The 922,746-nt window shown below is 44.2% G+C and carries 761 protein-coding genes, 32 tRNA genes, 19 pseudogenes, 2 riboswitches and 2 other annotated features (1 of these 816 running past the window's edge); of the genes and pseudogenes, 483 read left to right on the top strand and 329 right to left on the bottom strand.

Annotated features, from left to right (window positions below; genetic code table 11):
- Positions 1–2,933, bottom strand: partial view of an EAL domain-containing protein gene (locus SVI_RS13670; RefSeq protein ID WP_231847726.1) — the 5' portion only. 1,366 nt of this gene lie to the left of the window's left edge; 2,933 of the gene's 4,299 nt are visible here — the first part of the coding sequence; it begins with the start codon at positions 2,931–2,933; its stop codon lies off the left edge, out of view.
- 510 nt (positions 2,934–3,443) lie between these two features.
- The gene (locus tag SVI_RS13665; protein WP_013052170.1) at positions 3,444–6,233 is read right to left on the bottom strand and encodes an insulinase family protein; all 2,790 of its coding nucleotides are present in this window, start codon (positions 6,231–6,233) and stop codon (positions 3,444–3,446) included.
- Positions 6,234–6,529: 296 nt separating this feature from the next.
- Between SVI_RS13665 and sixA the strand changes: the two genes are divergently transcribed.
- Entirely contained in the window at positions 6,530–7,000 is a 471-nt protein-coding gene (gene sixA / locus SVI_RS13660) for a phosphohistidine phosphatase SixA (protein ID WP_013052169.1), read from the top strand.
- A 159-nt stretch (positions 7,001–7,159) separates the two neighbouring features.
- On the opposite strand, the gene smrB is transcribed toward sixA, so the two are convergent.
- Positions 7,160–7,690, bottom strand: coding sequence for an endonuclease SmrB (smrB, locus tag SVI_RS13655; RefSeq protein ID WP_013052168.1), 531 nt, complete (start codon positions 7,688–7,690; stop codon positions 7,160–7,162).
- Between the two features lie 175 nt (positions 7,691–7,865).
- On the opposite strand from smrB, the gene prmB reads away from it, so the two are divergent.
- The 6 genes and pseudogenes from prmB to SVI_RS13625 all read left to right on the top strand — a co-directional run bounded on the left by prmB (position 7,866) and on the right by SVI_RS13625 (position 13,633).
- Positions 7,866–8,810 (top strand): 50S ribosomal protein L3 N(5)-glutamine methyltransferase, encoded by a 945-nt coding sequence (gene prmB, locus SVI_RS13650; RefSeq protein WP_013052167.1) that lies wholly within the window; start codon positions 7,866–7,868, stop codon positions 8,808–8,810.
- 157 nt (positions 8,811–8,967) lie between these two features.
- A pseudogene (gene aroC, locus SVI_RS13645) lies at positions 8,968–10,061 on the top strand (chorismate synthase).
- Positions 10,062–10,226: 165 nt separating this feature from the next.
- Positions 10,227–11,399 (top strand): MFS transporter, encoded by a 1,173-nt coding sequence (locus SVI_RS13640; RefSeq protein WP_013052165.1) that lies wholly within the window; start codon positions 10,227–10,229, stop codon positions 11,397–11,399.
- Positions 11,400–11,512: 113 nt separating this feature from the next.
- Positions 11,513–12,661: an ATP-NAD kinase family protein gene (locus tag SVI_RS13635; protein WP_013052164.1), complete on the top strand. Its 1,149-nt coding sequence runs from the start codon at positions 11,513–11,515 to the stop codon at positions 12,659–12,661.
- A 166-nt stretch (positions 12,662–12,827) separates the two neighbouring features.
- Positions 12,828–13,097 (top strand): YfcL family protein, encoded by a 270-nt coding sequence (locus tag SVI_RS13630; RefSeq protein WP_013052163.1) that lies wholly within the window; start codon positions 12,828–12,830, stop codon positions 13,095–13,097.
- Positions 13,094–13,633, top strand: a complete 540-nt coding sequence (locus SVI_RS13625; protein ID WP_013052162.1) for an RNA methyltransferase — start codon at positions 13,094–13,096, stop codon at positions 13,631–13,633. The genes SVI_RS13630 and SVI_RS13625 overlap by 4 nt, the downstream gene beginning before the upstream one ends.
- A gap of 57 nt (positions 13,634–13,690) precedes the next feature.
- On the opposite strand, the gene mnmC is transcribed toward SVI_RS13625, so the two are convergent.
- Positions 13,691–15,820, bottom strand: a complete 2,130-nt coding sequence (mnmC, locus tag SVI_RS13620) for an FAD-dependent 5-carboxymethylaminomethyl-2-thiouridine(34) oxidoreductase MnmC (RefSeq protein WP_049791104.1) — start codon at positions 15,818–15,820, stop codon at positions 13,691–13,693.
- A 110-nt stretch (positions 15,821–15,930) separates the two neighbouring features.
- Here mnmC and fabB point away from each other — a divergent pair, with 110 nt between their 5' ends.
- A complete protein-coding gene (gene fabB / locus SVI_RS13615; protein WP_013052160.1) occupies positions 15,931–17,142 on the top strand; it encodes a beta-ketoacyl-ACP synthase I in 1,212 nt (403 codons plus the stop codon).
- A 422-nt stretch (positions 17,143–17,564) separates the two neighbouring features.
- Positions 17,565–19,856: a peptidase U32 family protein gene (locus SVI_RS13610; protein ID WP_013052158.1), complete on the top strand. Its 2,292-nt coding sequence runs from the start codon at positions 17,565–17,567 to the stop codon at positions 19,854–19,856.
- On the opposite strand, the gene SVI_RS13605 is transcribed toward SVI_RS13610, so the two are convergent.
- Positions 19,803–20,108, bottom strand: a complete 306-nt coding sequence (locus tag SVI_RS13605) for a hypothetical protein (RefSeq protein ID WP_041419958.1) — start codon at positions 20,106–20,108, stop codon at positions 19,803–19,805. The two genes, SVI_RS13610 and SVI_RS13605, sit on opposite strands and share 54 nt — an antisense overlap.
- A gap of 343 nt (positions 20,109–20,451) precedes the next feature.
- On the opposite strand from SVI_RS13605, the gene SVI_RS13600 reads away from it, so the two are divergent.
- The 4 genes and pseudogenes from SVI_RS13600 to SVI_RS13585 all read left to right on the top strand — a co-directional run bounded on the left by SVI_RS13600 (position 20,452) and on the right by SVI_RS13585 (position 25,640).
- On the top strand, positions 20,452–21,351 hold the full coding sequence (locus SVI_RS13600) for an HNH endonuclease (protein WP_013052157.1): 900 nt from the start codon (positions 20,452–20,454) through the stop codon (positions 21,349–21,351).
- Positions 21,352–22,314: 963 nt separating this feature from the next.
- Positions 22,315–23,916 carry a putative bifunctional diguanylate cyclase/phosphodiesterase gene (locus tag SVI_RS13595; protein WP_197532046.1) on the top strand — a complete coding sequence of 534 codons (1,602 nt, stop codon included), beginning with the start codon at positions 22,315–22,317 and terminating at the stop codon, positions 23,914–23,916.
- Positions 23,917–24,100: 184 nt separating this feature from the next.
- Positions 24,101–24,574 (top strand): annotated as a pseudogene (locus tag SVI_RS13590) (transposase); the annotation flags it as partial.
- Positions 24,575–24,659: 85 nt separating this feature from the next.
- Positions 24,660–25,640 (top strand): transposase, encoded by a 981-nt coding sequence (locus SVI_RS13585; RefSeq protein WP_013052154.1) that lies wholly within the window; start codon positions 24,660–24,662, stop codon positions 25,638–25,640.
- 881 nt (positions 25,641–26,521) lie between these two features.
- Here SVI_RS13585 and SVI_RS13580 read toward each other — a convergent pair.
- Positions 26,522–27,313 (bottom strand): PhzF family phenazine biosynthesis protein, encoded by a 792-nt coding sequence (locus SVI_RS13580; protein ID WP_013052152.1) that lies wholly within the window; start codon positions 27,311–27,313, stop codon positions 26,522–26,524.
- 135 nt (positions 27,314–27,448) lie between these two features.
- A complete protein-coding gene (locus tag SVI_RS13575) occupies positions 27,449–27,802 on the bottom strand; it encodes a hypothetical protein (protein WP_013052151.1) in 354 nt (117 codons plus the stop codon).
- 457 nt (positions 27,803–28,259) lie between these two features.
- Here SVI_RS13575 and SVI_RS13570 point away from each other — a divergent pair, with 457 nt between their 5' ends.
- The 9 genes from SVI_RS13570 to SVI_RS13530 all read left to right on the top strand — a co-directional run bounded on the left by SVI_RS13570 (position 28,260) and on the right by SVI_RS13530 (position 40,477).
- Positions 28,260–29,423, top strand: a complete 1,164-nt coding sequence (locus SVI_RS13570) for a 4-phosphoerythronate dehydrogenase (RefSeq protein ID WP_013052150.1) — start codon at positions 28,260–28,262, stop codon at positions 29,421–29,423.
- 2 nt (positions 29,424–29,425) lie between these two features.
- Complete coding sequence (locus SVI_RS13565; RefSeq protein ID WP_013052149.1) at positions 29,426–30,442, top strand: aspartate-semialdehyde dehydrogenase; 1,017 nt, start codon at positions 29,426–29,428, stop codon at positions 30,440–30,442.
- Between the two features lie 204 nt (positions 30,443–30,646).
- Complete coding sequence (locus SVI_RS20910) at positions 30,647–34,222, top strand: FimV/HubP family polar landmark protein (protein WP_041419957.1); 3,576 nt, start codon at positions 30,647–30,649, stop codon at positions 34,220–34,222.
- Between the two features lie 180 nt (positions 34,223–34,402).
- A complete protein-coding gene (truA, locus tag SVI_RS13555) occupies positions 34,403–35,188 on the top strand; it encodes a tRNA pseudouridine(38-40) synthase TruA (RefSeq protein ID WP_041419956.1) in 786 nt (261 codons plus the stop codon).
- Positions 35,189–35,255: 67 nt separating this feature from the next.
- Positions 35,256–36,539 (top strand): bifunctional tetrahydrofolate synthase/dihydrofolate synthase, encoded by a 1,284-nt coding sequence (gene folC / locus SVI_RS13550; protein WP_013052146.1) that lies wholly within the window; start codon positions 35,256–35,258, stop codon positions 36,537–36,539.
- 35 nt (positions 36,540–36,574) lie between these two features.
- A complete protein-coding gene (dedD, locus tag SVI_RS13545; RefSeq protein ID WP_013052145.1) occupies positions 36,575–37,228 on the top strand; it encodes a cell division protein DedD in 654 nt (217 codons plus the stop codon).
- 113 nt (positions 37,229–37,341) lie between these two features.
- The gene (locus SVI_RS13540; RefSeq protein WP_013052144.1) at positions 37,342–37,830 is read left to right on the top strand and encodes a CvpA family protein; all 489 of its coding nucleotides are present in this window, start codon (positions 37,342–37,344) and stop codon (positions 37,828–37,830) included.
- Positions 37,831–37,928: 98 nt separating this feature from the next.
- The gene (gene purF / locus SVI_RS13535) at positions 37,929–39,443 is read left to right on the top strand and encodes an amidophosphoribosyltransferase (protein ID WP_013052143.1); all 1,515 of its coding nucleotides are present in this window, start codon (positions 37,929–37,931) and stop codon (positions 39,441–39,443) included.
- Positions 39,444–39,556: 113 nt separating this feature from the next.
- A complete protein-coding gene (locus tag SVI_RS13530; protein ID WP_041420369.1) occupies positions 39,557–40,477 on the top strand; it encodes a M14 family metallopeptidase in 921 nt (306 codons plus the stop codon).
- A 102-nt stretch (positions 40,478–40,579) separates the two neighbouring features.
- Here the strand turns inward: SVI_RS13530 and SVI_RS13525 are convergent, their stop codons facing one another.
- Positions 40,580–40,846 carry a hypothetical protein gene (locus SVI_RS13525; protein ID WP_013052141.1) on the bottom strand — a complete coding sequence of 89 codons (267 nt, stop codon included), beginning with the start codon at positions 40,844–40,846 and terminating at the stop codon, positions 40,580–40,582.
- A gap of 176 nt (positions 40,847–41,022) precedes the next feature.
- On the opposite strand from SVI_RS13525, the gene SVI_RS13520 reads away from it, so the two are divergent.
- Positions 41,023–42,972, top strand: a complete 1,950-nt coding sequence (locus SVI_RS13520; RefSeq protein ID WP_013052140.1) for a DNA topoisomerase III — start codon at positions 41,023–41,025, stop codon at positions 42,970–42,972.
- Between the two features lie 96 nt (positions 42,973–43,068).
- Here SVI_RS13520 and SVI_RS13515 read toward each other — a convergent pair whose 3' ends face one another.
- Entirely contained in the window at positions 43,069–43,263 is a 195-nt protein-coding gene (locus tag SVI_RS13515) for a DUF4250 domain-containing protein (protein ID WP_041419955.1), read from the bottom strand.
- A 719-nt stretch (positions 43,264–43,982) separates the two neighbouring features.
- Between SVI_RS13515 and SVI_RS13510 the strand changes: the two genes are divergently transcribed.
- The 4 genes from SVI_RS13510 to SVI_RS13500 all read left to right on the top strand — a co-directional run bounded on the left by SVI_RS13510 (position 43,983) and on the right by SVI_RS13500 (position 46,220).
- Positions 43,983–44,882 carry a hypothetical protein gene (locus SVI_RS13510; protein ID WP_013052137.1) on the top strand — a complete coding sequence of 300 codons (900 nt, stop codon included), beginning with the start codon at positions 43,983–43,985 and terminating at the stop codon, positions 44,880–44,882.
- A gap of 190 nt (positions 44,883–45,072) precedes the next feature.
- A complete protein-coding gene (locus SVI_RS21920) occupies positions 45,073–45,264 on the top strand; it encodes a hypothetical protein (protein WP_231847724.1) in 192 nt (63 codons plus the stop codon).
- A 32-nt stretch (positions 45,265–45,296) separates the two neighbouring features.
- Complete coding sequence (locus tag SVI_RS21915) at positions 45,297–45,497, top strand: GNAT family N-acetyltransferase (protein ID WP_013052135.1); 201 nt, start codon at positions 45,297–45,299, stop codon at positions 45,495–45,497.
- A 117-nt stretch (positions 45,498–45,614) separates the two neighbouring features.
- Positions 45,615–46,220: a DUF998 domain-containing protein gene (locus SVI_RS13500; protein ID WP_013052134.1), complete on the top strand. Its 606-nt coding sequence runs from the start codon at positions 45,615–45,617 to the stop codon at positions 46,218–46,220.
- 112 nt (positions 46,221–46,332) lie between these two features.
- Here SVI_RS13500 and SVI_RS13495 read toward each other — a convergent pair whose 3' ends face one another.
- From SVI_RS13495 to SVI_RS13485, 3 genes are read right to left on the bottom strand one after another with little or no spacing between them, the layout of a single operon-like run.
- Entirely contained in the window at positions 46,333–46,794 is a 462-nt protein-coding gene (locus SVI_RS13495) for a MarR family winged helix-turn-helix transcriptional regulator (protein ID WP_041419954.1), read from the bottom strand.
- Positions 46,766–47,776 (bottom strand): DUF2955 domain-containing protein, encoded by a 1,011-nt coding sequence (locus SVI_RS13490; protein ID WP_013052132.1) that lies wholly within the window; start codon positions 47,774–47,776, stop codon positions 46,766–46,768. Before SVI_RS13490 ends, SVI_RS13495 begins: the two co-directional genes overlap by 29 nt.
- An 11-nt stretch (positions 47,777–47,787) precedes the next feature.
- Positions 47,788–48,837: an HlyD family secretion protein gene (locus SVI_RS13485; protein WP_013052131.1), complete on the bottom strand. Its 1,050-nt coding sequence runs from the start codon at positions 48,835–48,837 to the stop codon at positions 47,788–47,790.
- Between the two features lie 377 nt (positions 48,838–49,214).
- On the opposite strand from SVI_RS13485, the gene SVI_RS13480 reads away from it, so the two are divergent.
- Positions 49,215–50,156 carry a bile acid:sodium symporter family protein gene (locus SVI_RS13480; protein ID WP_013052130.1) on the top strand — a complete coding sequence of 314 codons (942 nt, stop codon included), beginning with the start codon at positions 49,215–49,217 and terminating at the stop codon, positions 50,154–50,156.
- A 139-nt stretch (positions 50,157–50,295) separates the two neighbouring features.
- On the opposite strand, the gene SVI_RS13475 is transcribed toward SVI_RS13480, so the two are convergent.
- Entirely contained in the window at positions 50,296–50,844 is a 549-nt protein-coding gene (locus tag SVI_RS13475; protein ID WP_013052129.1) for a disulfide bond formation protein B, read from the bottom strand.
- A gap of 9 nt (positions 50,845–50,853) precedes the next feature.
- Complete coding sequence (locus SVI_RS21700; RefSeq protein ID WP_041419953.1) at positions 50,854–51,009, bottom strand: DUF5993 family protein; 156 nt, start codon at positions 51,007–51,009, stop codon at positions 50,854–50,856.
- 690 nt (positions 51,010–51,699) lie between these two features.
- Between SVI_RS21700 and SVI_RS13465 the strand changes: the two genes are divergently transcribed.
- Positions 51,700–52,059, top strand: a complete 360-nt coding sequence (locus tag SVI_RS13465) for a nuclear transport factor 2 family protein (RefSeq protein WP_013052127.1) — start codon at positions 51,700–51,702, stop codon at positions 52,057–52,059.
- Positions 52,060–52,273: 214 nt separating this feature from the next.
- A complete protein-coding gene (locus SVI_RS13460; RefSeq protein ID WP_041419952.1) occupies positions 52,274–52,678 on the top strand; it encodes a VOC family protein in 405 nt (134 codons plus the stop codon).
- 188 nt (positions 52,679–52,866) lie between these two features.
- On the opposite strand, the pseudogene SVI_RS21910 reads toward SVI_RS13460, so the two are convergent.
- A pseudogene (locus SVI_RS21910) lies at positions 52,867–53,826 on the bottom strand (IS3 family transposase); the annotation flags it as partial.
- Between the two features lie 1,128 nt (positions 53,827–54,954).
- On the opposite strand from SVI_RS21910, the gene SVI_RS20780 reads away from it, so the two are divergent.
- The 10 genes from SVI_RS20780 to SVI_RS13410 all read left to right on the top strand — a co-directional run bounded on the left by SVI_RS20780 (position 54,955) and on the right by SVI_RS13410 (position 67,953).
- Positions 54,955–55,374: a response regulator gene (locus SVI_RS20780; protein ID WP_049791103.1), complete on the top strand. Its 420-nt coding sequence runs from the start codon at positions 54,955–54,957 to the stop codon at positions 55,372–55,374.
- Positions 55,375–56,537: 1,163 nt separating this feature from the next.
- Positions 56,538–57,401 (top strand): EAL domain-containing protein, encoded by an 864-nt coding sequence (locus tag SVI_RS13445; RefSeq protein WP_172634439.1) that lies wholly within the window; start codon positions 56,538–56,540, stop codon positions 57,399–57,401.
- Positions 57,402–57,795: 394 nt separating this feature from the next.
- Positions 57,796–58,767, top strand: a complete 972-nt coding sequence (locus SVI_RS13440) for an IS1595 family transposase (RefSeq protein WP_041419951.1) — start codon at positions 57,796–57,798, stop codon at positions 58,765–58,767.
- Between the two features lie 590 nt (positions 58,768–59,357).
- Positions 59,358–59,918 carry a hypothetical protein gene (locus tag SVI_RS13435; RefSeq protein WP_013052118.1) on the top strand — a complete coding sequence of 187 codons (561 nt, stop codon included), beginning with the start codon at positions 59,358–59,360 and terminating at the stop codon, positions 59,916–59,918.
- An 83-nt stretch (positions 59,919–60,001) separates the two neighbouring features.
- Positions 60,002–60,511: a hypothetical protein gene (locus SVI_RS13430; RefSeq protein ID WP_041419950.1), complete on the top strand. Its 510-nt coding sequence runs from the start codon at positions 60,002–60,004 to the stop codon at positions 60,509–60,511.
- Positions 60,512–60,579: 68 nt separating this feature from the next.
- A complete protein-coding gene (locus SVI_RS13425) occupies positions 60,580–63,480 on the top strand; it encodes a CS1-pili formation C-terminal domain-containing protein (RefSeq protein WP_041419949.1) in 2,901 nt (966 codons plus the stop codon).
- Between the two features lie 5 nt (positions 63,481–63,485).
- The gene (locus tag SVI_RS13420; protein ID WP_041419948.1) at positions 63,486–64,190 is read left to right on the top strand and encodes a hypothetical protein; all 705 of its coding nucleotides are present in this window, start codon (positions 63,486–63,488) and stop codon (positions 64,188–64,190) included.
- An 82-nt stretch (positions 64,191–64,272) separates the two neighbouring features.
- Positions 64,273–65,316 (top strand): hypothetical protein, encoded by a 1,044-nt coding sequence (locus SVI_RS13415; RefSeq protein ID WP_157608705.1) that lies wholly within the window; start codon positions 64,273–64,275, stop codon positions 65,314–65,316.
- 56 nt (positions 65,317–65,372) lie between these two features.
- Positions 65,373–65,537: a hypothetical protein gene (locus SVI_RS21520; protein WP_013052113.1), complete on the top strand. Its 165-nt coding sequence runs from the start codon at positions 65,373–65,375 to the stop codon at positions 65,535–65,537.
- Between the two features lie 94 nt (positions 65,538–65,631).
- A complete protein-coding gene (locus SVI_RS13410; protein WP_041419947.1) occupies positions 65,632–67,953 on the top strand; it encodes an Ig-like domain-containing protein in 2,322 nt (773 codons plus the stop codon).
- A 123-nt stretch (positions 67,954–68,076) separates the two neighbouring features.
- On the opposite strand, the gene SVI_RS21745 is transcribed toward SVI_RS13410, so the two are convergent.
- On the bottom strand, positions 68,077–69,561 hold the full coding sequence (locus tag SVI_RS21745) for a reverse transcriptase domain-containing protein (protein WP_013052111.1): 1,485 nt from the start codon (positions 69,559–69,561) through the stop codon (positions 68,077–68,079).
- Positions 69,562–69,730: 169 nt separating this feature from the next.
- Between SVI_RS21745 and SVI_RS13400 the strand changes: the two genes are divergently transcribed.
- Positions 69,731–70,813 carry an FKBP-type peptidyl-prolyl cis-trans isomerase N-terminal domain-containing protein gene (locus tag SVI_RS13400; RefSeq protein ID WP_041419946.1) on the top strand — a complete coding sequence of 361 codons (1,083 nt, stop codon included), beginning with the start codon at positions 69,731–69,733 and terminating at the stop codon, positions 70,811–70,813.
- A gap of 520 nt (positions 70,814–71,333) precedes the next feature.
- Here SVI_RS13400 and SVI_RS13395 read toward each other — a convergent pair.
- Positions 71,334–72,305, bottom strand: a complete 972-nt coding sequence (locus SVI_RS13395) for an IS1595-like element ISShvi1 family transposase (protein ID WP_013052109.1) — start codon at positions 72,303–72,305, stop codon at positions 71,334–71,336.
- 289 nt (positions 72,306–72,594) lie between these two features.
- Here SVI_RS13395 and SVI_RS21145 point away from each other — a divergent pair.
- Positions 72,595–73,489, top strand: a pseudogene (locus SVI_RS21145) (IS5 family transposase).
- A 343-nt stretch (positions 73,490–73,832) separates the two neighbouring features.
- Positions 73,833–74,372 carry a hypothetical protein gene (locus SVI_RS13385; RefSeq protein WP_013052105.1) on the top strand — a complete coding sequence of 180 codons (540 nt, stop codon included), beginning with the start codon at positions 73,833–73,835 and terminating at the stop codon, positions 74,370–74,372.
- A gap of 175 nt (positions 74,373–74,547) precedes the next feature.
- Here the strand turns inward: SVI_RS13385 and SVI_RS13380 are convergent.
- A pseudogene (locus SVI_RS13380) lies at positions 74,548–74,676 on the bottom strand (IS3 family transposase); the annotation flags it as partial.
- Between the two features lie 47 nt (positions 74,677–74,723).
- Here SVI_RS13380 and SVI_RS21905 point away from each other — a divergent pair.
- Positions 74,724–74,949, top strand: a pseudogene (locus tag SVI_RS21905) (transposase); the annotation flags it as partial.
- Positions 74,950–75,295: 346 nt separating this feature from the next.
- Here SVI_RS21905 and SVI_RS13375 read toward each other — a convergent pair.
- Entirely contained in the window at positions 75,296–75,823 is a 528-nt protein-coding gene (locus SVI_RS13375) for a regulatory protein ToxS (protein WP_041419945.1), read from the bottom strand.
- On the bottom strand, positions 75,808–76,578 hold the full coding sequence (locus tag SVI_RS20760; RefSeq protein WP_013052102.1) for a winged helix-turn-helix domain-containing protein: 771 nt from the start codon (positions 76,576–76,578) through the stop codon (positions 75,808–75,810). The genes SVI_RS13375 and SVI_RS20760 overlap by 16 nt, the downstream gene beginning before the upstream one ends.
- A 676-nt stretch (positions 76,579–77,254) precedes the next feature.
- Here SVI_RS20760 and SVI_RS13360 point away from each other — a divergent pair.
- Positions 77,255–77,614 carry a hypothetical protein gene (locus SVI_RS13360; RefSeq protein WP_013052100.1) on the top strand — a complete coding sequence of 120 codons (360 nt, stop codon included), beginning with the start codon at positions 77,255–77,257 and terminating at the stop codon, positions 77,612–77,614.
- A 202-nt stretch (positions 77,615–77,816) separates the two neighbouring features.
- On the opposite strand, the gene SVI_RS13355 is transcribed toward SVI_RS13360, so the two are convergent.
- Complete coding sequence (locus SVI_RS13355; RefSeq protein WP_013052099.1) at positions 77,817–79,106, bottom strand: alpha/beta fold hydrolase; 1,290 nt, start codon at positions 79,104–79,106, stop codon at positions 77,817–77,819.
- A 325-nt stretch (positions 79,107–79,431) separates the two neighbouring features.
- Here SVI_RS13355 and SVI_RS13350 point away from each other — a divergent pair, with 325 nt between their 5' ends.
- The 8 genes from SVI_RS13350 (at position 79,432) to SVI_RS13315 (ending at position 89,012) form a co-directional block, all read left to right on the top strand.
- Positions 79,432–80,076 carry an MBL fold metallo-hydrolase gene (locus SVI_RS13350; RefSeq protein WP_013052098.1) on the top strand — a complete coding sequence of 215 codons (645 nt, stop codon included), beginning with the start codon at positions 79,432–79,434 and terminating at the stop codon, positions 80,074–80,076.
- 252 nt (positions 80,077–80,328) lie between these two features.
- Positions 80,329–81,348 carry an XdhC family protein gene (locus tag SVI_RS13345; protein ID WP_041420363.1) on the top strand — a complete coding sequence of 340 codons (1,020 nt, stop codon included), beginning with the start codon at positions 80,329–80,331 and terminating at the stop codon, positions 81,346–81,348.
- Positions 81,349–81,433: 85 nt separating this feature from the next.
- Positions 81,434–82,069 (top strand): nucleotidyltransferase family protein, encoded by a 636-nt coding sequence (locus tag SVI_RS13340; protein ID WP_013052096.1) that lies wholly within the window; start codon positions 81,434–81,436, stop codon positions 82,067–82,069.
- A gap of 114 nt (positions 82,070–82,183) precedes the next feature.
- On the top strand, positions 82,184–82,660 hold the full coding sequence (locus SVI_RS13335) for a (2Fe-2S)-binding protein (RefSeq protein WP_049791101.1): 477 nt from the start codon (positions 82,184–82,186) through the stop codon (positions 82,658–82,660).
- Positions 82,657–84,903, top strand: coding sequence for a xanthine dehydrogenase family protein molybdopterin-binding subunit (locus SVI_RS13330; RefSeq protein WP_013052094.1), 2,247 nt, complete (start codon positions 82,657–82,659; stop codon positions 84,901–84,903). Before SVI_RS13335 ends, SVI_RS13330 begins: the two co-directional genes overlap by 4 nt.
- A 106-nt stretch (positions 84,904–85,009) precedes the next feature.
- A complete protein-coding gene (locus SVI_RS13325; RefSeq protein ID WP_013052093.1) occupies positions 85,010–86,362 on the top strand; it encodes a GMC family oxidoreductase N-terminal domain-containing protein in 1,353 nt (450 codons plus the stop codon).
- A gap of 623 nt (positions 86,363–86,985) precedes the next feature.
- Entirely contained in the window at positions 86,986–87,501 is a 516-nt protein-coding gene (locus tag SVI_RS13320; RefSeq protein WP_013052091.1) for a DUF1097 domain-containing protein, read from the top strand.
- A 62-nt stretch (positions 87,502–87,563) separates the two neighbouring features.
- The gene (locus SVI_RS13315; protein ID WP_013052090.1) at positions 87,564–89,012 is read left to right on the top strand and encodes a methyl-accepting chemotaxis protein; all 1,449 of its coding nucleotides are present in this window, start codon (positions 87,564–87,566) and stop codon (positions 89,010–89,012) included.
- Between the two features lie 100 nt (positions 89,013–89,112).
- On the opposite strand, the gene SVI_RS13310 is transcribed toward SVI_RS13315, so the two are convergent.
- Positions 89,113–91,131 (bottom strand): NADPH-dependent 2,4-dienoyl-CoA reductase, encoded by a 2,019-nt coding sequence (locus SVI_RS13310; protein WP_013052089.1) that lies wholly within the window; start codon positions 91,129–91,131, stop codon positions 89,113–89,115.
- A 127-nt stretch (positions 91,132–91,258) separates the two neighbouring features.
- On the opposite strand from SVI_RS13310, the gene SVI_RS13305 reads away from it, so the two are divergent.
- Positions 91,259–92,332 (top strand): AraC family transcriptional regulator, encoded by a 1,074-nt coding sequence (locus SVI_RS13305; RefSeq protein ID WP_041419944.1) that lies wholly within the window; start codon positions 91,259–91,261, stop codon positions 92,330–92,332.
- A 6-nt stretch (positions 92,333–92,338) separates the two neighbouring features.
- Here the strand turns inward: SVI_RS13305 and SVI_RS13300 are convergent, their stop codons facing one another.
- Both SVI_RS13300 and SVI_RS13295 read right to left on the bottom strand, forming a co-directional pair.
- Positions 92,339–94,069, bottom strand: a complete 1,731-nt coding sequence (locus SVI_RS13300; protein WP_013052087.1) for an AMP-binding protein — start codon at positions 94,067–94,069, stop codon at positions 92,339–92,341.
- A 334-nt stretch (positions 94,070–94,403) separates the two neighbouring features.
- A complete protein-coding gene (locus SVI_RS13295) occupies positions 94,404–94,865 on the bottom strand; it encodes a DUF4920 domain-containing protein (protein ID WP_013052086.1) in 462 nt (153 codons plus the stop codon).
- Positions 94,866–95,044: 179 nt separating this feature from the next.
- Between SVI_RS13295 and SVI_RS13290 the strand changes: the two genes are divergently transcribed.
- On the top strand, positions 95,045–97,231 hold the full coding sequence (locus tag SVI_RS13290) for a TonB-dependent receptor domain-containing protein (RefSeq protein WP_172634438.1): 2,187 nt from the start codon (positions 95,045–95,047) through the stop codon (positions 97,229–97,231).
- 201 nt (positions 97,232–97,432) lie between these two features.
- Here SVI_RS13290 and xthA read toward each other — a convergent pair whose 3' ends face one another.
- From xthA to SVI_RS13265, 5 genes are all read right to left on the bottom strand, one after another.
- Complete coding sequence (xthA, locus tag SVI_RS13285; RefSeq protein ID WP_013052084.1) at positions 97,433–98,239, bottom strand: exodeoxyribonuclease III; 807 nt, start codon at positions 98,237–98,239, stop codon at positions 97,433–97,435.
- A gap of 19 nt (positions 98,240–98,258) precedes the next feature.
- Entirely contained in the window at positions 98,259–98,558 is a 300-nt protein-coding gene (locus tag SVI_RS13280) for a YciI family protein (RefSeq protein ID WP_013052083.1), read from the bottom strand.
- 72 nt (positions 98,559–98,630) lie between these two features.
- Positions 98,631–99,182 carry a septation protein A gene (locus SVI_RS13275; RefSeq protein ID WP_013052082.1) on the bottom strand — a complete coding sequence of 184 codons (552 nt, stop codon included), beginning with the start codon at positions 99,180–99,182 and terminating at the stop codon, positions 98,631–98,633.
- 259 nt (positions 99,183–99,441) lie between these two features.
- Entirely contained in the window at positions 99,442–100,959 is a 1,518-nt protein-coding gene (locus SVI_RS20755) for an ExeA family protein (protein ID WP_013052081.1), read from the bottom strand.
- A 116-nt stretch (positions 100,960–101,075) separates the two neighbouring features.
- Positions 101,076–101,414, bottom strand: coding sequence for a hypothetical protein (locus SVI_RS13265; protein WP_157608704.1), 339 nt, complete (start codon positions 101,412–101,414; stop codon positions 101,076–101,078).
- Between the two features lie 221 nt (positions 101,415–101,635).
- Here SVI_RS13265 and SVI_RS13260 point away from each other — a divergent pair, with 221 nt between their 5' ends.
- A complete protein-coding gene (locus SVI_RS13260) occupies positions 101,636–103,705 on the top strand; it encodes an alpha/beta hydrolase family protein (RefSeq protein WP_041419942.1) in 2,070 nt (689 codons plus the stop codon).
- Positions 103,706–103,811: 106 nt separating this feature from the next.
- Here SVI_RS13260 and trpA read toward each other — a convergent pair whose 3' ends face one another.
- From trpA to SVI_RS13230, 6 genes are all read right to left on the bottom strand, one after another.
- Complete coding sequence (trpA, locus tag SVI_RS13255; protein WP_013052078.1) at positions 103,812–104,630, bottom strand: tryptophan synthase subunit alpha; 819 nt, start codon at positions 104,628–104,630, stop codon at positions 103,812–103,814.
- The gene (trpB, locus tag SVI_RS13250; RefSeq protein WP_013052077.1) at positions 104,617–105,843 is read right to left on the bottom strand and encodes a tryptophan synthase subunit beta; all 1,227 of its coding nucleotides are present in this window, start codon (positions 105,841–105,843) and stop codon (positions 104,617–104,619) included. The genes trpA and trpB overlap by 14 nt, the downstream gene beginning before the upstream one ends.
- 206 nt (positions 105,844–106,049) lie before the next feature.
- Positions 106,050–107,528 carry a bifunctional indole-3-glycerol-phosphate synthase TrpC/phosphoribosylanthranilate isomerase TrpF gene (gene trpCF / locus SVI_RS13245; protein WP_231847723.1) on the bottom strand — a complete coding sequence of 493 codons (1,479 nt, stop codon included), beginning with the start codon at positions 107,526–107,528 and terminating at the stop codon, positions 106,050–106,052.
- A gap of 10 nt (positions 107,529–107,538) precedes the next feature.
- A complete protein-coding gene (gene trpD, locus SVI_RS13240) occupies positions 107,539–108,594 on the bottom strand; it encodes an anthranilate phosphoribosyltransferase (protein ID WP_013052075.1) in 1,056 nt (351 codons plus the stop codon).
- The gene (locus tag SVI_RS13235) at positions 108,591–109,208 is read right to left on the bottom strand and encodes an aminodeoxychorismate/anthranilate synthase component II (RefSeq protein ID WP_013052074.1); all 618 of its coding nucleotides are present in this window, start codon (positions 109,206–109,208) and stop codon (positions 108,591–108,593) included. The genes trpD and SVI_RS13235 overlap by 4 nt, the downstream gene beginning before the upstream one ends.
- Entirely contained in the window at positions 109,205–110,761 is a 1,557-nt protein-coding gene (locus SVI_RS13230) for an anthranilate synthase component 1 (RefSeq protein WP_041420359.1), read from the bottom strand. Before SVI_RS13230 ends, SVI_RS13235 begins: the two co-directional genes overlap by 4 nt.
- Positions 110,762–110,856: 95 nt before the next feature.
- Positions 110,857–110,965 (bottom strand) — a sequence feature (Trp leader region).
- A gap of 282 nt (positions 110,966–111,247) precedes the next feature.
- On the opposite strand from SVI_RS13230, the gene rnm reads away from it, so the two are divergent.
- The 5 genes from rnm to rluB all read left to right on the top strand — a co-directional run bounded on the left by rnm (position 111,248) and on the right by rluB (position 115,395).
- Positions 111,248–112,123, top strand: a complete 876-nt coding sequence (gene rnm / locus SVI_RS13220) for an RNase RNM (protein WP_013052071.1) — start codon at positions 111,248–111,250, stop codon at positions 112,121–112,123.
- A 105-nt stretch (positions 112,124–112,228) separates the two neighbouring features.
- Positions 112,229–112,849, top strand: a complete 621-nt coding sequence (locus tag SVI_RS13215) for an L-threonylcarbamoyladenylate synthase (protein ID WP_013052070.1) — start codon at positions 112,229–112,231, stop codon at positions 112,847–112,849.
- Positions 112,850–113,093: 244 nt separating this feature from the next.
- Positions 113,094–113,882: a segregation and condensation protein A gene (locus SVI_RS13210; protein WP_041419941.1), complete on the top strand. Its 789-nt coding sequence runs from the start codon at positions 113,094–113,096 to the stop codon at positions 113,880–113,882.
- Between the two features lie 27 nt (positions 113,883–113,909).
- Positions 113,910–114,536, top strand: a complete 627-nt coding sequence (gene scpB, locus SVI_RS13205) for an SMC-Scp complex subunit ScpB (RefSeq protein ID WP_041420358.1) — start codon at positions 113,910–113,912, stop codon at positions 114,534–114,536.
- Positions 114,529–115,395, top strand: coding sequence for a 23S rRNA pseudouridine(2605) synthase RluB (rluB, locus tag SVI_RS13200; protein WP_013052067.1), 867 nt, complete (start codon positions 114,529–114,531; stop codon positions 115,393–115,395). Before scpB ends, rluB begins: the two co-directional genes overlap by 8 nt.
- A gap of 543 nt (positions 115,396–115,938) precedes the next feature.
- On the opposite strand, the gene SVI_RS13190 is transcribed toward rluB, so the two are convergent.
- Positions 115,939–116,676 carry a YciK family oxidoreductase gene (locus SVI_RS13190; protein ID WP_013052065.1) on the bottom strand — a complete coding sequence of 246 codons (738 nt, stop codon included), beginning with the start codon at positions 116,674–116,676 and terminating at the stop codon, positions 115,939–115,941.
- Positions 116,677–116,938: 262 nt separating this feature from the next.
- On the opposite strand from SVI_RS13190, the gene SVI_RS13185 reads away from it, so the two are divergent.
- Both SVI_RS13185 and sohB read left to right on the top strand, forming a co-directional pair.
- Positions 116,939–119,446: a VolA/Pla-1 family phospholipase gene (locus SVI_RS13185; protein WP_013052064.1), complete on the top strand. Its 2,508-nt coding sequence runs from the start codon at positions 116,939–116,941 to the stop codon at positions 119,444–119,446.
- Positions 119,447–119,598: 152 nt separating this feature from the next.
- The gene (gene sohB / locus SVI_RS13180) at positions 119,599–120,630 is read left to right on the top strand and encodes a protease SohB (RefSeq protein ID WP_013052063.1); all 1,032 of its coding nucleotides are present in this window, start codon (positions 119,599–119,601) and stop codon (positions 120,628–120,630) included.
- A 130-nt stretch (positions 120,631–120,760) separates the two neighbouring features.
- Here the strand turns inward: sohB and SVI_RS13175 are convergent, their stop codons facing one another.
- Both SVI_RS13175 and dusC read right to left on the bottom strand, forming a co-directional pair.
- Positions 120,761–121,117 carry a TraR/DksA family transcriptional regulator gene (locus SVI_RS13175; RefSeq protein ID WP_013052062.1) on the bottom strand — a complete coding sequence of 119 codons (357 nt, stop codon included), beginning with the start codon at positions 121,115–121,117 and terminating at the stop codon, positions 120,761–120,763.
- Between the two features lie 196 nt (positions 121,118–121,313).
- Positions 121,314–122,246, bottom strand: coding sequence for a tRNA dihydrouridine(16) synthase DusC (gene dusC / locus SVI_RS13170; protein ID WP_013052061.1), 933 nt, complete (start codon positions 122,244–122,246; stop codon positions 121,314–121,316).
- 430 nt (positions 122,247–122,676) lie between these two features.
- On the opposite strand from dusC, the gene SVI_RS13165 reads away from it, so the two are divergent.
- The 13 genes from SVI_RS13165 to SVI_RS13105 all read left to right on the top strand — a co-directional run bounded on the left by SVI_RS13165 (position 122,677) and on the right by SVI_RS13105 (position 137,654).
- Complete coding sequence (locus SVI_RS13165) at positions 122,677–123,177, top strand: HvfA family oxazolone/thioamide-modified RiPP metallophore (RefSeq protein WP_013052059.1); 501 nt, start codon at positions 122,677–122,679, stop codon at positions 123,175–123,177.
- Positions 123,178–123,314: 137 nt separating this feature from the next.
- Positions 123,315–124,151, top strand: coding sequence for an HvfB family MNIO-type RiPP peptide maturase (locus SVI_RS13160; protein ID WP_041419940.1), 837 nt, complete (start codon positions 123,315–123,317; stop codon positions 124,149–124,151).
- Positions 124,151–124,906, top strand: coding sequence for an HvfC family RiPP maturation protein (locus tag SVI_RS13155; protein ID WP_013052057.1), 756 nt, complete (start codon positions 124,151–124,153; stop codon positions 124,904–124,906). Before SVI_RS13160 ends, SVI_RS13155 begins: the two co-directional genes overlap by 1 nt.
- Positions 124,907–125,347: 441 nt before the next feature.
- Positions 125,348–125,716, top strand: coding sequence for a YbaN family protein (locus tag SVI_RS13150; RefSeq protein WP_013052055.1), 369 nt, complete (start codon positions 125,348–125,350; stop codon positions 125,714–125,716).
- A gap of 290 nt (positions 125,717–126,006) precedes the next feature.
- Positions 126,007–126,558 carry an adenine phosphoribosyltransferase gene (gene apt / locus SVI_RS13145; protein WP_083779904.1) on the top strand — a complete coding sequence of 184 codons (552 nt, stop codon included), beginning with the start codon at positions 126,007–126,009 and terminating at the stop codon, positions 126,556–126,558.
- A 385-nt stretch (positions 126,559–126,943) separates the two neighbouring features.
- On the top strand, positions 126,944–129,775 hold the full coding sequence (gene dnaX / locus SVI_RS13140) for a DNA polymerase III subunit gamma/tau (protein WP_013052053.1): 2,832 nt from the start codon (positions 126,944–126,946) through the stop codon (positions 129,773–129,775).
- 84 nt (positions 129,776–129,859) lie between these two features.
- Complete coding sequence (locus tag SVI_RS13135; RefSeq protein WP_005498969.1) at positions 129,860–130,189, top strand: YbaB/EbfC family nucleoid-associated protein; 330 nt, start codon at positions 129,860–129,862, stop codon at positions 130,187–130,189.
- Positions 130,190–130,206: 17 nt separating this feature from the next.
- On the top strand, positions 130,207–130,806 hold the full coding sequence (recR, locus tag SVI_RS13130) for a recombination mediator RecR (RefSeq protein WP_013052052.1): 600 nt from the start codon (positions 130,207–130,209) through the stop codon (positions 130,804–130,806).
- Between the two features lie 220 nt (positions 130,807–131,026).
- Positions 131,027–132,943: a molecular chaperone HtpG gene (htpG, locus tag SVI_RS13125; protein WP_013052050.1), complete on the top strand. Its 1,917-nt coding sequence runs from the start codon at positions 131,027–131,029 to the stop codon at positions 132,941–132,943.
- Positions 132,944–133,101: 158 nt separating this feature from the next.
- Positions 133,102–133,947, top strand: a complete 846-nt coding sequence (locus SVI_RS13120) for a tetratricopeptide repeat protein (protein WP_013052049.1) — start codon at positions 133,102–133,104, stop codon at positions 133,945–133,947.
- 300 nt (positions 133,948–134,247) lie between these two features.
- Positions 134,248–134,892, top strand: coding sequence for an adenylate kinase (adk, locus tag SVI_RS13115; RefSeq protein ID WP_013052048.1), 645 nt, complete (start codon positions 134,248–134,250; stop codon positions 134,890–134,892).
- Between the two features lie 233 nt (positions 134,893–135,125).
- On the top strand, positions 135,126–136,127 hold the full coding sequence (hemH, locus tag SVI_RS13110) for a ferrochelatase (protein WP_013052046.1): 1,002 nt from the start codon (positions 135,126–135,128) through the stop codon (positions 136,125–136,127).
- A gap of 222 nt (positions 136,128–136,349) precedes the next feature.
- The gene (locus tag SVI_RS13105) at positions 136,350–137,654 is read left to right on the top strand and encodes an inosine/guanosine kinase (protein WP_013052045.1); all 1,305 of its coding nucleotides are present in this window, start codon (positions 136,350–136,352) and stop codon (positions 137,652–137,654) included.
- Between the two features lie 388 nt (positions 137,655–138,042).
- Here the strand turns inward: SVI_RS13105 and SVI_RS13100 are convergent, their stop codons facing one another.
- Positions 138,043–139,365, bottom strand: coding sequence for a dicarboxylate/amino acid:cation symporter (locus tag SVI_RS13100; RefSeq protein WP_013052044.1), 1,323 nt, complete (start codon positions 139,363–139,365; stop codon positions 138,043–138,045).
- A 217-nt stretch (positions 139,366–139,582) separates the two neighbouring features.
- Here SVI_RS13100 and SVI_RS13095 point away from each other — a divergent pair, with 217 nt between their 5' ends.
- Positions 139,583–142,045, top strand: a complete 2,463-nt coding sequence (locus SVI_RS13095; RefSeq protein WP_041419937.1) for an Ig-like domain-containing protein — start codon at positions 139,583–139,585, stop codon at positions 142,043–142,045.
- A gap of 50 nt (positions 142,046–142,095) precedes the next feature.
- Here the strand turns inward: SVI_RS13095 and astB are convergent, their stop codons facing one another.
- Positions 142,096–143,433 carry an N-succinylarginine dihydrolase gene (gene astB, locus SVI_RS13090; protein WP_013052042.1) on the bottom strand — a complete coding sequence of 446 codons (1,338 nt, stop codon included), beginning with the start codon at positions 143,431–143,433 and terminating at the stop codon, positions 142,096–142,098.
- Positions 143,434–143,869: 436 nt separating this feature from the next.
- Between astB and topA the strand changes: the two genes are divergently transcribed.
- Positions 143,870–146,593, top strand: a complete 2,724-nt coding sequence (gene topA / locus SVI_RS13085) for a type I DNA topoisomerase (protein WP_013052041.1) — start codon at positions 143,870–143,872, stop codon at positions 146,591–146,593.
- 489 nt (positions 146,594–147,082) lie between these two features.
- Here topA and SVI_RS13080 read toward each other — a convergent pair whose 3' ends face one another.
- Positions 147,083–147,856: a hypothetical protein gene (locus SVI_RS13080; RefSeq protein WP_013052039.1), complete on the bottom strand. Its 774-nt coding sequence runs from the start codon at positions 147,854–147,856 to the stop codon at positions 147,083–147,085.
- 227 nt (positions 147,857–148,083) lie between these two features.
- Here SVI_RS13080 and cysB point away from each other — a divergent pair, with 227 nt between their 5' ends.
- Positions 148,084–149,058, top strand: a complete 975-nt coding sequence (gene cysB, locus SVI_RS13075; protein ID WP_013052038.1) for an HTH-type transcriptional regulator CysB — start codon at positions 148,084–148,086, stop codon at positions 149,056–149,058.
- Between the two features lie 115 nt (positions 149,059–149,173).
- On the opposite strand, the gene SVI_RS13070 is transcribed toward cysB, so the two are convergent.
- Entirely contained in the window at positions 149,174–150,550 is a 1,377-nt protein-coding gene (locus SVI_RS13070; RefSeq protein WP_013052037.1) for an L-serine ammonia-lyase, read from the bottom strand.
- A 356-nt stretch (positions 150,551–150,906) separates the two neighbouring features.
- Between SVI_RS13070 and nagZ the strand changes: the two genes are divergently transcribed.
- The 3 genes from nagZ (at position 150,907) to SVI_RS13055 (ending at position 153,244) form a co-directional block, all read left to right on the top strand.
- Positions 150,907–151,917 (top strand): beta-N-acetylhexosaminidase, encoded by a 1,011-nt coding sequence (nagZ, locus tag SVI_RS13065; RefSeq protein WP_013052036.1) that lies wholly within the window; start codon positions 150,907–150,909, stop codon positions 151,915–151,917.
- A gap of 96 nt (positions 151,918–152,013) precedes the next feature.
- Positions 152,014–152,565, top strand: a complete 552-nt coding sequence (gene ycfP / locus SVI_RS13060; protein WP_013052035.1) for an alpha/beta hydrolase YcfP — start codon at positions 152,014–152,016, stop codon at positions 152,563–152,565.
- 403 nt (positions 152,566–152,968) lie between these two features.
- Positions 152,969–153,244, top strand: coding sequence for an acylphosphatase (locus SVI_RS13055; RefSeq protein ID WP_013052034.1), 276 nt, complete (start codon positions 152,969–152,971; stop codon positions 153,242–153,244).
- 619 nt (positions 153,245–153,863) lie between these two features.
- On the opposite strand, the gene SVI_RS13050 is transcribed toward SVI_RS13055, so the two are convergent.
- The 3 genes from SVI_RS13050 to SVI_RS13040 form a co-directional block, all read right to left on the bottom strand.
- Entirely contained in the window at positions 153,864–154,724 is an 861-nt protein-coding gene (locus SVI_RS13050; RefSeq protein WP_013052032.1) for a peptidoglycan binding protein CsiV, read from the bottom strand.
- Between the two features lies 1 nt (position 154,725).
- Complete coding sequence (mfd, locus tag SVI_RS13045) at positions 154,726–158,199, bottom strand: transcription-repair coupling factor (RefSeq protein ID WP_013052031.1); 3,474 nt, start codon at positions 158,197–158,199, stop codon at positions 154,726–154,728.
- A 75-nt stretch (positions 158,200–158,274) separates the two neighbouring features.
- Entirely contained in the window at positions 158,275–158,868 is a 594-nt protein-coding gene (locus tag SVI_RS13040) for a hypothetical protein (protein ID WP_013052030.1), read from the bottom strand.
- A 97-nt stretch (positions 158,869–158,965) separates the two neighbouring features.
- Between SVI_RS13040 and SVI_RS13035 the strand changes: the two genes are divergently transcribed.
- The 3 genes and pseudogenes from SVI_RS13035 (at position 158,966) to lolE (ending at position 162,326) form a co-directional block, all read left to right on the top strand.
- A complete protein-coding gene (locus SVI_RS13035) occupies positions 158,966–160,198 on the top strand; it encodes a lipoprotein-releasing ABC transporter permease subunit (protein ID WP_013052029.1) in 1,233 nt (410 codons plus the stop codon).
- Between the two features lie 79 nt (positions 160,199–160,277).
- Positions 160,278–160,988: a lipoprotein-releasing ABC transporter ATP-binding protein LolD gene (gene lolD / locus SVI_RS13030; protein WP_013052028.1), complete on the top strand. Its 711-nt coding sequence runs from the start codon at positions 160,278–160,280 to the stop codon at positions 160,986–160,988.
- 79 nt (positions 160,989–161,067) lie between these two features.
- Positions 161,068–162,326: pseudogene (lolE, locus tag SVI_RS13025) on the top strand (lipoprotein-releasing ABC transporter permease subunit LolE).
- A 710-nt stretch (positions 162,327–163,036) separates the two neighbouring features.
- On the opposite strand, the gene SVI_RS13020 reads toward lolE, so the two are convergent.
- Positions 163,037–163,543 (bottom strand): DUF2062 domain-containing protein, encoded by a 507-nt coding sequence (locus tag SVI_RS13020; RefSeq protein ID WP_013052025.1) that lies wholly within the window; start codon positions 163,541–163,543, stop codon positions 163,037–163,039.
- A gap of 43 nt (positions 163,544–163,586) precedes the next feature.
- Here SVI_RS13020 and SVI_RS13015 point away from each other — a divergent pair, with 43 nt between their 5' ends.
- From SVI_RS13015 to SVI_RS12995, 5 genes are all read left to right on the top strand, one after another.
- Positions 163,587–165,878 carry a DNA internalization-related competence protein ComEC/Rec2 gene (locus SVI_RS13015; RefSeq protein WP_408005138.1) on the top strand — a complete coding sequence of 764 codons (2,292 nt, stop codon included), beginning with the start codon at positions 163,587–163,589 and terminating at the stop codon, positions 165,876–165,878.
- A 32-nt stretch (positions 165,879–165,910) separates the two neighbouring features.
- On the top strand, positions 165,911–167,734 hold the full coding sequence (gene msbA, locus SVI_RS13010) for a lipid A export permease/ATP-binding protein MsbA (protein ID WP_013052023.1): 1,824 nt from the start codon (positions 165,911–165,913) through the stop codon (positions 167,732–167,734).
- Positions 167,735–167,737: 3 nt separating this feature from the next.
- A complete protein-coding gene (gene lpxK, locus SVI_RS13005; protein WP_013052022.1) occupies positions 167,738–168,760 on the top strand; it encodes a tetraacyldisaccharide 4'-kinase in 1,023 nt (340 codons plus the stop codon).
- Complete coding sequence (locus SVI_RS13000; protein ID WP_013052021.1) at positions 168,750–168,929, top strand: Trm112 family protein; 180 nt, start codon at positions 168,750–168,752, stop codon at positions 168,927–168,929. Before lpxK ends, SVI_RS13000 begins: the two co-directional genes overlap by 11 nt.
- 187 nt (positions 168,930–169,116) lie before the next feature.
- Positions 169,117–169,839 (top strand): BUD32 family EKC/KEOPS complex subunit, encoded by a 723-nt coding sequence (locus SVI_RS12995; protein ID WP_013052020.1) that lies wholly within the window; start codon positions 169,117–169,119, stop codon positions 169,837–169,839.
- Between the two features lie 455 nt (positions 169,840–170,294).
- On the opposite strand, the gene SVI_RS12990 is transcribed toward SVI_RS12995, so the two are convergent.
- From SVI_RS12990 to SVI_RS12980, 3 genes are read right to left on the bottom strand one after another with little or no spacing between them, the layout of a single operon-like run.
- Positions 170,295–173,351, bottom strand: a complete 3,057-nt coding sequence (locus SVI_RS12990) for an efflux RND transporter permease subunit (RefSeq protein WP_013052019.1) — start codon at positions 173,349–173,351, stop codon at positions 170,295–170,297.
- Positions 173,348–176,617, bottom strand: a complete 3,270-nt coding sequence (locus tag SVI_RS12985; protein WP_041419935.1) for an efflux RND transporter permease subunit — start codon at positions 176,615–176,617, stop codon at positions 173,348–173,350. The genes SVI_RS12990 and SVI_RS12985 overlap by 4 nt, the downstream gene beginning before the upstream one ends.
- A gap of 13 nt (positions 176,618–176,630) precedes the next feature.
- Positions 176,631–177,758 (bottom strand): efflux RND transporter periplasmic adaptor subunit, encoded by a 1,128-nt coding sequence (locus SVI_RS12980; RefSeq protein WP_013052017.1) that lies wholly within the window; start codon positions 177,756–177,758, stop codon positions 176,631–176,633.
- 381 nt (positions 177,759–178,139) lie between these two features.
- Between SVI_RS12980 and SVI_RS12975 the strand changes: the two genes are divergently transcribed.
- The 3 genes from SVI_RS12975 to SVI_RS12965 all read left to right on the top strand — a co-directional run bounded on the left by SVI_RS12975 (position 178,140) and on the right by SVI_RS12965 (position 180,039).
- Positions 178,140–178,487, top strand: coding sequence for a hypothetical protein (locus tag SVI_RS12975; RefSeq protein ID WP_013052016.1), 348 nt, complete (start codon positions 178,140–178,142; stop codon positions 178,485–178,487).
- 75 nt (positions 178,488–178,562) lie between these two features.
- Complete coding sequence (locus tag SVI_RS12970; protein ID WP_013052015.1) at positions 178,563–179,048, top strand: GNAT family N-acetyltransferase; 486 nt, start codon at positions 178,563–178,565, stop codon at positions 179,046–179,048.
- A gap of 118 nt (positions 179,049–179,166) precedes the next feature.
- Complete coding sequence (locus tag SVI_RS12965) at positions 179,167–180,039, top strand: DUF3859 domain-containing protein (RefSeq protein WP_049791099.1); 873 nt, start codon at positions 179,167–179,169, stop codon at positions 180,037–180,039.
- A gap of 74 nt (positions 180,040–180,113) precedes the next feature.
- On the opposite strand, the pseudogene SVI_RS12960 reads toward SVI_RS12965, so the two are convergent.
- Both SVI_RS12960 and SVI_RS12955 read right to left on the bottom strand, forming a co-directional pair.
- Positions 180,114–180,278, bottom strand: a pseudogene (locus SVI_RS12960) (type II citrate synthase); the annotation flags it as partial.
- Positions 180,279–180,362: 84 nt separating this feature from the next.
- The gene (locus SVI_RS12955; protein WP_013052012.1) at positions 180,363–181,655 is read right to left on the bottom strand and encodes a citrate synthase; all 1,293 of its coding nucleotides are present in this window, start codon (positions 181,653–181,655) and stop codon (positions 180,363–180,365) included.
- A gap of 400 nt (positions 181,656–182,055) precedes the next feature.
- Between SVI_RS12955 and sdhC the strand changes: the two genes are divergently transcribed.
- The 9 genes from sdhC to SVI_RS12910 all read left to right on the top strand — a co-directional run bounded on the left by sdhC (position 182,056) and on the right by SVI_RS12910 (position 193,372).
- The gene (sdhC, locus tag SVI_RS12950; protein WP_157608700.1) at positions 182,056–182,451 is read left to right on the top strand and encodes a succinate dehydrogenase, cytochrome b556 subunit; all 396 of its coding nucleotides are present in this window, start codon (positions 182,056–182,058) and stop codon (positions 182,449–182,451) included.
- Positions 182,445–182,792: a succinate dehydrogenase, hydrophobic membrane anchor protein gene (gene sdhD, locus SVI_RS12945; RefSeq protein WP_013052009.1), complete on the top strand. Its 348-nt coding sequence runs from the start codon at positions 182,445–182,447 to the stop codon at positions 182,790–182,792. Before sdhC ends, sdhD begins: the two co-directional genes overlap by 7 nt.
- Positions 182,793–184,559 (top strand): succinate dehydrogenase flavoprotein subunit, encoded by a 1,767-nt coding sequence (gene sdhA / locus SVI_RS12940; protein WP_013052008.1) that lies wholly within the window; start codon positions 182,793–182,795, stop codon positions 184,557–184,559.
- A gap of 12 nt (positions 184,560–184,571) precedes the next feature.
- Entirely contained in the window at positions 184,572–185,279 is a 708-nt protein-coding gene (locus tag SVI_RS12935; RefSeq protein ID WP_013052007.1) for a succinate dehydrogenase iron-sulfur subunit, read from the top strand.
- 233 nt (positions 185,280–185,512) lie between these two features.
- A complete protein-coding gene (gene sucA / locus SVI_RS12930) occupies positions 185,513–188,335 on the top strand; it encodes a 2-oxoglutarate dehydrogenase E1 component (RefSeq protein WP_013052006.1) in 2,823 nt (940 codons plus the stop codon).
- A 31-nt stretch (positions 188,336–188,366) separates the two neighbouring features.
- Complete coding sequence (gene odhB, locus SVI_RS12925; RefSeq protein ID WP_013052005.1) at positions 188,367–189,557, top strand: 2-oxoglutarate dehydrogenase complex dihydrolipoyllysine-residue succinyltransferase; 1,191 nt, start codon at positions 188,367–188,369, stop codon at positions 189,555–189,557.
- 111 nt (positions 189,558–189,668) lie between these two features.
- The gene (gene sucC / locus SVI_RS12920) at positions 189,669–190,835 is read left to right on the top strand and encodes an ADP-forming succinate--CoA ligase subunit beta (RefSeq protein WP_013052004.1); all 1,167 of its coding nucleotides are present in this window, start codon (positions 189,669–189,671) and stop codon (positions 190,833–190,835) included.
- Positions 190,835–191,707: a succinate--CoA ligase subunit alpha gene (sucD, locus tag SVI_RS12915; RefSeq protein ID WP_013052003.1), complete on the top strand. Its 873-nt coding sequence runs from the start codon at positions 190,835–190,837 to the stop codon at positions 191,705–191,707. The genes sucC and sucD overlap by 1 nt, the downstream gene beginning before the upstream one ends.
- Positions 191,708–192,445: 738 nt before the next feature.
- A complete protein-coding gene (locus SVI_RS12910) occupies positions 192,446–193,372 on the top strand; it encodes an AEC family transporter (RefSeq protein ID WP_013051999.1) in 927 nt (308 codons plus the stop codon).
- Between the two features lie 46 nt (positions 193,373–193,418).
- On the opposite strand, the gene SVI_RS12905 is transcribed toward SVI_RS12910, so the two are convergent.
- A complete protein-coding gene (locus SVI_RS12905; protein ID WP_041419934.1) occupies positions 193,419–195,059 on the bottom strand; it encodes an FMN-binding glutamate synthase family protein in 1,641 nt (546 codons plus the stop codon).
- 167 nt (positions 195,060–195,226) lie between these two features.
- Here SVI_RS12905 and SVI_RS12900 point away from each other — a divergent pair, with 167 nt between their 5' ends.
- On the top strand, positions 195,227–195,730 hold the full coding sequence (locus tag SVI_RS12900) for a GNAT family N-acetyltransferase (RefSeq protein ID WP_013051997.1): 504 nt from the start codon (positions 195,227–195,229) through the stop codon (positions 195,728–195,730).
- Positions 195,731–195,796: 66 nt separating this feature from the next.
- On the opposite strand, the gene fur is transcribed toward SVI_RS12900, so the two are convergent.
- On the bottom strand, positions 195,797–196,228 hold the full coding sequence (gene fur / locus SVI_RS12895) for a ferric iron uptake transcriptional regulator (protein WP_013051996.1): 432 nt from the start codon (positions 196,226–196,228) through the stop codon (positions 195,797–195,799).
- A gap of 181 nt (positions 196,229–196,409) precedes the next feature.
- On the opposite strand from fur, the gene cobB reads away from it, so the two are divergent.
- Positions 196,410–197,252 carry a Sir2 family NAD+-dependent deacetylase gene (gene cobB, locus SVI_RS12890; protein ID WP_013051995.1) on the top strand — a complete coding sequence of 281 codons (843 nt, stop codon included), beginning with the start codon at positions 196,410–196,412 and terminating at the stop codon, positions 197,250–197,252.
- Positions 197,253–197,285: 33 nt separating this feature from the next.
- A complete protein-coding gene (locus tag SVI_RS12885) occupies positions 197,286–197,777 on the top strand; it encodes an AAA family ATPase (protein ID WP_013051994.1) in 492 nt (163 codons plus the stop codon).
- Between the two features lie 16 nt (positions 197,778–197,793).
- Here the strand turns inward: SVI_RS12885 and SVI_RS12880 are convergent, their stop codons facing one another.
- The 8 genes from SVI_RS12880 to eco form a co-directional block, all read right to left on the bottom strand.
- Positions 197,794–198,309, bottom strand: coding sequence for a hypothetical protein (locus SVI_RS12880; protein WP_013051993.1), 516 nt, complete (start codon positions 198,307–198,309; stop codon positions 197,794–197,796).
- 105 nt (positions 198,310–198,414) lie between these two features.
- Complete coding sequence (locus SVI_RS12875; RefSeq protein WP_041419933.1) at positions 198,415–198,627, bottom strand: hypothetical protein; 213 nt, start codon at positions 198,625–198,627, stop codon at positions 198,415–198,417.
- Between the two features lie 123 nt (positions 198,628–198,750).
- The gene (locus SVI_RS12870; RefSeq protein WP_013051991.1) at positions 198,751–199,044 is read right to left on the bottom strand and encodes a S24/S26 family peptidase; all 294 of its coding nucleotides are present in this window, start codon (positions 199,042–199,044) and stop codon (positions 198,751–198,753) included.
- Between the two features lie 30 nt (positions 199,045–199,074).
- Positions 199,075–199,575: a superoxide dismutase, Ni gene (gene sodN, locus SVI_RS12865; RefSeq protein ID WP_041419932.1), complete on the bottom strand. Its 501-nt coding sequence runs from the start codon at positions 199,573–199,575 to the stop codon at positions 199,075–199,077.
- A gap of 9 nt (positions 199,576–199,584) precedes the next feature.
- Positions 199,585–199,791 (bottom strand): hypothetical protein, encoded by a 207-nt coding sequence (locus tag SVI_RS12860; protein WP_013051989.1) that lies wholly within the window; start codon positions 199,789–199,791, stop codon positions 199,585–199,587.
- Positions 199,792–199,840: 49 nt separating this feature from the next.
- Positions 199,841–200,245 carry a hypothetical protein gene (locus tag SVI_RS12855; protein ID WP_041419931.1) on the bottom strand — a complete coding sequence of 135 codons (405 nt, stop codon included), beginning with the start codon at positions 200,243–200,245 and terminating at the stop codon, positions 199,841–199,843.
- A gap of 165 nt (positions 200,246–200,410) precedes the next feature.
- Complete coding sequence (locus SVI_RS12850) at positions 200,411–200,815, bottom strand: DUF1801 domain-containing protein (protein ID WP_013051987.1); 405 nt, start codon at positions 200,813–200,815, stop codon at positions 200,411–200,413.
- Between the two features lie 218 nt (positions 200,816–201,033).
- Complete coding sequence (eco, locus tag SVI_RS12845) at positions 201,034–201,624, bottom strand: serine protease inhibitor ecotin (protein WP_049791097.1); 591 nt, start codon at positions 201,622–201,624, stop codon at positions 201,034–201,036.
- A 276-nt stretch (positions 201,625–201,900) separates the two neighbouring features.
- Here eco and SVI_RS12840 point away from each other — a divergent pair, with 276 nt between their 5' ends.
- From SVI_RS12840 to SVI_RS12830, 3 genes are read left to right on the top strand one after another with little or no spacing between them, the layout of a single operon-like run.
- Positions 201,901–204,105 carry a molybdopterin oxidoreductase family protein gene (locus SVI_RS12840; protein ID WP_041419930.1) on the top strand — a complete coding sequence of 735 codons (2,205 nt, stop codon included), beginning with the start codon at positions 201,901–201,903 and terminating at the stop codon, positions 204,103–204,105.
- A 57-nt stretch (positions 204,106–204,162) separates the two neighbouring features.
- Positions 204,163–206,244, top strand: coding sequence for a DmsC/YnfH family molybdoenzyme membrane anchor subunit (locus SVI_RS12835; RefSeq protein WP_041419929.1), 2,082 nt, complete (start codon positions 204,163–204,165; stop codon positions 206,242–206,244).
- Positions 206,245–206,266: 22 nt separating this feature from the next.
- Positions 206,267–206,779 carry a hypothetical protein gene (locus SVI_RS12830; RefSeq protein ID WP_013051982.1) on the top strand — a complete coding sequence of 171 codons (513 nt, stop codon included), beginning with the start codon at positions 206,267–206,269 and terminating at the stop codon, positions 206,777–206,779.
- Between the two features lie 315 nt (positions 206,780–207,094).
- Here SVI_RS12830 and bioA read toward each other — a convergent pair whose 3' ends face one another.
- Positions 207,095–208,495 carry an adenosylmethionine--8-amino-7-oxononanoate transaminase gene (gene bioA, locus SVI_RS12825; protein ID WP_013051981.1) on the bottom strand — a complete coding sequence of 467 codons (1,401 nt, stop codon included), beginning with the start codon at positions 208,493–208,495 and terminating at the stop codon, positions 207,095–207,097.
- 110 nt (positions 208,496–208,605) lie between these two features.
- On the opposite strand from bioA, the gene bioB reads away from it, so the two are divergent.
- From bioB to bioD, 4 genes are all read left to right on the top strand, one after another.
- Positions 208,606–209,670: a biotin synthase BioB gene (gene bioB, locus SVI_RS12820; RefSeq protein ID WP_013051980.1), complete on the top strand. Its 1,065-nt coding sequence runs from the start codon at positions 208,606–208,608 to the stop codon at positions 209,668–209,670.
- Positions 209,671–209,713: 43 nt separating this feature from the next.
- A complete protein-coding gene (locus tag SVI_RS12815) occupies positions 209,714–211,003 on the top strand; it encodes an 8-amino-7-oxononanoate synthase (protein WP_013051979.1) in 1,290 nt (429 codons plus the stop codon).
- A 76-nt stretch (positions 211,004–211,079) separates the two neighbouring features.
- Positions 211,080–211,874, top strand: a complete 795-nt coding sequence (locus SVI_RS12810) for a methyltransferase domain-containing protein (RefSeq protein WP_013051978.1) — start codon at positions 211,080–211,082, stop codon at positions 211,872–211,874.
- A complete protein-coding gene (gene bioD / locus SVI_RS12805; RefSeq protein WP_013051977.1) occupies positions 211,871–212,575 on the top strand; it encodes a dethiobiotin synthase in 705 nt (234 codons plus the stop codon). The genes SVI_RS12810 and bioD overlap by 4 nt, the downstream gene beginning before the upstream one ends.
- 156 nt (positions 212,576–212,731) lie before the next feature.
- Here the strand turns inward: bioD and SVI_RS12800 are convergent, their stop codons facing one another.
- Positions 212,732–213,772 (bottom strand): tripartite tricarboxylate transporter substrate-binding protein, encoded by a 1,041-nt coding sequence (locus tag SVI_RS12800; protein ID WP_013051976.1) that lies wholly within the window; start codon positions 213,770–213,772, stop codon positions 212,732–212,734.
- Between the two features lie 365 nt (positions 213,773–214,137).
- Between SVI_RS12800 and htpX the strand changes: the two genes are divergently transcribed.
- From htpX to SVI_RS12675, 24 genes are all read left to right on the top strand, one after another.
- Entirely contained in the window at positions 214,138–214,998 is an 861-nt protein-coding gene (gene htpX, locus SVI_RS12795; protein WP_013051975.1) for a protease HtpX, read from the top strand.
- Positions 214,999–215,569: 571 nt separating this feature from the next.
- Positions 215,570–216,400, top strand: a complete 831-nt coding sequence (cobA, locus tag SVI_RS12790; protein ID WP_013051973.1) for a uroporphyrinogen-III C-methyltransferase — start codon at positions 215,570–215,572, stop codon at positions 216,398–216,400.
- Between the two features lie 336 nt (positions 216,401–216,736).
- Complete coding sequence (locus SVI_RS20750) at positions 216,737–217,930, top strand: glycosyl transferase (RefSeq protein WP_013051972.1); 1,194 nt, start codon at positions 216,737–216,739, stop codon at positions 217,928–217,930.
- Positions 217,927–218,568, top strand: coding sequence for an ANTAR domain-containing response regulator (locus SVI_RS12780; RefSeq protein WP_013051971.1), 642 nt, complete (start codon positions 217,927–217,929; stop codon positions 218,566–218,568). The genes SVI_RS20750 and SVI_RS12780 overlap by 4 nt, the downstream gene beginning before the upstream one ends.
- A 321-nt stretch (positions 218,569–218,889) precedes the next feature.
- Positions 218,890–221,514 carry a nitrite reductase large subunit NirB gene (gene nirB, locus SVI_RS12775; protein WP_041419927.1) on the top strand — a complete coding sequence of 875 codons (2,625 nt, stop codon included), beginning with the start codon at positions 218,890–218,892 and terminating at the stop codon, positions 221,512–221,514.
- Positions 221,515–221,541: 27 nt separating this feature from the next.
- Positions 221,542–221,895 carry a nitrite reductase small subunit NirD gene (gene nirD / locus SVI_RS12770; protein ID WP_013051969.1) on the top strand — a complete coding sequence of 118 codons (354 nt, stop codon included), beginning with the start codon at positions 221,542–221,544 and terminating at the stop codon, positions 221,893–221,895.
- Between the two features lie 10 nt (positions 221,896–221,905).
- The gene (locus tag SVI_RS12765; protein WP_013051968.1) at positions 221,906–223,372 is read left to right on the top strand and encodes a NarK family nitrate/nitrite MFS transporter; all 1,467 of its coding nucleotides are present in this window, start codon (positions 221,906–221,908) and stop codon (positions 223,370–223,372) included.
- Between the two features lie 33 nt (positions 223,373–223,405).
- Positions 223,406–225,295 carry a bifunctional protein-serine/threonine kinase/phosphatase gene (locus tag SVI_RS12760; protein WP_231847722.1) on the top strand — a complete coding sequence of 630 codons (1,890 nt, stop codon included), beginning with the start codon at positions 223,406–223,408 and terminating at the stop codon, positions 225,293–225,295.
- A gap of 481 nt (positions 225,296–225,776) precedes the next feature.
- Positions 225,777–227,306 (top strand): beta strand repeat-containing protein, encoded by a 1,530-nt coding sequence (locus tag SVI_RS12755; RefSeq protein ID WP_013051966.1) that lies wholly within the window; start codon positions 225,777–225,779, stop codon positions 227,304–227,306.
- Between the two features lie 446 nt (positions 227,307–227,752).
- The gene (locus SVI_RS12750) at positions 227,753–228,268 is read left to right on the top strand and encodes a curlin (RefSeq protein WP_231847721.1); all 516 of its coding nucleotides are present in this window, start codon (positions 227,753–227,755) and stop codon (positions 228,266–228,268) included.
- A gap of 19 nt (positions 228,269–228,287) precedes the next feature.
- On the top strand, positions 228,288–230,291 hold the full coding sequence (locus tag SVI_RS12745; protein WP_013051964.1) for a curlin: 2,004 nt from the start codon (positions 228,288–228,290) through the stop codon (positions 230,289–230,291).
- 143 nt (positions 230,292–230,434) lie between these two features.
- Positions 230,435–231,067: a LuxR C-terminal-related transcriptional regulator gene (locus SVI_RS12740; RefSeq protein ID WP_013051963.1), complete on the top strand. Its 633-nt coding sequence runs from the start codon at positions 230,435–230,437 to the stop codon at positions 231,065–231,067.
- 5 nt (positions 231,068–231,072) lie between these two features.
- Complete coding sequence (locus SVI_RS12735) at positions 231,073–231,540, top strand: curli production assembly/transport protein CsgE (RefSeq protein ID WP_231847860.1); 468 nt, start codon at positions 231,073–231,075, stop codon at positions 231,538–231,540.
- A gap of 13 nt (positions 231,541–231,553) precedes the next feature.
- On the top strand, positions 231,554–231,964 hold the full coding sequence (locus SVI_RS12730; RefSeq protein ID WP_013051961.1) for a curli assembly protein CsgF: 411 nt from the start codon (positions 231,554–231,556) through the stop codon (positions 231,962–231,964).
- A 2-nt stretch (positions 231,965–231,966) separates the two neighbouring features.
- On the top strand, positions 231,967–232,821 hold the full coding sequence (locus tag SVI_RS12725) for a CsgG/HfaB family protein (RefSeq protein WP_041419926.1): 855 nt from the start codon (positions 231,967–231,969) through the stop codon (positions 232,819–232,821).
- Between the two features lie 242 nt (positions 232,822–233,063).
- Positions 233,064–233,420, top strand: a complete 357-nt coding sequence (hinT, locus tag SVI_RS12720) for a purine nucleoside phosphoramidase (protein ID WP_013051959.1) — start codon at positions 233,064–233,066, stop codon at positions 233,418–233,420.
- 16 nt (positions 233,421–233,436) lie between these two features.
- Positions 233,437–234,540, top strand: coding sequence for a PaaI family thioesterase (locus tag SVI_RS22080; RefSeq protein WP_083779903.1), 1,104 nt, complete (start codon positions 233,437–233,439; stop codon positions 234,538–234,540).
- A gap of 182 nt (positions 234,541–234,722) precedes the next feature.
- On the top strand, positions 234,723–235,112 hold the full coding sequence (locus SVI_RS12705; RefSeq protein WP_013051957.1) for a YcfL family protein: 390 nt from the start codon (positions 234,723–234,725) through the stop codon (positions 235,110–235,112).
- Between the two features lie 137 nt (positions 235,113–235,249).
- A riboswitch (TPP riboswitch) is annotated at positions 235,250–235,366 on the top strand.
- Positions 235,367–235,464: 98 nt separating this feature from the next.
- Positions 235,465–237,639, top strand: a complete 2,175-nt coding sequence (locus tag SVI_RS12700; protein WP_013051956.1) for a TonB-dependent receptor — start codon at positions 235,465–235,467, stop codon at positions 237,637–237,639.
- An 85-nt stretch (positions 237,640–237,724) separates the two neighbouring features.
- Positions 237,725–237,985 carry a hypothetical protein gene (locus tag SVI_RS12695; RefSeq protein WP_013051955.1) on the top strand — a complete coding sequence of 87 codons (261 nt, stop codon included), beginning with the start codon at positions 237,725–237,727 and terminating at the stop codon, positions 237,983–237,985.
- A 97-nt stretch (positions 237,986–238,082) separates the two neighbouring features.
- Positions 238,083–238,721, top strand: a complete 639-nt coding sequence (pnuC, locus tag SVI_RS12690) for a nicotinamide riboside transporter PnuC (protein ID WP_013051954.1) — start codon at positions 238,083–238,085, stop codon at positions 238,719–238,721.
- A 29-nt stretch (positions 238,722–238,750) separates the two neighbouring features.
- Positions 238,751–239,794: a phosphotransferase gene (locus SVI_RS12685; RefSeq protein WP_041419925.1), complete on the top strand. Its 1,044-nt coding sequence runs from the start codon at positions 238,751–238,753 to the stop codon at positions 239,792–239,794.
- 114 nt (positions 239,795–239,908) lie between these two features.
- Positions 239,909–240,520 carry an HvfX family Cu-binding RiPP maturation protein gene (locus SVI_RS12680; RefSeq protein ID WP_013051952.1) on the top strand — a complete coding sequence of 204 codons (612 nt, stop codon included), beginning with the start codon at positions 239,909–239,911 and terminating at the stop codon, positions 240,518–240,520.
- 156 nt (positions 240,521–240,676) lie between these two features.
- Complete coding sequence (locus SVI_RS12675; protein ID WP_013051951.1) at positions 240,677–241,225, top strand: NAD(P)H nitroreductase; 549 nt, start codon at positions 240,677–240,679, stop codon at positions 241,223–241,225.
- Positions 241,226–241,384: 159 nt separating this feature from the next.
- On the opposite strand, the gene SVI_RS12670 is transcribed toward SVI_RS12675, so the two are convergent.
- Positions 241,385–242,125, bottom strand: a complete 741-nt coding sequence (locus SVI_RS12670; protein WP_013051950.1) for an oxygen-binding di-iron domain-containing protein — start codon at positions 242,123–242,125, stop codon at positions 241,385–241,387.
- Between the two features lie 144 nt (positions 242,126–242,269).
- On the bottom strand, positions 242,270–242,899 hold the full coding sequence (locus SVI_RS12665) for a hypothetical protein (RefSeq protein WP_013051949.1): 630 nt from the start codon (positions 242,897–242,899) through the stop codon (positions 242,270–242,272).
- Positions 242,900–242,971: 72 nt separating this feature from the next.
- On the opposite strand from SVI_RS12665, the gene SVI_RS12660 reads away from it, so the two are divergent.
- The 10 genes from SVI_RS12660 (at position 242,972) to SVI_RS12615 (ending at position 252,778) form a co-directional block, all read left to right on the top strand.
- On the top strand, positions 242,972–243,481 hold the full coding sequence (locus tag SVI_RS12660) for a GNAT family N-acetyltransferase (RefSeq protein WP_013051948.1): 510 nt from the start codon (positions 242,972–242,974) through the stop codon (positions 243,479–243,481).
- A 62-nt stretch (positions 243,482–243,543) separates the two neighbouring features.
- Positions 243,544–244,185 carry a GNAT family N-acetyltransferase gene (locus tag SVI_RS12655; RefSeq protein WP_013051947.1) on the top strand — a complete coding sequence of 214 codons (642 nt, stop codon included), beginning with the start codon at positions 243,544–243,546 and terminating at the stop codon, positions 244,183–244,185.
- Between the two features lie 309 nt (positions 244,186–244,494).
- Positions 244,495–244,947, top strand: coding sequence for a hypothetical protein (locus SVI_RS12650; RefSeq protein WP_013051946.1), 453 nt, complete (start codon positions 244,495–244,497; stop codon positions 244,945–244,947).
- A gap of 133 nt (positions 244,948–245,080) precedes the next feature.
- Entirely contained in the window at positions 245,081–245,470 is a 390-nt protein-coding gene (locus tag SVI_RS12645) for a hypothetical protein (protein WP_013051945.1), read from the top strand.
- A 227-nt stretch (positions 245,471–245,697) separates the two neighbouring features.
- Positions 245,698–246,384: an ABC transporter ATP-binding protein gene (locus tag SVI_RS12640; RefSeq protein WP_013051944.1), complete on the top strand. Its 687-nt coding sequence runs from the start codon at positions 245,698–245,700 to the stop codon at positions 246,382–246,384.
- Positions 246,374–247,429 (top strand): HlyD family secretion protein, encoded by a 1,056-nt coding sequence (locus tag SVI_RS12635; protein ID WP_041419923.1) that lies wholly within the window; start codon positions 246,374–246,376, stop codon positions 247,427–247,429. The genes SVI_RS12640 and SVI_RS12635 overlap by 11 nt, the downstream gene beginning before the upstream one ends.
- 89 nt (positions 247,430–247,518) lie before the next feature.
- Positions 247,519–248,646 carry an efflux RND transporter periplasmic adaptor subunit gene (locus SVI_RS12630; protein WP_049791174.1) on the top strand — a complete coding sequence of 376 codons (1,128 nt, stop codon included), beginning with the start codon at positions 247,519–247,521 and terminating at the stop codon, positions 248,644–248,646.
- Entirely contained in the window at positions 248,643–249,851 is a 1,209-nt protein-coding gene (locus SVI_RS12625) for an efflux RND transporter periplasmic adaptor subunit (protein ID WP_041419922.1), read from the top strand. Before SVI_RS12630 ends, SVI_RS12625 begins: the two co-directional genes overlap by 4 nt.
- A gap of 281 nt (positions 249,852–250,132) precedes the next feature.
- On the top strand, positions 250,133–251,389 hold the full coding sequence (locus SVI_RS12620; RefSeq protein WP_013051940.1) for an ABC transporter permease: 1,257 nt from the start codon (positions 250,133–250,135) through the stop codon (positions 251,387–251,389).
- Positions 251,390–251,734: 345 nt separating this feature from the next.
- A complete protein-coding gene (locus SVI_RS12615) occupies positions 251,735–252,778 on the top strand; it encodes a hypothetical protein (protein ID WP_013051939.1) in 1,044 nt (347 codons plus the stop codon).
- A gap of 75 nt (positions 252,779–252,853) precedes the next feature.
- On the opposite strand, the gene cobN is transcribed toward SVI_RS12615, so the two are convergent.
- Genes cobN through SVI_RS12600 form a run of 3 tightly spaced genes read right to left on the bottom strand, consistent with a single transcriptional unit; the run spans position 252,854 to position 257,703 of the window.
- On the bottom strand, positions 252,854–256,810 hold the full coding sequence (cobN, locus tag SVI_RS12610) for a cobaltochelatase subunit CobN (RefSeq protein ID WP_231847719.1): 3,957 nt from the start codon (positions 256,808–256,810) through the stop codon (positions 252,854–252,856).
- A gap of 19 nt (positions 256,811–256,829) precedes the next feature.
- Positions 256,830–257,174 carry a DUF2149 domain-containing protein gene (locus SVI_RS12605; protein WP_013051937.1) on the bottom strand — a complete coding sequence of 115 codons (345 nt, stop codon included), beginning with the start codon at positions 257,172–257,174 and terminating at the stop codon, positions 256,830–256,832.
- Position 257,175: 1 nt separating this feature from the next.
- Positions 257,176–257,703 (bottom strand): MotA/TolQ/ExbB proton channel family protein, encoded by a 528-nt coding sequence (locus SVI_RS12600; protein ID WP_013051936.1) that lies wholly within the window; start codon positions 257,701–257,703, stop codon positions 257,176–257,178.
- A 186-nt stretch (positions 257,704–257,889) separates the two neighbouring features.
- Between SVI_RS12600 and SVI_RS12595 the strand changes: the two genes are divergently transcribed.
- The 4 genes from SVI_RS12595 (at position 257,890) to SVI_RS12580 (ending at position 264,851) form a co-directional block, all read left to right on the top strand.
- Complete coding sequence (locus tag SVI_RS12595; RefSeq protein WP_013051935.1) at positions 257,890–260,049, top strand: TonB-dependent hemoglobin/transferrin/lactoferrin family receptor; 2,160 nt, start codon at positions 257,890–257,892, stop codon at positions 260,047–260,049.
- A gap of 331 nt (positions 260,050–260,380) precedes the next feature.
- A complete protein-coding gene (locus tag SVI_RS12590) occupies positions 260,381–262,831 on the top strand; it encodes a proprotein convertase P-domain-containing protein (RefSeq protein WP_041419921.1) in 2,451 nt (816 codons plus the stop codon).
- Positions 262,832–262,835: 4 nt separating this feature from the next.
- A complete protein-coding gene (locus SVI_RS12585; protein WP_013051932.1) occupies positions 262,836–264,263 on the top strand; it encodes an Lcl C-terminal domain-containing protein in 1,428 nt (475 codons plus the stop codon).
- Between the two features lie 18 nt (positions 264,264–264,281).
- Positions 264,282–264,851: an Lcl C-terminal domain-containing protein gene (locus SVI_RS12580; RefSeq protein ID WP_013051931.1), complete on the top strand. Its 570-nt coding sequence runs from the start codon at positions 264,282–264,284 to the stop codon at positions 264,849–264,851.
- 147 nt (positions 264,852–264,998) lie between these two features.
- Here the strand turns inward: SVI_RS12580 and SVI_RS12575 are convergent, their stop codons facing one another.
- Positions 264,999–265,739, bottom strand: a complete 741-nt coding sequence (locus SVI_RS12575; RefSeq protein ID WP_041419920.1) for an SDR family oxidoreductase — start codon at positions 265,737–265,739, stop codon at positions 264,999–265,001.
- Between the two features lie 140 nt (positions 265,740–265,879).
- On the opposite strand from SVI_RS12575, the gene SVI_RS12570 reads away from it, so the two are divergent.
- Positions 265,880–266,473 (top strand): TetR/AcrR family transcriptional regulator, encoded by a 594-nt coding sequence (locus SVI_RS12570; RefSeq protein WP_013051929.1) that lies wholly within the window; start codon positions 265,880–265,882, stop codon positions 266,471–266,473.
- A 92-nt stretch (positions 266,474–266,565) separates the two neighbouring features.
- Positions 266,566–267,261, top strand: a complete 696-nt coding sequence (locus tag SVI_RS12565; RefSeq protein WP_013051928.1) for an aspartate/glutamate racemase family protein — start codon at positions 266,566–266,568, stop codon at positions 267,259–267,261.
- Between the two features lie 12 nt (positions 267,262–267,273).
- Here the strand turns inward: SVI_RS12565 and SVI_RS12560 are convergent, their stop codons facing one another.
- A complete protein-coding gene (locus SVI_RS12560) occupies positions 267,274–267,519 on the bottom strand; it encodes a hypothetical protein (protein ID WP_013051927.1) in 246 nt (81 codons plus the stop codon).
- 352 nt (positions 267,520–267,871) lie between these two features.
- Here SVI_RS12560 and SVI_RS21125 point away from each other — a divergent pair.
- The 5 genes and pseudogenes from SVI_RS21125 to SVI_RS12545 all read left to right on the top strand — a co-directional run.
- Positions 267,872–268,285 (top strand): annotated as a pseudogene (locus tag SVI_RS21125) (transposase); the annotation flags it as partial.
- 190 nt (positions 268,286–268,475) lie between these two features.
- The gene (locus tag SVI_RS12555; protein WP_013051926.1) at positions 268,476–269,456 is read left to right on the top strand and encodes a transposase; all 981 of its coding nucleotides are present in this window, start codon (positions 268,476–268,478) and stop codon (positions 269,454–269,456) included.
- A 263-nt stretch (positions 269,457–269,719) separates the two neighbouring features.
- Positions 269,720–269,848 (top strand): annotated as a pseudogene (locus SVI_RS22100) (IS91 family transposase); the annotation flags it as partial.
- A gap of 700 nt (positions 269,849–270,548) precedes the next feature.
- A complete protein-coding gene (locus tag SVI_RS12550) occupies positions 270,549–271,439 on the top strand; it encodes a tyrosine-type recombinase/integrase (protein WP_013051777.1) in 891 nt (296 codons plus the stop codon).
- Positions 271,436–272,548, top strand: coding sequence for an IS91-like element ISShvi3 family transposase (locus SVI_RS12545; RefSeq protein ID WP_049791094.1), 1,113 nt, complete (start codon positions 271,436–271,438; stop codon positions 272,546–272,548). Before SVI_RS12550 ends, SVI_RS12545 begins: the two co-directional genes overlap by 4 nt.
- 268 nt (positions 272,549–272,816) lie before the next feature.
- On the opposite strand, the gene SVI_RS12540 is transcribed toward SVI_RS12545, so the two are convergent.
- The 4 genes from SVI_RS12540 to SVI_RS12525 all read right to left on the bottom strand — a co-directional run bounded on the left by SVI_RS12540 (position 272,817) and on the right by SVI_RS12525 (position 274,876).
- Positions 272,817–273,191 (bottom strand): hypothetical protein, encoded by a 375-nt coding sequence (locus tag SVI_RS12540; protein ID WP_041419919.1) that lies wholly within the window; start codon positions 273,189–273,191, stop codon positions 272,817–272,819.
- Between the two features lie 126 nt (positions 273,192–273,317).
- On the bottom strand, positions 273,318–273,638 hold the full coding sequence (locus tag SVI_RS12535) for a hypothetical protein (protein ID WP_013051924.1): 321 nt from the start codon (positions 273,636–273,638) through the stop codon (positions 273,318–273,320).
- Between the two features lie 123 nt (positions 273,639–273,761).
- A complete protein-coding gene (locus tag SVI_RS12530; RefSeq protein ID WP_013051923.1) occupies positions 273,762–274,166 on the bottom strand; it encodes a GFA family protein in 405 nt (134 codons plus the stop codon).
- Positions 274,167–274,276: 110 nt separating this feature from the next.
- A complete protein-coding gene (locus SVI_RS12525; protein ID WP_157608698.1) occupies positions 274,277–274,876 on the bottom strand; it encodes a DUF3885 domain-containing protein in 600 nt (199 codons plus the stop codon).
- A 324-nt stretch (positions 274,877–275,200) separates the two neighbouring features.
- Between SVI_RS12525 and SVI_RS21900 the strand changes: the two are divergent.
- From SVI_RS21900 to SVI_RS12515, 3 genes and pseudogenes are all read left to right on the top strand, one after another.
- Positions 275,201–275,278: pseudogene (locus SVI_RS21900) on the top strand (hypothetical protein); the annotation flags it as partial.
- An 8-nt stretch (positions 275,279–275,286) separates the two neighbouring features.
- Positions 275,287–275,643: a phage integrase N-terminal SAM-like domain-containing protein gene (locus SVI_RS12520; RefSeq protein ID WP_013051921.1), complete on the top strand. Its 357-nt coding sequence runs from the start codon at positions 275,287–275,289 to the stop codon at positions 275,641–275,643.
- Positions 275,644–276,297: 654 nt separating this feature from the next.
- Positions 276,298–276,678: a hypothetical protein gene (locus tag SVI_RS12515; RefSeq protein WP_013051920.1), complete on the top strand. Its 381-nt coding sequence runs from the start codon at positions 276,298–276,300 to the stop codon at positions 276,676–276,678.
- On the opposite strand, the gene SVI_RS12510 is transcribed toward SVI_RS12515, so the two are convergent.
- A complete protein-coding gene (locus SVI_RS12510) occupies positions 276,673–277,974 on the bottom strand; it encodes an anaerobic C4-dicarboxylate transporter (RefSeq protein ID WP_013051919.1) in 1,302 nt (433 codons plus the stop codon). The genes SVI_RS12515 and SVI_RS12510 overlap by 6 nt on opposite strands.
- 526 nt (positions 277,975–278,500) lie before the next feature.
- On the opposite strand from SVI_RS12510, the gene SVI_RS12505 reads away from it, so the two are divergent.
- Entirely contained in the window at positions 278,501–281,332 is a 2,832-nt protein-coding gene (locus SVI_RS12505) for an ExeM/NucH family extracellular endonuclease (RefSeq protein ID WP_013051918.1), read from the top strand.
- 156 nt (positions 281,333–281,488) lie between these two features.
- Here SVI_RS12505 and SVI_RS12500 read toward each other — a convergent pair whose 3' ends face one another.
- The 4 genes from SVI_RS12500 to SVI_RS12485 form a co-directional block, all read right to left on the bottom strand.
- Positions 281,489–281,809, bottom strand: a complete 321-nt coding sequence (locus SVI_RS12500; protein WP_013051917.1) for a YdbL family protein — start codon at positions 281,807–281,809, stop codon at positions 281,489–281,491.
- A 29-nt stretch (positions 281,810–281,838) separates the two neighbouring features.
- Positions 281,839–282,000 carry a YnbE family lipoprotein gene (locus SVI_RS12495; RefSeq protein WP_172634466.1) on the bottom strand — a complete coding sequence of 54 codons (162 nt, stop codon included), beginning with the start codon at positions 281,998–282,000 and terminating at the stop codon, positions 281,839–281,841.
- Between the two features lie 294 nt (positions 282,001–282,294).
- Positions 282,295–285,819, bottom strand: coding sequence for a YdbH domain-containing protein (locus SVI_RS12490; RefSeq protein WP_013051915.1), 3,525 nt, complete (start codon positions 285,817–285,819; stop codon positions 282,295–282,297).
- A 382-nt stretch (positions 285,820–286,201) separates the two neighbouring features.
- Positions 286,202–287,050, bottom strand: a complete 849-nt coding sequence (locus SVI_RS12485; RefSeq protein ID WP_013051914.1) for a D-hexose-6-phosphate mutarotase — start codon at positions 287,048–287,050, stop codon at positions 286,202–286,204.
- Positions 287,051–287,440: 390 nt separating this feature from the next.
- Here SVI_RS12485 and SVI_RS12480 point away from each other — a divergent pair, with 390 nt between their 5' ends.
- From SVI_RS12480 to SVI_RS12465, 4 genes are all read left to right on the top strand, one after another.
- Positions 287,441–289,237, top strand: coding sequence for an acyl-CoA dehydrogenase C-terminal domain-containing protein (locus SVI_RS12480; protein ID WP_013051913.1), 1,797 nt, complete (start codon positions 287,441–287,443; stop codon positions 289,235–289,237).
- 569 nt (positions 289,238–289,806) lie between these two features.
- Positions 289,807–290,598, top strand: a complete 792-nt coding sequence (locus tag SVI_RS12475; RefSeq protein WP_013051912.1) for a hypothetical protein — start codon at positions 289,807–289,809, stop codon at positions 290,596–290,598.
- A gap of 1,195 nt (positions 290,599–291,793) precedes the next feature.
- Positions 291,794–292,324: a YbhB/YbcL family Raf kinase inhibitor-like protein gene (locus SVI_RS12470; RefSeq protein ID WP_013051910.1), complete on the top strand. Its 531-nt coding sequence runs from the start codon at positions 291,794–291,796 to the stop codon at positions 292,322–292,324.
- 49 nt (positions 292,325–292,373) lie between these two features.
- Complete coding sequence (locus tag SVI_RS12465; protein ID WP_041419918.1) at positions 292,374–293,243, top strand: helix-turn-helix domain-containing protein; 870 nt, start codon at positions 292,374–292,376, stop codon at positions 293,241–293,243.
- Between the two features lie 513 nt (positions 293,244–293,756).
- Here SVI_RS12465 and SVI_RS12460 read toward each other — a convergent pair.
- The 4 genes from SVI_RS12460 to SVI_RS12445 form a co-directional block, all read right to left on the bottom strand.
- Positions 293,757–295,697: an alpha/beta hydrolase family protein gene (locus SVI_RS12460; RefSeq protein ID WP_013051908.1), complete on the bottom strand. Its 1,941-nt coding sequence runs from the start codon at positions 295,695–295,697 to the stop codon at positions 293,757–293,759.
- A gap of 191 nt (positions 295,698–295,888) precedes the next feature.
- Complete coding sequence (locus SVI_RS12455) at positions 295,889–296,254, bottom strand: RidA family protein (RefSeq protein ID WP_013051907.1); 366 nt, start codon at positions 296,252–296,254, stop codon at positions 295,889–295,891.
- Between the two features lie 46 nt (positions 296,255–296,300).
- Positions 296,301–296,534 (bottom strand): DUF2798 domain-containing protein, encoded by a 234-nt coding sequence (locus SVI_RS12450; RefSeq protein ID WP_231847717.1) that lies wholly within the window; start codon positions 296,532–296,534, stop codon positions 296,301–296,303.
- The gene (locus SVI_RS12445; RefSeq protein ID WP_013051905.1) at positions 296,531–296,830 is read right to left on the bottom strand and encodes a putative quinol monooxygenase; all 300 of its coding nucleotides are present in this window, start codon (positions 296,828–296,830) and stop codon (positions 296,531–296,533) included. Before SVI_RS12445 ends, SVI_RS12450 begins: the two co-directional genes overlap by 4 nt.
- A 65-nt stretch (positions 296,831–296,895) precedes the next feature.
- Here SVI_RS12445 and SVI_RS12440 point away from each other — a divergent pair, with 65 nt between their 5' ends.
- A complete protein-coding gene (locus SVI_RS12440; RefSeq protein ID WP_013051904.1) occupies positions 296,896–297,876 on the top strand; it encodes a LysR family transcriptional regulator in 981 nt (326 codons plus the stop codon).
- A 100-nt stretch (positions 297,877–297,976) separates the two neighbouring features.
- Here SVI_RS12440 and SVI_RS12435 read toward each other — a convergent pair whose 3' ends face one another.
- Positions 297,977–298,609 carry a DUF938 domain-containing protein gene (locus SVI_RS12435; protein ID WP_013051903.1) on the bottom strand — a complete coding sequence of 211 codons (633 nt, stop codon included), beginning with the start codon at positions 298,607–298,609 and terminating at the stop codon, positions 297,977–297,979.
- Positions 298,610–298,798: 189 nt separating this feature from the next.
- On the opposite strand from SVI_RS12435, the gene SVI_RS12430 reads away from it, so the two are divergent.
- The 5 genes from SVI_RS12430 (at position 298,799) to SVI_RS12410 (ending at position 302,529) form a co-directional block, all read left to right on the top strand.
- Positions 298,799–299,296: a GNAT family N-acetyltransferase gene (locus SVI_RS12430; protein ID WP_013051902.1), complete on the top strand. Its 498-nt coding sequence runs from the start codon at positions 298,799–298,801 to the stop codon at positions 299,294–299,296.
- A 41-nt stretch (positions 299,297–299,337) separates the two neighbouring features.
- Positions 299,338–299,808: an OsmC family protein gene (locus tag SVI_RS12425; RefSeq protein WP_013051901.1), complete on the top strand. Its 471-nt coding sequence runs from the start codon at positions 299,338–299,340 to the stop codon at positions 299,806–299,808.
- Between the two features lie 118 nt (positions 299,809–299,926).
- Positions 299,927–300,856 (top strand): PhzF family phenazine biosynthesis protein, encoded by a 930-nt coding sequence (locus SVI_RS12420; protein ID WP_013051900.1) that lies wholly within the window; start codon positions 299,927–299,929, stop codon positions 300,854–300,856.
- Between the two features lie 66 nt (positions 300,857–300,922).
- On the top strand, positions 300,923–301,330 hold the full coding sequence (locus tag SVI_RS12415; protein WP_013051899.1) for a GFA family protein: 408 nt from the start codon (positions 300,923–300,925) through the stop codon (positions 301,328–301,330).
- Between the two features lie 350 nt (positions 301,331–301,680).
- Positions 301,681–302,529, top strand: a complete 849-nt coding sequence (locus SVI_RS12410) for a hypothetical protein (RefSeq protein WP_013051898.1) — start codon at positions 301,681–301,683, stop codon at positions 302,527–302,529.
- A gap of 78 nt (positions 302,530–302,607) precedes the next feature.
- On the opposite strand, the gene SVI_RS12405 is transcribed toward SVI_RS12410, so the two are convergent.
- The 3 genes from SVI_RS12405 to ggt all read right to left on the bottom strand — a co-directional run bounded on the left by SVI_RS12405 (position 302,608) and on the right by ggt (position 309,410).
- Complete coding sequence (locus tag SVI_RS12405; protein WP_041420337.1) at positions 302,608–304,662, bottom strand: bifunctional 2',3'-cyclic-nucleotide 2'-phosphodiesterase/3'-nucleotidase; 2,055 nt, start codon at positions 304,660–304,662, stop codon at positions 302,608–302,610.
- 360 nt (positions 304,663–305,022) lie between these two features.
- A complete protein-coding gene (locus tag SVI_RS12400; protein WP_041419917.1) occupies positions 305,023–307,200 on the bottom strand; it encodes a M3 family metallopeptidase in 2,178 nt (725 codons plus the stop codon).
- A gap of 461 nt (positions 307,201–307,661) precedes the next feature.
- On the bottom strand, positions 307,662–309,410 hold the full coding sequence (ggt, locus tag SVI_RS12395) for a gamma-glutamyltransferase (protein WP_013051895.1): 1,749 nt from the start codon (positions 309,408–309,410) through the stop codon (positions 307,662–307,664).
- Positions 309,411–309,447: 37 nt separating this feature from the next.
- Between ggt and SVI_RS12390 the strand changes: the two genes are divergently transcribed.
- Both SVI_RS12390 and SVI_RS12385 read left to right on the top strand, forming a co-directional pair.
- Positions 309,448–310,860 (top strand): GNAT family N-acetyltransferase, encoded by a 1,413-nt coding sequence (locus SVI_RS12390; protein ID WP_172634437.1) that lies wholly within the window; start codon positions 309,448–309,450, stop codon positions 310,858–310,860.
- Positions 310,857–311,270 carry a peptidogalycan biosysnthesis protein gene (locus SVI_RS12385; protein WP_083779899.1) on the top strand — a complete coding sequence of 138 codons (414 nt, stop codon included), beginning with the start codon at positions 310,857–310,859 and terminating at the stop codon, positions 311,268–311,270. Before SVI_RS12390 ends, SVI_RS12385 begins: the two co-directional genes overlap by 4 nt.
- A 44-nt stretch (positions 311,271–311,314) precedes the next feature.
- Here SVI_RS12385 and SVI_RS12380 read toward each other — a convergent pair whose 3' ends face one another.
- Positions 311,315–311,932, bottom strand: a complete 618-nt coding sequence (locus SVI_RS12380; RefSeq protein ID WP_013051892.1) for a LysE family translocator — start codon at positions 311,930–311,932, stop codon at positions 311,315–311,317.
- Between the two features lie 153 nt (positions 311,933–312,085).
- Entirely contained in the window at positions 312,086–313,126 is a 1,041-nt protein-coding gene (gene hppD, locus SVI_RS12375) for a 4-hydroxyphenylpyruvate dioxygenase (RefSeq protein ID WP_013051891.1), read from the bottom strand.
- 217 nt (positions 313,127–313,343) lie between these two features.
- Between hppD and SVI_RS12370 the strand changes: the two genes are divergently transcribed.
- Complete coding sequence (locus tag SVI_RS12370) at positions 313,344–314,237, top strand: LysR family transcriptional regulator (RefSeq protein WP_013051890.1); 894 nt, start codon at positions 313,344–313,346, stop codon at positions 314,235–314,237.
- 31 nt (positions 314,238–314,268) lie between these two features.
- On the opposite strand, the gene SVI_RS12365 is transcribed toward SVI_RS12370, so the two are convergent.
- Entirely contained in the window at positions 314,269–314,625 is a 357-nt protein-coding gene (locus tag SVI_RS12365) for a hypothetical protein (RefSeq protein ID WP_013051889.1), read from the bottom strand.
- Positions 314,626–315,047: 422 nt separating this feature from the next.
- Between SVI_RS12365 and SVI_RS12360 the strand changes: the two genes are divergently transcribed.
- Positions 315,048–315,404 (top strand): DUF6508 domain-containing protein, encoded by a 357-nt coding sequence (locus SVI_RS12360; RefSeq protein ID WP_013051887.1) that lies wholly within the window; start codon positions 315,048–315,050, stop codon positions 315,402–315,404.
- Between the two features lie 140 nt (positions 315,405–315,544).
- Here the strand turns inward: SVI_RS12360 and SVI_RS12355 are convergent, their stop codons facing one another.
- Positions 315,545–315,775, bottom strand: coding sequence for a PGPGW domain-containing protein (locus SVI_RS12355; RefSeq protein WP_013051886.1), 231 nt, complete (start codon positions 315,773–315,775; stop codon positions 315,545–315,547).
- A 229-nt stretch (positions 315,776–316,004) separates the two neighbouring features.
- Between SVI_RS12355 and SVI_RS12350 the strand changes: the two genes are divergently transcribed.
- The gene (locus SVI_RS12350; RefSeq protein WP_013051885.1) at positions 316,005–316,739 is read left to right on the top strand and encodes a substrate-binding periplasmic protein; all 735 of its coding nucleotides are present in this window, start codon (positions 316,005–316,007) and stop codon (positions 316,737–316,739) included.
- Positions 316,740–316,799: 60 nt separating this feature from the next.
- Here SVI_RS12350 and SVI_RS12345 read toward each other — a convergent pair whose 3' ends face one another.
- On the bottom strand, positions 316,800–317,204 hold the full coding sequence (locus tag SVI_RS12345; RefSeq protein WP_013051884.1) for a YccF domain-containing protein: 405 nt from the start codon (positions 317,202–317,204) through the stop codon (positions 316,800–316,802).
- A gap of 210 nt (positions 317,205–317,414) precedes the next feature.
- Here SVI_RS12345 and SVI_RS12340 point away from each other — a divergent pair, with 210 nt between their 5' ends.
- Positions 317,415–318,335, top strand: coding sequence for a pyridoxal-phosphate dependent enzyme (locus SVI_RS12340; RefSeq protein WP_013051883.1), 921 nt, complete (start codon positions 317,415–317,417; stop codon positions 318,333–318,335).
- Between the two features lie 340 nt (positions 318,336–318,675).
- Here SVI_RS12340 and SVI_RS21495 read toward each other — a convergent pair whose 3' ends face one another.
- Positions 318,676–318,849, bottom strand: coding sequence for a hypothetical protein (locus SVI_RS21495; protein WP_013051882.1), 174 nt, complete (start codon positions 318,847–318,849; stop codon positions 318,676–318,678).
- A gap of 725 nt (positions 318,850–319,574) precedes the next feature.
- Between SVI_RS21495 and SVI_RS12335 the strand changes: the two genes are divergently transcribed.
- The gene (locus SVI_RS12335; protein ID WP_013051880.1) at positions 319,575–320,516 is read left to right on the top strand and encodes a chemotaxis protein CheV; all 942 of its coding nucleotides are present in this window, start codon (positions 319,575–319,577) and stop codon (positions 320,514–320,516) included.
- On the opposite strand, the gene SVI_RS12330 is transcribed toward SVI_RS12335, so the two are convergent.
- Together SVI_RS12330 and SVI_RS12325 are read right to left on the bottom strand one after the other, a co-directional pair.
- Positions 320,517–321,185 (bottom strand): hypothetical protein, encoded by a 669-nt coding sequence (locus tag SVI_RS12330; RefSeq protein ID WP_013051879.1) that lies wholly within the window; start codon positions 321,183–321,185, stop codon positions 320,517–320,519.
- 96 nt (positions 321,186–321,281) lie between these two features.
- Positions 321,282–321,638, bottom strand: a complete 357-nt coding sequence (locus SVI_RS12325) for a DUF2750 domain-containing protein (protein ID WP_013051878.1) — start codon at positions 321,636–321,638, stop codon at positions 321,282–321,284.
- 264 nt (positions 321,639–321,902) lie between these two features.
- On the opposite strand from SVI_RS12325, the gene SVI_RS12320 reads away from it, so the two are divergent.
- From SVI_RS12320 to SVI_RS12310, 3 genes are all read left to right on the top strand, one after another.
- Positions 321,903–323,084, top strand: a complete 1,182-nt coding sequence (locus SVI_RS12320; RefSeq protein ID WP_013051877.1) for a lytic murein transglycosylase — start codon at positions 321,903–321,905, stop codon at positions 323,082–323,084.
- Positions 323,085–323,246: 162 nt separating this feature from the next.
- A complete protein-coding gene (locus SVI_RS12315) occupies positions 323,247–323,729 on the top strand; it encodes an FKBP-type peptidyl-prolyl cis-trans isomerase (RefSeq protein WP_013051876.1) in 483 nt (160 codons plus the stop codon).
- A 114-nt stretch (positions 323,730–323,843) separates the two neighbouring features.
- On the top strand, positions 323,844–324,062 hold the full coding sequence (locus tag SVI_RS12310) for a DUF3389 domain-containing protein (protein WP_041419916.1): 219 nt from the start codon (positions 323,844–323,846) through the stop codon (positions 324,060–324,062).
- A gap of 38 nt (positions 324,063–324,100) precedes the next feature.
- On the opposite strand, the gene SVI_RS12305 is transcribed toward SVI_RS12310, so the two are convergent.
- Positions 324,101–325,111, bottom strand: a complete 1,011-nt coding sequence (locus tag SVI_RS12305; RefSeq protein WP_013051874.1) for a glutathione S-transferase family protein — start codon at positions 325,109–325,111, stop codon at positions 324,101–324,103.
- Positions 325,112–325,327: 216 nt separating this feature from the next.
- On the opposite strand from SVI_RS12305, the gene SVI_RS12300 reads away from it, so the two are divergent.
- From SVI_RS12300 to SVI_RS12285, 4 genes are all read left to right on the top strand, one after another.
- Complete coding sequence (locus tag SVI_RS12300; protein WP_013051873.1) at positions 325,328–325,999, top strand: alpha/beta hydrolase; 672 nt, start codon at positions 325,328–325,330, stop codon at positions 325,997–325,999.
- A 333-nt stretch (positions 326,000–326,332) separates the two neighbouring features.
- On the top strand, positions 326,333–328,330 hold the full coding sequence (locus tag SVI_RS12295) for a bifunctional metallophosphatase/5'-nucleotidase (RefSeq protein ID WP_013051872.1): 1,998 nt from the start codon (positions 326,333–326,335) through the stop codon (positions 328,328–328,330).
- 644 nt (positions 328,331–328,974) lie between these two features.
- A complete protein-coding gene (gene ushA / locus SVI_RS12290; protein WP_041419915.1) occupies positions 328,975–330,684 on the top strand; it encodes a bifunctional UDP-sugar hydrolase/5'-nucleotidase UshA in 1,710 nt (569 codons plus the stop codon).
- A 305-nt stretch (positions 330,685–330,989) separates the two neighbouring features.
- Complete coding sequence (locus tag SVI_RS12285; RefSeq protein ID WP_013051869.1) at positions 330,990–331,430, top strand: Hsp20 family protein; 441 nt, start codon at positions 330,990–330,992, stop codon at positions 331,428–331,430.
- A 196-nt stretch (positions 331,431–331,626) separates the two neighbouring features.
- Here SVI_RS12285 and ilvN read toward each other — a convergent pair whose 3' ends face one another.
- From ilvN to SVI_RS12255, 6 genes are all read right to left on the bottom strand, one after another.
- Positions 331,627–332,121 (bottom strand): acetolactate synthase small subunit, encoded by a 495-nt coding sequence (gene ilvN / locus SVI_RS12280; protein WP_013051868.1) that lies wholly within the window; start codon positions 332,119–332,121, stop codon positions 331,627–331,629.
- Entirely contained in the window at positions 332,121–333,842 is a 1,722-nt protein-coding gene (locus tag SVI_RS12275) for an acetolactate synthase 3 large subunit (RefSeq protein WP_013051867.1), read from the bottom strand. The genes ilvN and SVI_RS12275 overlap by 1 nt, the downstream gene beginning before the upstream one ends.
- 465 nt (positions 333,843–334,307) lie before the next feature.
- A complete protein-coding gene (locus SVI_RS12270; RefSeq protein WP_013051866.1) occupies positions 334,308–335,546 on the bottom strand; it encodes a multidrug effflux MFS transporter in 1,239 nt (412 codons plus the stop codon).
- Positions 335,547–335,745: 199 nt separating this feature from the next.
- Entirely contained in the window at positions 335,746–336,651 is a 906-nt protein-coding gene (ypfJ, locus tag SVI_RS12265; RefSeq protein WP_013051865.1) for a KPN_02809 family neutral zinc metallopeptidase, read from the bottom strand.
- Positions 336,652–336,878: 227 nt separating this feature from the next.
- Positions 336,879–337,328 (bottom strand): GNAT family N-acetyltransferase, encoded by a 450-nt coding sequence (locus SVI_RS12260; protein WP_013051864.1) that lies wholly within the window; start codon positions 337,326–337,328, stop codon positions 336,879–336,881.
- 39 nt (positions 337,329–337,367) lie between these two features.
- Positions 337,368–338,018, bottom strand: coding sequence for a glutathione S-transferase (locus tag SVI_RS12255; RefSeq protein WP_041419914.1), 651 nt, complete (start codon positions 338,016–338,018; stop codon positions 337,368–337,370).
- Positions 338,019–338,279: 261 nt separating this feature from the next.
- Between SVI_RS12255 and trhO the strand changes: the two genes are divergently transcribed.
- Positions 338,280–339,266, top strand: a complete 987-nt coding sequence (gene trhO, locus SVI_RS12250) for an oxygen-dependent tRNA uridine(34) hydroxylase TrhO (RefSeq protein ID WP_041420336.1) — start codon at positions 338,280–338,282, stop codon at positions 339,264–339,266.
- Positions 339,267–339,338: 72 nt separating this feature from the next.
- On the opposite strand, the gene SVI_RS12245 is transcribed toward trhO, so the two are convergent.
- Both SVI_RS12245 and SVI_RS12240 read right to left on the bottom strand, forming a co-directional pair.
- Positions 339,339–340,142, bottom strand: a complete 804-nt coding sequence (locus tag SVI_RS12245; protein WP_041419913.1) for a slipin family protein — start codon at positions 340,140–340,142, stop codon at positions 339,339–339,341.
- Positions 340,142–341,572: an NfeD family protein gene (locus SVI_RS12240; RefSeq protein ID WP_013051860.1), complete on the bottom strand. Its 1,431-nt coding sequence runs from the start codon at positions 341,570–341,572 to the stop codon at positions 340,142–340,144. Before SVI_RS12240 ends, SVI_RS12245 begins: the two co-directional genes overlap by 1 nt.
- A gap of 216 nt (positions 341,573–341,788) precedes the next feature.
- Between SVI_RS12240 and SVI_RS12235 the strand changes: the two genes are divergently transcribed.
- The 4 genes and pseudogenes from SVI_RS12235 (at position 341,789) to SVI_RS12220 (ending at position 345,579) form a co-directional block, all read left to right on the top strand.
- Entirely contained in the window at positions 341,789–342,343 is a 555-nt protein-coding gene (locus SVI_RS12235; protein ID WP_013051859.1) for an aminoacyl-tRNA deacylase, read from the top strand.
- A 252-nt stretch (positions 342,344–342,595) separates the two neighbouring features.
- Positions 342,596–343,985, top strand: a pseudogene (gene yegD, locus SVI_RS12230) (molecular chaperone).
- A gap of 40 nt (positions 343,986–344,025) precedes the next feature.
- Positions 344,026–344,499 (top strand): CreA family protein, encoded by a 474-nt coding sequence (locus SVI_RS12225; RefSeq protein ID WP_041420334.1) that lies wholly within the window; start codon positions 344,026–344,028, stop codon positions 344,497–344,499.
- Positions 344,500–344,724: 225 nt separating this feature from the next.
- Complete coding sequence (locus tag SVI_RS12220; protein ID WP_041420333.1) at positions 344,725–345,579, top strand: sulfurtransferase; 855 nt, start codon at positions 344,725–344,727, stop codon at positions 345,577–345,579.
- Positions 345,580–345,677: 98 nt separating this feature from the next.
- On the opposite strand, the gene metG is transcribed toward SVI_RS12220, so the two are convergent.
- Positions 345,678–347,762, bottom strand: coding sequence for a methionine--tRNA ligase (metG, locus tag SVI_RS12215; RefSeq protein WP_013051853.1), 2,085 nt, complete (start codon positions 347,760–347,762; stop codon positions 345,678–345,680).
- 160 nt (positions 347,763–347,922) lie between these two features.
- Here metG and apbC point away from each other — a divergent pair.
- From apbC to SVI_RS12175, 8 genes and pseudogenes are all read left to right on the top strand, one after another.
- Positions 347,923–349,039, top strand: a pseudogene (gene apbC, locus SVI_RS12210) (iron-sulfur cluster carrier protein ApbC).
- 9 nt (positions 349,040–349,048) lie between these two features.
- Positions 349,049–349,684, top strand: a complete 636-nt coding sequence (gene udk / locus SVI_RS12205) for a uridine kinase (RefSeq protein WP_013051850.1) — start codon at positions 349,049–349,051, stop codon at positions 349,682–349,684.
- Between the two features lie 216 nt (positions 349,685–349,900).
- A complete protein-coding gene (pabC, locus tag SVI_RS12200) occupies positions 349,901–350,728 on the top strand; it encodes an aminodeoxychorismate lyase (RefSeq protein WP_041419912.1) in 828 nt (275 codons plus the stop codon).
- Complete coding sequence (gene mltG, locus SVI_RS12195) at positions 350,725–351,732, top strand: endolytic transglycosylase MltG (protein ID WP_013051847.1); 1,008 nt, start codon at positions 350,725–350,727, stop codon at positions 351,730–351,732. The genes pabC and mltG overlap by 4 nt, the downstream gene beginning before the upstream one ends.
- A complete protein-coding gene (gene tmk / locus SVI_RS12190) occupies positions 351,729–352,361 on the top strand; it encodes a dTMP kinase (protein ID WP_013051846.1) in 633 nt (210 codons plus the stop codon). The genes mltG and tmk overlap by 4 nt, the downstream gene beginning before the upstream one ends.
- Positions 352,361–353,275, top strand: a complete 915-nt coding sequence (gene holB / locus SVI_RS12185) for a DNA polymerase III subunit delta' (RefSeq protein WP_013051845.1) — start codon at positions 352,361–352,363, stop codon at positions 353,273–353,275. The genes tmk and holB overlap by 1 nt, the downstream gene beginning before the upstream one ends.
- A 7-nt stretch (positions 353,276–353,282) precedes the next feature.
- Positions 353,283–353,609, top strand: a complete 327-nt coding sequence (locus SVI_RS12180; RefSeq protein WP_013051844.1) for a PilZ domain-containing protein — start codon at positions 353,283–353,285, stop codon at positions 353,607–353,609.
- A gap of 136 nt (positions 353,610–353,745) precedes the next feature.
- Positions 353,746–354,534 (top strand): TatD family hydrolase, encoded by a 789-nt coding sequence (locus tag SVI_RS12175; protein ID WP_013051843.1) that lies wholly within the window; start codon positions 353,746–353,748, stop codon positions 354,532–354,534.
- A gap of 212 nt (positions 354,535–354,746) precedes the next feature.
- On the opposite strand, the gene rsmF is transcribed toward SVI_RS12175, so the two are convergent.
- Complete coding sequence (gene rsmF / locus SVI_RS12170; protein WP_013051842.1) at positions 354,747–356,183, bottom strand: 16S rRNA (cytosine(1407)-C(5))-methyltransferase RsmF; 1,437 nt, start codon at positions 356,181–356,183, stop codon at positions 354,747–354,749.
- 199 nt (positions 356,184–356,382) lie between these two features.
- Here rsmF and SVI_RS12165 point away from each other — a divergent pair, with 199 nt between their 5' ends.
- Positions 356,383–357,609 carry a nucleoside recognition domain-containing protein gene (locus SVI_RS12165; protein WP_013051841.1) on the top strand — a complete coding sequence of 409 codons (1,227 nt, stop codon included), beginning with the start codon at positions 356,383–356,385 and terminating at the stop codon, positions 357,607–357,609.
- A gap of 105 nt (positions 357,610–357,714) precedes the next feature.
- Here SVI_RS12165 and SVI_RS12160 read toward each other — a convergent pair whose 3' ends face one another.
- The 3 genes from SVI_RS12160 to SVI_RS12150 form a co-directional block, all read right to left on the bottom strand.
- A complete protein-coding gene (locus SVI_RS12160; protein ID WP_013051840.1) occupies positions 357,715–358,146 on the bottom strand; it encodes a hypothetical protein in 432 nt (143 codons plus the stop codon).
- Positions 358,147–358,421: 275 nt separating this feature from the next.
- The gene (locus SVI_RS12155) at positions 358,422–359,327 is read right to left on the bottom strand and encodes a DUF481 domain-containing protein (protein ID WP_013051838.1); all 906 of its coding nucleotides are present in this window, start codon (positions 359,325–359,327) and stop codon (positions 358,422–358,424) included.
- Positions 359,328–359,677: 350 nt separating this feature from the next.
- Positions 359,678–360,049 carry a diacylglycerol kinase gene (locus tag SVI_RS12150; RefSeq protein ID WP_013051837.1) on the bottom strand — a complete coding sequence of 124 codons (372 nt, stop codon included), beginning with the start codon at positions 360,047–360,049 and terminating at the stop codon, positions 359,678–359,680.
- Positions 360,050–360,299: 250 nt separating this feature from the next.
- Here SVI_RS12150 and SVI_RS12145 point away from each other — a divergent pair, with 250 nt between their 5' ends.
- On the top strand, positions 360,300–361,157 hold the full coding sequence (locus SVI_RS12145) for a DNA ligase (protein WP_013051836.1): 858 nt from the start codon (positions 360,300–360,302) through the stop codon (positions 361,155–361,157).
- Positions 361,158–361,217: 60 nt separating this feature from the next.
- Here SVI_RS12145 and SVI_RS12140 read toward each other — a convergent pair whose 3' ends face one another.
- Positions 361,218–364,454, bottom strand: coding sequence for a fibronectin type III domain-containing protein (locus SVI_RS12140; protein ID WP_013051835.1), 3,237 nt, complete (start codon positions 364,452–364,454; stop codon positions 361,218–361,220).
- Between the two features lie 351 nt (positions 364,455–364,805).
- Between SVI_RS12140 and SVI_RS12135 the strand changes: the two genes are divergently transcribed.
- Positions 364,806–365,282, top strand: coding sequence for a low molecular weight protein-tyrosine-phosphatase (locus tag SVI_RS12135; protein WP_013051834.1), 477 nt, complete (start codon positions 364,806–364,808; stop codon positions 365,280–365,282).
- A 129-nt stretch (positions 365,283–365,411) separates the two neighbouring features.
- Here SVI_RS12135 and ylqF read toward each other — a convergent pair whose 3' ends face one another.
- On the bottom strand, positions 365,412–366,350 hold the full coding sequence (gene ylqF / locus SVI_RS12130) for a ribosome biogenesis GTPase YlqF (RefSeq protein WP_013051833.1): 939 nt from the start codon (positions 366,348–366,350) through the stop codon (positions 365,412–365,414).
- A gap of 109 nt (positions 366,351–366,459) precedes the next feature.
- Positions 366,460–367,299, bottom strand: coding sequence for an isopenicillin N synthase family dioxygenase (locus SVI_RS12125; RefSeq protein WP_013051832.1), 840 nt, complete (start codon positions 367,297–367,299; stop codon positions 366,460–366,462).
- Positions 367,300–367,600: 301 nt separating this feature from the next.
- Here SVI_RS12125 and SVI_RS12120 point away from each other — a divergent pair, with 301 nt between their 5' ends.
- Positions 367,601–368,503 (top strand): bifunctional methionine sulfoxide reductase B/A protein, encoded by a 903-nt coding sequence (locus SVI_RS12120; RefSeq protein WP_013051831.1) that lies wholly within the window; start codon positions 367,601–367,603, stop codon positions 368,501–368,503.
- A 78-nt stretch (positions 368,504–368,581) separates the two neighbouring features.
- Here SVI_RS12120 and SVI_RS12115 read toward each other — a convergent pair whose 3' ends face one another.
- Positions 368,582–370,138, bottom strand: a complete 1,557-nt coding sequence (locus tag SVI_RS12115; RefSeq protein WP_013051830.1) for a SulP family inorganic anion transporter — start codon at positions 370,136–370,138, stop codon at positions 368,582–368,584.
- Positions 370,139–370,266: 128 nt separating this feature from the next.
- Entirely contained in the window at positions 370,267–373,686 is a 3,420-nt protein-coding gene (rne, locus tag SVI_RS12110) for a ribonuclease E (RefSeq protein ID WP_013051829.1), read from the bottom strand.
- Between the two features lie 589 nt (positions 373,687–374,275).
- Between rne and rluC the strand changes: the two genes are divergently transcribed.
- Positions 374,276–375,235 carry a 23S rRNA pseudouridine(955/2504/2580) synthase RluC gene (rluC, locus tag SVI_RS12105; RefSeq protein WP_013051828.1) on the top strand — a complete coding sequence of 320 codons (960 nt, stop codon included), beginning with the start codon at positions 374,276–374,278 and terminating at the stop codon, positions 375,233–375,235.
- Positions 375,232–375,882, top strand: a complete 651-nt coding sequence (locus SVI_RS12100) for an HAD-IIIA family hydrolase (protein WP_013051827.1) — start codon at positions 375,232–375,234, stop codon at positions 375,880–375,882. Before rluC ends, SVI_RS12100 begins: the two co-directional genes overlap by 4 nt.
- Positions 375,883–376,013: 131 nt before the next feature.
- On the opposite strand, the gene SVI_RS22000 is transcribed toward SVI_RS12100, so the two are convergent.
- From SVI_RS22000 to SVI_RS12090, 3 genes are all read right to left on the bottom strand, one after another.
- Positions 376,014–376,145, bottom strand: coding sequence for a hypothetical protein (locus SVI_RS22000; protein ID WP_013051826.1), 132 nt, complete (start codon positions 376,143–376,145; stop codon positions 376,014–376,016).
- Positions 376,146–376,473: 328 nt separating this feature from the next.
- Positions 376,474–377,334, bottom strand: a complete 861-nt coding sequence (locus SVI_RS12095; RefSeq protein ID WP_013051824.1) for a PAS domain-containing protein — start codon at positions 377,332–377,334, stop codon at positions 376,474–376,476.
- A gap of 337 nt (positions 377,335–377,671) precedes the next feature.
- Positions 377,672–378,262, bottom strand: coding sequence for a Maf family protein (locus tag SVI_RS12090; RefSeq protein WP_013051823.1), 591 nt, complete (start codon positions 378,260–378,262; stop codon positions 377,672–377,674).
- Between the two features lie 932 nt (positions 378,263–379,194).
- Here SVI_RS12090 and yceD point away from each other — a divergent pair.
- The 10 genes from yceD to SVI_RS12040 all read left to right on the top strand — a co-directional run bounded on the left by yceD (position 379,195) and on the right by SVI_RS12040 (position 387,217).
- Positions 379,195–379,719, top strand: a complete 525-nt coding sequence (yceD, locus tag SVI_RS12085; RefSeq protein WP_013051822.1) for a 23S rRNA accumulation protein YceD — start codon at positions 379,195–379,197, stop codon at positions 379,717–379,719.
- Between the two features lie 17 nt (positions 379,720–379,736).
- Entirely contained in the window at positions 379,737–379,907 is a 171-nt protein-coding gene (gene rpmF / locus SVI_RS12080) for a 50S ribosomal protein L32 (RefSeq protein ID WP_013051821.1), read from the top strand.
- A gap of 15 nt (positions 379,908–379,922) precedes the next feature.
- Positions 379,923–380,948 carry a phosphate acyltransferase PlsX gene (gene plsX / locus SVI_RS12075; protein ID WP_013051820.1) on the top strand — a complete coding sequence of 342 codons (1,026 nt, stop codon included), beginning with the start codon at positions 379,923–379,925 and terminating at the stop codon, positions 380,946–380,948.
- A gap of 14 nt (positions 380,949–380,962) precedes the next feature.
- Entirely contained in the window at positions 380,963–381,922 is a 960-nt protein-coding gene (locus tag SVI_RS12070; RefSeq protein WP_013051819.1) for a beta-ketoacyl-ACP synthase III, read from the top strand.
- A gap of 73 nt (positions 381,923–381,995) precedes the next feature.
- Positions 381,996–382,922, top strand: a complete 927-nt coding sequence (gene fabD / locus SVI_RS12065) for an ACP S-malonyltransferase (RefSeq protein WP_013051818.1) — start codon at positions 381,996–381,998, stop codon at positions 382,920–382,922.
- 10 nt (positions 382,923–382,932) lie between these two features.
- Positions 382,933–383,679, top strand: a complete 747-nt coding sequence (gene fabG / locus SVI_RS12060; RefSeq protein ID WP_013051817.1) for a 3-oxoacyl-ACP reductase FabG — start codon at positions 382,933–382,935, stop codon at positions 383,677–383,679.
- Between the two features lie 269 nt (positions 383,680–383,948).
- Positions 383,949–384,182: an acyl carrier protein gene (acpP, locus tag SVI_RS12055; RefSeq protein ID WP_013051816.1), complete on the top strand. Its 234-nt coding sequence runs from the start codon at positions 383,949–383,951 to the stop codon at positions 384,180–384,182.
- A gap of 169 nt (positions 384,183–384,351) precedes the next feature.
- Positions 384,352–385,590: a beta-ketoacyl-ACP synthase II gene (fabF, locus tag SVI_RS12050; RefSeq protein WP_013051815.1), complete on the top strand. Its 1,239-nt coding sequence runs from the start codon at positions 384,352–384,354 to the stop codon at positions 385,588–385,590.
- A 198-nt stretch (positions 385,591–385,788) separates the two neighbouring features.
- Positions 385,789–386,268 carry an acyl-CoA thioesterase gene (locus SVI_RS12045; protein WP_013051814.1) on the top strand — a complete coding sequence of 160 codons (480 nt, stop codon included), beginning with the start codon at positions 385,789–385,791 and terminating at the stop codon, positions 386,266–386,268.
- A gap of 73 nt (positions 386,269–386,341) precedes the next feature.
- Positions 386,342–387,217, top strand: coding sequence for an NAD(P)-dependent oxidoreductase (locus SVI_RS12040; protein ID WP_013051813.1), 876 nt, complete (start codon positions 386,342–386,344; stop codon positions 387,215–387,217).
- A gap of 76 nt (positions 387,218–387,293) precedes the next feature.
- Here SVI_RS12040 and cdd read toward each other — a convergent pair whose 3' ends face one another.
- Together cdd and sbcB are read right to left on the bottom strand one after the other, a co-directional pair.
- Entirely contained in the window at positions 387,294–388,184 is an 891-nt protein-coding gene (gene cdd, locus SVI_RS12035) for a cytidine deaminase (RefSeq protein WP_013051812.1), read from the bottom strand.
- Positions 388,185–388,279: 95 nt separating this feature from the next.
- Positions 388,280–389,692, bottom strand: a complete 1,413-nt coding sequence (gene sbcB / locus SVI_RS12030; RefSeq protein WP_013051811.1) for an exodeoxyribonuclease I — start codon at positions 389,690–389,692, stop codon at positions 388,280–388,282.
- Between the two features lie 893 nt (positions 389,693–390,585).
- On the opposite strand from sbcB, the gene SVI_RS12025 reads away from it, so the two are divergent.
- Positions 390,586–390,804, top strand: coding sequence for a hypothetical protein (locus SVI_RS12025; protein WP_013051809.1), 219 nt, complete (start codon positions 390,586–390,588; stop codon positions 390,802–390,804).
- 426 nt (positions 390,805–391,230) lie between these two features.
- On the opposite strand, the gene SVI_RS12020 is transcribed toward SVI_RS12025, so the two are convergent.
- Entirely contained in the window at positions 391,231–391,992 is a 762-nt protein-coding gene (locus SVI_RS12020; RefSeq protein WP_013051808.1) for a spermidine synthase, read from the bottom strand.
- A 631-nt stretch (positions 391,993–392,623) separates the two neighbouring features.
- On the opposite strand from SVI_RS12020, the gene SVI_RS12015 reads away from it, so the two are divergent.
- From SVI_RS12015 to SVI_RS12005, 3 genes are all read left to right on the top strand, one after another.
- On the top strand, positions 392,624–393,433 hold the full coding sequence (locus tag SVI_RS12015) for a hypothetical protein (RefSeq protein ID WP_013051806.1): 810 nt from the start codon (positions 392,624–392,626) through the stop codon (positions 393,431–393,433).
- A gap of 22 nt (positions 393,434–393,455) precedes the next feature.
- The gene (rlmA, locus tag SVI_RS12010; protein WP_041419911.1) at positions 393,456–394,259 is read left to right on the top strand and encodes a 23S rRNA (guanine(745)-N(1))-methyltransferase; all 804 of its coding nucleotides are present in this window, start codon (positions 393,456–393,458) and stop codon (positions 394,257–394,259) included.
- A gap of 299 nt (positions 394,260–394,558) precedes the next feature.
- Positions 394,559–394,765 carry a cold-shock protein gene (locus tag SVI_RS12005; protein WP_005501438.1) on the top strand — a complete coding sequence of 69 codons (207 nt, stop codon included), beginning with the start codon at positions 394,559–394,561 and terminating at the stop codon, positions 394,763–394,765.
- A gap of 788 nt (positions 394,766–395,553) precedes the next feature.
- Here SVI_RS12005 and SVI_RS12000 read toward each other — a convergent pair.
- The 4 genes from SVI_RS12000 to SVI_RS11985 all read right to left on the bottom strand — a co-directional run bounded on the left by SVI_RS12000 (position 395,554) and on the right by SVI_RS11985 (position 399,101).
- On the bottom strand, positions 395,554–396,453 hold the full coding sequence (locus SVI_RS12000; RefSeq protein WP_013051804.1) for an ABC transporter ATP-binding protein: 900 nt from the start codon (positions 396,451–396,453) through the stop codon (positions 395,554–395,556).
- On the bottom strand, positions 396,450–397,292 hold the full coding sequence (locus SVI_RS11995; RefSeq protein WP_172634435.1) for an ABC transporter permease subunit: 843 nt from the start codon (positions 397,290–397,292) through the stop codon (positions 396,450–396,452). Before SVI_RS11995 ends, SVI_RS12000 begins: the two co-directional genes overlap by 4 nt.
- Positions 397,293–397,453: 161 nt before the next feature.
- Positions 397,454–398,134, bottom strand: a complete 681-nt coding sequence (locus SVI_RS11990; protein WP_013051802.1) for a YceH family protein — start codon at positions 398,132–398,134, stop codon at positions 397,454–397,456.
- Positions 398,135–398,264: 130 nt separating this feature from the next.
- A complete protein-coding gene (locus SVI_RS11985; RefSeq protein WP_013051801.1) occupies positions 398,265–399,101 on the bottom strand; it encodes a CvfB family protein in 837 nt (278 codons plus the stop codon).
- A gap of 340 nt (positions 399,102–399,441) precedes the next feature.
- Between SVI_RS11985 and speA the strand changes: the two genes are divergently transcribed.
- The 8 genes from speA to SVI_RS11945 all read left to right on the top strand — a co-directional run bounded on the left by speA (position 399,442) and on the right by SVI_RS11945 (position 407,097).
- Positions 399,442–401,355 (top strand): biosynthetic arginine decarboxylase, encoded by a 1,914-nt coding sequence (speA, locus tag SVI_RS11980; protein WP_041419910.1) that lies wholly within the window; start codon positions 399,442–399,444, stop codon positions 401,353–401,355.
- A gap of 59 nt (positions 401,356–401,414) precedes the next feature.
- Positions 401,415–402,338, top strand: a complete 924-nt coding sequence (locus SVI_RS11975; RefSeq protein WP_041419909.1) for a hypothetical protein — start codon at positions 401,415–401,417, stop codon at positions 402,336–402,338.
- 45 nt (positions 402,339–402,383) lie between these two features.
- Positions 402,384–403,319 (top strand): agmatinase, encoded by a 936-nt coding sequence (speB, locus tag SVI_RS11970; RefSeq protein WP_013051798.1) that lies wholly within the window; start codon positions 402,384–402,386, stop codon positions 403,317–403,319.
- 28 nt (positions 403,320–403,347) lie between these two features.
- Positions 403,348–403,989 (top strand): pyridoxamine 5'-phosphate oxidase, encoded by a 642-nt coding sequence (pdxH, locus tag SVI_RS11965; protein WP_013051797.1) that lies wholly within the window; start codon positions 403,348–403,350, stop codon positions 403,987–403,989.
- A gap of 171 nt (positions 403,990–404,160) precedes the next feature.
- A complete protein-coding gene (locus SVI_RS11960) occupies positions 404,161–404,736 on the top strand; it encodes a YceI family protein (protein ID WP_013051796.1) in 576 nt (191 codons plus the stop codon).
- Positions 404,737–404,852: 116 nt separating this feature from the next.
- Positions 404,853–405,212, top strand: coding sequence for a DUF3802 family protein (locus SVI_RS11955; protein ID WP_013051795.1), 360 nt, complete (start codon positions 404,853–404,855; stop codon positions 405,210–405,212).
- A 535-nt stretch (positions 405,213–405,747) separates the two neighbouring features.
- Positions 405,748–406,119, top strand: coding sequence for a SpoIIAA family protein (locus tag SVI_RS11950; RefSeq protein ID WP_013051794.1), 372 nt, complete (start codon positions 405,748–405,750; stop codon positions 406,117–406,119).
- A gap of 108 nt (positions 406,120–406,227) precedes the next feature.
- On the top strand, positions 406,228–407,097 hold the full coding sequence (locus SVI_RS11945) for a putative ATP-dependent zinc protease (protein ID WP_041419908.1): 870 nt from the start codon (positions 406,228–406,230) through the stop codon (positions 407,095–407,097).
- Positions 407,098–407,234: 137 nt separating this feature from the next.
- Here the strand turns inward: SVI_RS11945 and SVI_RS11940 are convergent, their stop codons facing one another.
- Complete coding sequence (locus SVI_RS11940) at positions 407,235–409,838, bottom strand: PAS domain-containing protein (protein WP_013051792.1); 2,604 nt, start codon at positions 409,836–409,838, stop codon at positions 407,235–407,237.
- A 567-nt stretch (positions 409,839–410,405) separates the two neighbouring features.
- Here SVI_RS11940 and pheS point away from each other — a divergent pair.
- The 4 genes from pheS to lpxM all read left to right on the top strand — a co-directional run bounded on the left by pheS (position 410,406) and on the right by lpxM (position 415,206).
- Positions 410,406–411,389, top strand: coding sequence for a phenylalanine--tRNA ligase subunit alpha (gene pheS / locus SVI_RS11935; protein WP_013051791.1), 984 nt, complete (start codon positions 410,406–410,408; stop codon positions 411,387–411,389).
- Positions 411,390–411,403: 14 nt separating this feature from the next.
- On the top strand, positions 411,404–413,791 hold the full coding sequence (gene pheT / locus SVI_RS11930; protein WP_013051790.1) for a phenylalanine--tRNA ligase subunit beta: 2,388 nt from the start codon (positions 411,404–411,406) through the stop codon (positions 413,789–413,791).
- Positions 413,792–413,795: 4 nt separating this feature from the next.
- Positions 413,796–414,092, top strand: coding sequence for an integration host factor subunit alpha (ihfA, locus tag SVI_RS11925; RefSeq protein WP_013051789.1), 297 nt, complete (start codon positions 413,796–413,798; stop codon positions 414,090–414,092).
- A gap of 178 nt (positions 414,093–414,270) precedes the next feature.
- Positions 414,271–415,206, top strand: a complete 936-nt coding sequence (lpxM, locus tag SVI_RS11920) for a lauroyl-Kdo(2)-lipid IV(A) myristoyltransferase (RefSeq protein WP_013051788.1) — start codon at positions 414,271–414,273, stop codon at positions 415,204–415,206.
- A gap of 117 nt (positions 415,207–415,323) precedes the next feature.
- On the opposite strand, the gene SVI_RS11915 is transcribed toward lpxM, so the two are convergent.
- The 3 genes from SVI_RS11915 to SVI_RS11905 form a co-directional block, all read right to left on the bottom strand.
- On the bottom strand, positions 415,324–415,860 hold the full coding sequence (locus tag SVI_RS11915; protein ID WP_013051787.1) for a GNAT family N-acetyltransferase: 537 nt from the start codon (positions 415,858–415,860) through the stop codon (positions 415,324–415,326).
- A gap of 101 nt (positions 415,861–415,961) precedes the next feature.
- The gene (locus tag SVI_RS11910; protein WP_013051786.1) at positions 415,962–417,599 is read right to left on the bottom strand and encodes a PepSY-associated TM helix domain-containing protein; all 1,638 of its coding nucleotides are present in this window, start codon (positions 417,597–417,599) and stop codon (positions 415,962–415,964) included.
- A complete protein-coding gene (locus SVI_RS11905; protein ID WP_041419907.1) occupies positions 417,596–417,895 on the bottom strand; it encodes a hypothetical protein in 300 nt (99 codons plus the stop codon). Before SVI_RS11905 ends, SVI_RS11910 begins: the two co-directional genes overlap by 4 nt.
- Between SVI_RS11905 and SVI_RS21490 the strand changes: the two genes are divergently transcribed.
- From SVI_RS21490 to SVI_RS11890, 3 genes and pseudogenes are all read left to right on the top strand, one after another.
- Positions 417,896–418,087 carry a hypothetical protein gene (locus SVI_RS21490; RefSeq protein WP_013051784.1) on the top strand — a complete coding sequence of 64 codons (192 nt, stop codon included), beginning with the start codon at positions 417,896–417,898 and terminating at the stop codon, positions 418,085–418,087.
- A 227-nt stretch (positions 418,088–418,314) separates the two neighbouring features.
- On the top strand, positions 418,315–420,381 hold the full coding sequence (locus tag SVI_RS11895; protein WP_013051783.1) for a TonB-dependent receptor: 2,067 nt from the start codon (positions 418,315–418,317) through the stop codon (positions 420,379–420,381).
- 798 nt (positions 420,382–421,179) lie between these two features.
- Positions 421,180–421,758: pseudogene (locus SVI_RS11890) on the top strand (transposase); the annotation flags it as partial.
- A 761-nt stretch (positions 421,759–422,519) separates the two neighbouring features.
- Here the strand turns inward: SVI_RS11890 and SVI_RS11885 are convergent.
- On the bottom strand, positions 422,520–422,873 hold the full coding sequence (locus tag SVI_RS11885; protein ID WP_013051778.1) for a hypothetical protein: 354 nt from the start codon (positions 422,871–422,873) through the stop codon (positions 422,520–422,522).
- A 143-nt stretch (positions 422,874–423,016) separates the two neighbouring features.
- Between SVI_RS11885 and SVI_RS11880 the strand changes: the two genes are divergently transcribed.
- Together SVI_RS11880 and SVI_RS11875 are read left to right on the top strand one after the other, a co-directional pair.
- Positions 423,017–423,907, top strand: coding sequence for a tyrosine-type recombinase/integrase (locus tag SVI_RS11880; RefSeq protein ID WP_013051777.1), 891 nt, complete (start codon positions 423,017–423,019; stop codon positions 423,905–423,907).
- The gene (locus SVI_RS11875; RefSeq protein ID WP_049791094.1) at positions 423,904–425,016 is read left to right on the top strand and encodes an IS91-like element ISShvi3 family transposase; all 1,113 of its coding nucleotides are present in this window, start codon (positions 423,904–423,906) and stop codon (positions 425,014–425,016) included. Before SVI_RS11880 ends, SVI_RS11875 begins: the two co-directional genes overlap by 4 nt.
- 268 nt (positions 425,017–425,284) lie before the next feature.
- Here the strand turns inward: SVI_RS11875 and SVI_RS11870 are convergent, their stop codons facing one another.
- Together SVI_RS11870 and SVI_RS11865 are read right to left on the bottom strand one after the other, a co-directional pair.
- Positions 425,285–425,980, bottom strand: a complete 696-nt coding sequence (locus SVI_RS11870) for a type II secretion system protein GspG (RefSeq protein WP_041419905.1) — start codon at positions 425,978–425,980, stop codon at positions 425,285–425,287.
- A gap of 1,524 nt (positions 425,981–427,504) precedes the next feature.
- Entirely contained in the window at positions 427,505–428,611 is a 1,107-nt protein-coding gene (locus SVI_RS11865; protein ID WP_013051772.1) for a phosphoribosylaminoimidazolesuccinocarboxamide synthase, read from the bottom strand.
- A gap of 278 nt (positions 428,612–428,889) precedes the next feature.
- On the opposite strand from SVI_RS11865, the gene SVI_RS11860 reads away from it, so the two are divergent.
- A complete protein-coding gene (locus tag SVI_RS11860; RefSeq protein WP_157608696.1) occupies positions 428,890–429,777 on the top strand; it encodes a substrate-binding periplasmic protein in 888 nt (295 codons plus the stop codon).
- A 190-nt stretch (positions 429,778–429,967) separates the two neighbouring features.
- Here the strand turns inward: SVI_RS11860 and hisIE are convergent, their stop codons facing one another.
- The 10 genes from hisIE to SVI_RS11810 all read right to left on the bottom strand — a co-directional run bounded on the left by hisIE (position 429,968) and on the right by SVI_RS11810 (position 439,315).
- Positions 429,968–430,606: a bifunctional phosphoribosyl-AMP cyclohydrolase/phosphoribosyl-ATP diphosphatase HisIE gene (hisIE, locus tag SVI_RS11855; protein ID WP_041419904.1), complete on the bottom strand. Its 639-nt coding sequence runs from the start codon at positions 430,604–430,606 to the stop codon at positions 429,968–429,970.
- 86 nt (positions 430,607–430,692) lie between these two features.
- On the bottom strand, positions 430,693–431,466 hold the full coding sequence (gene hisF / locus SVI_RS11850) for an imidazole glycerol phosphate synthase subunit HisF (RefSeq protein WP_013051769.1): 774 nt from the start codon (positions 431,464–431,466) through the stop codon (positions 430,693–430,695).
- Positions 431,456–432,259, bottom strand: a complete 804-nt coding sequence (hisA, locus tag SVI_RS11845) for a 1-(5-phosphoribosyl)-5-[(5-phosphoribosylamino)methylideneamino]imidazole-4-carboxamide isomerase (protein ID WP_013051768.1) — start codon at positions 432,257–432,259, stop codon at positions 431,456–431,458. Before hisA ends, hisF begins: the two co-directional genes overlap by 11 nt.
- On the bottom strand, positions 432,256–432,981 hold the full coding sequence (gene hisH, locus SVI_RS11840) for an imidazole glycerol phosphate synthase subunit HisH (protein WP_013051767.1): 726 nt from the start codon (positions 432,979–432,981) through the stop codon (positions 432,256–432,258). The genes hisA and hisH overlap by 4 nt, the downstream gene beginning before the upstream one ends.
- Entirely contained in the window at positions 432,978–434,045 is a 1,068-nt protein-coding gene (hisB, locus tag SVI_RS11835) for a bifunctional histidinol-phosphatase/imidazoleglycerol-phosphate dehydratase HisB (RefSeq protein WP_013051766.1), read from the bottom strand. Before hisB ends, hisH begins: the two co-directional genes overlap by 4 nt.
- Before the next feature lie 97 nt (positions 434,046–434,142).
- Positions 434,143–435,216, bottom strand: a complete 1,074-nt coding sequence (gene hisC, locus SVI_RS11830) for a histidinol-phosphate transaminase (RefSeq protein WP_013051765.1) — start codon at positions 435,214–435,216, stop codon at positions 434,143–434,145.
- On the bottom strand, positions 435,213–436,517 hold the full coding sequence (gene hisD / locus SVI_RS11825) for a histidinol dehydrogenase (RefSeq protein ID WP_013051764.1): 1,305 nt from the start codon (positions 436,515–436,517) through the stop codon (positions 435,213–435,215). Before hisD ends, hisC begins: the two co-directional genes overlap by 4 nt.
- 6 nt (positions 436,518–436,523) lie before the next feature.
- The gene (hisG, locus tag SVI_RS11820; RefSeq protein WP_013051763.1) at positions 436,524–437,423 is read right to left on the bottom strand and encodes an ATP phosphoribosyltransferase; all 900 of its coding nucleotides are present in this window, start codon (positions 437,421–437,423) and stop codon (positions 436,524–436,526) included.
- Between the two features lie 99 nt (positions 437,424–437,522).
- Positions 437,523–437,642, bottom strand: a sequence feature (His leader region).
- A gap of 571 nt (positions 437,643–438,213) precedes the next feature.
- On the bottom strand, positions 438,214–438,567 hold the full coding sequence (locus tag SVI_RS11815) for an AzlD domain-containing protein (protein WP_049791093.1): 354 nt from the start codon (positions 438,565–438,567) through the stop codon (positions 438,214–438,216).
- 4 nt (positions 438,568–438,571) lie between these two features.
- Positions 438,572–439,315 (bottom strand): AzlC family ABC transporter permease, encoded by a 744-nt coding sequence (locus SVI_RS11810; protein WP_013051761.1) that lies wholly within the window; start codon positions 439,313–439,315, stop codon positions 438,572–438,574.
- Between the two features lie 293 nt (positions 439,316–439,608).
- On the opposite strand from SVI_RS11810, the gene SVI_RS11805 reads away from it, so the two are divergent.
- The 5 genes from SVI_RS11805 to SVI_RS11785 all read left to right on the top strand — a co-directional run bounded on the left by SVI_RS11805 (position 439,609) and on the right by SVI_RS11785 (position 445,863).
- Positions 439,609–439,989: a RidA family protein gene (locus SVI_RS11805; RefSeq protein WP_013051760.1), complete on the top strand. Its 381-nt coding sequence runs from the start codon at positions 439,609–439,611 to the stop codon at positions 439,987–439,989.
- A 130-nt stretch (positions 439,990–440,119) separates the two neighbouring features.
- Entirely contained in the window at positions 440,120–441,394 is a 1,275-nt protein-coding gene (locus SVI_RS11800; protein WP_013051759.1) for an L-cysteine desulfidase family protein, read from the top strand.
- Between the two features lie 155 nt (positions 441,395–441,549).
- The gene (locus SVI_RS11795; RefSeq protein ID WP_013051758.1) at positions 441,550–442,194 is read left to right on the top strand and encodes a helix-turn-helix transcriptional regulator; all 645 of its coding nucleotides are present in this window, start codon (positions 441,550–441,552) and stop codon (positions 442,192–442,194) included.
- A gap of 335 nt (positions 442,195–442,529) precedes the next feature.
- Positions 442,530–443,753 carry an HD-GYP domain-containing protein gene (locus tag SVI_RS11790; protein ID WP_013051757.1) on the top strand — a complete coding sequence of 408 codons (1,224 nt, stop codon included), beginning with the start codon at positions 442,530–442,532 and terminating at the stop codon, positions 443,751–443,753.
- Between the two features lie 163 nt (positions 443,754–443,916).
- Positions 443,917–445,863: an ATP-dependent DNA helicase gene (locus SVI_RS11785; protein ID WP_013051756.1), complete on the top strand. Its 1,947-nt coding sequence runs from the start codon at positions 443,917–443,919 to the stop codon at positions 445,861–445,863.
- Between the two features lie 123 nt (positions 445,864–445,986).
- On the opposite strand, the gene SVI_RS11780 is transcribed toward SVI_RS11785, so the two are convergent.
- Complete coding sequence (locus SVI_RS11780) at positions 445,987–447,288, bottom strand: NAD(P)/FAD-dependent oxidoreductase (RefSeq protein ID WP_013051755.1); 1,302 nt, start codon at positions 447,286–447,288, stop codon at positions 445,987–445,989.
- 800 nt (positions 447,289–448,088) lie between these two features.
- On the opposite strand from SVI_RS11780, the gene SVI_RS11775 reads away from it, so the two are divergent.
- The 8 genes from SVI_RS11775 (at position 448,089) to rnd (ending at position 455,894) form a co-directional block, all read left to right on the top strand.
- On the top strand, positions 448,089–448,796 hold the full coding sequence (locus tag SVI_RS11775) for a GMP synthase (protein WP_013051752.1): 708 nt from the start codon (positions 448,089–448,091) through the stop codon (positions 448,794–448,796).
- 176 nt (positions 448,797–448,972) lie between these two features.
- Positions 448,973–449,692, top strand: coding sequence for a tRNA (adenosine(37)-N6)-threonylcarbamoyltransferase complex dimerization subunit type 1 TsaB (gene tsaB / locus SVI_RS11770; RefSeq protein WP_013051751.1), 720 nt, complete (start codon positions 448,973–448,975; stop codon positions 449,690–449,692).
- Positions 449,693–449,776: 84 nt separating this feature from the next.
- Positions 449,777–450,160 (top strand): hypothetical protein, encoded by a 384-nt coding sequence (locus SVI_RS11765; protein ID WP_013051750.1) that lies wholly within the window; start codon positions 449,777–449,779, stop codon positions 450,158–450,160.
- A complete protein-coding gene (locus SVI_RS11760; protein WP_013051749.1) occupies positions 450,153–450,869 on the top strand; it encodes a M50 family metallopeptidase in 717 nt (238 codons plus the stop codon). The genes SVI_RS11765 and SVI_RS11760 overlap by 8 nt, the downstream gene beginning before the upstream one ends.
- Positions 450,870–451,017: 148 nt before the next feature.
- Positions 451,018–451,848: a class I SAM-dependent methyltransferase gene (locus SVI_RS11755; RefSeq protein WP_013051748.1), complete on the top strand. Its 831-nt coding sequence runs from the start codon at positions 451,018–451,020 to the stop codon at positions 451,846–451,848.
- 84 nt (positions 451,849–451,932) lie between these two features.
- Complete coding sequence (locus SVI_RS11750; protein ID WP_013051747.1) at positions 451,933–452,823, top strand: alpha/beta fold hydrolase; 891 nt, start codon at positions 451,933–451,935, stop codon at positions 452,821–452,823.
- A 180-nt stretch (positions 452,824–453,003) separates the two neighbouring features.
- Complete coding sequence (fadD, locus tag SVI_RS11745; protein ID WP_013051746.1) at positions 453,004–454,677, top strand: long-chain-fatty-acid--CoA ligase FadD; 1,674 nt, start codon at positions 453,004–453,006, stop codon at positions 454,675–454,677.
- A 107-nt stretch (positions 454,678–454,784) separates the two neighbouring features.
- On the top strand, positions 454,785–455,894 hold the full coding sequence (gene rnd / locus SVI_RS11740; RefSeq protein ID WP_013051745.1) for a ribonuclease D: 1,110 nt from the start codon (positions 454,785–454,787) through the stop codon (positions 455,892–455,894).
- Between the two features lie 85 nt (positions 455,895–455,979).
- Here the strand turns inward: rnd and minE are convergent, their stop codons facing one another.
- The 3 genes from minE to minC are packed head-to-tail and all read right to left on the bottom strand — an operon-like array spanning position 455,980 to position 457,746.
- Positions 455,980–456,240: a cell division topological specificity factor MinE gene (gene minE, locus SVI_RS11735; protein ID WP_013051744.1), complete on the bottom strand. Its 261-nt coding sequence runs from the start codon at positions 456,238–456,240 to the stop codon at positions 455,980–455,982.
- Positions 456,241–456,242: 2 nt separating this feature from the next.
- The gene (gene minD, locus SVI_RS11730; RefSeq protein WP_013051743.1) at positions 456,243–457,052 is read right to left on the bottom strand and encodes a septum site-determining protein MinD; all 810 of its coding nucleotides are present in this window, start codon (positions 457,050–457,052) and stop codon (positions 456,243–456,245) included.
- A gap of 28 nt (positions 457,053–457,080) precedes the next feature.
- Positions 457,081–457,746, bottom strand: a complete 666-nt coding sequence (minC, locus tag SVI_RS11725) for a septum site-determining protein MinC (protein ID WP_013051742.1) — start codon at positions 457,744–457,746, stop codon at positions 457,081–457,083.
- A 122-nt stretch (positions 457,747–457,868) separates the two neighbouring features.
- Between minC and SVI_RS11720 the strand changes: the two genes are divergently transcribed.
- The 3 genes from SVI_RS11720 to SVI_RS11710 all read left to right on the top strand — a co-directional run bounded on the left by SVI_RS11720 (position 457,869) and on the right by SVI_RS11710 (position 459,749).
- Positions 457,869–458,150: a YcgL domain-containing protein gene (locus SVI_RS11720; protein WP_013051741.1), complete on the top strand. Its 282-nt coding sequence runs from the start codon at positions 457,869–457,871 to the stop codon at positions 458,148–458,150.
- Between the two features lie 18 nt (positions 458,151–458,168).
- The gene (locus tag SVI_RS11715) at positions 458,169–459,176 is read left to right on the top strand and encodes a lytic murein transglycosylase (protein ID WP_049791091.1); all 1,008 of its coding nucleotides are present in this window, start codon (positions 458,169–458,171) and stop codon (positions 459,174–459,176) included.
- A gap of 132 nt (positions 459,177–459,308) precedes the next feature.
- A complete protein-coding gene (locus tag SVI_RS11710; RefSeq protein WP_013051739.1) occupies positions 459,309–459,749 on the top strand; it encodes a YcgN family cysteine cluster protein in 441 nt (146 codons plus the stop codon).
- Positions 459,750–459,815: 66 nt separating this feature from the next.
- On the opposite strand, the gene dsbB is transcribed toward SVI_RS11710, so the two are convergent.
- Positions 459,816–460,361, bottom strand: coding sequence for a disulfide bond formation protein DsbB (gene dsbB, locus SVI_RS11705; RefSeq protein WP_013051738.1), 546 nt, complete (start codon positions 460,359–460,361; stop codon positions 459,816–459,818).
- Positions 460,362–460,522: 161 nt separating this feature from the next.
- On the bottom strand, positions 460,523–462,106 hold the full coding sequence (gene nhaB / locus SVI_RS11700) for a sodium/proton antiporter NhaB (RefSeq protein WP_013051737.1): 1,584 nt from the start codon (positions 462,104–462,106) through the stop codon (positions 460,523–460,525).
- A 314-nt stretch (positions 462,107–462,420) separates the two neighbouring features.
- Here nhaB and fadR point away from each other — a divergent pair, with 314 nt between their 5' ends.
- Positions 462,421–463,170, top strand: a complete 750-nt coding sequence (gene fadR / locus SVI_RS11695; protein ID WP_013051736.1) for a fatty acid metabolism transcriptional regulator FadR — start codon at positions 462,421–462,423, stop codon at positions 463,168–463,170.
- Positions 463,171–463,954: 784 nt separating this feature from the next.
- On the opposite strand, the gene tamB is transcribed toward fadR, so the two are convergent.
- Both tamB and SVI_RS11685 read right to left on the bottom strand, forming a co-directional pair.
- Positions 463,955–467,908 carry an autotransporter assembly complex protein TamB gene (gene tamB / locus SVI_RS11690; protein WP_013051733.1) on the bottom strand — a complete coding sequence of 1,318 codons (3,954 nt, stop codon included), beginning with the start codon at positions 467,906–467,908 and terminating at the stop codon, positions 463,955–463,957.
- The gene (locus SVI_RS11685; RefSeq protein ID WP_013051732.1) at positions 467,905–469,767 is read right to left on the bottom strand and encodes an autotransporter assembly complex protein TamA; all 1,863 of its coding nucleotides are present in this window, start codon (positions 469,765–469,767) and stop codon (positions 467,905–467,907) included. Before SVI_RS11685 ends, tamB begins: the two co-directional genes overlap by 4 nt.
- Before the next feature lie 136 nt (positions 469,768–469,903).
- Here SVI_RS11685 and SVI_RS11680 point away from each other — a divergent pair, with 136 nt between their 5' ends.
- Positions 469,904–470,941: an isoaspartyl peptidase/L-asparaginase family protein gene (locus tag SVI_RS11680; protein WP_013051731.1), complete on the top strand. Its 1,038-nt coding sequence runs from the start codon at positions 469,904–469,906 to the stop codon at positions 470,939–470,941.
- A 69-nt stretch (positions 470,942–471,010) separates the two neighbouring features.
- Here the strand turns inward: SVI_RS11680 and SVI_RS11675 are convergent, their stop codons facing one another.
- Positions 471,011–471,916, bottom strand: a complete 906-nt coding sequence (locus SVI_RS11675; protein WP_013051730.1) for a LysR substrate-binding domain-containing protein — start codon at positions 471,914–471,916, stop codon at positions 471,011–471,013.
- Between the two features lie 97 nt (positions 471,917–472,013).
- Here SVI_RS11675 and SVI_RS11670 point away from each other — a divergent pair, with 97 nt between their 5' ends.
- On the top strand, positions 472,014–472,628 hold the full coding sequence (locus tag SVI_RS11670) for a LysE family translocator (RefSeq protein ID WP_013051729.1): 615 nt from the start codon (positions 472,014–472,016) through the stop codon (positions 472,626–472,628).
- Positions 472,629–472,854: 226 nt separating this feature from the next.
- Positions 472,855–473,271, top strand: coding sequence for a CBS domain-containing protein (locus SVI_RS11665; protein ID WP_013051728.1), 417 nt, complete (start codon positions 472,855–472,857; stop codon positions 473,269–473,271).
- Between the two features lie 293 nt (positions 473,272–473,564).
- Here the strand turns inward: SVI_RS11665 and cspE are convergent, their stop codons facing one another.
- Complete coding sequence (gene cspE, locus SVI_RS11660) at positions 473,565–473,777, bottom strand: transcription antiterminator/RNA stability regulator CspE (RefSeq protein WP_013051727.1); 213 nt, start codon at positions 473,775–473,777, stop codon at positions 473,565–473,567.
- A 656-nt stretch (positions 473,778–474,433) separates the two neighbouring features.
- Here cspE and SVI_RS11655 point away from each other — a divergent pair.
- From SVI_RS11655 to SVI_RS11645, 3 genes are all read left to right on the top strand, one after another.
- A complete protein-coding gene (locus SVI_RS11655; RefSeq protein ID WP_041419901.1) occupies positions 474,434–475,042 on the top strand; it encodes a class I SAM-dependent methyltransferase in 609 nt (202 codons plus the stop codon).
- Positions 475,043–475,171: 129 nt separating this feature from the next.
- Positions 475,172–475,594, top strand: a complete 423-nt coding sequence (locus SVI_RS11650; protein ID WP_013051725.1) for a VOC family protein — start codon at positions 475,172–475,174, stop codon at positions 475,592–475,594.
- Between the two features lie 100 nt (positions 475,595–475,694).
- Entirely contained in the window at positions 475,695–476,015 is a 321-nt protein-coding gene (locus SVI_RS11645; RefSeq protein ID WP_013051724.1) for a hypothetical protein, read from the top strand.
- A gap of 155 nt (positions 476,016–476,170) precedes the next feature.
- On the opposite strand, the gene SVI_RS11640 is transcribed toward SVI_RS11645, so the two are convergent.
- Together SVI_RS11640 and SVI_RS11635 are read right to left on the bottom strand one after the other, a co-directional pair.
- On the bottom strand, positions 476,171–476,746 hold the full coding sequence (locus tag SVI_RS11640; protein ID WP_041419900.1) for a TetR/AcrR family transcriptional regulator: 576 nt from the start codon (positions 476,744–476,746) through the stop codon (positions 476,171–476,173).
- 113 nt (positions 476,747–476,859) lie between these two features.
- Positions 476,860–478,296, bottom strand: a complete 1,437-nt coding sequence (locus SVI_RS11635; RefSeq protein ID WP_013051722.1) for a coniferyl aldehyde dehydrogenase — start codon at positions 478,294–478,296, stop codon at positions 476,860–476,862.
- Between the two features lie 707 nt (positions 478,297–479,003).
- On the opposite strand from SVI_RS11635, the gene SVI_RS11630 reads away from it, so the two are divergent.
- The gene (locus SVI_RS11630; RefSeq protein WP_013051721.1) at positions 479,004–479,435 is read left to right on the top strand and encodes a universal stress protein; all 432 of its coding nucleotides are present in this window, start codon (positions 479,004–479,006) and stop codon (positions 479,433–479,435) included.
- Between the two features lie 176 nt (positions 479,436–479,611).
- On the top strand, positions 479,612–480,055 hold the full coding sequence (locus SVI_RS11625) for a universal stress protein (RefSeq protein ID WP_013051720.1): 444 nt from the start codon (positions 479,612–479,614) through the stop codon (positions 480,053–480,055).
- A gap of 285 nt (positions 480,056–480,340) precedes the next feature.
- Here the strand turns inward: SVI_RS11625 and SVI_RS11620 are convergent, their stop codons facing one another.
- Positions 480,341–480,922 carry a TetR/AcrR family transcriptional regulator gene (locus SVI_RS11620; RefSeq protein WP_013051719.1) on the bottom strand — a complete coding sequence of 194 codons (582 nt, stop codon included), beginning with the start codon at positions 480,920–480,922 and terminating at the stop codon, positions 480,341–480,343.
- Positions 480,923–481,101: 179 nt separating this feature from the next.
- Between SVI_RS11620 and SVI_RS11615 the strand changes: the two genes are divergently transcribed.
- Complete coding sequence (locus SVI_RS11615; RefSeq protein WP_013051718.1) at positions 481,102–482,154, top strand: alkene reductase; 1,053 nt, start codon at positions 481,102–481,104, stop codon at positions 482,152–482,154.
- 97 nt (positions 482,155–482,251) lie between these two features.
- On the opposite strand, the gene SVI_RS11610 is transcribed toward SVI_RS11615, so the two are convergent.
- The 3 genes from SVI_RS11610 to SVI_RS11600 all read right to left on the bottom strand — a co-directional run bounded on the left by SVI_RS11610 (position 482,252) and on the right by SVI_RS11600 (position 486,831).
- On the bottom strand, positions 482,252–483,271 hold the full coding sequence (locus tag SVI_RS11610) for a patatin-like phospholipase family protein (RefSeq protein WP_013051717.1): 1,020 nt from the start codon (positions 483,269–483,271) through the stop codon (positions 482,252–482,254).
- A 153-nt stretch (positions 483,272–483,424) separates the two neighbouring features.
- Positions 483,425–485,926 (bottom strand): lipoxygenase family protein, encoded by a 2,502-nt coding sequence (locus tag SVI_RS11605; RefSeq protein WP_049791090.1) that lies wholly within the window; start codon positions 485,924–485,926, stop codon positions 483,425–483,427.
- A gap of 26 nt (positions 485,927–485,952) precedes the next feature.
- On the bottom strand, positions 485,953–486,831 hold the full coding sequence (locus tag SVI_RS11600) for an SRPBCC family protein (protein ID WP_013051715.1): 879 nt from the start codon (positions 486,829–486,831) through the stop codon (positions 485,953–485,955).
- A 404-nt stretch (positions 486,832–487,235) separates the two neighbouring features.
- Between SVI_RS11600 and SVI_RS11595 the strand changes: the two genes are divergently transcribed.
- The 4 genes from SVI_RS11595 to SVI_RS11580 all read left to right on the top strand — a co-directional run bounded on the left by SVI_RS11595 (position 487,236) and on the right by SVI_RS11580 (position 490,190).
- Positions 487,236–487,784 carry a hypothetical protein gene (locus SVI_RS11595; RefSeq protein ID WP_231847716.1) on the top strand — a complete coding sequence of 183 codons (549 nt, stop codon included), beginning with the start codon at positions 487,236–487,238 and terminating at the stop codon, positions 487,782–487,784.
- Between the two features lie 132 nt (positions 487,785–487,916).
- Entirely contained in the window at positions 487,917–488,612 is a 696-nt protein-coding gene (locus tag SVI_RS11590) for a HupE/UreJ family protein (RefSeq protein WP_013051713.1), read from the top strand.
- A 48-nt stretch (positions 488,613–488,660) separates the two neighbouring features.
- Complete coding sequence (locus SVI_RS11585) at positions 488,661–489,362, top strand: hypothetical protein (RefSeq protein ID WP_013051712.1); 702 nt, start codon at positions 488,661–488,663, stop codon at positions 489,360–489,362.
- Positions 489,363–489,668: 306 nt separating this feature from the next.
- Entirely contained in the window at positions 489,669–490,190 is a 522-nt protein-coding gene (locus SVI_RS11580; protein ID WP_013051711.1) for a hypothetical protein, read from the top strand.
- Between the two features lie 252 nt (positions 490,191–490,442).
- On the opposite strand, the gene SVI_RS11575 is transcribed toward SVI_RS11580, so the two are convergent.
- The gene (locus SVI_RS11575) at positions 490,443–490,664 is read right to left on the bottom strand and encodes a hypothetical protein (RefSeq protein WP_157608694.1); all 222 of its coding nucleotides are present in this window, start codon (positions 490,662–490,664) and stop codon (positions 490,443–490,445) included.
- A 372-nt stretch (positions 490,665–491,036) separates the two neighbouring features.
- Here SVI_RS11575 and SVI_RS11570 point away from each other — a divergent pair, with 372 nt between their 5' ends.
- The 7 genes from SVI_RS11570 to SVI_RS11540 all read left to right on the top strand — a co-directional run bounded on the left by SVI_RS11570 (position 491,037) and on the right by SVI_RS11540 (position 497,984).
- Entirely contained in the window at positions 491,037–491,990 is a 954-nt protein-coding gene (locus SVI_RS11570; protein WP_013051709.1) for a zinc metalloprotease, read from the top strand.
- 44 nt (positions 491,991–492,034) lie between these two features.
- On the top strand, positions 492,035–492,412 hold the full coding sequence (locus SVI_RS11565; RefSeq protein WP_041419898.1) for a hypothetical protein: 378 nt from the start codon (positions 492,035–492,037) through the stop codon (positions 492,410–492,412).
- Between the two features lie 368 nt (positions 492,413–492,780).
- Positions 492,781–493,131, top strand: a complete 351-nt coding sequence (locus tag SVI_RS11560) for a hypothetical protein (RefSeq protein ID WP_013051707.1) — start codon at positions 492,781–492,783, stop codon at positions 493,129–493,131.
- Positions 493,132–493,313: 182 nt separating this feature from the next.
- Complete coding sequence (locus SVI_RS11555; protein ID WP_049791089.1) at positions 493,314–494,204, top strand: AraC family transcriptional regulator; 891 nt, start codon at positions 493,314–493,316, stop codon at positions 494,202–494,204.
- A 1,647-nt stretch (positions 494,205–495,851) separates the two neighbouring features.
- Positions 495,852–496,130: a hypothetical protein gene (locus SVI_RS11550; protein WP_041420327.1), complete on the top strand. Its 279-nt coding sequence runs from the start codon at positions 495,852–495,854 to the stop codon at positions 496,128–496,130.
- A 134-nt stretch (positions 496,131–496,264) separates the two neighbouring features.
- Complete coding sequence (locus tag SVI_RS11545) at positions 496,265–497,302, top strand: DUF4145 domain-containing protein (RefSeq protein WP_157608693.1); 1,038 nt, start codon at positions 496,265–496,267, stop codon at positions 497,300–497,302.
- A gap of 100 nt (positions 497,303–497,402) precedes the next feature.
- Complete coding sequence (locus SVI_RS11540; RefSeq protein WP_041419897.1) at positions 497,403–497,984, top strand: hypothetical protein; 582 nt, start codon at positions 497,403–497,405, stop codon at positions 497,982–497,984.
- A gap of 462 nt (positions 497,985–498,446) precedes the next feature.
- Here SVI_RS11540 and SVI_RS11535 read toward each other — a convergent pair.
- A pseudogene (locus SVI_RS11535) lies at positions 498,447–498,749 on the bottom strand (DUF924 family protein); the annotation flags it as partial.
- 291 nt (positions 498,750–499,040) lie between these two features.
- Between SVI_RS11535 and hrpA the strand changes: the two are divergent.
- The 7 genes from hrpA (at position 499,041) to SVI_RS20905 (ending at position 507,592) form a co-directional block, all read left to right on the top strand.
- Positions 499,041–502,928, top strand: coding sequence for an ATP-dependent RNA helicase HrpA (gene hrpA, locus SVI_RS11530; RefSeq protein WP_041419896.1), 3,888 nt, complete (start codon positions 499,041–499,043; stop codon positions 502,926–502,928).
- Between the two features lie 465 nt (positions 502,929–503,393).
- Positions 503,394–503,582, top strand: a complete 189-nt coding sequence (locus SVI_RS11525) for a hypothetical protein (RefSeq protein ID WP_049791088.1) — start codon at positions 503,394–503,396, stop codon at positions 503,580–503,582.
- Entirely contained in the window at positions 503,569–503,892 is a 324-nt protein-coding gene (locus SVI_RS11520) for a chaperone NapD (protein WP_041419895.1), read from the top strand. The genes SVI_RS11525 and SVI_RS11520 overlap by 14 nt, the downstream gene beginning before the upstream one ends.
- A complete protein-coding gene (napA, locus tag SVI_RS11515; protein WP_013051699.1) occupies positions 503,889–506,378 on the top strand; it encodes a nitrate reductase catalytic subunit NapA in 2,490 nt (829 codons plus the stop codon). The genes SVI_RS11520 and napA overlap by 4 nt, the downstream gene beginning before the upstream one ends.
- A gap of 9 nt (positions 506,379–506,387) precedes the next feature.
- Positions 506,388–506,843 carry a nitrate reductase cytochrome c-type subunit gene (locus SVI_RS11510; protein ID WP_013051698.1) on the top strand — a complete coding sequence of 152 codons (456 nt, stop codon included), beginning with the start codon at positions 506,388–506,390 and terminating at the stop codon, positions 506,841–506,843.
- Positions 506,844–506,863: 20 nt separating this feature from the next.
- Positions 506,864–507,454: a NapC/NirT family cytochrome c gene (locus tag SVI_RS11505; RefSeq protein WP_013051697.1), complete on the top strand. Its 591-nt coding sequence runs from the start codon at positions 506,864–506,866 to the stop codon at positions 507,452–507,454.
- A 9-nt stretch (positions 507,455–507,463) separates the two neighbouring features.
- Positions 507,464–507,592, top strand: a complete 129-nt coding sequence (locus SVI_RS20905) for a TIGR02808 family protein (RefSeq protein WP_013051696.1) — start codon at positions 507,464–507,466, stop codon at positions 507,590–507,592.
- A 154-nt stretch (positions 507,593–507,746) separates the two neighbouring features.
- Here the strand turns inward: SVI_RS20905 and SVI_RS11500 are convergent, their stop codons facing one another.
- Positions 507,747–508,679 carry a LysR family transcriptional regulator gene (locus tag SVI_RS11500; protein WP_013051694.1) on the bottom strand — a complete coding sequence of 311 codons (933 nt, stop codon included), beginning with the start codon at positions 508,677–508,679 and terminating at the stop codon, positions 507,747–507,749.
- Positions 508,680–508,952: 273 nt separating this feature from the next.
- Between SVI_RS11500 and SVI_RS11495 the strand changes: the two genes are divergently transcribed.
- Together SVI_RS11495 and SVI_RS11490 are read left to right on the top strand one after the other, a co-directional pair.
- Entirely contained in the window at positions 508,953–510,674 is a 1,722-nt protein-coding gene (locus SVI_RS11495; protein WP_013051693.1) for an ABC transporter substrate-binding protein, read from the top strand.
- Positions 510,661–511,401 (top strand): substrate-binding periplasmic protein, encoded by a 741-nt coding sequence (locus SVI_RS11490; RefSeq protein ID WP_157608692.1) that lies wholly within the window; start codon positions 510,661–510,663, stop codon positions 511,399–511,401. Before SVI_RS11495 ends, SVI_RS11490 begins: the two co-directional genes overlap by 14 nt.
- A 134-nt stretch (positions 511,402–511,535) precedes the next feature.
- Here SVI_RS11490 and SVI_RS11485 read toward each other — a convergent pair whose 3' ends face one another.
- The gene (locus tag SVI_RS11485) at positions 511,536–512,546 is read right to left on the bottom strand and encodes a D-alanine--D-alanine ligase (RefSeq protein WP_013051691.1); all 1,011 of its coding nucleotides are present in this window, start codon (positions 512,544–512,546) and stop codon (positions 511,536–511,538) included.
- A 293-nt stretch (positions 512,547–512,839) separates the two neighbouring features.
- Complete coding sequence (locus SVI_RS11480) at positions 512,840–513,703, bottom strand: helix-turn-helix domain-containing protein (RefSeq protein ID WP_013051690.1); 864 nt, start codon at positions 513,701–513,703, stop codon at positions 512,840–512,842.
- A 188-nt stretch (positions 513,704–513,891) separates the two neighbouring features.
- On the opposite strand from SVI_RS11480, the gene SVI_RS11475 reads away from it, so the two are divergent.
- The 5 genes from SVI_RS11475 to SVI_RS11455 all read left to right on the top strand — a co-directional run bounded on the left by SVI_RS11475 (position 513,892) and on the right by SVI_RS11455 (position 518,172).
- On the top strand, positions 513,892–514,830 hold the full coding sequence (locus SVI_RS11475; protein WP_013051689.1) for a DMT family transporter: 939 nt from the start codon (positions 513,892–513,894) through the stop codon (positions 514,828–514,830).
- 413 nt (positions 514,831–515,243) lie between these two features.
- Positions 515,244–515,684, top strand: coding sequence for a hypothetical protein (locus SVI_RS21485; RefSeq protein ID WP_157608691.1), 441 nt, complete (start codon positions 515,244–515,246; stop codon positions 515,682–515,684).
- Between the two features lie 837 nt (positions 515,685–516,521).
- The gene (locus tag SVI_RS11465) at positions 516,522–517,037 is read left to right on the top strand and encodes a hypothetical protein (RefSeq protein WP_013051687.1); all 516 of its coding nucleotides are present in this window, start codon (positions 516,522–516,524) and stop codon (positions 517,035–517,037) included.
- Positions 517,038–517,189: 152 nt separating this feature from the next.
- A complete protein-coding gene (locus tag SVI_RS11460; RefSeq protein ID WP_013051686.1) occupies positions 517,190–517,390 on the top strand; it encodes a hypothetical protein in 201 nt (66 codons plus the stop codon).
- Positions 517,391–517,788: 398 nt separating this feature from the next.
- Positions 517,789–518,172: a hypothetical protein gene (locus SVI_RS11455; RefSeq protein ID WP_013051685.1), complete on the top strand. Its 384-nt coding sequence runs from the start codon at positions 517,789–517,791 to the stop codon at positions 518,170–518,172.
- Between the two features lie 1,015 nt (positions 518,173–519,187).
- On the opposite strand, the gene recD is transcribed toward SVI_RS11455, so the two are convergent.
- The 9 genes from recD to rmuC all read right to left on the bottom strand — a co-directional run bounded on the left by recD (position 519,188) and on the right by rmuC (position 537,556).
- Positions 519,188–521,299: an exodeoxyribonuclease V subunit alpha gene (gene recD / locus SVI_RS11450; protein ID WP_013051684.1), complete on the bottom strand. Its 2,112-nt coding sequence runs from the start codon at positions 521,297–521,299 to the stop codon at positions 519,188–519,190.
- Complete coding sequence (gene recB, locus SVI_RS11445) at positions 521,296–524,988, bottom strand: exodeoxyribonuclease V subunit beta (protein WP_013051683.1); 3,693 nt, start codon at positions 524,986–524,988, stop codon at positions 521,296–521,298. The genes recD and recB overlap by 4 nt, the downstream gene beginning before the upstream one ends.
- A 50-nt stretch (positions 524,989–525,038) precedes the next feature.
- Positions 525,039–528,632 (bottom strand): exodeoxyribonuclease V subunit gamma, encoded by a 3,594-nt coding sequence (recC, locus tag SVI_RS11440; protein ID WP_013051682.1) that lies wholly within the window; start codon positions 528,630–528,632, stop codon positions 525,039–525,041.
- A gap of 346 nt (positions 528,633–528,978) precedes the next feature.
- Complete coding sequence (locus SVI_RS11435; protein ID WP_013051681.1) at positions 528,979–530,988, bottom strand: transglutaminase TgpA family protein; 2,010 nt, start codon at positions 530,986–530,988, stop codon at positions 528,979–528,981.
- A gap of 1 nt (position 530,989) precedes the next feature.
- Entirely contained in the window at positions 530,990–531,988 is a 999-nt protein-coding gene (locus SVI_RS11430) for a DUF58 domain-containing protein (protein WP_049791085.1), read from the bottom strand.
- A 9-nt stretch (positions 531,989–531,997) separates the two neighbouring features.
- Entirely contained in the window at positions 531,998–532,909 is a 912-nt protein-coding gene (locus tag SVI_RS11425) for an AAA family ATPase (RefSeq protein WP_013051679.1), read from the bottom strand.
- Positions 532,910–532,984: 75 nt separating this feature from the next.
- Positions 532,985–533,767 carry an EAL domain-containing protein gene (locus tag SVI_RS11420; protein ID WP_013051678.1) on the bottom strand — a complete coding sequence of 261 codons (783 nt, stop codon included), beginning with the start codon at positions 533,765–533,767 and terminating at the stop codon, positions 532,985–532,987.
- Positions 533,768–534,005: 238 nt separating this feature from the next.
- Positions 534,006–536,006, bottom strand: coding sequence for a transglycosylase SLT domain-containing protein (locus SVI_RS11415; protein ID WP_049791084.1), 2,001 nt, complete (start codon positions 536,004–536,006; stop codon positions 534,006–534,008).
- Between the two features lie 38 nt (positions 536,007–536,044).
- Positions 536,045–537,556 carry a DNA recombination protein RmuC gene (rmuC, locus tag SVI_RS11410; protein ID WP_013051675.1) on the bottom strand — a complete coding sequence of 504 codons (1,512 nt, stop codon included), beginning with the start codon at positions 537,554–537,556 and terminating at the stop codon, positions 536,045–536,047.
- 554 nt (positions 537,557–538,110) lie between these two features.
- Between rmuC and msrP the strand changes: the two genes are divergently transcribed.
- The 3 genes from msrP to SVI_RS11395 all read left to right on the top strand — a co-directional run bounded on the left by msrP (position 538,111) and on the right by SVI_RS11395 (position 541,673).
- Positions 538,111–539,133: a protein-methionine-sulfoxide reductase catalytic subunit MsrP gene (msrP, locus tag SVI_RS11405; protein ID WP_013051672.1), complete on the top strand. Its 1,023-nt coding sequence runs from the start codon at positions 538,111–538,113 to the stop codon at positions 539,131–539,133.
- 63 nt (positions 539,134–539,196) lie between these two features.
- Positions 539,197–539,829 (top strand): protein-methionine-sulfoxide reductase heme-binding subunit MsrQ, encoded by a 633-nt coding sequence (gene msrQ, locus SVI_RS11400; protein ID WP_013051671.1) that lies wholly within the window; start codon positions 539,197–539,199, stop codon positions 539,827–539,829.
- A 197-nt stretch (positions 539,830–540,026) separates the two neighbouring features.
- Positions 540,027–541,673, top strand: a complete 1,647-nt coding sequence (locus SVI_RS11395; protein WP_049791082.1) for a methyl-accepting chemotaxis protein — start codon at positions 540,027–540,029, stop codon at positions 541,671–541,673.
- Between the two features lie 64 nt (positions 541,674–541,737).
- Here SVI_RS11395 and SVI_RS11390 read toward each other — a convergent pair whose 3' ends face one another.
- Positions 541,738–542,061 carry a hypothetical protein gene (locus tag SVI_RS11390; RefSeq protein WP_013051668.1) on the bottom strand — a complete coding sequence of 108 codons (324 nt, stop codon included), beginning with the start codon at positions 542,059–542,061 and terminating at the stop codon, positions 541,738–541,740.
- A gap of 767 nt (positions 542,062–542,828) precedes the next feature.
- Here SVI_RS11390 and SVI_RS11385 point away from each other — a divergent pair.
- Both SVI_RS11385 and SVI_RS11380 read left to right on the top strand, forming a co-directional pair.
- The gene (locus SVI_RS11385) at positions 542,829–544,661 is read left to right on the top strand and encodes an AsmA family protein (RefSeq protein WP_041419893.1); all 1,833 of its coding nucleotides are present in this window, start codon (positions 542,829–542,831) and stop codon (positions 544,659–544,661) included.
- Entirely contained in the window at positions 544,661–545,242 is a 582-nt protein-coding gene (locus SVI_RS11380) for a BsuPI-related putative proteinase inhibitor (RefSeq protein ID WP_013051665.1), read from the top strand. The genes SVI_RS11385 and SVI_RS11380 overlap by 1 nt, the downstream gene beginning before the upstream one ends.
- Before the next feature lie 87 nt (positions 545,243–545,329).
- Here the strand turns inward: SVI_RS11380 and SVI_RS11375 are convergent, their stop codons facing one another.
- Together SVI_RS11375 and gloB are read right to left on the bottom strand one after the other, a co-directional pair.
- Positions 545,330–546,907 (bottom strand): lytic transglycosylase, encoded by a 1,578-nt coding sequence (locus SVI_RS11375; RefSeq protein ID WP_013051664.1) that lies wholly within the window; start codon positions 546,905–546,907, stop codon positions 545,330–545,332.
- 80 nt (positions 546,908–546,987) lie between these two features.
- Positions 546,988–547,797: a hydroxyacylglutathione hydrolase gene (gene gloB / locus SVI_RS11370; protein ID WP_013051663.1), complete on the bottom strand. Its 810-nt coding sequence runs from the start codon at positions 547,795–547,797 to the stop codon at positions 546,988–546,990.
- A gap of 182 nt (positions 547,798–547,979) precedes the next feature.
- Here gloB and SVI_RS11365 point away from each other — a divergent pair, with 182 nt between their 5' ends.
- Positions 547,980–548,720, top strand: a complete 741-nt coding sequence (locus tag SVI_RS11365; RefSeq protein WP_013051662.1) for a class I SAM-dependent methyltransferase — start codon at positions 547,980–547,982, stop codon at positions 548,718–548,720.
- 10 nt (positions 548,721–548,730) lie between these two features.
- Positions 548,731–549,627, top strand: coding sequence for a LysR substrate-binding domain-containing protein (locus SVI_RS11360; RefSeq protein ID WP_013051661.1), 897 nt, complete (start codon positions 548,731–548,733; stop codon positions 549,625–549,627).
- A 15-nt stretch (positions 549,628–549,642) separates the two neighbouring features.
- Here the strand turns inward: SVI_RS11360 and rnhA are convergent, their stop codons facing one another.
- Positions 549,643–550,107 carry a ribonuclease HI gene (rnhA, locus tag SVI_RS11355; protein ID WP_013051660.1) on the bottom strand — a complete coding sequence of 155 codons (465 nt, stop codon included), beginning with the start codon at positions 550,105–550,107 and terminating at the stop codon, positions 549,643–549,645.
- A gap of 67 nt (positions 550,108–550,174) precedes the next feature.
- Here rnhA and dnaQ point away from each other — a divergent pair, with 67 nt between their 5' ends.
- The 5 genes from dnaQ (at position 550,175) to SVI_RS11330 (ending at position 555,548) form a co-directional block, all read left to right on the top strand.
- Complete coding sequence (dnaQ, locus tag SVI_RS11350) at positions 550,175–550,903, top strand: DNA polymerase III subunit epsilon (protein WP_013051659.1); 729 nt, start codon at positions 550,175–550,177, stop codon at positions 550,901–550,903.
- Positions 550,904–551,052: 149 nt separating this feature from the next.
- Positions 551,053–552,381: a TIGR03503 family protein gene (locus SVI_RS11345; RefSeq protein ID WP_013051658.1), complete on the top strand. Its 1,329-nt coding sequence runs from the start codon at positions 551,053–551,055 to the stop codon at positions 552,379–552,381.
- Between the two features lie 128 nt (positions 552,382–552,509).
- Positions 552,510–552,586 (top strand) — tRNA-Asp (locus tag SVI_RS11340).
- Between the two features lie 67 nt (positions 552,587–552,653).
- Positions 552,654–552,730, top strand: a tRNA-Asp gene (locus tag SVI_RS11335).
- 928 nt (positions 552,731–553,658) lie between these two features.
- Positions 553,659–555,548: a cation:proton antiporter gene (locus tag SVI_RS11330; RefSeq protein ID WP_013051657.1), complete on the top strand. Its 1,890-nt coding sequence runs from the start codon at positions 553,659–553,661 to the stop codon at positions 555,546–555,548.
- Positions 555,549–555,644: 96 nt separating this feature from the next.
- Here the strand turns inward: SVI_RS11330 and fadE are convergent, their stop codons facing one another.
- Positions 555,645–558,092: an acyl-CoA dehydrogenase FadE gene (fadE, locus tag SVI_RS11325; RefSeq protein WP_013051656.1), complete on the bottom strand. Its 2,448-nt coding sequence runs from the start codon at positions 558,090–558,092 to the stop codon at positions 555,645–555,647.
- Positions 558,093–558,343: 251 nt separating this feature from the next.
- Here fadE and SVI_RS11320 point away from each other — a divergent pair, with 251 nt between their 5' ends.
- Positions 558,344–559,129, top strand: a complete 786-nt coding sequence (locus SVI_RS11320; protein ID WP_013051655.1) for a class II glutamine amidotransferase — start codon at positions 558,344–558,346, stop codon at positions 559,127–559,129.
- Between the two features lie 135 nt (positions 559,130–559,264).
- Here SVI_RS11320 and SVI_RS11315 read toward each other — a convergent pair whose 3' ends face one another.
- The 3 genes and pseudogenes from SVI_RS11315 to SVI_RS11305 form a co-directional block, all read right to left on the bottom strand.
- Entirely contained in the window at positions 559,265–560,029 is a 765-nt protein-coding gene (locus SVI_RS11315) for a DUF3108 domain-containing protein (protein WP_013051654.1), read from the bottom strand.
- 217 nt (positions 560,030–560,246) lie between these two features.
- Positions 560,247–560,599, bottom strand: a pseudogene (locus SVI_RS11310) (MGMT family protein).
- A gap of 501 nt (positions 560,600–561,100) precedes the next feature.
- On the bottom strand, positions 561,101–562,822 hold the full coding sequence (locus SVI_RS11305) for an MFS transporter (RefSeq protein ID WP_041419892.1): 1,722 nt from the start codon (positions 562,820–562,822) through the stop codon (positions 561,101–561,103).
- A gap of 173 nt (positions 562,823–562,995) precedes the next feature.
- On the opposite strand from SVI_RS11305, the gene def reads away from it, so the two are divergent.
- Both def and SVI_RS11290 read left to right on the top strand, forming a co-directional pair.
- Complete coding sequence (gene def, locus SVI_RS11300) at positions 562,996–563,487, top strand: peptide deformylase (protein ID WP_013051651.1); 492 nt, start codon at positions 562,996–562,998, stop codon at positions 563,485–563,487.
- A 422-nt stretch (positions 563,488–563,909) separates the two neighbouring features.
- The gene (locus SVI_RS11290; RefSeq protein ID WP_013051649.1) at positions 563,910–564,410 is read left to right on the top strand and encodes a DTW domain-containing protein; all 501 of its coding nucleotides are present in this window, start codon (positions 563,910–563,912) and stop codon (positions 564,408–564,410) included.
- Between the two features lie 178 nt (positions 564,411–564,588).
- Here the strand turns inward: SVI_RS11290 and trhA are convergent, their stop codons facing one another.
- Positions 564,589–565,263: a PAQR family membrane homeostasis protein TrhA gene (gene trhA / locus SVI_RS11285; protein WP_013051648.1), complete on the bottom strand. Its 675-nt coding sequence runs from the start codon at positions 565,261–565,263 to the stop codon at positions 564,589–564,591.
- Between the two features lie 232 nt (positions 565,264–565,495).
- Here trhA and SVI_RS20745 point away from each other — a divergent pair, with 232 nt between their 5' ends.
- From SVI_RS20745 to SVI_RS20740, 9 genes are all read left to right on the top strand, one after another.
- Entirely contained in the window at positions 565,496–566,638 is a 1,143-nt protein-coding gene (locus SVI_RS20745; RefSeq protein WP_013051647.1) for a hypothetical protein, read from the top strand.
- A gap of 173 nt (positions 566,639–566,811) precedes the next feature.
- Positions 566,812–566,910, top strand: a riboswitch (TPP riboswitch).
- 230 nt (positions 566,911–567,140) lie between these two features.
- Complete coding sequence (gene thiC, locus SVI_RS11275) at positions 567,141–569,117, top strand: phosphomethylpyrimidine synthase ThiC (protein WP_041419890.1); 1,977 nt, start codon at positions 567,141–567,143, stop codon at positions 569,115–569,117.
- Between the two features lie 3 nt (positions 569,118–569,120).
- Positions 569,121–570,698 (top strand): thiamine phosphate synthase, encoded by a 1,578-nt coding sequence (gene thiE / locus SVI_RS11270; RefSeq protein WP_013051645.1) that lies wholly within the window; start codon positions 569,121–569,123, stop codon positions 570,696–570,698.
- Positions 570,685–571,503, top strand: coding sequence for a HesA/MoeB/ThiF family protein (locus tag SVI_RS11265; protein WP_013051644.1), 819 nt, complete (start codon positions 570,685–570,687; stop codon positions 571,501–571,503). Before thiE ends, SVI_RS11265 begins: the two co-directional genes overlap by 14 nt.
- Positions 571,500–571,742, top strand: a complete 243-nt coding sequence (gene thiS, locus SVI_RS11260; RefSeq protein WP_013051643.1) for a sulfur carrier protein ThiS — start codon at positions 571,500–571,502, stop codon at positions 571,740–571,742. The genes SVI_RS11265 and thiS overlap by 4 nt, the downstream gene beginning before the upstream one ends.
- A gap of 1 nt (position 571,743) precedes the next feature.
- On the top strand, positions 571,744–572,508 hold the full coding sequence (locus SVI_RS11255; protein ID WP_013051642.1) for a thiazole synthase: 765 nt from the start codon (positions 571,744–571,746) through the stop codon (positions 572,506–572,508).
- A gap of 24 nt (positions 572,509–572,532) precedes the next feature.
- On the top strand, positions 572,533–573,648 hold the full coding sequence (gene thiH / locus SVI_RS11250; RefSeq protein WP_013051641.1) for a 2-iminoacetate synthase ThiH: 1,116 nt from the start codon (positions 572,533–572,535) through the stop codon (positions 573,646–573,648).
- Positions 573,649–573,873: 225 nt separating this feature from the next.
- Positions 573,874–574,131 (top strand): hypothetical protein, encoded by a 258-nt coding sequence (locus SVI_RS11245; protein ID WP_013051640.1) that lies wholly within the window; start codon positions 573,874–573,876, stop codon positions 574,129–574,131.
- Positions 574,132–574,226: 95 nt separating this feature from the next.
- The gene (locus tag SVI_RS20740) at positions 574,227–575,606 is read left to right on the top strand and encodes a putative metalloprotease CJM1_0395 family protein (protein WP_049791078.1); all 1,380 of its coding nucleotides are present in this window, start codon (positions 574,227–574,229) and stop codon (positions 575,604–575,606) included.
- Between the two features lie 16 nt (positions 575,607–575,622).
- Here SVI_RS20740 and SVI_RS11235 read toward each other — a convergent pair whose 3' ends face one another.
- The 8 genes from SVI_RS11235 to cmoA all read right to left on the bottom strand — a co-directional run bounded on the left by SVI_RS11235 (position 575,623) and on the right by cmoA (position 584,551).
- Positions 575,623–576,531 (bottom strand): LysR family transcriptional regulator, encoded by a 909-nt coding sequence (locus SVI_RS11235; protein ID WP_013051638.1) that lies wholly within the window; start codon positions 576,529–576,531, stop codon positions 575,623–575,625.
- A gap of 76 nt (positions 576,532–576,607) precedes the next feature.
- Positions 576,608–577,705, bottom strand: coding sequence for a DUF3541 domain-containing protein (locus tag SVI_RS11230; protein ID WP_041419889.1), 1,098 nt, complete (start codon positions 577,703–577,705; stop codon positions 576,608–576,610).
- The gene (locus SVI_RS11225; RefSeq protein ID WP_041419888.1) at positions 577,644–579,461 is read right to left on the bottom strand and encodes a M2 family metallopeptidase; all 1,818 of its coding nucleotides are present in this window, start codon (positions 579,459–579,461) and stop codon (positions 577,644–577,646) included. The genes SVI_RS11230 and SVI_RS11225 overlap by 62 nt, the downstream gene beginning before the upstream one ends.
- Positions 579,424–580,386, bottom strand: a complete 963-nt coding sequence (locus SVI_RS11220) for an alpha-L-glutamate ligase-like protein (RefSeq protein ID WP_013051635.1) — start codon at positions 580,384–580,386, stop codon at positions 579,424–579,426. The genes SVI_RS11225 and SVI_RS11220 overlap by 38 nt, the downstream gene beginning before the upstream one ends.
- A gap of 2 nt (positions 580,387–580,388) precedes the next feature.
- Positions 580,389–581,894, bottom strand: a complete 1,506-nt coding sequence (locus SVI_RS11215; RefSeq protein WP_013051634.1) for an inactive transglutaminase family protein — start codon at positions 581,892–581,894, stop codon at positions 580,389–580,391.
- 15 nt (positions 581,895–581,909) lie between these two features.
- Positions 581,910–582,674 (bottom strand): ATP-dependent zinc protease family protein, encoded by a 765-nt coding sequence (locus tag SVI_RS11210; RefSeq protein ID WP_013051633.1) that lies wholly within the window; start codon positions 582,672–582,674, stop codon positions 581,910–581,912.
- Positions 582,675–582,757: 83 nt separating this feature from the next.
- Positions 582,758–583,750, bottom strand: coding sequence for a tRNA 5-methoxyuridine(34)/uridine 5-oxyacetic acid(34) synthase CmoB (gene cmoB, locus SVI_RS11205; RefSeq protein ID WP_013051632.1), 993 nt, complete (start codon positions 583,748–583,750; stop codon positions 582,758–582,760).
- Between the two features lie 66 nt (positions 583,751–583,816).
- The gene (gene cmoA / locus SVI_RS11200) at positions 583,817–584,551 is read right to left on the bottom strand and encodes a carboxy-S-adenosyl-L-methionine synthase CmoA (RefSeq protein WP_013051631.1); all 735 of its coding nucleotides are present in this window, start codon (positions 584,549–584,551) and stop codon (positions 583,817–583,819) included.
- 149 nt (positions 584,552–584,700) lie between these two features.
- On the opposite strand from cmoA, the gene SVI_RS11195 reads away from it, so the two are divergent.
- The 6 genes from SVI_RS11195 to ruvB all read left to right on the top strand — a co-directional run bounded on the left by SVI_RS11195 (position 584,701) and on the right by ruvB (position 590,727).
- Complete coding sequence (locus tag SVI_RS11195; RefSeq protein WP_013051630.1) at positions 584,701–585,696, top strand: GGDEF domain-containing protein; 996 nt, start codon at positions 584,701–584,703, stop codon at positions 585,694–585,696.
- Positions 585,697–585,866: 170 nt separating this feature from the next.
- A complete protein-coding gene (aspS, locus tag SVI_RS11190; protein ID WP_013051629.1) occupies positions 585,867–587,654 on the top strand; it encodes an aspartate--tRNA ligase in 1,788 nt (595 codons plus the stop codon).
- A gap of 128 nt (positions 587,655–587,782) precedes the next feature.
- Positions 587,783–588,529: a YebC/PmpR family DNA-binding transcriptional regulator gene (locus SVI_RS11185; protein WP_013051628.1), complete on the top strand. Its 747-nt coding sequence runs from the start codon at positions 587,783–587,785 to the stop codon at positions 588,527–588,529.
- A 3-nt stretch (positions 588,530–588,532) separates the two neighbouring features.
- Entirely contained in the window at positions 588,533–589,054 is a 522-nt protein-coding gene (ruvC, locus tag SVI_RS11180) for a crossover junction endodeoxyribonuclease RuvC (protein ID WP_013051627.1), read from the top strand.
- Positions 589,051–589,668 carry a Holliday junction branch migration protein RuvA gene (ruvA, locus tag SVI_RS11175; protein ID WP_013051626.1) on the top strand — a complete coding sequence of 206 codons (618 nt, stop codon included), beginning with the start codon at positions 589,051–589,053 and terminating at the stop codon, positions 589,666–589,668. The genes ruvC and ruvA overlap by 4 nt, the downstream gene beginning before the upstream one ends.
- Before the next feature lie 39 nt (positions 589,669–589,707).
- A complete protein-coding gene (ruvB, locus tag SVI_RS11170; RefSeq protein WP_013051625.1) occupies positions 589,708–590,727 on the top strand; it encodes a Holliday junction branch migration DNA helicase RuvB in 1,020 nt (339 codons plus the stop codon).
- A 49-nt stretch (positions 590,728–590,776) separates the two neighbouring features.
- On the opposite strand, the gene SVI_RS11165 is transcribed toward ruvB, so the two are convergent.
- Positions 590,777–591,301, bottom strand: a complete 525-nt coding sequence (locus SVI_RS11165) for a hypothetical protein (protein WP_157608690.1) — start codon at positions 591,299–591,301, stop codon at positions 590,777–590,779.
- A gap of 530 nt (positions 591,302–591,831) precedes the next feature.
- Here SVI_RS11165 and SVI_RS11160 point away from each other — a divergent pair.
- From SVI_RS11160 to SVI_RS11140, 5 genes are all read left to right on the top strand, one after another.
- Positions 591,832–592,299: a VCBS domain-containing protein gene (locus SVI_RS11160; protein WP_013051623.1), complete on the top strand. Its 468-nt coding sequence runs from the start codon at positions 591,832–591,834 to the stop codon at positions 592,297–592,299.
- Positions 592,300–592,438: 139 nt separating this feature from the next.
- Positions 592,439–593,239: a fimbrial biogenesis chaperone gene (locus tag SVI_RS11155; protein ID WP_013051622.1), complete on the top strand. Its 801-nt coding sequence runs from the start codon at positions 592,439–592,441 to the stop codon at positions 593,237–593,239.
- A gap of 78 nt (positions 593,240–593,317) precedes the next feature.
- Positions 593,318–596,278, top strand: coding sequence for a carboxypeptidase regulatory-like domain-containing protein (locus SVI_RS11150; RefSeq protein WP_157608689.1), 2,961 nt, complete (start codon positions 593,318–593,320; stop codon positions 596,276–596,278).
- Positions 596,279–596,381: 103 nt separating this feature from the next.
- Positions 596,382–596,801: a hypothetical protein gene (locus SVI_RS11145; protein WP_041419887.1), complete on the top strand. Its 420-nt coding sequence runs from the start codon at positions 596,382–596,384 to the stop codon at positions 596,799–596,801.
- 691 nt (positions 596,802–597,492) lie between these two features.
- Entirely contained in the window at positions 597,493–600,084 is a 2,592-nt protein-coding gene (locus tag SVI_RS11140; RefSeq protein WP_013051619.1) for a TonB-dependent receptor, read from the top strand.
- Between the two features lie 61 nt (positions 600,085–600,145).
- Here SVI_RS11140 and gloA read toward each other — a convergent pair whose 3' ends face one another.
- The 16 genes from gloA to SVI_RS11060 form a co-directional block, all read right to left on the bottom strand.
- A complete protein-coding gene (gloA, locus tag SVI_RS11135; RefSeq protein ID WP_013051618.1) occupies positions 600,146–600,556 on the bottom strand; it encodes a lactoylglutathione lyase in 411 nt (136 codons plus the stop codon).
- Between the two features lie 395 nt (positions 600,557–600,951).
- Positions 600,952–601,593: an endonuclease III gene (nth, locus tag SVI_RS11130; protein WP_013051616.1), complete on the bottom strand. Its 642-nt coding sequence runs from the start codon at positions 601,591–601,593 to the stop codon at positions 600,952–600,954.
- Between the two features lie 33 nt (positions 601,594–601,626).
- The gene (locus SVI_RS11125) at positions 601,627–602,397 is read right to left on the bottom strand and encodes an electron transport complex subunit E (RefSeq protein ID WP_013051615.1); all 771 of its coding nucleotides are present in this window, start codon (positions 602,395–602,397) and stop codon (positions 601,627–601,629) included.
- A complete protein-coding gene (gene rsxG, locus SVI_RS11120) occupies positions 602,394–603,032 on the bottom strand; it encodes an electron transport complex subunit RsxG (RefSeq protein ID WP_013051614.1) in 639 nt (212 codons plus the stop codon). Before rsxG ends, SVI_RS11125 begins: the two co-directional genes overlap by 4 nt.
- A gap of 15 nt (positions 603,033–603,047) precedes the next feature.
- Positions 603,048–604,100: an electron transport complex subunit RsxD gene (gene rsxD, locus SVI_RS11115; protein ID WP_013051613.1), complete on the bottom strand. Its 1,053-nt coding sequence runs from the start codon at positions 604,098–604,100 to the stop codon at positions 603,048–603,050.
- A 3-nt stretch (positions 604,101–604,103) separates the two neighbouring features.
- Complete coding sequence (gene rsxC / locus SVI_RS11110) at positions 604,104–606,848, bottom strand: electron transport complex subunit RsxC (protein ID WP_013051612.1); 2,745 nt, start codon at positions 606,846–606,848, stop codon at positions 604,104–604,106.
- Complete coding sequence (rsxB, locus tag SVI_RS11105) at positions 606,842–607,411, bottom strand: electron transport complex subunit RsxB (RefSeq protein WP_013051611.1); 570 nt, start codon at positions 607,409–607,411, stop codon at positions 606,842–606,844. The genes rsxC and rsxB overlap by 7 nt, the downstream gene beginning before the upstream one ends.
- Positions 607,412–607,413: 2 nt before the next feature.
- Entirely contained in the window at positions 607,414–607,992 is a 579-nt protein-coding gene (gene rsxA, locus SVI_RS11100) for an electron transport complex subunit RsxA (protein ID WP_013051610.1), read from the bottom strand.
- Between the two features lie 112 nt (positions 607,993–608,104).
- The gene (locus SVI_RS11095) at positions 608,105–610,009 is read right to left on the bottom strand and encodes an EAL domain-containing protein (protein WP_013051609.1); all 1,905 of its coding nucleotides are present in this window, start codon (positions 610,007–610,009) and stop codon (positions 608,105–608,107) included.
- A 114-nt stretch (positions 610,010–610,123) separates the two neighbouring features.
- Positions 610,124–610,199: transfer RNA gene (locus SVI_RS11090), tRNA-Asn, on the bottom strand.
- A gap of 32 nt (positions 610,200–610,231) precedes the next feature.
- A tRNA-Asn gene (locus tag SVI_RS11085) sits at positions 610,232–610,307 on the bottom strand.
- A gap of 37 nt (positions 610,308–610,344) precedes the next feature.
- A tRNA-Asn gene (locus tag SVI_RS11080) sits at positions 610,345–610,420 on the bottom strand.
- Positions 610,421–610,456: 36 nt separating this feature from the next.
- Positions 610,457–610,532 (bottom strand) — tRNA-Asn (locus SVI_RS11075).
- Positions 610,533–610,560: 28 nt separating this feature from the next.
- Positions 610,561–610,636 (bottom strand) — tRNA-Asn (locus SVI_RS11070).
- Positions 610,637–610,671: 35 nt separating this feature from the next.
- Positions 610,672–610,747 (bottom strand) — tRNA-Asn (locus SVI_RS11065).
- A 46-nt stretch (positions 610,748–610,793) separates the two neighbouring features.
- A tRNA-Asn gene (locus SVI_RS11060) sits at positions 610,794–610,869 on the bottom strand.
- Positions 610,870–611,881: 1,012 nt separating this feature from the next.
- Here SVI_RS11060 and uvrB point away from each other — a divergent pair.
- A complete protein-coding gene (uvrB, locus tag SVI_RS11055) occupies positions 611,882–613,897 on the top strand; it encodes an excinuclease ABC subunit UvrB (protein ID WP_013051608.1) in 2,016 nt (671 codons plus the stop codon).
- 103 nt (positions 613,898–614,000) lie between these two features.
- Here uvrB and rrtA read toward each other — a convergent pair whose 3' ends face one another.
- Both rrtA and queC read right to left on the bottom strand, forming a co-directional pair.
- Positions 614,001–614,618, bottom strand: coding sequence for a rhombosortase (gene rrtA / locus SVI_RS11050; protein WP_013051607.1), 618 nt, complete (start codon positions 614,616–614,618; stop codon positions 614,001–614,003).
- A gap of 5 nt (positions 614,619–614,623) precedes the next feature.
- The gene (queC, locus tag SVI_RS11045) at positions 614,624–615,310 is read right to left on the bottom strand and encodes a 7-cyano-7-deazaguanine synthase QueC (RefSeq protein ID WP_013051606.1); all 687 of its coding nucleotides are present in this window, start codon (positions 615,308–615,310) and stop codon (positions 614,624–614,626) included.
- A gap of 168 nt (positions 615,311–615,478) precedes the next feature.
- Between queC and queE the strand changes: the two genes are divergently transcribed.
- Positions 615,479–616,147 carry a 7-carboxy-7-deazaguanine synthase QueE gene (queE, locus tag SVI_RS11040; protein ID WP_013051605.1) on the top strand — a complete coding sequence of 223 codons (669 nt, stop codon included), beginning with the start codon at positions 615,479–615,481 and terminating at the stop codon, positions 616,145–616,147.
- A gap of 292 nt (positions 616,148–616,439) precedes the next feature.
- On the opposite strand, the gene SVI_RS11035 is transcribed toward queE, so the two are convergent.
- From SVI_RS11035 to SVI_RS11000, 8 genes are all read right to left on the bottom strand, one after another.
- Positions 616,440–617,501, bottom strand: coding sequence for a PLP-dependent cysteine synthase family protein (locus tag SVI_RS11035; protein ID WP_013051604.1), 1,062 nt, complete (start codon positions 617,499–617,501; stop codon positions 616,440–616,442).
- 193 nt (positions 617,502–617,694) lie between these two features.
- Positions 617,695–617,779 (bottom strand) — tRNA-Tyr (locus SVI_RS11030).
- Positions 617,780–617,877: 98 nt separating this feature from the next.
- Positions 617,878–617,962: transfer RNA gene (locus tag SVI_RS11025), tRNA-Tyr, on the bottom strand.
- A gap of 97 nt (positions 617,963–618,059) precedes the next feature.
- Positions 618,060–618,144, bottom strand: a tRNA-Tyr gene (locus tag SVI_RS11020).
- Positions 618,145–618,241: 97 nt separating this feature from the next.
- Positions 618,242–618,326, bottom strand: a tRNA-Tyr gene (locus tag SVI_RS11015).
- 92 nt (positions 618,327–618,418) lie between these two features.
- Positions 618,419–618,503: transfer RNA gene (locus tag SVI_RS11010), tRNA-Tyr, on the bottom strand.
- 92 nt (positions 618,504–618,595) lie between these two features.
- A tRNA-Tyr gene (locus tag SVI_RS11005) sits at positions 618,596–618,680 on the bottom strand.
- Between the two features lie 31 nt (positions 618,681–618,711).
- Positions 618,712–618,796: transfer RNA gene (locus tag SVI_RS11000), tRNA-Tyr, on the bottom strand.
- A 124-nt stretch (positions 618,797–618,920) separates the two neighbouring features.
- Here SVI_RS11000 and SVI_RS10995 point away from each other — a divergent pair.
- The 3 genes from SVI_RS10995 to SVI_RS10985 all read left to right on the top strand — a co-directional run bounded on the left by SVI_RS10995 (position 618,921) and on the right by SVI_RS10985 (position 622,209).
- Entirely contained in the window at positions 618,921–619,433 is a 513-nt protein-coding gene (locus tag SVI_RS10995; protein WP_013051603.1) for a VC2046/SO_2500 family protein, read from the top strand.
- Positions 619,434–619,604: 171 nt separating this feature from the next.
- Positions 619,605–619,892: a DUF406 family protein gene (locus SVI_RS10990; RefSeq protein WP_013051602.1), complete on the top strand. Its 288-nt coding sequence runs from the start codon at positions 619,605–619,607 to the stop codon at positions 619,890–619,892.
- Positions 619,893–620,040: 148 nt separating this feature from the next.
- Positions 620,041–622,209, top strand: a complete 2,169-nt coding sequence (locus tag SVI_RS10985; protein ID WP_041419886.1) for a sensor domain-containing phosphodiesterase — start codon at positions 620,041–620,043, stop codon at positions 622,207–622,209.
- Positions 622,210–622,266: 57 nt separating this feature from the next.
- On the opposite strand, the gene SVI_RS10980 is transcribed toward SVI_RS10985, so the two are convergent.
- The 3 genes from SVI_RS10980 to SVI_RS10970 all read right to left on the bottom strand — a co-directional run bounded on the left by SVI_RS10980 (position 622,267) and on the right by SVI_RS10970 (position 625,361).
- A complete protein-coding gene (locus tag SVI_RS10980) occupies positions 622,267–622,749 on the bottom strand; it encodes a YchJ family protein (protein WP_013051599.1) in 483 nt (160 codons plus the stop codon).
- Positions 622,742–623,308 (bottom strand): YybH family protein, encoded by a 567-nt coding sequence (locus SVI_RS10975; protein ID WP_041419885.1) that lies wholly within the window; start codon positions 623,306–623,308, stop codon positions 622,742–622,744. Before SVI_RS10975 ends, SVI_RS10980 begins: the two co-directional genes overlap by 8 nt.
- A 214-nt stretch (positions 623,309–623,522) precedes the next feature.
- Complete coding sequence (locus tag SVI_RS10970; RefSeq protein ID WP_013051597.1) at positions 623,523–625,361, bottom strand: M2 family metallopeptidase; 1,839 nt, start codon at positions 625,359–625,361, stop codon at positions 623,523–623,525.
- 197 nt (positions 625,362–625,558) lie between these two features.
- Between SVI_RS10970 and SVI_RS10965 the strand changes: the two genes are divergently transcribed.
- Together SVI_RS10965 and SVI_RS10960 are read left to right on the top strand one after the other, a co-directional pair.
- On the top strand, positions 625,559–626,197 hold the full coding sequence (locus tag SVI_RS10965; RefSeq protein WP_013051596.1) for a TetR/AcrR family transcriptional regulator: 639 nt from the start codon (positions 625,559–625,561) through the stop codon (positions 626,195–626,197).
- A gap of 30 nt (positions 626,198–626,227) precedes the next feature.
- Positions 626,228–628,504 carry an acyl-CoA dehydrogenase gene (locus SVI_RS10960; protein WP_013051595.1) on the top strand — a complete coding sequence of 759 codons (2,277 nt, stop codon included), beginning with the start codon at positions 626,228–626,230 and terminating at the stop codon, positions 628,502–628,504.
- Positions 628,505–628,631: 127 nt separating this feature from the next.
- Here the strand turns inward: SVI_RS10960 and pyk are convergent, their stop codons facing one another.
- Positions 628,632–630,071 (bottom strand): pyruvate kinase, encoded by a 1,440-nt coding sequence (gene pyk / locus SVI_RS10955; protein WP_013051594.1) that lies wholly within the window; start codon positions 630,069–630,071, stop codon positions 628,632–628,634.
- 184 nt (positions 630,072–630,255) lie between these two features.
- Positions 630,256–631,110: a MurR/RpiR family transcriptional regulator gene (locus SVI_RS10950; RefSeq protein ID WP_013051593.1), complete on the bottom strand. Its 855-nt coding sequence runs from the start codon at positions 631,108–631,110 to the stop codon at positions 630,256–630,258.
- 311 nt (positions 631,111–631,421) lie between these two features.
- On the opposite strand from SVI_RS10950, the gene zwf reads away from it, so the two are divergent.
- The 8 genes from zwf (at position 631,422) to SVI_RS10910 (ending at position 641,303) form a co-directional block, all read left to right on the top strand.
- Entirely contained in the window at positions 631,422–632,894 is a 1,473-nt protein-coding gene (gene zwf, locus SVI_RS10945; RefSeq protein WP_013051592.1) for a glucose-6-phosphate dehydrogenase, read from the top strand.
- Between the two features lie 12 nt (positions 632,895–632,906).
- A complete protein-coding gene (pgl, locus tag SVI_RS10940) occupies positions 632,907–633,605 on the top strand; it encodes a 6-phosphogluconolactonase (RefSeq protein ID WP_013051591.1) in 699 nt (232 codons plus the stop codon).
- Positions 633,606–633,614: 9 nt separating this feature from the next.
- Positions 633,615–635,441, top strand: a complete 1,827-nt coding sequence (edd, locus tag SVI_RS10935; protein WP_013051590.1) for a phosphogluconate dehydratase — start codon at positions 633,615–633,617, stop codon at positions 635,439–635,441.
- A 14-nt stretch (positions 635,442–635,455) separates the two neighbouring features.
- Positions 635,456–636,097, top strand: coding sequence for a bifunctional 4-hydroxy-2-oxoglutarate aldolase/2-dehydro-3-deoxy-phosphogluconate aldolase (locus SVI_RS10930; protein WP_013051589.1), 642 nt, complete (start codon positions 635,456–635,458; stop codon positions 636,095–636,097).
- A gap of 558 nt (positions 636,098–636,655) precedes the next feature.
- Positions 636,656–637,651: a CDF family Co(II)/Ni(II) efflux transporter DmeF gene (gene dmeF, locus SVI_RS10925; RefSeq protein ID WP_013051588.1), complete on the top strand. Its 996-nt coding sequence runs from the start codon at positions 636,656–636,658 to the stop codon at positions 637,649–637,651.
- Between the two features lie 108 nt (positions 637,652–637,759).
- Complete coding sequence (locus SVI_RS10920) at positions 637,760–638,179, top strand: MarR family winged helix-turn-helix transcriptional regulator (RefSeq protein ID WP_013051587.1); 420 nt, start codon at positions 637,760–637,762, stop codon at positions 638,177–638,179.
- A 316-nt stretch (positions 638,180–638,495) separates the two neighbouring features.
- The gene (locus SVI_RS10915) at positions 638,496–640,127 is read left to right on the top strand and encodes a phosphoethanolamine transferase (RefSeq protein ID WP_041419884.1); all 1,632 of its coding nucleotides are present in this window, start codon (positions 638,496–638,498) and stop codon (positions 640,125–640,127) included.
- Between the two features lie 144 nt (positions 640,128–640,271).
- On the top strand, positions 640,272–641,303 hold the full coding sequence (locus tag SVI_RS10910; protein ID WP_041419883.1) for a GGDEF domain-containing protein: 1,032 nt from the start codon (positions 640,272–640,274) through the stop codon (positions 641,301–641,303).
- Positions 641,304–641,351: 48 nt separating this feature from the next.
- Here SVI_RS10910 and SVI_RS10905 read toward each other — a convergent pair whose 3' ends face one another.
- From SVI_RS10905 to SVI_RS10840, 14 genes are all read right to left on the bottom strand, one after another.
- Positions 641,352–644,042, bottom strand: a complete 2,691-nt coding sequence (locus SVI_RS10905) for a bifunctional acetate--CoA ligase family protein/GNAT family N-acetyltransferase (protein WP_013051584.1) — start codon at positions 644,040–644,042, stop codon at positions 641,352–641,354.
- A 303-nt stretch (positions 644,043–644,345) separates the two neighbouring features.
- A tRNA-Val gene (locus SVI_RS10900) sits at positions 644,346–644,422 on the bottom strand.
- A 32-nt stretch (positions 644,423–644,454) separates the two neighbouring features.
- Positions 644,455–644,531, bottom strand: a tRNA-Val gene (locus SVI_RS10895).
- 240 nt (positions 644,532–644,771) lie between these two features.
- Positions 644,772–644,848: transfer RNA gene (locus SVI_RS10890), tRNA-Met, on the bottom strand.
- 43 nt (positions 644,849–644,891) lie between these two features.
- Positions 644,892–644,968 (bottom strand) — tRNA-Met (locus SVI_RS10885).
- Positions 644,969–645,011: 43 nt separating this feature from the next.
- Positions 645,012–645,088: transfer RNA gene (locus tag SVI_RS10880), tRNA-Met, on the bottom strand.
- Between the two features lie 44 nt (positions 645,089–645,132).
- Positions 645,133–645,209 (bottom strand) — tRNA-Met (locus SVI_RS10875).
- A gap of 43 nt (positions 645,210–645,252) precedes the next feature.
- Positions 645,253–645,329, bottom strand: a tRNA-Met gene (locus SVI_RS10870).
- A 42-nt stretch (positions 645,330–645,371) separates the two neighbouring features.
- Positions 645,372–645,448: transfer RNA gene (locus SVI_RS10865), tRNA-Met, on the bottom strand.
- Positions 645,449–645,491: 43 nt separating this feature from the next.
- Positions 645,492–645,568: transfer RNA gene (locus SVI_RS10860), tRNA-Met, on the bottom strand.
- Between the two features lie 43 nt (positions 645,569–645,611).
- A tRNA-Met gene (locus SVI_RS10855) sits at positions 645,612–645,688 on the bottom strand.
- Positions 645,689–645,731: 43 nt separating this feature from the next.
- Positions 645,732–645,808 (bottom strand) — tRNA-Met (locus tag SVI_RS10850).
- Positions 645,809–645,851: 43 nt separating this feature from the next.
- A tRNA-Val gene (locus SVI_RS10845) sits at positions 645,852–645,928 on the bottom strand.
- A 238-nt stretch (positions 645,929–646,166) separates the two neighbouring features.
- On the bottom strand, positions 646,167–647,540 hold the full coding sequence (locus SVI_RS10840) for an MATE family efflux transporter (RefSeq protein WP_013051583.1): 1,374 nt from the start codon (positions 647,538–647,540) through the stop codon (positions 646,167–646,169).
- Between the two features lie 33 nt (positions 647,541–647,573).
- On the opposite strand from SVI_RS10840, the gene SVI_RS10835 reads away from it, so the two are divergent.
- Positions 647,574–648,191, top strand: a complete 618-nt coding sequence (locus SVI_RS10835) for a riboflavin synthase (protein ID WP_013051582.1) — start codon at positions 647,574–647,576, stop codon at positions 648,189–648,191.
- 36 nt (positions 648,192–648,227) lie between these two features.
- Here the strand turns inward: SVI_RS10835 and SVI_RS10830 are convergent, their stop codons facing one another.
- The 3 genes from SVI_RS10830 to SVI_RS10820 form a co-directional block, all read right to left on the bottom strand.
- Positions 648,228–648,428 (bottom strand): CPXCG motif-containing cysteine-rich protein, encoded by a 201-nt coding sequence (locus tag SVI_RS10830; RefSeq protein ID WP_041419882.1) that lies wholly within the window; start codon positions 648,426–648,428, stop codon positions 648,228–648,230.
- 88 nt (positions 648,429–648,516) lie between these two features.
- Complete coding sequence (locus SVI_RS10825; RefSeq protein ID WP_013051580.1) at positions 648,517–649,248, bottom strand: pteridine reductase; 732 nt, start codon at positions 649,246–649,248, stop codon at positions 648,517–648,519.
- Positions 649,249–649,429: 181 nt separating this feature from the next.
- Positions 649,430–649,762, bottom strand: a complete 333-nt coding sequence (locus SVI_RS10820) for a hypothetical protein (protein ID WP_013051579.1) — start codon at positions 649,760–649,762, stop codon at positions 649,430–649,432.
- A 297-nt stretch (positions 649,763–650,059) separates the two neighbouring features.
- On the opposite strand from SVI_RS10820, the gene thrS reads away from it, so the two are divergent.
- The 4 genes from thrS (at position 650,060) to rplT (ending at position 653,189) form a co-directional block, all read left to right on the top strand.
- A complete protein-coding gene (thrS, locus tag SVI_RS10815; protein ID WP_013051578.1) occupies positions 650,060–651,988 on the top strand; it encodes a threonine--tRNA ligase in 1,929 nt (642 codons plus the stop codon).
- Between the two features lie 3 nt (positions 651,989–651,991).
- Positions 651,992–652,534, top strand: coding sequence for a translation initiation factor IF-3 (gene infC, locus SVI_RS10810; RefSeq protein ID WP_041419881.1), 543 nt, complete (start codon positions 651,992–651,994; stop codon positions 652,532–652,534).
- An 83-nt stretch (positions 652,535–652,617) separates the two neighbouring features.
- Entirely contained in the window at positions 652,618–652,812 is a 195-nt protein-coding gene (rpmI, locus tag SVI_RS10805; protein WP_005503401.1) for a 50S ribosomal protein L35, read from the top strand.
- Between the two features lie 17 nt (positions 652,813–652,829).
- Positions 652,830–653,189, top strand: coding sequence for a 50S ribosomal protein L20 (gene rplT / locus SVI_RS10800; RefSeq protein WP_013051576.1), 360 nt, complete (start codon positions 652,830–652,832; stop codon positions 653,187–653,189).
- A 149-nt stretch (positions 653,190–653,338) separates the two neighbouring features.
- Here the strand turns inward: rplT and trxB are convergent, their stop codons facing one another.
- A complete protein-coding gene (trxB, locus tag SVI_RS10795; protein WP_013051575.1) occupies positions 653,339–654,292 on the bottom strand; it encodes a thioredoxin-disulfide reductase in 954 nt (317 codons plus the stop codon).
- A gap of 148 nt (positions 654,293–654,440) precedes the next feature.
- A complete protein-coding gene (gene ald / locus SVI_RS10790) occupies positions 654,441–655,556 on the bottom strand; it encodes an alanine dehydrogenase (protein ID WP_013051574.1) in 1,116 nt (371 codons plus the stop codon).
- A 180-nt stretch (positions 655,557–655,736) separates the two neighbouring features.
- On the opposite strand from ald, the gene lrp reads away from it, so the two are divergent.
- The 6 genes from lrp (at position 655,737) to serS (ending at position 662,640) form a co-directional block, all read left to right on the top strand.
- Positions 655,737–656,243, top strand: a complete 507-nt coding sequence (lrp, locus tag SVI_RS10785; protein ID WP_013051573.1) for a leucine-responsive transcriptional regulator Lrp — start codon at positions 655,737–655,739, stop codon at positions 656,241–656,243.
- A 167-nt stretch (positions 656,244–656,410) separates the two neighbouring features.
- Positions 656,411–658,924: a DNA translocase FtsK gene (locus SVI_RS10780; protein WP_013051572.1), complete on the top strand. Its 2,514-nt coding sequence runs from the start codon at positions 656,411–656,413 to the stop codon at positions 658,922–658,924.
- Between the two features lie 70 nt (positions 658,925–658,994).
- Positions 658,995–659,621 (top strand): outer membrane lipoprotein chaperone LolA, encoded by a 627-nt coding sequence (lolA, locus tag SVI_RS10775; protein WP_013051571.1) that lies wholly within the window; start codon positions 658,995–658,997, stop codon positions 659,619–659,621.
- A 15-nt stretch (positions 659,622–659,636) separates the two neighbouring features.
- The gene (locus tag SVI_RS10770; RefSeq protein ID WP_013051570.1) at positions 659,637–660,968 is read left to right on the top strand and encodes a replication-associated recombination protein A; all 1,332 of its coding nucleotides are present in this window, start codon (positions 659,637–659,639) and stop codon (positions 660,966–660,968) included.
- Complete coding sequence (gene crcB, locus SVI_RS10765) at positions 660,961–661,335, top strand: fluoride efflux transporter CrcB (RefSeq protein WP_013051569.1); 375 nt, start codon at positions 660,961–660,963, stop codon at positions 661,333–661,335. Before SVI_RS10770 ends, crcB begins: the two co-directional genes overlap by 8 nt.
- Positions 661,336–661,353: 18 nt before the next feature.
- Entirely contained in the window at positions 661,354–662,640 is a 1,287-nt protein-coding gene (serS, locus tag SVI_RS10760) for a serine--tRNA ligase (protein WP_013051568.1), read from the top strand.
- Positions 662,641–662,979: 339 nt separating this feature from the next.
- On the opposite strand, the gene SVI_RS10750 is transcribed toward serS, so the two are convergent.
- From SVI_RS10750 to punR, 6 genes are all read right to left on the bottom strand, one after another.
- Positions 662,980–663,315 carry a TusE/DsrC/DsvC family sulfur relay protein gene (locus tag SVI_RS10750; protein WP_013051566.1) on the bottom strand — a complete coding sequence of 112 codons (336 nt, stop codon included), beginning with the start codon at positions 663,313–663,315 and terminating at the stop codon, positions 662,980–662,982.
- Positions 663,312–663,593, bottom strand: a complete 282-nt coding sequence (gene tusB, locus SVI_RS10745) for a sulfurtransferase complex subunit TusB (RefSeq protein WP_013051565.1) — start codon at positions 663,591–663,593, stop codon at positions 663,312–663,314. Before tusB ends, SVI_RS10750 begins: the two co-directional genes overlap by 4 nt.
- Positions 663,593–663,949 (bottom strand): sulfurtransferase complex subunit TusC, encoded by a 357-nt coding sequence (gene tusC, locus SVI_RS10740; RefSeq protein WP_013051564.1) that lies wholly within the window; start codon positions 663,947–663,949, stop codon positions 663,593–663,595. Before tusC ends, tusB begins: the two co-directional genes overlap by 1 nt.
- Complete coding sequence (gene tusD, locus SVI_RS10735) at positions 663,949–664,338, bottom strand: sulfurtransferase complex subunit TusD (RefSeq protein WP_013051563.1); 390 nt, start codon at positions 664,336–664,338, stop codon at positions 663,949–663,951. The genes tusC and tusD overlap by 1 nt, the downstream gene beginning before the upstream one ends.
- Positions 664,339–664,480: 142 nt before the next feature.
- Complete coding sequence (locus SVI_RS10730; RefSeq protein ID WP_013051562.1) at positions 664,481–665,143, bottom strand: Bax inhibitor-1/YccA family protein; 663 nt, start codon at positions 665,141–665,143, stop codon at positions 664,481–664,483.
- Positions 665,144–665,347: 204 nt separating this feature from the next.
- Entirely contained in the window at positions 665,348–666,250 is a 903-nt protein-coding gene (punR, locus tag SVI_RS10725; RefSeq protein ID WP_013051561.1) for a DNA-binding transcriptional activator PunR, read from the bottom strand.
- A gap of 129 nt (positions 666,251–666,379) precedes the next feature.
- Here punR and punC point away from each other — a divergent pair, with 129 nt between their 5' ends.
- From punC to SVI_RS10690, 7 genes are all read left to right on the top strand, one after another.
- The gene (punC, locus tag SVI_RS10720) at positions 666,380–667,636 is read left to right on the top strand and encodes a purine nucleoside transporter PunC (protein WP_013051560.1); all 1,257 of its coding nucleotides are present in this window, start codon (positions 666,380–666,382) and stop codon (positions 667,634–667,636) included.
- A 127-nt stretch (positions 667,637–667,763) separates the two neighbouring features.
- Positions 667,764–667,854, top strand: a tRNA-Ser gene (locus tag SVI_RS10715).
- Positions 667,855–668,364: 510 nt separating this feature from the next.
- Positions 668,365–669,621 carry an HlyD family secretion protein gene (locus SVI_RS10710; protein WP_013051559.1) on the top strand — a complete coding sequence of 419 codons (1,257 nt, stop codon included), beginning with the start codon at positions 668,365–668,367 and terminating at the stop codon, positions 669,619–669,621.
- Between the two features lie 9 nt (positions 669,622–669,630).
- A complete protein-coding gene (locus tag SVI_RS10705) occupies positions 669,631–670,371 on the top strand; it encodes an ABC transporter ATP-binding protein (RefSeq protein WP_041419880.1) in 741 nt (246 codons plus the stop codon).
- 93 nt (positions 670,372–670,464) lie between these two features.
- Positions 670,465–672,891 carry an FtsX-like permease family protein gene (locus SVI_RS10700; protein ID WP_231847715.1) on the top strand — a complete coding sequence of 809 codons (2,427 nt, stop codon included), beginning with the start codon at positions 670,465–670,467 and terminating at the stop codon, positions 672,889–672,891.
- Between the two features lie 139 nt (positions 672,892–673,030).
- Positions 673,031–674,401: a sigma-54-dependent transcriptional regulator gene (locus SVI_RS10695; RefSeq protein WP_041419879.1), complete on the top strand. Its 1,371-nt coding sequence runs from the start codon at positions 673,031–673,033 to the stop codon at positions 674,399–674,401.
- 5 nt (positions 674,402–674,406) lie between these two features.
- A complete protein-coding gene (locus tag SVI_RS10690) occupies positions 674,407–675,744 on the top strand; it encodes a sensor histidine kinase (RefSeq protein WP_013051555.1) in 1,338 nt (445 codons plus the stop codon).
- Positions 675,745–675,802: 58 nt separating this feature from the next.
- Here SVI_RS10690 and SVI_RS10685 read toward each other — a convergent pair whose 3' ends face one another.
- A complete protein-coding gene (locus SVI_RS10685) occupies positions 675,803–678,595 on the bottom strand; it encodes a TonB-dependent receptor (protein ID WP_041419878.1) in 2,793 nt (930 codons plus the stop codon).
- 376 nt (positions 678,596–678,971) lie between these two features.
- On the opposite strand from SVI_RS10685, the gene SVI_RS10680 reads away from it, so the two are divergent.
- The gene (locus SVI_RS10680) at positions 678,972–681,083 is read left to right on the top strand and encodes a winged helix-turn-helix domain-containing protein (protein WP_013051553.1); all 2,112 of its coding nucleotides are present in this window, start codon (positions 678,972–678,974) and stop codon (positions 681,081–681,083) included.
- Positions 681,084–681,461: 378 nt separating this feature from the next.
- A complete protein-coding gene (locus tag SVI_RS10675) occupies positions 681,462–683,144 on the top strand; it encodes an SUMF1/EgtB/PvdO family nonheme iron enzyme (protein WP_041419877.1) in 1,683 nt (560 codons plus the stop codon).
- Positions 683,145–683,232: 88 nt separating this feature from the next.
- On the opposite strand, the gene SVI_RS20735 is transcribed toward SVI_RS10675, so the two are convergent.
- The gene (locus tag SVI_RS20735; RefSeq protein WP_049791074.1) at positions 683,233–685,137 is read right to left on the bottom strand and encodes a winged helix-turn-helix domain-containing protein; all 1,905 of its coding nucleotides are present in this window, start codon (positions 685,135–685,137) and stop codon (positions 683,233–683,235) included.
- A 312-nt stretch (positions 685,138–685,449) separates the two neighbouring features.
- Between SVI_RS20735 and SVI_RS10665 the strand changes: the two genes are divergently transcribed.
- The gene (locus SVI_RS10665) at positions 685,450–686,304 is read left to right on the top strand and encodes an META domain-containing protein (protein WP_041419876.1); all 855 of its coding nucleotides are present in this window, start codon (positions 685,450–685,452) and stop codon (positions 686,302–686,304) included.
- Between the two features lie 339 nt (positions 686,305–686,643).
- Here the strand turns inward: SVI_RS10665 and SVI_RS10660 are convergent, their stop codons facing one another.
- Together SVI_RS10660 and SVI_RS10655 are read right to left on the bottom strand one after the other, a co-directional pair.
- Positions 686,644–689,865: an efflux RND transporter permease subunit gene (locus SVI_RS10660; RefSeq protein WP_013051546.1), complete on the bottom strand. Its 3,222-nt coding sequence runs from the start codon at positions 689,863–689,865 to the stop codon at positions 686,644–686,646.
- 3 nt (positions 689,866–689,868) lie between these two features.
- Positions 689,869–691,062 (bottom strand): efflux RND transporter periplasmic adaptor subunit, encoded by a 1,194-nt coding sequence (locus SVI_RS10655; protein WP_013051545.1) that lies wholly within the window; start codon positions 691,060–691,062, stop codon positions 689,869–689,871.
- A gap of 474 nt (positions 691,063–691,536) precedes the next feature.
- Here SVI_RS10655 and SVI_RS21895 point away from each other — a divergent pair.
- Positions 691,537–692,494 (top strand): annotated as a pseudogene (locus tag SVI_RS21895) (transposase).
- A 290-nt stretch (positions 692,495–692,784) separates the two neighbouring features.
- Positions 692,785–693,084 (top strand): antibiotic biosynthesis monooxygenase family protein, encoded by a 300-nt coding sequence (locus SVI_RS10640; RefSeq protein WP_013051542.1) that lies wholly within the window; start codon positions 692,785–692,787, stop codon positions 693,082–693,084.
- A gap of 688 nt (positions 693,085–693,772) precedes the next feature.
- Here the strand turns inward: SVI_RS10640 and SVI_RS10635 are convergent.
- Together SVI_RS10635 and SVI_RS10630 are read right to left on the bottom strand one after the other, a co-directional pair.
- The gene (locus SVI_RS10635) at positions 693,773–695,026 is read right to left on the bottom strand and encodes a Y-family DNA polymerase (protein ID WP_013051541.1); all 1,254 of its coding nucleotides are present in this window, start codon (positions 695,024–695,026) and stop codon (positions 693,773–693,775) included.
- A gap of 134 nt (positions 695,027–695,160) precedes the next feature.
- Entirely contained in the window at positions 695,161–695,595 is a 435-nt protein-coding gene (locus SVI_RS10630) for a LexA family protein (RefSeq protein WP_172634461.1), read from the bottom strand.
- A gap of 392 nt (positions 695,596–695,987) precedes the next feature.
- On the opposite strand from SVI_RS10630, the gene SVI_RS10625 reads away from it, so the two are divergent.
- Complete coding sequence (locus tag SVI_RS10625) at positions 695,988–696,632, top strand: two component system response regulator (protein ID WP_013051539.1); 645 nt, start codon at positions 695,988–695,990, stop codon at positions 696,630–696,632.
- An 8-nt stretch (positions 696,633–696,640) separates the two neighbouring features.
- On the opposite strand, the gene SVI_RS10620 is transcribed toward SVI_RS10625, so the two are convergent.
- Complete coding sequence (locus tag SVI_RS10620; protein ID WP_013051538.1) at positions 696,641–699,442, bottom strand: hybrid sensor histidine kinase/response regulator; 2,802 nt, start codon at positions 699,440–699,442, stop codon at positions 696,641–696,643.
- A gap of 232 nt (positions 699,443–699,674) precedes the next feature.
- Here SVI_RS10620 and SVI_RS10615 point away from each other — a divergent pair, with 232 nt between their 5' ends.
- The 15 genes from SVI_RS10615 (at position 699,675) to SVI_RS10545 (ending at position 711,932) form a co-directional block, all read left to right on the top strand.
- Entirely contained in the window at positions 699,675–700,073 is a 399-nt protein-coding gene (locus tag SVI_RS10615) for a hypothetical protein (protein WP_013051537.1), read from the top strand.
- The gene (locus SVI_RS10610; protein WP_013051536.1) at positions 700,070–701,545 is read left to right on the top strand and encodes an EscC/YscC/HrcC family type III secretion system outer membrane ring protein; all 1,476 of its coding nucleotides are present in this window, start codon (positions 700,070–700,072) and stop codon (positions 701,543–701,545) included. The genes SVI_RS10615 and SVI_RS10610 overlap by 4 nt, the downstream gene beginning before the upstream one ends.
- 1 nt (position 701,546) lies before the next feature.
- Positions 701,547–702,755 carry a type III secretion system inner membrane ring subunit SctD gene (gene sctD, locus SVI_RS10605; protein ID WP_013051535.1) on the top strand — a complete coding sequence of 403 codons (1,209 nt, stop codon included), beginning with the start codon at positions 701,547–701,549 and terminating at the stop codon, positions 702,753–702,755.
- A gap of 9 nt (positions 702,756–702,764) precedes the next feature.
- Positions 702,765–702,956 carry a hypothetical protein gene (locus SVI_RS10600; RefSeq protein WP_013051534.1) on the top strand — a complete coding sequence of 64 codons (192 nt, stop codon included), beginning with the start codon at positions 702,765–702,767 and terminating at the stop codon, positions 702,954–702,956.
- A gap of 91 nt (positions 702,957–703,047) precedes the next feature.
- Positions 703,048–703,437 carry a hypothetical protein gene (locus SVI_RS10595; RefSeq protein WP_013051533.1) on the top strand — a complete coding sequence of 130 codons (390 nt, stop codon included), beginning with the start codon at positions 703,048–703,050 and terminating at the stop codon, positions 703,435–703,437.
- A 46-nt stretch (positions 703,438–703,483) separates the two neighbouring features.
- Positions 703,484–704,059, top strand: coding sequence for a type III secretion system translocon protein SseB (gene sseB / locus SVI_RS10590; protein WP_013051532.1), 576 nt, complete (start codon positions 703,484–703,486; stop codon positions 704,057–704,059).
- A 45-nt stretch (positions 704,060–704,104) separates the two neighbouring features.
- Positions 704,105–704,914 carry a secretion protein EspA gene (locus SVI_RS10585; protein WP_049791069.1) on the top strand — a complete coding sequence of 270 codons (810 nt, stop codon included), beginning with the start codon at positions 704,105–704,107 and terminating at the stop codon, positions 704,912–704,914.
- A gap of 10 nt (positions 704,915–704,924) precedes the next feature.
- On the top strand, positions 704,925–705,398 hold the full coding sequence (locus tag SVI_RS10580; RefSeq protein ID WP_013051530.1) for a SycD/LcrH family type III secretion system chaperone: 474 nt from the start codon (positions 704,925–704,927) through the stop codon (positions 705,396–705,398).
- Positions 705,385–706,869 (top strand): type III secretion system translocon protein, encoded by a 1,485-nt coding sequence (locus SVI_RS10575; RefSeq protein ID WP_013051529.1) that lies wholly within the window; start codon positions 705,385–705,387, stop codon positions 706,867–706,869. Before SVI_RS10580 ends, SVI_RS10575 begins: the two co-directional genes overlap by 14 nt.
- A 12-nt stretch (positions 706,870–706,881) precedes the next feature.
- Entirely contained in the window at positions 706,882–707,517 is a 636-nt protein-coding gene (gene sseD / locus SVI_RS10570) for a type III secretion system translocon protein SseD (protein ID WP_041419874.1), read from the top strand.
- A gap of 220 nt (positions 707,518–707,737) precedes the next feature.
- Entirely contained in the window at positions 707,738–708,121 is a 384-nt protein-coding gene (sseE, locus tag SVI_RS10565) for a type III secretion system effector protein SseE (protein ID WP_013051527.1), read from the top strand.
- 110 nt (positions 708,122–708,231) lie between these two features.
- Positions 708,232–708,696 carry a type III secretion system chaperone gene (locus tag SVI_RS10560; RefSeq protein ID WP_013051526.1) on the top strand — a complete coding sequence of 155 codons (465 nt, stop codon included), beginning with the start codon at positions 708,232–708,234 and terminating at the stop codon, positions 708,694–708,696.
- A 4-nt stretch (positions 708,697–708,700) separates the two neighbouring features.
- A complete protein-coding gene (locus SVI_RS10555) occupies positions 708,701–710,101 on the top strand; it encodes a hypothetical protein (protein ID WP_013051525.1) in 1,401 nt (466 codons plus the stop codon).
- Between the two features lie 171 nt (positions 710,102–710,272).
- Positions 710,273–710,827, top strand: coding sequence for a type III secretion chaperone (locus tag SVI_RS10550; protein WP_013051524.1), 555 nt, complete (start codon positions 710,273–710,275; stop codon positions 710,825–710,827).
- A 37-nt stretch (positions 710,828–710,864) separates the two neighbouring features.
- Complete coding sequence (locus SVI_RS10545; RefSeq protein ID WP_013051523.1) at positions 710,865–711,932, top strand: hypothetical protein; 1,068 nt, start codon at positions 710,865–710,867, stop codon at positions 711,930–711,932.
- Between the two features lie 33 nt (positions 711,933–711,965).
- Here SVI_RS10545 and SVI_RS21475 read toward each other — a convergent pair whose 3' ends face one another.
- Positions 711,966–712,133, bottom strand: coding sequence for a hypothetical protein (locus SVI_RS21475; protein ID WP_157608687.1), 168 nt, complete (start codon positions 712,131–712,133; stop codon positions 711,966–711,968).
- Positions 712,134–712,670: 537 nt separating this feature from the next.
- On the opposite strand from SVI_RS21475, the gene SVI_RS10540 reads away from it, so the two are divergent.
- The 21 genes and pseudogenes from SVI_RS10540 to SVI_RS10440 all read left to right on the top strand — a co-directional run bounded on the left by SVI_RS10540 (position 712,671) and on the right by SVI_RS10440 (position 729,989).
- Positions 712,671–713,369 carry a helix-turn-helix transcriptional regulator gene (locus tag SVI_RS10540; protein ID WP_041419871.1) on the top strand — a complete coding sequence of 233 codons (699 nt, stop codon included), beginning with the start codon at positions 712,671–712,673 and terminating at the stop codon, positions 713,367–713,369.
- Between the two features lie 10 nt (positions 713,370–713,379).
- A complete protein-coding gene (gene sctF / locus SVI_RS10535) occupies positions 713,380–713,595 on the top strand; it encodes a type III secretion system needle filament subunit SctF (protein WP_013051520.1) in 216 nt (71 codons plus the stop codon).
- A 20-nt stretch (positions 713,596–713,615) separates the two neighbouring features.
- The gene (locus tag SVI_RS10530; RefSeq protein ID WP_013051519.1) at positions 713,616–713,936 is read left to right on the top strand and encodes an EscG/YscG/SsaH family type III secretion system needle protein co-chaperone; all 321 of its coding nucleotides are present in this window, start codon (positions 713,616–713,618) and stop codon (positions 713,934–713,936) included.
- Positions 713,914–714,315 carry a type III secretion system inner rod subunit SctI gene (gene sctI, locus SVI_RS10525; protein WP_041419870.1) on the top strand — a complete coding sequence of 134 codons (402 nt, stop codon included), beginning with the start codon at positions 713,914–713,916 and terminating at the stop codon, positions 714,313–714,315. The genes SVI_RS10530 and sctI overlap by 23 nt, the downstream gene beginning before the upstream one ends.
- Positions 714,312–715,043: a type III secretion system inner membrane ring lipoprotein SctJ gene (sctJ, locus tag SVI_RS10520; protein WP_013051517.1), complete on the top strand. Its 732-nt coding sequence runs from the start codon at positions 714,312–714,314 to the stop codon at positions 715,041–715,043. The genes sctI and sctJ overlap by 4 nt, the downstream gene beginning before the upstream one ends.
- A gap of 26 nt (positions 715,044–715,069) precedes the next feature.
- Entirely contained in the window at positions 715,070–715,750 is a 681-nt protein-coding gene (locus SVI_RS10515; protein WP_049791067.1) for a type III secretion system domain-containing protein, read from the top strand.
- Positions 715,747–716,406: a type III secretion protein gene (locus tag SVI_RS10510; RefSeq protein WP_013051515.1), complete on the top strand. Its 660-nt coding sequence runs from the start codon at positions 715,747–715,749 to the stop codon at positions 716,404–716,406. Before SVI_RS10515 ends, SVI_RS10510 begins: the two co-directional genes overlap by 4 nt.
- Positions 716,407–716,437: 31 nt before the next feature.
- The gene (locus SVI_RS10505; protein WP_013051514.1) at positions 716,438–717,466 is read left to right on the top strand and encodes a TyeA family type III secretion system gatekeeper subunit; all 1,029 of its coding nucleotides are present in this window, start codon (positions 716,438–716,440) and stop codon (positions 717,464–717,466) included.
- Between the two features lie 134 nt (positions 717,467–717,600).
- Entirely contained in the window at positions 717,601–719,442 is a 1,842-nt protein-coding gene (locus SVI_RS10500) for a hypothetical protein (protein ID WP_013051513.1), read from the top strand.
- Positions 719,443–719,533: 91 nt separating this feature from the next.
- Positions 719,534–719,896, top strand: coding sequence for a hypothetical protein (locus SVI_RS10495; RefSeq protein WP_013051512.1), 363 nt, complete (start codon positions 719,534–719,536; stop codon positions 719,894–719,896).
- Positions 719,893–721,950, top strand: a complete 2,058-nt coding sequence (locus tag SVI_RS10490) for an EscV/YscV/HrcV family type III secretion system export apparatus protein (protein WP_013051511.1) — start codon at positions 719,893–719,895, stop codon at positions 721,948–721,950. Before SVI_RS10495 ends, SVI_RS10490 begins: the two co-directional genes overlap by 4 nt.
- A 13-nt stretch (positions 721,951–721,963) precedes the next feature.
- Complete coding sequence (locus SVI_RS10485) at positions 721,964–723,289, top strand: EscN/YscN/HrcN family type III secretion system ATPase (RefSeq protein WP_013051510.1); 1,326 nt, start codon at positions 721,964–721,966, stop codon at positions 723,287–723,289.
- Between the two features lie 16 nt (positions 723,290–723,305).
- On the top strand, positions 723,306–723,704 hold the full coding sequence (locus SVI_RS10480) for a hypothetical protein (protein WP_013051509.1): 399 nt from the start codon (positions 723,306–723,308) through the stop codon (positions 723,702–723,704).
- Complete coding sequence (locus tag SVI_RS21105) at positions 723,697–724,167, top strand: hypothetical protein (protein ID WP_013051508.1); 471 nt, start codon at positions 723,697–723,699, stop codon at positions 724,165–724,167. Before SVI_RS10480 ends, SVI_RS21105 begins: the two co-directional genes overlap by 8 nt.
- A gap of 9 nt (positions 724,168–724,176) precedes the next feature.
- On the top strand, positions 724,177–725,055 hold the full coding sequence (locus SVI_RS10470) for a hypothetical protein (RefSeq protein ID WP_013051507.1): 879 nt from the start codon (positions 724,177–724,179) through the stop codon (positions 725,053–725,055).
- Positions 725,056–725,165: 110 nt separating this feature from the next.
- Positions 725,166–725,816 carry a type III secretion system export apparatus subunit SctR gene (sctR, locus tag SVI_RS10465; protein WP_013051506.1) on the top strand — a complete coding sequence of 217 codons (651 nt, stop codon included), beginning with the start codon at positions 725,166–725,168 and terminating at the stop codon, positions 725,814–725,816.
- A complete protein-coding gene (locus SVI_RS10460) occupies positions 725,813–726,082 on the top strand; it encodes an EscS/YscS/HrcS family type III secretion system export apparatus protein (RefSeq protein WP_041419869.1) in 270 nt (89 codons plus the stop codon). The genes sctR and SVI_RS10460 overlap by 4 nt, the downstream gene beginning before the upstream one ends.
- Before the next feature lie 5 nt (positions 726,083–726,087).
- The gene (gene sctT, locus SVI_RS10455; RefSeq protein WP_231847714.1) at positions 726,088–726,885 is read left to right on the top strand and encodes a type III secretion system export apparatus subunit SctT; all 798 of its coding nucleotides are present in this window, start codon (positions 726,088–726,090) and stop codon (positions 726,883–726,885) included.
- Positions 726,886–726,903: 18 nt separating this feature from the next.
- On the top strand, positions 726,904–727,953 hold the full coding sequence (locus SVI_RS10450; protein ID WP_013051503.1) for an EscU/YscU/HrcU family type III secretion system export apparatus switch protein: 1,050 nt from the start codon (positions 726,904–726,906) through the stop codon (positions 727,951–727,953).
- 113 nt (positions 727,954–728,066) lie between these two features.
- On the top strand, positions 728,067–728,873 hold the full coding sequence (locus SVI_RS10445) for a substrate-binding periplasmic protein (protein WP_041419867.1): 807 nt from the start codon (positions 728,067–728,069) through the stop codon (positions 728,871–728,873).
- A 196-nt stretch (positions 728,874–729,069) separates the two neighbouring features.
- A pseudogene (locus SVI_RS10440) lies at positions 729,070–729,989 on the top strand (manganese-dependent inorganic pyrophosphatase).
- A 398-nt stretch (positions 729,990–730,387) separates the two neighbouring features.
- On the opposite strand, the gene SVI_RS10435 reads toward SVI_RS10440, so the two are convergent.
- From SVI_RS10435 to SVI_RS10415, 5 genes are all read right to left on the bottom strand, one after another.
- Complete coding sequence (locus SVI_RS10435) at positions 730,388–732,802, bottom strand: Lon protease family protein (RefSeq protein ID WP_013051499.1); 2,415 nt, start codon at positions 732,800–732,802, stop codon at positions 730,388–730,390.
- A gap of 331 nt (positions 732,803–733,133) precedes the next feature.
- A complete protein-coding gene (locus tag SVI_RS10430; RefSeq protein ID WP_013051498.1) occupies positions 733,134–736,277 on the bottom strand; it encodes an efflux RND transporter permease subunit in 3,144 nt (1,047 codons plus the stop codon).
- An 11-nt stretch (positions 736,278–736,288) separates the two neighbouring features.
- Positions 736,289–737,608, bottom strand: coding sequence for an efflux RND transporter periplasmic adaptor subunit (locus tag SVI_RS10425; RefSeq protein ID WP_041419866.1), 1,320 nt, complete (start codon positions 737,606–737,608; stop codon positions 736,289–736,291).
- Positions 737,608–738,948: a TolC family protein gene (locus SVI_RS10420; protein WP_049791065.1), complete on the bottom strand. Its 1,341-nt coding sequence runs from the start codon at positions 738,946–738,948 to the stop codon at positions 737,608–737,610. Before SVI_RS10420 ends, SVI_RS10425 begins: the two co-directional genes overlap by 1 nt.
- A 100-nt stretch (positions 738,949–739,048) precedes the next feature.
- Complete coding sequence (locus SVI_RS10415) at positions 739,049–739,417, bottom strand: hypothetical protein (RefSeq protein WP_231847713.1); 369 nt, start codon at positions 739,415–739,417, stop codon at positions 739,049–739,051.
- A gap of 551 nt (positions 739,418–739,968) precedes the next feature.
- Here SVI_RS10415 and SVI_RS10410 point away from each other — a divergent pair.
- Positions 739,969–740,889 (top strand): GGDEF domain-containing protein, encoded by a 921-nt coding sequence (locus tag SVI_RS10410; RefSeq protein WP_013051494.1) that lies wholly within the window; start codon positions 739,969–739,971, stop codon positions 740,887–740,889.
- 118 nt (positions 740,890–741,007) lie between these two features.
- Here SVI_RS10410 and SVI_RS10405 read toward each other — a convergent pair whose 3' ends face one another.
- Positions 741,008–741,895, bottom strand: coding sequence for a LysR family transcriptional regulator (locus tag SVI_RS10405; protein ID WP_013051493.1), 888 nt, complete (start codon positions 741,893–741,895; stop codon positions 741,008–741,010).
- A 121-nt stretch (positions 741,896–742,016) separates the two neighbouring features.
- On the opposite strand from SVI_RS10405, the gene SVI_RS10400 reads away from it, so the two are divergent.
- From SVI_RS10400 to aspA, 4 genes are all read left to right on the top strand, one after another.
- Entirely contained in the window at positions 742,017–742,463 is a 447-nt protein-coding gene (locus SVI_RS10400) for a cupin domain-containing protein (RefSeq protein ID WP_013051492.1), read from the top strand.
- Positions 742,460–743,362, top strand: a complete 903-nt coding sequence (locus SVI_RS10395) for a dihydrodipicolinate synthase family protein (protein ID WP_197532044.1) — start codon at positions 742,460–742,462, stop codon at positions 743,360–743,362. The genes SVI_RS10400 and SVI_RS10395 overlap by 4 nt, the downstream gene beginning before the upstream one ends.
- A gap of 141 nt (positions 743,363–743,503) precedes the next feature.
- Positions 743,504–743,758 (top strand): hypothetical protein, encoded by a 255-nt coding sequence (locus SVI_RS10390; protein WP_157608686.1) that lies wholly within the window; start codon positions 743,504–743,506, stop codon positions 743,756–743,758.
- Positions 743,759–743,995: 237 nt separating this feature from the next.
- On the top strand, positions 743,996–745,438 hold the full coding sequence (aspA, locus tag SVI_RS10385; RefSeq protein WP_013051489.1) for an aspartate ammonia-lyase: 1,443 nt from the start codon (positions 743,996–743,998) through the stop codon (positions 745,436–745,438).
- Positions 745,439–745,793: 355 nt separating this feature from the next.
- Here aspA and SVI_RS10380 read toward each other — a convergent pair whose 3' ends face one another.
- Complete coding sequence (locus SVI_RS10380; RefSeq protein ID WP_013051488.1) at positions 745,794–746,258, bottom strand: RES family NAD+ phosphorylase; 465 nt, start codon at positions 746,256–746,258, stop codon at positions 745,794–745,796.
- A complete protein-coding gene (parS, locus tag SVI_RS10375; RefSeq protein WP_041419865.1) occupies positions 746,255–746,707 on the bottom strand; it encodes a type II RES/Xre toxin-antitoxin system antitoxin in 453 nt (150 codons plus the stop codon). The genes SVI_RS10380 and parS overlap by 4 nt, the downstream gene beginning before the upstream one ends.
- A 208-nt stretch (positions 746,708–746,915) precedes the next feature.
- On the opposite strand from parS, the gene SVI_RS10370 reads away from it, so the two are divergent.
- The gene (locus tag SVI_RS10370; RefSeq protein ID WP_013051486.1) at positions 746,916–747,587 is read left to right on the top strand and encodes a protein disulfide-isomerase; all 672 of its coding nucleotides are present in this window, start codon (positions 746,916–746,918) and stop codon (positions 747,585–747,587) included.
- Between the two features lie 145 nt (positions 747,588–747,732).
- Here the strand turns inward: SVI_RS10370 and SVI_RS10365 are convergent, their stop codons facing one another.
- Both SVI_RS10365 and SVI_RS10360 read right to left on the bottom strand, forming a co-directional pair.
- Complete coding sequence (locus SVI_RS10365) at positions 747,733–750,000, bottom strand: TonB-dependent receptor (RefSeq protein ID WP_041419864.1); 2,268 nt, start codon at positions 749,998–750,000, stop codon at positions 747,733–747,735.
- A 65-nt stretch (positions 750,001–750,065) separates the two neighbouring features.
- Positions 750,066–750,356, bottom strand: a complete 291-nt coding sequence (locus SVI_RS10360) for a hypothetical protein (RefSeq protein ID WP_013051484.1) — start codon at positions 750,354–750,356, stop codon at positions 750,066–750,068.
- Positions 750,357–750,787: 431 nt separating this feature from the next.
- Here SVI_RS10360 and SVI_RS10355 point away from each other — a divergent pair, with 431 nt between their 5' ends.
- Positions 750,788–752,278, top strand: a complete 1,491-nt coding sequence (locus SVI_RS10355) for an oligopeptide:H+ symporter (RefSeq protein WP_013051483.1) — start codon at positions 750,788–750,790, stop codon at positions 752,276–752,278.
- A 219-nt stretch (positions 752,279–752,497) separates the two neighbouring features.
- On the opposite strand, the gene SVI_RS10350 is transcribed toward SVI_RS10355, so the two are convergent.
- From SVI_RS10350 to norV, 4 genes are all read right to left on the bottom strand, one after another.
- A complete protein-coding gene (locus tag SVI_RS10350; protein ID WP_041419863.1) occupies positions 752,498–752,902 on the bottom strand; it encodes a DUF4332 domain-containing protein in 405 nt (134 codons plus the stop codon).
- Between the two features lie 656 nt (positions 752,903–753,558).
- A complete protein-coding gene (locus tag SVI_RS10345; RefSeq protein ID WP_013051481.1) occupies positions 753,559–753,867 on the bottom strand; it encodes a DUF1971 domain-containing protein in 309 nt (102 codons plus the stop codon).
- Positions 753,868–753,939: 72 nt separating this feature from the next.
- Positions 753,940–755,109, bottom strand: a complete 1,170-nt coding sequence (gene norW / locus SVI_RS10340; protein WP_013051480.1) for an NADH:flavorubredoxin reductase NorW — start codon at positions 755,107–755,109, stop codon at positions 753,940–753,942.
- The gene (norV, locus tag SVI_RS10335) at positions 755,106–756,626 is read right to left on the bottom strand and encodes an anaerobic nitric oxide reductase flavorubredoxin (RefSeq protein ID WP_013051479.1); all 1,521 of its coding nucleotides are present in this window, start codon (positions 756,624–756,626) and stop codon (positions 755,106–755,108) included. The genes norW and norV overlap by 4 nt, the downstream gene beginning before the upstream one ends.
- A 329-nt stretch (positions 756,627–756,955) precedes the next feature.
- On the opposite strand from norV, the gene norR reads away from it, so the two are divergent.
- The gene (gene norR / locus SVI_RS10330) at positions 756,956–758,539 is read left to right on the top strand and encodes a nitric oxide reductase transcriptional regulator NorR (protein WP_041419862.1); all 1,584 of its coding nucleotides are present in this window, start codon (positions 756,956–756,958) and stop codon (positions 758,537–758,539) included.
- Positions 758,540–758,750: 211 nt separating this feature from the next.
- Here the strand turns inward: norR and SVI_RS10325 are convergent, their stop codons facing one another.
- The gene (locus SVI_RS10325; RefSeq protein ID WP_013051477.1) at positions 758,751–759,995 is read right to left on the bottom strand and encodes a hypothetical protein; all 1,245 of its coding nucleotides are present in this window, start codon (positions 759,993–759,995) and stop codon (positions 758,751–758,753) included.
- 424 nt (positions 759,996–760,419) lie between these two features.
- Between SVI_RS10325 and SVI_RS10320 the strand changes: the two genes are divergently transcribed.
- The gene (locus tag SVI_RS10320; RefSeq protein ID WP_013051476.1) at positions 760,420–761,565 is read left to right on the top strand and encodes an FAD-dependent monooxygenase; all 1,146 of its coding nucleotides are present in this window, start codon (positions 760,420–760,422) and stop codon (positions 761,563–761,565) included.
- Between the two features lie 302 nt (positions 761,566–761,867).
- Here SVI_RS10320 and SVI_RS10315 read toward each other — a convergent pair whose 3' ends face one another.
- A complete protein-coding gene (locus tag SVI_RS10315; RefSeq protein WP_041419861.1) occupies positions 761,868–762,173 on the bottom strand; it encodes a hypothetical protein in 306 nt (101 codons plus the stop codon).
- A gap of 193 nt (positions 762,174–762,366) precedes the next feature.
- Here SVI_RS10315 and SVI_RS21465 point away from each other — a divergent pair, with 193 nt between their 5' ends.
- From SVI_RS21465 to SVI_RS10230, 20 genes and pseudogenes are all read left to right on the top strand, one after another.
- Entirely contained in the window at positions 762,367–762,516 is a 150-nt protein-coding gene (locus tag SVI_RS21465) for a hypothetical protein (protein WP_013051474.1), read from the top strand.
- The gene (locus SVI_RS10310; protein WP_013051473.1) at positions 762,513–762,728 is read left to right on the top strand and encodes a hypothetical protein; all 216 of its coding nucleotides are present in this window, start codon (positions 762,513–762,515) and stop codon (positions 762,726–762,728) included. The genes SVI_RS21465 and SVI_RS10310 overlap by 4 nt, the downstream gene beginning before the upstream one ends.
- Positions 762,728–763,507 carry a hypothetical protein gene (locus SVI_RS10305; RefSeq protein ID WP_013051472.1) on the top strand — a complete coding sequence of 260 codons (780 nt, stop codon included), beginning with the start codon at positions 762,728–762,730 and terminating at the stop codon, positions 763,505–763,507. Before SVI_RS10310 ends, SVI_RS10305 begins: the two co-directional genes overlap by 1 nt.
- Complete coding sequence (locus tag SVI_RS21460) at positions 763,504–763,677, top strand: hypothetical protein (protein ID WP_157608685.1); 174 nt, start codon at positions 763,504–763,506, stop codon at positions 763,675–763,677. Before SVI_RS10305 ends, SVI_RS21460 begins: the two co-directional genes overlap by 4 nt.
- Positions 763,670–765,433 carry a hypothetical protein gene (locus tag SVI_RS10300; RefSeq protein ID WP_013051471.1) on the top strand — a complete coding sequence of 588 codons (1,764 nt, stop codon included), beginning with the start codon at positions 763,670–763,672 and terminating at the stop codon, positions 765,431–765,433. The genes SVI_RS21460 and SVI_RS10300 overlap by 8 nt, the downstream gene beginning before the upstream one ends.
- Complete coding sequence (locus tag SVI_RS21455; protein WP_157608684.1) at positions 765,418–765,588, top strand: hypothetical protein; 171 nt, start codon at positions 765,418–765,420, stop codon at positions 765,586–765,588. Before SVI_RS10300 ends, SVI_RS21455 begins: the two co-directional genes overlap by 16 nt.
- Positions 765,589–765,646: 58 nt before the next feature.
- Positions 765,647–765,844, top strand: coding sequence for a hypothetical protein (locus SVI_RS10295; protein WP_013051470.1), 198 nt, complete (start codon positions 765,647–765,649; stop codon positions 765,842–765,844).
- Positions 765,845–765,934: 90 nt separating this feature from the next.
- A pseudogene (locus SVI_RS22075) lies at positions 765,935–766,039 on the top strand (GTP-binding protein); the annotation flags it as partial.
- A 71-nt stretch (positions 766,040–766,110) separates the two neighbouring features.
- The gene (locus SVI_RS10285) at positions 766,111–766,461 is read left to right on the top strand and encodes a hypothetical protein (RefSeq protein WP_013051468.1); all 351 of its coding nucleotides are present in this window, start codon (positions 766,111–766,113) and stop codon (positions 766,459–766,461) included.
- Positions 766,462–766,464: 3 nt separating this feature from the next.
- The gene (locus SVI_RS10280) at positions 766,465–767,025 is read left to right on the top strand and encodes a hypothetical protein (protein WP_013051467.1); all 561 of its coding nucleotides are present in this window, start codon (positions 766,465–766,467) and stop codon (positions 767,023–767,025) included.
- The gene (locus SVI_RS10275; protein WP_157608683.1) at positions 767,006–767,707 is read left to right on the top strand and encodes a hypothetical protein; all 702 of its coding nucleotides are present in this window, start codon (positions 767,006–767,008) and stop codon (positions 767,705–767,707) included. Before SVI_RS10280 ends, SVI_RS10275 begins: the two co-directional genes overlap by 20 nt.
- 345 nt (positions 767,708–768,052) lie before the next feature.
- Positions 768,053–768,871 carry a major capsid protein P2 gene (locus SVI_RS10270; protein ID WP_013051464.1) on the top strand — a complete coding sequence of 273 codons (819 nt, stop codon included), beginning with the start codon at positions 768,053–768,055 and terminating at the stop codon, positions 768,869–768,871.
- Positions 768,872–768,883: 12 nt separating this feature from the next.
- Positions 768,884–769,177, top strand: a complete 294-nt coding sequence (locus SVI_RS10265) for a hypothetical protein (protein WP_013051463.1) — start codon at positions 768,884–768,886, stop codon at positions 769,175–769,177.
- Positions 769,178–769,420: 243 nt separating this feature from the next.
- On the top strand, positions 769,421–769,807 hold the full coding sequence (locus SVI_RS10260; protein ID WP_013051461.1) for a hypothetical protein: 387 nt from the start codon (positions 769,421–769,423) through the stop codon (positions 769,805–769,807).
- Complete coding sequence (locus SVI_RS10255) at positions 769,807–770,598, top strand: hypothetical protein (protein ID WP_013051460.1); 792 nt, start codon at positions 769,807–769,809, stop codon at positions 770,596–770,598. Before SVI_RS10260 ends, SVI_RS10255 begins: the two co-directional genes overlap by 1 nt.
- Positions 770,595–772,145, top strand: a complete 1,551-nt coding sequence (locus tag SVI_RS10250) for a hypothetical protein (protein WP_013051459.1) — start codon at positions 770,595–770,597, stop codon at positions 772,143–772,145. Before SVI_RS10255 ends, SVI_RS10250 begins: the two co-directional genes overlap by 4 nt.
- Entirely contained in the window at positions 772,145–772,744 is a 600-nt protein-coding gene (locus SVI_RS10245) for a hypothetical protein (RefSeq protein ID WP_013051458.1), read from the top strand. The genes SVI_RS10250 and SVI_RS10245 overlap by 1 nt, the downstream gene beginning before the upstream one ends.
- Positions 772,698–773,075 (top strand): hypothetical protein, encoded by a 378-nt coding sequence (locus tag SVI_RS10240; RefSeq protein WP_231847712.1) that lies wholly within the window; start codon positions 772,698–772,700, stop codon positions 773,073–773,075. The genes SVI_RS10245 and SVI_RS10240 overlap by 47 nt, the downstream gene beginning before the upstream one ends.
- Position 773,076: 1 nt before the next feature.
- Positions 773,077–773,361, top strand: a complete 285-nt coding sequence (locus SVI_RS10235; RefSeq protein ID WP_013051456.1) for a hypothetical protein — start codon at positions 773,077–773,079, stop codon at positions 773,359–773,361.
- Complete coding sequence (locus SVI_RS10230) at positions 773,358–773,537, top strand: hypothetical protein (protein ID WP_041419860.1); 180 nt, start codon at positions 773,358–773,360, stop codon at positions 773,535–773,537. Before SVI_RS10235 ends, SVI_RS10230 begins: the two co-directional genes overlap by 4 nt.
- A gap of 825 nt (positions 773,538–774,362) precedes the next feature.
- On the opposite strand, the gene SVI_RS10225 is transcribed toward SVI_RS10230, so the two are convergent.
- From SVI_RS10225 to SVI_RS21095, 3 genes are all read right to left on the bottom strand, one after another.
- A complete protein-coding gene (locus SVI_RS10225; protein ID WP_157608682.1) occupies positions 774,363–774,839 on the bottom strand; it encodes a hypothetical protein in 477 nt (158 codons plus the stop codon).
- A 1,622-nt stretch (positions 774,840–776,461) separates the two neighbouring features.
- Entirely contained in the window at positions 776,462–777,754 is a 1,293-nt protein-coding gene (locus SVI_RS10220) for a tyrosine-type recombinase/integrase (RefSeq protein WP_013051451.1), read from the bottom strand.
- Positions 777,755–777,920: 166 nt separating this feature from the next.
- Complete coding sequence (locus tag SVI_RS21095) at positions 777,921–778,223, bottom strand: hypothetical protein (RefSeq protein ID WP_013051450.1); 303 nt, start codon at positions 778,221–778,223, stop codon at positions 777,921–777,923.
- A 227-nt stretch (positions 778,224–778,450) separates the two neighbouring features.
- On the opposite strand from SVI_RS21095, the gene SVI_RS10215 reads away from it, so the two are divergent.
- A complete protein-coding gene (locus SVI_RS10215; protein WP_013051449.1) occupies positions 778,451–780,043 on the top strand; it encodes a DUF3369 domain-containing protein in 1,593 nt (530 codons plus the stop codon).
- Between the two features lie 11 nt (positions 780,044–780,054).
- Here the strand turns inward: SVI_RS10215 and SVI_RS10210 are convergent, their stop codons facing one another.
- Positions 780,055–780,531, bottom strand: a complete 477-nt coding sequence (locus SVI_RS10210) for a hypothetical protein (RefSeq protein WP_013051448.1) — start codon at positions 780,529–780,531, stop codon at positions 780,055–780,057.
- A gap of 262 nt (positions 780,532–780,793) precedes the next feature.
- On the opposite strand from SVI_RS10210, the gene ccoN reads away from it, so the two are divergent.
- From ccoN to ttcA, 11 genes are all read left to right on the top strand, one after another.
- Positions 780,794–782,218, top strand: coding sequence for a cytochrome-c oxidase, cbb3-type subunit I (ccoN, locus tag SVI_RS10205; protein ID WP_013051447.1), 1,425 nt, complete (start codon positions 780,794–780,796; stop codon positions 782,216–782,218).
- A gap of 12 nt (positions 782,219–782,230) precedes the next feature.
- On the top strand, positions 782,231–782,857 hold the full coding sequence (ccoO, locus tag SVI_RS10200) for a cytochrome-c oxidase, cbb3-type subunit II (RefSeq protein WP_013051446.1): 627 nt from the start codon (positions 782,231–782,233) through the stop codon (positions 782,855–782,857).
- Between the two features lie 13 nt (positions 782,858–782,870).
- Positions 782,871–783,035, top strand: a complete 165-nt coding sequence (locus SVI_RS10195) for a cbb3-type cytochrome oxidase subunit 3 (RefSeq protein ID WP_013051445.1) — start codon at positions 782,871–782,873, stop codon at positions 783,033–783,035.
- Positions 783,035–784,003 (top strand): cytochrome-c oxidase, cbb3-type subunit III, encoded by a 969-nt coding sequence (gene ccoP, locus SVI_RS10190; RefSeq protein WP_013051444.1) that lies wholly within the window; start codon positions 783,035–783,037, stop codon positions 784,001–784,003. Before SVI_RS10195 ends, ccoP begins: the two co-directional genes overlap by 1 nt.
- A gap of 109 nt (positions 784,004–784,112) precedes the next feature.
- Positions 784,113–784,592 carry a FixH family protein gene (locus tag SVI_RS10185; RefSeq protein ID WP_013051443.1) on the top strand — a complete coding sequence of 160 codons (480 nt, stop codon included), beginning with the start codon at positions 784,113–784,115 and terminating at the stop codon, positions 784,590–784,592.
- Between the two features lie 153 nt (positions 784,593–784,745).
- Positions 784,746–787,133 (top strand): heavy metal translocating P-type ATPase, encoded by a 2,388-nt coding sequence (locus tag SVI_RS10180; protein ID WP_013051442.1) that lies wholly within the window; start codon positions 784,746–784,748, stop codon positions 787,131–787,133.
- Positions 787,130–787,339 carry a cbb3-type cytochrome oxidase assembly protein CcoS gene (gene ccoS / locus SVI_RS10175; RefSeq protein ID WP_013051441.1) on the top strand — a complete coding sequence of 70 codons (210 nt, stop codon included), beginning with the start codon at positions 787,130–787,132 and terminating at the stop codon, positions 787,337–787,339. The genes SVI_RS10180 and ccoS overlap by 4 nt, the downstream gene beginning before the upstream one ends.
- Positions 787,336–788,028 carry a sulfite exporter TauE/SafE family protein gene (locus SVI_RS10170; protein ID WP_013051440.1) on the top strand — a complete coding sequence of 231 codons (693 nt, stop codon included), beginning with the start codon at positions 787,336–787,338 and terminating at the stop codon, positions 788,026–788,028. Before ccoS ends, SVI_RS10170 begins: the two co-directional genes overlap by 4 nt.
- A gap of 55 nt (positions 788,029–788,083) precedes the next feature.
- Positions 788,084–788,833 (top strand): electron transport transcriptional regulator EtrA, encoded by a 750-nt coding sequence (gene etrA, locus SVI_RS10165; RefSeq protein ID WP_013051439.1) that lies wholly within the window; start codon positions 788,084–788,086, stop codon positions 788,831–788,833.
- 162 nt (positions 788,834–788,995) lie between these two features.
- Positions 788,996–789,928, top strand: coding sequence for a universal stress protein UspE (gene uspE, locus SVI_RS10160; RefSeq protein ID WP_013051438.1), 933 nt, complete (start codon positions 788,996–788,998; stop codon positions 789,926–789,928).
- A gap of 105 nt (positions 789,929–790,033) precedes the next feature.
- On the top strand, positions 790,034–790,984 hold the full coding sequence (gene ttcA / locus SVI_RS10155; protein WP_013051437.1) for a tRNA 2-thiocytidine(32) synthetase TtcA: 951 nt from the start codon (positions 790,034–790,036) through the stop codon (positions 790,982–790,984).
- 115 nt (positions 790,985–791,099) lie between these two features.
- On the opposite strand, the gene SVI_RS10150 is transcribed toward ttcA, so the two are convergent.
- Both SVI_RS10150 and SVI_RS10145 read right to left on the bottom strand, forming a co-directional pair.
- Positions 791,100–791,726: a DUF2987 domain-containing protein gene (locus SVI_RS10150; RefSeq protein ID WP_013051436.1), complete on the bottom strand. Its 627-nt coding sequence runs from the start codon at positions 791,724–791,726 to the stop codon at positions 791,100–791,102.
- A complete protein-coding gene (locus SVI_RS10145) occupies positions 791,719–792,531 on the bottom strand; it encodes a glucosaminidase domain-containing protein (protein WP_013051435.1) in 813 nt (270 codons plus the stop codon). The genes SVI_RS10150 and SVI_RS10145 overlap by 8 nt, the downstream gene beginning before the upstream one ends.
- Before the next feature lie 138 nt (positions 792,532–792,669).
- Here SVI_RS10145 and yvcK point away from each other — a divergent pair, with 138 nt between their 5' ends.
- On the top strand, positions 792,670–793,593 hold the full coding sequence (gene yvcK / locus SVI_RS10140) for a uridine diphosphate-N-acetylglucosamine-binding protein YvcK (RefSeq protein ID WP_013051434.1): 924 nt from the start codon (positions 792,670–792,672) through the stop codon (positions 793,591–793,593).
- 68 nt (positions 793,594–793,661) lie between these two features.
- On the opposite strand, the gene SVI_RS10135 is transcribed toward yvcK, so the two are convergent.
- The 5 genes from SVI_RS10135 to SVI_RS10115 all read right to left on the bottom strand — a co-directional run bounded on the left by SVI_RS10135 (position 793,662) and on the right by SVI_RS10115 (position 797,621).
- Positions 793,662–794,855 (bottom strand): amino acid aminotransferase, encoded by a 1,194-nt coding sequence (locus SVI_RS10135; RefSeq protein ID WP_013051433.1) that lies wholly within the window; start codon positions 794,853–794,855, stop codon positions 793,662–793,664.
- Positions 794,856–795,518: 663 nt separating this feature from the next.
- Positions 795,519–795,604 (bottom strand) — tRNA-Leu (locus tag SVI_RS10130).
- A gap of 81 nt (positions 795,605–795,685) precedes the next feature.
- Positions 795,686–795,759 (bottom strand) — tRNA-Cys (locus SVI_RS10125).
- A gap of 76 nt (positions 795,760–795,835) precedes the next feature.
- Positions 795,836–795,911, bottom strand: a tRNA-Gly gene (locus SVI_RS10120).
- A 273-nt stretch (positions 795,912–796,184) separates the two neighbouring features.
- On the bottom strand, positions 796,185–797,621 hold the full coding sequence (locus tag SVI_RS10115; RefSeq protein WP_013051432.1) for a glyceraldehyde-3-phosphate dehydrogenase: 1,437 nt from the start codon (positions 797,619–797,621) through the stop codon (positions 796,185–796,187).
- Between the two features lie 202 nt (positions 797,622–797,823).
- Between SVI_RS10115 and SVI_RS10110 the strand changes: the two genes are divergently transcribed.
- Together SVI_RS10110 and gap are read left to right on the top strand one after the other, a co-directional pair.
- Positions 797,824–798,672, top strand: a complete 849-nt coding sequence (locus tag SVI_RS10110) for a DUF2989 domain-containing protein (protein WP_013051431.1) — start codon at positions 797,824–797,826, stop codon at positions 798,670–798,672.
- 240 nt (positions 798,673–798,912) lie between these two features.
- A complete protein-coding gene (gene gap / locus SVI_RS10100) occupies positions 798,913–799,923 on the top strand; it encodes a type I glyceraldehyde-3-phosphate dehydrogenase (protein WP_013051430.1) in 1,011 nt (336 codons plus the stop codon).
- A gap of 154 nt (positions 799,924–800,077) precedes the next feature.
- On the opposite strand, the gene SVI_RS10095 is transcribed toward gap, so the two are convergent.
- Entirely contained in the window at positions 800,078–800,608 is a 531-nt protein-coding gene (locus SVI_RS10095) for a hypothetical protein (RefSeq protein WP_041419858.1), read from the bottom strand.
- A gap of 42 nt (positions 800,609–800,650) precedes the next feature.
- The gene (locus tag SVI_RS20725) at positions 800,651–801,385 is read right to left on the bottom strand and encodes a class D sortase (protein ID WP_013051428.1); all 735 of its coding nucleotides are present in this window, start codon (positions 801,383–801,385) and stop codon (positions 800,651–800,653) included.
- 491 nt (positions 801,386–801,876) lie between these two features.
- Here SVI_RS20725 and SVI_RS10085 point away from each other — a divergent pair, with 491 nt between their 5' ends.
- From SVI_RS10085 to bfr (SVI_RS10075), 3 genes are all read left to right on the top strand, one after another.
- The gene (locus SVI_RS10085) at positions 801,877–802,569 is read left to right on the top strand and encodes a tRNA/rRNA methyltransferase (protein WP_013051427.1); all 693 of its coding nucleotides are present in this window, start codon (positions 801,877–801,879) and stop codon (positions 802,567–802,569) included.
- 343 nt (positions 802,570–802,912) lie between these two features.
- On the top strand, positions 802,913–803,383 hold the full coding sequence (bfr, locus tag SVI_RS10080) for a bacterioferritin (protein ID WP_013051426.1): 471 nt from the start codon (positions 802,913–802,915) through the stop codon (positions 803,381–803,383).
- A gap of 1 nt (position 803,384) precedes the next feature.
- Positions 803,385–803,867 carry a bacterioferritin gene (gene bfr, locus SVI_RS10075; RefSeq protein ID WP_013051425.1) on the top strand — a complete coding sequence of 161 codons (483 nt, stop codon included), beginning with the start codon at positions 803,385–803,387 and terminating at the stop codon, positions 803,865–803,867.
- Between the two features lie 93 nt (positions 803,868–803,960).
- On the opposite strand, the gene SVI_RS10070 is transcribed toward bfr (SVI_RS10075), so the two are convergent.
- Together SVI_RS10070 and SVI_RS10065 are read right to left on the bottom strand one after the other, a co-directional pair.
- On the bottom strand, positions 803,961–804,326 hold the full coding sequence (locus SVI_RS10070; RefSeq protein WP_013051424.1) for a hypothetical protein: 366 nt from the start codon (positions 804,324–804,326) through the stop codon (positions 803,961–803,963).
- A gap of 777 nt (positions 804,327–805,103) precedes the next feature.
- Positions 805,104–805,379 carry a hypothetical protein gene (locus tag SVI_RS10065; RefSeq protein ID WP_013051422.1) on the bottom strand — a complete coding sequence of 92 codons (276 nt, stop codon included), beginning with the start codon at positions 805,377–805,379 and terminating at the stop codon, positions 805,104–805,106.
- A gap of 137 nt (positions 805,380–805,516) precedes the next feature.
- On the opposite strand from SVI_RS10065, the gene SVI_RS10060 reads away from it, so the two are divergent.
- Positions 805,517–806,668 carry an ABC transporter substrate-binding protein gene (locus SVI_RS10060; RefSeq protein WP_157608681.1) on the top strand — a complete coding sequence of 384 codons (1,152 nt, stop codon included), beginning with the start codon at positions 805,517–805,519 and terminating at the stop codon, positions 806,666–806,668.
- Between the two features lie 156 nt (positions 806,669–806,824).
- Here SVI_RS10060 and SVI_RS10055 read toward each other — a convergent pair whose 3' ends face one another.
- On the bottom strand, positions 806,825–807,379 hold the full coding sequence (locus SVI_RS10055; RefSeq protein ID WP_013051420.1) for a GNAT family N-acetyltransferase: 555 nt from the start codon (positions 807,377–807,379) through the stop codon (positions 806,825–806,827).
- Between the two features lie 246 nt (positions 807,380–807,625).
- Here SVI_RS10055 and SVI_RS10050 point away from each other — a divergent pair, with 246 nt between their 5' ends.
- Positions 807,626–807,931, top strand: coding sequence for a hypothetical protein (locus SVI_RS10050; RefSeq protein WP_013051419.1), 306 nt, complete (start codon positions 807,626–807,628; stop codon positions 807,929–807,931).
- 239 nt (positions 807,932–808,170) lie between these two features.
- Positions 808,171–809,226 carry a hypothetical protein gene (locus SVI_RS10045; RefSeq protein ID WP_013051418.1) on the top strand — a complete coding sequence of 352 codons (1,056 nt, stop codon included), beginning with the start codon at positions 808,171–808,173 and terminating at the stop codon, positions 809,224–809,226.
- A 169-nt stretch (positions 809,227–809,395) separates the two neighbouring features.
- Here the strand turns inward: SVI_RS10045 and SVI_RS10040 are convergent, their stop codons facing one another.
- Positions 809,396–810,091 (bottom strand): SDR family oxidoreductase, encoded by a 696-nt coding sequence (locus tag SVI_RS10040; protein WP_013051417.1) that lies wholly within the window; start codon positions 810,089–810,091, stop codon positions 809,396–809,398.
- A gap of 106 nt (positions 810,092–810,197) precedes the next feature.
- The gene (locus SVI_RS10035) at positions 810,198–810,545 is read right to left on the bottom strand and encodes a hypothetical protein (RefSeq protein WP_013051416.1); all 348 of its coding nucleotides are present in this window, start codon (positions 810,543–810,545) and stop codon (positions 810,198–810,200) included.
- A 213-nt stretch (positions 810,546–810,758) separates the two neighbouring features.
- On the opposite strand from SVI_RS10035, the gene SVI_RS10030 reads away from it, so the two are divergent.
- The 3 genes from SVI_RS10030 (at position 810,759) to SVI_RS10020 (ending at position 815,199) form a co-directional block, all read left to right on the top strand.
- Positions 810,759–812,756 (top strand): methyl-accepting chemotaxis protein, encoded by a 1,998-nt coding sequence (locus SVI_RS10030; RefSeq protein WP_013051415.1) that lies wholly within the window; start codon positions 810,759–810,761, stop codon positions 812,754–812,756.
- Positions 812,757–812,871: 115 nt separating this feature from the next.
- Positions 812,872–813,921: an oxidoreductase family protein gene (locus tag SVI_RS10025; protein WP_041419857.1), complete on the top strand. Its 1,050-nt coding sequence runs from the start codon at positions 812,872–812,874 to the stop codon at positions 813,919–813,921.
- Between the two features lie 441 nt (positions 813,922–814,362).
- Positions 814,363–815,199 (top strand): ABC transporter substrate-binding protein, encoded by an 837-nt coding sequence (locus SVI_RS10020; RefSeq protein WP_013051412.1) that lies wholly within the window; start codon positions 814,363–814,365, stop codon positions 815,197–815,199.
- A gap of 80 nt (positions 815,200–815,279) precedes the next feature.
- Here SVI_RS10020 and SVI_RS10015 read toward each other — a convergent pair whose 3' ends face one another.
- A complete protein-coding gene (locus SVI_RS10015; RefSeq protein WP_013051411.1) occupies positions 815,280–815,795 on the bottom strand; it encodes a hypothetical protein in 516 nt (171 codons plus the stop codon).
- A gap of 776 nt (positions 815,796–816,571) precedes the next feature.
- Here SVI_RS10015 and SVI_RS10010 point away from each other — a divergent pair.
- Complete coding sequence (locus SVI_RS10010) at positions 816,572–817,639, top strand: tyrosine-type recombinase/integrase (protein WP_013051410.1); 1,068 nt, start codon at positions 816,572–816,574, stop codon at positions 817,637–817,639.
- Positions 817,640–818,563: 924 nt separating this feature from the next.
- Here the strand turns inward: SVI_RS10010 and SVI_RS10005 are convergent.
- The 4 genes from SVI_RS10005 to SVI_RS21885 all read right to left on the bottom strand — a co-directional run bounded on the left by SVI_RS10005 (position 818,564) and on the right by SVI_RS21885 (position 825,301).
- Entirely contained in the window at positions 818,564–821,143 is a 2,580-nt protein-coding gene (locus SVI_RS10005) for a M1 family metallopeptidase (RefSeq protein WP_013051409.1), read from the bottom strand.
- Positions 821,144–821,333: 190 nt separating this feature from the next.
- Positions 821,334–822,050: an RluA family pseudouridine synthase gene (locus SVI_RS10000; protein WP_013051408.1), complete on the bottom strand. Its 717-nt coding sequence runs from the start codon at positions 822,048–822,050 to the stop codon at positions 821,334–821,336.
- 195 nt (positions 822,051–822,245) lie between these two features.
- A complete protein-coding gene (locus SVI_RS09995) occupies positions 822,246–824,144 on the bottom strand; it encodes a S8 family peptidase (RefSeq protein ID WP_013051407.1) in 1,899 nt (632 codons plus the stop codon).
- Positions 824,145–825,175: 1,031 nt separating this feature from the next.
- The gene (locus SVI_RS21885) at positions 825,176–825,301 is read right to left on the bottom strand and encodes a GNAT family protein (protein ID WP_013051405.1); all 126 of its coding nucleotides are present in this window, start codon (positions 825,299–825,301) and stop codon (positions 825,176–825,178) included.
- A 331-nt stretch (positions 825,302–825,632) separates the two neighbouring features.
- Here SVI_RS21885 and SVI_RS09990 point away from each other — a divergent pair, with 331 nt between their 5' ends.
- On the top strand, positions 825,633–826,937 hold the full coding sequence (locus tag SVI_RS09990) for a sensor domain-containing diguanylate cyclase (RefSeq protein WP_041419855.1): 1,305 nt from the start codon (positions 825,633–825,635) through the stop codon (positions 826,935–826,937).
- Positions 826,938–827,590: 653 nt separating this feature from the next.
- Here SVI_RS09990 and SVI_RS09985 read toward each other — a convergent pair.
- The gene (locus SVI_RS09985) at positions 827,591–829,342 is read right to left on the bottom strand and encodes an AMP-binding protein (protein ID WP_049791061.1); all 1,752 of its coding nucleotides are present in this window, start codon (positions 829,340–829,342) and stop codon (positions 827,591–827,593) included.
- Positions 829,343–829,895: 553 nt separating this feature from the next.
- On the opposite strand from SVI_RS09985, the gene SVI_RS21450 reads away from it, so the two are divergent.
- Both SVI_RS21450 and SVI_RS09980 read left to right on the top strand, forming a co-directional pair.
- Complete coding sequence (locus tag SVI_RS21450) at positions 829,896–830,051, top strand: hypothetical protein (RefSeq protein WP_157608678.1); 156 nt, start codon at positions 829,896–829,898, stop codon at positions 830,049–830,051.
- Positions 830,052–830,475: 424 nt separating this feature from the next.
- Complete coding sequence (locus SVI_RS09980) at positions 830,476–832,086, top strand: ABC-F family ATPase (RefSeq protein WP_013051401.1); 1,611 nt, start codon at positions 830,476–830,478, stop codon at positions 832,084–832,086.
- A gap of 432 nt (positions 832,087–832,518) precedes the next feature.
- Here the strand turns inward: SVI_RS09980 and SVI_RS09970 are convergent, their stop codons facing one another.
- A complete protein-coding gene (locus SVI_RS09970) occupies positions 832,519–833,412 on the bottom strand; it encodes a LysR family transcriptional regulator (protein WP_013051400.1) in 894 nt (297 codons plus the stop codon).
- A gap of 136 nt (positions 833,413–833,548) precedes the next feature.
- Between SVI_RS09970 and SVI_RS09965 the strand changes: the two genes are divergently transcribed.
- Positions 833,549–834,805, top strand: coding sequence for an adenylosuccinate synthetase (locus SVI_RS09965; RefSeq protein WP_013051399.1), 1,257 nt, complete (start codon positions 833,549–833,551; stop codon positions 834,803–834,805).
- Positions 834,806–835,078: 273 nt separating this feature from the next.
- Here the strand turns inward: SVI_RS09965 and SVI_RS09960 are convergent, their stop codons facing one another.
- A complete protein-coding gene (locus tag SVI_RS09960; RefSeq protein WP_013051398.1) occupies positions 835,079–836,131 on the bottom strand; it encodes a lysozyme inhibitor LprI family protein in 1,053 nt (350 codons plus the stop codon).
- A 742-nt stretch (positions 836,132–836,873) separates the two neighbouring features.
- Between SVI_RS09960 and SVI_RS09955 the strand changes: the two genes are divergently transcribed.
- Both SVI_RS09955 and SVI_RS09950 read left to right on the top strand, forming a co-directional pair.
- Complete coding sequence (locus SVI_RS09955; protein WP_013051397.1) at positions 836,874–837,224, top strand: hypothetical protein; 351 nt, start codon at positions 836,874–836,876, stop codon at positions 837,222–837,224.
- Between the two features lie 452 nt (positions 837,225–837,676).
- Positions 837,677–840,247 (top strand): M4 family metallopeptidase, encoded by a 2,571-nt coding sequence (locus SVI_RS09950; protein WP_013051396.1) that lies wholly within the window; start codon positions 837,677–837,679, stop codon positions 840,245–840,247.
- Between the two features lie 685 nt (positions 840,248–840,932).
- On the opposite strand, the gene SVI_RS09945 is transcribed toward SVI_RS09950, so the two are convergent.
- A complete protein-coding gene (locus SVI_RS09945) occupies positions 840,933–843,989 on the bottom strand; it encodes a UvrD-helicase domain-containing protein (RefSeq protein WP_013051395.1) in 3,057 nt (1,018 codons plus the stop codon).
- 996 nt (positions 843,990–844,985) lie between these two features.
- On the opposite strand from SVI_RS09945, the gene SVI_RS09940 reads away from it, so the two are divergent.
- Together SVI_RS09940 and SVI_RS09935 are read left to right on the top strand one after the other, a co-directional pair.
- Positions 844,986–846,602: an NAD(P)/FAD-dependent oxidoreductase gene (locus SVI_RS09940; protein WP_013051394.1), complete on the top strand. Its 1,617-nt coding sequence runs from the start codon at positions 844,986–844,988 to the stop codon at positions 846,600–846,602.
- Between the two features lie 840 nt (positions 846,603–847,442).
- Positions 847,443–848,078 carry a hypothetical protein gene (locus SVI_RS09935; RefSeq protein ID WP_013051393.1) on the top strand — a complete coding sequence of 212 codons (636 nt, stop codon included), beginning with the start codon at positions 847,443–847,445 and terminating at the stop codon, positions 848,076–848,078.
- Positions 848,079–848,746: 668 nt separating this feature from the next.
- On the opposite strand, the gene SVI_RS09930 is transcribed toward SVI_RS09935, so the two are convergent.
- On the bottom strand, positions 848,747–849,595 hold the full coding sequence (locus SVI_RS09930; protein ID WP_013051392.1) for a mechanosensitive ion channel family protein: 849 nt from the start codon (positions 849,593–849,595) through the stop codon (positions 848,747–848,749).
- A gap of 585 nt (positions 849,596–850,180) precedes the next feature.
- Here SVI_RS09930 and SVI_RS09925 point away from each other — a divergent pair.
- Together SVI_RS09925 and SVI_RS09920 are read left to right on the top strand one after the other, a co-directional pair.
- Positions 850,181–850,609, top strand: coding sequence for a MerR family transcriptional regulator (locus tag SVI_RS09925; protein WP_013051391.1), 429 nt, complete (start codon positions 850,181–850,183; stop codon positions 850,607–850,609).
- On the top strand, positions 850,606–852,903 hold the full coding sequence (locus SVI_RS09920; RefSeq protein ID WP_013051390.1) for a VIT domain-containing protein: 2,298 nt from the start codon (positions 850,606–850,608) through the stop codon (positions 852,901–852,903). Before SVI_RS09925 ends, SVI_RS09920 begins: the two co-directional genes overlap by 4 nt.
- Before the next feature lie 185 nt (positions 852,904–853,088).
- On the opposite strand, the gene SVI_RS09915 is transcribed toward SVI_RS09920, so the two are convergent.
- Positions 853,089–853,985: a YeeE/YedE thiosulfate transporter family protein gene (locus SVI_RS09915; protein ID WP_013051389.1), complete on the bottom strand. Its 897-nt coding sequence runs from the start codon at positions 853,983–853,985 to the stop codon at positions 853,089–853,091.
- Positions 853,986–854,140: 155 nt separating this feature from the next.
- Between SVI_RS09915 and SVI_RS09910 the strand changes: the two genes are divergently transcribed.
- The 7 genes from SVI_RS09910 (at position 854,141) to dndE (ending at position 862,449) form a co-directional block, all read left to right on the top strand.
- Positions 854,141–854,725 carry a hypothetical protein gene (locus SVI_RS09910; RefSeq protein WP_013051388.1) on the top strand — a complete coding sequence of 195 codons (585 nt, stop codon included), beginning with the start codon at positions 854,141–854,143 and terminating at the stop codon, positions 854,723–854,725.
- A 10-nt stretch (positions 854,726–854,735) separates the two neighbouring features.
- On the top strand, positions 854,736–854,954 hold the full coding sequence (locus SVI_RS09905) for a hypothetical protein (protein ID WP_013051387.1): 219 nt from the start codon (positions 854,736–854,738) through the stop codon (positions 854,952–854,954).
- 29 nt (positions 854,955–854,983) lie between these two features.
- Positions 854,984–857,020 (top strand): DNA phosphorothioation-associated putative methyltransferase, encoded by a 2,037-nt coding sequence (locus SVI_RS09900; RefSeq protein ID WP_013051386.1) that lies wholly within the window; start codon positions 854,984–854,986, stop codon positions 857,018–857,020.
- Positions 857,021–857,192: 172 nt separating this feature from the next.
- Positions 857,193–858,302 carry a DNA sulfur modification protein DndB gene (gene dndB / locus SVI_RS09895; RefSeq protein WP_013051385.1) on the top strand — a complete coding sequence of 370 codons (1,110 nt, stop codon included), beginning with the start codon at positions 857,193–857,195 and terminating at the stop codon, positions 858,300–858,302.
- Positions 858,295–860,061, top strand: coding sequence for a DNA phosphorothioation system sulfurtransferase DndC (locus SVI_RS09890; RefSeq protein ID WP_013051384.1), 1,767 nt, complete (start codon positions 858,295–858,297; stop codon positions 860,059–860,061). The genes dndB and SVI_RS09890 overlap by 8 nt, the downstream gene beginning before the upstream one ends.
- A 1-nt stretch (position 860,062) precedes the next feature.
- On the top strand, positions 860,063–862,078 hold the full coding sequence (dndD, locus tag SVI_RS09885) for a DNA sulfur modification protein DndD (RefSeq protein ID WP_013051383.1): 2,016 nt from the start codon (positions 860,063–860,065) through the stop codon (positions 862,076–862,078).
- Positions 862,078–862,449 (top strand): DNA sulfur modification protein DndE, encoded by a 372-nt coding sequence (dndE, locus tag SVI_RS09880; RefSeq protein WP_013051382.1) that lies wholly within the window; start codon positions 862,078–862,080, stop codon positions 862,447–862,449. The genes dndD and dndE overlap by 1 nt, the downstream gene beginning before the upstream one ends.
- Here dndE and SVI_RS09875 read toward each other — a convergent pair whose 3' ends face one another.
- From SVI_RS09875 to SVI_RS09840, 9 genes are all read right to left on the bottom strand, one after another.
- Entirely contained in the window at positions 862,450–862,731 is a 282-nt protein-coding gene (locus tag SVI_RS09875; protein ID WP_041419851.1) for a hypothetical protein, read from the bottom strand.
- A gap of 221 nt (positions 862,732–862,952) precedes the next feature.
- Entirely contained in the window at positions 862,953–863,075 is a 123-nt protein-coding gene (gene tnpB, locus SVI_RS21445; RefSeq protein WP_157608677.1) for an IS66 family insertion sequence element accessory protein TnpB, read from the bottom strand.
- A gap of 741 nt (positions 863,076–863,816) precedes the next feature.
- Positions 863,817–865,409 carry an ATP-dependent nuclease gene (locus SVI_RS09870; protein WP_013051379.1) on the bottom strand — a complete coding sequence of 531 codons (1,593 nt, stop codon included), beginning with the start codon at positions 865,407–865,409 and terminating at the stop codon, positions 863,817–863,819.
- Entirely contained in the window at positions 865,402–866,595 is a 1,194-nt protein-coding gene (locus SVI_RS09865; protein ID WP_013051378.1) for a DUF262 domain-containing protein, read from the bottom strand. Before SVI_RS09865 ends, SVI_RS09870 begins: the two co-directional genes overlap by 8 nt.
- Positions 866,596–866,817: 222 nt before the next feature.
- Complete coding sequence (locus tag SVI_RS09860) at positions 866,818–867,687, bottom strand: phosphorothioated DNA-binding restriction endonuclease (RefSeq protein ID WP_013051377.1); 870 nt, start codon at positions 867,685–867,687, stop codon at positions 866,818–866,820.
- Between the two features lie 303 nt (positions 867,688–867,990).
- Complete coding sequence (dptH, locus tag SVI_RS09855) at positions 867,991–873,255, bottom strand: DNA phosphorothioation-dependent restriction protein DptH (protein WP_013051375.1); 5,265 nt, start codon at positions 873,253–873,255, stop codon at positions 867,991–867,993.
- Complete coding sequence (dptG, locus tag SVI_RS09850; RefSeq protein ID WP_013051374.1) at positions 873,236–874,585, bottom strand: DNA phosphorothioation-dependent restriction protein DptG; 1,350 nt, start codon at positions 874,583–874,585, stop codon at positions 873,236–873,238. Before dptG ends, dptH begins: the two co-directional genes overlap by 20 nt.
- 2 nt (positions 874,586–874,587) lie before the next feature.
- Positions 874,588–876,183: a DNA phosphorothioation-dependent restriction protein DptF gene (dptF, locus tag SVI_RS09845; protein ID WP_013051373.1), complete on the bottom strand. Its 1,596-nt coding sequence runs from the start codon at positions 876,181–876,183 to the stop codon at positions 874,588–874,590.
- 721 nt (positions 876,184–876,904) lie between these two features.
- Positions 876,905–877,186 carry a hypothetical protein gene (locus SVI_RS09840; protein ID WP_013051372.1) on the bottom strand — a complete coding sequence of 94 codons (282 nt, stop codon included), beginning with the start codon at positions 877,184–877,186 and terminating at the stop codon, positions 876,905–876,907.
- Positions 877,187–878,193: 1,007 nt separating this feature from the next.
- Here SVI_RS09840 and SVI_RS09835 point away from each other — a divergent pair.
- On the top strand, positions 878,194–878,481 hold the full coding sequence (locus SVI_RS09835; RefSeq protein ID WP_013051370.1) for a GIY-YIG nuclease family protein: 288 nt from the start codon (positions 878,194–878,196) through the stop codon (positions 878,479–878,481).
- 632 nt (positions 878,482–879,113) lie between these two features.
- Here SVI_RS09835 and SVI_RS09830 read toward each other — a convergent pair.
- Positions 879,114–879,674, bottom strand: a complete 561-nt coding sequence (locus tag SVI_RS09830; protein ID WP_013051369.1) for a MarR family winged helix-turn-helix transcriptional regulator — start codon at positions 879,672–879,674, stop codon at positions 879,114–879,116.
- 496 nt (positions 879,675–880,170) lie between these two features.
- Between SVI_RS09830 and hmgA the strand changes: the two genes are divergently transcribed.
- The 3 genes from hmgA (at position 880,171) to yidZ (ending at position 884,354) form a co-directional block, all read left to right on the top strand.
- Complete coding sequence (hmgA, locus tag SVI_RS09825) at positions 880,171–881,475, top strand: homogentisate 1,2-dioxygenase (protein ID WP_013051368.1); 1,305 nt, start codon at positions 880,171–880,173, stop codon at positions 881,473–881,475.
- Between the two features lie 643 nt (positions 881,476–882,118).
- Entirely contained in the window at positions 882,119–883,420 is a 1,302-nt protein-coding gene (locus SVI_RS09820) for an MFS transporter (RefSeq protein ID WP_013051367.1), read from the top strand.
- Entirely contained in the window at positions 883,395–884,354 is a 960-nt protein-coding gene (gene yidZ / locus SVI_RS09815; RefSeq protein ID WP_013051366.1) for an HTH-type transcriptional regulator YidZ, read from the top strand. Before SVI_RS09820 ends, yidZ begins: the two co-directional genes overlap by 26 nt.
- A gap of 538 nt (positions 884,355–884,892) precedes the next feature.
- On the opposite strand, the gene SVI_RS09810 is transcribed toward yidZ, so the two are convergent.
- Positions 884,893–885,135, bottom strand: a complete 243-nt coding sequence (locus tag SVI_RS09810) for a hypothetical protein (RefSeq protein ID WP_013051365.1) — start codon at positions 885,133–885,135, stop codon at positions 884,893–884,895.
- A 494-nt stretch (positions 885,136–885,629) separates the two neighbouring features.
- Positions 885,630–886,388 (bottom strand): tRNA-uridine aminocarboxypropyltransferase, encoded by a 759-nt coding sequence (locus SVI_RS09805; RefSeq protein WP_013051364.1) that lies wholly within the window; start codon positions 886,386–886,388, stop codon positions 885,630–885,632.
- Between the two features lie 341 nt (positions 886,389–886,729).
- On the opposite strand from SVI_RS09805, the gene emrD reads away from it, so the two are divergent.
- Positions 886,730–887,965, top strand: a complete 1,236-nt coding sequence (emrD, locus tag SVI_RS09800; RefSeq protein WP_041419850.1) for a multidrug efflux MFS transporter EmrD — start codon at positions 886,730–886,732, stop codon at positions 887,963–887,965.
- A 263-nt stretch (positions 887,966–888,228) separates the two neighbouring features.
- Here the strand turns inward: emrD and pssA are convergent, their stop codons facing one another.
- Positions 888,229–889,542: a CDP-diacylglycerol--serine O-phosphatidyltransferase gene (gene pssA / locus SVI_RS09795; protein WP_041420299.1), complete on the bottom strand. Its 1,314-nt coding sequence runs from the start codon at positions 889,540–889,542 to the stop codon at positions 888,229–888,231.
- Between the two features lie 11 nt (positions 889,543–889,553).
- Positions 889,554–889,886 (bottom strand): DUF1904 domain-containing protein, encoded by a 333-nt coding sequence (locus tag SVI_RS09790; protein WP_013051360.1) that lies wholly within the window; start codon positions 889,884–889,886, stop codon positions 889,554–889,556.
- Between the two features lie 357 nt (positions 889,887–890,243).
- On the opposite strand from SVI_RS09790, the gene SVI_RS21440 reads away from it, so the two are divergent.
- Positions 890,244–890,417: a hypothetical protein gene (locus SVI_RS21440; protein ID WP_013051359.1), complete on the top strand. Its 174-nt coding sequence runs from the start codon at positions 890,244–890,246 to the stop codon at positions 890,415–890,417.
- 80 nt (positions 890,418–890,497) lie between these two features.
- Positions 890,498–891,958, top strand: coding sequence for a D-alanyl-D-alanine carboxypeptidase/D-alanyl-D-alanine endopeptidase (dacB, locus tag SVI_RS09785; protein WP_013051358.1), 1,461 nt, complete (start codon positions 890,498–890,500; stop codon positions 891,956–891,958).
- A gap of 98 nt (positions 891,959–892,056) precedes the next feature.
- Here dacB and SVI_RS09780 read toward each other — a convergent pair whose 3' ends face one another.
- The 10 genes from SVI_RS09780 to aroA form a co-directional block, all read right to left on the bottom strand.
- On the bottom strand, positions 892,057–893,814 hold the full coding sequence (locus SVI_RS09780; RefSeq protein WP_013051357.1) for an acyl-CoA dehydrogenase C-terminal domain-containing protein: 1,758 nt from the start codon (positions 893,812–893,814) through the stop codon (positions 892,057–892,059).
- 330 nt (positions 893,815–894,144) lie between these two features.
- Complete coding sequence (locus tag SVI_RS09775; protein WP_013051356.1) at positions 894,145–894,687, bottom strand: DUF2058 domain-containing protein; 543 nt, start codon at positions 894,685–894,687, stop codon at positions 894,145–894,147.
- Positions 894,688–894,744: 57 nt separating this feature from the next.
- Complete coding sequence (locus tag SVI_RS09770) at positions 894,745–895,560, bottom strand: SDR family oxidoreductase (RefSeq protein ID WP_013051355.1); 816 nt, start codon at positions 895,558–895,560, stop codon at positions 894,745–894,747.
- A 59-nt stretch (positions 895,561–895,619) separates the two neighbouring features.
- A complete protein-coding gene (pyrF, locus tag SVI_RS09765) occupies positions 895,620–896,315 on the bottom strand; it encodes an orotidine-5'-phosphate decarboxylase (RefSeq protein WP_013051354.1) in 696 nt (231 codons plus the stop codon).
- Between the two features lie 110 nt (positions 896,316–896,425).
- Positions 896,426–897,586, bottom strand: a complete 1,161-nt coding sequence (gene lapB / locus SVI_RS09760; protein WP_013051353.1) for a lipopolysaccharide assembly protein LapB — start codon at positions 897,584–897,586, stop codon at positions 896,426–896,428.
- Position 897,587: 1 nt separating this feature from the next.
- The gene (locus SVI_RS09755; protein ID WP_013051352.1) at positions 897,588–897,878 is read right to left on the bottom strand and encodes a LapA family protein; all 291 of its coding nucleotides are present in this window, start codon (positions 897,876–897,878) and stop codon (positions 897,588–897,590) included.
- A gap of 122 nt (positions 897,879–898,000) precedes the next feature.
- On the bottom strand, positions 898,001–898,288 hold the full coding sequence (gene ihfB / locus SVI_RS09750) for an integration host factor subunit beta (RefSeq protein ID WP_013051351.1): 288 nt from the start codon (positions 898,286–898,288) through the stop codon (positions 898,001–898,003).
- A gap of 73 nt (positions 898,289–898,361) precedes the next feature.
- A complete protein-coding gene (gene rpsA, locus SVI_RS09745; RefSeq protein WP_013051350.1) occupies positions 898,362–900,029 on the bottom strand; it encodes a 30S ribosomal protein S1 in 1,668 nt (555 codons plus the stop codon).
- A gap of 102 nt (positions 900,030–900,131) precedes the next feature.
- Positions 900,132–900,824: a (d)CMP kinase gene (cmk, locus tag SVI_RS09740; RefSeq protein WP_041419849.1), complete on the bottom strand. Its 693-nt coding sequence runs from the start codon at positions 900,822–900,824 to the stop codon at positions 900,132–900,134.
- A gap of 256 nt (positions 900,825–901,080) precedes the next feature.
- Positions 901,081–902,361, bottom strand: coding sequence for a 3-phosphoshikimate 1-carboxyvinyltransferase (gene aroA / locus SVI_RS09735; RefSeq protein ID WP_013051348.1), 1,281 nt, complete (start codon positions 902,359–902,361; stop codon positions 901,081–901,083).
- A gap of 406 nt (positions 902,362–902,767) precedes the next feature.
- On the opposite strand from aroA, the gene SVI_RS09730 reads away from it, so the two are divergent.
- Complete coding sequence (locus SVI_RS09730) at positions 902,768–903,973, top strand: amino acid aminotransferase (RefSeq protein WP_013051346.1); 1,206 nt, start codon at positions 902,768–902,770, stop codon at positions 903,971–903,973.
- A 98-nt stretch (positions 903,974–904,071) separates the two neighbouring features.
- On the opposite strand, the gene serC is transcribed toward SVI_RS09730, so the two are convergent.
- A complete protein-coding gene (serC, locus tag SVI_RS09725) occupies positions 904,072–905,166 on the bottom strand; it encodes a 3-phosphoserine/phosphohydroxythreonine transaminase (RefSeq protein ID WP_013051345.1) in 1,095 nt (364 codons plus the stop codon).
- A gap of 151 nt (positions 905,167–905,317) precedes the next feature.
- Positions 905,318–908,035: a DNA gyrase subunit A gene (gene gyrA / locus SVI_RS09720; RefSeq protein ID WP_013051344.1), complete on the bottom strand. Its 2,718-nt coding sequence runs from the start codon at positions 908,033–908,035 to the stop codon at positions 905,318–905,320.
- A 910-nt stretch (positions 908,036–908,945) separates the two neighbouring features.
- Here gyrA and ubiG point away from each other — a divergent pair.
- From ubiG to yfaE, 5 genes are all read left to right on the top strand, one after another.
- Positions 908,946–909,608 carry a bifunctional 2-polyprenyl-6-hydroxyphenol methylase/3-demethylubiquinol 3-O-methyltransferase UbiG gene (gene ubiG / locus SVI_RS09715; protein WP_408005173.1) on the top strand — a complete coding sequence of 221 codons (663 nt, stop codon included), beginning with the start codon at positions 908,946–908,948 and terminating at the stop codon, positions 909,606–909,608.
- On the top strand, positions 909,608–910,288 hold the full coding sequence (locus SVI_RS09710; protein ID WP_013051342.1) for an HAD family hydrolase: 681 nt from the start codon (positions 909,608–909,610) through the stop codon (positions 910,286–910,288). The genes ubiG and SVI_RS09710 overlap by 1 nt, the downstream gene beginning before the upstream one ends.
- A 459-nt stretch (positions 910,289–910,747) precedes the next feature.
- On the top strand, positions 910,748–913,036 hold the full coding sequence (gene nrdA, locus SVI_RS09705) for a class 1a ribonucleoside-diphosphate reductase subunit alpha (RefSeq protein WP_013051340.1): 2,289 nt from the start codon (positions 910,748–910,750) through the stop codon (positions 913,034–913,036).
- A 112-nt stretch (positions 913,037–913,148) separates the two neighbouring features.
- The gene (nrdB, locus tag SVI_RS09700; RefSeq protein ID WP_013051339.1) at positions 913,149–914,279 is read left to right on the top strand and encodes a class Ia ribonucleoside-diphosphate reductase subunit beta; all 1,131 of its coding nucleotides are present in this window, start codon (positions 913,149–913,151) and stop codon (positions 914,277–914,279) included.
- Positions 914,248–914,622, top strand: coding sequence for a class I ribonucleotide reductase maintenance protein YfaE (gene yfaE / locus SVI_RS09695; RefSeq protein WP_041419848.1), 375 nt, complete (start codon positions 914,248–914,250; stop codon positions 914,620–914,622). The genes nrdB and yfaE overlap by 32 nt, the downstream gene beginning before the upstream one ends.
- 204 nt (positions 914,623–914,826) lie before the next feature.
- Here yfaE and SVI_RS09690 read toward each other — a convergent pair whose 3' ends face one another.
- Complete coding sequence (locus SVI_RS09690; protein WP_013051337.1) at positions 914,827–916,866, bottom strand: oxidoreductase; 2,040 nt, start codon at positions 916,864–916,866, stop codon at positions 914,827–914,829.
- A gap of 166 nt (positions 916,867–917,032) precedes the next feature.
- Between SVI_RS09690 and sppA the strand changes: the two genes are divergently transcribed.
- Entirely contained in the window at positions 917,033–918,874 is a 1,842-nt protein-coding gene (gene sppA, locus SVI_RS09685; RefSeq protein WP_013051336.1) for a signal peptide peptidase SppA, read from the top strand.
- 208 nt (positions 918,875–919,082) lie between these two features.
- Positions 919,083–920,096: an asparaginase gene (gene ansA / locus SVI_RS09680; RefSeq protein WP_013051335.1), complete on the top strand. Its 1,014-nt coding sequence runs from the start codon at positions 919,083–919,085 to the stop codon at positions 920,094–920,096.
- Between the two features lie 153 nt (positions 920,097–920,249).
- Here ansA and SVI_RS09675 read toward each other — a convergent pair whose 3' ends face one another.
- The 4 genes from SVI_RS09675 to SVI_RS22030 form a co-directional block, all read right to left on the bottom strand.
- Positions 920,250–920,531: a YeaC family protein gene (locus SVI_RS09675; RefSeq protein ID WP_013051334.1), complete on the bottom strand. Its 282-nt coding sequence runs from the start codon at positions 920,529–920,531 to the stop codon at positions 920,250–920,252.
- Positions 920,528–920,845, bottom strand: coding sequence for a hypothetical protein (locus SVI_RS09670; RefSeq protein ID WP_013051333.1), 318 nt, complete (start codon positions 920,843–920,845; stop codon positions 920,528–920,530). The genes SVI_RS09675 and SVI_RS09670 overlap by 4 nt, the downstream gene beginning before the upstream one ends.
- Before the next feature lie 150 nt (positions 920,846–920,995).
- The gene (locus SVI_RS09665) at positions 920,996–922,123 is read right to left on the bottom strand and encodes a M14 family metallopeptidase (RefSeq protein WP_013051332.1); all 1,128 of its coding nucleotides are present in this window, start codon (positions 922,121–922,123) and stop codon (positions 920,996–920,998) included.
- 154 nt (positions 922,124–922,277) lie between these two features.
- Positions 922,278–922,634 carry a winged helix-turn-helix domain-containing protein gene (locus SVI_RS22030; protein WP_013051331.1) on the bottom strand — a complete coding sequence of 119 codons (357 nt, stop codon included), beginning with the start codon at positions 922,632–922,634 and terminating at the stop codon, positions 922,278–922,280.
- Positions 922,635–922,746 lie beyond the last annotated feature (112 nt).

Genomic DNA, 922,746 nt, shown 5'->3' with positions numbered 1-922,746 from the left:
CCTACGTAATGAGAGAGTTGTCCCAGCTCATCATAAATAGCATCGACAGTGAGTTCCATCAAGAAGCTGGAACCATCTCCCTTAGCAGATTCAACATCGTTACTCCATCGACCCTGTTGATTCAATATGGTACGGATCTGTGCAGAATAGCTGTCGGGGTAAAGGTCGAAGTTAAATTGCTCACCAATAAACTTATCTCTGGGTTTTAAACACAGCTCACAGCAGGCTTCATTTACTTCTACGAATTTAAATCCACTGTCTAGAATAAACATGCCTTCAGAAATATTAGCGATAGCTCGTTCAAATAATTTCAGCTGCTCTTCGGCATGTTTAAAGTTGTTGATGTTTTTGATGGTGCCTGTCATTCGAAGTGGGTTATCTTTCTCATCTCGTTCGACAATTTTTGCTCTATCTAAAATCCACACCCAGTCTCCGGACTTTCCTTTCACCCGATAGGCGGCTTCGAAGTGATCTGATTTTCCGTCGAAGTGATCATTAAGTGCAGTACTGACACGCTCCTGATCCATGGGATGTATATTACTCTTTTCCCCTGCTTCTCCAGACCTTTGGCCGTCCCGAGGGAATTCAAGAGATCCCCATATATTGGAGCGGTATATCTGTCCGGTTTCAATATCCCAGTCCCACATCTCATCACCACTGCCCCAGAGTGACAACTTGAGTCGCTCTTCGGACTTTGCGATCTGGTTTTGAACTTCCCGGCGCCTAAGAATGGCTTTAACGATCAGGCCCGAAATAATCAGTGAAAGCATGAAATAGATAAATTTAGCTTGTGGAGAGAGCCACCAAGGAGGAGTTATTACAATTGTGATTATTCTATGTTTACCATGATTTTTAGTTAGAGGGTCAATTGCATAAACTGTGAAGTTATATTCTCCTGGAGATAAGTTGGTATATGTTGCTGAGTTTAACCCCTTAGATTCAACCCATGCATCTGAAAGCCCATCCATCTGATATACATAGTTTATTTGATCAAAAGTATTTCCTGGTGTATTAAATTTAAGTGTGAAGGGGTAATCTGAATACTTTAATTTTATGTTATCAGTTAGCGATAACTGTTTTGTTAATATTTTTCCGTCAACATTTTCAGTAATGTTGAATATTAACAGGGCTTCTAAATTAGCAATTGGTAGTGGGGTGTTTTTTATATGGTCTTTAATTTTTCTAGTGGAAAGATAACTGATACCATTTATCCCACCTAAAAAAGTTCTATCGTTTAAAGTTAATATTGAATGAGCGTTGTACTCATCTTGACTTCCAAAGTCATCGGTTAAAACAGTTACTTCGTCGGTTTCGGTGTCGACAATTATGACCTCTTTAATCGAAGTGGCGATTATGCTGTTCCGGTTAACTGACAAGGCGAAAATTGGTTTTTTGTTATTGTATATTAATGATATTTCATTTGATGATAAATCATACCTTAATATTCCTTCACCTGTTCCAAAATAAATATAATCATTTAACCCTACTAAGCTAACGACATATTTAGAATTAAACAATGTCGATACTATATTGTCTTTAAGTTGGAATAACCCACCCTGAGTAGCAATAAATATAGAATCTTCATGTACTTTTATATCAAATATAGGATTCCCATCGTCTATTTTGGTTTTTGTTAGTGATTTATTTATAAAGTTGTATTCTAAAATGTAACCACTAGAAGTTCCTGAAATAATGCTATTTGATCTAAGGTCTTTGATTAATACAAATGATGAGTCATTATCAATTGTAATGGTTTTTCCTGATTCTGTATCTATAGATATTACTCCCTCTGTAGTAGCTATAAATATATCATTATTAATCATTACTGCAGATTTTGGACCATAAAATTCAGTTGCATATGTCATAATTAGATTAAGATCATCACCATATAAAGAAAGATCTTTTTCATCAGTCGCAATTAGGACGTTGCTGTTTACATGGCTAATAGACCATACATTATTTCTTGTTATATCAAGGGATGATATTAAATTATTGTCGTCATTTATAACTATTAGCCCTAAAGATTGGTCGGTCAAATAAGTTGAGTTTTTTCCTCTGTAAATTATATTAGGGGATGCAGTTATTCCGTTACTATTAAAATGGCCAATGAGTATATTGTTGATGTCTTTATCTATTTTGTAAATGTAATTAGATTTTACAGCGAAAATATCACTATTGTTTTTTGTTATGTGACTAAAGTCGTTTATATTGATATTTTTATTATTGTCTTTAGATATATCAATAATTCCATCTTTAGTTAAAACAAGTAACCTTTCATTTATTATTTTCAAATCATTTGCATTTTCAATTATATTTGTTATTTTATTATTTTTTGTTATTTTAAATATTTTACCTGAGTATGTCCTCAGATAAATGTGACCGTTAAAGTAAACGCTTTGTTTCACTCCGTTAAATTTTCCGTGGTATTTTCTCTTTACATTTAGATCAAAGTCAGTGATGTATACTTCGTTTTCAGTACCTATTAAAATACCGCTTTTAAACTCAGAAAGTGACCAAATCCTTTTTGAATGACCAAGCTCTTTAGAGGTTATTGAGAAAAACTTATCTTTTAATTTATCATAAACAGCTAATCCGTTATCTGTACCGACAAGAAGCCTGTTAGTTTTATCAAAGAGTATGCTGCGTATAAAAGAGCTTGGTAACCCCTGATTACTGTTAGCATAGTAGTGTTTGAAAACTTTACCATCAAATTTGTTTAAGCCGTTAACTGTGCCGATCCAAACATAATTATCATTGTCTTCAGCTATAGAAGTAATATTACTCTGTGAGAGTCCTTCTGGGACATTATAAGTGCTGGAGTTAAGTAAAAACGAAGTCTGCTGCTTAGTCGGAGATTGTTCAGATTTTTCTTCAACAGCTTGCGCCTGGCCGAAAAGACAGAGGGCCAGTAGGAGAGTAGAGATTGTTTTCATAACCGTGTTAGGCATCATTTTAGTTTAATTATTAGCCAGTAATACTTAGGCAACAGGGATTTAACCTCACTTTTTCAGAAAGTGAAGGCTTTGTCAAAAATTTTAAGCTGAATTCCTTAGGGATAATTATTATTGATAAGTTGCCGGCCGTTGTTTTATACCTGGTAACCACCAATTACCAACCAGAAAAACTAGGATTTAGCCATTAGGCTGGGTTATTCGACTGAGTTTTTGTGGTTCTAGTTGTTTATCTGCTTTGTTAAAAAATGCTGGCGACATGAGGGGGGGTAGGTGGGGTTCGTTTACGGCTCTGAATGCCATGGATCTATTTCCATTACATGTCAAAGCCGAGTCGAGTGGTTTAGGCGCTTAGTTTAGGCACTTAGTTTAGCTATCGGTTTCGCTCTTGTTTCAGTTTGTGATCTAGCTTGAATCTAAGTTGTTAGAGCCAAGGGATAAATCTACAAACCGAAATTTAAACGCTTAATGCTAACTGCTATACACAAGTGATTAGTAGCTGAATTTATTGGCTTGTAGCTTAAAACTGCGCAAATCAGTGATCATATTGTCTGAGCTTAGACGCTCTTCATGCCTATGATTATCGCCTGTGGTGAACAGCACTAATCGGTCACAGAGCTTATTACGCATTCTCTGCATCATAAACTTAATCACATCGGCGCGAGTCAGCTTCTCAATCTCTTTCACGACTAACTCTCGCTGATTAAAATCATAATCCTTATTGCCAATGCTAGACCAATAACGTTGGCCTCGTGTTTTTAGATTGGCATCGTGTTCCATCACTTGATTGATAAGCCCCTGCTTAGTGAGCTCCCATTGCTGATTAGTGATCTGCATAACAGCATAGTTAAAGTCGGCAATAAACTCGTCAATGGCTTCTAAGAGCTGTAGAGGACTGGATGTTGGTGACTGCACATAAAATATGATCCCAGGATAGCGATTCAGTGGTAAGTAACCCGTGCCTACCATATAGCCCAGTTGTCTCTTGGTTCTGAGTTCGTGAAAGAAAGTCGAAGACATGGTGTGGTTCAATAAACTGAACAAGGCCATAGTTTCAGGATTCGATTGAGATGCTTGGTAGTATATGATTATGCTGCTGTCTTGGTGAGAGGCGGTTATTTCACGCAGTACAGTGCCTTTACCGGAAAGGTTAACTAGCTCACGAGCCGACTCTTCACTGGGTGATGAAACCAAGGAGAGGATATGATTTAATCGATTACCTAATGCCTTAACTTCTTCGACTAGCCAATCGCCATAAACTAAGCCTTCAAGGTGGATCTTCTCATAGAATTTTATGACGTGATCATGTAGATCTTCTAAGGTTATCTCCTCTAATTCCTCTGCCATGCGTGATGGTTCATAGCTGCGTTTTTGAAGTGTCACCGTTAAACTGGTGAAGATCTGTGAGATTGGTTTAGATCTGGCTTGGTTATACCAATTTCTTAAAATCTGACGTTTGATTGAATCAAATCGCTTTTGAGTAAAATTTCGTTCTCTGGCTTTCTCGATTAATAGTGATAACAGGACTTCCTGTTTACCGGTAAAACCTGTCAGATGTAAGGTGATACCGCCTTGGTGAGGATAGATATTATAGCTTAGCCCTGCGACTTCGGCTTGATAAGTATATTCAACCAGATAGTCGAGTAACATCTCAACGTAAAGCCGAGTTAATGCGGCATTTCTGGGGGAGGATGTGGCATGTTCTGAATCAAGAGAGAGGTACATATGCCCCTTAGGGACATTAAACTCATCATCTTTACGGTGCCAGATCCGATAACCTTCATCTTGTGAAACAATAACTGGGGTCTTATTCTTACTCTTTTCAGGGCGGGGTATTGAGTCCGAAATGATAAATGGATTGGTGATGGGTAGCTTGAGCTCAGGACGGATCTGAACATGACTCCAGGACTTGAGTCTCTCATCTGCAATGGACTGTATCTGATACGGCGTGTGGTACCAGGCGGCTTGGCGCTCGGTATCTAATTCAGGTGCTATGACTTGGATGCGCATATTTGATGGCGTCATCAGTTGTAGCAAGCCTAAGGTTTCGCTAACGTTAAGGCTGTCCATCTTATAATCACCATAAACCAAATCTTCCACATCATAGTGATGCATATTGATGCTGAGGTGGCTGGCCAGATCTAATGTTCTTATCTGCTCTTGATACCTAAATGCCAGATGGAGCAGGTTGGCCCGCTCTTGATAGCGCCAGTCTTCTAAACCTTGGGTTTTAATCAGTTCGATATATTCAAAAGCGCAGCGAATGACAGTATCCAGGTGAGTGAGTCCTTTCTCCGTTAGCTGAATACTGATGTTGTAATCTTTAAAATTATAGCCGTTTACTCCTCCGCCAGCCGATAGATTGACTGCCAACCCTTGATCTTTCAGATAGGAAAGCAGGCTGCCATTACCTTCGTAACCCAGTAAATGGCTGATAAAGGTCAGTGGCTTGTGTTTATAGAAAGGATCTATGGCCGGTAAGCTGAACGTGATCGCCACCCGCTTCTGTTCTTTGAGCGGGATGATATGCAGCTGGGATCTAAGTTGCTCTTGCTGATAAATAGGTACGGCTGGATAGTGCTTTTCAAGTTGGTGATTGTTTACTTTGCTGAAATATTGCTCTGCCAGTAATTCAAGTTCATCGAGCGGTCTGGGACCAACCAGGCACAGAGTCATAATATTCGCACTGTAATGGCTGCGATAAAACTCGACTAGCTCCTCTCTCAGGAGAGAGACTTCGCCGCAAAGTGTGGTTAAATTACCCACAGAAAACTTCGAGAACGGATGCTCTGGATTGACTGTCTCTTTTTGCACTTGATAGGTTCTACGAATGTCATCTTTAAGCTTTAAGCTAAATTCAGATTCGATGGCATGTCGCTCACGATCGACGAGGTCTTCATTAAATAAAGGCGCGATAAAAAATTGGCTGAATCGATCTAACGAATCCTCGAAAACATCGGCATCAATGCTGAAAAAGTAATTCGTGTGCTCTGTGCCTGTCCAAGCGTTATTGTTACCGCCGTGTTGATTGATAAATGCGTGATACTCGCCTGAGTCGGGGAATTTCTCTGTACCTAAGAAAAGCATATGTTCGAGAAAATGCGCCATACCTGGTCGCTCAACGGGATCATCGAAGTGACCCACATTGACCACCATAGATGCAGCGGCTTGACTCGCTTCCATATCTTCAACCAAGAGTACGGAAAGACCATTGTCGAGAACTAGATGCTGATATCGACGGAGATCATTTGGACTTTTAATTATTTGCAAGGATTCTGACAAGTAGAAGACTCCGTCTGATTTACCAATAGGCTCATATACACATTTAACTATGAAGTATGATTAAAAAAATACTAGTTATTTATCGTAAATAACAAAAAAGTAGTACATTTTGGTCTGCTTATCTGTCTTTAGCAAGTCTCTATAGAGGCTAAATATTATCCATCTATAGTCCCAGTTCAGAAAGATATACAGATCCTAAGTCTATTCGACTAATTAATAACTTAAATAGGGTTTGTACCTAAGACTTTTGCGGCTACAATTGGCATATAATGAGAAAAATGAGTAGCGAGAGTGGTATGCAGCTATTTTTAATGCGTCATGGTGAAGCGAGCTACCAAGCTCAGTTAGATAGAGAACGAACGCTGACCGATACAGGCCGATATCACACCTCTGTGATGAGTAATTGGCTGGCCAAATCTGTGCTTGAGTTTGATCTGGTCCTTGTTAGCCCCTATTTGAGGGCACAACAAAGTTGGCAGGAAGTCAGTAAACACTTCCCCGAGCCTAGAAAGTGGTTAGTCTTGGACGAATTAGTTCCATCGGGGACCCCAAGTACTGCTGCGGATCTAACCTTAGCCTATGCCGATCAATATAAAGCCGACAAAGTGTTAGTGATTGCTCACATGCCCTTGTTAGGCTATATGGTGAGTGAGTTGGTTGCGGGTATCGAACCGCCACTTTTTGCCACCTCTGGTGTGGCATTGATAGACAAGCATAGCGAGTGCGCAACTCTGGTATGGCAACATGCCCCACACACCATCAGTTAATTGCTCTTTGTTCATTGCTCTTAGTTACATGCTATTAGTTAGCTATATTTAAAACATTCAGTTTATCTTGCAAGAAAACAGTGGTTCACATGACTGTTTTCTTGGTTAGAATATCTCGCACCTCGCACCTCGCACCTCGCACCTCGCACCTCTTACCTCTTACCTTCTATAGGGCTGATCACCAATATCGATAAGCACGAGTAGGGCTGCATCGCCTCCCCATTCTTTGGGCGCCTTATGGAAAGCCTTCACATGTGGATGTTGGGCTAACCACATGGGGATATTCTGTTTGAGGACTCCAGTGCCGTGGCCGTGCATAACACAGCAGCAATGGCTCTGCTGCTTAACACAGGCTTGAATTAACGCCGCAAGTTCAAGTTTTGCTTCTGACTGACGCATACCGTGGAGATCCAGAAGTAGGTCTGGTTGGTAATCTCCTCGGCGAAGTCGTTTCAGCTCGAAGCTATCAATATCGTCCCTGGACCAACGCATCGCGCCTTCACTGGGAAGGTGAGGTTGATAAGTATCAGAGAAATAGCTGTCGGCATGGAGCTGTTGAGTTTTCTCCTCGATCACTTTCTTATCTTTCTGCTCAGCCCTGAAGTGACGCTTATCTTGCTTGAAGGGTTTAATGCCTTTAGTCATAGATGAAAATAGATCTTGCTCATCAGAGGTGTCTTTATTCTTCATGTGTCTATTTTATAAACCTTAAAATCGTTTAAGCCACTATTTATGCCGATAAACCAACATAAAAGCTAAATCATATAGATGATCGGCGTTATTCATACTGCTATTTTATTGAATCCGATGCCTTATGAATAGAGTTCAGTTACAATGAAATGGAATAATTATGCTGGAGTGAGTTTTGGATAAGATTTTTGTAGATGAAGCCGTAACTGAACTACGTACCATAGGTGATATGTTGCGTTGGGGCGTGAGCCGTTTTAATGATGCCAATATTTATTATGGTCATGGAACCGATAATGCCTGGGATGAGGCTATAGCGTTAGTTTTTCATGCCCTTCACCTACCTGAAGAGATAGGTCAGCAAGTTATCCACTCTAATCTCACCAGCAGTGAGAAGCATAAAATCGTCGAGCTTATTATTCGTCGTGTAAGAGAACGCCTGCCGGTTCCTTACTTGACCAATAAGGCCATGTTTGCCGGGCTTGAATTTTTTGTCGATGAACGTGTGCTGGTACCGCGCTCTCCGATTGCCGAGATGATCGCCAATCGTTTCAGCCCTTGGCTGTATAATAAACAAGTTAACCGCGTACTTGATTTATGTACAGGCAGTGCTTGTATCGCTATCGCATGTGCCTATGAGTTCGATGAGGCAGAAGTAGATGCATTAGACATCAGTGCCGATGCCCTGGATGTTGCACAAATCAATATAGAGAATCTAGGCGTGATGGATAGGGTCTTTCCTATCGAGTCAGATATTTTCTCTGCGATACCTAAAGGTCCTCATTACGATCTTATCGTGTCGAACCCGCCATATGTGGACGCCGAAGATATCGGTGATATGCCAGATGAATACCAGCACGAACCTGAGATCGGTTTGGCATCGGGACGTGATGGACTCGACCTAACTAAACGCATTCTGGCCAATGCTGCCGACTACATGACCACAGATGGTTTACTGGTTGTCGAAGTGGGTAACTCTATGGTTCACCTGATGGAACAATTCCCCGATGTGCCGTTCACTTGGGTGGCATTCGAAAATGGCGGCGACGGTGTGTTTGTCTTGACCCGTGATCAGCTAGTCGAAAATGAATCTCTATTCGCCATCTATAAAGACAGCGAATAATCTCGGTTCAATAAGTCTCAATGGGCGCTGGTGATAAATAAGGCTAATGAATGAGTTAGTCTTTATTTAAACTTGTCACTTGCCGCTCATTTAAGCTAATCTCGGCCTGTGTACAAATTCAGAGTATTTTTAAACTAGTCAGAGGTTAATAGAGCGAATGTCGGGAAACAGTATTGGACAAATTTTGTCGTGACAACATTTGGTGAAAGCCATGGTGTCGCATTAGGTTGCATCATAGATGGCGTCCCACCAGGACTCGAGCTCAATGAAGCGGATATGCAACATGACCTTGACCGACGTCGTCCTGGGACTTCTCGCTATACTACAGCAAGACGTGAGGCCGATGAGGTACGTATCTTATCAGGTGTCTTCGAGGGTAAAACCACAGGTACCTCGATTGGTCTAATGATTGAAAATACCGACCAGCGCAGTAAAGATTACTCCAATATAAAAGACCTGTTCCGTCCAGGACATGCCGATTACACTTATCAACAGAAGTACGGTTTACGTGATTATCGCGGCGGTGGACGTGCATCTGCACGTGAAACAGCCATGCGTGTGGCTGCTGGGGCCGTGGCTAAAAAATACCTCAAAAAGGTTCACGGTATAGAGATCAGTGGTTACTTGTCTCAGCTTGGTCCCATTAAGGCCGAAACAATAGATTTTAGTCAAATCGAGCAAAATGCTTTCTTCTTCCCCGATGCGTCAAAACTTGAAGCGCTCGATGAGTACATGCGAGACCTGAAGAAGAGTGGCGATTCTATCGGTGCCAAGGTATCAGTAGTAGCCACTGGTGTCCCTGTTGGTTTAGGCGAGCCAGTATTCGATAGACTCGATGCCGAGATTGCTCATGCCTTAATGGGGATCAACGCGGTCAAAGGTGTCGAGATAGGCGATGGTTTCGAGGTGGTAAATCAGAAAGGCTCGGAGCATAGAGATTTAATGTCACCCGCAGGCTTTGCTTCAAACCATGCCGGTGGAATTTTAGGTGGTATCTCATCGGGTCAACCGATTATCGCTCATATCGCCATGAAGCCAACGTCGAGCATCAGTATCCCGGGTGAGAGTATGAATGCTCAAGGTGAGACTGCCGAAGTTGTGACTAAAGGCCGCCATGACCCTTGTGTTGGTATTCGCGCCGTTCCAATTGCCGAGGCCATGCTTGCCATCGTCTTGATGGACCATCTGCTTAGACACAGGGCACAAAATATGGATGTGCACAGCACAACACCTCAGATAGGTATGCGTTAATCAAGATTGATGTGTGCTAAATGAATTCGGGGGCGCTTTGTTGTATTAGGAGGCGCCTCTTTTGTTTTTGTAATTTGAATATAGATCCCAATCTAATTGGGGCGCCCCTTATCTTGTTGCAGCGATGAAACCCGTTGGCAGCTGCTTTATATAAGAAGCGACATCATGGACCAAACATCTCAAGTCAGTACCCAACTCCGCTGGATCAGCGCCTGTTATTTCTTCTTCTTTGCCATCTTAGGCGTCATGGTGCCTTATCTGGGGGTTTTCTTCGAAAACCGCGGCTTTGATCCCCAGGAGATAGGCTTTCTGTTGGCCATTTTAATGGCCACGCGGATTATAGCCCCCAATGTTTGGGCCATGGTAGCCGACAGAACGGGCATGCGTGCCCAGCTCGTCAAGTGGGGAGCCGCAGCTGCCTCGGTAAGCTATCTCACCTTTTTTTATGATGGCAGCTTTACCTATCTTGCAGTGAGTCTGTGTGTCTATACCTTCTTCTGGAATTCTATTTTGGCCCAGCTTGAGGTGATCACCTTAGAAACCTTAGGAGAAAATACCTCCCGCTACGGCGCCATTCGCAGTTTTGGCAGTCTAGGATATTTGGTCTTTGTCGTGGCAGTCGGTTTCGGTATTTCTGTTTGGGGCACAGAGATTTTACCCTATGTCGGCATGGTGTTATTTATTGGATTACTGCTCAGTACACTGCCTTTACCCTCGAAACGCGCCCTGGTTAAGGCGAAAGGTGACACGCCTAAGCTCACCTTAGATAAAGGCATTATCTGGTTTTTAATTTCGGCAATATTATTACAGATGAGCGCGGGGCCATTTTATGGATTCTTCGTGCTCTATCTTAAGCAAGCTGGATATACAGAAGCTGTGGCAGGCATCTATGTCGCCCTGGGTGTTCTAGCCGAAATATTGATGTTTATGATAGCGCCTAAGCTATTGAGCCGATTTGGAGTCAAACGACTGTTAGTGGCCAGTTTAGGGTTTACCGGGATCCGCTGGCTATTAATGGCATACTTGGTTGATAGCTTTATCTGGCTTGGTGTGAGCCAACTCTTACATGCCTTTACCTTTGGCTTAGTCCACGCGGCCTCTATTCAATTCGTCCATAGCCGCTTCGATGCCAATCACAGAAGTAAAGGTCAGGCCTTATATGCCAGTCTTAGCTTCGGGGTCGGCGGGGCTCTTGGCACTTGGTTATGTGGCATGATCTGGGGAGATGGTTCCGGGGCCTACTTAGCCTGGATTGGCGCGGCTATTTGTGCTTTTCTTGCCATGTTGGCGGTTTACTTTATACCTAAGCAGGTCAAAAGCATTAAGCAAACAGGTTAACCAGCACTTGATTCGAAAGAGTCGAAGCAGGACTTTAAGGCTTCACTCGAGTTATTTCACTCTGATGGGTGAGCGTGATTGCATCTTGTATCAAACAGAATAAAGGACAGTAAATGGCAATTCGATTTCGTCTGGGGTTGATTATTAACCCTTTCGCAGGTCTTGGGGGCAGCGTTGCACTCAAGGGCAGTGATGGTGTGGCTGAAGAAGCGTTGGCGCGCGGGGCTGAGCCTAAGGCGCAATTACGTATGCAACAGGCACTCGAAGTGATCTTACCCTATCAAGATAAGATTGAAGTTATCACCGCTTCCGGCGACATGGGTGAAACCTTGGCTAAGGAGATGGGCTTTGATGTTCGTGTGGTGCATCAGGTTTCCGGCAAGAGTGAAGCTGGAGATACTCAGCTTGTGGTTAAACACCTCTTAAATGAAGAGTTAGACTTGCTGTTGTTTGCCGGTGGAGATGGAACCGCGCGTGACATCTATTGTGTGGCCGATGAGAATATGCCAGTTCTGGGTGTACCCGCTGGGGTTAAAATTCACTCAGGCGTATACGGCATCACGCCACATGCCTCAGGCATGGTGGTCAAGATGCTTCTCGATGGTGACTTGGTGAGCTTGATGAGCGCCGATGTGATGGATATCGATGAGGTGGCTTTTAGAAAAGGCACAGTAAGAGCCAAGTGTTACGGTGAAATGTTAGTGCCCGCGGAGCCAAGGTATATTCAGGCGGTAAAGATGGGCGGAATAGAAATCGATGAATTGGTGCTTAGTGATATCGCCGCCGAAGTCATAGAGAATATGGAAGATGAGCTTTATATCATGGGCTCTGGCAGTACGGTCGCCGCCTTGATGTCTGAGTTACAGCTTGAAAACACCTTGCTGGGTGTCGATGTGGTGCAGGACAGTCGAGTGATTGGTGCCGACTTAGGTGCCAAACAGTTATTGGATATGACTAGAGATCAGCCAGTTAAGTTAGTGATCACCTTGATAGGTGGACAAGGGCATATTCTGGGTCGAGGTAATCAACAGTTGTCCAGTGAGCTGATAAAACGTGTTGGCAAGGACAATATCATCATCTTGGCGACAAAAACTAAGTTAAAAGCACTTGAAGGACGGCCCTTAATTGTGGATAGTGGCGACCCTGAATTAGACAAAGATCTGTGTGGCTATTATCGGGTTATTACAGGTTACCACGATTACGTTATGTACCAGGTTGCTAATCCCGACTTGAACCTAGATAGCAGAGCTATCACAGGTTAGTATAATTGCGTCATGTATCATTGAGATAGCTGAGCCATCACAGGTTAATATAATTACGTGATGTATCAGGTTGCTAATCCCGACTTGAATTGAGCGGAAAAACCTAAATATTGAGTTCTTGCTGCCAGTGAGCGGCATGTGTTGATAAAGAAAGAGCGGAGTTACCATGTTAGAGCAGTATGAAACATCATTATATGAGTGGATCGACGATATCGTAGCCAAAGGGGATGAAGATGCCCTATTTGCCAGTGGTTACCTTCAGGGGCATTTCGCGGTGGCTATTTCTCAGCTAGAAGTCGAAGCTGTACAAGGCATTGCAGCTCTTGGTGAGAAGATGGATGTATGTCTGCAGCTGGCTAAGAAAGAGCTAGATGATGCCGATTTTGCTTTGGTCGCCTCTGCATGGCAGCAGCTGAATGAAAAGCTCAGCGCGTGACAACTTGTGCCAATAGAACCAGCTTGGTAAAAATTGGTTTAGTGAATCCTAAAAGCCCGACCAATGTGGGCGGAGTGATGAGAGCTGCTGGTTGCTATCAGGCCAATGAGATCTTATACACGGGTAAACGTTATGCCCTCGCAGCTAAACACAGAGGCGAGCAGTACAATACTGATACCAAGAGAGTTGGGCAACATATTCCCCTGACGGCAACAGACGATCTTTTATTGGCTCGTACCGATGGCGTGAAGCTGGTGTGCGTCGATTTAGTTGTGGGCGCGATTCCTTTACCAGAATTTGTTCATCCGGACAAAGCCATCTATGTGTTTGGTCCTGAAGACGGCACCATAGATCAAGCTCTCATCGATGAAGCCGATGCCGTGGTTTATGTACCTACCATAGGTTGTATGAATCTGGCGTCGTCGGTAAACGTCTTACTTTATGACCGTTTAGCCAAGACCAATATGCAGATAGCCAATGATGCGCTTATCAGGCAAAGCCGTGATAACAATAATCGGGTCAAGGTAAAGCAATAAAAAAACCAGCGAAAGCTGGTTTTTTTATTTAGTGAGTCATGGTTTCAATTAAGCTAATTAAAGTGCCTTGCCTTTAATTAGCTTACGCATCCACATCCGATTAGGGTTAAGTAAGGCTAACGTAGCCATGTCCAGTGGTATGATCTCTCCACAGAGCTGAGCGGCTAGCGCTTCGGCTGCCAGAGGTCCCGTGGTTATCCCCCTCGAACCCAAACCACCTAAAATAAACAGGCCATGATGAATCGGGGCCGGATTATTCTTCCAAAACTGGATACTGGCCTTAGTATGTTGATGCTGCTTATAGTTTTCTAGCATTAAATCAGTATCCGGGGCGCAGCCCAGCATAGGCGCATGATCCCGAGTGACCATACGCACACCGACTCTGGCACTGTGTCCTGTGATATCTATATCGTCGACCCATGTCTTGCCTTCGAAGCTATGTTGCATCTTTTTAAGGTTATCAAGCTGCTCATTGGGGCAATAGTCCAGGTCTTGGGGATTCTTGACATAACTCGCACCTGTGCAATGAAGCTGGTCATTACTTGGGGTCAGGTAGCCGTGGGAGCAAAGAACCGTAGTGAGCTTTGCCAGCTCATTACGGGCAGGAATATGACTGACTTGCCCCCTGAATCCAGTTGCTGGCAGGAGTTTACTCTGTTCGAACTGAGTTAATCCATGGCCATTAGCCAGCACTAAAGTACTGAAAGGGCCATGCTTAACTTCATTATCAGAGTCATTCTCTGAACCCGAACCAGAACATGAGTCCTGATACAGATACCACTGACCTTCGTTTTGCTCGATACGTGTGATGTTAGCGTTAAATAAGGCACTAACATCGGCGATTTTTGCGGCCTTATCGAAAGCGGCTTGGGTAAATTCCGGTGGACTTATCCAGCCACCTAATGGATAAAATACGCCTTCTTGGTCTATATCTATGCTGGCAAGACTGGTAGCTTCTGGTGCAGATACCCGGTGAGCTATCTCTTTTGGCCAGGCTTGAGCCGAGATTATTCGGTTGATTCTGCCACGGCTGCGTTCATCGTGGCCAGTATGCAAGACACCACACAGTTGATTGGCTATGTTGAAGCCTTCATCGACTAAGCTGGTTAATCGTCTGCGGCTAAACAGTAAACCTTGCTGGAAATACTGACTTAGGGTGCCATTATCCGGTGTCAGCAAGGGATAAATAGCGCCTTGCTTGTTGCCTGACGCTTGTTGGCTAAAGCCTGCATCCTGGCAAAAAATCTGCACTGTCTTATTTCGCTCAGCAAGGGATAGTGCAAGATGAGTACTGGCAATACCGCCACCTATCACTGCAATCGTGCCCTCTTTTGCTGGTAGCTGAGGATAATGCTGAAACTCATTGGCCTGAGCTTGCCTCAATGCCCGGCGTTCTTGCTGGGATATCTCGTTATTTAACTTAGCCGATACTGGAGGGAGGTCAGTTTTTTCAGGCGCACTAGCTTCTAATAAAGAGCCTGTTGATAAAAAGTCAGCAGAAGTTAGGTCCGTCAGTGTAAAGCCCGCTATTTGGGCCAAGTTAGCCTGTTGCTGGCTTATGTACGAGCTGGATAGTAAGGCGGTGTTACTGCTGACTTTTGCCATCTGCCATAATACTTGCTCATCTAAGGATTGCTGATCTGAAGTATGGAACCAGGCATGGAGATAAGAGGCCGGATCTGCAGGTGCTAGGATATTAGTTAAACTTGAGTGTATATCACCGAGATACAGGTCGATAAGGCAACGGCCTTGATTTAAAATCAATCTCTGGCAGCCCGGTATCGCCACTAGCTTAGTATCTAGGAGCTGCTTAATTGCAGCTTGCATATCTAAATATGAGCCAGAGCCAAAGCTTAAATCGGCATGGGCCAGTTCTTCACACTCCTGGTTCTGAGTTTGCAGCGCGGCAAGTTGCAGATTTATGCGCTCAACCGCTGAGCAATCAGATTCGAAAATTTTCACATATAAGCGAGTATCTGGAAGGGACTTTTGTTGCAATAAGATGACAGATAGCAGTTGCTGCGCATCACAGAGTCCAATTTGTCCTAAAGATAACTTTTTTTTATCTGGATACATTTTCGCTATTTGCTCATGAAATGAGTCGAAATGACTACAATTATGGTTATTTACCATCTTTTCTTCACGTTCTTGGGTCAAGGAATTTACTCTGCGTCTCACTTTAGGCATTATTTTACCCGTGTTTATGGAAAGCTGACCACTTAATTGTGCTAAAAGCGATATTATTGCTAAAGCAAAATTAGTACTGAAAGTACTAAATGTACTAAATGGAAGAAATAATGAAAAGAGTCGTGATCACCGGACTTGGCGTAGTTTCAAGTATTGGTAACAATAAGCAAGAAGTCACTGAGTCACTGAAGGCTGGCCGCAGTGGTATTACCCACTCTGCACAGTTTGAAGAAATGAAACTTCGCAGCCGTGTTTGGGGAGAAATCACGTTAGACCCTAAAGAACATATCGACCGTAAAGCACTTCGCTTTATGGGTAAAGCCGCAGCTTATGCCTATGTTGCAATGGCTGAAGCCATTAAAGATGCTGGTTTAACTGAAGAGCAGTATTCAGACCCTCGTGTGGGTATCATAGCTGGTACTGGTGGAGCTTCATCGGCTAACCAGGTGCAAGCCGCCGATATATTACGGGAGAAGGGCGTTAAGCGCGTCGGTCCGTATATTGTGCCGCGCATCATGTCTAGTACAGCTAGTGCTTGCTTAGCTACACCGTTCAAGATTAAAGGCATGAACTATTCAATCAGTTCAGCCTGTGCAACCAGTGCTCACTGTATTGGCCATGCCGCTGAACTTATCCAGATGGGTAAGCAAGATATGGTCTTTGCTGGTGGTTCTGAAGAGGTAGATTGGACCCTGACTATGGGCTTCGATGCTATGGGCGCACTTTCTACTAAATATAACGATGAGCCTCAAAAAGCGTCTCGTACCTATGATGCAGACCGTGATGGTTTCGTTATCTCTGGTGGCGGCGGAATCGTGGTTGTCGAAGAGCTTGAGCATGCGTTAGCACGTGGTGCGAAAATTTACGCCGAAATAGTCGGTTATGGCGCATCATCAGATGGTTATGACATGGTTGCTCCATCAGGAGAAGGTGCCGTTCGTTGTATGCAGATGGCGCTTGCAGATGTCGATACACCTATCGATTATATCAACACTCACGGCACATCGACTCCAGTTGGTGATATGCGTGAGCTAGAAGCTTTACGTGAAACCTTTGGTGATAGCTTGCCACCAATCGCATCAACCAAGTCTCTGACCGGTCATGCACTCGGCGCCGCAGGTGCTCATGAAGCCATCTACAGCTTGATCATGATGGAACATGGTTTTATCGCGCCTAGTATAAATATCGATAACTTGGACGAGAAAGCCGCAGGTATGCCAGTAGTGACTGAATACCGTGAAGCTGAGCTCACCACAGTGATGAGTAACAGTTTTGGTTTCGGTGGCACTAATGCGACCTTGGTCATGAAAAAATATAAGTAACCTTCAATTTGAATGTTACGATAAGTGTTTGGTACTTTATCTAAAGTACCAAACATAAAAAAGGGAGCTTAGGCTCCCTTTTCTGTGTCTGGCATTCTCGTTGGAATAGTTCGTTGGAATAGTTCGTTGGAATAGTTCGTAGAGATAGTTATGTCAATTTAGCATGGATAGCTATAAATTGACTCTGTGTTTGGCATTCAGATGACTTGTGGGATGACAAGTTTCAAATATCTTTTTGACTGGCTCATTGGGCTTTATTGTCATCTAACTACAAGGTAGAAAACCTTAGATTTCTCAACTGTCGCCTCAGTTGTTACTTCAGTTATCGCTAATAAGTGCGAATAATTTACTTTAACGATATTCATTAGCAAAATATATGGGTAACATCCCCCCCATTAAATGTCTAACAACAAGTTGTAACCATGGATCCAAAGATTGAATTATTAGCACCAGGCGGAGATGTTGATGCGATTAAAGCGGCAATTATTGCCGGAGCCGACGCCGTTTATTGTGGCTTAGATACTTTTAATGCTCGTAACCGTGCAGCTAATATTTCCTTTGAGGAACTTGTTGGGATCATACGTTTAGCACACCAGTATCAGTGTCAGATTTTTCTTACATTGAATATTGTTATTTTAGAAAATGAGTTTAAGTCACTGGCAAAGCTACTAAGTAAGTTGGTTAATACCACATTAGACGGTGTGATCGTGCAAGATATTGGCATGTTCCATTTACTCACAAAGCATTTCCCTACATTAGACATTCACGCATCGACTCAGCTAACCACCCATAATATTGGTCAAATCCCTTTCTTGAAGAAGTTAGGCGCCTCGCGAGTTAATTTATCGAGAGAGCTTAATTTACGGGAGATAGCCGCATTAACTGAGACTGGTCGTGAAAACGATATCACCACTGAAGTGTTTGTGCATGGATCCTTATGCATAGCGTTCTCAGGGTTATGTTATTCAACATCTGCCAGTGTGGGTAACTCAGGTAACCGCGGACGTTGTAGTCAAGCTTGCCGTGAAGAGTATGAGACCACTGAGTCAGGTCATAACTTTCCGCTCAATATCAAAGATAACTCGGCATTTTTCGATCTACCTGCATTGATTGAAGCCGGTGTTCACTCGTTTAAGGTGGAAGGTCGCATCAAAGGTGCAAGTTACGTCCATACAGTAATAGACAGCTTTCGTAAGCAGATTGATGGCTTCCTAGCGACTGGAGAGCTGCTTGAAGATGGTGAGCGCCTCTATAAGGTATTTAATCGGGATCTAACCAACTCTTTTCTAAAGGGGGACTTAAATCAGTCGATGTTTATCGATAATCCTCGTGATAACTCGAAAAATCACCTTAAAGATAAGCTCACTCACAATGGTTTGAAGTCTATTTCGGTAGTGCAAATTCATGATGCGGAGCAAGAATTACAGACAGAAAAGAGCCAAATTCAAGCGTCTGTCAACGATAAAATTAAACATCTGAGCATAGAAAAACTGCCCCTGACATTGTCTTTCTCAGGTCAATTGGGCCAGCCGTTAACCATTACCGTCAGCACTCAAGACTTTATTATTGGTCAAACCCAGTTAGAGGATAAAACCTTTACAGTGCAGTCTCCTAGCTTGCTGACTCTCAGTGATGATGCCAGCATTGATGCCAGTTCGATTGAGAAGCGATTTAAGAGTTTAAATAATGCAGAGTTCGACTTGCTGCAGCTAGTCACTGATGATTTAGCCCCAGGCCTTAGCATTCCTTTTAAGGAACTGACAGGCTTAAAGAAGCAAGTGCTATTGCTACTTAACCATGAAACCCCAGTGTTACCAGCCGTTGAATTACCTAAATTGGCTAGGTATCCCAAGCCTGAAACACACAGACCTAAACTGTCTATCTTGATCTGTGATGAGGCTGATATCGCGCTTGCCGATGTCACCGATGCCGACATTTACTTTAAGTTACCCGATGCCTATAAGCGCGGCTGTACTAAGTATGTCGAATTCTTCAAACAAAACCCGCGTCTAATCCCTTGGTTCTCATCAGTGCTGATAGGTAAAGATTTTGATGCTGCGCTGAATATTTTAGAGCAAGTTCGACCTAAGCTTATTGTGACCAATAATACAGGTATCGCTAATCGCGCCTATGAGCTTGGGATTAAATGGATTGCGGGTCCGTTTTTAAACACCACCAACTCTTATGCATTATTGGCCATGCAAGAGCAGTTTGATTGTCATGGTGCCTTTATTTCTAACGAAATCAATCAGAATCAAATTAAACATATTGCACGACCTGCAAACTTCAAAATGCTATACAGCATCTATCATCCTATTTTGCTTATGGCGAGCAGACAGTGTTTCTTCCAGCAGAGTGTAGGTTGTGAAAAGCCACGTATCGACAATGGCTGCATGTTGTCTTGTGATAAATCGACCAGCATCACCAACCTTAAAGGTGATGAGTTTGCTATCGATAAGCAAAAAGCAGGCTATCCCAGTATTTATAATCAAGATCAATTCTTAAATACTGAGATCATTGAAGATCTGGCTCATCTTTTTGATGGCTTTATGATTGATTTAACCAACATAGGTGCCGGAGATAAGCCATCTCCTGACAAGGAGCTGCTAATCCAACAGTTTGAGCTACTCCTCAGCGGCCAATCTAATCTGGCTACAAGCTTAGGCAATATAGTGCCGAAATCTACGGTATTGCAATACCACAATGGCTTGTAACTTGTAGGATAACAAGTTGCTGGAAGTATCAGCTGTGGTTTCATTGGGCTTTATTGTTGTTTCATTGGCTTTTTGAATGGTGTTACTTCTATCAAATCCATCACCTGCCGTGGGCTTAAGTGCAAACACTTCAGTGACACGGCGTGAATATATCCCTATAGCCTCGGCCATGACGTCCATGTCACGGAAGGTCACAACCGCGTTCGCACCTGCTCTGGTTTCGGGATAGGTATCTCTTCGATTTCGAGTCATGTAGAACAAGTTGGTAGGAATATCTGCTGGGGCTTCATTGGGCTGAGTTGTTTCATTGGCTTTTTTAATGGTGTTACTTCATAGGTGTTAATTAACAAGCTGAACACCCATAGTTCCCTAATAAGGCTTTGAGCGAGAGCGGCGGTTGTCTTTTTAAATCGCTACAGTTTCGGTGATACTCATGCTAACTTGGTCATGAGAAAATATAAGTCACCTTCAATCTGAAGTTACTCAAAGTGTGAGGTGTTTTTTCGCTAAACTACCCAAAGAGAGAGGACGCTGTAGTTCTCTTTTGTTTATAATTTTGTGGATTAACAGCTAAGCATCACTGTTAGGTAGAAAGATGAACAAACTTTTTATAGAGTTTTTAAATAAACCAAGAGCCAAATTGTGGTTCAAACAACGACCACATATGATTCATCTATTTGAACATATTTTTAACCAATTAAGTAATATATATGACCACGATAAAATAAATGATAGATTTATACGTTCACAAAACAAAAGGGTGCCTCATTTACTTTTTAATTTGAACGCGAAAAACCAAGAGGTCGCAGACAACCCAAATTCTGAGTTTGGGAATGCCATTTGGATCAAGCCTCGTTACAACACAAGTAAACTAACGGATCAATATATTGTTCATGTTGAAGTCGCGATATCTTTTAAAGAACATCATCATCATTTCATATCTTTTCATAGTGGAATAAAATCACTTATTAATTCAATTAAAGAGAACAAACTAAAAAACTTTGATTTTGAAGGTGACTATGTAGGTGAAGAGTTTATAAATACAATGATGGATACAGTACCAGCAGAGGACTTATCATTGATTGAGCGCTTAAACAAGGACACAAAGAAGTACTTCAAGAGGTTTCCTAGGCGACAAAATGACTTTCGGCGTTTGATAAGGAATATTGAGAGGGAGCATAATATTACTGGTGTAAAAGCCATGGAGAAAAATTGTGTATCATCTCATATTAAACCATTTTCACATTGTAAAAATTATGAAGAGGCTCATGATGAATACAATGGACTATGGCTAGAAAAGAAGATGGATCAACTGTTTGATAAAGGATATATTACATTTACTAAAGATGGTGACGTCATTGTAGGTTCGGCATGTAGTGATGAATTACTCGTGCATCTTAAACTTAAACGACACGAAATTCATAACATTTCTCCACTATTAAAAGAACAGTTGGTCTATATGGAATATCATAGGAATGCTGTTTTTAAACCGTAATGCAATTAAATCTATATTTACACATTTTTACATTCTAGAGTAAAACAAACAAAGCTACCCATAATTATTGTTTCCCATCTGACCCACACGGACGTGGGAAATGTCTGAGTGACATCTGGAATATCGCAGGCCTTATGGGTCTGATGTGAATTAACGACCTTAAGAGCCCTCTTACTGCAGCTCCCCAAAAAAGTCCCAAACAAAGTAAAGCCACCCATAACTTTTGATGGTGCTTAGGTTGACCTTTGTTCAAAGTAGAAGTGCGCTGTGAGTTTTGGTTCATAAAAATGAGTGGCAAGGTTCTTACGTTCTTCTATTCGCTATGGCCCTTTGTTGACCAGTTATTGATTAACTACTGACCAAATATTAACTTTATGTTAATTATTTTCTAAAAGTATGATTAAGCTCACATAATAAGTATGATTAACCCATTACTATTTGTTTGTGATTTGTTGGTTTTTCGTAGCAGCGATGTAATCGGTGGTTGTTGTTTCAGCTGTTTCCTAGCGGGGAAACTCTTCTGATTTAAAGAAAACATTGCAGCATGGGATGAACACTTGGTTACCTTTATCCTCCTGCTGAAACATTTGTAATAGCCACGACATTGCAGGCATTTTCGGTAGTTAAATTAGATGGTTCTGTGGTTGTTTGGGCAATGTGTTTTGTGGCAAGAATTTAAGCGAGACCTAATTGGGTTGCAAGGCAGGGAAAGACTACGTGCAAGGTATTCCTATAACTGTGGTGATGCCATTAGCATAAAGGTGATTTAACCAAAGTTATTTAAATAACGTAGTAAATTACCTCTTCTAACTTCATAGAATAATCTTTGGTTCCTCCCTTCATTCTATCTAGAATGGGTTACCAAAATCAATAATGATTTATAGTAGGAATAGATAATTAAAAAGTAATGATGACACAATAAAAGGCAATGGGCTTAATTAAACATGTAATATGAGTTTTAATATGACCAATAAAAAACCGATCCCTTTACATCGTAAACTTTTTTATAAAATGTTTGATTCTGCTTTTTCAAGAGAAATTTCCTTTATATTTATTCTTTCCGTAATTTTGTTGATTATCTGTGTCAATATTGATGCGTTCGAGAAGCTTGTTGATTTTGTTGAATATTATGAATATTACGAACTTGATGAGATAGTCATGCTTGTGCTCATCTCATCTATTTCTTTTATGGTCATAATAATTAGGAATGTTAAACATCTTAACGTTGAAATCAAATTACGGATTAAGAGTGAAAACAAACTTAATAAACTGGCATTTTTTGATCCTTTAACAGGTTTACCAAATAGAGCGCTATTTAAAAATAAATTAGAACAATTTGTAAGTCGTGACAAAGAAAGTATGCAGTTGGGAGCCGTACTTTATATAGACTTAGATGATTTTAAAAATATTAATGACAGTATGGGTCATGCTTGGGGCGACGAGCTTTTAAAAAAGTTTTCTGAACGGTTACAAATTCAATTGAGGACATATGACACCTTGTTTCGTATTTCAGGAGATGAATTTACGGTAATAATAGGATCACCTATTAACATACACGGTATAAGTACCTTAGCTGAAAAATTAATAGAAAGTTTAAAGGCTCCCTTTATTTTAGACCGTGAAGAAGTGTATACCAGTATGAGTGTTGGCGTGGCAGTGTTCCCAACAGATGCTCAAACAGCGAAAGGCTTACTTAAATGTGCGGATACTGCCATGTATAGTGCAAAGCATGAAGGGAAGGGACACTACCGATATTACTCAATAGACCTTGATAAACAAGCAAAACTTAAATTGAAAATAAGTAACAAGTTACGCAGAGCAATAGAGCTAGAAGAGTTTACACTTAATTATCAACCTATTATTGACATTGAAACACAAGAAGTAAAAGGTGCAGAGGCACTGCTGCGTTGGAACAATAAGGAATTGGGCTGTGTTGGCCCTGATATTTTTATTCCTATTGCTGAAGAAATTGGCTTGATTAATGAAATTGGTAACTGGGTCCTTCGACAGGCTTGTTGGCAAAATAAGCAGTGGCATTTAGCCGGATACTCATATTTGATGATGTCAGTTAATATGTCATCAAAACAATTAGTTAATGATGATTTTATCAATGTAGTTAACAATGCTCTAGTAAAGTCACAGCTTGAGGGGAGTTATCTTGAGTTAGAATTGACAGAAACAGCCTTACTAGGGAATTTGGAAATAGCAATTGAACAGATATATAGATTGAAAAAAATGGGAGTATGTATTGCCTTAGATGATTTTGGAACTGGATACTCGTCCATGAGTTATTTAGTTAAGTTAAAAATAGATAGACTTAAAATTGATAAAAGTTTTATCGACAACATTCCCCATAGTGAAGATGATAGAATAACAACTCATGCAATCATTTCATTAGCGAATAACTTAAACCTGCAAGTTACCGCAGAAGGTATTGAAACAGAGGAACAATACAAGTATGTTAAATCAACAAGTTGTAATGCCGCCCAAGGGTATTATTTTAGTCACCCTCTAACGGCTGATAATTTCAAATTTCTTTTGGATAAATCGCCAACATTCTCATAATCATCAGATTTAGTAAAATTAGCACGTCTAAGGATTCAGCCGAATTCCAAACAAAGCCACCCATGAATTCCAAACAAAGCTGAATTCCAAACAAAGCCGAATTCCAAACAAAGCCACCCATAATTATTGATGGTGTTTAGGTCTGTGACTAAACTTAAATTGTCACTATTGGATTGAGGTTGTTATGGCCAGACCAAGAAGTAGGTTAATCAGTTTAGAAGACACTCCATTCTATCACTGCGTATCCAGATGTGTTCGTAAGAACTTCTTGATGGGAGTAGATAGAGATACTGGTAAATCCTATGAACACCGCCGCGAATGGGTTGAATCCAGGATACTCGAGATTGCGAGTATATTTGCAATAGATGTAAGTGCTTATGCTGTGATGAGTAATCATTTCCATGTAGTTTTAAGAGTCGATATCTATGAAGCTAATGCTTGGTCCGATAGGGAGGTGGTTGAACATTGGCACCAACTTTTCAAAGGAACTGAAATCACTCAAAAGTTCACTAAAGGTGAACTTATCGAAAGTTACGAAGTGAGTAGCTTAAAACACGCTATAGCTTTATTTCGAAGTCGATTAAGTGATATCAGCTGGTTTATGAGGGCATTGAATGAGCCTATTGCTAGAATGGCTAATAAAGAGGATCACTGTACAAGCTCCAAACAAAGCCACCCATAATTATTGATGGTGTTTAGGTCTGTGACTAAACTTAAATTTTCACCATTGGATTGAGGTTGTTATGGCCAGACCAAGAAGTAGGTTAATCAGTTTAGAAGACACTCCATTCTATCACTGCGTATCCAGATGTGTTCGTAAGAACTACTTGATGGGAGTAGATAGAGATACTGGTAAATCCTATGAACACCGTCGCGAATGGGTTGAATCCAGGATACTCGAGATTGCGAGTATATTTGCAATAGATGTAAGTGCTTATGCTGTGATGAGTAATCATTTCCATGTAGTTTTAAGAGTCGATATCTATGAAGCTAATGCTTGGTCCGATAGGGAGGTGGTTGAGCATTGGCACCAACTTTTCAAAGGAACTGAAATCACTCAAAAGTTCACTAAAGGTGAACTTATCGAAAGTTACGAAGTGAGTAGCTTAAAACACGCTATAGCTTTATTTCGAAGTCGATTAAGTGATATCAGCTGGTTTATGAGGGCATTGAATGAGCCTATTGCTAGAATGGCTAATAAAGAGGATCACTGTACTGGCCGCTTCTGGGAGGGGCGTTTCAAATCTCAAGCCCTGTTAGATGAGACCGCTGTTTTGGCCTGTATGGCGTATGTAGACCTTAATCCCATTCGAGCCAAGATATCGGAGGCACCAGAAGCCTCAGAGTTCACCAGCATTCAAAAACGAATCAAAGCTGCAATCAATGGTGAACAACCGCAAGATTTGTTGCCTTTTATTGGTAATGAACGAAAAGAGATGCCTAAAGGACTGATGTTCAGAGCCAAAGATTACTTGCAGCTGGTAGATGAAACCGGGCGTATCATTAGGGACGATAAGCGTGGTGCTATCAGCCAAGAATCGATGAAGATACTGAATAGTCTCAATATTCCACAAGATAATTGGATAAAGCTCACAACAGAGTTCACTCGGCTGTTTAAAGGTCCAGTAGGAACGCTCCAGGAGTTAGATGCTTACTGTGAACATCTAGAGCGTAAACGCAGGCAAGGCGCTGCTAATTGCCATCGATGGCTAGATACTGCCTAGTCGAGAACCATTTCGCCTAAGAAGAGTACAGGCTTCAAAATAAAATACTTAACCGAACTTATGTTCGGCGTTTTTGTTGGTTTAAAAGTAGATAAAAGAAGATAAAAGAAGATAAAAGAAGATACTTTAGATTTTTATAGTCACTTAGCTCTCATTTAAGCTTATTGTGCAGACAATATGCTGTGCTTAAACCCTCGTAACTTGGAATATGTCTAGCTCCGAGTTTTGGCTCATAAAAATGGGTGGCAATGTTGTGCTTAGGGAGTTAGATGCTTACTGTGAACATCTAGAGCGTAAACGCAGGCAAGGCGCTGCTAATTGCCATCGATGGCTAGATACTGCCTAGTCGAGAACCATTTCGCCTAAGAAGAGTACAGGCTTCAAAATAAAATACTTAACCGAACTTATGTTCGGCGTTTTTGTTGGTTTAAAAGTAGATAAAAGAAGATACTTTAGGTTTTTATAGTCACTTAGCTCTCATTTAAGCTTATTGTGCGGACAATATGCTGTGCTTAAACCCTAGTAACTTGGAATATGTCTAGCTTCGAGTTTTGGCTCATAAAAATGGGTGGCAATGTTGTGTTAGGTTTAAAAGTAGATAAAAGAAGATACTTTAGATTTTTATAGTCACTTAGCTCTCATTTATGCTTATTGTGCAGACAATATGCTGTGCTTAAACCCTCGTAACTTGGAATATGTCTAGCTTGGAGTTTTGGCTCATAAAAATGGGTGGCAATGTTGTGCTAACCAGCAATGTTGTGCTAACCAGAAAGTCTAGGTTAGGCGTTCTAAATGAACCGCCCTGTGCGGAGCCGCATGCAGGGTGGTCTAGGGGTTGGAGGCTAGATACTTCCGGCTACCCGATTATAAAGCAAGAACCACTAGACTGTAATTTTACCTTCTAGATATTGAACAGCTTTACCTGAAATATAAACCTTACTACCTTCAATACTACATATTAATTTACCGCCTCGTTTAGAGGCTTGATATGCAATGAGTTTGGATTTATTTAATTTACTAGCCCAATATGGAGCTAAGCCACTATGAATAGATCCCGTCACAGGATCTTCATCTCCGCCATTTGCAGGCCAAAAATAACGAGAAATAAAATCATACTCACTTGATTTAGAAGTTACTACAACATCAAAAGGTGCAAGCTGCTTTAGTAATTCATTATTCGGTATTACATTAAGCACATCAGCTTCTTGTTCATAGACAACAAAATACCCTTGGTCATTTAACAAAACTTCCGCAGGTTTAATTGATAATCCGTTTAATAAAGCTAAAGGTATGTCGTCAATTACTTTAGGTTTCCTATTAGGGAAACTCATTTGAATATAGCCATTATCCATTTTTGTAACTGATAAATCCCCAACTGCTTTAGCGAAAAAATTAATAGTTTTTAGACCATTACTTTTAGAAAAAATAACGAATGAGGCCGCTAGTGTTGCATGCCCGCAAAAATCAATTTCTGTTATTGGTGAAAACCACCGTATTTCATAATGTTGATTATCTATTTTTTTAACAAATGCAGTTTCTGAAAGGTTATTTTCAACAGCAATAGATTGCATAAGATCAACTGAGAGCCAGTTTTCGGTAATAATTACAGCCGCAGGGTTGCCTTTAAAAGTAGCATCAGTAAATGCATCGATTACATTTATCGTTAATTCCATGTGAGAAAAATACTCCTGAGTAAAATTGCTTTATAACGCCCCTCTAATAAGTGAACCATGTGCTGGCGGGCGATTTGCTCAGAAAATGGCGTGACAGCCTTGGAAAATATTAATTCAGAGGCTTGTTAACTTACGTCACGCTATATCTATCACAGGTTTAGCGACAGTGACACCGATAATTAGTAACATCAAAAAAGGGACTACATGGCACAAAATCATCGGATACTTGCCAACAGAATCCTTCGTTGGGATGAAAAAATAGGGGTCAACTTTAAGTAAACATCTATAGAAAGGCATCAATATGGGCTTAAACCAAGTATGAAAGTAATACCCACTTACAGCCACTAACTGTACTTCAATAAGTAATAAGAATATATCAAGCCCAACAGCGTCAACAAACAAAGCTAAAGACACTAACTCTGGGTTAAGTAGCAATACACAGACAACCGATATTGTTGTTATCTCCCACATCCACTTTTTGATGTTCATAAATCATCCATGATTAAGTAAGCTAATAGTATATTAGGCTGAATTCCGAATAAGAACGGTCTTATAAGAACAGGTCGGTAGTACATTAATCACTCAATATTAACAGTAAACCAATGTCTCAACAATGAGTTATAGCATAGAAAGAACTCAATCCCAGTTTCTCTGCCTGAGTGAAACAAAGAACCTCCATCATTGCATAAAGTGCAATGTTCACTCAGGGAGATAAGTCACAACAAGGGTATAGGTGGCAATTGAGCTAAGTAGTTTCAAATGCAGCTAGACGCTACGACAAAATAAAGAGCAAAGTCACTAGGCTCTCATTTAAGCTTATTGTGCAGAAAATATGCTGAGCTTAAACCCTCGTAACTTGGAATATGTCTAGCTTCGAGTTTGGGCTCATAAAAAGGGTGTTAGAATGTGTCATCCAACGCATTCACCTCACTTTTTGGAAGCCATAATGAAGATCCTTGCCGATGAAAACATGCCTTATGTACAAGAGTTATTTGGGGACTTGGGGACGATTGAAACCGTTAATGGCAGGGAGCTGACACCTGAGCAGGTGAAAGATGCCGATGTGCTCTTGGTGCGCTCTGTGACTCAGGTCAATGGGTCCTTGTTGTCGCTTAACAACAAGCTTAAGTTTGTCGGCAGTGCCACTATTGGCACAGATCATATCGATACCGATTATCTTGCTTCCCGCGACATTCCTTTTAGCAACGCGCCAGGTTGTAATGCCACTGCGGTGGGGGAGTTTGCCTTTATCGCCATGCTGGAACTTGCCAACCGTTTCGGCGGTAAGCTTAAAGACAAGACTGTGGGTATCGTAGGGGCGGGTAACACTGGCTCGGCGGTGGCTAAGTGTCTTCAGGCCTATGGCGTGACTGTGCTGCTACACGATCCGGTTATTCAAGATAGCGACCCCCGCGACTTTATCTCATTAGATGAATTGATAGCTCGCTGTGATGTGATAAGTCTTCATGTGCCAATCATTAAGACTGGCGAGCATAAGACCTGGTATCTGTTCGATGAGACCAGACTCAATAGCTTAAAGCCTGGGACCTGGCTACTTAACTGTTGTCGTGGTGAGGTGATAGATAATCGCGCACTTATTAAGGTTAAGCAGCAAAGGCCGGATATCAAGCTGGTACTCGATGTGTGGGAAGGGGAGCCTAATCCTATGCATGAGCTTATTCCTTTGGTCGAATTGGCGACGCCTCATATCGCAGGTTACAGCCTAGAAGGTAAGGCTCGTGGCACTTATATGCTGTATCAGAAGCTAATGCAGGTACTGGGCAGAGATGCCGATAAGTCCATGACTACACTATTACCGTCGCTATGGAGCGTGCAATTGGATATCGAGTCGATACCCAATGAGAAGTCCTTGTTGAAACTGGCTCGTTTTATCTACGACCTTCGTGATGACGATGAATTATTTAGAAAAACAATCCTCGATGATTCATCAAAAAATGACCAAGTTAATTGTGTTAATAACAATGGATTTGATCTTATGAGAAAAAATCACCAGCATAGACGTGAATTTCGTGCCTTAAGGCTAGTAAACACTGGGCATTCTGATGTAAATTGGTTGACCAATTTAGGTTTTTCAGGAGTCGGACAGTAATTATGTCTCAAGAATTCAATGTTGTCGTATTAGGTGCATCGGGCGCAGTGGGTCAAACCATGATAGAGATCCTCGAAGAGCGCAATTTCCCCGTCGCGAAATTATTTCCTCTAGCCAGCAGCCGCAGTGCTGGTGGTACGGTTAGTTTCAACGGTAAACAGGTAGAAATTCTTGACGTAGACGACTTCGATTGGTCTCAGGCGCAGATTGGCTTCTTCTCTGCCGGTGGTGATGTCTCTGAAAAGTGGGCGCCAATCGCCGCTGAGAATGGTTGTGTTGTCATCGATAACACCTCTCAATTCAGATACGATAACGATGTACCTTTGGTTATTCCAGAGGTTAATCCGGAAGCCATTGCTGATTTCCGTAATCGTAATATCATAGCGAATCCAAACTGTTCGACAATTCAGATGTTGGTTGCCCTTAAACCTATTTATGATGCATTTGGTATTTCACGTATCAATGTCGCCACATACCAGTCGGTATCGGGTTCAGGTAAAGAGGCTATTACAGAGCTTGCTGGCCAATGTTCTAAATTACTTCAAGGCCTTCCTGCTGAGTCTAAGGTTTATCCAAAACAGATCGCCTTCAACGTGTTGCCGCAAATTGATAAGTTTATGGAAAACGGTTACACCAAGGAAGAGATGAAGATGGTTTGGGAAACCCAGAAGATCTTCGGTGATGACAATATTGTCGTCAATCCAACTGCGGTTCGAGTGCCGGTATTTTATGGTCACTCGGAAGCAATACATCTTGAGACTATTCAACCCGCCGAAGCTGAAGATGTTAAAGCTGTGTTGCGTGAAGCTCCGGGAATTGAATTATTTGAGTCCAATGAAGAGTATCCTACGGCTGTGACAGAATCAGCGGGCACGGATCCTGTTTATGTGGGACGTGTACGCAAAGATATCTCTCATTCACATGGTATAAACCTTTGGGTTGTCTCTGATAACATTAGAAAAGGTGCGGCACTCAATAGTGTTCAGATAGCCGAAGTTTTGATTAGAGATTATTATTAATTTATAACGACTTTAATCGGTTTAAAGCTTGATCTGATTAAAAAGCCTGCAATATGCAGGCTTTTTTTGTTTTTAGTAGATGTTTTTGAATTGTGAACAGTAGCAGACCTGTGATTTCTGGTTTATAGTAATCTCAATAAATACAATTACCTAAAGCTACGCTGCCAGTACAGCAGCATCACTGCGCTTGAAAGGGAAGAATTGATGAACTTTCGCACCTCGTATCTTGTTGGTCTGATGGCCTCTACTTTACTTGTTTTTACTGTAAGTCCTCTAATCCAAACGGCTTTTGCTGCGGAGCCGCTGAAGATCACTGGCCCAGATGGTGAGGTAAGGCAAACTAATCGTCAGTATGGCCCGACTCTGTCTTCCGATACTTTTTGGAGCATAGCTCAAAAGGTACGTCCAGATAATAGTGTCAGTATCTATCAAGTCATGGCAGCTATCTATGATGCCAATCCACATGCCTTTACTAATGCCAATTATAATAGTTTAGAAAAAGGCATGATACTGCTCATTCCGTCGAAGGATTTGATGCTAGCCATCCCTAGGAGCATGGCAAAATCGCGGGCAGAGAGAGATGATAAAGGCTGGAAGAAAACGACTCAGCCTAAAGCCGTACAAGTAGCCCAAGTAAAGCAAGCAACTCCGAGTACTCCAGCAAGACCCGTCACCTTACCCATAACGCCTGCCGATACCAGTGTGGCTCAGAAACCCACAGTAAATGAAGAGATCAAGGAGCTGACGGCTAAGCTCGAAGAGGAGGAAGCTAAGAGCCTACAGCTCACAGATGAGCTAGGCAGGGCTCAGGATCGGTTGGAATTAAGCGATTCAGACACAGGCACATTGAAGAATAAGATTGACGAGCTCAAGGAGCAGGTTGCAATTTTAGAAGAACAGCTTCTAGCCAGTAAGCTGCAAGGTGCCGGACTCGGCGAAGAAGTAAACTCCTTGCAGGAGCAGATCAATGCCCTGCAAATCGTAGAGCCTGAAGCCGATCCTGAACAGTGGCGTAACCTGATGAGCAACCCTCTGATGCTAATAGCGGCTATCTCGATACCTGCATTACTGCTATTGCTCATCTTGTGGTTATTCTTGAGACGTCGCAGGGATGAAGGCGCAGCAAGTACTGAAGAGAAAACGACGAAGGAAACTGAATCGCCAATAACTGCAGAAACCGATGCAGATACAGGTGCTGAAGCACTGGGTTCGGAAAGTCATGATCTTGAAGCCATGGCAGTGCATCTAGACACTGAGGATGATGATTCCATCGACTCACTCATGAACATAGATACGGCTGAATTACAGCCGGAAGTGGATATGAGTAGTGATGAACAAGATCTGGCTGGGGATATGTTTGTTGACCCGGGTGAAACAGCGACTGAGGAGCCTGCCGAAGAGGAAGGCCAGTCTTTGGATGACCTTTGGGCCGAGGCGATGGGAGAGCAAGATGAAGAGGAAGCTAAAGCGGGTGAAGACGATTTAGATTCTCTGTTAGCTGGTTTCGATGAGGAGCCCGCCAAGGATGAAGCGCCTGCTGAAGAGGCCTCTATCGAACTAAGCCCTGTTGAAGAGGCTTTAGTAGCAGAGAGTATTGAAGCGAGTATTGAAGCGAGTAGTGCTGCTGATCCAAGCAGCGAAATAGTGTCAGAAGATGATCTAGATTCGCTATTAGAGGGTTTTGATGAGCCAGCCGATGCATCAAGCACTCAGGCAGAGACAGAGACTGCAAGTGAAATCGAAAGCGAAAGTGACGGTGTCGCAGAAGATGACCTAGATTCGCTATTAGCGGGTTTTGATGAGCCAGCCGATACATCAAGCACTCAGGCAGAGTCTGAGACTGAAAGTGACGGTGTCGCAGAAGATGACCTAGATTCGCTATTAGCAGGTTTTGACGAGCCTGCCGATACATCAAGCATTCAGGCTGACACTGAAATAGAAAGCGAAAGTGAAGCCCAAACAGACCTAGCTTCCGAAGATGATGTCTCAGGGAGTCTTTCTGAAGAAATAGCGGCAGAATTAGAGCAAGATATTACACCGACGGCCGAGGACGATGCACTCGATGCAGCCAATATTGAAAAACTCGGTGTAGAAAAAGACAGCGAAGAAGATGTAGATGCTTTGCTGGCGGGGTTTGAACATTCAGAAGAAGATACCAGCACCGAGACGCCTGTTGAAGATGCGGACCTTAGCGAGGCTATTTCAGCCGAGCTCGAAGGAGAAGTAGACACAAGTGCGGATGCCGATGCAGCAGATCTCGATGCTTTACTCGCAGAATTTGATGAAAAGCCTGATGTGTCAGCCACAGCGGAAGATGACACTGAGCTAGAAGTTACTGAGCTAGAAGTTACTGAGGTAGAAGCAACGCCAGTAGAAGAAGCTCCTGCTGAAACTGCTGCCGAGCTTGATACTGATTTGACTGATGCTATTTCAGCTGAGCTCGAAGGAGAAGTCGACACAAGTGCGGATGCCGATGAAGCAGATCTCGATGCGCTGTTAGCAGGCTTCGATGAAAACAGTGCTGCACCAGCTGCCGAGTTTGATACTGATTTGACTGATGCCATTTCGGCCGAGCTCGAAGGAGAAGTAGACACTAGTGCGGATGCCGATGAAGCAGATCTCGATGCGCTGTTAGCGGGCTTCGATGAAAACAGTGCTGCACCTGCTGAAGACTATTCCCTAGAAAACACCGAAGTAGCAGCTATTGAGCTAGAAGATACTGAGCGAGAAGATAAGCCAGTAGAGGAAGATCCTGCTGGAACCGCTGCCGAGTCTGATGCTGATTTGATCGATGAAATTTCGGCCGAACTCGAAGGAGACGTTGACACGACTGCGGATGCCGATGAAGCAGATCTCGATGCGCTGTTAGCGGGCTTCGATGAAAATAGTGCTGCAATCGCTGCCGAGCCTGATGCTGATTTGACCGATGAAATATCAGCCGAACTTGAGGCTGACATCGACACTAACATTGGTGATAGTGAAGATGATCTCGATTCATTACTCGCCGAATTTGATATTGCCGACCAGCTTGATAAACCAGAAGTTCTGGACGATAGCCTGCTAGCTCCGGCTACAGAGCCTAGTCCTGAACGTGAGCCTAGTAGTGATGATGCTCTGGACTCATTGTTAGCCGATCTAGAAGCTGTCGATCCTAAATCTGCCAAAGACCCTGTGGCAAGTAAACCTGGCGGTGGCATGTTTGCCGATCTCAAAGGCGCTAAGAAGATCGATGATACTAGTCTAGATTGGGAACCGAGTGCCAATGTCGAAGAGCCTGTTATCGCCCCCGCGAATAATGAAGAGCTGCTAAGCTCATTATTGGATGTTAAGGAGCAATCTGGCCATAGCGAAATGTCTTTGAGCCTGGAAGGTGAAGGCAATCTGACCGTCGATGAGGCACTAGCCGCTCTGGATGCTGAAGACTTGTCTAAGTCTCCTGCGGTAGCTGTTGCTGAGCACGATCTAACTAGCTTCCAGAAGGACAATGGTTTCATCGATATCGATCGCCTACTCAATGAGGCCGAGGAAGATGTAACGGACATAGATCAATATAAAGAGCTCGATGTCGATATGGGCGAAATAGATAAACTCATGGGTAACCCTGCCATGGTGGATGTTGATGATGAAGAGAATTCTATCAATGCCAAGTTAGATCTTGCTAGAGCCTATATTGAGATAGACGATAACGACAGTGCTAAAGTCTTGCTTAAAGAAGTGCAGCTTGATGGTAATGACAGGCAGAAGGACGAAGCTGACGGTTTAGTCAATTCCTTAGATTAAATTTGTTTAATTTCTAAAAATAACGGCGCATCATGCGCCGTTTTTCTTATCTGTAATTCAAGTGTGTGCTAAGATCCGCGCCCAAATAGGTCAAACAACTTCTCTGGGTTTTCTTTAATAACAAGCTAACCCCCATGATTGATAAAAGCGTGGTCACAGAGACAGGTTCAAAGAGGGTGTATGCGAGTAGCGTTAGGTATTGAATATGACGGCAGCAAGTATTATGGCTGGCAGCGTCAGCTCGAAGTCGATACGGTTCAGGCTCAATTAGAGCGAGCACTGTCAAAAGTAGCCAATCAGCCCATTACCGTTCATTGTGCCGGTAGAACAGATGCTGGTGTCCATGGTACAGGGCAGGTGGTTCACTTCGAGACTACGGCTATTCGTAAAGAGAGTGCCTGGACCTTAGGCGTTAATGTCAACTTACCCGATGATATCGCGGTCAAGTGGGTTAAGCTGGTCGATGACGATTTTCATGCTCGCTTCTCGGCGACGGCCAGACGTTATCGTTATTTGATCTATAACTATCATTTAAGACCCGGGATCTTACGTTCGGGTGTGAGTCATTACCGAGGTCAACTCGACGAGAATAAAATGCATCAAGCGGCCCAGCATTTTGTCGGTGAGCATGACTTTACCAGTTTTAGAGCGCTGCACTGTCAGTCTAAAAGCCCTTTTCGACATGTCCATGAGGTCAATGTGACCCGCCAGGGCATGTACTTATGTGTGGATATCAAGGCGAATGCCTTCTTGCACCATATGGTACGAAACATAGTGGGTTCACTAATTGAAATTGGTCAAGGTCATCAGCAAGGCGACTGGATTGTTGAGTTATTGGCACTCAAGGACAGAAGTAAGGCGGCGCCTACCGCTAAGCCGAATGGGCTATACATGGTAGATGTCACTTATCCGGATAAGTATGAACTGCCGAAATTAGCACTCGGCCCGTTATTTATGTTGGATTGATAGCGCTGCTGACAAGGCTATTTATACCTGTGTTATTTTTGCGTCATTAAATAAGAGAAATCAACGGATGCCGACAGTTCCCACTCAAGATTCCAGTTTAGATACCTGGTTAGACTACTTGCTTGCCATACACCCAACTGAGATAGAGATGGGGCTTGGGCGAGTGGCACAAGTAGCCGAACGACTCGGGCTTAAGGATCTTGGCACCACAAAAGTGATCACGGTTGCCGGCACCAACGGTAAGGGAACCACCTGCGCCATGGTTGAGCAGGTATTACTCTTGTCCGGGGAAAGAGTTGGCGTCTATAGCTCGCCTCATATGCTTAAATACAATGAGCGGGTTCGTATCGATGGCCAAGATGTCGATGATAGGTCTTTTATTCAAGCCTTCGATGCTATCAACCTGGCTCGTGGTGATATCTCCCTGAGCTACTTTGAATTCGCCACATTGGCAGGCCTATATATTTTCAAAGCGGCTAAGTTAGATACCGTATTACTGGAAGTCGGGCTTGGGGGAAGATTAGATGCCATCAATATTATCGATGCAGATATTGCGGTTATTACCTCAATCGATCTCGATCACCAAGAGTACCTTGGTGATACTCGGGAGTCTGTTGGTATGGAGAAGGCGGGTATCTTACGGGCCAATAAACCCGCGATAATCGGTGAGCCGAATTTACCGACTTGTGTGCTTGAGTATGCTAATGAACTCGGCGCAGTATTGCATCGCGTCGGCAAGGAGTTTAGCTATACTTGTGAGGCTGTTTTCTGGCAGTTCACTGGTCTGCAAACCATGAATGATATTCCCATGCCTTCACTGCCATTGCCAAATGCAGCGACTGCACTGGCCTTGCTTGAGCTTGGCTGGCCTCAACTCAGTGGTGACATCATTCGCCAAGGCATACAAGAGGCAAGACTCACTGGCAGGCTCGAAGTGGTCAGCGAGCAACCTCTGGTCTTACTCGATGTGGCTCATAATCCTCATGCCGCACGTTATCTGGCTAAACAGCTTGAAAAACATCCAGCTAAGCGCTTATTCGCCATATGTGGCATGTTAAAAGATAAGGATTGCCGTCAAGTTATCGAGGTTTTGGCACCACTGGTGGATGTGTGGTCATTTACCAGTTTGCAAACGGATCGTAGTGCCTCGGGTGAGGGACTCAAAAAGATATTTGTGGAACAAGTCCAACAAATATCTCACCCATTGGCCTATGCTAAGCACTTCGATTCTGTAGAGTCGGCTTGGCGCACAATTTCAGCAGAAATATGCCAAGGAGACGTAGTAATTGTATTTGGCTCCTTTTACACTGTGGCAGAGTTTAAAAATATTGAATTGGATGGTCGTGATTAATCATGGATACAAAGGATAAAGAGCAAGATAGCAAGTTGTCTGGTCATTTTCAGAACCGTCTCGTTGGCGTTATCGTCTTTGTTGCATTAGGGGTCATTTTCCTTCCCGATGTTCTTGATGGCAAGAAGGTGCAACAAGAAGAGCAATTTTCTGAAATTCCCCTGCGTCCACAAGTGGCTGAGATAACCCTGCCCGATGAGGCTATACAAGCGGTTGATCTGAGTGATAAGGAGCAAGCATTTAAGTCTGAAGAGCAGACCGCTGACTCAGGAAAATGGGAAGTGGTAGAGGCAGAGCCTAAACCAAAACCCCATAAGCCTACGGCGAGCACGCATGTGAAGCCACATAGCAAGCCTGAAATAAAACCTACACCTAAGCCCGTCGTTAAACCTGTGGCTAAGCCGATTAAGAAACCCGTTGTTAAGCCTGTTACACCGACGAGTTCAGCTTATACATTACAGCTAGGCAGCTTCAAGAATGCCGCTAATGTTAAGGGTCTTATCAGTAAACTGAGAAGCGGAGGCTTTAGCGCTTATACCTTGCCGACCCATCCCGTCGATGGCAAGTTGACTAAGGTGTTTGTTGGGCCTGAAATCTCTAAATCTAAGCTGCAGTCACTGCAACCGGGTGTAGAGAAGTTAACCAAGCTTAAAGGACGAATCGTCTCTTATCGTCCTACAGCCTCTTAAGCGAAAACTGTGGTCAGAGATCGAAACAATAAATTACCCCTTTTTGGGGTGAGAATATACTCGGTCTCTGTTAATATCCCGCCGTCTTAACTCTCATATCGGATTATCATTAAATGGTTTGGATCGATTACGCTATTCTCGCAGTTATCGGAGTCTCGACTCTAATCAGTCTGCTTCGTGGTTTCGCTAAAGAGGCGATGTCTTTAGTCGTCTGGTTTGGTGCCTTCTTTGTCGCGAGTCATTTTTATCAAGCCCTGGCTGTTCATCTCACCCAAATGCAAGATGAATTTCTTCGTAACGGTGTCGCAATTGCTATTATTTTTGTGGCGACACTTATCCTCGGCGCATTAATTAATTATCTTATCGGCCAGCTGATCGACAAGACGGGGTTATCTGGGACAGACCGAGTCCTGGGCTTGTGTTTCGGTGCCTTAAGGGGCGCCTTAATCGTCAGTGCAATATTATTTTTCATGGATGCGTTCACGGGCGTATCCCATATGGATTGGTGGCAGGATTCAAAACTCGTGCCCGAATTCGGCGTTGTTATCCAGTGGTTTTTTGACTACATAGAAAACACGTCAAGCTTTGTACCCAAAATATAAAATGCATTAAGCATTAATAAGTTTAGCTTAAGTCGATTCTAGCTTTTGCGACTAAAAACTATAATTATCAGAACATCTTACAATGAGGAATCTCACCCATGTGTGGTATCGTCGGAATAGTTGGCCGGTCATCGGTTAATCAGCCTATATATGATGCTCTAACCGTACTTCAGCATCGTGGACAAGATGCTGCTGGTATCGTGACTGTTGATGGTAGTGCGTTTAGATTACGCAAGGCCAATGGTCTGGTAAAAGACGTATTTGAAGTTAAACATATGCAACGTCTGCAAGGCAACATAGGTATCGGTCATGTTCGTTACCCAACCGCAGGCAGCTCGAGTGCATCTGAGGCTCAACCTTTCTATGTTAACTCTCCATTTGGTATTTCATTAGCCCATAACGGCAACTTGACCAATACCGTAGAGTTACATGAGCGTCTGCTCAAGCAGCGCCGTCATGTGAATACAACATCTGACTCTGAAGTCTTGTTAAACCTGCTTGCCGATGAAATTCAGCAGTGCAAGAACGAGAACTTAAGTGCCGATGAAGTGTTCGATGCGGTTGCTAATGTGCATACACTGATCCGTGGTGCCTATGCTGTCGTTGCCTTGATAATAGGCCAGGGAATGGTTGCGTTTCGTGACCCATTCGGTATTCGTCCTCTGGTACTGGGTAAGCAAGAGACCGAAAACGGCATCGAATATATGATTGCCTCAGAGAGTGTGGCTCTCGATGCAGTTGGTTTCGAGCTGATGCGCGATATTGCACCGGGCGAAGCCGTATATATCAGCCAAGATGGTGAACTATATACTCGTCAGTGTGCTAAAGATCCTGTCTATGCACCTTGTCTATTCGAATTCGTTTACTTCGCACGTCCTGACTCGACTATCGATAAAGTGTCTGTTTACGGTAGCCGAGTAAACATGGGCGCTATGTTAGGTGAGAAGATCAAACGTGAATGGGAAGATCATGATATTGATGTGATTATTCCAATCCCAGAAACCTCATGTGACACAGCGTTAGAGATAGCGCGTCACTTGAATCTTCCTTATCGCCAAGGTTTCGTTAAAAACCGCTATATTGGCCGTACTTTTATCATGCCTGGTCAACAGGAACGTAAGAAGTCGGTACGCCGTAAACTCAATGCCATTGGTGTCGAGTTTAAAGGCAAGAATGTCTTGCTGGTTGATGATTCAGTGGTACGTGGTACGACTTCAGAGCAGATTATTGAGATGGCTCGTGAAGCTGGCGCTAACAAGGTGTATTTTGCCTCGGCGGCACCGGAAATTCGTTTCCCTAACGTCTATGGCATCGATATGCCAACGACAAGTGAGCTGATAGCTCACGGTCGTGATGTTGATGAGATCAGTAAGATAATTGGTGCCGACGGCATGATCTTCCAGGACCTTAAAGACTTGGTAGAAGCGGTTCGCATGGAAAATCCTGAGATTAAGCGTTTCGAGACCTCAGTATTCGATGGCAACTACATTACTAACGATGTGGATCAGGCTTATTTGGATCACATCACTAAGTTACGTAATGATGATGCTAAGGCTAATCGCAGCAAGGATATCGGCACTAATCTAGAGCTGCATAACGTTTGTCATCCATAAACGCTAGCCTAATGGTTAGTGTCTTTTTAGTGAAGACAAGTTAACGTTTAGAAAGCCGACATATCAAGTTTGAGTGTCGGCTTTTTTATGGTTAAAATTTGGGGGAAATGAAGATGGTACAGGAAAACACTTATCCAATCGGCGTAGCGGGTCAGAAATGGGGCGCAGCTGAGAAGGCACTCTGGTTAACCAAGCAAACGATTAAGCGCTCCTATCAAGAAGAGGTGGCCGCGAGAATTGCGCCACTTGCTGAGCACTTTCAAGTCGACCAGTATGGCGCCTTGTCTTATAACCCTAGTCAATATCCCCTGTTTGTTGTTAAGTCTAAGCAGTGGAGTGAAGATAAGCCGACTGTGTTAGTCACGGGCGGGGTTCACGGCTATGAAACCAGTGGTGTACATGGAGCGATACGTTTCTTGGAAACCAAGGCTAGGGAGTATATGGACAGGTTTAATATTCTGGTTGCTCCATGTGTCAGCCCTTGGGGATATGAAACCATTAACCGTTGGAACCCTAACGCAGTCGATCCTAATCGTTCATTCTACCAAGATAGCCCGGCTGAAGAGTCGGCGGCCCTGATGGCGTATATTGCAGATTTAGGCATTGATATCACAGTGCATATCGATCTACATGAAACCACAGATACAGATAACTCAGCGTTCAGACCGGCCTTAGCGGCCAGAGATGCGGTGGAGCATACCAATTGGAATATCCCAGATGGTTTTTATCTGGTGGGTAATACTGAGCTGCCGGCTGAGGCGTTTCAAACCGCCATCATAGGGTCGGTAGAGAAGGTGACCCACATAGCTCCAGCCGATGATGCCGGTAAGCTTATCGGTGTCTCCTTGTCTCAGTTTGGCGTAATCAACTATGCCACTAAGGCTTTGGGACTGTGCGTTGGTTTTAGTGATAGCATCTATGCCACCACCACTGAGGTATACCCGGATAGCCCTAAGGTCGACGATGAAAATTGTATTCTGGCACAAGTAGCGGCAATCACAGGTGGATTGGATTATATCTTGCCTCTGACTTAACACTTTATTAAGTAAATGATCAAATCATTAGCGTTAACTCACTGACAGAGTTAACGCTTTTTTATCTGTTTTCTAAGTTATGTTTCAAGAGCAAACTGTGATTTATGCTAAATGAACACACCAGACTAGCATCCAGATGGCGAAGAGTAGACTAGCCCCACGTTTAGTTACAGTATGTCCCATGCTCAATCCAATGAGAGTGCTGATGCAGGTTAAGGCTATTTGCATGGTTATCAATAGCATCAACTCGAAGAGCTTATTGTCGGTTAGCAATGGTGTGATCAATAGGGCTACCGCGGTCACCATAAGGAAATTATACAGGAGTAGTCTATCTAGGCTGTTGCCAGTTTCCGTGGTCGATGCAATCATGATGAACCTCCTTTATAAGCTTGTTATTACCTAGACTATAGTCAAATGATAATCATTCTCAACTGATTTTGCAAACTAATCTGCTTTAACTGTGTGCTATTGCAAGCAATTATTGCAGCTAGTGTCACTTTAGGCTAAAGTTACTGGTAATTTATACAGTAGTCCGAGTTCCACATATGATTCTTTATATCGCAGAAAAACCTTCCCTTGGTCGAGCCATAGCTGATGTGCTACCTAAGCCCCATAAAAAGGGTGACGGTCATATCATGGCGGCTAATGGTGATTGTGTTTCCTGGTGTATCGGTCATCTGTTGGAGCAGGCAGAGCCCGATAGCTACGATGCGGCATATAAGTCGTGGAAGTTTGAGCATCTGCCCATTATCCCTGAAAAGTGGAAGATGAAGGCTAAACCTAAGACCCGTAGTCAATTAACCGTACTTAGGGGCTTAGTCAAAAAAGCCACTCAACTGGTTAATGCTGGCGATCCCGACAGGGAGGGGCAGCTATTAGTCGATGAAGTGATCTCTCATTTGGGCGTCAAGGGCGAAAAACTCAATAATACACAGCGCCTGCTGATCAGCGATCTCAATCCTCAGGCGGTGAAACGTGCATTGGGGCAGATGCGCAGTAATCGAGAATTCATTCCCCTGTCTACTTCTGCCTTAGCCCGTTCTCGTGCCGATTGGCTCTATGGTCTGAATATGACCAGAGCCTATACCCTGCAAGGTCGTAAGGTGGGATATCAGGGCGTGTTATCTGTAGGGCGAGTACAGACTCCCTTGTTAGGCTTAGTGGTTCGCCGGGATGAAGAGATAGCTAACTTTGTTTCTAAGTCTTTCTATGAGGTTCAGGCCAATCTCAATACAGAGAAAAATGAGGCGTTCAGAGCCAAGTGGCAGCCCAGTGAAGCCTGCCAACCTTATATGGATGAAGAAGGCAGAGTCTTATCTAAAGGTCTGGCACAAAATGTCGTGGATCGCATTAGTGATAAACCGGCACAGGTTACTCAGGTTATTGCTAAAGATAAGCAGCAAAATGCGCCTCTCCCTTATAGCCTGTCTTCGCTGCAGATAGATGCAGCCAAGCGATATGGTATGAGCGCCAAAGAGGTGCTCGACACCTGTCAGACGCTTTATGAGCGACATAAGTTGATCACTTATCCCAGATCTGACAGTCGTTACCTGCCAGCGGAACAGTTTTCCCAAGCCCCTCAAGTCATAGGTGCGGTGCTATCAGGGGCTGGCGAGTTAGTCGAGAACAGCGATAAACCAGATCCTAAGATAAAATCTAAGGCCTGGAACGACAGCAAGGTCGATGCTCACCATGCCATCATACCCACAGAAAAACGAGTCAATCTCTCCAGTCTGAGTGCTTGGGAGAGGCAAATCTACCTGCAAGTGGCTCGTCAATATCTTGCCCAGTTCTATCCGCCTTATCTCTATAGCGAAACTGAGGTTCATGTGTTGATCGAGGGCGGTCACTTCAAGACTAAGGCGAAGCAGGAAAGGGCGCAGGGGTGGAAGCAGCTATTTACGCGAAATAATACTGCTAATACAAATAGCGCGAGCACTGGCAAGGAAGACGATGATGAGTCACAGCAGAAATTGCCAGCGCTGAAGAAGGGTCAGTCTTTGCATTCTGGTGCTGGCGAGTTAATCGAGAAACAGACCCAGCCAGCTAAACATTTTACCGATGCCACTCTACTTGGTGCTATGACTGGAATTAATCGTTATGTGACGGATCCTGAGATCCGAAAAATATTGAAAGATACCGATGGGCTGGGCACCGAAGCGACTCGAGCTGGGATCATAGAATTGCTGTTTAAGCGCACCTTCCTCAGTAGACAGGGCAAAACTATTATAGCCACCGAGGTAGGTAGGGGGCTGATTAACAGCCTGCCTTTGAGTGCCACTACGCCTGATATGACCGCATTGTGGGAAAGTAATCTCGATGCCATCAGTCGCAAAGAAGCTAAGTATCAAAGTTTTATGACCCCACTCATCGACTCTCTGAGCCACTTGATAACTCAGGCTGGTTCACAGCTACCGACAGCTTTACAAGGCGTAAAGGCGCCGAAAAGTAGCTTTAAGAAGCGACGTTTCACTAAGAAAAAATCCAAGAGCTGATCATGAGCTGGAAAGGGCTTGTTGAGCAGCTCAGAGTAAACTAAACAGAGTGAATTAAATAAGTATGCCTAGGGTTCAGTGTTACATCTAAAGGTTTTATTTAATCTCTCGGTATTGATTGCTGACGGAGTCGTAAATAAAGCCCCCATCACTCAGCTTCTTTTCAAGCTGCTCAGGGGAGATATCCAGATCATAAAACAGTGCCTGTTGGTCTACACAGGTGAGGCGCAAGTGCTCATTGACTATGCCGATTAAGATATCACAACTCAAATCTGCTAAATGGTAATCCATCACTCTTCCTGCTGTTAGTTTGTCAGCTGTTACTCTTTAGGTTTAGCCTAGTTAAGCCTGGCTTGCCATTCACAGTGTAGAAAAGCATTTCCAAGATGGAGAGTGACCGTATAAGGCTTGGTAGTCTTATATTTACCGAGCTCCATTGGAGTGTATTTACATTTTTAGTTTGTCTACCTGTCCGTAAGGTGAGTTACTTTGCACTGGTTTTTAGTTTAAATTCTAAAATATCAAAGTGACACGATTTGCTTTGGTATGCACCAACATCTGTCTATTGATTTAACTGCTCCAATAGGTGGATATGCTTCTCAGCCATTACTGGTCCTTTTGGCTGAGAAGCACCCTTTAATGGCATAAGAATATTACCATGCCAGTCCTTAGCAATTTGTAAGCTCTCTCCTGTGTTGTCGCTCACAATCCACATGCCGAAAAAATGAACTGTCTCATCATATGGAACCGCTTGGTTATTGCCGCAATAAACCTCCTAAATGTAAGAAGTCTCTCCGATCAGATTCTAATACCAATTGGTATAACTCAAGCAGTTTTGGAACATGATTGTCCTTAGCCTAAAAGGGCCCTGAACTTAGCCGTTAACTTATAAAATAATTTAAGGCATGCTGGCAATACATCGAAAAATCAGTGATTAATAAATAATTGAATCATATGGTTAGTATGTGTAATCTGGATATAAATCAAACAAATATTTTACTGAGGATTCGATGTTATTTGACGATGCCTTAACAAGGATTGCGGCGATTCATCAGCAGCACGCGATTAAATGTTTTCTTGCTAGCCGAGCATTGAAACAAAGATTCGATTGGACAAGTGAAGAGTGGGCTAAAATCGACAATTTAGTCTGTCTTCAGGAACCTGAGTTCAGCTGTGGGATATTGACCTCGAATGTCATTCCTTTTGACACTAATACTCAACGGCGTCATTGGATTTTATCTCACGGCATATATCCACATTCCTACTTTACTATGCAGGAGTGGTTTCAGAGTGCTCAGGCTGCTGATATTTTTGATTATTATCTAGAGCAGTGCCTAGAGAGTAACCAATATCTTGGCCACAACATCACTATTTTATTTGCCTTTAAAGAGTCCTGGGAGCTGGTAGAAAATGAGGTGCAAGGACTGAGGTTTATCGAGAGGTTCTGTGAGTTCGTCACATCGACCTTCTACGGCAACAACTCAATGGACTATCCTGTCGAGCAAGGCTTTGTTGAGGATGACACTCCAGATAAATATAAGATATTAAAAGACTGCCTCAGCAATCCTGGTTTTTGGGGGCATAATCTTATTTCACTTAGCTGGATTTTGAAGAAGCAGCATGAGTTATCCGGCGCTGTATTTAATCAGTTAATCTCTAACGTACAGCTTCAATGCCATTGGCTACATGAAGATGAGACAGATAAACCTTGTATCCATGTTGGTTTTGTCGGAGCGGCGTCTAGTGAGGTGCTTGAAGCATCTTGTAGAAAATTATTACTAAATAGAGTGAGCAACTTGCATCAAATTACCTTGTCAGAATCTGTCGTTTTTCTATTTTCACAAGAGTGGATTAAAGAGGAAGAGAGGGCAAGATTAATTGATGTATTGGAACATTTCTCCCTGTCTTAATCCTTGACAGAAATTAAACGCTTTTGCTGCGATTTTTATGCCACTAGCATGCTAGTGTGAAATTTTGAAGCCGATGTACTGATTGTAGTCACCTAGCTGTGGTGCTAACTGCATCCCTATCTTATATGCCAGTGTCTTATATGCCAGTTCTTATATATAAGTTCTATATGCCAGTTTAATGAGGTCATTAATGAGTTTTGAGTTTATTCCTGCCACACAAGACGATAGAGCATATTTATTGAGTTTACGTAAATTGACTATGCTTGAACATCTCGAAAACTCAGGTCAATTTTTGTCTGATGCAGAGCATGAGAGTCGTTTAGATGATGCCTATGCCTGTTCACATTTAATCATTTTCAACAGCGAAACCATTGGCACGTAAAGTACCTAGAGGATGACGGCATCGTTGAGATCATGCAGATACAAATTCACCCTGATTTTCAAGGCCAAGGGCTAGGAAAAAAAGTGATGCAGCAAGTGCTAACTAAGGCTAAGAATAAGGCTGTTGAGCTGACCGTGTTAAAAGATAATCCTGCACTTAAATTATATCAAAGGCTTGGCTTTATCATTACCGGTGAAGATGAGTTTGAGTATCATATGCAAGTGAATAGCTAAGCTCAATTAAGCTGAGTCCAATTAAGCTGGGTACAACTAAGCTGGGCATAGCTTATGAGCATATAGCTAATGAGCATATAGCCAAGTAGGGCATAACAGCGCAAAAGGAGTTGAAATTTGTTTGACGTTATTGCGGTATATTCAGGTTTAATCGCCACGGTTTGGATTTTCTTTGGGGTGTTGATTGCGGCAAGGTGTTATCCAAATTACTCTCATTCGAAACAGTTTTGCAGTGAGTTAGGCGCCAGTGGTAGCCCAACCCAGAAACTGTCACCGTTAATTAATAATTATCCATTGGGCTTCTTGTTTTGTTTCTTTGGCTGGTATCTAGTCCAGCTAGATGACGTATCTATTTTGATTAATCTTTCAGGTTTACTGATTATCGCTCATGGTATAGGCACTTGGGTCGCGGGTTACTTTCCCATGGATGCCGATCCATATAACAAACAGCCGACATTTGCTTGTAAAGTCCACTCATGGGCGGGGTTTATCATCTTGTTGTCATTGCTCATTGCCCCTATTCTGGTAGCTATTAGCCCAACAACAGCGCTTATCTCAACAGAGTTTAGAGTGTTTTCTTTGGTTTCAATGATAGTGGCGACTTACTATCTGGTTGCTTTAGCTAAAGCTTTTAAAAATAGAGACAATGCGGGTGTGTATCAGCGCGTCTCCTATGGCGCGCAGCTAGTATGGCTGAGCGCCTTTTCAGTCGTGCTGGCCTAAATTGATGTCATACACAACTAACAACAGCTAAGACAAATGCTAAGACATGCCTAATTGTTTTAGCTGACGAGGGAGAGGTTTAGAATATAAAACTCAACAAGTAATTATCCAGTTAATATCCACCGAGATATACATCGTCTTTAATTAATTTTCGGCACAAATTTAATAGAGAACTGCGCTCTTCGAGTGTGAGTGGGGCAAAAAATTGCTCGATAATTTCGGTTACTATCTCATCGGCTTCATTTTTTATCTTAAGCCCTTTTTCTGTGATCACTAAATACTTAGCTTTTTTATTCGTTTCACTTCTGTGAGCCTCAATCAAGCCCCGTTTAATGCAGTTATCAACTAAGCGTTTGGTGGCACTTCGTTCACGCTGCAGCCCTTCGGCAAGCCCCTGTTGCGGCAATTCACCATGATGAGCTAACACTCTGAGCGCGCCCAACATCTCGATGCTAATATCCAGTTTTGATGATAAAGCTTGATTAGATATGGTTCTAAATTGCTTATAAGCTAAGCCCATCATAAATGAAGCACTGGTGTCGAACTCAGGTATCAAGTTGGCTCCTTTGGACATGATTCTCTCTAAATCTAGTTAACTGAAAAACTAGGAACAATATACCTAAAGTCACTGCAAGTTCCCATGCTCTAAGTAAGATACTCTCTAATCCAAAGCTAGATGTCCCTAAATAGAGTTGTATTGGTAAAACAGTGGCTAACATAGCATCACTGTGAATATCTCTGTCTACCTTTGATGACTTCACCATGGCTGTTGCGATCGCAAAAATGGTCGATCCCAAGATCAAGGCATAATAGCTTAAAATAGTTTGGTTACCTGCGAGTACTATGCTTATCAGCACGGCGATCATACAGCCACCTATTTGGGTGACAAAGCGTTGAGAGATAACCTCCAAATAGCGCTGACGATTGACTTGAGTTGCCGCAGCAATCACAGGCACCATACAAAATGTGGCTGAAAGTAAATCTATGTTCATCAATACAGCAATGCCGCCTCCAATTAAGACCATAGCGACCACACCTTGTTTATGAGTCACTTTGACCCTTTTTAAAATGGGTGCTTGACCTTTCTCCTGCACAGGGAAAAGTGTCACCAAGCCTTTAGCGATGCAGGAGGTGATGACCATCGACAGTAGAATCTCCCCAATACGGTCCGGCATACCTTGTGTACTAAATTGTGAGAAAATAACAATCAGCACCCAGTTGAAAATAGGCATGATCGATGCGCCCACTTTAGCCGGAGTATCGGCTCTTTTACGCATATAATTGATAAACAGCAGGCTGACAGTCCAAATAATAAATGGATGGGATTGAAAAACTTCGGCAACCCACAAAGCCACACAAGCCGATATAAATGTTGGGGAAAAGGTTTTAAATAACCCTGACCAAGAGTAGTCCTTTACCTTAGTCATAGCTATTGTAGGATACAGAGCCAGATATATGCTGGAATCAAAATTAAGGACCTGTCCCATTAACATACATAATGTAATGGCTAGGGTGATCCTGATGGCCTCGTTTCGCTGAGATGGTGTCTTAAACATAGGTCACCTGCTTAATAGATATAGCGAAAATAACTGATGAGCTTCATCCAACTCATGGCAAAGGAATCAATAATACCATTGCCATTTAACACCATAACTGTGGCTCTGGAACCTGAAATCAACTTTGGATCTAGCTCTTTAATATAAATGCGCGTACGAATTTTTTGTTGCTCACGGATCCAGCGATCACTGTTGGTGACGTCCGACAACTTACTCCCGACACTTGATGCGTCATAAATAGCGCGATCTTGATTGATGATGTTACCGCGAAAAATTTCGCCAGGTAATGCATCAAACACCAGTAGGACTTCAGCATCTGTGTGTAAATAATTCACCCCTTTCTCGTTAAAATCAGCGTTAATCCAAGCATGACTTTCGTTAACCAAAAATAAACCAATATCACCTGCACTAAGGTAAGTGCCAACTTCAAGCTGCAAGTTACTCACAGAACCATCCACTTGGGACACTATATTGGTATGAACAAGATCGCGCTTTTTCTGATCTAGCTTGGCTCTTGCAAGCTCAATAGCTGCGCTGTCTTTTTCTTGGGCAAGTTCAGCTGAAACCCTTAAGACTTCAGCATCGGCAGCGACAACTGCGCTCAGTGAAATCGAATAAGACAGCTGGATATCATCAAGTTCTTCTTGGGTGATTAATCCACTTTTTAACAAGGATTGGTAACGTGTTAATTTATGAAGAAAATTATCTTTCTCAGCTTGGCGTTGGAGTCGTGACTGCTTGGTTATCGCCAACTCTTGCCATCTTGCTGAGTCATTTTCTTCAGCTTGATGCAGCTCGGCTTCAGCCTCGTTGACTGCAATACGATAACTAGTCTGATCTATGCTAAAGAGGAGTTGTCCTTTATTCACCCTTTGACCGTTATCAACGCTTATATGAGTCACTAACCCCGACACTTCGGCAGCAATAATAGCGACATTTTTGTGTACACTCGCTTGCGTCGTGAATGGCGCTATATTGTCAGAAACAATTAAAAATACTGAAAAAAACACAGTGACAGTCAATATTAAATAACTAATGTATTTGTAAATCTTATCTTTCATATTCGTTTATCACCCAATGGTTCATTTAGTTTCATCACGAGTTTAGCGAATATTTGTTGGCCTATTAGCAAACTCTATATTTTTTTGTTGCTCATGCAACAAAGTTAAGGTTACTCCACTTATGTTGTGTGTGCAACAAAATTAAATCTTGATACAGTATTGGGTTATTTCTATGGGAAGTTAACATTCGAATTTAACTAATAGCCTTAGGCGCTGGTGTCGTTACTCGAAGCAGCTGTGACTTACATTAGATAGTCCTTAAGCTAAGTTCTAGGTTTGTGGCGAATAATGTGAGATTGTTTCTAGAGTGACTCGCTGTCACTACTTATGGCTTGAACCCGGTAGCCGATCATCAAAGCAAGTTTTAAAGAGGTGTTATGCTAGAAAATATAAACCGTTTTTTCCCTGTTTTGGCCCTTGTCGGCGCAGTAACAGCCTATGTAATGCCCCAGTGGTTTACCGATCTTAAATTCTTAATTGTGCCCTTGCTGATCATTATCATGCTTTCGATGGGGTTAACCCTTAGCTTGGATGACTTTTCTAGGGCGCTTAAGCAGAAGCGCGCCGTGTTGCTTGGTCTAATGCTGCAATTTAGCATCATGCCCATGAGTGCACTGCTTATCAGTTTAGCCTTGGGGTTAGATCGTGACATGGTTATCGGTATGGTGCTGGTGGGCAGCGTCGCCGGTGGCACAGCTTCAAACGTGGTCTGTTATCTGGCAAAAGGCGATGTGGCATTGTCGATCACCATGACCGCACTTTCCACCCTGGCAGGTGTGTTACTCACACCATTGATTATTAATTTACTTCTGGGGCAGATGATAGATATTCCACTGGGGGCAATGCTAATAAGCTTGGTCAAAATTGTGCTAATACCTGTTGCCGTAGGTGTGCTAGTTAATCACTTATTCCGTTCTCATATCAGTAAAATTACGCCGATATTGCCACTGGTGTCGATACTGGCCATAGTGATGGCCATCACTATTATCGTGGCGTTAAATGCGGAGCAGTTCGATAAAATAGGTCCAATCATATTAGTCGCAGTAGTGTTACATAACAGCTTAGGACTCATATTGGGTTATACCTGTTGCCGCTTATTAGGGTTCAATCATAAGATCTGTAAGACCATATCTATCGAAGTCGGCCTGCAAAACTCCGGATTAGCCACCGCGTTATGCATCAAGTTTTTCAGCCCCGCAGTGGCGCTACCAGCAGCGATATTTTCTATCTGGCATAACTTGTCTGGTGCCTTGTTAGCTGGATATTGGTCGAGGGAAAAGCAGAACAATATTGAGCAGGATTATGTGGCAGATAAATAAGGATGTGAGTGATAATTACGCAGCTAACTAGCTTCACTGGATTCAAAAGCATTCGCTTTTAGTAGCTGGTATGAGTCGATTGAGGGCATAAAAAAACGGACAGGGCCAAGGCCATGTCCGTTTTTTTATTTGAGTCGATTTAGCTAAATAGCCAGTACTGCACTGGATCAGCAGGACATTCAAATGGACCACATTCTGCGAAGGTACTTAATACGTTCATCAGAGTCACTAAGAGTACTATGCCGACAGCAAGTTTACTCAGCAAAGGCATTTCACCCAGTGTCTGGTGCTTCACTTCTTTATACTGAGAGGAAAACGACAGCATAACTGCTGTGCCTAATATGATCACTGCGAAAGTGATAAATGCCCAAGTATAGAAGTGGAAAGAGAGGAATGGATCACCATAGAAAGGTGTTCCCGGGATGACATGCAGTGAAACTTGTCTGAGGGCTACCGCAGCGCCGAATAATGCACCGAATAGCATTATGCCGTAATGTGAGGTTCTTGGACCATAAACAACGTTACATAGCAGGCCAAACATGACTGCAACAAAACCAACCCTTTGAAGTAGGCACAAGGGACAAGGTAGTTCACCTGCAACAAATTGAGAATAGAAAGCAAATGCTAGCACCAAAGATACGGCTATAGCACCAAGCGCATTGAGTTGTCGCGATAATGATTTATTCATCTGAGCGTCCTATAGTAAAATTGAAAGAGTGTCGGTTGCATGGTGTGAGAACCAGAAGAGACTCACTACAAGAGATACACCAAAGCCATAGAATGCCAAGTTTCGTTTGCCTTTTATTGCCAAGACCATAGTGATCAAGTACAGACAAAATATTAATGCCATCATAATCATTCCCCTTAATTATAATTGGTTTACGTTATTATATTCGGCGAATATATCTTCGTTTATTAACATAAGCAAGGGGTAAATTAGCCAGTATAATTGACTCAACAATACAACAAACCCAAGTTTTCAAATGAGTTTAATCTCTGAAACATCTGTTAGTTAAATGTATCAGTTAATACTTATGTTAATCAGTGTGATAAGTAATATTTAGCCGTTTTAATGTTAATTTCTATGCTCGTGTATATGGTTTAAGTTTTTTAGGGAATAGGAATGTAAATTATCAAGATTTACAGGTTTACTGCTTATCACTCCTTGAGTTCACCACCATTAGATTGATGCTGGTGGTGTTAGCGCTTTCACTTTGTTTTTTAAGGAATCGTCAAATATCTTGCTTGAAGGTGGCCACAGGCTTTAACCGTCGTAAGCGCATTGAAGACTTGGAAGCCGAGCTTACTGATGTGATTAAGGTGTCTGAGCTTAAGAACGCAAACCCCAATGATGCTAAATGATGTTTTATATGGGATGTTGGCTTATTAGCCCGGTATTATTAGCTAGGTATTATTGGCAGCGATAAAGTGACTGCTAGTAAGTGACTGCTAGTAAGTGAATAGGCCTAAGGAGAGTGGCTGCACAAGATTAGTCGATAACTTCTATAGTTAGGTGATACCAAATACTATAGGAAGCAAACTAATGAGTTTAGCGCAAATAGTGAAAGCTGGGTGGGAAGCCGTAGACGCTGGAGACTTCGATACCTTAGTCGCTGACTATGCACCAGGTATGAGATTCATTATGCCGGGGCAAGCCGATGTCTTAGAAGGGCGTGATGCATTTCGTTCGGCTTTGGATGGTCTTGGGGATATTCTCCCACCAGGTTTTGAAATTACCGACTTGCGTCAAATAGAGGGAGAGAGTGAAGTCGTCTCCATTCTTGAGTGGAAGTCCAATAAAGTCGCCAGCTCTCAGCTTTCAGTCTTGTTCAAGTTTGAAGCCAACAAGATCGTTGAAGAACGATGGTTCATCGACACAGAACAATGGAAAAGCGCTTTTTGAGCTAGCTTAGGATGAAGCTTGATTGCATTTCTTGTATCCCAGAGTTACCCATTTATCTTGCCCCGTATCTTCAATAGTGTACTGTTTGTGGAGACAGCATTCTTTTTGCCTAAAACGGGAAGAAGGCAAGAGTTTGTCGCATCAACTAGTTCACGGTTGGCGGCGGCATATCTTGCTTGAACTTGGGCACTAAATGTTTAGAAGGAGTCTATCAATGTTGGAAGTGCTAGCAATAGATCACATCGTTTTAAGAACAAGCAAGTTGGATGAAATGCTTGAGTTTTATACTAAGGTATTAAGCTGCACAATTGAGCGAGAGACGTTGAAAGAAACGGGTCTTACTCAACTTAGAGCGGGAAATGCACTGATTGATTTAGTGGTTGTTAATAGCAAGCTTGGTGCTATTGGAGGCGGTGCACCAAGGAAAACAGCAAGAAATGTCGATCATTTTTGTCTGCAAATTAAGCCCATGCCAGAACAAGAGATTATTAATCACCTTACTAAAAATGGAATCGAAGTGGGTGAGTTTGCAAGTCGATATGGTGCACAAGGTCTAGGGAACTCTATTTATATCCAAGATCCAGAAGGTAACGGCGTGGAATTAAGATGCCGAATTTAAACTTAATGCCCCCCTCAGACTCAGATCCCTTTTTTATCCAAAGAGTCTTTGGTACTTAGCAATCTAACCAAGTACCAATACTGCTCAATGAATCCTCATTTAACGCTTGTTGAAACTAGCAAGGCTGTAACGCTTAGCGTAACTGTTCACCTCTATTAAGTGCTATCAGCCTATCAAGAATATGCTCGCCATCCATGCTTCAAGCTTCCAAAGAAACGTTTAACAACAGCCTTGTCTAAACAGGCTCCGACACTGCTCATCGAAGCTACGATTCCATGCTTACTCAACAGCTTTTGATACTGCTTACTGGTGTATTGTGAGCCTACGTCACTATAAAGCATGACTCCTCTTACTAGCTTCGTAGCGTTAGTGCCATTTGTAATGCCCGCTTAACTAAGCTGACGGTTATGGATTTTGATATTGGCCAACCCACTATGCGTCTGGAATGTAAGTCCATCACCAGCCCAAACCTGATTAGCCTGCGTAGGATTAAGTTTCTGATTCAGTAGGTTATCTACAACGCCATCACTGTGTTTACGCTTCGTCGTTACCTTGTAAACTTGACGATGGGGACCTCTAGGCCGAGCTTTCGCATGATGCTACGAGTACGGTAACGACCGATACTTAAGCCTTTTAGGCGGAGTTTCTAGACAAGCTGACGAGAACCTAAACTGCTTCGGCTACGCTTAAAAGACGTTTTGCGGTTCGGCATAAATCAAGCTCTCGTTCACTAATAATTTTAGCGGGCCAGGCTAAGAAATCATAAAATGCACAGCGACTCACTTGCAGAACATTACAAAGCATTTTTATCGGGAATCGAGGACAGTGCTCTCGAATAAACCGGAATGTCACTTCATTTATCTCGCAAAGAAGACACTGGCCTTTTTAAATTTTTTTCTCCACCCGCGGTTGCTTGACCTCTTTTCGAAGTGCTAATAACTCTGCTTTTTCATCTGAACTCACGGTTGAGGTCTCTAGCTCTTCAGTCTTCTGTTTCCAGGTATAAAGCAGGTTTGACGACACTCGTCATCTGCGGCTTGTGGGACTGTGTAGCCCTGCTCAGTGATTAAGCCGATGGCTTCTTCTTTGAATTGTTTGGTATAAGTTCGATATTGACGTTCGTATTCATGTTCACCTCGATTGATTATCCACAATCAAGGTGTCCGGAGCCATCAGACCAGATTACCATTAACCTTATTAGTCGCTTAATTCTCTTACATAACAGGTTTGTAAGTATGTCATGAGTCTGGAGGTTGTTCAGTAATAAGGGTTTTATAGGCCATATATCTGTCGGTAAACACGGTATGTTATTGCATCTGTCCTTTCATTTTGTGTATAGCCCTCTCGATGGTGGATCAAGGAAAATAACACGCACTATCATTAGCACATCAAATCCATTTAATGTCATGGTAGCCACCCTGAAATACACCCTTCAGCCGTGGAGTGGGCATGGCGGCAATCGTCAGACTCGTCGAGGAAAGGCTTGACGGACTTTGCTTAACGAAGCGAAAAAAAGCTGGAATGATGAATTAAAACATTTCATTCGAGGAGTAGGCCAATGTATGAGACGACTTAGAAGTTGAAATACACAGCGCCTTTCACCTGAGAGTAGCACTGACTTTCCGTGGGTCCGGTGATAGTGACATTATAGATGATCAACATATACCAATCCCCCCAGAAAGGGCCATTAAAGGGGAATGTGCTTCCAACAAATAGATTGATGCCGCTGTGATTCAACATCCAGATAATGCATTTTGTATTTATGGATCATGGCTTATCACAACACAGGTAACGTAGCCCTTCAGATGTTCGGCTGTGCTTGATCAGAATAAAACCTGCCTAAATGACCAGTCTCCACTCCATTTTCCTCGTTATTATATGCGCGTCACTCTACGTTGGGTTGGTTTTAAGTGACTGATTTTCAAAGCTTCAAACGTAAAACTACATCGAGCACTTTTACATCTGATAACCCTAATAGTTCTTCAGTAATATAGAGTGAACTAGAAGGAGTAGCGAACATGAAAAATATCTTTTTGTATCGTGATTGAGAGTAACACAAGTTTGCAGCAAATTAATCATTCCACGCAAAGACGCCTAGAGCCGAAGTATTAACGTTAGCACTGACTATATGTTTAATATGTACATTTGAATCAATCGTATACATTGTATCGATAAAGCTAATTTAACATGATTCATATCTTTTTATTTTGGCGCAGGGGTGGGCGAGACTAGTATGTTGACCCTGGCAACATGAATTACAGTTGGAAATAGATAAAATGACAAAAAAGCGAATATTGATAGCGGATGATGATCCGATCTCAAGAAGGGTGAATAAGGATATTTTCAGCTCATTTGGCTTTGACGTTGATCTGGTGGTTAATGGTCGCGAGGCAATAGAGCGTTTTAAGACCTCAATACAAGAAAATGTCCCCTATGCGCTTATCTGTTTAGATATGGTCATGCCATTTTTCGACGGTACATACGCCTTAAATGAAATTAGACACATAGAAGCAAATGCTAATGACACAGATAAAGCGCCAATTCCCATTGCTATGATGACGTCTAAAGAAGGCAAAAGAAATAGAAGTAGTATTTTGAGTAAGCGAAGCCTATGCCATGCCTATTTATTCAAACCATTGTCCATAGACGTCATAGATGAATTACTGATTAAACTTAAGCTACAGGAACAGACTTAGATCTCGGTTGCTACTGACTTCAGGCTAAAAAGAGCGTTAAGCAGCTAAAGGCCTTTGAGTAAAGCGCCATTATAATCGATAGAGGTAGCGTTACTCATCGCCCAAAGAGGAGATAGCTGTAAGCCTTTTGTGTAAGGCTTTTGTATAAGGTTTTTGTTGTAATAATAGAGCTGTAAATTATGTGTATTTATTTTAGAGGCCATTATGTTTGAACATATCCTTAAACTTTATTGCCACAACTGCGATAAAGTCTTTTTTGGCTCGTCAGAGCAACGTATTTATACTTATCTTAAGTTTCAGGTGAGTTGCCCTTTTTGCATTGAAAATCAGCTTATTCCCAGTGATTACAGAGGGCGGCGTCATTTACTTCCCGTGAGTCGTTTAGGGATATATGAATGCAGTAGTCATATGTCACAGGTAAATCAAAATAACACCACACCGATAGAATATGGTTAGGTCTACATAGCTTTAGGATCTCCATTTTAGGGCGTAGTTGATCAAACCTCGCTATAGATGAAAAATCGAATTAAAGTCGTCCGTGGGAGTTTACGGCCTCAAAGGGCTAGAAGCCAAAAGGAATAAAGGGCGGCATAGCTAACCAGTGCTAAGACTGATGAAGTATAAAGGCGATGTTAACAGGCTAAAATAGAAGGCCTCAAACAGAATCTGCTACAGGGTCGAGAGGCTTTGATACTTTGGTATACAGCGCTATGTTGCAACTGACTTCGCTTCTTCACTCTTTGGCTGTTTAGAAACAGTTCGATGAATGCGTCGACAGGTAAGCCCCTCGTTTTCTAGACACTGTCGAGGTGCTTGGGTAACGTTAAAAGTCATGATGTATATCCAACAACAAAGTGTTTTTGCAAGGTGTTGTTTTTTGTTGGATATATTGTAGGTTTTTATTGGCGGAGGGGATTCAAGCTTGGTGGCATATAGTGATTAATTGAGTGTCTATTTTATTCCGCTAGCTTCTCATTTTTTGTCTGTGAGATTATTTTACCTTTTTTTATTTGCACTGTTTTGACACCTAAATACACTGGTGATTATGTTTACTTCTGATATGACGTTGCTTGGTTATTGAACGGCTTGGCGTACTAAGTAGACGACAAGTCGGTATGGTTATGGCTGGCATAATTTTAATTAGTGAGGATAAGATGGAAAGTATGAAGACTCTAAGTGAAGATACATTATTTGGTGAGTTATATCCCGTCTCCGATGGTGACACATTAGTACAAGCTGTGGTGCAGCCTGATGTGGAATATGATTTCAACTCTACCTATAGACTCATTGTAGATGGATTGGCGCGTAATGCATTTGTGCCTTTCCTGCAGCCTATCGTCGATAGTATCACCGGGAAAATTGTGGGTGCCGAGCTACTGGTACGTCTGTTGGCTGAAGATGCTAGCATCATACCACCTAAAGATTTTATCGGTGTTGCAGAGCAAACCGGTACCATTATCGAAATTACTGAGCAGATTTTGGATAAGGCCTTAGTGACGATAGCAAATGCCAGCAAGCTTACGAGAAATGAGCTGTATTTGAGTATTAATATAGTGCCAGCGCACCTGCAGAGTGATAGGTTGTTCGATTTTCTCATGCAGCGAATCCACATGGGGATTATTCGTCAGTCACAGATAAAGCTGGAGATCACCGAGCGGTTACCTATTGACGACTTACTTGGGGCTCGCATTTATCTACAGGCCTTCTATCGAATAGATATCCTTGCCAGCTTAGATGATGCCGGTACCGGCTATGGTTGCTTCCTCTACTTACAGGAGTTAGGCCTCAGCAGTTTAAAGATAGATAAGCAATTTATCGATACCATAGTCAATGACACATCGACTGCGGTGTTAAATGCGATTATCGCATTAGCTAACAGTTTAGGCCTAGACATCGTTGCTGAGGGGGTTGAGTCGATAGAGCAAAAAGATCACCTCCAAGCTTTAGGCGTCAATATCTGTCAAGGTTATCTCTTTGGGCAACCAATGAATACGGTTGCTTTCGTTGAATGGATCGAGTCTATCTAAATAACAGGCTTATTTTGTATTATCGCAATCGCCATCCACAGGTGCAGTCGATTATGGTATGCATTAAACGTTTTGAATATAAAAGAAAGCCATCGCTACAACTAACAGAATCTTCTTTAATTCTATTTTTCAGTAAGTCTAATAATGTATCCGTACCTGCTTGCTCCTGGCACTCATCAAACACTTGCTTGTTCCTATCTCTAGCAACAAGCATGCTTTCACCTTTAGCCCGCCCACTGAAGTTTTATCACCACCAGGTTTGTGGGCTTTACGTGTGAGTTGCCGACCCCCCTTCTATATACCTAAATAGTTTCTCGTGTTTTTTATAGGCGCTGTTGTAGGGAAATGTTGTCTATACTTAATGAGTGAGGCTAACTGATTGAGGGTAAAGGAAATGAAAGCAAAACTATTTGTGAGTAAACTTAACCAGCTAACCAAAGCACTTATCTCTATGACTCCAGCCCAGAGAGAGATTGTTCACCAGTCAATTCAAGCATTAGATTCAGAAATCTCTATCGATGAACTTATTCAGCCCCTTTTTGATGCGAAATCACAATGTCCACACTGCGATTCAACTCAGTTTAAAAAATGGGGCAAAGCAGGGGGAATACAAAGATACCGCTGTAATAACTGTAGTAAAACATTTAACAATAAGACTAAAACCCCGCTAGCGAGACTGCACAAGAGCCACATTTGGCAAGCGTATGCTCACTGTATGCAGTTAAGGTTAACACTGAGACAAGCCGCTAAAATCTGTGACATTAACCTTAAGACCGCTTTTTTATGGCGCCATCGATTTCTTCAGGCTCAAGCGGGTAAAAATGATGACAACTTATCGGGCATTATCGAAGTTGATGAATTCTTTCTCGCCTACTCAGAAAAAGGGAGTAAAACACTGAGTTACCGGCAAAAAGCCAGAAATCGAGGTGGTGATATTGATAAACGAACTAAGAAAGGACAAGTTGCGATACTACTTTCCATTGACCGCAGTAAACATATGATAGCGCCGATTTTATCTGCTGATACGTCTTCAGAGATAGCGATTAATCTGATAGACAATATAGAAGAAAACTCAGTACTTTGCAGTGACGGCTCACGGGCATATGTGAAGATAGCCGCACAGAAGGGATGTGACCATAAGCGTTTGATAAATAATAAAATCAGAGTGATGGAGAATATCTATCATATTCAGACAGTCAATGGTGCAATAGAAAATTTTAAGGCTTGGATAAACGGAAGTATGAAGGGTGTGGCAACAAAATATTTATCACATTATCTAGCCTGGTTTAAGGAAAACAGCGCAAAGCTAGATAAACAGAAAATACTGTTATCCGCTTATGGGAGACAACAGTATTATGGAACATAGCCTTTTTATAATATCTATAGACACTCAGCTTTAGCTTGATTGAGTAAGGCTAGTAATTGATGACGTCATTTGACTGCTGTTTTAACTGACATATCACAATGTCTAGATGTACCCATGTTGCCACTTTATCCAAAACCATATTGAGCGTTCAGATCATGCTAACGGCAAAAGGGAGGCTCAATTGACTCAATTAAGCCTCCATAGCTAAATAAGTAATGCTTAGCCGAACCTTAATAACATCTCAACATCACCGCTAGTATTTTTTAAGCTATAAAATCTGCTTGAAATTCACACGAGTATTTAACGTATACCGTTTTCCATGTAATTGCTGGTCTCTTATGAATAATTATGTTTTTTAACCTCTTGTTTTATATTGTTTTTCGTTCTTTGTTGTGAGTTGTTGTAATTGGTTCTAGATGGGCTTGATTGGTGGTGAAAGCTATTGCTATCTTGTTTAGGCCTTAGGGGAAACCGATATTTGCTATCAAGCATTTTCGGGGACAAACCTTAAGACAACCTAGGACAAACCTAGATATCAATTATAGGGGAACCGAATTTAGGAACCCCACAATTTAAGAGTTAAATATAATATGAAAACATTTACACGTAATGGACTGTCTGCTGCATTGTTAATCACAACTATGGCGGCTACGTTTGGTGCTTCTGCAGCTACTACGGATGAAGCTCAAGCCAGTCTACTTTGGAGAGGTGTAGTTCAAGTCAATGTTTCAACGACAGATATGATACTTACAGGTCTTAATAGCGCGACTGAAATCTCAAGCGGTTTCTTGAATAATGTAACATCTCATGCAACTTTTGGGTCTACTCCGATAATTGTAGAGGCCCATTCATATGATACTACTGATCCTAAAAACCCTCAGGTTGGTGGCTTGATGGCAAAAGATTCAGTTAACTGGGAAATTTTGGGTGGAGATATTTATGCACCAGGTACAACAGTGAGTTTAGCTGAAGTTCCTAAGTCAATGGAATTCTTCGTCGGCGGTGTGTCGAAGCCACAAAATGCGACTTTTACAGATGCTACGAATGCTCTATCAATTACAGTGTCTAACGCCACGCCAATCACTGATGAGATAGATACAAATACAGACATTCAAGTTAAAGCTATTATTTTGGCTTCAACTGTGGTTTAAAGTTTATTAAAAAGTGAGTGAGTAATATTTTGGTTGAGGTGGAGTTATTACTCCACCTCATTATAATAATTAATGAGCAAAACATGAAGTTTACTTTGTTGGCGTTAATTCTTTCTTGTTGGTCTGTCCAATCCAGCGAATTGATAACTTTTAATCCTAGTACCTCGATAGAGATGGTAAATTTTAGTGGATATAAAATCACGGATTTTTATATCACGCCGGATAATCGAATACTCACATTTGACCAAGATAACAGTAAATTTAACGATGAACGGTTTGATGTGGTTGTTAAGACAGATATCCCCAAAACCAAAGCATTTATGTACCAGGTAACGCTAGTTAAAAACATCTCTACCTGTAAGCCAATGTCTGGTAGCAGCGCACAAAAAATTGAAAATTTTATGACTCTACAACTCGATGGCAATGCGTTTACCGCGCCATTAAATTCGGTTGACGTGGACTCATTTCAGTATTCTGATAACGATAACTTCTTGTGGGATAAAAGGGTATTAATAATGTCCAGTGATACCATTGATAAAAGGGGTCTGAATTGTTCCGGAGAAGTCACACTAGTAATAGGTTTAAGCCTGTGATGTCCTATATAAATAAATCGAGTTTAATGACCATTTGCTTGGTATTCCCCGCTGCGTGTGGCATCCAAATGATCAGTGCATTATATAATCAAGCTGCTGCGGCTGAACAGAGCGTGCCTGCAGGTTTCAATGAGTTCTTCGTAAAAAAACCAGTGAAAGTTAACTTGATTTTCAATGATAAGCATATCTTAGTCTCTGGTTTGGGGACTGTTGAAACATTCTGGTTGGATCAAGCTGAGCAGAAAAAAGTGACTGAATTGATCTCTTCTGGAAATATCAATGCCAAGTTAGCTGCTGAGATAGCCAAAGATCTTATCCATGGAGTACAAAGCAGCCCAGACTGCAGTGGTAGAGCCTTGCAGTGTGAACTCAACCCTGAGAACGTGGATTATATCTATGGATTAGATAGCCAATTCGTTAAAGTTGTTGCAGCCGCCAATTTATACCAGCAAACAACCTCTGGTAAATATATATCACAAGAGAGAGGTAAGCCTGCATTAATAGTAACAAATTCGCTATATGCCAGTAAATATACAGATTCAGATTTTAGTTTTAACTACAGCAATGAATCGACATTGGGACTTGGGGCGGGTTATCTCTATGCCAATTTCGATGTGAGTAATAACAGTCATGATGTAAGTGATTCAGGTTTCAGTGTCCTAGATCTGAGTCTGGATGAACTCAGTTATAATTATTTATTTAACAACAATCGATTCAGAGTCGGTTATCTGAGCGATCGCAGCGATTATTACTGGAGCAGCACGGCATTTTTACAAGATGACTCCAGCCTATTCGCCACGGCAATAAGTTTCGGCTCGACCAGCGAATTACGTAAGAAAGATGAGGCCAGTGAGAGGCGGTTATATTTCTCATCACCGATCAATGGTCGTTACGAAATCCTGCGCGATAACAAAGTAATAGTCGGTGATAAGGTCAAAATTGGTCAAAATCATATTGTTTATTCCCGTCTACCAAACGGCATATATAACGTTAAAATCAAGTTGTACGGCGCCGATGGTGTGGTCAGTGACTTATCCATGAAAATCTATAACTTAACCAGTGCCTCTGAGGTAGGTACCTTAGACTATATGTTCACTCTGGGTAAGCTGGACGATCTGGACCTTAATCTCAATGAGCCCTATGGTGACACGGGTAATTATGATGACTCAGGCCGTTTTAGTGGTGACTTAGGCCTCAATACCGAGCGCTCTCGCTCTAAACTGGTCAACCAATTCCTTAGCCAAAAGATGGATATTTATCACCTTGATCCGCTGAGAGGGGATGTATTTCAGTCAAAGTTTACTGGTATTACAGCGCCGGAACTTGAGCTGGAAAATAGCTGGTTCTTCGAGTCAGATGTTAGCACTCAGCTTACCCAAGGTTTGCTCCTGGGACTGAGTTTTATGAATACCCGCGATGATTTCAATGCCAAACTGGCGGCCAGCTACCAGTTTAGCGATAACCTAGATACCAGAGCCTTGGTGAGCTTCTTCGATGATGCTAGCAAATACTACTCTTTCGGCGTGTCGTTCTATGGATTAAACCTGGATTACAGCCAATATAATTCCGCTACAGAATTAGATGCTGACGCACTTAGCTACTCACTGGCGGACTACAGGTATGGTCTGAGAAGCTATAAGAATGCCTCGATAAATTATAATAAGTCTTTGCTGGGCGGTAATTTCTATTTGACGGGCAATAAGGGCGAGCAGAGTAAGGTTTTCGATTCGGGTAAGCTATATGAATATTACAATGTGAATCTCGGCTATAACTATTTCTTCGATAACAGCATGTCTTTGGATGTGTCCTTGGGGATGGAGAGTGGCATGCCCTACAGCGACCTCTATTCGGTTGCGGTTAACGTTACTGTGCCTCTGGGCATGAATGGTCAGGCTAATTTTTCAGGCCGTCAATATGGCAACGATTTTTATAGCTATCGCACCGCCTACACCCAAGATAATATCATCAACAAGGATGGAATCACTGTCAATGGCGAGGTAGGCGCTACCATGGATGCTTACGATGGCGAATATTATGACGCGGCGCTGCACAGCAGTTATGACAGTGATAGTTTGTCCGCTGGACTGGATGTCAATACTGACTCCAATGGTCAGACTGGACTTTATGGCTCACTGCAATCGACGCAGATTTTCGATGGCGATAGCCTTTATTCAACCAGAGATGCGCAGCAGTCTTATATCATAGTTAACAACCACAAAGAGCTGGAGAGTAGCAAGAATGGCGATGAACTTTATGCTGTTGCTGTGCTCAAGAAAGATGGTGCAGGTACAGTGGGTATCCCGTTGAATGGGACGAGTAAGGTGATCGCCACTCCAAATTATCATGACTACTCGGTGGCTGTAGATACCGATGCTTCAGACTACAGTAATGGTGTGACCAGTTTTACCTCCGCGAGCAGCCGACCTGGACAAGTGATCGAGCTCGATAGCCAGTTATACCAGGTAGAGAATTACATTTCAGTATTTGAAGATCTCGAAGGTCAAACGGTTGCCGACGTTAAGTGTGTTGGTGAGGGCTGTGTCGCCATTGAAGAGGTTATCGATGGGGTCTACAAATTTAAAATTAAGGCGGGTTACCCTTATAAGTTAATTGCCAATAATCAGAGGTGTTACCTGCCGGAAAATCGCAGTGATGGCAATAACCTGGGGGAGAACTTCTGTATGCCTGAGTTTGTTGAAAACCAATATGGTATAGAGGTAGCAGAGTTTGCTAGTGGTAATAGCTTCTACTATGTCGGTAGTTTCAATGATACAGATGTTATCGATAGCTATTCACAAAAAATAATGGATTTAGATACCCATGTCATGTTGAAGAAACTTGGCAAGGTAACTCATGTATTTGTTAAATCAGATAAAAATTTAACTGCCGATCTATTTAATATGATCAGCGCCTTTAAACAATATGCCTTAGTCGACAAAGATACGCTTCCTTACGCTAAGGCGGAGTGATAAATATGTACCGTAAAATTAGTTTGTTCATGCTGGCTTCATTATTGTGCTCATCGGCTTCGGCGATCGGCTTGAGTAATATGTTTCTGGTAGCGAATGATTCGGGCTCGGGTCTGTATACCTTGTTCAATAATGATTCATCCAATTTATACATAAAGACTAAAGTACAGAAAGTCACCTTAGTCGATGGTGAATTTGTCGAAGAAGACTATACCCGGGAGAATTTTTTATCCTGGGACATCACTGTCAATCCAACTAAGGCGGTATTGCGGGGCCAGGAGGCCAAAGATTTCTCGGTGAAGACATTGTGCGGCGAACGCTGCGATCGCAGTAAAGACAGCTACTATCTGGTGTCGTTTATTCCAGTAGAGGGTGAGGAAGATATAGATAATCCTAAGATGAATTTCGTTTATGGCTTCAGCGCTTATTATGTGATCCCAGCTACCGAGTCTCATGTTGAATTAGATGCCAGCTTGTCTAACGATGTGGTTACGGTTAATAACACGGGCAACACTTTTGTCACAGCTATTATCGACAGGTGTAACTCTTTGGATAATGCCAAGGGATGTCGAACCGACTTTAAGGTGTTGGCCGGACGTAAGTTCACCTATAAGGTTCCGGCGTTATTACTGGGTGAGAAACTGGACATCGAGTTCTTAAATCACGATGAAACAGTCAGTCGAAAAGTGACACTCGTAGATGAAACATGATAGGGCAACAAGCCAGATACGCAGTGTTAAAACCATTATGGTGCAGTCAGTCTCAGGGTTATATTCGCAGATGAAACGAGTAATGAAAAGAGTGATATTGTTGTTGATACTCAGCCAGTGCCAGCTTGCACAAGCCGCTAGCCTTACCGGTGTCTTGGAGGTGGATCACGTCAATTGGCTCAATGGTAAGACCCAAGGCGAGTACATCACCACCAGTTATTGGCAGTTGGCACAGACCCAGCCGACCCGGTCTTGGGTTCCTGGCCTGTACGCCAAAGGGCAGGCGAAAGAGGTCGTACTCAGCCATGGTCAAGACAAGGTGACTACGGTTATCGACGTGTCGGGTTTGGAATATAAGCTTGGTTCTGCGGCGAGTAAGTTTGAACTCCAGCCTTTTGTGCTGGCATCGGTGCCCACGTGTGATACTCAGTCGAATTCGCAATCCAGTCTATTATTGGTGGGCAATAATCCACGTTGTATCGGCAAAGACAGCTATGTCACCAAGGATAAGCATCAATACACACCATTTCAGTTTTTTAGGCCGATTTTTAAATTGCCTAATATGGTCGCTGACTTCGCAAGTGCCAAGCTGCCTTCGGGGACCTATCACGGCAGCGTGACCGTTACGGCACAATACCTGTATGAGTCGGCTACGGGTAACCTGACTTATAGAAGCTTTCCCATATCGATTTCGTTTTCGATTCGTTATGTAAAGAGTAAGGTCACCAGTGTGATAGTAAATGGCAATGGTAATATGCCGGCCGTATACGACGTCGACAATAAAACCGTGTCTGGCACCACGGACTATCGCATTAATGTGAAAGGTGTCTTCAGCAACGGGGTGCAACTCACCTTCGCGCATAGCCCCGCAGGCCAAGACTTTAACCTAGAGTCAAACTTAGGTGATACCAAGATACCCTACTCAATTAAGTGCCCCCAGTGTAACGTCCCCAACGTCGTCGACAAGGGGAAGTTATCGCTAAATAATGGTACCACTAAGGTGCCGGGGAAAGGGGATTCCATCTCATTTTCATTGAAGGTCAGCTATGACAATATCGCGGCCAAAACTGTGGATACTCGTAGTTACAAAGATACTTTTACCGTGCTGTTTAAGCCTGTGCTATAGACCGGGCTTGCTCGATAACAATTTAGATATAAAGAACAAGATAGAAGGATTTTATAATGAAAAATCACATTTTGGTGTGCCTGCTGCCTTTTTGCACGTACGCCAATGCTTTTACAAATGACATGAGTAATGAATTTACCGATGACTATATTAAGCTGAGTCAGGGGGGGGCTTCTGCCTATCGAGATACTTTCACTATGCTGTTGCAGCCCATTCTATAGCCAATAGCTAACCGCTATAGCTATCTAGTTAAATTTGTTTATGCTTTGGGCTGAAACTTAGCTTAGGGCAAGGTGCGTGTTAAGGATTATGTTTATGTTAAGGGTTCAGTTTCAACCTTGGAGTTTATTTTTTTTACTGTCTTGCTGCCTGCTGTCCGGCTGTGGAAGTGATGATGCGGCCGATAAGCCAGTCTCCCCCGGCGGCGAAGTAGTTACAATTTTGCCACCGATTGCCAATGAGGCGTTAAATCAGGTACAGGTCTCATCAACAGCCGATGGCAAGGCTATTATAGACCTATCTCAGGTGGTGGTCGACCCACAGGGGTTGCCACTGCTTTTGGCATCTGTCAAGCCGTTAGACTCGGGCTCAGCATGCAGTAAGGCTGTTATCAATGAAGGTGGTTTGAGCTACACCATTGATAATAGTAGTGTTGATGTTTGCTACTATAACTATACCGTGCAAAATATACCTGATGACGAGCAGCAGGGCCTTAGCGCTAGCTCTACAAGTACCGTCGTGGTGTCTGAATATATACTCAGTGGCAAGTTACCCTTGATTGCCGAAACTACAGATATCGTAACCGATATTAACGTCGATCTAGTGGCCAAATTAGCCGGTGACTTTCCCGCCGGTTATCACCTGGATTATGACCTGCTGGTCATGGGCGATGGCACTGCCACGGCCGATAGCGCCGCTAATATTATTACCTACTCTCCCGTCGCCGCTGGCGTCACTCGAGTCATGTATTCACTGGTCAGCGACAGCGGTGAAGACGCCAAGGCCGGCACGGTCGATATCAGTGTCTCGGCGGCTGCCGATGCCATGCCAAGCGCCAAAAATTTTGAATTTACAACCGACATCAATCCGGGGGGGAAGGTGACCATAGACGTGACCAACACCGGTTATTGTGGCGGGGTATCTTGTATCAGTGATCCCGACGGCGATGCCTTGCAGCTCACCGATGTGTATGCCTACAATGCGGAGATACTCCCCACGCCCCACCAAGACCCAGCTGACACCTTGAGTAACACCAGCTTCGATTTTAGCGCCGAGCTGCCGGGAACCTATGATGTTAGTTATTACGTTAGCGATCATAATGCTGGTTTTGCCGTCGGGGTGGTGCGCATCAACGTAGTAGACAATAGCACCATACTTAAGGATTGGGATGACATCACACTGACCAGTAACCATGAGCTTTATACTGCCCCATGGCAGCAGGGCCAGGCCGACCAGATTCACCTCAGCTACCAACACCTCTATCAGGAGGATAACGCCAAAGGCTCTTACAGTATCCCCCTGTTTAGCTGGTTAAGCGCCGATGCTTTGTGTACAACTCGTGGCATGGCGCTACCCTCTCCCAATCAGGCGAAGAAACTCTATGATGATTTTAGCGCCCAAAGCGGCATTTCAGTCGCCAAAAACTGGCCTGTGCAGCGCGCGTACTGGACATCTGCATTAGACGGCGATAGCAATGCGAAGCAGTATGATTTTCAAACTGGCACACTATCGAGTGCTCAGAAAAATAATTCAGCCATCGCCACCTGTGTTGCCGTCGGCGTGCTCAGCGGTTTGTCGACAACCAAGAACCAGGCCTATATTCTGCCCAGTGACGACTATGGCAGTATCAAGGCGACGGTCACCCTTAGAGATGGGAGCCCAGCAGATGGACAAGTTGTTTATCTTTACTCCGATGCCGACACGCCACTTGTTTACGATCAAAATGTCGGTATCACCGATACCCAAGGTGAGCTCAGTGCCAATATAACGAGTACAAAGTCAGGCGATTACTGGGTGTATGCAAATTATCTGACTCAGACCAAGAAGACGCAGATAACCTTTATCGACAACCCACTGACACGGGTCTATTTCGAGCTCGAGCCTGAAAGGCTTGCCATGAAGATTGACGACCACACCAATGTGGCAATTAAAGCCAAGTACCTAAGCGGGACGGTCGTCGATATTACCGGCGTTGTCGACCTCACGTCTGACGACGACGCCATAGCGAGTGGCGGCAGCGACGGGTTAGTCATTGCGCACGACTCGGGCACCACGTTCCTGCGCGCGGAATACACCGACAACGGCTCAACCCAGAACGCGGCGTTGGAGGTTGTGGTCTTGGCGGGACCTAAGCCCGTTCGGTGGGCCAACCACATTGATGCAACTGCTGCGTGCGCGGGCTACGGAGGGTTGCCCAGCCGAGGATATAATTATAAGTATGTTGATGGTGGCGAGTTCGGCGGGGGAGTTGTTCAGAACGGGAACGCGTACTATTGGTCCAGCACACCAAGCACCCAGAATAATTGGGAGACGCTTACGCCGTCGACCGACAGGATGAAGCTCGAGAATTGGGGTTACGGAATGAATCAAGGTAGAGGTGCTAATTTCGTATGTATGGACAAGTTGGTGCAGTTGTAATGGGTCGGGCCGCGCAAGGGGCAACGTTTATGATGATCAGCGCCGCCACAGGTGTGGTTGTTCATAAAACTGGCGTTGTGTTGAGCTGGGTAGCTATCAGCTAGGTCGTTATGGGTTAAGGGCTCAATCAATCCCTCTATCCACGTGGTGAGTGCGTTGCCTGTTGAACGGACACGTCCGCGCACTCGTATGTTGACTGTGAGTCAGCGAGATGCAGTCGATGGCCGCATTCCAGCGTCTGCGGTAGGCGTCGAGTCTGGCTTGGGTACGAGATGGGTCCCAGCCTCGGCGCTGGGCCTCTCCATAGAGTTGGCGGCACTTTGACAGATGATTCTCGATTGCCCGCGGCGCGGGACCGAGTGCACCGCTTAGGTTAAACATCAAACCCATCCAGTCGAAGCATTTGCGTTTGCACATGTCGGCGGCTTTGTACATGTCGCCGACGCTGATGGGGCTTTTTTTGCGCTGTCGGGTGTGTTTGGAATGAAGGAGTGGAGTACCTTCATTCTCTGTTTGGTTTAATGTTTCTCTTCTGCCGAGCTGTCGTAAAATAGTTGCTTGTGTACCCTCTTGTTTGTCACCCGCAGTTTTTATCCGTCTAGACACTTTTTTGCTTCGTTCTGAGAGTCGATCGCTTGCTGGCTCAGCCGTGACACCACGGTGCGCATCTGGTGTTGCCGATGTGACTTGAGCACAGCTTTTCCCCTCATTGCGACCTAATTCATTCCGGTTTTCCACCTTGCTAGTCCCTATCCTGCCGATATAAGTCTTGTCCGGGTGCTGCTTGAAACCGAACTGGTTAAAAAACTGGTTCAATCGCTTTACCGCGCGCCGTAACTGCCAGCGGGTGCGGGTAAAGATGATGAAATCATCCATATAGCGGGCATAGTAGATATCGCCATCGGGTAACTGCGAGAGGCCATTGACACACGAGTCTTTACATTTTTGGCCAGTCGTTTTCATTGTTTGTTGCCTGCTGTCCATCAGGTTGGCAAAATATTTATCGATGCAGTAGAGCTGAAATCCAGCCAGCAGTGGGCTGAGTGGCGAGCCGCGACTGATCCCCTGTTTAGGGGTATAAAACTCGCCGCCATCTTCGACACTGTAGAATAGGTATTGGCCAATGAGGTTGAGGCTGGTTTTGCATGTGACGTATTGAGTCATCTGCTCTAACAGTTGGTGTTTGTTAATATTGGCATAATAGCCCTTGATGTCGGTGCGACAGACAAACTGGTAACGGCCGGAGCGCATCTGTTCATCGACATGGCGTAGCGAGCGCTTACCACCGCGATGTCCCGCCACATGTTCACATTTTGCGTGCACCGGCAATATGGTTGCTAATACTTGGGTCAGCATCTTAATCACTAGGGCATCCCGCGCCGACCAGAGTGCTATCCGCTCACCGTTCGCCTTGGTCACTAGGGTCAACGGCATGATGGTGTAACGATTGGTGCGCAACTCTTCGGTGAGCTTGGCCAGCTCGCGCTGTTTGTGATGCCGTAGGTGCCAGATATCTGCATTAGGCGGGTAGTGTTTGCGGCGATCGCAGAGCCAATGGTAAGCACCGGTTAGGTTGTCAGAGCAAGTGATTTCGGCAAGTAAGGACATTAGGCAGTCTGTGTCAGGTAGAAAGATCCACAATGTAGACTTGATGATCGCCGACTTTCTAGTAAGACATTATTAATTATTATGATTCATATTATTTTATTGGTCGTGGAGTCAAAGTATAAGTATTTTGTAAGGCTAAATACTTATACTTTTTTGGCTGGATAAACCTATGCCCTTACTATTACGTTGTTTTATTAATCCTCCACGCTACATCACTGCGTTTCGTGTCAGCGTTCTCGCTTTTACGGTGTCTGTGCTTGTCTGTGTCTATTGGTCATACTCGCCGCTGTTGTTAAGTTCAAGCTCCAGTGTTGAACATGCTATATCTGTCAACAAAAAACCAGTGGTTTACAGTGTGGGGGTGACCATGGGGCAGTTTATCGGTTCCCGTGCTGGGGCTAGTGAGCGACTGGGGCTAAAGATGGTTGATGCCGAACTTATTGAGGGCTTCAGAGATGGCGTGACACAGTCGTCGAAGCTAACAGACGTCGAAATACAAGCCTTGCTTGCGGACTATGATAAGGCGGTGCAATGGTTATCGTCTACGGCGACTGCTTCTGCTAAACACAGTTTAACCGCACAAGAAGAGCTGCATTTAAAGGATGTTGGCTATGCTATAGGTGTGAGTAAGGGGGCGTTTTTACAGCTACAGCTTGTGAGTTATCGTCAACTCGGGTTTGAGTTTGATGCTAGCGAACTGATTGCTGGCTTTAAGGATGGATTGAATCATGATCTAGCCTTGAGTCAAACTGAAGTAACAGATTTGCTGGTCGAGTTCGATGTATGGGTAAAAAGTCGCGAGCAAGAGCGTGCAGCCGTTACCGCTAGGCAGCGCACTGCTGCCGGTGAGATATTTATAGACCAGTTTAGCCATAAAGTTGGGGTTGTGACGACACCAGACGGGGTGAGTTATCAGGTGTTATCACCGGTTGCTGATACCGGGGGAAAACCGACAATGGGCGATACGGTTATCGTGGACTATCATGGCAGGTTAATTGATGGTAACGAATTTGTCTCGGGGGCCAAAACGCAGCTCAAATTAGCCGAAGTGATCCCTGGGTTGGCTGATGGGCTACAACAGATGAACATAGGAAGTACAGTGCGTGTGGTGATCCCCGCAGCACTTGGTTTTGGGGATGTGAGCACTGAACTCGTTCCGTCACATTCTGTGCTCATTTTCGATGTGACACTATTGTCTATCGTGCCTGATAACAACAAGGGTTGTAATTCCTCTACTTGTCTTGGGGATTAAATAAGCTGCTGGTTTCCGACTAGAACGGTATGGTTTTAATTGCTGTACTGGACATTTCATTAATGAAATGTCCAGTATTAAAAGTTCAGTATGAAAAGTAACATTGCTTATCGTTGTATGTTGGCCACAGACTGTTTTATTTGCTCGCTTCAGTGACAACAGTTTCATTTTGTTTCATTGGTGTATCGATGCTCATTATTTTATAAAAGGCGAGCAAGATAACCTATTCTGCATAAATGAAAGCGTTATTAGCGCTGGGGACTTGTACATATTAAATCGTTCAGTCTATAAATAAGTGCTCAACTGCCGAGCTTGATTGGCAGCATTGAGTAGGATTAAGGCGAAACATTGATTGAGGCAATTAAATCGGTGTTGTTATTGTATCGTTTAGAAACACTGACATATCTAATCTATTTAAGTGACATAAGCCACTCCGCCATCTTCTCATCGATGCCTTTCACTAGGCTTGTATTATCAATTAATCAGCTGCTCAAATATTTGAATAATCGTCTATGTTTGGCTATGTTCCATAATGCTGTTGTCTCCCATAAGCGGATAACAGTATTTGCTGTTTATCTAGCTTTGCGCTGTTTTCCTTAAACCAGGCTAGATAATGTGATAAATATTTTGTTGCCACACCCTTCATACTTCCGTTTATCCAAGCCTTAAAATTTGCTATTGCACCATTGACTGTCTGAATATGATAGATATTCTCCATCACTCTGATTTTATTATTTATCAAACGCTTATGGTCACATCCCTTCTGTGCGGCTATCTTCACATATGCCCATGAGCCGTCGCTGCAAAGTACTGAGTTTTCTTCTATATTGTCTATCAGATTAATCGCTATCTCTGAAGACGTATTAGCAGATAAAATCGGCGCTATCATATGTTTACTGCGATCAATGGAAAGCAGTATCGCAACTTGTCCTTTCTTAGTTCGTTTATCAATATTACCACCTCGATTTCTGGCTTTTTGCCGATAACTCAGTGTTTTACTCCCTTTTTCTGAGTAGGCGAGAAAGAATTCATCAACTTCGATAATGCCCGATAATTTGTCATCATTTTTACCCGCTTGAGCCTGAAGAAATCGATGGCGCCATAAAAAAGCGGTCTTAAGGTTAATGTCACAGATTTTAGCGGCTTGTCTCAGTGTTAACCTTAACTGCATACAGTGAGCATACGCTTGCCAAATGTGGCTCTTGTGCAGTCTCGCTAGCGGGGTTTTAGTCTTATTGTTAAATGTTTTACTACAGTTATTGCAGCGGTATCTTTGTATTCCCCCAGCTTTGCCCCATTTTTTGAACTGACTAGAATCGCAGTGTGGACATTGCGATTTCGCATCAAAAAGGGGCTGAATAAGTTCATCGATAGAGATTTCTGAATCTAAAGCTTGAATTGACTGGTGAACAATCTCTCTCTGGGCTGGAGTCATAGAGATAAGTGCTTTGGTTAGCTGGTTAAGTTTACTCACAAATAGTTTTGCTTTCATTTCCTTTACCCTCAATCATTAAGTATAGACAACATTTCCCTACAACAGCGCCATATATTTGCGTTGGTAGTTCATTAGTTGGCTATAAATCAATAAGTGTAGTGATGACAGATATCCGGTGGGTAAGTGCTCCTATTTAACCGCTTTTTCTACCCTTATGCTATTTCCAGATAACAATCGCAGTGATTAAAATCAAACCTGTGTAGGAGGGCCTTGTTTCCTAAATCGATTGTATCTTTTGCTGTTTATGTGATCTGATGTTTCCAATGTGCTAATTGGAAACATCAAGATGGGTAAAATGACCAATTGGTCTCAGTACAACAAGGCATTGATCAATCGAGGCTCCTTGACCTTTTGGATTGATGAGCAAGCCATTCGCTCTTGGTGCTGCTCTGAACAACACGGTTGCCGTGGTCGCGGGTATATTTACTCTGATGTTGCTATTGAAACTGCATTGGTTGTTAAAGGTGTATGCAACTTATCACTGCGAGCACTAGAAGCTTTCACACCCTCAGTTTTCCAGCTTATGGATGTGCCACTAACTCTCCAAGCTATAGCTGCATTAGTAAACGTGCCAAGACCGTAAATATCAAATATCGCTCGCAGAGTCGTGGCGCAGTGGCACATGTCGTGATTGATTCAACGGGTCTAAAAGTTTACGGCGAGGGAGAATGGAAGACTCGAAAACATGGTAAAGAGAAGCGTCGTACTTGGCGTAAGTTACACCTTGCAGTAGATTCGAATACGCATGAAGTCGTGGCAGCAGAAGTCTCTCTGATTAACGTTGCCGATAATGAAGTGTTACCCGCATTGCTTAGTCCATTGAGAAGAGAGAGTAAACAGGTTTCTGCTGATGGTGCATACGACACCAAGGCGTGTCACCAACTCCTTCAGTGTAAAAGTGGTAAATCCACCAAGAAGCGTGCTGGATGTTGGGAGGATGGGCATTCTCGAAACTAGGCTGTGAGAGCACTTAAGAATAATGAATTAGCGCAATGGAAGAAGGAAAATGACTATCACTTACGGTCACTATCTGAAACAGCGATGTACCGATATAAGCAACTGATTAGTCCGAAACTTAGCCTGCGAGATTATAGTGCTCAAATTGGTGAAGCGCTGGCAGGTGTAAAGGCCATCAACAAAGTCATAAGACTAGAATGCCAGTGAGGAAACAGACTGCCTAGTTAGCTCAACCCCTTAAGTATGTGCGTCGATAGCGAAGATTTGATCAACAACGCCTGTCTGGGATGTGAAGTATTTAATCGAATAATGACCACACGTTAGTAAATCGCTGGTGATAAAAGAGTCATTGGGGCGCACGTACATTTAGAGAGGAATCACCGCATTAGGCAATTAATGATCTGGAATTTATTTGCAATTATGAAAACTTATGAATGATTAGCCTGTGATGTTGAACTTGCGCATTATATGTTTATTATCCTTCCTGAATGGTATTTCTGGCTTTATTATTTATCGCCTTAATACCTTCTTATATTTTATATTTAAAACTTATTAATAAGGTTTACAATGAAAAAATTAAACATAATAGCGTGCTCTCTATTGTCTATTGTTAGCTTGTCTTCATTTGCCGACAGCTTAACATATGATCGAGATATTCAAGATGGGAACATAGTGTATACATATAATCAGGATGGTAATGGTGAATACGCTGAGAACTATGACTCTTCCAACAAAGTTTATCAATACATCCCAAGATTAAGAGGTTGGGTAATGGGACCACAGGCTAATCAAGCTGGCATGACCAATACCGAGTATTGTGTTTCTCAAGGTGCTTACCACCCGCCAAAGATAGATGAAATAGACAATTTAAATACATTATTAAATAATAATGATTCCTTTGCTATCAGTGTTGCGGAGAGTTTAAATGTAGATCGGATTGGGGGGTCAATAAGCCTAACTCAAGATTTCCAGCAGGATGAAACTCATAGCTGGGCGATAGTACATTCCGAAGAATTATCTCTAGGGATAGACCATAACTACTTTGTCTATAAAGATAAACCTGATTACGAAAACTCTGCGACATTATATATATGTGTTCCAAATTAATATAATTCATAAGAAGTAAGTCAAGCCAATAGCTCTTACCCAGTTCATTTAATGTGTAGCTATTGTCTTGTTATACCAAGTAGCTTGCAAGCACGGCTTAAGCGAATTATTTTCTGCTTTTGAAGGCTTCTCGCTTCTTGGCTAAGTACTTTTTTCTCTGACCTGCCTTCAGTGGTTGAGTCCAATTCATCTTACCGTGTTTTCTTAGCTGGGTAAGCACTGTTGAACGACCTTGGATGCCGTAGATGCTTTGAGCTTGTTTATAGGTCATAACGCCTTTTTCAACGGCTGCTACAACCTGCAATTTAAAGCCTAATGAATAATCTCGTTGGGCCTTGTTTCCTTAATCGATTGACCTTTGGGATTGATGAGCAAGCCATTAGCTCTTGGTGTTGCTCTGATCATCACGGTCACCGTGGTATATTTACTCTGATGTAGCTATTGAAACTGCGCCTTTTGTTAAAGGTGTATGCAACTTATTTCTGCGAGCACTAGAAGGTTTCACACCCTCAGTTTTCCAGCTTATGGATGTGCCACTAACTCTCCAAGTTATAGCTGCATTAGTAAACGTGCCAAAGGTGATGGGTAAGTTCGTTAGATAAAACAACGAGCTTGGCTATGCTTCCCTTGAGCTACGCGAGTTACCTCTACCGATAACCGTCTTGGGTTAATGATTTGTTCTGATCAATTTGTGTCGAGGTTTATCAAGGGGACTCAACAATGAAGAGTGTCTAGATTCAAGTGCTGCAAGCCAATAATGGATGACGCATGCACAGATGGAAGAACCAATGCATTGATGTGGGGCTATGGGGTAAATAATCATCCCAGATAGTGCCGTTTTTTAAGTTGAGCGAACTCATTATATGATGGTAAATTAACGTTAAGGGAGTTCCCTCCCTTAACGTTAAGCACTTGCTTGGTACTTAGAACTTATTTAATTGGGTTAATGTTTGACTGATATTAGTTAATACTAAAGTGTCCTCACCATAAAAATGCATGGTGTGATTCTGGTTAAATTGTCGCCTAATCAAGTTCTTCAAGATCTGTAAGCCGACATACTCCTCATGATACTGATGTTCATCAACGGGTTTCATTTCGATGATGTTTAGCGTTGATAGGTTAAGCACCCCATCGACGATATTCCATAGACCGTTAACTTTGATGTTATATTCAAAATCTTGGCCGGTGTCCGCATAGTTTGTGGTGACGTTTATTTCGGCGGAAAACTGATCATTTGGGTAAAAGTGTACTCGTCCGTGCCACTGAGTTTGTTTAATGTCTACATTCAGGAATGAATCGGAGTGATTGATGTACAGCTTCTTGTCGAATGACCAGCTCGTATCGACGAACTGCTGAGCATCACTTAACTTGTTTTGTAGTAGATTCAATAAGATTGAAAAAGCGATGAAACTCACAATCAATGGCATTTTCTTTCTTATTTCAGAAAACATTTGTTTTCTCCTGGTGCAATGTCTCTGTTTAGTATTGTGACCAATGTCTCGTTATTTCCATGTGTTAGCGGCACTAAGGTCAGCGATTTATTTTCTTTGGAAAAAATCAGTATCGTATCTATCTGAGTGGGGGAATGCGTGAGGAAAGCGCGCACGCATTTTTCAATCTGAGAGGTTAGTCTTTTGTCGACCGGATTGTGCTGTAACTGTAAGAAATTGACCCCATCAATTTTTATCTCGGTCCAAGGCGTGGTTGCACTCTGTAGCGAGGTATCAAAAGAGTTTATTGAGAAGGCCACATTCAGCGCGACGGCCAGTACTGCAGCGATTGCAACCTGCATCAAGATAGATTTTTTACTGGGCATGTTGGGATTGATGGCTTCTGCTTCTGTTTGCGACAACCTTTTTACGCTAACGCCTGGTGAAAGCGAGTAACCTAACTTGGGTAAGGTCTTAATGATTGCCTGCACTTTTGCATCGTCATTGAGCTGTTTTCTTATCTGTGAAATCGTCTGGTTAACGCTGGTTTCATCGACCACTAATCCACGCTTCTTCCATACCTCGTGTAATATTTGCTCGCGAGTTACTGGTTTACCCTGATGTTTAATCAGGAGGGTCAGTAGTCTAGATTCATTTAGCCCTAGCTCAACAACCATTTTTCCGCGACTGGCCTTAGCTGTGAGTGTATGTGTTTGTGTGTTAAAGAGATATTTATTTGCAATATCAAAAATATCTAGTTCTGCTTGATTATCCAATTAAAAATCCATAATGATATATTCGTTAACTCAATTTTTATTGTATCATAATCTCTTGTTTTTTTTGTTCTTTTTACTTTTAGCGACGAAAGAAAGAGTAACATTAGTTTAGTTATCTCTAGCGATTAATTTAAGTAATGTATGCTTAAGCATAAAACTATCATGATTACTGGTTATATCTATCTGCTTTTATCTGTTTGGGTGTATTATCTATTTTTATGTTTATTTTATGTATTTATTTTCCTTTGTTATTCGGTGGTTAGGTCGGCTGTGTTGATTTTTAATAAATGATTATGATTTGTCCCTTCTAGGGGCTGTTCAGTGTGGTTTCACCGCGATGAACCCCTTAAAATATTCACTAATGGTTAACTTTAAACAGTCCGAATTAATCGGTGTACTTCAGTTACGTATTAGGAATGACATATGTCTGATATAAAAAATGATAGATGCTTCTTTTATTGGGACAATAAACTCGTAGAAAGACATGTGAGTAAGAAATATATTTCGGAAAAGCTGAATAAGAATAGGCAGGTAAGACGTTGCATAGAAGATTTACACTTCTTGCAAGAAATTAAACAGCAATCCAGTTTCGACTTGAGTCTTAATTCCGAAGTATTAAAAAGTTATTTTAATACTATTTATAAATTAATTATTTTTTGTAAAATGCGGATCTAATATGTGTGTTTTAAGCTGTGATTTTTTATCTTTAGTTAACCTAAATAGTGTCACTAACACTATCCAGCCCGAATTGTTTTTCTGTGACTATAGCTGTCAGCCTTGTGTCGAAGTGAGTGAAAGAAAGCATGTTGCCAATAGTTCTAAGGAGGTTGAGGGTATTCCTGAGTTTGTACGTGAACAAGAACAAGAGTCAGCACTAGCTATAAGTGCTGATTTTCAGTTTTTTCATGATACAAAATATATGCTCAGCTTGGATTTCAACTCTACAATTCTCTGGTCAGGACGAGGAATGATGCCTCATCAAATTTCAGAGGAAATAAAGGCGGGTGGAATTACCCTAGAAGACATTGCTTTATGAGCATTAGTGAGCTTATCTTTGTGAGTTTTTTGGTGCTAGAGGTAGATCTAGAGCTGAATGAATATCCTTCCGTTATTGAATAACGGGAGGATATTTCGAAAGGCAGGCTAATTGAAAACTATGAAAACTATGAAATCTTGATCCAGTGCATTTCACGTATCAAGTGACAGGCACAATCGAATTGCTCCTGCTTCGCTGGGAATTAACGCAGCTGTTCACCTCTATTAAGTGCTATCAGCCTATCAAGAATATGCTCGCCATCCATACGGATGCCGTTGTGTTCATACTCTGAAGTGAGCCAATACTTTAATTCACCCACTCGCTTAGCGGTTTCCAGGCTGTAATTCATCTCGACAAACATATCTTCGCTGTAGATGGCTGCGGCGACGGGCACCTGATTGTGCGCCAGCGTGTCTAAATCATATAGCTGTGACCAATCAGATTTTTCCGCGAGTAAGTTGGCGGCATGTTTGAGTGGCTTAAGATTAGTGAACTGCTCGAAAAACCAGGGATAGACCATCTCGCCGGTAAACAAGAAAGGCTTGCCTGCTTCATAGTTGAATTGATTAAATTGACTACGAACTCGCTGAGCCGACCAATTGGAGGCGCTACTTTGACAATAAATACTCTCGTGGAGTAAGGCAAAGATAGGGTTGGTGTTGAAATCGAGCTGCTGGCAGAATTGTGCCAGAAACAGAGGGTTAACCTGAGTTCCTGACTCGGTTTCGATAAGTGCCTGTTCAAGAAGGTAGTATACCGATTCAGGGCCTTGCTCCATGCCTATGTTAAGCCCGAGTAGTTGTAGCATCTCGACGGTTAATCGTTCACCCGTGGCGATACGAACCTCATGCTTACTGACGTGTTCTGCTAGCCGAGTGATAAGGGTTTGCGCATCGCTGAAGCGCTTAAAGAAGTCTTGGTTTTTCGCTAATACTCGCTTATAGGTCGCTTGATACACTTCATCGGCGTGACGGGTCAGTGATGGAATACCGCCTGTGATATAGGCTTCTTTTAATCCATGTGGCGCGTCGTTTAAGTATTTCAGTACACAGAAACCACCGAAGCTTTGGCCTAAGATGCTCCACTTTTCATTAGGGCATAGTTGAGCTCGAATCGCTTCGGCATCACGGATGATATTATCGGCGCGAAAGTGTGTCAGGTACTGGGCCTGCTCTTCTGAGTTAATATGATTCAGGCTCAGGTAACTCACTGGGCTAGAGAGACCCGTGCCTCGCTGATCTAATAGTAATACCCTGAACTCTTTAAGGGCACGCTTAATCCAGCCTCCATTGGCAGCGGGGCGAATCGCCCCAAACCCTGGTCCACCTTGAAAAAATACCAGATAAGGTAGCGATTTACCTTGGTTCTCGGGTGAAACAAGTTCTCGAGCGAATACCTTGATCTGCTCGCCTTCGGGTTTTGCATAATCTAAAGGGAGTGAGAAGCTGTGCTTTATGGCTTTTAATCCTGCAAAGGTTAAGTCAGATTTCATGGCGGCCTTATACAATAGAGTTAGAATTGATACTGATTATGTCTCTCACGATAACGTGAGCAGAAGCTTATTATTGCCAAATTGTATACAAAACCATTGCGGATACAAAGCTTAAAAATTGCAGAAGTGATTAAGCATGGTCTGCATAAATAGATCTGGATCAATTTATGCGTATGCCCAAGTCAGAAAAGAGTGAACTTGGCTTAACCTTAATTTATTATATATAGAGCACTTATAAAGAATGTCAGTTCCCAATAACTAGGCTTCTTATAAAAGAGTCGCTTTTAAAATCCTCGAAATAGACAGTTAGCCTAGGCGGAAACCCATGAAGTACCAGATTATTCCAGTCACACCCTTTCAGCAAAATTGCAGCCTAATCTGGTGTGACGAAACCAAGGCGGCCGCCGTTGTGGATCCAGGCGGTGATATGGACCGAATCTTGGCTGAGGTCGATAAGCTTGGCGTTAAGCTGGAAAAGATATTATTGACTCATGGTCATATCGATCATGTAGGTGCTGCTAAGGAATTAGCTGATCATGCAGGTATTCCGATCATAGGTCCTCACAAGGCTGATAGTTTCTGGTTAGATAATTTACCAGAGCAGAGCAAGCATTTTGGCTTCGCACATAGTGAACCATTTGCACCGACGCAATATCTTGCAAGCGGTGATACCGTGACTTTAGGTTCCTTGACCTTAGAGGTACTGCATTGTCCGGGGCATACTCCTGGACACATAGTCTTCTTCTCTGCGACTAGCCGTACTGTCTGGGTGGGCGATGTGCTGTTTCATGGCTCAATCGGTCGCACCGACTTTCCTCAATCAAATCATCAAGACTTGATAGACTCAATTACCAAAAACCTTTGGCCTTTAGGCCGTGATGTGGAGTTTGTCCCAGGCCACGGTCCTATTTCGACCTTAGGTACCGAGAGAGACCAAAACCCTTTCGTGGCAGATCAGCTATTTAGCTAACTCATTTAACAGGCTTTGTTCTCAGTCGAATTGCCTGTAATGCAAGGCTATTAGTAAAGCATGCCTTGCTTCAGTTTTAGTTCAATCTCAATCAATAGCCCCTATATTTAGGGGCTATTTTTTATTCTTCCTTTAGTTTTAAGACTGAGATGTCTTTTTACTGAAATATTTTGAAATGTATTGGCTATTCACTCTGTTAAACATCTCTGTTAGCTTAGTTTTTTGTATCTATAACAATAGAGACACATGGATATGTCCTATCATATTGAAGATATTCTCTTCCATTGGCAGTCTGATCCTAGCGATGACTGGGTGCTCGCCATCATTACCCAAGTGCAAGGCTCCTCTTATCGAAAACCCGGTGCCATGATGCTATTTCACCCCTTGGGTCGAGCGATAGGTATCCTTAGTGGTGGTTGTTTAGAGAGCGACTTGAGACGTCATGCACAAATGGCGATACAGGAAAGAAAAGCCATACTGGTGCAATATGATGCTAGCGATGAAACCGATGCCAGTTATCATTTAGGTTGTGGTGGCGTCGTAGATCTCATGTTAGTGCCACTGAGCCGAGATAATCATTATCTACATTTTCATCAGCTTGCCGAGCAGTTACATAAAGGCGACCCCTTCTTTTATCAATTGACATTGCCAAGAAAAAATACAGATCAAATTAATGTCAGTGCTAAATTGATTTCCTATGCCGATGCAGTATTTCCAGTCGATGATTTCAAAGTAGCAGGCTTGCTACATACCGACATAATTGAACTGGTTGTGCCTATGCGGTCAAGATTTAGACTGGCTATTTTTGGCGGCGGACTCGATGCTCAGCCCATGGTATCTATGGCGCTCAATTTAGGTTGGCAGGTAGATGTTATTGATGAGCGAGCCAGCTATGGTAGAAATTATGATTTTCCAGGTGCCAAAATTGTTAAACATCCGATAGAAAATCTACCCGATAACTTCGTTAAAAACTTAGATGGCGTTATCATCATGCAGCACAATCTGGAGCTGGATGCCAAAGCATTAGTCTTTGCCTGTCAGGCCTCAGATAAAATCAAATATATAGCCTTATTAGGGCCTGTTCATCGGCGGGATAAGGTATTAGAAAAAGCTGGCTTGTTGTTAGCTGACTTTAGTTGTTCATTTGCCGCACCAGCGGGCATCGCCTTGGGCGGGGAGTTACCAGAATCAGTTGCCTTGAGTATCTTGTCCCAGTGTCATGGCGTATTTCATGAGGCCAAGCAGGTCTCTCTCGATAAGGTGATGTTGTGAAGGTTAAATAGACTATGACTCCTCCGTTAAAATTGATGTTATAAGGTGAAGCTATGAAGGTGAAGTTAAGAAGGCTAAACAGACTATGACTCCTCCATTAATAGTCTTGATGGCTGCTGGTCAGAGTCGGCGTTTCAATGGCGTTAAGCTTGCCCAGGCCATAGATGATATTGGTACTCCTCTGTTGTTAGACAGTTATCGCAAACTTAAAGGATTTAGCGACGAATTAGGTGCCGAACTTGTGGTCATCTTAGGTGCCCATGCAGATCTGTTGGCATCGGTATTACCGGATGATGCCAAACTTATTTATAACTCACAGTGGCAACAGGGAATGTCCAGTTCAGTTAAAGCCGCTGTCGATCACGCCCAAGAAGTGGGCGCCGAGTCTTTGATGATCTCACTTGCTGATCAGGTAGCCTTGCAGCCTGAGCATTTCCATTCCTTAATAAAGGCGAGATGTCAGCCTAATACTCGCGTTTGCGGCTTTTATCTTGGCTCCTTGTCGGTGCCGGCCATTTTTCATCGTGACGATTATCCTCAGTTACTCAAACTGAGCGGTGATCGCGGGGCTAAGCCGGTGTTAAATGACCTTTATAAAAGCGGCAATATCATAGTTATAGAGATGGAGAGTGCCTCTTTCGATATCGATACCCGAGATGAGTTGAAGGACTGGCTAGCTGCTTGTCCATCGAATAAAGCACTGACACAACAAGATTCCTAATCAATATTTTAATAAGAATAATCTAATAAGCATTTTAATAATAACTAGTTGCTAACTGGTTTACTAAGAGAGTATGCCCATCGTTAGATGTGATTGGCAAACAAGGAGTGTGCAATGTCTGATAACTACCTGACACTGAAAATTAATGGCAAGCTGTTCCAGCTGGACGCCGATCCTAAGATGCCAGTCTTGTGGGCCGTGCGTGACATGCTGGGCCTGACGGGTACCAAATATGGCTGTGGTGCTGGCCTTTGCGGTGCTTGTACCATACATGTAGACGGTAAGCCTGCCAGAGCCTGCTTAACCAGTTTGAGCCAAGTTCAAGGCAAAGAGCTGACAACAATAGAGGGCTTAGAGGCAAATAAACTCAAGCAAGCCTGGACCGAGCACAAGGTGCCCCAGTGTGGTTACTGTCAATCTGGGCAATTGATGTCGGCGGCGGCGCTGTTAAGCCAAAACAGCAAGCCAAATGATAGTGATATCGATGAAGCCATGGCGGGGAACATTTGTCGTTGTGGTACTTATAGCCGAATTAAATCAGCCATTAAATTAGCTTCCGGGCAGACAAAGTCTCAGGAGGTTATTGCATGAGTAAGTTCACTGCTACGCAGAATTTTAGCCGCCGTGATGTGCTTAAGCTTTTCGGTGCCACCGGAGGCGGCCTGGCATTGGGCGCCTCTGGTCTAGGTTGGAGCCCTATGGTGATGGCCCAGAGTCTAGAGTCACGCCTCAATTTATTTATTGCCATTGGCGAAGATAATAAGGTGTATCTGACCTGTCACCGTTCTGAAATGGGCCAAGGGATCCGTACCGGCATAGCTCAGGTACTGGCCGATGAATTAGGTGCCGACTGGGATAATGTGGTTGTGGTTCAGGGGCTGGCAGATAAGCGTTATGGCAGCCAAAATACCGATGGTTCCCGCAGTATACGTAAGGGCTTCGATAAGATGCGTGAGATGGGAGCCATGGCCAGAACCATGCTCGAACAAGCCGCCGCAGAGAAATGGCAGGTTGCGATAACGCAAGTATCGACGAGTAATAACCGAGTGACTCATGCTCTATCGGGCAAGAGTGCCAGCTTTGGTGAGCTTGCGCTAGCAGCATCTAGACTTGCGCTCCCCAATGCTGAGTCTTTAACCCTTAAATCTCCTAAAGACTACACCCATATAGGTGCGTCCCACGCTATCGTCGATATGCAGGATATGCTCACGGGTAAGGCACAATACGGTTATGACGTGCAGGTTGAGGGCATGCTGTGTGCGAGTATCACTCGCCCCCCGGTGTTTGGCAGCGAAGTGTTAACATTCGATGATAGCGCCGCGCGAAAAGTGGCTGGTGTTGTGGATGTTATTCAACTGTCGGCGACAAAAGGTGCGCCCATGTTTCATCCCTTAGGTGGGGTGGCGGTTATTGCCACTAATAGCTGGAGTGCACTCGAGGGCCGTAAAGCATTACAGATACAATGGACAGATTCTAAAAATGACAGCCATGACTCTCAAGTGTATCTTAATATGCTTAAAGAGCGGGTCAGTCAGCCTGGGAATTTGGTGCGCCAGCAAGGAGATGAAGTTACAGATTGGCCTGAAGATAGCACCATCAGCGCCCTGTATAGCGTGCCTTATCTTGCTCATGCACCAATGGAAGCGCCATCAGCCACGGCGAATGTAACTCAGGATGCTTGTGAAGTGTGGGCATCGACTCAGACTCCACAAAGCGTACAGCAGAACGTGGCCGCAGCTTTAGGGCTTAAAGAGGAGCAAGTAAAGGTGAATGTCACCTTGCTTGGCGGCGGTTTCGGACGTAAATCTAAGCCTGATTACTGCGTCGAGGCGGCCTTATTGTCTAAGAAAGCAGGTAAGCCCATCAAGGTGTGTTGGAGCCGTGAAGATGAGATCCAAAATGGTTATCTGCACGCCATCAGTGCCCAGTTTTATCAGGCAAAACTTGGCAAGGATAATATGCCTGAGGCGATACTCGCGCGCTCAGGTTTCCCAAGCATAGGCTCAACTTTTTCAGAGGGTGCAGATCATCCTGCGGGCTGGGAGCTGGACTTAGGTTTTGTCGATGTGCCGCTAGCGGTCAAGAGTCTCAGGTGTGAAGCCGTTAAGGCCGAGGCCCATACTCGCATAGGCTGGATGCGCTCAGTGTGCAACATTCAGCATGCTTTCGGCATAGGAAGTTTCGTCGATGAGTTAGCGGTGCAAGCCAAAAAGCCCTGCACTGTGATGTGGAAAGACTTGCTTGGAGATATACGCCAAGAGACCTTTGCTAATCAAGGGTTCAAATACGGTAACTATGGCGAGGACTTGGCCCGTCATCCTGTGGATATTGGCAGATACCGCGGCGTCATAGATGCGGTAGAGCAAGCCATGAAAAAAGCAGGCGCTGCGGCTAGTCATCAAGGCTGGGGCTTTGCGGTCCACAGAAGTTTCACCGCCTTTGTAGCAACGGCCTTGTTAGTGGAAGTATCCAAGGATAAGCAACTTAAAGTGCTAAAGGCGATATCTGCCATAGATGCTGGCACTGTGGTCAATCCTGACAGGGTTAAGTCTCAAACTGAAGGCGCGGTAATGTTTGGCTTGAGTCTGGCCATGATGGGGGAAATTGACTTTAAGGAAGGCAAGGTAGTGCAGTCAAACTTTCATGACTACCCCATGTTGAGAATGCCTCAATGTCCTGAAATCGAGATTATTATTATCGAGTCCGATGCGCCGCCAGCGGGTGTGGGCGAGCCAGGGGTTCCACCGGTCGCGCCTAGCCTAACCAACGCCATCTTCGCAGCCTCAGGAATGAGAATACGGGACTTACCCGTGAGCAAGCGGCTTAAGGTGTAACAACTCACTCTATTTATCGGACTTTGTTTATAAATAGCAATGCCAGTCAGTCTGACTGGCATTTTTTACTTTAGCTCGTATTATCAATAATTAACTGAATTAGAGGATGCACAACTTGGTTGATAGAGACAAGCTGCCAGATACAGCAAGAGTCGATGTCATCGTCGTCGGCACTGGACCGGGCGGTGCAAGTGTGGCTAAAAAACTCGCCGAATCCGGGCAATCTGTGGTGATGCTGGAATGGGGCGATGATGCGCCTCTGACTGGTCAATTGTCGCAGATGGTGAAGATTGCTGGAATTCCGGGAAAAGGGGCCTTGATGCATGCCGATATGTCACTGCTGATGCGAGGCATTACCGTTGGCGGCAGCTCGGCAATTAACTTCGCGACAGCCATGGCACCGCCGCTAGCCTTGTTTCAAAAATACGGCATAGACTTGACACAAGACTTAGCGGCCATGAGTAAAGCGCTGCCCATCAATACCTTGCCCGATCATCTTATTGGCCCGTTAGCCAGGCGGATTAGTCTGGGGGCGCAGTCTCTTGGGTATAATTGGCAGAAGCTGCAGAAGTTTGTCCATATAGATAAGTGCCGTGCATCTTGTCATCGCTGTACCTATGGTTGCCCCTTTAATGCTAAATGGACTGCCCGTGAATTTGTCGATTCGGCCATGAAGAGGGCGGCAACCTTAGTGACTAAGGCTAAGGTGACGCGGGTATTACACAGAGACGGTCGAGTCCTAGGCGTCGAATACCATCAAGCCGGTAGTGTGCATACTCTACTTGGGGACAAGGTCATTCTTGCGGCGGGTGGCGTGGGCTCACCTAGGATATTGCAAAACTCATGTTTAGCATCTGTGGGTGTAGACTCATTCGGTTTTGATCAGGCCGGTAAAGATTACTTTGTCGACCCTGTGATTGCTGTGATGGGAACTGTGAATGATTTGGAGTGTAATCCAGATCAGATAGGCGGCCAAGAGGTCCCCATGTCTGCCGGCATGCATTTGAGCCATGAAGGTATCACACTTGCGGATCTTACCCTGCCTAAGCCCCTGTATTTGGCGTTTGCGACGCAGGTGGGCCGCATAGACAGGCTTATGGCCCATGACAAGACGTTAACTATCATGGTGAAGGTCAAAGATGATCTGGGCGGGAAGATAGCGCAGAAATGGCTGAATAAATCACTGAGCTCAGATGATAAATTAAGACTGGCACATGGCACTGAGCTTGCCCGGAACATTCTCACCGAAGCGGGTGCGACCAAGATATTTAATAGCCATCACTTTGCCGCGCATCCTGGTGGCAGCGTCAAGATAGGTGAGCTGGTGGACGAAAACCTGGAGACGCGAGTCAAAGGTTTGTTTGTCTGTGATGCCGCCGTTATTCCCGAATCTTGGGGGCTACCGCCTAGCTACACGCTGCTGTGTTTAGGCCATAGGCTGGGTCGATATCTCTCGTAAAATCATAAAATCGTAAAATAATGAAACTAGAACTTAAAACTTCCAACTTAAAACTTCCAACTTCCAACTTCCAACTTCCAACTTACAACTTACAACTTAGAACCAGAAACTTAGAAACAGAACCTAGCCAGAATGACCTATTCATCTGTGGTGGCGTTAGTTATTCCCGAATCCTGGGGCTACCGCCTAGCTACACACTGCTGTGTTTAGGCCATAGGCTGGGTCGATATCTCTCGTAAAATCATAAAATCATAAAATCATAAAATCATAAAATCATAAAATCATAAAATAATGAAACCTGAATGGATCTCGAAGAGCCCTCAATCTGTCGGGCGATAGCTTAGGCATTTTTCACTATTGGGCATTCCTTAATGCAACTTGATTAAAATTTAGTCTTATTACTACAATCTTCATTTTCATTATCTGCAAAATCATGATGTGAAAATGACTTAAACATGATTTTATGTCTGTTTATTGCCGTATAAGCCCAATTAAGCAGCAGTTAATACTGACTTTACGTGTTAGATCCTATTTTTATTTTACAAAAGGGAGTAATTTATCCAACAAAATGGCCAATAAAAAATAATAATTGGCCTTATTCCTATGTAATGAGGGGTCAATACATGGAAAATCGTTGGCAAGTCGCCATTTCGGCGGGTCTACTTGCGGCTGTTTGGGCCGGCATCGCCGATACATTCAGTCTAGTCACTTGGATAGGCTTTCTAGCCTGTAGTACCTATTTCGCTCAACCAAAATCTGGTTTTCAAGGCGTGCTCATGAGTTGGGCAACTAACTTGTCGGGTGTATTTTGGGCCTGGATTGTCATTGCTGGAAGTGGATATCTTGAGTCGCCTCTTGTGGGGTATCTACTCACAGGTATTGTCACCGGGGCCATGTGCCTGCAGGCCAGTTATCATAAACTCGCCTTCATTCCCGGCGCCTTTATCGGTTGCTGTATTACCTTCGCCATGTCTGGTGATCTAGCCAATATACTGCCGGCATTAATACTGGGCGCACTGCTTGGTTATTCCATGACCTTACTAACTGGACAACTCGTTAGCCTACCTCAGAGATGGTGCGGGTTCACGGGTTCGTCAACTGCAACTAAAGCCACCGCTAAAACGACCACTAACGATTAAAATCGTTAGCTTGGCTTGTTTATTAAAGAGTGGCTCGCTGAACTAGGAACTAGGTAAAGAAGATGAAACAAATTGAATTTAGAACGATAGATGCCTTAATGATCAAGCTCAGCCTGAACGGTAAGTTTTGGCTGGTTTGTTCTATGGTGACACTGATCACTGCCAGTATTGCTTTGTTCAACTTGAACTATGCAAAAGAGCACACACACCAGAGCAGTCAAATCAGGGCGCAAGCTAAACTTGATGCCTTTGCGGCTGTAGCTAATTCCCAGGCCATTGAAGGTAATGACCTGAGACGATTTGCCACAGAGCAAGGTTTACAAGTGGTAAGCCGTGTGAACTCATCCCGTCAGAGGGACAGTGTTACTGTCACCTCAGCCGTTGGCAGTAAGTATCTGCAGCTCAATACCAATGTGGCTGTTTGGGAAGCTGAAGAGCTGAATCATGCTAACTTTATATTCTGGATTGCACTAGCGGGTTTACTGCCTCTGTTCCAGTTGAGCTATTGGATTTCAACTTCCTTAGGCGGTGGCTTATGGGATATGTATATCGCGATTAAACGTTTGGCCGATGGCGACCTCACTCAAAGGCTTAATTTTTTCGGTAAAGATGATTTCAGTATGATAGCGACCGAGATAGACCGTAACGCAGATCATATGAGTGAGATGGTCATAGCGATAGGCAATAATGCCGCGACTCTGGCTCAAGCCGCCGATGAATTTAATCAGCAAGCCACTCAGAGTGACAACTTGATTGGTTTCCAGCATCAGTTTTTAGATACTGTGGCCGTTGCCATGGATCAAATGACCGCCGCCATAGAAGAGGTATCACGTAACGCGGCTAATACCTCGGAGCAGACCAAGGCCAACTCTTATCAAGCAGAAGAGAGCAAACTGCGTATCACAGATGCGGTTAAACGTATCTCTGGCCTGGTGGCTAAGATTGGCGCAGCATCTGATTCGGTCTCTCAGTTGTCTCATAATGCTTCTGAAATTGGTGCCGTAGTCACCACAATTAACAGCATATCTGAGCAGACTAATCTGCTTGCTCTCAATGCAGCCATTGAGGCGGCTCGCGCCGGCGAGCAGGGTCGAGGTTTTGCCGTGGTTGCCGATGAGGTGAGAACCCTTGCTGGGCGAACTCAGCAGGCAACGGTGGAGATTCAGTCTATGATTGAAGGTTTGCAATCTGGTTCGACTAAATTGACTCGGGTGACAGAAGAGATAGTCGATCAGGCTGATCTAGGGCGAGTCGCTATCGTCTCCGTGGGAGAAGACGTGGACTCTATGGCTGCATCGACTAATGACGTGTTCGATATGAGCTCACAAATTGCCGCCTCAGCCGAGGAGCAGAGTGTCTCAGCACGTGATATAGCGATGCAACTCAATGATATACGTGATCAGTCAGAAACGATAAAGCAAACGGCGCAGCGTTCGCTGTCATTGGCTGCAGAACTGCATCGTTCATCTGCCGATTTAGATGGGATTTTGAAGCAATATAGAACCAGTTAATCTTATATTTTTAGACAAGGTGCTAGTTCCTAGGAACTAGCACCTGAATTCTCAAACACTCAAACACTCAAACACTCATACAAGCACTAAAGCCTGAAAATTAAAGTGCTGCAGCAACCTCAGTGCCTTGCTTAATGGCCCGTTTCGCGTCCAGCTCAGAAGCGATATCGGCGCCGCCAATCAGGGTGACCTTGACCTTGTTTGCCTCCAGCTTGGCTTGCAGCTCCCTATGTGAGTCTTGCCCGGCGCAGATGATGATGTTATCCACCTCGAGCACTTGCTCTTCACCATCGACAGAGATATGCAGTCCCTCATGGTCAATCTTGTGGTAATGCACGCCTTTGAGCATCTTAACGCCCTTGTTTTTCAGCACGGTTCTGTGGATCCAGCCGGTACTCTTACCTAGGCCTGCTCCTACTTTCGATGTTTTACGTTGCAGCAAAAAAATCTCTCGTGGCGAGGGCTCACATTGTGGCTCGATTAAGCCGCCTGGCGTCGAGCCGCTAAGATCCACTCCCCACTCTTTCATATAGGCGTCTTTATCTAAGCTGGTGGACGGTCCTTGATGGGAGAGGTATTCACCCACGTCGAATCCTATGCCGCCGGCGCCTATGATAGCCACGCGCTTGCCTACCGGTTTTTTATCTCTTAGCACGTCTAAGTAGTTCAATACTTTGTCGCTATTAATTCCTGGGATATCCAATTGGCGAGGCATGATCCCAGTTGCCAGTAACACCTCATTGAATCCAATTAAGTCCTCTTCGCAGGCTCTGGTATTGAGCCTGACATCGACGCCGGTAAGCTCGAGTTGTTTGTTAAAATACCTGATGGTTTCGCTGAACTCCTCTTTACCCGGTACCTGCATGGCGATATTGAACTGACCGCCAATCTTATCGGCGGCCTCGAACAGGGTGACCTTATGACCTCGTCTGGCTGCCGTTGTTGCCGCGGCGAGACCCGCAGGTCCGGCGCCAACGACGGCGATCTCTTTAACCTCAAGGGTGGGCTTTATTATCAGCTCGGTCTCATGGCAGGCCTGAGGGTTCACCAGACAAGACACGAGTTTCATCTGAAAAATATGGTCTAAACAGGCCTGATTACAGCCGATACAGGTATTGATCTCATCGGATTTCCCCGCTTGAGCCTTGACCATGAAATCAGGGTCAGCAAGCATAGGCCGGGCCATGGAGACGATATCGGCATTTCCCTGGGCGAGGATCTCTTCGGCCACTTCCGGGGTATTGATGCGGTTGGTGGTACAAAGTGGAATGCTGACCTCTTGTTTCATGCGTTTGGTCAGCTCGACAAAGGCGCCTCTGGGGACGCTGGTGGCTATGGTGGGAACGCGCGCTTCATGCCAGCCAACACCTGTGTTGATAATCGTCGCGCCCACTTTTTCGATACCCTTGGCCAGTTCGACAACCTCTTGCCAGGTGCTGCCACCTTCGACGAGGTCGAGCATGGAGAGCCTGAAGATAATGATAAAGGCTTCACCGACCGCTTCACGGGTTCTGCGAACTATCTCTAACGCCAGTCGGGTGCGATTTTCATAGCTGCCACCCCAACGATCGGTTCTGTGATTGGTGCGTTTACAGATGAATTGGTTGATGAAGTAACCTTCAGAACCCATGATTTCGACGCCATCATAACCGGCTTTCTGTGAGTTAAGGGCGCAGTTGACGAAGTCCTGGATTTGTTTCTCTATGCCAGCTTCATCTAGCTCTCTGGGCACAAATTGGTTGATTGGGGCCTGTAGCGGTGAGCAACTCACCAGCTTAGGGTGATAGGCGTAACGTCCGGTATGTAAGATTTGCAAACAGATCACGCCATCTTCTTTATGCACGGCCTGGGTGATTATCCTGTGCTGCTCGATATCTTCATCTGTGGCTATCATGGTGGCATTGGGCATGCCGCCGCCTTCGATATTGGGGGCGAAACCGCCGGTGACTATCATGCCTATGCCGCCAGCGGCCCGTGCGGCGTAGTAGGCTGCCATACGCTCGAAGCCGTTGGGGGCTTCCTCTAAGTTAGTGTGCATCGAGCCCATCAAGCTACGATTCTTAATGGTACGAAAACCTAAATCTAGTGGTGCCATTAAATGTGGATAGGAGTTGCTCATCTCTGTTCCTTTTTATTATTTATTCTTGGTTAAAGATAGAGCGAATGATAGGATTGGCCAATGACTAAAGATTACAAATTGATGACTATTGTTTGCATAATGACAGATAGTCAAGATGGTGCTTATTATGAAACTAGGTGACATTTCAGTTTCTTATATCGAGATCATGCTCAAGGCGATGGCGCATCTTGGGGTAGAGGTCGATGAAATATTGGATAAATATTCTATCGATTCAACCTCTTTATCGTCCCCAGATGCCAGGGTGAGTATTCCTAAATTTATGCGGCTGGGTCATGATTGTATTCAAGCCTGTGGTTTACCTTGGTTTGGGCTAGTCATGGGAGAGGTCACTAGAGCGACTAATCTGGGTATTGCTGGCTTATTGGCGTTTAGCGCCCAAGATCTCAAACAAGCCTGTGAGCAGATAGCTAGCTTTGAGCTACTCAATAAATATAACTCCAGAGGCCAGTCGCAATTCTTTGTCAGTCAGGCGTTTGGTATGGAGCAGGATAAGTACCTGGCCTTGAGTCGAGAGTACGGCGTAGAGCAAGGCCAAGGGGTGTTGATGTTTTATTCCATCAAGCCCTATAACGATTACAATTATTTCGTGGTCGACTCCGTCTTGTCTGGTTGGTGTCAGGTAATCCAAGCTCTCATTGGCAGGGAGGATGGGATTGAGAAGGTCTGCTTCGAGTTTCCAGCTCCGGTTTATGCAGAAAAATACCATGAGCTGTTTAATTGCCCTGTGCTGTTTGAACAAGCGAGTAACTATATCGTCATCAAAGCCGAAGCATTAGCCTGGTCTTGTATCAATCGAAGTGCGCCAACCTTTGAGTTACTCAGAAGAGGCGCAGATGAAGAGCTGGAAAAAGTGCGCTTGGGGTTGAGTTTTCATGAGAAAGTCAGCCGAGCAATTGGCCCTTTGCTGGATGGAAGTACACCGACACTGGAACAAGTCTCACAGCAGCTGAATATGGCTCCCTGGACCGTGAGGCGCAAACTTGTGGAGGAGGGGGGCAGTTTTCAACAAACCTTGAATGATACCCGCCGTACTCTAGCCATAAGCTATGTACAGGATACGGCGTTAACCTTAGGTGAAATTGCTTACCTGTTAGGGTTTGGCTCGCCGACGGCTTTTCAGCGAGCCTTTAAACGTTGGACGGGCGAAGCGCCGGGGCGCTTCAGAACGATACAGAAATAAAAGCTGCTAAGCGCTGCGTTTTCTCGCTTCCTCTGTTGCACTGTTGTCATCTTTTAGCTTACGCCTAAGAATTTTTCCCACGGGCGACATGGGCAGTTCACTCCTGAATTCAAATTGACGCGGGATCTTGTAGCCGGTGAGCTTGTTCTTGCAAAAAGTCCTGATATCTTCTCCTGTCAGGGAGGCATTATCTTGTATGACAACATAGAGCTTAACTGCCTCACCGGTTTTAGCATCTTCAACACCGATAGCGGCGCAGTTAACCACATCCGGGTGAGTCGCTACCACGCCTTCAATTTCGTTGGGAAAGACGTTAAAGCCAGAGACTATGATCATGTCCTTGACCCGGTCGACTATGCTAACGAAACCATCTGCATCGATAATGGCGATATCACCGGTGAGCAGCCATTGCCCATCTTGGGTGAAAGACTCTCGGGTGGCCTTGGGACGATTCCAGTAGCCTTTCATCACCTGAGGGCCCTTGACACAGAGCTCGCCGCGCTCGCCAATGGGTACTTCTTCACCTAGGACATTTATACACTTGAGCGCCGTGTGCTGCATCGCCTGACCTACGGTGCCTAATCGCTCTAAGCCGTTAATCGGGTTCATGCAGACGGCGGGTGAACATTCGGTCAGGCCATAAGCCTCTGAGATACCAACACCTGTGAGCGCTTTCCAGCGCTTGGCGGTATCGTCCATCAGCGCTGTGCCGCCAGATAGAGTGAATTTCAGCTCACTAAAGTCGAGTAGCTTGAAACTCGGGCTCTCCATCAGGGAAACGAATAGGGTGTTCAGCCCCATCAGGCCGTTTATCTTAAAAGGTTTCATCGCCTTGATAAAGGTCTCGGTATCTCTGGGATTGGCGATAAGTATGCTGTGCTGGCCCAATCTGAAAAATGCCATCAGGTGCACGGTAAACGAGTAGATGTGGTACAGGGGCAAAGGGGCGACCATGATGGCCTGGCCATCTCCCAGCAGAGGTTTGCCGTGTTCATCATGCTGATGTGTCACCACGCCAGCTTGGAGCATATTGGCGATAATATTGGTGTTGGTGAGCTCGGCGCTCTTAGCGACACCTGTGGTGCCGCCTGTGTACTGCAGAACTATGGTGTCGTCTGGCTTATCGAGGTGGGCCGGGGTGAAGCCCTTGCCTAGATGTTGTTTCAGGACTTTCCTGAATGATACCGCCTGGGGCAGATGGTAATTGGGCACCATCTTCTTGATATGTTTGACGGTGGAGTTGATTAACACGCGTTTCATCCTAGGTAGCATATCGGCGAGGCTGGTGGTGATGATCAATTCGAGACTGGTCTCTTTCTGAATGTTCTCAACCGACTTGGCAAAAATATCCATGCACAGGAGGGCTTTGGCGCCTGAATCATTAAATTGATGAATCATCTCAGGTTCGGTATACAAGGGATTAGTATTGACGATACGCAGCCCCGCCCGTAATGCACCAAATACGGCGACTGGGTATTGCAGGGTATTGAGCATCTGGATGGCGATTGCATCACCGGGGACCAGTGAGGTTTGATTTTGCAGGTAATGGGCGAATGCGGCACTGTAATGGTTAATCTCTTGATAACTGAGAGTGTGCCCCAAACTGGTAAATGCCGGTTTATCTGCGTACTTGATAAAGGCCTCTTCGATGGCGTCAATAGCCGATCCATATTGTGCTAAGTCGATGGAATCTGAGATCCCAGGGGCGCGTTTACCATTCCAAAACGATGCTTCCATACTTGCCTCAATGCTTGTTCGCGTTCCTGTCTTCTAGTGAGACTAGTTAACACTTCGCGTATTTTAGTTTTTATTAGGGATTATTTAGCCGCTGCCTCTCGACTATTACTTACTTTTTAGAGAATGATAAGTGAACGATAATGACTAAAGATGACAAATTAGTATCCTAAGGAGACGCTAAGTTGTTCATGTGATGCCATTCTAGCTAGGTGATATGATCTTTGCCGATCTAAAATAGAGGGGCTGAGGTGTTGGCTAACACACATAGGTATGCCTAGCAGGGGTATTCAGCAACCCCTTCAGTTAGCCATATTTTGAATTCATATCCATATGATTAATCAAGAATTTTAACTCCACTAGGCACTAATTGATAAAGGGTTAACGCCTCAGTCACAGAGTTTGGCTCAAAATCTTCATGTTTACGTTCGGCCTGCATGGCCAAATAATGTTTGGTCTGTGATAAGTCTAAATGAATAGGATTTAGCTGTCCCTTGGCTATTGCCTGACGGCCCTTAGTGCTAACAGGAAAAACCATGTCTCCATCACGTACTTTTATGCGTAACTTTTCAAATTTGGAATCAGAAGCGAGTTCCATCCAGCAGCCCTTTTTCTCACATACACCGATAATAGTCCCACCTATGGTCACAGGTTCATTTAAATAATCTTCAGGTTGGGCCAGAATTGTTGAAATCTCAACTAAGTTAGAATCATCGACTCGATCACCAAACTCTTGCACTTTAGCCTGGACACATATACTCATTAATGCCGCCGCAAGTAACCCATAAAAATACTTCATAACATTCTCCTATTTGCATTCGATTAATATTAATTACACCAAATGCTAACACAGGCTTGTTAAATTAAAAGAGCTACAGCGAGTAACAATTGTAAATGTAATGATAATCATTTGCATCTAGTTTGTCCTGAGAGTAAATTGCAGGTGTTTTTCAAGTAGTTGAATCAATAAGGATGTTTATGAAAAAGCTCACTGGTTTTTGTCTGCTCTTAGGCATAGTTCCCTGCAGTCATGCTAAAACGCTTGATATTGGTGAAGAAAAAACACACGACCCTGACACTGAAGTCATCGTCATAATTGGTACTAAGCTCGACATGCAACAACAGACTCTTGAAGTGCCTAGATCTATGACTGTTATCACAGATAAACATATTCAAGATACACAAGCTCAAGAGTTAACAGACGTTATCAAACAGACGCCTAGTATTAGCATATCCAATAATGACCGGCCATTAGTCGGTGAGATAATGATCCGTGGCTTTGGTAATGAAAGAGTTAATTTAATTGTGGATGGTGTCAATTATCAACAATATAGCGACGGCAGTAGCACAAGTACTTATGTCAGCCCGTTAGATTTAGATCCCAGTATCGTCAAAGCGGTAGAGATCACTCGGGGGGCTGATGGCGTTACACAAGGGAGTGGCGCCATAGGTGGTCAAATACGAGTCGTCACTAAAGGTGGTTGGGATTATGGCGGCGCTGGCTCCGGAGTATTGCTCCGTGGAGGATATGCCGATGCAAATAACGCCCGACACTATGGACTGACAGCCTTTTATGCAAATAAAGACGTAGCTCTCGCATTACATGCAAATAAACGTAGCTTTGGTGATATCGATATCAATCTGAGAGACGAAGATGGTTCGGTTCGCGGTCAAACAGCAAGCATAAAAAATGATGGTGAGAGTGACGATTTTCGTATTAAGGCCAGTTTTGAGTCTGACTACGGCCTTTTTGATAGCAATACTTTCTATACTGAGTCTAAGGTAGCGGATCTGCCATTTCGTAACCAATCTCGCTGGAATGAGCAGCCAATTAGTGAACAAGAAACAGCGAGAAGGTTCAGTCAAACATTTAGCTATAACTATGATCCAAGTTCTGATTTCATCAACTTAAATAGCCGTGTTTACTATCAAGAATATAATAAGGATCGCTTACAAACTGGCGATATTATCTTCCCTTCAAAAACTTATAATTTTGATAATACAGAAAAATTCACAGATCAAACTTATGGCTTAGTCGTTGAAAATCGCATCATTAAAGATTGGGATGAAATGACTTCAGACTCAGTGATTTTTACGAGCTGGGAGCAGCAAAAATTTGAAGATGAAAATAAGGATAATCTCGAACAAATAACGTCGCAATTATATGGCAAGAGTCGAGGAGATACTTTTGCTGCGGGTGTGCTAAACAACAGTCATTGGCAGAGTTGGCTGAGTACTGAAACAGGTGTCCGCTATGATTATTATCGCCGTAGCTCAGATAATTACAGTGAGTATGGTAATAATCAAGATGGCCAATGGTCACTTAATGCTGGTATCACTTTAAGGCCCATGGACTGGCTACGTTTATATGCGCGCTACAATCAAGGCTTTCGTGGCCCCAATATTCGTGAACTCTATAAGGCAGATAATTGGGCTTGTCATCGTCCCATTAAAAACTGTTATCGAGAACCACAACCCGATTTGAAAGCCGAGCGAAGTGAAAATCTAGAGGCTGGTGTTGGATTCATCTTTGAGGATACTCTTTGGGCTGACAAGTTTGTGTTTAAGCTTAACTGGTTTGATACCCAGGTACAGGACTTTATCGATGGTGCTCCATTCATGTATCGGTTAGTAGGTAATGAAAAAGTATTTGCTAGCCCAGAAGAAGCGACTCACAGGGATTATTCCAGTAAAAACATCAGTAAACTATATTCAGAAGGGCTTGAGGTTGAGCTTAGTTATCAAATTGCGGACTTCGATTTATTTGCCAATTACAGCCGCGTGAGAATGGATGTAGAAGGGGTGCCTGACTATTACCTGGGGACAATTGTCGATGAACGTGAACCTTATGATAGGGCTCCACAAGATAAGATTAATCTAGGCTTTAGTTGGCAAATGTTTGATGAATTGCGTGTATCGGGTGTATCAAGCTATTCGATGGACATGAGCAGATTACCAGAATGGCAACTAGAAAGAGAGATGAATGCTGAAGGGTATCAATTGCACAACTTATACCTTACGTATCAGCCGAGTTATATTGATGATTTAGATATTCGTTTTGGTGTCGAGAACTTAACTGATGAAACTTATTCGGTGTGGCCTGATGACGAAGGATCGAGTCTTCCTGGGAGAAATTATAAGGCGTCTATGAATTATCAATTTTGACCAGTGGCTAGTTCCAAAGACATGTTAATTCGTCTAACAGTTTCGGAATGGTACTAAAGGCGAATATGTGTTGAATGAAGTTTGAATTTAACTATTCTACTTGGGAAATGAATCCACTCAGATAAAGGTTTATCGCAGTGATTTACACTGTAACCAACCTTTATCTGCTTCTTATGTGGTTTTAGTAGAGTAGGGGAAGCACTACTTAAACGAGCTCCAGATCGGCGCATGATCCGATGGTTTCTCTATCGCGCGTAGATCGTAATCCACATCGGATTCCACCAGACGTTCATTGAGTGACTTAGTCGCAAGTACTACATCGATGCGCAGGCCGCGATTATCCACAAACCCCTTGCTGCGGTAATCGAACCAGGAATAACGCTCGGTGCGCTCGGGATGCAGCTCGCGGAAAGTATCCACTAACCCCCAATCCATCAGAGTCTTCAGCCATTCACGTTCTTCGGGCTGGAAGCTACACTTACCCGTTCTTAGCCAACGTTTAGCGTTTGGTTCGCCTATGCCTATATCGAGATCCATAGGTGAGATGTTGATGTCACCGATAATCGCGATATCTTCATCTGGCGTGTGGTTCTCGTTCAGGTAGGTCATCAGATCTTTATAGAACTGACGCTTGGCCGGGTACTTAGTCTCGTGGCTGATGTTGTCGCCCTGAGGGAAGTAGCCATTGAGTACAGTTAACGGACGGCCATTTTCTTGGGTAAAGGTTGCCATGATCATGCGGCGCTGAGCATCTTCGCTGTCCGTTGGGAAGCCTTTTTGTACCTTGATAGGCTCAAGCTTAGATAGCATGGCAACGCCGTAATGGGCCTTGCCGCCGTGATAGTGCACCTTGTAACCCATGGCTTCGACATCGGCAGCCGGAAACACTTCATCGTGTGCCTTGGTTTCTTGCAGGCCTATGATATCAGGCTGGTGGGCGTCGATTAACGCCTGGAGCTGATGCAGTCTGGCGCGAATACCATTGATATTAAAAGAGACTATTTTCATAAACTTTTACTTCCTTGAATTACGGCAGTACGCGCTTAAATGGCTTAACGATCACCTTGTCATATACGCCAGCGGCAATATAAGGATCCACATCGGCCCAGGCTTGAGCGTCTTCTAACGATGGGAAATCGGCAACTACCAGTGAGCCGGTAAAGCCAGCTTCTCCCGGGTTTTCGTTGTCGATAGCAGGGTGAGGACCAGCAACCAGCAGACGACCTTCATCGGCCAATTGTTGTAGGCGTGCCAGATGCTCTGGGCGAGCGGCAAGGCGTTTCTCTAAACTGTTTTCTACATCTTGTGATGAGATCATATACCACATGATTTTAGTTCCTTTTATTAGGTTAGCTAAGCGTCCATGACTGATGTCCAGAGACTCATTATCCTAGCCAGATTACTTCTTAGTGAACTCTTTCTTATGCTCTTCAGGCATGTTCTTAAACAGGTAAACTACAGTCACTACCGTATTAAGTAAGGTGAGTGCGGTTAAGCCGAATACTTTGAAATTGACCCAGGTTTCCTGAGGCAAACTGAAGGCTACATAAATATTGACCAGACTACAGGCGATGAAGAAGATGACCCAATACCAGGTGACATGGGCCCAAATTCTGTCTTCGACGACTAATTCTTTGCCCAGCATGTTCTTCAGGATTGGCTTGTTGATGAACTGGCTGACTGCGAGAGCGATAGCAAATAGTGCATAAACTACAGTTACTTTCCACTTGATGAAGGTGTCATCATGAAACACTAAGGTGAGAGTACCGAAGAAGGTGACCATCACGAAGGTGACCAGATGCATCTTCTCTATTTTCTTGTAGAGCGCGTAGGTAACGATTAATTGCAGGGCGGTTGCTGCAATCAAGGCACCACTGGCCGCATAGATATCGAAGAATTTATAGACGGCGAAGAAGATGACTAAGGGAAGAAAATCTAACAGTTGTTTCATAGGAATATTATCAAAATAGCGGTTCAAAAAAGTGAGCCTGAGTGTAACACGAGCGACGGGTTAAACAAGAAGCATTAGTGGCTTGGCAGAGCTGGAATGAAGCCTAGCTGATGTATGCGAAACAAGGATGATGTCATTAATTTTTACTTCATCAACGCTGACTCTAATATCTCGAATCGGTTCTCATCTGTCCCAAGAATGGCAGTGGCTAACAAGCCTCTGTCCTGAACATAGCTAATCTGATGTTAAAAAAGAGATATTAGCGAGTCGCTGTCAGTAAAGGGCGCCAGCTCTTTGGCAAGGGCTTTACCCAAGAATCGAGTTGGCAGCGAGTCTTGAGTTTTTGCTTAATCTCTCTTGCATCTGCAAGATTCAAGTTAAGCGAGGTGATGTAGAAGGTATCGCCATGTTGACGGGTTATGAGTTCATGGTATTCGCAGCTATATTCTTGGGGATTTCCTGGTGGCAGATAACCTGCGTATACCTGCACCACATACCAATTTTGCTGCTGCACATTCGTTTTTGGGTCGATAGATGAGACTGAATTTATGTCCGGATTCTCTACGAATTTAGCCGTGATATAGATGAGGGCAGGAGTCACTGCTTGGGTTAAATCAGTTGATTCTATTGGTTCAACATCTTCAATCAATTCAGAATGGCCGTCGTTATTTGGCTCCTCTGGTAAATTTACTAATGGGGTTTGGGCCCTTGTTGCGCTATATATCGGCTTTGCTTGGTACTGTGGGCGTATCCCTTCAAGGACCTGGGTGGATGTTGTAGCCTTAGTAGTATGAGCGAATGCTGTTGCTTTTGCTTTTGCTGTTGCTGTAAGTCTAGGGACTGAGGCTTGAGCGGCTAATGATTCGGGAGCTAATTGAGTGTCCGGCGCTTTCAATACTTGATAACTTATTATGCCTATAAGCATCAGGGAAGTGATGATAGCAACTAGGGGGATTTTCACTGACCTAGTTGGCTCGATACCCAAGACATCGGCTATGGCAATCTGAGTTATTCTGGCATCTATGCTGTTCTGGGATTGCCCATAAGCTGTCATCAAGGCTCGCTCAGAAAGGCGATTAATCAGCTTTGGATTCCCTGCACTGTATTTAGCGATAATCTTGACTGCAGATTGCTGAAATAAGGGTTCATGTAAGCCGCAGAGTCTTAGCCTGTGCGCTATGTACTCAGAAGTTTCCTGCTTGGTGAGCGGCCCTAGGTGGTATCTGACCGTGATTCTTTGAGCGACTTGTCTCAGGGCTTGTTGGTTTATGTGCTGCTTTAGCTCGGGTCGGCCAACTAATATTATTTGCAGCAGTTTCTGGGTATCGGTTTCTAAGTTGGTTAATAGCCTCAGTTGCTCCAGCAAGTTATTACTCAGATGCTGGGCATTATCGATCACTAAAACAGTATTGTGTCCCTTGTCATGGTTAGCCTGTAAAAAATCACTCAAACAATCGATTAAGTGTTTTAAATTGGCTTGATGAAATTCAATGGCTAGTGCAGTGCATAAATCGGCCAATAGCTCAACTTCACTAAAGGCTGGGTTATGCATCACGGCAACATCAGTATTTTCAGGTAGGTGCGCGATTAAAGACGTTAATAATGTGGTTTTTCCGCTGCCTTCATCGCCGGTGAGTAGTATAAAACCACCAGTCTCTCTCACCCCATAGCTAAGATGTGCTAGTGCCTCTGTGTGACTCTTACTGAGATAGGGGCTACTGAGCATAAGCTCTGGTGAAAATGGATTGTCATTGAGTCGATAAAACGCATTAAACATAAGTGCAATCAATGCCTTTGAATGAGTTTACAGCATAAGAGGCGGTTGCGAATTAAGCAAGTAGGATAAAGTATAGATTTAATCATCAGATAACAGCCAAGAGGCTTGAGTCTGAACTACTCAAACAAAAATCGTTTGAGGTCAGTTATTTTATCTCTCTTAATATTATTACAGCAAAATAGGCGATAAAGCTGCCAATCAAAAATGAAAACATAAGAGATGATGTTTGTTTTTACTGGATGCCATAACCCAACATAATGCCGAAATAAGCTAACTTTCGAACCATACTTAAATACAGGATATTTGTCGGTGATATCTTTTGTTATACGAACTTGCCCAAGCCATCCTGTGAGGTAGAAGGTGTCGCCACTGCTGTCTTCTCTTGTAGCGTACTTTGTATGTTCAAAGCCACTCCTCTGTTGATATTGCTCAAGCTTATCTATTATTTTTTCCATTGTTAACATCTTGTCATGACTCATTGCATCTAGCTGAAATGCTACTGCAAACTGTATTATTCTCTAATAAGTCTCTCGTTTTTCAGGCTCAATTAATAGTGAAAGATTATAACGTTAACTATTAGTGTTGTTGGTGTTGATTTTGTTGCCTTTGGAGCTGCTGTGTTTCGGGGCGAGGCGGCAAGAACAAGATAATTAACAGATTGGAGTCTATACCAGATATGAAGAGACAGTTGAATCTTGTTAAGCAGGCGGTGGCCTTATCTATAGGCCTGTTGAGTGTTGCTGCACATGCAAGTGATACCTTAACTGCCGAAGAGGTGATTGGCCTACAGCAAGTCGCTCAGGCACAAGTTAGCCCGTCGGGCGATAATGTTGCTTTTACCCGTTACGTTCCCCGTGAGCTATACAAGGAAGATAATGGCTTGAACTGGGCTGAGCTTTATCTTGTGGATGACAAGGGCGTTGAGCGTCCCTACATCACAGGTAAGGTGACCATTAACAATATTCAGTGGTCCGCCGATGGCAGCTTGATCTATTTCCTTGCCAAGATGGGCGAAGACAAGTTTACTGCGCTTTACCAGATCCCCTTTAACGGTGGTCAGGCGCAAAAGACCTTAGAGTTTAAAGAGACTGATCTTGCTGATTACTCCCTAAGTAATAACGGTAAACAGATCGCCATAATTGCCCAACCTGCTAAAGATAAAAGTGTCAAAAAACTTGAAAAACTGGGATTTATGGCCGAGGTTTACGAAGAGAACCTAGTGAACCAGCAGCTATACGTGATTGATCTAGCGGTTAGGGATAAGCCACTCACGCCAGCGGCCTGGCACATAGAAGATTATGTTTCGGATGTGCAGTGGTCGACTAATGGCCAGCAGCTGTTAGTCAAAACTCAGCCAACAGCGTTAATCGACGATCAGTACATGAAGTCAAAGTGGCATATCGTTAACCTGGCTAAGCAGCAAGTGGTTACTTCCTTTATGACACAAGGTAAATTAGGTGATGCAGCGTTTTCCCATGATGGTAAATATGTTGCCATTCTGGGTGCAGAAGACATGCACGACCCTGCGGCTGGCCGCTTGTTTCTGGCGGAAACTAAAACCGGTAAGATCAGCGAATGGCTACCCAATCACTTAGGTCATGTGAGTGATTTTGAGTGGAAAAGTGATACAAATGAGCTCTATTTTATCACTAATATCGATACAGACTCTGTGGTCGGTTTGCTAAAGCCTGGTAGCCATGATTACAAGGTGGTGGTTAAAGCGGGTAAGTTTATCGCATCCCAGCTGAGTATCTCAGATTCTGACAAGACGATTGCGCTAAGGGCCCATACGGCTCAGCATCCCAACGAAGTCTATATGCTTAGAGGCAGTAAGCATAAAGCGACCCGCTTAAGTAACTCCAATACCTGGCTCGACAACAAGCGTCTGGCTAAGCAGGAGTCCATCTCTTTCAAGGCCAAAGATGGCGTCGAGATAGCCGGTGTACTGATTTACCCGCTCGACTATAACAAGGGGCAACGTTACCCGCTTATCATGTCGGTTCACGGCGGTCCCGAGAGCCATGATAAAAACGGTTGGCTAACCAATTACTCTCGCCCAGGTCAGTTGGGTGCGACTCAAGGCTACGTGGTGTTTTATCCTAATTATCGTGGCAGCACAGGTAAGGGCGTTGATTACTCTAAGCTGGGTCAAAACGACTATGCTGGTAAAGAGTTTGATGACTTGGTCGAGTTTAAAGACCGCCTTGTGGATATGGGCTTAGTCGATAGCAAGAAAGTGGGTATCACAGGGGGATCATACGGTGGTTATGCCTCGGCTTGGGCCGCGACTAAGTTGACTAAGCACTTCGCCGCCAGCGTCATGTTTGTCGGCGTCAGTAACCAGTTATCTAAGTTTGGTACTACCGATATCTCAAACGAGATGCATCAGGTTCACGCCCGCTCTTATCCTTGGGATAAGTGGCAGTGGTACCTGGAACGCAGCCCTATTTACTGGGCTGGCCAGTCTGAAACACCACTGCTTATTATGCATGGTAAGGACGACCCTAGGGTGCATCCAGCTCAGTCAATGGAGCTATACCGCTACATGAAAGTGCAGGGCAAAACGGTTCGTCTGGTGTACTACCCGGGGGAAGGCCATGGTAACCGCAAGGCTGCAGCTCAATATGACTATCATTTACGTCTGATGCGTTGGATGGACCACTACCTGAAAAATGACGCTAAAGAGATGCCGGCAAGTGAACTAGATCATAAAGCAAAGCTCAAAGCTGTTAAGAAAGAGACATAAACTTAGCGACGACTTGCTGGCATTATGAATATAAAAACGCCAACTCACTGAGTTGGCGTTTTGGTATTTATTGGCTTATCAATGTACCTAACTAGGCATTAATAGCTTAGGTAGCGGCCTTCATGTTGCGGGTAAACTCGCCCAGCTTAGCTAGCAATGCAGTTTCATCATCTTTATTAGCGGCAATGATCTTCACCACTGCCGAGCCAGAGATGATACCGGCAGCGCCTGCTTCTATGGCGGCTTTAACTTGTGCAGGCTTTGCAATACCGAACCCGAGTAATGGCGGCGCGCCGTTAAACTCTTTGAGGCGAGATAAAATTTCACCGATTGGCATACCCGCCTTAGATTCTGTGCCTGTGACACCGGCGCGTGAAAGCAAATAAGTGTAGCCTTCGCCTTTCTCGCTCACCATTTTTAGGGTGTCACGATCGGCATTTGGCGGTGCGATAAAGATAGGCGCAACACCATGAGCCTTGGCTGATGCGATAAAGGGGTCGGCTTCCTCTACCGGTACATCGGCAATAAGCACCGAATCCACACCGGCGGCCTGGGCCTTGGCGTAAAAAGTATCGATACCGTTGGCGTACACAAGGTTTGCATACAGCAAGAGGCCGATGGGCAGCTGCGGATATTTAGCTCGAATTTCGGTGAGCATCTCGAAACACTGAGTCGGCGTAGTGCCCGCGGCCAGTGATCTTAGGTTGGCTGCTTGAATGACAGGGCCATCGGCCAGTGGATCAGAGAAGGGAAAACCTAGCTCTAGGGCATCGGCGCCATTTTCGACTAAACAGTCGATGATCTTAAGTGACAGTTGTGGGCTTGGATCGCCTAAAGTCACGAATGGCACAAACGCGCCCTGATTTTTTTCTTTTAGTGCGGCAAATGCTGCCTGGTAACGGCCTGCTTGTTTAGATTCGGTCATCGCCGCTCTCCTTATCTGCTGTTAGTTGCGCTTTCTCGCGCTTTTCCAGAATATCCGCAACGGTGAAGATATCTTTATCACCGCGGCCCGATAGATTTACCACTAAGATGGTTTCCTTGGTGGCTTTTTCGGCAAACTTGAGTGCATAAGCGATGGCGTGTGATGACTCAAGTGCAGGAATAATTCCTTCACAACGAGCCAGTAGCTGGAAGGCGTCCAGTGCCTCATCATCGGTTGCCGACTCGTAAGTTGCACGGCCAGTAGCCGCAAGATGTGCATGCTGAGGACCCACAGATGGGAAGTCGAGTCCTGCCGATATAGAGTAAGACTCCTGGATCTGACCTTCGCTGTCCTGCATCAGTGGCGCTTTCATGCCGAAGAAGATACCTGTCTTGCCGTGTTTAAGGGGCGCACCATGCATAGGAGTATCGATACCTAGGCCAGCAGGCTCAACACCGATAAGTTGTACGCTTTCCTCATCGATGAAGTCGGCAAACATGCCGATGGCGTTCGAGCCACCACCGACACAGGCGATAACTGCGTCGGGCAGACAACCTTCACGTTCAAACAGCTGCTTCTTAGTCTCTTCGCCTATCATGCGCTGAAATTCACGCACTATAGTGGGGAAGGGATGTGGGCCTGCGGCAGTACCCAGCAGATAGTGAGCTTTTTCATAGCTACCAGACCAGTCGCGCATGGCTTCGTTACAGGCATCTTTAAGGGTCGATGAACCAGAGGTGACCGGAATCACTTCCGCGCCCATTAGCTTCATTCTAAACACGTTAGGAGACTGACGTTCTATGTCTTTAGCGCCCATGTAGACCTTGCACTTAAGGCCTAACAGGGCACAGGCGAGAGCGGTTGCTACACCGTGTTGACCCGCGCCAGTTTCGGCGATGATCTCTTTCTTACCCATGCGCTTGGCAAGCAGGGCCTGGCCTAAGACCTGGTTGGTCTTGTGAGCACCTCCGTGAAGCAAGTCTTCACGCTTGAGGTAGATTTTTACCAGTGGGTTCGGACTCAAGTTACGGGTCAAGGTCAGCGCCGTCGGACGACCGGCATAGTTTTTCAACAGGTCGCTGAATTCGGCTTGAAAGGCCTCATCTTCTTGAGCTTCAATAAACGCGGTTTCTAGCTGTTTCAGTGCAGGCACTAATATCTGCGGTACGTACATACCGCCATATTCGCCGAAGTAGGGGTCGAGTTTGGTCATAATGTTATTCCTAATGTGCTGTTCAGCAACGAGTACTTGATTGAGTATGATCTTGTTGTCGCGTGTGCTCATTTATGGCATTAGTTCCCATAAACAAAGAGAGCGTACGCTCCTAAACCTCATTCTCAATTTCTGCGTACTCGACGCCGAGCATAATTTTAAAGTTTAATCTGAAGCTTAAATTTCAATACATTTAATACTGTCTGTTAGTACTGTCTGAGTGCGCTAAATGCGGCGGCGATCTTGTGATGATCTTTCCGCCCAGGTGCGCTCTCTAGGCCGGAGTTGAAATCCAGACCGTAAAATCCTTGTTTACTTGCATCACTGGCATTGTCGGCATCTAAGCCACCGGCGAGCATGGCGTCTTGCTTATTTGGCAGGGATTGTTGCCAATCGAAGCTAAGGCCAGTACCACCAAATTGTGCGCCACTTGCTTTGTGGCTCTTACTGTCGAACAAGATGCGATCTGCGTTAGTTGGCACCGCTAATTCGGTGTCATCTTCATCGACATTAACCGCCACGGCTTTCCAAATTTTAGCCTTACAGCCCGCAGCTTCTAAGGCGCCACGCACTTGGGCGATATCATATTCAGATTCATTGCCGTGGAGCTGAACCGCAAAAAGATCCAGTGATGACGCGAGTTCGGCGATAACCTTTACTGATTCGTTAACAAACACACCGACAAACTTGAGCTGCTTGCCCGAGGAACGATGAGTTTCTAGCAGAGATTTAGCCTGCTTTGGCGTGATATAGCGAGGTGACTTCTCGGCGAAAATGAGTCCGCCATAAATGGCGCCGGCATTGGCGACGGCGTTGGCATCTTCAACGGATGTCAGGCCGCAGACCTTGTTATGACCAAGGGTCAATGTACGACAAGCCAGGTCTAAATCATCTTCTGCCATCAATGAGCTGCCAACCAAGAAACCATGGACCAATGGACTCAGACGGTGAACCTGAGCTTGATTGTAAATGCCCGATTCGCTGATCACCACGCGATCCGCAGGGATACGTGGCGCTAGCTCCTCAGTCGTGGCCAAGTCTGTGGTCAAGTCTCGCAGGTTACGGTTATTGATGCCTATGATGTTGGCATCCAGTGCAATGGCGCGCACGAGCTCGGCTTCATTGCTTACTTCTGTGAGTATGTCGAGCTGGTACTTATTAGCCTCAAAGGCTAGGGCTGAGTATCTGGTATCATCGAGCACTGACAGCATCAAAAGAATGGCATCTGCGCCTTGGTGGGCGGCGAGCTTAACTTGATAGCTGTCGACGAAGAAGTCTTTACAGAGGATAGGCTGTTTAACCCGGGCTCGGACTTTAGGAATGTAATCCATGTTGCCCTGAAAAAACTGCTCATCTGTGAGCACCGAGATCCCTGCGGCGTAGTCATTGTAGACATCGGCAATGGCTTCGACATCAAAATCGGTGCGGATAAGGCCTTTGGATGGGCTGGCTTTCTTGCACTCGAAGATAAAACCGGCATTTGGGGCTCTGAGCGCTGCATAAAGGCTGCGGTCAGAGATCTTAGGCTCTAGGCTAGCTTCGGGAAAGCGTAGCTTTAATGCTGCTATATGCGCAGGTTTAGTGGCGACTATCTTAGCCAACACATTAGAGGTCTTAGTCACTTGCTGTTGGCCATGGCTGTTTTCTTTACCGTTTGTTTTAATATCTGCTATTGAACTGCTCACGCTCTTGCTCCTAATCCTGTTTTTCATTTGACTTGGCTGCAGTACTGGCGCCGGCAAGCTGTTCGAGTAAGCTGTAGGCCTTACCACTGGCAAGTGTTTCGAGTGCTAAGCCTGTACCAGCTTTGATTGAGTCACACACTCCTGAGATGTAAAGCGCACAACCCGCGTTGGCGGCCACTGCGTGACTGTGTGCGGTTTGACCTTGCCCTTGTAAGATAGCGCGGGTGAATTTGGCATTTTGCTCCGGGGTGCCACCTTCGAGATCTTTGAGCTGGGCTGTGGTTATGCCTAAGTCATCTGGGGTGATCTGATATTGCTTTATCTCACCATTAACCAATTCACAGACCAAGGTGTCACCGTGGATGGCTACTTCGTCTAAACCACTACCATGAACCACCATGGCGCGTTTCATGCCTAATGCCTTCAATACTTCGGCGATAGGTTTAACCAATTCACTGCTGTACACGCCGAGCAGGATAAAATCCGGATGAGATGGATTGATCAGTGGACCGAGTACATTAAACAGGGTGCGGGTCTTCAATGCTTGACGTACAGGGACAGCGTGACGCACGCCACCATGATAGTGGGGGGCAAACAGGAAGCAAAGGCCAAGTTCATCTAGGCAGTCTCGCGCCGTTTCCGGTGCCATGGTTAAGTCGATACCAAATTGGGCCAATAGATCCGATGAGCCCGATTTGCTTGAGACACTACGGTTACCATGTTTGGCAACCTTTGCGCCCGCAGCCGCGGCGACGAAAGCTGCGGTAGTTGAAATATTGATGGTGTTGTGGCCATCGCCGCCAGTACCTACTATATCGACTATGCCTTGAGCTCGTGTCGCATCACTGGGGGATGGAAATGGTTTCGCCGCGGCGCGCAGTGCATCAGCAGCGCCGGAGATCTCTTCGATAGTCTCACCGCGCATCTTCATGGCGATAAGCATGCCAGCCATGGCGACTTCACTCATCTCACCTTGAATAATGGCGCCAACCAAAGATTTTGCTTCGGCGCGGGTCGCACTCTGGCCGGCATAGAGCTTATCTAACAGAGGTTGAAGTTGGCTCATTGTGCATCTCCTGTTTTTGTTGAGGCACTGGTACCTTCATCAGTTAAGTAGTTCAGGGTTTGTGTCAGCAGTTGGCTTCCCAGTGTGGTTAAAATCGATTCCGGGTGGAATTGAAATCCCACCGCTTTATGACTCTTATGGCTGATAGCCATAGGCATCTCTTCGGTTGTGGCTATTATCTCGAGGCAATCGGGAACTCGGGTCGCCACTAAACTGTGATAACGGGCTACAGGAAGCGGCGAGGGCAGGCCAGCAAAAATACCGATGGCTTCGTGGAAGGTTGGACTTGCCTTACCGTGAACAACCTGAGGAGCGCGCTCTACTTTTCCGCCGTAGTGCTCAATCATGGCTTGATGGCCGAGACAAATGCCCAACATAGGCACCTTGCCGGCAAGTTTACCGATAAGCGCCATCAGGCAGCCTGCCTCATGGGGAGCGCCGGGACCGGGTGAGAGCACCAGAGCTGCCTTGCCTGTTTCGTTTAACAGCTTGTCAGCGATAAAGTCAGCGCTGAGATCGTTACGATAGATAACGACCTCGAAGCCTAAGCTTCTAAACTGGTCTACCAGGTTGTAGGTGAACGAATCGAAATTGTCTAAAAGGTAAAGTTTCATAGTCCGCCTCCAATTTTTATTGCACTTATCACGGCCTGTGCCTTTTGACGGGTTTCGTCGGCTTCGGCCTGTGGATCTGAATCAAATACTACGCCAGCCCCAGCTTGAATATGGGCGATACCCTCTTTAACAAAGGCTGAGCGGATAACGATACAGGTATCCATGTCGCCCAGTCCGTTGAGGTAACCTGCCGCGCCGCCGTAGCTGCCGCGTCTACTCTTCTCTACACGGCGGATAAGTTGCGATGCACTCACTTTAGGTGCGCCGGTTAATGTGCCCATGTTCATGCATGCCTGATAGGCGTGTAGGGCGTCGAGATCGGTACGTAATTGACCCGTGACGCGACTGACTAAATGCATCACATGGGAATATCTGTCTACTTTCAATAATTCAGGGATTTTACGGGTGCCACTTTGGCTGATACGTGCAACATCATTGCGGGCCAAGTCAACTAACATCAAGTGTTCAGATAACTCTTTCTTATCGAGTCTAAGTTCTAGCTCAATACGACTATCGAGATCCGCATCTATCTGGCCGTCGGCTGTCTTACCACGCTGACGGGTGCCGGCAATGGGGTAAATCTCCACCTGGTTGCTATGGGTCTCGTATTTGACTGCGCTCTCAGGTGATGCGCCAAACAGAGTGAAATCATCGCCCCTGAAATAAAACATATAAGGGCTAGGGTTAGTCAGGCGCAGGGCGCGGTAAGCACCGAGTGTGTTGGGGCAGGGTAAGCTGAAACTGCGTGATGGCACCACCTGAAAAATATCACCGGCGACAATATGAGACTTAAGCGAATTGACCGTGTCTTTAAAGGTTTCATCTGATATATCCACCGTGACTTGGGCGGTCACAGGGATGAGCTTGGCAGCGGCCACAAGCTGTTCAATTTGCGCCTTGACGGAATCGACGCGTTTGGCGAGCTTGCTGGCATATTCAGCCTTAAGCGCAGGCTCAGATATAAAGTTATGGGTGACGATATTGGCCGTTTCTTGCTGACGGTCGACGCTGATCAGGGTTTCAGCCAGGTAAAACAGATAATCTGGGCAAGTGTTAGCGCCCTGGGGCACTTGAGGCAGTGGCTCGACGGTATCGATAAGATCGTAAGCCAGTACGCCACCTAAGAAGAGGTCTTCAAATGCCGGACTAGTGCCACAGTCAATCTCTTGCACTAAGGCGCGCAGACCATCTAAAGGGGACGTTGATTTGAGTCTGGCATCTTCATCTAGCTGGGCAGTTTGTTTTTCTAATATCAGCTTAAGTATGTTGTTTTCTAAGTTGGAACTCGCACCATGAAAGAAGGTTTGAATTGGCAATAGCAGAGATTGACCATTGTCGGTTAGGGCGGTAAAGGTCAGTTGATAACCTTCACAACGTATCATGAGTGCCGCATCGGTGAGGATTAGGCTCTTGATGTTATCCTTGCTCTCAATTTCTGCAGATTCGAGCAACATGGTGTGAGGCGCATCTTGGGTGAGATGCTGATATAAACTTAAAGGATCTTCCGGGTAGGCGATCCGCTCCTTACTCGTGGTGACTTGAGCTAGTTTCATCTGTTGTCTCTCTTCTCTATTCAATTCTTTCATTTAAGCGCTTAAATATAAGCTTATTTCTAGTTGGTTATTTTTACTTTATGCAAAATTGGGGTACAAAAAAGCCCGCATCTTGTGCGGGCTTCTTGTTGAATCTAGTCTCTTTTACATGAGCACAGAATTTCACACCACCCGCTAAGTTGGGAAGTGCCACCACCAATTGATGTTTTGTGCTTGAGAAAGTGTCTTCATCTGGAAATTGGTTCCGTTTAAAAAGTGAGAACATGTAAAAGTTAAATGCTTTCTTTGCATTCAGTGACTATATAAAAGCATTTGCAGGCTAATGATGTCAATTGAATCTTTATATATTTTATATCTTCTGAGCAGAAGAGGTAAAAGCTGCATTTTTATGGGAGAAATAAAGACGTTAACAAGGCTTTTTTAGGCTATTTAACGCTTATTTATGTTTATTCCCCTTTTGCTTACAAACTCAAGTAGAATAAGTCCATGACAGATGAAATATTATTAATCGATCTCCATAGCCATACAAGCGCTTCAGATGGTCAACTCACCCCCTCCGAACTGATTGAAAGAGCCATTGGAAATGGTGTGCAGATGTTTGCTATCACCGACCACGATACCACCGCAGGATTAGCCGAAGCTCACGCCTATAATCAAGGTCATGAGTCCCCCTTAACCTTAGTCAATGGCGTAGAAATCTCGACCCGCTGGCATAACCACGATATTCATATTGTGGGGCTGAATGTGAGCCTTCAAGATGAAGCATTCGAAGCTTTTCTAGTCAACCAAAGAGAGCTGCGTGAAGTCAGAGCCAAAGAGATTGGCATCAGGTTAGCTAAGGCTGGAATTGAAGGGGCTTATGAAGGGGCGAAAGCCTTAGCTGGTGGCGCCGCATTGAGTCGAGGGCATTATGCCCGTTGGCTAGCGAATAATGGTTATGCTACCAGTATGGCAAATGTATTTAAAAAATACCTTGCACGGGGTAAAACGGGCTATGTACCTAATAATTGGTCGGATATGGCCACGGCGATCGAGAAGATACACCAGGCTGGAGGTGTCGCCATCTTGGCTCATCCCAGTGGCTATAAATTGTCGGCCAAGTGGGTGAAACGTTTGGTGCGGGAGTTTAAAGAGGCTGGTGGAGATGCCATGGAAGTGGTTGGCAGTCGTCAGACAATAGATGATCGTAATAATTTAATCGCCTTAAGCCTGCAAAATGAGTTAGCCGCATCCCTAGGCAGTGACTTTCATTTCCCAGGCAGTTTTATTGAGCTTGGCAAGAGCATGTTTCAGCCTAAAGGTGTTAATTGGGTGTGGCAGATGGACTGTTGGAATAGCGACAACATCGCCTCTCAAGCATAGCTACCTCTGGCACTGGTTATTCGAGCAACTTTTTTCGAGAATGTGTTTTCTAGAACCTAGCCGGGCTGAATCCCCACAGATTAGAAGTATTGGAATATAGAGTATATGAGTCAGTTTTTTTACGTACATGAAGAAAATCCCCAGCCGCGTTTGATTAACCAGGCGGTCAATGCCCTCAAGAATGGCGGAGTCATCGTTTATCCGACAGATTCTGGCTATGCCCTTGGATGTTTGCTGGGAGAAAAAGATGCCATGAGCCGTATGGCGCGAATTCGTCAGATCGATAACGATCATAACTTCTCTCTTATGTGCCGCGATCAGTCGGAGTTATCGGCCTATGCCAAGGTCGATAATCAGGCATATCGAGTACTCAAGCACCATACGCCAGGACCTTACACCTTTATTTTTAAGGCCAGTAAAGAGGTGCCTAAGCGTCTGCAGAATCCTAAGAAGAAGACCATAGGCATACGTGTGCCGGATAATGTCATCGCGTTAGCTCTGCTTGAAGCCTTAGATGCGCCTTTGATGTCGACAAGTTTGATTCTTCCAGGGGAAGAATTTACCGAATCAGACCCTGAGCATATTCGCGATATTCTGGAACATCAGGTCGATGTGATCATACATGGTGGCTACCTAGGCGAGAAGCCGACGACGGTGATCGACATGTCAGATGGCGATATAGAAGTGATACGCGAAGGCGCCGGAGATATCACCCCCTTCATCTAGCTCAATGAGTTAATTCCCTCTGCTGACGCCCAATATGGGCGTTTCACTCTCGTCATATCTGCAAGCCATCTCGGCTAATTATCTGTGCAACTCATGGTGAACAGGGTATAATCGCGCGCTGGTTTGCTTATCGCCTTTATTTTAAGGTGTTCGATGGGCTGCCTAAGCTTTTGTTTTATGCGGTTTAGGCTGGCTGAAAACAGAATATAATTAAGTATTTTAGTAGTTTAAGCTGAGGATCGTGATGCAAGGGACTCAAAAAAGTTTGCCCTTGGCCATAGTCAGAGGCGAGCCGTTAAAACAGTTTCCAGCCGATCTTTTTATTCCGCCAGAAGCACTCGAAGTGTTTCTTGAGTCGTTTGAAGGCCCGCTAGATTTACTCTTATATCTGATCCGTAAGCAGAAACTCGATGTTGTAGAGCTGCCAATATGGCCTGTGACTAAGCAATATCTTGAGTATATTGAGCTACTACAAGGTGCTCGAGTCGAGCTTGCAGCCGATTATTTAGTCATGGCGGCGACCTTGGCCGAAATTAAGTCTCGCTTGTTATTGCCAAGACATGTGAATGAAGATGAAGAAGAGGAAGATCCTCGTGCTCGCTTGATACGTCAACTTAAAGCCTATGAGGTGATTAAAGAGGCGCAGCAGCAACTGGATAACTTGCCTAGACTCGACAGAGACGTGTTTCAGGTGAAGGTAACACCAGCACCGGACATTAAGCCTGTGCTTGTGCCGCCTCAAGTGTCTTTGACTGAGATAGCCTTGGCATTCGGTGCTGTCATGAAACGAATCGAGGCGACAGAGCATCATCACGTTAGGCGTGAAGCCTTGTCGACGCGAGAACGCATGATACAGATTTTAGCCAAGCTAGATGGCGAGGAATACTTGCCATTTGAAGCTCTGTTTGAGGCTAACGAGGGGCGTAGTGGTGTAGTGGTCAGTTTTCTAGCCTTGATGGAACTGGTTAAAGAGTTATTGGTCGAACTCGTGCAGAGTGACCCATTTTCAACCATACATGTTAGGGCGTATTGATTGTCTAGCCAGAAAAAGCAGCAAAAACTGCAGATAAACCCCGATCAGCTCAAGCAGTTGATCGAGGCGAGCCTGTTCGTTTTAGGAAAAACCGTCAGCATAAAGAACCTGAAAGAGACTGTGCTAATCACTTTCAGTGTCACTCGGGTTAAGATTAAAGCTGCGATAGAAGAGTTACAACAAGATTATCAGGGGCGAGGTGTTGAGCTAGTCAGCGTCGCCGGCGGTTATCGATTTCAAACAATCGAGGCCTTAAGTCCTTATCTGCAGCCCTTGTGGCAGGAGAAGGCACCAAAATATTCACGGGCAACCTTAGAAACCTTGGCCGTAATTGCATACCGTCAACCTGTGACTCGAGGTGATATCGAGTTTGTCAGGGGCGTAGCTGTCAGTAGCCAGACCATAAAAAGTTTGACTGACAGACAATGGATAAAAACGGTGGGGCATAAAGAGGTACCGGGTAGACCGGCGCTGTATGCTACAACCACCGATTTTTTAGCCTATTTTGGCTTAGAACGTCTAGCGGACTTACCGCCGCTAACCGATACTGAGTCTTTAGAGACCCTTTTTTCAAATGTGAATTCAAGTTCGGATTCTAATGAAGAGACAGGGTCTACAGATACATTAAACACAGAAGAGTCTACTAATGAGTGAAAAATTGCAGAAAGTCTTGGCCCGTGCAGGCCATGGCTCCCGTCGTGAGATGGAGGCATGGATTGCTGCAGGTCGAATTAGTATAGATGGTGAGATTGCCAATCTAGGTGATCGCATCGAAGCTGATGTAAAGATCCGTATCGATGGTCGAACCGTTTCGATTAAATCTGAAGAAGATCTAATCTGTCGCGTGATTGCCTATCATAAGCCTGAAGGCGAGATTTGTAGTCGCAAAGACCCTGAAGGTCGTCCTACGGTGTTCGACCGTCTACCCAAGACACGTGATTCACGTTGGGTTGCTGTCGGTCGTCTCGATATCAACACCTCAGGTTTGTTGCTGTTTACCTCAGATGGTGAACTGGCAAACCGCTTGATGCATCCATCTAATGAAGTTGAACGTGAGTACGCAGTACGTACCTTCGGCGAAGTTAATGATGCCTGTATTCAACGCCTTAGAACAGGGGTTACCTTAGAAGATGGCCCAGCTAGTTTCGATAAAGTGAAAGCGGCTGGCGGTGAAGGCATGAACAAGTGGTGGCATGTGACGCTTGCTGAAGGCCGTAATCGTGAAGTTCGCCGTTTATGGGAATCTCAAGAAGTACAGGTGAGCCGTCTTATCCGTATTCGTTACGGCAAGATTGAGCTGCCTAAGTCACTGCCTCGTGGTGGTTGGGTTGAGTTGACCATGGAGCAGGTTAATTACCTCAGAAAAACGGCTGGCTTAAATGAAGAGACTCGTACCGTCCTAGGTACCGACAAGCACAGCGTCGCTCGCTCGAAAGTGAAGGGCTCTAAGATCCGTCGTGCAGTGCGTAAGCATAAAGCGGTAGCAAGTAAGCCTGGGCGCAAGAGAATCTAGTGAAATGAGTTCCTAGACACAGATTCTAGTAGCTAGGAACTTATCTAGTATGAAATAGAAAAGGCTGCTAATGCAGCCTTTTTTGTGTCTGACTCTCTGTAAGTAAGAAGTCTTATGCAATATTTCCATGGGTCCTTGATGTTCCCGACATCAATTGGACATTCCCTACGTCCTTGTAGGTCAAGGTTAAAATATTGCTTTGTGTCTGACTCTCTGTAAGTAAGAAGTCTTATGCAATATTTCCATGGGTCCTTGATGTTCCCGACATCAATTGGACATTCCCTACGTCCTTGTAGGTCAAGGTAAAAATATTGCTTTGTGTCTGACTCTCTGTAATAAGAAGTCTTATGCAATATTTCCATGGGTCCTTGATGTTCCCGACATCAATTGGACATTCCCTACGTCCTTGTAGGTCAAGGTTAAAATATTGCTTTGTGTCAGACTCTCTGTAATAACAAGTCTTATGCAATATTTCCAGAGACTGAAAATACCTAGGAACTAGATTGCAGAACCTAGATTGCAGAAAATAGGTACTTCCCTTTCTTACTGCGCGCTCAGCTGCTGACCATTAACAGCTGCAGAATCATCACCCATCAGGTAAAGATAAGTCGCCATAATATCTTCAGGCTCCTTGAGTGTGCTTGGGTTTTCAGCCGGGTAAGCATTCGCGCGCATTCCTGTGCGAGTGGCACCTGGGTTTATGCTGTTGACCCTCAAGCTTGAACCTTCATATTCATCGGCGATAGATTGCATCATGCCTTCGGTTGCAAACTTAGAGATGGCGTATTCGCCCCAGAATGCACGGCCCTGACGTCCGACGCCACTGGAGGTAAACACCAGTGATGCCTTAGGCGCCTTCTTCATGATAGGCAGCAGTGCCTTAGTTAGCATGATTTCGGCAATGACATTAACCTGCATGACCTCTTGAACAGAATCCATGGAGATATGTTCGAAGGGACCTAACACGCCGAGCAGTCCCGCGTTATGTAGGGCACCATCAAGGTGGCCAAATTGCTCTTCGATAGTCTGTGCCATATCGATATAGTTTTGCTCGGTAGCGCCTTGTAAGTCTAAAGGTACAATCGCAGGCTTTGGGTAACCAGCTTGTATTATCTGATCATATACGGCTTCTAACTTCTTAACTGTCTTTCCAAGCAGGATCACCGTAGCGCCGTGTTGCGCGAAACTGATGGCAGCCGCGCGTCCAATCCCGTCTCCAGCACCTGTTACCAGTATTGTTTTGTTAATAAGTAGATCTTTTGCAGCTTGATATTCCAACATGATTCAATATTTCCTGTGGCGGAAAAGGCCGCCACCTCTAGAGTCACTGATGTGATGAACACTGTTTTAAACAAATGATTAATTATTGGCCGCCTAAACGTTGNCGGTATGTGACAAAAATGTAGCTAAGTCAATATTTTTACGTTAACTTGAGCTCAGGTAAGGACTGGTAAAAGTCCTACTTTGGCCACATGGTATTGCCTATTGTGACCAAATTTTTTGGGGAAAACAAAATTATTACAACAAGATTTGGGGAACAAAGATGAAAAGACTCTTTTTAGGTGTCGCGATTGCATCTGCGCTAGGACTCACGGCCTGTAGTGAAGATAGTGTCGATGAGTTAAAAGATAAGGTTGAGCCTCTGATCCCTGAGTCTCATATCGCATTCGATCCAGGTAATGTAGACCCTGCAAAACGTACTCTACCTTTACCCAATGATCTTCTATTTCAGGGTACCTTAGATGGCACGATCAACATTCCAGGTGAAGATCTTAAAGGCGGTAGCGATTACACAGATCCTTCAATGGCTCTTGGTGCACTTGATGGTTGGTCGACCACAGCGCCAATTTCCATAGATGTTGAACTCGCTTCTGATCATGATGGCACAATGTTATCACTCGATGAGGTTTCAGTATTCCAGCCTGGTGCGGTGAGGATGTTCGAGGCGACAGTTGGGGGTCCGTTATCTTCTGATCCCGACTGTAAAGCCAGTGCATCAGCTTCTGCCTGTAAAGTTGGTGCCGAGCTGACATTTGGTGTTGATTTCGTCTCTAAGGCTGTTGGTAATAAAATTGTTATTGTTCCTCTGAAGCCATTAAAGGCCAATCAGTCTTATATCTATGTAACGACCAATCTAATCCAAGACTCAGCAGGTCAGGGGATTGCTCCATCATCGACTTATAATTCCGTAAGATTAGATATAGAAACTCATCCACTTGAAACTGAAGCTCAATTATCTCTTCAAACCTTAGTGAACAGTTATGAGAAAGGCATAGCAGCTGAGTATGGTGTGGATCTTGATACGATTAGTTATTCGGGACTGTTTACCACTCAATCTGTTGCTGATGTATATGAGACACTAAAATTATTAATGGTAGACCCTACACCTGGCAATCCTTATGCCCCGCGCTTCTCTGTTCTGCCTACGCCATTAGGTTATACAATTGCCACCGCTGCAGGAATTCCTTCCGAAGCGGGTGATATATTCAAGATTGCTGATTTAACCAATGTATATAAAGCTGAGTTAATCTTGCCTATCTTTGGTGATTGTTCTTCAGCGGCTTGTTTAGATGAAAATATGATGCCAGCAATTAATGGCAGCTGGAAGGCCCTGGGTGATAGTCCTGTTTCAGTGCTACTGGCGCTCCAAGCTGGCACCATGAGCCAAGAAAATTACGGCATGCAAGCAATGGCCTATGGTATTGCTCCTGCTGATGGCATTGCTACCCCTGCACTTTTAGCCGGAAAAACTTGGCTACTCGATGACGGTACAGCGGCCGATAAGGCTAAACATCTGACTAAGTTTAACCCCATTCCTGAAATTAAAAAGCACGAGACAGTTCCGGTATTTATTACCATGCCCGACGCAGCTAAACTCGCTGCTTTTAGTGCAGAGAAAGGCTTAACCTTTGTGGCACCGACAGCAGGTTGGCCGACTAATATCGCGCTTCATGGTCTGGGTGGTGGTAAAGAGGCAGCGATGGCTTTCGCCAGTACCTATGCTGCTATGGGGATTGCAACGTTTGCAATCGATCATCCCTTACATGGCGCGCGTTCATTCGATGCTAATGACGATGGTGTCTATGAAGTGTCGGCGTCTGCACCAGAATTTGGCGTTGCAATCGGACAACCTGATGCTTTTGTGAATGGTAACCCATTAGCCTTTATCAATATCGCTAGCACTTTATCAGTGCGTGATAATTTCCGTCAGAGTGTTGTCGATCATCTTGGTGTTCGTCTGGCTCTAACTGGCCTATCTATGCAGCTGGCTCAGCTTGAGCAGCCTCAGATATTTGATATTGGTAAGATCAGCTCACAAGGTATAAGTCTTGGTGGGATTGTTAATACTAACTTCTCTACCTATGCCAGCACTGGTTTAGTTAATCCCGAGACTGGAACAGCATTGCCAAATTTCTTTGCACTCAATGCATCATCTTTGGTTGCGCCAACGGGCGGTTTTGCCGGAACCTTTATCGGTTCGGAGACTTTTGGCCCCATGTTGTTCGAAAATATCATAGCATCTGATTCTTTCCAGCCTTTGGTTGATGAAGCAAATACTGCTGGTTATGAACCAGGTACACCAGAATATGCAGCCCTTGTTCAAGCTGTCTATAAAGGTTTCTTACCTGCATTCGCCTTTGCGGTTCAGACTGCTGTAGATAGTGCCGATCCGATAAACCATGCGGCTATGCTGAAAGCAACAGAGCTTCCGGTACACGTGATTGAGATAGTGGGTGACGGCACAGAGGACAATAAACCGGATCAGGTACTGCCAAACAGTGTCGATGGCTTCCCAACTGCCGGTACAGAGCCTCTTATCACCGCATTGGGTTTAGAGTGTATCGATACGACAACGGCAGGTTCAGGGGTTGTTAGGTTTGTTGAAGGGCATCATAGTTCGCTTACTGGTACTTCCGGCACCGCTGCAACGGCTGAGATGCAGCAAGAAGTTGCTAAGTTTGCGCTAACTGCTGGTAAAGGCACTGCGACGATTATGATTGATACAGATCTTAAACATGTGATTCAGCCATGTGCGGTTCCTGCTGGCTAACATTCGTTAACGCTTAACGCTTAACCCTTTAAACCCAGCAATTGCTGGGTTTTTTATTGGCTTATTTCCTTATTAGCACATTTGTTATTGGGGCGATGACTGATAGAATAAGCCCAATTTTGCATTTAAGATCAAATAAGCTGGAGCATACTTTGGAATTTTTGTACGAATATGGACTGTTTTTCGCCAAAGCAATAACCATAGTGTTATCGATTATCGCTGTTGTTATCCTTGTGCTTGCCTCTGCGATAAAGCAGAAAGGGGAGAAGGGAGAGCTATTGCTGACCAACCTCTCTGAAGATCTCAAGAACCTTAAGCATGATCTTAAAGAGGAACTGCTGAGTAAGAAGCAGTTTAAAGCCTATGAGAAGCAGCTAAAAGCGGACGAGAAGGCCAAAGAGAAAGCCGAGAAAGAGCAAGGTGAAGAGACATTAGATCCTAGAGTGTTTGTGGTCGACTTTAAGGGCAGTATAGATGCCAGCGAAGTGGCTTCTTTGCGTGAAGAGATAAGTGCTATTTTGGCCATTGCAGAGAAGGGCGATGAAGTGATCGTAACTGTCGAGAGTGGCGGCGGTATGGTGCATGGATATGGTTTGGCATCGAGTCAGTTGGACCGCCTGCGTCAGGCCGATATTCATCTGACTATTTGTGTCGACAAAGTGGCAGCCAGTGGCGGCTATATGATGGCTTGTGTGGCGAACAAGGTATACGCGGCTCCATTTGCCATTGTTGGCTCGATTGGGGTAGTGGCGCAAATACCTAACTTCCATAAATTGCTTAAGAAGCATGATATTGATTATGAGCAGCATACAGCAGGGGACTTTAAGCGTACCTTGACCCTATTTGGTGAAAATACTGACGAGGGACGTGCGAAGTTTCAGACTGAGCTCGAAGAAACTCATGTGTTATTTAAACAGTTTATCGCTAAATATCGCCCCGAATTAGATCTTGATAAAGTGGCTACAGGTGAACATTGGTATGGTCAACAGGCCATAGAACTGGGTCTTATCGATGGCATATCCACCAGTGATGATGTGGTGATGAAGCTAGCGAAAGAGAGAACCGTGATCAAGGTGCGTTATCAGTTGAAGAAAAATTTCGCTGATAAAATTGCCCATGGAGCGTCACTTTCATTTAACGCTATATTCAATAAACTCGCCGAGAAAAATCAGCGTCTAAGTTAGTCGCTTTCGTTTGAGATGAGATACACAAGAGAAGCCTGCTTATGCAGGCTTTTTTATGGGCGTTTTTTAGCTGAGTAGATTGGGCTAACATAGAGAAAAATGAAGCTAGGTAGTTTTCGCTTAAACTTGCCTAATGTTTGAGTCTTAACTCTTGCCTGTGCTCATGCTCATGACTTTTGGCACATTGGGTGCACCTCTGTTCAACGGGATTGATATCTAAGCGCTCGGTTTCTATCTCATTCTCACAATCGGAGCAAAGACCATACAGGCCAATATCTAGCTGACAGACTGCGGCGTCGACTTGTGTTATTTGCCCAAATAATGGGTGTTCACATAAGCCTGCCTGGGTCAAAATAGCTATCAGTTCGCAAAGTGAACCCGTTTGAGTGTCGAGGCTGATATTTTTACTCTGTGCAAGCTTACCTATCTCAGTCCTTAGATTGGATTCTAGCTGTGACAATTCATGTCTGATATGGGGTCTACTCACGAGTATATGCCTGATAAGTTATTTCGGATATTAAGTCTAAACGGGTGGGGTGTTTTGACTATGACTAAGATCAACTCTAGGTCATATTTAGTGCTTACTTCAGCAAGATCTAACTTGGATAAGGAAAGTTTAAGCGACTTTCCTTCAGAGGTATGACCAGAAAGGTGATTCTTGCTGGGTTTTTTACATTTCAGACTTAGGCGAGAGATCTGAGTAAAGAGAGAATTTCCGGCGTTTTCTTTAATACTCTTACTTGGGTAAAGAGGTCATCGGCTTCACAATATTGCTTGGCGATGAATTTAAGCCACTGCTTTATTCGTGCGGGATAATATTTCTCTTTCTCGCTGACGATTTCATAGTCTGAGTATTGTAACAGTAGCAATAAGACTTCAGACCAGGGCATCTTATCTTGGGAGCCTTTAATCACATGGGCTAAATTCGGTACGGCTAATGCGCCGCGACCTATCATTACATCATCACACTGACTGACTTGTTGGCATTTGAGATAATCTTCACGGCTCCAGACCTCTCCATTTGCGATCACAGGTATTGAGATAGCCTGCTTGATTTGTTGAATATACTCCCAGTGAGCGGGAGGCCTGTAACCTTCTTCCTTCGTTCTGGCGTGCACGGTCAGCTCAGTGGCACCGGCTGCTTCAATCGCTTGAGCTATTTCAACGCAGCGACTCTTATCGTCCCAACCTAGGCGTATCTTTGCTGTCGCCGGTAATTGCTCGGGAACGGCCTCCCGTACCGCTTTGACTACGCGGTAAATGGTTTCAGGCTCTTTTAACATTGCCGCTCCACCATTGCTGCGATTGACCATGGGGGCAGGACAACCAAAATTAAGATCGACACCTAGAGAACCTAGTTCGATGGCTCTCTGGGCATTCTCCGCCATCCACTGAGGGTGTTGGCCCAGCAGTTGTAATCTCACTGGAGTTCCGGATTTAGTCTTACTACCATGAGCTAATTCTGCACATAGACGATAAAAGACTTTTTCTGGCAGGAGTTGATCAACCACTCGAATAAATTCACTGATCACCAGATCGTATCCACCTACGCCGGTTAGCAGTGCTCTCATAGGCGCGTCGGCAACGCCTTCCATTGGTGCGAGTATTACACGCATGGTTTTGTTCTTGTCTGGGTCATTCTTGTCGGATTCATAGTGTCAGTCTATTTGTCGCCTAGCATGGCTAAAGTAATAAAAATATCGATTATTGGCACGCAGCCCAGTGAAATCTGCTTTGCTTGATTTAGGTGCATCGAACATCACACCTATAGCTAGCGCGGGCAGCATTTTAACTTATGATGAGAAGTGATTCAAAATTTGTTTATCTTGTTAAGCTTTAAATTGATAACAATATGCTTATGCGCTGAATATATTGGATTATTTATCTTAGGTTTACTTATTGCTTACTCACTAATGGAGCGTAAATGTGATCTTTGTTATTTTTTTGAAATAGATTTTAGTTAGGTCAGGTCTATTTATGCAAGCCAGCTGAGATGAAGTTTGGTTGGTAACCTATACTAGTTTATTGATTTTAAAGGAATGCATTATGAATTTAGTTAAAAAGACAGCTATTGCTGCCGCCCTAGGTACCGTTGTTATCGGCTCTGCATTTGCAGGTGAGGCGCAAGCTAACCCATTTGGTTTTAGTCAGATGGAAGCTGGCTACCAACTAGTGGATGGAGAAGGTAAGTGTGGCGGCGACATGAAGAAGGGCAAAGAAGGTAAGTGTGGCGACGACATGAAGAAGGGGAAAGAGGGCAAGTGTGGTGAAGGAAAATGTGGCGGTGACATGAAGAAGGCTGCAGAAGGCAAGTGTGGCGGCGACATGAAGAAGGCTGCAGAAGGCAAGTGTGGCGGCGACATGAAGAAGGCTGCAGAAGGTAAGTGTGGCGGCGACATGAAGAAGGTTGCAGAAGGCAAGTGTGGCGGCGACATGAAGAAGGCTGCAGAAGGCAAGTGTGGCGGCGACATGAAGAAGGCTGCAGAAGGCAAGTGTGGCGGCGATATGAAGAAGGCCAAAGAGGGCAAGTGTGGCAGTGACATGTAAATCATTATTATCTATTGCGGAGCAGATTTTGCAATAGTGATTAGACATTTAAGGCCGGTGTTTACTGGCCTTAAATGTTCTTATGCGAGTATAACGCTGACATTTTCTATAATTAGCAGAGGCTTTTGGGAGTGAATATGATTGAGCGAGCCAAGGTGGGATTAGGTTTGAGGCGTGAGATGTTGGATGAATTTTGCGACGCTATTCCCGATGCTATCGATTTCTTCGAGGTTGCGCCTGAGAACTGGATGACCTTAGGGGGAAAGTATGGCCGACAATTTAGGCAACTAACCGAGAGTAAACCTTTCTTCTGTCATGGCTTATCTCTGTCTATCGGTGGGCCTGCACCCTTAGATATCGACTTGGTTAAAAATGTGAAAGCCTTTATGGATGAGCATAATATCGAGGTTTACTCCGAACATCTTAGCTACTGTTCGGGTAGCGGACATATGTATGATCTTATGCCCATTCCTTTTACTCAGGAGGCGGTTAAGCATGTGGTTAAGCGTGTTAAACAGGTAGAAGATATTCTAGAGAGGCCGCTTATCTTGGAGAATGTTTCTTTTTACACGGCGCCGGGGGCCGAGATGAGTGAACTCGAATTTGTCACTGCAGTGCTTAGTGAAGCTGATTGTAAAATGCTTCTTGATGTGAATAACATCTATGTTAATTCAATTAATCATCAATACGATGCCGATGATTTTTTAAAGGCTATGCCGACTGAGCGCGTCGCTTATATCCATATCGCAGGCCATTTTGAAGAGGCAAAAGATATCATAGTCGATACCCATGGCGCAGATATTGTGTCATCGGTATGGCAGTTACTTCAAACCTGTTACCAAATACATGGCGTGCATCCTACCTTGTTAGAGAGGGATTTTAATATTCCTCAAACTCCTGTACTGCTAAAGGAGATAGATAAAATTCATCGCTATCAAGAGACAGGCTTGTGTCAACGTTCAAGGAGTGCATGATGAATTTTACTAGGATTCAACAATCCTTCATGGATTATATTAAGGAGCCTTCACGGCCATTGCCTAAGGGCACAGAAGCTCGGCGGATGAAGATATACCGGGATCTGTTTTTCAATAACATCAATGGCTTTGTTTCTAGTGCATTTCCCGTGTTGAAAAGCTTATATGCTGAAGAAGCTTGGTTGGCGCTGATCCAAAAATTCTTTGTGACCCATGATAGTCAGACACCGATTTTTATCGAAATAGCTCAGGAATTTGTTAGTTTCCTCCAGTCTGAATATCAGTTAACAGAGGGGGACCCTGCATTTATTATCGAATTGGCTCATTATGAATATATGGAGTTGGTTGTCGCAGTCGCTAAAGATAATCCCCTACACCAAGGTATGCAAGGGCCGATAACGCAAGTGGCACTGTGTTTGTCTGATACGGCTAAGGTGCTGCAATATAGATTTGATGTTCAAAGAGTGAGTGAAGATTACCGACCCGATGGACCCGCCGAGAGTCCGTTAAATTTTTGCTTATATCGCGATAAGCAAGATGAAGTGATTTTCTTGCAGCTTAACCCTTTAGCCGCACAAGCGCTGGGTTACCTGTGCCAGTATGAATCTGTCAATTTCGATTATCTAGTGACTTGGCTAAAGCAAACTTACCCCCAGATGGACGATGAAGTGTTAACTCAAGGGTGTAAACAGATGTTAGTCGAGCTTGCCGCTAAGGGGGTCGTGAAACAATACTTGGCTAATGGGGTTGAATGAGTCGATTGGACTTTTTCATTAAAGGGCTGGATAAAGCCATAGAATGGGAGCGATAGATTTCTGCTTATAAATCATCAAAAGGAGTTTAAGTTGATAAAAGGTTAAATACTCGCTTCCTAAATTCTGGTCAAGTCTTTATAATGCTTTCAAAAAATTGATCTAGATCAATAAAATCATTAAAAAGATTGAGTGAGGAAGTTATGAGTAAGCCGTTTAAAGATCCATTTAACATCATCTATTTCATAGGTTTCATCTTAGTCCTGATGCTGCCAACTTTACCTGCGACCTTATCTTGGTTGAAAATTGCCGGGCTGATTTAAAATATTCTTTAGACTCATTCAAGTCTAGATACCCAGCATAGGTTTGGGTAGACTAACCACTCATTGGAGTGGTTTTTTTTGGACTTTTTTTGATTTTTGAAAAAATGAGTTAAGGATAATAATGGCTTTTAAACGTGGTTTTTATTTGATTTGTGGCTTGTGCAGCTTGGCGCTTGGATTGCTGGGGATCCCGCTACCTATATTACCCACAGTGCCATTTATCTTACTTGCTGCCTTCTGTTTTGCCCGTTCCAGTGATCGACTACATCATTGGCTGATGACCCACCCTTGGTTCTCAGAGGCTTTGAATGATTGGGAGCAGAGCAGAGGCATACGTAAAGGGCTAAAGAAGAAGGCGTATATTGTCAGTGGACTCAGCTTTGCGGTCAGCATAGCCGTTGTGCCGCTAATATGGGTAAAAATAATGCTGCTCTGTTTTGCCTTGGGCCTAGGTTTATTTCTTAAGCAGATCCCTGAACTGGAAGATTGAGCTAAAGATTGAGCTAAAGATTGAGTTAGTAGATTGAATTAGAGCGTTAGCTAACTTTTACATTCACTTTACCGGCGATGAGATGATGTTATTGCCGAATCTTGGCTCAATCATAAATGCGGAAAACTCAATATTGTCCCCCTATTTAGGCTATATCGTTAAATTATGACCTAATGCCTCAATTCTTGTCCTAATTAGTATGGGAGATTGTTGCAAGTATGCTTAAAGACACATAAACTTTAGCCGGATTTTTTAAAGCTGGCGAGAATTGTCGGCTAAACCAAAAGATGATGATCATGAATAAAGACAGCTTAGCATTGATAAAACAGAGCATAAAAACAATTCCTGATTACCCGAAAGCCGGGATCCTTTTCAGAGATGTGACGAGTTTGCTTGAAGAGCCTGCGGCTTATCGAGCAACGATTGAGCTTCTTACTGAGGAGTATAAAGATCAAGGCTTTACTAAAATCGTGGGTACAGAAGCTCGTGGTTTCCTGTTCGGGGCACCTTTAGCCTTGGCATTAGGTGTGGGTTTTGTACCTGTACGTAAGCCGGGTAAATTACCACGTGAGACAATTTCTCAGAGTTATGATCTTGAATATGGTCAGGATGTATTGGAATTGCATACAGATGCGATTTCTGCTGAAGACAAAGTATTAGTGGTCGATGATTTGCTTGCTACTGGTGGTACGATTGAAGCCACTGTCAAGTTGATCCGTAAACTAGGTGGTAAAGTTAACCATGCAGCCTTTGTTATCTCTTTGCCGGATCTTGGTGGTGAGAAGCGTCTCGAAGCCATGGATCTTAAACTGGTTAAACTGTGTGAATTTGAAGGCGACTAGGCCTAGATAACAATATAACTAGTTACCCAAGTTAACTATCTTGTTGCTGGTTATCTCTGGGTCGGCTCTTAGTGGTAGAGAAACGTCTCGAATCCATAGTTCTTAAACTGATTAAGTTTGACGGTGAATAATCCAGCGTACAATTTATTCCTGATGTAGCCGGCCAAGTTAATCATCTTGTTTCTGGCTATCTCAGTGTCGGCTCTTTGTGGTAGAGAGACACCTCAAAACAATTGTTCATGAGCTTGTTATTTTGAGTGATTTTGACGGTGAATAATCCAGCGTAAAAATGCTCCTCAGTAGCGCCTTTTAACATGGCATGTTAAGGTGCAGATTATTGAGGAGCGTGCTCCCGAATTTACTAGATGACACTTTGGGGAGTTCCATGTCATATCAGGTGTTGGCCAGAAAATGGCGCCCTGCCACATTTGAACAAATGGTTGGTCAGTCTCATGTTTTACTTGCATTAACCAATGCGCTCACTCAGCAAAGATTACATCATGCTTACCTGTTTTCTGGCACCCGAGGTGTGGGTAAAACCAGTTTAGCTCGGCTATTCGCTAAGGGATTAAACTGTGAGCAGGGAATTACGGCCTCTCCATGTGGCCAATGTTCCAGCTGTGTTGAAATTGCCGAAGGGCGTTTTGTCGATCTTATCGAAGTCGATGCGGCTTCGCGTACTAAGGTCGATGATACTCGAGAGCTACTCGATAATGTGCAGTACCGTCCCAGTAGAGGCCGATACAAGGTGTACCTTATCGATGAGGTGCATATGCTATCGCGTAGCAGTTTCAATGCCCTGCTAAAAACTCTGGAAGAGCCACCTGAGCATGTAAAGTTTCTGCTGGCGACCACAGATCCTCAGCGTCTGCCCGTGACAGTACTGTCTCGTTGTCTGCAATTTAATTTAAAAAGCCTGACTCAAGATGAAATTTCATCGCAACTGTCTTATGTGCTTACCCAAGAGCAACTCACCTTCGAGCAACCAGCACTGACCCTGTTGGCTAAAGCGGCCAATGGCAGTATGCGTGATGCTCTGAGTCTTACAGACCAGGCCATAGCTTTCGGTGCAGGAAGCGTACACTTGACTCAAGTGCAGACCATGCTTGGCAGTATCGACGAGCAACACGTGATCACCTTGCTCAATGCCTTAGTCCAAGGGGATATCGAGAGTTTGATGCGGGTAATTGGCCAAGTTTTATCCTTTGGTGCCGATCCCCAGGAAGTGCTTAGAAGCCTACTGGAATTATTACATCAGATAACCTTGAGTCAGTTTGCTCCCGCTGCGGCTCAGCTTTCCATTTATAGTGAGCAGATTAAGGCCTTCGCACAGCAGCTCAGTCCAGAGCAAGTACAACTCTATTATCAGCTGTTGTTGACGGGGAGAAAAGATCTCCCCCATGCGCCGGATCCTAAATCTGGCTTAGAGATGGCCTTGCTTAGAGCCGTTTCTTTTGTGCCTGAAACACCTGTGACCCGTTGGATGGTAGATAAGCCAGCTAGCGTTACCTTGCCTGAACTTGTAGATAAAGAAGCTGGACAGGCAGAGTCAGAACAGCCCCTAGTTAACAATAATCATCTTGGTCATGATAACCCGTCGAACTCTACTAGCCAGTCTGCTGCAGTTCAAAAAGTGTCAGTTCCTGAGCCTAAGCTTAGAGCCGAACTAGCACCTCAAGCAGAGCCAGATGATGAGACCGATGATTTGCTTGCTCTTAATAGCGAGCAAACCCTTATATTAAGTCAGGCATCTAGCCTGGGGATGGAGCAGAGCGCTCTGGATTCTGCCGAGCAAGTTCTTGATCAAACTGTAGAGCCAAGTACTGCGTCGACGGATGAGGCACCTGACATCATAACGCCATCTCCCATGGCTAATGCAAGCATCGTCAGTCAAGCTAAGACTCACCAAACTATCATTGAACCGCTTGAGTCTGTTAGCCAAACTGAGACGAGCCCCATAGACAATAGCGGCACAGATAAGTTAGCTCAGCTTGAAGCAAGTAGCCCGTCAGAGATAAGTCAGTCTGGTACAAATTCGTCTAATTTAGATCAGAAGCAGCTGAGCCCTGAGCAGTTAGCTCAAGATGCAGCCTTCGATGCTCAATATGGTTTTCAACAAGATGAACCAGAGCAGGGGGATTACCAGGCTTTTGAAAGTCTGCCTGGTGGTGATGTAAGCTCAGAAATAACAGCCCAAGGGACAGATTCTCAAGCTGAGTTGCAAGACGATATTTTAGATGCTGTCTTAGCGTCGCGAGACTCACTGCTCACCGACCTGGCCAAAACGCCTGAGGAGAGTGATGGAAAAAAGCCTGAAGCCCAGCGTAAGGAGTTTTCCCCTCCTAAACGCAAACCCTTAGCTGAGCATACCAGTGAAACATCGTCTTTAGACGGTCAGGCTATATCCGCAGCGGAACCTGAAGCTAAACCTGAACGTCGACCACAGCCAAGTGCTTTGGGCTCGCAGGAATCGGCTCCTCAAGTACAGCCTAGTGTCGCACAGTCCCAGACTCCACACTTGGTAACAGATATTGAAGACAGGCCTCCCTGGGAGGAACCTGTCGAAGTTGCGGCAAGTGAGAATGTCGCCTCAGCTGGCAATGAGCAAGGCCGTGATACTCATCCAGTGCCGTCGGCTCAAGTCGAAGCACAAATAGAATCTCGAGCACCAGTACAAGTACGAGAGTCAGTACAAACCGGAATACAAGCTCAGTCATTTGACCCGCTTCCCCCTTTAGGTGAAGGCGAGGTGACAGGCCATGAAACTGACCTTAAGTGGTATCGTTTGATGTCTGCTATCGATGTCGGTGGCAGGGTGCGCCAATTAGCAGTGAACTCAATATGTCATGAGTTTACTGAGCCCTTGTCTCTGTTATTAAAACCTAACCAGAAACATTTGTCCGCCGATATAGCCATAGTTCAGTTAGAGGAAGCCTTAGCCAAAGCGTTAGGCGCCGAGACTAAGATCAATATTGCTGTGGGAGTTGACGGCAACAGGGAGACACCACTGGAAGTGCGTCAGCGTTTTCATCGGGAGATCCAAGCCCAGGCACATCAAGGCTTACTCACAGATAGCAATGTCCAATGGCTAATGAGTCAAATGGGGGCAGAGTTTGAAGACGATAGCTTAAGTTATTCACCTGAGTTATTGAGTTTAAAAGGAAATACCATAGAGCTCATCGATAAATCGAACTTTAAGGCGTTAGCTCAGTCATAAGTTTATACGGCTTTGATTGATTATCGACATTATTTAAGTAAGATGAGCCAACTTTATTCGACCCTTAATTGAAGAGAAATAGATATGTTTGGAAAAGGCGGTATGGGTAACCTGATGAAGCAGGCCCAGCAGATGCAAGACAAAATGGCCAAAGCGCAAGAAGAGATCGCGCGTATGGAAGTGACCGGTGAAGCCGGTGCAGGTCTTGTTAAAATTACCATGACAGGTTCTCACAGTGTACGTAAAGTGGATATCGATCCTAGCCTGTTAGAAGACGATAAAGAGATGTTAGAAGATCTTATCGCTGCAGCCTGTAACGATGCGGCGCGTCGAGTAGAAGAGAGCCAAAAAGAGAGAATGGCTGAAGTGACAGGTGGCATGCAACTACCTCCTGGTATGAAGATGCCTTTCTAGTTGAGTATTTATAGCAAATGAAATTTAGTCCTCTCGTCGACGAGTTGATCCAAGCACTGAAATGTTTACCCGGAGTGGGCCCCAAATCCGCTCAGCGCATGGCATTTCAGTTACTTGAGCGGGATCGAAAAGCGGGTCAATCCCTGGGACAAGCACTAGAAAAAGCTATGAGTGATGTGGGCCATTGTCAATCCTGCCGCACTTTCACCGAAGAGGTTCATTGTCCCATTTGTGCCAGTCACAAACGTGGACAATCTCAGTTGATTTGTGTGGTTGAAACCCCAGCTGACGTACTTGCTATCGAGGCCGGTGGACACTTCTCCGGGCGTTACTTTGTACTGCTTGGACACCTGTCTCCATTGGATGGTGTTGGGCCAGATGAACTTGGATTAGCTTTGCTAGAAGAGCATTTAGCTTCTGGTGAGGTGTCAGAGTTGATCTTAGCCACTAATCCTACGGTTGAAGGGGATGCAACGGCGCATTTTATCGCCGACATGGCCAAGATTCACGATGTCATCGTGAGCCGTATTGCCCATGGGGTGCCTGTGGGCGGTGAGCTTGAGTATGTCGATAGCACCACGTTGGCGCTTTCTTTTAATGGACGTCTCCCGCTGTAAGTTTCAAGCTATTCCTCTGCTCTGATTTTCAGAGCATAAATAATCCAGTCATTGCCTCGTCAATACTGGATTTTTTTTTAGTCATTTTAACCTCAGTTATCTCTTCTCCCCTTGAAATGCAAAATTCCAACCCCATCTCTATTTTCATAAAGCACTTTGCTGCGTAAAAGCTAAGTTCATTAAGAATTAGGCTTTGTGCAATACAATAAAGGAATAAACCATGTCACAACAAGAAACTCATGGCTTTCAAACTGAAGTCAAGCAACTACTAAATATGATGATTCACTCTTTATATTCAAATAAAGAGATTTTCTTGCGTGAATTGGTCTCCAACGCTGCCGATGCTGCAGATAAATTACGTTATGAAGCACTGACTAACGATGCCCTCTATGAAGGCGATGGTGAGTTGAGTGTGCGTATCAGTGCTGATAAAGAAAAAGGCACTATCACTATCAGCGATAACGGTATTGGCATGACCCGCGACAGTGTTATTGAGCATTTAGGTACTATCGCTAAGTCGGGCACTGCAGAATTTTTCAAGAACTTATCTGGTGATGACACTAAGGATTCACAACTAATCGGTCAGTTTGGTGTGGGTTTCTATTCTTCATTTATCGTTGCCGACAAGGTCACTGTGCGTACTCGTGCTGCAGGACACAGTGCCGATGAAGGCGTGTTGTGGGAGTCTGCAGGTGAAGGTGACTTTACCGTAGAAAATATCACTAAAGAGACTCGCGGAACAGAAATTGTCTTGCACCTTCGCAAAGACGAGCAAGAGTTTGCCGATGAATATCGTCTGCGCTCTATCATCACTAAATACTCAGATCATATCTCAGTCCCTGTGGAGATGTTCGAAGAAGGCACGCCAGCGATTGAGGCGTCAGATGATCAAGAAGCCGTGGCTGCTGTAGAAGGTTCATGGAAGCCTATGAACAAGGCGACAGCACTTTGGACTCGTAACAAGAGCGATATCTCTAAAGAGGAGTATCAAGAGTTTTATAAGCATATTTCTCACGACTTTACCGATCCATTGTTGTGGAGCCATAACCGAGTCGAAGGTAAGCAGGAATACACTAGCTTGCTGTACATCCCAGCCAAAGCGCCTTGGGATATGTGGAACCGTGACCGTAAGCATGGTCTTAAGTTATTCGTTCAGCGCGTATTCGTAATGGATGATGCCGAGCAGTTTATGCCAAGTTACCTGCGTTTTGTACAAGGTCTCATAGACTCAAACGATCTGCCATTGAACGTGTCTCGTGAAATCTTACAAGACAACAAGGTGACATCGGCACTGCGTACCGCTGTGACTAAGCGTGCACTTGGCATGTTGGAGAAGTTGGCTAAGAATGATGCTGAGAAATATCAGACATTCTGGGCTGAATTTGGTCAGGTGCTTAAAGAAGGCCCGGCCGAAGATATGGTCAACAAGGAACGCATTGCCGGCTTGTTACGCTTTGCATCGACGCATACAGAAGATGCTGTACCGACAGTTTCTCTTGCGGATTACATCGGCCGTATGAAGGAAGGCCAAAGTAAGATCTATTACATAGTAGCCGATAGCCATGAAGCTGCTGCCAATAGCCCGCATCTTGAGCTGTTACGTAAAAAAGGAATCGAAGTACTCTTGATGTCTGAGCGCATCGATGAGTGGTTGATCAACCACCTTACTGATTTCGATGGTAAGCAGTTACATTCGGTCACACGCGGTGATCTTGAGCTTGGCGATCTTGAAGATGCTGCTGAAAAAGAAGCTCAAGAGAAGTTGGAAACTGAATCAGAAGACTTGGTGAAGCGTGTTAAAGATTCACTGGGTGACAAGGTCTCAGCAGTGAAAGTGACTAGCCGTCTTACCGATACCCCAGCTTGTGTTGTGGCGGGTGAAGGTGAGATGTCGAGTCAGATGATTAAATTGATGGAAGCTGCCGGACAAGCTGTACCAGAAAGTAAGCCTACTTTTGAGATTAACCCTGAGCATCCTCTGGTTGCGCGCCTTAATGATGAGCAAGACGAGGAAGTATTTGCTCAGTGGACTGACTTACTGCTGCAACAGGCTCAGTTATCTGAGAAAGGCAGCCTGGTAGATCCTTCAGCCTTCATTAAGCTGATGAACCAGATGCTGTTGGCTAAACTTAACTAATAAGTCATTGTAATTGTGAAGGCAGAGCATCTAGTACCGTTTACTTGTATTAGGGTTCTGCCTTTTTTATATCTGCGGCATTTATCGGGTGTCTCATGGAAGGCTCAAGCCTTGTGGAAACCAGATGAGTACTCGTATAAAAAGATAACAGGATTGTTATGGAAACTGTTCTAGATCTAACGAAAGAGAATATTCAGCAAGTCGTCGATGCATCGGCAGAGCAAGTTGTTGTGCTGTGTTTCTGGTCTAATCAAAGTCCGGAAAGTATCACTTTAAGTCAGACATTGATCTCCATGGCTCAGAAACAAGCTGGCCGTTTTGTATTAGCCAAAATCGATTGTGACAGCGAGATGGAGATAGCCAACTATTTTCAAATTCAAAATGTCCCCACGACTTTAGTGCTCAGTGAAGGCAAACCTATAGATGGTTTTGCGGGTTTGCAGGATGAGAGGCAAATCACCGAGATGTTAGATAAGCATCTTCCGGCGCAGTGGCAGCTTAAGCTAAATCAAGCTAAGGCACTTCTGGTGGATGAAGATTTTAAAGCGGCGCTTCACTTGTTAAGGGATGCTTACAGTGAATCACCCAATGCTGAAATTGCCTTAGTGTATGCCGATGCAGAGCTGATGGCGGGTGATTTAACCTTAGCGGGTGAGTTGCTAGACAGTGTCGGCCTTGCGGATCAGGATAGCTACTATCAAACTCTGAAAGCAAAATTGGCACTGGCCCTCGATGCGGCCGATACCCCGGAAATTCGTCAATTACAGCAAGCTTGTGATATTGAACCAGATAATATCTCAATATTATTAGACCTGGTTAAGGCGCTGCATCAGGCGAAAAGAGATGAGGAAGCCTTAGCACTTCTATTTGCTCCTCTATCTAAAGATATTTCGATTGAGAATGGCGATGCTAAAAAGCTGTTTCTGGAAATCTTGACCGCATTAGGCCAAGGAAATCAACTGGCGAATCAATATCGCCGTAAGTTGTACAGTTTATTATATTGATATTGAGTTTACATTCCGTGTAAAAATCAAACGGAATAAACCGATCCGATTTGGTCTGCTTAAACATGATTGTCTATCAGGCCAAAGTCTAATGATTAATACCATTTCATATAAGTATGTGTTCAGTTCAGATACTCTCAGTTTTTTCAATTCAAGGCACATTGATAAGGAAATGGTTATTCCCTTTTAAGTCAATGTATATAACTAAGCTAAAACTGTTTCTACCCCTTCAAAATAGCGGCCAATTATGCGAAAATCGCCGCCAATGATAAAACTATGTGAAATAAGAGGAATCTCGAGATGCGCATCATGTTATTAGGTGCCCCAGGTGCCGGCAAAGGTACCCAGGCCCAGTTCATCATGGAAAAATACGGTATTCCACAAATTTCTACCGGCGATATGCTGCGTGCAGCGGTTAAAGCTGGAACGCCTCTTGGCTTAGAAGCTAAGCAAGTGATGGATGCTGGTCAGTTGGTTTCAGATGAGCTCATTATTGGTTTAGTAAAAGAGCGTGTCGCTCAAGATGATTGTGCCAAAGGTTTCTTACTTGATGGCTTCCCTCGTACTATTCCACAAGCAGATGCTATGGCCACTAGTGGCATTAATATCGATCACGTGGTAGAGATCGATGTGCCCGACGAAGACATTGTTAAGCGTATGGCTGGCCGTCGTGTTCACCCAGGTTCTGGCCGTGTTTACCATATTGTTTTCAACCAGCCAAAGGTTGAAGGTAAGGATGATGTTACCGGTGAAGACCTGGCTATTCGTCCAGATGACGAAGAGTCTACGGTACGTAAGCGCCTGGAGATCTACCATGAGCAGACTAAACCATTAGTAGAATATTACGGTAAGGTAGCAGCCTCAGGTCAGGCTACATACAACAAGTTTGACGGTACACAGGCAGTTGCAGCAGTCAGTAAAGAGATCGTTGCTGCGTTAGGCTAAAAGTATCTGATCCTTGTCAGTGTATGAGCCAGTTCTCATATTTTAAGAAGCTCACTTAGGTGGGCTTTTTTTATATGATTTTGAATGTTAGCCTAGGGCTTGTTTATCTAGAATAACTAGACTACAAAATCTTAGCCTTACTCGCTGATTAAAAAGAGTAAAGCTCAACAACTGGCTGTAAAAATAACCATAAAAGGTCAACTGACCCTAGAGCGTATCGACATTATAAGAGAGTGATTTTGAGCAAAACTACCCCAGCATTCGGTGTGCTTCTGGTTAACTTAGGGACACCCGATACACCAACGACAAAAGATGTACGTTCATTTCTAAAGCAGTTCTTGAGCGACCCCAGAGTCGTCGACCTTAACCCCCTTATTTGGAAGCCTATTCTCAACGGCGTTATACTTAACTTTCGCCCGTCTAAGGTGGCAAAACTCTACCAGTCCATATGGTGGGATGAAGGCTCGCCCTTGATGGTGGTGAGCCAGCGTCAAAGAGAGCAACTCACCAGCATGTTAGCGCAAGAGTTCGGCCAGAGCATACCAGTGGAACTGGGTATGACTTATGGCACGCCTTCACTGACTTCGGGGCTGGATAAACTCAAGTCACAAGGGGCCAAAAGAATTATCATTCTGCCTCTATACCCTCAATATTCTTGCTCAACCGTGGCGGCAGTGTCAGATGCCATAGCCACTGAATTTAAGGGATGGAGAGAAGTCCCTGAAACCCGTATGAACAAAGAATATTATCAGCACCCTGGCTATATTTCGGCCTTGGCCAGTTCGGTTAAATCCCATTGGGAGCAGCATGGACAAGCCGACAGACTCTTGATGTCATTTCATGGGATCCCGGTTAGATATGTGACTGAGGGCGATCCTTATCAGCAGCATTGCGAGAAAACCTCTGAGCTTTTGGCCAAAGAACTGGGTTTAAACCAGGACCAATGGCAGCTTTGTTACCAGTCGATATTTGGTAAAGAGGAGTGGCTCACACCGCAGACCGACAAGACATTGATTTCTTTGCCGGCTCAAGGGGTTAAATCGGTGGATATTATCAGCCCAGCTTTTGCGGCAGATTGTCTAGAAACACTAGAAGAGCTTTCTATCGGCGGTAAAGAGACGTTCATTAACGCTGGGGGAGAGAGATATGAGTGCATTCCTTGCCTTAATACTAATCCTGCACATATGGCGCTGTTAGTGACATTAGTGAAGCAGCAGAGCCAAGGTTGGTGCTAACTTTGTGTTAGAACTGAGCAAACAGCATCAGACTCTCAAAATCTATCCCTAAAAAGGGGAAATACTCTAGCGGATACTGGCGTATATCACTGCGTGTGGTAGGATCTGCCGCCGTTTATATTGGCTCTGATTGATAGAGCCAGTTTTTTTGAACTATATTTCCGTTATGGTCGATTTATTTTAATCGGTCTCCAGTATGTTGCCAAAGGTTGAGAGCACACAATGAAGTTTCCAGGTCAACGAAAGTCCAAGCACTATTTCCCCGTCCAAAACCGTGACCCGTTATTGGCTCAGCTCACTCAGCAACCGCTTAGATTCCCCACTTATATTACCGGGATCGATCAGACCTTGGTGGACATAGAGGCTAAAGTCGCCGATGAACTTCTCGAGCGATATAAACTTCCTAAAGGCTCTTCTACTCTGATTGATGACGCTAATGCCCATGCTTTGTATTCTGAGTTGAAGCAACACAATTTAATCAGTGATGAATTCGCCGGTGGCACCATAGGTAATACGGTACACAACTATTCTATTCTCGCCGATGACAGATCTGTGTTATTTGGTGTGATGAGTAATAATATTGAGGTAGGCAGCTATGCCTATCGTTATCTGTGTAACACTTCATCTAAGGTCGATTTAAATTATCTACAACCCGTTGATGGTGCTATAGGCCGCTGTTTCACTCTGATATCTGAGTGTGGTGAGCGTACTTTTGCCATCAGCAAGGGCTCGATGGATAAATTAACCCCTGAGTACATAGATAAAGATCTTGTACAAGGAGCATCGGCACTGGTTTTGACGGCTTACTTGATGAGAGCCAGTGGTGATGACCAGATGACCCAAGCGGCTTTAACGGCGATTGAATATGCCAAAGAGGTCGGAGTTCCTGTGGTGCTGACCTTAGGTACTCGTTTCTTGATCGAAGAAGATCCTAGCTGGTGGAGAGCTTTTATCTTAGAGAATGTGACTATTCTGGCAATGAATGAAGATGAAGGTGAAGCCCTTACCGGTTTTAAAGATCCGCTGCTGGCCAGTGAAGCAGCCCTTGAGCTGTGTGATATGGTATTGACCACTGCTGGCCCTATCGGCCTCTATACGGCAGGCTATACCGAAGATGCTGAAAAGCGTGTGACCAGCAATACCCTGTTACCAGGCTCTATCCCTGAGTTTAATCGCTATGAATTCTCACGCCCTAAGCTTAAATCGGCCTGTGATGAGCCGATTAAGGTCTACGCCCACATCTCACCCTATATGGGCGGCCCAGAGAAAATTCGTAACACCAATGGTGCTGGTGACGGTGCACTGTCTGCACTCTTGCATGATCTTGCGTCGAACACCTTCCATAAGGCCAATGTGCCAGGATCTAGTAAACATAAGCGTGATGGCCTATGTTACTCCTCATTCTCACAGATCTGTAAGTATGCTAACCGTGTTGCCTATGAGGTATTAGCACAGCACAGTCCGCGTCTGTCACGTGGCTTGCCTGAACGTGAAGACAGCCTAGAAGAGGTATACTGGGAGAGATAACTCTCTTATAACGAATAAACCTGTTAACAAGCAAACATAAAAAAGGCGTCCAATTGGACGCCTTTTTGTGTCTGGAACAATTATGCAGGTTTCCATGGACGGTTTAAAACCTGCGTTGTGTTTGGAACACTTAAGCAATCTATTCTTAAAGAGCGCCATGTGCCGACGATGCTCCCGGCATCATTACGGCATTTCCTACTTCCTTGTAGGTCACGGTTTAAAACCTGCCTTGTGTCTGGAACACTTATGTACTTTTCTTAAAGAGCGCCATGTGCCGAGGATACTCCCGGCATCATTAGGGCATTTCTTACTTCCGTGTAGGTCACGGATTAAAGCCTGGGTTGTGATGTCTAGGGTGCCCTGTAGGGCACCCTGAATATGACATGTGCTAGGACTGGATTTCAGGCCCTTTTACTTGCTCTCTGAAACTACCGGCAGTCTTTCCTGCTTGGGTATCGTTAAAGATCTCTTCATTGAGGCCCCCCTCAGACTTAGCGATAACCACAGTGGCAACTGTGTCGCCGGTGACATTGACTGCGGTGCGGACCATGTCGAGTAGTCTATCGACACCTATGATCAGCGAGATGCCTTCGACAGGAAGACCCACCTGATTAAGTACCATGGCTAACATAATAAGACCGACACCAGGTACGCCTGCGGTACCGATAGATGCAAGCGTCGCAGTTACAACGACCATGGCATAGTCTGTGATGGTTAAGTCGACACCATAAACCTGAGCGATAAATACCGTAGCAACACCTTGCATGATGGCGGTACCGTCCATGTTAATGGTGGCACCAAGAGGCAAGGTAAATGAAGCGATTTTATTGTCGACACCGAGTCTATGTTCGGCTGTTTCTATGGTCACTGGCAAGGTTGCGTTTGAACTTGCCGTACTGAAAGCAAATAGCTGAACATCACGCATCTTGCGGATGAAGGTAAAGGGGTTTAAGCCTGAGAACACTTTAAGCAAGCTTGGGTAAACAAGGAATCCGTGAAGTAACAAGACACCTAAGACGACAAAGAAGTATTTCAATACACTGCCGAAGGTTTCGAGACCCAAAGTGAGTGCCAGTTTTGCCATCAAGGCAAACACACCATATGGCGCAAGTTGCATGATAAGGGTAACTACCCTCATTATCACTTCATTAAGGTCGTTAAACAGGGCTGCAACGCGTTTTCCTCGTTCACCAATATGAGAGATAGCAAAACCAAATATCACCGCAAATAGGATGATTTGAAGCATGTTGCCTTCACTCATTGCCTGAAGTGGGTTTGTAGGCACTATGTTGATGATCACTTCTGCAAGGCTAGGGGCTTCTTTTGCATTGAAGCTAAGGCCTTCACTGACCAGTGATGCGTTACCCGGATGGATCATTATGGCAATTAAGATAGCCATAGACAGGGCTATGGCCGTAGTGAATAGATAGAAGGCGATGGTCTTACCACCGAGTCTGCCTAGCTTGGATGGATCACTCAGTGAACATGTACCACATACCAATGAAATAAATACCAAAGGCACCACTAACATTTTCAATCCTGAGACGAATATGGTGCCAATGACATGTAAGAAACCTTGGGTGATGTATTCGTCTATAAATGTGCTTTCGGGGAAAAGGTTTCTGAGCAGTAATCCAAATAGAATACCTCCACCCATACCAATAAGAATTTTACTCGTGAGTCCGAGTTTTTTTGCTTGAGTTACAGCCATAGTGCTTCCTGTATAATTATTATGCTTTTCAATTTGCGGTGGTAAGCCTAACAAGAAACGAAGATTGATGAAACGATATAAGAGTTAAACTTTTTTGTGACTTTGGTGGAATAAATCAATAAAGTTATGGATAAGTAACAGGAAAATTATGTAATCTTGTCCTATAAGTAATGAGCGCCTCGCTTAAAATTACATATTGAGTAACAGGGAGTCTGACATGAAGTCAGTTTACAAGTCTTTTATCGTATTTTTATGGTCGTTTTTCATGGTCGCCTGTAGTGGAGGAGGAGATATTGCGGACCCACTAGATCCCGATCCAGCACCGGGTGAAGAAACTGTTTTAATTTCATTGTCAATTTCCAATGCAAACATAAGCGCGCTGACACCAGCGTCAGTATCCGCAACGGTCACGAGTTCAGCAACAGGCTTGATGTCGGGGGTATTGGTGACTTTTACGCTTTCCGATCCAACTCTTGGCTCATTTACCCCTGGAACAGGCACAGCTCTCACCAATTCTGATGGCGTTGCAACCATAGAGCTGGCAACATCAAATGTACAAGGTGCTGGTAATGTAGAAGCTAGCGTTGCCAATACGGTCAGTGGTCCAGTCTCCATAGGCTTTAATATGGCCGGAGACGGTGGTGAAGCTGGTGGCGGAGCCTTAGTGGTATTAACTCTGACTGATGTTGCCGGAAATGCTACCGACACAATCTCGACAACAAAGCCTGGCAAGTTAGTTGCTACGGTATCGGGCACGAGTAAACCTGTGATTGTGACATTCACATCGATAAAAGGTGAAATTCCCGTTGATGCGGCTGTCACAGTCGATGGTGTTGCTATTGTCGATATCTATGCTGGAACTGATTTAGGTGCTGGTAAGGTCGTAGCTTCCCTTGAAACAGGTGAAGAAGGCGAGGCTATTGTCGTCGTTGGTGCAACTAATGTATTTATGGGCAGTGGCGATCCATTTGCTGTAGGCATTGCGTCAATATCAACGACTCAGTTGTCTGCAGGTGGTACGGCGACGATTTCGGTGAAGCTTCAAGATGGCGATGGAAATCCATTTACTCAACCCGTTGAAGTTAATTTCACTTCAACGTGTGCATCTTTTCCGACTCCTCAAGCTATCTTAAGTAATCCTGTTACCGCGGTTAACGGGCTGGCATCGAGTACTTACCTGGCACAAGGTTGTAGTGGTGACGATCAAATTAACGTGACTGCTAATGCCGGCGGTTTGAGTTTATCTGCAAGCACCAGTATTAATATCTTACCAGCCAGTATTGGTAGCATTGTATTCGAGTCAGTGGCTCCTTCAAAAATTGGTCTCTTAGGAACTGGCTTGCCAGAGTCTTCTACTGTGGTATTTAAAGTTTTAGATACCAATGCATTGCCTGTGAGCAATCAACTGGTTGATTTCAAGCTAAACACAAGTGTCGGTGGAATTACTTTCGATCCCTTAACTGCTACAACCAATGATCAAGGTTTAGTACAAACTGTTATACGTTCAGGTACTGTGGCTACGGTTATTCGTGTAACGGGTACAATCAATGGATCTGACCCTGTTATATCCAGTCAATCTACTGAGCTTGTTGTCACCACAGGTATTCCAGACCAAGACAGTTTTTCTCTCTCTGCTTCAAACCTTAATCCTGAAGGATGGAATTTAGAGGGAACTGAAGTCAAGATAACCGCACGATTATCCGATGCGTTTAACAACCGTGTGCCAAATGGCACCTCAGTGACGTTCAGAACCGAAGGTGGTGATATTCAGGATTCTTGTGTCACAGTCGATGGTGGCTGTAGCGTAATTTGGCAGAGTAAGAGCCCACGCCCAATTGGTGCTGAAGTCGCTGCTTTAGCGGTTCCGGCGGGTGACCCACAGAATTTTCAGTATTATGATGTGAGAGAAAATTATTATCTTGGTCAGCCAATAGGTGGACGTGTCACCGTGACTGCGACAGCCAATGGTGAAGAGTCATTTGCCGATACCAATGGTAACGGTCGATTCGATGCCAGTGAAGTTGTTGCTTTTAACGGGCTAAATACTGCTGGCTTACCTTTTGATCTCGCTGAGCCTTTCGAAGATTTTAATGAAGATGGCTTATTTAATCCTGCCCAGGGTGCTGGGGTTGGTGGTGGCGCTTTAGAAGAGCTTATCGATTTCGATGGTGGAGGAGTATTTGATCTAGAAGACGGAGTGTATAACGGCGTACTTTGTTCAGTCGATGCTCCCCATGTGGCTTGTGCATCTGAAATGGGCTTAAGTACCAGTACCTATGTGAGAAGAAGTTTGGTACTCGTTATGTCTGGTAGTACAGCCATTGCTTCTCAGCCAATAATTACTGATGCAGATGGCGCTGCAGATTCAAGTGCTAATGTTTTAGATCTACTTGCAAAAAGCATAGGCTATGTGGAGCTTTGTATATCTGACTTACACAATCAGCCTATGCCGTCAGGTAGCCAAATTTTAGCGGTTACCTCTGTCGGCAGTGTCGTCTCTACGACTCCTATTATTTGGCCATTAGATAATAGTAATGGGGCCAGATGTCCAGTGATTGCCATTAAGGGACCAGATACTCCTGAAGATGGAGTTATGACCATTAGTGTTGAGACTCCGGGGAATACGACGGGAATGGGGGGAACAATAACCACAGTTGCGAATATCACTGTCAATATGTAGACAATAAAAAGCCCCTTTCGGGGCTTTTTAAATTTTGAGATTTACAAAGATTACTTCTGGAACTGATACACACTACCAAGCTGCATCAACTGAGTCAGCTCATCCAGTGCAGTACGTGATTCAATTAGCACTTGGGGATCGGCCAGGTCTTCGACGCTGAGTCGATCGCGGTAGTGCTTGTCTACCCAGTTATTAAGCTCACTGAATAACACATCATTCATCAAGGTATGCTGATTAACAGCTGCCACTTCGGTGTCATTCATGGCGACACGGAGTCTCAGACAAGCTGGACCACCACCATTTTGCATGCTCTGCTTCACATCGAAGTAATGCACTTGCTTGATTGGGGTACCAAGGGTGACAACTTCTTGCAGATAAGCGTGTACTGCTTCATTTTCCTGACAGTTTGTCGGCGCGATAATGGCCATTTCACCCGAAGGCAAGGTGATGATCTGAGTGTTAAACAGATAACTCTTCACCGCATCTTGAATACCGACTTTATTTGTGGGTACTTCAATGAAGTGCAGTGGTGAGTCACCAAACTTCTGCTTTATCTCGCTTAACTTGTTCTGCGTATTCAAAAATGCCTGCTCGTGATAGAAGAGCACATTCTGATTACCGACGGCAATCACATCATTATGAAACACGCCTTGGTCGATCACATCCGGGTTCTGTGAGATATAAACCGTGTTGTCATCATCGAGTTGATGCAAGCGAGCGATGGCTTGAGAGGCTTCTAATGTCTGTCTTGCCGGGTATTTTTTCGGCTTAGGTGCCGAAGGGTTGGTCGCTTCCTGGCCATAGACAAATAACTCCACACCCGTTTCGCCGTATTCTCTACAGAGACGAGTGTGATTAGCCGCGCCTTCATCGCCAAAACTGGCGTGTTCAGGCAGATGTTGATGATGGCTAAAATGTTTTTCGTCATTGAATGTCGCCGCCAGGATATTACCAGTAGTGATAGGTTCTATGCTGCGGTGTAGCTTGTCCACCAGATTTGCCGGTGTGAAATGCAGCTTCCCATCACGACAATCGGCACTGGGTGAGACAGTAGCCGCATTCGCAGTCCACATGCTTGATGCACTACAACAGGCACGTAACAAAGCAGGAGCCTGTTTAGCAGCTTTGTTTAACACTTCGGCGTCAGTGCCTGTAAAACCAATTCTACGCAGTGTATGAAGGTCTGGGCGCTCTTGAGGGGCTAACATACCTTGAACCATACCCATATCGGCGAGTGCCTTGGCTTTTTGTAGGCCTTGCTTGGCTGCAGCTCTTGGGTTTGAAACGGCTGCCGCGTTGCTCAGTGATGCAACGTTACCGAAGGAGAGCCCGGCATAGTTGTGGGTCGGTCCAACCAAACCATCGAAATTAGCTTCAAAATGCTTCATTAGTTTTCCTTATCAGGCTTAATACCTTTTATTATTAACTTGTTTGATTTTTTTTGCTTCACTCAACTCACGAATTGAACTTCATGTGTTGCCAGTTACTCCAGATCCACTAAAGTTAAAGCTAAGATGTGATGTAAAGCCGAAATGAGGTCAGTATACTTAAGCCTCAATTGTTCACAAGTAAGGCGAAATTGGCTAAATTTGTGATATTTGCATCGAAATGCACATGAATTCCTTGCTAGATGACTAATAATGGAATATTAGTTTTTAATTAAGCATTTATTTTTTTCACACTTATTTTAGAAATAGTTCCAAAATGGTTAAAAATGGCTCACCAGTACAAATAAAAGAGGGATTAACTTGAAAAAATCGAGACAACCCTCTATATATGGAGCCAAATTACAGCATTTTGAGACTTTTTGGCGCAGATCATTCTATGGGTAAATCGCTAGTTATTGTCGAATCACCGGCCAAAGCCAAGACTATTAATAAATATCTCGGCAAAGATTACATTGTTAAATCGAGCGTAGGTCACGTAAGAGACTTACCAACATCATCCAGTCCTGACTCTAAAGTGGCGACTAAAACGCCAGCTGAAGTTAGGAAAATGGCTCCTGAAGAGAAAGCCATTTATAAGAGCAAAAAAGCGAAACAAGCGCTTGTTGCTCGTATGGGAGTGGACCCTGATAACGGCTGGAAAGCCAAATATCAGATACTCCCAGGCAAAGAAAAAGTGGTTAAAGAGCTACAGGCTCTAGCCGAAAAAGCCGACAAAATCTATCTCGCAACCGATTTGGATAGAGAGGGAGAGGCCATTGCATGGCACTTGCAGGAGATCATAGGTGGAGACGAATCACGCTATCAACGCGTCGTCTTCAACGAGATCACTAAGACCGCTATTCAAGAGGCATTCAGCAAACCCGCGCATTTAGATACCAATATGGTAAATGCCCAGCAGGCTCGTCGATTCCTCGATCGCGTCGTTGGGTTTATGGTATCGCCTTTGTTATGGAAGAAAGTCGCCCGTGGATTATCCGCAGGTCGAGTTCAGTCTGTGGCAACGCGTTTAGTTGTTGAGAGAGAAGGCGAGATTAAGGCTTTCGTTCCCGAAGAGTTTTGGGATATTCATGCGCAATTGAATACCCAGGCGAATGATCTGCTTAAAATGCAGGTGGTTAAGTTTCAGGGCAAGGCATTTAATCCTGTCAATGAGCAGCAAACCTTAGAAGCTGTTTCAGCTCTATCTCAGTCAAGCTTTGTGGTTGCCGCTCGTGACGACAGAGCGACTCAGAGCAAGCCTTCGGCACCTTATATCACATCTACCTTGCAACAAGCGGCGAGTACCCGTTTAGGCTTTGGCGTCAAGAAGACCATGATGATGGCTCAACGACTCTACGAAGCTGGTCATATTACCTATATGCGTACTGACTCGACTAACTTGAGTCAGGAAGCCTTAGATAACGTGCGCGAGATGATAGCGAAAGAATTTGGCGATAAGTATCTGCCGGATGAACCTATCCGCTACGGTAGCAAAGACGGAGCTCAAGAAGCTCACGAAGCCATTCGTCCATCAGATGTCAAAGTGCATGCCGCTTTGATGAGTGACATGGAGAGAGACGCACAGCGCTTGTATGAGCTGATTTGGCGTCAATTTGTCTCCTGTCAGATGACACCTGCAAAATACGATGCGACTCGTTTAACGGTTAAGTCCGGTGAATACGAGCTCAAAGCGACTGGTCGCACATTACGTTTTGACGGTTGGACTCGAGTTCAAACTGCTATCAAGAAGAAAAATGAGGAAGAGAGTACTCTGCCTCATATTGAACAAGGCGATAAGCTAGATCTTAAAGAGCTGGATCCAAAGCAGCACTTTACCAAGCCGCCAGCCAGATACGGTGAAGCTTCTCTGGTTAAAGAGCTAGAAAAGCGTGGTATCGGTCGTCCATCAACCTATGCAACGATTATTTCGACGATTCAGGACCGTGGTTATGTGCGCGTCGAAAACCGTCGCTTCTACGCAGAAAAGATGGGTGAGATTGTCAGTGAAAGTCTGGTCGGCAGCTTCAAGGAGCTAATGAGCTATGACTTTACTGCGGGCATGGAACAGACACTCGATGATGTAGCCAAGGGCGAACTCAAGTGGAAGAAAGTGCTTGATGGTTTCTATAAAGATCTTACCAAGCAGATAGAACAGGCAGAGCTGCCACCGGAAGAGGGCGGAATGCGCCCGAACGAGATGGTGCCAACTGACAACATCAAGTGTCCGACTTGTGAACGTCCTATGGGGATCCGCACGGGTACTACAGGTGTGTTCCTAGGTTGTTCCGGCTATGCCTTACCGCCTAAGGAACGCTGTAAAACCACCATGAATCTTACTCCAGGTGAAGAAGCCGTGAGTGAGAACAGTGAAGATGTTGAAACGGATGCATTGCGTGCTAAGCATCGTTGTGACATCTGTGGTACTGCCATGGACAGCTACCTTATTGATGAGACTCGTAAGCTACATGTTTGTGGTAATAACCCCATATGTGTTGGTCATGAAGTTGAACTCGGTCAATTTAAGATTAAGGGTTATGAAGGCCCGATTATTGAGTGTGACCGCTGTAGCAATGACATGGAGCTTAAGAATGGCCGCTTCGGTAAATACTTTGGCTGTACTAACAGCGAATGTAAGAATACCCGTAAGTTGCTAAAGAGTGGTGAAGCTGCGCCTCCAAAGGAGGACCCGATTCATCTACCTGATGTTAAGTGTACTAAGTCTGATGGTTACTTCGTGCTTAGAGATGGTGCTGCCGGTATATTTATGGCAGCCAGTACTTTCCCTAAATCACGTGAAACTCGTGCGCCATTAGTGGAAGAGTTGGTTAAGTATCGTGAGCTATTATGGCCTAAATATGCCTATCTAGCAGACGCTCCAGTTAAAGACGATGATGGTAATAAGGCATCGGTTCGCTTTAGCCGTAAGACAAAGGAGCAATACGTTGCTACCGATGTTGATGGTAAGGCAACGGGCTGGACTTCGAAATTCATCGACGGTAAGTGGGTGACAGAGGCGAAGAAGAAAGCTAAGCCAAAAGCAAAAGCGGCAACGACTACTAAGGCTAAAGCAAAGCCAAAAGCTAAAGCTAAGCCAAAGAAAGCCGAAAAGACTGAAGATTAACGCCGACAGAGTTAACCTTTAACAGAAAGCCTCGATTTATCGGGGCTTTTTATTGTCTGCAGTTTACGAAACTAGAGGTTAGAAGTTCCAGTTATAATCTATGAGTTGTCACTGTTTTCTGTCATCCAGAACTCATTTCATGATCCAGCTTGAATGCTTGAGGGTGATCTCTAAGGTCTAGCGTTCCCAACGCTTCAAAGACATTTGCCATATCCATATGGGTCAGAAGGAGGAAATGCCAATAAATGTACGAATGAATGGAATCAGGAGGTACGAGCTCACGGATGGGGACTGGCATTATTAGAATAATGCAGAGCAATTATTGAGAGTAACCCATAGAGGCGTTACCGAGGGAACATTATGGCCTTGAATGCTCGAAGACTTGAGGGGGAGTAAAGGTGTTTATCAGCTTAAAACAAAAGGCTCTCACATATTATGTAAGAGCCTTTTTGGGGTGTTTGGTGAATTTTAGCGAGGACTCTTGTGCTATTACCACTTCTTCTTTGGCTGGAATAGTACGTCGATATCTTCCTCTTCTTTCACTTGCTTGACCACAGGAGATGCCAGCTTTTGTTCTCCCATAATCTCGTCTAACATGGCTTTTGCTTCATCGACCTTTTTGGCGATAAAAGGGTCATTAGGTGTTTGAGCCTTGATGGCGTGTAAGGTCGAGAGGGCCTTGGTCACCATCTGTTTTGAGGAGCCATATTGTTTCATAAAGCAGGCGGCTCTTGCTCGGGATAACATGGAATCAACATTAATTCTGAGCTGTAGGCTATCGATTCGACCTTCTTCTTCGGCAAAAATACCAGGATCAACTTTACCCTTATTATGCTCTGCACGAAGTATGGCTTTGAGCTTCTTCAGTACCTGTACCAGAGTCAATATTTGCTTATCATTATCGGGCAGACGGAAGCTTTCTATCGAAGGTGCTTGCTTAGGACTCGCTGCTAAATTCTTAACTTGAGCACCTATGTCGGCTTGTCTTCTTTGGTAATCACCAGCTTGATTGGCGGCATAGTTAACGGCTAATCCAAGAGCATCTTCGACACGTTTGTATAACACCTGCACTAACTGCGAGGAGCAGGGGAACATACCTGTGTGCGAAAGTACTTCTTCGGTTTCATCAATAATGGCTCTCTGCCTAGCCAGTTCAGTTCGGCGTTCTGCCTCTGCACGTTCTTTTTGCTGCTGTATGACATTAATTCCGATTACGAGTAATAAGAGTGCGCCAATACTGATCAGAACCAAAGTAAATATCATAGGTCTACCGTTAAATATGCAATTACATTAATGCTACTATAAATCAACACTCTAGCATAGTTATCTTAGTCCACCTTTGCACTAATGTCGTGTGAATGGTGTGAACTCTATGTTATATTCCATATTGATTTAATTTTCACGTTGTACTATAACTATTTCTTATACTTAATCTCCCATTCCAGCCCGATTAAAAAGCATTAAATAGAAGTCGAATTGAAGGATAAAAGATGAAGCTGCAGCAACTCAGATACATTGCAGAGGTGGTGAATCATAACCTCAACGTTTCGGCTACCGCTGAAAACCTCTATACATCTCAGCCTGGGATAAGTAAACAAGTTCGCATGCTTGAAGATGAACTGGGTATACAAATCTTCGGTCGTAGCGGCAAACATTTAACCCATGTGACTCCGGCAGGCAAACAGGTCATAAGTATAGCAAATAATATTTTAGGTAAAGTAGAGAGTATTAAGAAGGTTGCCGAAGAGTACACTAAACCTGATCAGGGGGAGTTGAATATCGCAACCACGGATACTCAGGCCAGATATGCGCTACCTAATATCATTCGTGGCTTTATCGACCGTTATCCTAAAGTGAATTTACACATGCATCAGGGAACGCCTTCACAAATCAGTGAGCTAGCGGCGAGAGGCGATGCCGACTTCGCCATTGCCACCGAAGGTATGCATCTCTATTCCGATCTGATCATGTTACCTTGTTATCATTGGAATCGCTCGATTGTGGTTACACGAGATCATCCGTTAGCGACTCGCAGTAATATCTCCATTGAAGATCTGGGTCGCTTTCCTTTAGTGACTTATGTATTTGGTTTCGACCGTGAATCAGAAATCGAAAAATCATTCAATAGTGCGGGATTAGAACCCAGAGTGGTGTTTAGTGCCACCAGTGCCGACGTGTTGAAAACCTATGTGAGACTTGGTTTAGGGGTTGGTGTGATAGCGTCTATGGCAATTGATCCTATTTTGGACCGAGACTTAGTGGCTATCGATGCTAGCCACTTGTTTGCACATAGCACGACTAAGATAGGCTTTAGAAAAGGGAATTTCCTAAGAACTTATATGTATGAGTTCATCGAGCACTTCGCTCCGCACCTCACCAAAGAGGTGGTCGAAAAAGCGGTTGCCCTTAGGGACCCTCAATTGATAGAGAATATGTTTGCCGATATCGAATTGCCGGTAAGGTAACACTTATCTGAATATTTCTTACTGGATAAAAGACATAAAAAAACTCGCATAAGCGAGTTTTTTTATGTCTGATGATCATGACGTTCATTTTAATATAGCGTCATTCAACATTTTATTAGCATTCAACAATATTAACAGCTAGGCCCCCCTTTGCTGTTTCCTTATATTTACTGCGCATATCTTTACCTGTATCCATCATGGTCTTGATCACTTTATCAAGTGATACCTTGTGATTACCGTCACCACGAAGTGCCATACGAGATGCGTTAATCGCTTTCACCGCACCCATGGCATTTCGTTCGATACAAGGGACCTGTACTAAGCCGCCAACAGGATCGCAAGTCAATCCTAGGTTATGCTCCATACCTATCTCAGCCGCGTTTTCTACATGTTCGACTGTACCGCCCATTATCTCGGTTAAAGCGGCGGCTGCCATGGAGCAGGCTACACCAACTTCACCCTGGCAGCCGACTTCGGCACCTGAGATAGACGCATTTTTCTTATAGAGAATGCCTATAGCTGCTGCGGTTAACAGGTAGCGACAACAGATGTCGTTATCGACTTCTTGAACAAACATGTTGTAGTAGCATAAGACTGCTGGAATAATACCAGCGGCGCCATTGGTAGGGGCTGTGACGACTCTATCACCTGCCGCATTTTGTTCATTAACAGATAGGGCAAATAGATCGACCCAATCTAATGCGGCGAGTGGATCGACACTGTTTTTGCCTTCTGCTTTTAGTCTGCGATACATGGCCGGAGCTCGGCGTCTGAGTTTAAGTCCACCAGGCAGTAATCCTTCTTTATGGTAGCCACGTTCGACACAATCTGTCATCGTCTGCCAGATATTCCACAGCTGCTTTCTGATATCAGCTTCATTGGCGATACTCAGTTCATTTTCCATCATCAAGGCAGAAATACTCAAACCATTGCTATTACAATATTCGAGCAATTGAGCCGCGCTATCAAAATCAAAAGGAGCTGATTCGATTGGTAGGGCTGGAGATGCGTCTTGGGCTTTAATTTCATCTTGATCTAAGATGAAACCGCCACCCACTGAGTAGTACGTCCTCTCATAAATACATTCACCAGCAGAATAGGCATACAAGGTCATAGCGTTCGCGTGGGCTGGCAAACTTTTACGTCTATGGTAGATAACGCCGGATTCACGACTGAAAATAACGTGTTTGCCATTTGCCATCAGCAGTTGCTGGTTTTGACTCACATCTTTTAAAACTGCATCTATGGTATCGGTATCGACAGTGTCTGGTGCTTCGCCCATTAAGCCTAAAATAACGGCTTTACCTGTGCCGTGGCCTTTACCCGTTTGTCCCAGGGAGCCAAATAATTCTGATCGCAGTTCATCTGTACGTTCGAGCAGGCCTTCTCTATCGAGATCATTGATAAAGATGTTACCCGCTTTCATTGGACCCACTGTATGTGAGCTTGACGGTCCAATGCCGATTTTGAACATATCAAATACACTTATCATGCTTATATACCCTGTTTGTTATTATTGTTGTATTTACAATACTTTCTACTATTAATATTAGTCTAAGATCCATTTAACTCATCAAGTTTAGATGGATAAAAGTCCTGATATGTTATTCTAGTCTTTGCTTGTTTAAATCAATTCTACTTGTTTAAATCTATGATCTGAAATTATCACATACTTTGCTAAATGACTTATCATGAGTTTTTTTAATAGAAAGTTTCAGATTAGCTTAGCTAAGGCAATGATTCAGTGTTACAAGCAGTCGGCTAAGCAGATTATACTGTATTTATTTGAACTATTTCTTATGGGTAAAGATAAGAAATTATTGTGATTAGGTATCTTGAGGAGTAAGCGTGAGCTATTTAATGTTAGACCTTTTATCGATCCAAGCTAGCCAAGCTGAGCTTGAACAGCTCAAGCATCCTATGGTTGGCGGCTTGATTCTGTTTACGCGAAATTTTGATAGCAGAGAGCAATTGATCTCGTTAATAAAATCAGTAAGAGAGGTGAGATCCGATCTTATCATAGCCGTAGATCAGGAAGGCGGACGAGTGCAGCGCTTTCGAGAAGGTTTCACTCTTATTCCTGCAATGGGGGATATATTGCCTCATGCCGGCGGCGATATACAAAAGGCACAAGCTTGGTCCGTTGAATTAGGTTTCCTCATGGCCATTGAGCTATTGGCGTGCGATATCGATCTCAGTTTCGCTCCTGTGCTGGATCTGGACAGAATTAGCAGAGTGATAGGAAAGAGGGCATTTGGCTCTGAGCCAGAAACCGTGATTAGTTTAGCCGAGAGTTTTATTTCTGGAATGAATCAAGCTGGCATGGCTGCTGTGGGTAAACATTTTCCTGGTCATGGCAGTGTAGAGACGGATTCACATTTGGCTCAAGCGGTAGATGAGCGCAGTGAGGCCGAAATACGTGATTTGGATATGGTTCCTTTTAAGACCCTTATCGAGCAGCAGAAGCTTCAAGGCGTGATGCCAGCTCATGTTATCTATCCTAAGGTCGATCCTAACCCTGCAGGTTTCTCTTCTTATTGGCTTAAGCAAGTGTTGCGAGGTGAGCTGGATTTTCAAGGGGTCATATTTTCTGATGATCTCGGCATGAAAGGTGCCGGTGTTGTTGGAGGCTATAAGCAGAGAGCGAAAGCGGCACTAGATGCAGGTTGCAACATGATCTTAGTGTGTAACGATGCTGCCGGCGCCGCAGAAGTACTCAATGAACTTGATTGGCCTAGCGAAGAGCCATATAGAACGGCTAAGTTATTAAAACCTGATGCCAGTATAGTAGCCCAAGCATTACAGCAAGAAGAGCGCTGGAAAAAGGCTAAAACTTTGGCTGACACATTCAGTCAGTAAAAGTTAATCTCTTTCGTCTGAAAATTTGATATAGCTCAACTCATTGAATGATTAAGTTGGCTAAGGTGAATATTCGGCATTATTACAGGTAGTAAGATGATCTTATATTTACATGGCTTCGATTCGACGAGTCCGGGTAATCATGAAAAGATGCGTCAATTGCAATTTATCGACAAGGATGTGCGTCTGGTGAGTTATAGCACTCAGCATCCTAAGCACGATATGCAGCAGTTGCTAAACGAAGTGAGTCGCCAACTCCGACAGTCAGATGATCCCGCTCCTTTAATTTTTGGAGTGGGCTTAGGCGCATTTTGGGCCGAGCGCATCGGATATTTAAATGGTCTGAAAGCTGTGTTAATTAATCCTAACCTGTCACCCGAGATCAACATGACAGGCAAGATTGACAGGCCCGAAGAATATGCCGATATTGCCAATAAATGTGTTGCACGCTTCAGGTCTAAAAATGCGGGTAAATCGCTGGTTATTCTATCTCGGTTAGATGATGAGAATAGTAATACTCAGGTTCATGAGGCACTGAGTCAATATTACCCAGTGATTTGGGATGAAGATCAGCCCCATAAATTTCCAGCGTTAGCGAGCCATCTATCTGAAATATCTTTATTTAAGCAGGGTTCGTTTGTTATCTAGCTTGGTAACAATGTTATTAGCCGCTTTCGAGCGGCTTTTTTGTGGCCGTCATTCAGCCATAAGCTAAAGTAACTTACTTAAATCTGAGAAATGACTAACTGGTACATTAGTATAAGATACTGATTTAAGGCTTGCTACAGGTGATCTTGATCACATGCAGCGTAAAAACCAGATGAAAAATCTAGTTTTTGTTTAAATGTTATCTTCGTCAGTGTAAAGTGTCAGATATGATAACAACTGATACAAATTGATACATTTGCATTGTTAGTTTGTTTCAGAATCACCAATTTGCGTATGTCGCCCGATGCAGCTAGCCAATTTTAGTTAGCTGTTTTTTTTGCCTGTATTTTGCCTAGTCGACAGGTTTACGTTATCTTCAAAGAGGGAACTTGAGGATTTCAGTATGAAAAGAGTCAAGATAAGCGTTCAAGGAAAGGTGCAAGGCGTCTGTTATAGGCGTTATACCTTATCAAAAGCCAAAGCCTTAGGCTTAACTGGTTATGTTTCAAATGACGATGATGGTAGTGTCACCATTTTAGCTCAGGGAGCCTTTCCCGCGGTAGATAATCTGATCGATTGGTGCCAAGTCGGTTCTCCTCAATGCAATGTCTCTCAAGTTTTTGTTGAAGAAGACGAAGCTAATGAGATCTATTTAGACTTCTCGATAGTTCAATCCTAATCAGATCATAAAAAGACTCTTAGCACTTAGAAATTCGCACTTAGGGTCTTTTGTGTTTGAACTTGTCTGAAGTAATACCTATAGGCCAGATCTAGCTGCATAATGAAGGCATCGATTGGTGTAAAGTCGGTTCTCTTTAATCCAATGTCTCCCAAATTTTTGTTGAAGAAGACGAAGCCAATGAGATCTATTTAGACTTCTCGATAGTTCAATCCTAGATCTGGCGATTAACGTCTGTCTATGCATAATGAAGGCATCGATTGGCGTAAAGTCGATTCTCTTTAATCTAATGTCTCTCAAGTTTTTGTTGAAGAAGACGAAGCTAATGAGATCTATTTAGACTTCTCGATAGTTCAATCCTAGATCTGGCGATTAACGTCTGTCTATGCATAATGAAGGAATCGATTGGCGTAAAGTCGATTCTCTTTAATCTAATGTCTCTCAAGTTTTGTTGAAGAAGACGAAGCCAATGAGATCTATTTAGACTTCTCGATAGTTCAATCCTAATCCGATCATAAAAAAGACCCTAAGCCGAAAGGCTCAGGGTCTTTTTTATGTTTGCACTTTTCAGAATATGATACCAATTGCTATTATTCTGATGTGTTGGTATTCGCTCTGTCTATGGTTGCTGCATCTTTCTTATCTGTAGAATCATGCCCATTCTGGGATGATCGAAGTAATGAATTTCATCACTTCTTACGCGTTTGTTTTGCTGCATAATGAAGGAATACAGGAAGGGGGAAGACTGGCTAACGACCCCTGAATTATATCCAGTATCATGGTTCATCACGCTTGAAGTCTTAGTGCCTTCCTCTCTTAAGGTCAATGCTGTTTCAACATAGAGGAAGTGATCCAGGTAGATGTTGATTGTGCCATCGAGTTTCCATACCGGCCCATGTTCTACGACTCCAGTATTTCCTTGCTGAAAATTAACCTGATCAGCATCTGATCCACTCGTTTGGCCGTTGAGCGCAAAACGCGAAGAATAGTCTTTGCCAGAGAAGAGTCGAATGGGTGTGGCTCTGTGTCTGGGTTGCATCGCCTGTTGCCAAGTCATGTGCAGAAGACTCTTATTGCCTCTTTGCCTCGACAGTTTACTGATGATGTCTTTGAAATGATTTTGATTACTGGCTAGCAGTACGGGAGAGCCACCAGGTACAGCATATTTTGGTGATGGGGCTGCAATACTCCATGGGATCTGCGATGGATATGAACTGCTTTGTTGGCTACATTCGTCGGGATTTGTGGCCCTATCAAGTGCAGAGCATGTATCGGTAATATGGGAGCTGAACAATGGCGAGATAAGATCGACCATGTGTTTTGGATTTTGAAAAGAAGCATGCGTAGGTGCTTGCTCTTGAGACTGTCCACTTCTCTCGAAGAGGTAGACCTCAACTTCAAACCAACGCTCATTCTGGGCATAGGCCTGCTGAGATAGAGAGAGTAGGCCTACAATGATTAAAAAAGTTTGTCTTAACACATTATTCTCCAAGACGATGTTGTGATAATTGCCCTAATAGCAAGTTAACCAGTGCCAGTCTGTCTTTATGTGACTCGGCTGGAATTAGGAATTTTAACTTACTCGGGCCATCCATTCGATAGTTTTGTGGCTGACTTTGAAGTAAACCGATAATAAATCCCGGATCGACGCAATGATCGTCGTTAAATTCCAGGCTGCCGCCCTTAGCGTGCACCTCAAGTTTCTTAATGCCTAGGCTAGTAGCCTGATGTTTGTACAGGGTTAGCTCCATCAGATTCTTAGTGGCATCGGGTAGCATACCAAAGCGGTCAATGAGTTCGACTTTAAGCTCATCGAGGGCATTTTCTGAATCACAGTTGGCAATCCGTTTATACAGTGACAAGCGAATATTGACGTCATGGACGAAATCATCGGGAAGCAGGGCCGGAATTCGCAGTTCTATCTCACATTGACGTCTAAGCATCTGACTCAGAGAGGGCTCTTTACCCTCTTTAAGCGACTTAACCGCATCTTCCAGCATCTCCATATACAGGGTGAAACCTATTTTGGATATATGGCCCGATTGTTCATCGCCTAACAGTTCGCCAGCGCCGCGGATTTCAAGATCTTGGGTTGCTAGCATAAAGCCAGCACCTAAGTCTTCTAAGGCGCCGATGGCTTCTAACCGTTTGCGTGCATCTGAGGTAATACTTTTAGGATGCGGCGTCATCATATAGGCATAAGCCTGGTGATGGGAGCGACCGACTCGTCCTCTAAGCTGATGTAGTTGAGCTAAGCCAAAGTTATCGGCTCTCTCTATGACTATGGTGTTAGCCGAGGGCACATCGATACCTGTCTCGATAATGGTAGTACAGACGAGAACATTGAACTTTTGATGATAAAAGTCAGACATGACTCTTTCCAAATCGCGTTCCCGCATCTGACCGTGAGCCGTGACGACTCTAGCCTCTGGTAGCAGCTCACTGATTTCCTTGGCGCGTTTCTCTATGGTCTCCACTTTATTGTGGAGAAAGTAAACTTGTCCGCCACGGAGAATTTCACGCAGTAAGGCTTCTCGTATGGTGGTGGTGTCGTATTCTCTGATAAAGGTCTTTACCGCGAGTCTCTTCGCCGGTGGGGTAGCAATAATCGATAGATCTCGCATGCCCGACATAGCCATATTTAAGGTTCTGGGTATAGGCGTCGCGGTTAACGTCAGGATATCTACGTGAGCCCGCAGAGCCTTAATTTGTTCTTTCTGCCTAACACCAAATCTATGCTCTTCATCTATGACCAATAAGCCTAGGTTTTCAAAATCACCCTCGGAATGCAGTAACTTATGGGTGCCTATGATGATATCGACTTTACCTTTACTTAGCTCATCCATGATCAGCTTCTGTTCTTTAGCCGTCTTGAAGCGAGAAATCACCTCAATTTTAACCGGCCAATCGGCAAATCTGTCTTTGAAGTTCTCGAAGTGTTGCTGTGCCAGCAAGGTGGTCGGCACTAAGATGGCGACTTGCTTACCATCGTTGACTGCGACGAAGGCGGCTCTCATTGCCACCTCAGTCTTACCAAAACCTACATCACCACACACAAGTCTATCCATGGCGATGGGCGAACACATATCGGTCAAAACAGCATTGATTGAAGTCTCTTGATCCACCGTTTCTTCGAAGGGGAAACTATTGGCAAACTGAGCATATTCTTGCTCATCGATCTTACAGGCCGAACCAGGCCTTGATTGCCTGCGTGCATAGACATCGAGCAGTTCGGCGGCTACATCACGGATCTTCTCTACCGCTTTCTTCTTAGCCTTGGCCCATGTTTCATTGCCGAGTTTGTTTAAGTTTGCTTCTTCATCTGGCCCCACACTATAACGGCTGATGAGGTGAAGTGCAGACACAGGTACATAAAGCTTGTCACCGCCGGCATACTCTAACTTTAGGTACTCGGCGATAAGACCCCCAGTATCTAACGTTTCTAGTCCTTGATATTTTGCGACTCCATGATCTAAGTGGACTATGGGTTGGCCGACTTTCAGCTCAGCTAAGTTTTTGACTAAGGCATCGCTACTTATCTGTTTCTGTTTGTCCCGACGACGTTTCTGGGAGATTCGATGACCGAAAAGCTCGGTTTCACAAATAAGGCTAAACTTCCCACCCCGGCTCTTCTCTATGATACAGCCGTTAGAGAGAGGGGAGACTATGAGTCCAAGCTTAGCCTTCGAGGAGGTAAATTCCTCTAAGCTGTCGAATCGCTTCGGCTTGATGTTTATCTTGCTGAGCAGTTCGAGTAAGGCTTCTCGACGTCCCTCAGATTCGGCGCTGAAGAGTATGCTGGTCTCTTTGGTCGCATATTCCTGAAGCTGGAGCAGGGGCTGCTTGAGTTTGTGGTTGGCAGTTAATTCTGGCAGCTTTTCTAGCTTAGCCTGATGACCCTTGTCGGGGTCATTGCCGACCTTAAGCAGACTTCTTGGTAGGGCCTTAAAATGAGAGAAAATCTGATCTGTGAGTAGGTAGAGCTCTTTAGGGGCCAGTAGCGGGCGTAAAGGATCGACCCGTCTATCTTCATATCTCAGTTCAACTTCGGCTAAATGTGCCTTAGATGCGGCCTCTAGATCGCCAATATTAACCAGCTGAGCATTTTCTGGCAGATAATCGAACAGGCTGGCCGTCTCGTCAAAAAAGAGTGGCAGATAGCTTTCGATCCCTGCAGGAAATATTTTTCGACTGACCATCTGATAGACAGATTCTGGCTCTTTAACTAAGCGCTCGAAGCGTCGACGGTATCTCTGTCTAAAGCCTTCGATTGCCTGGTCATCGGTGGGGAACTCTTTCGCCGGCAGTAAACGTATGGAATCAATTTCGCCGCTGGATCTCTGGCTCTCCGGATCGAAGTGTCTGATGGACTCGACTTCATCATCAAATAACTCGATACGGAAGGGCTGCTCCGAGCCCATGGGGAATAGATCAATTATCGAGCCTCTGACGGCGAACTCACCATGTTCATAGACTTGCTCGACCAAGTGATAGCCAGTGTTTATCAGTTGTTGTTTGACATCCTGAAGACAATAATTGTCGCCTTTTTTCAGCATCAGCACATTGCCGGCTAAGAATGACTTAGGCGGTAAACGCACCATCAAGGTGCTCAAGGGAACAATCACTAATCCCTGCTTGGCATGAGGCAGCCGAGATAAGGTTTCTAATCTTTGGGATACCAGATCTTGGTGGGGAGAGAAACTGTCATAGGGTAAGGTCTCTCTATCCGGGAAAAGCCATACAGGAAAATCGCTATCTTTCAGTAGATAATCCAGTTCAGATTCCAGTAACAGGGCTGTGGGTGTGTCGTGAGTCACTGCAACTGTGATACCAGCATGGTTTTGAACCAGGCTCGCTAAGGTGATGGCTTGAGAGACACCACCTAATGTGTATAGTGTTTGCGCTTTTGATGCACTTTTGACTGCCGGTGGAGTCAATATAGAGAAAGATTTCATTCAGATGTGACAAAAGAGTAGCGTCAAAGATGCCTGATATTGTAGAGGCTTAAAGCCTCTTGTGCTAGAGAAAACTTATGCCTTGGTTTTCGCCTGTTTACGCAATTTAAGCTGCTTTTGTTGCACACTTAGGCTGGCTTTGACCAATTGTTCCACATCTGTCTCCAGTATTTGAGTGAATTCAAGACTGCTGATGTATTGGTCGCTAACTTGATTATCATCGGTATGTAACGGCTGTGAGGCTGTTACTTTGACGAAGCATAACAGGGCGACTAATTCATCTCGGATGTGCAGAGTTATTTTATACTGATCATTTTCAACAAGCTGGCTATCATTAATGACCCGAATGCCACTGCCACCAAAATACATGCCTTGATATTGTTCTCCTTCGCGCTGCTCACTCTCTAACACATATTGGAGAACCAAATCTATCTTACGGGATTGGAGTTTAAGGTAATCCACCACACTTTTGGCATCGTCGTCTAAGTGTCTTAGTTGTAATAAACAGTCAGATTCCAAGGTTTTGACTTCGTTAATGAGCAGTAAGCCAGTAGGTAACATTGCTCTTAATTCGTGTTCGGTGGGCAGAGCCTGATCTTTGGGCCAAGGAGAAAGATAGGCAGTAAAGTCATGCTTCACACTAAAATAGGGACTTGTGTCTGTGAACAAGGGATTTCCTCTTGTTTTTATATAGCTATTACCCCTATTATCGTGCGCATCTTAATGATTTAGCAAGGCTGATTAATTATTGGGCCTGTAGGACACTATGAATCTTGCGTTATCTTCACATATAGGTTTTCGTTATTGGCGTGCGAGAAAAGCCAATGGCTTCGCCTCTTTCATCACTTTTTTTGCTGTTTCTGGCATCTTACTCGGCGTGGCGGCGCTGATCATAGTCAGCTCTGTAATGAATGGACTAGAAGGTCAGTTAAAACAACGGATATTGGGCGCTGTGCCTCAGTTGACTGTGCATTCCCAAGCGCCAATAGAACAGTGGCAGAGTAAGATTGCCGAACTCACTAAGCTCCCAGGTGTTATTGGCGTCACTCCTAGCATCTCCAATCAGGCCATGATCCAGTCCAGCAGCAATATAAGTGCGATTGGGGTCTATGGCATCTATCCGGATTTTGAACATAATCTTTTAGCCAGCATGGAGCACAGCTTTAACGGTAGCTTCGAACAGCTCGAAGCGGGTAAATATCGCATCGTTTTAGGCTCACTACTTGCGAGGCGTCTGGGGGTTTCACCCGGCGATAAGGTCAGACTATTGAGCGGCGAAGGTGTGATTTATTCTCCCTTAGGTCCGGTACCGAGTCAGAGAAAATTTGTGGTTGCCGGTGTATTTGAAATGGGTTCCCAAGTCGATGCTAATCTGGCTTATATTCATTATGAAGATGCTCAGAGACTGATGCGGCAAAAGCCTGGCCAAGTAAAAAATCTGAGATTTTATCTTGATGATCCCTTTAACGCCGCCAATTTGAGTTCTGATGTGATAGCCGAGTTTAGTAAAGACGGTCTAGAGGTCACCACCTCTGATTGGCGTGACTCTTATGGTCATCTTTTCGGCGCGGTGAAGATGGAGAAGAATATGATGTCTCTTATGCTCAGTCTCATCATTGCAGTAGCTGCATTTAATATCGTATCGGCACTGGTGATGATGGTGGTCGATAAAACTGCCGATGTTGCTGTGCTCAAGACTCAGGGTCTGATGACATCCGATGTGATGGGGATATTTATGATCCAAGGCTCCCTCAATGCCATCATAGGACTCGTCTGCGGTCTGCTCGTTGGCATAGCAATCACATTGAACCTCAACATCATACTCAATACGTTTGGCATCTCGGTTCTTGGTGCGGGCCAGTCACTGCCAGTACAACTGGAATGGAGCCAGATGAGTCTGATTGTCTTAGGCACCTTGCTCATCTCATTTTTTGCTACGGTTTACCCGGCGATGAGAGCCGCTGGGGTGCAGCCAGCCAATGCACTTAGGCATGAGTAAACACGGGTGTTTAAGTTAACACACCTTAGATGCCGCGTAGTCAATGACGTGGCTTGAATGAATTAAAGAGTTGAACAAGATGCAAGAGTTATTACTGGAAGTAAAAGGTGTGACTAAGCGCTACCAAGAGGGCAGCGTCGATACACAAGTGCTTAATGACGTGGATCTACAGGTATATAAAGGCGAGCAGCTGGCCATAGTAGGTACATCTGGGTCGGGTAAGAGTACATTGCTGCATATTATGGGTACCTTAGATCGCCCTACGAGCGGTAGTGTGACTATGTTAGGTGAAGATCTCTATGCCTTATCGAGCCGGCGTCAATCGGATATACGTAATCAAGACCTAGGTTTCATTTATCAGTTTCACCACCTGTTACCAGAATTTACAGCTCTAGAAAATGTGGCTATGCCGGCATTGATCCATGGCGTCAAACGAGAGCAAGCGCACCAAGATGCCAAGGTGCTGCTGGAAAGAGTGGGATTAGGACATAGACTCGATCACATACCTGCGGAGATGTCTGGCGGCGAACGACAGCGCACTGCAATTGCCAGGGCGCTTATTAATAAGCCAAAACTTGTATTAGCCGATGAGCCTACGGGTAATCTAGATGCCGCCAGCGGTGAGGCCGTTTACGAACTGATCCAGGAGTTGGCGACTCAGTACGGCACGGCATTTGTCGTGGTGACCCATGACAGTAAGCTAGCCGCCAGAATGGACAGACAGTTACACATGAAAGATGGTTACTTACGACCTTTAGACATTGAAAATCTCACTAGTGAGGCTTCATGAGTCGTTTATTGTTATTTTGTGTTGGGCGGGGATTCTGTCATCTTGCTGGCCAATCTGATCTTGTTATAAGAGAGCCTTCATGAATCGTTTATTATCCCTTTGGGTTGGGTGGCGCTTCTATCTCGCGCGTCAATCTAATAGCTTTATTAGTTTCATCTCTTTCGCATCTACCGCTGGGATAGCCTTAGGTGTCGCCGTGCTAATCGTGGTGTTGTCGGCGATGAATGGTTTCGAGCGAGAGCTGGAAAATCGATTACTCGGCGTGGTGGCCCATGGCGAACTTACTGGCGTAAATGAGCCCATTGCTCATTGGCAGAAAATTGCCAATGATGCCGATAAAATACCGGGTATATTGGCCTCAGCCCCTTTCATTCAACTTCAGGGCCTAGTGCAGAAACCCGGTGGCTTTCAAGGCTTGAATGTCTTAGGTATAGATACTGAGCAAGAACAGAAGGTCTCAGTTATTGCAGACTTTATGTCTGAAGAGACTTGGTTGAAGTTAGGCCGGGGCGATGAAAATAATATCGTACTCGGCAAGGGACTGGCAGATAATCTGGGTTTGAGTGTCGGGGACTCCTTGAGCCTTTATATGCCGGATGTCTCGCATCAGAGCCAAGATAGCAAAAGGATTGGCTCGGCTAAGAGTCATCGCTTTGTGGTGGCGGGGGTGTTTGAACTCGGTGGGGAATTAGATCTTACCACAGCTTATATCCCAATGAAGTATGCGGCTTCTATCTTAGGTATGGGACAGGGAGTATCGGGTGTCAGAATCAAGGTCGAACAGGTATTTGACGCGCCAAGATTGATCCGGGAACTTGGCTATAGCCAAGATCAATATCTCTACATCAGTGATTGGACACGGACCCAAGGTAACCTGTATCAAGATATCCAGTTAGTCAGGCTGGTTATGTATCTAGTGCTTGCCCTGGTTATAGCCGTGGCTTGCTTCAATATCGTCTCGACTCTGGTAATGGCGGNTCGCGATAAGCAGTCAGAAATAGCGATATATTGACCATGGGCATGAAGCGAGCTTCTATAATGATGATATTTATCGTCCAGGGTGCCCTTAACGGTGTCTTAGGTTGTTTATTAGGCGGCGTATCTGGGATTATCATTGCTGAGAATTTGAGTCGTATAGCCAAAGGTATAGAGAACATCTTAGGGATAAAATTACTGTCTGCCGATGTCTATTTTATCGATTTCCTGCCGTCACAGCTGAACTTCTCTGATGTGTTTATTGTGCTAATGCTTGCCTTCATCATGAGCCTGCTGGCAACTATCTATCCTGCCTGGAAGGCGAGTAAGACTCAGCCTGCAAAGGCCTTAGCGGGACGATAAATAAGCCCTGTCTATGAATCCTGTCTAAAAGATAAGACGAGTAAGACTCAGCCTGAATCATGCTCGTGGGGCGGTGAATAAGCCCCGCGAGTTATCCTTCCACGGCGCTAATAGTATTAGCACCGATTAATGACTATGGGGAAAGCTCTTTCAGTTAGCCCAGTTCAATGATGACAGATGATTGAACTGTATCTGTATTTGTATTTGAGACTATGGCGCTCACTTAGATCAAACAGCACACCTTCAGCACTCTATTTCTCATCTAACATTTTCCACCTAACTTGATGTGTACTAGCGATGGATTTTTATCTCTGGTGATAGAGCTTCTAAGCTTCGAAGATGCGTGCCTGTACAAGGTGTTTGGACACGAATAAGTTATTGTCGACAATTGAGGTTACCTAGATGTCATCTGCACCAAGCCAATTTTTGATGGTGTAATACCTATCGGTAAAATATTAATGGTATAAATCTGTGGTTTTAATATATAGGAACCAAGGCTTGAATCGATGAAACCGAGATGGCGCCGCTTTCTGCCCATAAGCGCGTGTCATGGGCTGAAAACTGACATTTTGAATGCTGGAGCAATTAACGTTTATGGCCAAATATCCATGACTAAAGCTGCTTCTAATTAGGTTATTCGATCACGTCCGCATCTTAGGCTAATAGATGTAAATCCTCTCTTGCTCACCCAATACCTCACGTCAAACTCGTTAGCTGTTTCTGTTTTTCCACTTGAGTAAGATGGAATATCTCCACAGTGTCTTGACTAGGAAATAACCGGTTAAGGCAAACGTAGTCCCTAACACAAAACAACCTAATATGAAGGGGGGACCTATGGTTGACACTGAGGCTTCAACCCAGCGCCAAGTTGCCTCGAATGCAAACTCTTGGGGTGGGTGGCTGAGGATCTTAGCTCCCAACAGGTAGGCTACATAGAACATGAAGGGCATGGTGACAGGATTGGTTATCCACACCAGAGCGACAGCTATAGGTAAATTACAGTTGAAAACAATAGCTAACGCCGCTGCCAGTACCATTTGAAATGGCATAGGGATCCAGGCAACAAAGAGGCCTATGGCAAAAGCCGCAGGGGCTGAGCGACGATTGAGCGCCCATAGATTCTCTTTATGTAATAGCTTGCCGAACATCTGCAAATGTTTGTGATTACGCAGAGTCTCGGGTTTGGGCATAAACTTTTCGATGAATTTTTTTGGCATAAATTGCAATTACTGTCTTAACTTATTCACTATGAATCGATTCATGTTTGGCTTCAGCATCACCATTTTATCCAGTCTCTTGTGGCCCATGTTACCGTCAACTTCAGTATACATAGCCTCAGTCGTGGTTGGTCTAATTCTGCTGAAAAGAACTCTGGTTATTGCCGGAGCATTACTGGCCGTTGGCTGGATTTCACTTTTTGTTCAACTCATATTGCTTGAACAACCACCGAACTCAGTACAAAACATCATCGTGAGGGGCGAAATCATATCATTACTTGGTTCAAACGGCGACTGGGTTAGTATGGATATTCGCCAATCGAATTTATTAAATGCATTTTTTTTATCAAAAGTGTTAAGGCTGAGTTGGAAGCAAGCCCCTAAATTGGCGATTGGAGAGCAATGGGAGTTTCTGGTAAAGCCAAAACCTATCACAGGTGTATTAAATCAAGGAGGCTACAATCAGCAAAGAAGTATGCTGAGTCGACACATAGTGATGAAAGGGAGTGTGAAGTCAGGAATTAAATTGACTGAGGCCGTATCTCTTAGAAGCAGGATTATCAATGAGCTGAAACCTGAGTTGGCGCATTTTGCTCATGGAGACTTGATGTTAGCTATCTTGCTTGGGGATAAGAGCTTGATAGATAGCCAGAGGTGGCGATCATTAAGGGTTTCAGGTTCAGGGCATTTAATTGCCATCTCAGGGCTGCATCTTTCAGTGGTGACCACTTGGGTATTTTTCCTATCTTTGTATTTACTGGCTCGATTTAAGCCAAGCTTAAGCCGGAAAAACATATTGATTGCAGGATTACTTTCCGCATTCTGCGCTATTTTTTATGCTTATCTCGCGGGATTTTCCCTGCCGACACAACGCGCCCTGATCATGTTACTCCTCTTGCTTACTATGGGGTTGATGAAACGTTTCTCCTCTTCCTGGGAACGTCTGCTTTATGCGCTGTTTATTATATTAGTCTTGGACCCTTTAACTTGCATGAGTGCCGGTTTCTGGTTGTCCTTCTCTGCCCTGGGGATTATTTTTCTTACGCTATCTCAATGGACAAAGTTTGTACCACATCAAGAGGAAGCGAGTGGGGCTAGGCTGAATGTGAAGCATAAACTCAAGCTGTTCTGGTCCGTACAATGGCGTTTGAGCCTGGGACTCGGTCTGTTACAGGCATTACTCTTCGGGGGGATTTCTGTCTATGGCTTGCTGTTCAACCTTGTCTTAGTGCCTTGGTTTAGTCTGATTGTTATCCCAGTTTCATTTCTGTGCTTCTCGATATGGGCTTTGGGGCAGGTTTTTTCAATGGATTTCCCGCAGATATTTGCTTTAGTCGATATGAGTTTAGTGCCAATGAGCATAGGGTTTAGCATGATTGAATCTTTGCCCGGTGCATGGATGAGCGTTTCGGGTCAGACTATCGCTTGCCTGAGTTTCTCTATATTGGGGCTGATTCTGCTATGCCGAGTTTCACACCCAAGATGGCGACTGGTCTCCTTAATCTTATTCATGCCCCTAGGGCTCAATGTGCTGTTTGGCTTGATTGCTCCTAGGCAGAGTGAGTGGCGACTTCATTTACTCGATGTGGGACAGGGGCTCAGTGCTGTGATTGAAAAGTCAGGTAAGGCACTGATATATGACACAGGTGCTGCCTATGGCGCTAATTTTAGTTATGCCGAGAGGGTTATTCTCCCGTTTCTTAGATACAGAGGCCTAGACTCTGTCGATTATCTGGTACTTAGCCATAGCGACAACGATCATGCTGGAGGCGCTCAGTTATTGATTGATAGCTTCCCTGATGCCAGTGTCATTAGCGATATCGCTAAATATTCACAACTAGATTGCAGACCTAAGTCCTTACTATGGCAAGGGCTCAAGCTAGAAATATTGGCGCCTAATACCCCTGAAGATGGCAATAATGGCTCTTGCGTCTTGAGAGTGAGTGATGATGAACATCAGTTGATGTTATCGGGGGACATAGAGGAAGAAGGAGAAGTATTGCTCTTAGCTAGCTCACAAACCTTGCAGAGCGAAGTGTTAGTGGCTCCTCATCATGGTAGCCGCACATCTTCTACTACCGCCTTTATCAATCGGGTCTCTCCTCAGCTGGTGCTATTTCCGGCTGGTTTTAATAATCGTTATGGTTTTCCAAAGCAAGACGTCGTAGAGCGTTATCAGTTCATGGGCGCGCAGGTGTTAGTGACCGGGAATGAGGGTCAGGTGAGTGTGCTTTTTCGCCATGGTGAACGGCGTATAAGCACTTACCGCGCAGATCTGGCGCCTTTTTGGTACAACAGCTTGTTTAGGTTTGGTGAGATTAGCAATACAGAGTAGAATGCTTTTTTTGAATTAGAATAGACTCGTTAATGACAAACTCTTCAAATCAAGAAGTCTGGACCGTATTTAAGCGCCTTATGGGTTACATCAAACCATTAAAAGTTGTGTTTGGCTTTGCTGTTCTTGGCTTGTGCCTGTATGCCGCGGTCGATGCCACCTTCATTGCCGTGATTAAACCCTTTATCGATGGTGGCTTCGGTGGTCAAGTCAGTCAGGTCACTTCATCATCGCCAGGTGTTGCCAATATTGACCTTGGCACGAGTGAAGGCTTTGGCGCATCGAACAATGTACTTATGATGGCACCTATCGTTGTCATTGTACTCTTTAGCCTGCGTGGCTTGGCTAATTTCTTGTCTACCTATTGTATCTCTTTCATGAGTGCACGCCTTATCATGGATTTGCGTCAAGACGTGTTCGAGCATTACTTGACTCTTCCTGTGAGCTATATAGACAGGGAAAACTCAGGCAATCTTATTTCTAGGGTTACCTATGATACCGAGCAGATAGCCCGTGCGACGGGTAGTGCACTGATCAGCATAATCAGAGACAGTATTACTGTGGTCGGCATGCTTGCTATCATGTTCTTCTATTCTTGGAAGCTCTCTCTGTGTATTTTTGTCATCGGCCCAATTATAGGCTTGATCATCTCCATCGTCAGTAAACGTTTTCGCAAGGTATCTAAACGAATACAGGCTGCCATGGGCGGTGTAACTGCTGCTACCGAACAGATGATCAAAGGTCATAAAAATGTGCTGGCATTTGGCGGCCAGGAAACCGAATCTGCGCGTTTCGCTGTGGTTAATGAACAAAACCGCTATCAAAATATGAAACTGGCTCTGGCGCAATCTATCAGTCAACCTCTGGTTATGGTGATAGGTTCTTTCGCGCTGGCCTTCGTTTTGTATGCTGCGAGCTTCGAGGGTATGCAAGAGGAGTTAACAGCGGGAACATTTGCCACCATTCTTGGTGCCATGCTGGCCATGCTACAGCCAATTAAGAGTCTGACTCGTGTTAATGCCGAGTTTCAACGAGGTATTGCTGCCTGTACTACGGTATTTGAACTTTTAGATACTAAACCCGAAGTCGATAATGGTACCTATAAGGTTGATCGTGTTAAAGGTGAACTTAGCTTTAATCAGGTGAGTTTTCGCTATCCAAATCAAGAGAGGCTTGCACTGAATAAAATTGATTTTTCAGTTAAGCAGGGACAGACCATAGCCTTAGTTGGGCGATCAGGTTCGGGTAAGTCGACCATAGCGAGTCTTATCACACGCTTTTATACCGGTCTCGAAGCGGGAAGTATCGAGCTCGATGGTGTCAACATAGATGATTACGGTCTCAAAAATCTTCGCAGTCAAGTTGCACTCGTTTCACAACAGGTGACCCTGTTTAACGATAGCATAGGCAATAACATTGCCTATGCATACCCAGGTGAAGCGACTCAAGAGCAAATTGTTGAGGCGGCGACCTTGGCACATGCCATGGAGTTTATCGAGTTACTGCCTGAAGGCCTAGATACTCAAGTGGGCGAGAATGGTGTGTTACTTTCTGGTGGTCAGAGACAAAGAATTGCCATTGCTCGGGCTATCTTGCGTAACTCTCCGGTGCTTATACTCGATGAGGCAACGTCGGCGTTAGATACTGAGTCTGAGAAAGCCATTCAACTAGGATTGGATAACTTGCGTCATAACCGTACCTCTATAGTGATTGCCCATAGACTGTCGACGATTGAATCTGCTGATCAAATCTTAGTAATAGATCAAGGTGAAGTCGTAGAGCGGGGTGATCATCAGTCTCTGCTAGCTCAAGATGGCGTGTATGCTAACTTGTACAAAATGCAGTTTAGCAGTTAAGCCATGCAAGCGTTCGTCAATAAAATTTGGTACCCAGACAAGGATACTCATCCGGTATTTAAACTGTTTAAGTATCTTTTATCGCCATTGAGCTTACTGTTTTTCTTGGTGAGTCTTATCAGGCGATACCTGTTTAAGTCAGGCTTGAAACAGAGCTATAGCCTAGCTGTGCCGGTGATCATTGTCGGCAATATCACAGTGGGGGGCAGTGGTAAGACACCCACGGTTATATTTCTTATCGACTTGCTACGAAAAAATGGCTTAAAACCTGGCGTGATCAGTCGTGGTTACGGGGTAAAGTTCGAAGGTGTAAAGCGAGTCGGTGCAAATATGTCTGCAGCGGAAGTTGGGGACGAACCTGCCATGATAGTCGCCAGAACGGGTGTGCCTATGGTGATAGGAGCCGATAGAGTGAAGGCGGCTGAGGTCTTGATTGCCGATACCGATGTCGATGTGATCATCAGCGATGACGGTTTGCAGCACTACCGGCTCGAGCGTGACATTGAATTACTCATTCTCGATGGGGAGCGAAGATTAGGTAACGGCATCTTGTTACCAGCTGGCCCCCTGCGAGAGGGAGGCTGGCGGGCTAAGTCCGTTGACTTCATCTTAGTCAATGGCCAAGCTAGGGATGACGAGTTTCAGATGGAACTCAAGCCTCAAGGCATCTTCCCTGTATCGCCATCTTGCAAGGATACATTTGAGATGACTCCTGTGGTTGCTATCGCAGGAATTGGTAACCCCCAACGTTTCTTCAACACCTTAGATGAACAAGGGCAGGCAGTCATTAAGACCCATAGTTTTGAAGACCATCAAAAGTTCACCCTAGATGCTCTGCTTCAGGTGGCGGGTGAAGACCCTATATTGATGACAGAAAAAGATGCGGTTAAGTGTCGGGACTTTGCGAAAGATAACTGGTGGTATCTTACGGTTGATGCCAAGCTACCCACAAAATTTGAATCGGAACTCATGGACAAGGTTCATGGCTCCATGAAAAAGAAAGAAGGAAGATCTAATGGCGTTTGACAAAAAATTATTAGAAATAGTTGCTTGCCCGGTCTGTAAAGGAAAGCTGGATTACGATAAAACCAAGCAGCAATTGATCTGTAAGGCTGACCGTCTGGCTTATGCCATTAATGATGGTATCCCAGTACTGCTTGAAAATAAGGCTGAGCCTTGGCAGGACCAAGCTTAGATTTAAGCTTAAATCTGTGTAGAAAGACTATTGACGCTCCTATAAGGGGCGTTTTTTTATGTTTTATTCATACAAAATGTGCTCGATATGTCGTTTGGTTGAGCTGTTACACTTCATTTTGCTAATTCACATTGCTTTAATTAACCCATATATACATAATCAGCAGTCACTTTTTTGGAGCTACCGCGTGCCTGAACAAACTTTTGAAGCTGTCGTTGGGAAACTATTGGATGATAACCAAGGGACAAGAGTTCTTAAATTTGAGTATCAGGGTCAATTTTATTGGCTTAAACAAGCAGAAAAACTGACAGGTGCAATGCGATTTCTCAAGCAGAATCCTGCAAAGGCATTGCAGATTGAAGTTGAAACATTAGCCATGCTCGCCAGTAAAGGCGCACAGGTTCCTAAGCTTATGTGTTCATCAGCAGAATATTTCGTTGTCGCAGATGTCGGACCTACGATAAATGGCTTGATGAATGACACCGGGTTAAGTGAGTCAGAAAAGATTGAGATCTTAATCGACAGTGCCAAGGCGCTAGCTAAGCTACATAAGTTAGGACTCGCTCACGGTCGTCCGGCATTGAGAGACATATGCTGGACACAAGGCCAAGTTTATTTTATCGATTTTGAAGCCAGTCAAAACAGTAAAGATATTACCTATCAGCAGAGACGAGATCTACTCGTGTATATTCATAGTCTGTATCGATATCTTGGACCTGATCACAAGATGATATCCCCAACTATCCAAGCCTATCGTGATGCGGGTGGCGAAGCTATCTGGTTAGATGCAAAACAATGGTTAGCGTCCTGGCAGTGGATCTATCGGGGCTTGCGACTATTTAAAGATATTGGTGGCAAAGATTTGCGTCCCATGTTCTGGCTTTTTAGACACTTCAGGAAGGTATCTTAAGCTTCAGCTAGTGTTAGGGGCTAATGTCATTCGCATGGTTTATCTCTGATTATGTTGAATGCCATGCTGGCTTACTTCTTACTTCTTACTTCTTACTTCTTACTTCTTACTTCTTACTTCTTACTTCTTACTTTTCACATCTAGCATTTTGTTGCTGTTTTATATATCAGCTTTACAGCAGAAGGAACAGGGCTTAACTGCGCCCAGTATTCTTGCAAAATCTGCCTGTACTCATTAAAAGCTATCCTATCTCCCTCTATACATATGGTGTAATTTCCATACATGGCGTGAATCAAACTTTAGATTAGGCTCAAGACATATTTGAGTGAGCAAGCTTGCGATATAAGCAAGGACCGCAAATAGCAGCCCCTGTTGTATTTATGCATATGCAGCTTAGAGTGCACCGGATGGTATAGGGCTGCTAATAGCAGCCACTTACGTTATGCATATTCAGCTTAGTAAGCCCATGGCATGAGTTTTCTGGTGATACTGTTGGCACGACCTAAGCGTACGGCTGCATTATAGCGCATTCGATATAACGCCTGATAACACAATGGCACCAGATAAAGACTGGTGACGGTAGAAAATGTTAAGCCGCTTATGATAGCAATGGCCATGGGTGAATATGATGGCCCGCCGCCACCGAGTTGAGTATCACCCAGTGCTAGGGGCAGTAAACCGAGTACCGTAGTGCCCACTGTCATAAGCACAGGGCGAAGGCGCGAAATACACACCTGACTGATTTCTCCCGATAGCTTGTCGAGTGCAGGCTCTTTCTGGTTTATCTGATCCACAAGCACTATGCCATTGTTAACCACGATTCCCATTAAGATCAATATGCCTATCATGACCATGACGCCCATGGGCGTGCCGGTAAATAGTAAGCCCCAGAATACGCCTGTGATGGAAAACAGGATCGAGGTGATGATAGCTGTCGGTAGCAGTAAAGATTCGAACAGCGCCGCCATGACTATGTAAATCATGGCCAAGGCCAGCAACATGTTAGTCGCCATCACAGCCTGATCTTCATCTTGTTTCTCGAAGCCTCCTCTGAGTGAATAGCCATATCCTGCAGGGAAACTCACGGTTTCCATCACTTGAGTGATCTTTTTCTGTGCCTCTTCTGTGGTGAGATCATCTAAGTTCGCGCCAATAGACAAGGCCGTCTGTCTATCATAGTGGCGAATGGTATCGAATCTTGGCGAGATGGTGATACTCGCTAAGCTATCTAAGGTATACACCCGATTATCGATTCTGATCACAGGTAGCTGTTTTAATCTCTCCAAAGACAAGCGCCATTCTTGCTCGAAGGACATCTGGATACGCAACTCGCCATTAGGGTCATGACGAAAAGATCTAAGTTGGCTGCCTCTTAAGGCCATAGATATACTGGAAGCTATTTCGTTAAGCTTGAGATCGAGTCTGGCGGCCATTTGCCTGTCAATCTGGATCACCACCTCCTGCTGGGCACCACTGAGTTCTGATCTCACATCCGTTAAGCCTTCAATCTCAGACAGAAGCGGGATAACTCGGTTACTTATCTCGATAAGCTCACCGGTGGAACGCCCGGTCAGGGTGACTCTTAAGCCGTTGTTACCGCCGCCCCAACCAAACTGTGGCTTGGCGATGGAAAACTTAGGGAAGCCTTCACGTATGATTTTCTTTAGATCCTTCATGTCGACTTGGGTATCTTGTTTCAGGATCAGGGTCGATTGGCCGCGGTCGGGAGAGTAGTAGCTATAGACAGAGTCGATATGGAATTTATCTTTATTGGCATAGAGATAGGTCTCCATCTTATTGATCATCGCCTCGGTGACGTCGAGATTATGTCGACCTTCAACCTGATAGTTGATGTAGAGTTTATTGTTGCCCTCGCCATCGGACTGATCTTGATTGACCATGCTTAAGGGCAGGGCGGTGGATGCCAAAATAATGAGAGATATCACACCTGAGGTACGTGGCCTGGTTAAGATCCAATCCAAGCTCCTGTGATAGTAGGTTTGGAGTTTGCTCTCTTTCTCCTTAGTTTCGACCTCTATGTTCATCTTACTGAGCATAAGTGGCAGTAAGGTTTTTGCTACCAGTAGTGAAGCTGCCAGCGAGATGCAGATAGCGATGGCCACATGCTCAAGGAAGATGGTCAATTGAACTTTTACCCCGAAGATATTGGGCAAAAATACAATGGCAGTAGTGAGCGTACCGGCAAGGACCGCCAGTGACACCTTGTTCACCCCTGTCAGTACCGCGGAATTAGATTCTTTGCTGGAGCTTGAGCCCTTAGCTTGTTTCTCCTGTAACACACTCTCGGTGACTACTACGGCATTATCAATAAGCATGCCGACGGCGAGTAACAAGCCCATCATGGACAGAATGTTGAGGCTATAACCTAACAGATACATGGCGGCCAATGTCATGCAGATAGAGATGGGCACCGAAGTTACCACCACTAAAGTCATCTTCAGGTTTCTCAGAAACAGATACAGGACAGCAAAAGACAGCAGGCCACCGATGAGACCAGCGGTCAAGAGGTCGTTCAGTGAGGATGTGACCCCATAGGCCTGATCTTCCATGACGAACAACTTGATGCCGTCAAACTGCTCATCTTGTTTGGCGGCCTCGATGACCTTCATCACTCTCGCCGACACGTCAACCAGATTAGCGCCAGACTCCTTGAAAACGTCTAAGCCTACCGCGTAGTTTTTATCTAAGTGTCTGCCATCTAAACGCTCGGGAAGCGAGAAGCTGATAGTGGCGATATCGCCAAGTGTGATACCAGGCTTAATTACTACGGCGTTGATATCATCAAGGTTTCTAAATTCTCCCTTAGGAGAGACCTGATAGACTCGCGAGTTGGCTCTCAAGATCCCCGCGCTGACGATAAAGTTCTCTTGTTGCAGACGTTGTTGGAGATAGGGGATAGAGATCCCACTGGCCGACAACTTATCGGCATTGATCCTGATCTCAATCTGTTTCTGTTCGACGCCGTATAGCGTCACCTGAGACACACCTTCGACTCGCTCTAACGGACGTTTTAGCTGTTTATCCAGTAGGTCAAATGCGCCAGATAGCTCTCGATCACTGGAGATTCTTAAATTAAGCACAGGCATATCTGCGGTTGAGAACTGCCTAATAAACACACGTTCAACATCTTTTGGTAGCAGGTGTCTCACGGCATCAATTTTTTCTCTGGCCTCTAAGCTTTTAGTGGCGACGTTCGCTCCCCACTTCATCCTCAGCTCAATCTCGGCGCCATTTTGTGAAGAGTTGGATCTCATCTCTTCAATTCCACTCATGGTGGCTAATGACTCCTCCAAAATACGGGTGATATCACGCTCGACTTCGGCTGGAGTCGAGCCCTTATAAGGTACCTCTATGTTTACTTGAGGCATATCTATGCCTGGAAACATCTCCAGAGGCAGCAAGCGACTCGAAGCCAAACCGAACAATAGAATGGCGACGAAAAACATGCTGGTGGTTACTGGCCTTGAAATGGCTAATTGGGTGAGGTTCATCCCTGACCTCCTTCATTTACGAGCTGTGTTGCTTGAATATCTTTGGTCTCAGCCGATGCATATTGTTTGCGATCGAATAGGGCATAGAGCACAGGTATCACCACTAAGGTGAGTAGGGTCGATAAGATAAGACCAAATATTACCGTAATTGCCATAGGTGCGCGGACCTCTGAGCCATCGCCTAGGCCGAAGGCCATGGGAGACAGGCCTAAGGCCGTGGTCATTGTGGTCATTATAATGGGACGTAAACGAGACTTGGCAGCTTCTGATATGGCCGCCATCTTCTCTTTACCCTCTTGACGTAGCTGATTAATGCGATCCACCAGTACGATGGCATTGTTAACCACTATGCCGGCCAACATGATGAGTCCGATGAACACCACTACACTCAAATGAGTGCCGGTGATAAATAATCCCAATACACTGCCACCGACCGCCATAGGCACGGCAATCAGAATTAGTAGAGGGTGAAGCAGAGACTCAAACTGGCTGGCCATGACCAGATAGACTAAGAATATGGCTAACACTAAAGCTATCTGCAGTGACTGGAATGAGTGTTCCATCTCCTCATTCTGACCACCAAATCTGGCTTGAATCGAAGTCGGTAGTGTCTGCTTGGCTAAGATGTTTCTCGCTTCCAATACGGCTTCGTTGAGATCGCCATAGGCTAAGTTTGCCGAGACGATGGCGACTCTTTGCTGACTGATACGATTGATTGCCGAGGGGCCCAATTTGAGTGTCACATCGGCAACAGCGCTGAGTGCTATGGGGTGACTGCTATCCGGGTTGATGATCATGGCGCCAATATCGCTTATCTGGTCGCGCTCATCTAGCTCACTTCTGACCAGAATATCGACTTTACGATCTCTCACCGTATATTGGCTGGCAACGGTACCACCAATTCGCTGAGCGATACGATTCGCCACGGTAGGTGCGTCCATCCCCAATGCCGCCAAGCGCTGATGATCGAAGCGAATACTGATTTCAGGTTGGCCATCTCTTAAGCTGGATTTGAGATCTGCAAAGCGGTCTGACTCTGACAAGGCGTCGACTAAGTCATTAGCCGTTTGCTTCAATTGAGTTAGATCATAACCAATCAGCTCAATTTCCAGTGGAGTCTTGAAACTAAAGAGCTCTGGGTGTTGTATTTGAGCTTCCAATTCAGGAATACGCATGGATGTGGTACGTAGCACAGATGCCACTGCATCGAAGGCATCTGGATCTGTTAGTACTACCTGTAAGCGCCCCCAATTTTCACCGCCACGAGAAGTATCTGATGTCATTAAGCCACCACTTCCCGCCTGGCTATAGGCATGTTTAACATCTTCTCTGCCTTTTATCGACAGGGCGAGTCGACGCAGTATCTTGTCTGTTTCTGATACCTCGGTTCCTGGGGGAAGGAGGATTTCGACATAGAATTCACCTTGATTCATTGGTGGAATAAGCTCCATGCCCAATTTAGGCACTAAGGAGGCCGCGCCTAAGGTGATCAGGATGGCGATAGACAGAGTCATGACTCTGAATCTAAGCGCCAAGGCGAGCAGGAGATGATAGATAGCTTCAAGTTTATGGTAACACCAGTTGAATCCTTGGCTTAGTGGGCGCATAAACAGTCCGGTGAACCAAGACAGCAGGCGGCCGAACATAAGTGCTAAGGTTAATAGGGCACTGGGTAAGTAACTGAACAAGACGATAAACGGGAAAGAGAAAACCGTGGCGCTGTAGTGTTTCAACTTACCTATTTTAGTCTCAGGTGCTAGCTTCTTCTCTTTCGCCAGTAGTGGAGGCAGAGACTTTATGCCTTCACGAGACGCTAACATGGGAATGGTGGTGAGTGCCACGAGCAGTGAAGCTAACAGGGCGAAGGTAACAGTCAAAGCTTGATCTGAAAACAGGGCTCCGGCAACACCATCGACGAAGACCAAAGGAACAAAGACGGCGAGTGTGGTTAGGGTTGAAGCAAATATTGCCCCAGAGACTTCTTTAGTACCGGTCACAGCGGCTTCGAGCTTACTCATGCCAAGGGAGCGGCAGCGATCTATGTTTTCGAGTACCACAATAGCGTTGTCGACCAGCAATCCCACAGCCAGTGCGATTCCTCCCAGTGACATGATGTTTAAGCTAATATCGGCAAAATACATCATATTAAATGTGGCGATTACCGAGAAAGGAATCGAGATAGAGATGATCAAGGTGGGAATTATATCTTTTAAAAATAGATAGATGACCAACATAGAAAGCAAGCTGCCTATCAGTGCGGAAGATGTGACTTCACTTACTGCACTCTCAATAAACTCAGATTGATCATAGATAACGGTTAACTCAGATTTGACCTGATTATCATTTAGCTGCTTAATCGCAGCGTTGACTTTCCTGGCTACAGCAACGGTATTAGCGTCGCCTTCCTTATAGATAGCCAGCTCGATAGATTCCTGATCGCCAATGCGGGTGATATCGTTACGTTCCTTATGAGCGTCGACCACTTCGGCAACCTCGAACAGTCTGACTAAGGTCTGAGCGTCGCGATACACTATGATCTGACCCAGCTCTTCCAGAGAATTGAACTGATTAAGGGTGCGCACCAAGTACTCTTTATCTCCCTGGACCACTTTACCGGCAGACAGGTTAATATTTTCTTCGGCGATACGCTTACGTATTTTATCGGCGTTAAGATTGAGCTGAGTGAGCTTTTCTTGATTGAGTAGTATGTGCACTTCTTGCTGGAGACCGCCTGAGAGTCTAACTGCTGCTACACCGGTTAAGGATTCGAGTTGGCGTTTTAATTCCTCTTCGGCGTAAGTGCGCATCTGCTTGAGTTCGTTATCGCTGGCATCGGGAACCGATAAGGCGAGGCGGACGATAGGATCAAGGTTTGGATTAAATCTAAGCAGTAATGGCTTCTTCACATCGAGAGGCAAGATGATGGTGTCCAGTTTTTCCCGGACATCCAGACTGGCCATGTCCATGTCTGTGCCCCATTCGAACTCAAGTACCACATCTGACATACCTGAGCGTGATATCGAACTGATTTTTCTTAAGCCTTTTACGATACCCGCCGCTTCTTCGATGGGTTTAGAGACTAGCTGCTCTATTTCGACTGGCGCCGCGCCCACATACAGAGTTCGTATTGTGATAGTAGGGTAGCTCAAGTCAGGCAGAAGTTTGACTGCTAAGCGTGAGAAACCCACCATGCCGAACAGGACGACTGCCAACATGAACATCCATACTGTGACTGGGCGTCTTACCGATGTTGTTATTATAGACATAGTTCGGCTTCCTTTACTTCTCGACTGAGGCAAGATCTAATGCAGTGATCACTTCTACAAGGGACTGATCTTTTAAATTGTGCTGACCGCGGATCACTATCTGCTCACCAGGTTTGATGCCGGAGATGATCTCTACGGTGTCGGCTTCACGATAACCCAGAGAGACTTCACGGCGATTAACATTGGTTCCGTCGATGACATAAAGTGAAAATTGATTATCTTGATTGACCACAGCGTTATAGGGAACTGTGATCACATTATTGTGAGTGTCATACCTGAGCTCTACTCGGGTAAACATGCCGGCTTTGAGCTTCCCATCGTCATTGGGTACAGATAGGGTAACTTTGAAGGTGCCACTCTTGGCATCGACAATGGGACTGATGCGTAATACTTTGGCATGAACCGTATTTTGGGAATGTTTATTGGCGAACACTTGTGCATCCTGACCCAGACGTAAACTCTGAAGTTGCTGCTCCGGCAGATGGACGATACCGTGGAGCTCGTCTTGATTCACTATGTAAAACAGCTCGTCAAACTCTTTTGCCATATTGCCTTTTTTAACGAAGCGAGTGGCGACAACACCGTCGATAGGGGAGCGAACCATGCTCTCTTCGACCTGAAGACTCGCTAGGTCGCGCTTAGCAGTAGCGGCCTGCAGGTTGTATTCAAGCTTAGCCATAGAGTCAGCGCTGATAAACTGCCTATTGCCCATCTTCTTTAGACGGTTGAGTTCCTGCTCGATTATTTGCACTTCGGCCTGTGAGCGGGCCAGATCATATCTCTGTCTCTTAGCATCGATCACCGCCAGCAGTTGACCCTTAGTGACTCTGTCACCCTCTTCCACCTTGATGATTTCAATTAAGCCTGCGATACGAGTGACCACCTTGGCTTCTTCTGGGGCTTCCAGTGTGGCTGTTGTGCTGTAGAAAGAAGACACATCCCCCTGAATCACAGTGGTAGTTTCTACCGGGACTGCATATTTCTCCTCTTCTTTTATAGGTTCCTCACCGCCACAAGCCGAGAGTACAGATACCAGAAGTAGAGGCAGTGCAAATTTGAAACCTTTGAGTGGGTGAGTCTTAATCCCTGTTTTGTGAGAGTGAGTTACTTGAATGTCAGTGGGTGTATTTAAAAAGTCCATGTAAAAATACCTAAGTTACTTATTCCAATTACCACTAACTAAGCACAAGCCATGCCAATAAATTAAGTTTAATAAATACAGGGCCTTACTGTTTTATTATTAGCGGTTGTTAAATTATCCGAAGCTAGTGTAGCGAAAAGGTTTAAAAATTGATGTTTTTGACTAAAGGGATTTAACGCTTATATATGTAACAATTCAAACCTCATTTGATACAAAATGTATCGCGTCTGCATGCAAGCTGTTTAGTGGTTTTCCTAGTAAGACTAATTGCATTTACTCAGTTCATTCGTTTTGTTAATAACCTAAATGCATCAACTAGTGTTCATTTACAGGAGATGGAGGGGGATAATCCCTAGATAAATCTTATGGAAGTCATTATTTATGAAAAAATTAGTCGTTATGGCCTTGATGTCAGTGTTTGTATTCTCACCAAATTTGCATGCGCAAAACTTATTGAAAGATGCAGTACGCATGAATCGAGACATCAAAGATAACAAGTATAAGTATAAGCGCGAATACAATCAGACTAAGAATAAGGTCAATAGAGCCTCAGACAATGCTCGGGATCTAGCCGATGGTACTTATGTCAATAAGAAACTGGATAGAATGGAGAGCAATGCATCTAGAAAGATAAGTAGGGCAAAAGATAAACTGGACCCTCGCGATGAGATACGTCGTGATATTAAGCAGCGTAAGCGCAAAGCAATAGATGATTGGTTAGCGGACTAACTCTTCCTGCTAATGTGAGTCCTTTCGGTTATTATATTGCGTTCATTAGGCATACAATAACCGTATAGGGCTGGCATGATACAGATTCGTAAATTTAATCACGCTGAACAATCTAATGATTCAGTCGTCCTGTGGAAGATCAAATACGATACCATTCACAAAATTAATATCAGAGATTACACTCAAAGCCAAGTATCCGCTTGGGCACCAACACAAATTATGCCAGATACCTGGCCTGAACGTATACTAGCCATGAACCCTTTCATTGCCGAATCAGATGGCAAGCTGCTAGGTTTCGCCGACTTGCAGAGTGATGGCTATATTGACCATTTTTTCTGTCATCTTGATCATCAGGGCCAAGGTATAGGTAAAGCATTAATGCAAGCCTTGATTCACGAAGGCCAAGCTAATGGGATCACACGTCTTTATTCCCATGTCAGCATCACGGCAAGACCCTTCTTCGAACATTTTGGTTTTATTGTCCTTGTAGAACAATTAGTAACCGTTAAAGATCAACACCTAACCAACTTCATCATGGAAAAAATCTGTGTACTAGAATAGTTATATGCTTGATGTGATCTCCGTCTCCTTGTTGTAATTTGTAATGGTAAAGTATCTTGTTTGTGCACATTTAGTTCAGTATTATGCCTGCTTTTAAATGTCTAAAGTAATGAATAGTATGAAGTTTGCACAAATATGTTCAGTTATCTGTCTGTTAAGTTTACCAGCGTGTACCAATATCCCCAATGAGTCTGCATCTACTGAGGATGTGACTGAATCGTCCATCGAGCATAGCGTTGGAATCAATGCCAAAATCGATGCTAAGGGCCAGGCTACTCCAATAAAAAACAATGGCACCCTTGTTGGGTTCGATATCACTCCAAGCTTTCCTATTGCACCCAAATTGGGTAGCGGATTTGGTTACACTTATACCGCTTCAGTTGCGGTGAATATGATCAAAAAGACTAAGCTAGCAGGAAAGATACAGCTTGATATGCCTAGACAATTGCCTGTCACTGTTATAGTCAAACACCCTGCAATGAAAGCCTCTGATGGGACTGTGACGACCGAATCGAGCTGGCAAGATGTTGTCTATTTTGGCAGACCTAACTATGTTATTTGGAATTTTGAATCAGAATCTGAGCTAGTTTCAGGTAAATGGACATTATCAGTACTCGAAAAGGGCACTGAGATAGTCAGTCAAAGCTTCCTAGTGATGAATGCCCCCACAAAACCTGCCAAGATCACTCAAGTGTGTGCCCTTGATGAAGCTAAATACCCTAGGCACTTGGTTAGCCAGTATCAGGATTGCTGCATGAATGATGACGCTTCTGCTTGTTATCAATTTGCATGGAAAGCTGTGGAGCGTTTCAAGGATACCGTCGGCGCTATACTCTATTATGGACGTGCGTGTGAATTCGGTGATCTCTCAGGATGTCGTAGGGCTGGCCAGATGTCTGAAGGTGATAGTGAAGCCAAATGGTACAACAAGGGATGTGATTTGCGAGACTTCGACAGCTGTATTGAAGTCGATAGAATCTTGCCAAATTAAAAGAAAAAAGGCACTCGATGAGTGCCTTTTTTAGTTCTTATTTCCTAGGTTTTAAGTTCTAGGTCATAGAGACGTTAAGATTCACGTTTGTCTTGTGAGACAAAAGAGCGCTCAGGTGCGCCGGTATATAATTGACGTGGACGACTGATCTTATGACCAGGTTGATCCAACATCTCTTTCCAATGAGCAATCCAATCAAGTGTAAGTGAAAGGGTGAACCATAACAGGGTGAACATGGTGGGAGCGGGTAATAAAAAAGGCACTCGATGAGTGCCTTTTTTAGTTCTTATTTCCTAGGTTTTAAGTCCTAGGTCATAGAGACGTTAAGATTCACGTTTGTCTTGTGAGACAAAAGAGCGCTCAGGTGCGCCGGTATATAATTGACGTGGACGACTGATCTTATGACCAGGTTGATCCAACATCTCTTTCCAATGAGCAATCCAACCAACTGTACGCGCAAGGGCGAACAGTACAGTGAACATGCTAGTCGGAATACCGATAGCCTTCATGATGATGCCTGAGTAAAAATCGACGTTTGGATATAGCTTCTTAGAGACGAAATAATCATCTTCAAGGGCAATACGTTCGAGTTCCATGGCAACATCGAGCAGTGGGTCGTTAACATTAAGTTCTTTAAGAACTTCATGACAAGTTTCACGCATGACTTTAGCGCGAGGGTCGAAGTTCTTATACACGCGATGTCCGAAGCCCATCAGGCGGAAAGGATCTTCCTTGTCTTTAGCACGAGCGATGAACTCTGGGATACGATCCACAGTGCCAATCTCTTCGAGCATGTTCAAACACGCTTCGTTAGCGCCGCCGTGAGCGGGGCCCCAAAGTGATGCAATACCCGCTGCAATACATGCAAATGGGTTAGCACCTGAAGAACCTGCCAGACGTACTGTCGATGTCGACGCGTTTTGCTCATGATCCGCATGCAGAATAAAGATGCGATCCATGGCTTGTTCAACAATCGGATTAACCTTGTATTCTTCACATGGCACAGCAAACATCATGCTGAGGAAGTTACCCGCGTAGCTCAAGTCATTACGTGGATACACGAATGGCTGGCCGATCGAGTACTTGTAACACATGGCGGCAATTGTCGGCATCTTAGATACTAGACGGAAGGCGGCAATTTCGCGGTGACGCTCATCGTTAACATCTAGTGAATCTTGGTAAAATGCAGAAAGTGCACCTGTAACACCACATAACATTGCCATTGGGTGAGCATCACGTCTGAAACCTCTAAAGAAGGCGACTAATTGCTCGTTAACCATGGTGTGGTTTTTAACAGTATGAACAAACTGTTCATACTGAATTTTTGTTGGAAGCTCTCCGTACAGCAGCAAATAACACAGATCTAAATAATCTGAATTTACGGCAAGTTCACCAATAGGGTATCCGCGGTGAAGCAGTATCCCTTGTGCGCCATCGATATAGGTAATCGCAGATTCGCAGGAGGCTGTCGCGAGAAATCCTGGATCGAATGTAAAGTAACCCTTACTACCTAATTTACTGATGTCGATGACATCGAATCCTGCCGTGCCTTTTTTTATTGGCAGATCGATTGATTCATTCCCTGGAAGTTCCAACTTGGCTATATTTTTAGCCATACCCGTTCTCCTTACTTCATTCTTATGTGAGTGCGGCTTATCAAACGCCTGTACCTTACAGTGAATCTAGATCACATTTCAATTTAAATAAGCGTTTTAATTTCGTTGACCAAGGCCTTATTGTGCCTAAACCCCATAGGAGAACAGGTACTTGGCAGATTTTTTACCAAAAAAACAATATTTGCATAATGTGATGTTTGTATTTGACATTTGCCGCGCGTATACTTGCTTCAGCTCAGAAGAGCGACAGACATTGCCATTTAGAGAGCACTTCATTAGTAACTTGATAAAAGCGTTAAACGTCTGTTTAAACTTTTCTTTTGTAATGACATCTTAGTGTGGTTTTATTCACAGTTTAATGTTTGAGCAAAAGCGCTTCGTATAACAAAAATATAGCTCAATTGAGCAGAGTGAGCAGAACGTGAAAAAGCAAAGACCTGTCCATCTAGATCTGCAGACCATACGCTTTCCTGCAACAGCGATCGCGTCTATCCTCCACCGTGTATCCGGTGTCATCATGCTATTTGCTGTTGGCATTCTCATCTGGTTGCTGAGTGAATCTTTAGCATCACCAGAGAGTTTCGCCGGCGTACAATCTCTTTTTGATAACTTGCTGGTTAAGTTTGTCATCTGGGGAATTCTTACCGCACTGGGTTATCACCTTATCGTTGGCATACGTCATCTGATAATGGACGCCGGTTGTTGGGAAGAGTTGCCAGCTGGTATCGCTTCGGCAAAAGCCGCATTTGCACTGTCATTTGCGTTTTCTATCATAGTAGGGGTTTGGGTATGGTAACTAATGCAGCGAGTCTTGGACGCAGTGGTGTTCATGATTTTATTCTAATACGCGCAAGCGCAATCATTTTAGCCCTATACACTATTTTTGTGGTTGGATTTATTGCCCTTAGCTCTCCACTAACCTACGACGCATGGCATGGCTTGTTCAGCGCTCTGCCGATGAAAGTATTCACACTGCTCGCTTTAGTCGCGATTCTGATCCACGCTTGGATCGGTGTCTGGCAGGTGCTAACAGATTACGTTAAGCCGTTAATGCTTCGTGGTTTACTTCAGTTTGTTGTTGTCGTAGCAGCCTTCTCTTATTTGGCTGCAGGCATTTTAATTGTGTGGGGTGTTTAAGTGAGTATTCCAGTACGCGAATTTGATGTGGTCGTGATCGGTGCCGGTGGCGCAGGTATGCGAGCAGCATTACAGATTTCTAAAGAAGGTAAGAGCTGTGCGCTTTTATCTAAAGTGTTTCCGACTCGTTCTCATACGGTTTCGGCCCAAGGTGGCATCACAGTAGCCTTAGGTAATGCCCATGAAGATCATTGGGAACAGCACATGTACGATACGGTTAAAGGTTCCGATTTTATCGGTGACCAAGAAGCGATCGAATTCATGTGTAAAACTGGTCCCGAGGCGGTAATCGAGCTGGAGCATATGGGTCTGCCTTTCTCTCGTTTCGAGAACGGCAAGATATACCAGCGTCCGTTCGGTGGTCAGTCAAGAAACTTCGGTGGTGAGCAAGCGGCTCGTACTGCAGCTGCAGCCGACCGTACTGGTCATGCGCTGCTACATTGTCTTTACCAGCAAAATGTTAAGCATAAAACACAAGTATTCTCCGAGTGGTATGCACTGGATTTAGTGAAGAACGAAGACGGCGTGATTGTCGGTTGTACCGCTATCGATATCGAAAGTGGTGAAATCGTTTATTTCAAGGCCAAGGCTACCGTACTCGCTACAGGCGGCGCCGGTCGCATCTATGCATCGACTACTAACGCGCATATTAATACTGGCGACGGTGTCGGCATGGCAATGCGTGCTGGCGTGCAGATGCAAGATATGGAGATGTGGCAGTTCCATCCAACGGGAATCGCGGGAGCCGGTGTACTGGTGACCGAAGGTTGTCGTGGTGAAGGCGGATATCTACTGAACAAAGACGGCGAACGTTTCATGGAACGTTATGCGCCTAACGCGAAAGATTTGGCATCACGTGACGTGGTTGCACGTTCTATGATGACCGAGATTCGTGAAGGTCGTGGTCTGGACGGTCCTTTAGGTCCGCACTTGCTACTCAAGCTGGATCACTTAGGCAAAGAGACACTGGAAGCGCGTCTTCCTGGTGTGTGCGAGTTATCTCGTACGTTTGCCCATATCGATCCGGCCGATGGTCCTATCCCTGTACTACCAACGTGTCATTACATGATGGGTGGTCTGCCTGCTAAAGTGAGTGGCCAAGTCATTCGTAAGAGTGAAGATGGTTCAGAGAGTGATGTAATAGGTTTATTTGCCGTCGGTGAGATTGCCTGTGTATCGGTACACGGCGCTAACCGTTTAGGTGGTAACTCATTACTGGATTTAGTAGTATTTGGTCGTGCAGCGGGTCAGCATCTGGGTAAAGCCCTGGATGAGACTCCTAATCCTAAAGATGCGACTGATGCCGACATCGATGCGTCTCTAGCACGTCTAAATCGCTGGGAAAGCAACAAAGACGGTGAAGACCCGGTACAGATCCGTAAAGACTTACAGCTTTGTATGCAGCTTAACTTCTCCGTATTCCGCCGTGGTGACTCTATGGCCGAAGGTCTGGCAGAGTTGAAGCAAATTCGTGAACGTCTGGCCAATGCTAAGCTTTCGGATAATTCGAAAGAGTTCAATACCCAGCGTATTGAATGTTTAGAGCTGGATAACTTGATGGCGACAGCTATTGCGACGGCTTATGCTGCTAACTTCCGTACTGAGAGCCGTGGTGCGCATTCACGTGAAGATTTCCTCGATCGTGATGATGAGAACTGGTTGTGTCACAGCCTGTTTGACCCAGTTACTGAAACAATGGATCGTCGTGCGGTTAACATGGAGCCTAAGCTTCGTGCAGCCTTCCCACCGATCAAGCGTACCTACTAAGGAGATACAGAGATGAATTTGAATATCGCAGTTTATCGCTATAATCCCGATGTAGACGCTAAGCCGTATATGAAGGATTACACATTAGACGTTGCTGAAGGTACCGATATGATGGTCCTTGATGCACTGATATTGTTGAAAGAGCAAGATCCTACTTTGGCATTTCGTCGTTCATGTCGTGAAGGTGTTTGTGGCTCAGATGGCCTAAACATGAATGGCAAGAACGGTCTGGCCTGTATCACGCCAGTTTCTACCTTCAAGGGTAAGAAAATCGAGATTAGACCACTGCCTGGAATGCCAGTTGTTCGTGACATAATTGTAGACCTGTCTCAGTTCTACACTCAGTATGAGAAGATCAAGCCCTATCTGATTAACGATGAGAAAACGCCTGCGCGTGAACATCTGCAATCACCTGAGGAACGTGAACACTTAGATGGTTTATATGAGTGTATTATGTGTGCTTGTTGTTCTACCGCTTGTCCATCTTTTTGGTGGAACCCTGATAAGTTCATCGGTCCAAGCGGCTTGTTACATGCCTATCGCTTCCTAATCGATAGCCGTGACACAGCAACCGAAGAGCGTTTATCGGAGCTCGATGACGCCTACAGCGTATTCCGCTGCCATGGCATCATGAACTGCGTGGATGTATGTCCTAAGGGACTCAATCCGACTAAGGCAATTGGACACATTAAGTCCATGTTGCTGAAGAGAGCAGTGTAAATGCAGGACAAAGAGCTAATAGTAATAATTAGATAGCTCGAATTGAGCCACTTCTCTGTGGAAAAGTGGCTCTTTGTGTAACGGAACTACAAAATGCCGTGAAATCTGGAACATTAGAATTTCTAGGGCGGCAAGAACTGTGTACCTCTCGTCACTCTACACTTGTATCTTCGACGAAGGGTGCATCTAAAAACTTCGGCTAAAAACGTGTATAAAGTTTGAAAGGAATAGAAATGCACCAAGGCATCATGAAAGCCTGGCTCGAATCATCACACCTTAACGGTGCTAATTCGACCTATGTAGAAGAGATGTATGAAGCCTATCAAGAAGACCCTCAGTCTGTTTCCGAAGACTGGCAAGTGGTGTTTGATAACCTCCCTCATGCCAATGGCGCATCGGCTGATGTACCCGAAGCTGCCCACTCTAAAGTACGTGATTATTTTCGTAGTTTAGCGCTCGAAGGAAGTCATAAGGGTTCGGCCCGTGTGACAGATCCTGAAGTTGACGCTAAGCAAGTTAAAGTCTTGCAGATGATCAATGCTCATCGATTCCGTGGCCACCAGAATGCAAATCTCGACCCTCTGGAACTGTGGAAGCGTGACAAGGTTTCTGAACTTGACCCAGCCTTCCATGGCTTAACAAGCGAAGATATGCAGCGTGAATTCAATACAGGTTCATTTGCTCATGGTGGCGAAACCATGAAGCTGGTGGATCTTATTAGCGCATTGAAGACCACATATTGTGGTTCTATCGGTGCCGAATACATGCACATGATAGATACTGACGAGAAGCGCTGGATTCAGCAGAGGTTAGAACCTTCTTTAGGTAGAGCTAATTACGACAAAACCGCTAAGACCCGTATTCTTCGAGGCCTGAACGCCGCAGAAGGTATGGAGAAATACTTAGGGGCCAAATTCCCAGGGGCAAAACGTTTCTCTCTCGAAGGTGGCGATGCTCTAGTTCCTATGATGCGCGAGATCATCTATCGCGCGGGCGAAGCCGGCACCAAAGAGGTCGTCGTGGGCATGGCTCACCGCGGTCGTCTGAACTTACTGGTTAATATCTTAGGTAAGAAACCTGCAGAGTTGTTTGATGAATTCGCCGGTAAGCATAGCGATGCACTGAACGGTTCGGGTGATGTTAAGTATCACCAAGGTTTCTCCTCCGATTTTAAGACGCCTGGTGGCAATGTTCATCTAGCCCTTGCGTTTAACCCATCACACCTAGAGATCGTTAACCCAGTTGTTATGGGCTCGGTACGTGCACGTCTAGATCGACGTGGTTGTGATGATGGCCTAGAAGTCTTGCCTATTACCATTCATGGTGATTCGGCGATTACGGGTCAGGGCATAGTTCAAGAGACATTCAACATGTCTCAGACTCGCGGCTTCAAGGTCGGTGGTAGCATACGTCTGGTGATTAATAATCAGGTAGGTTTCACCACCTCGAATCAAGACGATATACGCTCAACTGAATATTGTACCGATATTGCTAAGATGGTACAGGCGCCGATTTTCCACGTTAATGCCGATGATCCAGAGGCTGTGGTCTTCATCTCTCAGTTAGCTGTCGACTATCGTAACGAATTTAAGCGTGATGTAGTTATCGATCTGGTGTGTTATCGCCGTCATGGTCATAACGAAGCCGATGAGCCGAGTGCGACTCAGCCGCTGATGTATGCCAAGATCAAGAAGCATCCTACGCCGCGTAAGATTTATGCCGATAAGCTGATTGCCGAGAATACCTTGGCCGCCGATGAAGTCACTGGGATGATCAACGATTATCGCGATGCCTTAGATCACGGTGATTGCGTGGTGGATGAATGGCGTCCTATGACACTGCATTCTGTCGACTGGTCACCTTACATCAACAGAGAGTGGGATGAAGAGTATCCGGCTCAGATGTCGATGGATCGTATTCAGAACCTTGCTAATAAGATCAGTTACGTGCCTGAATCTCACAAGTTGCAATCTCGAGTGGCTAAGATCTATAAAGATCGCACCCTGATGGCAAAAGGTGAGAAGTTGCTCGATTGGGGCTTCGCCGAGACTTTGGCTTACGCGTCGATTCTCGAAGACAAGAAACGTATCCGTATCACAGGTCAGGACTCGGGTCGTGGAACCTTCTTCCATCGCCATGCAGTACTGCACAATCAAAATGATGCATCGGCTTATATGCCGTTACGTAACATATCTGATGATCAAGGCCCGATTGATCTAACCGATTCTGTTTTATCAGAAGCCTCTGTACTGGCGTTCGAATACGGTTACGCCACGGCGGAGCCGGGTGGATTGACCCTATGGGAAGCTCAATTTGGTGATTTTGCCAACTGTGCCCAAGTGGTTATCGATCAGTTCCTCTCGTCTGGTGAGCAGAAGTGGGGCCGTTTGTGTGGTCTGACTATGTTGCTGCCACACGGTTATGAAGGACAAGGACCTGAACATTCCAGTGCTCGTCTGGAGCGTTTCCTGCAATTATGTGCCAACCACAATATGCAGGTCTGCGTACCATCGACACCGGCTCAGGTTTATCATATGCTCAGACGTCAGGTTGTACGTCCTATGCGTCGTCCTTTGATCGTGATGTCTCCTAAATCTTTGCTGCGTCATCCCTTAGCTGTTTCTACCATGGAAGAGCTGGCACAGGGTACATTCCAGAATGTTATCCCTGAGATGGACAGCCTAGATAGCAACAAGGTAGATCGCGTGGTCTTCTGTAGTGGTAAGGTTTATTTCGAACTACTAGAGAGACGTCGTAAAGAGAATATTACTAATGTCGCCCTTATCCGTGTGGAGCAGCTTTATCCGTTCCCTCGTGAAGAGATGTTAGAGACATTAGCGCAATACCAGCATGTCAAAGATTTTGTCTGGTGTCAGGAAGAGCCGCAAAACCAGGGCGCCTGGTACTGTAGTCAGCATCATTTCTGGGGAGCAATCCCAGCTGGTGCAGAGTTAACCTATGCCGGTCGTGAAGCATCAGCTGCACCTGCATGTGGTTATCCTACATTGCATGCTCAGCAGCAAGACTCTTTGATCAAGACAGCATTAAAACTGTAGTAACAGACAATTATAAAAAGGATAGCTCATAATGAGTATCGAAATTAAGGTACCCGTACTGCCAGAATCTGTTGCCGATGCGACCATTGCCACTTGGCATGTGAAAGCTGGCGAACAAGTCACTCGAGATCAGAACCTCGTCGATATCGAGACTGATAAAGTTGTACTCGAAGTGGTTGCACCTGAAGATGGTTCAATCGCTGAGTTTTTGGCTGAAGAGGGCGACACTGTTTTGGGTGAAGCCGTTATTGCCAAGTTTATCGCTGGTGTAGTTGCCGGTCAGGAAGTGACTAAGGCCGAAGCTGAAGCCGTAACGCCTGAAGCGACAGATGAGTCAAATGATGCACTAAGCCCATCGGTTCGTCGTCTTATCGCCGAACATAACCTGGATGCCACTAAACTTAAAGGCACAGGCGTTGGCGGACGTATCACTAAGGAAGATGTTGAAGCCTTCGTTAAAAGTGCAAAAGCGACACCGGCTCCAGTGGCCAGTGCTCCTGCTGCCGTAGCGCCTCTGGCTGAACGAAGCGAGAAGCGTGTGCCTATGTCACGCCTACGCAAGACGATTGCTAGACGTCTTCTGGAAGCTAAAAACTCTACCGCTATGCTGACTACGTTTAACGAAGTCAACATGCAGCCTATTAAAGATATCCGTAAGCAGTATCAGGAAGTCTTCGAGAAGCGTCATGGCGTGCGTCTAGGTTTCATGTCTTTCTACATCAAGGCCGTGACCGAAGCACTGAAGCGCTTCCCTGAAGTTAATGCCTCTATCGATGGCGATGACATCGTTTATCACAATTATTTCGATATCAGTATTGCGGTTTCTACTCCTCGTGGTCTGGTTACGCCGATATTGCGTGATACCGACACCATGAGCCTTGCCGATATCGAGCGTAATGTACGTGCATTGGCGATCAAGGGCCGTGACGGCAAACTAACCGTTGAAGATATGACGGGTGGTAACTTCACCATCACTAACGGTGGTGTGTTCGGTTCATTGATGTCTACACCAATTTTGAACCTGCCACAGAGCGCGATCTTGGGCATGCATGCCATCAAGGATCGTCCAATGGCAGTCAATGGTCAGGTTGAAATCCTACCCATGATGTACCTAGCACTTTCTTACGACCACCGTATTATCGATGGTCGTGAGTCAGTTGGCTTCTTGGTTGCCATTAAGGACTTCCTCGAAGATCCAACTCGTCTACTGTTAGATTTATAAAAAGTTGCAGTGACACCATACCAGTCACGTCCTAGGGCGCGATTGGTATTACCCTCGTACTGGCCCTAAAGAGCCAGTTAAATTTGATTTGAAGTATATGGATAGATCATCATGAATTTGCATGAGTATCAGGCAAAAGCTCTTTTTGCCGAATATGGTTTACCAGTGTCAGAAGGTTTTGCATGTGATACAGCTCAAGAAGCTGTAGAAGCTGCTGGCCATATTGGCGGTGATATGTGGGTTGTTAAGTGTCAAGTACACGCAGGCGGCCGTGGTAAAGCGGGTGGCGTTAAAGTTACTGGTTCTAAAGACGAGATCAGAGCGTTTGCCGAACATTGGTTAGGTAAAAATCTGGTGACTTACCAGACAGATGCGAAGGGTCAGCCAGTAGCTAAAATTTTAGTAGAAAGCTGCACCGATATCGCCAACGAATTGTACCTAGGTGCCGTTGTCGATCGTGCTTCACGTCGTGTGGTATTCATGGCTTCTACCGAAGGTGGTGTGGATATTGAGACTGTGGCTGAAAATACGCCTGAGTTGATCCACAAGGCCATCATAGATCCATTGACAGGTCCTCAGCCATTCCAGGCACGTGATCTTGGCTTCAAGTTGGGTCTAAACCCGACTCAGATGAAGCAGTTCACTAAAGTCTTCATGGGCTTAGCTAAGATGTTCGAAGACCATGATTTCGCACTTCTAGAGATTAACCCGCTAGTTATTACCACCGAAGGCAACATTCACTGTCTCGACGGTAAAATTGGCATCGATGGTAACGCTTTGTACCGTCAGCCTAAAATCCGTGACATGCACGATCCATCACAAGATGATGCTCGTGAAGCACATGCTGCTAAGTTCGAGCTTAACTATGTAGCACTAGACGGAAACGTCGGCTGTATGGTTAACGGCGCGGGTCTTGCTATGGGAACTATGGATATAGTTAACCTACACGGCGGCAATCCAGCTAACTTCCTTGATGTTGGCGGCGGAGCGACTAAAGAGCGCGTTGCTGAAGCGTTCAAGATCATCCTATCTGACGATAACGTTAAAGCAGTATTGGTTAACATCTTCGGTGGTATCGTGCGTTGTGACATGATAGCTGAAGGTATTATCGGTGCGGTTAAAGAGGTCGGTGTAACCGTTCCTGTTGTTGTTCGTCTTGAAGGTACTAACGCAGAGCTTGGCCGTGAAGTTTTGGCTGGTTCAGATCTCGATATCATCGCTGCCACGAGTCTTACAGACGCGGCTCAGCAAGTTGTTAAAGCTGCGGAGGGCAAATAATGTCTGTCTTAATCAATAAAGATACTAAAGTTATCTGTCAGGGCTTTACCGGCGGTCAAGGTACATTCCACTCTGAGCAAGCTATCGATTACGGTACTCAGATGGTTGGTGGTGTTTCACCAGGAAAAGGCGGTAAAGTTCATCTTGGTCTGCCAGTATTTAACACAGTTAAAGAAGCAGTAGCTCAAACTGGCGCAACAGCATCAGTTATCTATGTACCAGCTCCTTTCTGTAAAGATGCCATTCTTGAAGCTATCGACGGTGGCATTGAGCTTATCGTTTGTATTACCGAAGGCATCCCGACTCTGGATATGCTTCAGGTTAAAGTTAAGCTTGAAGAGACTGGCGTGCGTATGATCGGTCCTAACTGTCCAGGTGTTATCACTCCTGGTGAGTGTAAGATTGGTATCATGCCTGGTCACATCCACAAGCCGGGTAAAGTCGGTATCGTTTCTCGTTCAGGTACTCTGACTTATGAAGCGGTTAAGCAGACTACCGATGAAGGTTTCGGTCAGTCTACTTGTGTTGGTATCGGTGGCGATCCAATTCCTGGTACTAACTTCATCGACGTTCTTGAGTTATTCCAGAACGATCCACAGACCGAAGCGATTGTTATGATTGGTGAAATTGGTGGTACTGCTGAAGAAGAAGCAGCTGAGTACATTAAGGCTCACGTGACTAAACCTGTTGTTTCATACATTGCCGGTGTTACTGCACCTGAAGGCAAGCGTATGGGTCATGCTGGCGCAATCATCGCTGGTGGTAAAGGTACTGCTGAAGATAAGTTTGCCGCTCTTGAAGCTGCAGGCGTAACTACAGTTCGTTCACTTGCCGATATCGGTAAAGCACTACGTACTAGAACTGGTTGGTAATTAGCCATTCCAGTTTTAAAAGGCGCCTCTGGCGCCTTTTTTGTTATTTGTAATTCAACAAACAACGTTTAATTTTCTGAGCTTCTTTGAGTTAACCATGTTTATCGTTTCTATTATTTTCCCGCTAATTTTCATGGTCGGTTTGGACTAGTTGCTGACTCACATCAAATACTTAAGTCTTGAACTTATAGCTGGAGTCATAGATAAGTTCGCCTCAGGTATAGATACTTTTCATTTTCAGGAAGCTTTGAGTTAATTATGTTTATCGTTTCTATTATTTTCCCGCTAATCTTCATAGTGGTCTGGGCTAGTTGCTGAATAATATCAAACACTTAAGTCTTGAACTTATATCTGGAGTCATAGATAAGTTCGCCTCAGGTATAGATACTTTTCATTTTCAGGAAGCTTTGAGTTAATTATGTTTATCGTTTCTATTATTTTCCCGCTAATCTTCATAGTGGTCTGGGCTAGTTGCTGACTCATATCAAATGCTTAAGCCGTGAGCTTATAGCTGGAGTCATAGATAAGTTCGCTTCAGGTATAGATACTTTTCATTTTCAGGAAGCTTTGAGTTAATTATGTTTATCGTTTCTATTATTTTCCCGCTAATCTTCATAGTGGTCAGGGCTAGTTGCTGACTCATATCAGATGCTTAAGCCGTGAGCTTATAGCTGGAGTCATAGATAAGTTCGCCTCAGGTATAGATACTTTTCATTTTCAGGAAGCTTTGAGTTAATTATGTTTATCGTTTCTATTATTTTTCCACTAATTTTCATGGTCGGCCTTGGCTACTTGCTGACTCATATCAAATACTTAAGCCGTGAGCATATTGCTGGTATTGGAAAGTTCGCCTTTAACATCAGCATTCCCGCCTTCTTGTTCCTGAATATGTATAAAGCGCCCTTAGAGCAGAGTCTGAATATTACCGAGCTGATGGCATTTTATCTGCCTGTTCTTGCTGTGTATGGGATAGGTTTTCTGGCGTGTAAACTCTTTCGTCGCGGTAATGATAAGGTTCAGGCTCATAGTGCTGTGTACGCCTTAGGCTGTAGTTATTCCAACACTATTCTAGTGGGTCTGCCGATCATCATAGGGGCACTGGGTGAGTCCATGATGGGTAATGTCTTTGTCATCATCACCTTTCACAGTGCGCTCTTGTTTGCTCTGACCTTCTTAATCGCTTCTAAAGGGGCTGGGCAAGGTTTTTCATGGCCAAGTTTCACTCGCTCAATTCTATTTAACCCTGTGGTGATGAGCATCTCTATGGGGATACTCATTAATGCCCTGGGATTTAACTTGCCTGATGAGCTGATGTCCGGACTTAGCCTGCTGGCACAACCGGCCCTCGCCTGCGCCTTGTTTGTGCTGGGGGCTAATTTGAGTTTTTATAGCATCAGTCAAGATTGGAAGTTTTCGGCTTTGGCGTGCGTTATTAAATTACTGGTGCTGCCGGCTCTGGTTTATTTTTTCGGGCATTATGGCTTAGGCATGGTAGGGGATAGCTTGGCGTTAGTGGTGCTGCTCAGCGCATCTCCTTTAGGTGTTAATGCCTATCTCATCGCCACTCAGCTCAAGGTGCAGCAATCAGTATTGGCCAGCACAGTTGTATTATCAACTGTGCTATCTGTGTTTAGTTTCGGTTTCTGGCTGTGGTTCTTGCTATAGGAGAAACTACTTAGTTATTAGTTATTAGTTTCTCGTTTCTCGATGCTTATGCCAGATGCCTGAACTCGGGGGGCTTGAGAAAGAACACATCTTCGGCATAGAATTGCTCGGCTCGGCTGGTATCCCACCAGATCTGCCAGGCATCATCAAGCTGACCGTTTTCAATCAGTGCATTCGACGCTACGGGTTTTATTAAGCTACCCATAGACATGAGTAAGCCGTAGGGGGAACGACGTTTGATCATCTGTGGAAGCAGTTTAGCGGGATCATCTAAACCCATACTACCAACGAGCTCATAAAAACTTTCTAGGGTATTGTGATGGAAGTTTTTAACCCTCAAACTTTTCTGCTGCACATTGATAGCCTTAGCTCTGGCAGGATCTTGAGTGGCGACGCCTGTGGGACACAAGTTGGTGTTACAGTGGCGGGACTGAATACAACCCAGAGCCAACATCATGGTGCGTGCGGCATTAACTGTATCGGCACCTAGGGCAATTTTGGTGAGCAGATCGAAACTCGATGCAGTTTTACCCGAGGCAATGATGCGAATTTTATCTCTTAAGCCTACACCGATTAAGGCGTTGTGAACAAAATAGACGGCCTCGAGACACACCATACCGAGTCGGTTAGTGAACTCAACCGGTGCGGCACCTGTGCCACCTTCGGCGCCATCAACCGTGATGAAGTCTGGCGTTATTCCTGTTTCAATCATGGCTTTGCAGATCCCGAGAAATTCGGCGGGATTACCGATGCAAAGTTTAAAACCTATGGGCTTACCGCCACTGAGCTTCCTTAAACGCGCAACAAAATTCAGTAAGGCTATGGGAGTCGTGCATTCCGGGTTAACCGCCGGGGATACGCAGTCTCTGTCCATGGGAATATGGCGAATAGCAGCAATTTCTTCGGTGATTTTAGCCTTTGGCAGTACGCCGCCGTGGCCAGGTTTTGCGCCTTGACTTAGCTTTATCTCAATCATCTTTATTTGCGGGCGTTTGGCCATGGCTTCGAAAGAGTTTGGGTCAAAATTACCCTCATCATCACGACAACCGAATAATCCTGACCCTATTTGCCAAACAATGTCGCCGCCGTGTTTAAGGTGGTAGGGGCTTGCGCCGCCTTCTCCCGTGTTGTGAAAGCAAGCTGCTTGCTTGGCCCCGAGATTTAAGGCTTCGATAGCATTAGCGCTGAGAGAGCCAAAACTCATGGCCGATATGTTCAAATAAGATGCATCATAGGGTTGAGTACAGTTGGGTCCGCCGAATCTAATGCGCTTCACCTTATGGCTTATTTTCTTGGGTGACAGTGAATGCCACAGGCTAAGATAGTTTTCTTGCAGTAGATCTTGCTGGGTTCCGAAGGCGATAGTGTCACGGACATTCTTGGCTCTCTGGTATACCAAGGACCTCTGCTCTCGATTAAAGGGGCGCTCCTCTGTGTCATTGGCGATGAAATATTGCTGGATCTCGATTCGATAGGATTCGAGGAAATAGCGAAGATAGGCAACTACAGGATAGAGTCTGTTTAAGTTGTGGGAGCTAAACTTGAGATCATAAAATCCGATCACCGTGTAACAGACTGTGAATACTGTCAGTAATATGGAGAGGGGACTGCTTGTATTAAACAAGTAGAGGGCTAACAGGTTACCTAAACTGGCAATGAGCCAATATACCAATTGCATTATTGTCATACTACTTCCTTGCGAATGATGTTTAATCGAGCAAATTCTATACTTTATTATGGGATTATATTGATAAAAAACGAACAGGTATATAAATTGGTACTTAATTAGATTAGCCGCATCAAATTTAATTTTGGTACACAGGTTCAAACATAGGCACTATTTAAAGGGATTATATGATCATTGCTGAAACGGAAAGATTAATTTTACGCCACTTTGAAACCAAGGATATTCAAAGCCTATTTCTGCTTAATAGCATACCTGAGATATTGACTTACATTCCCGGCGCACCTATGACTTCAATCGATCAAGCCGAGAAAATATTTTCAGATGTCATTCTCGTCAGTTATGAAGAGTTTGGCTACGGCCGTTGGGCTGTAGAGCATAAAGCAGATAAAAAAGTGATTGGATTTTGTGGGCCTAAGTATATTACCGAGTTTGAGGAAGTCGAGTTGGGCTACCGTTATCTTCCTGACTATTGGGGCCAAGGTTATGGCTCTGAAGCGGGCAAGTCTGCACTGGAGACGTTTCCAGACTTTGACGTCCATGAAGCCATAGCAATCATATTATTGGGTAATAAAGGGTCGGAAAATCTGGCTATAAAGCTGGGGATGGAACAAAGAAATAGAGATAGTTTCATGGGGCACAAGGTGAATATTTTTCACAAGCATCTCGTATAATTAAAGTGCTAGGCACAAAAAAACCAGCTCGAGGGCTGGTTATTTTTAGGACGAAACTTAAAAGAATTAAGCGTCGTTATGGTCACACTCATCATTAAGACAGACACCATAAAGGTATAGGCTGTGGTTGGTGAGTTTTATGTTGTGCTTCTTGGCAATCGCATCTTGTCGAGTCTCGATCAAATCATCAGAAAACTCGATGACCTTGTTACAAGATAGGCAAACAAGATGATCGTGGTGATGCTTAGTCGCTAATTCGAATACAGCTTTACCGCTTTCGAAGTGGTGACGTGTGACTATACCAGCATCATCGAATTGGTTGAGTACACGATACACTGTGGCTAAACCGATCTCTTCACCTATTTCGAGTAATCTTTTATACAGATTTTCTGCACTGATGTGTTGGTTTTCGGGTCCTTGCATCAGTTCTAGGATCTTGACTCGTGGTAAAGTGACTTTCAAACCCGCTTTTTTTAGCGCTTGATTTCCATCTGTCATTACTAATCTCTTGATTGCAGAACCATCAGCTTAACGATCGGTTCAATAGTGGATACTAATATCCATTATAGAGGTAAATTTAAAAACTTAAACCTCTGAAGGTCTTTATCTTAGCTTTATAAAAATATATGCAATAAATGGCTTAAAATCAGAGAAAAAGTATGCGTATTGAGCTTACTTTTTGTATTGTTATTATCGTATTACTACTAATTTCATAATATTGTGTATTAGATATTCTCGTCAGGATTATCAGGTTATATTCAATAAGAACAAGCAGAGTATGGAAGGGACTAAGATGTATCGCCAGATAGTGATTTTAACAGGTGCTGGAATTTCAGCAGAATCAGGAATAAAAACCTTCAGAGATCAGGATGGTTTATGGGAAGCACATAAGATCCAAGATGTTGCGACGCCGGAAGGTTATGCACGAGATCCTGAACTCGTGGAGGGATTCTATAATACTCGTTGGAGTCAGCTCCACAGCGGAGATGTGGAGGCGAATGCTGGACATGATGCCTTGGCGCGCCTCGAGAGAGAGTTTGATGGTGACTTCTTGTTAGTGACTCAAAATATTGATGATCTGCATGAACGGGCGGGATCACGTCGTTTATTACATATGCATGGTGAGTTATCGAAAGGACGTTGCCCGCGCTCCGGCCAAACCTTTTTGCTTAAAGACCCATTTGGACCCGAACACACATGTACCTGCTGTATCCCGGCCCAGAGACTCAGGCCTGATGTAGTCTGGTTCGGTGAGATCCCCATAGGCCTGGACCGTATTCAAGATGCATTAGACACTTGTGATCTGTTTATTGCCATTGGCACTTCTGGTACCGTTTATCCGGCCGCTGGTTTTGTGGATATAGCCAATCATCATGGCGCTCAAACCGTTGAGGTTAATCTGGTCGAGGCTGATCGTCATAGCCAATTTCAATTTCACTTACAAGGAAAGGCCAGTGAAATATTGCCAAAGATGGTTGAGCGGATCTTATCCGGCGCAATTATCAATAATGATAGTCAGTGATGCTATGGCACATAAGGTATTGGAGTATGGTACATGGAGGATAACTTGAATAATCTTCAAGCTAAACAGACACCAAGACTGGATAGGTTAGCGATAATTATGCGCGGTCTTCCCGGCAGTGGTAAGTCTCGTTGGGTCGATGAATTCATTGGTAGTCAAACACTCGAAGTCGCCATGAACATTCGGGGCAAGGGATACTTTTCGACGGATACTTTGTTCTATGTGGGAGATGAGTACAGGTTCGAAGCTAAACGCTTGTCCGAGTATCATCAACGCAACCTAAGCGGGTTTATTCATGCACTGTCTGTATCTCAGCCTTTAGTTATTTGTGATAATACGAATATGGCTACTTGGGAATTCATGGCTTATGAAGCCGCGGCGAAGGCCTTGGGCTATCAGGTTCGCATGGTGTTAATTGGTGACCCTCAAGACCCAGAACATCAGGTCCTGTGCGCCAAGCGCAATAATCATAATGTACCGTTAGCCCAGATACAGAGAATGGCCAAACAGTTCGAAGCGTTTTAATTTTTATAGGGCTGAATTAGCGACTAATTTGGGTTGTTAGAGATAGTTTACATGGGGGGCAGGTGCTGGTTATGTCTGTGCTTGTCATCGCGATAATGTCCTGGGCCCAGAAAATGCCTCGAATGGACATAGCCAAAATTAACATCAACAATATGAGTAAGATTGTAGGCTTAATTTTTGCTTTTGCGCCATACATGTAGCGGGTGGGTTTAAAGACCTTTTCATTGGGAAGGGGATTTTGCGCAGATCCGTTAGGTGAGAGTATGATTTGAAGCGTTCTCGGGCCTTCAATGAGTAAAATGATGCAAACGAGTGAAACTGGCAGGCCGACAAACAGTCCGTAAAACACGAGTTCATTGCCAGCCCAGCCCGCATATTGATAACAATGTGCCTGGGTAATATAGACGCTAAACCAAGGTAAGAAATAGTGTTGGGTGACAAAAAGCAGAGGTAACGCCCAAGCGATATGCATGAGTAGCAAGCTTAGCTTCTCTTTCTTGGTGTATTCTGGGGCGAATTCGCCTTTAGTCAAATCTTAGCCATCCTTATTTCTTCTTTCTGTTAGCTTTCTTTGTCAGTTCTATACTCTAGTTTTATATTCTAGTTTTACGCTCTAGCGCTATTATTGTAGTCAATATTAGTCGGTATGTTGCGACCGTAAATGGATTAAAAATTCCTGCTCTAGACTGATGATTAATTGGCGGGAGTTTTCATCGTTCAAGTTTAATGCCACCCAGCCATCTGTGCCCATGAATTCGATAGCAGATATCTCCAGTGTCTGAGCCTCGTGGCCGCTCAGCCTGAAAATACCTTTGGAGGTGTGTATTCTGCTGATATGAAATGCTGTCATGGCTTAACGTTAACAAATTGCATCTTAGGTGACAATTGATGATTCTAGATGAGGTTTTTAACTTGCCAGTATCTTTGAATGACAAATCCCAGCGGGTTAATGGCTAGGCTGTGAGTTGTCATCTCAGGCCGAGATGATAAGTGTGACCTTACCTATGACTCGGCCACTCCTTATGGGCCCCATCCCTTGACTGGATATACTGGTATTATTTTCGCCTTTGAACCAGAGGTTACCCGCGCTGTCTATTTTTACCAGAGTCTTGATCAGTTCACCGAGTCTGGGGTGATCGAAAAGGTATATTTCGCCTACCTTTAAACGCGTACGATGAAAGGCGCTCATGCAGAGAACGAAGCTGCCGGCAGGAATACGTGGCTGCATACTGGCTCCGGCAACACGGTATAGATTGATCCCAAACATGAGCGATCCTTAAGCTAACAATGTATTTAGCTATGTTAATTGTGGGTAAATCAAGGTCTGTGCAGGTGGATAAGGGCAGGTGGCCTGATAAGTCTTAATTCCTTTGGTTTCCCAGAATATCTCAGCGAAGCGATTGACCTTGTCCAGCAGTAGCAGGGTCGCATCACGATCTATATGCTGCTTGGCTTTGGATGCCGCCAGCATGATGCTGTGACTTAGCTCATGGATCTCTGGAAATTGATCTAACTGAGGTTGCTTGATGTAGTCGCCCCAGATCACAGTGATCTCATCTTTTACCTTGTGGCCATGGACTTCCTTTTCGGCCACTAAACGGCCGAATTGGGCTTGTTCATTGGCCGTCAGAGACGGTTTAGCATTGAGCTCTTCGAGTAAGTCGACCATGCGGATCATGGTCAATACTGCCAGCTGAGCCGTGATGGGGTCGTAAATCTTGCATGGAATATCGCAGTGGGCCGAGGCTCGCTTAAAAGGGGCTTTATTGTCGATTTTATTCAATAAGTTATAAAACATGTTCGCCCCTTATTTACTGTCTGATTGAGTTGCGGATTTCTTGCGACGGTACATGGTGATGGCGAGTCCTAGGGCTGCTACGGCAGGCAAAATCCACAGCAAGTGAATCATAGACGACGACCAATGAGCATGATCATGTCCTGCATGTGCTAAGGCCGCTGGGGCGATAAGCAGACTAGATACTAAGGTGAGTGCTGCTGTAAGTTTTTGCTTCATGGATACTAGACCTTATCTATTTAGTGGATGGTTTGAGGCATGGTCACAATTAGTGAATGACCGGAGCCAAAGCATTCATATCGATACATTTCGACTCTTGTAATAGTTTCTTCTGATACAGGTATAACTCTTTGCAACTGAGTTTCAATCCGTGGAGGATTGCAACATAGATGGGTTCATTATCTGCTTGGGTGATAAGTCGATTTTTTAATTGATGGTAAGGGATCATAATATTGCTGAGTTGAGCTTCGGCTTTTCCCTGCCTACCGTAGAGCTCCGACAAGTTATGATAACTGGCCAACCAGGCCATCATGATCTGCTCATCGTTGGCATGTTCGCTATAGAGGTAATTAATCCTCGACACTGCTACCAAATATTGATGCTCAGCATCTTGCCAATTGCCAGCCTGAAAAGCTTGGTTTGCTTCATAAATCAGTTGTCGCCATGTATCCATCCCCTTACTCCTTCAATATCCAAAACCCTTAACGCAAATAAGAATCAATCTCATTATGCTTATGGAAAGGGATTTGTAAAGGTCGTTATAATGGATAAGTCTAATATTTACATTTGTTACATAGTGATATGAGGGGGAGGGATAAAAGAGTTTAGCTTGCTCCTGTCAGGCACCCAATAGGGGCAGATGTTTAATTGAGTGGTATTTCAGTGCCAATGAGAGGCAATGTTTGAGCTGTGTCATGGGTATGATATCTGATGTTGAAAATACCATGGCTCGATTGCCTTCGTAGGTGAAGGTATTGCCGTAGAGTGCTTTGAAGGTCTCAATTAAGCAGGTTTTACAATTGAAATAGATACGGTACTGCTTGGGGCTTGCCGCTTTCCAGTCGAACCGTATGGTACTGCCATGTTTGACAATATAGCTAGGTTCTCCCCACTTTAACGCTTCTTCGACCTTTCCATCCTCTATCTCAGCTGCTAACTCCAAGATGGTTCGCCTTAATCCCATTAAAATTTGTGCTACGTCGGCAGGATAAGCATCGAATTTCAGCTTAATTTGTTTGTTCATAGCTGCGGCTCTGTTCGTTGCTATCTGTGTCTATAGTATGGTCGAACACTGGATTTCAATAACATATTATTCTCAGCATTGGGAATAAATGAGCAAGTTATCAGACCTGGACTAATGAATTTAAATAACTCTTCTCCAAGAGAAAGGTGCCAAGAGAAAGGTGGCAAGAATATGTGAAAGGTAAATGCCAGTTTTAGCTGGCATTTACCTATTTGTAATTATTCACTCATTAGCTTAGAGGTGTTGAACTGACTCTCAACAGTCCAGATCCTGTATCTTAATTCACTGCCTTTTGGTAGGTAAAACACCTTAGCCAGACGACTGTCATACTTGATTTTCAGATCGGCTCTTATTGACACGAATGCCTCTTTTTTGGCTTGCTTAAAACACGCCATCATGGTCGTTGGCCCTTGCGTGATCGAATCAACTTGATAATAGCTATATCCCCAACCTTTAACCGACTCTTGCTTCAAGTCGCCGGACAAGCTTGTGCCATTACAGTCCACCATCTGAGTTTGGCCTATCAGTATTTCGACCATGTAATTCGACTCATCATCTAGCTTAGGCAGAGTGAGTATATGTTGCACCATGCCAGCTTCTGGTGCCGGAAACATCTTGGTCGCTTCTTGGGCTTGGTAATTTGATGAAGAGAAGGCTTGAGATGTGATTATATTTTGGTTATGTCCACTAGGATGCCCCGGGGTGGTGGCCGATGCATTAAAAGATAATAGTGACACGGCTAAGATACTTGCTGCTGAAAATGTGATGGTCAATGCTTTCTTAGTGGTGCTAAGTGTCGATGAATTCATAAAATCTCCAAAGATAAAAAATGGCTGTTTCTGTTTCAGATCTCCCTTATAAACGACCTGAAAGTGAAAAGGGGTTAACTATTTTAATTTATTTTAAAACCAGAAGTGCACCACTTTAAAGCGAAAGCACTGATCTTGAGCATGTCACAAATCGAGGGTGTTAATAACCTACTGTTTAATATGATTAAAATCTATGGCACGGCTAGTGCATTACTCTAGTAAAGCTTAGATAAAGCTTAACTAAAAATAGAATCTATTGAATGTGGGGCGAATTTTATGCTGTTTGGTCGTAAAAAAAGAAAGCCTATCGTGATACCCAGCAAGAAAGTTGCACAGTGGAAGTACACCACCTGTAACTACTGCTCTACGGGTTGCTCCATCGAAATAGGCTTAAACGAGCAGAACAAGATTGTTACCACCCGTGGCCATGCTGGCGCCGATGTGAATCGGGGAAAACTCTGCATCAAGGGGATCTTAGAGCACGAGTTGTTCGAGAGTCCGGGCAGGGGAACCGAGCCTCTTATAAGAGACAAGCATTTCGAAGACTTTAAGCCTACCTCCTGGGATCATGCCCTGGATACCACGGCCGATAAAATCAAAGAAATTCAAGCCAAGTATGGCCGTGATTCTTTTGCCATCGTCTCTTCGGGCCAGCTGTTAACCGAAGAGTTCTACACCTTAGGCAAACTTGCCCGGGGCGTGATAGGCACTAATAACTATGATGGTAACACCACCTTGTGCATGGCATCCGCGGTCAGCGGCTATAAGCGCTCCTTCGGCGCCGATGGTCCGCCGGGCTGTTACGATGACTTCGAGCATACCCACTGTCTGATGGCTTTTGGCTCCAACCTTCCCGAGCAGCATCCAATCATCTATTGGCGTCTGAAAGAGGCGCTGGAGAAGCGTCATTTTCCTTTGATTGTGGTGGATCCTCGAGTGACCATGTTGGCGCAATTTGCCGATATCCATCTACCTATCACCCCAGGCACAGATTGTGTACTGATCAACGCCATGCTGCATGTGATCATCAATGAAGGGCTGCAAGATCAGGCCTATATCGACGCCCATACCCAAGGCTTCGAGGCGGTTAAAGCACTGGTGCAGGACTATGATCCTAAGCAAGCCCAACACATTTGCGGCATAGACGAAGATACCATACGTAATGTGGCGAGAATTTATGCTAAGGCACCGACGGCCATGAGCATCTGGACCATGGGGATAAACCAATCTACCCACGGCTCAGATGGTGTCGCCAACATCAATAACCTGAATATGATAACCGGCAATATAGGTAAGCCTGGTGGCACCAGCTTATCGATAACCGGTCAGTGTAATGCCATGGGCACCCGAGAGTGGTCATCTTGCTCGGGCTTACCCGGATATCGTTATCTGGAAAATGAAGCCGACAGAAACGAGATAGCCGATTTTTGGGGCATAGATCCTGAGTTCTTTCCCAAGAAACGCGGTCTGGCCGAGACCGATATTTTTCCAGCCATCGAGACTGGAGAGATAAAAGGCCTGTGGATCGTGGCCACTAATCCCATGACCTCAATGCCCAACACGGCGCGTATCCGTAAGGCGCTGGAGAAGCTGGACTTTCTGGTTATCCAAGACGTCTATAGTGACGTCGAGACTAACCAGTATTCTCATGTGTATCTGCCGGCATCGGTCTGGGCCGAAAAAGAGGGTACCCACACTAACACTGAGCGCAGGGTCAACCTGATCTGTAATGTCTTGCCTCCCTTTAAGAATTCTAAGCCAGATTTTTGGATCTTTAATCAGCTGGCCAAGCGTTTCGATAACGGCCAGATGATCCATTTTCCCGAGACACCGGAAGGGGCGTTCGAAGAGATGAAATACCTGTCTAAGGGCAAGTTGTCCCATGGGGGGCCGCGTCACTTAGATATTTCGGGTATGACCTATGAGAAAATCGAGGCAGCCCGAGGCATTCAGTGGCCATTTAGAGAACAAGATGAAGGTCTCAAAGGCACAGCCAGACTCTACAGCGATGGCCTGTTTCCGACTCAGTCAGGTAAGGCAAATCTGCTGCCCATTAATTTTTATAACAACAACGAGCAGCCCTGTGACGAGTATCCCTTCTGGCTTAATAGCGGCAGGGTGGTGGAGCATTTTCATACCCGTACCCGTACGGGCAAGATAGGTAACTGCAACAAGTTCAGCCCAACGGCGTACATGGAGATGAACCCAGATGCGGCTAAAGAGCTTGGGGTCGAACACCAGAGCTATGTTCGCCTCACGAGTCGTCGCGGCGATGCCGTGGTGATGGTGCAGTTAACCCATAGGGTGCCCCGTAACATGGTGTTTATCCCGTTTCATTACCACGATTGTGTCAACCGTCTCACCTTAGGCTTACTCGATCCCTATTCACGTCAGCCAGCATTTAAGCAGTGCAGCACGCGAATAGAGCCGATCGATCAAGATGAAGCGGCGCGGATCAATGTCAAGCGTCGTGCGTTTTAGGGTTAGGGAATAATTTTGCGAATTTGAAGCCTGAGGTTCAAGGCTGGGGACGAGATAATGACATCACAGATAACTCAAGGTAGCAGATTGCACAGTGGCAGTGACAGTGACAAGGCTGGGGTAGGGCTATTTACCCCAGAGACCGGCTCAAGCATAAAGGTGACCAAAGCGAACGTTTTACCTAAGAGAGGCGAAGAGCAGCTGGGGCGCTCGGATCATTGGGAAGTACGCACCGAGGAACAGGCCTACGCCTATCTGCCTAAGACAGATAGCGAGATAGAGAACCGCTACGGCAAGCGTATCGACTTGGTGGAGTTGACCGATAATCCTGTGGGCCGCTCCATGTTTATCAACGACAATCCGGCAGTGGGCACGAATCCAGATCGTAACAAGCAGCATGGTTTCTTCTTTACCGCAGATAACTGTATCGGTTGTCATGCCTGCGAGTCGGCCTGCGCCGAGAAGAACGACACCCCGGCTCATCTGGCATTTCGCTCGGTTGGCTATGTGGAGGGGGGCTCATATCCGGATTATAAGCGGATGAACATCTCCATGGCCTGTAACCACTGTGACGATCCCGTCTGTCTCAAGGGCTGTCCGACCCGAGCTTATACTAAACATGCTGAATATGGCGCCGTGTTGCAGGACCCTGAAACCTGTTTCGGCTGTGGCTACTGCACCTGGGTTTGTCCCTACAATGCGCCTCAGTTGGATCCAGTTAAGGGAAGAGTGTCTAAGTGCAACATGTGTGTCGATAGGTTAGAAGTGGGCCTCAAGCCTGCGTGCGTCTCAGCCTGTGTGGGTAATGCACTGGATTTTGGTGTGATCGAGAATACGCCGGAGAGCCGTGAGCAATGTAAGACCAGCATTCCTGGCTTCCCATCACCGGAAATCACCCGGCCCAACATACGTTTCCAGCAGACCAAGTCTATGCCGGAGGAGATGACGCGAACCGACTCCATGCCGGTTAAATACCACAAGGGTGAAGATGGCCAATATAAGCCTGTGATAGATCAAAAAGTGGGCAAGAAGCAACACTGGAACCTGGCCAAACTCAACAGTCGGGAGAATCCCTTGGTGCTGTTCACCCTGTTTGCTCAGGCTGCCTTGGGTACCTTTATGGTCCCCTTCTTTGCGGCCTTGGCTGGGGTCGAACTGTTTGAGCTATTTATGGCCTCAGACATGATGTTAGTGCTGGTGGTCACATCGCTATCGATGACCTCTTTTGGCCTGTTTATGAGTGTTACTCATCTGGGTAAACCTTTTCGTTTCTATCGTGGGTTTAACAACTTGCGTTATTCACCCATGAGCCGTGAAGGATTAGGCCTGGCCTTGTTCAGCGCCGGACTCGGTCTGATGGCTGTGAGTCTGCTAGCCACGAATACCTGGATTAATGAACTCTTGGTATCTGGTTTTGACATCGAACTATCAGTGCTTACTAATGCCTTGCCCTTGGTTAACCTAACGCTGGGGGCGGGCGTTTTTGCCGCTATCGCTGGCGCCGCGGGTCTGTATTACATGAACCAGTGTTATCAGATCAAGGCGCGTCCGTTCTGGAATCATTGGCAGACACTGACCAGCTTTGTGGGTAACAGCGTGTCCTTGGGAGCCATGGTGAGCGGCGTGATGGTATTGAGCACACTCGCCGTGTTGTCACTACCACTCTTACCCGCCTTACAGCTACTGGGAGGTGTGTGGCTATTCGGTGTGGTGCTCGAAGCCATAGGTTTGATAGGTCACAACCGGGATCTCAATGCCAGTGAGAATGAGGGCGGCGCGGCGCACTATATTCAGTGCACTACCTTTGGCAAGACTTACAAGCTACGTAACCTGATGTTAACCTTGAATATCTTTGCCAGCCTGACATTACTGGCCCTGGGAGAACTTGGCTTGTTCAACACCCAAGGGCTAGCCTCAGAGTCAGTAGGCGTTAACCTGTGGGCATTTGTTGCCTGGTCAGTTATCGCCCTGATTAATTGTATCAGTGCCGTCATAGGTCGGGCTCTGTTTTATAATCTGGTGATCCCCACTACTATGCCCGGCGCCTTCTTCTGGAAGAACAAGGGATTCGAGCAACATGCCAGAGACATAGGTTTGGCGGATAATCCGGCCTGTGGTGTGGCGCCGCTAGCCCATTAAGCTAGATAACAAGTGTTGGGAGTTGCGCAGTAACAAGAGCCAGAACAATAAAGACAAGCATGATAAGAATAATAAGCACAAACGAGATGAGGTGAGTATGCTGACATTGGAAACGACCATAGAGAAGACCTGCTTGATTGGACTGACTTACTTTTCCGCCGAAGGGGAGATGCTCAAGCAGTCTCTATTAGCGGGAAAGGTAAGCTCCTGCGATGCAGAAAAAGGCATAGGCATAGCCCTGTTCGAAAAGGAGAGTTCGAGTCAAGGAAGTAAGCAGTTCCTCATCCCCACAGATTTGTCATGTTGGTTTACTGCTCCCAAGGGAAAGTTTCACACCAGTGTTGATGGAGTCACTGTGACCGACCCAAACTACCTGATCACCTGGGATATTTATCAGACCCGATCTTATAAGCAAGAACCTGCAGAGGGAGAGGCTTATAAGCCTGTATCGGACAAGCAGTCAGACCAACAAGGTGACGAGCAGATGCAGTGGTGGGAATGGAAACCCAGAACGGAGCAACCTAAGGTAGGCTAACGGCAGGCTAGCCTGTACCTAGCTAGCAAACTTATATAGGTGAGCTTAGGTCTAGTGTTATCTTGTTTTCTAAGTTTAAGTCTAATGTTAGAGCAGATACAGAAGCACAATTAAGCACTTAGGTGCAGGCAATAAAGCCTGCACCTAAGTGCTTAATTGAGTATTTATATTTTTATCTCTGTTGAATTTTTTAGACCTACGGATTTAATCATCAAACCAATCACCACTAATATTAGATGGCCCTATATCATCTAAGGTATCCACAGTGGTGCTATTACAGGCCACAAAAAACATATTGGTGTCTAAGATGAATCTTTAGCCATGGCTGATAAAACCGCTCACTTCAACGCTTTCCACCAGCTTGCTGGCGACGATTTTCATTGCCGAGGTCAGTTTAGTCAGCTGCTCGGGTGTGATCACGTAGGGGGGCATGATGTAGATAAGGTTGGAGAAGGGGCGGATCCACACGCCAAGGTCGACAAACTCTTGCTGTAGCTGAGCTGTATTGACAGTCGATTTCATCTCAATCACCCCGATGGCGCCCAGTACTCGCACATCTTTTACCTGGGGATAATCGATAGCTTCTGCCAGTTCAGTACTTAATTGAGCTTCTATACTGGCGATTTGTCCTTGCCATTCACCATTTGCAAGCAGATCTAAGCTGGCACAGGCGGCCGAGCAAGCTAATGGGTTACCCATAAAGGTAGGACCATGCATAAAGACGCCGGCAGGGGAGTCGCTGATCCCTTGTGCGACTTCATCACTGCACATAGTAACAGCCAGTGATATATAGCCGCCGGTGAGCGCCTTGCCTAAACATAAGATATCGGCCTCAACGGTTTGTCCATTAGATGCGGCATGCTCATAGGCGAACATCTTGCCGGTGCGGCCAAAGCCCGTGGCTATCTCATCGAGTATCAGTAGCACCTTAAATTCATCACAAAGTTGACGCAGGCCGAGTAGATAATCCGGGTGGTAGAAGCGCATACCGCCAGCGCCTTGCAGTATAGGCTCTATGATCACGGCGGCAATTTCACCTTGCATGGCCTCAAGTTTGGCTCGCATCTCGCCCAGTTCGCTGGGATTAAAACAGGCACCAAAACATGCCTGTGGTGCGCTGACAAATTCGTGTTGGGTGACTGAGTCACCGAACATGGTGTGCATGCCGCCTTCGGGATCACATATGCTCATGGCGGCGAAGGTATCGCCGTGATAGCCGCATTTTACCGTGAGGATGCGCTGTTTGTTAGGCTGATTTCTGCCTTGCCAATATTGCAGTGCCATCTTAAGCGCCACTTCGACGGCAATAGAGCCTGAGTCTGCCAGAAACACCTTAGTCAGGTTATCACTGGTCATGGCGACCAATTTTTTCGAGAGTTCGATGGCAGGTTGATGAGTGATACCGCCAAACATCACATGGCTGAGTTTTCCAAGTTGACTCTGCATAGCATCGACGATTGCCGGATGGCTGTACCCATGAACACAGGCCCACCAGGAGCTGGTGCCATCGATAAGCTGGCGACCATCATCTAAGGTGAGTAGGCACTCTTTTGCCGATACCACACCGAATGCAGGCAGGGCATTGTTCATTGAGGTATAGGGATGCCAGATATGCTGTTTATCAAATTCAAAATCTATGCTGGAGCTTGAAGGCTCTGCTGTTGAAAGAGTCGCTGTTGAGATACTAGGACTGATATTGGAATTGTTTTTGTTCATATATTAACCGTTAGTAAACCTATTTGACTGGTTGGCGTTGACAGATTAAGACCTGCAGGTATCCTAGGCAAGATAAAAACAAATTATATTGAGCAAAAAGGGTAAGTTAAATGTCGGATATACAGCTGCGCTATGATTGGCAACGTGATGAAATAACAGAACTTTTTGATTTGCCTATGAATGACCTCCTGTTTAAGGCCCATTCATTACATCGTCAGGTATTCGATCCAAACGAAGTGCAGATCAGCCGATTATTGTCGATTAAAACCGGCGCTTGTCCCGAAGATTGCAAATATTGCCCCCAGAGTGCCCGCTACGACACGGGTCTGGAGAAAGAGCGATTAATCGAAATTGATAAGGTATTGACTGAGGCTCGTAGCGCTAAAGCCGCTGGAGCTTCGCGCTTCTGTATGGGCGCCGCCTGGCGTAATCCACACCCAAGAGACATGCCTTATTTAAAAGATATGGTCAGCGAAGTCAAAGATATGGGTATGGAGACCTGCATGACCTTAGGCATGCTTTCTCCTGAGCAAGCCGGAGAGCTGGCTGAGGCGGGACTGGACTACTATAACCATAACTTAGACACCTCTCCCGAGTACTATGGCGATATCATCACCACACGAACCTATCAGGACAGACTCGATACCTTGTCTAATGTTCGCGCCGCTGGCATGAAGGTTTGCTCTGGTGGCATCGTTGGTATGGGCGAACAGGCGAGTGATCGTGCCGGTTTATTACAGCAATTGGCGAACATGGAGCAGCATCCCGATTCTGTGCCTATTAATATGTTGGTCAAGGTCGCTGGTACTCCGTTCGAGAATATCGATGACCTCGACCCCTTAGTATTTGTGCGTACGATTGCAGTGGCACGGATTTTAATGCCTTACTCAAGAGTTCGTCTGTCGGCGGGTCGTGAGAAAATGTCTGATGAGATGCAGGCCATGTGTTTCTTCGCTGGAGCTAATTCTATCTTCTATGGTTGTAAGTTATTGACCACTAATAACCCAGAAGAGAATGATGATATGACACTGTTTAAACGCCTGGGTCTACATCCGGAGCAAGGTAAATATGCCACGGTAGAAGATGATAAGGCCGTGATAGCCAAGGCAACGGCTAAGGCGAACGCCATCATGGATAAACAGAGCTCTGCCTTCTATGATGCTGCAGCCTTGTAAATTAGATGAGAGTTCTAAATCCGCTCGCAAGTGAGCAAGGGCTATGAGTACTTCCTCTTTGCTGGATAAGATAGATAAGACTCAGGCTCAGCTAGCTAGCCAAGGCTTGCTGCGTCGCAGGCATGCTATATCTGCACGCTTATCTCAGGCGCCTAATATTGAAGCAACTAATATCGAAGCAACTAATATTGAAGCAGCTAATATTGAAGCAACTAATATTGAAGCAACTAATATTGAAGCAACTAATATTGAAGTAACTAATATTGAGGCAACTAATATTGAAGCGCCTGGGGCATTATCCTTCACCTTAGAGGGTAAGCATTACCTCAATTTTAGCAGCAACGACTATCTTGGCTTATCTCGTTCACCTAAGCTAATTGATGCCATGTGCCTTGGGGCTAAACGTTACGGTGTAGGCAGTGGTTCCTCACCTTTGGTCACAGGTTATAGTGAGGCGCATCTGGCATTGGAGCAGAGACTCTGCCAGATCACTGGCCACGAGGCGGCTTTATTATTTTGCTCGGGTTTCAGTGCGAATACGGCATTGATGAAGACCCTGTTCGATTCAAGGGATATGGTGATGGCTGATAAGCTGATGCACGCCTCTGTTATCGATGGGCTAAGAGACAGTCAGACTCAGTTAAAGCGTTTCCTACATAATGATATTACCAGCGCCGAGCGCATTATGAACCAGCAAGTGCCCAGCGCCTTGGTCACCGAAAGTATTTTTAGCATGGACGGTGATATCGCACCGCTCTCATCATTGTCTGCCCTTTGTAAGCAGAATAATGTCTGCCTCATTGTCGATGATGCTCACGGTTTTGGGGTGCAGACGCCGCCATTAGTCGATGCCAAGATTGCCGATATACAGGTGGTCACCTTTGGTAAGGCTTTAGGCTGTCAAGGCGCTGCCATCTTAGCCAGTCAGCAGGTGATCGATTTTCTGGTCTCCAATGCCAGAGAATATATCTATTCCACCGCTATTTCGCCGGTGAATGCCTGTGTTGCTTTAGCCGCAGTGGATCTCATTGATACAGACAAGTCTCTGGCTCAAACATTGGCCGATAATATAGGCTATTTTAGGCAGCAATGTGAGCTGGCAGATATCAAGTTGGCCGATTCATACACTGCAATTCAGCCCTTGTTGCTGGGTGATGTTGATACCACCTTACTCGTTGCCGACAAACTTAAGCAGTTAGGACTCTGGGTCGGGGCTATTCGTCCTCCAACAGTGCCTAAAGGCTCTGCGCGACTGCGAATGACTATCACAGCTATGCATACTCGTGATGACATAAATAGATTAGTGGTTGGATTAACCAATAGCTTAGCCTAATTTCAAAAGTGAGAACAGTCGGTATTAAATATGGTGCCGATAGCCTGTAAAAAGTAAAACGAAGGAGCCCGAAGTAGTGAATAAAAGGGTAGCACAAAGCATTAATGATAAAACCGTTGCTCAGCGATTTTCCGCAGCGGCAAAGCATTACCATGAGCACGACAGAGTACAGAAACTCTCCAGCATGCAGATTTTCGACACAATGAACCCAAGCGGAGTTCTGCTGGATATAGGTGCAGGTCCGGGGACTGATTTCAGTCAGTTCTCCTCGGTTAAGCAGGTGATAGCATTAGATATCGCCCAAGGCATGCTCGAGCAGGTTAAGCTAGATTTTCCCACCTACCAGACAGTTTGTGCCAATGCTGAATCCATTCCTCTGCCTGAAAACTCCATTGACAGCGCCTATTCTAATCTAGCCCTGCAGTGGTGCGGCAGCCTTTCCACCAGTTTCAATGAGACGGCTCGGGTGCTAAAAGCCGAGGGTGAGTATCATTTGGCGCTAGTTGCCCAAGATAGCTTACCTGAGCTTACAGAATTAGGCTTTAGGGTGAATGCATTTAGGTCCATGGAGGAGATTCTAAGTCACTTCGATAGAGACAAGTGGCAGATAATCTCGTTTGAGACGAGGGCTATTAGCGTCTACTTTGCCGATTTGAAATCCTTACTCTATTCCATTAAAGGCGTCGGTGCCTCTATTCATGGCAATGGCGATGATAATGACAGCGCTAAGGACAAGCCAAGCCAAGGGATCCGTGGTCGAGGCGATTGGACAAAGTTATTGGCTGCTGCCGAGCTTAGTCGCACAGCCCAAGGACTTCCTCTGACTTACCAGATAGCCCTTATTTCAGCAAAAAGGTTGAGTAACCAATGAAGTACTTCGTCACAGGAACAGACACAGATAGTGGTAAGACCTTAGTCACTTCGGCGCTCTTGTATAAAATGAGCCAAAACCAAGCTTATGAGCGTACCTTAGGGCTTAAACCTGTCGCCTCAGGTTGTGAGCAGACAGAAATAGGCTTGAGAAACAGTGATGCCTTAGCACTCATAGAAGAGTCCAGCATTAAGTTGGATTATGATCTGGTTAATCCTATCTCTTTCTTGCCTGGCATTGCGCCGCATATTGCAGCGTCACAGGTTGGAGTGGACATCAGTCCAGGGGCATTACTGGCCAAAATACAACTAAGTCTAGCGGCAGCTGAGCTGAATCATAATGATGTCTGTCTTATCGAAGGGGCGGGGGGCTGGCGTCTGCCTTTAGGGGGAGGCCACTTTCTCTCTGAGCTTGTTCAAGCCTTAGATATGCCAGTGATTTTAGTCGTGGGGGTGAAACTAGGCTGCTTAAATCATGCAGTGCTCACACATGAAGCTATCATAGCCGATGGCTTAACCGTTGCAGGTTGGGTCGCAAATATTGTGGAGCCACAGACCAGCTGCCTGGATGAGAACCTAGCTAGCCTGTTTCAACTCATGCCATCCCCTTGTTTAGGCGTGGTGCCTTATCTCAGTGAGGTTACTGCTAAAGCTGCTGCTGAGCATCTTAGTCTGGCGACTTTGGTTCCATCGACTATTTAAGTTTCTTGGACTGCTTAATCTAAGCTATTTTTGCTTTTGAATAACCCATCTTACGGCGATGATAGGGTTATTGTGAATACTCTTAGTTTCTCTTAGTTTCTCTTAGTTGCTCTTAGTTGCTCTTAGTTGCTCTTAGTTGCTCTTAGTTGCTCTTAGTTATTCTATCTCTAAGTCTGAAAGTGCCTTCTTCATCATAAGTTCTTGCTGGTTGAGGAAATCGATGAGGTCGTCATCCTGTAGAAAAAGCTGTTGCCATTGATGGGTCTTTCTAGCTGTGGCCCACTCCTGGCTGAGATTGAGTTCTGATAATAGCTGTTTGTAGCTTTGAACTTTTTCAGCTGACAGTTGAGAGGAGACAAAGAAGCCTCTCCAGTTAGCAAATTGCACATTCAGTCCTTGCTCTGACAAGGTTTTCACCTTTGGCAGAGTCACTAGCCTCTTCTTGCTGGTGACCCCCAATATGCGGATCTCTTGGTTGCGGTAGGCTTGAGTGACTTCACCTATGCCACTCACCAAAGCTACACCGAGTCCCTGATTCAATTTTTTTATAGCATCACCACCACCATCCGTTGGCACATAACGTAGCTTGCTGATAGGTAAATCACCTGCCTGAGCAATTAACGCTAAGGTGATGTGATCTAGGCTACCAAGTGATGAACCACCTAAAATTGGATTGCGCACCGGGGAGTCGGCTATGGCACTGATGAGGTCATGTATGGTGTGAAATCTGGAGTTCATTGGCACCACGATTGCCTGATATTCGGCTATCAAGGTACCGATAGGAATGATATCCCGAAAGCTATATGGAATCGTGCCGGTCAGGTGGCGCAATATCAGGGGAGTGGATTGGATCATCCAGGTATTTAGATGCTTCTCAGGATGATTGACCAAGGCCATCAGAGCTCGGCCGCCACCGGCACCGATGAAATTGTCGAAATAGACTCTATGTACCAGTCTGGAGGCTAGCAGAGCCTTGCCAGCTTCTCTTGCTGTTGTATCCCAGCCTCCGCCTTCACCGCCTGGAATAAGAAAATGAATAAATTCGACTGGTTGGGCCTGAGTTTCAGCTAGGACGATATTCGATTGCAACAGAGAAAGCAGTGATAAAATTAGGATACACAGTGACAGGAGTCGGGAGATTATTGAGGCATTCCATCTAGGGTTGGAAAATGAAACTTGGCTGAAACATATGACCATTGATGACAACTCCTTACCAACAAATCCGAAACTTGAAACGAATATTAACTCGAGGGGTTCCGTTTAGTATAGGAGATGATGTTGTTATCTTCTCTTTTGTCGAACTTATAAACTATGTTAATAAATATTAATGGGGTTGCAGCACTGCTACTGGGACTAAGACTCAGATTTTAATATTGGCTTAATGTAAGGCTTCTAGACTGCATTGCTTAATTTTTGCGGAGTATTTTTGAGCCAGAATTGTTTTTTATTCACTCAGTCATACATTTTATTACTTTTGTCCCCTTGAATTCTATTCATTTGGACATATTATGTCTTTAGGAACGCAAAATCAGGTACTCGGGTACCCTACAGGAGATTATTCAATGCGTATTTTTTTATTGATTGCGACTAATATGGCAATTTTACTGGTGGCCTCAATAGTGATGTCACTATTGGGTGTTAACACTTCGACCATGGGGGGCTTACTGGTGTTTGCCGCGATCTTCGGCTTCGGCGGCGCCTTCATCAGTTTGGCTATCTCTAAATGGATGGCTAAAAAGACTATGGGTTGTGAAGTTATCACGACCCCAAGAGACGACACTGAGAGGTGGTTAGTCGAGACTGTCGCTCGTCAGGCGGATAAAGCGGGTATTAAGATGCCCGAAGTCGCTATCTATCAATCACCAGAATTCAATGCTTTCGCTACCGGCCCAAGCAAAGACAATGCGCTTGTTGCCGTCAGTAGTGGCCTCCTCTATGGCATGAACAAGGATGAGATAGAGGGTGTACTGGCCCATGAAGTAAGCCATGTGGCAAACGGCGACATGGTGACTCTGACCTTGATTCAAGGTGTGGTGAATACCTTCGTTATCTTCGCTGCACGTGTGGTGGCTGGCATCATCAATAACTTCATTTCCAGTAATGATGAAGAGGGTGAAGGTCTGGGCATGTTCGCCTATATGGGCGTGGTTTTTGTCCTGGATATGCTGTTTGGTATTCTTGCCTCTATGATAGTCGCCTACTTCTCACGTATCCGTGAATTTAAGGCCGATGAAGGCGCCGCTAAGCTGGCAGGCAAAGATAAGATGATTGCTGCACTGGAGCGTTTACGTAATGGCCCAGCAACTGGCGCCATGCCGGCACAGATGTCAGCACTGGGTATCAATGGCAAGAAGTCTATGTCTGAGCTGATGATGAGTCATCCTCCATTAGAGAAGCGTATCGCGGCTCTACGTGCTAGCTAGTCACTAGTTAGTAATCATTACGAACCAAACGGGAGCCTAGGCTCCCGTTTTTGTGTCGGGAACACTTATGAAAATTTTCCAGGGATGGTTAAAAGTTTTCGTTGTGTCGGGAACACTTATGCAGGCTTCCATGGATGGATTAAAGCCTGCTCTATGTCTGGACTTCTTATAATAAAGAGTTATGCACTCACGTATAAAGAAATCCATGGGTCCTTGATGTTCCATGCATCAATTGCACATTCCCCGCTCCTGAGCTAAATGTTATCAGCTAAATGTGCTCTGATACTTCTGATATCTCTCTAGAATTTCCCTCCTGTCTCAATTGTCCTATTTTGGTGCAAATGTTTGCACGTTCGCAGTTCATATCCACTGGGTTTAAGTGAGGTTGGTTTAATAGTTGTTAAATATCAGTATGTTAATTCTTGGCGTGTGGGTTGCAATCAATTTAACTATCGATAAGGAAAGCTAATAAAAAAGTGGGAGCGAAGAGATGAAGAGTGCCGATATTGTTGAATTGAAAGACGTCATACACTCAAGTATTAACGCTAACTCTGACTCTAGGTCGAGCTCAATGCCAGATCTAAAGGGGAATACTGGCTCAGTTAGGGTGGCTATCGTTGGTGCGGGTTGCGGTGATGTTGAGCTACTGACGCTTAAAGCCGCCCGGCTTATCTCCTCTGCGGATGCTTTGATCTATGACAGTTTGGTCAGTGCAGATATTCTTGAGCTTGCATCGAACGAGTGTGAGATGCACTTTGCCGGTAAGAGGTGTGGTATGCCTAGTGCCAAGCAAGATGATATCAACCACTTGCTGGTGGCGTGTGCGAAGCGCGGCCTCAAGGTGGTGCGATTAAAAGGCGGCGATCCCAATGTATTTGGCCGTGGATGTGAAGAGGCCATCTATCTGGCTAAGCATGGTATTGCCAGTCAATTTGTCCCTGGTGTCACTGCGGCATTAGGCTGCGCCGCCAGTGCTGGGATCCCTCTGACTCACAGAGGAGTCGCAAGGTCTGTGACCTTAGTGACAGGAACCGTTATCGATGATTCATCCCGCACAGGTGTAGGCTGGCAGGCTCTGCTAACGGCCCAGTCGACCCTAGTATTTTATATGGGAAAAGAGCAGGCGGCGCATATCGCACATGGTTTGTTAACCGCTGGGGCAAGCATCAAACTGCCTATGGTGTTTATCAGTAGTGGGGCCAGAGTCGAGCAGAAATTAAGTTTTGCGACCTTAGGCACCATGGCCGAAGTGGCCAGTCAGCTTCAAGTGTCGGGTCCTACTCTGATGATAGTGGGTGAAGTGGTTTCTGTGGGACAAGAGCTTGGGGAGCTAATCAATCAAGTCGAGTACAGTAATCATGGTGTGATTTCCAGAGATAAAGAGATGAGTGAATCAGCTTAGGTTCTCAGCAATGAAACCACTCGTTTTATTGTGGTTAAAGAGGATATGTTCATTAATCTCTTTATCTATATGTTTGTTTTAACTTAAAATAATAAGAGGCTGTAGACTCAATGAAGAAAGCCTATCAGGGGTTAATAAAAACATTAGTTTGATTGTGGTGATAAAGGTTATCATTCATTTATGTCTTTGTTTTAAGTTGAAATAATAAGAGGCTGTAGACTCAATGAAGAAAGCCTATCAGGGGTTAATAAAAACATTAGTTTGATTGTGGTGATAAAGGTTGTCATTCATTTATGTCTTTGTTTTAAATTGAAATAATAAGAGGCTGTAGACTCAATGAAGAAAGCCTATCAGGGGTTAATAAAAACATTAGGGCGAGGTGCAAAAGGTTCCCGTTCATTGACGCTCAGTGAGGCGCATTTTCTTATTAGAGGATTCTCTGACGGCATTGGCACTAAGGTGCAGCTCGCTGCGGCGTTAATGTTGATGCGGGTGAGGGGAGAAACCTGTGAGGAAGTTGCCGGAGCAGCTTTAGGAATTAAATCAACCATGAGTGCCCAGTGGTCTAATCTCGATGTGAGCATCGACTGGCCCTGTTATGCCGGAAAACGTGAATTATTGCCCTGGCTATTACTCGCTGCAAAAGTGTTAGCCAGTCAAGGTGAGCGGGTGTTACTCCATGGAGATCCTAAATCACTCAGTCATAGAAATCATATAGCGGCTCATGTTGAGGGACTTAATATTCCTAAGGCGAGCAATCCTGACGAGGCTAAAGCTGCATTAGATGCAGTGGGGATTTGTTATGTCGATGCCGATAGTTTCTCGCCCTTGGTTGCGCAATTTCGCGAGTTACATCAAGAGCTAGGTTTAAGAAGTCTGTTCCAGATTGCCATTCGCTGCACAAATCCTGCCAATGCCCCTATTAGCCTGCGCAGTTATTTTCACCCAGGTTTGGATAAGATGCATGGCAAGGTCGCTAAGCTAATGGCCTGTGCGTGTTTAGATGCTCGCCTGCCGGATGATCCTTATAATGACAACTTGCATCGTAATTTTGATAATCATTTCGATAATAAGTTGGATCACAGTATGGATAGCACGGCTGTAAATCCTGCCGAGCAAGCGTTTGCACTCAAAGGGCGAGTCGGTATTTTTAAAGGGGTTCAGGGAGAAACTGAAATTAATCCTAGGATATCCACCGAGTTGACCATAGCAACAGGGGATACCAGCCAAGTTATCTATCTTCCTACTCGGCTCGAAGGTTTTGTTGGCATGAATACCTTGTCATCAGAGCTTGCACTTTCACCCCAGCAAGCTTGCTTGGTATTGAGTCAGATTTGGCACCATGGTGAGGCCAGTGACACTCGCCATGAGAGTCATTCAGCATTTTCGTCATCAGCATCATCTAAGCTAGGACAAATTGCCGAGGCGAGCGTTATCAGTACATTGTCGGCAATTTACCTACTGCAAGGTAAGTGTCAATCCGTTTCACAAGCTCAATCGTTAGCCATTCAGGCATGGAGGATGAGATGACTATTTATACCTGTTTTAATTCATTTTCTGCCATGGAGTTCAAGGACACTAGGGCTTCCAATAAAGAGCTTATCTCATCATCAAATACGGGTTCGTTATCCTCGACTCCCTCGAGTGGACCAGCAGAAAGCATTGAAAAAACCTTAGCGGCTATTTCTGGGCAAGTGATCTCATTGAGTCTTTTACGAGATATTGAACGAATACATCTTAGGCTTGATGGTGATCTGCTGCTGTATTTTTGCTCAGAATTATCCAATGTGGATCTAGGCGTCTTGTTACGCCTGATGCAATTCTCTCCCATTCCGCTGGTGGTGAATGCCAAGTGTTGGCAGGCTGAGGATCTGACCAGATTACTAGAATGTGGCAGGGTGACATTCGTACCCGGTGAGTTTGATCCCGCTAGACTAGAGCAGGTCATAGAACTGGCAAAACTAAGGTTCAGCCTGGCCAATGAGCAGCAAGAGAAGATCCTCCAATTAGAATCATCATTGGAGGCACAAAAATTACTGGCCAAGGTGAAGGCAAGACTTCAACAAAACGGATTGAGTGAATCTCAAGCCCATAAACTCTTGCAAAAACAGGCGATGGACAGCGGGATCTCTGTTGAGCAGCTGGTTCAACAATTACCCCTAAACTAAATTAAGCTAAGCTTTCATTTATCTACAGTTACCTTTCAACTCTCATCATTTCAATTCCGCCCAAAATGGTGCAGAAGCGCCTTGGTTGTGCGCTCACTCATTTCCCCTTTTACTAGCCAGTTATTTAATTCTTTAATTATCAACACTTTGGCGCTGATAGTTTGTTGGCATAATCACTGCAGTAAGTAATAAAGTAGTAAGCTAGAAGACAATAAGTAAATAAAAATTCGGATCTAATCGGCAATGGCGCCATGTTCTCATTTGAGAGCATGGCGCCTTTTTGTTAGTTCCGCAGGTTAAAAAAGAGATGGGGAGTGTGTTATGGGTTGTGCAAAAACAGATTTGGAGCGTAAGCCTAGGTTACTCGTCGTGGGTAACGGCATGGTTGGCCATCATTTTATAGAGCAGCTTTGCGATCAAGGACTCAATGAACACTTTCAAATAGTGGTATTTGGCAGTGAACAAGTCGCTGCCTATGACAGGGTGCAGCTGTCTAAATATTTCGAGACAGGCAGTGCCGCTAGTTTAATGCTGGCAAATGTCGATATCTACGCCAAACAGGGAGTGACCTTACACTTGGGTAAAGAGGTGACCGGGCTCGATACCGAGAATAAATGCCTGCATACCCAAGATGGCGATTTTTGGTTTTATGACAAACTCGTGTTAGCTACGGGTTCTTACCCTTTTGTGCCACCTATCGAGGGTAAAGACAGGCCCCAGTGCATGGTGTATCGCACCATAGAAGATCTAGAGCAGATACAGCAAGCCGCCGAGAAATCCACATCCGGAGTGGTGATAGGGGGTGGCTTACTGGGATTAGAAGCCGCCAATGCCTTATTGACCTTAGGCTTAGAGACTCATGTTGTTGAGTTTGCATCTCAGTTGATGCCAGTACAGCTCAATGATAAGGCGGGTGACCTTTTGCGTCACAAGATTGAGCACTTGGGTGTATCTGTGCATACCAGCAAGGCGACCACGGCTATTGTCGCCGGTGAGTCGGCGCTGCATCGGATGAATTTCAATGATGATACCTATCTTGAAACTGACATGATTGTCTTCTCTGCCGGTATTCGTCCCCAGGACAGTCTAGCCAGGCAAAGCGGTATAGAAGTGGGCGAGCGTGGCGGCATAGTCATAAATGATTTCTGTTTAACATCAGCCGATGATGTTTACGCCATAGGCGAGTGTGCCCTCTGGCAGCAGAGAATATTCGGGCTGGTGGCGCCGGGTTATCAGATGGCGAGGGCGGCGGTATCTCATATTAACGCTGGTGCTAACAAGGCTGACACATCTTCGAGCTTAGTGAAGTTCGAAGGCGCCGATATGAGCACTAAGCTTAAGTTGCTTGGGGTGGACGTTGCTTCAATCGGTGAGAGCCGTGGGTTTGATAAGGCACAATTTGTCGAGCTTACCGATAATCAAGCCGGTACCTATAAGAAGCTCTGGTTAGATGAATCAGGCCGTTATCTCAAAGGCGCTGTTTTGGTGGGGGATGCCAGCGATTACAATCTGCTGCTGAATCAATACTTGTCCGGTGATGAGCTGGAAGGGCCCGCTGTCGACTTGCTACAGCGCGAAGAAGGCGCCAGTATCGTGATGAAAGATAACGCGATTATCTGTTCCTGTCATCAGGTGACTAAGGCAGACCTAGTCGCGAGCGTTCAGGCTGGATCCCATAGTCTGGCGGAAGTGAAGGCCTGCACTAAAGCAGCGTCAGGTTGTGGTGGTTGTAGCGCCTTGGTTCAGAGTGTGATCACTCAGACCATGGAAGAGCAAGGCTTAGAGACTGAGAAGGGGATCTGTTGTCATTTTGAATACGACAGACAGGAGCTGTTTCATCTTTGTCAGGTTGAGGAGATAGGTGATTTTACCACCCTAATTAAGGCTCATGGTAAGGGGGAAGCTGCCGCTGTGGCTCTAGGTTGTGATATCTGTAAACCTGTTGCCGCCTCGATATTTGCCACCTTAGATAACGAATATGTACTCAAGGTTCAACATGCCAACCTGCAAGACACCAATGATGCCTATCTGGGCAATCTTCAGAAAGATGGTTCTTACTCTGTGGTGCCTCGTATCGCCGGCGGCGAAATTACCCCAGACAAGTTAATCGCCCTGGGCGAGATTGCTAAGCGCCACGATCTCTACACCAAGATCACCGGTGGACAACGCATCGATCTCTTCGGGGCTCAGCTCTCTGAATTGCCCATGATATGGCAAGAATTGATTGAACAGGGATTCGAGACGGGCCATGCCTATGGCAAGTCTTTAAGAACGGTTAAGTCCTGTGTCGGCAGCACTTGGTGCCGCTATGGTGTCCAAGATTCAATCAGTTTAGCCATAGACCTAGAGAATCGCTACAAGGGACTACGTGCGCCACATAAGATCAAATTTGCGGTATCGGGCTGTACCCGAGAATGTGCCGAGGCCCAGAGTAAAGATATCGGTGTGATAGCCAGCGACAAGGGCTGGAACCTGTTCGTGGGTGGCAACGGAGGCATGCGTCCTCGTCATGGGGATCTTTTTGCAACCGACTTATCGACAGCAGATTTGGTGACCTATATCGACCGTATTTTGATCTTCTACGCCAAGACTGCCGCACGCTTGCAACGCACTTCCGTGTGGCTTGAGTCTTTAGAGGGAGGTTTGGATTATCTTAAATCTGTGGTCATAGATGATTGTCTGGGAGTTGCCGCAGAGCTGGAAACTCAGATGGAGAAAGTCGTCTCGACTTATCAGTGTGAGTGGCGAACCAGCCTGGAAAATCCTGAGTTTTTATCTCGATTTAGTGAATTCGTTAACCCTGAAAAAATGCCCCAAGTGAATGTAGATCAGTATCGCTATAGCCGAGGACAACGTTTCCCTGCGGGCTCAGTAGGCACGATTGCCGTGACTAATCTGCCCAGTGATGCATCCCCAAACGTCGAGCTAGTTGAATTATCTAAGTAAGGCCATTGGCTTAAAGGAGTAAGAAGTATGAATTGGGTCAATATTTGTGAAGAAAAAGCCTTGCCTGAATTTGGCGGCGTTGCGGCTTGGTTTGAAGACAGGGCCATCGCCATTTTTAACTTAGGTGAGCTAGGGTTATTTGCTCTGGATAATACCGACCCAGCCACCGGCGTGAGTCTACTGTCCCGTGGGCTTATCTGTGATCTCGAAGGGGATATTTTTGTCGCATCGCCTCTGTATAAACAACATTACAGTTTGCGAGATGGCTCTTGTATCGAAGATGAGTCCTTAAGTGTCGAGGTCTACCAGATCAAGTGCGAAGCCGGCAAGGTGCTCGTGAAAAGCATCCATGACAGTTCTGGTAATAATTCATTAGTATAAGGCGGTTATGATGAGTTCTGATAAATTTAATATTTTCTCCTTCTCGGGGAAAATGAAAATAATGCACCTCAGCTGGATGGCCTTCTTCGTCAGTTTTATGGTTTGGTTTAATGCCGCGCCACTGATGGGGGTCATTGCCCTGAGTCTGGGATTAACCAATGAGCAGATTAAAACACTGCTTATTCTGAATGTGGCATTAACGATCCCCGCGAGGATCATCATAGGCATGGTGACCGATAAATATGGCCCCAGACTGACCTATTCGGCGCTGCTAATCTTGTGTAGCTTTCCCTGTTTCATGTTCGCACTAGGAGAAACCTTCGAGCAGCTAGCCTTGGCGCGCTTCCTACTTGGCTTTATCGGTGCAGGATTTGTTATCGGTATTCGTATGGTGAGCGAATGGTTTCCGGCCAAAGAGCTGGGAACGGCCGAAGGGATCTATGGTGGTTGGGGTAATTTTGGCTCGGCAGCCGCCGCGTTTACCTTGCCCGTTATAGCTATCGCTTTTGGTGGAGATAATGGCTGGAGATATGCAATAGGATTAACGGGTGTGATGAGCTTTGTGTTCGCCTTTATTTATTACTTCAATGTTTCCGATACGCCTAAGGGTTCTACCTACTTTAAGCCCAAGAAGGCGGGCGCCCTGGAAGTGACAAGTAAGGGTGATTTAGCCCTGCTGGTTCTGATGAAATTGCCCATGTATGCCACCTTAGCATTACTCGGCTGGAAGCTATCACCAGCTGGCGTCGGCATGTTCACTCAGATGGAGGTCTATGGTATCTATGGCATCTTGGTTGCTGTGTTAATGGTCGACTTGTATCAAACCTATCAGGTGAACAAGCATATTTTCGCGGGTCCGGTGCCCGAGTTTGAGCGCTATCCCTTTAAGCAAGTTGCGGTATTAAATGTGCTGTATTTCTCGACCTTTGGTTCAGAGCTCGCCGTGGTGTCTATGTTGCCCCTGTATTTTGCCGAAACTTTCGAGCTTGGACTGACTCAGGCCGGCATGTTGGCCTCCACTTATGCCTTTATGAATCTGGTCTCGCGCCCTGGCGGTGGCTGGATAAGTGATCGATTCGGTCGTAAGCCAACCCTGATGATTTTGACCGCAGGCCTGGCTCTGGGTTACCTTGGTATGGCACAGATCACCTCAGATTGGGCGTTACCTTTGGCAGTGATCATGGTGATGACTTGTTCTTTCTTTGTTCAAGGGGGTGAAGGGGCTGTCTTTGCTGCCGTTCCCTTGATTAAGCGCCGATTGACCGGTCAGATTGCCGGCATGACCGGAGCCTATGGCAATGTTGGGGCAGTATTTTTCCTGACGGTCTACTCTATGGTATCTACGCAAATCTTCTTCTATGTTATTGCAGCCAGTGCTGTGCTGGGCCTTGTGAGTCTGCTATTTCTTACTGAGCCTAAGGGACATATCGCCGAAGTGAATGAGGACGGTGAAGTGACCTTAATCAGTGTCAATTAACTAAGCACTAAGCATAAAGAGGGAATGGGTATTATGTCAGCATCGAGCGCAGCGTCATTGAGTAAGAGTCTGGTTGAAGATGATTTAACCTCTAAACCTGAGCCTGTTTTATGTGAGGAGCCGAGCTTAGGTAGGGAGCCTGCTTCAAATGGAGATCTACCTTTGAATGGCGAGCTTGAAATTGGAGCGGGTCAGTGCTCTGCACAAGGTGCTAAATCCACCAATGAAGATGCTATCGGCATTCGTATCCCAGATGGCTTGATGCTGACAACTAAGGGGGCTGTATCGGTAATTTGTGATGGGGTGAGCGCCGCAGAAGCGGCAGAGAAAGCCAGCAGCATAAGCATCAGTAATTTCATCTCTGATTATTATTCGACGCCGGATACCTGGAGCGTCGAGAAATCTAGCTCTCAGGTACTCACTGCACTGAATCGTTGGCTCTATGGTCTAGGCCAGGATTATCGTGAGGCCCAGCGGGGCTATGTATGTACCTTTACCGCCCTTATTTTTAAGTCATGCAGTGCTTATCTGCTCCATGTTGGTGATTCTAGAGCCTATCGATTCAGAGCCGGCAAGCTTGAGCGCCTGAGCCGGGACCATGTGACAGTACTTGGCAAAGACAAGCGCTATCTGGCACGGGCATTAGGTCTAGATGTGAAACTGGACGTGGATTATCGCAAGCTCGAGTTAGTGCGGGGCGATCTCTATCTGCTGACCACAGACGGCATTCATGATGTTATTTGTGATCAAGACTTGGCTGTTAAACTGTCTGAGTTTATGTCTACTTCAAATTATAAATCAGAGTATAAACCAGAGTCAGATGCCGCAATCGATCACGATGAGTTTTGCAGGTTATTGTGCTCTCAGGCAATCGATGCGGGCAGTTTAGATAATGTCAGCTGTCAGCTTCTGTCCATAGACACATTGCCTAAGTTAAATATCGACGACCTCTATCAGAGGCTATCTAAGTTACCGTTTCCGCCTCCATTGTCAGAGGGGATGAAGTTAGACGGTTATCTGATTGAACAGATTTTACACCAGAGTCAGCGCAGTCAGGTATATCTGGCATCCGACGCTGATGGCAACAAGCGTTGCATCAAGACGCCATCGGTTAATTATCTCGATGACGCGGCCTATATAGAACGTTTTATGCTGGAGAGTTGGATAGGCCACAGGATAAATAGCCCGAATGTGGTCAAGTTATTAGACAGGGACCGGGCCAAAAGTGCGCTTTACTATGTTACAGAGCACCTCAACGGCATGTCATTGAGTACCTGGATAACGCGTAATCCTAAGGCTTCGGTGCAGGAGGTCTTGCCGCTGTTAAAACAGATAGAGTCTGGGGTGAGGGCGTTTCATCGTAAGGAAACCATACACCAAGATCTTAAACCCGATAATATTTTACTGACTTATGAGGGCCAGATTAAACTTATCGATTTTGGCTCTTGTCATATCAAGGGAATCGCCGAGATTGCCACCCCACTTCAACGGGATAGTATCTTAGGTACGGCAGACTATTCCGCTCCCGAGAGTGTATTGGGCTATCGGGTAACCAACAAAGCCGACCTATTTTCCATGGCGGTGATCACCTTCGAAATGCTCACCGGCAAGTTGCCCTTTAAAGGAAAATTAGCACAATGTCGCACCAAACAAGATTACCTCAAGCTGGTTTATATCCCGAGCTATGAACTCAATCCTCTTATTCCCTTGTGGATGGACCCACCATTAAAGAAGGCCTTAAGCTTCGACCCCGTTAGTCGCCAGGTTGATACCAGTGAATTGTTATATGAACTTAATCAACCACTGGTGAATTGGGATAAACCTGAAGTGGGGCGCTCATTACTAGAGAGGGATCCCGTGAGGTTCTGGCAAGGTGTCTCAGTATTGTTTGGCTTGAGTACGTTACTCTTATTGCTAAGCTAAAAATCAGAGGCTGTACCGATCTAAGCTTAACTGGTTAAATCAGCTGTAATAAGTAAAAAACAATGACTTAAAATACTTTAGGGTTTTTATATCCGTTCAAACTCAATTCTCAACAACATCCAAATCGACAGATAAACCTCAAAATACCTACATCTAAAGTTGCATCCGTCATAATCCTAAAGTCTATATTTTTCTGTCAAATTGATCCCTTTGGTTAAGTCTTGTTAATACTAGCGGTGGATGTTGTTGTCCAAGTTACTCCTCATAATACTCATCAATTAATCTCGATAACAATTTAACCCAGTCCGTTTTACTGCCTAATGGAGTGAGTTTCATCATCGAGCCAATAATTGATTTCAGTAGGACATGTTTAGAGGCATTTCGGCTCTAAATTAACAACTCGGTATGACCTTGTGAGTTCGCTAATTTGTGATAACGCTTTGTCAGCCTTTAACTAAGCTATAGAAAAGGAAAACAGGGAATGAAACATTCTAAAATTGCGCTATTAGTTTCGGCTGCACTATTTGCATCATTTGGTGCGAACGCTGCGAGTACAGATAACACAGCGACAGTGAATCAAGCGGGTAATACCAACTTAGCCACAGTGACGCAAACAGACGAAAGTGTTGATAATATTGCCACCATAGATCAAGTTGGTAATGGTAATGCGGCTCATGCTACTCAGGCGAGAACCTCAGATACCACGGCGACAATTAGTCAGACTGGTAATGATAACCTAGGTACTGTCGATCAGATGGATGCAACCGAAACATCGACTGCGAGTATCGATACAATAGGTAATGAAAACAAAGCATATATTACTCAACAGCTTAATAATGCAGACTCTGCCTCAGCTGCCATCATTCAGGTTGGAGATGAGAATACGGCGACAATCGTCCAAGATAACGCCGATGGAGCTGTGTCGACGATTACCCAGAATTCGAGTGGTGATACTGCAACGATTAATAATCACTGGTCAGATAATGCCACAGCGACTATCAGTCAGAATACAGGTTCTGATAACCATGGAACGATTTATCAGGAAAGTTCTGATTCTGCAACGGCAAGTCTGACCCAAACTGGCGGCGCTAACACAGGAACGATTAACCAGGAAACTGGGAACTTTTCTCATGACCTAGGTACCGACGATACGCTGGCAACGTTAAGCCAAGATGGCCAAGGAAATGATGCCACTATCAACCAAAATGCAATGCACAATATGGCATCAGTCGAGCAAAATGGTGATGGTAACTTTGCGACAGTGACACAAAATGGTGAGTCAAATGCTTCGACTGTCATGCAAACGGGTACTGGACACTCTGCGGATATAACTCAGAATGATCTGTCAAACCTTGCCAATGTGACACAAACGGGTTCAGGTAATGGGCTAACCTTGACTCAAGAGGGAAGTGATTTTGGTACTGGTAATACGGCTTCTGTGAGTCAAAATGGCGATAATGATACAGCCAGTTTGAGCCAAAATGGTAATTCAAACCAAGTGGTGATTGCTCAAAATACCAGTAGTCATGATAACAATATCTCAGTGACTCAATCTGGTACTTTGAACTATGCCGGCGCCGCGACTGAACTCGGTGGTGGAAGTAGCATTACGATCACGCAGGCTGGTACCAACAACAGTGTGAAGAACAATGCGAATGCTAATAATTATTATGGAGCAGATATAGGTGCTGGTACTTATGGTGCCAATAACACCTTAGTGATAAGCCAATCTGGTAGTGATAATACAGCCTACGCCGATGCATCTCATGATAATTCATCTGTCGATATCGCTCAATCTGGTGAGTTTAACGATGCGACTGTCGAATCATGGTTCGGTAGCGACAATGATCTTTATGTCAGCCAAACTGGCGATCATCACCTTGCTGATGTCTATGTTGTTGGCGGCTCAATGAACGCTGTGAGTGTGACTCAAACAGATTCATATAACACGGCTAACGTCACCAGCTCTGGTTCTAATAACCTTGTAACGGTCACTCAGGGAACTATGTAACTAGATAAATTTATCTTAGTGTTTTAAAGGGGCTTAGGCCCCTTTTTTTTATGGAATATTTCCTAAGGCTAGGTGTCGTTATTGTTTATAGATATGTTACTTATCGCTATTTCAGGAGTAATTCATCAATCCTTAATGTAACAAGCTTAAAAATCCCGCAACAAAAGTAACCCATGCGTTAGCATTGCTTCCTACTCTTTGTTTTTAATGATAAATAATATTTAAAATGAAGCCGCTTGTCTTTTTTTAGGCGTTTAAGAACTAATGCATACTTACTTATGGTTAGTATAAAGGTATTAGTCTGGTGTACATAATAGCTTGTTTTACCGTCAGGCTTCATACTTTTGGATGATGATGTTACCTCCTGTTAACGACATACTAACGTCAATATTTTGACTGGCTTGACAGGATGCAAGATGTTGCCTACAAACATGGAAAAAAGCAAAATGAGTTTGTTAAATCATTGGGGAAAACTCCTAGTGATAACCGGGGTACTTCTTTCTTCAGCGGCCTATGCAGATGAAGATATTAGTAGCTTCGATGAACTCTCAGGAGCAGGAAACTTAGCTTCGGTGAGCCAGGTAGGAGACGCGCATTCTGCGAACATAAGTCAGCAAGGCATAAGCAATGAGTTATACCTAGCACAAACGGGTTACAACACATCACTCATTGCTAATCAACAAGGGGCCAGCAATGACATTTTACTATTGCAATCAGGCTCTGATATCGAAGCGAGTATACAGCAAACGGGTTATGGCAATCTGGTTATAGCCAGTCAACTCGGTACGGCTCTGGACATAGATGTTACTCAAAATGGGTATGGTAATCAGGCCTATATACATCAAACAGGATATGAGAACTCAGTTTGGATCCAGCAAAATGGTTCCGGGCATGTAGTCAGTGTGGCTCAGTGGGGCAGTTCGCAAACGGCTGTCATTACTCAGGGTCATGCATCTAACTAGGGAAAGGGAAAAATAAAAAATGAATCAGACCAAAATCGCACTTGTTGTATCAGCTGCACTTTTAACATCTACAAGCGTTTACGCAGAAGATAGCACTCATAACTTAGCGGAAGTGACTCAACTGGGTGGTGTGCAAAACACGGCTACAGTGATTCAAACCAATGAGAGTTCATACAACAAAGTATTAGTGAACCAGGAAGGTTCGAATAATACAGCGACAGCAACTCAAGTGAGAACCACAGAGACTGAAGCTCGTATTAACCAAAAAGGCGATGGCAATACGGCAACCGTAGATCAGCAAGATGCGACGTCTTCAGCGTTAGCGACTGTAGATTCTATCGGCAATGATAATAATGCGACTATTATGCAGAAGCTAAATAATCAGCAGTCGGCATTAGCATCAGTTGCTCAAAATGGCGATGATAATTCCGCTACCGTTACCCAGAATAATGCAGATGGTGCCATCTCTGCAATCACTCAAAATGGCAATGGTGATACGGCTGAAATTAACAACCGTTGGTCTGACTTTGCTAATGCCACAATCGTGCAGAATACCGGTGCCGATAACAGTGCATACATTTCACAAGATAGTTCAGATGCAGCCGCCGCCGAGTTAACTCAGTCGGGTGCAGGTAACGATGGTAATATTCTGCAGAATACCGGCAATTATGAACATGATGGTGGCACAGATTCAACTCGCGCCGATCTGGTTCAGACAGGCAATGAAAACACCGGCAACATAGAGCAGTTTGCACAGAAAAACAGTGCTAGCGTTAGCCAAGTTGGTAATAGTAACGATGCCAATGTGAGTCAGACAGCTGCACGAAACTTAGCTTCTGTGGACCAAACTGGCAATTCAAATACGGGTGATATTAACCAATCGGCTAAGCGTAATGCCGCTATGCTTGCACAAACCGGTAACAGTAATGACGCCGGAGTGACTCAGTCAGCAAGGCGTAATACAGCCGATGTGACACAAGTCGGTGACCTTAACATAGCCCAAGTGACACAATCAGCTAAACGAAATGAAGCTATTGTTTATTCAGCTGGTGAAGCTAACGAGGCTTACGTTACTCAGTCTGCAATTAACAACCTAGCAGATATTAATCAAGACGGTTCTTTGAACATTGCTAACGTTAACCAGAGTGCGGCTGACAACTTAGCTGGTGTAGAGCAAACTGGTGATGAAAACACTGCCGATGTAGATCAAACTGGAGCCGAAAATTCAGCGACTGTGGCGCAGACAAGTTTTGGTAGCACAGCGACTGTATTGCAAACGGGTTCACTTAACGATGCTACAGTCACTCAAGCAGGTGATGAGCAGACGGCTAATATCACTCAAAATGATTTATCTAACCTTGCCCAGGTTAATCAAAGTGGCGCGAGTAACTCGCTAACCTTAACTCAAAGCGGAAGCCTTGAAGGTACAGGTAATACTGCCACTATCAATCAAGCCGGTACCAATGACAGTGCTGTCGTGGCTCAAACAGGAAATTCAAACACAGTTCTGATTGACCAAGCGGATTCAAGTTTCGGTAATAGCATCAGCGTGTCTCAAACAGGTAGTGATAACTATGCGGGTGCAGCATCTCAAGGTGGTAATGCCAGTGAAATTACTATCGTTCAGACAGGTACAGGTAACCGAGTAACTAACAGTGACACCGCCAGTAATTGGTATGGTGATGACTTAGGTGCGGGAACTTATGGTAATGATAACGTCCTCAATATCACTCAAACTGGTACTGAAAACTTAGCTTATGCAGACGCTGCCGATAATGGTTCGCAAATTGATATCGCACAGACTGGTGAGTTTAACAGCGCGACTGTTGAGTCCTATAGTGGAGCTGGTAACGATATCGATGTGGTTCAATATGGTAATAATCACGTAACTGATGTCTATGTTGAAGGCGGAGCCGGCAACATGGTGAGCGTGAGCCAGTATGACGCATACAACACGGCGAACGTGACAAGTCATGGTTCTTATAACCAGGTGACTATCATGCAAGCTAGCGTGCCAGAGTAAATGTATAAGGTTAAAAGGGTGCTTAGCACCCTTTTAACCGATACAGATTGAAAAGTGATAGATACATTCGGCACGCTAGTGTAGCTTAATTGTTATTTCCAAGGCCTCTGGCGCAGTGAATATTACGACATGGAGTCAGCTGTATGTTTAAAGTCATAAATTGGATTGTTGTTTCGCGTTCTCAATTACTTGCCGATCTTCTGGATACACGTTGGCCGCAAGAGTTTTTGGTTAAGTTAGTCAAGGCTACACCAGAAAACGTTGAGCTTGAGCTTAAAGAAGGTAGCTTGTCACTCGTCGTCATTGACCTAGCCACGGTTGATGTACAAAAAGCATATCAAATTCAGCGACACATCGAGAAAGAATACGTCTCGAGAGTCGTATTCTTACACTACCCTAGACAGATCGATGCGCGCTTTCTTATTCATCCCACGGTGACAGCTGGTATTTTTTATTGTGATGCTTCATTAGAAGACGTAGGACAAGGCTTAGGCAACATCTTGCGTGGGAAATCTGTTATCCCGGCTGAGTTAGTCCACAACAGTGGTGATGACCAATCTCATATGGAAGGCAGCGATAACCTTACCATTCGAGAAAGAGAAGTCCTACAGGCGCTGCTCAGTGGTAGCACTAATGTGGATATAGCTAATCAGTTATTTGTCAGTGAGAGCACCATTAAAACTCACCTCTATCGAGCGTTTAGAAAAATAGGCGTTTCCAGTCGTGGACAAGCAATTGCCTGGTCACAGACTCATCTTCACGAGGTTCATCTGTGAAGCGAATGGTTTTATGTTTATTGCTGTTCAATATGGTCTTTATCGTTTCGGCGGGGGAGCTATCTAAAGCAGAAGTTAAATCGACACCAGCGCTTGAAACTCAAAATATCAGTGATGCAAAGCCAAAGCGAGAGGCCGATCTTGTCGATGGCTTGATCTTAAACAGGGCGATGACCCGGGTTGGCCATCGTTTTTACCGCGAATTTGTCTCTGCATACAGAGATATAGGCGGAATGTCATCTCATTCAGGCTTGAGTATTGTCGAGCGTGCTACGGCTCGAAGCGGCAGTAAAGTCACCATTTTTCATAATAGAAAACCAATATATATCACAGTGGTATCGCCAGCGAGTCGAAATATCGATGGTCAGGCTGCAGCTGCTGCTTCCAGAGTTAATCAAATTTTAAAGCAAAATAAGAAACAGGCAAGTTGGGCACAATTCTTAAATCCTGATCTTGCTCCAGATGAATTTTAGACAGGGACCGAAAATGAATAAATTCAGCTTACTGGGCACTGGCATAGGACTTAGCCTGATGGGTTTTTCCGTCGGTGCAACCCAATTGATCTATACGCCTGTAAACCCCAATTTCGGTGGCAGTTATCTAAATGGTTCATACCTTTTAGCTAATGCTTCCGTACAAAATGATCATAAGACCAGCTCAGGATACACGCCGCCTACAGCACTGGAAAGAATGGCCAACTCCTTAGAGTCTCGCTTGATGAGTCAGTTGTTTAATGATGCGGCGAATGGTGGTGAAGGTTACCTTAAAACAACAGATTTTGAGATCAATGTCGTTAATGAAGATGGTACCTTATTAGTACATATTACCGACATAGTCACAGGTGAAACCACAGTGATAGAAGTCGGTGGATTGGTTAATACGGGGACGGGAGGCTAAGCATGAAGAAGTTAATAATCACTGCAGCCTTGTTACTCTTGACGGCTTGCTCTAGCACCAACACCAGTGAGTTTGAAGGAATAGAAGCCTCATCGAGCCTGATGCCAAAGAGTGATACCTACTATGATCTGATAGGTTTACCCCATCCTCAGGGCAGTATGCTGGCCGCTGTTTATGATTTTCGCGATCAAACGGGACAATATAAGGCCATACCATCGAGTAACTTCTCCACAGCAGTTCCTCAGAGTGGTACCGCATTTCTTGCCCAGGCGCTGAATGATTCAAGCTGGTTTGTTCCTGTAGAGCGAGAAGGCTTACAAAACCTGCTCACAGAGAGAAAAATTGTCAGGGCAGGTCTTAAAGGCGAAGCCAATCAACTGCCTCAATTAAGCTCGGCACAGATTTTGATGGAAGGTGGCATTGTCGCCTATGACACTAATATTAAAACTGGTGGTGCCGGTGCAAGATATCTAGGAATAGGCGTTAATTCTAAGTTTAGGGTCGATACGGTCACGGTTAACTTAAGAGCGGTAGATATTCGAACCGGGCGTTTACTCAGTAGTGTGACGACGACTAAGTCAATATTGTCTAAAGAGGTTTCCGCTGGGGTATTTAAGTTTATCGATGCTCAAGACCTGCTGGAATCTGAACTTGGTTATACCTCAAATGAGCCAGTGAGTCTCTGTGTGGCCCAAGCCATTGAGAGTGCCGTGGTGCATATGATAGCCGATGGGATCTGGAAACGTGCCTGGAACTTAGCGGACACAGCATCTGGGCTTAATAATCCTGTGTTACAAAAATATTGGCTAGAAGCCCATTCTGAAGCGAGAGTGAGTGCGAGAATAAAGCAAGGGTAATAATGCTGGATAAGCATATTAGGGGAGTGATTCATTATCACTCCCTTTTTTGTAGGTGAAAATTCGATACCAGACTCATTTTATCTGTTATTGAGTTTGAGGATTGTCTGATCATAAGGAGTGAAACCTGCTATTAAAAGAATGTTTTATAGTCAGTTGTTTTTACTCTTTACTCTCATATACTCACAAGTCATAAATTTATGCGTATACTGTGGAAACACTAAAGAAAAGAGGACAGTCAGATGGCTGAAGAAACCATTTTTAGCAAGATCATTCGACGTGAAATCCCCGCTGATATTCTATATCAAGACGATCTAGTCACGGCATTCAGAGACATCAACGCTAGAGCGCCGACTCATATATTGATCATCCCCAATCACTTGATTGCAACCACCAACGATGTAAAAGCATCGGATGAGAAAGCCTTAGGTCGTATGGTCACAGTCGCGGCTAAATTGGCACAAGAGGCTGGGATTGCCGAAGATGGTTACCGCATCATAATGAATTGCAATAAGCACGGTGGTCAAGAGGTGTATCATATACATATGCACCTATTGGGTGGTTGCTCCTTAGGTCCCATGTTAAGCATTAACAGCTAATAGAGAGCGCACTGTCATGCAGGTCAATTCAGATGTTTTCCCATTGACACAAATCGCGACTCGCTTTGTCGATCAGCTGGCTCAATGCCGTCGTTTAAAATTAAAGGTACACGAAGCCAGTGAGCATCATGTCCTCATTGAACTGCCATACAATGAGGAACTGATTGGTTATCCCGATACTGGTGTTATTCATGGTGGTGTGATCACCACTTTAATGGATACAGCCAGTGGTAGTGCTGTTGTTTGCGCTATCTATGATAAATATCAGTCATTGGAGCTCTCGCCGACACTCGATCTGCGGGTGGATTATATGAAGCCTGCGGATCCCAATAAGCCAGTGTATGGTTTCGCAGAATGTTATAAAATTTCTTCTAGCGTCTCTTTCACTCGAGCCATAGCTTATCAAGACTCGATTGATGATCCCATTGCCCATGCCGTTGGCTCTTTCATGCGGATAAGCCCGGAAATGATTGGCGATGATTTTCGTCAGGCTTTACTGGGACAAAAGCCAAGTCTATCAGCTAGTCTTAACGCCGTATCGGCGAGCACCAATGCCGTGGATGGTGAGGCCGTTAGTACCAGGGCTGTAAATAATGGTGCTGTAAATCAAGGCACTGTTAATGAAGGTGCTGTAAATCATGCTTCATCGGCAGATACAAGCAAGGCGAGTGAGCCAAGGGGCAAAGAGCTTGACGTTAAAGAAATAGTCAAGCGGGCGACGGCGCTTAACGACTTCGCCCATCTTTTAGCTCATGTTCCCTATACTGATTTCATCGGCATGAATGTGGAGCGTTTCGGGGATGAGCTGGTGTTTAGACTGCCGGCAAGAGATGAGAATATCGGTAATCCTATATTGCCAGCTATCCATGGTGGCGTGATTGCCGGCTTTATGGAGATGTCGGCGATCGTGCAACTTATGGTGTTTATGCATACCTCAAGAGTGCCTAAGGTGGTGGATTTTTCCATTGACTATTTGAGGGCCGGATACCATAAAGACAGCTTTGCCGAATGTAAGATCACCAGGCAAGGGCGCCGGGTGGCTAATGTGAGTATCAATTGTTGGCAAACCAATAGAAAGAAACTCATCGCTACCGCTAGAGCTCATTTTTTGATCCACTGATCCTGGACTTAAAGCCAGTTAACATTCATGGAGACATTAATCTGCTGTGCTAATTTAGCTGGTTAATCTTATCTTAAACTGAGTCGGAGTTTAGGTTAGGCTTGTTTTATCAATACTTATCTACAAGAGTAGGTAATGACGATCCCTGTATGATGGGGTTAAATTAATTTGGAGCGAATGAAATGAAGAAAATCGTTTTGGTCTTAGCATCGGCCCTTATTTTTACGGCTTGTGCTCAGCACACTGCGGGCGTGATGGGCAGCTCTACCGGTGAAGTCAGAATAGATAACAGCAGCTTTGCGAGTGACGTTGGAGTCGAGCAATTAAAGGCGCGTCAGCAGGGCGGCCTGCTGCAAGGTACCGGGATGATTGTGAGTAAGGTCTCTACGGATTTGCGAGTGCAATACAAGTTTACCTGGTATGACATAAACGGTTCCACGCTGGAAGATGAAGCCAGTCCATGGAAATCATTGAAGTTACATGGCATGCAGCGTATGCAAGTTATGGCGGTTTCCCCTAATGCTAATGCCATTCGCTACGAGCTATATGTGAGAGAAGCTTTCTCTAACTGATCTCTTCTTGATTGAGCCGGTATAACTTGGAAATAAAAAGCGTCAGCTTAGCTGACGTTTTTTGTGTGCCAAGTGTGTGTAAATTCCTCATTTGATGGCATATCTTTGTCAATGTCTTGTTTGATTCATGTATAATCCCGCCTGCCAAGGGGTGAGACTGTTATGTACATATGCCAGTTTCTGAGATGTCAGATGACAAACCCTTTGAACCTGATCCGGCTAATACCGGCGTAGGAATGGGCCAATAGGTTTGATACTTTCAAGATGTCTGTTAAGAACATCTGTAGTCGACCAAAATATCCTTTCTCGCTTTTCCAGTTGCCGGATCTCAAAAATTATAATTTGGGGTCCTATGTTTACACTTAAATCTTTTTGTTCCGATTCTACCTTCTTGAAGAGACTTTCTCCGGTAGCTCTCGCGGTATCGACCGCATTAATCAGCCAGCACGCACTCGCTTCAGAACCCACAGAGGCACCTGCCGATGAGATGGAAGTGATAGTGGTTAGCTCTGATTTTCGAGGCTCGACACTGGATAAAATGCCATCAAGCATTACCGTTATCAACCAGCAACAGATAGAAGATGAAGGCGCACAACACTTCGAAGATGTGCTTAATTCTATCGCGAACTTTAACTGGTCCGGCGGTAGCTCTCGGCCTAAATATTTCCAAATCCGTGGTGTCGGCGAGCAGGAGGAGTACCAAGGCGCGCCGAATTCATCTGTAGGTTACATTATCGATGATATCGACATGTCGGGCCTGGGCATGATTTCTAGCATGTACGATCTGCAGCAGGTGGAAGTATTGCGCGGCCCACAAGGAACACGATACGGTGCCAATGCCTTAGCGGGATTGATATACCTTAAGAGTAATGACCCTACCGATGTGTTTGAGCATGGAGCCGAAGTGTCAGTGGGTGATGATAACCTCACGACATTCAGCGGATTTAGCTCTGGACCATTAACCGATTCGGGTAAACTCCTCTATCGGGTATCTCTACAGCAGCATCAACAAAATGGCTATCAGGATAATCTCTATCTTGGCCGTGATGACACCAATGCCCGTGATGAGTTTTCTGGCCGAGCTAAATTGCGCTGGTATGCCAGCGACGATCTACAGATAGACTTAACCTTACTCCACGCGGATTACGATAATGGTTACGATGTATGGACACTGGATAACAATGGTGAAAATACTCAGACCGATGCACCAGGCGTCGATAAGCAGCGCACTACTGGTAGCTCGCTTAAGTTTACTTACTCAGGTGCCGAGCAGTTCGAACTCGTGTCTTTGACATCATATGCCAACTCTCAGACTCATTATAACTATGATGGTGACTGGGCAAATCCTGATCACTGGGGCGGGCTCGATTGTGATGGCGAGGCTTGTGAATATGACTATACCTGGGGCAAGAAGGGCGAGCGAAATACCATTAGCCAAGAGTTTAGACTCAGCTCTACTCAAGCTGGACGTATCTTTTCCGATAGCACAGATTGGTTACTGGGCGTTTATGGTATGCGCTTAACTGAAGACAATGACACAGTTGAAGATTACAACGGTTGGTTAGATACGCTTAATGCCGAATATGAAGCTAATAATACTGCCGTATTTGGTCAACTAGATTCAGATCTAGGTGCGGGTTACGCCTTGTCTTTTGGTCTGCGAGTAGAGCGTCGTGACAGTGATTACAGCGACAGTGCTGGTGATAAATTTAGCCCAGGTGAAACCATGTGGGGCGGTCATATTGCCCTGAGTAAGGCACTTAGCGATAGCCATGAAGCCTATGCCAGGATAGCCCGTGGCTATAAGGCCGGTGGTTTTAATATGACATTGCCAGAAGAGCTGTCAGATAAGAAAGAGTATGACACCGAGACCTTATATAACTATGAGATAGGGCTTAAGTCACGCTGGCTCGATGGCGACGCTAGCACTAACATCTCTTTGTTCTACATGGATAGACGCGATCAGCAAGTCGCAGCCTCTCAGCAAAACCCAGAAGAGCCACAAAAGTTTATCCTATTTACAGAGAATGCCGGTAGTTCACATAACTATGGTGCCGAACTCGAGGGTGACTGGTATGCCACTTCAAACCTTAAGTTATATGCCAGTCTAGGCTGGCTAGAAACGGCCTATGGCGATTATTCTTATCAAGATAAGTACGGTGGGACAGTGGATTTGACGGGGCGAGATCTTGCCCATTCACCTAACTTGACTTACAGTGCCGGCGCGACCTATCGCACCGATTCAGGTTGGTTCACAAACCTGACAACCAGTGGTAAGAGTGAGTTTTACTACTCAGATAGCAACGAATCCAAATCACAGGCCTATACCATCTTCAATGCCCGTGTCGGATATGAAACAGATGTCTGGTCAGCGTACCTATGGGGCCGCAACTTGTTCGATGAAGATTACGGTACTCGCGGTTTCTACTTCGGTAATGAGCCAGATCAAGGCTGGGCAGACAAACAATATATACGCTTTGGTGATCCACGCCAGTTGGGTTTGACTGTTAACGTCAAGTTTCTCTAACTGACATTTTAGTTATCTGAGTTATATTAGTTATTTATTTAATTGTGGTGGCATCTCTTAACTGAGTGTCACCTGAGGTCGAGAAATGAAATTAACTGCCGAGATAAGTTGTTACCCCCTGCAAGATAACTACCTGGATCCTATCCTATGGTTTATCAATCGCTTGGATAGCTATGAAAATATTGAACGTAAAACCAATGCCATGGCGACTCAGGTGTGCGGTGACTATGGTGATGTGATGGCTATGCTGGCGACTGAGATGCAGGCAGCCCATGAAAAATGGGGCAAGGCCGTGTTTGTATGTAAGTTTATTGGTGGTGAGCTGGATTTGTCACACACTCAGTAAGTTTATCGGTTTAAATGTTTAGCCTATGCTCGCTTGACTCCTAAGAGTCTGGCGAGCATTTGTTTTACGTTAGCAAAGTACTATTTGGGGAACAGTCATGATGGATTTTTGGTCAGCCTTGTTAAGCACTTTCAATGGGGCATTAATAGAAGCAACGGCTTTAACTGCCTGGGAGGCCGTTGCTGTCACGCTCGCCGCAGCCTACCTGATATTGGCGATGAAAGGCAGTATCTGGTGTTGGTTTGCCGCATTCGCCAGTACAGCAATCTACACAGCGCTGTTTTGGAAAGTGTCTCTGTTAATGGAGTCGGTGCTCAATGTGTATTATATGGCGATGGCGTTCTATGGCCTGCATCAGTGGTCAAAGGGAAGGACAGATGATTCGGGCATCGAAGTTGTGTCCTGGAGTCTGAAGCGCCATGTTCAGCTGATACTGGGCACTGCGAGTGTCTCTGTGATCGTGGGTTTCTTAATGTCTAACTATACCCAAGCTTCCTATGCCTATCTCGATGCCGCGACCACATGTTTTGCGGTTATGACGACATATTTAGTCACCAAGAAGGTGCTAGAAAATTGGCTCTACTGGGTGGTGATCGATTTTGTCTCCATCTATCTTTATCTGCAAAAAGGGCTCATGCTAACGTCAATGTTATTTATCTTGTATGTCGGTATGGCCATAGCTGGCTATTTCTTATGGCGTACGGCGATGCGTGAACAGCGTGTTGCATCGGCCTAATCGATTAAAAACATGAGATATCGGATGTGATGCAGCAATCCCTGCTATTAAATAGTTTGCCCCAGGATGTTAAGGCTGGGCTGCAAAGCGCAGGCTTAGTGCTGTCTTCTTCTGTTTCAGTTGCTGTGTTAGCCGAGGGACTGAGTAACCAGAATTACTTGATCCGTGATCGGAATAGCAGTTGGGTGTTGCGAGTGAACTCATCGGCTAGTAGTCATATTTGCGACCGTGATGACGAGATTAATAACTGGAAAATAGCGGCAGAGCAAGGGCTGGCACCAGATCTGTATTTTGTCAGTGATGATAAAAAATATTACCTGTGTGAATATATCGAGCAAGAGGAGGAGCATAGGTGGGGCAAGTTAATCGCCGCCAAATCTGCCCATCCCCTGATTAATGAGTCGATGCAATGGCCAGGTGCCGAGTCAGCGTTATTGTTACTGTTAACTCAGTTAACCAGACTAGAATGCCCACAAAACAGTCTCAGTGTATCTAGACAATGGTCGATTTATCAGGCTTCTATGTATGATATATGGAGCCAATTTTGCAATGATAAATCTCAGGACCAAGCATGTCCCAAGCACATAGCCTGGCGAGAGAAACATCTTCAACTCCTGTCTCTTAGAAATGACATCAGGTTGTGGTTAGATGAACTCGACGCCTGCGCATTGGGGGAGCAATATAGCCATAGGGATCTCAATCCCCATAATTTATTGTTTAACAATGGCCGACTGCAGTGCATAGATTTTGAATATGCCTGCAGCTCTCATCCCTTATTCGATCTGGCTGGCGTGCTCTCTAGTCACGATCTTTCGACGGCTCAGCGGCATTTTTTGATAGATTCTTATCTGGATAATCACCCTAAATTGACCCTAGATGCCAAAGCGGCATTACCCGCGGCAATCAACATCTACTGGGTGTTTGCGGCTTGCTGGTCGCTGCTGATGGCTGCTGACGTTGAAATTGACATAGAGGTTGAAGAAGTATTTGGTTTACCAAGAGACTCAAGCTCTCAACCTGGGTCACAATACCTGGATTGTTTCAGTCAGTTTTACTCACTCATTTTATCCTAAGCCAAACGGCACTCCCCCAGCATTAGCACTTTTTACTCTGAGATTGATTTATAGCTGAAAGATAATCCTTCGCACTAAGGTCTATTCTGACAATAGTATATGTAAGGAGTGAGCATGTTTGTGGTGAGTGCGTATCAAAGGTTTGTCAATCTGCTACACCAGGTATCGGGTATTGCCCCTTTGGCTTTACGCTTGTACTTAGCACCTGTGTTGATGCAAGCGGGTTATAACAAGTTATCTCATTTTAGCGATACCGTGGCCTGGTTTGGTAACCCTGACTGGGGACTCGGTCTGCCTATGCCCGAAGTGATGGTGAGTTTAGCTGCTGGGACCGAGTTTATCGGTGGTTTGCTGTTAATTATTGGCCTAGGGACTCGATTAATCTCCATTCCTTTACTGGTTACCATGCTAGTGGCGGCATTCTCCGTTCATTGGAATAATGGTTGGTTGGCCATAGCCGATGGCGGCTCTTGGTTGGCAAATGATCAGGTGTTGGCAGCGGGCGATAAACTCAGTGCGGCTAAGACTATCTTACAAGAGCATGGTAATTACGAATGGCTAACCAGCTCAGGCAATTTTGTCATTTTAAATAATGGCATCGAGTTCGCGATAACCTATTCAATCATGTTGCTTGCCTTGATAATAGGTGGCGGCGGACGGTATACCAGTGTGGACTACTTCATCCATAAGGGAATATCTAAATCTTATTCTGACAGTCATCTATAGCCAGAATCTGGGTCGCTAAAGTGACGTATCCTGCTGGTGGATTCGGTAAATCCCACCAGATTGGTGGGATTTTTATTGGCGTCTTTGTTACTCTTACTGGCAAACCAAATTGATATAGCTTGAATTATTCAAGCCCATTCACAGAAGGAAATACTCTTGGACGCGACTGAATTATTGCTGACTCGCCAATCTTGCCCACGCCTTATTGCCCCCGCTCCCGATGAATCTCAATTAAAAGTCATTCTCGATGCTGGTGTGCGTGTACCCGATCATGGGGGATTATCACCTTGGGAATTCATTATTGCCCAAGGTGAAGGTCTTAATCGTCTGGGAGATATTTTCTTACAAGCGGTAACTGAGAATGGCGCGGATGAGGCGAAGCAGGCGAAGGCCAAATCTATGCCATTGAGGGCTCCTATGGTGATTATTGTGGTGGCTAAACCTCAGCCTCATGGGAAAGTACCTGAGATTGAGCAGCTGATCGCGGCCGGATGTTCGACTATGGCAATGCAGCAGGCAGCGTTTGCACTGGGGCTGGGCGGGATCTGGCGCACCGGTGATCTAGCATTTGATAAGCGAGTACATCAAAGCTTAGATTTATCTGCTGGCGATCAAATTGTCGGATTTCTTTATCTAGGAACTCAAGCGGTAAAAGCGCCCTTGAAGTCGGCTAAGAGCGGCAGTGAGTTTGCTCGCTACCTCTAGTCATACCAAACTAAACCATACTAGTTAAAGTGATACTCTTGGTCTGTTATTGATAACATCACAGCCCATGCCGCTAAGGTTATGATCTGTATTATGAGACTGACAACTAGCTTGTCAGTCTCAAGTATCTAGTATCTAGTATCAATTATCGATCACAGCTCAGGTATTCGATATGGCTTGACCGACATCGAGTTGCTCAAACCAATCTAGAAATTGTCCCACCTGTTCCCCTTTGAATATCCTGCCATGTTGAGGGCAGAGGTAATCGATATCGAGTTTACGCACCCGGTTAATCCAATCATTTTTCGCGCTGTTTGATGGCATCCATCTTTGATGGAAAAACCTCATCTTTTTGATATGAGCTTCAAAGTCATCGACAAAGATATCCACATCATGATCTTCTAAGGCTGCGCCCACATCGCCTGACATCAGGACTCGAGCGGCGGGATCATATACGTGGAAGTTACCTGAGGCATGCAGATAATGAGCTGGAATAAATTGTACTTCGACTTGATCGAGTCGCAGTCTGTTACCTTCATCGGGAATCGCTTCATAGCTGATATTGTGCATACCGAAGTGACGAATAAATCCCTCCCAAAGCCAAGGAGAGTAGAGTTTGGCTCCAGGTAAGGTTTGATCCCAGAGCCCGAGAGAGGAGATGATATCCGGGTCTTGGTGGGAGGCGAACAGATGAGTCAGTTGCTCCAGGGGTATGTGTTTGACAATACTGGCTAGCATGGGAGCAAACAATTCAATCCCGCCGGGGTCCATCAAGAGTGCTTTTTTTTCAGTCACTAGCATATATTGATTGGTATCTATGATTTTATCTGGTTTCTCAGGGTCCCTGCCAAAGTAGATCCATTGATGAGTGGGGGTTTCAACGATAATCTGACTCTTCATTTGCAAAGGCTCCCTGTCTCTAATACCTATGGGTATAAGATGATGATTTAAAATATGACTCGATCAATGGTTCTCTAAAACCTTGGCATTCAAGCTAAGTGCTAATGAGTGGAATGGGGCCGATTAAAATCCAAGATAAATGATTTAGGCGGCATATCTATAAGCTGAAGTATCAAACAGTGCGATAGCATTATCGACCCGCTGACGTATCAGATTGGCGATACTATCGACTCTGTTGGCTACATCATTAAAGGTTGCCTGATTAGCCACATCCACTCTACAGGCTTCGATTCTGCAAATGGAGGCGAGAATATTGGCGGTTCTCAGGTTCCTTTTCAGCTCATGGAGCTGCTGCTCCATCTGGTTAATCAAGGCTTGGAATGTTTTCTGCGATGTGTTGTAGTTACTCACAGTTTGAGCCACAGCAAAATCCATACTCCCAGAGTATTTGGCATCGACAGATTTAAGTTTTGCTGTTTCGAAGTGTTTGAGCGCCGCAGCGGCTCTGGCGGTATGAGTGGCCATCTTGCTTGCTGTATGGGCGAGAGTATTGATGTCGGTGGCCGCCTTCATGGTGTAACAGGCCAGGTCATCGATGAAGCCGGTTAAGGCTTTAAATCCTAAGGCTGCATTACCGACTCTAGATGATGCCGCCTGGGCATTACTCGCGGTCAGGTTAATCTGTTTACAGTAGGCTAAGGTGTGATTTAACTCAGCGGCGACAACGGCTGCAATCACATAATATTGACTGACTTTAGTGCGCTTCCTTGGCATGGTACTGGCTTCCTCTGCATGACTGAAACTAGTATAGTCGATATAAAAATTGTTAAAGGAGTAGGGATACAATTGATTGTTTTAGAAACATCTAGACTCATCCTCAGACATGCCACATTGACCGATGTTGAGTTTATCTTGGACCTGTTAAATACCCCAGGCTTTATCGACAATATAGGCGATCGTGGTGTTAGGACACTTAGCCATGCACGGAGCTATCTTATGGATGGGCCGATATCCAGCTATCAAGAACATGGATTCGGTCTCTATGTGGTGGAATTAAAATCCACCCAAGAGCCCATTGGGCTCTGCGGCTTAGTCAAACGATCCATGTTCGACTCACCCGATCTCGGTTACGCGTTTCTGCCTGAGTTTTGGGGGCAGGGCTTCGCCATCGAATCGGCTCAAGGAGTTGTCATTCACAGTAAAACACTCTCCATTTCACGGCTATTGGGTATTGTGAGTCCGGGTAATAGGGCTTCTATCTCAGTGTTGGAGAAGGTGGGCATGGCATTCGATTCGACTAAGGTGTGGGAGGAAGATGATTCACAGGTCTTGCTTTATCGATTAACTTTGCCCTAATGTATAGCCTAAGTTATTGAGTGCTATAACAGTATGATATTAAAAGACGCATAATTGTAATCATGAAGGAGAGTCGATTGGACAATACAGAGCGAGCTGAGTATTTATCGGGCGAATATATGGTGCTTGAGCCATTAACCCTAGAACATGTCCCTGCTTTATCTTTGGCGGTGGCAGATGGGGAACTCTGGAGACTCTGGTATGCCTCGGCGCCTCATCCTGAGGAGATGAAATCTTATATTGAGACTGCTATCGCCGCCGAGAAACGTGGTGAAACTCTGGCTTTTGCAGTGAGAGATAAGCGCTCTGGAGAGGTGGTTGGCTCGACTCGGATCTGCTCATGGGATCAAATAAATAGGCGACTCGAGATAGGTTATACCTGGTATGCCAAGCGTGCCCAAAAGACTGGGGTCAACACTGAGGCCAAGCTACTACTGCTAAATTATGCATTTGAAACCTTAGATGTGATGGCGGTGGAGTTTAGAACACACTGGCATAATCAGGCTTCCAGAGAAGCGATAACTCGACTCGGGGCTAAGCAAGATGGTGTACTGAGAAATCATAAGATTTTGAAGAACGGCACAGTGAGAGATACAGTGATCTACTCGATTATCGATAGTGAATGGCCGACGGTGAAACAAAGTTTGAAGTTTAGATTGCAGCAAAATAATGTCAACAATATTGGGCTAACTTTTGCTCAGTGATGTACAAGCATAAAGACTTAGGTTTATATCGAATTTGATTCTATGTTTACTCATAGAATCAGGGCTTGGACTTTTAATCGAATTTGACTAGCGAACGACTCATTATGAACAAGCTTAAGGTCTTTGGCTTATATCTAATTTGATTAATTTTTGACTAGCGATTGACTAATAATGAACCTGCATAAGGGCTTTGGTTTATATATAGCGCTTGATTAACTCAGACCGTCTGAATATAGTCGAGGTGATGAGTTACGCCTTAGAAACGGTTTCATTTTTGATGAAGCCGTATAACAAGAAAAGAGATCCCCAATGCCGAGTTCAACTACTGCTCTAGTATCGATTAAGAGTCGACGTATTAGCCGAATTAAACATAACCTTATTTTCCCTCTTCTGTGTATGGTGCCGCTTTCTGTTTCTGCAGCACCCAGCGAAGCTGAAATGATTTTCAGCAAAGAAGTGATCGCATGTGCTTCCTATTACCAGATAAGTTCCGATGTTATCGCGACGATGAATCTGCCTCAGATGAAGACTGTAGGTGAACGATTGAAGAGTTCATCGACTAAGGCTGTCTCGATTGCAGAGCAGTATCAGGCTAAAGAAGATGTCGCCGCCATGTTATCTAAGGTTCAGCAGCAACAGCTGGCTTCATTGCCGGACAACAAGAATTTACGCGACTTGATGGGCAAGTATCAGGACAGCTGTAAAACCTTACTGGCAGAACCGCAGAAGCGTTTGGATTATTGGATCATGGCAAGCATGTAGTCCAGCTGTACTTAGATTCAAACAGTCGTTATTGGTAAAAAAGAGCCTCTTGGCTCTTTTTTTGAAAGAAAATAATGCTCGCCTCTGTCTATATGAATAATGGTCACTCGATCAATTATACGTGAGGACGTCAATGAATTATTACTTTATCGCTGCAGCAATCTTAGGCCTTTTAACCTGTATCGGTCACTTTACCTATGGCGTAAGCCAGTATCTCAAGCCTATGTTAGTCGCGTCTTTCGATCCCGTGGCTAAAGCTGTTATGCATTGTGTTTTTCATTATGTGTCGGTATTTTTGCTGTCAGCTACTTTGGTGCTAGCCGTCTGTGGCTTAGATCTCGTGTCATACATGCAAGGTATTAGCCTGATACTCTTTGTTGCCCTCAACTTCGCTCTCTTTGCTGTCTGGCAGATCTATTTCGCCTTCTTTAGTGACATTAATTCTCCCTTCAAGCATCTTTTTCAATGGATCTTATTCTCCAGTATCTCTGCCCTGAGTCTAATGGGGATCTACCTCACTTAAGCTCTCATGATTATTTGCTCTTAGTCACAGTCGGTTTTTTGCGGTCTATTCAGTTTGCAAAGTTAATTAAATTCAATTGCCTCCATAGTCATTTTTCGTGCATGGTATAAACAAAAATACAGAGTACATTGAACTTGATGGGTTCAATCTACTCTCTAGTGTAATACTAAAAATAAAATGATGACTGAATTCTAGGGATGGAATATGAGTGTAACTGAGAGAGCATTATGATAAGAGTCAGTGGATTAACTAAAGAATATCAGATGGGTGAGTCGTCAGTTTTTGCCCTAAGAGGTGTCGATTTTACCATTAAACAAAATGAATTTGTTGCGATAATGGGGCCATCTGGCTCGGGTAAATCCACCTTGATGAACATCATAGGCTGTTTGGATAAGCCTAGCTCGGGGAGCTACCAGCTCAACAAGCAAGAGGTTGGCAGTTTGGATGATGATGAATTATCCGCGGTGCGAAACAAGGAGATAGGTTTCGTGTTTCAAAGTTTTCATCTGTTACCAAGAATGACAGCGTTGCAAAACGTGCTTTTACCTTTACGATATGCCTCTCCCCCAATTGATGATACCAGCTACGCCGTTGAACTCTTGCTGCGAGTCGGCTTAGGTTCACGCCAAGATCATAGACCCAATCAGTTATCTGGTGGACAGAGACAAAGAGTCGCTATCGCTCGCGCTTTGGTTAATCGGCCAACCATATTACTGGCCGATGAACCTACGGGGGCACTGGACAGTAAGACATCGGTGGAGATTATGAATCTATTCACTGAGTTGCATAAGGCTGGTCAAACCATCATTTTAGTGACCCATGAAGAGGAAGTGGCAGCCTATGCCCAGCGGGTGATCCGCATGCGAGATGGTCATATCGTAGAGATAGAGGAGCGTGGTGTCTATGCCGCTTAATACTCATTTATCACCATTTATATTGAAACTTGTCTTGATTGCGTCATTTACGTTACCGGTAAATCTGGCTGTAGCCGGGGAAGCAAGCCTCACTAATACTAGCGCAACTCCAAGCGTATCAAGTTCTGGCGTTGTGGACATAGGCCTGCAGGCCTTGTTATTGACCGGACAAATTTCATCGGTTCAGTCTCAATCTTTTATGGTGCCAAAAGCCGGGGATGCCTGGCGCTACCAAATTCAGTGGATGTTGCCCGAGGGGGCGGTTGCCGAGCCTGGTCAGACTGTAGTGATCTTCGATAAGAGCCAAATAGCCAATCAGATTGAACAGCTTGAGGCGAGCTTGCTACGAGTCACGGCTCAGGAGCAGAGCTTAGGTATCGATCTCACCTCTAGCGTGCTCCAGGCTAAGTTTGATGTGAAGATGCAAGGCTCTGAACTCGAGAAGAGTCGGCTCGATGCCGATGTACCAGCAGATTATATCTCTGCTAAAGATTACGCCGAGAATCAATTTAACTTGATGCAGGCAGGCAGCGAATTATCTAAAGCCAAGCAGGCGCTAAAAGAAGTATTGGATAGACAAGCTGCCAGCAAGGCGCAACTCGCCATAGATCGACACCGTGCCCAATTAGAACTAACACAAGCCTTGCATGGATTAGAGCAACTTGAACTTAAGGCCAAGATAAAAGGTCCTGTGCTCTACGCCAGTGATCCTTGGAGTAATAAGAAATTTGCCGTCGGTGATACCGTACAGATAGGCCGGCAAATCGCGACTCTGCCGGCGATGGGTGAGCTAGAGGTTGTCGCTTGGGTCAATGAGGTCGATGTCGACAAGATAGCTGTGGGCACTCAAGTTACACTCAGACTGGATTCTCAGTCGGCAAAGCCGTTTACTGGCAGTATTAAAGGTATTGGTCGTCAAGCTCTGAAACAGCCGGCCTGGGGTCAAAGTAATTGGTTCAAGGTTGAGGTGAGTTTCGAGGCCGATGAAGATATCAAGATTATTCCCGGCATGAGTGTTTTAGTCAGTACCGGAGCCGTATCATGACACCAGTATTTAACCTTTCACCGCTACGGCATCATCTATCAAACCTCTCGGGTTTCTTGCTGCCTTCGAGTTTAATTCTTTCGCTATCCATGCTCACTGCATGTACCGGAGCGCCGGTGACATCGGCGGAACTGGGAGTATTAAGACAGAGTATCGTGGCGACCGGAGAACTGGTGTCCGCCGATACAGTTTCTATGATGCCGCCTTCAATTCGTAGGGTGTGGCAATATCAGGTAAAGCAGCTCGCACCGGAAGGTTCTCAGGTACAAGAAGGGGACATGGTTGCTCAACTCGATACCTCTGAACTGACCCAACGTCTATTGGTTAAGACAGCCAAAATGGAAGCGACACTGCAAAATATTGAAACTGCCAAACTGCGTAATGCCAAAAAGTTAGAGGAGCTAAGGTTGGATCTCGCCGAGGCTAAGATGAGTTTCGAAAAAGCGCAGCGTAAATTTAATCTGTCAGATGAAACTGTGGCGGCCATAGATAAAATAAAGTATGAGAAAGACGCCGCCATCGCCAAGGATAAGGTACAACTCATCACACAAAAAATTCAGCTTGAAAATCAGAGTGCCAAACAAAGAGAAGCCATGCTCGAGGGAGATAAACATAAATTTTCTTCCGAGGTGGTGGCACTTAAACGTGGTATCACATCCCTAACCTTGATAGCCCCGCGTGCAGGTATGGTGGTGTACGGTAATGATTCACAAGGCAATAAAATTAAAGAAGGCCAGTCTGTTTATATGGGGGATGCGGTACTTAGCATACCGGATTTGAATCATATGTTGGTGAACATGACCATACCTGAGGTCGAAGCGAGTCGGGTCAAGTTAGGTCAGAAGCTAAAAATAAGACTGGATGCGAACCCGGATAAAGTCTTTTATGGAAAAATTATTGAGCTTGGCGCCGTGTTTCGACATAAAAATCAGGATGTACCTCTGGTAGTGTTCGATGCGGTGGCCAGTATTGATGAAGCGGATACGGATTTGATGAGACCCGGTATGACGGCAAAAATATCCATAGATATCGCCAATGATAAAGAGGAGCTCCTGTTGTCATTGGACGCGGTGCATTACGAGTCTGGCCAGGCTTATGTCTTGTTACCTGGCTTGTTTGGCGAGTCTAAACAAGCTGTCACCATTGGCACCATAGGCAAAGAGCAGGTATCAATAAATACTGGGCTCAAAGTTGGTCAGGAGGTATTACTACCATGATGGTCAGTTTAAGAAACACTTTACTCGTCTTCATCTTGGTATGGGTATCTGGCTGCAGTCAACAGGCCAGCGATGGCGTACTCACCATGGATGTGAAACGAGCCGATTTTTATGTGGACATTCCGGCTACAGGTGAGCTTGAAGCCAGTAAGTCTACCTCAGTGATCGTGCCGACTGGGCTACGAGGTCCGCAGTCACTGGCCTGGATCTTGGATAATTTCAGCCAAGTCAAAGCCGGGGATGTCGTTGCCAGAATGGATCCCACCCGTGAAAATTATAGCCTCAAGATGGAGCAGTTTGATTTTGACAAGTTAGCCTACGACAGTCAGATGCAGACCGAGAAGGACAAGACTATTAGTCAGACACTTTCAACCGGTACCCGAGTGACCAGCGAAGAGAAAGATCTGGCGGAGCGTTTCTTCAGTGAAGATGAACGTGTCTATACCAAGATAGAGATTATCGATCAGATGCGTAACCAAGATTACCTTGTGGCTAAAATGCATTATTTCGATTGGGGGCTCGACAAACATGACGATCAAGCTGCTGCCGAGCAGGAGTTGATAAAACTTAAGCAGAAAGGCCACTCAGCGAAAATAAACCGTTATGAAAATAACCTCAATCAGATGGAGATAACCGCTCCTCATGATGGCTTATTTGTCTATCAGGCAGGCTGGGATGGCACATTTCCCGTGGTTGGTGACATGATGTGGTCGGGGTTTTCCATCGGCCTCTTGCCGGATACGTCTGTGATGCAGGCGAAATTATTTGTGCAGGAATCTGAGGCTGCAGGCCTCGCCATAGGAAAGACGGCGACCGTTTATCTGGATGCTTATCCGGATATGCCGTTCACCGGTAAGGTGACCCAAGTCGATGCCTTAGCTAAACCTAAAGAGAAAGACAGTCCGGTAAACTATTTTCAATTTACCATCAGTTTGGATAAAACCTTAGTGGAGATCATGCAGCCGGGCAGGCAAGTAAAGGCTCAGGTGCATCTGCTTAATCTGCAAGATGTGGTGACAGTACCCAATCAGGCATTGTTTCAGAAAGAGGGTCAATATTGGGTCTATCTCAAGACAAGGGCAGGTTTTATTAAACAGGCTGTGACACCAGGCAGTCGTAGCCTGAATCGTACAGTGATCACCGAGGGTCTGAACCAAGACGATGTTATAGCGCTCACGACGCCTCCAAAAAGGAGCCGAGTATGAATATAGTCATAGTCATAGTTATGGCAATCACCGAGGGATTGAACCAAGGTGATGTTATAGCGCTCACGACGCCTCCAAAAAGGAGCCGAGTATGAATATAGTCATAGTCATAGTTATAGTGATCACCGAGGGATTGAACCAAGGTGATGTTATTGCGATTACAAAGTCTCCAAAAAGGAGCCGAGTATGAATATAGTCATAGTCATAGTTATGGCAATCGCCGAGGGATTGAACCAAGGTGATGTGATTGAGCTTACTACGTCTTCAAAAAGGAGCCGAGTATGAGCTTAATCAATGAGAGTAAGATTTATATTGAAGGCATAAAGCAGGCCTTCGATGAAATGCGCCATCATAAATTGCGCACGGCTCTGACCTTACTTGGGATGATATTTGGTGTCGGTGCCGTGATAGCCATGTTGAGTGTGGGTGAAGGCGCAGAGCGAGAAGCGCTGAAGATGATCGAGTCCATGGGGGTTAGAAATCTGGTGGTGAATGCCAGATCAACGGATGGCGAAGCACTTAAATCGATTCGAGAGCACAGCATAGGACTGAGCCTCAGAGATGTCCAGAGTGCTAAAGATACCTTGCCCTTCGTGGAAAACTGGAGCGCCGAGAAGCAGGTAAAAACCTTCAGTTTATTTAGTCTAGAAGGCCGTAGTGATGCTCAAGTTAAAGGGGTTACCCCCAGCTATTTTGACTTGACCGCCCTGAAAATGAACGAAGGAGCAGCCTTCGATTCCCAGGATGAGGCTCATTATCGACAGGTTGCGGTATTAGGACCCGAAGCTGCCAGAAGCCTGTTTCCTCAGGGCAAGGCTATCGGCAGCGTGATCAAGATAAATCATCAGTGGTTCACTGTGGTCGGTGTATTGACCTATGCCCAGAGTGGCAAGTCTAAGATTCAGGGAGTCAAACTCGGGGGAGAGCGCAATGAGGTATTCATTCCTCTTGCCACTGCTTTGAAAAAGATGAATTTTAAGAATCTGGAAGATGAATTAGATGCCTTTAAGGTGTCTCTTGCCGAGGGAGTAGAACCTTCATTGGCGGCCAAGAGTCTGAGGCATCTGATCAATCGTCGCCATGGCGGCGAGAAAGACTACGACATAGTGGTACCGGCAGACTTGCTGGCTCAGCATCAGAAGACACAACAGATATTCAATATTGTTATGGCTTGTGTGGCGGGGATCTCCTTACTGGTGGGCGGCATAGGCATAATGAATATTATGTTGGCCACTATCATGGAACGCACCGCAGAGATAGGCTTACTCAGGGCACTAGGAGCCAGGCGTAAAGATATTGCCCGCCAGTTTCTTATTGAGAGCATAGTTATCTCGGCCACTGGCGGCGTCATAGGCATAGGTGTGGGTCTGTTATTGGCATTTGTGATCTCTTCCGCCGCAGGTTGGCCTGTGGCCTGGTCTCCCTTCGCCATAGTGTTAGCACTCGGTGTGTGTATGACCATAGGCGTAGGGTTTGGCCTCTATCCAGCCAAGAAGGCGGCTAAACTGGATCCGATAGTCGCCCTGCAAAGAGACTAGTCCAGCTGCATTGACGTAAAATGACGGCCTTGTATCGATATTCGATGCAAGGCCGTTTTTATGCCGATTGAGATTACTCCTTAGGCAAATAGTTCTTCGACTGACTTGTGTGCACAGGCCTTGATTTTTACTAAATCATTACACTGTATCTATACCCGATACACATAGGTGAACAGGCTTTAAGCAGAACTTTCAATTGTGAATAAAAAACCTTCAACAAGAGCCGCTAAGTCGTGTTTTATAAGAGGAATAGCTTAGTTTTCCTGTATGCTGACGTCCCATTTTCCTGTTTGCTACGCAAAGTTGCAGACCAAGAGCAAGTGCTCGCCGACATAGAAGTCAGATATGCTTTACAACCAAGATTTAGCCGTACGTTTCCCGAAAGGTAAGTTTGCCATGTGGAGCGTCTATAGCTTCACCGGCGCTTCCATCTTAGCCTCCATCGTATTCTCCTTATTGTTGTTTCTTTCTATCGATGACGACCCTTTGATGCGGTTACTGTTCGGCGGTCTGGCGGTGATTTTCGAATTGGGAAAATTTTTCGCCTGGTATGAAGTGGGTGAGCGACATGCGAGACGTAATTATCCGGGCATGTTATCTGCCTTAGGTTTTTATCTGGTGCTTGCCGCCATTTCCATCGGTGGCTCTGTGGGGGGGATCAATAGCGCGACCAATAAGGCTCAGGAACATGTGAATGTGCAGCAGAGTAAGGTGAACGTTTATAATATGCAGATCCAGGCTATCGATAAGCAGATAGCACTCAATGATGTTGCCGCCGAGAAATATATTGAGATGGAGCGTATTGCCAGCGGTGTGGCCCGTATTCAGAAAGAAAATAATACGCTTAGGCAGGAGCAGCAAGCTTTGGCCATAGAGCGAGATAACTTGCCCGTGGTTGGTCAAGGTTCGGTTATCGGCTTGATCGACAGCTTAGCCACTTTTTTAAATATAAAGGCTAGCTCGGCTCAACTTGGCTTGGTGATTTTTCTGTCGATACTGTTAGATTTCTTCGCTGCCTTCTTCGTTGGCCTCATAGGTGAAGAAAATCGTTTTCGTCATCAGTTTCGCAACATGGAGCCGCTGACCATAGAAGGATTTAGCCCAGCAGAGAGCGCGACAGCAGGCCTGCTGTCTCATTTTGACGACACAGAGATAGTGGCTGAAGTCGAGAAAACGCCCTATGAACAGGCGATCCATGCATTAAGCTCGAACCGGGTTAATTGCAGTAAGCGGGCGGTGAGCAAGCACTTAAATTTCTCCAGCGATGAAGTGGATGATATTTTCAAGAAGCTGTTTGATGAAGGCATAGTCAGCAAGAAAGCCAATAATCATTATCAGTGGCATGGGGTGAAAGAGACTGAAGCTGAGCCAGAGGCTGATTTGGTCTAAGTTCATTTAGCATATTCATTGAAAAACGGCAGGGCGTTACAAGGCTCTGCCGTTTTTTTATGTGCTTTTTATGTACTAATGCTCCTTACCTGGCAGAGGCTCTCTCGCCAACAAGGGCCTGATCGCGCCAGCGAAGAAGATAAACAGTAAGATGGATAAGGGCAGCAGATACCAGTAGTCATCCTCTTTTTGCTCACTAGGTTTTTGCACCTGCTCCAGTTTCTGCCCAGTGATTTCTTGTTTAGCCTGGGACGGATTGGATTGCGCCTGGGGCGCCGCCATGGCAGGTGCCAGTGGTGCTAAGCCAAATCCTACGGCTTGTGTCTCGACAAATTCGGTAAACTTGTCGTTGTCGGTGACCACATCGAAGCGGTTGGCGAGACTGATATAGGTCTCGAGCATCTTCTTAAGCGTCGCCTCATCGGCCTTCCAGTAGTCCTTGCGATTGGCTTCCAGCATACGTTCCAACATTTGCGCTAGAGCGTGAGCATTATTCTCTTCGAAGAAGGCCTGCATATCTAGCTGGTACTTGTCTTCGACATAGACCTCGAATATCGACTGCCAATGATCGTCACGTACCAACTCAGGGGTCATGACTTCCCAGCCCCAGAGGCTGTTGATACGATCCAGTATGGTGGTGGCACCGGCATAACCTGATTCCTGCATGGCTTGGATCCAGCGAGGATGCAGGTAACGGCCGCGCATCTCGTTGTTGAGGAAGCTGGCCATGGTTTGTGCCTTTATCTTGTCCTTACGACGTAAGTTACTCACGTACATTTCGGGTGTCTTGCCGTCGAGTTTACGGATGGCCTGACCCATGCCGCCGAAATACTGGAAGGGGTCGTCATTGGTCAACAGGGCGTAGAGGTTGGTGGAGCGGGAGAATATTACCGCGTCGGTACCGGACAACACCTTGCCATAAAGATCCACGTCTTCTATTTTCTCACTCCAACGGCTTTCATCCTTGCCGTAGGCATAACCCATACGTTTAAGGTAACGATCGCTCATGGCATCGTCGGTTTCCCAGCTGCCTGAATCTAAGGTCTGATCCGCCAATCCCGTGCCGTAATTGCCCGAGTCATTAGAGAAGATTCGGATACTGGAGAGATAATCCGCTTCCTCGGGCGTCTTACCTTGCTTCTCAAGCTCTTGTTTCAGTGCCTGTGAGTGACGATAGGCGAAGTTATTATCCTCCTTCATCTTGGCTATGGTGTCTATGGCGTCTGCCATCCATAACATGACATTGGGAAACGCGTCGCGGTAGAGTCCGGTCGCCGATACCACCACATCGATTCTTGGGCGTTTGAGTTCGCTCATGGGGATAACTTCGACTCCAATCACGTCATCTTGCTCATCCCATTTAGGCCTGACGCCGAGGGCATGAAGGATCTGCGCCTCGAGTGCGCCATGGTGACGCATGGTTTCAAGTGACCAGAGAGAGAAGGCCAGTTTCTGCGGGTATTTACCATGCTTTTCTCGGTAATCAGCCACAGTCTGCTCTAACAAGAGCACGCCCGCTTCATAGGCTTCTTTCGATGGTAACTTAGCCGGGTTGAAACCGATAAGATTGCGTCCGGTAGGTACAGATTCCGGACTACGAATAGGATCGCCGCCATATGACACGGGAATATACTTAGCCGACATAGCTGCAAGCAGGTTCTGTGTTTCGGCAATCTTGGCAAAATTATCCCAATATTGCTGCGCCGTGGTGAGCCAAGCGTTTAGCTCATCGCTTAAGCCTTCGAGTTGCTGACCCTGAATGCTTGCCTGTAGCAGTTGAAAACCTGCTAAAGCCTCGAGCCTAGTCACGTTCAATCTGTCTTTTTGCGCCTCAGGGGGCAGAGTCAGGCCGTGGTCATTTTCGTAGTTTTTGGCCGCCTTGGTGAAATCATCGCCCAACATCTGCAGCATGGTGCTATACAAGTGCTGCGCTTTTGGTAGCAAGCCGAAGGTATGTACCCCAAGTGGCTGAGCTTGCTCGGCCATCTCGGTAAGCTGATCTTGGAGCCGGGTCAGATTCTGGTCGAAGTCGCGGTCAAATTCTTCCCTGTCCATGGCTAAATCCTTTAACAGATTGAGCGATTCGGCCTTCTCGGTAATACTTTGCTTGGTATTCTCTTTTGTCTGCCCTTGATCTAACAGGCGATAATTTGACAGCAGGTCATTGAGTTTAGCGATATCGGCATACAGGCCAGCCTTAGCAAAACCTGGAGTCAGGTGGCTGATAGTCGTTGCCCGGCCGCGACGTTTTGCCTGCATGGCCTCGCCGACATTATCTATGATGTAAGGGTAAAATACCGGCACATTACCCACGGCCAGATTAGGTGAGTCATCAACCGACAGGCCACGTTCCTTACCTAATAACCACTCCTGTGAGCCATGAGTACCCAGATGTATAAAGGCATCGGCGTTAAATATTTGCTTAGCATAGAGATAGATAGCCAGATAACCGTGATTTATCGGCGTCTTCATGTCGTGATACAGGGAGCTATGTTCCGAGATGTCGTTACTGCGCCCGCCCTGTGGCAGTATGATTAGGTTACCCAGATTCATTCGCGGAATGATGAAGGCTAGTTCGCCGCTGTTGCTGGTGATCATGGGGCTGTCCTTGGCTAATCCCCAACGGTCATTGATGCCTTTTTGTACCGAGACTGGTAAGTCTGCGAACCAGGCTTCATAGTCGGCCAGAGGTAATAGGTCGGCCAGATCTTGATCCAGTAAACCACTGGCATCTTCGTTACGATAGTAGGGACGCAGCAGCTTACCTGCGGCCTCGATGATCTCCTTGGCGGGTTTTGGATTGACGTTATAACCGGTTTTTCTCATCGCCTTAGCTATCACCTCCAGTGAAGCCGGCACGTCAAGAAATGCTGCGCCTATGTTCTTCTCCCCGGGAGGATAATTCCAGATAAATGCGGCCACTCGCTTATCTTCATTGGCCGTGATGGCGAGTTTTGCATGCATGACGGCGCGCGCTATGAGTGCATTCATCTGCGCCGGCATCACTTGCTTATTTCCCTTGTTATTGGCTGCTATGATGATGGGATCGATACTGCCTGTGCCTTCGGGCATAACCAGGAAAAAAGGTGTTAGCCCAGGTGATATCCCGGTTTTACTCTGCGCAAATTTTTCGCTGTCACCGTCGACATAATTAAGCGCGTGTATAACTGGAATGCCAAGTTTCTCAAATTCATCGCGGCGTTTTTTAACATAATGCAGTGAACGATAGTTGATCATCAAGTTTGCGCGTGTTTGTTGCTTGTCATCCATTAGCAAGTCTGTGTATTTTAGCTTGTCCTCTTTATCGTCGTAGAAGAAGGCGAAGGCTCGCTGACCCTTAGCTTCTATGCCGTTGATCATGGCATCGACTACCTGTTGCTGTTCATAATCTATTACGGAACGGTGGATACCTATGGCGATAACGGCTTGTTGCTTTGTGGGAGCAAGCCAGGTGAAGAATGCCTGTTCCTTATCGGTTAATAAGTCCGGATATTGGGGATGATACAGGCCAGTTTTCGGGGTTTTCGAAGGCTTATCAGCCTTTATTTGGCTGATATTCAACACATCACTGGCGATATAAATCATCAGGTTTCTGTAGTTTCTGCCACCGGCATGGCTAAAATAATCTGCCAGTCGTTGGCTTTGCTCTTGGGCAAGGTTTTGATTGAATGTCTCACTCTCAAGATCCCCCAAAGAGACAATTTTCAACTTGGGAAACTGTGTGGGTATGGCCTCGAATTTCTCGAACATATACTCAGACAAAGCTGGATTGATGCCATCTAGCATCACCAAGTCGGCGCTGCGCCACTGCTCGGCGATCTCTATATCTGACTTGCCCTTGGTGATGAGTTGAATGAGTTCGAATGGCTGATCTTTTGCCAGTTTGGTTAACAGTGCCTTCTTGGGCGCCGAATTATAATTCGACATCACCATGAGCACTCGCTTAGCACTTGCTTGGCTGTCTGCTGATGTGTCTGCCTGGATAAGGCCGGGGACACACATGAATATCAGGATTAATACACGTAGAAACATGAAGTTATTGCTCGCTTTATCACTTGTTATTTGTGGCAGTTTGCTTATCTGAGGTGTCGCCTTCGGGGACATAGATCATAGAACCATCGGCCATTTTATAGGCGATACCTGCACGGGCACCTTGACCGCTGCCAATATTGCCCGATGATTTGTAATGTTTGATCTCCTTACCTTCCTTGACGATGATCTCCATGTTGGGCTTGCCAGCATTCTTCACCACAGTGACATTTTCCGCTGAAAATGTGTTCAGCGGATTCTGTGCGATAGCAATCAATAAGGCGGCGATCAACACCAGAAAAACATCGATCAGGTTGACGCTGGACAGGATAGGGTTGAGCTCTTCGTCTTCATCTAAAAAACGCACTTTACGATCCCCTTAGCTTGCGTATGTTAATTAATTCTGAGGCGAACCAACGTTTCTTCACCGATGCAGGCCAGAAGGTGAGAGTGGCAATAACCAGCCCCCAGATAACCGAGGCGAAGGCAATGATAAGACTCTCGCTGATCCCCTGAATATTACCGTCGGCAAGGGCTTTGAGTGCCGGCCCCATGGGAACCATAGTCGCAATGAGTCCCAGCATTGGGGCTACACGAGTGACAACACGCAAATTTTCAAGCTTCTTGAGGGCGAAGATCTCTAGTTCATCTTCACAGGCATTTGGATTATTAACGAAATAGTTATGTATGGGATAACCCGAATACCATTTTCGCTCCTTTATCTGAATCGTCAGCCTGTATTGCTGAGCATTCTTGCGCCTGACAAAGAATAAGCCTGCGAATCGTCCCATGGCATAGATGGCATAGATTAATAATAAGACGATACAAATGAGTACTGGTGTCATCAAGTATTCAGACAGGTTAGCGAGTAGCCCTTCGAGTAAGGCGATGTTCATGGTTTGTGGTTCCTGTAAAAAAATCAGGAATAATATATATAAAAAATACTAACGCAAACGATAATCGATCTCATTACTATTAACGTGATCAACATCATATTAACGAATCTTGCTTTGAAATCTAAATAGTAATCATTACTACCTAGGTGTATGGTGCTGGCCTTTCGCAATCACAGCATGATGTTTATGAAATTATTACCCATATCAGTCGCTATTATTACAAGTATTTACAGTGGCTTATCTCATTCAGAGGTCAAAACTTCAACAGGTTTTGAACAAAAAAATAGCAAAATTGAGGTGATCAAAGTTATTGGCACCCGTCTGGAGAAACCTCTGAACGAAATATCGGGTAGTGCAGTGGTGATCACGGCTGAAGATATTGAAAATTTAGTGGCTAGCGAACTGTCTGATCTTTTTAGAAATGAACCAGGTGTTTCTGTGACAGGTTCAGCGGGCACGCCTCAGAACATCACTATTCGAGGTATTACCGGTAATCGTATCTTGATGATAAAAGATGGCGTACGCATGGCCGATGGTTATGGTGCCAGTGACATTAACGACAGCGTTGGAAGATTTAACTTCGACCTCGATGATGTGAAATCTATCCAGGTAGCTAAGGGCGCCGCTTCGGCATTTTTTGGCTCGGGAGCCTTAGGTGGTGTGGTGAAAGTCGAGACCAAGGAAGCGGCCGATTACCTCTATCATAAAGATTATTATCTGGCATTAAAGGGCTTATACAGCGGAGTCAGCAGCCAGAAGAAGGTGTCGGTGACAGCTGCAGCTAGAGCAATGGATATTCCTGTCATGTTGCGTATGAGTCAGTGGCAGGGCCATGAACAACAAAATTATGCCGATACGCGATCCCCTGCGGACATCGATGGCACGAGTATCTCCTTCAACACTAATTTAATCAGTAATAAGCACTGGTTATTGAGTGTCAACAGTGACTGGCAGAGCCAGACCAAGGAGACACATGGGGCTCCGAATTCTGTGCCTCAGCCAGATGGGGCCTGGGATGTGGTCCAGCGTAATAGAGAGGAAGTACAAAGTTCACAGGTGCAACAGATCAAGTTGCAGTATACCCCCGAGTCTTTTGTCTTGTTCGATAACCTGTCGAGTCAGATTTACTATGGCGAGACTAAAAATTCCAATCAGGTCAATGACTTTTTGACTCGCACATTTCTGCAAGTGCAGCAGCGTTATCGTCAATATGAGAGTGATGAAACCTTTAAAGAGGAGATCTATGGCTTTAGCGTCGATATGGACCTCTGGGTCGAGCTCTATGGCATGGAACATGATTTTCTCTACGGTATAGAGGGACAGAGATCGCTTCACTCTCGAGCCAAGGACCGTATTAAGATTGAAAACGGTAAACAAAATTACTGGTCGAATCAGCCCTTTGCCGATGCCAGCACCGAATCCTTGAGCGGGTATATTTCAGATGATATTAGCCTGAGTGAGCACTGGGGCCTGCTAGTCAGCAGTCGCTACGACAGAAACAGTCTGAGTCCAGAGCAGAGTGAAATTTTAAACATTCCCCTAGTTGATAATAGCTCAGATAACGTATCTTCCAGTATCTCCCTAAGCTATGACCCCACAGTTGGTGTGAGTGGCTATCTCGCCTATTCACAGGGTTACCGCGCCGCGCCTTACGACAAGGTGTATGGCAGCATTCCTCATCTGTTTGCCTTCCCGCCATTTGAGATCATCCCGAATTCTGATTTGCATGAAGAGACCAGTGAGAGTATCGAGCTGGGCATGCGCTGGCAGTGGCAAAACCTAGACATAGCGGCGAGCTATTACTACAACCAATTCGATGGTTTCATCGATTGGATAGAGGTGGGCCTTCGTCAGAGTGACGGCGTGTTTGAACGTCAATTTGTCAACATAGACAGCGCCAGTTCTTGGGGCGGCGAGTTTAATCTTGATTATAACGTGACTGAAAACCTGGACCTCTTGTTTCAGATGGGCTGGGTTGATGGCAAGAATAATGATACCGGTGAGAAGTTACGCACCTTGACCCCGTTAGAGGGCTCAGTCTCTCTCAATTATCAATACGACAACTTACGTCTCTCGGGTCTGGTCAATGGGGCGAGCGAGATGACGAATGTCACTAGCTGTGTCGATCCTCTCACTGGCGCGCAGGATTGTCCGGCACCTGCTGCTTGGGTGATTGTCGATCTAGCAGCTCAATATGAAGTATATGCTCACTTCAAAGTTAACCTGTCGATTAAGAATCTACTCGATAAAGAGTATGTGCGCTATCAGGATGTTGCCGGTACGTCTGGTTATCAGCCCACTCAGCCAGGCCGCAGCTTTAGCGCCTCTGTCTCTTACAAGTTCTAGGTGAAGTATATGCTCACTTCAACGTTAACCTGTCGATTAAGAATCTACTCGATAAAGAGTATGTGCGCTATCAGGATGTTGCCGGTACGTCTGGTTATCAGCCCACTCAGCTCATTCAGCCTGACCGTAGCTTTAGTGCCTCTGTCTCTTACAAGTTCTAGGTGAAGTATATGCTCACTTCAACGTTAACCTGTCGATTAAGAATCTACTCGATAAAGAGTATGTGCGCTATCAGGATGTTGCCGGTACGTCAGGTTATCAGCCCACTCAGCTCATTCAGCCTGACCGTAGCTTTAGTGCCTCTGTCTCTTACAAATTCTAGGTGAAGTATATGCATCATTTTAAATTAGCGGCTGTATCCTTGCTCGTAAGCGGCATCTGCGGTGCGAGTGAGTTACATTTTCTGACGCCATTGAGCCCCACAAAGATAGAAAGTCCAGCTCAGGCCAATGACTACCTGAGCCAAGAGTTTTCAAGACAACACCAGTTAGCCTATGAGCGCCGGGGCGTATTTGGTCATTACTACAGTTTTTATCCTCTGATAGATGGCCATCCGATATTTTCCTTGGTCGATGCCTTAGCGGTGAACCGAGCCGGTATGCCTTTTCGCTACTATCAAGCATCTGTTGCTTCCTTGCTATCACTCACCTGGCCTGACTCTGAGCTTGCACCCGAGCCCAGTGCCATTGCCCTTGCTATCGGCATAGAAGCGGATAATTTTGACATTCAAGACCTGAGCAAAGGTTGGTGGTTAACAGAGGAGTCGGGCATTGATCCCGTGTGGCAGGTACAAGTTAAACAGCTTGAACCTGAGGCGACTTTTTCTTTCTATATCGATTTAGACCATAAACAATTTTTGGGCAAGGAGCGCACGGTTGAAGCTTATCTGCCTGACTTTACTCCCGGTGACTTGCTCACAGGTAAGAGTCTTAAGGCGCTGGTATTCGATCCCGATCCTAAGACTAAGCTGATGGATGAGAGTCTGGAGCAACAAGCTTTGACCGAGACCTTACCACACGCTGCCTATAGCCGAGTCGAGCTGCAAGATCTTCAGGCTGTCGAGGCCGGTTTCATGCTCAGTGGTCCCTATGTCAAGGTGGTGGACTTGACCGAGCCCGTTAACCCATCGCCCTTGCTGACAGGCGACATTGAGTGGCGCCGCCATGACGATGAGTTTGTCCAGGTTATGGCTTATTATCATCTGGATAAGGCCCAGCGTCATCTGCAGAGCCTTGGTTACCAAGGTGCTAGCCAGATATTTTACTCGCCCATCGAGGTGGATGCTCGTGGTGGCACTAAGGATCAGTCGGCATATTCCTTCTTGGAAAATAGGATCTTGCTCGGTGTCGGTGGTGTGCCTGACGGTGAAGATGCCGATGTGATCTGGCATGAGTTTGGCCATGGCTTACTGCACTTTATCAACAATAGTGATAAAGGGGGCGACAGTGGTGCCATAGGGGAGGGATTCTCCGACTTCTACGCCGGAGTGCATAGCTTCAGGGATCCCCAAGGCCAGATTTTTGAGCCTAATGTCATGTTTAACTGGGATGCCAGATTCGGTAATCGTAAGCCCAGAACATTAAACGATCAATCGGCTAAATATAATCCTAATTATAATTATCCGGCTCACCAGTGGGTCAAAGATACCTTAGGCGATCAGCTCTGGTCGACGCCCTTGTTTCAGGGGATGCGCCGGGCGTTCGACAGCCATGGCGAGCAGGCTATCGATGATTTTGAGCGTCTGGTCATCGAAGGCATGTACGGCATGGGCGCCGGGGTTCGTATGGATCAGCTCGCCTTGTCGACCTTGGACATGGCCGCGCGTATGTATCCGGCTAAGGACTATGCTGACATCTTGCAACAGCAATTTGATAAGCATGGTTTGATCTTAGATCCCATCGAGTTAGTTATCTCCAGTGTGGTGAAACAGCAGACGGGTTCGGTACCGCTTAATCTTTCCCTGCAAAATCTTGCTGTGGCGAAACTTGAAGATATTAGTTTCAGTTTCTCTGACTTACCTCAGGGTGTAGAAGTGAGTGGTGAGATGACGCCAATTACTGAATTACTCGCCGGTGATACCAGGGCCATAGATGCAGAGTTTACCTTGGCACTTGGCGATAACTTATCTTGTGGTGAGAAGATCACATTGCCCGTGGATGTGCATTATACCAGTGATATCGCCGCGATAAATCACTCCAGACTCACACTCGCCGTGACCATAGGCGAGGGAATCCATCAAACGGCCACAGGCATAGGCGGAGACTTACTCGATGCCATAGCCAATGATATTGGCTTGACCAAGGAGATGGGGGTTAACAACTTCTATCTTGACTTTAGTCAGCCAGATTTAACCGTTAATCAAGACATTACACTGTCTCTGCACATTGAACATCCTCAACTTGACCAGCTCAGCATCAAGCTTATTAGCCCATCGGGACAACAAGTCGATATCTGGGACCGGGATTATTACCCGCGTACGAGCTTCGATTATAGCTTGCCAAATAGTGTGGTCGATATCGACTGGTCAGCTGTTATCGATGACAGCCTGACGGGGGAGTGGCAGCTGCAGATCATAGATCACGATGCAGGTAACAAGGGCAAGCTGCTTTCATGGGGCTTGAGTCAGGTGAGTGAATACATCTGTAATCAGCCTGATGTTAGTCCACAGCCAGATAAAACAATCGATGAGAAACCAAGCAGTTCCGGTGGCAGCCTAGGCTGGACGCTTTGGATGCTTTGTTTCGCATATATAACACGACAATATGGAAAAATGGAGAACTAGTACCATGAAAAGAAATCTAAGCCCTCTCTATCTCGCGCTGGTATGTGCTGGATTAACCGCCTGTGGCTCGAGCGATGATTCGAGCAAGGTTGCAATCCCTGAGCCTGCTAAGGTTTATAGCGTTAATTTTAGTGCCGATACCAGTGTAGACGGCTTGGTCTGCGCCGATAGCAATCAAAATTTGATGTGTGATGCGGGTGAAGTTCAGGCCGATATGACGGCTGGTGTGGCGAGTCTTAGCAGCGAAGATGTGGCTGTGTTGAATAATTACTACCTAGTGCAGAGCCAAGATGCCGGCAGTGACAAGCCCATGATGCGCTACCTTGCATCTGCGGCCATAGCCGACAAGAGTGAAGTGATACTAAACCCGGTTTCTAGCATGGTGTCTGGTCTTATGCTTAATGGCATGACCCAAGAGAAGGCATTAGCCTCGATAGCAAGCAGCCTAAACAAGCAGTTTAAACTCGAGTTACCAGCCGATGCTAGTCTGTTACAGCATCATGATGCTTTGACCGATTTTAATCCTAAATTTGATGTCATGTGGCAAGCGATAGGCGCTAAGGCCGCTCAGTCGCCAGCTTTACTGGCTGCAATGAGCCAGCATCTGGCTTCCTGGGCCGGTATGACTGATCAGCAAATGCGCTTTTTTGCTAAAGATATAGTCGGTTACGCCAGTCAGTTAAATGCTATTTATCCCATGACAGACACAGGGAATACCTTGTTTGCCGATGGCAGTTCATTCAGCTCTGAAATTCGAGATGAGCAGTTTGTCGGACAAGATGCCGACTATGGCCTGGATAAGACCAAGAATGATAACAGTGATGGCTTAGCTGGTTTTAGTTATCAGAAGCTCGATGCTAAGGGTGAGGCGTTGGCCGCCGATGCTCAGCAGTGGAGCTGCGTGAAAGATCTCAATACTGGGCTTATCTGGGAGAATAAAACTGCCGATGGCATAAGTGCGCAAGACAAAGATCACCTCTTGGTTTACATCAAGGATGAGCGCGCCATTTTCCAAGGTGAGATCGATGAGGCTAGTTGTGATGATGCCAATGGTATCTGCACCATAGCGCAATATCAGACCTATCTAAATGAGCTAGAAGATAAGCAAGGCATGTGTGGGGTTAAAGATTGGCAATTACCCAGCTTCGATCAGCTATACAGCTTGATGAATTTTGCCTCCACCGATGCCGGCAGTGATGGGGTAGAGATGGCTGTAGACATCAAATACTTCCCCAATACAGCAGACAATGATTATTGGACCGGCACGCCATCGGTAGAGAACTATGCCTCGATGGATCAGTCTGATTATTTGTGGACCTTAGGTTTTAATCGTTGGTACATGGGAGCTACAACGTCTTACGACTATTGTGTCAGTAAAGATGATTGTGATTACCCATCAGCCTTACCTGTCCGTCTTGTCGGTGTTAAATAAGAGAATTAGGGATATACAATGAAAAAATTACTATTAGCGGCGGCGATAACCCTGAGTTTCTCTGCGACAGCCCTAGAACAAACTTGTGAAATGAGTTTCGAAGCGAGCACTCCCACCGCAAGATTTATCGATAATAATGACGGCACAGTGACAGACCAATCCACTAAACTGATTTGGATGCGTTGCTCAGTAGGCCAAAGCTGGAACAATGAGACTAAGGATTGTGATGGCATGCCTGTGACTGTCTTCTGGCAAGGCGCGCTGCAAGCGGCCGACAACGCCAGAACGAATGAGGCAAATAAGTTATATCACTTCGCAGGCAAGGGTAACTGGCGCGTGCCTAACATAAAAGAACTCGTTTCTATCCGCGAGCAGCGCTGTGTGCATCCTGCGATGAATAAGGTTATCTTCCCGAATATCGATGCCATTGCGCAGGCTGAGGGTGGCTATGCATATCTGTGGTCATCTACACCTGTTATAGCCGACGAAGGGATCATGAATTTAGATGTGACAGCTGGCGGCATAGTGGCGAGTGGCTCAGTAGTGGATTATGCCCGGGGTGTGCTCCTGGTCGCCGATCCTGAATGAGTGCTAGCGGCAGAACATGATGAGCTAGGGGCTTAGGTTCATACCGAGCCTAGGCTTGGCTTAACTGAATTAAACTAAGCTAAAAAAAAGGGCTATTCTTGAGTTAATGACTCATCAATAGCCCTTTTTATTTGCTGTTATCCATGATTATTCAGATAAATCAGCCTCTATGATGTTATCGGCATAGCTTTGGTAGGCACCTTGAAAGTCTCTGGCCATAGCATCAGGGAAGAGATGAAAGTCTCCAGCTTTTAGAGAGGTCACTATTCCTTGGGCAACCACACTGGTGGGCTCGGCTATTTCTGTCATGCCACCTTGAGCCGCCATATCGGTATTTATTGGGCCGGGATGGACACTCAATACGGCAATATTCTTCGGCCCTAGACTCTCTTTCAAACCTTGGGTAATCGAATATGCAGCCGCTTTCGAGGCTGAATAGGTGGTGAGAGCAGCAAAGTTTTTAATTGAAGCCACCGAATTGAGTTGAACCAGGGCGGCTGGACCATTCTTTTCAAGTATCGGGGTAAATGCCTGAGCCATGCGCAGCAGGCCGAAGGCATTGATGTTGAGCTCTTCGGTTAATGAGGCTTCTGCATGTTCATCCAGCGGGGCGGCAATTTTCAACACGCCAGCGTTATTCACCACCACTTGCACATCGGTTGCAATTTTTGCCGCAGCCATAATGGATTGAGCATTAGACACATCAATCAGCAGAGGTGAAACCTTATGGCCATATTGCTTCACTAGCTCCTTAGTTGAGTCGAGATCGCGTACTGCCAGATAGACTTTCTTCGCGCCGTGAGCCAGAAATGACTCCACGATCGACTTGCCAATACCACGATTCGCGCCAGTAACCAGTGCCACTTTATTCGCTATATCAAAACTCATCTTCATCTTCCTTTTAATAGTGTCTAAATTGGTTTTTATTATTTGTACCGATCGGTACGCTTGAATTCATACTTACCGATCGGTACAATATTGTCAAGAACCAAGATGATTTTTATTTATACAAGTGAGCAGAGGCAGACATGGCTTCCGGTAGAAAACGTAACTTCGACATAGATTTCGCCCTGGAAAAGGCGACCTTAGTATTTTGGCAGAAAGGCTTTGCTGGGACGTCCATGACAGATTTGACCCAGAGCATGGGGATCAACAAGCCAAGCCTGTATTCGGCATTCGGAAATAAAGAGCAGTTGTTTGTCACTGCCACAGAGCATTATCTGTCTAGGTATGCCAGTCCCCATATTGAAAAACTTCAAGATACAGAGTTTAGTACCAAGCAGCGTCTGCTGAATTATCTCTTGTCTGTGATAGAGATGCAGTGTGACTCATCCCTACCAAGGGGCTGTTTTGTTTCTCTTTGCGTTGCGGAATCAGCCAGTCATGAAATGCCCCAGAGTGCCATGGATGCCATATTGACCATCCAAAGCTCTCATCAAGCGTTTTTGACCGAATTTTTCAATAAGGAGAAAGCTCAAGGTAATCTGGATCAGAGCTTGGATGTTGCAGCCAACGTCAATTACATCATGACCTTTATTCATGGCTCTGCCGTACTAGCCCGCTCGGGTCAAACACTGGATGAGCTCACCCAGGCCGCTCACATCGCCGTGCAAGTTTGGTAAATAAACCCCATTAAACATCTGACACTTGGGTTCAAGCTTGTGAGTTTATATTCAGCCAAGTTTAGCGGTTAAGGATTATTCAAGGAGAGAGAATGAAAACCATAGGAATGATAGGCGGCATGAGCTGGGAGTCTACGGCCAGTTATTATCAGGCATTAAACCTGGGCATAAAGCGTGAACTCGGTGGATTACATTCGGCCAAAATCGCCCTCTATAGTGTCGATTTCGCCGAGATTGAACGCCTGCAACACTTAGGTGAATGGGATCAAACCGCCAATATATTAGCCGATGCAGCTCGCTCTGTTGAAGCCGCAGGGGCCGATTTCTTCATGATCTGTACCAATACTATGCATAAAGTGGCTGAGTTTGTGGAGCAGCAGGTAAGCATTCCCTTACTGCATATCGCCGATGCCACAGCCCATAAGCTTATTGGGGATGGCATAAAAACAGTTGGGCTATTGGGCACACAATTTACCATGGAGCAGGACTTCTATAAGGGGCGCTTGACCGAGAAGTTTGCCATAGAGGTGCTAACCCCAAATATACGCCAAAGGGAAGTCGTTCATTCGGTTATCTATGAGGAGTTGTGTCTTGGCATTATCAAGTCTGACTCTCGTGATGCCTATCTGGCCATCATAGAAGATCTCTATCGTCAGGGCGCACAGGCAGTGATTTTAGGGTGTACCGAGATAGCGCTATTAGTTAACCAGCAAGATACTCAGGTTCCCTTGTATGATACGACGGCAATACATGCAGAAGCTGCGGTGGCATTCTCGCTGAGAAAATAATCTAATTGAGGGTTATTCTGTAATTACCAATAGGTTTAGGCCGCAATCAGCCCCTTCTTGGCACTGAGTTACCCTGATGTTAGTCGCGACAAGTTGGGTAAAAGGTTTATTTAGCTTGGTATCGCTATGTTCAATTAGGCTGGTAACTGTTTCTGTGTGGTTTTCACTCGATTGGTGATGATCAAAGTAGCCAGACATGTCGCTGAAAGTGAGCCAGAAAGCGTAGGCGACTATGCTATAAATGGTGAAGCGAAACATGGTAAAACATCCGTTGTTTGTAAAAGTTAGCGTACAATATACGCTTAATTTTCAAACAAAAACACTGTCAATATTCCGCCTTGTATTTCACTGTATATAACTGGTTTTCTAGATTAAAAAGCTTAATTACGATTAAGCCCGCTACTTAAAACCAAGAACTTTAAACCAAGAACTTTAAACCAAGAATTTTAAACTAAAAAAATCTTGGCGAGATAAAATAGCCAATGTATGTTTGTTTGGTACTTGCGCATCAAGCTTGTTCGAATAGGGGCTCACGGCTCTAATTCTCTTCGACCCCTTTTATCGGCTATCTAACGGAGAATAATCTTGGATGTCTTGGTTATAGTTATAACGTTATCTTTATCGCGGCGTTCTTCCCGATAACAACATCATCAGCGACATCGATGGCTACGTCAGCTTCGACTATCTAGACTGTCAAACTCAGGTCAATAAAATACGTACCTTACCAGCGGCTAAATTTCTGTACTTGGTACTGCAACACGTGCTGCCGAAAGGTTTAAGGCGAGTGAGAGATTATGGGTTACTCAGAGGAAGTGCTGCCAAGCTGCGGCAACGCATACGCTTGATGTTGGCGGTTGCAGGGGAAGTGTTTGCCCCGCTCGAAAGCAACACTAAAACCCAAGCGATACGACCATGCCCCTGCTGCAAACAGCCGATGAAATTTATGGGCGTACATGGGAATAAGCATGCTCGAACGACAAGTTTTCTTAGTCAGAACCCAATGCAGCCTAACGCCACTGTTTAAGCGGTTGGCGGCAATATTCTTAATATTTGAGCACGCTAGAAATGAAACATAGGAGGTGATTAAGACACTGAAATTATTGGCTTACTTAATTGGCTTGCTGGGCTAAACAAATAACATGGCCACCCATAATTATTGATGGATAATTCAGCTCTGACTAAGCTTAAGTTCTCTCTGTAGGATTGAGGTTGCTATGGCCAGACCAAGAAGCACATTGATTAGCATTGAAGATACGCCTTTCTACCACTGTATTTCTAGATGTATTCGCATGGCGTGGCTTACGGGAGTCGATAGATACTCAGGTAAGTCATACGAGCATCGGCGTGAGTGGGTTGAGTCTAGGATACTTGAACTCGCTCAAATTTTTGCTATAGATGTGGCGGCTTATGCTGTTATGTCTAACCACCTGCATTTAGTGCTTAGGGTCGATATTTTTGAGGCCAATAGCTGGACAGATAAAGAAGTGGTAGCGCATTGGCATCAGCTGTTTAAAGGGACTGAAGTTACGCAGAAGTTTGCTAAGGGGGAGTTAGTTGAAAGCTTTGAAGTTAAAGCCTTAAAGCATTCAATTGCTCAATACCGAAGTCGATTAAGTGATATCTCTTGGTTTATGCGCTGCCTCAATGAACCCATTGCGAGACAGGCCAACAAGGAAGATAACTGTACAGGGAGATTTTGGGAGGGGAGGTTCAAGTCCCAAGCCCTATTGGATGAGGCCGCTGTCCTGGCCTGCATGGCTTATGTAGACCTCAATCCAATCCGCGCCAAGATGGCCGCAACACCTGAAACCTCAGACTTCACCAGCATTCAGCGACGTATAACTGCAGTTTGTAATGGAGAACAGCCTAAGTCACTACTGCCATTTGTGGGTAATGAACGCAAGGATATGCCAAAAGGACTGATGTTCAGTGCTAAAGATTACTTACAACTTGTTGATGATACAGGGCGTATTATTAGAGACGACAAGCGTGGTGCCATTAGCCAGACATCACAACTGATACTCGATAGACTCAACATTCCTCAAGCGAATTGGCTAAAACTCACCACTGAATTCAGCCGACTATTTAAAGGTCCAGTAGGAACCCTTCAAGAGTTAGATGCCTACTGCGAACACTTAGATAGAAAGCGCCGGCAAGGGGCGGCTAATTGTCATCGATGGCTAGATAGCGCCTAGTTACACATCTATTTTAATGGAAATGGCAAACCGAACTTAAGTTCGGCATTCTTGCTGCGTGTTTCTCGGATTTTGGACTGATATTGAGGCATCTAGAGCCATAAACCTCAGCTGGAGCTACTTAAGACGTAAATCATGTTGAGTTAGTGAGAGTGAGGCTGGAATTTTATAGCTTCGAGTTGGATAAATTAAGAATGGGTGGCTAGGTTAATTCTGTTCTCGTTTGAATCATAATTAAGAATGGGTGGCTAGGTTAATTCTTTGTAGCAAAGATAAAACGAGCTGTAGCGATACGAACTTGCCCCTGCTGCCATCAGCCGATGTGCTTTATGGGGATACATCAAAATGGTTTAGGAAACAGCCGACCGACAAGCTTAACGATCACAGCCTAACGCCACTGTTTAAGCTGGAAGTATAAGGATAATGTATTAACTAAAGAGGAGGGGTTTACACAGCAGGCTGATATTAAAGAAGTTAAATGATTGGTCATTAGATCAAGGCTGCGTGCTGACTAAAACAAAATATGCGTCCTATTATGGCCTCAAGCATAACGAACCCTCACTCAGCTATTTGCTTAATAAAGAGTATGATTAAACCCCGACCTCGGGCTTGTTCAACACTTGGGATAAGGACGCGGCTGTGCGCGGCCTATCCTTATTCGTTATGTACTTTTTGTACTCCACTTTCCAGAGACGATCATGACATAAACACCTATGGTAATTGTACCAAGCATTAACCCTATGAAAGGCGATGAACTCCCAACGAAAATAGACATAGCAAGTGAAGTACCAAAACATAAGGTTAAAGCAGCAAGTTGTGCTCGATTGAGTTTATTGTTAAATCTCATTTTGGACTCCTCATCCTTGAATTTACTGTGAATAATCCTAAACACATAACGCCCCAATAAGGGGCTAAAAATTGTTTGCTAAAATGTGCAGCGAAGCGAAACCGAGCAAACTGTTTTTAGTCCCGCTTAATTGGCTTGTTGAACGAAGCCGCTATGCGGCAGAAAGATAAAACTATCTCTATCCTCTCATCCTAAATACTTACTAGTGCAGGCCTTGTTAGGCCATTAATACTAGGAGTATTGTCATGAACACATCCGAACAACAACGCTTTGATTTTCTTTATGAACAACATCTTACCAACTTAACCCTGCAAGGCAAGCGACCCGCAACCATCGACGCATACAGTCGTGCTGTAAGGCGCATTGCAGCATTCTTTGACTGCTGTCCCGATAATCTCACAACCGATGATTTGAAGCGCTATTTTGCTTCTTTAATCGATTCACACTCTTGGAGCACCGTGAAGTTAGACCGTAATGGCTTACAGTTTTTTTATCGTTACGTGCTTAACCACAGCTGGGAGTGGCTCAACATCGTCAAGCCGCCCCAAGTGCAGCGCTTGCCCGATATTCTTACGCCTTGTGAGGTTGCCATCGTCATTAGCCTGACTCGACAACTGCGATATCAGGTCTGCTTTTTGACCTTGTACAGCATGGGATTACGACTCGGTGAAGCGATTTCATTGCGTGTTGGCGATATCGATTCACAAATAATGCAAGTGCATATTCGTAATGCTAAAGGCGGCAAGGATAGATTGGTTCCTCTGCCAAAACGTACCTTGCAGGCTTTACGTTATTACTGGAAAACCCATCACCATCCTCGTTATCTCTTTCCTGGTAAAGATAGCCAGCCAGACTCATTGATAGATAAAGGCGGTATTCAGAAAGCGCTAAAGCGGGTTATCGGAGAGTGCAATATTCATAAATCCATCAGCCCTCATAATTTACGACACAGCTATGCGACCCATCTGCTCGAACAAGGACTAGACTTGCGTTCGGTACAGAGTTTGCTTGGCCATAACAGCCTTAACACCACTGCACGCTATACACGGCTCACCCAAATTACCCGCAAAAATACCGTTGAAGCGATTAACCAACTTGCAGACGGCTTGGCACTGTCATGGGAGTGTGGCGCATGACGTTCATCGACATTTTACGCGACCACCTAGATGCGTTTAATCAGGCTTACGAGCAGCAAATTACCTCTTCGATGCAACAAGCGATACACGCCATGCTCAGTTGCCGCAGCAATACTGAGCGAACGAGTCAGTGGGCTTGCCAGAGTTGCACTCATATCGCTGACTTTCCACTTTCATGCGGCCATCGCAGTTGCCCACAGTGCCAGCACAACACTACGATAGATTGGCTCGCTAAACAGCAAGCTAAACTACTCCCTGTTGAATACTATATGGTCACTTTTACTTTGCCTTTTGAGCTTCGAGTCATTGCAAAACATCAACCAGAGTCGATGTATCAAGCTATGTTCTGGGGTGCCGCCAGCGTGCTAAAGGAGTTCGCCAAAAACTCAAAGCAACTCGGAGGTGAGATTGGCTTTACTGGCGTATTGCATACCCATAACAGGCGGCGTGATTTTCATCCCCACATCCACTTCATCATCCCTGCAGGCAGCTTTAACAAAGACAAAAAACAGTGGCGCAAGAGCAAAGGCAAGTACCTGTTCAACGCCTTCAACCTTGCCACTGTATGGCGTGCACGTTTGCTAGAGCTACTGACAAATAAACTCGGGATCAAGTTACCAGAACACCTGCCCAACAAATGGGTGGTCGACTGCCAGCACGTTGGTAAAGGCTTGCCAGCACTCAAGTACCTGTCCCGATATCTCTATCGCGGTGTATTGCCAGATAAATGCATAACCAGTGTCGTCAATGAACAAGTCAGCTTCGAGTATCAAAATAGCCAAACCAAAACAACTGAAATACGTACCTTACCAGTAACTGAATTTCTATGGTTAGTGCTTCAGCATGTTTTACCCAAAGGGTTACGGAGAGTGAGAGACTATGGACTGTTAAGAGGGAGTGCTGCCAATCTGCGGCAACGAATACGCTTGATGCTGGCAGTTGCAGGAGTGGTATTTGCCCCGCTCGAAAGTAGCACTAAAACTCAAGCCATACGACCTTGCCCCTGCTGCAAACAGCCAATGAAATTTATGGGGGTTCATGGGAATAAGCATGCACGACCGACAAGTTTTATCATGCAGATAACAAGGGAGCCTAACGCCACTGTTTAAGCAGAAGGCAGATAAAGTTAAGGCTTAAGGTACAGAGCAAGTCACAAATGAGGAGGTGTTAAGGTATTAATATTATTGAGCAATTCAATTAGCTAGCAATGCTAAGGGATCGCTGTGACTAGTTAAAAGTGTCACTTAAGATAATCCACCAAAACCAGCGTGAACTCTCGCGCCACTATTTACTATATAAAGGTATCGCTTCTAGTAAGCTGGGGCTTGTTCAACACTTGGGATAAGGACGCGGCTGCGCGCGGCCTATCCTTATACGTTAGGCATTTTTATACCACGACTCTGGGTATTTAAACAGAAATACATAATCAAATGCCTGCTTTACATTAAACCAACCTGAAAGCACCGCAACAAATGAAAATATTGATGCAACTAATACCGCGCCAAAATAGATAGCAAAAGCGAAACTTACGATCATTACGACTAAGCCAGTAAATACAACACCTGAAGTCATTTGACGGAGTGGAACATTAGTATCCAAGTTAAGTACAGCGAACAAATTTTCAAATTGCCACGAAAAGAAAGCCAGTCCAATAGCACAACCAATTGCGCCAACATAAGATGTAATCTTGTAATATTTAGGTTGGAGGTTTCTTTGATTTTGGATCGCCTGAACTAAAAATTTAATGACCAACTCCAGAAATGCCTAACGCCTTTGTAACAGGCTAATTTTTGTGAAGCAGTTTGTGTGATACTGACGCGCAGCGGCAACACAAAATGCGTAGCTAAAATTTGTCCTCGTTGACAAACTTGTTATAACTCAGTACTCCGACTGTAATTTTTTATGAATTTTTAGAATATCTTCCGCAATTTTACTTGCAGTTCGATTTTGAATTTTAGTCATTGTATGAGCAACAGCGCCTTCTACCATTGTCCCTTCAAAATTTGTTCTAGGGCCACTTTTAGTCATACGCTTTTTAATCGAATGCCAATCTGCAAGTAACTCATCAGGAAAGTGAATATCCAACAAACTTGATGTGACGTCATTTACGCTAAGCAATCGCTTTCTTGCATCACCCGCACCAACACACAATTCATCTATTGCGTCATCAATGCGACCTTTTACATACTGATACTTCATAGATATAGATACCTTAACATTCGAGAGAGTTATAACGCCGCATTAAGCGGACAAAAATAGTGGGTTAAAATGTGTAGCGAAGCGAAACGTAACCCACTGTTTTTGTTCCGTTTAAATGCCTTGTTATGAAGCAGACCTATCGGCTGGGTGGTTTACCCCATCATTGGTAACTACATCCCCAAGCTCAAAAGGATTAACTCCCTCAAGACAACCGATATTAAAGCCATATTCATTAGGGCTAGAACGTCGTTGGTGATGAGTGTAAATGCCACAATTAGAACAGAAGTAATGCTTCGCTGTATTAGTGTTAAATTGATAGAGTTTTAAGATCTCAGCTCCTTCAATAATACGAATACCATCCAAAGCGACAGAAGCTACTATTGCACCTTTACGTCTGCAAATAGAACAGTCACAACGTCTAGGTTTCTCTATACCATTTGGAAGCGATAACTCTAATTTAACTGAACCACAATGACATGAGGCTAAGTGCTTTTCTTGTATTTGCGTATCTCCGACAGACTTGATCATTAATGCGATTCCTTTGCTTCATAACGCCCTAATAATGGGCAAAAATCTGTTTGCTAAAATGTTGAGGGACGAAAACAGCAAATTGTTTTTTGTCCTTATTTATTAGCTTGTTAGAGAGCACCAAACCACTCTCTCATTACGTTTACATCATAATCTAGTAAAGAGCTATGATATTGTTTATATAGCCTTTTAATCATGAACTTATTGGTTCCAACTACATCCATCCCGCGATCATCATATGGGTGAACAAGCACTCCTAAATTGATATCGTAAATATATAAATCAAACCAAAATGACGGTTTGATTCCTAGCTCGGTACCGAGCTTGCCAAAAATAATTTTATGAAGTTCAGACTTGTTGATATTGAAGAATAAATAATTTCTATTCCATTCATCATCTTCAACCCACTCTCTCAGTTTGAAATTATTCTTCGGTATATCAATTTGTAATTCTTTAAGTTCTTTGAAAACACTAAAATTAGATAGGTACGAATCACCCGGAAAAGCAAAACAAATAGATATTTTTTCTGACTTCTCAAATATTGTATCAATAATTTGAGTTGATTTATTAAGTGCAGATGTAAACATCTTAACGTAAGACGCTTCCTCACTCCCTTCTGAAAGTTCAAACCTCAAGCATTGCTGGTTACTATAAAAAATAGCATTCTGAAAAGAATTTTTACCGAATACTTGGAATGCTTGCTCAATCATCGATGTGCTCTCTAACATTTGTATACACGCCTTGCGCGTTTACCCGGTTGGACCAGTGAACACGCGCACCGCTAATCATCTAATTATTAATGGCTTTTAGCCATTAACCCGAAAACACCTTCTGCAAAAACGAGAATGCACATTTTACTTGCCTCGTATCTCCTGCAAAATAAGTAAGTGAATACTTTATCCCATTGAAGTTACATGCTTTATATTTTTTTAACAATAGCAAAGCGTGCATATCTACAAGCTTGTTTGACTTGATCTTTGATGATTATCAATAATACTGTATATAAACACAGTTAACCCTTGAGGGAGAACATTATGGCCTCGAGTCCATTTTTAGACGCTATTCGACAAGACATTCGATTACGTGGCTATAGCATCAGGACTGAGAAATCATATCTTTATTGGATAAAACGTTACATTCTTTTCATCATAAAAAACATCCGTCAGAGCTTGGTTCAGGGGATGTTAAATTATTTCTCAGTTGGCTCACTACTCATGGACATGTTGCCGTAAACACCCAAAAAGTGGCCTTAAATGCCTTAGTATTTATGTACCACAAATATTTACATATCGAACTTGGTGAATTGGGATTTACCCTTGCGACTAAACAACGCACATTACCCACAGTGCTTAGTAAAAAAGAGGTTCGTCTTATACTTGAACACCTTCACGGCACAGCTAAACTCGTCATTCAAATCCTATACTCTCCGAACGAGAGGCTTGGATGCGAACTGGCCGTTAAACATGGACGTTGTTAGATTTGGCTGAGCCCACAAGGCCAATTTTGTTCCATACAAAATTTGGCATTTCCTCCGCTGACCCATAAGGATATGGGAAATGTCTTAAAAGTGTCTGGAACACTTAAGACCCTGGAGGTCAGAAGTGTTCTTTATGAAATCAAGTGCCAGCGTCTCGCAGAAGTATCTGCACATAAGGTCGTTCCTAGGCATCCTGCCTTCACGACATTAGTGCATCCATGCACAGCACCCGCTGCAGGTGGTAGGTTACAATGAAGCAGCGACCTTCAATGACATATTCCAACAGCAAAGGTCACTGGATTCCGGCTCAAAATATCTGCCGGAATGACGAAAAGCAACGACCAAAACAAAAATGAACCAAGGTAAAAATGTTATTAGCCTTCATTCGAAGGCTATCCATTTTCGGGTATAAAGCGAATCAGAGTATGGCTCGACCTATTAACAAGCCCTGAGCTACCTAAGTCGTTAGTTAATGGTTACTAATCTGAAATTTAGCAGGATGGCTAGACACTTCATTATCAATGGGGTGAGTAGAATAAATAGATAGTACTAACAGGGGCTCACCGCAACAAATGAAGTGATGGCCCCTTGTTAGATGCCTGTCTTGCTTACAGCACGAGCCCGCCGATCAAGAAGCCTAAGGATACAGAGGTTATGACTGTCACTAAGCCTGGAATAAAGAACAAAGCATGGTTAAACACCAAACACTCGATTTATAATACGAGCCCGCCGATCAAGAAGCCCAAGGATACAGAGGTTATGACTGTCACTAAGCCTGGAATAAAGAACAAAGCATGGTTAAACACTAAACACTCGATTTATAATACGAGCCCGCCGATCAAGAAGCCTAAGGATACGGAAGTTACGACTGTCACCAAACCTGGAATAAAGAACAAAGCATGGTTAAACACCAAACCTTATAATACGAGCCCGCCGATCAAGAAGCCCAAGGATACAGAGGTTATGACTGTCACTAAGCCTGGAATAAAGAACAAAGCATGGTTAAACACCAAACACCAAACACTCGATTTATAATACGAGCCCGCCGATCAAGAAGCCTAAGGATACAGAGGTTATGACTGTCACTAAGCCTGGAATAAAGAAAGGATGGTTAAACACTAGATTACCGATACGTGTTGAGCCGGTATCATCCATCTCCACCGCGGCAAGCAGAGTGGGGTATGTTGGTAGCACGAACAGGGCACTAACCGCTGAAAATGATGCGATGGCGGTAATGGGGGCCACGCCAATGGCCAGAGCGGCTGGCATTAATGCGGTAGTGGTAGCACCTTGTGAGTAGAGCAGCATGGAGGCGAAGAATAAGGTGACTGCCAACATCCAGGGATATTGATGGAGTATGTCTGATGAGAAGGCTTTGATCTCGTCGATATGGCCGGAGACAAATGTATCACCCAGCCAAGCAACACCTAGCACACAAATACAGGCGCTCATGCCTGACTTGAAAGTGGCTGCATTGGCTATTTCTGATGCATCTATTTTTGTGAAAGTCACAATAGCTGTGGCAGCTGTTAGCATAAATACCATGATGGCATCGTTGCGGCCCAGTGTTGGGTTTTCTATGATATTGACTGCATCGGAAATCAGTGTGGCATAAATAATCACACAAACAATGGCTGTTACGAATATCCCGGTGGCTAACTTGGCGGTAGGCAGTATCTCTCTTTGGGTGTGTCCCTTAAGTTTTACCAAGCCCTTTGCCAGTCTCTCCTGATAGATTTTGTCATCCTTGAGCTCACAACCTAAGAAATTCGCGACGAATGCACCTACCATGCAGGCAGTAAATGTGGTCGGAATACAGATGGCTAGTAAGGTTAAATAACCCACACCTAAGGGCTCCAATAGCCCGGAGAAGAACACCACAGCCGCAGAGATAGGTGATGCTGTGATGGCAATTTGTGAGGCAATGACAGAGATACTCAAAGGGCGGGAAGGGCGTATGCCTTGCTCTTTGGCAACTTCAGCTATGACTGGCAGTGTTGAGAATGCGGTATGTCCAGTGCCTGCAAGCAAGGTCATGAAATACGTGACTATGGGGGCGTAGAAGGTGATGCGTTTGGGGTTTTTTCGCAGGAAACGTTCGGATAAATCCACCAACCAATCAAGACCTCCAGCCACCTGCATTGCTGCAATCGCCGTGATTACTGACATGATGATCAAGATAACATCAACGGGAATATGTCCGGTATCGACCCCCATAAACAGGGTCAGTACTAAGACGCCAGCGCCGCCGGCCAGTCCTATTCCTATCCCACCTATTCGTGCGCCAAGATAGATAAAAGCAAGCACAACAAAAAATTCTATAGCGATCATAAGTAACCTTAATTTGAAGCCAATTAGCGAAAAGCCGTTTGTCGAAGAGATGTTAGACAAGTGAAACAAATTAGATTTTACTCCTGTTAAACCTTAAGTTTATGGGAGAAAATCACTATTTTTTTAAGGTGTGATGGAGCTCACGCGCTGATTTTGTATAAGCTGATCTAGCGCACGGGTGAGTTGGCCATAGGATATAAATATTTGTTGCTTTGATCATCTGATGAGGAGTTATGGCAATAAAATATGCTGTTCTGACAAATAAGCGTTAAGACTGATAGCCCATAATGACTATAGTGTTGATCTATCACTGTAAAGATAGTTAAACACTTCTTAGCTTATTAAATGATACAAAATCGAACTATTTCAACTATTCCAACTATTGCAACTTAAGCGCAACCTTTTGGAAATAAAACTCCTTTATAGTATCCACTAGTTTTTTAGGATGAAAACTTGAGTAATTTGAACGAAATAGTCAAATGCTCTAATTAAAACTGGGTTAAATGGATAATATTAAGGGGTTAATATGTTTACCAAAGTAAGTTTGCTTGCCTTGGCGATAGGTGGTGTTGCCACGTTCGCTCAGGCAGGCGATCATCTGATCATTTCTGAATATGTCGAAGGCAGTAGTAGCAATAAGGCCATCGAGTTCTACAATCCTACCAATATTGATATCGATCTCAGCCAATACCAAGTCGAATACTATTTTAACGGCAGAACTGATGTGGGTTCGACTATAGCTCTGACAGGAACTTTGGCTGGGGGGCAGACTTATGTTCTAGCCGATAATGATGCCAATACCGAAATCTTGGCGCTGGCTAATCAAGTGAGTAACTCGAGTTTTTTTAACGGCGATGATGCTATCGTTCTCAGAAAATCCGGTGTTGTGGTCGATAGCCTAGGTCAGGTTGGTGTAGATCCGGGTAGTCAGTGGGGCAGCGGTGATTTGTCGACTCAGGACAACACGCTTCGCCGGGATCCGGCTCAGCTTATGGGCGATAGCGTTATTGACGATGAGGTGAGCTTAGATACCTGGCAGGGTTTTGCCAAGGATGATTTTTCAGATCTTGGACAGTTTAATGCTGATCCAACAGATCCAACAGATCCAACAGAACCTGTGACACTTGTGTGTCATGACCTCTCTACGGCTATCCATACCATTCAAGGTTTGACCGATACCAGTCCACTCAATGGTCAGCTTGTCGAAGTCGAAGCCATAGTCACCAGTAATCAAGAAGCGGGTCTTAAGGGCTTGTTTGTGCAGATGGCCGACAATGAAGTAGACGGCGATCCCTTGACCTCTGAAGGTGTGTTTGTCTATACGGGCAGCGCGACCGGGTATCTTGCCGGTGACCGTATTCGTATTCAGGCTAAGGTAAAAGAATATAATGGCTTGACTGAGCTGACCGATGTGGCTGCTCATATACTCTGTGATTCGGCTCAGGCTATGCCAACAGCCGCTATAGTGACCTTGCCTATGGATGAAACCAGTGATCTCGAAGCGTTCGAAGGGATGCGCGTCAGTTTCAGCCATAACTTAACAGTGAACGAAGTCTATAACTTAGGCCGTTATGGTGAGTTACTGTTAGGCAGCCAACGTCATTACATAGGAACTCAAGTTGCCGCCCCTGGCAGCGAGGCACTGGCGGTAACTGCTGCGAATGCCAAAGATGCCATAGTGTTAGACGATGGACTGACATCGCAAAATCCAGATCCTGTGCGTTATCCAGCTCCTGGACTAAGTGCATCAAATACTGTGCGTGTCGGTGACACCATCACAGGACTCGATGCAGTAATGCACTACGGGTTTGGCAAGTATCGCTTGATGCCTATGGATACGGTTAATTTCGTCGCCGAGAATGCCAGAACTTCGGCGCCAATGCTCGCCGCAGGCGGTAACTTCACCCTAGCTAGCTTCAATGTGCTTAACTATTTCAATGGTGATGGCGCGGGAGCTGGTTTTCCGACGCCACGTGGCGCGGACACAGCTGCTGAGTTTACCCGTCAAAGAGACAAGATAATTGCTGCTATGGTTGCCATTAATGCCGATGTATTGGGCTTGATGGAGATAGAAAATGATGGCTTTGGCAGTGAGTCAGCTATAGCCGATCTGGTTTCTGGCCTTAACCTGGCAATAGGTGAGACACGCTACGCTTATGTCAGCGCAGCAACAGCCGCTGGCATAGGGACTGATGCTATCACTGTTGGCATGATCTATCGCTTAGACAAGGTGAGCCTGGATGGCGTGGCTAAGGTGCTTTCAAGCGCCAACTCACCATTGGATGCAAATAATAACCCACTGTTTAACGACGGTAAGAATCGTCCCATGCTGACTCAAGGCTTTAGACACTTAGACAGTGATGAGGTCATTGTGGTTGCGGTTAATCATTTTAAATCTAAGGGCAGTGATTGTGACAGCTTAGGCGATCCCGATATGAATGATGGCCAAGGTAACTGTAACTTGACCCGCACTCGCGCCGCCGAGGCGGTAGGTTTGTGGTTAGAAGCAGAGTACGGTGAGGCCGATGTGTTAGTGATGGGGGATCTCAATGCCTATGGGCAGGAAAATCCATTAACGGCACTTAAAAATGCAGGGTTTACCGAGTTGTTCGACCATCTCGATAAAGACAATGCATACTCTTATGTCTATTCGGGAGAGTCGGGTCAGCTGGATCATGCCCTAGCTAATGTTAGCCTGTTGGATAAAATCATCGATGTGACCGAGTGGCATATTAATACCGATGAGCCAAGATTGCTCGATTATAACCAAGAGTTTAAGTCAGACGCCCAGCTTATTGACTTGTACAACGCCGATGCATATCGCTCATCGGATCACGACCCTGTGATTATCTCTGTGTTACTTGGTGCAAATAATATTGCGCCGGTTGCCAGTTTTACCGTGTCTATTGATGGTGCAGTGGTGACGTTAAATGATAATTCCACAGATGAAGATGGTGAGATTGTGAGTTACTCATGGGAGTTAGGTGACGGCGCTGTCGCTGAGTCTGCTAGGGTCAGCCATGAATATGCACAAGATGGCGATTACCGAGTGACATTAACCGTTACCGATAATGATGGCTTAACCCATAACGTCTCGCAAACCGTCACCATAAATACCCAGGCTGACAAGGTTAAGCCTGTTGCTGTGATACAGCATATTGACCTCTGGTTTATCGACCTATTTGTGTCTATGAGCTTCGATGAAGATGGCTATATCACTAAACATACGTGGAAGTTTAACGATGGTAGTCGTGCATCGGGTCCATTGGCTATCAAGTTTGCCAGTCGTGCTAGTAAAGTGAAGTTAGTGGTTAAAGACAACGATGGCCTCAAGGGGAAAACAAGCCTCAAATTTTGATGCTTACTCTTCACGCTTTAATACTGCTAGATAGAGCCGCTGGATTGAGTTATAGCCATTGGTATTCACTCACTCAAAGCTAAATAACAGAAAGCCCGCGTTTGCGGGCTTTCTTATGGTGTTCAATCGATACAAGAAATGGCTGTTTTCAAAGCACTATTTCTTAATCCATTTTCCACTCTTAGTTTGAATGTATCGGCCTTTTTTGGTGGCATTCATCGCTTTTTCGGCAGCGCGTTTAGCAACTTCATTGACCGATATGCCATTCTTCTTGGCAATTTTTTCATAATGGACCTTACGCTTAGCATTGACCAGCTTGGCTAAGCTGTTGGCATCTTGGCTGCTTTTTACTATGCCTAAGTAACCATTTGTCTGCTCTCCCACCAGGCCTTGAGACTTAGCGTCATGTAGCGATATGGCAAATGCATTCAGGCTCAGCAATAGTCCTGCTGCGAGCACCAATAATTTGGTTTTCATTCCGTACTCCTTAAATTCTTGAGCCTGCTTTAAAACAGTTCATCGTTGGTGAGCAGCTCATCGAGCTCTTTATCGATCTTAATGATGATCTCATGCTCAATCTTAACATTCAGATTGATCACAATCGGCTTATCCGGTGGCTCAATCTTGATTGTGGGCGTACAGCCTGTGAGCGCCATTAATGCGATCATCGCGCTAATGGTCGTGGGCAATATAGGCAGTCTTTTCACTGGGAGTTCCTTTTCATGTCGGTATACCGATCGTTGGTACCGAACAATAATCTTAAAGCAATTAATTTTTTTTGATACTGGTTATCACTATAGGCTAGTCAAGATGACCGTAAGCTGAACACTTTTTGTGATCTGAACAGGCTTAGTTCATCGACAGTTCTATTTGAGTCTGTAGCTTATCGCCTATCTGAAAGCTCTTTAATGCTTACAGCAGGTTTCCTTTTGTATTTACATCCTCAAATCATCTTCAAGAAGTTAGTTCATCGACTGTTCTATTTGAGTCTGTAGCTTATCTCCGATCTGTAGGCTCTTTAACAGCTGCAGCATGTTTTCTTCTTGAGAGTAGTTCAAGTGAATAGGGCGTTCAATTCCTTTCGCTTTGCCTTTCACATTCACTTTCAATTCAGCATCCCCATTTGGGGCCATATCTAAGGTACTGGAGAGTTCAGAATATTCGAGATGCTCCATGGTGGAGAAGGCGAAATCTAAATAGGGTTGGGACTGACGCATCTGCTCAACCGCTGGGTTGCCACTGACAGAGATGAGCCCGCCGGGGGCTCTCGACGTTAGCCGGCCGCCGTTTATGGATATCTTTCCTTTGATTAGATCGACTGGCAGTACGCCATCGAAGATCCCGTCGGCATAGAGGCCTACTTGAGGCTGGATTGCCAGAAGTTGCTCAACCTCCAGCCCTTGAAGCACCAGATATCCATGAGACTTGTCGTGTAATCTCAAGTTAAACTCGGGTAACAGCAAGCGTCCGCCGAGGAGATTGCCACTGGCCTGCATCTGAATATTGGCTGCACTTAAGGTGTTTGTGGTTATAGGTTTCTTGTCTGCATCTGGAGTATCTAGTATTCGCGTTTCAGCTTCATCGTCTTGCTCTTTACCTGTTGAAATGCTGATCTTATCGTCATGGGAGATGCTAAAGTCTGCCTGGGCCTTGATATCTGTGATCAGTACACCTGGATTGAACGCAGCGGCAGAAAACTGGATATCCGGGCAGGCTAAGGTGTTGATATTTTCCCCTCCAGGCTCACGAGTTGCGGACTGATTTAGCTGCTCCATTTGATAGTGACAACTGGCCTGAATATCGGCTTGCTCGAAGGGGAGATTGTTAATACTGCCACTGAGGGAGGTGAGTTCAGGTGTGAAATCGATACTTATCTGAGTCGAATCATCATCTTTATTGAGCTCATATTCAGCCCGAAGCCTGGCATCACCCGTAATTGACAGGGAGTTTGGCAGGGCATAATTCTTGTTCACAAGGGCTAGGATATTGCTGATATCACTGTCTAAATTCAACTTCCCTGTTAGTTTCAGCTGTGAAGCACGAGTCTTAGTGCCAACTTTTGGCTTTAATCTATGTTGACTCACAAATTCCAGATCATCAAATTGCCAGTTTTCATGGGTATCTAATTTAACCCCATTCCAGTCTAATACTTGAGACAGACTCGCCGTGTAGAGACCTGACATTTTCTCGGTACGTTTTCTTTTGTTTTTAATATAGTGATGGGTCAGTTCGGCGTCATTTAGCTCATAGCGAGCGACATTGTGCCAAAGCCTGGCGGATAACATCTGACTTAAAGCTGTTGAAGACAAGTCAGATATCATCAATGAACTGGGCTTTTCTAAAGAGATATCTAGGCCAGATAGCGTGCCTAGGTATTCGCTTTGATCTGCCGATAGCACAGGTTTGTACATAAGCTCATTGTCTAGCTGAGCTAAGTGCAATGAGGGGACATTTATTTGTATTGCTTGTTCATCTTTAGCTGCTGAATGGGCCATTCGCTGCAGCACAAATTGACCTTGGCTGGTTAGGCGCGTCATTGCCGTAGATACCAAGAGACTCGTCGTTGAATTTGTGGACTGAATAAATTCAACATCGGCGGACTCGAGAGTGAAAGCCGATAAAGCCAATGTGCTATCGACTCTAGAGTCGGGGTGATTACTGGTTAGACCCTCAATCACTTGCTGTTGGTTGACTAACAAGTGGCTCATTGCCGAAGTTGTAAACTTGAGGCTGTTAGCATCTAAGCCTATCTCTTTACTGGCAGAGGCTAAATTTGTCTGTATGCCTTGCCTGTAGCGCGTTGGACCGATAGAAAATGTCAGTCTGGGAATGTCTAGGCTTACCGGATTGATCTCACTCGAGGTCATCACCAGTTCATCATGGCTCACTAGCTTGAGATCGTTAAGCTCCAATTGCAAGGGGGGGCTAGCTGCAAAATTTGTCGCTGATTTTTGTATAACAGCAGCTGGAATTAGCTTCACACTGTCTACTTGTGCCTGCAGCTTCGGCTTTATACTGAGTCTAAGTTGCTGCGAATCACTCGCTGTCGGTGTTTGAATCTTGATATCACCCGCCAAGGAGATAGATGAGGCACCGAGTTTGATGTCGCTTATGGTCTTGCTGTTAGGCAAAGAGCTTAGCTCGTTAGGCACCAGAGAGCTAAGTAGCAATGCTTGTTCACGGGACGCTGCAAACTGCCAATCGGTTTCGAGCTCGAATGCCTGACTCTGTGTGGGTATTTGCAGTGATAGCTTAGTTGCAGAAAGTGATGCATCTACCATGGCATCACGGATCATCAGTTGTGCATGGCTTAGATGAACCTTTTGTGAGGCAAAGGAATATGCTAAAGGCTTAGAAAGGGTGAATGACACCTTTATGGCTTGCTTTTCATCTTCTGGGCCGAGTTTCTTTTCGCTGGCCTGTGGAACACTCGTTCTGGATTCGAGTATCGTCGCCACGAGGGGGATGATCTTTTTATTATGGATAAGGGCTAACAGGCTGCTTACCTGCTGGCGACTCGGGCTAACCTCTAGGATGAAAGGCTGTAATGTGAGGGTTAGATCCGTAAGCTGGCCGGCGATTTCAAATTTAATCCTGTCTTGGGGCGAAGCTGCTGTAGCTGAGGAGCTGAGTGAATGAGGCGCCAAGGTGAGCTCATCAAAATGCATCAGTGTCAGGCTTGATTGCTTTAAAACATGGGACGACGTAAGTTGCGCCGATTTAAGATCCGCCGATTTAAGATCTAGGGTGGCGTGGGACTCAAGGCTGCCACTTAATACCAAGCCAAGTCGTTCACTCGCTTGTTTCAAGGCGAGCAGGGGCGCGAGGGCACTGGTATCTATATCTCGTGCAGTAATATCGGTGAGGAGTTTGTCTAATTCATCGAAGACTAGCCGGCTCGATACTTGCCATTCTTGCTCCATTAATTGGGCGTCTAACTGGAAAATGGCATGGCCGTTTCGACTGATGGCCGTACTTAGCTTGCCATCTTCATCTAAGGTTAAATGATCTATGGTCAGGCTTAAGACTGAAGCAGATATCCCCGCTAGGCTCAGTGAGGTAGTACCTATATCTATCTGAGGAAGTTTATTGAGATCAAGTGCCAGGGTCGGAACTTGCTCGTCAACATGCTTGCCCTCATTGGTTAATATATCTTGGCTGAGTTTGCCGTGGATATCTTTGATAGAAATTTTCTCTATTAAACTCATGACTCCGCTGCTAGATGCTAGCTGAGAATAGAGGCTGAAAAGGCTCATATTTCTATCTAAAATCACATCTAGGTCTGTGATGCTTATTTCACTGTCATGAACAGTTAACTTGAGAGTCGGGAGCTGCCAATGGTGTAAGGAGGTGGGCCTGATGCTCAGCTCATTGATTTGAGTGTTATATTCGACAAGATAATGATTGGCAGCGCTCAGCAATAATTTCTCGTAGCTTGTCATAAGAATGGCTACGAGCGCGAATAGACTGAACGTAAAAGCTAGCATGAGCCGCTTTGCACGTGAGAGACGACTTAACATTTAAGATTATCGGTATAGAGTGGAGATATATTGTGTGAGTTTAGCATGGAGTGATAGCCAATCGTAACAATATCATTAGCCCTTAGATAGAGTCATAAATGGCGTCGTGGGGTAAGTGCAACTGACTGATGGAATTCTGTTTTATGTCAGACAAACACAGATTGCTCCCACAAGAAGGCCGAAGTAAAAATAGTCCTTATAAAGCTAACTTACGTTTATGTTTTCCTGTATTAATCAGCACCATGACCATAAGATAATAAAAAAGGGCCTATTAATGAATAATATGCCCTTTTATTGAGATGCTGGTAATTACAAACTGATTACTTAGCCATTTATAGCTAAATACAGCTTAATTTTTCCAACTAATCTTAGTGGTCAACACATGGGTCTCATCGGGTGCAAGTGTGAGCTTATCTTCCTGCACATTAGCGGCCTCGAGACAGACCATAGTCTGGTAGTCATCGCTGTTGAAACGAGACAAGCGTTGAGACTTATCAATCCAAGGATTCCACAGTACTGCTGAGTGGCTGTTTTCACGGCTCACTTCAATGATGCCATCCGGGGTATGCAGCTCTTGGACGTCTGCCAACTGGGTATATACCCGATCGGTTTCTTTGTCGAATAGCACTTCATCATCATTTTGCTTAAATGGGCCTTCACCAAATTCTATGTATTTTGAACCTTTAAACCCGGTGGCTTTAAGCTGATGAATATCTGTAATCGGGAAATAGGTATGCAGGGCTTGAGTTAGACTCACGGGGTAGCTGGCCAAGTTAGTGTTCTTTAATGACACTGTTAGGGTGTCCGTTAAGGTGAATAGCATTTCGACGCGAGTATCATGGGGCCAGTAGAGCTTGTCTGCTTCACTTATCTTAAGGGTTAGCTTAAGTTCGACGGCCTGATTTTTCATCTGCACAGATTCAAGTGCCCAGAGACGGGTGCGGGCGAAGCCATGTTGTGGCCAGTCTGGGTTATCACTCATGCCAAACCAGGGCCAACACACAGGAATACCGCCTCGGATACCGGTACCTGGCTGGTAATCATCGGCGGATGAGACCCAAAGTAGCGGTGCTTTACCAACAGGCTGAAATAGATCTATCTGTGCACCCTGTAAGAAAATTCTCGCCTTACATAATGGCGTATTTACATCGACATATTCTAAGCCATTGCTGTGTTTTTTTGTGGTAACTGAGCCCATTTACTGCTTCCTCATTTCATCAATTCGCGCCGTACATTCAAGAAACTATATTTGTCTTTTTTATGTTCAAGCAGCGCAACTTATTTCAAAAACTGACGATTAGCTTACCTTGTTTCCTCGCCCTTCATAAGGGTTCGTTATGCTGAATTTAGGGTAACGCTGTTCTAGCTGTGGGACAAACTTTGACTAATGCTGTTTTTTAAACCAAATTAAGTAAAGTGGTCGGAGTTCTTCTCTTGTAAAATGATTAAGTTAAACGCATGATTGAAACTTGCGTATTAAAAGTTAATAGATATAAATCTAGGTATAAACTGACGAGATATCTAACAAAGAAGACCTGATAAATAACACCTGAGCTTTACCATTTTGCATAAAATAAAGGGAACAGGAATGCCAATATATCAAGCACCACTTCGTGACTATCAATTCGTACTCAATGAACTCCTTAATATATATCAACGCACTGAACTTAAAGGCTTCGATGAAATCGACGCCGATTTAGGTGACGCAATTTTGCAAGGGGTGGCGGATTTTACCACTGAGGTTATGTTGCCGCTGAATGGCAGTGGTGATGTAGAAGGTTGTAAGTTGGTTGATGGTAAGGTCATTGCCCCTAAAGGCTTTGCCGATGCGTATCAACAGTATGTAGACAATGGTTGGGCGACACTGACCTGCGATCCGCAGTACGGTGGTCAGGGGCTGCCTGAATCTATTGGTGTGTTTGCTACCGAGATGAAAACGGCGACTAATATGGCATTTGCTATGTATCCGGGTCTCACACATGGTGCTTATGCGGCTATTCATGCCCATGGCAGCGATGCACTGAAACAGAAATATTTAGAGAAATTGGTTTCCGGGGAATGGACCGGCACCATGAACCTGACCGAGTCCCATGCGGGGACAGATCTGGCTTTATTGAGAACTAAAGCCGTAGAGGCGGGTGAAGGACTGTTTGCTATCTCGGGTGAGAAGATATTTATCTCGTCGGGAGATCATGACTTGGCGGAAAATATCATCCACCTCGTCTTGGCCAGATTACCCAATGCACCGGAGGGGGTGAAGGGGATATCACTGTTTGCTGTGCCTAAGATAATGGTCAATGCTGATGGCAGCTTAGGCGAAGCTAACAGCTTATGTGCTGCGGCCCTCGAGCATAAGATGGGCATTCACGGTAACTCAACCTGTGTGATGAACTTCGATGCTGCCATAGGTGAGCTTATTGGTGAGCCGCACCAAGGCCTAAGAGCCATGTTTACCATGATGAACCAAGCCAGACTAGGTGTGGGCGTTCAGGGCTTAGGGGTATCAGAAATTGCCTACCAAAATGCATTGGCTTATGCCAAGGACAGAATTCAGGGCCGAGGCTTAAGTGGTGTAAAGGATGCGTCACAAGCTGCCGATCCTATTTTAGTCCACGGCGATGTTAGACGTATGCTGATGGCACAAAAATCCTTTAACGAGGGAGCTAGAGCCTTAATAGGTCAGCAAGCCTTGTGGCTCGATGAAGCCGAGCGTCATCCCGATGCCGATAAGGCAAAAGCGGCTAATAAGCTCGCGGCGTTATTTACCCCTATAGTAAAAGGTTTCATTACAGACAGAGGTTTTAATGCCTGTGTCGATGCTCAGCAGGTTTTCGGTGGCCATGGTTATATTCACGAATGGGGCATGGAGCAGTACGTACGCGACATTCGTATTGCTATGTTATATGAAGGGACCAATGGGGTGCAGGCATTAGATCTCGTTGGTCGTAAGGTGATGGGTGACAAGGGCGCGACCTTAATGGTTTGGTCTGAGATGGTTAAAACCCTTATCGGTGAAAACATGGGTAAGGATGCCATGAAACCTTATCTCGCCGGGCTGATGGATGCATCGGGGGATCTTGAGAAGGCGACCCAGTTTATGGCCGTCAATGCTGCTAAGAATCCGGATATCTTGGGCGCCGGCTCTATGCCATATATGCAGATCCTGGGGATCACTGTAGTGGCTTGGATGTGGACGCGCAGCGCAGTGACAGCCCTCGCTGCCCTAGAGTCAGGCACGCAAGATAAGGCTTTCTATGAGCGCAAGCTTAAAACGGCTCAATTTTATATGAGTTATTGGACGGTACAGACTCGTAGCCTGCGTAAGCAAATTGAATGCAGCAGTGAACTTCTGACTCAACTTGAAGAGACCGATTTTGATCTTTAGCCTGCCAGGCTAAGGCTAAGTTTGAATTTGAGTAGGAAGCTCGACCCTTAGCCACCGATAATACCAATAAAAAGCATAAATGCTCAGGCGCTTATGCTTTTTTATTTATGCAGCAAGAACTATTCAGCATGGTGTTGAGTATATGGCACTACTTTCTATATTATATTTTTAATATACTGAAAGGATGAATGCATTGTTTTCTCCAGAGAATACTTAATCGGTGTTTCCTTGTTATTAATCGGTTTGTGTTAATTAATATTGGTTAATGAAATCGTTTGATTAGTTTAGTCATAGCTGTATTTTATTTGCTCCTTTAAATTGGATGCGTGAGTTTTTAATGTGTGTTTATACTAGGCTAGATATAAGTGTAAATAGAAGTATTTCAATGGTAACTATTGGTGATAACTTTCTTAATATTTATATGATTCTTTGATCTAAAGGTTTATTTAAATGATAAATGATGGCTTTTTGGCATGTTTTTATTAGCTTGTAATTGAACTCGTATTTCATTTGTAATACATTGCTCGCTCAAGTTTATATTGATTAAATAATTTAAAGAGGCTAGGAAAATGCAAAATACATTTAAAAAGAAAACTCGTAATCATTTATTGTTATCGCTGGCAGTGTTATCTTTCGCAAGCAGTGTTAATGCCGAAGTTGTTATTAATGATCAGCAAGTAACACCTTCATACTTTTTAAATAATAGCATGACTAATGCACAGCTTTTGAAAGACAGCTTAGCGACCATAGATGCCGATGAAAATACCTACATTATTGAGACGGAACATCCTTCAGTTTCACAGTCTGGTGCTAATAGTCAGGAAGTGACTGTTGTAGGTATGACAAGTGGAGTGCAGCAGCATAAGACGATCAAATACACTGTTGTTGCAAATGATTATGAGCAAAATACCACTCCTGAATATGTAATAAACTCTAAAATTACCGGAACTGACTTCTTGGAACAAGCTGGAATACATATATATTCACCTAGCACTGTGACATTAGAAGGAAAGAGCTTGAGTTCACTTATTCCTACTGGAAGTAATACTAGTTTCGGAGTGACATCTCTAGATTTAAATGTTGATGGCGAACATGTTGCTGATGTTCAGTATAACCTTCAAGTGGGAAGCAATCTGATTGTTACTCCGGGAACTAATATGCCCGTATATTCACTAAATCAGTCTGTTGATGCTGAAGACTTGGTGGCAAATAGTGGCACAATAGTTAACACTAATGAAGATTTCATTTTCTTGGGTGAGATTGATACAAGTATCCTAGGTAACCATAAAGCAACATTAAAGGTTATAACTTTGACAACTGCTAGTTCAGAAGATATTACTTTAGGATATATGGTTAAATAGTTATAACAGTATTCCTTGGTAACTTTAGTGTAATAGGCGGCAACGTAAAATTGCCGCTTATTACACATGTATCAAGTTAATTCATTGTTTTAATATTCTTCGTGATTTTATTTTATACGTTATCTGTCGTGAATATTGCATTGTTATTTACAATCATATTAATGACACATTTTTTTTACAGCGTAGAACGTTTACCTATACCGTATATTATTACCCTATGTCGGTCAGTTTCAAACTGAGTAAGACAATTTAATATAAAATACAGTAATCATTTTTTCGGCATGTGTAATGTCACTCCTTGAGAATTCCACTATTCCACTATTCCACTATTCCACTATTCCACTATTCCACTATGTCACTATGTCAGTATGTCAGTATGTCAGTCGCCATTCCCCATAGCACTTCGGGAGTCTTGATGGTCCAGCAAGATGTCAAACCTGTCATTTACTCCCTCCAGTGTACCCACTAGATAATTTTAACGCCCACTAGACACCTAGTTTATTTGGCACGGTAAGTGTTTACCATCTCGTTTGGAGATGGATTCGGCCATTTTCTTTGCCATTATATGTTGTCAGTGAAAACCGTATCTATTTTATCTTGGGCATCACGTCCTGGGCTAATAGATGCTTGGGGGGATGTTAAGAATGCGAAACATTTTTTGGCCATCATTGTTCCTAATCATCCAGATGTTTTTGGCCCATGTTCTATGGCATATATGCAGGATCTCGGGATAGCTGTATTGGCCAGGATGTGGATTCCAACGCCGTGTCGGCGTTCGCCGCCTTAGAGTCAGGCATTGAAGCTTGGGCTTTCTATAGGGGAAAGTTTAAAACTGCTCATGTTTTGTATGAGTCATTGGACGGTAAAGCCCCGTGATCTGTGCAAACAGCTTGAGTCCTGTAGTGAGCTTCTGACTCAAGTTTAAGAGGTGAATTTTGATCTTTAACCTATCAGACTAACCAGTTTTGACCATGAGGCTCGAGCCTAGAGTTTGAGCACTTGAGACCTAGATGGTATAAACATAAGCATAATGATAAATCGTTGATGCTTTTTTATGGGTTAAAATTCACACCCTGTTCATTTATTACCTAAAGTGTCAGATTGTCGGTAGTTACAGTTAATAATGAACTTTATGGTCAAGTATTTTCCTGAGTAATGGCTATTCTATACCTTCTACTTACTTAAGGAGAAAGTTATGAAAGTCATCAATCTATTACCTATCATGGTCGCGTTTATCGGCATATCTGCCTCGGCAATGGAGATATCGAGTCAAGATATCCAAGAAGGCCAGCTTATGGGCAAGAGATTTGAATTCTCAGGTATGGGCTGCAAAGGCGGTAATCTTTCTCCCCAGCTTTCCTGGACTAAGGTGCCGCCTGGTACTAAGAGCTTCGCTATCACAGCTTATGATCCTGATGCACCAACAGAAAGTGGCTGGTGGCATTGGACAGTATTAAATATTCCCGTATCAACACTCAGCTTGCCACAGGGCGCATCGGGTAAGGTATCTGTGGGATTAGAGACTCGCACAGATTTTGGTAAGCCCGGCTTTGGCGGGGCATGTCCGCCCAAGGGCGATGGCATGCACAGATATCAGTTCACTGTGTGGGCATTGCCGCAAGCTAAGATAGATCTACCTGCTGACATTTCGCCCGCAGTCGTGGGGTACACACTTAATAGTATGGTGATTGAGAAAGCGGTGTTGACGGCCACTTATGTGCGCTAATGAACGCATTTGTTGTTAACGCTTGTATTTATACTCGAGGACTGATGTGATGAAAAAAGTGATCATGGTGAGTCATTATCAGGGCATAGCACCGCAAGCACTGCGTAATGTGCCTGTACATAGCCCAAGTGTTTTTGCGATTAAGCAAGGCCGTAAACTTATGAACTGGCATGAAGAGTCACTTCATATTGGTGGAGGGGACTGGTTGCTCGCATCGGCGGGTAGTCAGCTCACTTTTATCAATGAGCCACACCATCAGCAGTTTAGCTCGGTGCAGATATCATTTTTGCAGCCACCTAGCCAAGACTTGATGGATGAGTTTGAACTTGGTTATAACAAAGAAAAGGGAAAAGAAACCAAGCATAAAGCAAACAAGGAAGCAGGTAAGGCTGGAGTGGCTCAGCCATCGACATATCATAGATTTCATCAGGATCAATCGCCTAAGTTAAGCGTGAATAGTAAGCTGACCTTTGCCTTTGAGCAGCTGCTTGCCATGGAGGCGGAGGATTTAAGTACTCAAGTGCAGAGTTACTATCTGAATGGATTTTATCGGCAACTATTGGAAGCGGGTGCATTAGAGCAACTTTTCCCCCGTGATTCGCCATTTTTGCGGGAGAGACTCAGCCGATATTTGGCACAAAGCCCAGGGCATGATCATCATATAGAGCGAGTCTGTCGGCATTTCTTCATGAGCAAGTCGACACTGACACGTCATCTGGCACTGGAGGGCACTTCGTTCAGGCAGGTACTGGGTGAAGTGCGTATGCTACACGGCTTGAGTTTGATGCAGCAGCAAACTTACCGACAGGTCGACTTAGCCTTGCTCTGTGGTTATCAGTCGGAGTCTCGTTTTTCCCAACGCTTTCGCAAACAATTTGGTGTTACCCCCAAACGCTATATGAAGACAGTCAGGCGCTAGCTGCTGTTGCTTCTTTATGTCTGTACAGTTTCTTTTGGCATGTGTGCTGCAGCTGGTAAGTGTGGATGACAAGCTTAGTGATCTTAGAGCCTGAGGTCGTGGACAAGTGAATGGACTAACTTACTAACTAACTAATTAACTAATTAACGAACTTAGTCGAAAGTCTTGAATAAGTGTCCCATTAGGCTGATATCTATGTCTCTGTAGTGCGTCTGTTATCACAAAACTAACTCGCGTTGAGCCGCTGGCGTCGATTCTAACAAGGAATGAATCTCTTGCGCTGATATTGATAACATCGCAGATCAAGGGCAAGATCTTAACGTGAATATAGGTGCTGGAAGGTACCGTTCTCAGTTAACGCTATTTATGAGACCGCTCGTCATCTCATAGGGGAAATAACAGGGCTTGATGACTCTAGAAAATAGAGCCATCAAGCAGACTGTATAATACTCTTGCTCTTAGCGGGTTACTCTGAAAAAGATACTGTTAGCAAGTTTTTTGGCGATGCTAAAGTCACAGATACTTATTCAAAAATGCACTGATTTCACCGTAGGCGACTTTTCTGTTATCCGGGTTGTCCAGAAAATGAGTACCGTCTTTTAACTCAATATATCGAACATTAAGTCCTTTTCCCTTTGCCTTACTGTAAAAATCACTGGATTGTCGAAAGTTGACTCGTGTGTCCTTGGTACCATGGATAAGTAAAATAGGGGCTTTTATCTTATCTAGATGCTTGATGGCGGAAACATCTGCGAGGGATTTCTTAGCATCTCTGTCTGCTGGGTCGACAATATTGGCGATATAAGAGTCAGCTCTTTCTTCATCATCGACCATCTCTTCAAGGTCACTGATCCCGGCTATGCTGACGAAGCACTTAAAGGCTTGATTGTCTTGAAATGCAGCGGTGAGGGCGACATAACCACCGTAACTACCACCGACAATACAGGCATCGCCATTAACCAGGTTTTGCTGGTTAAGCCAGCGTACGCCATCCATAACATCTTGCTGCATGCGTCCACCCCATTGATAATAACCAGAGGTTTCAAAATCTGTTCCGAAACCGCTAGAGCCTCGAAAATTGATCTGCAGTACTGCATAACCTTCATTGGCTATAAGTTGTACCAGAGGGTTGAAATATCGGTAGTCTCGACTATGAGGACCACCATGGGGTAATACGACCAATGCAGGCTTACTATCGGGTTGCAAGTTTACCGGCATGGTCAGATAGCCAGGGATTGTTTTTCCATCGGATGCAGAAAACTCTATGGCCTTAACTGAGGCGAGCTGCTGATTTTCCAATTTAGGGTATTGTGAGAACCAGATGCCGCCCTGATTCGCACTGAGATCGAACCAGAAATATTTACCGGGTGAGTTATCTTTGATGGCATAGGCTAACACCTTAGTATTGTTACGGCTCTTACTGGCGATAAACACCTGATAATCTTCCAGTGATGCCTTTACCGTGTCTAACACTTGCCTATCTGTATCTTTGAAGTAGTAGCGTTGCTCAAAGTCATCTGACCAAGTGACGCCGATAAGTTCACCATCTGAGTCATTGATCCCACCGTCTAAATCGTATTTCTCATGACCAAATATTTTCTTTTCAAATTTTCCCGATGCTATATCAAATAGCCAGAGGCTTTGACGTCGGGTTTCTCGGTCACTGAGTACGTAAGCTTTAGTAGCATCTTCAGTGAGTCCCAGTACTGTGAATGTATCGCCTTTACCCATCTGTTTTTGATGTAATTTTTTAAACTTATCATCGGCATTCTTTCGATACCAGATGGTGATAAAGTGACCCTTGTCGGCAAAGAGGCCTTCTTGTTTTTTTATGCCGATACCTAAGCGAACAGTGCCATCATGATCCGCAAACCAGGAATTAATCTCGTAGGTATTTGCTTGATACTTGTCGAAACTACCATCGGTAAGATCGACCTTAAAGAGGCTATATCCCTTGTCTCTGGAATCGTATGTGCTGACAAGAACATGCTCATGATCATTTTTTAAGGTCGAGACTAAAGAGTATGATTGCAGCTTATGCCAAGAGTCTCTCCTGAATCGTCTGTGGGTTAATTCCTTGGCTTTCTTGGTTTTAGTATCTATTGAATAGATCCTCGAGACCCTGCTATAGCTACCGTTATAATGATCAGGATAACTGGTGCCAATAATGACATGTTGATTACCGGACCAACGTACAAAGTCGACTCTATCTCTTGCTTTCTTCAGCTGTGCTAGCGCGGTGACCTTATTGCTTGGGAACTGAGATAGCACCACCATAGGGCCATTAGCCGTGTTGTATATTGACACTATGGATTTACCATCTGGGGAGATCTGAGGTGATTCTAGCAAGGGAAGGGTGCTAAATGACTCTAGCGGAATAGAGGCGGCTATTGCAATCGTATTGAGATTTAGCGCGCACACTAGAGTGATGAGTAGATACTTTATTTTTTTCATGCCTTTACCGAATCAAGTCCATTTGTAAATAAAGTATACAATTATGGGTTTTAATGTTCAATACATGTAACTAGTTATGTATTTAGTACCAAGTGTTCGCTTATATCTGGCCTGCGAGTCCGCAATACAAGCTAGGCCGTCAGGCTAGACTTGATTGCGATTGAGTTTGGTTTTAAAGCTGAAAAACGGCATTAGAGTCCCAGTATAGCTTCAACCTCTATTTTTAAATCGTCACAGAAGAGGCCAGCGACCTTGATTAAGCAACTTGCGGGTAAGTCATCTCCATAGATATCGAAGAGAGTTTTTCGTAATGGGTTAATATCGCTCAAGTCGGTTACAAACAGGGTTACTTTGATCAATGAGGCGTCATGTTGATTCGCTATCAGGCTCAGCTGCATGAATATGGCTCTGGCCTGTTCACAGATATTACCCGTTTGAGCCTGAGTACCAAACGCGGTAAGGCCAGAAGTGTACAGAGTATGCTTGTGAATACTGGCGTGAACGTAAGGCCCGGCAATTTCACCTAACTTGGCATAATTGATGTGTTGAACATTCATATTAATTCCTTTTCGTACAGGGATATTAAGATACTCGATTCTGTGTTTACAGGCTTTTATCCAGCCATGTACAGACTATTTTTTCAGTTAACTTATGCACCTTAGGGGCAAAAATGAAGGAGATGCTTGCAGCTGCGGGCCATGCCAGTATGAAGGCTTTTGCCCATAACCAGATAAAGTTTGGCTGTAGCCCTAAGTTAATCCAGGTTATCCAAAGGGTCATCAGTGAGGAGAGAACAAATGACATTAATAGCGAAAATACAATGCGTTGTTTCATCATTCCTCCTTGTAAGTAACACAGGTTAATTTTTCGATATAGGTCACCTTAGTCAAATTACGATCAAGATAAGCCAAGGTATGCACGGTGTTAAAGTGTGCGCTTAGGGCATCACTATTTACCCAGTGCTCCCATAAGGTAAAGCGAGACGGATTGTCTTGATGCTGCAGCACTTCGAACTTTATACAGCCAGCTTCCTCTACCGTTGATGCTGCCAATGCGTGCAGTGCCTGCCTGACTTCGTCTGTATCTTGGTTTACTTCACTGACCAAGCCCGCATTTATCCATAATTGACCCATATTGCCTCCAGATTGATTTGTTATTTAGTGCATCGATGTTTATTAAGAAAGTTAGACGAGCTTATATGGTTTCGTTTATTATCAATATACGTATTAACCCAATTATAAATTCCATTTATGAAATCATGTTAGATGACATAGCGCTCTATATTCATATCGTTCAGTCACGAGGACTCGCTAGCGCGGCGAAGCGGTTAGGTTTGCCCGCCGCGACGGTGACCCGTCGCCTGCAAAAACTTGAAGCTTCTATCGGTTGTAAGTTGATATATAGATCCGCCCGTCAGTTTGCTGTGACGGCGGAGGGAGAGGTGTATTACCAGGCATTTTATGAGTTGGTACAGACGTTTGAAGCCACACAACGTAGCCTGAGTGCTGAGTTACATTTGCTCAGTGGCAAGCTAAAGGTGCTGGCACCGACCAATATATCCACCGGACTACTGCAGCCCATGTGGTCATCATTTATCAAGTCTTATCCCGATATTCAGCTGGATCTCAGTTTGAATAACGCCAATCAAGATATATTGGCTGCTCAGGCCGATATTGCCCTAAGAATCGGGCCGCAAAAAGATTCTCAGCTATATCAGAAGGGACTGGGTTTCATTCCTACAGTCTTGGTTGCTTCGACAGACTATCTCAACAATCATGGGGCGCCTGAGCAATTGGACGAACTTTCTGACCATAGAATTATCGGGGTCAATAGTATTCCAATATGGACGCTGACTCATAGAGTCAGCGGACATCTGGTGGAGCTCACGCCTAGTATCAATACTTTTGTCAATGATATTAAGGTGGCCAGTCAGTGGGCCTGTGATGGGATCGGTATTGCTTTGTTGCCTATTAGCGAAGTGTACCAAGATTTACATGATGGTAATCTAGTACAGCTACTCACAGATTGGTCAGGTCCCAGAAGAGAGCTATATGCCGTCTGGCCCAGTGGCAGGCTCTTGAGTGCCAAAGCCAAGTGTTTACGGGATTTTATGCTGGATTACATAGAGAAAGATCAGGTGTTACAGACCAATAATATTACCGATAAGCATATTAGATAGAGCATGGCTCTGTGTCTGGATCTGGATTTAGCCATGCTAGTGATCGGATTTTTATGCTTTTAAAATCCAGGGGGTTTTAAAAGTGAGATAAAAGGTCGGGTTATGACTTTACAAAATGCAGTAAACGATTGTTTGCAGGCATGGAATGATCGCCTACTAATCTCAGTCCTTGTGTCTCAGCGAGCTCAATTATCCATTCAATGTCACGTATGGCGCTTCTCGGGTCCTGCTGCGCGAGCCAGATATCGAACCTGGCATTACTTTCGCTAGTATAGCTAGCGTCGTAATTGAACGGGCCATAAATACATAGGTTTCCTTGGGCACGTAGACGTTCCCCTATGCCAATAAAGAAGGCTTCGACCATCTCCTTAGCCATGATATGCAAGGTGTTAGCGGTAAAAATACCATCAAGTTCCTCTTGCCCACTGATGAGCGGCCAAGGTTGAGTTACGTCCAGTATTAATGGGCCTTGGATATTGGCGATGGGATCTGTGTTGGCAATGCCTTGGGAACGTGCTTGCTCGAGCTGCGCCTTAATGCCGACGTGATAGCATGCTTGATCGCTGGTTTGCCAAGTCAGATGTGGCAGTGCTTGAGCGAAATACACGGCGTGCTGAGCCGTTCCTGTACCTATTTCTAATACAAGCTTCGATGATGAAAAGACCTGGCTAATGACTTCGAGTATTGGGGCCTTGTTGTTTTCACATGCTTGAGAAAAGGGCACTGCTGACATAAATAGAAACCTTAATGGGATAGCTTACTTAGTTACAACTAACTTTGTAAATAAATGGAATATAAACAGACGAATACATTACTTAAGGATACTGTATCTTGGAACTGGAATTTAGCAAACCTCTAAGTAGACATTGTTCAGCTTGATGTTTTATATTTTAAATGAGCAAAGGGGGTAAAAGGATTAAAGATGAAGCTCTTCAATGTAGATAGATATCATGTACAGCAGATGATGACTTGGTTTACCGATGAGGCCTCTCTGCGCAATTGGGCTGGACCTGGTTTTCGCTATCCTTTCACCGATACCAGTTTTATCGAAGATCTTAAGCTAGACGATTTCATCTCATTTTCCCTCATCAGCTGTGATGGAGAGTTAGCCGGGTTTGGCCAGTTTTATCGACGCAATGATAGGTGTCATCTTAGTCGTTTGGTCATAGCGCCGGCCTTTCGCGGTAAAAGATGTTTATCGGGCAGGTTTGAACATCAAAAAATTAGCCATATCCTGATAGCGCTCTTGAGTGAGTTTGCTTGTCAGCATTTAGAGATAGCGCCTAAGCCTGGCAACCTATCCTTGTTTGTCTTACGCCATAACTTACCCGCGTTGAATCTTTATCTGAGCCTAGGTTTTGAAGAAACTCAATACCCAGAGCCTATCGGGCTGGAAGCTTGTCTCTATCTGGTGAAATAGATAATCGTGAAATAAATAGTCGCTAAATAAAAAGGAATAAGATGTCTGAATACTGTGCAAGAGTGATCTGGAGCAGGCAAGAGTCTGAAAACTTTGTCGATAACCAATATAGCCGTGGGCATGAGTGGCAGTTCGAGGGCGGGGTAATAGTACCCGCCTCATCTTCTATTCATATTGTGCCTCAGCCTTTCTCTATTGAAACCAATGTCGATCCCGAAGAAGCCTTTGTGGCTTCACTGTCTAGCTGTCATATGCTGTTTTTTCTCTCTATTGCCGCCAAGCGTAAATTTGTCATCGATAATTACACCGACAATGCCCTTGGGGTGATGAGCAAAAATGCTCAAGGGAAAATGGCCATGACCAAGGTTATCTTGAGACCTAAAGTGCAATTTTCAGGGGATAAACAGCCTAGTCTGCAGCAGCTAGAGAAGATGCACCATCAATCCCATGAGCAGTGTTTTATCGCTAACTCGGTTAAGACTGAAGTGATCACTGAAATAGTGCTTACATAAGCAGCCATGAGAGGCGCTAGCAAGCGTTAGATATGGTGAATTCTCAATAACGAGAAGAGTCATGGCGGCTTATTGCTGGCCTTTGTTAACTCAAAGAATAACCAAGGAAAAGTGTTAGATGAAGTCTTACCTCTATTATATTTGTGATGTCTTTACCGATAAACGTTTTGGTGGTAATCAATTAGCCGTATTGCCGGATGCACAAGGATTAACTTCTGAGCAGATGCAGCAGATAGCCCGTGAGTTTAACTTTCCTGAGAGCACCTTCGTGTTTCCAGCCGAGCTGGGTAACACGAGAAAGGTACGAATTTTCACCCCATCTACCGAGGTGCCCTTTGCTGGACATCCCAATGTTGGCACCGCCTTCTTATTGGCTAAGACGGGTCAGCTTGATACGCAAGATAAAAAACAGCTACTGCAAACAATTACCTTCGAGGAGAAGGCTGGTCTGGTACCCATCTCCATAGCGCAGCAAGCTGATGGCGCTATTTTCTGTGAACTCAATGCGCCAGAGGCTGTCTCCTTAGGACAAAATATCGATGCGTCTCTCGTTGCCGAGGCGCTGTCGCTAAATCTTGATGATATCCAGCTTAGCACCCATCAACCTATCGTTGCCTCGGTTGGTTTGCCATTCCTCATTGTTGAGCTTATGAGTTTAGATGCATTAGCAAGAGCGAGAGCTAAGTTGGACGCGTTCGAGAAGATACAAGCCATAGGCGTAACCCCGGATATTCATCTCTATGTAAAACGAGATGAAGCGTCAAAAGCAGAGCTGCAGTTTGATATCCAGGCTCGCATGTTTGCCCCATTCGATGGTGTGCCGGAAGATCCGGCTACCGGCAGTGCCAACTGTGCATTAGCTGGATTACTAGCGCATTATTCAAGTTTGCAAGAGGGCATGTTGCATTGGACCATAGCCCAAGGCGTCGAGATGGGCCGTCCCAGCGTGCTTAAGGCTAGAGCGCTTAAACAAGCTGGCCAAGTTATCGATACCTGGATTGGCGGTAACAGTGTGCTGGTGAGTAAAGGTGAGCTATATCTGGACTGACATTAATAATCTTTGATTAACTTTAAATATAAGTTCTGTCGTGGAAGGAAAAGAGAAGGAGATAAAATGTACCTGGGAAAATGCCTCTGCGGTGAAGTTGAAGTGACAATTGAAGGTGAGATCTCTGACATCATACATTGTCATTGTTCCTTGTGCCGCAAGAACAGCTGCACGGCGTATGCCACTAATGGTTTCGTCAATAGTGCCGATTTTAGTGTGACTAAAGGCCAAGATAAATTGAGCCAGTTTAGTGTTAAACCCGGTCGTAGGCGTTATTTTTGTCAGCTTTGTGGCTCTCCTGTATTTAGTTCAAACAGCGATGATGTCAGCCGCATTCGGTTGCGCCTGGGGATATTAGATTCAGATATTGTTGAAAGGCCCATTTCCCATAACTTTGTGTCATCGAAAGCGAGCTGGGAACAGCTAGACGCTGAGTTACCTAGATATGATGGTTTCGAACCTAATCGTAAGTGATGTAGAAGGGTATGAAAGTGACTGCTGTTAAAAGAGATGAGTTTATTGCGCAAAGCCGGAAAATATACACTGCTGTTGAGTAAACTTATCCGGATAGCCCTGTGGTGCAGGGAGATGAAGCATGGCTCAAAGAGGCAAAAAAGAAAATAGTTTAAGTGCCGTACCCCTTAGAATTTATGAGTGAAAAACTTCAACCTAGGGTGCTAAATTGGTTTTTACTGCTATATTTTGAGTGATAGGTAAATTAAATATTGTGAGTTTACGTTCTAGGAAGGGACTGTTAATTGCAATATCTCATGAGCTAACTTAGGTAGACGTAAAGCTCATACAGTAAAATACAGGGAAGTAGCATGATTAAATATCGAGTTCCAAGCCAGCAAATCCATCATGTTATTTGGGCACTCTCCTTCACGATTTTCATTTTTACTACTTTTTGGTCGGTATTGATTGTTGAATATTTTGACCCTGACTCCTATTTGTGGCAACAGTTAGAACAAGCCACATTTGTAGATACTTATTCGACTGCAGAAGGTGTGGTAGACCATTTATTGAATGCGGTATTATTCAGCGCATTTGTGAGTGTTATAGCTTATATTTTACTAAAATATCTGAGTGTTAGAGTCTCGCAAGGGAGTTTACCCGAGGGGTTTTACACCCAAAGCTCCTGGTTAGATATCGAAAATAAATATTTAGTGCTAATCCAAGCAGACGAGCTGGTTTTTTTCGAGTTCGAACGTAGAATGGCTAAACGGCTACAAATCAAATATCAGCATGATGCGTCAGTTGATGACCTCATTGCATTGGCCGATCCCAAAACTGTGCGGCGAATTCCCTTCGATGAAATATCTGAATTGGTGAGTGACCACAATTCTGATATTTTCTATGTAAAGCATAAAGATAAACGACATAGGCTGGTTTTCCTTAATCAGGCGGTTAAAGCTCATGCCTTGGAGTTGGTGCAACTCTTATTGCCAGAAGAGTTGGAATATCATAGGAATGAACGGACCAGATTCAAAGCTGCACTTCCCTTTCTTGCGGTGTTTATAGGCCTTGCCTTATTAGCAATGGCTATTGATATTATTGTTATTCGTTATTTTGTCGGCTTACTCACCTTATTCTTGGTAATGCCGAAATTGTGCACCAATTATCTGGACCCTAAGGTCACTGAAATCTGGCGGAAAAATGAGATAAGAGTCTGATAAAATTAGGCTGGCCATTAAGTGATATTAAAAAGGCTCCCTTGGGAGCCTTAAATTTAGTTAAGCAGGGTTTAAGTCTTACTTAGTGATAGCTTGGCTTGTTAAGTCTATATTGTAGATGGCGAAACCAAACTCATCAGTTAAATCAGCACGTTTAGTTAAATGGCGTGACTGGTTATCTATAATAAACTTGTCTGCGAGAGCACTGTCTTGGGTTTCGAAACGAATATCTAACTTAGTGCTGGTGTTGATCGTAACGAAGTCCCAGTTGTTGTCCGCTGTTGGATCGACTTGACCATGTTCTGCAGTTTCATCTGTGATGTACTGAGCCAGAGCTTCACGGTTGCTATCCGGTAGCTCCATTATGACGTGATCTGAACCTGTACCTGCAAATTTACCACCGAATGCACGGTAGTTGTTTGTCGCTATTATGAACTCTTTGTTAGCAAATTCAGCGCCTGTGATTGATATTCCGTCCTGGATATAAGCGAGATCGACGATACGGTTGGCACTGGCGTCAAGGAGTGCGCAATCACCATCAAACTTAGTCGGTTGAGTCACATCAATCTTGTAGGTGACGCCATCGATCACATCGAAGTTGTAGCTTCTGTGTGTGTCCCAATTGATTAAATACTGCGGCTCTGTAGAGCTTGCTGATATTTGATTAAATTGGTTTGCACTGCACTCTAGCCAATCTTTAACTTCGGCACCTGTGACTTTTACTACAACCATGGTATTTGGATATAGATAAAGATCTGCTGCATTTTTGTAGGTCAAATCGCCAGCTGGAACTTGCACATAGGAGTCTGCATCTGCAGTAGTGCTGTGACGTCCACCAGCTTTAAAAGGTGCGGCGGCAGATAAAACCGGAATATCTTTTAACGCGGGAGTGAGGTTCGCCTTTACTTTGGCTATCTGGGCATCGGAGACAATCTGCACCGAGGGATCATCTTGCACCAAAGTGAGGAAGCTATACATGTCGGCAGACGCTTTACCTATGGGCTGGTTGACATAGTTAAGCGTACCTTGGTGTTCGATTGCAACGGCGTCTCGAATACCATTATCGGCACTGACTAATTCAGGTTCATCAGCATTTTTGTCATAGATAGGCGCGGCTTTAGCAGTGCGGTCGATAATCAGCCAGGCACCGTCTTGCATCTCAAGTTTTAGATCGACAATACCTAAGTTATCCCCCCAACGACCAGGCATGACGGCTGCCACGCCATTGATAGTCCCTTTGTCTAGATCGGCATTTTCAAGGCCTTCAAATGTTGCCGATGGAAATACTGAGTGGCTGTGACCAAAGGTTATTACATCTATGTCATCAACCAGAGACAGTGCATAGGTGGCGTTTTCATCGTTGACATCGACCGGGTTTGAAGGTGTGCCCACGCCAGAATGTGGAATCGCGACGATAACATCTGCGCCCTCAGCTTTCATCTGTGGAATGAACTTTTCAGCGGCTTCAATAATCCCCATCACAGAAACTTTACCCGAGAGGTTTTGTTTATCCCAGAGTAATATTTGAGGTGGCACGAAGCCGATATAGCCAATTTTAATCGTTTGCTGATTGCCATTGCTGTCGATAACCGATTTTTCTTCGATGATGTAAGGGGTGAATAAGTTATCGCCTTTTTCTTTGCCTTCCCAGCAATCGGCTTCACATAAGACGTTAGCGTTTATGTAAGGGAAGTCAGCGCCATTTATGGCTTGGCTCAAGAAATCCAGGCCATAGTTGAACTCATGGTTACCTATATTTCCTACTGAGTAGCCGAGAGTGTTCATGGCTTTATACGCTGGGTGAGTGTCACCTAGGGTGTTATCACGTTTAAAGTTAGCTGCAATGAAGTCGCCCATAGGGCTGCCTTGTAATAAGTCACCATTGTCGACTAACACGAAGTTGCTAGCTTCAGCACCGTGCTGTTTAATCAGGGTGGCCGTTCGAGCAAGACCTATGCTTGGGTCATACTTAGTTTTGTAATAATCATAATCCATGATGTTGGCATGAAGATCACTGGTTTCAAGAATACGAAGATCCACTTGAATTGCTGGGACGTCATTATCATCAGAACCACAAGCCACAAGGCCAAGTGTTGAAGCGATAACTACTGCTAAAAGTTTTTTATTAAACATATCCATCATTCTCATTTATTTAAGACCCCGAGGCACGACTCTTGTTATTAAGTCGCAGCCCATGTAACCAGCGTGATATTTCTTGTGATGTCACTGAAGGTGTTTGGTAATTATATGCTGAGAAAGTTTCAGTAATGTGATGTAGGACAAGGGGTTGATGCTTTGCGTGAGATCTAGGTATCGTTTGGCTTAAATTTAACCAGAGGTGTATCACTGCTTTGATTCGTATATTGCGCCGCTGTTATTTAGGTTTTTGGTATGTTTAAAATATTGGCGTGTGGAGCCAGAAAATAAAAGAGCCCTAAAAAGGGCTCTTATTTAAATCTAAGCAATGACAGACGTCATATTTGTGCTCTTGGCTTATTTAGTCAGCAGACCACGGCTGCGAAGTAGTGGGTCGATGCCCGCTTCTTTGCCGCGGAACTGCTTGTAAAGTAACATAGGATCTTCACTGCCACCTTGAGACAAGATGTTGTTTCTGAAGGCTTCAGCTGTTGTTTGGTCGAAGATACCGTTCTCTTTAAAGGCTTCGAATGCATCGGCACCTAAGATATCAGACCAGAGGTAGCTGTAGTAACCGGCTGAGTATCCACCAGAGAAGATGTGCGAGAAGTAAGTACTGCGGTATCTAGGTGCTATCTCATTGATAAGACCCATCTTGTTGAGTGACTCGGCTTCAAATTTCGCCGCATCTTTTGGGGTGAAATCGGTCACTGTGTGCCAATCTAGATCCAGCTTAGTCGCGGCCATATATTCAACGGTAGCGAAACCTTGGTTGAACTTGCTCGCAGCCTGAATTTTCTGTACTAATTCCTGAGGGATCACTTCACCCGTCTTATAATGCTTAGCGAACTGAGCCAATACTTCAGGTTGAGTCATCCAATTTTCCATCACTTGAGATGGAAACTCGACGTAATCACGAGGAACTGAAGTTCCAGCTTGAGAGCGATACTGAACATCTGACAACATGCCATGAAGGGCGTGACCAAACTCATGGAACAGGGTGCTGGCTTCATCGAATGTGAGTAAGGCTGGCTCATCACCCGCTGGGCGAGGGTAGTTAAGTACGTTGACTATGATAGGCTTAGAATCGACGCCATTCATATTGTACTGCTGACGGTAAGAGTTCATCCATGCACCACCACGCTTGCTGTCGCGTACGTAGTAGTCGCCCATGAAGATGGCCATCAGAGTTCCGTCTTTGTCATAGACTTCCCAAGTACGCACTTCATCATGGTATTTAGGCAGATCGGTACGTTCCTTGACTGTGATGCCAAATAAACGGTTAGCCGTGTAGAACACACCTTTAAGGGTATTTTCTAGGGAGAAGTATGGGCGGGTTTGCTGCTCGTTGAAGCTGTACTTAGCCACACGGATCTTGTCTGAGTAGTACCACCAATCCCAACCTGCTAGTTTGAAATCGCCGCCTTCAGAGTCGATAAGCTCTTGCATCACATCAACTTCAGCTTCTGCCTGGGCAAGTGCTGCGGGCCAAACCTTGTTGAGTAACTCATAGACATTTTCAGGTGTCTTAGCGGTACGTTCTTCCAGTACGAAATGAGCATGAGTCTTGTAACCCATCAACTGCGCGCGTTCTGCACGTAGTGCAGCCGTCTTAGCTAAGATTTTCTTATTATCATTAGCATTGTCGTTATTACCACGCATGATATAGCCGTTGTAGATCTTTTCGCGAAGTGTGCGACTGTCAGCATAGGTCAAAAATGGTGTGATAGAGGGGCGAGAAGTGGTGAACACCCACTTGCCTTCATGACCACGCTTTGTAGCGGTTTCGGCAGCTGTGTTGATCACATCTTGTGGTAGACCTGAAAGGTCGGCCTTGTTATCGATAACAAGTTCAAATGCGTTAGTTTCGGCTAATAGGTTGTCGCCAAACTCTAGGCCAAGTTTACCAATCTGATCATTGAGACCACGAAGCTTAGTCTTGTCTGCTTCGTTTAGATTCGCGCCGCCTCGAGTGAAAGATTTATAGGTATCATCGAGTAGCTTAGCTTGAGCCGTATTCAGATTCAGGCTATCACGTGAGTCATAAACCGCTTTAACCTTTTGGAACAGTTGGCTGTTTAGTAGTACATCATCGCTGGCCGACGACAGCATAGGAGAGACCTCTTTTGAGATCTTCTGTAGCGCATCGTTGGTGTCGGCACCCGTTAGGTTGTAGAACACGCTGACAACTTTTGAGGTGAGCTCACCTGAAAATTCCATCGCTTCGATAGTATTGATGAAATTTGGTGCTTGGGGGTTATCGATAATTGCTTGAATTTCGGCTTTATGTTGAGCAATACCCGCTTTAAATGCCGGAAGGTAATGTTCAGGTTTGATCTTATCGAAATCTGGAATGCCAAGGTAAGTATCGTAAGGCTTAAAGAAAGGGTTACCCGCATTGTTTTCGATTATTTTTTGCGCTATGACGTTAGGTGCCATGTTTGTGTCGCTGCTTGTGGTTGATGAGCTACAAGCACCTAATGCAAAGGTGAGTGCCATAGCGGTTACTAGTGGTTTGAGGGTTAATCCCTTCATATTTATATCCCCGATTTTTTCAATTTGCTTATGTTGACATATTGTTGCCAAACCCATGATGGGCGAAAACGTGCAGCTTAAGCTAGACGAAAAGTTATTATGATAATTTATACATCAAATACCTTAAGCCGACGTTAAGAGATCTTAAGTATCATGGTTGAAGGTGTTAATGCTATTAAAATAATGTTTTGTTTGTAACGAATATTGATAGCGCCTTATTTTTATACATTCTTTGGCATTTTTAGATAAATGACTAACCACAAGCTTGATAATATCTGAGTGCCGATATAGGTCGGAAGGGGCTTATATTGATGGGTATTAGGGAGTTTAGCTTGTTAAATAAACCGTGATTGGGCCTGGTTATAGCTGGAATCATCGCCTGGTTCGGCTTTAAGGATATTAACTAAGGGAAGCCAGCGCTTCCCTTGATTAATAATCTAGCAAGCTAGATTGTGCTGGGGTCAGTAGCCTAAGGTCAGTGCTCCGGTGCGGCGCGGATCCGATGAACCAAACACGCCTTGATCTGTGACCATAATCGATTGAGTCGATCCCATTGCTCTACTAACGTTGACTTTATGGCCTTTAGCTTCGAGTAGATCTATGGTGTCACGATTAAGACTCTGTTCGACACGTAGCACATCGGGTAACCACTGATGATGCATGCGAGGCGCAGTAGTCGCTTCGGCGATGTTAAGATCATGGTCGATGACATTCATGATGATCTGCATTGTGGTGGTGATGATGCGTGAACCACCTGGGCTGCCGGTGATGATAAAGGGTTTTCCATCTTTCATCACTATGGTTGGGCTCATGGAACTCAGTGGGCGTTTGTTGCCTTCGACTGAGTTTGCTTCACCGCCAACTAAGCCATAACCGTTTGGTGTGCCGGGCTTTGCCGAGAAATCATCCATCTCATTATTAAGTAAGATACCAGTGCCTTTCGCCACTAACCCAGAGCCATAACTGAAGTTGAGGGTATAGGTATTGGATACCGCATTGCCCCATTTGTCGACAACAGAGTAGTGGGTGGTTTGGTTACTTTCATAGGGTGCCAGTTTACCGGGTTTAATTTCACTGCTCGGAGTGGCCTTATTAATTTTAATCTGACCGGCTAACTTACTGGCATAGTCTTTACTGGTTAAAGCCTGTACGGGGACCTTATAGAAATCAGGATCGCCAAGGTATTCACTACGGTCGGCATAGGCGCGTCTCATGGATTCTGCCATCAGGTGCAGAGTCGCTGCGGTATTGTGACCCAGCTTGTCGATAGGAAAGGTCTCTAAAATGTTGAGCATCTCTATGATATGGACGCCGCCAGATGATGGTGGTGGCATAGACACGATTTTATAGCCCCGATAATCTCCGGTTACTGGCTTACGTTCGACAACGTTATACTTTTTTAGATCTTCCAATGTCATGATCCCGCCAGCACCTTGAACGGCTTTAACTAGCTTTTGGGCCGTTTCTCCTTGATAGAAGCCTTTACTGCCTAGCTTGGCAATTAAAGATAAGGAGTGGGCAAGCTCAGTTTGTTTGAAGTTTTCACCTACCTGATAATTGCTGCCGTCTGTCTTATAAAATATCTCGGCAGAGCTTGGCCATTGAGTGATTCGTCTTTTTACTCCGATGAGAGAGGTTGACAGATCTTGTGTGACTGTGATGCCTTCATCCGCCATCTTTATGGCTGCCGCCATCACTTGCTTTAGGGTCATGGTGCCGTATTTTTTAAGGGCGAGTTCCATGCCCATCACAGTACCCGGTACGCCGACAGCCAGGCCGTGCTCGCGGCTCAACTTAGCAACAGCGTCGCCATGCTCATTGATAAAGAGGTCTCTATGGGCTTTCGATGGCGCCATTTCACGATAATCTATGGCAATAGTCTTGTTGGGCTCGGCGAGATGAACCAGCATGAAGCCACCGCCACCTATGTTACCTGCACGCGGTAAGGTAACAGCCAATGCAAAGCCCACAGCCACGGCGGCATCGACAGCGTTACCGCCTAGTTTTAAAATCTCTACGCCTGCTCGAGTTGCCAATGCTTCTTGACTCGACACCATGCCATGTTTAGCCCAAACGGGTTGCGCGGTTGCCATGTAGCTGTATATTGAAGACTCGGCGGCGTGTACGGGAGCGACATGAAATGCCGAGGATAAGCCGAGTAAAGGTACGGCTACTGACATAGCGACGAATAAGCGTTTTAGCGAGTGCATTGAGATCCCCTTTTCTTATGTGAGAAAAGTTATAATTATGATTCAGCAATGTGACGTTAATTATACGAAATTGCAAGACAAAAAATGGGAGAAGTACTTGTTCGGTATAGAGATAAAGTTTGAGTTTTCACCATCAATTTCAGCGATACCTGCCGATGAATGGAATGCCTTGATGCAGTATCATGTTAAGGAGAGTGGCAAGGGAGGTAATCCCTTTACTCGCCATGAATATCTATTGGCGTTAGAGCAAAGTGGCTGTGTGTGTGCTAAATCTGGCTGGACTCCTATGCATATGTCGGTGTTGAGCCAAGGTCAGCGGATTGCTGTGATGCCTCTATACAGTAAGAGTCATTCTTATGGAGAATACGTGTTTGATTGGGCATGGGCCGAGGCCTATGAAAGGAATCATATCGAGTATTATCCTAAGATCTTGAGCGCCGTGCCTTTTACGCCAGTAGCAGGTAATAGGTTAGGTATAGATAAACGATTAAGTGAGCAAGAGTCTCAGTCCGTCGTCTCCTTGATGATTCAAACATTAACCCATGAGATGAGGCGCGGCAGTTATTCTAGCTGGCATTGCCTATTTATGCCTGAGGCGCAACATAGACTCATCTCCCTGTCCCAGTCCCAATTACAACCACAATATCAATCCCATTTAGCGTTAGAGCTTGCTTCTGCTTCACCTTCACCTTTAAAGCCCCTTAAGCGTACAGGCACTCAGTTTCATTGGCGTAACCAAGATTATCAGGTATTTGATGATTTCTTGTGTGCCATGAGTTCACGCAAAAGAAAAAACATCATCAAAGAGAGAAATAAGGCCCAAGGACAAGGTTATACCTTCAGGTTTGTTCCCGGTTTTGAGGTGACAGAAGCTCAGTGGCAATCCTTCTATTACTGTTACCAGGTAACCTATGCGAAACGCTCTGGCCACTACGGCTACCTTAATCTAGACTTTTTTAAACTCATTGGAAAAACGATGCCGGAGCAAGTGCAATTGCTTGTTGTCGAGAAGCCATTATCACAATTAGATAATTCAGATAATTCAGATAATTCAGATAATTCAGAGAGCTCAGCTGACCATATAGATTCAGAACAGGAGCTTGGCGATAGCCGAATCGTCGCAGCGGCCCTCTACTTTAATAGCGAGACTCATCTTTATGGTCGGTATTGGGGCTGTTTGGAAGAGGGTGATGCCTTACATTTCGAGGCGTGTTATTACCAAGGTATCGAATACTGTATCAAGCATGGTTTGCAGACCTTCGATGCGGGTGCTCAGGGAGAGCATAAGATCCCTCGTGGGTTTGAGCCGGTGGAAACCTTTTCAAACCATGAGATAGCCCACCCAGGTTTCAGAGACGCCATCGAGAATTTTACTCTGCAAGAAGCGGAACAAAATCGGCTTTATATGATAGAGGCTGCTAAGTCACTGCCGTTCAAGAATAAGGAATAAATGCGCTCCTTGGCTCAGCCGAATGTGTAGGAAAGTATGGCAATGGCTTCAGAGGCCAATATGATAGTCAAAAATGGAGCTGCGGCCTTATTTGTTTTAATAGCGAGACTCATCTTTATGGCCGGTATTGGGGCTGTTTGGAAGAGGGTGATGCTTTACATTTCGAGGCGTGTTATTACCAAGGTATCGAATACTGTATCAAGCATGGGTTGCAGAACTTCGATGCGGGTGCTCAGGGAGAGCATAAGATCCCTCGTGGGTTTGAACCGGTGGAAACCTTTTCAAACCATGAGATTGCCCACCCAGGTTTCAGAGACGCCATCGAGAATTTCACTCTGCAAGAAGCGGAACAAAATCGGCTTTATATGATAGAGGCTGCTAAGTCACTGCCGTTCAAGAATAAGGAATAAATGAGGCTCTAGGACCTAAGTTCTAGAGCCTGTTCTGGTTGGCGTTAGCCTAATGCCAACCAGAAGCCGACACCTATCATCAATGAACCCGCGATGCGGTTCATCAGCTTAATGTTGTCACCCTTAGACAAAAATACTCTTAAACTCTTGCCGCCGGATGCGTAGGCAAGCATGGCAATGGCTTCAGAGGCCAATATGATAGATAAAAGCCAGAACAGCTGAGGAGCCACAGCCTTATCTGCACTGATGAATGGCGGTAGCAGGGACACCATAAACGCCCAACCTTTGGGATTAGAAAGAGCCGTCATCAGCCCCTGATTGAGCAGTGTCGTGCGACTTACTTCGGTCTGTGCCTCGTTGGTTATGGTCATCTTGCCTTTAGACAACCACATCTGGATACCTATATAAATAAGGTAAGCGCCGCCGGCATACTTGATGATAGAGAAGGCTTGAGGGTAGTTAAGCATGATACTTGCAACGCCCATGACAGCGGCGATGGCGACGATAGCTACACCAATCAATTCACCCGCCATCATCCATAAGGTTCGACGCACACCGATACTCATGCCTAAGGTCATGGCGAGCGTCATGCACATGCCGGGTGTGATTGCGACAAAGAAGAAAGTAGGTAAAAAAACAGCGAGTAGGGCGATATCTGGCATCTGTAATTAGCTTCTTAGTTATAGTTATAAGAAAACTCAGTCTAGAGAATATTTTGCTTACTGAAAACAAAAAACCAGCCATTAAGGCTGGTTTTACATTCGGCTAACCTAAATTAGCGCTAAGTGTAACGAATAGACGGGTTTGAGGCCTATTTAGAGTACACCACGACGTTGCTGATCACGTTCGATGGACTCAAATAGGGCGGTAAAGTTACCTTCGCCGAAGCCCTGGTTGTTCTTACGCTGAATGATTTCGATGAAGATAGGGCCGAATAGATTCTTGGTGAAAATCTGTAACAGATAGCCATCTTCATCGCCGTCGATCAATATCTGGTGATGCTTGATGCGCTCCCTGTCTTCGGTGACCTGAGGCAGCTTATCGAAGATGGTTTCGTAATATTCAGGGATAATATCTAAGGTTTGAATTGATGAGCCTTCCATCGCATCGAGTGAGGCGACGATATCACGGCTTCTGAATGCCAGATGTTGTACGCCCGGTCCATCATACTCTTTCAGATATTCATCGATCTGATTCTTCTCGCTGCCTTTACCTTCGTTGATGGGAATACAGAAGCTGCCATCCGGTGAGCGTAGGGCGTAAGAGATCAAGGCAGTTTTGGCCCCTTTAATATCGAAATAGCGCACTTCGGTGAAACCGAAGATATCTTTATAGAAGTTAGACCAGAACTCCATGGTGCCTTGGTAGACATTGTTGGTGAGATGATCGACTTCGATAAAGCCTTTTTCCTGAGTGATGACTTGCTCTTTGAGATCGACGAAATCATCTTGGTAGATATTTTTCTCGTCGCCAAAGATGTCGATAAAGTAAATTAAGCTGTCACCTATGCCATAAATAGCCGGATAGGGATGATCCTTATTAGCATCATCGGCAGGCTTAGCACCACGGGCTACCGCACCTTCGAAGGCAAACTTAGCATCTTCTACCCGCCAACCCATAGAACAGATCGCTGGACCGTGGCTCTTAGCAAACTCTGCTGAGAAACCGCTTCGCTCGTTGTTCAGCAGAAAGTGGATATCATTTTGCTTGTAGTAACTGATATCTTTGTTTTTGCTCTTTTTCAGTTTAGAGAAACCGAAATCGATAAATACCTTATGCATGAATTCAAGATCTGGGGTGGAAAATTCAGTGAATTCTATGCCCAATAAGCCCAGTGGGTTTTTTTCGCTTGCCATGGTTCTATCCTCGTTCAATTTATCATGCACCTTGATATGTGCTTTTTTTATGTTTGGCGATGTGATGTCTTTCTATTTGAACCAGACACCATTCCCACCTAAATTGTGATCTTAATATCAATTTAGTTGCTAACATGAACAAAAAAAAGAATAATAATTGGCGTGAGTTAATCAATAAACTAGATTGTATGTTCAGGTTTACACTAATGAGGCGTGTATGCGCATAGATGTTGATGCATTTAAAGTACTTGAGGTTTTGGTCGAAGAGGGCAGCTTTGCTAAGGCTGCAGAGCGTTTGCATAAGGCTCAGTCTGCCGTTAGTTATCAGATCAAGAAGTTAGAGCAACACTTAGGTGTAAATCTTTTTTGTCGAGATCAGTACCGAGCCGAATTAACGCCGGAAGGCAAAGTTATCCTCGCCGAAGGCCAGAGACTGCTGCAGTACCTGGCAAACATAGAACATTTAGCGAGCAGATTCAGTGAGGGCTGGGAGCCAAAATTAGAGCTAGTGATCGATGGTGCCTTACCGATGGAGCCGATCATGAAGGCATTGAAGCGTATGGCGGCCCATCAGATCCCGACAAAAATACAGTTAAATATGGAATTCTTAGGGGGAGTACAAGCCAGATTTGAACGTGATAATGCCGATCTTATGTTAGTAAAAGACTATCGTACGGGTCCAAATTATCGACCTCAGTCGTTACCGGATATCACTAGTATATTGGTCGTGGCAGCAAGTCACCCCTTGGCAGCGGAAAAAAATATCTCGTTATTTGAGCTGCAAAGACATGTTGAACTCACCATCGAAGATTCCTCTCCCGAGATAAACTCTCAAGATGAACTCCAATTTGGTGGCGATAAGGTATTTTATCTGTCTGGCTTCATCATGAAGAAGAATGCCTTAGAGATGGGACTGGGTTTTGGCTGGATGCCAGATTTCCTTATTCGTGATGAACTTAAGTGTGGGGAGCTGGTTGAGGTAAATTTTAGTGGTGGCAGTCGCCATAGCTTCACGCCTAAGCTAGTGTCGACCATGGAGCGTCCATTGGGTAAGGCTGGGCGCCTGTTTACTGAGCTCATTATGGAAGAGTTCGATCGCGCGGATCTCTAGCATTACAGGAATGAGTCTCTGCTCTCTTGGATTAGTCTACGAAGATATCGAGTATTTTCCGCGTCTTATCATTCAGTTTTATCAATGAACCATCTATATCTAAGGTGATGTTACCCTGTTTATCTATGGGGAAATGCACCTTTCCTCGGGAGAAGAGGTCATTACTCAAAATATCTCCTTTGTGCAGCTTCTTTTGCCATCCAGGGGGTAATGGCTCGCCCCTTAAGACTTTCTTCTGTAATCCGTAAGGTAGAGATGAAGGTTTCCCCTGCTTATTGTGTTTCAGATGCTTTTCGCTCTTGTCATTTTTAGCGTTAACCTCTGGTGTGAACAGAGATAAACCACAGGTTAACACCAAGATAAATGTGAGATATAAAAGCTTGTTCATATATTGCTCCTATCTGTTTTAGCTCAATTGAGATTTGTACTTAGGTATAGCATATCGAGTCATGGCGTTAAGCATGGCTATTATTGGCTCAGTAATTTTTAGCTGAGCTTTCATCTATAGTGCTTCATCTACAGTGCTTCATTTACAGTTTTTCATCGAGAGCAGTCACTAGGCTTGAGTCGTTAGTTTAAGACCTGAATGATTAAAGCAAATGCCAGCAACAGCCGATATTTATAATATGTCGTACTGTTAAGCTTAGGTTCAGTTCTCATCTTCTATATTGGCGATCTAGGGTCAGTGGTACGGCATATGCAGCATTCTTAATGCTAGAAGGTTAGTTAGTGAAAGTTGTATATAAGTGTGCAACGAGCATGTGTATTACCTATTGATACAGGCCCATTCTCGTTGATAGGAGGTATCAGATGAAACTCTCAGTATCGAATCATACATCGGATCTTTATGCTAAGTATGTGAATGTATTAGCGTGTGGAGACAAGCCCATCTCGGTCGGTAAACTTCATGAGTTTACCGATGACTTGGCCAAGAGCCAGTTGTTGTTGCAGGATTTTAATTGGGATGATTGGTACCTAAATAGCCATTTAGTTGACAGGCCAGAATATATTGCCGACGCCAGCCTGCATGAGTGTCAATTATTGCTTACCGCCATGACGCGTCTGGAACGCTTTAGCCCAGGGGTGATGGATAACATGCGACGCCAAGGTGTCTTGATTGCTATCCTTGAGCGCTATAATAATTTTTCAATGCAGCTTGCTTGCTGACAGGCTTGAAGGTTACAAGAGTTAAGTCGTGTATTTTACTTCAGCTAAGTATAAGAAGCATAAAATTGTCTCTAGCGCTTAGCTTGGTAGAGGAGTGTAAAGCATCAGCGGTTTATATTTTGTATTTCTGAACTAGCTGCTTATGAACGTTTCATCTTCCATAATAGGATTTTTCTATCCAGCCAAGCGGCAGAAGCATAAAACTGTCGCTGACTCTTACGCAGCCAGACTTTTGCCCAAGGGTATTCCAGACTCAAGATGGCAAGTCCTATGGGCAGTAGTAGCCAAGCCGGTCCAGGCAGAGCCAAGAGAAGTATGCCTGCGATTGTCAGTATTCCACCGACAATGGAGATAAGCAGTTTACGGATCATATTATTGTTCCTTAATCATGATGTATCAGCCAATGTTTCATCATTGAGGGCATGAATGCCAGTCGAAAATTGACACCTGGGCTAACGACTAAACGGATAACGAGTAAGTATAAACTGTCTATACTTATGTAAAATCTATTCAAGGCAGGATACCTCTATTAAGCGAATAAGCATTAAATATGTGTTTAGCTGTTTCAGCTATTCATCATGGAAGTGTGGACTCAGGCTTATGTTACTCTTAGCCTTAATGCTAGGTTTGCCTGTTAAGGCCGACACTCTCAAGTTAACGTCTTTATATTGGCCACCTTACTCAGGAAAACAGCTGGTGGATCAAGGGGCTGTTATTGCAATCACCCGCGCTGCACTAAACGTTATGGGCCATGAACTATCAGTTGATTTTTATCCCTGGAGCCGGGCGGTGAGGTTGGCTAGCCGGGATGATTCTATGTATCTTGGATATCTACCGGAATACTCCTATCCAACACCCGCTTTCATTTTTTCTGAATCACTCGGTGTAAGCCCCTTGGGACTGCTAGAGAGACAAACTCATCCTATCCGTTGGCCGAAATTTGCTGATCTTAATCAATATACCTTAGGTGTCGTCAGAGGTTATGTGAATACCGTCGCTCTCGATATCATGATCAAACAGGGGGTTCAGCCCGTCGAAGTTGTTAGTTCTGATGCACATAATGTCAAGAAGGTAGCGACTGGGCGCGTGGATGGCGCCGTGATCGATGTGCATGTACTCAGGTATATATTAGCGCGGGATGACTTCAAGCCTCTTGCTGCTAAGTTACAGATAAACCAAAAGCTGTTAGAAGAAAAAAAGTTATATATTGCCTTCAAAAACAGTCAAGATGGCCACAAGTGGCGGAATATTGTGAATACTGGTTTAACTAAAATAGATGCTAAATCTATTTTGGATCAATATATGATCTCTGTGACCACGACCGATAATAATTAGACAACTGCTAAAAGTGGCTCACAGGCTCGACTAAGCCACCTAATCACAGTTATTGATGAATTATTTAGCCACAACAGTTTGGCCGATTGGTGTTAGGCTCAACATGGCCAGTTTGAGATGTTGAATTCCAAAAGGGATACCAATAATCGTGACAAAACAGGCTAAGGCATAGGTGATATGTCCGATAGCGAGCCAGATCCCAAATAGCAGGAACCAGATAATATTCCCCAATGTGCCAAATGCACCAGTCCCCATATCTTCTTGTCCCGTGAGGTGTTTTCGATTTATCTGTTCCTGACCGAAGGGCCAAAAAGTCATTTCACCAATGACAAAACAGGCGCGTCCGAATGGGATCCCTATTATGCTGATAAAACACAGTAAACCAGCTAGCCACCATCCTAATCCCATGATAAAGCCGCCAAGCACAAACCAAGCAATGTTAAAAATTAATCGTAATACAGGCATCTAGGCCTCCAATGAAATAGGGTTTCTCATCCTTTTCTCTTAATAAGCAAATATCGCGCCAACTGTGTAAGCCCTTTAATTTCAGGTTCTTACTGCTTATTATAGGTAGGCTGTTAGTGAGATTTATCAGCTTTTAGTACTTTTAGTCGATTGTGATGGGTAGCCAATGGTAAAATCATTGCCTGATTATTCTAGTGCTAGTTCCTTGATATGAAGTTAAGCCATACCCCAGTCGATACCATAGTAATGTTCAACAGACATATTTTTGTTAAGAGAGATGATTTGCTCCATCCTGAATTTTCAGGTAATAAGGCGCGAAAATTTGCCTATTTCCTCGAGCATGAATTTCCGGGAGTGACTAAGCTCATCGGCTATGGCTCACCTCAGGCAAACTCTCTTTATTCCATGTCTGCATTAGCTAAACTTAAGGGCTGGAGTTTAGATTTCTATGTGGATCATATTGCCTCTCACATCAAGCTCAAGCCAAGTGGTAACTATGGTGCCGCATTAGCCAATGGTGCCAATATCATATCACTGGATAGTTTAGATGATAGAGGAGACCGGGATACCCACACCTATATACAAGAAGTGGTGCTACCTAATGAAACTCACGCCATTTTTGTTCCTGAAGGGGGTCGCTGTGAGTATGCCGAGTTCGGCGTGTCTAAACTGGCTGAAGAGATTGCCCAGTGGGCAAAAGACAGTGGATTAGAGCATCTAGTCGTCTTCTTGCCTTCCGGTACCGGCACAACTGCACTGTATCTTAATAAGTATTATGTTGAACAAGAGATAAATATTCAGGTGCTTACCTGCGCCGCGGTGGGAGGGAGCAGCTATTTAATCCAGCAATTCACCCAGCTAGCAGATAATCCTTTGTATCATCCTGAGATTGTGGCTTTACCCAAAAAGTATCATTTCGGAAAATTGTATCCTGAGTTTTATGAGATGTGGAAAACAATTTCACTGACTGGTATCGCTTTCGAGTTACTTTATGATCCCTTAGGTTGGATGACGCTGGAACACCATTTAAGCTTAAGTCAGGGAGATGTGCCTATCTTGTATCTTCATCAAGGTGGCTTACTGGGTAATGAAACCATGCTGCCCAGATATATACGGAAATATGGGGCTTAATAGTGTGATAACCCTAGGTATTCTTTATTCGAATTCGATGTGATATTTAGATTTCAATGTGAGATTTAGGTTTTGAAGTGAGATTTATGGGATGCATTATGGGGAGTATTTACCGTTTGGCCAGGCTAAGTATCTGTGAAATTGATACGGCCTGAACCAAAGGTAGGAGTTGCTTGATTGCTTAATAGCCGACTTATGATGTCGATCCTATCTGTTTCCATTTATCAGCAAGGAAACATTCGATACCAGTGAGAGGAGTGTATCGATTAGCATAAGTTTATCAGTTTAACTATCTCTGACTAGCAGCCTAGTGAGAGGTCGAACGAGAACTAATTTAAATTTATTTACTGCCTGATAATAGCCAGTTCATAAATTTTAGTGCTTCGGTTCGCTTCGAAAAAGTCTGTCTGTTTTTGCCTTGGCTATCGGTGAAAGCGATAGAAGACTTATTGACAGAAATAGAAGCTACTGGGAAATTAACTGTGATCAACTGACCGTTTACATTGTACGACATAGGTCATACTCCTTTATGTTTTATAACTAGTACTATTTAGTAGTAGTAGTTAGTATTTAATAATAAAATCCTTAGCAATTTGCAAAAGATGAGAATTAATTTCGTTTGAGACTACTCACCTTCAACGGTTTAATCAAGTAACTGCTTATCAATATTTGTTAATATTTGTAACCTGAGAGATAATCAGTGAACCGATTGGGACACAGTTAAACACAGAGTTATGACAGCTTGATGACTAAAATTGAGTAGTTGAACCGGCGTAATAATATTTTTGCGAGGCAGTGACGATATGGAGTCGGACTTACAAAGAAAATTAAATATGGTGTCTCAAATCTGTCGGCTATTATATCTACGGAATTGGCCTTGTCAATACTCTTGCAACATTAATATGTAGTTATTTTTGACAATATAGAGATTTGTTAACCTGTGTGATGGCGATAATAACGGCTGGCCCTTTTTTGTGTCTTCATGGTGTTTCCCCTTCGAATGCCTATACAGTAAGCAGTCTGAGTATGGTCAGAGTGTTCCTGTAGGCGCTAAATGAGTCTCGAATGGTTATTTTCTACCAGGTAATTGCTCCTAGTACAGCTAGCAAGCCTATGGCACTCATAGCGGCAAAAACCTCAGCTTCTGTAATTCTAATTGATTGTTATTGATTGTTATTATTATGAAGATTATTATCGAGGCACCCTTTATTTAATCCCTTTTATTTTGAGAGCAGCATAATGGCAAAAGTACTCGACTCGGTTGACCAACGCACCCAGCTTGTAGGAGAAAATCGCCTTGAACTATTACTTTTTCGAATCAATGCCACTCAACTTTTTGCGATAAATGTCTTTAAAGTAAAAGAAGTGGTTAAGTTACCTCAATTGAGTGCCGTTCCCGGTAGCCATTCTCATATCTGCGGCGTGGCTAATATTCGTGGGACTTCCATCCCGGTTATCGATCTTCGTAGTGCCATAGGTTATAAGCCTATCAAGGGCGATCATGGAGCGAATATGATCATCACTGAGTATAATCGCAGTGTTCAGGGCTTTAAGGTGGGTAAAGTCGAGCATATCGTTAATATGACTTGGGGTGATATCTTACCTCCGCCAAAAACGGCTGGCAGACATAATTATTTAACGGCGATCACTCGCATTGAAATCGACGGTGTTAGCCAAATCGTCTCTATAATCGATGTGGAAAAGGTGTTAGCCGAGATCATCCATTACGACGTCACCTTGTCCGAAGGGGTACTCGACCACGACTTGGTTAATGAGATGCAGGGTCGTAAGATTTTAATCGCCGATGACTCTTCGACGGCGCGGAGACAGATAAAGGAGACACTCGAGCCATTGGGCATAGAGATCTTAGAGGTTTCAGACGGTTTACAGGCATTGCGGACGCTACAGGGCTGGTGTGATGAGGGGAAATCGGTACAGGATGAACTGTTAATGCTGATCACAGATGCGGAAATGCCTGAGATGGATGGTTACAAGTTAACCCATGAGATCCGCAACGATAAGCGCATGAGAGATCTCTTTATCACATTGAACACCTCATTAAGTGGTAGCTTCAATAAGGCCATGGTGGATAAAGTTGGCTGTGATCGTTTCATCTCTAAGTTCCAACCCGATCTTTTAGTCGAAGTGGTGCAACAGAGGCTAAGAGAGCTAGTTAGATAATTAGAACCAAGTGTTATCGGTTAAAGGCGTGCCTTGTTCTATGGCTATGTCTTTGACCACCTCCTGTTTTACCCGCTTAGTTGAGACGATGTTGATTCGACTGATACGCACAGCATAACCGAAACGGCTACGACCCACCTGGGATAGCACGGCTTCGAAAAAATGTTTATCCAAGCCTAATATTTGACTATAGTGGTTAACGGCCTTAGAAAGTGAGGCGTATTTCACCCCATCAAATTCAAAGCCCACAACAAAATCACTATTATCTAGGTCCACTCCATCTAAGCTTAAGGGCCAACCGTTTGCATTGACTCTATCTCTGGCTATCAAGTACATCATCCAGGCACTCTTTTTAAAGCCTTCGAACACCCGACAGGAAAATTCAGAGTCGATGAGTTCCTGTTCGGTCCAGTTGATGCCAATGGCTAGATGCTTAGCGTAAATCCTCATCAGTTCGTCCTTGACCGCCATCTGACAATCCCAGATAGACGTTAGCGGGCTTTTTTTAGCCAGCTTGAGGCATTCCTTACAAGCAGGAACGCCCAGGCTCGAATGAGGGGTGTGTACGCTGGCATGATATTCGAACACGCAGTTGGAAGGCTCGGCGCAGAACCAACAGGTATGGCGAAGCGCGAAAGGTACATCGATAAGGGGAGGTGATTGCGTCATAAGGATTCTCTGGGCGGACTGACGCAAACTTGCTGCCGGTGACTCAAGAAGTTACTTGTTCACTTACATACTGGCTAAAATAAATCGTCGAATTTACTATTCTTCGATGTTTACCAGAGATTTTGCCAGTTCAATGGGATCTATCTCTAAGCATTCTTGATCGGCTAACCAGTCGATACCTATTAGTACACCGTCGTCATTGAGATCGGATACCCAGAATTCCAGAAATTCGGTTAAAGTGATAGATACAGCTTTATAGTCGGCCCACTCATCACTGCAATGAATTTTTGCATTTTCTTCTGAAGACCAAAGTGGCATGACATCCGTGTGTTCATACTCAGAAGAGTCACAGACGACCCAACCTTCACCGGTTTCATCCTGTAATCCCCAGACGAGCTGATGTTGTTTTACATTTTCGATAAAGCTGGCTAGTTCAGGGGCAATCTCTGTCATGATAAGTCTCTTAAATTAGGTGGTTTTTACCGCGACCATTATACGGCAAGCTAGATAATCCCCAAAGAAATTCTTCGATAATAGGCTCCTAAAATCGATCATTAAGTAAAATTTACTACTTATCCCCTAAAAACTAGGATTAATACTTAAATTATCTCCTTGGTATAGTTATTATGGCTGAGATTAATGTCGTAATGCGGCACTGTGTTTTTTCTTTATTCATTATGATCAAAATTTTTATAATGCATTTCTGGAGTAGTCGTTTTGATTAAAAATGTCCCATTAGCATCCGTAATTTTAGCATCCTCTCTGTGGACGCTTCCCGCTGTCGCCGATGATTTTGCATCTTGTGTGGTTAATTTAAAGCAAACCGCTCAACATGAAGGTTTGTCACAAGACACCATAGATAATACCTTGGCTAAGGTAAAATATGTCGCCAGAGTCATAGAACTGGATAATAAACAGCCTGAGTTTAGCCAAACATTTGATAACTATTTCAGTAAGCGTGTCACAGCTTGGCGTATCCAGGAAGGTAGACGACTACTGAAAGAGAATAAGACCTTACTTACCAAGTTGCAGGATAAGTATGGCGTGCCGCCTCAATACTTGATGGCATTTTGGGGCTTGGAAACCAACTTTGGTTCTTACAAGGGCAAGATGCCTGTATTGGACTCCTTGGCAACCTTGGCTTGCGATCCCCGCCGCAGTAAGTATTTTACTGGCGAATTAATGAAAGCATTGAAGCTCAAAGAAAAATATAATTTTGATGCCTCTATGATGGTCGGATCTTGGGCTGGCGCCATGGGTCATACCCAGTTTATGCCCAGTGCTTATACGCATTATGCCGTGGATGGAGACGGCGATGGCAAAGCCGACCTTTGGAATAGCACTACTGATGCACTAAGCTCAGCGGCTAATTTTTTAAATAAGCTTGGTTGGCAGCGTGATGAGCGTTGGGGAAGAGAAGTTAAACTACCGCAAACTTTCAGTTATGAGTATCTAGGTAAGAAACAAGCGTTAACTGACTGGGCTGGTCTAGGTGTGTTACAAAGCAATGGACAGGCCTTGTCTATTGCAGATATGAGCGCAACCTTGTATCTGCCTGCCGGTCATACTGGTCCCGCATTTTTGGGTTATAAGAACTTCAATGTGATCATGCGCTGGAACCGTTCCGAGTTTTATGCCATCACTGTGGGGCATCTTGCCGATAGGATCAATGGTGGTGTGAGTTTGGTGGCGGCGCCTCCTAAGCAAGATAACTTGAGTCGAGCTAAGGTAAAGCAGTTGCAGGCTAAGTTAAATTCCAAAGGCTTCGATGTGGGTAAACCCGATGGCGTGATGGGAAGAAATTCTAAGACAGGCCTGCGTGCCTATCAGAAGAGTGTCGGCATCGTTGCCGATGGCTTCCCAGATGAAGCGACATTTAACGCTATCGGGGTCAACTAACCGGGCTGATTCTGCAGTTTTTCTTAGTACTAGGCTGTAGCTGGTGTTCGTCGCCAGACCCAGCCTGATTAAGTCATTAGCCAGATAAAGCTAGAGTGCGTAAACGACTTTTGTTAAGCTTCGTCACCAAAATAGAGTCAGGTATAGAGTTAAGGACATTTGATGAGCATTAAAAATGATATGGTTGTGCAGTTTAAATACACACTGCGCGATGAAAAGGGTGAAGTTTTAGAGTCGAATAACGATCTGGAGCCTATCGCGTATCTGCACGGCCATAGCAACATGATGCCTGGTGTTGAAGATTCAATTGAAGGTAAAGAAGTTGGCGAAAGCTTTTCTGTCACTCTAGCGCCGGAAACTACCTACGGCGTTAGAAATGAAGATGCGATTCAACGCGTCTCTGTTAAGCACCTTCAAGGTGCTAAAAAATGGAAAGCTGGCATGCGCGCATTGCTTGATACAGATCAAGGAAAACGTCAGGTGACTATCGTCAAGATGGGTAAGTTTATGGCAACGGTTGATGTTAATCATCCTTTGGCTGGTCGTGAGCTCACATTCGATATCGAGATAGTCGAAGCACGTGATGCGACCGATGAAGAAGTTGCCCACGGACATGCCCATGGTAAAGGTGGTCATCACCACTAATCGCTATTTAGCGATTAGTTATAGGCATAAAAAACCAGCATTCTTGCTGGTTTTTTTCATTTTGACTCTCGCCAAATTTAATTGAATTGGTATTAAGGAATAGTGAGAAATTATATGATTATTGATTTTTCTCAGGGAAAGGTGATCTTGTCTCCGTTTGAGGCTCAAGTACGATTCAATACGTCTGGTATTACCATGTACGCCATGGTTGAAGATATTAAGTTCATCGATGATGCACTTATCATGCACGCCGATGCTGGAGCGGTAAGGTGGAGTCTAAAATTAGATACACCTGAACAATTGGCGCTGATTAGAGAAGAGTTAGGCGTCTAGAAAACGCCTAAGGTGACTGTGTATTATACCGATTAGTATTATAACGCTTCTCTGTTATGGGGTGTTAAGTAGTTCAGCTCTGGGCCATGGGGCACGATTCTACTTGGGTTGATATTGGCATGACTAAAGTAATAGTGCTGCTTAATGTGTTCAAAATTCACCGTGGCAGCAATACCTTCTACCTGATAAAGGTCTCTTAGATAGCCTGATATTGCCTTATAGTCTTGGATACGTCGCTTATTGGTCTTGAAGTGGCCGACATAGACGCCGTCGAAACGAATTAAGCTGGTGAACAGTCTCCAATCGGCTTCTGTTATCTTGCTTCCCGTGAGATATCGCTTCTTGCTGAGTATCGACTCCAGCCTATCTAATGCCGTAAAAATTTCATTAAACGCTTCATTGTAGGCAGCTTGGGAAGTTGCGAACCCTGCACGATAAACACCATTATTTATGTTTGAGTAGATATATTTATTGAGGCTATCAATTTCTTCACGTAAGGCTTGAGGATAAAAATCCACTCGATTATGGGTGAGGTGATCGAAGGCCGAGTTAAACATACGAATGATCTCAGCTGATTCATTACTGACTATGGTTTGAGTTTGCTTATCCCATAGCACAGGTACTGTGACGCGTCCGCTGTAGTCGGGCGCTGCCAGCTGGTATATCTGATACAGGAATGCCTTATTATTGAGTGTGTCTTCATCGGCCCCGGTTATATGGACGGCATCTTTACTTTGGCCTGGTCCTGCAAACTCCCAGCCCTGGTGCAACATGTGAGGCTCGACGACGGTGACATCGATAATACTTTGCAGTGACTTAAGCTCACGAAAAATTAGTGTCCTGTGTGCCCAAGGGCAGGCAAGGGAAACGTATAGATGATACCTGTTCGCTTCAGCCTTGAATCCCAGTGTTGCTGGCTTATCTGGCTGAGGTTGCCCATGGGCGGTGATCCAATTCCTGAAACGTGCGTCCTCACGTACAAATTTTCCGCCATTCTCTTTGGTCGGATACCATAGGTCAGTCCATTTCCCATCTTGAAGTAAGCCCATACTCTTCCTCTGTACTGTGTCTGTACTGTATCGTCAGCACTGTAAATGTCTTTGTTTCAATTTAGCGCCGATTTAAAGGGATTAAAAGGCCATAATTTGACGGTTAACGTCCAATTTTATCGAATGCTCAGCTCGTTTATCTGCTTGCTAGCTTAGGTTGTGGTGATCCTGATATGATGTCGGCGATAAAATTTCATTAAAAATAAAGGGAAATAGATGTCAGTAGCAGCATTAGAGCGGATAACCATAGAGCCAAATACCAGTGCAACAGCATGTGTGATCTGGTTACACGGCTTAGGTGATTCCGGAGCCGGTTTTGCACCTGTAGTACCTGAACTCGGTCTGCCAGACGATCACAGTATTCGCTTTATCTTTCCCCATGCCCCCGAGCAGGCGGTGACAATCAATCAAGGTTATGTCATGCGAGCCTGGTACGACATTAAGAGCATGGATCTGCATAATCGTGCCGATATGCCAGGAGTGCTGGAGTCAGAGCAAGCTGTTATTGCACTGATACAGGAGCAAGTTGATTGCGGAATACCCGCAGATAAAATAGTCCTAGCAGGTTTTAGTCAAGGTGGCGTGATGAGCCTGTTTACCGGATTAAGGTATCCACAAACGTTAGCCGGCATAATGGCGCTGTCTTGTTACTTACCTACGGCCGATAAATTACCCAGCCAACTGAGCGAAGCAAACACGCTAACCAGCATACTTCAGCATCATGGTGAGCAAGACGATGTGGTGCCACTATTCACTGGCAAGATGGCTAATGATCTGTTGAATCAAGCGGGTTATCCAACCGAGTGGAAAACTTATGCCATGGGGCACAGTGTGTTACCCCAACAGTTGCAAGATATTGCAAAATGGTTAGTCAGCAGATTGTTCTAGATGAACTTGTGATGAATTAACGCCTAAAAATACAAGTTGTAACCTCTGGTGTTTTGTACTTAGCAATCCAGAGGTTATATCTTTTAATCCTAAGCTATTGAAGCAATCCTTTCACTAAGCCTATTGATGGCATTCTAGTTTGCCCCCTCTCCATAAGCTATTGATATACTCTTGATTATAAATAAAAATCAAGTGTAAGTCATTGTGGCGCCTTACCTTTTTACAACATGTTAATCGTGCCAGCAACACATGTAACCAGTGCATTTTGATACCATTGTCACCTCTGGACCAAAGAGTCCAAGTTTTAATAATTAAAACCTAGGGGTTGATGTAATGACAAATAAACTGATAAAAGGCCTAGTCGCAACAGCTGTTCTAGCTGCTTTAGCAGGCTGTAACTCCAATGATGAGCCTATACCCACCAAACCTTTTGACTTAACCATCGCACATATTAATGACACACATTCAAATTTTGACCCTGTAAAATCAAGCTTTAAAATAGGTGCAGATGGAAGCACTATTTTCAATGAATTTGGTGGATATCCAAGGTTATTGGAAGCGGCTAACCTAGTAAAATCTCAAGCTGGATTAGATAAGCAACCACTGCTCTTCCTCCATGGTGGCGATGCTTGGCAAGGTACTGCTTATTTTAAGCTTAATGATGGGATGGCAAATGCGGATCTTCTTTCTCAAATGGGTCTAGACGCCATGGTGCTTGGTAACCATGAATTCGACTTAGATACGGCTCAGTTGGCTGGTTTTATTAATGGCGTGAACTTTCCGGTATTGGCAAACAATATTAATACTAAAGAAGACGCATCTTTAAATGCCGCTAAAAACCTTATCCCTTACCAGATTTTTGCTTTCAATGGCGATGAAAAGCGAAAAATAGCATCCCCGTCAGAATCAAAAAGTAATGAACAGCTCGTTGCTGTGATTGGTGTGGTATTAGAAGACATGAAAACAATAGCAACAGGAACTGGCGATGCTATATTTTCAAGTGAAATTGAATCAACCCAAGCCACAATAGACATGTTGAAAGACATGGGAGTGAATAAGATTGTTGTCTTGTCTCATATTGGCAATGCGCGAGATGTGGCGCTTGCAGCAGGCACTAGGGGAATCGACATTATTGTTGGTGGGCATTCACATACTTTACTCGGTGATTTTACTGATTTAGGTCATGGTAATAATGGTGAATATGCACAACTTGTCACTCAAAAAGATGACACTGGAGTAACCTGTGTTGTTCAAGCGGGAGAGTATGCACAAGCCATAGGTAATGTGACTATTTCTTTCGATCAAGACGGTGAGCTGACTTCATGTATTGGGACGAATACATTACTGACGAATAGCGAGTTTTATACCAATTCGATGCGACAAGCAGATCAGCTTATCATTGGTAACCAGCATGAAGAGGTGATGAACTTTGTCGACTCTGTAGAAAAAATTGATCATGTCATTGAAAATCTGGCTCTGAGAGATCGTATTGACACAATGTATAAGCCAGCGCTAGATAAGGCTTATGGAGACGTTATCACCTTAGTACCAACTGAGATTAATCATGAGCGTCGTCCTGGTGATGGTGGAACAGACCTGCATGGTTCTGATGTGGCTCCTTTGGTTGCTGAAGGGCTTGTATATTGGGCAAATCAAGAGTCGGTACAGCAAGTTATTGGTAGAAAAGTCGATATTGGATTAGTGGGTGCAGGGGGAATTCGTCAAAATATATCTGCTGGTGATTTTAGAGAAGGGCATGTGTCACTTGAACTGATGCCTTTTTCAAACTATTTATCAGTATTGACTGTGAGTGGTGAGGTGTTAAAAACGCTATTGATGACGACGATTAACGCCACGCTCCCTGTTGGTTCTCATGGAGGAAAGTTCCCCTACGTTGGCGGCATGCGTTATACCTTTATTGAAGATATTAAGCATAATTCAGGTCATATTAGTGAGTTAGAATTAAATACAGGGACAGAATCTTCTCCTGTGTGGGAGAAGATAACTGATACGTCAGAATATACTCTTGCCGTAAATAACTATAATGCGAGTGGTAATGATGGCTGGAACGCTCTTGGTGATGCACAGTTAGTGTCAACTGATCGTATTGATATTGTCATGAACAAGGACAAGTACAAAGCCTACCCTGTTTCTCACTTAACGTTTGATGGGGAAACCTATGAGGTTATCTATGAGGATACATCACCAAGTTGCGGTGATGATGCTGATATCTGTAATACCGATGCTCAATCGTTTATTGATTATGCGACATCAAGAGTGGTTCTCGAAGCACTTACATTTGAGTCAACCACTGTGATCTATAAAGACTAGATAGACAGCTTTATTCTGGGGGCCGCTTAGATGTAAGCGGCACTTTTATGACTCAATCGTCACCTTGTAGCAGTTTTCAATACTTCAGTGTAAAAGGTGAAACTCTGCATCTGCGGGATCTTGTTTGCTATTTAAGCTAAAACTTATTTTCCTTTTCCTTTTCCTTTTCCTTTCTCTTTGCCTTTTTCTGGTCAATGTTAGCTTGATTTTCATCAAAAACCTTCCCGTTGACCCAATATACTTGGCTTGAAATAGTATGACGTTAACATTTTGGATATTTATATAAATTTAAATTCAAAAACAATGATGCTTTTCCATGACCACTGTTCTGCATTTTAATTACAAAGGCTTATTGGCGGGAGCTGACTTTAATTCATTAAAATCAATGATAGGCGGTCTATGGTTTGTCAATTTAGTGTCTTTTTACAAGTTCTTCATCCAGCATTAAAATTGACTTTGTTCTTTATTTCAAACAATCATCGATATAAATCACTGAAAAAACATACATTAACGTCACATTTATTAATAATAATGACACATTCCCCAAATATTCTTTGTTATCATGTTGCCAACGAGGCCAGAGAGTCTCAAATCGTAAAATGATGGTAACAAGTAAATATCCAATAATAATGGGGTTGATAGTAATGAAAAATAAACTAATAAAAGGTTTAGTTGCAACTGCAGTACTGGCGGCATTAGCAGGCTGTGGCAGTGATAATGATGATAAAGATGTTGTGCTGCCGGCAACATGTGCTGAAGCGGGCGAAGCCTGTACAATTTTCACCGTACTTCACACTAACGATAACCATGGCCGTTTTTTTGAAAATAAATACGGTGAGTACGGCATGGCCGCACGTAAGACGCTGATCGACCAGATCCGTGCCGAAGTTGAAGCAAACGGTGGCGAAACCATCTTACTTTCCGGTGGCGATATCAACACAGGTGTACCTGAGTCAGACTTGCAAGATGCGGTACCGGATTTCATCGGTATGAACCTGATTGGTTATGACGCTATGGCAGTGGGTAACCACGAGTTTGATAACCCACTCGATGTTGTTGATATGCAGCGTAAGCTAGCTAACTTCCCTATGTTAGCGGCTAACATCTATGACAAAGTTTCTGGTACTCGTTACTTCGACCCCTACAAGGTGTTCGATGTTAACGGTCTTCGTATTGCCGTTGTGGGTCTGACAACTGAAGATACAGCCAAAATTGCTAATCCTGAGTTTATCGGAGGGTTAGAATTTACCGATCCACAAGAAGAACTTAAGAAAGTTATCCAAGACATTAAAGATGCCGACGCGGCTGATTTGATTTTCGCCACCACTCATATGGGTCACTATGCCGATGCTGCTAGCGGCAGCAACGCACCTGGTGATGTTGCTCTGGCTCGCGCTATGACTGCAGGTGACTTAGCTGCTGTGATTGGTGGACACTCTCAAAACCCAGTTTGTATGGAAGGCGATGCATACGATGCTGAGTTCACACCTGGTGGCGAATGTAAGCCAGACGTGCAGAACGGTACTTTCATCATGCAGGCTCACGAGTGGGGTAAATATGTTGGCCAAGCCAATTTTGAATACTTCAATGATGAACTGCATTTAGCCAGCTACAAGTTGATCCCCGTTAATCTGAAAGCTAAAGATGCTGATGGTGTTCGTCAGTTCATTGGCGAAGAAATCACGCCTGATGCTACTGTACTTGAAATTATGCAGCAGTACCAAAATGCGGGTCAGGAAGAGCTGCTTGAAGTCATAGGTACTACCGATGGCAAGCTAGAGGGTGAACGTGCAGTTGTTCGTACCCAACAGACTAATCTAGGTCGTCTGATTGCTGAGGCCCAGCGTACTAAAGTGGGTGCCGACTTTGCGGTAATGAACTCAGGTGGTGTACGTGCTTCTATCGAAGCAGGTGAAATCACATACAAAGATGTGCTAACTGTACAGCCATTTGGCAACTCAATTACTAAAAGCACCATGACAGGAGCCGAAATCACTGAGTATCTAAATGCAGTAGCCACTGTAGATATTGGTGAAACGGGTTCTGGCGCATACCCTCAGCTTGTTGGTATTAAGATGGATGTTGATTGTGAAGCTAAAACAGTTGCTATCAACGACATCAATGGCAAGGGTTATGCTGTTGACGCAAGTTACAGCTTTACCGTTCCTAGCTTCAATGCTGCAGGCGGTGATGGTTATCCGGTACTGACTCCTGTCATGACAGGTTATGTTGATGCTGAAGTTATGTACACCTTCATCAAAGACATCGGTGATATATTGCTTGCTGATTTCGCTCCAGTAGCCAGTGACATTCAGTTCTTGAACAGTAATAGCACCTTGGCTTGTCAGCGCTAGTTTAATAATTCACTTCTTTAAAAAGCAGCCTCCGGGCTGCTTTTTTTATATTGGTGTTTATGTTGAAAGACTCTATTTATCTAAATATATATTTTAATAAATTTAAACGATTGCCTTGAAAAGTAAAAATACGCCTACATATATAGTGTATGGAACGCTCAATGAGGTTCCAGAGTTAACTTAAATAGTGATGCCTTCGGGGTCAGTCGAGTTAACCATTAACAAAGAGGTGCGACAAGTTACTGCAACAGCAGTCGAGTCGGCCAACTTACATTTAATATATTGCTTAAGACAAGGATATAACTATGCGAAATTATGATCTTACTCCCCTATACCGCAGTGCCATTGGTTTCGATCGTTTAGCCCAGCTTGCAGAGCATGCGGCTTCGAACAAGGGCAATTCAGGTTACCCTCCTTATAATATCGAATCGCTTAAAGACAACCGTTATCGTATCACCATGGCTGTAGCAGGCTTTACTATGGATGAACTCGATATTACCAGCGAAGGCGAGAAATTAGTCGTCAAGGGTATCAAGGTAGCTGAAGATAAGAGCCGAAAATATCTCTATCAAGGGATTGCCGAACGTGGATTCGAGCGTACTTTTCAGCTGGCCGATTATGTCACAGTGACAGGTGCAGATCTTGAGAACGGCTTGCTTAATATCGAGTTGCAAAGAGAGATCCCCGAAGCCTTGAAACCGAGAAAAATTGAAATCGGTAAATCACGGGTGCTCGAGTCGGAATAACGGCTCTAGATAGAATGAGCGCGATTGGTAAAGCTAAACGAGTTTAATATCTGCCTGGACTCAGTATCTAAACCTCGTTTATTCCTCAATACAATCGCCAAAAGAAAAGGGAGCTAATGCTCCCTTTTTAGTGCCTGACTTTTAAACCCAGTCTATAGAATAGCTTATACCTATTAGCTAATACCTAGGGGTATGATTAAGCTCGCATCGCCTTCTCACCGCGTGACAATCCAACTACACCGGAGCGAGATACTTCAACAACCTTAGTGACTTCACCCACAGCGCAGATAAAGGCATCCAGCTTATCGGATGTACCAGTTAGTTGAATGGTATAAAGATCGGCGGTGATATCGACTATCTGACCGCGGAAAATATCAGAAGTACGCTTGATCTCATCACGAATATTGCCTTTGGCTTTTACTTTTATCAAGGCTAGCTCACGCTCAATATGATCCGACTCAGTTACATTTGAGACCTTGAGTACATCGATAAGCTTATGTAATTGCTTCTCTATCTGTTCGAGCACGGCCTCATCGGCCACCACACAGATGTTAAGACGAGACAGAGTCACATCATCGGTGGGCGCCACGGTTAAGGTCTCAATGTTGTAGCCACGTTGAGAGAATAGGCCGACGACGCGAGACAGGGCGCCGGGTTGGTTTTCCAGTAATACAGATATAATACGACGCATTAGCTTTTCTCCGTTTTGCTCAGCCACATCTCGTTCATCGCACCGCCGCGGATCAACATGGGGTACACATGCTCTGTCTGATCGATATGTATATCGACAAATACCAGCTTGTCTGTCATCGACAGGGCCTTCTTCAGGCCAGCTTCGAGCTCAGCTGGATCGCTGATGCTGATGCCAACATGACCATAAGCTTCTGCAATTTTGGCAAAGTCGGGTACAGAATCCATATAGGAATGTGAGTGACGACCGGAATAGATCATATCTTGCCACTGTTTTACCATGCCGAGAAAGCGGTTGTTCAGGTTGATGATCTTGACCGGTATACCATATTGCAGCGCAGTGGACAGCTCTTGAATGTTCATCTGGATGGAACCGTCACCTGTGACACACAGCACGGTAGCATCTGGGTGGGCAAATTTAACCCCCATGGCGGCGGGGAGTCCAAAGCCCATGGTGCCCAGACCGCCGGAGTTTATCCAGCGACGTGGCTTATCGAATGGATAATATAGCGCGGCAAACATCTGGTGCTGACCCACGTCTGATGCCACATAGGCATCTCCATTGGTGAGTCTATGCAGTGTTTCGATCACTTGTTGGGGTTTAATCTTATCTGAGTTGGTTTCATAGGCCAGACTCTTGCGCGAACGCCATTGATTTATCTCACTCCACCAAACATCCATGGCGGCTTCATCGGCATTGGTATCGTCACTGGCTTCTAGCTGCACTAACATCTCATCGAGTACGCTATCGGCCGAACCTACAATGGGGATATCGACTCTGATGGTCTTAGAGATAGATGATGGATCGATATCTATGTGCAAAATGGTGGCGTTAGGGCAATATTTTTCGACATTGTTGGTGGTGCGGTCATCGAATCTCACGCCGATACCGAAGATAAGATCGGTATTATGCATGGCCATATTGGCTTCATAACAGCCATGCATACCTAGCATACCTAGGCTGTTTTCGTGGCTGGCAGGGAAGGCGCCAAGCCCCATTAGGGTACTGACTACAGGTATATTGAGCTTTTCTGACAAAGATAGAATTTGTTTATCACACTCTGAGATGATGGCACCACCACCTACGTAGAGTACAGGTTTCTTAGCTTTTAGTAGAGCTTGTAAACCGCGACGGATCTGACCCTTATGGCCTGACGTCGTCGGGTTATAGGAACGCATGCTGATATCTTTTGGATATTCATAATCATATAAGATTTCAGGGTTCATACAATCTTTAGGCACATCCACAACAACTGGACCTGGACGACCACTGGCCGCGATAAAGAAAGCCTTCTTGATGATAGTTGGAATGTCTTTGGCATCGGTCACCAGAAAACTGTGTTTAACCACAGGGCGTGAGATGCCGATCATGTCGCATTCCTGAAATGCATCGTAACCGATCAAGTTACTGGGAACCTGACCCGAAATAATGACCAGTGGAATAGAATCTGTGTAGGCGGTGGCGATACCTGTGATGGTGTTGGTTGCGCCTGGGCCGGATGTCACCAGTACCACGCCAACTTCGCCGGTTGAGCGAGCGTAACCATCGGCCATATGCACGGCGGCTTGTTCGTGGCGTACTAGAATGTGTTCAATTATTGATTTTTCGTGAAGGGCATCATAAATATCCAGTACAGATCCGCCGGGATAGCCGAATATATGCTTTACGCCTTCGTCGATAAGAGATCGAACAACCATGCTGGCGCCGGATAACTTCTCCATTTGTAAACCCTCATAAGTTACCGCTACGGTATGCAGTATCTTGCAACAGCGACGGTAATCGCTTGAATTAAATGAGCTTGGACGGTGATCCTTGCTCTCGAAATGCCGAATAACTTTTGGTGTAAAGTTGATTTCACCCTGTAAGGTGCGGCACCTGTTTAAAATGAACAGAATTTCATCATATAAAAAATGCAGATCTAATCAAGCATTTTATTCAAAAAAATGCCAAATATAGGGAAAAACACGATTAATGATGCAAATAATGACAACAAAGTGAATTTTTAGTAGTGGATCTGGAGAATATACCGGAGTATTTACTGTATCTCGTGGGCTTGGTTGATTTGCGTACAGCTTGATGTATGTAGTTTTCAGTGACTTAGTTGAGTTTGCATATATACAGACATTAAAAAGGCCTCTTATGCTGAACTTGAGCATAAGAGGCCTATTTTTACAGTCTAAGCTTGGTTAACTTATCTTTGATAAGTCGCTTTCGAAGCGCCGATGAGCAAATAACTGACAGATAGCGACCAAGACGACCGCACTTAACATTAAGGCAGAGAAAGGCACTGCTGTACCAGTATAAAACAGGGCCAATAAAGGACCGGCTAGTGCGCCGAAGCCAAATCTCAAGGTGCCAACGACTGCGGTGGCTGTGCCTGTTTCTTGTTGGAACTGCATCAGGACGATAGCATCTACGTTTACAGACATCACGCCGAGACATGCCATAAATGGCACTAGTGTTATCACAGTATAGTGATAGCTCATCCCCAGCCAGTTTGCGGCGAAAAGAGCAGAGCCAGCGATAATAGCCAGCAAGGTGGATACCTTGAGCATTCTGCGCGAACCATAGCGGGAGACGATGCGGCTATTGAAGATATTGGCTAGCATTAGTGCGCCGATATTGGTGCTAAACAAGATGGCAAACAGGGATTTATCTAAGCCGAAGACCTCCATATAGACAAATGGCGACGCCGTCAGGTAACAGAAGAATGCAAAGGAGGTCAGCACGCCACTGGCTATGTGAAGTTTGACTCCAGGTTTAGTAAAGATAACTGCGTAGGCTCCGAAAAAGGTCCTTTGACTACGCTTGCTTAAATCTTTATCGCTGGGCATTTTCAACTTCCAACACACCAATATCAGTAAGCTTAATGCATAGAAACCTAAGATGAAAAAGATAAGATGCCATTCGCCTAACTCCAAAATTAGGCTGCCGATACTTGGGGCAACTAGCGGAGCTAACATCATGATAAGGCTTACATAAGACATGCCCTTAGCCGTGTTTTTACCGTATACCTCTTTGATGTATCCCGGCACGACGACAGTAGCGGCTGCACCTATGAATGCCTGTCCGAATCTTAGGGCTAAAAATGATTCTATACTGGTGACGAAGGCGAGTAGAAAGCTTATTAAGGCGAAACCAGTGAGGCCGGCAATGACCAAGGGACGACGACCAATGCGATCGGCCAAGGGGCCAAAACACAGCATGCCTAATGCATAACCTGCCAAATAGATGCTGAGTGATTGTTGCACCATGGTGATATCGGTATGGAAACTCGCGGCAAGTGTCGCCATGGCAGGCAGGTAAAGATCTATGGCTAATGGTGTGATTGCGATAATTGCAGACAACATGGGGAGCAAGATGACAAGGTTTAAATTGGCAGTAGGCTCTGTTGCCGAGCTTGCTTGTTTGGATGCCGTTTTCACTAATACCTCTTAAATAAGTGAGAATGAGCCCTAAATAGGGCGCTTATGATTACTATTAAGTTAGATGGCTAAATATAGACTAGGAAACCAGCTTACTCATCTTGTGCATCACGGGCTAGTGACTCAGTTCGATGACAAAACTATAGAACATGAGCCGAGACTCCAGCAGAGCAAGTGTCTCGACTCTTTCATTGATCACTTATTTGAAGGTATCACAGCTAGTAGGCTCGCCGCTGTCAAATCCTGTCTTGAACCAGTGTACCCTCTGGGCTGAGGTGCCGTGAGTGAAACTGTCGGGTCTGACATAACCTTGTGCATTTTTTTGCAGTGTGTCATCACCTATGGCACTGGCAGCTGTGAGTCCCTCTTCTATATCACCCACCTCGAGCAATTGACTGCGGCTGTTGGCCTGATGAGCCCAGACACCAGCGAAACAATCAGCCTGTAACTCTAATTTTACCGACAGCTTGTTGGCTTCAGTAGAACTTAAACGGCTCTGAGCACGGTGAACTTGCTCTGATGTACCCAATAAGGTTTGTACATGATGGCCAATCTCGTGAGCGAGAACGTAGGCCTGAGCAAAATCACCCGGTGCATTAAGATCTTGTTCGAGCTGGTGGTAGAAACTGAGATCGATGTAAACTTGTCTATCCCCGGGACAATAGAAGGGACCTGTGGCCGATTGCGCCATGCCACATGCCGATTGTACCCTGTCTCTAAATAGGACAAGTTTAGGCTCTTGATAGGTTTTGCCCATCTGCTTAAATAGTTCACTCCAGCTTGTTTCGGTATCAGCTAAGATGACTGAGACAAAGTCTACCAGTTCTTTTTCGGATGAAGTCTGTGTGACTGCAGAACTTTGGCTACTATTATCGACCTGTTGCAAGCTTTGGGTGCCGAGGACCTGGCCCAGTGTGCCGGTAAACAGTCCGTAGCCGCCAGCGCAGACTAGCACTAACACGGTTCCCTTGATGCCTATCATTCTATACAGGACAGGTAGCAGACGTAATATGCCTCCACCGCCCCGGGACAGACTCATGCCCGCGGCACGTTCGCCTCGTCTATCTTCTACATTTTGACTGCCGGATTTACCACGCCAACGCATATTTACTCTCCATTTTATTTGCCGTTTCCCTAATAATTTCGCGATGCGACTATACATGGAGTGGCAAAAATAAAACCGAAAGGAAATCACACTATGGCGTATTGCTATCAATCAGTATAAGGAAAGCTTTATTGCGAGTGAGTTTTATCCCGTTTTTGGATGAAGACCCTGACTCGATACTTTCCTTAGGTATTGATTTTGTGTGGTGATGCCAATCCCGATAGATATTAAGTGCTTAAGCTATAGGAAAAGAATTGCGTGTCCCTGATAAAGCCTAATTTCTCATATAAGGACTGAGCGCCGTAGTTATCTTGTGCTGTGGCTAGATCCACCCTGATGGCGTTTAGTTCCAAGGCTAAACCGATAGAGCAGTGGATAAGCTGATTGGCAATGCCCTTTTTTCTATGACTCTCTACGACGAATAGGTCGTTGAGCACCACAACCTTCCCCAGAGACACAGAAGAAAAAGACAGATAATTTAACACGAAGCCCAAGGGACGATTGTCTGGGTCATAAGCCACATATACATGGGCTTCATCTCGACTCAATCTTTGCTGCAGGTAATCACGAAACTTCTGGGGCTGGGAAGGTTTGCCGTAAAATACCATGTATTGTTCGAATAAATGGACTAAGTCGTCCAATTGCCTGATAGAAATTTGTTTGGTCGTCCATGTCATCTGTATCTCCTTATTTTGTTGTCTGAACTTATATCGATATCAATCGCCGAAGATAAACTCTTCACTAGTTTCGAGCCAGGTTGGGTATTTTTTCATGATGCTAGTAAAGCTAGCACCTTCCACATGCCCAGCTAACCAAAGCTGCAGGTTTGGGTAGGGGGCCTGGTTGAACCAAGTTTTGTCTACACCGGAAAATTGGCGAATAAAAGGGAAGATAGCATAATCGGCAATGCTTGGTTCATCGCTTAGGATTTGCTCGTGTTGGCTTAATAGACATTCGAGTTGGGCGATAAATTTCTCTCCTTGTTGTCGGTAATACTCTTGAGTATTTTCAGGAAATCTATCGGCATATTTATATTTATCCAGCCAAGGCTTAAAGTCAGTGTCATTGCTGGCAATCAAGGTCTTAGCTTGCTCTTGTAGATGAGTGTGACCCACAAGCAAGAGGTTATGAGGGTCGTTCTGGCCTAGTGCCCAGTGCATGATGTCTAGGCTTTCTTCTAGGATGCGGCCATCTGACAAGATAAGCACAGGAACAGTGCCTTTAGGTGACGCGGCTAACATGGGCTCAGGTTTATATTTAAGGATGATCTCACGTAAAGAGACTGATGTCCCCGAAAGTAAAATGCCTAAACGGGCGCGCATCGCATAAGGGCAGCGTCTGAAGGAATAGAGGGTCGGTAGGGACATAGGTGTTAGATTCATTTTCTGAATGATTATCTTAGTTATTCTTAACCGACTGAAGAAAAATGACAACGAATAAAACCAGCTGCGAGAGGAAAAATAAATGAAAATTAGCATTTTATGAATAAGCTTATTTTTTACCTGTTTATTAGAGTGTGACTCAGGTAGAATTCTCACCGATTTTGTTATCTGGCTCAATAATGAGTCCGGTTGTTACTATTTTAAGATGCGCTGGAGATTAAGCTCTTGCCAGCATTTGAGGTTGATATGTCCCAAGTTGTCGTTTGTGCCCTATATAAGTTTGTTGCTCTTCCACATTTCGAATCGATTCAGAAGCCCTTACTCAATGTCATGACTGACAAAGCGATCAAGGGGACCCTCTTGCTTGCCAGTGAAGGTATTAATGGCACAGTTGCGGGTACCCAAGAAGCTATCGATAGCCTGCTCAATTGGTTGAAGACTCAGCCGGGTCTGGACAATATCGTTGTTAAGTTATCTTTCGATGCTGAAATGCCGTTTTACCGCACTAAAGTAAAACTTAAAAAAGAGATTGTCACCATGGGAGTCGAAGGCATAGATCCCCTCAAAGTGGTCGGCACTTATGTGAAGCCTCAAGACTGGAATAAGCTGATCTCAGATCCTGACGTCATTTTAATCGATACACGCAACGAGTATGAGGTACAAATTGGTACCTTCAAGCATGCTGTCGATCCAAAGACAAATACCTTCCGCGAATTCCCTGCATACGTCAAAGAGAACTTAGATCCGGCCAAACATAAGAAAGTCGCCATGTTTTGTACCGGCGGCATACGTTGTGAAAAGTCGACGGCTTACCTCAAGGAGCAAGGCTTCGATGAGGTATATCATCTCGAAGGCGGTGTGCTTAAATATTTAGAAGAAGTTAAACAGGAAGAGAGTCTGTGGCAAGGCGAATGCTTTGTGTTCGATAATCGAGTTGCGGTTAACCATGACTTAGAAAAAGGCCAGTATGACCAGTGCAACGCCTGTCGCATGCCCATTACAGCCAGTGAAAAAGCCAGTGAGGCTTATGTTCAGGGTGTGAGCTGTCCTCATTGCATAGGTTCAATCTCAGACAAGCAACGTCAGCGTTTCGAAGAACGTGAACGTCAGATGCAACTCGCCGAGAAGCGTGGTGAAGCCCATATTGGCAGTGACGTTAAAGCGGTTATCCAGTCTCGCCGTAATGAGAAAGAGAGCTTGAAGCAAGTTCAGCTGGAACTGAATAAAAAATAAATCAGTTTATCCCTGATGATATACCGCAAAAAAGCCGTCTCAGACGGCTTTTTTATTGGTAAGTTTTTGTTATCAATCTTTGCTTTTATTGCTTGTCTTTTTGAGTACTTGGGTCTTTTTCTCCATGACTCCTTGCAATAGCTCCATGGGCAAGGGGAACAAGATGGTGGAATTTTTTTCGCTGGCTATTTCTGTCAGAGTTTGTAGGTACCTGAGTAAGATGGCGTTAGGTTCTTGGGCCAGTTTAGCGGCAGCTTCAACGAGCTTGGCTGAGGCTTCCATCTCTCCTGAGGCATGAATCACCTTAGCTCGTCGGGTACGCTCGGCCTCGGCTTGTTTGGCTATGGCCCTGACCATGGTTTCATTAAGATCAACATGCTTAATCTCAACATTAGACACCTTGATCCCCCAGCCATCGGTACGGGTATCGAGAATACTCTGAATGTCGGTATTGAGCATATCTCTATTGGCTAACATCTCATCGAGTTCATGTTGCCCAAGTACCGAGCGAAGCGTAGTTTGAGCCAGCTGTGAGGTCGCTTGCAGATAGTCTTCCACATTGATGATGGCTTTTTGAGAGTCCAAGACTCGAAAATAGATCACCGCATTGACTCTAACTGAAACATTGTCTCTGCTGATCACATCTTGAGTTGGCACGTCCATCACTATGGTTCTTAGATCTACCCTGACCATCTGTTGGATGATGGGGATCACTATGATAAGCCCTGGGCCCTTGACCCGATAAAAGCGCCCAAGCAGAAAAACAACCCCACGTTCATATTCCCGTAAAATTCGAAAGGCGCTGAGTATAATTGCTAATATCAGCACCAATACGGCTAAGCCAAACATGGCGCCGCTGGGCAAGATAGTATCCATTATAAATCTCCTTGTTTGTCTTTATCTGTTGCTGGCTTCCCCGTAGGGGAGGAGGTGTCGTTTTTATTCATTCTGCAACGGCCTAAAATAAGAGTCAGTTTCTCTATTCGATCAACTTCGACCAGCTGATCTTTTTGTAGGGGAGTATCAGATTTAGCCGCCCAACGTTCACCGCCGAGTAATACGAAGCCATAATCACTGAAGTCTTCCAGCACCTTAGCTTCGGCGCCTATGATGGCTTCCTGGCCACTGACAATCTTGTTATGTCGTGAGCGCCAGAGATATCCTAAGCAGAAGATGATAAATGCCGCACTCACCGTTGTGACGGCGGCGATAACGGGCAGGGAGATCTGAAATTGGGTATGTTTGGTATCGATAAGAAATACAGAGCCTAATGCAAACGCGATAACGCCGCCTATGCCGAAGATACCGAAGCTGGGCACCATAGCCTCGGCGATCATTAACCCTATGCCTAAGAGTAGCAGGAGTAGCCCCGCATAATTTACCGGTAGCATCTGAAAGGCATACATGGCGATAACCAAAGCGATAGCCCCTGTGACCCCTGCAACACCTATTCCTGGGCTGTAAAATTCTAGAATAAGGCCGTAGACACCAATTAACATGAGTATGTAGGCGATATTAGGATTGGTGATAGTCGCTATAAATTGATTACGCCAGTCCGGTTTTACTGGCACCAATTTGGCTTTTGATAGCTCAAGAACATGGGGCTGTTGGTTGATAGTTATCTCCCAGCCATCGAGCTGCTTGATTAAGTCTGCTGTGGAGTTTGAGATAAGCGTGATGACATTTTTCTCTAACGCTTCTTGGGCGGTTAAGGTTGCGGCTTCCTTGACTGCCAGCTCGGCCCACTCCTCGTTGCGCCCACGCAATTGGGCGAGAGAGCGAATGTAAGCGATAGAGTCATTGAGGATCTTCTTTTCCATGGCTGTGGCTGAATTTGTTTTATTATCGTCTTTATCTTGGGGGGCTCCTTTGGGAGCGCCGCCAATGCTAACTGGGGTCGCCGCACCTAAGGTGGTTGCCTGTGCCATGGCTGCAATATGACAAGCGTATAAGATATAAGTACCAGCACTGGCGGCTCTGGCCCCTGCGGGATGAACCAGACAGGCGATGGGTACTTGAGAATTGAGTATTGCCTGATTAATATCACGCAAACTGGAGACTAAGCCTCCTGGGGTATCTATGATGATAACCACCAGAGGCGCACCATTCTCGTTCGCAATTGCCATCTCTGTGGTTAAGTAGTCGCTTATGGCGGGACCTATGGCACCTTTAATGGTGAGTACCGGGATTTCAGCTGAGCTATCCCTTGGTGTATGTGACGAAGTATTGCTAATGGCGAAACTAGCTGTTGTTATAAACAGCAATAGAAACAAAACTATAGATAGGATTGTATGGGGTGAACTCATTATATTTCGAAAGCGTATCATCATAGGAGCACCCCACAGCCATTATCGTAAAGTCTAGCCAAAAAAAATCGTGTCTGCTCAATGAGTGAACCTAGGGTGACTTAACTATACTAAAAGAATGGATTCATCATCTATTTTGACTAGGAAGTAACGTTAACAGATGTTGTCTTATACCAGATGGCGACTCAGCGTCTCGACTCGGTCAAGGAGGTATATATGGGTATCGCGATCACTCTGGCATCGTTTCTTAATCAAAATCGAGTCGAATATTCCATTGTCAAACATCGTAAAACCCTCTCTTCCCTGGACTCCTCTGCATCGGCTCATATCCCCAGTGCTCAGGTTATAAAAGCCGTATTACTGGCCAATGCCGAGGGTGATTATCTGTTGGCAGGCATTGGATCTGGACATAGGTTATCGGTATTGAAAGTGAGTGAATTGATGGGGGAGGTGTACCATCTAGCCGATGAGCAAGACCTTCAGGCGTTATTTCACGACTGTGCCACAGGGGCGATTCCAGGTCTGGCTCAAGCTTATGGCATCAAGATGCTGCTGGATAAGCGTCTTATCGATGAAGATAGGGTATATATCGAAGCTGGCGATCATTGTCACCTGATCAAGATTAATCATCTGCAATATACGCCCTTACTCTCGGGGACTCTCCTGGCAGACATTATCGGAGAGCCTATAGGTACGCCAAAATTCGGCGATTACGATAACTGTTATGATAAAAAAGACGCAAATTATGTTATGACAAATTCTGAACATTAGCCTAGTTTGGTAAGAGCCGGAGCAATCGGCTCATGCTTAACTCAGATCAATGTTTTAGGCCTAGAAGCTAACACTTTTTACTGGGTATCTGTGATATCTGCTGTGGAGGAAGACCTTAGATCAGCGACAAACTCATTTATTAGCTTATTTACCCTGTCTACTCCCCACAATCTGTGTTATTTTCCACGGCTTTTTATCTTTATCTGTTAATCCTTGATGTTTAGCCGATCATTTAATTATTGGGGCGAGTGAATGTTTGTTGGTTTTGATTATGGCAGTGCCAATTGTGCCATAGGTGTCATGGATAAGAACAATGTACGATTATTACCCTTGTCGGCAGATTCCAAATATCTGTCCTCGACACTTTATGCTCTGGACAGGGAACTGATTGCCGAGGCTGTGTACCAACAGATGCCGCAGCATTTAAAAGCTGATTTTGCCAAAATGCGTGGTGCTCAGCTTAGCCGTGCACAGCAAGCGCGTCGAGAGCTAGATCTCGATAAGGATGAGCAAGCGGTATTTGTCGGCAGTCAAGCGGTCAAGGCTTACTTAGATATGCCCGAAGAGGGATTCTATGTCCGTTCGCCAAAATCATTTTTGGGGCCAGCGGACTCAGAAACGATCAAGTGGCGCTGTTGAAGATATCGTCACCATGATGATGCTGCATGTTAAGTCGATTGCCGAGTCTGCTACAGGACTCAATAATAAAGGCGTGATAACCCATGCCGTTATTGGTCGGCCAGTTAACTTTCAGGCTATAGGTGGTGAGGAAAGTAATCTACAGGCGGAGTCCATATTGAGGCTGGCAGCAAAGCGTGCCGGATTTATCGATGTCGAATTTTTGTTTGAACCCCTAGCCGCAGGAATGGATTATGAGGCTAGTCTGACTGAAGATAAGGTGGTGCTGGTGGTCGATGTTGGCGGCGGCACCACAGATTGCTCAGTGGTGAAAATGGGACCGTCCCATGTGAACTTGAGTCAACGTAGCCAAGACTTCTTGGGCCACAGCGGACAAAGAGTCGGTGGCAATGATTTGGATATTGCCTTATCGATGAAAGCGTTTATGAGCCATCTTGGGCTAGGCTGCCATATGGTCAATGGTTTACCTATGCCCAGCAAACCCTTCTGGAATGCTGTCGCAGTCAATGATATTAGCGCACAACGTGATTTCGTTTCACTGAGTTCGCGTAAGTTGATTAAAGAATTGATTCATGATGCTGAAAGCCCTGAGTTACTCAAAAGGTTACTTAAGGTTCAGCAAGAGCAGTTGGGATACCGTATTGTCCGCAGTGCTGAACAGGCTAAGATAGGCTTAACAGATGCAGATTCGGTTATATCTAAATTAGATTATATCTGTCCTCGGCTTAATGCCGAGGTGAGTCGAGAATTGTTCAGTGAGGCGATAGCCGTCCCTAGCGCTAAAATACAGGCCTTGATGCAGCAAGCACTCAACGTGGCAGGTGTGACACCGGATGTTATCTATGTCACTGGTGGAACCGCTAGAAGCCCGGCAATCTACGATAAAATAGCCGATTTGCACCCTGAGATCCCAATCGTTGTTGGCGATCACTTTGGCAGTGTCACGGCGGGGCTAACTCGCTGGGCTCAAAGAGTATTTAAACAGGAAAAAAATGAAAATTAAAAATCAGTTTGGCGCTATGTCCGCCACCTTACCCCGAAAAATGTCAGTAAAAGTCATCGCAGCAGGTTTTATCTTGTTTGGCCTCACGGCATGTGGTGGCGACGATGTCGCTAAGGTAAGTCTAGGCTTATTCACCACTAAAGATGTGATCATCGACGCGCGTCACGATCCTAAACTTCCTGGGGTCACGTGTCATATCAGCCGCATAGAAGCGAATCTGAGTCTAGCCGATCCGTCAGATATGGGCATTTCATGTCGCCAGACAGGCCCAATATCGGCGCAACAAATTGCGGATATCGATAAGAGCAAGGCAGGTGAAGTTATTTTTAAGCAGTCTTTGAGCATCTTGTTTAAGTCGCTGAAAGTGCGCCGCATCTATGATGCTGAAAACCAAACCTTACTCTACCTTTCATATTCCTCTAAGGCGACAGAAGGCAGCCACAAGCACGCCTTATCGACGGTGCCCCTGTATAACACTGGCGCATGGCAAGCCCCCGAGACATCTGTTCAATAGAGAGTTAGGGCTGTGAGGAAAAAACTGGGATCATCTTATGTCTATAGGATGTCACCGTTTTACTGTCATGGCCCTTGCTGATTTTGGTATTCTTCTGCTTCCAATCATAAAGGCTTAATCTCTCTTTAGTGGCTCCTTGAAGTAAGGACACGAGTTCAAAGAGCTAGCATGATATGCTCTTAGGTGTCTGTTTATTCATAAGAGAAGAGCTGAATGAAACCATGTATAAAGTCTCCCTTGGTCACAGGGCAGTGGCTGGAACAATACCTCAATAATGACAAACTCATTCTACTCGATGCGAGCATGGAAAAGGTCGTAGGTAAATCACCGCTTCTTTATGACACATTCAGCTGTATTCCTGGTGCCAAGAAACTCGATCTAGAAAACGAACTTTGCGATCTGACATCATCCCAGACTCATGCATTCCCAACAGCAGAGCAGTTTGTTGAAATTATCTCTGGATTAGGGATAACTCAAGCTAGCCAGGTGGTTATCTATGACAATCAAGGTATTTACTCATCTCCCAGAGCCTGGTGGATATTTAAGGTGATGGGATTTGATAATGTCTATGTGCTCGATGGTGGCTTACCCCAATGGTTAGCCGAAGGCAGGGCAACTGCTGATTGTTTTTCATCTACAGCGCTAGCAGATTCAATGATAGCGCCAGGCCGTGAGTTTGAGGCTAATGTGCAGGATACCTGGGTATGTGACTCTGCCTATCTGCTGGATAAGCTGTCCGATAAACACCTGAGTATTTTAGATGCACGAGGAGCTAAGCGCTTTTCAGGCGAGGCTGCTGAGCCCAGAGAAGGTGTACGTAGCGGCCATATACCCAAGTCGGTCAACCTCCCTTTCTCACAGGTCTTAGATGGTCATTGTCTTAAAACCACAGAAGCACTGCGGCAGATTTTTGCTGGGCTGACAAATGAGCAAGACACGCAACGCATTTTTAGCTGTGGCTCAGGGATCACAGCTTGTATCTTGATCTTAGCATCAGTAGAGGCGGGTTATCAGCACAATGTCCTTTACGATGGCTCTTGGGCACAATGGGGCAGGGATCATAAGCTGCCCATAGAGTAATACTTATCGGTATAAGTTCATTCTATATAAGTATCTAACGCAGAAATAAAAAAAGGCCGCACTGAGTGCGGCCTGATTTTTGAGACATAGCGTTAAGTTTACTTAACGCGCATACCTGGTTGTGCACCTTCATGTGGCTCTACAATCCACAAGTCTTTACCACCAGGTCCCGCCGCAATTACCATGCCTTCGGATATGCCAAAACGCATCTTGCGCGGTGCCAGATTGGCCACCATCACAGTGAGCTTGCCTTCGAGCTCTTCAGGAGAGTAGGCCGACTTTATACCTGCAAAGACTTGTTTGGTCTCGCCGCCTAAATCCAGTTGAAGTTTAAGCAGCTTGTTTGCTTCGGGTACGTGCTCGGCTTTTGCAATACGGGCAATTCGCAGGTCGATTTTGGCGAAGTCTTCGAAGCTTATCTCTGCCGAGATAGGATCGTTTTCTAAGTGATTGCCACAAATCTGAGAATCATTAGATTCTGCTTTACTTGCTGTTGCTGCACTGTCCGCTTTTTTTGGCGCATCGGCTGTCACGAGTAAGTTCTCTTTCGAGGCTTCTATGATAGCTTCGATACTTTTCATATCGATTCGCTGCATAAGGGCCTTAAATTTGGCTATTTCGTGTCCTGCAAGATCGGCACTTAAGTTATCCCAAGTGATTGGGAACAGCAGGAAGGCTTCGACATCATCTGCCAATTTTGGCAGTACAGGTTTCAGATAAGTCACCAGGATACGGAACAAGTTAAGTGCGTTAGAACAAACCTGATGGGCTTCCTCTTGCTTATCTTCTTGCTTGATCAATTGCCAAGGCGCTGCATCGGCAACGTAAGCATTGGCCAAATCTGCCAGAGCCATGATCTCACGCATGGCCTTACCGAATTCACGACCTTCATAGAGCTCGGCTATGACTTCTTGTTTACTAAGAAACACTTGCTCTAGTGTGGTGTCGGCCACTTTAGCAAGCTTGCCGTCGAAGCGCTTAGTGATAAAACCAGCGGTACGTGAAGCTAGGTTGACCAGTTTACCCACGAGATCTGAGTTGACTCGCTGGGCGAAATCTTCGAGGTTAAGATCGAGGTCGTCGATGCGGTGGCTCAGCTTAGCGGCGTAGTAATATCGTAGATACTCAGGATCTAAGTTATCAAGATAAGTACGGGCCTTGATGAAGGTACCTTTTGACTTTGACATCTTAGCGCCATTAACCGTCACGTAGCCATGAGCATAAACATGGGTCGGCTTACGGTATCCAGCGCCTTCTAGCATGGCTGGCCAGAATAGACTGTGGAAATTGATGATATCTTTACCGATGAAGTGATAAATCTCGGCGGTTGAGTCTTTTGCCCAGAAATCATCGAAGTTTAAGTCTTCGCGTCGATCACATAGATTCTTAAATGAGCCCATATAACCGATAGGCGCATCTAACCAGACGTAAAAATACTTACCCGGTGCATCAGGGATTTCGAAACCGAAATAAGGCGCATCGCGGCTAATATCCCACTGTTTCAGGCCTTGTTCGAACCATTCGTTGAGCTTGTTGGCCACTTCATCTTGTAAGGCGCCAGAACGGGTCCATTCCTTGAGCATGCCTTCAAAAGCCGGCAGGTCGAAGAAGAAGTGCTCAGAATCTTTCATGATTGGGGTAGCACCCGAGACGGCTGACTTGGGATTAATCATGTCTGTCGGGTTATAGGTCGCGCCACAGTTGTCGCAGTTATCGCCGTATTGATCTTCGCTCTTACATTTTGGGCAAGTGCCCTTGACGAAACGATCGGGTAAAAACATAGACTTTTCAGGGTCAAATAACTGAGAGATTGTGCGCGTCTCTATGTAACCTGCATCGCGCAGTTTGAGGTATATCTCACTGGCTAATTCACGGTTCTCAACACTGTGGGTACTGTGGAAATTGTCGAACTGAATATTGAAGTCAGTAAAATCCTGTCGATGCTCTTTATTCACCTGAGCAATCATCTCTTCTGGCTCAATGCCTAGCTGCTGAGCCTTAAGCATGATAGGTGTGCCATGGGCATCATCTGCACAAATATAGTGACATTCGTGGCCACGCATTTTTTGAAAACGTGCCCAAATATCGGTTTGAATATATTCCAGCATATGGCCTAAGTGAATAGGTCCATTGGCGTAGGGAAGTGCGCTTGTCACTAAGATTTTACGTTGTGAATTTGCCATCTTATCTCGAAATTGCTTAAGTGCCCAAATTAATGGCATAGATACTAACCGATCCGCGCAAGAGTTTCATTAAAAGACGTTTTAACTGCGCTAAATCTACACGAATATTTACCCCAATTTCTGGTACACTTAAGCAAATAATTTATAGGGGGTAGCAGTTTTGTCTTCAGCTTCTCAGAACTATCGTCTCAGTGACGATCTTCTAGGGCCTGTTTTGGCCATCTTAGATGCTTATCGAGATCCATATTTAGCGCTCGGTTTAGTCAGTGCCGGATGTATTCGTACACTTGATTTAGACGGTAAATGTCTGCGACTTGGTTTGATCTATCCCTATCCCTGTTTGACTCAACATCACGACACTGTGATAGCCCTTACTAAGCAGTTAACCCTATTAGATGCGATAGATGAAGTTGAATGTGAAATTGACTTTAAGCTGGCACAAATATCGGCTATCCCAAGCGTCGAACCTTTACCGAATGTGAAGCAAGTGATTGCGATAGCCTCAGGTAAAGGCGGTGTGGGTAAATCGACCACAGCGGTTAATTTAGCCTTGGCGCTTGCTGGCGAAGGTGCCCAAGTCGGCATTTTAGATGCCGACATCTATGGCCCTTCCATTCCTTTGATGTTGGGGGTTAGCGAATTTAAGCCCGAATCTCCCGATGGCAAGATGATGACAGCCGCAAAGGCTCACGGAATTGCAGCCCAGTCGATTGGGTTTATGCTAGGTCAAGAAGAGGCTGCCGTATGGCGTGGTCCAATGGTGGCAGGCGCACTGACTCAACTTATTAATGAGACTCTATGGCCTGAACTCGATTATTTAATTATCGATATGCCTCCGGGCACCGGCGATATTCAGCTCACTCTGTCACAGAAGGTGCCTGTTACTGGCGCTATCATAGTTACCACTCCTCAGGATATTGCATTAGCCGATGCTAAGAAAGGCATCAACATGTTCCAGAAGGTCAATATTCCTGTACTGGGTATTGTCGAGAACATGAGCTTCCATATCTGCAGTGAGTGTGGACATAAAGAACATCCTTTTGGTAGTCATGGCGGCAGCAAGATGGCTGAGCGCTACCATGTTCCCCTGTTGGGGGGAATTGCCACTTAAGCTCAATATACGTGAAGATGTCGATAAGGGCGTACCAACGGTTGTTGCCGATCCGGATAGTGATGTTTCGGCGATTTATCGCAGCATTGCCCGTAAAGTCGGCGCGCAACTGGCGCTCACCAAAGTTACATCTAGTTTATCAATCAGTATTTCAGAAGACGAATAAGGTTTTAGCATGAATTCTCAGTGTGTCATCATAGGTATCGCGGGGGCTTCGGCCTCGGGTAAAAGTTTAATCGCTAAAACTATCTATGAGGAGTTGTGCCGGGATCTAGGCACTGATCAGATTGGTGTCATCGCCGAAGATGCTTACTATAAGGATCAGAAGCACTTATCCATGGATGAGCGGGTAAAGACTAATTATGATCATCCCAAAGCGTTAGATCATGAGCATTTGTGTCGTCATCTCAAAGCATTAAAAGCAGGCGAAGCAGTTGAGATCCCTAAGTACAGCTATAGCGAGCATACGCGTATGGATGAGACGATTAAGATGACACCTAAAAAAGTGATTATCTTAGAAGGGATCTTATTACTTACCGACCCTAAATTGCGCGAACTCATGGATGCCAGTGTGTTCATGGATACACCACTGGACATCTGTTTTATGCGTCGCTTGAAGCGTGATGTTGCCGAGCGTGGTCGTACCATGGAATCTGTAATGTCTCAATATACAGACACAGTACGTCCGATGTTTTTGCAGTTTATCGATCCGTCTAAGCAATATGCCGATATTATTGTGCCTCGTGGTGGCAAGAATCGTATCGCGACCGATATTTTGAAAACCAGAATTCAGCACCTTTTAGATAGATAACTTGCTGTAAGCCTTGCCCTACATCTTGTTTACCTCTGATAAGTTTGAACATATAAACACAGAGGTCATGCATAACAGCAATAGCCAGGAGTCAGAGCTAAATGCGTTTAACTGATAATCAGCGTGAAAATGCTCAATATAAGCATCAGCAAGCTAACGTTGTCAGCCGTATTAGCCAAGCTAGTTAACTCCAGTATTAACATGGATTGTTCACATATGAGTGAGAAAGAGACTAAAGTCTGGGTGAATGGCGAGCTAAACCGCCACATAGACCCACTGGATCGCGGTCTGACTTATGGTGATGGACTCTTCGCTACCATGCGAATCGTCGAAGGCAAGATTGCTTTCTTATCCGCACACTTCGCAAGACTCACTCAAGGCTCGACACGCTTAGGCTTCCCTTGGTCTCCGTCTGAGGCTCTAGTGACACAAGTTAAACATCTGGCCAAGACTCAAGTGACCGGCTGTTTAAAGCTGTTATTGACTCGCGGTACTGGTGGGCGCGGCTATGGCGCTCCACAGATGTGTGAAATAACTGAGGTTATTTCGATTACCCCTATTCCCACCCACTACGCCAGCTGGCAGAGAAGTGGTATTTCCTTAATCAGTTCACCGATTAAACTGTCTCAACAACCTAGATTAGCGGGAATAAAGCATCTCAATCGTCTCGAGCAAGTCTTGATTAAGTCAGAGACCTTACCTACAGATTATCAAGATTGGTTAGTGCTAGATGGTCTGAATAATATTGCCGAATCTTCTATGGCGAACCTATTTTTTGTTGAGGGAAAGCAGATTGTTACCCCGAGCATATCGCACTCCGGTGTCGCCGGCGTAATGCGAGAGCAAGTCATCTATGCGCTGCTTGAGGCTGGATATGATGTTGAAGCTCGTCCGATCCCTTATTTACAATTGTGCCGTTATCAACATGTATTTATGACTAATAGCTTAGTCGGTATACTGGATATCAATAACGTCGACGATTTTCACTTCACTCATGCCAATTTTACGCACGAGATAAGACAAATACTGCAGCTTACACTATGAAAAAAATAATTATTACACTCACAATTGGCTGTTTTGCCTTACTCACACTGGCCAGTGGTCTGGGTATTTGGGGCTATAAAACGATCATGGATTTTAGCCTTTCCCCCTTGAACATCACAGAGTCACAAGAGTTAGTGCTGAAAAGAGGCACTTCATTCTCATCTTTTGTCTCAACATTAGAGCAAAGAGACTTCATTACTGAAGGTTGGAAATTAAAGGCACTGGTTAAACTAAAACCTGAATTGGCCAAGATCCGCTCCGGCTTTTATGAACTCGAACCTGGTGAATCTGTGGATGAGCTACTGACAAAATTAGTCAAAGGTGAAGAGAAGGTATTTAGCGTGACCTTGATTGAAGGACAGAATATCAAGGAGTGGAGCCAAATACTCCAAGCACTACCCCATAGTCAATATGATGAAGGTGTCTTTACTGAGATTTTGAGTGACAAGGGTGATGACTCAGGTTTACCAGAAGGTAAGTTTTATCCCGATACCTACCATTATGTTGCGGGTGACGATGTAAAATCAATCCTACTGCAAAGTTATAATAAGATGCAGCAAGAGCTAGAAAAGGCCTGGGCTCAGCGAGCCACAGACTTGCCACTTAAATCGTCATATGAACTCTTAATCATGGCATCAATCATTGAGAAAGAAACGGGTAAAGCCAGTGAACGTCCGTGGATCTCAGCCGTGTTTGCTAATCGACTCAACAAGGGCATGCGTCTACAAACAGATCCTACTGTGATATATGGTATGGGTGACAGTTATCAGGGTAACATTACACGCAAAGCGCTACATGAACAGACGCCTTTCAACACCTACAAAATTAAAGGTTTGACGCCGACGCCGATCACCGCACCAAGCGGTGCATCTCTTATTGCAGCGGCACAACCTGCCGATGTGAATTACCTCTATTTTGTGTCTAAAAATGACGGCAGTCATGTGTTTTCAAAAACATTATCCGAGCACAATCGTGCCGTAAATAAATATCAGAGAAATCGATGAACAGAGAAAACAAGAGTAAATTTATTGTTATCGAAGGATTAGAAGGCGCAGGTAAATCTAGCGCCATATCTCTTGTTGGTGATTTTATCGAGAAGCACACGGGTCTAGTACCCGTATGTACCCGTGAGCCAGGTGGAACACCGCTGGCTGAGCGCATGAGAGATCTGATTAAGATTGCCGATGAAACCGATCCCTTATGCGATGAAGCTGAGTGCCTCTTACTTTATGCCGCCAGAGCACAATTGGTTGCTAATGTAATAAAGCCAGCGTTAAATCGTGGTGCCTGGGTGTTGGGTGATAGACATAACCTTTCATCACTGGCTTATCAAGGTGGTGGCCGTGGCCTAATGCCTTTAGTGCAAGTTCTGAGTAAGGCGACATTAGGTGATTTTAAACCAGATTTGACCCTCTATTTAGATATCGATCCGGCCCAAGGATTACAGCGTGCGGCTAAAAGGGGTGAGCTAGATAGGATAGAGAAACAGGCGCTGGATTTCTTCGAGAGAGCCAGGGCGACCTTCCTATCCTTTGCCAAAGAAGACGACACCATAGCCGTCATCGATGCCGGTCAGACTATGGCCGAAGTACATAAAGACATACTTGCTCTGTTACAGAGTCAGGATTGGTAATGGAAAATATCTCCTGGATCGGTGCCCCTATAAGTGAATTTAGTCAACAGATAAAGGCCGGATTACTTGGCCATGCCTACTTAGTGGGTGTGCATAAAGGCTATGGGGGAGAGGAGTTAACACTGGAACTGGCGAAGGCTGCCCTGTGTAAGAGTGCGGGCGAGCAGGGAGCCTGTGGTTTCTGCAAGTCCTGCCAGTTACTGGATGGCAATACCCATCCGGATCTCTATCGAATCACAGCAGACGGTAATCAGATTAAGGTTGATCAAATCCGCGAGCTGTGTCAAAAACTGACGCTGACATCCCAGCAAGGTGGACGCAGGGTCGCGGTCATTTACCACAGTGAGAAGCTCAATCAGGCTTCTGCCAATGCGTTATTGAAAACATTGGAAGAGCCAGGTGAAGGTACCTTACTCCTATTGCAGTCAGATACGCCAAGCAGACTCATGGCAACGATTAAGAGTCGGTGTCAGTCAGTTCACTTTGAGTCACCTTCTATGGAGGTGATTAAGGCTTGGTTATCGACAGAATCAGGCTCAGCTAAAGATGTGACCTGGTGCCTGCCTGTGATGGGAGGACCATTGGAGTTGGCTCTCGCGCTAAAAAGCGAACGTTACGCGCAACTGCTACAATTTAGGAAAGACTGGGTTCAAAGTTTGTCCTCTGGTCACCTCTGTGCTAGTTTAATTAACGTTAATGAAAAGCAAGCATCTGATGCACTTAAGGTTTTGTACTTAATCTTGAGGCAGAAATTGATAAGACAGGCAGATTTAGACGCATTGTTGAGAGTAAAAGTAACGGAATTTGGAATGAAGGTAATGGATACCTATCATAAGTTAAGTGTCATGCCGAATGTAAACTACTTAGCTCTTTTTAATGGTTTTATCTTAGAATATAATAAGCTAGCGAGATAGCCGTTTTATGATAGACCTAGTTGTTAATTTTGATACCTTACATCAGCTTTATCGCGCGTATATGCCGTTTATTCAGCCAGCGGGTCTATTTATTGCGACCAGTGAAAGTCATTATCTGGGCCAAGAGTTAACCATAGCTTATCAACTCCCTGGCTCGGTCAACAAGCATGAGTTTCAAGGCATGGTTGTTTGGATTAATCCTCTTGGTGCATCTGGCGGCCGCCCGGCGGGCATTGGCATCAAGATATTGTCCGATGCTGAATTACATAAACAGCATATAGAAACCCTATTAGCCCGTGAACTCGCCTCAGGTGATTTGACCTGCACCATGTGATTTCTCACCTTCAGCTATCATTCTCCTGCATTTATGTCCTCCCCCTCTTAAGCGCTGGCATCTGGATTTGACCCTTGCCTTATAGCTCTGTATTCTTTGAATCCATTTTAGAACTATAACTCTGCTGGAAAATCACGTGCTCATTGATTCTCATTGTCATCTCGACCGTTTAAAAGCCGCGCCCGATCACCAATCACTAAAACAGATCATCAGTGATGCCAAAGCCAGGGATGTAGACTATTTCCTGTGCGTGAATGTGCGTCAACAAGGTTTTATCTCCATGCGGGATAAGATGGCGGCGTTTGATCAAGTGTTCCTCTCTGCCGGCGTGCATCCCTTAGATGTACAAGAGGGACTGGATACCACAGAGCTCAATGAGTTTGTGAAGGAGCCCAAGGTCGTCGCAATCGGTGAGACTGGTCTGGATTACTTTTATGCCAATGAAACTAAAGCACTGCAACAGCAATGTTTCGAGCAACAGATCGAACTCGCGGTACAAGTCAATAAACCGCTTATCATACATACTCGAGATGCCAGAGAAGATACGCTTAATTTCTTAAGAAACGGCCATGCCGACAAGGTCGGTGGCGTGTTGCATTGTTTCACTGAAAACTGGGAGATGGCCAAAGCGGCCATAGATCTAGGTTTCTATATTTCAGTCTCGGGCATTGCAACCTTCAAAAATGCAGGGGATTTACGCACTGTGATGAGAAAGGTGCCAAAAGATAGGTTGTTGGTTGAAACTGATTCTCCATATCTGGCTCCTGTTCCCCATAGAGGCAAGGAGAACCAACCTGCTTTCGTTCGTGATGTCGCCGAGTTTATCGCCGAGCTGAGAGGGGAGTCCTATGAAGAGCTGGCTCAATACACATCAGATAATTTCTTCAATCTGTTTACCGATGCGGCTAAACTAGCTGGACGTTAATACCTTTAGATATTTGCTCGAATTTCAGGCAAAAAAAGACCCAAAACTATTCCGATTGTTCTGGGTCCAGGGGAATGGCTCTAATTAAAGAGCCGTGCGCTACTGTTGAGATCCTGATTAGGAATTAACTCTCTGGCTAAAAGTGTAGTCGACATAATTAGCTTGCAGCGCTTATATGCAATATTATTAATGCAGGTTTGTAAGTAAATATGTCATTGAGCATTGCTTGCATCAGAATTTACGATCTTGTCTCTGACAAGCTCTCTGGGTAAGCTGTTCTTCAATCGCTTGCCAAGATGTTTAGCTAGGCCTAAGGGAGAGTTATGATAGCTAACAATCACTTCTCCTCGTGGCTTATGCCCAGCTTCCAGAGGGATGTCCCGCCCCATTAGATATTCGGTTGCTTGTGCTTGTGACAGCTCAATCATGCTTGCCCCGGCACCAAATGCCAGTATTGCTTGGTGTTGCGCCTTGAGACCATGCTTAAGGGCGTCGGCTATTTTCATGCCTATACGTTGAAATCGCATTCGACCAATCAAGCTGTTGATTTTTTGCGGAAACAGCCAAAATTCTTGCTCCCGCTCCATGATCAGACTCTGGCTTGGCAACTCAATGGCGAAGGTATCCTGAAAATATGCCCTTAACTCAAGATCTGTTTTAGTGGAGACTTGATTGAAAGGGAAGTTTTTTTGTTTTCTCGGCTCGGGCACTTGCCTGTCTATGGCAGCTGTTTTTCTTATTTTTGCGACGAAGAAGCCTTCACTGTCATAGATCTGTGGCCAGACATGCAAGAAGCCTTCTTCCGTACAGGCCTTATCCGCGTCGATAAATAGATCACTGAGGGATTCAAATTCGACGGCATCAGGATAGATAGCCTGTAAATGTTGACACACTTCCTGGTTTTCAAAGCGACTGAGTGCACAGGTCGAATACACCAGGGTTCCGCCGGTTTTTAACGCCAGAAAAGCAGATTCAATTAAGGCTTTCTGAGTTGCAACAATTGCCTGGCTCGATTTAAGGCTCCAATTTTTTAACGCTGAAGGGTCTTTTCGTATGGTGCCTTCTCCGCTACAGGGAGCATCGAGCAAGATAGCATCGAAGGTGTCATAGAGATATTCACCGAATACCCGAGCATCGAAATGGGTGAGGGCGGTATTAGTGACTCCCATGCGCTGAACGTTAGCATGTAAGACTTTTACCCGGCTCGAAGAATATTCATTGGCGATAAGTAAGCCTGAGTTGTTCATTAAGGCGGCTAACTGTGTTGTCTTAGACCCAGGGGCCGAAGCCATATCGAGAATTGTGACATTAGCTGTTTCATTTAGCTGGGAAAATAGCGCCGTTGGTGGCAACATTGAGCTGGCTTCTTGAATGTAAAATAGACCCTGGAGATGTTCTATGGTGTTGCCTAATTGGACTTCACTGTCGAGGGATATCCAGAAGCCATCTGAGCACCATGGAATAGACTCGAGTGTCCAGCCTTTAGGTTGCATGAGTTCGATAAAATTGGCCGATGAAATTTTTAGCGTGTTGACGCGGATCGAGGCTCTCAATGGACGGCTACTGTATTGAATAAAGTCATCCATAGAGAGATGAGCTGGCATATCTTGAGTAATGCTATCGATAAAATCTTGATTTATAAGGGCCATTTTGAACCATGTACTGAGCCATATGCTAATAAAAAGCACTGTGACGAGCTAAAATTTGGCTGATTATACCATAGAGAAGACAGGCTTGAGTCCGGGTTAAGCTCAAGACTTCAGGATCTCTAGCTTAATAATCTCGATGATTCAGTGAGGCCTATAGATGATGTTTGGTTATTTTGTTTCGCCCTATTAAGGAAGGTTTGTGTTAAATCGAATTTGGTATTTCTTTTTTGTCATCGCACTGTTTGCCATTTGTGTTCAGCTATTTAATGGCAATATAGAGGTGTTGTCGGCGTCGGTGACAGCCCTGTTTAGCAGTGCAAAATTGGCGGCTGAAATTGCACTTGGCCTGATTGGGGTGCTTTCATTATGGATGGGGCTGATGCGTGTGGGGGAGAAAGCTGGGGTTGTCAGTGTGTTTGCCAGAATATTCGAACCTCTCCTATCACGGTTAATGCCGGAAGTGCCAAGGGGCCATCCGGCCTACGGCAGTATGACCATGAACCTCACCGCAAACGTGCTTGGGTTAGATAATGCAGCAACGCCACTGGGCTTAAAGGCGATGCAGGATTTACAAACGTTGAATCCGAATAAAACCGTGGCGACCAATGCCCAGATCCTGTTTTTGGTATTGAATACCTCGTCCGTAACCTTAGTGCCTGTTACTGTGTTTCTCTATCGCGCCCAGCAAGGAGCCGAGGCACCAGCCGATATATTTCTGCCTATCTTATTGGCAACCTCAGCTTCTACCATTGCCGGGGTACTTGTGGTGGCGCTGTTTCAGCGACTATCCTTGCTCAATACCGTTGTTATGGGCTACGCAGCCCTGATATTTGGTTCTATCACTGCGCTGGTTCTCTATCTGGGCACCTTGACGACGACGGCGATAGGCACCTTATCCACGGCCATGGGCAATGGCATCTTATTGCTATTGGTGTTTAGCTTTATCTTGGTCGCAGGCATACGTAAAGTTGCGGTTTACGATGAATTTATCGAAGGGGCTAAAGAAGGCTTTGCTCAATCGATAAAGCTTATTCCTTATCTACTGGCCATGTTATTGGCGATTGGCTTACTTCGCGCCTCTGGAGCCTTAGATTACTTGCTGCACCTCATCTCCGTCATCGTCTCTGTGATTGGCGGAGACACACGTTTTGTCGATGCCTTGCCTACCGCGATAATGAAGCCTTTTAGCGGCTCAGGTGCCAGAGCCATGATGTTAGAAACCATGGAGCATCATGGTGCAGATTCCTTCGCAGGTCGTTTAGCTGCGATATTTCAAGGCAGTACCGAAACCACCTTCTATGTATTAGCCGTGTATTTTGGCGCAGTTGGCATACGCAATGGACGCCATGCCTTGTTCTGTGGTTTAACCGCCGATTTGGCGGGGATCACCGCAGCGATTCTGGTGTGTTATCAGTTTTATGGCTAGCAAGAGTTAAGCAAGAGTTAAGCAAGTGTATTAAGTGGTCATATCAAAAATGAACCACTTAATACCGACATGAGTCTTATTTATAAGCATTCAAGTTGTAAACGATTACTTCAGCACAGTGACATGGCCTCTATGTTCTCTTTTTGTCATAGAGCGGGTCTTTGTTACTCGACAATCTGGGTCACAGATTATTTCGACTTCCGCAAAGCGGACACCGTCTTGGCCAGATGAGCCTATATTTTTCACACGATATTGTACCATTGCATTATGTTGACTATCTCTGCCTGTTCCATCCGAGGCTCCTAAAGAACCTGACGATGTGAGATCCATTGAGAGGATTTCAGTATCGAATGTTTGGGCTGTACCGCCTCTTCGTTGCATTTCAACTGTTGCAGTAAGGCCTAAAGGCGAAGATGCTCTTACTTCTATTTCAAAGAACACATCAAAAAAGGAATCCACAGCATTAGATGAAGGGACAAATAATAGTGGGCTAGCGGCGATAATGACTGTGGTGAGTATGCGAGTTAATTTTAACATCTCATTTTCCTCAATTAACTACTCTTCTTTAATCTAGTCATTTTTAGACCAGATATCCAAAAGGAGGAAGCTGTAACAGCTATGATAAGTACCATGATTAAAAAGTTGAGATGGTTTTTAGAGGTTTATTTCTATTATTCAATGAAATATGAATTTATTCTGAATAGATTTTTTTGTGTTGACTGAGTGTGTTATTAACCCTTAAAAGAATAAAAGTACATTGAGGGGAGAGTTAAGCAAAGTGAGCCATTTTGGGACTCACTTCTATGCTTGATTTAGAAATGATAACTTACCGAGAGCATAGGACCTATGAAACTATAGTAGAGATTGTAATTAGCCACATGGACATCACCGACATGTGTTTTCTTGCTGTATTCGACGTCAACTTCATAGTAATTAAATGCCGCCGTCATGTGCCAGCTTTCGGTGATCTCAGCCTCAATACCTGCACGAATGTCAATTAGGCTACCCTTGAGATCGTCAAGCTTGATATAGAAGTATTGGGCATGGGCAGTGAACCTAAATCCTGGGCTAAATTCATAGTCGCCATAAAGACCAATATCGGGAAGAGGGGCGGTGACACTTTCATCGATGGCTCTGTGGACTAGCTGCTGTTCACATTTGATAACAAGGTTTTGTTCAATACAAGCACCGATATCGCCCTCAAAGCCTGTTTTGATAAACATGGTATGTAAGCCCACAGACAGGCCTAAGTTGTAGTTATTACCTTGGTAAAAATTATAGCCGTAACCTAACCTGGCGATATCCATATTCAAGGTGGTCTTGAGCTTAGCACCTGCTTTAATGTCGTATATTTTATCTTCCAGATTGACCTGGAATGGTGTGGTTATTCCCTGAATGTCTGCTGTTCGATGCAACTGTTTCCAGTCGATATACAGGCTGTGGCGTTCATTGAAGTGATAGGACATCTCGAAGAAAGGTAAAAATTGAGATTCCTCAAGCTTAAGGTCTTTTTCAAAATCGATCTTAAAATCTTCACCTAAGACAGGATTGGTTACATTCATGCTCGAATTCGAGTTGGAATAAAAGCCACCGACTCTGAGCACAACTTGAGAATCTACCTCTTTGACAGAAGCTGTGTCTTGCAGATCATTATCTGCTGCAAATGTTTGGCAAGCGGCCAAGAGGCATAAAAACGAGATGCCTAAAATTTTCAGCATTAAGGCGACTCCGTCAAATTTATTATAGTTGTAAGTACTTGATTCTATTGAGTTGGAATCATTTAGTAATACTATAGTATCAGGTTATGCTTGCTTGTGAATGATTTGTATCAAAAAATGTCATGAAATGTTGTGGGTTCCGCGAGGGGGGCTGATTCTGCGAATGCTTCTATGTCAGGCAGATATTGGCTAGGATTGATGTGAGAAAAAGAGTAAATGTCTGTGATATGAATATTATTAGAGCAAAGGTGACATGACTTGTGGTGGAGGCTGTTTGAACTACAACGTCTCTATTGTGCAATAGAGACGTTGGAATGAAACTTGTTATTGAGATACCTGCACATGGTCAATTATAGGTATCTGCTGACTAATACGACTGTCCAAGTTATGCCGCACAGAGCCAAGCTCATAAATACCGCAGCAGAGGCGATATCTTTGGCCTGTCCGCTTAAGGTATGGATCTCATCGCCTATCCTATCGACGACGGCTTCGATGGCTGAATTTAATAATTCAACAATCAATACGATAAAGAGGGTAAAGATAAGTAATAACTTCTCAATCGTGGTGACATCAACTATCAGTGCGATAGGCAACATGATGATGGCTAACATGAGTTCTTGCCTAAATGCCGCTTCGTGGATCCAGGCTGCCTTGAGTCCTTTCATTGAGAAGCCTGTAGCCCTCAATACCCGCTTTATACCGTGATTATTTTCTGGTTTCATAATTTCCCGTCTAAGACATTCTACCCGCTCTCGGAGAGTAAAACCTTGTGTGGCCATCAAATTGATACACTGATGGCTTGCACTGCTATATAAATTTCGCCGAGTATATCACTTGGAATATATGAGACCAGTTACAATTAATTTGGTTCATGTTCTACACTGATATTTATCGCCAATACCTAGCTGTTTAAATAAAGCAATTCCCACAGGTTAAAGGATTTACCTGTTCCAAAAGACGAAGGAGCCTTCCATGTATCGACTCGTTTTAAGGCAGCTTGCACTGATTATCATGCTCTGCAGCACTTATCTATATCCTCAACTGAGTCAGTCCAGACCCATACTTACTAATATCCAACAGGCAGTGCACACGGATATTGCAGGCCCCATATCTGACTATCTTATTAGCGAAAAACTCGATGGCGTCAGAGGATTTTGGGATGGCCGTCAGATGAGCTCTCGCTCAGGTCGATTAATTGCTATACCTGACTGGTTTGTTGACGGCTTTCCAACTTATCCTTTAGATGGTGAGCTTTGGATGGGAAGAGGGACCTTCGAGCAGATGTCGTCTCTGGCAAGAAGAAAAGAGCCTATCCATGCACAGTGGCGAAAGGTTAAGTTTATGGTGTTCGATATGCCAGCTCATCCGGGGTCTTTTGTCGAAAGATATACCAAGGCAAGTAAAGATTTGACTCTAGGTGCTGATTATATTGTTCTGGTAGAACAGAAGAGGCTGGAAAATCAGCATCAGCTCGATACCTGGTTCAGCGAGGTGGTGGTCAACGGCGGCGAAGGGCTGATGCTGCACCAGCTGAGTTCATTGTATATTGCCGGTCGCAATTCGAATCTGATTAAATATAAGCCTTATTATGATGCCGAGGCGAGAGTCATCGCCTACCAAGGTGGCAAGGGAAAGCTTGCAGGTGTGATGGGGTCTTTGCTTGTTGAAAACCACCAGGGTGTCAGATTCAAGTTAGGTACTGGTTTTAGTATGAAAGAGAGGAAGCACCCACCCGAGATAGGCTCGACCGTCACTTATCAGTATTCAGGGCTTACCCAGAAAGGTACCCCCAGATTCGCCAGATTTCTGAGGGTGAGGCCTCTTGAGTAGACTAGATGAAAGACACTCAAGCTAACTCGAGCGTCTTTTCCTGTTTAAGTTACATATGCACTATTCAATCCATGGCATCAAGGTTTCCTCCACACCAATAGGTCGGGAAGAGGGGATGAGTGGGCTGTATTGTTTGCTCGAACTTGGGCTTGCCAATGTTTTGGGTGAAGCAATGGCCCCGGGTATGACATCGGCAGGCTCTATTGCATGCTTTGCTGCGGTATTGCCCGATATTAAGAACTGACCCTCCTTAGAATAGTTGAGCTGTTTGTAATAGAGGTGAATGTTGTCCCAGTCGTTGTAATCTCGCATGGTGTCGTATCGGGCTGAAACATAATCCGGTGCATAGTAGTCATAATTGATATTAAAGCTGGAGGTCTGGTTAGAGACCAAGCCGTCACAGGTAAGATCTATGCCTCCTTCGACATAGGCTTCATTAAAACCAGCTTCGTTAAAACTAGCATGGTTACCATAAGAGTAATCTAGATTATAGCTTTGCCACTGGGTCTCGAGTCCCCCGGGGAAGTTGCGCCTGGAGACATCTGAGCCATATTTAGTTTCTAGTTGCGCCAAACAAGCCGCATTCTTATCACGTCTTACTCCTGCGTAATGTCTGTCCGAGATCATCTCTTTTTCATTGAGACCATTGCCGGTATAGGGGACACCACTTAGGGCGTAGGCATAGTTCATGACACTTAAGTAGTTAGGTTTAAAATTTGGCTCATAGTTGGGGTAGGTATCGGGCCAACCACCGTGACTGAGTCCTAATATGTGCCCAAATTCGTGCATAAAGACTGACGCTTGGCTGTTGATCATCCTGTTAAGTTCAGTTCCACTCGTGTCGTTGAGAAACCAGCGACTCTTGCTTGCTTGTGAAGGTGAGCCAAGGGCAACATAGAAATAGTAGTCAAAATAATCCGGAGCCTGGCCAGAAGAACCTTCGCCGCCTGCGGCCTGTGAGCTGGCAAACAGGGCATAGTAAAATAATCTTGCTCGCTCTGGTCGGTTGTCAAAATAGACTGGCATATAGCTGAACACGCCAGGGTAAGTATCGTTATTTTTCATTCCAGGAACGGCATAATTACCATCATACTCGTTACGCCAATCAGATAAGCCAATCCAAGGAGAGTATTGCACCGCTTGTCCGCCGCCTAAATTATAGTTTTGAGGACCTGAGCCAAACAGGCCACCAAGATCGAAATGCAAGCTATAACCATGGTCTGCAAAAACAGATTTAAGCTTATCAAACACTTCTCTGCGGGGCTGGGTACCATGATCGCCAGAGCTTGCTTTACTCATATAGTCGACCTCGATAAACAGGTCTGTTTGTCCTGTACGCGCGCCCCAATCGTAGACTGGCATGCCAAAGAAGCTCATGCCTGGCTGCTCTGCACAATCTGGTATACCGTCGTTATCATTGTCTATATTGATATTACTGCAATAGGGCTGTACTGGATTTTGTAAGGTACCGACATTTAGATTCCAGCTCAGTGTCTGACGAGAGGTATAACCGCCGCTGGTGATCTCAAACTGGACCGTTTCAACATTAGAGCTGCGCTGACCGAAGTGGCTATAGCTATAGGTAAATGGGGCGTAGTTATCAGCATTATGATCCACAGCGCTAGAGACAAAACCATATTTACCCTGACAGGTGATCTTCATCGTATATTGACTGGGATTGAACCTTGCTCCTTGGACGTAGATATTGCCGCTGAAAGAGAAGTCATCGAATGAATCGCCGTAACGACTTATGTCTATGCCGCCATTGATATCGGCTAGGTTACAGGTATCAAGAGATTCTATGGTGATAGTCTTAGGCGCTGAATCACCACTGGTCACATTGCCACACATGGCGGCAACTTTAACTTGATAGCTACCTGGGTCTAACTGACTAAACAACTTGGCATTGGAGGCCTGTGTGCCACTGGTTTGCCATGTACCGTTAGTGGCAAGCTTGAGCTGGTAGTGAGTCGCCGATGGCACAGCTGACCAGACTGCCTGAAAACTGCTGTCGCTGACTCGTGATAGCGCTAGATTAGTCGGTACAATAAGTTGCTCAGGGCATTGGGCTGTCAATATCACCTCTAGCCATTCACTTTCACTGATGATGCTATTGTCACAATCGGTATGGGCAACCACGCGAACATATTGGCTCGAGTTAGCGTTTAAGCCATCGAGCGTCATGCTAGTACTGGTAGTGGTGTCAAGCGTCGACCATTGGCCTGAAACCCACAGCTGCACACTATAGCTATCGGCATTGGGCACGCTATTCCAGTTAAGCTCAAAGCCATTTTGGTGCAGATTTGTGGTAACTAGGCTAGTCGCTTTGTCTAGCTGAGTAGGGCAAGCCGTCTGTGAGAGCGTCACAGATATCCAATCACTTTCACCGACCACTGACTGATCGCAATCAAGCTGAGCCAGAATACGCACATATTGCTCACTCAATGAAGCAAGCCCGCTCAAGGGGTAGGTAAGTGCAGAGGTGGTGGCCAAGCTTGACCAAGCACCATTGAGCCAGAGTTGAACCTGGTATTGGTCGGCCTTGTCGACCTCGGCCCAGCTTAATGTAAAACCTGTCGAGTGGATTTGGCTGGCTTGTAGAGATTGAGGCGCGCTGAGACTAACTGGGCATGTACTAGCGCCGGTTATCTCAACTGTGATATAGCTGCTATCCGCGCTTTGCCCGCATTGGTTACTGGCATTGACGCGTAAATATTCAGTACCTGTTGCCACTTGAGTAAATTGATGAGCAGTGCTGGTGCTACTAGCGGCTTCAACCCAACCTGAATTATCATCCCAGCGCGTCACTTGATAGTGCTCGGCATTAGTGACTGTATTCCAGCTAGCCGTGAAGCCTGTACCTGTCATTGAACTGGCGACTAAACCGCTAGGAGTCTCAGGCGCTGTACATTGAGCTATACCATCCATATTAACGGCAAACCATTCACTTGGGGCGCTCTGTTCATTACAGCTATTAATGGCAGTGACATTAAAATAGTAAACGCCAGCAGAGAGTCCTGTGAAGGTCGCGGATGATGAGGTACTTGATACCGATTGGTAGCGATTATCGAGATAGGTTTGTAGCTGATAACCTGTTGCCCCATAAACGGCGCTCCATGATAGCGTCACAGCCGTGCCGGCATTATTATTAAGGGAAACTCCCGTGGGTTGTGACATTGCAATACAGGTTTGGGCCTGGGCAAAGGGAATATTAATCATTAAAAGCAGCATCAGCAGGCAAGCCTGCCAAAACGGCCTTGAATGGGGGTTATAAGTGAGTGTGAACTTTGGAAGCATAATGTCACCTTGACTGTTTGTATAAGATATACGTTAGTTGTTGGTGAAATACTAATCGCTATTTAGTTGGGGTCAATAGAGTAAAAAATAGCCAGACAGTTTAATGGCAATTAAATGTCTAACTGTCCATGTGATTGTTTTTTATGCTTTTAGTTAAGGGTTTTAATATGTGGTTTATTTTTAGTGACATAAAATCTCCCCTTGATGACAAGGCTTGTACCTTCTGTGCACTGAAAATATTTTGAAATAAATTATAACTTTGTGTACTTAGGCCGCTAGGGAGAAAGCTTAATTACCACAAGAATAAATGCTATGTTTGAATAAATTTGCTTGAAGGGGCTTGGTATTAATATGGAACGAATTGACTCTGTACTCTTTGTTTGTCTGGGTAACATATGCCGCTCGCCCAGTGCCGAAGCTGTGTTTCGGTATAAGGCTAAGCAAAATGGCTTAGATATTAGAATCGATTCGGCAGGGATGATAGCGAATCATAGCGGGCAAGCTCCCGATAAGCGCTCGGTGGCTGCCGGTATGAAAAGAGGATTTGATTTCAGTAATATGATGGCAAGGCAGGTGACTCAGGCGGATTTTGTCGATTTTGATCTGATATTAGCTGCTGATAAGCAAAATCTGGCAGACTTAACAGAGCGTTGCCCTGAGCAATATCGAGCAAAACTGGCCTTGATACTGGATCTTGATGATAACGATAAGGTGCAGGAGGTACCAGATCCGTATTATGGTGCGGGGGATGGCTTCGAACGGGTTTTAGACTTGTTAGAGCTAAGCTGCGATAGCCTAGTACAGAGGATACTCAAGACTAAGTGCTAATGATAAAGTGCAAGTCCTTGTATTTATTGGCTTAATTCAAGCGATGTAAACGACATGAGTAAGGGCTGCTCTGGCTCCCTTACTCATTAATAATAGGCAACTATGGGTTAGCTATAGGTAATCCATAGGTTATCTATGGCGCTTGCCTTCCTGTTTGAGTCTGGCTTTTTCTTTCCTTTTCTCTTCTTTCACGGCCTTTTCAGCCATTATCACCGCAACTTCTGCTTTTTCTTGTTCAGCCATTTCAGGCGTTTCTAATGAAAGTTGGCCCATTTTTCCTGAACGGAATTCATGAAGGACCAATTCTGATACCTTATGTAAGTCGATACGTCCACCTGGGCGCAGTGCCCCTCTTTTTCGGCCAATGGCCTCCAATAACTCGATATCGGTCTCGGGTAGCTCTGTAAGCTTATAACGCTCGGCAATCGCTTCTGGGTAGGCCTTTAAAAAGTACTCGGCAGCAAACATGGCGACATCTTCATATTCCATGGCGGTATCTTTGATAGCACCAGTGATAGCTAAGCGATAACTGCTCTTTTCATTGTCTACTTTTGGCCAGAGAATACCCGGGGTATCAGATAAGACTATGCCATTTCTTAAGTTGATACGCTGCTGCACTTTGGTCACAGCAGGTTCATTACCTGTCTTGGCAATCATACGGCCTGCGAGAGTATTGATGATGGTGGACTTACCTACGTTGGGGATCCCCATGATCATGGTACGGATGTCTTTTTCGAGTTTGTCCCGGCTTGGGACAAATTTACGGCAGAGGTCAGGGATTTTCTTCACTTGTGCGGCTTGCAATGTAGTGATGGCCATGGCTTTAACGCCTTGCTCCCGCTCCAGATATTCTATCCATCTTTGGGTGACTTCAGGATCGGCTAAGTCTGACTTGTTTAAAAGCTTAATACAGGGCTTGTCACCACGAAGTGTTGAAACAACAGGATTCTCACTGCTGTATGGGATCCTCGCATCGAGTACCTCGATCACAAGATCGACCTGAGGCATGACCTCTTCGATCTCTTTACGTGCTTTATGCATATGTCCGGGATACCACTGAATAGCCATTTTATTGCTCTGTATTAGTTTTGATGTGGGGATTTTACCTTGTTAGGGAAAAATTTCACTAAAAAAGCGCCTTAAGGCGCTTTTTTATGGGAAGTCACTGGATTAGTGACTAGATAACACCTAATTCTCTCAATCGTTCCATCAAATAACTGTCAGCCGTGTAACGGCTAGAGAGCACAACCTCAGGATTTGGATGTAAGAATAACGGCAAGGATACCCTAGGCTTAGACATATCAGTGCCCACAGGATTGATCACTCTATGGGTGGTCGATGGGAAGTAACCGCCGGAAGCTTCTTGCAACATATCACCGATATTGATGATCAGGTTACCGAAATCACAAGGCACGTCAATCCATTCGCCGTCTTGGCCTTTCACCTGCAGACCCGGTTCATTCGCAGCGGGTAACAGAGTAATAAGGTTAATGTCTTCATGAGCCGCGGCGCGGATAGCACCCACTTCTTCATCACCAGTCATTCCTGGGTAATGTAATATGCGCAGCAAGGTCTTATGACTGCCTTCAATCATCTTAGGTAAGGCAATGGAGTAATTTACCGCAACATCTTCGGGAGAATGCGCTTCTATCCACTGAAGCAACTCTTCAGCAAGCTCATTGGCAGCTTGATAGTAAGCTAAGATGTTCTCTTTTAAGGATTCAGGGATACGTCCCCAAGGATAGACATGGTAATACTCCTTGATATCTTTAACCGTGTGACCTTTAGCCGTTTCTGATACTTCTGCAGGGAAGAAGCCATCTTGGGTTTCAGGCTTAAACAGAAAATCATGCTTGTCTTCACTGTTGAAGAAGGCTTGCCATTCTGTGTAAATTTTTTCTACTAAGGCCTTATCGATAGGATGATTAGCCAGCACGCCAAAACCGGTATCTTTCAATGATTGGACGAACTTAGCTGCACTATCGGGTGCTTTATAATCGATTGTTTCTAATATCATCTCTGTCTTCTTAACTTTTTATAATAATAAACCCAGGTTAGTTTATCTAGGCTAAGGCTGAGGGGCAATTAAGTGGGATGAATATCGTCCCATCATTGTTTCTTAAATAGATAAGCCTTGGTTCTAGTGTGGAATAATAATTGTAGAATAAAGACATATGCGAGAACAGGTGAGTGGAAAATAGTTTTACAAAAATTCGGCGAGCAGACAATAAATAACGGTTTATCTTGCGTCGTTTATATTTGAAAGAGAAAATAAAGATCTTAGGTCTAATCTATACGACAAATTAAGAGTAACAAGTATGCGTGAACTCACCGATTTTGAACGACATGTGATTGAAGAAAAAGGCACCGAACGGCCTTTTAGCGGGGAGTACCATCTGCATGATGCACTGGGGAGTTATGTGTGTAAACGTTGTGACGCGCCCCTGTATTTATCTGAACATAAGTTTAATGCCCATTGTGGCTGGCCAGCGTTCGATGATGAGATCAAAGGGGCGGTTAAACGAGTTACCGATGCCGATGGTCACAGAGTCGAGATTGTCTGCGCTCAATGTGATGCCCATCTGGGACATGTGTTTGAAGGTGAGTATTTGACTGAGAAAAATACCCGTCATTGTGTCAATTCCGTTTCTATGGTGTTTAAGACTAATGCTGTAACCGATAAGCCAAACAAGTATCAGTTGGCGACGCTTGGCGGGGGATGTTTCTGGTGTTTCGAAGCTATTTTTACTCAGCTTAAAGGGGTTACTTCAGTTAAGTCTGGATATTGTGGCGGTGATGAGGCAAGCGCAAATTATAATGCAGTCTGCTCGGGTATGACCGCCCATGCCGAAGTCGTCCATATCGCATTTGACCCAAAAATCATCAGCTTTAAGGACTTACTCGCAGTGTTTTGGCAGAGTCATGATCCCACCACCTTGAATCAGCAAGGTCATGATATTGGTCCGCAATATCGCTCGGTTGTTTTCGTCCATGATGAAGAACAGGGTGATCTGGCCAATCAGGTGATAGAAGAGTTAACCCGAGCTCAGGTCTGGTCTAAGGCGATAGTCACAGAGATCTCGGCTTTTGATACCTTCTATGGCGCAGAGAATGTCCATAATGACTATTTTGAGAAAAATGGTGAGCAAGCTTATTGCCAAATGGTCGTGAGGCCTAAGGTGGAGAAGTTTAGAGCCATTTTTGCTGATAAGTTGAAATGATGATATTGAGTTAAATATAAAAAAGGCGAGCTAAGCTCGCCTTTTTTATGTCTGGAATTCAGACTTGATTACTCGAAATTAATCTAGCTTATCATCGCCAATCTTATAGTGAGGATCTTCGATAAGGTTCACTTCGACCAAGTCGCCTGCCTTATGCAGTAACCGCTTACAGTCATTGCTCAAGTGACGCAGATGTAACTTCTTACCCGATGCCACATATCGTTCAGCTAGGGTATCAATGGCATCCAGCGCCGAGTGATCACATACACGTGAATTTTGGAAATCGACTATCACATCATCGGGATCGGTATTGTTGTGGAATAATTCTAAGAAATCGGCCGCAGAACCGAAGAATAGAGGTCCGTTGAGTTTATAGACTTTCCAACCATTGGCATCTTCAGTTATCTCTACATTGATATGCTTAGCATGCTCCCAGGCAAATACTAGGGCTGAGACTATGACACCGACGAACACGGCAAATGCCAAATCAGTAAACACAGTGACAACAGTAACCAAGACAATGACGAAGGCATCGTGTTTAGGCACTTTACGCATCACCTTAAAGCTGGCCCACTCGAATGTACCGAGAACAACCATAAACATCACACCCACCAGAGCGGCGAGGGGGATCATCTCTATCATAGCCGAACCGAACAGGATGAAACCAAGCAGTGTCAAGGCCGCAGTAACACCGGACAGGCGACCACGTCCACCTGAGTTGATGTTGATCATTGACTGTCCAATCATGGCACAACCACCCATGGCACCGAAGAAACCGCTGGTGATGTTACCTACACCTTGGCCGATACATTCCTTGTTACCTTTGCCACGAGTGTTGGTCATCTCATCGATAACTGTGAGTGTCAGCAGAGACTCTATCAAACCAACAGCGGCAAGAATGAGTGAGTAAGGCAGAATGATATACAGGGTCTCTAAATTGAATGCCACCGCAGGGATAGAGAAACTAGGTAAGCTTCCGGCTATGGTTGCATTCTCATCACCACTCATGGACTTGAGGAAGTCTAACACTGTACGGGTATCTAGCTCTAAGAAAACCACCATAAGGGTGACAGTCACAATAGCAACGAGTGAAGAGGGGATGGCTGTGGTTAGCTTAGGCAAGAAATGTATTATGCCCATAGTGAGCGCCACTAGACCAATCATCAGAGCGAGTTGATCTTGGGGCAACCAAGTCAAAACACCATTAATATCAGGTACTTTAAACTGACCCAGTTGTGCTAAGAAGATGACTATGGCTAAACCATTGACGAAACCTATCATCACAGGATAGGGCACGATGCGAATAAACTTCCCGAGTTTGAGCAGGCCAAATGAGACCTGGAGTATACCGGCTAACACAACAGCGGCGAAGAGGTAAGCCACCCCGTGCTCGGCGACCAAGGCGACCATGACCACGGCCATAGCACCGGTAGCGCCTGAGATCATGCCCGGACGTCCACCTATGAGTGCAGTGATTAGACCCATGATGAAAGCGGCATAGAGGCCCACCATTGGCTCCACACCGGCGACAAAAGCAAATGCGACAGCTTCAGGTACCAGTGCGAGTGCGACAGTTAAGCCTGAGAGTAGATCAGCTTTACTGCTAGCAGTTTTGTGACGAATTATATCGAACATTTAGCCTCTGTTATCAAATTGTTGTATTGGGAGGGGTTTAATCGCGGATTCTAACAAATTAACCGTAATAAGAGAACAAAAAAGCCATGCCCTAAGGCATGGCTTTTATTTAACAGTTCACTTGTTGTTTATGGACGAACCATATCCGAATTAGCTGAATTTGCTGTTTTCGGTTTAGCATCGGCTAGTGAAGATTCGGATGCTTCGTATTGACGCCCTTTAGGTGTCTGTACGTTTTCTCTCGTTTCTACCACTGGTGCGATCATGTCTGAACTTACCATAGTACCAAAGCGACTAGTACTTTTAGCTTTAACGGCAGTCTTGACTGGCGTTGCTACTTTAGCTTGCACTGCTGGTTCTGTTTTGACTTCGGCGGTGACCTGAGTTGCTACTTTAACCTGAGTCGCTGGTCTGACAGCTGCTGCGGTTGCGGTTTTAACTTCAGCCTTAGCTTGTACAGGAGCTTCAGCTTTCACTGGATCCGCAGTCTTAGCTGGTGCAGCTGATGCCGATTGAGCTTCAGCTTTTGCTTCGACTTTCACTGGAGCTGCTGTTTGTACAGGCGCCGCAGGTTTAGTCGGTGCAGCTGATGCCGATTGAGCTTCAGCTTTTACTTCGACTTTCATTGGAGCTTCTGTTTGCACAGGCGCCGCAGGTTTAGTCGGTGCAGCTGATGCCGATTGAGCTTCAGCTTTTGCTTCGACTTGTACTGGAGCCGCAGGCTTAGCCGGTGCAGCTGAGGCTGATTGAGCCTTAGCTTCAACTTTAACCTGAGTCTCTGCTTGAACAGGAGCTGCAGGCTTAGTCGGTGCCGCTGATGCTGATTGAGCTTCAGTGCTAGCTTCGACTTTCTTTTCAGCAGGTACTGAAGCAATAACAGGAGCCGCAGGCTTAGCTGGTGCAGCCGTTGCCGATTGAGTTTTAGCTTCGACTTTTGCCTCAGTAATTACACTTGCTGCAACTTGATTCGCTTGGAATTCAACTTCAGTCTCATTAGGAATGAAGGCTGGAGTTGCATCTGCATCAGCACTCGTCTCACCGTCATCTTCTTCACGACGACGACGTTGACCCGCAGCGCGAAGATGGCGTGGGCTACGACGACTACGACGCTGACCTTCTCTAGGCTTATCATCTGTAGCATCAGCTTTAGTTTCATCTGAGCTAGCTTCAGCAGCACTTGTTTCAACAGGCAAGCTATCTTGAGAAACAAGATCAAGGTTTTGTTGAGTGTCTTGTGCTTTGGTCTCTACTTCGACAATTACGTTTTCACTTGATTGCTCAACTTGAACGTCATCATTAGCCTTAATATCAGTCTTAGGCTTAGCTTTACGAGGCTGACGCTTAGGACGAGCTTGCTTGTCTTCTTTAACCGAAGTTGGAGCCGTTTCTACAATCACTTCAGCTGCAACTACTTCAGTGCTTTGCTCATCAAGCTTCAGTGACTTCTCACTGTCTATACGCACTTTTCTGCGCATATTTCTACGTTGACGACGCTCTCTGGCAACTTCCTGCTTAGGAGTCGCATCAGTAGTATCCGTAGATTCAGTAACGTCTACTTGTACTTGTACCTGTACTTGTGGACGAGTACGAGTAGTCGGCTTGTTGTCATGACGAGATTGACGCTTGCCTTGATCGCTTTGCTCTTTGCCTGAGCGTTCTTCATTTGAATCAGCACGCTTATTACGGCTTGGACGTGAAGTACGCTCATTTTTATCGCCTGATTGTTCTTTATCATCACGATTACGGCGACTGTCGTTACGGCGTGAATCATTCTTGCGAGCAGGACGACGGTTATTACGGTTCTGACTCGGTGATTCGCTCTGCTTCTTAGGCTCTTCAGCCTTAGGTTCAGCCTTGAATAGTCCGCCAATTGCCGCGAAGAACTTGGCGATTAAGCCTGGCTCTTCAGTTGCCTTAGGTGCTATTGCAGCCTTAGCTTTAGGTTCTGGTGCTTTTACTGGTGCGGTGAAGCCTTTTAGTGCGGGCTCTGGAGACGTTGCACGTTCAAGCTTACGAGGCTCATACAAATTAGACACAGGCTGTTCAAGCAGTTTATAGCTAGCTTCGCTTATCTGATCGTCTTTGCGATGACGTGAGACTCGGTAATCCGGTGTGGTCATATTTGGATCTGGGATCACATAGACTTCAACATCATGGCGTTGCTCTGTGATGCGAATGGCTTTTCGTTTCTCGTTGAGTAGGAAAGCGGCCACATCGACTGGCACTATGGCTTCGATTTGAGAGGTATTCTCTTTAATCGCTTCCTCTTCCATCAGACGAAGAATAGACAGTGCTAATGACTCAGTGCCACGAATGGTGCCTTGACCGTGACAACGTGGACATAGATGTGCAGCTGACTCTTCCAGAGAAGGTCTAAGGCGCTGACGTGACATCTCCATCAAACCAAAGCGAGAGATACGTCCTAACTGAACACGGGCTCTATCTAAGTGAACCGCATCACGCATTCTATTTTCAACTTCACGCTGATGACGTACGGGTGTCATGTCGATGAAGTCAATAACCACGAGTCCACCCAAGTCACGAAGACGTAATTGACGGGCAATTTCATCTGCAGCTTCTAGGTTGGTGTTTAACGCAGTCTCTTCAATATCACTACCCTTAGTGGCGCGAGCCGAGTTGATATCGATTGAAGTCAATGCTTCAGTGGGGTCGATAACGATCGAACCGCCAGAGGGTAGACGCACTTCACGTTGGAATGCAGATTCGATCTGTGTCTCAATTTGGAAATGAGTAAACAGAGGTACTTCAGCATCGTAATGTTTGATTCTGTCAGCGAAATCCGGGCGAACCAAAGCTACATGTTGTTTAGCTTCTTCGAAGATGCGCGGATGATCGATAAGAACTTCACCCACATCACGGCGTAAATAGTCGCGAATTGCACGAACGATGACGTTACTTTCTTGGTGAATAAGGAAAGGGGCGGGACGACCAACAGACGCTTCTTTAATTGCGGTCCAATGATGTTCCAGTACTTTTAGATCCCATGCAAGTTCCGCTGAGTCTTTGCCAACACCAGCAGTACGAACAATTAAACCCATGCCATTAGGGACAGCTAGCTCGGATAAGGCAGCCTTTAGCTCAGTACGCTCATCACCTTCGATACGACGAGAGATACCGCCGGCACGAGGATTGTTTGGCATTAATACCAGATATGAACCCGCTAAACTGATAAAAGTAGTTAACGCGGCGCCTTTATTGCCACGTTCCTCTTTATCAATTTGTACTATGACTTCTTGGCCTTCTTTAATCACCTCTTTAATATTAGGGCGACCTTGGAAAGTGTAACCTTTAGGGAAGTATTCTCTGGCAATCTCTTTAAGGGGCAGGAATCCATGACGGTCTGCTCCATAATCGACAAATGCCGCTTCTAGAGAAGGTTCTACACGGGTAATTTTACCCTTGTATATATTGGCTTTCTTTTGCTCGTGACCTGGACTTTCGATATCTAGATCATATAGTTGTTGCCCATCTACTAGGGCTACGCGCAACTCTTCAGATTGAGTCGCATTAATTAACATCCGTTTCATGATGACGTTTTTCTTCTAAAATAAGGTCATCAAACGTCTATGTTCGTTGCATTACGGGCCTAACATTAAAATAAAGCCTCACGGCTGGTGTCTAGGCAAGGTGCGCATTTCTGTTAGACGCAGTCTCTGCGTGTCGCATCCATTTATGGCTTATTTTTTAATATCTACAAAAACAAGGAATCCGTTGTAAAACGACAACTAACCCCATAAATTATTCGGTACTTTCCGGTAATGCCAAATCGAATCGAGAACGTTTGATGATAAGTTAAAATTAATCTTCGAATTTGGGACGCATTTCTTAGAGAAACCACCTAGTAATGTGGGTTTTCCTATCCGTTTAGTCGTTAACATGTTTTTTCGGTCTTATACTCACAAAACGACTTGTAAATTAGCTATTTACGACAGATGGAAAATTATTTTAGTCTCTACTTCTTGCGCATGGTGTGAGGGTTTTATGAACACTTTATTCACTGATTATCCCCAACCGCCGATGAAATATAGCAATAATCAATAAATTCAGCAAATGGAAAGGCATAATATTCTTGTTACTTGATGTACAATGCGCTCCCAGATGTAGATAAGGCCCATCATGAATACCGAAACACCTAAACTAAAAGTTCAATTAATCACTATCGATGAAGACCATCTTGGCCAGAGAATTGATAATTATTTAATGACAAAATTAAAAGGTGTACCTAAGAGTATGATCTATCGGATCGTGCGAAAGGGGGAAGTGAGGGTAAACAAGAAACGTATCAAGCCTGAGTATAAATTACAGGATGGCGATATTGTTCGTATTCCACCGGTAAGAATATCAGATAGATCTGACCGTCCCGGACCTTCAGCTAAATTAACTAAGGTATCGCAACTAGAAGATAGAATCGTATTCGAAGATAAATCTATCATAGTGCTTAATAAACCTTCAGGCATCGCGGTCCATGGTGGTAGTGGTGTCGATTTTGGTGTGATAGAAGCCATGCGCTCCTTAAGACCAACTCAGAAGTTTCTAGAGTTGGTGCATCGTCTCGATAAAGATACCTCTGGGGTATTATTGATCGCCAAGAAACGCAGTGCCTTAAGGCACCTGCACGACCAACTTAGATTTAAAAAGATGCAAAAAGACTATCAGGCCTTGGTCAAAGGAACCTGGCAAGCCCGTGATAAAGTCATCAAGGCCCCCTTACTCAAGTTAACCCTAAAATCAGGCGAGCGCATCGTACGGGTTAATCAAGAGGGGAAGGAGTGTGAGACTCGCTTCAAGATCTTGCAACGCTACCAAGGTGCTACGCTGGTTCAAGCTAGTCCAGTAACGGGTAGAACCCATCAGATCCGTGTACATTGTCAGTATGCAGGCCATCCTATCGCCTGTGATGACAAGTACAGTGAACAAAGATTTGATGATTCCATGCGAGTACACGGCTTGAACCGATTATTCCTACATGCAGCCCAATTGAGATTTATTCATCCAGGCACAGAGGAAGTTATGGTCGTTCAAGCGCCATTGGATCCTGTCTTGACTGAAACTTTAGATAAGTTGGTGAAAGTATGAAGCAGTATGAACTGGTGATTTTTGACTGGGACGGTACCCTGATGGACTCGGTCGGCAAGATTGTGGCCTGTATGCAGGAGTCTGCAGTTATCTTGAACTTGGCTATGCCAACGGAACAAGCTGTACGCGATATTATAGGTTTATCTATGGATGAAGCCTTGAGTATTCTTCACCCAAATGCCAGCGCCCAGATACAAGGCGAAATGAAAGAAGTCTATCGCCAACAATATTTAGAGCTTAATCAGACTCCGAGCCCCTTGTTTGATGGTGTCGAAGAGGTGCTGACTCAGCTCAATGAGCTAGGGTTTAAGCTAGCCGTGGCCACAGGTAAGGCTAGGGCGGGTCTCAATCGAGTGTTAGCACTGACGGACCTTGGTGGACATTTCGTTGCAAGCCGCTGTGCAGATGAAGCCGCAAGTAAGCCTAGCCCTGAGATGATCTTGCAGTTATTGAATGAACTCGATATATCACCGGATAAAGCCGTGATGATTGGTGATTCAATTCATGATCTTAATATGGCAAATAATGCAGGGATCCATGCCATAGGTGTTGATTATGGTGCCCATGACAAAGAAAAATTGAGCCAAGCTAACCCTAAGGCGGTGATCAGTTCACCGATGGACTTGCTTAATCACCTAATCACCTAATTCTACTAATTAGTTAAATCTAAGTTTCAGGCTCTGAAAGAGCGTGAGTAAATAGCTCCGCCATTTTGAAAGGAAAATAGCGGAGTCATTGGATTTACTTATTGTGTACATATCTTTAAAAGCCTGAGTTCTTACACCAGACACGTCATATTAAACGCTTCAACCACATCATGGCCCACATAGGCCGATATCGTTAAGCAGGGGTCTTGGATATCTATCGTCATAGCCAAGTCGTTCAAAAACTGCAGCCAAGCTGACTTCAACTTCTCCCTATGCTATTTCCTATACTTTTTCCTGAACTTTGCCTTACTTGCGCCTTAGCTGGCTAACAGGATCTAATCATCTCCTGCAATTGTTACGGCCACTTCTTGCGTACTTGCCGCTTGTTTAATGGGTTTAGCGACGTCATTAAGAATTTTATCCCCTGATGATGACTAATAGGCATGGTTTATCTGCCCTAAACTATCAAGATCGAGATATAAAGCCGCCAGCTGTGGCTGATCCTCCTGTCGAGCCGTGCTTTGCATCATTGACTCAAACAGCGCTCAGGGGCTGAGTTAGCCGGTTAAAGGAGATGACTGGCGTTATGGGTTATCTTTCCTTGGCATGATGTAGATCTGTGATCTTATGGGCCGAGATGATGACTCCGACAATCTCACCTTGGTCGTCATAATGAGGATTATGATGAATATTGAGATAAATAGGTTCACAGAGGTGAGGGGGATGGATCTTGGTTTGCGCCGTTAGGGTTTCTCCTTTTAATGCCCTATCTATTAAAGGCTTTAAATGATCGACGAAAACATCTTTGCCATGGAGCTCTGCGACTGATGTTCCTATGAGGGAGCTGGCAGTGCGATTAAAAACCTTTTTATATCCTTTAGAAATCACTCGGTATTGATAGTTTAGATCCACAAATGACATTAATTGTTCTGTGTGGGCAATCATCTGTTTGTGCACTTCCATCTCCCGTGAAATGAGCAATCTATTATATTCAACGGCGATCCTGTGGGCGAGTAACCTGAAAAACTCCCTGGATTTCATCGTCTCTGTCTGGGACAGTGTATCCATTACGAGTATGTGCCCAATCGGTGTCTTATCTTCGTTGAGGATGATTTCGGCTTGATAACTGTTGGCACCGAGCTTCTTTATCCAGGGGGAATTTGGAAATGTCCTTTGTAGACCATCAGGGTAAAGTATGTGGCAATTGGGGTACTTTAGCTGGTAGATGGACTCACAGGGAGAACCTTGGAGATCAAACTCAAATCCAGGGAGATTATGTTGTAAGTCACAAAAGGCTACTATCTCTATGATCTTGCCTTTATGTGATGGCCGACAAAAAGCGGCCCAACGACATTGAGTGACGAGGGCGAGCGCCTTTAAAGCTCGTTGGAAAAAACGTTCATCTGTGCATGGCGCCACTAATAGCGCGAGAGCTTCTTCAATATCTGTCATTATCGATTCCCACCAAATCTAACAAGCCATCAAGTCGAGACCTTCTTGCCAATTCAGAGTGAGATGTATGAGTTGGTTTAACGACTCAAGTGGACTCCTCATTAATGGCAGATTACTAATTTTAGTGGCTATCTGGTTGAGCGTAAGCACATTTAGCGGATTTAATACTTTGTTGGCAAGATTAAGCCGAGTGTTTACGACTTTACTATCTGTTTCTACCTAATCGCCATGCTTTTGTAACGATAGAGAAGATAACCAATGCAAAGTAACTAGTTGTTGGCCTATAAACTCGTGCATTGGTATTATCTTTCTAGGCTATCTCTGGGCTATCTCTAGGCTATCTCTGGGCTAAAACATCGTAGCCCTGACTCGCAAGCATCTCGGTGAGCGTGATCAAGGGGAGTCCGATTAAGGTGTTGGGATCTTTTCCCTCTAAGCGTTCAAATAGGGCGATGCCTAGGCCTTCACACATGAAACTGCCGGCACAATAATATGGCTGCTCTCGTAATAGGTAATGTTCGATCTGTTGCTGAGATAAATGCTTGAAATGCACCTTAAAGGTTTCACAATGGCTTTCGTTATGACCAGAGACGATATTATGCAGTGAAATTCCAGTGTAAAAAGTGATGACTTTCCCCGAGGAAGCCGTTAGCTGTTTCACTGCAGTATCGTGGTTTAAAGGCTTACCTATTATTTTACCATCGATCACCGCGACTTGATCTGAGCCAATGACTAAGCCTTCAGGATATAGGAGGGCACCAGCCTTAGCCTTAGCTTCCGCAAGCCTCAAGACGAGCTCAGTAGGCGACTCATGGACTAAGTGAGCCTCATCGACTCGTGGATCACAGCTAGAGAAAGGAAAGTCGAGCTTGGCTAAGATCTGTTTTCTGTATTGAGACGTTGACGCTAAGATGATGGGGGTCGACATGATACGAATGTCCTCGAGGCTAGAAGATGATGTCACTGAAACCATTTTTCTAAGTTATATGTAAATTAGATAAGTCCGTGTCAGTGGTTATGCCTTGGAGTTTAGCCTTGTTATTGCCTAGGTAACACGCACTTTAATGGTTTTTCATTAAAATCTGTGTAAGCGCTGTAATTTCAACCATCAACCATCAAGGCTCGAGTGTTTCATCGGTAGGATTTCAAACTATATAAGAGGGCGGTTGTTTACCTCATTTTATATTATGAGGGAGCTGAGATTATGACGTTAAGATGATGGGTCGACATGATATGCATGTACTCAAGGACAGAAGATGATGTCACTGACACCAACTTTCTAAGTTAAATGTAAGTTAGATAAGTCAGTGTCAGTGGTTATGCCTTGTTATTGCCTAGGTAACACGCCCTTTAATGGTTTTTAATTAAAATCTGTGTGAGCGCTGTAATTTCAACCATCAACTATCAAGGCTCGAGTGTTTCATCGGTAGGATTTCAAACTATATAAGAGGGCGGTTTGTTTGTTTACCCTCATTTTATATTATGAGGGAACTGAGAATTTGACGTTAAGATGATGGGTCGACATGAAATGAATGTACTCAAGGACAGAAGATGTCGTCACAGAAACAATTTTTCTAGGTTAAATGCACGCTATACATGTCAGTTTCAGTCGTTATGACCCGGAGTTTCGCCTTGTTATTGCCTAGGTAACACGCACTTTAGTAGTTTCTTCACTAAAATGTGTGTGAACGCTTCAATTTTAAGCATGAAACACTTGAGTAAACTCGGCTGCTTGGGTAGAATTTCTAATCCATCAATTTTTGTTTTCAGAGTTAATGTGAGTCAATTATTTCTTCTTCTTTACTAAGATGGGAAATTTCCTTTGACTCTGAGGATTTCAAACTATAGTATGCGCGCCTTATGCAAACAGTAAAGATACCGGTTTCAATCGATCCAATACGTGCGGCCTCGAGTCAGCTTTCTTTTGAAGGTTTGATCCCGGGTAAGCAATTAAAACGGTTGAATGAGTTAAGTGCCGGCGACTGTTCCGATGTGACAGTGTCGTTACAGTGTGGTGAAGATTTACAGGGGATAGTCTACCTCAACGGGAAGGCTGTGACGGAGCTCACTCTGATATGTCAACGCTGCATGACGCTATTTACCACAGAGGTTACGGTCGACTTCAGTTTTAGTCCCTGCGGGAATGAAACTGAAATCGATGAGCTCCCGGATGCGTATGATCCTATTGAGTGTAATGAAATAGGTGAGGTTCGTCTGCATCAATTAATTGAAGATGAATTGATAGTCGCTATGCCTTTAATCCCTATGCATTTCAGCGATAGCTGTGGGCACGGAGATCAAGATATAGTAGTAGGCGAGATTGAACCTTCTCAAGAGGAGCGTCCAAATCCGTTTGCAGTGTTAGAAAAACTGAAGAGCAAGTAACCTAGGAGACAGGTCCAATGGCTGTACAAAAGAATAAGAAATCTCGTTCAAAGCGCGGAATGCGCCGTTCACATGATTCATTGAGCACTCCTCAATTATCAATAGACGCAACGAGTGGTGAATTACATCTACGTCATAACATGACAGCTGATGGTTTTTACCGTGGTCAGAAGGTAATCAACAAGTAATTTGTTGCTAACTAAATGACTAATCTGACGCTCGCGTTAGATGCGATGGGGGGCGATTATGGCCCCCACATCACAGTGCCTGCAGCCCTGCAGGCGCTTCGCTTATCTTCCTTTCTTCATATTATCCTCGTGGGTAATGAAGCTGAAATCACGCCTTATCTTTCTCAAGCTGAAGATTGTGTTCGTTCACGAATAGAAATCTTGCACACAACCCAAGTCGTTAGCATGTCTGACAGACCTGTTCATGCACTGAGAAATCGTAAACAAAGTTCGATGAGATTAGCCATAGAGCTGGTTCGTGATGGCAAGGCAGAAGCGTGTTTGAGTGCGGGAAATACTGGCGCCCTGATGGCAATGTCTAAGGTTTTACTCAAGACGTTACCCGGGATCGACAGACCAGCGCTTGTGAGTTGTCTTCCTACTGTAAACAATACCCCAGTTTATCTCCTCGATCTCGGTGCCAATGTCTCATGCTGCTCGGAAACCTTATTTCAATTTGCAGTGATGGGTTCAGTCTTATGCGAAGCGGTAGATAATAACCCTTCACCTAAGGTGTCTTTACTCAATGTCGGTATTGAAGAGATCAAAGGTAATGATCAGGTTCAGCAGGCTGGCCAACTTTTGCAACAGAGCCCTCAGCTCAATTATGTCGGCTTCATCGAAGGTAATGAACTTTTTTCGGGCAACGTCGATGTCATAGTTTGTGATGGTTTCGTGGGAAATATCACCCTTAAGACTTCGGAAGGTATTGCCAAATTACTGGTACATCAATTAGAGAAAGGCCTGAAACAAGGTTTCTTTGTTCGATTAATGTCAAAATTCATCGCTCCTCGTATTAATTCTGTACTAAATCAGATGAACCCCGACCACTACAATGGCGCAAGTTTGATAGGATTGCGCGGAATAGTGGTAAAAAGTCATGGAAGTGCTGATGAATCAGCTTATTTACAAGCGATTAATCTAGCAGTGACAGAGGCACAACGTCGACTGCCTCAGATGATTGAAGAACGTCTCGAGTCGATTCTTTTAGACATTGAATAGCTGATATCTCCTTTATGCATACAAAAATTCTTGGCACTGGTAGTTATCTACCAGAACAGGTACGTAGTAATTCCGATCTGGAAAAAATGGTTGAAACCACAGATCAGTGGATTATTGAACGTACAGGTATTTCAGAGCGCAGAATCGCCGCCTCAAATGAGAGCGTATCGACCATGGGCTATCAAGCAGCGCTTAAAGCACTCGAGATGGCAGGGTTAGAAGCATCTGAACTCGATATGATAGTGTGTGGCACTACGAGTGCCAGTAACGCTTTTCCTGCTGCAGCATGTGAAATTCAGGCCATGCTGGGTGTACATACTATTCCCGCATTCGATATAGCTGCCGCCTGCTCTGGCTTCGTTTATGCGCTTTCTATTGCCGACCAATACGTTAAATCTGGTGCAGCTAAGAAGGTCTTAGTCATAGGCGCGGACGTATTATCACGCCTGTGTGAACCCGATGACCGAAGTACTATTATCTTATTTGGTGATGGCGCAGGCGCTGCCGTGATCGGAGCTTCAAACGAGCCGGGTATTATTTCGACTCATATATATGCAGATGGCCGTCAAGGCGATCTACTTAAATGCTCTTTCCCGCCTCGTCCGGGTGAATCTTCTGAAGCCGTTGGTTATATGACCATGAAAGGCAATGATGTGTTCAAGGTCGCAGTGACCCAGCTTGCTCATGTGGTGACAGAAACCTTAAGGATTAATCAGATTGATAAGTCTGAAATTGACTGGTTGGTTCCCCATCAAGCCAACTTTAGGATCATCAAGGCAACGGCGAAGAAGCTCAATATGAGCTTGGATAAAGTGGTATTAACCTTAGCAAAGCACGGTAATACGTCAGCAGGCTCTGTTCCTATCGCGCTAGATGAAGCCGTCCGAGATGGCCGAATTCAGCGCGGCCAGCTGATTCTACTGGAGGCGTTTGGCGCTGGTTTTGCGTGGGGCAGTGCACTGATCCGCTTTTAATTGGGTTAGAACAGACATAAAAATGCTGTTTTAAACATCAATAATATTTTTTGAATTGTCATAGGTAAATTTTATGGAAAACTCTGCTTTCGTTTTTCCAGGTCAAGGCTCTCAGGCCATTGGTATGTTGGCCGAACTCGCCGCCGAGCACGATATCGTCGCGCAAACCTTTTCTCAGGCAAGTGATGCTCTTGGCTATGATTTGTGGGAACTTGTGCAGCAAGGTCCAGTTGAAACTCTAAATGAAACGGATAAGACCCAGCCTGCATTGTTAACCGCAAGTGTCGCTATTTGGCGAATATTTGAAGCCAGTGGTAAGACTCTGCCTAAGATCATGGCGGGTCACAGCTTAGGTGAATATTCTGCCTTAGTGTGCGCCGGTGTGATGGATTTTACCGATGCAGTTAAATTAGTGGAGCTTCGTGGACAACTGATGCAACAAGCTGTGCCAGCCGGTACCGGTGCCATGTTTGCCATTATTGGCCTGGATAATGATGCTATTGCTAAAGCTTGTGAAGATGCTGGTGAAGGCGGAGTCGTCAGTCCGGTAAATTATAACAGCCCAGGCCAAGTAGTTATCGCCGGCAGCAAGGCCGCCGTTGAACGTGCTGCAGCCTTATGTAAGGAAGCGGGGGCTAAGATGGCCGTTGCACTTCCTGTCAGCGTGCCATCACATTGTGAATTGATGCGACCAGCGGCTGAAAAGTTGGCCGTCGCGCTTGAGAACATAGTGTTTAAAACACCACGAATTACTGTCATTAATAATGTTGATGTAGCAAGCCCTGAGTCTGCTGCAGAGATCAAGGATGCCTTGGTCCGTCAACTTTATTGTCCCGTACTCTGGTCCAAGACAGTGAAAACCATCTCGGAGCAAGGGGTTACACATTTGTTTGAAATGGGACCTGGCAAAGTATTAACCGGTTTAGCGAAGCGTATCGATCGTTCACTAACCGCGAAAGTGGTCAATGATGTGGCATCCGTTGCTGCATTGACCCAATAGGAGATTATAAATGAGCGTAACAATAGATTTATCTGGAAAAGTAGCACTGGTAACCGGTGCGAGTCGTGGTATTGGACGTGCAGTTGCTGAAACTTTAGTCTCTGCCGGCGCAATCGTTATTGGTACCGCGACCAGTGAGCGAGGTGCTGCTGCTATTCAAGAGTATCTGGGTGACAAGGGTTTTGGTTTCGTGCTCAATGTTACTGACAAAGATTCAGTTGCTGAATTATTCTCAACTATCAAAGAGAAAGTTGGTGATGTGAACATACTTGTTAATAATGCAGGCATCACTCGTGACAACTTGCTGATGCGAATGAAAGAAGATGAGTGGGGAGATATCATAGATACCAACCTGACTTCAATATTCAGAACGTCGAAAGCGGTTATGCGCTCTATGATGAAAAATCGTCATGGTCGTATTATCAACATAGGTTCAGTCGTCGGCTCTTCGGGTAATCCTGGTCAGACAAACTATTGCGCTGCGAAAGCCGGTTTACTTGGATTTACAAAATCTCTTGCAAAGGAGGTTGCATCTCGTCAAATAACAGTGAATGCTGTTTCTCCTGGTTTTATCCAAACAGATATGACTGATGAGCTGACTGAAGAGCAGCAACAAGGTATCATGTCCCAGGTGCCGATGGCGCGTCTAGGCCAAGCACAAGAGATAGCGAATGCCGTGCTTTTCTTAGCATCTGACTCAGCTGCTTATATCACAGGTGAAACGCTTCATGTGAATGGTGGTATGTACATGGCCTAAGGCTGTTGTGCATATTCAAATGTGCAGTATTTGGCGCATTTAGACAAGACCTATATAAGATCACACAGTTTCAAGTATTAACCGCTACTGTGTAATCATGTTAAATATTTGAGTGTTGGTATTTTTTTAAACCAACTATTGATGATCGGCTTCAAGATATGCATAATTTCGTGGTTAGACCACAAAAGTTAAGCTTGCATTGTTAGCCGAATTGAATAAACTACTCGCAATCTTGCGCAAGTGCGTAATTTGAATAGGAAAGAAAACTAATGAGCAACATCGAAGAACGTGTAAAGAAAATCATTATTGAGCAACTAGGTGTTAAAGAAGAGGACGTTAAGTTTGCTGCATCTTTCGTAGACGACTTGGGTGCCGATTCTCTGGACACGGTTGAGTTGGTTATGGCTCTAGAAGAAGAGTTTGACACCGAGATCCCTGATGAAGAAGCTGAAAAAATCACTACTGTTCAAGCAGCGATTGATTACGTTTCAAAGAATCAGTAATCCTGAATTCTAGAAAACAGGCAGCATTTATGCTGCCTGTTTTTGTTTCTGGCTATTGGAAATTGCGTGTTCCCATCACTCCAGCTTTTAATTTTTAACAGTTCAGAACTAAAATAAAAAACATCTAGCTATGCTTCTCTCATATTTAACTCAGTAAAAAGGTGACAAGGTGTCTAAACGTCGTGTAGTCGTAACTGGTCTTGGTTTAGTCTGTCCTGTAGGCAATACCGTAGATTCATCCTGGAAAGCTTTAGTTTCAGGTCAAAGCGGAATAGCCCCAATAACTAAATTTGATGCGAGTGAATTCACTACTCGTTTCAGTGGCTCGGTCAAAGACTTTGATGTCGAGTCCTATTTGTCGAAGAAAGATGCCCGTAAAATGGATCTATTTATCCAGTACGGTATGGCCGCGGGTATTCAAGCCGTTGAAGACGCAGGCTTCGATATGGATAAGATAGATCCTGCTCGTGTTGGCACCGCCATTGGCGCCGGCATGGGTGGACTGAGACTTATCGAGCAGGGCCATGCTGCCTTGACGAAAGGCGGACCGCGTAAGATCTCACCTTTTTTTGTTCCCAGCACCATCATCAACATGGTAGCGGGTCACCTGTCAATTAAGTATGGTTTGAAAGGACCAAACTTTGCGGTGACAACAGCCTGTACTACCGGTGTGCATAACATAGGTTTCGCGGCTCGTACTATCGCCTATGGTGATGCCGATATCATGGTTGCTGGCGGCGCCGAAGACGTTACCTGTCCATTAGGGGTTGGTGGCTTTGCTTCAGCCAAAGCCCTGTCGACACGTAACGATGATCCTCAGGCGGCGAGCCGTCCTTGGGATAAAGACAGAGATGGTTTCGTCATAGGTGACGGAGCCGGTATTATGGTTATGGAAGAGTATGAACACGCTAAAGCTCGCGGAGCCACCATTTATGGTGAGCTGGTCGGCTTTGGTATGAGTGGTGATGCCTTCCATATGACATCCCCTCCGGCTGATGGCTCTGGCGCGGCTGCAGCCATGGTGAATGCCATGAACGATGCCAAGATAGCAAAAGAGCTTGTTGGTTATATCAATGCTCACGGCACGTCGACACCTGCTGGGGATAAAGCTGAAGCCGCAGCAGTTAAGGCTGCATTTGGTGCTCATGCTTACGATCTTACTGTCAGCTCGACCAAATCGATGACAGGGCACCTGCTTGGCGCCGCCGGTTCAGTTGAAGCCATCATCACACTGTTGGCGTTGCGAGACCAAGTCGTACCACCAACATTAAACTTAGATAATCCAGATGAAGGTTGCGATCTAGACTTCGTGCCACACACAGCGCGGGATCAGAAGTTTGAGTATGCATTATGTAATTCTTTTGGCTTCGGCGGAACTAACGGTTCTCTGTTATTTAAGAAAAGCTGATTCTCTTCTATGACTTAATGTTAATCATTTTTTTAAAGCGCCTTATGGCGCTTTTTTTTATCTTGTTTTCTAATGCTTAGTTAATTCGACTAAATGCTTTATTTTGTTTATTTTAACCATAAAGCATTTACTTTACTTGTACTCTAACCTGACATTTTGACGTACACTTGATGTAAATGAAATTGATTCGAGAAAGCTATGGCTGGTAAAGAGAGAGAGATAACCTTAAGGTTTCTTGCAGAGCCTGCAGATGTAAACTTTGGTGGTAAAGTCCATGGTGGGGCCGTAATGAAATGGATCGATCTGGCAGCTTACGCGTGTGCTGCAGGTTGGAGTGGTAAATATTGCATCACGGCTTATGCCGGTGGTATTCGTTTCGTTAAACCTATTCAGGTTGGCAATATTGTAGAAACCAGCGCTAAAGTGATCTACACGGGCCGCTCATCCATGCATTTAGGCATAGACGTAAGAGCGGGAGACCCTAAGAATCCAGAGCGGCACTTAACCACACATTGTATCGTGATCATGGTGGCAGTGGATGATTCAGGCAATCCAACAGAAGTCCCGGAATGGGTGCCAGAGACCGAGTATGATATTAAACTACGTGACTCTGCCATTCGTTTGATGGAGATGCGCAAGAAAATTGGCGCTGAGATGGAAGCGCATGTAGCAATATAGAATATTCGATTGAAACAGGCACCTTGGGGTGCCTTTTTTATTACTGTATTTTAAATAAAAATTAGGAACTGAAATGGCGAAGCTAGCATTTATCGGATTAGGCGTGATGGGTTATCCCATGGCCGGTCACTTGGTCAAGTCGGGTCATGAGGTTACCGTCTACAACCGCACGGCACAAAAAGCCCGTGATTGGGTTGCTGAATACGGTGGCAAGTATCAAGAGACGCCTAAGCTCGCTGCCCAGGGACAAGATATGGTGTTTATCTGTGTCGGCAATGATGATGACCTAAGACAAGTCACCTTAGGTGAAACAGGTGTTCTACAAGGTATGAGCTCAGGCACAATTTTAGTCGACCATACGACCGCATCTGCCGATATTGCCAGAGAGATTGGCGCCATAGCAGCCAAAGCTGGTATAGGTTTCCTCGATGCTCCAGTATCAGGCGGACAGGCAGGGGCAGAAAATGGCGTCTTGACTGTGATGGCTGGGGGCAATGAAACTGATTTTGCCAAGGCTGAGTCAGTGATTAATGCATATTCTCGTTGTGTAGAGCGTCTAGGTGAAGTCGGTGCCGGTCAGTTGACTAAAATGGTTAACCAAATATGTATCGCTGGTGTCGTACAAGGTCTAGCCGAGGGCTTGCACTTTGCCCGCAGCGCCGGACTCGATGGTGAAAAAGTCATTGAGGTGATCAGCAAGGGTGCCGCTCAATCTTGGCAGATGGAAAACCGTTATCAAACTATGTGGCAAGGCGAGTATAACCTGGGTTTCGCCGTGGACTGGATGAGAAAAGATCTCAATATTGCCTTGAATGAAGCGAGAAAAAATGGCTCTCATCTACCCTTGACTGCTCTGGTGGATCAGTTCTACTCAGAAGTTCAGGCAATCGGTGGCAATCGATGGGATACCTCGAGCCTGTTGGCTAAGCTGGAAAGAAATCGCAAATAAAGACGCTGTATTTAAGATAATAAAAAGGACTGAAATTTCAGTCCTTTTTTGTGTTTAGCCTATCGCTAGTATCTGCTCACTCAGGATCTAATACGATATGTTCGAGTTCTACCCCAGCGACGGCATGCAAGGCATCCATAGTTGCACCTACAAGGGATATCTTGCCTTGAGCAGACTCGATTAACACAGCCCGGGTTATCTCGCTAAAGAGCCTGTTATGACGTGTCATGGTCGATAGTGCCATTTGCATGGGTAACATTGAGGGATTAAATGCCGCATTCTCGGCATAACGTCCACAAAAGGTGGCCCCGTCGTCAGTTTCTAACACCACAGCGGCAAAACTACTGGTATAGGGAGCATAACTCAGGCTTGCATGATCTAAGGCTTCGATGATCATGGGATCTGAACTGTCTAAACTTAATACATGGGTTTGTTTAGAAAGCAGAGGGCTAGTGACATTGAGATCCGATGGGCCGAAAGCATAGGGCAAGTAGTGTGATAGTGGTTGTGCTTTTTGCTCTGGCAGGTGGATCTTAACCTTAGCGCCTTCGACTAATTCATTCATAAATTGACGGCAATGGCCGCAGGGAGAGAAATTTACCACGATATCGACTATTTGAGTCTCTCCGCTGAGCCAAGCATGACTTATCGCACTTTGCTCAGCATGGACCGAGTGAAACAGGGCTTCACCGGGTAACTCCAGATTGCCGCCCATATAGATATCGCCACTCTTAGCTTTAGCAATTGCGCCGACATGGAAATCACTGATAGGGGGTCTAGCAAGTGCTGCCGCTACGGGTAATAGCGCAAGTAGTAGCTTTTCTTCGGTTAAGCCGCTGGCTTTGACTAAAGCCGCCAATTGCTGGGCATCGATATGACCAGCAAAATCTGCATGTAATAAAGGAATGAGTGCATCTGAGAGCGGTTTTGATAACTGAGATATACAGTTTATGAATCTATCTTGCATCTGCCATGTCCTACTTTTGTTAAAATAATGAAGATCATATTAGTAAGCACGTTTCAAAGTTAATGAGATCTGAGTCGCACTTACTCGACTCAAGCCTACAAATCTCTAAGATAATGACATAAAGCCGTTAGTAACTTCTGTTTGTCTTCATTGTCAGTGGTGTCATTGACCAGATTTTCTAAACGTATCATATATTCAGGATCGTCAAGTCTAGTTTGACAGAAGTCTCTCCACTTCATCGACTCAGATTCATCTAAGGTTGCCGGGTAGTTTCTAGCCCTATATCTGAACAACATTTCCTTGAGTCGCTGATCATCGAAATTGAATTCAAGGGCCGCCAGATTTTGTGGCAAGGTATGACGGATAATCTCCATTTTCTCTTTATCAGCAGAGCTGAAGAAGCCGCCACTGTAGAGTTGGAAATCGGGATCTTGGCTTGCATTGTCATGCTCAACGTCGAAGACGGCGACCAACTTCTCCCTAAGCTCTGGATGCTGTTTCAATAACTTGTATTGCTCTCTGGCGAAGGCTTTATCAATATTGAGTCGCTGAGCAAGCTCATCTGTGAGTATCTTGGGCGATGTCACGAAGGGGCATTTATTGATATGTATCTGTTTCACGCTGATTGGCAGCTCATCGGCGGCGAGATCGTCCCTGCGGGTATACATGCGATCCCTTATCTGCTCAGCATCTAACTCAATAAGAGGCGATATGTCCATGGCGAGATTGACACAGATAATGGCATTCTTATTGGTGGAGTGATGGGCCACAGGCGCAATAAGCGTGGTACAACCATGCTCGGCACTGATTTTTGAGCTTACATGGACCAAGGGCTGCATATTAAGGACATCAAGCTGTTTGCTCACCTCCTGCTTACGTCTCAGCTGAAAATAATAATCAAACAGTTTAGGTTGCTTCTGCTTAATGAGTTTAGCCATATCTATGGTGGCATACACATCTGACATAGCATCGTGGGCTTTTTCATGGCTCAGGCCATTGGCTTTGGTGAGATGCTCCAACTTAAAACTAGGCGTACCGTCTTCTTTTAGTGGCCATTCAATGCCCTCAGGCCTGAAAGCGTAGCAGGCTCTAACCAGATCGATAATATCCCAGCGAGAATTGCCTTTCTGCCACTCACGGGCATAGGGATCGATGAAGTTGCGATAAAAACCAAAGCGGGTGACTTCATCATCGAAGCGTATCGAGTTATATCCTGCCACACAGGTATTGGGCTGACTGAACTGCTCATTGACCTTAGCCATAAACTCCGTCTCAGGCATACCTTTGAGATTGGCAAGCTGCGGCGTGATGCCCGTTATCAATATAGCTTCAGGGGAAGGCAGGTAATCGTTTGCCACCTTGCAATAAAAGGTCACAGGTTCAGAGACTATATTGAGATCCATATCTGTTCTGATCCCGGCAAACTGTGATGGTCTGTCTTTTGATGGATTAGCGCCGAAGGTCTCGTAATCGTGCCAGAAGATGGTGTGGTTTGAACTGTGAGCCATAGGTGATTATTTTTAGGAAATAGTTACCAATAATCATAGCATTCTATTATATCCCTTGTCGTTAGCCTGATTGAGAACACTAGGCTGTTAGTGGTATTAAGCGGTTGTTTTAACCTGCATGGGATATGTGGACCACTCTTCATCAATAGATATGTCCATTCGAGCCAAGATGGCTGTTCTACCTCATCTCAGAGTTCACCAATATTCAGCAAGGAATCAAAACTGCAATCAATGGTAAACAACTACAAGAACTCTTGTTTTTTGTTGGCATTGAACGAAAAGTGATGCCTAAAGAACAGATGTTCAGTGCCAAAGATGGCGAGATACAGCCTGGGCGAGAACCATTTCCCCTTGATAGAATACAGCCTCTAAGGTTAAACACTTAACCGAACTTATGTTCGGCATTTTTGTTGGTTTCATATTAGAGCCAAGTCGATTTTGTAGATGTTAAAGTCACTTAGTTCTCATTTAAGCCTATTTTGTAGAAAACATCTTGAGCTAGTTATCTTTGAGTCTGAAATATCTGGGGGATGTTGTTTGCTTAACAAACAAAGGCAGCTGGATACTTCGGATTATTAATGGTTGGCTATGATTTATCCGTAGATTGAATATTAGACTCTCTAGTTGTAGACAAATTATTGTGATGGCGTTACCTTGCAAAGGTGAGTATGGCATTCAAGCTTATTATTGTTTAACTATCAAAAATTCATATATTTTATTGGTATGTCTCTAGTTTAGTTAAATTTAGATGCTGGAAGAATAGTTAGTAATTTTCTCTGGTTAAAGGAAGTTAGTGTTATGGATAATCTACTCTAGGTATAAAATTTAAATAAAAAGAGCTGGCAAGTCAGCAGTCTGCTGGGTAATTAATATAATATAAAAGGAAGAATAGTATGTTAATAAAAATGTCACTGGTCATTCTAGCTGTAATTAGTACGTCAGTTTTAGCTGCTACACCTGTTACTGAAATTCATACATCAGGTTCTTATAATAATGAAGTTTCGATTAATATTTTAACGAAATCAGAGCCATCTTTTACTAGGGATACGTGGATTAATGAAGACGGAGAATTTTGTTGGATTGATCAGGGCGGTAGTGTTGATTGTACGTAAACACTCAATATTTAGCATATACCTGTAATTAATCCCTTACATTAGCAGCCCCTATTTATATAATGGGAGCTGCTAATGTCGAATCAACATTTGGTGATTGAACATATTAGCTGAGGAATAAATGACGTGCAGTTTAATTGTAACTCGACACCGAACCTTCTAAAGATAAAATAAGTCGTATCAGAGACTGACAAATCCCTAAAAATACAGCGGATAAAGCCACCCTTAATTCTTGTATTTACAGCCTTTAAGATAAAGCACTTAACCGAACTTATGTTCAGAATTTTGTTGGTTTCATATTAGAGCCTGAAATATCTGCTGCACTTCTACTTTGACCAAGGGGCTTAGAATATCGGCCCATAAACATGGGTGGCAATCTTGTCCTAGTTTAGGGCATCAAACGCTAGCAGTAGCAATCCCCGTGCTTTAGGTCGAGAGGCTGTCAGAGAGTAAGTTTGCATAACATTCCATGGGAATGTTCATTTTCTCTTGCAACAATTTAGCTTTAGTCAGTAGTGCTTCTGTTTTTATCGTGGGGATGTCGTTTTTGAATGCGAGTACGATCCTGTTGCCACTTTTTACTTTGAAACTGAGTAGTCGGTTTTTAAATTCGAGCGCGAGTAATTCATCTAACTCTTCTTGTAATTCAGGTGCCGTATGCCAGATATTGAGCACGAGGACACCGTGTTTGTTGAGTGCATTTTTACAATCACGCAAGTAAGATAATTGTACTTGTTTCGGTTCCATACCTTCCGAGTTGTATAGATCTGAAAAGATAATATCGCTTTTTATATCTGTGTGTTTAATGTAGTTCACCGCATCGTCTATATGAATGAAGAGGCGATCAGTGTCAGGTAAGTGAAAATGTTCTTTTGCGGTCTGCGCCACAGCCTCTCGGTATTCAATCGCGTGTACGTTCAACTCGGAGAAACTACTGAGCAGGTTCTTTGCCATTGAGCCTGCGCCCAGCCCCATGATGGTGGCTGTTTTTACCATAGGAATAAAAAGCAAACCCGCCATCATGGCCTGGGTGTAGCCGAGATTTAAACCATTAATGTCATTTAGTTTCATGCAACTTTGATAGATTTGTCCATCAAAGCTGAGAATCCGGCTGGTCCTTGTTTGGTAAACATAAATTGGGCCGTGCTCATCTACTGTTGATGAGATACAAGTTCCTCTGATATCCATGGTGTTGTTAATATCTCTTAAATGCGTTAAATAACTGGTTGGCATTATAACGGGAAATGGGGTCAATGGAATATCATAGTGAGGCTTCGCTAGGGTAAATCTAGCGAGATAACTGAGAGTAGATAGGAATACAGATAAACCTTATGATCACAGTCGCGAATGGGTTGATTCAAATATACTCGAAATTTCGAGTGTATTTGCCATAGATATCAGTACTTATCTTGTGTCAAAAGTCGATGTCTATGAAACTAATGCTTGGCCAGATAGAGAGGTGGTTTAGCATTGGCATCAAGTTTTCAAAGGAACAGCTGAAATTACAAATGTACATCATGGAAATGTTTGTTGGGTGTTAATACTTGTTGGTTAGAGTCTTACTGTGTGGATCTTATTGTCCTGCTAGAAGTTGCTACGGGGATGATTCTTGAACTTGGGCATTATTAAGGAAGAGGTATTTTTTGTGTTATGCGCTTTGTATGTTACTTCTTTTTATAAATGTGGAGTTAGAACCTAGCTCCAGAGATTTAGCTCTGCTCTTAATTAAGATTATTCTGTTTATTTTTAATCATTTACTCCACTGGCTCTGTAAAAGGAAGCAAGGTACAATTGCTCCTCAACCGGAGATGGAATTGTTATGTTTGAGCCCTTGCTTACCCAGCCTGAGATCCTTACGTTAAAAAATGGCTCGACGCTTAATATATATCTTAATGAAGCAGTCAGTGATTTTGGCTTGCTACAAGCCATGAGCGGTCATATCGGTGAGTTTATTCTCGTCGAAGTTGGCCCTGAATCACTCTCAATATTATTCAGACTACATCCATTTTTATCACTTAAGTGCACATCTGAGCAGACGAAAACTAAACCACACACCACGAGTCTCTCAAGAGGGGCAGGGCAGGGCTGGCGCTTATTTTCAGGCTTAGGGGTTTCTCCTAACTTATGTGGTCAACAGCTGAGGTCTGGTTTAGCTATCAATGTGGATTTAAACGGCACTGCCAATTTCACTATTGTTGATTCTGCTATGTGGCAGTTAGTCGCGCTCGAAGAAGACTTACGTCTGTTTCACGGACCCAGAGAGTTAGTACAGGCGAGATCTTTGGTGTCCAGAGAGGTGGTTTATGATGCTACGACCGAACAAATTCTACTCGAACTTTCCGAATTGGAAAATGTCAGAAGTGATCTATCTCGATTTGGTTGTAGCGAACTGGTGTTAAGACATGCAGATGTCAGTGAGGAAGTATTGAAGTTAGATGCGCAACTGTCGCGCAAGAAACAGTGGCTATCTCGGAGTTTTAATCAATCCGTAGAGCGCCCCAATTGGCAAGATGCCGCGAATCAAAAACTAACGAATGATGTTCAGGCTCGTAAATTAGAGTATTATCGCCTGCTTTCGACTCCAGCCGTCAATGAAATGATACAACAACTCATTTTGGATGAAGAGTAACCCTAGGACCATTGGATTAAAAATGAAATACGTTTGCCCCATCTGTAAAACCCCTTTGATGCTTCAACAGAAGACCTGGTCCTGCTCTAATAATCATAGATTTGATTGTGCCAAAGAGGGCTACGTCAATCTGTTGCCAGTACAGAACAAACACTCTAAAGATCCTGGTGACAATAAAGAGATGATGTTCGCCCGCAGAGAGTTTCTTAATAAAGGTCATTACCAACTGCTCAGTGACAGAGTGAACGCACTCGCCAAGCTCCATAGTCCAAGCGCTAAGCTGGGTTTAGATGTAGGCTGTGGAGAAGGCTATTATAGTCACCGATTGTTTGATAGCTTGCCTGAGCTTGACCTGCAAGGACTGGATATCTCTAAGTCAGCATTAAAATATGCGTCTAAGCGATATAAAGACATGAGTTTCTGTGTGGCCAGTGCTTTTGAAATGCCCTTTGAAAATGAACAGTTCGATTTCATGTTACGAATATACGCTCCCTCATTAGACGAGGAGCTGAGACGAGTCATCAAACCCGGTGGCACCTTAATTACGGTATCTGCAGGTAAGCATCATCACTTTGCTTTAAAAGAACTCATTTACGAGGCGCCTAAATACCATATTAGTGAGAGTAGCTATATAGAAGGGTTCGAGTTAGTTCACCGAGAAAACCTAGAGAGCGAACTCGCCTTGATTGATGAAGTGGATATTACTCATTTTCTTAATATGACCCCCTATAGTTGGAAGTTATCTCAGCAGCAGAAAGACCACATGATAAGCAAAGGTCTCAATTGTGAACTGGATTTTAAAATAGAAGTATTTAAAGCTATCTAATTGTTAACCAGTTTGAGTCGATTGAAAACCAGCCAAGTGCTTGTTTTTAGTGTTCTTAAAGCACTTATATCTAGTGTTAATTTGAACAAATGACAGAAAATAAAGCGAAATCAGGTCGACTTATTGTTTTTGATTGTTGACATAGGCTGAGAATGATTTATAGTAAACGCAGCTTGAAGGTTGGGCTTATTTTTATGTATCAATGCGATCCGTTCGTCCTGTTAACATAAGTAATACCGGCATATTCCAGCTTTACTGCCGTTTTGGCTTTATTTTTATTTAGTTACAGGATTTATATCATGTCTCAAGTTACTGGCGTTGTTAAGTGGTTCAACTCTGACAAAGGTTTTGGATTTATCGAGCAAGAGTCTGGTCCAGACGTCTTCGTTCACTTCCGTGCGATTCAGTCAGACGGTTTCAAAACTCTTGACGAAGGTCAGAAAGTTCAATTCACTGTGACTCAAGGTCAGAAAGGTCCACAAGCTGAAAACGTAACTATCGTTTAGGTTTGGACTTTCGATTAGCTTTTAGCTAATCCAAAAGAATTTGTAAGAGCTGCGATTTATCGCGGCTCTTTTTTTGCCTGAAATTTATAAAATAATAATTCAAATCAAAGTGTTAGCCATTCCAGATAGCCGGTAATACTCTTGCCATATAATTCCGTCACAGTCATTCTTGCTATTAGAGCAATACCATCTCAGGTCTTCTATTCGTAGAAGTATTCATGCCGACAAATGATTTTATCTCATTGAAATTTATAATAAATATTGCAATTAAATGGTCTGTTTAGAGTTGTTTCTAGCTGCATAATTCAAGGCGAGTTACAGAGTTATTGATGATCTCCTTTGAACGCATTCAACACAGATCTAGGCAAGCAAAACACGCTGAAAGGCGAGTGTTAGCGCTTCTTTATACTGGGTAACTAGCCTAAACCCAGAATAACTATGCTACCTAACTCGTACTAACAAGATATGTTGTGAATGCCATTTATGATGGAGCAATTACCGGCCTTGTCTCAGAAGCGCTGTATTCAGCTTGAGTGAGCAGACGTTTATACCGATTGGTCATATTTCACTTCGAAATTGTACACAAGCACTGAGTTCGATAATTGGCGTAATACTTTCTCTAGGCTTGAGTAGGCTAGCTGTGCACTGAGCTATGCACTGAGCTGTGAAGTGATCTACATGGAATGGACTATCAAAGGGGCATGTTAGGGTTAAAGGTAAGCTGCGGATAAAACTAAGGCGCCTGATGGGCGCCTTAGTTTTGATTGAGATGAGATTAGGCTATTGGCTTAGGAGAACAGCTTGTCTTCTAGAGTTCGTCCCTTGAGAATGGCCTTATATCTCCAGCCGTAACTGGCGAATAGGGTAAAAATCTGCACCTCAATATCTTTTATCTCACTGACCGCGTAATGAATTAAAAATTCATTCTCCTGTTTCAGGGTCACCGAGTTTATGCCTGCTAGGGCTTCGACTCGTGAAATGAGCGCCTGATTGTCACACTCCTGCATCGAAATCGTCAGGTACTCATCGAGTAAATTCTCCTGCATAGAAACAGATTGGCCTAACTTACCTTGATCTAAGTAGAGCACCTGATCACAGAGTTTCTCTAATTCATCTAAGTTGTGTGAGCTAATGACGAAGGTGATATGTGATGACAGGGACTTGACCAGTTCACGGATCACCTTAGCATTAACAGGATCCAGCCCCGCAGTGGGTTCATCTAATAACACCAACTGAGGCGAACCTATTAAGGCCTGAGCTATGGATGCACGCTTGCTCATACCATGGCTTAATGCCGTTGGTTTTTGCTCGACAACATCACTTAGACCCACCAGAGACAGGACACGTAGACCCTCGGTCTTAGCCTGGCTCTGAGTCAATCCCTGCAGGGTACCAAACAGGGTGAATTGAGTGATCAGGTTGAGATTAGGATCCAGACTGGCATCTTGTGGTAATGAAGAGACTCTGCCGAGTAATTTTCTGCTGCCGGGTTTCTCTCCCATTATGGTCACTGTTCCGTGACTGGGCAGCAGGTATCCACATAGCAGGCTAAACAGGGTGGTCTTGCCTGCACCGTTCGGGCCGACGAGGGCGATTGGCGCTCCTGGTTTCAGTTCCAGCGTCACTGAGTCCAGTGCGAGTTTACTGCCATAGGATTTACTGAGATTTTCACATTTAATCAGACTCATAGTGAACTCCTGATCATGTAACTTCTGCCTAGGAAAAGTAACACGCCTGCTTGTATGAGAGGGATAGGGGCATAAATCAGGCTAGAGACCCCTTGAGTATTGATCATCATGCTTAGCTGAGCACCGGGTAATATCCAACTTAATACTTCGCCAATTGCGGGGAACTGACTATTGACGACAGCTAGTACAATCGCACTCACAGCCCAGAACAAGATGGCGTAGATAGTGGCTTGCCTGGCGGAATTGGCGTACAAGGAGAGCAGGGCCATCAAGGCCGTGTATGGCAGCAAGATGATGAAGATATTGATAAACACCATCAAGCCTGAGCCTAACGCAGGCAACAACAGGCTGGTCTCCCGTGACAGAGCCAGCAGTATCGTGGCTCCTACAGTTAACATTAATAGTAATGATTGAATCAACATATGGCCGATGAAGCGACCAAAAAACAGACTGTCTCGCCCGGTCCTTAAGATCAAGAAGCGAAAGCTGCCTCTGCTTTTATCTGAGGCGAATTGATCCGCCGAGACAAAAATACTAAACATTGGAAAAATATACAGGGCCGCGACCCAAAATATCGCCATCTCAGCCACTTGCCACTGGAACAGCTTATCCACCGAAGACTCGCCAAATAAACCAGCAATTAACTGCCTGAATTCTGGGCTTAGCAGAATATCCGAGGCGCCGCGAATGGGATAGAGTAAGATCAACATCCACACGAGTGCGAAGGCAATCAGGGCAATCAAGCCCTTAGGATTAAACAGTAGCTTCTTTAATTCAAATTTGGCCAGTATGAGCGTATTGCGCACTAAGCCGGTATTTAGGTTAGGTTCCAAAATCATCCCTTAAATTGTTATCGAACACATACAGATACAGCTATCAGATCATCAGTTGATAAAATCCAAAATGTATTGTTATCGAACACATACGAACCTTAAGTTACCACCAAGGCATATGTGCTTGTATCTCATTTAGTAAAATCTTATTTCATGTCTCAGCGCTTTCAATTGAGTAAATCATGCAGTGCTTCTTTGAGTTGGGCGACGTCCCGTTCGAGGCTGGTCACTCTTGCGACTAAATCGACTTGAGCTAAGCTCAGCTCTTCAGTGGCCGAGACTGACTCTTTGGGTGTATTAGATCTTGCAGGCGTCAGTGCCATATCAGATTCACTCGCTTGGACCGCCTCGTCTGAAAAAAGCCCAATAAAGCGTGAGTCTCGTCTCCCAGGTTCCCTTGCAAGCTGCCTGACCAATATCGGATCGGTGAGAGTTAACGAGGTTAAGGTCTTATCGACTTCGCTGACATCGTTGAAAAGGTGTAGACGGCCACTTCGACTCTTCAACTCACCCGGGGTCTGGGGTCCCCGTAGCAGTAGTAAGCAGACGATGGCTAATTGAGCCGAGCTGAACTGTAGATCGCTAAACTCGGTATTACAGAATCTATGCTTATACTTAACCACTCGTGAACCGAAGCCAGTTTGATCTGTGACTAGCCTGCGCTTCATCAGCGCATCGATACAGGCTTGAGTCTCAGCTTCCGTCATGGCCAGCACAGGATCTCGGCTCGACTTTTGATTACAAGCCATAGTGAGTGAATTGAGGGATAAGGGGTATTGATCTGGAGTGGTGACTTCTTTCTCAAGTAGACAAGCGATCACTCGTGCTTCATGGAGCGTTAGATTCATTTCAGTAAACTCATAAAAAAAGCATGACTTTGTTATAACAGAGTCATGCTTTTAATCAAAGAGCCAAGCAATAAGTTACTGGTTTTATGCACGATAACTAGACAATTATCGACGTCCAGGCCAGATGTAGCTAGTCTTTTACTATTCTAATGCCATCGGGTGCTATGGTGATCTGCTTGTTCTTATACAGTCCGCCGATGCTTTTCTTGAAGGCTTTCTTGCTCATGGACATTTTGGCATAGATGGTTTCTGCATCTGTCTTATCATTAAGAGGCAGGAAGCCGCCAGCTTGGTTAAGCTTAAACATGATGGTAGTCGAATGTTTATCTAATTCTGATTGGATACCCTGTTGCAAGATAAGATCTATCTTGTCATCACTGCGTACTTGCTTGATGAAACCCTTCAACCTTTGTCCAAAACTCAGGGTACGAAATACCTCATTTTTGAAGATTACACCCCAATGGCTATGGTTGATGATAGCTTTATAACCAAGATCTGTGCTGCCACCTATAATCAGATTAACCGCTTCATCTTTATCATATGGAGGTGGTGTTCTGTCGAGGAACTTATCGACTTTAGCCGAGGCAACAATGCGCTCATCGACATTACTGGTGTAGATATAGACTAAGTAGGAGCGTCCAACTTCAATCTCTCTGTGTTGTTCAGCGAAAGGGAGTAGCAGATCTTTATCTAGTCCCCAGTCGAGGAAGGCACCGTATTGACCGGTAGCAACAGCTTCTAAATAGGCAAACTGACCCACTTCAGCCAGTGGCTTCTTGGTCGTCGCAATAATGGCATCTTCTGAGTCCAGATAAAGAAAAACATCGACCTCATCACCGACATTGCACTCTTTTGGGACCACCTTACTAGGTAATAGTACTTGGCCTAGATCGTGTGCATTGAGATAAACGCCAAAGTCGACTCGTTTTACGACTTCGAGGGTGCAAGATTTTCCTATTTGTATCATGTGACTCTCTGTTGCTTGGGACTGCTTCGATGCTGGATTATAGTGGAAAACTGATTAACAATCTTTAAGTGATTTTAATCTCTTAAGCTCATTTGTGTAAAAATGGGACATCGAGTGAAGGTTTTTCTGCAGTCATGTTAATATCGACTGGATTTTTGAGCTTATGTTTTTATATCTTATGCTTGCAATAGCATCGTCTGGGGTGTTTAATTACGCCCCATTTTTATGGTCTGGGCATTCATCTTCATCAGGATCTCCAGATTAGATTTCTCAATGGTTAGTAATGGCAGAGGCGACGAAAAGGCCTTTGTTTTTGATTTCTTTTTTAGGTTTAACAATTATGAGTGATTGGTCTATTAATGATGCCCGCACCGGGTATAACGTTAATTATTGGAGTCAGGGACTCTATGGGATAAGCGATGCCGGAGAGGTGACCGTTTCTCCCGATCAAGCTAACCCGGAATTTACAATCGGCTTAAATGAACTTGCCCAAAGCATGGTCAAGTCTGGAGTCGCCCTTCCTGTATTGGTTCGTTTTCCACAAATCTTGCATCACAGGGTCAACAGTCTCTGTCATGCATTTAATCTGGCAATTCAAAAATACCAATATGAATCAGATTACTTGCTGGTATACCCGATTAAAGTTAATCAGCAACAAACCGTTGTCGAAGAGATCCTCGCCAGTCAGAAATCGAAAGAAGTGCCTCAACTCGGCCTAGAAGCTGGCAGTAAGCCAGAACTGATGGCTGTTTTGGCTATGGCTCAGAAAGCCAGCTCTGTCATTATCTGTAACGGCTATAAAGACATTGAATATATCCGGCTTGCACTCATAGGCGAGAAATTAGGCCATAAGGTCTACATTGTACTCGAGAAGCTGTCGGAGCTTAAATGCATACTTCAGGAAGCTAAAAAGCTAGGTGTAACCCCCAGACTGGGTTTACGAGTACGCCTGGCGTTTCAAGGTAAAGGCAAGTGGCAGGCCAGTGGCGGAGAAAAGTCAAAGTTTGGTCTGTCGGCGGCCCAAGTACTGACGGTTATCGAATCTCTTAAAGATGAAGAGATGTTAGATTGCTTGCAGTTACTGCATTTTCATCTGGGATCGCAAATCGCTAACATCCGCGACATAAGACAAGGCGTCAGCGAAGCCGGACGTTTTTATTGTGAGCTGCAAAAGCTTGGCACCAATGTAAAATGTTTCGATGTAGGCGGTGGCTTAGCGGTAGATTACGATGGTACTCGCAGTCAAAGCAGCAATTCGATGAATTATGGTTTGACGGAATACGCCAACAATATTGTCAGTGTGTTGACCGATATCTGCAAAGAATATCAGCAACCTATGCCACAAATCATCTCAGAGTCTGGCCGATACCTTACGGCTCATCATGCTGTGCTTATTTCAGATGTGATCGGCACCGAAGCCTACAAACCCGAAGTCATTCAGGCTCCAGAAGCAGCCGCGCCTCAACTGCTGCATAATATGTGGCAATCTTGGGTGGAAGTGAGTGGTCGTGCTGATCAACGGGCCTTGATAGAGATTTATCATGACTGTCAGAGTGATTTGGCCGAGGCTCACTCATTGTTTGCCTTAGGTCAGTTGTCTCTTGTGGAGCGGGCCTGGGCGGAGCAAGTGAATCTAAGGGTGTGTCATGAACTTCAAGGAGTCTTGAGCACTAAGTATCGTTTCCATCGACCCATCATAGATGAGCTTAATGAGAAGCTAGCCGATAAGTTTTTTGTGAACTTTTCTCTGTTCCAGTCGTTACCCGACGCATGGGGTATAGATCAGGTGTTTCCTGTATTGCCCTTATCTGGCCTGGATAAAAAGCCAGAGCGACGCGCGGTGATGTTGGATATTACCTGTGACTCAGATGGTTCTATCGATCAGTATGTCGATGGCCAAGGCATAGAAACCACCTTACCAGTTCCGGCTTGGAGCGCTGAGAGTCCCTATTTGATTGGCTTCTTCTTAGTGGGAGCCTATCAGGAGATCTTAGGCGATATGCATAACCTCTTCGGTGATACTAACTCTGCAGTGGTTCGAGTCGATGAGAATGGTCTGACAAATATCGAGTCTGTGTTAGCGGGCGATACGGTTGCGGATGTACTCAGATATGTGAATTTAGATGCCGTGTCATTTATGCGTACCTATGAAGAGCTGGTTAACAAGCATATAGAGGAATCCGAGCGGGCTAATATCCTTGAAGAGTTGCAGCTAGGCTTGAAAGGCTATACCTATCTCGAAGACTTCACTTAAATTATAGGCCTAAACTATCACTGAGTTTAACTGTGATACTTGGGCCAAGGTATCCCTATATGGTATTTGAAGGTTCTGAAAAGATCATCGAGCTGGGTGTGCAGCCTGGCTCGCCTTCATTAAGATGTTTACCCTATGTGTTTTGGCAGACTTTGGCCGCGAGTGCAGGTGCCGAAATCATCTCCACAGTGAGCAATGAAGCATGTGATGCTTATCTTCTCAGTGAGTCCAGCTTATTTGTGTGGGATGGACGGATCAGAATGTTGACCTGTGGTGCGACTCAGTTATCCAAGGCTCTGGTGCTTTTTATTGAAAAGCTTGGGGTTGAGTCGATTGCTTATGGGACTTACCAAAGAAAAAATGAGTATCTGCTACAGCCAAAAATTCTAAGTTTTGACCAAGATCTTGCTTATATCACCCAGACGATACCTGGCAAGGGATACAGGATCGGTCATTTAGACAGTCATCATCATTACCTGTTCAGTGCCAATGGAGCAATGGCTTCGCATAAGTCATTGGATGCTGCTAAGCCTTTAGCCACAACAGAGATATTGATGTATCACTTGAGGGGACCTTTGGCCGAGTACTTTCGCTCCCGTCATCAGAGCGCTGAGGGGATCCGTGATGCCCTCGAACTGAGCAGCCTGTTTACTGATTTTGAATTTGATGACCATCTCTTTAGCCCCTATGGGTATTCTCTTAATGGCATAAAAGGGGATAGGTATTTTACCCTGCACATTACCCCACAGGAACTGAGTTCCTACTGCAGTTTTGAGACCAATCTAACTGATGAAGATTTACCGGCCGAGCTACTCGAGCATTTTCTATTAAAATTACAGCCAGAGCGCTGGGATCTTATTAGCATAGATAGGCCTTTACCAGTCGCTAAGCGACGAGATAACACCAGTATTAATACCTGTTCAATTACCATTGATGATGGCTATGAAGTTAATTTCAAACATGTTCATCAGCAAGGTGAATGACTTTTTACCCCAATTATATAAATATTTAAAGATGTTGGAGAGTGTATGACCACCATGATAGATAAACCCGATTACTCATTGTATTCCAATGCCTTTGGTTATCTGAGACAGCCCTTGAATTTTAATCCTATCGCATCCGATGCCGATGTGGTGATCTTAGGTTTGCCGTTCGATATGGCCACCACAGGACGTTCCGGTGGTCGCATGGGCCCGGGCGCGATTCGTCAGGCATCGATTCATTTAGCCTGGGAAGAGACGCGTTGGCCCTGGGATTTCAAACTCAAGGATCATCTTAACATCGTCGATGCCGGTGACCTGGTCTATGACTGTGGTGACTCGGCAGATTTCACTCGAAGAGTGGAAGACTTTGCTACGGCAATTCTCGATGCCGATAAGGGCTTGTTGTGTTTTGGTGGCGATCACTTCGTCACTCTTCCTCTGCTCAGAGCTCATTTTAAAAAGCACGGTAAGATGGCACTGCTTCATTTCGATGCACACACAGATACCTACAGTCAGGGCAGTAAGTATGATCATGGCACCATGTTTCATCATGCACCTAAAGAGGGGCTTATCTCGACTGAGCATTCGATTCAGGTGGGGATCAGAACCGAGTATGATAGAGACACGCATGAGTTTCAGGTTATCGATGCCGCAACTGCCAATGATATGAAAGCCGACGATATAGTGGCACAGATCAAGGCGAGAGTCGGCGATATGCCCTTGTATGTGACATTTGATATCGATTGTTTAGACCCAGCATTTGCGCCAGGTACAGGCACCCCCGTGTGTGGTGGGTTAACCAGTGATAAAGCCATGAAAATTTTACGTGGGCTGCGCGGCATGAACTTAGTGGGTATGGATGTGGTTGAAGTTGCCCCAGCCTATGACTCGGCCGAGATCACCGCACTGGCAGGTGCGACTCTTGGACTCGAGATGTTGCATTTGTGGGCGGACAAATTGAGAAGTACCCATAATAAATAGCGATTAATGATTTGTGTAGGGAAAGAAAATGTCGAAACTGAGTGATATCAGACGAGAATATACCTTAGGTGGACTCAATGAAGAGGATCTTCCTGAGGATCCTATGGTCTTGTTCTCTAAATGGATGGAGCAGGCTCGGGACAGTGACTTACTTAGCGATCCGACTGCTATGGTAGTCGCCACAGTTGATGCCGATGGGCAGCCATTTCAAAGAATCGTGTTGCTCAAACGCTTCGATACCGGTGGCTTCGTATTTTTCACCAATTTAGCCAGCAGAAAGTCACAGCAGATCGCCGTTAACTCGAAAGTCAGTATCTTGTTCCCCTGGCATTCGTTAGAGAGGCAGGTGGCTATTACTGGCGAAGCGCATGCGCTATCGACAGCCGAGGTAATGAAATACTTTATCACGCGTCCCAAAGAGAGTCAGATTGCTGCCTGGGTTTCTAAGCAGTCGAGTAAGATCTCTGCCAGACAGGCGTTAGAGAGTAAGTATGCTGAGATGAAGGCCAAATTTAGCAAGGGGGAGGTGCCCTTACCTAAGTTTTGGGGAGGCTATATCGTTAAGCCAAGCAGCATTGAGTTTTGGCAAGGCGGGGAGAAACGCCTTCATGACCGCTTCCTTTATACCAAAGAAGAGGCCAGCTGGGACATCAGCAGACTAGCGCCTTAAAGATTCATACATCTTCTTAAGTTACATAGGTGAGAGTGCCAATGACACTCTCACCTTTTTTTCTTTCTTTTATCAGCATTTACTTATTTAAATTCATTTATATACTGTTACTAGTTAAACGATCTAATCGAATCATATTTTGATTATTACTATTTGAAGCGTGGAGAATGTATGAATAAGTTATTGATAGGGATCTTCTTGTGTACTATCGGCGGGGCAGCATCGGCGGCGCCTTGGATTGTCGACAGTAAAAATTCCAATGTGAATTTTATTTCAACAAAGAAAGTCAATGTGGCCGAGGTGCATCATTTTAATTCATTCTCAGGTCAGCTGGATGACAGTGGTAAATTTGCACTCACGATAGACTTGGCGAGTGTATGGACCAATATTGAGATCCGTGATATCCGAATGAAGGAGCTGCTTTTTGAAGTGGGTATGTATCCGACACTAGTATTAAGTTCTCAAATCGACTTGTCTAAACTTGCCGACATTCCAGTTGGCGCTACCAGTGTCATGGAGATGTCTGCCGAATTATCTATGCACCAAAAGAAACAGACATTGCCAATTCAGGTTACCATTGCTAAGTTGTCAAATAAGCAACTTTTAGTGGTGAGTACTCAGCCTGTGATAATAAACGCGGCTGATTTTGGTTATACGCCTGGGATTGAAAAACTAAGAGAAGTGGCCGGCTTGACCTCGATAAGTCAGGCTGTACCGGTTTCATTTGTTTTGAATCTAAGCCGTTAAAGACCGAATGTTACAAATTAACCTAGCTATGATGAAAATGGGTTAAAACTGCTATAGACTGGACTGTGAGCATGGTAACTACCATGCTCTAACTGAATAGGTGAATAAGGTTTAAGATGGTTACAGATAAAGATGGATATATGCATCTCATTCAGTACCTCACGGAGCATTTAGGTCTGTTTGAGGGCCGAGAGGTGGCTTCGGTTGCGGGTGACACTGTGATGGAACTATTCGAAGAGCAATTGTCGGCGCAGATCATCATGGTGTGTGGTCAAAATCCTTCTTTGACTTTTGCACAAAGAAATACGGTTATCCGTGAAATTGATGCAATAGTCTACGATCTCGAAGAGATCTTAGCCAATGTAGCCAAAAGAAATGCCACCCAAGATCAGACGCTGTTTATTACCGAGTTTTCTGGTTTGATCAAAAATCTGTTCGATCAAGAAATTTCTAAACTGCTGGCAGCTGCGCAGTAACTACGAGTCGCGGTCAATTTCAGTTGATCTGACTATATGTTGTACGGAATATGTTTCGTACAACATACTCTAGGATAAAAATACTCTAGGTTAAAAATACTCTTGATATAAAAATATCAGGTACAGAGATCTCCTAGGCAGGTATATTTTTGCCTTTTTTATATTTAGTTACAGTCTTTTACATCTCCATTCTTGTGGTCAATTCATTAGACACCTAATGTTATACCTATGGGTATTAAACTTGGTTAAACATTAGAATACTCATTTGAACAGTTTCATTGGCTTGGCACATCATAGACATCAGCATTTCCTCGTGTATTGCATCCGTGCTTAGCTGGGGATTTTTCTATTGCTGGTGTTACTTCCATTTGTTCCGTTTATACTTGTTTAGTTAGCTATCAATTTATGTGGTATTTAAGGTGTTTTAAAACGGCGTATATAAAAACCTTTAAGCTTGTTTAGTGCTTATGTCGTTTTGCCTGTGTAATTTTATCAATTGATGCTTGCTTGTTCATATCTTTGCAAGGAGTGCATAATGTTAGAAATCTTGGATGGTTTTAATCACGACACAGTAGCGATAAAGGCTTCTGGTGTTGTTACCGGCGATGACTATGACAAGCGTTTGCTACCGGCTATCGAGGGAAGACTTAAAGACCATGCGTCGATCAAGCTTTGGTATGAGTTTGACGAAGGCTTTAAGGGCATCACAGTGGAAACATTATGGGATGATGCTATGTTAGGTTTTTTTCATTTGACTGATTTTTCTAGAGTCGTCATTATTACCGACAGTGACTGGATCACTGGCATGGCGAAAGCTATGGCATATATGATCCCCTGTCCGGTTAGAGTTTTCGATAAAAGTAGCAGCCACTTGGCTGAACAATGGATTGCAGATAACGAAAGTTAATCGCTTGCTATGGTTAATGAATAACCAATTGAAATTGGGTCGACTCTTGAGTCGGCCTTTTTATTGTTTGATTTCTATCTTTGATTTCTTTTTTACTTGGTAAACATAATGCTGAAAAAAATAGGTTTATGTATGTTGTTACTCTCTACTTCTGTGTTAGCACAAGATAAAACCATCATAGGTCCAACAGCTCAGATGTCTGTGGTTGAGGCTAAGCTTGCCTTTGTCGCCAGAATCGACACGGGTGCAGTAAATACTTCATTGAACGCCTTCGATCTAAAAGTTGAAGGTGGCGGTGCCAATCAGATGGAAGATGATGTGGGTAAGATACTGCATTTTACCACTGAAAATGCAGCTGGCGAGCGTCAAAGACTCTCGGTTCCCATCTTCAGGACATCGACAGTGAGTAATTCTCAAGGGCGTGAGACTCGCTATATGGTCTGGCTCCATGTGGGCTACGCTGGCAAGGAACGTAAAGTTCTGGTCAACTTACGCAATAGAAGTGATATGGATTACAAACTACTCATTGGCCGTAGCTGGCTTAAGGGTAAATACCTAGTAGATGTGGCCGATAAGAAGGTGATAGGTCCCGTAGCCCCTATTTACATCGTTGAGACAGGCTTGATGTTTAAGACCCGTATTGATACCGGCGCCGTGGAAAGCTCACTTCATGCATTAGATTTGAAGGTTAAAAATGGTGTCGATGATATGCAAGCCAATATAGGCAAGATGATTAGCTTCACCACAGAGAATGAAAAAGGCATTTCTCATCGTGTGGAGGCAAAGATTGTTGAGACATCATGGATCCGTAATGCTCAAGGTAGCGAGATCCGCTATATGGTGGAGCTCAATGTTGGCGAGCCCGGTGAGGAATATAAAATCAAGGTCAACCTCAGGGACAGAAGTAAAATGCGTTATAAGTTACTCATAGGACGCAACTGGTTGCAGGACCATTATCTGGTGGATGTAGAGCGTTAATCACTTGACGTCGTTAAAGAGAGGGAGTCCCTCTCTTTAACTTTTATCTTTCACCCCATATAAACCCATATAAACTCATAGTTTTATCGAATAGTGCATCCATTGGCACTTTTAGCGATTGTTAACCATTAAGCTAGCTAATCTGCAATGGTCAGTAAACATCTTACCTCTGTGTATTTTGACCGTTCAGAACTCATGCTTATCTCACCATTAAATTCAATTTTCAGCCAGAGGGCTAACTCGGACAGAGTGCCTGAGCTGGTGTGCTCCCTAATCTGTTTATTTATCTCTTCTAGGCGTGAAGGTTCGATTCCTACACCATTATCCTTGATGCACACTAGGAGTTGTTGCTGGTCTTTATATACTGAAATAGTGATCTTATTCTGCTCATTGTCTTTACTTAAGCCATGGGTCAGAGTGTTCTGTAACAGTTTATAAAACAGGAGTAACAGTGACCAGGGAGAGACTTGCAACGACAAGGCTTCGGAGCAGTTTAGCTTGATTTCAACCTTGTATGCATCGAGTTGTGGGGCTAATACAGCCAAGAGGTGTTCCAAGAACTGTTTAATGTGCACCGACTTAATTTCTTCACTCTGGGGCACGACTAAGCAGAGTAGGTGGCGCAGCTTATCGGTTTGCTCTGTGACAAGGCGAATAAGCTCCAAGAGATCGTCCTCTCGTTGCAATGAGCTATCCTGACGCAATTTGGTGAAGATCAGTTCATGTTCTTTTAGTTGTTCCCGCAAGATGTCAGTGATCAGCTGAGGCATTAGCTTATGGTTTTGAGCCCCACTATGTTGCAGTTGAAGGAATAATTCTTGGTGTTTCTCTATGCTGATGCTCGACTGTTCAAGCTGACGCAGGGTCATATGAAGCTGTTGTACCTGCATCTCCTGGTGAACCAAGCTTTGATTGACTTCTTCTATCTGGCTGGTCAACTCTAGGTTCACGGTTTTTATATGGCTGATATCGAACGCCATGGCGCCTAAAGCAAAAATGTTACCTTCATCATCCAGTATGGGGTATCCAGTGATCAAGTAGGTGATTTCACCTTGGTTGCTAGGGATGACTTGTTCAAAACTTTGTGGGCTTTGTGTGTCTATGATGCTCTTGTCATGGCAGGCAATAATCTCGGCGATATGAACAGGAAAAAGATCCCTGTCTTTAGCCCCAATTACCTTGTCCCGCTCAAGACCTAATACCTCACAGAACCTATCATTGACTAAGGTATATAATCCTTCAGTGCTCTTGATGTAGATGAGATTTTGTGATGAATTGAGCAGACTATTAAGCTGGTTTTTATGCTTACTCAATTTAATTTGCGCGTGTTTTTGCATCGCCACTTGCTGTTCTAGCGCCAGATTACCGGCATCTAAACTGGCATAAGCAATTTCAAGCTGATGACTTCTTGAGATAAATGCCTTCGCTAACTTACCAATTTCATCTTGGCGTCGATTGGCGGTGAGCTCTAGCTTAGCGATATTCCCCCCCTGTAATGATTCGACCATCTTGGAAATTGGTTTGATAAATAACCTATGCTGGAAAATAAACAGCACCACTAGTGCGATCAATTGGGTCAAAAGCAAAAATATGCCAATTTTTGCCGCAATTGCATGTTCTTTACTGCCAATTTCACTCAGAGGAGTGACTAAAATGATCTTCCAGTAGGTTCTTGGCATATGAAAAACAGACACCAATACCGGTTCCTTAAGCAAGGGATCTTGGTCTAATACGAAGCTGGTGGTTCGTTCAGAGTTAGATGATATTTGCCTAGCATTGGCATTGATAAGCGCCGAGAGTCGCTCTCGTTTAGATACATCTAGGCTATTTAACAATACATTAAGTTGCGATGGGTCTTGGGTGATGCTAGATCCGGCTTGCTTGAGGAATTGAGCATCAATTTTGTCTATCTCAGTGAGGAGCGAGACGTAGGCTGGATGATCTTGGGTGAATTGTGCGAAAGGATGACTCAGGTATGGCGAGGAGCCTTGCTCTTCGGAGTCAGAGGGATGCGCCAAGAGATTGTTGTTGCTGTCGAGTGCAAATAGATAAGCTTGATGAAGCTCCAGCTTATTGAAAAAGGATTTAAGTGACGAAAGTGCCAAGTCTACCGTAGATACTCCGATAAATTGGTGTTCCAACCACATTGGAACCGAGGCGGTGATCATGGCTTCATGGGTATAAGGATCGATATAGGCATCAGACCAGTAAGTGGTGCCGACAGGGAAAAAACGTGTCGGCTGGTACCAAATCTCTGAATGATAACCTGAGCCACTGGCATTATTATATCCGTTGACCAGATCAAAATGACCTTGCTCATCTCGGCTCCAAAAGTAACTGTCACGCAGTTTCGATGCATCGAAAGCACCTGGCTCGGGCCATATTCCGCCACCCGCTATGAGGGATTGTTGTCCATCGGTATTTAGGAGGGCTGGGATTATCTGTTGTAGCTGAGATGGGGAATGTGCATAAGTAACGCCTATAGAGGCCATAGAGGCGGCAAGGGCTTCAATTTTTGATGTGGTTTGCTGTAACTGAGCGACTATGGTTAAGCCTAAATTTTGGCTCAAGGAAAGCTGAGTTTCCTGATGGTGTTTCTTCTCTATAGATAAGATGAGCCAGATACTTGAGGTGATGATCAGGCCTACGATAAAAAATTGAATAATAGAAAACTTAAAGGGTAAGCTGTTCAGCCAATGCGTTTTGTAAGAGGGCTGGTGATCGGGTCCATTATTTCCCATGTGGGCATACTTCCTTTTAACTCTTATCATAGAGATAGAATTCTAACATAAATGAAAAAACACTTGGTTACGGATCTAGATCAAGTTTGTTGCGACTTTATCTATCTTAGAAGTAATTGTTGGCAATATGATGCTTAAGATACGTATCAGCACTAACCAACAAATTATTACATCTTCTATGGCGCTTCATCCTTACTGAATGCCATCACACCTGGATATTGGGAGTGTCTCTAATTGATCAAGCTAGAATGAGTATTCATCAAGATGATTGTTTAGTCTTTATCCGCACGCTTGGTTTAAATGTGTATTTCTGTGTGTTCACTTTACATTTGTGAGATGAGATTCGAGTCTTATACAGGCTTCATTCATACATTCTGTGATGGATAGGGGAAAATATTGGCGATAAAAAGGATATATCTAACCTTTATGGCAAAAAGCGTGAATTAGCCCTAGTCAAAATCGATGAGCTCACGTAAAATTTGTCTCTTTTTCTATTTTCGTAAGATAAATAGACAGTAACACAAAGTAATGGCCTTAATGAAAAGGTCAAATGCACTGGAAGAGATGATGTCAGAGTTAACAGAGATCGTAGAACAGGCCTTGTTGGCCGTCGATGGGGCGAGTGATCTTAAAGCCCTAGATGAACTTCGTGTCGAATACCTAGGTAAGAAAGGTAAAATAACCGACATGATGAAGATGATGGGTAAACTGAGCCCGGCTGAGAAACCCGCTTTCGGTCAAGCTGTGAACCAAGCCAAACAGGCTGTTCAGCAGAAATTATCTGAGCGTATTGAAGGCTTAAAAGCGTCAGAGCTAGAGGCTAAGCTTGCCGCTGAAAGTATAGATGTGACTCTGCCTGGTCGTCGAATCGATAACGGTGGGTTACACCCGGTAACACGTACTATCGAACGTATTGAAACCTTCTTTGGTGAGCTTGGCTTTAGCGTTAAGCAGGGGCCGGAAATTGAAGATGATTTCCATAACTTCGACGCACTTAACATCTCAGAGCATCATCCTGCTCGTGCCGATCATGATACATTTTACTTTAATCCTAAAGTCATGTTGCGTACTCAAACTTCAGGTGTGCAGATCCGCACCATGGAAAATGAGAAGCCGCCTATACGTATCATCTCTCCTGGCCGCGTCTATCGTAATGATTACGATCAGACTCACACGCCTATGTTCCATCAGGTAGAAGGTTTGTTGGTTGCCGAGAACGTAAACTTTGCCGAGCTAAAAGGCATATTGCACGACTTTTTACGTAACTTCTTCGAGGAAGATTTAGAAGTGCGTTTCCGTCCTTCATATTTCCCATTCACTGAGCCATCGGCCGAAGTGGATGTTATGGGTAAAAATGGTAAATGGTTGGAAGTTCTGGGTTGTGGCATGGTACATCCAAATGTTCTGCGCAGTGTCGGTGTCGACCCTGAAATATACTCTGGTTTTGCTTTTGGCATGGGGGTTGAACGTCTATCTATGTTGCGTTACGGCGTTAACGATCTACGTTCATTTTTTGAAAATGACCTACGTTTCCTCAAGCAATTTAAATAACGGAGCAATACAGCATGAAATTTAGTGAATCTTGGCTCCGTGAATGGGTTAACCCAAGCATAAGCCGTGACGAATTGTCACATCAAATCACCATGGCCGGTCTCGAAGTCGATGGTGTCGAAGGTGTTGCCGGTGAGTTTTCCGGTGTTATCGTCGGTGAAGTTGTAGAGTGTGGTCAGCATCCGGATGCTGATAAGTTACGTGTGACCAAAATTAATGTCGGTCAAGACGAGCTTATTGACATAGTTTGTGGTGCACCTAACTGTCGTTTAGGCCTGAAAGTGGCTGTTGCCATGGTAGGCGCAGTACTGCCGGGTAACTTCAAAATTAAGAAGGCTAAGCTTCGCGGTGAACCTTCATTTGGTATGCTGTGTTCCTACGGTGAACTTGGCATCAATATCGACAGCGATGGTATTCTTGAACTACCGACTGATGCGCCATTAGGCGCTGATATTCGTGAGTATTTGAGTCTAGAAGACGTGATTATCGATGTTGATTTGACTGCCAACCGCGCCGATTGTCTCGGCATGTCGGGTCTGGCACGGGAAGTCGGTGTATTAAACCGCCAAGCCGTGACTGAGCCAACATGGGAAAAAGTAGTTCCTACCATTGACGACTCTATTAAAATCGACCTACAGGCTCCTGAGTCTTGTGCTCGTTATCTTGGCCGTGTGGTTAAGAATATAAACGTCAAAGCTCAATCGCCACTTTGGATACAAGAGAAGCTACGACGCAGTGGCATTCGCTCTATCGATCCTATTGTCGATATCACTAACTATGTCTTGATCGAATTTGGCCAGCCAATGCATGCCTTCGACTTGGCTAAGCTAAGCGGTGACATTCAGGTTCGTATGGGAACAGGCGATGAGAAGCTCACATTGCTTGATGGTAATGAAATCACCATACCTGATGATATGTTAGTCATTAGTGATCAGGAGAAGTCTCTGGCGCTTGCTGGTGTCTTTGGCGGCGAATATTCAGGTGTGAACAGTGAGACGAAAGATATCTTGCTTGAATGTGCCTTCTTCGCACCTCTGGCTATCTTAGGAAAAACTCGTCGCTTTGGCTTACATACAGATTCATCTCACCGCTTCGAGCGAGGTGTAGACCCTGAGCTACAGCACAAGGTGATGGATAGAGCGACGCGCTTGGTTCTGGATATCTGTGGTGGTGAAGCTGGACCCGTTGTCGAAGCAAAATCAGACGAGCATCTGCCTAAGCCTGTATCGATCACCTTGCGTCGCAGCAAGTTAGATCGCATCTTAGGTCATCATATCTCTGACGATGAAGTGACTGAAATTCTTCAGCGTCTGGGTTTTGCTGTGGAGTTTACCGCTGATCAATGGAATGTGGTTACCGCGACATACCGTTTCGATATGGCTATCGAAGAAGACTTGATCGAAGAAGTCGCCCGTATTTATGGCTACAACAACATACCTAACATCGCGCCAGTTGGCTCTTTAAGCATGCCAGACCATAACGAGTCTGATATTAGCTTAAAGCGTGTGCGTAGCATGCTGGTGGCTCGTGGCTTCCAGGAAGCGATTACTTACAGTTTTGTTGACCCTAAGCTACAAGATAAGGTGCATCCTGGCTGTGAAGCTATGGTTTTACCTAATCCTATCTCTATCGAGATGTCGGCAATGCGTCTGTCGTTATTTACCGGTCTGCTAAGCGCCGTCGGTCATAACCAGAGTCGTCAGCAAAACCGAGTTCGCCTGTTTGAAACTGGCCTAAGGTTCGTACCGGATACATCTGCTGATGCAAATGTACGCCAAGAGCCTATGCTTGCTGCTGTGATTTCTGGTAATCAGAATGATGAACATTGGTCAATGGAATCTAAAACTGCTGACTTTTTTGACCTCAAGGGTGACCTTGAAGCCATTATCGGCTTGACAGTTTCTGATGAAGAATTTACTTTTAGATCAGCTACTCATCCTGCACTTCATCCAGGGCAATGTGCTGAAATATTAAGAAATGATCAGGTCATAGGTATCATAGGTACGGTTCATCCGAGCTTAGAAAAGCCGTTTGCGCTCAATGGTAGAACAATTGTTTTTGAGCTTGAATTGAACGCTTTATTGCATGCTAAATTGCCTCAAGCCCAGGCTGTATCTAAGTTTCCGGCTAACCGACGTGATATTGCTATCGTTGTAGACGACAATGTTTCTGCTGGTGATGTTGTAAAAATGATAAGAAAAGTTGGCCAAAATCAGTTGGTTGGCATAAACTTATTCGATGTATACCAAGGTAAAGGTGTTGAGCCTGGCAAAAAGAGCCTAGCGATAGCACTTACATTACAAGACAACACTCGTACACTTGAAGAAAAAGAGATAGCTGAGATGGTTGATTCAGTGGTTTCTACGCTCAAGTCCGAGTTCAACGCATTGTTGAGGGATTAAAAGTATGGCACTTACCAAAGCCGAAATGGCAGAGCATCTTTTTGAAACGCTTGGAATTAATAAGCGTGTAGCTAAGGAGATGGTTGAGACGTTTTTCGAAGAAATTCGCCAAGCGCTCGAAAGTGGTGAGCAGGTCAAGTTATCTGGCTTCGGCAACTTTGACCTTAGAGATAAGAATCAAAGACCGGGAAGAAACCCGAAAACAGGTGAAGATATCCCTATCTCAGCTCGTCGCGTCGTTACCTTCCGTCCTGGACAGAAGCTCAAAAGCCGCGTAGAAGAAGCTAACTCGAAGAGATAATCTTGAGTTAGTGTAAAGATAAGGCCACTCAAGGGAGTGGCTTTTTCTGTTTTTCACCGTATTTTCATCATGTCTTAAATGCATCTTTAAACCGGGCAAGTTTGCGCTTTGTTTAACTTGAACTTTTATCAAATGATAAGAAACGTATCCTTTTCATCTCTAGCTCGAGGCCAGTATCTTGTCGAGAAAGCCAAAGTATTTCGATCGCCGTTTTAAACTCGAATTATTACACCCTAAGTACTTTTTTACCTGGATTGGTATCGCTATCTTAGTCCTGTTTGGACTCATGCCTGCCTGGTTACGTGATCCTATCGCACGTCAATTGGCAAAACTGGTGACTAAAATCGCTAAAAAGCCGATTTCGGTGGCGAGAATAAATCTCACTACCTGTTTTCCAGAAAAATCGTCACAAGAGATTGAGTCTCTGCTCAAAGAGAATATCGAAAACTTCGTGATGATACTGCTAGCGCAATCTGAGCTTATGGTGCGCTCCACTGCCCACCTCAGACGCAGAGTCAATCTCATCGGTTTTGAACATGTAGAGCAGGCGAAAGCTGCGGGTCAGGCTGTGATTTTTATCATGCCCCATGTGTGGGGGATTGAATATGCGGGTTTGAGGCTTAATCTAGAGGTGTCCATGGCTAGCATGGCTAAGCCCCATAGAAACGGCTTGTTTAACTGGTTCAATAATCGTATGCGCAGCTCACAGGGCGCCAACATCTACATGCGAGAGGCAGGTATTCGTGCCTTGTTAACTGAGCTGAAGAATAATAAAAGCTTTTTTTACCTGCCAGATGAAGACTTGGGCCCGGAAAAGAGTGTATTTGCTCCCTTCCTCGGCACGGTAAAAGCCACCTTACCCGTAGTGGGCCGTTTGGCTCAGGCTGGAAATGCTCAGGTGATGCCGGTTAAGATAGGTTACGATCAAACTGCTCGCCGTTATGACTTGACCGTAATGCCGGCCATAGATCCAGAAGATATGAAGGGTAAAGAGAACGAAGCCTTAGCGCTAAATAAGGTGGTAGAGCAAGTGATCTTGGCGTACCCAGAGCAGTACATGTGGTTCCTCAAGGTGCTCAAGACGCGCCCCGAAGGTGAAGCCCCTCTGTATTGATGTTCCTCTCTGATAACAAACAGAGCGAAGTGAGACATTATTTCGCTCTGTTTTGTCATTCGTTAAGCAAGCTATTTCTGATAATAGGCTAACTCAACAATGTCGCTGTGTTATTACCTAAGCTTCAACAATTGTCGGCTGACAGATACCATAGACATAATCATCCACATACCTCTTGTCGATTAGTGAATTTTGTTGCAAACAGCCCTCACGTATAAAACCAATCTTTTCGAGTAATTTAAATGAGCCGGTATTGTGGACTGAACACGTCGCCGTCAGCTTGTTTAAGTGTAACTCTTCAAAGCCGTAGCCTTTAACCAGATTCAATGCCTCAGCTGCAAATCCCTTCCCTTGAGCACCTTGCTTGATCATATAACCTACCTCAGCAATTTTTGCCTCATGGTTAATAATTTTGAGGCCTATATGTCCCAACTTTTCACCAGTTCCTAGGCTTGAGATGCTAAGAGATAGCCAAGCTTTACTTTCAAGCGTCCAAGGCTGAGACTTAATTTCAAATGCGGTAACTGCTTCTGCGTAAGTGAACGGCGCATAAACATGCTTCATGGTCTCGGGGCACATGCAAAACTCGATAAACAGGGCTTTATCCGTTTCATCGAATGGTGAAAGGGTTATTCTTTGACTCGATAACTCCACAGACTTTCCTTAGTTTTTCTCAATATCCTATTGCCCAAGATTGTCATAATCCTTTTGAATATACTAGTGAGTATTATCTGAGAGTTAATCCCATAATTTTATTAGCTGAGTTTTCCCATCTTTGGGCTGCTCTCCTGCAGGCATTTAAGCGGCTGCTCAGATTCGCGTGGCTCCAGTGCCCAAATACTCTTGCGTTCACCATAATAGGCGCGATGTTGAGCTTTTCTGGCACCCAGATAAAACAGCAGGGAAAATAGCACAGCCATAGACTCAATTAACCCAGCGCTAAAGTCTGCAGGTGTCCAAGGCGTGAGCCCGGGCAATATAAGAGTCAGTAGTGAACTGACAGGGATCAGTAAGCAGCCAAGGGATAACAACTTCAAGAGGTGAATGGCAGCTAATGCCCCGCCCCGTGCAAAACTGTAAGCGATAGCGATAAAAAATAGTGCGTAATAGCAGCTGAGATAATAGCTGTTGATTTGCTCGCTAATAAGGTACAGCCATTTAGTGGCTAACATGGCACTGACTACGCCTAACATCGAGCCTAAACAGACACCTATGGTTAGTGATGACATGACTCGGTTGGCGCGAGTTTGTTGAGTTTGCTTTTGACGGCGCTTCTCAAGCCATAACAGATTACCACTGTAGAATAAGAAGGCGCCAAGCAGCCCAAGAATGAAATAGATCCAGCGACCCAAGCCTCCCGCATAATTGCCAAAGTGCAGCGCGAAGAAACTGTTAATGATAGGGCCATATATACCATCTTCAGGTTGGTTTATTGTGCTGTAGTTAACCTTAAGCGTGTAGGGCTGCAGATAGATGTAATCACTATAGCCTCCGCGCATCATTCGCCCGTCAGCCACTAACTCCACCGCCAATGAAGGACTGGTGGAGCTCAGTTTTGAAAATTTCATATTACGGATCTGATAACCATCGGCAAGTGCACTGACCTGTTCAATGTACGTCTCGATTGATGGCAGTTCAGTCACCGAATACTCGATTAATCCTCTCTCTCTGGCCTCAAATAAGGGTTTGTCACCGTATACCACTCCAAGTCCAGCATAAAAGGGGTCATGAAAGGCAAAGACCATGGCAGTCCAGGCGATGATGAGGTGAAAGGGTAAGCTCAATACACCCACCAGATTGTGACTGTCGAGCCAAAAACGACTCGCGCCTTTATGGGATCTTAATGCGAATAGATTTTTTACCAGAGTAGGTAAGAGCACTATGACACCTGAGACAAGCGCCAGAAAATACAGCCCAGCGGCAACACCTAAGAGCAGCACGCCAATATCTTCATGGCCTACTTTACCTATGATCCCAGCGGTGCGATGCAAGTGATCTATGAGTTGACCAAGTTCGTTGGTGCCACTGATGTGGCTGACTATCTCGCCATTACCATCAAGGCTGGCATGCCTTAAGCTGTCGTCGATCCGCAAACCTCGACTGCCACCTTTTTCATACCAGGTTAACGGCGATGATTGTCCATCTAAGTTAACGATAAACCCATCTGCCACCTTGTCATATTGGCTAATAGCTTGACTGATTAAATTGTCAAATTGTGCACTGTTTATTGGTGCTAATTGTTGTGATGGCGGCGTCGCCCACTGTTCAATTTGTGGCTTAAACATAGTGAGTGAGCCGGCAAAAAAAGCAATAAATAATACTAAGCCGGTAGTGATGCCTGTCCAAGTATGAATTGATTGGTAGGTTCGCAATATGTCTGAGCGTATTTTCATTCTAGATACCATAGACAAAGAAATAACAGATAGATCACTGCGTTGGCACTAAGCATATAAATTAGCGCCTTTGCCGCAGTTTTAAACAGAAAAATGAAGGCTAATATTGGTAGCCAGATAAGGCTTATGAGCCACATATTGAACTGTACTTTCATGACAGCATCGATTCCACCGGGACCAAACCAGGCAAATATCGCCACAATACCGTAGGTCAGCGTAAGGCCGAATACTATGGCTATCAGACTTTTGCGCCACCAGTGTGGCTGAATCTTTTGTGCGCGGGTCAGGATTTTCATTTGAGCGATTTTCTGTCAATGAAGAGCGTCGATAGGGGAATGCTGATAACGAGTGTGATGCTGGTAAAAAACCAGATAAAAACGGCAGCAGTAACAGTAAAAATCTGTAGCCAAGTCAATAAGGCTAATACGAATAAGCCCACACTCACCCATGCCAGCCGTTTAGGCCGCGGCTTACTGAAAAACCTCTGATGCTTGCTGGTTATGTAGATAAGCAGGGCTGCAGCGAATGTCAAAAATAACGCGGTAAGTGTCAACATATCCAACTGGATTTCCTTGTTACTGAGATGATGCAAATCACAGCTACTCTAATGTAAATGTTAATCGTTCGCAATTGATAGTGGTTATCATTTACTGTAAATTATCGCTGATTTCAATGTCGTAACAAATTTTAATAACTTGTTAATTAGAGGTAATCCATGAAGTCCAGGGTATTTAAGAAGAATCTGCTTGTTACCGCAATCATGTGTAGTCCGTTATTTTCGGTTGCACAGGCCGCTGAAGATGTAGGGCCAAGAGAATCGATGGAGGTGATCACCGTTTATGGTGAAAAGGTTGAGCGCAGCCTCAAAGATACCACCTCATCTGTGTCTGTTATTGATAAAGAGACGCTGGATAGTGGCCAATATCAGTCGGTATCGAGTGCACTTGCCGAAGTACCGAACGTTGTAGTGGTGACGGGTTCTGTTCCGGATATCCGCGGTGTAACTGGCAATGGATCAGCCAGTGGCTTTAATTCTTTTTCTGGCGGCGCGAAAGCGCGAGTATCAACATTAATCGACGGTGTAGCCGAACCTTTTGTAGCCGATTTAACCGGTGATACTGGTCTATGGGATATTGAACAAATTGAGGTGTTCCGTGGACCACAATCGACCATTAATGGCCGTAATAGCATAGGGGGTACTGTGTTTATCAAGACTGCTGACCCTACTTTTGATTGGCAGGGTGCTGCACGTTTAGGCTATCGGAACCAAGACCAATTCATCGACAGTGCTGTGATGTTATCCGGCCCAATATTAGAAGATCAGTTAGCCTTTAGAATTACCGGACAAAATGTAACTGGTAATACCTATAACAAGGGGGAGGTGTTCGATACCAACCCAAAGACCTTCGATCAAAATGAGCTGATCACTAACCGTTGGCGCGGCAAGTTATTGTGGCAACCTACAGGGCTTGAGGATTTACGTGTGCATTATAGCTTCTCATATAATAACGAGAAGGGGGATGCAGGTCGTAACTACTTTACAGGGGACGACCCTTGGGCATATAAGCCTACGTTCCAGCGTTACATTCAAACCAAATCCAATAGCCATTCGGTGCGATTTGATTACAGTTTAAGTGACGATCAGTCACTGGATCTGCTGCTGGCTTATATGGATTATCAGTGGGGGTTTGATTCCTACGAAGCCCAGTCAGCAGCTAAACAGGATGTCGATATGCGGGACAAAAGCTATACCGTCGACGGTAAATACAGTTTTGGCTTAAATAACCGAGATTTTAATGGTTTTATTGGTTTTGCATATTACAAGCGTAAACAAAATTTTGGCAGTATAGGTGGCTTTACTTACGGCGGTGATGACAGTAGTACATCGACATCAGTTTATGGTGAAATGACATATGCGATGGCAGAAAAGTGGTGGCTAACTCTAGGTGGTCGTGTGATGCGCGATGAACAGACACGAGATTTCGCTATGCAGTTTCGAGGCACTGCCATCGATGAAACACTGGATCATGGTAAAACCTTAGCCTTGCCTAAATTAGTGGTGCAGTATGCCGTCAGTGATAACACCACTTTAGCCGTGAGTGGTCGCCAGGGCTATAATGCTGGAGCTGGTGCGCTGGCATTAACACCAGAGGGGGCTGAATATTACTATTATGATCAGGAGTCTGTGGACACCTATGAGTTAAGCTCCCGTAGTCAATTCGACGGCGGTAATATCAATCTAAATACTAATCTGTTCTATAACGATTATGATGGTTATCAGGCTTCAAATAGCAAGCGTCGTATAACCAATATAGACAAAGCTGTGACATATGGTGTTGAAATAGAGTTTAATGCCATGCTTGGCGACAGCTGGAAATTACTCTCTGGTTTGGGCTTACTGAGAACCGAGATCAAAAAAGCCGATCTAGCTTACGGTGACATCAAAGGTAACGAGCTCAACTCTGCGCCTAATGTAACCGCAAATTTAGGTGTTAAATACTGGCTTACTGATGAGTTGACGTTCGGTTTATCGGGCAATTACGTTGCTGAGTATTTTGGTGATATAGCCAATAGTGAAGAGCGCGTTGCCGGAGATTATATTGTTAGCCGCTTAAATGTGGATTATCAAACAGATCAATGGCGTGTTAGCGCATATGTGAACAACTTATTCGACGAGCAAGCACTCACAGTCAACGAACCTGCGAGTCGACTCTATCCCACTGGCTACGCCGCAGTGATCGACCCCACTAATATTGGTGTCTCTGTTATGTATAGCTTTTAATATTATACTCAAGTGACTAAAGACTAAAATCCGCAATTCCCTCTAAGGGAGATGCGGATTTTTTACTTGTTGGATAACAAGTTTCTGAAATATCTAATGTGGGTCCATTTGGCTGGTTTGGTATTTGGTTAGTTTATTGAGAACCATAGCTTCATTGGTGTTTATTGCTTGCAGCAGGCTCACATGTAGCTACTTCTGTGGGACGCTATAAATATGTCCCTATACGCTCTGCGGTTTCAAACAACTTCCATGTTTAAAGGCCAGTTCGGCATCCTAGCCTCTCGTTCGGAGAGTATCACTTCGTGATACCTCACCCTGAAACCGAAGCCCACAGCCGCATCCACATCGAATTATTCATCTCTTCGATTGCAGTATTAATGTGCCAGCTAAAACATTTATGGACAGAAACGTGTTTACTTGTCGGATAACAAGTAGCAAGTATCTTTGGTTGGGTTAATTTAGCGGTTTTGGTGTTTGGTTGGTTTGCAGGATGCCATTACTTAGCTGTTATCTAACGCCTGCCCGGCGAGGGATGTGCAAACACTTCTGCGACACGCCGCAAGCACAGTCCCTGTGGGCTCTGCCATGACATCCTTGTCACGGAAGGTCACAGCCGCGTTCACACCTGAGTATTTGCTTCTTCGATTTGAATTTTACTGGCATGTAGCTCACTTTTGGACAAAAGCTCGTTAGAGTTAAAGCTCTTGTAGTGATGAGTGTCATTAGGGAAAAACCAATAACCAAGAAAATAACCAAGAAAGAAAATAACCAAGACACCCAAGATTGTCATCATAAGAGTTGCGCTGCCTCAATGAACCCATTGCGAGACAGGCCAACAAGGAAGATAACTGTACAGGGAGATTTTGGGAGGGGAGGTTCAAGTCCCAAGCCCTATTGGATGAGGCTGCTGTTCTGGCCTGCATGGCTTATGTCGACCACTCTTTATTAATAGATAGGCCTATCCGCGCTAAAATGGCTGCTACACCTGAAACCTCAGACTTCACTAGTATTAAATTGCGTATTAAGGCAGCGATACAAGGTGAGCAGCCCAATACGCTATTGCCCTTTGTCGGCAACGAGCATAAAGCAATGCCTAAAGGACTCATGTTCAGTGCTAAAGATTATCTGCAACTTGTTGATGATACTGGGAGAATAGTCAGAGCCGACAAGCGAGGGTCTATGAGCCAAGAGTCGGCTAATATTTTAAATAGACTTAATATCCCGCAAGAAAACTGGATAAAACTGACCACAGAGTTTACCAAGATTTTCAAAGGTCCAGTGGGCAACACCCAAGAGTTAACAGTGTATTGTGAACATCTTGAGCGCAAGCGCCGGCAAGGTGCTGCCAACTGTCATCGATGGCTAGATAGCGCTTAATCAAGACCCCAAATACCCAATTTAAAGTCATATTTTCATACATAACCAAACCCTTGTTTGGGATTTATGATGTTTTATTTTTAAGGGAATAGTCGATATTTTACTCATAACAGACTATTTGAGTATCATTTGGTATGTAAGTAGGCGGATTGATAAATCGAGGAGTTTATCTAGATGTGTTCGGCACTGGCGATCTTGCTGAAAATAAAAATGGGTGTCTTGGTTATCTCTTGTCTTGGTTATCTCTTCCTGACTAAAACAAAATATTCGTCCTATTATGGCCTCAAGCATAACGAACCCTCGCTCAGCTATTTGCTTAATAAAGAGTATGATTAAACCCCGACCTCGGGCTTACTCCCTGTGATAAAGAGTACACTTGGGATAAGGACGCGGCTGCGCGCGGCCTATCCTTATACGTTAGCTATTGTTTGGTGAATCGACGACAAACTTTCCAAATAAACTATTTAACGGGAAATAAATTACCAAATAAATAACTAAGAAAACCAGTAAATCCATGATGAAAGATAAATCATTTAAACTTGATACTGAATCAGTTAAATATCCTTTAACAAATGATGTAATGAATGCAGATATAAATATAACAACTAAATCTGAATGTTTTTTCTTCATACAACTCCCTTTGGAAAATATAAAATAGCTAACGCCCCTCTAATAAGTGAACCATGTGCTGGCGGGCGATTTGCTCAGCAAATGGCGTGACAGCCTTGGAAAATCTTAATTCAGAGGCTTGTTAACTTACGTCACACTATATCTATCATAGGTTTAGCAACTGTGACACCGATAATTAGTAACATCAAAAAAGGGACTGCATGGCACAAAATCATCGGATACTTGCCAACAGAATCCTTTGTTGGGATGAAAAAATACGGGTCAACTTTAAGTAAACATCTATAGAAAGGCATCAATATGGGTTTAAACCAAGTATGAAAGTAATACCCACTTACAGCGACTATCTGTACTTCAATAAGTAATAAGAATATATCAAGCCCAACAGCGTCAACAAACAAAGCTAAAGACACTAACTCTGGGTTAAGTAGCAATGCACAGACAACCGCTATCGTCGTAATCTCCCACATCCATTTTTTGAACTTCATAAATCCTCCATGATTTAGTCCACTTTGATTGGCTTGTTGAACGAAGCCGCTATGCGGCAGAAAGATAAAACTATCTCTATCCTCTCATCCTAAATACTTACTAGTGCAGGCCTTGTTAGGCCATTAATACTAGGAGTATTGTCATGAACACATCCGAACAACAACGCTTTGATTTTCTTTATGAACAACATCTTACCAACTTAACCCTGCAAGGCAAGCGACCCGCAACCATCGACGCATACAGTCGTGCTGTAAGGCGCATTGCAGCATTCTTTGACTGCTGTCCCGATAATCTCACAACCGATGATTTGAAGCGCTATTTTGCTTCTTTAATCGATTCACACTCTTGGAGCACCGTGAAGTTAGACCGTAATGGCTTACAGTTTTTTTATCGTTACGTGCTTAACCACAGCTGGGAGTGGCTCAACATCGTCAAGCCGCCCCAAGTGCAGCGCTTGCCCGATATTCTTACGCCTTGTGAGGTTGCCATCGTCATTAGCCTGACTCGACAACTGCGATATCAGGTCTGCTTTTTGACCTTGTACAGCATGGGATTACGACTCGGTGAAGCGATTTCATTGCGTGTTGGCGATATCGATTCACAAATAATGCAAGTGCATATTCGTAATGCTAAAGGCGGCAAGGATAGATTGGTTCCTCTGCCAAAACGTACCTTGCAGGCTTTACGTTATTACTGGAAAACCCATCACCATCCTCGTTATCTCTTTCCTGGTAAAGATAGCCAGCCAGACTCATTGATAGATAAAGGCGGTATTCAGAAAGCGCTAAAGCGGGTTATCGGAGAGTGCAATATTCATAAATCCATCAGCCCTCATAATTTACGACACAGCTATGCGACCCATCTGCTCGAACAAGGACTAGACTTGCGTTCGGTACAGAGTTTGCTTGGCCATAACAGCCTTAACACCACTGCACGCTATACACGGCTCACCCAAATTACCCGCAAAAATACCGTTGAAGCGATTAACCAACTTGCAGACGGCTTGGCACTGTCATGGGAGTGTGGCGCATGACGTTCATCGACATTTTACGCGACCACCTAGATGCGTTTAATCAGGCTTACGAGCAGCAAATTACCTCTTCGATGCAACAAGCGATACACGCCATGCTCAGTTGCCGCAGCAATACTGAGCGAACGAGTCAGTGGGCTTGCCAGAGTTGCACTCATATCGCTGACTTTCCACTTTCATGCGGCCATCGCAGTTGCCCACAGTGCCAGCACAACACTACGATAGATTGGCTCGCTAAACAGCAAGCTAAACTACTCCCTGTTGAATACTATATGGTCACTTTTACTTTGCCTTTTGAGCTTCGAGTCATTGCAAAACATCAACCAGAGTCGATGTATCAAGCTATGTTCTGGGGTGCCGCCAGCGTGCTAAAGGAGTTCGCCAAAAACTCAAAGCAACTCGGAGGTGAGATTGGCTTTACTGGCGTATTGCATACCCATAACAGGCGGCGTGATTTTCATCCCCACATCCACTTCATCATCCCTGCAGGCAGCTTTAACAAAGACAAAAAACAGTGGCGCAAGAGCAAAGGCAAGTACCTGTTCAACGCCTTCAACCTTGCCACTGTATGGCGTGCACGTTTGCTAGAGCTACTGACAAATAAACTCGGGATCAAGTTACCAGAACACCTGCCCAACAAATGGGTGGTCGACTGCCAGCACGTTGGTAAAGGCTTGCCAGCACTCAAGTACCTGTCCCGATATCTCTATCGCGGTGTATTGCCAGATAAATGCATAACCAGTGTCGTCAATGAACAAGTCAGCTTCGAGTATCAAAATAGCCAAACCAAAACAACTGAAATACGTACCTTACCAGTAACTGAATTTCTATGGTTAGTGCTTCAGCATGTTTTACCCAAAGGGTTACGGAGAGTGAGAGACTATGGACTGTTAAGAGGGAGTGCTGCCAATCTGCGGCAACGAATACGCTTGATGCTGGCAGTTGCAGGAGTGGTATTTGCCCCGCTCGAAAGTAGCACTAAAACTCAAGCCATACGACCTTGCCCCTGCTGCAAACAGCCAATGAAATTTATGGGGGTTCATGGGAATAAGCATGCACGACCGACAAGTTTTATCATGCAGATAACAAGGGAGCCTAACGCCACTGTTTAAGCAGAAGGCAGATAAAGTTAAGGCTTAAGGTACAGAGCAAGTCACAAATGAGGAGGTGTTAAGGTATTAATATTATTGAGCAATTCAATTAGCTAGCAATGCTAAGGGATCGCTGTGACTAGTTAAAAGTGTCACTTAAGATAATCCACCAAAACCAGCGTGAACTCTCGCGCCACTATTTACTATATAAAGGTATCGCTTCTAGTAAGCTGGGGCTTGTTCAACACTTGGGATAAGGACGCGGCTGCGCGCGGCCTATCCTTATACGTTATAAACCACTTACCACTTGATAATCAGCTATTAGACCAACATTTTCTATTGGTGTTGGTAAAATATCGTCTCTGGTATTTATAAGTCCATCTCTTCCGTAAGAACGAATATGGTAAGAATTTTCATTAATGACTTTGTAATAATAAAGTTTTATTTCATCTATGTTCACTTGTGTTGAATCATGGAGGAAAACCATCGAGTTTTCAGGCTGAGACTTTTGTAAGGTTTCTAAAGAATCTGGGTATTGACCATTTTGTACTTTATAGAATTCGATTGCCTGTACAGCACCTGTTAGTTGTGTTTTTGCCATGGTAGCTCTAAGTTCATCATAAATACCATCTTCTTGAACAAACCCAAAGTACCCAAGTGAACCATACAAGATAACGGTAAATAATATACCCGCGGAGCCAACATATTTAAGCTTTGAGTTTTTAGCTTTAAAACCCCAAATTATGGCGATGATTCCAAACAAAACTCCAATTAATGGAATAAAAGACATTCCACCAATAACATACCCCAAACAACCAGTAGAATCACTTGAGCTTTCTACGCTTTGCTTCTTATCTAGCATCAGTTCGGTAATTAAGCGATTCACTTCATTAAAGCGATCAGGATATGAATCTTTATCAATGTTTTCTCTAACATCGATAAGTTCATCGAGTGTATATTTTGAATAATCTATAGTGGAATCCATGCCGGAACTGCTCCTGTGGTTTATAACATTTCTATACACGCCTTGCGCGTTTATCAGGTTAGACCAGTCAAGGTGTATACCCATAATCATCTCATTTAAAATTTTCGACGATTAGTTCAAACACATCTTCTGGAAATCGAGAATACACACTTTGCTTGCCTCTTATCTGTTGCAAACCTAGCATACGCATTATTAATTACTTGAATCTACGCTGTTTTTTGTTTTCACTCAACAGTAAGTCGCGAATAGGCTAGGTGAAGTTTGCAGAGAAACCGCAAAAAACAATAATACTGTCTAAATACATAAACACGATTGACCACTAGATTGTTACAATATGGTTAAAACCACCTTTCATGGTGATGAAAGAAGGCATTGCACAGAGGTTAATGCTGTATTTAGCAATATGACTATCCCTGGCTCATAAAGGGGCAGAAGTGAGTTACGAAGCCTAGTAATAACGCTAAATCGAAGAGACCCCATTCTTGTAGAACAGCCAGTGTCAATGCGGCAGCGAGCTTCCAAAACCGGGTGAGGTATCACGAAGTTATACTATCCGAACGAGAGGCTTGGATGCCGAACTGGCCGTTAAACATGGACGTTGTTAGATTTGGCAGAGCCTCCATGGATGACTCTTTTGAAATCAAGAGCCAGCGTCTCGCAGAACTTATCAAAGCAAAGAGCGAATATGCCTCGCCGGGAAGCGATAGATAACAATGAAGTTATGGCTTTCAATGACATATTCCAACAGCAAAGGACACTGGATTCCGGCTCAAAATATCTGCCGGAATGACGAAAAGTAACGACCAAAACAAAATGAACCAAGGTGAAAATGTAACTAGTCTTCATTCGATGACTAGCAATCTTTGGGGCATATCCGTGTTAGCGAACTAACAAATATCCTTAAATCGAAGAGAAACCTTTCTTGTGAATCAGCCTGTGTAGATGCGGCTACGAGCTTCCAAAACAAGGCCGAAAATGTTCCCTACATTTTTCGGCATTTCCACCATCCGTGGCGGTCAGATTTTTTGGTAGAGACTACAGGGCCAATTTTGTTCCATACAAAATTTGGCATTCCCACCTTGACCTACAGGGATGTAGGGAATGCCATAATGATACCGGGAGTATCATTGGCCCATGGCGGTCAGATGTACTCTTTATGAAATCAAGAGCCGGCGTCTCGTAGAACCTTCTCAAAACAAAGAGTGCACATAAGGTCGTTCATTCACATCCATGTGATCACGACATTTGTGCATCCATGCACGGCACCCGCTGGGAAGCGTTAGATAACCATGAAGGTAAAAGTTAAAACACACTCCCCAATATCAACTCAGCCAAAAGCTAAACAAAAAATGTGATCGGTCTTTATTCTAAGGGGAGGTCTACGTGGACGTCAGAATTTTTTTCACTGGCAACAAAAAAGCCGCAGCTTCATTTGCATGAAGCTGCGGCTTATCATTGTTTCGCTTTAGATTATTTCAACTCTACTTGCCTTAGCTGCATTATTTTACAGCACCAGAGCCAAGCTTAGTCTGCAATCAGCTGATATTCATTGCGCAGAATGTCGATAATCTCTTGCTTAGGATTGTCGCTGATAACCAACTTCTTACCGATCACTTTTTCTGCGATGTCGATGTAAGTGTTGGAGATATCCATCAGCACTTGGGTCGGTAATTTATTAGCTTGTGCCAGTGCGAAACGCTCAGGCATACGCTCCTTGTTCAATAGAATGTCCGGATCTGGGAAGTGATTAAGTAGCCACTGTCTGAAACCTTCTTTCGACTTTTCTACGATACTACCTTCGCGGTGCGCCGGACCATCCCAGATGCGTGAGCTGTCTGGTGTTCCCACTTCATCCATATAGATAAGCTTCTCTTTACCGTCTGCGCCTTTGACATAGCCAAATTCAAACTTGGTATCGATGAAGATTTGATCTTGCGCTGCAAGGGCATCACTGATCACGGCAAAACCTTCCTGCAACAGTTTCTCGTACAGGTCGATATCCGATTTTGCATGGAAGTTAAATCCTTGCAGATGACGCTCGAGATCGGCACGTGAAACGTTGACATCATCAGCCTCTGGTACGCCTTCAAGACCGGTAAGCACACCCTTAGTCGATGGAGTGATCAACAGCTCAGGCAGTTTTTGGTCTTTCTTGAGGCCTTCTGGCAAGGTGATGCCACAGAATTCGCGTTCACCTTTACTGTAGGCGCGCCACATGGAGCCGGTAATGTACTGTCTGGCTATGGCTTCAACCATTACTGGCTTAGCTTTTTGTACGATCCAAACAAATGGGTGAGGGACATCCAGAATATGGCTGTCGGCTAAGCCTTTCTCTTTGAATAGCTTAAACCAATGGTTAGAGATGGCATTGAGTGCAGCCCCTTTACCTGGGACACCGTTGAGGCCATTTTCTGCCTGCCAGATACAATCGAAAGCCGAGATCCGATCGCTTATTACCATGATAGCCAGTGGCGTATCATTAGGAACGTCGTAACCTTTCTGTTCGATTAGGCGGGCACTATCCTCAGCCGTAAGCCAGTAGACACTGCGAACCTTACCTGAATGAACTGGCTTATCTGTGCGGATCGGCAGATCATCATTTACTGCTAGAACTTTGTTTGAATGATTCATAGGATATTATATTTTGGTCTATGTTATTGGTGGTTGTCGTAGGCGTACATTATCGACAAGATTGTAGCAGAACTTATATATGCCAACACTATGGTAAAAGGAGAACAGACTGTTTTTGGCAGACTTTCTGCGGACTTTCTGCAGAATTGCCGGCTAACTTTTGCTTCTGCTTATATCGATAGCACTGAAGCGAGTGAGTCAAATTGAATTTAAGCTTAAAATGACAGCATTAGTCTAAAATTGGTACATAAATAGGCTAACTGGATCTGACTGTCTCATTGAATATTAAGCCAAGCATCTTCTATCCTCTGAGCCAGAAATTGAGCGCCACGGTTTATCACAACAGCGCTTGGTGTCGGTGTGGACTGATTTCATTATTAGTCATGTTTGTGTCGCTGGCGGCAGGAGTTTCTTTTGCAAGTGCTGGAAGCGAAACCCTAGCAGCCAATACCAGGAGTACAGCCAGAACTGTCGTATTTGTTACCAGTGCCTATGCGCCCTATGTGATCAATACTGATGGCCTGGCAACTGGCCTATTTCCGGACATAGTCACTGCTGCTTTTGTGGAGATGGGCTACAAGGTTAAGTTTAAGTTTCAACCTTGGCAGAGGGGAGAGAAATCGGTGAGATCTGGTACAGCGTTCGCGACTTTTCCCTATTTAAAGAATCCTGCCAGAGAGTCTGAATTTGATTTTTCGGAGCCTGTACTGTTTTTCTACCCTAAATTTTTCTACAATATCGAGACTTTCCCCCATGGATTTGAGTGGCAGACATTAGCCGATTTTAAACCTTACAGAGTCGGTGGTGTCAGAGGCTACTGGTATGAAAACAGCTTTAAACAGGCTGGCATTGCAGCGCAATATGTGACTTCGGATAAACAAAATATAGAGATGTTATTGGTACAAAGAATTGACTTCACTCTGATTGATGAGCTGGTTGGTTGGAATTTAATTCGGGAAACGGCGCCAGGCATGGTGCATAAGTACGCAGTGGCCAGTAGACCACAAAGCAGTGACGCGTTTCATCTGATGATATCCAGAGACTATCCCAATACTAAGCTACTCAGACTAACCTTCGATTTGGGCTTACTCAGAATAAAACAAAATGGCATTTTTCAGCAAATATTGGATAAGTATCGAGTGGCGTCCGAGTATGGCACGCCTTAACTTTAAGCTTAGGCTGAGCCATAAAGTCTCTTGAATCTGCTTGGTTTTATTATCTCTCGCTAAGCCTTGGACCCTGAGAGTTCGCTGCATCTCTCTTAGTCTATATTCCTGTGAGTTAGATATCAAAAGAGCGCCGAATGCGCTCTTTTAAACATCATAAATCGTCATTAATCATCGAGAAGGGCAATAATTAAGACTTTGAGGCCGCTGTGTGGCGCTGCATTAAGTTGTTGGTGATGTCATTCATGCTCAAGTCTTGATCTTCGAGTAAGACTAGCAGGTGGTACATGAGGTCTGATGCCTCATCGATCAACTCTGGCTTGTCATTAGTCGCCGCGGCAAGGGCGGTTTCCAGACCCTCTTCGCCGACTTTCTGGGCGATACGTTTAGTGCCACGTTCGAACAGGTGCGCCGTGTAGCTGGACTTAGGATCGTCCCCCTTACGTGAGGCGATAAGCTTGGTCAGATTATCGATAAAAGGATGAGCATTGCCATCGGGCCAGCAACTCTCTCTCTCCAGATGACAGGTGGGTCCGTTAGGAATGACCTGTACCAGCAAGCTGTCGTTATCACAATCTTTGTCGATGGCGACTAAATTAAGGGTATTGCCTGACTCTTCCCCTTTAGTCCATAGACGCTGTTTTGAGCGACTATAAAATGTCACTTGTTTGCTGGCCAGAGTCTTCTCCAGTGCCGCACGGTCCATATAACCTAGCATCAACACCTTGCCTGAGAGATGGTTCTGCACCACTGCTGGGATCAAGCCTGCTTGTTTATCCCAATCCAGTTGATTTACCAATGTTTGGTTCGTATTTACTTGTGTCATTATTTTTTCCTACTACAGACGACTGTTTAACCCCATCTGGCTATGACAATAACAGCCTAAACAAGATAAGTGAGCCGATTAAAAACCAGTTAGTATCTGATGGCTATATGTTGAGCGCTTAGATAGCGCTTAAGTTCCTGAATATCTATGATGCCTTTATGAAATACGCTGGCCGCCAGCGCTGCATCGACTTTGGCTATCTCAAATACATCCTTAAAATGCGCCATGGTACCGGCGCCGCCAGAAGCGATAAGCGGTACATCACAGAGCTCTCGTACTATAGAGAGCTGTTTTAAATCGTATCCTTGGCGTACACCATCTTGGTTCATTACATTGAGGACTATCTCGCCACACCCTCGTTGTTGTACTTCCTGCACCCAATCTTGGGTGAACCATTGAGTATCCTTAGTGGCGGCTTCATCTCCAGTAAACTGTTTCACTTTATAGCTATCACTTTGGGCATCGTAATAGGAGTCTATGCCTATGACGATACATTGCCTGCCAAACTCATCTTGAAGGCGTTCAATCAAGCTTGGATCGGTCAAGGCCGGGGAATTGATTGAGATTTTATCTGCGCCAAAGGCCAGTTTCTCGCGGGCCTGCTCTATGCTTCTTATGCCGCCAGCGACGCAGAAGGGGATATCTATCAGCTCAGCGACGCGGCTGATCCAAGACTTGTCGATGACCCTGCTATGGGCACTGGCGGTGATGTCATAAAAGACCAGTTCATCGGCGCCTTCTTCGGCGTAACGCGCCGCCAATGGCACTATATCACCGACAATCTGATGATTTCTAAATTGAACGCCTTTGACTACCTTGCCATCTTTCACATCCAAACAGGGGACAATTCGTTTAGCTAGCATCTCTATCTCCTGAGCCGTTAGCTACTGAGCCGTTTACTTCTAAGCTGATGTTTATGGAGGTATTTGGCCAACACTCAATCGCTTGTTTAACGTTAAAGTTCTCGATCAAGAGGGCCTTGCCTATGATGATGCCGTCGGCGCCACTGTCTCGTACATCGGCTACATCATCTAAGGTGGCGATACCGCCAGAAGCTTGCCAATTGATCTCCGGGTAACGAGCCGCTATCTCTCGATATAACTCGTTATTTGCGCCTGTTAAGGTGCCGTCTCGGCTAATATCAGTCACCAGGGCATGTTTGAGCCCGTAGGGTTTAAACGCTTCGACTAAAGATTCTAGCGATTTGCCGCCACCGCTCTGCCAGCCGGATACCGCTACAATTTTCTCGCCGCTGTCATTGATATTGACGTCCAGTGCCAGACAGATGGCATCGGGTCCATACTTTGTAAACCAGCTCTGTACCAGTGCGGTCTCTTTTACGGCAAGAGAGCCGATAACCACACGCTTAACGCCTATTTCTAATAGCTCAGCCACTTGCGCTTCAGAGCGAATACCGCCGCCCACTTGAATGTTGGCATCTAGCCCGGCGACCAGCTCCGAGATGAGTCGAGTCTGACGTGAATCTGGGTCTTTCGCCCCTGTGAGGTCGACGATGTGCAGCCATCTTGCTCCTTGGTCTTGATAAGACTTGAGCTGAGACAGTGGAGGCAGGTCGAAGGTGGTTTTCTGGTTATAATCGCCTTGATAGAGGCGGACCACTTCACCATCGATAAGATCGATTGCTGGAATTATCATGCTCTGCTCTCCCTATTGAGTGTCGGTATTTGTTGCTTCATCGCCTGCTTGTCCAGTGCGAGGAAGTTGCGCAAAATCTGCGAACCCACTTCGGCGCTCTTCTCCGGGTGAAACTGCACCCCCATAAAGTTATCTTTGGCGATAGCGGCACTGAAGCGCTCACCATATTCACATGTTGCGATAGTAAATTCGCTCAGAGGTGCCTTATAGCTATGAACGAAATAGAGGTAACTTCCCTCGGGTATGCCCTTAAATAAAGGATGCGACGAAGGACTTATTTGGTTCCAACCCATGTGGGGCAGGGGTAAGCCCTGGCTATCTAAATCTGTGATTGAAGTTGGAATGAGTCCTAAACATTCACAAGCTGATTTTTCATTAACAGATTTTTCATTAACAGATTTTTCATTAACGGCCTTGTCACCAGCGTCACGCCCGCCTTGCTCTCTTGATTTATCTGTCATCATCTGCATGCCTAAACAGACGCCGAGCACAGGTTGATCTAAGTTTTTAATCAGCTCGACCAATTGCTTATTGTTAAGGGACGCCATGGCGGCCCCCGCGGTGCCAACGCCGGGAAGCACCACCCGGGTGGCAGCCTTAATCACTTGATGATCATCACTGACCACCACATCCTTGGTGAGCCGCTCGAAGGCATAACGAACCGAGCTTAAGTTAGCGCAGCCCGTATCTATGATCACGGTAGAATTTGTGACTTGGCTCATAGCACACCTTTACTGGAGGGTAACAGGTCGCCCTCGACTTTAACGGCTTGACGAAGGGTACGGCCCAAGACTTTAAACAGGCTTTCTACCTTGTGGTGATCGTTATTGCCCTGGGTTTTGAGGTGCAAGGTGCAACGTAATCCGTCGGCAAAGGAACGGAAGAAGTGTGGCACCATTTCGGTGGCCATCTCGCCAACCATCTCACGCTCAAACTCACCGCTGAATTTAATGAAAGGGCGTCCGGACAGATCTAGCAGACATTCGGCGCTGGCTTCATCCATGGGGATACTGAAACCAAAACGTGCGATACCACGCTTATCGCCTAGGGCTTGTCTTAAGGCATCGCCGATAGCCAGCGCCGTGTCTTCCACGCTGTGGTGATCGTCTATCTCCAGATCGCCATCGACCTTTACGTCCATCTTAAAGTTACCGTGGGTGGCTATCTGCTCCAACATGTGGTCGAGAAAACCTATGCCTGTGTCTATCTTGCCTTTAGTCTGCGAGTCAAGGTCGATAGTCACGTGAATATCGGTTTCTTTGGTGGTGCGCACCACAGTGGCGACTCGCTCCTTGCTCAGTAATTGCTCTGAAATATCATCCCAGTTGAGGTTTTCACGGTCGTACAAGAGGCCCTTAATTCCCATGGCCTCGGCCAGTCCCATATCTGTGTGACGATCGCCGATGACGGCAGATTGTGTAAAGTCGACTTTACCTAAGGTGAGATAGCCTTTAACTAGGCCAAGTTTTGGCTTACGACAACTACAGTTCTCGTCATCAAAATGTGGGCAGATAAGCACAGCATCAAATTTGATGCCCTGACTCTGTAAAATCTGCATCATCATATCTTGGGGGGCATCGAAGTCATCTTTTGGAAAAGAGGGGGTTCCTAGGCCATCTTGATTACTCACCATGACTAAACGGTAACCAGCGCCTTGGAGTTTAAGCAGAGCTGGGATGACCTTGGGTTCAAATACCAGTTTTTCTAGGCTATCGACCTGCTTATCTGTCACTGGCTCTTCGATGATGGTGCCGTCACGGTCGATAAATAATATTTTCTGTTTCATGCTCTTTCCACCTTAAATTAAAATCTGCTCTATCTAATTATTTTAATAGTTATTTTTATTTAGCTTGTCCGGATGCCTAACGTCACTAGGGTTAAGGTCACGCTGTCACGGGGGCTAACACCTTAATAAGGAAATCGGTCTCATCTGAGTTGCTAAAGCTAAAGCGGATACAAGTCGCTAAGCGTGGATCGCTATAGGCTCTGGCGACTATGCCATTGCAAAGCAAGATCTCTTGGATTGCCGAGATATCATCAAACTGGGCTAGCACGAAGTTGCCATTTGCCGGGAGTACCTTGGCGCCATATCCCTGTAAGGCTTCACTGAGGCGAGCCCCGCAGGCTTTAAGGTTGGCGACTTGCTCAACCATAGTATTAATTCCCTGCTCACTCAGAGCCCTGGTTGCCAGTAAAGACACCGGCAATGGCACTGGGTAAGGGGCGATAACGCGCATTACCATTTCGCAGATACTGGGGCTGGCCAACATGAAACCACAGCGCGCCCCAGCCAATGCGAAGGCTTTCGATAGGGTTCTGAGTACGACTAAATTGTCGTATTTTTCGATAAGGTTCGCCACGCTATAATTTGGGCAAAACTCGATATAGGCTTCATCGACAACCACCAAAGTATCGGGTAAGTCAGTGATCACTTGCTCGATGGATGCTTGGTCGATAACCGTGCCCGTGGGGTTGTTAGGGTTACAGATAAACACCAATTTTGCATTAGCCACTTGCGAGACGATATCTTGTGGCAGTCGATAATCATCAGTCAGGTTTAGGGCATTTACGCCGACATTGAAGGTCCTGGCACTGATGGCGTACATGCCATAAGTCGGACCGAAACAGGCAATGGCATCTTTGCCGGGAGTACAGAAGGTGCGAATGAGCAGCTCTATGGCTTCATCGGCGCCGCGGCCTGTGATGATGCACTCTTTTGCCACGCCGCTGTAGTCACTATAGGCTGAGATAAGCTCGGGTGGCTGACACTCTGGATAACGGTTGATGCCAGCTAGCGCGGCATTATTAAAAGGGGATTCGTTGGCATTGATCCAGATATCCCCCTGACCACCGATACGTCTCGCCGATTGATAGGGCTGTAGGGATAACAGCTCGGGACGTGCCAGGCGCTGAGCGAGTTTGCCAGTCCTTAGACTCTCAGTTTCATTCTCACTCATGATGCATTCCTCGCGGTTAAACTGTCTAACCTGATTTTTATCGCATTCTTGTGAGCATCGAGCAGCTCAGCTGCTGCCAAGGTCATTACAGTTTCGCCTATTGCCAATAAGCCTTCGGCGCTGAGCTCCTGCACGGTAAAGCGGCGGGAGAAATCAGCCAGAGACAGGCTAGATACTGCTCGGCTATAACCGTAAGTTGGCAGGACATGATTGGTGCCGCTGGCATAATCACCAACCGATTCTGGAGTATAAGCACCAAGGAACACTGAGCCTGCTGCGCGAATAGAGGTTAACAGTTCTCGGGGCGCCTCAGTCTGAATGATCAGGTGCTCGGGCCCATAGAGATTAGACACCTGAGTCGCTTGCTGCATATCGGCAACTAACAGGGTGCGACTGGACTCCAAAGCCAGCTGGGCTATCTCCATTCGTGGCAGGGTTTCGAGTTGACGATTGAGCGCGGCATTCACCTTTATGGCCAGTATTTCACAGTCGGTGACCAGCATGACCTGAGAATCGGGTCCGTGCTCCGCCTGAGACAGGAGATCGGCGGCGATAAACTCAGGATTGGCGGCTTTGTCGGCAATCACTAACACTTCCGAGGGACCTGCCGGCATGTCGATACTCACCACACAGTGACTGTCTTGAGATACCAGCTTCTTGGCTTCGGTGACAAAGCGATTACCCGGGCCGAATATCTTATCTACTTTTGGCACAGATTCAGTGCCAAAGGCTAGTGCTGCTATGGCCTGAGCACCACCGACCTGATAAATCTCTGTGATGCCACACTCTTTTGCTGCATATACTATGGCATCGTTGATAGGCGGCGGGCTGACCAGAACCCGCTGTTTACAGCCCGCTATTCTTGCTGGCAGGGCCAACATCATGACCGTGGATATCAGCGGCGCCGTGCCGCCGGGAATATACAGACCCACTTTCTCGATGGCTTCAGATCTTAGCTCACAACGTATGCCAGCTTGGGTCTCGACACTGACAGGCTCAAATTTTTGAGCCTGGTGAAATACCTCTATATTGGCCATGGCTTGCGCGATGGCCTGCTTGATATCCTCACTGACACGGGTGCAGGCTGAATCAATTTGATCTGGCGATAATCTAAGCTCAGTTAAGCTCACACCATCAAACTGCTGAGTGTAAGATAAAAGCGCTGTATCTTTTTCGACTCGGACCCTGTTGACTATCGTCGAGACACTCAGCTCAAGGCTTCCATCTCCAACGAGGGGAGAGCGGCTCAGGGCGCTCTTACGCTCAGCTTCACTTAAATTTGGCCAATTGAGGATCTGCATATCTTTCTACCCCATCATCTTTTCGATTGGCATAACCAAGATAGAGGTTGCGCCAAGTTTGGTGAGCTCTTCCATGGTGTCCCAGAACAGGTCTTCGGTACTGACGGCGTGGACGGCGACGCGATTGGTATCATCATTAAGGGGCAGTACCGTTGGGTTTTCGGCGCCTGGGAGCAGGGCAACAATCTGCTCCAGTGTCTCAGTCGGCGCGTGTAGCAAGATGTACTTGCTCTCTTTAGCACGAACGACCCCGTTGATGCGGGATAAAATCTTGTCAATCAAGGCTTGTTTAGCGGGAGTTTGAGTCTGGGTAGACTGAATGATGCAGGCACTTGAGCGATAGATGACTTCGGTTTCATAGAGGCCGTTTGCCTCTAGTGTGGCACCGGTTGAAACCAGATCGCAGATCCCATCGGCAAGCCCTGCACGTGGCGCAACCTCTACCGAGCCTTTAAGCATACAATCGCTATAGGTGATGCCTTTCTGCTTCATATAACGGCGCAGCAGATTAGGGTAAGAAGTGGCGATACGCAGTCCTTCCAGAGACTGGGCGTTTTCATATCTAAACTCATTTGGAACGGCTAGAGATAGACGGCAAGTGCCAAAATCCAGCTCCCTAAGCTTGATACAAAGTGAAGGTTTATCGAGTCTTTCACGCTCAACCTGCTCCTCTTCGAGCACGTTTTCACCTATGATCCCCAAGTCAACGACGCCGTCCATGACCAGACCCGGAATATCATCATCACGGACTCTAAGCAGGTCGATAGGCAAGTTGTCTGAGTGGGCGATGAGGCGTTGCTCATTGATGTTAAATTTCACACCACAGCTTCTAAGGAGTTTCATCGACTCTTTCGATAGGCGACCGGATTTTTGAATGGCAATACGTAATCTGTTTGATTCTGACATGATTTATTTCCTATTAAGTTGATTCTAATATCTTTTTTAATACTGTTCTAACTGATTCTTTGTTGATATTAATCAGCTGATTAATTATAAAAATCTCTAAAACGAAAAACCCCCGGAATTCCTTCCAGGGGTTTTTGATATTCTTGAATCAACCGCCGGAAGGAAATAGTCCTTCGGCAGTGAGCTTCCGAAGGCTACCGCATATGATGGTGATGATGGATAGTGTTCAGAAGCTTTATCATAATCTTGTCTCTTTCTCTGTATTTCGATGAGTGAACAGTTCAGCCTAAGGTGATGAAATCTGTTGCTGAAAAAATAACTTAGCCATCGGGCTAAGCCTTGCATTTAAACTAATCATTTTTTTTAGTCATTGCAACTGCTAATTTAAATCCATGCATAATCTTCATCTATATCATATACCCGAACTAATCATCTGCAGCTTATGTCGGCATTGTTTTGTTATGAGGATAATATTCAAATAATCTCTAGAAGTGAGTCCTGTAGCGGATAATTGAAAATGCTGCATAAATTTGTCCATTCAGTTTGTATCTATTTGTATAGGAATGATTATTTTTATGTCATTCACCTTGCTGGCCATATTTTTAATTATCTAGTCCAAGCTTGACTGTGTTTTTGTATTTTAAGCAGAGATTAACTGTTTCTTGTTGCGGACAGTGTGATGCCATTAATTCTAATCAATGGCAAGGGTATAGACGGGGTGTTAATGGTATATGTATTTCTTTTCACGTCGCGACAGCCAGTTGCCGTCAGCGACATAAAAAGGAAATGACTAGCAGTAGAGATTAAACAACTGCTGAAATAATAGCAGTGAGCCTATTCCACTGATGACGACCCAGATCAAATTGAAACGCAGGCTCACTAATGTACAGACTATGGCTGCGAGTACTTTTGGATTGTGTAAGTTGAATTCCATATCCGAGCCGGAACCCAAAATCTCTACCGCGATAATGGCAGGTAGTACTGTGACAGGCACGAATCTCAGGGTCTTCTTGAGTCTTTCGGGCATTTCAAATGATCCGGCCATGGAGATAACCGAAAAACGTACGATGAAGGTCGCCAGTACCATGACCAAGGTGATGAGTAAGAAGGTGTTCATGTCTAGTTGATTGTGTAGATGTTCCATAGTCTTATACCTCACTGTTTACAGCTGGAAGGACTTCCACTGGCTTGGTTACTTGTGCTTGGATGGCCATGTTTTCACTGGAAATATCCATGCGATAACCGGCGTAGACCCCAGTGATTGCGGCGACGACTAAGCCTAGAGAGTAGGGCAGTCCAGAGAGCAAGATGCCTGTTACGCTGGCCACTATCGCGGCGACGATACACTCGCGACTCTTGACCTGGGGAATAACGATGGCAATGAATGCCGCTACCATGGCGAAATCTAACCCATAATGAGCTATTTCCGGGAAGGAGGAACCTACCAGAGCGCCAAGAAAGTTTGCGAACACCCAATTCATCCAGAACCCCATCATGGCAGCAAGATAAAACCAGTGCCTGCCAGCTTTTTCCTGTTTAACCTCTCCTATGGTAGCCGCATAAACCTCATCCGTAAGTCCGTACGCCATTAAGGCGCGAATGTGAATGGGGTAGTCTTTGATGTGCTCTGACAGAGAGGCACTATAAAGCAAGTGTCTCAGGTTGATGATAAAGGTGGTGAGCATGATGACTAAGATACTGGCCGAAGATTGGATCAGGCCAAGTGCCACCATCTGGGATGACCCTGCAAATACCGTCAGTGACCAGAACGTACTCTGTCCCAGTGTCATACCCGCATTAATGCTGATGGCCCCCACAATAAAGGAAAAAGGAAAGGCGCCTATACATAGGGGGAAGATCGATTTGAAACCGGCTTTGATGAGTGTGTTCATGTTTGACCTTAGGTAATTAGCTTGTCATGTTGCAAATATATTTGACTAAATGATGTTTATCAATAGAAAAGTTGCAAAAACTCAAATAAATTTGATATTGATCATCTTATACTCGTTAAAGGTCCCAAGTAATGATTGCTATGGGTAAACGCTGCTATCTACTGACTCTCAGTCATGGTGGCATTACTTATGTAGGATGGGTAATACAAATTATAAAAATAAAATGCAAAAATACTTGCGCAAATATATTTGAGGATTTATGCTTGTATCAAGTTAAATTATGAGGATTAATCATGAAGAAGATCATCACATCAGATAAAGCCCCCGAAGCCATTGGCCCATACTCACACGCTAACGCTTACGGCAATCTCATCTTTACCTCGGGTCAGTTACCCGTGTGTAAGCAAAGCGGTGGTGTCGTCGAGGGGGGCATAACGGCTCAATCCCGCCAATCACTGGAGAATTTAAAATCTGTGTTGCAGGCTGGAGGAGGGGAGTTAGCAACAGTCTTGAAGACCACTTGTTATCTGGCCGATATTTCTGACTTTGCCGAGTTCAATAAGGTTTACCAGGCGTTTTTTAACACAGATTGTCCCGCCCGCAGTTGTTTCGCCGTGAAAGACTTACCTCTGGGTGTGAAGGTAGAAATTGAAGCTATCGCGTTTAGGAAATAACACTTTTCAATAGCACTTTTTCAATAACACTTAGTCAATAGTAGCTAGCAAAACATGACAGTAAATGGCCTCGAGTAATTGGATTATCTCAAGTGACTGTTTGCTATTACACAGAGCATGAGGGGACACTATGAAACATCAATGGCAGCAATACCAAGACATTCTTAACGCCGTCGTCAAACCTGCACTTGGTTGCACCGAGCCTATCTGTGCAGCCTATGCATCCGCCGTGGCAGCGTCTATGTTGACATCTAAGCCTGAGAGTATCTCTGTTAAGGTGTCCGATAATCTGTATAAAAACTCCATGGGAGTGTTTGTGCCAGGCACAGGCAAGATAGGCCTAGCTATCGCCGCCGCTGTCGGTGCCATAGGCGGTGACGCCGGAGCTGGCCTGGAAGTGCTTGCTGCTATCGAACCTGCTCAGGTCGAGGCTGCTCAAGCCTTAATCGATGCCGGTAAGGTTTGTGTTAATCGCACCAAAACCGATGAATTTATCTATTGTCATGTCACTATGAAGAGTGGCAATGATGTGGCGAGTGTGGAAATATCCGGTGGTCACACACAAATCATCGAGAAAACGCTCAATGGCGAGATAGTGTTTGCTAAAGAAGTGAGTGGGACATGCTCGACGGCTGGGATTTGTGATGGTGTGGACATCAGCATCCAAGGTATTTATGCCTATGCCACTCAAGTTAACTTCGAAGATATTCGCTTCATTCTCGAGTCTGCTGAGCTAAACACTAAGCTTGCCGCCGAAGGGCTAAAAAATGAATATGGTTTGCAAGTTGGACGTACCATAGAGAAAAGCATTCAGGCTGGTTTCATGTCGGCGGATTTTTCCAATACTATTTTAATGCAAACTGCGGCCGCATCCGATGCCAGAATGGGAGGCGCCAGTCTGCCGGCCATGAGCAATTATGGCAGTGGAAATCAGGGGATTGCGGCGACCTTACCTGTGGTCATCACGGCGAAGCATTATCAGGCCAATGACGAGTCACTCGCCAGGGCCTTGATCATGAGCCATCTAGGGGCCATTTATATCAAATCTTATTATCCACCTCTGTCGGCATTTTGTGGTAACACAGTGACTAGTGCTGCGGCCGCCATGGCCATGGTGTATCTTGGTGGTGGCAGTTATCTGCAGTCATGTTTTGCGATTCAAAATGTCTTGAGTGATTGCTCAGGTATGGTGTGTGATGGGGCAAAATCTACCTGTGCCATGAAGGTGAAAACCTCGACCGGCAGTGCCGTAAATGCCTTTATGTTGGCTATTCAGAGCACGTCGGCTCATGATCAGGGCATAGTTGCTCAAGATGTGGAGCACACAATCCGCAATATTGGTCAGTTAGTTACCCAAGGTATGGTCTCCACAGACACTACAATTATTGATATAATGTCGGCTTAAGTTGGTTAAAACATTTATATGATCTTATGGATATTATGTTTGCTTAATTTTATACAAGAAACCTAAGCAGTCTAATTGATATAATGTCGGCATAAGTTGTGATAAAAGGCCGCCAGATTGATATCTTGGCGGCGTTTGTTTTAGGGAGACGGTAAGTGCGCGAGTTAAGTGAAACAGATCATGCCATATTGAAGGCCAGTGAAAATATCGTCGATGGCATTGCCGCCATGTATGGCGAGCATACCGAAGTATTACTCCACAGTTTAGATGTCAGTAATCCCTCTATCACTAAGATAGCCAATGGCCATATCACGGGCCGTTCAGTGGGGGCGCCTATCACTAACCTGGCACTGATGAAGCTCAATGCCGGTCAGGATATCTCAGATTCTTATTTTACTAAGAGTCCGGATGGTAAAACACTAAGATCCATCACTATCGTTATTCGTAATGCCCAGCAAGATGCTATTGGCTTATTGTGTATTAACTCGAACCTGGATGCGTCATTTAGGTCAGTGATAGCCAGCTTTCTTCCGGGACAGACATCACAGGCTGACACGAGTTTCTCCCCCGAGACATTTGCCCGTAGTAACGATGAGATGATGCAAAGCTCTATCGAAAGCGTGCGCACTCAAGTGATGGCTGATGCTAGTCTTTCGCCGTCGAAGAAAAACCGTGAGATAGTCATACGTCTTAACGAGCTCGGCATCTTCGATCTTAAAGATAGCGCCCAGATAGCGGCTAAGGGATTAGATATCTCTATACACACCATCTATCGATATCTCAGAGAGCTGAAAACCTAGTAATACTCTTTTATAGTCTTGGCCTGAATCATCCAGGCCATCATCAATTTTATCTATTCATCTCTTAATTTTCGTGCTTGTTGCACTCGCAAATAAAGTCGGTTCCTATGAGCCTAAATCGACTCGTAAAAATCCATTTATCTCTGAAATCACTCGATAGAAATTCCATTCTTCTTACAGATCCTGACTATACTTCTGAAACTAGCTTATATTTATTTTTTAATAGCTTAGCCTACTAGTTCAGTCACTTTTTAGGGACTCTTTTCGGCACGCTAAGAGTTAGAAATACTTGATTGATTAGCTTTTTATGTCTGAACATAGAGGTGAAGTAGACAATGAAAACCAAGCTTAATTCTTTCGATGACATTGCTATCGGTGAGTTAAAGCCGGGCATGTATGTGGTGTCTATTTCTACTGATAATGACAAGCTGAGTGTTAAATCTGAAGGCTATATTCTCAACGATGAAGGAGTTAACAAACTCGTTAGATCTGGGATCAAGCGTGTCTGTGTCGATCCGGCTAAGGAGAAGAAAACAGAGCGGATAGATAAGGTGTTGCCTGAACTTAGCTCAGAAGCATTGCTCAAAGAAAAGAGCCAAGAAAAGCCCAAGACTTCCCTCGATCAGGAGATGAATCAAGCCAGCAAACTCTATAAGAATGCCAAAGCATTACAGCACAAGATGTTAGCTGCAATCACTGAGGGCAAGGTGATCGATGTAGAAGGTGTTCAAGAGAGCACCAATGCCATGGTGGATTCGATATTTAGAAATCAGGATGCCTTGTCCTGTATGTCGCGGCTGCGGATCAAAGATGAGTATCTGGTAGAACACTCACTGAATGTCTGTATCTTGATGACCATTTTCGCCAAACACTTAGGTTTCGATAAGCCAACCATAGAGCAATTGTCATTAGGCGCATTTCTTCATGATATCGGTAAGGTACTGGTACCCGATGAGATACTTAATAAACCGGGAAAATTTTCTCGGGTTGAATATGAAGTGATGCAAGAGCATGTGCAATTAGGACTCAGAGTACTGGAAGAGACCCCCGAGATCTCAGATATCGCCATCAGTATGGTTGCGGAGCACCATGAGCGCATCGATGGTACTGGCTATCCACATGAATTACTGGGATATGAAATATCTGAATATGGCCTCATGATCGCCATAGTCGATAGCTATGATGCCATGACTGCAGAGCGTGTTTATAAATCGGCTATGCATCCGATCACCGCCTTTAAACATCTGATTAAAGAGTCGCCAGATTATTATGATAAGGCGCTGGTGGAACAGTTTATTCAATGTTTAGGCGTATATCCTGTGGGGACACTCGTCCGTCTTAGCAGTGGTAAAATTGGCTTAATCAGTAAACTGAATAAGAGTAAGCCACTCAATCCTTGTGTGCGTGTTTTTTACAACGCCAGATTGAAACAAACCGTCGCCATGGAGGAGATAGACTTGAGTCTGTCAAAATACCAAGACCAGATCGATCGCTGCATAAAACCTGAGGAGTTTAGTCTGAATTTAGTCGGCTTCTTTAAAGCTTCATTCATCGACTAATATCGGTTTTGAGTGCTATCAGCTTATCTCATTCACGTTAATCGGGTGTTTTTGCGACATTTTGCGTGTTGTTGGCCGATATAACGTCAGTGATACTTGAAGCAAGATGCCAATCAGGGATAATGCTGTATTCATCATTGATTACCTAGCTTACGTCTGAAAAGTGAACGTCTTAACAAACAAAAGTAGCCAGAGACTGCACATCGATAGCCAACAAGCTTTCGATGATGGTGGCGTATTGTCCAAACATATTAGGGCTTATCGGCCTAGATTGGTGCAAAAGCAGATGGCTGCAGCGGTCAGTACAGCCATCATTGAAAAGACCAATCTCGTCATAGAAGCGGGTACAGGTGTGGGGAAGACCTTCGCCTATCTGATCCCAGCGCTTTTGAGCGGTAAACAGATTATCGTGAGTACTGGCAGTAAGAATCTGCAGGAACAGTTATTTTTTAAAGATCTCCCGGCCTTGCTGGAAATGTTAGACCTCTCTCCTAAAGTGGCACTGTTAAAAGGCCGCAGTAATTATCTCTGCCAAGACTTGTTAGATAAGCAGCTCGAAGGCTGTGACTCACTGGATCCTAAGGTGTTAGACGACCTGCTTAGAATCAATCAGTGGGCGGGTCAGACACGAGATGGTGATTTTGGTGGATTAACATCTGTGTCTGAGAATGCCGATGCATTAACGCTTATCGCCAGTAGCCGTGAAAAATGTTCCGGTAAACAATGCCCCCATCATGATGTTTGTTTTACCCGCAAGGCACGCGTTCGAGCCATGGATGCTAAAGTCATAGTGGTCAATCATCACCTGTTCTTTGCCGATAGAGTGCTTAAAGATACCGGTTTTGCCGACTTGTTACCCGACTCAGATGTGGTGATATTTGATGAGGCTCATCTATTGCCCGATATTGCCGTTACCTATTTTGGTCAACAGATCTCAACCAGGAGCCTCAATGAGTTACTCAATCATGTCCTGGAGATCTATCGCCTGGAATTAAGGGACTCGCCGCAACTTCAAACCTTGACGACTCTGTGTATCAGCCAATTGCAAGACTGGCATAATCAGGTGTTCGATAGTGGCGAATCAGACTGGCGTGTCTTGATGGGCAACAGAGACTTGTCCGGACACTCCTGGAGTCTGTTACAAGAACTTGAGTCACTGCTGTCCTTGCTTGCTAATCATCAGGGGCGAAGCCAAGCGTTAGATGATGTGCAAGAAAAACTCAATGTGTTGACGAATAAGTTGACCGTCTTTTTCCAGTGTGAAAATGCTCAAGCGGCCTATAGCGTCGATTTCGGTCACAGGTACTGTATTCTGAGGATCTCGCCGATCAACGTTGCCAGAGAGTGCCGTAACCTTTTCGATAGTCAAACGGCTTGGGTTTTTACGTCGGCGACATTACAGATTAATCAAGACTTGAGCCTGTTTACTAAGGGGCTTGGCATAGATAAAAGCCAGCAGATAATTTTAGACAGCCCCTTCGATTATCGAGCTCATGCCTTACTATGTGTGCCGCGTCACCTGTCTAAGGTGAGTAATCATGAGGCGGCGGTGAGCGATTTAGTCGATGTTGCAGTGAAAGCCATCAATGCGGCTAAAGGCCGAACTTTCATCTTGTTCACCAGCCATAGGATGATGAACGCCGTGGCAGTCAGGCTGCAAAGCCATATTCATTATCCCTTGTTGCTTCAAGGACAGGGCAGTAAACAGAACCTGATGAAGAAGTTTAGGCAACTTGGTAATGCTGTTTTACTGGGTACAGGTGCGTTCTGGGAAGGAGTCGATGTGCGTGGCAGACTGCTCAGCTGTGTCATCATAGACAAGCTGCCTTTTGTGTCACCCAATGATACCTTGTACAAAGCCAGAGCCGAGAGCGTTTCTAGGGATGGACGAGACCCTTTTACCAGTATCTCCCTGCCTCAAGCGGTCATCTCATTGAATCAAGGCGTCGGCCGTTTGATCCGAGATGAAAGAGACAGGGGAGTATTGATCTTGTGTGATAACCGTATTGTTAATCGTGAGTATGGTCAGGCATTTCTGAACTCACTTCCCCCTATGAGTCGTACACGAGACATGGACAAGGTGGTGGATTTTTTACAACAGATTAAATAGTTATCAGGGGGCAAACTGAGTCGCCCATGATTTAATACATGAACGGCGCGTTATTTTTAGCTGACCCTTAACTGCTAGCTTAAGGGTCAGAGTTATTTCATTCTCGTATTATATCAATTGATATTAGTGCAACTTCATCCGTGGTCTAACGACGCGCATCACTTTTTCCGCCAGCCAGAGAGTCATGGTCTTCAAGGTCCCATGTATGGCTTGTTGATGCATACGATAAAGAGATATATAGACCAAGCGAGCGAGCTTTCCTTCGATAAACATGCTGTTTTTGGTTAAATTGCCCATCAGGCTACCGACAGTGCTGAATTGGGACAGGTTGACCAGAGAACCATGATCCACATAGACATAAGAGTCCAGTGGCTTGCCCTTGAGTTCATGAAGAATATTTTTTTCGACGCACTGTGCCATCTGATGAGCCGATTGCGCTCTTGGGGGCACGAAGCTACCATCGGCTTGTTGACAGGCACAGCAATCGCCTATGACATAGATATCATCATTGGTGGTGCTGAGTAAGTTAGCCTTTACCATGATCTGGTTAGCCCTATTTAACTCAAAAATATCGATGTTTTTGATAAAATCTGGGGCTTTAACCCCGGCAGCCCATAGCATGAGGTTCGCTTCGATTAGCTTACCTTCGGCAGTGACAAATCCAGCTGCGTTTGCTTCACTGATGCGGGTGTTTTCCATCACATTTACCCCCAGCTTGCTCAGTTCACGCCTTGCAGAGGTGGCTATACGTTCGGGGAGTGCGGGAAGAATGCGTGGTCCAGCTTCAATCAGATGAATATTAAGTTTCTCTTTGGTCATCTTACTCAGGCCATAGATCTTCAATAATTCAGTCACATGATACAGCTCTGCCGACAGCTCGACTCCTGTTGCTCCGCCGCCAACGATAGCGATATTGAGTTCATTGATGGACTCAGATTGATGCACACGAGTAAAGCTGTCTAAGAGCGCATGGTGAAACCGATTTGCCTGTTGGTGAGAGTCGAGGAAGAAGCAATTTTCTCTCACTCCTGGAGTATTGAAGTCATTGCTTACACTACCGACTGCTATGACTAATTTGTCATATTTAATTTGACGCTCAGGCAAGAGAAGCTTACCCATGTCATCTGTGATTGGGGCGACCTTAATCAATTTATTCTCGGCATCGAGATCGAAAAAGGTGCCGAGTTGAAATTGATAACCATGCTTAGCCGCATGAGCCGAGTAAACGACGCCATCGAGAGACGAATCGAGAGAGCCTGTGGCGACTTCATGGAGCAGAGGTTTCCAGATATGGGTTCTGTTTTTATCGACCAGCACTATTTGGGCGCGATTCTTCTTGCCAAGTCGATGGCCTAATTGAGTCGCAAGCTCTAATCCACCGGCTCCACCACCCACAATGACAATTTTTGGATATGATGACTTCATTACTCGTTCCTTAATTAATGCAGTGTTAACTTTGCTATCAATCACTTGATATTTTCACAGCATGATCTTTTCTTCGTGACATAGACTTATTAAATATTGATCTAATGTCTGAATATCTTGTTGTATATCATACCTTAAGTCATGGTTTTAAGTTCTGTCATATAAACAATGTTTAACATTATATTCTGAACAGGTTTTTAGAGAATTATCGGCAGATTGAGTAAAAAAGTGATTAATGTAGGGGAGCGGTGGCATATTTGTATTTCGCTCGGCAGCTTTTTAGCCATGAGCGCGATATCTCACCTTAAACTTAACAAGCCTGCGGGAATTATCATAATTGGTAAATAGGTCAAAATAGCGTATTGCCTGGTGTCGATTCAAGTTTAACTCGCGCACTGGTGTAGCACTAAACAAAGAGATGCTAAGAGACAGGAGCGCCTTGTCGATTTCCTCGTCCTATCCAAGCATTAACTTTCGAACGTTTAGCTGATTTTTTCCACTTTGAGTCGTCCCTGAGTGGCTTAGTGCTGTTTCATCTGGGGTAAATATGTTGCTGAACTTATTGCACAGGGCTTTAACATCGACCTTAGTTAAACTTATTAGCTGCCATGGGTCATGAAGACTCATTTGGTGAGCTATAGTCGACATAGGCTGGTGGATTGACTGAGTCTTGAGGGCTCAGGTTTCCATAGGCCTGCTTGAACTTAGGCAAGACATGTTTATGGCGAATGACATAGGCATTAATATGGATGAGCTTGCGGGGTGGATATCGCCATAAGCTGCTAAGTCGGGGACACAGTATGATAATTGGCATATTGCAATGTGATGATGTGACAGAAGAATTGCAGCAGAGCTATGGCAATTATCCTCAAATGTTTACTCAGTTATTTGCGGCGCTAGAGAAAGACCTTAAATTTAATGTGTATTGTGTGACTGAGGGGCAATATCCCCTGTCTATCCATGAATGTGATGCCTATATCCTTACCGGTAGCCGTTTTGGAGTCAATGATGTTCATGAATGGATTAGCAAACTAGAAGGCTTCGTTCTCGAGTTATACCAAGCTAATAAAAAATTAATCGGCATCTGTTTCGGCCATCAAATGATAGTGAAGGCCTTAGGCGGTGTGGTTGAGACCTCATCGAAAGGCTGGGGGTTAGGTGTCAGTACCACACAGGTTAAGGTAGTGCAGCAATGGATGCACCAAGGTCAAAATGAAATATCTTTGGTGGTGAGTCATCAAGATCAAGTGAAGCTGTTGCCGCAAGGCTCGAAGATTTTAGCATCCAGTGACTTTTGTCCTTTCTACATGATACAAATTAATGGGCACTTTTTAGGGATTCAGGGCCATCCAGAGTTCAGTAAGGATTATTCATATGATTTTATGCAGGCTAAGAGAGCGAGTATCCCCAGGAAGTGCATCCAAGCTGGTATAGCCTCGCTGGCATCGAACATCGACGATAGATTAGTGGCCCGCTGGTTAATCAATTTTATCAAACAAGCTATATAGAAGCTGGACTTCGCTTGATTTTTAGCCGTCAAATCGCTGTTTAGCGGGTTAATTTCAATCTTAAGCGCCGACAAGTGATTCTCACATAGGTTATAATGCTTGCCTTGTACATCGTCTCGCAGCGCTTACCTAGGTTATTTGGGACGTGATTTTAGCCTTTTTATTTGTGGTAAGAGATGACAGATATACAGAAAACTTCCGATGAACTCACCATACTTTCACTTGATACCTGCACCGAGTCTTGCTCGGCGTCTCTGGTGGTTAACGGTAAGACATATCATGAATTGGCGGTTGTGCCACGTGAACATAGCCAGCGTATATTGCCCATGGTCGATAGTGTCTTATCCCAAGCAAATATCAAGATTTCTGCTGTGGATCTTATCGCCTATGGCCGCGGGCCAGGCAGTTTTACCGGGATCCGTATTTGTACCAGCATGACCCAAGGACTGGCCTTAGGGCAAGATATCCCGGTTATAGGTTTATCTAGTTTACAGACCATGGCACAAGCCGTGTATGAGGACCAAGGTGGCGAGCAAATTGTCGCCGCCATAGATGCCAGGATGGGTGAGGTGTATTGGTGTCAGTTCGTGGTTAAAGACGGCATTGCGGAGCCCGTTAGCTCTGAGGTGGTGATAGCGCCGGATTTAGTGACCTTAGCGCCAGATACCCAAGGTGCTATCCTTGCTACTGGTACCGGATTCGATACTTATCCGCAACTGCTTGAACTCTCAAATGAATTAGTGTCTGCCGATAACATCAAGTTTCCCGATGCTAAATCTATGTTAGCGTTAGCAAAACAGGGTTATACTCAAGGATTATCGACCTCAGTCGATGAACTTGCACCTGTGTATGTTCGAGACACGGTAACCTGGAAAAAATTACCGGGACGTGAGTAGGGCTTATACCTGTTTTTAAGGTAAGCTAAATCTGTTAACCGTCATCGATGCAATGATTAATGGTGCCTAGGGAGGGGGAGTTATATGCAGATCCAAACCAATCATTTCGACCTGTTCAAGTCTGGGGCACCGAGTATCGCACCGGCATCCTTAGACGCTATAAAACCCAATGCCGATAATCGAGTTGACAGTTTAACTCGAGTCGAGCAGCTTGATCAATTTCAAGCCTTATCTCAGGCTGAATCGACGAGGGAGGGCGTGTTAGCGTCGGGAATAAGTGAAGCTGCTCTGGCCGTGGATCTACTGTCACCGACACCCGAGCAATTGGCCTCCCGTTTAGGCGCCAAGCTGCAATATGATCAGCATACTCAAGCTAGCGAAGGTGCAGTGGCCCAATACCTAACCAATCAACATGCGGCCGAGAGAGAAGCCATTCAGCTGATGGTTGGAATCGATACCTATGCATAATCAGCCCAGCACACTGGATAATCAGCTAAACCTAGCTGTCACTGGCGCCCCAAGTCGGGGACGATTTTTAGTCGAACTATTAATCGCCTTGCTCATCACACGCCTACCTTTCATCAGTGTTCCTTTTAAATGGCTCGAGAGCTATTTTCATGAATTATCCCATGGTCTGGCCACTTTATTAACCGGTGGCGCAGTCAGTCATATACAGCTGTTTCCTAACGGTGCAGGTTTGTGTTTCAGCCAAGGCGGCTGGTCTGTTGTCATAGGGTTCAGCGGTTATTTTGGTGCGGCCCTCTGGGGCTATCTAATCTTTATTCTAGCGACTTGGCCCAGAGGCATAAGAGTGAGCTTCGCCCTATTAGGGGGCGCAGTCATATTGACCACCTTATTATGGGGACGGGATCTGCTGACTATCTGCATTTTGGCCAGTCTAGCCGTGCTTTTCCTTCTGCCACTTAAATTAAATAAAAACCGCTATATGGGCAGTGGCCTTAGGGTCATGGCGCTGATGATCATGCTAAATGCTCTCGCAAGTCCCACCGTCTTACTCGGTCTCAATGGCAAAGGTGATGCGGCCATGTTGGCCAGTGCCACTTGGATCCCAGCCTGGATCTGGGTATTTATCTGGTTAGCCTTCAGCGCCCTGATGATCTTTCTTTGTTGGCAGCGTGTCGATAGGGCCGCATCTAAGACGTCACAACCGATTTAATCCATTCATTATCTTTTTGTTACATTTTCTCTCCTCGTCCTGCCTATAAGCCTGCCTCTGGCCGGGTAAACACACTTGGATTTTGAGTTATCTGCTGCTAGTTTAGTCAAGTCCAATTTATGATTGACTAATTTACAGGGAAGCAATAATGAGAAATAACATGTTTGTGGCAGGTATGTTCGTCGGAGCCACACTGAGTTTTAATGCCTTAGCCCATTCTGATGGCCATGAAACTAGCGGTTTACAGCAAGTGGTTGACAGTGATTTTAGACAGGATAAAAACGCCAGTCGAGATGGCTTTCGCCATCCGTTAGAGACCTTAACGTTTTTTGATATTAATCCAAGTGATACTGTTATCGAGCTTTGGCCTGGTGGAGGTTGGTATGCTGAGATATTAGCCCCTTATTTGGCTGATGATGGCCAGTATGTTGCTGGCAACTTCGATGCTAATCCTGCCGATGTGAAGCAGCGTGAAGGTTATAAGGCTAAAGCGGGTAAGCGGTTTGAAACCTGGCTAGAAGATAATCGTACTCAGCTTGGTAAAGCAACTACAGTGACGTTCGATCCGCCAGCACATTATAAACTTGGTAGTGATGCCAGTGTCGATGTGGTGCTGACATTTAGGAACTTACATAACTGGGCAATGAAAGGCCAATTACAGCCAGTATTTGAATCAGCCTTTAGAGTGCTAAAATCAGGTGGGACTTTTGGCGTAGTTGAACACAGATCCAAGGCTGGCATGGATGCTAAAACGGGTTATATGGATGAAGATAAAGTCATCGCATTAGCCGAAAAAGTGGGCTTTAGTTTAGTGGCTAAGTCGGAGATTAATGCCAACAATAAAGACACCAAAGATCACCCTCAAGGTGTGTGGACCTTGCCGCCAAGTCTGGCCTTAGAAGATCTTGATAAAGAAAAATACTTAGACATAGGTGAGAGTGATCGCATGACACTAAAATTTATTAAAAACAGTCAATAAACACCTGACATCTGAAGTGAACTATGGCACTGTTGCGCCCGCTCCGAAAGGGGCGTCTTTTACTAACAAGATACATGAGGTTTTATGCGGCATGCTTGGGATGGGGAAAATGAAGTCGAGATTCAGTTACCTCATATACGTTTATCCGGACGTCGTTGGGGAAGCTCAGATAAACCCTTATTATTAGCCCTGCATGGCTGGTTAGATAATGCCAATAGCTTCGAGCCTCTGGCTCGGCTCTTACCCCAATTCCAGATCTTGGCTATCGATTGGCCAGGCCATGGTTATTCGGACCATAGACCTGGGTTATACCCATTACATTGGATAGATTACCTCTATGATCTGGAGCTGTTAATTAACAAGCTCAAGGAAGAAAACGTACTCGAAGGTATTATAGGCCACTCATTAGGTGGCATAGTCGCCGCAGCATACACAGCAGCTTTTCCTGAACGAGTGGAAAAGCTGATACTGCTGGAGGCTATTAGCCCATTATACGAGTCTGCCTCTAAGAATAATCTAAGATTAAGAAACAGCTTCGCCAGTCATCTTCGTATGCTCAATAAGAGCAGTAAATCTCCGGCCATATATGACTCGATTGAACTCGCGGTTAAGGCCAGAGCGAGACTCACTGGGCTCGATGAGTCTTGGTGTCGATTAATCGTCGATAGGAATATGCAGCAAGAGGGTGCTGGTGTTAGCTGGCGTAGTGATCCCAGGCTAAAATTGGACTCTCCATTTAGGTTGAGTTTCGAGCAGGTCGACGCCTTAATGACAGATCACGGCACAGATACACTGCTTATTACGGCCGAATCAGGTTATAAGCAGATCAATAGTTTGTTGCCTAAGGCCGAACTCTGGTTCAATCAATTATCTTGTGTGCAGTTAGCCGGCGACCATCACCTGCATATGGGAAATGCCAGCGGGGTAGCAGATTCAATTCTTGCCTTTATGTCTGAAGGCAAGAAAATGGGATAAAGAAAAAGAGGCTAGGTTTTTTATTCTATATATGTGATGATGTTCAAAATTAAAACACTTGTATTAAACTGGTGTTTATTAAAAAAATAATTAAAATCAGTGATTTTGCTTGTTGATTTTCAAGCTATTTATAGGCTGTTAGGCTTATATCCACTGGATGTGGGGATTTAGGAGAGATTTGTGGAACAGATTTGGATTGATAATTTACCGGATGATGTACCCTCTGAGATAGATGTTGAGGAGTATGGATCCCTTGTCGATATGTTTGAGACCTCAGTATCGAAATTTGCCGACCAGCCTGCTTTCGTCAACATGGGCGCAACGTTAACCTATCGTAAGTTAGAAGAGCGCAGTCGTGCTTTCGCCGCTTATCTTCAGAACGAGCTTAAGCTGGAGAAGGGCGATAGGGTTGCCATCATGATGCCGAATCTATTGCAATACCCTATAGTCCTGTTTGGTGTGTTACGTGCCGGCATGGTGGTGGTCAATGTTAATCCCCTCTATACGCCAAGAGAATTGAAGCATCAGCTTAACGATTCTGGGGCTAAGGCCGTAGTCGTTGTCTCTAACTTCGCTCATACCTTAGAAAAAGTTGTTGAGCAGACCCAGGTCGAGAGTGTTATTTTAACCGGACTCGGTGATCTTCTCAGTGCGCCTAAACGCACCCTAGTCAATTTTGTTGTCAAATATATCAAGAAGATGGTGCCAAAATACGATCTTCCTCATGCTATTTCCATGAGAAAAACCTTGAGCAAGGGGCGTCGTTTACAATATGTGAAGCCTAAATTGTCTAGAGATGATCTGGCTTTCCTGCAATACACAGGTGGTACAACAGGGGTTTCTAAGGGCGCCATGTTGAGCCATGGTAACGTAGTCAGTAACTTGCTTCAGGCCAATGCGGCGTATTCACCTATGCTCAATGAAGGCAAAGAGTTTGTCGTCACTGCGCTGCCGCTTTATCATATTTTTGCCTTAACGGTGAACTGTCTGTTGTTTATGCATAAAGGTGCGAATAACCTACTCATCACCAATCCCAGAGATCTACCCGCTTTTATAGGTGAGCTGAAGAAGCATCCCTATACCGCAATCACAGGGGTAAACACCCTGTTTAATGCCCTGGTTAATTCGGAAGAGTTTAAACAACTGGATTTTTCAAACCTTAAGTTATCTATCGGTGGTGGTATGGCCGTGCAGCGCGCAGTCGCTGAGAAATGGCAGAATATCACTAAGACAAAATTATTAGAGGGTTACGGCTTAACCGAAGCTTCGCCTCTCGTAACATGTTGTCCCTATAACTTGGCAGGTTATAACGGTGCCATAGGTTTCCCCGTCGCTATGACAGACATTCAGGTCCGTGATGATGACGGCAAGGTCTTAGCCCAGGGAGAGACGGGAGAGCTGTTTGCTAAGGGGCCGCAAATCATGTTGGGCTATTGGCAGCGCCCAGAGGAAACCGCCTCAGTCATAGATGAACAGGGTTATCTGGCTACAGGTGATATCGGCTATATGGATGAGCAAGGCTATTTCTATATTGTCGATCGTAAGAAAGACATGATTTTGGTGTCTGGCTTTAATGTATTTCCCAACGAAGTCGAAGAAGTTGTCGCCATGCATCCTAGTGTGATTGAAGTGGCTGCTGTGGGTGTACCAAATGCCAATTCGGGTGAGAAGGTGAAGGTGTTTGTGGTCCTAAGTGATAAATCTTTAAGCGAACGAGATATCATCGACCATTGCCGACTGCATTTAACGGGATATAAAGTACCTAAGCTGGTAGAATTCAGAGATGAGCTACCGAAAAGCAACGTAGGTAAGATCTTACGTAGAGAGCTAAGAGATGAGGTCAAGTCAGCTTAATCTTGTTGTTGACATCTTTCCTCTCTAAGCCGGCTATATGCCGGCTTTTATTATGGTTATACCAGTCCCACTAAATTGGTATAACGACACAATCTTGGGAGAAGACCTTGTTAGCGTTTGAATACATAGAGGACGATGCGAGCTTAACAGCACTCGTATCGCAATATCGACAAAGTGATCTATTGGTATTGGATACCGAGTTTGTTCGCACCCGCACCTATTATGCCAATCTAGGGTTAATACAGGCCTATGATGGCAAGACGTTAGCTTTGATAGACCCGGTTGCTATCAATAATTTATCTGAATTTTGGAGTTTATTGACTGAGCCTGGTATTACCACAGTGCTGCACTCATGCAGTGAGGATCTTGAGGTCTTCGCTCGCAACGGTGCCTGTCAGCCTTATAATCTGTTTGACAGCCAGATCGCCGCGGCTCTTTGTGGCTTCGGCCATGGACTCGGTTACGCTAAGTTGGTTGAGCAGACGTTGGATATCAGTTTAGATAAAGGCGAGTCGCGCACCGATTGGATGAAGCGTCCTTTGAGTGAAGCTCAGCTTAATTATGCCGCTAACGACGTCTATTATCTTTACAATCTCTATCCTCAGTTACTCGAAAAATTACAAGAGCAGGGACGTTTAGCCTGGCTATTTGAGGAGGGTGAGCGTATGACCAGTGGTCGATTGACGCCACCGGATCTTGAGCAAGCCTATCTTAAAGTTAAGAATGCCTTTCAGTTGAGCCCAAAACAGTTGGCTTATCTTAAAGTACTTGCTCGATGGCGCTTGAATAAAGCCATTACACGCAATCTCGCTGTAGGCTTTGTGGTTAAAGATCATGCCTTAATAGGCCTAGCCAAGAAACAGCCGCAAAATAGCCAAGACCTGTATAAGATGATTGAGCTAACCGAGCAGGAAAAGCGAATTCATGGCAAAGATCTTTTGGCCTTATTGAAGACTGCCGATGTGGAAAATCCACCCAAAGCAATCGATGTTATTGCCTTAAGAACTGGCTATAAAACGTCATTTAAGACCATTAAGAACTGTCTTGTTACCTTAGCCGAAGAGCAAAAGGTTCCTATCGAACTCTTGGGCTCTAAGCGCTACATTCACGGCTATTTACACTGGCTATGGGACGATAAGACAGGTGAGCCACCCTTGTTATTGACGGGCTGGCGTAAAGGCTTAGTTGAGACAGCATTGGCTGAGCTACAGCTTTAAAACATCTAGTCGCTTAATAACATAAAAAACCGCAGCATCAGATAGATGCTGCGGTTTTTTGTTTTCCGGTACCTGATGAGTGCGCTTACTTTTCCGGTAAGGTCACATTCAGCTCAAGCACAGATAATCTGTCATCATTTTGATCCAGCTCTACTGAGATCTGATCAGTCTCTATCTTCACATATTTGCGGATCACTTCGATAATTTCCTGCTTCATTTGAGGAAAATAATCAGGTGCACCACGTTCGCCTCTTTGATGAGCAACGATGATCTGTAAGCGTTCTTTAGCCGTAGATGCGGTGCTGCTGGGCTTCTTTTTCGTCTTGAAATAATCGAGTAGAGACATAATTAGCTCCCAAATATCCTTTTTAAGAAACTTTTCTTTTCTTCAGTGACGAAACGTAAGGGAAGTTCCTTACCCAGCAGGCGCTCTACGCTGTCGCAGTAAGCCTTTCCTGCATCACTCTCTTGATCTAAAATCACTGGTACACCTGAGTTGGAGGCTTTCAATACAGCTTTCGACTCAGGGATCACACCGATAAGTGGAATCGCCAGGATATCTTCAACATCTTCAACACTTAGCATCTCTCCGCTCGTGACTCTACTTGGAGAGTAGCGGGTCAGTAAAAGATACTGTTTAACTGGCTCAAGCCCTTCTTCGGCGCGTTTAGATTTACTCTGTAGCATGCCTAAGATGCGGTCTGAATCTCTGACCGAACTCACTTCAGGGTTGGTTGTCACTATGGCTATATCGGCAAAATAGAGTGCCATCATAGCGCCCGTTTCAATACCCGCTGGTGAATCACAGATGATATATTCGAAATCTTTAGCAAGATCTTGCAGAACTTTGCCAACGCCTTCCTTAGTCAATGCATCTTTATCACGGGTTTGAGAAGCTGGCAGTATGTATAGTTTATCGCAGCGCTTATCTTTGATTAAGGTTTGGCTGAGATTCGCCTCGCCATTAATGACATTGACAAAATCATATACTACTCGACGCTCGCAACCCATAATCAGATCTAAATTACGCAGTCCTATATCAAAATCGACAACGACAGTCTTATGTCCCTTCAATGCCAAACCTGTAGCAATTGCGGCACTGGAAGTTGTTTTCCCTACGCCGCCTTTACCTGAGGCGACAACAATAATTTGTGCCATGTGTTGTTCTATCCTTATTTCTGTCTTTTTAAAGTGGCAAAGATTCGATGGTGAGAGATTCACCATCGAGTCGAATACAGCCACTTTTCGTTGTGCTATTTGCTTGAATGTTTTCCGCTAACCAATATTGACCCGCGATGGAAACCAGTTCGGCATCTAAGGTTTTTGCGATAATGACCGCATGTTTATCACCCGCAGCGCCAGCCATTGCCTTGCCACGAAGAGAGCCGTAGACATGAATGCTGCCATCGGCGATAAGCTCTGCGCCATTGCCAACCGTGCCTACTACTATTAAATCGCTGTTTTTAGCATATATTTGCTGCCCCGAGCGGACATTCTGCTTCACTATTTTGGTGGTCTTTGGCATTTGTGGCTGAGCTTGTGTTTGCTTGCCAGATTTGATCAGTGCCAAGCCTAAATCTTTAGCTTGAGCTGCTACTTCCGAAACCGCGCCTGTGATGCCGACTATGACGAGTTGTCTCGATATCAGCAGATCTTTAAGTGCGGCGAGATTATAATCGGGATCGGTAATAGAGCTAAGATTGACAACCAGTGGGGCGCCAATAAAAAACTGAGGGGCGATAGCCAATTTGCTATCTAACTCTGCTGCGACTTTATCCAGATCAAAATGATTGATATGAAGCACAGAAAGTGTAAAAGAGGAGCCTTTCAATTCTAGGCTGGGTTTCTGCATTCCGATATTGCTCTTTTATAAAAAACCAGCATAGATGCTGATATGCATTATATTCCTGACCTTCCATGTTATAGTGTGCGCCAATGACTGGCAAGTTGAATAGTTTGGAAAGTTGGTAGTATATGATCTGTGCTGTATATAAGAGTCGTCTCAGGGCTGATAGTTATCTTTTTGTTGAGAAACGTAATGAATTCGAGCGTGTTCCAGAGGCATTAATGAAGATGTTTGGTTCCCCAACATTAGTGATGATGTTACCTCTGTCGAAAAGAGACCACTTAGGCTTTGCCGATATTAGCAAAGTTAAAAGTGAGCTAGTTAGCAAAGGTTATTATTTACAACTGCCCCCTCCTACGGTTAACTTACTGGAAGAACATAAGAAAGAGATTGGCTACAGCGGTAAATAGCCTTAATAGGGAAAGTTTATGGTGCTAAAGAAACCTTGGTTGTGGACAGTGTCCTTGTTGGCTATTCCATTACTCATGATGTCGTCTTCGGGGGTTTTAGCCAGTGAGACCAGTTTTTCCACCCGTTCTGCGATCAGCTTTAATGCGTATTTGACTCAATTGAGGCAAGAAGCTAACGCTTTAGGTATTGATAAAACCACCATAGACACAGCATTTCCTCAGATTAAACGCTTTAAGCAATCGACCCCATCAAAGCAAACCCCCAATCTTCCAGCATCTCTTGAAACCTATCTCCCGATTAGCGTCTCCGAAGCGAATGTGATCACAGCCCGTGCCTATTTCAAAGAGCATAAGGACGAACTGGAAAGGTTAGGTGAAAAGTATGGGGTTCAGCCCAGGTTTATTCTAGCCCTATGGGGTATTGAATCCAATTATGGTGCCCATACCGTTAGCTATCCTGTGCTTTCAGTTACCGCTTCCTTAGCCTATGAATCTAGAGAACCCTCTATTTATAAAAGCGAGTTTTTCGCCGCCTTGAATATCCTCTCTCAAAAGCGAATGGCTTTCGATGATCTCAGAGGCTCGAGAACCGGAGGCATGGGACAGATTCAGTTTTCACCCAGTATGTATCTTGACTATGCTCAAGATGGTAACAGTGATGGTAACAAAGATATTTGGAACAACACCTTAGATGCTTTGGCATCGGCTGCAGATTTTCTCAAACATAGGGGTTGGAAGAGCCAAGAAACCTGGGGACGACAGGTTAAAGTTCCCCAAGGGTTTGATGCCAAGCTCGCTTCCTTATCATTGAAGAAAACCTTTTCCCAGTGGTCAGGTCTAGGGCTCACTCGCTTCGATGGCAGTGCGTTACCTGCTCGGAATGATATGTTTGTGTCTCTTATCATGCCAGACGGTCCATCGGGCCGAAAATATCTGATTTATGACAACTACCGCTCACTTTTGGGGTGGAGAAATTCAGATTATTTTGCCATCTCTGTGACTTATCTTTCAGAAAGATTGAAATAGCTCCCTATCAAATAACTATCCTTGTCTAAGTCTTACCAAGATGGGTCTCATGCTGAGACTCTTAAGCTTCAATGATTTGGTCAACTAGTGTAAAATATCCTTCGAAAGTCGTCTTTTTTATAGAATTGAATCATGGAATTTTGGAAAGAAAAAACCTTAGCACAAATGAATACCTCAGAATGGGAGTCTTTGTGTGATGGCTGCGGTAAGTGTTGCTTGAATAAAATTATCGACGACGATACCGAAGAGCTTTATTACACCAATGCGGCGTGTAAGTTACTCGATAGCCATGAAGGCCACTGTACCCATTATTCAAATCGATTCGACTTTGTACCTTCGTGCACTCAAGTGACTATGGATAATATCGCCGAATTAACCTGGTTGCCTGACAGCTGTGCCTATCGGCGTTTATATTTAGGTAAGTCATTACCCAGTTGGCATCCACTCATTACGGGTTCCAAAACTCAGATGCATCAAAATGGCATGTCGACACAAGATAAGATCATCTGTGAGACTAGAGTTAAGTATTTAGAAGATCATATCGTGATCTGGCCAATGAGAAATCTAGATTAGTCGAAGTATTTGAGTCGATGAGGTAAAGCAAAAACGCCCGGATAGGGCGTTTTTAGATCTGGGTATCTATAAAGCAGGCTGATCGGCGATGAATCCTGGTCTTTGCTTGGTTGCCGATAAAGCCGGAGTAATGAAGATGACTAGGGCAATCAGGTAAGCTGCAAAGGCACCAATCATATATTGTCCCATAGTGAGTCCCATCATTTCCCAAGGAATATCACTGCACATGCCTGTGGGCATGAAGATAGCAGGCATCCACTCATGGAGCGGCATCCAAGTTGGAAATTCGGGTAGGAAAGAGCAAGTCGCAAATGGAGACGGGTTGGTCTGCATATCGACTAACTCGAGTGCCAGTTTTAATCCCCAGGCTGCGCTTATGCCCCAACCAAGAACAGCCAATAGTCGGGCGAAACGATTCTTATGGCCAACGATGCCAATCAAGCCCGCAGCCAAAATGCCAAAGATAGCGAGTCTCTGGTAGATGCACATCACACAAGGATCTAATTTCATCACATGTTGAAAGAAGAGGGCGCATAACTCTAGCCCCAATGCTGTACCAGCCAGGACAAGCCAGGCGAGGCGGGATTGGGCGAATCTAGTCATAGAGTTCAAATCATATTCTCCGAAATATTCATTTATATTACAGGCAAGACCACAGCCAAATTTATGTCTAAATCATATCTTACAGTGGCGAATGAGCCACTGATCCAATAAAAAACGCCCCTTAGGGCGTTTATAGGACTGTAAAGCCTTGTAAAAGTTCAGTGGCAGTCTTAATGACCAGTTACCACACCTATAGCTTCTTTTGCCGAATGATGTATGAGTATGCCTGAATCATAGAAGTACTGAGTCACGTGCTCCAGTGCTCCTAACTGAATGGCCAATACACCCACTATGGATAACACTATAGTGTATGGCAAAGCCATCCATACCATGCGTCCGTATGAGAGACGTATGAGGGGAGCGATTGCCGATGTCAGCAAGAACAGGAAGGCTGCCTGGCCGTTCGGTGTCGCAACCGATGGCAAGTTAGTACCAGTATTTACGGCGACGGCTAACAGATCAAACTGGTCGCGGGTGATCTGACCAGCGAGTAGAGCCGTCTTTATCTCGTTGATATAGACAGTGCCGACAAAGACATTATCGCTGACCATAGAGAGCAGACCGTTGGCGATGTAGAAAATGACCAGCTGAGTATTACCTTCAAAACTCAATGCCCATTGGATCACAGGTGCGAACAGCTGTTGGTCGATGATGACACCGACGATGGCAAAGAATACCGCTAACAGCGCGGTAAAAGGCAGTGCTTCTTCAAATGCCTTACCCAGTGCATGTTCATTGGTGATACCGTTGAAGGCCGTTGCGAGTATGATGACCGATAGGCCTATTATGCCAACAGAGGCTAAGTGTAAGGCCAGTCCTACTACCAACCAGACACCAATGAGAGCTTGAACTAACAGCTTCATCTTGTCATGTTTAGTTCGATGTGCATCTTCATGGGCATCGTAATCGGAGAGTATCTTATGTACAGCTTCCGGTAGCTGTACGCCATAACTGAAGACCTTGAATTTCTCTACTAAGGCACAGGTAATCAATCCGGCGAACAAGACTGGAACCGTGACGGGTGCCATACGTATCGCAAATTCTAGAAAATCCCAATTTGCTTGTGCTGCTATGATTAAATTTTGTGGCTCACCTACCATAGTACAAACACCACCGAGTGCGGTACCCACACCAGCATGCATCAATAAATTACGTAGGAAACCACGGAAGTTTTCTAATTCCTCTTCACACAGTTGATCTTGGCCATCATGAGTATGGTCATGATCATCGGAGAAGGATTTTCCCGATGCGACTTTATGGTAGATGGAATAGAAACCTAGGGCGACGGCAATGATCACTGCGATGACGGTGAGTGCATCGAGGAAGGCCGATAAGCAGGCGGAGGCAAAACAGAACATCAGGGAGACGATGACTTTAGATCGCACCTTAGTGATCATCTTTGTGAAGGCAAACAGGAGTAGCTGCTTCATAAAGTAGATGCCGGCGACCATGAAGATCAGCAGTAAGATAACTTCTAAGTTAGCCTCGATCTCATGTAATACCTGACCCGGTGAGGTCATGCCTATGGCCACGGCCTCGATGGCTAACAAACCACCTGATTGTAGAGGGTAACATTTTAAAGCCATGGCTAAGGTGAATATGAACTCGATAACGAGTATCCAACCAGCGGCAAAGGGATCAATATAAAAAATTATTGGATTTATTATTAAAAAAGATATTATCGCGATTTTGAACCACTTAGGTGAATTTCCTAAGAAGTTATCAATAAACGCCTGACTCATAGTCACAGGCATGGCACCCTCTCAAATTGATATATATATATATGATTGTTTGTAAAAAAAATACAAACTTTTCGAATTGCTTCAGTTTAGCGTAAAGAAACCATTAATTTAATACCTTAGTCACATCTATTGCTTAAAAATAGCTTAAAAATTAGATTAAAAAAGAAAAAATGTCTCAAAACCGCGAGCAGAGGGGGATTCTGTTCTTTTTTGAGAAAGTAAACTTTGATCTTAACCAGTATTATTTCATATTAGGTATCCATTTCTTGGCGCTCTGGTATGATCAGTTATCTAAAAACACGAACTAGAGTGGGAAAAGTAACCCGATGACAACTGCCCAAAACGCTCCTTTAACTTCAAAAGATTCAGGTATTATTGAGGCTAAAGGACCGGCGAGCTTTGCTGAAAAATACATAGTCCGATCGATTTGGGAAGATAAGTTCCCACCAGGTACGATCTTGCCTGCAGAGCGTGAGCTTTCTGAATTAATTGGTGTTACACGAACCACACTAAGAGAAGTACTTCAGCGATTGGCCAGAGACGGTTGGTTGACGATTCAACATGGTAAGCCTACCCGAGTCAATGATATTTGGGAAAGCTCTAGCCTCAATGTGCTTGAGACCATTGCCGATCTCAACCCGGCGGGTGAACCTGTACTTTTGGAGCAGCTACTTTCGGCTAGAACCAATATAAGTGCTATTTATTTCAAGGGCGCGGTTCGCCATAATCCAGATAAAGTACTGGAAGTATTGGAGCAGATATCGACGCTAGATGATGATCCTCAGGCCTATGTGGATTTTGATTATCAGTTGCATCATATTTTGGCTTTCAATTCAGGTAATCCACTCTATGTGTTGATCCTTAACGGGTTCAAAGGCCTCTATAGTCGAGTCGGTAAAGATTATTTCACCATTCCTAAAGCGAGAGAACTAGCATTCGAGTTTTATGAAGGACTTAGGCAACTAGCGGAAGAGAAGAACCACAACGCGATACCCGCTTTGATGCGCAGTTATGGTATTAACAGCGGTAAGGTGTGGCAGAGGTTTAAAAACAGTCAATCTCAATCTGCCGATTAATCTTTATCAGCTTGTTACTCAGTAAAAAACCGCTCCTATGAGCGGTTTTTTCTTGGGCGAAGAAAGATCTTAACTCCAGACTTCTAATACCGATTGGTATAGCTAATCAATATCGAAGTTATAATAGATATCCAGTGTTTGTTCCAAAGTGCCTGAAACCGATTCTAAATACAGTTGGGACAGTAGGTAATACGCTGACAGTCATCTCATAACCTGGATTAAAGACACCATGGCCATATTTCATCATGAGGTCTCTTATACCGATTGGCATAGCTAATCAATATCGAAGTTATAATAGATATCCAGTGTTTGTTCCAATGTGCCTGAAACGGATTCTAAATACAGTTGTGACAGTTAGGTAATACCTGACTGTCATCTCATAACCTGGATTAGAGACCTCATGGCCATACTTCACCATGAGGTCTCTTATACCGATTGGTATAGCTAATCAATATCGAAGTTATAATAGATATCCAGTGTTTGTTCCAATGTGCCTGAAACGGATTCTAAATAGAGCTGGGACAGTAGGTAATACCTGACTGTCATCTCAAACCTGGATTAAAGACACCATGGCCATATTTCACCATGAGGTCTCTTATACCGATTGGTATAGCTAATCAATATCGAAGTTATAATAGATATCCAGTGTTTGTTCCAATGTGCCTGAAACGGATTCTAAATAGAGCTGGGACAGTAGGTAATACGATGACAGTCATCTCATAACCTGGATTAAAGACACCATGGCCATATTTCACCATGAGGTCTCTTATACCGATTGGTATAGCTAATCAATATCGAAGTTATAATAGATATCCAGTGTTTGTTCCAATGTGCCTGAAACGGATTCTAAATAGAGCTGGGACAGTAGGTAATACCTGACTGTCATCTCATAACCTGGATTAAAGACACCATGGCCATACTTCACCATGAGATCTTCGCCGATGAAGCCGCTGATCGCTACTCGACCGTCGTCATTGGCATCGAGCTGAACATTTGAAAACCCAAGTTTTTCGATCAAACTCGTTGCCGAGTCGCCGATATTGTTAACTGCTCCTCCCCCGATCTGATTACTCAAACTTAATGCCGCTCCTAGCATCAAGCCTGTGCTCTGTTGATTATCATTGCTATGAAATCCAGTGCCCATGATGATGTATGACAGAATTTCGGCTTGCTCCTTGCTTGGATTAGAGAACAAGGTGACTATGGGTTTGTGTGGTGTACCTGTGATCCTTACACCTGCCACCACATCTTCATCTTTAATCTCTCTCACTGCCTCGATATTAAGGTTAGGGACCTCCAATGGGCCAATAAACTGCACTTCACCTTTCTTAATATCTAAGGTTTGACCCATGAACTTATACATACCATCGATGACGCGTATATCGCCATAGAGCAAGGGGGGTTTAAAGGCCTCTTGTTTTAACTCTAAAACGCCTTGTAATTTTCCTCTCAGGCCCATGCCATCTATTATCAAATTATCTGCGAGTTTAATCTTGATATCAGAGGTTAGCGCCAATGGATGCTTATCGATTTTTCCTGTGGAGATGCTGTCGTTAAATATCACATCTTTGGATACCTCGACACCGCCTTCGGGCAGTTGCACTATATTGATATGGCCCGAGGGTATATCTATGTCACCCTTGATATGGAAACTGTTTTTATTGAAAATAAAATCAAGATTGGGAGAGACATTAATGATGGCAAGAGGAGGTTGAATGATCACTAAGTCTTTACCATCGACTTGGATATTGCCATTGAGCTCGCCTGTGCTCCAGTCTAGGTTGCCTTTGAGCTTAGCCTGACCCTCTCCCATTTTCCAGGTGCCATAGAGTCGGGCATCTTGACCCAATAGTGACACTGTAAACTTGATATCTTCAAATAAGGTAGGGTTAGCTGCTGCTAGGAGTTCACCATTTTCTAGCTGCATTTTACCGGAAACATCGGGTTCATCTAAGGTGCCCGCTATCCTCAATTCGCTGGATATTTTGCCCTCTATGGTTTCAAGCTGAGGTAAAAATCCTGCTAATGCCCTTAGGTTAACTTTATGTAATTTAGTATAACCAGATAGCGTTCGGTCCGGGGTTACCGCTATGTCGAGTTTTCCTTCCCAGCTGGCGATATCCTGTGAATCGAATCGCAATAGGGTCGATAATCTCTTCTCATCTAATGAAGCGTGCAGTGAGAGTGTCTTATAGCCGAGTTCAAGATTGCGTTTGTTATTCTTTAGGCTGACATGACCGGGGTCAAAATCGAGTTTCAAGGATCCTGTGGGTTTAGTATCTTTGGCCCATATTAGATGTGATGATAAAATTGCTGGTGCTTGCCATTTCATATTTTTGGGCAGTAAAGGTGCCAGAATGGCGCCTATATCTCCCTGAAACTTCACACTAGCATCACCATTAGCCCCCAGTTCGACTTGGTCATCCAGACAAAGTTTGCCATGGGTGTTGAGCCAGCAAAAGGTATTAACTAGGCCTGTCTGACTCAGGTTGTCCCAAGATACATTAAACGGCGCCTCTAAAGACCAATCTCCTAAGGCTGCACTCAGGTTTAATTTGTTGATCTTAGCGTCTATTGCTTCGGTGTCGATATTGAATTTTGAATATACTTGGCTATCGAGTATATAGTCCCCTAATGTGTGCAAGTCTAGCTGTTGTTCTTGCTCATTGCCCTTAATATTTAGCCTGATGGAGTCTAGCTTAATCGCGTCATGTTTGAACTCTCCGGTACGTACCATTAGAGAAAATTCATGATTATCCAGTGGCTGATAGATGGCTTTAATCAGGGCTTGTTCTAGATTTAAATGCCCAAATTGTAGATCCAGTGCATTGGCCGAGACTCTGACTTCTGGATGGTCACTATTACCCGATACATTAATTTTAGCCTTGATACTGCCTGATGCATCAGGGTGCCAGAGGCTTAGCTCAGGGACATCGAGTATGGCATTGACTGACCAGTTTTGATTTGCGGTGCCCGAAATGGTTAATACTGACTGTAAGGCACTCAACTTTAAGCTATCGGCACTGAGTTGAAGTTTATCATCGATACTGAGATCGCCGATGAGATGAAAAGGATATCCTTGAATTTCACCGCTTAAATCAGATTGAGCAATAGCGACTTGCCATTGTTTATTCTCAACCTTACCTCGGGTGTTAAATCTGCCGCTGATGAAGCTCTCAGGCAAGGGATTTTCAAGGGGTAATGTCAGCTGCTCCATATCAAAATCTATTATATTGATAGATGCATCCCAACTGATAGTCTCTCCGTAACTGGCATGGCCGGACACTTCTACCTCACCTAGCTTGCCCTTGGCTCTGAAATGTTCTACTTCGACCTCAGAGCCGCTATGAGTAAACTGGGTATCGATAGCTAAAATGGGGTGGAAAGGTGTAATAACTTGTCCTGAAAACGTCAGTTGTTGACGGTCGAGATCACCATCACTTTTCAGTTTTACAGACTGAGCTGAATAGGTATTGGTGTCTAAGGGCCAAGCAAGCTGTTTAGATGTGACAGCAAGGTGATAAGTCAGCTTAGGGTCAGCCAGTGCGATATCACCGGTGAGTGAATAGTCCATGTGACCATTACCACTGGATGTTATCTTGAGTTTATTAAAGCCTCCAGTGACTTCTAAACTGGCATGTTGGCGTTCTAATTCTGGTATTTCATCGACATGGGTGGCATTCATATCTGCCGTAAAATCCATAGGGTAATCATCGATGAGGGATATTTCACCTTCAAGTTCGACCTTACCATAGGTGTGCTCTAGCTGAAGATTCTCGATATGGACGAGAAAGCTGTGGTAACTGGCTTCAAAGTCTATCTGGGGGAAAAGATCGTCTCTGTGTCCGAGTCGCAGATGACTGTCAGTGAAGGACACTTGCTCGGCAAATACGGGAATAGGCATAAATACTTGGGGTAGCTTGGCCATTGCCCAATTCACGACCCCTTTGCTGTCTGGCTTATCAGCATCCGCGTAAACTTGGTCATCAGTGTTGACATGATCACTTGCCAGGGGAATATCGACGAATAGTCCAACCGTTTTTAAGCTGTTAACCCTAATCCCAGTTTCTTGCCATTGGGCCTGAGCTTGCAGTCGAGATGCATTGAAATGCATATCATCGACCCTGACTTTGATATTGGCTAAGTCTGCCTTGGTCAAGTCTATGCCGAAAGGCAGGGTGATCTCTTGGTTAGCGATTAGACTCGATTCTGCATCTGCCTCACTGTCATCTGGAGCGACTTCTTTATCTGTTCCTGTGATTAAATCGACTCGTTCAGCAATGTCTTCTCGCTGGTCTTCTTCAAAATTGTCGGTATCTATGTCGACACTGACTCTAGCGGCGACGAGTTCTTCTACACAAAGCTGTTTGCGCAGCAGGCACAAGGGGTGCCAGTCTAAGGTTAAATCATCCAGTTCTACGGCCACTCCTGGCATCTGCCAATGAACATCTGTGACCACTAAGCTGTCATTAATCGTACCAGCGACATAAGTTATCTGCAGGTCAGGGACTAAGGTCTCTGCCAGTAACACAGTTATCCGGCTACCTATATGGGTGCCGATTAATAGAGCCAAGGTAATAAGAAGTCCCAGTGGGATGTAGACTAAAGTACGTGAAACAAGCTTAAAGCTGCGCCAAAGTGTGTATAGAACGCCGGTGTTTTTCTCAGGTTTTCCTGAGCTTGGTTTATCAGGCTGACCAGTTTTATTTAGGTCAAGATTATTTGATTCTTGGCTCATAGCACGGCTCCCATGGTCAAATGAATTCGCCAGGGTCTGTCCATGGTATCTGTCTCAGTCCCTTTAACACCGAAGCCTAAATCGAGTTTTATCGGGCCTATGGGAGAGATCCAGTGGATGCCGCCACCAACAGAGACTATGGGCTCTATCTGGTTAACATCGAATGCATTACCCGCATCGATAAAAGTGCCAATACGCCAGGAGGGGGTCACGTAATATTGATACTCTAGACTGCCCACCATCAAATAGCGGCCACCGACAACTTCTCTACCTTTAGTGCCATCATCATTAATGTAATCGATATGAGGCCCAAGTTCCTGATAGCTATAAGCCCTGATACTCTGGTCTCCGCCAGCAAAAAAGCGTAATGAGGGCGGAATAAGGGCTAAGTCTGCTTCATCGGCCAAGTTGATGCCTAAATCTAGCCGAGAGACAATTCTGTGTTTTTCATAAAAAGTATTGATCCACTTGTACTTAGTTTGAATATGCGTCAAGCGAATACCAGAGCCCAAGGAGGGATCGGCATACTGGATACTGTAATACTGAAAAAAGCCTGATTTGGGGTCTAAGGTGTTATCACCTCGGCTCGTCTTAGATAGGTTAGTGCCTAAAAGAATGAACTCGGGTGAGTAATTTTCGCTGCCAAACTGTTTATAGGTTTCTTTCATGGCTTCAACAGAGTAACTGAGTATCCAGTTATGCTTGAGCCTCTGTTGACGTATGATGGCAAATAATTTTTTTGTCCCTTCGAGCTCTCCGGTGTTGACGTACTTATTTTTTTCTTCATCGAAGACCTGAGTCACACCGTATTGATCTTTGAGTATTCCGAAGCGAATTTTTAGTTGATCATCTAAAGGATGAGTCAGTGGGATAGTGTAAGTGGCTAGATATTTAGGACTGTTACGGGACCATTCCAAACTGGTTTCTAGTGAGTGGCCGTAGCTGTTGATCTGCGGCGTACGCCAGTTGATGCTTATCCTAGGTTCCAATTCGTTATCCGCAGATGCCGTTTTACCAAAATCGACACCTAAACCGAGTTCGATAGAGTGACTGGGCTTAGGGCTCAATTCGACCTTAATTGGCACAAAGAGTCCCTCAGCCTTATCCACCTGAGGCAGTATCTTGATGTTTGAAAAGTAGCCTGTGTCCATTAATTCACGGTTTAAATTGGCTAAACTGCCGGTGCTATAGGGGGAGTTTTTCTCGAATGGGACTAATTCGTTTAATAGACCTTGCTGCAGTGTGTGACCCTCAAAACGGACAGTCCCTATATGGTATCTAGGGCCTGAGTCATAATGTAGGGTGACTTTTGCACTGTTAAGGTCACGATTGATCTCAATGGACGACTCAATATATTTGCCATCGAAATAACCTCGGGCCAAGGTGTATGAGATCAGTTGTGATTTGACCCTTTCATACTTGCCGTGATCGAGAATGTCCCCAGGCTTGATGGATATCTTGTCGAGCCATTGCAAGATGAAATCATCGTCGAGGATTTCACCCTCGAAGTGTACGTCTACCCAAGCGATACGTGTGGGCTCTCCTGGGCTAATAGAGATAGCAAGAGTCCAGGGACCCTCATCAGGACTCGTAACATCTTGCTCCATCTGAACATGGTAATAACCTAAGGAGTGGAGTGCGGCTTTGATGTTATCTTCGGCATTGAAAATATAGGCCCTGCGTTGAACGTTTGATGTGGGCAGGTTCCCCAGATGGGCCTTAACATTACGGGTCAGCGCCGAATTAACGCCGCTAATATTTAAAGTCAGGAAGTCATTAGCCACTACGGAAAAACTGCTGAGCATGCTGCCCATAAAAATGAGGCTTAATGACCATAAGCGGAAAGAAGATAATTGCAAAAAATCGGGCTCTATTTAGTCAGTAAAAAAGGCTGAGTATATTGTCACTATATAATTGATTTCTAGCAAGCTTATGATTGTAATTAGCGTTAAAAATGGTTACAAATAGTGCAAATACAAAATAAAGGCCTTAGAAGTGAAAAATAAAAACAAAATACTCGCCATTTTACTGGCTATTTCAAGTGTCTCAAGTTCAATAACCTGGGCTGATGACAAGCCATTTGCTATCGCAATTCATGGTGGTGCTGGGACGATTAAGCCCAGCAACTTTACCCCTGAGAAAGAACAGGCTTACCGAGACAAGTTAAAGGAAGCCGTGGATGCTGGTTACCATGTTTTGGACAAGGGCGGCTCGAGTCTTGATGCCGTGACTAAGGCCATTAATGTGCTGGAGAACTCGCCATTTTTTAATGCGGGTAAGGGCGCTGTCTATACCCATAATGAACAACATGAGATGGATGCTTCCATCATGGATGGTAAAACCATGAATGCCGGCGCCGTCGCTGGGGTGCAACACATCAAAAACCCCATAGATTTAGCCCGTTTAGTCATGGATAAATCCGTTCACGTCATGCTCTATGGTGAAGGCGCCGAGGAGTTTGCCTTGACTCAAGGTGTGTCACTGGTTGCCAATGAAAGCTTCGACACTCAACATAGATATCTAGCACTACAGCGCGCTAAGGCTAAGATGGAGAAAGCCAAGCAGGAAAATAAAGATTATCTCGCCGCCCACAGTGAGCTAGATACCGAATATAAGGTGGGTACCGTAGGCGCTGTCGCTCTCGATAAGCTTGGTAATATCAGCGCCGGCACGTCGACGGGGGGCATGACCAATAAGCGTTATGGACGGATTGGTGATTCTCCAATCATAGGGGCGGGAACCTATGCTGAAAATGGTGTTTGCGCCGTATCGGCGACGGGCCACGGAGAATACTTCATTCGCTATCAAGTGGCTGGAGATATCTGCGCTAAGGTTAAATATCAGCATAAGTCGATTATTCAGGCGGCGGATGAGGTCATCAATCAAAGGCTGATTACCGCTGGTGGTACCGGGGGCGTTATCGCCATCGATCATCGCGGCAATATCGCTACGCCATTTAATACCGAAGGCATGTACCGAGCGACTCGTAAGAGTGGTGAAGAGGCTCAGGTAATGATCTGGCGCGATAAGTAACGGCTTACAGGTGTTATTTGCAAGCCTGTGACGCTTGGCAGTCCGGCCAATCGTCAGAATAGGCGTCAGTCATTCAGTCCTTGTAGCGATTAAGCTGCTATCAGGAATACACTGAGCCATATTCTTCTTTAGCCAGTGGATAAACCTAGACTCTAACGGGTCATCACTATTCACTTGCTGACTGAGCAAAATGTAACCTTGCCCTGATTGGCTAAAGCCGAAAGGGGCAATGAGCTTGCCCCTGATGATATCGTCGGCCACCATAGGATAAGACCCCATGGCAAGCCCAAGTCCATCGGTTGCGGCCTGGAGACAGAAGTAAAAGTGGGCGAAGCTTTGCTGAGCCAGAGGAGGAAGTTTGGCTAAAGAGTTCGCACCAGCCTGCCTGTTCCAGTCTGACCAGGCTTGAGGCCTGGTCTGGCTATGAAGCACTTTCATCTGACTCAACTCATCTTTTATCTTTTGCCAATACTCAGGTGAACATACAGGCCCCATCCATTCATGGACTAATTCAGTGATTTGGTTATCTTCTAATGACTCAAAATCATCACGTCTTATGGCCAAGGATATTCCATTTGTTCCAAGTCGTACGGGCCCTCCGGCGGTGGATAGCCTCACATCGGCATGGGGATTATCTTGGTAAAAGTTGGATAACCTTGGCATCAACCAGCGCATGGTCAATGTGGGTTCACAGGATATTTCAAGATAGGCATCTTGCATTTGGGATAACTTTTGGATACCTGCATTCAAGGCTAGAAAGGCTTGCTCGGTATAACTTTTTAGCAGCTCCCCCTCTCGGGTCAGGCGTACGTTTCGCCCCTGACGATAATATAAACTCTGCCCAAGGTAGGCTTCTAATATCTTTATCTGCTTACTCACAGCACCATGGGTAATACAGAGTTTCTCTGCGGCGTCACTATAGCTAAGTGATGATGCGGCTACATGAAAAATATGAAAAGCTTTTAGATGTCTCATATGTGACTTTTACTCACAGTTTATTTGATGTTTTTTCGATTATATAAGCTCCAGGCTCCCGCTACAATATGCGTCGAATCAGATTAAAGGAGTAAGTATGGAAATTATCAGTTTAGCCGTTATCGGTATACTCATCGTCATTAGTCCAGGGGCCGATTTTGTTTTGGTACTGAAGAACAGCGTCGCATCGGGCAGGGCGGCAGGGCTCTGGACTGCGTTGGGAATAAGCTTGGCCATAGGGGTTCATATAGCTTATACCTTGCTCGGTATTGGTTACCTAATCTCACACAATGAGTATTTGTTCAATATGGTTAAATACGCTGGGGCCCTCTATCTCATCTATATCGGGCTCAAGAGTATCCTGACTGCCAATGCCAGTCTGGATGACATCGAAAGTGATGAATTCCAGTTAAGGCCGATTCAATACCTGTCTCAAGGTTTCATGTGTAATGTATTAAATCCTAAGACCATGCTGTTCTTTGTCAGTCTGTTCAGTCAGCTTATCTCAGTGGAAAGCCATGATCACCGCTCGATTTTACTCTATGGCGTGTATCTCGCTGTGTTACATGGACTCTGGTTTGGCGCCGTGTCGGTAATATTCACTTCAAAGCTACTGCAACACAGAATGGCTAAAATAAAGAAACGTTTGAGCCAGGTGTGTGGGCTAGGGTTAATCGGCTTGGGATTAGTCTTAGGTGCTAAATCTCTGTAGTGACGGCTAGCTACTGCTTGATAGGCCTCATCGAACTGGCTATTGAAGATTTAGATTAGAGAAATCGATTATTTACGGTTTTGTTTTTCATCAAGTTAGGTATATTGGAGTCATAGGGTGCTCAATAAAAGCACGGTTTCCATGAAGGCGTACTTATTAAAAGTACTGCCGAATAAATAGGCTCCCAATAAAAGAATTAGGGCCATTAAACGACAGGGGAATAAATATGGATTCAATTAAAGTCAGTAAATATATGGACCGTCAACCTGTGCTATTAGCAGAGGATATGCCTCTTTCCAATGCCGTAGATGCCTTGCTGGAGAGGAAGAAGTTGGGGGCCCCAGTGGTCGATGATTTGGGACAACTGGTCGGTTTCCTGTCCCAGCAGGACTGTCTCTCAGTGATGCTCAAGAGCAGTTATCATTGTGATTTGGTGGCTAAGGTAAAAGATTGCATGCGCTCTGAGGTGTTGTCGGTAACGCCGGATACCAGTGTCTTGCAGCTCGCCGAACAGATGTTAGGCCCTAAGCCTAAGGTCTACCCAGTGGTTGATAATGGCAAGGTTATCGGCACCATCAACCGAACCAATGTGCTCAATGCGATTAATATCCATATGCAGCAGTGCTATCTGGCACCGGTATAGCTTTGATTAATAGATGTCATCAATGAATTGATCTTACTGAATTGGCCTTATTGACTTGAGCTTAATTAGACTTGATAAGTGAACAAAGGTTTTATTTGCCTAGCTTCGAATGAAGCTAGATTAAATTGTGCTTAGGTTCATTTGGTTTTGGTCGATACTCTGCGTCATTCCGGCAGATCTTATGAGCCGGAATCCAGTGATCTTTTATTATCATTATTGAATATGACAGGCACAAAAAAGGCCGCGTTAGCGACCTTCTTTTTTTAATATCAGCTTGCGTTATTAGCGCTTCATTAAAGAGCGATAACGTTGCTTGCTTGCAGACCTTTTGGGCCTTGCTCTACTTCGAAAGTCACTTTTTGACCTTCATCAAGAGTTTTGAAACCTTCTGATGCGATAGCACGAAAATGTACGAATACGTCAGCGCCACCATTATCTTGAGTAAGGAAACCGAATCCTTTATCTTCGTTAAACCATTTTACAGTACCAGTATTTGAATCAGACATGTGATGTCCCTTATTTATTTAATTTAAAAAAAGTTCAATATTAACAATGTGTTAATTTATTGAATTATATCATGTTACGCTAAAATAAAAGGGAAACGTCTAGCTACAAAACACGGTTTTAGTAGTGGATGTTTTACTTGTACTTGATGCTGCATTTAATAACTCTCTGAACAACTGAGCGATATAATAGCGATTGTTTGTTTTTTGTACAATGTTTTTTTTTGCTTATTTTAAATATCATTATTTAACAGTGATATACACATTTAAGTTTTAACCAGTATTGACCTTTGGTTACGATAAAGATTTTTCTCTGAGAGTGAAACCTTCCTGCTAACGGTCAAAAGTCTGTCCTGAATGTCAGTATGCTTTTGAAAGCAATGGTTAATATTGTATTGATGCTCACTGGAAGCTCAAATACAAGATGTCATGCTATATGCAGCGGGGCATTACTAATAACGGTGCCATCCATATTGTTTTGCTTCTTATGGGATAGTAGAGCATTGATAATTTCCAATAGGCTAAGTATGTTATTGGTTAACTATGGGGGGCTCAAATTTTCCTAAATTAATACTTACCAGAGCTGTCTGCCATTTGCTGAGTAAATCGCCCGCCAGCTTATGGTTAACTTATTAGAGGGGCGTTAGGTGGCAAGAGTCATGACTTCAGGCACTGAGGGTTACGAAAGGTTTATCCCTTTATTTATTGAAAGCAGCCAGGCTTTAGACTTCAATCTTGTGTGCAAAGACTTTGTGAGCTTTTTACCAGCAAAGAACTCAAGTATTCTTGATTTGGGATCTGGTGCTGGTCAAAATTCAGCTGCACTTGATAAGTTGGGATTCAATGTCACTGCGATTGAGCCAATGGCAGCATTTTTAAATGCGGCAATGAATGAATACAAAGGTACATCAATAGAATGGCTTCACGATAGCCTTCCTCATATTGCATGTTTAGATTCACATGACGAAACATTTGATTTTGTGCTAATTAATGCCGTATGGCACCACCTTTCTGAGACAGAACGAGATATAGCAGCGAGTAAAATATCTACTGTAATAAAAATGAATGGTAGGTGCGCCATATCTCTGAGGAATGGTCCTTCAGGTATGGGTACAAGAGTCTTTCAAATAGACAGTAAGAACACTATTAACCTATTTGAGTCTTATGGTTTTAAATGTATATTCAAGTTAAGTAATCAAGCTAGTGTTCTTCCCAATAAAGAAAATGTCAAATGGACACGTGTAGTTTTAGAAAAAGTCACCTGTTAAGAACATCAAATGGAAACTTTACCGTTAGCTATTTTTCGTTCTTCAAACATTTTAGATAACTATAATCTCCACTTATGTAAGCGTTATCGCGCTGAGTTACATCTGTGTAGAATTTCAAGGAAAGATGAATTGAAACAATCAATAGTGCATATTGCGTTAGTCGTTAATGACTATGATGAGGCAATTGATTTTTATGTCAATAAACTCAAGTTTGAGCTTGTTGAAGATACTTACCAATCTGAACAAGATAAACGTTGGGTTGTTGTTTCACCACCTGGGTCTAATGGTGTAACACTATTATTGGCTCGTGCATCTAAGCCCGAGCAAAGTGATTTTGTGGGAAATCAAGCAGGTGGTCGAGTATTCCTATTCTTAAATACAGATGACTTTTGGCGTGATTATAATCGTATGCTATCTGAAGGTATAAAATTTATTAGAGAACCCAAAGAGCAGGATTATGGCACTGTAGCAGTATTTGAAGATCTTTACGGAAACTTATGGGATTTACTTCAATTAAACCCAAATCACCCGATGGCATCAAGAGCGCTATAACAAGCAAATTAATCAGGACTAAAAACAGTTGGTTTTGCTCCTGCGTCGCTTATTTTAACCAACTATTTTTAGCCCGTTATTTGAGCGTCATGAGGATATTATGAAGTGTTTAATTCCAGCTTTAATGTTATTAACTACATCTGCCTTTGCTACAGGGGTGCCAGAGAGCTTTAAGGTTACGGCGGATAATGCATCTTCTCTTGGCTTTGAAATCGACGACTTAGGAATGGGAGAAAAACCGAATTACAAAATGGGAACCTTAAAGTTTCCAAATACTATTGATGGTTATGTAGCAGCTCGTATTCAAACTTATTTACGCGATTTTTCAGGTGTATACGTTACTACGACTTCTTCAGATGCTTTTATTTCGGATAAATCACCGCGAGTATTATTCAGCTATTCTGGTGATGTACAAGAATAAAGGGGTCAGAGCGAATTAGATATTTCAGGTAAATAAATTACCTCTGTCTTTAACTCGCAACTCGCAACTTTCTTTGCTCTACCTTTAGCTCGTAACTTATCACTTACCGCTTAAAACTGTCTCAGCTCTATCTTGAGCTCGCTACTCGTAACTTCTCAGCCCTTCACCATTGCATTCCAAAACAATAGGAAGCTGGCTTCTTGGTGTTGTGGGTCTTGCCATTTTTCGGGATTATCCAGGAAGAAGCGGGTGGCGGCTAAGAACTGGCCGTGGCTGTTATCTTGCATCAGGGTCAGGGGGTAATTTGCCAGCAAGCCTAGGGTCTGGCCTTTTTGCATCAGGGCTCCCATGAAGCCGAGTATCGAGTTCATGGCTTGCTCTCTGATTTTTGAGGCTATGGTAGGTGACATGGAGTACTGCTGGAAAAACTCCTGTTTCAGCGGGTTATCCATGGCCCATTGTATGGCGCTGGTCCAGAGGTGTTTAGCATCCTGTTTTAAATCACCACTGTCTTGTACCGATGCTAAAATCGCATCGGCAAACTCCTGTTTGATATTAAGAAATAGATGATTCATCAGCTCATCTTTGGAGGGGAAATGATGAAACAGGGTACCTGTGGCCACTCCAGCTTGCTTGGCTATGGATGCGGTTGAGGTGGCATAGAAACCTTGGCTGACAAACAGGGTCAGCGCGGTATCTAGTATGGCTTGCTTCTTATCTGATTTACTCATCAATCTCTACTTTATTGGCTTAGATTTTTCGCTTTAGCATGCAGCTCTCAACTCAACTAAACTCGACTCATGCTAAGTTGACGACACTGGCAGCTAAAGCGGTTTTAGGGCGCTTAACGCAGGAAAAACTTATATAGCATGGCTTGAATGCCGGTGCCGTAAGGTGGGTGAACAAGCTTACCTGTGTTGAGCTTGCCGCGGCTCAATACCGTCTTGGCATGACTCAAGGTCATGAAGCCTTCCTTACCATGATAGTGGCCCATGCCCGAGGGGCCTATGCCGCCAAATGGTGCATCGTCGGCGGCGACGTGAAACACGGTTTCGTTGATACAGACACCGCCAGAGTGGGTGTTGTTGAGTATTTTTTCTTGAGTCTGAGTATCGAAGCTCATGATATAAAGCGCCAATGGACGAGGACGTTCATTGATATACTTTATCGAATCATTGAGGGTCTCATATCCTAGGATTGGCAGTATGGGGCCAAAAATCTCATCTTGCATCAAGATCATCTCATCACTGACATTGGTGATCAGCTGCGTGGGTATTTTACGCTTAGCAGTATCGATAGCCTCATCATTGGCTGAGACCACAGTTGCGCCTTTGCTTTTGGCATCTTCGAGCACTGAGGTTAGGCGGTCAAACTGACGCTGATTGATGATGGCGCCATAATCCTTGTTGTCACTCACCTTGCCATACATGGCGTTGAACTTTTTCTGATAAGCGGCGATAAATTCGGCCTGCTTCTCTTTAGGCACTAAGACATAATCTGGTGCGACACAGATCTGTCCCGAGTTTAAACATTTACCATAGATCATGCGTTCTACGGCAGTATCTATGGGCATATCGGGGGCGATAATTACCGGAGATTTGCCACCCAGTTCTAAGGTCACTGGGGTTAAGTTTGCGGCTGCGGCGCGCATCACATGTTTGCCAACTGTGGTGGAGCCGGTAAACAGTAAATGATCGAATGCCAGTCCCGAGAATGCGGCGGCGACATCGGCTTCACCTTCTACTACGGCAACTAATGATTCGTCGAAGATGCTCGACAGCATCTGGGCCAAGACCTTGTTGGTTTCGGGGGTGAATTCTGACAGCTTAAGCATGGCGCGATTACCTGCGCTCAAAGCGGTGATCAAGGGGCCAATCGAGAGCATGACAGGGAAGTTCCATGGCACTATGATGCCGACCACGCCCACGGGCTGATAATGTACTTTTATCTTAGCCGGAGCCAGTAGAAGACCCGCATGACGAGAACTAGGCTTCATCCATTTCTTCAGGTTCTTGAGGCTGTAGTTGATGTTGTTGATACAGGGCATGATATCTGAGATTAGCGTGTCGTCGACGGAGCGGGTGCCATAATCTCGATTGAGGGCATCGGCCAGAGGCTGTTGAAATGTCAGCAAGGCTTGCTTGAGCTCTTTGAGCTGCTTGACTCTCAGTGCATATATCGGAGCTGGCTCTGAGCGATAGCTGGTTCTTTGTAGTCTGAGCAAGTCATCGAGTTGTGATTGCATTGCTGATTTATTCTCTGTCTCAATAGGCATATTCATCTGCTCGTAGCTCCCGATTTGTATCCTGTCTAGTCGATTATAGTTTATTCAATACTAAACTCATTCATTAAACCGACTGATTGGTCGGTCTGTGTGGTTCATCATAATTCACCAGGGAATTAAGATCTAGCTCTGTTTAAAATTAATACAAAACTTGATGGCATTATTTTATGGCTCGTTTGGATTATCTTTGATGCGTTATGAATTAAGAAGAGTGATAGGCAAAGCTTACTGCTGCTTTCAATAGAGTGATTTCTATAGGAAATGCCAGTATGGGAAGGGGTAGGATGAACAGGCATTTTGGGACTATGCTTAATACATGAGAACTTAGCCAATACTATCTCCAATAGATATGTGTCTGACAAGAAATAATGCTTGTCTATGCTATTGATATTAAGGCTTTTGGTTGCATCTCTATGGGATCAATACATATGTTTGGCAACAGCTCTAGATGTTCAATGATTCGAGGTTAGAGCTAGAAGGTTAGAGTAAAAAGTTAAGTTACCGATAGGGACATCGAACGCGATCTTGAATGCGTGATTAAGCAAGGTTTGGCGTAGCCCTATTGGGCCAAGTATGGCGCTGCTCGTGACGTATATGTCATCAGCGACCTGTAGGAGGTTAACTAGGACTATGCCACTTATTTTCAGATAAGCTTTCAGAATCTAAGCTTTATAAACTAGAAGCTTATCTACTAGGAGAACGTCATGCGAACTCGTCAAATACTCTGCCCCACAGATTTTTCTGAGACTGCCTCCCATGCAATGAGTTACGCCTTCGAGATGGCCAATTTTTATAACGTAGGCATTCGCATACTGCATGTGGTCGATAAGCCATTTGGCGACAAATATACGCGTGTATTAGCTGTGACCCCAGAGGAACTCGCTAGTCGGATGGAGGGGGAGGCTGCAGAAAAAATGCGTAAGCTGATTGGAACCTTAGCGTCTGGCTTGTCGGTAGAAGGCGTTATTCGCCATGGTTCACCGGCCGAGGAGATTTTGGCATCGGCTAAAATGATAAATGCTGGGATGATTGTCTTAGCCTGTCATGGTCATACAGGTTTTAGCCATTTTCTCCATGCGAATGTGGCGGAGGCTGTGGCAAATGAGGCTAAGTGTCCGGTCCTAGTCGTTAAGTAAGCTTTTTTGAGCCTAGAGATTTGAAGTTTGAGGTTAGAGCCTAGAGATTTGAGGATTCGGTCCAAGTTCCAAGTTCCTAGTTTCTAGGAACTAGAAAAGCTTATCGAGAGCTGACTATTGAGAAGCCGATTCAATAGGAACTGATTCAATAGAAGCTGATTCTACAGGAGATAGCTATGCGTACACGTCATATACTTTGCCCTACCGACTTTTCGGAAGCGGCATCTCATGCCCTAGGTTATGCCGTCGAGATGGCAAACCTTTATGCGGTTGATATCAGGCTGCTCAATGTGATTAGCATGGCATACGGAGAACCGGATTACGGCATAGTGGTCGACAGTCCAGCCGAGCTACTGCAAGACCAAGAAGCTTACGCCAATGATCGGATGAAGGTGATAGTGTCTGAAGTTCGTGAGCAGATGCCCAGTGGTTTGTTTGTGCACACTAATATTCGTAGCGGAGGCGTATTAGCTCAAATATTGGAGGAAGCCGACGATCGTGAAGTGGGCATGATAGTTATAGCCAGTCATGGTCATACAGGTATCTCACACATGTTAAGCCCTAATGTCGCCGAGGCCGTTGCCAATCAAGCCAAGTGCCCTGTGTTAGTGGTGAAATAAAAGCTAAGGCAGTGGCGAGTTTCGAGATAAGGATAGAGCTGAGAAAGTCACGAGTTCAGGACAAGGCTGAGAAAGTTGCGAGTTGTAAGCTTTAAGTTTTAAGAAAGGCCGAAAGGCGAGAATGCTCAAGGCAAGGCTAAGCAAGCCATAAGGGCTGGAATGCTACTAGTACACGTCATTCTGGCGTGCTGGTGGCCGGAATCCAGCTTTAGTCTTAAGATGTGGCTAAGAAAGTTGTGAGTCACGAGTTTCGAGATAGAGCTGAGAAAGTCTCGAGTTTTAAGCTTAGCGGCACAGGTCCTGGTAAAGCTGGTCGGCCAGTTCTTGTATGGTGTCGCCTTTAGGATGAGTATGAGCAAAAGTTCTCAGGCCATATATGCCCAGCATGAAGTAACGCGCCAGATGTGCTGCACTGCGCTCTGTGGTGAGTTCACCTTTGGTTTGAGCCAGTTCAAAAACTTGAGTCAGTGCCAGTTGCCAGTTAGCTAAGTTACCTGTGATGACTTCTTGCACCTCTGTATCTTGCTCGGCCAGTTCGTTGAGGGCTTTGGTGAGTAGGCAGGCTCGGGCAGCATCACAACTTTGGCATTCTTGAACGATATGATCCAGATAGGCTTTAAGCTTGCTCATTACCTTAGCCTCGCCAGCGAAGAAGCCATCAAATTCAGTATTTCTGTCCAGTTTATATTGCTCTAACGCCGCTAACAGTAGGCCTCGTTTATTTTCGAATGCACAATAGATAGAGCCTGGATGTAGTCCGGTGGCTTTTTTTAAGTCTTGCATACTGGTTTTACCATAGCCTTTATCCATGAAGGCGGTCATGGCTGATCTCAGTACTTTCTCTCTATCAAATTCGGCATTTCGCATGGCTAGCTTGTAAGCTCCGTCTACTATCAGGGTAAAAAATCAATACAGCAGCCAAGCAGGATTCGACTAACTGTGATTAAATAGAATTGTACTCTTTTTTGAATGCTTGTTCAAAATACACTTGAATGATCGTTCAAATAAGAATATCTTGAATGCTCATTCAAGAATCAGAGGTCGCTATGACTGATAACCTTTTTCAAACTTATGCTCTTAACGGCACATTGTCTCTTAAAAATCGTATCCTCATGGCACCACTGACACGCTGTATGGCCGATGATGAATTAGTGCCGACTCAGGCCATGGCCGATTATTATGCCCGCCGCGCCGAGTCGGGTCTTATCATCTCTGAGGCGGCTATTATTCGCCCCGATGGTCAGGGTTATCCTAATACTCCAGGCCTGTTTACCCAGGCGCAGCTCCAAGGTTGGCGAGTGGTCACAGATGCTGTGCATCAAGGTGGCGGTAAGATCTTCGCTCAGCTGTGGCATACCGGCCGCGTGGCTCATCCACATTTTTACCAGGCTAGCGGCAGCAGTGATGTGATGGCGCCTTCTGCTGTCGGTGTCGAAGGCAGTGTCCCAAGAATGCGTGACTTGACCTATCAGGTGCCTAAAGCTGTATCGGTTGAAGAGATTGCTCTGCTGGTAGAGGATTATGCTCAGGCGGCAGCTAATGCTATTGATGCCGGTTTCGATGGTGTCGAAATACATGGCGCTAATGGTTATCTTATCGACCAATTCCTGCATCACGACAGTAATCGTCGCAGCGATGAGTATGGCGAGACAGCCGAAAATATGTCCCGTTTCGCGCTTGAGGTAGTCGATGCCATTACTGCGCGTATCGGCAATGACAGAACGGCTCTACGTGTGTCTCCCGGTGCTTATTTCAATATGGCAGGTGATAAGCGAGATCGTGATGTGTTCGATTATCTATTACCTGAGCTGGAGAAGCGTGAGCTGGCTTTCCTGCATATAGGTATCTTCGATGATGCCATGGAGTTTGACTATTTAGGTGGTCGAGCGTCTAGCTATGTACGTAGCATCTATAACAAGACGTTGGTGGGCGTAGGTAGCTATACCGCAGAGACTGGCAGCAGTGCCATAGCAGCAGATAAGTTCGACCTATTAGCCATAGGCAGACCTTTTATCGCTAATCCAGATTACGTGGCGCTGGTGCGTGATGGCAAAGCATTGGTGGAATATTCAGATGAGATGCTAACGAGTTTAATCTAAGCGTTAGTGTTAATCGTGTATTTTGACTAAACAGCCTGTTACTTTGAAAAAGCCAGTCGATATTTTGACTGGCTTTTTTATGGCTCTTATTTGTCACTTAGGCGATGGGATGGCCCGTTTCTGGGTCGATGCGATCGAGTGAAGGGCCTTGGTAGGTGTTCAATAGCAGTTGCACCACAGATTCACCGTATTCACTAAACCAGAATTTACCTAATTCTCTGAGTCTATTGATGTTGCTTTTGGTCAGATCATCCATGGCATCATCGGGAGGCGTAGGTAGCCCAGGTTGGGGTTTGAGTTTGGCATTAACACGAATATAGTTGCCGCTATCCATGATGGTTAAGCTCTGGTAAGAAACGATACGTTCGTCGCTCAAGACTTCCATGAGTTTGCCTTCCGTCATCCACTGTAAGGCCCCCCATTTTCTGGATTTTGAACCGTTGATCTTTCTGGTCAAAAATCCAGTGCCTATGGATAACACCCGCATATCACTGAGTGAGTAATGGGGCCATATTTTTCTGGCTTCGGCAATGGCACACATGGTGGGGTTGTTGGCTATCACACCACCATCTATCAACCAAGACTCTTCACTGGTATCGGCAGATTCCAGGCCCTTAGTGGGGAAGAATGTTGGTGCTGCGCTGGTCGCATCAGCGGCCTCTGACGACAGGAGTTCCAGATAGTCAGACTTGTTGGACTTGATAATAACTGGCTTACGTTTTTCAATGTCGTAGGAGACGGCTAAGACATGTTTACCTTCAGGTACGTCACCAATTTTAGCCTGATTAAAATTTTCTCTTAGCAGATCAGTTTTTCCACTGGCTTCATATTTCGGGGCATTGATACCGTCTATATCGAAAAAGCCTTTATGTTCAGTAAAAATCCTGTTGCCATTTTCATAATTATACAGCTCATCGATTTGAGCCAAAGTCATGTCCGTTGTCGCCAAGGCTAAGGCTATGATACTGCCGGTACTGGTTCCTGCGTATAGATCGACACAATCGCGAATCGATTTATTATGCTCTTGCTGTAATTTTTTCTCGACCATACTGAGAAACTGAGTGATGGCTACACCTCTAATTCCACCACCATCGAGAGACAAAATAAGTTTTGACATTTATCTGTTCCTTTACATGTATATACTGCGAGTAATTCATAAAATACTGAACACTTAAACTTATAAAACTAGCGCAATAACAGCGGCTTGATGGAGGTAACCTCTGGTCCATTAAGCCGCTGAATATTGGCTAGTGTGTTTATGTTTCAATCATTAAATATTGATACTGGCAGCAATGTTTTCCGGTAATAGATAGCTATAGTCAGGTTTACCCGCAGCAGATAATTGCTTGTTGCGGGCATGGATTTTTTCGCTTATCTGTTTCATCTCGGCGGCAAATGCTTGGCTTATCTCTGGATGATCATTTTCTAGAGGATCTAGGTTAGCAAGAGAGGTTTCCGAGGGCATTGCCAGCATCCAGGATAGCAGGCACTGGAAGGCTGCATTTTTCTGGTTGGGTAACGCCGCCGCAATATACTTGGCACTAATGTCCTGTTCACCTTCTGGCATCTTTTTTGCCAGTGTTGCAGGCCGGTTAAGAGCCACAGCTGTATAAGGGAATTGAGGGAAGTTGATTGCAGAGTGGAATGCACTGCCCATCCAGATGATCGTCTGTAGTGTATGACTCAGTAGCTCCAGACTATTTATCTCAGCAGGGAAGCCTGGCATGGCTCCCATATCTGGGTCGGCCAATTCTTTTGCCCAGGCTTGCACTGCAGGGTCGGCTAGCACAGCGGCATCATCACTATAGGCAGATTTAACTGTGTTTGAGGTGTAGTTACCTATGGCGTTCCAGATGAGATATCCGTCTTCACGGTAATAATAGCCTTGTAAGCCATCGCTCATCTCTTCATCGAAGCCTCGTGCCTTTAATTGCTCTGGAAAACTGGACTTGAAGAAGTCATAGGTTTTCCAACCGTTGGATACCATTTGCACGCCTTGAGCCGTACCCAGAGCAAAAGTGCTTTGAGTGATTGCGCCTTGCTCTGCAACCAGAGTCTGTCGTGCCAGGAAGTTGATGCCTATGGTGTCTTGGAAGTGAGGGGTTAACAGCTTAGAGATGATATGTTCCTTGGGTAAGCTGTTATGGGTCGCTATCGCCATAGATTCTATCGCCAAGTGGGCTAGACCTAGATGATAGAGGAATTGATGGATCTGGTTATCGGCACATTGCACATGAATTTTGGCAAACATAAACCGGTTTGGTTGGTTCGAATCCGGTGTATAGATGGGGTTGATACCTTCGTTGCGTTCCAACTGAATGGCGACGACATTCAGGCGAGTGTCATTATTTGCAAGCTGTTGCTTATAAACTAAGAGATAAGGAGCGTAGAAGAATTTACCATCTTCACACTTGAACGGTGCAAGCTCTTTGTAATCGACTAAGAAGAGTCGCTTATCGGCAATGAGTTCCGACATGCCCTTGCCCTGAGCTTCCAGCTCTCGCATCGCTTCAGGCACCTGTTCAATACTGTTAACCGCTTCGATCATTAAGGGGTTTAGCCCTTGAATCAGTTGACGACAAAACTCACTGTCGTCCTGCCAAGACTCTAGCAGTTCAGGCACGGGAAGATAGCCGCCAAAAAACGCCCCATAAGCTTTGAGTGAGCCCGCTGGGTATTCGGCCAAACGTTGCTTTAGCTCTAATTCAGAGAATGAAAATTCGAGTACTCGTTCACCCATACGACTCAGTTTATGAGGAGAGAGAGCTTGGCTTCTAGGCAGACCCTTGACCATTTTTGGCATGGGATGTACCGGATAAGAATCATATTCCCAACGTGGCTTCTCTTCGACCAGCAGGTTTAACACGATTTTTTGTAGCTTATCTTTGACGCCATTGATGGTGTCTGACATCTCTTTAAGGCTGACAAACTGCTGCTGCTTATCCGTTAGGGGTAAAGCATCGATATCGTTATTGAGTTCCATCTCTATGGTCACAGAGATAGAGGCACCTTGGTCGAGTGCCAACTCTAGCGTCTTAGGTTTATCATTCTCAAAATCATGTAAATCCAGGGAGACTGTGCCGATCAGGGAATCGCTGCCTAAACATGAGTCCATAACGCCAAAGCCTAAACTGCCTTTTCTGCTCAGTAACTCAAATTCGAAGGTATCATTGAACGTCGAGCTATAGGGGAAATTGGGTTTAGCCGTTTGATGGTTCTCCCCATCGAGCTCAACGATCACATAGGGGTTTACCGGCGGGAAACTATGGGGAAGATCTTTAATGCTAGCTAAGGTGACGATGACCTTGCCCAAAGAGGGATTGAAAAACCGATTTAAGGCTGTGATGCCATCGCGGTAGCCTTGAGCTTGAGGCGCTTTAATCATGCTGCAGACGACTGATGGGGCCATGACCCAATTACACCAAGTTATCTCAGTTTGGACCGCCGAGATGGACCGCATCTGTACTCGAGTCGTGATACCGTCTAGGCCAGGTATCGACGGCTCCATTTTTATCATTTTATATTCTAGGGTGTGAGTCGTATCATCACGAGATATCAGTTGCTCACTGATGGTCATATTTCTATCTTTAAAGCTAAAGGTGCGAATCGCACCCACCTTGTCTTCGGCTGGAGGGGCCAGTTCCATGGTCTTATAAATATGCCACCACTGGGTCATTTCACCGAAGGGGCGATAAAGTTTCCAGACATCTTCGATGGGGGCGTTTACGATTCCTTTTACTTGAACCGTAGCTTGCTTAGTTATATCGGTCATTGTGCGTTCCTCTTCCATGATTCTTATTAGTTAAATTTGTTTTTCATCCACTCTAATCTTTGTGCAAATCCTTGCTCTAAGCCTTTTTTTACTGCTTCTCTATCTTGTCCTTCTCGTGGTAAGAAGACCGAGTCGTAGTGAAGCACTAGCTTGTCATTGCCTCTGGATTTAAGCCTTAGGGTGCCCTTGTACATGCTGACCGGCATGGCTGATTTGAGGATTGAATAGACTAAGGTGTGAGTCTCTTCCGTCACCGAATCAAGTTTCTCTTCCAGGGCTATGTCACCAAAGTGAACGCGGCGAATGTCATCACCGAGATCCTCCATTGAAGTTGCTCCCATTACCCAGGAAATATCGTTCCAGTTGCTGACAATTTTCCAGAAATCTTCAATGGAGTAATTGAGCTTTAGCTTTAAAGACATGCGTAGGCCGTCTCGTTGCAACACCAGATCATTGATTTCATTGATACGGGTCGGCAGGAATTTAGCTAAAGTATCTAAAGTCAGCTGACGTTCTTTTTCGTCTTTACTGACGAGTACACCATCAATGGTCAGTTTTGCTTTTGCCGTTTTTTCTGCCTGCCAAACAGCGACTGTGGCGCGATAATATGAGAACAGCACATTGGACTGAGGGAGTCCCATTACCCAGACATGGTTAGTATCATCTTTCTGCCAAAGCACCTCACGGGTCTCGCCGCCAGCAAAGGAAAAGGCCACCTCGGCATTGACGCCGTTATTTGGACGTCCGCCTCCAGTCAGTAGCTTGGTATCCTCATGTCCGCCTAAGGCTTTCTGCAGGGTGAGATAATCGTCAAATCCAGACCAAAACTCTGCCACTGTTAAGGGAATGTCCAGTTCATGGCTTTGGCTTATCAAGCGACCATATTCAAGATCTACATTACTCATAATTTATCCTTAGTTAACACACGTGTTTTTTACCGAATAACATAGCCAGCGTAAGGGGTTAACGTTTAATGATAAGTAGCTTATGCTGGTAATTAACGGCTGATGCTCTTCGGAATAACTCTTATTAAACGACTGTTTATATAGTTATTTCTAAAGGTTAATTTGAACGGTTAGACTAATTTAGGGGAAGATGCGATTTTAAATAACTGTCCACTCGGAACAGTTGACGGCGGGCTTATTGTCGACTACGAGGTAATGCTGAGAGAATAAAACCGCGTGATTCGAGCCTTTACTGGATGTTTGAGTGGGGAGCTGATTTAATGCTAAGGCTGTTTGGAAGTGTGATGTGAATAAGCCTATTGGAGTCGATTCTGCTTGATATAAAGCTTGATATAAAGCTTGCTATGAACGCTAAAATGCCACCGATTAAGGGGCATTCGAAGTTAACATTGGCTATTTTGCTGGTGGTTTTACTGTGCCAGTTTTTTCCCATGGGCTCAGCTTTTTCTGTGCAATATCCCAGTGGAAAACATCCTATGGGGAAAAATGTTAGCCATCATCATAGTCATGGTGACAGTGCTAATCGTCCTGGTAATTATGTTTTAATAACTTCAACTTCAACTTCAAATTCAAATTCAAATTCAAATTCTACTTCCGCGCCTTACGCTTTAAATCCCCCGCATTCTCATCACCATGGGCCCTTAGTGTTTAATGCAGGGCAGCCTGCCCCCTTAGCTAATGACATGGCTAGTGTTGAACTCACCATAGCTAGCATGTCATCAGCAAGCGGCGAAGGGGAACACGAGCATAGTAACCATTCATATACTCAGTCTCATCCGCCTTGTGACTCAATATTTATTGCCAGTTTTTTTCAGTCTGAAATCCTTCTGGATGATGATATCTCATATCTTAATTGTCGTTACGCACCACCTATCCCTCCGCCTCACGCCTAGTATTTCTGCATATTTCTAGCGTACCAATTCGCTAGTTTTTACCCGTAAAAAAAATCCCAGTTTGTTTTGGCATTTATGCTATTTCGAGTGTCGAGCTAACGGATTTAAATATCATTTTTTGGAGTATGTGTAATGAGGCATGTTTTGGCTAACACCATAAAGTTATTGATTATTCTCTTGGGGGGGTTAGCGTCGTTTTCGCTGTTCGCCCATGGGATTGATGAAGATACCAGACAGTTTTTAACTCAAAATGAAGGGGTCTCTATTCTGCCCTTTATCTATATCGGTGCCAAACATATGGTTACCGGTTACGATCATCTCTTGTTTCTTGTTGGGGTGATTTTCTTCCTGTTTAGAAGTAAAGATGTCTTGCTCTATGTCAGCCTGTTTACCTTAGGCCACAGCATCACCTTGTTGTTTGGTGTGCTCAGTGACATTCGGGTTAATGCCTATCTTATCGATGCCATTATTGGTTTCTCTATCGTCTATAAAGGTTTCGATAACTTAGGCGGTTTCAAGCGGATGTTTGGTTTTCAGCCCAATACTAAGGCTGCTGTGATGATTTTCGGTCTATTTCATGGCTTTGGTTTAGCAACAAAAATTCAAGAGTTTAATCTGCCTAAGGAAGGCCTGGTTGCTAATATTTTGGCCTTCAATGTCGGGGTTGAAATCGGTCAGTTCCTGGCACTGGGAGTGGTACTTATTTTGATGAGTTTCTGGCGGCGACACAGAAGTTATCTGCAGTTTTCTACTGGGGCTAATACCTTGTTGATGAGTGGGGGCCTGATGTTAGTCGGCTTTCAGTTAACGGGCTTCTTTGTTAGCTAATGAACACAAAATTGAACATAAGAAACAGTTACAGCTTAAGGATAAATCATGCAAACCAATGACAAGCCAAGTTCAACAAATCACAATGAAATACAGTTTAGTAGCATTCCTGTGCATTCCACAGCCACCTTAGTCAAAGCCTGTGTTGCCGCATCTGCGATTGCCGCTCTTGTCTTGGTCACAGCTATCTTGCCGGCCGAGTATAATATCGATCCAACCGGCATAGGTAAGGCGTTAGGCTTGACAGAAATATCTCAGGCGGCTTTATCAAATGAAGTCCCCGCGGTTGAGCTTCAAGCGCCAGATAACAGCGCCAGCTCAGTCAAGAGTGGTGACAGTGTTTTCGTTTTTGGACAAGCTAGGCCAGTTACTAGCAAGGAGATAGCTAATGCCCCGAGTGTGGCCCGCATAGCAAAATCTCGGCAAACTTCCGGGGTGAGAAGCGATACGGTTAAGATCAATATCCCCGCGGGTAAGGGGCTGGAATATAAGTTATTGATGGATGAGTTTGTTCACTTAGAGTATGAATGGAGCACAGGTGGTAAGGCGCTTTATTTTGATTTCCATGGTGAGCCTAAGGGGGATACCACAGGTTATTTCGAGAGTTTCTCTATTACGACAGCGGATAAGATGAAAGGCTCCTTGACCACGCCATTCGCTGGTGCTCATGGTTGGTATTGGAAAAATAATACAGACTCTCCAATCATAGTGACTTTATCGACAACTGGGGATTACACCATCAAGGGATAAGGATTGCTTGGTCAAGTTATTCCGACTTTTCCATCATGATAAGAGGCGCACCTAAGGTGCGCCTCTTTTACTTTTACTGCTATACCAGTTAATCGGCCTGACTCTAGTATTTCCTATCAAATTAGCTGCAATCTAACTGTTAATTGCAAAAATTTATCTATCCAGTGTAAAGCACTGACAATGATGCTTTAGTTAATTTTTTATGTGTCGATAATCTATATGCTTGGAGTCATTTGGTATTGGCTTTTAGAGGGGAGTGCTTTACTCAAGCTTAAAATCAGAAATTTGAATTTATAGGAGTCAGCGGTGAACATTAATGGATTAACCCTGAATATTATTGCGGGCAAAAGACCCTTAGATATCCAGCTTTCATCTCGGTCAGCAGTAAAAGCACCGACACCCCCAATTGCCAGTAATGCCAGTAATATCAGTTCGGCTCAATCCAGTCATACCAGTAGTGATAAGGTCAGCATTTCTAAGGAGGGTAAAGAGGCTCTCAGTGCAGATAACACATTGAGTGCTAAAGCTGGGGTTGCTGGCAAGACACTGAGCTCAAACATGGGCAGCACCTTGCACGGTCATCACTCCCAATCAGTTAAGAAAGCCAAGGAGATGGAAGAGGAGAAGGCTATGTCTCCCATCGACAAGCAGATCCAACGGGTCAAAGAGCAGATCGAAGAGTTGCAAGAGCGCCTGAAAGAGCTGCAAGGGAACAGTTCAGAAGCTGCTGAGAACGAGCGTAAACTGATACAAGATCAGATACTGCAGCTAACGGGTATTTTGATTAGCTTGATTGAAAAGAAGGCCCGTGATGCTGAATCAGCCTAAGAATGGTGAGTATCTAAAGCACTGTCAGCTGGTAAGAGCAAGACTCATTACTGTATCTACTAACTTCCCATTCTTTTAGAAAGCAAAGGTCTAATACAATTGCTTTAGCGCCTTCAACATCAGTCGATAGCTTACTTAGTAGTATTTGATTAATGGGTACTGCATGAGTGAGTACTCGTTAACATGTGAGAGGTTATCTGTGACGATTATCGACCTGGAAAGCCTATATCTTAGTCATGCCAATAGTAAGACTTATGCTAAGCCTAAGCCTAAGCCTTTAGGTTTCACCTCTGCTGGGTTTTGCTCCCAGCCCTCAATATTGTCATCTGCATTCTCATCAGACGTACTACCGGCCTTATCATCAGTGTTCTTATCACAAAGAAGTATCACTGCAGACAGGCTTTCAATCTCAGACTCTGTTAAACAAGCACTGCATGCACGGCTATTGGGTGGACCTAGCATTGATAAGCTCAAGGATGGCTCATGGTTCATAGCTAATGGTCAATGGTGACAAGGGGCATGGGGCATCTTTTATAGGGAGGCAGATAAAATGGATACAACAAAAGTTACAAAAATTAAAAGAGCGGCTCAGGGCCATCAGAGGTGAGCACTAGGCAGACTCGAGTCTTAACAAGTAGCAGAACAGCAAAAAGAGGAGGAGGCAGGGGAGTTAAATAATCATTTTATCTAGTTAAGTATTTGTTGAGTCTGAAATGAGCTAAGCAGTGATGCTATCAGAGCTTCAGCGATTTTTGTCTCGGTTATAATTTAGACATAACAAGTAAACTATGTAAGCAATTACTCACTCAAATCAGTCGAAGGCTAATACCTTCCTGGAGGTTTCTGATGTTTAGGTCACTTTTATTATCGGTATGCTTATTACTCTTAACCTTGCCCCAATCTATGGCTGCAGGGCCTAATCCAGGTGGTCACGGCTGGGATAACGCCAACCATAATGCCGCCTTTAAACGTTGTGGAACACGAACGCCTACGGAAGTAGAAGTTCATCGGGTTAATAAACGTCTTAACGCCATGAAAAAGCCTGATGGGGTAGGTAATGGAGGCGGGAATGGCAATGGAGGCAATGATGGTGATGATAATGGCACGCCATCAAATCCGACAATGAGAAGCATTAATGTGTATTTTCATGTTCTAACGGATGGTTCAACTGGTGCACTTTCTACACAAGACATTGTGGGGCAGATGAACGTGTTGCAAGCCGCCTTCTCTTCGGGGGCGAATAGTAATGATACAGGTATTAGCTTTGTTTTATCTGGGACAAGTTACATTGATAACTCTGCTTGGTTTCATGCCGGTTATGGTTCTATCGCTGAACAAGAAATGAAAGATTCACTTCGAATTGGCGATGAAGATGATCTGAATGTATACACTAATAATCCCGGGGGAGGCTTATTAGGTTGGGCAACCTTCCCTAGTAGCTATGATAACGCCCCAAAAAATGATGGTGTTGTCATACTCTACTCCTCTTTACCTAATGGCAGTGCAGCTCCTTACAATGAAGGTGATACCTTGACCCATGAAGTTGGGCATTGGCTTGGCCTTTATCATACCTTTCAAGGAGGGTGTAAGGGTATGGGTGATGATGTCGTAGATACACCTGCGGAGCGCTCACCTGCCTATGGTTGTCCAACCAATAGAAACTCCTGTAAAAGGCAGTCAGGTGATGATCCCATTGAAAATTTCATGGATTATACCGATGATAATTGTATGGACGAATTTACTATATGGCAGGCCGACCGTATGGATAAAATGAGTACTTTATATCGTACCCCAGAATGAAGAGTGGTTAGCTTATGACTTTTTTGAAATGGACAATGTCTTCTATGCACATTGCTATTTTACTACTGGGGTTATGTATTTCGTTCTCGCTAGTAGCCGGAGGGCGCCTACGTCCCCCTGCTGATTTTGCCTGTGAACCTAATCATATGACTTCCTGGACTGGGCTTTTAGTCTTTTACTGGCGAGAAGCGTCTCAGCTTGGTTTTACCATAGACACAGATGATGGCACGCAAGAGTCTTTGATCACGGCTTATAGCTTGGATAATTTTTTAATCAATGGTGAGCATTTCACCTATGGGGATTGGTCTAAAGTCGAGTCGGAAGTTGGCCTACTCAAGCCTATGACCAGAGCAAGAGTTTGGCTTTGTGATAATGATGGCAATGCCACCTTGATTGATTGGCAGGTAGGTATTTTTTTATAGACCTTGCATCTGTTAACCCTCTTTCCAGTCAGTCCCTCTATCTTCTTATCTTCCTATCTCTCTCCCTAAACTCTTCATTTTTGGCTTAAGGATAAGCTGCTTATCTAGGTCCTATTATACTGATTAATATCAGTTCCTGTATATCTTGCATCTATTTTTATCTCCCTCTCTCGCCCTCGCCCTGGATTCATGCTGCATGACAAGGGGTGAATCTAGAACTCCTTATAGCCATTGATATGACTTCCTGTAGACTGCAGCCAATGTATAAATACCTCACAAGTACTGGCTAACGCTCCTTGTGCAATAGAGGTAAGAAAGTGCTATAGAGATAAGAAAAGTACGATAGAGATGATTAAGGTGAAAATGAGATGAGAAAGTCGGATAAGAAGATTGAAAATAGCCTGCGAGAATCACTGACTCAAGTCTGTGAGCTGGCACTGGAACAAGTTGAGGGTTTCGCGTGGATCACTCATCTGGTTAATTACCATAAGTTTCCTCAGTCATTAAGAATTGTCTGTGTATTTAATACCAATGCTGAGTTATCCGAGGCGAAAGCCAATAAGCAGGATGAGTATCTCATCGGGCTCATTGAGCAAGAACTCGCTAAGGTGGCTATTAAAATCGGTGATTTAACTAACAAGGTCAGCTTCGATACCGAAGAGAAGTGCAGCTCACAAGCCGAAGGGAAGTGGGACCGTCGTTTGCAAGGTCACAAATAACTGTTTGCTAACAGGCATTCATTGATTCTTATACCGAGTCATCTATTTTCTAGTATTTACTGACTTGAGCAATATCTGTCAGGAAAGCCTACGGCGCCATCTGCATACTAGTCTCATATTCAGAGGGGCAGTAGTCATTGATGATATGAACCTTGAACAGGCTATGGAAACGAGTTGAGATTATGGCGTTGAGAACAAAAATAGACAGTTACGACACTGGGATGAACCGAGTCTGTGACTATATTTATGAAAACTTGGATGAAGATCTTTCAGTTGAACATCTGAGTCAGTTTGCCGGCTTCTCTAAGTATCACTTCCATCGTCAGTTTTCGGATTATTTTGGTGTTGGCATATTTAGATATATCCAACTATTACGTTTAAAGCGAGCCTCTTATCGGCTCTATTTTAACCCTGATGCCAAGATCATCGATATTGCACTTGATGCTAAATTTGATTACCCCGAGTCATTTTCTCGGGCATTCAAGAAAGCGTTTGATCAATCTCCCTCTGAATTTCGTCGCCAGGCTCACTGGGTGAGCTGGAATGAAAAGTATCAATTTGGAGGTAGTAAGATGGATAAGAAACACCAGGCAGAGCATTTAGAGGCTAGAGTCGATATCGTCAACTTTACCGAGACTAAGATAGCGGTATTTGAGCACCGTGGTGCGCCTGAACTGGTTAATGAATCTGCCGGTAAGTTTATTAAGTGGCGTAAGCAGACTGGCCTATCGCCTGTGGCGAAGAGCCAAACGTTCGGGCTGATTTATGAAGATCCTAAATCCGTTCCAGCAGATAAATTTAGGTTTGATATCGCAGGTTCAGTATTGCATGAGGTGCCAGATAACGCCTCGGGAATTATCAATAAAACCATTCCTGCAGGCCGCTGCGCCGTCATCCGGCATCTGGGTTCTCATGAAGGATTGGATACAAAGATTCACTATCTTTATGGCCAGTGGTTACCGGAAAGCGGCGAATCCCTAAGAGACTTCCACTGTTTTTTCCACTATCAAAACTTCTTCCCCGAAGTGGCAGAGCATGAACTGATCACTGACATCTACCTACCCTTGGTTTAGTACCTTCGAATGAAGGTTGATTACATTTTGTATTGGTTTCATTTGGCTGGTTTTACATCTGGACGAGTGTTTGAAGGTTGTACCTTCACTGTAACCTAACGCCTGTCCGGCGAGGATTGTGCACTCTTTATTTTGAGAAGGTTCTACGAGACGGTGAATATGGCGTAGCCATGTGCTATGACGAGAGACATGGATGCCGAACTGGCCTTTAGATAGGACATCATTCAAGCACATCCGTGTAGGCTCTACCAAAACATCTGACCGCCACGGATGGTGGAAATGCCGAAAAATGTAGGGAAGATTTTCGGCCTTGTTTTGGAAGCTCACAGCCGCATCTACACCTGGCTGTTCTACAAGAATGGGGTCTCTTCGATTTAGCTTTATTGCTAATGCTCTATAACTCGTCTTTGCCCCAAAGTAAGCTAGCCTTCGAATGAAGGCTGATTACATTTTCTGATTTAGCTTCTGGCTGAGTGGGTATTGGGGAGTGTGTTTGAGTATTTGGGTTTAATTGTAATCTAACGCCTATCCGGCGAGGAATGTGCAGATGCTTCTGCGAGACGACGCGAGTACAGTCCCTGTAGTCTCTGCGGCAGCGTCCATGCTACCGAAGCTCGCAGCCGTATCTACACTGATATGTTCACAAGCAGCCAATCTCTTCAATTTATGTTTATTGCTGCTTTGGAATGAAGACGGATTACATTTTTACCTTGATTCATTTAGTTTTGCTTGTTCCTTTTCATCATTCCGGCAGATCTTTTGAGCCGGAATCCAGTGTCCTTTGCTGTTGGCATATGTCATTGAAGGTCGCTGCTTCATTTGTTATCTATCGCTCGTAGCCGCATCTACACTGGCTGATTCACAAGAAAGGTTTCTCTTCGATTTGAGTTTTGTAAGTAGCTCAGATTCTAGTTTGTAACTCGTTTCTGCCCCAAAGCTTGCTAGCCTTCGAATGAAGGCTGATTACATTTTTTGTTCGATTCACTTGGCTTAATTCGTATCTGGATTTGTGATTGAAGGTCGTACCTTCAATGTAACCAAACGCCTGTCCGGCGAGGAATGTGCAGCTACTTCTGCGGCGCGCTGTGAATATATCCCTATACGCTCTGCGGCTTCATCCTTGAAGCCGAAGTCCGCAGCCGCATCTACACCTGGCTGTTCTACAAGAATAGAGTCTCTTCGATTTAGCTTTATTACTAAACTTCGTAACTCACTTATGCCCCTTTATGTGTTAACGCCAGCAATTCGTCCTATACAGCACTAACCTCTTTGTAATACTTTTTCTCATCAGTCAGAAAGATAAGTGTTTCTGTTTAGCGACAACCTCTTAGTTAACCAGTGTTTGTGTTTTTATACAGTATTATTGGTTTTGTGCGGATAATCTCTAAATTATACGCAATCAGTTCGCGGTTTGCTATTGAGTGATAATAAAAAACAGCGTAGATTCAACTGATTAAAAATGCGCATGCTCGGTTTGCAAGAGATACGAGGCAAGCAAAGTGTGCATTCTCGTTTTTCCAGAAGGTGTGTTTGAACTCATCGTTGAAAATGTTTATAAATGAGACAATTATGAGTATACACCTTGACTGGTCTAACCTGATAAACGCGCAAGGCGAGTATACAAATGTTATAACTCTAAGGATAGATATGAGCAATCTGAAAGCAACAAAAATAGCAAGGCTTCAAAAGTTAATTGCAAAAGGTAAATGGCACTTTGTAATTGTATATGGTGTTTTAGGATGGGGAATATCAACGGCATTATTAGTTACGCTGATTCAAACATATATTTCTTCCTCACCATTTATAGATCAAATATCGACAGCGTTAGTTATCTACCCAGCTTCGGGTTTAGCTTTCGGTCTGGTTTTGTGGATGATGGCTAATAATCAATACAATAAACTTGTGTCGGGTGCAAACGAGTTATAACAAGCAAATCAATCAGGACTAAAAACAGTTGGCTTTTGCTCCTGCGTCGCTTATTTTAGCCAACAATTTTTAGCCCATTATTTGGGCGTTATATTTTTCTTAATCCGGAGTTAGTATTAATGCTAAGTTGCTGTTTGTATCAGTTCATTATCCCTGCTCGAATAAGAGTTTTATCAGGAGAGGTTTTCTTCGATTATAAGGGATATCGTTATTGTATCGGAGTACATGAAGAAACTGAGTCTGTAAACTCGATCTCAATTCATGATTCTATAGTTCGTGTTCCTCATGAAAACGAAAAGGGCTTTAAATATGATTTTAAAGCCCCTGTGCAGGCATCAGATAACCAAATATGTTGTTTTAAAGAGGTAGATGGAAAACTTGATATTACGCTTCTAATGGATACAAATGGTGTAAACCACAAACGCTTAAGCCATTCTAGTTACGTTACACATCTAAAAATTGCAACGGAAAGTGAGACTGGCCTGAGCAAAGACGTGGAAGCTAGGGCATTAGATGCTTTAAACCATTTTATTCGTGTGTACAGGTATGTCACTAAAGACATCGCCGTTAAAGAAGTACAATACATGACAGGCTTCAAACCATTTCTAATATGTAGTTGTCACGAATATTCAGAAACAGAGATAGTTGATATACACGATAAGCGTATTTATGAATTACTATCGGTTTGGAAACCATCAGCTGACGAAATTAAGACACTACAACCAAATAATACAGCGGATAAAGATTTACCAAACTTTCAACGTAATACAGCGACAGGAGTTATTGCTTATCATATGAGTTCATCAGATTTTCCTGATTGGAAAGTCACATTAACGAGAGCTTATGAAATGGCATCGGAACAAGACAACTTTAGCGCCAGTATATTACAGTGTTTCATTGCTTTAGAATTGGCTCTATTTGATATGGTGCGTTCAATTCAGCCACCTACAGGTGTGACATTGAATACATATAATAATGTAAATGGTCTGATAAATGATGCATTTACTAAGCTATTTGGTGAAGAAAGTGATGAGATTAAAGATAAGATCCATGAGGTTCGCAAAGTTAGAAATAAGATCGTTCATGATGGCTATCAAGCTACACCACAAGAATGTAGCGAATCACTTAAAATATGTGATGAAGCTTTTAATTACATAGATTCAAAAACGTAACTAAAACAGTTGGTTAGGTTTGGCTTTGCTACATATTATAATCCACAATTTTAGTCCGCTTAGCAAGGCGTTATGTTTGTATTCAAATTTGGTGTTCTCTATGGATAATGTGAAATATTTAAAGATCATGGATAAAGATAAGGAAATAGGTAAAATCCCTGACTCTGGAGATCCAATTGAAAACGTCAAGCGATATACTCAATTCTTAAAAGATGAAAACATTTTTGTTAAATTGAGCCAAACAAAACTAATGTTTAAACAAGCTCGTTCTTTTGCAAAAATAGCAAAGGATATCCATTCAAAAAGTTTATTTAAACCACCCTTTGATCACGAGGCATCTGCTCCTTTTGTGGTTAACTCCGCATTCGCGTGTGAAATGTATTTAAAGGCACTTCAAAGCGTTTATGGCGAGCCAGAGGGAATTCATAATCTAAGTCAATTGTTTAAGCACTTACCAAATAAATTAAAAGATAAAGTAAATAAATTAACTAAAGAAAAAAGCATAACGTTTCAACTTAACAATAAGACGTTGTTTAAAGATCACCTAAAGACTATCTCTAATGCTTTTATAGACTGGCGATATATTTACGAAAAAGATAGTGCCACTGTAAATTTGAGTGTTATTTTATTGATCTTAACAGTATTGGATACATTGGCTTGTAATGAGATAAAACAAACATAACGTATAAGGATAGGCCGCGCGCAGCCGCGTCCTTATCCCAAGTGTTGAAAAAAGATGGGGCAGCCTATCTTTTGTGCTTTAACACATCCTCTACTAACCTTTTAGTTACCTCAACTTAGTTTTGTTCAGGATAACGATTATGACTTCGAATAAAGGGGTTGTAGCGAATTAGGTAGTTCACATGATTTAAAATTGTTTACAGGTAAGGTTAAATAAATAACCTTCTTTTGAAGAACTCGCTGTAGATGCGCCAGAATGGCGAGGTTTCACAGCGTGAAACTATCCGAGCCAGAGATAGGGCGTCGTGCCACAGAAGTATCTGCACACCTCCCGCCGGGCAGGCGTTAAATAACAATGAAGTCATGGTATTCAGTCTCTCTACTCAATACCAAGTGAACCAAATACCAAACCCGTCAAATGAACCCAAGCTAAAAATACTTGCCAACTTGTTATTACACAAGTTTAGAAGCTTGATCCTGGCTGGGACAGAAACTCTACTTCTTCTGGTGTCGGCTCGCGTCCGAGGATCTTGTTTCTGTGTGGATAGCGGCCAAATTGGTCGATAATCACTTTATGCCTGCGTTCAAATTCCAAGTTACCGGCTGCGGCTTCTCTGTTAAACAGTACCATGGCAATTTCATGGATCTTTCTGGACTCACTGTGCATATAAGGCATAAACAGGAAAGGCACCTGCTTGGCTTTAAGTTCAGTATCGGCGCCTTGGGCCACGGCTTCTTGGGCTAGGGTCAACGCCAAGGGATCGGAAGTCAAAAGATGGGACAGCCATAACTTTTGTGCTTTAAAAAGTATAACCAAGCCGCACATTCTTTCCCTGAAAAACTGAATGTTCCCTTGTTCAAAGTAGAAGTGTGCCCGGTCATCTTAATGAGTGTTTGACGAAATGCTGCATAAACGAGTCTGACACCTAGTAAAAGTAACAAGGCTGAAGATTAATCAAGCTAAGTTATTATATTCTTCGAGTATTACTCAAGTTAAGCTAATTTCCCGTACCAATAAGTAACGTTACTTGCTAGGATCGTTTTTTTGCTTCGAGTAATGGGATCTGACTTGAGTTCGCAACTACACCCGCTATCTAACAATTATCTAAAACTGTGTTATCAGGCCGATGCTTCGAGAATTAGGCGTCGTCTTTTTAGGCTCAATAAAGAGGTCGATTCAGATAAGAAGCGGGCCAATTTGGACAAGCTCGAAGCTCAGGCCGTCGCAGCGTTCGAAAAAGTTGAGCGACGTCGTCAGGCCCGTCCCATAATCACCTATCCCGAAAACTTACCTATCTCCCAAAAGAGAGATGAGATAGCCAGAGCGATTGCCGGCAATCAAGTGGTCATAATAGCGGGTGAAACAGGCTCAGGTAAGACCACCCAGCTGCCGAAAATATGTCTGGAGTTAGGCTTAGGTTGCCGCGGACTCATAGCCCATACCCAGCCTAGGCGTCTGGCCGCGCGGAGCGTTGCCAGTCGAGTCGCCGATGAACTCAATAGTCCACTGGGAGAGGTGGTGGGTTTTAAAGTCAGATTTGCCGATGCCATCAATCAGAACTCTTATATCAAGTTGATGACCGACGGTATCTTGTTGGCTGAACTGACCAATGATAAGTTTCTCGATCAATATGACGCCATCATCATAGATGAGGCCCATGAGCGCAGCCTGAATATCGATTTCATCTTGGGTTACCTCAAGAACTTATTGCATAAACGTCCAGATTTGAAGGTGATTATCACCTCGGCAACCATAGATCTGGATAAATTTTCCAAACATTTTAACGATGCCCCTGTCATCCAAGTCTCGGGTCGTACTTACCCGGTGGAGACTCGTTACCGACCTCTGGTGCGTGATGCTGGAGACGATCTTGATCTCACCGAAGGCATCTTCGAAGCCGTGGATGAACTGGTTGCCGAAGGGCCCGGTGACATTTTGATCTTTATGAACGGTGAACGTGAGATCCGTGACGTAGCGGATCAACTCAATCGTCGTCAGTACCGTGATACCGAGATCTTGCCACTCTATGCTCGCCTATCATACGGTGAGCAGTCGAAGGTGTTTAAGAGCCATATAGGCCGCAGAATAGTGCTAGCCACCAACGTGGCCGAGACATCTTTGACTGTGCCAGGCATTCGTTATGTTATCGATCCAGGTACTGCCAGGATCAGTCGTTATAGTTACCGTACTAAAGTGCAACGTTTGCCCATTGAGCCTATATCTCAAGCCAGTGCAAATCAGCGTCAGGGTCGTTGTGGTCGTGTCGCCGCGGGTATTTGTATCCGTCTATTCGCCGAGGATGATTTCAATAACAGGTCTGAGTTTACCGATCCTGAGATTTTAAGAACTAACCTTGCCTCAGTTATCCTCAAGATGCTGTCAGTGGGCCTAGGTGACATAGAAGCTTTTCCTTTCCTTCAGTCGCCAGATCCTAGGTATATCCGTGATGGATTCTTGTTACTGGAAGAGTTGGAAGCGGTCAAAAAATCCCAAGGTCGTTTAGCGTTAACTGAGCTAGGAAAACAACTCGCACACATTCCGGTAGATCCTCGCTTAGCCCGTATGGTCATTGCGGCGAACACTAATGGCTGTCTTCACGAAGCCTTGGTCATCACCTCTGCGCTGTCGATTCAAGATCCCAGAGAACGCCCAATGGACAAGAAGCAGGCGGCTGATGAGGCACATAAGAAATATAGCGATAAAGACTCTGATTTTGTCTCCTTCGTTAATCTGTGGGATCACCTTAAGCTGCAACAGAAATCCCTGTCCACGAGTCAGTTCCGAAAGCAGTGTAAGAAAGAGTTTCTTGCCTATCTGAGGGTGCGTGAGTGGCAAGACCTCTATGCCCAAATGAAACAAGCCGTGCATGATCTCAAATGGCGTCTCAACAGCGAGCCTGCCGATTATGAATTGCTGCACAAGTCGCTGCTCACGGGTCTATTGAGCCATGTGGGCTTTAAAGATAAAGACAACGAGTATCTTGGTGCCCGTAACCGTAAATTCTTCGTGTTTCCAGGTTCGCCTTTGGCTCGCAAGGGCCCTAAGTGGATCATGGCGGCTGAGCTCACCGAAACCTCACGCCTGTTTGCTCGTTGCTGCGCCAAAATTCAACCCGAATGGATAGAGCCTTTAGCCGGACATCTGGTCAAGAAGAATTATCTTGAGCCACATTTTGAGGCGAAACAAGGCAGTGTGGTGGCCTTTGAAAATCAAATACTCTATGGACTGATGATCGTTAACCGCCGTAAGACACAATACGGACCGGTCAACCCATTGGAAGCACGTGAAATCTTTATTCGCAGTGCCTTGGCCGAAGGCGAGCTCAGAACCAACGAAGCCTTCTTCATCAAGAACCGTAACATGCTCAAAGAGGTCGAGAATTTAGAGCATAAATCACGGCGCCGTGACATCTTGGTGGATGAGCAGGTGTTGGTTGATTTTTATGAACCTAGAATTCCCGAGGGGATCTATAATGCGCCTAAGTTTTTCAGTTGGTGGAAGCTTGAGTGTAAAAAAACGCCTGATCTATTAGATTTTGAACGTGAACAATTGATGCAGCGAGGAGATAGCCATATCTCTGCTCTGGATTTTCCAGATGCTTGGCATCAAGGCAATCTTAAACTCTTCTTGAGTTATCATTTCGAGCCTTCCGCCGACGATGATGGCGTGGCCGTGCATATTCCAGTGGCGCTGCTCAATCAGATAGAAGATGTCGATTTCGATTGGCAGGTTCCGGGCCTGAGAGAGGAAAAGTGCATCGCCTTGATCCGCGCTCTGCCTAAGAGCCTAAGACGTAATTTCGTCCCAGCCCCAGATTATGCTAATGCCTGTATGCAGGCGATGAAGCCCTTCGAGATGAGTTTCATCGATGCCATGTGTAAGCAGTTGCTGCGCATGAGTGGGGTTCGCGTCAGTATCGATGATTTCGATCTTAGTCAGCTGAGCAAGCATCTGTTGATGAATTTCAAGGTAGAGGATGACAATGGCAAGTTAGTGGCTCAATCTCGAGACATTGAGCAGCTTAAAGCCAGCCTTCAAGGCCAGGTGACTCAGGCTATTCGTAAGGTTGCCGATTCTGGTATCGAAAAAACTGAATTAACCCAGTGGTCCTTTGGTGACTTGCCACAAGCGTTTAAACAGAAGAAAGGTAACTTCGAGGTTAAGGCGTTCCCCGCTTTAGTGGACGATAAATCCAGCGTATCCATCAAGTTATTTGATGATGAAAATGAAGCTAAACGCTCCCATCAGCTGGGTCTACAACGCTTGTTATTAATCAATATCCCATCACCGGTGAAACACCTGCAAAAAACCTTGCCGAACAAGGCTAAGCTGGCCATGTATTTCAACCCCTTCGGTCAAGTACAGATCTTGCTGGATGATATTTTAGCGGCATCTGTGCAGCAGCTACTCGATGAGAAGGGCCTGGATGTACGTTGTGAGTCAGATTTTGAACAGGCTAAAGATTGGGTGAGACAAGAACTGAATCCCACGGCGGCTAAGATAGCCCTAAGAGTCGAAGAAATACTCACGCTTTATCAAAAGGTAAAGAAACGATTGAAGGGTAAAATTAGCCTAGATATAGCCTTCGCCATGAGTGATATTCAGACACAGTTGGATAAGTTGGTATTTAAAGGTTTTGTGGAAGCCTGTGGCTGGAAACGTTTACCTGACATGGTGAGGTATCTTAAAGCCGTGGAAAATCGTTTAGACAAGTTGCCAGTGGATCCTAATCGTGACCGACTGCACATGCTCAGCATTGCTAATGTACAGAAGGAACTTGAGGGTCAGTTAGCTAAGGTACCGAGATCTGTGGCGATACCTGAGTCCTTGCTAGAGGCAAGGTGGATGGTAGAGGAGTATCGAGTCTCCTGTTTTGCCCAGGTTCTGGGCACGGCTTATCCCATTTCAGAGAAACGTATCTTGAATCAGATCAAGCAAAACTAACCTGTTATACCGATTGGTATCTTACCAAGTTGAACAATTTTAAAGCACTGGCCAAATGGTCGGTGCTTTTTTTGTCCTACCTATGACTGACCCCAACAAATTAACGGATAAACCCTTCTATATATTAAGTAGTACTCGCCGCATTTCATTAACATTTAGGTCAAGATTCATACAGGTGTAACTCATTGTTTAGACTATGCTGAATAGTCATACATAGGAATTCGCATCATATCTAATCAGTAAGATGGCTTAATTGACTTGTTTTATAATTTTTTTGTTAAAAAAGATGATCCAGATCAAGCAAAGAAGTCTTTACCAAATTGTGGGTATACAGTTTGATACCCTATAAGGATTATGATCAAGAGTAATAAAAATTTATAAAACATAACGTTAATTACCACCAAATATTGAGTCATTTTTATTGACTCACCTTACGAAGGGTTACAGCCCTAAGTTGGAGTGTTTATGAGTTCCACAGCCAAAGAAGAGAAAAGTCTAGAATTTAAGATCTTTACTTATCTCACCGTCTTTCTCGCTCCCTTATTATCGGTACTTTTAGTATCAGGATTAAGGTTTGCAATCTGCTTGCCCAAGCTGTGCCATTTCAATATTTTTCCCCAGATAGATGAGGAACGCACACATGTCGTTACCTGAGGCGCATATCTCAAGCCTAATTGTCCAGGTTAGCCCTGAACATTTAGAAGAAACTAAAAAAAGAATTGAAGCATTTGATGAAGCCGAAATTTATGGCGTTAGTGACATCGGAAAAATCGTAGTAGTCCTTGTGACTCAAGCTGAAGGCTTTATTACCGATGTTATTGAAAAAATAAATAATATGCCAGGCGTGCTTGGTGCCAGTATGGTTTATCACCAAATTGATAGTGGAACCGACACCGGCATCGACACCAATAAAAATAACCTAGCCCCTGATGATGGCTATAGTGTTAGCGAGGAACAAGTATGAAAATGTCCAGACGTGATTTTATTAAAGCCAATGCTGCAGCATCTGCTGCGGCACTTGCTGGGATCACTCTTCCAGCCACTGCAACGAATTTAATTGTATCGAGTGAAGAGTCAAAAATTCATTGGGATAAAGCGCCTTGTCGTTTCTGTGGTACAGGTTGCTCGGTACTTGTAGGAACTCAAGATGGTAAAGTCGTTGCGACTCAAGGCGATCCAGAAGCTCCAGTAAACAAAGGTCTTAACTGTATTAAAGGCTATTTCCTTTCTAAAATCATGTATGGCTCAGACAGGCTAACTCAGCCGCTGTTACGTCAAACTAATGGAAAGTTTGATAAAAATGGTGACTTTGCGCCAGTAAGTTGGGATCAAGCTTTCGATATCATGGCTGACAAGTGGAAAGCAGCTTTAAAAGAGAAAGGGCCTACCAGTGTGGGCATGTTTGGTTCTGGCCAGTGGACCGTAATGGAAGGTTACGCGGCTTCTAAGATGATGAAAGCGGGTTTCCGCTCTAACAACCTAGATCCTAATGCGCGTCACTGTATGGCTTCAGCCGTTGGTGGCTTTATGCGTAGCTTTGGTATCGATGAGCCAATGGGTTGTTATGATGATTTCGAAAATGCCGATGCCTTTGTTCTATGGGGCTCCAACATGGCTGAGATGCATCCTGTTTTATGGTCTCGCATCACTGACAGACGCTTAAGTAATCCCCATGTAAAAGTGCACGTATTATCAACTTATTATCATCGTTCATTTGAACTCGCTGATAAAGGCTATATCTTTAAGCCGCAAACAGATCTTGCAATAGCCAACTATATTGCTAACTACATCATTGAAAACGATGCAGTGAATTGGGACTTTGTAAATAAGCATACCCATTTCAAGCAAGCCACTATCGATATTGGTTATGGTTTAAGGGATGAGCACCCCCTGCAAAAAAAGGCCGCTAACCCCAATGTAGGCAAGATACACTCAATTGATTTTGAACAGTATAAAAAATCAGTAGCACCATATACCCTTGCAAAAACCGCTGAAATGACCGGTTTAGATGAAGATAAACTGCTCACACTCGCTAAGCAGTTTGCCGATCCAAAGATTAAGGTGATGTCACTTTGGACTATGGGGATGAACCAACATACCCGTGGTGTGTGGATGAACTCTTTGGTGTATAACATTCATCTTTTAGTCGGAAAAATATCAACACCGGGTAATGGTCCATTTTCATTAACAGGCCAACCATCGGCGTGTGGTACAGCGCGTGAGGTGGGGACTTTCTCTCATCGTCTACCCGCAGATATGTTGGTAGCAAACCCTGAGCATCGAAAGCGTGCTGAGCACCTATGGAAAATTCCACAAGGCACTATTCCGCCAAAGCCGGGTTTCCATGCAGTGGAGCAAGACCGTAAATTAAATGACGGTGTGCTTAATGCTTACTGGACCATGTGTAACAACAACATGCAGGCCGGTCCAAATATCAATGGAGAGCGCTTACCAGGTTTTCGTAATCCTGACAACTTTATTGTCTGTTCAGACCCATACCCAACGGTAACAGCACAAGCTGCTGACTTGATTCTGCCGACAGCTATGTGGGTAGAAAAAGAGGGGGCTTATGGTAATGCTGAGCGTCGTACTCAGGTTTGGTATCAGCAGGTTAAAGGACCTGGTGAATCAAAATCAGATCTATGGCAGATGATGGAATTTGCAAAACGCTTCAAAATTGAAGAGGTGTGGACCGAAGAGCTGATAGCTCAAATGCCAGAAGTACGTGGCAAAAATATGTGCGAAGTGCTATTTGAAAACGGTCAAGTGAACCAGTTCCCATTATCTGAGGCGCAAGAGCTCAATGATGATGCCAAAGACCAAGGTTACTATGTACAAAAAGGCCTATTTGAAGAGTACGCCAGCTTTGGACGTGGACATGGCCATGATTTAGCACCATACGAACGCTACCATAAAGAGCGCGGTCTACGCTGGCCTGTTGTCGATGGCAAAGAGACAAAATGGCGCTTTAAAGAAGGCTCAGATCCCTATGTTGGCAAAGGTAAAGGCTTTGAATTCTATGGCAAGCCAGATGGTAAGGCATGGATAATCTCGGCACCTTACGAGGCACCACCTGAGTCTCCAGATGAAGAGTTTCCTCTATGGTTATGTACTGGTCGTGTACTTGAGCATTGGCATACGGGCACTATGACTCGCCGTGTACCTGAACTGTACAAGGCGGTGCCTGATGCACTTTGTTATATGCATCCAGATGATGCTAAGTCTCACGGTGTGCGCCGTGGTGACGAAGTGTTAATGAGTAACAAACGCGGTGACATTCGTGTGCGAGTCGAGACTCGAGGGCGTAACCGTCCACCAAAAGGCCTAGTGTTTGTGCCTTTCTTCGATGCACGTATTTTGATTAATAAACTCATTTTAGATGCAACCGATCCGCTATCTAAACAGACAGATTATAAAAAGTGTCCTATAAAAATCACTAAAGTAGGATAAGGCAGGGTTATGATGAAAAAATTAATTTTAATAACGTTGAGCATTACTTTTACTTTGATAAGTGGTTTTGCTGTCAGTCAGGATCGTGGTATCGGTGGTGTCGAGTCTTTGCGCGGCAATGTTGAGTTAGAAGTCACGAGACCGGCAGATCTTTTGAAGAAAGTGCCGCGAGATCAGGTGGATATTGAAAGCAATTATGTGTTTCAGCCACCACTGATCCCGCATCACATCAGGAGCTATGAAATATCACTCAATGCTAATAAATGTTTATCATGCCATGGCTGGAAAAAAGCCAAGCAGATGGGCGCCACTAAAATCAGTGTGACTCATTTCATTAATCGAAACGATGAAGTATTGGCTGATGTTTCTCCTAGACGATACTTTTGCCTGCAGTGCCACGTAACACAAGCAGATGCTAAACCGTTAGTGGGTAGCTCCTTCGAACGTGTTAAATCACTGCAATAACAACATAGGCAGGTAATAATATGAAATGGATTATTAACGCCTTAAAAGGCTTTTGGAACATATTGAGGCGGCCCAGTAAAGCCGCCGTAGGTATCGTTCTATTTATGGGCTTTGCTGGTGGACTCATGTTTTGGGGTGCATTTAACACAGGTATGGAAGCGACCAACACTGAACAGTTTTGTTCTGGATGTCACGCGCCAATTGTGGCGGAAATTCGAGAGACTATTCACTACTCTAACCGCTCTGGTGTTCGTGCTATCTGTTCAGATTGTCACGTACCCCATGCTTGGACGGATAAAATCGTACGTAAAGTTCAGGCTTCTAAAGAGCTGTTTGCGTTTTTTATTACTAAAACCATTAGTACACCAGAGAAATTCAAAGAACGACGAGCTCATTTAGCCGAAAGGGAGTGGGCAAGAATGAAAAAGAACGACTCTTTAGAGTGTCGTAACTGTCATAACTTTGATTTTATGGATTTCTCCGAGCAGAGCCCACGCAGTGTCAGGCAGCACTCTACTGCGCTTGCCAGTGGTGAAAAAACCTGTGTGGATTGCCATAAAGGTATTGCCCATAGGTTACCAGATATGCACAAAGTTGAAGGTTGGAATTAAGGAGCCATTATGAGTACATTAGAAAATGTTATATGGCATGTCCTTGGCTACAGCGCCATACCTGTCATTATACTAGGTGGTTTTTCTGTGGTTGCTGTTGCCTCTATTTGGATACTCTCCAAAACATCAGATAAGTAAAGAGGCTTGTTTCAGTCGGCCAAGAGCAAGGCGACTTAAACAGAAAAATACGCAATAAAACTTAAAAGCCTGACTTTAATATTAAAGTCAGGCTTTTTTATGTCTAAAATCCACAGTTTGAGATTTACAGTTTGAAAAGTTATAGCCAGTAAGATCACACCGGATGAACTTGCTTTACCGAGTCAATAATCATCTCTCTGAGCCAGCGATGGCTGGGGTCTAAGTCGAAATGCTTGTGCCAGAGTAGGACGTAAGTACCAGGCACCAGTTTTGTGGGCACCGGCAGTGCGATTAAGGAGTAATGGCCCAGCATCTCCTCGGCGTATTTAGCCGGGGAGCAAAGAATAAGATCGCTCTTCTCACAGAGCTGCATCGCACTACTAAAGTCGGTGAGATTAATGGCAATATCGCGTTTCAGGTGCTGCATCTTCAGCACATCGTCTAACAGCCAGTGGGCGATACCGCCAAAAGTCACTTGCAGGTGACGATACTTAAGAAACGTATCCAAATTCCACTCTTCTTGTAGCAAGGGGTGACCTTTTCTTATGAGGCACACGGGGTGATCGCGAGTCAATTCAATATAATTCAGTTCTTCGGGCAGGTTCTTTATGTGTAACAGGGAACGTTCATCCCACTCCCGGCACGCTATTCCCATATCGGTTTCACAGCGTAATAGCTTATCCATACTCTCGCTGTGCCAGGTTTGACTGTCTATGCTGACATTCGGTGCCTGTTTGAGCAGTTCGGGTATGAAATAGGGGAAGGTGAGTGAGTAAGCTGTCTCGACCAGTTCGATACGAAATTTTCTTCGGCTCATGGAGGGATCAAACTCACTGGGTCTGGTCAGCTGTTCGACCTGATTGAGGACTCGCCTTAATTCCGGTGCTAGTTGTTTGGCTTTAGGCGTTGGCCTCAGACCATAGGCGGTGCGCTCAAACAGTTTATCGTCGAAGGTTTCTCTGAGCTTTGAAAGTTGCTTACTTACCGCCGATTGACTCAGGTGTAGACGGGTCGCCGCTGCGGTGACGCTTTGCTCTTCGAGTAATACTTCAAGCACCGTGAGTAAGTTAAAGTCAAAGTTTTTCAATTAACTACCGCCAATATAGAGTTAAATTCTTCCAAGCAAGCGAATGACTTGCTCTTGGCCTAGTGTAATTAATTTTATCCTATAAATTAAGGGGCTAGATAACAATTTAGTCATAAATAATACGCATATACTCGATGTATTTATTCTGAGTTTTCACCTAGGCATCTTGTCATGTCACTGGAAAATCAGGCTGGTGATTGGCACAAAGATAGCGCCTCAACCATAGTTATAGAGGACTGAGTTTTGACATGATTAGATGATAGGAGAGGGCGAGTGCTACATCCTAATAAACATTATTTACTCTTAGTATTATTACTCTTATTAGTGTCTATCAGTTTCACCGTGACCGGCAAGTCTGATCTTAAATACAATGCTGCAAAGCATTGGGTAAACAATGAATTTCAGCCATCTACCTTGACCTTAGACGAGCAGATGCAAGAGATGACCTGGTTTACCTCGGCCAGCCAAGATTTCTCCGGCATGAAAATTCGTGTGGTATCCGAGAGAATCGCGACTCATTGGTATGAGGCGAGTACATTGGCGAAGGCTTTTTATGAGATCACAGGTATCCATGTGGTACATGAGTTAACCGGTGAAGATGATGTGATCAAAAAATTGTCGGCTCAAATTATGACTCGGCAAAATCTCTATGACGCCTATATCAACGACAGCGATCTGATAGGGACTCATTTTAGATCCAATGCCGTGGTTTCTCTGTCTGATTTCATGCAGTTTGAAGGAGAGAGTGTCACCTTACCTACGCTGGATCTGCAAGATTTTATCGGACTTAAATTTACCACAGGCCCAGATGGTCACTTGTACCAGTTACCGGATCAGCAGTTTGCTAATCTCTACTGGTATCGACACGATTGGTTCAATCGAAAGGACTTTAAGCAGAGGTTCAAATCTCGCTACGGCTATGAACTCGGAGTGCCGCAAAATTGGCAGGCATATGAAGATATTGCCGAGTTTTTCAGTGAAGACGTGCAAGAGATCGACGGCAAGCGTATTTATGGTCACATGGATTATGCTAAAACTGACCCGTCTCTGGGTTGGCGTATGTCCGATGCCTGGTTGTCCATGGCTGGAGTTGGGGATAAAGGCTTACCCAATGGTTTACCTGTGGATGAGTGGGGGATTCGTGTGGAAGGCTGTCATCCGGTCGGAGCCAGCGTTCAGCGAGGCGGCGCGTTAAATGGCCCGGCGGCCATATATGCGGTGGATAAATTTATCTATTGGTTAAATCGATTTGCCCCAGAAGAGTCGATTCATCTGAACTTTACTCAGGCCGGAGAGTGGCCGGGAAAGGGATTGATCGCCCAGCAAATTTTCTGGTATACGGCATTTGTCGCCGATCTGACTAAACCTGGCTTGCCCGTAGTCAACCCAGACGGTACGCCTAAATGGCGTGTGGCGCCATCACCAGTAGGCAAGTATTGGCAAACTGGAATGAAATCCGGTTATCAGGATGCTGGCTCATGGACTTTACTCAAGTCTACGCCTCTGAAGAGACGGCAGGCGGCCTGGCTCTATGCTCAGTTTGTGGTGTCCAAAACTGTCTCCCTCAAGAAGACCTTAGTGGGGCTGACGCCCATTAGGAGATCCGATATCGAGTCGGAGGAGATGACACTTCGCGCGCCTTATCTTGGCGGCTTGGTGGAATTTTATCGTAGTCGAGGTCGGGATGTATGGACGCCAACCGGTACCAATGTCCCGGACTATCCGGGGCTGGCTAACTATTGGTGGCAATATATTTCACTGATCATAGAGGGAAAGGTGTCCACTCAGACAGGCATGGATAATTTTGCCGCCGCAGTCGATGAGCGATTGGCATTAATAGCCGACAGTTTCGAAATGAGTTGTGAGCCTAAGTTAAACCCTAAATCTAAGCGTGAATTTTGGCTTGAGAAGACGGGGTCGCCCAAGCAAAAAATCACCAAACAGACCAAGGGCAGGACACTTCAATATAAGGAGGCGATTAATGTGTGGCAATAAGCCTGTGCAACATCTGCTAACGAGTCTGATGCTCATCTTGTCTCTGAGCGTTTCGTCTTCTCAGGCTGAAACCTTACAGATCTTAACCTATGAAGAGTCTCCGTTCGCCTTAAGGGTGGGTAAGACACATAAGGGGCTGTTGGTGGATATGCTCAAAGAGCTTTTTTCCCGTACAGACCTTAAATACCAGCTCAAGTTTATTCCACTCAAGCGAGCCATTATCACCACAGAAAGAATGCCGGGTCATTGTGTGCTACCCGTTGGCCGTAGTCAGGAGAGGGAAGCGAGTTTCCACTGGATAAGTCCTGTGCTTGTGTCTCGCTATGGTCTCTATAGCCGAGATGATGTCATCATCCCCTTAATCACCCTCAGCGATGCCAAATCCTACACCATAGGCAGTTTTCTGGGCAGTGGCATAGGCGAATACCTTATGGACCTTGGTTTCGATGTGGAGTTGGCCTCTGTGAGTGCGCAAAACCTGCGTAAGCTTAAGCGAGCGAGAATAGAACTCTGGGCCGCAGAATTGATCAGTGCTCAGGAGCAGATGCAGAAGCAGGCGATTAACTTCGGCGCTCCCGAGCTTATCTTTTACACTTCACTGCGGGCCATGGCGTGCAATCGTGAGATGTCCATGGAGACAATATTGCAGCTGGAGCAGGCATTGACCAACATGTACCGGGATGGCTATATGAGTGAGCTTTATCTGGAATACGGCGTGGAGATTTAGGCTTTTAAATTATATCGAATGGCGTTTTAAAATCTTGAATGCGGCGTGTTCTTTTTAATGAAGGAAAGTTAGCTTAACTTTCCTTCATTTATTTAACTAGTCTGGCCACATACTTATGTGGCCAGAGCCGGCAATCAGTCTTTCTTGCTGAGTTGCTGCATTATGTTGTGGTTAAGGTAATCACTGAAATTGTCACCATGATTTTGTAGCATCTTAGGGAACATGGAGATGGGAGTGAGACCTGGGAAGGTATTAATTTCATTGAGGAGAATTTCATTATCCGCAGTGAGGAAGAAATCGATACGAGAAAGGTGACTGAGTTTCATTCCCTTGAATACCTTGACTGCATACTCACGAATTTCCTGGCTCACACTCTCACTGATATCGGCAACCACTTTCGTTTCGGCTTGGCTGTTCTCGGCGTACTTTTCATCGAAAGTATAAAAGGTATTAGTTCCGCAGATTATCTCACCTGGCTGAGTTGCGATAATCTCACCATCTTTCTCATATACGGCCACTTCCAACTCTCTGGCTTCAATGGTCTTCTCGACGATGACATAGGGCGAATAGGTGAACGCTTGCTTCAATGACTCAGTTAATTCTTCCGGGCTGTCTACACGGTAACAACCAACAGATGATCCTTGTGACGCGGCCTTGATGAATATCGAGCCCCAAGAGGCTAAAGCCTGCTGAGCTTGATTGATGGCGTCATCGTTAAAGTCATTGAGGAAAATATAGGGGGTATTGGGGATGCCAAGGGCCGAGAACCACATCTTAGCGGTGACCTTGTTGAAGCAATTACGGCTCGCTTCTGAATCGCAACCGAAATAGGGTAACTTGATCAGTTCGAAATAAGATTGAATGTCACCGGTTTCTCCCGGATAACCGTGAATACAGGGAATGACGTAATCTACCGGCCAGGACGCCTTATTAACGTCATCGAAACGTATCTGTTTACGATTGGTCAATTCACAGAGTTCACCTGCTTGGGTTCGATAATGTCCCTGTGCGTCGAGTTCGATTTTTAATAGGTTTATATGGGCTAATTTGGCCAGTGAAGTCTCAAAAAACTTGGCTGACATCAGTGAGATTGCGTGTTCATCCCCACCGCCACCACATATTAACAGTAGATTTGTTTGGCTCATTATCTCTCCATATCCTGACAGTTTTATCGATTGCAGGCTTACTATGACGTTATGGTTATTTATTGCAACCACCTAAGTCAAACTTAGGCACTAAGTGGCTATTATCTATGCTGAGTCTATATTTTATAGGCGAGTGACATAGGTATAGGCATAACCCTAAGCCTTAGATAAGAGTTCTTAAATAAGAGTCCTTAGATAAGAGTCCTTAGATAAGAGGCATTAACCAAGAGCCATTAACCAAGAGCCATTAACCAAGAGCCATTAGCTAAGAGCCTGAGACTTGCAGACGTGTGTTACGCCCCCTGGAATACCTTGGGAGTGATACCGGCTAACTTCTTAAAGTTACGTCCCATATGGCTCTGATTAGAGAAACCACAATGGAGTGATATTTGAGCTAAAGTCAATTCGGAAGTCTTCATAAGATGCTTAGCCTGCTCAATCCGCACATAGATCAGGTACTCCTGAGGCGTGCGGGCAAAGCTCTGTTTAAACATGCGGCAGAAGTGATATTCACTCAGTTGTGCCAGCTCTGCCAACTCCTGCAAAAAAATCTGTCGATGAAAGTTAGCCTGCATATAGTCTCTGACTCGGTTCGCCATTTTGGGGGACAGTCCTCCCTTGACGGTGTTAATCTTTTTGGTCAATCCACTAGATTGAAGCATAGATATCAAGATGGTATCTGTGACTTGCGCCATGGCAAGGTGATTGTCTGTGGACCAGTTAGTGTCGGCCATTTGATAACGAAACAAGGCTTCAAGGCCGGGATGGCGGAAAAAAGTGAGCTCAGGCAGGGAGATCATGCGTGGGTCCATGTCAAATACCCTAATGGCTAACTGCTTCAAATGACTGTCATCAAAATACAGATGCATAAATTGCTGTGGCGTGCCGAGTTGCCAGCGACTCTCACTGCCCTCGGGCATGAGACAAAAACTCCCCGGCGCGCCGAAGTCAGAACGAACGTCGGTTCTGTGGGTTTCATAGCCGCCAGACAGATACATGCTAAGAGTGTGCTGGTTATCGTTGACGTAGAATAAGCGCTCTTGCGCATTCTGATAATGGGCCCAGCTTAGCTGCTCAGTTATCTTCTGCCGACGAAAGCAGAGCTTAGAGGATGCCTCGAAGCTAATGTGCTTATTCATGTATTCAGGTTTATGCATTTAGGCTCTCAGCTATAAAATGTCGCTATTCAAAATAAACTGTATTTATCATTAAACACCTTAGGTGTGTTTGAACTCAAATTTAACCAGTAATAAACCGCAATATCGTGATAGTTTCGCCAACATAGTGACAGATAACAGACATCACTTGCCTGATAATGAAGCCTCTAGTCGAACAAGGAATAATTATGACGGCGTTATTATATGTGCTGATGATATTTGTGTGGGGCTTCTCCTGGATAGCCATAAAATCTCAGCAGGGAGTAGTGCCTACAGAGGTATCTATCCTATATCGTTTTGCAATTGCGGCCAGTTTGATGCTAATCATAGGCGTAATATTTAAAAAGTTACAAGCCACATCGGCTCGTCATCATGTTTTTTTCGCCCTCCAGGGTGTTTGTCTCTTCTGCGCAAATTTTCTAGCGTTTTATCAGTCCACCCACTATATCGCCAGTGGTTTGACCGCAGTGGTTATGGCCACCGCACCTATTTTCAATGCTATTCATGGTAAATGGATTTATGGCATAGAGACTAAGGGCAACTTCTGGTTAGGCGTTATAGTCGGTTTGACGGGCATATGTCTCTTGTTTGGTCATGATGTTTTAGCGGCTAATTGGTCCATTGAGGTCTTGTACGGCTTAATGTTCGCATTAATGGGCACCTGGTGTTTCTCTATGGGCAATATGATCAGCATTCAAAATAATCGCAATCAAATACAGGCTTATACGGCTACCAGTTATGCCATGGTGTATGGATGTATCGCGTTACTTGTCATCATCATGTTCAAAGGCATTAGTTTAGATATTGATATGAGGCTGGAATATCTTACCGGTCTGGCGTACTTGGCAGTGCCTGCATCGGTAATTGGTTTTACGGTTTATTTGCACTTGGTAGACAGACTCGGCGCAAATCAGGCGTCTTATCTGATGTTAATTACGCCTATCGTCGCCTTAGCCGTGTCGAGCCTATTTGAAGATTACCACTGGTCTGTGTATTCGAGCTTAGGCCTGAGCTTAGTGATTTCAGGTAACCTGCTGGCTCAGTTGAAGCCTGAGACTCTGGCGCAGGCTTATAACAAGCTAAAAACGGCGTTCAACAAACAGGAGTCAGGCCTTAAATCTCGCTGATATTGCCTTATCAGGCAATCAGGTTTAAGTAGGTAGAGGCTATCTCAAAGAAAATAATGTGGATATTTAGGTTATAAGATTTAACAATGGGTGTCTTAGTTCTTTTGTTAGTGGCGATTTAAGATCTACTTGATTATTAAAAAGATGAGAAAAGGTAACCTATGATATCCGCTAAACAAGCCACCAAGTTAAAAGATCTTGCGGTGAAAACCATTAGCAATGACTACCTCAGACTAAATGGATCAAGGTTTTGGCAAACGGGTTGTACTAGTCATGCAACACTGAGAGCTAACTGCCTCCCAGCGCATTTAGCCATCATTGAACAAGTTAGAAAATTGGAGTTAGGGAGAAACCCTAAGGTCGTGATTGGAGTCATGCAACCCGTTGGAATTGAGCCAACAAAGGAGCAAAAAATGCACATTAAAAATGCAATGCTCCAACAAAGTGACCCACATCAGGACTTTCATGCATGGATTCAACTCGATGCTGACGACTTGAACAGTGAAATATTGGACATCACAGGTATGCACTGGGAAGAAATCGAAACACCTAATGGCTATTTCGATAGACAGACGGCCCTTAGTCATCAAATCGAGCATTTTGCCGTATTAACCGATGAGCAGCATATACACAGCTATCATGCCAGCCTTGTATACAATCACATTATTCACTTTGGTAGTCCACGACAGCAAAAATCGGAGATTATCTGGTATCTAACCAATTTCTCCCAGCAACAGAACGTCTCGATTGACAGGGCGATTGGATACACTGGTCACATGATATTGGATGAACGAGGGAAGAATCACACAAGGGGTGGTTTATGGAGTAAGTTCCTTCAGTTATTCAAATCGTGAATATTATGAGTCGATGACGTTCGATGACGATTAGTAAAGATAAAAAAGATTTAACCATGGGTGTCTTAGTTATTTTTGGTTATTTATCTTAGTTATTTATTTTCAAACCAAGCGTAGCATCACCACGGAGCGCTAGGCTTCCACGAAGAACACGGAGGTAAGATAGAGAGTTGCAAAGACTTTAGTTATTGCCTTGCTTCGTGGTCCTCAGTGTTCTCCGTGGTGAATCGCTTTGTTCCGTTTTCAATATGCTTTTTGAGTAAGAGCGAGTGCTCTAGCCAATTGATGTTCTAAATTAAGTTGGAAAAATAACGGTGCCACCCATAATGTTTTGTTTTATCAGTTAAATTAACAATGGGTGTCTTAGTTATTTGTTTTTAGTTATTTGTTCAGCATCCCAGCCTCTCGTTCGAAGAGTTTCATTTCATGACACCTCACCCTGAAATCGAAGCTCGAAGCCGTATCTAGACTAGTTGAATCACAAGAGGATTTAGCTTTATTCTCCGATCCTTTGTTTTATTCCAGTCCGCTAAAAACTATATTTTCCAATAAAATAACTGTCTGTATATTGAAACCCCCAACAAAAGTAGGTTATTGTGTGTGCAGTTAGGGAAACGCAGGCGAGACTCAACTTCTTAAGTAAGAGGTTGAAACTAGCCATTCAGGGATGAAAACAAGCTAGCAGCACTCACTCACTCTTTGCAGAAAAGCAGAAAAGCAGAAAGAGCTGCTCAAGCAATTGATTCATATCAATCTTCCCTCTATTTTTTCACGCTTTGCAACGAATGCCTTTTCCCAAAACACCCAAGCAGTTAGATTTAACAATGGGTGTCTTAGTTGTTAGCAATACAAGAAAAGCAGAATTTATTTCCTGTTCAACTGGAGGTACTGGTTGTAATGTCCCCATTAGTTAAAGAGCGAGAACATTTCATAGGTACATTTTTTTATTGGGTACCAGCTATGATAGTGTTAATTATTTCCAAAGAAATTTCTGAATATCTACTTTTTGATGACCTTAGTACTAAGGTGTTTTCAATGTTCACTCTTGTTTATACGCCAGTGTATGTGTTTATTCTTCGGAGGTTTTATAAAAAACGATGTGTAACTATTTTTGTTGAAATTTCACTTGTGTTTTCTATTTATAGTTCGATGTTTCTATGGTGCATCCATTCAGATGTCCGTTTATTTGAAGCCTTAGCTTATGCATTTGACATTGAAGAAGATGTTGTAAAAAATATATTATCAATCGCTTACTTACTCCTTATTTTTGAAGTGGTTAATGTAATTTCAAAATGTGAGATTAAAAGAATAGCAATAAAGGGGTCAGAGCAAGAGGGATCCCCACGAATTTAATAGCATGCTTGTGGTTCCCTAACTAATGTTTTCAGTGACGAAATAGCTGCTCGCCAATGGTGTTTCAACAGCTTCAACTTCCTATCCTTGTATGCCCTTAATCCAATAAATTGGTTTGAAAAAAGATAGGACAGGCAAATCTTTATTATCTGATGTTGATCACGCCCATCGTCGCCTTAGCTGTGTCGAGCCTGTTTGAAGATGACCATTGGTCTGTGTATTTGAGCTTAGGTTTGAGCTTAGTGATATCAGGTAAGCTGCTGGCTCAGTTGAAGCCAGAGACTCTGGCGCAGGCTTATAACAAGCTCAAAATGGTGATCAACAAACAGCAGTCAGGTCTTAAATCACGCTGAGATGAACTTATTTGGCAATCAGATTCTAGTAGGCACACCCAAACAGTTAGATTTAACAATGGATGTCTTAGTTATTTGATAGCGCTTAATTAAGACCTAAAGTAACCTATTTAAAAAGTATTATATTCAAGAATAATCAAACGGCAGTTTGGATATTTTGATGTCAGACTTTCAAGGAAACAGTCGAAATTGTACTTATTACAGAATATTTGAGTATAGTTTGGCGTAGGAGGAGGGGGAATTCATACAGCAATGAATTTATCAGGCAATCTGATTCTAATAGGTACAGGTCATCTAACAGAGAATAATCTTGGATGTCTTGGTTATAATTGATTAGCAATGGGTGGCTCAATTTTTCTCCATTTATTATTTGTGGAAAATCATAAGGATGTGTTTTAGTGAAACCAGCATTAATTATTATACTCTCTCTCATGCTAACAGCGTGTGCAGCCCCTACCAGAACCGACAAGGCCGATTTCATTGTTGTCTCTTCTGGCAATGTCCCCAATGATAAAATTCCACATTTCATTGATTGTTTAACTGATGGTTTTAACAAGGCACATTGGGGAACCACAAATTATGAAGTACGCCAAACAGTACGTTCGTCTGGTTATCGTGTTGAGACATATACAGGAAGTTTTAACTATCTCTTAGTAAGTGCTGATATTTTCAATGATGGAAGAGTAGTACTCAATGAGAGTATCAGTGCAGGTTGGATAAATACAAATGGTGAGAAAGAGGCATTTGCGAGTTGTTTAGTTGAATATTTGGAAGTTAGATAAGTGAGTTAATGGGGTCAGAGTAAAAAAGATAGGTCAGGTACATCATCACCACGGAGCGCTAGGCTTCCACGAAGAACACGGAGGTAAGATAGAGATACTGCAAAGGCTTAGTTATTGCCTTTATCCGTGGCCCTCAGTGTTCTCCGTGGTGAATCGCTTTATTCCGTTTTTGAGTAATAAAAGATAGGACAGGCCATCTTTAAACCAAACGTATTATGGCCACATTCAACCACGGAGCGCTAGGCTTCCACGAAGAACTCGGAGGTAAGATAGAGAGTTGTAAAGACTTTAGTTATTGCCTTTCTTCGTGGTCCTCAGTGTTCTTCGTGGTGAATCGCTTTGTTTAGTTTTAAATTGTCTTTTGAGTAATAAAAGATAGGACAGGCACATCTTTAAACCAAACGTATTATCACCACGGAGCGCTTCGCTTCCACGAAGCACACGAAGGTAAGATAGAGGTCTGCAAAGACTTAGTTATTGCCTTTATCCGTGGCCCTTGGTGTTCTCCGTGGTGAATCGCTTTGTTCTCGACCCAGATCTCGGGCAATCAATCCGCCGCGGTTCGCCGAGTTGATTAAAAGATAGGACAGGCCATCTTTAAACCAAGCGTAGCATCACCACGGAGCGCTATGCTTCCACGAAGAACACGGAGGTAAGATAGAGAGTTGTAAAGACTTTAGTTATTGCCTTTCTTCATGGTGAATCGCTTTATTCCGTTTTCAATATGCCTTTTGAGTAAAAAAAGATAGGACAGGCACATCTTTAAACCAAACGTAGGGTCACCACGGAGCGCTAGGCTTCCACGAAACACACGAAGGTAAGATAAAGATCTGCAAAGACTTAGTTATTGCCTTTCTCCGTGGCCCTTGGTGTCTTCCGTGGTGAATAGCTTTGTTCTCGACCCAGATCTCGGGCAATCAATCCGCCGCGGTACGCCGGATTGATTGAGCGTCTAGGCTGGCTCTGGTGCCAACACCAAAAGTCAAAATTAAACGACTTGTTTATCCAAGAGCGCCTAGTTCCATAGTCGCCTCGCCAGTCCAGATGATCGCTTGGTAGCCTGTAGGCTGGCCTGCTCGAAGACGGTTTGACTCCCCAAACAGGTAAAGTGATGCTTGGCTCGGGTGATGGCCGTATACACCAGCTCCTTGGTGAGTAACTGTTTCTGCGCCTGACTAGGCCAGAGAGGTAGCACCATGGCGACCTTGCTAAACTCACTGCCTTGGCTCTTATGTACCGTCATGGCAAAACAGGTGTCGTGGCTCGGCAGACGAGCGGGGAGCACCTTTAAGATACTGCCATCAGCTTGGATAAAGTGAGCCATCAAGCGAGGGGCTGAGTGGGTCGCCTGCTGTGTGGCGCTATCGGGTAAGATGAGGCCGATATCACCGTTAAACAGGCCTAAGTTATAATCATTGCTCTGTATGATAACCGGGCGTCCCGGGTAGAACTCGTGTTCTGGCGAGATTAGTTTGGCCTGCTTCAAGGCGTCTCTGACTCCCTGATTGATGCCATCGACGCCGTATTCGCCCGCGCGCATGGCGCACAGAATTCGGAACTCGTTGTAACACTCTATGATATCCAGAGGAGTACTTTGCGGCTGGTTAGCCAGCTCCAGATAAGCCCGGTAGTGATCCACCGACTGAGCCAGTAACAGCTCTAGCCCAGTATTACCTGTGTGTGTTTTTTGATGTTCAATCCAGTAAAGCTCATCGTAGCCTGATTGCCACACCTCCATGATGCGTGACTTGTCAGAGTTATTTACCGCAGTCGCTAACTGACCTATACCCGCATCACCCTTAAATCTATGGCTGTGCATCAACATGCATAAACTGTCACCTATGCCTGGGGATGCGCTGATAAAGCCACTTAAATCATTGCCTGTTAGTTGAGATAATCGTTGGGCATAAGCAGCCGAGTAACGCATCTGCCACTTTGCCGATTGGCTCTTATCTGCCTTGAGTCCGGCGCAGATGTCTGCAAGTACGGCGCCAGCCTCGACTGAGGCCAGCTGGTCTTGATCGCCCAGCAAGATAAGCCTGGCATGGTCTGGCAAGGCCGACAGTAACTTGTGCATCATGGGGAGATCGACCATAGAGGCTTCATCGACCACTAACAGATCCAGCCTGAGAGGATTATCCTTATGATGGCGAAATTGCGGTGAGTTAGGGATCACGCCCAGTAACCTGTGCAGAGTCGATGCTTCCTCGGGGACCCGGCTTAAGCTATTGACATCTATGCTGTCGGCGAAGGGGGCAAGCTCAGATTTTAATCGCACCTTAGAGGCCTTGATTGACTCACTGAGTCTGGCGGCCGCTTTGCCAGTTGGGGCCACCAGCTTTATGATCAGCTCGGCTTCCTGGGTCATTAGAAACAGTAGCTTGGTGACTGTGGTGGTTTTACCTGTGCCCGGCCCGCCGGTTATTACCGCTAGGCGTTTGGTGAAGGCCGTGGCCGTGGCTATCTTCTGCCAATCATGCACTGGTGATTCTGTGGCCGCATTTTTTTGGGGATTGTGGGGAAACAGTATGTTTAAGGTGTCTTGGGTGGCTGTTGGAAGCTCTTGGATCTCACCTTGGGCAAGGTGTCTTAGCTTGTCGGCCACCTGAGTCTCAAATTGATAATAGCGCTGCAGGTAGAGGGAGCCTTGATCTAATACCAGAGGCGTCGAACTGTTTTCAGCTACGCCGTCTTGGGCCACGCTTTCTTGAGGTACGTTATCTAGAGGCACGTTATCTTGGGCCACGCTTTCTTGAGGCACACTATCTCGAGGCAAGCTATTTTGAGGCATGCTATCTAGAGGCACACCGATAGCACTGAACTGACTCAATAAGGCCATAAGTTCGGCGTGACTACAGGTGATTTCACACTGGGCTGTCTGCTCGTTCATGGGGTTATTCAGCAAGATTTGCTCTATGGGTAAGCAAGTGTGCTGCTGGGAAAGCTGATGACTGAGCAAGGCACAGATGAGGAGAAATAACTCATTGTGGGACTCACTGTGTTGGTTAAGCTGTGGTCGATGAAACTCAGCCAACTCGAGTGCAAAATGACGGTCCAGTGGTGTGATGAGTCGCTCGGTTTCCCATGATTTGAGCAAGTTTTTTATCGGTAGCCTTGACTGGATCATAAGGTGGACTCCATGTGATCATTATTGATTACTGCCTGAGTTTGTTCACTGTCAAATAGCGCGTCTAGGGCTTGGATAAGCGCTTTAGGCGGTTTGTCATAGAAGATCCCCGACATGGGAGAGTCCACCGACATGCCACGCAGGAAGAGATAATAACAGCCTCCAAGGTGCAGGTCGTAATCGTAATTTGGCATTCTCAAATTTAAGTATCTGTGTAGGGCTAAGGTATAGATGATGTACTGCAAGTCGTACCTATGGCTGCGAATGGCGCCAGCCATAGCATCTAAACCATAATGAGAAAAGTCATCACCCAGATGGTTCGATTTGTAATCGGCGATATAAAATTGCCCTTTATGCTCGAAGGTCAGATCGATAAAGCCTTTAAGCATCCCCTTAAGAGATTCAAAATTGAGCCCGGCGCTGTAGCCAAACGCTTCAAGCAGTTCATTGAGTTCGTTTGCCTTAAGCTGGTCAATGGGCAGGTAAAACTCCATCTCCACCAACTTCTGGCTCGGAGTCAGCTGAGATAATGTCAGCGAGCCATCTTGCGTCAGGGGCGCATTGAGAATATCCAGATACCAGGTATTGAGTATGCTAAACCAAGACTCATCTATGCCATATTTTTCCATGGCGACGGGTAGCTGCTCTGGCAGCTGCGCCTCGGCCAAGGTGAAATCAATTAGCTCCAACACTAAGTGCATAAAGCTACCGGCATTGGCACCACGCTCGAAGGTAAATCGACAAGGGCTTGGGTCCACCACATCTTGGATTATCTCAAGCTCGGGGAAACTTTCATCATCGGCGCCGGGGGCAACACGCTCATGGGGCAAGTCTTTGACTAAACCTGAGTAACTGCCCACACGCCATGGGGTATAAAGTTTACGTTTAAGCTTTCTCGGCGCCAAGGTGCGTCTCTTATCTGTGACGCTTACCAAGGCTTGCGTCGAGACATCGGCTTGCACCTCACTGACACTGATGGCATCACAAATTAACCCTTGGGCCTGGGTTTGAATGCGAGCAAAATCACAGGCTTTATCTTCTATCCCCAGCAGGTAGCCAATGCCGGTTTCGTGGAGTTGACTGGTGATGCCGGCTTTTTTGGTGAAACGGCTATGGTTGGCAATATAGAGATAGCATTGATAAACCGGCCGCGTCATGGCGACATATAACAGACGCAGATCTTCGGCTAAGTTTTCCCGCTTATGACGCTCCCAGCCTTCATCTGTCTGCTCTATGTCCCATATGAGCCGATTGTTATCATGGTAAAGCATGGGGGCAGGCTTACGGCGATTATCCCGGGCCAGACTGACAAAGGGGATAAAGCAGACGGGATACTCGAGTCCCTTACTCTTATGTATGGTAACGATTTTTACTAGGTTCTGTTCACTGGCGAGCCTGAGCTGGGCCTCTTCGTTGGCATTGTTGACGATAAGCGCTTGCTCGTACCAGTTAACCAGGGCGCTAATACCGTCAAGCTCGGTGGCTTTTTGTTGTAACAGTTCGGCTAAGTGCCTGAAATCGGTCAGACGTCGCTCGCCATCTTCGCCTTGGAGTAGGCGCTCGATAAGCTGAGTCTCATTGGCCAGACTGAGCAGGGCGGGCATGATCCCGCGCCTCAACCAATTCTGGTGCAGACGATCAAATTGCTCCAGTAAGTCTTGCCTAATCATTTCATCTTGGTTGAATCCATGAATGGCGAGGGCGTTATAGCCCAGTAAAGAGGTGGCCAGGGCAGAGCGCAGTGCTCGCTCATCTTTAGGCGTGGCTAAGGCGTGTAACACCAAAGCCAATTCTCGGGCCTCTAAGGTCTTAAATACGCTGTCGCGGCTTAAGAATACCGAGCCAATTTGTCGCTGAGATAATGACTCACGTATTACCCCAGCCTCGTTTCTATCGCGCACCAGCACGGCAATATCTTGGGCTTTGAGCGCCTTACCACTGATTGTGCATTGACCCTGTTGAGATTCCGTCAGCAACCTTGTGATTTCTGCGGCGGCGTCTTCGGCTAAACGTTTTCTGGCGCTGGCTTTGTTGAGTCCCTTATCTGGGTCTTCACTCAGCAGCTTTATCTTTAGCGCCGAGGTGTCATTGTTTTGCTCGACAAATATTTTCTTATGGGCGAAGGGAGACGGCTGCACCGACTCGAACACTATGGCCTGATTGATAAACGGATCGTCTCGATTCTCAAACAAGGCGTTGACCGACAAGACCATGTTGCGGCTGGAGCGGTAGTTGGTGCCTAGGCTATAGTGCTGCTCGGTTTGCTCCCTCGCCTGAATGTAGGTGTGAATATCGGCGCCCCTGAAGGCATAAATGGCTTGTTTGGGATCGCCAATCATCAAGAGGCTCACCTCTTTGGAGGCTGGCTTACTTTGGTTATTCTCGCCGCTATTATCGCTGTCGTCCTCGGCGCTAATATCGGCGTTATGGCCTGTCGATGAGGTCGACTCTTGTTGATAAATACGGTTGAAAATAGCGAACTGCAGGGGATCGGTATCTTGGAACTCATCGATAAGGGCCACGGGAAAGCGCTTGGCTATCAGGTTAGCCAAGTTATTGCTGTGCTCATTAATATCACCCGTGTCCGGCCGCAGGGCTTGCTCCAGAGTGAGTAATAGATCGTCCGGCGTCATCAAGTTACGCTCAGACTTTTGCTGGGCAAAACGCTTAGATATGCCGTCTCTGGCACAATAGAGAAAACTTGGAATGAAATCCTTGATGAGTAGACACAGTCGCTCGATGTGATCCAGCACTGGGGCCTGGTCCGGCGTTGGTACTTCGCCGCCTTTATTGAGCTTAAGCCCGCTGAGGGAAAGACTCTCCATCACCTTCATCGGTGGCAGACTCATACTGCACTTACACCAGTTGTCCATGGCATCGAGCATGATGGCCAACTTGGGGTAAGCGTCAGGCTTCTTGCCGAAACGCACGCCATTGAGAGGCAGTGAATGCAGTAAGGTCTCTATGGCTTCACGTTCTCTGGGCCAGATGAGCTTGAGCCGGCTCATACTCTGCGAGAGTGTGCCCTGGAGCTTGGTAAAGTCTTCGGGCTGCGGCTGGGCATTGGCCTGACTCGCACCAAGAAGCGGTCTAAGTTGTTTAGACAGGGCATCTGGGTCGGCAAATTTTTTCTGAATGATCTCCCCGAGAAATCCCGGTAGCGGATAACAGTGTTCCCGCCAAAAATCCCGCACCGCATGGTGCAGATACTCGCTGTCATCCAAGGTGAATTCTGATTCGAATAGCAGAGATGACTCGAAAGCCATGTCGGCTAAAATTCGCTGACAAAATCCATGAATGGTAAAAATAGAGGCTTCATCCAGAGACTTGAGTGCCAGGTCCAGACGTTTAAGGGCCAAGGGCCGCGCAGACTCTGGCGTGGCGCTGTGCAGAGACGCCAGCAGCTCATCACCTGTATCTATTCCGATAAAGTGGCGGTAAGCCAGTTGGATCTTATTGCGAATACGATCCCTGAGCTCGCCCGTTGCCGCATTGGTGAAGGTCACCACCAATATCTGCTGACAGGTGAGGGGCTTGTCGATGCCGTGGCCGAGTAACAGACGCACATACAGGCCGGCTATGGTATAGGTTTTACCTGTACCCGCACTGGCTTCGATAAGACGGCTGCCGCCGAAAGGCAAGGTGAGGGTATCTAAGGCCTGAGACTGCTTAGGCTCTATAACTGGCATAGCCTGACTCGTTGTCGTTGTCGTTGTTGTCGTCGTAGGAGTTAAGGACATTATTTCTCTCCTTGGCTTGAGTGGATTTCGCCTTCGACGAAACTTGTAAGCTCACCGAGTTTGTCCTTGTGATATAGGCTAAGCATGGGGCTAAGTAGCGTCATGGCTAAGTGTCCGAATTCATCTTCTGAAAAATCATCAGGGAAACTAAACAGGCGCTGATAGTGGGGCTCCATGGCTTCACCTAACTGACTCTGCTCATCGAGCCACTGACTTTGGGCTTCGAGTAATTTGTCATTATGATCGCCTTCGGCTTCAACATAGGCCAGTGCGGTTCTAGGCATAAACATCAAGGGGTGAACTTGTCCCGACTGGAAGTAAGCTAACCACAGGCTCAGTTGAGCCTTAGCTTGCTCATGTGCCACGGGATGAAAAGCATGGAAATGACCGATATCTAACAGGTAGCTGATATGTGGCAGCTTGGTAGTCGCTTCCTCTGAGCCCATGGCGCAAATACACAGATGCCTGATGTAGAGACGGATAAGGTCTCGTCCATTGGCAGTGCCGGGGCGGTAGTTCACCAGACCTTTGGCGCAGAGGTCGTCGATGCGTCCGACTAATGTCATCGGCTCACTTAAGCCATCGGCTTGGGTGAAGTTAAGTGCGATATTCTTGGAGTTCTGGTTATCCCCCTGAAGATAGACGGCGCGGCCGATTAACGGCTTAATATCATGTAGGTATTGGTTGAGCAAGAGATCATCGAAGGGCTGAAGTGGCAGCTCACCGCTTGCCTTTAATCGCTGCAGCAGCACCTCATCTGGCATATCTAGCTTCTGTGATATGGCATTGTCCAGCAAACTGGCCTGAAGCTTGTAGCGCTCCAGTGGATTGAGGCTAAAGGGTTCATCGTTATCGTCGGCCTGAATATTCAGGCTTAAATCGACCTTGAGGGTCCGATTGAAGAAGTACTGGGCCGGGTTTCTGAAGAAACGGATAAGGGCCGAGACTTCAAGCTCATTATCATCTAAAACATCGGTTAGCTGACTGGACTCTATGGCTTGGGTTATCTTGAGTCCGGCGTCGATAAAGCGCTGAGCCAGTACTTCTGTACCTTGACTCGGACACCACTGGGCCGAGTAACTCTGCTTTAGCTTAAGCTCTGCAGCGTGTTCTCGTGCTTGGTTTACATATAGGCGCTCATCGAAGGGTTGCAAGGGTTGCTCGATTAGCAATTGCTGGTGGATAGCCTTCTCTATGGCAGGAATATCGGGCTCATCAGCACCTTCTTGGTTGAGCGCTTCTGGCTCAACATCTTTTGGTTTAAGGTCTTCTGCTATAAAGGCTTCAGGCAGATAACACAGCTGACAATATTCGACTAACTCAGACACTAGCATAGAAGGAATGCGTTCAGAATTGTCACGCTCGCTGTGGCCGATATAACTGATATAGAGTTGTTCTCTGGCCGATAAAATTGCCTCGAGAAACAGGTATCTATCATCCAGCCTGCGGGAACGATCGCCTTTTCGTGGTCCAAATTGAGCCACAAGATCGAAGCCTACCGGGTGTTGAACCCTAGGGTAAATGCCATCATTCATGCCGACCAGACACACCACCTTAAAAGGAATGGAGCGCATGGGCATCAAGGTACAAAAATTAACACTACCGGCTAGGTATCTCTGGCCGACACGGGATTCACTCAAGGTACTATTAAACCAATTCTGCAGCACTTGGGTATTGAGGGGCGTTACCTGTCCAGCCTCTAACAGCTCAGTTTTTAACTTGTTTATCGCTTCGCGTATGGCTTGTAGCTGAGGTAATTCCTCATCGTCAACCTCATAAAAATCATCGACAAGTTGGGCGAGTTGCCCCATGCGATCTTCTATAGAGCTGGTTTGCCCGAGCAGTGTTTGATAGTCATCTAAGGTCTCAATAAAATTGAGTAATTTCCCCAGAGCTTGGGCGGACTGGCCCTCGATACCTTTGACTAATAAGGTGTCTTGGTAGAGGGCGGCATCATCACTGAAGGCGTAGCCCAAGATGAGTCGCTTGATGCCAAACGCCCATGAGTTTTTATCGAATGCCGGCAAAGACTGGGCGGCGCGGCTGGTTTCATCTCGCCCCCAACGTACTCCGGCTTGCTCGAGCCAATGGCGAATTAAGATCAGAGCCTCGTCATCTAAGTCGAAACGTCTGAGCACGGCAGGGACTTCTAAAATGCCTAAGATATCGGTTAAACCAAAGCGGCTCTGGTTGATTGACAATATATGTAAGAAGCTGTTGATCAGCGGCGATTCCTGGGCCGCGCCTCTGTCGGCAATGGCGTAAGGAATATAATGCGCGCCTTGTTTAGCCGAAAATACGGCGTCTATGTAAGGGGCGTAAGCGGCGACATCGGGCAACATGATAACGATATCCCGGGCAAGCAAGGGCTCGTTTGGATCATCTGGTGTTCGAGAAAGCATATCGAGTAGGTGATCATGCAAGGTCTCAATTTCCCGTAGCGGGCTGTGGCAGCTGCGAAGGGTCAAGGAGTCATCGGTTTTAGCCAGAATGCGGCGTCCATCGAGCGTCAGATACAAGGAGGCATCTGGGCCTAAGCTTCTATCTCGGGTACTGAGTTCGAGAATGTCATGTTGAATGCCGCTGAGTAAGTTATCGACACCTGGGTCTTGGTAACACTCGAAGTTAAAATTGGCGTGCTCTTCGGGAAGCTCGAGGATAAGGTCCAGAAGCTCACGGCCCATCTTGCCATTATTGGCTAGCAGGGGATTGCCCACCTCGAGTTTATCTTCCCAGTCTTGTTCAAGTTTGTGTTTATCGGCATATTCCAGCGCCATGCGGGCACGCAGACGCGGATCGACAATATCGCCCCAGTAATGCTGACAGGGACTCAAGTTAAGCATGATCACATCGATGCGCTTAGCCAGATGATAGAGCACATCCAATGTTTGCGGTGCCATGGAAGATATTCCGAACACGAACAGACGTCTTGGTAGCCCATCGAGTGAGGTGTCGGGATTGTCCAGGGCATCGAACAAGGATTGATGTAGGTTTGCCCTGTGGTATTGGCTCTTGTTCAGGTGTTGGTTATTAAACTCAATTAGGGCTCGCCATAATATCGGCTGCCAGGCCTGAGCTTGAGATAACTTATCTCCCTTGGGTGGGAGCGTGGGCTCATTGGCCTCCCAGGCTGCAATCCAATCCGGGCGGTAAACCAGGTATTGATCGAAGATATCGGCAATCTGGCCGCACAGCTGAAACAGTTTCAGCGGATTGTCTTGCTCTGACTGCTCTTGCCCTGAGGTAAGATAATTTTTCAGTGGGGCAAACTCCGGACCGCTCAAGAGTTCAGGTAGCAACTCCATCAGCTTCCAGGTCATGGAAGGTTTGGTGAAGGCATTTTCCTTGGGCACGTCGGGCAATAATATGTGGCACAGTTGCCAGATAAAGCTCGAAGGCAGGGGAAACTCCAGCGCCGCGGCTATCTTGTTTTTCTTGGCCACTTCAAGTCTCAGCCAGGTCGACATCCCCGGACTTTGGACCAACACATGCTCGGGCATTAACACTGGCATGTCGGCAATGGGAGTCTGTAACTCCAAGGCGAGCTGAGCTGACAGGGCTTCCATTCGATTAGACTGAACAAGATAGAGCATGAAGTTTCCTAGGAGAGTGCCTTATACCATGTGGTATTAAATACGTGAAAGAGCCCTAAGTAAATGATATAAAATAGCCAAGCATTATGGGACTCCGCAGACCAAAACTATTCTATGTGATTGAATTGATTTGTCCAACGAAAGCCTAGATAAATGGGGTTAACTGCTGCTTTTATCCTTGCTGTCGTGATGCTGAGGATGAATGGTCGAAATTGACATGGTCACTTAGGTTTTCAATGGTGATTTATTTAACCAGAAAGAGCAGTCAAATAGGGCTTGATGCTAGCTCCCTCGACCTTGATCGAATGCCCACTTGATAAGCCATGGCTAGGTTTTACATTACGGGCTAGAGCTTGATTATTTTAAGCTTCAATTTGCGGGATAATCGAATAAATAGCTTAGTGGTACTTTTTCGTCCGCTGGCCGTTAATGTTCGATATTTGAGGGCGATGTAATACTGAGTTAATTGAGAGAAATCTTCAGCAATCACAGGTAACTGAGTTTCTACCTTAAGGCAAAAATCTAACGGCCCCTGATCCAGGCGCCTAGATACGCCTTTCTTATGGAGTAATCGACAGACTCTTAAATAAGCCGAGGATACCTTGTCTTTATCTCTGGTGAAATGCAGTAATCCTGCACTGTATGCTATCACTAATATGATAAGGCTCAGGCTTGTAAGCATGAAGAAGGCTAGTTTCTGTTTGGTGATTGTTCCCAGTAACTGGTGTAACACTTGTTCTTGCTTACTGGAATCGAAGCCCAAAACCCAGACACTCCAATAGAAATCTATGCTGGCTAATGTCAGCCTCAACTCATTGAGAAGGGGATAGTCTCTGAGTCTGAGTGCGCTGAAGGGACTGTCGATAAAATAGCTGTTTCTTCCTTGGAAATAGGCATCGAAACCTTCGAGAATCCGCTCCGGCGCTATCATAGAGGTAGGGTCGAGTCGTATCCAACCTCTGCCTTCTAACCAAACTTCCACCCAGGCATGGGCCATATATTGATAGATGCTCAGATACTGGGCTCGTTTATTCCATTCGCCGCCCTGATAACCGGTTACCATTCTGGCGGGGATCCCGCTAGCCCGCGCCATAAAGGTTAATGCACTGGCATAATGAACGCAAAACCCGGCCTTATTTTCCAATAAAAAATCATCAATCTGCTGTGGGCCCACAGGCGGTGGCGACAAGGTATAAAAATAGGCTTGCTCGGTGAAGTAACTCATCATGGCATTGAGTCTCTTTACCGGATTGGGATACCTGGTGGCAAAACTCTCGGCTAATTGGTGGGTTCTGGGGTTACTCTGCTCCGGGAGTCGTAAATTAATATTCCTGACATTATCCGTGAGGCTTAAATCCATGGGTACAGAGGTGAAAGATTTGACATTGTATTGAAACGTTTGTGTGAGGCTCTTGGTAGAATAGAGGCGGTAGTCCGGCAGTTGAATGATGTCTAGAGTATCGCTGAATGCGACGTCCAGGGCGAAGAGCCAATGTTGGTTACTCTTCTCGGCAATAACAGAATAATTTAGCCAAGGCCCAGTTGCACTAGGCATGCTCGATGAGGCTAAATTATTTGATTCTAAGGTTTTAATGCTTTCGTGTCGTGTCCAGGTCTGACCGTCGTAATCTTCTAAGACCAGAGCCCGCCAATAGAGTTGATGATTCATGGGAGGCGTGCCATCAAATTTGACTCGAAATGCCAGAGCCGTAGAGCGGGTTAGCCTGCCTATTTCACCGAAACTGACTTCATCAGAGAGACCTGTTTGTGCCGTTTTCAGTTGTGGCATCATCCATAGGGGAGGCAAACGAGGAAATACCAGGAAGAGCAGGGCGGCTAAGGGTAAGCTTTGTATGATGAGGCTAACGCCAATTCTGGCGGTTTCATTGAGCTTCACATCCTCCCGATAAAGGCTAACTAGCACACAAGTATTAATTGTCGCAATGAAGATTAATAGGATAGAGAAGTAGATAGATTGCTGCCCAAGCAAGGTGATCGCGATAAGGATGTAGCCGACAATCACCACAATTCTGACATCACGCCTGTCTATCATCTCTATATATTTGAGCGAATAACCTAAAATAAGCAGGTTGATTAAGCCGTTGAGTAAGCCGATTTTCGACGTGACCAGAGCTAAGGTCAGTGCGGAGGCGAGAGCCAGGGAGGTCACCAGAAAACGAGGCGGCTTGGCGACTTTCCCCATAAATATTCCGTAGCGCCACACTAGGCAGATACCACAAATGGCCATGGTCCATGGTGTTAACTTGTCATAGAGTGGCAGCAGTATCACAACATTGATGATGAGTAACCAAAGCAGGCTATGGCGGGATATGATCTCCTGTTGTGACGGCTTCATTTTATCTTTGCCCTCTAAATGGGAGCAGGGCTATGCTTTGCTGACACAAGAGGCGATGGCTTTCACCGTCCGAGGGAGAGATCTTATGTTGGCCTATCACCAGTCCGAAAATATGCCCTCGTTCACTGAGTTTATCTATGGACCAAGTCAATTGACTTATTCTCTCTTCGATGTCTGCTGAGCTTAGATTATCTAAAGTGAGCCAGAGGGGTTGGCCCTGAGGCTGCTGAAATTCCTTACTCAACATGCCACGTCCCTGTGCAAGTTGCTTCCAGGCAACTTGTTTCAATGACTCTCCGGGAATATGTTGTCTGAGTCCTTTAAATTCATCGACTCCTTGTACATGTACACCTCTGTTTAAGGTGTGACTGATGTCGTCTGTTTCAAGAGCTGACAGCTCTGATTGGGATTCGATAGGATTGGCAAACACGATAACTTGATTATCAAGATCGATATGTGACCAGGCTCTGCATAATCCCAGTGGGTATCTAGACTCAATTTTCAATCGCCTAGGAAATATTCTGCCTCTGGTGAGGTTGTTAAATTGAAGCAGAGATACCTGGGATTCTTGTTTAATCACCTTGATCACATTGACTTGATTATCGGGATAGGAAAGTAATACTTCAAATTGCGCCTGTTTAGATGACACCTTGACTGGAAATACCAATGTCTCTCCCGCGTAGGCCTGAGGCGAAGATGATGAGCTAAGTGAAAGCCCTGCAAGGTTTTTATAACTATAGATAATGCAGGTATTAAATAGGCTTGCGAGTAAAAAGCTCAGGCCTATTATCAAGTTGTTTTGATAGTTAGTGCCGAGTATAAACAGGAGTAAGATAAGGCCGGCCCACAACAAGCCGAAACCCGTGGGTAGGATGAAAATACTTTTATGGGCCAATGTGACCTGTTTTGATGGTGGCAGCCTACGTGCCAACCAAGTGTTCCACCAGAGCGACGCTCTACTGGGCTTAGTCGACGTAATGGGGTTAGCACGATTCATCATTATGCTAAGTTACAAGATCGGATTGACGTTGCTGAGAATTTTTTGTGATAAGGCTGCTCCCTGTTGTTGACTGCTGCGACGGATCCTATGCTCGGCAACCGATGAAAACACAGCCTGTACATCTTCGGGCACAAGATAACTTCGTCCATTGAGAAAAGCCCAGGCTTTAGAGGCTTGCAGTAATGCCTTACTTGCCCGTGGCGACAGGCCAAATCCCTCATTTTGAACACGTGAAGCCTTGACGAGTGCGAGCACATAATTAAGTAAAGCATCTGAAGCGGTGATTTTTTCAACTTCTTGCTGTAACTGTACCAGTTCGATTTGGGTTATACATTGAGGAAGCACTTTAACCTGGGGGGATTGATCATGTTCCTTGAGCATCTCAAGCTCGGCTTCTGCGTTGGGGTAACCGATAGATAGGCGCATCATAAAGCGATCCAGCTGAGATTCTGGCAGTGGGAAGGTACCAGATTGTTCACTGGGATTTTGAGTCGCTATGACAAAAAACGGACTGGGTAGTGGGTGAGTTATGCCATCGATAGTGATCTGACTTTCGGCCATGGCCTCCAGGAGTGCGCTTTGAGTCTTAGGGCTAGCACGGTTAATTTCGTCTGCTAGCACCATCTGCTTGAAGATGGGACCTGGATGAAAAATGAACTGAGCCTGATCCTTGTCGAAAATGGAGACTCCTAGAATATCGGCGGGTAACATATCGCTGGTAAATTGTATGCGCTGATAACTGAGCCCTAGGCTCTGGGCAATACCATGGGAGAGGCTGGTTTTCCCCATGCCGGGAAGATCTTCGATCAGCAGGTGGCCTTTGGCGAGAATACAGGCAAGGGCCAATTTTATCTGTTCTGGTTTGCCCAATAGAACGCGCCCAAGCTGAGTGATAATCTCTGAAACTGTCTGTTTGGACATTGAATTCCCTTTACTGGCATCATGGCCTTACTATGAGACAAATTAGACTCGTGATCCAGTTTATTAGCTTTGACGTTAGGTCAAAGCGTCACCCTTGTATGAGTCGTAACGTATTAAACCTGCTGTGGACTCAGGCGCTATGAGACTCAAGTTATCATCGAGGGGCTGTAGCTGTGTAACAGAAGGCGCGGTGATAAACTGAGACTTAAATAAAAACCCTTGCACTAAGTCTATGCCCAGCTCCTGAGCGAGTGCAAATTGTTGTGGGTTTTCTACGCCTTCTAAGACTGTTTGTTTGCGGCAATCTTTAGCAAACTGGATCAGGGCTTTCATCAGATATTCTTGCTCAATATTACCGACCTGGTTAAGCCAATTGATATCAAACTTTAAGGTATCGACCTGGCCTAATAGTGACAGAGATAGCATGGAATGTGGGGCACCAATATCATCGAGTGCCACCTTTATCTTTTTGGATTTTAAATGCGATACCAGCACGCTCGAGAGCTTAGCATCATTGATGCAGGTATTTTCGATGATTTCTACGGTTAAATTAGGCCTAAGTGACAATAGATTCAACATCTGTTGGCTCTTAGGCCCTATGGCATGGGGGTCTAAGTTGATAAACAGAGGCAGAGATTCTATTGAGTGTTTAAGTTGAAACAACTTAGCTTGTATCTCCACCTGCTCCAACAGAGATGCTTGATTATGCAGGTGATCGAAGACAACATTCGGTGGCGTGTGATAGCCATAGATATCGGTAAATCTAGATAGGGCTTCGTATCCATAGACTGATGAGTCCGAGGTGCTGATCAGGGGTTGATATTCTGCGCCCAGGTAAAGATTATCCAGTGATAACATTAAGTCGATCTTATTATTTTACGGTAATGATAATTATTCACATCTTTAACTGAGTGTCTAAGCTTTTTACGTTAATTAAAGCGTGAGTGACTTATTTTTCGTCATTTTTATGGGGCAGGGGGTTTTACCTTGATGCAGAGTCTGCTTGATATGAGCCTGGCAAATATAAATCAGGCAATCGCCGCTAAAGGACTTAGCGGCGATATACAGGTTTACATTCAATAGCAATAGTTACCTATCAATATTTAAAATTGAGTTCCTTGGCCGAGAACAACTCGGGTTTCTTTCCTTGCTTTATTTGATAGATGACTCGATAGCTAAGTACTGCCTGTACATATTCTCGGGTTTCGGTGAAGGGGATGGCTTCGATGAAGGAGACTACATCCAGTTTGCCATTGGTGTTCTTCAACCAACGCTTCACTCTGTAAGGGCCCGCATTGTATGCTGCGGTGGCTAACACTCGATTGTTATTAAACTGCTTTAATAGAGAGGCATAGTAAGCACTTCCCAGGCGAATATTAATTTCATTGACGTACAGGCTACGTGTGCCCTTGTATTTTACCCCGGCTTTCCTGGCTGTTTCTTTTGCCGTTGCAGGCATAAGCTGCATCAAGCCTCTCGCACCGACCCCTGAGGTGGCATAAGGGTAAAAAGCACTCTCTCTCCTTGCTATAGCCCTGAGTTCATCAATGTTGACCTTCTGTTTCTTACTTGCTTTCACAAAGGCTTGCTGGGCTGCATAAGGGAAACGCAATGATATGTCATTCCAAAGTTTGCCTTGTATGCTGGCTTGGACGCCGAGATCGTACCATTTATTCTCTAATGCAAATGTCGCATATTCTTTCTGCATTGCAGGCTTATGACGAGCCAACATCTGTACCCACTCAGTTCTGGCATCAATCGTTTTATCAATTGCCAGTAACTCTATGACTCGAGCCAAGGCTTTATCATCGAATAACTTGTTTCTAAGGGCCTTGTCACTGATGGAGTCTTGGTGCTCCAGTTGATATTCACTATTGAGCTCACCTGCCGCGGCATAACCATAAAAGTTTCTGCGTAGGCTTAAGTCCTCCAATCGAGTGGTACTCGAGTGGTTATAGAACATATCTGAACTGGGAGCCAAGCTGGTTTGAGTCGAGCCGATGCTATCGACCCTAGCCTGCCAATATTGCCATCTGGGCTTAGCTTTTTTCTGATCACTCAACTGGGGCAAGTAGGCAATCAGCTGAGTAAAGTCGGCTTCTCTGATGGCCCATCTCAGTCTTAATTCAACCAGATCATCACTGTCTAGCAGTGGCAACATGGTATCGACGAAGGATTTTAGTTGCTCTTCCTGTCTGATGATGGCGCGCTTGACGAAATAGCGACTGAGTTTTCTGCCTTGATAATCACTGAACCTGTCCAGTTTCTGGTAGGTCATATAGAGTTTTACTGCTAGCTTAAGATCTTTTCTCGCCAGTTTATTTAATCCAGCGGCGACGATCTCACCATTAACGCTTGCCCGGCCCATATACTTTTTGGTGTATCTGAGACTGCGTGGATCTTTATATACCGACAGGAGTAGATTAGCCGCGGATTTGTTGCTGGTTATTTGCTTAGCGAGATAAGTCAGTAATCCGTTTTGACCGGCATTAAAACTCAGGAACATACGCGACCAGATCTTGTCTTGAGTGCGTAAGCCTGCGTTTTGCCATGCCTGAAAGAGCGAGTTACATTCTTGTGGTCTCGACTTCCCATAGAGCCAGAGAGATTGAGCGCCTTTAAAAGCTGTCTCTTTATCGCCTGCTGAAAACTTAGCCCGGTAGAAATAACACTGCAAAATAGTGTTATTGGGTCTGCTTGGGCTGACCATTAAGAAATCATCCCAACGCTGGTTGGAGCCGGCCTTCATTAAATAGCGATATCGAGCCGTGTTAAATAAGGGACTATCTTTAAATTGGTTTATCTCTGGGATGGCTTTAGAGCCTTTATGAGTCAGAATGCCATCTATGCTGGAATGAAAGTCCAGATAGACGGTCAGAGGGTAGCCGTCGAGTTGTTTACGTAACCGATTAAAGGTACTGAACTGCTTTTTTTTCAGTGCTTGTCGAGCATCTAAATATTTTTGCTGCTGGCTGGTGTAGTCGCTAGCATCGGCTGGATTAAAAATCGAGCTTGCCATCAAGGCCGACATCGAGACCAGGCTCAGGCCTGTATAAAAAAACAAGGACTTTAAAATGCCATTAAACTGCTTATGCATTGCTACTTCCTTTAATATCCATATTTTCAAGAGATCATCTACTCACTGACTAATTTAATTTTGGATTCAGACACTGCTGGGTAGTCAGATAATGCGTTATCTAATAGGCGTTGATCGATTTTTTTGCTGGTATCCACACCTAATTGTTGCATCTGGTGGGCTTGTCTGACCAAGTTTCCTTTACCACTGGAAAGCTTGCTCATGGCGTTGGAATAGCTTTTCTCGGCTGTTTCGATGGCTCTACCAAGCTTTTCCATATCTTCGATATAACCGCATAATTTATCGTATATTTTGCCTGCTTGTTTGGCGATACGTTGCGCATTTTGATTCTGATATTCGTAGCGCCAAATGTTGTTTATCGTCCTTAGGGCAACCAAAAGATTGGTTGGACTGACAAGCATAATATTGAACTCTAAAGCGTAGTTCACTAGGCTAGGGTCATGTTCTAATGCGAGTAAAAATGCAGGCTCTAGGGGGATAAACATAAGCACGTAATCTAGGCTGGTGAGTCCATGAAGCTTTTGATAGTTTTTTTGACTCAGGCCCTTGATGTGTCCCCGAACTGAGAGGACATGATCTTTAAGTGCTTGTGTCTTGATGGCTTGATCATCACTGTTGAAATAACGCTCATAGGCGACCAATGACATCTTAGCATCTATAACGACATCTTTATTTTCAGGTAGATGAACGATAACATCGGGTTTGAAACGCTTACCATCATCATCTTTAAGTTCAGTTTGCGTGTCATACTCATGGCCTTCACGTAAACCACTCTCTTGCAGTACACGCTCTAAAATCACCTCACCCCAGTTACCTTGCTGCTTATTGTCACCCTTGAGTGCCTTGGTAAGGTTGACGGCATCTTGACTCATCTGTTGATTGAGGGCCTTGAGTGATTCTAGCTGGTGCTTAAATGCACTGCGTTCGGATTGCTCATTGGTGTAGGATTCTTGAACTTGTTTTCGAAACCCCTCTAGTTGCTGTTTAAAAGGGGCTAACACAGCATCCAGATGTTGAGAGTTCTGGTTTTGCAGCTTTTCACTACGTTCTTCGAATATTTTGTTGGCGAGGTTTTCAAACTGCGTTTTTAAACGAATTTCTGCATTCTCTAATACAGACACTTTATCTTCTAGTGCTTGTTGTTGGGTATCAAATTTAACGGTTAACGTTTGTTGCACGGCATTAGATTTTAACAGGGCCAGTTGGGTTTCCATTAACTTATGTTGGGATTCTTGCAGCTGGCTTTCTAAATGGGGCAGACGATTGGACTCGGCTTGAGCCTGTCCTAGGGCACTGAGGTTGTGTTCAACTTTAGCGTATAAAGCGTCTAACTGTGATTCTTTATCAAATAATAAAGAATCCCTGTGTCCAATCTCAATTTTACTCTCATCTATTTGCTCTTGATATTGCTCAATCAGTCGATGTTTTACATCTTGCCATTTCTGACGAGTCAAGCGTTGGTTCAATAAGGCGCCAATGAGCAGAAAGAGAAAAGCGACCGCGCTCAATACGATAATTTCGGGTAATGACACAGGTAGATTCGTTGGCATAAGAAGGTGGCCATAAAGAATGAGGAGAATAGACTCTCATGCAAGATAACTATCTTCAAGTGACATCTTGTAGTAAGTCGTGTAAATGAATAACTTTTAATCGCATATTGCTAGTATGTTGTTTCTGGGTTGGATATATACAAGAGTGCTTGGAAGACGATTCCATGATGTTAATTTGTTCAATCAGCTTATTGCAGGTGAGTTACTGTGATTCAAGGAAATTTTTAGTGACTTTCCCCTGTCTAATACTTGTGTGTGATTTTTACTGCTTAATACTCAGAAGAGGCCCATAAATGAAGTTTACTCAAGGTATAAGACAAAAAGCCCCATGGGAGTTAAAAGATTCTGATGTGACTCCAGAATCTGTATTCAATGACCGTACACGCACTTACGGTCTTATGTTGGAAGAAGAATAGAAGGGGCGTTGCATGCATTTCCATAAAAAGCCATCTTGGGACAAGTTAAAAGATTCTGATGTGACTCTAGAATCTGTATTCAATGACCGTACACGCACTTACGGTCTTATGTTGGAAGAAGAATAGAAGGGGCGTTGCATGCATTTCCATAAAAAACCATCTTGGGACAAGTTAAAAGATTCTGATGTGACTCCAGAATCTGTATTCAATGACCGTAGGCGAATCTTAAAACAGATGGGGTTTCTGGGTGCTGGTGCCTTGTTATCGTCAAATGCTAATGCAGGGATTTTTGACCTGTTCGGTGATAAAAAAGAGACACAGCAATTTATACGTTCAGATTTACCCTACACACAAAATATTGAGTATGACTCTGTGTTAAATGGTGGGCTGACTCCTGAAAGTAAAATCACCAGCCACAATAATTTCTATGAGTTTGGTACCAGCAAACAGGACCCTGCTGAAAATTCTCAGGGATTTGATGTCGATCCATGGCAACTGGTTATCGAAGGAGAGGTTGAACATCCGTTGAGGTTAAATTTAGACGACTTAACTCACTTGATAGCCTTGGAAGAGCGGACCTACCGTCTTCGCTGCGTCGAAGCTTGGTCTATGGTGGTGCCTTGGGTGGGATTTCCTCTGGCTAGCTTATTGAAAAAGGCTGGAGTCAAGAGTAATGCAACTCATGTTGCTTTCGAAACCTTGTTTGATCCTGAGCAGATGCCAGGACAGAAGAGTCGCTTAATGGGGGGCGGGATCCATTATCCTTATGTGGAAGGCTTAACCATTAATGAAGCGATGAATGATCTGTCTTTCTTGGCCCTTGGTTTATATGGCAAGACACTGCCACCACAGAATGGTGCGCCTATTCGTTTGGTGGTGCCCTGGAAGTACGGTTTCAAAAGCATTAAGTCCATTGTCAGGATCAGAGTCATGGATAGACAGCCGCCGACTAGCTGGAATCAACTAGCATCCAATGAGTATGGTTTCTATGCCAACGTAAACCCAAATGTCGACCATCCTCGTTGGTCTCAGGCTACCGAGAGACGTATAGGCGAGGGCGGGCTTTTTTCTGCTAGGCGAATTAACACGCAAATGTTCAACGGTTATGGGGAGCAGGTGGCAAATTTATATCAGGGATTAGATTTGAAAAGGCATTTTTAGGCAGAAATAAAAATATGCTTTAGTGCCGAGTGGTGAAAAATCAGTGACAAAGTGGGAGGAATAATGCGGTTAACATCGAAACATCTTTTTGGGCTTAAAGTCGTCATACATCTGTTTGCATTATGGCCCATCTGTTATCTGATCACCTCTGTGATGTCCGGGGCCGCTGGAGGAGATCCTGTGCAGTATATTATTCATTATACAGGCGTAGGTGCACTCAATACCTTAATTGTCTTACTGACTATCTCCCCCTTGGCTCGTCGATTTAAACAAGGCATATTAATACAGACTCGTCGTCTCATTGGCCTTTATGTATTTGCCTATGCCAGCTTGCATATTCTGGCGTTTATTAGTTTAGATCTCTTGTTCGAGTGGTCACTCCTATTTGAGGAAATCCTTAAGCGTCCCTACATATTAGTCGGGACTCTGGCTTACCTTATCTTAATTGCCTTGTCGGTTACGTCACATAAAATCATCAAGAAGAAAATGGGCAGGAGTTGGCAAAAATTACATAACTGGGTTTATGTGGTGGCCATGCTAGTACCCATTCACTTCTATTGGTCAGTAAAGTCTGAAATTATCGAGCCAGGTATCTATATTTTAATCGTGATTGGTTTATTGAGCTTGAGGCTCACGATAGGTAAAAATTTATCCCACACATTCACTCGATTAAGACTAAAGTTGAACGGCCAGTAATAAGGATATGCTGTAGCTTTGTGGCACTAGAGATATGATCAATATATTAATGGCGCATTTTGACGGTGAGATTGACCAGAATGAGAGGTACAGGTCATTAACTCGAAATAAACCCGAGGGATCTTTGACAAACAGTGAAATATCTCCAAAAGTTATATAGGCATATCTGCTCGCTTAACACAGCTTAAGGATTGACAATGGACACTATTATTAACCTGTTTAGAAAGATAAAAATCTCGAGCCGCCTGTTTATTATGTTGAGTTTATCGATCTTAGCGACCATTTTTATGTTTCTGTTCGCGCTTATTAGTATTGATAATATGTTAGTTGCAGAAAAAGAAGCCAAGATCTCTTCCTTGACCGATGTGGGTGAGAAAATTATTAGCGACTACTATCAAAGGTCCCAGCAGGGACTGATGACAGAAGATGAGGCTAAGGCCGGTGCCATTATGGTGCTGGACACATTACGATATGCAGGCAAAGAATATTTCTACACCCTCAATACTCAAGGTGTGATGGTTCAACATGCCTTTGCGAAAAGACTGGTTGGCACCAATGTGTTAGGGATAAATGATGTTAATGGTGTGCCTTTATTTAAGAATATGATAAGCGGAACCGAACATCAGGACTCGGCAAAAATTGAATATATGTGGAATCGTCCTAATGCTACGGTTCCAGCACCTAAGATGAGCGTGGTAAAGCGATTCAGGCCTTGGGGATGGATTGTTGGGACTGGAATGTATATCGATGATATCGATGCACAGAAAACTGATTTTGCCTTGGCGTATCTCTTGGTGGTGGCCCTGGTCTGGTTCCCGGTTATCGCGATTTTATTGATTATCATTCAGAGTATCTCTAGGCCAATGCAAGAAACCATTTTAGCCCTAGAAAATATTGCTAAGGGGGAGGGGGACCTCACCCTGAGACTCGAGGAGGCTGGCAACGATGAACTAAAAGAAGTTGCCGCTAACTTTAATTATTTTGTGGTTAAGATACAGACATTAGTACAATCGGTTCTGGACTCGGTGGCCCATAGTCGTGAGCTAGCGGTCGGTTTAGCCAGTATCTCAACTGAAGCTAGCGAAGTTACCTGTAACATGCAAACGGAAACAGAAAGCGTCGCCACGGCCATTAATGAGATGTCGATGGCAGCGTCTGAAGTAGCCTCTAATGCGCAACTTGCGGCAGATAGTGCCAGTTGTGCCGATGCCGAAGCCGATAGGACCACAAATGTTGTTGATAATGCAGTGGTTAAAATCAAGGAACTTTCCGAAGAGCTAGTAAATACCTCGGAAGTCGCTCAGGGATTACAAGTAAGCTCAGGTAAAATTGGACAGATTTTAGATGTCATTGTGGGCATTGCAGAGCAGACAAATTTATTGGCTCTTAATGCCGCGATAGAAGCGGCTAGAGCTGGGGAAGCGGGCCGAGGTTTTGCAGTCGTTGCCGACGAAGTAAGAACCTTGGCGAGTCGTACACAAGAGTCTACCCAAGAGATAAATGGCATCATAGATGCGATTAGAGAATCGATACAAAGTGTCAATGATTCGGTTGAAAGAGCTAAAACCCGTTCGAGCCAAACGGTAGAAGAAACCTTACAAGTTGTAGGGGCACTAGATACCATAAAATCTTCGATTCGACAGATTTCTGATATGAATATTCAAATTGCCGCGGCAACGGAAGAACAGAGTGAAGTTATTGCCGAATTAAATATGAACGTGACTCGAATAAATGATATTTCAGTGGAAAATCAACAAAAGAGCGTGCAAATTGGTGAGACGAGTGAACAGATCCAACACGGCTCGACAGAATTAGATAAGCTTGTCTCTAGCTTTAAAGTTTAATTTAGACATATAGATCAAGCATAAATAAATTCATCAAGAAGAGAAAACAATAAAACCAGACAAATTAATTTGTCTGGTTTTTTAAATTCATCATGACTTGCACGACTTCATCATAGGATATGTTGAATTGTCTTGAGAGGTTTATGACTTTAGTTTTATATGTTTGAATTTTTTCTTGTTGGGTAATTTGGTATTTCTTCTTCGCTACTGACTCTTCTATCGTTTCTTGTAATATGAGTAAACGACGTAAACTATAATCAAGTGAATCAATATATTTAGTCATCTGCTGTTTATTTCTAGCTTGAGATAAATCGCTGGTGTTTTTTTTATCGAAACCATATTCATCTAAAGCTGCGATTGCGTCTTGTAAGTCTTTGTTATCAAGCATTAAGTTTCACTTATCTCGTATTGGTAAACTAGAAGGGATTTAAATGTACCTGTAAGAATTTGATTATAGGCTTTTTATTCCAGCTCTTAAAGTAATTTGAACATATAAAGAGGGGTGATGAGTAAATATTGCAGCTTACTCTTAAGTTGTACTAATTAAGATAATGACAAAACGTTAAATATGTTTTCAACAGAATAGGATCAAGTCTCTTCTACAGGATTTATTCGCTTGTTATTAATGTTGGAATCTAGTTGTTAAAGCTTAGTTGTTGAGGCCTAGATGTTGGAGTCTAGTTGTTGAGGCTTTGATGTGAACAAGTTGGTAGATGTATAAGGCTTTGCAGGTATTGTCATTAAATGTGTTGAAGGCAGGGCTAAAGCAGAGAAGGACCTAGTAAACTGAGAACTTAAGGTAAGGAAAAGCTAGGCTTCATCAATATGCAGCTTAGATAAATCGACACTGATCCCTGGTCTAATTGCTGGTGCACACATTGATAATGCCGGGATGGCTATTGCCATCAATGCCGTGTTCACCAGCTATATGCATTAAGCTTGATGCATATAAGTATCAAGCTTATTGGTACTAACCTGATAAAAAGACAAAGAAAGCTGTAGGGCATATCCATTGTATGATTTCAGTCGATAACATTATTAACACACTCGGTATGATGTTATATTCTGATGAAAACGGCGTCGGGATCGCCAATACCGAACTCGACCTCTTACGCTTGCTTTAATTTCTACTCAGATATTTGGATGGAACCTGCTATGAAAATTGTTAAATGGTTTTTTATTGTATTACTTCTTATGTTCGCGAGTCTCGCGGCCTACCTGACATTGGTTTTTGATCCAAATGATTTTAAACCTGAAATAGTCGATGCGGTGAAAAAGCAAACCGGGCGCGACCTCATCATAGCAAAAGATCTTTCATGGACCTTCTTTCCTAGCATAGGTATCGAGCTGGGTGATATTTCATTATCAAATCCTAAGGGATTCGATAATGCATCTATGTTAGAGGTAAAAAAGATAGTAGCAGAAGTTGAGTTATTACCCTTATTTCGCAAACAAGTTGAAATAGCTCAACTGAACCTGGATGGCTTAGTCATCAATCTAGAAACTCGCAAAGATGGGCGGTCCAGCTTTGATGGTTTCCAGAGTCAGTCTACTGCAGAGCAATCGGTTCAACTCGATAAGCCTGCGGTTTCATCTGCCAGTTTATCGAGTCTGGATATCGGCGGTGTCTCAGTCACCAATACGCAAATTCGCATCTCAGATAAACAAGCCGGGACCGAACAAGTATTTAGCCTGGATAATTTAACCCTGGGAAAATTCTCACTGGGGGAGTTTGCCACTCTTGAGTATCGCTTCAGTGCCGAAATGCCTGATATAAAGCTAATGAGTCTAGGTCAAGGCTCAATCAAGCTGTCTCAAAATATGGCCAACATTCAGGTCAAAGATTTTAAGATAACCAATGCAATAGCCGGTGAGACAATACCCAACAAGAAGTTAGATATCACACTTCTAACACAGGTTGAAATCTTGCTAGAGACCAAGCAAGTTCATCTCCTATTGGATAAATTAAATGCAGGGGATATAGAGGCTAAAGGGAAATTGGACATAGCCTATGGTCATAAAGTACCTCACATCATTGCTAACTTGGATTTTGGCGATATAGATCTTGATAAATTACTGCCACAAACAGATAAAGCAGACAAGGATAAGACCAAGGACAAGACTCAGCCTGAAACGCCTCAGAGTGAACCTGATCTAAGTGCGATGAAGTCTTTAGAACTCACTTTAAACTTAACGGCTAAATCCATTAAAGCTTCCAATATCAAAACCAGTAATTGGGTGATGGATCTGACACTAGAGAATGGCATTCTCAATCTTAAGCGGCTCAATGCCAATCTCTATGGCGGAAAGCTGGCCGTTACAGCCCGTCTCGATGGTCGTCAAGCTGTGCCGAACTACAGTTTTGAAAAATCGTTTACAGGCGTTCAAATCCGCGAACTCTTGAAAGATGCTGCGGATGTCGATCTGCTGGCGGGAACGGCTAACTTCAATGTTAAAGGCAAAGGAAGAAGTCTTCTTGCCGATAATATTAAGAAGAATCTTGCGGCTAAAGGTCAGTTTGAAATTGCGGATGGAGCCCTATACGGAGTGAATATTCCACAAATGATCAGACAGGCTCAAGCAAAACTCAGTGGTGATTCATCATCTGTGACTTCGACTGAAAAGAAGACTGATTTTACCTCATTAACTGGATCATTTTCGGTGGTCAAGGGACTGGCATCTAATCCGGATCTGCTGATGTCCTCGCCGTTAATCAGGTTGTCGGGGGCGGGTACTGCCAACATCATCTCCGAAGCACTGGATTACCAATTAACCACAGCTGTAGTTGGAAGCCTAGAGGGACAAGGCGGTGGAGGCCAAGATCTACTCTATGGTATTGAAATTCCCTTCCTAATCACAGGTACCATGTCGGAGCCCAAATTTTCTTTAGATACAGCGGGACTGTTTGACGCTAAGTTAAAACAAGAGGTAGAGAAGGTGCAAGATAAGCTTAAGGACAGTCTGCTAAAGAGGCTAGGTGGTTTTTAATGAATAAATTTCTCTATGTTTCAGTGGGTTTTATTGCCCTATCTGGCTGTTCTCAAAAAGTATCCCAAGGGGTCGAGCCCACTCAAGTTAAACTCCAACAAGTCGCTGAAGTGGAGGGCGCTAGAATCCATGTATCTGAATTAAAATATTCGAAGTCCTATAAATTGGCTAAAAATGTTGAAACTGTGGAGGCCAAGATGGATAAAGGCGTGTTATCCGGACAGTTACAAATCACAATGAAAACGGATTTTACTGTGTCACTCATTATCACTAATAAGCAATCTTATGGTGTGCCAATTCAGTATCGGTCGGGTATGACTGCAGACCTGCATCTGTTGGACCCTCAGGGTAACAAGATATGGGCCTGGTCGGATTCTATGATGTTCACTCAGGCGATACGTGATGTGGTCATTCCGTCTGGGGAAATGACTCCGGTGAGGTTCAAGCTGTCTAAAGAGGTGCTTGCTAAAATCAAGGGCAAAGGCTATAGCTTAGTCGCTATCTATGCCGGTCATGCAACAGAGTCGACTAAAGTGGCTATGGGGAATGTGCATGTGTCTTTGGATGGATACATAAACTAGCTGGTGATTATAATCGAAAAATGCCAAGTCCTTTTACAGGACTTGGCATTTTTTTTAGCCGGTGAGAATACTTAGGGAGGATTAATATCAGGCTTTGATCTTCTTCATATCAAGATACAGCTTCAGTTTTTGACCCGGTTGAATATACTTATGTTTCCCTAGGGTATTCCAGCGGATAAGATCCTTGACGCTGACGTTAAATTTTGCAGCTATATGTCCCAGAGAGTCCCCACTGCGCACCGTATAATTGAGCTTACGAGTCACGTCACTTACATGTGTATTAGCTGTCCATATTGTTAGTTTTTGTCCAATCTTCAAGCTATCTTTAACAGACATATGGTTCCATTTAGCCAACTGAGCTATTGTGACCTTATGTGATTTAGCCAGCTTCCAAAGTGAGTCTCCAGATTTCACAATATAGTCAATTTTCTCGCTATCAGGACTCTTATTCTGCTTGGATTTGAGCCTCTGTTTCAGACTTAACGCATCTTTATCCTGATTTCTCACCGGGACAGGAATGACCAGATAGCGCCCAGTTATGATGGTGTTGCCCTTAAGTGCGTTTGCAGCACGTAAAGCCGATGGTGTCGTGTGGTACTTTTGAGCGATAAGTCCTAGGCTATCCCCAGATCTAATCTGATAGCGCTCCTTATTCAATTTGTCATCTGCATGGATATTGGCCAATGCAAGATTGAATGTGGGCACTCTATCGACCGGGAGCACTAAGGTATGAGGGCCGTTTGGCGGGGTTAGCCAGTGATCATAGCCTGGGTTTATTTTACGCAGTTCTGATGTCGTCATACCAGCGAAGCCTGCAGCGAGGGATAGATCGAACTGCTCTCCCACATCTATGACTTGAATTTGGGGCTTATTATTTATCGGGTGAAGCTTTATGCCGTATTTGTCGGCGTGCTTGATGACATCTGCAAGTGCCAGTAGTTGAGGTACATAACGCTGTGTCTCTGTTGGCAGGGTTAATGACCAAAAGTCGGTAGGCTTTCCTTTACGTTTATTATTTTTAACGGCATTTATCACACGTCCTTCACCTGTATTATATGCCGCGATAGCATAAAGCCAGTTGCCACCAGTCTTCTTATACAGGTATTCGAGCATATCTAAGGCGGCAGTGGTTGCTGCGGGTACATCTCTGCGTCCGTCATACCAGTCGTTAATTTGTAGGCCAAAATACTTCGCCATAGGGGAAGTGAATTGCCAGAATCCCGATGCGGCGCTGTTAGAGTAGGCTGTAGGATCAAATGCACTCTCAATGATGGGAAGAAGGGCGAGTTCGATAGGAAGATCACGTTTCTCAACCTCTTCGACGATCAAATAGAGGTAAGGGGCTGCACGTTCCGATACTTTTTCTAGATGTTGCGGGTGCTTGATGTACCAGTCACGATATTGCTTAATTAACTTCTGCTCTGGCACATCGAATGATAAATTCAGACGAATTCTCTGCCAGACGTCGGTAACTTCCGCAACGTTAATTTTTGCTTTAACGATATCTTTAGGCGGGATAATAGTCTGAACTGTGCTGGTTTTTATTGTGCCAGTTGAAATGCTGCTGGTTTGAGTATGGTGTGCTTCAGAGGCTGATTCGTCGAATGACTGGCAGCCTAAAATTAGGATCATACTCCCAGCGAGGATAAGGTTTTGTATGCGCATCGAAAAAATTTCCTTGATTCTGTCCCTCTATGTTAAAACTCGAAAGGGGACTTATTTAGCGCCACATTGTAATCTGTTTATTAGAAATTGTCTTTCCATTGCCTTAAAAGTGCAAAAGTGTCCACAGGATCAGACACATTTTTCATGAAATGTTGATTAACTGAGGCCTTAATCGTACCTGTATTGCAACGCAGAAAGGGGTTGATGTTACGTTCGGTACCTATACTGCTTGGAATAGTTGCTACTTGTTTCGCGCGTTTATCCTGACAAAGTTCATGGTATCGGAGTAGCTCGGGATTCGTCGGCTCTACCGACAGGGCAAAATCTAGATTAGCTAAAGTATATTCGTGGGCGCAATAGACTCGGGTCTCACTAGGAAGCTGGGATAAGGCCATTAAAGAGGCATGCATCTGTTGAGGCGTTCCTTCGAAGAGTCTGCCACATCCTCCGCTGAACAGGGTATCACCACAAAAAAGCTCACCGGCAATCAGATAGCCAATGTGACCTAATGTATGTCCCGGTAAAGCAATGATATCTACACTTAGATTAAAGCGTTTAAGGGTGATTTGGCATTGAATCGAACTTTGGGTCGAGATGGGATTGAGTAAATTATCTATCTCCTCATTATCAGGTCCATATACTTCAATCTTGTGTCCTGCATATGCTAAGAGTTTCGCTATCCCACCAGTGTGATCATGGTGGTGATGTGTTATCAATATACCGGCGAGTTGTAATTGCTTGATATTGAGAAAATCGATAACGACTTGAGCATCGCCAGGATCGACTACGTATACTGATTGATTGCCATCTTGTGCAATTATCCAGATATAATTATCATTGAATGCGGGTAATGCGGTGATCTTTAATTTCGAAGATTCAATTGCTTGCATATGTGTCTCATCTTATCTGGCGGTAATTTTTATATTGGAGATGCAGGTTCAGTTAACCAAGTAAATTGATTGCGTACATCACAGATTAACGTTTTAATGGTATTAATCACCCTATAATTATACCACTGCACTTTAGCTAGGTATATTAGCCAGAGTCGCTGCATAATCGAAGGGAGCACTGCTTGTTTAATGACACTAAGGTATTGGTACCTAGATCATGGTCGCAATTGCCTAATGGAGCCCAAATTAAGGCAAGTGTAGAGCAAGAGCTTGAATCATGGTGGCCAAAAGTATTTGGCTACCATATGTTAAGTTTAGGCCCTCTAAGCGCTGAACTGAATATGCCAGGTTTGCCTATTGGTCGCCAATTTTCTCTGTTCGATGGTGATGGTGCTTCTTTACGCGCGGACTTTAATGCGCTGCCGATACAGAATGGGGTTATCGATGCCGTCGTCATGAACATGTTGCTCGAATTTGAGCATGACCCTTATAAGCTACTGCGTGAAACAGACAGGGTGCTAATATCCGGTGGTTACCTGTTTATTGTGGGCTTTAACCCCTTGAGCCCGGCTTTTATCGGTAAAGCCTTACCTAAATATCAAGATAAACTCCCCTGGTGTGGTCGATTCTTTACCCCATCCAGAGTCAAAGATTGGCTGGGACTACTGGGTTATCAAGTGGTAGCCGATGAGCGCATCATTCACCATCATCTGCTCAGTGAAATGCGCTCAGAAAGTATCTGGCAAAATGCACTAAAGGCTTGGTTACCCGGAACCGGTAGTGTTTATCTGATTGTGGCTCGTAAGTTAGAAACGCCATTGACACCAATACATGAAAGGCAGAAAGTGCGTCAGCCTAATTGGGCTCAGGCACCGACGGCGGGAAGAACCTCTTTTAAAAACGACACCAGTGAACACAAGTAAAAGAATTTAAATGCGAATAACACTAAAACAATTATCAATTTTTGAAGCGGTTGCCCGCAGTGGTCAAGTGGCCAGAGCGGCAGATATGATGAACTTATCGGCTCCGGCGACCTCTATGGCCTTATCTGAATTAGAGAAACAATTGGATGCCAGATTATTTGAGCGGGTCGGCAACCGATTAAGGTTGAATTCTCAGGGGAGTCTCTTGCTGCCATTGGCTACCGAGGCGTTGCAAAAGGTGGAGCAGATAGAACTGTTGTTTTCTTCTTCCGAAGGTGAACTCAGTGGCACGTTAAATGTCAGCGCTAGCTCCACCATTGGTAATCACTTGATGGCCAAAAGTGCGGTGGCTTTTTGTCAGCAACATACCAGCGCTTTTGTCGATCTGGATATCGATAATACTCAAGCCGTCATAAAATCGGTATTAGAGTTTCGAACTGAAGTTGGATTTATCGAGGGGCAGTGCCTGGACAGTCGAATTAAAGTTGAGGCCTGGCATAAGGATAACTTGCTGGTTTTTTGTCATTCGGCGCATCCCTTGGCGGGGAAACGGGTGAAACCCATCGAGTTACGGGGACAACCTTGGGTGATGAGGGAAGAGGGGTCAGGCACCCGAGATTATTTTATCAGTGCGGCCAATGCTCTGGATATGCAGCCCATAGAAAGGTTCAGCTTCAGTACGCCGGACGCGATAAAACAAGCGGTTAAGCAGGGGGCCGGCCTGGCCGTGTTATCTGAGTTGACCCTGGAAAAAGAGCTGAGTCGCAAAGAGCTGGCAGTTATCGAGGTTGAAGGATTGGTGTTAACCAGACAGTTTTATCGCATTCACCATAAAAGCCGAAAATTTACACCCTTGTGTAATGCATTTATCGGCTTCTGCAGCAAGTTTAATAAACTGTCTATTTAGTACCTAAGGTCTGACTTAAACCGGGTAACCAATATCTTCCTGAGTCGGCTTAGCTTCGGCAGCCACTCTGGCTAAGGTGTCACAACGTTCGTTTTCTACATGACCTGCGTGACCTTTAACCCAGAGCCACTCGATTTCATGGGAGGCAGTGGCTGCATCTAGACGTTTCCAGAGGTCGACATTTTTTACCGGTTGTTTAGCGGCTGTTAGCCAGCCTTTTTTCTTCCAACCGTGGATCCACTGAGTGATGCCTTGGCGCATATATTGGCTGTCACTCGTGAGCACTATTTTGCAGGGCACTTTCAAGGCTTCCAATGCGATGATTGGTGCCAGTAATTCCATTCTGTTGTTGGTGGTTAACAGGAATCCATCTGAGAGTTCTTTGACTTGTGATTTGTACTTCATCACCACCCCATAACCTCCGGGGCCTGGGTTTCCTAAACAGGAACCATCGGTAAATATAGAGAGCGGTTTTAACATCAAGTTGTTACCATAGACAGATTATCGGGCGAGTATACCCAAAAACTTAAGAAGTGTTAGTAAATTTATGAACATAGTTTCTAGTGCAAAACGTCAGATTATTCTCGATACTGAAACCACAGGTATGAACCAGGCTGCAGGTGCTATCTATCTTGGTCATCGAATCATAGAAATAGGTTGCGTCGAGGTGATCAACCGTCGTTTGACCGGTCGTCATTATCATGAGTATATTAACCCTCAACAGCTTATCGATGAAGAAGCCATCCAAGTCCACGGTATTAGTAATGAATATGTCGCTAACAAACCAAAGTTTGCCGAGATAGCACAGAGTTTTATTGAGTTTATTGATGGTGCCGAGGTTGTGGCCCACAACGCGTCGTTCGATATCAGCTTCATGGATCACGAGTTTGGTTTATTGCGCCCCAAGGGGCCTAAGACTGCCGATATCTGTGGCATTTTAGATACTTTAGCCATTGCAAAGTATCTGCATCCAGGGCAGAAAAATAATCTCGATGCTTTATGTAAACGTTACGGCATAGATAACTCACGTCGTGAACTCCACGGTGCATTATTAGATGCGGAGATCTTGGCCGATGTCTATCTGTTGATGACAGGCGGACAGACCAAGTTTAATCTCTCTGGTGATACCGGAGGCATAGGTGCCGGTGGGATCATACGTTTAAGCCAAGAACGCACAAAACTTAAAGTGATCTCGGCATCGGCCGATGAACTAGCTAAGCACGAAGCGCGACTCGATATCGTGGCTAAAGGCGGACAATGTGCCTGGCGGGACTAAGTGTCAGGAATTAAATGTCAGGAACTCAGTGATAGAAAATAGACATAGAGGACGTTTCCTCCTTTATATCTCTATAATAAATACTAAAATCACCCGACATGGGATATTTCAATTACCATCACCTTTGATGAGGACTGACGTCACCTTTTATGAGTGTTAAACATCTTGTCTCCAGTACAAAAGCATTGGTTGCGCTAGTCTTGATGCTAAGCACTGTGCTTTCAACATGGGTCTTGGCCGATGTTGTGCCTTCGAGTGAAGCCAGTGTATTAAAGAATCGCTTCAGAATCGATCATATGGTCGATAGCCTCACCTTGCTTATTCAACGTCAATATGGCAGTTCACCGGTCGTCATCGTCTTACCCGACGGCAGCAAGTGGTATGCCAGTCGACATCCTGAAGAGGTGCAATGGGTCGATGGTTTAAGCGGTGATATCGTTACCATACAAAAACCTATGCCAGGCCCCTGGCAGCTCATAGGCAGAGTGATTAAAGGCTCTAAGATTCAAAAAATATCCAAATTGGGTATTAAGGTTGAGCCTTTACCCCAACCTTTATTTCAAGGCGAACGTTTGAAAGTTACGGCTCAACTATTGGGTGATGAACAGCGTTTAAGAATGCCTGGGCTGGATTACTTAGTCGAATGGACCGCTCGTTTTATCAGTGAACATCTACCCGGTGATGAAAATTTTGCCGCGGGTACATTGGTAGTTGGCTCATACAAAGACTACGGCGAAGGGTTAGATGAACGGCCCGATGACGGTATTTTTACAGGAAAAATCAATTTAAATCAGCCGTGGGGCCACTATAACTTTCAAGTCAAGGTACGCAACAATGTATTCTCACGTGAAAGCCAGTTTAAGTTCCTGTTATCGCCTATTCCAATAGAAATTGATGTACTTGAACCTGAAAATCCTCTGGAAGGGCGCTGGAAACTGTATGTTAAAGTTGATGACAGCGCGGTACAGTTATCCGAGACACATTTAGATCTTGAATTAGTCGGTCCTGCCGGGCTGCAACTGCCTATCACAATAAATGGATTGGAATCATCCCAGAGAGAGATCTTGCTTCCTGAGGTCTCTGATTTCGGTAGCTATCGAATTAAAGGGATGGCTGTAACGACAACCATAGGCGGGCGAGAGATAGTACTCGCCTTACCTGAGCGTTTCTTTAATTTGATCGAGCCGCCTAAGCCGCCGCCTACAGCGGAAGAATTAGCCGTAAAAGCAGCAAAAAAAGCCGTCATTGCTGAGAAGAAGGCCAAAGATGATGCTATGTTCTGGATCATAACGGTTAATGTATCACTATTGCTCTTAGGGTCATTAGGCTTACTCATCTGGCGTAAAACACGCAATTTAAAAGAGGCGTTAGCCGCAACTCAAAAAAGATTAGATGAAGAGAGAGAGCAAGTGCCGACATCTGATGACATAGATCTGACCATGCCTGAAGACTTACCTGAAGATGAAAAGGCGAGTTAGACGTTTTTATATCCAAGAAGAGCCGAGTTTTACATCTAACTGCTGCTTTTTTAACTGATCGGTTTATCTATTTAAAATAAGTATTGACGCGGAATGCTCGCCTACGTATTATCACCGCAACTTGATGTGGAGCGGTAGTTCAGTTGGTTAGAATACCGGCCTGTCACGCCGGGGGTCGCGGGTTCGAGTCCCGTCCGCTCCGCCAATCAAGTTACTAAATTTAGTTTAGTTGTTAGTGACATAGCAGCTAAAGCCGCAAGGCAATAAGTTTAGGAGCGGTAGTTCAGTTGGTTAGAATACCGGCCTGTCACGCCGGGGGTCGCGGGTTCGAGTCCCGTCCGCTCCGCCAAACAACGAAGCCCTTGTCGAAAGACGAGGGCTTTTTTGTGCTTGAGACTTAAATGAAATGATTAATGGTAAGCTGGGCATGGAGATATTGGTTTATTATAAGCTGAAAATGACCTGTCACGCCCAGGATCGCGGGTTCGCCTCTTGATAACAGCCAGTCCGCTGTGCCACATTGCTAAGCCCTTGTCGAAAGACGAGGGCTTTTTTGTGCCTGAGACTTAAATGAAATGATTAATGGTAAGCTGGGCATGGAGATATTGGTTCTTTATAAGCTGAAAATAACCTGTTATGCCGGGGGGCGCGGGTTCGCCTCTTGATAACAGCCAGTCCGCTGTGCCACATTGCTAAGCCCTTGTCGAAAGACGAGGGCTTTTTTGTGCCTGAGACTTAAATGAAATGATCAATGGTAAGCGGGGCATGGAGATATTGGTTTTTTATAAGCTGAAAATGACCTGTCACGCCCAGGATCGCGGGTTCGCCTCTTGATAACAGCCAGTCCGCTGTGCCACATAGCTAAGCCCTTGTCGAAAGACGAGGGCTTTTTTGTGCCTGAGACTTAAATGAAATGTTCAATGGTAAGCTGGGCATGGAGATATTGGTTTTTTATAAGCTGAAAATAACCTGTTATGCTGGGGGTCGCGGGTTCGCCTCTTGATAACAGCCAGTCCGCTGTGCCACATAGCTAAGCCCTTGTCGAAAGACGAGGGCTTTTTTGTGCCTGGGACTTAAATCAAGCCATTAACTTTAAGTAAAACATGATGTTCTCATTCATTAATATGGAGTTGATCAGGTTTTTTAACTGCTTTTTTAGATACAATCTCCGGTTAGGTTTGAAGTTAATCACTTTGAATACAATGATTGGCCTATATTGGGGCAACATAAGGATTCTTGTTATCTATACTGGTAACACTATTAAAGGGTATATATATATGGTTGAGCAGATCACTGCCATGCTAGGTTTATTAGGGGTGCTTTCACTCTTTTGTCAGTGGATAGGATGGAAGTTACGCTTACCCGCTATTTTACCTCTCTTAATCTGTGGGCTCTTGATGGGACCAGGTCTCAATATACTTGATCCTGATGCCATCTTTGGCGATCTGCTATTTCCTATTATTTCTTTGGGTGTGGCGGTCATATTATTTGAAGGGGCACTGACGCTTAACTTCAAAGAGATCAAAGGTCATGGTCGTATGGTGACTAACCTTGTCACCTTAGGCACCTTGATCACTTGGGCTTGCATCACTACGGCAACCCATTTCTTGATGGATTTTAAATGGGAAATGTCGTTATTGTTTGGCGCTCTGGTAGTCGTAACAGGACCCACTGTGATAGTACCTATGCTCAGAAGTATCAGGCCTAAATCAGAACTCGCTAGTATTCTACGCTGGGAGGGTATTGTTATTGACCCCATTGGTGCCTTGCTTGCAGTGCTGGTGTTTGAATACATAGCAGTCGCAGCAGACCCAACCGTGCATGTGTTACATGCCTTAGGATACATGTTAGGCATTGGAGTAGGTTTAGGGGCGCTCACAGGCTACCTGATGGGCCTCATCATCAAGAAGCATCTGTTACCTCATTATCTGAAGAATGCTGGCGTCTTGACCATCATGTTGGGGGTATTCGTCGTTTCGAACCTGATACAGGAAGAGTCGGGACTATTAACCGTGACTGTGATGGGGATAGTGCTTGCCAATATGCGCGGTATCGATATATCAGATATCATCGAATTTAAGGAAACGTTAACGGTACTGCTCATCTCGGTATTGTTTATCATATTAGCGGCCCGTCTCGACTCTGATGCATTGCTTAATCTTGGCTGGCAAGGGCTGGCATTATTAGCTGTGGTGATGTTTATCGCCAGACCGTTAAGTGTCTGGACCTGTGGGATTGGGACAACACTGAGGCGTAATGATAAATGGTTTCTCAGTTGGATGGCGCCTAGGGGCATAGTTGCTGCTGCGGTATCGTCTCTTTTTGCCATAAAACTTGAAATATTAGGCGTCCCAGGTGCAGAACTTATCGTACCTTTGGTCTTCTTAATCATCATAGGCACTGTGGTTGTACAAAGTTTAACGGCCGGTGCCTGGGCTAAATATTTAAATGTGAGTGCGGGATCTTCACAGGGCCTGCTTATTTTCGGCGCCTCGGTTTTTTCCAGAGAACTGGCAAAGGTCCTTAAGTCTAAAAATATCAAAGTGACCTTGGCTGATAATAACTGGGACAATATTCGTTTAGCCAGAATGGACAATATTCCCGTGTATTTTGGCAATCCAACATCCGAGCATGCCAGTAACTTTCTCGATATGACAGGCATAGGGCGTTTATTGGTCGTCTCTCCCTATCGTCAGCTTAATCCCTTGGTCAGTTTTCATTATCAAGATTTGCTGGGGAAGAGCAAGGTATATGGGCTGAACAACAACGAAGGGACGAGTGCCAGACATCAGATGTCTGAGTCATATTTAGCGCGTTTATGCCTATTTGGTGAGTCCGTATCCTATGCGAAACTCGCCAGTTTAATGTCCAAAGGTGCCTTGATAAAAAGTACCAACATCACCGACAGCTTCAGTTTCGATAATTTCCTGGCCCGATATGGAGAGTCTGCCATGCCCTTGGTGTACATTAAGGCGGGTAAGTTGAACATCTTCACGGGCTCGGCGGATAAATTGGCGAGTGGCATAGAGTTAATTAGTTTGTTACCCATAGAGGCCCAGCAATTGGCAAAAGAGCATTCTCTATTGCTAGCAAGTAAAGCCGCTGAACAGCTTGCTCTGGAGACATCTGAAAGTGAACCGGCTCTCGATGATAATGTGAAAGTTTGAGTCAAGGGGGATATAAATAGCCCCTAAGAGATAAAAAAGAAGGAGGCGTTAGCCTCCTTCTTTTTTATTGCATCAATCTACACCCTTGGGACTCGATTAAGCCGCCTGTTCATGGCTTTGTTTACCTATGGCCATGGCTTTTAACTCATCCGGGTCGAAGTCATCCACATTGATGGATTTCATGCGACCAATCTCGGCGCGTTCAAGCAGGGCTACTTCTTCATCAGTGAGGACGCCTAAGGCTTTCCCTTGTGCGGCAATCTTATCCAGCCACATAAATGGAATACGCTTACCGGCAGCCTTAGAGACCTTGGCATGTAATGGTTCACAGGCGAGAATATCTTTGAAGGTCTGCTCCTGCACGCCGACTGGGTTATTCTCACAAGGTGTCCAGAATTGACCTTTACCTAAACGATCTCGACTGGCACAAGGTGTTTGCATTATGGTCGCCACTTTATGATCTAACACATCGCTTGGTCTCTTAAGTGGGCGACCAAATGGGAAGATAATGCCTCGAAGGACAAAGCCCAATCCCATAGGGAAGTTGTTGAGTAGATCGTCGAGTGAGTCCTGTAACTTATATAAAGAATCTTCGACGGCCCACTGAACTAATGGCAAGTCTTCAGTCTGACGTCCCTCATCTTGATAACGCTTAAGGGTTGCAGAGGTGAGATAGAGTTGACTGAGTAGGTCGCCTAACCGTGCCGATATGCGTTCCTTACGTTTCAATTCACCGCCTAATGTCGCCATCGCCATATCTGAAAGTAAGGCTAAGTTAGCACTGAAGCGATTCATCTGTTGATAATAACGCTTGGTCTTATCAGAATAGGGCGCATTGGAGAACCTTGAAGATGTCACTCCAAGCCAGAAACTGCGGACCAGATTGCTGATGGCAAAACCGATATGACCAAATATTGCCGCATCAAAGGTATCCAGACCGCGATTAGCATCGGTATCGAATGCAGATTCCATTTCGGTTATCACATAAGGGTGACAACGAATAGCACCTTGACCATAGATGATCATAGAGCGAGTAAGAATATTTGCGCCTTCAACGGTAATGGCGATAGGGGCAGCCTGATAGCCTCTGCCTAAGTAGTTATTCGGGCCTAAACAAACCCCTTTACCACCGTGTATGTCCATGGCGTCAATGACACATTTTTGCATTCTGTCGGTGAGATGGAACTTCACTATGGCAGAGATAACCGATGGTTTCTCACCTAAGTCTATGCCCGTTGTGGTTAGACTGGTGACAGCATCCATCAGATAGGCGTTACCGCCGATACGTGCCATGGGCTCTTCGATACCTTCGAGCTTGCCGATAGGCAGTTTAAACTGACGTCGTATACGCGCATAAGCACCCGTTGCCACAGCCGCTATCTTGATGCCTCCCGCTGAGTTAGAGGGCAAGGTAATCCCACGTCCCACAGACAGACATTCGACTAACATGCGCCAGCCTTGTCCGGCCATTTCAGGGCCACCTATGATAAAGCTTAGAGGCACAAATACTTCATTGCCTCTAGTTGGACCGTTTTGGAACATACAGTTGAGTGGGAAGTGGCGACGCCCGGTTTCAACACCTTCCATGTCGGTCGGTATCAGGGCACAGGTAATTCCTAGCTCAGCCTTGTCACCCAGTAGTTGATCTGGGTCGCGTAATTTAAATGCCAGACCTAGTACGGTGGCGACAGGGGCTAAGGTAATGTAGCGCTTGTTCCAGGTTAATTTCATACCCAGAATTTCTTCGCCTTCCCATTGGCCCTTACACACAATACCAAAATCAGGGATTGAGCCTGCATCGCTACCGGCTTCGGGACTGGTGAGTGCAAAACAGGGGACTTCCAGACCTTGAGCCAGTCTAGGTAAGTAATGGTCTTGTTGTTCGGTCGTGCCATAGTGTTGAAGTAGCTCGCCCGGACCTAAAGAATTAGGCACACCTACGGTGGAGGCCAGTTCGCTACTCAGACCCGCAAGTTTTTGTAATACACGGGATTGCGCGTAGGCCGAATACTCGAGACCGCCGTACTTTTTCTTGATGATCATGGCGAAGAAGCCATTATCTTTTAGGTATTGCCAGATCTCTGGGGGAAGATCACCCAGTTGATGTGAAACCTGATGCTGATTGAGCATCTTACACACTTCTTCGACTGGACCATCTAAGAAGGCTTGCTCATCTGCACTCATTCTGGCTACTGGGTAGTTGTGGAGTTTCTTCCAGTCTGGATTTCCAGCAAATAGATCGGCTTCCCACCATGTGGTACCGGCTTCGATGGCTTCTTTCTCGGTAGAAGACATCTCAGGCATGATGCCACGATAGATCTTTAATATTGGTTTAGTGAGGAAATTTTTACGAAATGCACTGACATTCAGTGGCAGGGCGACGATTAAGAAGATGATCCACGATAGGGGACTCACTACTTCAGTTGCTGTACCGATAGCCATAACGACTGCGGCAATGATGCTAGATGTTAGCAACGAGACTCTTAGGTAGGCGAGAGCGCCTAACACAAAAAGAAACGCGAGGATCCATAGTAAGCTTGTCACTGTTATTCTCCTTAAGGTGCGACCTGAATATTGAACTCAGGCCAGAACTTTTGCCGATCATTATCACAATTATAGGCTGTGGTCTGACCTGTGTCGCATAAAAACTAAACCTATGTGAAAATTAATACAAGGATTATTTCAAACAAACGTTTATAAAAATTGTTAAGCTCGAGATTCCACTTTAAGCTGCAAATAGATAGAATACGTTAGAATTTAAATAATAACCCAGCTGTAATTAAAGGTATGAATTAATGTGTGAACTCCTTGCCATGAGCGCTAATGTGCCGACAGATATTGTATTTAGTTTTACCGGCCTGGCTCAAAGAGGTGGCGTCACAGGTCCCCATGTGGATGGGTGGGGGATCACCTTCTATGAAGGAAAAGGCAGTCGGACTTTTAAAGATGCTCATCCAAGTAGTGAGTCCCACATCGCCGAGCTCATTCAGAGCTATCCCATCAAGAGTGAAGTGGTTGTCAGTCATATCCGTCAGGCGAATCGCGGCAGCGTGTCTGTGGAGAATACTCACCCTTTCACTCGAGAGCTGTGGGGACGTTATTGGACCTATGCTCATAATGGCCAGTTGAGTGATTACCAGCAAAAATTCTCAGTTTCAAGATTCCAGCCTGTAGGTGATACAGACAGTGAGTTGGCATTTTGTTGGCTGTTAGAAAAGGTGGTGGAGAAATTTGGTGAGCAAGAGCCTGCAGACATCACACTCGTGTATCAGTTTATTGCCAAACTGGCCGATGAAATTCGTGCCTTGGGCGTATTCAACATGATCTTGACCGATGGGGCTCATCTGATGAGCTATTGCAGTAATAACCTCTGCTATATTACCCGTAAAGCCCCATTCGGTAAGGCTAAGCTCATAGATACCGATGTGGTAATAGACTTTAATAAAGAGACGACTCCTGATGACATAGTCACAGTGATCGCCACCAGGCCTCTGACTAAGGATGAGGAGTGGCATATTTTAGGGGCAGGGGACTGGAAACTATTTCGTAAAGGTGTGCTGATTCTTGATGAGAAGACCTAAGGCTGATTAATACCGAGTGTGAAGATAGGAATTTTGGGAGCATGGCAAATATCATGCTCCCATTTTCAATATGATAAATTTGCTGCTAGAGAGCTTGGTAACAATTTATTGAGTACTCTACTATTTTAGTGATTTTTACGGTTGTACACTCGAATCGGCAGCAGGCTCTTCTATCTTCACAGTTTGCTCTGGAGAGAAATGATAGTTGAGTAGTTTTATATCTAACTGCTTACTGCCTTTTTCGAAGTGGGTTAAACGTATGGGCAGGTAGCCGAGATCCGGCGCCATCCAGAAGAAAGTTTGACGTTTCTTACTGTCTCTGACTACCTCCACCTTGATGGTTTCGTAGCTGCCACTCTCGATATTGACTCTCTCTTTGCCTACGATTTTAAATGTATACTCATCGACTTCTCCCTCTTTCACCATCTCATAGTGAAGTTCTTTCTTTCCTAGGGCGATGTCGAGTCGGAATTGAAGCTGGACCATAAGAGGATCGTACAAGGTATGGGTGTAATCTAGCTTAGATCTTTCATCTTTATAACTGCTGTAAACGACTGCTTGTGCTTTGGCAAAAGCGGCTTGTTCTTGAAAATTAGGGCCAGTACCTTTTCTGTTATGGGTATATCGCATAGGTGTGAGCTGGTTGCCTTCACGTATGAAGTCACTGCGCACATTACGCCTATCAGATAACACCAGTAAACTTACATCGCTGTCGAAACGGTAATGGTAGATGTTACCTTCGGCTTTAGGAAGTTGAAAACGGGCCTTTCCTAGTTCTATGCTGCCATAATAAACCTGATATTCCGCAGTTTGCGGGGTTAGCGGACTCGGGGCCGCAGCCGCGTAGAGGCTGAAAAGGAACAAATTTGATGCTAACACTAAACGCTGACCAATCGACAATGAAGTCTCCTTAAATATGTACATTGATAATTTTACATGCTTACTAGAGTCATGAACTCTTAGTTATCGTGTCTTAACCCTGTTATTCATCCTGAACTTGCCAGTGATTAATGGGGCAAACATCAGGCCAGACAATAGGCTAAACAATGAATGTTTTTATGCTTCATTGGATCTTACCGCACAGGGCTGAAGCGAGTGTTTATCTCTTTATTCTTAGTTAAAACGGCAGTTGTAAAACCAATGTAGCCATATCCGGTCGCCACTCATATTTAGCTAAAGATATTCTCCCTCGGTTGACCTCTACGCCATCTAATCTGAGTAACTGCATTTGAGTGCGGAATGCTTGAGTATCAGATTTGAATGATATTTTCCCTTGGCTGTTGATGACTCTGTGCCATGGCAGGTTTAATGTTCAGGCGCCATCTTCAATGCTTTCGACACATATCTTGCCCTGCCGGGTAATCCGGCTAAATCGGCAAGTTTACCGTAAGAACTCACTCGACCCTTTGGGACCATGGCGACGATGAACCAGATTTTTTCCATGGGGGATTTAGCTGTCTCGGCAGGCATCGAAAAAGCGTCTGAATTAGCAGGAGTAAAGTGTCTCGCTAGCCTTGTCATATTATCTCATACCGTGACTTACCCTATACTGCATCATATCCTCTTCGCCTTTAACTCGCTAGCTTAAAGGGCACTAAACTGGCATCTTGGCTTGTGACTGTAATAACTAAGTTTGACTTGTCATGATTTTTTTAACTGACTGTAATTACTTGTGAAAAATTAAGGTGCGGCTTGTTTTTGATAGGGGGTGAGATGTACCAGAAGGGGCTGATTACTATTTGTCGCTTAGGTTTTGAAATGGTTTAGTTCCTTGATTTTGGAAAAAACACTTAATTTTGGCAACTAGTTGCTTCGTTTTTGCAACTTGATGTCAGATATCCCAATAGGTAAATTCATCCCAGATAGCTTATCTTTTTTTCATGACTGGTATTATAAAAAGGCCCATAATTCATCAGAGAATTATGGGCCTTCATGCTCACAATATGAGCCGTTTAATGGCTAGTGGCTAGTTTAGGCCACCTCAGCTTCACTCGCCACAGGCTTATTATCTGGGGCATTCATGACGCCAAACTTGTGAAACAAGACAAGTCCTAGGGCTGTGATTAAACCTAAGGCACCTATTATGTACCACATCAGATCTGGCCTTTGTGCTTCTTTTGCGACTTCTGAATAGAGATAGCCAGACAAGGGGCCCGCCAGTAGAAAACCTATGGCAGATGATACGAAGTAGTAGCCCATAAACATGGCCTTCTTGTCGTGTGGAGCAAAGCTGGCGACATATTCCTGACTCTTAGGTGAGGCTACCATCTCTCCAATAGAGAAAACCAAAATAGAAGTGAGTACCATGACACCCCCCATGATGGCGCCGTGAGCTATGCCACCTAAAGCTGTGCCGAAGGCGATGATCACGGTTCCGGCAACCAGAACGGGTAAAGCCTGGAATTTTTCTGCTACGCGGCTAACAAATAACTGCAGCACAACGATAGAGAGAAAGTTAAGGCCTATTAAATATTCAGGGTTAATTTGACGATACTGTCCAGACCAAGCATTGGCATAGACTTGGGCTTGAGAAGGATCTGCTGCTATGGCATTTAATCCCAGACTCAGTTCTGATACGGGCACCATGACCTTGTAGTGTACCAGTTCAAAATATGCGGCCTGAGCCGTGATGTCATGGTTCATCAGATTACCAGCCAGTCTTGTTAACTCAGTTTGTAAGCTTGAGATATCTACAGGGGCCAGGAAGCTGAGAAGGTTAGGATAAGAAGCCAGCATAGCGATAAGGTCAGAGGTATCGACAAAATCACGAATATAGATAGGCAAGGTAATGAATATTTGCTGATAGACCATCCAGAAACCTGACAAAATTAGTAGGTAGATCACGAAGGGTTTATTACCGACAGTTATTTTCTGCTTATACCAAGGCGCGCTAAGATCTGTTTGGCCTTTCAAGTTCCATAGATAATGTCCTAAGAACCAAACGAAATAGACCATGAGAGTGGTCTGTCCTGATAACCATTTAGCACCATAAGACATGAGAATGATCAGAGTCCCAAAGAACAGCAGGGCGAAACGCACATTACCCAGTACTTCTTGTATATCGGCGAAGACAGCTTTGAGTGGCTTTCCTTTCTGTGCATCTTGATCCGTGGGTTCTTTGTAGAAAAGAAGAGCCGGTATAAAGTTCACCGCAATCCAGAATGATGACATGATAAATACCCAGTCCCAGCTTATCGCACGGACATAGCCGGCGATGAAGGGGCCGAGAAAACCACCTATATTAACCATCATGTAGAAAATACCGAAACCTAGGCCGCGGTTTGTATCATCTGTCGTCCGGGCTACAGTACCGGTGACTACAGGTTTGAAACAAGCAGCACCGAGCGCCACGCCCATGAAGGCGATGAAGAAACCGGCGAAAGAATCCACCTGACCCAGAATGAAGTAGCTGGGACACATGATGGCAAAGGATAGTAGAAACATTTTACGGTAACCGTATCGGTCAGCCAATGCACCTGTGACGACAGGAAATAAGTAAAGGAAGAAAGGGATCATGCCTTGGAGTAAGCCACGTTCCTGATCGCTGAAACCTAAGCCTCCTTGTTGAGAAGGTGAGGTCATGTATAGGGATGACAGGGTAAAAAATCCATACCAGGCAAGACGTTCGAATATCTCCATGGTGTTGGCGACAAAGAATGTCTTGGGTAAAGGGGTACGAGTCACTCGTGTCATATTACTACCTGTATATTTTATACGATTTACCTATGCTATCTCCATATATGTCGAATTTCAAGTAATGTAACGATAAGGTTAAAAATGATTATTTGTTTGCTGAACGCTATGAAGTTGCCTTTAGCGTTCATTCGGTCATAATGGCCCAAATTTTTACATTATGTGATTTACCAATGGCCGTACTCGATATTCTAACCATCCCCGATGAACGTCTTAAACGCAAAGCCCGCACAGTTGAAGATATAGATTCGGTCCAAGGTTTTATAGACGATCTGCTTGAAACCCTGTATGACACCGAAGATGGAATAGGGCTGGCTGCGACACAAGTCGGCAGCGAGCACGCCATCTTAGTCATAGATCTGTCAGAGGAAAGAGATCAGCCTCAAGTCTTGATTAATCCTGAAATTGTGGCAACTCAAGGTGACTTTATTGGCGAGGAGGGATGTCTATCGATTCCTGGCTATAGAGCCAAGGTGGCCAGAAGTGAGCAAGTAACAGTAAAAGCGTTGGACCGTACTGGTAAGCCCTTTGAGATTGAGACTGACACATTCTTGGCTATTGTATTGCAGCATGAAATGGATCACCTCCAAGGCATAGTATTTACCGATCATCTGTCGAAACTTAAGCAGCAGATCGCACTAAAAAAAGTGAAGAAATACGTCTAAATCAATTATTACTTAAGTTTAATCGTTAATGCACTCGATTTTACTATCACTTGGTCCTGGCAAGTCTGAGACTGTCGCAGTTTATGGGCAGCTCTCAATCAAACAATCAAATACAAGCCCTTCAATCCTGTCCGGATAAATAATAGTGACTTGAATAGAACAGAGTCACTATTTTGTTTAAGTTCAGCCCTGAGTATTTCCCCACTATGGGTTTATATGTAATAAATGCGGCTTATGTACGAGAACTTATTTACAAGAACTTATTTTACGAGGATAAGAGCTGTTATAAACCAGTTTTTGTCATCCTTGGCTATTTTCAAAGTACAAGATTGTCAATAATTGAAACGCCTGGGCCAAAATATGCTCTGGGTTTGAAGACCATGGTAATTTTGTGGCATAAAGAATTTTAAGAGTAAAATTAGATGAAGCTAGTCTTGTTAACCCATGAGAGAGAAGTACAACGTCCAACTAATACAGGTTCACTGGCATTAAGTGCTTTTCCACAATGGTGCCGGAGGATTATGTGGTCGAGAGTGGCTCCGGATAGAGAGCTGATAGCATTAATAAATAGCCATAGAGCCGCAGTACTTTTCCCCAGACCTAAAAATCTTTTTAGCTCTGATAATCTCTCTGTGGAAAATACAACAGAGCAGCTTTATCTTGAGCATATTCCTGACACGCTCATCATCTTAGATGCAACCTGGCAAGAGGCCCGTAAGATGATGAGGCAAAGTCCTTACCTTAAGGCGGCGGATAAGTTTGCCTTAACTGAACAGCTTGATTCAGGTTTCACCCTGAGACGTAATCAAATAGAGGGCGGTTTGTGCACCATAGAGTGCATCATCAGCCTACTCGAGCTAAAGAGCCGTCATCAAGAGGCCGAAGAGTTAAAACAAGCCTTCGGTGATTTTCAAGCAGGCTGATAGCTCGAGTTAAAGAATTATGATAAAGAGGCTGAAGGGGTAAACCAAGCCTTTGGTGATTTTCAAGCAGGCTGATAGTTCGAGTTAAAGAATTATGATGAAGAGGCCGAAGAGTTAAAACAAGCCTTCGGCGATTTTCAAGCAAGCTGACAGTCTGGGTAAATCTACACACTAGACACTATATAAGGGTCAAGTAAATACAGAGAAAGTGGCTTATTGCACCGGCGAGCACAAATAGGTGCCATATCGCGTGGTTATAGGGAATGCGTTTACCAACATAGAATATCACCCCAAAACTGTAAAATAATCCGCCCAAAATTAATAACTGAAAACCCAGACTTGTCATGGAATCGATCATGTCACTCATGACGGTTGCGCACAACCAGCCCATCAATAGATAAAGGGCAACACTGAGCTTTTTGAAGCGATTAATGAATAAGGTTTTGAATAATACCCCACCAAATGCCAGAGACCAGATGGCGATTAAGATAATATTTGCCGTGGTACCATCTAGGGCAATCAGCATTAGAGGCGTGTAGGTACCTGCGATTAAGAAATAGATGGCACAATGATCGGCAATTTTAAGTCTGTGTTTCCATATTGGATCAGAGATTGAATGATATAAGGTGGAGCAGCTAAAGAGTAATATGATACTGGCACAGTAGATAACCAGTCCGAACAATTGAACTGTGTTGAGTGTTTCCTGGCCTTTAATGAGAGAAAGTATAAGTCCGACAATCCCAGCTATAATCCCCAAGCCGTGGCTTATGCTGTTTGCCATCTCTTCTTTGTGAGTATAACCGCTGCTATTGACCGAGGCTGTCTGTTGAGCAAAAGATTCTTCTAGTGGCATATATACCAATTCCCTTAAATCGTATCGGTGGAGTCTAACAGCTAAATCTGCATAAAACCATACTTGAGCGTACACGTGTAAGCTAAGTCTCTTGTGTCAGAATGAACTTTTCGTCTAATTAGTTATCTGAGTTTTCATTGATATTCGCTCCAAGATGAAATCTTGGTACTGACTCATTCACTGCATTTTAATTGAAGTGAACAGACAAAGATAAACCACAGGGATGATGCTATTGAAGGCATTTCAGATAGAGGGGCTTTTATTTAACGCTCAGCAGGATGAACTGCAGGGGATAAAGGCTGATAAGAGTGCTGAGGATTTCGAGGTTCAGTTTGATGACTTCTGGGACTCTCAAGAGCTGAGCTATGAGCTGAATCATGATCATAGCACTTTTATCTTAACCGAGAATAAGCATGCTGATCTAGCTGCCAACCGGCCCTGGACTTCTTGGTTATTGGTGACTGCTGGGGTAATAATCTGTCACCTGGCACTGGTGTTTACGTTAGATCTACTCTGGATACCCGCTCCTCAGTTATATCCCGAAGCTAAGATCAAGGGCATTCAATCACAAGGTCCTCAATTAAAAGTCCCCCGATTAAAAGCTTATATGTATTTTAAAGCCCCAGTGATAGAAAAAAGTAAGTCTGAAATAATCGACAAACAAATACAGCAAGCTAAGCCGCTGGTGTCTGATTTGCCTGCCAATGACTTACAGATTAAAGAAGCAACTGCCCAGGGCTATCAAGTAAAGCCAGCGAAAGAGAAGGAAAAACGAGAGAGTGACACTCGCCCACTTAAGAAAATATTAGTACAAGAGACCTTGATACAAGAGAGCTTAGTACATGAGACTTTAGTACAAAATACTGTAGTCAAACAGCTTAAACAGCCTCCGGTTAAGCAAGCTGATGTTTCCAATCCTGAGACTGCTTATCCCCAGAGTAAGTCTGCCAATTTCTTTTCGTCTGAACCTGAGAGCAATGATGAGAGGGACAAGCTTATTATTTCAAATTTCAGTTCTTCAACCCAAAAATACCTTTCCCGGCAGAGAGAGGAAGCTCTGGGAGAGCTTGTTGTCAAACAAGCCAATCAATATAGCCAAACTAAAACACTCAGTGAGATGGATGGCGAGATGATTATTCTCAAGCTCCCTAAAGTTGACACTTGGAGCAATGCACAGAGCTTAGATAACGGGTTAGATCCGAACCGAATCGTCAAACAGGGAGATACCTGCTACCGAATTGTTCAAACACCCACCCAAATAGATCCCCATGCAGAGAGTCTCGGCTATGCATTTCGCTGTGATGGTGACTCGCTCGTTGCGGCGTTAAAGCGGGCTATAGCAAAAAGAGTACATAAAACACCCATTAAGCGATAACGTCAATGATGAAATAATTTAATGTCAGATTGGTGATTTCAACATAAAATATTTTCAATGTGTATATTTCTTTAATAAATACAATCTATTGAGTTTTAAGTCTGCGTGATTTTTTTCGATTTAATATCTTTACAAAAGTCTTGTTAACTTTCATGTTTTAAGATTATACTTGTTAAATCTTGTCGGAGTGCCTAAAGGCTGAGACCGTTTATTCGGGATCCGTTGAACCTGATCAGGTTAAAACCTGCGAAGGAAACAAGCATGATAATGTCCATAAATCGTGTGAATTTCTGTATTCATTGAATCATGATATTTTGATTCAATGGCTGCTAATTTTAGTGTCATCACCTCAATTTTTTGAGTCGAAGACCTGAGGTTTAGTACCTGATAATCAGAATATATTCATTTTATCGTCATTATCTGTGACATAGAGACGTGTTCTCGTGTCTGTTATTCAACTCTCCTGACAAGCAACTTCATTTCAATTAAAGTGAGATTGCTTATGTCAAACCGCCGCGAAACCCGAGCTAAAGCTCAAGAGTTCATCGATACCCTAAAGCCGCTACAGCACCCTAATTCTGAGAAAGTCTATCTAACGGGTAGTCGTGAAGACCTCCGTGTCGGTATGCGCCAAATTCTCCAGTCGGATACCATGGTTGGGGGGACCGAGCCTGATCCCATCTTGAAGCCCAATGCCCCGCTAAAAATCTATGACTGTGCCGGGCCCTATTCAGATCCTGATGCCGATATCAATGTCCGTAAGGGCCTGGGTAAATTCAGAAATAACTGGATTATAGAACGTGATGATACTGAGCAGCTTAGCGGTGTCAGTTCAGGTTTTACTCAAAAAAGACTCGCCGACGATGGCTTAGATCACTTGAGATTCGATTCTCTGCTTCCTCCACGAAAGGCAAAACCTGGCCAGTGTGTTACCCAGTTACATTATGCCAGGAAAGGCATTATCACCCCGGAAATGGAATATATTGCCATTCGGGAAAATATGGGTCAGTCAGAGATCACCGACGAGACATTGACCCGCAAGGCGCCAGGAGAAAGCTTCGGAGCGTCGATTACTGAGCCGATTACTCCCGAGTTTGTCAGAAGTGAAATCGCCAGAGGGCGTGCGATTATTCCTTTGAATATCAACCATCCAGAAGCCGAGCCCATGATCATTGGCCGAAACTTTCTGGTTAAGGTTAATGCTAATATCGGTAATTCAGCAGTGACTTCTTCTATCGAAGAGGAGGTCGAAAAACTGGTCTGGTCTACTCGATGGGGCGCGGATACCGTGATGGACCTGTCTACTGGCCGTTATATACATGAAACGCGAGAGTGGATCATTCGTAACTCTCCGGTTCCTATCGGGACTGTGCCTATCTATCAGGCTTTAGAGAAGGTCAATGGCGTCGCCGAAGATCTGAATTGGGCCGTGTTTAAGGATACCTTGATTGAACAGGCAGAGCAGGGCGTCGATTACTTCACCATTCATGCCGGCGTATTACTGCGTTACGTGCCAATGACGGCAAATCGCCTGACGGGTATTGTCTCACGTGGTGGCGCCATCATGGCCAAGTGGTGTCTGTCACATCATCAGGAAAACTTCCTCTACGAGCACTTCAGAGAAATTTGTGAGCTTTGTGCCGCCTATGACGTGTCCTTATCTCTGGGGGATGGCATGCGTCCGGGCTCTATCGCAGATGCGAACGATGAGGCGCAGTTTGCTGAGCTGGAAACCTTAGGCGAGTTGGTTAAAATCGCTTGGGAGTACGATGTACAGACCATCATTGAAGGTCCTGGTCACATTCCCATGAATCTTATCAAAGAGAATATGGAAAAACAGTTAGAGGTATGTGACGAAGCCCCTTTCTATACCTTAGGCCCACAAACGACAGATATTGCACCTGGATATGATCACTTCACCTCAGGTATTGGCGCCGCCATGATTGCCTGGTTTGGTTGCTCCATGCTCTGTTATGTGACACCTAAAGAGCACCTTGGATTGCCAAACAAGGAAGATGTGAAGCAAGGATTAATCACCTATAAGATAGCGGCTCATGCCGGTGATGTGGCTAAAGGACATCCGACTGCGCAAATTCGCGACAATGCCTTATCCAAGGCTCGTTTCGAGTTCCGTTGGGAAGATCAATATAACCTAGGACTGGACCCGGAAACTGCCAAAGCCTATCACGATGAATCTCTGCCTCAGGAATCGGCCAAGGTAGCTCATTTCTGCTCAATGTGTGGACCTAAGTTCTGTTCGATGAAAATCAGTCAAGAGGTGCGTGAATATGCGGCGGCTCAAAAGCTTGAGATACAGACCGATGAAGAGTTTAAGGCGAAAAACACTGCCGTCTTAAGCTCTAATCTGGATAGAGAGAAGGGGATGGCCATGATGTCGGCAGAGTTTAAGGCTAAAGGCGCCGCTTTATATCATGAAGCTGGTGCGGCTAAACCTGTTCTGGATGAGGTTGAGGGCTAACCTATGGCAAATTTAGAGCCGACTTCGTCGGCTTTAAAGCCTGTTGTTTGGTCAATAGCAGGCTCTGACAGTGGTGGCGGCGCAGGTATTCAGGCGGATCTAGCCACCATGAATGATCTCGCTTGTCATGCTTGCACTGTGATCACGACGTTAACGGCCCAGAGCTCGGTCGCTGTCAATTTGGTTGAGCCGGTATCCGATGAGATGCTGCTGGCTCAACTCGATACCTTGCTACAAGACTTGCCACCCAAAGCGATAAAGATAGGTTTATTGGCAAATCAGCGGCAGATAGATCTCTTGAGTCGTTGGCTCGCCTTGGATCTTCCCGACCACAACAAGCGCAATGGCACAGAGGTCGCGGTTATCTTAGATCCTGTCATGATAGCCAGCTGTGGTGACAGGCTAGATGGAGACGATACTCGTCTCGATTTTACGCCATTTAAGGGCCTGCTCACACTGATCACCCCAAATGCTCTTGAGCTGGGTGAGCTGGTGGGACAAACCTTAACTGACATGTCCCAGTATCATCAGGCGGCCAAAGACTTGTCGTTATCACTAGATACCAATGTGTTGGCTAAAGGCGGGGATAAAGGTCCCGCTTGGCGCTCTGATTTGGCTCAAGATATCTTTGTCTGTACTCGCGCCGCGGCGTGCTCCGAAATACATCAGCAAGCTAGTTTTTTGTTATCGAGTCAACGTATTGCGTCGAACAATAATCACGGTACCGGATGCACCTTAAGCTCGGCCATTGCCAGTGTGATGGCCTCAGGTTTTGTACTTCATGATGCTATTGTGGTGGCTAAGGCTTATGTTAGTGCCGGAATAAAGCACAGTTATCGTGTGGGTGATGGACCTGGTCCATTAGCGCGCACCGGATGGCCTAAAGAGCTCAGTGCTTTTCCGAAAATTTCAAGCTTAGACGATGGACCTTCTCTTCCTCGGGGGATCAAGTTTAAGGCCATAGACGAAAGGTTAGGCCTCTATCCTGTTGTGTCTGAGTTGTCACTGTTAGAAACCTTGCTCAGAGCCGGGGCTAAAACGATTCAACTTAGGATTAAGGATGAGAATGATCCTCACCTTGAAGATAAAATAGCCCAGGCTATAGTTCTAGGCCGGGATTATCAGGCTAAAGTCTTTATCAATGATTATTGGGAGTTGGCGCTCAAACATAATGCCTATGGTGTACATCTTGGTCAGGAAGACCTCTATGATGCGGATCTTAAGCGTATTGCTGATGCACAAATGGCCTTGGGTATTTCAAGCCATAGCTATTTTGAGCTCTTACTCGCATCGCAAATAACGCCTTCCTATATCGCACTGGGTCATATCTTTCCTACGACGACTAAGGAGATGCCTTCAGCGCCTCAGGGCCTGATGAAACTGCAGCATTATGTGGACCTGTTTAAGGGACATTATCCCTTGGTGGCGATTGGTGGCATAAATGCCAGCCGTATCCCTAAGGTTAAGACAACAGGAGTAGACGATATTGCCGTGGTGAGAGCCCTGAGTGAATCAGAGCAACCTGGCGCCACCTATAGAGCCTTATCCTCTGCCTGGGAGCAAGCCAATGTCGTTGAGTAATTCCGAATTTCTGCGCTATTCCAGGCAAATTTTATTGCCAGATGTGGGTGAGATAGGTCAGATAAACCTGTTGCAGGCCCATGTTGCCATCGTTGGTATCGGCGGTTTAGGTCATCTGGTTGCTCAGTATCTGGCGGCGGCCGGTGTGGGTCACCTGACACTGATTGATGATGACAAGATTGAGTTATCAAATTTGCCAAGGCAACTGCTTTTTAGTGATAAGGATATCGGTGAGTATAAATCCAAGACCGCGGCGCATAAGTTATCCAATGCTTACTCGGCCTGTGATTTACACGCAGTTACCGATAAATTAGCCGAACATAATCGCTTAGACTTGCTGGAGCACATGGACCTAGTGTTCGATTGCACCGATGATTTTAGCACTCGTCATTTGATCAACTTAACATGTCTTCAAGCCAAGGTTCCATTAATAACCGCCTCGGTGGCCAACTTCAATGGTCAGCTGTTTATGCTTGATATGGAGTCTTGTCCTGATTCTGGCTGTTATGCATGTCTGTTTCCCGAAGATTCTCTTGTGAGTCAGACTTGTCAGAGCATTGGAGTCTTGGGCCCTATGGTTGGGGTTATGGCATCCATGCAGGCCTTGCTTGGGATGAATATACTCTTGGGGGTGCCTGTGCCTCAAGGGAGATTATTCAGATTCGATGGCCGAGCAATGCAGTGGCGTGAGTCGGCACTGAGTCGTGATAGTGATTGTCATGTATGTGGTGGCTTAATGGCACAGTCCAGAACTGAATCCCAAATACCTGATTTAACCGTGATCTCTAGTGGGGCTAATCAATGACACAAAATAAACCAGAACATACTGCCAGCGAAACCTTAATTAACATTATGCTCAATGATGAGCATATTTCTGTATCCAGTGACTCGAATATATCAGGATTACTCCAGCAGCAAGGTATTGCTGCAAATTCTGTGGCGCTGGTGCGTAATGGCACAGTATTGCCAAAATCACGCTGGAAAGAGACCTTGTGTCGTACTGGCGATCAATTTGAAGTATTTGCCCTAGTGGCGGGAGGGTAAGATGTTAAAGATTGCCGATCACCAATTTTCATCCAGACTGTTTACCGGTACGGGAAAATTTTCAACATCAGCGCTTATGTTAGAGGCTATCACGTGTTCCGGCTCCGAACTTGTGACCATGGCGATGAAGCGACTCGATTTGAAAACCGGTAGCGACGATATCTTAGCGCCCTTGTTAAGCAGTGGGGTAAAGCTCTTGCCTAATACCTCAGGGGCTAGAAACGCCAAGGAGGCCGTTTTCGCTGCCGAACTGGCCAGAGAAATTTTGGATACGAACTGGATAAAACTTGAGATCCACCCGGATCCTAAATATCTGATGCCGGACCCTATCGAGACCCTAGAAGCGGCTAAAATCCTCTGTGACAAAGGCTTTGTCGTCTTGCCCTATGTTCATGCCGATCCGGTATTATGCCGTCGACTCGAAGAGGTTGGCTGCGCCGGCGTGATGCCATTAGGCAGCCCTATCGGCTCAAATCAGGGCTTAGTGACTGAAACCTTTTTGAAAATGATCATTGAACAGGCCAGAGTGCCAGTGATCGTGGATGCCGGTATTGGCGCACCTTCACAGGCAACGCGTGCCATGGAACTTGGCGCCGATGCAGTTCTAGTTAACACTGCCATCGCCAGTAGTCGAGATCCAGTTGCCATGGGTCGCTGTTTCGCCGCAGCCGTACAGACTGGCAGGGATGCCTATCTCGCCGGCTTAGGTCATGTGCTCTCGGTGGCGAGTGAAACCAGTCCATTGACGGGATTTCTTAATGATTAAATGTCAGTTTAACGGGATATGCCCATGAGTTTTTTATCCTATCTTCAGGGGATCTCTCGGGAGAAGTTGAAATTAGCACTCTATTCGGCCACGAGTCTTGATGTGGAACGTGCACTCAATTCCGCTGAAGGGGATCTCAATAGCCTATTAGCTTTGTTATCGCCCGCGGCAGAACCTTATATCGAACAGATGGCTCAGCAGTCTGTTCGGCTGACAAGGCAGAGATTCGGCGCCAATATAGGGATGTTTTTACCTCTTTACCTGTCGAATTTATGTGCTAACGAGTGTGATTATTGTGGTTTTAGCATGAGTAATAAGCTAAAACGCAAGACATTAAATAGCCCAGAGCTCGAAGCCGAGATGGCGGTGATCAAACAGCTTGGCTATGACTCCATTCTGCTAGTCTCCGGAGAGCATGAGACCAAAGTTGGTATAGATTACTTCAAGCAGGTTTTACCTCAGGTTAAGAAACAGTTCAGCTACTTAGCCATGGAAGTTCAGCCATTGGCCGAGCATGAGTACAGTGAGCTGGTGGGTTTAGGCCTAGATGCCGTCATGGTCTATCAAGAGACTTATAATCCCCAGACCTACGCCAAGCATCACACCCGGGGTAAGAAAAAGGATTTCGCCTATCGACTCGATACACCTGAGCGCGTTGCTAAAGCCGGGGTTGATAAGATAGGGCTTGGGGTCCTGTTAGGACTGGATGACTGGCGTCTCGATGCACTCTTGCTAGGTCATCATCTTGCCTATCTAGAGTCTAAGTATTGGCGCAGCCGTTACAGCGTGTCATTGCCTAGGTTGAGGCCTTGTACCGGTGGGATATCCCCTAAGGTTGAGTTGACCGATAAAGGATTAGTGCAACTTATCTGTGCATTTAGACTGTTTAATCAGCAGTTGGATATTAGTTTGTCGACGCGGGAATCACCAGAATTCAGAGATAACCTGTTTTCACTTGGAATAACCAATGTAAGCGCCGGTAGCTCGACTCAGCCTGGCGGTTATGTTAAGCCAGATACTGAGTTAGATCAGTTTGAGATCAGTGACGATAGGACACCTGCTCAGGTGAGCCATGCGATGAAGCAAAGGGGATTAAATCCTGTGTGGAAAGATTGGGAGTCGGCTTGGGTAGCAGGTTAGGTCAATCTTTTGGACACACATGAGTCACGGATTATTAGCTATAAACAATGTGACCTTAAGGCCGCATTGTTTATGGCTGGCCTAAGGCTTTGAAAAATAGCTCAAGAAGCCAACTATGGTGTTTAACCCAATCTATATAACTTCAGGCACTATAGTTTACCTGTACTTTTACCTAGCTCTGATTAATAATTGAACTAACACCAAGTAAATGTTGGAGCTAAAGGTATGCAAATCCCTCCTAGTAATGTATCGGGTCTGGCTGGCTTACAAAGCGCACAGTCTGGACTGACTCAAGCGACTATCGATGTCGCTAAGCCTGCCAGTGCAGATCTTAAAACAGATGAAGCAAGGCCTGTTGAAGAAGCCGATCAAACTCAAGCCCTTGTCTCAGCTATGGAATCTGAGCTCCAAGGCGAAGCCGCTGTGGAAGTAATTGAAGCATCGTCAGAAACCTTAGGTACCATTATTAACCTAGAGGTATAGTTATTATGTTAGGGGTGAGGTCTTCACCTGCTATTGAGGTTGGACCGAGAGCATCGTCGATATCCTATTCGGCGAATTCTGCAGAGAAAGGTTCAATGCCAAGCGCGATGTTGACTGCCCAAATTTCAACATCGCTTCCAGATAAAGTCAGCCCAGTTAACCCAAAACCTGCCAGTTCAAATGTGGGCTTAGTTAAAACTGCTAGCCTAGATTCATCGAATATTGTCGATTTAAGCCGTGGACCATCAAATTTAGCCATAGAAGTTAAGTCGGCTTTGGTTTCGCAATCCATCTCCAGAGCAAGTGATACTTACCTAATTGGCAATTTATCCGGCTCAAACCCAAGCCAGTCAAGTTTTAGCCTTAATTTAGGTCCATTGACGGTGAGTGGTTTAGTCAGATCCACAGAGCAAGCTACAGAGCTAGCTCCTAGGTTCAGCTCCCACAGTCTTGTTAGCGATCCTCAGCCTAATATCAAGCCATTGGATAAATCTCATACCAATAATGAGCAAGGGCCTCAGGCTGAGTATAATACGCGGGATAGGGGGATTGATATCCATGGGGGCCAAGCTGAAGGTAAGAGAGATTTTTCTCCCCCTGGGGCGGATGAAGAGAAGAGGGAGTCGATATTCACGCCTTTTGAAGCCGTTGAGCAAGGTGATGGGGAAGATGCTCCCGATGGACAGAGCGCAGATGCTAAGAGACAAGTCATAGCGCAACTGGAACAGCAACTGCTTCAAGAGTTGTCGACTCGAGATGCAGAAGTTAAAGCCCACGAACAAGCTCACTCTACTGTGGGGGGGGATCTGGCACAGAGTCCACAATTTAGTTATGAAAAAGGCAGTGATGGCCGTCGTTATGCGGTTGATGGCGAAGTTCGAATTGATATTGCCGTAGTAGAGGGGGATCCTCTTGCCACTGTCAGCAAGATGAAAAAGGTCTATGCGGCGGCGATGGCCCCGACCAATCCTTCCATGGCCGATATTCGCGTGGCATCCCAGGCGCTAAAAAAATTGAATGATGCTAAGGCTCAACTCGTCGATGTGCGTCAGGAAAAGCCCCTTAGCTTGGATGAGATGGCACTACTAATCGATGCTCAGAGTGCGAGTCGAGGTGTGGTTATTCCTGAGCCACATAAGCCACAAGTTTTTGGTGAAGTAGATGAGAATGGGGTTATCTCATCTTCATTGGTGGATTCGCCTTCATCTTTGGACGATGTTTTTATTGTGTCTCCCTTAATTGAGCTGATTAACGAACAGATCCCTTCAACGAGTGATACAAGTACTGATACAAGCTCAGAGCCTGCCCCAGTTGAACTGCCGACCGGCAGCTTATCTTTTGGGGCCGAACGCATAGCTAAACACTATGCTGCCAATAGCTTCTCAGTCGATGCTAACGCTGATTTGTTATATATGGATAAAGATGTGTTGAATGCTAGTCACACACAAGGTGTGAGTATTAACGCGCTGGTATAAGCGCGAATATTGATCATTATTTAGCTATATCATTAGATGCTCTGTGCTTGTCGACGATGATTTTCTCTAATAACTCAGAGGCGGGTCCCTGAACATCTCGGTTGGGTATCACCAGACTCATCATCACTCTTCTATGGCTATTTCCCTTTAAATTGAGCTGGCACAAGTGTCCTTGAGAGAGCAAGGAGTCCACCAAGTGTTTTGGGATCCAACAAAAACCTATGTTTCTATTTAAAATAGCTAATGCTTCGTGAAAGTTGGATACGGTCCATCTCTGTTCTGCTTTCAACCAACCTATATCCATATGGGTCGCATTCCCCGTATCTTTAATGACTATTTGCAGGTGTTGGGCCAAGGTTTTATCGTCTTCAATATTCGGATCCTGTGCCAGTACATGTTGAGGATGACAAACCAGTAAAAAATCGAGTTCACACAGAGGTTCTGAGATATAGCCCTTAGGAGGAAGGCCAGCACATATGGCGATATCCACGGTTTGGCTGTTAATCAGATCATGTGTCCCGCTGATCACTGAATCTATGATGGTGATACGAGTCCCCCGGCTCAGAGGCTGAAACGTTGCCAGAGCATCGACTAATCTATCCATAGGGTAGATGATCTCTCTTGCTATGGTCAGTTTAGGCTCCCAACCTTTTTCTAAATTGTTGGCGAGTAACTCAAGTTCAGCCACTGATTGAGTAATATGCCTGGAACGTCTTAATAAGACTTCACCTTGTTCGGTCAAATAGGCTTTACGTCCTCTGACTTCGAGCAATTGGATGCCTAATTGTGATTGAAGCTTAGCGACGGCATGATTAAGCGATGATTGACTCTTACTTAGGGCGGCGGCAGCTTGAGCGTAGCCACCGAAATCAATTACGGCTTGTAATATTCGCCATTGCTCTAAGGTTGATTTAGCTCTATCCATGTTGAATCTGACCTAAGGTGCTATTGATAAATCCCATTGAAATAAACATGGCCTGAGTGTATTCAGGCCATTGCCATTACTTGTTAACCGATACCAGTTTAGGCATGTATTTCTCGGTCGCCTTGAGTTCGGTGAAGTAGGGTCCCTTATGCAGCTTCTGTGGCCAATTGAGTAACATCATGGCCAAGACATTTCTGTGTTCACCTTGGGCTAAGTCAGAATTGCCCATAGGTGAACGAATAAACTGCACGTCTGCATCGAAGGCATTGACAATATGGGCCTGAGTCTTGGCTACCACAGGATTGTCAGACTGTCCGGCTAGGTGGAAGCTTATTCCCACTTCGGCAATGATATCGTCGGTGGCATCTTCTAAGATCCGATCGATATTGGCTTCAAAATAGTCCAAAATCCAGGCAAACTCTATTGGATCGACATCGTGCTGATAGTATTCACTCGCAGCAAAGATGAAGTGAGTGAGGCCGTATAACTTGTTCTGAAACTGTTTCTTATCGAGTTCGCTATCCTTGTTATTGGGATAAACTTCAATGAAGGCCTGTTTGTACTCCTTGATATAGTCTCCAACCCCTAACTGTTTAGCCCAGTATACATAGTTAATTAATTGCGCCGCCCAGGTCTTGATCATGGCTTTATCGGTAAGCCCTGTCTTTAAGTCAGTCTTCTTTAACGCAGTGAGCAATTTATCATTACAGGGACCCCTTAAGCCAAACTCATGAATACGGCTCGAAAATCTGAGTAATACATCTGTGTAAAATATAAAATCAGGAAAGGGGGCTAATGCCTGTTTTCTGGCCTTAGCTCTGGGGCCTTTACCCAGTAAAGATATGGCTTTTTCTGCCTCGGAGGTGATAAATCCTGGATTATCGAGAGAGCAGGCATAGAAGGCTTGAGATTCGGTGACGGCATAGAGGTCGACAAGTGCTGCATTGGCATACTTCTCGTCCCCCGTCATGCGGTAGAGACGGATCCCGTAATGGCCCTGCACGCGAGGAGGCAGTTGGTAAAGGTGCTGTTCGAGATTATTCTTTATGCCTTGATACACTTTATCGCTTTGAGTCAGACTTGCATCTTTTACTGTGCTTGCTGCAGTCAGACTAAATAGGGCAAGTGAAAGTGCGCTCAATTTGAGAAAGTTTTTCTTGGTAAGAAAAGTCATCTTGTATCCTTTTAATGAGAGATAGAGCATCGACAGGCTCTCCTAGCAATATCTTAAGCCTTTGATTTAATGTATTTGAATCTTCATTTACCACCAAGGTATCGTATATGCTGTGCTGATTTTCACAGTGCTTTGTCACTTGATAGAGGTATTGAGACAGTGAAGCTTGCCAAAGCTCTTGATAATACAGAGGACCAATGGTGACAATAGCGTAAAAGTTATAGGGATAATCTTCAGGGGGGCTCCAGTCACCGGCGAATGACGCTTTAAATTCATCTTCGAGGCTCTTATAGGGTTTCAGGCCAGTAGCAGAATAAAAATCTAATGCGACTTTAGCCCTGAACACTTTAAGCTGCTTAGCAAAATGACTAATCGTACTTTCGCGAGTTTGCTTAGCTAAGGGCTGGATAAGACCTTCGGCTAGATATAAGGCTAGCCAATCCTCTCCAATATTACTGGTATCGAGAGTCTCACCTATGGTGTTGACCAAATAGTAATGACTGCTGCCTGTTAAAGCAGAAAGAGCAGTGGCGTATGCACTAACCAGGTCTTGCTTGTCTTTTCTATGATTAAGCTGCTGCTTCATAGACAGTTGAATTTGACCGAACTGACGCCCTAAAACCGGCGCTCTTAAAATATGTATCTTGCTTCGTTTGGCTGGCTCTCTAAATATATCCCCTAACAGTCTACCTTGATACCAGACTCTATGGATATTTTGTGTCACCGTCTCAAAACCAAACCCTAATACTTCGGCCCTTGTCTGTATCTTTTTGACTAACTCTAGGCCAGTCATTTTTTTGGTGAGCATGCTGTTAGATTGAGCAAGTTGATGACCCAGTTTCCAGGGCGCCGTAGGGGCTAGTTTTGTTTGGCTATCGAGAAATGTTTTGACTAATTCAGGTGTTGATAGAAACTGCTTCGCCAGAGAGAAACTGGCATAGTCAGGAAATCCTTTGTCATGTGCCTGAAGGGTCTTTAATTGTAAGACCCGTTGGAGTGCCGGTCGGTTTTTATCTTTTGCTCGCCCTTGGTAGGCTTGCCAGACACGTTTTTGACAGACGGGATCATCTTGTTTTATTAAATAGGCTGCAATGCTGAGGTTAAAAGCATTGTTAGCTTGGGGAGCTGGTGATTGCCTATTTTCATTGTTGCTGCCGACTTTAGCCGATACAGGAATATTATTAACCTGGGCTAATTGACAATCTTGCCCCATAAACTCTAATGTCAGCTTCTGGGTTCTTAAGCCTTGTTTAATACTGGCTTGAGCCGTGTGCAGTTGTGATTTTTTAGCTAAAGAGAGATGTTCCGTCTCTAGTGTATCTAGCCTATTTAACAGTTGGGTGAGTTCTTTATTTTCGCCAGCATGGGCTAATTTATCGGTGAATTGTGCAAACCAGGGCGAGTCCAACGTCTCTGCCATCATATCGGCCAAGTGAAGCTGACATTGAAGCAGACCTTCCTGATAGAGGGGAGGTAGGGGATAGCTTCGATAATATTGCAATCTGTCTTTGATATTAAACAGGCTTATCAGGGAGGCTTCAAGGGAGTGACTCTGTTTGATAAGAGCCTCATCCGTAAGGGTTATTGCAGTATCGTTTAGGTTTTCGGCCTGAGAGTCTTGGGCAAACACCTTGACAGGCGGTAGCAGCTGCAAGCATTGCTCGACAAGTAAAGGCACAGGAGAAACGGCGGCCTTAACCGCCGTACTCAATATAAGGCTAGAGCTGAGCGCTATGACAAAAATGCTTTTTAGCATATTCAACACGTTCATCCACCGTCATATTATGATTACCTAGCTTGTCCACATTATCTAGATAGGGCAAGATCCCACGGTTATTAGCAATTTGTATGGCAAGACCGGGACGGGCATTGAGCTCAAGCAGCAAGGGTCCCTTGTCTCTATCTAGCACCATATCTGTGCCTAAATAGCCCATCTCACTCATTTCATAGGCTTTAGACGCTGTGTGGAGTAAGAAATCCCAGTGTGGAACCTCTATATCGATAAGCTTCTTATTGGTATCCGGATGAAATTCTATGGGTTGATCGAACTGTACCGCATGCAAGCCTTTACCCGTACCGATATCGACGCCAACGCCTACGGCTCCCTGATGCAAGTTAGCCTTGCCATCGGATGCCGCAGTCGACAAACGCAACATACCCATGACGGGGAAGCCTTTGTAAACGATAAGGCGAATATCTGGCACCCCTTCATAGGAGTAACCATCGAAAACAGGATCGAATTGGATAAGCCCTTCAACAATAGCCACATCGGGATTACCGCCCAAAGAAAACAAGCCACTAAGTACATTCGATACATGGCGATATACATCGGAAGGCGTGACTTCTTGACCGTTAGGTTTGTAGTAACGACCGGCTTCTACCTTAGTGATCACTAAGATGCCTTTTCCGCCTGAGCCTTTCGATGGCTTGATAACGAAGCCATCTTCTGCGGCTACCATAGCCGGGATACTCTCTATCTCATGTTGCTCCCGTACTACACCTATAAGGGAAGGCACGGCGATGTTATTTTCTAAAGCCAGTTGTTTGGTCGTGAGCTTATCATCGACACGCTTGTAGAATTTACGCGGATTACAACGACCAATATAGTCGATGTTACGCTTATTCATGCAAAGAACGCCATTGTTGCGCAGAGCCGATGGCCAGGCAAATGAGAACTTCATGGTTATTCTCCAGCCAAGGGCTTAAAGCGCCTAAGTTCGAGTAAACGGTAACCGGTATATTGTCCCATAAGTAGCACGATAGCTAAGATGACTAAATGGATCCCCAAGAAGTTAAATACCCAGTGCTGTATCCAAGGCGCGCTCATGGCCAGATAAGCCAGAGTCGCTACGAATAAACTACCACCGCCTTGTAAAACCACTTCCTTAGGGCCTTCCTCTTCCCATAGAATCGACATTCTTTCAATGGTCCAAGCAAGAATGATCATAGGGAAGAAGGTGATGGTTAATCCTTCACTGAGTCCAAATTTATATGACAGTAAGGTGAACAGGCCTATGATACCGATAACCACAATGATCACCGCGGATATTCGGGAAATCAGCAGAAGATTGAGTTGTGATAGATAGGAGCGGATCATCAAGCCAAAAGCGACAATAAGAATAAAACCTATGAGGCCGGTTAACAGGGTGGTTTGAATGAATGCTAAGGCAATCAAGACTGGCATGAAAGTGCCTGAAGTCTTAAGTCCGACTATGACACGAAGGAATACCACCATTAACACGCCGATGGGGATCAACAAGATGCCTTTAAACAGGCTCTGCTCTTCAAGAGGCAGTTGATATAAAGAGAAATCGAGGGCGCCTTGATTGTTCATCACATCAAGAGCCGTTGCCAGTGCAGAGCGGGTATCCTGAAGCATTGAGAAATTCACTTGAGAATTGGTCCCACCGATAACATCTAGGGTCGATTTTCCTGATCTATCCCATAGAAGCAAGTTGTCAGGACGACCTTGGGTACCATCGCTAGGATTAAAAAGGTGCCACTCGCCATCATTATAGACTTCTACAAAGTTGGTCAATTGTTGTCTGCGTCGCTGATCTTCAAGGTACAAACCGCTGACTTCTTGAGCCGGCACACCCTTGTTGTTGAGCATATGAACAAAAAGCTTGCTAGGAGAATTGCTGCTTAACAGTAATTCGATATTTTGGCTTCTTTCATCGGCGTTGAAGGCTTTGTTAAGCTGGCTCGCGAAAGAAAGATTAGTGGCGCTCTTGGCCCAGACTTCTTCGATGGCTTGTTCTGCTGCTACCTTCTCTGTTTCCGGCCAAGTATAAGTATCGGCAATCTTTGGCTCTTCTATCGCCTTAATTTTGGTGATCCCTGTGGGGATAATGGTGACTTTATAATAAAGGTTTTGCTGGCCAGTAGCCGAACGAATCGACCAGTTTGCTCGTTTGTTCTGCGGATCACCTGTAATGGACAGTCCATAGCCTGGAGAGCTGGGATTCTCAACTAAGATTTCAAATGCCGGATCGCTTGGCAGTGAGAATGAAACTTCAGCAGGTTTTCCAGTGGCTTTAAATTGGACTTTAGCCTCGACGGTCCAGCTTTGCACTTGCTTACCGGGTAAGAAGGGAACATTGTGTTCAATACCACGAAAAATACTGCTTGCTATACCTACAATGAACAGTAAGGCAACCAATATGTAAAAGGGTTTCTTAGAATGCATTAACTCTATTCCTATTTATTTATGACTGCGAGAGTCAGATTTTTTTCCATGGATAAATGTTTGACCCACATCGACAACAGCAATATCTTGCATAAACTTACGGCCTAATAAGAGAGGGAAATCCAGATGGCTACGATCGACTAAGTTAAGATCGGTCTCAGCCTTATATTTACCAATCTGCAAATGCGCATGGATAACCGGGCGGCGGTCACTCTTTTGGTCGGCTTCTTGCTTGATATGGACGAAACGTTCGACTCTTGACTCGAAGGTTTCTGCCGGGGCATCGCTGCCTTGAGTGAGAACATCGAAACGAACCCATTGCTTACCATCACGCTCAAAGAGGATGATATTGCGGGCATCAAGTGATGAGGACTCGGCTCCTGTGTCTATACGTGTTTCAAAACTTGTTTTAATTTCTTCGATATAGACATTTTCAGTCGCACCCAGTAGGAACTTGTCACCCAAGGGGGAGGATGGACATTCCTGCGCAACCGGAATGATGTTCTCTTTGGGCTCAAGCTTGAGTTGAGCTATCTGTATCTCCAGAGCGGTAAGCTGTGTGGATAACACTTTATAGCTTGCAGCTTGTGCCTGAGTATTTTCATCTATGGCAGTAACTAGATCAGTTTGTATGACAGCAACGAGATCGGCTTGTTGTTTCGCTAAGCTGGTTTCTAATGCTGCAGCATCAATGGGTTGTAAATGTTTTTCGGTTGTAGTTGTCGACGCGCAACCGGCTAAGGTTGTAATTGCAGCGATACAGAATATCTGCTTTAACATAGTGCTTCCCATTACTATTGTGTTTATTTCGGTGGTCCGTTCTCGAGCTTTATATAGCGTGAAACTATATAGGCCTAGATCACTTACATTAAATCTTTATTAGGCTGATTTTTCGTGGCGATAAATGTTGCTCGCTTTGGCGCTGGATAACCTTCAATCGTCAGATCGATATTGGTTGGATCCAGGTAATCCACTAAGGATTCGTTGGGCATCCAATCGGTACTTCTCTGTTCGGCTAATGAGGTCACATCGATGTCGACACATCTTACATTGATAAAGTCTGCTTTCTTAAGCCAGGCTTCCAATGCGGCAGCTGAAGGCAGAAACCATACATTATTCATCTTGGCATATCTATCTTCAGGCACGAGAACTGTATTTTCATCACCATCGATAACCAATGTCTCTAAAACAAGTTCACCACCTGTTCGCAATTGATCTCTTAGTTGTAACAAATGATCGATAGGTGATCTGCGGTGGTAGAGTACCCCCATAGAAAAAACAGTATCGAAGGCGTCCACTGGGGGTAATTCCTCTATGCCCAGGGGCAATAAGTGAATTGGATGATGTTCTCCGGCTAATCTCTTGATGGCTTCGAATTGGCACAAGAAGAGGGTGGCAGGATCGATACCCACAACATGTTTGGCGCCTTCACCTAGCATTCGCCACATGTGATAACCACTGCCACAGCCTACATCGAGTATGGTTCGGTTATTTAAAGGTGATAGGTGAGGCAAGACGCGTTCCCATTTCCAGTCAGAACGCCATTCGGTATCTATGTTTATGCCATGGACAGAGAAAGGACCCTTGCGCCAAGGTTGAAAAATACGCAGTAAATTTTCGAGTTTCTCTTGTTCACCCGAGCTTAGCTGGCTACCTGAGCCTATGGTGACACTCTTCTTTAGATCTAAGGTGTCAGGCTCTGGATAGTGAAGCTTATTGAGGACCTTTTCCCATTTAGGCAAGGTGCCGTGTTTATGCTCTCTCTGCCATTGACCCAATATTGCAGGCAAGGTCTCTAACCAATGCTGCAGGCTTGAATCTGCGATCTGTTTGTAAAAGGAGCTGAAACTAATCACTTGCTTATCACCTTTTGAAGCTACTGAGTTGAAATTATAAACGAAATCTATCGTTATTCTTGGGTTCTAAGACTTAATGGCGACCATAGAGGCGAAATTGAAGCATTGAAACCATATATTGAAATGTTTGAAACCTTGTTGTTTTAGTCGATCTTGATGTTGTAACAAGGTATCTGGCTTCATCACATTTTCCAGAGAACTGCGCTTTTGGCTTATTTCCAGTTCGCTGTAGCCATTGGCTCGTTTAAAGTCGAGATGAAGGTCATATAAAAGTGTTTGTATCTCATCATCTTCAAAGTTTAATTTCTCTGAAAGGATCAGAATGCCACCAGGATTGAGTCCACGATAGATCTTACTCAAAAGCTCGTCTCTGTCAGCAGGAGCCAGAAACTGCATGGTGAAGTTAAGGATAACCATAGAAGCATTTTCTATCTTGATATCTCTGATATCACCACAGACTAAATCGACAGGCGTACTACTCACATAAGCCGTTAAATTTTCACGACAGCGTTCAATCATAGACTGGCTGTTGTCAACCGCTATGATACGACAATTACGGTTATCTATCTGACGTCGGACACTTAAGGTGGCCGCGCCTAGCGAGCAGCCCAGGTCATAGATATTGCTATCAGATGTAGCAAATCTTTGGGCGAAAGCGCCTAAGGTATTAATAATCTGGCTATACCCGGGCACTGATCGCCTAATCATGTCGTTAAACACGCCAGCCACTTTTTCATCAAACTGAAAGTCGCTTACATTTTCGCATGCCTGAGCATAGATATTATCTTGAGATGATGTCATTTGATTTTAGTCTGTAAATTCAACCTTTAATTATATCGAAATAACATCATATGCAGCAAGTCTAGTGCTGGATATTTCGGGTAAAGTTTTGTCTAATGGCTAATGAGTAACCATTTGATTACATTCTTTTTGCTTTTTGGATATAACTCTTGAAATATTTTACCTCTAGAATTGTTATTTTTGTGCTGATTTTATCTTCGGGGCCGCTTTGGTCTAATGAAGTTAAACCTCTTATCTCAGCCATGGGCGAAGCGCGCTATCCATATCAATTTGTCGATGTTCAAGGTGAGACTGATGCTATCTTGGTAGATACGTGCCGTGAGTGGCTTAAGCTGTCAATAACCAGCCCTCTAATAAGTGAAGTATCGCCTATTTTGGCTCCCTATAGTCCGTTTGGTATGCATCCATCACGGGACAAAATGATTCCGCTAATGGCGCTACTCACTACTAATTTTGATCAGTCCAAGCGACAAGTTAACAGTCAGTCTGAGCTCAAGCCCCCATCTGTGGACATCAAACAATCGGCAGAATTTAAGCAGGGGATAAGCATCATGCTTGTTTTCTTGATTCTGCTGACGCTCATCTGTGTGTGTAGATTCTTATTGGTAAAAGAGCGGTCAAAACGACGCCAACTTGAGAGTCAATTGAACAAGATGGCTAATTATGATCCTGTCACGGGTCTTGCCAACCGCAGCCTGTTAGATGACAGATTGAAGCAGGCGATGTTATTGCACAGTCGAGAGCAGGCTAGATTCGGCTTGCTTTGTATCGACATCGCAGGACTTAAATCTGTCTATAAAAAGAAGGGCCACAGTGTGGGTGATAAGCTGGTCACACTTGTGACTGAGGAGATGAGCACTTGTATACGCCGCTCTGATACCTTGGCGCGATTTGACAGTAATGAATTTGTGGTGATATTGCACAGAACTAAAGATCTGGATCTCATTTGTCAGGTTGCAGATACCATAATCAGTAATTTATCAAAATCCTTCCACTGTGATGGCTCAAAATTGAATGTTAAGACGAGTATTGGCATTGCAATGTTTCCTGCAGACGGCGACAATGCGGTAGAGTTACTCAAATTTGCTGATAAATTAATGTATCAAGCGAAACAAAGTGGTGGCAATTGCTATAAATCATCATGATAATGATTTTCACTCGAGATGAAATCAGCTGATTTCAGCAAAATATGATTGATCCTTAGCCGACTAGCGGCTAAGTGGTTTTGTAAGCGGCAATATTTTACTATAATGCCGCTTTGTGTTGATTAGAATATTCCTCAGCCTTAGGTTTGCGGATTAAAGGAAAGAGTTAGATGCGCAGTCAATATTGTGGAGACGTTAACAAGTCTCACGTTGGACAAGAAGTGACCCTAGTGGGTTGGGTAAATCGTAGCCGTGATCTAGGTGGAGTGGTTTTTCTCGACTTAAGAGACAGAGAAGGGATCGTACAGGTTGTATATGATCCGGATTTACCTGAAGTGTTCGACGTTGCCTGTAGCCTGCGCAGTGAGTTCTGTGTCCAAATAAAGGGCCTGGTCCGTGCTCGTCCAGATAGTCAGGTCAATAACCAAATGCGTACTGGTGAGATTGAGATTTTAGGTACAAGTTTAACTGTCCTGAACAGCTCTGCGCCTCTGCCTATTAACATGGACAAGAATCAGCACAACACGGAAGAGCAGCGACTTAAATACCGTTATCTTGATCTTCGTCGTCCTGAGATGGCTGAACGTATCATTTTCCGCGCTAAAGTCACCAGCGCCGTGCGTCGCTTTCTCGATGGTAATGGTTTCCTCGATATCGAAACGCCTATCTTGACCAAGGCAACGCCTGAAGGTGCACGAGATTATTTAGTGCCTAGTCGTACCTATAAGGGGCAGTTTTTCGCACTGCCTCAGTCTCCTCAGCTGTTCAAACAGTTGTTGATGATGTCGGGTTTCGATCGCTACTATCAAATCGTTAAGTGTTTCCGTGATGAAGACTTACGTGCCGATCGTCAGCCAGAATTCACCCAAATCGATATAGAAACCTCGTTTATGTCCTCTGCCCAGGTCATGGATAAAACTGAAGAGATGATGCGTAGTCTCTTTAAAGAGCTTCTCAATGTTGATCTCGGTGAGTTTCCTAAGATGACGTTTGCCGAAGCCATGCGCCGCTTCGGTTCCGACAAGCCAGATCTTCGTAATCCGTTAGAACTTATCGATGTTGCCGATCTACTGACCGACGTCGAGTTCAAGGTGTTCCAGGGACCCGCTACGGATCCAGAGGGACGCGTTGCGGTACTTTGTATCCCAGGTGGTGCCAAGTTATCTCGCAAACAACTAGACGAATACGCTAAGTATGCCACCATCTATGGTGCTAAAGGCCTAGCATGGATGAAGATTAATGATCTGGATAAAGGGCTAGAGGGGATTCAATCTCCTGTACTTAAGTTCCTTAGCGAAGATGTCGTAAAGGGTCTGCTTGAGCGCACCGATGCCAAGTCCGGTGATCTGATTTTATTCGGCGCAGATAAAGCAAACATAGTTTCCGAAGCGATGGGCGCACTGCGCATCAAAGCCGGTGAAGATTTTGACCTGCTAAAGGGCGATTGGAAACCACTATGGGTGGTTGACTTCCCTATGTTCGAACGTACATCAGATGGTGGCTTGCATGCCATGCACCATCCATTTACCGCGCCTAGCGGCATGACGCCGGAGCAACTCGAAGCCGACCCGATTTCAGCTATCTCAGATGCCTATGACATGGTATTAAATGGCTGTGAGCTTGGTGGTGGTTCGGTACGTATTCATAACAGTGAGATGCAAACCGCAGTCTTCCGTATTCTGGGTATCGAAGAGGAAGAGGCCAATGAGAAGTTTGGCTTCCTGCTAGAAGCATTGCGTTATGGTACACCACCTCATGCCGGTCTAGCCTTTGGTTTAGATAGAATCATCATGTTGATGACAGGTACTTCCTCAATTCGTGATGTGATGGCATTCCCTAAAACCACCACAGCGGCTTGTCCCTTGACCAATGCACCAGGATTCGCTAATCCTGAGCAACTCGTCGAGTTAGGCATTGACGTCATCAAGAGTGAAGAAGAAAAAGAAACACCAGAGTAATCAATGAACAGCCGGGGTAACCCGGCTTTTTATTCTCAGTTTGATTCAATTCTCATTTAGCGTACATCTATTCAAGTTCCATCCTCTTCATCCAGTAATTTATCCTCTTCGAAATCAGGAGCATTCACATGGCAGGTCACAGTAAGTGGGACAACATCAAGCATCGCAAGGCGGCGCAAGATGCCAAGCGAGGAAAGCTTTTTACCAAATTTATTCGTGAGTTAACCGTCGCTGCCCGTGAAGGTGGCTCAGATGCCGATTCTAACCCAAGATTACGCGCTGCTATCGATAAGTCACTGTCTAATAATATGACTCGCGATACTATCGAACGCGCCGTTAAACGTGGAGCCGGTGAGCTTGATGGTCAGGTACTAGAGACCATAATGTATGAAGGTTATGGACCCGGCGGCACGGCCGTCATGGTCGAAACTATGACGGACAATAAGAATCGCACCGTATCTGGCGTGCGTAATGCGTTCAGTAAATCCGGTGGTAACTTAGGTACAGACGGTTCGGTCTCATATCTGTTCGATAAAAAAGGCATCATATCTTATGGCGAAGGGACAGATGAAGATATCGTCATGGATGCGGCTTTAGAAGCGGGCGCCGATGATGTGGTCAGCCATGAAGATGGGGCCATAGATGTTTTTACTAGTCCCGAAGATTTTGGTGCAGTCAAAGATGCCTTAGATGCTGCGGGTCTAGAATCTGTCAACGCCGAGGTGACCATGGTGCCATCGACAAAAGCCAGTCTCGATGCTAGTACCGCGGCCAAATTCCTGCGTTTAATTGATAATCTTGAAGATCATGATGATGTGCAAGAGGTGTATCATAACGCCGAAATATCCGATGAAGTCATGGAGACACTAGAATAACCTATGTCAATAATACTCGGTATAGATCCCGGTTCAAGGATCACTGGCTATGGGGTGATCAAACGAAACGGTAGGCACCCTATCTACTTAGGAAGTGGTTGTATTCGGACTAGTTCTGATGATTTCGCCTATCGCCTTAAGCAAATTTTCGATGGGGTTTCCGAAATAATACGTCAGTACCAGCCCACAGAATTTGCGATTGAGCGTGTGTTTATGGCTAAAAATGCCGATTCAGCGCTTAAGTTAGGCCAAGCCAGAGGTGCGGCCATCGTTGCTGCGACCAATGTCGATCTTCCTGTTGGCGAATATTCCGCGACCCAAATAAAAAGTGCCGTAGTCGGCACGGGTAAGGCGCAAAAATCACAGGTTCAACACATGGTACAGCAAATTCTCAAACTGTCGGCTTCCCCACAAGCTGATGCCGCCGATGCATTAGGTGTCGCAATTTGTCATTTTCATACCAGTCAAAGCCTCTTGGCTCTCGGTGGCGTGGCAAGTAAAAGAACATATGGACGATATAGATGATAGGTCGATTACGCGGCTTGCTTATCGAGAAGCAAGCCCCAGAAATTTTGATAGAAGTGAGTGGCCTAGGATATGAAGTCCAGATGCCCCTCACTAGTTTTTATGAGCTTCCTGAGCTCAATCAAGAAGCGATTATCTACACCCACTTCGTGGTCCGTGAAGATGCTCAGCTTCTCTACGGATTTATCACCAAGCAGGAACGCGCGCTATTTCGTTTGTTGATCAAGACCAATGGTGTTGGGCCTAAGCTGGCATTAACCATCTTGTCGGGAATGACATCGGCCGAATTTGTTGCCTGTGTGGAACGCGATGATATCGCCACCTTAGTCAAGTTGCCTGGGGTCGGTAAGAAGACAGCCGAGCGACTCTTGATAGAGATGCGTGATAAGCTCAAGAGCCTGATGGAAGCCTCGGCAGGCTCCGAGCGAGAATTTATGCTCAAGACTAACTACACACCAACAAAAATAGTCAATACTGCCGAAGAAGATGCGATTGCCGTTTTGTTGGCCTTAGGCTATAAGTCCGCACAGGCTAGCAAGTCAGTATCAGCGGCTTATAAAGACGGCATGACTTCAGAGGAACTGATAAAGTCCTCACTCAAGTCGATGCTGTAGTAATAGTACCTGTATAAGATGCAATTTAAAGAGAGATAGATGATAGAAGCCGATCGTATTATTCATGCTGAGCCTCAAGGTGTTGAGGCGTATGAAGAGCAGATAGACAGAGCCATGCGTCCTAAATTACTCGATGAGTACACGGGACAGGATGCGACTCGAGCTCAACTTAAGGTGTTCATTCAGGCGGCTCAGAATCGTGGTGAAGCACTGGATCACATGTTGATCTATGGACCGCCAGGTTTAGGTAAAACCACCTTGGCTCTGATAGTAGCCAATGAGATGGGAGTCAACATCAAGTCGACCTCTGGACCGGTTCTCGAAAAAGCGGGAGATTTAGCTGCGCTGCTTACAAACCTAGAGCCAGGTGATGTGTTATTTATCGATGAGATCCACAGACTCAGTCCCGTAGTCGAAGAAATCCTTTATCCGGCGATGGAAGATTATCAGCTGGATATCATGATAGGTGAGGGACCTGCAGCGCGTTCGATTAAACTCGATCTGCCACCATTTACCTTGATCGGTGCCACAACTCGGGCCGGAGCATTAACCTCTCCCTTAAGGGCGAGATTTGGTATTCCTCTGAGACTCGAGTTCTATAATGTTAAAGATCTCAGCACCATAGTGACCCGCTCAGCCAAAGTACTCGAGCTTCCTATTGACGATGAAGGTTCACTGGAAGTGGCAAGACGCTCTCGTGGTACTCCTCGTATCGCTAATCGTTTATTGAGACGGGTGAGAGATTATGCTGAGGTTAAACATGACGGTGAGATCAATAAGCGTGTTGCCGATCTGGCTTTAGAAATGCTCGATGTCGATGTTGAAGGTTTCGATTATATGGATAGAAAGCTTATGCTAGCTATCATAGATAAATTCATGGGTGGTCCGGTCGGACTGGATAATTTGGCTGCAGCCATAGGTGAAGAGCGGGAAACCATAGAAGATGTGCTGGAACCTTTTCTGATTCAACAAGGTTTTATACAGAGAACGCCCCGCGGACGCATAGCGACTCAACGTGCCTATCAGCACTTTAATATTATTCAGCCAGAGAATAACTAACTCATAGAGTTTATAAACTTAAACGGCTATTGAACAGTGATGAAACCCATCATTGCTCTTCGATGGTTAAGGTATATTGCGGGTATTTTTGTCCCGCGATACTTTTTTTCCCCGCCACCACCTTAGCACCTATGTCTAAATACACGCCGTTGACTCCAGGATTGGTTAAACCTGATACAGGGAAGCTTTTATAGGTCTTATTCTTGTATCTTAGTCTGAAGGTTTTTAGGTTTATCTTAGTTTCATTGCTAAGCTGAAAAAAATCAATCGTGATAGGTAAACTCGTGTCTGAGGTCACCAGATAACGTCCCTGATGATAATCATTATCAAATAAGGTCGCATTGGTAGCATTGCCTAATTGACCCTTCCAATTAATAACCACAGTTGTATTTCCAGTCAGGTTTTTTATCACTGCGGGGTACTTCAATGCCTGTATTTCTGTGATGGTTATCTGAGCTTCAACTCCAGCTATCGGATACATTAAACCAAACAATAACATTGTCTTATATCTGAATCGTCTAGAGCATAGATTCTTCGGGTCTGCTGCCTGAACCTGGGGATTAATCATCTGCATAAGTGAATCTCTTATTATTATTATTATTATTTTGATGCTTATATACTCATTAAGCATTAATGAAGACTCCTGCGTACTCAGATAGTAAGTCATATTTTGGACGATTAATAAAGATGAATTTTAGCCAGCTGTTATGTGTCTATTAGCTGTAAAATATGTGAAAAGTGGAGTTAGCTAGTCATTTATGCCTTAGGTGCTATTTATGACGTTTCTATTATTTTGTCTAGGTATGATTTTTCTTGCATATATATTGTGACAATAGATTTATATAAAAAATAATAAAAACTTCATCGTGTATTCAATGCTTTACATTTTTAGCTGGCCAGGTTGTGCGTATGCAACACTTGTGAATAAAGTGTTGCTAAATATTTCAGTTTTGTTAGTGTAGCAATGAGGCGCTAATCAAAGTGCCTTTTAAACATCGACTTATGCCGTTCAGGGAAGAAGTAAATCAGATAGAATAGAACGAAATGGATGGTTCGTTCGCATAAGAGAATAAAATAACTAAAAGTACTCTTTGGGAAGCTACTATGAATAAGAAAATACTCCTTTCAACCTTGATCGCCTCAACATTTTTACTGTCTAGTCAAGCTAATGCGGAACAAGCAACTGGCGTAGCTAATTTTAACTTGGTTTATCCAATCACAGTGAGTGAAACTACACCAATGCAATTTGGTGATGTTTCTATCTCTCAAGATGGAACTTGTGATCTGGATTATGCAAACACAACCACAGGGACTAACTGTGTCGCTGGCGGTGCAGCAGCAGCTTCTGGTACTTTCACCATTCAAGCTACCGATGGTCTGGTGAATATTTCGCTTTCTGGCGCCGATACTACAATACCAGGCGTGACTTTTACGCCTACGATTGCTAGCCCAACAGTTTCAGTTGCAGCAAACACGGCAACTCTGACAGTGGGTGGAACTCTTGCTATTCTGTCAGCTTCTGCCACAGCTGCGTCACATAATTTAAACTATACAGTAGATGTAATTTACTAAGATTGACTGCCCTTATTTACCTCTCCTGATGATGTTTTACCGGGAAGGGGTAAGGGCAAGATTTTGCTCGTAGTAAGCTAACTAAGAATAAGCTGAAACACTCAATATGTGGTTTCATATAATCTAGCTGGGCGATGTAATGAATAAATATTTTATAGGCTGCTTTGCAGCCTTATTTTGTAGTTTTAATCTAGATGCAAATCTACTGGTTTCTCCAACTCGTGCAGAACTCGATGATGCCAGTCATCGCAGTAGCGTATTTTCCTTGGTGAACAAGGGCTCGAGTACGGCTCGGTATAACATCTATTTCGAGGATAAGCTGCAACTGGCTGAAGGTGGTTATCGTACCGTTGAAGGCACTAAAGCCACATTAACTAAGTTTGTTCGATACTCACCAAGGCGTGTGACCCTAGAACCTGAGCAGGGGACTCGTGTCAGGATGGCGGTTAGATTGCCTAAAAACACCCCAGCCGCTGAGTATCGCAGCTACATTGTTTTTCATCAGATCCCTCTAACACCAGCCGTTGCAAGTCAATCCAGTGATGACAAGGCTGAGACCTTTAGCCTTTCGGTTACTGCCTATATGCGGATCTCAATTCCTGTCATCTTAAGAGTCGGCGAGCTTAACGGCGAGGTGACGATAGATGAAGTCACAAATGAGAATGCCCAAACCAGTCTCAATGTCACTCTCATTCGTCATGGACAACGCAGCACTTATGGTGATATTGAGTTATTTGTTGAAACGAGCTTAGATGGCAAGATTCAACTTGAAAGTGTGGGCAGTGCTAAGAATGCGGCCATCTACACAGAACTTAATCAAAGAAGCTTTTCGGTAAACTTATCTAGAGAGCTTAAGAAGGGCACTGAAGTCATTATTCGTTATACGGAAAGTAAGACTATTAAGGATGCAAAAATCATTGAAAAACGCATCGTTATTTAGTGATGATAAATACGTCTTGATATGAATTCCCCAAGCCGAAATGAGCATAAAAAGAAAAAACATGGGTTGTTATGGCTTATGTTTTTTTTGTTTTTTATCTTACTGTTATTCGGTTTTCTGTTGCAGTTTCTATTACCTGATTCTCTCCCAAAAAATGTATCTAGTCTTAAGTTTTCCTTCGATGAAACGCGGAGAAAAACGGTCTCCTATAAAGAAAATAACCAGCAAGATGTGATTGGAACCGAGTTGTTATCTGCAAACTTGCCAGATGATGCTTATGCTGGGCTTAATACTCAAGTTGAGTTCGAGAGCGATGAGCTTGGGGATGTTAGGGACGCAAAAATCATCCCGGTCGTCTTAGTTCAGTCCTTAGTTCAGCCCTTAGCTTCGAAGCCGATGCAAGATAACAAGACCCGCCAAGCGACTCAATCGAGAGTCATTCAGGGAGAAGTTATTGTAAGCTCGAAGCAGGCTCAGACAAGTCTTATCTCTGATAAAAATGGGCCGCTAGAGCAGGTACAAATACCAGTGCAATCGACCAAGGCCGGTACGCTAGCTTGTGGTCAGCCTCTGTCAGTTTCCTACCAAGAGATAGCAGCCGCTCAGGACCTGTTTATTATCAGTCAGCTTAAATATGGCAAGTTGATCATGAGCGACGAGTTGTTTGCTTATCAAGAAGAGGGCAAACAGTACCTTCCTATCCAACTTCTAGCCGAATTGCTCATGCTGCCTATTCAATTCGATGCCGACACAAGAAGCATCAGCGGTTGGTATATCTCTCCTGAAAAAACAATCGATGTCAGCAATAACTTAATGATGTTTTGGGGCTATGGGGATGACTGCAGCTCAGGTGAAACCAAAGTATTCTATGATGAGTGGGATCTCTATATAGAGAGTAGAGTGATAGCGCAGATGTTTGGCTTAGAGATAATATTTGAGCCCTCAAGACAACGTTTCTCTATCGCTGAATCGTTGTCGGTCCCGCTTTCTCTGATACAGGCAAGAAAAAGAAGGTATGAGCTTTTTACTGCACAGCAAAATAACAGTAATAAGTTAATGATTAAAGAGATCGAAAGAGAAGATGCCTTGATAGGGGATCTTGCCATGAGTTTAGACCTCGGGATTGTTTCCCAAAAGAAACTCGATATTAAAAAATCACAAGTAGAAGGGTTTATTCAAGCTAGAACCGATATAGCAGGGCATAATGTTTATCTAGGTTATTCTTGGACTGAAACTAATGAAGTGGTTAATGCCTATGTAGAGAAGACGTTAGTGGATACTTGGGTTAAACATTACCGTATTGGTAGCGTAGAGTCCCATTCAATGCCGCTGATATCTGATTCAAGTGAAGGCGTCGGCATTAGAGTGACTGCGGGTGAAGGGGTAACCGAGGATTTTCGTTTTATCACAGTGGACGGTGAGGTTGAGCCTGGTTGGGATGTAGAACTTTACCGCAATAATAGTTTGGTCTCAATTCAAAGAGTCGGTTCCGATGCCCGTTATAGATTTACTCAGGTGCCTTACTATATGGGGCTCAATCAATATCAGTTACGTTTCTTCGGTCCGAATGGTGAGACCAGAAGCGAATCTTTTAGCAAGATGTTGGATAATTCAGTACTAGAAAAGGGCAGCCTGGGCGTTAGTTACGGGTCCATGGTGAGAGATCAAGATGATCTGCAGCAACATTATTTAAATGCCAATTGGGCTGTGACTGATAACCTTACAACAGGAGTATCCATTGTTAGACAGGAGATTGCAGAAGATACCTGGTTAACTATCCCTAAGATCAGTATTAACCTTTTAGGTGAAACCAATCTTGTTCAGGTTAATTATGCCGATACTGGTGATGGCTTTGCCACCGGAGTCATAGTGCAGGGAAGTGGTGGAGATATTGACTGGTTAGCCGATTGGGAGCTCTTCGATGACTTTGTCAGTTGGGGAAATCCAGATGATAGGGTTAATCAGCAAGCGAAACTGAATTTAAGCGGCAGCTTTGACACCATGGACTTAAGCTGGTCGTTTTCAGGTAACTGGAAAGATCATAGGTTAACCAGAGATTTCCTACAATTCAATACTAGGCTCTCAGGACATTATCATAGGATCTCATACAGCAATGATCTCAGATGGCAATCTTCTGCCAATGAAAATAGGATTTACAACCGAGTCGCGGCATCGGGACGAATGCAGAATTGGTATTTAAGAAGCTATCTTGACCTAGCCATTACACCTGAACTCGAGGTGAGTCAGTGGGCGGTTAATGCTAATTCATCCATAAGTGAAAGGCTTAATTATCAGGTAGAATTGAAGTATCACCCGCAAAATGATGATCCTCTCAGTGTTCGTAACTCCATTTCCTATCTGTTTGATCATAGTGCATTGCGTTTTGTGGTAGATAATTATTCAGATGGCGACTGGTTTGCACAACTAAAGTGGAATACTTCACTTCTATGGCAGCCGGAAACGAACCTATGGCTGCTAGACAGAGTCAGTCATCTCAATACTGGCGCCGTTAAAATTATCGCATTTCAGGATGATAATGCTGACGGTGTGTTCAATGATAACGAATTAGCCATAAGTGGTTTAAGCTTTTCAGGCCATAGTCAGTCAGAGAATATGACAGATAAAAATGGTGAGCTGCTGATAACCCATCTTCAAACGACCAGACCTCAGCGTCTGTTACTCAAGGAGTCGAGTCTTCCAGATCCTTTCCTTGTGCCCTCGGCGATAGCCATCACTGTGAACCCGCATCCTGGAAATATTCAAGACATCTTATATCCTGTTTTATACACTGCAGAACTCGAAGGTCATGTGATGAGCCTAATTGGTGGCAAACTCGCATCGGCGACGGGGATGTTAGTCATACTAAGAAACCAAGCACTGAATCGCGAATACAAGACGAGAGTAGAATATGATGGTGTTTTCATATTTGACCGTGTGATACCTGGTCGATATAAAATATTTATCGAAGACAAGCTAAGAGCCGAGCTGGTTCTAAAACCCGGTGATTATGTGGAGTTAGAGAAGATCACCCTAGATTAAGCATCTAGGTATTTGATTGAATAAGATGGTTTATACGGCTTTTTTCGGCAGCAAAAACATTTACTTCCTATAATGAAATCAGACATATCCTTACTGGTTTTCTATGTTAACAAGTTTTATTCTCGCATCAATCATTGGTCAGGCAAGCTTTAATCTTGTTGTGCCACTGCAGATCACCGAAACTCAAACCATTAATTTTGGCGATATTGCTAACCTAGTTTCGGCGCGATGTAAAGTGGCTGCTAATCTAAGAACGGGCGCTGCTTGTGTGGAGTCAGAATGGGACACTGGCGTGATCCGAATAACTGCAGAGGCTGGAGAGAGCGTAATAATACAAGTATCAAGCGTGATGGCAGAAGGCATGAGTTTCATTCCAATACTCGCCAATGGTACTCAATCCGATGTGTATCTTGTTCAAAATGGTTTTTTAGATATATCCATAGGTGGGGAGTTAACTCTTCAAAAAACTCTAGGACTGAGTCTATATACCATTAGTTATATGGTCGAAGTGAACTATCAATAGTTAACATAATTGAAAATTAATACAGTGTTAACTTATTTCCCTCATTAACTCATCTCAATGACGTCTATTATTATTAATGTTTAGCTGAAACGTTAAATACAACTCTGTTACAAGTGTGAGTGTTATTTAATAGTTGTGTTGCGCGGTCGCGATAATGGCCAGTAACTATGTTTATTTGTATCGAGGTGTATCTTGAAATTATGTTGATACTTATTTAAATGTAAGTGGATTTACGATTATTAGTCATAATCTCAATTGCTAATCTAATACTATTAGAATTGAACTTAGTCAATAAAACTACAGTATGCCATTCTATATAAGTTTAACTTCACATTGAGTGTGACCTGCGTCACACTTTCGCTTGTTATGTCGGTTGCGTAACTGTTAACTGATTGCTGGCTTGAATCACTGCTTAGTTAGTATTAACTGAATTTAAATCCTGTCTCGTAACATTTTTCTGTATACCTTATTTATCAACCCCTCGAATTACTCACTGTTCATTATCATTTCATTAACGGTTGGTTATCTATGGTTAAATAAAATGAAGGTTGACTGAATTATCGTGACACTATATTTTCATTTCCAACATTATCAATATCAATTAACAGTTATGTACATTATTGATAAATAAAATGATGATTAACGAAAATAAAAATAACGAAAAAAACAAAACTCAGTAAGGGAGTGGTTTATGATAAGAACATCGTTGCATTCGAGCAGTAAGTTGTCACAAGCAATCAAACTTGGATTAATGGTATCGGTTTCAACTAGTGCATTTACAGTATCAAATACAGCATTTGCACAAGATGAAACAGCTAATGTAGAGCGCATCTCAGTCACAGGATCCCGCATTCAACGTCAGGATATGGAAACGGCTTCACCGGTTACCGTTATCGACGCGGCAACAATTAAAGCAGAGGGTTTCACTTCTGTAGACCAACTGCTACAAGCACAGACTTCAATGGCTGGTGCTGCTGTTGGTTCAAGCACCAACAATGGCTCAGACGGTGTTGCTCAGGTTGATCTTCGTGGTATGGGCTCACAACGTACTCTAGTATTACTAAATGGTCGCCGCATGGTGAATTCAGGCTCTGGGGCTGATAGTGCTGTTGATCTTAACTCCATTCCAATCGCTATGATTGCACGTGTAGAAATTCTAAAAGATGGCGCATCGGCAGTATATGGCTCAGATGCCATCGCCGGTGTAGTTAACATCATCACCAAGAAAGATTTCGAAGGTTTCCAGATTGATGTTACTGGCGGAATGACTGATAAGAGCGACGGTGAAAACGGCGAAATCAGTGCGCTTTATGGCTTTAATACTGATACAGGTAACTACACATTCGGTGCTGCTTACTCTGAGCGTCGTGGCGTTGTTCAGTCTGATCGTGATTGGACAGATCCAGGTGCTAGCTCATTTACTCCCAATGGCGGTATTGTTGGTAATAAGTTTGATGAAAATGGAAACGTTATCATAGGAGAGAACGGAAAACCTGTACAGGAAGTTAAAAATAATAATGGTGGAACTTGGGTCCCACAAGAGCAAGGTTACGATTATACCCAAGACAGTTTCTATCAGACGCCAAGTAAGCGCTACAGCTTGTTCGCTAACATGACTCAAGAGCTTGGCAGCGATATGGTGCTAACCGGTGATATTCTTTATACCAAACGTAAGTCACACCAGCAGATGGCCCCTCAGCCTGCTAACCTGGACCTAGATGTTTGTGAAGCCGGTGATGATCCTGCAGGATGTGTAGAACTCGACCAAGATATGATAGATGCAGGGATCACGCCAAATGACAAAGGCCAAATTAACTACAGAAAACGTATGACTGATGTCGGTCCTCGTATTTATACTCAGGACACTGATACATTACGCGTCTCTGCTGGTCTAGCTGGTTCAATTGATGTTAATACCGGTATGGACTGGGATGTTTCTTATACTTACGGTAAAAACAAGGCTGAAACCGCGGTAGAAAACTCGATCAATGCATCAATCATGACAGATGCAATCTATGCAGATCAAGATGCTTGGTTTACAGGTCAGCCGATGACAGATCAAGCCTTGCTCGATAGTGTCGGTTACACTGAAGAAGCCGATGGTGGTAATGAGCAACATGTGATATCTGCTGGACTCACAGGTGAGTTATTTGACCTTGATGCAGGTGCTGTAGCATATGCTATTGGTGCAGAATACCGCTATGAAAGTGGTTACTATAATCCTGACCCAATCGTTGTCGCCGGTGAGAGTACTGCAGCCCAGCAAGATCCTACCGATGGTAACTACAGCGTAATTTCTGTGTTCCAGGAAGTTAGTGTGCCATTTACTGACAAGCTAACCGGTGAATTCGCACTGCGTTTCGATGATTATTCAACATTCGGTAACGCATCTACATGGAAGATTGGTTTAACATACGCGGCGACAGATGACTTGATGTTGCGTACCGTTGCAGCAACAGGCTTCCGTGCTCCTAGCGTAAGCGAGCTATACGGTGGAAACTCAGGTTCATTCGATTACCTAGTTGATCCTTGGGCTAATGAGCAAGACCCACAGATCTTAGTTATTCGTACTTCAGATGAAGATCTTAAACCTGAAGAGTCTGAGTCTTACACTGCTGGCTTAGTGTATTCACCCAGCTATGTTGATGGAATGTCTCTTACACTTGATTACTGGCGCTTTAAAGTCACCAACGCGATTGCCCGTATGGATACTCAAAATGGTCTAAATAACTGTTATGCGGGTGACCAAGCAGCATGTGAAGCCTTCAATATTGGACCTAACGGTGATTTAGATAACCTAACCAACACACTGACTAACGTAGGTTACCAAGATACTAGCGGTATCGATTTTAACTTAGCGTATAGCTTTGAGGCGTTAAGCTTAGATTGGACAGTTAGCAATGACACCACTTACTTGCTCAATTTTGAGCAAGATGGTGTTGATTATACCAACACCATAGATGGTAACTTCGGTGCATACGCTCAAGTACGTAACAACTTCAGCATCAAAGCTGGCCAAGATGATTGGAATGTCATGTACTTCAACCGTTATATCGGTGAGATGGATGATTTAGGCGCGGGTACTAAAGTTGATTCAATTCTTTATCACAATGTTTCAACCAGTTACTTCATCAATGATACTTGGATGGTAAGCGCTGGTGTTAAGAACTTGACTGACGAAGAGCCATCAAGGGTTTCTAACGGCAGTGACGGTGGAACGGTACCAGAAGTTTATGACACCGTGGGTCGTCAATACTATGCTGGTGTGACGGTGAAGTTCTAATCTCTGTGGTTTAAATCAAAAAAGCGCCTGTGGGCGCTTTTTTTGCTTGTCACACTGTTAATTAACCTAAGCCTTTAGATGCCGAGCTCATCTGGATGAGTTCAATCTTGTAGCCATCAGGGTCTTCTACAAAAGCAATTTCTGTGGTTCCGCCAGCCACAGGGCCTGGGGCACGAACAATTTTTCCGCCTGCAGCTTCTATCGCCTTGCAACGTCCATAGATATCTTCTTCGCCTATGGCTAAGTGACCAAAGGCATTACCCATCTCATAGCTATCGGTATCCCAATTATGGGTTAGCTCTATGACGCCTGCACCTGTCGATTCTTCAGAGAAACCAACGAAGGCGAGGGTATATCGATATTCGGTATTTTCAGACTTTCGCAGCAGCTTCATACCCATAACTTGAGTGTAGAAGTGAATACTTTTTTCTAAATTGACCACACGGATCATGGTGTGTAAAAATTGAGACATTGTAACCTCGGTAGTTTTTAATAATTAGAATTATTAGCGTTCTTATAATCATTGAATCTGAGATCTTCGACAGATTGATCTGATTACGTCTAAAGCAAATTAACCTAGGTGCAGATCACACTTTGATGCTCTCGTGATGTGAATTTCAGTCATTTCTTAAGATAATGAGCCAAGTAGTAATGAACTATATTGACACTGAATAGGAAAGTGAATGAATACTGAATTAAAAATGGCATTTGGTTTGAGTGCAGTTATCGGCGTATTTAATCTATCTTCTTTATTAGGATGGTTTAACGCTTATTCTTAAGTGTTAATTATACCTATTAGTATGAAAAAGCCGCATTGCGGCTTTTTCAGTATTTGCACCACAGACTTAGTCGAAATCGCTAAGCTGATCAATCCTCTGGATAAATCTTCTCTTTAAATTCACATAAATCTTCTATCAAGCAACTGCCACATCGTGGTTTTCTTGCTATACAAGTGTACCTGCCGTGAAGAATAAACCAGTGGTGAACATCCACCATAAACTCTGCCGGGACGACCTTTAACATCTTTTGCTCTACCTGATCGACATTTTTTCCCATGGCAAACTTGGTTCTGTTCGCGACTCTGAATATATGGGTGTCTATGGCGATAGTAGGCCAGCCAAAAGCGGTATTGAGCACCACGTTAGCCGTTTTGCGTCCCACTCCGGGTAGAGACTCCAAGGCCTCTCGGTCTTCAGGAACTTGACCTTGATATTTCTCGACTAAGATCCCACAGGCTTTAATGACATTGATGGCTTTATTATTATATAAACCTATGGTCTTAATGAAGGTTTTCAGGCCATCTACCCCTAAGGCATAGATGGCTTCAGGGGTGTTGGCTACCGGAAATAATTTATCGGTTGCCTTGTTGACGCTGACATCGGTAGCTTGGGCTGAAAGGGTAACCGCAACCAGTAATTCAAATGGGCTGGAGAAATTCAGCTCAGTCTCTGGATGGGGATTGTTCTCTCTGAGGATCTCTAATATCCGCTGACGTTTATCTTTATTCATATATGTTCTTATTATTATGTGTCACTGACAGCATTAGCTTACTTTAGTAATTCTGGCTCGTTTCACTGGTACTTCCACTGTAACTTCAGGCTGCTTGTCTGCGATTTTTTTATCGATAACATTCTTAAGAGCGATCAAAAAACCCATACCGATAAAGGCGCCAGGTGGGAGCATAGCCAAGAGGAAACTCGTTTCAAAATGCCAGAGATGGACCGTGAGTCCCGCTGCCCAATCACCCAGTAACAGATCGGCACCATCGAATAAGGTCCCTTGTCCCAAGATCTCTCTGCAGGCACCGAGTATGGCTAAGACGATTAAGAAGCCGAAGCTCATCATAAAACCATCGAAGGCTGATTTTGCCACAGAATTTCGTGATGCAAATGCTTCGGCACGGCCGATAATGACGCAGTTAGTCACAATCAAGGGAAGGAAGATCCCCAGAGACAAATAGAGTCCATAAGCGTAAGCGTTGATGAGTAGCTGCACACTCGTGACCAAGGCCGCTATGATCATTACAAACACAGGAATTCGGATCTCTTTTGGTACAAAGTCTTTCACCAAAGAGACTAAAATATTAGAGCAAATCAACACCAACATGGTTGCCAAACCTAAGCCTAAGGCATTCGTTAAGGTGGCTGTTACCGCTAATAATGGGCACAGACCTAAGAGTTGTACTAGGCCTGGATTGTTCTTCCATAGACCCTGAGCTGCAATCTCTTTATATGCACTTAGGGCACTGGTTTTTGAATCCGTGGTTATATCGACTACGGGCTCATTTGATGTATCGACATTCGATCCATTCATCGGTAATCAACCTCACAGTTTGCAGGACGTTTAAGTAAGCTCTCACTATTTTCATTAAAATATATCAGTGCCTTACGTACGGCTTTCACATAGGCCCTAGGGGTTATTGTTGCGCCGGTAAATTGGTCGAAATCGCCGCCGTCTTTTTTAACATTCCAATGTTTATCAGTGTCAGAATCTAGTCTCTTTTGATTGAAGCTGAGTACCCAATCAGATTTTCTCAGGTCTATTTTATCACCTAGCCCAGGCGTCTCGGTATGGGAAAGTGTTCGTACCCCGAGGACCTTACCGCTACTGTCGATGCCGATGATCAATTTAATATCGCCATTGTAGCCATCTGGAGCAACAGCTTCTATGGCGATGGCTACAGGGACCGACTCTTGCGTGGCGATATATGAAGGCAGAGGTATATCTATGCCTAAAGCCTCCTCATTGTGGATCAAGATGCAGTACTCGGCCAGTTCATTGTCATGCATACTGTCTGGTATGAGTTGATGCAGCGTACGTTTTAATTCTAGCTGTTGTTGCTGTTTAATTTTATCGGCAGTCCCATAGTTAACTACGGCCACAAAAGCTGTGCATAACAGAGCGAATAGTCCCAGCAAAAAGCCGTTTTTTAAAATTGATGTCTTCATATGTAATTCTCTGTATTAGCTTCTTGATCTGTGACCATAAGTTCTGGGCTTCATATAGTGATCGATGAAAGGTGCACACAGGTTGGCGAGTAAAATGGCAAAGGCATAAGCATCTGGATAACCGCCATAAGTGCGTATGATATAGACTAAGACACCGATTAAGGCGCCGAACAAGAGTCTTCCCCTGACGCTGGTTGCTGCGGTGACGGGATCGGTAGCAATGAAAAATGCAGCCAACATGCTTGCACCAGAAAACAGGTGGAATAGGGGGCCTGCATGGGTATCAGGATTGAGAAGAAACCCTATGCTTGAACAGATGTAGAGTGCTCCTAAGAGTCCTACACTGATATGCCAGCGGATCAATTTCATCTTTATCATGGCAAGCCCACCGGCGAGATAAGCCATATTGACCCAAAACCAACCGACACCATAGCCATCACTAAAAATAGATTTAGTGAAACTTTCTGTACTGGTTAATCCCATCGCGAGATCTGTTTTCAAGGTATCCAGAGGGGTGGCCATAGTCATGCCATCGAAGCCCATCTTGTAGGCACTTATTTCCACTTGGCTTGCGCCGATAAATACCATATGTAAACTGGCTAATATATCCAGAGGCTGGCTTGCTATGACATTCGGAGCTACCCAAGTCGTCATCTGAACGGGAAAAGAGATCAGTAGCATGACGTACGCCGCCATCGCTGGGTTAAATATGTTGTGCCCCAGTCCACCATAGAGATGTTTAACTATGATGATCGCAAACATAGCGCCCATGAAGGTTAACCACCAAGGCGCAAGCGGAGGAACTGCAATACCGATAAAAAGGGCGGTCAGTAAGGCACTGTTGTCCTTTAGCGTGGCTAATACGGGTCTCTTCCTTAACCTTAACACGCTAGCCTCACAAAATAGCGCGACAGAGATGGCAATAAATAGCTGAATTATGGTGCCCCAGCCGAAAAAATAGCATTGTACTGCTACGCCAGGTAAGGCACACAGTAGCACTCTTTGCATCAAGGTGCTGGTCTGGAATCGACGACTCAAGTGAGGCGAAGAGGCAATCTTAAATGCCATTAATTAATCCTTATCATCTTCTGTTTTGGTGCCGCCGGTATTAAGGGCCGCTTTTTTGGCTTTAGCCTTGGCAACAGCGGCTGCTATTCTGGCTTTCTTATCGTCGATAGGTGCAGTGACTTGATCAGCATCTTGCTGAGCTGCAATTTTCTTCGCCTTGGCTTTAGCGATAGTGGCAGCAATTCTGGCTTTCTTATCATCGATTAACGGTGGTGATTTGACTGTACTAATATCGACTTCATCAGCGATTGACGGTGCCTTGACTGTACTTGTATCGGCTTTATCAAGGCTTAACTGAGCTGCAATTTTCTTCGCTTTGGCTTTAGCGATAGTGGCAGCAATTCTGGCTTTCTTATCATCGATTGCTGGTGATTTGACTGTACTAATATCGACTTCATCAGCGATTGACGGTGCCTTGACTGTACTTGTGTCGGCTTTATCAAGGCTTAGCTGAGCCGCAGCCTTCTTCGCCTTGGCTTTAGCGATAGTGGCGGCAATTCTGGCTTTCTTATCATCGATTAACGGTGCATTGACTGTACTTGTATCGACTTCATCAGCGATTGACGGTGCCTTGACTGTACTTGTGTCGGCTTTATCAAGGCTTAGCTGAGCCGCAGCCTTCTTCGCCTTGGCTTTAGCGATAGTAGCGGCAATTCTCGCTTTCTTATCATCGATTAACGGTGCATTGACTGTACTGATGTCGACTTCATCAGCGATTGATGGTGTCTTGACTGTACTTGTATCCGCATCATCTTTTTGTTTCAAGGCCGCTTTCTTCGCTTTTGCACGGGCCACAGCTGCTGCAATTCTGGCTTTCTTGTCATCGACAGGGGCACTTATTGCACTGTTGTCGACTTCATCAGCTATTGGTGGTGATTTGACTGTACTTGTATCCGACTCATCTGAGCCAATACCATCAGCAGAACCTTGTTTTAAACCTGCTTTCTTCGCTTTAGCACGCGCCACAGCTGCAGCAATTTTAGCTTTCCTGTCGTCAGCCGGTGCTGTTGACTCCGGGATTGAACCTGGAGTAGGTATTGCCTTGTCGGTAGCAGCGGCTTTCTGTGCAGCCTTCTTGGCTTTGGCGCGGGCCACAGCGGCGGAAATGTCTGTGCGTTTACTCTGACTCTTAGTATCTGCATCTGTTCCAGTACTTGACGAGTCAGTCGCTTGAGATTGAGCCGCTGCTGCAGAAGCAGCTTCTTTCTTAGCTTTAATTTTTGCCATTGCAAGAGCGACAGCATCTTTATCCGATGTGGACATGCTTGCCTTGCGCCTTGCAGCTGATGTTTTTTGCTTCTCTTCTCGTGCCCGTTTTTCATCTTCGAGACGTTGAGTACGAAGATCGAATCTTTGTTTAGCCAGTTCTGCCTGTTTCTTCTCTTCGGCTTCGGCTTTTATCGCAGACTTAGCGATACGATAATATTCTACGAGAGGAATTTCACTGGGACAGACATAAGTACAGCAACCACATTCGATGCAGTCAGCTAAGTTAAAGCTAGTGGCTTTATCGTATTCTTGAGCCTTTGCATGCCAGAATAACTGCTGAGGGAGGAGCTGGGCCGGACATACCTGAGCACATTCGCCACAACGTACACAGGGGATCTCTTTCTGCTCTGGTGCTAATTCGTCGCTGGCTGGCAAGAGCACACAATTAGAACCTTTCAGTGTCGGGGCATTATCGTTATGTAAGGCATAACCCATCATAGGTCCACCTATGATCACCTTATCATGTTCGTTGCCTATGAATTGAGTTTGGCTCAAGACATGAGATATTGGGGTACCGATTGGGATCCAATAATTACCAGGCAGCTGGGTGTTCTCACCAGTGACCGTAACAACACGCTCAATCAGAGGGTAATTACGCAGAACGGCCTCATTGATGGCATAAGCTGTTGCAACATTCTGCACCACTATGCCAAGTTGAGCTGGTATGGATCCCGATGGGACTTCTTGCCCCGTCAAAATCTGAATAAGTTGTTTTTCACCTCCAGATGGATAAAGTGTCGGGATACTTGTGATCCTGACGCCATCTTTCGGCAGAGAGCTTCGATTCAACGCGTGCTGCATCTCTTCTATAGCTTGTGGCTTATTGTCTTCAATGGCGATAATGAGACGTTTGGGAGTCAATAATTTATGAATGATGGCGATGCCATTGAGGATCTCATCACTTTTCTCACGCATGATCATGTCATCGGATGTAATGTAGGGCTCACATTCAATGCCATTGATGATGACTAACTCAATATCACTGGCTGGGCTGAGTTTAATATGTGTCGGAAAAGCTGCGCCGCCTAAGCCCGCAATACCCGCTTGTTGTATTTTAGTCAGCAGTTGCTTATCGGTTAACTGGCCAACTTCATCCGCAGAGAGTGCCTTATGAATATTCCCATCTTGAGTATCGAGTCCATCGGCTTTAATGACGCAGCTCATTACTTCTAATCCTGAAGCATGGTTACCTGGGCGCTGTTCAATACGCGATACATGACCCGAGGTCGGAGCGTGGGCCGGTAGATGGCCAAAATGAGTGCCCTTGGTGAGAACGGCACCTTTAGCGACATAATCACCTTGTTTTACGATTAATACTGCAGACTCACCAATCTGAGGCAGTGGGACTACATACTCATCTGCTAGGGGCAAGGTCTTGATCGGTGATCTGTTAGAGAGGGTTTTTCTCTCTGGAGGATGAATTCCGCCGGTTGACCGCCAAAGTGTCCCTTTATCAATTTGTTCGAATAAAGTTAGCACTTCACATCCTCATCTATGGTTCTTACTGGGATAGCGTTTAACTTCCAATCCCAGTTTTTGATATTTTGTGTCACAGGTAGCATGTCGATGCAATCGACAGGGCAGGGCTCGACACATAGGTCGCAACCCGTACAGTAATCAGTAATGACGGTATGCATTAACTTACCGGCGCCTAAGATGGCATCAACAGGACAGGCCTGAATACACTTAGTACAGCCTATGCATTCGTCTTCACGTATGTAGGCGACTTTCTTTACCTGCACTTCTTCGGTCGCGGTCAAAGGTTCGGGATCAACCCCAGCCATATCCGCTAGCTTTTCCATGGTGGCGGTGCCGCCGGGAGGACACTTATTGATCTTGTCTCCATTGGCTATGGCTTCTGCATAGGGACGACAACCTGGGTAACCGCACTGGCCACATTGCGTTTGAGGCAGTAGAGCTTCGAGTTGATCCACCAGAGGATCGCCTTCAACTTTAAATTTCTCTGCTGCGAAACCCAGTAAGAGACCAAAAAAGAGTGCGAGGACCGTCAGCAAGATTATTGCGATAAATATTCCAGACATGACTATTTAACTAACCCCGTGAATCCCATAAATGCCAGTGACATCAAGCCCGCGGTTATCATAGCAATGGCTCCGCCTCGAAAGGGCAAAGGAACATCCGCAGCAGCGAGACGCTCGCGCATGGCTGAGAATAGGATGAGCACGAGAGAAAAACCGACAGCGGCACCAAAACCATATACAGCAGATTGGAGAAAATTATGTTTTTCATTGATGTTGAGCAGAGCTACACCTAATACGGCACAGTTTGTCGTAATAAGTGGCAGGTAGATCCCGAGTGCCCGATAGAGGGATGCACTGGTTTTTTGCACCAGCATTTCAGTAAATTGCACCACTACGGCGATAACCAAGATGAAACTCATGGTTCTAAGGTAATTTAGGTCAAATGGCAGTAGCAGGTATTGATTGACCAGGTAACTTAATACCGAGGCTAATGTCAGCACGAATGTTGTCGCCATTGACATGCCTATGGCAGATTCAAGTTTGCTGGATACCCCCATGAAAGGGCAAAGGCCAAGAAATTTTACTAATACAAAATTATTGACCAGGACTGTGCCGATCAATAATAGGAGATACTCACTCATCTCATTTCATTTTTGGGAATAATTATTAGTGCTATTATCGGCTTTTCCTGTGCCAGAAACAACACATAGAATACAAGGTTTTAAATAATTTAGTTATATTTTTAAAAACCGATTAATTAGACCCCAACAACTGTATGGCTTGGGGTTGGGCGATGTAATATCCTTGTAAGCCATCGATCAGCATTTTTTCAAGGGTGAGTTTCTCTTCTTGTCGCTCTACACTGGTGGCGATGACCCGAATACCCAGCCTACGGGAGATATCTACTATCATCTTAATAAAAAACATATTGTTGGTATCTTTCTCGATGGATTCTGTATAACTCCCGTCGAGTTTGATGAAGTCTGGCCGCACTTCTCTGAAGAACTTAAATGAAGTGAAGCCCATACCAAAGTGTTCAACTGACACTCGAGCACCGACACTGTGCATGACTTGAACAAATTTGTAACTGGCGGCTAAGTTAGATTGCATCCCAGCTTCATTGGTTTCAAAAACGAGTCTTGCTGCGATATGACGTTTCATTACCAGTTGATCTTTTAACCAGGCAACGAATGAGTCTTGCATTATGGATGATGAGCTTATGTTTATCCCATACGCCCCTTCAAGTGACGGGGTATCCATCAAGATTTTTAGTGTGTTCATCACAATCAATTTATCTAACTCTAAAATCATGCCATGACGTTCAGCCATGGCAATAACGGTTGAGGTAGGTAAGAATTTGCCTTCACTATTATAAAAACGAGAAAATAGCTCTCTATAGACTTTCACTTCGGTTCGACAGGGGAGTATGGGTTGCTGATAAAATTTGATTGCACGTCTCTTTATCAAATCTTCGATAGCAAGTTTCCAGCGAGTATCACCGTAGACTTCATCGCCATTAAGCTTATCTTGCATATGAAAACAGTTAGGGCCTAAGGTTTGTGCGATGCTGACGGCTGTATCACCTAAGGTGAGTAAGTTCATAGGCTCACTATCATGCTGATAAGGGATGAGGCCAATATGTGCAATGGAATCGGTTTCTAACGTTTGCTGGTATTGGTCAAATAAAGACTTCAAATTTTCTAGAAATGGAATGCCATCTTTGAGAATAAGATCGGGAATGAAAACGGCAAAATCGGCAGTCGAGATCCTATAGCATTGTGAATTTGGATATTTATGAATGGCTTTCCTTATGCAATCAGCAACTTCAGCCAGATAATCATCACCGGCGGAGCGGCCATGGTTTTGGTTTATTTGCCCAAGCTCACTGGCTTTGATCATCGCTAAGAGGCCAATCTGCTCTTTGCCTAAGGTGGTGAAGGATTCGAGCTTCTGGGTGAATTTAACTCTGGTTTCAAATCCCGTTATAGCATCTTCAAAAGCAACTCGCTTTAATTTTTCATTTTCTTTCGCTAATTCATCTGAGCGATGTTTAAGTTGTAGTTTACAGTTTCCTAGGGCTTGAGCTAAGGGATGAAGCTCAAAGGATAGCTTTGATGATGCTAATGCATCGTATGACTGGTTAGATAAATTGTCTATGTAGTTGGCGGCATAATTGATGGACTTTTTAAACCTGCTCATAACCAGCAGGTAGAAGAAGGCAATTAAGAGATAACTCAGCCATAAAACTGACAAGATTTGTATAAACCTGTGTGTTGTTTGCTTTATTAAATCGTCTGCATAAACTTTAACTTGTAAGCGTCCGCTACTGACATCACGTGTATCGGGAAGATCTATAGGAAAGAGACGAGTCAGAAAACCTTGTTCTTCCGGAAAAAGTGAGCCTTGAGTCAAATTGTACTTGCTATCTTCTTTATGAATGTATTGAAAAAACTGAAATGAGATATGCTTATTTAATTGAGCTAACAGGGTTTTGCCGTTGTTTTCTGAAAATGTGGTGTTGGCGAAAACAGCCTGATAATTTGCGAGTCTTTGTTGTGATTTTACTTGAAGAGAGTGATTGCTGTCTAGATAGACAAGGCTTGTGATACCTGCAAAGAGGAATAATAAAAAGGCATGAAAGAGTCTAGATAAGCTCATAGGAGTTCCGTTCGCCAAGATAGAATACATGTATTATTCTAGTAAATTCTGAACGTTATTCTAAACTTAAATGAGTATAAATAGAAAGGGCTTGTTAAGAAAGGGTGAAAAAGATGGCTCCCCGGACTGGACTCGAACCAGTGACATACGGATTAACAGTCCGCCGTTCTACCAACTGAACTACAGGGGAATCGTTTTTCTTTTTACATATTACGCTTAAAATGGCTCCCCGGACTGGACTCGAACCAGTGACATACGGATTAACAGTCCGCCGTTCTACCAACTGAACTACAGGGGAATCGCTTTAATCTTGGAACTAAACTACTTAATTTAAATGGCTCCCCGGACTGGACTCGAACCAGTGACATACGGATTAACAGTCCGCCGTTCTACCAACTGAACTACAGGGGAATCGCTTTAAACATGGTACTTATAACTTAATTTAAATGGCTCCCCGGACTGGACTCGAACCAGTGACATACGGATTAACAGTCCGCCGTTCTACCAACTGAACTACAGGGGAATCGCTTTAAATAATTTTCTTGAATGAATGGCTCCCCGGACTGGACTCGAACCAGTGACATACGGATTAACAGTCCGCCGTTCTACCAACTGAACTACAGGGGAATCGCGTTTTCATTCAAATCAGTGTTCTATTAAAATGGCTCCCCGGACTGGACTCGAACCAGTGACATACGGATTAACAGTCCGCCGTTCTACCAACTGAACTACAGGGGAATATTTTAACCAGAAACTTTCTGATTGTCTTCAATTTAAATAACTTTGGCTCCCCGGACTGGACTCGAACCAGTGACATACGGATTAACAGTCCGCCGTTCTACCAACTGAACTACAGGGGAAACGTTAAAGCTACTCGTCGTTGAAGACGGAGCGCATATTAAATCGCTCTTGCTGATGAGTCAACTCAGAGAAGAAAAAAAAGTGTAATTATGCTGTTAAGTGCTCATCTAATGTTCGTCCTGACGTGGAATTGCTCATATTGCTGCTTGGATGAACGATTTTTAAACTGACAAAAAACGGTTTAATGTTAGGTTCCATGTTTTTACTGAGTTATTAATTTGTTTTAGGCCAAATAAATGGCCTGAATTTACTCATTAGCTCTTTAACCTGCCAATAAGAATGAATCTGTAGCTGATTTTTATAAGTTGAGACAATGTTAGAGGTGGGGAGTGAAAGAGTTCGGATAAGGAGTTATCTTCTCTTATGATAAAAGCAGACAATAGTGTCATCGAGCTCAGATTAATATTCAGATAATAGTCTTGGTATATGATACTGACTTACATATGTAGCAAAATTACATCAAAAGCCTTTTAAAAGTCGCTTTCATCAAAATCTGTTAAACCCCCGCAGGGTATGGGCTGGGTTGAGTTATCCACTAAATCTGTGGATAAGCCTGTGGGTTAACTATTGAAATGTGTTTCAAAGCCTGATGAATAGCGGGTTGAACTTAAAATCGTCAAAAAAATAACCCTTGAATAAACTCCTTTCAAAACATACTCATAGTAATTGCAAGTATTTATTAGTAGGCCGGGGTGCACCCTAGCTAAAATGTAAGTACAAGGACAGATTCTGTTGTGAATTAATTCGGCAGTTTGATTAAAAACTCGCTTAAGTATTAATCTTTTCTACTGTTTTTAATGTATGTTTTAAAATTTCATAAAAAATAAATGGAAATGTCATTATTTTCTGCTAATGCTTTAGTGCAAATAATGAGTCTCTGGGGATTAAAGTGTCCGTTATCTCATTATTGTTCCAATTTATTTCGACTGAAATAAATATATCTCATCTTTATTCACACGAGTCCCTTAATTGGTTTAAAATACTGCGCTGCTTAAAAAAGGAACTCGGTTAGTGACAGAATCAATATTTCGGCTGGAATCAGATTATTCGCCTGCAGGCGATCAACCTAAGGCGATAGCTAAGTTGGTTGATGGCATTGAATCAGGCCTTGCGACTCAGACTTTACTCGGGGTTACAGGCTCAGGTAAAACATTCACCATTGCGAATGTTATCAAGAAGATGGGCAGGCCGACTATCATAATGGCCCCCAACAAAACCTTGGCGGCCCAGCTATACGGTGAGATGAAAGAGTTTTTCCCTCACAACGCTGTAGAATATTTTGTTTCTTACTATGATTATTATCAACCCGAGGCATACGTTCCCTCCACCAATACTTTCATAGAGAAAGATGCATCGGTGAATGCACATATCGAGCAGATGCGTCTATCAGCCACAAAAGCACTCCTCGAAAGAAAGGATGTGGTGTTAATCGCCTCGGTATCTGCAATTTATGGCTTAGGAGACCCCGAGTCTTATTTGAAGATGTTGCTGCACCTTAGGGTAGGTGATTTCATGGGGCAAAGGGATATTCTCATACGTCTCAGTGAACTCCAATACAAACGGAACGATATAGCGTTAGATCGTGGTACTTTTCGAGTCCGAGGCGAAGTGATTGACATATTTCCTGCAGATTCAGACAAGAATGCGATTCGTGTTGAGCTTTTTGATGATGAGATTGAGCGGTTAAGCCTGTTCGATCCGTTAACTGGGCATATTATAAAGCGTATCGCCCGGATAAGTGTGTATCCCAAGAGTCACTATGTCACTCCCAGAGAGAAAATTATTGCAGCTACTGAAGAGATAAAAGTAGAGCTGCGAGAACGTAAGCAGCAATTGCTGGACAATAATAAATTGATCGAAGCCCAACGTATATCTGAGCGAGTTCAATATGACTTAGAAATGATGGTGGAGTTAGGTTACTGCTCAGGTATTGAAAACTATTCACGATACCTATCCGGTAGAGCCACAGGAGAGGGCCCACCGACACTGCTGGACTATTTGCCCGATGATGGCTTGCTGATCATAGATGAATCTCATGTCACTGTGCCTCAAATCGGTGCCATGTATAAAGGTGACCGCTCCAGAAAGTCTAACCTAGTGGAATATGGCTTTCGTCTGCCTTCTGCACTGGATAACCGTCCTCTCAAATTTGAAGAGTTCGAAGATTTGATGCCGCAAACTATTTTTGTCTCCGCAACTCCGAGTCAATATGAGATCGATAAATGCGATGGAGAAATTGCTGAGCAAGTGGTAAGGCCTACTGGCTTACTGGATCCTGAAGTCGAAGTCAGACCCGTGGGGACACAGGTCGATGATCTGCTCTCTGAAATAGGTAAAAGGATTAAGGTCGATGAGCGAGTCTTGGTAACTACGTTAACAAAACGCATGTCGGAAGACTTAAGTGAATATCTTGATGAGCATGGGATCAAGGTAAGGTATCTGCATTCAGATATCGATACGGTTGAAAGAGTAGAGATTATTCGTGATCTTCGTTTGGGGGTCTTCGATGTGCTGGTAGGCATTAACTTACTCCGTGAAGGCTTGGATATGCCGGAAGTATCACTGGTGTGTATTCTAGATGCTGATAAAGAGGGGTTTTTACGCTCCGAACGCTCGTTAATTCAAACTATGGGCCGCGCAGCCCGAAATATTAATGGCAAGGTGATCTTGTATGCCGACCGCATCACTAAATCCATGGCGGCAGCTATGGGGGAAACGGATCGACGCCGCAAGATGCAGCATCAATATAATCTCGATAACGGTATTACGCCTAAAGGCGTCGTGAAAAAAATTACCGATGTTATGGATGTGGGTGAGAGAGATAAAGGCATCTTAGGTGATTACTCCAGTCTTAACGTTGCACAAAACAGGGCTAAATATGTCGTCCAGGATGCGGCAAGTTTAAGTCATCAAATTGATGCACTGGAGAAGCAGATGCACGAACATGCTAAAAACTTAGAGTTTGAACAGGCTGCGGCGGTAAGGGATCAGGTATTGAAGCTCAGAGATGCATTTATTAAAGCGTAAAAAGAGATGTGTTGATTGCAGCGTAATTTGACAGCAGCAAGACATTTATCCGTCTTGCTGCTTTCTTTGAAATCCATTCTATGCAGTTTATCTGCCGCCTTGTCTACCGTGTGTCGACTCGTAACCTAGACCAAGCGCTAACAGCGTAAATCATTATGAAGATTATTATGCCACTGATAACGCCGACAAGATGGGCTTCAGTTGCGACTCTCGCCCCTATCATCTCAGAGACTTCCTGACTGGCACCATAAATCTGCTCATTGGCAACTTTGATGATGACACCAACAAGCAGTAGATAACCTGATTTTAATCCTGTGGTGATGTCTTTTATTGCGCCGTAGGTGAACAATCCATGGAGCATTCCACTCAGGCCAACATATCCGATCAAACCTGGGTAAAACAGGTATAAACCTATACCTTGAAGCAGACAACAGAGCCCGAAGAGCAAGGTGAAAAGCAGTAAACGATAATGCGTGTGGTGGAGCAGCACTATCACCCAGAGCCCAGCCAGATTCATGAGTAAATGCCAGGCATTAGTATGCAGTAAATTGCCAGTCAGTAGCCGCCAATACTCACCATCACCTATTTCTAGTCTTCTGTAAGCTAAGGTGTCTGCAAGATTTAAGCAATAGAGTCCTATGCATAGAATAGTAACCAGTGTCACTAAGCTATAGCTCGATGATAGCCATCGCTTGATTGTTGCGGAGGTAATAAGTGGCATCCTTATTAAGCTGTTTTTGCGGCTAAATCAAACTGTACTTGAGTTTTGTTGCTTAAGTAGTCATCTAGACCAGTTTGTCTTAACAGGCAAGCAGGGCAGGTACCACAGCCAGAACCTAGGATATTGTTATAACAGGTTAAGGTCTCATCTCGGACTAAGGCTAAGCAATTATACTTGTCGGCAAGGGCCCAGGTTTCAGCTTTATTTAACCACATCAAAGGCGTAACCAACTCAAGCTCTATGTCCATTCCCTGAACTAATGCCGATGCCATAGCTTTGACAAAATCATTACGGCAATCGGGATAACCTGAATAGTCAGTTTCACATACTCCGGTGATCACGGCCTCTGCACCCAGCTGATAGGCAAAAATTCCGGCTAAGGTAAGAAACAAGATATTACGCCCTGGTACAAAAGTATTGGGTAATCCATTGTCCATAAGGGTATTTGACACAGGAATATCGTCGCGGGTGAGTGCCGAAATGGCTAACTCGTTTAACATGGTCACATCGAGAACCTTATGACTCGCTAAACCAAGGCGCTTACCTAAGTCCTTAGCGACTTCAATTTCCTGGCTATGGCGTTGTCCATAATCGAAGGTGATACCGTGGACCTCATCATATTGCTCGAGTGCCTGAATTAAACAGGTAGTTGAATCTTGTCCACCACTAAAAACGACGACTGCTTTTGACATATTGACCACTAAAGTATTTAAATTGTCGCCATTTTAACTGACAGTCTCTCGCTTGTATAATACCACTTGTATCAGTATCGACTTTTTACTGGCTATTGAGTGATGTTAAAGCTTGCCTGTACAGCCAAAATACACTATAAATGCCGCCCATCCTTGTAGAGGTAGACCATGAAGTATCCAGTTAATGAAGTTTTTGAGACCATCCAAGGGGAAGGTTTTTTTACCGGCGTACCCGCTATCTTTGTAAGACTTCAAGGATGCCCGGTTGGATGTTCATGGTGTGATACTAAGCATACATGGGATGTGCTTGAGAAAAATCGAGTCGCCCCAGAGCTGGTGATACAGGTTGATGGAGAGATAGGTCGTTGGTCCGAGTTGACCGCTGAAGCACTTATTAACTCTTTTATACGCAAAGGCTTCAGTGCGAATCATGTGGTGATCACAGGCGGAGAGCCATGTATCCATGATCTGACAGAATTAACATCACAGTTAAATAGCCAAGGTTACGCAACTCAAATTGAAACCAGTGGTACATTTGAGGTTATCTGTTCAGATAAGACTTGGGTCACTGTGTCACCTAAGGTCAATATGAAAGCGGGTATGGCAGTATTGACCCAGGCACTGGAGCGAGCAGATGAAATTAAGCACCCGGTAGCCACGTCCAAACATATTGATGATTTGGATGAATTGCTCGAGGGGATTGAACTTGATGGTAAAACAATCTGCCTGCAGCCCATTAGTCAGAAACCAAGGGCAACAGAGCTAGCGATGAAAACCTGTATCGAGCGTAACTGGCGTTTATCGATACAGACTCATAAATACCTCAATATAGATTAATCTAGCCGTAGCGCTTAGGTCGCAAACTTGCATGATACTTAAGCGCTAACCAATGTCACATCAAACTTGTTAAATCTGTTCTCCAATTCCTCGAAAACATCTATATTATTTTAAGCTCATTCAAGCTCATTCAAGCTCATTCAAGCCAATCTCATTCAGTTTGCAATATTTGGTGCTTAAGTTAGCTGGCCGATGACATCAAAACTCTTGAGTTTATTTTCACACTCACTGAGATCGCCTATCTTGTCTTTAACTTACTCAGGTTCACAGTCAGGATCACAGTACTTGGCGTCTAAGTTAATTGGCCGGTGACATCAAAACTCTTGAGTTTATTTTCAAACTCGCTGAGATCGCCTATGTTTTCTTTAATCCACTCTGGGTTATAGTAAGTGTCCAGATAACGTTCTCCTGAATCGCACAGTAAAGTGACTAGTGAGCCTGTTTCGCCCTTAGCATGCATCCTGGCTGCTATCTGCAATACACCATATAGGTTGGTTCCGGTCGATGCTCCGGCTTTACGGCCGATAAGCTTCTCTAGCCAGTAGATGGTTGCCACGGATGCGGTATCAGGTATCTTCTCCATATGATCGATAACCCCAGGTATGAAAGAAGGCTCGACGCGCGGTCTACCAATGCCTTCAATCTTACTGCCGCTGGCTAAGGTGATCGAGTTGTCGCCCTTGGTGTAGTAATCATAGAAAACTGAGTTGTCAGGATCCACTACACACAGTTGTGTATCCAGTTGTTGATAACGAATATAACGCCCGATTGTTGCCGATGTGCCACCAGTTCCAGGGCTCATCACAATCCACTTAGGTATAGGGTGGGGCTCTCTGGTCATCTGCTCAAAGATAGAATTAGCAATATTGTTATTGCCTCGCCAATCTGTCGCCCGCTCAGCGTAAGTAAATTGATCCATGTAATGGCCCTTCAATTCACTGGCTAGACGTTCTGATTCCCCATAGATTTCATTGGAATGTTCGACAAAATGACACTTGCCACCGTAAAACTCAATTTGTTGCACCTTCTTCTTTGCCGTGGTGCGAGGCATAACAGCGATAAAGGGTAAGCCTAATAGTCGGGCGAAATAGGCTTCTGATATTGCCGTGCTCCCCGATGAGGATTCTATGACTGTGGTCCCTTCACTAATCCAACCATTACATAATGCATAAAGGAAGAGTGAACGAGCCAGTCTATGTTTCAAACTTCCTGTTGGATGAGTACTTTCATCTTTCAGATAAATGTCGATCCCGGCAAGTAGCGGAAGGTCTAACTTAATTAAATGTGTGTCAGCGCTACGCTGATAATCAGCGTCTATGATTGCGATTGCCTGATTTACCCAAGAAGATGCCATGCTGCCTCTGATATTTGAAGGTGAATATAAAGGAATGTAGCAGATATTAACTAAATTGAATTCATCGTGAAAGTTGAATTTGAGGCTGGGTAACAGACTTACAGAGAATATATGGGTTTTACATTGGGAAATTTACAAAACTAACTGAGAAAATAGGGCAGATATAGATGGGATTACTTGTATACAGAAAAAGTGGTGGAGGGAGAAGGATTCGAACCTTCGAAGGCTGAGCCGTCAGATTTACAGTCTGATCCCTTTGGCCACTCGGGAACCCCTCCACATTTTCTTTTTCTACTAATATCATTCAAGAGTGAGTTATAACCCTGGATAAGATTAGCTTTTACTTGTACTTGTCTAACTATAGGTGAAGCAAAGATGGTGGAGGGAGAAGGATTCGAACCTTCGAAGGCTGAGCCGTCAGATTTACAGTCTGATCCCTTTGGCCACTCGGGAACCCCTCCACATTTTATCTTCTGACTAAAATTGTTCTAGAGTGAGTAATAACCCTAGATAAGATTAGCTTTTACTTGTACTTGTCTAACATAGGTGAAGCAAAGATGGTGGAGGGAGAAGGATTCGAACCTTCGAAGGCTGAGCCGTCAGATTTACAGTCTGATCCCTTTGGCCACTCGGGAACCCCTCCACATTTTATCTTCTGACTAATATTGTTCTAGAGTGAGTAATAACCCTAGATAAGATTAGCTTTTACTTGTACTTGTCTAACATAGGTGAAGCAAAGATGGTGGAGGGAGAAGGATTCGAACCTTCGAAGGCTGAGCCGTCAGATTTACAGTCTGATCCCTTTGGCCACTCGGGAACCCCTCCACATTTTATCTTCTGACTAATATTATTCTTGAGTGAGTAATAACCCTAGATAAGATTAGCTTTTTACATGTCTAAAGTCGGTGAAATAAAGATGGTGGAGGGAGAAGGATTCGAACCTTCGAAGGCTGAGCCGTCAGATTTACAGTCTGATCCCTTTGGCCACTCGGGAACCCCTCCACATTTTATCTTCTGACTAATATTATTCTTGAGTGAGTAATAACCCTAGATAAGATTAGCTTTTTACATGTCTAAAGTCGGTGAAATAAAGATGGTGGAGGGAGAAGGATTCGAACCTTCGAAGGCTGAGCCGTCAGATTTACAGTCTGATCCCTTTGGCCACTCGGGAACCCCTCCAGATATCTTTATTTTCTTTCTTTAGTGCAAATGGTGGAGGGAGAAGGATTCGAACCTTCGAAGGCTGAGCCGTCAGATTTACAGTCTGATCCCTTTGGCCACTCGGGAACCCCTCCTCAATTGCGGCGGCAATAGTAGTCACAAACTCCATCAGAGTAAAGCCTCATTTTAAAAAAAAGCTAAAGTTCTGATTCAAGCGGTCGATTAACTATCAACGAGTTGATTTATTGATGTTTATTTATGCAACCGAGTTCAGTTTTAGTAAATGAGTCACAATTAGGCACTAGGCTTAATCATGCGATAGATAATGGTCGTCGGGGGGAGTTTGCCCTTTTATTGGCCTTATTATCTACAGATGCACGTGATATGGCTCAATTTCAAACTGATCAGCCAGCTAATAATAGTGATAAACGACTGCGAAAAAAGTTTGATATCGCAAATCCTCAGCAGTTAGTTACCGACCTTTCGGTGAATAATTCACCGATTGAGCATAGTCGAGTATTCAGAGAAGGTGGTGCTCGCGCTTTTCAATTGGCCCAGGCTATCCAAGCCGAAGCTTTGGTCACTCGAGGAAGTGAACCTGCTGAGATGTTAGAGGTGCTGATAAATTGTGATCTGTTAACTCGAGAAAAATTCACTAGGTCAAAATCGAACCAAGCTGGTTATGACGATTCAAGGGATCTCGATCCGCCTAATTTTGTTGATATTCTTTCTCAGCAAAGACAGATGAGTCAGATTATAGCTAGGTGTTAATGTGAGCTTCAATATTTTAAGTCATCAGTCGAGTGGACTGTTAATACCATTTTTATGAAGTTTTATGATAAGAGATTACCTTTTATTGTTGAAGTTTGAGGTATCTATCAATGCCTTCATAACATTGACGTATAATACTTGCTTATTATTCATTTTCGAGACCTATGTACCATGAAAAATATTCAGAATGCTCAATCTAGTTTAGTCAACGATACTTGCACTGATTGTGGTAGTTATGCCGATATTGGTGCCGTGATCGATGAACACGACAGACAATTAGTCGTCCACTTCACAGGGCCACAAGCTCAGGCTGAATCAGAATTGTTGACACAGAAAGTTAAAGCCAGATTTGAAGACGTTAATGTAGGGTCAGTGAGCCAGGATTCTGGCATTAGTCTAACGATTAATTTTTCCTTTAGTGCAGAAAAAATGATTTTTCAATTAGAAAATTCATTTTAGTTCTATGGCCATGTTGCTCAAAAGTTATATTGTGTGTAGGCTGATTGAAATAACAAATACTAATAATATTTTCAATAACTTTGATAGATTAGCCATCATCATATGAAGCTTTGAGTAAGTAATCTTGCTTACTTTTTTAGGGACATTCGTGAAGAAGCGTGAGTATCAAGATTTATTAGAGTGCATAGTTAACTCTAAAGAAAAACAAGAGGGTAATTTTCAGAAAACGGCGGAGTTGGCGACTGAGTTATTATGTCAGCAACTCGCTGTCACCTACGTAGGTGTCTGTATGCTCTCTTGTGAAGATAATCAAATTAGCGCGACCGCTAATTATGGTCCCTTGCTGCCTGTTGTGTATTCACGCCCCGCCCCCTTTGATTGTCCTGATTATATCGCTGAACTCAGAAACAAGTGTCTGATAGATATAAATGATGTGGACTCGGACCCTAGAGTCATAGAGATAGCTGATGCGTATTTCAAGCCTAAAGGGATAATGTCATCCCTAGATGTTGCCATAAGAATTAACGGTCATCTCGAAGGTATCTTATATTTAGAAAGAACATCGATAGCCCCTTGGTCCGATAGCGAGATTCATATCGCGACTCATGTGGCCGACCAACTTGCGCTGACTCTGGCGACCCACAATGCCTATGAAAACGATGAGAGATTAACTTTATTACTCAGTGCCGATGAAGAATCCGAGCAGGTGAGTATGTTGATTAACCTGAAATCAGATTTGATCGAATATGTAAACCAAGCCCATGAATGGCTATCCGGTATGCCTAAACGTCAAGTCATTGGACATTCATTCAAACAACTCGATTTTATTAAACAATATCCGCAACAGGCTAAAGGCATCCTAGAACAGGTGTCTATGGGAGCAGTGGCTAAGGGAGAAAGCCTAGTTGTGCGCTCTGATGGCAGGCAATACTGGCTCAGATATTCAGTTAAACAGTTTATCACCGAACGTGGCAATCATTACGCACTGGTTAAAGCCGATGATATATCAGATGAGAAGCAGTACCAGGCAAAATTAGAGCGTTTAGCCTGGCGTTGTGGTTTGACAGGACTCTATAATCGCAGCTATTTCAATAAAGAGTTAGAACACTGTAAATCAGGCCAATTGATCCTCATCGATCTCTGCGGCTTTAAACGTTTCAATGATACCTATGGTCATCAAAACGGTGACGAATTACTGATTGAAATCGCCAGACGTTTGAAGCATTTTGCTAATGTTAATAAAACCGAACACCTCGCTAGAGTGGGGAGTGATGAATTTGCGATAATTATTCCTACGCAAAATCAAGTGGATATGGACTACATCACAGCCAGGTTATACAGTCAGCTGACTCAGCCTGTTCATATAGGCCGTGAACAGATCCAAGCTAAACCGGCTCTGGCTATTGTAGATATTGAGTCTGTTGAAGACAGCTTTGTTCCCTTAGCTTGTGCCGATATCGCTTTGCAATACGCCAAGACAAAGCAAGGCGACAAAATCCAAGTATTTAATAATGCCTTACTCAATACCTTCAAAGAGGATGCGCAGATAGAGCGTGACTTACAAACCGCACTGAGAGGGAGAGAGTTTGAACTCTACTATCAGCCACTTAAAGATCTTAAGACCAGAACATATATAGGTGCAGAGGCATTGATCCGTTGGCACCACCCTAAGAAAGGGGTGCTGTATCCTGGTGCTTTTATCGACATTGCCGAGCAAACAGGCCTGATAAATGCCATTGGAACTTGGGTATTGGAAGCTGCATGTAGGCAACTCAATTTATGGCAACACCATCAAATTGATATTTCTATGCATGTGAATGTTTCCGCTCGCCAGTTCTTTAGCGGTAATCTTTTCGATCAGGTGTGGAACTTAGTGTCGCGCTATCGACTTCAACCCGGCTCGCTGATCCTGGAGATCACAGAGACAGAATTGATGGAAGACATAGATTATGCGACTAATTTATGTACTGAGCTCTCTGAGCTTGGCGTAGGGCTGGCTATCGATGATTTTGGTACTGGTTACAGTTCGATGCGTTATTTGAAACAGTTTCCCATCAGTAAGCTTAAAATTGACCGTTCATTTATTTCCGATCTTACAGTAAGTCGAGAGAGTCGTGAGATTGTGAGCGCCATTATTGCTATGGCTTCGGCGCTCAATATTTCCTTAACTGCCGAGGGGGTAGAGACTAAGGAACAGGAAGATTTCTTATCGGAACATAAGTGCCATCAGGCTCAAGGTTTCCTTTACAGTCCCGCCCTAAGAGAGTCTGAGTTTAGCCAGTTTTTATTCAAATCAAATCACGAGATGATTCACTAACGAGTGATTCAATTTATTGCTTAAAATGTCATATTTTAGCAAGAATCATCTTAATGCTTATAGACAACACTGTTTAAATTTCTTACCACTTCCACACAAACAAGCTTGGTTGCGTTTAGGAAAAATTGCATCGAACTGTTCTCCCTGGGTATATAACCACTCTCCGTCGACACACTTGAAATCAGATAGTTCGTGAATCGCATTTATACCTGCTTCATCTTTATACCAAGCCTGAAATTCAACTTGCCCATGCAAGCCAGTATTCGATACAGAGATTATTTCCAATGATAACCAGTGAGTTTCCGGGCTTTGGGCTAGTGTGCTGGCCGTGAGACCAAGTAAATATTTCGGATGATGAGTGGCTATCAAATAGTCATATAACTTAAGTACGAAGCCTGTGTATCGGCTGCGCATTAACTGCTCAGGACTGTCTGCCTTTTGGGAGTTAGTATGCAATCTCCCACAACAGTTTTGATACAAAAGTGCTGTGTTTTGCGGGCTATTACCACAAGGACAGATAATATTAAGGTTGTTAGTCATGGAGCTCGGACGTTAGAGGAGAAAAGTGACGACCATAATACAATTCTGGGGTGGGTTTTGCATTATAGTAAAATGGTGTGTCTGAACGATTATTGGTGTCGACGGTAAGATACCATTTTCCATTGGCATTCTTTCTGGAAACATTGACAAATTTCCCAGCAAATTCACTGATGGGTTCTTCGGCATCTTCAGCTGGATGAAAGCGGATCAGGTAGTAGCCGATATCTGTCGCATTATTGTTCTCCATTTGTCGCTCAATGACTCTAAAGTCGACCTCTATACGGGCTTGCTTGTGTTTAATCTTAACAAAAAACTTCTTATAAAGGGCTATGATGTTTTCTCGTCCCATAGTGATGCCCTTACTTTGGTTTTCAGGGACATAGCAAGCATCCTCGGCATAGATATTCTCAACTATTCCTGCATCTAATTGGTTAAATGCCTGTGAAAACTGGCGATATAATTGATTAATGGCTCTATTGTCTTCCGATTGTGCCATCGCTGGCTGTATCGTGCACAGAAAAGAGACAAGACTCACTAAGAGAACTTTTATTAATGACATTAAATTTTTTCAAATCTACAATTACTGATGTCACTATAATAGATGACCTTGATTATCTAAAGTTTTAGTTCTTAACAAAGTGTGTCCAGTGGATAAGGTGCTGTAGTGGAGAGTGTTGTACATATAAGAAGGGCGCTTTGAAATAGCGCCCTTAAAAGGTCATAATGTTAAGCTAATAGGCTTAAGCGATTAATCGCTAAAGGTAAAATAAAGGTCACCATCCACATTGGCGCTTTGCTTGAGTGTTTTGCTCATTTAACCAAACTTGTAACGGAGCGAAGTAATCGAGCACGGCGCTAGCATCCATCTCAGGGCTACCAGTGACCACTTTTAATGCATCAGGCCATGGACGGCTCAGTCCCATTTCTAACATGGTATTGAGTTTACTGCCTGCTGCTTTATTGCCATAAATACTACATCTATGAACTGGCCCTGTATCACCGGCAGTCTCACACAGGGACTTGTGGAATTGGAACTGTAAAATGTGGGCTAAGAAATAACGCGTATAAGGGACATTTCCTGGTACATGGTATTTAGCACCAGGGTCAAAATCAGCTTCACTTCTCTCGATGGGGGCCTTCACTCCCTGATATTTCTCTCTTAGATCCCACCAGGCTTGGTTGTACTGATCCGGGGTGATTTCACCACTGAACACTTTCCAGCGCCACTGATCGATCATCAAGCCGAAGGGCATAAAGGCAACTTTATCTAATGCTTGCTTGAGTAATAGGCCGATATCTTTCGATGCATCAGGGACTTCATCGAGTAAACCTATCTGTTTCAGGTAACTTGGGGTGATAGATAATGCAATCGTGTCACCTATAGCCTCATGAAAGCCATCATTAGCACTATTTTTGAAGATAAATGGCTGGTTTTTATAGGCACGTTGGTAATAGTTGTGACCTAACTCATGATGGATAACGGTAAAATCTTCAGCCGTTTTCTGAATACACATCTTGATCCGTATATCATCCAGGTTATCCAGATCCCAGGCAGATGCATGACACACTACATCGCGATCTTTAGGTTGGACGAACAAAGATCGCTCCCAGAATGAATCTGGTAGCTCATCGAAACCCAGTGAGCTGAAGAAGCTTTCGGCTTGTTTAACCATTTTGACTTCATCATAGTCATGCTCGGCAAGAAGCTGAGTCAAGTCATAACCCGGATCTGCATCTTGAGGTGAGACTTTATCATAGACATTGCCCCAACTCTGCGCCCACATGTTACCCAGTAAATGAGCCGGAATCGGCCCATTGGCCGGTACGACTTCATCGCCATACTCTTCATTGAGTTCGCCGCGGACATAACAGTGTAATGAATCATATAGAGGCTTAACTTGACCCCATAGCCTGTCCAGTTCATTGGAGAATTCATCGGGTTTCATGTCATATTGACTGCGCCATAATACAGACAAATCGGCGTAGCCCAGATCTTTAGCGCCTTCATTGGCTAATTCAACTTCACGCTGAAACAGAGGACGCATAGGTTTAGCTATTTCACGCCAACCTTGCCACACTTCGAGTAATAATTTAGGGTCACTGGATTCAGCCATGATTGCTGACAGCTCGGGTTGAGTTAAACAGCGACCGTCATCGAAACAATATTTTCCTTTACCGTACAATCCATTGAGCTGTGCACTTATTCCGGCAAGCTCGGCATTTTTTTCAGGGTCGAGAGGGGCGGGGAGTACCAAAGAACTGCGTAATATATTGAGTTTACGCAGACTAGTATCATCCAGTGCTAAATCGGTATATTGAGCGGCTTGAGTCGCGAGTCTCACCGAGGTTGCGGTGAGTTTTTCAGCCGCTGACGCTGAGAGGGCCGCCGTATCATCGGTAATGAAATTGCTGTAGATCCATTCGGCACGATTAATCTCGATGGAAAGATCGCTCAATGTTTGCTCAGATTGTATTAGGAATTGTTTAGCCTCTGAAGTTTTAGATGAAGCTGAGTTACTATCGTCATTTTTAGAGGAATTACAGGCAGATACCCCTATTGAAAGCGCAATGAGCAGCGAAAGACGTGAAAGTTTCGGCATTAGAAGTGACATTAATTCAGTTCCTTTGTTGTTTTTGTGTTGAGTATTCTAACTAAAAATCAGTTTTTTAAAAGTAGAAGGGAGTAAAAGAGGCGGAATGGCGTGTAAATCTAGCTGTAGCTTGTTATCTACTAATAATTTCGTTTGACAAAATGTGAACCAATGTTTAATTTAAACAAGTGTTTAAAATACGGCTATAAGGTCACGAAATGGCAAATCGCTCCGATACAAAAACAAGAATACTGGATGCTGCAGAAAAGTTATTTGCTGAGCGAGGTTTTTCTGAAACCTCCTTACGTCTGATCACCAGTAAGGCTGAAGTCAATCTTGCTTCAGTGAATTATCATTTTGGTTCAAAAAAAGAGTTAATACGGGCAGTTTTAGCGAGATATCTCGATGTTTTTATGCCTGCCGCCTCGTCTGAAATCTTAGCTTTACAGAGTCGTGACAAAGATGCCTCGCTGAATGATATTTTTTCGACCTTAGTCAAACCTTTGTTAGAGCTAAATGAACTAAGGTCCGAGGGCACCAGTACCTTCTTACAGCTACTGGGTAGAGGCTATATAGAGAGTCAGGGACATCTCAGATGGTTTATCACCACACATTACGGAGATCATCTGACTCCATTTGTAAAAGCTGTAGCAGACAGCGCTCCACATATTCCTCCCGCGGAGATGTTCTGGCGTTTACACTTTACCTTAGGTACTGTGGTCTTCACCATGGCTTCGGCAGATGCGTTAATTGAAATCGCAGCAGCAGATTTCGGTGAGCATAACGATATAGAAGCCGTTATCCGTAAAGTTATCCCTTATCTTTCAGCAGGCGTAGCGGTTCCAGTAATGGCTTAATCTCAGCTTTATAGAATAAAAGGTAAAATCATGACTCTGTTCATACTTGCACTCTTGATCATTATCGTGCTCTTTTGTGTTAAAAATATCAGGATCCAGTTCATCACCCGTCCTGCATTTTCATTTTTTAAGAAGGTTCTCCCGCCGTTATCTGATACTGAGAAGGAAGCGATGGAGGCCGGTGATGTCTGGTGGGAAGGTGAACTTTTCAGAGGTAAGCCTAACTGGGAAACCTTACATAGCTATGGCAAGCCTAAACTTACCGCAGAAGAGCAAGACTTTCTCAATAATCAGGTGATGACAGCACTGACCATGATCGATGATTATGACATAGTGCAAAACCGTAAGGATCTTCCACCTGAACTTTGGCAATATTTTAAGGATGAAGGATTTTTTGCTCTGATCATTCCTAAGCAGTATGGGGGCAAAGCTTTCTCTGCATATGCTAACTCGACCATAGTCAGTAAAATTGCCAGCCGCAGCGTCAGTGCCGCTGTTACTGTTATGGTGCCCAATTCTTTAGGTCCGGGCGAATTGCTCACTCATTACGGCACACAAGAGCAGAGAGAACATTGGTTACCTAAATTGGCCAGTGGTGAAGCTGTGCCTTGTTTTGCACTCACGGGACCTGAAGCAGGTTCCGATGCAGGTTCCATTCCCGATGAAGGTATCGTCTGTCGTCAAGAGTTTGAAGGCGAAGAGATTCTGGGTCTTAAGCTTAACTGGGATAAGCGTTACATTACCTTAGCTCCGGTGGCTACGGTACTCGGTCTGGCCTTTCAGATGCGAGATCCTGATGGCTTGTTAGGTGATAAAGTGGCTCTGGGTATAACCTGCGCCTTGATACCTACAGATCACGCCGGTGTGAAGATAGGGAATAGACATAACCCGCTCAACATGGCATTCATGAATGGCACGACTCAAGGAGAAGATGTCTTTATTCCATTAGATTGGATCATAGGGGGACCACAATATGCAGGCCGAGGTTGGCGCATGTTGGTGGAATGTTTATCTGCAGGTCGAGGGATATCATTACCGGCACTGGCAACGGCTGCAGGTCACACCGCAACGAAGACAACCACTGCATACACTTATGTCAGGCATCAGTTTGGCCTTTCTATCGGTAATTTCGAAGGTGTGCAAGAGGCGCTTGCCCGAATTATTGCCAACACTTACCAGTTGGAAGCGGCAAGACGCTTAACGACAACGGGTATAGACCTAAAAGTGAAACCATCGGTAGTCACGGCAATTGCAAAATATCATATGACTGAGATGAGCCGTGATGTGCTTAACGATGCCATGGATATTCAATCGGGTAAGGGCATTCAACTGGGCCCGAAAAACTACCTGGGTCACCCTTATATGGCGAATCCCATCTCAATTACGGTAGAAGGGGCTAATATCCTTACCCGTAGCCTGATGATATTCGGCCAGGGAGCGACTCGTTGCCATCCATATGTACTCGCTGAGATGGAAACTGCGGCAATGGATGACAAAGAAGCCGCATTGGAACGTTTCGATTCGCTGCTTCTGGGTCATATTGGTTATACGGTCCGTAATGCATTCAGTTCGGTGTTTTGTGCGTTAACGGCTAGTCGTTTTAATCAGACTCCTGTGAGCGGTGAGACTCAGCAATATTATAGGGACATGTCGAGACTCTCATCGGCGTTGGCATTTATGACCGATGTTTCCATGTTGATCATGGGTGGAGATCTTAAGCGAAAAGAGATGATATCAGCAAGAATGGGTGATGTGCTCAGTGAGCTTTATTTAGGTTCTGCAACATTGAAACTCTTCGAAGATAACGGTCGTCAGCATGATGATCTACCCGCGGTTCGCTATGTAATGGCTACCCGATTACAAAAAGCGGCTCAGGCTTTGGAAGGTACTCTACGTAATTTCCCTAACCGTCCAGTAGCTTGGCTGATGAGGGCACTTATATTTCCTCTGGGTAACCATTTTAATGGTGTGACTGACAAGATGGCCGTCACACTGGTTCAAGGCATGTCAAAGCCAGGACCTGCACGTGATCGTATTACCTTCTTATGTCCTGAATTTGAGGGAGATACCAGTGGGATTGCCGAAGTTGAAAGTGCCTTTATCGCACAGTTTAACTGTAGGCAGATCCATAAAAAGATAAAAATGGCCCAGCGAGGCGGTTCTTTACCTAAGAAGATGAGTAACTTGGCTTTATTTAAATTAGCCCACGAGACACTCATTATCGATGCGGTTGAGTTGGAGTCTGTGCTTGCTGCCGATAAGTTGAGATTGGCTGCAATCAATGTCGATGACTTTAGTTCATTGTAACTTCGATAGCTTAGATAATAAAAAGGACGCCTCGGCGTCCTTTTTGTTTATTGTCATAAACTGCTAGTGGAATCCCCAATAAAAAAGGGCACGCTTTCGCGTGCCCTTTTTATTCAATGATGAGGAATTAAGCGACGATCAATACCTTACTGGTATTGGTTCCGCCGATAGTTTCCATCGAATCACCTTTAGTCATTAGGACCATATCGCCACTCTTGAGGTAACCAGCAGCAGTTAGTGTTTCTAACGCTTTACGAGCAACATCTTCGGCACTGATATTAGTAGAGTCGAAATGTACAGCTTGTACACCGCGATATACAGCCATCTTGGCTAATGTCACTTCATGGCGTGACAAGGCAAAAATAGGCAAAGCTGAGCTGATACGAGACATCAACTGAGGAGTCGCACCAGATTCAGTTAATGCAATGATCGCCTTGATACCTTTAAGGTGATTAGCTGCATACATGGTCGATAGCGCAATCGTTTCTTCAACAGAATCGAAGCTTTGATCGAGTCTATGCTTAGAGACTTGTACACTTGGGTGTAATTCTGCACCAAGACAGACTTCAGCCATCGCCTTGACGGTTTCTTCCGGGAAGTCACCTGCCGCAGTTTCTGCAGATAGCATCACAGCATCAGTACCGTCGAGAACAGCATTAGCCACATCCATGACTTCAGCACGAGTTGGCATTGGGCTGGTGATCATAGACTCCATCATCTGAGTTGCTGTGATCACGCTCTTGTTAAGCTGACGAGCTCGCCTAATGAGTTTCTTCTGTACTGCAACAAGTGCTGGGTCACCAATCTCGACACCTAAGTCACCACGGGCAACCATGACGATATCGGATGCTCTGATCACATCATCCATAGCTTCGTCTGTCGCAACGGCTTCTGCGCGTTCAACTTTAGACACGATAAGTGCCTTACAGCCGGCTTTAAGGGCAAGTTCACGTGCATAATCAAGATCTGCACCCGTACGAGGGAAAGAAACCGCAAGATAATCAACTTGAATTTCTGCCGCTGTAAGAATGTCGCGCTTATCTTTCTCGGTTAGCGCTGCAGCAGATAGACCACCACCTTGCTTGTTGATGCCCTTGTTATTGGATAAGGGACCAGCAACTGTGACAGTTGTGTGTACCTTATTGCCGTCAACACTTTCGACTCTTAGCTGCACACGGCCGTCATCTAACATAAGGATATCGCCGATACAGACATCGTTTGGCAACTCTTTATAATCGATACCGACTTGCTTCTCATCGCCTTCACCCTTGGCAAGATCAGCATCTAAGATAAAGCTTTGACCTAGGTCTAGCTGAACTTTTTTGTTGTCTTTGAAGGTAGAGACTCGAATTTTCGGACCTTGAAGATCACCCAGAACAGCGACATGAACACCGAGTTCGGCGGCGATTCTGCGGGTATCTTTAGCTCGCTTAATATGGTCTTCAGCTGAGCCGTGGGAAAAGTTAAGACGAACAACATTTGCGCCTGCTTTAATTATGCGGCGTAAGTTGTCATCGCGATCGGTAGCGGGACCCAAAGTTGTTACGATTTTGGTTCTGCGGAACATGACATACTCCGTTAAGTTTAAAGAAATTCTGACACTATATTAACAGAGGTTCTGACATTGTGTAGGAAAATTACAAACAAAATGATCTAGAACAATATAATAACTTTATGGAGGAAAACTGAAATTTGGGGGTTTAATGGCAGTACAAAGGAAGTTGTACTGCCGGGGAGGCAAAGAAAGTCTGTTACATTATAGAATCTTTGTCGATTCTGGATTCTTTTAACACTTCTTTCACCCGCTTTAAGCTCTCTCTGAATCTAGGTCCACGGCGTAAAGTAAAGCCGGTTGCTAATACGTCAATGACAACCAATTGAGCTAAGCGAGATGCCATAGGTAAATACATATCCGTATCTTCAGGAACTTCCATGGTTATAGGCAGTGTGCATTCAATTGATAGTGGTGAGTCTAGGGTTGTTATGCCTATTACAGCAGCGCCATTTTCACGGGCTATCCTAGCTATATCAATCATAGACTTGGTTCTGCCTGTGTGTGATATAAGCACGATAACGTCGCCTTCTCCACTGTTGATACAGCTCATACGTTGCATCAAAACGTCATCAAAACAGATGACGGGAACATTGAATCGAAAGAACTTATTCTGCGCATCATGAGCCACTGAGGCTGAGGCACCTAGACCAAAGAAAGAAATTTTCTTCGCTTGGGTCAGTATATCGACGGCCTTGTTGATAGCAGTCGTATCTATGCTCTGCCTGGCGGTATCGAGAGAAGCCATTGATGATTCGAATATTTTTGTTGTATAGGACTCAGGAGTGTCATCTTCTTCCACATGACGGCTGACATAGGGTGTCCCGTTAGCTAAACTTTGAGCTAGGTGGAGTTTAAAATCCGGAAAGCCCTTGGTGTCTAAACGACGGCAGAAGCGGTTAACTGTGGGTTCACTCACGTCGGCCATCTTAGCCAGAGTGGCAATACTTGAGTGGATCGCCGTCTGTGGAGAAGCCAAAATGACTTCAGCAACTTTCCGCTCTGATTTACTAAAATGTGTGAGGCTTTTTTGGACCTTTTCTAGGGTATTCATATGCGTACGTCCACTCGAAAAAAAATATGTAATTTTATTGTTTTTTTCTGTCATTTTTGAAAGCTTCTTTAAATTGAGAAACTTGACTGCTATGACGGATTATAACTTGAGTTAGATTAAAAGTTTCTACTATATATAGTCATTTAATCACGAAAAGCATACCAGATTATAGGCTTGTATGCCTAGTTAACTAATAGGTGCTATTTTCAAATTTAAGATGCAATTAACAAATTCTGTTGTTATATTACAACATACACGTGAAATTCATATCGATTCGATTGAACACGGTGACATTAGGAGATTGAGAAGCTATGGGCATAACAACACCAGGAGCCAAAGCTTGTGATTTTGTCTTGTTTGGTACTAAAGGTGATTTGGCGCGGCGTAAATTACTTCCTTCTTTATATCAGTTAGACAAAGCTGGGTTACTGAATGTCGACACTAAAGTAATTGGCGTAGCTAAAGATGCTTTCACTCAAGAAGAATTTAAAGCGTTAGTCGATAAAGCCCTGAAGACCTTTGTAAAAGAGGATCTTTGTCAGGAGACTGTCGAGCGCTTCTTACTACGATGCCATTATATAGGGACGAACTTTACTGAGTCTGAAGGTTACAAACCTTTCCATGACATACTCGAGCCCGAGAAAAGGGTGATGGTCAGTTATTTTGCGACGCCGCCAGTGATCTTCGGTGATATCTGTCGCTGCCTTAATGAGCAAAAATTAATCTATCCTGATTCACGTGTCGTATTAGAAAAACCCATAGGTTACGATCTCGAATCTTCTAAAATCATCAACGACAATGTTTCTGCCTTCTTCAATGAAAATCAAATTTACCGTATCGATCACTACCTAGGTAAAGAAACCGTTCAGAATCTGATCACACTTCGTTTTGCCAATTCATTGTTTTCCTCTAAATGGGATAACCGAACCATAGATCATGTACAGATCACGGTTGCTGAAGAGGTAGGTATCGAAGGCCGTTGGGGGTATTTCGATAAAGCAGGTCAGATGCGTGACATGATCCAGAATCATCTGTTGCAGGTACTGACTCTTGTAGCCATGGATCCTCCGGTTAACCTAGATGCCGACAGTATACGTGATGAGAAAGTGAAAGTGCTCAAATCACTTCGTCCTATCAATTCAGATAATATCTATGAGAATACGGTTCGCGGTCAATACGCCTCTGGATTCTTGCAAGGTTCACCGGTTCCCGGTTATCTGGAAGAGGAGGGCGCCAATACTCAGTCTAATGCTGAGACGTTCGTTGCCTTAAGAATTGACATCGATAACTGGCGTTGGGCCGGAGTACCATTCTATCTTCGCAGTGGTAAACGTATGCCAGCCAAGAGTTCTGAAATTGTCGTTTATTTCAAGAACCCACCTCATAACCTTTATAGCTCAAGCTATAGGAACTTACCGCCAAATAAATTGACGATTCGACTTCAGCCCCACGAAGGTGTCGAAATTCAGATGATGAATAAGGTTCCGGGTCTTGAGCAAAAGCAAAGAATACAGACCACCAAACTCGATTTAAGCTTCTCCGAGACCTTTAAAAATGAGCGTATCGCAGATGCCTATGAGCGTCTGTTACTCGAAGCTATGTTGGGTAATCAGGCACTATTTGTCCGTCGGGATGAAGTGGAACAGGCTTGGACTTGGGTCGATGGAATCATTCAAGCTTGGGAAGAAAGCAACGAGAAGCCAAAACCCTATCCTGCTGGCAGTTGGGGCCCAGTGGCATCTGTTGCCTTGATAGCTAAAGACGGCCGTTCTTGGGACGAGTAAGAGGATTAAGTCATGATTAAAGAAAGTGTGTTCAAATCGTTTGATGATAAGACAGCATTGGAAAACCAGCTGGCTGAGCGTATTGCTAAGCAACTACAGGAAGCGGTAGATACCCGCGGTCAGGCAAGTCTGATTGTGTCTGGTGGCTCGACCCCGGTAAAACTCTTTCAACTGCTTAGTCATAAAAATGTTGAATGGAGTGAGGTGTATATCACTCTCGCCGATGAACGTTGGGTCGACAATGACTCTGATGCTTCTAACGAGAAGCTTGTCAGGACTCACCTGTTACAAAATAAGGCTCATACCGCCAAATTTCGTGGTCTTAAAAATATGTTCTCTTCTCCGGAAGAGGGTTGTGCGATGGCTATCGAACAACTGGCTAATTTCTCTAATCCGTTCGATGTCGTCGTTCTGGGAATGGGTAATGACGGACATACTTGCTCTTGGTTCCCATGCTCTAAGGAGATAGAAGAAGCCTTGTCGACAGAGAAGTTATGTGTGGCTGTTAATCCAGGTTCTGCACCTAATCCAAGGCTGTCTCTGTCAAAGACGGCGATCTTGGCTAGTCGCCAAATCTATCTACATATAGTCGGTGAGAAGAAGCTATCAGTTTATCGCCAAGCGCTTGAAAATGAAGACGCTAACACTATGCCTATCAGAGCCGTATTGGCACAACATAAGACACCAGTGGACGTTTACTGGAGCGCTTAAGGAGTTATTATGCACGCAGTTGTACAATCTGTAACCGATAGGATTATCGAACGCAGCAAAGTGTCACGAGCTAAATACCTGGCGGCGCTCAATGAAGCAAAACAAAAAGGCGTTCATCGCAGCTCTTTGAGTTGTGGTAACTTGGCTCATGGTTTTGCAGCTTGTAATCCAGATGATAAGCAATCAATCAAAGGCCTAACGAAGGCTAACATTGGCATAGTTACGTCATTTAACGACATGCTTTCGGCTCACCAGCCCTATGAAAGCTATCCGGACCTTTTGAAGCAAGCCTGCGCCGAAGTGGGTAGTGTGGCCCAGGTTGCAGCTGGCGTGCCAGCCATGTGCGACGGTGTGACTCAAGGTCAACCCGGCATGGAACTCAGTCTTCTAAGCCGTGAAGTCATTGCTATGTCGACTGCAATAGGCCTGTCTCATAACATGTTCGATGGTGCCTTGTTACTGGGTATATGTGACAAAATCGTACCGGGTCTGTTAATCGGAGCCCTGAGCTTCGGTCATCTGCCTATGTTATTTGTGCCTGCTGGTCCGATGAAATCAGGCATTCCTAACAAAGAGAAGGCCCGTATTCGTCAGAAATTTGCTCAAGGTAAGGTAGACAGAGCAGAGTTACTCGAAGCTGAATCAGCCTCTTATCACAGTGCTGGTACTTGTACCTTCTATGGTACGGCTAACAGCAACCAGTTGATGCTCGAAGTCATGGGTCTGCAATTACCTGGCTCGTCGTTTGTTAATCCAGATGATCCATTAAGAGAAGTGCTCAGCAAGACTGCTGCAAAGCAAGTTTGTCGCCTGACTGAGATGGGGACTCAATACACGCCTATCGGTGAGATTGTAAACGAGAAATCCATCGTAAATGGGATCGTCGCGCTATTGGCCACAGGCGGTTCGACTAACCTTACCATGCACATTGTCGCGGCTGCGCGTGCTGCCGGAGTCATAGTCAACTGGGATGATTTCTCAGAGTTATCGGATGCTGTGCCCCTAGTTGCTCGGGTATATCCGAATGGCCATGCGGACATCAACCATTTCCACGCCGCAGGCGGTATGGCTTTCTTAATTAAAGAGCTACTCGATGCGGGTATGCTCCATGAAGACGTCAATACAGTTGCGGGTTATGGACTTCGTCGTTATACCCAAGAGCCGAGATTAATCGATGGCGAAATTAAGTGGGTAGAAGGTCAAGTCACCAGTCTGGATGCCGAGGTATTAACTTCGGTTACGGCGCCATTCCAAGCCAACGGTGGTTTGAAACTGCTAAAAGGTAATTTGGGCCGCGCTGTCATCAAGGTGTCTGCTGTATCTGAGCAACATAGAGTTGTTGAGGCTCCAGCGGTTGTCATCGATGACCAAAATAAACTCGAAGCCATCTTTAAAGCTGGCGATCTTGATAAAGATTGTGTCGTTGTCGTCAAGGGGCAGGGCCCTAAGGCTGTCGGTATGCCTGAGTTACATAAGCTCACTCCAATACTTGGGACACTTCAAGATCGTGGTTTTAAGGTCGCTCTATTGACCGACGGTCGCATGTCAGGAGCCTCGGGGAAAGTGCCTGCAGCTATTCACCTTACACCTGAAGCGCTCGATGGTGGCTTGATTGCCAAGGTGCAATCCGGTGACATGATCCGTGTCGATGCATTAACTGGTGAGCTTACCCTATTGGTTAGTGACGCAGAATTAGCGACGCGCGTGGCGGAAAAAGTTGAGCTTCGTAAAACGAATTACGGTATGGGCCGAGAGTTATTCGGTGCATTAAGATCAAATTTAAGTAGTCCTGAAACAGGTGCTCGCTGCACCAGCGCCATCGACGAAATCTTTTAAAGGAAGAGTAAAGAATGCCTGAGAATAACTGGTCATTACAACCACAAGATATTTTTAAACGCAGCCCTATTGTTCCTGTCATGGTGATCAATAAGATAGAAGATGCCGTTCCTTTGGCCAGGGCACTTGTTGCCGGCGGGATCAGTGTACTGGAAGTGACCTTACGTACGCCTTGTGCGCTAGAAGCTATCACCAAAATTGCTAAGGAAGTTCCCGATGCACTTGTCGGTGCAGGCACTGTCTTAAATGAAGAACAACTGCAGCAAGCTGTCGATGCCGGAGCTCAATTTATTATCACCCCGGGTGCGACACCTAGCTTGCTTGAAGCGGCGATGGCGGGGAATATTCCCTTGATACCGGGCGTTGCCAGTATCTCTGAAGTGATGGTGGGTATGTCACTTGGATATACTAATTTTAAGTTCTTCCCAGCCGAAGCATCGGGCGGAGTCAATGCACTCAAAGCTTTCTCTGGCCCACTTGCTGACATTCGTTTCTGCCCAACCGGTGGAATAACACCGAGCAGCTATCGCGATTATCTGGCACTTAAGAATGTCGATTGTATTGGTGGTAGCTGGATAGCTCCGACAGATGCGATGGAGCAGGGTGATTGGTCTCGTATTACAGATCTCTGTAAAGAAGCCATAAGCGGGATCTGAGCCGAGTGCTAAGGGCATGCTTATAACAGTGCGGGTTTTAATGCTGCATTCGTATTAGCAATACCTATGATAAAGGCTGCCTCAATGGCAGCTTTTTTTATGCCTAAATTTAGGCTAACCAGAGTAATACTTGGTGATTCTTAGACTAAAGAGTCTAAGACAAAGCTGTTGGGTCCGAGTAGAAACTATATTGGCATTTGATGATGTCATTTACCTAACCGCTAAACTTCCATAGTTGCAATGCTTGCTATTGAGTGCTGGAGAGGGGGCTCTGATTCCGTTTTGTAAACGTCTTCGGCTCAGTGAATAGTCTTTTTTACAAGTAATCAATATTATATCCAAGACATCAAAAATCATTCCTGCATCTGATAAACAATACAAATACTTCACTGTGAGTCACAAATTGACACAATCAAGATATACTTTGAGTATCAAACTATATTAAAGTTGTTATGTTTGATAATCAAGGTAACTGGCTGGACACCGAAATTGTAGCGAGTTCCAGCCGACAGTCGGCCGATTATTTACATGTAACTTTCTATCTGATAAAGGTTTGAGATGAATAAAATAAGTCATGCTTCAGAAAAATGGCAACACACACATAATTTTTCATCGGTCAGCGATGCCGGGGAGCGTAATACCCGTTATGTACTCTACTTGACTGTGGTGACCATGGTTGCCGAAATCACTGCGGGAACTGTTTACGGCTCCATGGCATTATTGGCTGATGGCTGGCATATGGGAACCCATGCCGCTGCATTTATGATCACACTTTTTGCATTTAATTACTCAAGAAAACATGCTAATAACCCGGAATTCACCTTTGGTACGGGTAAAGTCAGTGTGCTAGGTGGCTTTACCAGTGCCATAGCCTTAGGTTTAGTGGCAATCATCATGTTAGTAGAGTCTGTTATGCGAGTCTTTAGTCCACATGAGATTCAATTTAACCAGGCTATTATGGTTGCCATAATCGGACTTACCGTGAACGTGATCAGTGTTTTTCTATTAAAGGATCATCACACACACGATCATTCTCATGGCCACTCCCACAGTCATTCACATGATCATTCCCATTCCAATAGTCATGTTGCAGAAGATGCCCATGAACAGACTCATGATCATAATTTAAAGGCCGCATACTTCCATGTGCTTGCGGATGCACTGACATCAATACTCGCCATCGGTGCCCTATTGTTGGGTAAACTCTACGGATTAAACTGGTTAGACCCCATCATGGGGATCGTCGGTTCGATTATCATCACCAGGTGGGCGTGGCAGTTATTAAAGCAAACGGCACCGATACTGTTAGATGCGAGTATCGAAAATGACTACAAGCAAGAGATAGTTCAGGCTATCGAGTCTGATACCCAAGATGAAGTTTCGGATATTCATGTATGGCGAATAAGCGCCGATCACTATGCTGCCGAAATTGCCATAGTAACTCGAGTGCCCGAAGAAACAGACTTTTACAGGGAAAAACTGAGTCAGTTTACCCGTCTTAATCATTTGACCATTGAAGTTAATACCTCAAATCAGGCAGAATGTAGCGGGTAAAGTTAATACCAATCTCACCAAAATTATGAGTGGAATTGTATAATATGTGCTTATGGCGGTTTGTCATAAGTACATACATCTTGCGATGATCAAATCTAAGAGAAGCAAATGAAGTCTACTGAAGATCAGTTAAATCATGTCATGGTTGAGTTCTATGAAAAACTTTCTTCCTGGGAACAGGCTGTGGTGAAAGATAATGGCTACAGTTTACCTCAGATCCACACGGTTGAAATCTTAGGTGGCCATGGGGCTATGAGGATGAAGGAGCTGGCAGATAAACTTGGAGTAACCACAGGTACACTGACGGTACAAATAGATAAGATGGTTAAATCTGATCTAGTAACTCGTAAGCCCCACGAGTCGGATAGACGCTCAATCTTAGTTGAACTCAGTTCAAGAGGACAAGAATTGTTTCGAGAGCATGATGCTTTGCATCTGCAGCTAACGGCAGAGCTTACTGCTGAGTTTTCTGATGCGGAGAGAATGCAGCTACTTAATTTTATGAAACGCATCAATGCTGAATTTTAATATATTTGACTGAATGTTGGCGATCAAGCCTTCCTATAGGGCTACAAGGTCTACACTATTTAGTGAAAGGCTCTGGTTCTTTTTGCACATTTTTTTCACAGCTAGCTAGGTAAGCTTATCCCATGCTTTAGCTTAGTGCCGATTGTCCGGTGTCGATAGAGCCAACCTGTACTCCAATTAGTATGGCTAGGTCGATATGCCAGGATCTTAGTTTCAACGGCTTTAAGAGCTTGCTAACATGCTTGCATAAAGTACTAGGTTTGCATTTTTTATTAACTGCATTTATGTTTCTATTATCTAGTAAGTGAGAGTCTGCGTGCTATCTCGTTTTAAAAATCCAACAGTTATTCAATTTACTTTATTCATCTCTGTTTTCTATGTTGTTGTGTTCAACATACCTTTCTTCAGGATAGTACAAACAGGCATAGCGAAACAGGGGGAAGTAGACCCTCTGTTTATTGCGACGCTTCCCGTATTTTTAATATTGGCCTTTAGCTTTCTCTTTTCATTATTTAGTTTTAAATACCTGTTAAAGCCCTTTTTCATTTGCCTTACCTTACTTTCTTCCAGTGTGTTTTTTGCGGCGTTGCAATACGGTGTCGTGTTTGACTATGGGATGATTGAGAATGCTGTGCAGACAAATTCGGCTGAGGCGTCTACCTATATTAACTTGTCATCAGTGGTCAACTTTCTGTTTACGGGCTTATTACCTTCTTATGCAATATGTAAACTCAACATCAGATATAAGCCTGTGATTAAGGAGTTATTGTATAAATTTGCTTTCATGCTACTAATGCTTGTTGGTATCGGGGTCATTGGCTTCTTTTATTATCAGAATTACGTGTCTTTTGGTCGTAATAACGATGAGTTAAAACGTTTCATAATTCCGACTTATGTACTTGGTTCAATAGTTAATTATACCAATACCAACTATTTACAGACTCCATTAGAGTATAAGCAAATAGGTTTAGACGCGGTTAATGTGACCAAAGACACGAACAAGAAACCCAACTTGGTGGTGATGGTCCTAGGTGAAACTGCCAGAGCGATGAACTATGAATATTATGGTTATGATAAACCCACTAACACGTATACCAAGCCCTACGGACTGACAGCATTCATGAATACGACTTCATGTGGTACGGCTACCGCAGTTTCTGTGCCTTGTATGTTTTCTAAGATGACCCGCAAAGACTATGATGCCAGAGAAGCCAAGGCACAAGATGGTGTCATGGATGTTTTACAACATGGCGGTATACAACTGCTGTGGCTCGATAATGACAGTGGCTGTAAAGGGGTATGTAATAGGGTGCCACATCTGATCGTCAAGCTAGATAGTTATCCTAAGCTTTGTAATGGACACAACTGTTTAGATCAGGTGTTGTTGAATGAGTTGGATAAAGCACTGGCAGAACTCAAGGATCAGGATAGTTTGTTGGTATTACACATCATGGGCTCTCATGGGCCGACATATTACTTACGCTATCCTGAGGAGCACAGAACGTTTACCCCTGACTGTCAAAGAAGTGATATTCAAAACTGCAGTAATGAAGCTTTGATGAATAACTATGATAATACCATTCTCTATACCGACTATATTCTTGCCCAAGTCGTCGAGAAACTTATAGATCAACAAGAGAGATTCGATACCGGCATGATCTATGTGTCAGACCATGGGGAATCATTGGGTGAAAAAGGCATGTACCTACATGGCGCACCCTATGCCATTGCCCCAGACGAACAGACACACGTCCCTATGTTGACCTGGTTTTCTGATGACTTTGCATCTGAAAATAGCTTAGACATGACTTGTCTCAGGAAAAAGGCCAGAGTCGGTGGCTTTTCCCATGATAATATTTTTGACTCTTTACTGGGGATTATGAACATAAAAACCCAAGTCTATGATAAAAAAATGGATATGTTCAGTGGGTGTAGATTGGCTAATTAAGTAAATTATGAATAAAGGGGATGGCAACATCCTATTTTTTGTTTATTGTTAGTCACTAAGTATTACTCAATTGTGAGTGGGTCCTCAGCGCTAACGAGATCCATACAGAATTTTACTAACAATTATTCACAGGGCGGTGGAAGCATGAATTTAGCGAAACACCTGACAGATATCGAATTGTCTGCAAAAATCCTTAGGCATGCAGTGCCTAAAATGTCTGAACTCAATATTCCCGTCACACCGGTCAATTACGCTGTTTGGTATGAATATTATCTGGGGATTAATTTAGACCTTAAACGTGCCATCGATGGTCTTATCTCAAACGGTATTACGTTTTGTACGGAAGTGAATGATGGGCTTCACCAGAATTTTATTCAAGAAAAATCACCGGAAGTGATCGAGAACGTCCAAATTGAAACTCAAATCATCATTAATAGTTTACTGAACAAAGTCAGTAAGTTGACTCAAGGTACAGCTAACTTTTCCAACACTTTATCTGATTTTAGCCAAGAGCTGAAACAAAAACCCGATGTCGAAGTACTTAACACACTTATCAATAGCCTAGTCGATAATATAGAAGGCGTGGTGTTAAGTAATAAGCAGATGCAGGGCAGCTTAAATATCATGCGTGATGAGGTGAGTTCGCTAAAAAGCGAGATGGAAAACTTAAACCTGGTGGCCATGACAGATCAACTGACATCACTCAATAATCGGCGTAGTTTCGAGGATGAAGTGATGAAGCACATGCAAAAATATACTCAATCTCAGTCTCCAAGTTGTATGCTCTTGATAGATATCGATCATTTTAAACGGTTTAATGATGCTCATGGTCACTTAGTCGGGGATAAAGTGCTTGCCTATGTGGCATTAGCCTTGAAACAAGTGGTGAAGGGGACCGATTTTGTTGCTCGTTATGGAGGCGAAGAATTTGTTATCTTGCTACCTAATACACAGCTAACAGATGCATTGGTTGTGGCCGAGCAGCTACGTACAGCGATATCTGAGCGTAAATTAACCTTAGGCAAGGATAAGAAATTGTCTTTGGGTTCCATTACCGTATCGTTGGGAGTATCGACTCTTAATATTGGTGACAATCGAGAAAGCTATTTTGTCAGGGCCGATGAAGCACTTTATCGCGCTAAGTCGTCGGGAAGAAACTGTGTTTGTAGTGAGTAATGCATCAAGATATCAGGCTTTTAATTAGCCTGATATCTTGATGGCTAGCTATTTCAGCTGCATATCCATCCTGATTAAGCGCTCTTCCATATCGAAGGTCACAGTAAAACCAAGGCGTTTGGCCAGATTCGCCATACTGCGATTCTCAAACATGGTAAATCCTGTGAGTTCTTGAGTTTCATTAGTCTTGTAGTATGCGATCAGCTTTTCTAACAAGAGTCTGCCTAAGCCTTGTCCTTGATGATCACTCCTCACAGCCATTGCAAATTCAGCTTGGGTATTATCTGGATCGATTGAGGCCCGTATTGCGCCTAAGGTTATCTCTTCTCCATCTTCGCCTCTGGACGTGGCAATAAAGGCCATCTCCCGGGCGTAATCGATTTGAGTTAACACCGCCATCTCTTCGTGGGTCATTTTTGAGCGTACACCGAAGTAGCGTTTATACCTATCCTCATCAGACAGAGAGTTGTCGAATGCCAGATGCTTAGGTTCATCTTCCGGCAAAATGGGCCTCAACATCACTTCTTGACCATTTTTCAATCTAGCGATTTGTTCCAGCTCCTTGGGGTAGGGGGAAATGGCGAGACGAGAGGCGTTATCCTGGGGGAACTCATTGAGCTGTATGCTCACATCTAGCATAGTAATATTTTCGCCTGCACATAGCACAGGGTTAAGATCCATACTGGCGATGTCGGGACAATCGATCACCAGATGAGATATTTGTGTCAACATCACACAGAGTGCATTCATATCCAGGCCCAAAGGAAGATGACGATCTCTAAGTTTCTTCGTTTTCAGTGCTTGGATCACCATGTACCTGGCTAAAGTCATGTTCAAGGGGGGCAGAGCAACCACAGCATCGGTTGACGGTTCCCATTCGGAGCCACCTTCTCCGAGTAAGATTGCTGGACCAAAAACAGGGTCATTGATGACCGCGACACGGATCTCCTGGGCTCCGGCTGTTAATGCCATCTTCTGTACTAAAAGGCCTTCTATACGAGCATCTGGATTTGCCGATAACACACGTTCTTTAATGGCAATTGCAGCCTGCATCACCTCTTCTTTAGTGCTTAAGTTGAGCATGACTCCATGGACATCTGATTTATGTTGAATATCAGGCGATTGCACCTTTAAGGCTACCGGATAGCCAACGTTTTGTGCTATTTCTGCTGCTGAATGAGGATCTTGGGCGACATAGGTGTCAATGGTTTTTAAGCCATAGGCACTTAAGATCTCTTGAGACTCATGGGTTTCTAAGATTTTTTTCCCTCGTTGTTTGGCTTTTGTGAGTGCCGCTTTCGCCTTGTATGCATTTGTTGGAATGTTATCCGGTATCGATTGAGGCACTTCTTGCAGGAGTTTCTGGTTTCTTCGGTACTCAACCATATGCATAAAGGCACCTACGGCTCCCTCTGGTGTGCGGTATGTTGGCAGCCCGGCTTTATTAAAATATTTACGTGCCAGATAAGCGGCGTCTTCGCCACTCCAGTTAGTGAGGATATTGACCTTTTTTCTATTAGGGTGGTTAGCGACCATCTTAGATAATCGGTCGGCTATTTCTACGCTATCCCCCAGTGCTGAAGGCGAGTGCAGCACCAAGATGGCATCAGCTAAATTACTGTCCATCATGATTTCAACCGCTTTAGTATATCGTTCTGCATCGGCGTCTCCGCCAATATCTATCGGGTTTTGCCCTGACCACGTCGAGGGGAGTACTTGGTTGAGGGCTTGGAAATTCTCATCATCAAGTTGAGTTGATTTCCCACCGCCGAGCATGAGTTGGTCTAAAGCGAGTACCGCAGGCCCACCTCCATTAGTGATAATGGCCAGCCGTTCACCGAGAAGTGGGGAGGAGTGAGCTAAGGTTTCTACGGCGGCAAAGAGTTCGATTAAGTCATTAACCCTCAGCATACCGGCGCGTCGGAAAGCGGCTTCATAAACTGCATCGTTGCCCGTGCGTCCACCTGTGTGAAGTTTAGCAGCCTTGGTTCCCTCTAAACTACGTCCAGATTTTATTACCAATATGGGTTTATTACGTGAAGCCGCGCGTGCGGCAGAGAGGAAATGGCGCTTCTCGCTAATAGAATCGATATAAAGCATGATTGCACTGGTGCGTGAGTCTCTGCCTAAATAATCGAGAAGCTCATCAAAATCGATATCAGTAGTATCACCCAGAGAAATAAAACAGGAGAAGCCGATCCCTTTATTATTGGCCCAATCGAGTACCGTAGTACATATTGCCGCGGATTGTGACACGAAGGCTATTTTCCCTGGTAATGCACTGGTATGAGCCAAACTGGCATTTAAGCCTAAATTAGGCAGCATCATACCTAAACTGTTTGGTCCAAGGAGGCGCATGCCGTAGCGCTTAGCATTATTTTTGGCCAGAGTTAGCAGGTTTATGCCCATCTCATCTACCTGTTGGCCCATACCCGAAGCATTAATAATGGCAGTCTTACAGCCAAACTGAGCTAAGGTTTCGACAATGCTTGGTACCTTGTCCGCTGCGGTACAGATTATGGCTAAGTCAGGTTTCAATGGCAGAGCTTCAATACTGGGGTAGGCGAGGACACCGAGTACAGCTTGGTACTTTGGGGTTACTGGCATGATAGGACCAGAAAAACCGCCTGCGAGTAAGTTCCTCATGATGACGTTTCCAGCACGCTTTTCGGTATTTGATGCTCCAATAATGGCGACGGACTTGGGGTTAAATAGGCTATGTAACGTACGCTGACTCATTAGTGCTTCCTTCTATCACTGCATGATCCACTACATTATTCTAATGTAACAGAGTTTAAGATAGAGATGAGTACAATTTACCCTGATACCAGACACGTAAACAATGACCTTGATGAAGACTATTTAAGTCATCAAGTCTAATGAGACTGAGTTGAGCCGGGATCAATTTGCTTGCAGAGATGCTAGGAATAATTTTATCTGAAGAGAATTTATGAATGCTGTCAGTTGACGGCTGTAGAATTTAGACACAAAAAAACCAGCTTTAGCTGGCTACTTATAAATTTATATTCTTCTATTAAGAATTGGTACAACCGAGTGGATTCGAACCACCGACCCCTACCATGTCAAGGTAGTGCTCTAACCAACTGAGCTACGGTTGTATCGTGTAACTTAAATCTTATCTATAAACAATTGGTACAACCGAGTGGATTCGAACCACCGACCCCTACCATGTCAAGGTAGTGCTCTAACCAACTGAGCTACGGTTGTATTGTTTAAATTGTTTGCGATTCCGGAATACTATTTATAAGGGGGAGGGTAACACCTTCACCACTTCTCTTTGAAGAGATTTATAAAATAATTCCTTACAGGATCTGGATTACTTTTTATAAAAGCAGGGCAACGACCTTGGCCTTGATTTCGTAAAGAGTTGAGTCCGAGTAGTTTGATACTGCTCCATCCCGCGTCCGATAAACGCAATAAGTTGTTTTAATTCTGCTTATAAAGAATTGGTTGCGGGAGCTGGATTTGAACCAACGACCTTCGGGTTATGAGCCCGACGAGCTACCATACTGCTCCATCCCGCGTCCGATAAACGCATAAGTTGTTTTAATTCTACTTAAAAAGAATTGGTTGCGGGAGCTGGATTTGAACCAACGACCTTCGGGTTATGAGCCCGACGAGCTACCATACTGCTCCATCCCGCGTCCGATAAACGCATAAGTTGTTTTAATTCTGCTTATAAAGAATTGGTTGCGGGAGCTGGATTTGAACCAACGACCTTCGGGTTATGAGCCCGACGAGCTACCATACTGCTCCATCCCGCGTCCGATAAACGCAATAAGTTGTTTTAATTCTGCTTATAAAGAATTGGTTGCGGGAGCTGGATTTGAACCAACGACCTTCGGGTTATGAGCCCGACGAGCTACCATACTGCTCCATCCCGCGTCCGATAAACGCATAAGTTGTTTTAATTCTACTTAAAAAGAATTGGTTGCGGGAGCTGGATTTGAACCAACGACCTTCGGGTTATGAGCCCGACGAGCTACCATACTGCTCCATCCCGCGTCCGATAACGCATAAGTTGTTTTAATTCTACTTAAAAAGAATTGGTTGCGGGAGCTGGATTTGAACCAACGACCTTCGGGTTATGAGCCCGACGAGCTACCATACTGCTCCATCCCGCGTCCGATAAACGCATAAGTTGTTTTAATTCTGCTTATAAAGAATTGGTTGCGGGAGCTGGATTTGAACCAACGACCTTCGGGTTATGAGCCCGACGAGCTACCATACTGCTCCATCCCGCGTCCGACAAACGCATAAGTTGTTTTAATTCTACTTATAAAGAATTGGTTGCGGGAGCTGGATTTGAACCAACGACCTTCGGGTTATGAGCCCGACGAGCTACCATACTGCTCCATCCCGCGTCCGACAAACGCATAAGTTGTTTTAATTCTACTTATAAAGAATTGGTTGCGGGAGCTGGATTTGAACCAACGACCTTCGGGTTATGAGCCCGACGAGCTACCATACTGCTCCATCCCGCGTCCGACAAACGCATAAGTTGTTTTAATTCTACTTAAAAAGAATTGGTACAACCGAGTGGATTCGAACCACCGACCCCTACCATGTCAAGGTAGTGCTCTAACCAACTGAGCTACGGTTGTATAAGCTTTCAATCTGTTCACTTGGCTACTGCCTTGGAACGAGCGCTATAGTAGGAGTATGGTGCTTAGGTTGCAAGTAAAAAGATGTATTTATTCACTGAACGACTATTTGCTGTGCAACTTGCTCTTTTCTAGTGCGAAATATGGGGGGATCGTCTTCTAAACTAGTCTCCCTCGTCATTTTTGAACGATAATTTAGAAGGTTTTGCCTTCATGATCCCCTCGGTGGGTTTGTTTACTAAGCAGTGTTACCTTCTAAAGCTGCTTTTTTGAAACCTGACCTCTGGATATAACGCAATCTTAGTGCAAATAATATTGCCGCACTCGTGAGTCCAGCTATCAATCCTATCCAGAATCCTTGTGCGCCCATGGCAGGTACTAGAATATCTGTTCTGGCAAGTATGTAACCTATAACCATGCCAATAGCCCAATAAGACACTAAAGTAATATAAAGGGCGCTGCGAGTATCCTTGTAACCACGTAGAGCACCGGCGGCTACAACTTGTACCGAGTCTGATAATTGATAGAGTGCGGCAAAGAACATTAAGCTTCCGGCCAAAGTGACCACCTCGGGATTACTATTATATAGATGGGCTATCTTAGTTCTGAAAAGCACAGTGATAATTGCAGTCAGTATGGCTAGAGTAAAAGAGATGATTAAGCCTACTTTAGTTACCAGTGCCGAAATCTCACTTTTATCTTGGCCTAAATAATAACCAACACGTATGGATACCGCGATGCCTATAGAAAGGGGGATCATGAATACGATTGATGAAAAGTTCATTGCAATTTGATGCCCTGCAACAACATTTGCCCCGAGTGGAGCGAGTAGGAGGGCAATAATAGCAAATAGGCTAACTTCGAAAAAGAGCGCCATGGCAATGGGAAACCCATGCTTAGTCATATCCCAAATAGTCTGCCATTGTGGCTTGTGGAATGACTTAAAGGGCGCTAACTCTTTAAAGCGTTTATCCAGTTGCATATAGATGACCATAGAAATCAGCATGGCCCAAAATACTAAAGCTGTCGCAATACCACAGCCGGCACCGCCCATAGGCTCTATGCCAAAGTGGCCATAGATAAAGATATAGTTAGCTGGGATATTGACTGCCAAACCGACAAATCCTATCACCATAGTCGGTAGTGTGTAGGAGATGCCTTCGCTGCAGCCTCTAAGCACTTGATAAAGTACGTATGCAGGTACGCCCCAGGTGAATCCGTTGAGATACCCAATACTGAGATGTGCCAGTTCTGGATCTAACTGCATAATGTTAAAGATAGTTTCAGCAAAACTTAGAAACAGGATCACACCTATACTGCCTATTATGGCAATATAGGCAGCTTGAAAGGCCAGAGGTTGTATCGCTTTTTGGTTGTTTGCCCCATGATGATGGGCAAACACAGGGGTAAACGCGAGTAATAATCCCTGAACGAATAGCAGTGCAGGTAACCAAAGGCTAGTTCCTATTGCAACGGCAGCCATATCGACAGCACTGACTCGACCCGCCATAACAGTGTCAATAAAACCCATCATAGTTTGGGTTACTTGGGCTATGAGTACAGGTAGTGCTAGTTGTACTAAACGTTTGGCCTGAAAGCCGAATTGATTCATTTAAAACTGCCTTAAATACTAACGAGAGATAAAATGTTTACAGGTATAGTTCAAGCCACGTGTGAAGTGGTTGCGATAAATAAGAAAGATGGCTTAAATACGCTTGAGATCGCTATGGAAGCCGAATTACGTGAAGGGCTCATAACAGGCGCAAGTGTTGCGAACAACGGGGTCTGCTTAACGGTTACACGACTTGAAGATGATAGGGTGTTTTTTGATGTAATGGAAGAGACATTGGCCGTGACCAATCTCACAAAATTACAAGTTGGTTCCCAGGTGAACATAGAAAGGTCTCTAACGTTCGGCAGTGAGATTGGTGGGCATATTCTCTCTGGGCATATACATACTCAGGCAAAAGTTCGTGGGCTCAGTAATACAGAGCAACATTATAATATCGAGCTTGAACTCGATAAGAAGTGGATGAATTACATTCTTTATAAAGGCTTCGTGGGAGTCAATGGATGTAGCCTTACCGTAGGGGAAACTACTGCCAATGGTTTTATGCTGCATTTAATCCCGGAAACATTAAAACTAACCAATCTGGATGTGATCCAGCTCGGCGACATATTGAATATAGAGATAGACAGTCAAACACAGGCGATAGTCGATACGGTTGAGCGCGTGCTTGCACTAAGAGGCATCAAGGGCTAGTTATTACTGAGTATTTATTCGACTCTTGGGATAGTTTCAGTATATCTGTTCGTCACCTGAATCAATATATAGCTCTATTTTATGGCGAGCCTCATCGAGGTGCAGTCTTAGATGTATTGGATTACAACAGATTCGGCAATCGTCATAATAATCTTGATCGCCGCAGGTGCCATCGACATCGATATGTTGATGGTGCCCGCAGTGAGGGCAACTGATTGTTTGAGTGGAAAACTTCATAAACACTCCTTATCTTTCTATTTGTAGCAAATGAATCACTTTGAAAGTGTAAATCACCTTAGCTTGAATATTGCCGCTCCTTAAATATTTATGCTCCTTGATAGCCTGTCGCTGTGCGGCCGCCATCTATAGCGATAATTTGTCCTGAGATATAAGGGCTATCAACTAAAAATTGAACCGTGTTTGCTATGTCTGCCGGTGAACCACATTTAGCCAAAGGTATTTGTTTAATTATAGATTCTTGAGCATCACAGTGACTATTTTCTGGCCAAAGTATTGCGCCGGGTGCTATGCCATTGACTCTGACATCTGGGCCCATCTCTTGGGCTAATGACAAGGTCGCCATCTGTAAGGCCGCTTTAGAGATAGAATATAACCCATGTTCTTTAAGTGGTTTCTGGCCATGGATGTCTAGTAGGTTAATGATTATCCCCTTGTTTTCTCTTAATGTAGGATAGAGTTTTTGGGCTATATAATAGGGGGCCAGAAGGTTAACCGTTAATAGATGTTGGCTGTCCTTAAACTGAGTGTCGTTTAAAGGCGTCCGGTAGAACTCAGATGCATTATTGATGACAATCGACAAGGTCTCTTTAGCCGCAGCCTTAACTAACTTGTTTATGCCTTCCTCTGTAGAAAGGTAGGCTTGCACTGTGACACAAGAGTTTTCCCTTATTTGGTTTAGTTCATTGCACAGTGATTGGGCTAAATCTGCTGAAGTTGCGTAGTGAATAATGACATTGTAGCCACTAGAGTGCAGTTTTATTGCTATCTCACGACCTATTCGTTTTGCTGCTCCTGTCACTAACGCCCATTGCTGCATGTTTATCTCTCTTAGGGAAAATTGATGTTACTGCTAATAACATCTTCCCTCAAAGCTGGGGGGGAAAGCAATGTCAGCTTAAAAGAATGAGGGCAATAAAAGCGAGGCGAGGTGTTTTGCTTGTCGCTCTCGCTTTTAATAATGTTTAGTCATAGATAAGTGTACTCAGGTTAGAAGTGGTTCAGTCAGCCTGTAAAGGATAGGGTTTGATCGGATGGCTAGGGGTTTGAGCCGTTCTTAAATGGATGGAATTTAACTCTGCATATCGAGTCTCGAACTCAAGGTCGAGTGAAGTCACCATCAGCTCAAATTGGTCATCTAAGCTAGATTGAATCTCCAACATGAGTCCACTGTGAAGGCTGGTGGAGAGACGTGTACCTTCTTTGATATTCTCTTCCAGTAAAGTACTGGAGGTTACGGTGATTTGGGCGACTACAGGGGGATTTTCCTGAAGGCTTAATCCTGACGTAGATGTTTGCAGTAATGCACCTGTTAGTAGGAATAGATTTAGCATTTTAACCTCCTTTATTTGTCTAGCTTGATTAGATGGCCATAGGTTAGGTGACTTCAATGAAGAAAAAGTGACAATAAAATTTTAAAATCATGACACTAGCTTTTGTTTGAATAGTCAGACATGACCAAATCTACTCTGTTTTAAGCTTGCACTAACGGGGACAGATCTCGTAGAATTGCCCCTTGCGCCTAAGGTGATTAAGACTCTTGTAATGGCTTACCCCATAGGCGCGTCTACTTTAACTCTATATTAGCAAGTGGCCCTACGTGGGGGTCACCACTGGATAAGGATTTTTTCATGCCTGTTATTACACTTCCTGATGGGAGCAAACGTGAGTTTGCTAACCCGGTTTCTACTCTAGATGTTGCCGCCGACATCGGCCCTGGTCTTGCGAAAGCTTGTATCGCCGGTCGAGTGAATGGTGAGCTTAAAGATGCTTGCGACATCATAGACACAGATTCTGAGTTATCGATCATCACAGCTAAAGACGAAGAGGGTGTACAGATACTTCGTCATTCATGTGCTCATCTACTCGGTCATGCATTCAAGCAATTATGGCCAGAAGCTAAGATGGCTATCGGTCCGGTGATCGATAATGGTTTCTATTATGATATCGATCTTGAGCACAAGCTGACCCAGGAAGACATAGATGCGCTACAGAAGCGCATGACTCAACTTGCAAAGACAAACTATAAAGTTGAGAAAAAAGTGGGTAGCTGGCAAGTCGCCCGCGACACATTTGAAGCACGCGGCGAGACGTACAAGATGGCCATCTTGGATGAGAACATAAGTCAAGATGACCAGCCTGCGCTATATCATCATGAAGAATATGTCGATATGTGCGGTGGACCTCATGTACCAAACATGAGATTTTGTCAAAACTTCAAGTTGATGAGCGTTGCCGGTGCATATTGGCGCGGTAACTCTGATAACAAGATGTTGCAACGTGTCTACGGTACGGCATGGGCAGATAAGAAAGCCCTTAAGGTACACCTGAATCGCTTGGAAGAAGCGGCTAAGCGTGACCACCGTAAGATAGGCAAGCAACTCGATTTGTATCATATGCAAGAAGAAGCGCCTGGTATGGTGTTTTGGCATAATGATGGTTGGAGGTTATTTCTTGAACTTGAGACCTTCATTCGTCAAAAGCTAGGTCAGTACACTTATCAGGAAGTGAAAGGTCCACTAATGATGGACCGCGTACTTTGGGAACGCTCAGGACACTGGGATAAGTACTCAGAGGCCATGTTCACTACTAAGTCTGAAAATCGTGAGTATGCAATTAAGCCAATGAACTGTCCGGGACACGTACAGATTTTTAATCAGGGGCTTAAATCATATCGCGATCTTCCACTGCGTATGGCCGAGTTCGGTTGTTGTCATCGTAATGAACCATCGGGTTCACTCCATGGCTTAATGCGAGTTCGTGGTTTCACTCAAGATGATGCCCATATTTTCTGTACCGAAGATCAGGTACAACAAGAAGTCAGCGCCTGTATTCAGATGGTGTACGACACTTACGAAACATTTGGCTTTAAAAATATCGTGGTGAAACTCTCGACTCGTCCAGAACAGCGTATCGGTGACGATGAGATGTGGGATAGAGCCGAAGAAGCACTTAAGCAAGCTCTGACAGCCAATGACATCGAATTTGAGATCTTACCTGGGGAAGGTGCCTTCTACGGACCTAAAATTGAATTCACTTTGCATGACTGTTTAGATCGCGCTTGGCAGTGTGGTACGGTGCAACTCGATTATGCACTTCCTGGTCGTTTAGGCGCCACTTACGTTGCCGAAGACAACAGTCGACAGACACCTGTGATGATTCATCGTGCAATATTAGGCTCACTTGAGCGTTTCCTAGGTATTCTTATCGAAGAATATGCGGGTAAATTTCCGACTTGGTTAGCGCCGATGCAAGTTGTTGTCATGAACATTACTGACAAACAGTCGAATTATGCCGATGAAGTAGTCAATTTACTCAAAGAAAACGGAATTCGTGCCTCTAAAGACTTGAGGAATGAGAAAATAGGCTTTAAAATACGTGAGCACACCTTAAGGCGTGTTCCTTATTTATTGGTCGTTGGTGATCAAGAAATGGAAAATAAGGAAGTTGCGGTGCGAACCAGAGATGGTGTTGACTTGGGCAAGATGCGAATCGAAGAGTTCGCGGCCAAGATCAATAAACAAATTTCGCTCCGTAGTCTCATTTTGTTGGAGGATTAGGTCATAAAGATCAAAAAAACAGCAGGGCGCCAGGCGGCCCCGAATAGAATAAACGAACTCATCACCGGCGTGCAGGAAGTACGATTGAACGGTCTAGAAGGTGAGCCTATTGGAGTTGTCTCAATTAGCGAAGCACAGGAATTGGCTGATGAAGCTGGTGTAGACCTGGTTGAAATTAGTCCTAACGCTGAGCCGCCGGTTTGCCGTATAATGGACTATGGAAAGTTCCTTTTTGATAAAGCGAAAGCTCAGAAAGAACAAAAAAAGAAGCAGAAAATCGTTCAGGTGAAGGAAGTTAAATTCCGTCCCGGTACCGATGAAAACGATTATCAGGTAAAACTACGCAACCTGAATCGTTTTCTAACTGACGGTGACAAGGCGAAAGTTACGCTGCGTTTCCGTGGTCGTGAGATGGCTCACCAAAATCTTGGTATGAAACTTTTGAATCGTATCAAAGATGATTTGGCTGAGATAGCAGTAGTTGAGTCCTTCCCGAAAATGGAAGGTCGCCAAGCTGTGATGGTACTCGCGCCGAAAAAGAAATAGTAAGGCCTAATAAAAGTAGTAGGGATCGTTAAGGTCTCTGCTCGCCTTGCGTTTTATTAATATCCCAATGCGGAGTTTTAGCAATGCCTAAAATGAAAACTGACAAGGGTGTAGCGAAGCGTTTTAAGAAAACCGCCAATGGTTTCAAACGTAAGCAAGCTCATTTACGTCACATCTTGACCAAGAAAAGCACTAAGCGTAAACGTCACTTACGTGCTAAATGTTTAGTTAGCAAAGCCGACATGCCAGCAATTGCACGTCAACTACCATACGCTTAATAAAGGAGCAATAAACAATGCCTAGAGTTAAGCGTGGTGTAACCGCTCGTGCTCGTCACAAGAAAGTACTGAAACTAGCCAAAGGTTATTACGGAGCTCGCTCACGTACTTACCGTGTTGCAAAGCAAGCAGTAACAAAAGCTGGTCAATATGCTTACCGTGACCGTCGTCAGAAGAAACGTCAATTCCGTCAACTTTGGATTGCACGTATCAATGCGGCAGCTCGTCAAAATGGTCTTTCTTACAGTCGTTTCATTAATGGTTTGAAAAAAGCCTCTATTGAAATCGATCGTAAGATCCTAGCTGACATCGCTGTATTCGACAAAGTTGTATTTACAACTTTAGTTGAAAAAGCAAAAGACGCATTAGCTAAGTAATTAGTTGATTCATCTTGATTAAAGGGACCTTTGGGTCCCTTTTTTTATGCCTGTAATTTAGTTATTGAAAGCAGTTGTATCAAATTACAGGCAAAAAAATAGTAGGCAATAGCCTACTATTTCTAAATGACTAACTGAAAGAGCGCGAGTTACTTCAGCGCATCTAAGTAACGTTCGGCATCTAAAGCTGCCATACAACCTGTACCGGCCGAGGTAATGGCTTGGCGATAGTGTTGATCCATAACATCACCTGCGGCGAAAACGCCTTCAATGCTTGTTTGAGTGGCGTTGCCATTGAGGCCGCTTTGTACCTTGATATAGCCATGGTTCATGTCTAATTGACCTTCGAACATGCCAGTATTGGGGCTGTGACCGATAGCGATGAATACACCCATCAATTCAAGTTCTGAGATAGCACCATCTTTAGTACTCTTCATCTTAAGGCCTGTAACACCCATCTGATCACCAACAACTTCATCTAATGTGTTGTCTAAGTGAAGAATAATGTTACCGTTTTCAACCTTATCCATAAGACGCTTGGTTAAGATCTTTTCACTACGGAATGAATCGCGGCGATGGATCAGGTGTACTTCAGAGGCGATGTTACTGAGGTAAAGAGCTTCTTCGACAGCGGTATTACCGCCGCCGACCACGGCAACCTTTTGGTTACGATAGAAGAAACCATCACAGGTTGCACAGGCTGAGACGCCTTTACCCTTGAATGCTTCTTCAGAATCTAGGCCAAGGTACATGGCTGAAGCACCTGTTGAGATGATGAGTGCATCACAAGTGAATTCACCATTGTCACCCTTCAATCGGAACGGACGGACATCGAGATTGACTTCATTAATATGGTCAAAAATGATTTCGGTATCAAATTTCTCGGCGTGCTTCTGCATACGTTCCATCAAGGCAGGGCCCGTGAGGTCGTCTGCATCGCCTGGCCAGTTTTCAACTTCGGTGGTGGTCGTAAGTTGACCGCCTTGCTGTATACCTGTAATTAAAACGGGTTTGAGGTTTGCGCGAGCGGCATATACTGCTGCAGTGTAGCCCGCTGGGCCTGAACCTAAAATCAATAGTTCACAGTGTCTAACTTGACTCATTCTTTTCTCCGTGCTCTTTAGCAAATTGCAGCGATTGTATGGAATTTCCAATATGGGGTAAAGCTCTGTGTGCCTATTCTTTTAGATTGTGCTAATCGAAAAAAGGGAGCCTAAGCTCCCTTTTGTATCACAAACTTATTCTAGTGAATTAGTTGAGTAAGATTTTTGGCTCAACAAATTCGAGATTTAAAGCCTCTGCAACTTCTTTACAGGTGATCTTACCGTGCATGACGTTTAAGCCATTGAGTAGATGCTTATCTTGGATAAGGGCTTTTCTATAACCTAGATCGGCAAGCTTAATGATGTACGGCAGTGTGGCATTGTTAAGTGCAAAAGTTGACGTACGAGCTACAGCGCCAGGCATGTTGGCTACACAGTAATGCACCACTTCATCTACGATATAAGTAGGATCTTCATGTGTCGTCGCGTGAGAGGTCTCGATACAACCACCTTGGTCGATGGCGACATCGACAATGGCCGAACCAGGCTTCATTTTTGCGATATGCTCTTTAGTCACAAGTTTTGGCGCGGCAGCACCTGGAACAAGAACACCACCAATAACGAGATCGGCTTCCAATACATGCTTTTCGATAGCATCGGCAGTGGAGTAGATGGCTTTAACGCGATTATCAAATTGAGCATTGAGGCGACGAAGTGCATCTATGCTACGGTCTAAAATCACGACATCGGCACCAAGACCTACAGCCATTTGTGCTGCATTGGTACCAACCATACCGCCACCGATAATAACCACTTTAGCTGGCTCAACACCGGGTACGCCGCCAAGAAGCATGCCACGTCCACCCATTGATTTCTCAAGGGCCATAGCACCAGCTTGGATTGACATACGACCAGCTACTTCTGACATAGGAGCGAGTAGGGGAAGGGTGCCACGGTCATCGGTGACTGTTTCATAGGCAATACAAACTGATCCACTTTTGATTAAATCTTCAGTTTGGGGAAGATCTGGAGCCAAGTGCAAATAGGTGAATAGCACTTGATCTTCACGCAACATAGCACGTTCTACTGCTTGTGGTTCTTTCACTTTTACGATCATTTCAGCTACTGCAAATATTTCTTTTGCAGTAGCAAGTATGGATGCGCCAACATCTATATAATCTTGATCTGTAAAACCAATTCCGTTACCCGCGTTTGTTTCAATGAATACTTCATGACCTTTACTAGTCAATTCACGAACACTAGAAGGCACCATACCAACACGATACTCGTGGTTTTTGATTTCTTTAGGTACACCAATTATCATCTTCGAGCCTCAATCTGCATAAAAACCCATGATTTATGGGTTAAATTGTTATTTTGTCGTGTCCTGAACGTGATTAATTCAGGGAAATCTAGTATAGTATTAGTTCAGCAGTATATGCTGCTGAACTTTTGACATACGTAGTGATAAATGTTGTTTTAGTGATAAAGCAAGGTTAATAATATGCTTAATAATAAAAAGAGTCCTATAAAAGACTTAGATCGCATAGATCGAAATATACTTAATGAGTTACAGACCGACGGACGCATTTCTAATGTTGAACTGTCTAAACGAGTAGGTTTAAGCCCCACACCTTGCCTTGAGAGAGTTAAAAGACTCGAGAAGCAGGGGTATATCAGTGGATATACCGCATTAGTGAATCCCCATTTTTTGGGTGCTTCATTACTAGTGTTTGTGGAAATTACACTGAATCGTGATAGTTCAGAAGTATTTGATAAATTTAATCGTGCAGTTCAGTTATTGGATGACATACAAGAATGTCATTTGGTTTCTGGAGATTTCGACTATTTGTTGAAAACACGTGTATCAGATATGTCTGCCTATCGTCGCTTATTAGGTGAAACTTTACTTAAATTGCCATCCGTTTCTGACACTCGTACTTACGTAGTGATGGAAGAGGTTAAGCAAACTAATAAAGTTGCAATCAACGTTACAGCCGAAACTTTATAGGCTCGGAGAGTAGCGTGCCAAAAAGGAGCCAACTATGGCTCCTTTTTTTTCGCTTATAAATTATCCACTAGGATGGTTTATCATAAAAAATTAGCTGATAACTAGGCTAAATCACTGCAAATGCCTGTCATATTTGGTATCTTAAGCTCACCTATCTTCATCTTTTTATGGGTTTTCATTTGGTTAAGGGTAATAGCGTAAAAACACTCAACGGAGTGCAACGTCTTTTAGAGGGAAGCCTCATCTTATGCTGCATGCTGGCAACATATATTCTTCTGTCTCTCAGTAGTTTCGATTCTTCCGATCCTGGCTGGAGCCAGTCTAATTTTGAAGGAGATATTAAGAATGTTACTGGAGCGGTAGGAGCCTGGATGGCTGATGTCCTGTTCTATTTCTTTGGATACAGCGCTTATATCATTCCTATTATTGTAGCAATGACAGGGTGGCTGTTGTTTAAGCGTACTCATAAGTTATTAGAAATTGACTATTTCTCAGTGGGACTCAGGTTAATAGGTTTTCTAGTCATGGTTTTCAGTCTAGCAGCGCTAGGCAGTATGAATATCAATGACATCTATGAGTTTTCTGCTGGTGGTGTTTCCGGTGATGTGATCCGTGATGCTATGCTGCCTTATTTCAACCAGTTAGGTACGACACTCTTATTACTTTGTTTCGTAGGTGCCGGTTTTACCTTATTAACAGGGATCAGTTGGCTCACCATTATCGATTTTACCGGAGTCGGTGCCATCTGGACCTATAATCAATTACGTGGATTACCCGAGCGCTTTAGAAGCCGCGGCTCTGAGACCGAAGACACTCTAGGCTTCATGTCTGTGTTCGATAAATTTAAAGAGAAACGTGACAAGAGAGATGAATGGGATGAGGAGGGCGTCGATGATGAGCTTGACTTTACCACTCGACATGAGCCAAGTATCCACGTTCAGCAAACCAGAGACAAAACAGAAACCCATTATCAAGCCCAGAATAGCGACTTGGTCACCGAGACGCCAAGTGCCGCAACTAGCCTAGATAGCCATACTCGCAATTTAGACGTTAACGCTTCTACTAACGCCGTCGGTCAAGAGCAAGAGCTAAATACTGTAAAGGCACAAGTACAAGAGAAGGCCAAAATCGTCGATGGTATCGTGGTACTGCCGGGACAAAATGTAGAACAAGCTAAGAAACCGATCACGCCCCTGCCATGTATCACACTGCTTGATGTGCCTAATAGAAAGACTAACCCCATCAGTCGTGAGGAGTTAGAACAAGTTGGTGACTTAGTCGAAGCTAAGCTTGCCGATTTTAATATAGTCGCAAAAGTGATGGGAATTTTCCCAGGTCCTGTGGTAACACGTTTTGAGCTTGAGTTAGCACCTGGGGTTAAAGCGTCTAAGATCACTAACTTGTCAAAAGATTTAGCCCGTTCCTTACTTTCTGAGAGTGTTCGTGTTGTTGAGGTTATTCCAGGGAAATCCTACGTAGGACTGGAATTGCCTAATAAGTACCGTGAAACCGTATTTATGCGCGATGTACTCGACAGTAAAGAATTTTCTGAGAATGAGTCACATCTTAGTATGGTGCTTGGACAAGATATTGCCGGTGATCCTGTGGTCGTGGACTTAGGTAAGATGCCTCACTTGTTGGTTGCTGGTACTACGGGCTCAGGTAAATCAGTCGGCGTAAACGTGATGATCACGAGTTTACTGTATAAGTCTGGCCCCGATGACGTACGTTTTATCATGATCGATCCCAAGATGTTGGAGCTTTCAGTTTACGAAGGTATTCCGCATTTATTGTGTGAAGTCGTTACCGATATGAAAGAGGCGGCTAACTCCTTGCGTTGGTGTGTGGGAGAGATGGAGCGCAGATATAAGCTCATGTCAGCCCTGGGCGTACGAAATCTTAAAGGCTATAACTCAAAAATTAAACAGGCTAAAGCTGCAGGAGCGCCAATATTTGATCCTCTGTGGAAATCATCGGATAGCATGGAGCCTGAGGCACCTGAACTAGAAAAATTACCCTCAATCGTGGTTATCGTCGATGAATTTGCCGATATGATGATGATTGTAGGCAAGAAGGTTGAAGAGTTAATTGCACGTATTGCCCAGAAGGCTCGTGCAGCAGGGATCCACTTGATTCTTGCTACCCAGAGACCTTCGGTAGATGTTATAACTGGCCTGATTAAGGCAAACATACCGACCCGAATGGCATTCCAGGTGTCGAGTCGCATCGATTCTCGCACCATTTTGGATCAACAAGGCGCGGAAACCTTACTGGGTATGGGTGATATGTTGTACCTTCCCCCTGGAACCAGTTTGCCAATACGTGTCCATGGTGCCTTTATCGACGATCATGAGGTTCACGCGGTTGTTGCAGATTGGCGTAACCGAGGCAAGCCTCAATATATCCAAGAAATTCTAAATGGTTCTTCTGAAGGCGAGCAGATTCTCTTGCCTGGTGAGGCCAGTGAGTCAGATGATACCGATGCGCTTTATGACGAAGCGGTCGCCTTTGTAACTGAAACTCGAAGAGGTTCTATCTCGAGCGTACAGCGTAAATTTAAGATAGGTTATAACCGCGCCGCACGTATTATTGAGCAGATGGAGGCTCAGGGAGTCGTCAGTTCTCAGGGAAGCAACGGTAATCGGGAGGTGCTGGCACCCCCTCCGCCTAAAAGCTATTAACGATACTTTGGCCTGTCAGGATGTAACTGTCGGCCTAAGGTGATTACAGAATTTGTTGGAAGGAAACAGCATGAGAAAAACATTAACCTTGTTGGCAATGGCACTGCCCTTTATGGCATCGAATCTTGCCATTGCCGATGAGTCATCTGCACTAAAGGCAAAGTTAGAAGAAGTGGCCACACTAAAGGCAAACTTCAGTCAGGTAGTGACAGACATCAATAATAAAGAGATCCAAAGAGGCAGTGGAGTATTCGCTTTAGCCTATCCAAATCAGTTTTATTGGCATCTTACAGAGCCTGATGAGTCGCTCATAGTCGCCGATGGCACGGATGTGTGGATCTATAATCCTTTTGCCGAACAGGTTTCTGTGATGGATCTTAACCAAGCTATCACCGCATCCCCTATAGCCTTGCTGGTTCATAGAGACAAGGAAACCTGGGCACAATATACAGTGACCTCGAAAGACGGCTGCTTCGATATTAACCCTAAAAGTGTCGATGCTGGTGTAGAGTCGGTAAAAGTCTGCTTCAAAGGTAAGACCTTGACTCAGATGGTACTTGAAGATCAGCAGGGCAATGTCAGTTCATTTGAGCTGACAGGGCAGACGGCTATCACAGACGCAGAGAAGTCATTATTTAAGTTTACTGTGCCTGAAGATGTTGATATCGACGATCAACGCTTAAATGCCATTCATTAAGGCTAAGAGAGATAAGTGTCTAGTTTTAGTTTCGATTTCGCCCCGGATTTCAGACCTTTGGCCGCACGTATGCGTCCCGAAGTGCTGGAACAATACATAGGCCAATCTCATCTGTTAGGTGAGGGAAAGCCACTTAGAAAAGCACTGGAAGCGGGCCGCGCCCATTCGATGGTGTTTTGGGGACCGCCGGGAACGGGTAAAACCACCCTGGCTGAACTCGTTGCTCATTATGCCAATGCTCATGTTGAGCGTATTTCAGCGGTCACTTCCGGTGTGAAGGAGATCCGAGCCGCCATCGAGCATGCTCAAAATGTCGCTCAGTCTCGTGGCCAACGAACCTTACTCTTCGTCGATGAAGTACACAGATTCAATAAGAGTCAACAAGATGCCTTCCTGCCCTTTATTGAAGATGGAACGGTCATTTTTATCGGCGCGACCACTGAAAATCCCTCATTCGAGATCAACAACGCTCTGTTATCCCGGGCGCGAGTCTATCTGATTAAGCGACTGACTAATGATGAGATCATTCAAATTGTCAGACAGGCATTAATTGATGATGAGCGTGGTCTAGGTAAGAGGCAGCTAACCATCCCAGATGAAGTGGCTGAAAAATTGGCCAATGTGTGTGATGGTGATGCCCGAAAAGCCCTCAATCTTATCGAGTTGATGAGTGATATGATCGCCGATGGTGAGTCATTCACCGAGCAGATGATCATTGAAGTGGCCGGTCAACAACTGGCAGGCTTCGATAAGAATGGCGATCAGTTTTACGATCTTATCTCTGCGGTACATAAGTCTATTCGCGGCTCGGCCCCCGATGCTGCGCTTTACTGGTTCTGTCGAATGTTAGAAGGGGGCTGCGACCCTCTCTATATTGCACGTAGGTTACTTGCTATCGCCTCTGAAGATATTGGTAATGCCGATCCCGTCGCCATGACAGTTGCACTTAATGCTTGGGAATGTTTTCATCGAGTCGGTCCATCTGAAGGTGAGCGCGCCTTGGCACAAGCCGTGGTGTATCTCGCCAGTGCGCCTAAGAGTAATGCAGTCTACACCGCCTTTAAAGCTGCCCGTCAACTGGCCCGAGAAACGGGTCAAGACCCAGTGCCAGAACATCTACGCAACGCACCCACTCAGTTGATGCAAGATCTAGGCTATGGTGAAGGTTATCGTTATGCCCATGATGAACCTAATGCCTATGCCAGTGGCGAAAACTATTTTCCAGAAAGATTAGCCCAGAGCCGATTTTATTATCCAACTGAATATGGTTTCGAGAAGCGGATCAAGGCTAAATTAGAGCATTTATCCCAGCTCGATAAGGACAGTGAGGTTAAACGGTATGAATAATGTTGTATTTGTTGCCTTAGGGGGAGCAATTGGTGCAGTTTTTCGCTATCTGATCTCAATTTTCATGCTTCAGCTATTTGGCTCTGCATTTCCTTTTGGTACACTGTTAGTCAATATCCTAGGCTCTTTTATGATGGGCATTATTTATGCCTTAGGTCAGGTCAGTGAAGTCAGTCCTGAAATTAAAGCTTTGGTTGGTGTTGGGCTATTAGGCGCACTCACCACATTTTCAACTTTTTCCAACGAAACTCTGTTACTTATTCAGAGTGGTGCTTGGTTAAAGGCATTTTTAAATATCGCTCTGAACCTATGCCTGTGTATATTCATGGTCTATTTAGGACAGCAGTTGGTTTTTTCTCGCATTTAACTATTAAGAATATCAAACATGTTAGATCCAAAATTGTTGCGTAACGAATTAGAAGTCACAGCCGAGCGTCTGGCCACTCGAGGTTTTATTCTGGATGTTGAGCGTCTCAGTAAGTTAGAGGAAAAGCGTAAGTCATTACAGATGACTACCGAAGAGCTGCAAGCATCCCGCAACGCAATTTCTAAGTCCATCGGTCAGGCGAAAGCTAAGGGTGAAGATGTTGCGCCTATCATGGCTAAAGTGGGCGATCTCGGTACCGAGCTAGATGCAAAAAAATCTGAGCTGGCAGCCTTATTAGCTGAACTCAATGCCATCGCGATGAGCGTACCTAACTTACCCGACGAGTCAGCACCTCTGGGCGCCGATGAGAGCGAGAATGTTGAAGTGCGTCGTTGGGGAACACCTAGAGAATTTAACTTTGAAGTCAAAGACCATGTGGATCTTGGTGAAGCTCTCGGTGGTTTAGACTTTAAAAATGCCGTTAAATTAACTGGCTCTCGTTTCATCATAATGAAAGGTCAAATAGCCCGCATGCATCGAGCCCTGGCTCAGTTCATGTTAGATCTGCATACCGATGAGCATGGTTACACTGAGGCATATGTACCTCTTCTGGTTAACGAAGACAGTTTGTTCGGCACAGGCCAGTTACCTAAATTTGGTGAGGACCTGTTCCACACTAAACCTGCTACTGAAGAAGGACAGGGCCTGAGTCTTATCCCGACGGCCGAAGTACCGCTGACAAACTTAGCTCGCGATACCATAATCGATGAAGATGAGCTGCCAGTTAAGCTGACGGCTCATACGCCTTGCTTCAGAAGTGAGGCGGGTTCATACGGTCGTGATACACGTGGTCTTATTCGTCAGCACCAATTTGATAAGGTTGAATTGGTTCAGATGGTTAAGCCTGAAGACTCAATGGCTGCATTGGACGCGTTAACCGGTCATGCCGAGACAGTGCTGCAAAAGCTGGATCTTCCATACCGCACCGTCATTCTTTGTACCGGTGATATGGGCTTCGGCGCGAGCAAGACCTTCGATATCGAAGTCTGGCTGCCGGCGCAAAATACCTTTAGAGAGATCTCATCATGTAGCAACATGCAAGATTTCCAGGCACGTCGTATGCAAGCTCGTTATAAGGCAAAATCTGCCAAGAAACCTGCATTGCTGCACACGTTAAATGGATCGGGTCTTGCGGTAGGTCGTACACTCGTGGCTGTGCTTGAGAACTACCAGAATGAAGATGGCAGTATCACAGTGCCGGAAGTCTTGCGTCCATATATGAATGGGCTCGAAAAAATCGGCTAGAATTAGCTATGATTTAACTCATGTCACTGAGTCCTTATTGGACTGAGTGACAGTGAGTCAATCACTACTGTTTTAATAATCAGAACAAGAAGACAAAACAGGAAGAGCAAATGGACAGTGGTAGGCGCTACTTTCAATGGCTTAGCTATATGGTGATCATCTGCGCGTTTGGCGTGATCATGTTTGCTACATTTGGGGAAGCGGCGATAATTATCTTAAAAAATATTATCTAAACTCATCCATCATTAAACCTCTATGGAGCTCTATAAGCTCCCTAGAGGTTTTTTATTGGCTATATTTTCTGGGGTAGTAGAAAGGAATAGTCTTAAGGGATTGAAACTAAATACACTTAGCAGGTTTAGGTAGGCCGGCTATTTTAGTCGCCTGTTTCGCCGGTCCAACCGGAAATAGTGTATACAGGTATTTGGAGTTGCCTTTATCTGCGCCTAACTTCTGGCCGATGGCTTTGACCAAAACTCGAATCGCCGGGCTGGTCTTAAATTCCAAGTAGAAATCACGCACGAAGCGAATCACTTCCCAGTGCGCTGCGCTAAGCTCAATATCTTCACCTTTAGCGATGATCTCAGCAATCTCTTCATTCCAATCACTGACCTGCTTAAGGTAGCCTTGATGATCTGTCTCTATCTTTCTATCTTGATAATCTATGTGGTTCACCAGGTGATCACCTTCTTATGAATTAACGCTTGTTGTACAAATTGGCTATGGTCGATACAGGCATAGTTGCCGAGTTGCTTAATGAGTCCACGAGCCTGTACGTCGCTTTCAAGCAGAAAAATCTGTTTAGTTTGCAATGCCACTTGCCACTTCTCTTCTAAGAGGGCATAAACACCATTGCCTGAGAGCAAAATACTGTCTGCTTGGTCTGCATAATTGATGGCACAGATTAATGCATTATCTTGATTTGGTGACGTTTGTATGTGATGTAAGATCATTAGAAAACTAAAACCTCGTCTGCTGCCTGTAACTGGGCAGTTATGCTTGCACTTGTGACTCTATCAACCGAGAAGGTCAACTCACTATCGGCCAGTCCGAAACGCTCCAGCGAGCTCTGACAAACCAATACAGTTTCTATATCGTACAAATCCAAGGCACCGAAGGTGGCAATATAGTCTTTTGCTCCGGCAAGCTCAGGTTGCTGCTCAGTGATGAGATGGAGTACGCCCTCATCGACAAAAATCAAACTGACCTCTTGCTCGAAACTGGCACTGAGTAAGGCCAGATCCAGCGCTTCTCTGCCATGGGCTGTACCATGGGGAGCACGGCGAAAAATAATCGTTAACTTCTTCATTAAAAACTCACCAATCGGTCAGCAACTTCTAAACCCGTGACCAGTTCACCTAAGCCACCCATAGTGAAGGGAGCTTGCATGTTCCAATGGGAAACGTGACTTTCTTTTGCTTCCGTCTCAGAAATGATGCCTCGCCTTAATGCGGCAGAGACACAATTAACCAAGTCGACTTGGTATTTCTCTGATAAGGCAACCCATGCTCGTGTTAGGTCAAACTCATCGGATGCTGGGCTATTGAGGCCATTGGTATTGAACACTCCATCTTGATAGAAGAAGACACGAATAACCTCATGACCCGATTCAAGGGCGGACTTTGTAAAATGGTAGGCGTTATAACTGGCGGAACTTGGATAAGCTGCGCCATTGACCTGAATGATAAATTTGCTCATGGTTATACTTAAAAATAGCTGTGACTTAAGGTAATTACTTTAAGAAGGGCAAAAAAATAGCCCCATTAAGGGGCCATTATAACGCATTAAAGCAAACTGAAACGTGTTATTTCCTAAGAGATAAACACATTGTCAGCTGTCATTAATCGTCATTACCGCCAATACCCATAAGGTGAAGCAGGGCAATAAACAGGTTGATAAAATCTAGGTATAAAGAAACAGTTGCGCGTATGTAGTTGGTTTCACCGCCGTTTACGATACGGCTTGTATCATAAAGAATGAAGCCAGTCATGAGTAAGGCAATACCAGCATTCAACGCCATAAATACCACACCGCTGCCGATGAAGATATTTGCTATGCCCGCAACGATTGCGATCACTAGGCCGGCAATCAAGAAACCACGCATAAAGGAGAAATCTTTCTTAGTGGTAATGGCGTATCCAGAAAGAGTGACGAAAACCACCGAAGTTAACCCTAGGGCCTGCATAATTAACTGAGGACCGTTGGCCATGCCTGCATAATGATTGAGGATGTAGCCAAGAGACGCACCTTGCATACCGGTAAAGGCAAATACCCAAAAAAGGCCAGCACCTGTGTCGGCTTTTTTCAAGGTCACAAATAACAAGACTAAACTACCAATCGATAGGCCGAGGGACATCATGGGGCTTATGGCCAATGTCATGGCTAGTCCTGCACACACGGCAGAGAAAGCTAATGTCATTGAAAGTAGCATGTAAGTGTTTTTTAGAAGCTTATTCATTTCTAGCGAAGAAGTAGCTGTTGAATACATTGTTTGTTGCGTCATAAATCTCTCCAGTGACCCTTTTAAACGATTGTTTTACTTTATGCTTATAATTAGATGCTGATTAAGTCAAAGAGTTCCATATTCTCTGATTAAGTCGTTTACATCTCTGCACGTTATTGAATCATACCTTAGCTTGTTAGGGGGTTAAAGTCACAAAATGCATTTAACCTCTTCTAGGGGTAATAATAGCGGGCTTTACTGTATTTATATGAACCAGTCATTGTGTAGTTTCTCACTATCACCTAAATAATCCAGTACCCAAGACATTGCAGGGGAGTCGTTGGCACCATTCCAAGCCAGACAACATGGGCTAGGGGCCTTAGGTCTCTCTATCTCTTTCTGTATTAAGGAGCCAGCTTTGATAAATGGCTCGGCAAAGTGCAGGGGGATATAGCCAATTCCCAGGCCTTCACGGAAACAGTTGATAGCCCGGATCCAATCGGGAACCACCAAACGGCGCTGGTTATCTAACAGCCAGGTCATGCGTTTAGGGATCTCACGGGATGTATCTTCAAGACAGATAGAAGGGTATTGACGTAATTCGTCATCGGTTAATGGTCTATCTAGCTTAGAAAGTGGGTGGTGCTTACTGACGACAAAAGTCCACTCTATTTCGCCCATGTCCCTGAAGTGATACTCGCCGCCGACAGGAATCGCTGTGGTCGCGCCAATGGCGATATCACTGCGACCGTTAGCGATGGACTCCCAGACCCCATTGAACACCTCGATACGAATGATGAGTTCGACATTGGTGAAGTTGCGATAAAAATCGGCGATGAGTACGCTAATCTTGTCTGCTCGGACAATATTATCGAAGGCTATGGATAATGTGGGTTGCCAGCCATTGGCGATACGTTTTGTATCATCTTTCATGGCGGCCATATTGGTTAATAAAACACGGGTTTGTTTAACGAAATGTTCACCGGCTAAGGTTAAGCTGACACTGCGGTGATGGCGTTCAAATAAAGTGACACCTAACTCATCTTCTACCTGTTTTACAGCATAACTGACTGCAGAAGGTACCTTGTGCAGTTTATTTGCTGCGGCAGTGAAACTGCCTACTCGTGAGACCATATCAATCAATTGCAGTGATTGTTCAGAAAGCATACCCGCACATCCTTGCTGTGAGTTTTTTTGAAGGCTGACATCAAAATTAAACGTTTCACTTCAATATTGCAAGTGATTAGACTGCGCAGCCAATGTAATTACCATAGCTTTTAGCAGTAGTAATCTTTTATGAATTCAGTAAATAATACCAAGTACTTCTTTTTTCTATCTTATTTAGCCTTGCTCAGCATGCTAGGCTTTATTGCCACCGACATGTATCTTCCTGCGTTTAAAGCGATTGAAGACACCATGCAATCATCACCCGCACAAGTAGCCAGTACGCTTACTAGCTTTCTTGCCGGTCTGGCCATTGGCCAGCTTATGTATGGTCCACTGGTTCAACGTATCGGTAAACGTAATTCCTTACTCGTAGGCTTAATCATCTTTGCTGCTGCTAGTTTCTCTATTGCATCCAGTGAAACCGTTTTCGCATTTAATGTATCACGTTTCTTTCAAGCCATAGGAGCATGTAGCGCTGGAGTTATCTGGCAAGCTATCGTCATAGAAAAGTACGATGCCGCCAAGGCGCAGAGGGTGTTCTCTAACATCATGCCCCTAGTGGCACTTTCACCAGCCTTAGCCCCCTTATTAGGCGCGTTAGTGCTAGAAAGCACAGGCTGGCAGAGTATTTTCTTGATTTTAACCGGGCTGGCAGTCTTCCTTATGTTGATGACCTTAATATTCGTGCCCAAAGAAGTTATGCAAAAGCATGAAGCAAGTAAGACACGAGCGATTTCAAATTGGGGCCTGTTAAATAATACTAAGTACCTAGGTAACGTGATTATTTTCGGTGCTTGTTCAGGTGCTTTCTTTGCTTATTTGACCCTATGGCCAATCGTCATGGAACAACATGGTTTCGCAGCCAAAGAAATTGGCCTGAGCTTTATTCCCCAGACTATTATGTTTATCTTCGGTGGTTATGCCAATAAAATACTCATCAGAAAACTAGGGACAGAAAAAACACTGTCAGTCTTACTGGTGGCATTTGCTGTGAGTGTACTAGCCATAGTGGCAAGCACACTGATATTTTCAGTGGATACCTTACTACCTCTATTAATCTCTTTCTCGGTTTTAGCGGCCGCTAACGGCGCTATCTACCCGATAGTCGTCAACAATGCGCTGCAAGAGTTTACTAATAATGCGGCGAAAGCGGCAGGTCTGCAAAACTTCTTACAGATCAGCATCGCATTTGGGGCTTCAAGCTTAGTTGCTATTTGGGCAGCCCAAGGTGAAGTCACAATAGGCTGGGGAATACTCATCTGTGCACTCGGTGTGTTTGCTGGATATGCCCTGAGTAAACAGAGCTCTTGGACACAAGTGAGAGCAAACTTTACCCGTACAGCTGTAGACAGTGATAAACAGATCAAAACAGATCGAAATAGGTAAAAACAGGTAAAAAATAGCCGATTAGTGTCAATATTGACCGTTCAATCATATTTAGGCCTTTTATGTCGGAAATGTGCATTTAAGGCCTTTACAAGACTCAGGTGTCACTATATTATTCGCCGCGTTCGGAGAGATGGCAGAGTGGTCGAATGCACCGGTCTTGAAAACCGGCATGGGTTTATAGCCCATCTAGGGTTCAAATCCCTATCTCTCCGCCACATTCAAGACGAAAGGCTACTCGAAAGAGTAGCCTTTTTTCGTTTTAGAAATTGATAGTATTGTGAACCCCAGGGTTCCTAATTTAAGCCAGCTATCTCAGCGCCACATTCAGATTAAGCCCCAGCAGAAATGCTGGGGCTTTTTCGTTCTTGTTTTTAAACATCTAAATGTGAACCCTAGGGTTCCTAATTTAAGATCGCTATCTCTGTGCATCGTTCAAACAAAGAGTCAGATGAAGCCCTAGCAGAAATGCTGGGGCTTTTTCGTTTGCACAATCAAACTGGTTCATAAATCGTATCTGGGTCTATGCCCATTGCAGTATGAGCTGAGTTCGACTTGGTTAAGGTGTTTCAAAATCGAGACTCAGGTTAACCGAATCCGTCCCAGTATCGAAACAAGTAAAATAACATCAAAACTATAACTGATTAACATGTTGATTCTCATCAAGTAAATATGTTGGCATAATAGCTGCTAACAAATATGTAACTTTCATGTCGTTAGAGTTAATTATGGATATTGTTCGCGCTAGAGAGAAGAAGATTATAGGGAGTAAGCTGCGATGGGTTATTGGTGGGGTCATTGCTGTCTCTTTAATCTCTGCGTTGGGATTTAGTCGCAGTGATCTGTCCTATCGGGTTAACCAGAATTCCTTGCTCACCGCTCAGGTACAGCGCGGTGAGATGATGGTGACTGTGCGTGGCACTGGAGTCTTAGTGCCTGAGGATATTCGTTGGATTGCCACTGATGTTGAAGGTCGAGTGGAACGTATTCTTATTAAAGCTGGCGCTCAGGTGAAAATGGGTGATCTGTTACTTGAATTGAGCAACCCGCAATTAGTGCAACGACTTGAAGAAACCAAGTGGGAGCTTGAAGCCCTAGAGGCCGAGACTAAGGCGCAGGACGTGGAAATGGAGTCAGAATTGTTGGATAGGCAAGCAGCTGTAGTCATCGAAAAACTAAACCATGAGCGCGCAATGCTGACTCTAAAAGCCCATGATCAACTGTTCGCTCAAGGGGTTGTTGCTGTATCTAAAATAGCCCATGCTGAGATAAAAATCGATGTGAATCAATATGAACAGCGCTGGAAACTTGAGACCAAACGTTTACACAAAAGGGAGGTGAATCTGGCTGCTCAGCGCCTAGCTTATGAGGCTAGGCTCAACAGAATGAGGCGGATATTACAAAGGGTTCAAGATCAAGTGGATAACCTTAAGGTTAAGGCCACTATGGATAGCCTAGTACAGGAAATGCCGATGGAATTGGGGCAGCAAGTGAGCTCAGGTACCAACTTAGCTAAATTAGCCCGCAGGGATCAGTATATTGCCGAGATTAGAATTCCGGAGAATCAGATCAAGGATGTTCGCCTAGGCCAAAAGGTCACCATAGATACCTGCAACAATAAGATAGCCGGCACTGTACAAAGAATAGATCCCGCGGTCATCAACAGTTCAGTTCAAGTCGATGTGGCATTAATTGGTGATTTACCGACAGAAGTGCGTCCAGATTTAACCATTGATGGAGTCATAGAAATAGACCGTATCGCCGATACCTTATATGTAAAACGGCCCATATTCATCAAAAGCTATAGTGAGGCTGATGTGTACGTTATCGATGAAAATGGCGAATATGCTAATAAAAAAAGTATCAAGTTTGGTCAGATGTCTACGCGTTATATTCAAATTCAAGAGGGACTTGCAATGGGTGAAAGCATTATTGTTTCAGATGCATCTTCTTGGGAAAAACACAGTCAAATTAAAATAAATTAGGAGACGAGAATGAATAAGCAAGTATTGGTGGAACTTTCAAATATTAATAAGGTGTTTTTAACGGATGAAGTTGAAACTCTCGCGCTAAGCAAGATTAACCTTAAGATCAACAAAGGCGAGTACCTTTCTATCACTGGACCATCAGGTTGTGGAAAATCCACCCTATTGTCACTATTAGGTTTGTTGGATACCTCTTCAGGTGGAACTTATCATTTGGCCGGTCATGATGCTTCAGATTTAACCCGCGATGAACGAGCACATATACGTAATAAAGAAATTGGCTTCATCTTCCAGTCTTTCAATTTGATCAGCGACTTAACCGTGGCTGAAAATGTCGAATTACCCCTGAGTTATCGTCAAGACCTCAGCAAAAATCAAATTGAGTCTTTGGTACGTCAATCCCTGCTTAAAGTAGATATGGCTCATAGATCTAATCACTTTCCCTCTCAGCTTTCAGGTGGACAACAACAAAGGGTAGCGGTTGCCCGGGCTATTGCGGGCAGTCCGTCTCTTATATTAGCCGATGAACCTACGGGTAACCTAGATTCGAAAAACGCCAAGGCGGTGATGACCATGCTGGATCAATTGCATGAAGAAGGTGCGACCATTTGTATGGTGACACATGATCCTCGCTCGGCAGATCGCGCCGAAAGAGTGATAGAAATTTACGATGGCAAAATTGTTTCAGATCAAATGAGTAAGAAATCGTCGATTCACACACCAAACCAAGTATCAGCTATCGCTGTTTAATACATAAAAAACAAATGAATAAGGAAGTTTATGTTTTTTTTCATTGATATAAAATATGCGGCTAGGTTACTGATTAAAAAACCGATTTTCACAATGACTTCAGTTCTGATAGTGACTATTGGCTTGGCACTAACCTTATACTGCTATTCATTGCTTACCAATCTTGTGTTTAATCCATTAGTACTCAATGGCGACAAACCAATCCTCTCCATAGAGGCTGCGTTTAATGAATCCCATTCATATCGCACCGGAGTGGATCCATTAGATCTTTTCCAGTTAAGAAATGAATCTGAATCGATACAAGATTTTGGTGTCTACCAAGGTGGAACCGCATTAATTGGTAATATTGACCAGAGCACAAGTACAAAAAAGTTTAATGCCACATTTACCGAGTGGAACATTTTTGAATTTACCGGGGTGCAACCCATTTTAGGTAGGGGCTTTAGCCCGGAAGATAACCTTGGCGGCGCTGAGCCGGTTGTGGTGTTAAGCCATCAGGTATGGAGTGGGTATTTTTTAGCCGACGATGCGGTTATCGACAGCATGATTAGAGTTAACGCTGTGCCGACTCGGGTGATCGGCGTGATGCCTGTAGGCTTTGCCTTCCCAAGCAGCGCACAAGCTTGGTTGCCTCTGACTCAGGACAAAATCAAGCCGACGCAAAGATCCCGTAATTGGCTTTTTGCCTATGCCCGTCTTAAAGACGGTGTAAGTTTGGCCCAGGTTAATCATGAACTTGCCTCTTTTAACCAAGGTATCATAGAGACATTACCCGAAGATATGTCGTGGCGGGCAACCAGTGACGGCCGCTATATACGGGCATTACCTTTTAAGCAAGCCAATGCCGATGTAACTCAATATTATAATGTCTTTATTTCCATGCTGGTGGTTGTGCTGCTGATCTTATTATTGGCCTGCATCAATATCGGTAACCTGTTATTAGGCAGGGTCAATGAACGCTATAAAGAGATTGCCATACGTGTGGCATTAGGAGTGCCGAGAAAACGTTTGGTACTACAGATGTTGTGGGAGAGTGTCTTCATTTGCACTATAGGGGCTTTGATAGCCGTCATTTTGGCGAGCTGGGGCTTATCTATCAGTAACGACTTCTTGGAAACCATGTTTGCAGTTAACAATGAGAAACCCTTCTGGTGGCAAGTGTCTCTGGGAAGTGACGGTATTGCAGTGCTGTGCCTAACCCTTGTAATGATGATCTTAGTGACCGGTTTGATTCCTGCTTGGCGCGCCTTATCAGGTGACTTTAATGCGGTGCTTCGAGACGGTACTCGCGGCGCCTTGGGGAAAAATGCAGCACGGGCCAGTAATATATTGGTGATTTCGGAAATTTTACTTTCTTGTGTGGTACTCGTAATCGCCACTATCTTGCTACTCAGCAGCTATTCTGCCGGACAGGCGGATTATGGTGTCGAGACTCAGAACAGGTTAACGGCGCATTTGGAGTTGCCACTAGAAAGCTACCCAGTGCGAAGTGAGCATGAATTTGAAGATAGGCAAAAACGTACGAACTTTTATTATCAATTAAAAGACCAGCTGGAACAATTACCCAATATCCAAGCCGTCTCTTTCATGAGCAGTTTCCCCGGTACCGGTGAAGGCAGCAGTTATTTCGAAATAGAGGGAAGGGCGGCAGCCATTTATAACGAAAATCCCAAGGCCAATAATGAGAGTGTCAGTCGAGATGCATGGCGCGCCGTGGGTATGAAACTGATTGCTGGTAGGGATTTCGACCACAGGGATATCGAAACTGATATGGGGAATGTGATCATTAACGAGTCTATTGCCAAGGATTACTTTCCCGAAGGTAATGCCATCGGCAGTAAAATCAGAAGAGTTTGGTCAAGGGGGCAGCGTAATTGGCAAACCATAGTTGGGGTGGTATCTGATACCTTCCATGGTTCTACCATGAAAACCTCAAGCGCGCGCTATACCATGTATCGTCCGATAGACAGAGATGGCCGCACTCAGATTAATCTGGCTTTGCATTACATTGGCAGTGAAGGCCAAGCGAGAAAATCCCTGCTAGAGACCATAAATCGGGTGGACATTAATGTCAGTGCTTATCATATACAAAGTTATGAAAACTTGATCCAGCAGCCTATGTTGTTGGTATCTTCCGTGAGTAAGATATTTTTGTTCTGTGGTGTCGTGGCGATGTTTTTAGCCGGCAGTGGTATTTATGCCGTCGCTTCTAACAGCATCACCCAGAAAACTCAGGAGATAGGCGTTCGTAAAGCGCTAGGAGCTACTGATTCAGATGTCATGAAATTATTTATGGGTAAAGCCGTTATACAAGTTATGATCGGTCTGGCCATAGGCATAGCCTTATCACTCTGGGTCGTTAATTTGATGACAGAGGCGATGAACTTAGATAATGTGAGTTATTTCACTGGCTTAATAGGTATGCCCTTGTTGATCGCTGCCATTGTGTTATTGGCAACTTTTATCCCCACCAGAAAAGCAGTCTTGCTTGAGCCCTGTGTGGCTTTGCGTCAGGATTAATGGAAACAGCTTAAGGATATGATTATCTTTAAGCTGTTAAATCCGCTATTTTGTCATTCAGTATAAAATATTCAATGTAATGCTGGCGGATTTTGTTAGCGCGATATGTTTTCTATGCAATGGAGCTGTTTGGAACACAATGAAGCATTCAATCATTATTGCCGATGATGATCCTCATATCATTACCGCATTAAAATTACTATTAAAGTCAGAATCCTATGATGTTTCTGCAGTTACTTCGCCAGAAGCACTGCTGCAATCTTTGAAGCAAAGGGACTATTCTCTGGCATTGATAGATTTAAACTACCAAAAAGACACCACCTCAGGTAATGAAGGTTTAGACCTGATCAGGGCCATAAAGACCTTGGACGAGTTTTTACCCATAGTGGTGATGACGGGGTTCAGTAGCGTGGATATCGCCGTGGCTGCGATGAAGTCAGGGGCAAGCGACTTTATTCAAAAACCTTGGGACAATGACCGTTTGCTCAGTATTTTGCAGACCCAGATACGACTGGGAGCAAGTGAAAAGCAAGGGGGCAGGTTAGTCGAACAAAATACCCTACTAAGGAATGAATTATCCTCAGCTGATACCGGGATCATTGCTGAGTCTGTGACTATGCAACGAGTGCTGGCCCAGATCGAAAAACTTGCCCTCAGTGATATGAATATTCTATTCACCGGTGAGAATGGCACCGGGAAAAGTATGTTCGCTGATTATTTACACTCATGTTCAACCAGAAAATCACATGCTTTTATCTCGGTGAATATGGGGGCGATCAATGAAAACCTGTTTGAAAGTGAGATGTTTGGCCATGTAAAGGGGGCATTCACAGATGCTAAGTACACTCGTATCGGCAGGTTTGAGCTAGCGCAATCAGGTACGCTGTTTTTAGATGAGATTGGTAATATTCCCCTGTCTCAACAAGGGAAATTATTGAGGGTATTAGAAGATCATCAGTTTGAAAAAGTGGGTAGTTCAAAGACCATACAAGTGAATGTGCGTCTGGTATCGGCGACCAATGCTTCATTAACCGAGTTGATAAGGGATGGCCGTTTTCGACAAGACTTACTTTATCGTCTCAATACCGTCGAAATTAAAATACCGCCATTAAGAGACAGAGTGGCCGATATCATGCCGCTGGCGCAGCATTTTTTGCTTACATTTGCGAGTAAGTATCGCTTACCTTCCCAAGGTTTTGCTGAAGATGCCTGTGGAGCATTGAAGGCCTATGATTGGCCCGGGAATATCCGGGAATTGAGCCATATAATTGAACGGGCAATTTTCCTATGCCAAGATGATCATATTGGCGTCAAAGATCTTGGCTTGAGTGATGCTAAACCGTGTGGGGAGTCTGGCTATGACTTTGACAACGCTAGCTTGGAAGATATTGAAAAATACATCATAAGTCAGAGGTTAAATCGCTATGATAATAAGGCAATAGAGACATCAGCATCTTTAGGCTTAAGCCGTAGCTCGTATTATCGACGCCTTGAAAAGTATAAGTTTTAGCCTATATGAAACTTATCACTAAGCGTATCTCATTTGAAAATAAGCTGTTTATCTTGACGCTGCTAACCGGGTTATTACCCTGTAGCATTTTGTTCGGCATCCTCTACTCCTCTGATTTAGCAATATATGCCAAGATATCCTTAGTTTCATTTAGTCTGGTGCTGGTTTACCTTGCCTTCTTAGTTCGAAAAATAGTGGTTTATCAATTAGGCACCTTAACCAATGTTTTAGAAGCCCTGACCTGTGAAGATTACTCTATGCGTGCCCGGGTACCTGCTTGCAACGGGGTGCTAAGTGAGTTTAGTCATTTACTCAATAACTTGGCGGAAACCTTAGCTCAGCAAAGTCTGATCACAAAAGAGAAGCATATCTTGCTGCACAAGGTCATTACCCAAATTGATGTCGCCATCATAGCGACAGATAACCGCAATAATATCACCTTGATGAATCCTGCGGCCGAAAAGCTATTTAGTTGTCATTTCAATAAAATGCAAGGCTGGCCTCTTAAAGCACTGGGATTACCTTTACCTCCACCGGGTCAGTACCGGCAAGTTGTGGAGTTTGATTTAAGAGAACACAAAAAGAAGGTGTATTTACACTGTGATGAGTATTTTGAAAATGGGGTCAAACAGCAACTGCTTTTTATTACCGATATACAAAACTTATTACGGGAAGAGGAAAGGCAGGCCTGGCAAAAACTATTAAGAGTATTAAGCCATGAAATTAATAACTCACTGGCGCCTATCGCCTCTATCAGTGACACCTTATCAAGAATAATGGTCAATAAGCATCACGCTCAATGGCCTGAACTCGAAAGCGATTTTAAAGAGGGTTTGGCCGTGATTAAGGATCGGGCCGATTCACTAAACAACTTCATTCAAAGCTACCAGCAATTAACTAAACTGCCGCCTCCGGACAAAACGCTTTTTGATTTAGTCCCATTAATCGCTTCGATCACGTCCTTGTTTGAAGGCGTAGATATCCGGGTGAAGGCACAGGCCCTAGAGGTATATACCGATGAAATCCAACTCAAACAGGTGTTGGTTAATTTAATAAAAAATGCTCACGAGTCCATGAAGGATAATCCACAGGGAAGCATCATTATCTGCTGTCAGCAGCAAGATAACTTGGTTGAAATTCAAGTTATCGATGAGGGCAGTGGTATTAGCAATATGGACAATGTTTTTGTTCCTTTTTACACCACTAAAGAAAAGGGGACTGGCATAGGTTTAGTGCTGAGCCGGCAGCTGATTATGAACAATGGCGGTGATTTAGACATTCGTAATAATGCTAATGGCATTGGTGTGCAGGCAAGTATTTTTTTACCCGCCATGGATAGCTAGCCAAATAAAAAGGCGCCCGTAGGCGCCTGATATTATTTAGTATAGTTAAGGCTAGACCTTATAAGGAATAACTGGCTTTTAAATAGTAAGTTCTGCCTAACTGATCGACATATCTAGGGTCATAACCCACTTGATGACCGCCACCAGAAGTACGTAATGAGAAAGGTGGTGCTCGGTCAAACATGTTTTTGATACCAAAGCTTACTTGCAAACTCTCCATGGCATTCCACTGAGATAACCAATCAAAAGTGGTATAACTCGATACGTTTCGCTCAACTTCTTGGTCGTATCTAACGTTGAGATCTTCTTGTAAACGTATTTTAGTATTATTGGCCGAATAACTTTGATCTTGGTAACCACTCTTGTAATTCATGTTTAAGTTATGGACGAAGTCACCATGGGTAAATGAGTTGGTAAACTTGATGATATGGGGAAAGGTTACCGCATTGTTCAAACCAAATTTACCTAAACTGGTGTCCCAAATGCCTTCACTTCCGACCCGTAAATATTCACTTTCCAGGATATATGCGCCGCGAAGTGTTGATTTAAGCATACCAAAACCCAAATCGTGTCCCGCAGATACTAGCCAGTCGATACCTTGGTTACGTGATTCACCTATGTTGACGGGTGTGTAGGTAATTTCAATTTCTCCTTCACCACTTTGGGTATTTGTACGTGAGCTAAACATGTGGTCATAGGCCTGCGGGTTTGCCATGACTTGTGTTTCTTGCAGTTCACGCACTTGATTTTCAATATTGATCTGCCACCAGTCTATACTGACGCTAAAATCACTGCTTGGAGAATAAACAAAACCCACCGAGGTTTGTTCTGATGTTTCTGGCTTTAACTCTGAGTAACCCTGCACCGCTTCACGGTATTGGGTCGGTTCTATTGAACAGAGGCTGTATAAGTCGTGACTCGCAGAGGTAATAGGGCACTCATAGCTTCCAGAGGTCCAGCCTGATTCAACTTTTGGACTGGCAAGCTCTTTCATCGAAGGGGCTTTAAATCCTGTACCATGAGATGCTCGAACCACCCAGTCATCAGTTGGACGCCAAGACATATTCACCTTATAGGTAACATCACTCATATCACCGGTGACACCTTGCTCTTCTGCAGCACGCTTGCCATCTGTGATACCACCGATATTATCGTAACGAATGGCAGCTGTGAGCTCTAACGTATCTGTGATGGGGGCGATTGCTTCTATAAATAAGCCATAGGTGTCACGGGATAAATCAAACTCTTCTGTCGCTGAATAACTGTAGAGGAGCTCTTGCTTATTGGCTTCACTGATGGCGTTACTGTAGGACACTTGACGATAATCAAAACCTGTCCCTAGGTATAGCTCACCGGCTGGCAGTTCATATACTGGCGCAGAAAGGGTTCCCTCTAATGAATTTGATGACGTTTCAGTGGTTTGCCATAAGCCATTGTAATTCGTGGCAGCAACGGCTTTATTGACTTCAGGGCTTAGCTTATCTGGGGTGGTAAACACATCAATAGCACCACTCTCTATTAGGTTACCGAACTCCTCGGCAAGTACATAACCGGCAATTCGACTATGCTCACGTGTACTTTTTGCATTGGTTACCGCTAAGTTATATGCCAAATCGCCAATATCACCCCGTATACCTGCAGTCATGTTTGTTGTTGCTGTTTCATATTTTGATGTACGACTGCCAGCGGGGCGCGCTCGCCATTTAACTTTAACTGAACTCAGCGCATTATATTCCTCTTGAGATAGCATAGGCTGAAGCAATTCTGTTACAAAACCAGAATCGAGATCGAAAGAGTAGTTACTGACCGTTTTAGCGGCAATACGGGTTGTCATCTCAACTTCAGAATACATAATGTCAGTATAAGCTTGAATATTTTCATTAATATCAAGTACACCACTGACGAAAAAATTATCGCTGGCACTCTCTGGAAAGATTTCCACCATCTCTGTAAAGTCATATAAGCAGGTCGAGCCCGTAGGTGCATTATTAGGTGCACATAGATCACCATTAGCTTCTCGGTAGGGATTGTATGACTTAGAGGTACTGCCATTCACTTCTTCATTGAATTTCAGATATAGGTTGGCAGGAATTGCATTAGATGATGCCCGTTGTACATATAAATCTGTGCCATCGTATGTGAATGGCACAATTCCTGTGTTGGAAAACTCTCTATCTGATGATTTGAGAAGTTCTTGTTGAGCGTGGCTGTAAGTCATCATCACATTCCAGCCATCGTTGCTAAGATCGCCTATGCCTGCGGCAATATCGAAATTGGCACTCTCTCCACCTTTTGCCTCTGGCCTATCAAGTCGGCCAGTTAGCTTTAATCCTGTAAAATCACTTTTGGTGATAAAGTTAATCACTCCAGCGATAGCGTCCGAGCCATAAAGGGCAGACGCACCATCCATGAGTACTTCTACTCTTTTAATTGCTGCGAGGGGAATGGAGCTAATATCGACACTACCACCACTATTACGCGATGCCATACGGCGGCCATTTAACAAGACTAATGTATAATCTGAACCTAAATCGCGAAGAGAAGCGGTTTGCGAGCCATTTCCTGCACCAACGGATTGAGCTCCTACGGTAAAGCCTTGCATTGCGGGTATTTGCTGCATCAACTCGGGAACACTGGTGACGCCTGTTTTGGCAATATCCTCTTCCGAAAATGTAGTCACAGGCAGAGCGCCTTCCATATCTGTACGCTTAATACTTGAACCGGTAATTTGAATGCGTTCAATTTCTGCTACTTGCGTTGCCTCCGCCGCATTTGCACCATTTATTACTGACAGTAACGCAGTCGAAATCAAAGAAAGTTTAGCCACGAAAGAAAAAGATTTTTTAGACATAATTTGGCTCCCCTCTATCGCTATAAATGGAGCGATAGACATTTTTTGTTGTAATTATTAGTGTGATTTATTTTGAGACTTAACTGTTTAATTGTTAATCGTTTTTGCATCGATTAAGTCTCGCATTCAGTATTCACATTTCGTTTACAAACTCCAAGTTGTCTAGGCTCTCTTCTACATCTTTTCTACATCTCTTTAATGTCTATTACTTTTAAATCAGGTACTTACGCTTGATCTTGTTATGTGGGAAAGTTGGCAGGGGACATATGTATTTAACAGCTTGTTAAATATATATGTTTTTATTAACCTCATAAGTTATAGTGGATTGCATAAATATTCTTGTAAAATAACTATTTAGCGTGAGTTTTTTCGAAGTATGAATATTGATACGCCTTTCAAGCTTGAACAATGCATGATCAAACCGAGAGAATATTCATTGGAATTCTCAAACGGTGAAATCAAAGTCCTGCAACCTAAGTACATAGATGTACTTACATACCTTGCACATCAATATCCACGTGTTGTCGATCGTACTGAATTGATAGACGCAATTTGGGATAGTAATTTTTATGTCGGCGAAAAATCGTTAAATAATGCAGTTTGGAACTTAAGAAATGAGTTAAAGAGATTGAATATCTCTTGTATTGAAACGGTACGAAAAAAAGGCTACAGGTTACTGCTAAAACCTGAGTTTTTAGATAAGGAAGTCGCTGCGCTCAGCGTAAATGCCAATACAGTTTCACCAAATAAGCGCTATCTTCGTCTAGCCTGTGTATTTTTGCTATTCTCAATCTTGGTGAGCCTGGGAGTATTTTTTTCCAATGAAGAACATCAAGGTTCAAGGACCGAAATAACCAGTATTATCTCTGATCCTGGTCGGGAGGTTTATCCCTCTATCTCCCCCGATAATCAATATCTGGTGTATTCATGGCGTAGGATAGGCCAGCGTCCAAATCTCTATATAAAAAGTATGTCAGATCTCGACACATCACCGAGGCAGCTTACCTTTAGTGAGTTTTACGAGGGGCGCGTTGTTTGGCATTCCAATAGTGAAGATATCTATTATCAACGTAAGCATTGGATTTATGATCAATGTGAAATCGTACAGCTCAATATTATAACCTTAGAACCTAAAGTTATTGGCCAATGTACAGGCGAAGTCGATTTTTCATTAGCTATTTCTCCAGATTCAAAGACCTTGGCCTATGTTGGTAGCGATAATGCTAGACAAACAAGCGTGAAGTTACTTGATTTAAATGGAAACGAAAAAACACACATCTTGTATAAGTGCCAAGACGACTGCCTTTATGAAGAAGTTGATGTTGAGTTTTCTCCTGACGGCAAACATCTTGTCATCTCTCGAACTTTAGATGAAGGGTTTAGTGAGGATCTATTCCTATTTGATATTTCCAAGGGGGAGCTAGAGCAGCTAACTAACAGTGAAGGTGATATTAAAGGTCTAGCATGGCATCCAGATGGCGACCGAATCATATTCAGTGCTAATGTTTCAGGTAACCGAGATGGTTATATTTTTTCATTGAAAGATAAAGAAACAACTAAACTAAACATTCCTGGTTTTAGTTACCCTCGTTTTATTCCCAATAGCCAAGATGTTATATTTCACAACTGGAAAGAATTACTATCTCTGTCATCTTTATCCCTTGGAGGAAGTCTAGCAACATCTCCTTTTCCCTTAATTCAATCTGAATATTCGTATCATAGTCCTCATTATTCCCCAGCTATCAATAAATTAGCTTTTATTTCAAATGAATCAGGCTCTTATGAGATATGGATGTCGAATCTTGATGGGACAGAACGCACAAGACTGACGAGTTTGTCGAGTCATCTCACTTTTCCCAGCTGGTCACATGATGGTAAATATATTGCGTTCTTAGGACCTAAAACGAAGAGTAAAATCAATTCCTTGTATGTGTTAAATGTTAACACTCAAACAGTAAGACAAGTGAGCAGTGAATTTAAACAACATTTTCGTCCATCTTGGCTAGCAGATGACAGTGGGATTATAGCTGCGGCAAAATCCGATAATGTGTTTTCTTTATATGCATTCCCAATAAATGGCGATTTACCTTATAAGTTACTTGATCGGAAAGTGACTTATGCAGAACAAGATTTGAATGGAAATATATGGTTTTCACCTGGGCGGAACCAGGGGTTATGGGTGTTCGACCCTAACAATACCAGCGTAAGCCCTCATCAAGTCTTAAATAGGCATTTATTTAGAGTAAGTTACAAGTGGGAAGTGACAGAGCATGGTATTTATTTTATTCATGACTTTGAAAATTCTCATCAGATACACTTTTTTGATTATGCAACTGAAATCATTACACCTCTGGTACAACTTCCTATGGGAACCATTAGTAGACTAGCCTCTATGACTTATATCCCCAATGAGAGGAAAATAGTCTTTACCCAACGTGACTTCCCCAAAATAGATATCAAGCGCCTAAGCCACCCTTTATTGAAATAAACGAATCATGGAAACTCGATCATAACTGATGATTAATATGAGTAAGCATATGGGCAAAAACTACACCTAAGAGTCAAAAAGGCCGTTATCGAAAGATAACGGCCTTTGTTGTTTTCGTGAGTGGTGAGTGAAGTGTGCAGAGGCTTAACCTTTGAATGGCTCATGGCTCATGGCTCATGGCTTAAGTCTGTTAAGTTCAGCATAGTTATCACTTCGTTAGATTCAGACGAAGTATCTTGCAGATATTTTCTATAAATTTTCTATAACCCGAATTTATAGAAAAATATAAGACTCTTTCTTATCCCTTTTGCTTAAATCCTTACAGTTAACAATACATAGTTTTCATCACTCATGTACGACTCGTTTTAGGGATTGATTATGATTATAACAAGAGACTATCCAGTTTCTCTGATACTCGTGTTAGCTTGCCTGAATAGCAATGTTTACGCCGATGATAAGTTAATTGAACCGCCAATGGTGACTATACTCGGAGGTAAATTTCTAATGGGTAGTGATAAAGGTTGGGATAATGAGCTACCTATTCATCAAGTCACTATCGGGACTTTTGATCTCGCTAAATATGAAGTTACGGTTAAGGAGTTTCGTCACTTCATCGAGGCCACTGGCTATTTAGCCCCCCAAGAATGCTATCACCAAGTCACAGATAAGTGGATTGGTGACAAGAGCCGTGGCTCCTGGAATAACAATGCACTCACTCAAAGTGAATATCAGCCCGTAGTCTGTATCAACGCTGAAGCGGCCACGGCTTATGCAAAATGGCTCTCACAAGCAACGGGCAAGAGTTATCGTCTGCCCACTGAAGCTGAATGGGAATACGCCGCCAAATCGGGTCGAAAAACCCGATATTATTTTAGCGATACTATAGACGATCCGCGCATTTGTGAGTATGCCAATATAACCGACCAAACTGCTGAGCAAAGGGCGCAACAAGATTTTGGTGCTAGCTATATAGGCTCTATCGGGATCACACCGTGTGATGATAATTCTGGTTATTCCAGCATTGTCGGGATGTATAAGCCAAATGAATTTGGGATTTATGATCTCATCGGTAATGTCCAGGAGTATGTACAAGATTGTGACAACGTGAGCTATCAAGATGCGCCTAATGACGGCTCTGCTTGGTTAACCGGAGACTGTACTCGGCGTGTGTTACGTGGTGGTTCTTGGCATTGGCATGAGTTCTCTGCGAGCCAGAGATCGGTAGTACCATCGACTTTTACTGGTGTCCTAGAAGGATTTCGACTGGCACGGGATAGGAGTCATCGCGATGAAGATAAGCTAGCGTTATCGAGAGGGCTGTTTGAATCGGGATTGGCCAAGGCGCAGAAAACTGAGCATTTTCATCGACAGGATGTCTTGCCTTACCCCGCTAAACCAAGGGGCCTTAAGCTTGTCAGCCATACTGGAGATAGCAAGATTCATTTATCTTGGGAGCCAAACTTAGAAGCTGAAACCACAGGTTATAACGTATATCAGACTCAGGCCTTCGGCGGGCAATATAGAAAAATCGCCTCCAATATCAGTGAACCGGCATTTAGTCTTCAAAAGCCAGTTAGAAGGAAACACAGTTATGTCGTTTCAGCCGTCAATCCAGATAGGTTTAGCGAATATAGTGAGCCAGTTACCACTCCTGATACTGTGAATCAGATCCCAGGCACTATCCAAGCAGAAGATTACAACAATATGTCAGGTATGCTGGTTAATGATACTCAAGACCTAGGAGGTGGTTTAATTTTAACCGGTTGGGGAGCAATAAGGAAAGGGGATTGGGCTGAGTACACTGTAAATATTGCCTCTGACGGTTTTTATCAGATGAAGTATCGAGTCGCAAGTTCACAAAGCAGTAATGGTTTCGAATTGCTTCTTAATGACAAAGCCACGATAGCATATAGAGTGCCGGAAACCGGTGGCTTGAATAAATGGCTTACAGTAACCGAGAATAAAGTGTATTTACCTTCAGGTAAGCATGTGATCAGAATTCAATCGATTGCCGAACAGTGGAAACTTAACTGGTTTTCCTTCGAAGCCGTATCTGGCTAAGCATGTCATCTTTTATCCTGCATTCAGGTGAGAGATATCGCCTGAATGAACTTATTACTTGAATCCAGCAACTGGCAGGTTAGCAGGACTAATCACCAGCCGCTTTGTGTTTATTAGATAAGCCTGCGAGTGCTAACTTGTCTAAGTTGTGTTGCGTCCACCATAGAGTCGAGTCTTTATTGATAAAGTGTTTGAACCTTATCTGTTCGTCCGGTTTTTCTAATGCTTTGTTTATCTGGAATAATAATAAAGCTGCATCGAGTGCTGCTCCCTTATCGCCATTCAAATTAGCGTTTTTGAAAGACTTCATTCCATAAGAGGCGGCTTTCTCAAAGTCTTGCTGCACATAGTAAATTGTTGCAACCAGATAATTTTCATTCACCTGCAGCGATGCTTGAGTCGAGAAAAGTGCATGAGCCTCTTGCCATCGACTCTGCTTAATCAGTAGGTCGGTTAAGATCATCTGTGCGGATGTGATGACCCAATCTTCTCTTTCTGAAGTAAATAATGCCAATATCCTGCGTGTATACTGTTCAATATCCAGGGGGGAATCTGAAATCATTGCTCTGTGTAGGTAAATTTCAGCATAATGCTCCGCAGGCAAGCGATATTGGTCCAGTAATAATTCCGCCTGATTCAGGAACTCGGCTTTATCTTCATTTTGATCTAATTTATGCGCGAAGATAAACAAGTAACTCATGGCGGCTATTTCTCGTAATGGATCATTTGCCAGGCGTGCCAGACTGGCAGCTTGTTGTAACTTGCTTTTTATACCCAGATAATCGAGCCTGTTACGCTCTGCTAATGCAAGCGCCTTAAAAGTATCGCTTTGGGAACGATAGTCTTCTTGTTGTTGAAAAAATCTAAGAGCCGTCTGTAAATGTGCCTCGCCATTACTTGTTAATCCTTGTTCAATCAATATATTTCCAAGTAAGAGATCTGCTTTAGCATGATAGAGTAAATTGTTATCGGCTAATGCCGATGCTTTCAATTCATCAGCGAGTAACACGGCCTTATCCAAGTCCCCATTGTTGAATAACCTGGTAATCAAGCGCTCGAAGATGATTAGGTCATTTGGATATTTATGGTGTAATACCTGTAGCTGAGCGCTTTCCTGATACTCACTATTTTGGCGTGTCATTAATAGCGGCGTGGTGGCAACTTTCTCTATGTGGGAGGTCACTTGTGTGGCAAGTTCCCCTATATGATGAGATTGAAATTCTCCATGCCATGCGTTTCTCTCCCCCTTCAATGCGTATCTCAGCATATAAATACCTTTATGCATCCGTACCTTGCCTGCTAGAACAAGATCCCCATGACTACTCATAGTCAGACTTTTAAAATAATCATTGGGCGTATTGGTAAAGTCCATGAAGGACACCGTCGATGCTGATGAGACTGGCCGAAGGCTTGTACTTCTTGCCAGCTTTTGTTTGACAGCTTTGGAGATTCTTCTGCAGGCTATCAGATATTCCTGAGTCTTGTCCTCCATGCAGAAAGGCAAGATCATGATGGTAAGCTTTTGTTGTGCAGGGCTATGTGAATTCGGTTCTTTGTGTGTATTGATGAGGAATATAAACAGGAATAAGATTGTCGTCAGACTAACTAAGACGATATTTCTGATCTTTATAGGTGGTTTTTGAGTCGATTTAATTAGCAAATCTTGCGGTGATTTTAGCTTAGATAATCCTGTTAATGGCGCATCTTCCAATGCGAATTGCCATTGGTAACCCTTTCTGGAGAAGGTTTTAATGGCGCTCTCACCGAATATCCCACGTAAGTTACTAATATTTTGAAAAACAGCCTGCTCCGAGACTATTTTGTCAGACCAGACAATATCGAGAATCGTTTCTTTACTAAAAATGGTTCCGGGATCACTTAATAATAAGGCGAGTAAGTTTGCTTCATTGGCTCTGATAGGCACTAATTGGTCAGCCTGATATAGGTTGAGTTCCTTGCTATCAAATCGGTAATGTCGAAAATAGTAATTCATAATATTGTTCTTGTAGTTGTAATTAACTGATATAAATGAATATTTATCTTGGTCGGTATCAATTAATAGCTATTAACAATAGCCTGTCACTTTTTGGCGTTAAAAATGAGCCATTAAATGGTACCTAAGCCGTCAAAGAGATTAACATCTGTTACAGGCTGTGCAAGCATAAGTTTTTAAAGGGTATTATATTGTTAATTTACGCTTTTTTTGGCTATATTTTCTTGTCATTTAGCCTTAATTAGTTCAATGTTTGGTTTTTTCAGGATGACGAGTCTTCATCCTGCTGCGGTATAGAAAAGGAATTACTCTATGAAGTTTAGAATGAACAAACTGGCCTTAGCATCTTCGGTATTACTTTCAGCCTTTGTATTACAGGCATGTGATAACGGCTCTACGACGCCGAACCAAGATACAGCGACAGCTACACAACAAGTCACAGCTGAGGTAACCGCAATGAAAACTCTGGATATCAATGTTATCTATTTAGACCGCAGAATGTTGCCACCTAATGCTGTACTTGAGGTGACATTGGAAGATATCTCTAAGGCAGACGCTGCATCAGATCTGATCGCAAGCCAGTCTCAGGCAGCTAAAGGTACACCTCCTTATGCTGTGAGTATCGAATACGATGCAAGTAAGATACAAGATAGACACAGATATAGCCTGCGTGCGACGATTAAAGTCGGCGAGAGCTTAGTGTTTACATCGACTACTAACATAGACCCATTTGCAGAAGGCCAGACCAAGCCTATCGAAATTAAAGTGGACCGTGTTGCTCGTGCAAAAACAGCCGAGTCTGATAAAAAAGCCAATGCCGAGTTTACCAATACTTATTGGAAACTGATGAGCCTAGGTGAGACTCCTGCAACATTGGGTGCCGGCGAGAAAGAACTATTTATCCAGTTCGTTGCTGAAAACAATGTCATCAGAGGTTTCTCTGGTTGTAATAACTTCACCGGTTCTTTCGAAGCTAAACAAGGTAAGTTAACCATGGGTGCAGTCGCCGGTACACGTAAGATGTGTATGCAAGGCATGGATCAGGAACAAGCATTCCTTAATTCTATTGGTGAGTTTGCCAGCTACAGCGTTAATGGTGAAGCTTTGACAGTGAAGAGCAACAAGGGTGAACTAATCGCGACTTTCGAGTCTCGTTACATGAACTAGTCTTTACTGACTTATTAGTGCTGAACCATTTATTCAGCGCTAATTTGATCACATTAAACCCGCTCTTAGCGGGTTTTTCTTTATCTGCAATCCATACACTAGGCCTCGTTGCCAAGGTATTTAAGTGCTGCTTGATAAATGCTTTTTGTGTTTCGGCTTAGGCCGTATTTAGAATGAGTTTAGGTTGGCTCCTGGCTAAGTTTAAAACGAGTCTAGGCCGAGCTTAACTGACTAACCGAATTAGCATGACTGAACTCACGCGCCTCTGAGACTCTAAACATAAAAATGCCGCTCTGTTTCCAGAAGCGGCATTTTTATGAGCGAACATTAATTTAAGGCCTATTTAATAAGTTCAGGCTCCATGGCGTGATCATCACCATGATGGGCTCGAGACTTACTGCCGACTAGCTTTTTAATGTCTTCGATAGCAAGATACAAGCATGGGATAAGCATCAGAGTGACCACAGTGGCAAACAGGACACCGAAGGCGAGGGAGGTCGCCATAGGGACCACCATCTTAGCTTGCATGCTGGTTTCCGTCATGATGGGCATCAAGCCAATAAAGGTGGTCAGCGAGGTCAACATGATGGCCCTGAAACGTCTGCAACCCGCTTCGAGTACCGCCGTCTTCATTGCAATTCCCGCTTCTCGTGACTTGTTGATGTAATCGACCATCACCAAGGAGTCATTCACCACGACCCCTGCAGCGGCTATGATGCCGAAGAGGGAAAGGGCGCTTAAGTCGATCCCCATGATCATATGACCCAGCACTGAGCCTATGACACCGAAGGGAATAACGGCCATGATCATGATGGGCTGCGAATAAGACTTCAGGGGGATGGCCAACAGACTATAGATGATCAACATTGAGATGATGAAGTCTCTTAGTTGGGTCTTAGCGCTGTCCATCTGCTCCTGAATATTGCCCGATACTTCACTTTGTACTCGCGGATATTTCTTTAGCAACTGGGGCATAAAGTTATCACGAATTTCCTGAGCCAGTTTGAAAGGCTCAGCCTGATCAGCATCCACAGAGGCCCACACATTAATGGTACGGTTACCGTTTTCACGACGTATACCATTGACCCCTTGAGTGACTGTGATATTGACCACTTCCGACAGTGGCACTTCGGCGCCTTGTGGGGTGACAATCAATACCTCGCTGACCTGAGCGATAGAGTTACGTTCGCTTTCGGGGTAGCGCAGCATCACCTTTATCTCAGAGCCATGCCTTAAGATACGCTGAGCTTCCAGACCATAGAAGCTGTTACCCACCTGAGAGGCTATGTCGGCTAAGGTGAGACCCAGACCATAGGCCTGAGGCTTGAGTTTAAACTGCACCTCTTTAGCACTGGATTGACGACTGTCGTTGACATCACCCACACCTTTTAGGGAGTTAAGTTTAGCCTTGAGCTCTTTCGAAGCGGCAATTAACTGCTGCTCGTCTTTTCCTTCTAGGCGGAAACTGATATCACCATCGTCACGGCCACCACCGAACAAGTTATCCTGAATTTCGAATGACTTCATACCGGGTATGAGTGGCATGGCTTTACGCCATAGCTCAGCAAGCTCAAAGGTATCTAATGGCCTAAGCTCAGGGTCCACCAGCTTGGTCATGACTTCTGCCGAAGTACGTCCCCTAAGATCTACCTGCATGTCTGAGATCATGCCTTGACCATATTGCTCTACCAGCTGCTTATCTACATCATAGATAGCCTTCTCGATAGCCAGTGCTGCCGAAAGGGTCGCTTTCTCAGAGGAGTCCACGTTCATCTCGAAGTTAATTCGAGGAAAGTCATGGGGGATCTTAGGTTGTCCGATGAAACGTATCATGCCGCCGGCATAGAGTCCGGCGCAGATGAGTATAAAACTGATAAACAGCATAATAACCGTATAGCGATACTTAACTGCGCTGGTGAGCGCTGGACGGTATATATTCTGAATAAAATACTGCAGACCCTTGTCGACCTTGCCTTGAATAAAGTTCACGCCATTACGTAACCAATCCAAAGGATTCTTAGAACCTGGTTTAACCTTGGTTCTAGGTTTCATTCTGGCCAAGTGCGATGGCAAGATGAGCTTAGACTCGACCAGTGAAAATAGCAGACATAAGATCACGATATAGCCTATGGCTTTACCGAAAGCGGCGGAGGGACCGTCGTCGAGAGTCAGAGGCAAAAATGCCGCTATGGTGGTCAGTACGCCGAATGTCGCCGGCATGGCGACGCGCTTCACCCCCCGGATGACATTATCCAAGCTCTGACCTTTTGTCTCACACTCATCGTGGGCACTTTCCCCCATGACAATGGCATCATCCACCACTATACCTAGGACCAAAATGAAGGCGAACAGACTTATCACGTTCACTGTGACATCTATCATAGGCATAGGCATAAAGAGTAGGGTGCCGAGGAAACACACCGGCAGACCCATCATGACCCAGAATGCCAGACGCACCCGCAGGAACAGGGCTAGCATAAGGAAGACCAGTACAGCTCCGGTTTTCATGCTATCTAACATGAGATCTAAACGGCCTTCAAGATAGTAGGTCATGTCGACCCAGGTATCTAGCTTAAGCCCGTCCGGTAGTACTTTTTGCTTCTCGGTTACATAGGCTTTCACCACCTCGGCCACATCTGTCATGCTTTGATCGTTTGCTGCGCCGATAAAGAAGGTGACCGAGTTCTTACCGTTAAACTTCGAATATTGAATGCCTTCCTGAAATCCATCTATCACAGTGGCGATATCACCCAAGAGCACATTGGTACCATCTTGCAAGGTGATTAAGGGCAGGTTCTCGAACTCATAACCTACATAGGCCTGATTTTGAATTCTAAGGTTGATGTAACCGTTCTCGGCGCGGATTTGACCCGCCGACATGTTGCGTGAGAAGCCGCGAACTGCTGCGGCGACATCATTGAACGTGAGTCCAAATTCCCGCAACCTGTCTCTACTCACTTCGATGGCTATTTCATAATCCAGCCCACCGTAAAAGTCAGTGATATTCACTAAAGGTAACTGCATCAACTCATCATGGATTTTCTCGCCTAATACCTTGAGTTGTCTCGGTGTCATATCACCGTACAGGCTCATATAGAGCACTTCTTGGCGCAGTTTTATACGCTCGACCTTAGGCCTTTCCATACCATCGGGAAAACTGGATACAGAATCAATTGCAGATTTTATTTCGTCGAGCACGATTTGTGGGTTGTAAGAGTCCTCTATCCGAAAATAACCAGTGGCTGAGTTTCGATTAGAATAGGTGATCACACGTTTGAGACCTTGGACACTCTCCAGGGCCTCTTCAACTTTTATGGTGATGCCTTCCTCTACTTCTTGAGGCGCTGCGCCGGGATAGAAGGCATTAAATTCGACCCAGTTGATCTCTATTTGAGGGAAAAACTGTTTACGTATGGTGTCGGCGGTCAAGAGACCACCTAAGATGATGATCAGCATCAAAAGGTTAGCCGCGACGCTGTTGCGGGCAAACCAGGCTATGATGCCGGAGTGTGTATCTTCTTCGGCAGCAGAAGGTGCCGATATTTCTTTGTTATCTGACATGGATTATTCCTTTTCTTCCATGGCGAGTTGCGTCTCAGACTCTTCGGGTTCGTCGTCTTGCTGCAGTAGTTTGTCTTGTGGTAGTGCTAGCTGCATACCTTCGACCGGATAATCCAGGGCGGAGGTGATGACATTCATACCTTGCTCGAGTCCTGCTGAAATCACCACTTCTGCACCGAATTGACGGATGATGTTGACGGTTTTATAGGTGAGCTTATTGTCAGCATCGAGTACGGCAATTTGTCCGTTTACCACTAAGTGTCTCGGCAAAACGGTCACATCACCGGCCTCAATGCCTGCAATGTTGGCGGTAACATAGGTACCAAATCTGAGTTCGCTCTTTTTTGACGCTAAACCATAAGGGTCTATGACTTCGGCAACCAGATAGGTCATGCGGCTGAGTTTATCGATAACGCCTTCGCTACGGACAATAGTACCGGTCCATTCCTGTTGCTTGCCACCTAAGTCGGCAACGAGCGTCACTTGTGAATGCTTACCTTTATTGATCAGGTATTGGATCTCTTTATCAGCCAATGGCAAACGAATTTCGGCTTTATGGGTACTTAACACCTTGCCCAGGGGGGTCCCCATGCTGACATAGGAACCTAATCCAATGGTGCGACTCTCTATAAGGGCATCATAGGGCGCCTTTATCACAGTACGCTCGACATTACGTAGCGCACGTTTAAGTCCGGCTTCGGTAGATTTTAGCTTAGCTATCTCTTGGGCTAGTTGTGGTTTACGCAGACTCAAGTCAGAGGGCACGCTGTTTTTAATGCGTTTCCATTCCTCTTCGGCTACCTTGCCGTAGGCTTTTTCCTGCACTAAGGTTGCTCTTGCCGAGGCTAGGTTGGCTTCTGCATCTATGAGATCGGCATCGTAATCACTGGGATCGATTTTCGCGAGAATGTCGCCTTTCTTAACTAAGCCTCCACGAACGAAGCTTTCTGACAGGTAAATGATCTGACCGTTGACCTGAGAAACCAGTTCAGTCTCATACTTTGCGTTGACCACACCGTAGGAACTGACCGAAAAGGTCATAGGGTTGAATTCAACCTGTGTAACGGCGACCAAAGGCGTATTGTCTACCGCTTCCTTCTCTTGGGGCGGTTGTTTCAATGCTGACATAGCAAGGAAACCACCTATCCCGAGGGATAATACGACAATAGGCAAAATAATCTGTTTTTTTGTAGCCACAACACTTCCTCTTGTTTAAGCCTGGATTTATATTTTTTGTAGAACAAGCTTACGTGCCTGTTTCCATCTAATACATTGGCGAAAGATTTTTTGACTTCGACATGTTAAATGAATTGGGTCAATGTTACAGCTTGAATGTGTAAAATTGTGTGTCGTGTCTGTGCTAGCTACTCATCGCGTAAAATAATGGCTTAACCTATGTAACTACACATGTTTACTCTGTTTTATAAGCCAAGATTTCCTAGCTAAGAATGTGCATAAAATTAACATGTATAGACAAATCTCATTTTTGAGTCGTAATTTATTCGGTATCACCATCCATTCTTATATAAGCAGATTATCAAAATAACCAAGACACCCCAAATTTGAATGAGTAATTTTTTGAACTAGGCTTTAACCAACATGAGCTGTTGAGGTTTGAGTTATGCCTACACCAAGAAAGGCTTTAGTCAGTTTGGAACTCTTTATTTAAGAATAAGTCATTATTATCACGGTGTATCTCGTTGTGTTAGAAGGGCTTACTTGTGCGTGGTTGATCAATATAGTGATCAATCTTATGAACATAGGCGTGATTGGGTCGAAAGTAGATTGCTGGAGTTAGCCGGAGTATTTGCCATTGATGTGTGTGCCTATGCCGTTATTGGTAATCATCTTCATGTGGTCTTGTGTATAGATAAAGAGCAAGTATTGGCCTGGACAAATATGGAAGTATTAGTTCAATGGCATAAGCTATTTAAGGGGACTTTACTGACACAGAGCCTTGTTAAGGGGATATTCTTAATATCTATGAATTGAAAACGGTTGAAGACTGTATCTTTGAATTTCGTCAACGCTTGATGGATATCTCTTGGTTTATGCGTGCTCTGAATGAACCCATAGCGAGAAAAGCTAAGCTTGAGGATAACTGTAAAGGCAGATTTGGGAGGGGAGGTTCAAGTCTCAAGCACTTCTAGACGAAGCAGCTGTATTGGCCTGTATGGCTTATGTAGTCCACTCTTTATTAATAGATAGGCCTATCCGCGCTAAAATGGCTACTACACCTGAAACCTCAGACTTTACTAGCATTAAACTGCGTATTAAGGCAGCGATACAAGGTGAGCAGCCCAGTACACTATTGCCCTTTGTCGGCAACGAGCATAAAGCAATACCTAAAGGACTCATGTTCAGTGCTAAAGATTATCTACAACTTGTTGATGATACTGGACGAATAGTCAGAGCTGATAAGCGAGGCTCTATGAGCCAAGAATCGGCTAATATTTTAAATAGACTTAATATCCCGCAAGAAAACTGGATAAAACTGACCACAGAGTTTACCAAAATTTTCAAAGGGCCCGTGGGCAACACCCAAGAGTTAACAGCGTATTGTGGACACCTTGACCGCAAACGCCGGCAAGGTGCTGCCAATTGCCATCGATGGCTAGATAGCGCCTAGTATTTATTCGCGAATATTCCTTAGTTAAATCGTACAAATGCAGCCGAATATCAGTGCGGTATGTTGGGTTTTCCTGATTCTGTTATCCTATTTCATTTTAGTTATTCTCGACAATTTTTAATGAGTTATGCATTCAGATAGTCTATTTATCATGTCTGGTAATTGATGATATAGACAAGTCGTGGCACACTGGTTTTGCTGTAGTTTTATATGTTTCTAGTGGTTGTTTTTTATTGAAATAATTTTGGATGTCTATATTAGAATATTGGGTGTCTGTATTAGGAGAGGTTATGTTTATTGTCGCGAACCGTATTCCGGTGGCTGTGGATTGGCAAGATGAGTTTGAAAATCGATTTCGTCAGCGTGTGGGTCAAATCGACCAACAAGCTGGGTTTGTCTCCATGCAGATCTTGAAACCCGTAAGTGAGGGAGCACCTTATATTGTCTTCACTAGTTGGCAAGATGAAGCGGCTTTTGAGGCTTGGGTCCAGAGTGAGGGTTTTAAGTTATCACATCAAAATCCCTTACCTAAAGAAGCCTTTACCGGCAGGCCTATGATTGAAAAGCATCAGGTGGTGATATCGACTTAAGCTGGCAGCGGTAAATTGAGTACTTTACTCTAGTAGCTTAGTAAGGCCATTTTAAAGAGCTCTTGTGGAGTGAAGACCCGCCAGTAATTAGTGCTGTTTAGGGCGGAGGTTCTCTCTCATTTTAGCCAATATATTTGCAGGTGATTTAAGGGTATTCGTTAGCCTTTAGTGTATACCTTGTGTGGTTCGTGGATCATATACTGCAATGTTAATTAGTGCAGTTTAGTGTTGTTAGGGCATTGAACTTCTCAACTCCTTGATAATATATGCACAGGTAATTTAAGGAGATGTAATTTAAGAGGACCGATTAGTCTTTAGTGCATGCTTAATCTGGCCCGTGGATAATATCTGCTATTTATGAGTAAGTGATTTTAGCTTCTCTTGGATGCTAGTTGCTTAAAACTGCTGAGTGAAGACCTGTGACATGCCACTTGGCCCTATAAGAAGGGAACTATCATTAGCAGTTGATCTTAGAGGGTGCCTTTGTTGTGGACTATGCATACAGGGGAGTTATCTCTTAGCTCTATCAATTACTAGTCAGAAAATCAGCCATTACTCTTAGAAATATCTCGTATGTACATAGATATATTCCAGGATGTTATCTCTTAATCTCTACATTTTTTATCAGAATAACTGCTATTGCTGCATGCTTGGGTCGTCATGTTGTATTTGAAAAATGGTCAGTTAATTAACAAGTGATCTTAGGGATGTCTCGCCAGCTGGTGGTGTATTGAGGGGTGAGATATTCTCGCTTCATGTGCCATTTTGCAGTGAACCCTTGGGCAGCCATAAATATAGAGTCGGAGCCGTATTTGTGATTGAGTGCGTCATAGACCTTCATTAATGCTGGGTTTTTCGGTGACGCAAACAGATCCAGCTGGTTATGTGACTCACTGATAAGATCGATGAGACCAACTCCGACCTTGTAATAACGCACCCCGGCTCTAAATTGCTGCTTGGCTATCTGAGTCACTATTTGGGTTATTTCACCTGTGTCATTGGTGGGGTAAGCAAATCTATGAGTGAGTTTAAATCCTGTAGGCTGCTCATCGAAGGGGGAATTAGAGGCAAAAATAAGCAACACCGAGCACAGGGAGCCTTGAGCTCTTGCCTTGCTGGTGGCAATACCTGCATGTTTACCGAGGGCTTGCTGTAGTGAGTTTGAATCTGTGATCCGCTCTCCCATACTACGGGTCGAAAAGATTTGCTGCTTATCGGCTCTGGCTTGATCCCAGCCCTTACAAGGTTCACCGTTGAGCTCCCGCACCGTACGTTCCATCTCTATACTGAACTGCTTTCTGGCGAGTCCCGGTGCCATCTGAGATAGTGCGTAGGCTGATGTTATTCCCATCAAATCCAACTGCTTTGACAAGCGCCGGCCTATGCCCCAGACATGACAGGGCTTTATCTGGGAGAGAATAGCCTTTCTTTGGTCTGAATTAGCGATGACACAGACTCCATTGTAGTCGGTGAGTTTCTTGGCGGCGTGATTGGCTATCTTAGCTAACGTTAAGGTTTTTCCCATGCCAATAGATACAGGTAAGCGAGTCTCTTTCCAGACCGCACGGCGTATGATGTGGCCGTGCTTCACTAAGCAAGGTATGGCTGGATAACAGTGTTTAAATGACAGGAATGATTCATCTATGCTGTAGACATGCTGCTCAGGTGCAAAACGGCCTATCACTTCCATCATGCTGGCGGACAATGAGCCATAGAGTTCATAATTAGAACTTAAGGCGATAACTCCTAAGCGGTCACACAGTGCCTTAACTTTGAAATAAGGCTCAAACTTTGGGATCCCGGCCGCTATGGCCTGACGGTTGGCGGCGACAATGCAGCCATCATTGTTAGATAACACGATAATAGGCCGGCCACGCCACTCGGGACGAAATACCTGCTCGGCGCTACAGTAGAATGAATTAGCATCCACGAGAGCGAACATCATCTTCCCCTAGAGTGAGTTGATTTAGCTGACCCATTAACTCTGGTATAAGTTCTGCTACAAGTTCTTGATTAGTTTTGGAGCTCGTTCTGGTGCTATAGCTCACTCTGTAACGACGCTAGCATCAATAAAATTCATCGGTTAAAAACCGACTCGATGGCAGCGCTATTCATCAGCAGAGGACTCGGCCGATGACAGCGTATCGAACGCACCACGATACCTTCGACACTGAACTGGTCGTACTCGTGTATGACTACTGGTTGATGTTCATCGTTAGCCGAGAGTAACATTCTTCTTTTGGTATCAATAATTTTGCAGACAAAGTTACCGTTGTAATTTGCCACTATCACGTCTTGATCTTGTACCTTGACGTGCCTGTCGACGATGAGGATATCGCCATCGAATATGCCGACATTTTGCATCGAACATCCGCTCGCTTGGCCGATGAAGGTGGCACTGGGGTGCTGGATAAGCAGCTCATCTAAGCTCAAAGGAAGCTGTTTATAGTCGGTGGCTGGACTTTCGAAGCCGGTTATTCCGGCACTGGCTGAGATTGGAATCACTTTCATCATGGTCATTTAACTCTACACTGTATATTTATACAGTTGTAAGTTTAGCAGTAATCTAAGTGGTGGCAATCTTTTTCGGGATTATGCTGCCAGAACGTTAACGAGGCACTGATTTATCTCTCTTTGTGCTCTATATGCTGATGTTTTTGTCTGCTATACCGAACTATTTACTGTTTCTGTCTAGCTTTCATTATTGTTCGAAGCATCATTAGCTAGGTACAAAGTCTTGACAATTTAGCTGAAACCCCTTCAAAATACGAAAATTGCGATCTAAGTCGGTTAAATGTTGATTTTGCGATCTAGATCTACTTGTTGCGCGTGCTGCGAGTAAGGTCGGTTTGCTGTTATCTAGATAAAGCGGATAACTTAAACTCAATTCAGGAGATAAACTTATGACGTTTGGCCAGTACAAGTCGATAAGCATATTAGTGGTTGATGACCATTCGTTAATATTTGATGGATTACGTAGTTGCCTGGCACCCTATTCTGAGCTTGAATTGGTGGGGTTTGTTGAAGATGGTTTAGCGGTATATGAGCAATGCTTAAAATTAAAGCCAGATCTCGTGTTTATGGATCTAAAACTGCCTGGTATGAGTGGTTTCGATGTGATCCGTCAGTTACGCCAACGTTGGCCAGAGATGATGATAATCATGCTGACGGCGACTGTAGAAGAGAAGAGTGCCCGTGAAGCATTAGATGTAGGTGCTAATGGCTACGTACTCAAAAATAGCCCGAAAAGTACCTTGTTAGCCGCCATTAAATCAGTTTGCAAAGGTAAGACTTTTATTGATTCTAGCTTAGACGAACAACAAGTTGAGGCGCTGATTGGTGCCGTTGATGGCGATATGCCTATGCTGACGCCAAGAGAGCAGCAAGTGCTAAAGTTGATCTGTGAGGGACGTCGTAACCGGGATATTGCGGAGGACTTGGTAATAGGTTTGAAAACGGTTGAAACCCATAGGATGAATTTAATGCGTAAACTCAACGCACATAACGTAGCAGAGCTAATTCATTGGGCTCAAAGGCTAGCTGGTTAATGCACAGCTTAGGCTGTGCAGGTCGTTGGTGCTGATGCGAGTGCCTGAATTAGTCCTTCCAGAGGTGAGAATACGTCTAAGCTTAGACATTCTTCGGTTTCGAGAATGACTTCTAAATCGACTGCAGTATCAAAAATATGTTTAAGTCCCGCCAAACCGGCACTGCCTTTAATTGTATGTAGTACATCACTGAGGAGTTTCCACTCCTCATTGGCTATAAACTGTTTAGCTTGCTCGACAATATCTGTTAAATGAACGGCGAGTCTATAATTGAGATCTGTCTGAGAGAAATCTATCATGGGGTCATCGATATCGGTATTTATCACTAATGGCATATCGCGATCCAATTGCAGATCTGCTGCTGTTTCCAAGGCACTGTTTAGCTGCGCTAAAGAAACGGGCTTGGTTAAATAGCTGTTTATTCCGATGGCTTCTATGGTGTCACGATCCATTGGGTTAGCATTTGCCGTCAGAGCAAATATTGGGCACTCAGTATCTAAAATATCTTCACTGTTACGCCACATTTGTGTTGTTTGATAACCATCGAGTCCGGGCATGCGAATATCCATCAAAACCAGATCGAAGATATGTCTTTGTCCTTTTTGTAATGCGGCTTTACCACTGCTGGCCGTGAATACTTGCTGGCCTAATTCGGCTAACATTATGCCAATAATATTTCTATTCGTTTCGACATCGTCGACCAAGAGAATTTTCAATTTCCAAGGAAGTAAATTTAGTGTGTTATTCGTCTGTTCTTGAGGTAAGTTGTAACGGATCTCATGAAGGCGCTGCCATAGCCTGGCTGGCAAGTGGGCCAGCTCCTTATGGCACAGCTCTTCATTGTCCCCCTCAATCGGAACAGCGCCCCATAAGGATAATTGTCTGTGTAAAGCTAAGGGGGCTATGATGGATTCAGGTGGCAAAGTGAGCGGAGCATTGGCTTCAGTGAGAGGCAGATCTAAAATAAAAGTGCTCCCGTAACCAAGAGTACTGCACATGGTTAGCTGGCCTTGCATCTTCAGGGCAAGCTTTGCAGAAATAGGCAAACCAAGTCCTGAGCCTGCTTTGTGATGGCAGCTTTGAGCAAAAGGTTCAAATATCCGTTGCTGATCTTGAATCGCTATCCCATCACCTGTGTCTTCAACACTAAAATAAAGATGATTCTCAACGACTTCTATACGTAAAAGTATATAGCCGTCTTCTGTAAATTTGGCGGAGTTGCCTAATAAGTTAACTAATATTTGCCTCACTCTCAAGGGGTCTAATAGTGCTTTTTCTGGTACATCGGCATTCACAATACATTCGAGTGAAATTGGGCGATTTATCACTCTATTTTGTATGGTGAGCATAGCGTTGTCGGCTAATTGGAATATGGAGCAAAGCTGATAGTTAAGCTCAATTTGATCGGCTTCAATGCGTGAAAAATCGAGTAAGTTGTTGATAATGGCTAAAAGTGAACTTGCACAGTGAAAAGCAGTGTCACCAAGATCGGCTTGTTTAGCGTCTAATTGAGTATTACGCAATAGCTCTAACGAACCTAATATGCCATTGAGAGGGGTCCGAATTTCGTGACTGATATCGGTAAGGTGTTCAGACTTTCGCATATTCGCCTTTTCAGCCTCTTGGGTCGTGATGGCCAATTCATGGGTTCTTTGGGCTACCTTTTTCTCAAGTACGTCATGGCTTTCCTTCACTGTATCGAGTAAATGGTTATAGGCCTTGGCTATCTGGCCTAATTCATCCTGGCGGGTTTCAGGTAGACGCCGTTCGAAGGTGGGCTGAGCGTCGCCATTAATGATGCTCACAAAGTGACCTATCGGTTTTGTTAGATTAATTCGCAATACATGCAATAAAACAAAAGCCATAAGTGCCAGTGCGAGAAGTGACCAGGGAAGCTCACTGAAAAAAGGAGTGAGGGCTAAATTTTGTAGAAATGTTTTTGATACCAATGTGACCTGTAGCCATCCGGGCCCTTTGATGTGCTCTTTGATAATGTAGTACTGCTCAATGGGGTGAGGGATACTTTTGTCTTCTTTCTTATTGGGGTCGTTAAATTCATTTTTTAGCGTGGTTAAGATTTTTGGTGATAATCTCAGAGTTGATTTAGAGAACATCTCACTCTCACTAGTCATGAAAAAGCTCTTTGCGCTGGATTCTGATGAGGTATTTAAGCTTATCGTCGATGTTAAATTAATCACAAACCCGACCTGGGGGGAGTTAGGGTTTATGTGATCACTCGAATAACTAAATAAGAGGTAGTAAATGCCTGACTTTTTGTCAAAAATGGGCTGACCCCAGCGATAACCGTCAACAGTCTGTTGACTCGTCAGTTGTTTTATTTCGTTAAACCTTTTCTGAAAGTACGCTTTATCAGCATATGTTGAAGCATAAATTGAGACCCCTTTATGGGGTTGAAAGATAAAGCTGTCTATATATCGATGCTGACCCGCATTACCAAAAGTTTGGGTTATCCACATACTCAAGGTATCGTTTTGGGTATTTTTTTTGTCTGATAAAGGAAAGTAACGGGCAACTATTTCATAGGCATTGATCTTATCTATTGAAGAGAATTGATGTAATCGCTGATCGAATTGAATAGCATCATATTTAGCGCCACTAAATAGGCTATTGCTAACTTCTGATTTTAGATCGCTTAATTCTCCATAGGCTATGAGGTTCCTATCCAGAATACGATTGAATGTGTTGCTGTATGAGAGGAACTCAATCATGATCCATAGACAAATGAGCACGGCGGTAAATGACACTGTGAGCTTAGTGACTAAGGAAGCTTTCCATTTAATTTTCTTCATCTTTTCTCATCATTATTTTGCAGCTCTCATGTGGTTATAGAAAATACCTTAATAATTACGTGCTTGCATTGAGTTTTTATTCATTAATGTTAACAGCTCCCCACCAAACTTTGTTTAGTCTCCCTTAACTTATACCTTAACTTACTCCTAAATTGCGTTTTACTTCAGGTGTTCACCTGATGGGGTAATCATCCCATCGCTTACATACTTACTCCATAGAAGAGAGCAAGGTGTGATGAAAATGATAGATAGGTTGGTTAATTATGGGCTTCTCGTATCAACATTAGCTCAAGGGAAAATGACATGGCAGTTAGGTAAGAGAAAAGCTGCTGTTATTGAGCTTAATCAGTCAGCATCGATTGGGGTAGTGATAAATGTACCAATAGAGACTGAGAGCGATTGGTTAAGGCACATGAGCTTGGTACTCGCAGCTTGTGAGGAGGCGCGAGATTGCGGATTAGAGTATCAGAATAATGAATGGATTCTATGGCGTTATTATGATGAAAGCCAGGATGAAGACGCCTTATATCAAGCCTTGTTATTTCAGCAAGCGCTAGCTAATTTTCTCGAGAAAGACAGAGGCCAAATACTAGAGCAGCATAGTGCGTCTATCGTTGGGAGAGTGGTATGAAGCAACTGTTTTTGTTACTGCTACTGCTCAATCTCAACTTTGCATATGCAACGCCGCTAGCGTCTATAAAGTGGCAAGGTGAGCCTTTTGTGATGCTGAGTCGTGGTACTGCTTTGTCATCAGTATTACAGGACTTTGCCAATAACTATGGAGTCCCAATTTCAGTCAGTAACAAGATCACCGATACCTTTATTGGTCAAATTCAGCATCAAGAACCAAAACAAATTATCAAAGAATTAAGTCGCCGATATAGCTTGGTTTGGTATTACAGCAATGAAGTCTTGTTCGTCTATAAAGTGAGTGAGGTTACGAATGAAATCCTCTCTTTAACGAGTCTGTCAGCAGTTAGAGCCAGTCAGTATATTAAAGCGGCCGGTATGCTTGAGGCTGGGGTTTGTAAAACAAAGCCGATGACGGGGATTAGTGGTCTACAAGTTTCTGGTGTACCTGCGTGTATTAAGAATGTCACTAAGTTTACAAAGCAACTCGATGCTAATGCCAAACAAGTCGCCGAGACAAAAGAGATTGTACGGGTTTACCCTCTAAAATATGCATCGGCTACCGACTCTGTATACCAATACCGCGAACAGTCTGTAAAAATTCCTGGATTAGTGAATGTACTTAAAGAGATGGAGCTAGGTAATCAGGTTGCCAATGCTGTTTCGGGTACTGTGAGCAATGTCAGTGGCCCTGTCTTTGCTGCTGATTCTCGTCGAAATGCCATTATTGTACGGGGAAGCAGCCAAGATGTTACGACCTATGCATCATTAATAAAGCAGTTAGATAACAAGCCAACGATGATTGAAATTTCGGTTTCAATCCTAGATATCGATGCATCAGATTTTAAACAACTAGGTGTCGATTGGTCGGCTTCGGCTCAATTAGGCAATGGCTCAGTAAGTTTCAACAGCGATACAAGCAGTGAAAATATTTCCACTGTCATTGGTAACACTGGAAATTTCATGGTGAAACTCAATGCGCTGGAGAAAAATTCAAAAGCCAAAGTGTTATCTCACCCTTCTGTGGTGACCTTAAATAATGTTCAGGCTGTACTGGATAAAAATGTCACTTTCTACACCAAGTTAGAGGGGGATAAAGTGGCGAAATTAGAATCGGTTACTACGGGGACGTTACTCAGAGTCACACCTAGATTAATCGAGGAATCTGGTCATACAGCCGTGATGCTCAATCTGAATATACAGGACGGCCAACAAAGTGAGGCTGTGAGTAGAAGTGATCCCCTCCCTCAGGTACAGAACTCAGAAATATCAACTCAGGCAATCCTTAAATCAGGTGAAAGTCTGTTGATTGGTGGCTTTGTACAGGACAGAGATGAAACATCTGACCACAAGATTCCCCTATTGGGTGATATTCCCTTACTCGGAGGCTTATTTAGAAGTACTGAACATCATACACAAAGCGTGATGCGTCTGTTTCTAATCAAAGCGGAACCGGTTAACCAAGGAGATTAATATGTCTTCAAAATACAAATTGTTATGGTTAAACGGGCCCCTTCAAGGACGTGAGTTCAGTTTACCTTTAGGCAGTATTACCATAGGCCCTGATGGCGATATTGTTGCCATATTATCTGAGGTCAGTGAGTTAGAGTTATTCATTGATGAAGAGGGGGTGCACCTATCAAAAGAGGTCCCAACATGGGTAGATGGTAAACCTGTTGAGGGTCTAACACTTCTCCCCTTAGATCAGGTTATTGAATTAGATGATATCGCTATTTTGGTGGGTAAAGATGATGATGTTCTCGCCATAAGGGGTGTTCCTAAGCACATGTTAGTTAGGGGGGGGCCATTATTTTTTCTGGGATTCACATCGTTAATTTCTTTATTGGTTTTGTTGTTTGTGTTGTTTTCACCAGTGGAGGAATCACACTTACAGATTGTGTTAACACCGAGTCAATGGTTATCAAGGGAGCTTAATCAAAGTGGTTTGAAAAGCATAAAGGTCTCTTGGTCTGATTCAGGTGTGGCTACCTTAAGTGGCTATTGTAAAGAGCAGCAGCAAATGGCCGATCTATTAAGTGATTTAAGTAATCATGGGGTCGTGTTTATGGACCATACCTTATGTGGCGATCAGCTGTTGTCAAATGTGAAGCAGATATTAGTTCAAAATGGATTTTCAGACGCCGTTGTAAACCTTAATGGCGAACTTGGGAGTGTCAATATATCTGGTGCAATTAGTGCTGGCGAGGACTGGAATAAAACTGTCGATGATTTTAATCGTTTGCCTGGATTAATTAGCTGGAATGTTTCTAGTCAAGTCAATAAACAGATAAAGGAATTGATCACTATTCTTAGAAAAGACCAGTTACTTACTGGGATTGTGGTGAAGCGAGTAGATAATACTTTAGTACTCACAGGTAAAGTCAGCGAAGAAAAGCAACGGCAGGTTATGAGTGTTGCAACTAAATTAAACTTGAGTTATCCAGGTGGATTTAAATTGGTATTTCAAAATATTCCAGTTAGAGATGAACTTATTCAGTTCTTTAATTCACAGATTGTTAGTTTTGGTGGAAACACTAAGTTCCCATTTGTTGAATTAGAAGATGGCTCTAGGTTATCAGTGGGGAGTGATTTAAGTATTGGTTATACAATAAGCTTCATGAATATTAATGGGATGGATTTAATTCGCGCCGGTGAGATAGTACATATCCCAATAATTATATAGGAGGCGTAAATGCCTAGAATTACGAAGTTAGAAGAAGATATTAAACATGGCAGTAAAACTTATGAAGCGTATCAGGAGAGATTAAATAACATGGTTAGTTATCAATGTGGTGATTTAGCTGGTGATAACAGTTTTTTTAGCGAAGCTGTCGATGCTGCTGAGGAGGTGGTTGAAATACTATTTAGTCGTTATAAAAAATAAATATAATGGTCTGACCACTTTTTGTGTGTATTTTTATTTTTTCGATATTATCATTTTTTGAATCTTTTAATATGAAGTTAAGGAGATAGTTATGGATATGTTTAGTGATATTAAATCAGTGATGGACGATCTTAATCGGCGTAAAACAGCTTTAGGTAACGAGCTTAAAGAGTTTGAATGTTTACAAAATGAAATAAATCAACTTGTAGAACGATCGCCTAGAGATACCAGTGCTATGGCGAAACTGATTAAGTTGAAAAAGGCATTCCCGGAAGGTTTTGAATTAGTTCAAGGGAAAGTAATGAATAAAGTAGGTGAATTAGAAGTCCACTTTAAATCTTTAGAAAAGCAGTTTTCAACATTAGGGGAGATAGAAATCGAAGAGGGTGATAAAAATTCCTTTAAATCTGAAGTAAATGCTACTGCGGAGGGGGGGAAAGGAATAAATCTTAAACCAAAGAAAATACGAAAATACTTATAGTGTTAAATAAAATTATATTTTAAATACAATCAATGAGGAATTTATTATGGATATGCCAATTTCAAACCAAGGTACAAGCATTCACAATTCACAACAGTCTGGAGAGATTAAGCATCAGATAGCAGCACGGGGTGATTCAGTACTTTCAGGCGGGATCTCGGTTCTCTATATGTTTATGAATCTGCTCTCTGAGATGGCGGATGCCAAATATAGTGAGATGAAGGATAAAGCTGACGTGGCTCGAGAGTCGCAATCTAAGTCCAATGAAGTGGATGCGGCTATTGCAGACTGTGCAAAGGACGGTCCTGATACTACAGCGACGCTATCGCCTGATGTTATTGATTATATGAAGAAAAATAATATTAAAATCGAAGGTAAGACTATTGATGAGTTCATGACAGCTAATAACTCTGATGGTGACGGAAAATTAGATCAGGGTGAGTTAAAAGAAGTGAAAGCGGCACTGTCGACAGAGTCGAGTAAAGCGACAGATTTTGTGTCTCAGTCTCAGCTGCAGCTACAGAAAATCATGCAGACCTACAATGTGACGGTCAGTTTATTGAATAGTATGCAAACCATGCTTGCTGAGATGAATAAATCTATCGCTCAGAATATACGCTAATTCTCCGCCTAACCTGAAATTTTGTTGGAGGTCGTTATTGTGAATATGACAAATGTCTCGAATCAAGGAACCAGTATTACTAACTCTCAGCAACCTGAGGAGATTAAACATCAGATTGCTGCTCGAGGAGATTCAGTGCTCTCTGGCGGGATCTCGGTGCTCTATATGTTTATGAATCTGCTCTCTGAGATGGCGGATGCCAAATATGGTGAAATGAAGGAAAAAGCTGCCGTGGCTCGTGAGTCGCAATCGATGTCCAACAAAGTGGATGCTGTGATTGCAGAAGCAGCTAAAGGCGGCGCTAGCGCCATGGAAAATCTCCCACCTGAGGTTGTCGATTACATGCGTAAAAACGATATTAAAATCGGCAACCTATCAATTGATGACTACCTGGGGAAAAACGCTCCGTCGGCTGTAGTTCTTCAGAAACTGTTAGGAAAAATAGACGAATCAGATTCAGATGGAATGCAATGTAAAAGTTGGGATGACGTTGTTAAGTATATGGATAAAAAGGGGATTAAAGTAGATGGGCAGAGCTGTACCAGCTACATATGGCATCTTCCTGAAGTCGGTGAACGTGATGGGCAGAAGATCAGTAAAGCTCATATGCAAAAGATTGCTGACACACTCGCTGGGGCTGATGGAGGAGATGAAGGAACATTAGATCAAGGTAAGTTAAAGGAGGTCAAGGCAGCGCTGGCGACAGAGTCGAGTAAAGCGACAGATTTTGTGTCTCAGTCTCAGCTGCAGTTACAGAAAATCATGCAGACCTACAATGTGACGGTCAGTTTACTTAACAGCATGCAGACCATGCTAGCCGAGATGAACAAGTCGATAGCTCAGAACATACGCTAAGGAGTAGAAGATGAAACAGCAAGAATTTGAAGTACTGGAACATTTTCTTCAACGCGGTGGCTCTTTACGTATGCTGGCTGATGTGGAGCAGGCTGATCTTAATGTCTTATATCAATATGCACTGCAACTGATGGCTTGCCGGGATCTGCAAGGGGCTAAACGAATTTTCTATCTCTTAATGCGGATCGACCAGTGGAGTTATGACTATTTATTCTCTCTGGGGATATGTTGTCAGCAATTAGGTGAACATGAAGAAGCCATTTTCTGTTTAGGGCGAGCAGGTATGATCAAAGTCGATAACCCTCTTCCGGCTTACCATGCGGGATTAAGTTATATCGCATTAGGCAATAAAGAGTATGCAGAAAAAAGCTTCAATGCCAGCTTACGCTGGTGCCAAGGTCACCCTGAAAGTGGTGGTATTGCAGCGAGTGCGCAGCAAGGGCTAGCGACACTCACTAAGGAGAACGCTTATGTCACTCAATAGTGTTTCAGAGTTAGGTATAGCCCAGCTCCACGGCAACTACGGTACTAAGCGAGCCAGTGACATATCAAAGACTAAGCTACCAGATTGGTCTGGAATGGCAAGTTTATATCAGACCAATCAAAACGGAGAACACCAGCTTCCTGTGACGGTGAAACAGGCGGAGAAAGCGTTACAGCGTATTTTAGTGCTTTTCTTTGATAATAAAGCGAATGATTCGAATGGTAATGTGGGCGAAAAAAACATCTTATCAAGCTTAGAAAATACCCCTATGAATGCCATGGTTCTGATGGCGACGAACCTAAGTATATCGACCTTTGCCGATACTGCTAATGCGGCATTGAAGTCCCAAAAGATTATGAGTAAGACTCAGGAGTTCCTTCGTAATAAGGAAGTGGATGAGTTTCAAGAGCAACTAGCCAAAGCAGTTGAGCAGGCCGATAAAGCTCAAAAAGGAGGCATATTTGGGGCGGTGTTTGATTGGATTGTCGGTGCAGCAGAAGCGATATATGGCGCAATCAAACTCGTCGAAGGGGGGTTGCGCTGTGCCATGGGGGATGTTGTTGGCGGTGCCTTGGATATAGCTGATGGCACCGCATATTTGGGGGCTGGGGTGGCCGGCATGGTCAAGGCTGCTGCAGAAACTGCCATATTGTGTGGTGCCGATAGAGATAAATGGCAAAGCGTTATCGATGTTGCGTCTAAGGTCCAACTTGGCTGCGAAGTTGTCGCTATGGCCTTGGATATGTTTCAGGCTGGACGAGCGATTTCGGCTGCACGTGGCATTGCAAAAGGTACTGAAAAAGCGGTGCAAGAGGGCGCGGGTAAGCTACTGGAGACGATTGCGAGTAAGTCATCAGAGGCCATGACAGAGGTAGCCAAAGATATAGGGAAGCAGGTGTCTGACAGTGTTGCAAATAAAGTGCTTGAAAATTTGGGTAAGAGTTTTGAGAAGGTCGCAACGGAAGTTGCACAGAAGACGGAAAAAACACTAAGGCAGAGGATTTTAAGCCAATTGGTGGATGCTTTTAGCAAGGAATCCATCGAGAAGTTGGTCACTAAGTCAGTTGAAAATGTCGGTAAAAAAGCAATCAAGGAAGGCGTTAAAATCACAGCCGAAGATATCACAAAACAGGTGGTTAAAGAAGTTCGTTCTGAGGTGATAAAGGCAGCAATCAAGGCTTGTACCTGCACGACCTTAGAAATAGTGCGTGGGACGGCTGAGGCTGGGAACGATATAACTCAAGGCTCAATTGCTATTGAGAAAGCCAAGCTGCAGAAAAAGATTGAGGAGTTGATCCTGAAAGAGGATTTCCTTGAATTCTGCCATGACTGGTATGACAAAGCAAAGGCTGAGCAGATGAAATCTATCAAAGACCTTATTAATAAGGAAGGGGATAGTTTAGAGGGGGCCAGTAAGGCGATAAGCCAGAATGGTTCAATACAGGCACAAATTGCAGGTTCAACAGTATAAGTGAGGTTTACCATGACAGACATAACAAATGTTCCAACTCAAAATTCAGCGGTTAAGAATCAATCACAAGTTAGTGGCCTTAGTGACGATATCGGCAGTGGTAGTGGTAGTGGCAATATGGAGGCCATTTCCCAGATCAACGAGCTTATGGTGCAGTTGGCTGAGATGTTTAAAAAGCTGCGTAACGTAATGCAGGAGCACAACATTAAGCAACAGTCGTTGGGCTGGGATGTGCAAGTTTCCGCCATGAAGGATAAGCGTGAATCTATAGATAAGGCCTATAAATCCTCAATGATGACAGGTGGTATGCAGCTTGGTGCGGGCTTAGTCGGTTTAGTCGGTTCTGGGGCCGCTGGGCACTATGGGTTAAACAAATTAAATTCAGAGAAGAGTGCTTTGGCATCCGGGTTAGGAAGTGGCTTCGGAAAAAGCATGGGAGGTATTGGTACTATGGCTAGCGCTGGTTTAACTAAAGATGCTGAACTTGCGAAAGCGCGCGGAAATTTCAAGGAGCAGAGTGCGCAGAACTATATTAAGGTCGCCAATGAGCTTAATGATAAAGCCAAGCAGATCTCAGAACAGATGCGATCAATGATCAAAGATCTAGTTGATCTACACGGCCGCATTAGTTCTGCTGTGCATAATTAGCGTCAGTAGAGGTCAGCTGATCCTTATACCATTCCATATAAGTATCTGGTCAGTTCAGAGACTCTCATTATTTTTCAATTCCAGGCGCATTGATGAGGAAATAGTTATTCCCTTTTAAGTCAATGCAACACAGAAGTGGAAACACTGAGAGCCTCACGCTATTTTTCTTTAATGGTTTATTCATTAAATCTTGATGTGAGTGCACCAAAAGGAGCTCATTATGGATCCAGTTACACTGTACTTAGCTAAGCAGGGCATAGAAGTGAGCTCTGCTTATTTTGAATCCAGCCAATTTGAGTGGGGAAAGAGTTGGGATACTCAACATTGGTCACTGGTTTACCGAGTCGATGACAATACGCTGACTATCTGTGACTTTTCCAGTAAAGGCAATAACACGGGGATCAGTAGTGCCGTATCTCAACTGGTCGAGCAGCTAAAGTTGATACGTCATAGGGTGCCAGAAATTAAGCAAATTCGGGGGATGGTTATCCATGATGCATGCCTACCGGCTCTGGGGCTGGCACGTAAAGCGCTACAGAATGTGTTGATAAAACAAGGGGCTAAAGAGGTCCATCAAGCCGATGGGACCTGGTTGGTGTACTAGCACTAGTCGAAATAGCAGGACTCACCAGCCAAGATTTAGAAGTGATATATGACTCGGCCAAAATAAATGTTAAGCCGGTTTGCCGGCTCAAGCCACATGTAAGGAATAATATGATGAGACGTTTTAATTTATTAGTTCAAGAACTTAATAATGCTTATGGTATTGAAAATATGATCCATGATGAAGAAAATTCCTGTTGGTTGACTTTTAATAGAAATATAACAGTTAAGTTACAATATATTGATGAAGGTGAACAACTAACCTTATTAGGAATAGTAGGGGAGTTGCCTGAAGTGTGTAATGAAAAAATAGCTCTTAATTTGTTACATGAGAATTTTAATTGGATTGGAACCGGTGGCGGCACCTTATCAGTTTCGCCAGATAACAGAAAAATATATTTTGGCTATATCGAAAATATTCAAACAATAGATTTTGTTCGCTTACAAAATTTACTTATAAATTTTGTCGGCAATTGTGAAAAATGGCAAAAATATATCATGGAGATGATGAATGACGGCTATGCAAAGGTTGAAAATAAACAGTCAACTGAACAATTTATTACTTTGAGGGGCTAACATTATGTTTGGTATAAGTCATATAGAAAGTAGCAGTACAATAAGCTTAGCAGCTACACAGACTGCCGAGAACAATTCCGCTGCAATAAACACGGTGAGAAATGATCTTCAACAATCGTCTTCATTGTTAACTGGAATGACAATGCTTGCTGGTGGTGTGATTGGTTTAGGTTTGTGTAGTGTCTTTAATGTCGAATCATCGAAGCTTACTGCTGTTGTGGCTGGCGGTGGGGCCATAATAGGAGCTGCATTAGGCCGTTTATACACAGGCGGTAGCGAAAATGAAAATACACATGTAGATCCGGCCACTCGTTCTAGCACTGATCCAAATACTAAAGTAGATCCGGCCACTCGTTCTAGCACTGATTCAAATACTAGAAATCTTGCACTGGAGCAAACATCGGCAGCAAGGGCGCTTTTAAGAGAGCCTGATTTTATAACTGAACACCAGCTAAGTAAAACCGCCGAAGGTTTATACAATTTGGCAAATTCGTTGAATGTGGAAGATAAGAGCGCTCTTTTCAACAGGCTTATTGGTGAAGAAGGGAGCTTGAAAGGCAAATCTGCAGAGCAAGCAATGGAGGTGTTACACAGAGTCATGAGTAAATCAGAACATGTCACAGTAATGGATAGGACCGCAGTCATTGCACTTTCAGGTGACTTAGGCGCACTGTTTGCTGATACCGGTGCTACAACAGGGGTAAAAGGAAGAACAGTGGAGCAGGAAGAAACGATTCGTAATGAAACATTAAAGCAGTTTCCAAACATGAAGACTGATATAGAGACAAGCAAGGTATTTGCTGACTCTAAAAAAGTGGGACCTAATAAGAAACAAGAAAGATCACGTACAGAGGAAAAACATGAAAGAACTGGTATACATGATTATGGTAAAACTTCCGATAACAGAGCGAAAATAAAAAATGCAAGTGAACCAGGGGAAAAGAATTATATCGCGCCTATGTCCCCTCAGAAAGCACTGATCTCAAACTCAAGGGTTAAAAATACTACAGAGCCGTTCATGGGACATATGTCTGGATCACCCCATGAAATTGTTACAACTATGAAGGTATTGAGCAAAGACGATAGTGCGGTGACGAGTAGATCACAGGCTTCAAGAGTTGCATTATCCAATGCTTTTTTGATCGGAAATGGCCTGCATTCTGCGTTAGAGACACTCGAAGCAAGTATGAAATTGACAACGCCATTTTCATACACAAAAGCGGGGCAGGAACAATATGATAATGATAAATCTCAAGAAGGTCTTCAGCAAAGAAGTTTTTTTACCGACACTAGGAAAGGCATTGAACCTAATGATCCTCAGTCAGGTGATATGGGGGCGATAGCCTATGAAGATGCTGCGACAAAAATAGTGGTAGACGGCATGAAAGGTTTTACTCAGAACTAGTCAGTTTATTCATCGCAAATAGACTTTGGCATGCATAAGGTTGATGGGAGGAGATTATTAATTAGGTTAACTCCCTTCAACATTCCATCGAGTTTAAATTCGTCATTGGTACTTTGTTTTTTAATATTAACCTTGTTTTTAAACAAGTAAATAGATATTTAAGAGGTCAATATGGAAGCAAGTTTGATAGACCAACATTTATATTATGAAGATCTTAAAGAGCCACTAGAGCAACTGCTAACGGGAAAGAAAACATTAGAACAAATGGATGAAAACATAGGAAAAGAGTTAGCTGGTTGGCTAGACCGGATGTTGAATAAACACATTACTCTAGCTGAAGTCGCGGGTATCACTGAGCAAGAATTAGAAGATACATATGCGTTAGGCTTGGAAAAATATAATGCCGGCTTACCAGAGGAAGCACTAGAATATTTTTCGACTTTATTGGTAGCTCAACCTATGGTTGCACGAAATCATATGGCGTTAGCATCAACATATCACTGGCTTAATGAATGTGAAAATGCATTAACATTTTATTATTTCGCATTTTCTTTGGATGGGTTTAATCCAGGTATTACATTTCGTATGGCACAGTGTTTAATTCATCTTAGTGATGAGATGTATGCAATGGAAATCTTGAGGATTTCTATTAAGCAAAGCTATAGCGATACGAAATATAGAGAGATAGGATTGATGGCGGATAAGCTGCTAGCTTCTATGACCTAATGTTGGGAATGTGTAATTAATTTTAGAGGGTTTAATTATGTGTGGAATAAATATTATAAATATACACAATCCGGTTGAGCATAATCAAGAACATGACCAACATGACATAGAAAATCAGAGATTCGAACACAATGAAATACCACTTGAAGAAGCACTTTTACAACCAAATGTAGATGAACAAGTGCAACCAGATACTGACGAGTTAGCATTGAAAAGTAGAGAGGTTGAGTTAAGTTATGAAACCGCTAAAAGTATGATTGGTAACAGGTTGATGGAGTTGACTGTGAATGGTGTATCATTAGGCTTGGCGGTGAAAAGCTTGTGTTTAGCTAATGATGTCAAGGATATTTCTGGTTATGAAGATGCGGCAATAAAATCGTCCATTGGATTACTTGCTACCCAATTCACAATCTCAGTCGCAGATACAGTATTTGCAGTTAAAGATGCGTGGGATAAGCGACCGGAAAGTGCCGCAACTAAAATTAATCCGATGGGATCTGACTCTATCGGTCGGGCGGTTTATAGTATTAAAAGCCGTGGACCAGAAGAGTTAAAGGGTCATGTTAAGGCTGAAGCAATAGAGTCAGCAAAAAATGCCTCTAGTTTTACTCGACTTGGACTTGCAATTGTCACAACTGTCACGACTATGGTTCCAAGTGCCCTAGGGTGGAAAAACAATCTGCCAAAGCCACATTTAACGCCTAATCTTATTGGTGGTGCTGGTAATGCAGTTATAAAAACTGTATCTGTTATTAATAGTGATAGAATTAAAAGCAATCACGCGGTTAAAGCATCTGCAATTCAAGCAGATAGAACAACTAATTTAAAACAAATCAATGCTGATCTTAGTCGTGACTTAAAAGAAATTAAAGCAGATAAGTCTGCACTAAAAATAGATCTTCATAATTCAAAAAAAGAAACGTTGATGCAAGATAATGTGCGTAATACCTTGATAGAAAGTAATTTTGAACTACGTGCACATCTACAAAATAGCAATAATAAACTGCGTTCTGCTGAACGTGAAATCTCGATGCAAAATAATGTACGTGTGAGTTTGATAGAAAGCGTTGAAAGAATTTCCGAGCAAGCCAGCCAGTTTCATTAGTTTATTGATGGTTTTCTTACATTACATACTTGATCAGTAGGTAATGTAAGAAATGTAATTAAATTCATTAAAGTCTCGAAACACGGTGACTAAGATCTCACTACCATCATCTCGTTTTAGACTGAAGGAAAATAGACCGTTAAGACCGAAGTTTGGAGGAATCCCCATATCCTCTAATTGTTTTTCTATACAACACTGCATCTGTAAAATCCTTAGTAATTATTAACATTAATGAATTAAGCTACCAAATCAGCCGAGTCAACGAAACAAGCTCAAAAAAGAAGGCTGGAATGATGAATATCGTGCTCAACTATTATTTGGTTGAAAATTATTCAAAGTGTGCTCGCGCCCTGGTTATTGGTATCGATTAGTTCAGATGTTTCGAATGTGTATTGTCGTAGGTTTCTTGAAATGTGGTATTGAAATTTAATATGTAGTTGATTGATTGTTCGAGTGTTAAAAATAGATCACCATTGCCTTATTCATTGGCCTTGAATGCTGCCCCCAAAATTATGCTGCGCTGACGACTTTCACATACTTGTGCCAAAAGCTTAATTAAGTGCGGATATTCACCTGTTTTTTGTCAATACCTCAAACTATTGATAACCCTTAGGTGTTTAGCAAGTTAATACTGGTGTGCATTTTAGCTTGTGTTTTGACTATCTCAGGTTAACACCTGATGTTGATACTTGTGTTTCTGTCTCACAATGAACCTTAGGTTGATTGAGGGTTTTCTTTATGAGTGAGATACAGGTGATTTTGTTTCGACAGGCTGGAAAGATACATTATCAAGGACACAGTTTAGCTATTGCAGCTGAACAACTCGTTGTCACTTCTAGTGACGTGAGTGTTGTGATGGAAGAGCGTCAAAGTGGGCTGCATCTTTTCTGTTATCCAGGAGAGTTACACGCTTTATATAATGAGGTAGCAGATCTGCTCAGCCCAGCAGACCAGAGTGAACCATTTAAAATAGCTCCCTTTAAAGCAATGCCGGTATTTAATGAATTAAGCAATGTGATTGAACAGCTTAAGGGCAGTCGACGATTATTAATGACATTTATCTTTACCTATTGTTTAGGTATGGATAACCATTATTTCTCGGGGTTATTGCGCTATTTTCTCGCTCACAATAATAAGATGCTGAGTTATCTGGAGGTGCATTTTATGCAGCCTTGGTCAGTGGCCCGTTTCGCGGAAAACTTACAGGTAGAGGTACATAAACTTAATTTGTTTTTTTATAAAAACTACGGTACTTCAGCCAAGCAATGGTTGTTAGAACGTCGCTTAAATTACGCCCGTCATCTGTTGCTAGAGACTGAAAAAAAGGTCACAGATATCGCGTTGGATAGCGGGTTTAGTCATCATTCGCATTTCACTGACTCCTTCAAAAAAAGATTTCACTGTAGCCCTAAGGCTATCCGTTCAACATTAGCTTAAGGAGGTTTTCATGGACTTAAGCGCTATCGTTAATCAGCTGTCTCAGTTATCGACACGTTCGGCCCAAGAGGTACAAGCAAAGATGTCTGCTGGGGATCTAAATGACCCGGATAAGATGATAAAAGCGCAGTTTTCAATGCAACAATACTCAAATTTTGTTTCCTATGAAAGCGCGATGATTAAGGCGGTCAAAGATATGATCCAAGGCATCATTTCAAAAATTTAGTCTGTGTATTAGGAGAACAGATGAAAAGCTCAGATAAACAGTTACTGGTAGAGATTGCGATTGCCGCATCTAACCATGGATTATATAAACAGGCGTATGCTTTGTTGACTATTTTTCCTCAATTAATTGAGGACGAGGAGGATAGAAGGATCTGTACTAGTTTGATTTATTTTGGATTAAATGAGCCTGCTAAAGCGTTACGTGAACTTTCGCTCTGTTATAGCGATATGGCACAAGGTTTACGGTTTTTGTTTTCAGGAGCGGGACCTCTTGAGGGGCGTAATGAACTTATTCGTCAAATGTTAACTGGAGAGGCAAATGGACATTCAATCAGTAAGTGAATTAGCAAAAGTTGCAGCAGATAAAGTGAGTCAGCTAGATGCTAAAGATACCGATTCGAGCTTAGTTGAGAAGTTTTCTAAGCTTATGGAACTAGGCACGCCGGCTATTAAACTGGCAACAGATATGGTGACACTACCTGGGATGGATAATCCATTAATGAAGGCTACTAAGGCGTTTAGTAGTAAATCAGCCTCTGATACCGTCACTGTGAGCCCCGTCGATATGACGAACGTAGAAGGTGTAAGTTATAGCCCTTCCCCAGAAGCCATGCTTGGAGGACAGATGTTAATGGGAAAAGCCGTTATAGAGGTAGATCTTGTGGCTAAAACAGCGGGTTCTTTGTCCCAATCCATAAACAAGTTGGTAAATATGCAATGACGTATTTTAAGTGTACTTTATTATTGCTAGTCATATTGTTGAGTGGCTGTAAGGTTGATCTATTTAGAGATCTTTCTCAAGACGATGCGAATCAGATGGTTGCACTTTTAATGTTACACCATATTGATGCAGCTTCTGAACTTGATGATAAATCGGGAACTATTACTCTAAAAATAGATAAAGATCAGTTTATTAACGCTGTTGAACTGTTACGTCAAAATGGTTTCCCGAAACCCCATTACTCTAGCATTGAAGATCTATTTCCTTCTGGTCAGCTCGTGACCTCTCCAACGCAGGAGGAAGCAAAAATGAATTACCTTAAAGAACAGCAATTAGAGCGGACCTTATCGACCATGGATGGCGTCATAAGTGCTCGGGTGACCATAGCCGAGATGGAGTTAGATCCAAATAGACGAGAGCCAACAGATAAGTCGGCATCTGTTTTCATTAAGTATTCACCACAGGCTAATCTCAGTAATGCAAAAAATAACATTAAGAAATTGATACAAAATTCTGTCACTGGTTTAAGTGTAGATAACATTAGTGTCTACCTTCAGGAGTCTAACTATCGATATCAGCCCATTACGCCATCGACGAGTCATACAGGCAACAGTGGTTTGTTAAGTGCGATTGAGACGTACAAACTGCCATTAGTGACTGGCCTATTGATGATATTTCTTATAAGCATGGGTGGTATGTGGTGGATGAGGGGACGATATAAAACTTAATGGCACTATTATGAGGATATAGAGTGATGAGTAACCCTGTAATAACAAAGACTCCACCAAGAGCGACAACGACGGGTAAAGCGGTTGCTGAAGGTGTAGTCACTAAGGAATACAGAGAGTTTAATCGACTTATTTGGCAACCGGTTACGAGTATGCATGTTAGCTGGTGGCAAAAATTAGATTTAAGTGTGTGGCAAGACAGATATCAAGCAAACACGGAGTTGGGATGTCGTATAGATAGACTGGTTGCAAAGCGATATGGCTTGATTGATAGGTGTTTACCGAGTTATTTAACCGAGTTGCAAGTCGGTTTAGTGAACATGAGATATAAACTTGAGGCAATCATCATTATTCTGGGTCTCTTATGTCTTAATGAGCCTGAATATTTTCTACTTAAGAAGTATCGAGATGCACTTGAGGTTAAATTAACCCCTATACAATTTAAGCAGGCTTGGGCCATTTGGCCACAAAGACCCATATTGCACTCGATACAGCAAAATAAGCTCCCGGTTGATTGCTTGGTAGAACAAGCATTTGGACTAGGCATCACACTAATAGAGAGGCATTGGCAGGAAGAGTCGATATGGCTTTCGCTGGCTTTAACCTTGCCGTCAATACGTTTAACCGCTTCAGAAAAAGAAAGGTATCAGCTAGCGGGGGATATAAATATTCCGAGATGGCTATTTAGATTGGAGCGCCTGATATGAATCCATTTGTGGTTGAGGTAAAGGCTTGCACTGTACAAGGTGATGGTACGAAATGGGTCAGTAAAGCTGAATTGACACAGGCCATTTCGCTTACATCACTCGAACAAGCTGTAAGAAATAGGAGTGCTGAAATTATAAGAAAAGCACGTAAACAGAGAGATATGTCTCGGGTCCATGCCAAACATGTATTGTTACAGGCTCAGGAAGAGGCAGAGGCAATGAAGGGGAAATGGCAAAAAGAAGCCAAAGAAGAGGCTATGTCACAGGTGCTTGAGTGGCATTTTGATGAGATGCAATGGACACATGCTGTAATGGATAACTTACATGCCAGCATCTCAGAAAAAATTAAACATGTACTTACAGCTTGGACATTAGATCAAGAGTTATCGCCATTTATGATTAAGCGTCTGTCCGATCAAGTCTGTGAACGAGTGGGGATGAATACTGTTTCGCTGATGGTGTCGACTGATGATTATGAAGCGATGGCAGGAGCATTTGCTGGACGCATGAATGTAGAGGCTTCTCCTAACTTGTTGTCTGGACAAGCAGAGCTGAGCTCGGCAACGTTAACGGCGAGAGTAGATTTGGCTGAGGAGCTTGAATGTTTGCTGGAGGCCTTTATAGGTCAGCCCGCCGTTAAAAATGTGGGAACTTAATACAGTGCTGATACTTTTTTAGGGAGTAATAATGGTAAGAATTGATAACACAAGCATTGTGGATTTTAATCAAACACAAGAGCATCATGATGCTAAGGTGCAGATTAGCCCTGGTGCAAATGTCGGTGCCCTTGCCGTGGCTGCATTGGCGGATGTACGTGCTGAGGCGTTAGAAGAAACCATGGAAGGCCTGAGTTTGGGACTAAGTCGGTATAAGAAGCAGATCTCATCGGAAAAAGAGCCAAAAGATTTAAGGTTTGATGCGCTAGAGAAGCTAATGCAGCAGCTGGGGGAGGAACAATCGACTAGCGTCAATAAGTTAGTTGAGCAGTTTTCTGGTCTAGGAAGTAGCGACAAAATTTTAGCCCAATTGAATGGTTCAGGGTTCGACAGTGGCACGGTCATGTGCTTACTGATGGCCTTAGTTATGTCCGGAAAGCTTAGTGAATCGGTACGAAAAAAAATCAAGAAAGCACTTAGCGAACTCTTGGCCATTGAGGGAGCTGAGATTGCGCTATATGCAGCGTTGGAAGGAATATCGCTAGATAGTTCCGGATTGCAAGCACTGAAGCAACTGTATCAACAAGCCGCACGCGGGGATAGCGGCTTGGCAAAATGGTTTGAAATGTTAAGACACCTCCCTGATCGTAGACAAAAGCTGAGCGTGCTACTACGTGCTTTATCAGAACCACTTAATGATCAGGCGGCGGCGCGTAATATGACTAAGGTAGTCGCTGTGGTCGCTGATTTACGTCGTTTATTAATTTTCCTCACTTTAGAGGATCACTGCAATGTACTAGCCAGGGCTACACAACTAGAGGGAGATGAGGTGCTAACGCTAACCTTGCAGTTGATTGAGCAGTCTTGGGTTTATCCTCAGTGGTTAGATGAACGTATTGGCAAGCTTTCTTTATTACCTGCAAGAAGGATAAGTTTTCTGCGTCGCTGGAGAGAATTAGTGAGCATTATTTCATTAGATTGTTTCCGAGAGGAAGAGCAAAAAGAACACACAGAAGAAGCTATGTTGACCTTGTTAGATGAGTGGTGCGAACAAGAGTAGTGAATCATTGTTTACGGGAGAATGAATACGATCGATTGACGAAAAAACGGACCAATAGTTAGTCATTTTACGATAAATAACAGTGATAAAATTGAGCAGTTATAAATCGTAATTAAAATAAGTGTTTATCTGTTATGAATCAAAATCTAAAGTCATATATTCGAAAGTTGGAGGAAGATTGGGCTGAGAATAACTTACAAGCGTATTTAGCTTTGTTGCCCGACTTAATGTCAAATAATGCCGCAGTCAGAGAACTGATCGAGCAGAAGCGGATTTTAACCGTAAGGGTGATGAGTCGTGAGAAGTGCCTCTGTGATCTATATGGCATAAACTGGCGACGAAAAATAGCAGGTTCAGAATTTAATTCACCACAACTACGGGCCTATCACATTGAGTTGAGGCAATTGTTGTTAACAGAGGATCATTTATCCGCCTGTGATAGAGCATATGAAGCTAACTTCCTGATTTTGAATCAGAGGTTTTTACACGCACAGCACAATGGAGGTTATCCCAAACAGACTGAATCATTGAATGTTGCGCCTTATCAGAGCTTGCTTGTTCAAGAGTTTTCCGGTGTGTGGCCTGCATCATATCGTCCTAGTTTAGAAGAGCTGATTATATTTCGTCAGTTGGCTAAAAACAATATGAGCCATATAGGTGAAGCTTATATATTACTCGGTAAAACACTCAAGTTAACAGTTGCTTACGAGGATACGTTTGCCTTTAAAGATTTACACTCCCGATTAATGCTTCATCCTATCGACTGCAGTGTGTTATCGAAAAGATTATTACAGGTTTATCGAATTATTTCAGACAACCCGGTGATTTTTGGTCTGGACATTGTCGATATTGTTATAGCATTAGAAAAAGAGTATCCCGTTCAAAATTTGGTAAACGATATATTAAACGGCTCACGTAATGAACTCACAGAGTCCATCAGTTTTACCGTTACACCACAGGCGCTAGCGTTAATTCATCTGGCTCAAATAACCTCTTATCTGATGGAGGAGGGGCCAATAGAAACTGATAAAGGTGCACAGAGATTACGACGTGTATTTAATACTATGCTCCCTGATGTTGAGCTTGCAGATGGGGTTATTGCCTTAGTAGAAAATATATTGAGAAATTGTACCAAGGTTCAATTAAGCAAGAATATAAATGTTTATCACAGTGGTCAGGTGATGGTTAATGCTTTAGTCAAGGAGATGGATACCTGCGGGGGACTCACAGCGAGAGGTGATCTGATCACAAGTTATCTGTTGCGACGTCAAGCATTAAATCGGATGAGTACGTTGGCTAATATGAGTTTCGATGAGACGAAAGTGGGGACTATGCTATGCGCAAAATTGGGCCTCCAGAATTGCTGGAAAGATGTCATTTCAAATGGAAAGGCTTTACGTGTCACGACTTATGTTGTAACTGGGGTCTCAGTATTTGTCTGTGCTGCTATTTCAGCCTTGGTGACAGTAGACATTAGCAATTTAGGTATATTCACAACCTTAGGGATAGAGAGCGCAGTATTAGTCGCACTCGGTTTTGTCGTAGCTAAAGATTTACATCTTCCCCTATTGACGTCTAATACGTTTGGTATGGAGGATGCCGCCATTCGAGCTGAGAGGGAGAAGCTGTGTCTGAGAATAACACTTGCTTTAGAGGTTTTAGATAAAAAAGCCTTATCTGAAGGGGTAATGGGACTAGGTCGGTTAGATAAACCGTTGGCCTTTAACAAGTTGTTATTTGATGAGTTAATGGCTGAACTTATTAATGTTGTACCAGAGAAGCAAGCTGAAGCTTTTTCGAGTTTAATTACGAATTATGCCAATGGGCAACGAATAATTTTGATTCAAGAGTATACCCGTTTTCGTCAGGATATTATTGGAGGGGCTTTGAAGCATTTGGGCGGAATAGACGTGCCTACCGATGCGCTCAATCACTTGATGACTGAGATAGATATAGCCTTAATGTTTGAAGAATAGCTTTGTTTTGAATATGTCAGGTGTTTACCTGATCTCTATTTATTGTTTTGTAGGTGATGATGGCTCTTAGAGTTTACTGAGAGAATCAGACATGAATTTACAAGTTGCACGTAACCTTGAGCAATTTTTCAGACTATTAAACCGTTGGCCAGTTAATCTCGAAGAGCATATCGAATGTCATTGGGCTCCCTATGGCATTATGCTGGAATCGACTGCGGATCGTCTGTTAATGACTTCTTGGTTACTTGAACCTCAGGCGACAGATCTTAAGCCCTGGATTTCACGTTGGCATCCAGAAGCGTTTATGGGATTGCCTCAAAGAATTTTCAATGTAAGAAACACCTTGATGATTAGCTGCCTTTGTCCATCATCAAGTCAGGCTCATGATTGGTATCACCTCTGCCTGTTACAGCAAAAATTTCTAAATAAAGTGCTGACAGCGGGTAAGTTATGAACTTAATTACTCGTTGGTTGAATATAGCGGGAGGCCGATTAGATATTATCCTTAGCGCCATGCTAATGGTGGCTGTATTCATGATGATTTTACCGCTGCCTACCGCATTAATCGATCTTCTCATCGCATTTAATTTATGTTTATCCATTCTACTATTGATGATTGCGATATATATTCGCGACCCGCTCGAATTTTCTGTTTTTCCCTCTTTATTATTGATCACGACTTTATATCGTTTAGCGTTGACCGTAAGTACGAGTCGGCTCATTTTATTGCAACATGATGCTGGTGAGATTGTGTATACCTTCGGTAAATTCGTCGTTGGCGGTAACTTAGCTGTCGGGATTATTATATTTACGATTATTACTATCGTGCAGTTCATTGTGATCACAAAAGGCTCTGAACGGGTAGCAGAAGTCAGTGCTCGTTTTTCATTGGATGCAATGCCTGGTAAGCAGATGAGCATCGATGGTGATATGCGTGCCGGCATCATTGATGCTCAAGAGGCAAAACGTCAGCGAACCCAAGTGCAAAAAGAGAGTCAGCTTTATGGTGCTATGGACGGTGCGATGAAATTTGTTAAGGGTGATGCAATCGCGAGTATTATCGTTATTTTAGCAAATATTATAGGGGGGATTGCCGTCGGTGTTATGCAGCATGGCATGTCTGCATCGGAAGCGGTAAATACCTATGCCATATTATCTGTTGGTGATGGTTTGATTTCACAAATCCCTGCGCTGTTAATTTCCCTCACTGCCGGACTGATTGTTACACGAGTGCCAGGCGAAAAGCGTCAAAACTTAGCAAATGAATTGGTGTCGCAAATGGGTCGACAACCATCTTCATTGCAGATGGCTGGAATAATGATGTTTGTTTTTGCCATCATCCCTGGTTTTCCCCTGATAACGTTCGGTTTCTTAGGCTCATTAACTTTTGGTTTCTCCTGGTGGCTAATCCGTAAGAAAAAAATTGCTGAGGAGCAAGGTAGTCCCCATTTTTCAGACACCTCTGCATCCGGAGAAGTCGATGCCGATGGGAATATGTCTCCGGGGGCTATTCCTGTGATGCTTTGTCTTGGGGAGGATGTATCGATTACAGGAGTCAAAGAGGCATTACAAAAATTACGTTGGCAGCTATTTGAAGAGCTTGGTGTGCCATTACCTGAGATCCAATTGCAAGTCATTAAAAATGGTAGAAAAGGACAATTTGATGTTCTGCTGTATCAAGAGGTTGTGTTGCAACTACAGATAGATCCTGAAGAGTCGCTACTTGTTGATCAAAATGTCACATTACTTAGCCGGGTTGAATCTCTTAATTTTAATGGTGAAGAGTTACATTGGATCAAGGGGAATGTTGTAGAGCAAGCACTGGAGCAAGGTTTACCTGTACTTAGTAAAGAGACTATACCCGCTTATCTTGTGGGCAAAGTCATCAGAAGGTATGCCGGTGAATTTATCGGTGTACAAGAGACTCGTTATCTGATGGATGCTATCGAGGTGAAGTATGGTGAATTAGTCAAAGAGCTACAACGCGTATTGTCAGTTGGAAAGGTGGCGGACATCCTTCAACGGCTTGTGGATGAGGGGATAGCCATTCGAGATCTGCGTACCATTTTTGAAACCTTAGTTGAGTGGGTCGCTAAAGAGAAAGATGTCATTATGTTAACGGAATATGTACGTATTGCATTGCGCCGTCATATTCGAAGAAAGTTTGTCTCTCCCCAAGGCTGGATATCTGTACTCATGGTTGGCGATGGGATTGAGAACTTGATCCGAGAATCTATTCGCCAGTCTACTGCTGGATCATACTCTGCATTAGATTTAGAGCAAAGCAACCTTATCTTAACCGCGGTAGTGCAGCAGTTACCTGCTCAGCAATCCTGCGTGTTATTAACTTCACTGGATGTACGTCGTTATTTGAGGAAAATTGTAGAAAAAGAGTTATTTATGACGCCTGTATTGTCATTCCAGGAGTTAGGGGATGATGCTGAAATAAAGGTTATGGCTCATGTCGATTTGGTGGGAGAGAGTTTAGATGCTGCAATGGCGAGCTAACTGGAGCTAAACAATGAATTTACCCAATATACAAGATGCGAGTCTACAACTACAGAGCAGATTATTACCAAGTATACAGAATCAAGCTGTACGAACAGTACGCTATTTTGGAAAAGTTCAGGAGGTAGGCTCAACCTTAGTGAGGGCGACATTGCCCGGTGCTCATCAAGGAGAGCTGTGCCTCATTGGCCACAAACTTAAGTCTGAGGTTATAGCGGTGAAAGGTGATGAAGTCTTACTCTCGCCGTTCGATGTCACTAGTTGGTTACAAACTGGGGCGTTAGTTGAACCTATGGGGCATGGACATCAAGTGTTACTCGGATCAGAACTGTTGGGGCGAGTGGTTGATGGTTTAGGCGATGTCATGGATGGGTATCCACTAGATGCTTGTGAATGCAGACCAAATTATGGTGCCGCACCTAATCCTTTAAGCAGAAGCCTAATCGATACTGTCATGCCTATGGGCATCAGAGCTATCGACAGTGCACTTGCTTGTGGTGTTGGACAAAGGATTGGGATCTTTGCCGCTGCTGGCGGCGGGAAAAGTACCTTATTAGGTATGATAGCGTCACATTGTGAGGCGGATGTGATCGTATTAGCACTAGTTGGTGAGCGTGGACGCGAAGTGAGAGAGTTTATTGAATACAATCTAACGCCTGAAGCAAGAGCCAGAACTGTTATGGTGGTAGCGACTTCTGATAGGCCTCCGCTAGAGCGAATGAAGGCGACATTGACTGCAACGACGATTGCCGAATATTTTCGTGATCAAGGTAAAAATGTACTCTTGATGGTGGATTCTTTAACACGTTTTGCACGTAGTGCCCGTGAGATTAGTTTAGCCGCTGGAGAAGCTCCGGTATCGAATGGTTACCCACCGAGTGTTTTTGTTAATTTATCGGCATTGGTAGAGCGAGCTGGCCCAGCTGCAAAAGGGAGTATTACTGGGGTTTATACCGTTTTAGTTGAAGGAGATAATATGAATGAACCTATTGCAGATGAAGTTCGCTCATTGCTCGATGGTCACATTGTTTTATCGAGAAAGCTCGCTGGTGCAGGCCATTATCCTGCCATAGATATCAATGCTAGTGTTAGCCGAGTTATGGATCAAATTGTCACTCAGGAACAAAAAAAAAATGCGGCTAAGATGAGACAAATGCTGGCACTGTATGATGAAGTGCAGTTGCTGCTTAGGGTTGGAGAATATGTTCAGGGCCAAGATAAACAAACTGATGAGGCGGTAATGCGCTACGGCGCTATTAAAGATTTTTTACGCCAGTCAGTAGATGAGTTTAGTCCCTATGAAGTGAGCCAACAACAGCTCGCAGCTGTACTTTCTTAATAGAGATATTTCAACCGTGGAATTTGATATTGATCCTGATGATGCGCAGCAGCTAAACCGCTTGTTAGTCATCAGAACGGATAGGGAAAAAAAGTTACGCCGTCAACTCACTGAGCACCAACGAGCCCGTGAAACCTTGTATCTGCTATCGCAATCATTGCAGGACGATAGAAACAAGATTATCGCCAAACAAGTACAGCAAGAAGTGCCTCAGGCGGCATTGACTCCAACTGAGTTTGTGAGGTTTAAATTGATACTTGCAAAAGACTATCAGCAGGAGCGAACACTGGCTCAAAAACTGCTCTCTAATAAATTAAAGATAGACGATTTGACCATGAAGATGGACATATTGACTGTTGATATTAAAAAGCTGGCCAAAGCCCAAGAAAAATTGAAGGTGATACTTGATGAATGATCTGATTTATATGCAGAGAGCGAGGCACCATACTCTGTTGAAGGAAGATATTTACCATGAAACTGCTCCTGGTGCACGACACCGATTTGAAGCCTGTTTAAAGGGCGATAAAGATGAAAAGGGGAGTAGAGGCACGAGTCCTATACCTGATATGGCTAGATCTATGAATCAAGGTTCAGGGGTTTATCGTCAGCGTAATGTTGAAATTACACGCCAAGGAGCGATGTTAAATTACAGGCTTACAAATGGACCTATGGCGGGCTTACTTATTCAAGCTAGTTATGAGAGTCAAGGGATCCGGTTAAAGATTTACCCATCGTGTCAACGTCAATTCCAGATTATGACACGTCTATTACCAAGTTTAACTGAGGCTTTGAAGGGCAGAAGGTTTGAGGTTGATGTGTCACTAATGCCAACCAGCACTGATAAGAGTAAACATCAATTTACTCACATGAATTGTTAAGGAGGAATAGTGAAAAAATTGATAAAAGCAGCACAAATAATTGGACATGGACTTGAGCTGCAAGCATGTCGAATTGAGCTAAAACGAGTCTCGGGCGACGGAGTTTACTGGGGACGAAAAGATAATCATTTAACGGTTGGAATTTGGTGTTCTGCGCAGGACTGGCAGCGACTTGTGCTTGCTGTAACTCAGATCAGCGAACCTAATAGAGTCGATGAAGCGTTTCTACCCTGTATTACGGCCACTTTATTGGAAGAAGAGCTAGCTTGGGTCTTAAGTAAAATAGAGGACAAGCCCTCTGCTTTATGTTTGTTGGAGCATGTCCATCCGGTTATGACTTTTATACACCCTGAAGTGGGAGAAATAAATATTGTTTTGGTTAATTGGCCTCAAAAAGAGTGGCAGCCAGAAGTTGAAAGCTGGTCTCCCTATGCGGGGACATCTGCGACATTAAGTTTAAGCCTTGTAGCAGGCTATATTCCACAAACATCGGTTGCGCCAACTTTGCCTGAAGTGGGTGGTGGAGTATGGTTAGAAAACAGTGCACGAGTTGAACATGGCGAAGCCTTGCTTTGGTGTGATGGAGCAATAGCAAAAGTAACATTAGTTGAAGTTAAACAAGATGGAAAAGCGTGTTTGACAATTGATGAACTCTTGCCTGAAAATCATTTTATTCACCCTCCAATTGTTGCAGAAATTGCTAAGGTTGATATAACACTTGCACACTTGGGCGCCATGATGATGGAGGATAAATTTGAGGTCCAATTGAACTTATGTAATGAGGTCAGGCTTAGTCAGCAGAACGAGGTTGAAGACGCCATTGTTGGAACTGCTAGTTTGCTACGAAGTGAGGGGAACTTGTTGGCCCAAGTGAATAGCTTGAATTAATTATTTCAGTTTAAAAGTCTAAAAATAATTGTATGACTTCAGGTCTTCACCTGATACAGGCTCTTAACGAAAAACGTCATGATATAACCTTAGTCACATAGGAAATATTCATGAGCGTACTCGATAATCCTGTCCAACTTATTATTCTACTGTTTTGCCTGTCAATCTTGCCTTTGTTTGCAGTGATGGGCACATCATTTCTAAAGTTATCTATCGTACTTTCTATGTTGCGTAATGCGCTAGGGATACAGCAAATTCCACCCAATATGGCGATTTATGGTTTATCACTAATCTTAACGCTATTTATTATGGCGCCTATTGGGATGGAAATTAATGATAACCTGAAGGTTCACCCTATCGTTTTTGATTCGGCAAATATCATCGAACAGGTTAATACCTTAGCCATTATTCCTTATCGCGACTTTTTAGAAAAGAACACCAGTAAAACTCAATTAGATTTTTTTGCCAATATTGGCCATAAAACCTGGCCTGATAAGTACCAAGATGTATTGTCCAAAGATTCGCTATTTGTGATGTTACCTGCGTTCACTATGAGCCAGTTAATTGAAGCGTTCAAAATTGGCTTATTAATATACTTACCATTTGTTGCAATCGACCTTATTGTGTCCAATATTTTGTTAGCGATGGGGATGATGATGGTGTCACCCATGACCATATCTCTGCCATTTAAGTTATTGATATTTATATTGATGGGGGGGTGGGAAAAGCTAGTCAGTCAACTGATGGTGTCATTCTCATGAGTGAAAATATCATCATGCATCTCACTTCAGAGCTCCTCTGGATAGTACTTTTATTGTCACTTCCTGTGGTCATTGTAGCATCTATAATTGGCGTCATTGTCAGTCTTGTACAGGCATTGACCCAGATACAAGATCAAACATTACAGTTTTTAATCAAGCTGGTGGCGGTCTGTATCACTTTAGTGGTGAGTTATCACTGGATGGGTGGTTCATTACTTAATTATGCCGGCATGACTTTTGACCAAATAAGTCATATGGGGGGCTGACTCGAGTGAATCTGCTACCAATGGAAATAACAGCGCAACTACCTGTTTTAGCGCTATCTATGATGCGCCCTTTAGGAATGATGTTGTTGCTTCCTCTATTTAAAGGGGGGGCGATGGGGAGTGCACTCATTCGAAACAGTTTAGTCTTGCTATTCGCCTTACCAACATTACACGCCATGGCTGATATGCAAGAGGTCATTTTACAAGCTGATATATTAGGTGTGGTTAACTTATATGGGAAGGAGATATTGGTCGGTTTTTTGTTAGGTTTCTGCGCTGCAATCCCTTTTTGGGCCATAGATATGGCAGGTTTTGTTATTGACACCATGCGCGGGGCTTCCATGTCCACCGTTCTCAACCCACTCATGGGGCTACAATCTTCTATTTATGGCATGTTGTTTACGCAAGTGTTGACGGTACTCTTTCTCGTCTCTGGCGGATTTAATCACCTACTTACCGCCATGTATCAGTCCTATAATGAGCTACCACCGGGTTTTGAGCTGAACTTATCACAGCAGTTATTGACCTTCTTTAATCAAGAGTGGCTGTTGATGTGCCAATTGTGTCTAAGCTTTGCAATGCCCGCCATGGTTATCATGATTTTAGTCGATGTAGCCTTGGGACTGGTAAATCGTTCAGCCCAACAACTTAATGTATTTTTCTTATCTATGCCGATTAAAAGCGCGCTAGTGTTATTACTGCTTATTTACAGTTTACAGTTTGCACTTTCTCATTATCTTGAGCGTATTACAGGAGTAGAACAGCAAGTAGGCACATTGTTTCGCCTTTTGTCTGGTCATTAATGATAGCAGGAGCTAAGAGTGGCTGAGAAAACAGAAAAACCAACGGAAAAGCAACTTAAAGAAGCGAGAAACCGAGGGCAGGTGATAAAGAGCCCAGAAATTGTTACTGGCTTACAGATGGCTATTATTTTGGGCTATTTTCTGTTTGAAGGCCAGAACTTAATGCAGTCAATTATGTACCTCATTAATAGCACCATTGATGCCATCAACTTACCCTTGGAAACGGCAGCCAATCAGATCCTCGATAGGTTTGCTATGGTGGCATTACGATTTTTGGGGGGATTAGCGCTAGTACTTATATGTACGATAATTGTTGGGAATATCGCTCAAACTGGTCCTGTATGGGCGGCGGAATCATTAAAGCCTAGTATGAATAAGCTAAACGTGGTCAATAACGCCAAGCAAATGATTTCATGGAAAAGCGTGTTCGAGCTCGTGAAAAATCTAGTAAAGGTTACAGTTCTCTGTCTTGTATTTTATTACTTGTTACATCGATATGTTAATTCTTTTCAATATCTCCCCTTGTGTGGAGAAGAGTGTGGTATTGAAGTGATCTCGACGCTGATCACATGGCTCTGGGGATGTTTTTTAGGTTGCTATGTATTTTTTGGCGTGGCCGATTATGCATTTCAACGGTTTAATTTAATGAAAGAATTGAAAATGTCGAAAGATGACATCAAACAAGAATATAAGGACTCGGAGGGAAATCCTGAGGTAAAACAGAAGCGACGTGAGATACAAAGAGAAGTTGCATCGGGAAGTTTGGCTACTAATGTAAAAAAATCATCCGTAGTTGTACGTAATCCAACTCATTTAGCTATCTGTTTGTATTATCAAGCTGGTGAGACTCCGCTGCCTATGGTACTTGAAAAGGCTGAAGATCATATGGCGTTACATATTGTAGGCATGGCAGAGAAAGCCGGTATTCCTGTTGTTGAGAATATTCCACTGGCCCGGGCTATCTATAGTCAAATTGAGACGGGCTCTCCAATTTCCGAAGACCTATTTGAACCCGTTGCGGATCTGCTACGTGTAGTGATGGCGATACCTTATGATGATTACGACTAGATAATATCGCTTGGGTGTTTTATGCGCTGCGGGAGCAAAAACGACTGATTTAAACTACATTTATTGATGTCGATGCGCTTTATTATTGAGCCATAACAAGTGAAGGAGGTGTCATGATGCTTATTCAAATGCTGGTGGCACTGACTTTGTACTTTTTTATCCCGCTACTTGCGTCCGCTGAAGATATTGAGGTTACCCTCTATGCCGATGCCAACTATCCACCTTATTCCTTCACCGAGGCTGGTGAATTGAAGGGGATTTACGCCAATATCATTAAACGTGCAGTGTCCCGGATGAAAGGTTACAAGGTGACTTTGGTCGGTGTACCCTGGAAGCGGGGGTTACGTTTGATAGAAAGCGGTAAAGGTTTCGCCATTTACCCCCCCTATTTTCATGTGGAGAAGCGTCCCTATATCTGGCCCTATTCCTTACCTATATTGGACGAAAGAGTCATGGTCATATGCCGGGAGGATATCTTTTTCAGGATGATGAGATTGAACTGGGTCGAAGATTATTATGGATTAGTGATAGGCGTTAATTCAGGATTTCACTTGGGCGGAGACGCGTTTTGGCAAGCGGCTGAAGAGGATAAAATTACCGTGAGTGAAGCAAAAGGGAATAGAGAAAATCTGCTGCAGCTTGGTTTGAAGCGGATAGATTGTTATCTCAACGACCGTATCTCTATTTTGTGGGAGCTCAAAAAACTTAAACTGAGCGGTGAATATGACGAAGGTGGCAAACATGCCAGGTTGATAGAAGGTGTCACTGTCAGTATAGAGCAAGGCTTCTTAGGTTTTACCAATAGGGATGAAGGTAGGTTTGCCTATAAAGAGGATTTTAAAAAGCAGTTCGACATCATCATCTACGACATGCGAAGAAGCGGTGAGATGCAAAAGATCATCAATGACTTCCTTCGTTAAATCTCATTTTTACCTATCAAATATTATCAAGGCTGCAGAACTGGTTATCGATAACAGAATGGAGTTTCTTGAGTCTGGAGCCTTATAGCAGTGCTTAGAGCTTGAAAAAACGTCGCTAAATCGGCTTATTGTCAGTTAATGTTTTTCAAACGGGATGAATTTGGTAGAATAAACGGTAATTAAAGGAGAGTTATCAATGTCAGTTTATGTAGTGGGCCATAAGATCCCAGATTCAGATTCAATTTGTGGTGCAATTGCACTCGCTAACCTGAAAAACGCAATCGACGAGCCAGCCATAGCAGCTCGTTTAGGTGAGCTATCACCTGAAACCGCATTCATCCTAGAAAGTTTGGTTTCCAGGCCCCTGAATTCAAGACTAGCTACGCCGGTGAAGAGGTATTTATCGTCGATCATTCTGAGCTGACTCAGGCCCCAGATGATATCGCCGAAGCGACGATTGTTGGTATTGTCGATCACCATAAGCTGGGTGATTTGACTACATCGACTCCGCTTGAGTGCTGGATCCGTCCTGTTGGCTGTAGTAATACTATCATCAAGATGATGTATGACTTCCATGGCGTGGCAATTCCAAAAGATATCGCCGGCATCATGATGTGTGCGATTCTCAGTGACACAGTTATCTTCAAATCTCCTACCTGTACCACGGCCGATATCAAGTGTGTCGAAGCCTTGGCTGAAATCGCCGGTATCGAAGATTTTAAAGAGCTGGGCATGGACATGTTTAGGGTTAAATCAGCAGTTCAAGGCACACCGGTACGTGACCTTGTTATGCGTGACTTTAAAGACTTCAACATGAATGGTCATCTGGTGGGTATTGGTCAACTTGAGGTCATCGACCTGTCTGTATTTGACGACATCAAGGCCGAGCTAGAAACCGACATCGCCGCTCTTAAAGCCGAAGGCGGACGTCACAGCATGTTGCTGCTACTGACCGATATCATGAAAGAAGGCTCTGAGCTGTTGATCGTCAGTGATGATGCGACCCTGACCGAGCGTGCCTATGGTAAATCAACCGAGAACGGCCGCGTTTGGCTCGATGGCGTATTGAGCCGCAAGAAGCAGATAGTGCCTCAGCTACAAGAAGCACTGGCTTAAACGATTTTGATGCCCAGTTAGCCGCGGCTAGCTGGGTGCTAAGTTAACGGAATTAAAAAGGCCGAAACAGTAATGTTTCGGCCTTTTATTTTGTCTCGTTTAAATGAACAGTCCCCTAGGCTTGAGACGCGAGATATCCAGGAGCCAGCTCTGTTTATTCCGTATGATTTCGTTCCTCACTTTACGGAACGACCTGTTTAAAAGCCGTCATCCCGGCATTGAGACGCGAGATGCCAGGAGCCAGCTCTGCTTGAAAGACATGGATTCCGTATAAGCTCCTTGCTCTCTTTACGGAACGACTCGTTCAAAAAGCCGTCATCCCGGGGGTGAGGTACGAGATGCCCGGGATCCAGCTCTGTTTGAGAGACGTGGATTCCGTTCAAGCGCCTTGTTCACACTTAAGTTGCGGCTGGAGATGTCTGCCTTAGTTCACTCAAGCGAGCCTGAGCCAGACCTAATACCGAGTCCGCTGGATGCTCATCATGCTGCTTAGACTTACTGTCTAGATTAATTCCGGACTCGATGCCTGTTAGCAGCTCGATGGCCTGACTGACATGATCGATGGCCCAGATATTAAATTTACCTTTCTTGACCGCCTCGACAATGTCGCTGCGCAGCATCAGGTTCTGCACGTTCGTCTTAGGAATGATCACCCCTTGAGTGTTAGTGCGTCCCTTGATGGTACAAACATCGAAGAAGCCTTCAATCTTCTCGTTAACGCCGCCGATAGGCTGGGCTTCACCGAACTGATTCATCGAGCCTGTAATGGCCACATCTTGTCTGATGGCCTGATTAGAAAACGAAGACACTATGGCGCACAGTTCGGCCATAGTGGCGCTATCACCATCGACACCACCGTAAGATTGCTCAAAGGTGATATGGGTGGTGAGAGGGATCTTGGCCGTTTTACCTAGCAAGGACGCCAAGTAAGCCGACAGGATCATCACGCCCTTTGAGTGTAGGCTGCCACCTAAGTCCACTTTCCTCTCTATGTCGAACACCTTGCCTTCACCGAAGGCAGTGGTTGCCGTGATGCGGTTCGGCGCGCCGAACTGGTGATCGGAAGTGGCGATAACAGACAGGGCATTGACCTGTCCGACCACATGATCTTTTGTGCTGATGAGTGTGGTGCCTGTGATGAAACTCTCCATCACATTATCTTTGAGTCGGCATACGCGCATCTCATGATTATGCAGAGCTTGCTCCACATGGCTGGCACGGATCATGTTGGCATTGACGGCGCGGGCACAGTAATTAGATTCTCGCAGCAAGTTGGCGATGTCGGCCGAGTGCAGAGAGAGCTTGTTCTGATCGTCTGCCTGACGTGAACTGAATTCTATGATGCGTTTTATGGCATTGCGATCACAATGGAGCATCTTGTTGCCATGGACGATACTGGAGATAAACTTAGCGTATTGAGCCTCAGATTTCTCGGTACGAGGCATCACATCTTCAAAATCTGCAGTCACCCTAAACAGTTCATTGAATTCGGGATCATAGTGCTGCAATAACTGATAAGTCTGATAATCACCGAATAAGATGATTTTTACATCCAGAGGAATCGCCTCGGGATCCAGTGAGATGGTGCCAGACAGGGTCACTTCACGTTCTAAGGAACTAAGGCTGAGTTTGCGCGAGCGAAGCGCACGCTTAAGGCCATCCCACACATAGGGCTGTTCCAATACCTTGGCCGCATCTATCATCAGCACGCCGCCATTGGCCTTGTGCAGACTGCCGGAGCGGATCAGTGAGAAATCGGAAAAGATGGTGCCTTTGAAGGTCGCATTCTCGATATAACCGAAGATGGAGTGATAGTTGGGTGACTCCTCGACTATGATGGGCATCTTGCCGCCATCTTGATTGACTAGCACATTGACCTGATAGCGGCGGGGCATTTTCTTGTCTAATGAGGCATAAGAAAGCGCCAGTTGCTCCTCGTTATCTTCGAGAAACAGATCTAAGTTATCCAGAATGTCTTTATGCATAGCACCAAGATAGCCCTTAACGGCTGGAATGGCGCTGTACTTTTCCTTGAGCTTAGTCATCAGGTGGCTGAGCACGTCTTGAGCAACTTGCTCGTCTTGCTTCTGTTGCTTGTCCGAGTATTCCTCTTCCCACACGGTAAATTGACGGACTATGACTCTAAGCTTAGATTCGAGATCCACGATAGAGGTTTCTAAAGCATCCTGTTTTTTCTTGGTTAATGCTTTAAATGTCACATCGGTATGGGCTTCCTCACCTTTCATGGCTACAAGCTCATAGCTGCCTTGGGCCGTGATGGTCAGGCTGATACTTGCATCTTTGGCTTCTTTAGTGAGGCCTTTAAGTGCAGACTCCTGCCTATTAGACAGCTGACTCTTGAGCTTCTCGGCGCTGGAATAATACATCTCATTGTCGAATGCCAACGGCAGAGCCTTGGTCAGCTTGATGATAAACTTCTCGACATCTTTCTTAAACTCGATGCCCGAACCTGCCGATAGCTTCAGCACCTTAGGCACACGGGCTTCATCGAAATTAATCACATAGCACCAGTCATGGAGACTATGGCCGCGGCCATTGGGCTCGTGACGATTGAGATAACGCATCACCATGGTGCGTTTGCCTAGGCCGTTACGGCCGATAGCATAGATATTATAACCCTTGTCCGGCATGGACATGGCAAATTCAACAGCCTGTTGGGCGCGTTCCTGTCCAACTATTTCATCCAGGGGAGTTAAGTGTTTAGTCGACTTACAATCTGCCTCCAGGCCTGATAGCTCAGAACTTCGGTAAAGCTGGTCACTGCTTAGAGGGGATAACGGAGATATTGGCATAGAAAAACCTCGTATATGACTCTGATGATTTCAGTGTAGCCATGAAGATTTAAAAATTCAGTAGTTAATTTCGGCAGTTAGCGTTTTTTGGCCAATAAAGCGTTCAAGCGCTCAAATTATAGACACACCTTGATTTTAAACGTTTAAAACTTACTCAGGAAAGGGGGAAAGTGAATCAGTCAAAAGGCTGAAACTTGTTTATAGGGATAAATTTATGGGGCTATAATTTTTTTTAGAGACCAACTGCTAAAGAAAATCTGAGATAAAAAAGCGAGGGACATGCCCCCGCCATTAACTCGCTAAAACTAAAAACTTTCTTTTAGAGAGCGACTTATCTTGCGTTAACTTGCTTGGCTCTCGGTCTGAAGCGATACACCAGCAGGTAGAGTACGGGTAAGATGACCAGAGTCAGCAGGGTCGATGACACTATGCCGCCGATAACCACAGTTGCCAGCGGACGCTGCACCTCGGCGCCGGTGCCGACATTAAGGGCCATGGGTACAAATCCCAGACTCGCGACTAAGGCTGTCATTAATACCGGCCGTAGTCGCTGACTCGCGCCTTGCTTAATGGCCTCAAAAAGCTCCAGCCCTTGTACTCTTAGCTCCTTGATAAAGCTCAGCATCACCACGCCATTTAGCACGGCTATGCCCGACAGGGCGATAAAGCCCACCGCCGCCGAGATAGACAGAGGCATGTCCCTGAGCACCAGGGCCAGTACGCCCCCGGTCAGTGCTAGCGGCACACCGCTGAAGATGATCATCGAGTCTCTGATTGAGCCAAAGGCGCTGTATAACAGGCCGAAGATGAGCAGTAAGGTCAGTGGCACGATTATCATCAAGCGATTGGATGCCGATTCGAGCTGCTCGAAGGTGCCACCATACTCGCTCCAGTAGCCACTGGGTAGCTTAAGCTCGTCACCCATGAGGATTTTAGTGTCCTTGATGAAAGAGCCTAAATCTCGTCCCTCGACATTGGCGGTCACCAGCACATGACGCTTGCCGCTCTGACGGTTGATTTGATTGGGGCCAATCTTGAATCGAATGTCGGCCACTTCTCCCAAAGGCACATAGCTAAGGTCCGGGTTGAGATCCAAGGGAAGGGCGATAGGCAGGTTTTCCAGTGCCTTGAGATCTTGGCTGATATTGCTATTCATACGCACTATGAGTTTAAACCGTCTGTCCCCCTCATAGATAAGGCCGACTTGAACACCTGATACGGCGACCTGCAGCGCTTGCTGAACATCGACTATAGTGAGACCCAGCAAGGCTAAGTGATCCCGGTTTGGCTCGATAGAGAGGGTTGGCAGGCCTGACATCTGCTCCACACGGACATCCTTAGCCCCCTCGAGTTGCTGAAATAAGCCCAGAGCACGATCGCCGGCCTGTTTGAGGACATCGAGATCGTCACCATATATCCTTAGGGCCACATCGGCGCGCACACCGGCAATCAACTCGTTGAAGCGCATCTCGATAGGCTGGGTAAATTCATAGTTATTCCCCGGTACCTGTTCGATATGATGACGCAGCTCATCGATGAACGCCTCCTTGGTCTTACTGGGGTTAGCCCATTGGGATCTGGGTTTAATGATCAAGATGGTATCGGCAACACTTGGCGGCATAGGATCTGTGGCCACCTCTGGGGTACCGATTTTCGAAAACACCCGCTCCACTTCATCGAGTTCACCTATGATCAGCTCAAGCTTCTTCTGCATCTCGATAGACTGCTCTAGGCCTGTGCCGGTAATGCGCATAGCATGGAGGGCTATGTCTCCTTCATCCAGTTTAGGCAAAAACTCAGAGCCTAAACGGGTCACCTGATAAGAGGTGACCGCCATCAAACCTATAGCAGCAATAACTATGATGGCTGGGCGTTTGAGGGAGAAGAACAACACGGGTTCATAGACGCTACGGGCCTTAGACATAAGCCAATTTTCTTTCTCATTGACCTTGCCCTTGACGAATATCGCGATGGCCGCCGGCACGAAGGTGACCGAGAAAATAAGCGCACCAATCAGTGCAGCCACAACAGTGAAGGCCATGGGATGGAACATCTTACCTTCAACGCCGCTGAGGGCGAAGATGGGCAGGTAGACCAACATGATGATAAGCACACCGAACACGGCAGGGCGGAACACCTCCTTAGTTGCATCGAACACCACCTCCATCCTCTCTTCGAGCGAGAGCAGACGAGCGTATTTTTTCTGAGCCATGCCGAGACGGCGCAGGGCGTTCTCGACGATGATCACCGCGCCATCGACTATGATGCCAAAATCGATGGCACCCAGACTCATCAGATTACCCGATACCCGGTTAGTCGTCATGCCTGTGATGGCGAACAACATACTCAGCGGGATCACCAGGGCGGCGATCAGCGCGGCGCGAAAGTTACCCAACAGGGCAAACAGGACGACGATCACCAGCACGGCACCCTCGAACAGGTTCTTTTGCACTGTGGCTATGGCTTTATCGACCAGCCCGGTTCTATCATACACAGCTTCGGCGATGATGCCTTGGGGTAGACTGGCATTGATGAGTTTGAGTCTGTCACCGACCTCTTTGGCGACCACGCGGCTGTTTTCCCCCATCAGCATGAAGGCGGTACCCAGTACTGTTTCCTGGCCATCTTGTGTGGCGGCGCCTGTTCTGAGCTGTTTACCGTAGAAGACTTCGGCCACATCGCCGATACGCACCGGCGCATCGTCACGCTTGGTGATCACGACTTTACGGATCTGTTCGAGATCTTTGAGTTGTCCGGGTGAGCGGACTAACCATTGCTCGCCGTTTCTCTCGATATAACCTGCGCCCGCGTTGCGGTTGTTGCGCTCTAGGGCGGTGATCACATCATTGATGCTGATCTTAAAGGCCAACATCTTACTGGGATCCGGCGCGACCTGATATTCACGCTCGAATCCGCCTAAGCTGTTGATCTCGGTGACGCCGGCCACTTTGACCAACTGAGGGCGAATGATCCAGTCCTGAATGGTCCGCAGATCTTCGGCGTTATAGGGGGTGCCGTCTTCCTTAGTCGCGCCGTCTTGGGCACGAATGGAGTAGGTGAACACCTCACCAAGACCACTGCTCACCGGCCCAAGAGCCGGCTTGGCATCCTGAGGAAGCTCGCCGCGTATACCTTGCAGGCGCTCGGAGATCTGTTGCCTGGCCCAATAGATATCGGTGCCTTCGTCGAAAATCACCGTCACCTGAGACAGGCCATAGCGTGAGATGGAGCGGGTATACTCCAGATTAGGAATGCCTGCCATGGCGTTCTCTATCACATACGTCAGGCGTTGCTCGGACTCTAGTGGTGAGTAGCCCGCTATGGCCGTGTTGATCTGCACTTGGACATTGGTGATGTCCGGCACCGCATCGATAGGCAGTTTTAAGGTGTTATAAACGCCCAGCAAGGCGATGAGCAAGGTCATCGCCAGTACTAGTAACCGTCGCTTTAGGGCGAAGGAGATGATTGTATCCATTGAATTCTCTCCTAATGCACGTGTTTAGCGGCGTCTTTCATGATGTCCGCCTTCAATAAGTAGCTGTTCTTGGTGACATACTCGACATCACTATCCAGACCTGCCAGCACCTCGACATACACGCCATCGCTCTCACCTAAGCTCAGCATACGCACCTCGAAGGTATTGCCATGTTTGACGAAGACGGCGGGCTTATCCATAAAGTTCTGCAGCGCATCGACGCGCACAGCTAGAGGGACTTGCTTGATACGAGTCTCTATGTCGGCTTGAATATGCATCCCGGGGCGCCAATGACCCTGACGGTTATCGATAACGGCTCGCACCCGAGCGATATGACCTCCCGTCATCGTCGGCGCGATATAGCTGATGGTGCTGCTGGCTGATGCACTAGAATATGCGTCATTTATGTCACTCTGGGCGCCGTGAGCATTGCCATGATCATCTCCTATGGTGACTTTCTGACCCAGAGCTAGCCTGCTTATGCTCTTAGGAAAGGCTGACAGGTCGATCCACACGCGGGATAGGTCGCTGATGCGGATTAAGGCGCGGTTATAGGTGTTGTCCCCTAAGCTCAATAGCTGCTCGGTAATCTGACCCTTGGCCGGACTCTTGACCGCATAAGTTTGCAAGGTGCTGGAGTTACGTACAGTGGCGATGACTTGGCCCTTTATCACTGAGTCACCGATACTGACGTGTAGCTGCTCAATCACGCCAGAATAGGGGGCGTTAACGCTAAACTGTTTGTCGGCAATGGGCGCGACGATACCAAACAGGGTGTCGACGAAGGTGAGTTGTGTTGCCTTGGCAAGTTGAGTCTGTACACCAGACAGCTTGAGCAGTCTGTCATTGATCTCGGTGCGGCCCATGAAGTTATCATAATGCCAGTCGAAGATTTTGCCGTTAAAGCCGGCATCGACTTCGACTTCGAATGAGTGAGGCTCGACCACGCTGACCTCACTGACCAGATAATCATCTTCCGCGACAAAGCTGACCTTGTCAGTTTTGCCGCCGAGACGCGTGAGTAAGATCTCGAGTTGTACGTCATGGGGGGCGAGTGGTTCACCTTTATGGTAGGCATAGACCCGCATCTCAGGCGGAATCCCAGATTCGGCCATAGTGATCTCGATGGCGAACGCGCCACTTTGGAGTAATCTGCCACCGTGTGGGCCTTCGGGAGCATGCTCTTCTGCTTCCTTCTCTTCATGGCCGTGACCATGATCGTCACTGGCCCAGGCTAAGTGAGTCGGCAGCAGACTCGATAAACTAAATACCGATAAGGTGATGGCCGCAGCCATGAGTGCCGATGAAAGCCGATTGAGTTTAAATTTCATTATCTGTATTCCTGTGCCGCTAATGGCTTGATGTTATCGAGAGTGGCGGTCATAGATTGTCCTGTGATGCGTTCGAGCTCGAGTCGGCCTTGATAGACGCCAACTTTGGTCTCGATAAGCTCGCGCTGTAAGCTAAACAGCTCTGATTGTGCATCGGCCAGCAATAGCACATTGGCTTGACCGGCATGGTAGGCAGTTTGTGTGTCTTTAAGCAGTCGATTGGCTAAGGGGAGCAGACGCTGCTGAAGTCGTTTCGCCTGTTTGGCGTTATTGACCATGGTCAGATGGATTTCAAGCAAGGACAGCCTGAGTTGACTGCGGGCCAGCCTCTGTTGCTCCCTCGCGATCTCTTCCTTAGCGCGGGCCGCCATGATGTTGCCCTGATTTGGATTAGATAGCGCAATGGGCATAGAGAAGTTAAACATCAAAGCGCCGTCGTCGAAGCCATCATAACTACGGACCCCTAGCCCTAAGCTGATGTCAGATTGCGCCTTCGACTCCTCCATGCGCCGTTTGGCATACATGACCCGCTCGATACTGAGCAGTTGCAGGTATTGAGGCGCTGTCTCCATGGCATTGAGCACACTCGCAGCCGTAGGAAGGGCGTGCAAGGGGGCAAGCTCACCGGCGACCAGAGTGAAATAAGCTTCACTTGACCACATGGAGGCTAAACCGAGTCTGGCAAGCTGAGCCTGACTCTCGAGACCATATTGAATCGACTCTGAGCGTGATAGACGCAGGGCCATCTTGCTCACATCGGCTTGAGTGACAGCGCCTGCCTTGGCTCGTGACTCAATCTCGTTTAGGGCTTCTTGCTCGACGAGAATGCGCCTGGCATTCCAATCCTGCAGGGCCTGAAGACGCAGTACTTGATAATACCTTTGGGTCGCTTCAGCCAATAAATCCAAACGTGTCAGCTCATATTCACTGAGACTTTGACCTTGTTCGGCCCGAGCTAAATCTATCCTACGCTGACGTTTATCCCCAAGTTCGATGACTTGGCTTAAGCCTAAGGTGATTTCTGCGTTTTCGACTCCCTGCATCTCGCCTGAACCCAGAATGTTTTCAACTTCCAACGAAAACTCAGGATTGGGGCTGATCCCAGCCTGTAGAGTGAGGGCTTCACTGACCCTTAAATCATAGGGGTAGCCTTGTAGTTGAGGGTGGTGTAATAAGGTTTGTTCGAGCACCCAAGGCAGAGTAATTTCTCCTTGGGCTTGGTCTGTTTTTGCCAGACTTGAGTGTGAAATTAGGCCTGCAAATAGGCCAAACACACACAGACTCACAGTGGCCATGCCGCGTCGGCAGGCCAGGAGGGTGATCTCTTGGTATCTCTTCACGAGAATGAACTCCAGTTATCTCAGCTTGCTTAGCGCTTTCGTCGGCGATACAAGCTGAGTGACTTAACAATTAAGATGAAATTATGTTGTTAAAAGGAATTCAGGCGTGGGGAGGTGGAATAGGGGGGGCGTAACTTCTATTTTGATAGCTGACAAGAAATAGGCTCGCGCCTTGGACCCGATTAAAGTCGGAGACGAAGCTGTGTTCTATAGGGGGATGACAAGAGCTATGAAAATCGCCATCTTGATCTGATGACTCACTGGCCACTCTCGTATGGGAACAAGCGTGACCAGGTAGGTGACAGCAAGATTCTTGCTGCTCGATAGGCTGACTCGATACTGCTGCGGTACTTTGACCATTGTAGTGAATATCCGATGCTACACAGGTAGGAAATAATTGCGACAGAAAAACCACCAGTAAGAGTACCAGTGTCAACTTAGATTGTAAGATCTGTGTTGAGCTTTTCATATCGAACAAGTATTGCTTCCTATTGTTGAGCGCATAACTTATTAGCGAATAAACAAAGGCATCGAGCGCCGAATTAAGCCATATTAAACCAGACAAAGATTTTAATATCTAGCAACTAATCATTAAAAAAGGTCGATTAAGCGTAATAAATGATGTTTGCGTGATGCCGTTTTAAAAACTACATCAAATTGATGAATTCACATACCTGAGTGTCGAGCTTCTGAGCTAATATAATCGAATGAAATCTATGGCGTTATCGTGTGATAAGTCAAATGGAAACATAAGTTAAGCTATAGATTTTTAGCCAGCGAAGACTAGGGAGCTTACAAACATCTATGTGCTAATCACCTAGAAATTAAATCCTCTTCGCTTAACTGTGTTGCCAGTATGTGTTATTTATTAATATTGGAGTAACATATGTACTAGCCAATATCGCGATTAGAAGTGTAGATACTGTTTTACCAATAGATGTTTTGGCTGAGAAGACCTCAGGGTTAGCCAAATAAGCGAAGTAGCACGATGAGATAAAGGTGCAAAACGAGTAGTCTTATATGGATAAATTGACCGAAATACAAGTACCAGATCTATTATCGTTTCTATCGAATAACAGTCCTATGTTGCAATTGATGATAGACACCTTGCCTGTGCCTATCTTCTACAAAGATATTGCCGGAGTTTATCTTGGTTGTAATAAAGCCTTCGAAGACTTTATCAAGTTAACTAGGGATCAGATGATAGGTCGTAGCGTTTACGAGCTCTTTGACAAAGAGCTGGCCGATGTTTACCAGCAAGCCGATCAGGCCCTGTTCGATGAGCCAGGTATTCAGGTCTATGAGAAGCAGATCCGCTCAAAAGAAGGTGATGAGCTGTTCGTTAAATTTCATAAGACCAGTTTTTTCGATAAGGACGACAAGGTTGCCGGCCTTATTGGGGTTATTTTCGATATCACCGAGCAGAAAAGGCTCGAATCCGTGCTGACAAAGCAGGCCAGCTTTGATGATCTCACTGGGCTGTTTAATCGCCGCGAAGGATTGAAGCAGGGAGAGGTGATGCATAAAATCGCCTCTCGCGGTGAGGGGAATTTTGCAGTGCTGATGTTAGATCTCGATCACTTCAAGCAAGTAAACGATAAACATGGGCACTTGGTTGGCGATCGCGCACTGCAATTCGTCTCTAAAATCCTCACCGATAACAGTCGTATGTCCGATGTGCTTATTCGCTATGGCGGCGAAGAGTTTATGATCATCATCTCGGGGAGCAGCGAAGATGGCGCAGGGGCATTGGCCGAGTATTACCGAGCAAGTTTAGCCAATAACCCCATGATCTTAGACGATGGAACTGAGCTTAGATTGACCGTGAGTATCGGCCTGTCTTACTTTCGCCATCAATCTTTAGGTCAGCTGATCCATGAAGCCGATACTGCTCTATATGAAGCGAAACGCAGCAACAGAAATACCGTGTGCAGTTTCTAGCGCCGCCGGTTCAATTCACAAAGCACTCCCTACAATAAAATACTATTCACTCACCTCGCTATCATGTGTCCTGAAAAGGGACTAACGCTCTGTGCATTAAATGATACCTAGCTCAGCCTCATGTAACCGAGAGTTGCTCGGTCAAGACCTCGGCGAATATGCTGGCGGAGCGCTTAGTTATCCTGTCTTGGGCCTGCAGCATGCCGACGACTCTTGGAGTGATGGCCGAACTCAAGTCAAATGACTGCAGCGGCTCTATGCTAGACAGTGACGCGAAGGAACTTGGCAGTATGGTGAAGGAGCGGCTGTTACGCACAAATGCCAGGATACGAATGATGGAGTTGAGCTCTGTGATCTTATTAACCGAAATATGATGCTCGAGAAAGTATTTATTCACTATCCTGCGGGTTTCGAAATGATTGGGTAGCAATATGGCCTTAAGATCGTGTGCTTCACCCTTTAACAGACGTTTAGCCGAATCAGCCTGTGACAGTGAACAGATAAGGCTCCATTTTTCTTTGAATAGCTGGGTAAAGGCCAAATTCTTGTAAACCGGTCCATGGGCGAAACCTATGCCGATATCCAGTTCCCCTCTTTCTACCTTAGTGGTTATCTCATCATTAGACAGCTCCTCGATACAGAGGGACACATTGGGACAAATACTGTCGAAGGCCAGAGCCAGATCTTGAGCATATAAGGCATTTACGGATTGGATCACACCGACTCTAAGGGTTCCCGCCACACCTGATTCTATTTCGGCAACCGCATCTTTCATTCTATCGACGTCATTTAAAATATGGGTTATCGACGCCAGAACCAGGCTACCGGCTTCGGAAATTTCGACGCGTCTGCCCACTCGGTTAAATAACTTAGTACCGAGTTCATCTTCCAGCTGCTTTATCTGATTAGACAGTGCTGGCTGTGAGATACATAAGGCGTCGGCGGCCCGATGAAAGTGCTGTAGCTCGGCTACCACCTTAAAATAACGAAAATGTCTGAGTTCCATTCATGCACCATTGATAGTTTTTACTTATCAATATGGTAATAATTAAAAGTTATTTCTGCAATCTCTTATCTGCGAGGATGCTTCCAACGAAACAGAGTCACACCAGATTAAGGAAATATCTATGACGACTAAGAAATTCAGTTCAGCAGATTTCGGTGAAACCAAATCGAGTTTGCAAGCGCATCTACCCCCAGTATTAGCCCATAAAGCGGTTGAGAAAGACAATATCAGCAACACCTTTTCCAAAGAACGTAAGCACCCGGTGCATATCGTCAACTTGCCGAGTAACTCTATCAGCATGACAATCGGCGGCTTGTTGCCTGGTGACAGATCTAATCGTCATCGCCACAGCTATGAAACCTTGGCCTATATCCTCGAAGGCGAAGGCTACTCCATGATTGAAGATCAAAAAATCGAATGGCAGGCCGGTGATGTTATCTATATCCCTAACTGGGCCTGGCATCACCATGTGAATACCAACCCAAGCTCTCCGGCTAGATACTTAGCCTGTGAAAATGCCCCCATGTTACAGAACCTTGGCCAATTGGCTATCAGAGAGGAAGCATGATGAATAAGACTTTAGAATTGACTGGGATCATAGGTTATCCCATCACGCCTTTCTCTGACGTCACTGGCACGGTTAATATTTTGCAGCTACACAGCATCATAGATGGTCTAATTTCGTCGGGATCTAGTGCCATAGCGGCATTGGGCAGCGCCGGAGAAGGGGCGTATCTGGATACTGGTGAATGGGAAGAAACGGCATTAGCCACCATACATTATGTAGCGGGTCGGGTTCCGGTTATCATAGGTATTTCTGAGCTGACCACCCCAGATGCCGTAGCTCGGGCTGTATTTGCCGATAAGGCGGGGGCGAGAGCCGTCATGGTATCGCCTATGTCTTATTACAAGTTGAGCGAAGATGAGATATTTGATCATTATCAGGCCATATCAGACGCGATCTCTGTGCCTATCATGGTCTATAACAATCCGTCGACCAGCGGCATCGACATGTCACCGGAATTTATGTGCAAGATGGTCAACAGTATTACCAATGTGACCATGGTCAAGGAAAGCAGTGGTGACATTCGCAGGATGCATAAACTGCATATGCTGTCTAATGGCACGCTACCTTTTTACAATGGTTGTAACTACCTGGCCCTGGAGGCGATTAATGCAGGGGCTAAAGGCTGGTGCAGCGCGGCGCCGGTATTGATAGGCGATCTGCCTAAGCGATTGTTCGATAGCATCAAGAGTGGCGACAATGACAAGGCGAGAAAGCTCTTCTACCAGCAGATCACTTTTCTGGAGTTTATTGTTAAGCAAGGCTTGGCCGCGAGTATCAAGGCAGGCTTGAAACTTCAAGGAACCGATATGGGATCGCCCAGATTGCCCCTAAAGGACTTACCCGCAAGGGAACATGTGGCCTTAAGAAGAATCTTGGTAGACCTAAATCGATGTAATTAATTCATCACTATGATAAATACCCTGCCTAAAACATAAGCTATTAGGTATTAATTATCACTATATAGGCATATAGAGCCATCAAACTAATTGATGGCTCTATATTTACAATGCCTTGGGACCTCATTAATGGAGCTATTAGCCATGACATCAGATCTGCTATCGACCGCTAATCTCAAAATAATCAAACAACTGAAACAGCCGGATAAGCCTAAATCTCTGCTCCAGGCTTCGGGACTGTCGCAATCGGTATTTATTGTGGCGGCGGAGAATTTATGGCGAAAAGGGCTGTTATGCGGCGTGGTCCATGATGGATGTTGTCAGAATGCCTGTGGTCAGGCTTGTGTCTCTTATATGAACATGGAAAGAAGCTGGAGCCGAATAAAAACTAGCCGTTAATAGTCTGGTTATCTGTGGCACTTTCTCTGTGATATATGCGGGAGATAAGAATGAAGCTTATCAATGAAATGTTAGCATTAATGTGCTAAATCAAAGTGATTCCATAAATTGTACTGGGGTGATTTACCTGCTTTATCCTCCCATGTTACCCTCATCTTAGACTGATAAATTTAGCTAGACTAGTCAGTAGAATCAGCCTCAAAAAACACTCATATAAATAGAAAAGCAGACCTATCAATGACAGTAATGTACAGCTTCGCAGAAGGCACACGTTCAGAAACAGATCTATTAGGCTCAAAAGAGATCCCCAATGATGCTTACTACGGCATACATACCCTAAGAGCGGTAGAAAACTTTAACATTAGCAATGAGAAGATTGGCGATTGTGTCGAATTTGTCCGCGGCATGGTTAAAACCAAGAAAGCGGCCGCTATGGCCAATGCCGAACTTGGCACCATACCAAGTGACATCGCCGACTCTATCATTAAGGCCTGTGATACCTTGCTGGCTACCGACAAGTATTACGCACAATTTCCAGTTGATGCTTTTCAGGGCGGCGCGGGAACATCGGTCAACATGAACACCAATGAGGTCATTGCCAATATTGCCCTAGAGCAACTTGGTCAGCCTAAAGGTGCCTATAGTCATATCAATCCAAACGATCATGTGAACAAGAGCCAAAGCACTAACGATGCATATCCTACCGGGTTTAGGGTAGCCTTGTTCGAGCGCACTAATACTGTGCTTGAGGCTTTATCATTACTGATAGATACCTTGCTGGCTAAGTCTGAAGAGTTCAGCGATGTATTGAAGATGGGCCGTACTCAACTGCAAGACGCCGTGCCCATGACCTTAGGCCAGGAGTTTCGCGCTTTTGGGATCACGCTTAAGGAAGAGATAAAAAGCATCAAACGTTGTCAGGAGCTATTGCTAGAAGTTAACTTGGGCGCAACGGCTATTGGTACCGGGCTCAATACTCCAGATGGATACTCAGCTCTTGCCATTACTAAACTCGCCGAGATCACCGGCCACGCCTTTGTGCCCGCCGAAGACTTAGTCGAAGCAACATCTGACTGTGGCGCCTATGTCATGTTATCGAGCGCATTGAAGCGATTTGCCATTAAGCTGTCTAAGATCTGTAACGATCTACGCTTATTGTCATCGGGACCGCGCACAGGTCTTAATGAGATTAACTTGCCAGAGATGCAGGCAGGCTCGTCCATTATGCCGGCCAAAGTGAATCCTGTTATCCCAGAAGTGGTTAATCAGGTAGCCTTCAAGGTCTGTGGTAATGATCTCACCATCACTATGGCTGCAGAAGCGGGGCAGTTACAGCTCAACGTTATGGAGCCTGTCATTGGCCAATGCCTGTTCGAATCTCTGTCTCTACTGCAAAATGCCTGTCTGTCACTGAATGACAAATGCATTAAAGGCATCACGGCAAATCGTGAAGTTTGTCAGGAGTTTGTACTTAACTCCATTGGCATCATTACCTATCTTAACCCCTTCATCGGTCATCATGAAGGTGACATCATAGGTAAAATCTGCGCCGAAACCGGTAAGAATGTCCGTGAAGTCGTTTTGGAAAGAGGCCTGCTTAGCGAGGTTGAGCTGGATGAAATATTTTCAATCGAAAATCTGATGAATCCAAAATACAAGGCGAAGCGCTTCAACAAGTAAGGCTAACTAGGAATTGATATTTAGATATTTAGGAATTTAGATATTTAGGTATGTAATCTTAGTTTAGCGGCTCGTTTAAAATTAAAGCCCGTCAAGATAATTGATGGGCTTTATTCTACTAAGACTAAGACTAAGACTAAGACTAAGACTAAGACTAAACTAGGTCTAAGACTCATAAGAGTAGGCCTGACTAAATATTCACAAGACTGATGCCATCTAAGTGCTGCTAGAGTAATAGGGTGAGTAAGATTGAACTGAGTCGCAGGATTGGCGAATAGACATTGACGTAAAAGTTGAAATTAAGATAGCAAATAAACAAAGCGGCCTGAGCCAAGTGATCTAAGATCGGCTTATTTTATGGCAGCAGTCGTCTATCCATGGAAAACTCGAGCTCTAGCTTAGTATTCATCATGTTATCGAAAGCGGGATGCTCGACATTGAGCAAAAAGTTACGTTCCCGAGTCACTATGCTAGAGGGGACACACAGAGCCAAACTGACTTGACTGTTTAACCATTCATCTCCCACATCGGCCGTATCTGCAGGCGCTGGGTCTTCTTGCCAATTATGGGGCAGGGCATCCTTGTCCAGTAACATGATATCTTTTTCATCCAACTCTACAGCAAATAAGGTGTAATGATTGATTTGCTGGGCATTATCTAAATGAACCAATATCTCTAAAATAGCTAAAGACTCGGAGCCTGCCAGATAAACACAGGACTGGCCGCGACTATTCCAGCGCCCACCGAAGAGCCTGGCGCCTTCACCATCGAAGGCATTGCTGGCCCATTTTTTCTTCACTATGCGATAGGCGGTGATCATGCAAATACACCGTGCTCTAAGCGGCCTATTAGATTCAGCACCGCCTCAGTTTCTGCCGAAGTCGACAGCATATCGATAGGACGCTTGTTACCCAGACCACGTACTGGGTTTCTCAGCCAGCGAGTCGCATCATCACCTTCACCCTCAAACAGATCCAGCGCTGACTTATACACTTCGGCGAAACGATACAGCCTGTCACTCTCGTCACGATTGAATTTTCCCGCCTTGGCACGGCGTTGTAAGGTCGCACTGGCGATAACCGTGGCACTGGCAAGCTCAGACTTTTCTATGCCGGAAACTTTAGCTAGATTGCTATAGACCTCGAACGGCAGCCCAGTATGCAGCGCCTCATATAAGCTGGCACCGCGAGCTGGAACGCCAACAGATTGCCAGAAGCCGATGACTTTATTGCTTGCACTCGCCGGCGTAAACACATTGGTAATTGCCATCTTTAGCTCCTATTAATATCTGCTGCTTATATCATTTGATACATTAAGTGTATATCATTTGATGGTTATTGTGTACCGAGTTCCATGGGAATAACGCATTCTAGTGACTGGCGCTAAGACTTAAGTAAAACTTCTACAGACAAAGATTGAATATTGATGACAAACTAATTAGGATCACGGTATCTGATTTTGACCAAGACTCACACGAATGACCCAAGAACTGTTTATCGAGCTGCCTCTCTCTGACTCTGAGACTCCTATCACTGAAGATTCTAGCAAGGATCTGTATTTTATCTTCGATTCCCACTGCCCATGGAGCTACGCGGCCACACCTTTGGTCAACGCACTTCATGAAGCTTATCCTGAGATGAACATCCACCCACTGCATAGCGCACATTACAATGGCACAGACAGTGCGGGCGAAGAGCAGATGGAAGATGTTGCAAGACTCACAGGGCTTAAGTTCGGCAGGGATCACATTCGTTACGTCAACAGTCCTAAGAGTTCTTTCAAAACGGCAAACCTGATGGGTTGGATGCAGAGCAAGCAGCCTAAGAAGCAATTGGAAGTGGTTAACTTTTTACAAAGGGCACATTTTGTCGAAGGTAATCCACTGGATACTAAACATGATTTCAATGACGTCATTGAAAAATTCAAGTTATCCCCCTCAAATAAAGTCTTTAAAGATAGCCTAAGTAGCGAAGCCGAATTCGTATTATCGGATATCGCCGAGATTCAGGAGATGATAGGCACTAAGGCATTTCCGGCTATGGTGATTATCATCGGTGAACAAGGCATATTTGTTGACCACTCTAAGTACCTAAGCAATCCACAAGGCGTGGTTGCAGAGGTTGAGAAAGAGATCGCTGCGCTTAAATAGCCAGACAGACATATATTAAAAAAAGCAGGGGCTAACAGCCGCTGCTTTTTTTTGCTTGGCCAAAAGTGCTATCCATAAAAAAAGCGAAGTCACTGACTTCGCTTTAAGACTCGCTGGTGGAATTACCCCCAGATGTTATAGACGACTAAAAATCGTAGTTCACGCCGATCATGACACTACGCCCCATAAGCGGCGAGTACTCTTTCAGTAGCGAAGTATGTGGCCTGGCATCTTGATCGAGTAAGTTATTGCCTTTCACATAGAACATCATATCGCCATTTTCTGTAGCAAAATGATAGGTCACAGCAGAATCGACCAAGGCATAACCTGCCGTATCTGTCTCATTTTCGGCGGTATCTGTCTGTTTAGCATAAGCCATCACACCCACATCGGCATGCCAGTCCTGGAGATCAAAGTTCAGTGTTGAGCCAAAACGCATGGGTGAGATAAGTGGTAAATTGCCACCATCGACCAATTTTCCTCGGGTGTAATCACTGAGTAGATCCAGTGACCAGGTATCGTTAAAGGGTATCTTGGCTTGAGCTTCCACCGAATAGAGTTCAACATCGCCTTGGGTGAATTGATAGACAGGTAGATCTCCCTCTTCACCAATATCCGAGGCAACTAGGCCGGTATCTTTTTCGTAGTAGAAATCATTGACCCTGTTATAGGCCAGACTCAAAGACCCAGTCCAGGCTCCCTCTAATTTTCTCAGGGTGAGATCTATGTTATTGGCGATCTCCTTGTCGCTAGTGTCGCTGTTGGGAATGACATTGCCATTTTCAATCATGAATTGAGAGCCCACTTCGAAGCTTTGCGTCGCATCGTGTGCACCAAAACTATAAAGCTCTTCGGCGGTGGCCGAGCGCTCGGCTCTTTCGAAGGACAAGCCTAAGTTGTAGGCGGGATCGAAATCCCAGACAATACCAGCTGAAAGCGTCAGATTGTTATCACTCACGCCTTCGGGCTGATAGTCTTGTGTGCCAGCTAAGGTTTGTAGCTTCATAGAGTTAGGGTCTAAACGATAATGCTCTATGCGGCCACCGAGTTCGATGCGAAAGTCATCAATTCTTCGTTCTTGAACGATAAATGCGGCAACAGTATCGGTTTTACTGTCTGGGGTCAGTGCCTCTTCCCCTCGAACAGAAAAATCTCTATGAATGGCGTGAAGACCCATGACCCCTTGCCATTCCCCCCAAGGTGTATTGTTTACACTCAAACGGGCTTCACTTTGCTTATTGTAGAAAAAGGTATCAGCGACGCCATCTTCCTGCTCGGCATGTTGGTAATCGGTATAACCAGCGTCAAAGCGCAGTTTACTCACCCCGGAGAATGGATCTAACAGGCCAGAATGAAGTTGCCATGCCGTTTTTTTCAGATCTATGGTGATGTCAGGATCGCCTTCCACCCCGCGGCCAGGAATACCATAGTTAGATTCAGTACGAGCCCCTGAGATACTGATAAAAGAGTCATCACCTGTGTAGCCGACACCGGCGGCGTAGTCATCCAGTTTTAGCTGACTATTGGCCAGTGAACCGTGAGTTTTGCTCTGATTTTCAATGGCATTACCGGCAATATCGAAGTCATCTGTCTCGCGATGTGTACCGTCTAAATGCCAATTGAATTTACCGTTACCGCCATTTAGCTCACCATTGACGGTGCGGCCATTATTGCCTGTCACATAATGGGAACCAAAGTTACCGGATAACTCATCGACAGCTCTTTCATCGACGCGGTTATTCACCACATTGACGACGCCACCAATGGCACCGTTACCATAGAGTAGCGATCCAGGTCCCCGCAGAAGTTCGATTTGCTGCGCCGTTCCGGCTTCAGTAGTAACCGCATGATCTGCCGATACCGTCGAGGCATCTCCCACGGAGAGGCCATTTTCTAACACTAGAACACGAGGACCACTCATGCCGCGAATAATGGGGCGGCTGGCACCAGCACCAAAATGAGAAGCTTGCACACCGGGGAGTTTCTCCAGCGTGTCTCCTAGACTTGGGGCGATATTTAGTTTGAGTTCATCTGCTGTCATCACGCTGATTGGCGTGGTGCTTTCCATGGCTGAGCGCAGAAAAGGTGATGCGGTGATCACAATGTTTTCCATCATGATCTGCTCCAGTGAAATATCTTGGGTCACAAAACCTGTGGTTATCTGTAAATCGTGATCTGTATGCCTGAAGTTGTCATCACTCACATGGAGATGAACATGACTGTTGTCGGCGATAGATAACTTGTATCGACCTTGAGCATCACTGGTTGTCTTGTTGCCACCGTCGATACTCACATGGGCGCCTGGAAGAGGAGTGCCATTATTATCGGTAATTTGACCTTCTAGCTGAGCCGCCATTACAGGTGAACAAGTGCCAGCAACCGCTAGCGCTATATATGATAGAGCAAGTTTCATCGTGCCTGTCCTTATAGATAAGCAAAAAATAGTATTTTTAAATGGATTTTGGGTTTGCTTAAGGACTAGAAGGGAGGGGCACGTACATTTAGGTTGCGCAGCCAAGGGAGAGAAGGTTGCAGATACACAGGAGGCGCAATACTTTCAGCTTGTTGCTGACAGATAGGCGGCATGATGACCGTTGTCGGGCCAGCATTGTGTTCATGGTAAACATTACTGTATATACAGTGGCTGTCATTGTGTTCTAGCGCATGCTCGGCAGCATGGGACAGGGTGATAAATTGCAACACAATAAGCCACAAGCCGAACACTAGCCAGAGGCTATTTTTAAGAGGTTGGGATATCCGATTTGTCATTATGGTTAACCCGATCTCCTCTTATGCTCGATTAGCCGCTAAATAATAAGTTTGCTAATTGTATTCAAATATGGTCTCAAGTTACTCTGCGTCGTAGACAAATGCAAAGCTAAAAAACAGGATTAAATGTCAAATAAGCTTAGATTAAGCCCTAGGTAAGCAAATCTTTATCTGTATGTGTGAGTGATTTAGACATCAGACTTAAGTGCTTTTTATTCAGTGGTGCAGGGGCCGACAGGCCTATTTTGAAGCGGACTTCGTGTTTGAGGGGATAAATGTATGTTACTGCATGTTATCTCTATGTTCGCAGATGTGCCTTTGTGATGCGCATCACACTTTAAACCTGTGATAGTTAATTAGCTCACAATAATATTAGGCGTGTCGGGGTTTAATGGTTTCATCCAATTAGAAACTAGTGAACCTATCCTGCAATGAAAAGTGACACGAGTATTTTCAACCAGCCTAAACCATTTAAGATGATCTTTTTCATCGAGCTCTGGGAAAGGTTTGGTTATTACGGTCTGCAAGGGATTTTAGCCGTTTATTTTGTCGAGCATCTTGGTTATAGCCAAGAAGAAGCCTTCGTAACCTTTGGTGCATTCGCGGCCTTAGTGTTTGGCTTAGTGTCGATCGGCGGTTATGTGGGCGATCATGTTCTGGGGACTAAGAGGACCATGCTTTTGGGGGCCATGGTGTTGGCGGTGGGTTATTTCATGATGTCCATGTCGATTCAGCATCCCGGACTTATATTCTATGCACTGGCTACTGTCGCCGTGGGTAATGGCTTATTTAAGGCAAACCCGTCCAGCTTATTGGCCAAGTGTTACGAGGAGAACGATACTCGTCTCGATGGCGCTTTCACCTTGTACTATATGTCGATTAATGTGGGCTCTCTGGTAGCCCTGTCCATGAGCCCAGTTATTGCGGCCGAATATGGTTATGGGGTGGCTTTTTTGATCTGTGGTCTGGGTCTGATAGCGAGTCTGCTAAGTTATCTGGTGTTTCGCTATACCGTACAAGGCATAGGTTCAAAGCCTGATAATCAGCCGCTGAGCTATCTCAAACTATGTATCGTGCTACTCGTGTCCGTGGCAGCAATATTCTTGTGTGCTTGGCTCATGGTTAATATCATGATGGCTAATATCGTACTGGGTTTGATTGGCATCACTGTGGTAGGCGTTTTTATGAAAGAAACCATGGCTGAGACCGGCGCTGCTCGAAAACGTATGATTGTGGTGTTCGTCTTGATGCTGCAAGCCATCATCTTCTATGTACTCTATGCTCAGATGCCGACATCTCTTAACTTCTTTACCATCTATAATGTCGATACTCAGGTAATGGGCTTTAATATCAACCCCGTTAGCCTGCAGGCGTTAAACCCATTTTGGGTGGTCTTGTGTAGTCCCATACTCGCTTTCCTTTATATGCGCTTTGGTCAACAGGGGCGCGATCTGTCTATGCCGGCTAAATTCACTTTAGGCATGTTCATGTGTGCATTTGCCTTCTTGATTGTTGCTGCCGCAGGCACCTACTTTGCCGACGCGCAGGGCATGGTCTCTATGGGCTGGATGGTATTAGTGTATCTGTTTCAGAGTCTGGGTGAGTTGCTTATCAGTGGTTTAGGTCTAGCCATGGTGGCCAGCTTAGTGCCCCAACGTCTTATGGGATTCACCATGGGCGCCTGGTTCCTGACACAAGCGGCATCTTTTGTTATCGGTGGTTACGTGGCCACTTTCAGCGCCGCTCCAGAGAATGTGACCGACCCACTACTGACTTTGCCTATCTACACTAAACTGTTTTTGGAGATAGGTCTGGTGGCCTTAGTTGTCGCCGTTATCATGGCTTGGATGGCACCTAAGTTGACTAGGATGATGGATGATGAGCAAACTGGCGACAGTGATGCCTTGGTGCAGGCAAGCTAATGCTTGTGTTCTGGGGTAAGTCCTCTTGAATAAAAGCTTTAGATAAAGCGTCTAAACGAAAACGCCTCCATATGGAGGCGTTTTGCTTTTGTCCGAATGCCTGTCTGCACAAACAAAAATGCCTTCGACGCTTAATGGGGTCGAAGGCATTTTTTAACTGTGTATATTCGAGATATCCAGATCACTGCACCAACGTATTAGCGGGGCAGTAAACAGATACTAGTGATTGATTACACGAGGAAGCTCTTTAGCATGAGCAACCCAAGCCTGAACCTGTGTCAGGGCTGGTAGCTGACGTACTAGAGCACGTTCGTCGTTGACTTCTGTCATCTTAACATGCAGGTTTTCAGCATTACGTTGAGCCAATTCTGGGACAGTGTCTACGCCGGAGAACTCGAGAAGATCGGCATATTGTGTGCTAACACCCTTGATGCGAGATAAGTCTGCACGGTTAACCCAGTTAAGTACCAGCTTTTCACTGATCTCAGTCTGCTTAGCAATTTCTACGCGTCCTTTCTTACTTGCGCCTTTATCCATTAGATCTGCAAGCGTCATAATACCTACGGCTTCCAATTTTGCAGAATAAGCTGCTCCGATCCCTTCAATTTCAACTAGCTTGGTCATATTTCTGTCCTTGTATGGAGTTGTCATTATTTGACAGGACATATTAAACAGACTTAACAGATGAATTCTGTGAACCAGCACATAATTTAACAGTAAAAACCCCAAAAATAGCCGATATTAGAATAAGCAATGTTAATCATGTCAGCATGTTAACTGTATTTGTAGCGCAATCTGGTGGCATTTTAATTAAGTTCGACAACTAAGTTCTTATTCAGATATGACTCACCATACTCGTGGAAACAGTGAGTAGGCTAGGTCTTAAGTAAGCTTATCTTCTGGATTTTGGGGAGTGGAATGAGTGGCAGGACCGATTTCAATCAGCCTTATAAATCTATGTATTATAAATCTATGCATTATAAGCTTATGTCTTAATAAACCTACGCCCCATGACATAGGTGTCATGGGGCGTAATTTGGTCACCGGCTGCTGACTTGGCTGTTAGCCCTTTACTGGTCCTTTGTCAGACCAGAAGTTGATATTGAATTGGGCATCGTCACTGAGTTCGATGCTGTGTCTATATTGTGGTGGACTAGTGGCTAAGCTGGCCCTTTACTGGTCTCTTGACTGGCTTTTGTCAGACCAGAAGTTGATATTGAATTGGGCATCGTCACTGAGTTCGATGCTGTGTCTATATCATGCTGGACTAGTGGCTAAGCTTACTGGCTTTTGTCAGACCAGAAATTGATATTGAATTGGGCATTGTCACTGAGTTCGATACGGTGCCAATATTGTGGTGGACTAGTGGCAAACTGTCCGGCATTAATCACCACTTTGACTTCGTGCTCCATGGCTTGCTCGTTGGCAAAACCAAAGTAAGTCACTGTCCCTTCCATGACACATAATTGTCCGAAGACACCCCGGGCCGTATTGTGGTGTTTAAGCAGGGCGCTGGGTACATTTTCCTTAGTGAAAAATGCTGTAGAGCGTTGGATTGTCCAATTTGCTGGAATACGTTTATGGCTCATAATAAAATCCTTCTATCTATAAATAGGTAAAGTGGCACGTGTTTATTGAGTTGAACTGGCTAATTAGCACATTTAAACGGCACTGCTTAATTCTCGCAATAGGGGAAATGCCTGTTTCATATGCTCTTGGGTGACAATAAAGCCAACCATTTCATTTTTGTCGTTATAGGCCTTAGTAATACTGCCTAGTTCATCAAACTGGGTTTGCCAGTGCTTGATATTCCTCACGGTTTGTCCGGAGAGTTGGATAGGTAGCAGAGGTGTTTTCACCTTAACTAACATGGGGGGCAGCTTAAGTTCGGCGCTTTGACCCTGTAATACCTTAGCTAAGGTGTTGGCGCTCAGTAAAATGGGTTGTAAATAGGCCTTCACCTGTCCCTCTATCTCAGCACAGTCCCCCAGAGCATAAACATTATTGGCTGACGTTTGCAGTTGAGCATTGACGACTATGCCTTGTCGGGTGGCTAATCCCGCCTCTTGGGCGAGTTGTAAATTAGCCTTTAACCCAGCTACCGAAATGACCGCATCGACTATGATTTGTTTACCAGAGTTGAGCTTAGCCACTATCTTTTTGTCATTGTGATTGCCACTATTATCGCTATGCTGGGATAAGGAGCTAACCTTGTTGTTTAGTTCGAAACTAATGCCAGTCTCGGTCATTATTTTATGCAAAGGCGCCGCGACAAATTCAGGCAACAGATTGGCCATTAGTTGAGATTGTGGATCAACTAAGGTCACCTGTTTACCACTGCTGCTAAGATCCATGGCTATTTCACAACCGATTAATCCTGCGCCAATTAATAACACCTCTTGTGCCTGGCTCAGCTGTTGCTGGGCACTGGCATACTCACTCAGACTGTTTAAGGTCAGCACATCTTGCACCGCATCGCCCTCAATAGGGGGCACAAAGGCCTTAGCCCCCGTGGCTAATACCAGCTTGCTATAGGGATAAGCTTTACCCTCAACCAGAATGTGTTCTTGCTCAACATCGATTTTTTCGACTCGAGTTTGGCTATATAAGGTGATATTAAACTCATCAGCAAACTCTGAGGCACGCTTGGTAATGAGCTCATCGGCGCCTTGCTGCTTGCTAAACACATGGCTTAAATCGGGTTTGTTATAGTCATGACCATCATCCCTGGTAAAAACCCAGATAGGCAGTGTCGAATCACTACGGCGTATGGTTTTAATTAACTGGTAAGCGGCAAAACCGCTACCAATAATGATGATGGGATGACTCATGATACTTTTTGCTCCTGATATGCGATAAATACGTCTTTACCTAATGCGCAATCTGGACAAAGGAAAAACTCCGGCACTTCAGACCAAGGGGTATTGGGCTCAACGCCTTGATTGGGCTCACCTAGACTTGGGTCGTAAACCCAGTTACACACAGTGCATATCATGCTTTGTTGCTCGTTTACTGCCACTGCGTCATTAGCCGTACTGCTTTCACTGACAAGGGGCGCGGCATTGCTAAATTGTGGCTGTGGCTTTGATTTGGGTTTAGCCTTAGCTATATTTGTGGGTTTTAAAACCAAAGGTTCGATTTTAGTCAGATCTTGCCAAGTCCAGTCCTTCGCTATCTGCCTGCCGTGCTCGCGGCACACTTGCATGGCTTTACCATCGGGGCGCCATTTGCTCTTTAAGCTAACCGTGGTGGTAAATCCGGCGTCGGTTAAGCGACTATGAATGCGATCTACCGCACCGCCGTTCCAACCATAACTGCCAAATGCGCCGGCTTTTTTATCCTTAAAGCGTAAGCCAGTGATCTCTTCCAACATACCAGCGACCTTAGGCATCATGACGTTATTCATGGTGGATGAGCCAACTAAAATCCCCTTGGAGCGAAATACATGGGCGAGGATTTCATTTTTATCCTGGCGCGCCACGTTAAACACTTTTACCGCAACGGCAGGGTCTACATCATGAATGCCCTGGGCAATGGCATCGGCCATCATGCGTGTATTGTTTGACATTGAATCGTAGAAGATGGTGATACGATCTTCCTGATAGTTATTCGCCCACTCTAAATACTGGTGAATAATTTGAGTTGGATTGTCGCGCCAGACAACGCCGTGGGAAGTCGCAATCATCTCCACGGGTAAGTTAAAGCTCAGCACTTCATTAATTTTTGCTGTCACTAGGGCACTAAAAGGCGTGAGGATATTTGAGTAGTAACGTAGGCACTGCTCCATTAATTCATTCTGGTCGACCTCATCGTTAAACAGATGTTCATCGCAGTAGTGTTGACCAAAGGCATCGTTACTGAAGAGTACTCCGTCACCGGTTAAATAGGTCATCATGCTATCAGGCCAATGCAGCATAGGTGATTCAATAAATATCAGCTGCTTGTCGTTACCTATGTCTATGGTGTCGCCGGTTTTTACCACGTTAAAGTTCCATTCTGGGTGGTGGTGTAAACCTGTGATGGAATCGATGGCGTTTTCGGTACAGTAAATCGGCGTATCGGGAATTTTAGCCAAAAGCGCACCCAGTGCACCTGAGTGATCTTCTTCGGCGTGGTTGATGACAATAAAGTCGATTTCATTGAGATCGATTTCACTTTCCAGTTGTTGCAAGAATTGCATGCTAAATCTTTGGTCTACGGTATCAATTAAGACTGTTTTCTCTTCACGGATAAGGTAGCTGTTGTAACTTGTACCTTGGGTGATTTTATATTCGGTGCCGTGGAAGTCTTTAATTTCCCAATCGCGCTGACCTACCCAGTGGATGTTGTTTTTAATGTGAATAGTCATTGGTTTACCTTACTCAAGTTTGAGTTTAAATTTAATTTTAATCTGACCAAGCTATTGCACCTAACGTGCCAAGTTTTTAACGTATTGATATGTATAAGATAGATATTTTTTGAACGGTTTTAAATGTCGAAATGACACTGCGTTTCAACTGTCATTTAGACAGCGATAGTGTCATTATGACTGTGGGATCTTGAAATAAACCTAAGCTAGCGAATGAATGCCATCAGGTGTCCCTCTTGTGAGCAACAGCTAAGAAGGGCCAGACCGAGAATCTGGCTAGTAATGACAAATAAAAGTAATACACATTGAAAGTATGCAACCAGGTAAATATGAATAATCAAAAGAAAACATTAACCCAACTCGCCATAGATTTAACTCAGGGAGTGTCCAGTCAGGGACGCTTTAAACGTTTGCTCTCGGTGATCAGAAAGCAGTTTGGTTGTGATGCATCGGCGCTGCTGGCCTTTAACAATGATCATTTTTCTCCCTTAGCAATCGATGGTTTATTTGATGAGGTATTGGGACGACGTTTTAATATTCATGAGCACCCAAGATTAGAAGCCATTGCCCGTGCGGGGGATGTGGTGCGCTTTCCTGCTGACAGTGAATTACCCGATCCCTACGATGGCTTAATTCCCAATATGGTGGGTAAGTTACAGGTGCATTCCTGTATCGGTTTGCCATTAATCGCCAATGATCAACTGATTGGTGCACTGACCATAGATGCCTTCAATCCGCAGCATTTCGATTCCTTAAGCAATGAAGATCTGCGGATCATCAGCGCGCTCGCCTCGGCCAGCTTGCATACCGCCTTGTTAATGGAAAAGCTAGAGGCCCAGGCTGGAGTGATGCCCCAAGTCGATGCTTTGCATTTAGAAACCAGTAGCACAGTGCAGATGATAGGTCAGTCTGTGGGCATGATGGATTTAAAACGTGACATTAAAGCCGTGGCTAATACCGATTTATCTGTGCTGATCACAGGTGAGACTGGCGTGGGTAAAGAGCTAGTTGCCGCATCGATACACGAGAAATCGTCTCGCGCTAAACATACCTTAGTGTATTTAAACTGTGCCGCCTTACCGGAAAGTGTCGCTGAAAGTGAATTATTTGGACACGTTAAGGGTGCTTTTACCGGAGCGATAAGTAATCGTAAGGGTAAATTTGAGCTAGCCAATAACAGCACCTTATTCCTCGATGAAGTGGGTGAGTTATCACTTACTCTGCAGGCCAAGTTGCTACGAGTCTTACAATACGGCGACGTGCAGCGCGTGGGTGATGAACACAGTTTGAAAGTGAATACTCGCATTGTGGCGGCGACCAATCGCGCCTTACATCAAGAGGTGAAAGAAGGGCGCTTTAGGGCCGATTTATATCATAGATTAAATGTTTTTCCGGTGCATGTGCCTGCGTTACGTGAACGCCAGGAGGATATCACCTTGCTGTCGGGCTTTTTTACCGAACGTTGTAAGGCAAAATTAGGCCTAACGAATATCAGCATGGAATATGCCACAAGCAATTTACTCAAATCCTACCCTTGGCCCGGTAATGTGCGTGAATTAGAGCATGCCATTAACCGCGCAGCTGTGATTGCTAAATCACGCAGTAATGATACTTATCTGGTATTGAAACCCAGTCATTTTGAGCTAAAACTAGAACATGATTTAATTACCCCCAGGTTTGCTGAATCTAATCTTGCTCCGCAATATTCAGGACAGTCACATGCAGAGAAGTTAGAGCAGCAGTCAGATGAAGGACTGCGTGAAGGGCTACGTGAAGCAACGGAGCAGTTTCAAACCACCATGATCAAACAGGCCTTGCAACAGCATCAGATGAATTGGGCGGCAACCGCCAGAGCGCTTAAAATCGACACGGGTAACCTGCATCGATTAGCCAAAAGGCTAAACCTAAAATAGGTTTAGCCTTTCTTTAGAGGATTAGTCAGAGAAAGTGAGAGAAGGGAGCTTTCATGAACCTTACTGTATGCCTGTAACAGAGGGCTCTTGCATCTTATGAATGGATTGCAGGTTTTGAATATTTGCCTGCTGGCAGAACATCTGATAAAGAAAGTCGACGCCTTGAATAATATCCGGCGTCGACTTCTCGATTGCTATAGAGAGCTTGCTGTTATAGATAGCTGTTGGATATTTCCAGCCACTTTTCTTGCCCAATCTGCTTGGTGATGCTTGCTATAAAGGTGTTTGAAAAATGGTAGTCGCTAAATGATAAGCGAGTGATCCATTCGTCCAGGTTGGAGCCTGTGTCGGTCAGCGCGTTATCAAGATCATTCCAAAATGCTGCGCCTTCAAAGTAGAACAGTGGATAATATTGGTACTCATGCTGCTCTTTTACATGCCTATGGGCTTCGAATAGTCCTGTGTTGGCGAATGGGAATTTTATGGCGAATTCATGCCAGCGCTCGGTAGGGTCTTGCATTTCAAATTTCGACCCCCGCATTGATTTCAAAGCATAGTATTCGGCTAAGCTCTCACCGGCCCAGGATGGGGTGTCTTGGGTGTTCATCACATGAATAGATTCATGGGATGCAATTCTCAGCATCATCTGTATTGAATCATGGGTTAGCTTGTTGTGATCGAGTAATGCATTGATCAAAATCAGATTGCTCCCAGCTGCGCCGCCAACACCTCTTACTGCCTTATCTCGGCTAAAAAATGCCATTTGCCATTGTTTCACGTCATTGGGAAATACATGGTTTAAGTAGTTGAGTTGTTTCTCTAAAGTGGGTTTCCAGCTTTGCAGATGTTTTATCACTAAGGGGGTATCACTATGTACAGTGACGATTTTATCGCTAATATTCAGCGTGGTGGTGTCCATCCCCCAAAGCAGAAATAATGGTGGTAATGAAGTGCTGGGAAGCTCGGAGCAAACCTTATTTGGCGTACAAACCATGCTGCCCAGGATCTCTTCATTGCGTGATAAATCATTAAATCTGACCAGTGAGTTTGTCTCACTGACAAAATACCAGTCCTTTATTGGGTCTCTGGTGTCTAGCTGCGTCGAAGGGTCAAAGCCATCTTTACTGACCACTTGGAGCGGTAACGTCCACTCTAGGCTATTGCATTGAATGCGTTCATTGTAGTCAATCTTGGTTGTTGAACCATCAGGCTTAACACAGCTCAGTGTTGGCAGGTTCTTATGGATAGCTGTTCTGGCTGGAAGTAGCGACACATTGTCGAGCATCTGAGTATCGACGCTAACATTCAACTGGTTTGGATTTTCTGGGTCTATTGTTATTTGATATTGCAGTGATGGCAGCTTGATAGGTATAGCAGGCTCTGCACTAGATGAATATGGAATCATGACTACTAGTGTGAGTAATGGTGCTAAGAAAATATTTGCCACTGATGGCATAAGTCGACTCCTAATAATGAAAAGTTTGCGAGTGTTACCTCTAAACCTCAGATTGCACATAAGGGAAAAAGTTCATCGATATTTCCTAATCCATGAGGTATTGAACCTGTGAACTGCTTAAATTTACGATGAGTCGGCTTCAATTTCCCTGTCTGCTAGAGGGCTAGGGCGCTTGGCTGCTACAGCGAATATGTTCACCCAATGAGTCGGTGAATTAGGTCAAGATTGCATAAGAAGAATAGGGTGCTTAGGTGCAAGATTTAGATAAACCTAGACTGATTTGTTTCTATGTCCTTATCGCTTAAGGGATTCAATCTGCTTGAATATTTCTCATAAGAATGGCTGACATGAAAAACTATTTTTTGCCTTAGCCTACTGAGGCTGACATAATCGCACCATAGATTTATACACAAGAATATAGTCCATGAAGATTCTCATTGTCGGCGCCGGTATCAGCGGATTATCACTTGCCAGGCGTCTCGATGATTCAACACACGAATATACACTCATAGAACGAACGCCTACATGGTCCTGTGATGGTGCCGGGATTTGTCTGCCTGCCAATGCCGTTGCCGGTTTGGATAAGTTAGGTTTAAAGCAGAAACTTCTACAGTCAGCTCATCAAGTTAAAGCCGTCAGTTACGTTAAACCCAATGGGAAAATTATATCGTCTGCTTCATTATTAGAAGAGCCTTTCAACCAGCAACCATTTCTGGCATTGCCGCGAGTTAAACTGCTGGAGTTACTGCGCCAAGGTATGGAGACCAAAGTCAGATTTGGTGTCAGCGTTAAGCAGATAAATCAATATGATGAAATAGCAGATGTTGAGTTCGATAATGGAGACTCTGAGCTATTTGATCTTGTGGTTGCTGCCGACGGCATAAACTCACAAACTCGGCATATGTCATTCGAGAATCCTGAATTAGAAGATCTGGGTGTGACAAACTGGCGTTTCTTGATTGAGCAAGACACACAGGGACTGGATCCGACATATTATTTAGGCTCAGATAACTTATTTATGCGTTATCCCATGCCTGATAACAAGGTCTATTGCTATGCACACATACTGGATGAAACGGGTAAGTTTGAGTCGATAAAAGATAAGAAAGCCTGGTTACGTCGACGTTTTTCAGGTTTCGATAGCAAGGTTGTCTCTGCTATCGAGTGCTTGGAGGCTGATACACCAGTTATACAAGGCAGGTTAAAATCTGTGACTTGTCGTGATGTCTACTCAGGCAAAGTTGTCCTTATAGGCGATGCACTACATGGATGTCCGCCGACACTGCAACAAGGTGTTGGTATGGGTTTAGAAGATGCACATTGTCTGGCTGACTTGCTCAAGACCCATAAAACCACTAAGACCTTATTGCCAGCATTTAAAGCACAACGTTTAGCGCAGATCTCTTGGGTTATCGATGAATCTAATAGAGTCATTAGACTGGCCGGAAAAGGACGCACATTTATCGGCCGTATCATGCGTAACATGGTACTCAGAAAAACCGGTCCGGCGAATGTGAATGGCTGGCGTAAGCTTTTACTTTGGGATAAAGATAAAGCTGAAACTCCTTAAGGCGAGTTTGAACAAATAATCATGGACGCACATACGTTATTATTTACCAAGAAGCTAACTTTGCTTAAAGACAACGGACTCGAACAAAACATGGGGCTCATCTTTGTAATACATGGATGAGCAGTTTGAATTGGATAAGGTTAACAAAGGAATAATAGTCAGGTTTAAGGTCTCAAATGCCATCCGGGCATCCATACCAATAAGTGCGCACAATGTATAGAATGTGTAATAGCATTGTTATCGCTACTTTGCAGGCTTATCAATGACTTGCTATAAAAACAGTGAAGAATATTTTTCGCGGTTTAAGCGTGTGAATTAACAAAAGAATCATCAAACTTGGCATGATGAATTGCATTTATCAGCTTACCTATCTGCTCTTTGGCTTCCGTGTCCTTTTCGCGGTATTCCAGCCCATAAATCATCAAGATACCTGCATTCATGTTCAAGATTTTCGCAAACTGAATTAAAACGGCATTCTTAGGAAAAGACACGTTTCTCCGCCAGCCTGATACACAACCCTGTGAAAATCCGAGTTTCTTTTCTACTTGGTAGTCAGATGTGAGGCTTAAAGCCTGTCTTATAAGGTCTAACAATTCAGAAGGTTGCATAAAATCACTTGTCCAGTGTTAATTCAACCTTAAGTTTAGTGACTACTACGTAATGAAGCAATGCAAAGTAGTGCACCGTTGTACAGTTTATTACTACTGTGTATGGTCTGTTTGTCCAGTGCGTGGCGGCTTGTTGAATTGATCCCGACAAGTCGCCGCAATCCTAATCACTGGCATCACTGGAGCAAACACGATGAAATATAAAACCATCCCTAATACCAATATTCAAATCCCTATTTACTCACCATTTCCCGAAGTGACTGTTGTTGACCTATGTAAACTTGCTCATAACGCCAAGGTAATTAAAAAGCTGAAAGCGCATTGGTTTGGGGGTGCAAAATGAGCATCATCACTAGGTCTTATGACTCGATTATGGCTATCTACTCACCATTACTGACCTTTGTTCCAATAAGTTATTTCGCTTCATTTGTTGATGTTTGGCTGGATTTGGCAAATGACTATTTATTTCTTGGTTTGAATCGTGACGCTCAAGATTGTTTTGAATGTGCCACCGCATATTCTGATTTGGCAGTTCAGAAAGCTAGGGGGCTGTGATGAGGGAATTTATATCTGTCTGCTGCGGTATGGGCACAAATTCAATTGCAATTTTAGTTGGGTATTATCAGCGCGGCATTAAGCCCGACCTAATCACCTTTGCCGACACAGGCTCTGAAAAGCCTCATACCTATCAGATGATAACAGTATTAAATAACTGGCTATTTTCAATTGGTTTCCCTCAAGTAAATGTTGTTCAAAAGGTTTACCGCGACGGTTCTTTAGCAAATTTGTACGATCACTGTAAAGACCGGAATATGCTTCCGAGTCTCGCCTATGGTTTTAAAAATTGTAGTCAAAAATTTAAAATAGCTCCACAAGATAAGTTCTTAAATAATCATCCAGCAGCAAAAGCATTTTGGAAGACGGGAGAGAAGATAACCAAGGTTGTTGGCTACGATATTGATGAGGTTCGCCGAGCCGATAATGCACCAGACGAAACCAAGAAATACAAAATGAGCTATCCACTCATTGAATGGGGCTGGGATAGAGATGATTGCATTCAGGCGATAATAAGTGTTGGCCTTCCACGTCCGGGCAAATCCGCATGCTTCTTCTGCCCTGCATCCACGTACAATGAAATCAAAGCATTAAAGGAGCATTACCCTGAACTGTTAGACAGAGCGCTTGTTTTAGAATCTGGTGCTGAACTTACAACGGTTAAAGGATTGGGTCGCAGGTTTAATTGGGCGGAATATCTGTCGCAACCAGATATGTTTGGGAGGTGGCCTAAAGATTGGGATATGCCTTGTGGTTGTTTTGATGGGGGCGAAGAATGACCCATTATGCACTTGAACTAATCGACCACATCGAGCAACACAACGGTAGCGGGCAATTGCTCGCCGAGTTGTACGCCGATGAAAATTTTTCTTCTGGTTGGCGTGAGCATCAACAACAACCCGCCGCGATAAATTCGAATATCACCATTGAAGGTGGTGAAGATGAATAACCTAACCATGAACTCGGTGGACATTGTTGAAAATGTCTCGCCGCCTTTGTTTGAGCCGCAAGATTTAACCAGCCCAAGAGCTGGTTTTTTTGCATCCGTATTTACCGAACACCAGAAACGACAATTAGACCGTGATTTATTGATAAAGAATCAGCATTACTTTTCATCAAACCCAAGCCCCGCAGGGCGGCCAACGGCCGAAGAAGCTAGGCTAGTCAAGGATCGCAAAAGTCCGACACAGCTTTTAGGCGGTGTATCGAATAGGGCTACATCGAGCGCCATTGATGGTTTTAACGCTTTATTGAAGCGTGAAGGGTTAGCGCCTCAAGAAATGCTATCAAGCGTAGTGGTTGATTCTGTGGCTCTGAGTGCGGCCAATGTATTGAAACATGTTGCAGGCGTTGGCGTGGTCGATACAGAAACGGGTGAAATAAAGCCCGCTTTCAGTCAAAAAACCGCAATTGCTCGTTTGTCTCGCCGCGATTGGTCAGATGAATATAGAATTAGAGTTACAGCCGATACAAGTCCATCAAGCCCGCCGCCAACTCAAGCTGGTGACCGGGTCACTAAATTTTTATCCTCAAGAGCCGCTAAAAACATTTTAGATTCTGGTGCTTATGTTGCTGCCGTTCGTGGTGGATTTACAACTTTTTTAACACTCACTTTTAACGATGAAGCGAGAACGCGCATTAATTCGGGTGAATCCACTATCGGTGCCGAGTGTTCGCGCTTTTTTGATGCTATGCAAAAAATGTATCAAAGGGGTTGGTCTGTTGATAATCAAATATTGAAAACAGAGAACGGCTTTGATTGTGTCGGGGCTAGTGATGTGATCCCCCCAGGCGATGAAAAACTAGATTATTTATGGGTAGCCGAAGCACCAATGAAAGTCACGATTTTAGAAAGTCGGGGTGGTTTTGACTGTGTTGATGTTCACCCAAATCCGCATTGTCATGTTTTGCTAGGTTGGGACGTCCCGCCTTATTTATTCCATGATTGGGCCCACAGAATCGAAAAGATGTGGGGGCATGGGTTCGCCAAGCTTGAACGGATTAAAAACGCGCAAGCCGCGAGTGGCTACATGCTTAAAGCCTTGGGTTATTTACTAAAAGGTGAGAGTGAAAGTGACCAAGGCGAGATTAGAGGCAATCGCTACAACATATCAAAAACAGCCCGCGCGCTGCCTTGGGAAAATATTGCTAATTTTCACGCCGAGCACATGGCGTCAATGATAGGCGAGATAAAAGCCAAACTGCACAATAAGGCAAAACCCGTCCTCCATAAAATCAAGCTTGCCAATGAGTCACTAGATAAATCTATTCGAGATAAATCATTTTTAAAAAATACCAAACAGAGCTTGGCAAAGGTCAACGGCAGAATAAAAGCCATTGAAAAAAGCATTCGTGATTTTAAAGCTGAACTTAGAAAAAGCCCAGTTAGGGCCAATGATTACATGATCACTTTTAGAGGTGATCTCAGTCTAAAGACTTTTTTTAATTGGGCGGTTGGGGTTCGTATGTGGAATGCCACGGACGCAACAGCGGCACCAGAAAAGAGCCCTTTAACTAACATGTTAACCGCCGCAAAAGAGGGAGTAAGAAAAACATTTAGTAGAGTGAGAAACCGCTATCTAGAAAAAGAAGTTATTTGGGGTATGTGGCTTAGCGAAAAGCTAGCGCCAGAAATAGACAAAGAACAACAGGCCGCCGAACGTGGTGCCGACTTTAAGGAGTATGAGAAATGCTTATCAACATAATTGAGAGACACAGATTAATCGGTTTGAAGATTCAAAAAGCCAAGAATTTAAACATGTTTCTAGCAGTCCCATTAGCAAAAGAAGCGGCTAGTGATTCACATGAATTAATGGGTGACCTGCTTAGTTATCTAACACAAAAAGATGCAAGCAACTAAGCACTAACATTTCATTCTGAGGCTAGGTCACTGTTGACCTTATTAAGAAGGTATTCATATGTCGAAAAAGCTATCAAAAAACCAGAAATATGAGGCCAAGTTAAAGGCGCAGGGCTTAGAGAAAGTTACCGTCTGGATTCAGTCGGAAGCAGCAATAGAGTTTAAACAGGTAGCAGAATTTTTACGTGAAAATAAGGGGTATTACACCGACTCAGTAAGAAGCCGTAAAACTGGAAGAATTACCAAAGCAATTTAACCAAGAGGACTAATGATGGGAAATCATAAGACAAAAAGACAACGGGCATTAGAACACAATCGACTCTATGCCATTAATCGTGGTGAGACTGTGACAATCAAGCAGCCAAAACAAGCCGTGAATGTAGGTACTATCGGCCATGTTGATCACAGCAAGACGACATTATCAGAAGCTATTAAAAAGGCTGAAAGCAAACCAAGAAATTTTTGGCAATCAATCTGCGGGCGTTTTCGCTCTTTCTTCCGCCGAAAAAAGTTGGGGGCAGTATGAGTAATCCGATACTAGCAACAATAGAGTGTGACGGCTGTACTGGTGATGCATCAATTAAGAAGCTGAACAACTCGCCGTTGCTCTATTTGCATTGTAAGACCTGCGGCATGGATAGACGTTCAGGCAAGCAATTACAGGCTAAGTGGCAAGCGGCTATTGATGGCAAATCTGATTTACCCGCTGTTATTGAAAAGGCTGAAAGTTTGGCTGATGAATGGTCGCCACCTGCGGAAAGTGATCCCGAAAATAAAGACGAAAATTCGGGGGTGTCAGGAAAAACTATCGCCGTTGGCACCATTGGTGTTTTGTCTGTATTAGCCATGTTCTTTAAAGCCATTAAGGGGTAACTCATGCCGACTAAACCAAAAGAAGAAACGAATCAGGTTGATGCAATAGATAAAGCATTGGAATTTCAAGAATCCTTAGATGGGGCGCAGGATGACAGCCCGTTATCTTTGGAAGAAAGGGACAATATTCAAACTGAAATATCAGACGAATTAGCGGCCATGGCTGAAAGTGGCGGATCAGCCGCAATCCCCGATACTGACAAGGCAATGCCAGAAACAGCCCCTATGCAAGGCGGGCAAAAAAACCAAGCTAGAACCATGGCCAAAGAAGTCGGCGGCATTATTGCCAGTGGTGCAGCCATGATATTGGGTCGTGATTATGGGGTAGATGATGAGGCGCTGAATAAGTGGGCCGACTCAATGGCTCCCCTCCTGGTTAAATATGGGTTAACCGATATGAACCAATTAATGGAGAAATGGGGGCCCGAAATTCAAGCTGGGGTTGGTTGTGTGGCGTTAGGTGCTGGCATTTATGGCTCGCATCGTCGTTATAACCTCGAAGATATAGAGGCGAAAAAAGCCAAGAAAAAACAGGGGGCGGACAGTGGCAATAAATCCGAGTAATGCGCATGACAATTTGCATGTTTGTTACTGCGGGGCGTCTGGCTCTGGTAAGACTGTGGCGGTTAAATGTGCGGGATTAGTTGGCAAGCATGCGGCAATTTTTGACCCTTACGGTGATTACCGTATGGGCAATCTCAAAGCCTTGTCGGGTCTAGGCAATGGCCGCAAAGTTCACCACTATAAAACCCGCAATAACTTCGTTAAATACTTCATTGAAGCTCTGAAGTCTGGCAAATCATTTGCAGTGGCATATCAACCCGAAGTAAGCGCGGAAAAATTGCGGGATGAGGCGCTATGGTTCGCGGGGATCATGTGGGCCGCCGCAGATGGTAATCGTGTTCTTGATGTGGTTTTTGAAGAGTTAGGCAAGTATACCGAAACTGCTGGAGCGGATAGGTCAAAGCTTGGTGAAATAGCATCGGGTGGGCGTAAGTTTGGCTTAATTGCTCATTGGGTTTTTCAACGTCCTTCCGAAGTGCCTAAAACCATTATTGCTAATGCTACAAGGCATTTTATCGGTGAGCAGCAAGCCATGGTTGATGCTAGACGCTGGCAAGATGAACTTGATTGTCCAATGGCTGAGATCATCAAACTTGGCAAGCTAAACAAGAAACGTGAAAAGCATTTTTTGTATAAAACCAAAGGGATTGGCAACTACCAAAACAAGGTCTATTCGTTTTAAATGCTGGAAATTGCGGGAATGTTTCGGGAATCTGATTCTCATTGTTTTAAATATAGGGCTTTATATAGCTCTCGATAAGCCTGTAACACGCTGTAGTGAATTGATGACTTTTACTAGCTTGTTACAGGGTTATCAATAAAGTCTCGCTGTGAAGCGACACGTAAATTGACCGTTGTGAAACGGAATTAATCGAGCTGGAAAGCTCCGCCGTCCTTTAAAGGAATTTTAAAATGAAAAAATCACATTTAATCACTGCTGGCATATCGCTAGCCGTTTCCGTTGTTGTTACTTATTTGAGTAACCGCAATTCTACTGTCCGACGTTCAATAGGTTAAGGGGTAGATTATGCGTTTATATCAAAAGCTGCCTTCAATCTCGACCGTTGTAAAGGGTGAAACTGCTGTTTTAACTTGTCCTATTGGTGCGACCTATGACCAAATCGTCATTAAGCATACGGGCGTTACAGCGGCTCAAATCAAAAACATCAGAGTTAAAGCTAACAGCAAGTTACTGATAGAGTTTAAATCAGGCGCTGACTTGAATAAGTTCAATGCTCGTTATGGTTTCTCTCTGACTGCTGGCTTCCTAGACTTCCATTTTAAGCGTGATGAAATGAAGACGTTAATGGAACAGCGCGCCTTTTCGCTAGGTACATCCAACCAGTTTAAAGGTTCAGATATCATTAGCTCAATTACTGTTGAGTTCGATATTGATGCGGCTGCGACAGCTCCAGTGATGAAAGCCTTTGCTTATCAATCTGACGAAGCCCCGTTTGGTATCTGTACCAAAGTACGCCAAGTGCCGTTGGCTATCTCAGCGGGTGATAATGAAATTGATAACATCATCATGGCCCCTAATTCGCGCATCATGGCTGTGCATGTTGTCACAGCGGCGACAGTGGACCATCTGAAAGTACAGCGCAACGGCGCAGATCTGTTAGACCTGCCTACCGAACTGATAGCAAAGCTCAATAAAGCCAATGGCCGTAATGCCCAGGCGAATTGGGACAGTGTTGATTTTGTCCTTGAAGGCGATATTAAACAGGCTATTTCGTGCGATGGGGTGCAGGATTTCCGCCTAACCATTACCGCCGCTTCCGATACTGTCGCATCAACATCAGCCTATTTGATTGTTGAATACGTTACTGGTTTAGCTGGGTTATAAGGGGACAAAATTATGATGCCTCTTAATCAATATGGCTCAACCGATATTTGGGGAGGTACGAAAGACTTCCTAGATTTCGGTTTGGCGTCATGGGCGAAGATTGAGCAAGTCAACGCGATCAAAGATTCCAATCCTCATACTCAAAACCAACTAGCTGAAATTGACCAGCAAATACAGCCAGTGGTGCATCAACCAGTGGCAACACCGCCAGCACAAACTATGGTGTTTGGTTTACCACAAAACACGGTTGTTGCGGGGTTCGCTGCATTGCTGGTTGTCGGGTTACTGCTGCGGGGTAGAGCGTAATGCAAAAGTTCTTTATTCAGTTTTTAATTGCTGCCGCTGCGAGTGCTACCGCTGGGATTATCGTTGCCAAAGTGATGAACGCCAAACTCGCCGATAAAAAAGCGGGCGACTAGTGGGCGGTATGCCGTCAATGTCCAACTCAAGTGCTGCGAGTTCTGGGACAGGCGATCAAACCAACCAAGCGGCGTTTCAGGGTGGCAATGTCACTTTTGGTATGGGCAGTGGCAACAAGGGGATTAGTCCATGGTTACTGATAGGCGGGGCGCTGCTTGCTCTGTATTTAATCAAAAGGTAACCAAGCTAATCTGGCGTTTATTAGCGGATGCTCTCGGTGATGACTTAAACATAATCAAGTCAGAAGTCGATAAAGGGCGTTCGCTGCTAACGACTTGGGGGAATGAGTTTTTTGTCGTATTACGTGAGGAAAAGACAGACCAAGGTAGAGAGCTAGTCATTGTCGCGGCTGCGGGTAAAAACTCAAAACCTCACCTCCACTCAATTTATGAGCAAGCAAAACTAAACGGTTTTGCATCAATTCGGGTTCACACCTTACGCCCCGAAGCCATGCTTAGAATGAGTCGGGCATGGGGTTTTAAGCGGTGTGAAACAATAATTAAGGCGGTTCTCTAATGGGTTCTAAGTCAGATTCACGTTCTAGTCAGGACACAGAAAACAACTCAACCACGTTTGCCATTCAAGGCGATAACACAGGGCTTGTCATTAATGGTAATGGCAACACAATCACAGACGGCGGCGCATTCGATATCGTGTCGGATATTGCCAACATGTTCCCGCAACTGTTCAGCCAAGGCGCTGGCATGGTCACTGATGGATTTAATGCTGTCAGTGACTTTTCAATGTCGGTCGAACGCCAAGGGGAAAGCTTTTTAAATGCCTCTGGGCAGGTGATAGAAGGGGCGTTTGATACCAATGTTGAACTTGCAAGACTATCAAACGATTCACTCACTGAACTATCAGAACTCACCGCAGAAAGTAACCGCAACACATTATCTTTCGGCTCTGATGTGCTAGATAGCGCGTTTGCTTCGATGGACGATGCAACACGGTTAAACGCTGATATTTCTCGGGCCGCAATGGATGGCAATTTTGACTTGGCTGAACTGGTGTCCAGTGCTGTGGCGCGTTCTGGTGAAGATAACGCACTGCTAACGGGAAAAGCGCTTGATAACAGCGCGTATCTTGCCGAAATGACCACTAAACAAATTGCAGATTCTAGCCGTACAGCAAATCAGCAATTGGCAGACGGTTTTAGCAATGTAATGGATTTTGCCAATGACTTTAGCCGCTCAGACGGCGCGGCCGTTGCCGAAAGTAATAACAAAATGATGATGATGGTTGGGGGCGGCTTGTTAGCGTTCACAGGGCTGGTTGTCATGGCGTCAATGAGGAAAGCAGCATGATAGTAAACAGCTCAATTAAAAACGGCTTTTTAAGCATGAAAAAAGAGGGCATGTTTTTCGGCATAGTGTCCTGTTCAGGTATCATCAAAGTGACCTTGTTGCTAAATGGTGGCCATGTTTTAGAGTCTAAAATGTGGGTTGGTATGTCCCTGCCTCAAGCCATGCCCTACGACACTATTCGGATAGAAAGCGAGTTGGATCAACCTGTCGAGTTTTGGGCTGGCAAGATGCCAATGACTCAAAGTGGCTCAATGATAGTGCGCGGTGCTAATGCTATTCGCTGCTCAAAAATCGCAGTGATGGGAGAAGCGTTAATCACTGGCACTGATTTAACTCGCTCGGCTGTGAGAGTTCGAACAGATAAAGAAGTAATGTTAGGCGGGGCAGGTTTTGGGGGGGTAGGTTGGAGATTACCCGCTGGGAATTATGAAGAAATCCCGCTAGCAGGGTCACTTTATGCGTACAGACTAATGCCCGTTCTCAAAGTTACTGAAAGCGTCTACATAGAGTCTATTACTGGTAAATTTCCAGATTCGACAGATGTTGAATTTATGAATATCTCAGATGATGAGACTGTCATGTTGACGTGGAAGTTTAACGCAACGCCAAAGATTTGGACCGCAGGAACGGGGTGGATACCTCATGCTAATTTCGCATCACATGTGGGCGGTGGACTTACCGATAGTTTTGGTTTTTACAAAGATATAGTGACCAAAAAACTCTATGCGATTGTCTTTAATGGTTCGAACGGCGCTCACTCACTGCAATATGGAAGTTTTTATATTTATGAGTCTGCTGATAACGGGCTTAATTTTGACTTGATAAAACTCATTAATTTTACTGATAAAACTAGCGCTCCAGCTAATAATTCAAGTACTAAAATGCATGTTATTAAGTCTGGTAATGTGCTGAGTATGAGTTTAGGCGGTGTTGGCGTTGGCTTTAATGTTGAGACAAGAGAGTGGAATGCAGTTGCTGCGGGTCAACTACCCGTTAATCACTTGAATTCAGGTATAAGTAGGTTTTGGTTTACCAGTAATGACATGACCCAAGCAAGTTGGCTGTCAAATCAGGACTACATTTTAAGACACAGTCTAGATTTAGTGAATTGGGACAAGACTTTTACCAAAGAATTTACAGATTTATACGTTATTAGTAATCAAGTCATGTTGGGGTGGAATAATTACGGAGTAAGGCGACACTATATTACTAATGACGGCGGGGTAACTTGGCATGATACAGGCGCAAATTTGGGGAATGGCGAAGAGGATATGCCTGTACATATGTTTGATGGCATATGGTGCCATTTTTACGGTGACGTAATTAGAACTTATCAGATTGCTGATGGGGCGCTGGTCGTTTCTCAGTCTTTAGACGTTAAATCAGGCTCTGGTCAAAGCTACCCTTACATTTTACCAAACGGCAAGGTCTACAGACTTAACGACACAAAAACCGTCGCAGGTTTTTACGATGCTGACGTCTGGCAATTGAATCTTGTGGGTGATTTAACCCCCGCTTTAGTCGAAGTGATGGAGCTGCTCAGCTAATGATAAACCTACGCTTATTAACTGTTATGGGCGTTGGCGGTGCGGTCGCGGTGATTGCGGCCTATCGCTTCAAATCGCCAAAAAACAACAATGACCAATCAATAAATGATAGTGCCAGGTTAAACCTTGAGTACCTTAATTTTGATTTCACCTCTCTATTTTTCGGCACAGATAACGCCAGTGCTAAGGACACAAATTCAGTGAGAAAACCCAAAGGATTAGCCAACAATAACCCCCTCAATTTAGAGGCTGGTCGTGACCAATGGCAGGGCATGAAGGGCAATGATGGGCGTTTTATCATCTTTGAGTCGGCGTTCTGGGGCATACGCGCCGCAGCTCGGACGCTTAAAACATATCGAGATAAAAGGGGGCTTAATAATGTTCAAGATATTGTTACCCGTTGGGCGCCGCCAAGCGACAATAACCCGACTGATAAATACATTTCATTCGTGGCTAAACAGGCGGGCGTGTTGGCCTCTCAACCATTAGGTGTGGCCGATTATCCTCGGGTAATAGCTGCAATGATTCACTTTGAAAATGGATATAACCCATATGAAGCAAGCATTGTCGCGGCTGCAACTGCCGAAGGGTTCGCATAACGTCATTCTAGCGCTAGCTGCTGTGTATATCGTTTATAAGTATTCACAGGGCTATGAGCGTTTAGATAAGGTCGTTAACCAAGCAACAAAGCCCGCCGCACAGCTTTGGTCTGATATAGACGCGAGGCTAGGGGGCTGGTCACCTGTTGAGCTGACAGACTTAGTTATTCAGCCTTGGTATCTCAATACTAGTTTTGTGATCTCTGATGATGCGTGGGAAGTCCTGACCAGAGACGCGAACAACCGATTAATGATGAAGCAATTATTTGATGGTCGGACACTTAAATCTGAGTACCGGCATTTAGTGGGCCAGCCAATAGGAAATATTTAATATGTGGAACAATTTAAAAAGCTATTTAACTCAGTGGTCAACGTGGCGCGGTCTGTTATTGATTGGTGCCAGTGTAGCAGGGCTGCATCCTGTCGCGACTGAGGCTGTGTTATCCATTGGTGATATGGCTATCACAGGACAGAGCGCAGGAATTGCAGTGGCGGGGGTGTTCGGTTCTTATGAAACGCTACGCAATGAGCGCAAGCCTTGGGATTATCTGCGGGAAAACGAACAGGCCGCACAAGTGCCAAACTATAAGCCTTTTAAGTGGGGACCATTTAAATGAATATGAGTAATGAAACTAAAGAAATCGCTAAGAACAGCGGTGCAGGTGGTTTTGGGTTTTGTGTGCTTTATCTGTTGTTTAACATACAAACAGGCATATCGGACTTGAACAAAGCTGTGGCAGATAACGACAGCCGTTTAGACGTTGTCGAGTACAGATTGAACGATAAAAGCTAAGTGATCAGTTAATGACACTTATCGGCATTAGGTAATAGGAATGAAAGCCCACAGAGTGGGCTAAGTATGAATTAAAACAGTCCTGTTAGTGCAACTAGCATATGAACTATACTAGCTAGACTTATTCCACTTGGAAGTAAACGGTATTCATGAATATGAATTACACGTATATTAACAGTGACATAGCGAACATTTTGGTTTTCCATTATGGATAATACCTTTATGCTACGGCGCATTTTTTTCCAAATAACTTGCATTGGAATCAAATCATACTTATATTTGGATAATCGGTTTTCCGATTACTTATCCAGTACCAAATAAGTATGTCGCCTTTGGGTTGATAACTGAACGTGGTTAAGGTACGCCAATACCTTAATCACGATCCCATAGAACTTGATTTCTTCCTTAATTCCCTCCTGAATCAATAGCTCTTAATAAATAAACAGATTTTTATAAACGACAACGTATAAGATAGGGTACAAGCAGCCTGCTTTGCAAGTCCCAATTATTCCAATAAGCTGTGGTCATCCTGTGGGTAACTTGAGGGTAAGCTTGAGGGTAATATTGAGGGTTAGTATAGGCTAACCTTTGAGGTCAGAATTTATTGGCTTTATCCCTTCGAAATTAAATATTTAACGGACACGATAAGATCAAAAGATCCCCACATTTGCAGATGATTTTTATATCCTAAATTATTTAGGGCAAAAAAAAGCCGTGGGATGAATCACGGCTTTTTAACGGAATACCTAAACACATGGAGTTCAGGTTTTTAAAGCCTAGTGCATAACGTCAAAACGGCAAGTAATAAATCTTTTTTTATGCCGCTTATCTATTTCTTATTGTTTTAGTAAAACTTGTTTGAGGTGCCACAATTGGTGATAACTTAAGCTTGTTAAGCGTCTTTATCATGTAATCAAGTTCATCACGTATAGCGGCGGCTTCTTGGTCGCTACGTAGCTCAGTAACTTGTTCTTTTAGTTGTTCGCGTTCAACTCGGTCAAGTCGATTAAATTGCCTGTCATAAAAAACCTTCATTAATTCACTAGGCGCAAAGGTGAGCTTGTTATAAGGCGTATAAAGCCGACCCTCAATGAATTTGAAACCGTCCCATTCTTTAGTGTCTGGTATAGACCTTAGATACATAATGACATAGTGATCAACCCAATCAGGGCAGCCAGTAGCTACCCAGTTGTTTATCGTGCGTGAAGTGACATGAAAGAAGCCCGCAGCGGCCTGAGTATCAATAGAGCTATTTTCTCGTCTAAAGTTTGCCAAAAAGAAACTTCTTGTTTTTGGTTTCATAGTTATAAGCCCGTTAAAGTTGTTTTTATTAGATTGAATCCTCATAACTAACCAGCCTTTTTATTCCAAATAGTTCTAATTCTTGAGACTGATCAGCTATTTCAGAATAACCCAAAAGTATTAGATAACTTGTAAAAACAAGGGCTTCATCGTGTTTACTAAAGTGATTGATATGAAAGCGTAAAACGATAGTCTTACGAAACATCTTCTTATGCGCACAATGTATATTATGTTAAATAGGGTCTGTGTATCTATATGATCCTATTCCAAAGACACCTTTCATACACTTGCTGATTATCATGTGTCCATTACTGCTTCAACATTCATCCAGTATTAAATCTGAGTTCAGTGTCAGCTTCAGGATTGGTTCATGGCGCGACTATAGTTCACTGATGACCATTAATGATAAAGGTTTGGTGATTACCAATCCACGGAGTTATTGATTGCGCATCTGTATCCACAGCTTGTATCAAAAGCGTATTACAAACGAAATCTAATCCAAGCATATCCTTGGGACTAGATATTCGAGTCAAACTTGTTTGTCATTCATGATGGCGTGACTATGTATGTAACAATAACTGGCTATCTAAGGACTGACATGGGCTGAATTAGCTTTTCGTGAGTTAACTTAAACTCAGTCGTTCCGACTTAAGTGAGATTCCTAATGGCCTAAGTGAATGCTGGATATGGCATTCATTACTAAAGCGTATCTAGTACCTTTCATTAGTTGAGCTTTGCTCAAGCGCTACAATCCATTGATTCCTAGCTAGTTTAACTGCCTGTTTATTACTGGAATGAGTACGTCGCTACGTGAAATCTACAAGCTAAGTACCTGCAGAGTTTAAAAGTATCCACGTAGCGACGCTTCATTTTTACAGTAAATCCATGTTTTGAATCTCTTAATCCAGTCATGCGTGCCTTTGACTTGTACGCTTGAAGGCCTGATGTCGATATAGATGCTATACAAGCTTCACCAATATTGTCCTGTTATTCGAGTAAATGACAGGATGCTTTATATCGTCTGGCATCCTGTGATTCGATCATGGAATTAGCCTGATGCTTGGGCCTTTAAGCGTCCAGCATTTACTTACTAGGCTAACCCGTGACTATTTGGCACTCGCTATATTCCTCTAACTATTTTCCACGAATCATATAGACATGAACTGTTCGCTATAAACTATTTCCCACGAACTGTTAGCCATTAACTGGCTATGAAGCTATATGGCTTGAGTCTACGTCCAATTCCCTGGCTATAACAGGGCTAAGATGAGTGACACTTAGATTAGTGAGAGAATCCTTAAGATAGACAGCTAATAGAAGTCTCTTAAAAGCCGTTATGGGCATAATATTGGCCTGTATGAATGGGATTTTGATGGTATTAGCTGCTTATAAAGAGCACGTTTTGACAAAGAATTTATTACAGAATTAGTCATATGAGTGGTTATTTAATTGACTCGATATAGCCCCTATTTCGATTTTTTGCTCAATTGCCGATAATGACACTTATCGGCATTAACTGATCTGAAATTCTGCTTAAATTGGGTTTGAAGCCAGATTACTTACAGCTTAAAACTGCCTTTTAATCACTGGCCACTTTGATCTGATGCAGCACCTAGCAGATTTTATCCTATGCCTTGTAGATGATCCAATGGCTTGTTCTGTGCACTCTGGTGTCTTTCTATCTGTGAGGTATGTAGATATTGGGATGTGGTATCGATACTCTCGTGCCCCGCATCGGCTTGAACATGAGATAGCGGCCTGCGGTTAATATTGATGTCATGGGTGATCCCTGTGTGGCGTATGTTGTGTACACTCAGATTCCTCATCTGATTAGCATCTTCTTTAAAACCGTCATTTTCGGCGGCGTTGGCTGCATGTTCGATGATCTTATCCACTTCATCTCTGATTTGTCGTATGCCTAAGTTGGCATTGAGCGTGCCGGCTTCCCTTCCCCGTCCGGCGGCTTTACGACGAATAAATAACGGATGTTGATCGCTTGAGTTTGGATAGTCGGCTAATTTTAAGAACTGACGGTACTCGACTAACCCGGTAAGTAAGGCTTTTGACATCGCCACGCTACGTCGTTTGCCCCCTTTACTAATGGGAATATGAAAACTCCATATTCCAGTCTGTTGATCTTGTCTGAATTGGCTCATGACAGGTGAGTAACCTGCCCTGGCTCCCACTTCGGATACTCTCAGATAACAAGAGTAGATAAGCTTTATCATAAACAGGCTTCTTTGATGTATGTCTGGAGCATCAATGGCGAGTCTTTCCACCGTGGCAATGACATAAGACCACTGCAGTTCGGTAAAGGCCAACATATTGCAGTCATCTGAGTTTACGCGGTACTTCTTCTTAGAAGAGAAACGACTGTGATTCATCCAGGCCTGAGCCGGGTTACGCTCACAATAGTCTTCACTCATGAGATAACTATAAAAGGAAGACAGAATGGCTATCTTGGTCTTCAAGGCATTTTCGCTGAGGGAATAAGGTAAGGCTTTGCCCATGGCCTTCTTACCCACGAATGGACGCCATGCACAATTGGGGACTCTCTGCCCTTCTATCTTATCGAGTTTAAACTGGGCGACATTGAAGTAGCCAATCAGTTCTTGGGGAGGATTTTGGCAATAAGCGAGATAGCGGGCTATTTCTCGGCGAGTCAGGGATGCTGGCGATTGTTTTACTACATCGAAACACCAATGAAAAAATGTGGTTAATTCGCTGCGATAGGCTTTATAACTGTTTTCGTTATGCTGCTGTTCATAGAGTAATTCTGATGCGTGTTCGAAGATTAAGCCTGCATCGCTCACCTCAGTGAGACTTATCTGAGTAATGTATTGATCGATTACACTATTACCTTCCTCAATAAATTTCGCTGATTCAAAAAAAGGCAAGACTGGGGGCATGTGCATAGTTAACTCTCATTGCAAGTCCTGATGCTTTCAAGCAGAGGAACAAAATATCTCTAAGAGATTGATCTTAACAGTGTACTTGCCATGGGGACAATCTATTAAGCCTCACAAATGCCCATGGGGTGCAAAATGTTAGTAATGGCCCCTTGTTACTCTAGTGAACATATTAGAGCAGCCGTTCATACTTAGTTATCGTATTTGTTCTCGTCTGACTTGTTATTTCGTTAACTTGTTCAATACTTGTATTGGATTGATATTGAGTGGGCGAAGCACATCCAGGAGAGCAGCTCATGGCACAGTCTTTAGTGCAACTTATCTTCTTGCTGCAGCACCAAAGACACATTTGCCAGACTTTCTGCTTAGATTCTTGATCTAGGCAGCGAAAGTCAGCGGCACACAAGACGCCGTCTTGGATCAGCTGAGTCAGCTTTTCTGTAGATATAGACAGGTTTATCCTTTGGTTATTCATCTTGGTGTCCCTTTTTATCTTGATCGTAAGTTTACACGCAAATGAGAATCATTATCAACCATATTAATTGAATCTAGACTAAGTAATAGCAGAGTCATTAGTAAGGTCTATATATGAAAGGAATAACAAACTTGAGTTTTTTCTCGTCAGGTATCCTCTGTTCTACACATTGATCTACACTCAATGTATAGGGATGGAAGTTGTTTTAACATTATTGAGGTTGTCTAATGCTGATCGATATAGCAAAGAAGAGCCCCCTCTTTTCAAGTAAGAAGAAGACGCAGGAAGTTGCTAAGGGCCCCGCGTGGCGGATCCTGATTGTCGATGATGAACCCGATGTTCATACGGTAACCAAGTTAGCGCTTTCAAGATTCAAACTCGATGGTCGTTGCCTCGAGTTTATCAATGCATACAGTGGTGAAGAGGCAAAGCAATTACTCTCTAATGAGAAGCATATTGCTATGGCATTTGTCGATGTGGTGATGGAAAGTGATCATGCGGGTTTAGAATTGGTTAAATGGATACGGGAGGATCTTAAAAATAACGCTATTCGGTTAATCCTAAGAACTGGACAACCCGGACAAGCCCCCGAAGAAGACGTTATCGTCAATTACGATATCAATGACTATAAAGCCAAAGCTGAGCTCGATTCGCGTAAATTGGTCACCAGTGTTTACTCTGCCCTGCGCTCATATCGAGATATTATCGAAATTGAAGCTGCTCGGGCCAACCAAGTTAAGCATAGGAAAGGCTTAGAGCGTGTGCTTCAAGCGACATCTGGCTTATTTGAGCTGCGAACCTTACACAACTTTGCCGATGGCTTATTGACTCAAGTCGCCAATTTACTCAATTTAGACACACAAACCTTATTGCTATCTTGTAATGCCATTGATGCAATGAGTGAAGATGTGAATACCGATGCTTTGCATATTTTGGCTGGTACGGGTCAGTTCTCCAGTCATCATGACAAACCCGTCCCTGACCATATCAAATTATTATTAGAAGAAGCGTTAAAACAGAAATGCTGCCTATACGAAGAAGATTGTTTCGTGGGGTATTTTCCGGCCAAGAGTGGCTGGATTAACCTCTTGTACATGGATGGGATCTGTAAGATAGACGAACTCGATAAGAAGTTGATCGACATATTTGCGATCAATGTCAGCGTTGCATTCGAGAATCTGTTGTTGAATAAAGAGTTAGAAGACACACAATCTGAGTTGATCTTACGCTTAGGCGATGTGGTCGAGAGTCGCTCGAAGGAAGCGGCTTATCATGTGAAAAGAATGGCTGAGTATTGCTATAAGCTGGCCATCCTTTCAGGCATGGATGTACATGAGGCAGATCTGATCAAACATGCTTCTCCTATGCATGACATAGGTAAGATAGCGACCCCAGACGCCGTATTATTGAAACCCGGTAAACTCAATGACGAAGAGTGGAAAATAATGCGCCAGCACCCGGAAATAGGCTATCAAATACTGGCCAACTCCGAGCGCCCCATACTTAAAGCTGCTAGCACCATAGCGTTGCAACATCACGAAAAGTATGACGGTTCAGGATACCCTTCAGGTTTGAAGGGCACTGAAATTCATGTGTTTGCACGCATAGTCGCAATTGCCGATGTATTCGATGCCCTTTCTCACGCCCGCTGTTATAAACCTGCCTGGCCCATCGATGAGGTGATGAAAGTGATGGAAGAAGGCGCTGGTAGTCATTTTGATCCTGAACTGCTTAAAGTTTTCATCGATAACATTAATGTATTCACCCAAGTCAAAGATGAATTTTGCGATCCAAATTCAGTATTAGTGGCCGTGCCTTAGAGGATGATCGTCTACTCACCACTATCGGCGAGGAAATCGAAATGCGTGACATGGGATTCACCTTTATGAGTGAAACTCACAAATGCACGCCAAACCATATAGTTACTACTACAAGAGCCGTATATAAGCGTACCGTTATATTGCTTTTCGTTAAGTTTAGACAAATTAACAGGGATAACCCCCATAAACATGTCTCTTCCCTCTACCCTCATTTTGACATCACTAATTGCTTCAGAGCTTGCTAGCTTAATGGTTAGCGGCTTTCCACTGGGCGTGTTAAAGGGAGTGACCAAAAGTAACAAATTGATACCTGTTACCTGCTTGTTACAGGGAGCCTGGCTAAAGTTACATAGGCTTGTATCCTCGACCAATATAGAGGGGGGAAGGTCTGTTTCTGCTTGCTGTTCAGGTGTACATCCAGTACATAGGAATGCCAAAAGCACTGGCGTGTAGAGGTTAAGTTTGGTCGGTAAGTTAATGGAAAGCACAATAATTAACCTTTATATAAAAAGTAGTTACATTCTATTGAGTCGGTTGATCTAGATCAACGTTTCACTGCTCACAAATCCTATCTTTTTTGACATAGCTCAAGTATCATTACTTTAACTTGTTAATAATACAATTATCACAAGGATACACATTGACACTTTTTACGTGATTCCCTAGGAAAAGCGGCATTCGTGTCATTTTAGCGGGTAAAGTCATAATTTACTCAAACTATAAGTATAAGTAATAAGCAGTGGAAGCAAAATGATGAACCATTCCCAGCCTCAAGGCGCTGATTACAATTACACCGTAGTCCGCCAGTTTGCCCTTACAACAGTGTTGTGGGGAATTGTTGGTATGTCAGTCGGTGTATTGATCGCGGCTCAGTTAATCTGGCCACAACTAAACTTCGATACTCCATGGTTAACATACAGTCGTCTTAGACCTCTGCATACTAATGCCGTGATATTCGCGTTTGGTACTTCAGCACTTTTCGCAACATCCTACTATATCGTCCAACGAACCTGTCAAACCAAGCTATTTGCGCCTAAGTTAGCCGCATTTACGTTCTGGGGCTGGCAAGCCGTCATTTTATCAGCAGTAATCACATTACCCCTAGGTATCACAAGTGGTAAAGAATACGCTGAGCTGGAATGGCCAATTGATATCCTGATTACTATAGTCTGGCTGTCATACGGTGCCGTATTCTTTGGAACCATTGTCAAACGAACCACTTCACATATCTATGTGGCAAACTGGTTCTTCGGCGCATTTATCATCACGGTCGCGGTATTGCATATAGTTAACTCTATGGCTGTCCCCGTTAGTATGTGGAAGTCCTATTCCATCTATTCTGGCGCCGTAGATGCCATGGTTCAGTGGTGGTACGGACATAACGCCGTTGGCTTCCTGCTGACAGCTGGCTTCCTAGGTATGATGTACTATTTCGTACCTAAGCAAGCGGGTCGTCCTGTTTACTCATACCGTCTGTCAATCGTTCACTTCTGGGCATTGATTGCATTGTACATCTGGGCTGGTCCTCACCACCTACATTACACGGCACTTCCAGATTGGACACAATCACTGGGTATGGCGATGTCATTGATCCTATTCGCACCTTCATGGGGCGGTATGATTAACGGTATCATGACACTATCCGGTGCTTGGCATAAATTGAGAACCGATCCCGTTCTACGTTTCCTTGTTGTCTCTCTGTCTTTCTATGGTATGTCTACCTTCGAAGGACCTATGATGGCAATCAAGACAGTTAACGCCCTTTCTCACTATACGGACTGGACCATTGGCCACGTTCATTCTGGTGCGCTAGGTTGGGTTGCTATGATTTCAATTGGTTCTCTTTACCATCTGATCCCAGTCCTGTTCGGACATGGTCGCATGTACAGCACTAAGCTAGTGAACATACATTTCTGGTTAGCGACTATCGGTACTGTTCTGTACATAGTATCTATGTGGATTTCAGGTGTGATGCAAGGTCTGATGTGGCGTGCAGTTAATGCCGATGGCACTCTGACTTATAGCTTCGTTGAGAGTATTGAAGCCTCGTACCCATTCTACTTTGTTCGATTCCTCGGTGGCTGTTTCTTCTTGACGGGTATGCTTATCATGGCATTCAACGTGATTAAGACTGTGAGATCGAAAGAAACCTTGCCTGCATTAGCAGAAGCATAAGGGGTAGACTAGATGAAATTTAATCATGAGTTAGTCGAGAAAAACATAGGTTTGTTAGGTATCTTCACCGTTCTTGCCATTAGTTTTGGTGGTTTGGTACAGATAACTCCCCTCTTGTTTCAGAAAGACACCACCGAGCCTGTCGATGGTTTGATTCCTTACACAGCCTTACAGATTGAAGGTCGTGACATCTATGTTCGTGAAGGTTGTTATAACTGTCACAGCCAGATGATCCGTCCACTGCGCGCCGAGACCGAACGTTATGGTCATTACTCGGTTGCTGGTGAATCTGTATGGGATCATCCTTTCCAGTGGGGCTCTAAGCGTACTGGACCGGATCTTGCCCGTGTTGGCGGTCGATACAGTGACAGATGGCATGAGGTTCACTTGATGGATCCTCGCGCCGTAGTGCCTCAGTCAAATATGCCTGGTTTCCCTTGGTTAGCCGAGAACAAGCTAGATGGCGAATTAACCAGACAGAAGATGCAAATTCTTCTTAACTTCCACAAGGGTGGCTATAAAGGTAATGACCTTTACACCGATGAGGAGTTAGCTGGAGCAAAAGCTGCCGTCGAAGGTAAGACTGAGATGCAAGCACTGATCGCCTATCTGCAGTCCCTAGGACATGCACTGAAATAGTAGGAGGTATGATATGGATTACGGAATTATACAAGGCATAATCACCTTAGTTGTGATGTTTACCTTCCTGGGTATATTTTCATGGGCTTATAGTTCGCGTCGTAAGGATCAATTCGACGAAGCGGCTAACCTTGTCTTTGAAGATGAGTCGAGCACAAAGTCAGGAGAACAAAAGTGATGAGTACTTTCTGGAGTATTTGGATCACAGTACTGACATTAATTGTGATCGCAGGCTGTTTCTTTTTATTAAGAGCCGTCTCTAAAAACTACACAGGTGTTGAAGAAGGCAAGTCAATGGGCCACAACTTCGACGGTATTGAAGAGCTGAATAACCCACTGCCAAAATGGTGGAGTTATATGTTCTATATCTCTATCGTCTTTGCCCTGATTTATCTGGCCCTTTATCCTGGCCTAGGTAACTTCAAAGGCTTCCTCGGCTGGAGCAGTTCTAACCAAAGCATAGGTACAGAGAACGGCATCAAGGCTGACTCTGAAGCCGCTATTGCCTTGGCAAAGGTTGAAGGTCGTTGGGTTCAGTATGATCAAGAAGTGATGCGCGCCGATGAAAAATATGGTCCTATCTTCAAGGCATACGCAGATACGCCTCTGGATGAGCTGGTTCACAACGAAGAAGCACTGAAAGTCGGTGGACGTTTGTTCTTGCAGAACTGTTCACAGTGTCACGGTAGTGATGCTCGTGGCGGTAAAGGCTTCCCTAACCTGACTGATACTGATTGGTTGTATGGTGGTGAATTAGCTACCATTAAGACCACCATCATGAACGGTCGCCGCGGCATGATGCCACCCAAAGGTGGTTTACCTATAGAAGACAGTGAGATTAAAGGTCTAGCTGAATACATAGTTAAGCTATCGGGTCGTGATCACGATGAGGCGCTTGCGGCTCAGGGTCAAGGTTCATTTATGAAGGGCTGTTTCGCCTGTCATGGTATGGACGGTACTGGTAACAAGATGATGGGTGCACCTAACCTCACCAACAACATGTGGCTCTACGGCGGCAGCCGTGGTGTGATTGCCGAGACGATTAAGAATGGTCGTAGCGGTATGATGCCAGCTTGGAAAGACGTCTTGGGTGAAGAAAAAGTTCACGTTATCACTGCTTATGTTTATAGCTTATCAAACAAGTAGTTATATCTAAGTAAATCTAGGCCTCGATTTCATCGGGGCCTTTTTTTTAGAGTGCTCTATTACACTTTTCACGGTAAAATGTTGTTAATTATTTCAATAAGGATCACAGATGAACGAACAACAAGCCTGGTATAAGCAGTTCTGGCCTTGGTTTTTAATTATTTTACCTCTCTGTGCCGTCGCGGCGAGCGTTAATTTGCTCTATCTTGCGGTCGTAAACCAAGATCCCTTGGTGTCGGAAGATTATTATAAAGATGGTAAACGCATCAATAGAGATCTGAAAAAAATCAAGTATGCTAAGCAACTTGGTCTGCAGTTCGAGATGATAGTGGATAAAAACACCTTAGCCATCACCCAGCATGGTGGTGAGCCGTACTTGGCCGCGATGAATATTGAGTTTTTTCACCCAACAATCGAAGCTCGTGACTTTACTCAAGTCGTGACGGCTGATGGTAATCAGGTTTATCGGATTGCACTGGACAAGCCGATCACTGGCAGTTGGGAAGTTAGACTCGACGGTTATGACCATAAGTGGCGTATTCAGAAGCGTCTCGAAATAACTGATGACGGTCAGTACTGGTTAAACTAGATTATTAACGTCGGACTTTAGCAATTGAACCGGCAAGTGTCGGTTCAATTGAACGAATAAGCAGACATTTTTAACCTAATATTCAAGTAGGTTTTGTAGCAGATTGTACAAGACTCGATGATTTTATATTGAAGCAGGTTAATGACACGGATTATGAAGCCCCTCGATTGTTTCCATTGTGGAGAGCCGGTATTAACGGATACCCAATTCACCACCTGCATTAATGATCAACAACAAGCTATGTGTTGTCCCGGATGTCAGGCCGTCTCTAAGGCGATCATAGATGCGGGACTCAGCAAGTATTATCAATTTCGAACCGAGCCCGGTAATAAGCAAAATGCCATAGTTCCCGAAGAACTCAATGCCTTCTGTGCATTCGATCTTGTTGAAGTTCAGGAAGATTTTGTCCATAAGGTCAGTGATACATCGACTGTGTCATTGTCGATAGATGGTATCACCTGCGCCGCCTGCGCCTGGCTTATCGAGCACAAGCTTAAGCATGTTAATGGCATCATCAAGATCCAGGTAAATAGCACCACGGAACGCGCCCTAATCACCTGGTTGCCTGAGCAGATAAAACTCAGTGATATTTTAAATAAAATCAGCGCTATCGGCTATCAAGCGGCGCCGTATCAAGTAGATGAGCAAGAACTACTGAGTAAGAAAAATAGTCGACAATTCTTGTTAAAACTCGGTCTGGCTGGTTTTGCCACCATGCAGGTGATGATGTTCGCCCTCGCCCTCTATGCTGGCTATTTCACCGATCTTGAGCTCGAGTTTCGTGATTATTTCCGTTGGGTCAGCCTAATCTTTGCCGCTCCTGTTGTTTTTTACTCGGCCTTGCCCTTCTATTTCAGCGCCATCCGGTCCATATTTAGTGGCAGGTTGAACATGGATGTCTCCGTGTCCATCGCCATATTAGGGGCTTATATCGCCAGCTGTATCGCGACCATTAATGGTAATGGTGAGGTATATTTCGAGTCAGTGAGTATGTTTACCTTCTTCTTGCTTCTTGGGCGCTATTTTGAACAAAATGCACGACAAAAAGCCTCGGTAAGTTCGAGTAACTTACATAAGCTAGTGCCCTTGACCGCACACTTGATCACCCAGATTGGTAGTAAGGATATCCCGGCCAAAGGACTCAAGGTTGGCGATATTATCTTGGTCAAACCTGGTGAGACTGTGGCTGCCGATGGTGTCATTATCGATGGCCGCTCTAGTCTCAATGAGGCCATGCTCACAGGTGAACAAATGCCAGTGAGTAAATCACTAAGCTGCGAAGTCTATGCTGGCACAATCAATATAGAGCAACCTATCAGAGTCGAAGTGACGGCTGTTGGCCAGGACCAATTAGTGGCAGAAATTATCCGTCTGCAAGAGTCAGCCTCCAATAATAAGCCAAGAGTTGCGCTTTATGTGGACAGCATCTCAAACTATTTTACCTGGACCATCTTAGTGGTTGCCGCCCTTACTTATCTGGTGTGGAAAATCTACTGGCCTGAAGATGCATTCTGGGTGACCTTGTCTGTACTGGTTGCTACCTGCCCTTGTGCCTTGGCTCTGGCGACTCCCACTGCAGTCACCTGTGCCACCGGCATCTTTACCCGCATCGGCGTGATCGCGCGAACCCCAGGGGTATTTGAGAAGCTGACTCAGGTCCGTCATGTGGTATTCGATAAAACAGGTACCCTCACCTGTGGCGACCTTAACATCGAATCCACTGAGTTGATTAAAGCCACAGATGAAACTCAGGTACTCGCTATCGCAGCATGTCTCGAAGCCAGCTCTTTGCATCCAATAGCCAAAGCATTCGAGTCTTATAGAGACCCGAATTTCAGTGTTAACCAGAGCCTGAATCATATTGGACAAGGGCTCAGCGGTGAGGTTAATGGGCATCAGTATCGAATCGGCAGCGCAGCATTCGTCGGTGCAAGTGACATCAGAAATAGTAAAGCTCAAAGCATCTATCTAGCCGATGAATCCCAAATATTAGCTAAATTTATCTTAGTCGATGCCATTCGCTGTGATGCCGCCGCGACAGTTAAGATACTCAAAGAGAGTGGTTGTCGTGTGTCAATCGCCAGCGGTGACACTTCTGATCATGTGGAAGAGGTCGCGAGTAAGGTTGGCATAAAGGACGTGAATAAAGGCCTTAGCCCCCAAGGTAAGTTGCAATTGGTTCGTCAGTATCAAACTCAGTCACATGTAGCCATGTTCGGCGATGGCATCAATGATGCTCCCGTGCTGGCCGGGGCTAATCTCTCCATTGCTATGGGCAGTGGCGCTGCGGTAACCAAAAGCTCGGCCGATCTTATCTTATTGGGAGATAAACTCTCTCGTTATACGGATGCGGTCAATGTGGCTAAGTTAACTGAGAAGATCATCAAACAGAATTTATTCTGGGCGCTGGGTTATAACCTGTTTATAATTCCCCTCGCCGTTACAGGGCATGTATTACCTTATGTTGCCGCCCTTGGTATGTCCGCAAGTTCTCTTATCGTTGTAGGCAACAGTCTTAGATTATTGAAGGTTCGTTTATGAGTATTATCTACGTATTAATCCCTATTGCTATGTTGTTTGTCTTGATCGCCATCTGCATCTTTTTCTGGGCGGTTAAATCTGAACAATTTGACGATCTCGATAGACAGAGCGTGTCGATACTCTTCGATGATGACAAGCCTGTGAGTACTGAAACTAAGAACACTGAGTCTAAGAACACTGAGTCTAACGACTCGACTCCATCTTGATCGATTACAGTGTGACCGCAGCCTTCCTCGTTGGCTTGATGGGGGCGGGTCATTGTATCGGCATGTGTGGCGGTTTGATTGGCGCTTTTTCATCTCAACTGCCTAAGTCGAGACACCAAAACCAGTTTGTTTCTCAGCTGCGTTTTATGCTCAGTTACAATTTGGGCCGCATATTGAGTTACTCCTTAGCGGGTGCCTTGGTTGGTGGTTCTGCCAGTGCATTAGGCCTTTTGTTCGATATAGACCTGTATCTTGTCACCATAAGAGTGATCGCTGGCCTGATGATGGTCGCCACAGGACTCTATATTGCGAAAATATGGTCTGGTGTGGTGCAGATAGAACGTGTAGGCAAGTTACTCTGGCGTTTCCTGTCTCCCTTGGCTAAGCGTGTTTTGCCCATTCAAACTCTGCCCCAAGCATTTGTCGGTGGCATGTTGTGGGGCTGGCTCCCCTGCGGCCTGGTGTACAGCACCTTAACTTGGGCTGTAGCGGCTAATTCTGCCGAGCAAGGCGCTATGATCATGGCGGCGTTTGGACTCGGTACCCTGCCCGCTCTTCTGAGTGTCGGAATGGCGGCTAACCTGTTTGGCCGCTGGATCCAGAATAGAGCCGTCAGAATGATCAGTGGCTTGATCTTAGTGATGTTTGGATTACAAACCTTATATGTTGCAATTGCTCAGCTTCGCTAGCTGAGTTTATTAAATTAGTTTACCATGGAGCTCATTGTGAAATTTGAGAAACACTATGACAGATAATAGTAAGTGTCGTCGTTCGTCTGTGCCTGGATGTGCCATTCATTGTCATGACTGCAGTATGGCGGACTTGTGTATTCCATTTACTCTTAATAGTAATGAACTCGACCAGCTCGATGATATTATCGAAAGAAAAAAGCCGATTCAAAAAGGTGAGCAAATCTTTAAGTCTGGTGATCCATTAAAGTCTCTTTTCGCCATTCGTTCAGGTACGGTTAAAAGCTTTACTATCACAGAGCAAGGCGACGAACAGATCACGGGTTTTCATCTTGCCGGTGATATCATAGGTTTCGATGGCATTCACTCCCAAATGCATCAAAGCTTCGCTCAAGCATTAGAAACATCTATGGTGTGTGAGATCCCTTATGCCACCCTGGATGAACTCACAGGCAGCATGCCTAAGCTTAGACAGCAAGTGATGCGCTTGATGAGCCATGAGATCCAGAGTGATCAGGAGATGATTCTCTTGCTGAGTAAGAAAAATGCAGAAGAGCGTCTGGCGGCATTTATCAGTAATTTAGCCAATCGTTTCGGTAATCGTGGTTTCTCATCCAAAGAATTTAGATTAACCATGACTCGTGGTGATATAGGTAACTATTTGGGGCTGACTGTCGAGACCATCAGTCGATTATTGGGTCGTTTTCAAAAAGCTGACCTGATAGAAGTCAAAGGTAAATACATAACCATCATCAATTTCGACTCTTTGTCTGAACTTGCCGGCAATCACGCTATCGCAAGATAATCTATATCGGGTAACCCAGTTCATTTTTCTGGTTACCCATTCCTTCGCCACATTTCATTGTTTAACCTTAAGGGCAAAAATTTAGGCTAAATGTGATTAATATCATTGCATTTTGTGCTCTTTAGCTCATTATTAATTCATTGTCTGAATTAAGGAATGACTATGAAAAATTTAAAGAAGCTCTTAGTTGTTATCGATCCTAGCAGTGACGTACAGCCGGCTCTTGCCAGAGCAATCGATCTCGCTTCTGCAAATAGTGCCAGTATTACCGTCTTTCTCTCTATCTTTGATTTTTCCTATGAGATGACCTCGATCCTTTCGGGCCATGAGCGAGAAGCAATGCGCCAGGGAGTAATATCTCAACGTCAGGCTTGGTTAGAAGAGCTTTTGATTGGCTACACTAAAGATAATATTCAAATCGAAAGTGAAGTTATTTGGCATAATCGCCCCTTCGAGAGCATCATCCAATTTGCTATATCGGGCAGTTTCGACATCATAGTCAAAGGAACACATCTTCACGACAAGCTGAAATCTGTCATTTTCACACCTACCGACTGGCACTTGATGCGCAAAGCACCTGTACCTGTGCTATTAGTTAAAGATCATGCTTGGCCCGTCGCTGGCAAAATACTCTGCGCCATCAATGTGGGTTCAGAAGATGATGATCATCAGACGCTCAACGGCAAGATCATCGAACATGCAAAAGCACTCGCAAACCAATTCGATGCCCAAGTCCATCTGGTTAACGGTTATCCGGGAACACCAGTCAATCTAGCTATAGAACTACCAGATTTCGATGCCCATACCTATGGTGAAACGATTCGGATGCAGCACGAACAGAGGGTTTGCTATCTGGCCAACAGTTTCGATATCTCCAGCGATTTTTGTCATGTGAAAGAAGGCTTACCCGAAGATGTGATTCCTGATATTGCCCGACAGATAGATGCCGAATTAGTCATTTTAGGCACTGTAGGCCGCACCGGTTTCTCGGCGGCTCTGATTGGCAATACAGCCGAACATGTTATCGACAGTATTAACTGTGATCTGTTAGCCATTAAACCCGATGGTTACCGCTCACCCTTAGCCGAAGATTAATTAGCGCAGTATTGGCCTAAGGTAAAAAATTAGGCCGGTTCTAAACTTCATCATTTTGCTATATAATACGCGCCCAGAATTCAAGTGTAATTAGGCGCGTTTTTTATGTCCGACATACTCTCAAAAACACAGCTCACCCGCATGAGTAAGCTACAAAGAAAATTACGTAGTGAAGTGGGTAAGGCGATTGCCGACTACCAGATGATAGAAGAAGGTGATCGTGTGATGTGTTGTCTCTCTGGGGGCAAAGACAGCTACGCTATGTTGGATATCTTACTCAACCTTCAGCAAAGAGCACCCATCAAGTTCGAAATCGTGGCGGTTAACTTAGATCAGAAGCAGCCAGGTTTTCCTGAAGAGGTGCTACCCAATTATCTCGACTCTCTTAACGTCGCCTATCATATCCTTGAGAAAGACACCTATTCTATCGTCAGGTCCAAGATCCCTGAGGGGCAAAAGACGTGCTCTTTATGTTCACGACTCCGTCGCGGTACCCTCTATGGATTCGCTCAACAAATTGGCGCGACTAAGATTGCCTTAGGGCATCATAGAGATGACATCATAGAAACCATGTTCCTAAACATGTTTTATGCCGGTAAGCAGAAAGCCATGCCGCCTAAGCTCCTGTCTGATGATGGTGCCAACATGGTGATACGTCCATTGGCTTATTCGCGCGAGAAAGACATAGCCGAATATGCTGAACTTAAGTCGTTCCCTATTATTCCATGTAATCTTTGTGGCTCTCAGGAAAACCTCAAACGTGCATCGGTAAAGGCCATGCTCGAGCAATGGGACACAGAGCATCCTGGACGAATCGAATCTATCTTCACCGCCATGCAGAATACGTCACCTTCACAGGGCGTTGACCGGGAGAAGTTCGATTTCCTTGCACTTAAGAGAGATGCAGACGCTCCCTTGAAGGGAGAAGTCGCCGAGTCAGATTTACCGGCTTTCGATTTCCTCGATGTGGCTAATAATGGTCATATCGATCTGGATGCGGCGAGTCGAGCGACGAAAGAGCAGATGATTGACGTTGTGAGTACCTATACGCCTTAATGTTATCTTGGGACGATCATTTATGATTGAGCCCTGGAACAGAAAAATCCCGGCCAGTGCCGGGATTTTTGTTTTCAGTCAAGCTGAGTTTAGCTGATTGCTTTACTGATCAGTATTAACCATGAGTCCATGGACTGATGACTAAGGGCTTAGTGTCAAACTCTACCACAGAGAGCTTATTTAGCTGCTCTTGAGAAAGTCTTAATTTGTCAGTGAAAACTTGTCTTTGGCCATCGATTTTAACCGATGTTTGGCTGCCAGATTCAAACTCGAAGTTAATGCCTTCGATATCTTGGCTGAAATAACGCATAGGGAATCCCTGCATGTCGCTCAGCATAGTGTTCATCTCAGCCTGTAGTTCCAGTAACTCTTTCTGGCTATAACTCTGTTTGGTGTTCTTAGCCCTGACTTGCATAGAGATATTGCAATTATCGGCTGAGCCTTTAATGTCCAAATTCACTAATGCCCTATCTGACTTGAGCCTGGCATCATAGGGTAAGAATATTCTCTGATCCTGTGTGATCGTCAGCGGGAAAGATTCTGTCTCCGTGGTGATGGTGCCACTTTTTATTAAACATTTAGACTTGTTAGGTACAGAAAAAGCGATCTCCACTAATGGATAGTTCCCCTTATTAACTTGTTTAAGTCTTTGAAAAAAACCTTGGTATGGTATGGATATTGGTGCTGCTTGTACCGAAGTAACTGCAACGAGTAAACAGCTAAATAGAAGGCCTTTATTCATGATTCTCCAGCAAATACTGCTTGTTTTGACGTAACATCTCCAAGAGGTCATCTATATATGCCTCCTGTCGTTCGGAATAATTAACTAGGCCGTATACTAACTGATCTGCAACGGGAAGTTTGTCTTGTGCACGTAAATCTGCACGAATAGATCTTAATAATGAATAGGCGGCATTGGAATTGAGGTTTCTCATATAAGATGCCACCGAATCCTCTACTGAATTGAACACTGCGACTTCATGGAATTTACCCGGGCTGCGGGACAGAGGCACAAGTCCACATCCTTGCTTGAAACACCATTGGCCAAAAAAGTTGAGCCCCTCTCGTGCAAAACGAACGCTGCCCCAACCCGATTCGTTGGCGGCTTGGATAAGTACCAGCGACTCAGGGATGATGTCGACTCTATTCAAGAGTTCACTTAGGGTCTTGGCATTGATACTTCTAGGTGAGTACTGATATTTATTGGCAATCTCTTCAATTTTGAAGTGTTCGCCTTGGGTGAGCGTTAGCCCATCTTGCAGGTGCTGATAGCTGAGTGAAAGATATTGACGCTCCTGGGTGATAATGGCGTTTTGATGACGAATTGACGGGCGGAGATAATCAAAGAATGCTCGCTTCATTTGAGGCAGATCAGCAATAGACTTAAAGTCAGGGATCCGATTTATGGTCTGTTGATTCTCAATTAATTTACCCAGAGTCCCCTGATCATTATCGACTGTTTTAATGAAGATGAGTCGTAAAAGAATGATGGTGACAATCACTAGACTCAAGGACACGGTTAATTTAGCGACTCTACCTGATTTCATTTTTTTCTCTTGTGTTCAAAACTGACAGTGATTATATGTCATATAACTTAATTGACAAAACCCCATACAAATTCCATGTTGTAAGTTATAATCGAAGCCATCGCATATTGGTTGGGTATTCAGGAAGGAAACACCCGGATGCAAAATAACAAATTAAATCAATTTGAAAACATAGTCGCAGTTGGTGGAGGCCATGGACTGGGACGTGTGTTGTCATCTCTCTCATTTCTAGGTGCTAAGCTCACCGGCGTTGTCGCTACCACGGACAACGGAGGCTCAACGGGTCGGTTACGTGAACAGCAAGATTGTATCGCCTGGGGAGACCTCAGAAACTGTTTATCACAACTCTCAAGTCGCCCTTCTATCGGCTCTCTGTTATTCGAGTACAGATTTTCTGGGGAAAATGAATTAAGCGGCCATAACCTAGGTAATCTTATCTTGCTGGCCTTAGATCAGCTCTGTGTGAGGCCATTAGAAGCGGTAAATCTCATCAGGGAACTGCTTAATATTGAGACTAAGGTGATCCCTATGTCTGAAGAACCTACCCATTTGGTGGCAATTGAAGCCTGTGGTAATCGAGTCTTTGGCGAAACCAGTGTCGATGGCATGGACACTCATCCCATGGCCTTGTCGCTAGAGCCTATGGTGGCAGCCACCTGTGAAGCGTGTGAAGCCGTAAGAAAGGCTGATTTAGTGATATTGGGACCAGGCAGTTTCCTTACCAGTATTATGCCGCCGTTATTATTAGCAAAATTTGCATCAGCACTTAACGAATCGAAAGCTAAAGTCATCTTAGTCGATAACTTGACTCGTGAACCCTCATCATCGGCGAACTTTTCTCTACAGCAGAGGATTGACTGGTGCCACCAAATCTTAGGCCTTAAGGTGATAGATCAGGTGTTATGTCACTCTGAAGACAGTTATCAAGATGGCATCATCTCTTATCGACCATTAGTGAGTAAACACCATGTGGGCTTACATGACAAAACGGCGCTTGCCGATGCCTTGGCGAGTATGCTTGAGTTAGACATAAAGCAGAATGATATTTTAGTCGCCGTTTAGACTCGGGCTAAGAGACGAAAAGGACAGCATTAGCTGTCCTTTTTCATTTTACAATGATGATGCAGTAACTAGAGTACGGCTGCAATGGCTTTACAGATCACTGGCATATTTTCAATTGTCATGCCCGCGACACTGATTCGGCCGGAGCCCACTATGTATACCGCGTGCTCATCTTTAAGTTTAGCGACCTGCTCTTTGGTTAAGCCTGAAAAACTGAACATACCATTTTGCGTAGAGATAAAGCTAAAGTCTTGTTTAACACCTTCAGACTTTAGTGTCTCGACAAATAAGCTACGCATTTTTCCAATACGCTCACGCATCTCTTTTAATTCACTCTGCCAAAGTGTTTTTAACTCACTATCCCCGAGAATGGTACTGACGATCAGTGCGCCATGAGCCGGCGGATTAGAGTAGTTGCCACGAATTGTACTTTTTACCTGGCTGAAAGCCTTAGTGACATCGGCTTGGTTTGCGGCGACTAAGGTAACGGCACCAATTCTTTCGTTATACAGGCCAAAGTTCTTAGAGAAAGAGTTGGCTATGATAAGTTCAGGCACCTTATTAGCGACAATTCTTAAGCCTTGTGCGTCTTCTTCTACGCCAGCACCGAAACCTTGGTAGGCAAAATCAAATAAGGGCACTAATCCTAGCTCGACGCAGAGTTCGGCCATTATATGCCACTCGGCCTGGGTAAGGTCTATACCGGTTGGGTTATGACAGCAACCATGCAATAACACCAGATCACCCGCTTTCGCTGTTTTGAGATCAGTAACCATGGCATCAAAATCTTTACCATGAGTCTCAGCCTTGTAATAGCGATATTGCTTAATATTGAGTGATGCAGATTTAAAGATATTCTGATGGTTCGCCCAGGTCGGATTACTTACCCAGATTGTTTTTGAGTCCGTGTTACGGACTAAAAACTCAGCGGCCACTCTTAGAGAGCCGGTTCCACCTGGGGCTTGAGCCGTTAAAGCTCGCTTATTTTTAATAATGTCGTGGTCGGCACCAAAAAGCAGCTCTTGTACTACAAGGTTATATGCCTCAACGCCTTCAATGCCCAGATAACTTTTGCTCTTCTGTGTGGCAAGTAATCTCTCTTCGGCAAGCTTGACCGATTTGAGTATTGGAGTCGAACCTGACTCGTCCTTATAAATTCCCACACCGAGATTTACTTTTTCTGTTCTTGTATCAGCTTTAAAAGCATCGGTGAGGCCTAAAATGGGATCGGCAGGAGCAAGTTCAATCTGGGTAAATATCATGACGTCTTCCTAAAAAGATGAGGTTAGCTGTTCTAAACTCTCTTTATACCATTGTGAGTCAGGCACCGAAAGCGAGTTTTTGTATGATAATAAAAAATAGTTATAATTTACAGGAACAAGCAATAAATCGGCAAAATTATGAATAATATTGATTTATAAGGTAGTTTTGTTAAGGATTCTCACCTTGATAAAAAAGCATCAATTTACGCCTGATTAAAATTTATGGGATAAAAAAGCAGTCAGTTCAATTCATTGAACCTGGAGTGATAAGTAAAATTTAAAATCAGGTTTTAATTACCTAGAAACCTTAGTTACAAAGCTGCCTGCCTAATAAGTCATGCAGAAGCTTAGAGTCTAAATTTTTCTTCATCGCCCCTGCTCTCCTCTCCTCTCCTCTCATAATAAAGGAAAGGAAAGGAAAGGAAGCAAGTGCTTAAATCTGCACCAGCCCTACTCTTATAAAGGCAAAAGAGTAAGGAGTGTTTTAACCAGTTTCTGTGCTGTGTTGTCATCTTAGGCATGGTAACCAAGGCCAAGCTCTTAGATAAAGAAAGCTGAACCGGCACATGCCCGCTCTTATCAAGCGAAGAGTAGCGATGGATTTTAAATCTTTTCTGGATTTCAGATACAAAAAAGCCCCGACTTATGTCAGGGCTTAAATGATGGTACCCGAGGCCGGACTTGAACCGGCACGCCTATTAAGCGAGGGATTTTAAATCCCTTGTGTCTACCGATTCCACCACTCGGGCAAACTCGTTGATTCTGATGATACGTATTATCGGTAGTTAATACTGTGTCTCTCAAAGAAAACACTCATCACAATCTAAATGTGGAGGCGCGACCCGGAGTTGAACCGAGATAGACGGATTTGCAATCCGTAGCATAGCCATTCTGCCATCGCGCCAAATTTTATTATCTGTAAGATACACTGTTGATTTGAATAATCAATCAACTGGCTCTTCTTAGATAATCAGTATGATTGGAGCGACATATCGGGTTCGAACCGATGACCTATACCTTGGCAAGGTATCGCTCTACCAACTGAGCTAATGTCGCTTACATCAATTTATCAATCATACTTGCAGCAAGTTCTTTCTTAAGAAGCTTTCCCCTGACTGCGGAATGGCATTCTACCGTTTTACTGCCGAGAGTCAATCATGAAAATAGCGTTTATTGCGCTTTTTCTTCTGACTGTTGTTAAAGTGGTCGTTATGGTTAAAAATACACAAACTTCTGATTAATCAATGTTCAATACGGCGGTAAAAACTAAAAAGCCTAGAATTAACTAGGCTTTTTTAATTAGGGGTTAAGCGACCAGCTGGTCATTTATTAGCTGTTTGGTAATGATTGATAGTTAAGATCAAGCATCTTCTGCATAACGCCTACAACCTGGCAGCTGTAACCAAATTCATTATCGTACCAAACATAAAGAATGGCACGGTTACCCTCAGCAATCGTCGCGTGTGAATCGATAACGCCGGCGTAACGAGAACCAACCAGATCAGACGAGACTATCTCTGTTGAGTCAGTAAAATCAATTTGATTCTGAAGGTCTGAATGCAATGACATGTCACGTAGGTATTCATTAACCTGCTCTTTATCTGTCTCACCTTCAAGATTCAAAGATATGATGGCCATAGATACGTTCGGTGTAGGAACACGGATAGCATTACCGGTTAGCTTACCTGCAAGTGCTGGTAAAGCTTTAGCAACTGCTTTAGCCGCACCTGTTTCAGTGATAACCATGTTTAATGGTGCACTACGACCACGACGATCAGCACTATGATAGTTATCAATCAAATTCTGGTCATTGGTATATGAGTGAATAGTTTCTACATGACCGTTGGTGATGCCATACTTATCATTCATCGCTTTCAATATTGGTGTGATTGCATTAGTAGTACAGCTAGCCGCTGACACTATCTTGTCTTCACTGAGGATGTCAGATTCATTCACACCGAAAACGATGTTTTTAATCTGACCTTTAGCTGGGGCAGTAAGCAAGACTTTAGATACACCTTTAGACTTTAGATGAAGGCCAAGTCCATCTTCATCTTTCCAGATACCTGTGTTGTCTACTACTAGCGCATCCTTGATGCCGTACTTAGTGTAATCCACTTCATCTGGTGAGTTAGCATATATCACCTGAATATACGTGCCGTTAGCTATAAGGGCATTGTTCTCTTCATCGACTTCTACAGAACCATTGAACGGTCCATGAACTGAATCACGTCTAAGCAGGCTCGCACGTTTTTCTAAATCACCCTTGCGACCACCGCGTAGTACGATAGCGCGAAGACGTAGCTTATTACTCACACCCGTTTTTTCTATTAATAAGCGAGCGAGTAAGCGACCGATGCGGCCAAAACCATAAAGCACAACATCTCTGGCTTCTTGGGTATCTTCATGATCGATAGCAGATGCAAGCTCACGGCTCATATAAGCTTCGATATCACTGCCATCTTTATGTTCACGCCAATAGTTGATAGCCAGCTTGCCTATATCAACTTTACACTGTTTAACGGCGAGTTTGCTTAATGCTTCTACGAAAGGAAAGCTTTCACGCAATCTGAGTTTATGGCCAACAAAACGACGCACCAGACGGTGAGATTTGATGATCTCAATGGTAGAGGCATTGAGAAGCGGCTTACCGTATAAAACGACTTCGACACCTTGATTACGATATAACTTACCAAGCAAGGGCTGCATAGCCTCTGCCATTTCGAAACGTTCTTGCCAGCTTTGTAGGTGTTTATCAGCGCTCATTCACAAATCCTTTATCTCTCTTTTCTGTTTTTTTTTCAGAAATGATTGAGTAACAAAAAGAAAAGACCAATACTCTAATTAATAATAGGGGCTAATCCCCTTGTGGTCGGCGCTATTGTAATGAAAAGTAGCCTTTCAGGCTAGCAAGATATTTTTTGTAACGCTGTAATTTTATTAGCAAAAAAATGGCTCGGAGCCTATTTTGACACGAAATTTTGTAATAATTACATCATTTATTAGCTTTGTTGCATTTTCAGGGCTATCAGGCTGTGAAAAACAACTAGATACAGGATCCATTTGTAAAAATAATCCTGAACTTTGTAGCGATCTTCATGCCGATAGTTGGTGTAGATATGAAAAAGGCGACTTAATTCGTAAAAGATATGAGCTAAAGTTTACCCAATCGCCTTCTGGCAAACAGTTATATGAGCAACTGCTCAACTTAGAAAAGTACAATAAGTGCATAGAACTGGCCGCCGGTGTAAAACATATTCTCCATCCTGAGAGAAGCAACGATCGAGTTCGCGCCTTTGGTTTGAGTGCCCAAACCTTGTCTCAGCTTCAAGACACCACTAAGAATAGCCAAGATCTTTACCTAGCCTTCTATCACTGGACACGCTTCAATGACATAGAAGCACAGAAAATAGTGTTAGCGGCTTATAAAAATCATCAAATAGATGACATATTATTACTGTCCCGAGTGGCTTCCTATTATCAAAAGTTTGATGCTTTACAATCTAATCTGATTTATCTCCAAGTGCTGGATCTCAGTAACAAGGATAATTTCAATCCAGATTGGCTATTAGGCTTATCAAATAATTACCAAAAGCTTAAGGATCTGGAGTTAACGTATTTATTGGCCAGAGCCAATGTCTTGATGACTGAACAGAATGTGTCGGAAGAGAAGATGCTCGGATTAATCTATGGCGACAAACCTTTACAGACATATCTCGACTCACAGGCCGAAGTGCTCGTGGACGTAATAGAAAGTGGTGCATTTTCTTCCAGCGATATCAAGAAAATGCTGCAAAGAACCACTGTGAGTCAATAGATAAGGACTGCCAGGCCATAAACGTTTTGTTAAGAACTCTTCCCATTAAAAATGTATGCCATGTCGGAAGATATTTACAAAAAAGGGGCTAGTTTTTGTAAAAAACATGACCTATGTAAAAATAAAAGCGAAATTGTTATGTATAAATGGCTTTTGTAAGGGATATTACTTGACGGTGGCTGTCAGTTTGGTAATTTTACAACCAGAAGATTATTTTACATATTACCAGAGGGATATCGAATGACTATCCGCGTAGCAATTAACGGTTATGGCCGTATCGGACGAAATATTTTACGTGCACTTTATGAAAGCGAAAAGGATTACCCAATCCAAATCGTCGCACTCAATGATCTAGGCGATTCATCTATCAACGCACACCTGACAAAATATGATTCTGTTCATGGTCGTTTTAACGCTAAAGTCGATCATGATGAAGAAGCCATCTATGTTAACCAAGATAAGATCCTGACTTTCTCAGAAAGAGATCCGTCTAAACTGCCTTGGGCTGAATTAAATATTGATGTGGTTTTTGAATGTACCGGTATCTTCACTTCTAAAGAAGCAGTACAACCACACCTAGATGCAGGAGCTAAGAAAGTTCTTATCTCTGCACCGGGTAAAAACGTTGACGCTACCGTTGTTTACGGTGTTAACAACAATGTCATTACCTCTGATATGACTGTTGTGTCGAACGCTTCTTGTACTACAAACTGTTTAGCTCCTATGGTTAAGCCGTTAAACGATGAGATTGGTATCGAGTCAGGCCTGATGACAACGATTCACGCTTACACCAACGACCAACGTTTGTCTGATGTTTACCATACAGATCTACGTCGTGCTCGTGCAGCTGCCATGTCAATGATCCCAACTAAGACAGGTGCTGCTGCTGCTGTTGGACTTGTGCTTCCAGAGCTTGCCGGTAAGTTTGATGGATTAGCTGTACGTGTTCCTACTGTTAACGTGTCTTTGGTCGATTTAACATTTATCTCGACTCGTGATACTACGGTAGAAGAGATCAATGCGATTATCGACAGTGCCGCATCAGTATCTCCAATGAATGAAGTATTGGCCGTCAATAAGGAGCCTTTGGTTTCTATCGATTTCAACCATAATCCCTTCTCATGTAACTTTGATGCGACCCAAACTCGCGTCAATGGTCGCCTAGTTAAAGTTATGGCTTGGTATGATAACGAGTGGGGTTTCAGTAACCGTATGCTAGATAACGCTGTTGCTTTGATGACTGCCAAGTAATCTAAACTTGTTTTAGAAAAAGCCAACCTCAAGGGTTGGCTTTTTTATGTCTACATCTAGCCCGAATAATGCCTGTATATACACAGAGTGCTATTCGGCAGAGCATAAAAAAGGAAGCCAATGGCTTCCTTTTTTTATGACTTAAAGAGTGAGCTTACTGCCCTCTTCTTCTCCATGCCATAAACTGGCCAAGCATCAGGAACACACCACCGGCTAAACCAAAGGCGGGCCAGAGTGAAGCTGTCTTAGGCAGCTCGGCAGGTTCTTCCACCTCTATGATCAGTATCTCTTCAGTCGCCGGGAGGACCTGATGAATTTCAAAGCGGTCGCTAGGGACATAGAATGCAAGATCATAGCCCTTAGGTATCATCTCCCAGCTAACATCTTTGCCACCGGCGTTGACAGTCGCATTACTATTGACCTTAAATGATAAACGCTCAGTGCTACCATCGGCTTCGCGAACATCTACCGTGGCGTGATTAGGCTGACGAAAACGTACGAACTCAGCTGCCAGTTTAACGTAGGTCTTACCATCTTGTTCAAGGACTTCCTGACAAGCATTGGCTACACTTGGATATTTATCCAGTACATCCTGATTCCAGTCTACTTCACTACAATCTTTAGCCAAGGCAGCCGGTGATGCAAGTACTCCAGCGATTAATAGTAAGCGCATTGATTTATCCATTTTCATCTTCCTTTTTAGTTAACTTACATAGATATCGTGACTTTAAAACTGCTCGGCTCTGACTATGTAGCGCTGAGGGGCACTACCGACAAAGTAAAAGGGGTAGCAGGTGATCAAGGTGACCGAAGGTCTGCTTGTGCGTTTCATTACATAAGTATCTTTGGGGTCGACTATCCAGGTGTCGACCACCCTGAACCTATGAATTTGTCCATTTAAATCTGTGATGCTGAGTTCCTGCCCTAAGGTCAATTGGCCAATCTTTCGAAAGAAGCCATCCCTGTGGCCAGCTAAACTCAAGTTACCCTCGCCATTCATTCCCCTGGATGGGATAACTCGGCCAACACCCTTATTAAGATTAACCTCGGCTGTGCCATCGAAAATGGCAACTTCAAGTTTGATGGAAGGAATGGCTAACAGGCCTAGCAAGGGACTGGTTGGTTTGGCGGTGGTAAAGCTCTCTATACGTGTCTGTGACCAATCAGACATCATGGGTCGTAACAAGCTGGACTCTTGCTTACTGGCTTCCTGCTTACTTGAGGCGCCTGTCTTGGAGATTGTCTGTGAGCCCTGATGAAGTGGCTGAGTTGGGAGCTTAACTTGAGTCCTGTGCAGATGAGTCGAGTTAGCAGCGACATCTTCGACACTTGGTTTGACTATGTTTTTTTTTGCTGAGACCTTGACTGGTAATGGCTTAAATATGGCTTGATTCGAGGCGATGATATTTTTGACATCATCTATGGCAACTTGTTCACCATAGGCGGCATGAAGCTTGGCCATGATAAATAAAGATAGGCAAATAAGGCCAAGAATTTTAAGACTACGCTCTATTAGTATCAGTTTCGCCCCCACTTCCTTTTGTTACGCAAATGATCCCTTGATTAGGCAAAACTATCACCATATTGCAAATATGCAACATGTATTGCTGGGTAATGTGATTTAGCAACAAACTATCACTAGTTTTCCCTATGATAATCTTGAGGTTATTTTTGTTTTTAATGATTAAAGTCGACAATGAACACCGAGTTGTCTGGGACAATTATGACTCTGGTATAGGCATACTTCTTCAGTTTATTATGAGGTGATCATCAGGCGCAGGATAAAGCTACAGCACTAGTTAGCCGGTAGTGTGTTAAGCAATACCCACCTTTTTGGGGTGACAAGATGAACAAATAAGACATTGGCTTCTAAAAATATTGGAGAGCCATTTACTTTGGTCTAGGTTCGGGTAAAAATATGCAACCATTTATATTTTTCAGTCTGCCTTTTATATGTCTCTTGTTTTCGTACTCGTAGAACCCACACGAGCCGCCAATGTCGGTGCTGCCGCCAGGGCAATTAAAACCATGGGCTTTGAACAGCTTATTTTAGTTAATTCGAGTCTACATCTCGAAAAAGAAGCCCATTGGGTCGCCCATGGCGCCACAGATATTTTGGAACGTACTTTAGTCGTCGACTCAGTTGCAGATATACGAGCACAATATGATCAGCTTATAGCAACTACAGCGAGAGAGAGAGGGACTCCCAGGCAGTACTTAACACCTGACGAGCTAAAAGGCACCTTAATAGAACAATCAGATTCGGTAAAGAAGATAGCCCTGCTCTTCGGTCGCGAGTCCAGCGGCTTGTCTAACAGTGAGCTAGAATTATGCGATGTATTCTCCTATGTGCCACTGATTAACGACTATCCTTCTCTCAACCTTGCCCAGGCTGTCATGGTATATAGCTATGCCTTGAGTGAGGTCAACAATCGTCTTAAACAGAAACAAATCCAGCCCCAAGAGGGACAACTTCAAGCGTTGAAAAACAGAACCCAACTCTTGTTACAAGAGCTAGGTACCCAAGATGATGTAAAACTGTCGCGCTGGTTACTCGATGGCATGAGTTTGCTCGGTGACAGAGACTGTAAGATGGCTCATCAGCTGCTCAATGATATCGGTAGGAAACTCAATACCGACAAATGAAAAACCTGACCAAGACTGAGATTTTTAGCAGATAAAGAATGGTATTCAGCCGCTTACAAAATTAAAAGCCTCATTAAATAATGAGGCTTTTTTTTGCCTGTTACAGGCTAATATTCTGAATGAGAATCACTCTCCTTATCCTTATTAATTGCTTATCTTTCACGTACATATAATATTTCCAAGCATAATAATTTGGTCTAGCAGACTGATCTGTATTACCTATTATTTAACTAGATAGATCATGTTTCGCTATGGAGTGGCTATTGTCTGGATAACAACTAGCCACTTTGCTAACTGTTTGGTCAATATGACCCATAAGTTAATTAGTTTTTGGAGAGTGCTGATGAAAGGTAAGAGTAAAGTCACCCAAGTACTGAATCAGATGTTGTTGTTAGAACTAACTTCAATCAATCAATACTTCCTACATGCCCGTATTTTTAAAAACTGGGGATTAGAAGAGCTAAACGAGAAAGAATATAAAAAATCGATTCTCGATATGAAACAGGCAGATGATCTGATTGAACGTATTTTGTTCTTAGAAGCCCTGCCTAACCTGCAGCAATTGAATAAATTGCGCATTGGTGAACATACAGAAGAGATGATCCAGTGCGATAAAGATCTACAAGACGAACAAATTGCGGCATTACGTGGAGCCATCGCCTTGTGTGAAACCGAAGAGGATTACGTCAGTCGAGAATTACTCGAAGATATCTTAGAAGGTGAAGAAGATCATTTAGATTGGATCGAGGCACAGCAGTTCCTCATAGGTGCTACAGGCATTGAGAATTACCAGCAAACCATGATGGAGGATTAACATGAAAGGTGTTCAGAACGTCATCAACCACTTAAACAAACAACTGACCCTAGAGTTAACCTCGATGGATCAGTACTTGGCACATTCTAAGATGTATGAAGATTGGGGGATAAATAAGCTACATGAGAAGCTGTCTCACGAATATCTAGAGGAGTTAGAGCATGCAAAGCGCCTGACTCAACGTATATTATTCTTGGAAGGAACCCCAGATACGGCGTCAAGACAAGCCATTAACGTTGGCGACAATGTCAAACAGATGTTGAAAAACGATCTGGCGGCAGAAAGAACCGTGGCAGAGAGTCTTAGACAGATCATAGGCATATGTGAAATTGAGCAAGACTATATCAGCCGGGAAATACTTGAAGATCTGCTCGATGATACCGAAATGGATCATATCTACTGGTTGGAACAACATCTGGGTTTGATAGATAAGATAGGCATACATAATTATATACAATCGCAGATGGGCAGTCAGGACAGCTAATGGCTCACCAGCTTGTTCTGATTAAGCGTCGAGTATCTTGCTGTAAATATCGAGATACTCGATTTTCTCTATTCACCCTTATAGACATTATTGTTAGCTAAGCCCACGTAAAACTTGGTTAGCACCGAGTTTTAAGCCATCGTCTAATGCATCAATAGTCTGTTTCAAGTATCCAAGTAAGATATCTTGCTCGAATGAACTGATTTGTGAGCAGATCACCGCTCGGAAAATCTCCAGAGCATTGGATTTATGGGTCAAGAGACTTGCCACACGGATTCGCTGTACTCCTTGGTAGAGCTCAAACAGTGAATAATTAGCCAAAATACTCATGTTGTCTATAGCCTCTTTAAACCTGTGAGAACCTTGCACTATCACTGAATTGGAGGCTCTAGCCTTCGCATTAATTGAATCGAAATACTTGACTTGAAATAAGCCAGTTTGAATAAACTTTGTTTCCATAAAAACTCGAGGAATAGGATAACTCTGACGTTATTATGCAAGACAATATCTGAACCTGACCTTAACCGCACGTTGTATCAAACTTTCCCATGAGGCAGTAATTAACCTGTTAACTTAGTTAACAAATTAATCCATAAGCAAGCCTGTATATTAACGGGCTGGAATTGAATATTTGGTCTGAATTAATCAATAAATCTGAGCTATCATTAGTCACAATAAAATACACGGTAATAAACTGCTTACTAATCATTTATGACTTTATCAAGGGATTCATTTTTTGTCTTAAAGGTTTATTCTTAGTAGTCCGACGGCGGCGCCCTATTAAGCTTCTCGGTCCCAGAGCCTAGTGGCTTGGTTCAATGCTGTTTACTGTCACTCAAGCTTTATTATTTGAAACTAGGCTTGTTTCTCTTGGCTTGAGGTAATTCAATGGTATTTACTGTCATTCAAGGGGATATTATTTGAAACTAAGCTTTTTTCTCAGGGCTTGCGGTAATCACTCAGTACGCTCAGGTGTATCTATCTTTATCATGGATAGCAGTTTTGTCGATAATGACATTAATTCCTAATTATCTTCTAGAACAGGCTAACGAGTGCTGAGTCATACTTTTAATCAGGACTTCTAATTAGGGCATCTGATCTGGCATGAATATCTTAAGTTATAAACCTGAGTTGCGGACACACTTCTACGGAGTTAGAAAGTGATTAGTATCATTCTCTATACATTATTTAACTGACTCTGTTTTAGCTCTAGTTTGCGAACGAAATATTAACGGTTTAAAACCGCTTAATTCGAACCACCTTCATCACTTCAATTTCAAATCCCGCCACTTTCTCAGTTTCGGGATAATAAGTCATGTTGACGCGGTTTCCTTTAAGGCACCTGAACTTTTTTGGTCGCCTGAACTTAAATGGTGCATCACAACCTTCTATCATCACAGTGTGCTGTACCCACTCCTCAACTTCTCTTTGAGTATGAGAGATAATCTTTACCCCTTCTGAGTGTACTAGCTTGTCATGTGTGGTGAGCATCTTATCTAAGTCTGATTTCATCTTGTTCCCCTGTTGAGCAGTGGTTAATGATAGCAAGTACAGCGCGAGTTCGCACTAAGATATCCAATATCAAACAGATAAATGCTGAACTAAACTGAATAGGTAAAATGACCAATCGACCAACTATTAGGTGTTCTATGACTTCTATCACAAATATGCTGATTCACAGTGTGATTATTGTATTAAGCTTTGTATTGACGTTTTTCTGCGTCAAAGATGCCCAGGCAGACAATAGGCTAAGGGTATTAACCTGGGAAGGCTATGTGACTCAAGAGGATGTGGGCAAGGTCAATGCGCTGTTAAAGAAGCAAGGATATAAATATCGAGTCGAAATAGTATCTCCCTATGCTCAGGGGGCGGATCAGATGTTCGACCTTATACGTGCTAAACAGTGTGATATCACTTTTCTTACTCTCTTTTTTATCAAGATGCAGAAGGAAAAAACTGCAAAATTAATTCAAGCAATCAATATCAAGTCTCCCAGGTTAACGAACTACGCCCACCTTTACCCTAATCTCATTGAATTGGATATGGGAATGAATAGCAAAAACCAACCATTATATATTCCCTGGGGTGGCGGCATATATGGTTTCTATATCAATAGGAATAAAGTCATCGAAGAGCAAGTGCCTCAGTCAGTCAACGCGCTCTGGTTGGACAAATGGAAACATAAATTCTCCTTAAACAAGTCTCAGGAGTGGTATAACTTAGGTCTAGCCTTGATGAAACAAAACCTTTCCCCCTTCTCACTTTACCAGGCCTTACAAGAAGAGGATCGTCAAAGGGTGCGACAAATCTCAGATCCTAAGGGACAGCTCCAACAAGAACTCTCCTCTCTTTATAGTGCTGCAGGGGATTTCTGGGAAACGGCGCCAAAATTCCATCCTGATTTGTTGATCGTCAGCAGCTGGGGGCCTGACATATATGCTGAAAATGCGAAAGGAGCTAATTGGCAGTTGATAGACTTTAAAGAAGGACATATGGCCTGGTTAGATACCATCAATTTCGTTAAGGGATTGGAGGGCAGAAAACTCGAAGCCGCAGAGATTTTCGCAAATTATTTTATCAGTAAACAGGTTCAAACTCGTGTGTCTCGAGAGCTTTCTATGGTGCCTGCATCTAAGCTGGCACCAGCCAATACCATGCTTGGTGACGCAATGAGTATCCTTAAGGAGAACATGTTTGTGCCTCCCTATGATCATAGCTCTTATGAGATCATGAAAAAGATGACCGACAAGGCCAGCAAAGACGCTAAGCAGGATGTCAGTCAAGAGTCAGCCTCTCATTAAATGTTCATTGGCCTAAGAGCCAGCATATGAGTGAGGGCAAGCTTGTTTGTGAAAGTGGGACCTAGGCGCTTGTGACATGCACAAGTTATTATCGAGTACTGAGTCTCGATATATGAGGCTGTTATTCTAAGCCTGAAATTTGTCAGGCCCAATAAGTTATTTAAAAATGAGCAACATTTCACAGGCGGTGCACTGGCAATCTGTTCCACAGATCACGCAGACATAATCAGAATGATTTTTGCTGTTATTCCACCTCGCAGGGTGCTCCTTGATTAGCGTGGCACCTGCCTTGGTAAAGTATCTCACCGCAGAGTTGTTTGGGCTCTGCTTCCATAGATGGCCTATTCCTGCAATCGCCCCCTGCCTCTTCGTCGCTGCAATTGAGGCGCTTAATAGCTTGCCTCCTATCCCTGCACCACGGAATGGCTCGGCAAGGGTATTACACTTAAAATAACAGACTTTTGGAGCCTCTATCCCCCAAGCATGGGGCGTACACCATTTATCAGTTTGCCAATTCCCCGGCGCATAAGTGAGGCGGAAACCGATGAGCTTGCCATCATGATGAGCAACAAAGTTTGCATTTATCTCATTACTTATTCCCTTTTGATACAGAGCGGCTAAGGATGTTTCATTTAAATAGCCGTCACCATGAACCAGATTGCCTAGTGAGATGACATCGGTAAAATGTGCTGCGGTTAATGTTTGAATCATAGGGTGCTCCAGCTAACTCGCTAATGATGAATATATGAGGGATAAGCTAAACAAAAAATCCAGATAAGTACATAGGCGGGAAAGTTTGACCTTCGATCTGAACGTCTATTTTGTTACACTCTCTACGCCTGTTCCCCCTTAGCATAAATCTATAAAATCGAATACGACAATTTTGTATCAAAGATTTATCAAACTGGGACTTCCCCTGTAACCTAGTGGAAACAAAACAAAAATGGACATCCTTAAATGAAAAAATCATTGATATCGTTCGCCTTGCTAATCGCGCTAGAGGCATGCTCACAGGATGTCGAGATGAGCCATAACAAACCACAAGCCAGCCATGATGGAACAGATATTTATCAAGTTATGCTCGACAAGTTTATTAGTCTGGATATACCAGACGAACTCTCCAGCTTGAGCGTTATCGATATAAATACCCAGAGTAAACCAGACTCCATCGATGATCTGAACAAGGTGAATCTTGAACCGAAATATAACAATGCAGAGCTAAAAATGCATAACCAAGACATAGGTCTAGCAAATACTGAATAGCTTTTATCTACAAGGTTCAGCCTGGTCTGACGGATAGTATGAGACACGATAACACCTTCATAGAAGCTGTTGATCAACTCAAGTCTTACGTGAAATGCTTGCCAATCGTTTTGAACATTACTCTTATCTTGCTGAATTTTCACCCAACTGCTTGTTTCATTATATAAAAACTAGTGGAGCATTTGTTTCCTCAAGGTTATTATCTTGTCCGTATAGGAATATATTAGGATCAGGTATAAATGGAAAAGTTACCCCAACAAGAATTAGGTGCACGCTTTAAGCAAGCTGTAGATAAGCCTAAAAAACTTATTATCATCATCTATCAATTTATAACAAAAATGCTCGCTTCAATTAGTGGCATGCTTGCCAGGTTAACCTCTGCTCAAAAATCATACCTGATCGCCCTCTTATTACTCATTTTTTCTGATAATCTTGGTCTAGTCGCCATGGTGACCGTACTTGCCTTAAGCTTGGAATTCTGGCCCCTGTTCGCAAGAGTCTGGCATAGTTTATCGGGTAAGGCCGTGTTACTACTTTTTTATGCCGTCATAGCCAACTTCGCCATTGCTGGCGCGGCTTCCGTGGTAAATGAAGTTGTCGGTGTATCTACGGAGCATTTTTCATACACACATAATTTTGCCATCTTGCTGTATCTACCCGCCTGGATTATCGTCATGACGGCCTTGGCAATATTGCTATTACAAGTTGTTGTGCCCTTCTATCTCTTCTTCCTCTTGTTGTTAAAACCATTAGGGGTAACGGGTCTTAAACTCATAAACCACAACCACTTTAGATTCACTACTATGTTTATCCGACTGATATTGTCGTCAGTCGTGCTTTATCATCTGGTGCTGATAGCCAGTTTCGATAATGACTTGAGTCGTGACTTAAGTAATCCAGACGGTTTAGTGTTGAATAAACTTTCCCCACAAGATAAAGATGAGTTAGTTAAAGAACTCTCTCACTTGCGCGATAATGATAAAAACGATGAGGAAACCCTAAGCTTAGGGCAATTTTTCAACCAAGATAATGCGGATAAAAAAGATAAGTATGAACATATTCGTGGTGATTATGAGAAAATGGTCAGAACCATGATAGCCAGGTTTGCCTATCAGCTTGAGTCTGATAGTCGTTCTCGTTGTGCCATCGCGCCCGGTAGTAACATAGTAGAACTTAATGACTATGAAATTGTAGAAATACGCCGTGATAAATCTGCTAATTACGGTTATAGCTTCGAGGTTAAGAAGTGTATCTCTCCAGCATTTGGCCTAGATGTGAAACCAGAAACAAATTGATCCTCTCAGGCCAGTAACAGGCTAATATTCTTTGGTTATTGGTTATTGGTTATTGGCTTAAAAGTCCCATAAGGTGCTAATACACTTCATTAGCACCTTTTACTTACTTAAATTAGTCACCACTAAGGTCTGTTTACCTTGAGTGGTGAAAACGCCCAGCCATAGAGGACTACCAAGGGATTTCTTGGCCGCGATAATCTAAAAATAATCCAGTTTGACTCATGTCTAGCTTATCCAGTACTCGCTTTAACCCAGTAACTGATTCGTGCGTATCGATAAGACCATTGATGCCGCCCATCTGGGTTCGAACCCAACCCGGATGCAATGCTACGACTGCTATATTATCCTCTGTTAGATCTACCGATAGACTCTTGACCACAGAGTTTACCGCCGCTTTTGATGAACGATATATGTATGTGCCACCACTTGAATTATCAGCCATACTGCCCATTTTAGAAGATAAAATAGCCAAGGTACTCGAAGTTGCCAGTTTAAGGTTAGCTCTGAAGGCTTCTAATATTTTTAATGGCGCAATGGCGTTGATTTCAAAAACCTTACGCCATTCCTCGACATCTATATCTCCTAGGGAACTGTCCTTGGGTCCATAATAGCCCGCATTATTGATCAAGAGATCTATGGGCTCGCCCTGTAAACTAGCCGCAAGCTGCTGCAATTCTTGATAATTGGTTACATCAAGTTGGAAAACCGAAAGAGATTCATGCTTTTCAAGCAGTGATGTTAGCTCGTCAGCTTGCTCAGGCTCACGGCAACATGCCGTAACAATCCAGCCAGAGTCTAGATATTGTTTGACCATAGTCAGGCCCAGGCCACGATTGGCCCCGGTTATAAACAGATGTTTAGTCATTAATTTATCCCTGAATAGGAGCAATGAATATGAGTAAGCGTAATGTTAATCAGGCTAATGTACACAAAATTGAAAATACCGAATTAACTTAGATTCTACCTAATAATTAGGCCTGCTTATTGGCAAGAAACACGTCAATCAATACCGATAATTTATCATGAAAGTGTTCTTCAAAATCATCTAAATCTTTGTGAAAATGCTCAAGATATTGGGCAGCCTTATCATGACTTAATTGTTTCTGGTTAACCGAGTACTGCATCTCAGGTAGGGATTTATCATAGCGAGGAAGTGGCAACCAAATAACGAAATTACCATCGAGTTGTTTGAGCTCCTGGTTAGCGAATCGGCAGAAATCGGCTATATGATCTAACCCATCTGGTCCTAAGCAACCAGGCTCTATTCTACATAACACAGCCAATTTCTTCTCTTTAGGCAAGGGGGGGATCTTAGGCATTAAAATGAACCAATTTTAGTCTGTCTCATAATTATAACTCTTATTCGCTAGAGCGTAGTTCTAAGCTTGTAACATAATACACTGGCATAGATGCCGTTTCCTAGCAATCATGCTGTGGTTTTGCCCCAAAACACACTGCTTAAAAATAACACTGGTTTATGCCTGTAAAACTATGTATACAATATACCAACATAAAAACTACAGAGTGTTTGCATGCTCAAGATAATAAGAAAATCACTGGTGGCCCAATTAACATTAGGCCTGTCTATTGCCCTACTTGTCATCACCTCGATTAATGGTGCACTGAACATTGAGCGAGTAACCGAGTCAACTAAAGCTTATTATCAAAGAGAAGTCACTTTAGCCCTAGATCGTGTAAAGACTCAACTGACTGGTATTTTGATCACCAAAAAACTTCAGTCTGATATGCTATTTATGAATCCTACCACCTTGGACGCTATCCAAAGCTTAACGGTAAGAGCCGCAAGTTATGAAGACAATCGTGCCATAGTTACTCTTCTCGATTACATCAAGCAAATTGCCGACCAAGACCCTTTAATCGTCACTCCTTATTTTTCATCGGCCGTCACCCATGAATATTATGATAAATCAGGACGATACATAGAAAATGATTACAACGTATCCGAGCGGCCCTGGTGGAATGATCTGCTCGAACAGAACCGCCTATACATTGAGGATCCCCAACGAGACCTGTCAGGCAATCTGGCATTAGCCATGCGTCAACCCTTGTATCGGGATAACACCTTGATTGGTAGCGTAGGAATAGACATTCAGATGACTGAGTTTACTCAGGAGCTAATGAAAATAGCCAAAATAAATGGTCTTGGTGAATCCTTTCTGATGACAGAATTGGGTACAGCGGTGGCCTTCCCTAACATGGAAAAATTTACCGGCAGTAAACTCAAAATACAGGATGTAGACCAGGAATATCCAGATGCCCATGGTTTCTCACAGCTTCAAGCCGCCATGCTCAATCACCCAGTCGATGGTTTCAAGATAACCTGGCATGGTGAGACTTACTACGTCTATAGTCAGCCTATTAAATTACAATCTCCTTATCTTAACTGGCAAGTGGCCCTTATGCTGCCAGAGTCAGCCATATCGGCCCCGGTTAAAGCCGCTCAATTAGAAGAGGGATTGAGAGCCTTGATCATACTTATTATCATGATCTTAGTCATTACCTTCTATACTCGTTGGCAACTTGCCCCCCTGCAACAGTTAGTACTTGGCCTCGAGAGTATTGCATCAGGACACGCGGATCTTTCCAGACGCATACAGGTAAACAGACAAGATGAACTCGGCGCACTCGCTAAGGCTTTCAATGCATTTGTCTCTCAGTTACAAGAGATTATTCAAGGTACTCGGGATTCTGCCACGGGTCTTGAGCATGAAACATTAAGTGCCCAAGGCGCTATTAGTCTGTCAAAATCTCATATCAATGGTCAGAAACAGGCTATTGGTTCTGTGGTCGCTGCAGCCACAGAAATGGCACAAACTTCTGAGCATGTTGCTACTAGGGCCGAGGCTGTACACCAGTTAGCCAAAGAGGCTGGGCAGAGTGTTGGTGAAGGCATGTTTGTGGTGGATAAATCGGTGCAAGGTATCGAGGTTTTAGCCGAAAAAATCAGTGAAGCTGCCTGCGTGGTAAAGGAGCTTGAAGATGAGACCTTGAATATCTCGGAAGTATTGGAAGTTATCCGTACTATTGCTGAACAGACAAACTTACTCGCTTTAAATGCTGCCATAGAAGCGGCTAGAGCCGGCGAGCAAGGTCGTGGCTTTGCCGTTGTCGCGGATGAAGTTCGCTCCCTCGCATCTAAGACTCAGCAGTCAACGGCGAGAATACAAGATATTATCAAGCGTTTACAAACGAGTGCAAGCCAAGCGGTAAGAGTCATGAAAACGAGCCAAGAGGAAACCTTGAGTAATAAAGCGCACAGCACTGAAATTGCACAGGTTTTTAATAGCATATCTCAAGTGTTAAACCGTTTTCAGCAGCAAACCAATGAAATTGCCAGTGCAATTACTCAACAGACTGCAACTGCTCAGCAGGTCAGTAAACACATGATAGACATCAGTGATAAGGCTGAGGAAAGTGTACAGCAGATCCAAAAAGTGAATAGTTCCATCAATAATGCCGAGAAACAGACAGAAAAGTTAAATAGTCAGATAGCTCAGTTTACAATTTAATCATGGTCGCCATACAGGGTTAAGCAGGAATGTATGCTCATTTTCTGTTTAACCCGTACCCAAGTGCATGGATATAAGATATTATTCGTGGTAAATATCATTTCAGCGATTAACCTTGGAAATTGAAGATTTTATATCACAAACAATCAGTTGTGATTCTGTTTTTCCTGTCGAAACCATTCAGACACTTTGGAGCGGTTATGGTGAGATTGTTCGCTATGGGCTCAAGGGGGAAACCTGCCCTAGCAGTATTGTCGTTAAATCCATTCGCCCTCCGAAGCAAACTCAACACCCCAGAGGTTGGAACACCTCGGCTTCTCATCAAAGAAAATTGCTCTCTTATCGTGTTGAAGTAAATTGGTATAAGACTTGGTCTAATTTGTGTGATGAAGGCGCTCGAGTGCCCATTTGTTATGGTATCTCATCCCATGATCTAGGTGATATCCCTCTTTCAAGCTTTGATGCTCAAGCTCAGCGATTGGAAGATGATAGTCAAGCTATCATCTTACTCAGCGATCTCGATGCCCAAGGTTATCCCCTACGACATCAAAGTTTAACCCTGGAACAAGCTAAAGTTTGCATAGAATGGTTGGCCTGTTTTCATGGGCAATTCATGCAAGACTCTCCCAGTGACGATTGGCCTAGGGGCTTATGGAAAACAGGAAGTTATTGGCATCTAGGCACCCGAGAAGATGAATACCTCGCCATGCCTGAGTCTCCACTTAAGCTATCGGCTCACCGTCTCGATAGATTATTAACCCAGACCCGTTTCAAAACATTGGTGCATGGTGATGCCAAGGTCGCCAATTTTTGCTTTAGTGATGACAGTTTACGGGTCGCCGCCGTCGATTTTCAATACGTAGGCGGAGGTTGTGGCATGAGAGATCTGGTGTATTTCCTTGGAAGTTGCTTATCACAACAAGAATGTGATCAGCACCAGGCATCACTCATCGACTACTATTTTTTAAAACTTGAAAAGACGCTGATTAACAAACAATCAACAATCTCAGCAGGTAAAGTCGAGCAGGAATGGCGTCCACTTTTTACCCTCGCTTGGGCCGATTTTCAACGATTCATTTTAGGCTGGGCCCCCGAGCATCATAAAAATAATGATTTTTCCCGGGCTATGACAAGTCAGGCATTAAAGTATTTAACTAAGCTTTAAGATGCATCATAGTGCCTGAAACCATGATGAATAAAGGGGTTCAGATTATTGACGACTCAGACTATTGGGCTGGTAAATTACCAATTAGTGTAAAAATCGACTAAACTTTGATACAAGAGAGCTATCGGATGAACGTGAATCGGCATAGCGCCAAACGTGTCAAAGGACACATTTCTCACGATATCAGGGCTCTCTGCTCTGAGGACTAGAACGGCCGATAAACTATCTAGTCGTCGTTCTGTTACAATTGTAAAGATACCTCCCTACATCATATAAATGTATTCATTTACTCCACAAAAGTTGGCCTATAAATAGATGTTAAACAAAACTTGCTGTCTCTTTTTTGTGCTATTTTCAAGCTATTCTTTCGCCATAGATCTAGTATTTATCCATAGCTACCATACTGATTATCCGTGGGTTAAAGAGTACAGAGATGGATTTATGGCCACGATTGACGAGCATAGTATCCTGGAATATGAGATGGATACCAAGCGTCATCCTATGAGTGAATTTGACAATGTTTCAAAGCAGGCTCTTACCTTTATAGAAAAACATAAGCCGAAGTTAGTGGTTCTTGCCGACGATAACGCATTAAAGTTACTTGGCCCTACCCTGGTAGATCTGAAACTCCCTCTGGTATTTCTCGGTATTAACGCGAATCCCAGACATTATATTCAGCTAAATAAAAATGTATCAGGCACATTAGAGCGTCCTTTACTTAAACGTTCCATCTTAATGTTACATGATCTGTTTCCTGGGGTGAAAAATATCAAGGTCTTGATGGACACGAGTCCTACCTCTTACGCGATTTTAGAAACCTCTTTCTACAATCAGTTTCATCAAAATATTGCCGGGATGAATGTAGATATATCGCTGGAAGAGACTTTTACTGATTGGAAACTGAGTACTAAAGCTTTAGAAGAAAATGGATATGATGCACTTATCGTCGCCAATTATGCGGCATTGACTGATAAGCATAAGCAACATGTCAGTCTGGATGAAATCAGTGAATGGACAAGCCAAAATAGTCCGGTACCCATGTTTTCATTTTGGGGTTATTCGATTGGAAAAGGAAAGGCCATAGGTGGCTTGATCATCAGTGGTGTTCAGCAAGGAGTTGAAGCCGCTAAAATTGTGAATGGTTATTTTGTCACTGGAAAACTCTCCTCCATAACCACACCTGAGAGGGGAAGCTTGATGTTCAGCGAGCATGAATTACTACGTTGGAATATCAAACTCAAGAGTAAAAGACTAAGTAACAGTCTGATCATCGAGTGAGATTTATCTAAGCTGTCGATATGTATAGAACAGCTAGTCATCGGAGTCAGTTGTAACCTGACCAGCTAGTGAAATCAAAATTAATTAGATGCCTCCTGAAGATCACTCCCATTAAAAGATTCGACTTCACTGAGTAAGTTATCTATGGCTTGATCGAAACTGTCTAAATTTTCCTGTTCCATATAGGATTTTAATTTTGCGATCAGATCTTTACTTAATTCTATATGAGACTTCTTCTGTCGTTTTTTAATCTGGGACAATTCTTTGCGAACCATACGCCAACCATAGTCACTAAAATATTGATTCAACATTTGGTTTAAATGAGTCAATGGTTCAATTAAATTTGTCTGCTTCTTTCGCTCTTGAGTTACTCTCTGTAATAATTCCACCAGCATAATATATTGAGTGTTTTGTTTTTCATCTGCAGTCACTATGCTTGCACTAAACCAATCTGACTTTTGTGCAATCTCTGCCGGGTGAATAAGTCGATAGATAAGTGGTAAAGAAAAAGTGAGTTCATCCACTTGGAGTAATAATAATTTCCTGCCCGCTTTTGGAGCCTCGCCGTGATAGACCCATGGATGTTTATAGTTCATCTTATTCCCTTCTCATCTTGTGTTCGTTCGCTCTCGTTTTAAGAGTGAGTAACCTATTTTACCAAACTAGCAGACTTACTCTTATTTGCTTATGGGACCCGTTATAATGCCAAATTTAATAGTATGGTGCAACCATTTAAAAGTCAAAAAAGATAGATTATATAAGTGCTTAATCTGATGGATTATTACTTCATTTGGACTCAATAGAATGGTTTAACCATACTTAACCCATCTTAATTATCACCAGTCTATACTCTCATCTATACAAATACCAGCGTTCGTTTTTACAGCATATATGACAGTTTAACTAGACTAAAAACCTCATCAAAACAGATATAAATAATATACGTTAATGACGTTAATGACGTTATAAATTGGCTAGCGATGTTTTTCAGTATTCATGACTCATTCAATATTTCTATGGCTCGTTATTAATCATTATCTCGTTTAAATGCTCCGATGAAGTCTTACATGGAGAACAAGAATGCTGACCGGTCATATATAAATACACGGATAAATTAATACAACAGCTAAACCAGAATATAAGACAGACTTAAATCTAAGCTAAATAGCTAAAACCTGACTCGCCTCCAAAACCCTTCTTAGAATAAACTTTGATTGGTTTTTACACTAATTATATCTCCTCTTCTACGTTTAGTATTAAATATATACTAAAACTTCTTCTACCAGTGATAATGACGATTATCACTGGTAGTGAGGCCTGGCAAAAGTTATAATTTCGGCTCTGTTTTCAGGAATAACATCCGTATTTACTCATGAATAAGCTCAGTATAAATCAGTTTAATCGCCCCGCGATCACTAGCGACAAGAGCTTTTTCCAGGAGCAAGAGTTGCCGATCTCAATCTTGGATGATTTCAAGAGTGCGGCCAGCGAGACAGAATATGAAGTGGCGGACAATACTCGCCGGGTCTATCGCTCGAGTTTCAACATCTTCACTGAATATTGTCAGCATCATGGTTTGAATCATCTGCCTGCGGATCCACGCTCGGTGATCTCTTTTATAGGTCATCAAAAAGAGCAAGTACATCACAGAACAGGTATGCAATTTTCTAAACAGACCATCACCACACGTTTAGCTGCCATACGTTTTTATCATATCCAGGCCGGATTTCATTCACCAAGTGAACATCCCTTAGTGATCCGAGTCATGCGTGGTTTAAGTAGAAATAAGCATAGGCTTACCTCAGATTATGATCAGCAGCCCATCATGTATGAAGAGCTGGAATTATTATTACAAACCATAGATAAACAAGAGCAAGAACTCACTCGGGCTCGTGATAAGGCCATCATTCAATTAGGTTTTCAAGGTGGATTTCGTCGTTCTGAACTTGCAGAGATCCAAGTTAATCACGTTAACTTTCTCCGTAATAAATTAAAAGTAAGACTAGCCTACTCCAAGAGTAATCAGCAAGGACACAAGGAGTGGAAAGACCTGCCCGAGTCAGAGCAGTTCTCGGCGTTCAGTGCCGTCAGACATTGGCTGGAAGTTTCGCAATTAACTCAAGGACATCTTTTTCGTTCCCTGACTCGAGATGGTCAGCGGCTCAGACCTTACTCTGTGGCTAGTCGAGTCAATTTGAATAGTCATGATAATCTTCCCCAGGTGAATCGAGGTTTTTTACGTGGTGATGATATTTATCAGATGATAAAAAAGTATTGCAGGAAAGCCGGTCTCAGCCCGGAATTTTATGGAGCCCACAGTTTACGAAGTGGTTGTGTGACTCAGCTTCATGAGAATGATAAGGATCATTTGTATATCATGGCGCGCACCGGGCATACGGATCCCCGCTCTCTAAGACATTACTTAAAACCTAAAGATTAGTTATAGCTGTGTATCTAACGCTCAACTTAGCATTAGTTAATAAACTAGTGAATAAAATGGTTAAACCATTATATATAATCATGGATTAACAGGATGACTCTAGATTGTCAGCTAGAGTCTGTTAGTTCGCACATTCTTATCTCTATACATGTATTCTGCACCCATACATTCACTTGCAATAAAATGGTTAAACCATTTAATATGTCCTTGGCTTAACTGACGGACTCTTGTCAGATAGAGTCTGTTAGTTCATATCTACATCCATATATTGGCCATCAATATACATGCAAATATTCGTACAATAAATGGTTAACCTTTAAATAAGTCCTCTTCTTAATTGGATGACTCTGTTCAATGGTCAGTTAGACTCTATTAGTTCATGCCTACATATATCTGCCATCCACATATTTGCCATCAATATACATGCAAATATTCGTACAATAAATGGTTAACCTTTAAATAAGTCCTCTTCTTAATTGGATTACTCTGTTCAATGGTCAGTTAGATTCTATCAGTTCATGTTTACATATACTCAATACATATATCTGCCATCCACATCTTTTCTAATCTCATATTGGTCATCAATATACGTGAATAGTATGGTTCAACCATAAGACAAATCTAGATCTTAACTGGCTGACTTATCTGGTAGAATTAATTATGAAGCTCGAAAATATTGGGATGAAATTTCCCATAATTAAACTCGATTAATAAAAATTGCCCATATACTCATCAAGTAAATAAGCTGTCCTCCTTTATCCTATTAGTCAGACGTAAATAGTTAAACTGCAGACACAAAAAAGCGGAGCTTATGGCTCCGCTTAGTTATTTTACTCTTAAGTTTCACCAGCATGCTGGCTAAAACTTAAATCCTAAATCCTAAATCCTAAATCTTAAAACTGGCTAGTGAACAGCCTAGATGTATTACAATTTTTGCAGATAAGTATTTACGCTGGCCTGCTCGCGAGTTTTTAACTTAACACAAATGTTTACCTTCTCATTGAGCTTTGCCAAGGTGCGCGTAAACTCAGGAGAAGATTCAAGTTTAGACTCGAAGAAAATATTGGTGCGATCTAGTGCTTTTAGATCACATCCAGTCCCTGTGTAGTTAGGTAACATGGCCACTGCAAAAGGTGGAAGCTTAGCCTTTACAGCTTCGTAATTGCTATACACCCAGTCTCTAAATATTGATTTTCGAGCATGAGTATACGTCTGCCCTGACATGATATATTTAAGATCTGGAGAGTTTAACTTATCAGTTAAACTGTAATCTAACATGGCTTTTTGCTGTTTAGGATCCGCAGCATACCCTAAGGCGTACATCAGATTAGTACGTTTTTGTGGGTTCTTCGTTACCTCGAATTCTTTCTTAAGCTTTTGAATTAACGAGTTATCTCCAAAGTATACCGCGATCTTAAGCTGAGTTCCTATTAGGTATGCATCGATGGACTTGTCACCTGCTAGATAGGCCAGACTCGCCGATTTTGCCTCACTGATAACTGCTTTATCTTTGCCTTCGAAGGCTAAGATAGCAATAAGGCTAGGCCGCAATTTACTGATCTCTATGCTCTCACCAGGTGCAGCCACCAGACCATATTTGTCGATAGCGACTCTTGCCTTGGCACTGATAAATTTAGCCCATTGAGCCTCATTGCTTGCATCAATAAAGGTCATCTTCTGGATCTTAAGATAATTCAAAGCAGACGACACAATTTGAGGATGAGCGTCATCGATAAACTCTGCCAATATGGCCAAGAGATCACCGGCTGAAATAAATCCTCCATCGAGCAGCGCATCGGCGGAGGAGATAAGTGCTTTACGCTCTCTGGCCGTTAGCTTAGTTTTCGCATTGGCAAGCAAGTTAGCTAATTGCTTGTCATCCAATAACCAACGGTAATAGCCCATGGCATCGGCATCTGGATAAATCCAATCTGGGGTAAATTCAAGTTCTAAGGTTTTAGTATCGCTGTCGAGTAATATGCTTGTGGATATTACTTTATCACCCTTGCCATACTTGATAGACACAGGTACCACCCAAGTCTGAGCCGGAGCCTTACTGCCTTCAAATGCAAATCTTTGCTGAGACAGGGTCAAGGATTTCCCCTTAACATCCACTGTGATCAAGGGGTAAGATGATTGTTCAATAAAGGTACTCAGTACCTTGCCCACATCTTTTCCTGATGCCTTAGATAAGGCATTCCAAAGGTCATCGGCCTGGGTATTTTTAAAGGCGTTATCCTTAATATACTGACGGATCCCTTGCTTAAAACTCTCTTCACCAATCCAGTTTTCAACCATAGACAAAACGGCAGAACCCTTACTGTAAGCCAGTCCCAAGCCATCCATGATATCGGCTTCGTTTCTTATGGGCTTACGTATAGGCTTAGTCGACAGACGTGCATCTAAGCTCATCACACGGTTTTTCGATAAACTAAGATCCGACTCAAATTCAGGATGTAACTGATGGGTAACCTTAGCGGCCATCCAGCTGGCGAATGCTTCATTTAGCCATAAATCGTTCCACCACTCCATGGTAACTAAGTTACCGTACCACTGATGAGCCAGTTCATGGGCAACCACTGAGACAGACGATTGTTTAGTATTTTGATTAGCGCTGTTTGCATCAAGAAGTAAGATATCTTCTCTATAGGTGACAAGACCCGCGTTCTCCATGGCGCCAAAAGGGAAATCGGGCACAGCAACCGAATCGAGTTTCTGATAGGGATAATCCACACCAAAATACGTTTCTAACGCTCCGAGAATCGCCGGCATCTCTTTAACCGCGTATTGAGCCAGTTCGATTTTTCCCTTAGTCGTGATAACACGACCGGGGATCTTCATCCCTTCAATGGCTACTTCTTCAAATTGACCCACGGTATAGGCCACTAAATAGGAGGGTAATGGCTTGGTCTGAGCAAAAACATGGGTGGTTTTATCGCCTTCTACCTTAGTGCTTACCACAGGGGTGTTAGCGTAAACCTTCTCCGTCGATGGCGCGGTAATGGTTATCTGGAATGGGATCTTATATCCAGGCTCATCAAATACCGGGAAGCTGCGGCGGGCATCACTCATCTCAAACTGAGTGAATAGATAAGGTACGCCAGCATCCACCGTCTTATATAAGCCCACTGATTGGCGATTGAAAGGTGCGGTAAAATCTAAATGCAGGTTATAACTGCCAGGCTTTATCTCTTGCTTACAGACAAGATTAACGATACCTGTATCTAGCATCTTAGCGGTCATTTCACAGGCTTGCTGGCCTGTGAGTTGAATATTTGTCGCGGTATAATCGACGCCGTTAAGCTGAATTACCCTTGTTTTTTCAAGTACTTGGATCTTAATGTCTGTACTGCCGGAAAAGTTTTCTTTGCTGGGATCTAAAGCCAAACTGACAGCTTGTGATACTGGCTTAGTCTGTTTACTTAAGACAAATTCTTCGGCCTGAATGACTCCACTGCCGCATAAAGAAACTGTCACCAACCCCGTGGCCATGACTCTATACATATCCATTCCTTCTATCATTTTATTATAATTAAATTACTGAAGCGGTTAAACGAAGTGAGTGACCTATAAACTAAAAAGAGCAGAGGCTAACACTGCTCAAAGTCACATCGATTAACATAAGCTGCGTAATTTTAACAAAATAGGCAGAGATAAAGCTATAGCAGACACTTAGGTTTACAACTTGCTGAGATCAGAATGGACTGTTTGATTCAATGACCATTGGCACACCAGAAACCGGATGTTCGAAACACAGTTGCGATGCGTGTAACATCAAACGGCTAGACATAAAATATGCTTCATCTGTCGCGTACAGATCGCAGCCCAGTATCGGATGGCCCAGGTGTTGACTGTGTAATCTTAGTTGATGAGTGCGTCCCGTGACAGGCTCGAATTCGACCCGAGTCACTTGTCGCTCCCCCGCCCTGATATCATCGACAAAGAAGTTATCGTCCTGGGTTTGAATAAATCGAGATAACACCTTAAATTTTGATTGAGCCGGTTTTCCCGTGTCTTGGCAAAGCTTCATTAGGGGGAAGTTATCGATATCTTTTGCTACGGCGCAGTCTACCAAACCTGAGTCAGGTTTAAGATCACCATGGAGTAAAGCCGTGTAACGTTTACTGACACGCCTCTCACTAAACTGCTTACATAATAAGGCATTAATCTGTTTATTCATGGCGAGTAACATGACACCAGAAGTGCCAAAGTCCAAGCGATGGATCAAGGTACAGGTGGGATAGTCCTGTACTAATCGATAATGAACCGAGTCAATATTGAGAGGATGTTTACCCGACAGGCTCAGTAAGCCACTTGGCTTATCGATAACTAAAATATGTTCATCCCGAAACAGGATATTAATCTCATCGAGACATTTGGGCACGATAAACGGGTCTGCTTGTGGCTGCATAATGGCTTGGCTTACTACTTGGTTATTAATATCTGAACTGAGAGCCGATATTATACCAAAATCACTAGATATGTTGTCAATTCCCAGCGTCTAATATATAGCTGCAGACAAGATCACCCCCATGTTGATGTGTGGCAGATGTTGAAAAGCCCTGATAAACAATATCAGGGCTTTGTACCTGCTAAAGGCTAGCCATTAATGACTGGCAGTTAAGGATAAGCCACTAAAGGCGCTGTAACCCTGAAGCATGATGTGGTACATACCAGACTGATTAACATTGAAGGTACAACTTTCTGTGTTGCCACTCTTATATGGGCGACAATCGTAGGTGACAGTGGTAGGTGCACTGCCCGACTTCACATACAGATCTGCATCACCGCTACCACCAGTTGTGCTTATGGTTAATTGTGAACCCGCCTCAACATAAACCTTAAAAGCTTGTTCTGAACCCCTAGCCCCAGTGATCCCAGTGACAGCAACACCGTTGGTTAGACAATCGGCATCTGTGCAGTTACCACCACCTCCTCCGCCACCTGTTGAATAGCTAGCATTAAGCGTCGCGTTTGAATAAGCACTGTAGCCATGGAGCATGACATACCACTTTCCGGCAGCTGGATTATTAAAGCTACAGGACTCATTGTTACCATTCTTATAGGGACGGCACTGATAACTGCTCTTTGTTGGCTTACTGCCTTGCTGCACATAAATATCTGCATCGCCGCTACCACCGGATAGGTTAACAGATAACGAGGTGGCGCCTGCCGGCACATCAATAAAGTAGTCACTCTCTGAGCCCGTAGCACCACTGGTGCTCACACCCTGATTATTGATCAGCTCAGTCTCATTGACCGGACAATTATCACCACAACCGCCACCAGCAGCTTCCAGAGCAAACAATAACTCGTTAGGCGACCCTGACTTTGCATCGGTCACCTTACCAGTAGTCGCCCTAGACGAGAGTAAAGCATCGACCTCTGAGGGGGTAAGTGTTGGTGTTTGATCCAAATAAAGTGCCGCAACGCCTGCCACATGTGGCGCAGCCATAGAGGTACCACTTATGGTTTTAGTGGCTGAATTAGAATTATACCAAGCAGATTTGATGTCAGAGCCAGGAGCATAGATATCTAAACAGCTACCATAGTTAGAGAAGCTAGAGCGACCATCACTGCTGGTTGTCGAGCCGACAGTTATCGCATCCACAGCCCTTGCTGGTGAATAGTTACAGGCATTACTGTTATCGTTACCGGCAGCAACCACGAAGGTTATCCCAGCTGCAACTGCCGCATTAACTGCATCATCTGTGGCTTGTGACACTCCACCGCCCAAACTCATATTGGCAACCGAAGGCCCCTGAGCATTATCTTTCACCCAGTTAATACCCGAAATCACCCCAGAGTTAGTGCCCGAACCGTTACAATCTAGTACGCGAACCCCCACTACGTTGACATTCTTAGCCACACCATAGCTAGAACCGCCTATTGTACCGGCCACATGGGTACCATGCCCGTTACAGTCGGTAGCATCGTTGTCGTTATCGACAAAGTCATAACCACTGCTGGCACGACCACCAAATTCATTATGAGTGGTCAATACACCTGTATCTACAATATAAGCCGTGACGCCTGTGCCATCGAAATCGTAATGATAGTTACCATCTAAGGGCAAATCACGTTGATCCAGTCTATCCAGACCCCAGATTGGGCTCGCTTGATCTCCGGCTGTGCTCATCATAGGGCTGATGGACATCATCTGATCTTGCTCTATGTACTTAACGTTGGGATCATTGCGCATGGCCATGATCTCTTTGCGGGACGCGCCAACAAGCACGCCATTAAGCGCACTACCGAAATTCTTCTTTACCTTAATATTAAAACGATTAGCCAGTTGATTAGCTTGCTGAATGGCATAGCTCTGGATAGACATTTGATCTGAAAGGTTGAGCACACTCGGTGTGTTAAACACCACAATATAGGTATCTGCAATGGCACGTGATTGTTCGACCTCAATCATTTGTGCCTGATACTCTTGTGCTTGAATAGAGACCGATGCTAATCCTGCAGTGACCGCTATTGCTATCAGTTGTTTCTTATACATGGTTTAACTCCATTTTTATTAATTGTGCCTCAGGGGCAGAATTAACCTAATTCATTTAAGGATTTGGGGAAATAAGAGTATAAAAAACAAGGGTAAGACAAGGTCGCTGGAATTGTAACATTCCCTTTACATGACTAAGTAATAGTAAAATAAGACTTTTATTAATGACTTAAAACCATCACTTGACGATTAATTGACTAATCTTGTTTTATCATCTGATAACTAAATAATATGAGATATAAGTAATTGTTTTATACTGACGCTCATAACTTCATCATTTTAACATCACAATTATAATCACCAGCTCTAGACTCAATAATATTAATTCGTTTGCACTAGTTACATCTAGATTACTAAGTCAAAAGTATTAATCACTATATTTAGTCTCATTTAGCGTTAATGGCGGCCTTTGAGTTTCAATTTAACCGATTTATCTTAAACACATTGGATAATCGAGTGAGTGAAATACATTGATCCAAGAGGATACTTGATTCAGTTTATGGTTTTATGACAGTGAATCAATGACAGCTTATAAACGGAGGAAGTATAAATAATTGCCCCTGTTAACTCCTCTTTTATAAGACTTACCCTTATCATCTTTGCTTTATATAAGCTTCTCGCAATATTAGTTTCTCATAAAAAACTAAATCTAAGTCTAAATCTAAATCTAAGCCTAAGTCTAAATCACCCAATGGATCCTTGTGGATACCTTTTTAACGAAGCTCATTGCTAGCTTCTCCATGACTTCATGGAGCCTAGATTCTCTTCGAAGGCGACGGCCGGTACCTTATTGATCTTGTTAGGTGCGGTCACTAGATCTATTATCGCCTTAGCAACCTCAGGGGCATGATTTTTACCCCTGGCATTTTTTGAAACGCCGCCAACTTCGAGGTTATTCCACTCTGGTCATCATTTAAAAAGTCCATGGACCTCACCAATATCCTGCCCAAATAAAGGTGTGAGTAACGCACTTGTGTAGGCTTAGCCATGATTTTCCTGAGCCCCCAAGCTTCATCTTCATTGCCATTTTTTTAAAGTCTGGTGAGCAAGATTTGTCGAATATCTTCCATGGAGGTCTTGTGTCTACCATTGATATAGTGCATCACATCTTGGTCTTGGTTTAAGTCAAAAAAGTCATCGGCATCTTTGCGGGTCATAAATGAAACTCGAGTCTGTCCGCATCTTGAATTGCATTATTTACCCGATGACCACGCAGTGCTTACGCACTATTTATGCTCCTTTTATGCGCCTTTTATGCATAATCGAAAATATAACCCCGAGATGTTTTTAACTTCCATTCATAATGGTGAATATTAATTCAATGAGATATTCGAGGTGAGTTGCTGCATTCATTCAAATGCACACTCACATTGAGCACTCTGGCTAGACTAGCGTCATTGCTTTGAGCTAAAACCAAAACCTAACTCATACTCAAGTGCTCAAATACAACTAAACTTAAATACACTTCTCAAGTCTTGGTGAGAATAAATGCACGCTTCATCTGAGGATCTACAGCATCTAGTCGATGTCATTGCGGCAAGTGTTGCCATTGTTGAACTGAAACAACTTAAAGGTAAGAAGAAACAATTTCGGGTGGTCGCCCATAATGATCGCTTTCTGCGTATGTTAGGTAAAGACAAAAACCAAGCCACAAGTACGATTATCAAACCTTGTCTATTGGATAGCTTAACCTCAGATCTAGTGTTGCAGGTTTTCAGTACCTACCTGCCTCAAGTATTTGCGACTCTCGAACCCATAGAGATAGAGCAGAAATTGGCATTGTCCTCTGAATCTCCATGGTGGCGTTTGTTTTTAAACCCCATGGATAATGAGCCTAATCTCCCCCCAAGGGTCATGATCATTGGCATTCATATAACGGATAAACATGAGTTACACAATGAGGTTATGGATGCCAGTGACAATGCTAGATTAAGCTCAGTGATAGACGCAGCATTTGATGGCATTATCACTATGGACGCTCAACAAAATATACAATTATTTAATAATGCCGCGGAAAAAATATTTGGCTACAGCGCAGATGAAATATTAGGACAGAGTATTACTAGACTAATGAAAGAAAAGTTTAGGGCCAATCATGGTAATTATATAAAGCAATTTGCAGACTCGGATATTCAGTCCAGAGACATGATATCTCGAGTGATGATATTGGCAGTAAAAAAAGACGGCAGTGAATTCCCAGTCGAGATAACCATATCTAAAATATCAATCAATGGAAAAAAAGAATTTACCGCAATCATACGTGACGTATCTAATCGAATCGCTTTTATAGAAAAACTACAACATAAACTGAACACAGATAATTTGACCGGACTTAACAATCGAAATTACTTCGATGGCCAGTTAGTAGAGATTAGTCAGCAATATAAACGTTTCGGACACACCTTCTGCGTCTTGATGTTCGATCTAGATAAATTCAAGATGGTTAACGATACCTACGGTCATCCAATTGGTGACAAGGTGTTACAAGAATTTGCTAAAAAAACAAAGCAGGTAATAAGGGAGGTGGATATTTTGGCCAGGTTTGGCGGTGAGGAGTTTATTGCTCTTCTGCCTAATACCCGACTAAAGGCTGCCAAAGAAGTGGCTAACCGTATTCGACAACGCATATCCCAGCAGATAGTATTAAGTCAAGATCATGAACCTGTCACTTTTACCGTCAGCATAGGTGTAGCGGAATTTTCGCCACACGATGACACTGAGTCGATAATCAAACGAGCCGACGACGCTCTTTATCGCGCCAAGAATAGCGGCAGGAATAGAGTGTCGGATTAACATTACAGTGAAGATGACGGTGATGGATACAGCGGCTCCCTATAGGCTATAGAAACAAATAGGCCTATATGAACAGCAGCTAAGCGCTTTAAATGGCTAAAAAGATACTCGCAAGACCTATATCAAGCTGAGACGTATTGAACTTGTTATCTGACCGCCATGGGTCAGTGATATTGCCGATATCACTAAGACATTCCCCATATCCCTATGGGTCAAGGAACATGTCTATTATGCACGACTATATGGATATAGAAGGTACGAGTCCATGGATGGGCAAAGGTAGAATAATGCAGGAGCAATGAACGACCCACTCTCCCTTGTAGTCTTCCCGGACTTGTTCCGGGATCCAGCTGTTGTCTTTAGTGCTAAAGAATGGATTCCGGCCAACAAGAGTGCCGGAAAGACAAAGGAGGTGTAGATGTCAGCGCCACTATTATTTTCTCACCTTCTCGTTTTCCAGTCTTCTGACTGTGCTATTCCCGATATCAATCAGAGATTCACCATATCCTCGTGGGTCAGGGCGAAATCAACCTACAACTGAGTTGCAGTAATCCCGGACTTGTTCCGGGAACCAGCTTTTTCTCTTGCCCTAATCGCTCACGAATTGAGCGTCGTATTAGTCACACCAACCAAGTGTTTTTTTTGCCTTTTAGCTATTTATGCAAATCCTTATACAAGTCTTCACACACTTCTTTATACATGAGGTCACGCATCTTATATTTCTGGATCTTACCTGTCACTGTCATCGGGTACTCGGTGACAAACTTGATGTAGCGCGGCACCTTAAAGTAAGCAATCTTATCGGTGAGGAAGTGGCGGATCTCATCTTTTATTTCCAGGCAGCCCGGACGTAACTTTATCCAGGCACAAACCTCTTCGCCGTATTTGTCACTCTGTACGCCAAATACCGCGGCATCTAACACATCGGCATGGCTATAGAGCTTCTCTTCAATCTCCCTGGGATAGATGTTCTCACCGCCGCGAATGATCATGTCCTTGATACGGCCGACGATCTTGACGTAACCTTCATCATCCATCTCGCCGATATCCCCCGAATGCAACCAGCCTTGGCTATCGATAGTAGCTTGAGTTTTTTCTACATCGTTCCAGTAGCCTAGCATCACGCAATAACCTTTTGAACACACCTCACCTGACTGGTTAATTGCCACTGTGTCACCTGACTCATCGATTATTTTTACTTGGGTGTGAGCCATAGCGCGGCCAACGGTAGTGACACGCTTGATGAGCGCTGCATCGATTTCGGTAATATGGTTAATAGGGCTAGTTTCTGTCTGGCCATAACCTATCAACACTTCTTGCATGTACATTAAATCCTGCACTCGGCGCATCACCTCTTCGGGGCATGTTGCCCCGGCCATGATGCCGGTCCGCAGCGAGCTTAAATCAAACTGCTTAAAGCCGTCGAGCTCAAGCATAGCAATGAACATGGTAGGCACACCGTGCAGCCCTGTGCATCGCTCAGTCTCAACTGCGGTTAACGTAGCCTGAGGCTCAAATGACTCTCCAGGAAATACCGCCGCTGCGCCTTTGGCTATGCACACTAAATTACCCAACACCATGCCGAAACAGTGATACAGAGGTACTGGAATGCACAGTTTATCGTCGCTAGTGAGCTTCATAGCCTCGGCGACTAATAAGCCGTTATTGAGAATGTTGTGATGAGTCAGCGTCGCACCTTTTGGACTGCCGGTAGTGCCTGAGGTGTATTGAATATTGATGGCATCACTGGGTGACAGAGTCGCTGCAAGTGAATCTAGGATTGCGCGATCATTATCGATTAATGGCCGCTTTATATGATTGAAGTTAAACATGCCTGCAGACAAGTCGTCACCCATACGGATCACAGATTTAAGCTCAGGCAGTGCAGCAGAGGCTAACTTACCCGGCTCACAGGTCAATAATTCAGGCGCTAGCTGGTAAAGCATCTCAAGGTAATGGCTGGATTTAAACTTCTCGGCGCAGATAATAGCGCTGCAAGCCACATTGGTGAGAGCATATTTCAGCTCTTCGGGTCGATAGGCCGGATTGATGCACACCATGATGGCACCAATTTTGGCAGTAGCAAATTGAGTCAGACACCACTCGATATTATTTGGCGACCAGATCCCCACTCTGTCCCCTGGCTTAATCCCAAGCTCGAGTAATCCTATTGCCAACTCATCGATGTGCTGCTGATACTCGCTATAGCTCCAGCGTATGCCTTGATGTTGCACCACCACAGCTAGGTTATCTGGATAGCGATTAGCGATATCTTCAAAATATGCCCCTATGGTTTGCGATGCCAAAGGCATGTCTATAGGACCTGAAAACTCGCTTATGGATAAAACAGATGAATCCCTTTGTGACGATGAACCAGCTAACTTTAAATCGACAATATCTAACATTACGCCTCCCTGCACTGTTTATGATGTTTCAATGAGCTGAATCTACAAGTTACATTAATCTGTTAGATATCTGGAAACTAATCATGGTTATCAGCTATCTACTGCAAGCCAGAAAAATGTATCTGTGTTCAAGATACATTCCCAGACCCCTTACACAGCATTCATCCAAGATAGCGTTCCAAGATAGTGCTCTAAACTAGTTTACTAAAATAACTGTCTAAACTAGCTCTCTAAGGTAGTTTTCTAAAATAGCTCTCTAAAAAGAATGTTAACACTGAACATCAGGCATACAACACTGTCCTTGGCCGACAATTCTTGTGGGTAACTCAAGTAATTTAGCAGCCTTCAATTCCCCCTTGTACTGGTCAACGTAGCGGCTACAGCTTGCGGAGAAACCGAGCAAAGACAGGCGCTAGGCTTGGAACAACGAAGATGATGGCCTGTGGCCTGGTAAAGCAAGGGCGATCTCAGTGCTTAGACGATGCAGTTGTCATTAAGTGCTAAAGAATGGATTCCGGCCAACAAGAGTGCCGGAAAGACGAAAGAGGTGTAGATGTCATCTACCTCTATTCTTTTCTCGCCTTCTCGCCTTCTCGCCTTCTCGCCTTCTCGCCTTCCAGTATTCCAGTATTCCAGTATTCTGACCTACATGGTCAGTGATACTCCCGATATCATTCAGACATTCCCCATATTCCTATGGGTCAGGTAGCAAATGTCGATCATGCCAGGAGCTATTATCGACCCGGCTTCATATATACGTCTTCCCGGACTTGTTCCGGGATCCAGCTGTTATCTTTAAGTGCTAAAGAATGGTTTCCGGCCAACAGGCATGCCGGAAAGACGAAGGAGGCGTAGATGTTATCTACGACTATTCTTTCCTCGTTTTCTCACCTTCTCGTCTTTGCTTCAGCAACTAAGTGTCCTCCTCGCGCTTAAAACACAGTATTGCCTTAGCTGAATAACCAAGTTAGGTCTCAGTTTTACAACCAAATTCGATCTTAACTAGCCCAATCCACTCAAACTCTGTATAATCCGCGACCTAATTTATTCATTCTATTGCACGTTGTTATTTTGGCCTGAGTTTTAAAAAGCGAGTCAATTCAAAACCTGCCTGTACACCTAGGAACATTTCTTTGATATCCACCGCGAACATCACCATGCAGTTTGGCGCTGAGCCTTTGTTTGAAAACATTTCAGCTAAATTTGGAAACGGCAACCGTTATGGCCTAATCGGCGCGAACGGTTGTGGTAAATCCACATTCATGAAAATCCTCAGTGGCGAGTTAGCACCAAGCTCTGGCAACGTGTCTATCACACCGGGTCTTAAAGTGGGTACCTTGAGCCAAGATCAGTTTGCGTTTGAGCAATACAGTGTTGTAGATACCGTGATCATGGGTCATGCAAAACTTTGGGAAGTGAAGCAAGAGCGTGATCGCATCTACTCACTACCAGAAATGACCGAAGACGACGGCATGAAAGTCGCCGAGCTCGAAAGTGAGTTTGCCGAGATGGACGGTTATAGTGCCGAGTCTCGCGCCGGTGAGATCTTGCTTGAAGCAGGCATCGAAGAAGATTTTCACTTTGGTTTAATGCAGCAAGTGGCTCCAGGTTGGAAATTACGCGTACTTCTGGCCCAGGCATTGTTTTCTAACCCAGATATCTTGCTTCTCGATGAGCCAACCAACAACTTGGATATTCATACCATTTCTTGGTTAGCAGGCGAGCTTAATAAACGTAAATGCACCATGATCATCATATCTCACGACAGACACTTCCTTAACTCTGTCTGTACTCATATGGCTGATATCGATTACGGCGAACTACGTATCTACCCAGGTAACTACGAGTACTTCCTAGAAGCAGCAGGCCTTATCCAAGAGCAGCTATTAGCCGGTAACGCTAAGAAGAGTGCCGAGATGGCCGAGCTACAGGACTTCGTTAACCGCTTCGGTGCTAACGCATCGAAAGCCAAGCAAGCCAGTTCTCGTGCTAAGAAACTTGATAAAATCAGTTTGGATGACGTTAAATCTTCAAGCCGTATGACACCGTCTTTGCGTTTCGAAGAAAGCAAGAAGATGCACCGTCAGGCGCTGATTATCGAAAATCTCGGACATGGCTTCGACGGTGAAACCTTATTTGAAAGCGGCGAGTTGATCCTAGAAGCTGGCGCTAAATTAGCTGTTATCGGTGAGAACGGTGTGGGTAAGACTACCCTACTTCGCTGCCTAGTCGATGAGTTGTCTAACAATCATGGCGTGATCAAGTGGTCAGAAAATGCCGCTATCGGTTACTGCCCACAGGACAGCACAGCTGATTTTGATAATGAGCTGTCATTATTTGATTGGATGTCACAGTGGCGTACACCTAAGCACAACGACCTTTCGGTTCGTGGCATGTTAGGTCGTCTATTGTTTACTGAAGACGATGCCAACAAGAAAGCTAAGAACTGTTCTGGTGGAGAGAAAAACCGTCTATTATTCGGCAAGCTGATGATGCAAGATATCAACGTGCTAATCATGGACGAGCCAACCAACCACATGGATATGGAAGCCATCGAAGCCTTGAACAATGCGCTTAAGCTATTTGAAGGCACACTCATCTTCGTCAGCCATGACCGTGAGTTCGTGTCATCACTGGCCACACACATCATAGATGTGAAAGACAAGCAGTTGGTCAACTTCCACGGTACCTTCGATGAGTACCTGGCCAGCACGGCTGAAGCCGCTGCTAGAAAAGTCGCTTAACACGACTAGATAAATTATCGAATAAAAAACGCCGCCAGACTCGTGTCTGGCGGCGTTTTTGTTTTTATATATGATGAAAGTACGGCTATAGCCAGATAAAGGCATGGTTTGAACAATTGTCTTTAAGCTCTAAAGAATGGATTCCGGCCATAAGCCATGCCGGAAAGACGAAGGAGGTGTAGATGTCATCTGCCACTATTCTTTTCTCGTTTTCTCGTTTTCTCGTTTTCTCGTTTTCCCGGACTCGTTCCGGGATCCTGCTCTTATCTTTAAGTGCTAAAGAGTGAGTTCCGGCCAACAAGAACATCGGAAAGACGAAGGAGGTGTAGACCCTCTCTATATACATTGAGCTGTCTTTCCAGCGCTAGCATCCTCTCGGTCTTTCCCCCCCTCTTAGCTTCACCCGCTCACACTGGGAGCATCGTCTCTGCTCTACCTATTTTGCGAACGAATGATCTCTTCATCGACCCATCTTAATAACTGCTTGATGGCTTTCGAGAGTATCTGGTTCTGACGCACAATATAACCTAGGCTAGTGGTGGGAAACTCAGGCAAAGGTGTCACTTTGGTCTTTAAATTTCGTTTCGTATAAATTGAAAACTCGGGCACTATCGCCACACCAAAGCCCGCTTCCGCCCAGTCTATTTGAGCATCGACACTACCCACTTCCATTATTCGATACTGAGGTAAATTCAGGGAGGGCAAAGCTGAATCGAGTAGGTCTCGGGTGCGGGTATCGTGACCCAATAGGATCAAGGTGGGTTCACTCTCTAAAGCTAATTCAGGCTGTAGTTTCGCCTCTTGCCATAAGGTTAGGTTGTCCCCTAGGGCACACCAATGTATCTGTTGCAATTCGGTGAAATGCAGTGGCTGACTCTCTTTTTGAGCGATCACAAAACCCAAATCTGCTTGGGCATTTTTAACCAATTCTGATGCTTGTGATGAGGTGGTGTTTAACAGCGAAAAATCGATCCCCGGGAACTCGGCTTTGAATAACTGAAATGGCGAGATTAAGAGTAGCCGAGAAATAATATCACTGGCCGCAATAGTAATTGTCCCTTGGCTAAGATCATTAATCGCGTTGAGATCTGCCTGACAGACCTGTAACTCCATCAAGGTTTTTTGGCTGGTATGCAGTAATCGAACACCCGCCTGAGTTAAATGAAATGGGTTGCGCTCAATGAGCTTAACTCGGGTTGTATTTTCTAGCTGCTTGATATGCAAACTCACATTAGGCTGAGTCATGTGTAAGGCTACTGCTGCTTTACCAAAGTGTTGGTGCTGGGCTAAGGTGACAAACGTTCTAAGCCAATTGAGATCAAGCATCGCTTTTACCTGGTTATTTAAGTCGTTTTCCTCGCCATGATATATGAGTTGCTTATCAAATTGATAATAATAATTAATTTTCCATATCATTTTTATTGCAGTAGCATAGCCTCTTAATTATTCAGGAGTGAGAGTTATGCCGTCTATTGTTGTTGTGGGTGCTAATTGGGGCGATGAAGGTAAAGGCCGTATCGTTGATTTTCTTGCGGCAGATGCCTCTGCAAGCATTCGTTTTCAAGGTGGTAATAATGCAGGCCATACTGTGGTCAATGATTTTGGCACCTTCAAATTACACCAGCTCCCTAGTGGCATATTCAATCCAAACTGTTTTGCGGTACTCGGCCCAGGCATGGTCATCAGCCCGGCGGCATTAAGCGAAGAAATTGCCGAAGTGAAAGCGGCTGGCGTGAACGTTAAGTTACACATTTCAGATCGCGCTACTCTATGTCTGCCTCTACACGCACTCGAAGATACCTTGGAAGAGGAGCGCTTGGGCGATGCAGCTTATGGCTCTACTCGTCAAGGCATAGCCCCCGCTTATGGCGACCGAGTCATGAAAAAAGGCATTCTTGTGGGCTGGTTAATGCAACCTGAAGTGCTGCTCGAGCGTATTCAATTTATGCTCGATTGGAAAATGCCACAATTAAAAGCCCTATACCCAAGCTGTGACTTCAACCAAAGCGCAGAAGAGATGACCGCATGGTTATTAGAGGTAACGGCACCTTGGCGTGAATTTATCTGCAACGTAACAGAGCCGCTAAAAGTGATGCAAAGCAACAAGGCTAACTTGTTGTTTGAAGCGCAACTCGGTGCAGGCCGCGACTTGGTTTATGGTGAATACCCATGGACAACTTCTTCAAACGTAACCGCGGCCTATGCTGGCATTGGCAGTGGTTTACCGGCACTACGCCCGGAGCGAATCATTGCCGTGGCAAAATCATTCAGCTCATCTGTGGGTACAGGTACATTAGTCACGGCAATGGAAGAGCAAGATAACTTCCGTGAAGCATCTAATGAATACGGCGCAGTAACGGGTCGTCCTCGTGATATGGGATATTTTGATGCTGTCGCGACCCGTAATGGTGTCGAGCTACAAGCCGCCACCGAAATTGCACTGACCAAGATTGACTGTTTAACCGGCATGAAAGATCTGAAAATCTGTGTATCTTACGCCGGTGAACACACACAAAACCCAATCTGGCCTCAAACTGCAGCACTAACGCCTATCTATGAGGATATGCAAGGCTGGAGCGAAGACATCACAGCTTGCCGCACATTTGCAAGCTTACCTGAAGCCGCTCAAAACTACGTACTTCGCATCGAAGCATTAATGGGTGTCCCCATCAAAATGGTATCAGTCGGCCCAGAGCGTGAGCAGATGATCCTTAGATAATTATCAGTAATTATCTATTTGACCGTCATGGACATATGTCTCTGACCGCCAGGGGGCAGTGATACTTAGACATTGCTTTTTCATGCGTCATCCCGGACTTGTTCCGGGATGACGCTGTTGTCTTTAAGTGCTAAACAATGGATTCCGGCAAACGAGCATGCCGGAATGACGAGGTAGGATCCATTATCAGTTTTTGATCTTCATTCGAAAAATTGATTCTGACTTACCCAAGATCGGAATGACGAGGGAGAAGTACACATCACTAGCCTTCCCTTAGTGTTTTATTGCCATTTTGCTTGATTGGCTTTCACCAAAATAATACTGATACTTTTTCCTGTTCATGTATTTTTTTAGTATTTTCAATGGAATGGTTAGTGACGGTTCACCATGTGAATAGGTGCCGATGTCATAGTTATCATATTGGATAAACAGTCCATTCTGTCTAATATTGAAATAACCCAAGTCTTTAAATTGTTCGATAGCGCCATAGCTATATTCCTGATCGGCAATTTCATCATAAACGCGTTGATAGACATACTCTTCAAATGAAGTATTTTCACCAAACATGTCATTCCAAGAAATCAGAGAATGTTTTGCTCTATCAAGACTCAACAGAGTCCTGTCAAAATCAGGGTGTGATCCACCTGAGTTCGCTATACTGTACAGCTCAAGTGAAACTAGATTATCACTGACGTAGTTCATCGATTCTGTATAGGTAATGTTAGTTGTTTCAAAAGTAGGAGTTGGGCACTCATCGGCCACAGAATTTGGTGATGGTTTCTTATATTTAACCATTAATTCCATGGATTCAGGGTCGAAATTCAGTAACCGATTGAGCGACTTTCTTTGAAGCAGCTTGTTGTTGTGGCATACCCCATCGCTATCTGTATAAATTGATGCAGTAAAAGGGATGTCATAGTTGCCATCATTAGATTTAATATAAATGGGAGCATCTAGTAGGCTTGAAAGTACTGTAATACGCTGTTGATATTGCTCTTCTAAGCAATACTTCAATTTTACTTTATCTAAACTTTTACATTCAAGATCACGAGTTTTTAGCCACTCACGCTGCTCTTGACGCAACCTTGTCCGATAAAAATTAAAGTTGGGATTATCCTCTTGAAGCGTCCAGTAGATAACATCCAAACGATCGTCTTGAAGCAACAATTCTTGATCTGCACAAATTAATTTTTCAATCTCAGTGACTGACTTTTCACAATTAATCCCCGCCGCGAATCCCTTAAAGGGAAGACATAAGGCTACAAAAATAGCTAATCGTCGATAATTCATCACTTGGTAATTTATCCTCTGCCATAGTAAGTTCATGTATACTAGGACCTTACCACACCAGTAACGCGAGTTAACCTTTCATTAACAAAAACATGGCAGACCATGTTAGCTATTCATTATTGGCATATTCTGCTTTCTGCCGAGGAAGGTAAACCTTTTATACTTTCGATTATCCTGTAGTCACTCCTATAGTTGCTTGAGCAGTCGGATAGAAATTTTGATTTCCCCTCTTAAACGAATATCTATTTAGACTTAGATTATTGAACAGCTTCAATATCAATATCAACTCAGGCTCGAGCATAAATTTTCTGTTCGCGAATAATGACTAATCACTCAGCCTAGCCATCACCTATGGCTAGACGCAATGTCTTCCCGGACTTGTTCCGGGACCCCGATTTTGAAGTCTATTCATAAAAATGGATTCTGGCCAATGAGCATGCCGGAGCGACGAGGTAGGTGTCGACGTGGCCAACCAGCATTCTCTTCTCGCCTTCTCGCCTTCTCGTTTTCTTGTCATCCCGGGCTTGTTCCGGGATCCAGCTGTATTCTTTAAATGCGAAACATTAGCTTATAAACAAATCTAGATTAATAATTCATTTATCATTCACCATTTCAGAGCAAAGATTCACTTCGGCTAAAGTTAGCTGCTGGTTAAGCTGCTTCAAATTTAGTTGAATTCTATTAAGCTAAATTAGAATAAAAGGCTTCAAGCTAGATTTGTTCGCCAAATGTTTATATGGTGTTCTAATGAATAACAGCTTAATTGAGTAGAACTAAAATGAAATTTATTATTATCTTGCTGTGTTTATTCTCTAGTACAGTATTTTCAGAAGATATTGCCATTGATGCCGTAAAAAAACACCCAAAAATAATTGAATTTTTATCCGATAAGCCTAGGGATCAGTATTGGATTGATTTTCATCAAATGAAGTTAGGTGGTAGCTGCGGTTTCACAGGATGCCAATGGCGAAAATTGGTGTCTTTAGTGGTCACCTCAAAAAGTGCTAATGCTTTATCAGAAACCATTATAGCCTTGGTTAATGGGGAACAACCAAGTCATAACAGCAATATTAAGGTGAGGTTTGTAGAGTTGGAAAACCTTGACGAAAAACAGTTTAAAACTCAATAGCTGTTTTACTTACAAATATATTATGCAGACATAAGTTGACCTTAATCCTGCTTAAAAAGTTCATTGAATTAATATCAATTATTACATCTTGATATTAATTCTGTTTGCCACTTTTATAAAATATTATTCATTTTTTGAGTAAGTGTACATCCATTCACACATCTGCATTTAATATACAATATTATATTTAACCTGCTTTCTTTTGATAAATAAGGATTTTATTACTTAATCATATCAACTCAATGGTTATGGAAACATTTCGCTACATTTATTGATTAAATCGACTTGTTAATTTTATGTTGGATCTTTGTTGATCTAGATTGATTGGTGTTAGGTTGAAAAAAGTCAGAAAATACTGATTTTAAAACCTCGAAGTAAATAATTATTTTAATAAATAAAATGTCGTTGGAATTAACCCTTTTCAATGGTCCTTTAATTTACAGGAGTAACACATGTATAAAAATAATAAAATTACTAGCTTGTCGTTAATGATTGGAGCAACACTGGTTGCCTCATCCATGAGCGCATCAGCAACCACAGTAATGTCGATGAATATCAAAAACCAAACAGAAAGCGGCGCTCCATCTTTTGTTACTGGTAATCTTGGTAACATGACAGCTAACTCAGCGGCACAGGCATTAAAAGACATTATTGCCAGTCAAAATGAATTCGGCGCCCAAGGAAATGAGAACTTTAATATTCGTCGTCAATGGATTGATGAGCTTGGTAAGAGTCATACGCATTTTAATCAGACGATTAATGGTATTAAGGTTTATGGCACCAGCATGATTATTCATGCTAACCCTAGTGTGGGCGTATTAAATAATGGTAACGCAAGCAGTAGCATTTATGGATTGACTGGACGTTTAGCCCATCTTGATAATGCAAGCATGGCTTCGGTTATGAATGGAAACAGTCGTAAAGGTGGAGCTAAAAAAGCACTGGCTGCTGCAAAACTGATTGGTAATACTGCTGACACGCCCGAGTTAGTTTATATTTATTTACCTTTGAGTGAAGAAACCAAGCTGGCTTATCGCTTAGAGGTTTCTTGGGATTATAATAATGAAGATTTTGGTCGAGACTTTATTTATTTTGATGCTAACTCATTCGAAGTATTAACCCGCGAGCCACAGGTTCATTCAGCAAAATCATGGCGTACTCATACCTTAAATGGTGGCTCTGCAAACTCAGCCCCTGGTACATTATTGTGTACCGACAATCAAAACTGTGGCGGTAATGCTGCCGCTCAGCGGGCTCATGATGGTGCATCGAAAGTGTATGACTACTATCAAAGTAAGTTTGGCCGTGACAGTCTAGATAATAATGGTATGGCGATGATTTCCAGTGTTGATATGGGCGTTGCCAATGCTTATTGGACTGGCAGTCAAATGATGTATGGTGAAGCTTCAGAGGGTATGAACGACTTCACTGCAGATTTTGATATTATTGGACACGAATTAACACACGGTGTGACGGGTAATAGCGCCAATCTGGTTTATGCCAATGCATCTGGTGCGCTTAATGAAGCCTGGTCTGATATTTTAGGTCTTTCGGCTGAAGCCTATAAAAATGGTATCACCACTTCTACCTGGTTATTAGGAGATGAACTCTATAACAATCAACCGGGTAAAGCTTTTCGCTATATGAATAACCCAACCCAAGATGGTTACTCCAAAGATTGGTGGCCAGATCGCATTCCTTTTGTAAATAACCCCAATAATCAAAATGATAATGGTGGCGTACATGGCAACTCAGGCATTGCCAACTTAGCCTACGTATTACTCGTGGATGGCGGAACTCATCCGCGCAATAAATCCACGGCGCAAGTCCCGAGTATAGGTATGGCTAAAGCGGAAAAAATATTTTACCGCGCACTGACCACTTACATGAGCCAAAATACTAATTTTTCAGGTGCCAGAACAGCAACCGCACAGGCGGCCCAAGATTTATACGGTGCCAGCGAAAAAACAGCGGTAGAAACAGCATGGTGCGCTGTTGGTGTCGGTACCTGTCCTGATGGCGGTACACCGACTCCACCTCCAGTGGGAGGCGAGCTGCAAAATGGTATTGCTAAAACGGGCATTGAAGCTGCCGCTAAACAGCAATTGTTTTATACCTTAGAAGTTCCTGCCAATTCCACAGGCTTAAGTTTCAATACGTCTGGTGGCTCTGGCGATGCCGATCTGTATGTGAAATTTGGCGCAAAACCAAGTTTAGATATTCAAGATTGTAAAAGTGCATCTAGCGGTAATACAGAAACATGTGATATTGCTACTGCCCAAGCCGGTACTTACCATGTGATGGTTGAGGCATGGAGTGCTATTAGCGGTGTCAGTTTAACCGCGAGTTACACCAGTGGCGGTACCACACCACCTACCCCACCAAGTGATAACGTGCTTAGCAATGGCGTCGCTATAACTAATGTCAGCGCGGCAACAGGCACTGATATTGTATTTACCATGGAAGTCCCCGCTGGTGCGACAGGTATTAACTTTGTGGCGAACGGCGGCACTGGTGATGCTGACATGTATGTGAAGTTTGGCGCAATACCAACCGACTCTAGCTATGATTGTCGTCCTTATAAAGATGGTAATAATGAATCATGTAATGTGACGGCAGCTGGCGGTACTTATTATGTCCGTTTGAAAGCCTACTCTGCATTTTCAGGACTCACATTAACAGGAAGCTATACTGAAGGTGGTTCACCGGGTGGCCTAGATCCAATCAATGATACCCTGAACAATATCTCTATCGCCCAAGGCCAATGGCAGCGCTATACGCAAGTATTACCCGCAGGTTATGCTGATATGACGATCAGTATTTCTGGTGGCAGTGGTGATGCAGACTTGTATATTCGCCAAGGCGCTCAATCAACAACTAGCCTTTATGATTGTCGCCCTTACAAAAATGGTAACACTGAAAGCTGTAGTTTTACCGCACCGGCAGAAGGTACTTGGTATATCGACATTTATGGTTACCAAGCAGTTGCAGGCCTAACACTCACATTGCAAGTTAACCCCTAGCACTAGGCATAAGTATTGAGCATAAATATTTATAATTAGTATTGAGCGTAGCTATTAAGTATTAGTACTAGCATTAGTATTAGTATTAGTATTAGTATTAGTATTAGTATTTAAAATTAGCAGCAAAACTGAGAGCAATTGTCGAGCTAGACCTCTTCGGGGTCTAGCTCGTCATTTAAGTCATATCTGGCGCTAATTTTAGCGATACCAACTCTAGATTTAAGTCATACCAGGCTCTAGATTTTAGCTGTATCAACTCTCAGCTTATATCTTGATTCAAAAGCTAGATTCCGGCCAACAAGCATGCCGGAAAGACGAAATAGAGGAAAATGTCATCGACACCTCTATGTTTCCTCGGAGCTATCAAGGACACTCGTCTACATATATTTCATGCCGGACTGGTTCCGGTATCCAGCTGTTGTCTTTAAGTTCTAAAGAGTGGATTCCGGCCAACAAGCATGCCGGAAAGACGAAGTCGGTGTAGATGTCGTCTCTCGTCTATGTACTACTGGTTATCAAATGTCATCTGAACGCCATAATAAATGGTCATACCGGACTGGTTCCGGTATCCAGCTTTTTCTCTTGATTCGAAGAGTGGATTCCAGGCAAAATAACACCGGAATGACGAGCTAGGTGTAGTGCAGCCTTAGGTTTTACAGCCCACATAATGAGGGCTGTCTTAGGTTTATCCTGCCAAACTACTAGTATATTGACAGCTATTCTCATCTTTCATTTTGTGTAGGCTACAAGCTAAAAATGCTTTACCGCTTTTACTGTTGGTGCGCTTGATAAGCTTGCCTGAAACACACTCTGGGCAAATTTGTAGCTGGTGGTCACATTCAGCCGATGCACAAATATGATGAGTTTCATTGCGCAGCATAGGGGCGCTTTTACAGGATGTGCACGCATCTAGCTTAGTGTCGCAATAATGTTTGCCCAGTGAACATGCGTAAAAGAGTCCGTAGCGCCCTTGAGTGGGAATAAGTTTGCCTGCATTACATTCGGGGCAAGACAAAGACTCAATATACAGGGGCGCGAGGTCGCTGAGATAACAATGAACATCGTTATTAAAAGTACGCAGCTCTTTGACAAAAACAGACTCTTTACCCAATTCAGCTTGAACAAAAACCGTCTGCTTAGCTCGGGATAAGGCCACATAGAACAAGCGGCGCTCTTCGGTATAGGCATACTTATCAAGTTTAGGTAGCAGAGCTTCTAAAATGGGATCACTGGCTATCTTGCTTGGAAAACCATACTTGTCATCATTCACATCGAGCACGATAACAAAATCGGCCTGCTTGCCTTTTGAACCATGGGCGGAAAAACCTGAGATCTGCAGCTGTGAATAACGCTTCTGCCAAACACTTAAATCCTTCAATGAGGATTTAAAACGACTGATCACCATCACGCTTGTAGAGCTTGTGTCTTTCTCTGTTCCTTTTCCTGTTCCTTTTTCAGAACCTGAACCAGAGTCTGTACAGCTTGCAGCAGAGTCAGAACTCGCAGCCAGATTAGAAGCAATAGCTTCGACAATGCTATTGAACGCTTGCGCTAACCCAGTCTCTTTTGAATTAATCAATAAACACACTTCAGGGTTATCACTTAAGGTATGCGTGGTAAGGGTTTTCTTAAGCTGCGCCGGGTTAGCCTGAATAAAGCTTGATGCGACCTTCTCTATCCTATCGTTAAATCTAAAGGTCTTGTCTAAGGTGACAATGCGACTCGCGCCAAACACCCGGTCAAATTCGGTGGTTAACTTAAGGTCGCTGCCGGTAAAGCGATAAATCGCCTGCCAGTCATCGCCCACACAAAATAGCGCACAACCTGGGCTTGAATCCCGTAACTGAGTCACTAACTTGGCGCGCTCTGCAGAAATATCCTGGAACTCATCGACCATGATGTATTTATAACGAAATCGACCTTGGGTCCGCTGATGAAAGTCACTCTTTTGAGTCATCTCAATCCCTTGACTGATCATATCTGAAAAATCTAAGGTCTTAAGCGATCTAAGGTGCGCCTCATACTGGGTTATCACCCATCTAAACAGGTGCAGAAACGCCTTCCACCTGACTTGATTATAAATAGTACTTTTTTTATCACTCTTAGCATTATTAGTACTAGCTGGCGTCAGCTTAATCTGCTCAAGATCGGCTAAAGAGAAAGTAGAAGCTTTAAAAAGTGACAGAAAACTCGACATTAACCGACTGACATTGCGGTAAACGCCCAAAGCTTTGACCTGAGCAAACACGGCTTCAGGCGATATAGGCTTAAATACTTGGTTTTGTGCCAGGCCTAGCTGCTCACACCGCTCACATAACAGGGCCTCTAAATTCTTCTCCAGCTCACCCAAGTCGGCTTGCCAGCTAAAGGTCTGCAATAAACAGGTGTTGTGGCGTTTATGGGTATCAATTTTCCATTCTCGGCTAAGGTTGTAAGCAGTTTTATCGATATCTGGCCGACTTCCCTTGGGAGCTGGGCCTTGCTTATCTATGCCAAAATGCTCCAGATAAGCATCGAGCGCCGGAATATAAAAATCTGGCTGATATACACTTTTTCCCGGCTCACTCACTAAAACACCCTCTTTAGGTGCGTACTTAGCTTCATACTCAAATTGTATGCCGTGAGTAAATAGGTAATTACAGATAGTGAGCTCTTGAAAGCTCTTCACCAAGTCACCTGAAAGCGCTCTTATCTCATTGTTTTTAAGGTATGAGCGGTATTGGCCCTGAGTTTGAAAGTCCAGTTCATTGACTTGGGGATACAGATAACGCCCAAAATAATCGGCAACTGGATCGGCCATTTTTGAGTCGGCGACTATGGCATCAAGCTGTTGATCGACAAATTGGGTAAACTTTTTAGTGTCACTGGCAAGCACAGACACTTGAGTAGACTCGTCTAAGTAAGATTGGATAATCTCTTTACCTAGCCCATGAAAGGTACTCACTTTAACCGAGTTTAGACCAGGAATTGTGTAAACCCGCTGCTTGAGTTCAACCATGGCATCTTTGCCATAGGCCAACATCAAAATCTCATCGGGCTTAGCTAACCCTTGTTTGACCAGATACGCAGCTTTAGCCGCCATGGTGCTGGTTTTACCTGTACCGGCACCGGCAATGACTAAGGTGTTGTTTTCATCGATAACACACGCTTGGCGCTGCAGATCTGTTAAGGGATGCGCTTCTAACGAATCAAACAGCGTCTGATAAGCCTCTAATTGCTTATCCTGCCACCATTGATTGTATTTCTGAGTAAATTGCTCTGGTTGCTTAATAAATTTAGCCAGTCGGCAATTGAGCTTGGTGACATCAAAACCTAATCTGTTGAAATACACAGTCTGTTTAAACGCTGCCAAGGTCCCACTATAGCCTTGATGTAAACGGGCTCTATCTGAATGGCGTAAATAGCGCTGATGCAGGCCAAACTCTTTATCGAAGCTGGCAATATCGACCAGCAAGTCATCATATGTTTGCAGTAAAGCAGGCCTACAAAACACCAGTCGATTGTATCTTGCTAATTTAAACAGAGGTTTGCTCTGGCTAAACCGAAAAAAGATAAACTTATTGTTACCCCACACCAGAGTCTGAGTAAACCAACCCGCCCTCACCTCAACGGTTTGCTCTATGCTCGGATAAGTGAACAATTTACCGTCAATGATTAAGCCTTGCTCACACAAGCTAGCCGTTTTAGCAAAAAACAGCCCCTGCAAAAAACCAAATTTAACCTCATGTCGCCTAAGCTCCATCTACAACCTCAGAAATGCAAAATACCCGAGCATATTAACAACTAAACCCATCAGGCAATAGTACAGACTGTAGAGATCTCTGTAGAAAGCTCTGTAGAAATAGTTCTAGAAAGAGCCCTAGAAACAATCCTAGACAGAATGCTAGTAACAAATAGTAGAGACAGTAGGCATAAAGCCAGCAAAGCAATGAAATCAAAGCGAGTTCGAAGCGAGAACAAATAATCAGCACACTTCCCTTACTGGCTTCTGTTACTACTTTCGATAGCCACCCAGTCAGGCATACCTGACTCGTTCCGGGTCCCATTCAGGCTTATCAAAAACTGGATTCCGGCCAACAAGAGTGCCGGAAAGACGGAAGGTAGGTGTATATGTCACCTGCGACTATTCTATTCCAGTCACTGAGCACCAGGGTCAGTGATACTCCCGATATCATTCAGACATTCTCCATATCCATATCCATATCCATATCCATAAAGTCGAAATGTCGATATAGCCTGAAATGTTCAACTAGCTAGCTTCTTTTTATACTGTCATGCCGGACTTGTTCCGGTATCCAGCTGTTGTCTTTAAGTTCTAACAATGGATTCCGGCCAACAAGCATGCCGGAAAGACACTAGGTTAGATGTAGGAAAAACAGTCGATTAGATGTCAGAAAGGCACTTGGTTAGACGTAGAAAACAGTAGCAAGAATGCCTAAATAATGAGATAGGTGTTGTCTCAGTGATCCCAATGCAATGTCGTCTCAGTTTTCAGCGTCTGGCTTCAACGTCTGGCTTCAACTGCGAAGCGCAATACTGAGCTGGGGCTCTTATGATAAATCCCCCCGTGAATCGCTAGCAGTGACAGATACCATTGCCAGCTTCCCCTTGTAAGTCATAGGCTGCAGAGAGTGCATCTGGCTGATAGTCGCTGCCTTTTTAATTTCATTTTTAACCTAGATCACGTAAACTGCGCGCCATAGATTATGAACCATATCCCCTGTTAGGTAACCACCCGATGATACGTCTAAACGAAGTCAAATTACCGTTAGATCATGACGATGATGCATTGCGCAATTTTGTGCTTAATAAACTGTCGATCACGACAGAGCAGCTTGTCGACATCCATATCTTTAAACGGGGTTATGATGCGCGTAAGCGTAATAAAATCACCTTGATTTACACGCTAGATTTGACGTTTGATAATCTTGATGAAGACCAAGTGTTAACGCGCTTTGAAGATGATCAACTGGTGAGAAAGTCACCAGACACCAGTTACAAATATGTGGCTCAAGCGCCTGCGGATTTAGAAGAACGTCCCGTTGTTATTGGTATGGGACCCTGTGGTCTTTTTACCGGCTTAATTCTGGCTCAAATGGGTTTCAACCCTATCATTTTAGAGCGCGGTAAATCTGTACATGAACGTGCAAAAGATACCTTCCGTTTCTGGCGTAAAGGTGAATTAAATACCGAATCAAATGTACAGTTTGGTGAAGGTGGTGCCGGTACATTCTCTGACGGTAAATTATACAGCCAAGTGAAAGACCCCAATTTTCTAGGCTTAAAAGTCAAACAAGAATTCGTAGCCGCTGGTGCTCCTGCTGAAATTATCTATGTAAGTAAGCCTCATATCGGCACCTTCAAGCTGGTTACTATGGTTGAACGTATGCGCCGCAAGATCATCGAGCTTGGCGGTGAAATTCGTTTTGAAACCAGGGTTGAAGAGATCAATATCGTCGACAACCAAGTGACAGGTGTGACGCTCAGAGACGGCGAAGTCATCAATTCCAAGCATGTCACCTTGGCTATTGGCCACAGTGCACGTGACACAGTACAAATGTTGCATGATAAAGGGGTCTACCTTGAAGCCCAGTCTTTCTCAGTAGGTTTCCGCATTGAGCATAAACAGCAACTGATTGACCAGGCACGCTTTGGTAGCAATGCAGGACATCCGATTTTAGGTGCCGCAGATTACAAATTGGTGCATCACTGTAAGAGTGGTCGTTCGGTATATAGCTTCTGTATGTGTCCTGGCGGCGTTGTCGTGGCGGCCACATCGGAAACTGAAGCCGTGGTCACTAATGGCATGAGCCAATATTCACGTAGTGAGCGTAATGCCAACAGTGCCATTGTGGTGGGTGTTGCACCTAGTGATTTCGATAACGATCCCCTGCAAGGTATCGCACTGCAACGCAAGCTAGAACGTAATGCCTATATCTTAGGCGGCAGCACTTACCAAGCTCCAGCGCAACGGGTGGGTGATTTCTTGAAAGGGGTTGAAGCCAAGCCATACGGTGACGTTGAACCATCATATAAGCCAGAAGTCACCATGACAGATCTCAGCACTAGCCTGCCTGATTTTGCCATTGAAGCGATTCGTGAAGCATTACCCGCGTTCAATAAGAAGATCCCAGGTTTTGCCCAAGATGATGCCATGCTCACCGGCGTAGAAACACGCACTTCGTCTCCGGTTCAAATCAAACGTAATGCAGATTATCAAAGCATCAATACCAAAGGATTATACCCAGCCGGCGAAGGCGCGGGTTATGCGGGAGGCATTTTATCTGCTGGTATCGACGGGATAAAAATTGCGGAAGCCGTGGCACTGGATATGCTCAAAGCTAGTAGCAGCTGAAGTAAGCAACTGAAGTAAACGGCCCAAGTAAGCAACTCAAGTAAACAGATCGAGTTAGCAGCTGTCCCAATTGAAGCTGCCATTTGACTATCTCGCCTTCTTGGCCCGTAGTTCTGTCATGCCGGACTTGTTCCGGTATCCAGCTTTTGTCTTTGTTCAAAGAATGGATTCCGGCCAACAAGCATGCCGGAAAGACTAGCTAGGTGTCGACGTCGTCAACCACTATTCTTGTCTCGTCTTCCTGTATTCTGACCTACATGGGTCAGTGATACTCCCGATATCATTCAAACATTCCCCATATCCCTATGGGTCAGGTAGGGAATGTCGATTATGCAGTGATTAATTATCGACCCGGCTTCATATATACGTCTTCCCGGACTTGTTCCGGGATCCAGCTGTTGTCTTTAAGCTCTAAAGAGTGGATTCCGGCCAACAAGAACACCGGAAAGACGAAGTAGGTGTGGATTCCGGCCAACAAGAGTGCCGGAAAGACAGTCGCTGAATATGTCGGAAACACAGTAGCTTAGATTCCGCAATGACGAGCTAGGCGTTTGTAATCTAGCCTTCTCTTATGCTGAGAGTAATTATCCGCCCACTCGCCAGCGCTTTGTGCCCAAGTGTTCACAAATATGAACCAATCTCACTCACAGCACTCACTTAAGCCCTCACTTAAGCGTAAAGAGTTCTTCACCTGACAATCGTGGGTGTCTTAGTTATTGGTGTCTCAGTTATGTTAGTTATTTTTTGTATGTTGAGCGCGGCCTGTCGAGCAAATACATTTTGTATCTCTAGTTAAAACGCATTAAAATCCCCCTCATATCAGCATTAAAGGATTCAATAGTGGACGCTTTTACCGCAAAGCAAACAGAGCACACCGAGGGAAGATCTCATCCTTGGACGACGATGACAACCGACGAAAGCAGTGTTTATATGGATTTCAAGAAAAATCCAAAACTGATACGTAGCTCTCTGGAAGATTTTACGCCTTTTAATAAATGGCCCTTTACCGATACTTTTTATTCACTGGTAGAATGGCTCAATAGCTCGACTTCACTATTGGAAAGCAATGACTGCACCTTTAATGCAGCTGAAGAAAATCCCGATGAACAATATCCCTATGCTAAAAAGTGTAGTGCGCGATTAATGATACTGTTCCGGGATATTGAAGAAAACTGTCAACAGAGAAGCATCGACTGGCTAATGCAAAATATACTGCAAAATGTTGCCAGTACCAAAGTAGGCTTTCGTGCGGGTGCCATTTGTTTATCACAATCCACCACCTGTTACCTCGCGCTCGGTGATACAGAAGACAGCGGCGGCATGGGTCAACAACTAGTTCTGACCTTTTTTGCCTACGGTAAAAACGATCGTCGTTGTTATGAAAATATGCAACAGGTGATTAGCCATGCGCAGCACTGTTTAAAGGCGGTCAATAAAAAGCTAAACAACGGCGAGCTAGATTCTATATACCAGTAAGCAAACAGCGAACGATAATTGTAAGTGCAATCTAGCCTTCTTTAAGCTGCGAGTAATTATCGACCCGCTACTTCCTCCGCAGTAATCACGCTTATCCACGTTTGTCATCCGGGACCCAGCGTCCCTCTTTCGGCCCCCTGCTTCTGTCATCCCGGACTCGTTCCGGGATCCAGCTTTTGTCTTTGTTCGAAGAATGGATTCCGGCCAATAAGAGTGCCGGAAAGACGAGCTGAGTGTAGATGTAGTCGAGCCATCTAATTATGCTGATTACAATTATCGACCCATCTACATATATGTCATCTGACCGCCAGGGGTCAGTGATATTCCCGATATCATTCAGACATTCGCCATATCCCTATGGGTCATGGCGGAAATGTCGATCATGAAGGGAGCAATTATCGACCCGGGCTTGCTCGTTCCGGGAACCAGCTTTTGTCTTTAAGTGCTAAAAAGTGGATTCCGGCCAACAAGCATGCCGGAAAGACGAGTTAGAGGTTATCACCCTATACTTTATGACTTGGGGTCTTTAGCGACCTAGCTTCTTTTTATGCCGTCTTCCCGGACTCGTTCCGGGATCCAGCTTTTGTCTTTAAGTGCTAAGAAGTGGATTCCGGCCAACAAGCATGCCGGAAAGACGAGCTAGGTGTAGATGTAGTCGATCCACCTAATTATGCTGAAGCTTTCTTAGGAAATGTTTCATGGTACACAATCATAAAGTCTTCTCTGATCAACTGCTCTAAATGGGCTGCGCGTTCTGTGGGGCAAAAAATCGTAATATGCACCATCTGCTCACCAGCAGGTCCGCTATGAATTTGAATGTGCGGCTCAGGCCCAGGTAAATCAACACCAGCATGTCTCTCAATAATACTATTATATCGAATCGCCACATCGTGAAAATCTTCACAATGGGCTTCAATTTGTTCAATCAGCTCAGGAAATAACGGGTACAGATTGACGAAATCAACAATAGTTATATTAAAACTATGATAAACATAGCGTTTCATAAAGTTGTGGTTTTTAACCGCGTAACTGAAAAACATACTATTTGGAAAAGTGACCGTTTTACCCGTGTAATTATATTGGCCGTGAAGTATGTCGATCTCTTGAATGACCGTCGCCATCAAGTTGTGCTCAATCACCTCACCACACAATTTACCCACTTCAATCCAATCACCAATCACAAACGAACGCGAACTGGCTCGTTGAATGGAACCGGTAAAACACAAGATGATCTCTTTCGATGCCACCACAAAAGCAATGGCAATCGCCGTAACTGACAGTGCAAATTTATTGATTTCGGTTTGCCACAGCAGAAATAAGACCATAATAATGAGGATGAAAGTGCCATTTTTGGTAAGCGACATCCACTTACGTTGACCTTCGGTGACAAAGGGCAAGTCACCGCGAATTTTAGACACCACCAACCGCTTAAGAAACGACAGACACACAATGATGATGACGGTAAACAAAAGCTTATAGGTTGAAAAAAATTCGATGACAATATTGAGTTTATCCACAAAACCTTCTTAAGAATTGATAAGTAACTGTTTAGTCGTTAGTAGAAGCAGTGTGACCATAGATAACCAATTGGTAAATAATGAGTAACTGCTATATAGCCAGAAATCGCACTTTAACATAAACCATGAAAAGTGATATCCAAATCTATATGTTAAGCCGTTATCGACCCGAGCTTTGTTGTACTTGGTTCCTACTTGTGTCTTCCCGGACCCGTTCCAGGATCCAGCTCTTGTCTTTAGGTTCTAAGAAGTGGATTCCGGCCAACGAGAGTGCCGGAAAGACGATCTAGATGTATATGTCATGCGACTATTCTATTCCAGTCACAGAGCACCAGGGTCAGTGATACTCCCGATATCATCGACATTTCCCATATCCATATGGGTCATATCAGGAAATGTCGATATAGCCTGAAATGATCAACTACCTAGCTTTTTTTTATGCCGTCATGCCGGACTTGTTCCGGTATCCAGCTTTTTCTCTTGGTTCTAAGAGTGGATTCCGGCCAACAAGAGTGCCGGAAAGACAGTAGCTGAACATGTCATAAATACTTGATCTAAACAGTAAGACTGTCTAGTATCACTGTCATGAAAAATATTAATCGCTATACCTTAAATGATCTTTGTCAGCTGGTTGAGCTAACTCCTCGCACTGTGCGCTTCTACATTCAAAAGTCACTACTGCAGGCTCCTGAGGGGAGTGGGCGTGGTGCCCACTACACTCAAGCACACATAGAGCGCTTGCTTGAAATTAAGAAGTGGCAGGATGCAGGGCTATCACTTGAACGTATTAGTGAACTTCTTTTCGATGAAAGCAGCAATAAGCCCCTTCCCCCGCTAAAACGCGCTAAGCCTGGAGATATTGAAGTCTGTAGCCACATACACATAGATGAAGGCATATCACTCACACTAAACCCAAGCAAAGCTGGGTTAACACCAGAACAAGCCAAACAACTAACACTAGAAATCATCTTATTGTACCAACGCATCGCATCAAGTGATAAGGAAGAGAAATGAACAGTGAAGTAGGATTAACCACACAATGTGGTAAAAACGTTGCACTCAGTTCTGTCAGCATCAAGGCGAAATTAAACGGCATACTTGCCGAAGTCGATGTTAAGCAGAAATATAAAAATAACGAAAATACCAATATCGAAACCGTATACACCTTTCCTCTTCCTATTGATGCCGTTCTACTGCAACTCAATATCGAGATCAACGGCCAAATTCTCGAAGGGCAAGTCAAAGTTAACTCCGTTGCTGAAGAGCAATATGAAGAAGCGGTCACCAGTGGTAATACCGCGGTCATGCTTAAAAAGATAACTGACGGACTGTACTCCATTAACTTGGGTAACTTGCTAGCAGGTGAAAGCGCTATTATCCATTTCACATATGCTCAGCTTAACGAATGGCAAGGAGACAGGTTAAGGTTTTATATTCCTACAACACTTGCACCAAAATATGGCAAGCCACTTATGGCAGGCTTAGCTGAACATGAAGTGCCTTCTCACTCTTTATTTGCAGCCTACCAATTTGATTTCCAAGCCAACATTGAAGGCAAGCTTGCTGACGCCGTGATAACTAGTCCAACTCATTCCATTACCCAAGCGTTAGATGCCGAAGGCTTGCACTTAGGTCTGCTCGATGCAGCACAACCTATGGATCGAGATTTAATAATCGAAATAGCTAAACCGAATAGCTATGTTGGTGAAGGTTTATGGGCAAAAGATGGCGAACAGATTGTTGCGTTAACCTCTTTCTATCCTCAGTTAGACATTCAAACTAAGCGTCAACCACGCTGTATAAAAATGGTAGTAGATTGCTCAGGTTCTATGACTGGCGACTCTATTAACCAAGCGAGTATTGCGCTGCAAGCGATTGTAGAACAACTTGCAGATGACGACTGGTTCAACATTATCTTGTTTGGTAGTCACCACAAACTCATCTTTAATAAGTCAGTACAAGCAACGCCAAATAATTTACAGCGTGTAGAAAAGACGCTACAAAATCTTCGAGCTGACTTCGGCGGCACTGAAATGGATAGCGCGTTACAAGCCGCTTACTCTTCAAAAACACCAAAAAATATTCCCACAGACATACTGTTGATCACCGATGGGCAAATATGGGATCAAGACTACCTACTGACGAACGCACAAGCATCAAAACATCGCCATTTTGTAGTTGGTGTAGGCAGCGCAGTGAGTGAAGCTTTCCTGTCTAAACTCGCGAGCGAGACGGGTGGAGCGAGCGAATTTGTCACGCCTAATGAAAATATGAGCAGTCGTATAGTGCGCCACTTTGAGCGCATCAAGCAGCCGAGGCTCCACGACAGTAAGATATCTTGGCCTAAGCCCAATGAAGCGATACAGCAATCACCACAACAACTGAGCCCCCTCTTTGCTGGTGACACAATCAATGTATTCTCTTGGTTAAACATTGGCAAATGTAGCCAGGATGAATTTGCCGGCCAAGCTGAACTAAACTTCTCTTGCAAGGACTTAGACGGTATTGATTTAAAGCATACGCAAAAGATTAGCTTGGCCCATACCGATAACCACACATTAGCGCGGCTTGCAGCACACTCTAGGATAGCAGAGGTAAATAAAACGGAAGCACTAGATTTAGCCGATAAATACCAACTGGTTACCGAGTCTACAAGCTATATTCTGGTAAAAGTTAATGAGCAGGAAAATGAACTAGCTCTACCAAAATTACGCACAGTTCCTCATCAATTACCAGCAGGGCAAAGTGGTTTTGGCAGCCTGGTATGTGAAAGTAGCGACATGGGTTGCCAAGGTGCACCGATTTATTCATCAGAGCTTAAATCACCTAATGACTACTTAGATATACCTAAGTTTTTAAGAAAACAAGCTGATGACACACCAATAAAAGAGCATAACTCGTCGCCTCTCGACCTTCATATACCCATACCTAAACCTAAGTTACTAAACGATAACTTAAGTCTCTCTCAAGCAGAGGAGCATAACTCATTAGCTGAATCGCTCAACAGTGAGTTCACCCCAGATAATGAAATGGGCATGAGTGAATTCGATATTATTGAGATTGAAGAGCTAGGCGAAGATGAAACCATTATTGAAATACTGTACCTATTAGAGCACGCAGGCTATAACGAGCAGAAGCTGGTGTCTGCTTGGTTAAGCTTGTACAACGAGTTTAATCCTGACAATAAGTTCAGCCGCCATGTCACTCGCTTGATAAGGATTCTATGCAAAGAGCTTGATGTAAGTGCTGAGCTTATCGATACCGTCAGAGAAATGATGACACTAGAAATGGCACATACAGCAAACTAAAAATTAAGGCCGAATGATTATTCAACAATAGAAATGGTTCGGCCTTACCCACTCTCATTCATATTGTTAAGGTTCTACTCACCTAATTGTCATCCCGGACTCGTTCCGGGATCCAGTGCTTATCTTTAGGTTCTAATAAGTGGATTCCAGCCAACGAGAGTGCCGGAAAGACATTAACAAAGCCTTTAAACTCTTGTGATCAGCCTTCCCAGTGCTATCCCAACTAACATGCTAAAAATGGTAGTAATGCCTGCCGGTGACAAAGACGGTAGGCCTAGAAGTAGCTGGCTATCATTGCCGCCACTGGCAATGGCTGCACCTATTCCCATCAAACAGCCCGCTAGTAAATGACGAATACAATCCTTCCCATTTAACGGTATAAACTTGAACGTTTTACGATGAACCGCTGCTACAATCATTCCAATAATCAAAGCGGCGATTAATAAGAATCTACTGTCAGAGGGCCATAAGCCTGAATCTTGATGCCATAGTGACAAACTAATGTCTTTTAACAGCCCACTTGGCGTCCACTTAGGTTCAGTCAAAAATACAATGCCAGCCGTGAGTCCAATACCTAGCATACTCAACCATAGGCGCCTGCTTTCTTTACTCATTCTTGTAGTACATAAGACTATGGTAAAAGACACTGTAATTAAAATGGCAATGTGCCAACTGGAATTGAGTTGGTATTGAGCTATCTGATATTGTGGAACAAAAGTAGTTAGCAATAACCAGCCGACTAGCCAACCGCAAATAGTGAAAAACATGACTAACTGCCCTCTAGCAAGTTTACTGATTGTCGACACGCCGCAACCGCTATTAAAAGCTGCGCCAATACCAAACAGCAAGCCACCAACGAGTGCTAAGAATGAATATTCGTAAGAGATAAATGGAATAGCGATACCAGCATAATCACCGATAAGAATTGAAACCCAAGCTAGTGAGCCACTAGTTAAAATGGATAAAAGGAAAATAGGCTTGCCCGTAAGCGCTTCGTTCACCCCTCTTACAAGACATAATCCCGTGGTTTGCGCTAAGTAGCCCAATGAAGCGATGAGAAATATTGAAGTTAGTAGTAACAAAATAAACCACTCCCTTTTGTTTCAATCACTGAACAATCAAAACTTTTTAATGGCACTTACATTAACCTAAAGCATAAACCAGCAAACAGATACTTGATATGACGCTAAAATATGTCATTCTCGATAAGAACTGGGAAAACGAAAAATGGTGACATGTGAAGTTGATCAAACCTGCACTGAATGCTCAAGCCAGTCGACATTTCAACTATCAAGATTTAATCGAGTGTAGTGATACCGCTAGACTTGGTAAAGTGATTAACATTCCGCTTCAAGATCAAACCTTCGACGCACTGCAACAATTAGCCGTTCATCTGCTTGACCCTATTGTGGATCGCTTCGGCCCTATCACCCTCACCTATGGCTTTTGCTCACCGCAGCTATCACGGGCGATTACACACAATGATAATCCCCACATTGCGCCCAATATTGATCAACATGCTTGCCATGAGCTAAACAGCAAGGGTAAATTGATATGCACACGCTTGGGGGCTGCGGTCGACTTTGAGGTGGATTCTATGGCTGACAAAATGGCTGAAGTCATAGTTTGGATAGCAGAACACCTAGAATTTGATCGTATCTACTATTATGGCAAGTCACGGCCGCTACATATCAGTTATGGACCTGAGATGAATCAATTCGTACAGTTGATGAATACCGATCAAATTTCTGGGCGCAGGACGCCTGGAAACAGAGCATCAGGAAACGATGCTATTACCATGCTTAGACGGCTGCACTACTGAGGTTGTACAGATGAGTCATGACCCAAAAGGTAAACACCTCGAACAATCTATAGCCAATTTGGCCAGTAGAGAAGATATCGAAAGTAGCAAACGGTTAACCAGTAAAGCAACCATGAGCAAACTTGGAATATCGGGTTGTGATTTGATGCATAAACGAATGAGCGGTGAGTTAGTCTTTAAAAAGAAAGGTAATAGCTACCTATATCTGTTGGATACTCCGTCTGACTAACTGCTAATGATTAATCATTAAGGGAAAACATGGATGCACTGCAGTTTACTCACCTAATTCGTGACATCCCCTTAGGGAAAAAATTACCAGACGCCGTTTATCTACATAAAGATAGCTTCAGTGAGATAGAAGCGTCGCTTACTCAGTTTATCCACGCAGTCGCTAAAGCACTAAAAGTTGAGACTCAAGACTGGCACATAGTTAAGTTATCCCGTAATGAGTTCAGATTATCCTTACTCTCTTATCCCTCCTTCTTCACCGAAGCTTATCCATCGCTCACACAGAGTGTCACCGTAGATCTCAATAAATTAAGCCATCGCATTGTCGATTATAAAAATAGCGATAATCCGCCTATTCTGCATCGCAAAGAAACCATGCTGCCCACACACCACACTAGCTATGAAGAGTTTGAATGCATTACCCAAGAGGGAGAAAATGCGGGGCTCTACGATAACAGTCGTATGATAGGCTTTAAGCAGTCTTGGTTAAGAGTGATAGAGCGGCACGGGTATACGCTGCTCGATGGCAGGTTATTTCGCAGTTCAGCCCTCACGTCGCCAAATAATAGTGAACAAGCATCATCAATTGATCGTCATAAAACAGCAATTGTGCGTCATGAGCTATCGGCACCAATGAAACAGCTGGCCAAGCAAGGTTATCTTAATGGTGACTATACAATTTTTGATTATGGCTGCGGCCGCGGTGATGACTTAACCGAGTTACAAGCACACGGGCTCGATGCCATCGGCTGGGATCCAAACTTTAGGCCCGAAGACGATAAACTTACCTCAGATCTGGTGAATATTGGCTTCGTGATCAATGTGATTGAAGATCAGGTTGAAAGAAGTGAAGCTCTAATAGGCGCGTGGCTACTGACTCAAAAGCTGCTGGTGGTATCTGCCATGTTAGCCAATGACAAATACATCAGCCAGTTCACGCCGTATAAAGACGGCGTCATCACCTCCCGTAACACCTTTCAAAAGTACTATGCACAGGCTGAGCTCAAAGGATATATAGAACGCACCCTGGATGAGAATGCTATCGCCATCGCACCTGGTATTTATTATGTCTTTAAAGACAAGATTGAAGAGCAGCGCTTTCTCTCTGGGCGATTCAAGCGCCACCATGCCTGGAAACAAATCACAGCACCGACTCCCACGAGTGAAGAGCAAGCTAGATTACTGTTTACCCGCCATCATGAGTTACTCAATCGATTTTGGGATCGGTGTTTACAACTAGGTCGGCTGCCGGTACAGGAAGAATTTTCTGAGATAGCAGATATAAATTCAGCCCTTGGTAATGCCAAGAAGGCGCTCAAGTTACTACTCCAAGTTCAGGGTGAACAGGCTACTAGCGAATTTGAAGCTGCGATTGAGATGCGGCGAGAAGATCTACTGGTGTACTTCGCTTTATGTCAGTTTGAGCAGCACAAAGGCTACCAACATCTACCCGAAGAGCAGAAACGTGACATCAAGGTGTTCTTCGACACTTATAGAGTGGCACTGGCCGAATCAAAAACTTTGCTTTACCGTATCGCCAATACTGAAGAGATTGAAGCTGCCTGTAGTCAAGCACATGAATCGCTACCAGCCAGCAAGCTAAACCTAGGCCACTCACTAGAGCTTCACAAAAAATTCCTGCCTTATCTACCGGCACTATTACGGGTATACGTAGGCGCCGCGGCGCAGCTCTACGGTGAGCTAGATGAAATAGATGTAGTAAAAATCCATATCACCTCAGGCAAAGTCAGCTTTATGGGATACGATGACTTTGATACCAGCCCCCTGCCCACCTTACGTGAGCGTATTAAGGTCAAGATGTGGCAGTTGGATGTGGATTTTTTTGACTATGTAGAAAAAGACAACCGACCACCACTGATATATAAGAGCCAGTTTCAGGATGAAACATTCGAAGACTTCAACAAACAAATTTCATTTGATAAACGATTGAAGAAAGAGGATATTTTTGAAGACAATAAAAGGCCCTGTAACTTGAATGCTGTCACATCAAGTTTGAAGCCAAAAGGCCTTGAAATTCGGGGCTATCGCTTTTATAAACTAACCTGACTACTTATTAAACTGAAGACACAGATTCTACTTTTCCTCCGTGCATTGCATGTCATAATCTACTAGAATAGCCACCTCCCCCGTTATACCTATAACGTCTTACACTAGATTTGACGTGATACGTTGACGTACTAAACTTTAATTAACGTCATGTTTCACGTTAGGAGTTCCCATGAGAAGCGCACAAGATGGTTATTGTTTTTCATTTCCAGCAGTGAGGGGGATTCAAGCTGGAAAGCCTTTCTACATAGCGACTTGTCCCTTAAGCACTATTCCTAAAATCTTCGTGTTTGACGAAGAAGAAGTGCCTCCAGAGCTAAGGGCTCAGCGTACGTTAAATAAATCACGTATCCCAGAGATGGTACGTTATCTTGTAGACAATCCCAAAGGCTATGTTTTTTCAGCCTTAACAGTTTCAGTGGCTTCAACAGTCACCTTCGAAGAAAGTGATCATCTGGATACACCTAACTTAGGTACATTAAAAATACCAATGGATGCTCAAATCCTTATCAATGACGGTCAGCACAGACGTGCCGCAATCGAAGCCGCAATAAAAGAGCAACCTGAATTAGCCCATGACAACATACCTGTGTTGTTTTTTGTCGATGAAGGTCTTGAGCGAAGCCAGCAGATGTTTGCCGACCTGAACAAATATGCGGTTAAACCCAGCCCTTCCTTAGGTGCGCTGTACGATCACAGAGACGAGAGTGCCGAGCTTGCAAGGCATTTAGCAAAAACCATTAAACCTTTTAACGGTTTTACTGAGATGGAGAAATCAAGCATCAGCTCTAAGAGCGGTAAACTCTTCACCCTGAGTAGCTTGAAGCAAGCAAACCGAGCACTGCTGGGTAAAGGCATGAAAGACAGTTTCACTGATGAAGAGAAGCAATTAGCTTCTGAATATTGGCAAGCGGTGTTTGCAGCGACTCCAGAATGGCAAATGGTAATAAAAAAAGAGTTATCCCCTTCCCAATTTAGGCAAGAATATATCCATGCACATGGTGTTGGATTGCATGCATTGGGCTCATTGGGTTGTTCATTAATTACAGCACAACCTAATGAATGGAAAGAAACAATTAAGCAATTAAAAAATGTCGATTGGAGAAAATCCAATCCTGTATGGGCCCACCGAAGCATGCTACATGGCAAGTTAAGTAAAGCGTCTACCAACATCATGTTGACCACCAACGCACTTAAGCAAACTTTGTCACTTTCATTAACTCCGGAAGAGCGAGCCCTAGAAAACCAACATATACCAAGTAGTGAGGCATCTAATGGCTGATTTATTCCAAGCCGATGCGCTAGACGATGAGCAGTTAGAATATATTCAAAAAGAATTCTTTGCCGGCTTCAAGCGATATAAAAATAGTGACACTTTACCTGTAGAGTTAGATAAATATAACAAGCTTGATGATTCATTAAAGCATCAAGTCAGTATGAATTTATGTCGTGACTTATTGCGCGAGCAAAAAAGCAATGAAGGCTTTTTACTTCAACATTTTATTGATGATGTTCAAAGTGTTTATTGTTCCGACAATCGCCCTTGGGTTATTGGCTATAGCGGCGGTAAAGACTCAACGGCCGTTGTTACACTCATTTATTTAGCATTATTGTCACTCGATAAGGCTAAACGTACCAAACCTGTTTATGTCGTAGCATCAGATACCTTAGTGGAAACACCACTGGTAGTGGATCACGTCAACAAGTCACTAGAGACTATTGGTAACCATGCTAAGCGTGATGGTTTACCTTTGACTACTCACAAGGTATTACCTAAGCCTCATCAAACATTCTGGTCTTGCTTATTGGGCAAAGGCTACCCTGCCCCGACCCAAAGTTTCCGTTGGTGTACCGAGCGGATGAAAATCGATCCAGTGAGTGATTTTATTAAAGAGAAAGTCTCACAACATGATGAAGTCATAGTGATTCTTGGTTCACGTAGTCAAGAAAGTGCTTCTCGTGCTCAGGTTATTGCAAAACATAAAATTGAAAATACCCGACTCGCTCGTCATACCACACTAGCAAATGCCTTTATTTATACCCCTATCGATACTTGGAGTATGGATGATGTGTGGAAACTCATTCGTGCCTGTAGCTTAGAGGTGACAATCTCCCCTATGGGCATAGGTAAAAAATGGTCAAATGAGTATGACCTTGAATGGGAAAATCCTTGGGGCGGTAAAAACCTCACTCTTTGGAACCTGTATAAAGACTCATCTGATCAAGGTGAGTGCCCTATGGTCATCGATGACAGCACACCATCATGTGGTAACTCACGATTTGGCTGTTGGACCTGTACAGTTGTCACTAAAGATCGTGCCATGGAAAGCCTGATTAAAAATGGCGAAGAGTGGATGCAACCTCTACTCACCTTCCGAAATAAGCTTGCTGAAACGAATGTACCAGCGAATAAAGATATTTATCGCAACTTCAAACGCCGTGTAGGTAAAGTTAATTATCAACGTGTTAAAGAGGGTCAAGAGTTATCATCTGAGCGCGCACATGTGCCAGGACCTTATTGGCTTAAGTGCCGTAAAGAGTGGCTCACTGAGTTATTGGTACAACAAAGAGAATTTAATAAAAACGGTTATTCTGTCACCTTAGTCACTGAGCCCGAGCTTCATGCTATTCGTCAAGAATGGCTCAACGATCCTAATGAGCCGGATTGGGCCGATACACTGCCAAAGATTTATCGTGAAGTATTCGGTACCGATCTTAACTGGGTGATTAATGACAACTCTAGTTTCGGCGAACTTGAAGCACAAATACTGCAAGATTTAAGTGAACAATATGCGGTAGAGCCTGAGATGGTACAGAAACTTCTCGATCTGGAGCTTTCCCTCGAAGGTTTAAGCCGACGCACCGGAGTGTTCGATAAGCTAGGTACCTTACTTAGGCAGGATTGGGGTTCTTTGGAGGAAATTAAACAGCGACATGCTCAACTACAGAGTAAGTCAGACTTTGATATCCATAAAGATCAAATCGAAAAGTACGAGACTGAAATCCTGGCGCTAGACAAGCAAGCTAAGGTGGACTTTTAAAATGATAATCAAAAGCCTTGTGATCAATAATTTCAGAGTATTTCGTGGCGTACACGAAATAGACCTGGCACCACGTATAAACCGTAAACATCAAACGACCCCATCGCCCATCATTTTATTTGGTGGATTGAATGGTTCGGGTAAGACCTCTATCCTAACAGCAGTACGCGTAGCGCTTTATGGTCGTGCTGCTTTCGGTCGAGGCATGAGCTCTGCTCAATATCAGGAGCAACTCGATGCGCTGATCCATAACGGCGTAGGCATCAGTGTAGATAAAACTTCAATTCAGCTCATCTTTACCCATAGCCATAATGGCATTGAAAGTGAGTACAGTGTCACTCGCGGTTGGAAACGCGGCCAAAAAGATAAACTGGTACTTGAACAAGATAATTCCGAGCTTAGCAGCATGAGTTACGATCAATGCCAAAGTTTCCTCAACGAATTAATACCACCAGGTATTTCGGACCTATTCTTCTTCGATGGCGAAAAGATTGCCGATCTTGCAGAAGATGAATCTGGTGAAGTCTTACAAACGGCAGTACGTCGTTTATTAGGAATCGATGTTGCTGAGCGGTTACGTAGTGACTTAGCTATTTATCTAAGACGCCATGACGCGGCTGCTATGCCTGATAACATCAAAGCTCAAATTGAAAAACTGGAATCAGAAAGAACATCAGCGGAACACGCTGGGGTCGAATTAGCGAATAAGTCATCACTTTGCTTGGCCAAGATTGACCTTATCACTAAAGATATCGAAAAAACTGAACAAGAACTTTCTTCACGAGGTGGTGCTTGGGCACAAAGTCGTGAGCAAGAAAAATCTAAACAGTTTGAGTTAGATGCAGAACGAAAAGAACTTGAGCGAGCATTAAGAACTGAAATCGAAGGTGACCTACCCTTCGCGCTTGCACCTAATGCGATGAAAAACTTGCTAAGTCAGTTGGAAGCAGAGAAGAAAGCTAAACAAGCAGATAGCTTTAATACTGAATTAAATGGCTTTCTGGTTGAGCTTGAAAAAAAGTTATCATTCACACTTTCTAACTCCTTTGTCGCACTGGAGCAAATCAAAGAATGTTTAACTGAGAGAGAAGCTGAGCAAGTTAAAACAGATATTTTACTGGATTTATCGGACAGAGAATATGACCAGCTAAAAGCCCAGGTGAGCAACCAAGCCCCTTCTTCACGCAAGCGTTTTGACCTTGTACGTAAGCGCTTAACAATAGTCGAAGAGCAAGTGGCAGCGATCTCAGTCAATATTGCTCGAGCACCAGAACAAGAACAACTTGAAATTCAATTAGAAGCGCTTAAAGTGCTCAATAGTCATCGCACAGCGGCTATTGTCGAACACAGAGATAACACTGAAGCTGCAAAGAAAAAATACCGTGAAGCCATAGATTATGCCCGTAAGGTTCAAAAGCTACACGATAAACATAAAGTCGCTTCAACAGCAGAAGCTTCACTCACCAACGCACAAAATACCCATGCACTGCTTGCTGAGTTTAGTGAGCAACTTACCGCGGTACGAGTAAAACAACTGGAAACTGAATTCATCAAGAGCTATCGGAAACTCGCACGTAAGGAAGACCTGCAACTTTCTGCACGTATCAACACAAAGACATTTGATGTTGAATTGATCGATGAAAACAAGCACGTAATTAGCCGTAAAGGCTTATCTGCTGGTGAAAAACAAATATATGCCATCTCAATTCTAGAAGCGCTCGGAAAAACATCGGGTAAGAAACTACCTATTATTATCGATACACCACTTGGTCGCCTAGATTCTAAGCACAGAAACAAACTAATAGAGCACTACTTCCCAGAAGCTAGCCATCAGGTAATTATCTTGTCTACAGATACCGAGATCGATGAATCATATTTTAGTAGTGATTATCTAAAAGATGATATTTCTCATGCCTACGAGATAAAATTCGATGGAGTTACAAAATCGTCGGTATTACGTGAAGGATATTTCTGGGAACGTAACATTCAACAAAATAAAGTAGTAGGAGCTAACTAATGCTACCTAATCGCATGAATCTAACCAAACAAACTGAAGAGCATCTAAAAAAGCTAAAACAGTACACGGGGATTGCCCCAAACGTGTCATCTCGAATTGCATTTTTTAGGTCAATTGAATCTGGTTTCACCTACCTACCTGCAGAACCTATAGAGACTGAACGCAAGTTAGATGGCAATTTAGTATTAGATAAAATCACCTGGATGGGTGACACGCAGTTGGTGAGTGAACAGCTACTTAAACTTAAATACCCAGGTTTAGAAGGTCGCCCATTGATGTCAGCCTGGGCTGCGCATGTAGAAGATGGCATAGCAGCTATAAGAAACCATCGAAAAATCAATGACCTTTCAGAAGCTATTGCAACAAAATAGCTATCTTGATAATCTGACAGAAATAATATTGATTTCTGTCAGAGTTTTACTGCGAATATTTTGCTGAAAAAGATTGGTAATATCATCCGTTAAATGATCACCGTCCAAATCTTGTATTTGTTGCTGAATAGACTCTTTACAATTTGCTCTATCAATCACCTCATCTAAATATTCCAGCCCTCCGCAGGCGTATTCTTCAAATATATTTAGAGCATCCTCCAATGACTCTCTACGTAAGATATTGACATCTTCCGTCTCAGCAAGAGCTATACAGTTGATCAAAGGGATATCAACGTCCTCAGTAAAAATATGCAGTAGTATTTTTTCACTGCTATCTGAAAACTCGACTCTTTTCTATTGCCTAAAACCTACCATAGCTGAAAAATTAAAACCGACTTAAAGCTAACAAACACTCCTTCATCTTTAAGTACAGCAAGCGGGTCATCATATTGCTATGGCCGCCTAACACCGCACGGTAATCTTTACTAATCATATAACTCTCTCTAACCGCAGGGTTCTTGCTCGAGTTCATAGGCCACGATGTTACTTAAGCCGTCGATTGATTTACGCATATCAGTGATCCCACAGAGCAAAGTGACATCAAGCCGAGTGCTGTTGCCAAACATATCGTTCTCCCATTATTCAGAAAAACAATGATGATTTATAAGCCGTTAAATATGAAGGTGGGGATTACCAGACGCTTACCTCGATTCTAGGTACAGAGACAAACTAATAGAGCACTACTTCCCAGAAGCTAGCTATCAGGTGATTATCCTCTCAACTGGATACAGAGATTGATGAGTTAGTTAGCACTAGAAGTCTAGTGACTATCTAAAAGATGATATTTCTCATGCCTACGAGATAAAATTCGATGGCGTTACAAAATCCTCGGTATTACATGAAGGATATTTCTGGGAACGTAACATTCAAAAAAATAAAATCGTAAGAGCTCACTAATACTAGCTAATCGAATGAATCTAATCAAACAAATTGAAGAGAATATAAAAAACTAAAACCGTACACGGGTATAGCCCCAAAAGTGTCTTCATTTATAGCTTTCTTCCGCTCAATAAAATAAAGTTTTACTTACGTACCTGTCGATACTATTGAAACGGAACTAAAATTAGATGATAGTTTAGTGTTAGATAAGGATGATACACTGTTAGTATCTGACAGCTACTGAGGTATAAGTACCCTGTTCTAGAAGGCTGTTCATTCATGCCAGCTTGGGTTACAAATATAGAAGGTGGCATTCAGTTTTGAGAAATCCATATTGGATTTTAATAGTCATATTTACTTTCCAACTTCACCCTAATTAATGTCGCCTTATAATAAATAAGACGACATTTAACTTCACCCTACTAATATTATACAATAAAATTAAAAACCTCATTTCCTTTTGAAAACTGTAGATATCCTTTCATATCTTTACCATTGTAGAATTCAAGATTAATTCTTTCTTTTAGTTTAGGATCTAGGTCATATGTTATTCCGTTAGAATTAACAAAATAATTTTCATTTTTCTTTTCAATTTTTACAGTCAAATTTTCGTGTAAGTTTTCCAATACATGTACAAACTTATCAATTTTATCTCGGTTACCCTGAATCCATAAAGAAATAGCATTAACTTTCAATATTTCACTATTTGTAAAATTTAGCCTTGCACTTAACTCTTCGAACCAATCATGGTGATTCTCTTCTAAGGAAACAATTTCTCTTTTAATATTATCTTTAGATGAATTCATTCTTTGGACAAAGCTATCTACATTACTCTTAACATAAGAAATTATTTCTTGTTCAGGTGCAACTATCTGATTTGCAGGTAAATATGCAATAGGTATCAAGAAACTATCCTCTTTTAACTTTCCTTTTTGATCGGCATCTAATAAGCATACTATTTTCATATTACTTGATTTGTAATGCATAGCAACTTGTAAAACATGCGATTCACCTTGTAATTGATCTATATAAAACTCTTGTAAAAGGCTTGAATTGGTTTCATTTAATATAGTTTGTATGACTAGTTTTGCAAACTCATCTTCGACTAAATAAACACCTTTTTTTGAAGGTTCTAAACCTAAAGCTGCTAGATATTTACTTTTGTCTTTCTCTGATGTCAGGCAAATTTTATCTTCATTATTTCTTTTAACAATTAAACAAGATGTTACATTTTGTTTTCTTAAAATATGATCTGAATGTGTGGATAAAAATACATGAAGCTTCTTTCTATCGATTATACAGGCTATGAAGTCCATTAAATACTCTTGTGATTTTGAGCACAAGAAAGCTTCAGGCTCTTCTAACATCAAAATTGAGTTAGTTTTAACCGTTATCATACTCCATACTAGATACAAAATCTTATGCTCGCCTTGCCCCATCTCAAGTGACCCATACTTTATTCCTCTTTTATAAACCTGAAAATATGGCAATATACGGTCTTTTTCCAACACACCTTCGATTTCAATTACGGTTATTTTTTCGATGTCATTTGATAGTATTTTTTTTATATAGCCTAAGTATTCATCGAGAATAGGACTTTCATCACCATTTTCTATATAATCATCATTAAATGTTGAATCATTTATTATTTTATTTTTTATGATTATAGCATCATCTGCTGGCTCTAAATATAAGACATTATCAAAGGTAGTATAATTATTCCCGTAAAATTTATTTACTTTGTTAGATACTTCATTAATTGCAACATAACTATCTTCTACATTGTGAAAGGTATTTTCAGCTTCTATTCCTGTCAAGACAGAGTAGATAGATTTTAAAACTGTAGTTTTACCAGCACCATTTTTCCCGCAAATAGTTGTCAATGCACTATTAATATCAAGAGGGATTGTATCCATAATCCCATCTCCTTTGATAAATATTCTAGACACTTTAAGTTTAAAACCTTTACGCTCTTTAAGATGCCTCCAAAAGTTAGATACCTCTGCTTTCCTATCAAGCATTTTGATCTCCACTTTCAGCTAATCGCTCAACCGTGGCTTTTATGTCCAATTCATCACTATTTAAACTGATAATTATTTTTCCAAGTTCATTTAGCTGATAAGTTAACCCTGCATAGTCCATATTTTGAAGATAGTAATATAAAGAAATAGCCCAATCTCTAATTAATAAAGATCCTGTACTCATAACCCTTGAGCTAGCTCTTTCATTAAATAGAGAAAATATCGCATGAATCTTTTCTTTAGGGAATGGTATACCACTCCAACGTACAGAGTCATCGATATTGTTCTTAAAACGATACCTCATTGATTCAAACGTTATAAAACTTTCTTTAATTCGATTTTTATCAATTTTTTCTTTATCATTTATATATATTGAAGATATAAAAAACAACCAACTAAAGAGAGTTGCTTTAGTTATATGTATACTCAAATCACGCTCAATAAGCTCTTGCTTTACTTCTGATAATAACCTAAGTGTATATTCGATTGATTCAATTATTTTATCATCATAAGGTATTGCATTTCTGTATTGCTCATATAATTCTGAATCTGTAACTTTAGCCCGTATGTTACGCTTTTCTAAATAAGTTGATAGTTTTGCAAACAAATCATCATATGCCATTCTAGTGTTTGAAAATCCGATAAATGCAGTATCTAACCCAACATTATGCATAAGAACAGACAGACTTTTTATTTGTGTACGTGTCACACCGATCTGTGCATTCCTTTTTTCTGCCGCAGTTAAATTCAGGGACTGATTCAAACGATTAAACAATTCACCAGTTTCACCAGGCTCATAATCATACACTTCCAACATTCTAATTGAATAGAAATCAAGTTTTCTTTTAATTGGCTCTGGAAGCTGTTTATAGTAAAGTCCATTTAGTTCTTCAATGGATGAATCTATCGGCTCAAAGTCCCCTTTGATTTTGAATTCATTATTCATAAAATCATATACAGCTCTTAGTCTTTGCTGTCCATCTAATACTTCTAATGAATACTCTTCAGTACGAATCACATGTACGGGGGGAACCTGCCACCCCCTTAAAATCGAGTCAACTAATTTTTTTTGCTTAGGCGGAGACCAAACTGATCCTCGTTGAAAATCGGGTTGTAAATCAATTATACCCTGTGAAATTCTTGTGTGAATTGAATGTAAATCTGAATCTAAAATTTTTATTTTCACGTTCAAAATACCTTTCTTTATAATTAATATTTTTTTAATACCTAGTATGGTTTTAAAGTAGTGATGGCTTGAGTAGTCAGAATTATTCCTACACCATACTCTCACCCTTCTTTAGTTCTTTGGAAAAACGGGGGTACATTTTGTACATTAAATCATTAACTTAATTGATAATAAACTGCTTCCTAACTTGTCTAAAACCGGCCATTAAAGGCAACTAGTACGCTATTTAAACACTTCTTTCTGATGCCAGAACAAAAACTCTAAATTAGGCAGACAATTATCCTTCTTCGGTAAATTAATTAATTTATGTTCAAAATCAAAAAATAAACGCTGTACTTGCTCACCTCCATTTAGGCTATCTGATAGCTTCACTTTAAAGTCTTCTGTAATAGAAAATGCACCTTTATCAAACGCTTTATGATGCACTGCGCATAGCGTCAAGCCATTACTTACTTCACATGGGCCATTAAACTGTTTCCACTTAATGTGCGCAGCTTCTAATCCGACACTGACATCATCCATCCGAAGATCGAAACCACAAACGGCACACTGGTAATTATAGGCTCGCAATACCTCTTTTCTAAATCTGGGATCGCGCTTTTGAATTTGCTTGAAGTTGAACTCAAGACCGAGGTGTCTTGTAATATCTTCAACAACACTTTGAGGGAAACTATCTTGGAGAATTGACTCCAACAACTCTAAAGTAAAGTTTGAGTCTTGGGAGAGGATTTTAAAAGCTGCAGAATTGAAGCCGCCAGTAACTTGATGCTTGATCAGTTCACGCTTACTTGGGTCATTATTACTTTTACGTGGAAGGCAGGTTTCAGCATTATTGAGCGTCCATATATTGTCATTAGTTAATCGCCAAAATGGATACTCTGCATGATATATTGATCTAGTAGGACCGAACCTTCTCAGTAACTCAGTCACTTCTCTGTCAACCTCACTTTCATAATCGAAAAATTGGCCATGACCTTGGAGGTACTTTGAAAGTACATAGACCATCATTAACGGTTTATTTGGCGCTCGTTGATCACTTCTGGACCACCGCTTAACATTTAAGACTGCGCCCCTTAGCTCATTTGGAGTCATTTAGGCACCCTATGACACCAGATAGTCTGATATTGGGTGAAGTTAAGCTAGGAATAAACAAGCTTAAGAAGTATGCAGTGAAATCGCACTTACTAGCTTTAAAGAGGAGAGTTATTATTTTACAATAGAAGCTAAACACTCTTACGAAATCAGTGATGTCCTTGTTTTTGCAAATTAAATCCATTTAATTGACTCATAATTGTGTAGTTATATGATTATAAACATATTACATCTACAAATAATATGTGCTAGCTCAAAAAAACACCCCGAAGGGTGTTTTTTATCAATCAGTTAGCAAGTTTGTTAGCTAAGCAGCTCCCAAAAAGCTTTATCTTTGATCTTCTGCACTTTCTTATCACCATCAACATATAAGCTGTAGTGTTTATCTAGCTCACGAATGCTCTTCATCAGGTTATCTTGATCTGACTTATCGTCCTTATTGAAGATTGACTTGATGTCCTGGTTTTTAAGCTGAGACACGCGATGGACGATCCAACTTAATATATAAGTTGAGTAATCATTCTCGCTGGTCTTAAAATGAGTAATATCTTGGGTCGACAGAATCACACCAACACCATATTCGCGGCCCTCTTTAAGTACCTTGCGAAGACTGGGGAAGTTTTGCGACATGAAGTTATCGGCTTCATCTACAAGTAATAGCTTAGTGACCTGCCTAAAGTCCCCCTGCACTTCTGGTTTACCTTGCTTCTGCATCTGCGAATAAAACAAGTCCATAGTCAGAGCCACAACTAAGTTTTGGATCTCCGATGGGTAACCTGCAAGCTCAATAACTGTGATGCCATCGATCAGCTCATATAAACTGGTGCACTTCTCATGATTGTCTTCGAAGATCTCAAGCTCATATAAGCTTTCAAGCGCGGCATAAAGCGAATCTTCAGTCGGCTCAGTCTCTTCAAACAGTGCCCAGATATCAGTTATCGTTGGTGCAGGTTTACTCCAGGTGCATTGATCGCCCTTCTTGATTCCCGCCAATTCATATGCTTCACCAATAAGCTTACGTAGTTTCAGCTGCTGCTTTTGCCCTAAACCAAACGCCTTGCCCATGGTTTCAGAGAATCCACGGGCCGTATGCACCGGTAACATGGGGGTATCACCAAACAGACTAAGCGGATTGTATGGCAGTTTATGTAGATTGAACTTTTTACCATTAGTCGCCGTTAAAAACTTGTCATCGACATAGTCGGACTTGTAATCGAAAATTAGAATACCTATCGGCTTGCCATCGACATTGCGGTCTTGCTGACGATATAACTGAGTCACTACTGATTTAGTGCACTGTGTTTTACCTGTACCCATGGTGCCGATAATGCCCGAGTTCGTATTCATAAACTTGGCAGTATTAGTCGGCTCCCAATACACTTCGGTGTTATCGCGGACATCATGACCAATTAGGATTTTAATAGGTTCATCACTTTGCTCACGTTGAACAATCGGGCTCTGCCCAATAGGTTCGGAGGACTTGTTAAATTTACTGTTACTAGTACCTGTAGTATCTGGAATGACCTTTTCAAGCTCAACATGTTTATCAGCACTAATTTCACTTTCATCTATTTTGTCAGTCTTAAGAGCAGGCTTTACTACATGTCTCTCAGGAAACAAGTCATTTAGCTCTATCGCACGTCCTGAATCTCTTGGTATTTCGACACTTTCCTCGTGTAAACCGATCTCAATATCATCAACTTTCGTTGGGATTATTTTTCTAATTTCACTCGAATTCTCTGGTGTGAGCAGATACTTTTCAGGTATATGACAGAGTTGCTCAGGACGGACATCATTCATCAACTCACGCAGTGGTGTGCTGACGAGTCGCTTGAGGTAACTAATAGGCAGCTGAATTTTTAAGATGTCGTCGACTTCATTAAAATCTGCTTCAAAGAAGGTGTCGTTCTCAACATGAGACAACATGAAACCATCGGGATACTCAGCTAAATCAGAGATGCCGTAATCACCTTGTAACCACCACTCACGTTCTGCTAAGAATGCATCGAAATATGTGTCAGAATAGAGGTTATACAGCTCATACTTGTCTATCTGCATGAGAACCTGGCGGATAAATAAGCCACGGTACAACATACCAGCAAAGTCATTACGGCCAAGTATGTCTTCACACAGGTAACGCTTAAGCTCTTTAGCCTGCTGTACCCCTTTATTGTGAGTCTGTTTAATACCGGTTTTAACTTCTAGTGGCAGCACGTACATTTGCTTGTCTTTAAAACCAACAAACAGTACATCATCTGAAATATGACCAGACTTGTAGCCTTGGACATTACGTGAGAAGTCGCTGTCTGACATCTTAAGGCCAATATTGCCGGTCACACGTATCATCTCAGCGACCGATAACGGTACCCAGGTAATATCAGATTTAGACAATAAGCAGTTTACGAATTTGTACGCGCCTATAATGCCCTTCTTCTCTTTACGATCATTAGCATTGGCGGTGATCATCTTTAGCAGCCACTCGCCATTAAAGGCATTAAACTCTTCGGTTATCCCACCTTCATCTTGCTCGAGCACTTTCTTGTACAGGTCTGTTTGACGAGTAACAGTAATGGCATCGTAATTGGCCGAGTTGGTGTAATTATCCGAGTAATGAATTAACACCATATCTTTGGCATTGTCGAAAAAGTCTAAGGTAACCTTAGGATCGATAATGGTAGTCCAGATTGAGCTCTCATAGGAACGCTCTAATAAGGTTCTAAAGTTATCGCTGACAACCAGCGCCATCGATTTAGAATTACCCGTCGGCTCACTGGAAAGTAACGCAGGTTTGATTAACCCTCCCAACTTTTGAGCTATCTGCAGGTGTGGGTGGCCTGAAGTATCAACCTTATTTAGGCCAAATGCAGTGAAATAGCTGCCTTGTTTATTTGCAGCAGCTTCTCCCGCCAGCAGACCGTGGCAAACAACTCCACTGAGTTGCTTGTCGACATTCACGTCTCTTGGCACAACCTTGGTGTTATTTCTGAAGAAGCTCAGATGTGAGTAGGCTTGTTTGCCATCTATCTTGTCATTCTCAAACTTACTGTAGGTAAGCCTGGTACGTAGCAGGTCAATAATGGTGTCAGCTTGCTCACGAATGGCACCCTTGTCTAACTCATATAAGCTCTTGAGCTTATCGTAACTCGCTGTTTCGGCAAACCTGTCGAACTCACTATAAACCAACTTGTCGTCATATAAGTTGACGTGTATGTGGCACACCTTGTCTTTGTTTGCTTTAACAAAATCCACAAGGCCCATGAAAAGTTCATGGTTCAACTTATTGTTGACTGAGTTGATCAGAAGTGTCGCATTAGGTCCTGCGGTAAACAGTGCAGAGAAGGCATTTCTAAATTCACCTACCTTGTCTTTGACCAGTTTGCGCACATAAGAAAAACTGGTGTCTTGTTGTGGCACTAACTCAAGCCAGAAACAGTTGTCTTTCTCAAGCTGGCTGAATGCAAAACCATGAATAGGATCATAAACAAATGGCAACAATCCACGGACATTAAGCCTATCTATAGTCACCTTTGGCAGGGTCTTAAAACTCTGGCTGTCATCTTGAGTAACACGCTCTGCTAAAGCTAAGTAGTAAGCCATTACCAAGGGGTGGAACGGCGTGATATAACCTTGACCGTTAAATGTGGCAAAGCCCAGACTGATAAGTTGCTTCTGCTCGGGGGTGAGCAAAATATCATCACCAATAGCGCAAATAGCCTTATTGTATTGCTTAACGACCTCTCCGGCTAAAACCCGATACTCAGGGCCCCAACTACAAAGACTCGGTAGTGTGCGGTTTTGTACGTAGTAATCAAATAGCGCACGATAAGCAACATACAGAGAAGGATATGTCGCTTCTATATCTACTAAATACAAAGGAGCTTGTGATTTATCGCGCTCATCGACAATTTCAGCTTCCCACTGCAGTAAGGTTAAGCGCCTGCCCTTAGGTGAGACCTCTTTATTATCGAGTAACACTTTATTTTTTGAGCGATTAAAGCTGCCTAGATAGTTATCTTGATAGAGACGAGCAAATCTGTCTTTGTCTAATATGAGCGGAAGCGTTAGTGTATCAGTTGCTATGGCTCCCTCTACGTTAAAGGTTAAAGATGAGTCTTGTCCCTTAACGATAAAATGTAACTCGTCGGATTCATTAGCTATCTGCTCGAAGTCTATTTCACTAGTCGCTTGATTATCAAAAACTTGGCCTATTTCACCGAGCACGGCTTTACCGCCCTCTTGTCCACCATTAATGCCAATGACAAAACTGTTGTCTTCAGTTTGCAGCGTAATTCTGGAACCTTTTTTAGCCGATGATGAAGGCTCGATTAAAAAGTTATTCCTGAAGGCATCAATGTTGAAGTCGCCACTTCTAATGACTAAAACTTTAAACTTGTAACGTTCTGCGGTTTTTTCTCGCTTAAGGTTAAAAGTGAAAAACGTCGCTTTGTCCGGGTATAGCCCTGTTATGGTGACACGACTTCGCTTCCCACCAGAATTAACTGGGTTAGCAATTTCAATCAGGTCGGTTTTATTGTGCATAATGGAACACTGATAGCGTTCAATTTTCCCGCCAATAAAGGTTAACTCAAAACCAAAGTCTTGCTGATCATCCTCTAACACCAAGATAAGATGACGCTCTCTGCGGCCGGCTTTAGTTTCTACCTTGTTCTTGGCAATTAGCTCACCCTGCAAAATGGATTCGCTTTCGAGCTCTAACAGGTTTTTACGGTTATCATCTTGCTCTTGTTTACACGCACTGAATTCAAGTTCAGTTTTCCAGCGTTCTGTATCATCTCCACCGAAGTGCTTGGTGACAAACTTGGCACCGAAATCTTTTTCGGCTAGCTTTTCCTCTAATTCATTAGGGGAATGATGAGTAATACGCTCAAGCTCTTCGTAGAGACGCTTGTTCTCTTCTAAGCGTTTATTGATCTGCTCAGGTTTGCCGTCCCAAGTGAGAATCGCGGGGTCATTTAGTAAGCCAAGCTCGCTGAACTTTAGATCACCATCGAGTAACGCCTTGTAGAGGTCTTCAAAGCCAAACATGGTCGCGCCATCGTCGACAATCTGGTTAAACCTGTACTCGAGCAGACACTCAGAAACTTTTCGAGTCCCATTAAAATCATCAATCAGATCATGCATGGCGTGTTTTATCTGCTCAGGGTGCCAAATGCTAGTGGGTTGCGCGACATCCTCAGCAGAGTTAATCAAGGTATCTAACATACTGTTATGTATTACAAGCAGTGCACAACCTTCGAGCTCGCCAAACTGTCCAGCTACCTCGTCACGCAGATGTGAAATGAAGTTTTCTGTAAAGCCTGCACATTTACTCGAGTCTTCACTATGCAGTACAGGCAGTAATAGTACTTCACCACACTGTACTACAGGTAGCTTAGTGCCTTTAACATTTATGCTGCCATCAGATTTGGATACTATTGAGTTAAACAGTTTTAAGCTGTTATCCATATCAGGAGACTGAAACTGATATCTAAAACCTGCTTTTAGGGCTTGCTGCCCCCAATTTAGAAATTGTTCAGCTAGAAAATCGTTAAATTGTTTTAAAGACATATACTGCATCTCCACTGTCACTCATACGCTCAACATTGCCGATGCGTTCATAAAATGTGATTAGAGCCTGTTGACTCTGCTTGTCAAAAAACACCCCTCTGGATTCGAACGCTAAGATAAGCTCATGGAAACGTAGCTTTTCTTTTTCGCCCACTGCAAGGTTTGTCAACAAAAGAAGGTAATCTTGATTAAACACCATCACCCGCCCCGCACGACCTCGACTTTGAATAAAGTGAGAGCAAAGCTCTGACTCGGTCGATTTGACGTATTGTAAGTTGATGTCAGACCTGGATTCACCGCGACTAAATTGTGCAGCACTAAGCCTTAATAAGTTTTGGAGCTGATCTAGTGGGTCTTGTGAGTTTGATATGCTGGTATTGAGTTGTCTATTTGCTTTAAAGTCTGCAGCATAGCTTTCAAGTGCTTCAGCACAAGTTGGATGCTCTGCCAAGTTTTGTGCTAAAGCCCAAATAGGCATGATCTGATTTTTATTATCTTGCAAACTTTCGTTCATTGCCAGATATGGAAAGATACTCCAAAGTGCAGCAGAAAGCTGCTTATGACCATAACTCTTAACTAAAGTACGTTCATCACTGGCCTTTTCACTGTCCAAAATAAAGTAATGCAATTTTGGCTTAGGTTCACCCGAACGCCAGTCTTTTAAATTTAATGCGAGCTGTGCAGTATATAGATGCGCGTAAAGTCGAAGGAAATCTTTGAAAATTGAGAGTAAGTATTTAGGACGCTTGCTCAAAAACTTAAGATCTTGCTGAAAGTGGTTAGCCATAAATGGTAAGTATGGCGCTTCTTTACTGACTAAATCTCCCGTTGCTACGTCTTGACTTTTAAGGTGTAAGCTCAACACGTCATAGAGCTGCTGCTCGAGAAAGTTAAGTTGCGAATGTGGCTTATCTGTAAATACAAAGTCTTGTAATAAGCTGGCAAACATACTGCCGAGACGACCATCGCGTACGTGATTTTCAGATTTATTTGTTTTGAAAAGCAGAAATTCAGGAGTGATTTTGAACAGCTCATTTCCCTCGAAATACATTTTATCGATTATTGGCCAGAAGTCAGCTTCATCTAACTTACGTAAAAATACTTTTTGGCTGGCGTTTTTAAAATCTGCTAATTCAAACTGTTTTTTCTTTTTCCCGGTAGGATCTGCTGGGTCTTTAAACGGAATAAACTCTTTTCGATAAGAGTGTTTTACCACATGTCCTAGTGCACTATCCCATACAAAGATGTCATATCTGTCTTTGGTTCTGATAGGAAAGTAACTGTTTAGTGTATTATTTTTTACCTGTAACTCAGGTTTTAATAGCAACATAGTTATAGGCCGCTCACTTCAAATTCATCAAAATTGTCATTGGTAATTTTGTATCTACCGTTTTTGTTCAGTATGTGCAGCGTGTCAGAGCCGTTAGCAACTTCTGCAATCTGTTCTACTAGCTCATCTAAAAGCACCACTGTATTTTTATCATGCTTGTTTGGGCGGTAACCTTCGACAATACGTAACATCAGACTCAAGAGGTTTATGTTGGTTGGAAGCTTAACAACACGCTTGCCCACTTTGAAGTAAGTGTTGAAATGTGAGGTTTTGGCCTCTTTATCTTCCGCTATTTGAGTCACATGGGCTTTAAGCTCAAGGTCCGCAGCTAGTTGAAATCCATTATGCTCAGAGATAAAAAACTCGCCTTTTCCGAGTTTTGGGGCATTACGATTGTTGTATTTGTGAATAGCGGTAATCGCTACATCTTTGTAATATTGACGCAGTGCTAGCTTATGCTCATCAGAACCATCGAAGTGACAATGTAGGTGCCAAATTTCTGCATATTTTTTTATCAATTGCTGCTGAAAATCATCACTAAATGACTGGTGGTAGTTATTGGCAAACTCAGTATTTTTAAGTAGGTAGAAAAGTCTCAAATAAGATTCTGGTTGTAGACTTGTAGTAAAGCCTTTTAGTGCAAGCGCCTCAACGAAAACTTCGAAATCGTGGTCAGGTAAGCCTAGGCTTCTAGACAATATAAATTTGTCTATGTGTTGAGTCCGAATATTGGCAGGATCGAAGCCTACGATTTTACTCGCTAACTCATTGTCACTGCCTGTAAATAAGTTATCAAACAGATAAGCAGGTCCCGCTAGAAGGTGAAATATAAAATCAAGCAGGGCACGTGCGGTGAGAAACTGATCTTTTACTAGTCTAGCTTTAAACAACAGCTCGATAACGGTATCTTGTACAGCCTCATCACTCAGTAACTCATAGTTTGCACATAACTGTTTGTCAGCGGCTTTGAGCAGTGTCTTCTCATGCTCAAAATGGTCACGAATAATGTTGTTATTCGGTGCAGTAAGCTTTTGAAAAAGTGCTTTAACAAATTCGGCAGTGTAGCCCTGCTGGCCCAAGATGAATTTAGGGAACTGTTCAAAATCAAGGAACAGATGATTAGCCTGACTAGTCGAGCCATCGAGGAAGCTTTTTATAGAAGATTTTATCTCATTATGCTGTTCAGCCCCTTCTTGGGCATAATTACCAAGCATACCTACGTTAATACCAACGACCAGGATTTTATCTGAGCTAAGGTTCTGTTCAAATAACTCATCCAACGTTTGGATTGCATTAGCAGTAGGTGAAAAGCTGTGGGTTGCATCTAAGTGAAAAACGCAACGGTCTTTGAACATGGCCATTTCACAGTAGCGAGTTAAAATTTCAGACTTACCATCACCACTACTGCCACACAGGAATATAATGTCATCTTCTGTCGCATTGATTAGCGCTTCTTTAAACGCACGCTCGATATCAGTTGTGATAAATAAATAATCTTTTATCCGGTCCTCGATAGAGTCGTCATTTTGATTCAGTGTTCTAACGGCATAGGGCGAGGATTTAGACAACACAGATAAAACGGATTTAAACCTTTGCATAGATCTCCAATTCGAAATGCTTTTGCATTAACTGGTATTTATAAGTTGATATCATCTAGGAAACTTTGAGTTGGCTCACGCTACATGTAAAAAATCATTTAAAAATTGATTTTTTACACCATGTAACATGGATTTTGAGAGGTTCACCTTTCCCTGTGCCAATTAAACTCCTTTTTCAACTTATTAAGATACGTGTTTGCATAAAAAACGCAACAGATATATACCTTTATAAAAAATGGTTATGTACCTTAGTGAGACTAAGGTGTTTCACCAAGGTTAAAAATATTACTTATTAATTCATTTTATTTACCGAATTATATCCCGCCGTCAGCACTCTTTTTATTTTAACTGGAGTGTCCTATTCATTATAAATTTTAACTGTATCAAGATGACTAAGAATGCCTGTGATACTTAATGATCATCAGTAAGATATTTGTGATCAGAACTTAAAGACAATGGCTTGTTGCCGGAACAAGCCCGGGAAGACATTTCCGAACTAACCGATAGTGATATGGGGAATGTCTGAGTGATATAGGGAATATCACAGACCCATGGCGGTCAGATGACATATATGTAGATGGGTCGATAATTGTAATCAGCATAATTAGGTGGCTCGACTACATCTACACTTAGCTCGTCTTTCCGGCACTCATATTGCCCGGAATATCTGTTTACGTCAGTGTATGTTATGTATCTAGGGATAGGCTCTACGAATGCTTGGTTAGGCGCTTAAGATATTGTTGCGTACTAGGCCCCGGCGCACATTCTTGCAGAGCTTGGCGAAGCGGGAGATCTCATCAAAATCAGGGATAGCACCGCGCTGAATGGCCGATTCCCAATAGGTCAATTCAGTATCCACCAGCTCCAAGAGTTTCTTGGGGCAACCTTGGCAGCTGCCGTTCGGGCCGCAGATGAAGGTGTCGGGCTCATACAGTGGTAAACCATCCTTTACCTGCTCAATCAAAAGTAACATGGCAGTCTGTCTATCTGGCTTCTTACTCATTTACCATTCCTGTACTATTCCTATGTAAGAATTAATTCTGATAATCTAAATTTGGTCGTGGCCGAAGTTTATGCTGCTAGTGTGGCGAAGGCCGGTTTTTAGCGACTGTCTATAATAAATGATAATAAACGACCATAAACAATCATTAGCATCAATGATCAGCAACAAATACCAAGCCGTACAGTCTGGTCTAAAGATGATGACCACTGCCGTTTACAAATTGCAGCTTGCAGCGAGTTAAATTAAACCTCGAATCGAATCAAGCCAGCCACTTACACGCCAAGCAATACTCAAATATTCAGTTAGAAGTAAAATAACGGCTTAAATGAGTTTCCATCTAGTGTCCAATTAGAAGGTTAAATCCAACAAGACAAGCTAGAGGTTACTCGTTTAATTCACATGCTGGAAGCGCTATGGGTGCTAGACAAGAGATGGATCCCGTAACGAGCAAGTCCGGGTCGATAATTGCTCCATGCATGATCGACATTCCCGCGTTGACCCATAGGGATATGGGAAATGTCTGAGTGATATATGGAATATCACAGACCCATGGCGGTCAGATTACGAAGGTGTAGAGTCGGCTCCATAATTGCTCCTGCATTATTCTACCTTTGTCCATTCATAGACTCGTACCTTCTATATCCCTATAGTCGCCACAAATCGACATTTCCGCCTTGACCCATGGAGGTCATGACGGCAAAGCGACGAGTCCAGTGCTCTTCAATCTCGTCTTTCCGGCACTCTTGTTGGCCGGAATCCATTGTTTAGTACCTAAAGATAAAAACTGGATCCCGGAACAAGTCTGGGATGACAACAAAAAAGAAGAGTAACAGCACCACTTACCGCCTTCTCGGTATGCTTAATCTATTTCATCTTTCCGGTATGCTTACCTATTTCGTCTTTCCGGCATGCCTGTTGGCCGGAATCCATTCTTGTCTGCTTTATCTCTGCTCCGTATGACGGAGCTAGTCTAAAATTAGATTCTATTAACTTCATGGACGAAGAGCATGCAGCCTTGTGTGTACATATTAGCCAGTAAGAAGAATGGGACCTTATATGTGGGTGTCACCAGTGACCTGATTAAGCGTATCTGGGAACATAGAGAGCACCTAGTCACTGGATTTACTGATAGATACCATGTTACCCAGCTAGTTTATTATGAGCTTACTGACTGTATGTATTCAGCAATATCCCTTGAGAAGAAACTTAAAAAGTGGCGTAGGCAATGGAAAATCAATCTTATCGAAAACCAGAATCCGGAATGGCATGACTTATGGGATGAGATTAAGAGCTGAGCCTCTTTAGAACCAACATCAAAATCTGGATCCCGGAACAAGTCCGGGAAGACAGCAAAGCGACTGGTCCAGTGTTCTTCTACCTCGTCTTTCCGGTATGCTCGTTGGCCGGAATCCATTTATTAGAACCTAAAAACAACAGCTGGATCCCGGAACAAGTCCGGGAAGACGAGAGTAATATAAAAGCCTTGGACAAGTGCAAACAGGTTGCGAGTTGCGGATATCAAGTAATAAACGAAGCCTTAAAAGGACTAAGCTGACCTACTGTGTTCCGGTATGTTTACATTCTGTCTTTCCGGCATGCTTGATGGCCGGAACCCACTGCTTAGAGTCTAAAGACAAAGGCTAGATCCCGGAACGAGTCCGGGATGACGGAGTGAGCACTAGATCCCGGAACAAGCCCGGGAAGACGGAGTGAGCACTGGACCCCGGAACAAGCAAGTCCGGGTCGATAATTGCTCCATGCATGATCGACATTTCCTACGTCCCTGTAGGTCAGAAGATAGAATAGTAGATAAATCCGTAATGCTTACCTATTTCGTCTTTCCGGTATTCTTTTGGCCGGAATCCAGTGTTCGTGCTTTAAGTGAGCTCTAAACTTTGGATAAGCAGAGTGATAGAGAGCTTTATACTCAAGCCAAGCTATTATCGAGTTTATCTAGGATACGCATCAAGTCGCGGTATTCGGATGCACTGAGTGTATCTAACAAATCCACTTCCCAGGCTAGGGCTTTGGGGGCTATGGTTTGATACAGGTACTTGCCTTGCTGTGTTAATGCCAACACTGAGGCGCGTTTGTCGTTTTCATCGAGCTGTTTTATCAGGTAGCCTTTGTCTAACATGAGTTTGACCGCGCGTGAGACGCTAGACTTGTCCATCGATGCCAGTACGGTGAGCTCTTTAGCGCTTATGCCTGCTGAATCCGTGCTTGTATCTCTCTCTTCTTTCTCATCTCTATCACCTCTGTCACCTCTGTCATCTCTGTCGTCATTTGCATCGCTTTGGCCATTTCCTACTAAATCACTATCATCATGCTCGGCGAGGTGAACCAGTATCCTCCACTCTGGGGTGGTGAGATTAAATTCACTCTGATAGACCTCGGAAAACTTTTCACTCACGTTTTGAGCCAGATTCACTAACCTATAGGGAAGGAAGTTTTTTAACACGAGACTGGATTCATATGATTCAGGCATTAGCTTTCTCTTTCTGTGTTTGGCTGTTTATTTAGTGCTTTGTTTAGTTCATGTTTAGTGCTTTATTTGGTTCATGTTTGGCTCATGTTGAAAATTTGGTTTAGCTCTTTGTTTAGTTTTGCTCTAAGCATACCAGGTCTGATTCATTCTCATGTGAGACGAGTATTTACAAAATCAGTTTAATGCCACTTGGTGTCTTTACGTTTACTGTTTCTGATTAAGCTTATGAGCATGTGCCAGCAGGCCCAAGCAGTCTATATGCTTAGCACACCGAGATTACAGGTTTATAGTCTACAAGAACGTAATCGGCTTTATCCATCTGTAGCGTTTTATTTACAAAACTCAGTCTAAGTTGACGATAATTTAGTGACCATCTATCGCGAGAGGATTGAAACTAGTCTCACTTGAGAGTAGTTTGCTGGTAACAGAGATAAATAACAACAGAAGAATCAGAACATTTGAATATCATTCTGGATACCATTGAGGACAAGTAAGCATGACTATTGAACTAGAGTACATGACAGGTTTTGGTAATGAGTTTGAGACAGAAGCCCTGCCAGGCGCCCTGCCTATCGGTCAGTTTAGCCCGCAGAAGGTCAAGTATGACTTGTATGCCGAGCAGTTTAATGTCACCGCTTTTACAGCCCCTCGCTGTGATAACCGTCGTAACTGGTTTTACCGTATTCGCCCTTCAGTGGTTCAAGGTGAATATGAAGCCATAGACAATGCCTTGGTTCGCAGTGCGCCCATCACCGAAGTTATCACCCCACCGACTATGCTACGTTGGGATCCCGTTCCATTACCTAAATCTGAGTCCGGCTCAAAAACGGATTTTATCGATGGCCTAGTCACTATGGCGGCAAATGGCAGTGTTAACGGTCAGGCTGGTATTGGTATTCATATCTATGCGGTCAATAGCTCGATGGAAGGTCGTTATTTTTGTAATGCCGACGGTGAGCTCTTGTTTGTGCCTGAGCTGGGTGAAATCATCTTGCATACTGAATGTGGCAAGCTTGCCATTAAAGCCGGTGAGATAGCGGTTATTCCTCGTGGTATTAAGTTCTCTGTCGAGTTACTCACCGACACGGCTCGCGGTTATATCTGTGAAAACTATGGCCAGCCTTATGTTCTTGCCGAGCGCGGCCCAGTTGGCGCTAACGGTTTCGCCAACGATCGTGACTTTGAGTATCCCATTGCTTGTTTCGAAGATAAACAAGGTGATTTCGAATTAATCACTAAATTTGGCGGTAACCTGTTCCGCTGTGACATCGGCCACTCGCCATTTGATGTGGTTGCCTGGACGGGTAATAGTGCGCCTTACAAATACGACCTATCACGCTTCAATGTGATTAACACTGTGAGCTTCGATCATCCCGATCCTTCAATATTTACCGTGCTGACTTCCCCTTCTGGTACGCCAGGTGTGGCCAATGTCGACTTTGTGGTATTCCCGCCACGTTGGATGGTGGCCGAGAACACCTTCAGACCCCCTTATTATCATAGAAACATGATGAGTGAGTTTATGGGCTTGATTGAAGGCGTGTACGATGCCAAAGAGCACGGATTTGTGCCAGGTGGTGCCAGCCTGCACAACTGCATGTCACCCCATGGCCCTGAAGCCGAAGTATTCGAGAAAGCATCCAACGCCGAGCTTGCTCCCCAGCGCTATGAAAACACCATGGCGTTTATGTTCGAGTCACGTTACATCATACAGCCGACTAAGTTTGCCTTAGAGGGTAAGACCCGCCAGCCGAATTATTCAAAATGCTGGAAAGCAATAAAGAAGAAGTTTACAGGGTAAGCAGAGAAGGTTCGGGTAACGAGTTCCGAGTCGCGAGATAGAAGCTGAGAAAAAGGCTTCGCCTAGGAAAGCAGAGAAGCTGCGAGTTGTGAGGAATAAGCTGAGAGGACGAGCTTCCCCTATCGTCTTTCCGGCATGCTTTTAGGCCGGAATCCACTGTTTAGAAGCTAAAGACAAAAGCTGGATCCCGGAACAAGCCCGGGATGACAGAGTAGTAGATAATTCAGATATGCTTACCAAGTGTCTTTCCGGCATGCTTTTAGGCCGGAATCCACTGTTTAGAAGCTAAAGACAAAAGCTGGATCCCGGAACAAGCCCGGGATGACATAGTAGTAGGTAATTCCGATATGCTTACCAAGTGTCTTTCCGGCACGCTTGTTGGCCGGAATCCACTATTTAGAAGCTAAAGCCAAAAGCTGGATCCCGGAACAAGCCCGGGATGACAGAGTAGTAGATAATTCAGATATGCTTACCTATCGCCTTTCCGGCATGCCTTTAGGCCGGAATCCATTCTTATGAACCAAGATAAAAAACCTGTTTCCATTTAGGAAATACCTGTTGTCGTGATGGCAACTCGCGATTTATGTCATATCTCATTAGTCTCTGTGCCATTCAAGTTTATCGATAAAGACCTTAACCAATAATGTTTAGATACCTTTTGTGTAGTTTCGCTTTAGTGCTTGTGTATCCCTTAGGCATAGACCTGTATTTAGTGGGCCTGCCTGATATAGCCCGAGACTTAAATGCTTCACAAGCTGATTTGCATCTGGCCTTCTCTATTTATCTCGCGGGTATGGCCTCTACCATGCTGCTAGCCGGCTGGTTAGCCGATCGTATCGGACGTAAACCAATAGCTTTAATGGGCGCTGCAACATTTGCTATCGCCTCTTGGTATGCAGCAAGCTCAGTGACTGTCGATTATTTTTTGTTTGCTCGATTCGGACAAGGTATTGGTGCGGGCTTTTGTTATGTAGTGACCTTCGCTATTTTGCGTGACACCTTAGATGACGATAAGCGGGCCAAGATACTGACTATGATCAATGGCATTACCTGTATTGTGCCCGTTTTGGCCCCAGTGATAGGTCATCTTATTTTAATGGGGTTCGAGTGGCCTAGTCTGTTTATCTCTATGGCAATTATGGCAACGCTGATCTTTCAGCTTTGTTTGTTGATATTAAAAGAAACTAAGCCTAGCCATATTGAGACGACTCATAGGAATATGAATACAAGTACACAGTCTTGCCACCGCGTTAACCAAGCTCATGACCATAAGGCTAATCTAGCCAATGAAGCAACCAAAAAAATCTGCGATGAACCACTAGGATCTCGACTCTTTATCAGTCGTTTGATTATGACGTCCTTAGCTGTCACCGCAATTCTGACCTATGTGAACACCTCTCCTATGCTATTGATGGAACAGATGGGCTATTCAACCGGTAAGTATTCAGCGGCCATGGCAGGATTAGCTGTAATTAGTATGACTAGCTCATTTTTAGCGCCTAAGTTACTCACACATTTCGGCCAACAAAGGATAATGTTAGCCTCTCAAGGCTTGTATATATGCTCAGCAGTAGTATTCATGGCTGGATATCAATTTGAATTAGATAGCAGAGTAAACTTACTGGGAATAAGTTTAATTTGCGCCGGATTCTCCCTTGGATTTGGCACGGCAATGAGCCAGGCATTATCACCTTTTAGCCGCAGAGCGGGTATGGCGAGTTCAGTGCTGGGCATTTTCCAGATTGCTTGTTCAGCTGCCTACATCACTGCAATGGGTTGGCTAGGAATTAGTACACTGAATATGTTGATATTCTTGTTGCTGACAACTGGCCTAACTAGCATCATACTCCTGCATGTTGTCCCCAGTGACACAGCATCAAGTGATAAGTTAACTCACAAGGTTTCGGAGCTAAACAGTAATGACAAAGTCCCTGCATCGTCTTGATTTAAACCTGCTGTTTACCATGCAGCTACTCTTAAACGAGCGTAGCGTGACTAAAACAGCTAAAAAGCTTTCGGTGACGCCATCGGCCGTGAGTAAATCTCTGACTAAACTCAGAGATTGGTTCGACGACCCCTTGTTTGTGCGAACACCACAAGGGTTACAGGCCACTCCGCTGGCTTTAAGTATGGAAGGTGAGCTTTCTGAATGGTTTCAGATTGCGAGTCAAATCGCTGGTAAGCGCAGTAGCGAGACCCCTAAGGGGGTTAGCTTTCAGCTGATGATGGAGTCGCCGCTGCATATGCTTAAGCTTGCCGAATTACCCCAACGGATCGATCAACAATATCCAGATTCCAACATAAAAATCCGTAACTGGGAGTATGATTCGCTATCGGCGATTATCAATGGTGAGGCTGATATCGGCTTATGTGGTCGCGAAAGTCATCCCCGTTCATCTGAAACTCTTGATTTGCTGCCCTACTTTATTGATTATGAGGTGCTGTTTACCGACTTGCCTTTGGTGTATCTCAGAGATGATCATCCTGCGCTGGATGAAAGCTGGAATATGGACACTTTTTTAAAATATCGCCATATCAACATACTCTGGGAAAAAAGCGATACCTGGGCACTGGATGAGATTTTAGCAGAAGCCAGACAGAGCCGTAATATAGCCCTGTCGCTATCGTCCTTTGAGCAGTCCCTGTTTATGACAGCCCAGCCCAATCAGACCATGTTGACTACAGCACCAGGATACTGCCGAGACTACATTAAACAATATCATCCCAACCTAGTCACCAGGCCTTTACCCTTAAGTGCCGCAGCCAGTAAACAAATCGAGATCCCCATTACCTTGATGTGGCATAAGCGCAATTCCCATAATCCCAAGTTACGTTGGTTAAAACAGACGATTAAGCAGATGCTGGTTAATCAAAGCTAAGACAGACTGAGCAGTTTCGAGTAAACGAGGACAAAAAAACTAACCTGGAGGCTCCGCTGGCTGCCGCTGAGATAACGACCTTTGATCTAGGGGAGTTGAAAGAAGCAAGAGTGGTTGTGAGTTTCGAGCTGCGAGTTAAAACCTAGGGCCTAGCGTTAGCTAGGCGAAACCTGCCCTCTTTCAGGTGTCCTTCCCTTCTGTCATTCCAGTATTCTTCTCTTACGTTTTTCCGGCATGCTTATTAAGCCGGAATCTACTCTTAGCAGCCAAGGTAAAAGCTGGATCCCAGAACAAGCCCGGGTCGATAATTGCTCCATGCATGATCGACATTTCCTACGTCCCTGTAGGTCAGAAGATAGAATAGTAGATACCAAGTGTCTTTCCGGCACGCTTGTTGGCCGGAATCCACTGTTTAGAACCTAAAGCCAAAGGCTAGATCCCGGAACGAGTCCGAAAAGACGATAAATTCAGTGGTGGTTAGATGACAGCAAAAATAGGCATTAGGCCTCAATAGACAGGCTAGTATAGGGATCTGACTTTAGGCTACGCGTGCTCGGCGGTAGAACCAGCCCTCGCAAAACTCCCAACCATTTTCACGACAGGCAAAACCCGCTTGATAACGATTGTAGCTGAGGGTTAATTGACTCAAATTACTTACAACTGATGTAGGCGAAGGATTGGCGCTAGTATCTAAAGAATTTATAGCAGAGATGTTGAGCAAAGCCACGAGTGAAAAGCAGATAACCAATGGTACAAATTTACATTTCCATTTATCTGTCATCAAGCGCTCCATTACTGGTTATTAACTGAAAGAAGACATGAATCAATACAAGGTTTCGACCTAATTAGCCGCTATTCAATCGACTAATTGTTCATACTTCTTATTCCAATATAGGGAAATCTCCCTCAGATGGCAAAACTTGTATGGCAATCACTTATATTATTTTTCATAGGTGACTGCTATTCCGTGATAATTCAATGCCCTTTATCAAAGCGCTTTTATGAAAGCTAGTAATGAAGCCACTTTATGTTAATCAGGCTTAATGCTAAACCTGACCTCATCATCGAGTTTGGCCTTTACTCACTTTCTGTCTTGATATTGACTAATATCACTCTAGACACTAATTCTTAAGTTACTAATTCTTAAAGCACTAATTTTTAAGGCACTGGTTCTTAAGGCACTAATTGTTAAAGCACTGGCTTAAATAAAGCTCTTTACCTGAATCTAGTTGGATAAGAACCAAACAGAGTCAGGATCAGGCATGAATAACAAAATTAAACTTCAGAAGTCGCACGGACTTGTTGCTTAAACGCTTCGGATAGTCGATTCAAGGAGCTAATATCCTTGTTGCTTTGACGACTTCGGCTAAACATTGAAGAGGCGATAAACAGCTCAAACCAGATACTCAGCGCCTCGGCATTGCCCTTCTCACCCGACGCCTCTAATGCCAATACGGCCACTTCTGCAGTACCAAGCTGGAACTCCCGGCTGCCTTTCCTTAATCCATACTTGGCGACGGTTTCTGGGGTAAATGAAAGCAGCGGCAAGTCATGTAGGTAAGGACTCTTGCGAAACATTTTTATGGCTTCGCGCCAGCTACCATCGAGCATGATAAACAGTGGCTTCTTGGCGCTGTCTAAACCTGTAGGTTTAACTTCACTGACCACAGTTTGCTCTGGATAGGCATATTCACCGGGGAAGATAACGAAGGGCTGATAGCGAGGATCTTGGATTAACGCCAGCATTTTTCGGTTTGCCTGAGTTCTAGACCAGATATAAGCATGAGTATCTGGAATAAGATCCGCAATGAGACGGCCGCTATTACTGGGCTTTAGCACCTCATCATCATACATGATGAGTAAAAAGGTATTATCAGACACCAGTTGGCGGCGACTCTGACAGGTACAATACTGCTGTGCTAGTAAACACTGCTCACACCTGATCAGTTTTTTACCCCGGGCGCCATAAGGACGGGTAGAAATTGCCTTACGATATTGGTAAAGCTTATGGATAGCATGTTGCTCAAGATTCATAAGTCATCTGTTTATCATTAAAAATTTTGATAGCCCTGATTGGACCGACAGATATTTTACTCTTGGCTCGGTTAGCACACAATAGTTTTCAGTCTCAGATTAAGATCATGCTTATATCCTTGCTGCTCACGCCCCAAATTAAGGTTGCTGGATTGTGAACTCATTAACCTTAACAACACAAGGCGTAAAGTAATATTTACAGCCTTTACACCTTAGAAAAATTGATGAAAACCATAAGAATAAATGTTTAATAATAGGGGCTGTTATACATTGAATTTGTACCAATACCCAGTATGATGCCGCTTCCTTATAAAACCCCTGCTTCCCCTTTTGGAGTCATCATGAGCGGCCCTCAGTCACAACCTATTCCAGCCAATAAAGATCACGGTCAGGATACTGGTTTCTCAGCCCTAATTTTTATTATCGTTATGATGGTCGCCTGCGGCCAAATGGCGCAAACCATCTTCGTTCCCGCACTTCCGGACATAACGGCCAGTTTCCATGTGTCCCCAGGTCAACTCCAAGCCATCATGGCCTGTTATCTGTTGTCCTATGGCTTACTGCAATTTATCTATGGCCCGGCTTCGGACAGATATGGACGTAAACCCGTATTGATTATCGGCCTGAGTATTTTTATTGTCGGTGCCCTGCTCGCAAGCTTCGCCACCAGCTACCAAGAGCTGATAGCCGCAACCTTGCTACAGGGAGCGGGCACGGCCAGCGCTGGCGCCTTGTGTCGCAGTATTCCGCGGGATCATTACTTCGGTGAGCCTCTGGTCAGACTCAACAGCTATATCTCCATGGCTGTGATATTTTCGCCCTTGATGGCCCCCTTTATCGGCAGCTTTATGACTCATTACTTCGGTTGGCAGGCGGTATATGATCTACTTGCTGTCTTCGGTATCTTGGTACTCCTGCTGATCATGTTTAAATTTAAAGAGTCACCTCCCTCTGAGCGACGCAAGCCTGAGCCCGTACTGGCCTCATACCGCTTCGTACTCTCCAATAGGAAGTTCAAGAGTTATCTGCTCTGCCTAGTCGCCACATTCGCTGGCATTGCCGCATTCGAGGCTGTCGCAGGTATCTTTTACGGTCATATCCTCAAGCTGTCACCTTTTTGGGTCAGCTGTTACTTTGTGGCTCCTATCCCTGGATACCTTGCAGGTGCTTACTGTGCCGCTAAATGGGATAACAAGCACAGCGTGGTCTATCGCAGCGTGGCGCTCCTGGGGGCTGGAACTCTATTTATATTGATCCCGGGTCTGTCTAACTTAGTCATAGGCTGGAGTTTACTTGTGGGCTCAATTCTCTTCTTTACCGGCGCAGGAATGCTGTTTCCCGTACTGACCTCGGCAGCGCTGGAGCCATTTCCACGCCATGCAGGTGTCGCAGGCGCTCTTCTTGGTGGTCTGCAGAACTTCGGTGCGGGTCTGGCGGCGCTTTTGATGTCTCAGCTGCCCATGCACGGTCAACTCAGTGTCGGTGCCTTATGCGCCATCATGGTGTTCTTAGTCATGCTGGCACTCAATTACGCCAGAACAGGCTCAGATTTAGGCCACAACTCTGCTAGTACTTGATGTGCTCTAGGGATTGGCATTAATCGCAAGGTTAGATGAAATAATTTGATAGCCAGTTAACTTAGGTTGGACTGGCAATACAAGCTTAGGTCTAAAGATTTAGTATTTAAGCTTTAGCGTTTCGAGTATTTGAAGTGTTGAATCTTGAACAGATCCTGCTTAGAAATTGGGTTCTGAATTGGCCATGGTAACAAGCTAGAATTGAAATTTTTAAGACTAGGTTCTGGATCACAGAGATCCAGAACCTAACTCTAACTCTAAGTCTAGAGTATACGTCTTAACAGAAAGTCGGCCTTTAGGCGTCTGATGCGAGTCATAATCTTACGTACTGGAGCCGGATAATCATTTAACGATTCTATCTGGCTATAATGATACAAGCGCTCTGTGTGCTGCAGAATATGCGCTTGTTCCTCTTCAAACTTCTCTTTCCAGGCACCACATTCATCATGGAGCAATAAGCCATTCTCCAGATCAAGCGCCCAAGCACGAGGGTTTAAGTTACTGCCGGTGATCAGATGACGTTTACTGTCGGCGCTGATCCCCTTGAGATGATAACTGTTAATACCATCTTTCCACAGATGAATATTCAGTTGACCATTTTCAATCGCCCATTGCTGACGCTTGGCGAATTTACGCAGAGACTGCTCATACATGTATGGCAAGGCCCCTATGGTCGAGAAATCTTGCTCTGGCGGTATATAGAAATCATTGGCGGTTTTATCCCCCACGACGATATCGATGCGCTTACCGTCTTTAAGGTGCTTAGCTAAAGCACGTGCCAGCATGTACGGCGGATTAAAATAAGGCGTACAGATAAACAAGGCTTCTTGTGATTCGGTCACCATATCGACGACTATCTTATTGAGCTTATTTTTCTTTCTTCCTAAGCCCACAACCGGTGTTACGCGATTTCCTATTGTCGTGGATTTATATTGATAATTTGCCTTAGCTAACCGTGACTTAAGGCTACGGATATCATTTTTATGTGGCAGAATTTCAGTGGCTTTATCTTGAGTAAGTGAACTGACAGCAGGGTCTTGGATCAGATAAGTTTGAATCATCTGTCTCATAGAAGCCGCAAGCTCAGCCGACTCAATCACATGATATCGGTCGAAGCGATACTTCTCACCTTGATGCAGATAGATATCATTGATACTTGCACCACTGTAAATCACTGCGTCATCGACAATAAATCCTTTAAGGTGCAGTACCCCCATGAACTCACGGGACTTGACCGGCACACCTAAAATGTCGATTGGGTGTTTTGCTGCCTGCATCACCTTGCGATACATCTGGTAATTGCCACTGTCGCCTTTATGGCCTATCAGACCACGTCTGGCGCGATGAAAATCGACGAGTACCTTGATATCCAGTTGTGGATTATTGTCTTTCGCGGACATCAATGCCGCTAAAATTTCTCGGCCAGCCTCATCATCTTCAAGATAAAGTGCGGCAATATAGATTGAATGAACCGCACTGGCGATACGCGTCAAGAGTTCAGCCTTTAAGGCCTTTGGCGTAAGCAACCATTGTAATGCGTCGGGTTGAATTGGTATTCCACCAAGCTTATCAAGCAAGGTCATCTCCTTTAAAAATGCTTTCCGTCACGATAGTAGCGGCTCGGGTCTAATGCTCTAAACATCACAGCAAGACACTGTAACTCCGGATAAGCCAATATGACGGCTTCACGGATAGCTTGTTCTACTTTATCGTGGGTATTGGGATCTTTCGGAAACCAGAGAACTTCAACTTGTGTCGTGCTCAGGTCAACTTTGCCATCACGGTAACTGGTACTGGGTATCCAGTCCAAGGTAAACCCTTGAGCATGGATGCCAGTTAGCTCGGCTAATTGTGTGAGTAATGTACCACTCAGACTAGCTACTGCGTCTTCTGGTAGTCCGCGCATACGAATATGAGGCATATGGATCCCTTATATAAATCAATAAGGAGATAGAAATTACCGATTTACACCCGGTTGAGCAAGGGTTTTCTACATTTTGCAGCAATAAGACTATAAGAAATGAGCGTATTTTGAACAAATACGATTTTGAGTGACTAAAGCGAACAAATTACACACTGACTGAGCTTTATCGTTAACTTGGCGAAGTGAATTTTGTTTACGGCAATTCTTAGCTGCCGCCCAAAATCTTTAACCAAAGCCTAGTATGGGCAACATAAATTTGGCTTGGCGGGGATTAATATCTTTCACCGATCACGGCATAGAATGACAAGTTTAGTTATAATGTTTATCCGTCATTAAATAGGCATCTAGACAGTAATGAATTTTAAGATATTAACCACTATCGCCGTCACACTCATTTTGGCATGGGCTATATTTCATTTTAAGGCACATCTGGGGATATTTATTTTACCGGTATTTATCGGCTTAGTGACCTTTGTGACTTTAAGACTCTATAGTTTAATAGAAAAAGATAAACCCGAAGATGAATAGCCCCATTATACTAGTCTGTGCTTTTTATCGACTCAGTCATACCTGCTCATCACGACGCAGTCACCAGCTATGTGAATTTTATGAAACCTCTCGTTAATGCCTGTCTTCTGCTCAGCTTTTTATCTCTGCCGGCCCTTGGCGATGCCAATTTTAATCATTTGTTCTCCAGTATTAAACCGCCACATTCACACACGGCCATCATTGCCACTAACCTGGTGACCGGCGACATCATCTTCGAGCAAAACCCAGACACCTTACTCTTACCCGCCAGTACCATGAAATTACTGACGGCGGTAGCGGCGACATCAGCACTGGGCCCAAGATTTAGATTCACCACAGGTGTGTATTCTACAACGCCCATAAAAGACGGTGTCATAGGGGGTGATGTATATATTCGCTTCAGTGGCGATCCTACATTGACGGAAAATGATCTTAAGTCACTGCTGAACCAGCTTAGGGATCTTGGCTTGAATAAGATCCAGGGCAACCTATATCTAGTCGGTCAGGCTAATGAGCAGTTAAAGGCTCCTGGTTGGGTTTGGGATGATCTGGGGATCTGTTATGCCGCGCCGGTATCAAATTTTGTACTCAACAAGAACTGTGTTCACGGCAAACTCTCGCCTAAACTCGCCAGTGTTCAGAGTCTATTATCCGTGCCTAACGACCTGCCTATCAGTATCAAAAACACCTCAGTATTTGATAAATCTGGAATCGATGATTTTTGCCAATTAGATCTGCAGCGTTTCCCCGCTAATCACTTCTCTCTGAGCGGTTGCTATTCAGGCTCACACGCCATAAAACTTGCCATTGCCATCACAGATCCTGGCTTATTTATGCAAGAGTCACTCAAGGGAATATTCAAGAGCAGCAAAATTCGTCTCCAGGGCAAAATATCGGTAACCCACAAGCTGCCAACTCAGGTTCACTTAATCGCGGCCCACCAATCCTCCCCTCTCGCTGATTTACTTCACACCATGTTGATCCATTCCGATAACCTGATTGCCGACAGCTTACTTAAACAGCTAGGTAAAAACCTGTTTCACCGACCGGGCAACTTTACTAATGGCAGTCGTGCACTTAAAGATATCTTGACTGGTGAAGGCATAATCCTAACCCATGCACAAATAGTCGATGGATCAGGCCTCTCCAGATATAATCTGCTGAGTGCTAGCCAACTCAGTCAGGTATTGCACTTGATCTATACCGATCCAAGATTCAGGGATCTTATGGATTCATTGCCCGTCGCAGGTGTGAGCGGCACACTAAAATATAAGTCAGGCTTCAATAAACCGCCCCTGCATAAGCATGTAATGGCAAAAACGGGTTCCATGCAGGGAGTGAATAATCTTGCTGGTTTTATCAGGAGTGACACCCAAGATGACACCCTGTTTGTGATCTTAGAAAATGGTCAGAGCCCTTTGGATAAAAAACAACAGCAGCTTCCTTTCAGTGCACTGTTTTTACATACCTTAATGGATAATTCCTTAGCCAAGCACATACAAACTGGCCCGACTCTCGATACTTCCTTTCAAGCGAATTAATCGCGCAGACTTAAACGCATCAGTTGAATTTAAACAAAAAAGGCGAATACTCGGGGATGAACCTGAGTATTCGCCTTTTGTTTATGGGGTCACTTAAATCAAAATAGTGATTCAGGTATATCCATAACCGTTGCTTCACCGGCTCGTACCTGAGCCAGATGATACTCGGCCTTAGGCAACATCTTCTTGATGTAGAAATCACTCAAGTAACGCTTCTGAACAGCAAATTCTTTATCTGGATGTGACGCGGCAGCATCAGACATAAGCAGCCAAAAATAACCATATAAGACATGGCCAAAAGCATCGAGAAAATCAACGGCACAGGCATTGATGACTGCTGGCTTATCACGTTTCTTATCATTAACTTCAGACGCGACTAAGATAAGCTGTTGCAAGAGTTCAGTCACTTTAGCCTTGTGTGCTTCATCCACATGACTCAAGGCTGCAAGCTTGTCTGTACACTCATTAACAAATTCAGTTAAAGCCGCCAGATTGTCTCCAGTCACCTTGCGACCAAGGAAGTCTATGGCCTGAATACCATTGGTTCCCTCATAAATCTGTGCAATTCGAGTGTCACGCACCAGTTGCACAATACCCGTTTCACGGATATAACCATGACCACCAAATACCTGTTGGGCCATGATGGCAGCGTCTAGGCCTCGATCGCTCAAGAATGCTTTAGCAACCGGGGTTAACAAGCCGACATATCGACTGGCCTTAGCTTTAGCTTCGCCTTCTCCGTATTTGGCTATATCTAGCTGTTGCCCCGTGAGCACAGACAGGGCGCGCCCCGCTTCGGTCAGTACCCGAATATTAAGTAACATGCGGCGAACATCACCGTGAACTATGATGGGATCGCTAGTCGCGCCGGTAGGCGAGCCTCCTGCAGCTACACCTTGAACACGCTCTTTGGCGTAGTCAGCAGCCATCTGGTAAGCCGCTTGTGATGTGCCCAAACCTTGGATACCAATTGCCAGACGCTCGTAGTTCATCATGGTGAACATGCATACTAGGCCACGATTTGGCTCACCGATAAGATAACCTTGCGCTTCATCATAATTCATCACACAGGTCGCCGATGCTTTGAGCCCCATCTTGTGTTCGATTGAACCAACGGTGACCTTATTTGATTCACCTAAGGCACCTGAGTCATCCACCTTGATTTTTGGTACTAAGAAGAGTGAAATCCCCTTGGAGTCGGGTAATTTGGCCAATACCAGATGGATCACGTTTTCGGTGAGATCATGGTCACCGCCTGTGATAAATATCTTACTGCCTGTGATGCTGTAACTGCCATCATCTAAGGGCACAGCCTTGGTACGTATACCACGTAGGTCTGAGCCCGCTTGAGGCTCTGTCATGTCCATGGCACCGGACCATTCACCGCTGTACATCATGGGCAAGTATTTTTGTTTCAGCTCATGGCTACCGTGGGCATTGATACATAAGGCCGCGCCGGCTGTGAGTGAGCCATATAAGGTGAATGCATTACAGGCGCTATAGGCCATTTCATCCACAAGCACCCCCAACATTTTGGGCATGCCCATACCGCCTAGTTCAGGTTCCCCACACAGGCCAACCCAGCCGCCTTCGGCAAACTGACTGTACGCCTCTTTATAACCGTCGGGAGTGATCACCTTATCACCTTGATGTAACACGCCTTGCTCATCACCACTTCGGTTTATAGGATGAAGCAATTCGCGACTGATCTTGTCAGCTTCATCCATTATCGCCATTGCCGTGTCCATATCGACATTTTCTGCAATGGCGGGTAAAGATGCCCATGTTTGAGGCGCATCAAACACCTTATCTAACAGGAATTTCATTTCGGCTAACGGAGCTTGGTAAGGATTCATTATCGACTCTCAAACGTTGGATTAAAACACTTGTTTAAATTTATAACAGATACCGTAAGAAAAGAAAGAGATAATTGGATAAGTTAAACAAAAAGAGAGTTTAGGTAAGAGATAAGTTACTTTAAGTGTAGTTGAGCCAGGCTTGATGTTTAGTAACTTGGGGAGCAAGGGCTAGCAATGAGGATAATTAGGCTATCTACACTTTGTTAAGAAAAGGAGAAAAAGCCAACTTGGGGCGACTCAATAAAAGGTTCCTGTAGACACAGAAACCACTTATTGACTAGGAGCTATTAACGATTAACTAAGAACTCAAGCGAGTCCCTAGTGCTATTACCACATCAAATCGTCTGGGATAACGTAATCTGCATATGGATCATCTTCTTCGACGACTTGATTATTGTCGTTTTTCACCCATAAATAGCCACACCAGTGGGGCACTAACATATTGACTCGCTCGGCAAGTTTATGAGGCACTAAGTAGCTGGCATCCTCATGACGCACGATACCCAGTTGCCCGTTAAGCAGTTGGGTCTGTAATTTATCATCCACATAAACCGAGAAGATTTTATTATTGTGAGTGAAATTAAACTTAATCTCGCCACTTCTAGGTAGTCTTATGGCAAGGCGAGTGAATTCTGTCACTAGACCGCGGACGAGTCCCTTCTCAGTTGCCGCAGCAAAATTTTGTTCATTCAATGCTTTATCTTTTGCTACTTGCTCCAGCTTCTGTGCTGCTATTTGCTGTTTTAAATCTGCAGAACCATCATCAACCTTGGCCTTACGGTCACGTCGTTTCTGAGTCCTGGCTTTCTGTACTTTTTGCTTGCTGACTAGACCAGCTTTTAGCAATTGCTCTTGAAAAGAATTTGCCATCTGTTTCTCGCTTTAATTTATATTTCTGTCGAGAGCATCGCCTTAGATGATCTCGACTCATTCTTTGTTCGGTTTTCCCGCTAGCAGAGCCAGCTCAGCCATTGCCATGGATGCACCGCCCAGTGACCAACCGCCATCAATGGGCAGTACGACACCTGTGATATAAGATGCCATGGGGGATGCCAGAAATAAGGCTCCATTGGCAATATCTTGCTTGATGCCATTTCTCTGCAGAGGCACACTCTTAGCAACACGCGCTTGTAACTCTTCACTGGGAGCTAATCGGTTAAACCCCTCAGTGCCACTGATAGGCCCCGGGACGATTGAGTTTATTCGAATCCCCTCACAACCCCACTCTAACGCCAAATTCTTGGTCAACATGTCCACGCCGGCCTTCGCCGCGCCGACATGTGCCTGCATGGGCATGGCAATAAACGCTTGGGGCGCCGAGATCTGAATGATACAGCCCCCGGGCCTAGTCATCAAAGGATAGGCTTGTTTAAGCACCTGAAAACTGCCCAGTAGATCTATGTCCATCACAGATTTAAAGCCGTTTTCACTCAATAAGGCAGCGGGAGCTGGAAAGTTACCTGCGGCGCCACTGACCAAGACATCAATTTGAGAATAATGGACTTTAAACTGAGTGAAACCCGCCTTGAGGCCTTCGATATCCCGTACATCGAAACTGGCACCCATATGGGTGCCTTTTGGATTGGTTTCTCGCAGTAATTTAACCGCGGCATTGACTTTCTCGGCGCTGCGGCTGGCGACGGCTACATTGGCACCAGCCTGAGCAAATGCGATAGCTATGGCTAAATTAATGCCACTAGTGCCACCCACAACGACGACATTCTTACCTTGATAATCAAACATACGGCTACCTCATTGAAAATGAAGCTAGAAAACACGCATCACTCTCGTTTGAAATGGACTTAATTTAGTGACTCATGAATCGCCTTCAGCGCGGCTAATGGGTCCTTAGCTTTAGTGATAGGTCTTCCTATGACTAAGTAGTCAGAACCGGCTTCAATCGCTTCTGGTGGCGTCATAACCCTATGTTGATCGCCCTTATCTGAACCTACTGGACGAATACCTGGGGTACAGAGTTTGAATTCTTTACCTAACTTAGATTTTAGCACTTTAGCTTCATGTGCAGAGCAAACAACGCCATCGAGACCAGCTTGTTGCGTTAATTGAGCTAAACGTTGAACATGTTCGAAGGCTGGAACATCTATGCCTATTAGCTTAAGATCTTCATCACTCATGGAGGTAAGCACTGTGACTGCTATCAGCATAGGCGCCTTATCACCATAAGGCTCAAGGGCTTTCTTAGCCGCTTGCATCATGGCTAAACCACCACTGGCATGGACGTTTGTCATCCAAACGCCTAATTCGGCTGCCGATGTTACGGCCTTAGCAACGGTATTTGGGATATCGTGGAATTTAAGATCCAGGAACACATCAAAATCACGCTCATGGAGCGCCTTGATAAATTCGGGTCCAAAAAGAGTAAACATCTCCTTGCCTACTTTGAGACGGCACATACTAGGATCTAATTGATCGACCAGTTGCAAAGCAGCATGCTTATCATCAAAATCCAGAGCTACCAAAATCGACTTATTACTCATTTTTTCTCCATTTTCTTTGCGGTATATTTTGGGTATATCGACCATGAGCGACATCGTCAGATGATAAGTCTCATGGTTCGGGGGATTAGGCCAATAACCTCTAAACGGGATTATTCACCGTCAAGTCCCCTAATTCGTTTTATCTTTCCCCAGCTCTTACACGATGGGCAATGCCAGTAGAGGCGATGTGAAGGAAAACCACATCCACTACAGCGATATCCTGGACGGAATTTTATCTGTTGCTCAACCAGTTTTTCCAACATGGTCAGGCTCTCTTTCGCTTGACCATCTTCAGCCTGCTGTACATGCATCTTCATCAGATGCTGGAAACTTTTCATCGTCGGGTGACGATATAATCCGTCGAGAACCAGCTGCTCCGCCTCTTGAGTCTCACCTTGCTCAATCATATTTTGCGCTAAGGTGATGGCGACACTCGCGCCGGCCCCATTTTGCAATGCTTGGCGTAACAGGTCTCTGTAGCCGGTGAGATCATGACTATCATGGAAAACCTGACGTGCAATTGACAGCGCATCGGGGAAAAGCTCGATATCTGCATCGAGTAACTTAACCAGTAAGGCTTTACACTTGGCATACTCATGTAAATCAAGATACTTCTCAGCTTGGGTGAGCAAGGCTCTGCCACAATCTGAGTCTTGTTTTAACGCGGCCTGAAGCAGTTTTAGCTGAGTGTCTACATCGCTACTTTCATTGGCTAATTCACAATAAAAATGCGCCGTATTGTGTCTGAGACTTTGCTGTCTTTTTCGTTTCAAGCTCTTGATGATATTGATGGCTTGTTGCCAATCTTTGGTAACCTGATAGATGTCGATAAGATGGGTTTCGGCATCTTCACTGTGATCTTCCTGCTGAACCAGATTGATGAATATCTCTTCCGCTCTATCGTAAAATCCCGCGGCAAGATAATCTTTGCCCAACTCCATCATGGCAATGTCTCTCTGCTCATTGGTGAGACTAGGTCTGGCGATGAGGTTTTGATGAATGCGGATCGAGCGGTCTACTTCTCCACGCTTTCTAAATAGAGAGCCCAGGGAGAGGTGTGTGTCTATGGTGTCATCATCCACATCTAACATGGTGATAAACAGATCGACCGCCTTGTCTGATTCATTCGAAAGTAGAAAGTTTAGACCCGTGAAGTAATCACGACTCAACTGTTTTCTTTGGCTACTCTGATTGTGCCTTACACTGCGTCGCCCCATATACCAGCCGTAAGCGGCGGCAATTGGAAGTAACAGGAACAGGATCTCTTGCATATTAGGCGTCGACGTCCCGAGAAGGAGCGATCCCTTCTAATTTTGATTCGAGTCGGTTACATTTTTTTTGCGCGTTTCTTAATGCCAATTTAAGTTTCGTCATGTGATAAATGGCAAACACCCAACTGATCATGAAACCGGACAGAAATACGAAGGCCAGCACTAGGGGTAATCGAAATTCACCCTGAGCAACAAAATAACTGATAGTTACCATCTGCTCGTTACGTGCACCGAAGATTAATGCTAAAAAAAACAGTAGTACGACTAACACTGTGACAATAAATGACCGCACAATACACTCCATATACCCATTTCAATCAAGTGATTATCTAAGATATTCACTAAACTAGCTAGGATTTAGTTCATTTCAGGCATAAAAAAGCCTCCATTCGGAGGCTTTTAAAACAATGTCATTTATGCATTGATTGCATCGACACGTTCGCGCAGTTCTTTGCCTGGCTTAAAGTGCGGAACATACTTGCCATCCAACTGAACTGATGTACCAGTCTTAGGATTACGGCCTGTACGTGGCGCACGAAAGTGAAGAGAGAAGCTACCAAAGCCACGGATCTCTATACGATCACCGCTTTCTAATGTTTGAGCCATCTGCTCTAACATCTCTTTGATTGCGCTTTCCACTTCTTTAGCCGACAGCTGCGACTGCCTACTGGCGAGTTTTTCGATTAGCTCGGATTTTGTCATCCTATACCCTCTATTATCAAGCCAAACACAGTCACCTAACAGGGAGGCCGAAGCCTCCCAGAACTTCAGGCAATTACTTACGAGCCGCTTTGAACGCTTCAGCCATAGCACTGCTCATCACAGCGTCTTCCTGCTTGTTCAAGCTAGCCATTGCTTCTTTCTCTTCAGCTTCATCTTTCGCACGGATAGATAGGCTGATAGTACGGTTCTTACGGTCAACACCCATGAACTTAGATTCAACAGCGTCGCCTACAGAGTAAACTGTAGATGCATCTTCGATACGCTCACGAGAGATATCAGATACACGTAGGTAACCTTCAACAGTTTCAGCAAGTTCGATAGTAACGCCTTTAGCGTCAACAGCGACAACTGTACCGTGAACAACCGCACCCTTCTTCTTATCAGCAAGATAAGCATTGAATGGATCGTCTTCAGTCTGCTTAACGCCTAGGCTGATACGCTCACGCTCAGGGTCAACAGAAAGAACTACTGCGTTGATTTCGTCGCCTTTCTTATAGTCAGCAACGGCTTCTTCGCCTGTACCATTCCAAGAGATATCAGAAAGGTGAACTAGACCGTCGATGCCGCCGTCAAGACCGATGAAGATACCGAAGTCAGTGATTGACTTGATCTTACCAGTGACTTTGTCACCCTTGTTAAAGCGCTCTGCGAAGTCATCCCACGGGTTAACTTTACACTGCTTAAGGCCAAGAGAAATACGACGACGTTCTTCATCGATGTCAAGAACTAGAACTTCTACTTCATCACCTAGGTTAACAACCTTAGATGGGTGGATGTTCTTGTTAGTCCAATCCATTTCAGAAACGTGAACTAGACCTTCAACGCCTTCTTCAATTTCTACGAAACAACCGTAGTCAGTTAGATTAGTAACGCGACCAGTCAAACGTGTGTTTTCTGGGTAGCGCTTGCTGATTTCTAACCAAGGATCTTCGCCAAGTTGCTTAAGACCTAGTGAAACACGTGTGCGCTCACGGTCATACTTAAGTACTTTAACGTCGATTTCGTCACCAACGTTGACGATTTCAGATGGGTGCTTAACACGCTTCCAAGCCATATCTGTGATATGTAGAAGACCATCAACGCCACCTAAGTCAACGAATGCGCCGTAGTCAGTAAGGTTCTTAACGATACCCTTAATAGCCTGACCTTCTTGCAAGTTCTCAAGAAGAGCATCACGCTCTGCACTGCTTTCAGATTCGATAACAGCACGACGAGAAACAACAACGTTGTTGCGCTTCTGGTCTAGTTTGATAACTTTGAATTCTAGATCTTTGTTTTCTAGGTGAGCAGTATCGCGAACAGGGCGAACGTCAACTAGAGAACCTGGTAGGAATGCACGGATACCGTTTAATTCAACAGTGAAACCGCCTTTAACCTTACCATTGATGACACCGATTACAGTTTCAGCATCTTCGTACGCTTTTTCTAGAACAATCCAAGCTTCGTGACGCTTAGCCTTCTCGCGAGACAGTTGAGTCTCACCGAAGCCATCTTCAACAGAGTCAAGCGCAACGTGCACAGTATCACCAACAGAAACTTCAAGTTCGCCTTGAGCGTTCTTGAACTGTTCAGCTGGGATTGGGCTTTCAGACTTTAGACCAGCGTCAACTAGTACAGTACCGTTTTCGATGCGAACAACAACACCGGTTACGATAGAACCAGGACGGAACTCCAAAGTTGCAAGGGATTCTTCAAATAGATCAGCAAAAGATTCAGTCATGTTTAAGTTACTTTCTTTAATAAACCACAGCCCATCCTAGACGTGGAGTCAGTATAATAATCCGCATCATCCTTGGTGCGAATGGTTAAACGTCAGTTAACATTAACTAACGTTTGGTAATTTTAATTCTACGTGCGCCAATACAAGATTGAGCACATCTTCTATCCCGATACCCGAAGTATCTATGACTAATGCATCATCAGCCGGGACTAAAGGAGAGACGGTGCGATTCATATCGCGGTCATCACGCTCTTTAATCTCAGATAAAAGCCGATCGATGTTAACATCGAAGCCCTTGTCCTGCAACTGATTATAGCGTCTCTGAGCCCTTTCTTCCGCCGATGCAATTAAATAAATTTTAGCGGGTGTACTGGGGAAAACAACCGTGCCCATATCTCGACCATCGGCAATCAGACCCGGTGTGGTATTAAATGCACGTTGACGACGTAATAATGCCTCACGAACTCGTGGAAATGCGGCGACGATAGAGGCCGCCTTCGAACACTCTGGGCTACGTATGTCTGTTGACACATCTTCGCCTTCGAGTACCACCTTGATACCTTGAGTTTCACTGCTGGTAACAAACTGCACATCTAAGTGCGAGGCCAGTAAAGTAAGAGACTCTTCATTATCGAGTTGAACATTATGATGAATAGCGGCTAAGGCTAAGACTCGGTAAATAGCACCACTGTCCAGTAGTTTCCAGCCTAAACGCTGTGCTAACAACTGACTAATCGTACCTTTCCCTACACCGCTAGGGCCGTCAATAGTGACAACAGGAGCCCGTTCTGACATAAATTTCTCCACAGTAAACCATCTTCCCTAAGATTTTTAAATGAGTGCTTCCAGTGCCTCATATGCTTATCCATACACTGAAAATTAAGCGCGCGTATTATAAACCAAGTAAAAAAATAAAGCGGTAAAAAAATTCAAAAAACCAATTAAAACTTATTGGTAGAGACCTTAAGTGGACAATATGATTGAGGCAAGAACTTAGTTATGAGCAAAATAAAAATGGGCCTGCTGGCCCATTTCATTAACGCTATTTAGTTCACTGAGCTAATGCAGCGAACTGCTGAAAATAATCGGGGAATGTCTTAGAGGTACAATCTGGATCATTAATGGTGATGCCGCAATCGGCCAACGCCAGCATAGAGAAGCACATGGCCATTCTGTGATCGTTATAGGTATCGATTTCCGCCGTATGTGGCTTGCTCGGCGGTGTAATAGAAATATAATCATGACCTTCGTCAACGATGGCACCCACTTTTCTCAACTCGGTAGCCATGGCAGCTAAACGGTCGGTTTCCTTGATGCGCCAGTTATAAATATTGCGAATGGTAGTGGGCCCTGTGGCAAATAAGGCCGCTGTGGCTATGGTCATGGCCGCATCTGGGATATGGTTCATGTCGAGATCCACCCCATTGAGTTTTGCTACACGTGAAATAATATAATCATCACCCCACTCTATCTCGGCGCCCATCTTCTCCAGCACATCGGCAAACTTAACATCACCTTGAATGCTCAGGCGACCTACACCAGTGACTTTGACTTCACCGCCTTTTATGGCGCCTGCGGCGAGGAAGTAAGACGCCGAGGAGGCATCCCCTTCGACTAACACTTTACCCGGTGACACATAAGTTTGGCCGGCTTTTATCTCGAAGGCTTGATAATCATGATTTATCACCTTGACGCCAAATTGCGCCATCAGGGCTATGGTGATGTCTATATAAGGCTTAGAGACCAACTCACCCTTAATCTTGATGTTAACCTCCCCCTTCGCAAGCGGGGCAACCATAAGCAGTGCGGTGAGGAACTGGCTAGATAGATCCCCTGCAATCTCGACATCACCGGCGTTTAGCCCAGTCGCATTGATCGTCAAGGGAGGAAAACCTTCATTCTTAAGATAGGTCACAGATGCGCCGAGTTGACGCAGTGCATCGACCAAGTCACCGATGGGACGCTCTTCCATACGAGGCTCACCGGTTAAGGTAAATTCACCCTGACCTAAGGTTAATGCCGCACAAAGGGGGCGCATAGCGGTACCAGCATTGCCAAGAAACAGTGTCTGCGCCAGCTCTGCATTGAGCGGTGCCCCGGTCCCTTCGAGTTCACAAACGGTATTATTTTCGGAGAGTCGATAGTTCACCCCCAATTGCTTGAGCGATGCCAGCATATAGCGAATATCATCAGAATCTAACAAGTTTGTCAGTGTCGTGGTGCCTTTAGCTAGCGTGGCTAGTAATAGTGCACGGTTAGAGATACTTTTAGAGCCAGGGATATTGATGGTGCCCTGGACCTTGCTAATTGGCTCGAGACGTAGCTGCTTCATTAAAATACTTCTTTATCATCGCGGGACAAACAAACCGCTGGTTAACATTAGATGTTCATGGCAAACAGACTGTAAGGTTTACGACTGGCACCATCACGACAAAATGGTGTTCTGCTTAACCGGTGTTTGAACTTCGTAGTACTAAATTTACTGATTAAGCGGCAGTATTCAACACTTATTTATGTTTTTAGCCTGTTTGAGGTGATTTTCTTTCAAAGTGACAATTTTCTAACACTTTTCATATCAATTAATGGAGAAAATAAACTAGGTGGAAATGAATCATGCCAGATAATTACTTTTATGATTTAGCGCTATTCACTATTACTGAGTCTGTGTTTTACGTTACTCTAAACTTTATGAGTAAAGCTAGATTAAACCAACAAATCTAATAAAGGGTAAATAAGCTATGTTCGACACTCTCACCGCTATGCCTGCTGATCCTATCCTCGGCTTGATGACTAAATACAAGCAAGACACCCACGCCAACAAGATAGATCTTGGCGTCGGCGTGTATAAAGATGAGGTGGGTCATACCCCTATCTTAAACTGTGTTAAAACAGCCGAACAATACCGTATCGATTCCGAGGAAACAAAAGTTTACATCGGACCCACAGGCTCGGCTCAATTTAATAGCTTACTGGGCGAACTAGCATTCGGCAGCGATCATCCTGCTTTATTGGCCGATCGAATCCGCACCGTATCGACCCCAGGTGGAACGGGCGCATTAAGAGTCGCCGCTGAATTTATTAAACGTGCCAGCACCATGACAAAATCTCAAACTGCGGTGATCTGGGTCAGCGATCCAACCTGGGCCAATCATACTGGTCTGTTCGAAGCCGCCGGCATAGAAGTTAAAACCTACCCTTATTACGACTATGACAACAAGAGCCTTAAATTTGATGAGATGAAAGCGGCTCTGTCTCAAGTGGGCCCAGACGATGTGGTTTTACTCCATGCATGCTGCCATAATCCCAGCGGCATGGATCTTAGTGAGGCCCAGTGGGACCAAATCGTTGAGATAACCCAGCAGCAAGGCTTCACACCGCTTATCGATATGGCCTATCAAGGGTTTGGTGTCGGCGTCGATGAAGATGCCTACGGCGTGCGTAAGATGGCCGCAGCTGTGGATAACATGATCTTGTGTAGCTCATGCTCTAAAAACTTCGGCCTGTACCGTGAACGAATCGGTGCCTGTTCAATCTTAGGTAGAGATGCTGCCAGCGTGAATGTGGCCTTTTCTGTGCTGCTTTATGTGGTCCGTTGCATCTACTCTATGCCGCCAGCCCATGGCGCTGCCATAGTTGAAACGATACTAGGGTCCCATGAGTTAAAGCAGCAATGGTTAGATGAGCTCAAAATTATGCGAGACCGTATCAATGGCAATCGCATCATGCTGGTAGACAAGTTGATCGAGAAGGGTGTTAAGCGTGACTTTGGCTTTATAGCCCAGCAAAAAGGCATGTTCTCATTCCTGGGTATTAACCCACAACAGGTAGAACGTCTGCAGCAAGAACACAGCATCTACATGGTAGACTCTAGCCGCATCAGCATAGCGGGGATAGGACAGGGAAACGTTAATTACTTAGCTGAGTCCATCGCAAAAGTACTATAGACATTTAAAGCACTTTTGAAATTTAGAACTTTTGAAATTAAAAGTATTATAGAAATGAAAAGTTCCTAGGACCTGAGTGCTAGGAACTTTCTTCGTAATTAAGCTTGGTTTTTACCAGCAAAATCCTGCATAAACTCGACTAACGCCTCAACCCCTTCGATTGGCATGGCATTATAAATACTCGCTCGCATACCGCCTACACTCCGGTGCCCTTTCAGTGCCACTAAATTTGCATCTGTGGCGCCTTTCAAAAAAGATGCATTCAATTCTTCATTGGCTAGATAAAAGGTCACATTCATCACTGAGCGGTTTGATTGACACACCTTACTGGTGTAAAAATCACTGCTATCGATAAAATCATAAAGCAGCGCCGCTTTCTTCAGGTTCCTCTTGGCCATGGCCACGACTCCACCAGAGTCTTTAAGCCAAGCGAAGACCTCGGCAGCCAGATACCAAGCAAATGTCGGTGGCGTGTTGTACATGGAGCCGTGTTTAACCCCTAAACCATAATCCATGATAGATGACTGAGGCAGACTTGGCAGTTCAAGCATATCATCGCGGACGATGACGATACTCAGACCCGAAGGCCCAATATTCTTCTGAGCGCCGGCATAGATCACAGCATACTTGCTAACATCTATCTCTCTGGACATGATGTTCGAGGACATGTCGGCGATGATTGGCCATGGTGAATCAAGCTCATCAAAGATTTCGATACCATCGACGGTTTCGTTAGGACAGTAGTGCAGATAACGATAATCTTGATCTATCTTAGCGAGATCAGGCAAGACTATTTGATTAATTCCATTAGTATTTTCAGCAATGTTGATACTGTCTATCTGAGCATCACAGGTCAGTTTTTTAGCTTCTTCAACTGCCGATTGAGACCAGCTACCTGAGACCAAATAGAGGGCTTTACCTTGCTTACCAAGAAAATTATTCACTACAGCAGAGAACTGGCCTCGTCCGCCACCATGCATAAACAATACATGGTAATTAGCAGGGATCGACATTAGTTCACGCAAATCTATTTCCGCTTGTTCAGTCAGCGCAATAAACTCTTTGCTGCGATGACTAATCTCCATCACCGAAGTACCTAGACCATTCCAATCCAATAATTCAGATTGCGCCTTTTGCATCACGGCTTGGGGTAACATCGCAGGACCTGCACAGAAATTATAAGTCACGCTCACGTCTCTATCCTCTCATCGTTAGTAACAATTTAGTCTGCCATAAGACACTTAGTTTTCTAAGCATATTTTCTATTGTGAATTATCTTTTTTACTTACGTATCCCTAAAACAAAACGAGCGTCCAATTGGACGCTCGTTTTAGAGGTTAACGCTTATTCGGCAGGCTCTGCCTCAGGCTCATCATCACCTTTAGGCTCTTCGCCTTCGATGACTTGACCTGTTTCGGCGTCATCACCCTCTAGGATGATAGGATTGCCCTCTTCATCAAGCTCGACTTCATCCTCATGGATCTCATCGATACGTTGAAGACCAACAACCTTCTCTCCTTCGACGATACGAATAATCGTTACACCTTGAGTGTTACGTCCGATAGTGGATACACCGGTTGCAGGAGTACGTACTAAAGTACCTCTATCACTGATAAGCATGATTTCATCATTTTCACCAACTTGAACAGCACCAACTACGGCACCATTTCGTTCGCTGACCTTGATAGAAACAACACCCTTAGTCGCACGGCTCTTGGCCGGATACTCTTCGAGTGAGGTACGCTTACCGTATCCATTCTCGGTGACGGTTAAGATGGCACCATTTTCTTTAGGTACAATCAGTGACACCACTTTCTGACCATCTTCAAGACGTATACCACGAACACCAGTAGCGGTACGGCCCATAGGACGCAGTGCAACTAGCTCTTCGTTGGTTTCCGGATCAAGTTTGACCAAACCAGTTTCAGAATCTCTGACCATCTCATTGAAACGAACCACTTTACCCGCATCGGAGAACAACATGATGTCATTCTTGCCATCGGTAATATCGACGCCAATGAGCTCATCGCCGTCTTTAAGGTTTACTGCAATAATACCGTTTGCACGAGGATTGCTGTATGCCTTCAATGCTGTCTTCTTCACTGTGCCGTGTGATGTTGCCATGATGATGTATTTATCATCTGCATATTCACGCACTGGAAGAATGGCTGTGATGTGCTCGCCTTCAGATAGAGGCAATAAGTTCACAATTGGACGACCACGAGCCTGACGGCTTGCGAGCGGCAACTGATACACTTTCAGCCAATAGAGCTTACCAAAGTCAGAGAAACACAGAATCGTATCATGGGTGTTGGCGACAAGTAGTTTCTCGACGAAGTCTTCATCTTTCACTTTTGCCGCTGACTTGCCCTTACCACCACGGCGCTGAGCCTGGTAATCAGTCAGTGGTTGATACTTGGCATAACCTAAGTGCGATAAGGTTACTACCACATCTTCTTCGTTAATAAGATCTTCAAGACTCATATCAACTTCGTTAGCATTGATGACGGTGCGACGTTCATCACCGAAATTTTCCAGTATCTCGTTCAGCTCTTCCTTGATCACTTCTAATAAGCGTTCAGGGCTTCGCAAAATGTAGAGTAAAGCCGCGATGATATCTATCAGCTCTTCATACTCAGCTAATATCTTCTCATGCTCTAGACCCGTTAGCTTATGTAAGCGTAAGTCTAAGATAGCTTGTGCTTGTGGCTGAGTTAGGTAGTAGAGACCGTCACGAATACCGTACTCAGGCTCTAACCATTCAGGACGCGCTGCATCATCACCGGCTTTCTCAAGCATGGCTTGAACATGACCTAGCTCCCAACCTTGATCAACCAGCTTAACTTTAGCTTCGGCAGGCGTTGGTGACGCCTTGATCATGGCAATAATAGGATCTATGTTAGCCAGTGCGATAGCCAGTGACTCTAGAATGTGTGCACGGTCACGGGCTTTGCGTAATTCAAATACGGTACGGCGAGTAACCACTTCACGGCGGTGCAAGATAAAGCACTCTATCATCTCTTTTAGGTTAAACAGTTTAGGTTGACCATTGGTCAAAGCCACCATGTTTATCCCGAATGAGCACTGCATCTGAGTCTGTGCATAAAGGTTGTTTAGTACAACCTCACCCACCTCTCCACGTTTGATTTCGATAACGATGCGCATACCATCTTTATCGGACTCATCACGTAGGCCAGTGATGCCTTCAATTTTCTTATCTTTAACCAGCTCGGCTATCTTCTCGATAAGACGAGCTTTGTTAACCTGATAAGGAATTTCGTGAACGATAATGCGCTCACGGCCATTATCTTCTACTTGAACTTCAGCCTTAGAACGCATAATTGCGCGGCCACGGCCCGTTTTATAGGCATCGATAATCCCTTTGCGGCCATTGATAATGGCGGCTGTGGGGAAATCTGGACCTGGAATGTATTCCATTAACTGTTCAATAGAAAGTGCAGGCTCTTCGATTAGCGCCAAACAACCTTTAATCACTTCAGTCATGTTATGAGGCGGGATATTGGTCGCCATGCCGACGGCAATACCTGAAGAGCCGTTAATCAAGAGTGTCGGGATACGAGTAGGCATAACTGCCGGAATAAACTCGGTACCATCATAGTTAGGCACAAAGTCGACAGTCTCTTTTTCAAGATCTGCTAATAGCTGATGGGCTAACTTATCCATACGGATTTCGGTATAACGCATCGCAGCTGCAGCATCACCATCGACCGAACCAAAGTTACCTTGGCCATCGATTAAAGGGTAACGCATGGAGAAAGGCTGTGCTAAACGAACGATTGTGTCATAAACCGCAGTATCACCATGGGGGTGATACTTACCGATAACGTCACCGACAACACGTGCCGATTTCTTATAAGGTTTGTTCCAATCGTTTTTAAGTTCGCTCATCGCGAAAAGTACGCGACGGTGAACGGGCTTAAGGCCGTCACGAACATCGGGTAATGCACGGCCCACGATCACGCTCATGGCGTAATCTAGATATGAATTCTTTAATTCGTCTTCAATATTAATTGGTGTTATAGATGAAGCCAGATCAGTCATAAACTGCTCGATCCCTTGAAATTGTGCTTACCCGTTACCGGCCGAAATAGCGCGGTAAATGGTTCAGCCTGAAAACGTGATTTGGCATTCTAACACAGTTATTTTTTGTCACCAGACCCTATTCAATTTTAGAGATAAATAAGTATTAATCTCTATATAAAACTGACCTAAATCAAACAATGTTAGCTAATCAATCAATTGGTTAAATATTCGCTAGTTTGTTATTTATCGCTAGTTTGAATCTGACATTCTATAGATATCCTGGGGTCCATATTGATACCAGCTTTGAACCTGTCGTCCTTTTGAATCTGTCGGCCTCTTTAAGGGGATCTTGAGATCGTGGAATTCATATTAATACCCGCTTTGAATCTGTCAGTTTACATAGGGGTATCCTAGGCATTCATATTGATACCAGCTTTGAATCTGTCATTCTATGGATATCCTAGGCTTCATATTAATATCGGCTTTGAATCTGTCAGTTTACATAGGGGGATCCTAGGCATTCATATTGATACTGGATTTGAATCTGTCGGTCTACCTATGGCTATCGCCGGATCGTGGAATTCATATTAATACCCGCTTTGAATCTGTCATTCTATGGGTATCCTAGGCTTCATATTAATATCGGCTTTGAATCTGTCAGTTTACATAGGGGGATCTTAGGCATTCATATTGATACCTGCTTTGAACCTGTCATTCTATGGGTATCCTAGGCTTCATATTAATACCGGCTTTGAATCTGTCAGTTTACATAGGGGTATCCTAGGCATTCATATTGATACCAGCTTTGAATCTGTCATTCTATGGGTATAATGGCGGCATTAATAATCCCTATTGAGGTGATATAGTGGAGCAAGAAATTAAACCTGAGATAAACGTCGATCCAGCAGAAATTGCCAAATTTGAAAAAATGGCAGCAACCTGGTGGGATCCACAAGGCGAATTTAAACCATTACATAAGTTAAACCCTCTGCGACTCAACTATATCGATCAAACTTGTGCTGGTCTGTTTGGTAAGCGGGTTCTGGATGTAGGCTGTGGTGGTGGTATTTTGTCTGAGAGTATGGCTCGTATCGGCGCTAAAGTTGACGGCTTAGACATGGGCACAGAACCTCTTGACGTGGCTAGACTGCACGCCATAGAAACTGGCGTTCAGGTCAATTATATACAGGACACTGCCGAGTCTCACCGAGATTCTAATATTGCGAGCTACGATGTCATCACCTGCATGGAGATGCTCGAGCACGTACCTAACCCTCGCTCAGTGGTTCAGGCCTGTGCCGATATGGTTAAACCCGGCGGTTATGTATTCTTCTCCACCATCAATCGAAATATACGTGCTTATATAGAGACTATCTTAGGTGCCGAGTACCTGCTTAAAATGCTACCGGTTGGGACTCATGACCATAAGAAGTTTATCAAACCCTCAGAGCTCATCTCACTCGCCGAGAATGCCGAGCTATTCTGTGAAGATGCAACAGGGATCACCTATAACCCATTGACTGACACCTTCACTTATACCAAAAGTGTCGATGTGAACTATATGATTGCCACACGTAAGAGTGAAGATTGATGACACAGGCATTCGATACGGCTAATAAAATCAACATAAAAGCAGTGTTATTCGATCTTGACGGGACGCTTGCCGATACCGCCCCAGATCTGGTAGGGGCGTTGAATATGAGCTTATCCGAGCTAGGTTACCCTCGAGTATCCCTCGAAGCGATGCGCCATATTGCTTCAGATGGCAGTTTGGCAATGGCTGTCGCCGCCTTACCTGACGCCTCTGAAGAGGTTCATCTGAAGGCGCAGCAGTTACTACTGAACTTTTATTCAGAGGTAAACGGTAAGTTTTGCCATTTATTTGCCGGTATGCCTGAGCTACTCAGTCATCTCAATGCTCAAGGCATCCCTTTTGGCATAGTGACCAACAAGCCAGCTAGATACACCCGGCCCTTGATTGCAGCGCTAGATTTGACCCAATCCATGAAAACTGTGATCAGTGGTGACAGCACACTTTACGCTAAACCTCATACGGCGCCCATGCTGCTCGCCTCACAGCAGATTAAATGCAAGTGCCAAGAGATCCTCTACCTTGGCGATGCCAAACGAGATCTTGTGGCGGCACACGCATCGGGAATGCTTGGTGGTATCGCGTTATGGGGCTATATAAGTGACGCTGACACGCCTGAAGATTGGCCAAGTGATTATCAGTTCAACACACCTGGTGATGTACTTAAGTTTCTCAGTTAACACTGACAGTGACCGGCAAGTATATATTGCTCGTATAATGTTCACCAAAGGCTGACGAGATCTAAAAGATCACCAATTTATTTTGGGATCTTTTGATCTTGGAGAGTCCGTTCAATATTTCATTTTTCAGGGATAAAGCTAATAAATTCCGACCTCAAAGGTTAGCCTATACTAACCCTCAATATTACCATCAAGCTTACCCTCAAGTTATCCACAAGATGACCACAGCTTATTGGAATAATTGGGACTTGCAAAATCACGTAAACGACACTATCTTGTACCTAAGAAATTTAAAAACACTATATATGGTGTGTAAGTAACAAACAGAGACACAAGGCAAAACTTGTGAATCGTCAAGGAAGGTACCAATTAGGGTGTTTTAAATTGGTTGTTATACAGGGAATCGCAGAAAGAGTTTAACCCCTCATTCTCAAAAATTATTATCAAGGCCTATCAGTAATGAATTGCAATATGAAAGTCACCAAACGTAGTGGCGAGCGCGAGACCATCGACCTAGAAAAAATCCACCGCGTGATCACATGGGCAGCCAAAGATCTTAAAAACGTCTCGGTATCAGAAGTAGAGCTCAGATCACACCTGCAATTTTTCGATGGTATTCCTACTGAAGCTATTCATGAGACAATTATTAAGGCCGCTGCCGATCTAATTTCACCTGAAGCACCTGATTACCAATTCCTTTCGGCTCGCTTAGCTGTCTTTCATTTGAGAAAGAAGGCATTCGGTCAGTTTGAACCACCTAAACTCTATGATCATGTTGTAAAACTGGTCGAGTCAGGTAAATATGACCAACATATTCTTGAAGATTTTAGCCGCGAAGAACTCGATATCTTAGACGGCTATGTGGATCACTGGCGCGATATGGATTTCTCCTATGCGGCAGTCAAACAGCTGGAAGGTAAGTACCTGGTTCAAAACCGTGTCACCCACGAGATATACGAGAGTGCACAGTTCCTTTATATCTTGGTTGCCGCCTGTTTGTTCGCAAAATATCCCCAAGAGACTCGCCTTAGTTACATTAAGCGTTTCTACGATGCGGTCTCCACTTTTAAGATCTCACTGCCAACACCTATCATGGCGGGAGTGCGTACTCCCACTCGCCAGTTCAGTTCATGTGTACTGATTGAATGTGACGATAGCCTAGATTCCATCAATGCGACGGCCTCTTCTATCGTTAAATACGTTAGTCAGCGCGCAGGTATAGGTGTCAATGCAGGCCGAATTCGCGCTCTAGGTAGCCCTATTCGCGGCGGTGAGGCATTCCATACTGGTTGTCTGCCTTTCTTTAAGTATTTCCAGACCGCTGTTAAGTCTTGCTCACAAGGCGGAGTTCGCGGTGGCGCTGCAACCTTGTTCTACCCTCTCTGGCATCTTGAAGTCGAATCTCTGCTGGTATTGAAGAACAACCGAGGTGTTGAAGACAACCGCGTCCGTCACCTTGATTACGGTGTACAGTTAAACAAACTCATGTATCAGCGCTTGATTAAAGGCGGCATGATCAGCTTGTTTAGCCCATCGGATGTGCCTGGGCTTTATGATGCCTTTTTTGAAGACCAAGACGAATTTGAACGTCTCTACCTTCAGTATGAAGCCGATAACTCGGTGCGTAAGACACAGATTAAAGCGACAGAGCTATTCTCATTGATGATGCAGGAACGCGCCTCTACTGGCCGTATCTATATTCAAAATGTGGACCATTGTAATACGCACAGTCCTTTTGACAGCAAGGTTGCACCGATCAGACAGTCAAACCTATGTCTTGAAATTGCACTACCGACTAAGCCACTCAATAACATCAATGACCCAGATGGCGAAATTGCACTTTGTACCCTGTCAGCCTTAAACTTAGGTAAGATCAAAGACCTATCGGAACTTGAACCCTTAGCAGATCTGGCAGTAAGAGCATTAGATAACTTACTCGATTATCAAGACTATCCAATCATAGCCGCGCGTCAGTCTTCGATGAACCGTCGTACCTTAGGCATAGGCGTGATTAACTTCGCTAATTACTTGGCGAAAGAAGGTGTACGCTACTCAGATGGTTCGGCTAATAACATCACCCATAAAACATTCGAAGCCATACAGTACTACTTACTCAAGGCTTCAATGAATTTGGCTAAAGAGAAAGGCCCTTGCCCCTTATTCCATGAAACAACCTATTCGAAGGGTGTATTGCCCATCGATACTTACAAGCGTTCTCTGGATAAAATATGTGATGAGCCACTGCATATGGATTGGGAAACACTGCGTCAGGATATCGTTAAACACGGACTGCGTAACTCAACCCTATCTGCGCTTATGCCATCAGAAACATCATCGCAGATCTCAAACGCGACTAATGGTATCGAGCCACCACGTGGACTCATCAGTGTTAAGTCGAGCAAAGATGGACAGCTAAAGCAAGTGGTGCCGGACTTCGAGAAGTACCAGCATAGCTATGAGCTACTCTGGCAAATGCCCAACAATGATGGGTATATACAGCTTGTTGGCTTGATGCAGAAGTTTGTCGATCAAGCTATCTCGGCAAACACTAACTATGACCCGAGTCGATTCGAAGGTAATAAGGTCCCCATGCAGGTGTTATTAAAAGACCTGTTGAATGCCTACAAACTCGGTCTTAAGACCCTCTATTATCACAACACTCGTGATGGTGCGTCGGATCAACTCGATAGCATCATCAGCGTAGAGGAAGAAGACGAAGGCTGTGAAGGCGGCGCGTGTAAGATATAATACCAATCGGTATAACACGTAGCAGTGATTAAGATCTGGATTCAACATTTAATGATTGAGTCCATTATTAAATTTATTAGGGGCATGATGCCCCTATATTCTGGAAGAAAACATGGCCTATTCTACATTTTGTCAAACACCCAATAATGCTCGCCTTGAACCTATGTTCATGGGGCAGTCCGTCAACGTAGCCCGTTATGACGTACAAAAATATGAAGTGTTTGAAAAGCTAATTGAAAAACAGCTGTCTTTTTTCTGGCGTCCTGAGGAAGTTGATGTCAGTAAAGATAAAATTGATTACGCCGCACTTCCAGATCATGAAAAACATATTTTCATCTCCAACCTGAAATATCAAACCTTGCTCGACTCGATTCAGGGCCGCTCACCTAATGTGGCATTCTTGCCTTTGGTATCGCTACCTGAACTCGAGACCTGGATTGAAACTTGGTCTTTCTCTGAAACAATACACTCACGCTCTTACACCCATATCATACGTAATATCGTCAACGACCCTTCTATCATTTTTGACGACATAGTTGAAAATGAAGAGATTTTGAAGCGTGCCACCGATATTGCCCAGTACTATGATGATTTAATCTTGCTTACTCAAGCCTTCCACTTACACGGTGAAGGCACGCATATCATAAATGGTAAAGAGCTCTTGGTGACACAGCGTACTATCAAGAAGTCGCTCTATCTGTGTATGGTGTCAGTCAACGTATTAGAAGCGATTCGTTTCTATGTCAGCTTCGCCTGCTCTTTTGCATTCGCCGAACGCAATGTCATGGAGGGCAACGCTAAGATTATCCGCCTTATCGCTCGTGATGAGGCGCTGCACCTTAACAGCACGCAACATATTCTTAAGATAATGCGAGCCGGTGCTGATGACCCTGAAATGGGTGAGATAGCTAAAGAGTGTGAGCAGCTAGCTTATGACATTTTCGTCAAAGCCGCTGAACAAGAGAAAGAATGGGCTCAATACCTGTTTAAAGACGGTTCTATGATCGGTCTTAACCAAGCTATCTTGTGTCAATATGTCGAGTACATTACCAATGAGCGCATGAAGTCGGTCAATCTGCCATGTCATTATGACGAGATAACCAACCCTCTGCCTTGGATGAAGAACTGGTTAGAAAGTGATGCGGTTCAGGTCGCGCCACAAGAAGTAGAGGTTTCCTCTTACCTCGTAGGTCAAATCGATGCCTCTATCGATGAAAGTGAATTTGAAGATTTTGACCTTTAATAAGATCTTAAAAAAAGCCCCGATTGTCAGTCTCGATGGCCAGCCTGTGCTGCTGTTTAATCAGCAGCACCTTAGCCTCTTGATTGCACTGGAGCATAAAAAAGTTAAAGTTTTCTCAGAGTGCCGTAATGGTTATTGCGGTGCCTGTAAAACGACAATAATCAGCGGCAGTGTGAGCTATCATACCCAGCCCTTAGTCACACTCAAAGCCGATGAGTGTCTCCCCTGTTGTTGCACCCCAACCAGTGATTTAGACCTTAAGCTATCACCTGAAGGCTGTGATGTTGTGACCCGCCCGGGCATAACAGCCGCGCAGATAATCCAGCCGCAAACCAAATCCTAAAAATCTAATCTGCTATCTGCACATGGCAATATAAAAATTAGCTGACTAGGTCTAACGACCTCAGCGATAATCCAAAAACAATCCAAGTCCTAAAATCTAATCTGGTATAAGTAAGACACAAAAAAGCCTGATTTCAATAAGCAAAGATTTGCGTATAAGATCAGGCTTAATTATTATCTTTTGGAAATATTATACCGATTGATATTAAAGTGCTATTGCCAGCTCTGCACCTTGTCTGATGGCACGTTTCGCATCAAGCTCAGCCGCGACGTCCACCCCGCCGATAAGATGGACCGGTAAGCCAGTGGCTTGCATCTCCTCGAGTAAGCTGCGATTTGACACTTGACCGGCACACAAAACCACATTGTCCACGGCTAATATCTCATCCTTATCATCGATAGAAATGTGTAAACCTAAGTCGTCAAACTTCTGGTAGCTGACCCCAGTTTTCATTTTGACTTTATGTTGTTTCAACACAGCTCTATGTATCCATCCCGTGGTCTTACCCAGATCTTTGCCCATCTTAGTGCTCTTACGTTGCAGCAGATAGATCTCATGGGCCTCAGGCTCGTTTTCAGGTTCAGTCTCGAGAGCATCAGCATCATGACGTAACCCACCTCTGTGTTTATAGGCTTTATCTATGCCCCATTGCTTTAACCATTTGTCTGGTTGCAAGGTGGATGACTCCTGCTCACAGATGAAATGGGCCAGATCGAAGCCAATTCCGCCGGCGCCAATCAAGGCGACACGTTTACCTAACTTGACTTCACCTTTTAGCACTTGCTGATAATCCACCACGCGCGGATCATCAAAGCCCTCTAGGTGTAATTCTCTTGGCAGCACACCCGATGACATCACAATTTCATCGAACTGCTCGTCTCGAACCACAGATGCATCTAAACGGGTATTGAGTCTTAACTCAACCTTATTGAGTTTCATCTGGGCTTTGAAGTAACGTATGGTTTCGTCGAACTCCTCTTTACCCGGGATTTTTCGGGCTAGATTAAACTGGCCACCCACCTCAGATTTAGCTTCGAACAAGACCACTTCATGACCTCGTGTCGCGGCGTAGATAGAAAATGCCATACCGGCAGGTCCTGCCCCCATGACGGCGATGCGTTTTTTCTTCTTCGCTGGCGTGAAATTAAGCTCTGTCTCATAACAGGCTCTGGGGTTGACCAAACAGGTCGAACGTTTACGTGCAAACACATGGTCTAAACATGCTTGATTACAACCAATACAGGTATTGATGAGCTCTGGCGTATTAGCCGCGGCTTTATTGACAAAATCAGGGTCGGCTAAAAAAGGTCTCGCCATGGACACCATGTCGGCCTGTCCCGAAGCTATGATCTGTTCGGCAATTTCAGGCGTGTTGATTCTGTTGGTGGCGATGAGTGGCACCGAGACTTCAGATTTAAGTTTCTCGGTAACCCAAGCGAAAGCCCCTCTTGGCACACTGGTAGCAATAGTGGGAATTCTGGCTTCATGCCAACCAATCCCGGTATTAATGATGTTGACCCCTTCTTTCTCGAGTCGCTTAGCCAGCTCGACCACCTCTTCCCATGAGGAGCCGTTGTCAATCAAATCTAGCATGGAGAGCCTGAAAATAATGATAAATTCTTTGCCGACTTTTTCGCGTATGCTACGCACAATCTCCAGCGGGAATTTAATCCGATTTTCGAAACTGCCGCCCCACTCATCATCACGCACGTTAGTGCTGGCTGAGATAAACTCGTTAATGAGATAACCTTCGGACCCCATGACCTCTACGCCGTCATAACCCGCCTTTTTCGCTAAGGCAGATGACGAGGCATAATCTTTGATGGTGCCACGAATTTGCCTGGCTGACATGGGCGAAGGTGTAAAAGGGGTAATAGGCGACTTTATCTTACTGGGCGCCACAGAAAAAGGATGGTAACCATAACGGCCTGCATGGAGCAGCTGAATACAAATCTTGCCGTCGGCGTCATGCACCGCCTTAGTGATCTTCTTGTGCTTATATACTTGCCAAGGAAAACTCAATTGACAACCGTTAGGTGCGAGGCGGCCACGTAGGTTTGGTGAGATCCCCCCCGTCACGATCAGGCCCACTCCACCTCGAGCTCGTTCTTGATAAAATACTGCCAGTTTCTCAAAACCGCCCTTTTCTTCTTCTAAACCTGTGTGCATGGAGCCCATCAATACACGGTTTTTTAACTGGGTAAAGCCCAGTTCCAAGGGTTCTAATAAATGCGGAAACGACATTCAAACATCCTTTTTAAACAAGTGATTTAAATCAGCATACATCTTGTTTCTCTTAAGCTCAACTCCAGAGCCACTCGGGATTTATTAGACTCCATTACAATTGAATTACCCTAATTGGCGTTTTTTCAGTTAGCATAGTGATATTGAAGTGAAAAAGGAGTGGATAATGTCCGCTAAACCCTCGTTAATCAAAAGAATATTTCAGTTCACCTGGAAAACCATCAACGGATTTAGAAAGCTGGTACTTAATCTTTTCTTTTTCGGCTTACTTGCCATGCTCATTGTCGCAATCAGCGTCGATGATGATGTCCAGCTTGAATCTGGCTCAGCCTTAGTGCTGGACTTAGCGGGTTCTATCGTTGAGCAGAAGCGTCAGGTCGATCCCATCGAAGAGGCAATGAAAAGTGGCAAGAATAATGATGGCTCAGGGGAAATCTTACTCGCCGATGTCCTCAATGCCATCGATAATGCCACCGCCGATGAGCGTATTTCATCTATCGTATTAGACATGGGTCATCTTAGATGGACCGGAATAAGCAAGCTGCAATCTATTGGTGATGCTCTCACTCGCTTTAAAGCCAGTGGTAAGCCGATACTGGCCACAGCCAATAGCTACGGGCAGAATCAATACTTCTTAGCCAGCTTCGCCGACACCATCTACCTCAATCCCCAGGGAAGTGTCGAATTAGAAGGCTTGAGCCGTTACCGTCAGTACTACAAGTCTGCGTTAGATAAACTAAAAATCAATGCCCATATCTTCCGTGTTGGTACCTTCAAGTCAGCAGTCGAGCCCTATATCCGTGATGATATGTCTCCAGCAGCTAAAGAAGCCAATATTGATTTACTCAAGGATATCTGGGCCAGTTATGCAGCAACTGTGTCAAGTAACCGTGACATCAAGCCCGAGCATTTGGTGCTTGGTGCAGAAGATTACCTGAGTGAGCTAGATAAGGCCGATGGTAAATCGGCAGCTATGGCAATCAATATGCATTGGGTCGACGAGTTAGCCACTGCAGAAGCCTTCAGACTCGAGATGATAGAGACTGTGGGTAAAGCTACTGAGGGCAACAGCTATAAGCAGATAAGCTTGTATGACTATGAGTCTCTCATTGCTACTCAGCCAGATCTGTTCCTCGATGATACCGTCGGCATAATCGTCGCGAAAGGTACCATACTCAATGGTAACCAACCCGCTGGTCAAATTGGCGGTGAGAGCACTTCCTTGCTGCTTCGCAAAGCCAGATTTGATGATAATGTTAAGGCTGTAGTACTGCGCGTAGACAGCCCAGGCGGCAGTGCTTTTGCATCTGAGCAAATCCGTCAAGAAGTTCTGGCTCTCAAAACAGCCGGCAAACCCGTCGTCGTGAGTATGGGTAGCTATGCCGCATCGGGTGGATACTGGATCTCCGCCAGTGCTGACTACATCTATGCCACCCCCACTACACTCACAGGTTCAATCGGCATCTTCGGTATGATAACCACCTTCGAAGATTCACTCTCTAGCTTAGGCATACATACAGATGGTGTCGCGACATCAGAGTGGGCAGGAATATCTGTGGCTAAGGGCTTAACCCCTGCAATTAAGAGCGTGATTCAGCGTCATATCGAACGTGGATATCATGACTTCATCTCACTGGTCGCTACAGAGCGCAACATGAGTCTGGAAGAAGTCGATAACATAGCCCAAGGACGAGTTTGGTCTGGCCGTAAGGCATTGGATCTAGGACTTATCGATGAGCTAGGCGATCTGGATGATGCTGTTGCTAAGGCTGCAGACATGGCCGGACTGGAGGATTTTGACAGTCAGATCATCGAGCATGAGCTGACTCCACAAGAGTTCTTTATTCAGGAGATGTTCTCATCGGTTGCCGTTTACTTACCTCAGAGCAGCATGGGTGTTTCACTTATCGAACAAGCCTTGACTCAGTGGTCAGGAGTGGTTGAAGAGTTCAACGCCTTCGACGACCCTAACGGCATGTACCTGTTTTGCGATAACTGTACCCTATAATCTCAGTTTGAACTGAGTAAAGAGTCTCAACACTTGGCTCTGGAACAAACACCAACCCGATCAGGTCTAGCCTGTTCGGGTTTTTTAATGTCTAATTTAATCGCTATACCGATACCGTCACAGATACCAATTTAAATAGCAGAAACCATTGGGTGAAGCCCACCAAGCAAGTATACTTCAGCCAAATAGCGTCCATCTGAATATAACAATGACCAAACGTTCCATATATGTTGCCTATACAGGCGGTACCATAGGCATGCAAAAAACCTCCCATGGCTTCGCGCCTGTGGCAGGTTTCCTCACAGATTGTGTGAAGGCCATGCCTGAGTTCTACCATGACGATATGCCCGAATTTGTGATTCAGGAGTATTCTCCACTGATAGATTCATCGGATATGGCACCGACGGATTGGCAGATGATCGCCGATGATATTAAGTTGAACTACGACAAGTATGATGGCTTCGTGATCTTACATGGCACAGATACCATGGCCTTCACCGCTTCAGCCTTGTCATTCATGCTGCAAGAACTATCCAAGCCAGTCATAGTCACAGGTTCTCAGATCCCCCTAGCTCAACTCAGATCTGATGGTCAAACCAACCTGCTGAACTCTCTCTATATTGCCGCCAATTATCCGGTCGCAGAAGTCTGTTTATTTTTTAATAACAAGCTCTTTAGAGGAAACAGGACCACCAAGACCCATGCCGATGGTTTCGGGGCCTTTGCATCGCCTAACTTTCCTTTACTGCTTGAGGCGGGCATAAAGATCCGCATGAATGCCGGCAAAATAGCCGAGCCGTCGGATAAGCCTTTGGAAGTTGCTACCATCAGTCCTCAGCCCATAGGCGTAGTGACACTCTATCCAGGCATTACCACAGATGTGATAAAGAACATCTTACAACAACCGGTCAAAGCACTGATCTTGCTTACCTATGGGGTAGGCAATGCGCCCCAGAATCCAGCGCTGCTTAAGGTGCTGTCACAAGCGAGTGAACGTGGAATAGTCTTAGTTAATCTCACCCAATGTCTTCAGGGCAAGGTCAATATGTCGGGCTACGCAACGGGCAATGCCCTGCAAGAAGCTGGGGTGATCAGTGGTGCGGACATGACGACGGAAGCCGCCTTAGCGAAACTACACTATCTGCTGTCTAAGCCTATGTCAGCCGCAGAAGTGAGAGATGCTATGCAGAAAGATTTGGTTGGCGAGCTAAGCGAAGATTAATCTCCCATTGAAATCTTACTGTAAACTCATTGTTTATTGAAGTATGGGAGATTAGGAATAATATGCTGCGCATATTAGCCAGAAAATAAAGAAAAAGGCGAGTAACTCTTATTTGATTACTCGCCTTCTCAATAGAGATGCGTAACAGATCTATTATAGATCTTTCTCTTTAAATTCAGCGATGGGCTCACCCTTGAACTGCTTCTTCAATTGAGACTTAGACAATTCATTGACTTGTCCGGCAGAGTTAACCGTCAAATGGTCGGTTTGGTTTAATCTTCTGGCCTGATAAAGCATCACCAACTGTAGAGTCGAATCACGCTGGGCTTGTGACAACACAGTGCCATCTTCCCACTTTCCCAGCTCGACGCCACTGACCAGTCTCTCATAGACGACATGAGGCATGTCATCGATCATCTTATTTATCTCTGTCATACACTTTTCCGTTTATGCAATACGATTCTCAGACGAGTGATCATGTAGCCAACAAAACCAAACACAAAAAACACACCGGCGATATAGGATCTCACCCCTTGGGCTGGCTCACCACCCCAAAACCAGATCACCACTCCCGCGATGAACAAGGTCATAGACAACATGCTGTGATTCATCAGCTGATTAGAACGTTTAATATGACTGATAGTCGTCAGAGAGTCAGTATCACCAGTAAGGTTCGCACTACAGGAGCTGCATTTAGTCGCCTTACTCGAGATGCGTTTCTGACAACTTGGACAGTTAATTAATGCCATCGCTACCTCAAAATTATACTTAAATTATTGTCAATAATATCAAGATTAGAGCCTCTTGCATAAGCACGAGTCTAAGCGCTTGCCCGGGATAGAGGCAAACGCCCCCTTACCCGGATTTTATTCCAAAGGGATAACTGATTGATGAGCGAACTAGCGAAGCTCATCTACTACGGCTAACATAGCCGTCAATGAGGCTTCACCTAAGTAGATTGAACGTTCAGGAGACCATCCAGCCATAGGATCGGCTAAATTATCATTGTCTTTGAATGGCATTTCTAATGTATTAGACAAACATTGGAATGTTTCAGCGACCCAGTTAGATGCCACGGTGAGATTTGCCTTTCCTGGCTCATCTTTGTCATAACCAAACTTAGTTTGAAAATCGGCGCTGGTTAACTGGAGTGTATCGACAAATTTCTGCTGCAGTGCGGCCATTTTATCGGTATAGGAAGGTACGCCTTCACAACCTGCAAGGAATACAAAAGGCAGGCCTTCATCGCCATGAACATCATAGAAAAGATCCACACCAGTCTCTTTCATCTTATTAGTGACATGGAATACTTCCGGGCTTTTCTCGAGAGATGGGCTCAGCCATTCACGATTAAGATTAACGCCGGCAGCATTGGTTCTCAAGTGTCCTCTCACCGAGCCATCCGGATTCATATTAGGCACAATATAGAAGTTTGCCTTGTCTAATAACGCCTTGGCATTGGCACAATCACTATCGAGCAGGTTGTTGATTAAGCCTTCAACCAACCATTCGGCCATGGTCTCACCTGGGTGTTGGCGTGCTGTGATCCAGATGTTTTTCTTAGATTCGTCACCATCGCCCAACTTGATTAAGGTCAGATCTCTGTTATCCAGTGTCAATCCCAGATGCTCAAGACTCACGAGAGGGTGAACTTGAACTGCGGCAAGTAAATCTTGATGACGTTCATAACTATAGGGAGCGAAATAGGCAATTTGAATCGCATCACAGTCGAGATCAACCGCTATGGTTAATTTGCCGTCTTTGTACTCTGTGGGTAATCTAAACCATTGTTGTCTATCGTAAGACGCTACGGCTTGATAGTTTTCCCAACCTTGTGGGTAAGAGGCAGAGCCAGCGTTGACAATATTCAGCAGATAACGATTACCCACTTCACCTTCGAGGCGAAAGTTGAACCATTGGTAAAACTCTCCACCAACATCCGGGCGAATGGCTAACTGCACATCATTAATATTATCTTGATTGATGACTTCGATGTTACCACCATCAAAATTAGCACTGATCCGCATATGTCTTCCTTTGAATTATCTGGGATGATGAGTCATCTATTCATAGCGACTCATTAAATGACCTATAGGATAAACGAAAATAATCTTTTGAGCAGCTAAAAAACAAAAAAGCCACATCGACTGTGGCTTTTGTAACCTTACTTTAAAAAACTGTTCACCAAACGGCAAAGCTATACCCTTGTCCTCTGACCGTATTAATCAGAGTTTTTGGTAGTTGAGTGTCGGCTAATTTACGACGAGTATTACTGATGTGCATATCTAGATTTCGATCGAACCTGCCGAGATCTTTGTGAAGTACACTGCGCTGTAATTCCTGCTTTGTGATCACTTTTCCTTTGCGTTCGAACAGATACTTAAATAATTTAAATTCTGTTTGAGTGAGGGTAACCCTTCTCGATGCTATCGAAACACAATATTGAGTATCGTCAAATTTAACTTCACTATCAGAGGTTGAACTTACATTAAGTTGTTCTGCTAGAGTTAATTCTACGGGACTTTGTAATGCTATCATGCGGACTAAAAGCTCCTTTACGCTAAAAGGCTTTATAAGAAAATCACCGACCCCAGATTGATTGCCTCTATTCCTTCATCGTAGTTACCGATATTAGAAAAAAGTATCCTTG

The organism is Shewanella violacea DSS12, from assembly GCF_000091325.1.
Taxonomy (GTDB): domain Bacteria; phylum Pseudomonadota; class Gammaproteobacteria; order Enterobacterales; family Shewanellaceae; genus Shewanella; species Shewanella violacea.
Note: the sequence above shows the minus strand (reverse complement) of the source record. Positions and strands in the feature narration are given on the sequence as shown.

What these genes read in the sequence shown, in the direction of transcription:
- SVI_RS11290 (WP_013051649.1), top strand. Translation starts at nt 563,910, where the DNA reads ATGAAGCTAGTCTTGTTAACCCATGAGAGAGAAGTACAACGTCCAACT.
- SVI_RS13540 (WP_013052144.1), top strand. Translation starts at nt 37,342, where the DNA reads ATGGTTTGGATCGATTACGCTATTCTCGCAGTTATCGGAGTCTCGACT.
- SVI_RS09925 (WP_013051391.1), top strand. Translation starts at nt 850,181, where the DNA reads ATGAAAAATATTAATCGCTATACCTTAAATGATCTTTGTCAGCTGGTT.
- SVI_RS10390 (WP_157608686.1), top strand. Translation starts at nt 743,504, where the DNA reads ATGACATCAGATCTGCTATCGACCGCTAATCTCAAAATAATCAAACAA.
- SVI_RS12900 (WP_013051997.1), top strand. Translation starts at nt 195,227, where the DNA reads ATGATCATTGCTGAAACGGAAAGATTAATTTTACGCCACTTTGAAACC.
- SVI_RS10145 (WP_013051435.1), bottom strand. Translation starts at nt 792,531, where the DNA reads ATGAAATCAGGTAGAGTCGCTAAATTAACCGTGTCCTTGAGTCTAGTG.
- SVI_RS10415 (WP_231847713.1), bottom strand. Translation starts at nt 739,417, where the DNA reads ATGAAAAGCTCAACACAGATCTTACAATCTAAGTTGACACTGGTACTC.
- tmk (WP_013051846.1), top strand. Translation starts at nt 351,729, where the DNA reads ATGAACAGAGAAAACAAGAGTAAATTTATTGTTATCGAAGGATTAGAA.
- SVI_RS12235 (WP_013051859.1), top strand. Translation starts at nt 341,789, where the DNA reads ATGGGTATCGCGATCACTCTGGCATCGTTTCTTAATCAAAATCGAGTC.
- crcB (WP_013051569.1), top strand. Translation starts at nt 660,961, where the DNA reads ATGAATAATGTTGTATTTGTTGCCTTAGGGGGAGCAATTGGTGCAGTT.
- sodN (WP_041419932.1), bottom strand. Translation starts at nt 199,575, where the DNA reads ATGTTTTATAACTTATTGAATAAAATCGACAATAAAGCCCCTTTTAAG.
- ruvB (WP_013051625.1), top strand. Translation starts at nt 589,708, where the DNA reads ATGATAGAAGCCGATCGTATTATTCATGCTGAGCCTCAAGGTGTTGAG.
- SVI_RS10115 (WP_013051432.1), bottom strand. Translation starts at nt 797,621, where the DNA reads ATGAGCGCTGATAAACACCTACAAAGCTGGCAAGAACGTTTCGAAATG.
- recR (WP_013052052.1), top strand. Translation starts at nt 130,207, where the DNA reads ATGAAATTTAGTCCTCTCGTCGACGAGTTGATCCAAGCACTGAAATGT.
- SVI_RS20725 (WP_013051428.1), bottom strand. Translation starts at nt 801,385, where the DNA reads ATGGCCAAGCTTCATGCCGCCTATGGTGAACAAGTTGCCATAGATGAT.
- SVI_RS12025 (WP_013051809.1), top strand. Translation starts at nt 390,586, where the DNA reads ATGTTAATAAAAATGTCACTGGTCATTCTAGCTGTAATTAGTACGTCA.
- trpA (WP_013052078.1), bottom strand. Translation starts at nt 104,630, where the DNA reads ATGACCGAATCTAAACAAGCAGGCCGTTACCAGGCAGCATTTGCCGCA.
- rplT (WP_013051576.1), top strand. Translation starts at nt 652,830, where the DNA reads ATGCCTAGAGTTAAGCGTGGTGTAACCGCTCGTGCTCGTCACAAGAAA.
- SVI_RS10705 (WP_041419880.1), top strand. Translation starts at nt 669,631, where the DNA reads ATGAATAAGCAAGTATTGGTGGAACTTTCAAATATTAATAAGGTGTTT.
- SVI_RS11865 (WP_013051772.1), bottom strand. Translation starts at nt 428,611, where the DNA reads ATGAATCATTCAAACAAAGTTCTAGCAGTAAATGATGATCTGCCGATC.
- sseE (WP_013051527.1), top strand. Translation starts at nt 707,738, where the DNA reads ATGGATCCAGTTACACTGTACTTAGCTAAGCAGGGCATAGAAGTGAGC.
- SVI_RS12370 (WP_013051890.1), top strand. Translation starts at nt 313,344, where the DNA reads ATGCGCATAGATGTTGATGCATTTAAAGTACTTGAGGTTTTGGTCGAA.
- mltG (WP_013051847.1), top strand. Translation starts at nt 350,725, where the DNA reads ATGAAAAAAATAATTATTACACTCACAATTGGCTGTTTTGCCTTACTC.
- SVI_RS21095 (WP_013051450.1), bottom strand. Translation starts at nt 778,223, where the DNA reads ATGAATAACCAAAGGATAAACCTGTCTATATCTACAGAAAAGCTGACT.
- sseD (WP_041419874.1), top strand. Translation starts at nt 706,882, where the DNA reads ATGACAGACATAACAAATGTTCCAACTCAAAATTCAGCGGTTAAGAAT.
- SVI_RS12415 (WP_013051899.1), top strand. Translation starts at nt 300,923, where the DNA reads ATGTACCTGGGAAAATGCCTCTGCGGTGAAGTTGAAGTGACAATTGAA.
- SVI_RS10185 (WP_013051443.1), top strand. Translation starts at nt 784,113, where the DNA reads ATGAACGAACAACAAGCCTGGTATAAGCAGTTCTGGCCTTGGTTTTTA.
- SVI_RS12545 (WP_049791094.1), top strand. Translation starts at nt 271,436, where the DNA reads ATGACGTTCATCGACATTTTACGCGACCACCTAGATGCGTTTAATCAG.
- SVI_RS10220 (WP_013051451.1), bottom strand. Translation starts at nt 777,754, where the DNA reads ATGCACATGCCCCCAGTCTTGCCTTTTTTTGAATCAGCGAAATTTATT.
- SVI_RS10315 (WP_041419861.1), bottom strand. Translation starts at nt 762,173, where the DNA reads ATGCAACCTTCTGAATTGTTAGACCTTATAAGACAGGCTTTAAGCCTC.
- SVI_RS11640 (WP_041419900.1), bottom strand. Translation starts at nt 476,746, where the DNA reads ATGAGTAAATCAGATAAGAAGCAAGCCATACTAGATACCGCGCTGACC.
- SVI_RS11375 (WP_013051664.1), bottom strand. Translation starts at nt 546,907, where the DNA reads ATGCGCATACAAAACCTTATCCTCGCTGGGAGTATGATCCTAATTTTA.
- SVI_RS13165 (WP_013052059.1), top strand. Translation starts at nt 122,677, where the DNA reads ATGAATTTAGTTAAAAAGACAGCTATTGCTGCCGCCCTAGGTACCGTT.
- SVI_RS10980 (WP_013051599.1), bottom strand. Translation starts at nt 622,749, where the DNA reads ATGACTAACAACCTTAATATTATCTGTCCTTGTGGTAATAGCCCGCAA.
- SVI_RS11655 (WP_041419901.1), top strand. Translation starts at nt 474,434, where the DNA reads ATGACTTCAGGCACTGAGGGTTACGAAAGGTTTATCCCTTTATTTATT.
- SVI_RS09730 (WP_013051346.1), top strand. Translation starts at nt 902,768, where the DNA reads ATGTTCGACACTCTCACCGCTATGCCTGCTGATCCTATCCTCGGCTTG.
- ansA (WP_013051335.1), top strand. Translation starts at nt 919,083, where the DNA reads ATGACCAAACGTTCCATATATGTTGCCTATACAGGCGGTACCATAGGC.
- ccoS (WP_013051441.1), top strand. Translation starts at nt 787,130, where the DNA reads ATGAGTATTATCTACGTATTAATCCCTATTGCTATGTTGTTTGTCTTG.
- SVI_RS12445 (WP_013051905.1), bottom strand. Translation starts at nt 296,830, where the DNA reads ATGGGTCAATTATGGATAAATGCGGGCTTGGTCAGTGAAGTAAACCAA.
- SVI_RS12620 (WP_013051940.1), top strand. Translation starts at nt 250,133, where the DNA reads ATGAGCTTAATCAATGAGAGTAAGATTTATATTGAAGGCATAAAGCAG.
- SVI_RS10425 (WP_041419866.1), bottom strand. Translation starts at nt 737,608, where the DNA reads ATGAAATTTAAACTCAATCGGCTTTCATCGGCACTCATGGCTGCGGCC.
- SVI_RS12495 (WP_172634466.1), bottom strand. Translation starts at nt 282,000, where the DNA reads ATGATCGCATTAATGGCGCTCACAGGCTGTACGCCCACAATCAAGATT.
- cmoA (WP_013051631.1), bottom strand. Translation starts at nt 584,551, where the DNA reads ATGACATCATCTCAAGATAATATCTATGCTCAGGCATGCGAAAATGTA.
- SVI_RS10540 (WP_041419871.1), top strand. Translation starts at nt 712,671, where the DNA reads ATGAGTGAGATACAGGTGATTTTGTTTCGACAGGCTGGAAAGATACAT.
- SVI_RS11810 (WP_013051761.1), bottom strand. Translation starts at nt 439,315, where the DNA reads ATGAACACACTCATCAAAGCCGGTTTCAAATCGATCTTCCCCCTATGT.
- SVI_RS10180 (WP_013051442.1), top strand. Translation starts at nt 784,746, where the DNA reads ATGAAGCCCCTCGATTGTTTCCATTGTGGAGAGCCGGTATTAACGGAT.
- queE (WP_013051605.1), top strand. Translation starts at nt 615,479, where the DNA reads ATGAAGTATCCAGTTAATGAAGTTTTTGAGACCATCCAAGGGGAAGGT.
- SVI_RS10620 (WP_013051538.1), bottom strand. Translation starts at nt 699,442, where the DNA reads ATGAAGAAAATTAAATGGAAAGCTTCCTTAGTCACTAAGCTCACAGTG.
- SVI_RS10555 (WP_013051525.1), top strand. Translation starts at nt 708,701, where the DNA reads ATGTTTGGTATAAGTCATATAGAAAGTAGCAGTACAATAAGCTTAGCA.
- SVI_RS10625 (WP_013051539.1), top strand. Translation starts at nt 695,988, where the DNA reads ATGACGTTTGGCCAGTACAAGTCGATAAGCATATTAGTGGTTGATGAC.
- SVI_RS10820 (WP_013051579.1), bottom strand. Translation starts at nt 649,762, where the DNA reads ATGCTAAATCTATTCCTACTAACAGGTGCATTACTGCAAACATCTACG.
- SVI_RS21465 (WP_013051474.1), top strand. Translation starts at nt 762,367, where the DNA reads ATGAAATATAAAACCATCCCTAATACCAATATTCAAATCCCTATTTAC.
- SVI_RS21885 (WP_013051405.1), bottom strand. Translation starts at nt 825,301, where the DNA reads ATGACCCGCAAAGATGCCGATGACTTTTTTGACTTAAACCAAGACCAA.
- hrpA (WP_041419896.1), top strand. Translation starts at nt 499,041, where the DNA reads ATGGGATCTGACTTGAGTTCGCAACTACACCCGCTATCTAACAATTAT.
- SVI_RS12625 (WP_041419922.1), top strand. Translation starts at nt 248,643, where the DNA reads ATGATGGTCAGTTTAAGAAACACTTTACTCGTCTTCATCTTGGTATGG.
- SVI_RS09870 (WP_013051379.1), bottom strand. Translation starts at nt 865,409, where the DNA reads ATGCTTGATAGGAAAGCAGAGGTATCTAACTTTTGGAGGCATCTTAAA.
- SVI_RS13435 (WP_013052118.1), top strand. Translation starts at nt 59,358, where the DNA reads ATGAAAACATTTACACGTAATGGACTGTCTGCTGCATTGTTAATCACA.
- purF (WP_013052143.1), top strand. Translation starts at nt 37,929, where the DNA reads ATGTGTGGTATCGTCGGAATAGTTGGCCGGTCATCGGTTAATCAGCCT.
- SVI_RS11390 (WP_013051668.1), bottom strand. Translation starts at nt 542,061, where the DNA reads ATGCTTGATAACAAAGACTTACAAGACGCAATCGCAGCTTTAGATGAA.
- SVI_RS11035 (WP_013051604.1), bottom strand. Translation starts at nt 617,501, where the DNA reads ATGGCATCTTCTTGGGTAAATCAGGCAATCGCAATCATAGACGCTGAT.
- SVI_RS12640 (WP_013051944.1), top strand. Translation starts at nt 245,698, where the DNA reads ATGATAAGAGTCAGTGGATTAACTAAAGAATATCAGATGGGTGAGTCG.
- SVI_RS09955 (WP_013051397.1), top strand. Translation starts at nt 836,874, where the DNA reads ATGAAATTTATTATTATCTTGCTGTGTTTATTCTCTAGTACAGTATTT.
- SVI_RS12330 (WP_013051879.1), bottom strand. Translation starts at nt 321,185, where the DNA reads ATGACGCAATCACCTCCCCTTATCGATGTACCTTTCGCGCTTCGCCAT.
- SVI_RS12400 (WP_041419917.1), bottom strand. Translation starts at nt 307,200, where the DNA reads ATGAAGGGATTAACCCTCAAACCACTAGTAACCGCTATGGCACTCACC.
- ccoN (WP_013051447.1), top strand. Translation starts at nt 780,794, where the DNA reads ATGATGAACCATTCCCAGCCTCAAGGCGCTGATTACAATTACACCGTA.
- SVI_RS10060 (WP_157608681.1), top strand. Translation starts at nt 805,517, where the DNA reads ATGACTTCTATCACAAATATGCTGATTCACAGTGTGATTATTGTATTA.
- lolA (WP_013051571.1), top strand. Translation starts at nt 658,995, where the DNA reads ATGAGAAAAACATTAACCTTGTTGGCAATGGCACTGCCCTTTATGGCA.
- SVI_RS09950 (WP_013051396.1), top strand. Translation starts at nt 837,677, where the DNA reads ATGTATAAAAATAATAAAATTACTAGCTTGTCGTTAATGATTGGAGCA.
- SVI_RS12260 (WP_013051864.1), bottom strand. Translation starts at nt 337,328, where the DNA reads ATGACATGGACGACCAAACAAATTTCTATCAGGCAATTGGACGACTTA.
- SVI_RS11395 (WP_049791082.1), top strand. Translation starts at nt 540,027, where the DNA reads ATGGACACTATTATTAACCTGTTTAGAAAGATAAAAATCTCGAGCCGC.
- SVI_RS13000 (WP_013052021.1), top strand. Translation starts at nt 168,750, where the DNA reads ATGGCGTTTGACAAAAAATTATTAGAAATAGTTGCTTGCCCGGTCTGT.
- SVI_RS10970 (WP_013051597.1), bottom strand. Translation starts at nt 625,361, where the DNA reads ATGTCACTTCTAATGCCGAAACTTTCACGTCTTTCGCTGCTCATTGCG.
- serS (WP_013051568.1), top strand. Translation starts at nt 661,354, where the DNA reads ATGTTAGATCCAAAATTGTTGCGTAACGAATTAGAAGTCACAGCCGAG.
- SVI_RS12555 (WP_013051926.1), top strand. Translation starts at nt 268,476, where the DNA reads ATGGCCAGACCAAGAAGCACATTGATTAGCATTGAAGATACGCCTTTC.
- thrS (WP_013051578.1), top strand. Translation starts at nt 650,060, where the DNA reads ATGCCTGTTATTACACTTCCTGATGGGAGCAAACGTGAGTTTGCTAAC.
- sixA (WP_013052169.1), top strand. Translation starts at nt 6,530, where the DNA reads ATGCAGCTATTTTTAATGCGTCATGGTGAAGCGAGCTACCAAGCTCAG.
- SVI_RS12910 (WP_013051999.1), top strand. Translation starts at nt 192,446, where the DNA reads ATGTTTATCGTTTCTATTATTTTTCCACTAATTTTCATGGTCGGCCTT.
- pnuC (WP_013051954.1), top strand. Translation starts at nt 238,083, where the DNA reads ATGATGGATTTTTGGTCAGCCTTGTTAAGCACTTTCAATGGGGCATTA.
- SVI_RS13315 (WP_013052090.1), top strand. Translation starts at nt 87,564, where the DNA reads ATGAAACAAATTGAATTTAGAACGATAGATGCCTTAATGATCAAGCTC.
- SVI_RS12070 (WP_013051819.1), top strand. Translation starts at nt 380,963, where the DNA reads ATGCATACAAAAATTCTTGGCACTGGTAGTTATCTACCAGAACAGGTA.
- rsmF (WP_013051842.1), bottom strand. Translation starts at nt 356,183, where the DNA reads ATGGCCCTTATAAATCAAGATTTTATCGATAGCATTACTCAAGATATG.
- lapB (WP_013051353.1), bottom strand. Translation starts at nt 897,586, where the DNA reads ATGCAAGAGATCCTGTTCCTGTTACTTCCAATTGCCGCCGCTTACGGC.
- SVI_RS09960 (WP_013051398.1), bottom strand. Translation starts at nt 836,131, where the DNA reads ATGAACTTACTATGGCAGAGGATAAATTACCAAGTGATGAATTATCGA.
- SVI_RS13310 (WP_013052089.1), bottom strand. Translation starts at nt 91,131, where the DNA reads ATGAGCAACTCCTATCCACATTTAATGGCACCACTAGATTTAGGTTTT.
- cmk (WP_041419849.1), bottom strand. Translation starts at nt 900,824, where the DNA reads ATGTCAGAACGGGCTCCTGTTGTCACTATTGACGGCCCTAGCGGTGTA.
- gyrA (WP_013051344.1), bottom strand. Translation starts at nt 908,035, where the DNA reads ATGACTGATCTGGCTTCATCTATAACACCAATTAATATTGAAGACGAA.
- SVI_RS13570 (WP_013052150.1), top strand. Translation starts at nt 28,260, where the DNA reads ATGAAGATCCTTGCCGATGAAAACATGCCTTATGTACAAGAGTTATTT.
- SVI_RS12365 (WP_013051889.1), bottom strand. Translation starts at nt 314,625, where the DNA reads ATGAACAAGCTTTTATATCTCACATTTATCTTGGTGTTAACCTGTGGT.
- SVI_RS11600 (WP_013051715.1), bottom strand. Translation starts at nt 486,831, where the DNA reads ATGAGTAATGTAGATCTTGAATATGGTCGCTTGATAAGCCAAAGCCAT.
- SVI_RS20910 (WP_041419957.1), top strand. Translation starts at nt 30,647, where the DNA reads ATGAACTTTCGCACCTCGTATCTTGTTGGTCTGATGGCCTCTACTTTA.
- aspS (WP_013051629.1), top strand. Translation starts at nt 585,867, where the DNA reads ATGCGCAGTCAATATTGTGGAGACGTTAACAAGTCTCACGTTGGACAA.
- SVI_RS11905 (WP_041419907.1), bottom strand. Translation starts at nt 417,895, where the DNA reads ATGAAAATCCTGACCCGCGCACAAAAGATTCAGCCACACTGGTGGCGC.
- rluC (WP_013051828.1), top strand. Translation starts at nt 374,276, where the DNA reads ATGAATACCGAAACACCTAAACTAAAAGTTCAATTAATCACTATCGAT.
- SVI_RS10685 (WP_041419878.1), bottom strand. Translation starts at nt 678,595, where the DNA reads ATGTCTAAAAAATCTTTTTCTTTCGTGGCTAAACTTTCTTTGATTTCG.
- SVI_RS13215 (WP_013052070.1), top strand. Translation starts at nt 112,229, where the DNA reads ATGAGTCAGTTTTTTTACGTACATGAAGAAAATCCCCAGCCGCGTTTG.
- cobN (WP_231847719.1), bottom strand. Translation starts at nt 256,810, where the DNA reads ATGTTTCTACGTGTATTAATCCTGATATTCATGTGTGTCCCCGGCCTT.
- SVI_RS12750 (WP_231847721.1), top strand. Translation starts at nt 227,753, where the DNA reads ATGAGTTTGTTAAATCATTGGGGAAAACTCCTAGTGATAACCGGGGTA.
- SVI_RS10270 (WP_013051464.1), top strand. Translation starts at nt 768,053, where the DNA reads ATGCGTTTATATCAAAAGCTGCCTTCAATCTCGACCGTTGTAAAGGGT.
- recB (WP_013051683.1), bottom strand. Translation starts at nt 524,988, where the DNA reads ATGCCAGTTATAGAGCCTAAGCAGTCTCAGGCCTTAGATACCCTCACC.
- SVI_RS13280 (WP_013052083.1), bottom strand. Translation starts at nt 98,558, where the DNA reads ATGTGGTATATGATCTCATCACAAGATGTAGAAAACAGTTTAGAGAAA.
- SVI_RS11875 (WP_049791094.1), top strand. Translation starts at nt 423,904, where the DNA reads ATGACGTTCATCGACATTTTACGCGACCACCTAGATGCGTTTAATCAG.
- SVI_RS12695 (WP_013051955.1), top strand. Translation starts at nt 237,725, where the DNA reads ATGAAATTAACTGCCGAGATAAGTTGTTACCCCCTGCAAGATAACTAC.
- SVI_RS10195 (WP_013051445.1), top strand. Translation starts at nt 782,871, where the DNA reads ATGGATTACGGAATTATACAAGGCATAATCACCTTAGTTGTGATGTTT.
- SVI_RS13375 (WP_041419945.1), bottom strand. Translation starts at nt 75,823, where the DNA reads ATGTTTTCTGAAATAAGAAAGAAAATGCCATTGATTGTGAGTTTCATC.
- SVI_RS13605 (WP_041419958.1), bottom strand. Translation starts at nt 20,108, where the DNA reads ATGACTCGAAATCGAAGAGATACCTATCCCGAAACCAGAGCAGGTGCG.
- SVI_RS09890 (WP_013051384.1), top strand. Translation starts at nt 858,295, where the DNA reads ATGGCTGATTTATTCCAAGCCGATGCGCTAGACGATGAGCAGTTAGAA.
- SVI_RS09940 (WP_013051394.1), top strand. Translation starts at nt 844,986, where the DNA reads ATGATACGTCTAAACGAAGTCAAATTACCGTTAGATCATGACGATGAT.
- SVI_RS12965 (WP_049791099.1), top strand. Translation starts at nt 179,167, where the DNA reads ATGAAGTTTGCACAAATATGTTCAGTTATCTGTCTGTTAAGTTTACCA.
- odhB (WP_013052005.1), top strand. Translation starts at nt 188,367, where the DNA reads ATGAGTATCGAAATTAAGGTACCCGTACTGCCAGAATCTGTTGCCGAT.
- SVI_RS12815 (WP_013051979.1), top strand. Translation starts at nt 209,714, where the DNA reads ATGAGTACTTCCTCTTTGCTGGATAAGATAGATAAGACTCAGGCTCAG.
- ccoO (WP_013051446.1), top strand. Translation starts at nt 782,231, where the DNA reads ATGAAATTTAATCATGAGTTAGTCGAGAAAAACATAGGTTTGTTAGGT.
- SVI_RS09965 (WP_013051399.1), top strand. Translation starts at nt 833,549, where the DNA reads ATGCCGTCTATTGTTGTTGTGGGTGCTAATTGGGGCGATGAAGGTAAA.
- SVI_RS12350 (WP_013051885.1), top strand. Translation starts at nt 316,005, where the DNA reads ATGTTACTCTTAGCCTTAATGCTAGGTTTGCCTGTTAAGGCCGACACT.
- SVI_RS10910 (WP_041419883.1), top strand. Translation starts at nt 640,272, where the DNA reads ATGAATTTAGCGAAACACCTGACAGATATCGAATTGTCTGCAAAAATC.
- SVI_RS12420 (WP_013051900.1), top strand. Translation starts at nt 299,927, where the DNA reads ATGAAGTCTTACCTCTATTATATTTGTGATGTCTTTACCGATAAACGT.
- SVI_RS09670 (WP_013051333.1), bottom strand. Translation starts at nt 920,845, where the DNA reads ATGGCATTAATTAACTGTCCAAGTTGTCAGAAACGCATCTCGAGTAAG.
- htpX (WP_013051975.1), top strand. Translation starts at nt 214,138, where the DNA reads ATGCGTATTTTTTTATTGATTGCGACTAATATGGCAATTTTACTGGTG.
- SVI_RS13465 (WP_013052127.1), top strand. Translation starts at nt 51,700, where the DNA reads ATGAGTTTAGCGCAAATAGTGAAAGCTGGGTGGGAAGCCGTAGACGCT.
- SVI_RS13440 (WP_041419951.1), top strand. Translation starts at nt 57,796, where the DNA reads ATGAAAGCAAAACTATTTGTGAGTAAACTTAACCAGCTAACCAAAGCA.
- yceD (WP_013051822.1), top strand. Translation starts at nt 379,195, where the DNA reads ATGCAAACAGTAAAGATACCGGTTTCAATCGATCCAATACGTGCGGCC.
- rnhA (WP_013051660.1), bottom strand. Translation starts at nt 550,107, where the DNA reads ATGTTAAAACCGCTCTCTATATTTACCGATGGTTCCTGTTTAGGAAAC.
- SVI_RS10730 (WP_013051562.1), bottom strand. Translation starts at nt 665,143, where the DNA reads ATGACGCAACAAACAATGTATTCAACAGCTACTTCTTCGCTAGAAATG.
- SVI_RS12115 (WP_013051830.1), bottom strand. Translation starts at nt 370,138, where the DNA reads ATGTTCGATATAATTCGTCACAAAACTGCTAGCAGTAAAGCTGATCTA.
- SVI_RS12650 (WP_013051946.1), top strand. Translation starts at nt 244,495, where the DNA reads ATGCCGAGTTCAACTACTGCTCTAGTATCGATTAAGAGTCGACGTATT.
- SVI_RS10700 (WP_231847715.1), top strand. Translation starts at nt 670,465, where the DNA reads ATGACTTCAGTTCTGATAGTGACTATTGGCTTGGCACTAACCTTATAC.
- SVI_RS13100 (WP_013052044.1), bottom strand. Translation starts at nt 139,365, where the DNA reads ATGGCTGTAACTCAAGCAAAAAAACTCGGACTCACGAGTAAAATTCTT.
- SVI_RS11675 (WP_013051730.1), bottom strand. Translation starts at nt 471,916, where the DNA reads ATGAGACATCTAAAAGCTTTTCATATTTTTCATGTAGCCGCATCATCA.
- nirB (WP_041419927.1), top strand. Translation starts at nt 218,890, where the DNA reads ATGGGTTGTGCAAAAACAGATTTGGAGCGTAAGCCTAGGTTACTCGTC.
- xthA (WP_013052084.1), bottom strand. Translation starts at nt 98,239, where the DNA reads ATGAAAATAGTCTCTTTTAATATCAATGGTATTCGCGCCAGACTGCAT.
- rnm (WP_013052071.1), top strand. Translation starts at nt 111,248, where the DNA reads ATGACAGATGAAATATTATTAATCGATCTCCATAGCCATACAAGCGCT.
- rlmA (WP_041419911.1), top strand. Translation starts at nt 393,456, where the DNA reads ATGAAATACGTTTGCCCCATCTGTAAAACCCCTTTGATGCTTCAACAG.
- SVI_RS13475 (WP_013052129.1), bottom strand. Translation starts at nt 50,844, where the DNA reads ATGAATAAATCATTATCGCGACAACTCAATGCGCTTGGTGCTATAGCC.
- SVI_RS12985 (WP_041419935.1), bottom strand. Translation starts at nt 176,617, where the DNA reads ATGTCTATAATAACAACATCGGTAAGACGCCCAGTCACAGTATGGATG.
- minC (WP_013051742.1), bottom strand. Translation starts at nt 457,746, where the DNA reads ATGCAGAAACCCAGCCTAGAATTGAAAGGCTCCTCTTTTACACTTTCT.
- SVI_RS12425 (WP_013051901.1), top strand. Translation starts at nt 299,338, where the DNA reads ATGTCTGAATACTGTGCAAGAGTGATCTGGAGCAGGCAAGAGTCTGAA.
- SVI_RS12470 (WP_013051910.1), top strand. Translation starts at nt 291,794, where the DNA reads ATGAAAGTCATCAATCTATTACCTATCATGGTCGCGTTTATCGGCATA.
- SVI_RS13600 (WP_013052157.1), top strand. Translation starts at nt 20,452, where the DNA reads ATGAACAAACTTTTTATAGAGTTTTTAAATAAACCAAGAGCCAAATTG.
- SVI_RS10350 (WP_041419863.1), bottom strand. Translation starts at nt 752,902, where the DNA reads ATGACCAAGCTAGTTGAAATTGAAGGGATCGGAGCAGCTTATTCTGCA.
- SVI_RS12500 (WP_013051917.1), bottom strand. Translation starts at nt 281,809, where the DNA reads ATGAAAACCAAATTATTGGTGCTCGCAGCAGGACTATTGCTGAGCCTG.
- SVI_RS12295 (WP_013051872.1), top strand. Translation starts at nt 326,333, where the DNA reads ATGACAAATAAACTGATAAAAGGCCTAGTCGCAACAGCTGTTCTAGCT.
- SVI_RS11610 (WP_013051717.1), bottom strand. Translation starts at nt 483,271, where the DNA reads ATGTCAAAACTTATTTTGTCTCTCGATGGTGGTGGAATTAGAGGTGTA.
- SVI_RS12360 (WP_013051887.1), top strand. Translation starts at nt 315,048, where the DNA reads ATGAAACTCTCAGTATCGAATCATACATCGGATCTTTATGCTAAGTAT.
- SVI_RS13235 (WP_013052074.1), bottom strand. Translation starts at nt 109,208, where the DNA reads ATGAAACTTTACCTTTTAGACAATTTCGATTCGTTCACCTACAACCTG.
- SVI_RS11620 (WP_013051719.1), bottom strand. Translation starts at nt 480,922, where the DNA reads ATGCGAAATGCCGAATTTGATAGAGAGAAAGTACTGAGATCAGCCATG.
- SVI_RS10400 (WP_013051492.1), top strand. Translation starts at nt 742,017, where the DNA reads ATGACGACTAAGAAATTCAGTTCAGCAGATTTCGGTGAAACCAAATCG.
- SVI_RS12975 (WP_013052016.1), top strand. Translation starts at nt 178,140, where the DNA reads ATGAAAAAATTAGTCGTTATGGCCTTGATGTCAGTGTTTGTATTCTCA.
- SVI_RS12245 (WP_041419913.1), bottom strand. Translation starts at nt 340,142, where the DNA reads ATGGATACTATCTTGCCCAGCGGCGCCATGTTTGGCTTAGCCGTATTG.
- SVI_RS13585 (WP_013052154.1), top strand. Translation starts at nt 24,660, where the DNA reads ATGGCCAGACCAAGAAGTAGGTTAATCAGTTTAGAAGACACTCCATTC.
- speA (WP_041419910.1), top strand. Translation starts at nt 399,442, where the DNA reads ATGAGTGATTGGTCTATTAATGATGCCCGCACCGGGTATAACGTTAAT.
- SVI_RS12000 (WP_013051804.1), bottom strand. Translation starts at nt 396,453, where the DNA reads ATGAGTCTGATTAAATGTGAAAATCTCAGTAAATCCTATGGCAGTAAA.
- SVI_RS10135 (WP_013051433.1), bottom strand. Translation starts at nt 794,855, where the DNA reads ATGATATTTACCCAGATTGAACTTGCTCCTGCCGATCCCATTTTAGGC.
- SVI_RS11150 (WP_157608689.1), top strand. Translation starts at nt 593,318, where the DNA reads ATGTTTTTTTTGTTTTTTATCTTACTGTTATTCGGTTTTCTGTTGCAG.
- fur (WP_013051996.1), bottom strand. Translation starts at nt 196,228, where the DNA reads ATGACAGATGGAAATCAAGCGCTAAAAAAAGCGGGTTTGAAAGTCACT.
- SVI_RS11220 (WP_013051635.1), bottom strand. Translation starts at nt 580,386, where the DNA reads ATGAAGTTCTCATTTGCCTGGCCATCGGCTCTGCGCAACAATGGCGTT.
- SVI_RS11160 (WP_013051623.1), top strand. Translation starts at nt 591,832, where the DNA reads ATGAATAAGAAAATACTCCTTTCAACCTTGATCGCCTCAACATTTTTA.
- dusC (WP_013052061.1), bottom strand. Translation starts at nt 122,246, where the DNA reads ATGCGTGTAATACTCGCACCAATGGAAGGCGTTGCCGACGCGCCTATG.
- SVI_RS10395 (WP_197532044.1), top strand. Translation starts at nt 742,460, where the DNA reads ATGATGAATAAGACTTTAGAATTGACTGGGATCATAGGTTATCCCATC.
- SVI_RS13460 (WP_041419952.1), top strand. Translation starts at nt 52,274, where the DNA reads ATGTTGGAAGTGCTAGCAATAGATCACATCGTTTTAAGAACAAGCAAG.
- SVI_RS12090 (WP_013051823.1), bottom strand. Translation starts at nt 378,262, where the DNA reads ATGTCGACCCCCATCATCTTAGCGTCAACGTCTCAATACAGAAAACAG.
- dnaX (WP_013052053.1), top strand. Translation starts at nt 126,944, where the DNA reads ATGTCATATCAGGTGTTGGCCAGAAAATGGCGCCCTGCCACATTTGAA.
- SVI_RS12300 (WP_013051873.1), top strand. Translation starts at nt 325,328, where the DNA reads ATGTCAGTAGCAGCATTAGAGCGGATAACCATAGAGCCAAATACCAGT.
- sppA (WP_013051336.1), top strand. Translation starts at nt 917,033, where the DNA reads ATGTCCGCTAAACCCTCGTTAATCAAAAGAATATTTCAGTTCACCTGG.
- SVI_RS11540 (WP_041419897.1), top strand. Translation starts at nt 497,403, where the DNA reads ATGGATAATGTGAAATATTTAAAGATCATGGATAAAGATAAGGAAATA.
- SVI_RS21920 (WP_231847724.1), top strand. Translation starts at nt 45,073, where the DNA reads ATGAGTTTTGAGTTTATTCCTGCCACACAAGACGATAGAGCATATTTA.
- SVI_RS12840 (WP_041419930.1), top strand. Translation starts at nt 201,901, where the DNA reads ATGCTGTTTGGTCGTAAAAAAAGAAAGCCTATCGTGATACCCAGCAAG.
- SVI_RS09810 (WP_013051365.1), bottom strand. Translation starts at nt 885,135, where the DNA reads ATGACAGATAAATGGAAATGTAAATTTGTACCATTGGTTATCTGCTTT.
- SVI_RS13515 (WP_041419955.1), bottom strand. Translation starts at nt 43,263, where the DNA reads ATGGATTACCATTTAGCAGATTTGAGTTGTGATATCTTAATCGGCATA.
- SVI_RS13150 (WP_013052055.1), top strand. Translation starts at nt 125,348, where the DNA reads ATGGCTTTTAAACGTGGTTTTTATTTGATTTGTGGCTTGTGCAGCTTG.
- SVI_RS12685 (WP_041419925.1), top strand. Translation starts at nt 238,751, where the DNA reads ATGCAGCAATCCCTGCTATTAAATAGTTTGCCCCAGGATGTTAAGGCT.
- SVI_RS12310 (WP_041419916.1), top strand. Translation starts at nt 323,844, where the DNA reads ATGATTATTGATTTTTCTCAGGGAAAGGTGATCTTGTCTCCGTTTGAG.
- SVI_RS11630 (WP_013051721.1), top strand. Translation starts at nt 479,004, where the DNA reads ATGCGAACTCGTCAAATACTCTGCCCCACAGATTTTTCTGAGACTGCC.
- SVI_RS11210 (WP_013051633.1), bottom strand. Translation starts at nt 582,674, where the DNA reads ATGTTAAAGCAGATATTCTGTATCGCTGCAATTACAACCTTAGCCGGT.
- dndD (WP_013051383.1), top strand. Translation starts at nt 860,063, where the DNA reads ATGATAATCAAAAGCCTTGTGATCAATAATTTCAGAGTATTTCGTGGC.
- SVI_RS13230 (WP_041420359.1), bottom strand. Translation starts at nt 110,761, where the DNA reads ATGAAACTAGCTCAAGTCACCACGAGTAAGGAGCGGATCGCCTACCCG.
- SVI_RS11330 (WP_013051657.1), top strand. Translation starts at nt 553,659, where the DNA reads ATGGTTGAGCAGATCACTGCCATGCTAGGTTTATTAGGGGTGCTTTCA.
- SVI_RS12325 (WP_013051878.1), bottom strand. Translation starts at nt 321,638, where the DNA reads ATGACAGAGATTGCCCCTGAACTAGCCAGCTTTATCGAAAATGTAAAA.
- SVI_RS13425 (WP_041419949.1), top strand. Translation starts at nt 60,580, where the DNA reads ATGATCAGTGCATTATATAATCAAGCTGCTGCGGCTGAACAGAGCGTG.
- eco (WP_049791097.1), bottom strand. Translation starts at nt 201,624, where the DNA reads ATGAATTCATCGACACTTAGCACCACTAAGAAAGCATTGACCATCACA.
- SVI_RS21440 (WP_013051359.1), top strand. Translation starts at nt 890,244, where the DNA reads ATGAATTTTAAGATATTAACCACTATCGCCGTCACACTCATTTTGGCA.
- SVI_RS10530 (WP_013051519.1), top strand. Translation starts at nt 713,616, where the DNA reads ATGAAAAGCTCAGATAAACAGTTACTGGTAGAGATTGCGATTGCCGCA.
- SVI_RS21495 (WP_013051882.1), bottom strand. Translation starts at nt 318,849, where the DNA reads ATGTCGTACAATGTAAACGGTCAGTTGATCACAGTTAATTTCCCAGTA.
- fabB (WP_013052160.1), top strand. Translation starts at nt 15,931, where the DNA reads ATGAAAAGAGTCGTGATCACCGGACTTGGCGTAGTTTCAAGTATTGGT.
- SVI_RS21460 (WP_157608685.1), top strand. Translation starts at nt 763,504, where the DNA reads ATGACCCATTATGCACTTGAACTAATCGACCACATCGAGCAACACAAC.
- rne (WP_013051829.1), bottom strand. Translation starts at nt 373,686, where the DNA reads ATGAAACGGATGTTAATTAATGCGACTCAATCTGAAGAGTTGCGCGTA.
- SVI_RS21700 (WP_041419953.1), bottom strand. Translation starts at nt 51,009, where the DNA reads ATGATGGCATTAATATTTTGTCTGTACTTGATCACTATGGTCTTGGCA.
- SVI_RS12550 (WP_013051777.1), top strand. Translation starts at nt 270,549, where the DNA reads ATGAACACATCCGAACAACAACGCTTTGATTTTCTTTATGAACAACAT.
- ttcA (WP_013051437.1), top strand. Translation starts at nt 790,034, where the DNA reads ATGTCCGACATACTCTCAAAAACACAGCTCACCCGCATGAGTAAGCTA.
- SVI_RS11550 (WP_041420327.1), top strand. Translation starts at nt 495,852, where the DNA reads ATGAGCAATCTGAAAGCAACAAAAATAGCAAGGCTTCAAAAGTTAATT.
- SVI_RS09820 (WP_013051367.1), top strand. Translation starts at nt 882,119, where the DNA reads ATGTTTAGATACCTTTTGTGTAGTTTCGCTTTAGTGCTTGTGTATCCC.
- ypfJ (WP_013051865.1), bottom strand. Translation starts at nt 336,651, where the DNA reads ATGCGTTGGCGTGGTAAATCCGGCAGTCAAAATGTAGAAGATAGACGA.
- SVI_RS12455 (WP_013051907.1), bottom strand. Translation starts at nt 296,254, where the DNA reads ATGAATGTTCAACACATCAATTATGCCAAGTTAGGTGAAATTGCCGGG.
- SVI_RS13420 (WP_041419948.1), top strand. Translation starts at nt 63,486, where the DNA reads ATGTACCGTAAAATTAGTTTGTTCATGCTGGCTTCATTATTGTGCTCA.
- SVI_RS10975 (WP_041419885.1), bottom strand. Translation starts at nt 623,308, where the DNA reads ATGTCATTAATAAAAGTTCTCTTAGTGAGTCTTGTCTCTTTTCTGTGC.
- edd (WP_013051590.1), top strand. Translation starts at nt 633,615, where the DNA reads ATGCACGCAGTTGTACAATCTGTAACCGATAGGATTATCGAACGCAGC.
- SVI_RS12225 (WP_041420334.1), top strand. Translation starts at nt 344,026, where the DNA reads ATGTCAGTAAAAGTCATCGCAGCAGGTTTTATCTTGTTTGGCCTCACG.
- SVI_RS11570 (WP_013051709.1), top strand. Translation starts at nt 491,037, where the DNA reads ATGTTTAGGTCACTTTTATTATCGGTATGCTTATTACTCTTAACCTTG.
- SVI_RS11230 (WP_041419889.1), bottom strand. Translation starts at nt 577,705, where the DNA reads ATGACTTTTCTTACCAAGAAAAACTTTCTCAAATTGAGCGCACTTTCA.
- lpxK (WP_013052022.1), top strand. Translation starts at nt 167,738, where the DNA reads ATGCAAGCGTTCGTCAATAAAATTTGGTACCCAGACAAGGATACTCAT.
- SVI_RS13595 (WP_197532046.1), top strand. Translation starts at nt 22,315, where the DNA reads ATGACCAATAAAAAACCGATCCCTTTACATCGTAAACTTTTTTATAAA.
- SVI_RS10600 (WP_013051534.1), top strand. Translation starts at nt 702,765, where the DNA reads ATGCCTAGAATTACGAAGTTAGAAGAAGATATTAAACATGGCAGTAAA.
- SVI_RS12435 (WP_013051903.1), bottom strand. Translation starts at nt 298,609, where the DNA reads ATGTCAGCAGTGCCCTTTTCTCAAGCATGTGAAAACAACAAGGCCCCA.
- SVI_RS10095 (WP_041419858.1), bottom strand. Translation starts at nt 800,608, where the DNA reads ATGGATAAATCAATGCGCTTACTATTAATCGCTGGAGTACTTGCATCA.
- SVI_RS11895 (WP_013051783.1), top strand. Translation starts at nt 418,315, where the DNA reads ATGAAGTCCAGGGTATTTAAGAAGAATCTGCTTGTTACCGCAATCATG.
- SVI_RS12450 (WP_231847717.1), bottom strand. Translation starts at nt 296,534, where the DNA reads ATGATGAAACAACGCATTGTATTTTCGCTATTAATGTCATTTGTTCTC.
- SVI_RS13190 (WP_013052065.1), bottom strand. Translation starts at nt 116,676, where the DNA reads ATGTTGGAATATCAAGCTGCAAAAGATCTACTTATTAACAAAACAATA.
- hisD (WP_013051764.1), bottom strand. Translation starts at nt 436,517, where the DNA reads ATGCAGATCCTCAATTGGCCAAATTTAAGTGAAGCTGAGCGTAAGAGC.
- trhO (WP_041420336.1), top strand. Translation starts at nt 338,280, where the DNA reads ATGTCCCAAGTTGTCGTTTGTGCCCTATATAAGTTTGTTGCTCTTCCA.
- SVI_RS12670 (WP_013051950.1), bottom strand. Translation starts at nt 242,125, where the DNA reads ATGAAGAGTCAGATTATCGTTGAAACCCCCACTCATCAATGGATCTAC.
- uspE (WP_013051438.1), top strand. Translation starts at nt 788,996, where the DNA reads ATGAAAAATTTAAAGAAGCTCTTAGTTGTTATCGATCCTAGCAGTGAC.
- mnmC (WP_049791104.1), bottom strand. Translation starts at nt 15,820, where the DNA reads ATGCCTAAAGTGAGACGCAGAGTAAATTCCTTGACCCAAGAACGTGAA.
- SVI_RS10835 (WP_013051582.1), top strand. Translation starts at nt 647,574, where the DNA reads ATGTTTACAGGTATAGTTCAAGCCACGTGTGAAGTGGTTGCGATAAAT.
- sctD (WP_013051535.1), top strand. Translation starts at nt 701,547, where the DNA reads ATGTCTTCAAAATACAAATTGTTATGGTTAAACGGGCCCCTTCAAGGA.
- SVI_RS12580 (WP_013051931.1), top strand. Translation starts at nt 264,282, where the DNA reads ATGAAAAAATTACTATTAGCGGCGGCGATAACCCTGAGTTTCTCTGCG.
- SVI_RS20780 (WP_049791103.1), top strand. Translation starts at nt 54,955, where the DNA reads ATGACAAAAAAGCGAATATTGATAGCGGATGATGATCCGATCTCAAGA.
- SVI_RS21105 (WP_013051508.1), top strand. Translation starts at nt 723,697, where the DNA reads ATGAATGATCTGATTTATATGCAGAGAGCGAGGCACCATACTCTGTTG.
- thiC (WP_041419890.1), top strand. Translation starts at nt 567,141, where the DNA reads ATGTCAAACCGCCGCGAAACCCGAGCTAAAGCTCAAGAGTTCATCGAT.
- SVI_RS10300 (WP_013051471.1), top strand. Translation starts at nt 763,670, where the DNA reads ATGAATAACCTAACCATGAACTCGGTGGACATTGTTGAAAATGTCTCG.
- SVI_RS11585 (WP_013051712.1), top strand. Translation starts at nt 488,661, where the DNA reads ATGCAAACCAATGACAAGCCAAGTTCAACAAATCACAATGAAATACAG.
- SVI_RS12680 (WP_013051952.1), top strand. Translation starts at nt 239,909, where the DNA reads ATGTTTGTGGTGAGTGCGTATCAAAGGTTTGTCAATCTGCTACACCAG.
- SVI_RS13510 (WP_013052137.1), top strand. Translation starts at nt 43,983, where the DNA reads ATGTTATTTGACGATGCCTTAACAAGGATTGCGGCGATTCATCAGCAG.
- trpB (WP_013052077.1), bottom strand. Translation starts at nt 105,843, where the DNA reads ATGACCAAACTCGACCCCTACTTCGGCGAATATGGCGGTATGTACGTA.
- SVI_RS10610 (WP_013051536.1), top strand. Translation starts at nt 700,070, where the DNA reads ATGAAGCAACTGTTTTTGTTACTGCTACTGCTCAATCTCAACTTTGCA.
- SVI_RS09710 (WP_013051342.1), top strand. Translation starts at nt 909,608, where the DNA reads ATGACACAGGCATTCGATACGGCTAATAAAATCAACATAAAAGCAGTG.
- SVI_RS12700 (WP_013051956.1), top strand. Translation starts at nt 235,465, where the DNA reads ATGTTTACACTTAAATCTTTTTGTTCCGATTCTACCTTCTTGAAGAGA.
- SVI_RS10635 (WP_013051541.1), bottom strand. Translation starts at nt 695,026, where the DNA reads ATGTTCGCTCTCGTGGATGCTAATTCATTCTACTGTAGCGCCGAGCAG.
- SVI_RS11800 (WP_013051759.1), top strand. Translation starts at nt 440,120, where the DNA reads ATGAAACATCAATGGCAGCAATACCAAGACATTCTTAACGCCGTCGTC.
- rpmI (WP_005503401.1), top strand. Translation starts at nt 652,618, where the DNA reads ATGCCTAAAATGAAAACTGACAAGGGTGTAGCGAAGCGTTTTAAGAAA.
- SVI_RS10345 (WP_013051481.1), bottom strand. Translation starts at nt 753,867, where the DNA reads ATGAGCCATAAACGTATTCCAGCAAATTGGACAATCCAACGCTCTACA.
- SVI_RS11985 (WP_013051801.1), bottom strand. Translation starts at nt 399,101, where the DNA reads ATGATACAAATAGGAAAATCTTGCACCCTCGAAGTCGTAAAACGAGTC.
- SVI_RS12145 (WP_013051836.1), top strand. Translation starts at nt 360,300, where the DNA reads ATGTATCGACTCGTTTTAAGGCAGCTTGCACTGATTATCATGCTCTGC.
- dptH (WP_013051375.1), bottom strand. Translation starts at nt 873,255, where the DNA reads ATGTCTTTAAAACAATTTAACGATTTTCTAGCTGAACAATTTCTAAAT.
- SVI_RS10295 (WP_013051470.1), top strand. Translation starts at nt 765,647, where the DNA reads ATGTCGAAAAAGCTATCAAAAAACCAGAAATATGAGGCCAAGTTAAAG.
- tusB (WP_013051565.1), bottom strand. Translation starts at nt 663,593, where the DNA reads ATGATCTTACATCACATACAAACGTCACCAAATCAAGATAATGCATTA.
- SVI_RS10445 (WP_041419867.1), top strand. Translation starts at nt 728,067, where the DNA reads ATGATGCTTATTCAAATGCTGGTGGCACTGACTTTGTACTTTTTTATC.
- SVI_RS12285 (WP_013051869.1), top strand. Translation starts at nt 330,990, where the DNA reads ATGCGAAATTATGATCTTACTCCCCTATACCGCAGTGCCATTGGTTTC.
- SVI_RS10030 (WP_013051415.1), top strand. Translation starts at nt 810,759, where the DNA reads ATGCTCAAGATAATAAGAAAATCACTGGTGGCCCAATTAACATTAGGC.
- SVI_RS11975 (WP_041419909.1), top strand. Translation starts at nt 401,415, where the DNA reads ATGGTATTTGAAGGTTCTGAAAAGATCATCGAGCTGGGTGTGCAGCCT.
- sctI (WP_041419870.1), top strand. Translation starts at nt 713,914, where the DNA reads ATGGACATTCAATCAGTAAGTGAATTAGCAAAAGTTGCAGCAGATAAA.
- SVI_RS12875 (WP_041419933.1), bottom strand. Translation starts at nt 198,627, where the DNA reads ATGACAGCATTTCATATCAGCAGAATACACACCTCCAAAGGTATTTTC.
- SVI_RS10370 (WP_013051486.1), top strand. Translation starts at nt 746,916, where the DNA reads ATGACCCAAGAACTGTTTATCGAGCTGCCTCTCTCTGACTCTGAGACT.
- SVI_RS11095 (WP_013051609.1), bottom strand. Translation starts at nt 610,009, where the DNA reads ATGAGCTTATCTAGACTCTTTCATGCCTTTTTATTATTCCTCTTTGCA.
- pyrF (WP_013051354.1), bottom strand. Translation starts at nt 896,315, where the DNA reads ATGAGTAATAAGTCGATTTTGGTAGCTCTGGATTTTGATGATAAGCAT.
- SVI_RS12745 (WP_013051964.1), top strand. Translation starts at nt 228,288, where the DNA reads ATGAATCAGACCAAAATCGCACTTGTTGTATCAGCTGCACTTTTAACA.
- SVI_RS13565 (WP_013052149.1), top strand. Translation starts at nt 29,426, where the DNA reads ATGTCTCAAGAATTCAATGTTGTCGTATTAGGTGCATCGGGCGCAGTG.
- sucA (WP_013052006.1), top strand. Translation starts at nt 185,513, where the DNA reads ATGCACCAAGGCATCATGAAAGCCTGGCTCGAATCATCACACCTTAAC.
- SVI_RS22080 (WP_083779903.1), top strand. Translation starts at nt 233,437, where the DNA reads ATGCAGGTCAATTCAGATGTTTTCCCATTGACACAAATCGCGACTCGC.
- SVI_RS12155 (WP_013051838.1), bottom strand. Translation starts at nt 359,327, where the DNA reads ATGCTGAAAATTTTAGGCATCTCGTTTTTATGCCTCTTGGCCGCTTGC.
- SVI_RS11760 (WP_013051749.1), top strand. Translation starts at nt 450,153, where the DNA reads ATGCATAATCAGCCCAGCACACTGGATAATCAGCTAAACCTAGCTGTC.
- SVI_RS13525 (WP_013052141.1), bottom strand. Translation starts at nt 40,846, where the DNA reads ATGATTGCATCGACCACGGAAACTGGCAACAGCCTAGATAGACTACTC.
- yfaE (WP_041419848.1), top strand. Translation starts at nt 914,248, where the DNA reads ATGAAAGTGAATTTGAAGATTTTGACCTTTAATAAGATCTTAAAAAAA.
- SVI_RS12180 (WP_013051844.1), top strand. Translation starts at nt 353,283, where the DNA reads ATGATAGACCTAGTTGTTAATTTTGATACCTTACATCAGCTTTATCGC.
- SVI_RS21745 (WP_013052111.1), bottom strand. Translation starts at nt 69,561, where the DNA reads ATGTCCTTACTTGCCGAAATCACTTGCTCTGACAACCTAACCGGTGCT.
- SVI_RS12630 (WP_049791174.1), top strand. Translation starts at nt 247,519, where the DNA reads ATGCTCACTGCATGTACCGGAGCGCCGGTGACATCGGCGGAACTGGGA.
- SVI_RS10780 (WP_013051572.1), top strand. Translation starts at nt 656,411, where the DNA reads ATGGGTTTTCATTTGGTTAAGGGTAATAGCGTAAAAACACTCAACGGA.
- plsX (WP_013051820.1), top strand. Translation starts at nt 379,923, where the DNA reads ATGACTAATCTGACGCTCGCGTTAGATGCGATGGGGGGCGATTATGGC.
- SVI_RS12335 (WP_013051880.1), top strand. Translation starts at nt 319,575, where the DNA reads ATGGCAAAAGTACTCGACTCGGTTGACCAACGCACCCAGCTTGTAGGA.
- SVI_RS11605 (WP_049791090.1), bottom strand. Translation starts at nt 485,926, where the DNA reads ATGACCGATATAACTAAGCAAGCTACGGTTCAAGTAAAAGGAATCGTA.
- rsxB (WP_013051611.1), bottom strand. Translation starts at nt 607,411, where the DNA reads ATGTCTGGAATATTTATCGCAATAATCTTGCTGACGGTCCTCGCACTC.
- SVI_RS10245 (WP_013051458.1), top strand. Translation starts at nt 772,145, where the DNA reads ATGATAAACCTACGCTTATTAACTGTTATGGGCGTTGGCGGTGCGGTC.
- bioD (WP_013051977.1), top strand. Translation starts at nt 211,871, where the DNA reads ATGAAGTACTTCGTCACAGGAACAGACACAGATAGTGGTAAGACCTTA.
- tusC (WP_013051564.1), bottom strand. Translation starts at nt 663,949, where the DNA reads ATGAAGAAGTTAACGATTATTTTTCGCCGTGCTCCCCATGGTACAGCC.
- SVI_RS13020 (WP_013052025.1), bottom strand. Translation starts at nt 163,543, where the DNA reads ATGCCAAAAAAATTCATCGAAAAGTTTATGCCCAAACCCGAGACTCTG.
- SVI_RS12405 (WP_041420337.1), bottom strand. Translation starts at nt 304,662, where the DNA reads ATGTTTAATAAAAAACTTTTAGCAGTAGTTATCGCTTCAACACTTGGC.
- dndE (WP_013051382.1), top strand. Translation starts at nt 862,078, where the DNA reads ATGCTACCTAATCGCATGAATCTAACCAAACAAACTGAAGAGCATCTA.
- nrdA (WP_013051340.1), top strand. Translation starts at nt 910,748, where the DNA reads ATGAATTGCAATATGAAAGTCACCAAACGTAGTGGCGAGCGCGAGACC.
- SVI_RS13105 (WP_013052045.1), top strand. Translation starts at nt 136,350, where the DNA reads ATGAAGTTTCCAGGTCAACGAAAGTCCAAGCACTATTTCCCCGTCCAA.
- SVI_RS10485 (WP_013051510.1), top strand. Translation starts at nt 721,964, where the DNA reads ATGAATTTACCCAATATACAAGATGCGAGTCTACAACTACAGAGCAGA.
- SVI_RS12150 (WP_013051837.1), bottom strand. Translation starts at nt 360,049, where the DNA reads ATGAAACCAGAAAATAATCACGGTATAAAGCGGGTATTGAGGGCTACA.
- SVI_RS11595 (WP_231847716.1), top strand. Translation starts at nt 487,236, where the DNA reads ATGAACGCTAAAATGCCACCGATTAAGGGGCATTCGAAGTTAACATTG.
- SVI_RS11885 (WP_013051778.1), bottom strand. Translation starts at nt 422,873, where the DNA reads ATGAAGTTCAAAAAATGGATGTGGGAGATTACGACGATAGCGGTTGTC.
- SVI_RS11265 (WP_013051644.1), top strand. Translation starts at nt 570,685, where the DNA reads ATGTCGTTGAGTAATTCCGAATTTCTGCGCTATTCCAGGCAAATTTTA.
- SVI_RS11950 (WP_013051794.1), top strand. Translation starts at nt 405,748, where the DNA reads ATGTTAGAAATCTTGGATGGTTTTAATCACGACACAGTAGCGATAAAG.
- SVI_RS11345 (WP_013051658.1), top strand. Translation starts at nt 551,053, where the DNA reads ATGAGTGTTAAACATCTTGTCTCCAGTACAAAAGCATTGGTTGCGCTA.
- SVI_RS12460 (WP_013051908.1), bottom strand. Translation starts at nt 295,697, where the DNA reads ATGAAAAAAATAAAGTATCTACTCATCACTCTAGTGTGCGCGCTAAAT.
- ilvN (WP_013051868.1), bottom strand. Translation starts at nt 332,121, where the DNA reads ATGCGTCGTATTATATCTGTATTACTGGAAAACCAACCCGGCGCCCTG.
- SVI_RS12380 (WP_013051892.1), bottom strand. Translation starts at nt 311,932, where the DNA reads ATGCCAGATATCGCCCTACTCGCTGTTTTTTTACCTACTTTCTTCTTT.
- rpmF (WP_013051821.1), top strand. Translation starts at nt 379,737, where the DNA reads ATGGCTGTACAAAAGAATAAGAAATCTCGTTCAAAGCGCGGAATGCGC.
- SVI_RS09775 (WP_013051356.1), bottom strand. Translation starts at nt 894,687, where the DNA reads ATGGCAAATTCTTTTCAAGAGCAATTGCTAAAAGCTGGTCTAGTCAGC.
- SVI_RS09790 (WP_013051360.1), bottom strand. Translation starts at nt 889,886, where the DNA reads ATGCCTCATATTCGTATGCGCGGACTACCAGAAGACGCAGTAGCTAGT.
- def (WP_013051651.1), top strand. Translation starts at nt 562,996, where the DNA reads ATGGCCGTACTCGATATTCTAACCATCCCCGATGAACGTCTTAAACGC.
- SVI_RS10905 (WP_013051584.1), bottom strand. Translation starts at nt 644,042, where the DNA reads ATGAGTCAGCGTACGTTACATAGCCTATTTAACCCCAAGTCCGTCGCC.
- SVI_RS12780 (WP_013051971.1), top strand. Translation starts at nt 217,927, where the DNA reads ATGACTATTTATACCTGTTTTAATTCATTTTCTGCCATGGAGTTCAAG.
- SVI_RS12565 (WP_013051928.1), top strand. Translation starts at nt 266,566, where the DNA reads ATGAAAACCATAGGAATGATAGGCGGCATGAGCTGGGAGTCTACGGCC.
- SVI_RS11185 (WP_013051628.1), top strand. Translation starts at nt 587,783, where the DNA reads ATGGCAGGTCACAGTAAGTGGGACAACATCAAGCATCGCAAGGCGGCG.
- truA (WP_041419956.1), top strand. Translation starts at nt 34,403, where the DNA reads ATGCGAGTAGCGTTAGGTATTGAATATGACGGCAGCAAGTATTATGGC.
- SVI_RS11245 (WP_013051640.1), top strand. Translation starts at nt 573,874, where the DNA reads ATGCAAATCCCTCCTAGTAATGTATCGGGTCTGGCTGGCTTACAAAGC.
- SVI_RS12730 (WP_013051961.1), top strand. Translation starts at nt 231,554, where the DNA reads ATGAATAAATTCAGCTTACTGGGCACTGGCATAGGACTTAGCCTGATG.
- thiH (WP_013051641.1), top strand. Translation starts at nt 572,533, where the DNA reads ATGAGTTTTTTATCCTATCTTCAGGGGATCTCTCGGGAGAAGTTGAAA.
- SVI_RS12905 (WP_041419934.1), bottom strand. Translation starts at nt 195,059, where the DNA reads ATGACAATAATGCAATTGGTATATTGGCTCATTGCCAGTTTAGGTAAC.
- SVI_RS10990 (WP_013051602.1), top strand. Translation starts at nt 619,605, where the DNA reads ATGAAAAATATTCAGAATGCTCAATCTAGTTTAGTCAACGATACTTGC.
- SVI_RS12590 (WP_041419921.1), top strand. Translation starts at nt 260,381, where the DNA reads ATGCATCATTTTAAATTAGCGGCTGTATCCTTGCTCGTAAGCGGCATC.
- sctF (WP_013051520.1), top strand. Translation starts at nt 713,380, where the DNA reads ATGGACTTAAGCGCTATCGTTAATCAGCTGTCTCAGTTATCGACACGT.
- SVI_RS11305 (WP_041419892.1), bottom strand. Translation starts at nt 562,822, where the DNA reads ATGACACGAGTGACTCGTACCCCTTTACCCAAGACATTCTTTGTCGCC.
- SVI_RS12045 (WP_013051814.1), top strand. Translation starts at nt 385,789, where the DNA reads ATGGCTGGTAAAGAGAGAGAGATAACCTTAAGGTTTCTTGCAGAGCCT.
- SVI_RS11155 (WP_013051622.1), top strand. Translation starts at nt 592,439, where the DNA reads ATGAATAAATATTTTATAGGCTGCTTTGCAGCCTTATTTTGTAGTTTT.
- SVI_RS11670 (WP_013051729.1), top strand. Translation starts at nt 472,014, where the DNA reads ATGGAAATTATCAGTTTAGCCGTTATCGGTATACTCATCGTCATTAGT.
- SVI_RS11140 (WP_013051619.1), top strand. Translation starts at nt 597,493, where the DNA reads ATGATAAGAACATCGTTGCATTCGAGCAGTAAGTTGTCACAAGCAATC.
- mfd (WP_013052031.1), bottom strand. Translation starts at nt 158,199, where the DNA reads ATGAAATCTTTCTCTATATTGACTCCACCGGCAGTCAAAAGTGCATCA.
- bioB (WP_013051980.1), top strand. Translation starts at nt 208,606, where the DNA reads ATGTCGGATATACAGCTGCGCTATGATTGGCAACGTGATGAAATAACA.
- ihfA (WP_013051789.1), top strand. Translation starts at nt 413,796, where the DNA reads ATGGCACTTACCAAAGCCGAAATGGCAGAGCATCTTTTTGAAACGCTT.
- SVI_RS10285 (WP_013051468.1), top strand. Translation starts at nt 766,111, where the DNA reads ATGAGTAATCCGATACTAGCAACAATAGAGTGTGACGGCTGTACTGGT.
- SVI_RS10325 (WP_013051477.1), bottom strand. Translation starts at nt 759,995, where the DNA reads ATGCCATCAGTGGCAAATATTTTCTTAGCACCATTACTCACACTAGTA.
- zwf (WP_013051592.1), top strand. Translation starts at nt 631,422, where the DNA reads ATGGGCATAACAACACCAGGAGCCAAAGCTTGTGATTTTGTCTTGTTT.
- SVI_RS11945 (WP_041419908.1), top strand. Translation starts at nt 406,228, where the DNA reads ATGCTGAAAAAAATAGGTTTATGTATGTTGTTACTCTCTACTTCTGTG.
- SVI_RS10575 (WP_013051529.1), top strand. Translation starts at nt 705,385, where the DNA reads ATGTCACTCAATAGTGTTTCAGAGTTAGGTATAGCCCAGCTCCACGGC.
- rsxG (WP_013051614.1), bottom strand. Translation starts at nt 603,032, where the DNA reads ATGAAGACATCAATTTTAAAAAACGGCTTTTTGCTGGGACTATTCGCT.
- folC (WP_013052146.1), top strand. Translation starts at nt 35,256, where the DNA reads ATGCCGACAGTTCCCACTCAAGATTCCAGTTTAGATACCTGGTTAGAC.
- SVI_RS10430 (WP_013051498.1), bottom strand. Translation starts at nt 736,277, where the DNA reads ATGGATACAATCATCTCCTTCGCCCTAAAGCGACGGTTACTAGTACTG.
- SVI_RS12475 (WP_013051912.1), top strand. Translation starts at nt 289,807, where the DNA reads ATGCAAAATACATTTAAAAAGAAAACTCGTAATCATTTATTGTTATCG.
- SVI_RS20905 (WP_013051696.1), top strand. Translation starts at nt 507,464, where the DNA reads ATGAGTACATTAGAAAATGTTATATGGCATGTCCTTGGCTACAGCGCC.
- SVI_RS13015 (WP_408005138.1), top strand. Translation starts at nt 163,587, where the DNA reads ATGTTTGGCTTCAGCATCACCATTTTATCCAGTCTCTTGTGGCCCATG.
- tnpB (WP_157608677.1), bottom strand. Translation starts at nt 863,075, where the DNA reads ATGTTTGGCAACAGCACTCGGCTTGATGTCACTTTGCTCTGTGGGATC.
- SVI_RS13135 (WP_005498969.1), top strand. Translation starts at nt 129,860, where the DNA reads ATGTTTGGAAAAGGCGGTATGGGTAACCTGATGAAGCAGGCCCAGCAG.
- SVI_RS10585 (WP_049791069.1), top strand. Translation starts at nt 704,105, where the DNA reads ATGACAAATGTCTCGAATCAAGGAACCAGTATTACTAACTCTCAGCAA.
- SVI_RS10595 (WP_013051533.1), top strand. Translation starts at nt 703,048, where the DNA reads ATGGATATGTTTAGTGATATTAAATCAGTGATGGACGATCTTAATCGG.
- SVI_RS11520 (WP_041419895.1), top strand. Translation starts at nt 503,569, where the DNA reads ATGTCGTTACCTGAGGCGCATATCTCAAGCCTAATTGTCCAGGTTAGC.
- SVI_RS10960 (WP_013051595.1), top strand. Translation starts at nt 626,228, where the DNA reads ATGACTCTGTTCATACTTGCACTCTTGATCATTATCGTGCTCTTTTGT.
- SVI_RS11940 (WP_013051792.1), bottom strand. Translation starts at nt 409,838, where the DNA reads ATGGGAAATAATGGACCCGATCACCAGCCCTCTTACAAAACGCATTGG.
- SVI_RS10580 (WP_013051530.1), top strand. Translation starts at nt 704,925, where the DNA reads ATGAAACAGCAAGAATTTGAAGTACTGGAACATTTTCTTCAACGCGGT.
- rluB (WP_013052067.1), top strand. Translation starts at nt 114,529, where the DNA reads ATGAGTGAAAAATTGCAGAAAGTCTTGGCCCGTGCAGGCCATGGCTCC.
- SVI_RS13325 (WP_013052093.1), top strand. Translation starts at nt 85,010, where the DNA reads ATGCACAACTTGGTTGATAGAGACAAGCTGCCAGATACAGCAAGAGTC.
- aroA (WP_013051348.1), bottom strand. Translation starts at nt 902,361, where the DNA reads ATGAAGCAGCTACGTCTCGAGCCAATTAGCAAGGTCCAGGGCACCATC.
- SVI_RS12645 (WP_013051945.1), top strand. Translation starts at nt 245,081, where the DNA reads ATGAATTATTACTTTATCGCTGCAGCAATCTTAGGCCTTTTAACCTGT.
- htpG (WP_013052050.1), top strand. Translation starts at nt 131,027, where the DNA reads ATGTCACAACAAGAAACTCATGGCTTTCAAACTGAAGTCAAGCAACTA.
- SVI_RS10020 (WP_013051412.1), top strand. Translation starts at nt 814,363, where the DNA reads ATGGCCACGATTGACGAGCATAGTATCCTGGAATATGAGATGGATACC.
- lrp (WP_013051573.1), top strand. Translation starts at nt 655,737, where the DNA reads ATGCTTAATAATAAAAAGAGTCCTATAAAAGACTTAGATCGCATAGAT.
- acpP (WP_013051816.1), top strand. Translation starts at nt 383,949, where the DNA reads ATGAGCAACATCGAAGAACGTGTAAAGAAAATCATTATTGAGCAACTA.
- SVI_RS11720 (WP_013051741.1), top strand. Translation starts at nt 457,869, where the DNA reads ATGATCTGTGCTGTATATAAGAGTCGTCTCAGGGCTGATAGTTATCTT.
- SVI_RS11750 (WP_013051747.1), top strand. Translation starts at nt 451,933, where the DNA reads ATGCGGCATGCTTGGGATGGGGAAAATGAAGTCGAGATTCAGTTACCT.
- SVI_RS12860 (WP_013051989.1), bottom strand. Translation starts at nt 199,791, where the DNA reads ATGAAGCAAAAACTTACAGCAGCACTCACCTTAGTATCTAGTCTGCTT.
- SVI_RS09665 (WP_013051332.1), bottom strand. Translation starts at nt 922,123, where the DNA reads ATGCGGATCAGTGCTAATTTTGATGGTGGTAACATCGAAGTCATCAAT.
- SVI_RS10250 (WP_013051459.1), top strand. Translation starts at nt 770,595, where the DNA reads ATGATAGTAAACAGCTCAATTAAAAACGGCTTTTTAAGCATGAAAAAA.
- SVI_RS12530 (WP_013051923.1), bottom strand. Translation starts at nt 274,166, where the DNA reads ATGATCAAGTCTGTCGGAGATACGCAAATACAAGAAAAGCACTTAGCC.
- SVI_RS12005 (WP_005501438.1), top strand. Translation starts at nt 394,559, where the DNA reads ATGTCTCAAGTTACTGGCGTTGTTAAGTGGTTCAACTCTGACAAAGGT.
- sctR (WP_013051506.1), top strand. Translation starts at nt 725,166, where the DNA reads ATGAGCGTACTCGATAATCCTGTCCAACTTATTATTCTACTGTTTTGC.
- speB (WP_013051798.1), top strand. Translation starts at nt 402,384, where the DNA reads ATGACCACCATGATAGATAAACCCGATTACTCATTGTATTCCAATGCC.
- SVI_RS09675 (WP_013051334.1), bottom strand. Translation starts at nt 920,531, where the DNA reads ATGACAGAGATAAATAAGATGATCGATGACATGCCTCATGTCGTCTAT.
- SVI_RS11775 (WP_013051752.1), top strand. Translation starts at nt 448,089, where the DNA reads ATGATAATTGGCATATTGCAATGTGATGATGTGACAGAAGAATTGCAG.
- pyk (WP_013051594.1), bottom strand. Translation starts at nt 630,071, where the DNA reads ATGTTCCGCAGAACCAAAATCGTAACAACTTTGGGTCCCGCTACCGAT.
- SVI_RS12135 (WP_013051834.1), top strand. Translation starts at nt 364,806, where the DNA reads ATGGAACGAATTGACTCTGTACTCTTTGTTTGTCTGGGTAACATATGC.
- SVI_RS20735 (WP_049791074.1), bottom strand. Translation starts at nt 685,137, where the DNA reads ATGAATTACTATTTTCGACATTACCGATTTGATAGCAAGGAACTCAAC.
- hisB (WP_013051766.1), bottom strand. Translation starts at nt 434,045, where the DNA reads ATGAAACAGAAAATATTATTTATCGACCGTGACGGCACCATCATCGAA.
- minE (WP_013051744.1), bottom strand. Translation starts at nt 456,240, where the DNA reads ATGTCTCTACTCGATTATTTCAAGACGAAAAAGAAGCCCAGCAGCACC.
- SVI_RS10500 (WP_013051513.1), top strand. Translation starts at nt 717,601, where the DNA reads ATGAATCAAAATCTAAAGTCATATATTCGAAAGTTGGAGGAAGATTGG.
- SVI_RS10365 (WP_041419864.1), bottom strand. Translation starts at nt 750,000, where the DNA reads ATGAAACTTGCTCTATCATATATAGCGCTAGCGGTTGCTGGCACTTGT.
- pabC (WP_041419912.1), top strand. Translation starts at nt 349,901, where the DNA reads ATGAGTGAGAAAGAGACTAAAGTCTGGGTGAATGGCGAGCTAAACCGC.
- SVI_RS20755 (WP_013052081.1), bottom strand. Translation starts at nt 100,959, where the DNA reads ATGTTTAATGCGTTTTATCGACTCAATGACAATCCATTTTCACCAGAG.
- SVI_RS13415 (WP_157608705.1), top strand. Translation starts at nt 64,273, where the DNA reads ATGAAAAGAGTGATATTGTTGTTGATACTCAGCCAGTGCCAGCTTGCA.
- norV (WP_013051479.1), bottom strand. Translation starts at nt 756,626, where the DNA reads ATGACTATTCACATTAAAAACAACATCCACTGGGTAGGTCAGCGCGAT.
- astB (WP_013052042.1), bottom strand. Translation starts at nt 143,433, where the DNA reads ATGAAGCATTTTGAAGCTAATTTCGATGGTTTGGTTGGACCGACCCAC.
- SVI_RS09835 (WP_013051370.1), top strand. Translation starts at nt 878,194, where the DNA reads ATGCAGCCTTGTGTGTACATATTAGCCAGTAAGAAGAATGGGACCTTA.
- SVI_RS10240 (WP_231847712.1), top strand. Translation starts at nt 772,698, where the DNA reads ATGAAGCAAGCATTGTCGCGGCTGCAACTGCCGAAGGGTTCGCATAAC.
- SVI_RS12505 (WP_013051918.1), top strand. Translation starts at nt 278,501, where the DNA reads ATGTTTACCAAAGTAAGTTTGCTTGCCTTGGCGATAGGTGGTGTTGCC.
- SVI_RS12835 (WP_041419929.1), top strand. Translation starts at nt 204,163, where the DNA reads ATGACATCACAGATAACTCAAGGTAGCAGATTGCACAGTGGCAGTGAC.
- hppD (WP_013051891.1), bottom strand. Translation starts at nt 313,126, where the DNA reads ATGGCAAGCGAAAAAAACCCACTGGGCTTATTGGGCATAGAATTCACT.
- napA (WP_013051699.1), top strand. Translation starts at nt 503,889, where the DNA reads ATGAAAATGTCCAGACGTGATTTTATTAAAGCCAATGCTGCAGCATCT.
- SVI_RS10640 (WP_013051542.1), top strand. Translation starts at nt 692,785, where the DNA reads ATGTTTATTGTCGCGAACCGTATTCCGGTGGCTGTGGATTGGCAAGAT.
- tsaB (WP_013051751.1), top strand. Translation starts at nt 448,973, where the DNA reads ATGACAGATATACAGAAAACTTCCGATGAACTCACCATACTTTCACTT.
- SVI_RS09840 (WP_013051372.1), bottom strand. Translation starts at nt 877,186, where the DNA reads ATGAGTAAGAAGCCAGATAGACAGACTGCCATGTTACTTTTGATTGAG.
- SVI_RS10070 (WP_013051424.1), bottom strand. Translation starts at nt 804,326, where the DNA reads ATGGAAACAAAGTTTATTCAAACTGGCTTATTTCAAGTCAAGTATTTC.
- SVI_RS13055 (WP_013052034.1), top strand. Translation starts at nt 152,969, where the DNA reads ATGAAAAGAGTCAAGATAAGCGTTCAAGGAAAGGTGCAAGGCGTCTGT.
- SVI_RS11765 (WP_013051750.1), top strand. Translation starts at nt 449,777, where the DNA reads ATGCAGATCCAAACCAATCATTTCGACCTGTTCAAGTCTGGGGCACCG.
- SVI_RS11420 (WP_013051678.1), bottom strand. Translation starts at nt 533,767, where the DNA reads ATGTTATCACTGGATAATCTTTACCTGGGCGCAGAATATCAACCCCTG.
- SVI_RS11480 (WP_013051690.1), bottom strand. Translation starts at nt 513,703, where the DNA reads ATGCATAAACCTGAATACATGAATAAGCACATTAGCTTCGAGGCATCC.
- ruvA (WP_013051626.1), top strand. Translation starts at nt 589,051, where the DNA reads ATGATAGGTCGATTACGCGGCTTGCTTATCGAGAAGCAAGCCCCAGAA.
- trpD (WP_013052075.1), bottom strand. Translation starts at nt 108,594, where the DNA reads ATGAGCCAACTTCAACCTCTGTTAGATAAGCTCTATGCCGGCCAGAGT.
- recD (WP_013051684.1), bottom strand. Translation starts at nt 521,299, where the DNA reads ATGATCCAGTCAAGGCTACCGATAAAAAACTTGCTCAAATCATGGGAA.
- dptF (WP_013051373.1), bottom strand. Translation starts at nt 876,183, where the DNA reads ATGCAAAGGTTTAAATCCGTTTTATCTGTGTTGTCTAAATCCTCGCCC.
- nirD (WP_013051969.1), top strand. Translation starts at nt 221,542, where the DNA reads ATGAATTGGGTCAATATTTGTGAAGAAAAAGCCTTGCCTGAATTTGGC.
- hmgA (WP_013051368.1), top strand. Translation starts at nt 880,171, where the DNA reads ATGACTATTGAACTAGAGTACATGACAGGTTTTGGTAATGAGTTTGAG.
- dptG (WP_013051374.1), bottom strand. Translation starts at nt 874,585, where the DNA reads ATGTTGCTATTAAAACCTGAGTTACAGGTAAAAAATAATACACTAAAC.
- gloA (WP_013051618.1), bottom strand. Translation starts at nt 600,556, where the DNA reads ATGTCTCAATTTTTACACACCATGATCCGTGTGGTCAATTTAGAAAAA.
- SVI_RS11125 (WP_013051615.1), bottom strand. Translation starts at nt 602,397, where the DNA reads ATGAATGGATCGAATGTCGATACATCAAATGAGCCCGTAGTCGATATA.
- SVI_RS13160 (WP_041419940.1), top strand. Translation starts at nt 123,315, where the DNA reads ATGATTGAGCGAGCCAAGGTGGGATTAGGTTTGAGGCGTGAGATGTTG.
- hisH (WP_013051767.1), bottom strand. Translation starts at nt 432,981, where the DNA reads ATGAGCCAAGTCACAAATTCTACCGTGATCATAGATACGGGCTGCGCT.
- hinT (WP_013051959.1), top strand. Translation starts at nt 233,064, where the DNA reads ATGGCTGAAGAAACCATTTTTAGCAAGATCATTCGACGTGAAATCCCC.
- smrB (WP_013052168.1), bottom strand. Translation starts at nt 7,690, where the DNA reads ATGAAGAATAAAGACACCTCTGATGAGCAAGATCTATTTTCATCTATG.
- SVI_RS21455 (WP_157608684.1), top strand. Translation starts at nt 765,418, where the DNA reads ATGCTTATCAACATAATTGAGAGACACAGATTAATCGGTTTGAAGATT.
- SVI_RS12970 (WP_013052015.1), top strand. Translation starts at nt 178,563, where the DNA reads ATGATACAGATTCGTAAATTTAATCACGCTGAACAATCTAATGATTCA.
- SVI_RS10930 (WP_013051589.1), top strand. Translation starts at nt 635,456, where the DNA reads ATGCCTGAGAATAACTGGTCATTACAACCACAAGATATTTTTAAACGC.
- trhA (WP_013051648.1), bottom strand. Translation starts at nt 565,263, where the DNA reads ATGCCACTAGAAGAATCTTTTGCTCAACAGACAGCCTCGGTCAATAGC.
- punR (WP_013051561.1), bottom strand. Translation starts at nt 666,250, where the DNA reads ATGCTTTCTGAACAATCACTGCAATTGATTGATATGGTCTCACGAGTA.
- dnaQ (WP_013051659.1), top strand. Translation starts at nt 550,175, where the DNA reads ATGAACATAGTTTCTAGTGCAAAACGTCAGATTATTCTCGATACTGAA.
- SVI_RS10545 (WP_013051523.1), top strand. Translation starts at nt 710,865, where the DNA reads ATGTGTGGAATAAATATTATAAATATACACAATCCGGTTGAGCATAAT.
- tusD (WP_013051563.1), bottom strand. Translation starts at nt 664,338, where the DNA reads ATGAGCAAATTTATCATTCAGGTCAATGGCGCAGCTTATCCAAGTTCC.
- ruvC (WP_013051627.1), top strand. Translation starts at nt 588,533, where the DNA reads ATGTCAATAATACTCGGTATAGATCCCGGTTCAAGGATCACTGGCTAT.
- SVI_RS12040 (WP_013051813.1), top strand. Translation starts at nt 386,342, where the DNA reads ATGGCGAAGCTAGCATTTATCGGATTAGGCGTGATGGGTTATCCCATG.
- sbcB (WP_013051811.1), bottom strand. Translation starts at nt 389,692, where the DNA reads ATGGCTCACAGTTCAAACCACACCATCTTCTGGCACGATTACGAGACC.
- SVI_RS10040 (WP_013051417.1), bottom strand. Translation starts at nt 810,091, where the DNA reads ATGACTAAACATCTGTTTATAACCGGGGCCAATCGTGGCCTGGGCCTG.
- SVI_RS09985 (WP_049791061.1), bottom strand. Translation starts at nt 829,342, where the DNA reads ATGTTAGATATTGTCGATTTAAAGTTAGCTGGTTCATCGTCACAAAGG.
- adk (WP_013052048.1), top strand. Translation starts at nt 134,248, where the DNA reads ATGCGCATCATGTTATTAGGTGCCCCAGGTGCCGGCAAAGGTACCCAG.
- SVI_RS11460 (WP_013051686.1), top strand. Translation starts at nt 517,190, where the DNA reads ATGTTGATCACGCCCATCGTCGCCTTAGCTGTGTCGAGCCTGTTTGAA.
- SVI_RS12340 (WP_013051883.1), top strand. Translation starts at nt 317,415, where the DNA reads ATGAAGTTAAGCCATACCCCAGTCGATACCATAGTAATGTTCAACAGA.
- emrD (WP_041419850.1), top strand. Translation starts at nt 886,730, where the DNA reads ATGAGCGGCCCTCAGTCACAACCTATTCCAGCCAATAAAGATCACGGT.
- SVI_RS11145 (WP_041419887.1), top strand. Translation starts at nt 596,382, where the DNA reads ATGTTAACAAGTTTTATTCTCGCATCAATCATTGGTCAGGCAAGCTTT.
- punC (WP_013051560.1), top strand. Translation starts at nt 666,380, where the DNA reads ATGAATTCAGTAAATAATACCAAGTACTTCTTTTTTCTATCTTATTTA.
- SVI_RS10085 (WP_013051427.1), top strand. Translation starts at nt 801,877, where the DNA reads ATGTCTCTTGTTTTCGTACTCGTAGAACCCACACGAGCCGCCAATGTC.
- SVI_RS10550 (WP_013051524.1), top strand. Translation starts at nt 710,273, where the DNA reads ATGGAAGCAAGTTTGATAGACCAACATTTATATTATGAAGATCTTAAA.
- gloB (WP_013051663.1), bottom strand. Translation starts at nt 547,797, where the DNA reads ATGCAAGCAATTGAATCTTCGAAATTAAAGATCACCGCATTACCCGCA.
- SVI_RS12355 (WP_013051886.1), bottom strand. Translation starts at nt 315,775, where the DNA reads ATGATCCGTAAACTGCTTATCTCCATTGTCGGTGGAATACTGACAATC.
- SVI_RS12020 (WP_013051808.1), bottom strand. Translation starts at nt 391,992, where the DNA reads ATGGATATCAGAGGAACTTGTATCTCATCAACAGTAGATGAGCACGGC.
- rsxA (WP_013051610.1), bottom strand. Translation starts at nt 607,992, where the DNA reads ATGAGTGAGTATCTCCTATTATTGATCGGCACAGTCCTGGTCAATAAT.
- SVI_RS12240 (WP_013051860.1), bottom strand. Translation starts at nt 341,572, where the DNA reads ATGAGTTCACCCCATACAATCCTATCTATAGTTTTGTTTCTATTGCTG.
- SVI_RS13080 (WP_013052039.1), bottom strand. Translation starts at nt 147,856, where the DNA reads ATGATATTTACTTTGGTTCTGATCAGTATTGGCGCACTCTTATTACTC.
- minD (WP_013051743.1), bottom strand. Translation starts at nt 457,052, where the DNA reads ATGGCACAAATTATTGTTGTCGCCTCAGGTAAAGGCGGCGTAGGGAAA.
- SVI_RS12465 (WP_041419918.1), top strand. Translation starts at nt 292,374, where the DNA reads ATGAAAAAAGTGATCATGGTGAGTCATTATCAGGGCATAGCACCGCAA.
- SVI_RS12755 (WP_013051966.1), top strand. Translation starts at nt 225,777, where the DNA reads ATGAAACATTCTAAAATTGCGCTATTAGTTTCGGCTGCACTATTTGCA.
- SVI_RS11555 (WP_049791089.1), top strand. Translation starts at nt 493,314, where the DNA reads ATGGCGTTGAGAACAAAAATAGACAGTTACGACACTGGGATGAACCGA.
- SVI_RS11525 (WP_049791088.1), top strand. Translation starts at nt 503,394, where the DNA reads ATGAGTTCCACAGCCAAAGAAGAGAAAAGTCTAGAATTTAAGATCTTT.
- rrtA (WP_013051607.1), bottom strand. Translation starts at nt 614,618, where the DNA reads ATGCCACTTATTACCTCCGCAACAATCAAGCGATGGCTATCATCGAGC.
- SVI_RS12535 (WP_013051924.1), bottom strand. Translation starts at nt 273,638, where the DNA reads ATGAAGTATCAGTATGTAAAAGGTCGCATTGATGACGCAATAGATGAA.
- SVI_RS11805 (WP_013051760.1), top strand. Translation starts at nt 439,609, where the DNA reads ATGAAGAAGATCATCACATCAGATAAAGCCCCCGAAGCCATTGGCCCA.
- SVI_RS12410 (WP_013051898.1), top strand. Translation starts at nt 301,681, where the DNA reads ATGATTAAATATCGAGTTCCAAGCCAGCAAATCCATCATGTTATTTGG.
- SVI_RS12120 (WP_013051831.1), top strand. Translation starts at nt 367,601, where the DNA reads ATGCGTGAACTCACCGATTTTGAACGACATGTGATTGAAGAAAAAGGC.
- SVI_RS10305 (WP_013051472.1), top strand. Translation starts at nt 762,728, where the DNA reads ATGAGGGAATTTATATCTGTCTGCTGCGGTATGGGCACAAATTCAATT.
- SVI_RS11360 (WP_013051661.1), top strand. Translation starts at nt 548,731, where the DNA reads ATGCGAATAACACTAAAACAATTATCAATTTTTGAAGCGGTTGCCCGC.
- SVI_RS13400 (WP_041419946.1), top strand. Translation starts at nt 69,731, where the DNA reads ATGCCCTTACTATTACGTTGTTTTATTAATCCTCCACGCTACATCACT.
- SVI_RS11615 (WP_013051718.1), top strand. Translation starts at nt 481,102, where the DNA reads ATGACTGATAACCTTTTTCAAACTTATGCTCTTAACGGCACATTGTCT.
- cdd (WP_013051812.1), bottom strand. Translation starts at nt 388,184, where the DNA reads ATGCAAGATAGATTCATAAACTGTATATCTCAGTTATCAAAACCGCTC.
- SVI_RS13350 (WP_013052098.1), top strand. Translation starts at nt 79,432, where the DNA reads ATGAAGTACCAGATTATTCCAGTCACACCCTTTCAGCAAAATTGCAGC.
- SVI_RS12870 (WP_013051991.1), bottom strand. Translation starts at nt 199,044, where the DNA reads ATGTTTGGGATCAATCTATACCGTGTTGCCGGAGCCAGTATGCAGCCA.
- SVI_RS10215 (WP_013051449.1), top strand. Translation starts at nt 778,451, where the DNA reads ATGCTGATCGATATAGCAAAGAAGAGCCCCCTCTTTTCAAGTAAGAAG.
- SVI_RS12800 (WP_013051976.1), bottom strand. Translation starts at nt 213,772, where the DNA reads ATGGTCATATGTTTCAGCCAAGTTTCATTTTCCAACCCTAGATGGAAT.
- SVI_RS10050 (WP_013051419.1), top strand. Translation starts at nt 807,626, where the DNA reads ATGAAAAAATCATTGATATCGTTCGCCTTGCTAATCGCGCTAGAGGCA.
- SVI_RS10065 (WP_013051422.1), bottom strand. Translation starts at nt 805,379, where the DNA reads ATGAAATCAGACTTAGATAAGATGCTCACCACACATGACAAGCTAGTA.
- ushA (WP_041419915.1), top strand. Translation starts at nt 328,975, where the DNA reads ATGAAAAATAAACTAATAAAAGGTTTAGTTGCAACTGCAGTACTGGCG.
- hisC (WP_013051765.1), bottom strand. Translation starts at nt 435,216, where the DNA reads ATGAGTGAGAATGAAACTGAGAGTCTAAGGACTGGCAAACTCGCTCAG.
- SVI_RS13295 (WP_013052086.1), bottom strand. Translation starts at nt 94,865, where the DNA reads ATGAAGTATTTTTATGGGTTACTTGCGGCGGCATTAATGAGTATATGT.
- SVI_RS11430 (WP_049791085.1), bottom strand. Translation starts at nt 531,988, where the DNA reads ATGATGAATCGTGCTAACCCCATTACGTCGACTAAGCCCAGTAGAGCG.
- ccoP (WP_013051444.1), top strand. Translation starts at nt 783,035, where the DNA reads ATGAGTACTTTCTGGAGTATTTGGATCACAGTACTGACATTAATTGTG.
- SVI_RS13265 (WP_157608704.1), bottom strand. Translation starts at nt 101,414, where the DNA reads ATGGAAAAAATAATAGATAAGCTTGAGCAATATCAACAGAGGAGTGGC.
- SVI_RS12140 (WP_013051835.1), bottom strand. Translation starts at nt 364,454, where the DNA reads ATGCTTCCAAAGTTCACACTCACTTATAACCCCCATTCAAGGCCGTTT.
- SVI_RS13385 (WP_013052105.1), top strand. Translation starts at nt 73,833, where the DNA reads ATGAAAAAATTAAACATAATAGCGTGCTCTCTATTGTCTATTGTTAGC.
- SVI_RS21450 (WP_157608678.1), top strand. Translation starts at nt 829,896, where the DNA reads ATGTCATCTACCTCTATTCTTTTCTCGCCTTCTCGCCTTCTCGCCTTC.
- SVI_RS13185 (WP_013052064.1), top strand. Translation starts at nt 116,939, where the DNA reads ATGAAAAGACTCTTTTTAGGTGTCGCGATTGCATCTGCGCTAGGACTC.
- queC (WP_013051606.1), bottom strand. Translation starts at nt 615,310, where the DNA reads ATGTCAAAAGCAGTCGTCGTTTTTAGTGGTGGACAAGATTCAACTACC.
- udk (WP_013051850.1), top strand. Translation starts at nt 349,049, where the DNA reads ATGAATTCTCAGTGTGTCATCATAGGTATCGCGGGGGCTTCGGCCTCG.
- SVI_RS12765 (WP_013051968.1), top strand. Translation starts at nt 221,906, where the DNA reads ATGAGTTCTGATAAATTTAATATTTTCTCCTTCTCGGGGAAAATGAAA.
- fadR (WP_013051736.1), top strand. Translation starts at nt 462,421, where the DNA reads ATGACAACTGCCCAAAACGCTCCTTTAACTTCAAAAGATTCAGGTATT.
- SVI_RS10495 (WP_013051512.1), top strand. Translation starts at nt 719,534, where the DNA reads ATGAATTTACAAGTTGCACGTAACCTTGAGCAATTTTTCAGACTATTA.
- SVI_RS11880 (WP_013051777.1), top strand. Translation starts at nt 423,017, where the DNA reads ATGAACACATCCGAACAACAACGCTTTGATTTTCTTTATGAACAACAT.
- SVI_RS12315 (WP_013051876.1), top strand. Translation starts at nt 323,247, where the DNA reads ATGAGCATTAAAAATGATATGGTTGTGCAGTTTAAATACACACTGCGC.
- SVI_RS10515 (WP_049791067.1), top strand. Translation starts at nt 715,070, where the DNA reads ATGAGTAACCCTGTAATAACAAAGACTCCACCAAGAGCGACAACGACG.
- SVI_RS11490 (WP_157608692.1), top strand. Translation starts at nt 510,661, where the DNA reads ATGTGTGGCAATAAGCCTGTGCAACATCTGCTAACGAGTCTGATGCTC.
- SVI_RS12615 (WP_013051939.1), top strand. Translation starts at nt 251,735, where the DNA reads ATGCTTTACAACCAAGATTTAGCCGTACGTTTCCCGAAAGGTAAGTTT.
- sucD (WP_013052003.1), top strand. Translation starts at nt 190,835, where the DNA reads ATGTCTGTCTTAATCAATAAAGATACTAAAGTTATCTGTCAGGGCTTT.
- apt (WP_083779904.1), top strand. Translation starts at nt 126,007, where the DNA reads ATGATCATGAATAAAGACAGCTTAGCATTGATAAAACAGAGCATAAAA.
- sucC (WP_013052004.1), top strand. Translation starts at nt 189,669, where the DNA reads ATGAATTTGCATGAGTATCAGGCAAAAGCTCTTTTTGCCGAATATGGT.
- pgl (WP_013051591.1), top strand. Translation starts at nt 632,907, where the DNA reads ATGATTAAAGAAAGTGTGTTCAAATCGTTTGATGATAAGACAGCATTG.
- SVI_RS09780 (WP_013051357.1), bottom strand. Translation starts at nt 893,814, where the DNA reads ATGAATCCTTACCAAGCTCCGTTAGCCGAAATGAAATTCCTGTTAGAT.
- hisF (WP_013051769.1), bottom strand. Translation starts at nt 431,466, where the DNA reads ATGCTAGCTAAACGAATTGTCCCCTGTTTGGATGTGAAAGATGGCAAG.
- ubiG (WP_408005173.1), top strand. Translation starts at nt 908,946, where the DNA reads ATGGCAGCAACCTGGTGGGATCCACAAGGCGAATTTAAACCATTACAT.
- SVI_RS12255 (WP_041419914.1), bottom strand. Translation starts at nt 338,018, where the DNA reads ATGTCCCTACCGACCCTCTATTCCTTCAGACGCTGCCCTTATGCGATG.
- SVI_RS13580 (WP_013052152.1), bottom strand. Translation starts at nt 27,313, where the DNA reads ATGGAATTAACGATAAATGTAATCGATGCATTTACTGATGCTACTTTT.
- SVI_RS12600 (WP_013051936.1), bottom strand. Translation starts at nt 257,703, where the DNA reads ATGAACATCGCCTTACTCGAAGGGCTACTCGCTAACCTGTCTGAATAC.
- fabG (WP_013051817.1), top strand. Translation starts at nt 382,933, where the DNA reads ATGAGCGTAACAATAGATTTATCTGGAAAAGTAGCACTGGTAACCGGT.
- SVI_RS12740 (WP_013051963.1), top strand. Translation starts at nt 230,435, where the DNA reads ATGTTTAAAGTCATAAATTGGATTGTTGTTTCGCGTTCTCAATTACTT.
- SVI_RS10505 (WP_013051514.1), top strand. Translation starts at nt 716,438, where the DNA reads ATGGTAAGAATTGATAACACAAGCATTGTGGATTTTAATCAAACACAA.
- SVI_RS12485 (WP_013051914.1), bottom strand. Translation starts at nt 287,050, where the DNA reads ATGGGCTCAGTTACCACAAAAAAACACAGCAATGGCTTAGAATATGTC.
- SVI_RS10690 (WP_013051555.1), top strand. Translation starts at nt 674,407, where the DNA reads ATGAAACTTATCACTAAGCGTATCTCATTTGAAAATAAGCTGTTTATC.
- SVI_RS13260 (WP_041419942.1), top strand. Translation starts at nt 101,636, where the DNA reads ATGAAGAGACAGTTGAATCTTGTTAAGCAGGCGGTGGCCTTATCTATA.
- SVI_RS10920 (WP_013051587.1), top strand. Translation starts at nt 637,760, where the DNA reads ATGAAGTCTACTGAAGATCAGTTAAATCATGTCATGGTTGAGTTCTAT.
- SVI_RS11225 (WP_041419888.1), bottom strand. Translation starts at nt 579,461, where the DNA reads ATGCTAAAAAGCATTTTTGTCATAGCGCTCAGCTCTAGCCTTATATTG.
- SVI_RS10490 (WP_013051511.1), top strand. Translation starts at nt 719,893, where the DNA reads ATGAACTTAATTACTCGTTGGTTGAATATAGCGGGAGGCCGATTAGAT.
- SVI_RS13155 (WP_013052057.1), top strand. Translation starts at nt 124,151, where the DNA reads ATGAATTTTACTAGGATTCAACAATCCTTCATGGATTATATTAAGGAG.
- ylqF (WP_013051833.1), bottom strand. Translation starts at nt 366,350, where the DNA reads ATGGCTATTCAGTGGTATCCCGGACATATGCATAAAGCACGTAAAGAG.
- rpsA (WP_013051350.1), bottom strand. Translation starts at nt 900,029, where the DNA reads ATGACTGAATCTTTTGCTGATCTATTTGAAGAATCCCTTGCAACTTTG.
- sdhD (WP_013052009.1), top strand. Translation starts at nt 182,445, where the DNA reads ATGGTAACTAATGCAGCGAGTCTTGGACGCAGTGGTGTTCATGATTTT.
- SVI_RS13430 (WP_041419950.1), top strand. Translation starts at nt 60,002, where the DNA reads ATGAAGTTTACTTTGTTGGCGTTAATTCTTTCTTGTTGGTCTGTCCAA.
- nhaB (WP_013051737.1), bottom strand. Translation starts at nt 462,106, where the DNA reads ATGCCTGTGACTATGAGTCAGGCGTTTATTGATAACTTCTTAGGAAAT.
- trxB (WP_013051575.1), bottom strand. Translation starts at nt 654,292, where the DNA reads ATGAGTCAAGTTAGACACTGTGAACTATTGATTTTAGGTTCAGGCCCA.
- nth (WP_013051616.1), bottom strand. Translation starts at nt 601,593, where the DNA reads ATGAATAAAGATAAACGTCAGCGGATATTAGAGATCCTCAGAGAGAAC.
- SVI_RS13640 (WP_013052165.1), top strand. Translation starts at nt 10,227, where the DNA reads ATGGACCAAACATCTCAAGTCAGTACCCAACTCCGCTGGATCAGCGCC.
- SVI_RS11320 (WP_013051655.1), top strand. Translation starts at nt 558,344, where the DNA reads ATGTGTGAACTCCTTGCCATGAGCGCTAATGTGCCGACAGATATTGTA.
- SVI_RS11485 (WP_013051691.1), bottom strand. Translation starts at nt 512,546, where the DNA reads ATGAGCCAAACAAATCTACTGTTAATATGTGGTGGCGGTGGGGATGAA.
- SVI_RS11385 (WP_041419893.1), top strand. Translation starts at nt 542,829, where the DNA reads ATGAAAATTGTTAAATGGTTTTTTATTGTATTACTTCTTATGTTCGCG.
- SVI_RS10460 (WP_041419869.1), top strand. Translation starts at nt 725,813, where the DNA reads ATGAGTGAAAATATCATCATGCATCTCACTTCAGAGCTCCTCTGGATA.
- SVI_RS10265 (WP_013051463.1), top strand. Translation starts at nt 768,884, where the DNA reads ATGATGCCTCTTAATCAATATGGCTCAACCGATATTTGGGGAGGTACG.
- SVI_RS11625 (WP_013051720.1), top strand. Translation starts at nt 479,612, where the DNA reads ATGCGTACACGTCATATACTTTGCCCTACCGACTTTTCGGAAGCGGCA.
- SVI_RS13340 (WP_013052096.1), top strand. Translation starts at nt 81,434, where the DNA reads ATGACTCCTCCATTAATAGTCTTGATGGCTGCTGGTCAGAGTCGGCGT.
- SVI_RS12275 (WP_013051867.1), bottom strand. Translation starts at nt 333,842, where the DNA reads ATGGAGAAGTTATCCGGCGCCAGCATGGTTGTTCGATCTCTTATCGAC.
- SVI_RS10510 (WP_013051515.1), top strand. Translation starts at nt 715,747, where the DNA reads ATGAATCCATTTGTGGTTGAGGTAAAGGCTTGCACTGTACAAGGTGAT.
- SVI_RS10680 (WP_013051553.1), top strand. Translation starts at nt 678,972, where the DNA reads ATGAATATTGATACGCCTTTCAAGCTTGAACAATGCATGATCAAACCG.
- SVI_RS11235 (WP_013051638.1), bottom strand. Translation starts at nt 576,531, where the DNA reads ATGGATAGAGCTAAATCAACCTTAGAGCAATGGCGAATATTACAAGCC.
- SVI_RS11165 (WP_157608690.1), bottom strand. Translation starts at nt 591,301, where the DNA reads ATGCAGATGATTAATCCCCAGGTTCAGGCAGCAGACCCGAAGAATCTA.
- SVI_RS11790 (WP_013051757.1), top strand. Translation starts at nt 442,530, where the DNA reads ATGAAAACCAAGCTTAATTCTTTCGATGACATTGCTATCGGTGAGTTA.
- SVI_RS12160 (WP_013051840.1), bottom strand. Translation starts at nt 358,146, where the DNA reads ATGTTAAAATTAACTCGCATACTCACCACAGTCATTATCGCCGCTAGC.
- cobA (WP_013051973.1), top strand. Translation starts at nt 215,570, where the DNA reads ATGCCAGATCTAAAGGGGAATACTGGCTCAGTTAGGGTGGCTATCGTT.
- SVI_RS10005 (WP_013051409.1), bottom strand. Translation starts at nt 821,143, where the DNA reads ATGTATAGAGTCATGGCCACGGGGTTGGTGACAGTTTCTTTATGCGGC.
- SVI_RS11505 (WP_013051697.1), top strand. Translation starts at nt 506,864, where the DNA reads ATGAAATGGATTATTAACGCCTTAAAAGGCTTTTGGAACATATTGAGG.
- sseB (WP_013051532.1), top strand. Translation starts at nt 703,484, where the DNA reads ATGGATATGCCAATTTCAAACCAAGGTACAAGCATTCACAATTCACAA.
- SVI_RS10840 (WP_013051583.1), bottom strand. Translation starts at nt 647,540, where the DNA reads ATGAATCAATTCGGCTTTCAGGCCAAACGTTTAGTACAACTAGCACTA.
- SVI_RS13575 (WP_013052151.1), bottom strand. Translation starts at nt 27,802, where the DNA reads ATGAACATCAAAAAGTGGATGTGGGAGATAACAACAATATCGGTTGTC.
- SVI_RS12595 (WP_013051935.1), top strand. Translation starts at nt 257,890, where the DNA reads ATGAAATTATTACCCATATCAGTCGCTATTATTACAAGTATTTACAGT.
- cspE (WP_013051727.1), bottom strand. Translation starts at nt 473,777, where the DNA reads ATGTCTGATTCAAATACTGGTACTGTAAAATGGTTTAACGAAGATAAA.
- SVI_RS09900 (WP_013051386.1), top strand. Translation starts at nt 854,984, where the DNA reads ATGGATGCACTGCAGTTTACTCACCTAATTCGTGACATCCCCTTAGGG.
- SVI_RS11995 (WP_172634435.1), bottom strand. Translation starts at nt 397,292, where the DNA reads ATGATTTTGGAACCTAACCTAAATACCGGCTTAGTGCGCAATACGCTC.
- SVI_RS13305 (WP_041419944.1), top strand. Translation starts at nt 91,259, where the DNA reads ATGAAACTAGGTGACATTTCAGTTTCTTATATCGAGATCATGCTCAAG.
- SVI_RS13395 (WP_013052109.1), bottom strand. Translation starts at nt 72,305, where the DNA reads ATGAAAGCAAAACTATTTGTGAGTAAACTTAACCAGCTAACCAAAGCA.
- SVI_RS12525 (WP_157608698.1), bottom strand. Translation starts at nt 274,876, where the DNA reads ATGATTGAGCAAGCATTCCAAGTATTCGGTAAAAATTCTTTTCAGAAT.
- pdxH (WP_013051797.1), top strand. Translation starts at nt 403,348, where the DNA reads ATGTCGAAACTGAGTGATATCAGACGAGAATATACCTTAGGTGGACTC.
- etrA (WP_013051439.1), top strand. Translation starts at nt 788,084, where the DNA reads ATGACAGATAATAGTAAGTGTCGTCGTTCGTCTGTGCCTGGATGTGCC.
- SVI_RS10950 (WP_013051593.1), bottom strand. Translation starts at nt 631,110, where the DNA reads ATGAATACCCTAGAAAAGGTCCAAAAAAGCCTCACACATTTTAGTAAA.
- SVI_RS12855 (WP_041419931.1), bottom strand. Translation starts at nt 200,245, where the DNA reads ATGGATACATGGCGACAACTGATTTATGAAGCAAACCAAGCTTTTCAG.
- SVI_RS10405 (WP_013051493.1), bottom strand. Translation starts at nt 741,895, where the DNA reads ATGGAACTCAGACATTTTCGTTATTTTAAGGTGGTAGCCGAGCTACAG.
- rmuC (WP_013051675.1), bottom strand. Translation starts at nt 537,556, where the DNA reads ATGCCAACGAATCTACCTGTGTCATTACCCGAAATTATCGTATTGAGC.
- SVI_RS09830 (WP_013051369.1), bottom strand. Translation starts at nt 879,674, where the DNA reads ATGCCTGAATCATATGAATCCAGTCTCGTGTTAAAAAACTTCCTTCCC.
- SVI_RS12980 (WP_013052017.1), bottom strand. Translation starts at nt 177,758, where the DNA reads ATGGACTTTTTAAATACACCCACTGACATTCAAGTAACTCACTCTCAC.
- SVI_RS09945 (WP_013051395.1), bottom strand. Translation starts at nt 843,989, where the DNA reads ATGGAGCTTAGGCGACATGAGGTTAAATTTGGTTTTTTGCAGGGGCTG.
- SVI_RS21485 (WP_157608691.1), top strand. Translation starts at nt 515,244, where the DNA reads ATGCACATTAAAAATGCAATGCTCCAACAAAGTGACCCACATCAGGAC.
- SVI_RS10010 (WP_013051410.1), top strand. Translation starts at nt 816,572, where the DNA reads ATGAATAAGCTCAGTATAAATCAGTTTAATCGCCCCGCGATCACTAGC.
- SVI_RS09990 (WP_041419855.1), top strand. Translation starts at nt 825,633, where the DNA reads ATGCACGCTTCATCTGAGGATCTACAGCATCTAGTCGATGTCATTGCG.
- SVI_RS13355 (WP_013052099.1), bottom strand. Translation starts at nt 79,106, where the DNA reads ATGAAATCTGACTTAACCTTTGCAGGATTAAAAGCCATAAAGCACAGC.
- SVI_RS12480 (WP_013051913.1), top strand. Translation starts at nt 287,441, where the DNA reads ATGCCAATATATCAAGCACCACTTCGTGACTATCAATTCGTACTCAAT.
- SVI_RS13300 (WP_013052087.1), bottom strand. Translation starts at nt 94,069, where the DNA reads ATGGAAGCATCGTTTTGGAATGGTAAACGCGCCCCTGGGATCTCAGAT.
- SVI_RS12575 (WP_041419920.1), bottom strand. Translation starts at nt 265,739, where the DNA reads ATGAGTTTTGATATAGCGAATAAAGTGGCACTGGTTACTGGCGCGAAT.
- SVI_RS13095 (WP_041419937.1), top strand. Translation starts at nt 139,583, where the DNA reads ATGAAGTCAGTTTACAAGTCTTTTATCGTATTTTTATGGTCGTTTTTC.
- SVI_RS13410 (WP_041419947.1), top strand. Translation starts at nt 65,632, where the DNA reads ATGTTAAGGGTTCAGTTTCAACCTTGGAGTTTATTTTTTTTACTGTCT.
- SVI_RS12100 (WP_013051827.1), top strand. Translation starts at nt 375,232, where the DNA reads ATGAAGCAGTATGAACTGGTGATTTTTGACTGGGACGGTACCCTGATG.
- SVI_RS10825 (WP_013051580.1), bottom strand. Translation starts at nt 649,248, where the DNA reads ATGCAGCAATGGGCGTTAGTGACAGGAGCAGCAAAACGAATAGGTCGT.
- bfr (WP_013051425.1), top strand. Translation starts at nt 803,385, where the DNA reads ATGAAAGGTGTTCAGAACGTCATCAACCACTTAAACAAACAACTGACC.
- SVI_RS12585 (WP_013051932.1), top strand. Translation starts at nt 262,836, where the DNA reads ATGAAAAGAAATCTAAGCCCTCTCTATCTCGCGCTGGTATGTGCTGGA.
- SVI_RS13530 (WP_041420369.1), top strand. Translation starts at nt 39,557, where the DNA reads ATGGTACAGGAAAACACTTATCCAATCGGCGTAGCGGGTCAGAAATGG.
- cysB (WP_013052038.1), top strand. Translation starts at nt 148,084, where the DNA reads ATGAAGCTGCAGCAACTCAGATACATTGCAGAGGTGGTGAATCATAAC.
- SVI_RS12705 (WP_013051957.1), top strand. Translation starts at nt 234,723, where the DNA reads ATGAAGAAAATCGTTTTGGTCTTAGCATCGGCCCTTATTTTTACGGCT.
- SVI_RS20740 (WP_049791078.1), top strand. Translation starts at nt 574,227, where the DNA reads ATGCCAAGCGCGATGTTGACTGCCCAAATTTCAACATCGCTTCCAGAT.
- aspA (WP_013051489.1), top strand. Translation starts at nt 743,996, where the DNA reads ATGACAGTAATGTACAGCTTCGCAGAAGGCACACGTTCAGAAACAGAT.
- SVI_RS12515 (WP_013051920.1), top strand. Translation starts at nt 276,298, where the DNA reads ATGACTGTCACTAAGCCTGGAATAAAGAACAAAGCATGGTTAAACACC.
- SVI_RS10150 (WP_013051436.1), bottom strand. Translation starts at nt 791,726, where the DNA reads ATGAATAAAGGCCTTCTATTTAGCTGTTTACTCGTTGCAGTTACTTCG.
- SVI_RS12305 (WP_013051874.1), bottom strand. Translation starts at nt 325,111, where the DNA reads ATGGGCTTACTTCAAGATGGGAAATGGACTGACCTATGGTATCCGACC.
- SVI_RS10235 (WP_013051456.1), top strand. Translation starts at nt 773,077, where the DNA reads ATGTGGAACAATTTAAAAAGCTATTTAACTCAGTGGTCAACGTGGCGC.
- norW (WP_013051480.1), bottom strand. Translation starts at nt 755,109, where the DNA reads ATGAGTCATCCCATCATCATTATTGGTAGCGGTTTTGCCGCTTACCAG.
- msbA (WP_013052023.1), top strand. Translation starts at nt 165,911, where the DNA reads ATGACAAACTCTTCAAATCAAGAAGTCTGGACCGTATTTAAGCGCCTT.
- pheS (WP_013051791.1), top strand. Translation starts at nt 410,406, where the DNA reads ATGTCAGAGTTAACAGAGATCGTAGAACAGGCCTTGTTGGCCGTCGAT.
- SVI_RS10355 (WP_013051483.1), top strand. Translation starts at nt 750,788, where the DNA reads ATGAAAAGTGACACGAGTATTTTCAACCAGCCTAAACCATTTAAGATG.
- SVI_RS10710 (WP_013051559.1), top strand. Translation starts at nt 668,365, where the DNA reads ATGGATATTGTTCGCGCTAGAGAGAAGAAGATTATAGGGAGTAAGCTG.
- SVI_RS13210 (WP_041419941.1), top strand. Translation starts at nt 113,094, where the DNA reads ATGCAAGGGACTCAAAAAAGTTTGCCCTTGGCCATAGTCAGAGGCGAG.
- SVI_RS10410 (WP_013051494.1), top strand. Translation starts at nt 739,969, where the DNA reads ATGGATAAATTGACCGAAATACAAGTACCAGATCTATTATCGTTTCTA.
- bioA (WP_013051981.1), bottom strand. Translation starts at nt 208,495, where the DNA reads ATGAACAAAAACAATTCCAATATCAGTCCTAGTATCTCAACAGCGACT.
- msrP (WP_013051672.1), top strand. Translation starts at nt 538,111, where the DNA reads ATGCATTTCCATAAAAAACCATCTTGGGACAAGTTAAAAGATTCTGAT.
- SVI_RS12655 (WP_013051947.1), top strand. Translation starts at nt 243,544, where the DNA reads ATGAAGGAGAGTCGATTGGACAATACAGAGCGAGCTGAGTATTTATCG.
- SVI_RS10665 (WP_041419876.1), top strand. Translation starts at nt 685,450, where the DNA reads ATGAAGTTTAGAATGAACAAACTGGCCTTAGCATCTTCGGTATTACTT.
- SVI_RS13490 (WP_013052132.1), bottom strand. Translation starts at nt 47,776, where the DNA reads ATGTTTAAGACACCATCTCAGCGAAACGAGGCCATCAGGATCACCCTA.
- SVI_RS12560 (WP_013051927.1), bottom strand. Translation starts at nt 267,519, where the DNA reads ATGTTTCGCTTCACCATTTATAGCATAGTCGCCTACGCTTTCTGGCTC.
- SVI_RS12735 (WP_231847860.1), top strand. Translation starts at nt 231,073, where the DNA reads ATGGTTTTATGTTTATTGCTGTTCAATATGGTCTTTATCGTTTCGGCG.
- SVI_RS10695 (WP_041419879.1), top strand. Translation starts at nt 673,031, where the DNA reads ATGAAGCATTCAATCATTATTGCCGATGATGATCCTCATATCATTACC.
- SVI_RS13520 (WP_013052140.1), top strand. Translation starts at nt 41,023, where the DNA reads ATGATTCTTTATATCGCAGAAAAACCTTCCCTTGGTCGAGCCATAGCT.
- nrdB (WP_013051339.1), top strand. Translation starts at nt 913,149, where the DNA reads ATGGCCTATTCTACATTTTGTCAAACACCCAATAATGCTCGCCTTGAA.
- ggt (WP_013051895.1), bottom strand. Translation starts at nt 309,410, where the DNA reads ATGCACTCGCTAAAACGCTTATTCGTCGCTATGTCAGTAGCCGTACCT.
- SVI_RS10830 (WP_041419882.1), bottom strand. Translation starts at nt 648,428, where the DNA reads ATGAAGTTTTCCACTCAAACAATCAGTTGCCCTCACTGCGGGCACCAT.
- dmeF (WP_013051588.1), top strand. Translation starts at nt 636,656, where the DNA reads ATGAATAAAATAAGTCATGCTTCAGAAAAATGGCAACACACACATAAT.
- lolD (WP_013052028.1), top strand. Translation starts at nt 160,278, where the DNA reads ATGCAAGAGTTATTACTGGAAGTAAAAGGTGTGACTAAGCGCTACCAA.
- SVI_RS11565 (WP_041419898.1), top strand. Translation starts at nt 492,035, where the DNA reads ATGCACATTGCTATTTTACTACTGGGGTTATGTATTTCGTTCTCGCTA.
- SVI_RS10000 (WP_013051408.1), bottom strand. Translation starts at nt 822,050, where the DNA reads ATGCAGCCACAAGCAGACCCGTTTATCGTGCCCAAATGTCTCGATGAG.
- SVI_RS11665 (WP_013051728.1), top strand. Translation starts at nt 472,855, where the DNA reads ATGGATTCAATTAAAGTCAGTAAATATATGGACCGTCAACCTGTGCTA.
- SVI_RS09905 (WP_013051387.1), top strand. Translation starts at nt 854,736, where the DNA reads ATGAGTCATGACCCAAAAGGTAAACACCTCGAACAATCTATAGCCAAT.
- SVI_RS12015 (WP_013051806.1), top strand. Translation starts at nt 392,624, where the DNA reads ATGTTTGAGCCCTTGCTTACCCAGCCTGAGATCCTTACGTTAAAAAAT.
- hisA (WP_013051768.1), bottom strand. Translation starts at nt 432,259, where the DNA reads ATGATAATTCCAGCAATCGATCTTATCGATGGTGAAGTGGTCCGCCTC.
- SVI_RS11435 (WP_013051681.1), bottom strand. Translation starts at nt 530,988, where the DNA reads ATGAAGCCGTCACAACAGGAGATCATATCCCGCCATAGCCTGCTTTGG.
- SVI_RS11955 (WP_013051795.1), top strand. Translation starts at nt 404,853, where the DNA reads ATGGTTACAGATAAAGATGGATATATGCATCTCATTCAGTACCTCACG.
- SVI_RS12725 (WP_041419926.1), top strand. Translation starts at nt 231,967, where the DNA reads ATGAAGAAGTTAATAATCACTGCAGCCTTGTTACTCTTGACGGCTTGC.
- SVI_RS11960 (WP_013051796.1), top strand. Translation starts at nt 404,161, where the DNA reads ATGAATAAGTTATTGATAGGGATCTTCTTGTGTACTATCGGCGGGGCA.
- SVI_RS09995 (WP_013051407.1), bottom strand. Translation starts at nt 824,144, where the DNA reads ATGTATAAGAAACAACTGATAGCAATAGCGGTCACTGCAGGATTAGCA.
- SVI_RS11255 (WP_013051642.1), top strand. Translation starts at nt 571,744, where the DNA reads ATGTTAAAGATTGCCGATCACCAATTTTCATCCAGACTGTTTACCGGT.
- SVI_RS10280 (WP_013051467.1), top strand. Translation starts at nt 766,465, where the DNA reads ATGCCGACTAAACCAAAAGAAGAAACGAATCAGGTTGATGCAATAGAT.
- SVI_RS11780 (WP_013051755.1), bottom strand. Translation starts at nt 447,288, where the DNA reads ATGAAGTCATCATATCCAAAAATTGTCATTGTGGGTGGTGGAGCCGGT.
- SVI_RS11870 (WP_041419905.1), bottom strand. Translation starts at nt 425,980, where the DNA reads ATGGATTCCACTATAGATTATTCAAAATATACACTCGATGAACTTATC.
- thiE (WP_013051645.1), top strand. Translation starts at nt 569,121, where the DNA reads ATGGCAAATTTAGAGCCGACTTCGTCGGCTTTAAAGCCTGTTGTTTGG.
- SVI_RS11380 (WP_013051665.1), top strand. Translation starts at nt 544,661, where the DNA reads ATGAATAAATTTCTCTATGTTTCAGTGGGTTTTATTGCCCTATCTGGC.
- SVI_RS11815 (WP_049791093.1), bottom strand. Translation starts at nt 438,567, where the DNA reads ATGGAACATCTACACAATCAACTAGACATGAACACCTTCTTACTCATC.
- SVI_RS11635 (WP_013051722.1), bottom strand. Translation starts at nt 478,296, where the DNA reads ATGAATATGCCTATTGAGACAGAGAATAAATCAGCAATGCAATCACAA.
- SVI_RS10045 (WP_013051418.1), top strand. Translation starts at nt 808,171, where the DNA reads ATGGAAAAGTTACCCCAACAAGAATTAGGTGCACGCTTTAAGCAAGCT.
- SVI_RS20750 (WP_013051972.1), top strand. Translation starts at nt 216,737, where the DNA reads ATGAAGAAAGCCTATCAGGGGTTAATAAAAACATTAGGGCGAGGTGCA.
- SVI_RS21520 (WP_013052113.1), top strand. Translation starts at nt 65,373, where the DNA reads ATGAAAAATCACATTTTGGTGTGCCTGCTGCCTTTTTGCACGTACGCC.
- SVI_RS10360 (WP_013051484.1), bottom strand. Translation starts at nt 750,356, where the DNA reads ATGACAAATCGGATATCCCAACCTCTTAAAAATAGCCTCTGGCTAGTG.
- hisG (WP_013051763.1), bottom strand. Translation starts at nt 437,423, where the DNA reads ATGTCAGAATCAAACAGATTACGTATTGCCATTCAAAAATCCGGTCGC.
- SVI_RS09920 (WP_013051390.1), top strand. Translation starts at nt 850,606, where the DNA reads ATGAACAGTGAAGTAGGATTAACCACACAATGTGGTAAAAACGTTGCA.
- SVI_RS12095 (WP_013051824.1), bottom strand. Translation starts at nt 377,334, where the DNA reads ATGACAGATATTGAAGAAGCTCTCGCGCTATTAGTGGCGCCATGCACA.
- SVI_RS13610 (WP_013052158.1), top strand. Translation starts at nt 17,565, where the DNA reads ATGGATCCAAAGATTGAATTATTAGCACCAGGCGGAGATGTTGATGCG.
- pheT (WP_013051790.1), top strand. Translation starts at nt 411,404, where the DNA reads ATGAAATTTAGTGAATCTTGGCTCCGTGAATGGGTTAACCCAAGCATA.
- gap (WP_013051430.1), top strand. Translation starts at nt 798,913, where the DNA reads ATGACTATCCGCGTAGCAATTAACGGTTATGGCCGTATCGGACGAAAT.
- SVI_RS12635 (WP_041419923.1), top strand. Translation starts at nt 246,374, where the DNA reads ATGCCGCTTAATACTCATTTATCACCATTTATATTGAAACTTGTCTTG.
- SVI_RS12990 (WP_013052019.1), bottom strand. Translation starts at nt 173,351, where the DNA reads ATGAACCTCACCCAATTAGCCATTTCAAGGCCAGTAACCACCAGCATG.
- SVI_RS11710 (WP_013051739.1), top strand. Translation starts at nt 459,309, where the DNA reads ATGGAATTTTGGAAAGAAAAAACCTTAGCACAAATGAATACCTCAGAA.
- SVI_RS12665 (WP_013051949.1), bottom strand. Translation starts at nt 242,899, where the DNA reads ATGCCAAGGAAGCGCACTAAAGTCAGTCAATATTATGTGATTGCAGCC.
- SVI_RS13630 (WP_013052163.1), top strand. Translation starts at nt 12,828, where the DNA reads ATGTTAGAGCAGTATGAAACATCATTATATGAGTGGATCGACGATATC.
- SVI_RS13320 (WP_013052091.1), top strand. Translation starts at nt 86,986, where the DNA reads ATGGAAAATCGTTGGCAAGTCGCCATTTCGGCGGGTCTACTTGCGGCT.
- SVI_RS11645 (WP_013051724.1), top strand. Translation starts at nt 475,695, where the DNA reads ATGAAGTGTTTAATTCCAGCTTTAATGTTATTAACTACATCTGCCTTT.
- SVI_RS12390 (WP_172634437.1), top strand. Translation starts at nt 309,448, where the DNA reads ATGATTCAGCAATGTGACGTTAATTATACGAAATTGCAAGACAAAAAA.
- topA (WP_013052041.1), top strand. Translation starts at nt 143,870, where the DNA reads ATGGGTAAATCGCTAGTTATTGTCGAATCACCGGCCAAAGCCAAGACT.
- dndB (WP_013051385.1), top strand. Translation starts at nt 857,193, where the DNA reads ATGAGAAGCGCACAAGATGGTTATTGTTTTTCATTTCCAGCAGTGAGG.
- SVI_RS09805 (WP_013051364.1), bottom strand. Translation starts at nt 886,388, where the DNA reads ATGAATCTTGAGCAACATGCTATCCATAAGCTTTACCAATATCGTAAG.
- SVI_RS10015 (WP_013051411.1), bottom strand. Translation starts at nt 815,795, where the DNA reads ATGAACTATAAACATCCATGGGTCTATCACGGCGAGGCTCCAAAAGCG.
- parS (WP_041419865.1), bottom strand. Translation starts at nt 746,707, where the DNA reads ATGGCAATTACCAATGTGTTTACGCCGGCGAGTGCAAGCAATAAAGTC.
- SVI_RS10310 (WP_013051473.1), top strand. Translation starts at nt 762,513, where the DNA reads ATGAGCATCATCACTAGGTCTTATGACTCGATTATGGCTATCTACTCA.
- SVI_RS12430 (WP_013051902.1), top strand. Translation starts at nt 298,799, where the DNA reads ATGAAGCTCTTCAATGTAGATAGATATCATGTACAGCAGATGATGACT.
- SVI_RS11990 (WP_013051802.1), bottom strand. Translation starts at nt 398,134, where the DNA reads ATGAATCTAACGCTCCATGAAGCACGAGTGATCGCTTGTCTACTTGAG.
- norR (WP_041419862.1), top strand. Translation starts at nt 756,956, where the DNA reads ATGAATAATCAAAAGAAAACATTAACCCAACTCGCCATAGATTTAACT.
- recC (WP_013051682.1), bottom strand. Translation starts at nt 528,632, where the DNA reads ATGCTCTATCTTGTTCAGTCTAATCGAATGGAAGCCCTGTCAGCTCAG.
- SVI_RS11910 (WP_013051786.1), bottom strand. Translation starts at nt 417,599, where the DNA reads ATGAAAATACGCTCAGACATATTGCGAACCTACCAATCAATTCATACT.
- SVI_RS12570 (WP_013051929.1), top strand. Translation starts at nt 265,880, where the DNA reads ATGGCTTCCGGTAGAAAACGTAACTTCGACATAGATTTCGCCCTGGAA.
- SVI_RS13275 (WP_013052082.1), bottom strand. Translation starts at nt 99,182, where the DNA reads ATGAAACAACTGTTAGATTTTCTTCCCTTAGTCATCTTCTTCGCCGTC.
- SVI_RS10965 (WP_013051596.1), top strand. Translation starts at nt 625,559, where the DNA reads ATGGCAAATCGCTCCGATACAAAAACAAGAATACTGGATGCTGCAGAA.
- SVI_RS13495 (WP_041419954.1), bottom strand. Translation starts at nt 46,794, where the DNA reads ATGTCCAAAGGAGCCAACTTGATACCTGAGTTCGACACCAGTGCTTCA.
- sctJ (WP_013051517.1), top strand. Translation starts at nt 714,312, where the DNA reads ATGACGTATTTTAAGTGTACTTTATTATTGCTAGTCATATTGTTGAGT.
- SVI_RS11475 (WP_013051689.1), top strand. Translation starts at nt 513,892, where the DNA reads ATGACGGCGTTATTATATGTGCTGATGATATTTGTGTGGGGCTTCTCC.
- SVI_RS12955 (WP_013052012.1), bottom strand. Translation starts at nt 181,655, where the DNA reads ATGGCTAAAAATATAGCCAAGTTGGAACTTCCAGGGAATGAATCAATC.
- SVI_RS10230 (WP_041419860.1), top strand. Translation starts at nt 773,358, where the DNA reads ATGAATATGAGTAATGAAACTAAAGAAATCGCTAAGAACAGCGGTGCA.
- SVI_RS21475 (WP_157608687.1), bottom strand. Translation starts at nt 712,133, where the DNA reads ATGCAGTGTTGTATAGAAAAACAATTAGAGGATATGGGGATTCCTCCA.
- SVI_RS11560 (WP_013051707.1), top strand. Translation starts at nt 492,781, where the DNA reads ATGAGAAAGTCGGATAAGAAGATTGAAAATAGCCTGCGAGAATCACTG.
- SVI_RS12125 (WP_013051832.1), bottom strand. Translation starts at nt 367,299, where the DNA reads ATGATATTAGAAACAATCGATTATAAAGCACCCGATAGTGCAGCTAAG.
- SVI_RS10435 (WP_013051499.1), bottom strand. Translation starts at nt 732,802, where the DNA reads ATGCCAATATCTCCGTTATCCCCTCTAAGCAGTGACCAGCTTTACCGA.
- metG (WP_013051853.1), bottom strand. Translation starts at nt 347,762, where the DNA reads ATGGCAAATTCACAACGTAAAATCTTAGTGACAAGCGCACTTCCCTAC.
- SVI_RS10995 (WP_013051603.1), top strand. Translation starts at nt 618,921, where the DNA reads ATGCAACCGAGTTCAGTTTTAGTAAATGAGTCACAATTAGGCACTAGG.
- SVI_RS10675 (WP_041419877.1), top strand. Translation starts at nt 681,462, where the DNA reads ATGATTATAACAAGAGACTATCCAGTTTCTCTGATACTCGTGTTAGCT.
- SVI_RS13360 (WP_013052100.1), top strand. Translation starts at nt 77,255, where the DNA reads ATGTGTGTTTTAAGCTGTGATTTTTTATCTTTAGTTAACCTAAATAGT.
- SVI_RS11590 (WP_013051713.1), top strand. Translation starts at nt 487,917, where the DNA reads ATGAGGCATGTTTTGGCTAACACCATAAAGTTATTGATTATTCTCTTG.
- SVI_RS10055 (WP_013051420.1), bottom strand. Translation starts at nt 807,379, where the DNA reads ATGATTCAAACATTAACCGCAGCACATTTTACCGATGTCATCTCACTA.
- SVI_RS10630 (WP_172634461.1), bottom strand. Translation starts at nt 695,595, where the DNA reads ATGAAAGTGATTCCAATCTCAGCCAGTGCCGGAATAACCGGCTTCGAA.
- SVI_RS13345 (WP_041420363.1), top strand. Translation starts at nt 80,329, where the DNA reads ATGTCCTATCATATTGAAGATATTCTCTTCCATTGGCAGTCTGATCCT.
- SVI_RS13485 (WP_013052131.1), bottom strand. Translation starts at nt 48,837, where the DNA reads ATGAAAGATAAGATTTACAAATACATTAGTTATTTAATATTGACTGTC.
- ycfP (WP_013052035.1), top strand. Translation starts at nt 152,014, where the DNA reads ATGATCTTATATTTACATGGCTTCGATTCGACGAGTCCGGGTAATCAT.
- SVI_RS13070 (WP_013052037.1), bottom strand. Translation starts at nt 150,550, where the DNA reads ATGATAAGTGTATTTGATATGTTCAAAATCGGCATTGGACCGTCAAGC.
- SVI_RS10255 (WP_013051460.1), top strand. Translation starts at nt 769,807, where the DNA reads ATGGGTTCTAAGTCAGATTCACGTTCTAGTCAGGACACAGAAAACAAC.
- SVI_RS13335 (WP_049791101.1), top strand. Translation starts at nt 82,184, where the DNA reads ATGTCTGATAACTACCTGACACTGAAAATTAATGGCAAGCTGTTCCAG.
- SVI_RS13480 (WP_013052130.1), top strand. Translation starts at nt 49,215, where the DNA reads ATGCTAGAAAATATAAACCGTTTTTTCCCTGTTTTGGCCCTTGTCGGC.
- SVI_RS12510 (WP_013051919.1), bottom strand. Translation starts at nt 277,974, where the DNA reads ATGATCGCTATAGAATTTTTTGTTGTGCTTGCTTTTATCTATCTTGGC.
- SVI_RS13635 (WP_013052164.1), top strand. Translation starts at nt 11,513, where the DNA reads ATGGCAATTCGATTTCGTCTGGGGTTGATTATTAACCCTTTCGCAGGT.
- dacB (WP_013051358.1), top strand. Translation starts at nt 890,498, where the DNA reads ATGAAACCTCTCGTTAATGCCTGTCTTCTGCTCAGCTTTTTATCTCTG.
- SVI_RS10260 (WP_013051461.1), top strand. Translation starts at nt 769,421, where the DNA reads ATGGTTACTGATAGGCGGGGCGCTGCTTGCTCTGTATTTAATCAAAAG.
- SVI_RS11510 (WP_013051698.1), top strand. Translation starts at nt 506,388, where the DNA reads ATGATGAAAAAATTAATTTTAATAACGTTGAGCATTACTTTTACTTTG.
- tamB (WP_013051733.1), bottom strand. Translation starts at nt 467,908, where the DNA reads ATGAGCCAAGAATCAAATAATCTTGACCTAAATAAAACTGGTCAGCCT.
- SVI_RS10320 (WP_013051476.1), top strand. Translation starts at nt 760,420, where the DNA reads ATGAAGATTCTCATTGTCGGCGCCGGTATCAGCGGATTATCACTTGCC.
- ald (WP_013051574.1), bottom strand. Translation starts at nt 655,556, where the DNA reads ATGATAATTGGTGTACCTAAAGAAATCAAAAACCACGAGTATCGTGTT.
- SVI_RS13290 (WP_172634438.1), top strand. Translation starts at nt 95,045, where the DNA reads ATGAAAAAGCTCACTGGTTTTTGTCTGCTCTTAGGCATAGTTCCCTGC.
- SVI_RS09770 (WP_013051355.1), bottom strand. Translation starts at nt 895,560, where the DNA reads ATGTTTGATTATCAAGGTAAGAATGTCGTCGTTGTGGGTGGCACTAGT.
- SVI_RS13445 (WP_172634439.1), top strand. Translation starts at nt 56,538, where the DNA reads ATGAAGACTCTAAGTGAAGATACATTATTTGGTGAGTTATATCCCGTC.
- yvcK (WP_013051434.1), top strand. Translation starts at nt 792,670, where the DNA reads ATGCAAAATAACAAATTAAATCAATTTGAAAACATAGTCGCAGTTGGT.
- SVI_RS11215 (WP_013051634.1), bottom strand. Translation starts at nt 581,894, where the DNA reads ATGCATTCTAAGAAACCCTTTTACATATTGGTTGCCTTACTGTTCATT.
- SVI_RS10660 (WP_013051546.1), bottom strand. Translation starts at nt 689,865, where the DNA reads ATGTCAGATAACAAAGAAATATCGGCACCTTCTGCTGCCGAAGAAGAT.
- SVI_RS09970 (WP_013051400.1), bottom strand. Translation starts at nt 833,412, where the DNA reads ATGCTTGATCTCAATTGGCTTAGAACGTTTGTCACCTTAGCCCAGCAC.
- rsxD (WP_013051613.1), bottom strand. Translation starts at nt 604,100, where the DNA reads ATGGCATTTAAGATTGCCTCTTCGCCTCACTTGAGTCGTCGATTCCAG.
- SVI_RS12490 (WP_013051915.1), bottom strand. Translation starts at nt 285,819, where the DNA reads ATGCTAGCTTTTACGTTCAGTCTATTCGCGCTCGTAGCCATTCTTATG.
- SVI_RS10560 (WP_013051526.1), top strand. Translation starts at nt 708,232, where the DNA reads ATGATGAGACGTTTTAATTTATTAGTTCAAGAACTTAATAATGCTTAT.
- bfr (WP_013051426.1), top strand. Translation starts at nt 802,913, where the DNA reads ATGAAAGGTAAGAGTAAAGTCACCCAAGTACTGAATCAGATGTTGTTG.
- SVI_RS12760 (WP_231847722.1), top strand. Translation starts at nt 223,406, where the DNA reads ATGTCAGCATCGAGCGCAGCGTCATTGAGTAAGAGTCTGGTTGAAGAT.
- SVI_RS12440 (WP_013051904.1), top strand. Translation starts at nt 296,896, where the DNA reads ATGGTTTCGTTTATTATCAATATACGTATTAACCCAATTATAAATTCC.
- ihfB (WP_013051351.1), bottom strand. Translation starts at nt 898,288, where the DNA reads ATGACAAAATCCGAGCTAATCGAAAAACTCGCCAGTAGGCAGTCGCAG.
- SVI_RS11715 (WP_049791091.1), top strand. Translation starts at nt 458,169, where the DNA reads ATGGTGCTAAAGAAACCTTGGTTGTGGACAGTGTCCTTGTTGGCTATT.
- SVI_RS10035 (WP_013051416.1), bottom strand. Translation starts at nt 810,545, where the DNA reads ATGCCTAAGATCCCCCCCTTGCCTAAAGAGAAGAAATTGGCTGTGTTA.
- SVI_RS21915 (WP_013052135.1), top strand. Translation starts at nt 45,297, where the DNA reads ATGCAGATACAAATTCACCCTGATTTTCAAGGCCAAGGGCTAGGAAAA.
- SVI_RS12345 (WP_013051884.1), bottom strand. Translation starts at nt 317,204, where the DNA reads ATGCCTGTATTACGATTAATTTTTAACATTGCTTGGTTTGTGCTTGGC.
- SVI_RS11425 (WP_013051679.1), bottom strand. Translation starts at nt 532,909, where the DNA reads ATGTCCAAACAGACAGTTTCAGAGATTATCACTCAGCTTGGGCGCGTT.
- SVI_RS11755 (WP_013051748.1), top strand. Translation starts at nt 451,018, where the DNA reads ATGAGAAATAACATGTTTGTGGCAGGTATGTTCGTCGGAGCCACACTG.
- SVI_RS12885 (WP_013051994.1), top strand. Translation starts at nt 197,286, where the DNA reads ATGGAGGATAACTTGAATAATCTTCAAGCTAAACAGACACCAAGACTG.
- SVI_RS13035 (WP_013052029.1), top strand. Translation starts at nt 158,966, where the DNA reads ATGAATCTTGCGTTATCTTCACATATAGGTTTTCGTTATTGGCGTGCG.
- SVI_RS10225 (WP_157608682.1), bottom strand. Translation starts at nt 774,839, where the DNA reads ATGAAACCAAAAACAAGAAGTTTCTTTTTGGCAAACTTTAGACGAGAA.
- yidZ (WP_013051366.1), top strand. Translation starts at nt 883,395, where the DNA reads ATGACAAAGTCCCTGCATCGTCTTGATTTAAACCTGCTGTTTACCATG.
- thiS (WP_013051643.1), top strand. Translation starts at nt 571,500, where the DNA reads ATGACACAAAATAAACCAGAACATACTGCCAGCGAAACCTTAATTAAC.
- SVI_RS09690 (WP_013051337.1), bottom strand. Translation starts at nt 916,866, where the DNA reads ATGTCGTTTCCGCATTTATTAGAACCCTTGGAACTGGGCTTTACCCAG.
- fabD (WP_013051818.1), top strand. Translation starts at nt 381,996, where the DNA reads ATGGAAAACTCTGCTTTCGTTTTTCCAGGTCAAGGCTCTCAGGCCATT.
- SVI_RS22030 (WP_013051331.1), bottom strand. Translation starts at nt 922,634, where the DNA reads ATGATAGCATTACAAAGTCCCGTAGAATTAACTCTAGCAGAACAACTT.
- SVI_RS13330 (WP_013052094.1), top strand. Translation starts at nt 82,657, where the DNA reads ATGAGTAAGTTCACTGCTACGCAGAATTTTAGCCGCCGTGATGTGCTT.
- SVI_RS13120 (WP_013052049.1), top strand. Translation starts at nt 133,102, where the DNA reads ATGGAAACTGTTCTAGATCTAACGAAAGAGAATATTCAGCAAGTCGTC.
- holB (WP_013051845.1), top strand. Translation starts at nt 352,361, where the DNA reads ATGGAAAATATCTCCTGGATCGGTGCCCCTATAAGTGAATTTAGTCAA.
- SVI_RS11415 (WP_049791084.1), bottom strand. Translation starts at nt 536,006, where the DNA reads ATGCATAAGCAGTTTAATGGCATTTTAAAGTCCTTGTTTTTTTATACA.
- msrQ (WP_013051671.1), top strand. Translation starts at nt 539,197, where the DNA reads ATGCGGTTAACATCGAAACATCTTTTTGGGCTTAAAGTCGTCATACAT.
- SVI_RS12935 (WP_013052007.1), top strand. Translation starts at nt 184,572, where the DNA reads ATGAATTTGAATATCGCAGTTTATCGCTATAATCCCGATGTAGACGCT.
- SVI_RS09860 (WP_013051377.1), bottom strand. Translation starts at nt 867,687, where the DNA reads ATGACTCCAAATGAGCTAAGGGGCGCAGTCTTAAATGTTAAGCGGTGG.
- SVI_RS12850 (WP_013051987.1), bottom strand. Translation starts at nt 200,815, where the DNA reads ATGAACAAACAAATTAAGCTGAAATTCGATGCTTATCCTGCCGACGTA.
- SVI_RS10380 (WP_013051488.1), bottom strand. Translation starts at nt 746,258, where the DNA reads ATGATCACCGCCTATCGCATAGTGAAGAAAAAATGGGCCAGCAATGCC.